This window comes from Bradyrhizobium sp. KBS0727 (genome assembly GCF_005937885.2).
Classification (GTDB): domain Bacteria; phylum Pseudomonadota; class Alphaproteobacteria; order Rhizobiales; family Xanthobacteraceae; genus Bradyrhizobium.
Genome location: NZ_CP042176.1, coordinates 4,007,587 through 4,906,386 on the forward strand (window position 1 = coordinate 4,007,587; position 898,800 = coordinate 4,906,386).

General features: G+C 63.1%; 911 protein-coding genes, 6 tRNA genes, 7 pseudogenes and 1 riboswitch. Of the genes and pseudogenes, 382 read left to right on the forward strand and 542 right to left on the reverse strand.

Annotated features, from left to right (window positions below):
- The first annotated feature begins 14 nt into the window (after positions 1–14).
- Both FFI89_RS34405 and FFI89_RS18520 read left to right on the forward strand, forming a co-directional pair.
- On the forward strand, positions 15–161 hold the full coding sequence (locus tag FFI89_RS34405) for a hypothetical protein (RefSeq protein ID WP_168212937.1): 147 nt from the start codon (positions 15–17) through the stop codon (positions 159–161).
- Between the two features lie 39 nt (positions 162–200).
- Complete coding sequence (locus FFI89_RS18520) at positions 201–524, forward strand: nucleotidyltransferase domain-containing protein (protein ID WP_168212938.1); 324 nt, start codon at positions 201–203, stop codon at positions 522–524.
- Positions 525–627: 103 nt separating this feature from the next.
- Here FFI89_RS18520 and FFI89_RS34410 read toward each other — a convergent pair whose 3' ends face one another.
- The 8 genes from FFI89_RS34410 to FFI89_RS34415 form a co-directional block, all read right to left on the reverse strand.
- A complete protein-coding gene (locus tag FFI89_RS34410; protein ID WP_168212939.1) occupies positions 628–798 on the reverse strand; it encodes a hypothetical protein in 171 nt (56 codons plus the stop codon).
- 25 nt (positions 799–823) lie between these two features.
- Positions 824–1,747: a primase-helicase zinc-binding domain-containing protein gene (locus FFI89_RS18525; RefSeq protein WP_138839009.1), complete on the reverse strand. Its 924-nt coding sequence runs from the start codon at positions 1,745–1,747 to the stop codon at positions 824–826.
- Complete coding sequence (locus tag FFI89_RS18530) at positions 1,744–3,198, reverse strand: DEAD/DEAH box helicase (RefSeq protein WP_138839011.1); 1,455 nt, start codon at positions 3,196–3,198, stop codon at positions 1,744–1,746. Before FFI89_RS18530 ends, FFI89_RS18525 begins: the two co-directional genes overlap by 4 nt.
- Positions 3,199–3,330: 132 nt before the next feature.
- Positions 3,331–3,558 carry a hypothetical protein gene (locus tag FFI89_RS18535; RefSeq protein WP_138839013.1) on the reverse strand — a complete coding sequence of 76 codons (228 nt, stop codon included), beginning with the start codon at positions 3,556–3,558 and terminating at the stop codon, positions 3,331–3,333.
- An 86-nt stretch (positions 3,559–3,644) separates the two neighbouring features.
- Positions 3,645–4,226, reverse strand: coding sequence for a hypothetical protein (locus tag FFI89_RS18540; protein ID WP_138839015.1), 582 nt, complete (start codon positions 4,224–4,226; stop codon positions 3,645–3,647).
- 4 nt (positions 4,227–4,230) lie between these two features.
- On the reverse strand, positions 4,231–5,670 hold the full coding sequence (locus FFI89_RS18545) for an integrase family protein (RefSeq protein WP_138839017.1): 1,440 nt from the start codon (positions 5,668–5,670) through the stop codon (positions 4,231–4,233).
- Between the two features lie 136 nt (positions 5,671–5,806).
- Complete coding sequence (locus FFI89_RS34910) at positions 5,807–6,073, reverse strand: hypothetical protein (protein ID WP_246669187.1); 267 nt, start codon at positions 6,071–6,073, stop codon at positions 5,807–5,809.
- 125 nt (positions 6,074–6,198) lie between these two features.
- The gene (locus FFI89_RS34415; RefSeq protein ID WP_168212940.1) at positions 6,199–6,369 is read right to left on the reverse strand and encodes a hypothetical protein; all 171 of its coding nucleotides are present in this window, start codon (positions 6,367–6,369) and stop codon (positions 6,199–6,201) included.
- 233 nt (positions 6,370–6,602) lie between these two features.
- Between FFI89_RS34415 and FFI89_RS18555 the strand changes: the two genes are divergently transcribed.
- Complete coding sequence (locus FFI89_RS18555) at positions 6,603–7,601, forward strand: helix-turn-helix domain-containing protein (RefSeq protein ID WP_138839021.1); 999 nt, start codon at positions 6,603–6,605, stop codon at positions 7,599–7,601.
- A 343-nt stretch (positions 7,602–7,944) separates the two neighbouring features.
- On the opposite strand, the gene FFI89_RS18560 is transcribed toward FFI89_RS18555, so the two are convergent.
- The 8 genes from FFI89_RS18560 to FFI89_RS18595 all read right to left on the reverse strand — a co-directional run bounded on the left by FFI89_RS18560 (position 7,945) and on the right by FFI89_RS18595 (position 14,244).
- A complete protein-coding gene (locus FFI89_RS18560; protein ID WP_246669188.1) occupies positions 7,945–9,591 on the reverse strand; it encodes an efflux transporter outer membrane subunit in 1,647 nt (548 codons plus the stop codon).
- A 60-nt stretch (positions 9,592–9,651) separates the two neighbouring features.
- Positions 9,652–10,833, reverse strand: coding sequence for an HlyD family secretion protein (locus FFI89_RS18565; RefSeq protein WP_138839025.1), 1,182 nt, complete (start codon positions 10,831–10,833; stop codon positions 9,652–9,654).
- Positions 10,830–11,177, reverse strand: a complete 348-nt coding sequence (locus FFI89_RS18570) for a DUF3302 domain-containing protein (RefSeq protein WP_168212941.1) — start codon at positions 11,175–11,177, stop codon at positions 10,830–10,832. The genes FFI89_RS18565 and FFI89_RS18570 overlap by 4 nt, the downstream gene beginning before the upstream one ends.
- Positions 11,111–11,347, reverse strand: coding sequence for a DUF1214 domain-containing protein (locus FFI89_RS35375; RefSeq protein ID WP_210249009.1), 237 nt, complete (start codon positions 11,345–11,347; stop codon positions 11,111–11,113). The genes FFI89_RS18570 and FFI89_RS35375 overlap by 67 nt, the downstream gene beginning before the upstream one ends.
- A gap of 271 nt (positions 11,348–11,618) precedes the next feature.
- Positions 11,619–12,116, reverse strand: a complete 498-nt coding sequence (locus FFI89_RS18580; RefSeq protein ID WP_168212942.1) for a DUF192 domain-containing protein — start codon at positions 12,114–12,116, stop codon at positions 11,619–11,621.
- Positions 12,117–12,265: 149 nt separating this feature from the next.
- Entirely contained in the window at positions 12,266–12,931 is a 666-nt protein-coding gene (locus tag FFI89_RS18585; RefSeq protein WP_138839030.1) for a cold-shock protein, read from the reverse strand.
- A 198-nt stretch (positions 12,932–13,129) separates the two neighbouring features.
- Positions 13,130–13,891: a Sir2 family NAD-dependent protein deacetylase gene (locus FFI89_RS18590; RefSeq protein WP_138839032.1), complete on the reverse strand. Its 762-nt coding sequence runs from the start codon at positions 13,889–13,891 to the stop codon at positions 13,130–13,132.
- Between the two features lie 116 nt (positions 13,892–14,007).
- Positions 14,008–14,244: a hypothetical protein gene (locus FFI89_RS18595; protein ID WP_138839034.1), complete on the reverse strand. Its 237-nt coding sequence runs from the start codon at positions 14,242–14,244 to the stop codon at positions 14,008–14,010.
- A 186-nt stretch (positions 14,245–14,430) separates the two neighbouring features.
- Between FFI89_RS18595 and FFI89_RS34420 the strand changes: the two genes are divergently transcribed.
- The gene (locus FFI89_RS34420) at positions 14,431–14,598 is read left to right on the forward strand and encodes a hypothetical protein (protein ID WP_168212943.1); all 168 of its coding nucleotides are present in this window, start codon (positions 14,431–14,433) and stop codon (positions 14,596–14,598) included.
- A 51-nt stretch (positions 14,599–14,649) separates the two neighbouring features.
- Here the strand turns inward: FFI89_RS34420 and FFI89_RS18600 are convergent, their stop codons facing one another.
- The 3 genes from FFI89_RS18600 to FFI89_RS18610 form a co-directional block, all read right to left on the reverse strand.
- Positions 14,650–14,943 (reverse strand): hypothetical protein, encoded by a 294-nt coding sequence (locus FFI89_RS18600; protein ID WP_138839036.1) that lies wholly within the window; start codon positions 14,941–14,943, stop codon positions 14,650–14,652.
- Between the two features lie 470 nt (positions 14,944–15,413).
- Complete coding sequence (locus FFI89_RS18605; protein WP_138839038.1) at positions 15,414–15,599, reverse strand: hypothetical protein; 186 nt, start codon at positions 15,597–15,599, stop codon at positions 15,414–15,416.
- A gap of 268 nt (positions 15,600–15,867) precedes the next feature.
- The gene (locus FFI89_RS18610) at positions 15,868–16,215 is read right to left on the reverse strand and encodes a GrlR family regulatory protein (protein ID WP_138839040.1); all 348 of its coding nucleotides are present in this window, start codon (positions 16,213–16,215) and stop codon (positions 15,868–15,870) included.
- Positions 16,216–16,597: 382 nt separating this feature from the next.
- On the opposite strand from FFI89_RS18610, the gene FFI89_RS34425 reads away from it, so the two are divergent.
- The gene (locus tag FFI89_RS34425; protein WP_168212944.1) at positions 16,598–16,744 is read left to right on the forward strand and encodes a hypothetical protein; all 147 of its coding nucleotides are present in this window, start codon (positions 16,598–16,600) and stop codon (positions 16,742–16,744) included.
- Positions 16,745–16,887: 143 nt separating this feature from the next.
- On the opposite strand, the gene FFI89_RS18615 is transcribed toward FFI89_RS34425, so the two are convergent.
- Positions 16,888–17,184, reverse strand: coding sequence for a putative quinol monooxygenase (locus FFI89_RS18615; RefSeq protein WP_138839042.1), 297 nt, complete (start codon positions 17,182–17,184; stop codon positions 16,888–16,890).
- A gap of 222 nt (positions 17,185–17,406) precedes the next feature.
- Positions 17,407–17,646 carry a hypothetical protein gene (locus FFI89_RS18620; RefSeq protein WP_138839044.1) on the reverse strand — a complete coding sequence of 80 codons (240 nt, stop codon included), beginning with the start codon at positions 17,644–17,646 and terminating at the stop codon, positions 17,407–17,409.
- Positions 17,647–17,732: 86 nt separating this feature from the next.
- Between FFI89_RS18620 and FFI89_RS18625 the strand changes: the two genes are divergently transcribed.
- On the forward strand, positions 17,733–17,918 hold the full coding sequence (locus tag FFI89_RS18625) for a DUF3072 domain-containing protein (RefSeq protein ID WP_246669189.1): 186 nt from the start codon (positions 17,733–17,735) through the stop codon (positions 17,916–17,918).
- 84 nt (positions 17,919–18,002) lie between these two features.
- On the opposite strand, the gene FFI89_RS18630 is transcribed toward FFI89_RS18625, so the two are convergent.
- Positions 18,003–18,347 carry a DUF805 domain-containing protein gene (locus FFI89_RS18630; RefSeq protein WP_138839046.1) on the reverse strand — a complete coding sequence of 115 codons (345 nt, stop codon included), beginning with the start codon at positions 18,345–18,347 and terminating at the stop codon, positions 18,003–18,005.
- 238 nt (positions 18,348–18,585) lie between these two features.
- Here FFI89_RS18630 and FFI89_RS18635 point away from each other — a divergent pair, with 238 nt between their 5' ends.
- From FFI89_RS18635 to FFI89_RS18645, 3 genes are all read left to right on the forward strand, one after another.
- On the forward strand, positions 18,586–19,038 hold the full coding sequence (locus FFI89_RS18635; RefSeq protein WP_138839048.1) for a VOC family protein: 453 nt from the start codon (positions 18,586–18,588) through the stop codon (positions 19,036–19,038).
- Positions 19,039–19,041: 3 nt separating this feature from the next.
- A complete protein-coding gene (locus tag FFI89_RS18640) occupies positions 19,042–19,257 on the forward strand; it encodes a hypothetical protein (protein WP_138839050.1) in 216 nt (71 codons plus the stop codon).
- A gap of 319 nt (positions 19,258–19,576) precedes the next feature.
- Complete coding sequence (locus FFI89_RS18645) at positions 19,577–20,236, forward strand: glutathione S-transferase family protein (protein WP_138839052.1); 660 nt, start codon at positions 19,577–19,579, stop codon at positions 20,234–20,236.
- 16 nt (positions 20,237–20,252) lie between these two features.
- On the opposite strand, the gene FFI89_RS18650 is transcribed toward FFI89_RS18645, so the two are convergent.
- The gene (locus FFI89_RS18650; RefSeq protein ID WP_138839054.1) at positions 20,253–20,504 is read right to left on the reverse strand and encodes a porin; all 252 of its coding nucleotides are present in this window, start codon (positions 20,502–20,504) and stop codon (positions 20,253–20,255) included.
- A 31-nt stretch (positions 20,505–20,535) separates the two neighbouring features.
- A complete protein-coding gene (locus FFI89_RS18655; RefSeq protein ID WP_138839056.1) occupies positions 20,536–20,793 on the reverse strand; it encodes a PilZ domain-containing protein in 258 nt (85 codons plus the stop codon).
- 254 nt (positions 20,794–21,047) lie between these two features.
- Between FFI89_RS18655 and FFI89_RS18660 the strand changes: the two genes are divergently transcribed.
- The 4 genes from FFI89_RS18660 to FFI89_RS18675 all read left to right on the forward strand — a co-directional run bounded on the left by FFI89_RS18660 (position 21,048) and on the right by FFI89_RS18675 (position 22,045).
- A tRNA-Glu gene (locus tag FFI89_RS18660) sits at positions 21,048–21,122 on the forward strand.
- 142 nt (positions 21,123–21,264) lie between these two features.
- Positions 21,265–21,501 carry a hypothetical protein gene (locus FFI89_RS18665; RefSeq protein WP_138839058.1) on the forward strand — a complete coding sequence of 79 codons (237 nt, stop codon included), beginning with the start codon at positions 21,265–21,267 and terminating at the stop codon, positions 21,499–21,501.
- Complete coding sequence (locus tag FFI89_RS18670; RefSeq protein ID WP_138839060.1) at positions 21,498–21,758, forward strand: hypothetical protein; 261 nt, start codon at positions 21,498–21,500, stop codon at positions 21,756–21,758. The genes FFI89_RS18665 and FFI89_RS18670 overlap by 4 nt, the downstream gene beginning before the upstream one ends.
- Positions 21,758–22,045 carry a hypothetical protein gene (locus FFI89_RS18675; RefSeq protein WP_138839062.1) on the forward strand — a complete coding sequence of 96 codons (288 nt, stop codon included), beginning with the start codon at positions 21,758–21,760 and terminating at the stop codon, positions 22,043–22,045. Before FFI89_RS18670 ends, FFI89_RS18675 begins: the two co-directional genes overlap by 1 nt.
- 205 nt (positions 22,046–22,250) lie before the next feature.
- Here the strand turns inward: FFI89_RS18675 and FFI89_RS18680 are convergent, their stop codons facing one another.
- The 36 genes from FFI89_RS18680 to FFI89_RS18845 form a co-directional block, all read right to left on the reverse strand.
- On the reverse strand, positions 22,251–22,496 hold the full coding sequence (locus FFI89_RS18680) for a hypothetical protein (protein ID WP_210249010.1): 246 nt from the start codon (positions 22,494–22,496) through the stop codon (positions 22,251–22,253).
- Positions 22,497–22,544: 48 nt separating this feature from the next.
- On the reverse strand, positions 22,545–23,300 hold the full coding sequence (locus FFI89_RS18685) for a C1 family peptidase (protein WP_138839064.1): 756 nt from the start codon (positions 23,298–23,300) through the stop codon (positions 22,545–22,547).
- 166 nt (positions 23,301–23,466) lie between these two features.
- Positions 23,467–23,637: a hypothetical protein gene (locus tag FFI89_RS34430; protein ID WP_168212945.1), complete on the reverse strand. Its 171-nt coding sequence runs from the start codon at positions 23,635–23,637 to the stop codon at positions 23,467–23,469.
- Positions 23,634–24,074, reverse strand: coding sequence for a septal ring lytic transglycosylase RlpA family protein (locus FFI89_RS18690; protein WP_138839066.1), 441 nt, complete (start codon positions 24,072–24,074; stop codon positions 23,634–23,636). Before FFI89_RS18690 ends, FFI89_RS34430 begins: the two co-directional genes overlap by 4 nt.
- Positions 24,071–24,706, reverse strand: a complete 636-nt coding sequence (locus FFI89_RS18695) for a hypothetical protein (protein WP_138839068.1) — start codon at positions 24,704–24,706, stop codon at positions 24,071–24,073. Before FFI89_RS18695 ends, FFI89_RS18690 begins: the two co-directional genes overlap by 4 nt.
- 127 nt (positions 24,707–24,833) lie before the next feature.
- On the reverse strand, positions 24,834–25,142 hold the full coding sequence (locus tag FFI89_RS18700) for a hypothetical protein (RefSeq protein WP_138839070.1): 309 nt from the start codon (positions 25,140–25,142) through the stop codon (positions 24,834–24,836).
- Positions 25,129–25,581, reverse strand: coding sequence for a hypothetical protein (locus FFI89_RS18705; RefSeq protein WP_138839072.1), 453 nt, complete (start codon positions 25,579–25,581; stop codon positions 25,129–25,131). Before FFI89_RS18705 ends, FFI89_RS18700 begins: the two co-directional genes overlap by 14 nt.
- Before the next feature lie 12 nt (positions 25,582–25,593).
- Positions 25,594–26,073, reverse strand: a complete 480-nt coding sequence (locus FFI89_RS18710) for a hypothetical protein (protein ID WP_138839074.1) — start codon at positions 26,071–26,073, stop codon at positions 25,594–25,596.
- Positions 26,070–26,348 (reverse strand): hypothetical protein, encoded by a 279-nt coding sequence (locus tag FFI89_RS18715; protein ID WP_138839076.1) that lies wholly within the window; start codon positions 26,346–26,348, stop codon positions 26,070–26,072. Before FFI89_RS18715 ends, FFI89_RS18710 begins: the two co-directional genes overlap by 4 nt.
- Positions 26,345–27,742 carry a glycoside hydrolase family 25 protein gene (locus tag FFI89_RS18720; RefSeq protein ID WP_138839078.1) on the reverse strand — a complete coding sequence of 466 codons (1,398 nt, stop codon included), beginning with the start codon at positions 27,740–27,742 and terminating at the stop codon, positions 26,345–26,347. Before FFI89_RS18720 ends, FFI89_RS18715 begins: the two co-directional genes overlap by 4 nt.
- A 54-nt stretch (positions 27,743–27,796) precedes the next feature.
- Positions 27,797–29,992, reverse strand: coding sequence for a hypothetical protein (locus tag FFI89_RS18725; protein WP_138839080.1), 2,196 nt, complete (start codon positions 29,990–29,992; stop codon positions 27,797–27,799).
- An 11-nt stretch (positions 29,993–30,003) separates the two neighbouring features.
- On the reverse strand, positions 30,004–31,038 hold the full coding sequence (locus FFI89_RS18730; RefSeq protein WP_138839082.1) for a hypothetical protein: 1,035 nt from the start codon (positions 31,036–31,038) through the stop codon (positions 30,004–30,006).
- Positions 31,039–31,075: 37 nt separating this feature from the next.
- Positions 31,076–31,348 (reverse strand): hypothetical protein, encoded by a 273-nt coding sequence (locus tag FFI89_RS18735; RefSeq protein WP_138839084.1) that lies wholly within the window; start codon positions 31,346–31,348, stop codon positions 31,076–31,078.
- A 17-nt stretch (positions 31,349–31,365) separates the two neighbouring features.
- Complete coding sequence (locus FFI89_RS18740) at positions 31,366–33,360, reverse strand: hypothetical protein (RefSeq protein WP_138839086.1); 1,995 nt, start codon at positions 33,358–33,360, stop codon at positions 31,366–31,368.
- 1 nt (position 33,361) lies between these two features.
- On the reverse strand, positions 33,362–33,769 hold the full coding sequence (locus tag FFI89_RS18745; protein WP_138839088.1) for a hypothetical protein: 408 nt from the start codon (positions 33,767–33,769) through the stop codon (positions 33,362–33,364).
- 2 nt (positions 33,770–33,771) lie between these two features.
- Positions 33,772–37,503: a hypothetical protein gene (locus tag FFI89_RS18750; protein ID WP_138839090.1), complete on the reverse strand. Its 3,732-nt coding sequence runs from the start codon at positions 37,501–37,503 to the stop codon at positions 33,772–33,774.
- A gap of 7 nt (positions 37,504–37,510) precedes the next feature.
- The gene (locus tag FFI89_RS18755; RefSeq protein WP_138839092.1) at positions 37,511–38,062 is read right to left on the reverse strand and encodes a DUF6441 family protein; all 552 of its coding nucleotides are present in this window, start codon (positions 38,060–38,062) and stop codon (positions 37,511–37,513) included.
- Positions 38,062–38,202 carry a hypothetical protein gene (locus FFI89_RS34435; RefSeq protein ID WP_168212946.1) on the reverse strand — a complete coding sequence of 47 codons (141 nt, stop codon included), beginning with the start codon at positions 38,200–38,202 and terminating at the stop codon, positions 38,062–38,064. Before FFI89_RS34435 ends, FFI89_RS18755 begins: the two co-directional genes overlap by 1 nt.
- Before the next feature lie 65 nt (positions 38,203–38,267).
- Positions 38,268–38,714, reverse strand: coding sequence for a hypothetical protein (locus FFI89_RS18760; protein WP_138839094.1), 447 nt, complete (start codon positions 38,712–38,714; stop codon positions 38,268–38,270).
- Positions 38,715–38,824: 110 nt separating this feature from the next.
- Entirely contained in the window at positions 38,825–39,352 is a 528-nt protein-coding gene (locus tag FFI89_RS18765; RefSeq protein ID WP_138839096.1) for a hypothetical protein, read from the reverse strand.
- A gap of 140 nt (positions 39,353–39,492) precedes the next feature.
- Positions 39,493–39,942: a hypothetical protein gene (locus tag FFI89_RS18770; protein ID WP_138839098.1), complete on the reverse strand. Its 450-nt coding sequence runs from the start codon at positions 39,940–39,942 to the stop codon at positions 39,493–39,495.
- Positions 39,935–40,282 (reverse strand): hypothetical protein, encoded by a 348-nt coding sequence (locus tag FFI89_RS18775; RefSeq protein ID WP_138839100.1) that lies wholly within the window; start codon positions 40,280–40,282, stop codon positions 39,935–39,937. The genes FFI89_RS18770 and FFI89_RS18775 overlap by 8 nt, the downstream gene beginning before the upstream one ends.
- A complete protein-coding gene (locus tag FFI89_RS18780; RefSeq protein WP_138839103.1) occupies positions 40,279–40,599 on the reverse strand; it encodes a hypothetical protein in 321 nt (106 codons plus the stop codon). Before FFI89_RS18780 ends, FFI89_RS18775 begins: the two co-directional genes overlap by 4 nt.
- 5 nt (positions 40,600–40,604) lie before the next feature.
- A complete protein-coding gene (locus FFI89_RS18785; RefSeq protein ID WP_138839105.1) occupies positions 40,605–42,371 on the reverse strand; it encodes a hypothetical protein in 1,767 nt (588 codons plus the stop codon).
- Positions 42,368–44,107, reverse strand: coding sequence for a hypothetical protein (locus tag FFI89_RS35295; protein WP_138839107.1), 1,740 nt, complete (start codon positions 44,105–44,107; stop codon positions 42,368–42,370). The genes FFI89_RS18785 and FFI89_RS35295 overlap by 4 nt, the downstream gene beginning before the upstream one ends.
- Complete coding sequence (locus FFI89_RS18795; RefSeq protein ID WP_138839109.1) at positions 44,104–46,215, reverse strand: hypothetical protein; 2,112 nt, start codon at positions 46,213–46,215, stop codon at positions 44,104–44,106. The genes FFI89_RS35295 and FFI89_RS18795 overlap by 4 nt, the downstream gene beginning before the upstream one ends.
- Positions 46,212–46,880 carry a hypothetical protein gene (locus FFI89_RS18800; RefSeq protein WP_138839111.1) on the reverse strand — a complete coding sequence of 223 codons (669 nt, stop codon included), beginning with the start codon at positions 46,878–46,880 and terminating at the stop codon, positions 46,212–46,214. The genes FFI89_RS18795 and FFI89_RS18800 overlap by 4 nt, the downstream gene beginning before the upstream one ends.
- Positions 46,877–47,056: a hypothetical protein gene (locus tag FFI89_RS18805; RefSeq protein WP_138839113.1), complete on the reverse strand. Its 180-nt coding sequence runs from the start codon at positions 47,054–47,056 to the stop codon at positions 46,877–46,879. Before FFI89_RS18805 ends, FFI89_RS18800 begins: the two co-directional genes overlap by 4 nt.
- On the reverse strand, positions 47,053–47,553 hold the full coding sequence (locus FFI89_RS18810) for an HNH endonuclease (RefSeq protein ID WP_138839115.1): 501 nt from the start codon (positions 47,551–47,553) through the stop codon (positions 47,053–47,055). The genes FFI89_RS18805 and FFI89_RS18810 overlap by 4 nt, the downstream gene beginning before the upstream one ends.
- Entirely contained in the window at positions 47,550–48,233 is a 684-nt protein-coding gene (locus FFI89_RS18815; protein WP_138839117.1) for a GapR family DNA-binding domain-containing protein, read from the reverse strand. Before FFI89_RS18815 ends, FFI89_RS18810 begins: the two co-directional genes overlap by 4 nt.
- Positions 48,230–50,119 (reverse strand): helicase HerA domain-containing protein, encoded by a 1,890-nt coding sequence (locus FFI89_RS18820; protein WP_138839119.1) that lies wholly within the window; start codon positions 50,117–50,119, stop codon positions 48,230–48,232. The genes FFI89_RS18815 and FFI89_RS18820 overlap by 4 nt, the downstream gene beginning before the upstream one ends.
- Entirely contained in the window at positions 50,116–51,207 is a 1,092-nt protein-coding gene (locus FFI89_RS18825; protein ID WP_138839121.1) for a DUF5131 family protein, read from the reverse strand. The genes FFI89_RS18820 and FFI89_RS18825 overlap by 4 nt, the downstream gene beginning before the upstream one ends.
- On the reverse strand, positions 51,204–51,509 hold the full coding sequence (locus FFI89_RS18830) for a hypothetical protein (protein ID WP_138839123.1): 306 nt from the start codon (positions 51,507–51,509) through the stop codon (positions 51,204–51,206). Before FFI89_RS18830 ends, FFI89_RS18825 begins: the two co-directional genes overlap by 4 nt.
- Positions 51,506–51,781 (reverse strand): hypothetical protein, encoded by a 276-nt coding sequence (locus FFI89_RS18835; protein WP_138839125.1) that lies wholly within the window; start codon positions 51,779–51,781, stop codon positions 51,506–51,508. The genes FFI89_RS18830 and FFI89_RS18835 overlap by 4 nt, the downstream gene beginning before the upstream one ends.
- Positions 51,778–52,035 (reverse strand): hypothetical protein, encoded by a 258-nt coding sequence (locus tag FFI89_RS18840; protein ID WP_138839127.1) that lies wholly within the window; start codon positions 52,033–52,035, stop codon positions 51,778–51,780. The genes FFI89_RS18835 and FFI89_RS18840 overlap by 4 nt, the downstream gene beginning before the upstream one ends.
- Positions 52,032–52,349, reverse strand: coding sequence for a hypothetical protein (locus FFI89_RS18845; protein WP_138839129.1), 318 nt, complete (start codon positions 52,347–52,349; stop codon positions 52,032–52,034). Before FFI89_RS18845 ends, FFI89_RS18840 begins: the two co-directional genes overlap by 4 nt.
- A 218-nt stretch (positions 52,350–52,567) precedes the next feature.
- Between FFI89_RS18845 and FFI89_RS18850 the strand changes: the two genes are divergently transcribed.
- Both FFI89_RS18850 and FFI89_RS18855 read left to right on the forward strand, forming a co-directional pair.
- Positions 52,568–52,747, forward strand: a complete 180-nt coding sequence (locus tag FFI89_RS18850) for a hypothetical protein (RefSeq protein ID WP_138839131.1) — start codon at positions 52,568–52,570, stop codon at positions 52,745–52,747.
- Positions 52,748–52,847: 100 nt separating this feature from the next.
- Complete coding sequence (locus FFI89_RS18855) at positions 52,848–53,759, forward strand: S24 family peptidase (protein WP_168212947.1); 912 nt, start codon at positions 52,848–52,850, stop codon at positions 53,757–53,759.
- A gap of 3 nt (positions 53,760–53,762) precedes the next feature.
- On the opposite strand, the gene FFI89_RS18860 is transcribed toward FFI89_RS18855, so the two are convergent.
- Positions 53,763–54,260 (reverse strand): pilus assembly protein N-terminal domain-containing protein, encoded by a 498-nt coding sequence (locus FFI89_RS18860; RefSeq protein ID WP_138839135.1) that lies wholly within the window; start codon positions 54,258–54,260, stop codon positions 53,763–53,765.
- 124 nt (positions 54,261–54,384) lie between these two features.
- Here FFI89_RS18860 and FFI89_RS18865 point away from each other — a divergent pair, with 124 nt between their 5' ends.
- From FFI89_RS18865 to FFI89_RS18890, 7 genes are all read left to right on the forward strand, one after another.
- Positions 54,385–54,867: a phospholipase gene (locus FFI89_RS18865; RefSeq protein WP_138839136.1), complete on the forward strand. Its 483-nt coding sequence runs from the start codon at positions 54,385–54,387 to the stop codon at positions 54,865–54,867.
- A gap of 58 nt (positions 54,868–54,925) precedes the next feature.
- Positions 54,926–55,126: a hypothetical protein gene (locus FFI89_RS18870; protein ID WP_138839138.1), complete on the forward strand. Its 201-nt coding sequence runs from the start codon at positions 54,926–54,928 to the stop codon at positions 55,124–55,126.
- Between the two features lie 62 nt (positions 55,127–55,188).
- Positions 55,189–55,704: a hypothetical protein gene (locus FFI89_RS18875; protein ID WP_138839140.1), complete on the forward strand. Its 516-nt coding sequence runs from the start codon at positions 55,189–55,191 to the stop codon at positions 55,702–55,704.
- Positions 55,705–55,714: 10 nt separating this feature from the next.
- Positions 55,715–55,858 carry a hypothetical protein gene (locus tag FFI89_RS34440; protein ID WP_168212948.1) on the forward strand — a complete coding sequence of 48 codons (144 nt, stop codon included), beginning with the start codon at positions 55,715–55,717 and terminating at the stop codon, positions 55,856–55,858.
- Positions 55,845–57,116: a DUF6745 domain-containing protein gene (locus FFI89_RS18880; RefSeq protein ID WP_144642454.1), complete on the forward strand. Its 1,272-nt coding sequence runs from the start codon at positions 55,845–55,847 to the stop codon at positions 57,114–57,116. Before FFI89_RS34440 ends, FFI89_RS18880 begins: the two co-directional genes overlap by 14 nt.
- A complete protein-coding gene (locus FFI89_RS18885; protein WP_138829207.1) occupies positions 57,113–57,373 on the forward strand; it encodes a hypothetical protein in 261 nt (86 codons plus the stop codon). Before FFI89_RS18880 ends, FFI89_RS18885 begins: the two co-directional genes overlap by 4 nt.
- Positions 57,373–57,603 (forward strand): hypothetical protein, encoded by a 231-nt coding sequence (locus FFI89_RS18890; RefSeq protein ID WP_138829208.1) that lies wholly within the window; start codon positions 57,373–57,375, stop codon positions 57,601–57,603. The genes FFI89_RS18885 and FFI89_RS18890 overlap by 1 nt, the downstream gene beginning before the upstream one ends.
- 144 nt (positions 57,604–57,747) lie before the next feature.
- Here FFI89_RS18890 and FFI89_RS18900 read toward each other — a convergent pair whose 3' ends face one another.
- The 9 genes from FFI89_RS18900 to hutI form a co-directional block, all read right to left on the reverse strand.
- On the reverse strand, positions 57,748–59,115 hold the full coding sequence (locus tag FFI89_RS18900) for a tyrosine-type recombinase/integrase (protein WP_138829210.1): 1,368 nt from the start codon (positions 59,113–59,115) through the stop codon (positions 57,748–57,750).
- Positions 59,116–59,332: 217 nt separating this feature from the next.
- Complete coding sequence (locus tag FFI89_RS18905; protein ID WP_210249011.1) at positions 59,333–60,430, reverse strand: MBL fold metallo-hydrolase; 1,098 nt, start codon at positions 60,428–60,430, stop codon at positions 59,333–59,335.
- A gap of 34 nt (positions 60,431–60,464) precedes the next feature.
- Positions 60,465–61,274, reverse strand: coding sequence for a helix-turn-helix transcriptional regulator (locus FFI89_RS18910; protein WP_138829211.1), 810 nt, complete (start codon positions 61,272–61,274; stop codon positions 60,465–60,467).
- A gap of 259 nt (positions 61,275–61,533) precedes the next feature.
- Positions 61,534–62,721: a 6-phosphofructokinase gene (locus tag FFI89_RS18915; RefSeq protein ID WP_138829212.1), complete on the reverse strand. Its 1,188-nt coding sequence runs from the start codon at positions 62,719–62,721 to the stop codon at positions 61,534–61,536.
- 56 nt (positions 62,722–62,777) lie between these two features.
- Positions 62,778–63,929, reverse strand: coding sequence for a fructose-1,6-bisphosphatase (locus FFI89_RS18920; RefSeq protein WP_305764647.1), 1,152 nt, complete (start codon positions 63,927–63,929; stop codon positions 62,778–62,780).
- Positions 63,930–64,851: 922 nt separating this feature from the next.
- Positions 64,852–65,448, reverse strand: coding sequence for a HutD family protein (locus FFI89_RS18930; protein WP_246669190.1), 597 nt, complete (start codon positions 65,446–65,448; stop codon positions 64,852–64,854).
- A gap of 7 nt (positions 65,449–65,455) precedes the next feature.
- Positions 65,456–67,123 carry a urocanate hydratase gene (gene hutU, locus FFI89_RS18935; RefSeq protein WP_138829213.1) on the reverse strand — a complete coding sequence of 556 codons (1,668 nt, stop codon included), beginning with the start codon at positions 67,121–67,123 and terminating at the stop codon, positions 65,456–65,458.
- Positions 67,120–68,694, reverse strand: coding sequence for a histidine ammonia-lyase (gene hutH, locus FFI89_RS18940; protein ID WP_138829214.1), 1,575 nt, complete (start codon positions 68,692–68,694; stop codon positions 67,120–67,122). The genes hutU and hutH overlap by 4 nt, the downstream gene beginning before the upstream one ends.
- Positions 68,691–69,905 (reverse strand): imidazolonepropionase, encoded by a 1,215-nt coding sequence (hutI, locus tag FFI89_RS18945; RefSeq protein ID WP_138829215.1) that lies wholly within the window; start codon positions 69,903–69,905, stop codon positions 68,691–68,693. Before hutI ends, hutH begins: the two co-directional genes overlap by 4 nt.
- Before the next feature lie 94 nt (positions 69,906–69,999).
- Here hutI and FFI89_RS18950 point away from each other — a divergent pair, with 94 nt between their 5' ends.
- The 7 genes from FFI89_RS18950 (at position 70,000) to FFI89_RS18980 (ending at position 77,317) form a co-directional block, all read left to right on the forward strand.
- The gene (locus tag FFI89_RS18950) at positions 70,000–71,358 is read left to right on the forward strand and encodes a formimidoylglutamate deiminase (RefSeq protein WP_138829216.1); all 1,359 of its coding nucleotides are present in this window, start codon (positions 70,000–70,002) and stop codon (positions 71,356–71,358) included.
- Positions 71,355–72,098 (forward strand): histidine utilization repressor, encoded by a 744-nt coding sequence (gene hutC / locus FFI89_RS18955; protein WP_138829217.1) that lies wholly within the window; start codon positions 71,355–71,357, stop codon positions 72,096–72,098. Before FFI89_RS18950 ends, hutC begins: the two co-directional genes overlap by 4 nt.
- Before the next feature lie 108 nt (positions 72,099–72,206).
- Entirely contained in the window at positions 72,207–73,151 is a 945-nt protein-coding gene (locus tag FFI89_RS18960; RefSeq protein WP_138829218.1) for an ABC transporter substrate-binding protein, read from the forward strand.
- A gap of 85 nt (positions 73,152–73,236) precedes the next feature.
- Positions 73,237–74,010: an ABC transporter permease gene (locus tag FFI89_RS18965; protein WP_138835460.1), complete on the forward strand. Its 774-nt coding sequence runs from the start codon at positions 73,237–73,239 to the stop codon at positions 74,008–74,010.
- Complete coding sequence (locus FFI89_RS18970) at positions 74,007–74,792, forward strand: ABC transporter ATP-binding protein (protein ID WP_168212949.1); 786 nt, start codon at positions 74,007–74,009, stop codon at positions 74,790–74,792. Before FFI89_RS18965 ends, FFI89_RS18970 begins: the two co-directional genes overlap by 4 nt.
- Complete coding sequence (locus FFI89_RS18975) at positions 74,785–76,017, forward strand: Zn-dependent hydrolase (RefSeq protein ID WP_138829219.1); 1,233 nt, start codon at positions 74,785–74,787, stop codon at positions 76,015–76,017. The genes FFI89_RS18970 and FFI89_RS18975 overlap by 8 nt, the downstream gene beginning before the upstream one ends.
- 85 nt (positions 76,018–76,102) lie before the next feature.
- Positions 76,103–77,317 carry an MFS transporter gene (locus FFI89_RS18980; RefSeq protein ID WP_138829220.1) on the forward strand — a complete coding sequence of 405 codons (1,215 nt, stop codon included), beginning with the start codon at positions 76,103–76,105 and terminating at the stop codon, positions 77,315–77,317.
- A 25-nt stretch (positions 77,318–77,342) separates the two neighbouring features.
- On the opposite strand, the gene FFI89_RS18985 is transcribed toward FFI89_RS18980, so the two are convergent.
- Positions 77,343–77,567 carry a DUF2061 domain-containing protein gene (locus FFI89_RS18985; RefSeq protein WP_138829221.1) on the reverse strand — a complete coding sequence of 75 codons (225 nt, stop codon included), beginning with the start codon at positions 77,565–77,567 and terminating at the stop codon, positions 77,343–77,345.
- 233 nt (positions 77,568–77,800) lie between these two features.
- Here FFI89_RS18985 and FFI89_RS18990 point away from each other — a divergent pair, with 233 nt between their 5' ends.
- The 4 genes from FFI89_RS18990 (at position 77,801) to FFI89_RS19005 (ending at position 81,578) form a co-directional block, all read left to right on the forward strand.
- Positions 77,801–78,076, forward strand: coding sequence for a hypothetical protein (locus FFI89_RS18990; protein WP_138829222.1), 276 nt, complete (start codon positions 77,801–77,803; stop codon positions 78,074–78,076).
- A 429-nt stretch (positions 78,077–78,505) separates the two neighbouring features.
- Positions 78,506–79,549, forward strand: coding sequence for a PrsW family glutamic-type intramembrane protease (locus FFI89_RS18995; RefSeq protein ID WP_138829223.1), 1,044 nt, complete (start codon positions 78,506–78,508; stop codon positions 79,547–79,549).
- A 114-nt stretch (positions 79,550–79,663) separates the two neighbouring features.
- Positions 79,664–80,248, forward strand: coding sequence for an HdeD family acid-resistance protein (locus tag FFI89_RS19000; RefSeq protein ID WP_138829224.1), 585 nt, complete (start codon positions 79,664–79,666; stop codon positions 80,246–80,248).
- Positions 80,249–80,486: 238 nt separating this feature from the next.
- Positions 80,487–81,578 (forward strand): 3-deoxy-7-phosphoheptulonate synthase, encoded by a 1,092-nt coding sequence (locus tag FFI89_RS19005; protein ID WP_138829225.1) that lies wholly within the window; start codon positions 80,487–80,489, stop codon positions 81,576–81,578.
- Between the two features lie 162 nt (positions 81,579–81,740).
- On the opposite strand, the gene FFI89_RS19010 is transcribed toward FFI89_RS19005, so the two are convergent.
- From FFI89_RS19010 to epmA, 4 genes are read right to left on the reverse strand one after another with little or no spacing between them, the layout of a single operon-like run.
- A complete protein-coding gene (locus FFI89_RS19010) occupies positions 81,741–81,986 on the reverse strand; it encodes a hypothetical protein (RefSeq protein WP_138829226.1) in 246 nt (81 codons plus the stop codon).
- A gap of 55 nt (positions 81,987–82,041) precedes the next feature.
- Entirely contained in the window at positions 82,042–82,248 is a 207-nt protein-coding gene (locus tag FFI89_RS19015; RefSeq protein WP_138829227.1) for a hypothetical protein, read from the reverse strand.
- A 9-nt stretch (positions 82,249–82,257) separates the two neighbouring features.
- Positions 82,258–83,349, reverse strand: a complete 1,092-nt coding sequence (locus FFI89_RS19020; RefSeq protein WP_138829228.1) for a lysine-2,3-aminomutase-like protein — start codon at positions 83,347–83,349, stop codon at positions 82,258–82,260.
- Between the two features lie 8 nt (positions 83,350–83,357).
- Complete coding sequence (epmA, locus tag FFI89_RS19025; protein ID WP_138829229.1) at positions 83,358–84,410, reverse strand: EF-P lysine aminoacylase EpmA; 1,053 nt, start codon at positions 84,408–84,410, stop codon at positions 83,358–83,360.
- 252 nt (positions 84,411–84,662) lie between these two features.
- On the opposite strand from epmA, the gene FFI89_RS19030 reads away from it, so the two are divergent.
- From FFI89_RS19030 to FFI89_RS19045, 4 genes are all read left to right on the forward strand, one after another.
- Complete coding sequence (locus FFI89_RS19030) at positions 84,663–85,397, forward strand: hypothetical protein (protein ID WP_138829230.1); 735 nt, start codon at positions 84,663–84,665, stop codon at positions 85,395–85,397.
- A gap of 168 nt (positions 85,398–85,565) precedes the next feature.
- The gene (gene efp, locus FFI89_RS19035; protein ID WP_138829231.1) at positions 85,566–86,132 is read left to right on the forward strand and encodes an elongation factor P; all 567 of its coding nucleotides are present in this window, start codon (positions 85,566–85,568) and stop codon (positions 86,130–86,132) included.
- Positions 86,133–86,171: 39 nt separating this feature from the next.
- Complete coding sequence (locus FFI89_RS19040) at positions 86,172–87,770, forward strand: M23 family metallopeptidase (protein WP_138829232.1); 1,599 nt, start codon at positions 86,172–86,174, stop codon at positions 87,768–87,770.
- A 159-nt stretch (positions 87,771–87,929) separates the two neighbouring features.
- Positions 87,930–89,165 carry a lytic murein transglycosylase gene (locus FFI89_RS19045; protein ID WP_138829233.1) on the forward strand — a complete coding sequence of 412 codons (1,236 nt, stop codon included), beginning with the start codon at positions 87,930–87,932 and terminating at the stop codon, positions 89,163–89,165.
- 99 nt (positions 89,166–89,264) lie between these two features.
- Here FFI89_RS19045 and FFI89_RS19050 read toward each other — a convergent pair whose 3' ends face one another.
- The 4 genes from FFI89_RS19050 to FFI89_RS19065 form a co-directional block, all read right to left on the reverse strand.
- Entirely contained in the window at positions 89,265–90,074 is an 810-nt protein-coding gene (locus tag FFI89_RS19050) for a glucose 1-dehydrogenase (protein ID WP_168212950.1), read from the reverse strand.
- A 42-nt stretch (positions 90,075–90,116) separates the two neighbouring features.
- Positions 90,117–91,958 (reverse strand): single-stranded-DNA-specific exonuclease RecJ, encoded by a 1,842-nt coding sequence (gene recJ / locus FFI89_RS19055; protein ID WP_138829235.1) that lies wholly within the window; start codon positions 91,956–91,958, stop codon positions 90,117–90,119.
- 584 nt (positions 91,959–92,542) lie between these two features.
- Positions 92,543–94,180, reverse strand: coding sequence for an IS1182 family transposase (locus FFI89_RS19060; protein ID WP_138829236.1), 1,638 nt, complete (start codon positions 94,178–94,180; stop codon positions 92,543–92,545).
- Positions 94,181–94,395: 215 nt separating this feature from the next.
- The gene (locus tag FFI89_RS19065) at positions 94,396–95,268 is read right to left on the reverse strand and encodes an alpha/beta fold hydrolase (RefSeq protein WP_168212951.1); all 873 of its coding nucleotides are present in this window, start codon (positions 95,266–95,268) and stop codon (positions 94,396–94,398) included.
- 415 nt (positions 95,269–95,683) lie between these two features.
- On the opposite strand from FFI89_RS19065, the gene FFI89_RS19070 reads away from it, so the two are divergent.
- Complete coding sequence (locus tag FFI89_RS19070; RefSeq protein WP_168212952.1) at positions 95,684–97,249, forward strand: winged helix-turn-helix domain-containing protein; 1,566 nt, start codon at positions 95,684–95,686, stop codon at positions 97,247–97,249.
- 136 nt (positions 97,250–97,385) lie between these two features.
- Here the strand turns inward: FFI89_RS19070 and FFI89_RS19075 are convergent, their stop codons facing one another.
- The 10 genes from FFI89_RS19075 to FFI89_RS19120 all read right to left on the reverse strand — a co-directional run bounded on the left by FFI89_RS19075 (position 97,386) and on the right by FFI89_RS19120 (position 107,647).
- A complete protein-coding gene (locus tag FFI89_RS19075; protein ID WP_138829239.1) occupies positions 97,386–97,970 on the reverse strand; it encodes an O-methyltransferase in 585 nt (194 codons plus the stop codon).
- Between the two features lie 438 nt (positions 97,971–98,408).
- Positions 98,409–100,043 carry an arylsulfatase gene (locus tag FFI89_RS19080; protein WP_138829240.1) on the reverse strand — a complete coding sequence of 545 codons (1,635 nt, stop codon included), beginning with the start codon at positions 100,041–100,043 and terminating at the stop codon, positions 98,409–98,411.
- Between the two features lie 675 nt (positions 100,044–100,718).
- Positions 100,719–101,732 carry an IS110 family transposase gene (locus tag FFI89_RS19085; protein WP_138829241.1) on the reverse strand — a complete coding sequence of 338 codons (1,014 nt, stop codon included), beginning with the start codon at positions 101,730–101,732 and terminating at the stop codon, positions 100,719–100,721.
- 181 nt (positions 101,733–101,913) lie between these two features.
- On the reverse strand, positions 101,914–102,171 hold the full coding sequence (locus tag FFI89_RS19090; protein ID WP_138829242.1) for a hypothetical protein: 258 nt from the start codon (positions 102,169–102,171) through the stop codon (positions 101,914–101,916).
- A 57-nt stretch (positions 102,172–102,228) separates the two neighbouring features.
- Positions 102,229–102,948 carry a haloacid dehalogenase type II gene (locus tag FFI89_RS19095; RefSeq protein WP_138829243.1) on the reverse strand — a complete coding sequence of 240 codons (720 nt, stop codon included), beginning with the start codon at positions 102,946–102,948 and terminating at the stop codon, positions 102,229–102,231.
- 102 nt (positions 102,949–103,050) lie between these two features.
- A complete protein-coding gene (locus FFI89_RS19100; RefSeq protein ID WP_138829244.1) occupies positions 103,051–103,497 on the reverse strand; it encodes a GNAT family N-acetyltransferase in 447 nt (148 codons plus the stop codon).
- Between the two features lie 8 nt (positions 103,498–103,505).
- Positions 103,506–104,504: a class II fructose-bisphosphatase gene (gene glpX / locus FFI89_RS19105; protein ID WP_138829245.1), complete on the reverse strand. Its 999-nt coding sequence runs from the start codon at positions 104,502–104,504 to the stop codon at positions 103,506–103,508.
- Positions 104,505–104,589: 85 nt separating this feature from the next.
- Positions 104,590–105,909 carry a homoserine dehydrogenase gene (locus FFI89_RS19110; protein ID WP_138829246.1) on the reverse strand — a complete coding sequence of 440 codons (1,320 nt, stop codon included), beginning with the start codon at positions 105,907–105,909 and terminating at the stop codon, positions 104,590–104,592.
- 23 nt (positions 105,910–105,932) lie between these two features.
- Positions 105,933–107,153, reverse strand: a complete 1,221-nt coding sequence (locus FFI89_RS19115; protein WP_138829247.1) for an LL-diaminopimelate aminotransferase — start codon at positions 107,151–107,153, stop codon at positions 105,933–105,935.
- A 197-nt stretch (positions 107,154–107,350) separates the two neighbouring features.
- Positions 107,351–107,647 (reverse strand): hypothetical protein, encoded by a 297-nt coding sequence (locus FFI89_RS19120; protein ID WP_138829248.1) that lies wholly within the window; start codon positions 107,645–107,647, stop codon positions 107,351–107,353.
- A 336-nt stretch (positions 107,648–107,983) separates the two neighbouring features.
- On the opposite strand from FFI89_RS19120, the gene FFI89_RS19125 reads away from it, so the two are divergent.
- Together FFI89_RS19125 and FFI89_RS19130 are read left to right on the forward strand one after the other, a co-directional pair.
- Positions 107,984–109,789 (forward strand): alpha/beta hydrolase, encoded by a 1,806-nt coding sequence (locus tag FFI89_RS19125; protein WP_138829249.1) that lies wholly within the window; start codon positions 107,984–107,986, stop codon positions 109,787–109,789.
- A 236-nt stretch (positions 109,790–110,025) separates the two neighbouring features.
- A complete protein-coding gene (locus tag FFI89_RS19130) occupies positions 110,026–110,424 on the forward strand; it encodes an MAPEG family protein (RefSeq protein ID WP_138829250.1) in 399 nt (132 codons plus the stop codon).
- A 12-nt stretch (positions 110,425–110,436) separates the two neighbouring features.
- Here FFI89_RS19130 and FFI89_RS19135 read toward each other — a convergent pair whose 3' ends face one another.
- From FFI89_RS19135 to FFI89_RS19150, 4 genes are all read right to left on the reverse strand, one after another.
- Complete coding sequence (locus FFI89_RS19135; RefSeq protein ID WP_138829251.1) at positions 110,437–111,030, reverse strand: bifunctional 2-polyprenyl-6-hydroxyphenol methylase/3-demethylubiquinol 3-O-methyltransferase UbiG; 594 nt, start codon at positions 111,028–111,030, stop codon at positions 110,437–110,439.
- Between the two features lie 12 nt (positions 111,031–111,042).
- Complete coding sequence (argC, locus tag FFI89_RS19140) at positions 111,043–112,032, reverse strand: N-acetyl-gamma-glutamyl-phosphate reductase (RefSeq protein WP_138829252.1); 990 nt, start codon at positions 112,030–112,032, stop codon at positions 111,043–111,045.
- A complete protein-coding gene (locus tag FFI89_RS19145; RefSeq protein WP_138829253.1) occupies positions 112,029–112,715 on the reverse strand; it encodes an FMN-binding negative transcriptional regulator in 687 nt (228 codons plus the stop codon). Before FFI89_RS19145 ends, argC begins: the two co-directional genes overlap by 4 nt.
- Positions 112,716–113,021: 306 nt before the next feature.
- Positions 113,022–114,011 (reverse strand): MBL fold metallo-hydrolase, encoded by a 990-nt coding sequence (locus FFI89_RS19150; RefSeq protein WP_138829254.1) that lies wholly within the window; start codon positions 114,009–114,011, stop codon positions 113,022–113,024.
- Positions 114,012–114,370: 359 nt separating this feature from the next.
- Here FFI89_RS19150 and FFI89_RS19155 point away from each other — a divergent pair, with 359 nt between their 5' ends.
- The 3 genes from FFI89_RS19155 to FFI89_RS19165 all read left to right on the forward strand — a co-directional run bounded on the left by FFI89_RS19155 (position 114,371) and on the right by FFI89_RS19165 (position 115,611).
- Complete coding sequence (locus FFI89_RS19155) at positions 114,371–114,823, forward strand: Hsp20 family protein (protein WP_138829255.1); 453 nt, start codon at positions 114,371–114,373, stop codon at positions 114,821–114,823.
- A 97-nt stretch (positions 114,824–114,920) separates the two neighbouring features.
- Entirely contained in the window at positions 114,921–115,244 is a 324-nt protein-coding gene (locus tag FFI89_RS19160; protein ID WP_138829256.1) for a hypothetical protein, read from the forward strand.
- A 97-nt stretch (positions 115,245–115,341) separates the two neighbouring features.
- A complete protein-coding gene (locus tag FFI89_RS19165) occupies positions 115,342–115,611 on the forward strand; it encodes a hypothetical protein (protein ID WP_138829257.1) in 270 nt (89 codons plus the stop codon).
- 159 nt (positions 115,612–115,770) lie between these two features.
- On the opposite strand, the gene FFI89_RS19170 is transcribed toward FFI89_RS19165, so the two are convergent.
- Positions 115,771–116,301: a DedA family protein gene (locus FFI89_RS19170; protein ID WP_138835464.1), complete on the reverse strand. Its 531-nt coding sequence runs from the start codon at positions 116,299–116,301 to the stop codon at positions 115,771–115,773.
- 274 nt (positions 116,302–116,575) lie between these two features.
- Between FFI89_RS19170 and parE the strand changes: the two genes are divergently transcribed.
- The 4 genes from parE (at position 116,576) to FFI89_RS19190 (ending at position 120,966) form a co-directional block, all read left to right on the forward strand.
- Positions 116,576–118,633, forward strand: a complete 2,058-nt coding sequence (gene parE, locus FFI89_RS19175; protein WP_138829258.1) for a DNA topoisomerase IV subunit B — start codon at positions 116,576–116,578, stop codon at positions 118,631–118,633.
- A 243-nt stretch (positions 118,634–118,876) separates the two neighbouring features.
- The gene (locus FFI89_RS19180) at positions 118,877–119,665 is read left to right on the forward strand and encodes an outer membrane protein (protein ID WP_138829259.1); all 789 of its coding nucleotides are present in this window, start codon (positions 118,877–118,879) and stop codon (positions 119,663–119,665) included.
- 289 nt (positions 119,666–119,954) lie between these two features.
- Positions 119,955–120,140, forward strand: a complete 186-nt coding sequence (locus FFI89_RS19185) for a hypothetical protein (RefSeq protein WP_138829260.1) — start codon at positions 119,955–119,957, stop codon at positions 120,138–120,140.
- A gap of 55 nt (positions 120,141–120,195) precedes the next feature.
- Positions 120,196–120,966 carry an SDR family NAD(P)-dependent oxidoreductase gene (locus FFI89_RS19190; RefSeq protein WP_138829261.1) on the forward strand — a complete coding sequence of 257 codons (771 nt, stop codon included), beginning with the start codon at positions 120,196–120,198 and terminating at the stop codon, positions 120,964–120,966.
- A gap of 8 nt (positions 120,967–120,974) precedes the next feature.
- On the opposite strand, the gene FFI89_RS19195 is transcribed toward FFI89_RS19190, so the two are convergent.
- Positions 120,975–122,192, reverse strand: coding sequence for an FAD-dependent oxidoreductase (locus tag FFI89_RS19195; protein WP_138829262.1), 1,218 nt, complete (start codon positions 122,190–122,192; stop codon positions 120,975–120,977).
- 325 nt (positions 122,193–122,517) lie between these two features.
- Between FFI89_RS19195 and FFI89_RS19200 the strand changes: the two genes are divergently transcribed.
- Positions 122,518–122,937, forward strand: a complete 420-nt coding sequence (locus tag FFI89_RS19200; protein ID WP_138829263.1) for a cupin domain-containing protein — start codon at positions 122,518–122,520, stop codon at positions 122,935–122,937.
- A gap of 28 nt (positions 122,938–122,965) precedes the next feature.
- On the opposite strand, the gene FFI89_RS19205 is transcribed toward FFI89_RS19200, so the two are convergent.
- Positions 122,966–124,471: a caspase family protein gene (locus FFI89_RS19205; RefSeq protein ID WP_138829264.1), complete on the reverse strand. Its 1,506-nt coding sequence runs from the start codon at positions 124,469–124,471 to the stop codon at positions 122,966–122,968.
- A 400-nt stretch (positions 124,472–124,871) separates the two neighbouring features.
- Between FFI89_RS19205 and FFI89_RS19210 the strand changes: the two genes are divergently transcribed.
- Together FFI89_RS19210 and FFI89_RS19215 are read left to right on the forward strand one after the other, a co-directional pair.
- Positions 124,872–126,464, forward strand: coding sequence for a DEAD/DEAH box helicase (locus tag FFI89_RS19210; protein ID WP_138829265.1), 1,593 nt, complete (start codon positions 124,872–124,874; stop codon positions 126,462–126,464).
- Between the two features lie 145 nt (positions 126,465–126,609).
- Positions 126,610–127,677: a GGDEF domain-containing protein gene (locus tag FFI89_RS19215; RefSeq protein WP_138829266.1), complete on the forward strand. Its 1,068-nt coding sequence runs from the start codon at positions 126,610–126,612 to the stop codon at positions 127,675–127,677.
- On the opposite strand, the gene FFI89_RS19220 is transcribed toward FFI89_RS19215, so the two are convergent.
- From FFI89_RS19220 to FFI89_RS19255, 8 genes are all read right to left on the reverse strand, one after another.
- The gene (locus FFI89_RS19220; RefSeq protein WP_138829267.1) at positions 127,674–128,123 is read right to left on the reverse strand and encodes a TfoX/Sxy family protein; all 450 of its coding nucleotides are present in this window, start codon (positions 128,121–128,123) and stop codon (positions 127,674–127,676) included. The two genes, FFI89_RS19215 and FFI89_RS19220, sit on opposite strands and share 4 nt — an antisense overlap.
- Positions 128,124–128,279: 156 nt before the next feature.
- A complete protein-coding gene (locus FFI89_RS19225) occupies positions 128,280–128,684 on the reverse strand; it encodes an iron-sulfur cluster assembly accessory protein (protein ID WP_138829268.1) in 405 nt (134 codons plus the stop codon).
- A gap of 63 nt (positions 128,685–128,747) precedes the next feature.
- Positions 128,748–129,119 carry an SUF system Fe-S cluster assembly protein gene (locus tag FFI89_RS19230; protein ID WP_138829269.1) on the reverse strand — a complete coding sequence of 124 codons (372 nt, stop codon included), beginning with the start codon at positions 129,117–129,119 and terminating at the stop codon, positions 128,748–128,750.
- Positions 129,116–130,363 (reverse strand): cysteine desulfurase, encoded by a 1,248-nt coding sequence (locus FFI89_RS19235; protein WP_138829270.1) that lies wholly within the window; start codon positions 130,361–130,363, stop codon positions 129,116–129,118. The genes FFI89_RS19230 and FFI89_RS19235 overlap by 4 nt, the downstream gene beginning before the upstream one ends.
- Positions 130,360–131,685, reverse strand: a complete 1,326-nt coding sequence (gene sufD / locus FFI89_RS19240) for a Fe-S cluster assembly protein SufD (RefSeq protein ID WP_138829271.1) — start codon at positions 131,683–131,685, stop codon at positions 130,360–130,362. Before sufD ends, FFI89_RS19235 begins: the two co-directional genes overlap by 4 nt.
- An 8-nt stretch (positions 131,686–131,693) precedes the next feature.
- Positions 131,694–132,446: a Fe-S cluster assembly ATPase SufC gene (gene sufC, locus FFI89_RS19245; protein ID WP_138829272.1), complete on the reverse strand. Its 753-nt coding sequence runs from the start codon at positions 132,444–132,446 to the stop codon at positions 131,694–131,696.
- 122 nt (positions 132,447–132,568) lie between these two features.
- Positions 132,569–134,050 (reverse strand): Fe-S cluster assembly protein SufB, encoded by a 1,482-nt coding sequence (sufB, locus tag FFI89_RS19250; protein WP_138829273.1) that lies wholly within the window; start codon positions 134,048–134,050, stop codon positions 132,569–132,571.
- An 87-nt stretch (positions 134,051–134,137) separates the two neighbouring features.
- Positions 134,138–135,295 carry a cysteine desulfurase family protein gene (locus FFI89_RS19255; RefSeq protein WP_138829274.1) on the reverse strand — a complete coding sequence of 386 codons (1,158 nt, stop codon included), beginning with the start codon at positions 135,293–135,295 and terminating at the stop codon, positions 134,138–134,140.
- Positions 135,296–135,570: 275 nt separating this feature from the next.
- On the opposite strand from FFI89_RS19255, the gene FFI89_RS19260 reads away from it, so the two are divergent.
- Both FFI89_RS19260 and FFI89_RS19265 read left to right on the forward strand, forming a co-directional pair.
- Positions 135,571–136,218 (forward strand): alpha/beta hydrolase, encoded by a 648-nt coding sequence (locus FFI89_RS19260; RefSeq protein ID WP_074829094.1) that lies wholly within the window; start codon positions 135,571–135,573, stop codon positions 136,216–136,218.
- Between the two features lie 14 nt (positions 136,219–136,232).
- Positions 136,233–136,745: a DUF1697 domain-containing protein gene (locus tag FFI89_RS19265; RefSeq protein WP_138829275.1), complete on the forward strand. Its 513-nt coding sequence runs from the start codon at positions 136,233–136,235 to the stop codon at positions 136,743–136,745.
- A gap of 3 nt (positions 136,746–136,748) precedes the next feature.
- Here FFI89_RS19265 and FFI89_RS19270 read toward each other — a convergent pair whose 3' ends face one another.
- Both FFI89_RS19270 and FFI89_RS19275 read right to left on the reverse strand, forming a co-directional pair.
- Positions 136,749–137,423, reverse strand: a complete 675-nt coding sequence (locus FFI89_RS19270; protein ID WP_138829276.1) for a glutathione S-transferase family protein — start codon at positions 137,421–137,423, stop codon at positions 136,749–136,751.
- 83 nt (positions 137,424–137,506) lie between these two features.
- On the reverse strand, positions 137,507–138,607 hold the full coding sequence (locus FFI89_RS19275) for an anhydro-N-acetylmuramic acid kinase (protein WP_138829277.1): 1,101 nt from the start codon (positions 138,605–138,607) through the stop codon (positions 137,507–137,509).
- A 175-nt stretch (positions 138,608–138,782) separates the two neighbouring features.
- Between FFI89_RS19275 and tyrS the strand changes: the two genes are divergently transcribed.
- The 3 genes from tyrS to FFI89_RS19290 all read left to right on the forward strand — a co-directional run bounded on the left by tyrS (position 138,783) and on the right by FFI89_RS19290 (position 142,576).
- Complete coding sequence (gene tyrS / locus FFI89_RS19280; RefSeq protein WP_138829278.1) at positions 138,783–140,036, forward strand: tyrosine--tRNA ligase; 1,254 nt, start codon at positions 138,783–138,785, stop codon at positions 140,034–140,036.
- A 113-nt stretch (positions 140,037–140,149) separates the two neighbouring features.
- Positions 140,150–141,397: an MFS transporter gene (locus tag FFI89_RS19285; RefSeq protein ID WP_138829279.1), complete on the forward strand. Its 1,248-nt coding sequence runs from the start codon at positions 140,150–140,152 to the stop codon at positions 141,395–141,397.
- Between the two features lie 189 nt (positions 141,398–141,586).
- The gene (locus tag FFI89_RS19290) at positions 141,587–142,576 is read left to right on the forward strand and encodes an ABC transporter substrate-binding protein (protein WP_138829280.1); all 990 of its coding nucleotides are present in this window, start codon (positions 141,587–141,589) and stop codon (positions 142,574–142,576) included.
- A gap of 64 nt (positions 142,577–142,640) precedes the next feature.
- Here the strand turns inward: FFI89_RS19290 and FFI89_RS19295 are convergent, their stop codons facing one another.
- Both FFI89_RS19295 and FFI89_RS19305 read right to left on the reverse strand, forming a co-directional pair.
- On the reverse strand, positions 142,641–143,081 hold the full coding sequence (locus FFI89_RS19295) for a DUF3617 family protein (protein ID WP_138829281.1): 441 nt from the start codon (positions 143,079–143,081) through the stop codon (positions 142,641–142,643).
- 215 nt (positions 143,082–143,296) lie between these two features.
- Complete coding sequence (locus FFI89_RS19305; RefSeq protein ID WP_138829282.1) at positions 143,297–146,980, reverse strand: DUF3971 domain-containing protein; 3,684 nt, start codon at positions 146,978–146,980, stop codon at positions 143,297–143,299.
- A gap of 216 nt (positions 146,981–147,196) precedes the next feature.
- Between FFI89_RS19305 and FFI89_RS19310 the strand changes: the two genes are divergently transcribed.
- Both FFI89_RS19310 and FFI89_RS19315 read left to right on the forward strand, forming a co-directional pair.
- Entirely contained in the window at positions 147,197–147,985 is a 789-nt protein-coding gene (locus FFI89_RS19310) for a peroxiredoxin (protein WP_138835466.1), read from the forward strand.
- Positions 147,986–148,092: 107 nt separating this feature from the next.
- Positions 148,093–149,454 (forward strand): M23 family metallopeptidase, encoded by a 1,362-nt coding sequence (locus FFI89_RS19315; RefSeq protein WP_168212953.1) that lies wholly within the window; start codon positions 148,093–148,095, stop codon positions 149,452–149,454.
- Positions 149,455–149,641: 187 nt separating this feature from the next.
- Here the strand turns inward: FFI89_RS19315 and FFI89_RS19320 are convergent, their stop codons facing one another.
- Complete coding sequence (locus FFI89_RS19320; RefSeq protein ID WP_138829284.1) at positions 149,642–150,877, reverse strand: ABC transporter substrate-binding protein; 1,236 nt, start codon at positions 150,875–150,877, stop codon at positions 149,642–149,644.
- Between the two features lie 161 nt (positions 150,878–151,038).
- Here FFI89_RS19320 and FFI89_RS19325 point away from each other — a divergent pair, with 161 nt between their 5' ends.
- Entirely contained in the window at positions 151,039–153,219 is a 2,181-nt protein-coding gene (locus tag FFI89_RS19325; RefSeq protein ID WP_246669192.1) for a carbamoyltransferase C-terminal domain-containing protein, read from the forward strand.
- Between the two features lie 167 nt (positions 153,220–153,386).
- Here FFI89_RS19325 and FFI89_RS19330 read toward each other — a convergent pair whose 3' ends face one another.
- Positions 153,387–154,058, reverse strand: a complete 672-nt coding sequence (locus FFI89_RS19330; protein WP_138829285.1) for a Crp/Fnr family transcriptional regulator — start codon at positions 154,056–154,058, stop codon at positions 153,387–153,389.
- A gap of 607 nt (positions 154,059–154,665) precedes the next feature.
- Here FFI89_RS19330 and FFI89_RS19335 point away from each other — a divergent pair.
- The gene (locus FFI89_RS19335) at positions 154,666–154,998 is read left to right on the forward strand and encodes a hypothetical protein (protein WP_138829286.1); all 333 of its coding nucleotides are present in this window, start codon (positions 154,666–154,668) and stop codon (positions 154,996–154,998) included.
- A gap of 335 nt (positions 154,999–155,333) precedes the next feature.
- Here FFI89_RS19335 and FFI89_RS19340 read toward each other — a convergent pair whose 3' ends face one another.
- From FFI89_RS19340 to FFI89_RS19350, 3 genes are all read right to left on the reverse strand, one after another.
- Positions 155,334–156,503, reverse strand: a complete 1,170-nt coding sequence (locus FFI89_RS19340; RefSeq protein WP_138829287.1) for an AI-2E family transporter — start codon at positions 156,501–156,503, stop codon at positions 155,334–155,336.
- A gap of 116 nt (positions 156,504–156,619) precedes the next feature.
- Positions 156,620–156,820, reverse strand: a complete 201-nt coding sequence (locus tag FFI89_RS19345; protein ID WP_138829288.1) for a hypothetical protein — start codon at positions 156,818–156,820, stop codon at positions 156,620–156,622.
- A gap of 237 nt (positions 156,821–157,057) precedes the next feature.
- The gene (locus tag FFI89_RS19350) at positions 157,058–157,693 is read right to left on the reverse strand and encodes a DUF1236 domain-containing protein (protein ID WP_246669193.1); all 636 of its coding nucleotides are present in this window, start codon (positions 157,691–157,693) and stop codon (positions 157,058–157,060) included.
- 1,339 nt (positions 157,694–159,032) lie between these two features.
- Here FFI89_RS19350 and FFI89_RS19360 point away from each other — a divergent pair.
- Positions 159,033–159,197, forward strand: a complete 165-nt coding sequence (locus FFI89_RS19360) for a DUF3309 family protein (protein ID WP_138829290.1) — start codon at positions 159,033–159,035, stop codon at positions 159,195–159,197.
- A gap of 189 nt (positions 159,198–159,386) precedes the next feature.
- Here FFI89_RS19360 and FFI89_RS19370 read toward each other — a convergent pair whose 3' ends face one another.
- The 5 genes from FFI89_RS19370 to FFI89_RS19390 form a co-directional block, all read right to left on the reverse strand.
- Positions 159,387–160,304, reverse strand: a complete 918-nt coding sequence (locus FFI89_RS19370) for a DMT family transporter (protein ID WP_138829291.1) — start codon at positions 160,302–160,304, stop codon at positions 159,387–159,389.
- 80 nt (positions 160,305–160,384) lie between these two features.
- Positions 160,385–161,254 (reverse strand): NAD(P)-dependent oxidoreductase, encoded by an 870-nt coding sequence (locus FFI89_RS19375; protein ID WP_138829292.1) that lies wholly within the window; start codon positions 161,252–161,254, stop codon positions 160,385–160,387.
- Between the two features lie 43 nt (positions 161,255–161,297).
- Positions 161,298–162,429 (reverse strand): peptide chain release factor 2 gene (gene prfB / locus FFI89_RS19380; RefSeq protein ID WP_138829293.1). Its coding sequence is split into 2 segments (ribosomal slippage): positions 161,298–162,359 and positions 162,361–162,429, totalling 1,131 coding nucleotides; the frame shifts between segments, so codons are not numbered across the junction.
- A 117-nt stretch (positions 162,430–162,546) separates the two neighbouring features.
- Positions 162,547–165,048 carry a penicillin-binding protein 1A gene (locus tag FFI89_RS19385; RefSeq protein ID WP_138829294.1) on the reverse strand — a complete coding sequence of 834 codons (2,502 nt, stop codon included), beginning with the start codon at positions 165,046–165,048 and terminating at the stop codon, positions 162,547–162,549.
- Between the two features lie 226 nt (positions 165,049–165,274).
- On the reverse strand, positions 165,275–166,600 hold the full coding sequence (locus FFI89_RS19390) for an N-acetylmuramoyl-L-alanine amidase (RefSeq protein ID WP_138829295.1): 1,326 nt from the start codon (positions 166,598–166,600) through the stop codon (positions 165,275–165,277).
- A 728-nt stretch (positions 166,601–167,328) separates the two neighbouring features.
- Between FFI89_RS19390 and FFI89_RS19395 the strand changes: the two genes are divergently transcribed.
- Positions 167,329–170,508 carry an Rne/Rng family ribonuclease gene (locus FFI89_RS19395; protein WP_138829296.1) on the forward strand — a complete coding sequence of 1,060 codons (3,180 nt, stop codon included), beginning with the start codon at positions 167,329–167,331 and terminating at the stop codon, positions 170,506–170,508.
- 117 nt (positions 170,509–170,625) lie between these two features.
- On the opposite strand, the gene FFI89_RS19400 is transcribed toward FFI89_RS19395, so the two are convergent.
- From FFI89_RS19400 to FFI89_RS19415, 4 genes are all read right to left on the reverse strand, one after another.
- On the reverse strand, positions 170,626–171,294 hold the full coding sequence (locus tag FFI89_RS19400; protein WP_138829297.1) for an RraA family protein: 669 nt from the start codon (positions 171,292–171,294) through the stop codon (positions 170,626–170,628).
- A 146-nt stretch (positions 171,295–171,440) separates the two neighbouring features.
- Positions 171,441–172,769 (reverse strand): dicarboxylate/amino acid:cation symporter, encoded by a 1,329-nt coding sequence (locus FFI89_RS19405; protein ID WP_138829298.1) that lies wholly within the window; start codon positions 172,767–172,769, stop codon positions 171,441–171,443.
- Positions 172,770–172,918: 149 nt separating this feature from the next.
- Positions 172,919–173,476 carry a biotin transporter BioY gene (locus FFI89_RS19410; RefSeq protein ID WP_371722521.1) on the reverse strand — a complete coding sequence of 186 codons (558 nt, stop codon included), beginning with the start codon at positions 173,474–173,476 and terminating at the stop codon, positions 172,919–172,921.
- Between the two features lie 130 nt (positions 173,477–173,606).
- Entirely contained in the window at positions 173,607–174,794 is a 1,188-nt protein-coding gene (locus FFI89_RS19415) for a pyridoxal phosphate-dependent aminotransferase (RefSeq protein WP_138829299.1), read from the reverse strand.
- Positions 174,795–175,065: 271 nt separating this feature from the next.
- Here FFI89_RS19415 and FFI89_RS19420 point away from each other — a divergent pair, with 271 nt between their 5' ends.
- The 3 genes from FFI89_RS19420 to FFI89_RS19430 all read left to right on the forward strand — a co-directional run bounded on the left by FFI89_RS19420 (position 175,066) and on the right by FFI89_RS19430 (position 178,344).
- Entirely contained in the window at positions 175,066–176,469 is a 1,404-nt protein-coding gene (locus FFI89_RS19420; RefSeq protein WP_138829300.1) for a M48 family metalloprotease, read from the forward strand.
- Between the two features lie 109 nt (positions 176,470–176,578).
- Positions 176,579–177,346 (forward strand): DsbA family protein, encoded by a 768-nt coding sequence (locus tag FFI89_RS19425; protein ID WP_138829301.1) that lies wholly within the window; start codon positions 176,579–176,581, stop codon positions 177,344–177,346.
- A 239-nt stretch (positions 177,347–177,585) separates the two neighbouring features.
- Positions 177,586–178,344 carry a DUF1236 domain-containing protein gene (locus FFI89_RS19430; RefSeq protein ID WP_138829302.1) on the forward strand — a complete coding sequence of 253 codons (759 nt, stop codon included), beginning with the start codon at positions 177,586–177,588 and terminating at the stop codon, positions 178,342–178,344.
- Positions 178,345–178,398: 54 nt separating this feature from the next.
- Here the strand turns inward: FFI89_RS19430 and FFI89_RS19435 are convergent, their stop codons facing one another.
- Positions 178,399–179,541: a helix-turn-helix transcriptional regulator gene (locus tag FFI89_RS19435; protein WP_138829303.1), complete on the reverse strand. Its 1,143-nt coding sequence runs from the start codon at positions 179,539–179,541 to the stop codon at positions 178,399–178,401.
- Positions 179,542–180,226: 685 nt separating this feature from the next.
- On the opposite strand from FFI89_RS19435, the gene FFI89_RS34920 reads away from it, so the two are divergent.
- Positions 180,227–181,333 (forward strand): hypothetical protein, encoded by a 1,107-nt coding sequence (locus FFI89_RS34920; protein ID WP_246669583.1) that lies wholly within the window; start codon positions 180,227–180,229, stop codon positions 181,331–181,333.
- Between the two features lie 50 nt (positions 181,334–181,383).
- Here the strand turns inward: FFI89_RS34920 and tnpB are convergent.
- Positions 181,384–181,533 (reverse strand): annotated as a pseudogene (tnpB, locus tag FFI89_RS34925) (IS66 family insertion sequence element accessory protein TnpB); the annotation flags it as partial.
- Here tnpB and FFI89_RS19450 point away from each other — a divergent pair.
- The 7 genes from FFI89_RS19450 to FFI89_RS19480 all read left to right on the forward strand — a co-directional run bounded on the left by FFI89_RS19450 (position 181,499) and on the right by FFI89_RS19480 (position 187,645).
- Positions 181,499–181,819 (forward strand): hypothetical protein, encoded by a 321-nt coding sequence (locus FFI89_RS19450; RefSeq protein ID WP_168212728.1) that lies wholly within the window; start codon positions 181,499–181,501, stop codon positions 181,817–181,819. The pseudogene tnpB and the gene FFI89_RS19450 overlap by 35 nt on opposite strands.
- A gap of 188 nt (positions 181,820–182,007) precedes the next feature.
- The gene (aroQ, locus tag FFI89_RS19455; protein ID WP_138829307.1) at positions 182,008–182,475 is read left to right on the forward strand and encodes a type II 3-dehydroquinate dehydratase; all 468 of its coding nucleotides are present in this window, start codon (positions 182,008–182,010) and stop codon (positions 182,473–182,475) included.
- Positions 182,476–182,558: 83 nt separating this feature from the next.
- Positions 182,559–183,059: an acetyl-CoA carboxylase biotin carboxyl carrier protein gene (gene accB / locus FFI89_RS19460; RefSeq protein ID WP_138829308.1), complete on the forward strand. Its 501-nt coding sequence runs from the start codon at positions 182,559–182,561 to the stop codon at positions 183,057–183,059.
- A gap of 24 nt (positions 183,060–183,083) precedes the next feature.
- Complete coding sequence (gene accC, locus FFI89_RS19465) at positions 183,084–184,445, forward strand: acetyl-CoA carboxylase biotin carboxylase subunit (protein ID WP_138829309.1); 1,362 nt, start codon at positions 183,084–183,086, stop codon at positions 184,443–184,445.
- 142 nt (positions 184,446–184,587) lie between these two features.
- Positions 184,588–186,120, forward strand: coding sequence for a CHASE3 domain-containing protein (locus tag FFI89_RS19470; protein ID WP_138829310.1), 1,533 nt, complete (start codon positions 184,588–184,590; stop codon positions 186,118–186,120).
- Positions 186,117–186,557: a response regulator gene (locus tag FFI89_RS19475; RefSeq protein WP_138829311.1), complete on the forward strand. Its 441-nt coding sequence runs from the start codon at positions 186,117–186,119 to the stop codon at positions 186,555–186,557. Before FFI89_RS19470 ends, FFI89_RS19475 begins: the two co-directional genes overlap by 4 nt.
- Positions 186,554–187,645, forward strand: coding sequence for a sensor histidine kinase (locus FFI89_RS19480; protein WP_138829312.1), 1,092 nt, complete (start codon positions 186,554–186,556; stop codon positions 187,643–187,645). Before FFI89_RS19475 ends, FFI89_RS19480 begins: the two co-directional genes overlap by 4 nt.
- 13 nt (positions 187,646–187,658) lie before the next feature.
- Here the strand turns inward: FFI89_RS19480 and FFI89_RS34450 are convergent, their stop codons facing one another.
- Complete coding sequence (locus tag FFI89_RS34450) at positions 187,659–187,853, reverse strand: hypothetical protein (protein ID WP_168212954.1); 195 nt, start codon at positions 187,851–187,853, stop codon at positions 187,659–187,661.
- A gap of 4 nt (positions 187,854–187,857) precedes the next feature.
- On the opposite strand from FFI89_RS34450, the gene FFI89_RS19485 reads away from it, so the two are divergent.
- Complete coding sequence (locus FFI89_RS19485; protein ID WP_168212955.1) at positions 187,858–188,922, forward strand: acyltransferase; 1,065 nt, start codon at positions 187,858–187,860, stop codon at positions 188,920–188,922.
- A 21-nt stretch (positions 188,923–188,943) separates the two neighbouring features.
- Here FFI89_RS19485 and FFI89_RS19490 read toward each other — a convergent pair whose 3' ends face one another.
- On the reverse strand, positions 188,944–190,389 hold the full coding sequence (locus tag FFI89_RS19490) for a DASS family sodium-coupled anion symporter (protein WP_246669194.1): 1,446 nt from the start codon (positions 190,387–190,389) through the stop codon (positions 188,944–188,946).
- Positions 190,390–190,502: 113 nt separating this feature from the next.
- Here FFI89_RS19490 and aat point away from each other — a divergent pair, with 113 nt between their 5' ends.
- The gene (aat, locus tag FFI89_RS19495; protein WP_138829315.1) at positions 190,503–191,177 is read left to right on the forward strand and encodes a leucyl/phenylalanyl-tRNA--protein transferase; all 675 of its coding nucleotides are present in this window, start codon (positions 190,503–190,505) and stop codon (positions 191,175–191,177) included.
- Positions 191,178–191,203: 26 nt separating this feature from the next.
- On the opposite strand, the gene FFI89_RS19500 is transcribed toward aat, so the two are convergent.
- On the reverse strand, positions 191,204–192,199 hold the full coding sequence (locus FFI89_RS19500) for a DUF2155 domain-containing protein (protein ID WP_138829316.1): 996 nt from the start codon (positions 192,197–192,199) through the stop codon (positions 191,204–191,206).
- A 264-nt stretch (positions 192,200–192,463) separates the two neighbouring features.
- Here FFI89_RS19500 and FFI89_RS19505 point away from each other — a divergent pair, with 264 nt between their 5' ends.
- The 3 genes from FFI89_RS19505 (at position 192,464) to FFI89_RS19520 (ending at position 195,616) form a co-directional block, all read left to right on the forward strand.
- Complete coding sequence (locus FFI89_RS19505; protein WP_138829317.1) at positions 192,464–193,243, forward strand: SDR family NAD(P)-dependent oxidoreductase; 780 nt, start codon at positions 192,464–192,466, stop codon at positions 193,241–193,243.
- Positions 193,244–193,392: 149 nt separating this feature from the next.
- Positions 193,393–194,340 (forward strand): alpha/beta hydrolase, encoded by a 948-nt coding sequence (locus FFI89_RS19515; RefSeq protein WP_138829318.1) that lies wholly within the window; start codon positions 193,393–193,395, stop codon positions 194,338–194,340.
- Between the two features lie 37 nt (positions 194,341–194,377).
- Positions 194,378–195,616 (forward strand): sodium:proton antiporter, encoded by a 1,239-nt coding sequence (locus tag FFI89_RS19520; protein ID WP_138829319.1) that lies wholly within the window; start codon positions 194,378–194,380, stop codon positions 195,614–195,616.
- Here FFI89_RS19520 and FFI89_RS19525 read toward each other — a convergent pair.
- Complete coding sequence (locus FFI89_RS19525; protein ID WP_138829320.1) at positions 195,613–196,551, reverse strand: GlxA family transcriptional regulator; 939 nt, start codon at positions 196,549–196,551, stop codon at positions 195,613–195,615. The genes FFI89_RS19520 and FFI89_RS19525 overlap by 4 nt on opposite strands.
- A gap of 99 nt (positions 196,552–196,650) precedes the next feature.
- Here FFI89_RS19525 and FFI89_RS19530 point away from each other — a divergent pair, with 99 nt between their 5' ends.
- The gene (locus FFI89_RS19530) at positions 196,651–197,337 is read left to right on the forward strand and encodes a DJ-1/PfpI family protein (protein WP_138829321.1); all 687 of its coding nucleotides are present in this window, start codon (positions 196,651–196,653) and stop codon (positions 197,335–197,337) included.
- A 356-nt stretch (positions 197,338–197,693) separates the two neighbouring features.
- Here FFI89_RS19530 and FFI89_RS19535 read toward each other — a convergent pair whose 3' ends face one another.
- The gene (locus FFI89_RS19535; protein ID WP_138829322.1) at positions 197,694–198,104 is read right to left on the reverse strand and encodes an NADH:ubiquinone oxidoreductase subunit NDUFA12; all 411 of its coding nucleotides are present in this window, start codon (positions 198,102–198,104) and stop codon (positions 197,694–197,696) included.
- Between the two features lie 278 nt (positions 198,105–198,382).
- On the opposite strand from FFI89_RS19535, the gene FFI89_RS19540 reads away from it, so the two are divergent.
- Positions 198,383–198,928, forward strand: a complete 546-nt coding sequence (locus FFI89_RS19540) for a BA14K family protein (RefSeq protein ID WP_138829323.1) — start codon at positions 198,383–198,385, stop codon at positions 198,926–198,928.
- Positions 198,929–199,010: 82 nt separating this feature from the next.
- On the opposite strand, the gene FFI89_RS19545 is transcribed toward FFI89_RS19540, so the two are convergent.
- A complete protein-coding gene (locus FFI89_RS19545; RefSeq protein ID WP_246669195.1) occupies positions 199,011–199,874 on the reverse strand; it encodes a DMT family transporter in 864 nt (287 codons plus the stop codon).
- Positions 199,875–200,088: 214 nt separating this feature from the next.
- Between FFI89_RS19545 and FFI89_RS19550 the strand changes: the two genes are divergently transcribed.
- A complete protein-coding gene (locus tag FFI89_RS19550; protein ID WP_138829325.1) occupies positions 200,089–200,493 on the forward strand; it encodes a response regulator in 405 nt (134 codons plus the stop codon).
- A 16-nt stretch (positions 200,494–200,509) separates the two neighbouring features.
- Positions 200,510–202,813 carry a CHASE3 domain-containing protein gene (locus tag FFI89_RS19555; protein WP_138829326.1) on the forward strand — a complete coding sequence of 768 codons (2,304 nt, stop codon included), beginning with the start codon at positions 200,510–200,512 and terminating at the stop codon, positions 202,811–202,813.
- On the opposite strand, the gene FFI89_RS19560 is transcribed toward FFI89_RS19555, so the two are convergent.
- Positions 202,776–203,675 carry a DMT family transporter gene (locus FFI89_RS19560; RefSeq protein WP_138829327.1) on the reverse strand — a complete coding sequence of 300 codons (900 nt, stop codon included), beginning with the start codon at positions 203,673–203,675 and terminating at the stop codon, positions 202,776–202,778. The genes FFI89_RS19555 and FFI89_RS19560 overlap by 38 nt on opposite strands.
- A gap of 761 nt (positions 203,676–204,436) precedes the next feature.
- Here FFI89_RS19560 and FFI89_RS19565 point away from each other — a divergent pair.
- From FFI89_RS19565 to FFI89_RS19580, 3 genes are all read left to right on the forward strand, one after another.
- Positions 204,437–208,180: a vitamin B12-dependent ribonucleotide reductase gene (locus FFI89_RS19565; protein ID WP_138829328.1), complete on the forward strand. Its 3,744-nt coding sequence runs from the start codon at positions 204,437–204,439 to the stop codon at positions 208,178–208,180.
- A 176-nt stretch (positions 208,181–208,356) separates the two neighbouring features.
- A complete protein-coding gene (locus FFI89_RS19570; RefSeq protein ID WP_168212956.1) occupies positions 208,357–209,454 on the forward strand; it encodes a DUF4238 domain-containing protein in 1,098 nt (365 codons plus the stop codon).
- Positions 209,455–209,893: 439 nt separating this feature from the next.
- Positions 209,894–210,142: a DUF2442 domain-containing protein gene (locus FFI89_RS19580; RefSeq protein ID WP_138829330.1), complete on the forward strand. Its 249-nt coding sequence runs from the start codon at positions 209,894–209,896 to the stop codon at positions 210,140–210,142.
- 34 nt (positions 210,143–210,176) lie between these two features.
- Here the strand turns inward: FFI89_RS19580 and FFI89_RS19585 are convergent, their stop codons facing one another.
- The gene (locus FFI89_RS19585) at positions 210,177–210,494 is read right to left on the reverse strand and encodes a helix-turn-helix transcriptional regulator (protein WP_138829331.1); all 318 of its coding nucleotides are present in this window, start codon (positions 210,492–210,494) and stop codon (positions 210,177–210,179) included.
- Positions 210,495–210,588: 94 nt separating this feature from the next.
- On the opposite strand from FFI89_RS19585, the gene FFI89_RS19590 reads away from it, so the two are divergent.
- Complete coding sequence (locus FFI89_RS19590; protein WP_138829332.1) at positions 210,589–211,341, forward strand: SDR family NAD(P)-dependent oxidoreductase; 753 nt, start codon at positions 210,589–210,591, stop codon at positions 211,339–211,341.
- A gap of 51 nt (positions 211,342–211,392) precedes the next feature.
- Here the strand turns inward: FFI89_RS19590 and FFI89_RS19595 are convergent, their stop codons facing one another.
- Positions 211,393–211,761 carry a hypothetical protein gene (locus FFI89_RS19595; protein ID WP_138829333.1) on the reverse strand — a complete coding sequence of 123 codons (369 nt, stop codon included), beginning with the start codon at positions 211,759–211,761 and terminating at the stop codon, positions 211,393–211,395.
- 156 nt (positions 211,762–211,917) lie between these two features.
- On the opposite strand from FFI89_RS19595, the gene FFI89_RS19600 reads away from it, so the two are divergent.
- Complete coding sequence (locus FFI89_RS19600) at positions 211,918–212,844, forward strand: hotdog domain-containing protein (RefSeq protein WP_138829334.1); 927 nt, start codon at positions 211,918–211,920, stop codon at positions 212,842–212,844.
- A 259-nt stretch (positions 212,845–213,103) separates the two neighbouring features.
- On the opposite strand, the gene FFI89_RS19605 is transcribed toward FFI89_RS19600, so the two are convergent.
- From FFI89_RS19605 to FFI89_RS19615, 3 genes are all read right to left on the reverse strand, one after another.
- A complete protein-coding gene (locus FFI89_RS19605; RefSeq protein WP_168212957.1) occupies positions 213,104–213,511 on the reverse strand; it encodes a cupin domain-containing protein in 408 nt (135 codons plus the stop codon).
- Between the two features lie 203 nt (positions 213,512–213,714).
- Positions 213,715–213,984, reverse strand: coding sequence for a hypothetical protein (locus FFI89_RS19610; protein WP_138829336.1), 270 nt, complete (start codon positions 213,982–213,984; stop codon positions 213,715–213,717).
- Positions 213,985–214,287: 303 nt separating this feature from the next.
- Positions 214,288–214,557, reverse strand: coding sequence for a DUF2312 domain-containing protein (locus tag FFI89_RS19615; RefSeq protein WP_138829337.1), 270 nt, complete (start codon positions 214,555–214,557; stop codon positions 214,288–214,290).
- A 108-nt stretch (positions 214,558–214,665) separates the two neighbouring features.
- Between FFI89_RS19615 and pdxY the strand changes: the two genes are divergently transcribed.
- A complete protein-coding gene (pdxY, locus tag FFI89_RS19620; RefSeq protein WP_138829338.1) occupies positions 214,666–215,517 on the forward strand; it encodes a pyridoxal kinase PdxY in 852 nt (283 codons plus the stop codon).
- A gap of 925 nt (positions 215,518–216,442) precedes the next feature.
- Here pdxY and FFI89_RS19635 read toward each other — a convergent pair.
- Together FFI89_RS19635 and FFI89_RS34455 are read right to left on the reverse strand one after the other, a co-directional pair.
- Positions 216,443–217,033 (reverse strand): NADPH-dependent FMN reductase, encoded by a 591-nt coding sequence (locus FFI89_RS19635; RefSeq protein WP_138829339.1) that lies wholly within the window; start codon positions 217,031–217,033, stop codon positions 216,443–216,445.
- 86 nt (positions 217,034–217,119) lie between these two features.
- Positions 217,120–217,272 carry a hypothetical protein gene (locus tag FFI89_RS34455; protein WP_168212958.1) on the reverse strand — a complete coding sequence of 51 codons (153 nt, stop codon included), beginning with the start codon at positions 217,270–217,272 and terminating at the stop codon, positions 217,120–217,122.
- Between the two features lie 229 nt (positions 217,273–217,501).
- Here FFI89_RS34455 and FFI89_RS19640 point away from each other — a divergent pair, with 229 nt between their 5' ends.
- On the forward strand, positions 217,502–218,503 hold the full coding sequence (locus tag FFI89_RS19640; RefSeq protein ID WP_138829340.1) for a hypothetical protein: 1,002 nt from the start codon (positions 217,502–217,504) through the stop codon (positions 218,501–218,503).
- 14 nt (positions 218,504–218,517) lie between these two features.
- On the opposite strand, the gene FFI89_RS19645 is transcribed toward FFI89_RS19640, so the two are convergent.
- The 3 genes and pseudogenes from FFI89_RS19645 to FFI89_RS19655 all read right to left on the reverse strand — a co-directional run bounded on the left by FFI89_RS19645 (position 218,518) and on the right by FFI89_RS19655 (position 220,872).
- On the reverse strand, positions 218,518–218,703 hold the full coding sequence (locus tag FFI89_RS19645) for a hypothetical protein (RefSeq protein WP_138829341.1): 186 nt from the start codon (positions 218,701–218,703) through the stop codon (positions 218,518–218,520).
- 515 nt (positions 218,704–219,218) lie between these two features.
- A pseudogene (locus FFI89_RS35380) lies at positions 219,219–219,266 on the reverse strand (hypothetical protein); the annotation flags it as partial.
- A gap of 817 nt (positions 219,267–220,083) precedes the next feature.
- The gene (locus FFI89_RS19655; protein ID WP_138829342.1) at positions 220,084–220,872 is read right to left on the reverse strand and encodes an SDR family NAD(P)-dependent oxidoreductase; all 789 of its coding nucleotides are present in this window, start codon (positions 220,870–220,872) and stop codon (positions 220,084–220,086) included.
- Between the two features lie 94 nt (positions 220,873–220,966).
- On the opposite strand from FFI89_RS19655, the gene FFI89_RS19660 reads away from it, so the two are divergent.
- The 4 genes from FFI89_RS19660 (at position 220,967) to FFI89_RS19675 (ending at position 224,472) form a co-directional block, all read left to right on the forward strand.
- Positions 220,967–221,233 carry a hypothetical protein gene (locus tag FFI89_RS19660; RefSeq protein ID WP_138829343.1) on the forward strand — a complete coding sequence of 89 codons (267 nt, stop codon included), beginning with the start codon at positions 220,967–220,969 and terminating at the stop codon, positions 221,231–221,233.
- 137 nt (positions 221,234–221,370) lie between these two features.
- Positions 221,371–221,805 carry a hypothetical protein gene (locus tag FFI89_RS19665; RefSeq protein WP_138829344.1) on the forward strand — a complete coding sequence of 145 codons (435 nt, stop codon included), beginning with the start codon at positions 221,371–221,373 and terminating at the stop codon, positions 221,803–221,805.
- 128 nt (positions 221,806–221,933) lie between these two features.
- Positions 221,934–222,176 (forward strand): hypothetical protein, encoded by a 243-nt coding sequence (locus tag FFI89_RS19670; protein WP_138829345.1) that lies wholly within the window; start codon positions 221,934–221,936, stop codon positions 222,174–222,176.
- A gap of 211 nt (positions 222,177–222,387) precedes the next feature.
- Entirely contained in the window at positions 222,388–224,472 is a 2,085-nt protein-coding gene (locus FFI89_RS19675) for a methyl-accepting chemotaxis protein (RefSeq protein WP_138829346.1), read from the forward strand.
- Positions 224,473–224,496: 24 nt separating this feature from the next.
- Here FFI89_RS19675 and FFI89_RS19680 read toward each other — a convergent pair whose 3' ends face one another.
- The 6 genes from FFI89_RS19680 to FFI89_RS19705 form a co-directional block, all read right to left on the reverse strand.
- Complete coding sequence (locus FFI89_RS19680; protein WP_138829347.1) at positions 224,497–225,657, reverse strand: acyl-CoA dehydrogenase family protein; 1,161 nt, start codon at positions 225,655–225,657, stop codon at positions 224,497–224,499.
- Positions 225,658–225,669: 12 nt separating this feature from the next.
- A complete protein-coding gene (locus FFI89_RS19685; protein WP_138835476.1) occupies positions 225,670–226,347 on the reverse strand; it encodes a nitroreductase in 678 nt (225 codons plus the stop codon).
- Between the two features lie 54 nt (positions 226,348–226,401).
- Positions 226,402–228,036 carry a GMC family oxidoreductase gene (locus FFI89_RS19690; protein WP_138829348.1) on the reverse strand — a complete coding sequence of 545 codons (1,635 nt, stop codon included), beginning with the start codon at positions 228,034–228,036 and terminating at the stop codon, positions 226,402–226,404.
- Positions 228,037–228,127: 91 nt separating this feature from the next.
- Entirely contained in the window at positions 228,128–229,003 is an 876-nt protein-coding gene (locus tag FFI89_RS19695; protein ID WP_138829349.1) for an MBL fold metallo-hydrolase, read from the reverse strand.
- Between the two features lie 104 nt (positions 229,004–229,107).
- The gene (locus FFI89_RS19700) at positions 229,108–230,730 is read right to left on the reverse strand and encodes an ABC-F family ATP-binding cassette domain-containing protein (RefSeq protein ID WP_138829350.1); all 1,623 of its coding nucleotides are present in this window, start codon (positions 230,728–230,730) and stop codon (positions 229,108–229,110) included.
- A 155-nt stretch (positions 230,731–230,885) separates the two neighbouring features.
- Positions 230,886–231,035 (reverse strand): hypothetical protein, encoded by a 150-nt coding sequence (locus FFI89_RS19705; protein WP_138829351.1) that lies wholly within the window; start codon positions 231,033–231,035, stop codon positions 230,886–230,888.
- 52 nt (positions 231,036–231,087) lie between these two features.
- On the opposite strand from FFI89_RS19705, the gene FFI89_RS34460 reads away from it, so the two are divergent.
- Positions 231,088–231,225 (forward strand): hypothetical protein, encoded by a 138-nt coding sequence (locus tag FFI89_RS34460; protein ID WP_168212959.1) that lies wholly within the window; start codon positions 231,088–231,090, stop codon positions 231,223–231,225.
- Between the two features lie 19 nt (positions 231,226–231,244).
- On the opposite strand, the gene FFI89_RS19710 is transcribed toward FFI89_RS34460, so the two are convergent.
- The 4 genes from FFI89_RS19710 to FFI89_RS19725 form a co-directional block, all read right to left on the reverse strand.
- Positions 231,245–232,084, reverse strand: a complete 840-nt coding sequence (locus tag FFI89_RS19710; RefSeq protein WP_168212960.1) for a tetratricopeptide repeat protein — start codon at positions 232,082–232,084, stop codon at positions 231,245–231,247.
- 60 nt (positions 232,085–232,144) lie between these two features.
- Complete coding sequence (locus FFI89_RS19715; RefSeq protein ID WP_371722522.1) at positions 232,145–232,813, reverse strand: substrate-binding domain-containing protein; 669 nt, start codon at positions 232,811–232,813, stop codon at positions 232,145–232,147.
- A gap of 24 nt (positions 232,814–232,837) precedes the next feature.
- Positions 232,838–233,542, reverse strand: coding sequence for a GrlR family regulatory protein (locus FFI89_RS19720; protein ID WP_138829353.1), 705 nt, complete (start codon positions 233,540–233,542; stop codon positions 232,838–232,840).
- Between the two features lie 196 nt (positions 233,543–233,738).
- Positions 233,739–234,776 carry a glutamine synthetase beta-grasp domain-containing protein gene (locus FFI89_RS19725; RefSeq protein WP_138829354.1) on the reverse strand — a complete coding sequence of 346 codons (1,038 nt, stop codon included), beginning with the start codon at positions 234,774–234,776 and terminating at the stop codon, positions 233,739–233,741.
- A gap of 546 nt (positions 234,777–235,322) precedes the next feature.
- Between FFI89_RS19725 and FFI89_RS19730 the strand changes: the two genes are divergently transcribed.
- Positions 235,323–235,529, forward strand: coding sequence for a DUF2735 domain-containing protein (locus FFI89_RS19730; RefSeq protein WP_138829355.1), 207 nt, complete (start codon positions 235,323–235,325; stop codon positions 235,527–235,529).
- Positions 235,530–235,637: 108 nt separating this feature from the next.
- Here the strand turns inward: FFI89_RS19730 and FFI89_RS19735 are convergent, their stop codons facing one another.
- Positions 235,638–235,955: an MliC family protein gene (locus tag FFI89_RS19735; protein ID WP_138829356.1), complete on the reverse strand. Its 318-nt coding sequence runs from the start codon at positions 235,953–235,955 to the stop codon at positions 235,638–235,640.
- A gap of 91 nt (positions 235,956–236,046) precedes the next feature.
- Between FFI89_RS19735 and FFI89_RS19740 the strand changes: the two genes are divergently transcribed.
- On the forward strand, positions 236,047–236,793 hold the full coding sequence (locus FFI89_RS19740; protein WP_138829357.1) for a tyrosine-protein phosphatase: 747 nt from the start codon (positions 236,047–236,049) through the stop codon (positions 236,791–236,793).
- A 39-nt stretch (positions 236,794–236,832) separates the two neighbouring features.
- Here FFI89_RS19740 and FFI89_RS19745 read toward each other — a convergent pair whose 3' ends face one another.
- Together FFI89_RS19745 and FFI89_RS19750 are read right to left on the reverse strand one after the other, a co-directional pair.
- Positions 236,833–237,036: a hypothetical protein gene (locus FFI89_RS19745; RefSeq protein WP_138829358.1), complete on the reverse strand. Its 204-nt coding sequence runs from the start codon at positions 237,034–237,036 to the stop codon at positions 236,833–236,835.
- A gap of 103 nt (positions 237,037–237,139) precedes the next feature.
- Positions 237,140–237,868, reverse strand: coding sequence for an SGNH/GDSL hydrolase family protein (locus FFI89_RS19750; protein WP_138829359.1), 729 nt, complete (start codon positions 237,866–237,868; stop codon positions 237,140–237,142).
- 111 nt (positions 237,869–237,979) lie between these two features.
- Between FFI89_RS19750 and fabG (FFI89_RS19755) the strand changes: the two genes are divergently transcribed.
- The gene (fabG, locus tag FFI89_RS19755; RefSeq protein ID WP_138829360.1) at positions 237,980–238,660 is read left to right on the forward strand and encodes a 3-oxoacyl-ACP reductase FabG; all 681 of its coding nucleotides are present in this window, start codon (positions 237,980–237,982) and stop codon (positions 238,658–238,660) included.
- 61 nt (positions 238,661–238,721) lie between these two features.
- The gene (locus tag FFI89_RS19760; RefSeq protein ID WP_138829361.1) at positions 238,722–238,922 is read left to right on the forward strand and encodes a hypothetical protein; all 201 of its coding nucleotides are present in this window, start codon (positions 238,722–238,724) and stop codon (positions 238,920–238,922) included.
- Positions 238,923–239,049: 127 nt separating this feature from the next.
- Here FFI89_RS19760 and FFI89_RS19765 read toward each other — a convergent pair whose 3' ends face one another.
- Entirely contained in the window at positions 239,050–239,763 is a 714-nt protein-coding gene (locus tag FFI89_RS19765) for a hypothetical protein (RefSeq protein ID WP_138829362.1), read from the reverse strand.
- Positions 239,764–240,057: 294 nt separating this feature from the next.
- Here FFI89_RS19765 and FFI89_RS19770 point away from each other — a divergent pair, with 294 nt between their 5' ends.
- The 3 genes from FFI89_RS19770 (at position 240,058) to FFI89_RS19780 (ending at position 241,460) form a co-directional block, all read left to right on the forward strand.
- Complete coding sequence (locus tag FFI89_RS19770; RefSeq protein WP_138829363.1) at positions 240,058–240,744, forward strand: DUF2161 domain-containing phosphodiesterase; 687 nt, start codon at positions 240,058–240,060, stop codon at positions 240,742–240,744.
- A gap of 27 nt (positions 240,745–240,771) precedes the next feature.
- Positions 240,772–241,071: a putative quinol monooxygenase gene (locus FFI89_RS19775; RefSeq protein ID WP_138829364.1), complete on the forward strand. Its 300-nt coding sequence runs from the start codon at positions 240,772–240,774 to the stop codon at positions 241,069–241,071.
- Positions 241,072–241,157: 86 nt separating this feature from the next.
- The gene (locus FFI89_RS19780) at positions 241,158–241,460 is read left to right on the forward strand and encodes a hypothetical protein (RefSeq protein WP_138829365.1); all 303 of its coding nucleotides are present in this window, start codon (positions 241,158–241,160) and stop codon (positions 241,458–241,460) included.
- Between the two features lie 149 nt (positions 241,461–241,609).
- Here FFI89_RS19780 and FFI89_RS19785 read toward each other — a convergent pair whose 3' ends face one another.
- From FFI89_RS19785 to FFI89_RS19795, 3 genes are all read right to left on the reverse strand, one after another.
- Complete coding sequence (locus FFI89_RS19785; RefSeq protein ID WP_138829366.1) at positions 241,610–242,221, reverse strand: GNAT family N-acetyltransferase; 612 nt, start codon at positions 242,219–242,221, stop codon at positions 241,610–241,612.
- A 148-nt stretch (positions 242,222–242,369) separates the two neighbouring features.
- On the reverse strand, positions 242,370–242,768 hold the full coding sequence (locus FFI89_RS19790; RefSeq protein WP_138829367.1) for a PaaI family thioesterase: 399 nt from the start codon (positions 242,766–242,768) through the stop codon (positions 242,370–242,372).
- A 237-nt stretch (positions 242,769–243,005) separates the two neighbouring features.
- Positions 243,006–244,292, reverse strand: a complete 1,287-nt coding sequence (locus FFI89_RS19795; protein ID WP_138829368.1) for an ArgE/DapE family deacylase — start codon at positions 244,290–244,292, stop codon at positions 243,006–243,008.
- 211 nt (positions 244,293–244,503) lie between these two features.
- On the opposite strand from FFI89_RS19795, the gene FFI89_RS34465 reads away from it, so the two are divergent.
- Both FFI89_RS34465 and FFI89_RS19800 read left to right on the forward strand, forming a co-directional pair.
- Positions 244,504–244,656 (forward strand): hypothetical protein, encoded by a 153-nt coding sequence (locus FFI89_RS34465; RefSeq protein ID WP_168212961.1) that lies wholly within the window; start codon positions 244,504–244,506, stop codon positions 244,654–244,656.
- Positions 244,657–244,724: 68 nt separating this feature from the next.
- Complete coding sequence (locus tag FFI89_RS19800) at positions 244,725–244,931, forward strand: DUF6719 family protein (protein ID WP_246669514.1); 207 nt, start codon at positions 244,725–244,727, stop codon at positions 244,929–244,931.
- Positions 244,932–244,987: 56 nt separating this feature from the next.
- Here the strand turns inward: FFI89_RS19800 and FFI89_RS19805 are convergent, their stop codons facing one another.
- The 4 genes from FFI89_RS19805 to FFI89_RS34475 all read right to left on the reverse strand — a co-directional run bounded on the left by FFI89_RS19805 (position 244,988) and on the right by FFI89_RS34475 (position 247,351).
- Complete coding sequence (locus tag FFI89_RS19805; protein ID WP_138829369.1) at positions 244,988–246,214, reverse strand: serine hydrolase; 1,227 nt, start codon at positions 246,212–246,214, stop codon at positions 244,988–244,990.
- Between the two features lie 132 nt (positions 246,215–246,346).
- On the reverse strand, positions 246,347–246,757 hold the full coding sequence (locus FFI89_RS19810) for a hypothetical protein (protein WP_138829370.1): 411 nt from the start codon (positions 246,755–246,757) through the stop codon (positions 246,347–246,349).
- 44 nt (positions 246,758–246,801) lie between these two features.
- The gene (locus FFI89_RS34470) at positions 246,802–246,963 is read right to left on the reverse strand and encodes a hypothetical protein (protein WP_168212962.1); all 162 of its coding nucleotides are present in this window, start codon (positions 246,961–246,963) and stop codon (positions 246,802–246,804) included.
- A gap of 226 nt (positions 246,964–247,189) precedes the next feature.
- The gene (locus FFI89_RS34475; RefSeq protein WP_168212963.1) at positions 247,190–247,351 is read right to left on the reverse strand and encodes a hypothetical protein; all 162 of its coding nucleotides are present in this window, start codon (positions 247,349–247,351) and stop codon (positions 247,190–247,192) included.
- A 229-nt stretch (positions 247,352–247,580) separates the two neighbouring features.
- On the opposite strand from FFI89_RS34475, the gene FFI89_RS19815 reads away from it, so the two are divergent.
- Complete coding sequence (locus tag FFI89_RS19815) at positions 247,581–247,859, forward strand: hypothetical protein (RefSeq protein ID WP_246669197.1); 279 nt, start codon at positions 247,581–247,583, stop codon at positions 247,857–247,859.
- Positions 247,860–247,921: 62 nt separating this feature from the next.
- On the opposite strand, the gene FFI89_RS19820 is transcribed toward FFI89_RS19815, so the two are convergent.
- A complete protein-coding gene (locus FFI89_RS19820; RefSeq protein ID WP_246669515.1) occupies positions 247,922–248,404 on the reverse strand; it encodes a CreA family protein in 483 nt (160 codons plus the stop codon).
- A gap of 395 nt (positions 248,405–248,799) precedes the next feature.
- Here FFI89_RS19820 and FFI89_RS19825 point away from each other — a divergent pair, with 395 nt between their 5' ends.
- From FFI89_RS19825 to FFI89_RS19840, 4 genes are all read left to right on the forward strand, one after another.
- Positions 248,800–250,566 carry a L,D-transpeptidase family protein gene (locus FFI89_RS19825; RefSeq protein WP_246669198.1) on the forward strand — a complete coding sequence of 589 codons (1,767 nt, stop codon included), beginning with the start codon at positions 248,800–248,802 and terminating at the stop codon, positions 250,564–250,566.
- A gap of 107 nt (positions 250,567–250,673) precedes the next feature.
- Positions 250,674–251,267, forward strand: coding sequence for a glutathione peroxidase (locus FFI89_RS19830; protein ID WP_138829373.1), 594 nt, complete (start codon positions 250,674–250,676; stop codon positions 251,265–251,267).
- A gap of 196 nt (positions 251,268–251,463) precedes the next feature.
- Positions 251,464–252,438 carry a polysaccharide deacetylase family protein gene (locus FFI89_RS19835; RefSeq protein WP_138829374.1) on the forward strand — a complete coding sequence of 325 codons (975 nt, stop codon included), beginning with the start codon at positions 251,464–251,466 and terminating at the stop codon, positions 252,436–252,438.
- A gap of 64 nt (positions 252,439–252,502) precedes the next feature.
- The gene (locus tag FFI89_RS19840; protein ID WP_138835485.1) at positions 252,503–253,012 is read left to right on the forward strand and encodes a dihydrofolate reductase; all 510 of its coding nucleotides are present in this window, start codon (positions 252,503–252,505) and stop codon (positions 253,010–253,012) included.
- A gap of 26 nt (positions 253,013–253,038) precedes the next feature.
- On the opposite strand, the gene FFI89_RS19845 is transcribed toward FFI89_RS19840, so the two are convergent.
- The 3 genes from FFI89_RS19845 to aspS form a co-directional block, all read right to left on the reverse strand.
- Positions 253,039–253,491, reverse strand: a complete 453-nt coding sequence (locus FFI89_RS19845; RefSeq protein WP_138829375.1) for a DoxX family protein — start codon at positions 253,489–253,491, stop codon at positions 253,039–253,041.
- A 247-nt stretch (positions 253,492–253,738) separates the two neighbouring features.
- Positions 253,739–256,048, reverse strand: coding sequence for an NADP-dependent malic enzyme (locus tag FFI89_RS19850; RefSeq protein ID WP_138829376.1), 2,310 nt, complete (start codon positions 256,046–256,048; stop codon positions 253,739–253,741).
- Positions 256,049–256,222: 174 nt separating this feature from the next.
- Entirely contained in the window at positions 256,223–257,995 is a 1,773-nt protein-coding gene (gene aspS, locus FFI89_RS19855) for an aspartate--tRNA ligase (RefSeq protein ID WP_138829377.1), read from the reverse strand.
- Between the two features lie 191 nt (positions 257,996–258,186).
- Between aspS and FFI89_RS19860 the strand changes: the two genes are divergently transcribed.
- Together FFI89_RS19860 and rnd are read left to right on the forward strand one after the other, a co-directional pair.
- Positions 258,187–259,662 carry a YdiU family protein gene (locus FFI89_RS19860; RefSeq protein WP_138829378.1) on the forward strand — a complete coding sequence of 492 codons (1,476 nt, stop codon included), beginning with the start codon at positions 258,187–258,189 and terminating at the stop codon, positions 259,660–259,662.
- Positions 259,663–260,427: 765 nt separating this feature from the next.
- Positions 260,428–261,579 carry a ribonuclease D gene (gene rnd, locus FFI89_RS19875; protein WP_138829380.1) on the forward strand — a complete coding sequence of 384 codons (1,152 nt, stop codon included), beginning with the start codon at positions 260,428–260,430 and terminating at the stop codon, positions 261,577–261,579.
- A gap of 159 nt (positions 261,580–261,738) precedes the next feature.
- On the opposite strand, the gene FFI89_RS19880 is transcribed toward rnd, so the two are convergent.
- The 3 genes from FFI89_RS19880 to purM all read right to left on the reverse strand — a co-directional run bounded on the left by FFI89_RS19880 (position 261,739) and on the right by purM (position 264,813).
- Positions 261,739–262,881 carry an autotransporter outer membrane beta-barrel domain-containing protein gene (locus FFI89_RS19880; protein ID WP_138829381.1) on the reverse strand — a complete coding sequence of 381 codons (1,143 nt, stop codon included), beginning with the start codon at positions 262,879–262,881 and terminating at the stop codon, positions 261,739–261,741.
- A gap of 191 nt (positions 262,882–263,072) precedes the next feature.
- Positions 263,073–263,723 carry a phosphoribosylglycinamide formyltransferase gene (purN, locus tag FFI89_RS19885; RefSeq protein WP_168212964.1) on the reverse strand — a complete coding sequence of 217 codons (651 nt, stop codon included), beginning with the start codon at positions 263,721–263,723 and terminating at the stop codon, positions 263,073–263,075.
- 4 nt (positions 263,724–263,727) lie between these two features.
- Positions 263,728–264,813: a phosphoribosylformylglycinamidine cyclo-ligase gene (gene purM / locus FFI89_RS19890; protein ID WP_138829382.1), complete on the reverse strand. Its 1,086-nt coding sequence runs from the start codon at positions 264,811–264,813 to the stop codon at positions 263,728–263,730.
- A 153-nt stretch (positions 264,814–264,966) separates the two neighbouring features.
- Between purM and FFI89_RS19895 the strand changes: the two genes are divergently transcribed.
- The 4 genes from FFI89_RS19895 to ppx all read left to right on the forward strand — a co-directional run bounded on the left by FFI89_RS19895 (position 264,967) and on the right by ppx (position 270,116).
- Positions 264,967–265,509 (forward strand): CDP-alcohol phosphatidyltransferase family protein, encoded by a 543-nt coding sequence (locus FFI89_RS19895; protein ID WP_138829383.1) that lies wholly within the window; start codon positions 264,967–264,969, stop codon positions 265,507–265,509.
- 76 nt (positions 265,510–265,585) lie between these two features.
- Positions 265,586–266,263, forward strand: coding sequence for a DnaA ATPase domain-containing protein (locus FFI89_RS19900; protein WP_138829384.1), 678 nt, complete (start codon positions 265,586–265,588; stop codon positions 266,261–266,263).
- Positions 266,264–266,402: 139 nt separating this feature from the next.
- Positions 266,403–268,601 carry an RNA degradosome polyphosphate kinase gene (locus tag FFI89_RS19905; protein WP_138829385.1) on the forward strand — a complete coding sequence of 733 codons (2,199 nt, stop codon included), beginning with the start codon at positions 266,403–266,405 and terminating at the stop codon, positions 268,599–268,601.
- Between the two features lie 12 nt (positions 268,602–268,613).
- Entirely contained in the window at positions 268,614–270,116 is a 1,503-nt protein-coding gene (gene ppx / locus FFI89_RS19910; protein ID WP_138829386.1) for an exopolyphosphatase, read from the forward strand.
- 27 nt (positions 270,117–270,143) lie between these two features.
- On the opposite strand, the gene FFI89_RS34480 is transcribed toward ppx, so the two are convergent.
- From FFI89_RS34480 to ndk, 3 genes are all read right to left on the reverse strand, one after another.
- Positions 270,144–270,314 carry a hypothetical protein gene (locus FFI89_RS34480; protein WP_168212965.1) on the reverse strand — a complete coding sequence of 57 codons (171 nt, stop codon included), beginning with the start codon at positions 270,312–270,314 and terminating at the stop codon, positions 270,144–270,146.
- Positions 270,315–270,466: 152 nt separating this feature from the next.
- Positions 270,467–271,306, reverse strand: coding sequence for a TerC family protein (locus tag FFI89_RS19915; protein ID WP_138829387.1), 840 nt, complete (start codon positions 271,304–271,306; stop codon positions 270,467–270,469).
- 108 nt (positions 271,307–271,414) lie between these two features.
- A complete protein-coding gene (gene ndk / locus FFI89_RS19920; RefSeq protein ID WP_074828784.1) occupies positions 271,415–271,837 on the reverse strand; it encodes a nucleoside-diphosphate kinase in 423 nt (140 codons plus the stop codon).
- A 334-nt stretch (positions 271,838–272,171) separates the two neighbouring features.
- On the opposite strand from ndk, the gene FFI89_RS19925 reads away from it, so the two are divergent.
- From FFI89_RS19925 to abc-f, 3 genes are all read left to right on the forward strand, one after another.
- A complete protein-coding gene (locus tag FFI89_RS19925) occupies positions 272,172–272,444 on the forward strand; it encodes a sulfur globule protein precursor (RefSeq protein WP_138829388.1) in 273 nt (90 codons plus the stop codon).
- A 136-nt stretch (positions 272,445–272,580) separates the two neighbouring features.
- A complete protein-coding gene (locus FFI89_RS19930) occupies positions 272,581–272,835 on the forward strand; it encodes a hypothetical protein (RefSeq protein ID WP_138829389.1) in 255 nt (84 codons plus the stop codon).
- Positions 272,836–272,920: 85 nt separating this feature from the next.
- Positions 272,921–274,801: a ribosomal protection-like ABC-F family protein gene (gene abc-f / locus FFI89_RS19935; RefSeq protein WP_138829390.1), complete on the forward strand. Its 1,881-nt coding sequence runs from the start codon at positions 272,921–272,923 to the stop codon at positions 274,799–274,801.
- A 30-nt stretch (positions 274,802–274,831) separates the two neighbouring features.
- Here the strand turns inward: abc-f and FFI89_RS19940 are convergent, their stop codons facing one another.
- From FFI89_RS19940 to FFI89_RS19950, 3 genes are all read right to left on the reverse strand, one after another.
- A complete protein-coding gene (locus FFI89_RS19940) occupies positions 274,832–275,338 on the reverse strand; it encodes a hypothetical protein (protein ID WP_138835489.1) in 507 nt (168 codons plus the stop codon).
- Between the two features lie 176 nt (positions 275,339–275,514).
- Complete coding sequence (locus tag FFI89_RS19945; RefSeq protein WP_138829391.1) at positions 275,515–275,967, reverse strand: DNA polymerase III subunit chi; 453 nt, start codon at positions 275,965–275,967, stop codon at positions 275,515–275,517.
- 150 nt (positions 275,968–276,117) lie between these two features.
- Positions 276,118–277,617, reverse strand: coding sequence for a leucyl aminopeptidase (locus tag FFI89_RS19950; protein WP_138829392.1), 1,500 nt, complete (start codon positions 277,615–277,617; stop codon positions 276,118–276,120).
- A gap of 363 nt (positions 277,618–277,980) precedes the next feature.
- Between FFI89_RS19950 and lptF the strand changes: the two genes are divergently transcribed.
- From lptF to FFI89_RS19990, 8 genes are all read left to right on the forward strand, one after another.
- Entirely contained in the window at positions 277,981–279,150 is a 1,170-nt protein-coding gene (lptF, locus tag FFI89_RS19955) for an LPS export ABC transporter permease LptF (protein ID WP_138829393.1), read from the forward strand.
- Entirely contained in the window at positions 279,147–280,244 is a 1,098-nt protein-coding gene (gene lptG / locus FFI89_RS19960; protein WP_138829394.1) for an LPS export ABC transporter permease LptG, read from the forward strand. The genes lptF and lptG overlap by 4 nt, the downstream gene beginning before the upstream one ends.
- 77 nt (positions 280,245–280,321) lie before the next feature.
- A complete protein-coding gene (locus FFI89_RS19965) occupies positions 280,322–282,739 on the forward strand; it encodes an LPS-assembly protein LptD (RefSeq protein ID WP_210249160.1) in 2,418 nt (805 codons plus the stop codon).
- 75 nt (positions 282,740–282,814) lie between these two features.
- On the forward strand, positions 282,815–283,756 hold the full coding sequence (locus FFI89_RS19970; protein WP_138835491.1) for a SurA N-terminal domain-containing protein: 942 nt from the start codon (positions 282,815–282,817) through the stop codon (positions 283,754–283,756).
- Positions 283,756–284,760 carry a 4-hydroxythreonine-4-phosphate dehydrogenase PdxA gene (gene pdxA / locus FFI89_RS19975; RefSeq protein ID WP_138829396.1) on the forward strand — a complete coding sequence of 335 codons (1,005 nt, stop codon included), beginning with the start codon at positions 283,756–283,758 and terminating at the stop codon, positions 284,758–284,760. Before FFI89_RS19970 ends, pdxA begins: the two co-directional genes overlap by 1 nt.
- Positions 284,757–285,623: a 16S rRNA (adenine(1518)-N(6)/adenine(1519)-N(6))-dimethyltransferase RsmA gene (gene rsmA / locus FFI89_RS19980; RefSeq protein WP_138829397.1), complete on the forward strand. Its 867-nt coding sequence runs from the start codon at positions 284,757–284,759 to the stop codon at positions 285,621–285,623. Before pdxA ends, rsmA begins: the two co-directional genes overlap by 4 nt.
- Before the next feature lie 42 nt (positions 285,624–285,665).
- On the forward strand, positions 285,666–286,724 hold the full coding sequence (locus FFI89_RS19985) for an alcohol dehydrogenase (protein WP_138829398.1): 1,059 nt from the start codon (positions 285,666–285,668) through the stop codon (positions 286,722–286,724).
- A gap of 149 nt (positions 286,725–286,873) precedes the next feature.
- Entirely contained in the window at positions 286,874–288,142 is a 1,269-nt protein-coding gene (locus tag FFI89_RS19990) for an ABC transporter substrate-binding protein (RefSeq protein WP_138829399.1), read from the forward strand.
- A gap of 125 nt (positions 288,143–288,267) precedes the next feature.
- On the opposite strand, the gene FFI89_RS19995 is transcribed toward FFI89_RS19990, so the two are convergent.
- Positions 288,268–289,251, reverse strand: a complete 984-nt coding sequence (locus FFI89_RS19995) for an ABC transporter substrate-binding protein (RefSeq protein WP_138829400.1) — start codon at positions 289,249–289,251, stop codon at positions 288,268–288,270.
- Between the two features lie 370 nt (positions 289,252–289,621).
- Here FFI89_RS19995 and FFI89_RS20000 point away from each other — a divergent pair, with 370 nt between their 5' ends.
- Positions 289,622–290,605, forward strand: coding sequence for a hypothetical protein (locus tag FFI89_RS20000; protein WP_138829401.1), 984 nt, complete (start codon positions 289,622–289,624; stop codon positions 290,603–290,605).
- Between the two features lie 91 nt (positions 290,606–290,696).
- Here FFI89_RS20000 and gmk read toward each other — a convergent pair whose 3' ends face one another.
- The 9 genes from gmk to FFI89_RS20045 all read right to left on the reverse strand — a co-directional run bounded on the left by gmk (position 290,697) and on the right by FFI89_RS20045 (position 299,289).
- Positions 290,697–291,350: a guanylate kinase gene (gene gmk, locus FFI89_RS20005; protein WP_138829402.1), complete on the reverse strand. Its 654-nt coding sequence runs from the start codon at positions 291,348–291,350 to the stop codon at positions 290,697–290,699.
- Positions 291,351–291,353: 3 nt separating this feature from the next.
- Complete coding sequence (locus FFI89_RS20010; RefSeq protein ID WP_138829403.1) at positions 291,354–292,241, reverse strand: YicC/YloC family endoribonuclease; 888 nt, start codon at positions 292,239–292,241, stop codon at positions 291,354–291,356.
- Between the two features lie 106 nt (positions 292,242–292,347).
- Complete coding sequence (gene mltG, locus FFI89_RS20015) at positions 292,348–293,625, reverse strand: endolytic transglycosylase MltG (protein ID WP_138829404.1); 1,278 nt, start codon at positions 293,623–293,625, stop codon at positions 292,348–292,350.
- A 126-nt stretch (positions 293,626–293,751) separates the two neighbouring features.
- Positions 293,752–295,017 carry a beta-ketoacyl-ACP synthase II gene (gene fabF, locus FFI89_RS20020; protein WP_138829405.1) on the reverse strand — a complete coding sequence of 422 codons (1,266 nt, stop codon included), beginning with the start codon at positions 295,015–295,017 and terminating at the stop codon, positions 293,752–293,754.
- Positions 295,018–295,114: 97 nt separating this feature from the next.
- Positions 295,115–295,354 carry an acyl carrier protein gene (locus FFI89_RS20025; RefSeq protein WP_027536714.1) on the reverse strand — a complete coding sequence of 80 codons (240 nt, stop codon included), beginning with the start codon at positions 295,352–295,354 and terminating at the stop codon, positions 295,115–295,117.
- 315 nt (positions 295,355–295,669) lie between these two features.
- Positions 295,670–296,407 carry a 3-oxoacyl-[acyl-carrier-protein] reductase gene (gene fabG, locus FFI89_RS20030; RefSeq protein ID WP_138829406.1) on the reverse strand — a complete coding sequence of 246 codons (738 nt, stop codon included), beginning with the start codon at positions 296,405–296,407 and terminating at the stop codon, positions 295,670–295,672.
- A gap of 22 nt (positions 296,408–296,429) precedes the next feature.
- Positions 296,430–297,383 carry an ACP S-malonyltransferase gene (fabD, locus tag FFI89_RS20035; protein WP_138829407.1) on the reverse strand — a complete coding sequence of 318 codons (954 nt, stop codon included), beginning with the start codon at positions 297,381–297,383 and terminating at the stop codon, positions 296,430–296,432.
- 158 nt (positions 297,384–297,541) lie between these two features.
- The gene (locus tag FFI89_RS20040) at positions 297,542–298,567 is read right to left on the reverse strand and encodes a fatty acid desaturase family protein (RefSeq protein ID WP_138829408.1); all 1,026 of its coding nucleotides are present in this window, start codon (positions 298,565–298,567) and stop codon (positions 297,542–297,544) included.
- A complete protein-coding gene (locus FFI89_RS20045) occupies positions 298,564–299,289 on the reverse strand; it encodes a TetR/AcrR family transcriptional regulator C-terminal domain-containing protein (RefSeq protein WP_138829409.1) in 726 nt (241 codons plus the stop codon). Before FFI89_RS20045 ends, FFI89_RS20040 begins: the two co-directional genes overlap by 4 nt.
- A gap of 347 nt (positions 299,290–299,636) precedes the next feature.
- Here FFI89_RS20045 and rpsF point away from each other — a divergent pair, with 347 nt between their 5' ends.
- The 4 genes from rpsF to rplI all read left to right on the forward strand — a co-directional run bounded on the left by rpsF (position 299,637) and on the right by rplI (position 302,103).
- Positions 299,637–300,110, forward strand: a complete 474-nt coding sequence (gene rpsF, locus FFI89_RS20050) for a 30S ribosomal protein S6 (RefSeq protein ID WP_138835494.1) — start codon at positions 299,637–299,639, stop codon at positions 300,108–300,110.
- A 5-nt stretch (positions 300,111–300,115) separates the two neighbouring features.
- Positions 300,116–300,355, forward strand: coding sequence for a 30S ribosomal protein S18 (gene rpsR / locus FFI89_RS20055; protein WP_002711478.1), 240 nt, complete (start codon positions 300,116–300,118; stop codon positions 300,353–300,355).
- A gap of 122 nt (positions 300,356–300,477) precedes the next feature.
- Entirely contained in the window at positions 300,478–301,452 is a 975-nt protein-coding gene (locus tag FFI89_RS20060) for a hypothetical protein (RefSeq protein ID WP_138829410.1), read from the forward strand.
- 54 nt (positions 301,453–301,506) lie between these two features.
- Entirely contained in the window at positions 301,507–302,103 is a 597-nt protein-coding gene (gene rplI / locus FFI89_RS20065; protein ID WP_138829411.1) for a 50S ribosomal protein L9, read from the forward strand.
- A 62-nt stretch (positions 302,104–302,165) separates the two neighbouring features.
- Here rplI and FFI89_RS20070 read toward each other — a convergent pair whose 3' ends face one another.
- From FFI89_RS20070 to FFI89_RS20080, 3 genes are all read right to left on the reverse strand, one after another.
- A complete protein-coding gene (locus tag FFI89_RS20070) occupies positions 302,166–302,624 on the reverse strand; it encodes a PaaI family thioesterase (protein ID WP_138829412.1) in 459 nt (152 codons plus the stop codon).
- A complete protein-coding gene (locus tag FFI89_RS20075; protein WP_138829413.1) occupies positions 302,621–303,226 on the reverse strand; it encodes a TetR/AcrR family transcriptional regulator in 606 nt (201 codons plus the stop codon). The genes FFI89_RS20070 and FFI89_RS20075 overlap by 4 nt, the downstream gene beginning before the upstream one ends.
- A 96-nt stretch (positions 303,227–303,322) precedes the next feature.
- Positions 303,323–304,459 carry a hypothetical protein gene (locus tag FFI89_RS20080; protein WP_138829414.1) on the reverse strand — a complete coding sequence of 379 codons (1,137 nt, stop codon included), beginning with the start codon at positions 304,457–304,459 and terminating at the stop codon, positions 303,323–303,325.
- Positions 304,460–304,717: 258 nt separating this feature from the next.
- Between FFI89_RS20080 and FFI89_RS20085 the strand changes: the two genes are divergently transcribed.
- Positions 304,718–305,968 carry a cyclopropane-fatty-acyl-phospholipid synthase family protein gene (locus FFI89_RS20085; RefSeq protein ID WP_138829415.1) on the forward strand — a complete coding sequence of 417 codons (1,251 nt, stop codon included), beginning with the start codon at positions 304,718–304,720 and terminating at the stop codon, positions 305,966–305,968.
- 11 nt (positions 305,969–305,979) lie between these two features.
- Here the strand turns inward: FFI89_RS20085 and FFI89_RS20090 are convergent, their stop codons facing one another.
- Positions 305,980–306,186, reverse strand: coding sequence for a transcriptional regulator (locus tag FFI89_RS20090; RefSeq protein WP_138829416.1), 207 nt, complete (start codon positions 306,184–306,186; stop codon positions 305,980–305,982).
- A 204-nt stretch (positions 306,187–306,390) separates the two neighbouring features.
- Here FFI89_RS20090 and FFI89_RS35220 point away from each other — a divergent pair, with 204 nt between their 5' ends.
- The 5 genes from FFI89_RS35220 to FFI89_RS20110 all read left to right on the forward strand — a co-directional run bounded on the left by FFI89_RS35220 (position 306,391) and on the right by FFI89_RS20110 (position 313,698).
- Positions 306,391–306,513, forward strand: coding sequence for a hypothetical protein (locus FFI89_RS35220; protein ID WP_256379141.1), 123 nt, complete (start codon positions 306,391–306,393; stop codon positions 306,511–306,513).
- Between the two features lie 305 nt (positions 306,514–306,818).
- Complete coding sequence (locus FFI89_RS20095; RefSeq protein WP_138829417.1) at positions 306,819–308,321, forward strand: replicative DNA helicase; 1,503 nt, start codon at positions 306,819–306,821, stop codon at positions 308,319–308,321.
- A 48-nt stretch (positions 308,322–308,369) separates the two neighbouring features.
- On the forward strand, positions 308,370–309,608 hold the full coding sequence (gene alr, locus FFI89_RS20100; RefSeq protein ID WP_138829418.1) for an alanine racemase: 1,239 nt from the start codon (positions 308,370–308,372) through the stop codon (positions 309,606–309,608).
- 252 nt (positions 309,609–309,860) lie between these two features.
- The gene (locus FFI89_RS20105; RefSeq protein ID WP_138829419.1) at positions 309,861–312,776 is read left to right on the forward strand and encodes a GAF domain-containing protein; all 2,916 of its coding nucleotides are present in this window, start codon (positions 309,861–309,863) and stop codon (positions 312,774–312,776) included.
- 151 nt (positions 312,777–312,927) lie between these two features.
- Entirely contained in the window at positions 312,928–313,698 is a 771-nt protein-coding gene (locus FFI89_RS20110) for an exodeoxyribonuclease III (protein WP_138829420.1), read from the forward strand.
- A 16-nt stretch (positions 313,699–313,714) separates the two neighbouring features.
- Here the strand turns inward: FFI89_RS20110 and FFI89_RS20115 are convergent, their stop codons facing one another.
- Positions 313,715–314,710: a tripartite tricarboxylate transporter substrate binding protein gene (locus tag FFI89_RS20115; RefSeq protein ID WP_168212967.1), complete on the reverse strand. Its 996-nt coding sequence runs from the start codon at positions 314,708–314,710 to the stop codon at positions 313,715–313,717.
- 171 nt (positions 314,711–314,881) lie between these two features.
- Here FFI89_RS20115 and FFI89_RS20120 point away from each other — a divergent pair, with 171 nt between their 5' ends.
- A complete protein-coding gene (locus tag FFI89_RS20120; RefSeq protein ID WP_246669200.1) occupies positions 314,882–315,853 on the forward strand; it encodes a tripartite tricarboxylate transporter substrate binding protein in 972 nt (323 codons plus the stop codon).
- A 79-nt stretch (positions 315,854–315,932) separates the two neighbouring features.
- Here the strand turns inward: FFI89_RS20120 and FFI89_RS20125 are convergent, their stop codons facing one another.
- Positions 315,933–316,379, reverse strand: coding sequence for a cupin domain-containing protein (locus tag FFI89_RS20125; protein ID WP_138829423.1), 447 nt, complete (start codon positions 316,377–316,379; stop codon positions 315,933–315,935).
- Positions 316,380–316,516: 137 nt separating this feature from the next.
- Positions 316,517–316,885, reverse strand: a complete 369-nt coding sequence (locus tag FFI89_RS20130; protein WP_168212968.1) for a GFA family protein — start codon at positions 316,883–316,885, stop codon at positions 316,517–316,519.
- 190 nt (positions 316,886–317,075) lie between these two features.
- Here FFI89_RS20130 and FFI89_RS20135 point away from each other — a divergent pair, with 190 nt between their 5' ends.
- The 9 genes from FFI89_RS20135 to FFI89_RS20175 all read left to right on the forward strand — a co-directional run bounded on the left by FFI89_RS20135 (position 317,076) and on the right by FFI89_RS20175 (position 325,918).
- Entirely contained in the window at positions 317,076–317,801 is a 726-nt protein-coding gene (locus tag FFI89_RS20135; protein WP_138829425.1) for a sulfite exporter TauE/SafE family protein, read from the forward strand.
- A 152-nt stretch (positions 317,802–317,953) separates the two neighbouring features.
- Positions 317,954–318,838: a prohibitin family protein gene (locus tag FFI89_RS20140; RefSeq protein WP_138829426.1), complete on the forward strand. Its 885-nt coding sequence runs from the start codon at positions 317,954–317,956 to the stop codon at positions 318,836–318,838.
- 523 nt (positions 318,839–319,361) lie between these two features.
- Entirely contained in the window at positions 319,362–319,649 is a 288-nt protein-coding gene (locus FFI89_RS20145; protein WP_138829427.1) for a hypothetical protein, read from the forward strand.
- Positions 319,650–319,888: 239 nt separating this feature from the next.
- Entirely contained in the window at positions 319,889–320,503 is a 615-nt protein-coding gene (locus FFI89_RS20150) for a hypothetical protein (RefSeq protein WP_138829428.1), read from the forward strand.
- 282 nt (positions 320,504–320,785) lie between these two features.
- A complete protein-coding gene (locus FFI89_RS20155; protein ID WP_138829429.1) occupies positions 320,786–320,971 on the forward strand; it encodes a hypothetical protein in 186 nt (61 codons plus the stop codon).
- A 147-nt stretch (positions 320,972–321,118) separates the two neighbouring features.
- Positions 321,119–322,594 (forward strand): DNA repair protein RadA, encoded by a 1,476-nt coding sequence (radA, locus tag FFI89_RS20160; protein WP_138829430.1) that lies wholly within the window; start codon positions 321,119–321,121, stop codon positions 322,592–322,594.
- Positions 322,595–322,759: 165 nt separating this feature from the next.
- A complete protein-coding gene (locus FFI89_RS20165) occupies positions 322,760–323,389 on the forward strand; it encodes a CvpA family protein (protein WP_138829431.1) in 630 nt (209 codons plus the stop codon).
- Between the two features lie 22 nt (positions 323,390–323,411).
- On the forward strand, positions 323,412–324,953 hold the full coding sequence (gene purF, locus FFI89_RS20170) for an amidophosphoribosyltransferase (RefSeq protein ID WP_210249013.1): 1,542 nt from the start codon (positions 323,412–323,414) through the stop codon (positions 324,951–324,953).
- A 224-nt stretch (positions 324,954–325,177) separates the two neighbouring features.
- Entirely contained in the window at positions 325,178–325,918 is a 741-nt protein-coding gene (locus FFI89_RS20175) for an SDR family NAD(P)-dependent oxidoreductase (protein WP_138829432.1), read from the forward strand.
- Between the two features lie 188 nt (positions 325,919–326,106).
- On the opposite strand, the gene FFI89_RS20180 is transcribed toward FFI89_RS20175, so the two are convergent.
- Positions 326,107–326,961, reverse strand: a complete 855-nt coding sequence (locus FFI89_RS20180; protein ID WP_138829433.1) for a hypothetical protein — start codon at positions 326,959–326,961, stop codon at positions 326,107–326,109.
- A gap of 252 nt (positions 326,962–327,213) precedes the next feature.
- Between FFI89_RS20180 and FFI89_RS20185 the strand changes: the two genes are divergently transcribed.
- The 3 genes from FFI89_RS20185 to FFI89_RS20195 all read left to right on the forward strand — a co-directional run bounded on the left by FFI89_RS20185 (position 327,214) and on the right by FFI89_RS20195 (position 331,321).
- Positions 327,214–328,062: a hypothetical protein gene (locus tag FFI89_RS20185; protein WP_138829434.1), complete on the forward strand. Its 849-nt coding sequence runs from the start codon at positions 327,214–327,216 to the stop codon at positions 328,060–328,062.
- Positions 328,063–328,942: 880 nt separating this feature from the next.
- Positions 328,943–329,992, forward strand: coding sequence for a hypothetical protein (locus FFI89_RS20190; RefSeq protein ID WP_168213167.1), 1,050 nt, complete (start codon positions 328,943–328,945; stop codon positions 329,990–329,992).
- Between the two features lie 102 nt (positions 329,993–330,094).
- The gene (locus FFI89_RS20195) at positions 330,095–331,321 is read left to right on the forward strand and encodes an ABC transporter substrate-binding protein (protein ID WP_168212969.1); all 1,227 of its coding nucleotides are present in this window, start codon (positions 330,095–330,097) and stop codon (positions 331,319–331,321) included.
- 103 nt (positions 331,322–331,424) lie between these two features.
- On the opposite strand, the gene FFI89_RS20200 is transcribed toward FFI89_RS20195, so the two are convergent.
- Genes FFI89_RS20200 through FFI89_RS20215 form a run of 4 tightly spaced genes read right to left on the reverse strand, consistent with a single transcriptional unit; the run spans position 331,425 to position 335,365 of the window.
- Positions 331,425–332,672, reverse strand: a complete 1,248-nt coding sequence (locus FFI89_RS20200; RefSeq protein WP_138829436.1) for a TCR/Tet family MFS transporter — start codon at positions 332,670–332,672, stop codon at positions 331,425–331,427.
- Positions 332,669–334,057, reverse strand: coding sequence for a ribosome biogenesis GTPase Der (der, locus tag FFI89_RS20205; RefSeq protein ID WP_138829437.1), 1,389 nt, complete (start codon positions 334,055–334,057; stop codon positions 332,669–332,671). Before der ends, FFI89_RS20200 begins: the two co-directional genes overlap by 4 nt.
- 55 nt (positions 334,058–334,112) lie before the next feature.
- On the reverse strand, positions 334,113–334,679 hold the full coding sequence (locus FFI89_RS20210) for a hypothetical protein (protein ID WP_138829438.1): 567 nt from the start codon (positions 334,677–334,679) through the stop codon (positions 334,113–334,115).
- 32 nt (positions 334,680–334,711) lie between these two features.
- Entirely contained in the window at positions 334,712–335,365 is a 654-nt protein-coding gene (locus FFI89_RS20215; RefSeq protein WP_138829439.1) for a tetratricopeptide repeat protein, read from the reverse strand.
- Between the two features lie 261 nt (positions 335,366–335,626).
- Between FFI89_RS20215 and FFI89_RS20220 the strand changes: the two genes are divergently transcribed.
- Complete coding sequence (locus FFI89_RS20220; protein WP_138829440.1) at positions 335,627–336,487, forward strand: hypothetical protein; 861 nt, start codon at positions 335,627–335,629, stop codon at positions 336,485–336,487.
- Between the two features lie 74 nt (positions 336,488–336,561).
- Here FFI89_RS20220 and FFI89_RS20225 read toward each other — a convergent pair whose 3' ends face one another.
- From FFI89_RS20225 to FFI89_RS20255, 7 genes are all read right to left on the reverse strand, one after another.
- Positions 336,562–338,163 carry a class I adenylate-forming enzyme family protein gene (locus tag FFI89_RS20225; protein WP_138829441.1) on the reverse strand — a complete coding sequence of 534 codons (1,602 nt, stop codon included), beginning with the start codon at positions 338,161–338,163 and terminating at the stop codon, positions 336,562–336,564.
- A gap of 11 nt (positions 338,164–338,174) precedes the next feature.
- Entirely contained in the window at positions 338,175–339,002 is an 828-nt protein-coding gene (gene panB, locus FFI89_RS20230) for a 3-methyl-2-oxobutanoate hydroxymethyltransferase (protein WP_138829442.1), read from the reverse strand.
- A gap of 1 nt (position 339,003) precedes the next feature.
- Positions 339,004–339,588 (reverse strand): NnrU family protein, encoded by a 585-nt coding sequence (locus tag FFI89_RS20235; protein ID WP_138829443.1) that lies wholly within the window; start codon positions 339,586–339,588, stop codon positions 339,004–339,006.
- A gap of 163 nt (positions 339,589–339,751) precedes the next feature.
- Positions 339,752–340,354: a hypothetical protein gene (locus FFI89_RS20240; protein WP_138829444.1), complete on the reverse strand. Its 603-nt coding sequence runs from the start codon at positions 340,352–340,354 to the stop codon at positions 339,752–339,754.
- Positions 340,355–340,466: 112 nt separating this feature from the next.
- Positions 340,467–341,024 (reverse strand): TetR/AcrR family transcriptional regulator, encoded by a 558-nt coding sequence (locus FFI89_RS20245; protein ID WP_138829445.1) that lies wholly within the window; start codon positions 341,022–341,024, stop codon positions 340,467–340,469.
- 58 nt (positions 341,025–341,082) lie between these two features.
- Positions 341,083–341,802: a crotonase/enoyl-CoA hydratase family protein gene (locus tag FFI89_RS20250; RefSeq protein WP_138829446.1), complete on the reverse strand. Its 720-nt coding sequence runs from the start codon at positions 341,800–341,802 to the stop codon at positions 341,083–341,085.
- A 371-nt stretch (positions 341,803–342,173) separates the two neighbouring features.
- Positions 342,174–343,793 (reverse strand): peptide chain release factor 3, encoded by a 1,620-nt coding sequence (locus tag FFI89_RS20255; RefSeq protein WP_138829447.1) that lies wholly within the window; start codon positions 343,791–343,793, stop codon positions 342,174–342,176.
- Positions 343,794–343,946: 153 nt separating this feature from the next.
- Between FFI89_RS20255 and sugE the strand changes: the two genes are divergently transcribed.
- Positions 343,947–344,261, forward strand: a complete 315-nt coding sequence (sugE, locus tag FFI89_RS20260; protein WP_138829448.1) for a quaternary ammonium compound efflux SMR transporter SugE — start codon at positions 343,947–343,949, stop codon at positions 344,259–344,261.
- Here sugE and FFI89_RS20265 read toward each other — a convergent pair whose 3' ends face one another.
- From FFI89_RS20265 to FFI89_RS20295, 7 genes are all read right to left on the reverse strand, one after another.
- Complete coding sequence (locus FFI89_RS20265; RefSeq protein ID WP_138829449.1) at positions 344,262–345,266, reverse strand: inorganic phosphate transporter; 1,005 nt, start codon at positions 345,264–345,266, stop codon at positions 344,262–344,264. It lies immediately after the preceding gene.
- A gap of 14 nt (positions 345,267–345,280) precedes the next feature.
- Complete coding sequence (locus FFI89_RS20270; protein ID WP_138835501.1) at positions 345,281–345,925, reverse strand: DUF47 domain-containing protein; 645 nt, start codon at positions 345,923–345,925, stop codon at positions 345,281–345,283.
- Positions 345,926–346,079: 154 nt separating this feature from the next.
- A complete protein-coding gene (locus FFI89_RS20275; protein ID WP_138829450.1) occupies positions 346,080–347,048 on the reverse strand; it encodes a branched-chain amino acid ABC transporter permease in 969 nt (322 codons plus the stop codon).
- A gap of 1 nt (position 347,049) precedes the next feature.
- The gene (locus FFI89_RS20280; RefSeq protein WP_138829451.1) at positions 347,050–348,033 is read right to left on the reverse strand and encodes a branched-chain amino acid ABC transporter permease; all 984 of its coding nucleotides are present in this window, start codon (positions 348,031–348,033) and stop codon (positions 347,050–347,052) included.
- Positions 348,034–348,044: 11 nt separating this feature from the next.
- A complete protein-coding gene (locus FFI89_RS20285) occupies positions 348,045–349,316 on the reverse strand; it encodes an ABC transporter substrate-binding protein (protein WP_138829452.1) in 1,272 nt (423 codons plus the stop codon).
- Positions 349,317–349,356: 40 nt separating this feature from the next.
- Positions 349,357–350,100, reverse strand: coding sequence for an ABC transporter ATP-binding protein (locus FFI89_RS20290; RefSeq protein ID WP_138829453.1), 744 nt, complete (start codon positions 350,098–350,100; stop codon positions 349,357–349,359).
- A complete protein-coding gene (locus FFI89_RS20295; RefSeq protein WP_138829454.1) occupies positions 350,093–350,848 on the reverse strand; it encodes an ABC transporter ATP-binding protein in 756 nt (251 codons plus the stop codon). The genes FFI89_RS20290 and FFI89_RS20295 overlap by 8 nt, the downstream gene beginning before the upstream one ends.
- Before the next feature lie 371 nt (positions 350,849–351,219).
- On the opposite strand from FFI89_RS20295, the gene FFI89_RS20300 reads away from it, so the two are divergent.
- Both FFI89_RS20300 and FFI89_RS20305 read left to right on the forward strand, forming a co-directional pair.
- Positions 351,220–351,822, forward strand: coding sequence for a hypothetical protein (locus tag FFI89_RS20300; RefSeq protein ID WP_138829455.1), 603 nt, complete (start codon positions 351,220–351,222; stop codon positions 351,820–351,822).
- 6 nt (positions 351,823–351,828) lie between these two features.
- On the forward strand, positions 351,829–352,260 hold the full coding sequence (locus FFI89_RS20305; protein ID WP_138829456.1) for a hypothetical protein: 432 nt from the start codon (positions 351,829–351,831) through the stop codon (positions 352,258–352,260).
- Here the strand turns inward: FFI89_RS20305 and FFI89_RS20310 are convergent.
- Together FFI89_RS20310 and FFI89_RS20315 are read right to left on the reverse strand one after the other, a co-directional pair.
- The gene (locus FFI89_RS20310; protein WP_138829457.1) at positions 352,257–352,628 is read right to left on the reverse strand and encodes an ArsC family reductase; all 372 of its coding nucleotides are present in this window, start codon (positions 352,626–352,628) and stop codon (positions 352,257–352,259) included. The genes FFI89_RS20305 and FFI89_RS20310 overlap by 4 nt on opposite strands.
- 37 nt (positions 352,629–352,665) lie before the next feature.
- Positions 352,666–353,985, reverse strand: a complete 1,320-nt coding sequence (locus FFI89_RS20315; RefSeq protein ID WP_138829458.1) for a dicarboxylate/amino acid:cation symporter — start codon at positions 353,983–353,985, stop codon at positions 352,666–352,668.
- Positions 353,986–354,140: 155 nt separating this feature from the next.
- Between FFI89_RS20315 and FFI89_RS34485 the strand changes: the two genes are divergently transcribed.
- Positions 354,141–354,299, forward strand: a complete 159-nt coding sequence (locus tag FFI89_RS34485) for a DUF5993 family protein (protein WP_168212971.1) — start codon at positions 354,141–354,143, stop codon at positions 354,297–354,299.
- Between the two features lie 7 nt (positions 354,300–354,306).
- Positions 354,307–354,864 carry a disulfide bond formation protein B gene (locus FFI89_RS20320; RefSeq protein ID WP_138829459.1) on the forward strand — a complete coding sequence of 186 codons (558 nt, stop codon included), beginning with the start codon at positions 354,307–354,309 and terminating at the stop codon, positions 354,862–354,864.
- 59 nt (positions 354,865–354,923) lie between these two features.
- On the opposite strand, the gene FFI89_RS20325 is transcribed toward FFI89_RS20320, so the two are convergent.
- Positions 354,924–355,628 carry a glutathione S-transferase N-terminal domain-containing protein gene (locus FFI89_RS20325; RefSeq protein ID WP_138829460.1) on the reverse strand — a complete coding sequence of 235 codons (705 nt, stop codon included), beginning with the start codon at positions 355,626–355,628 and terminating at the stop codon, positions 354,924–354,926.
- A gap of 80 nt (positions 355,629–355,708) precedes the next feature.
- On the opposite strand from FFI89_RS20325, the gene FFI89_RS20330 reads away from it, so the two are divergent.
- Positions 355,709–356,581, forward strand: coding sequence for an SDR family oxidoreductase (locus tag FFI89_RS20330; protein ID WP_138829461.1), 873 nt, complete (start codon positions 355,709–355,711; stop codon positions 356,579–356,581).
- A gap of 73 nt (positions 356,582–356,654) precedes the next feature.
- Here FFI89_RS20330 and FFI89_RS20335 read toward each other — a convergent pair whose 3' ends face one another.
- Positions 356,655–357,209 (reverse strand): 2'-5' RNA ligase family protein, encoded by a 555-nt coding sequence (locus tag FFI89_RS20335; RefSeq protein ID WP_138829462.1) that lies wholly within the window; start codon positions 357,207–357,209, stop codon positions 356,655–356,657.
- A gap of 118 nt (positions 357,210–357,327) precedes the next feature.
- On the opposite strand from FFI89_RS20335, the gene FFI89_RS20340 reads away from it, so the two are divergent.
- Together FFI89_RS20340 and FFI89_RS20345 are read left to right on the forward strand one after the other, a co-directional pair.
- Positions 357,328–357,630 carry a DUF1778 domain-containing protein gene (locus FFI89_RS20340; protein WP_138829463.1) on the forward strand — a complete coding sequence of 101 codons (303 nt, stop codon included), beginning with the start codon at positions 357,328–357,330 and terminating at the stop codon, positions 357,628–357,630.
- 3 nt (positions 357,631–357,633) lie between these two features.
- Positions 357,634–358,140 (forward strand): GNAT family N-acetyltransferase, encoded by a 507-nt coding sequence (locus FFI89_RS20345; RefSeq protein ID WP_138829464.1) that lies wholly within the window; start codon positions 357,634–357,636, stop codon positions 358,138–358,140.
- Between the two features lie 40 nt (positions 358,141–358,180).
- Here FFI89_RS20345 and FFI89_RS20350 read toward each other — a convergent pair whose 3' ends face one another.
- The 6 genes from FFI89_RS20350 to FFI89_RS20375 all read right to left on the reverse strand — a co-directional run bounded on the left by FFI89_RS20350 (position 358,181) and on the right by FFI89_RS20375 (position 365,461).
- Complete coding sequence (locus tag FFI89_RS20350; protein ID WP_138829465.1) at positions 358,181–358,861, reverse strand: GNAT family N-acetyltransferase; 681 nt, start codon at positions 358,859–358,861, stop codon at positions 358,181–358,183.
- Positions 358,862–358,881: 20 nt separating this feature from the next.
- A complete protein-coding gene (locus FFI89_RS20355; RefSeq protein ID WP_138829466.1) occupies positions 358,882–360,600 on the reverse strand; it encodes a dihydroxy-acid dehydratase in 1,719 nt (572 codons plus the stop codon).
- A 56-nt stretch (positions 360,601–360,656) separates the two neighbouring features.
- Positions 360,657–361,991 (reverse strand): amidohydrolase, encoded by a 1,335-nt coding sequence (locus FFI89_RS20360; RefSeq protein WP_138829467.1) that lies wholly within the window; start codon positions 361,989–361,991, stop codon positions 360,657–360,659.
- 93 nt (positions 361,992–362,084) lie between these two features.
- Positions 362,085–362,435 carry a Lin0512 family protein gene (locus tag FFI89_RS20365; RefSeq protein ID WP_138829468.1) on the reverse strand — a complete coding sequence of 117 codons (351 nt, stop codon included), beginning with the start codon at positions 362,433–362,435 and terminating at the stop codon, positions 362,085–362,087.
- Between the two features lie 1,308 nt (positions 362,436–363,743).
- Positions 363,744–363,875 carry a DUF2214 family protein gene (locus FFI89_RS35225; protein ID WP_168212972.1) on the reverse strand — a complete coding sequence of 44 codons (132 nt, stop codon included), beginning with the start codon at positions 363,873–363,875 and terminating at the stop codon, positions 363,744–363,746.
- 53 nt (positions 363,876–363,928) lie between these two features.
- Entirely contained in the window at positions 363,929–365,461 is a 1,533-nt protein-coding gene (locus FFI89_RS20375; protein ID WP_138829470.1) for an acyl-CoA carboxylase subunit beta, read from the reverse strand.
- A 136-nt stretch (positions 365,462–365,597) separates the two neighbouring features.
- On the opposite strand from FFI89_RS20375, the gene FFI89_RS20380 reads away from it, so the two are divergent.
- Positions 365,598–366,020, forward strand: a complete 423-nt coding sequence (locus FFI89_RS20380) for a DUF4260 domain-containing protein (RefSeq protein ID WP_138829471.1) — start codon at positions 365,598–365,600, stop codon at positions 366,018–366,020.
- A 79-nt stretch (positions 366,021–366,099) separates the two neighbouring features.
- Here the strand turns inward: FFI89_RS20380 and FFI89_RS20385 are convergent, their stop codons facing one another.
- The 6 genes from FFI89_RS20385 to FFI89_RS20410 all read right to left on the reverse strand — a co-directional run bounded on the left by FFI89_RS20385 (position 366,100) and on the right by FFI89_RS20410 (position 371,538).
- A complete protein-coding gene (locus tag FFI89_RS20385; RefSeq protein WP_138829472.1) occupies positions 366,100–366,924 on the reverse strand; it encodes a PilZ domain-containing protein in 825 nt (274 codons plus the stop codon).
- A gap of 234 nt (positions 366,925–367,158) precedes the next feature.
- Complete coding sequence (locus FFI89_RS20390) at positions 367,159–367,815, reverse strand: carboxymuconolactone decarboxylase family protein (RefSeq protein ID WP_138829473.1); 657 nt, start codon at positions 367,813–367,815, stop codon at positions 367,159–367,161.
- An 82-nt stretch (positions 367,816–367,897) separates the two neighbouring features.
- Positions 367,898–368,716, reverse strand: coding sequence for a class D beta-lactamase (gene blaOXA, locus FFI89_RS20395; RefSeq protein ID WP_138829474.1), 819 nt, complete (start codon positions 368,714–368,716; stop codon positions 367,898–367,900).
- Between the two features lie 92 nt (positions 368,717–368,808).
- A complete protein-coding gene (locus tag FFI89_RS20400; RefSeq protein WP_138829475.1) occupies positions 368,809–369,075 on the reverse strand; it encodes an EscU/YscU/HrcU family type III secretion system export apparatus switch protein in 267 nt (88 codons plus the stop codon).
- Positions 369,072–370,694, reverse strand: a complete 1,623-nt coding sequence (locus tag FFI89_RS20405) for a flagellar hook-length control protein FliK (protein ID WP_138829476.1) — start codon at positions 370,692–370,694, stop codon at positions 369,072–369,074. The genes FFI89_RS20400 and FFI89_RS20405 overlap by 4 nt, the downstream gene beginning before the upstream one ends.
- A gap of 70 nt (positions 370,695–370,764) precedes the next feature.
- Positions 370,765–371,538: an ATP12 family chaperone protein gene (locus FFI89_RS20410; protein WP_138829477.1), complete on the reverse strand. Its 774-nt coding sequence runs from the start codon at positions 371,536–371,538 to the stop codon at positions 370,765–370,767.
- Between the two features lie 73 nt (positions 371,539–371,611).
- Between FFI89_RS20410 and FFI89_RS20415 the strand changes: the two genes are divergently transcribed.
- A complete protein-coding gene (locus tag FFI89_RS20415; RefSeq protein WP_138829478.1) occupies positions 371,612–372,064 on the forward strand; it encodes a hypothetical protein in 453 nt (150 codons plus the stop codon).
- Positions 372,065–372,089: 25 nt separating this feature from the next.
- Here the strand turns inward: FFI89_RS20415 and FFI89_RS20420 are convergent, their stop codons facing one another.
- A complete protein-coding gene (locus FFI89_RS20420) occupies positions 372,090–373,283 on the reverse strand; it encodes an RluA family pseudouridine synthase (RefSeq protein ID WP_138829479.1) in 1,194 nt (397 codons plus the stop codon).
- A gap of 206 nt (positions 373,284–373,489) precedes the next feature.
- Between FFI89_RS20420 and FFI89_RS20425 the strand changes: the two genes are divergently transcribed.
- Positions 373,490–374,431: an alpha/beta hydrolase gene (locus FFI89_RS20425; RefSeq protein ID WP_138829480.1), complete on the forward strand. Its 942-nt coding sequence runs from the start codon at positions 373,490–373,492 to the stop codon at positions 374,429–374,431.
- Between the two features lie 40 nt (positions 374,432–374,471).
- Here the strand turns inward: FFI89_RS20425 and FFI89_RS20430 are convergent, their stop codons facing one another.
- The 3 genes from FFI89_RS20430 to FFI89_RS20440 all read right to left on the reverse strand — a co-directional run bounded on the left by FFI89_RS20430 (position 374,472) and on the right by FFI89_RS20440 (position 377,676).
- Positions 374,472–375,803 (reverse strand): replication-associated recombination protein A, encoded by a 1,332-nt coding sequence (locus tag FFI89_RS20430; RefSeq protein WP_138829481.1) that lies wholly within the window; start codon positions 375,801–375,803, stop codon positions 374,472–374,474.
- Entirely contained in the window at positions 375,800–377,203 is a 1,404-nt protein-coding gene (locus FFI89_RS20435) for a DegQ family serine endoprotease (RefSeq protein ID WP_246669201.1), read from the reverse strand. Before FFI89_RS20435 ends, FFI89_RS20430 begins: the two co-directional genes overlap by 4 nt.
- A gap of 95 nt (positions 377,204–377,298) precedes the next feature.
- Complete coding sequence (locus tag FFI89_RS20440; RefSeq protein ID WP_138829482.1) at positions 377,299–377,676, reverse strand: helix-turn-helix domain-containing protein; 378 nt, start codon at positions 377,674–377,676, stop codon at positions 377,299–377,301.
- A gap of 120 nt (positions 377,677–377,796) precedes the next feature.
- Between FFI89_RS20440 and FFI89_RS20445 the strand changes: the two genes are divergently transcribed.
- Positions 377,797–378,810, forward strand: a complete 1,014-nt coding sequence (locus tag FFI89_RS20445; RefSeq protein ID WP_138829483.1) for a zinc-binding alcohol dehydrogenase family protein — start codon at positions 377,797–377,799, stop codon at positions 378,808–378,810.
- Between the two features lie 242 nt (positions 378,811–379,052).
- Here FFI89_RS20445 and rplQ read toward each other — a convergent pair whose 3' ends face one another.
- The 31 genes from rplQ to rpsL form a co-directional block, all read right to left on the reverse strand.
- Positions 379,053–379,469 (reverse strand): 50S ribosomal protein L17, encoded by a 417-nt coding sequence (rplQ, locus tag FFI89_RS20450; protein WP_138829484.1) that lies wholly within the window; start codon positions 379,467–379,469, stop codon positions 379,053–379,055.
- 165 nt (positions 379,470–379,634) lie between these two features.
- The gene (locus FFI89_RS20455; RefSeq protein ID WP_074832144.1) at positions 379,635–380,666 is read right to left on the reverse strand and encodes a DNA-directed RNA polymerase subunit alpha; all 1,032 of its coding nucleotides are present in this window, start codon (positions 380,664–380,666) and stop codon (positions 379,635–379,637) included.
- A gap of 113 nt (positions 380,667–380,779) precedes the next feature.
- Positions 380,780–381,169 carry a 30S ribosomal protein S11 gene (gene rpsK / locus FFI89_RS20460; RefSeq protein ID WP_006021048.1) on the reverse strand — a complete coding sequence of 130 codons (390 nt, stop codon included), beginning with the start codon at positions 381,167–381,169 and terminating at the stop codon, positions 380,780–380,782.
- 125 nt (positions 381,170–381,294) lie between these two features.
- Positions 381,295–381,663 carry a 30S ribosomal protein S13 gene (gene rpsM / locus FFI89_RS20465; protein WP_027536799.1) on the reverse strand — a complete coding sequence of 123 codons (369 nt, stop codon included), beginning with the start codon at positions 381,661–381,663 and terminating at the stop codon, positions 381,295–381,297.
- Between the two features lie 186 nt (positions 381,664–381,849).
- Entirely contained in the window at positions 381,850–382,725 is an 876-nt protein-coding gene (locus tag FFI89_RS20470; protein WP_138829485.1) for an adenylate kinase, read from the reverse strand.
- Positions 382,726–382,816: 91 nt separating this feature from the next.
- Entirely contained in the window at positions 382,817–384,148 is a 1,332-nt protein-coding gene (gene secY / locus FFI89_RS20475) for a preprotein translocase subunit SecY (RefSeq protein ID WP_074828514.1), read from the reverse strand.
- Between the two features lie 147 nt (positions 384,149–384,295).
- Complete coding sequence (gene rplO / locus FFI89_RS20480; RefSeq protein ID WP_138829486.1) at positions 384,296–384,784, reverse strand: 50S ribosomal protein L15; 489 nt, start codon at positions 384,782–384,784, stop codon at positions 384,296–384,298.
- A 73-nt stretch (positions 384,785–384,857) separates the two neighbouring features.
- Entirely contained in the window at positions 384,858–385,052 is a 195-nt protein-coding gene (gene rpmD / locus FFI89_RS20485; protein WP_138829487.1) for a 50S ribosomal protein L30, read from the reverse strand.
- Between the two features lie 35 nt (positions 385,053–385,087).
- On the reverse strand, positions 385,088–385,663 hold the full coding sequence (gene rpsE, locus FFI89_RS20490; protein ID WP_092516570.1) for a 30S ribosomal protein S5: 576 nt from the start codon (positions 385,661–385,663) through the stop codon (positions 385,088–385,090).
- A gap of 62 nt (positions 385,664–385,725) precedes the next feature.
- Positions 385,726–386,085, reverse strand: a complete 360-nt coding sequence (gene rplR / locus FFI89_RS20495) for a 50S ribosomal protein L18 (protein WP_027536805.1) — start codon at positions 386,083–386,085, stop codon at positions 385,726–385,728.
- An 11-nt stretch (positions 386,086–386,096) separates the two neighbouring features.
- Positions 386,097–386,630, reverse strand: coding sequence for a 50S ribosomal protein L6 (gene rplF / locus FFI89_RS20500; RefSeq protein ID WP_074828506.1), 534 nt, complete (start codon positions 386,628–386,630; stop codon positions 386,097–386,099).
- A gap of 15 nt (positions 386,631–386,645) precedes the next feature.
- On the reverse strand, positions 386,646–387,044 hold the full coding sequence (gene rpsH / locus FFI89_RS20505; protein ID WP_138829488.1) for a 30S ribosomal protein S8: 399 nt from the start codon (positions 387,042–387,044) through the stop codon (positions 386,646–386,648).
- 13 nt (positions 387,045–387,057) lie between these two features.
- Complete coding sequence (rpsN, locus tag FFI89_RS20510; protein WP_074828504.1) at positions 387,058–387,363, reverse strand: 30S ribosomal protein S14; 306 nt, start codon at positions 387,361–387,363, stop codon at positions 387,058–387,060.
- A gap of 44 nt (positions 387,364–387,407) precedes the next feature.
- Positions 387,408–387,965: a 50S ribosomal protein L5 gene (gene rplE / locus FFI89_RS20515; protein ID WP_138829489.1), complete on the reverse strand. Its 558-nt coding sequence runs from the start codon at positions 387,963–387,965 to the stop codon at positions 387,408–387,410.
- Positions 387,958–388,272: a 50S ribosomal protein L24 gene (rplX, locus tag FFI89_RS20520; protein WP_074828498.1), complete on the reverse strand. Its 315-nt coding sequence runs from the start codon at positions 388,270–388,272 to the stop codon at positions 387,958–387,960. Before rplX ends, rplE begins: the two co-directional genes overlap by 8 nt.
- Complete coding sequence (rplN, locus tag FFI89_RS20525) at positions 388,272–388,640, reverse strand: 50S ribosomal protein L14 (RefSeq protein ID WP_011473865.1); 369 nt, start codon at positions 388,638–388,640, stop codon at positions 388,272–388,274. Before rplN ends, rplX begins: the two co-directional genes overlap by 1 nt.
- An 81-nt stretch (positions 388,641–388,721) precedes the next feature.
- On the reverse strand, positions 388,722–388,970 hold the full coding sequence (gene rpsQ / locus FFI89_RS20530) for a 30S ribosomal protein S17 (RefSeq protein WP_009797129.1): 249 nt from the start codon (positions 388,968–388,970) through the stop codon (positions 388,722–388,724).
- Between the two features lie 10 nt (positions 388,971–388,980).
- Positions 388,981–389,187 (reverse strand): 50S ribosomal protein L29, encoded by a 207-nt coding sequence (rpmC, locus tag FFI89_RS20535; RefSeq protein ID WP_027536811.1) that lies wholly within the window; start codon positions 389,185–389,187, stop codon positions 388,981–388,983.
- Positions 389,188–389,192: 5 nt separating this feature from the next.
- Positions 389,193–389,606 (reverse strand): 50S ribosomal protein L16, encoded by a 414-nt coding sequence (gene rplP / locus FFI89_RS20540; RefSeq protein ID WP_027536812.1) that lies wholly within the window; start codon positions 389,604–389,606, stop codon positions 389,193–389,195.
- A gap of 29 nt (positions 389,607–389,635) precedes the next feature.
- On the reverse strand, positions 389,636–390,334 hold the full coding sequence (rpsC, locus tag FFI89_RS20545; protein ID WP_027536813.1) for a 30S ribosomal protein S3: 699 nt from the start codon (positions 390,332–390,334) through the stop codon (positions 389,636–389,638).
- 17 nt (positions 390,335–390,351) lie between these two features.
- The gene (gene rplV, locus FFI89_RS20550; RefSeq protein WP_138829490.1) at positions 390,352–390,738 is read right to left on the reverse strand and encodes a 50S ribosomal protein L22; all 387 of its coding nucleotides are present in this window, start codon (positions 390,736–390,738) and stop codon (positions 390,352–390,354) included.
- A 10-nt stretch (positions 390,739–390,748) separates the two neighbouring features.
- Positions 390,749–391,027 (reverse strand): 30S ribosomal protein S19, encoded by a 279-nt coding sequence (rpsS, locus tag FFI89_RS20555; protein ID WP_027536815.1) that lies wholly within the window; start codon positions 391,025–391,027, stop codon positions 390,749–390,751.
- Between the two features lie 12 nt (positions 391,028–391,039).
- Entirely contained in the window at positions 391,040–391,873 is an 834-nt protein-coding gene (rplB, locus tag FFI89_RS20560; protein WP_138829491.1) for a 50S ribosomal protein L2, read from the reverse strand.
- 12 nt (positions 391,874–391,885) lie between these two features.
- Entirely contained in the window at positions 391,886–392,185 is a 300-nt protein-coding gene (locus FFI89_RS20565) for a 50S ribosomal protein L23 (protein ID WP_027536817.1), read from the reverse strand.
- On the reverse strand, positions 392,182–392,802 hold the full coding sequence (gene rplD / locus FFI89_RS20570; protein ID WP_138829492.1) for a 50S ribosomal protein L4: 621 nt from the start codon (positions 392,800–392,802) through the stop codon (positions 392,182–392,184). Before rplD ends, FFI89_RS20565 begins: the two co-directional genes overlap by 4 nt.
- Before the next feature lies 1 nt (position 392,803).
- Positions 392,804–393,523, reverse strand: coding sequence for a 50S ribosomal protein L3 (gene rplC, locus FFI89_RS20575; RefSeq protein WP_138829493.1), 720 nt, complete (start codon positions 393,521–393,523; stop codon positions 392,804–392,806).
- Between the two features lie 50 nt (positions 393,524–393,573).
- A complete protein-coding gene (gene rpsJ, locus FFI89_RS20580; protein WP_002712302.1) occupies positions 393,574–393,882 on the reverse strand; it encodes a 30S ribosomal protein S10 in 309 nt (102 codons plus the stop codon).
- A gap of 86 nt (positions 393,883–393,968) precedes the next feature.
- Positions 393,969–395,159 (reverse strand): elongation factor Tu, encoded by a 1,191-nt coding sequence (tuf, locus tag FFI89_RS20585; protein ID WP_138829494.1) that lies wholly within the window; start codon positions 395,157–395,159, stop codon positions 393,969–393,971.
- 40 nt (positions 395,160–395,199) lie between these two features.
- Positions 395,200–397,272 carry an elongation factor G gene (fusA, locus tag FFI89_RS20590; protein WP_138829495.1) on the reverse strand — a complete coding sequence of 691 codons (2,073 nt, stop codon included), beginning with the start codon at positions 397,270–397,272 and terminating at the stop codon, positions 395,200–395,202.
- Positions 397,273–397,302: 30 nt separating this feature from the next.
- Positions 397,303–397,773: a 30S ribosomal protein S7 gene (rpsG, locus tag FFI89_RS20595; protein ID WP_074828471.1), complete on the reverse strand. Its 471-nt coding sequence runs from the start codon at positions 397,771–397,773 to the stop codon at positions 397,303–397,305.
- Positions 397,774–397,788: 15 nt separating this feature from the next.
- Positions 397,789–398,160, reverse strand: coding sequence for a 30S ribosomal protein S12 (rpsL, locus tag FFI89_RS20600; protein WP_057849132.1), 372 nt, complete (start codon positions 398,158–398,160; stop codon positions 397,789–397,791).
- 683 nt (positions 398,161–398,843) lie between these two features.
- On the opposite strand from rpsL, the pseudogene FFI89_RS20605 reads away from it, so the two are divergent.
- A pseudogene (locus FFI89_RS20605) lies at positions 398,844–399,354 on the forward strand (FAD-dependent oxidoreductase); the annotation flags it as partial.
- Between the two features lie 39 nt (positions 399,355–399,393).
- Here the strand turns inward: FFI89_RS20605 and FFI89_RS20610 are convergent.
- Positions 399,394–400,440, reverse strand: a complete 1,047-nt coding sequence (locus tag FFI89_RS20610) for a GNAT family N-acetyltransferase (RefSeq protein WP_371721446.1) — start codon at positions 400,438–400,440, stop codon at positions 399,394–399,396.
- A 266-nt stretch (positions 400,441–400,706) separates the two neighbouring features.
- Between FFI89_RS20610 and FFI89_RS20615 the strand changes: the two genes are divergently transcribed.
- A complete protein-coding gene (locus FFI89_RS20615; protein WP_138829497.1) occupies positions 400,707–401,912 on the forward strand; it encodes an FAD-dependent monooxygenase in 1,206 nt (401 codons plus the stop codon).
- A gap of 104 nt (positions 401,913–402,016) precedes the next feature.
- Entirely contained in the window at positions 402,017–403,036 is a 1,020-nt protein-coding gene (locus FFI89_RS20620) for an ABC transporter substrate-binding protein (RefSeq protein ID WP_138829498.1), read from the forward strand.
- Between the two features lie 53 nt (positions 403,037–403,089).
- Here the strand turns inward: FFI89_RS20620 and FFI89_RS20625 are convergent, their stop codons facing one another.
- From FFI89_RS20625 to secE, 11 genes are all read right to left on the reverse strand, one after another.
- The gene (locus tag FFI89_RS20625) at positions 403,090–405,129 is read right to left on the reverse strand and encodes an ABC transporter ATP-binding protein (RefSeq protein WP_138829499.1); all 2,040 of its coding nucleotides are present in this window, start codon (positions 405,127–405,129) and stop codon (positions 403,090–403,092) included.
- A 173-nt stretch (positions 405,130–405,302) separates the two neighbouring features.
- The gene (locus tag FFI89_RS20630; protein ID WP_138829500.1) at positions 405,303–407,357 is read right to left on the reverse strand and encodes an FAD-dependent oxidoreductase; all 2,055 of its coding nucleotides are present in this window, start codon (positions 407,355–407,357) and stop codon (positions 405,303–405,305) included.
- Between the two features lie 185 nt (positions 407,358–407,542).
- On the reverse strand, positions 407,543–411,742 hold the full coding sequence (rpoC, locus tag FFI89_RS20635) for a DNA-directed RNA polymerase subunit beta' (RefSeq protein ID WP_138829501.1): 4,200 nt from the start codon (positions 411,740–411,742) through the stop codon (positions 407,543–407,545).
- Positions 411,743–411,894: 152 nt separating this feature from the next.
- On the reverse strand, positions 411,895–416,013 hold the full coding sequence (rpoB, locus tag FFI89_RS20640; RefSeq protein ID WP_138829502.1) for a DNA-directed RNA polymerase subunit beta: 4,119 nt from the start codon (positions 416,011–416,013) through the stop codon (positions 411,895–411,897).
- 469 nt (positions 416,014–416,482) lie between these two features.
- The gene (gene rplL, locus FFI89_RS20645; RefSeq protein WP_138829503.1) at positions 416,483–416,854 is read right to left on the reverse strand and encodes a 50S ribosomal protein L7/L12; all 372 of its coding nucleotides are present in this window, start codon (positions 416,852–416,854) and stop codon (positions 416,483–416,485) included.
- A gap of 52 nt (positions 416,855–416,906) precedes the next feature.
- Entirely contained in the window at positions 416,907–417,425 is a 519-nt protein-coding gene (gene rplJ / locus FFI89_RS20650; RefSeq protein WP_138835506.1) for a 50S ribosomal protein L10, read from the reverse strand.
- 588 nt (positions 417,426–418,013) lie between these two features.
- Entirely contained in the window at positions 418,014–418,967 is a 954-nt protein-coding gene (locus tag FFI89_RS20655; RefSeq protein ID WP_138829504.1) for a 2-hydroxyacid dehydrogenase, read from the reverse strand.
- A gap of 118 nt (positions 418,968–419,085) precedes the next feature.
- Positions 419,086–419,778: a 50S ribosomal protein L1 gene (rplA, locus tag FFI89_RS20660; protein ID WP_138829505.1), complete on the reverse strand. Its 693-nt coding sequence runs from the start codon at positions 419,776–419,778 to the stop codon at positions 419,086–419,088.
- Between the two features lie 6 nt (positions 419,779–419,784).
- Entirely contained in the window at positions 419,785–420,213 is a 429-nt protein-coding gene (gene rplK, locus FFI89_RS20665; protein WP_007602986.1) for a 50S ribosomal protein L11, read from the reverse strand.
- 156 nt (positions 420,214–420,369) lie between these two features.
- Entirely contained in the window at positions 420,370–420,900 is a 531-nt protein-coding gene (gene nusG, locus FFI89_RS20670; RefSeq protein WP_027536835.1) for a transcription termination/antitermination protein NusG, read from the reverse strand.
- Positions 420,901–420,920: 20 nt separating this feature from the next.
- Entirely contained in the window at positions 420,921–421,112 is a 192-nt protein-coding gene (gene secE, locus FFI89_RS20675; protein ID WP_138829506.1) for a preprotein translocase subunit SecE, read from the reverse strand.
- Positions 421,113–422,050: 938 nt separating this feature from the next.
- Between secE and FFI89_RS20685 the strand changes: the two genes are divergently transcribed.
- The gene (locus FFI89_RS20685; RefSeq protein ID WP_138829507.1) at positions 422,051–422,242 is read left to right on the forward strand and encodes a hypothetical protein; all 192 of its coding nucleotides are present in this window, start codon (positions 422,051–422,053) and stop codon (positions 422,240–422,242) included.
- Positions 422,243–422,322: 80 nt separating this feature from the next.
- Here FFI89_RS20685 and FFI89_RS20690 read toward each other — a convergent pair.
- Positions 422,323–422,398 (reverse strand) — tRNA-Trp (locus FFI89_RS20690).
- A gap of 161 nt (positions 422,399–422,559) precedes the next feature.
- Between FFI89_RS20690 and FFI89_RS20695 the strand changes: the two genes are divergently transcribed.
- The gene (locus FFI89_RS20695) at positions 422,560–423,783 is read left to right on the forward strand and encodes a serine hydrolase (RefSeq protein WP_138829508.1); all 1,224 of its coding nucleotides are present in this window, start codon (positions 422,560–422,562) and stop codon (positions 423,781–423,783) included.
- 181 nt (positions 423,784–423,964) lie between these two features.
- On the opposite strand, the gene FFI89_RS20700 is transcribed toward FFI89_RS20695, so the two are convergent.
- Both FFI89_RS20700 and FFI89_RS20705 read right to left on the reverse strand, forming a co-directional pair.
- Complete coding sequence (locus tag FFI89_RS20700) at positions 423,965–424,732, reverse strand: SDR family NAD(P)-dependent oxidoreductase (protein ID WP_138829509.1); 768 nt, start codon at positions 424,730–424,732, stop codon at positions 423,965–423,967.
- A gap of 118 nt (positions 424,733–424,850) precedes the next feature.
- Complete coding sequence (locus tag FFI89_RS20705) at positions 424,851–425,573, reverse strand: histidine phosphatase family protein (protein WP_138829510.1); 723 nt, start codon at positions 425,571–425,573, stop codon at positions 424,851–424,853.
- Between the two features lie 138 nt (positions 425,574–425,711).
- Here FFI89_RS20705 and FFI89_RS20710 point away from each other — a divergent pair, with 138 nt between their 5' ends.
- Positions 425,712–426,497 carry an SDR family NAD(P)-dependent oxidoreductase gene (locus FFI89_RS20710; protein WP_138829511.1) on the forward strand — a complete coding sequence of 262 codons (786 nt, stop codon included), beginning with the start codon at positions 425,712–425,714 and terminating at the stop codon, positions 426,495–426,497.
- Positions 426,498–427,319: 822 nt separating this feature from the next.
- On the opposite strand, the gene FFI89_RS20715 is transcribed toward FFI89_RS20710, so the two are convergent.
- On the reverse strand, positions 427,320–427,574 hold the full coding sequence (locus FFI89_RS20715) for a hypothetical protein (RefSeq protein ID WP_138829512.1): 255 nt from the start codon (positions 427,572–427,574) through the stop codon (positions 427,320–427,322).
- Here FFI89_RS20715 and FFI89_RS20720 point away from each other — a divergent pair.
- Together FFI89_RS20720 and FFI89_RS20725 are read left to right on the forward strand one after the other, a co-directional pair.
- Positions 427,573–427,764, forward strand: coding sequence for a hypothetical protein (locus tag FFI89_RS20720; protein WP_138829513.1), 192 nt, complete (start codon positions 427,573–427,575; stop codon positions 427,762–427,764). The two genes, FFI89_RS20715 and FFI89_RS20720, sit on opposite strands and share 2 nt — an antisense overlap.
- 237 nt (positions 427,765–428,001) lie before the next feature.
- Positions 428,002–428,898, forward strand: coding sequence for a metallophosphoesterase (locus FFI89_RS20725; protein WP_138829514.1), 897 nt, complete (start codon positions 428,002–428,004; stop codon positions 428,896–428,898).
- 632 nt (positions 428,899–429,530) lie between these two features.
- On the opposite strand, the gene FFI89_RS20735 is transcribed toward FFI89_RS20725, so the two are convergent.
- From FFI89_RS20735 to FFI89_RS20755, 5 genes are all read right to left on the reverse strand, one after another.
- Positions 429,531–430,562, reverse strand: coding sequence for an MBL fold metallo-hydrolase (locus FFI89_RS20735; protein ID WP_138829515.1), 1,032 nt, complete (start codon positions 430,560–430,562; stop codon positions 429,531–429,533).
- 121 nt (positions 430,563–430,683) lie between these two features.
- Positions 430,684–431,250 (reverse strand): helix-turn-helix domain-containing protein, encoded by a 567-nt coding sequence (locus FFI89_RS20740; RefSeq protein ID WP_138829516.1) that lies wholly within the window; start codon positions 431,248–431,250, stop codon positions 430,684–430,686.
- A gap of 272 nt (positions 431,251–431,522) precedes the next feature.
- Positions 431,523–432,434 carry a DMT family transporter gene (locus FFI89_RS20745; protein ID WP_138829517.1) on the reverse strand — a complete coding sequence of 304 codons (912 nt, stop codon included), beginning with the start codon at positions 432,432–432,434 and terminating at the stop codon, positions 431,523–431,525.
- 161 nt (positions 432,435–432,595) lie between these two features.
- Positions 432,596–433,654 (reverse strand): phosphotransferase family protein, encoded by a 1,059-nt coding sequence (locus tag FFI89_RS20750; protein WP_138829518.1) that lies wholly within the window; start codon positions 433,652–433,654, stop codon positions 432,596–432,598.
- Between the two features lie 149 nt (positions 433,655–433,803).
- Positions 433,804–435,027, reverse strand: a complete 1,224-nt coding sequence (locus FFI89_RS20755; protein WP_138829519.1) for an acyl-CoA dehydrogenase family protein — start codon at positions 435,025–435,027, stop codon at positions 433,804–433,806.
- Positions 435,028–435,244: 217 nt separating this feature from the next.
- Here FFI89_RS20755 and FFI89_RS20760 point away from each other — a divergent pair, with 217 nt between their 5' ends.
- Positions 435,245–435,910: a TetR/AcrR family transcriptional regulator gene (locus FFI89_RS20760; RefSeq protein ID WP_138829520.1), complete on the forward strand. Its 666-nt coding sequence runs from the start codon at positions 435,245–435,247 to the stop codon at positions 435,908–435,910.
- A gap of 179 nt (positions 435,911–436,089) precedes the next feature.
- Here FFI89_RS20760 and FFI89_RS20765 read toward each other — a convergent pair whose 3' ends face one another.
- The 5 genes from FFI89_RS20765 to FFI89_RS20785 form a co-directional block, all read right to left on the reverse strand.
- Entirely contained in the window at positions 436,090–436,509 is a 420-nt protein-coding gene (locus FFI89_RS20765) for a GFA family protein (RefSeq protein ID WP_138846638.1), read from the reverse strand.
- Positions 436,502–436,804 carry a hypothetical protein gene (locus FFI89_RS20770; protein WP_246669202.1) on the reverse strand — a complete coding sequence of 101 codons (303 nt, stop codon included), beginning with the start codon at positions 436,802–436,804 and terminating at the stop codon, positions 436,502–436,504. The genes FFI89_RS20765 and FFI89_RS20770 overlap by 8 nt, the downstream gene beginning before the upstream one ends.
- A 17-nt stretch (positions 436,805–436,821) precedes the next feature.
- Positions 436,822–437,556 (reverse strand): DUF899 domain-containing protein, encoded by a 735-nt coding sequence (locus FFI89_RS20775; protein ID WP_138829522.1) that lies wholly within the window; start codon positions 437,554–437,556, stop codon positions 436,822–436,824.
- Positions 437,557–437,679: 123 nt separating this feature from the next.
- Complete coding sequence (locus tag FFI89_RS20780) at positions 437,680–438,153, reverse strand: SRPBCC domain-containing protein (protein ID WP_138829523.1); 474 nt, start codon at positions 438,151–438,153, stop codon at positions 437,680–437,682.
- A complete protein-coding gene (locus FFI89_RS20785; protein ID WP_138829524.1) occupies positions 438,150–438,479 on the reverse strand; it encodes a helix-turn-helix transcriptional regulator in 330 nt (109 codons plus the stop codon). The genes FFI89_RS20780 and FFI89_RS20785 overlap by 4 nt, the downstream gene beginning before the upstream one ends.
- A 230-nt stretch (positions 438,480–438,709) precedes the next feature.
- Between FFI89_RS20785 and FFI89_RS20790 the strand changes: the two genes are divergently transcribed.
- Together FFI89_RS20790 and FFI89_RS20795 are read left to right on the forward strand one after the other, a co-directional pair.
- Complete coding sequence (locus FFI89_RS20790; protein WP_138829525.1) at positions 438,710–439,396, forward strand: VOC family protein; 687 nt, start codon at positions 438,710–438,712, stop codon at positions 439,394–439,396.
- 42 nt (positions 439,397–439,438) lie between these two features.
- Complete coding sequence (locus FFI89_RS20795; protein WP_138829526.1) at positions 439,439–439,855, forward strand: cupin domain-containing protein; 417 nt, start codon at positions 439,439–439,441, stop codon at positions 439,853–439,855.
- Positions 439,856–439,860: 5 nt separating this feature from the next.
- Here FFI89_RS20795 and FFI89_RS20800 read toward each other — a convergent pair whose 3' ends face one another.
- From FFI89_RS20800 to FFI89_RS20810, 3 genes are all read right to left on the reverse strand, one after another.
- Complete coding sequence (locus tag FFI89_RS20800) at positions 439,861–441,072, reverse strand: MFS transporter (RefSeq protein WP_138829527.1); 1,212 nt, start codon at positions 441,070–441,072, stop codon at positions 439,861–439,863.
- Between the two features lie 167 nt (positions 441,073–441,239).
- A complete protein-coding gene (locus FFI89_RS20805; RefSeq protein ID WP_138835511.1) occupies positions 441,240–442,148 on the reverse strand; it encodes a sigma-70 family RNA polymerase sigma factor in 909 nt (302 codons plus the stop codon).
- Positions 442,149–442,189: 41 nt separating this feature from the next.
- The gene (locus FFI89_RS20810; RefSeq protein WP_138829528.1) at positions 442,190–442,948 is read right to left on the reverse strand and encodes an SDR family oxidoreductase; all 759 of its coding nucleotides are present in this window, start codon (positions 442,946–442,948) and stop codon (positions 442,190–442,192) included.
- 249 nt (positions 442,949–443,197) lie between these two features.
- On the opposite strand from FFI89_RS20810, the gene FFI89_RS20815 reads away from it, so the two are divergent.
- Both FFI89_RS20815 and FFI89_RS20825 read left to right on the forward strand, forming a co-directional pair.
- Complete coding sequence (locus FFI89_RS20815; RefSeq protein WP_246669204.1) at positions 443,198–444,028, forward strand: SDR family oxidoreductase; 831 nt, start codon at positions 443,198–443,200, stop codon at positions 444,026–444,028.
- Positions 444,029–444,295: 267 nt separating this feature from the next.
- The gene (locus tag FFI89_RS20825; RefSeq protein WP_138829529.1) at positions 444,296–444,793 is read left to right on the forward strand and encodes a peptide deformylase; all 498 of its coding nucleotides are present in this window, start codon (positions 444,296–444,298) and stop codon (positions 444,791–444,793) included.
- Between the two features lie 15 nt (positions 444,794–444,808).
- Here FFI89_RS20825 and FFI89_RS20830 read toward each other — a convergent pair whose 3' ends face one another.
- Positions 444,809–445,333: a hypothetical protein gene (locus FFI89_RS20830; RefSeq protein WP_138829530.1), complete on the reverse strand. Its 525-nt coding sequence runs from the start codon at positions 445,331–445,333 to the stop codon at positions 444,809–444,811.
- A gap of 8 nt (positions 445,334–445,341) precedes the next feature.
- Complete coding sequence (locus tag FFI89_RS20835; RefSeq protein WP_138829531.1) at positions 445,342–446,175, reverse strand: class I SAM-dependent methyltransferase; 834 nt, start codon at positions 446,173–446,175, stop codon at positions 445,342–445,344.
- Positions 446,176–446,306: 131 nt separating this feature from the next.
- Here FFI89_RS20835 and FFI89_RS20840 point away from each other — a divergent pair, with 131 nt between their 5' ends.
- Together FFI89_RS20840 and FFI89_RS20850 are read left to right on the forward strand one after the other, a co-directional pair.
- Positions 446,307–447,278 (forward strand): LysR family transcriptional regulator, encoded by a 972-nt coding sequence (locus FFI89_RS20840; RefSeq protein ID WP_138829532.1) that lies wholly within the window; start codon positions 446,307–446,309, stop codon positions 447,276–447,278.
- 114 nt (positions 447,279–447,392) lie between these two features.
- A complete protein-coding gene (locus FFI89_RS20850) occupies positions 447,393–447,872 on the forward strand; it encodes a VOC family protein (protein ID WP_138829533.1) in 480 nt (159 codons plus the stop codon).
- A gap of 33 nt (positions 447,873–447,905) precedes the next feature.
- Here FFI89_RS20850 and FFI89_RS20855 read toward each other — a convergent pair whose 3' ends face one another.
- Positions 447,906–448,670, reverse strand: coding sequence for an alpha/beta fold hydrolase (locus tag FFI89_RS20855; RefSeq protein ID WP_138835516.1), 765 nt, complete (start codon positions 448,668–448,670; stop codon positions 447,906–447,908).
- Positions 448,671–449,123: 453 nt separating this feature from the next.
- Positions 449,124–449,588, reverse strand: a complete 465-nt coding sequence (locus FFI89_RS20865) for a LysR substrate-binding domain-containing protein (protein ID WP_246669206.1) — start codon at positions 449,586–449,588, stop codon at positions 449,124–449,126.
- Here FFI89_RS20865 and FFI89_RS20870 point away from each other — a divergent pair.
- A protein-coding gene (locus FFI89_RS20870; RefSeq protein WP_138829534.1) for an IS630 family transposase occupies positions 449,576–450,518 on the forward strand; the annotation gives its coding sequence in 2 pieces (ribosomal slippage) (positions 449,576–449,911 and positions 449,913–450,518; 942 coding nt in all). The genes FFI89_RS20865 and FFI89_RS20870 overlap by 13 nt on opposite strands.
- On the opposite strand, the gene FFI89_RS20875 is transcribed toward FFI89_RS20870, so the two are convergent.
- Complete coding sequence (locus FFI89_RS20875; RefSeq protein ID WP_246669207.1) at positions 450,463–451,074, reverse strand: LysR substrate-binding domain-containing protein; 612 nt, start codon at positions 451,072–451,074, stop codon at positions 450,463–450,465. The two genes, FFI89_RS20870 and FFI89_RS20875, sit on opposite strands and share 56 nt — an antisense overlap.
- A gap of 119 nt (positions 451,075–451,193) precedes the next feature.
- Here FFI89_RS20875 and FFI89_RS20880 point away from each other — a divergent pair, with 119 nt between their 5' ends.
- Together FFI89_RS20880 and FFI89_RS20885 are read left to right on the forward strand one after the other, a co-directional pair.
- Positions 451,194–451,616, forward strand: coding sequence for a DoxX family protein (locus FFI89_RS20880; protein ID WP_138829535.1), 423 nt, complete (start codon positions 451,194–451,196; stop codon positions 451,614–451,616).
- A 45-nt stretch (positions 451,617–451,661) separates the two neighbouring features.
- The gene (locus FFI89_RS20885; protein ID WP_138829536.1) at positions 451,662–452,534 is read left to right on the forward strand and encodes an NmrA family NAD(P)-binding protein; all 873 of its coding nucleotides are present in this window, start codon (positions 451,662–451,664) and stop codon (positions 452,532–452,534) included.
- Between the two features lie 725 nt (positions 452,535–453,259).
- Here the strand turns inward: FFI89_RS20885 and FFI89_RS20890 are convergent.
- From FFI89_RS20890 to FFI89_RS20905, 4 genes are read right to left on the reverse strand one after another with little or no spacing between them, the layout of a single operon-like run.
- Positions 453,260–456,412, reverse strand: coding sequence for an efflux RND transporter permease subunit (locus FFI89_RS20890; RefSeq protein ID WP_138829537.1), 3,153 nt, complete (start codon positions 456,410–456,412; stop codon positions 453,260–453,262).
- Entirely contained in the window at positions 456,409–457,485 is a 1,077-nt protein-coding gene (locus tag FFI89_RS20895; RefSeq protein WP_138829538.1) for an efflux RND transporter periplasmic adaptor subunit, read from the reverse strand. The genes FFI89_RS20890 and FFI89_RS20895 overlap by 4 nt, the downstream gene beginning before the upstream one ends.
- Positions 457,482–458,615 carry an efflux RND transporter periplasmic adaptor subunit gene (locus FFI89_RS20900; protein WP_138829539.1) on the reverse strand — a complete coding sequence of 378 codons (1,134 nt, stop codon included), beginning with the start codon at positions 458,613–458,615 and terminating at the stop codon, positions 457,482–457,484. The genes FFI89_RS20895 and FFI89_RS20900 overlap by 4 nt, the downstream gene beginning before the upstream one ends.
- Positions 458,612–459,481 (reverse strand): sensor histidine kinase, encoded by an 870-nt coding sequence (locus FFI89_RS20905; RefSeq protein ID WP_246669208.1) that lies wholly within the window; start codon positions 459,479–459,481, stop codon positions 458,612–458,614. Before FFI89_RS20905 ends, FFI89_RS20900 begins: the two co-directional genes overlap by 4 nt.
- A 217-nt stretch (positions 459,482–459,698) precedes the next feature.
- Between FFI89_RS20905 and FFI89_RS20910 the strand changes: the two genes are divergently transcribed.
- Positions 459,699–460,361, forward strand: coding sequence for a TetR/AcrR family transcriptional regulator (locus tag FFI89_RS20910; protein WP_138829540.1), 663 nt, complete (start codon positions 459,699–459,701; stop codon positions 460,359–460,361).
- 17 nt (positions 460,362–460,378) lie between these two features.
- Here FFI89_RS20910 and FFI89_RS20915 read toward each other — a convergent pair whose 3' ends face one another.
- The 3 genes from FFI89_RS20915 to FFI89_RS20925 are packed head-to-tail and all read right to left on the reverse strand — an operon-like array spanning position 460,379 to position 461,833.
- Entirely contained in the window at positions 460,379–461,032 is a 654-nt protein-coding gene (locus tag FFI89_RS20915) for a TetR/AcrR family transcriptional regulator (protein ID WP_138829541.1), read from the reverse strand.
- An 11-nt stretch (positions 461,033–461,043) separates the two neighbouring features.
- Positions 461,044–461,496 (reverse strand): hypothetical protein, encoded by a 453-nt coding sequence (locus FFI89_RS20920; protein WP_246669209.1) that lies wholly within the window; start codon positions 461,494–461,496, stop codon positions 461,044–461,046.
- Positions 461,486–461,833 (reverse strand): hypothetical protein, encoded by a 348-nt coding sequence (locus FFI89_RS20925; RefSeq protein WP_246669210.1) that lies wholly within the window; start codon positions 461,831–461,833, stop codon positions 461,486–461,488. Before FFI89_RS20925 ends, FFI89_RS20920 begins: the two co-directional genes overlap by 11 nt.
- Before the next feature lie 118 nt (positions 461,834–461,951).
- Here FFI89_RS20925 and FFI89_RS20930 point away from each other — a divergent pair, with 118 nt between their 5' ends.
- The 3 genes from FFI89_RS20930 (at position 461,952) to FFI89_RS20935 (ending at position 462,981) form a co-directional block, all read left to right on the forward strand.
- A complete protein-coding gene (locus tag FFI89_RS20930) occupies positions 461,952–462,155 on the forward strand; it encodes a hypothetical protein (protein WP_138829542.1) in 204 nt (67 codons plus the stop codon).
- A complete protein-coding gene (locus tag FFI89_RS34490; RefSeq protein ID WP_168212974.1) occupies positions 462,152–462,289 on the forward strand; it encodes a hypothetical protein in 138 nt (45 codons plus the stop codon). The genes FFI89_RS20930 and FFI89_RS34490 overlap by 4 nt, the downstream gene beginning before the upstream one ends.
- A gap of 89 nt (positions 462,290–462,378) precedes the next feature.
- Positions 462,379–462,981 (forward strand): PepSY domain-containing protein, encoded by a 603-nt coding sequence (locus FFI89_RS20935; RefSeq protein ID WP_138829543.1) that lies wholly within the window; start codon positions 462,379–462,381, stop codon positions 462,979–462,981.
- A 268-nt stretch (positions 462,982–463,249) separates the two neighbouring features.
- Here FFI89_RS20935 and FFI89_RS20940 read toward each other — a convergent pair.
- Positions 463,250–463,323 (reverse strand) — tRNA-Gly (locus tag FFI89_RS20940).
- Between the two features lie 432 nt (positions 463,324–463,755).
- Complete coding sequence (locus FFI89_RS20945) at positions 463,756–463,956, reverse strand: hypothetical protein (protein WP_138829544.1); 201 nt, start codon at positions 463,954–463,956, stop codon at positions 463,756–463,758.
- 231 nt (positions 463,957–464,187) lie between these two features.
- On the opposite strand from FFI89_RS20945, the gene FFI89_RS20950 reads away from it, so the two are divergent.
- Positions 464,188–464,583, forward strand: a complete 396-nt coding sequence (locus FFI89_RS20950; protein WP_138829545.1) for a YciI family protein — start codon at positions 464,188–464,190, stop codon at positions 464,581–464,583.
- Positions 464,584–464,723: 140 nt separating this feature from the next.
- The gene (locus tag FFI89_RS20955) at positions 464,724–465,740 is read left to right on the forward strand and encodes an outer membrane beta-barrel protein (RefSeq protein ID WP_138829546.1); all 1,017 of its coding nucleotides are present in this window, start codon (positions 464,724–464,726) and stop codon (positions 465,738–465,740) included.
- A 12-nt stretch (positions 465,741–465,752) separates the two neighbouring features.
- On the opposite strand, the gene FFI89_RS20960 is transcribed toward FFI89_RS20955, so the two are convergent.
- Positions 465,753–466,850 carry an LLM class flavin-dependent oxidoreductase gene (locus tag FFI89_RS20960; RefSeq protein ID WP_138829547.1) on the reverse strand — a complete coding sequence of 366 codons (1,098 nt, stop codon included), beginning with the start codon at positions 466,848–466,850 and terminating at the stop codon, positions 465,753–465,755.
- A gap of 208 nt (positions 466,851–467,058) precedes the next feature.
- Positions 467,059–467,144, reverse strand: a tRNA-Tyr gene (locus tag FFI89_RS20965).
- Between the two features lie 294 nt (positions 467,145–467,438).
- Between FFI89_RS20965 and rlmB the strand changes: the two genes are divergently transcribed.
- Positions 467,439–468,269 carry a 23S rRNA (guanosine(2251)-2'-O)-methyltransferase RlmB gene (gene rlmB / locus FFI89_RS20970; RefSeq protein WP_138829548.1) on the forward strand — a complete coding sequence of 277 codons (831 nt, stop codon included), beginning with the start codon at positions 467,439–467,441 and terminating at the stop codon, positions 468,267–468,269.
- A 60-nt stretch (positions 468,270–468,329) separates the two neighbouring features.
- On the opposite strand, the gene FFI89_RS20975 is transcribed toward rlmB, so the two are convergent.
- Positions 468,330–468,788, reverse strand: a complete 459-nt coding sequence (locus FFI89_RS20975; RefSeq protein WP_138829549.1) for a hypothetical protein — start codon at positions 468,786–468,788, stop codon at positions 468,330–468,332.
- A gap of 50 nt (positions 468,789–468,838) precedes the next feature.
- Positions 468,839–469,303, reverse strand: a complete 465-nt coding sequence (locus FFI89_RS20980) for a hypothetical protein (protein ID WP_138829550.1) — start codon at positions 469,301–469,303, stop codon at positions 468,839–468,841.
- Positions 469,304–469,547: 244 nt separating this feature from the next.
- Here FFI89_RS20980 and FFI89_RS20985 point away from each other — a divergent pair, with 244 nt between their 5' ends.
- The gene (locus FFI89_RS20985) at positions 469,548–471,200 is read left to right on the forward strand and encodes an alkaline phosphatase family protein (protein ID WP_138829551.1); all 1,653 of its coding nucleotides are present in this window, start codon (positions 469,548–469,550) and stop codon (positions 471,198–471,200) included.
- Between the two features lie 89 nt (positions 471,201–471,289).
- Here the strand turns inward: FFI89_RS20985 and FFI89_RS20990 are convergent, their stop codons facing one another.
- Positions 471,290–472,945 carry a glycosyl hydrolase family 17 protein gene (locus FFI89_RS20990; RefSeq protein WP_371721464.1) on the reverse strand — a complete coding sequence of 552 codons (1,656 nt, stop codon included), beginning with the start codon at positions 472,943–472,945 and terminating at the stop codon, positions 471,290–471,292.
- A 256-nt stretch (positions 472,946–473,201) separates the two neighbouring features.
- Here FFI89_RS20990 and FFI89_RS20995 point away from each other — a divergent pair, with 256 nt between their 5' ends.
- Positions 473,202–474,617 (forward strand): GH1 family beta-glucosidase, encoded by a 1,416-nt coding sequence (locus FFI89_RS20995; protein ID WP_371721466.1) that lies wholly within the window; start codon positions 473,202–473,204, stop codon positions 474,615–474,617.
- Positions 474,618–474,746: 129 nt separating this feature from the next.
- Here the strand turns inward: FFI89_RS20995 and FFI89_RS21000 are convergent, their stop codons facing one another.
- Positions 474,747–475,736 carry an ABC transporter substrate-binding protein gene (locus FFI89_RS21000; protein WP_168212975.1) on the reverse strand — a complete coding sequence of 330 codons (990 nt, stop codon included), beginning with the start codon at positions 475,734–475,736 and terminating at the stop codon, positions 474,747–474,749.
- 413 nt (positions 475,737–476,149) lie between these two features.
- Here FFI89_RS21000 and FFI89_RS21005 point away from each other — a divergent pair.
- Positions 476,150–477,092 (forward strand): IS630 family transposase gene (locus FFI89_RS21005; RefSeq protein ID WP_138829554.1). Its coding sequence is split into 2 segments (ribosomal slippage): positions 476,150–476,485 and positions 476,487–477,092, totalling 942 coding nucleotides; the frame shifts between segments, so codons are not numbered across the junction.
- A 12-nt stretch (positions 477,093–477,104) separates the two neighbouring features.
- Here FFI89_RS21005 and FFI89_RS21010 read toward each other — a convergent pair.
- From FFI89_RS21010 to FFI89_RS21020, 3 genes are all read right to left on the reverse strand, one after another.
- Positions 477,105–478,418 (reverse strand): serine hydrolase domain-containing protein, encoded by a 1,314-nt coding sequence (locus tag FFI89_RS21010; RefSeq protein WP_371721468.1) that lies wholly within the window; start codon positions 478,416–478,418, stop codon positions 477,105–477,107.
- A gap of 30 nt (positions 478,419–478,448) precedes the next feature.
- Positions 478,449–479,414: a Bug family tripartite tricarboxylate transporter substrate binding protein gene (locus FFI89_RS21015; RefSeq protein ID WP_138829555.1), complete on the reverse strand. Its 966-nt coding sequence runs from the start codon at positions 479,412–479,414 to the stop codon at positions 478,449–478,451.
- 62 nt (positions 479,415–479,476) lie between these two features.
- Positions 479,477–480,172, reverse strand: coding sequence for an urease accessory protein (locus FFI89_RS21020; RefSeq protein ID WP_138829556.1), 696 nt, complete (start codon positions 480,170–480,172; stop codon positions 479,477–479,479).
- Positions 480,173–480,386: 214 nt separating this feature from the next.
- Here FFI89_RS21020 and FFI89_RS21025 point away from each other — a divergent pair, with 214 nt between their 5' ends.
- Both FFI89_RS21025 and FFI89_RS21030 read left to right on the forward strand, forming a co-directional pair.
- On the forward strand, positions 480,387–480,824 hold the full coding sequence (locus tag FFI89_RS21025) for a hypothetical protein (protein ID WP_138829557.1): 438 nt from the start codon (positions 480,387–480,389) through the stop codon (positions 480,822–480,824).
- Positions 480,825–480,997: 173 nt separating this feature from the next.
- Positions 480,998–481,072: transfer RNA gene (locus FFI89_RS21030), tRNA-Thr, on the forward strand.
- A gap of 222 nt (positions 481,073–481,294) precedes the next feature.
- On the opposite strand, the gene FFI89_RS21035 is transcribed toward FFI89_RS21030, so the two are convergent.
- Positions 481,295–482,191 carry a LysR family transcriptional regulator gene (locus FFI89_RS21035; protein WP_168212976.1) on the reverse strand — a complete coding sequence of 299 codons (897 nt, stop codon included), beginning with the start codon at positions 482,189–482,191 and terminating at the stop codon, positions 481,295–481,297.
- A gap of 26 nt (positions 482,192–482,217) precedes the next feature.
- Between FFI89_RS21035 and FFI89_RS21040 the strand changes: the two genes are divergently transcribed.
- The 5 genes from FFI89_RS21040 to FFI89_RS21060 all read left to right on the forward strand — a co-directional run bounded on the left by FFI89_RS21040 (position 482,218) and on the right by FFI89_RS21060 (position 486,289).
- Complete coding sequence (locus tag FFI89_RS21040; RefSeq protein ID WP_246669211.1) at positions 482,218–483,306, forward strand: tripartite tricarboxylate transporter substrate binding protein; 1,089 nt, start codon at positions 482,218–482,220, stop codon at positions 483,304–483,306.
- 27 nt (positions 483,307–483,333) lie between these two features.
- Entirely contained in the window at positions 483,334–485,139 is a 1,806-nt protein-coding gene (locus FFI89_RS21045; protein WP_138829559.1) for an acyl-CoA dehydrogenase family protein, read from the forward strand.
- A 176-nt stretch (positions 485,140–485,315) separates the two neighbouring features.
- Positions 485,316–485,381: transfer RNA gene (locus FFI89_RS21050), tRNA-Thr, on the forward strand.
- 54 nt (positions 485,382–485,435) lie between these two features.
- Positions 485,436–485,675: a hypothetical protein gene (locus tag FFI89_RS21055; protein ID WP_138829560.1), complete on the forward strand. Its 240-nt coding sequence runs from the start codon at positions 485,436–485,438 to the stop codon at positions 485,673–485,675.
- A 197-nt stretch (positions 485,676–485,872) separates the two neighbouring features.
- The gene (locus FFI89_RS21060; RefSeq protein WP_138829561.1) at positions 485,873–486,289 is read left to right on the forward strand and encodes a hypothetical protein; all 417 of its coding nucleotides are present in this window, start codon (positions 485,873–485,875) and stop codon (positions 486,287–486,289) included.
- A 93-nt stretch (positions 486,290–486,382) separates the two neighbouring features.
- On the opposite strand, the gene FFI89_RS21065 is transcribed toward FFI89_RS21060, so the two are convergent.
- The 3 genes from FFI89_RS21065 to FFI89_RS34725 all read right to left on the reverse strand — a co-directional run bounded on the left by FFI89_RS21065 (position 486,383) and on the right by FFI89_RS34725 (position 487,802).
- On the reverse strand, positions 486,383–487,231 hold the full coding sequence (locus FFI89_RS21065) for an alpha/beta fold hydrolase (protein ID WP_138829562.1): 849 nt from the start codon (positions 487,229–487,231) through the stop codon (positions 486,383–486,385).
- A complete protein-coding gene (locus tag FFI89_RS21070; protein WP_138829563.1) occupies positions 487,228–487,596 on the reverse strand; it encodes a hypothetical protein in 369 nt (122 codons plus the stop codon). The genes FFI89_RS21065 and FFI89_RS21070 overlap by 4 nt, the downstream gene beginning before the upstream one ends.
- Before the next feature lie 98 nt (positions 487,597–487,694).
- The gene (locus tag FFI89_RS34725; protein ID WP_210249014.1) at positions 487,695–487,802 is read right to left on the reverse strand and encodes a glucose transporter; all 108 of its coding nucleotides are present in this window, start codon (positions 487,800–487,802) and stop codon (positions 487,695–487,697) included.
- A gap of 216 nt (positions 487,803–488,018) precedes the next feature.
- On the opposite strand from FFI89_RS34725, the gene FFI89_RS21075 reads away from it, so the two are divergent.
- On the forward strand, positions 488,019–488,273 hold the full coding sequence (locus FFI89_RS21075) for a hypothetical protein (RefSeq protein WP_138829564.1): 255 nt from the start codon (positions 488,019–488,021) through the stop codon (positions 488,271–488,273).
- 145 nt (positions 488,274–488,418) lie between these two features.
- Here FFI89_RS21075 and FFI89_RS34955 read toward each other — a convergent pair whose 3' ends face one another.
- From FFI89_RS34955 to FFI89_RS21095, 4 genes are all read right to left on the reverse strand, one after another.
- Entirely contained in the window at positions 488,419–488,571 is a 153-nt protein-coding gene (locus FFI89_RS34955) for a hypothetical protein (RefSeq protein WP_246669212.1), read from the reverse strand.
- A 263-nt stretch (positions 488,572–488,834) separates the two neighbouring features.
- On the reverse strand, positions 488,835–489,560 hold the full coding sequence (locus FFI89_RS21085; protein ID WP_168212977.1) for an outer membrane protein: 726 nt from the start codon (positions 489,558–489,560) through the stop codon (positions 488,835–488,837).
- A 321-nt stretch (positions 489,561–489,881) separates the two neighbouring features.
- The gene (locus FFI89_RS21090) at positions 489,882–490,304 is read right to left on the reverse strand and encodes a hypothetical protein (RefSeq protein WP_138829567.1); all 423 of its coding nucleotides are present in this window, start codon (positions 490,302–490,304) and stop codon (positions 489,882–489,884) included.
- A 196-nt stretch (positions 490,305–490,500) separates the two neighbouring features.
- The gene (locus FFI89_RS21095) at positions 490,501–490,788 is read right to left on the reverse strand and encodes a His-rich protein BRANT (RefSeq protein WP_210249015.1); all 288 of its coding nucleotides are present in this window, start codon (positions 490,786–490,788) and stop codon (positions 490,501–490,503) included.
- Positions 490,789–491,085: 297 nt separating this feature from the next.
- Between FFI89_RS21095 and FFI89_RS21100 the strand changes: the two genes are divergently transcribed.
- Positions 491,086–491,625 carry a lipopolysaccharide assembly protein LapB gene (locus FFI89_RS21100; protein ID WP_138829569.1) on the forward strand — a complete coding sequence of 180 codons (540 nt, stop codon included), beginning with the start codon at positions 491,086–491,088 and terminating at the stop codon, positions 491,623–491,625.
- Positions 491,626–491,688: 63 nt separating this feature from the next.
- On the opposite strand, the gene FFI89_RS21105 is transcribed toward FFI89_RS21100, so the two are convergent.
- Positions 491,689–493,290, reverse strand: a complete 1,602-nt coding sequence (locus FFI89_RS21105) for a S10 family peptidase (RefSeq protein ID WP_138829570.1) — start codon at positions 493,288–493,290, stop codon at positions 491,689–491,691.
- 218 nt (positions 493,291–493,508) lie between these two features.
- On the opposite strand from FFI89_RS21105, the gene FFI89_RS21110 reads away from it, so the two are divergent.
- The 3 genes from FFI89_RS21110 (at position 493,509) to FFI89_RS21120 (ending at position 495,634) form a co-directional block, all read left to right on the forward strand.
- Positions 493,509–494,288, forward strand: coding sequence for an NAD kinase (locus tag FFI89_RS21110; RefSeq protein ID WP_138829571.1), 780 nt, complete (start codon positions 493,509–493,511; stop codon positions 494,286–494,288).
- 199 nt (positions 494,289–494,487) lie between these two features.
- On the forward strand, positions 494,488–495,033 hold the full coding sequence (locus tag FFI89_RS21115) for a response regulator (protein WP_027539197.1): 546 nt from the start codon (positions 494,488–494,490) through the stop codon (positions 495,031–495,033).
- 22 nt (positions 495,034–495,055) lie between these two features.
- Positions 495,056–495,634: an Hpt domain-containing protein gene (locus FFI89_RS21120; protein WP_138829572.1), complete on the forward strand. Its 579-nt coding sequence runs from the start codon at positions 495,056–495,058 to the stop codon at positions 495,632–495,634.
- A 137-nt stretch (positions 495,635–495,771) separates the two neighbouring features.
- On the opposite strand, the gene FFI89_RS21125 is transcribed toward FFI89_RS21120, so the two are convergent.
- The 10 genes from FFI89_RS21125 to folE form a co-directional block, all read right to left on the reverse strand.
- A complete protein-coding gene (locus FFI89_RS21125; protein ID WP_138829573.1) occupies positions 495,772–496,938 on the reverse strand; it encodes a DUF2336 domain-containing protein in 1,167 nt (388 codons plus the stop codon).
- Positions 496,939–497,188: 250 nt separating this feature from the next.
- Entirely contained in the window at positions 497,189–498,232 is a 1,044-nt protein-coding gene (locus tag FFI89_RS21130) for a transglycosylase SLT domain-containing protein (protein ID WP_138829574.1), read from the reverse strand.
- A gap of 230 nt (positions 498,233–498,462) precedes the next feature.
- Positions 498,463–499,254, reverse strand: coding sequence for a c-type cytochrome (locus FFI89_RS21135; RefSeq protein WP_138829575.1), 792 nt, complete (start codon positions 499,252–499,254; stop codon positions 498,463–498,465).
- On the reverse strand, positions 499,251–500,876 hold the full coding sequence (locus FFI89_RS21140; protein WP_138829576.1) for a b(o/a)3-type cytochrome-c oxidase subunit 1: 1,626 nt from the start codon (positions 500,874–500,876) through the stop codon (positions 499,251–499,253). Before FFI89_RS21140 ends, FFI89_RS21135 begins: the two co-directional genes overlap by 4 nt.
- The gene (locus FFI89_RS21145) at positions 500,866–501,429 is read right to left on the reverse strand and encodes a cytochrome C oxidase subunit II (protein ID WP_138829577.1); all 564 of its coding nucleotides are present in this window, start codon (positions 501,427–501,429) and stop codon (positions 500,866–500,868) included. The genes FFI89_RS21140 and FFI89_RS21145 overlap by 11 nt, the downstream gene beginning before the upstream one ends.
- 2 nt (positions 501,430–501,431) lie before the next feature.
- On the reverse strand, positions 501,432–501,608 hold the full coding sequence (locus FFI89_RS34495; protein ID WP_168212978.1) for a hypothetical protein: 177 nt from the start codon (positions 501,606–501,608) through the stop codon (positions 501,432–501,434).
- Positions 501,609–501,616: 8 nt separating this feature from the next.
- On the reverse strand, positions 501,617–502,822 hold the full coding sequence (locus tag FFI89_RS21150; RefSeq protein WP_168213169.1) for a cytochrome c: 1,206 nt from the start codon (positions 502,820–502,822) through the stop codon (positions 501,617–501,619).
- Positions 502,823–502,880: 58 nt separating this feature from the next.
- Entirely contained in the window at positions 502,881–503,561 is a 681-nt protein-coding gene (locus FFI89_RS21155) for a c-type cytochrome (RefSeq protein WP_246669519.1), read from the reverse strand.
- A gap of 157 nt (positions 503,562–503,718) precedes the next feature.
- Positions 503,719–504,147, reverse strand: a complete 429-nt coding sequence (hisI, locus tag FFI89_RS21160; protein WP_138829579.1) for a phosphoribosyl-AMP cyclohydrolase — start codon at positions 504,145–504,147, stop codon at positions 503,719–503,721.
- Between the two features lie 30 nt (positions 504,148–504,177).
- Positions 504,178–504,882, reverse strand: coding sequence for a GTP cyclohydrolase I FolE (gene folE, locus FFI89_RS21165; protein WP_138829580.1), 705 nt, complete (start codon positions 504,880–504,882; stop codon positions 504,178–504,180).
- 245 nt (positions 504,883–505,127) lie between these two features.
- On the opposite strand from folE, the gene FFI89_RS21170 reads away from it, so the two are divergent.
- Entirely contained in the window at positions 505,128–505,577 is a 450-nt protein-coding gene (locus FFI89_RS21170; protein WP_138829581.1) for an iron-sulfur cluster assembly scaffold protein, read from the forward strand.
- A gap of 120 nt (positions 505,578–505,697) precedes the next feature.
- Here the strand turns inward: FFI89_RS21170 and FFI89_RS21175 are convergent, their stop codons facing one another.
- On the reverse strand, positions 505,698–506,630 hold the full coding sequence (locus tag FFI89_RS21175; RefSeq protein ID WP_138829582.1) for a hypothetical protein: 933 nt from the start codon (positions 506,628–506,630) through the stop codon (positions 505,698–505,700).
- Between the two features lie 292 nt (positions 506,631–506,922).
- On the opposite strand from FFI89_RS21175, the gene yidD reads away from it, so the two are divergent.
- Complete coding sequence (gene yidD, locus FFI89_RS21180) at positions 506,923–507,213, forward strand: membrane protein insertion efficiency factor YidD (protein WP_210249016.1); 291 nt, start codon at positions 506,923–506,925, stop codon at positions 507,211–507,213.
- Positions 507,214–507,293: 80 nt separating this feature from the next.
- Positions 507,294–507,461: a hypothetical protein gene (locus FFI89_RS34500; RefSeq protein ID WP_168212980.1), complete on the forward strand. Its 168-nt coding sequence runs from the start codon at positions 507,294–507,296 to the stop codon at positions 507,459–507,461.
- A gap of 19 nt (positions 507,462–507,480) precedes the next feature.
- Here the strand turns inward: FFI89_RS34500 and FFI89_RS21185 are convergent, their stop codons facing one another.
- Positions 507,481–508,704, reverse strand: coding sequence for a hypothetical protein (locus FFI89_RS21185; protein WP_138829584.1), 1,224 nt, complete (start codon positions 508,702–508,704; stop codon positions 507,481–507,483).
- A 2-nt stretch (positions 508,705–508,706) separates the two neighbouring features.
- Positions 508,707–510,077, reverse strand: a complete 1,371-nt coding sequence (locus FFI89_RS21190) for an APC family permease (RefSeq protein WP_138835531.1) — start codon at positions 510,075–510,077, stop codon at positions 508,707–508,709.
- 322 nt (positions 510,078–510,399) lie between these two features.
- On the opposite strand from FFI89_RS21190, the gene FFI89_RS21195 reads away from it, so the two are divergent.
- From FFI89_RS21195 to FFI89_RS21210, 4 genes are all read left to right on the forward strand, one after another.
- Entirely contained in the window at positions 510,400–511,686 is a 1,287-nt protein-coding gene (locus tag FFI89_RS21195; protein WP_138829585.1) for an alpha/beta hydrolase, read from the forward strand.
- Positions 511,687–511,936: 250 nt separating this feature from the next.
- Positions 511,937–512,206, forward strand: a complete 270-nt coding sequence (locus FFI89_RS21200; protein WP_246669213.1) for a hypothetical protein — start codon at positions 511,937–511,939, stop codon at positions 512,204–512,206.
- A gap of 287 nt (positions 512,207–512,493) precedes the next feature.
- Complete coding sequence (thrS, locus tag FFI89_RS21205; RefSeq protein ID WP_138829587.1) at positions 512,494–514,539, forward strand: threonine--tRNA ligase; 2,046 nt, start codon at positions 512,494–512,496, stop codon at positions 514,537–514,539.
- Positions 514,539–514,760 (forward strand): hypothetical protein, encoded by a 222-nt coding sequence (locus tag FFI89_RS21210; protein ID WP_138829588.1) that lies wholly within the window; start codon positions 514,539–514,541, stop codon positions 514,758–514,760. Before thrS ends, FFI89_RS21210 begins: the two co-directional genes overlap by 1 nt.
- Before the next feature lie 21 nt (positions 514,761–514,781).
- Here the strand turns inward: FFI89_RS21210 and FFI89_RS21215 are convergent, their stop codons facing one another.
- Positions 514,782–514,961, reverse strand: coding sequence for a hypothetical protein (locus FFI89_RS21215; protein WP_246669214.1), 180 nt, complete (start codon positions 514,959–514,961; stop codon positions 514,782–514,784).
- Between the two features lie 125 nt (positions 514,962–515,086).
- On the opposite strand from FFI89_RS21215, the gene FFI89_RS21220 reads away from it, so the two are divergent.
- Positions 515,087–515,650: a nitroreductase gene (locus FFI89_RS21220; RefSeq protein WP_138829589.1), complete on the forward strand. Its 564-nt coding sequence runs from the start codon at positions 515,087–515,089 to the stop codon at positions 515,648–515,650.
- 3 nt (positions 515,651–515,653) lie between these two features.
- Here FFI89_RS21220 and FFI89_RS21225 read toward each other — a convergent pair whose 3' ends face one another.
- Together FFI89_RS21225 and FFI89_RS21230 are read right to left on the reverse strand one after the other, a co-directional pair.
- Positions 515,654–518,131 (reverse strand): bifunctional diguanylate cyclase/phosphodiesterase, encoded by a 2,478-nt coding sequence (locus FFI89_RS21225; protein ID WP_138835533.1) that lies wholly within the window; start codon positions 518,129–518,131, stop codon positions 515,654–515,656.
- 189 nt (positions 518,132–518,320) lie between these two features.
- Positions 518,321–519,406 (reverse strand): hypothetical protein, encoded by a 1,086-nt coding sequence (locus FFI89_RS21230; protein ID WP_138829590.1) that lies wholly within the window; start codon positions 519,404–519,406, stop codon positions 518,321–518,323.
- Between the two features lie 232 nt (positions 519,407–519,638).
- Between FFI89_RS21230 and FFI89_RS21235 the strand changes: the two genes are divergently transcribed.
- Positions 519,639–520,691: a patatin-like phospholipase family protein gene (locus tag FFI89_RS21235; protein ID WP_168212981.1), complete on the forward strand. Its 1,053-nt coding sequence runs from the start codon at positions 519,639–519,641 to the stop codon at positions 520,689–520,691.
- Between the two features lie 33 nt (positions 520,692–520,724).
- Here the strand turns inward: FFI89_RS21235 and FFI89_RS21240 are convergent, their stop codons facing one another.
- Positions 520,725–521,153: a CBS domain-containing protein gene (locus FFI89_RS21240; RefSeq protein WP_138829592.1), complete on the reverse strand. Its 429-nt coding sequence runs from the start codon at positions 521,151–521,153 to the stop codon at positions 520,725–520,727.
- 190 nt (positions 521,154–521,343) lie between these two features.
- Positions 521,344–522,141 carry a rhomboid family intramembrane serine protease gene (locus FFI89_RS21245; protein ID WP_138829593.1) on the reverse strand — a complete coding sequence of 266 codons (798 nt, stop codon included), beginning with the start codon at positions 522,139–522,141 and terminating at the stop codon, positions 521,344–521,346.
- A 556-nt stretch (positions 522,142–522,697) separates the two neighbouring features.
- On the opposite strand from FFI89_RS21245, the gene FFI89_RS21250 reads away from it, so the two are divergent.
- The 3 genes from FFI89_RS21250 to FFI89_RS35230 all read left to right on the forward strand — a co-directional run bounded on the left by FFI89_RS21250 (position 522,698) and on the right by FFI89_RS35230 (position 526,378).
- Positions 522,698–523,252: a PAS domain-containing protein gene (locus tag FFI89_RS21250; protein ID WP_138829594.1), complete on the forward strand. Its 555-nt coding sequence runs from the start codon at positions 522,698–522,700 to the stop codon at positions 523,250–523,252.
- A gap of 476 nt (positions 523,253–523,728) precedes the next feature.
- Positions 523,729–525,699 (forward strand): AAA family ATPase, encoded by a 1,971-nt coding sequence (locus FFI89_RS21255; protein WP_138829595.1) that lies wholly within the window; start codon positions 523,729–523,731, stop codon positions 525,697–525,699.
- A 553-nt stretch (positions 525,700–526,252) separates the two neighbouring features.
- Positions 526,253–526,378 carry a hypothetical protein gene (locus tag FFI89_RS35230; RefSeq protein ID WP_256379143.1) on the forward strand — a complete coding sequence of 42 codons (126 nt, stop codon included), beginning with the start codon at positions 526,253–526,255 and terminating at the stop codon, positions 526,376–526,378.
- 17 nt (positions 526,379–526,395) lie between these two features.
- Here FFI89_RS35230 and poxB read toward each other — a convergent pair whose 3' ends face one another.
- Positions 526,396–528,132 (reverse strand): ubiquinone-dependent pyruvate dehydrogenase, encoded by a 1,737-nt coding sequence (gene poxB, locus FFI89_RS21265; RefSeq protein WP_138829596.1) that lies wholly within the window; start codon positions 528,130–528,132, stop codon positions 526,396–526,398.
- A gap of 83 nt (positions 528,133–528,215) precedes the next feature.
- Positions 528,216–528,989 (reverse strand): enoyl-CoA hydratase-related protein, encoded by a 774-nt coding sequence (locus tag FFI89_RS21270; protein ID WP_138829597.1) that lies wholly within the window; start codon positions 528,987–528,989, stop codon positions 528,216–528,218.
- 159 nt (positions 528,990–529,148) lie between these two features.
- On the opposite strand from FFI89_RS21270, the gene FFI89_RS21275 reads away from it, so the two are divergent.
- Complete coding sequence (locus FFI89_RS21275) at positions 529,149–529,502, forward strand: hypothetical protein (RefSeq protein ID WP_138829598.1); 354 nt, start codon at positions 529,149–529,151, stop codon at positions 529,500–529,502.
- A 42-nt stretch (positions 529,503–529,544) separates the two neighbouring features.
- On the opposite strand, the gene FFI89_RS21280 is transcribed toward FFI89_RS21275, so the two are convergent.
- A complete protein-coding gene (locus FFI89_RS21280) occupies positions 529,545–530,759 on the reverse strand; it encodes an ABC transporter substrate-binding protein (RefSeq protein WP_138829599.1) in 1,215 nt (404 codons plus the stop codon).
- On the opposite strand from FFI89_RS21280, the gene FFI89_RS34505 reads away from it, so the two are divergent.
- Positions 530,748–531,110: a hypothetical protein gene (locus FFI89_RS34505; protein ID WP_168212982.1), complete on the forward strand. Its 363-nt coding sequence runs from the start codon at positions 530,748–530,750 to the stop codon at positions 531,108–531,110. The two genes, FFI89_RS21280 and FFI89_RS34505, sit on opposite strands and share 12 nt — an antisense overlap.
- Positions 531,111–531,205: 95 nt before the next feature.
- Entirely contained in the window at positions 531,206–531,820 is a 615-nt protein-coding gene (locus FFI89_RS21290) for a PilZ domain-containing protein (RefSeq protein ID WP_138829601.1), read from the forward strand.
- A gap of 69 nt (positions 531,821–531,889) precedes the next feature.
- Here the strand turns inward: FFI89_RS21290 and FFI89_RS21295 are convergent, their stop codons facing one another.
- Positions 531,890–532,510, reverse strand: a complete 621-nt coding sequence (locus FFI89_RS21295) for a hypothetical protein (RefSeq protein WP_138829602.1) — start codon at positions 532,508–532,510, stop codon at positions 531,890–531,892.
- 225 nt (positions 532,511–532,735) lie between these two features.
- Here FFI89_RS21295 and FFI89_RS21300 point away from each other — a divergent pair, with 225 nt between their 5' ends.
- The 3 genes from FFI89_RS21300 (at position 532,736) to FFI89_RS21310 (ending at position 535,668) form a co-directional block, all read left to right on the forward strand.
- Complete coding sequence (locus FFI89_RS21300) at positions 532,736–533,272, forward strand: heme-binding protein (protein ID WP_210249017.1); 537 nt, start codon at positions 532,736–532,738, stop codon at positions 533,270–533,272.
- A gap of 506 nt (positions 533,273–533,778) precedes the next feature.
- A complete protein-coding gene (locus FFI89_RS21305; RefSeq protein WP_138829603.1) occupies positions 533,779–534,408 on the forward strand; it encodes a transglutaminase-like cysteine peptidase in 630 nt (209 codons plus the stop codon).
- A 747-nt stretch (positions 534,409–535,155) separates the two neighbouring features.
- Positions 535,156–535,668, forward strand: a complete 513-nt coding sequence (locus tag FFI89_RS21310; RefSeq protein WP_138829604.1) for a hypothetical protein — start codon at positions 535,156–535,158, stop codon at positions 535,666–535,668.
- 59 nt (positions 535,669–535,727) lie between these two features.
- Here the strand turns inward: FFI89_RS21310 and FFI89_RS21315 are convergent, their stop codons facing one another.
- From FFI89_RS21315 to FFI89_RS21330, 3 genes are all read right to left on the reverse strand, one after another.
- Entirely contained in the window at positions 535,728–536,117 is a 390-nt protein-coding gene (locus FFI89_RS21315) for a DUF6156 family protein (protein WP_138829605.1), read from the reverse strand.
- A 724-nt stretch (positions 536,118–536,841) separates the two neighbouring features.
- On the reverse strand, positions 536,842–537,381 hold the full coding sequence (locus FFI89_RS34960) for a hypothetical protein (RefSeq protein WP_138829607.1): 540 nt from the start codon (positions 537,379–537,381) through the stop codon (positions 536,842–536,844).
- Between the two features lie 141 nt (positions 537,382–537,522).
- Positions 537,523–537,834 carry a hypothetical protein gene (locus tag FFI89_RS21330; protein ID WP_138829608.1) on the reverse strand — a complete coding sequence of 104 codons (312 nt, stop codon included), beginning with the start codon at positions 537,832–537,834 and terminating at the stop codon, positions 537,523–537,525.
- Between the two features lie 108 nt (positions 537,835–537,942).
- Between FFI89_RS21330 and FFI89_RS21335 the strand changes: the two genes are divergently transcribed.
- The gene (locus FFI89_RS21335) at positions 537,943–538,176 is read left to right on the forward strand and encodes a hypothetical protein (RefSeq protein ID WP_138829609.1); all 234 of its coding nucleotides are present in this window, start codon (positions 537,943–537,945) and stop codon (positions 538,174–538,176) included.
- On the opposite strand, the gene FFI89_RS21340 is transcribed toward FFI89_RS21335, so the two are convergent.
- Positions 538,173–538,703, reverse strand: coding sequence for a gamma carbonic anhydrase family protein (locus FFI89_RS21340; RefSeq protein WP_138829610.1), 531 nt, complete (start codon positions 538,701–538,703; stop codon positions 538,173–538,175). The two genes, FFI89_RS21335 and FFI89_RS21340, sit on opposite strands and share 4 nt — an antisense overlap.
- A gap of 74 nt (positions 538,704–538,777) precedes the next feature.
- Entirely contained in the window at positions 538,778–539,107 is a 330-nt protein-coding gene (locus tag FFI89_RS21345) for a hypothetical protein (RefSeq protein WP_138829611.1), read from the reverse strand.
- 231 nt (positions 539,108–539,338) lie between these two features.
- Between FFI89_RS21345 and FFI89_RS21350 the strand changes: the two genes are divergently transcribed.
- Positions 539,339–540,055, forward strand: coding sequence for a hypothetical protein (locus FFI89_RS21350; protein WP_138829612.1), 717 nt, complete (start codon positions 539,339–539,341; stop codon positions 540,053–540,055).
- Between the two features lie 16 nt (positions 540,056–540,071).
- Here FFI89_RS21350 and FFI89_RS21355 read toward each other — a convergent pair whose 3' ends face one another.
- Both FFI89_RS21355 and cysE read right to left on the reverse strand, forming a co-directional pair.
- On the reverse strand, positions 540,072–540,290 hold the full coding sequence (locus tag FFI89_RS21355) for a DUF3126 family protein (protein WP_057843888.1): 219 nt from the start codon (positions 540,288–540,290) through the stop codon (positions 540,072–540,074).
- 108 nt (positions 540,291–540,398) lie between these two features.
- The gene (gene cysE, locus FFI89_RS21360) at positions 540,399–541,226 is read right to left on the reverse strand and encodes a serine O-acetyltransferase (RefSeq protein ID WP_138829613.1); all 828 of its coding nucleotides are present in this window, start codon (positions 541,224–541,226) and stop codon (positions 540,399–540,401) included.
- Between the two features lie 230 nt (positions 541,227–541,456).
- Between cysE and FFI89_RS21365 the strand changes: the two genes are divergently transcribed.
- A complete protein-coding gene (locus FFI89_RS21365) occupies positions 541,457–542,845 on the forward strand; it encodes a hypothetical protein (RefSeq protein ID WP_246669520.1) in 1,389 nt (462 codons plus the stop codon).
- Here FFI89_RS21365 and FFI89_RS21370 read toward each other — a convergent pair.
- Together FFI89_RS21370 and FFI89_RS21375 are read right to left on the reverse strand one after the other, a co-directional pair.
- Complete coding sequence (locus FFI89_RS21370) at positions 542,831–543,586, reverse strand: alpha/beta fold hydrolase (RefSeq protein WP_138829614.1); 756 nt, start codon at positions 543,584–543,586, stop codon at positions 542,831–542,833. The two genes, FFI89_RS21365 and FFI89_RS21370, sit on opposite strands and share 15 nt — an antisense overlap.
- A 53-nt stretch (positions 543,587–543,639) precedes the next feature.
- On the reverse strand, positions 543,640–544,788 hold the full coding sequence (locus FFI89_RS21375) for a hypothetical protein (protein ID WP_138829615.1): 1,149 nt from the start codon (positions 544,786–544,788) through the stop codon (positions 543,640–543,642).
- Positions 544,789–545,069: 281 nt separating this feature from the next.
- Between FFI89_RS21375 and FFI89_RS21380 the strand changes: the two genes are divergently transcribed.
- Together FFI89_RS21380 and FFI89_RS21385 are read left to right on the forward strand one after the other, a co-directional pair.
- Entirely contained in the window at positions 545,070–545,315 is a 246-nt protein-coding gene (locus FFI89_RS21380) for a zinc-finger domain-containing protein (RefSeq protein ID WP_138829616.1), read from the forward strand.
- 19 nt (positions 545,316–545,334) lie between these two features.
- Complete coding sequence (locus tag FFI89_RS21385) at positions 545,335–546,534, forward strand: FAD-dependent monooxygenase (protein WP_138829617.1); 1,200 nt, start codon at positions 545,335–545,337, stop codon at positions 546,532–546,534.
- A 772-nt stretch (positions 546,535–547,306) separates the two neighbouring features.
- Here the strand turns inward: FFI89_RS21385 and FFI89_RS21390 are convergent.
- From FFI89_RS21390 to FFI89_RS21405, 4 genes are all read right to left on the reverse strand, one after another.
- Positions 547,307–547,747, reverse strand: coding sequence for a twin-arginine translocation pathway signal (locus FFI89_RS21390; protein ID WP_138829618.1), 441 nt, complete (start codon positions 547,745–547,747; stop codon positions 547,307–547,309).
- Between the two features lie 763 nt (positions 547,748–548,510).
- Positions 548,511–548,708 carry a hypothetical protein gene (locus FFI89_RS21395; RefSeq protein ID WP_138829619.1) on the reverse strand — a complete coding sequence of 66 codons (198 nt, stop codon included), beginning with the start codon at positions 548,706–548,708 and terminating at the stop codon, positions 548,511–548,513.
- 115 nt (positions 548,709–548,823) lie between these two features.
- Positions 548,824–549,678, reverse strand: a complete 855-nt coding sequence (locus tag FFI89_RS21400) for a hypothetical protein (RefSeq protein ID WP_138829620.1) — start codon at positions 549,676–549,678, stop codon at positions 548,824–548,826.
- 150 nt (positions 549,679–549,828) lie between these two features.
- Positions 549,829–550,566, reverse strand: a complete 738-nt coding sequence (locus FFI89_RS21405; protein WP_168212983.1) for a 1-acyl-sn-glycerol-3-phosphate acyltransferase — start codon at positions 550,564–550,566, stop codon at positions 549,829–549,831.
- A gap of 191 nt (positions 550,567–550,757) precedes the next feature.
- Here FFI89_RS21405 and FFI89_RS21410 point away from each other — a divergent pair, with 191 nt between their 5' ends.
- Positions 550,758–551,618, forward strand: a complete 861-nt coding sequence (locus tag FFI89_RS21410; protein ID WP_138829622.1) for an alpha/beta fold hydrolase — start codon at positions 550,758–550,760, stop codon at positions 551,616–551,618.
- 208 nt (positions 551,619–551,826) lie between these two features.
- Here the strand turns inward: FFI89_RS21410 and FFI89_RS21420 are convergent, their stop codons facing one another.
- Positions 551,827–553,443 (reverse strand): ABC transporter substrate-binding protein, encoded by a 1,617-nt coding sequence (locus FFI89_RS21420; protein WP_138829624.1) that lies wholly within the window; start codon positions 553,441–553,443, stop codon positions 551,827–551,829.
- 254 nt (positions 553,444–553,697) lie between these two features.
- Between FFI89_RS21420 and FFI89_RS21425 the strand changes: the two genes are divergently transcribed.
- The 8 genes from FFI89_RS21425 (at position 553,698) to FFI89_RS21460 (ending at position 564,071) form a co-directional block, all read left to right on the forward strand.
- The gene (locus tag FFI89_RS21425; RefSeq protein ID WP_138829625.1) at positions 553,698–554,828 is read left to right on the forward strand and encodes a M20/M25/M40 family metallo-hydrolase; all 1,131 of its coding nucleotides are present in this window, start codon (positions 553,698–553,700) and stop codon (positions 554,826–554,828) included.
- Positions 554,829–555,029: 201 nt separating this feature from the next.
- Complete coding sequence (locus FFI89_RS21430; RefSeq protein WP_138829626.1) at positions 555,030–555,971, forward strand: ABC transporter permease; 942 nt, start codon at positions 555,030–555,032, stop codon at positions 555,969–555,971.
- A gap of 12 nt (positions 555,972–555,983) precedes the next feature.
- The gene (locus tag FFI89_RS21435) at positions 555,984–556,874 is read left to right on the forward strand and encodes an ABC transporter permease (protein ID WP_138829627.1); all 891 of its coding nucleotides are present in this window, start codon (positions 555,984–555,986) and stop codon (positions 556,872–556,874) included.
- A 178-nt stretch (positions 556,875–557,052) separates the two neighbouring features.
- Positions 557,053–558,699: an ABC transporter ATP-binding protein gene (locus tag FFI89_RS21440; RefSeq protein WP_138829628.1), complete on the forward strand. Its 1,647-nt coding sequence runs from the start codon at positions 557,053–557,055 to the stop codon at positions 558,697–558,699.
- 203 nt (positions 558,700–558,902) lie between these two features.
- Positions 558,903–560,435: a M81 family metallopeptidase gene (locus tag FFI89_RS21445; RefSeq protein ID WP_138829629.1), complete on the forward strand. Its 1,533-nt coding sequence runs from the start codon at positions 558,903–558,905 to the stop codon at positions 560,433–560,435.
- A 5-nt stretch (positions 560,436–560,440) separates the two neighbouring features.
- Entirely contained in the window at positions 560,441–561,613 is a 1,173-nt protein-coding gene (locus tag FFI89_RS21450; RefSeq protein ID WP_138829630.1) for a M20 aminoacylase family protein, read from the forward strand.
- On the forward strand, positions 561,606–563,027 hold the full coding sequence (locus FFI89_RS21455) for an amidase (RefSeq protein ID WP_138829631.1): 1,422 nt from the start codon (positions 561,606–561,608) through the stop codon (positions 563,025–563,027). Before FFI89_RS21450 ends, FFI89_RS21455 begins: the two co-directional genes overlap by 8 nt.
- Positions 563,028–563,180: 153 nt before the next feature.
- The gene (locus FFI89_RS21460; protein WP_138829632.1) at positions 563,181–564,071 is read left to right on the forward strand and encodes a crotonase/enoyl-CoA hydratase family protein; all 891 of its coding nucleotides are present in this window, start codon (positions 563,181–563,183) and stop codon (positions 564,069–564,071) included.
- Between the two features lie 109 nt (positions 564,072–564,180).
- Here FFI89_RS21460 and FFI89_RS21465 read toward each other — a convergent pair whose 3' ends face one another.
- From FFI89_RS21465 to FFI89_RS21475, 3 genes are all read right to left on the reverse strand, one after another.
- Positions 564,181–565,155 carry an NADPH:quinone oxidoreductase family protein gene (locus FFI89_RS21465; protein WP_138829633.1) on the reverse strand — a complete coding sequence of 325 codons (975 nt, stop codon included), beginning with the start codon at positions 565,153–565,155 and terminating at the stop codon, positions 564,181–564,183.
- On the reverse strand, positions 565,155–565,775 hold the full coding sequence (locus FFI89_RS21470; protein WP_138829634.1) for a 2-hydroxychromene-2-carboxylate isomerase: 621 nt from the start codon (positions 565,773–565,775) through the stop codon (positions 565,155–565,157). Before FFI89_RS21470 ends, FFI89_RS21465 begins: the two co-directional genes overlap by 1 nt.
- 145 nt (positions 565,776–565,920) lie before the next feature.
- On the reverse strand, positions 565,921–566,625 hold the full coding sequence (locus tag FFI89_RS21475; RefSeq protein WP_138829635.1) for a glutathione binding-like protein: 705 nt from the start codon (positions 566,623–566,625) through the stop codon (positions 565,921–565,923).
- A gap of 128 nt (positions 566,626–566,753) precedes the next feature.
- Here FFI89_RS21475 and FFI89_RS21480 point away from each other — a divergent pair, with 128 nt between their 5' ends.
- Positions 566,754–567,776, forward strand: coding sequence for a methionine synthase (locus FFI89_RS21480; protein WP_138829636.1), 1,023 nt, complete (start codon positions 566,754–566,756; stop codon positions 567,774–567,776).
- 125 nt (positions 567,777–567,901) lie between these two features.
- Here the strand turns inward: FFI89_RS21480 and FFI89_RS21485 are convergent, their stop codons facing one another.
- The 3 genes from FFI89_RS21485 to FFI89_RS21495 all read right to left on the reverse strand — a co-directional run bounded on the left by FFI89_RS21485 (position 567,902) and on the right by FFI89_RS21495 (position 569,968).
- Positions 567,902–568,519: a hypothetical protein gene (locus tag FFI89_RS21485; RefSeq protein WP_138829637.1), complete on the reverse strand. Its 618-nt coding sequence runs from the start codon at positions 568,517–568,519 to the stop codon at positions 567,902–567,904.
- A 143-nt stretch (positions 568,520–568,662) separates the two neighbouring features.
- Positions 568,663–569,190 (reverse strand): xanthine phosphoribosyltransferase, encoded by a 528-nt coding sequence (gpt, locus tag FFI89_RS21490; RefSeq protein WP_138829638.1) that lies wholly within the window; start codon positions 569,188–569,190, stop codon positions 568,663–568,665.
- Between the two features lie 40 nt (positions 569,191–569,230).
- Entirely contained in the window at positions 569,231–569,968 is a 738-nt protein-coding gene (locus FFI89_RS21495; protein WP_138829639.1) for a molybdopterin-binding protein, read from the reverse strand.
- Positions 569,969–570,191: 223 nt separating this feature from the next.
- Here FFI89_RS21495 and FFI89_RS21500 point away from each other — a divergent pair, with 223 nt between their 5' ends.
- The 3 genes from FFI89_RS21500 to FFI89_RS21510 all read left to right on the forward strand — a co-directional run bounded on the left by FFI89_RS21500 (position 570,192) and on the right by FFI89_RS21510 (position 573,554).
- A complete protein-coding gene (locus tag FFI89_RS21500; RefSeq protein ID WP_138829640.1) occupies positions 570,192–571,610 on the forward strand; it encodes a circularly permuted type 2 ATP-grasp protein in 1,419 nt (472 codons plus the stop codon).
- A 2-nt stretch (positions 571,611–571,612) separates the two neighbouring features.
- Positions 571,613–572,557 carry an alpha-E domain-containing protein gene (locus FFI89_RS21505; protein ID WP_138829641.1) on the forward strand — a complete coding sequence of 315 codons (945 nt, stop codon included), beginning with the start codon at positions 571,613–571,615 and terminating at the stop codon, positions 572,555–572,557.
- 160 nt (positions 572,558–572,717) lie between these two features.
- Positions 572,718–573,554 (forward strand): transglutaminase family protein, encoded by an 837-nt coding sequence (locus tag FFI89_RS21510; protein WP_138829642.1) that lies wholly within the window; start codon positions 572,718–572,720, stop codon positions 573,552–573,554.
- A gap of 127 nt (positions 573,555–573,681) precedes the next feature.
- On the opposite strand, the gene FFI89_RS21515 is transcribed toward FFI89_RS21510, so the two are convergent.
- Positions 573,682–575,295, reverse strand: coding sequence for an ABC transporter substrate-binding protein (locus FFI89_RS21515; protein WP_246669215.1), 1,614 nt, complete (start codon positions 575,293–575,295; stop codon positions 573,682–573,684).
- A 70-nt stretch (positions 575,296–575,365) separates the two neighbouring features.
- Between FFI89_RS21515 and FFI89_RS21520 the strand changes: the two genes are divergently transcribed.
- Positions 575,366–576,178 (forward strand): class I SAM-dependent methyltransferase, encoded by an 813-nt coding sequence (locus FFI89_RS21520; protein ID WP_138829643.1) that lies wholly within the window; start codon positions 575,366–575,368, stop codon positions 576,176–576,178.
- A 14-nt stretch (positions 576,179–576,192) separates the two neighbouring features.
- Here FFI89_RS21520 and FFI89_RS21525 read toward each other — a convergent pair whose 3' ends face one another.
- Positions 576,193–576,582 carry a tetratricopeptide repeat protein gene (locus tag FFI89_RS21525; protein WP_138829644.1) on the reverse strand — a complete coding sequence of 130 codons (390 nt, stop codon included), beginning with the start codon at positions 576,580–576,582 and terminating at the stop codon, positions 576,193–576,195.
- 137 nt (positions 576,583–576,719) lie between these two features.
- On the opposite strand from FFI89_RS21525, the gene FFI89_RS21530 reads away from it, so the two are divergent.
- Together FFI89_RS21530 and FFI89_RS21535 are read left to right on the forward strand one after the other, a co-directional pair.
- On the forward strand, positions 576,720–577,478 hold the full coding sequence (locus FFI89_RS21530; RefSeq protein WP_074815222.1) for a proteasome-type protease: 759 nt from the start codon (positions 576,720–576,722) through the stop codon (positions 577,476–577,478).
- A 13-nt stretch (positions 577,479–577,491) separates the two neighbouring features.
- Complete coding sequence (locus FFI89_RS21535) at positions 577,492–578,256, forward strand: SDR family oxidoreductase (protein WP_138829645.1); 765 nt, start codon at positions 577,492–577,494, stop codon at positions 578,254–578,256.
- Positions 578,257–578,400: 144 nt separating this feature from the next.
- Here the strand turns inward: FFI89_RS21535 and FFI89_RS21540 are convergent, their stop codons facing one another.
- Positions 578,401–579,624 carry an MFS transporter gene (locus FFI89_RS21540; RefSeq protein WP_138829646.1) on the reverse strand — a complete coding sequence of 408 codons (1,224 nt, stop codon included), beginning with the start codon at positions 579,622–579,624 and terminating at the stop codon, positions 578,401–578,403.
- 114 nt (positions 579,625–579,738) lie between these two features.
- Between FFI89_RS21540 and FFI89_RS21545 the strand changes: the two genes are divergently transcribed.
- A complete protein-coding gene (locus tag FFI89_RS21545; protein WP_138829647.1) occupies positions 579,739–580,992 on the forward strand; it encodes a NupC/NupG family nucleoside CNT transporter in 1,254 nt (417 codons plus the stop codon).
- An 86-nt stretch (positions 580,993–581,078) separates the two neighbouring features.
- Here the strand turns inward: FFI89_RS21545 and FFI89_RS21550 are convergent, their stop codons facing one another.
- Together FFI89_RS21550 and FFI89_RS21555 are read right to left on the reverse strand one after the other, a co-directional pair.
- Positions 581,079–581,624 (reverse strand): cupin domain-containing protein, encoded by a 546-nt coding sequence (locus FFI89_RS21550; RefSeq protein WP_138829648.1) that lies wholly within the window; start codon positions 581,622–581,624, stop codon positions 581,079–581,081.
- Between the two features lie 179 nt (positions 581,625–581,803).
- Complete coding sequence (locus tag FFI89_RS21555) at positions 581,804–582,091, reverse strand: usg protein (RefSeq protein ID WP_138829649.1); 288 nt, start codon at positions 582,089–582,091, stop codon at positions 581,804–581,806.
- Positions 582,092–582,469: 378 nt separating this feature from the next.
- Between FFI89_RS21555 and FFI89_RS21560 the strand changes: the two genes are divergently transcribed.
- From FFI89_RS21560 to FFI89_RS21580, 5 genes are all read left to right on the forward strand, one after another.
- Entirely contained in the window at positions 582,470–582,787 is a 318-nt protein-coding gene (locus tag FFI89_RS21560; protein ID WP_027539690.1) for a co-chaperone GroES, read from the forward strand.
- A gap of 89 nt (positions 582,788–582,876) precedes the next feature.
- Complete coding sequence (groL, locus tag FFI89_RS21565; protein ID WP_138829650.1) at positions 582,877–584,520, forward strand: chaperonin GroEL; 1,644 nt, start codon at positions 582,877–582,879, stop codon at positions 584,518–584,520.
- 408 nt (positions 584,521–584,928) lie between these two features.
- Entirely contained in the window at positions 584,929–585,381 is a 453-nt protein-coding gene (locus FFI89_RS21570; protein WP_246669216.1) for a phasin family protein, read from the forward strand.
- Between the two features lie 211 nt (positions 585,382–585,592).
- A complete protein-coding gene (locus FFI89_RS21575) occupies positions 585,593–585,805 on the forward strand; it encodes a hypothetical protein (RefSeq protein ID WP_138829651.1) in 213 nt (70 codons plus the stop codon).
- Between the two features lie 41 nt (positions 585,806–585,846).
- Positions 585,847–586,068 carry a hypothetical protein gene (locus FFI89_RS21580; protein WP_138829652.1) on the forward strand — a complete coding sequence of 74 codons (222 nt, stop codon included), beginning with the start codon at positions 585,847–585,849 and terminating at the stop codon, positions 586,066–586,068.
- 84 nt (positions 586,069–586,152) lie between these two features.
- Here the strand turns inward: FFI89_RS21580 and FFI89_RS21585 are convergent, their stop codons facing one another.
- Positions 586,153–586,932: a Crp/Fnr family transcriptional regulator gene (locus tag FFI89_RS21585; RefSeq protein ID WP_138829653.1), complete on the reverse strand. Its 780-nt coding sequence runs from the start codon at positions 586,930–586,932 to the stop codon at positions 586,153–586,155.
- A gap of 367 nt (positions 586,933–587,299) precedes the next feature.
- On the opposite strand from FFI89_RS21585, the pseudogene FFI89_RS21590 reads away from it, so the two are divergent.
- From FFI89_RS21590 to FFI89_RS21600, 3 genes and pseudogenes are all read left to right on the forward strand, one after another.
- A pseudogene (locus tag FFI89_RS21590) lies at positions 587,300–587,644 on the forward strand (TCP-1/cpn60 chaperonin family protein); the annotation flags it as partial.
- 233 nt (positions 587,645–587,877) lie between these two features.
- Complete coding sequence (locus tag FFI89_RS21595) at positions 587,878–588,474, forward strand: cysteine hydrolase family protein (protein ID WP_138829654.1); 597 nt, start codon at positions 587,878–587,880, stop codon at positions 588,472–588,474.
- 25 nt (positions 588,475–588,499) lie between these two features.
- A complete protein-coding gene (locus FFI89_RS21600) occupies positions 588,500–589,129 on the forward strand; it encodes a glutathione S-transferase family protein (RefSeq protein WP_138829655.1) in 630 nt (209 codons plus the stop codon).
- A 28-nt stretch (positions 589,130–589,157) separates the two neighbouring features.
- Here the strand turns inward: FFI89_RS21600 and FFI89_RS21605 are convergent, their stop codons facing one another.
- From FFI89_RS21605 to FFI89_RS21625, 5 genes are all read right to left on the reverse strand, one after another.
- The gene (locus tag FFI89_RS21605) at positions 589,158–590,348 is read right to left on the reverse strand and encodes a tlde1 domain-containing protein (protein ID WP_371721501.1); all 1,191 of its coding nucleotides are present in this window, start codon (positions 590,346–590,348) and stop codon (positions 589,158–589,160) included.
- A gap of 277 nt (positions 590,349–590,625) precedes the next feature.
- Positions 590,626–592,119: a glycosyltransferase family 39 protein gene (locus tag FFI89_RS21610; RefSeq protein WP_138829656.1), complete on the reverse strand. Its 1,494-nt coding sequence runs from the start codon at positions 592,117–592,119 to the stop codon at positions 590,626–590,628.
- A gap of 109 nt (positions 592,120–592,228) precedes the next feature.
- Positions 592,229–593,362, reverse strand: coding sequence for a glycosyltransferase family 2 protein (locus FFI89_RS21615; protein WP_138829657.1), 1,134 nt, complete (start codon positions 593,360–593,362; stop codon positions 592,229–592,231).
- 308 nt (positions 593,363–593,670) lie between these two features.
- Positions 593,671–593,871 carry a hypothetical protein gene (locus tag FFI89_RS21620; protein WP_138829658.1) on the reverse strand — a complete coding sequence of 67 codons (201 nt, stop codon included), beginning with the start codon at positions 593,869–593,871 and terminating at the stop codon, positions 593,671–593,673.
- 81 nt (positions 593,872–593,952) lie between these two features.
- The gene (locus FFI89_RS21625) at positions 593,953–594,312 is read right to left on the reverse strand and encodes a hypothetical protein (protein WP_371721504.1); all 360 of its coding nucleotides are present in this window, start codon (positions 594,310–594,312) and stop codon (positions 593,953–593,955) included.
- A gap of 216 nt (positions 594,313–594,528) precedes the next feature.
- On the opposite strand from FFI89_RS21625, the gene FFI89_RS34965 reads away from it, so the two are divergent.
- Positions 594,529–595,092, forward strand: coding sequence for a phasin family protein (locus FFI89_RS34965; RefSeq protein ID WP_246669217.1), 564 nt, complete (start codon positions 594,529–594,531; stop codon positions 595,090–595,092).
- Between the two features lie 184 nt (positions 595,093–595,276).
- Positions 595,277–596,113, forward strand: coding sequence for a DUF72 domain-containing protein (locus FFI89_RS21635; protein ID WP_138829660.1), 837 nt, complete (start codon positions 595,277–595,279; stop codon positions 596,111–596,113).
- 4 nt (positions 596,114–596,117) lie between these two features.
- Here the strand turns inward: FFI89_RS21635 and FFI89_RS21640 are convergent, their stop codons facing one another.
- Positions 596,118–597,089 (reverse strand): tripartite tricarboxylate transporter substrate binding protein, encoded by a 972-nt coding sequence (locus tag FFI89_RS21640; RefSeq protein WP_138829661.1) that lies wholly within the window; start codon positions 597,087–597,089, stop codon positions 596,118–596,120.
- A 144-nt stretch (positions 597,090–597,233) separates the two neighbouring features.
- On the opposite strand from FFI89_RS21640, the gene FFI89_RS21645 reads away from it, so the two are divergent.
- The gene (locus FFI89_RS21645; RefSeq protein WP_138829662.1) at positions 597,234–597,698 is read left to right on the forward strand and encodes a DUF488 family protein; all 465 of its coding nucleotides are present in this window, start codon (positions 597,234–597,236) and stop codon (positions 597,696–597,698) included.
- Positions 597,699–597,790: 92 nt separating this feature from the next.
- Here FFI89_RS21645 and FFI89_RS21650 read toward each other — a convergent pair whose 3' ends face one another.
- From FFI89_RS21650 to FFI89_RS21680, 7 genes are all read right to left on the reverse strand, one after another.
- Entirely contained in the window at positions 597,791–598,705 is a 915-nt protein-coding gene (locus tag FFI89_RS21650; RefSeq protein WP_138829663.1) for a PhzF family phenazine biosynthesis protein, read from the reverse strand.
- Between the two features lie 12 nt (positions 598,706–598,717).
- Entirely contained in the window at positions 598,718–600,025 is a 1,308-nt protein-coding gene (locus FFI89_RS21655) for an adenylate/guanylate cyclase domain-containing protein (protein WP_138829664.1), read from the reverse strand.
- 131 nt (positions 600,026–600,156) lie between these two features.
- Positions 600,157–601,323 carry an ABC transporter permease gene (locus tag FFI89_RS21660; RefSeq protein ID WP_138829665.1) on the reverse strand — a complete coding sequence of 389 codons (1,167 nt, stop codon included), beginning with the start codon at positions 601,321–601,323 and terminating at the stop codon, positions 600,157–600,159.
- Positions 601,320–602,264, reverse strand: a complete 945-nt coding sequence (locus tag FFI89_RS21665; protein ID WP_138829666.1) for an ABC transporter ATP-binding protein — start codon at positions 602,262–602,264, stop codon at positions 601,320–601,322. Before FFI89_RS21665 ends, FFI89_RS21660 begins: the two co-directional genes overlap by 4 nt.
- Positions 602,261–603,046 carry an HlyD family secretion protein gene (locus tag FFI89_RS21670; RefSeq protein ID WP_138829667.1) on the reverse strand — a complete coding sequence of 262 codons (786 nt, stop codon included), beginning with the start codon at positions 603,044–603,046 and terminating at the stop codon, positions 602,261–602,263. The genes FFI89_RS21665 and FFI89_RS21670 overlap by 4 nt, the downstream gene beginning before the upstream one ends.
- Entirely contained in the window at positions 603,043–603,705 is a 663-nt protein-coding gene (locus FFI89_RS21675; protein ID WP_138829668.1) for a TetR/AcrR family transcriptional regulator, read from the reverse strand. The genes FFI89_RS21670 and FFI89_RS21675 overlap by 4 nt, the downstream gene beginning before the upstream one ends.
- A 571-nt stretch (positions 603,706–604,276) precedes the next feature.
- The gene (locus FFI89_RS21680) at positions 604,277–604,609 is read right to left on the reverse strand and encodes a hypothetical protein (RefSeq protein ID WP_168212984.1); all 333 of its coding nucleotides are present in this window, start codon (positions 604,607–604,609) and stop codon (positions 604,277–604,279) included.
- Between FFI89_RS21680 and FFI89_RS21685 the strand changes: the two genes are divergently transcribed.
- Positions 604,602–605,441: an amidohydrolase gene (locus tag FFI89_RS21685; RefSeq protein WP_168212985.1), complete on the forward strand. Its 840-nt coding sequence runs from the start codon at positions 604,602–604,604 to the stop codon at positions 605,439–605,441. The two genes, FFI89_RS21680 and FFI89_RS21685, sit on opposite strands and share 8 nt — an antisense overlap.
- Before the next feature lie 35 nt (positions 605,442–605,476).
- Here the strand turns inward: FFI89_RS21685 and FFI89_RS21690 are convergent, their stop codons facing one another.
- The 3 genes and pseudogenes from FFI89_RS21690 to FFI89_RS21700 form a co-directional block, all read right to left on the reverse strand.
- On the reverse strand, positions 605,477–605,728 hold the full coding sequence (locus tag FFI89_RS21690; protein ID WP_138829671.1) for a hypothetical protein: 252 nt from the start codon (positions 605,726–605,728) through the stop codon (positions 605,477–605,479).
- 269 nt (positions 605,729–605,997) lie between these two features.
- Positions 605,998–606,121: pseudogene (locus FFI89_RS21695) on the reverse strand (cyclic nucleotide-binding protein); the annotation flags it as partial.
- A 118-nt stretch (positions 606,122–606,239) separates the two neighbouring features.
- Positions 606,240–606,650 (reverse strand): DUF2000 family protein, encoded by a 411-nt coding sequence (locus FFI89_RS21700; protein WP_138829672.1) that lies wholly within the window; start codon positions 606,648–606,650, stop codon positions 606,240–606,242.
- Positions 606,651–606,883: 233 nt separating this feature from the next.
- Here FFI89_RS21700 and FFI89_RS21705 point away from each other — a divergent pair, with 233 nt between their 5' ends.
- A complete protein-coding gene (locus FFI89_RS21705; protein ID WP_138829673.1) occupies positions 606,884–607,867 on the forward strand; it encodes a Dyp-type peroxidase in 984 nt (327 codons plus the stop codon).
- Between the two features lie 111 nt (positions 607,868–607,978).
- Here FFI89_RS21705 and FFI89_RS21710 read toward each other — a convergent pair whose 3' ends face one another.
- The 10 genes from FFI89_RS21710 to FFI89_RS21755 form a co-directional block, all read right to left on the reverse strand.
- Positions 607,979–608,368, reverse strand: coding sequence for a DUF4189 domain-containing protein (locus tag FFI89_RS21710; protein ID WP_371722523.1), 390 nt, complete (start codon positions 608,366–608,368; stop codon positions 607,979–607,981).
- A 186-nt stretch (positions 608,369–608,554) separates the two neighbouring features.
- Positions 608,555–608,767, reverse strand: a complete 213-nt coding sequence (locus tag FFI89_RS21715) for a PRC-barrel domain containing protein (protein WP_138829675.1) — start codon at positions 608,765–608,767, stop codon at positions 608,555–608,557.
- 142 nt (positions 608,768–608,909) lie between these two features.
- A complete protein-coding gene (locus FFI89_RS21720) occupies positions 608,910–610,514 on the reverse strand; it encodes an NTP transferase domain-containing protein (protein ID WP_138829676.1) in 1,605 nt (534 codons plus the stop codon).
- The gene (locus FFI89_RS21725; RefSeq protein ID WP_138829677.1) at positions 610,511–611,215 is read right to left on the reverse strand and encodes an XdhC family protein; all 705 of its coding nucleotides are present in this window, start codon (positions 611,213–611,215) and stop codon (positions 610,511–610,513) included. The genes FFI89_RS21720 and FFI89_RS21725 overlap by 4 nt, the downstream gene beginning before the upstream one ends.
- On the reverse strand, positions 611,212–611,541 hold the full coding sequence (locus FFI89_RS21730; RefSeq protein ID WP_074815317.1) for an XdhC family protein: 330 nt from the start codon (positions 611,539–611,541) through the stop codon (positions 611,212–611,214). The genes FFI89_RS21725 and FFI89_RS21730 overlap by 4 nt, the downstream gene beginning before the upstream one ends.
- A gap of 14 nt (positions 611,542–611,555) precedes the next feature.
- Complete coding sequence (locus tag FFI89_RS21735) at positions 611,556–612,758, reverse strand: VWA domain-containing protein (RefSeq protein WP_168212986.1); 1,203 nt, start codon at positions 612,756–612,758, stop codon at positions 611,556–611,558.
- Between the two features lie 120 nt (positions 612,759–612,878).
- Positions 612,879–613,784, reverse strand: a complete 906-nt coding sequence (locus FFI89_RS21740; RefSeq protein WP_138835547.1) for a MoxR family ATPase — start codon at positions 613,782–613,784, stop codon at positions 612,879–612,881.
- Positions 613,785–613,815: 31 nt separating this feature from the next.
- Positions 613,816–614,619 carry a xanthine dehydrogenase family protein subunit M gene (locus FFI89_RS21745; RefSeq protein WP_138829679.1) on the reverse strand — a complete coding sequence of 268 codons (804 nt, stop codon included), beginning with the start codon at positions 614,617–614,619 and terminating at the stop codon, positions 613,816–613,818.
- A 51-nt stretch (positions 614,620–614,670) separates the two neighbouring features.
- On the reverse strand, positions 614,671–615,156 hold the full coding sequence (locus tag FFI89_RS21750; RefSeq protein ID WP_138829680.1) for a (2Fe-2S)-binding protein: 486 nt from the start codon (positions 615,154–615,156) through the stop codon (positions 614,671–614,673).
- Between the two features lie 179 nt (positions 615,157–615,335).
- Positions 615,336–615,782, reverse strand: a complete 447-nt coding sequence (locus tag FFI89_RS21755) for a carbon monoxide dehydrogenase subunit G (protein WP_138829681.1) — start codon at positions 615,780–615,782, stop codon at positions 615,336–615,338.
- Between the two features lie 216 nt (positions 615,783–615,998).
- Between FFI89_RS21755 and FFI89_RS21760 the strand changes: the two genes are divergently transcribed.
- The 3 genes from FFI89_RS21760 (at position 615,999) to FFI89_RS21770 (ending at position 618,653) form a co-directional block, all read left to right on the forward strand.
- Entirely contained in the window at positions 615,999–617,354 is a 1,356-nt protein-coding gene (locus FFI89_RS21760; RefSeq protein ID WP_138829682.1) for a 3-carboxy-cis,cis-muconate cycloisomerase, read from the forward strand.
- An 18-nt stretch (positions 617,355–617,372) separates the two neighbouring features.
- Positions 617,373–618,155, forward strand: a complete 783-nt coding sequence (pcaD, locus tag FFI89_RS21765) for a 3-oxoadipate enol-lactonase (RefSeq protein WP_138829683.1) — start codon at positions 617,373–617,375, stop codon at positions 618,153–618,155.
- Between the two features lie 102 nt (positions 618,156–618,257).
- Positions 618,258–618,653 (forward strand): carboxymuconolactone decarboxylase family protein, encoded by a 396-nt coding sequence (locus tag FFI89_RS21770; protein ID WP_138829684.1) that lies wholly within the window; start codon positions 618,258–618,260, stop codon positions 618,651–618,653.
- Positions 618,654–618,722: 69 nt separating this feature from the next.
- Here the strand turns inward: FFI89_RS21770 and FFI89_RS34510 are convergent, their stop codons facing one another.
- Complete coding sequence (locus FFI89_RS34510; RefSeq protein ID WP_168212987.1) at positions 618,723–618,869, reverse strand: hypothetical protein; 147 nt, start codon at positions 618,867–618,869, stop codon at positions 618,723–618,725.
- A 252-nt stretch (positions 618,870–619,121) separates the two neighbouring features.
- Entirely contained in the window at positions 619,122–620,000 is an 879-nt protein-coding gene (locus FFI89_RS21775) for an NAD(P)-dependent oxidoreductase (protein WP_138829685.1), read from the reverse strand.
- 553 nt (positions 620,001–620,553) lie between these two features.
- Here FFI89_RS21775 and FFI89_RS21780 point away from each other — a divergent pair.
- From FFI89_RS21780 to FFI89_RS21800, 5 genes are all read left to right on the forward strand, one after another.
- Entirely contained in the window at positions 620,554–621,471 is a 918-nt protein-coding gene (locus FFI89_RS21780; protein WP_138829686.1) for a branched-chain amino acid ABC transporter permease LivH, read from the forward strand.
- Between the two features lie 11 nt (positions 621,472–621,482).
- Entirely contained in the window at positions 621,483–622,823 is a 1,341-nt protein-coding gene (gene livM, locus FFI89_RS21785; RefSeq protein WP_371721515.1) for a high-affinity branched-chain amino acid ABC transporter permease LivM, read from the forward strand.
- Entirely contained in the window at positions 622,820–623,662 is an 843-nt protein-coding gene (locus FFI89_RS21790; RefSeq protein WP_138829687.1) for an ABC transporter ATP-binding protein, read from the forward strand. The genes livM and FFI89_RS21790 overlap by 4 nt, the downstream gene beginning before the upstream one ends.
- The gene (locus FFI89_RS21795; protein WP_138829688.1) at positions 623,659–624,405 is read left to right on the forward strand and encodes an ABC transporter ATP-binding protein; all 747 of its coding nucleotides are present in this window, start codon (positions 623,659–623,661) and stop codon (positions 624,403–624,405) included. Before FFI89_RS21790 ends, FFI89_RS21795 begins: the two co-directional genes overlap by 4 nt.
- A gap of 167 nt (positions 624,406–624,572) precedes the next feature.
- Entirely contained in the window at positions 624,573–625,691 is a 1,119-nt protein-coding gene (locus FFI89_RS21800) for a branched-chain amino acid ABC transporter substrate-binding protein (RefSeq protein WP_138829689.1), read from the forward strand.
- Here the strand turns inward: FFI89_RS21800 and FFI89_RS21805 are convergent.
- Positions 625,661–625,978 (reverse strand): hypothetical protein, encoded by a 318-nt coding sequence (locus FFI89_RS21805; protein WP_138829690.1) that lies wholly within the window; start codon positions 625,976–625,978, stop codon positions 625,661–625,663. The two genes, FFI89_RS21800 and FFI89_RS21805, sit on opposite strands and share 31 nt — an antisense overlap.
- Before the next feature lie 12 nt (positions 625,979–625,990).
- On the opposite strand from FFI89_RS21805, the gene FFI89_RS21810 reads away from it, so the two are divergent.
- Together FFI89_RS21810 and FFI89_RS21815 are read left to right on the forward strand one after the other, a co-directional pair.
- The gene (locus FFI89_RS21810; RefSeq protein WP_138829691.1) at positions 625,991–632,284 is read left to right on the forward strand and encodes a HAMP domain-containing protein; all 6,294 of its coding nucleotides are present in this window, start codon (positions 625,991–625,993) and stop codon (positions 632,282–632,284) included.
- Between the two features lie 16 nt (positions 632,285–632,300).
- Positions 632,301–633,767, forward strand: coding sequence for a sensor histidine kinase (locus FFI89_RS21815; RefSeq protein ID WP_138835551.1), 1,467 nt, complete (start codon positions 632,301–632,303; stop codon positions 633,765–633,767).
- A gap of 71 nt (positions 633,768–633,838) precedes the next feature.
- Here the strand turns inward: FFI89_RS21815 and FFI89_RS21820 are convergent, their stop codons facing one another.
- On the reverse strand, positions 633,839–634,225 hold the full coding sequence (locus FFI89_RS21820; RefSeq protein WP_138829692.1) for a response regulator: 387 nt from the start codon (positions 634,223–634,225) through the stop codon (positions 633,839–633,841).
- Positions 634,226–634,495: 270 nt separating this feature from the next.
- Between FFI89_RS21820 and FFI89_RS21825 the strand changes: the two genes are divergently transcribed.
- Positions 634,496–637,273 carry a PAS domain S-box protein gene (locus tag FFI89_RS21825; RefSeq protein WP_138829693.1) on the forward strand — a complete coding sequence of 926 codons (2,778 nt, stop codon included), beginning with the start codon at positions 634,496–634,498 and terminating at the stop codon, positions 637,271–637,273.
- A gap of 67 nt (positions 637,274–637,340) precedes the next feature.
- Positions 637,341–638,336: a P1 family peptidase gene (locus FFI89_RS21830; RefSeq protein ID WP_138829694.1), complete on the forward strand. Its 996-nt coding sequence runs from the start codon at positions 637,341–637,343 to the stop codon at positions 638,334–638,336.
- A gap of 81 nt (positions 638,337–638,417) precedes the next feature.
- Here FFI89_RS21830 and FFI89_RS21835 read toward each other — a convergent pair whose 3' ends face one another.
- On the reverse strand, positions 638,418–639,188 hold the full coding sequence (locus tag FFI89_RS21835) for an EF-hand domain-containing protein (protein WP_138829695.1): 771 nt from the start codon (positions 639,186–639,188) through the stop codon (positions 638,418–638,420).
- Between the two features lie 252 nt (positions 639,189–639,440).
- Between FFI89_RS21835 and rpe the strand changes: the two genes are divergently transcribed.
- Positions 639,441–640,142: a ribulose-phosphate 3-epimerase gene (gene rpe / locus FFI89_RS21840; RefSeq protein ID WP_138829696.1), complete on the forward strand. Its 702-nt coding sequence runs from the start codon at positions 639,441–639,443 to the stop codon at positions 640,140–640,142.
- A 150-nt stretch (positions 640,143–640,292) separates the two neighbouring features.
- On the opposite strand, the pseudogene FFI89_RS34970 reads toward rpe, so the two are convergent.
- From FFI89_RS34970 to FFI89_RS21880, 7 genes and pseudogenes are all read right to left on the reverse strand, one after another.
- Positions 640,293–640,421: pseudogene (locus FFI89_RS34970) on the reverse strand (IS481 family transposase); the annotation flags it as partial.
- A 266-nt stretch (positions 640,422–640,687) separates the two neighbouring features.
- A complete protein-coding gene (locus FFI89_RS21850) occupies positions 640,688–641,008 on the reverse strand; it encodes a DUF3303 domain-containing protein (protein ID WP_138829697.1) in 321 nt (106 codons plus the stop codon).
- A gap of 486 nt (positions 641,009–641,494) precedes the next feature.
- Positions 641,495–642,184 carry a glutathione S-transferase family protein gene (locus tag FFI89_RS21855; RefSeq protein WP_138829698.1) on the reverse strand — a complete coding sequence of 230 codons (690 nt, stop codon included), beginning with the start codon at positions 642,182–642,184 and terminating at the stop codon, positions 641,495–641,497.
- A 184-nt stretch (positions 642,185–642,368) separates the two neighbouring features.
- Positions 642,369–642,617, reverse strand: coding sequence for a hypothetical protein (locus FFI89_RS21860; RefSeq protein WP_138829699.1), 249 nt, complete (start codon positions 642,615–642,617; stop codon positions 642,369–642,371).
- A 653-nt stretch (positions 642,618–643,270) separates the two neighbouring features.
- Positions 643,271–644,701, reverse strand: a complete 1,431-nt coding sequence (locus FFI89_RS21870) for a bifunctional serine/threonine-protein kinase/universal stress protein (protein WP_138829701.1) — start codon at positions 644,699–644,701, stop codon at positions 643,271–643,273.
- Between the two features lie 3 nt (positions 644,702–644,704).
- A complete protein-coding gene (locus FFI89_RS21875; protein WP_138835554.1) occupies positions 644,705–645,445 on the reverse strand; it encodes a metallophosphoesterase in 741 nt (246 codons plus the stop codon).
- A 167-nt stretch (positions 645,446–645,612) separates the two neighbouring features.
- A complete protein-coding gene (locus tag FFI89_RS21880) occupies positions 645,613–646,209 on the reverse strand; it encodes a TetR family transcriptional regulator (RefSeq protein ID WP_138829702.1) in 597 nt (198 codons plus the stop codon).
- Between the two features lie 509 nt (positions 646,210–646,718).
- Here FFI89_RS21880 and purB point away from each other — a divergent pair.
- Positions 646,719–648,026: an adenylosuccinate lyase gene (purB, locus tag FFI89_RS21885; protein WP_138829703.1), complete on the forward strand. Its 1,308-nt coding sequence runs from the start codon at positions 646,719–646,721 to the stop codon at positions 648,024–648,026.
- A 45-nt stretch (positions 648,027–648,071) separates the two neighbouring features.
- Here purB and FFI89_RS21890 read toward each other — a convergent pair whose 3' ends face one another.
- From FFI89_RS21890 to FFI89_RS21900, 3 genes are all read right to left on the reverse strand, one after another.
- A complete protein-coding gene (locus tag FFI89_RS21890; protein WP_138829704.1) occupies positions 648,072–648,902 on the reverse strand; it encodes an FTR1 family protein in 831 nt (276 codons plus the stop codon).
- 9 nt (positions 648,903–648,911) lie between these two features.
- Entirely contained in the window at positions 648,912–649,271 is a 360-nt protein-coding gene (locus tag FFI89_RS21895; RefSeq protein WP_138829705.1) for a cupredoxin domain-containing protein, read from the reverse strand.
- A 212-nt stretch (positions 649,272–649,483) separates the two neighbouring features.
- Complete coding sequence (locus tag FFI89_RS21900) at positions 649,484–650,035, reverse strand: cytochrome b (protein WP_138829706.1); 552 nt, start codon at positions 650,033–650,035, stop codon at positions 649,484–649,486.
- 208 nt (positions 650,036–650,243) lie between these two features.
- On the opposite strand from FFI89_RS21900, the gene murI reads away from it, so the two are divergent.
- Entirely contained in the window at positions 650,244–651,041 is a 798-nt protein-coding gene (gene murI / locus FFI89_RS21905) for a glutamate racemase (protein WP_138829707.1), read from the forward strand.
- Between the two features lie 10 nt (positions 651,042–651,051).
- On the opposite strand, the gene bla is transcribed toward murI, so the two are convergent.
- On the reverse strand, positions 651,052–651,906 hold the full coding sequence (gene bla / locus FFI89_RS21910; protein WP_138829708.1) for a class A beta-lactamase: 855 nt from the start codon (positions 651,904–651,906) through the stop codon (positions 651,052–651,054).
- Between the two features lie 178 nt (positions 651,907–652,084).
- On the opposite strand from bla, the gene FFI89_RS21915 reads away from it, so the two are divergent.
- The 4 genes from FFI89_RS21915 (at position 652,085) to FFI89_RS21930 (ending at position 655,150) form a co-directional block, all read left to right on the forward strand.
- Positions 652,085–652,864, forward strand: a complete 780-nt coding sequence (locus FFI89_RS21915) for an HpcH/HpaI aldolase/citrate lyase family protein (protein ID WP_138829709.1) — start codon at positions 652,085–652,087, stop codon at positions 652,862–652,864.
- Between the two features lie 91 nt (positions 652,865–652,955).
- Positions 652,956–653,342, forward strand: coding sequence for a cupin domain-containing protein (locus FFI89_RS21920; protein ID WP_138829710.1), 387 nt, complete (start codon positions 652,956–652,958; stop codon positions 653,340–653,342).
- 113 nt (positions 653,343–653,455) lie between these two features.
- Positions 653,456–654,259, forward strand: coding sequence for an acyltransferase (locus tag FFI89_RS21925; protein ID WP_246669218.1), 804 nt, complete (start codon positions 653,456–653,458; stop codon positions 654,257–654,259).
- A gap of 69 nt (positions 654,260–654,328) precedes the next feature.
- A complete protein-coding gene (locus FFI89_RS21930) occupies positions 654,329–655,150 on the forward strand; it encodes an SDR family oxidoreductase (RefSeq protein ID WP_168212988.1) in 822 nt (273 codons plus the stop codon).
- A 4-nt stretch (positions 655,151–655,154) separates the two neighbouring features.
- Here FFI89_RS21930 and FFI89_RS21935 read toward each other — a convergent pair whose 3' ends face one another.
- On the reverse strand, positions 655,155–655,931 hold the full coding sequence (locus tag FFI89_RS21935; RefSeq protein WP_138829712.1) for an SDR family oxidoreductase: 777 nt from the start codon (positions 655,929–655,931) through the stop codon (positions 655,155–655,157).
- 294 nt (positions 655,932–656,225) lie between these two features.
- Here FFI89_RS21935 and rpsD point away from each other — a divergent pair, with 294 nt between their 5' ends.
- From rpsD to FFI89_RS21950, 3 genes are all read left to right on the forward strand, one after another.
- Positions 656,226–656,843 carry a 30S ribosomal protein S4 gene (gene rpsD / locus FFI89_RS21940; protein WP_138829713.1) on the forward strand — a complete coding sequence of 206 codons (618 nt, stop codon included), beginning with the start codon at positions 656,226–656,228 and terminating at the stop codon, positions 656,841–656,843.
- A 183-nt stretch (positions 656,844–657,026) separates the two neighbouring features.
- Positions 657,027–658,094: a low specificity L-threonine aldolase gene (locus FFI89_RS21945; RefSeq protein ID WP_138829714.1), complete on the forward strand. Its 1,068-nt coding sequence runs from the start codon at positions 657,027–657,029 to the stop codon at positions 658,092–658,094.
- A 96-nt stretch (positions 658,095–658,190) separates the two neighbouring features.
- A complete protein-coding gene (locus FFI89_RS21950; RefSeq protein WP_138829715.1) occupies positions 658,191–659,849 on the forward strand; it encodes an acetolactate synthase large subunit in 1,659 nt (552 codons plus the stop codon).
- Here FFI89_RS21950 and FFI89_RS21955 read toward each other — a convergent pair.
- The 3 genes from FFI89_RS21955 to grxD are packed head-to-tail and all read right to left on the reverse strand — an operon-like array spanning position 659,846 to position 662,062.
- On the reverse strand, positions 659,846–661,129 hold the full coding sequence (locus tag FFI89_RS21955) for a serine hydrolase (protein WP_138829716.1): 1,284 nt from the start codon (positions 661,127–661,129) through the stop codon (positions 659,846–659,848). The genes FFI89_RS21950 and FFI89_RS21955 overlap by 4 nt on opposite strands.
- A 43-nt stretch (positions 661,130–661,172) precedes the next feature.
- Positions 661,173–661,727 carry an O-acetyl-ADP-ribose deacetylase gene (locus FFI89_RS21960; RefSeq protein WP_138829717.1) on the reverse strand — a complete coding sequence of 185 codons (555 nt, stop codon included), beginning with the start codon at positions 661,725–661,727 and terminating at the stop codon, positions 661,173–661,175.
- Positions 661,724–662,062, reverse strand: coding sequence for a Grx4 family monothiol glutaredoxin (gene grxD, locus FFI89_RS21965; RefSeq protein WP_138829718.1), 339 nt, complete (start codon positions 662,060–662,062; stop codon positions 661,724–661,726). Before grxD ends, FFI89_RS21960 begins: the two co-directional genes overlap by 4 nt.
- 301 nt (positions 662,063–662,363) lie before the next feature.
- Between grxD and egtB the strand changes: the two genes are divergently transcribed.
- Positions 662,364–663,617 carry an ergothioneine biosynthesis protein EgtB gene (gene egtB / locus FFI89_RS21970; protein WP_168212989.1) on the forward strand — a complete coding sequence of 418 codons (1,254 nt, stop codon included), beginning with the start codon at positions 662,364–662,366 and terminating at the stop codon, positions 663,615–663,617.
- A gap of 49 nt (positions 663,618–663,666) precedes the next feature.
- Positions 663,667–664,638 carry an L-histidine N(alpha)-methyltransferase gene (gene egtD, locus FFI89_RS21975; protein ID WP_138829719.1) on the forward strand — a complete coding sequence of 324 codons (972 nt, stop codon included), beginning with the start codon at positions 663,667–663,669 and terminating at the stop codon, positions 664,636–664,638.
- A 20-nt stretch (positions 664,639–664,658) separates the two neighbouring features.
- Here egtD and FFI89_RS21980 read toward each other — a convergent pair whose 3' ends face one another.
- Entirely contained in the window at positions 664,659–664,976 is a 318-nt protein-coding gene (locus FFI89_RS21980) for a hypothetical protein (protein ID WP_138829720.1), read from the reverse strand.
- 276 nt (positions 664,977–665,252) lie between these two features.
- Between FFI89_RS21980 and FFI89_RS21985 the strand changes: the two genes are divergently transcribed.
- The gene (locus FFI89_RS21985; protein ID WP_138829721.1) at positions 665,253–665,447 is read left to right on the forward strand and encodes a hypothetical protein; all 195 of its coding nucleotides are present in this window, start codon (positions 665,253–665,255) and stop codon (positions 665,445–665,447) included.
- A gap of 8 nt (positions 665,448–665,455) precedes the next feature.
- On the opposite strand, the gene FFI89_RS21990 is transcribed toward FFI89_RS21985, so the two are convergent.
- Both FFI89_RS21990 and FFI89_RS21995 read right to left on the reverse strand, forming a co-directional pair.
- The gene (locus tag FFI89_RS21990) at positions 665,456–666,634 is read right to left on the reverse strand and encodes a low temperature requirement protein A (protein ID WP_246669219.1); all 1,179 of its coding nucleotides are present in this window, start codon (positions 666,632–666,634) and stop codon (positions 665,456–665,458) included.
- A 32-nt stretch (positions 666,635–666,666) separates the two neighbouring features.
- Complete coding sequence (locus FFI89_RS21995) at positions 666,667–666,903, reverse strand: BolA family protein (RefSeq protein ID WP_074815459.1); 237 nt, start codon at positions 666,901–666,903, stop codon at positions 666,667–666,669.
- 185 nt (positions 666,904–667,088) lie between these two features.
- Here FFI89_RS21995 and FFI89_RS22000 point away from each other — a divergent pair, with 185 nt between their 5' ends.
- Both FFI89_RS22000 and FFI89_RS22005 read left to right on the forward strand, forming a co-directional pair.
- Positions 667,089–667,448, forward strand: a complete 360-nt coding sequence (locus FFI89_RS22000) for a DUF427 domain-containing protein (protein WP_138829722.1) — start codon at positions 667,089–667,091, stop codon at positions 667,446–667,448.
- Between the two features lie 87 nt (positions 667,449–667,535).
- A complete protein-coding gene (locus tag FFI89_RS22005) occupies positions 667,536–668,720 on the forward strand; it encodes an acyltransferase (protein WP_138829723.1) in 1,185 nt (394 codons plus the stop codon).
- A gap of 119 nt (positions 668,721–668,839) precedes the next feature.
- Here the strand turns inward: FFI89_RS22005 and purL are convergent, their stop codons facing one another.
- Positions 668,840–671,047 carry a phosphoribosylformylglycinamidine synthase subunit PurL gene (gene purL, locus FFI89_RS22010; protein WP_138829724.1) on the reverse strand — a complete coding sequence of 736 codons (2,208 nt, stop codon included), beginning with the start codon at positions 671,045–671,047 and terminating at the stop codon, positions 668,840–668,842.
- A gap of 162 nt (positions 671,048–671,209) precedes the next feature.
- Here purL and FFI89_RS22015 point away from each other — a divergent pair, with 162 nt between their 5' ends.
- Together FFI89_RS22015 and FFI89_RS22020 are read left to right on the forward strand one after the other, a co-directional pair.
- Positions 671,210–671,698 (forward strand): PaaI family thioesterase, encoded by a 489-nt coding sequence (locus tag FFI89_RS22015; protein ID WP_138829725.1) that lies wholly within the window; start codon positions 671,210–671,212, stop codon positions 671,696–671,698.
- Positions 671,699–671,779: 81 nt separating this feature from the next.
- Complete coding sequence (locus FFI89_RS22020; protein ID WP_246669522.1) at positions 671,780–672,742, forward strand: DMT family transporter; 963 nt, start codon at positions 671,780–671,782, stop codon at positions 672,740–672,742.
- 462 nt (positions 672,743–673,204) lie between these two features.
- Here the strand turns inward: FFI89_RS22020 and FFI89_RS22025 are convergent, their stop codons facing one another.
- The 5 genes from FFI89_RS22025 to purC all read right to left on the reverse strand — a co-directional run bounded on the left by FFI89_RS22025 (position 673,205) and on the right by purC (position 676,253).
- Positions 673,205–674,170, reverse strand: a complete 966-nt coding sequence (locus FFI89_RS22025; RefSeq protein WP_138829727.1) for a tripartite tricarboxylate transporter substrate-binding protein — start codon at positions 674,168–674,170, stop codon at positions 673,205–673,207.
- Positions 674,167–674,868, reverse strand: a complete 702-nt coding sequence (purQ, locus tag FFI89_RS22030) for a phosphoribosylformylglycinamidine synthase subunit PurQ (protein ID WP_138829728.1) — start codon at positions 674,866–674,868, stop codon at positions 674,167–674,169. The genes FFI89_RS22025 and purQ overlap by 4 nt, the downstream gene beginning before the upstream one ends.
- Positions 674,865–675,119, reverse strand: a complete 255-nt coding sequence (locus FFI89_RS22035; RefSeq protein ID WP_138829729.1) for a hypothetical protein — start codon at positions 675,117–675,119, stop codon at positions 674,865–674,867. The genes purQ and FFI89_RS22035 overlap by 4 nt, the downstream gene beginning before the upstream one ends.
- Positions 675,120–675,130: 11 nt before the next feature.
- Positions 675,131–675,373 carry a phosphoribosylformylglycinamidine synthase subunit PurS gene (purS, locus tag FFI89_RS22040; RefSeq protein WP_138829730.1) on the reverse strand — a complete coding sequence of 81 codons (243 nt, stop codon included), beginning with the start codon at positions 675,371–675,373 and terminating at the stop codon, positions 675,131–675,133.
- A 112-nt stretch (positions 675,374–675,485) separates the two neighbouring features.
- The gene (gene purC, locus FFI89_RS22045; RefSeq protein ID WP_171944915.1) at positions 675,486–676,253 is read right to left on the reverse strand and encodes a phosphoribosylaminoimidazolesuccinocarboxamide synthase; all 768 of its coding nucleotides are present in this window, start codon (positions 676,251–676,253) and stop codon (positions 675,486–675,488) included.
- 320 nt (positions 676,254–676,573) lie between these two features.
- Here purC and FFI89_RS22050 point away from each other — a divergent pair, with 320 nt between their 5' ends.
- The gene (locus tag FFI89_RS22050) at positions 676,574–676,891 is read left to right on the forward strand and encodes a DUF1476 domain-containing protein (protein WP_138829731.1); all 318 of its coding nucleotides are present in this window, start codon (positions 676,574–676,576) and stop codon (positions 676,889–676,891) included.
- Positions 676,892–677,002: 111 nt separating this feature from the next.
- On the opposite strand, the gene cynS is transcribed toward FFI89_RS22050, so the two are convergent.
- Positions 677,003–677,491 carry a cyanase gene (gene cynS / locus FFI89_RS22055; RefSeq protein ID WP_138829732.1) on the reverse strand — a complete coding sequence of 163 codons (489 nt, stop codon included), beginning with the start codon at positions 677,489–677,491 and terminating at the stop codon, positions 677,003–677,005.
- 126 nt (positions 677,492–677,617) lie between these two features.
- Positions 677,618–678,823, reverse strand: a complete 1,206-nt coding sequence (locus tag FFI89_RS22060) for a TrmJ/YjtD family RNA methyltransferase (protein ID WP_138829733.1) — start codon at positions 678,821–678,823, stop codon at positions 677,618–677,620.
- 303 nt (positions 678,824–679,126) lie between these two features.
- Between FFI89_RS22060 and FFI89_RS22065 the strand changes: the two genes are divergently transcribed.
- The 4 genes from FFI89_RS22065 (at position 679,127) to FFI89_RS22080 (ending at position 683,623) form a co-directional block, all read left to right on the forward strand.
- Complete coding sequence (locus FFI89_RS22065; RefSeq protein ID WP_246669220.1) at positions 679,127–680,857, forward strand: S9 family peptidase; 1,731 nt, start codon at positions 679,127–679,129, stop codon at positions 680,855–680,857.
- A gap of 227 nt (positions 680,858–681,084) precedes the next feature.
- Complete coding sequence (locus FFI89_RS22070) at positions 681,085–682,296, forward strand: NADP-dependent isocitrate dehydrogenase (RefSeq protein ID WP_138829734.1); 1,212 nt, start codon at positions 681,085–681,087, stop codon at positions 682,294–682,296.
- Positions 682,297–682,374: 78 nt separating this feature from the next.
- Positions 682,375–682,884: a DUF3455 domain-containing protein gene (locus FFI89_RS22075; protein ID WP_138829735.1), complete on the forward strand. Its 510-nt coding sequence runs from the start codon at positions 682,375–682,377 to the stop codon at positions 682,882–682,884.
- Positions 682,885–682,894: 10 nt separating this feature from the next.
- Positions 682,895–683,623 (forward strand): haloacid dehalogenase type II, encoded by a 729-nt coding sequence (locus FFI89_RS22080; protein WP_138829736.1) that lies wholly within the window; start codon positions 682,895–682,897, stop codon positions 683,621–683,623.
- Positions 683,624–683,667: 44 nt separating this feature from the next.
- Here the strand turns inward: FFI89_RS22080 and FFI89_RS22085 are convergent, their stop codons facing one another.
- Positions 683,668–684,855 (reverse strand): cyclic nucleotide-gated ion channel, encoded by a 1,188-nt coding sequence (locus FFI89_RS22085; protein WP_246669221.1) that lies wholly within the window; start codon positions 684,853–684,855, stop codon positions 683,668–683,670.
- Positions 684,856–684,915: 60 nt separating this feature from the next.
- The gene (gene alaS, locus FFI89_RS22090; protein WP_168212990.1) at positions 684,916–687,609 is read right to left on the reverse strand and encodes an alanine--tRNA ligase; all 2,694 of its coding nucleotides are present in this window, start codon (positions 687,607–687,609) and stop codon (positions 684,916–684,918) included.
- Positions 687,610–687,931: 322 nt separating this feature from the next.
- Positions 687,932–688,022, forward strand: a riboswitch (glycine riboswitch).
- Between the two features lie 139 nt (positions 688,023–688,161).
- Between alaS and gcvT the strand changes: the two genes are divergently transcribed.
- The 3 genes from gcvT (at position 688,162) to gcvP (ending at position 692,715) form a co-directional block, all read left to right on the forward strand.
- Positions 688,162–689,307: a glycine cleavage system aminomethyltransferase GcvT gene (gene gcvT, locus FFI89_RS22095; RefSeq protein ID WP_138829739.1), complete on the forward strand. Its 1,146-nt coding sequence runs from the start codon at positions 688,162–688,164 to the stop codon at positions 689,305–689,307.
- 15 nt (positions 689,308–689,322) lie between these two features.
- Positions 689,323–689,688, forward strand: a complete 366-nt coding sequence (gene gcvH, locus FFI89_RS22100; protein ID WP_138829740.1) for a glycine cleavage system protein GcvH — start codon at positions 689,323–689,325, stop codon at positions 689,686–689,688.
- A 150-nt stretch (positions 689,689–689,838) separates the two neighbouring features.
- Complete coding sequence (gcvP, locus tag FFI89_RS22105; RefSeq protein ID WP_138829741.1) at positions 689,839–692,715, forward strand: aminomethyl-transferring glycine dehydrogenase; 2,877 nt, start codon at positions 689,839–689,841, stop codon at positions 692,713–692,715.
- Between the two features lie 47 nt (positions 692,716–692,762).
- Here the strand turns inward: gcvP and FFI89_RS34980 are convergent, their stop codons facing one another.
- The 4 genes from FFI89_RS34980 to FFI89_RS22120 form a co-directional block, all read right to left on the reverse strand.
- The gene (locus tag FFI89_RS34980) at positions 692,763–693,203 is read right to left on the reverse strand and encodes a hypothetical protein (RefSeq protein WP_246669222.1); all 441 of its coding nucleotides are present in this window, start codon (positions 693,201–693,203) and stop codon (positions 692,763–692,765) included.
- A 180-nt stretch (positions 693,204–693,383) separates the two neighbouring features.
- The gene (locus FFI89_RS34985) at positions 693,384–693,791 is read right to left on the reverse strand and encodes a hypothetical protein (RefSeq protein ID WP_246669223.1); all 408 of its coding nucleotides are present in this window, start codon (positions 693,789–693,791) and stop codon (positions 693,384–693,386) included.
- Positions 693,792–693,837: 46 nt separating this feature from the next.
- Complete coding sequence (gene recA, locus FFI89_RS22115) at positions 693,838–694,929, reverse strand: recombinase RecA (RefSeq protein WP_138829742.1); 1,092 nt, start codon at positions 694,927–694,929, stop codon at positions 693,838–693,840.
- A 208-nt stretch (positions 694,930–695,137) separates the two neighbouring features.
- Positions 695,138–695,623, reverse strand: a complete 486-nt coding sequence (locus tag FFI89_RS22120) for a lipocalin-like domain-containing protein (RefSeq protein ID WP_168212991.1) — start codon at positions 695,621–695,623, stop codon at positions 695,138–695,140.
- A 597-nt stretch (positions 695,624–696,220) separates the two neighbouring features.
- On the opposite strand from FFI89_RS22120, the gene FFI89_RS22125 reads away from it, so the two are divergent.
- The 5 genes from FFI89_RS22125 (at position 696,221) to FFI89_RS22145 (ending at position 699,110) form a co-directional block, all read left to right on the forward strand.
- Positions 696,221–696,469 (forward strand): hypothetical protein, encoded by a 249-nt coding sequence (locus tag FFI89_RS22125; RefSeq protein WP_138829744.1) that lies wholly within the window; start codon positions 696,221–696,223, stop codon positions 696,467–696,469.
- A gap of 278 nt (positions 696,470–696,747) precedes the next feature.
- On the forward strand, positions 696,748–696,945 hold the full coding sequence (locus FFI89_RS34990; protein ID WP_138829745.1) for a hypothetical protein: 198 nt from the start codon (positions 696,748–696,750) through the stop codon (positions 696,943–696,945).
- 1,002 nt (positions 696,946–697,947) lie between these two features.
- Entirely contained in the window at positions 697,948–698,274 is a 327-nt protein-coding gene (locus FFI89_RS22135) for a hypothetical protein (protein ID WP_246669224.1), read from the forward strand.
- A 194-nt stretch (positions 698,275–698,468) separates the two neighbouring features.
- Entirely contained in the window at positions 698,469–698,648 is a 180-nt protein-coding gene (locus FFI89_RS22140; RefSeq protein ID WP_138829746.1) for a hypothetical protein, read from the forward strand.
- A gap of 228 nt (positions 698,649–698,876) precedes the next feature.
- Positions 698,877–699,110: a hypothetical protein gene (locus FFI89_RS22145; RefSeq protein ID WP_138829747.1), complete on the forward strand. Its 234-nt coding sequence runs from the start codon at positions 698,877–698,879 to the stop codon at positions 699,108–699,110.
- Between the two features lie 212 nt (positions 699,111–699,322).
- Here FFI89_RS22145 and FFI89_RS22150 read toward each other — a convergent pair whose 3' ends face one another.
- The gene (locus FFI89_RS22150) at positions 699,323–699,553 is read right to left on the reverse strand and encodes a hypothetical protein (RefSeq protein WP_138829748.1); all 231 of its coding nucleotides are present in this window, start codon (positions 699,551–699,553) and stop codon (positions 699,323–699,325) included.
- Between the two features lie 131 nt (positions 699,554–699,684).
- Complete coding sequence (locus FFI89_RS22155; protein ID WP_210249018.1) at positions 699,685–699,972, reverse strand: hypothetical protein; 288 nt, start codon at positions 699,970–699,972, stop codon at positions 699,685–699,687.
- A 347-nt stretch (positions 699,973–700,319) separates the two neighbouring features.
- Between FFI89_RS22155 and FFI89_RS22165 the strand changes: the two genes are divergently transcribed.
- The gene (locus FFI89_RS22165) at positions 700,320–700,781 is read left to right on the forward strand and encodes a PaaI family thioesterase (protein WP_138829750.1); all 462 of its coding nucleotides are present in this window, start codon (positions 700,320–700,322) and stop codon (positions 700,779–700,781) included.
- Positions 700,782–701,099: 318 nt separating this feature from the next.
- Positions 701,100–701,570, forward strand: a complete 471-nt coding sequence (locus FFI89_RS22170; protein ID WP_168212992.1) for a histidine phosphatase family protein — start codon at positions 701,100–701,102, stop codon at positions 701,568–701,570.
- A gap of 253 nt (positions 701,571–701,823) precedes the next feature.
- Here FFI89_RS22170 and FFI89_RS22175 read toward each other — a convergent pair whose 3' ends face one another.
- The 3 genes from FFI89_RS22175 to FFI89_RS22185 all read right to left on the reverse strand — a co-directional run bounded on the left by FFI89_RS22175 (position 701,824) and on the right by FFI89_RS22185 (position 705,734).
- Positions 701,824–703,872 (reverse strand): pyrroloquinoline quinone-dependent dehydrogenase, encoded by a 2,049-nt coding sequence (locus tag FFI89_RS22175; protein ID WP_138829752.1) that lies wholly within the window; start codon positions 703,870–703,872, stop codon positions 701,824–701,826.
- 52 nt (positions 703,873–703,924) lie between these two features.
- Positions 703,925–705,367 (reverse strand): caspase family protein, encoded by a 1,443-nt coding sequence (locus FFI89_RS22180; RefSeq protein WP_138829753.1) that lies wholly within the window; start codon positions 705,365–705,367, stop codon positions 703,925–703,927.
- 145 nt (positions 705,368–705,512) lie between these two features.
- The gene (locus tag FFI89_RS22185) at positions 705,513–705,734 is read right to left on the reverse strand and encodes a hypothetical protein (RefSeq protein WP_138829754.1); all 222 of its coding nucleotides are present in this window, start codon (positions 705,732–705,734) and stop codon (positions 705,513–705,515) included.
- Between the two features lie 191 nt (positions 705,735–705,925).
- Here FFI89_RS22185 and FFI89_RS22190 point away from each other — a divergent pair, with 191 nt between their 5' ends.
- Positions 705,926–706,267, forward strand: a complete 342-nt coding sequence (locus FFI89_RS22190; RefSeq protein ID WP_246669225.1) for a hypothetical protein — start codon at positions 705,926–705,928, stop codon at positions 706,265–706,267.
- A 221-nt stretch (positions 706,268–706,488) separates the two neighbouring features.
- Positions 706,489–707,697 carry a GNAT family N-acetyltransferase gene (locus tag FFI89_RS22195; protein ID WP_138829756.1) on the forward strand — a complete coding sequence of 403 codons (1,209 nt, stop codon included), beginning with the start codon at positions 706,489–706,491 and terminating at the stop codon, positions 707,695–707,697.
- 90 nt (positions 707,698–707,787) lie between these two features.
- Here the strand turns inward: FFI89_RS22195 and FFI89_RS22200 are convergent, their stop codons facing one another.
- The 3 genes from FFI89_RS22200 to FFI89_RS22210 all read right to left on the reverse strand — a co-directional run bounded on the left by FFI89_RS22200 (position 707,788) and on the right by FFI89_RS22210 (position 710,102).
- Positions 707,788–708,426, reverse strand: a complete 639-nt coding sequence (locus tag FFI89_RS22200) for an NIPSNAP family protein (protein WP_138829757.1) — start codon at positions 708,424–708,426, stop codon at positions 707,788–707,790.
- Between the two features lie 106 nt (positions 708,427–708,532).
- Entirely contained in the window at positions 708,533–709,198 is a 666-nt protein-coding gene (locus FFI89_RS22205; protein ID WP_138829758.1) for a DsbA family protein, read from the reverse strand.
- Between the two features lie 82 nt (positions 709,199–709,280).
- Positions 709,281–710,102, reverse strand: a complete 822-nt coding sequence (locus FFI89_RS22210) for a helix-turn-helix domain-containing protein (protein ID WP_138829759.1) — start codon at positions 710,100–710,102, stop codon at positions 709,281–709,283.
- A gap of 100 nt (positions 710,103–710,202) precedes the next feature.
- Between FFI89_RS22210 and FFI89_RS22215 the strand changes: the two genes are divergently transcribed.
- Both FFI89_RS22215 and FFI89_RS22220 read left to right on the forward strand, forming a co-directional pair.
- A complete protein-coding gene (locus FFI89_RS22215; RefSeq protein WP_371721543.1) occupies positions 710,203–710,424 on the forward strand; it encodes a hypothetical protein in 222 nt (73 codons plus the stop codon).
- Positions 710,425–710,482: 58 nt separating this feature from the next.
- A complete protein-coding gene (locus FFI89_RS22220; RefSeq protein ID WP_138829761.1) occupies positions 710,483–710,881 on the forward strand; it encodes a hypothetical protein in 399 nt (132 codons plus the stop codon).
- A gap of 99 nt (positions 710,882–710,980) precedes the next feature.
- Here the strand turns inward: FFI89_RS22220 and FFI89_RS35235 are convergent, their stop codons facing one another.
- Positions 710,981–711,115 (reverse strand): hypothetical protein, encoded by a 135-nt coding sequence (locus FFI89_RS35235; RefSeq protein ID WP_256379144.1) that lies wholly within the window; start codon positions 711,113–711,115, stop codon positions 710,981–710,983.
- Complete coding sequence (locus tag FFI89_RS22225) at positions 711,112–711,573, reverse strand: group III truncated hemoglobin (RefSeq protein ID WP_246669226.1); 462 nt, start codon at positions 711,571–711,573, stop codon at positions 711,112–711,114. The genes FFI89_RS35235 and FFI89_RS22225 overlap by 4 nt, the downstream gene beginning before the upstream one ends.
- Before the next feature lie 94 nt (positions 711,574–711,667).
- On the opposite strand from FFI89_RS22225, the gene FFI89_RS22230 reads away from it, so the two are divergent.
- Positions 711,668–712,099: an Rrf2 family transcriptional regulator gene (locus FFI89_RS22230; RefSeq protein WP_138829763.1), complete on the forward strand. Its 432-nt coding sequence runs from the start codon at positions 711,668–711,670 to the stop codon at positions 712,097–712,099.
- Between the two features lie 29 nt (positions 712,100–712,128).
- On the forward strand, positions 712,129–712,419 hold the full coding sequence (locus FFI89_RS22235) for a DUF6522 family protein (protein ID WP_138829764.1): 291 nt from the start codon (positions 712,129–712,131) through the stop codon (positions 712,417–712,419).
- A gap of 25 nt (positions 712,420–712,444) precedes the next feature.
- Here FFI89_RS22235 and FFI89_RS22240 read toward each other — a convergent pair whose 3' ends face one another.
- Positions 712,445–713,140: an SET domain-containing protein gene (locus FFI89_RS22240; RefSeq protein ID WP_138829765.1), complete on the reverse strand. Its 696-nt coding sequence runs from the start codon at positions 713,138–713,140 to the stop codon at positions 712,445–712,447.
- A gap of 194 nt (positions 713,141–713,334) precedes the next feature.
- Here FFI89_RS22240 and FFI89_RS22245 point away from each other — a divergent pair, with 194 nt between their 5' ends.
- Positions 713,335–713,958, forward strand: a complete 624-nt coding sequence (locus FFI89_RS22245; protein WP_246669227.1) for a hypothetical protein — start codon at positions 713,335–713,337, stop codon at positions 713,956–713,958.
- 4 nt (positions 713,959–713,962) lie between these two features.
- Here the strand turns inward: FFI89_RS22245 and FFI89_RS22250 are convergent, their stop codons facing one another.
- Complete coding sequence (locus tag FFI89_RS22250; RefSeq protein ID WP_138829766.1) at positions 713,963–714,700, reverse strand: TetR/AcrR family transcriptional regulator; 738 nt, start codon at positions 714,698–714,700, stop codon at positions 713,963–713,965.
- Between the two features lie 111 nt (positions 714,701–714,811).
- On the opposite strand from FFI89_RS22250, the gene FFI89_RS22255 reads away from it, so the two are divergent.
- The gene (locus FFI89_RS22255) at positions 714,812–716,218 is read left to right on the forward strand and encodes a carotenoid oxygenase family protein (RefSeq protein WP_138829767.1); all 1,407 of its coding nucleotides are present in this window, start codon (positions 714,812–714,814) and stop codon (positions 716,216–716,218) included.
- Positions 716,219–716,500: 282 nt separating this feature from the next.
- Here FFI89_RS22255 and FFI89_RS22260 read toward each other — a convergent pair whose 3' ends face one another.
- The 4 genes from FFI89_RS22260 to FFI89_RS22275 form a co-directional block, all read right to left on the reverse strand.
- A complete protein-coding gene (locus FFI89_RS22260) occupies positions 716,501–717,115 on the reverse strand; it encodes a DedA family protein (RefSeq protein ID WP_138829768.1) in 615 nt (204 codons plus the stop codon).
- The gene (locus FFI89_RS22265; RefSeq protein WP_138829769.1) at positions 717,115–717,702 is read right to left on the reverse strand and encodes a class I SAM-dependent methyltransferase; all 588 of its coding nucleotides are present in this window, start codon (positions 717,700–717,702) and stop codon (positions 717,115–717,117) included. The genes FFI89_RS22260 and FFI89_RS22265 overlap by 1 nt, the downstream gene beginning before the upstream one ends.
- A gap of 165 nt (positions 717,703–717,867) precedes the next feature.
- On the reverse strand, positions 717,868–719,232 hold the full coding sequence (locus FFI89_RS22270) for a HAMP domain-containing sensor histidine kinase (RefSeq protein WP_138829770.1): 1,365 nt from the start codon (positions 719,230–719,232) through the stop codon (positions 717,868–717,870).
- A complete protein-coding gene (locus FFI89_RS22275) occupies positions 719,229–719,903 on the reverse strand; it encodes a response regulator transcription factor (RefSeq protein ID WP_138829771.1) in 675 nt (224 codons plus the stop codon). Before FFI89_RS22275 ends, FFI89_RS22270 begins: the two co-directional genes overlap by 4 nt.
- 275 nt (positions 719,904–720,178) lie before the next feature.
- Between FFI89_RS22275 and FFI89_RS22280 the strand changes: the two genes are divergently transcribed.
- The 4 genes from FFI89_RS22280 (at position 720,179) to FFI89_RS22295 (ending at position 722,982) form a co-directional block, all read left to right on the forward strand.
- Entirely contained in the window at positions 720,179–720,757 is a 579-nt protein-coding gene (locus FFI89_RS22280) for a hypothetical protein (RefSeq protein ID WP_138829772.1), read from the forward strand.
- Positions 720,758–720,792: 35 nt separating this feature from the next.
- Positions 720,793–721,347, forward strand: a complete 555-nt coding sequence (locus FFI89_RS22285; protein WP_138829773.1) for an inner membrane-spanning protein YciB — start codon at positions 720,793–720,795, stop codon at positions 721,345–721,347.
- Positions 721,348–721,458: 111 nt separating this feature from the next.
- Positions 721,459–721,755: a hypothetical protein gene (locus FFI89_RS22290; RefSeq protein ID WP_138829774.1), complete on the forward strand. Its 297-nt coding sequence runs from the start codon at positions 721,459–721,461 to the stop codon at positions 721,753–721,755.
- 216 nt (positions 721,756–721,971) lie between these two features.
- Positions 721,972–722,982 (forward strand): DUF3616 domain-containing protein, encoded by a 1,011-nt coding sequence (locus FFI89_RS22295; protein WP_138829775.1) that lies wholly within the window; start codon positions 721,972–721,974, stop codon positions 722,980–722,982.
- 10 nt (positions 722,983–722,992) lie between these two features.
- Here the strand turns inward: FFI89_RS22295 and FFI89_RS22300 are convergent, their stop codons facing one another.
- Positions 722,993–724,645, reverse strand: coding sequence for a fumarate hydratase (locus tag FFI89_RS22300; RefSeq protein WP_138829776.1), 1,653 nt, complete (start codon positions 724,643–724,645; stop codon positions 722,993–722,995).
- 248 nt (positions 724,646–724,893) lie between these two features.
- On the opposite strand from FFI89_RS22300, the gene FFI89_RS22305 reads away from it, so the two are divergent.
- From FFI89_RS22305 to FFI89_RS22320, 4 genes are all read left to right on the forward strand, one after another.
- Positions 724,894–725,385, forward strand: coding sequence for a hypothetical protein (locus FFI89_RS22305; protein ID WP_371721553.1), 492 nt, complete (start codon positions 724,894–724,896; stop codon positions 725,383–725,385).
- 167 nt (positions 725,386–725,552) lie between these two features.
- Positions 725,553–725,741, forward strand: a complete 189-nt coding sequence (locus FFI89_RS22310; RefSeq protein WP_138829777.1) for a hypothetical protein — start codon at positions 725,553–725,555, stop codon at positions 725,739–725,741.
- A gap of 99 nt (positions 725,742–725,840) precedes the next feature.
- Complete coding sequence (locus FFI89_RS22315) at positions 725,841–726,515, forward strand: isoprenylcysteine carboxylmethyltransferase family protein (protein WP_138829778.1); 675 nt, start codon at positions 725,841–725,843, stop codon at positions 726,513–726,515.
- Positions 726,516–726,555: 40 nt separating this feature from the next.
- Positions 726,556–726,915: a GFA family protein gene (locus FFI89_RS22320; RefSeq protein ID WP_138829779.1), complete on the forward strand. Its 360-nt coding sequence runs from the start codon at positions 726,556–726,558 to the stop codon at positions 726,913–726,915.
- Positions 726,916–726,987: 72 nt separating this feature from the next.
- Here the strand turns inward: FFI89_RS22320 and FFI89_RS22325 are convergent, their stop codons facing one another.
- Positions 726,988–727,707, reverse strand: coding sequence for a glutathione S-transferase (locus FFI89_RS22325; RefSeq protein ID WP_138829780.1), 720 nt, complete (start codon positions 727,705–727,707; stop codon positions 726,988–726,990).
- Positions 727,708–727,805: 98 nt separating this feature from the next.
- On the opposite strand from FFI89_RS22325, the gene FFI89_RS22330 reads away from it, so the two are divergent.
- Positions 727,806–728,267, forward strand: coding sequence for a DUF3606 domain-containing protein (locus FFI89_RS22330; protein ID WP_138829781.1), 462 nt, complete (start codon positions 727,806–727,808; stop codon positions 728,265–728,267).
- Positions 728,268–728,425: 158 nt separating this feature from the next.
- Here the strand turns inward: FFI89_RS22330 and FFI89_RS22335 are convergent, their stop codons facing one another.
- From FFI89_RS22335 to FFI89_RS22355, 4 genes are all read right to left on the reverse strand, one after another.
- Positions 728,426–728,803, reverse strand: coding sequence for a hypothetical protein (locus FFI89_RS22335; protein ID WP_168212993.1), 378 nt, complete (start codon positions 728,801–728,803; stop codon positions 728,426–728,428).
- Between the two features lie 304 nt (positions 728,804–729,107).
- Positions 729,108–729,764: a lectin gene (locus FFI89_RS22345; RefSeq protein ID WP_371722524.1), complete on the reverse strand. Its 657-nt coding sequence runs from the start codon at positions 729,762–729,764 to the stop codon at positions 729,108–729,110.
- Positions 729,765–729,946: 182 nt separating this feature from the next.
- Positions 729,947–730,909 carry a Tim44-like domain-containing protein gene (locus tag FFI89_RS22350; protein ID WP_246669228.1) on the reverse strand — a complete coding sequence of 321 codons (963 nt, stop codon included), beginning with the start codon at positions 730,907–730,909 and terminating at the stop codon, positions 729,947–729,949.
- A 182-nt stretch (positions 730,910–731,091) separates the two neighbouring features.
- Positions 731,092–731,946, reverse strand: a complete 855-nt coding sequence (locus tag FFI89_RS22355) for a hypothetical protein (protein WP_138829784.1) — start codon at positions 731,944–731,946, stop codon at positions 731,092–731,094.
- Here FFI89_RS22355 and FFI89_RS22360 point away from each other — a divergent pair, their 5' ends adjacent.
- Positions 731,947–732,369: a hypothetical protein gene (locus FFI89_RS22360; RefSeq protein WP_138829785.1), complete on the forward strand. Its 423-nt coding sequence runs from the start codon at positions 731,947–731,949 to the stop codon at positions 732,367–732,369.
- Positions 732,370–732,449: 80 nt separating this feature from the next.
- Here FFI89_RS22360 and cckA read toward each other — a convergent pair whose 3' ends face one another.
- From cckA to flgB, 7 genes are all read right to left on the reverse strand, one after another.
- Positions 732,450–735,008, reverse strand: a complete 2,559-nt coding sequence (cckA, locus tag FFI89_RS22365; RefSeq protein WP_138829786.1) for a cell cycle histidine kinase CckA — start codon at positions 735,006–735,008, stop codon at positions 732,450–732,452.
- A gap of 271 nt (positions 735,009–735,279) precedes the next feature.
- Positions 735,280–736,353, reverse strand: a complete 1,074-nt coding sequence (flhB, locus tag FFI89_RS22370; RefSeq protein ID WP_138829787.1) for a flagellar biosynthesis protein FlhB — start codon at positions 736,351–736,353, stop codon at positions 735,280–735,282.
- Positions 736,354–736,382: 29 nt separating this feature from the next.
- Positions 736,383–737,153, reverse strand: a complete 771-nt coding sequence (fliR, locus tag FFI89_RS22375; RefSeq protein ID WP_138829788.1) for a flagellar biosynthetic protein FliR — start codon at positions 737,151–737,153, stop codon at positions 736,383–736,385.
- Positions 737,154–737,168: 15 nt separating this feature from the next.
- Complete coding sequence (gene fliQ / locus FFI89_RS22380) at positions 737,169–737,432, reverse strand: flagellar biosynthesis protein FliQ (protein WP_138829789.1); 264 nt, start codon at positions 737,430–737,432, stop codon at positions 737,169–737,171.
- Between the two features lie 118 nt (positions 737,433–737,550).
- Positions 737,551–737,868: a flagellar hook-basal body complex protein FliE gene (gene fliE, locus FFI89_RS22385; protein WP_138829790.1), complete on the reverse strand. Its 318-nt coding sequence runs from the start codon at positions 737,866–737,868 to the stop codon at positions 737,551–737,553.
- A 17-nt stretch (positions 737,869–737,885) separates the two neighbouring features.
- Complete coding sequence (gene flgC, locus FFI89_RS22390; RefSeq protein WP_138829791.1) at positions 737,886–738,311, reverse strand: flagellar basal body rod protein FlgC; 426 nt, start codon at positions 738,309–738,311, stop codon at positions 737,886–737,888.
- A 28-nt stretch (positions 738,312–738,339) separates the two neighbouring features.
- The gene (gene flgB, locus FFI89_RS22395; RefSeq protein ID WP_138829792.1) at positions 738,340–738,750 is read right to left on the reverse strand and encodes a flagellar basal body rod protein FlgB; all 411 of its coding nucleotides are present in this window, start codon (positions 738,748–738,750) and stop codon (positions 738,340–738,342) included.
- A gap of 397 nt (positions 738,751–739,147) precedes the next feature.
- On the opposite strand from flgB, the gene FFI89_RS22400 reads away from it, so the two are divergent.
- The 4 genes from FFI89_RS22400 (at position 739,148) to FFI89_RS35240 (ending at position 742,238) form a co-directional block, all read left to right on the forward strand.
- Positions 739,148–740,044 carry a flagellar biosynthetic protein FliO gene (locus FFI89_RS22400; protein WP_138829793.1) on the forward strand — a complete coding sequence of 299 codons (897 nt, stop codon included), beginning with the start codon at positions 739,148–739,150 and terminating at the stop codon, positions 740,042–740,044.
- Complete coding sequence (fliP, locus tag FFI89_RS22405; RefSeq protein WP_138829794.1) at positions 740,041–740,796, forward strand: flagellar type III secretion system pore protein FliP; 756 nt, start codon at positions 740,041–740,043, stop codon at positions 740,794–740,796. The genes FFI89_RS22400 and fliP overlap by 4 nt, the downstream gene beginning before the upstream one ends.
- 8 nt (positions 740,797–740,804) lie before the next feature.
- On the forward strand, positions 740,805–741,956 hold the full coding sequence (locus FFI89_RS22410; protein ID WP_138829795.1) for an aminotransferase class V-fold PLP-dependent enzyme: 1,152 nt from the start codon (positions 740,805–740,807) through the stop codon (positions 741,954–741,956).
- 153 nt (positions 741,957–742,109) lie between these two features.
- Positions 742,110–742,238: a hypothetical protein gene (locus tag FFI89_RS35240; protein ID WP_256379147.1), complete on the forward strand. Its 129-nt coding sequence runs from the start codon at positions 742,110–742,112 to the stop codon at positions 742,236–742,238.
- A 7-nt stretch (positions 742,239–742,245) separates the two neighbouring features.
- Here FFI89_RS35240 and FFI89_RS22415 read toward each other — a convergent pair whose 3' ends face one another.
- On the reverse strand, positions 742,246–742,644 hold the full coding sequence (locus tag FFI89_RS22415) for a DoxX family protein (protein ID WP_138829796.1): 399 nt from the start codon (positions 742,642–742,644) through the stop codon (positions 742,246–742,248).
- A 27-nt stretch (positions 742,645–742,671) separates the two neighbouring features.
- On the reverse strand, positions 742,672–743,346 hold the full coding sequence (locus FFI89_RS22420; protein ID WP_138829797.1) for a hypothetical protein: 675 nt from the start codon (positions 743,344–743,346) through the stop codon (positions 742,672–742,674).
- 91 nt (positions 743,347–743,437) lie between these two features.
- Here FFI89_RS22420 and FFI89_RS22425 point away from each other — a divergent pair, with 91 nt between their 5' ends.
- Positions 743,438–744,106 (forward strand): TetR/AcrR family transcriptional regulator, encoded by a 669-nt coding sequence (locus tag FFI89_RS22425; RefSeq protein ID WP_168212994.1) that lies wholly within the window; start codon positions 743,438–743,440, stop codon positions 744,104–744,106.
- A 74-nt stretch (positions 744,107–744,180) separates the two neighbouring features.
- On the forward strand, positions 744,181–744,477 hold the full coding sequence (locus FFI89_RS22430) for a copper-binding protein (protein WP_138829799.1): 297 nt from the start codon (positions 744,181–744,183) through the stop codon (positions 744,475–744,477).
- A gap of 184 nt (positions 744,478–744,661) precedes the next feature.
- On the opposite strand, the gene FFI89_RS22435 is transcribed toward FFI89_RS22430, so the two are convergent.
- Complete coding sequence (locus FFI89_RS22435; protein WP_138829800.1) at positions 744,662–744,886, reverse strand: hypothetical protein; 225 nt, start codon at positions 744,884–744,886, stop codon at positions 744,662–744,664.
- A gap of 754 nt (positions 744,887–745,640) precedes the next feature.
- Between FFI89_RS22435 and FFI89_RS22440 the strand changes: the two genes are divergently transcribed.
- Complete coding sequence (locus FFI89_RS22440; protein ID WP_138829801.1) at positions 745,641–746,969, forward strand: hypothetical protein; 1,329 nt, start codon at positions 745,641–745,643, stop codon at positions 746,967–746,969.
- 185 nt (positions 746,970–747,154) lie between these two features.
- On the opposite strand, the gene FFI89_RS22445 is transcribed toward FFI89_RS22440, so the two are convergent.
- The 3 genes from FFI89_RS22445 to FFI89_RS22455 all read right to left on the reverse strand — a co-directional run bounded on the left by FFI89_RS22445 (position 747,155) and on the right by FFI89_RS22455 (position 752,122).
- On the reverse strand, positions 747,155–747,388 hold the full coding sequence (locus tag FFI89_RS22445; RefSeq protein WP_138829802.1) for a hypothetical protein: 234 nt from the start codon (positions 747,386–747,388) through the stop codon (positions 747,155–747,157).
- Positions 747,389–747,593: 205 nt separating this feature from the next.
- Entirely contained in the window at positions 747,594–747,875 is a 282-nt protein-coding gene (locus tag FFI89_RS22450; RefSeq protein ID WP_138829803.1) for a DUF1488 family protein, read from the reverse strand.
- Between the two features lie 221 nt (positions 747,876–748,096).
- On the reverse strand, positions 748,097–752,122 hold the full coding sequence (locus FFI89_RS22455) for a BTAD domain-containing putative transcriptional regulator (protein ID WP_138829804.1): 4,026 nt from the start codon (positions 752,120–752,122) through the stop codon (positions 748,097–748,099).
- 229 nt (positions 752,123–752,351) lie between these two features.
- Between FFI89_RS22455 and FFI89_RS22460 the strand changes: the two genes are divergently transcribed.
- From FFI89_RS22460 to FFI89_RS22465, 3 genes are all read left to right on the forward strand, one after another.
- Positions 752,352–752,702 carry a hypothetical protein gene (locus tag FFI89_RS22460; RefSeq protein WP_138829805.1) on the forward strand — a complete coding sequence of 117 codons (351 nt, stop codon included), beginning with the start codon at positions 752,352–752,354 and terminating at the stop codon, positions 752,700–752,702.
- 142 nt (positions 752,703–752,844) lie between these two features.
- A complete protein-coding gene (locus FFI89_RS34515; protein WP_168212995.1) occupies positions 752,845–752,997 on the forward strand; it encodes a hypothetical protein in 153 nt (50 codons plus the stop codon).
- A gap of 337 nt (positions 752,998–753,334) precedes the next feature.
- A complete protein-coding gene (locus FFI89_RS22465; RefSeq protein ID WP_138829806.1) occupies positions 753,335–753,766 on the forward strand; it encodes a hypothetical protein in 432 nt (143 codons plus the stop codon).
- A 159-nt stretch (positions 753,767–753,925) separates the two neighbouring features.
- Here the strand turns inward: FFI89_RS22465 and FFI89_RS22470 are convergent, their stop codons facing one another.
- The 5 genes from FFI89_RS22470 to fliL form a co-directional block, all read right to left on the reverse strand.
- Complete coding sequence (locus FFI89_RS22470; protein WP_138829807.1) at positions 753,926–757,744, reverse strand: tetratricopeptide repeat protein; 3,819 nt, start codon at positions 757,742–757,744, stop codon at positions 753,926–753,928.
- A 102-nt stretch (positions 757,745–757,846) separates the two neighbouring features.
- Positions 757,847–758,638, reverse strand: coding sequence for a MotE family protein (locus tag FFI89_RS22475; RefSeq protein ID WP_138829808.1), 792 nt, complete (start codon positions 758,636–758,638; stop codon positions 757,847–757,849).
- On the reverse strand, positions 758,635–759,081 hold the full coding sequence (locus FFI89_RS22480) for a DUF6468 domain-containing protein (RefSeq protein WP_138829809.1): 447 nt from the start codon (positions 759,079–759,081) through the stop codon (positions 758,635–758,637). The genes FFI89_RS22475 and FFI89_RS22480 overlap by 4 nt, the downstream gene beginning before the upstream one ends.
- Entirely contained in the window at positions 759,078–760,280 is a 1,203-nt protein-coding gene (fliM, locus tag FFI89_RS22485) for a flagellar motor switch protein FliM (RefSeq protein ID WP_138829810.1), read from the reverse strand. The genes FFI89_RS22480 and fliM overlap by 4 nt, the downstream gene beginning before the upstream one ends.
- Positions 760,281–760,298: 18 nt before the next feature.
- Complete coding sequence (fliL, locus tag FFI89_RS22490) at positions 760,299–760,790, reverse strand: flagellar basal body-associated protein FliL (protein ID WP_138829811.1); 492 nt, start codon at positions 760,788–760,790, stop codon at positions 760,299–760,301.
- 387 nt (positions 760,791–761,177) lie between these two features.
- Between fliL and flgF the strand changes: the two genes are divergently transcribed.
- From flgF to flgH, 4 genes are read left to right on the forward strand one after another with little or no spacing between them, the layout of a single operon-like run.
- Positions 761,178–761,942, forward strand: a complete 765-nt coding sequence (gene flgF, locus FFI89_RS22495) for a flagellar basal-body rod protein FlgF (protein WP_138829812.1) — start codon at positions 761,178–761,180, stop codon at positions 761,940–761,942.
- A 17-nt stretch (positions 761,943–761,959) separates the two neighbouring features.
- Positions 761,960–762,748, forward strand: coding sequence for a flagellar basal-body rod protein FlgG (flgG, locus tag FFI89_RS22500; RefSeq protein ID WP_138829813.1), 789 nt, complete (start codon positions 761,960–761,962; stop codon positions 762,746–762,748).
- 9 nt (positions 762,749–762,757) lie between these two features.
- Complete coding sequence (flgA, locus tag FFI89_RS22505; protein ID WP_138829814.1) at positions 762,758–763,855, forward strand: flagellar basal body P-ring formation chaperone FlgA; 1,098 nt, start codon at positions 762,758–762,760, stop codon at positions 763,853–763,855.
- Between the two features lie 5 nt (positions 763,856–763,860).
- Complete coding sequence (gene flgH / locus FFI89_RS22510) at positions 763,861–764,613, forward strand: flagellar basal body L-ring protein FlgH (RefSeq protein ID WP_138829815.1); 753 nt, start codon at positions 763,861–763,863, stop codon at positions 764,611–764,613.
- A gap of 185 nt (positions 764,614–764,798) precedes the next feature.
- Here flgH and FFI89_RS22515 read toward each other — a convergent pair whose 3' ends face one another.
- Complete coding sequence (locus FFI89_RS22515) at positions 764,799–765,056, reverse strand: DUF3551 domain-containing protein (RefSeq protein WP_138829816.1); 258 nt, start codon at positions 765,054–765,056, stop codon at positions 764,799–764,801.
- Positions 765,057–765,917: 861 nt separating this feature from the next.
- Between FFI89_RS22515 and FFI89_RS22520 the strand changes: the two genes are divergently transcribed.
- Positions 765,918–766,655, forward strand: coding sequence for a carbonic anhydrase (locus FFI89_RS22520; protein ID WP_138829817.1), 738 nt, complete (start codon positions 765,918–765,920; stop codon positions 766,653–766,655).
- A 92-nt stretch (positions 766,656–766,747) separates the two neighbouring features.
- Here FFI89_RS22520 and FFI89_RS22525 read toward each other — a convergent pair whose 3' ends face one another.
- The 4 genes from FFI89_RS22525 to FFI89_RS22540 all read right to left on the reverse strand — a co-directional run bounded on the left by FFI89_RS22525 (position 766,748) and on the right by FFI89_RS22540 (position 769,606).
- Positions 766,748–767,560, reverse strand: a complete 813-nt coding sequence (locus FFI89_RS22525) for a hypothetical protein (RefSeq protein ID WP_138829818.1) — start codon at positions 767,558–767,560, stop codon at positions 766,748–766,750.
- 9 nt (positions 767,561–767,569) lie between these two features.
- Positions 767,570–768,358, reverse strand: a complete 789-nt coding sequence (locus FFI89_RS22530; protein WP_138829819.1) for a 2-keto-4-pentenoate hydratase — start codon at positions 768,356–768,358, stop codon at positions 767,570–767,572.
- Positions 768,359–768,427: 69 nt separating this feature from the next.
- Positions 768,428–768,793, reverse strand: a complete 366-nt coding sequence (gene dksA, locus FFI89_RS22535; protein ID WP_092509290.1) for an RNA polymerase-binding protein DksA — start codon at positions 768,791–768,793, stop codon at positions 768,428–768,430.
- A 201-nt stretch (positions 768,794–768,994) separates the two neighbouring features.
- The gene (locus FFI89_RS22540) at positions 768,995–769,606 is read right to left on the reverse strand and encodes an NAD(P)-dependent oxidoreductase (protein WP_138829820.1); all 612 of its coding nucleotides are present in this window, start codon (positions 769,604–769,606) and stop codon (positions 768,995–768,997) included.
- 129 nt (positions 769,607–769,735) lie between these two features.
- Here FFI89_RS22540 and FFI89_RS22545 point away from each other — a divergent pair, with 129 nt between their 5' ends.
- On the forward strand, positions 769,736–770,110 hold the full coding sequence (locus FFI89_RS22545) for a helix-turn-helix domain-containing protein (RefSeq protein WP_168213172.1): 375 nt from the start codon (positions 769,736–769,738) through the stop codon (positions 770,108–770,110).
- A 63-nt stretch (positions 770,111–770,173) separates the two neighbouring features.
- On the opposite strand, the gene FFI89_RS22550 is transcribed toward FFI89_RS22545, so the two are convergent.
- Positions 770,174–770,587: a flagellar assembly protein FliX gene (locus FFI89_RS22550; RefSeq protein WP_138835574.1), complete on the reverse strand. Its 414-nt coding sequence runs from the start codon at positions 770,585–770,587 to the stop codon at positions 770,174–770,176.
- 266 nt (positions 770,588–770,853) lie between these two features.
- Here FFI89_RS22550 and FFI89_RS22555 point away from each other — a divergent pair, with 266 nt between their 5' ends.
- The 4 genes from FFI89_RS22555 to FFI89_RS22570 all read left to right on the forward strand — a co-directional run bounded on the left by FFI89_RS22555 (position 770,854) and on the right by FFI89_RS22570 (position 773,391).
- On the forward strand, positions 770,854–771,978 hold the full coding sequence (locus FFI89_RS22555) for a flagellar basal body P-ring protein FlgI (RefSeq protein WP_138829822.1): 1,125 nt from the start codon (positions 770,854–770,856) through the stop codon (positions 771,976–771,978).
- Positions 771,979–772,013: 35 nt separating this feature from the next.
- Positions 772,014–772,340, forward strand: a complete 327-nt coding sequence (gene flgJ / locus FFI89_RS22560) for a flagellar assembly peptidoglycan hydrolase FlgJ (RefSeq protein ID WP_138835576.1) — start codon at positions 772,014–772,016, stop codon at positions 772,338–772,340.
- Positions 772,341–772,357: 17 nt separating this feature from the next.
- Entirely contained in the window at positions 772,358–772,843 is a 486-nt protein-coding gene (locus tag FFI89_RS22565; protein WP_138829823.1) for a hypothetical protein, read from the forward strand.
- Positions 772,844–773,025: 182 nt separating this feature from the next.
- Positions 773,026–773,391 (forward strand): hypothetical protein, encoded by a 366-nt coding sequence (locus FFI89_RS22570; protein ID WP_138829824.1) that lies wholly within the window; start codon positions 773,026–773,028, stop codon positions 773,389–773,391.
- A gap of 14 nt (positions 773,392–773,405) precedes the next feature.
- Here the strand turns inward: FFI89_RS22570 and FFI89_RS22575 are convergent, their stop codons facing one another.
- The 4 genes from FFI89_RS22575 to FFI89_RS22590 all read right to left on the reverse strand — a co-directional run bounded on the left by FFI89_RS22575 (position 773,406) and on the right by FFI89_RS22590 (position 776,920).
- Positions 773,406–773,777 (reverse strand): hypothetical protein, encoded by a 372-nt coding sequence (locus FFI89_RS22575; RefSeq protein WP_138829825.1) that lies wholly within the window; start codon positions 773,775–773,777, stop codon positions 773,406–773,408.
- Positions 773,778–773,805: 28 nt separating this feature from the next.
- On the reverse strand, positions 773,806–774,171 hold the full coding sequence (gene flaF, locus FFI89_RS22580; protein WP_138829826.1) for a flagellar biosynthesis regulator FlaF: 366 nt from the start codon (positions 774,169–774,171) through the stop codon (positions 773,806–773,808).
- Between the two features lie 212 nt (positions 774,172–774,383).
- Positions 774,384–775,550: a flagellin gene (locus FFI89_RS22585; protein WP_138829827.1), complete on the reverse strand. Its 1,167-nt coding sequence runs from the start codon at positions 775,548–775,550 to the stop codon at positions 774,384–774,386.
- 206 nt (positions 775,551–775,756) lie between these two features.
- On the reverse strand, positions 775,757–776,920 hold the full coding sequence (locus FFI89_RS22590) for a flagellin (protein WP_138829828.1): 1,164 nt from the start codon (positions 776,918–776,920) through the stop codon (positions 775,757–775,759).
- 359 nt (positions 776,921–777,279) lie between these two features.
- On the opposite strand from FFI89_RS22590, the gene flbT reads away from it, so the two are divergent.
- Positions 777,280–777,711, forward strand: a complete 432-nt coding sequence (flbT, locus tag FFI89_RS22595) for a flagellar biosynthesis repressor FlbT (RefSeq protein ID WP_138829829.1) — start codon at positions 777,280–777,282, stop codon at positions 777,709–777,711.
- 45 nt (positions 777,712–777,756) lie between these two features.
- On the opposite strand, the gene FFI89_RS22600 is transcribed toward flbT, so the two are convergent.
- From FFI89_RS22600 to FFI89_RS22630, 7 genes are all read right to left on the reverse strand, one after another.
- Complete coding sequence (locus FFI89_RS22600; protein WP_371721569.1) at positions 777,757–779,268, reverse strand: aspartate aminotransferase family protein; 1,512 nt, start codon at positions 779,266–779,268, stop codon at positions 777,757–777,759.
- Positions 779,265–780,518, reverse strand: a complete 1,254-nt coding sequence (locus FFI89_RS22605) for a RimK family alpha-L-glutamate ligase (protein ID WP_138829830.1) — start codon at positions 780,516–780,518, stop codon at positions 779,265–779,267. The genes FFI89_RS22600 and FFI89_RS22605 overlap by 4 nt, the downstream gene beginning before the upstream one ends.
- 20 nt (positions 780,519–780,538) lie before the next feature.
- Positions 780,539–782,425 carry a flagellar protein gene (locus FFI89_RS22610; RefSeq protein WP_138829831.1) on the reverse strand — a complete coding sequence of 629 codons (1,887 nt, stop codon included), beginning with the start codon at positions 782,423–782,425 and terminating at the stop codon, positions 780,539–780,541.
- A gap of 10 nt (positions 782,426–782,435) precedes the next feature.
- Entirely contained in the window at positions 782,436–784,310 is a 1,875-nt protein-coding gene (flgK, locus tag FFI89_RS22615; RefSeq protein ID WP_138829832.1) for a flagellar hook-associated protein FlgK, read from the reverse strand.
- A 52-nt stretch (positions 784,311–784,362) separates the two neighbouring features.
- Positions 784,363–786,225, reverse strand: coding sequence for a flagellar hook-basal body complex protein (locus tag FFI89_RS22620; protein WP_138829833.1), 1,863 nt, complete (start codon positions 786,223–786,225; stop codon positions 784,363–784,365).
- 289 nt (positions 786,226–786,514) lie between these two features.
- On the reverse strand, positions 786,515–787,015 hold the full coding sequence (gene msrB / locus FFI89_RS22625; protein ID WP_168212997.1) for a peptide-methionine (R)-S-oxide reductase MsrB: 501 nt from the start codon (positions 787,013–787,015) through the stop codon (positions 786,515–786,517).
- A 64-nt stretch (positions 787,016–787,079) separates the two neighbouring features.
- Positions 787,080–788,603 (reverse strand): FAD-binding oxidoreductase, encoded by a 1,524-nt coding sequence (locus FFI89_RS22630; protein ID WP_138829834.1) that lies wholly within the window; start codon positions 788,601–788,603, stop codon positions 787,080–787,082.
- 94 nt (positions 788,604–788,697) lie between these two features.
- Here FFI89_RS22630 and FFI89_RS22635 point away from each other — a divergent pair, with 94 nt between their 5' ends.
- Positions 788,698–789,264, forward strand: coding sequence for a histidine phosphatase family protein (locus FFI89_RS22635; protein WP_138829835.1), 567 nt, complete (start codon positions 788,698–788,700; stop codon positions 789,262–789,264).
- Positions 789,265–789,422: 158 nt separating this feature from the next.
- Complete coding sequence (locus FFI89_RS22645) at positions 789,423–789,848, forward strand: universal stress protein (protein ID WP_138829836.1); 426 nt, start codon at positions 789,423–789,425, stop codon at positions 789,846–789,848.
- 117 nt (positions 789,849–789,965) lie between these two features.
- On the opposite strand, the gene mddA is transcribed toward FFI89_RS22645, so the two are convergent.
- The gene (mddA, locus tag FFI89_RS22650) at positions 789,966–790,745 is read right to left on the reverse strand and encodes a methanethiol S-methyltransferase (RefSeq protein WP_138829837.1); all 780 of its coding nucleotides are present in this window, start codon (positions 790,743–790,745) and stop codon (positions 789,966–789,968) included.
- Positions 790,746–790,801: 56 nt separating this feature from the next.
- Positions 790,802–791,038: a DUF1127 domain-containing protein gene (locus FFI89_RS22655; protein WP_138829838.1), complete on the reverse strand. Its 237-nt coding sequence runs from the start codon at positions 791,036–791,038 to the stop codon at positions 790,802–790,804.
- A gap of 182 nt (positions 791,039–791,220) precedes the next feature.
- On the opposite strand from FFI89_RS22655, the gene FFI89_RS22660 reads away from it, so the two are divergent.
- Positions 791,221–792,561, forward strand: coding sequence for a PLP-dependent aminotransferase family protein (locus tag FFI89_RS22660; protein WP_138829839.1), 1,341 nt, complete (start codon positions 791,221–791,223; stop codon positions 792,559–792,561).
- Positions 792,562–792,633: 72 nt separating this feature from the next.
- On the opposite strand, the gene FFI89_RS22665 is transcribed toward FFI89_RS22660, so the two are convergent.
- Positions 792,634–793,332, reverse strand: coding sequence for a YdcF family protein (locus tag FFI89_RS22665; protein ID WP_138829840.1), 699 nt, complete (start codon positions 793,330–793,332; stop codon positions 792,634–792,636).
- Positions 793,333–793,351: 19 nt separating this feature from the next.
- Positions 793,352–793,957 (reverse strand): hypothetical protein, encoded by a 606-nt coding sequence (locus FFI89_RS22670; protein WP_138829841.1) that lies wholly within the window; start codon positions 793,955–793,957, stop codon positions 793,352–793,354.
- Between the two features lie 69 nt (positions 793,958–794,026).
- On the opposite strand from FFI89_RS22670, the gene FFI89_RS22675 reads away from it, so the two are divergent.
- Positions 794,027–794,461, forward strand: a complete 435-nt coding sequence (locus FFI89_RS22675; protein WP_138829842.1) for a hypothetical protein — start codon at positions 794,027–794,029, stop codon at positions 794,459–794,461.
- Between the two features lie 25 nt (positions 794,462–794,486).
- Here the strand turns inward: FFI89_RS22675 and FFI89_RS22680 are convergent, their stop codons facing one another.
- Positions 794,487–796,892 (reverse strand): EAL domain-containing protein, encoded by a 2,406-nt coding sequence (locus FFI89_RS22680; RefSeq protein ID WP_138829843.1) that lies wholly within the window; start codon positions 796,890–796,892, stop codon positions 794,487–794,489.
- Positions 796,893–797,059: 167 nt separating this feature from the next.
- Here FFI89_RS22680 and FFI89_RS22685 point away from each other — a divergent pair, with 167 nt between their 5' ends.
- The 3 genes from FFI89_RS22685 (at position 797,060) to FFI89_RS22695 (ending at position 800,575) form a co-directional block, all read left to right on the forward strand.
- Complete coding sequence (locus FFI89_RS22685) at positions 797,060–797,440, forward strand: hypothetical protein (protein ID WP_138829844.1); 381 nt, start codon at positions 797,060–797,062, stop codon at positions 797,438–797,440.
- 31 nt (positions 797,441–797,471) lie between these two features.
- A complete protein-coding gene (locus FFI89_RS22690) occupies positions 797,472–798,527 on the forward strand; it encodes a YbhN family protein (protein WP_138829845.1) in 1,056 nt (351 codons plus the stop codon).
- A 95-nt stretch (positions 798,528–798,622) separates the two neighbouring features.
- A complete protein-coding gene (locus tag FFI89_RS22695) occupies positions 798,623–800,575 on the forward strand; it encodes a hypothetical protein (RefSeq protein ID WP_138829846.1) in 1,953 nt (650 codons plus the stop codon).
- Positions 800,576–800,603: 28 nt separating this feature from the next.
- Here FFI89_RS22695 and FFI89_RS22700 read toward each other — a convergent pair whose 3' ends face one another.
- Complete coding sequence (locus FFI89_RS22700; RefSeq protein ID WP_138829847.1) at positions 800,604–801,215, reverse strand: DUF2147 domain-containing protein; 612 nt, start codon at positions 801,213–801,215, stop codon at positions 800,604–800,606.
- A 198-nt stretch (positions 801,216–801,413) separates the two neighbouring features.
- A complete protein-coding gene (locus FFI89_RS22705; protein ID WP_138829848.1) occupies positions 801,414–802,442 on the reverse strand; it encodes an NAD(P)/FAD-dependent oxidoreductase in 1,029 nt (342 codons plus the stop codon).
- A gap of 159 nt (positions 802,443–802,601) precedes the next feature.
- Here FFI89_RS22705 and FFI89_RS22710 point away from each other — a divergent pair, with 159 nt between their 5' ends.
- Positions 802,602–803,057: a thioesterase family protein gene (locus tag FFI89_RS22710; protein ID WP_138829849.1), complete on the forward strand. Its 456-nt coding sequence runs from the start codon at positions 802,602–802,604 to the stop codon at positions 803,055–803,057.
- 61 nt (positions 803,058–803,118) lie between these two features.
- Here FFI89_RS22710 and FFI89_RS22715 read toward each other — a convergent pair whose 3' ends face one another.
- Both FFI89_RS22715 and FFI89_RS22720 read right to left on the reverse strand, forming a co-directional pair.
- The gene (locus tag FFI89_RS22715; protein ID WP_138829850.1) at positions 803,119–803,439 is read right to left on the reverse strand and encodes a 2Fe-2S iron-sulfur cluster-binding protein; all 321 of its coding nucleotides are present in this window, start codon (positions 803,437–803,439) and stop codon (positions 803,119–803,121) included.
- Positions 803,440–803,577: 138 nt separating this feature from the next.
- On the reverse strand, positions 803,578–803,955 hold the full coding sequence (locus tag FFI89_RS22720; RefSeq protein ID WP_138829851.1) for an Hpt domain-containing protein: 378 nt from the start codon (positions 803,953–803,955) through the stop codon (positions 803,578–803,580).
- A gap of 397 nt (positions 803,956–804,352) precedes the next feature.
- Between FFI89_RS22720 and FFI89_RS22725 the strand changes: the two genes are divergently transcribed.
- The 5 genes from FFI89_RS22725 to FFI89_RS22745 all read left to right on the forward strand — a co-directional run bounded on the left by FFI89_RS22725 (position 804,353) and on the right by FFI89_RS22745 (position 814,055).
- The gene (locus tag FFI89_RS22725) at positions 804,353–809,875 is read left to right on the forward strand and encodes a negative regulator of septation ring formation (protein WP_138829852.1); all 5,523 of its coding nucleotides are present in this window, start codon (positions 804,353–804,355) and stop codon (positions 809,873–809,875) included.
- A 181-nt stretch (positions 809,876–810,056) separates the two neighbouring features.
- Positions 810,057–811,652: a flavin monoamine oxidase family protein gene (locus FFI89_RS22730; RefSeq protein WP_138829853.1), complete on the forward strand. Its 1,596-nt coding sequence runs from the start codon at positions 810,057–810,059 to the stop codon at positions 811,650–811,652.
- Between the two features lie 4 nt (positions 811,653–811,656).
- The gene (locus FFI89_RS22735) at positions 811,657–812,103 is read left to right on the forward strand and encodes a cytochrome c (protein WP_138829854.1); all 447 of its coding nucleotides are present in this window, start codon (positions 811,657–811,659) and stop codon (positions 812,101–812,103) included.
- A gap of 22 nt (positions 812,104–812,125) precedes the next feature.
- Positions 812,126–812,611, forward strand: a complete 486-nt coding sequence (locus FFI89_RS22740; RefSeq protein ID WP_138829855.1) for a RidA family protein — start codon at positions 812,126–812,128, stop codon at positions 812,609–812,611.
- Between the two features lie 13 nt (positions 812,612–812,624).
- Positions 812,625–814,055 carry a M20/M25/M40 family metallo-hydrolase gene (locus FFI89_RS22745; protein ID WP_210249020.1) on the forward strand — a complete coding sequence of 477 codons (1,431 nt, stop codon included), beginning with the start codon at positions 812,625–812,627 and terminating at the stop codon, positions 814,053–814,055.
- Between the two features lie 26 nt (positions 814,056–814,081).
- Here FFI89_RS22745 and FFI89_RS22750 read toward each other — a convergent pair whose 3' ends face one another.
- From FFI89_RS22750 to FFI89_RS22760, 3 genes are read right to left on the reverse strand one after another with little or no spacing between them, the layout of a single operon-like run.
- Complete coding sequence (locus tag FFI89_RS22750) at positions 814,082–814,984, reverse strand: MlaD family protein (protein WP_138829856.1); 903 nt, start codon at positions 814,982–814,984, stop codon at positions 814,082–814,084.
- A 9-nt stretch (positions 814,985–814,993) separates the two neighbouring features.
- A complete protein-coding gene (locus FFI89_RS22755) occupies positions 814,994–815,764 on the reverse strand; it encodes an ABC transporter ATP-binding protein (RefSeq protein ID WP_168212998.1) in 771 nt (256 codons plus the stop codon).
- Between the two features lie 2 nt (positions 815,765–815,766).
- Positions 815,767–816,900, reverse strand: coding sequence for an ABC transporter permease (locus FFI89_RS22760; protein WP_138829858.1), 1,134 nt, complete (start codon positions 816,898–816,900; stop codon positions 815,767–815,769).
- Positions 816,901–817,041: 141 nt separating this feature from the next.
- Between FFI89_RS22760 and dgcA the strand changes: the two genes are divergently transcribed.
- Positions 817,042–818,049 (forward strand): N-acetyl-D-Glu racemase DgcA, encoded by a 1,008-nt coding sequence (gene dgcA / locus FFI89_RS22765; RefSeq protein ID WP_138829859.1) that lies wholly within the window; start codon positions 817,042–817,044, stop codon positions 818,047–818,049.
- 29 nt (positions 818,050–818,078) lie between these two features.
- Here dgcA and FFI89_RS22770 read toward each other — a convergent pair whose 3' ends face one another.
- Positions 818,079–819,275 (reverse strand): MFS transporter, encoded by a 1,197-nt coding sequence (locus tag FFI89_RS22770; RefSeq protein WP_138829860.1) that lies wholly within the window; start codon positions 819,273–819,275, stop codon positions 818,079–818,081.
- A 75-nt stretch (positions 819,276–819,350) separates the two neighbouring features.
- On the opposite strand from FFI89_RS22770, the gene FFI89_RS22775 reads away from it, so the two are divergent.
- Positions 819,351–820,685 (forward strand): hypothetical protein, encoded by a 1,335-nt coding sequence (locus FFI89_RS22775; protein ID WP_138829861.1) that lies wholly within the window; start codon positions 819,351–819,353, stop codon positions 820,683–820,685.
- Positions 820,686–820,794: 109 nt separating this feature from the next.
- Here FFI89_RS22775 and FFI89_RS22780 read toward each other — a convergent pair whose 3' ends face one another.
- From FFI89_RS22780 to thiD, 5 genes are all read right to left on the reverse strand, one after another.
- Positions 820,795–822,024, reverse strand: a complete 1,230-nt coding sequence (locus tag FFI89_RS22780; RefSeq protein WP_138829862.1) for a cytochrome C — start codon at positions 822,022–822,024, stop codon at positions 820,795–820,797.
- Positions 822,025–822,189: 165 nt separating this feature from the next.
- Positions 822,190–823,179, reverse strand: coding sequence for a threonine/serine dehydratase (locus tag FFI89_RS22785; RefSeq protein ID WP_138829863.1), 990 nt, complete (start codon positions 823,177–823,179; stop codon positions 822,190–822,192).
- A 111-nt stretch (positions 823,180–823,290) separates the two neighbouring features.
- On the reverse strand, positions 823,291–824,349 hold the full coding sequence (locus tag FFI89_RS22790) for a glycosyltransferase family 1 protein (RefSeq protein WP_138829864.1): 1,059 nt from the start codon (positions 824,347–824,349) through the stop codon (positions 823,291–823,293).
- A complete protein-coding gene (locus tag FFI89_RS22795; protein ID WP_138829865.1) occupies positions 824,346–825,158 on the reverse strand; it encodes a UDP-2,3-diacylglucosamine diphosphatase in 813 nt (270 codons plus the stop codon). The genes FFI89_RS22790 and FFI89_RS22795 overlap by 4 nt, the downstream gene beginning before the upstream one ends.
- Positions 825,159–825,331: 173 nt before the next feature.
- Positions 825,332–826,132: a bifunctional hydroxymethylpyrimidine kinase/phosphomethylpyrimidine kinase gene (thiD, locus tag FFI89_RS22800; protein ID WP_138829866.1), complete on the reverse strand. Its 801-nt coding sequence runs from the start codon at positions 826,130–826,132 to the stop codon at positions 825,332–825,334.
- A gap of 130 nt (positions 826,133–826,262) precedes the next feature.
- On the opposite strand from thiD, the gene FFI89_RS22805 reads away from it, so the two are divergent.
- From FFI89_RS22805 to FFI89_RS22815, 3 genes are all read left to right on the forward strand, one after another.
- Positions 826,263–826,508 carry an Lrp/AsnC ligand binding domain-containing protein gene (locus tag FFI89_RS22805; protein WP_027541873.1) on the forward strand — a complete coding sequence of 82 codons (246 nt, stop codon included), beginning with the start codon at positions 826,263–826,265 and terminating at the stop codon, positions 826,506–826,508.
- Positions 826,509–826,585: 77 nt separating this feature from the next.
- The gene (locus tag FFI89_RS22810; protein WP_138829867.1) at positions 826,586–827,650 is read left to right on the forward strand and encodes an Ldh family oxidoreductase; all 1,065 of its coding nucleotides are present in this window, start codon (positions 826,586–826,588) and stop codon (positions 827,648–827,650) included.
- 216 nt (positions 827,651–827,866) lie between these two features.
- The gene (locus tag FFI89_RS22815; RefSeq protein ID WP_138829868.1) at positions 827,867–828,691 is read left to right on the forward strand and encodes a DnaJ domain-containing protein; all 825 of its coding nucleotides are present in this window, start codon (positions 827,867–827,869) and stop codon (positions 828,689–828,691) included.
- A 22-nt stretch (positions 828,692–828,713) separates the two neighbouring features.
- On the opposite strand, the gene FFI89_RS22820 is transcribed toward FFI89_RS22815, so the two are convergent.
- Entirely contained in the window at positions 828,714–829,643 is a 930-nt protein-coding gene (locus FFI89_RS22820) for a cytochrome c (protein ID WP_138829869.1), read from the reverse strand.
- A gap of 165 nt (positions 829,644–829,808) precedes the next feature.
- On the opposite strand from FFI89_RS22820, the gene FFI89_RS22825 reads away from it, so the two are divergent.
- The gene (locus tag FFI89_RS22825; RefSeq protein ID WP_138829870.1) at positions 829,809–830,228 is read left to right on the forward strand and encodes a CHRD domain-containing protein; all 420 of its coding nucleotides are present in this window, start codon (positions 829,809–829,811) and stop codon (positions 830,226–830,228) included.
- A 117-nt stretch (positions 830,229–830,345) separates the two neighbouring features.
- Here the strand turns inward: FFI89_RS22825 and FFI89_RS22830 are convergent, their stop codons facing one another.
- The 7 genes from FFI89_RS22830 to FFI89_RS22860 form a co-directional block, all read right to left on the reverse strand.
- Positions 830,346–830,795, reverse strand: coding sequence for a cytochrome c (locus FFI89_RS22830; protein WP_138829871.1), 450 nt, complete (start codon positions 830,793–830,795; stop codon positions 830,346–830,348).
- Between the two features lie 120 nt (positions 830,796–830,915).
- On the reverse strand, positions 830,916–833,225 hold the full coding sequence (locus FFI89_RS22835) for a xanthine dehydrogenase family protein molybdopterin-binding subunit (RefSeq protein ID WP_138829872.1): 2,310 nt from the start codon (positions 833,223–833,225) through the stop codon (positions 830,916–830,918).
- Between the two features lie 203 nt (positions 833,226–833,428).
- Positions 833,429–834,979 carry a murein biosynthesis integral membrane protein MurJ gene (murJ, locus tag FFI89_RS22840; protein ID WP_138829873.1) on the reverse strand — a complete coding sequence of 517 codons (1,551 nt, stop codon included), beginning with the start codon at positions 834,977–834,979 and terminating at the stop codon, positions 833,429–833,431.
- Positions 834,980–835,112: 133 nt separating this feature from the next.
- The gene (locus FFI89_RS22845; RefSeq protein ID WP_138829874.1) at positions 835,113–836,264 is read right to left on the reverse strand and encodes a DegT/DnrJ/EryC1/StrS aminotransferase family protein; all 1,152 of its coding nucleotides are present in this window, start codon (positions 836,262–836,264) and stop codon (positions 835,113–835,115) included.
- Between the two features lie 31 nt (positions 836,265–836,295).
- On the reverse strand, positions 836,296–837,312 hold the full coding sequence (locus FFI89_RS22850; RefSeq protein WP_138829875.1) for a Gfo/Idh/MocA family protein: 1,017 nt from the start codon (positions 837,310–837,312) through the stop codon (positions 836,296–836,298).
- 240 nt (positions 837,313–837,552) lie between these two features.
- Positions 837,553–838,965: a mannose-1-phosphate guanylyltransferase/mannose-6-phosphate isomerase gene (locus tag FFI89_RS22855; protein WP_138829876.1), complete on the reverse strand. Its 1,413-nt coding sequence runs from the start codon at positions 838,963–838,965 to the stop codon at positions 837,553–837,555.
- Between the two features lie 7 nt (positions 838,966–838,972).
- Complete coding sequence (locus FFI89_RS22860; RefSeq protein WP_138829877.1) at positions 838,973–839,962, reverse strand: NAD-dependent epimerase; 990 nt, start codon at positions 839,960–839,962, stop codon at positions 838,973–838,975.
- 202 nt (positions 839,963–840,164) lie between these two features.
- Here FFI89_RS22860 and FFI89_RS22865 point away from each other — a divergent pair, with 202 nt between their 5' ends.
- Together FFI89_RS22865 and FFI89_RS22870 are read left to right on the forward strand one after the other, a co-directional pair.
- On the forward strand, positions 840,165–841,124 hold the full coding sequence (locus FFI89_RS22865) for a lysylphosphatidylglycerol synthase transmembrane domain-containing protein (RefSeq protein WP_138829878.1): 960 nt from the start codon (positions 840,165–840,167) through the stop codon (positions 841,122–841,124).
- A 28-nt stretch (positions 841,125–841,152) separates the two neighbouring features.
- Positions 841,153–842,163 carry a glycosyltransferase family 4 protein gene (locus tag FFI89_RS22870; RefSeq protein WP_138829879.1) on the forward strand — a complete coding sequence of 337 codons (1,011 nt, stop codon included), beginning with the start codon at positions 841,153–841,155 and terminating at the stop codon, positions 842,161–842,163.
- 156 nt (positions 842,164–842,319) lie between these two features.
- Here FFI89_RS22870 and FFI89_RS22875 read toward each other — a convergent pair whose 3' ends face one another.
- From FFI89_RS22875 to rfaD, 4 genes are all read right to left on the reverse strand, one after another.
- Positions 842,320–844,266 (reverse strand): SDR family NAD(P)-dependent oxidoreductase, encoded by a 1,947-nt coding sequence (locus FFI89_RS22875; RefSeq protein WP_138829880.1) that lies wholly within the window; start codon positions 844,264–844,266, stop codon positions 842,320–842,322.
- A 902-nt stretch (positions 844,267–845,168) separates the two neighbouring features.
- Positions 845,169–846,440 (reverse strand): O-antigen ligase, encoded by a 1,272-nt coding sequence (locus tag FFI89_RS22880; protein WP_138829881.1) that lies wholly within the window; start codon positions 846,438–846,440, stop codon positions 845,169–845,171.
- Positions 846,437–847,909, reverse strand: a complete 1,473-nt coding sequence (rfaE1, locus tag FFI89_RS22885; RefSeq protein ID WP_138829882.1) for a D-glycero-beta-D-manno-heptose-7-phosphate kinase — start codon at positions 847,907–847,909, stop codon at positions 846,437–846,439. Before rfaE1 ends, FFI89_RS22880 begins: the two co-directional genes overlap by 4 nt.
- Positions 847,910–848,016: 107 nt before the next feature.
- Positions 848,017–848,994, reverse strand: a complete 978-nt coding sequence (gene rfaD, locus FFI89_RS22890; protein WP_138829883.1) for an ADP-glyceromanno-heptose 6-epimerase — start codon at positions 848,992–848,994, stop codon at positions 848,017–848,019.
- 177 nt (positions 848,995–849,171) lie between these two features.
- Between rfaD and waaF the strand changes: the two genes are divergently transcribed.
- The 4 genes from waaF (at position 849,172) to FFI89_RS22910 (ending at position 852,975) form a co-directional block, all read left to right on the forward strand.
- Positions 849,172–850,233, forward strand: coding sequence for a lipopolysaccharide heptosyltransferase II (gene waaF / locus FFI89_RS22895; protein WP_138829884.1), 1,062 nt, complete (start codon positions 849,172–849,174; stop codon positions 850,231–850,233).
- Positions 850,230–850,751 carry an HAD family hydrolase gene (locus FFI89_RS22900; RefSeq protein ID WP_138829885.1) on the forward strand — a complete coding sequence of 174 codons (522 nt, stop codon included), beginning with the start codon at positions 850,230–850,232 and terminating at the stop codon, positions 850,749–850,751. Before waaF ends, FFI89_RS22900 begins: the two co-directional genes overlap by 4 nt.
- Before the next feature lie 194 nt (positions 850,752–850,945).
- Positions 850,946–851,944: a putative zinc-binding metallopeptidase gene (locus FFI89_RS22905; protein ID WP_246669229.1), complete on the forward strand. Its 999-nt coding sequence runs from the start codon at positions 850,946–850,948 to the stop codon at positions 851,942–851,944.
- On the forward strand, positions 851,941–852,975 hold the full coding sequence (locus tag FFI89_RS22910; RefSeq protein WP_168212999.1) for an ATP-grasp domain-containing protein: 1,035 nt from the start codon (positions 851,941–851,943) through the stop codon (positions 852,973–852,975). The genes FFI89_RS22905 and FFI89_RS22910 overlap by 4 nt, the downstream gene beginning before the upstream one ends.
- Positions 852,976–853,044: 69 nt before the next feature.
- On the opposite strand, the gene FFI89_RS22915 is transcribed toward FFI89_RS22910, so the two are convergent.
- Positions 853,045–854,088, reverse strand: coding sequence for a glycosyltransferase family 4 protein (locus FFI89_RS22915; protein WP_138829887.1), 1,044 nt, complete (start codon positions 854,086–854,088; stop codon positions 853,045–853,047).
- 181 nt (positions 854,089–854,269) lie between these two features.
- On the opposite strand from FFI89_RS22915, the gene galE reads away from it, so the two are divergent.
- The 3 genes from galE to FFI89_RS22930 all read left to right on the forward strand — a co-directional run bounded on the left by galE (position 854,270) and on the right by FFI89_RS22930 (position 857,943).
- Positions 854,270–855,283 (forward strand): UDP-glucose 4-epimerase GalE, encoded by a 1,014-nt coding sequence (galE, locus tag FFI89_RS22920; protein WP_138829888.1) that lies wholly within the window; start codon positions 854,270–854,272, stop codon positions 855,281–855,283.
- Positions 855,284–855,390: 107 nt separating this feature from the next.
- The gene (locus FFI89_RS22925; protein WP_138829889.1) at positions 855,391–857,211 is read left to right on the forward strand and encodes an ABC transporter ATP-binding protein; all 1,821 of its coding nucleotides are present in this window, start codon (positions 855,391–855,393) and stop codon (positions 857,209–857,211) included.
- A gap of 30 nt (positions 857,212–857,241) precedes the next feature.
- The gene (locus FFI89_RS22930) at positions 857,242–857,943 is read left to right on the forward strand and encodes a fumarylacetoacetate hydrolase family protein (RefSeq protein WP_138829890.1); all 702 of its coding nucleotides are present in this window, start codon (positions 857,242–857,244) and stop codon (positions 857,941–857,943) included.
- Between the two features lie 77 nt (positions 857,944–858,020).
- On the opposite strand, the gene FFI89_RS22935 is transcribed toward FFI89_RS22930, so the two are convergent.
- A complete protein-coding gene (locus tag FFI89_RS22935) occupies positions 858,021–859,070 on the reverse strand; it encodes an alpha/beta fold hydrolase (RefSeq protein WP_138829891.1) in 1,050 nt (349 codons plus the stop codon).
- Positions 859,071–859,291: 221 nt separating this feature from the next.
- Complete coding sequence (locus FFI89_RS22940; protein ID WP_138829892.1) at positions 859,292–860,221, reverse strand: LysR family transcriptional regulator; 930 nt, start codon at positions 860,219–860,221, stop codon at positions 859,292–859,294.
- A gap of 197 nt (positions 860,222–860,418) precedes the next feature.
- On the opposite strand from FFI89_RS22940, the gene FFI89_RS22945 reads away from it, so the two are divergent.
- The 6 genes from FFI89_RS22945 to FFI89_RS22970 all read left to right on the forward strand — a co-directional run bounded on the left by FFI89_RS22945 (position 860,419) and on the right by FFI89_RS22970 (position 864,487).
- Positions 860,419–861,129 (forward strand): SDR family NAD(P)-dependent oxidoreductase, encoded by a 711-nt coding sequence (locus FFI89_RS22945; RefSeq protein ID WP_138829893.1) that lies wholly within the window; start codon positions 860,419–860,421, stop codon positions 861,127–861,129.
- 60 nt (positions 861,130–861,189) lie between these two features.
- Positions 861,190–861,426, forward strand: coding sequence for a 4-oxalocrotonate tautomerase family protein (locus FFI89_RS22950; RefSeq protein WP_138829894.1), 237 nt, complete (start codon positions 861,190–861,192; stop codon positions 861,424–861,426).
- 35 nt (positions 861,427–861,461) lie between these two features.
- Positions 861,462–862,712, forward strand: a complete 1,251-nt coding sequence (locus FFI89_RS22955) for a YbfB/YjiJ family MFS transporter (protein ID WP_138829895.1) — start codon at positions 861,462–861,464, stop codon at positions 862,710–862,712.
- A 188-nt stretch (positions 862,713–862,900) separates the two neighbouring features.
- Positions 862,901–863,137 (forward strand): hypothetical protein, encoded by a 237-nt coding sequence (locus FFI89_RS22960; protein WP_138829896.1) that lies wholly within the window; start codon positions 862,901–862,903, stop codon positions 863,135–863,137.
- The gene (locus FFI89_RS22965) at positions 863,134–863,385 is read left to right on the forward strand and encodes a hypothetical protein (protein ID WP_138829897.1); all 252 of its coding nucleotides are present in this window, start codon (positions 863,134–863,136) and stop codon (positions 863,383–863,385) included. The genes FFI89_RS22960 and FFI89_RS22965 overlap by 4 nt, the downstream gene beginning before the upstream one ends.
- A gap of 193 nt (positions 863,386–863,578) precedes the next feature.
- Positions 863,579–864,487: a hypothetical protein gene (locus FFI89_RS22970; RefSeq protein ID WP_138829898.1), complete on the forward strand. Its 909-nt coding sequence runs from the start codon at positions 863,579–863,581 to the stop codon at positions 864,485–864,487.
- A gap of 32 nt (positions 864,488–864,519) precedes the next feature.
- Here FFI89_RS22970 and FFI89_RS22975 read toward each other — a convergent pair whose 3' ends face one another.
- From FFI89_RS22975 to FFI89_RS22995, 6 genes are all read right to left on the reverse strand, one after another.
- Positions 864,520–865,698 carry a YcaO-like family protein gene (locus FFI89_RS22975; RefSeq protein ID WP_168213000.1) on the reverse strand — a complete coding sequence of 393 codons (1,179 nt, stop codon included), beginning with the start codon at positions 865,696–865,698 and terminating at the stop codon, positions 864,520–864,522.
- 929 nt (positions 865,699–866,627) lie between these two features.
- On the reverse strand, positions 866,628–866,780 hold the full coding sequence (locus FFI89_RS34525) for a hypothetical protein (RefSeq protein WP_168213001.1): 153 nt from the start codon (positions 866,778–866,780) through the stop codon (positions 866,628–866,630).
- Between the two features lie 160 nt (positions 866,781–866,940).
- A complete protein-coding gene (locus tag FFI89_RS22980) occupies positions 866,941–868,398 on the reverse strand; it encodes an NAD(P)/FAD-dependent oxidoreductase (protein ID WP_138829900.1) in 1,458 nt (485 codons plus the stop codon).
- 141 nt (positions 868,399–868,539) lie between these two features.
- On the reverse strand, positions 868,540–869,970 hold the full coding sequence (gene ahcY, locus FFI89_RS22985) for an adenosylhomocysteinase (protein ID WP_138829901.1): 1,431 nt from the start codon (positions 869,968–869,970) through the stop codon (positions 868,540–868,542).
- A 77-nt stretch (positions 869,971–870,047) separates the two neighbouring features.
- Complete coding sequence (gene metK / locus FFI89_RS22990) at positions 870,048–871,244, reverse strand: methionine adenosyltransferase (RefSeq protein WP_138829902.1); 1,197 nt, start codon at positions 871,242–871,244, stop codon at positions 870,048–870,050.
- A gap of 60 nt (positions 871,245–871,304) precedes the next feature.
- Positions 871,305–872,660, reverse strand: coding sequence for a hypothetical protein (locus FFI89_RS22995; protein WP_138829903.1), 1,356 nt, complete (start codon positions 872,658–872,660; stop codon positions 871,305–871,307).
- 173 nt (positions 872,661–872,833) lie between these two features.
- Here FFI89_RS22995 and FFI89_RS23000 point away from each other — a divergent pair, with 173 nt between their 5' ends.
- Positions 872,834–874,549: a caspase family protein gene (locus FFI89_RS23000; protein ID WP_138829904.1), complete on the forward strand. Its 1,716-nt coding sequence runs from the start codon at positions 872,834–872,836 to the stop codon at positions 874,547–874,549.
- Positions 874,550–874,652: 103 nt separating this feature from the next.
- On the opposite strand, the gene FFI89_RS23005 is transcribed toward FFI89_RS23000, so the two are convergent.
- The 6 genes from FFI89_RS23005 to FFI89_RS23030 all read right to left on the reverse strand — a co-directional run bounded on the left by FFI89_RS23005 (position 874,653) and on the right by FFI89_RS23030 (position 880,463).
- Entirely contained in the window at positions 874,653–875,771 is a 1,119-nt protein-coding gene (locus FFI89_RS23005) for a cobalamin-independent methionine synthase II family protein (protein ID WP_138829905.1), read from the reverse strand.
- A 34-nt stretch (positions 875,772–875,805) separates the two neighbouring features.
- Entirely contained in the window at positions 875,806–876,522 is a 717-nt protein-coding gene (locus FFI89_RS23010; protein WP_138829906.1) for an ABC transporter ATP-binding protein, read from the reverse strand.
- Positions 876,515–877,267 carry an ABC transporter ATP-binding protein gene (locus FFI89_RS23015; RefSeq protein WP_138829907.1) on the reverse strand — a complete coding sequence of 251 codons (753 nt, stop codon included), beginning with the start codon at positions 877,265–877,267 and terminating at the stop codon, positions 876,515–876,517. The genes FFI89_RS23010 and FFI89_RS23015 overlap by 8 nt, the downstream gene beginning before the upstream one ends.
- Positions 877,264–878,295: a branched-chain amino acid ABC transporter permease gene (locus FFI89_RS23020; protein ID WP_138829908.1), complete on the reverse strand. Its 1,032-nt coding sequence runs from the start codon at positions 878,293–878,295 to the stop codon at positions 877,264–877,266. Before FFI89_RS23020 ends, FFI89_RS23015 begins: the two co-directional genes overlap by 4 nt.
- 7 nt (positions 878,296–878,302) lie before the next feature.
- Positions 878,303–879,172: a branched-chain amino acid ABC transporter permease gene (locus FFI89_RS23025; RefSeq protein ID WP_138829909.1), complete on the reverse strand. Its 870-nt coding sequence runs from the start codon at positions 879,170–879,172 to the stop codon at positions 878,303–878,305.
- A 136-nt stretch (positions 879,173–879,308) separates the two neighbouring features.
- Positions 879,309–880,463, reverse strand: a complete 1,155-nt coding sequence (locus tag FFI89_RS23030; protein WP_371722525.1) for an ABC transporter substrate-binding protein — start codon at positions 880,461–880,463, stop codon at positions 879,309–879,311.
- A 388-nt stretch (positions 880,464–880,851) separates the two neighbouring features.
- On the opposite strand from FFI89_RS23030, the gene FFI89_RS23035 reads away from it, so the two are divergent.
- Positions 880,852–881,130: a hypothetical protein gene (locus tag FFI89_RS23035; RefSeq protein ID WP_138835589.1), complete on the forward strand. Its 279-nt coding sequence runs from the start codon at positions 880,852–880,854 to the stop codon at positions 881,128–881,130.
- A 222-nt stretch (positions 881,131–881,352) separates the two neighbouring features.
- Complete coding sequence (locus FFI89_RS23040; RefSeq protein WP_138829911.1) at positions 881,353–881,940, forward strand: DUF2939 domain-containing protein; 588 nt, start codon at positions 881,353–881,355, stop codon at positions 881,938–881,940.
- Between the two features lie 6 nt (positions 881,941–881,946).
- On the opposite strand, the gene purU is transcribed toward FFI89_RS23040, so the two are convergent.
- The gene (gene purU / locus FFI89_RS23045; protein WP_138829912.1) at positions 881,947–882,810 is read right to left on the reverse strand and encodes a formyltetrahydrofolate deformylase; all 864 of its coding nucleotides are present in this window, start codon (positions 882,808–882,810) and stop codon (positions 881,947–881,949) included.
- A gap of 138 nt (positions 882,811–882,948) precedes the next feature.
- Here purU and FFI89_RS23050 point away from each other — a divergent pair, with 138 nt between their 5' ends.
- Positions 882,949–883,794 carry a uroporphyrinogen-III synthase gene (locus FFI89_RS23050; protein ID WP_138829913.1) on the forward strand — a complete coding sequence of 282 codons (846 nt, stop codon included), beginning with the start codon at positions 882,949–882,951 and terminating at the stop codon, positions 883,792–883,794.
- A gap of 103 nt (positions 883,795–883,897) precedes the next feature.
- Here FFI89_RS23050 and FFI89_RS23055 read toward each other — a convergent pair whose 3' ends face one another.
- Together FFI89_RS23055 and FFI89_RS23060 are read right to left on the reverse strand one after the other, a co-directional pair.
- A complete protein-coding gene (locus FFI89_RS23055) occupies positions 883,898–884,875 on the reverse strand; it encodes a tripartite tricarboxylate transporter substrate binding protein (protein WP_138829914.1) in 978 nt (325 codons plus the stop codon).
- A gap of 98 nt (positions 884,876–884,973) precedes the next feature.
- Complete coding sequence (locus FFI89_RS23060) at positions 884,974–885,648, reverse strand: Crp/Fnr family transcriptional regulator (protein WP_138829915.1); 675 nt, start codon at positions 885,646–885,648, stop codon at positions 884,974–884,976.
- Between the two features lie 351 nt (positions 885,649–885,999).
- Here FFI89_RS23060 and FFI89_RS23065 point away from each other — a divergent pair, with 351 nt between their 5' ends.
- The 6 genes from FFI89_RS23065 to FFI89_RS23090 all read left to right on the forward strand — a co-directional run bounded on the left by FFI89_RS23065 (position 886,000) and on the right by FFI89_RS23090 (position 893,075).
- Positions 886,000–886,824 carry an ABC transporter ATP-binding protein gene (locus tag FFI89_RS23065; protein WP_138829916.1) on the forward strand — a complete coding sequence of 275 codons (825 nt, stop codon included), beginning with the start codon at positions 886,000–886,002 and terminating at the stop codon, positions 886,822–886,824.
- Positions 886,821–888,752: a long-chain fatty acid--CoA ligase gene (locus FFI89_RS23070; RefSeq protein WP_138829917.1), complete on the forward strand. Its 1,932-nt coding sequence runs from the start codon at positions 886,821–886,823 to the stop codon at positions 888,750–888,752. The genes FFI89_RS23065 and FFI89_RS23070 overlap by 4 nt, the downstream gene beginning before the upstream one ends.
- A complete protein-coding gene (locus FFI89_RS23075; RefSeq protein ID WP_138829918.1) occupies positions 888,749–889,642 on the forward strand; it encodes a branched-chain amino acid ABC transporter permease in 894 nt (297 codons plus the stop codon). Before FFI89_RS23070 ends, FFI89_RS23075 begins: the two co-directional genes overlap by 4 nt.
- Before the next feature lie 3 nt (positions 889,643–889,645).
- A complete protein-coding gene (locus FFI89_RS23080) occupies positions 889,646–890,719 on the forward strand; it encodes a branched-chain amino acid ABC transporter permease (protein WP_138829919.1) in 1,074 nt (357 codons plus the stop codon).
- 55 nt (positions 890,720–890,774) lie between these two features.
- A complete protein-coding gene (locus FFI89_RS23085; RefSeq protein WP_138829920.1) occupies positions 890,775–892,058 on the forward strand; it encodes an ABC transporter substrate-binding protein in 1,284 nt (427 codons plus the stop codon).
- Between the two features lie 174 nt (positions 892,059–892,232).
- Complete coding sequence (locus FFI89_RS23090; RefSeq protein ID WP_138829921.1) at positions 892,233–893,075, forward strand: ABC transporter ATP-binding protein; 843 nt, start codon at positions 892,233–892,235, stop codon at positions 893,073–893,075.
- An 11-nt stretch (positions 893,076–893,086) separates the two neighbouring features.
- Here the strand turns inward: FFI89_RS23090 and FFI89_RS23095 are convergent, their stop codons facing one another.
- Entirely contained in the window at positions 893,087–894,238 is a 1,152-nt protein-coding gene (locus FFI89_RS23095) for an AGE family epimerase/isomerase (RefSeq protein WP_138829922.1), read from the reverse strand.
- A gap of 92 nt (positions 894,239–894,330) precedes the next feature.
- Here FFI89_RS23095 and FFI89_RS23100 point away from each other — a divergent pair, with 92 nt between their 5' ends.
- Positions 894,331–895,554, forward strand: a complete 1,224-nt coding sequence (locus FFI89_RS23100; RefSeq protein ID WP_138829923.1) for a phenylacetate--CoA ligase family protein — start codon at positions 894,331–894,333, stop codon at positions 895,552–895,554.
- Between the two features lie 1,201 nt (positions 895,555–896,755).
- Here the strand turns inward: FFI89_RS23100 and FFI89_RS23110 are convergent.
- Positions 896,756–897,284: pseudogene (locus FFI89_RS23110) on the reverse strand (transposase); the annotation flags it as partial.
- A gap of 155 nt (positions 897,285–897,439) precedes the next feature.
- Positions 897,440–898,741: a nucleotide sugar dehydrogenase gene (locus FFI89_RS23115; protein WP_246669230.1), complete on the reverse strand. Its 1,302-nt coding sequence runs from the start codon at positions 898,739–898,741 to the stop codon at positions 897,440–897,442.
- Positions 898,742–898,800 lie beyond the last annotated feature (59 nt).

Genomic DNA, 898,800 nt, shown 5'->3' on the forward strand with positions numbered 1-898,800 from the left:
CGGAGGGATTCGAGATGAGCCCGACCTATTACGTCGTCCACCGTGCAAAATTCGAAGCCGACTTGGAAGCCGCCCGCGTGGCCGGTGACATGCCCGGCATGCAGGCCGCCCTCGCTGGCCTCACCAACCTCTGCAGAGCGATGTACGGCCAAGCCGCCTAGTCCGGTTTGCATCCCGATCTTCCCGCGCTAGCTGGCATCTTGGCGGACTGGATTGAGCCGGCGCCGAACCTCTCGTCAATCTACCTTTTCGGCAGCCGAGTGCGCGGCGATCACCGCCCCGATAGCGACGTCGATGTTAGGCTCCGCATAAATGAGTGGAAGAATCTCCAAGGCGCCGACATGGACTGGTGGGCGCGCGAGAACGAAACCGATTTTGTCGCGCTGAAACAGCGTTTGCCGGGACCGCTGGCACTGCATCGGGAAACATGGGACGCGGCCGACGCGGCCATCCTGGAGGGAAAGAGGTCGCCTGTTCTGGTGGTTCGGCGCGTGGTGTGCGTTTGGACACCGCCCAAGAAGTGAGGCGCGGGACCGTAGCCCCGCGCCCCTTGTCGTTACCGCCCTCGTCTCGAGTGAGCCGCCAGCCGCTGCCGGTTGCGCTTCCTCATCGATCGGCGCCGGCGCTTCATGTTCGCCTCGCGACGATCGTTCGGACAAGCCCCTTCAGGTCGCCGCAGATCAGCCAGTCGAGGCTGATGCGGTACTTTTCCGCGAAGCACAGCAAATCATAGTGCTTGAGCCGCCCTCTCACCTTTGAGACTTCCGATTCGGGTACGCCGCAGTCGGCCGCGATCATGTCGATCCGCCGTCTCATTTCGTCTTTAAAATTTGCCCGCGCCTTCTTTTGATCTTCCCTCATTGCAGCCCCCGCTGATCGAGCAGGGCCCGCATATAGCCGCTGATGAATTGACAGCCGCTCTCGTCGAGTTCGTCGAACTTAGCCTTAAACTCCCGATCGAGCATTGAGCCGCGCGGGCGCGGTAGCTGGCCTCGGCCGGCGGCTCGAACTTAGCGAGCTGTCCGTCGTTCAGCGCGGCCCAGGTTGGGACGCCGAACATCACCGCGGCCGCGAAGGCGGTCTCGATGCCTTCGGCGATCCCGAGTACGTCTGCTGGCGGCGTCAGGCGCACGGCACCGCCGGCGGGCACCGCGCCCGCGCAGAACATGCGCACCTTGTCGACCGCGGCCTTCTTGCCGTCGGCGGTGATGTAGGTCTTGTGGATGGTGGCGGGCTTCCCGGACGGGTCCGACACCATGGCGAGCATGGCGGGATGCCACGACACCGGCGGCCCGCTGTGGCGGGTGCTCGGAGCGGTGCGCAGCGCCTTCGGGAAGGCGTCGAGGCGGATGCCGCGCCCGGTTATCCACAGGTCGACGGGATCGCCCAGCAACACCGGCCCACCGGCCTGCCAGAGCCTATTTAGCGCCGCGCGCGTGGACGCCGCCGACGGCTGGGCCGGAATCGGATCGAGAGGCGCTTCGCCGATAATCCGCTCGATGCGTTCGGCGACTTCCCTAAATGGCCGTCCGGTAAACTTGATGGCGAGGTCGACGCCGGCGCCGCCGCGGCATTTGTTGCAGTACCAGGTGCCTTTGCCCTCGATATCGGTGAAGCGCCAGCGATCTTTTCCCCCGCACATTGGGCAAGGGCCATTTTTGCGGACGAGAAATTTAGAGTTGATGCCGATGGCCGGCAGGATCGATTTCCAGCGACCGCGCGCCCTTTCCTGCAGCGGGGCGGTCATCGTGCTACACCGCGCGCTTTGGCGAAGGCGATCTGCTTAGAGCGGATCCAGCCCAGGGTCTCCGGCGACGGCGCACGCGGTGCGAGGTAGTCAAGGCCGGACGGCCAGCGCCCAAACTTCTCCTTGAACTTGTACGCGGCCCAACCGGGTTTGTAATTGCGGCGGTTGGCGATGAACTTCAGCTCGCGGAAGAATTCGGCCTCCGCGGCGGCCGCCTTTTGTTGCGCCCTGAATTCGACGAGCTCGCCGTCCTTGTTGACGACGTCGCACTTCGGCTCCGGCTTGAACCCGCACGCCGGGCATTCCGGCATCTTCGGCGGCTTCAGGAACGTGCACTTCTGACACTTCTTCGGCAGGGCCTCTTTCGCCTTGGCTTCCTGCTTCTGGCGCTCGCGCCCGCTATCGAGCTTGTCATGGTGGATGTCGGTGACAAAGCCGAGCCGCAAGTGATTGTCGCTGTGATCCAGGATCAGGCAGTCATCCTTGCCGTCGGCGGTGCGAAGGCCGCGACCGATCATCTGCACGAACAGCATCTCGGATTTAGTCGGCCGGGCAAGGATGATGCAGCGAACATCCCAGTCGATCCCGGTGGTCAGGCATCCGACGTTGCAGACGATCTCGACTTCACCGGCATGAAACCGCTTCGCGATCGCGGTGCGCTCGATTGCCGGCGTATAGGCATCGATGTATTCGGCGGCGACCCCGGCGGCGATGAACTTCTGCTGCAGGTTCTTGGCGTGAACACGGTCGACGGCAAAACACAGCGTAGGACGGCCATGGCCGCGCTCCATCCACGTATCGACGACGTCGGCGACCAGTGCCGTCTTGTCCATCGCCTTCGACAAATCGCCTTCATGATAATCGCCAGCGATGGTGCGGACGCCGCTGAGGTCCGGCGACGCCGGCGCGAACACGCGGAACCGCGACAGATATCGTGCATCGATCAGGTCGGTGGTCGTCGAGCCGATGATCAGCTTGTCGAAATACTTGCCGAGCCCACGCGTCCAAGGCGTCGCCGAGAGGCCGATAAAGGGAACATCAGCCCACTCGGGCCGGTTCATCCAGTCGCCGTAAAAATCATACCAACGGTGCGCCTCGTCGATCATGACAAGGTCGGCTTGCGGGACGATGCGACGCTGCAGCGTCTGCACGCTGGCGACCTGGATGCGCCGCGCATAATTCGTGAGAATGTGATCCGCCTGGATCACGCCGACGTCGCGAACGCCCTCGGCATAAAACTTCTCGACGGTCTGATCGATGAGAGACAGAGCCGGGACCGTGAAGATCGCCCGCTTCATGTTGTCCATGATGTCGCCGACGATGGCGGCGCCGACGATGGTCTTGCCGCCGCCGGTCGGCAACTGCACCATGATCCGGCGCTCGCCGGCATCAATGGCCTGATTGACCTGCTCGATGATGCGGGTCTGGTGAGAACGAAGGGTCGCGCCCATGGGAATGCCTTTCGGCGGGCGGGCCTTGCGAACGGCAGCGGGAACGATTAGGACAGAATCGCTGATGTGGTGGTCGGCAAACTGCGTTCCCACGACTCGTGTGCGAAGACCTCGCGCGCGGGTCGTGTCATTTTAGGAGGCTGCAGCGAGCTCGCCGCGGGTCAGCTTGCGGAGGAGTCCGACGTTGACGCCCTTCTTTCCTGCGCTGAGCGGGAAGGTCGGAATGGGCGGGTTGCGGCGCCAGGTCCGCTCGGAAATCCCGGATACCAGGGCGCAAATCTTGATCGGGGTAGCGGCGCTATCTGGCAGGCGCTCGAATCGTTCCAGGATGGCAATTTCGTTTTCGGACAAACGGCGCATTGTGCGGCTCCAAAGGGTTTGGGTGACCGCAAAGTGACGCAATTGCCGGAAAAGGTCGGACGGTAAAGGCCGACAAAGGCCGGGAATTAATTACCGGCCTTGATGTGATCGAGTAGGAGGGTGACTTTTTCGCGGAGCCTCGCTTCCTTGATCGGCTCTTTCCGAGCTTCCAAAAATTCAGCCCCCCAACGCTCTACATCGGCCTTGAAGCGCCAGTCCGAACAGTCGTTGTCCTCATCCGGAAATCCTCGCTGCTCGATGCGTTGGCGAAGAGCTAATTCGAATACATCCCAATCGGCCTTCGGCCGCGCTCCGCGTTTGCGGCCATTTGGCGCCGCGGCGGACTTCGCTTGCGGAAAATTGCGATCGAGCCAGTCGAGCAGATCCTCCCTGCTGATCTGAAACGGGTTGGTCGAGGCTGTGCTATGAATGATCGGCTTGCCATCTGCCGTCACGCCGCCCTTATTCTGCGCGCCGGGTCGCATGTCCATGCCGACAACGCCGTCATCGGCCATCAGCAGGATCGGATCGGCGGGGTTCTGGAAGCGAACCTCACCCGAGGCGCGCGCGGCATTCGTCACAGCTTCAGATCGGCCAGGGCTCGCACCGAGCCGCACCCTGACAATCTCGACCGCTTCCGCAAAAGTGAGCCAATCGCTGTTTGCCATGACGTCACTCGGCCGCCTGCTTCAGCGGAATGACGTTGTCCCCCACCACGGTCATGAGGTGGTCAGCCCACAGCTTCAGCGCGTCGACCCTTTCACGCAGATACAAGGCTTTGTTGTAGACGCCGGCGACGCCGCGCTTGCCGCTTGCTTGGCTAGATACACGGTTGCAGATGGCTTCCACGACGTGCGGCAAGACGCCCAGGTGATCATTCATGATCGTGTCCATCGAGCGCCGCAAATCGTGATGTTTCCACCAGATGGCATCGAGTTGCTTGCGCAGGGCCTTCTTCTCGGCTCCTTTGGCCTTTGCGAGTTGATCTCTCAGAACTTCAACCTTCAAAAGGCGGGCGAGCAGTTTTTGATCGTTCTGCTGCTCGGCGATCTCGCGAAGCTCCTTGAACACTCGTTTGTCGAGCCGTTCCTTACATCGCGACCAGCCGGAAAATCCCCGCTGACCAATCCCGAATACGAATTCGCGGCGGCTGCCATCGCTATTTGCCCGCTGCGGCTGCTTCGCAAGAACGGCTCCCGCAGCCTCGGATAGGGGCACGATGTGCGGCCGTTTGTTCTTGGTACGCTCACCAGGGAGGTCGATCGCGTTGATCTCAAAAGTTGGCAACTCAATCGAGAGTTCGGGGATACGCTTTTTGGGCACAGCTATCTTACCCATCTCGTGCATCTGCAGGCTTGCCATCTCGTCAGCGCGCTGGCCTGTGAGCATCAATAGCTTGACGATCGATCCATAGTGATCGTCACCGGAATTCTTCCAAATCACTCGCAATTCACGGTCGTCGAGCACGCGCTCCCGGGAGAACTCCTCATATTTGTTTGTGTTGAGGACAGGATTGCTCTCGATACCATCGACGCCTTCCGACATGGCCCAGCTGAAAAAGTCAGAGAGGGTGGAGCGAACGCGGTTGGCCGCCACTGGACCGCTATTCTCCTTGATCGTCCCGACGAGGCTGGAAATGTCGCGGCGGCTGATTTTTGCGGCCTGCAGGCCATTGAGGGGCTTCGCATGTTTGAGGATGTGCCGTTCGGTTTCGGTGTAGGAGCCGGGTCGGGTGCTTTCCTTTTTCGCTGCAAGATACCTTCTGGCCAGCGCCTCGAAGGTGTCGCTGGCACGCTGGCGGTTTTCCGTCTTGTCGCCGGCGGGATCCTGACCGAGCTTCACCTTTGCATGGAGCTGGGCGGCCTGGTCACGGATGCCAAGCTTGACGATCTTGCCGCCGCCATCTTTGACGGTGCTGAAGCTCTCCAGGGTCGCGGCGCCGAGCGACAGCCGGCGCTGCTTCTCGCCGAGCGCGTATTGAAAGACCCAGCTCCGCGAGCCACCGGCGCGAATGCGCAGGCCAAAACCGGGAATATCATCGTCCCAGAAAAGCTGATCGGTCTTGCCCGCGGAAAGTTCCGCTCCTCGAATCCCTTTCGCCGTCAGCTTCATTGGCCGCCCCTTTTTCGAGCTGGGAAGATCATGGGAAGATACAGACTGGCCGGCGTTGTCATCGCGTGACCGCGTTGACTGCTGGTCTGCTAGGAATCTAAGTGATTTGCGGGGCTATGTGAATCCCGTTGGCCGCTCATGGCCGGGTTGTCCACTGCCGCGACCTGTTTTGGGTACTGCAGGTCGTTGGTTCGAATCCAGCTGCCCCGACCAAAACATCAATAAAATCAAAATCTGCTTTGATTTTATTGATGCTTAGTGCGGCAGTATTGACTGCATCTTTGGAAATGTACCATCGCTCACTTTGCGCTCGATGGTAGATCGGCTGGCCGGGATCCGCTTCAGGACGTCGTTGATCGAAATCGTTTCCCTCACGTCTGGCGCCTTCTCTCATCGTCTTCATGAAGATGCTCCTTGCTCGTCGTCACGGATCCGAGCGGCTGAGTGCGTCCTCGCCTCGTTTCCGTAATTCGGATTGATCCGCCAGTTGACACCGCAATCGCCGGCCTCCTACCGGCACCGACACGGTCAATTCACTTTACGAAGAACCATCCTTTTCATGTCCGCAAGGACTCGGTAGTCCTGCGCCAGCTGCAAGAGGTACTCCCTCTCCGGCCCGTGCGGTAAACCAGCAGCATCTTCACGCAGTGCTTTCGCTAATTCGTCGCACTCGTCCACGGTCAAATGCTGCTCTTGCATCTCGTCCCCCAGGCAATCGATTTGGTCAATTCCCAACCAATTACTGGCCCGAGGCGTTCCCGGATGGCTTGTTGTCCCGCAGGGACAGTCTGTCACACTTATGTCATCTGAAGCTAGCAGACTGTGCCAAATTTTCATTGCTGCCGTTTTTGCATAGTCCTTGCCGATTTTGTTCCCGAGGATAGGCGCACCATTTTCACCCGTGGCACGCGAGCCAAACAGGGGATTGGAAAATGCCGTGGGGTAGAGTTTTCAGATTTAGCGATCCGTTGGCGTGCCGGGCGGCTATTTGGTCTGCCGATTGCGAGCTATTTCCCACCGCGAAAGGACGTTTTCGTGCCGAGCTTACACAAATCGGCATGAACAGCCTTTGGATGCACCGAATTCGGGTATCCTTGCCACAGGTCAATACTGTCGCGGTCAAGCCCGGTCGTAGAGCGATTGGCTTCCTTATCGAACCTAATTCGTCGCCACTCCTGCACTGTGGCCTGGAAGTCTTGCCTGGCGACATCGTCGTGAACGGGTTCGACGTTACACATCAACGATCTGACGCCAACTTTTGTTATGGCACGATGTCTCTCCCGATTGACGATCTGGATGCTGCTGCTGATGCAATAATCGGTCGCGAGCTTCCGAAACCGCCGTACAAGCGAATTATTCGCCCGAATTCCGCACTGATGCGCCGGCTGCTAAAACTGCACAAGAGCGTCGGTCAGCTTGCCCACGACAGCCCGGATATTCTGAAGTTGCCGCCGGTGCTTCGGGCGTTAGAAAATGAACTCATTCATATCATGGTGAAGTGCCTTGTCGATGGCGCCGCCGAGCCGGCCGCCGGCAGCCGTCGTCACGACACCATCGTCGCGCGGTTTGAGGAATTCTTGGAGGCAAATCCTGACCGGCCGCTTTATCTCGCCGAGATTTGCGCCGCGATCGGCGTCGCGGAGCGAACGCTTCGCGCCTGCTGCGAGGAGCATCTTGGCATGGGGCCGATCCGTTATCTCACATTGCGCCGAATGAACTTGGTGCGGCGGGCGCTGCTCCGTGCCGATCCGTCCAAGGTAACTGTCACGCGGATCGTTACCGACCACGGCTTTTGGGAGCTCGGACGTTTTTCGATCGCCTACCGCGCGCTGTTCGGGGAGTCGCCTTCGGAAACTTTGCGGCGCCCCACGGAGCAGACCGCGGGCCACCTCAATCGTCCGCTATCCCTTGCAGCGACAACACTTTCGTGAACTCGACTCAAGGTGACCCGACGCATCATTCGGTCAGATCTTCGACGCGGTCAGCGCCTGGAGCGGACGGAGAGGTCGGGCGCTAGCGTTGCCGCTGACGGCAGCAAAAAGCACGCCGGTCATCCTGGTCCTAAACCAGTACTGCGGTCTGAGCGGCTGCTAAAGTACCAGAGGCGAGATCGGCATTGCGCGGTTGAGTCTTCCAAAACTCAAGGACAGAGGCACTGCTAATACGGAGGCACTGCTAATAGTGTGCAGATGACCGCAAACGACGGCTTGGTACATTTCATGACTCAATTCCCGTTTGGTCGAAGACGACGGACAAGTTTTTGACCCACGACAATTACCACTCCGGAGGCCGAATCGTCGGCCCGATGTCCCCAGGACCTGGCAGGCCCGGATTCGACGGTTGCGGTTCGTTCGCAGGCGGAAGCAGGTTGCCCCAGTCCGTTCGCGCACGCATCTGGTCAACTGTTGCCGGGCTGACGAAGTTGCCCCCCTCACGTATCTGCCATCCGCCCCCGAGCGCCCGAAACACCGCAGTGAGGCCGAGCGGAACGTTGGCCGAGGCGCCGGCCAGGCTGTTCTGCGCCTGAAAGAGATTCTGTTCCGCGGTCAATACGGTGGTAAATGACGTCGCGCCCTGCTCATACTGCTCCAATCCGATCCTGAGGGCGCCGTTTGCCGCTTCAACGCTGCGACGCAGGTATGCTGCCTGGTTCCGCGATTGCAAATACGTCGCAAGACCGTTGTCCACTTCCTGCTGGGCACTCAAAACGGTGTTCTGATAGTTGATCAGCAATTGCTGGAGCTTGGCATCCTGCAAACGAATGTTGTTGGTGATCTGCCCGTAGTTCAGGATATTCCATTGAAACGACGGACCCGCAGCATACGCCACGCCCTTCCAACTGACGACTTGACCAAGGTTATGCCCGTTGGCGGTACTGGCCGAGCCGCCGAACGTGCCTGTAATGCTGATTGCCGGAAGAAGTTGCGTCGTGGCGATTCCAATCTGCGCACTCTGCGCCAACGCAGCGAGTTCGGCGGCGCGAACGTCTGGCCTCCGTCGCAACAGATCGGCAGGTATGCCGACGACGACGGAGGCGGGCGGCAACGGTATCTTGCCGGCCGATCGTGAAAGCATCATGCCGAGCGACTGCGGCGGAACGCCGAGCAGGACGCAGAGCGCGTTTTCCCCCTGCTGCAATTGTATCGTCAATTGGGGTATTGCCGCACGAGTCTGTTCGAGGACGTTTGTCGCCTGGAAGACATCAAGCTCCGAAGTCCCGCCGCCGGTGAACTTCGCCTTCGCGATGCTGAGCGCCTGCTCCTGCTTGCGGACATTAGCCCGTGCAATTCCGATCAACTGCTCTGTTGTGCGGATACCGATATAAGTTGCGGTAACATCGGCCAGAAGCGACACCAGAACGCCGTCATAAGTCGCAATCGACGCCAAGTACACGCCATCGGCGGATTCAACTCCGCGGCGAAACTTGCCCCAGAAGTCCAGCTCCCAGGCTGCCTGCGCAGCAAGAGCATCGGTCCAGAAATATGAAGGCGTCGCGTTTGGCCCTGCCAGCGGCGTCGCCGCGCTGGTCCGATTGTAAATTACCGACCCCACCCCTTGCTGCACCTGCGGATAGGTTATGCCGATGGCTATTCCGAGCACCGCACGTGCTTGCAGCACCCGCGTCCCTGCGCTCTCCAGCGTCAGGTTTTGGTTGTACGCAATCTGGATCAGCTTGTTGAGGGTCGGATCACGAAAGCCTTCCCACCAGTGTTCGTACTCAAGTGGGCCGGATTTGACCGAGCGATTGCCTGCGCCACGAAATTTTTCGGCAAGCGGAGCGACAGGCGCCGTAAAATCTGGTCCAATCGTACATGCCACGGTTGGCAGGAGAATCGCAGCCACAAGCAACCAATGAATCGACAAGCCAAGAACGGCGCCGATATTGCGCCGCCCAAACGATGCCGGATACTGCGCCTCCAAGACTTTCTCCCCCACGCGCGGACCTAACTTGTGTATACCCATTCATTGTCAGGTTGCAGGTTACGATGGCGGCTTTTCCACAGAGGGCATTACGTACAACAGCCACTTCTTCATCCGGATCGTGACCTTCGAAATGACGTGCGTGGCCTTGCCCTTCTGCGTGTAGATCGCCGCCGATCCACCTGACCCGAGAGACAGCTTGCGGGCTACGGCAGCGTCGCTGAAATTGATCCGCACTGCAAAAAGCCCGTCAGATCCGATCCGGGCCGCGTTCGGGATTGTGCCGCTCGTTGTGAATTGACCTCCCCCCGATGCCGGGATCACGTAGTCAACTTTTCCCAGGAACAGGCGGCCCGGGTACGGATTGAGCACCATTTCCACATCATCGCCCGGCTCGACATTCGAGAGCCAGTTCTGCGGAAACACGGCGGCGACGGCGGTATCGGACACGTTGACGAATGTTCCAGCCGCGGCAAGCGGCATCGGCACAAGCATGGTGCCGATCTGCACCTGCCAATTCGTAACGTATCCATCACCTGGCGCAGTCATCTTGCACTGCGCCAGGTTGAACCGCGCATCATCCAGTTGTGCTTCAACGGCCGGAACGTTGCTTTGGGCCGTTCGCACAGCAGCTTCGGCCTGTTGCGCAGAAGCCTGTGCTTGTGCCAGCCCGGCTTCGGCCTGTTGAACGGCGGCGTCCGCCTGTTCGCGTTCCTGCGTCGCTTTGGCCACGTTGAGCACGCTGATAGCGGCTTTGTCCTGACGTTGAATGTTGAGGGCGATTTGCTCCTGGGTCTTCGCTAACTGGTCGGCCGCGTTGACTTTGACGAGATTGGCCTGCGCGTTCGGGATAGCGGCGTTTGCCGTTGTCAGCGCGGCTTCGGCTTGTTTGACGTTGGCCTTCGACGCAGCCAATTGCGCCTCGACCTGATTTACCGTGTACTGGTACGGCGCCGGATCAATCTCCAGTAGCAGGTCACCTTTCTTCACGCGCCGATTCGCCTCGGCGTGGATCGTCTTGACCTGCCCTTTGACGTAAGGGACGAGCTGTACGACGTATTGGCTGGTCACCATCTTGTCGGTAATCGGAGCCGACTGTGTCCAGACCACCACGACGCCGCCGATCATGAATACGCCTGCGACGATCATGGCCGCGATTATATTGGCCGTGGGCTTGATGCGCAGGACCTTGAACAGCACGAGAACAATCGCAACGTAGACGATGATCAGGATTGCGATCACGGGCGCATCTCCTTGTCCCCTGAGAGCTGACGCAACGCCGTCACGCTGTCACCCGTGTCGGGTTCGACGCCATGCGGCTGAAGATCGTTCATTGCTGATCTCACTCCGAACGGCTTTGTGAAGGCCCATATGAACGCCACCGGCCATAGCAACCCACCGGTCGCGATGCCGATCCAGCTCATGGCATTGATCGCGGCGGCCTGCGGATGATTCCATTTGTGCGCGAGCTGACCTGGAAGTTTGCCCAGATTGACGACGATGATGACGCCAACAAAGATCAAAACAGCGAACACGACAAACGCGAACGCATCCAACGCACCGAATGAAGAATCCACTGCTGGCACTCCGTGTAAGGCTGCGCCGTCGTATTCCGCGCAGGTGATAGATGATCCAGGCCACTATCGGCGTTGTACTTCAGCGTCTTGTTGTTCGGGCCGAGCGCGCAGCGCTTCAACTTGTTTGGAGCAAAGAAGAGTTCTGGCTCGTACGTCGTCAACGACCAGAGGCCCTTCACGGCGGGAGTTGCCCTTTCTCAACCGTGACCGCATACGACGACTCGCCGACAAGCTGCTTCAGCTGGGAATCGTAGTCGGTGTGCTGCGGGTGATTTTGATGCAAAACCTCGCCTCGCACTATGCAAAAACGGCAAGCTCATCGAATGGCCGAGTCGGGTCGGTCGAACTCGGACCTCGCACCGTCACCGAGCGAGGTCCGCTGCGTCCTCAACAGCAGACATCGTCAGACCGCCGGCGATGTCGGTTAGCGCGATAGATGCAATGGCTTCGTCAGTGCTTGGCAAACAGCGGGTGCGCCACCCGGTCGCCGGGCTGGATGCCGTATTTCTGCGCTGTACCCGCGATCACCTCCAGCACGCCCTTGGCGAGCCCGCCCGAGGAGATGATTTTGGTCGAAAGCGGCTCGGTATTCTCGGCGATCCGCAGAATCCGGCCATCGGCGCGGATGAAGATCATGTCCAGCGAGATGTAGGTGTTCTTCATCCACATCGAGACCTGCTGCTCCGGCGAGAAGTCGAACAGCATGCCTTTACCGTCGGCCAGTTCCTTGCGGTACATCAGCCCGGTGGTCTTCTCTTCCTCGGTTGTCGCCATCTCGACCGAAAACACCTGCACGCCCGACTTGGTGACGATCTCGAGCGGCTGAATGCTGGCCGCTTGCGCCGCGGGACTTGCGCCAAGCGTAACGAGCACACCGATCGCAGCGACCAGCGAAGTCAGCAACCGGCCACACCCAGACCCGCGCCCAACAATTGAAGCGAAATTCATGAAAGCACTCACGCCGAGACATCTCAGGGGATTATCCCGCAAATCCTAACCTGATGATCGCGGCAAATACCAGAGGCAGCGGCCAGCGCGCACGCCTTCCGCCTCACATTTCCGTCAGGCGATGTGGCTGAGATGGGTGCGCTGACGGATCAGTGCGAGGACAGCGCCGACGACCCGGACTCGGGATGGATCTCGGCCGCCATCATACCCTTCGACCCCGGCCCGAACCGCACCAGCACATACTGGCCCGGACGTAGCTCGGTCATGCCGAAGCGGCGCAGCGTTTCCATATGCACGAAGATGTCGGGCGTGCCCTCGCCGCAGGTCAGGAAGCCAAACCCCCGCAGCCGGTTGAACCACTTGACCTGCGCCCGCTCGAGACCGCTGGTCGGGGTGACGCTGACATGGGTCCGCGGCGGCAGCATCTGCGCCGGGTGGATCGCGGTGGATTCATCCATCGAAACGATCCGGAACGCCTGGTAGCCCTTCTGGCGCTGCACGCATTCGACCACCAGCCGCGCACCTTCATAGGCGGTCTGATAACCGTCGCGCCGGAGCACGGTGACATGCAGAAGCACATCGGGCCAGCCGTTGTCGGGCACGATGAAGCCGTAGCCCTTCGAGGCGTCGAACCATTTGATGACGCCCGAGATTTCGACGAGATTGGCCGCGGCATCGCCGAGCCCAGTCAACGCGTCTATCGCCGCATCGCGCTCCGCGCCGGCAGAGTATTCAACTGGTCCAAGCCTGTTTTGCCCTGTCCCGCCTGACGGCGGCCCCCCGAGCTTCTTGGACTCAAATCCGTCCGACCCCATGACCCCGGACCCCACACATCGATTAAAGTCCGTTACCGCCGTAACGGACCTGAACACGCGCCCATCCATGACCACTCATGACAACGCCGCGCGAATCTCTTGACTCAAAAGATAACACTCCCGCCTGCGGCGCATAGCTAAAAAACAAATTCGCCGGGAACTATGAACAGGCTTGCACAGACACGAATCAATTTCAGATCAATTGCCTACGAACGGTCCGAGCGTCTCGCCGATGTCGTGGCGGATCACTAGGTCGGCAACATCGTCCTGTTCGGTCGGCTCGTTGTTGATGATGACGAGCTTCGCGCCGCAGTTCTTGGCCATCATCGGAAAGCCCGCGGCCGGCCATACCACCAGCGACGATCCGATCGCCAGGAACAGGTCGCAGTGCTGCGCGAGTTCCGTGGCGCGGCGCATCTGATCTTCCGGCATCGCCTGACCGAACGAGATCGTCGCGGTCTTCACCGGGTCGTCGCAGACCGTGCAATCCGGCGCACTGCCGGTTTCCTCGAAACGCGCTTTAACCCAAGGAAGATCAAAGGCCTGCCCGCAACCGATGCAGCGGGCATAGGTGGTGTTGCCATGCAGTTCCACGACGTCGTCGGCCTTGAAGCCCGACATCTGATGCAGATTGTCGATGTTCTGGGTGATGATCGCCGGGATCTTGCCGGCCTTGTAGAGCGACGCCAGCGCGCGGTGACCGCGCCCGGGCCGCGCCGCCGCAAAGGTCGGCTCCATCGCAAAGCGCCGTCGCCACGACTCGTCACGCGCATCCGGGCTTGAAACGAATTCATCGAACGCGATCGGGCGGTTACGGGTCCACAACCCGCCCGGCGAGCGGAAATCGGGGATACCGCATTCGGTCGAGATGCCGGCGCCGGTGAACGGGACGATCGATGACGCTTCGGCAATCATGTTGCCGAGCGCTTCGACGCCGCTGCGTAGATCCGGAGCGATCACTGAGACACCCGAACTTGTTGAGTGGGCCGAGTATAGCATGACCGTAGCACGCCCGTTCGGATCGGATGCAACGGCCCGTCGGCGCCGAATGTCGGCGTCTTATCAAGCCGATCCGGTCACGCCGCCTTCGCGACGGGCTCCTTCGGTTCGCGCGCTTCTTCTGTCTTCTTGACCTTGGCGACGGGGGCGCCTTCCGCCTTCTTCACCGGCTTGCCGTACTGGGCAAGCTTTTCCAGCTCCGCCTCAAGCTCGGCGCGGCGCGCGGCGACCTTCTCGAAGAGCTTGTCGGTGGCGTGCTCGCGCAAGCCAGCGAGTTCTTCAATGCTCAGCGAGTCCAGATCGATCTTGGCCATTGGAACCTCCCGTTTGCTGTTGGCTATCGGGAAGGCATGCCTGTCACAAGAATGCGGCCGGCCTTATCCACCGGCTTCATTGTGCAAAGGCGCGCGATCACAATCCTGCAACGCGGTTTCCCAATTCGCGCCCCATTCGCGACCGCCAATGAGGACGGGACGCGAATCAACAAAAACGGGATGGCGATGACGGAACAGGAAGAACGGCTCGCGCGCGAGCGGGCGGAAATTGCGGCACGCGTGGCAAGCTTCAAGGAAACCCAGCAGAAATTCGAGCGGGAGCGCCAGGAATATTACGCGACCACCCTTGGCAAAGCGTGGAGCGGATTCAACCGTCCCTCGTTCTGGACCTGAGCGGCGCGCGCCACGGCAAAAAGCCCGGAGCACTGCTCCGGGCTTTTCCGATTACCAGTGGCGATAGTAGCGATGCCGGTAATACGGCCCGCCATAGTAGGCGTAGGGCCCCGGTCCGTAATAGGCCGGGCCATAATAGGCCGGTCCGTAATAGCGGGGACCGTAGTAGCCGTAGCCGGGTCCATAATAATACTGGCCGTAAGCGCCGGCGACGCCCGCCGCAATGGCGCCGGCAGCCAGACCGAACGCCAGGCCGGGACCGATGCCGCGCGCCTGTGCCGGCGCAGTGATGGTCGTGGCACCAACGGTGGCGACCGTCGCCACGATGGCAAGTGCCTTTTTCATATGCACCTCCTTGCATTGTTCCGACGCGATAACGCCGGTGCTTTGCGATGGTTGCACGCCCCCAAAAGATGCAGGGAACCGGCAGCGGATGGTGGGCAAAAAAATCTCGAGAAATCTTGAAACGGCTGGAACGTAAACGCGACTTCGGCGTTTTCCTCGCAAGTGCGGCAACCTTGCGAGAGGTGAAAGCATGAAAGACCCCGTCGGCATCTTCGGATTCCGGCGGGGTTTTTCATTTCACGTTTTTCATTTCACGACGTTGGCGGAGACGTGGCCAAGCGAACTACCGCTGCGGCAGCGCGGAACGAATGACGACCTTCGGGATTCTCTCCTCCAGGAGGTAGCCCATGCCGCCATGGATGGAAGTTTTGCTGAATGTGATCGCCTTTGCCGGATTCATCGGCGTCGCGAAATATCACAAACCTTCAGACGAAAATGCGCCGAAGCGCTAAGCGCAGCGCGGACCGGCGCTAGTTCGCTTTGTGCGGCTCACCGGCGGTGCGTACCAGCCGGTCGGCCTTGACCAACACGTGCCCGCTTTCCGGTTGCGGCCGGAGCGAGAAGCTGATGACGACGAAGGTCAGGCAAAACAGCACGCCGACCACCATCACGCGTCGGTGGGTCGGTTGATCGGCATTGTGGAACGAAGGGACCATGGCTGTTTTCCTCAAGCCCATCCCTACGCCAATCGCAGACACGCACAACGCGAATTGGGTTTTAACCTAACTGAATAGGGTTATTCGGGCTGCCGAAAGGAAGCGTTGACCTAACCGATCCAGGCTTTCGGCTATCGCCGCCGCGCTTGGGTTATCCGCAGCAAATCCACAGGGCGGACACAGCATAGGTATCGCGAATTCCTGCGTCGCCGCCTGCCCTTGCTGCGCAGCAATCCACAGCATTCACAGACACCTCCGCCGCTGCTTCTCAGGCATCGGCAAGGCGCTTCAAGGTTGCGCGGAAACTGAGGCTGCGACGCCCGACCAGAACCGTGCCGAACACCTCCGCCGCACCTTCGGTGAAGGTCCCCGAAAAACCGCTGGCGACCGCCTCGCCGGCGAACAGCGGACGAACGAAGGGGTCGGCAAAACCCGTGTGCTGATCGGTGCTCAACTGACCCTTCCAGGTGCCGTTGCCGACCGTGTAGGAGCCGGTCGACCAGAAGTGCGGCCCTCCGCCGAGCAGCACGCCGTCACGCAGGATCAGGACGCCGCTGTCGCGCCCCTTCACCCCGTCGAGCATATGCATGTGGATCGAATAGAGCCCGTTCTTCATTGCGCACGCTTCCTCGGCCGCAGCCGAGTTTAGCGCAAGGCAACAGGCCAGATCGATGAAAATGCTGATGTCCCGCGTGAAGCGATTTGCCGCAACCTCGGCTGAGACGGCCCTCCAGACTCCCTTTGTTCTCTTGGAACGAACAGGGGACGCGTTTTCTGGCCCCTCTGCCCGCTTAACAGACCGTTACGCTTGTACGCTTCCTGCGGCTCCGTCGTGATGGCAACGGCGGCGTTGACCGAAAGCCACCCTGTTGCCTTCGAACGCGCCGGGGCGCCGGAGATTCAAAGGCCCGATACGACCTGAACACGAATTCGAGACCGGCACGGTCCGTTCGAACCTTTTGGAGGAATCCGGTACTTATTCTGTGAAAGGTGCTGCCATGACCCAAGCGGATCACTACCGAGACCAGTCCAACCGAGCCAAGCGCCTGGCGAAAGCCGTCAAGGATCCTGAAGCTTCCCAGAAGCTGATCGAGATGGCCGAGGAATTCCGCCTCTACGCCGAGCGCCTGGAACAGACGCACTGACGCCGCGCACGGACAACTTGGACAAACAGCTTGTACTGGCGCCCCTTCCCGGCGTCGCCGGCTTCGCAACGGGGGTTTAAGCTTCCGTTCACCACGTGTCGTTGAAACCCGCCCGCCGGACAGCGATAGCGCTGCGGGACCGGTTATCTTGCAATCTCTTCGGTGCGATAGATCTTCGTCCCCGACGTTTCGACGATCCGGCCCTTGAGGGATTTCACGAACGCCTTCGATCCCTCGACCGCGAAATGGCTGCGCAACGCGGCCTCATCGGCCCATTGCTCGTAGAAGAACAATCGCATCGGGTTCTGGCAGTCGACATGCACGTCATGCGAGATGCAGCCGGGCTCCTTGCACGAGCGCTCGACGTGCTCGATGCAGGAACGAAGCACCTCGTCGAAAGAATCCTCGCGCGCCACAATACTTCCGGTAACCAGAATCATGTCGATGCCCCCTGCTCGCGCGCCGGCCACCGCGCACGACGGCACAGACTATCAAAAACAGACCATCAAAACGCGCGACGACTGTTAGTGCGTTAGGCGTGGCACGACTATTGATACCGCGAGCTGCGCGCCAAAGCAGCTCACGACGGATAATTTCATCCGTGTTCGGGATCACGCTGCCGAAGCGATGCTGCGGCGCGCGTCCGTTCGGTTGGGCAATGTTTAGCGCCGCGCGAAGCGAGGTTTTCGGGGATCCGGCAGGCCGATCGGTGTCAGGTCTCCCAGCGTCCTCCGTTCCCTCACCAAGTCAGCCAGTTCGGTCCGCATGGCCATCAACCTGGTGGAGCTGCCGGTGCAATCCAGATCGTGGGCGACTTCCTTGCGCATGGCGCCTTCGGTCTCCCGCATTTCCAATCTCAAGGCGCTGATTTTCTTACGGATTTTATTAACTCTGTTGTCCATGGCGAGACCCCTTGCGGTTGCCCACCATAGAGAACAAATATAGAACATAATTGCAAGTGGCCATTTGGACCCCAACGGAGATTCCGATGACGTACGACCGCTATCCCGATCGCCTGCAGGGCCCGATGAGCCGCGGCCAGGCCTCTACCCTTCGGTCCCTTTCGATCGAGGCTTATCAGCCCAAGCAGTTTTCGGAGGATCTGACGGCCGAGGAAGCCGCCAGACGGATCGACGCCCTCCGGCAGGAAATCGAACTGGCAAACTCGTTCTGACGGCCCTGCTTTGGAGCCGTTACCACGCGCCCATCCCCCGGTTGGGCGCCGGAGTTGTCCATTGGCTAAGCGCTCGCCCCCGCTTCAGAGCGGATCAGCGCCGAACCGATTGGGACCGGCGGTACCGCGCTGGCAAGCCCAGTAGATTAGCACGAGCGTACCGATGATCGTGAACGCGAGCAGCACCCACCAGAACGTCCGGTCGATATCGTGGAGGCGGCGAGCGCTGACGGCGAGGCCCGGTAGAAACAGTCCCAGTCCAACAACAGTACCAACAATCCCAAAGCCGAGCGTCGTATCAATGACATTCGCGACAACGGTCGCGATAATGACAAAGAGCGTCCAGTACCAATATTCGGACCGGCTCGCGCGGCCGCCAAATTGAACGTACTTGCTAAAGCACGAAGAAATCGCCTCTGCAAAATTCATGTAATGCTCCCCCGTGTCCGACGTGAGATTCCAATCGCCGGATTAGGTCACAATACCCCGTGTTATTCCAGCTTGGCGTTGGCAGCTCCGGACTCCCGAAGTGTTGAATCGCTGAGCAACCCACGGGGCCAAGACGGCACGCAAACCCCTGCCCCCTCGCGCAATTTGCTGCTATTCATCGCCCCCGTCACGCCGAAATGGCCAACAACCTTGTAACGTTCCCAGGGAGCCAAGAAACATGCGTTATCTCCACACCATGCTGCGCGTCCGCAATCTCGATGTCGCGATGAAGTTCTACCGCGACGCGCTGGGGCTGAAGGAAGTGCGCCGGGTCGACAACGACAAGGGCCGCTTCACTTTGGTGTTTCTGTGCGCCGCCGAGGACGAGGGCCTGTTCAAGGCCGCTCCGCAGAACCGCGGCGCGCCGCTGGTTGAACTCACCTACAACTGGGACGAGGAGAAATACGGCGAGGACCGCCATTTCGGTCACCTCGCCTATGAGGTCGACGACATCTATGCAACCTGCGACCGACTGATGAAGGCCGGCGTCACCATCAACCGGCCGCCGCGCGACGGCAACATGGCATTCGTCCGCTCGCCGGATCTTCATTCCATCGAGCTGTTGCAGAAGGGCGAGCCGAAGCCGCCGGCCGAGCCGTGGGCGTCGATGCCGAACACCGGTCACTGGTAGACCTTGTACAAATTCTTCGTGCACGTCCGCCATCCGGACTACCGGCTGGTGATCAAGGCAGACGCGCCATTTCCTCCCGCCACCGATGAAAGCGAATGGCCGCTGACACGCAGCCGCCATTCCGACGACGTTACTGCGGAAGTGCGCGACGCCGTCGATCGCGACGGCTATTCGCTGTTTCGGATCGGATTGTCGCTCGCGGAAATTCCGAAGCCGTAAAACGCGCGAGCCACGCAGGGATTCCGGTTTCCGCGCAGGAACTGGTTACGGCTTCGCGCGTTCTCCTCCCGATTGCATTTTGAGGAGGCGATAATGGGAAAAGGAATCCTGCTTTGGTTGTTGGGTGTGCCGATCCCGGTGATCATCCTGCTGTGGTTGTTCTTCGGCCACTGAGCACCCTAGCCAACTGCATTTTACGAGAGATCAGGCTCCGCGATAACGACGGGCCTGATTTTTTGTTGGGCTGCCTCACCTGAAAGCGCGCTTTTTCACTGATCTTCAGCTATCAACGCCTCAAGAAGATCAAAGGGAGCAACGCGTGGCTGACAACAACAAACAACAACTGACCATCTGGGGCCGGGCCAATTCGGTCAACGTTCAAAAAGTGCTGTGGTGCCTGCGCGAACTCGATCTCGGCTATGACCGGATCGATGCCGGTCTGCATTTCGGCAAGAACAACGAGCCGCCCTACCTGGCGATGAATCCGAACGGCCGGGTGCCGACGCTGGTCGACGGCGACTTCGTGCTGTGGGAATCCAATTCGGTGATGCGCTATCTGTGCATGGCCTATGGCAAAGACTCGGGCAGCGGTTCACCGATCTATCCGAAAGAGCCGAAAGTGCGTGCCAGTGTCGACCGATGGCTCGACTGGACGCTGTCGACGCTGCAGCCGGTCGATCGGCCGGTGTTTTGGGCGCTGGTGCGCACCCCGCCGGAAAAGCGCGACATGGTCGCGATCCAGAAGGATGCCGACGCCGAAGCCGTGGTGTGGCGGGTCGTCGAGGCGCAACTGGCGACACGGCGCTTCATCGAAGGCGATCAGTTCACGATCGCCGATATCGCGCTCGGCGCTTATGCGCGGCGCTGGCTCGGCGTCGAAGGCATCATCAAGCCCAGGCTGCCGAACCTGGAGCGCTGGTTCGCACAGTTCGTGGGCCGACCCGGTTTCGTCCAGTTCATCGCGCCGCCGATGACATAAGCTGAGCTTTCGACGGTCAGCGCGCGCCCATAGAGGCGCTCGCCCCTGCGCTGACCGCGCCACCGATCTTCACGCAGGTATCGGTGCCTTCGACCTTGACGAAGCCGGCGCCGAACGCCGCGCAGGAATGGGACGACGTCGCGCCCTTCACCGGCAGCAGCCTGCTCGGCTTGGCCGTGTGTCCGGATTTTGGAAAAGCCGGCTGTTCGGCCCGTGCGATCAGGGCTGGCAATGTCGTGACAACGATCGCAAGCAGGAATTTGCGCATCCCGCCTTTTATCGCCTGCCGCGCCGCAGGGCTAGCGGACGAACCTGACACCGACGGATTTGCCGCGACGCCAGACCACCTCGCAGGGCCGCCCGGTTCGGGCATCGCGCGAAAACGCCAGCCGCAATTTGGCCGGTAGCGAGTTGGGATCCTCGATCGTGATCTTCGCACCGGTGCTGGACATGTCGTGCACCACGCACGGCCGCGCAGCAAAGCCACCCTCGAGCGTGATCCAGCCTGCCTGATGCAGCGATTTGCGCAACTCGCGCTGTTTGGTGCCAAAGGCCATGTCGGAAGTTCCCCCCGATCAAAGACCTACGCCACGCGGCTTAAAAAGCCGTTGCGGAATACCTGCTGTTTTCAGCAGTCTCGCAGGCCGCGGCAGCGGGCGGAAAAATGGGCCTAAAAAAGGGGTTTTCGGGCGGCTTGCCCGCCCGGCGAAACGCCACTATACGTTCGCCCGTCGCCGCCTTGATCGAATGTTTCGGTCGGCGACCAACACGGCGCATCGAGCCTATAAAGCTTTGATTTTCCGGTTGTTTTGCTCCCTTCGTCTATCGGTTAGGACGCCACCCTTTCACGGTGGAGAGAGCGGTTCGATTCCGCTAGGGAGCGCCATAGCGCGCAAATCCCGAAAATACCTAAACAAAATCAGATTGATATCAGAATAGCGATAATCGTGTTGGACGGTTTGTTGGACGCGCGAAACCGCGCTTTGTTCTTGTCTTGTCCAGCGTGATTTGTCGCGCGATATTGGGCCATGCCCCGCCAGCAAAAAATCACCTTCGGCGAGATGCGCGCGTCCGGTGTCGACCGCGTCCTGATCTATTGCGCGGACCACAAATGCAGCCATTCGATCGAACGCGACGCCGCCCCGTGGCCGAACGATCTGAGGCTTTCCGACATCGAGGACCGCTTCGTCTGCCGGGCCTGCGGCAAACGCGGCGCCGACGTCAGGCCAAACTTTCCGCCGCCAAGCATGGGCACGAACCAATGAAATACGTCGACGAGCGACCCTTCGCGGATCCCGACAAGGCCGCACGTCACCTCCTCGAGATCGCCAACCAGGTCGAACCGGTGCAGGGCCGGATCCACATCGAGAAGATCAATGGACCGTTCCTGTTTCGCGACAAGGGCACGCCGGCGGAATACGGCGCCGGCCTCAAACGCGCGATCGAGAACGGCTGGCTGAAGCTTCACGAATCCGGAACGTTCGTGACGTTCACGCAAGCCGGCGCCGACATGTTCGCGTGATGGCGGAGGGCTGGCAGCGCAAATTCCGCGACGGCCCGATCGACCTCCCTGACGGCCGATCACTGGTGACCCTGAAGGATGCCGGCGACTACATCACGAAACTGCCGAAGAAGGAATCCGCGCTGCCGGTGTGGCAGGCGGCGATCCATGCCCTGATGCTGTGCAGCGAAGGGGCCGACACCATGCTCGCGCGCATCGGAGTGCTGAAGGCGCTGAAACGAAACGAGCCGGATCCGCCGCCGGCGCCGCGGCGCAAGGCGGCGAAGAAGTTCAAGGTTATCCGCTAGAACGGAATATCCGATCGCCAGCTACTGGCATTTCACTTTGGTGCATCGGATCGACGTATACCCACCAGCGCCACTGCTGCCCTGGCCGGCGGCAAAACGAAAAAGCCCGCGGTCGGGGACATCCGACCGCGGGCCAGTCATGGGAGGAAACGCCCGTCGAGAGGGCAGTGGCACCGATTGCGCGATGCCCCTATCCTAGGCGCGATCACTCGGCCGCCGGCGTGAAGTCCAGGTAGAATTTCTGGCCGGGCTCGATGATGCCAAGCAGCGCCGGGTTGGCTATCGTCAGCGTCAGCTCGCCCGAGGGCGAAAATTTCGCATAGGTATTGTCCTCGTCGGAGCCGTCGGCCGGATAGGCCTTGGCCGCGACGGCGTTGCAGGTGATGCGGTCCTGACCGGGAAACCGCTCGACCTTGTTGACCTGCATTTTCGCGCGCATGGTTGCGGACATTTCAGTCTCTCCTTTTTTTGCCGGGAAACCGCCCGGCGCGGATTCGTTTCAGCCCTCGCCGGTCACAATCCAGTAGTCGGATCCGTACAGCGTCGAGCCGAGATAGGCCGCCGGAAAGTAGCAGTCGCCCTTGTCGCCCCAGTCGGCCGCCCAGGAGTTGCGCACGGTGAAGGTGCCGGGCCGCTGGCCGTAGCCGACCACATACATGCAATGGCCGCCGACCGTCGCTTCGTGCTTGGCCGGCATCGGCACCATGCCGGACTTGGCGACATCGTCGCTTTCGAAACTCTCAAACAGCGTGACGCCGATCACCGGCGTGTGGCCCATCGCGATCGCCTGACGCAGCGCCGCGGCGTTGACCTCGACCCGCTGGTAGCTCAAGGCCTTGAACTTTCTGGCGTCGGCATAGACGGCGTCCGACGGCCGATCGCGGTATTTCCTGATCCGGTACGGCCACAGCGTCTCATGGCCGACGCCGCGCTTGTTGGCCGACTTGATGCCGTCACGGATCTCGGCGCCGGCGTCGGAGGCCACCGTGCCCTCGATCGTGCGCTCGTCGAAATAGAGCTGCAGCCGCGACAGCGCGATGTCGCTGCGGCCGGCGGCGATCATTTCATAGCGCAGCGCGCCGGTGATGCCGTGCGCGGTGCAAGAACCGAGCTCGCCCTGGTCCATCACCGCCGGGCAATGCGGCCGTAGGTCGACCGCGGCCGGAATCCGCATCGCCCGCGGCGCCATCATGTGGTCGCGCGGATCCTTGGTGTCACGCCGGCAGCCGTACCAGGCATTGGGTTTGCGTTTCATGATTGATGCTCGTCGATGCCGGAGACCGCCGGCGCGGGAAATCAGTTGGCCAGCATGTCCGCCGAAGCCTTGGCGAAGGCAGAAGACCGCTGGCGCGGCTTGTCTCGCCGGAGCCCGACATGTCCGCCGGAGCGCGAAGGGCGAAGGCGGAAGGGCGAAGGCGGAATTAGAGAAACCAGATCGCAGCGGCGCCGACGGCGATCGCGGCGGCGACCAGCGCCAGGCAGCGCTGCAGATCCGGCGTCGCCGGCCGCCATCGGTCGATCGCGGTTTCGATCGACCAGGCCAGGGCCAAGAACACCACGACCACGATCGCAGTCAGGATCTCCTTGTTCATGGCAAGACCTCGGCCCGCACGCGACCGACGCCGGCGCCGGTCAGGCCGATCGCGCGTGCCGCGCCGGTCGACAGATCCAGAATCCTGCTACGCAGAAACGGTCCGCGATCGTTGACCGTCACGACCACGCTTTGCCCGCGATAGGTGACGCGCAGCCTGGTGCCGAACGGCAGCGAACGGTGCGCGGCCGTCATGGCGTTCTGGTTGAAGCGCTGTCCCGACGCGGTCCGGCTGCCGCTTTCGGTGCCGTAATAGGAGGCCAAACCGGAAAACGCAGCGCCGGAAGATTCCGCCGCGCCCGCCGCGGCCGGCCACAGTGCGACGGCCAGGAAGGCCGCCACCGACAGCCCGATGAAAAGCCAGAACCGCACGAAATCACGCTGCTCGGCCGCGAGCCGTTCGTTCAGCTCGCACTGGTAGTCGCCGGCCCCGGTCATCGGTGGGCCAGACGCGCGCGCGCCGCTTGCGGCGTTCGCGCCACGACGAGCCGAATATGAGGATGATGCCGACGGGCGTGGCGGGCGCCGCCGCCGTGCCGGAAATGCAGCCCCCACTCGCGGCCGCCCTCGTCATAGGAAATATGGACATGCCGCATCCGGGCGTAGTCGACCGAGTAGCCGCCGGGCCAGCCGGCGAGGTGGGCATAGATGCAGGAGGGATCACCGGCCAGGTCGGCCGCCCGCCCCGAGGCATGCAGGCTGATCATCCTGGTGCCGGCAATCAGCGTATGGCGCATGCCCGAGATCAGGCTCGACCGGCAGGCGCCGCGGATCTCGGCGACCTTCGCCGCCAGCGGCGCCACCAGGCCGGCAGCTAAACCGCCGGGCCCGTAGGACGGCCCAGGACGCGCCCGATCGGCGCGGGTCATCCGTATGCCGCTACTCCGTTTTAACGCCTGGGCGGCCCGCACTGAGTCACCCGGCGGCAAAAATCCGACACCGCAAGGCCGCATCGGATCGAGGTTGCTACAGGTCGAGACCTGCGGGCGATGACGGCGCGCCTCGGCCGTTCCGGCATTCAACGCAACCAGGCACAGCGCGAGCGCGCCGGCGAAAGCAATTCGCAGCATGGGGATTCCTCGTTTGGTGGTGAACGGCGCGCCCGAGCAGGCGATGCGAAAGCGACGCCGCAAAGCCTGCGCGAATGCCGCAGCCGGCAAGCGCGAAAGGCGAACGGCGCCAAACAAAAAACGCGCGCTACTTCTTCGGCTTGGTCGCCCGGTCGTGGCGGCGGCGCAGCAGCTTGACGACGCCGGCAAGCTGGCTCGAGATCCCGCCGAGCTGGTCTTTCATCCGCTCGACGTCGGTCTGCATCTGCAGGAAATTCTGCACGAACCACGGACTTTCGACCTCGATCGGCGACGGTTGCGGTGGCGGCGGCGCCTGCGGCTTTTCGCGCAGGCCGGCGCGGATCAGCGGCAGCGCCAGCAGGAAGATGATCAGCGCACCGACCGTCTGCAGCGTGTTCGAGGTCAGGCCGTCATAGATCCGCTCAAGCAGCTTCATCGCGATTCACCAGCACCAGCGCCCGGTACATCGACAACAGCTCGACGATGGTCAGGACGAAATAGACCGGAATGCCTGGTGATGGCGGCCTGCCCGTTTCCGGGATCAGGACGGATAGCGCGATGCACATTTGAAACCAGATCATCGCGCCCGACAGCGCCCCGGCAGCGCGCAGCAGCGGACCCCAGAAGGGCCAGCTGCCATTGGCGAGCAGCGCAGCCAGGCGCGCCGTGCCAGCGATGAAAAATCCCCAGCCGAGCCAGGCCGGTGGCAGCACCTCGAGCAGCCGATGAAAGGCGCTGGCGCCGATCGCGTCGGGCCAGAGCGAGAGCTCGAGCGACAGGCCGAGCATCATCAGCGCCGTGCCGACCTCGGAAAGCCGGTTCTCGAAATGGCCGAGCAGCCGCCGCAGCCAGGCATTGAGCTTTGCATCGATCATCGTGGCGCCTCGCTAGCGGCTGGGTTGCAGCAGCTCGTCGATCGCCGAGCGCGGTTTTTCCGGCGGCTCTGACGGTGATGCCGGCGCGACCGAGGCCGCGGGCACCGGAACGATCGGCACGTCGATCGGCGCGACGGCGCCCTTCGGCCAGGCCCGCCTGACACGCGCCGTCACCCGCTTGACAAAACCCGGCTTCGGCTTGGCAGAAACGATGCTGGGCTTGACAGGCGCCGCGTCGAGCGAGGCCGGACGCGGCGCCGGACGCGGCCAGTTGCAGCCGCCGACGCCGCCCTCGACCTGGCTGTCGATCCAATCCTGGTCATAGGGCCGCTTGCCGAGCACGGCATAGGTCGGCCGTTCGAAGATCTTGCACTCGCCGCCGGCGACCGAGCCAGTCAGCGTCTGCATGCAGCCGCCGAGCAGCGGCGCCAGCGCCAGCAGCACCATAAGCCGGACGTGTCCGGCGTAGCTCGCAGAGCGAAGCCGAGTCATGACCCGCACCGCCCGGTCGCCTGATCCCAAACGCCGTTGCGATCGCGGCAGGACCGCCAGGTCTTCCGCATGTCGGTCGCCCGCTTGATGGCGCCGGCGTCCTCGGCCGCGATATCGCTTAGCGCGCGCGCATAGCCGGCGTGGTAGACCTTGTGATGCCAGACGCCATAGGCGATCGCGAGCGCCGCAACGAGCGCACCGGCCGCGATCAGCTTGGCGACGATGCCGCCGGCCTCGAGCAGCGCCAGCCCTGCTCGGATGTACGTCATGATCATTGTCGCGCTCCCGTTTTGACCTGCTCGGTGATCTTGTTGACGCTGTCGCGGGCGTCGTAAGCGATCCAGGCCAGGCCCGCGGCGCCGAGCAGGATCCACAGCGACACCGGCACCTCGGCGAGATAGCCTCCAACGGTCGACAGCCAGGAGGACGAATCGCCGAGATCGTCCTTGTGGTCGGTGAAGAAATCCCAGGCCGCCGAGATTTTGTCGGAAAGCGCGGTCCAGACCGCAGTGAAGAAGGTCGCGACCGCCGCCCACGCCGCTTTCAGGAAGCTGCGCTTGGCCGGCACCGCTTCCGGCGCCACGGTCGCCACCGTCGAGGCGTCGCCGCTGGCGCGCGCCTCCGAGACCGGCCGCACGAATGGCGGCACCTCGTCCTCGGCGCGCGCGAGCTCGCTGCGCAGATCGTCCTTGACCTCAATGAAGGCGGCAAACGACGCCGGCGGCGCGATGCTCCCGCCGCGATCGTTGATGAACCCGGCGATCGCGCCGGCGGTCATGCCGCCCCACTCGGCGTTGAGCACGCCGGGATTGTAGTTCATCGCCTTGAGCCGCCGCTTGACCGCATAGAGGTCAGCCTCGGCAGCGACATCATCCGCCGCAGGCGTCGGCGCGTCCTCCGTCGCAGACGTTGCGGCGTCGCCGGCATCGTCTGCCGCGTCATCGGCCTGGTCGGCTGCGGCCTGACTGGCGTGCGACGAGGCGCCGTCGTCGCCGGCCACCACCGACATGATCGACGCGATCGCGCTGCCGGCGCCGGCCCATTCGGCGGCGAGACTGGCGCGATCGCGATCATAGACGTTGAGGTCGAGGCCGCGGTTTCCGGCGACCACGCCTGGCACGTTATGCGGCGGCTGGCCGACACCGTCGCCGGTATATTGCCACAGCCAATATTTCGCAAAACCCGTCGGCAGCACCGCGCGCGGGCCGTACTGGCACAGCCACAGCCGATGCGACAGCAGATATTTCCGATCCGCCGCATTGAGCGTTCCGATCGTTTCCTTGAGCCGGTTGCCGGAATAGATCGCGCCCTTGCGCCCAAGTTTCTGCTCGAGCAGCCGCAGGAAGGCGACCGCCTGTTTCGCGGTCATGTTCGACTTCGGATTGTCCTCGAAATCCAGCACCATCAGGGTCGAGCTGTCCGGCGCCGCGCATTTGATGAACCAGTCGACCTGTGCCGCGACGTCGGACCCGTCGTTGAAATGATAGGCGCCCCACAGCATGCCGGCGGCCAACGCCTGCCTGCGCCGCGCCGCGTAGTCGGGGTCGCGGTAGCCGGGACCCTGCGACGACTTGTGGATCACGCCCCAGACCCCGGCGTTGGCCGTGGCGCGGAAATCCTTGACCGTGTTGTGGTGCGAGATATCGATCACGCGCGGCGTCATGGCCATGCCGACCTCCTGTCGATTTTGATTTTTGAATTGGTGCCGTGGCGACCCGTTAGATCATTCAGGTCTTCCCTGCGGCCCGCGCAGGCTTGGATTGGGGGTGTAAGCCTTGATGGTGCCGACGGCCGTCCCGTCCTTGGGACCATTTGGCGGCTTGATCGCCAGCGTCCCGGTGTTGCGGCCGCGCTTCCAGTTGCCGGAGCCCTGCAGCTTTACTTCCGGGTCCTTGCCGACGCGATCGGCGAGCTTGCGCATCCCGGTCGGCTTGCCCGCCTCGGTGACGATGGCACGGCGCGCCTCGAGGCTGGCGAAATCCATCACCGTGTCGGTATAGAACTGGCACTCGCCGAGCTCGACGCGCTTGATGGCGGAGCGGTGCGCATCGGTGGCGGGAAAGCCGAACTTCGCCTTGTCTAACGCGATCGGATTCGGCTTGAAGCGGTAGATCGGCAACGCCTGGTTCGTTGTGACCGTGACGGTGTTGCCGAAGTCATCGTTGCTAACGTCGGTGACGGTGAATGTCGGCTCGGATGCGACATAGAAACCATTGACTGACAGCACCGCGTTCTTGTCGGCATAGCCGTCAGGGTAGTAGGCCGAGAGCTTCTTCCCGGTCAGGTTGACATCGTCGAACATGACAAAAATGCGCGGCGCCGAGGTGGTGCGACTGCCTTGTGTACGGGGCGGAACCGCAGGATCGCGCCGGCCGCCAGTGGTGCCCTTGGTGTTGCACTCCTTGGTAAAGTCATAGGACAGCGCCAGGCAGTGCCAGTGATTGGTCTCCACCACCTGGCCATCGCTATATTCGCCGTTGACTTCCGATAGATCGAACGCGCCCTTAAGGCCATCGCCAACAAGGCGCACCGGCAGCGTGCGGAAGGTTTCCGGGAAGCTGCCCAATACGACCGGCGCATTGGTGCCCGTCTGGTCGTAGCTCGTCGTAATCGTGAACGCGGGAACCAGCGGAAACAAACCGACATGCGCCGGATGCGTATCAGGCTCGTGCGGCCACGAGCCGTCGGTGGAGAAGTCCAGATTAAATCCAATCCGATCCTCGGCGACAGATGCTGAAATGGTGCGCGGCGACGAACCCTCGAACTCCGCGAGGTTGCCGTTCGGCATCCGGATGTTGATCGAAAGCCGCGGCTCCGCCCCGGTGCAATCGATGCCGATATAGGAAGGGTCGATATCCTCCGCGGTTTCGCCGGTCAGAAACCAGTCCCCCGCGGTCCACGCGAACGCCGGGTGGTCGGTGGTGCTATCGTGGAAAGCGTGACCATTGGTCAGGATCCGGTCGCATTGTCTCGGAAATGTGCCAATTGCATGCTGCCGGAATTCATACTTCCTGCGCTTCGAGGTGACGCCCCAGGTATGGATCGGCACAACGCCGAGCAGCTTCGGCAACGGGCCATCGCCGTGATCGATCCAGTCCTGGTATTCTTTTTTCGCGGCGTCGACGCTTTTCTGCGGCACGCGAAACCAGATGACAAGCAACCCACGCTTGGTGTCGGGGACATCGGTCGACAGTTCGATGTCGCTGTTATCCTGAAATTCGACGACGCCGGGATAATTGACGTTGACCAGGCACTGCAGCGGATCGAACTGCCAGGGCGGGTTGAGATCGTCCGCATTATAGGCGATCTTCGGCGCGCGCGTCTGCTCCACCAGATACCGGTTTTCCAGCTGCGTCGTGAACTTCTGGTCGAAGTCGCGGATGGTGAACAACCGCGGGATCGCGATGTCGAGAAACTGGTCCTGATCCTCGCTGTCCTTGATCTTCTGGTAGTTCTTCAGCACCCCGCCTTTTTCGTAGAGTGGGTCGCCGTCGAACGGCGTATCATAATGCGTCACCCGCCGGATGGCGCGCTGCCGCCACACCTCCTTGTTGCGGAAACCGCGGATGATCCGCTGGTCGTCGTCACGGATGACGATCTCGTCGGCGACATCCACCTCCCACCACAACGACGGATTTTGCGGATCGTCGTCCGCCAGGAACACCTTAAGCTTGCCGGTCCTGCGCGCCGGATTGGGCTCGCGCCGCGGGCCGCTGTCGCCGGTCTCTTTCTTGTACCAGTGCAGCTCCGTGGCTGTGCGCTGGAAATCGAAGCCCGCGCCGGTCTCGGTGACCAGGATGTCGATCCGCTCGAAGTCGAGATAGGCGTCAGGCACGTCGACCACGCGGCCGCTCTCGTCGATCGTCTTGCCGATATAGCGGTAGACGTGGGTTTTGCGGGTCTCCGGCTTATCAACCATCGGCTAACGCCTCACATCGCGCCGGTGCGGCAGGTCTCGACCAGATTGGTGCCGTCGCCAACAAAGGAAATCGTGAAGGTCTTGCCGCTCACCGTACCGGTCGCCAATGCTCCGGCCGACTTGAAATTGGCACTCGGCGTGATGTTGTAGCTCGAGGTGCCCGAGGTGAGCACGATCAGCGTGATCTTCGCATTGGCAGGACCGTCGCAGTTGAGCGTGATGTTGCCGGTCGGTGTCACCGTGAAAACATCGCCGAGATCGGGATCGAGGTCGACGGTGCCGGCGGTGCCGAGCGCCGTGACGGTCGGATCGCGCGACTGCAACGCGCTGATGGTGCCGGAAACGTCGGCAAAACCAATGACACGCTCGCCGAGTTCGTCGAGCGCATCGCCGACATTGGTCGAGACCAGGGCGCTGGCGCTCGACGGCGTATAGCTGATCGCGACGGCATCGAAACTGACGGCGGCGACGGCGCTGGCGATCCGCACCTCCAGCGCCTCCAGCGTTTCAGCAACGCTGCCGGCCGGCAGATCGCTGTCGCTGGAGGGCTCAAACGTCACATAGATCGCGTCGAGGAAGCGCCAGCCGCGGTGATAGCTGAGGTCGGACAGCTTCTGCAGCACCTGGCCGAGCTCGCCGCCATCGGGCAGCGCATTGCCGGGGTTCGGCAGCAGGTTGAAATAATAGCTGTGGCCGAGCCCGTCATTGGCGCCCAGGTCGAACACGTCCGGCGCCACATGCGGCCAGATCACAACATAGAGCGACCCGTTATAGGGAAACACGTCGTCGACGCTAAGCGACAACCCGCCGGTATAGATCACCGGGTTGAGCCGCCGGTACGGCATCGTCACGGTAAAGGTGGTGGCATCCGTCAGCGTGATCGTCATCTGGTCGCCGACTGCCGTGATGCTGGCGATCGACACCGCTGCCGGCGGGTCGCCCTCCAGCGTGGTGATGCGCCCGTCGAGATTGTCGATATCGGCGTCGAACTCGTCGGCACTGAGCGGACGGGCGAGATCGCGGCGGCGGGTCAGGACTGGCGGCATAGCGTTGTGCTTCTTTCCCTAAAAAAACGATTCCAGATCAATCGCTCACCGACTCGCCGAACGGCTGGCCGATGACGTCGGCCCAGGTTCCAGTGAACTCCGACTTGCCGCGGCTCTGGACTTCCTTGTGCTTTTTTTCCATGTAGGTCGTCAGCGAATACGACCGCGAAAAGTTGATGGTCTTGACCCCGCCATTGTCGCCGACCTTGAGCACGACGTTGGCCGGCGGGGTGGCGTCGGCCTTGATGATGCGGCGCGGATAGCTGACGTCGACCGACTGGAACGGCCGCACGATGTTCTCAAAACCCATGTTCGGTTATTTTCCTGTTAGCCGCCGAGCGCGACCTGCGCCGGCACCAGGACCGGGCCGGCGGCGATATCGAACGAATATTCAAACGACAGATCAGCGACCGGCTTCAATTCCAGCTCGTACCATTTCTGCGCGGCGCCTAGCGCCGTCACCGCGGTTTGAGTCGAGGCCTGGGCCTGGCTCGCGCCCGTGAACGCCGAGCCGTCATTAAGCCCGGCGCCGATCGCCACGCCGCGGCCGTCCGAGGCGCCAAAGCCGGCGCCGCTAAGGCCGCTGCTGCGCGCCAGGACTTCCTCTTGCGAAGGGCCGTCCGAGGTCAGCGTCTCGCTGCGCACCACGACCTGATCCCTGGTCAATGGAAACACCAGCCCGTCGTCGTTGACGCCGTCGACCGGCAGAGAATAGAGGCAGTCGGCGCTGTCGAGCACCAGCTTGCGGCCGGCGAACAGCTGCAGCTCGGGGCCCATGACGTCGGCGTCGACGATGGTCGGCGTGCCCTCGACGACTACGGAGACGCCGCCATGCCCGATCGCGCCCTTGATCGTCACCAGGGCGAGATATTGCCCGCCGGCGCCGTCGGCCGTGATCTTGACATTGACGACCTTGCCGGACGCCTGGCCTGCGGGCAGCCGCCGCGAATCGTGCACGCGCGCGGTATGCCGGCAACTCAGGACAAGCGCGCGGGAAAACGAGATTGGCGAAAAGCCGACTTCGCACGGCCGCGCCTTGGACAGCAGATGCGCGCGGGCGACCGCGACCCGTCCGGCTGCGCTCAAAAGTCCGCGATCGGTCGGAAAGTAACTGCGGCGGCCGACATCGCCGATCGGCGGCGTGCTCTCGCCCGGCAGCGGCTGGCCGACATCGGCGCCCGAAAATGTCAGCGTCTCGATGTCGGAGGTGCCTTCATCGTCCGACAGCATCGCTTGCGAATCCAGCGCCAGCGTAAAGCTGAGATGCTCGGTCCGATCGCGCGCCGCGGCATATCCCAGCTGCAGCGTGGTTTTGATATTCCAGCTCAGCACATTGACGCCGCTCTCCTGCACGCTGAGCGCGGCGGCGCGCCCGGTTTCCGGGTCGCCGACCGTCATGGACACCGACGCCTTGTAATCCACCATCGTGGCCAACCCGGGCGCGACCCAGCCCGACACCGATTCAGAGACCGACATCGCGTCGCCATTGGAATGATCCTCGTCATGGTTCTTGAACTCGAATTTGGATTCGGCGCCGGTCAGGTTCGAGACGCCGCCATCGTCGGCGCTGGAATCCAACACGGTCCAGCCGCCACCGGGCGAGGCGCCGGGCTTCGGCCAACCCTGGTAGAGCCCCTGTCCGGTCAGCGAGGAAAACGCATTGGCGCCGATGTCGATCGCGCCTGAAGCCTTTTGCGTATAGGTGACTGTCGCGTCGACCTTGACCGCGCGCGGCGGCGGATCGCCCAGCGTAAACGACAGCGAATCATAGATGATTTCGGAGCCGGCGAACTCCTCTTCTCCCGCCTCGCCATAGATGTAGTCGCTGATGGTGATGGCGTGGCTGACCGGATCGAAATGCCAGTTGGCGGAATAGCCCTCCAGCACGGTGTCGGGATCGTCGACATAGGCCGGATCGATGAACACCTTGTCGTAATTGGGCAGCACCTTGAGCGCGTCCGCGGCCGCCTGCTTGCGCGCCAGATAGTCAAGCGGCTTGGCGTAGAACTTGACGGTGACGATCTCGCCCAACAGGTCCGACGGCACCGCCAGGATGCGGCCGAAGAATTTTGCCGTCACGTCGCCATCGGTATCGAACGCGATCCAGGCCCAGCCGGGGCGATCGCTCGCAAACCACCACGCCGGCCCCGGATTGATCATGTCCAGCGTCGCGACCGGGATCTTGCCCTCCTCGAGGTCGATCTCGAGTTTCAGGATGTATTCGTCGTAGCGGATGTGCCCGCTGCCGAACGTGGTCTCGCCCGGACCCGCCCATGCGAAATAGGTCGGACCGCCGCCGGCGTGTTCAGGTGCGACCGGCATGTTATTTCTGCTCCAGATCGAGCGACCAGGAGGTGACCGTATCCCATTCGTTGGATGTCACCGACCAGCCAAGCACCATCGCGGTAAAGGTCTGCTGCTCGGTCGCACCTAGTTCGGGAATGCAAACCAGCGTCACCTCGTCGCCGGGCCACAAAGCCGTCCGGCCGCCCGACACCACGGAAAAGCCGGGCGCCGCCATGTCCTCGCAAGACAGCGTGAATTTGTACTTGCGGAACGCGGTCATCCCGGCCTTGAGGTTGATCATGTTGCCGTTGACGTCGCGCACCAGATCGGCGGCGGCTTCGATCGGCCCCATCTGCATCGAGATGCCGCGCGCGGAAAACTCGCCGAGCGAAAAGCCGCCGCCGGCGCGGGTCAGCCCGAGCAGCGTGGAATCCGACAGTGCCATGGCTAACCCTTCGATCCGCGCGCTGGCGCCCGGCTCGATCGCATCCGGTCGAACAGCGCCTCTTTTTCCAGCTCGCGCGCGCGCGCCGGCGTGGCGTGCAATCCGCTGACGGTGCGCGCGCCATCGCCGGAGCCGAATTGCAGCGTGATCGGATGCAGGCCGGCGGCCAGTGGATTGACCAGGCCGCCGCCGGCATAACTCAGCCGCGGCGGCGCGAAGGCGATCTGGCGCGACATCGAATCGACGAGCCCGCCCATCGAGAAGCCGCGCGGCATCATCCCGAAGCTGGCGAAGGCCTTGTGCAGATCGCCGCCGACCATGCGCAGAATTTCCATGAACGCCAGTACGCCGGATTGCCGCACCACATGGGCGGGCTGCACATACTCGCCCCTATGCACGATGCCGGCCGGCTCGAAGGTGCCGCCGGCGCCGGTGAAGCCGCCGGCGGCGAACGGCACCGCCGGCAATCCGCCATTGTTGGCGATCCCGAGCGAGGCGATCGCGGTAGCCGTGGCCTGCGCCGCGTTGGCCGCATCCGACAGCTTGCTGATCAGGCCATCGAGCGAGCTGGTGATGCTGGAGCCGTCGAACGTGATGCCGGCGAAGGCATGGCCGAGGCCGCCGGCGCCCTTGGCCGTAGTGTCGATCGCAGGTCCGACCGCCTCCACGCTGCCGGTGAGCGTCTGGAACTGGCTCGCCGCCGCGGAAACGTCGGATTGCAGCGCCGTCAACGCCGCGTTGATGCGCGGGCCGAGGTCCTGAGTGCTCTGGCCGACCGCGGCAAAGCCCTGGCTGAGAGTCGACAGGTCCTGCGTGACCTGACCGCCGACGCTGAAGGAATCCAGCGCCTTCTTGGCGCCCTCCAGCGAGGAGGTGATGGTGTCGTTGATGGCCTTCCATTGCTCGTCGGTGACCTGCTTGACCGCATCGCCGGAGGCCTTCGCGTCCTGCGGGATCTGCTGCCAGACGCCCTTGGCGATTTCGCGAAAGCCGTTGAACGATCCGTCGGCGGCCTTCTTGAAGCCGTTCGAAACGGCGTCCGAGGCCGTGGCGCCGTCGGCCTGGATCTTCTGCCAGGCGCCGGTGCCGATCTCGCGGAAGCCGTTGAAGGAGCGGGTCGCCGCCTTGTTGAAGCCGCTCGCAATGTTCTCGGCGGCCGCATTGAATGGCGGCGCGATGCCATCGGCCACCTGCTTGCCGGTCGAGGCGGCCGTGCCGAGCGCGGCGTTGATCTGGTCGAGCGCCGATTTCCAGTTGTCGGCAAAACTCCTGGTGGTGCCTGCGTTGCTGTCCTTGGCCGCATCGCTCGAGGCGTGCAGCGCCTGCATCTGCTTGTTATATTCGGCGGCATCGATCCTGCCGTCGCGAAACTGGGCGTTGAGATCCTTAACCTTGTTCTCGAACTCCTCCAGCGGCCCGATGCCCTTGGTGAAATCATTGGCGATCAGGCCGGCCGAAGCCAGCGCCGCCAGCACCGGCGTCACCGACAGCAGCAGCGCAGCAAGCGTCCGTACCTGTCCGATCAGGCCGCCGACCGCCGAGGAAACCGCGATCGCGCCGGCGCCGAGAATGGCCCAGGTCAGGACGCCCTCATTTTTGAGGTTGTCCCACACGCCCGAAAATGCCTCGCCGAGCTGCTTGAACGCCTTGTCGAAATCGCCGGCGAGCAGGTTGGAAAACGACTGCGTCACTAGCTCCCACGACTTGCCGAGATCGGGAAACTGGCGCGCCAGGATGATCGCGCTCGCCGCGACCGCGGCAAACGCCGCCCCGATCGGGGTCAGGACCGTCGCCAGCACCAGACCCGCCGCGCGCAATAATCCGAACGCGCCGGTCAGCTGCGCCAGGATCGCGACCAGCAACAGCCCCTGGGAGTTGATGTTGGTGCCGAAGATCGCATTGAAGATCGCAGCCAGCCCTGCCGCCGCCAGCGACACGCCGGAGATCAGCCGCGTGACGTTGGCAAAAACCTCCGAGCCCGGGCCACCGAAGATCTTGCCGAGCGCGCCGGTGACGACATCGAACGCATCGAGCGCCGCGCTCTTGAACAGCATCCATGCGCCGGCGAAATTGCCGCGCGCCAGTTGCGCGAACGCCGCCAGAAAGCCTGCGCTTTCGGCCCGCACTGCGTTGACGGCCACGGTTCCGCCGGCGCGGAATTCGGTCCAGAACGCCCGCACCGCCAGGCCGCCGGCCAGCAGCAGCGGCCCGATCGCGCCGATCGAGGACAACAGGAAGCCGAACAGCGCCACCACCGGGGAAAACACCGCGCGCAATCCGCCGAACGCGCCGGTCACCAGCCCGATCGCCGCCACGATTGCGACGAAGCGCCCGGAGATGTCGGTGCCGAATGCCGAATTGATGGCCTCCGCGATGCCGTTGAAGGCGGCGATGATCACGGTGCCTGCCGGGATCAGCACATTGCTCCAGACCAGCGCCAGGTCCTTCGAGACGTCGTTGATGACGCCGATCGCCTTCGCCAACCCGCTCTCGCCGGACTGGTTCAAGAACGCCTGGAATTTTTCCAGGTCGAGATCCTTGAAGAAATCGAACTTGCCGGTCTCCAGCAATTTCTTCTTGGCGTCGTCGGCTTCGATGAACCCGAACAACAGCTTGCGCGCATCGTCGATCAGGCTGGTCAGCCATTCGGCGCGCGTAGTCTGCCCCGGCGCAAACAACAGTCCGATCTTGTCCTTGAGGAAGCTGAAAGCTGCGCCGAGCTCGCTCAAGGCGTCCTTGAGCTTCTTGCCCGAGGCAATTTCGGAATCGGAAAAGGCGCGCAAGGAGCCATCGCTGTCGGCCAGTGTGGACGGCAGCGCCTTGATGAAGTCGAGCGCGTTGCGCCACTCCTCGCCGAACAGCTTGGCCGCCACCGCGGCTTTGGCCGCACCGTCCGGCAGCTTGTCGAGCTGGATCGCGATCAGCTGCAGGCGCTGGTCCGGCGTCAGCGTCGACAGCAGCTGCGCGCTGATGCCGAGCTCGGAAAGCGCGCCGGCCGCCGCCTTGGCGCCCTGCCGAACGCTGTCGCTGGACTTGGCGAGATCGAACGACGACTGCGACACGCCGTTGAAAATCTTGACGGTGGTGTCGCCGAACTTCTGCACCAGGTCGATCGACTGCCCCGCCGAGCGGCCGAACGCATCGGTCGATTGCTGCGCCACGGCGAGCCCGCCGGCGACCTGCCGCAGCGAGGCCCCGGTCGCCTCGAACCGGCCGGCGGTATCGGTCGGAATCACGCGTGCGATGCTGCCGCCGGCGGCGGTCGCGGCGCGATCGATATTGCCGAGCATCCGGTTCAAACTATCGACGGAAATATTGGCGTCATCGGCGCCCTTCTTCAGCGCCTGATAGGTCTGCACCGTCAGCCCGAGCTTAGCGGCCGATTCCTGCAGCGCCGAGGTCGTGGTTGCCGCCGAACTCGCGATCGAGGCGATGATGCCGCCGGCGGCAAGCGCCAGCGCGCCGATGCCGAGCGCGGTCTTGCCGGCAAACGCCAGCAGGCCGTCGCCGAAGCCCTGCACCTGACCTGAGGCCTGGCCGGCGGCCTGTGCCGTGCCGGCGATCTGCGAGCTGGTCGCCGATAGCTTCGAGGCATCGATCCGGCCGAACTGGTCGGCCAGATTCTGGATGCCTTTGAACAGCCGGTCGGCCTCGTCGGCGATCGCCAGCACCTGCTTGCGAATGTCGTCGCCGCCGTCGAGCGAGATCCGGTTGGAAATATTGGCCGTAGCCATCTTAAGATTACTCTTTCAATTTGGCGGCGTAGCGCGCCGGCAGCTTGGCCGCCTCGCTGGCGACCGCCTCGTCGACATTGAACCGCTTGCGCAAGGTCACCTGGTCGACACCGACAAACAGCGGCGGCCCGCGCTTCTTGGCGGCAAACAGCATCGGCCGCCGCCCCGGCAGATTGACCGACAGCAACGGACCGACGCTTTGCGCATAGCGCGCCGGCGTCCATTTGGTCGCCGATCCCGGCAGATTGGCCTCGATCGGCAACCACAGCAGCGGATGGCCGGCGATGTCGCCGCCGGTCTGGAAAATTTCCGAATAACCGATCCGATCGAAGATTAGCGCCGCCGGCGACAGCGAGTTGCCGCTCGACGGATAGAGGTTGGCGCGCAGCGCGTTCTGCCATTTCGCGGAAAAGCCGGCCTGCGCGATGCTGGCGCGGCCGGCCGTCTTGGCCGCGTTTGCCGTCTCGGCCATCGCGGCCGTGGCCGCGATGGCCATCTTGTCGAGGTCGGACGAAAGCGCCTTTTTGAAATCGCCGCTCTTAAAACGGAAATTCGCCATCAGCCCAGAGCCTCGATTTCTTCGCTAGCCTGTTTCGGATCGTGCGTGGCGAGGGTTGCGATCGCCAGCGCGTCGGCCCGTCTTCGGTTCTCGCGCTCCATCGCCGGCTGCACCGCGAACATGATCTCGCGCGGCGTCATTGCGAGCACGTCGGCGCGCGAATAGCCCGAGCCGATCAGGAAATCGGCGGCGTCGACTAGGGCCGCTAGGGCCGCACCTGGACCTTGATGCCCGCTCGCTTCTTTTTCGGCGCGACCGCCTCTTGCTCGATCGCCCCTGCGTCCGGCCCGATCGCGGCGCGCAGGAGGTCGGCGAAAGGGCCAATGCCGCCTGGCGCGGTGATGCGGAACACCGACTTGAACAGATCGACGCGCTCGCCGAGCGACAGATTGGCAAACGACTTTTCCATCGCCTCATTGCCGGATTCGCCGGCGCCGGCGACTATCATCGCGACCATCGCCTGGTTCGAAATGCCGGCGCTGGAGATGTCGAAGCTGCGGGTCTGGATCATTTGCTTAAAGACCGGCAGCAGTTCTGGGAACCGATAGATGATTTGCCCGAGATCCTCGATATCGACGCCGCGCAGCTTGATCTTATTGCCGCGGATGGTGACGGATTCCGTTAAGGGCACAAAATGCAACAGGTCGTTCATTGAGCCATTTCCTTTGTTTCCTGCCTTGTTTGCGGGAGCCTTCAACTAAGAGGGAAGCGACGGCCCGAATCGCTGCTAAGGCCGTCGCCCCATTGCGCCAGGAGGCTGGCTCAGGCCTCTTCGCGAATCGCCCAGGTACCGAAATCGCCGTCGGAATCTGCCTGCACGGTCGCCTCGATGGCGATGGTGCTCCAGTCGTCATTGTCCTTGATGATGCTGAAATCGCCGGACGGAATGAACGAGACATCGCCCGACCAGTCGACCTGGTTGCCGGTGTCGTTGTCGCCGATCACCTCGAGGAACCCCTCGAACCGGGTCTGCGACAACCCCTTGATGATAAAGCTGCCATCCGATTGCTCCTGGCGCAGCCCGAGCGCGAAATATTCGAGGTTTGCCGCCGTGATCTCGTCGAGGGCGAACTTGGCGGTCGCACCGACCTGGGTGATGATCTTCTTGTCGACGGTACGCTTGCCGCCGGAGTTTTTGGTGTGCTCCTTGGTGGTTACGGCGGACGAGATCGTGAAGTTGACGATGTTGCCCAGCGAGCGTCGCGCGCCGGCGCCGGTGCCGATCGACGGCGTAAAGAATCCGGTGCCGGTCGGGATCGAATAGTTTTTGTCATTTGGGGACGTTGCCATTGGTCATGCTCCAGTGTGAGCCGCGCGCAGGCGGCAGGGTTGCGACGCATTCGCAATGAAGCGTCTCGAATAACGCGGGCGGTTACAGTCGGGGATTTCGAGGCGCGCGGTTCACAGCGCCTTTCTTCAGAGAGCCTTTTTCAGAGCGCTTTGGGATCGAGCATCACGGCGATCCGAAAGCGGACCGCCATCCGTCCTTCCATCAGCATCGCAAACGCAAGATCGCTGTCCATGCCGGCATAGCGGATCGAGCGCCGGTTCACGGTCAACGCCAGCAGCTCGGTATCGGTCATGACCGCCTTGATCAGGCGGGCGCGGATCATGTTGAGGTCACTGCCGACATCGCGCGTGCGTGCACCGCAGGCGATCAACAGCTGCGGCACCATGATCACCATACCCTTGTCCGAGGCATGGCGACTGCCGAAATCCTCGGTTACTTCCTCGGCGCCCTCGAGCACGGAGATCCGCCGCTGATCGACGCTATCCATCAGCGTCGCATTGCGCGCGGCGATATCGATGTCCTCGATGTCGCGGGCGATCGCTTCGAGCCGCACCATCACAGCTTCGCGCTTGTCGACAGAATCAGTCATCGGAGCGCTCCTGCAGGATCAGATAGAGTTCGCCCTGGCCGCCCGGCACCGGTTTCGGCAACGTCGACTCGACGTTCCATGACGCACCGTTGAAGGTCAGCCGGCCATCCTTCATCTTGCCGCGATCGAGACTGTTCTCGATCAGCTCTCTGACCCGGACGCAGGCCGCCGGCCGCGAAGTCTGCAACATCACCGGCCCCTGCGGGATCTCGACGCCAGCGGTCTTGTCGAGCACGGTGAGATCGGCGCGCACGCCCTCGCGCGACAGAAACTGCGCCGGCAGCCCGTCGATTTCATAATGTGGGTCGATCAGGTCCGCGTCGTAATCGATCTGACTCATGACGGCGTCCTACAAACCACATGCGACCACAGCGACACCGTGTTGCCGCGATCGGTTCCGACCACGGCCTGCAACACGTATTTGACGTCGGCGACCAACCCGGAAATGTGCTGCATGGTCTTGGTGCCCTGATACTCGGCCGCGATCGCGACATGATCGGCGGCGTTGGCGTCCGCAGCCTCGCTGCCGGCGGCAACCGTGCAGTACCAGGTGGCCGAAATGATCAGCTCGCCGTCGGCGAGATCGCGCACGAAATCGAACGTATAGGTCTCGCTCTCGACCGCATCGGCAGGCGGGAAGTCACGGCCAACATACATCTGCGCTAGCTCCCGGCATTTTCGAGCAACCGGCGCCCACGCGGGCGCAGGCCGCCGATCGGATTGGACAAGATGCGAACGCGCGGCGTCTCGTTGGCGAGCTCGCGCGTGCGCTGGTGCCGGCTGCGCAGCAGCAGCGCCTCGTCGATCGAGGGCTCGATCGCCCGTTCCAGGCTCAGCGTGCCGAACCCATCCGGATCGGCAAATCCGGACAGCACCAGCGCCGCGGCCACCTTCAATTCAGGCGCACCGAACCCGCTTGCATTACTCAAACCGGACAGCGTCAGCGTGGTCGACACCGGCTTGAGCTGCGGCGCGCCGAACCCGTTGACGGCGGCAACGCCGCTCAGCTGCAGCGCCTGGTCCGGGACCAACGTCGGTGTCCCAAAGCCGTCGGTATCGGCAAAACCCGACAGCGCCAACGTCTGCGCAAACGGCGGAAACAGCGTCGGCGCGCCGAACGCATTGGCGCTGGCAAAGCCGGTTGCGGTCAGCTGCAGCGTGATCGCCTCGAGGAACACCACGAACACCGGCGCCTTGCTGTTCTGCAAGGTCGAGGCACCGAACGGATCGGACGGCCCGTCGGCGAACGCATCGGCATTGAAGCGCGAATTCGGCCCGGCCGACAGGAACCAGTTGAAATTGCCGTCCGAATGCAGCGCCGCCCACAGCGAGGTGTTCGCCGGCACGGCGCGCGGCACCAGCAACGGATAGGAGTTGCTGCCGATCGCGACCTGCGTCTTGACCGCGCTCTGCGCCAGCAGCGCCCCCGGCAGGCCGGCGACGTCGGCGTAGAGCGCCATCCGGGTGTTGACGTTTTTGGCGACACTCGACTGCGCCTCGAGCGCCACGATCAGCCCGGCCTCGCTCAGGGTCAGCCGGGTGGCGTATTTCTGCGCGGCGCCGACCCCGCCCGGCTTGGTGCCGCCGCCCTGGCCGGTCTTTTTCTTGAGCTGCAGCACCGGCACGCCAAAGCGGTCGAGATCGGCCAGCGCGGTCAGGGCGACCGTCACCGGTCCCGGGATCAATTGCGGCGCGCCGAAGCGGTTGACGGCAGCCATACCGGCGAGCGTCAGCGTAACGGCCGCGGGCGTCAGCCTCGGCGCGCCGAAGCCGTTACTGTTGGCGATACCGGCCGCCAGCGTCAGCGTGTAGCGCGGGGTCAGCGTTGGTACGCCAAACGCATTGACGGCGGCAACGCCGGACAAGGAAAGATCAACCGTGCCGACCGACAACTGCAACGCGCCAAAGCCATTGACCGCGGCAAAGCCGGACAGCGACAACGTCACCGCGCCACCCGCCAGTGCCGGCGTGCCGAAGGCATTGCTGTCGGCAAACCCCGCCAGCGCCAGCGTCACCGCCCCCGGCGACAGCGTCGCGCTGCCGAACGCGTCACCGGAAGCGATGCCGGTCAGCGCCAGGTTCAAGGATAGCGCCGGCGCGCCGAAGGCATTGCTGTCGGCAAAGCCCGCCAGCGACAACGTCACCGCACCCGGAGACAGGCTCGGGCCACCGAAGCCGTTGCTGTCGGCAAAGCCCGCCAGCGACAACGTCACCGCGCCCGCGGTCAGTACCGGCGCGCCGAAGCCGTTGACCGAGGCGAACCCGGCCAGCGTCAGGTTCTGCGTCGACACTCCGAACAGGAACGGCGACGCCACGCCGCCGTACCAGTATTTGGAGTCGCCACTGGTCGCGCCGGATTTCTTCAGGCCCTCGAACGCAACGCCGTTATACCAGTATTTCTGGCCGCCGGTCGGCGTGACGATCGTCATGCGACCGTCACGTCGTCATAGTTGATCGCGCCAGCGGTGCCGTCGCAGTCGATGAAAAATTCCACCACGCCATCGGCGGTCGCGGTCGGCGTCGCGCCGCTGATCTGGTTCCACGCGCCAGTACCCGCGCTATAGGTGGCGAGAATGGTATCCACCATGATGCCGACGGCCGGGTTAGCGCGGACGCCGAGGCGCGGCTGATTGCCATTATAGGCCGCGGTCTTGCGAATATAAACGGCGGCGGTCACGCTGGTGCCGCTATCGATCTCGCATTTCGGGCCGCGGCCGCACGACGAACTCTCCAGCTTGAACGTCGCACTGCTCGGGGTCATCAGAACTGAAGGCGCCGCCGTGTTGTAGGCGGCGGCATCGCGCTCGACCGTGCCATACGGATTGATGGTCTTGTTGACCCCCGCCACCTGACCGTATTTGTCGAACGACAGGTAGCTGCCCGCCGTCAGGTTCGTCGGGTTAGCGAAAAAGGTCGCCGCCCCGAACTTCACGTTCCTGCCGATGACGCGGTTGCGCGACGGATTGCTGTTGAAGTTGATATCCGAAGTGGTGTGGGCGGTGAGAATGCCGGACACGGTCGAGAACTCGCCAGTATTGATCGTAATGTCGACGGACGAAGGCCCGGAACGGATTCCTTCCGCAACCGAGAACGAACTATGGCCCCCAAGCACGGCGTTACTGAGCGTCATATCCACGGCGGCCGTACCACTCAGGTCTATGTTGCGGGTAGCGTTTCCAATCAAAGTCGGAGCCATGGAGAAGTCGTGCACGAACGACGAAATAGACACACCGAAATTGTTCAGCCACCCATAGAACGAGCCCATGTCGCCGGACAGTTCCGAACCAATATTAAGCGCACCGCCGTTGGCGTGAGAGACGTTGCCACCCCATGTGCCGAAAACTTCAAGGCCGCTAGGGTTTACGTTGACACCGTTCCCGCCGCCCCCGACGGATGTGTTGTTGGTAAACGCCCCCCCCAAGTCGTTGATGACATAGCAGTGCGCACTGCCGCCGCCTGTGGTGCGCATGAATATGTTATGATCGACAGTCCAATTGTTTGCAGTCTGCCTTTCCAAGTCCAGCCCGAACGCAAAATTCCAGAAGGTGTTGTAGCAAATCTCCAGCGTCGTGATGTTCTGGGACGCCTGATTGATGTAGATCGGCTGCGCCTCGCCGTCGTGGAACGACGAATACTTGATCGACATGTTGATCAGCGACGCGCTGTTCTGAATCACCAATTCGACGCCGCGCTTACCCGATCCATTGCCGATGAAGTAGAACTCGGTCCAGTCGACATCGACTGCGGCCCCGGCATAGACGTTGACAAATGTCATCGCCGTGGCGGAGGTGCTGCGAAGCTTGACGTTACGGGACAGCGATATGACTTCCGCCTGCGTCATCTGCAGATTGGCGGTGTGCACGCCGGACTGTGAACCGGAGGTATTGATCGCCGCCCCGCCCGGCGTCGCCGCAAGCTGGAAGGTCTCGGCAGCCCGGTTGACGTTGATGGCATAATAGATCGTGCTCGCCGTCAGCGGGGTCGGCAGCGCGCCGGTCGTCGTCAGATAGACAGCAGTTCCGTTGAAAATGCCGTGGTTGCGGCAGGTGGCCTTGGCGAGGTGCTCGCAGATCACGCGAAACGAAACGTCATCGACATCAGGGTTAAGCAGATCGAAATTGCGACCATCGGCGCAGGTCAGCGTGGTCTGTGATGCCGGTGTCATTGAGCATTCTCCCTTGCAGCCAGAAACAGCGGCAGATCGAGCGGCAGCGGCCCGGCCGCCGGCGCTTCCGCGATGACTTCCTCGAGGTCGACCTGGCGCGCCTCTCGGACGAGCTCGACGCCGACGCTGTCACCGTTGAGGCGGGCCGAGCGCTCGACGAACTGCTCGATCGAGCGCAGCCATTTCTGTCCGGCCTCGGTCAGCGCCAGCTTGGCCTCGAGCAGCACCACCGCGTAGCCGCAACCGATCAGGCCGCGCGCGAGCTCGGGCTCGACGGCATCACCATCGCGCACCGCGACCAGGCCCTGCCACTCGATGAACTCGTCATCGGTCAGCGTCGCCTTGAACACCTCGACGAAATTGGACCCAGGTCGCCCCGCGGACGGCACGGCGGGATCAGCGGTTTCGGAGGATACGTCGACCTGCTGAATGACTTCCCCCGGCGCATGCGTTGCCGCATCGGTCAGGGCTGGGTGATCCGCGGCCGGCGGCGGCGCGCGTTCCGTTGCATAGGCGTCGCCAGCGGCGGCGCCGTTCTTGGCCAGCTCACGACGCTCGGCCTCAAGCGCGCGAAATCGGGACCAACCCGGCTCGCTCAAGATCCAGTCGTTGCGATGCTCGATCCGAAACGCCAGGCCCTGCGCGATATAGGCCGGCGCTATCGCCGGCAGGATCTCGGCGCGGTTGGGAAAAGCAAAATTCGAGATCGCCCGCAACGCGGTGAATTCGTCGAGCTCGACAGGTCGCGCCGGCGCGAATGGAAAAATCTTGCAGTCTCCGCGAGCCGCGCATTCGTCGGGACTGTCGCAGTGTGACGACGAACCGCGGACGCATCGCCCGATGTACGGATCGACCTGGTCGAGCACGCAACGGTCGTCGATCGGCCCTTGCGTTTCCGGCATTCCATGTTGAACGAACGGCTCGGCAGCGACCCGGCCCTCGAGCTGCGCGGGCTCGGCGGCCCCGGCCTGGTTTCCGCAAGCCTCCCAGCCTTCCGGCAGCGGGTGCTCGGCGTCGACGCGAGCGAACAGTTCCAACACCGGCAGCCCGCCGGTCATGGTTGCGATCATGTGGCGGTAGAAATCGGGCTTGCGCGAATGCTCGCGCGGCCGCTCGCGATGGTTCGATCCGAATTTTTCGGATCCGGCCGGTTTCGGCAGGCCGGCGCCGCGCTTGAACAGCAGCAAGAGCTCGTCCTGGTCCCAGGCGATCAGGCCGAGGCCGCGATCGTCGGGCATGTCGGCGTCGGTCTTGGTCCAGACGAAACAGGTCGAATAGGAATCCATCCCGAGCGCGAGCTGGCAGGCAAAGGACAGCGGCACCTCGACCCGGGCCAACACCACCTCGCCGGTCGCCGACACCGTGACCTCGATCTCGGTCTCGACCGGCGCCAACAGGTGCGCGCGAGGGATCCAGAAAAACGCCCAGGAATCCGGCAGCAGCAGCTCGCGGGCGCTGCGCAGGAATTTGAGGATTTCCGGCCAGGTCATGGTCGGATAGTGGTTTTCATAGGCGCGGTCGCCGATCCCGGCCTTGCGCGACCAGGGGCAATCGATATAGGCGGCGGCGAATTGCCGGCCGCTCGGCAGCTCGGCCGAGGCGTCCGACAGCACCCGCGCCAGGTCGCGGCGCCGCTCGCGGCCCTTTTCCTCGGCGCCGACCTTGAGCAGGTCCATCGCGACCCGGCCCTGCCCGCCGCGCATTTCCTCGGCGTGACGCGCGAGCGCCGCCTCGAATTCGGCGCGGTCCATTTCCGCGACCCGCTGGGCCCGCGATGACAGTTTGCGGTCGATCCCGGCCTCGGCCAGCGTCGGTCGGTCGTCTGTTTTAGGCTGTTCCGTATCGGAATCGCCTAAACGCGGCCGCCCGGCGCCGGCCCTGCCCTGGTTGAGGCCGACCGTTTCCTTTTGCGCCAGCAGCATTTCGCCCAGGCGCCGCTCGGCGCGAAACCGGATCCGCGCCGCCTTGATCTCGAGGTCGCGGTTTTTGGCCTGCTTGGCATAGGCGCGCCAGGCCTCGGCCTGGCTGCGGATCTCGAGCACCTCGTCGACCGAGTCCGCCTCGGAAAGCGCCCGCTCGGCGGCCTCGTATTTGGCGAGCTCGGTCATGCTTCGCCTTTCGCTGCAGCCAAGAGCCGGCTCAAATCCGAAGGCGTCAGTAAATCCTCGACGGTTGTCAGGCTGTCGGCTGGCCGGCAATGCTTTTTGATCGAGCGCAACAACAACGATTGCGAGGCGATGCTGGCGACCAATCCATCGATCTCACCCACAGCAACAGAGCCAAGCCGGCGGCCATTGACGCGAAACTCATACGGCGAGTGATCGTTGCGATGGCTTGAGGGCCGAAGCGTAACGGGCGCTCGCCCCGTTCCTCTCTCCGAGCGGACTCTCAGATCGTGCAGCTGCGTCTCGAAACGATCAGGTTCGATTCGAGCGAGGTGCTGCGCCTTCATTGACAGCTTATGATCAACGCCCAACGCGCGCAGCGTTACCCGCGATCCGTCTAGCGGCGGTTGCCCCCGCGACTGCAGAGGCTGCCCGCCGTTGCTCAATACGCCGACACGCTTCAAGTCGGCGAGCATTTCGCCGAGGCGCCGCTCGGCGCGAATGCGGATCTCAGCAGCGTCTAGTTCAAGGTCGCGGTTCTTTGCGCGCTTGGCATAGACCCGCATCGCCTCGGCCTTGTCGGCAATGTCTTTGACATCATCAACGGATTTCGCCTGCGCTAGCGCTGCACACGCGACCGAATAGGGAACGATTTGCACGCCGCTCATGTCGGCACCCCGCATTTCGGGCAGCCGTGCAGCCAGACGTCGGCGATCTTGCGGATCCGCCAGCGCTCGCGCTTCATCACCTCGCGGGCTTCCGCGAAATCATCGGTCTCGGTCTCGAGCACCTGGTCGCACGAGTCACACTCGACCAGGATATTGCCGCGCTGGCGGTCGATCAAAACGGCACCTCCTGCAATTGGAGGCCGCCGCCGAGCTCGGCCATCAGCTGCAGCACGATGGCATCGAGCGATGGCGCGGTGCCGCGGCTGCGGCGGTTGAGATTGTTCTCGGCCTTGGTCAGCCAGCGCAGGTTGGCGCGGCGGTTATCCAGCGTCTGGCCGTTGATGTGGTCGGCGAAATGCGCCGCCAGGAATGCGTCATCCGGCGGCGGCTCGGCCTCGATCATGATCTCGCGCGACATGCGCACGGTCGACCGCCCCGGCCCCTCGTTGCGCTTGGCATAGAGCTGCCACTCGAGGCCGCGGCGCGCGCCGGCGTGCCACACGTTCCAGATGTGTTGCGACAGCCAGGCATGGTCGCTGGCGTCGACCAAGGTCCAGATGTTGTCGCGCGCCGACAGCATGATGCGGCGCCATGGCGTGCCGGTCAGGTCGACCAGTTCCGAAGCCTGGAATTCGGCGAGCTGGCGCGCCTCGATCAGATTGGCCCGCATCATTCGACCGGCTCGTCGGTTTCGCTGTCAGCCGGCGCTGCGCCCTGCCCGGCCTTGAACGCCGCCAGATCCTGCTCGGCCTGCGACAGCGCGCCGCCGTCGATCTCGTCGGTCGCGGGCTTGCGCCTGGCGCGAGCCTCGGCCTTGTCGGCGGCTTCCTTGACGGCCGACGTCGCGGCGGGATCTTTCCGCACCATCGCGAGCACGGTCGCCGAGCGCTTAGCCGCGCCCCTGCCGGGTTTCGGCCCGGTCGGTTTCGGCTCGACATAGGGCTCGACATGCGACTGGCCGTCATCGTCGCGCCAGATCCGCAACGGATCGCCGCCGACGCGCGCGATGATCTCGCCGTTGCGCGGCACCATCTTGCTGAAAGCGTCGACCACCTGGTCGCGCGCCAACGTGTCGACCGACAGCGCGGCGATCGCCGCCGCCAGCGGGCTTTCCGGCAGCATGCCGACGGCGTGCATGTAGGTCTCGAGCAGGGTCTCGTCGTCGTCGAGCTGCGCCGGGTTTTTCGCCCGCTTGCGCTTCACCATGCCGCGGATCGCCTTGCTGGAAAAACCCTCGGCCTTGGCATCGGCATAGATCGCGCGGATGTCGTCGGCGAGATCGGCGCGCTCGTCCTCGAGCCGCTCGACCTTTTCGAGATAAGATTTTAGCGCGGCGACGGTTTCGGACTTCATCGCGCCGCCTTCGAGGTTTTGGCGGGCTTCGATTTGGCCGCAGCGGACGCCGCCTTGCCGCGCTCACCCGGCTTGATCGAGAAATTCAATTTGATGTTGGCGGCGACGCGCGCGACGTTGGCGTAAGGCCGGCCGATCAGTTCGACCGCTTCCGTCAGCGTCTTGCCGTCGGTCCAGGCCTTCTGTAGCGCGATGTAATCCGCATCCGACCAGGCGACGCGCTGTTTCAGGCCGAGATTGCTCGCCTTAGTTCTGATCGCGCCGACCAGCTTCCCGAGCCGCTCGGCGATTTGTTTCGCCGGCATCTTCTCGGCGTAAAGCTTTTTCAGCTCCTCGATCTGCTCGGTGGTCCAGGCCTCGCCGGAACGATCGAAATTGTGCTTCTGCGCAAACTTGAAGATCGACGTCATGCCGCGGTCGAAACCGGCTTCTTTCAACTCGGCGATGATCTCGCGATAGGGCTTGCCGTTCTCGAGGCCAGCCAGCGCAATCGCCTTTTCCGGCTCGGTCCAGTAATTGACGCGGTCGCGCGTGATGCCGAGTGCGATCGCGCGCATCTGGATCGCGACCCTGCCCCGGGTGAAACCGCCCTCGGCCAGCAAGCCGACGATGTCCATAATCTTGACCTCGCGCGCATAGGCCTGCCGCACGATCTCGTCCTCGTCCGCCGACCAGCCGACCGCAGCCTTGGCGCTGACCAGGCCGAGCGCATGCGCCCGCATCGAGATGTTGCTGGTCGAGGTCGAGAACCCGATTCCGGCGAGCGCCTGGCCGATGTCGGCGATCGACATTCCGTCGCGGTAGCCGTCACGGATGATCTGGTCCTCGTCGGCGCGCCAGTCGCGGCCGCGGCGGCCGGATGCCGGCCGATGATTGCCCCTCGGGCGGTCGTCGCCGTCGTCGGCATCGAGGCCCTCGACCTGGCTGAGCAACGCCATGGCTGCGCTGGCCGCGATCGGCGGCGGCGCCTCGACCCGCGGCGCCTCGCCCTTGTGGCGGGTTTCGACGCCGCCAGCCTTGAACCGCGAACGTCCGGCGATGTTGAAGGCGGGCCCGATACCAATGAACTCGCCGTCGGCGAGCGTGCGCAGCGCGCGGCTGTGACCGGCCGTAAAGCCAAGCACGTCGCCGGCGCGCTCGAGGTCGCGATCAAAGATGGTGCGGCCGACGATCACATTGGTGGTCTTGAACGCGACCGCCTTCGACGTCTCGGCGAGACGCTGGGTTGCGATCACGCCGGCGACGCCGCGCTTGCGGCCACGGCCCATCATGTCGGCGATCGCCGAGATCGCCCGCTTGCGGGTTTCGGTCTCGACGTCGCCGGTGTCGTAATGCGGCGCAAAGGTCTGCGCCTCGTCAATCAGCACCAGCAGCGGATGCCAGTGCTCGGCCGGCGCCTCGATCAGGCCGGCGGCGAATTCCGCCGCGGTCTCGAGCCGCTGTTCCGAGGTGGCATCCGACAGGTCGAGGATCGCGCTATAGCGATGCGCACGGATATGACGCGCCAGCGCGCGGCCGCCGACGCGCAGGATCTCGGCCGAGGCCAGCACGGCGACGTCGAATTTTTCAGCGAGCGTCAGGAATTCGCCGTCGGGATCGACCACGACCTGCTGCACCTTGCCGAACGCCTGTTCGAACAGCCGCCGCAGCAACATCGACTTGCCGGCGCCGCTATTGCCCTGGATCAGCATGCGGCCCTCGATCAGCTTGCCGAGGCTGATTCCGACCTGGTCGCCGTTCGACGAGCTCCCCAGCAAGATGTCGCCGTCGCGGATCTTTCGCGGCTCGGGCCTTGGTGTCGGCTTGGGTGCGCCAGATCCGCCAGGACCAAACCCCCGCCCCTCGCGCGCCAGTGCTTCCGACATTTTGGTGTCGATCACGTTCATGCTGGTGCCCTCACTGGAAATGCGTCATGCGTCACGCCGTCGAGCAGCCGGCCGGCGCGGGTCTTGCCGACACGAACCAACGTCGACCTGGCGCCGAATTTCGTGAACTGGCGCGGATAGCCGTCGACCTGGAGCATCGTTTCGCGATCGTGCTCATAGTCGCCGAACGCAAAACGGCCGGGATCGCCAGCAGCGTGCGCGGCGGCGGGATGCCATTCGCCCCACTGCTTGAAAAAGAACGGCACGGCGGCGCCGGCGCACTGATCGCGCAGCTCGCGTACCCATTGGATGCTCATCGGCCGCGCGCCGTGGCCCGACTCGCCGCCGGCGATCACCCAATCGATTCCAGGAGGTGTTCTCTTGAGCCAAGCGGTGTGGCCGTCGATCACTCCGCGCAGTTCGCCCTTGAGGCAATCGCGCCGTTCGTTCGGGCTGACGACAAGTCGAAGCAGGTCGATCGGCCCGAGCAGCGGCTCGGCGGAAATGAAGCGGATCGCCGCCGGCGTCTGCAGCAGCAGCGGGATCCGCTGATCGGCCTCCTGCTGCCGCTCGGTCGACACGCCGAGCCAGACGTTGGGCAGCGGCCATTCGAGTGGATGGCAGTCTGCGCCGCCCCAAAAGTCGCCGACCAGATCAGCGATTATGTCGGCACGCGCAATTTCAACGATGCCGTCACGTTTCGCCGGCGGCCGCAGAAAATAATCGCGCATCCGCGCTGCGCGCTTGGTCAGCACCTGGAACGTGTGCTCGGGACAAGCGGCCATCACCGCAAAGACGCTGTCAATCCATGCGTCGGGCACGTCCTCATGAAACAGGTCGCCCATCGAGTTGACGAAATAGGTCGTTGACTTGTTGCGCTTGAGCGGCGCCATCAGCGCCTTGGCCGCCAGTGCGACCTTGCCGGTCCAGACTGCGTTGCCGTTGACCCTTTTGGTGGTGCCGGCGTAGTGCGATTGCCCGCCCATCGCCTCGATCCGCGCCGCCATCTTCATCGCGTAGCAATTGGAACAGCCGGGCGAAACGATCGAGCAGCCGACGATCGGATTCCAGGTCGCCTCGGTCCACTCGATCGCGGATTTTCCGGTCATGATGGTGTCGCCTCAAACAGATCCGCCGGCTCGGCCTGCAGCGCCTTGCCCGCATAGCCCATCGCCAGCAGCGCGCGGGCGACCAGGTGCCAGACGTGAATGGATTGCCGCGGATAGCGCTTCACTTCGCCGACGCGGTTGGTGACGCGCCGATCCAGCTGCTCGCGGTCACGGCCGCGCAAGGTTTCGGCGCGATAATCGCCATGCTCGACCGAGCCGCCGACATTGCAGATCGTCATACGGCCGATCTCGGTGACCTTTTTGGTGATGGCGCTATGCAGTTCGATGCGCACCACGATCATCGGATCACCTCGACCATGCCGAGGTCGACGCGGTACGGCCGCGCCTTGGCGTAGACCAACAGGTCGCCGGCGAAACCCTCATGCAGAAACGGCTCGCCCTCGAACATGATCAAGAGCGGCGCGCTGTCGGCAATCACCAGCCGCACGATCGCGAGCTCGGCATGGTCAAACCCGGTCAGCCTGGCGCGCACCGCGCGAACGGCGGGAACGGTGCCGCCAGTGCCCCGGAGGGCGCCGGACTGCCGGCGATCGACCGTTCCCGCGCCCGTCATGGCTGCCACCTGCGCGGCAGCCGCGAGGGATCGAAATCGCCCGGCTCGTCCATCTGGCGCTGGCCGAACACCGGCCGCGGCGGATAGGGCCGCCGTGGCGGCAGCGCGGCCTCGTCAGAGAGACGCACCGGCGAGTTGAACGGCCAGGCGATCACCGCAATCAGCACGGCCAGCAGCAGCGCCAGCAGGCAGATCGAGCCGCCGAGGAAATACAGCGGCGCCGCATCGCAGACGTGATCGAGGAAATTCATCATCGCGGCCCCCTCGCCTCGAGGATCCGCTGCTCGCGGCGGTCAAGGTCGCGCTTCATGCGCAGCTGGTCGCGCTTGAGCTGGGCGATGTCGGCGAGGTCGAGCAGCTCGTCGAACCAGGGCTGCGGGGTCTCGGCCATGATCGCCCGCAGCACCGCGAGGCCGTGCTCGGACCGCAGCAGCGCCAGCACCAGATCGAGATTTTCGGGGCGATGGCCGGACAGCATTTTCTGGCATGTGGATAACCCGGCCTGGGTCAAAATATGCAGCGCCCACGCGGCTTTCTGCGCCGGCAGCAGGTCCTTGATGGTCTGCATCAGCGGCGAAATCTGATTCCCCGCTGTGCAATTCGGTTTCCGGATCCGGAAACGCCCCGATTTGGCTGGCTTCGCCTTTCGCGCTAGCGGTCGCAGCATGAGTTCCCCTTTTGGAACAGGAAAGCGGAGATCAGTGCGCGAGCCGGATCAGGATCAGGCCCGCGAAAACGACGGCGCCGGACAGCGCCAGGTAGAAATGCGTTGTGGGAGTTTGCGGCATGGCAGGGATCTCCGATCACGACGAGGCGAGACGCGGCGAACGCAACCAGGACGCAACGGAGATTGAGGACAGGATCTCGCGCGTGCTGCGCGAATGGCGCGCCGAGGTGTTGGCCGCAAAGGCAGCGCGCTGGCGCAGTCGATTGAAGGGCTGGTGGTGGTGGTGGCGCCTGTCATGATGTCACCCGCTGACCGTCGGCGGACTGCGCTTTCCGCGCGTGCATCAGCGCGAGACATTCATAGGTGAGCCAGTCGATGTTGCGTTCGGAGGCGAGTTGGATGATGCGCGGCCACAACCCGACTGAGATGCGGCCGCGGCGCTTCATTTCCGATCCTGTCGACGACCCCTTCAACTCCAGCACACGCGAGAACGCGCTGGGCCCCCCGAAGGCCTCGAAGACATCGTCAACGGTTTTGGGCGAATCAATCTCGGGCATGGCTCGGACCTACATGATTCGTGTTGATCGCGTCAACATGACTTGTGTCAACACAATTTGTGATCATGTGCCCATGGATACGATGGGTGAGCGCCTCCGGTATGCGCGCGAAAAGGCCGGTTTTCCTTCAGCAATGGCTGCGGCGAAGCGGTTCGGCTGGCCTACGTCGACCTACGCCGCGCATGAAAACGGCCAAAATCTTATTCCTGTGGATACCGTCAAAATCTATGCCCGGACATTCAAGGTCTCGGCCGGCTGGCTGCTGGCCAGGGAGGGCGAGGTCAACCGCTCCAACATGGTTAAGGTCGCGGGCCTGGTCGGTGCCGGCGGAACGATCGACACCAGTGTCGAAAATCTTGGTCATGAGGGGCTCGACGAAATCGAACTGCCGTTTTCACTTCCGGAAGAGGCGATCGCATACCGGATCAACGGCGATTCCATGTGGCCGCGCTACGATGACGGCGACGTCATCGTCGTGTTCACAAGGCCCTACGCCATCAGCGAGATGCTCAACGTTCCCGAGGCGCTGGTCACGACGGCCGACGGCAGTAGGTATCTGAAGCGGATTGTGGAGGGCTCACGGAAGGACCATTACGACCTGATGAGCCACAATGCGCCACCGATGCACAATGTGAGGCTTCAATCGGTGGCGGGCGTTCACGCCGTGGTCCGCCGCGGCAGCTGGCGGGCCTTGTCCAATTCCAAAAAGGCAAAACAGCTGCAGCAGCAGATCAAGAAAGCAAAGCCGGCCTAGGTATCACTGGAAACTGCGGGTGCGTTCGAAGAAGCCGCCATTGCCGGTCGGGATTCGCGTGGTCACCGCTTCCGAGCTCGGCTTGTTCCGGTTTGAGCCCTGGCCGGCACCGCAGCCGTAAGGGTCACACAAGAAGCCGACGTAATCGGCCTCTCCGGGAAGGCCGTAAATCTTCACCTGATGCGGTCCAACAATCACCTGCAGGCGCTGAATGCCCTTCCCGTCAGCCCGGCTGAGCTCGACGGTAGACACCCCCTCGGTGATGGCCTTGAACGCGATCGTGCTGTCGCTTCGGGGTGTGATCTCGACAAGATTTTGTACCGGGATGTCAATCCGATCGATTGGGTTCTCAAACCTGAAAAAGCGGGTTTCTCCCATCTGCAAGTGGATTGTCCCGTCGATCGGGAGCGTGACCTCCCTCATAGCCTGGGCCATCGCAGCATTGGCCAGCACCACAAGGCAGGCCGCGGCAAGGCAACTCAAGATACGGGAAATCAACATTTGCAGCCCCCTGAAACGGAAAAAGTATTTCAGGGAGAATGCCCGTCTATATCAACATAAATCATGTTGACATTATTCGTGTAAATTCAGATAAATCCCCCGCTTCAGCACGGGAGAATCACCCTTGGCCCCTCGCCGCGCCCACCTCGACCTTTCCCCGAAAGAATTCCGCGACGCCCTGGTCGACCACGGCTTTGCCTACCTCACGCCGATCGGCCGCTATGTCGATATCCGCGAGCGGCAGGTCGGCCGCTATCTCGACCCGGTTAGGGATCGCAGCGGCCGGATCCTCCGCCGGCAGACGCTCGCGGCCCTGCTGGCTGCGCGCGACCAGGCCGAGGCCGCCCGCGCGATGATCCGACAGGCGCACGCGCGACGCCAGGCGATCGCCGGCAAGATCGCCCCGCACGTTGTCTCGCCGTGCCGCGCCGACCTCAAGGGAACGGCAGCGATCGCCCAGCTCGCCGATGATTTCCTCACCCGCTTCGCCAGCGCCGGCCACGTCCAGTTTCTCGACCTGATCCAGATGGGCTGGCGCGCGGACCAGCTGAAGGCCCATGCCGACGATGCCCGCGCCGTCGCCGATCGCAAGGCAGTGCTGGCATGAGCCCGCGCATGACGGGTTGCCGCCATGTCCGGTGTAGCCCGCAGGGCGGAGCCGGATGATGCCGCTGTATTCCGCCGACTACACCATGCTGCGGCTGTTGAAATTCGCCGCGTTCGAACGCCACGGCGATCGCTGGCGGTTCGGCACCCGCTCGATTGCCGACAGCGTCGTCACCCGCCTCGTCAACGCCGGCCGCGCCGAGCGCGTCGGCGATCGCGTGCAGCTGATCGCCTGTCAGCGGCCGGAGGGGAAAACCTGAAACATTTTTTGTATCGCGTGTACGTGCGCCCCGGCGATTCACAGGGGCAGGAGAAGTTCACGATGAATATCCGCGACTACGATCCGAGCAAGGGGCAGGCCTTTCAGGGCGACGTCTCGATCATCCCGATCCCGGTCGACATCACCATCGCCACCTCGCAGGAAATCAGCCCGGTCAAAGGACGGCTGATCCTGCAGGAAGGCGAAGTCTCCGGCCATCACCACGCGATCGACCTGCACCAGCGTCACTTCCAGGCACAGCCGCGCGAGACCGGCGATCCGTTGCTGGCGACGAAGTCGCCGCGACTGCGCAAGGCGTTCGGCGGCATGACCAAGAAAAACGTCGAGCAGGTGACCGGCACCGCGCATCTGTACCGCGACGATGTCGCGGTTTCGGAAATGGTCCGCCGCGGCATTCTCACCCGCGCCGATCTCGCCGTCGGCTGCCTGGTGGTATCAGGCGCGCCGATGGCCCTCACCCACGAGGAGCACGACGGCATCCGCCTGCCGCCGGGGAGTTACCTGATCGGCCGCCAGGTCGAAAGCGCCGGCGCCGAAGAACGCGTCGTCGCCGACTGAGATGAATTCGATGGATGCCGCTGCCCTCGCCGCCTCCTGCCTGATCGGCCTCGTCTGGTTCGATCAATGGTGGGCGGTTGGCGAAGCTGCCGGCGCCTGGCTGGGGACGGCGATTTGCAACCTTATTTTCGGAGGCGACCATGAAGAAGATTGAGACGATGACACCCGAGCAGCATGCCGAGTTGCCGGCGCTTCGCGAGCGATGGCGTGCGGTCGGCTTGGCGACCGCACCCATCCACGAAGAGGCTGCGCGCAGCGCAGTCCGAACTTTGTACGCGGCGGGCGAATGCCCGGCGCCCAAAGCCGTGATCGTGCTGGCGTCGCCGATGGCATGCCTGATCGCCCGCGCGATCTGCGAAAAACTGATGTCGCAGCAGCTCGGCGAAAACCAGCGCAAGGTGCTGGAAGCAAAGCTTCGGGGCCAGCTTTGGGGCCAGCTTCGGGACCAGCTTTGGGACCAGCTTCGGGGCCAGCTTTGGGGCCAGCTTTGGGACCAGCTTTGGGGCCAGCTTCGGGACCAGCTTCGGGGCCAGCTTCGGGACCAGCTTCGGGGCCAGCTTCGGGACCAGCTTCGGGGCCAGCTTCGGGGCCAGCTTTGGGGCCAGCTTCGGGACCAGCTTCGGGGCCAGCTTTGGGGCCAGCTTCGGGACCAGCTTCGGGACCAGCTTCGGGACCAGCTTTGGGGCCAGCTTCGGGACCAGCTTCGGGACCAGCTTCGGGACCAGCTTCGGGACCAGCTTCGGGACCAGCTTTTCGTCGATCCCTATTTCATCGGCGGCCAGGACGCCTACTGGCTCTCGTTCTACGAGTTCGGCGAAAAAATCGGCGCGCGCTATGGCGCGCGCACCAAGGAATTATTTGAAGCGTACAAGGGCTACGCGCTCAACTGCGGCTGGATGTATCCGTTCAAGGAGATCGCCTTCGTCAGCGACCGCCCGGAGCAGATCCATTTCGACGCCCAGCGCCGCCTGCACTCGTCGGCCGGCATGGCGGTTCGCTTCCGCGACGGCTGGGGTGTTCATGCCTGGCACGGCCTGCGGGTGCCGCCGCGGATCATCGAGACCAAAGAGTTCGACGCCGCCGCGATCGAAAGCGAGAGCAACGCCGAATTCCGCCGCGTCCTGCTCGAGCGCGAATATGACGGCCGCAGCGGCTTCGAGCTCTATGCCGAACAGCGCAAGGCCAGACTGATCGCCGAAGATATCTCGCACGGCTTTCCGCGCCGGCTGCTGGAAGTCAACGTCAAGGGCGAGAAGATCCGCATCATCGAGGCCACCAACGGCTCGCTGGAGCCGGACGGCTCGCGGCGCAAATTCCACCTCGGCGCCATGCGCGGCGAGACGCCGGCGGAAGTGGTGGCGGCGAGCTACGGCATCGCCCCGAAAGTCTATGCCGAGGCAGTCCGTACATGAGCAAGGCGCCCGAACGCCTCAGCAACCGGCAGATCGCCACCATGAAACTGATGGCGGTCTGCGGCGCGCGCGGCGATCCGGTCCGACTGACCCGCGACCAACGCGAGGCGATGACGCCGTTGTGGCGTCGCAGCCTGGTCGAAATCTGGTGGCGGCGCTCGCCGACCGAGCGCGCGCTCCAGGGACCGTTCTTCCGCCTAACCGAACCAGGCCGAACGCTGATCCTTTCCATCCTCGCCGCCAAGAAGGCCGCCTGATGAACATGCGCTCACCCTCCGCTGCGGTCCTACACCAACCGCCCCGCGGCGCTGCCGAGCGCGGCCGTGCGCACCGGCTGGATCTCTGGCGGCTGCGCGGCCAGGCCGCTCGCGCCGCCCATCAGCCGCGCCAGGTGCCGCCGGCGCCACGATCGACCGACCCCGAGCTGCGCGACGAGATCGAGGCCGCATGGCTCGCCGGCTATGACGGGAGGAACGGCGGGAAATGACCCCGACGCCGATCACAGAGCAACGGCTGCTCGGCGCGATCGTCATCGTATCGGAAGTGATCGTCAAGCACGGCACCAAATATGCGCCCCTGCTCGATCGCCTCGAGCGCGAGCTGGCGGATTTACGGAACGTCGACGATCCAGTCAGCCGCGCGAGGCGGCACCTGGCACGTGCAGACCTGGCACGCGCACCAGCTGCGGCCGCAGCACCATCCCCGGCGCCAGCGCAATTTCGCTGAGATAGTGCAGCTTCACTTCCAGGCCGTGGCCGTCGCCATATTTCGGCTTGCCGGTCGCGTGCCCCATCAGTTCATTGGTCAATTCGTCAGGGGCCCGCGCATCGCGCAGCCGATCCTTGAAGCCGTGCCGCAGCGAGTACAGCGTGTGCAGCTCAGTCGGCTTCATGCTATGCTCGGCAAAGAACTTGTTGACCGCCGCCGAGAACGAATCGCCGTTATCGCGGTAGCGCGGAAACCCATCGGGAAACGCGCGCATCGCCTCGAGCGCAATGCCGACCAGCGGGATGTCGCGCTCGGACTGGTCGGTCTTGAGCTCGCGGTCGTCGGGCCGGATCCGGATAAACGGGATATTGCTGTCGAGGATGATATGCGGCCGGCGCAGGTTGACGATTTCCGACGGCCGTGCCCCGGTGTTGATGATCACGTGGACCGCGGCCCGCTCCTCGACGTTCATGGCGTCGAGCGCGCCCGGCGCCAGCATGACGCTGACGATAAACGGCGCCGTGAACGGCGGCCGCGATCGCGCCTTGTCGCCTTCAAGGCGGGTGCCGGCGAACACTGGCTCGAGTCGCAGCTGGTGCCGCTTGGAGACGGCGCGCAGCATGCCGGTGATATGCGTCAGGTTACGGTTTGCCGTGCCGGCCTTGACCTCGTCATCGAGCACGCGCTGTTCCCAATGTTCGGCGAATTTCAGGGCATTGTCGCGTGTCAGCGCATGGATGGCCTTGTCGCCGACGACCGAGATCAGCAGCGCCGCGGCGTTGCGCTTGCCGTTCATCCATTTCTTGAGCTGGCCCGGCGATTTTTTTGCCGACGCGGTGCGCTTGGCGGCAAAGAATTCGTCGCACAGAGTCGACAGCATGATCTCGGGCAGCGGCACGCCGCCGAGCACCGCCGCCGTCGTGGCCGCATCGTCGCGGCGCGCGCCCAGGGCGAGCTGATCGACCCGCGCGAGGATATCCGCCAGCCCTTCCTGCACCACCGCTTCCACGGGCTTGTAGTGCAGTCCCAGCGCCCGTGCGAGCGCGCGGGCCTGCTCGACGTTGATGCTGGCCTGCTGCACCGTTCCGGCGGCCAGCGCCCGCCAGGAGGCCTGCAGATCGAGGTCCATCTGCTTGGCGACGCGACCGGCCCTGACGCCGGCGCGATCATCGGCCACCTTGATCTTGGTCGACAGCTTGACGATGCCCCGCGGATCCACCGCCGCATACGGTTCCGGCACCCGGCGCACGAAATGCCAGACCCCGTTCCGCTTCGTCAGACGCTCCGTCATCTTGCCCCGGCTGTTGGACGTTTTGTTGGACACAATGTCCGCTACAGCAGGCCGGAAAGTCAATAAAATTAAGGTTATGCCCAATCTACAAGGGTTTTTGCAATTTCAGCGGAATTCCGCTAGGGAGCGCCAAATCTCCAAAATTGGCTTTGAATTGATTTTGGTTTTTGTCCGATTTGGCAAACCGGAATCTGACGGGAAGATCATCAGACCCTACTCATTTCGGATACGCGCCGAGATTGGGGTCCCATCTCTTTAGGGACACGCTGCTGCCGATTGTGAGCCTCATCAGGTCTTCGCCCGACGCCAGCGGACCTTGATAGGTGGTCCGTGTCCGCGTGACGATTTCCTCACCGGCCGTTCCGATCAGGACGAAATGCGTATACACGGCGAGCTTCGGTTTTACTTGCGAAAACACTGTGCCAGCTTGCTCGGGTGAGGTGTGATGATCCGCGACCGGCTTTAGTGCGGGGACCGCGGCCAGTTGAGGCGAGATAGCGAACACCTCGTGGATCAGAAGATCAGTCCCAGCAGCGTGCCGAATTAAATTCTCATCGGGTTGGGTGTCGCCTGAAATCGTAACCGACCTTGAAGCGTAATCAACCCGATACCCAACCGAGGGCTTGATAAGGTCCCCGTGATTGACCGCAAACGCGGTGACTTTCACGCCACCCTCTTCAAACACAACACCATCCTGGGCGAAGTTGTGCGGCTCGATTCCGGTTGCCGCTGCGGTGACGTGCTCGTCGGCCTGCCGAATGCGCACGTCGTCCGAAAACGCTTCGGTCAGTCCCTTCGCAATCTTTACCACGCCGTTTAACCCGGCGGTGTCGTCGGATGGTCCCCACAGTCTCAAGGGCTTAGCACGTGACCCGAACGGGCCGAACATGTAGCCGGTCATCCAGAGATCCGGCAAACCCTCGACGTGATCCGAATGATAATGCGTGAGAAAAACGGCGTCGATGCCTTTGCCGAACGACATACCCAGTTGGTAGAGCCTTACGGTGACCCCACGGCCGGCATCGAACAGGAGATTAAGCCCTCCGGCTTGAACCAGCGTAGCCGGTCCGAATCGAGTGGTGCTCGGTACTGGAGAGCCGGTGCCAAGTAACGTCACGATGATTTCGTCCGGTGCCGGGAAGTTCTCCGCCGCACCAGCATTGCCAGAGATCGAACCAGCCGCGGCGGCCAACAGCGCCGCCGCGGCTACGAGCAATAAGCGCCGGATTGTCTTCTCGCCTACCACCATGGCTTTTGCTCCGCAAAAAGGATGATCGCGACAGCCGTCCCAGAGTCCGCGAGGAAGTTCGAACAATATTGCTCCTGGTTTGATCCGACGCTTGTATTTTTCAGTCATGTATGGGCGAAAGGATGTTCTCCCAATCGCCAATAAACTGACTTGGTACGGCACCGGCCAATGCATGGCACTCGCGAACGAAATGCGCTTGGTCGAAATATCCGGTCGCATGGGCAATCTCCGTCCAAGGTTTTGCCGGAGTCTTGCGGTGCATCATCAAAGCTGTGTCGAACCGGATGGTCCGCGCGTAAAGTTTCGGTGAAAGCCCTACCTGCCTCGTGAAGCGGCGCTGAAACTGCCGCGCGCTGAGGCCGGATCGCGCAGCCAAATCCTCGATCCGGATGCGACCACACGTGGCCAACATCGAACGTGAAGCTTTTTCGATTGCATCTGCGGGCGCAAGCGTATCCAGCATCGCGCCAATATAGCGTTCAGCGGCGGCCACACGCGCCGGAAAGTCCGGTGCCGAGCGCACGAGATCGCTAAGGACTGAAGCGCGGTTGCCGAAGACATCCCTGGCCGCGATACCTTCATTGACGAGTGAGGTCATGTCGATCCCGACCAACCGGTTGAGACCAGTCGGTTGAAACAAAATGTTGAACACATGGATTTCACCAGACAAATAAAGCTGGGTGTGGCGAGAACTTTGCGGCCCAACGACGACCGTCTCTGGTGCCTGGGTCATAGGGCCGCCATCGACCCGCAGCTTGAACGGTTCCGCCAGATATATATCGATTATCTGGTGAGGCCGCGCTGGTAAGGGCCACGTGAGTACTGTTGTTCCGAGATTTGAACGCCGTTCTTCGAACGAGCGCACGATGCCGCCAAGTGCGGGATGGGGCTTGATTCGGATAATCTCCATTTACGGCCCTCTCCCAGGTCAAAACACGACATCAATGACCAACTATCTTCGTTCGAACCTCGCAATCGCAATGCCAGAGTGAGACTAAGCGCATATCAATGGGTTCGGGACCTAGCATGGACCGAAGGCTCGGTTTGCCAACAGCCGAAATAGACTATGTGTATCAATGCACGTTTTCGGCTTCCAAAAAATGGAAAACCGCTTGATATTGCTCGAATATCGCCCTTCGCTGGGGAGCGCCAAAATACCGCCCGCCATCCTATGACGCGCGGTTGAGAAAGATCGGCAACCCCAGCTTGTTGGCGTAGATGGGACGGTAGCGCTCTGTGTTGTACGCGCTGGCGACGTCCAATGTGCGCGGCCCAAGCCTGGCGTCAGGGATGGGCACGAGGTCGTAGCGGCCCTCTACCAGCGCCGACATGAGGCCGGTCTTGCCTTCCAGGATGGCATCGTAGGCCATGTTACCGAAAGTCAGGGCTACAAGCTTGTCGATGAAGTCCGGATCGCCCGATCTCAGGTCGTAGGTGAGGTCAGAGGTGATCGTCTCCTCGCCGGCGCGCCGCTTGATCTCATCGGCAAGCGCTTCGGCCACGCTGGCCTTCTTGCGGTGACCGTAGGCGTCGGGCTCGCCGTATTCCTGGAGCTTGTAGCCCTCCCACTCGGCGCCCTCGCTGAGCACGATCAGCGCGTAGTTGCTTGGGTTGGCGCGCTTCTCCTCGATGAGCAACTGGACAAGTTTGTCGAGATTGACCTTGTACTCCGGTATGACGCATCGTATCGAGGTCGCGTACGCAGTGTATAGCGCGGTGAATCCGGCATCGCGGCCAAAGACCCGGAAAATGCCAATTCGCTCGTGCGAGCCGACAGTGGTACGCTGCCGCTGGATGGCATCGCTGGCGCGGGTGATCGCGGTCGAGAAACCGATGCAGTATTCGGTGTTGCGGACGTCGTTGTCCATCGTCTTGGGGATGGCGATGATCTTGACGCCGAGTTCGTTGAGTCTGGCCGCATAACTGAGCGTGTCGTCGCCGCCGATGGCGATCAGATGTTCGATGCCGAGCCCCGAGAGGTTCGCGAGCACTTGGCTGGTGAGGTCCCACGTCTTGGCTGCGATGCCGCCTTTGGTGCTCAGGGAGACTGGAAAGTCCTTGCCGACGAGATGATCGGGCAGCTTTTGCATTTTTGACGGATTGGTGCGGCTCGAGTGCAGCACGGTGCCGCCGCGCCGATCGATGGTGCGAGTGTTTTCACGGTCCAGCGGGATGAGGTAGTGGGACCTGCTGGTCGGGTCATCGAGGTTCAGGTGCGTGAGGGCCTCCCAACCACGGCGAAAACCAACGACCTCGATGTCGTTCTCACTGCCGCGATAAGTCACGGTCTTGATGATTGCGTTGAGGCCGGGGACGTCGCCGCCGCCCGTGAGAATGCCAATGCGTTTTCTCGCCATGCTGCACGGTCACCGTAACTCCAAGCTTCTCAGTAGCCGGTCTAGCGCAGCGCTCTCTACTCGGCCGCTTCCGGCTTGCGCTCCTCGCGCAGACGAAAACGCTTCACCAGTGCGGACACAGTGTCTCGGAAGCCGCCATACTCCAGCTCGGAATAGGGCAGCATCGCGGCGCCAGACCAGCCCTGGCTGCGCATCTCGATTGCCTTGCGCTGGGCACGCCGGCGGACCTCGTCCCACGCCGGGTTGTCGAAGAAATCGGTAAAGGACTCCGAAAAGCGGCCGTCCTTGTCGATCGAAAAACCGGCGCAGGAAACGATCGGCAGGCAGTACAGGCCTGTCACCGGCGTGTTAAGTGGCACGGGCATGAGCGGCATCACGTGCGAACCGCGCGCATCCCCGCCTACGAAGTGCGCCTTGGCGAACGGCGAGACGATTTCTTCGGGCGCCGGGAAAATCCCCTGGTTTCTGACGATCGCGACTGGATCGTCCTTGCCGGTGTACTTGCCTGCGATCGAGTGAAGACGCTGCGCCGAAACAGCGACGACAACCTCGTCAAACGTTCGAGAAACGATGCGATCGATGCCAAAGCGCTCGTTGTCGCGGAGCAGCGCGGCAATGTGGTAGCCGTCCGCGGGCGCGTCAAGTTCGATCACGCTGTCGCCGGCCGTATTATCCATGTCGATGACATGGAAACGGAAACCCTTGATCATCGGGGGCAGCATCAGCCCGGCGCAATACATGGGATCGGCGAAGGCGAGGTAGAGCGGCAGGTTGTAGGCGCCGGGGCCGCATTTGTCGGCGGCGAATACCATGAAGGACTCCGCTGGCCTCGAACCCGAAAGGCTGTGGTCGAAGCTGAGCTCGGCGACGGCCGGTCCGGCGCCGCGAATGTTTCCCGAAGGTGCGTCGACGAGAAGATCCTGTCCGGCGCCGTAGAGGCCGGAGGTTTTCGCAACCGACGTGGCTGCGAGAAACGTCTTCCAGGCGAGTTGATGTACCTCGGAGCTCCCCTCGCCCCGTGTGTGCGTCATGATGATCGCAATGTCGTCGCCGGTGTGGCAGATGAAACCGTCGATCAGTAGACCATTGCAGATCGCCTTCGCGACCTCGCCCTCGACAGTTGCCATCATGCGTGAGGACGGTTTCGTATGCCCGCCAACGGAGCCAACGTCAGCCTTGATAACTGAAAGAGTGAGTCTCATGCGCATCTCTCCCACCCGCGCAAGCTAACGCCTCAGCGCTCGCTGCGCCGGGGCGACGGCGCTGCTCATTGGCGCAAAGAACGTCTGACGTTGTGAAAGGTTCCCACGCGAGGATTGTGACCACCCTACTGCGCCGGAGGGCCTCCTTTATGCGGTCAAAGCGGACGTCGCGACACACTGCTGCCCGAGGGGTCCTTGCTGCAGGAAAAGTTTGCCAACAGCCAAAATAGACCGCGTGTATCAATGCGCGAATTTGCCCTCAGAAAAGCGGCAAACCGGTTGATTTCGTTCGCATATCTCCCTTCGCTAGGGACCGCCAAAGCTTTCAGACGAGGCTGATTTCACGGGTTTTCTTGCAGGTTTGCCAATTCATTCTAATCGGGAATGGAATGCCGGCCGAGCCCACCATTAGAGATTGCGGGATCCGTCGGCGACGCCTGCGCGGGCTCGCCATAACCCTCCATTCAGATTGACCGCGCCAGGCGCCGGAACCAACCGCAAGACATGGCGCTTGGTTCGTTATGCGGGCAGCGATTTGAGGAGGCGAGATTGTTCCTCATAGGGCTCGGCGCGCTGCTGTTTTTTGTCGGACTGTTGTACATGGCACGCGCTACTATTTGGCGGGGACAGCTTAGCGGCCGTGATTCCTCCCAGCCGGTTCGAGACACTCTGGAGCCGCCACGGCGCGGCCTTGGATTCTTGGGGATCGGAACGAACTGGCCGGGCATTCTTCTTATGGCGATCGGGGCAGTTCTGCTGGTGTCGGGGGGCGGATTCTAGCCTCAGCTACCCGTGCCTGTGTAAGCAAAGGAAGCCCCGGGGGTTTGCCACAGGCCGAAGGACGTCTATCGCAAGCCGATCGCGTCCTGACCTGAAAGTTGCAACGAGCGCGCGCACGTTGGTGGGCTCGAATCCGGCAGCCGACAGCTCACGCTCGCAGGATCGACACGTGATACAGCACGCCCGCGCCTTCGCACCTCAGCGGATCCCCTGCCCGTGCGGCTTCGTCGATGACGGCATCGCCCGGCTCCAGTTCTGCCGCGCCATGCGGCGAATGAAGGCTGATCCGGCCATGCCTCAGCAACAGCAGGGAAATATCGGCCGCGGCCCGCAGGCTTGTGCTTCCGGCGAAATCGACCACGCTTACGCTGTGCGAGAAGTGGCCGCGGCGGGTCATCACATTGAGGTCGCGGATCGGGCCATCGACCAATGACGCCGACGCCGGACTGTCGCCGGGGAAGATCGCTGGCTCGCCGCCGACGACCAGGGTCAGCGGCGATCGATCGCCAACCTGCAGCCTCATCCCCTGGCCTTCGAGCAGCAGCAGCGTGCGGTCGATGCCTGGAAACAGCGAGAACGCGCCATCGCTTGCCACTTCAGCCGTGCTGACGCGCCAGTCGAACGATGCCAGCGACGCATCCGGCGGAGCCACGGCAATCTCGGTCGTTACGCCGCCGCCATTCTTCCACGGCATGCGCCGATGCTCATGCGCACGCAACAGCTTCAGCCGGCCTTCGTTCGTCACGGCGCTCTCAAGTCAGACCGGGCAGATCGAGCCCATGCTCCCGGGCACAGGCAATCGCGGTTTCATAGCCCGCATCGGCGTGGCGCATGACCCCCGTTGCCGGGTCGTTCCACAGTACCCGCGCGATCCGGCGCGCGGCCTCCGGCGTACCGTCGGCCACGATCACCATGCCGGCGTGCTGGGAATAACCGATGCCAACGCCGCCGCCGTGATGCAGCGAGACCCACGTCGCCCCGCTCGCGCAGTTGAGCAGCGCGTTGAGCAGCGGCCAGTCGGACACCGCATCCGAGCCGTCGCGCATGGCTTCGGTTTCCCGGTTCGGGCTCGCAACCGAGCCGCTGTCGAGATGATCGCGGCCGATGACGATCGGCGCCTTCAACTCCCCCCGCGCCACCATTTCGTTGAACGCCAGGCCGAGCCGATCGCGATCGCCGAGGCCTACCCAGCAGATCCGCGCCGGCAGCCCCTGGAACTTGATCCGCGCCTTCGCCATGTCGAGCCAGTTGTGAAGGTGCTTGTTGTCCGGAATCAGCTCCTTGACCTTGGCGTCGGTCCGGAAAATGTCTTCGGGATCGCCCGAGAGCGCCGCCCACCGGAACGGCCCGATCCCGCGACAGAACAGCGGGCGGATGTAGGCCGGAACGAAGCCCGGGAAATCGAACGCGTTCTTCAGCCCCATGTCCTGCGCCATCTGGCGGATGTTGTTGCCATAGTCGAGCGTGGGGATACCCCGGGCGTGGAAATCCAGCATGGCCTGGACATGGCCGACCATGGAGGTCTTGGCCGCCGCTTCAACCGCTTTCGGGTCGGCCTCGCGCCTCGACTCCCACTCCGCCAGCGTCCATCCCTTGGGCAGATAGCCGTTGATCGGATCGTGCGCGCTGGTCTGGTCGGTGACGATGTCGGGCCGCACGCCACGCCGGACCAGCTCCGGGAAAATATCGGCGGCATTGCCAAGCAGGCCGACCGAGATCGGCTTCCCGGTCTGTGCCGCCTCCGCCATGATCGCGAGCGCTTGATCCAGCGTTTCGGCCCGCCGGTCGAGATAGCCGGTGCGCAACCGCATCTCGATGCGGCTCGGCTGGCATTCGACCGCCAGCATCGATGCCCCGGCCATGGTCGCAGCCAACGGCTGGGCGCCGCCCATGCCGCCGAGACCCGCCGTCAATATCCACTTGCCCGCAAGGCTGCCGCCATAGTGGCGCCGGCCCACTTCGACGAATGTTTCATACGTGCCCTGCACGATGCCCTGGCTGCCGATGTAGATCCAGGACCCGGCCGTCATCTGCCCGAACATCATTAGTCCGAGCTTGTCCAGATGGTTGAAGTGATCGAGCGTCGCCCAGTGCGGCACCAGGTTCGAATTCGCGATCAGCACACGCGGTGCGTCGGGATGGGTACGGAAGATTCCGACAGGCTTGCCGGACTGCACGACCAGCGTCTGGTCGGCATCGAGCTTTCGCAAAGCCGAAACGATCCGGTCAAAGCTGTTCCAGTCACGGGCAGCGCGGCCGATGCCGCCGTAGACGACGAGTTCGCTAGGCTTTTCCGCCACGTCAGGATCGAGATTGTTCATCAGCATGCGCAACGGCGCTTCCGTGAGCCAGCTCTTGGCGCTGATCTCGGACCCGCGGGGCGCGCGGATCGTGCGGTCGTTGTCCAATCGGGCGTTCATGACAGACCTTTCTCGGCAAGCGTTGGAAACGGATTTGTTGGAAGCACCGACAGCGCGGCCGCAGGCAAGGCGCCGGCTTCCACCAGCGCCGTTGCCTTCGCGAGATCGTCGGCCATGTAGCGGTCGTGGCCGAGCGCGGGCACCAGTTCACGCAGCACGGCGACAACCGCCGCCAGCGCGGGACTGGTCGTGTGCGGGGCGCGCAGCCCGATGCCCTGCGCGGCAGCCAGCAGTTCGATGCCGACAATGTTGGCGAGATTGTCGGCCATGTCCGACAACCGTCGCGCCGCGTGCGCGGCCATCGACACGTGATCTTCCTGGTTGGCACTGGTCGGCGTCGAATCGATCGAACAGGCCGCCGCGCGCTGCTTGTTCTCGGCATAGAGCGCGGCGGCCGTCACTTCGGCGATCATGAATCCGGAGTTGACGCCCGGCTCAGGCGTCAGGAACGGCGGCAGGCCGAAATTCAGTGCGGGATCGACCAGCGTGGCAATCCGCCGCTCGCTGATGGCGCCGATCTCGGACAATGCTAGCGCCATCTGGTCGGCGGCGAACGCGACCGGTTCGGCGTGAAAATTTCCACCCGAGACGATTTCTCCGCTCTCGACCAGCACCAGCGGATTATCCGTAACGGCGTTGGCCTCGATGGTCAGCGTGCGGGCAGCTTGTATCAACAGGTCCAGCGCGGCGCCGGCGACCTGCGGCTGGCACCGCAGGCAGTAGGGATCCTGCACTCGCTCGTCACCTTCGAGATGCGATTTGCGAATGTCGCTACCCTCCAGCAACGCGGTCAGGGCCGCGCCGGCCGCGATCTGCCCGGCATGTCCCCGCAATTGCTGGATCTCGGAACGAAACGGCGCCGTGGAAGCCATAGCCGCATCGACCGACAACGCGCCGGTCACCAGCGCCGCGCAGAGCAGGCCGTGAGCGCGCAACAGACCGGAAATGGCATAGGCCGTCGAAAACTGCGTCCCGTTAATCAAGGCAAGACCTTCCTTGGGCCCGAGCGTCAACGGCGCAAGTCCAGCGGCGGCGAGTGCCTCTCGACCCGGGACAAGCCTGCCGTCGATCGTGGCCTGACCTTCGCCGATCATGACCGCGGTCATATGCGCCAGCGGCGCCAGGTCGCCGGATGCGCCTACCGACCCCTGCTGCGGCACCAGCGGATAAACGCCTCGCGCCAGCATGGCCTGGAGTTGCTCGATCACCTGCCGCCGCACACCGGAAGCGCCGCGTCCCAGCGAGACGATCTTCAGCGCCATCATCAGACGAACGATGGCCTCCGGCGTCGGCCGTCCCACCCCGCAGCAATGCGACACGATAAGGTTGCGCTGCAGCAGCTCGGTCTGATCCGGGGCGATGCGCTTCGACGCCAACTTGCCGAATCCGGTATTGATTCCGTACGCGGGCGTATCCGCGCGCGCGGCTTTCGAAACAATGACGCAAGCGGCCTCCACGCGCGGCCAGAATGACGGATCGAGCACAACGCTCGCGCCCGCCAGCACCTGCGCCAGATCGTCGAGACCAACCCTTCCGGGCGAAACGACAATCGATGTTGCCGCGCCGCTCATTGCCCCCTCCAGACCCGGCAGTGCAGCGGGTTGAAGCCGATCCGGTAAGCGAGCTCGGCCGGCCGGTCGATGTCCCAGATCGCGAGATCGCACCATTTGCCCGCTTCGAGCGTGCCGGTTTCGCCGAGAAGACCCAGCGCGCGCGCGCCTTCGCGCGTCACGCCGGCGAGACATTCGGCAACGGTCATCCGGAACAGCGTTGCAGCCATGTTCATGACCAGCAGCAGCGACGTCAGCGGCGAACTGCCGGGGTTGCAGTCGGTGGCCAGCGCCATGCTGACGCCGTGAGCCCGGAACAGCTCTACCGGAGGTTTCGTCGTCTCGCGAATGAAGTAGAACGCGCCCGGCAGCAGCACGGCCACCGTTCCCGCCCGCGCCATGGCCGCTGCGCCGGCCTCATCGGTGTGCTCGAGATGATCGGCGGATAGCGCGGAAAATTCCGAAGCAAGCACCGCACCGCCGAGGTTCGACAATTGATCCGCATGCAGCTTGACCGGCAATCCAAGGGCCTTCGCCGCGCGGAACACGCGCGCCGTCTGCTCTGCCGAGAATGCAATGCCTTCCATGAAGGCGTCGACGGCATCGGCCAGTCCGGCACGCGCCACGGCCGGCAACATCTCCCGGCAAACAAGGTCGATGTAGCGGTCCTTGTCGCCTCCGGCTTCCGGAGGCAGCGCATGCGCACCGAGAAACGTGGTCCGGATCGTCACCGGCCGGCTGCGGCCGACCGCGCGCACCGCGGACAGCTGGCGCATTTCGGTTTCCGTATTGAGCCCATAGCCGGACTTGATTTCCAGCGTCGTCACGCCCTCGCCAATCAGGGCGTCGAGCCTGGGCAGTGCGCCGGCGACAAGGTCGGCCTCGCTCGCAGCCCGGGTCGCGGCGACCGTCGAGACAATGCCGCCGCCCGCCCGCGCGATCTCTTCGTAGCTTGCCCCCTGCAGCCGCAGTTCGAATTCGTGCGCGCGGTTTCCGCCGAACACCAGGTGGGTATGACAATCGACCAGACCGGGCGTGATCCACCGCCCCGCGCAATCGATCCGCTCCACTGCGTCGACATCCACAGGAAAATCAGAGCGCGCGCCTGCGAAGATGATGCGGCCGTCGCGCGCCGCGACCACGCCGTGCTCGATCACACCAAGGTCGGGTATATCCGCCCGCACCGTGGCGAGCCGGGCGTTGTGCCAGATTCGATCGAAGCGCTCGGCCATGTGGCATTTCCCTTCACGGTGGAAGCTTGACGGCAACTCTCGATATGTCTAGACATATAATTGTGTTGGTGTTCTGTCCAGCCGGTTTGGAAACATGTTAACTCTGCATTTCGAATCCGCGCTGCTCCCTTCGGGGTGGGCCGATGACGTGCAGCTGGTTGTGACCGACGGAACCATCACGAAGGTCACCGCCGGCGTTGCGCCGGGCACCCAGAATGAACGCCACGCGTTGGCAATCCCCGGAATAGCGAGCCTGCACAGCCATGCGTTCCAGCGCGGCATGGCCGGACTCGCTGAAACGCGCGGTACGGCTGCCGATACGTTCTGGACCTGGCGCGAGGTGATGTATCGGTTTGCATTGGCAATGACGCCGGACGATACCGAAGCCGTCGCAACCTGGCTCTATACCGAAATGCTGGAGCAAGGCTTCACGCGCGTCGGGGAATTCCACTATCTCCATCACGACCGCGACGGCGCGCGCTATGCCAATCCGGCCGAGATGGCGACACGCATCGCGCGCGCCGCCGAGATCACCGGTATTGGACTCACGCTGTTGCCGAGTTTCTACGCGCACAGCTCATTTGGCGGAGCCATGCCGCATCCCGGCCAGCGCCGGTTCATTTCCTCGATCGATCAGTTCGCCGACCTGGTTGCCGCGACACGCGCTGCCGTCCGGGCGCTGCCCGGCGCCAATGTCGGCATTGCGCCGCACAGTCTGCGGGCTGTGACACCCGACGAATTGACGGCCATCGTGCCCTTGGCGGAAAATGGACCGGTGCATATCCATGCCGCCGAACAGGTCAAGGAAGTTGAGGAATGCATCGCCTGGTCGGGCCGACGCCCGGTTGAATGGCTGCTTGACCATGCGCCGCTCGATCAGCGCTGGTGCCTCATCCATGCGACCCACATGACGGCGGCGGAGACCGCCGCGCTTGCCAGGAGCGGCGCGGTTGCCGGGCTCTGCCCGGTGACCGAGGCAAGCCTCGGCGACGGTATTTTTCCGGGCCGCGAATTCCTCGACGCGGGCGGCCGGTTCGGCGTCGGCACGGATTCCAATGTCCTGGTCGGCGTCGCCGACGAGCTACGCCAGCTCGAATACGGCCAGCGGCTGAAGCACCGCGAGCGCAACGTACTGTCCGGCGGTCCCGGCGTCTCGACCGGTCGCGCGCTGCTCGACGCCGCGCTCGCCGGCGGCGCTCAAGCGTTGGCTCAGCCGGTGGCCGGACTGCAGGCCGGCGCGCGCGCCGACATCGTGACCCTCGACGCCGGTCATCCGTCGCTGGCCGGGCGCCACGGCGATGCGGTGCTCGACGGCTGGATTTTCGCGGCAGGTCCGGGGGTCGTCGATTGCGTCTGGGCCGGCGGCAGCAAGGTGGTTGAAGGCGGACGTCACCGGCTCCGCCAGCAGGCGCGCGAAATCTTCAACGCGACGGTGCGGAGGCTCGCGGCATGAGCCTCCCCGCGCGTCGCGTCAATTCCCAATCCGACGACAAACCGACGCTCTACAAGCAGATCCGGCGCGACATCGAGCGCCGTATCCTGACCGGCGAATGGCCGCCGGGGCACCGCATTCCGTTCGAACACGAGCTGATGGAGCGCTATGGCTGCGCGCGAATGACGGTAAGCAAGGCGCTATCGGAACTGGCCCAAGCCGATCTAATCGAGCGGCGAAGGCGGGCCGGCACCTTTGTCCGCCGTCCCACGTTGCTGTCGGCAGTGTTGAAGATTGCCGACATCCGCGCCGAGATTACCGCCCTCGGCCGCAGCTACGGCTATCAGTTGATTCAATGTTCCCGCCGCGCCGCGAACGCCACTGATAGGGCCCGTCTCGGCGTGCGCAAAACCGGCAAGGTGGTCGCAATCACCAGCCGTCACAGCGCCGATGGCGTGCCGTTCGCGATCGAGGACCGGCTGATCGATCTCGACGCGGTGCCCGAGGCGGCGACGGCCGATTTTGCGATCGAACCGCCCGGCTCGTGGCTGCTGCATCATGTCCCCTGGACGGAAGCCGAGCACGCGATCAGCGCCATCGCGGCTGACGAGGATTCGGCATCCGCGCTGGACATCGCAGTTGGCGCGCCCTGCCTCGTGATCGAGCGGCACACCTGGCGCAGCGAACGGACACTGACCGCGGTGCGCCTCGTCTATCCCGGCGAATCTCACAAACTGGTTGCCCGCTTCAAAGGCGGCTGAGGGAGAGATATCAATGCGCTTGAACGCAACACCACACGCAAGTGCGGCCCGCACGGGTGCAAAAAGGCAAACTGGACGCAATCTATGAACCGGAAAAGGGAGACAGTCATGCGAAGTCTTGGAATGTTTGCGGCAGCCGCCGCCTTGCTGGTGTCCGCACCAGCCGTCGCCGACGACGTGAAGGTCGGCATCGGACTCTCGGGATGGACCGGCTTTGCGCCGCTCACGCTCGCCAATCAGGCCGGTATCTTCAAGAAGAACGGCCTTGATGTGACGATCAAGAAGATCCCGCAGAAGGATCGGCATCTGGCTGTTGCGTCGGGCGACATCCAGTGCGCGGCGACCACGGTCGAAACCTGGATCTCCTGGAACGCCAACGGCGTTGCCACCAAGCAGATCTTCCAGCTCGACAAGAGCTACGGTGCCGACGGCATGGTCACGCGCAACGATATCGCATCGATCAAGGACCTGAAGGGCAAGACGGTCGCAGCGTCCGCGCCCGGCACCGCGCCCTACTTCACGCTGGCCTGGATGCTCAAGAAGAACGGGCTTTCGCTCAAGGACGTCACCGTGGTGAACCTGGAGCCGGCAGCGGCGGCGCAGGCCTTCGTGTCCGGCCAGAACGATGCCGCGCTGACCTACGAGCCTTATCTCTCGACGGTGCGCACTGCCCCCGACAAGGGCAAAATCATCGCCACTACCCTCGACTATCCGATGATCATGGACACCTTCGGCTGCACGCCAAAGTTCCTGACCGAGAATCCGAAAGCCGCCAAGGCGCTGGCCGACAGCTATTTCGAGGCGGTCGCGATGATCGAAAAGGACCAGGCCAAGTCCTACGAGATCATGGGCGCCGATGTGAAGCAGTCCGGCGAGCAGTTCGGCAATTCGGCAAAATACCTGCGCTGGCAGGACAAGGCCGCGAACCAGAAATTCTTCGCAGGCGAATTCCAGGCTTTCACCAAGGAAGCCGCCGACCTCTTGCTCGAGATCGGTATCATCAAAGCGATCCCGAAGACCGAAGACCTCTTTGACGCGAGCTTCATCAAGTAGACACGACCGGCGCCGCGGCAGTCCCGCTTCCCGACTGGGAGCGGGACTGCCGCGGTCGGCCCCCCGCTTTGAGGACAGCCCTTTGATACGCCCTCTCGATCCCGTGACATCCACGCAACGCGTGGCCTATGGCCTGGCGTTCTTCGTCCTGTTCGTCGCCCTGTGGGCGTGGGCCACCTTCGGCGGTCACGTCTCCAAGACGTTTCTCGCCAACCCGCTGACCATGCTGCAGGAAGGCTGGGAACTGCTCGTCAAGCACGGCTTCCTGTTCGACATCGGCATGACGATCTGGCGCGTGGTCGGCGGCTTTGTGCTGGCGGCGATCATCGCGGTGCCGCTCGGCGTCCTGATGGGCGCCTACAAGCCGATCGAGGCATTCCTCGAGCCGTTCGTTTCGTTTGCCCGTTATCTGCCGGCTTCGGCCTTCATCCCGCTGCTGATCCTGTGGGCGGGTATCGGCGAGTTGCAGAAGCTGCTGGTCATTTTCATCGGCTCGGTATTCCAGATCGTCCTGATGATTGCCGTCACCGTTGGAAACACAAGGCGCGACCTCGTCGAAGCAGCCTATACGCTCGGCGCCGGCGACCGCGGCGTCATCCGCCGCGTGCTGCTGCCCTCGTCCGCGCCCGAAATCGCGGAAATCCTGCGGCTCGTGCTGGGCTGGGCGTGGACCTACGTCATTGTCGCCGAGCTGATCGGTTCATCCTCTGGCATCGGACACATGATCACCGACAGCCAGGCCCTGCTCAACACCGGCCAGATCATCTTCGGCATCATCGTGATCGGACTGATCGGCCTCGCATCGGACTTCCTGTTCAAGGCCTTCAACGCCTGGCTGTTTCCCTGGAAATTCGCATGACCAAGCTGAAGATCGATCAAGTCTCCCGCACCTTCCCTGCCCGCCAGGGGCATACGCCGACGCGCGCGCTGGAGCCGACCGACCTCAGCGTCGGCGACAATGACTTCGTCACGATCCTCGGCCCGTCGGGCTGCGGAAAATCCACCCTGCTTCGTATCATCGCCGGGCTCGACCGGCCGACCAGCGGCCGCGTCATTCTCGACGGGCAAGAGGTCGCGGGACCGGGCGCCGATCGCGGCATGGTGTTTCAGTCGTACACCTTGTTCCCGTGGCTGACGGTGCGCGAAAACATCGCATTCGGCCTGCGCGAACGCGGGGTTTCCGAGGCGGAGCGCAACGGGATCGCGAACGGGTTCATTGAACGGGTCGGCTTGTCCGGTTTTGAAAACCACTGGCCGAAACAGCTTTCCGGCGGCATGCAGCAGCGCACGGCCATTGCCCGCGCGCTCGCCAACGACCCCAAGATTCTGTTGCTGGACGAGCCGTTCGGCGCATTGGACAATCAGACCCGTGCGCTGATGCAGGAAATGCTGCTCGGCATCTGGGAGCGCGATCAGAAGACCGTGTTGTTCGTGACCCACGACATCGAAGAGGCCATCTTCCTGGGCAGCCGCGTCATCGTCATGAGCGCGCGGCCCGGCCGCATCAAGGCCGAGATCCCGGTCGACCTTCCGCATCCGCGATCGTACAAGATCAAGACCACGCCTGAATTCGTCAGGCTGAAGGAACGCCTCGTCGAGGAGATCCGTGCCGAGGCCTTGAAGGTGGCGGTCCATGCCTGACAATCGTTCACAGGTTGACGGTGCCCGCGTGCTCGCGGATCTCACGGCGCTCCGTGCCATCGGCGCCTACAAGTCCGGCGTGCACAAGCCTACCTTCTCCGAGCCGCACATCCGCTCGCTGCAGTGGCTGGCGCTGCGGCTGCCTGAAGCCGGGCTGACGGCTGAGATCGACGGCATCGGCAACGTGCTCGGCACCAGCGACAAACCGGGGCCGAAATTGCTCGCCGGATCGCATCTCGAAAGCCAGAATTATGCGGGCTGGCTCGATGGGCCGCTCGGCGTCGTCTACGCGCTTGAAGCCGCCCGCGTCGTCAATTCCGATCCGAACGCCCACGGCACGGTCGAAGTCGCGTCCTGGTGCGACGAGGAAGGTCATTTCGGCAGCTTCCTCGGCAGCCGGTCCTACACCGGCGGCATCACCGACGCCGAAATCGACGCCGCGCGCGACCGCAGCAGCGGCAAATCCATGCGCGATGCCCTCCGCGAAGCGGGGCTCGCCGGCCGGGCGCGGGCAGCCTGCCAACGCGGGCGCCACATCGGCTATCTGGAGGCGCATATCGAGCAAGGCGAGACGCTTGAAGGCAGCGGTCTCAAGATTGGCGTCGTCACCTCCATCGTCGGCATCTGGCAATACCGGATCACCTTCACCGGCGAACAAAATCACGCCGGCACGACTCGGATGGCTGTTCGCCGGGATGCCGGGCTGGCGCTGGCGAGGTTCTGCGTCGATATCGACGATCGCTTCCCGGCGCACTGCGGACCGCGCACGGTCTGGACCACCGGCCGCATCACCCTCGATCCCGGCGCGCCGAGCATCATCCCGGGAGCCGCCGAAATGCTGTTCCAGATCCGCGACGACGACGCCGACGTCATCGCCCGCCTGGAGGATCTATTGCGGAGCATGGCCGCCGACGTCAGCGCCCGTGGCCGCTGCACGGTCGCGGTGGAGCGTATCCGCACCGGCGCGCCGGCGCTGATGGATGCCTCGTTCCAGAATGCCATCGAGGCGGCGAGCGTGGCCTTTGCCGGCGGCAAATCCATCCGCATGCCGAGCGGCGCCGGTCACGACGCCCAGGTTCTCGCGACCGTCATGCCGTCAGCCATGCTGTTCGTGCCTTCGATCGGCGGCATCAGCCATCACTGGACCGAAAACACTGATGACGCGGACATCGTCACCGGCGCCGAGGTCTTTGTTGACGCGTGCCGGCGCCTGCTGAAAGGTTGAAGCGCCGGGGCATGTCCCCTTGCGCCTGATGCCGCGCCCGCCTCGGAGATCGCGGCGGCGGCATTGGACGGAATGCGAGGGCAAGATGGCAGCCGACAGCGGGCCGACCCGCGCGATCAGGGACATTCCGGTCAGCATCTGGACGCTGGGCTTCGTCTCGATGCTGATGGACATCTCGTCGGAGATGATTCACGCCTTGCTGCCGGTCTATCTGGTGACGGTGTTCGGCACATCGATGGTGACGGTCGGCGCCATCGAAGGCATCGCCGAGGCGACGGCATCGATCACCAAGATTTTTTCCGGCGCGCTTTCGGATTGGCTTGGCCGGCGCAAATGGCTCGCAGCGTTTGGCTACGGCCTCGCCGCGTTGACCAAGCCGGTCTTTCCTCTCGCACCTGAAGTCGGCTGGCTGGTGGCGGCGCGCTTCGTCGATCGCATCGGCAAAGGCATTCGCGGCGCGCCCCGTGACGCGCTGGTCGCCGACCTCGCGCCGGCGGACCTGCGCGGCGCAAGCTTTGGTCTGCGCCAGTCGCTCGATACGGTCGGCGCGTTCGTCGGCCCGCTCATCGCTATCGGGCTGATGTGGTGGACATCAGACAATTTCAAGGCGGTATTCTGGTTCGCCGTCATTCCCGGATTTCTGTCGCTGGCGCTGATCAGTTTGGCCGTGCGCGAGCCGGATCGGCCGCAGGATCGGCGCAGCGTGCGCAATCCGGTCAGCCTGACCGAAATCAGGAAACTCGGCGCTACCTACTGGTGGGTGGTGGCTGTCGCGACCGTCTTCACGCTGGCGCGCTTCAGCGAAGCCTTCCTGATTCTGCGTGCCCGGGATGTCGGACTGCCGATCACGCTGCTGCCGGCCGTGCTGGTGGTCATGAACGTCATCTACGCCATCGCGGCCTATCCGGCCGGCGCCCTTTCGGACCGCATCAACCGCGTCCCCCTGCTCGCGACCGGCATTCTGTTGCTGATTGCCGCCGATGTCGCATTGGCGCTGCTGCCGTCGCTCGGCGGCGTCGCCCTTGGCGTCGTGCTGTGGGGGCTGCATATGGGGTTTACGCAGGGGCTGCTGGCCGCGCTCGTCGCGGATACCGCGCCGGCCGAGTTGCGCGGCACCGCCTATGGGTTCTTCAACCTGCTGGGCGGACTGGCGATGCTCGCAGCGAGCGTCATCGCCGGAGGCCTTTGGGATATCGCCGGCCCCCGAGGCACCTTCCTGGCCGGCGCGGGTTTCGCCGTCGTCGCACTGGCGGGCCTGCTCGCGGGGCAAGGCAGGGTCACCGGCAGGAACGCCGGATAGCTGAGTGCCGGGCCAGGAGCTGAGATCACGGTAACCGACGCCGCCCCCAGGAAATCGCGCTCCAGACCCGTTCGTGCAGGTAATACCAGGCGATCTTGGTGATGACCTCGAGGCCTGCGATCGAACCGGCGATCTCGACCTTGCCGGTCATGAACCAGCTGATGGCAAACGTGTCGAGCGTTCCGAGCGTCCGCCAACTGATAGCCTTCAGAACCGATCTCGTATGTGTCTCCGCTCCACGAAACAGCACCCGGCAATGCCTCCTGTATGGCGTCCCGCCGAATCTAACACGCCGACGCACCGGACTGTTTCATGATCCTCGGTTCCGCGCCGACTTTCCCTCCAGACACTCTCGGGCGGCCAAGCTACCATCCCGAGCGGGCACTTCTTGGACGGGCGAACGCGTCTCTGATATGCCTGCAACGCGGCGAGCGCGATCTGCGCCGATAACGGGGCAACCTCTGGATCGGACATGGAGTTGACATGCGACTGGCTGTTGTACTCGGGGCGATCTGCGCGCTGACCCAAGCCGCTTCTGCCGAGATCGGCGACTGCAGCGCGATCGCCGATGCCGCTGCGCAGCTCGCCTGTTACAACAATGAGACGCCCCGCAAGGTTGCACGCTCCGCGACGGCCAGGCCCCCGGGCGTCGCGCGATCTGCCGCTGCCGCCGCCGACAGCTCCAAAAGGATCGATCAGCCCGGCGACGAAGACGCTGTTCTCAGCGCCAAGATGCGAAGCATCTGCCGCGGCTGCTGAGTGGCGTGTGCGGACCTTGGGTGCAGGCGACATCGCTGCATTCGAAGTCAGCCTGGTTGTTGCAGGTATCGGTCGAGGCGGCGCCGCCCCTTGACGTAAGCAAGAACCCGCGGAGCGAAGAGTGACCGATGCGGCCGGTGACGGTGTAGAGATCGCGGGTGCGGGTCGACGTATATTGCGTGCCAATCGGGGGGGACGCGGGCATCGAAGATGCTGTTGCGTGGCGGACACAGTCGCACAGAACATTCAGCCGCGCTGTTCGCGAAGCTGGCCTTCGGCCCCCAATATTTGCAGGTGCAGGAGGCGCTTCACCGCCATCCGGCGTCGGCAATTGCGAGACCTCCCGGCGACAAGGCGTCGCGCCAGATTTTCTTGCAAACCGCTGAATTTGCGACCATTTTTGTATCATGCAAGGCAAAGCCCCCTAACATGCTGCTGCTTCAGGCCCTCCCCACCTCGATCGGCGCCGCCGCCATCGCGCCGGCATTGCTGGTGCTATGGCTCGTCATTGCCGCGGACGAGCGCCCCGGTCCGCCCGCACGGGTATGGCTGGCTTTTGTGCTCGGGGCCGCCAGCATTTCGCTGCTGGGAATCGCACGGGCGCCGTTTGCGGCGATTCTCGCCGTCCCCGGAAATCCTTGGATGACGCAGGCGCTGCGCTCGGTGTTCGGGGTCGCCGCGCCGGAAGAAATAGTGAAAGTGCTCGTGATCGTTGTGGTGTCGGCGCTGGCGCGGCGGCGCACCTTCGCCGATCCGATGGACACCGTGGTCTATGGCGCCGCTGCGGGCCTCGGCTTCGCCGCTTACGAAAACCTCGCTTATCTGGTGCAGCATACCGACATGTGGCGATCGCTGGCCGCCCTGCGCAGCGTGCTGACCGTGCCGTTCCACGGTGCGCTCGGCATCATCGCCGGCGCCTATATCGCGATCGCGCGCGCCGGTACCGCGCTCGGCGCACATCGGCATCATCGCGACTGGGCCCGCATCTCGAGTTGGAGCCTGGTCCTGTTCGCGCCGGTCGCGCTGCACGCGGCGTTCGATTTTCCACTGCTGACGCTGCAGCGGAATCCGGACCTCGATTCCACGACCCGGCTGCTGCTGGGAACCGCAAGCGTCGTGATCGGTTTCAGCGCAATCGGATTTGCGGTGCGGCTGGTGCGCCGCGTCGGCCGGCACCACGCGCCGCGCACCGACATCGCGCGTGAACGGTTGAGCCAGTTGCGGCGAATGTGGGCGCTGCTGGTCGCGGGCGGTGGCGCGGGCTTTGCCGGCGTGGCCTTTCTCCTGACCTCGATCCACCACTGGTTCGTCAATCCGGAGCGCAACGTCTCGTTGGTGCTGATCCCGCTCGGCCTTACCTCCATCCTGATCGGACTGGCGTTGCTGGCCGCCACCACGGCGATCTATATTTTCGGCCGCAACCGGATCCGCACGTCGTCCGAGGGCTTTTCGTCGGCGCCCGGAGCCGGCTGAAGTCTTGTGGCGGACGTTGATTCGGCTCAAAAGATCGAACAACGATTTTGACCCGTCAGCGCCGTGCGAGCTATAGTGGACGTCAGTCCGCGCGGCACACATCGGGAGAGCTCCATGACCGTTCCCCAGGATTTCGGCAAGGACATCGAAAAACTTCAGTCACAGGTCAGCGCCACCGTGAAATCGCATTGGAAAGCCTTCCTGTTCGAAGGCATCGTGCTGGCGGTCCTTGGCTTCGCGGCGATGATCGTACCGCCGCTGGCGAGCCTCGCCGTCACCATCTTCCTCGGCTGGATGTTCCTGATCAGCGGCATCGCCGGATTGATCGTCACGTTCTGGGCGCGGCAGATGCCGGGCTTCTGGTGGTCGCTGATTTCGGCAGCGCTTGCCGTTCTCGCCGGCCTCGTCCTGCTAGCGCGGCCAGCGCAGGGAGTCCTCACGCTTACCATCGTCGTCGGCGCCTATTTCCTGGCTGAAGGCGTCACCACCATCATGTACGCGCTGGAACACCGCCGCGAATTGTCGGAGCGCTGGTCCTGGCTGCTGGTTGCCGGACTGGTGGACATCCTGATCTCGTTCCTGATCATCACCGGCCTTCCCGGCTCGGCGGAATGGGCCATCGGCCTGCTGGTCGGGATCAATCTGGTGTTCGGCGGCGCATCCCTGATCGGCATGGCGCTCGCCGCGCGCAAATCCTGAGCGTAATCAACGGACAGCCCTGCCGACGATTAAGGGATGACAAGGCGCGATGCGTGCCCTATATAGGCCGCATGATCAACCTCGCCGCCAACAGCTATTGGTACTTTAGCTACGACAGCTCGCTGGCGGTGGGAGGATCGCGCTCAATCTGACAAATTGCAGCAGGAAGTCCGAACAGCCGCCAGACCTGGCGGCTTTTTTATTGCCGGCAGGTCTCCAAGAAACAGGAGCCACAGCCGTGTTGAGCACGACAGACGATCTTCGAATTAGCGAACTGAAAGAACTGAGCACGCCGCAGGAGGTGATGCGCGAGATTCCGCGTACCCTGACCGCAACGCGAATTGTGATGGCGGCCCGCAATGCCATCCACGCCATCCTGAACGGGACCGACGACCGCCTGCTGGTCGTCGTCGGCCCCTGCTCCATCCATGACCCCGCGGCAGCCGTGGACTACGCCGAGCGCCTCGCCGCCATGCGCGAAAAGCTCGCCGGCCACCTCGAGATCGTGATGCGCGTCTATTTCGAGAAGCCGCGCACGACGGTTGGATGGAAGGGGTTGATCAACGATCCGGACCTCGACGGCAGCTTCAACATCAACCGGGGCCTCAGTCTCGCCCGCAACGTCTTGTCGGCGGTGAACAATCTCGGCCTGCCGGCCGGTGCGGAATTCCTCGACATGACGACGCCGCAATACATCGCCGATCTGGTGGCGTGGGCGGCGATCGGCGCGCGAACGACCGAGAGCCAGATCCATCGCGAGCTCGCTTCGGGACTGTCGTGCCCGGTCGGCTTCAAGAACGGGACCGACGGCAATGTGCGGATCGCCGCCGAAGCGGTGAAGTCGGCGTCGCATCCGCACCATTTCATGGCGGTGACCAAGGGCGGACGCTCGGCGATTGCGGCAACCACCGGCAATGAGGACTGCCACCTCATCCTGCGTGGCGGCCACACCCCGAACTACGACCGCGCCAGCGTCGATGCCGCGGGCGTCGAACTCGCGCGCGCCGGCGTCGCGCCGCGGATCATGATCGACACCAGCCATGCCAACAGCGGCAAGAAGCCCGAGAACCAGCCGCTGGTCGTGGCCGATATCGCCAGGCAGATCAGCGGCGGCGAGCAGCGCATCATCGGCGCCATGATCGAGAGCAACCTGGTGGCCGGCCGCCAGGATGTCGTGCCCGGCAAGACACTGACCTATGGTCAGAGCATCACCGACGGCTGTATCGACTGGGAGACGACGGTGTCGGCGCTGAACCTGCTGGCGGAAGCGGTCGAGGCGCGACGGAATGCGTCGTCGCGCAAAGTCAAAGTCAGGGAGCGTTCGGCCTGATCCGGCAGGCCGAACATCGGGAAGCGGGGCGCGGCGTGGTTCGCCGTGCCCTGCTCCGCACCAAAGCGTTTTCCAGCGAAGTGGAAACCGGTTCGCGTCTAGAAAACGCGTCAAATCAAAAATCTAGAGCCCCGTTCCGATTCCATCGGAACGGAAAAGGCGCTAGCAGCCGCGGCAGATACTCTTGATCTTCTTGTCGAGGGCGGCGTTTTCCTTGCTCAGCGGGTCGTTCGGATCGTTGAGGTTCTTCTCGTTCGGGACGTCGCCCGCGCGCGGCTGGCGGTGACCGACCGGGGCCTGGATCGTCGACTTGTCCGCGTTCTTCGGAACCGACGAGGCCCCGCCTTGCGCGAACGCGGCCGATCCGGTCAGAACCATGAGCGCCAGCGACAGGATCGTTTTTTGCATCTTGGTTCTCCCGTTTTGGTTTCTGTCGTCTTCGTTTCTGTCGTCTTCGTTTTTTCTATCGCGCAGGAGCGTCGATCGTTGCGCAATTGCGACGCCCCTGGGCGGCACAATCCTGTACCTTTCGTAGATCGGCCATGGTGCCGAGCAGCCAGATTCCGGCGACCATCAGCACCGCGAAAAATCCGAGCATCACAGCGTTCTCGACGTTGCGATTGCCCTCGTCTTCCGGCGGCGCCCGTTTTCCCTCTTCGCTCTCGGCCATCGCTTCAGGTCACAGCGCGGGAGGATAAAGATGAACGTCGCCGCAATAGTCGACGATACGATACTTCTTTTCCGAAGATAGTTCACCACCTGCGGAATTCGCATGCGACAAATAATTCGGGCCGATCGGCGCCTTGCCATGGCCGCCGGGGATATCGAGCACGTAATCCGGCTGGCACAGGCCGGAGACGCGCCCCCGCAAGCTCCGCATCAGTTCCTGCCCGTGGGCGATCGTGGTCCGCAGATGGGCCGTGCCGGGCGCGAGATCGCCATGGTGCAGGTAATAGGGCTTGATCCGGCACTCGACGAAGGTCCGCATCAAGGCCTCCAGGACAGCGGCATCGTCATTGACGCCGCGCAGCAGCACCGACTGGCTCACCAGCGGAATGCCGGCGTCCGTCAGGCGCGCGCAGGCGGCGCGGGCCTCGGCGGCAAGCTCCCGCGGATGGTTGGCGTGAACGGCGATCCAGGTCGCAGCACCTTCGACCCGCAGCGCGGCGACCATGTCGCGGTCGATCCGCGCAGGTGCTGCCACGGGTACGCGGGTGTGGATGCGGATGATCTTGACGTGGTCGATTGCCGCCAGGTCCGTCATGATCTCGGCAAGCCGCCGCGGCGACAGCATCAAGGGATCGCCGCCGGTCAGGATCACCTCCCAGATTTCCGCGTGGCCGCGGATATAAGCGAGCGCGTCCCGATAGGCAGCCTCCGACAGCGCAGTCGCCTTGCCCGGCCCGACCATCTCGCGGCGAAAGCAGAACCGGCAATAGACCGCGCAGACGTGCACCAGCTTGAACAACACCCGGTCGGGATAGCGGTGCACGATGCCGGCAACGGGCGAATGGGCGTCGTCGCCGATCGGGTCGGCATTTTCGCCGGGCGCGCTCACCAGTTCCTGTGGGCTCGGAATGAATTGCCGCGCGATCGGATCATCCGGATTTTCGGTATCGATCAGATCGGCGATGTCAGGCGTGACCGCAATCGCGTAGCGCGCCGCGACCCGTTCGAGGTCGGCCAGATCGCCCGCCGGCGCGAGCCCGCGTTCGATCAGCTCGGCGGGTTGCCGCAACGTCGCTGCCAGCTTCGGATCGATCCTGTTCATGGTTCTGTTTACGTCTCTCCAGCGGGCGGCGTCCATACCACCTGATCGACCCGCAGCGCCCCGCCGGCCAGCATGACCAGGCGGTCGAAACCGAGGGCGACGCCGCTGGCCTCCGGCATCGCGGCGACCGCGTCGAGGAACTCCTCGTCGAGCGGATAACGCTCACCGTAACGCCGCGCCTTCTCGTCCATGGCCGACGCAAAGCGGCGGCGCTGCTCGGCCGCATCGGTCAATTCGCCGAACCCGTTGGCAAGTTCGACGCCGCAGGCATAGACCTCGAAGCGTTCGGCAACGCGCGGATCGGACGCCTTCGCCCGCGCCAGGGCGGCTTCCGGCGCCGGATATTCGAACAGGACCGTTAAACGTCCCTGCCCGAGACGGGGCTCGACATGCTCGACCAGCACCTTGCTGAAGATGTCCGACCAGGTGTCGTCGTCGGCAATTCGCACCCTTTGGCCCGCTGCCTCCGCGAGAGCGGCCCGATCACCCTCGCCGTCCGCTATCGTGGCCAGCAGGTCGATCCCGGCAAATTGCTCGAACGCGGCCGCGACCGTCAGCAGTTCCGGTTCAGCGAACGGATCGGCGGTTTTGCCGCGAAACGCGAACCGTCCGATACCGGTCGCCTGCGCCGCATGTGCGATCACGACGATGGTGTCGGCCATGATGGCGTCGTAGCTCGCATCGGCGCGGTACCATTCGAGCATGGTGAACTCAGGCAGATGCAGATCGCCGCGCTCGCGATCGCGGAACACGCGGGCGAACTCGAATATTTTCGTCTCGCCGGCGGCGAGCAGTTTCTTCGCGGCGAATTCCGGCGACGTCCGCAAGTAGCGCTGGGCGCGCGAACCGTCACTGCGGATCAACTCGGTGCGGGGGGCATGCAGATGGGTCTCGTTGCCGGGCGAGACCTGCAGGATGGCGGTCTCGACCTCGGCAAAACCCTGCTCGTCAAACCAGCCGCGCAACGCCCTGGTGATCGCAGCCCTCGCCATCAGGAACGGCTTTCGGTCGGCGTGCCGCGACGCCGACCACCACGGCGAGGGCTGGTCGGTCCCGGCCATCAGCACGCGTCCCTAACAGACCGCTTCAGGTCGCCCACCCACATGTTCAGGAAATTGGAATATAACATTGATATTACGTCGCTTTTCATGAATTTACACAATCGAGGGATGATCCCCGCAGCGGGCTCGCCTTTATCTGTCGAAAGACCGCAGCCTTGTCCATTCCACCAACCGCGCCTTCGATCGATGACGCGATGAACCTCAAAGACTCCTCGCTAGTCCAATGACCAGATTTGGCAACAGGATACGGTCATGGCGGCGAGCTGGTTACGAAGAACGGCACTTGTCGTGTTGTTGGGCCTCGCCACCGCGGCGCCGGCCAGCGCCGCCAGTCCTGGCAACGAACTGACGCGGCTGACCGACCCGGATCGCACGTTCACCTCCCCCGATGGCCAGGTCAGCGTCGAACAATATTCGAAGAAAAAGGGCGAAGACGACCTTGTGTACGAGTTCTGGGCCTTCGACGCGAAGCATGAGCACGGCGTGCTGCTGAACCGCGACGAAAACACCGATGATGCACGCTATCCCGCCGGATTTCGCTTCAGCCCCAACAGCCAGTGGGTGGTGCGTATGCAGAAGCTCGGCTCAGGCACCCACACGCTGTTCCTGTACCGGCGCAATGGGTCCCAGTTCTCAGAGGCGACGCCGAAGCCGCTCGGCGACATGGCCTGGGACTATTTCTACAGCCAGCCGATTTCCCGCCAGATCCATCGGAAATCTGGGGATCGCGACTCGATCGACCACCCTCAGGTCCATCTGGTAAAGGGAGCAGACGACAACTACGCTTCGCAGGGAAGGCATTGGCCGGACAGCCGCTACTTGGTGCTGAGCCTGTCGTTCGACGCGCAGGGTGAAGACCATCCGCGGCCCTGGGTCGAGGACTGGCAATGCGTATTCGACACCAAAACCGACCGGTTCTCGATTCCCGCGGATTTGGCCGACGCCAACGCCAAAACGGTCAACTACCCCGCTCCCAAGCGGAAATAAGCGCCGCCAAATCTGGCCGTTTCCGGCGCAATCCAGGTTGCCCAAAATGCCGGTAAAACACTGGCATCGACGGACAAAATGAGTATGTTGCAGCCCGAAACCGCCTCCTTGGCCCCACGGACACCATGTCCGGATTGGGCGGAGGCCAGAAATTCGGGAAAAATCGCTTTGAAAGTCATCGCCAGCTCTATCCGCAAGGGCAACATCATCGAGCAGGACGGCAAGCTATATGTCGTGCTGACCGCCGAAAACATCCATCCCGGCAAGGGAACCCCGGTCAGCCAGATCGAAATGCGCCGGATCGGCGACGGCGTGAAGATTTCGGAACGCTACAAGACCACCGACCAGGTCGAGAAGGCGACCGTCGAGGATCACAACTTCAACTATCTGTATGAAGACGCCGACGGCTTCCACTTCATGAACAACGAGAATTACGATCAGGTCCAGGTCTCCAAGGAGATCGTCGGCTCGGCCGCGCCGTACCTGCAGGAAAACATGACCGTGAAGCTTTCGCTGCACGACCTCAATCCGGTCTCGATCACGCTGCCGCAGCGCGCCACGCTGGAAGTCGTGGAAACCGAGCCGGTCACCAAGGGCCAGACCGCCTCCTCCTCCTACAAGCCTGCTATCCTCTCCAACGGCGTCCGCACTGCGGTGCCGCCGCATATCGGAACTGGAACGCGAATCGTAGTCATGACCGAGGACGGCTCCTACGTCGAGCGCGCCAAGGACTGAGTCCTCGCAGTTGTAACGGGCGCGCCGGGGGGCGATGCATTGAGCACAAAGGCTGTCCGCTTGCTCACGGGTTGGCTGGCAGCCTTTTGTTTGCTCCCGGCCGGGGCGGTCGGCGCGTCCGTCGACGAGTTCAGGACCCCTTCGATCTCGACCGTGCGTGTCGAATGGCGCGCGGTGCTCGACCAGCTCCGCTCCGAGATCAACACCCAGCCGGCGATCGCCTCTGCCTTCACGTTCTCCGGCCAGCGGCGGGTGCCGGCCTGGGATCCGCGTTCGATGCCGGCGCTGGTGCAATTGAACGCCATCACGTCACAGGCTTTCGCCGGAATCGGGCGCAGCCAGGTGCCGGTGCTGCTGCCGTTCGATACCGCGGGCTATCTCGAGGCGCGCACCAGCGGCGCCGCGGACAGCCTGTCGGTGGCGCGCCATCAGGCCGACTTCCGACCCGCCGATCTGTTTTACGCCGGCCCTTCCGGCTACGACGCGCAGTTTTCGCTCGAGCCGGGCGCGGGCGACGGCATGCCGCAGCGAACCTTTGCGAAGCCGGTCGAGGTGCAGATCACCGGCTCGATCCTCACCTACGATCTGGCCGACCCCCAGGGCGGCAAAGGCGAACCCGTCAAGGCACTGGCGGCGCAATTCCCCGACCTGCGCCGCTTCATCCGCGAAGGCTATGTGCGCTATGCGTTCACGCGGTTCGGCGTGCCCTATGTGGTGTCGATCCAGTGTCTCGATTCCACACCGCGCCCGCGACGGCTGGCCTGCCGCGAAGCCTATCCGGTCGCGGAGCGATTCCTGAAGGCGCTGCGCATCACCGGCGGCCTGCCCTCGCGGCCGCGTTGGGATATTTCGTCCGACCTCGCCGAGCGGCCGGCGGCAGTGTCACCTGACTTCACCTATCGTCCGAGCGGCGACATCATCGCCAGCAGCGGCTCCCGCAAGCAAGGCGGCCGTGTCGACTGGACAGCCTATTCCCAGATCCGCTTTCCCGTGGAAAAAGCGCCGGCCTTCGTCGGCTCGCAATCATTCGCCCGGCGCGCCAAATCGGAGCAGCCTTCCAGCGGCTATCTGTGGCGGGACAATTTCTGCGAAGCCCGCAGTTTCAACGTCGGACAGTGCGCCAGCGGCTTCGGGCACCAGGGCGAGGACATCCGTCCGGGGTCCTGTCCGACGCCGACCGAGGGCACGCCGAGTTGCGATCGGAAGCAGCAAGGGGTCGTCGCGGTCCGCGATGGCGTCGTGATCCGCTCGCCGAAACAGGAGGCGGCGACGCTGCAGGTAAACACCGCCAAGGAGCACATCCGCTTCCGCTATATGCACATGAACCCGTCGAGCATGGACGCGGACGGCGTTCTCAACGGGCGACAGGTCACCGAGGGCGAAAAGATCGGCGTCGTGTCGAACTACCTCGACCGCCCCAACGGCACATCGCTGCACCTGCATTTCGACGTGCAGGTGTTCACGCGCGACGGCTGGATCTGGGTCAGCCCCTACACCACGCTGATCTCGGCCTATGAGCGGCTGACCGGCGCGCGCGGCCGCGAGATCGGCACCGAGCCTCCGGCCCCCGCCGCCGTGGCGCACGCGTTGCCGGAGGACGTGGTCCATCACGATCTGCACGAAGGCGGCGAGAACTAACCCCTCACGACGGGCTTTCGGCCCGGGCGCAAGCCACGGTGCGGCGCTGGCTCGCCAGGATCGCCAAGGCCAGCACGGCCAAGGCTTTGTGACGGAACTTTCAGCTCCCGCGGCGTCTTGGCTTTTGGTGCGCGCCGGTGGCGCCGGTAGACTGGCCACATGAAACAAGCTGATTCTCGGAACTCCCCTTCCCGCCGCACCGTGCTGCAAGCCGGCATCGGCGTCGGGACGCTGCTCGCCACGCCGCTCGCGGCATTCGCCGCCGCCCCACCCGGCTTCGATGCGTGGCGCGACGGCTTTCGGGCGCGCGCGCTGGCCAAGGGCATTTCGCAGGCGACCTGGACGCGGGTGATGGGCCGCATCGAGCCCGACATGTCCGTGTTCAAGCAGATGCAGAAGCAGCCGGAGTTTCACGAGCAGATCTGGCAGTACATCAATCGCCGGGTCTCGGACTGGCGCATCATCAACGGCCGCGAGGCGCTGAAGAAAAACGAGGCGCTGTTCGCCCGGATCGAACAGGATTTCGGCGTCGAGCGCGGCACGCTGCTGGCGCTGTGGGGCGTCGAGTCCGCCTATGGCGATCCGCTGGTACAGCAGAACCACATGACGCCGGTGTTTCCGTCGTTGGCCGCATTGGCCTGGAACGAGCCGCGCCGCCGCGCCTACTGGGAAACCGAACTGATCAACGCGCTGAAAATCGTCGACCGCGGCTGGGGAACGCCGGAGGAAATGCGCGGCTCGTGGGCCGGCGCGATGGGGCATACGCAGTGGATGCCGGAAGTCTGGCTCAATGTCGGAATGGACTACGACAAGGACGGCCGCGTCTCGCCGTTCGGCAAGCCCGACGATGCGCTCGGCTCCAGCGCGCGCTTTCTGGTCAACCGCGGCAAATATCACCGCGGCGAACACTGGGGCTACGAGGTGCGCGCGCCCGGCGCTGCCGCGAGCGGCAGCCGCACCTATGCGGCCTGGACCAGCGCCGGCGTCACCCGCGCCGACGGCCAGCTGTTTGCGCAGCCCAATGCCTCGGCGCAGATGTGGGTGCCGGTCGAAGGCGGTCCGGCGTTTCTGCTGGGCCCGAATTTCTATGCGGTGAAGAGCTACAACCCGTCGATGAATTACGCGCTGGCGATCTGCCATCTCGGCGACCGCATCCTCGGCGCGCCGCCCTTCATCCAACCCTTCCCCGGCTCCGAGCGCGCACTGACGCTCGCCGAAGTCCAGGAGATGCAGACTCGTCTCACCAAAGCCGGCTTCGACACCGGCGGCAATGACGGCCGTGTCGGCAACGACACCATGAAGGCCGTGAAGGATTACCAGACCAGAATGGGCCTGCTGCCCGCCGATGGCTACGGCGGGCTGAAGGTGTTGGCGCGGTTGCGACAGGGAAGTTAGGTCTCGTCACCCCATGTCGTCATTCCGGGGCGATGCGAAGCATCGAACCCGGAATCTCGAGATTCCGGGTCTGGTCCTTCGGACCATCCCGGAATGACGTCACACCCTCCGCACCACCCCGCCGGCGTTCATGCCGCCGTCGATGACGAGCTCCGTCCCCGTCACATAGCGCGATGCATCGGAGGCCAGGTACAAAACGCCCTGCGCGATCTCGACGGCCTCGCCGGCGCGGCCGAGCGGGGTTGCCATCTTGGCGCGTTCCTCCGGATCGATCGGCGCGTTCTGTCCGCTGCCCGCGGCTTCCGTCGGTATCTTGCCCCAGATCGGGGTGTCGATGATCCCGGGATGCACCGAGTTGACGCGGATGCCGTCGCCGAAGGTCGCGCATTCCATCGCGATCGCCTTGGCGAACAACCGGACGCCGCCCTTGGTCGCGCAATAGCCGGAGAGACCGGCCGCACCGCGCAGGCCGGCCAGCGAAGACATCATGATCACGGAGCCGCCGCCGGTCTTTCGCATCGCCGGCAGGCCATGCTTCACCGACAGGAACACGCCGTCGAGGTTGATCGCGGTCTGCCGCCGCCAGTCTTCCAGCGACATCTGCGTGATCGACGGCACCGATATGCCGATGCCGGCATTGGAAACCAGCACGTCGAGCCGGCCATAGCGCTTCATCACCTCCGCCACGACATCGATCCATTGCGCCTCGCTGGTCACATCCTGATGCCAAAAGCTGGCCTCGCCGCCGGCTTTCTTGATCCGTGCGACCACTTCAGGTCCGTTCAGATCGTCGACATCGGTCACCGCGACGGAAGCGCCTTCGCGCGCCAGCAATTCCGATACCGCGGCACCAATACCGGACGCCCCGCCCGTCACCAATGCGACCTTGCCTTGAACCTGCCCTGCCATTTTCACTCCCATTGCTTGTTGTTGGTCTTGTCCTGACTTGAACTACCTGATCAGCGCCGGTCCCGGATCCGGCACCGCGACGTCGATCACGCGCATTTGCACCCGCTCCGATCCCTGCCAGCGATCGACCGCGAGCGATCCCGCAACATGCAGCGGCTGGCCACGATTTTGCAGCAGCGCGTTTCCCAATTTCTGCCCGATCGAGCGAAACGCGATGCCGTTGACGATGGCGCCGTCGCCGGACTTGAACCGCAGGCGCAGATGCGCCTGGCCGACTTCATCCGCATAGACCAATTGATGCGACGGCAGCGCGATCACCGGCTCCGGATTACCAGCTCCGAACGGTCCGGCGCGATTGAGCGTTGCCGCGAACTCCGTCGTCACGCCGCGCGCGCTGACCGCGCCGTCGATGAACAGCTCGTTCTCGTGACGGGAACTGGCAACATCGGCGGCCAACGTGCTTTCCATGAAGGCGCGAAACTCCGCGAGCTTCTCCTTACGCAGCGTCACGCCCGCGGCCATGGCGTGGCCGCCGCCCTTCATCAGCAATTTGTCCTTCACCGCCTGCCGAACGGCTTTGCCGAGATCGACGCCGGAAATCGAGCGGCCCGAACCGGTGCCGATGCCGCCCGGCTCCAGCGCAATGGCAAAGGCCGGCCGCGCGAATTTTTCCTTCAGCCGCGAGGCCACCAGCCCGACCACGCCGGGATGCCAGCCTTCGGCCGCCGTGACGATGACAGCGCCCTTGTCTTCGAGCCCGAGCGACGCCAGCGCCTCGGCCTCGGCCTGTGCTTCGGCGGCCTGCTCGATCAGGCGGCGTTCGCCGTTGAGGCGATCGAGTTCGGCGGCGATCCGCGCGGCTTCGGAGATATCGCCTTCCAGCAGCAGCCGCACCCCGAGATCGGCGCGCCCGATGCGGCCGCCGGCATTGATGCGCGGTCCGAGCATGAAGCCGAGATGCCAGGCCTCGGGCGGACCATTCAGCCGCGACACGTCCATCAGCGCGGTGTGCCCGACATGGTCGCGACGGCGCAACGCGATCAGGCCCTTGGCGACAAAGGCGCGGTTGAGCCCGGTCAAGGGTGCGACGTCGGCAACCGTGCCCAGCGCCACGTGGTGCAGCATGCCCAGCAGATCCGGCTCCGGCCGTTCCGATGTCCAGAAGCCACGGGCGCGCAACTCGCGATTGACAGCCACCAGCGTGATCAGCACCAGGCCGACCGCGGCGAGATAGCCGAGACCGGAGAGATCGTCCGACCGGTTGGGGTTCACCAGCGCATCGACCTCGGGCAATTCATCGGCGGTCTGGTGATGATCGATGACGACGACGGACATGCCGAGCTTGCGCGCTTCCGCCAGCGGTTCGATGCTGGTGGTGCCGCAATCGACGGTCACGAGCAGCGTGGCGCCCTTAGCCGCTAACCCGCGCACCGCCTCCACATTGGGCCCGTAGCCCTCGAAAATGCGATCGGGGATGTGGATCAACGGATCGAGCCCGCAATGCCTGAGGTGCCAGGCAAGCAGCGCCGCCGAGGTCGCGCCGTCGACGTCGTAGTCGCCGAAGATTGCGACCTTTTCACCGCGCATCGCCGCGTCCGCGATACGTTTGGCGGCGGCCTCCATCTGCGTCACGGTGTAGGGATCGGGCATCAGCTTGCGGATGGTCGGATCGAGAAAATCCTCGACCTCGTCGATCCCGACATCGCGGCCCGCCAGCACGCGCGCCAGCATCTCCGGCAGCTGGTAGCGCTGCGAAATCGCCAGCGCCCGGGCCCCGCCCCTGGCATCGAGCCGGTCGCGCCACAATTTTCCCGTCGCGGAATGCGACACGCCGAGAAACGCCGGCGGCAGTTCAACGGGAATGGCGGTCACGGGAGGGGTCATGATGCTTTCAGTCTGGGGCCAGCCCCACGCCCTATCTGCGCATTTCCGAAATCAATGTCAAAGCAAAGCGGACGCAGTTTTGCCACCCGCGGCGCCAATACGCCCGAGGATTTGAAAGATACCTTGCCCCCCGAAAATCAGAGGGCGCGGGGAAGACCGGGTGCGCGCTGCACCCGCGGTCTCGCGTGCGATAGATGCAACAAGATGTGCACACGAGCATACAGGTTCAGCGGAGAACACCCGGCCTCCCCCACGCAATGGCTTTACGGCTTATACGTGATCGCCCTGGTGACCGGCTTTCTTGCCACCATCGCTCGCAGATTGCTCCGCTCACTTGACGCCAGCACCGGGGCGTCAGGCCCATACGACTTCGCCGTACGCATCTGCCGCGCTCGTCAGTCGCAGCCTTCGCGTCCATCGCATCCCACCGCACGGTCGTGACGATCGCGCTCGCCCCTCTTGTCGCGGTAGACGGCCGGAGTTAGACGTCTGATTTGCCCGACGGCGCAACGGAAATATTTTTGTGGGAGGGTCTGGACAGACCTTTGGTGATTTGCCCGTCGAGGCTGGGCAAGAACGGTGGGTCAGCCGAGGAGAACCAGTCGGCCTTGCGCAGCGACGACCTGTTGCTCAAATTTGATCCAGAGCGTCTTTGGAGCGAACAGGAAGCGTTTTAGGGCGCCTGCGAGAGCGTGGAGATGCCAAAGGAGCGCCGCTGCGACGGCTGCAATGAAACGCTCGATGCCGAGGATGTTGAGCACGCGGGTAAAGTTGTAGCAGAGCGCCATCAGGCTCCATTCGCCGCGGACCTTGTTGAAGCCGCGAACGAGGAAGTGACGATAACCGGCGCGGCATTTGAGCGTGCCGAAGGGATGTTCGACGATGGCGGAACGGCGGCGCATCAGGTCGCCTGCGCCTTGCATCCTCGCGCGGTGACGCTCGAGGACATCCTCGTGCTCCCAGCGGCCGATGGTCCGTCGAGTTGCCTTCAGGCTCAGACAACGTGTCCTTAACGGGCACGCCTTGCAGGCCTTCGTGCTACTCGCATATCGGATCTCAGTCCGGCCACTTGTGTTCTCCCAGCGCCCCTCCATCCGACGCAGTAGTTCGCCGGCCGGGCAACGGTAAGCATCGGCTGAAGCATCGTAAGCAAAGTCCTTGAGGCTGAAGCGGCCTTTCTTCTCAAGGCGCCCATTGATCTCCGGCACAGGCACATAGGCCGTGATGCCGTCGTCCTCGCATGCCTTCAGTTCGAGGCTGCTGTAATACCCCTCATCGGCCAGCACCTGGAGTGCCTCCGCATCGAGAGCTTCCTTGGCAGTTTTTGCCATGGCGTGGAGTTGGCCGACATCGCTGCTGTCGTTCACCACTTCGCTTGCGACAATGAGATTGTGCTTGTCGTCGACGACGCTCTGCACATTGTAGCCTGCGACGCCCTGACCGTTCTTGACTAGAAGCCGGGCGTCCGGATCGGTCAGCGACATCTGCGTCTCGCCGCTCGCTTCCAACCGAGCCAGATCGGCTTCGGCGCGCAAGCGCTTTGCCATCAGCGCCGATACTTTGGCACCGATATCGCTGCCGTCTCCTCCGCCGCCAGCACCCGGACCGTCGGCGCGATCCTTCCCTGGCGCGTTGGCTTCCGCCGCATCGTTGTCTTCGATTGATCTGCCATAAGCTTCGATCTCCAGGTCCAGCCTGGCGATCTGATCGGCAAGCCTCTTGCGCGTAAAGATGCTCGCCTTGCTGGCATCGCCATGAAAAAACGAGCCGTCGATCGCAACTACCGCCCCGCCGACAAGGCCAAGCTCGCGAACCAGCAGCACGAAGCCGCGGTTCACCGCCTTCAACGCCGCCCAGTTCTCCTTGCGGAAGTTGGCGATCGTTCGATAGCCAGGTCGCAGATTCCTGAGCAGCCAGATCAGTTCCAGATTGCGACAGGCTTCCCGCTCCAGCCGCCGCGACGACCTGACCTGGTTGATGTATCCGTAAAGGTAGAGCTTCAACAGATCAGCTGGATCGTAGGGCGGCTGTCCCTGCTCCAAGCCGCGATCCGCATGGCGGAAACCAAGCTTGGCAAGGTCCAGCGCGCAAACATAGCTCTCGATCGCGCGCACCGGATTGTTGGGACCAACATAGTCTTCCATCCGAGGTGGAAGCAGGCTGGCTTGGTACCGGCTCTCGCCGGTCTTGAATGGGCGATTCGTCATACCCGAATCGTACATCAAGCCGAATTCTTGCCCAGTCTCGTCGGGTTACTTTGTCGCAGGCGTAAAGCCGATTTTTCGTTGTGAGCGCAAGCAAAGCAGTGCATGGCGCCGGCGGCTGGCACGTTCCGCCCAGTGCGCTCGGTTGCCGGCCTTCACCATCGCCACAACGCCGCTCGACCGGAAAGTCCTGTCGCGCGGCTAGCTATCTTCCCCCATGAGCCGCGACGAACTCAATCTGATGAGTCTGTGCAATCAGGGGGGCCGAACAGGAAGGGAGAGGCGATGCACAGACCCGTCCAAGCCAGGCTTTCAGCTTGCGCGACATGACCGCCGACAAATTCGGCCACTTCTGCAGCGTGGGTAGCCGTCATGAAATGACCGGCCCCGGAAATCGTGCGCAACGAAGCATTCCCTAATGCCGCGCTCAATATCTCTGCGCTTCTCCGCAAGGATTGAGCGCTACGTTCGCCCCGGATAACGAGGCTCGGAAGCAAAATATTGGCGAAGGCCGAAAGGGGCGTATCGGAGCCTGAGCGAATGTCCCGAATATGGGTCGGCGTGGCTTCAACAATGTACTCCTGCATTCGCGGCGGGAGAGCATCGAAACTTCCCTGGCCATCGAGATAATCGACCACCCGGCGTGCCGCTTCCCTGTCACCATTTTCGAATGACCGGACATAGTCCTCGCGCATCGCGATGAACTCCTCATGGAGCGTGACCTCACCCTCCTGGCGCAAAAGGCCGAACGCCACCGGCTCAATCAAGGTCAGACTCATAAGCGGGACGAGTCCGCACAATGCGACGTCCAGACAAGCCAGCGCTCCATAGGAATGTCCGACGAGATGCACGGGACCGCCGGCGCGACGAATCACAGCTTCGACCATCTCTGCCTGCCGCTCCGATGACGTATCGGTTCGCGTCCGGCATTCCCGAGTGCCGCCATAACCAGGGAGGCTCGTCGTTACCGTCCGGAAACGACCGTTCAGCGCCGCGATCACACCGCGCCAGGCCGACATGGAAGCCCACGAACCGGGTACGAACACGATTGTCGGCCCTGCCCCTTCTTCGCCATAGTCAATAACGCCGTGCCTATCTTGCAGCATCTGCATCTCCCGGGCTGCGCGTGATCGCGGACGGCCACGCCTTGATGTCCTGGTCGCGGAGGCCAATGTCGTGAAGCTCGAAGTCGCTGAGCGCGGCGAAGTGCGCTGCGCGCCTGTCGTGGCGGCGCAAGGATGACGCCGCACCCGACGAGACCGTGCGCCATGGTTGCAACGCCCGACATAGCGCCCCAAAGAGCCGTGGGGCTGTCATTGGCTGGCGAACCTCGTTTGTCGAAAAGATCGCCTTCATTGCCAGGACCCCCGTCTCGATAATTTCGGCTCCGGGAGACGATGCACGAGGCGGAGTTGCGGCACTTTACTGGCCGCTTACATTTGCTTTACTGCCGACTGACTTTAGGCCTTGAGGCCAGCTCGGTTGTGCTCCGATCCGACCCGACAGGAAGGGTTTCCTAATTTGCGCTATTTGTTCGAAGACTTCGCGCTCGACGTCGACAAGCGGGAGCTATTTCGGGGAGCCGCTGCGATTTCGATTACGCCGCAGGCACTGGATCTTCTTGTTTGCCTGATCCGCAACCGAGAGCGCGTGATCAGCAAGGACGACCTGATCTCGGCAATCTGGGGAGCGCGCGTAATCACGGACGCGGCGCTTGCCACGCGCCTTAACGCAGCGCGTGTCGCCATCGGCGACAGCGGCGAGGAACAGCGCCTTATTAAAACGCTGCAACGCAAGGGCTTTCGTTTCGTTGGAACGGTGCTGGAGGTCCCTAAAGCCGACGATGCCACCGACGCGAGCGGACCAGCTCAACGGCAGGAAACCTCCGACAGGCCCTCGATCGCAGTACTGCCGTTCGAAAACTTGTCAGGCGATCCGCAGCAGGAATATTTCGGCGACGGCTTGGTCGACGATATTATCACGGCTCTTTCGCGATTCAGGGCACTGTTCGTGATCGCCCGCACTTCGTCGTTCACTTACAAAGGAAGGGCCGTCGATATCAAGCAGGTCGGAAACGAACTCGGCGTGCGCTACGTGCTGGAAGGAAGTGTACGAAAGGCCGGTACGCGCCTGAGGATCAATGGGCAGCTCATAGATATCACGACAGGTGCCCACCTCTGGGCCGATCGGTTTGATGGCACCCTGGATGATATTTTTGATCTTCAGGACAAAGTCACCCAGGAGGTCGTCGGCGCGATTGCACCGGAAGTCGACCGCGCCGAGATCGAGCGAGCACGCCGAAAATCGGTGGGCAGTATCGACGCGGTGACTGCATATTACCGTGGCCTCCCCCATATCCTATACCCCACCACCTCAGACAATAACGACGTGGCCTTGAGGAGTTTCAATGACGCAATCGCTCTCGATCCGAGCTTTGTGCCAGCCTATGCGGGCGCCGCGGGATGTCTTGCATGGCGGCGGGCCAACAGATGGCGCGGCGACTACGCGAAAGACAATGCCGAACTCTTGCGCCTGGCCGAGCGCGTAAAGGAATTGGGTACAGACGATGCCTTCGCCCTGAGTATTCTGGGATTCAATCTTTTCTGGATTCTGCTGGACTTCGATCGCGGGCTTGAAATGGTGGAGCAAGCGATTCAGTCGAACCCAAACTGTGCACTGGCATACAATTACAGGGGACTTTTGCGCGCCTGGCATGGCGCGTCCGACACGGCGGTTGCTGACTTTGAGCTGGCAATGCGCCTTAGTCCACGCGATCCGGCCAACTACAATGCGATGATGGGACTTGCCGTTGCGTATCATAACGGCGGCAGGCACCGAGAAGCGGCTGAGTGGGTCGACAAATCCCTTCGAGCGTTTCCGCCAGCCTTTTTTGTGGGAATGACGCAAGGTATCCTGTGCTACGTGGCGGCAGGACGAATGGAAGACGCTCGAAAATTGATGGCAGAGTGTCTTCGCCTGGTACCGCAGTGGCGGCGTTCGACTGCCGTTGTTCCACAATGGTTTAGATCGGCGAAACTTAGAGCAGAATTGATGGAGGCGCTCGCTTCTGCGGGTCTGCCGGAGTAGGCCTGCCTTTGTCGTACCGAAGGCGATGCGGGGCGGTGAGCCGCTTTGCGTTCCGACCCCGAGCAGCGCAAGGCGCTGCACCGCGTCCGGACAAGCGCCGAAATTACGGTGACGCTGTCACCGTAATTCTGCGCGCTCAGTTGCACGCCTTCACCATGACCACCGCGCCGCTCGACCAGTCGATGTAGAGCCGACGAAAATCCTGTCGCGCGGCGAGCTTCTCCATCAGCGGCGGAATTTTCGCAGCGTGCTCGGGCGGCCACAGCGGATGCGGCTTGGTATCGTCGCAGATGTAGATGCCGCCGGGACGTAGCAAGGCAAGCGCCTCGTCGAGATGAGTGTGCTTGCCGGCCCCACCATCGGCAAAAATCAGATCGAAGGAATTCGGCGTCTGGCGCCCGATCGTTGCAGCGCCATCGTCGCACAGTATCGTCAACCTCGGGTCCATCCCGAGATGCGTTTGCGCAATGGCCTGAACCTTGGGGCTGACATCGACCGTGGTCAGCCGAGCCTCGGCGTCCATGCCGTCCAGCAACCAGCAGGTCCCGATGCCCGTTCCGGTGCCGACCTCCAGCATCCGCCCGCCCGGCTTTGTGGCGGCCATGACGCGAAGCAAGGCCCCCACCTGCGGCCAGCACCATGACTGAAAGCCGATCTTTCGTGTGTCAGCCAGGATGGCTTCATATGCTTTCGGCGGCGGCTGAAAAGCGTTCTCTTCCATGAGATGAAGCCTCAGTTGAAATCACTCAGCGGAAATGACAGTCGTTGCCTGGAGTGCGAATACGGACAACACGACGAAATGAGCCTGTCACAGAAATTAGCGTGTCTCATTCAAGGGGTGCAGTCCAGTGCACTTGATTCTCCGTTTGGCGCTTTCCATTCTCAGCCTCTGTTCGAGTTCGAACTCCGCGAGGATGCGCGCAAACGCAAGATCAATTAATTGAGTGCACTGGCACCGCAATTCCTGGAAAGTCTGGCGAAATCACTCGGGCACTGAAGTTCATTGTGTCGTAATTCGTTGACCCCACTGACGATCTTGAGCCACTGCTGCGGAAACGGCACCTTTCATCAGCCAAAACGCAATTGAAGCGGGGTTCGCGGTTACAGGCAGGCGACCTGTATGCACAAGCCGCCCACCTCTTCCGTCAGGTCGTCTCCATTACTGGCTAGGGCCTTTCGCGGCCGCTTGCGCCTGCTCCATCTTCTTCGCCATTTCCGCTTTGATCGCGTCAAGATTGAAGCTCGCGCCACGCTGCATTGGCGGGTACTCGATGAAGGTTTGGAGTGCCTTGCCCATCACCTCCTGAACAAACACGAATCGCCAGAATTGGAATTTGAACCAATCGAAGTATTGCTGCGCGCCTTCTTTCGTCCCCTTGTTTGGCCAACCCGTGCGCTCGAACGGGTCCAGCCGAAGGTTGGTGATGTAGGGCACGTCCGGCTTGGTTTTTTCGCCCAACCAGCCGGCGGGCTGATCTATGAAGCGGAACTTATAGTCGTCTATACGCACCGCGCCGACGGTACTCTCACCGAGGTAGAAAATTTCGTGACGCGCTGATGGTCCTTTGCCGGTGATGGCGGCCATCTGGTTGTAGCCATCCAGATGGTTCTTGTAGGTCCGGCCGCCGATCTCCTTGCCCTTCAGTAATTCATCGGTGATGTTCGGATTGCCTGCCGCGGCCACGAAAGTCGGCAACCAGTCCAGTCCGGAGAAGATTCCGTTCTGCACCGTGTCCGCCGGTACCTTGCCTGGCCAGCGAATGATAGCCGGCACGCGGAAGCCGCCCTCAAGGACGGTTCCCTTGGATTGCGCGAACGGCGTCTGACCGCCATCGGGCCAGGTAAAGACTTCCGTGCCGTTGTCGGTGGTGAAGACGACGATGGTGTTGTCGTCGACGCCCATATCCTTGAGCTTCTTCATCACCAAGCCGATGTCGTCATCGAGCTGGGCCATGCCGGCTTCCTCTTCCGACCAGCCGTTCTCCGCGTTGCGCATCGCTTCATATTTTGGGGAGAGATGCGTAACGATGTGCATGCGCGTCGGATTGAGCCAGACGAAGAAAGGCTTGTTGTCCTTCTTGGCCTTGTCCATGAAATTGATGGCAAAGTCGCGAATCTCGTCATCCACCGTTTCCATGCGCTTGGGATAGAGCGTGCCGGCATCCTCGATCCTTTGCATGCCGATCTTGCCCCAACGCGGCATCTCGGTGGGATCGTCCTTGTCGGTGGCGTAGCTGTGGACCATGTTGCGCGGTCCGACGACATTCAGCAGGTTCTGCGGATAGTTGGGATGTGCCGGATCTTCCATCGCATCGAGGTGATATAAGTAGCCGAAGAACTCGTCGAAGCCGTGGACGGTCGGCAGGAATTCGTTCTTGTCGCCAAGGTGATTCTTGCCGAACTGGCCGGTGGCGTAACCCATCGATTTCAACACGGTCGCAATGGTCACCGCCTCAGCCGGCAAGCCGACCGACGCGCCAGCTTGACCGACCGTGGTCATGCCGGTGCGGATCGGTAGCTCCCCGGTAATGAAGTTCGCGCGACCGGCGGTGCAACTTGCCTCGGCATAGTAGTCGGTAAACCTCATGCCCTCCTTGGCGATCTTGTCGAGGTTGGGAGTTCGGCCGGCCATCAGGCCCTGGTGATAGGCTCCGATATTCCACATCCCGATATCGTCGCCCATGATGACAACGATGTTGGGCTTTTGTGGCTGTTGCGCGGAAGCTGGCAAGAATGCGCCCGCCAGGACTATGCTGGAAGCCAGCGCACTCGATATCAGTAGACGGAGCTTCATGTTCCAATCCTCCATTGACCGTCATCTGAGAGCAAACTTTAGACGGAGACGGCGATGCGTCGCTAAACGTCAACCACCGTTCTAGGCGGCATCACCAATCTCGCAGATCGCTAGGCCCATGCTATGCAGTTTCGGCAAGTTGGGAGCTGGCGGATCAGCCGGTTCACGCCATTGCGGTTCAGTCAGGGGCTGCCAATGGACCAAAACTCGTCAGTCCGCAAAACTGGAAAGTCTGGCGAGATCACTTTGGCGTTACGGTGACACCCATTAGCCGGCCGGTCGTCAAGATACAGAGCAAATTTTTTTGGCAGCGCTAGCTGCCAACGGCTTTGATTGGTCGCTTTCAGTTACTGTGCGCGTACCGCGCCCGTTTCTTCGTTTAATGGCTGAGTCCGCATCGCGGATCGCGCCAGACACCCATCAGGATCAAGCATCGGCCCGAGTGAGGCCTGCGCCCTGGCGGCATGGCCGCCCCAGAAGAACGTTGGTACCGCCCGTATCCAATAGAGTTTCACAGAACCGTGGTTGCCGGCAGGCCGGTGCCAATCTCCGGATGGCTTACGGTGCGGGCGATCCGCTGTCACAACAGCTGGTGACGGCGATCCGGCGTCCAATTCAGTGCAGCTGGTTGCAGCCCCAGTCACCGTACGTGGCTTGCCGGATCGCCGTCGTCTCTCAGGCAAAGCAACGCGTTACGTCGAACGGCTTGCCCTCCTTCAGAATGTGATAGCTGGCGCGCGCCAGCTTGTGCGCCAACGCCTTGGTGGCGACAACGTTGTTGGTCTTGGCCTTCTTGCGCTCGTGGAAACGCCTGGCCTCGGGGCAAAAGCGCCTGGCGAAGTTCGCCGCCTCGACGAAGGCCCAGGCAAGATATCTGTTGCCGTTCTTGACGTTGCCTTCGCCCTTCTTCTTGCGATTGCTGGTGTGCACGCTGTCGACACAGCGCGCATAGGACGCAAAGTTGCTGACGTCGGCAAACCGATCGATCGGACCGGTTTCCAGAAGAATGACGGTGGCGAGCGTCTGGCCGATGCCCGGCACGCTAGTTAACAAGCCGTATTGCGGTCGGGGCTTGACGCGTTCTTGTAGGCGCTTCTCCAGAACCTCGACCTGTGACTGCAGTGTCGCGATGACGGCAACGTTGGCCTTGATTGCCAAGCCTACATCCGCCGCCAGTGGCAGGCTGTCGATCGTATCGTCGGTCAGCCGCTTGATCTGATTGCTGGTCATCCGCCCACCGAGCTGCCTGGCCATGATGTTTTCCACCGCCAGGACATGTGCCGTGCATGACTGCACCAGCTGCATGCGCTTGCGCGCCAGATCGCGCACGACGCGATGCTCCCTCGGCAGGATCGTACCCGTCGGCAGGATTCCCAATCGCAGCAGGTGCGCAAGGTGCTGCGCATCGGTCTCATCGCCGCTGTGCTTCAGTCCTTCGTACTGCTTGATCGCCGCCGTGTTGGCGAGATGCACGTGGAAGTCCGCATCCCGCAAACCGTCGACCAGCCAATACCAGTTGTAGGTCGACTCGACCACCACGCCGGCCAATTCGTCTTGCCATCGAGCCAGAAAGCCTACGATCTTCGCGATGTCGTTGGGCAGGCGCTTCTGCGCCACAACCCGATCAGCATCGTCGATAATCGCGACGACGCTGTTGTTCGAATGCAGATCAATTCCGCTATACATCATCTTCGCCTCCTCGTCGCCAAAAGTGATTCGTTGATTGCGAATTCACCTTAGCTCCACCGCCTTCTTGGTCGCGAAGGCCGGCTAGATGATCTTCAGTGCACTTAATTCTCCGTTTGGCGCTTTCGTTCCCACCCCTGTTCGAGGGCGGCCTCCGCGAGGATGCGCGCAAACGCAAGATCAATTAATTGAGTGCACTGGACTGCACCCCTGGAATGAGGTCGTTAACGACCGCCATCTCTTCGGCGGTAAGTTTGTCACGATCCTCAGCGCGGACGCTTTTCAGGCCTAGCGCAAGTTCAGCCCATCCATCCGTCAATCCGTTGAAGCTTAAGTAAGGGCCAAGGACGCGTGAAAGGGGCGAAAGAGAACGCTTGTCGCACCAACCGTTGACGAGGGCCTTCAGTGCCTCAAAGAACTCATCGTTCGACCTGTAGGACATTACTCAATCCCAATTCGGACACTGCGCATGCGCGCTGCGTCCAGGACGCCTGCCGCCTCAGCACCCCATCTTGTCGGCGATGCCGCCAAAATCCTTGGCGACGACGTCCCAGTCGCCCTTTGCCTCGAAATCATATTTCTGGTGCGGGCCGTATTCGGTCGGACGCGGGATGAAAGCGGTCTTGAGGCCGAGTTTCTGCGCGGCCTTGAGGTCGTTGTTGTGGGCGGCGACCATCATCACCTGCTCCGGCTTCAGGCACAGCAGCTTTGCGGCGCCGAGATAGGTTTCCGGATCGGGCTTGTAATGCTCGAACAATTCCGCCGACATCACCAGGTCCCACGGCAGACCGGCGAATTTCGCCATGTTGGTCAAGAGCGCGACGTTGCCGTTGGAGAGCGGCGAGATGATGTATTTGGTCTTCAGCCGGGTCAGGCCCGCCACCGTGTCCGGCCAGGCGTGCAGCCGGTGCCAGCCCATCGTCAGGTGATGCAGGTCGGCTTCCTTCAAGCCCGGAATCGAAAACTGCGCGACCAGCTTTTCCAGCGACTGCCGGTGCAGCGTATCCAGGATCATGTAGCCGCGCTCGGGATGCTTGCGCACCTCGTCCATCGAGGCGGCATAGACCGCCCGCCAGCCGTCGACCAACGCGGTCCAGTCGGCCTTGATGCCTGACGTCTCCGACCATTTGGTGAAATCGTTGATCAGGCTGGTGCGCCAGTCGACGCAGGTGCCGAACACATCGAACACCAGCGCCTTCACCCCGGAAATCTCAGACATGTTCACTCCCGTTTTTGTTCTTGTTGTCATTCCGGGGCGCGAAGCGAACCCGGAATCTCGAGGTTCCGGGTTCGCGCTTCGCGCGCCCCGGAACGACCAAAACTAGAACAGCTTGCGATACTGCATAAACCCGGAATCGTCGGCGACCTGGTCGTAGAGAATCCGCGCCTGGGCGTTGGTGGTCTGCGTCAGCCAGTGCACGCGGCTGGCGCCGGCCGCTTTCGCCTTCGCATACACGGCTTCAATCAAAGCCCGGCCAAGGCCGAGCCCCCGCGCGGTGTCGGCGACGAACAGGTCCTGCAGATAGCAGTAATTGCCGACCGTCCAGCTCGACCGGTGAAACAGGTATTGCACGATGCCGGTCAGCTTGCCGTCGACATAGGCGCCGAGCAGGAACATCGGCTCGTCGGGATCGTGAAACCGCTGCCATGCGACGTCACTGGCGCCGGGCGCCAGCGTTGCCTTGTAGAACGCGAGATAGCCGTTCCACAGTGGCTCCCAGGCCGCCCGCTCGTCGTTGCCGACGGGGCGAATGACGACGTTGGACATGGCACCCCTCAATCCAGGTGGAACTTGTCGAGCTGACGGTGCTCGGCCCTGATGTAGCGCACGGTGCCGGTGACCGAACGCATCACGACGGTGTCGGTCTCAATCACGTGCTTGCGGAACTTGACGCCCGAGAGCAGCGAACCGGTGGTGACGCCAGTAGCGGCAAACAGGCAGTCGCCCCTCACCATGTCCTCGATGCCGTAGATGAACTTCGGGTCCTTCACTCCCATCTTGTGGGCGCGCTCGCGCTTCTCCTCGCTGTCGAGGATCAGCCGGCACTGCATCTGGCCACCGATGCAGCGCAATGCGGCCGCCGCCAGCACGCCCTCGGGCGCGCCGCCGGTGCCGATATACATGTCGACGCCCGTATTATCAGGATCGGCGCAGTGAATGACGCCGGCAACGTCGCCGTCGGTGATCAGGCGCACCGCCGCGCCGGTGCCGCGGACGCCCGAGATGATGTCGGCGTGGCGCGGACGATCGAGCACCAGCACCGTGATCGCGGAAGCGTCGACGCCCTTGGCCTTGGCGAGCCGGCGGACGTTGTCGGCGGGCGAAGCGTCGAGTTCGACCACGCCCTTCTTGTAGCCCGGACCGACCGCGATCTTCTGCATGTAGACGTCGGGCGCGTGCAACAGCGTGCCGCCGTCGGCCACCGCCATGGTCGCGATCGCGCCCGGCATGTTCTTGGCGCACAGCGTCGTGCCTTCGAGCGGATCGACCGCGATATCGACCTGCGGGCCGGCGTTGAGGCCGACCTTCTCGCCGATATAGAGCATCGGCGCTTCGTCGCGCTCACCCTCGCCGATCACGACGGTGCCTTCGATCGGCAGCTTGTTGAGCTCGCGGCGCATCGCGTCCACCGCGGCCTGGTCGGCCGCCTTTTCCTGACCATGGCCGCGCAGCCGCGCCGCCGACACCGCCGCGCGTTCCGTCACGCGCACGATCTCGAGCGTCAGAATGCGCTCGAGCAATAGCTGCGGCGGAACCGAAATATGGGTCGACATCTCTGCAACTCCCTTAGAGCTTCGTGGCAGCCCCCTCGGGCCGCAATCGATTTTTGGTTCGCGCTTCCCGGTGTGAAAACGCGCGCTAGTTCTTTTCGATCCTAATCACCTGCGGCCGGCCGCTGATTACCTTGTCGCGCTGCACCGCTTCCAAAGCGCGATGGATCGCGTCCTCGGAGGTCGCGTAGGTAATCAAAATCACCGGTACCGGTGACGCCTTCTTGGCCGCGTCCGTCGCATCAACGCCTTCCGGATGGCGCTGGACGACCGACTCCAGCGAAATCTTCTCTTTCGCCAGACGCGTGGCAATCTTGGCAACCGTGCCGGGCAGATCGCGCGCCATCAGGCGAATGTAGTAGCCGCCCTCGTGGCGTTCCATCGGCGCCTTTTTGGTGTCACGCAGGCGATCCACCGGACGCCCGAACGGTTTGGCGCGGATACCGCGCGCCACGTCGGCGATATCGGCAACGACGGCCGAGGCGGTTGCCGCACCGCCGGCGCCGGGACCGACCAGCGTGATCGGCGGGATGCCTTCACCGTCGATGGTCACGGCATTGGTGACGCCCATCACCTGCGCGATCGAGGACGATTTCGGCACCATGGTCGGATGCACGCGCTGCTCGATGCCCTTGGCGGTCCGCACCGCCACGCCGAGCAGCTTGACCCGGTAACCGAGTTCCTCCGCGGCGCGCAGATCTTCCGGCGCGATTGAGGAGATGCCTTCGACATAGACCGCGCTCTGCGCCACCTTGGTGCCGAAGGCCAGGCTCGCCAGGATCGCCAGCTTCTGCGCTGTGTCGTGGCCGTCGACATCGAACGACGGATTGGCTTCGGCATAGCCGAGGCGCTGGGCGTCCTTCAGACATTCGGCGAACGACAGGCCCTCCTGCTCCATCCGGGTCAGGATGTAATTGCAGGTGCCGTTGAGGATGCCATAGACGCGATTGACGCCGGTGCCGGCCAACCCTTCGCGAAGCGTCTTGACGACGGGGATGGCCGCGCCGACCGCCGCCTCGAAATTCAGGGCACCGCCGTGCTTCTCGGCCGCCCTGGCCAGCCGCAGGCCGTGCTTGGCGATCAGCGCCTTGTTGGCGGTGACCACCGACTTGCCGTTCTTCAGCGCGGCTTCGATCGCCGACAGCGCCGGTTCGCCGGAACCGCCCATCAGTTCGACGAAGCAATCGATGCGGGGATCGTTGGCCAGCGCCAGCGGGCCCTTGACCCAGTCGATGCCATCAAGGTGGAGCGAGCGCTTTTTCGCCTTCGAGCGCGCGGTGACGGCCACCACGCGGACGCCGCGCCCGCTGCGCGCCGACAGCGTTCGTGCCTGCTCTTCGATAAGACGGACGACCGCGGCGCCGACAGTGCCGAGCCCCGCAATGCCCACTCTAAGGGGTGCGACCATGACTTAAAGAACCTGCAAAGGAATTAGCGCCGGTTGGCGAGAGGAACCACGTTGTGCAACGTTTCAATGCCGCTTTCAAGGAAGCGGCGCACGCCGCGCGCGGCTTGGCGGATTCGCTGCTCGTTTTCCACCATGGCGATGCGAACAAAGCCCTCGCCGTGCTCGCCGAAGGCGACGCCGGGCGAAACCACGACGCCGGATTTCTCCACCATCAGGGTCGCGAACTGCATGCTGCCGACGCTCTGGAAGTCCTTCGGCAGCGGCGCCCAGGCGAACATCGAGGCCTGGGGCGGCGGAATATCCCACCCTGCCCGGCCAAACGACTCCACCAGCGCGTCGCGGCGCTTGCGGTAGGTATCGCGCATTTCCTTGATACAATCATCCGGCCCGTTCAGCGCGGCGGTGGCCGCCACCTGGACCGGCGTGAACGCGCCGTAATCGAGGTAGGATTTCACCCGTGCCAGGGCGGCGATGATCCGTTCGTTGCCGACCGCAAATCCCATGCGCCAGCCCGCCATCGAGAATGTCTTCGACATCGAGGTGAACTCGACGGTGACGTCGATCGCGCCGGGAACCTCGAGCACCGAGGGCGGCGGGTTCTTGTCGTCGAAATAGACTTCGGCGTAAGCGAGATCCGACAGGATGAAGATCTCGTGCTTCTTCGCGAATGCCACCAGGTCCCGGTAGAAATCGAGATCGGCGACATAGGCGGTCGGATTGGAGGGATAGCAGACGATCAGCGCGATCGGCTTCGGAATCGAGTAGGCAATCGCACGCTCGACCGCTTCGAAGAACTGCGGCGTCGGCTCCGACGGCACCGAGCGGATCACGCCGCCGGCCATCAGGAAGCCGAAGGCGTGGATCGGATAGCTCGGATTGGGGCACAGCACGACGTCGCCGGGCGCGGTAATCGCCTGCGCCACGTTGGCAAAGCCTTCTTTGGAGCCCAGCGTCGCCACGACCTGGGTTTCGGGATTGAGTTTTACGCCGAACCGCCGCGCGTAATAGGCAGCCTGTGCCTTGCGCAGACCGGTGATGCCGCGCGAGGCCGAATAGCGGTCGGTCCGCGGCTTGCCCAGCGTCTCCTTCAGTTTCTCGATCACGTGGGGCGGGGTCGGCAGGTCCGGGTTGCCCATGCCGAGGTCGATGATGTCGGCCCCGGCGTTCCGCGCGGCCGCCTTGGCCCGGTTGACCTGTTCGAACACGTAAGGCGGCAGACGGCGGATACGATAGAAATCTTCCATGGGACCTTGCTCCGACAACCCTACGGACAGAATCGCGGAACCCTTGGCGTTTCGAAGCCGAATTCGGCTTCGTCCAGAAGTCGCGCTTAATCAATGATTTAGAGCGAATTCAGGCGCAAGGTCCCGGCGCTGGACCCGCTATGCGGTTGAATTGGAGTTCTTTTTATCACGGGAGCCGGACAGCGCCAGCGCTTAGCTCATTTTGTGCCGGTTTTTGACCCGGCGCCGGTGGACGCCTGCCGGTCACGCGCCGCTACCAGTTCTGCCTGAATTTTGGCCAGCTCGGCGGGCTTCATCGCCGCCTCCTCGCGGTCCGGCGGCAGGTCGTGGACCGGCAGGTAACCGCCGGCTTCCTTCGGACGCTGCGGCGCATCCGACGGCACGCCGACGCCGGGCATATCGGCGATCTGGGTCGAGCAGCCGCTTACCGCCAGCGCCGATGCAAACAGCGCCGCCATCGACCACAACCTTATCGTCGTCCGCGCCACCGGCATCCGTCCCGAAGTCCCCTGCTCTCTGTCCCGTCGCCTGCATCTTGCCGACTGTGTACCGCGGACGTTTGGGTCGCACTGGTACGCGCCTTGCAGAGCAGAATTTGTGTGGCTGCATCCATCCGGACGCAACCAACCAATCGTTCAAACAATTGTCGTCCGAAACGATTAAAGCCCGAACAGCAAATCCGACCGGTGCGGCTTCAATGTGTCAGAACGACGAAAACATATCGCAGTGCAACAGGATTAACCCAAGAAGCCCACAAGTAACCCCAAGGGCCGCCGCTGGCGCCAATCGACGCGGTGACGAACCCGAAATGAAGTTATAGTGTCCCTGACATGACCGACGTTAACACCGAAACTCAGGCTCCGAAAGCATTCAACGCCGAAGCCTTCGCCATGAACATCGCCAAGGCGATGGAGACCAGCGGACAAGCGCTCGCGGCCTACCTCAAGCCGCGCGAGAACGGCGAGTTGAAGGACAAGCCGCCGAACGAAATCAGCGAGGTCATCAAGACCTTCTCGACGGTCGCCGAATACTGGCTGTCCGATCAGAACCGCGCTTCGGATCTGCAGAGCAGGATGGCCAAGGCCTATCTAGATCTCTGGGGTTCGGCGGTGCGCCGCATGGCCGGCGAGGAGGCGAAGCCCGCGATCGAGCCGTCGCCGCGCGACAAGCGCTTCAAGGATCCGGAGTGGCGGTCGAACCAGTTCTTCGACTTCGTGCTGCAGCTTTATCTGCTCACCACGCAATGGGCGCAGGAGTTGGTGAAGAACGCCGAAGGCGTCGATCCGCACACCCGCAAGAAGGCCGAGTTCTACGTCCAGCAGATCACCAACGCGATCGCGCCGTCGAATTTCGTGTTCACCAATCCCGAAGTGCTGCGCGAGACGCTGGCCTCGAACGGCGGCAACCTCGTTCGCGGCATGAAGATGCTGGCGGAAGACATCGAGGCCGGACACGGCACGCTGCGCATCCGCCAGTCCGATCCGTCGAACCTCGTCGTCGGCGTCAACATGGCGACGACACCGGGCAAGGTGATCTTCCAGAACGAACTGATGCAACTGATCCAGTACACGCCGGCCACGGAGACCGTGCTGCGCACGCCGCTTTTGATCGTGCCGCCATGGATCAACAAGTTCTACATTCTCGATCTCAAGCCGGAAAAATCCTACATCAAGTGGTGCGTCGATCAGGGCATCACGGTGTTCGTGATCTCCTGGGTCAACCCGGACAAGGAACTCGGCAAGAAGACCTTCGACGACTACATGAAGGAAGGCCCGCTCACGGCGATGGACGTGATCGAAAAGGTGACGGGCGAACTGAAGGTCCACACCGCCGGTTATTGCGTCGGCGGCACCCTGCTCGCCTCGACACTGGCATGGCTCGCCGAAAAGCGGCGCCAGCGCGTGACCTCGGCGACGTTCTTCGCCGCCCAGGTCGACTTCACCCATGCCGGCGATTTGCTCGTGTTCGTCGACGAAGACCAGATCTCGGCGCTCGAACGCGACATGCAGGCGTCCGGCGTGCTCGACGGCGGCAAGATGGCGATGGCCTTCAACATGCTGCGATCGAACGACCTGATCTGGTCCTATGTCGTCAGCAACTATCTGAAGGGGCAGCCGCCCTCCGCCTTCGACCTGCTGCACTGGAATTCCGACGCGACGCGGATGCCGGCCGCCAACCATTCCTATTACCTGCGCAACTGCTATCTCGAGAACCGGCTGTCGACCGGCAGCATGGTGCTCGACAACACGCTGCTCGATCTCTCGAAGGTCAAGGTGCCCGTCTACAACCTGGCAACGCGCGAGGATCACATCGCGCCGGCGGACTCGGTGCTCTACGGCTCGCAGTTCTTCGGCGGCCCGGTCAAATACGTGCTGTCGGGATCGGGCCATATCGCGGGTGTGATCAACCCGCCGGCCGGCGGCAAGTACCAGTACTGGACCAACGACAACATCACGAACATCAAGCTCGCCGACTGGATCAAGGGTGCCACCGAGCACAAGGGATCGTGGTGGCCGGACTGGCAGCAATGGCTCGAGGGGCTCGACGCCGAGCGGGTGCCGGCGCGCGCGGTCGGCTCCGAGGCGATGCCGCCGATCGAGGACGCACCCGGCAGCTACGTCCGGGTTCGCGCGTAGCACTGACGCGCAGACTTGGTTATAAACAATTGTCCACTAGTGCTGCCGATTTGAAGTTCCTGCACCGTTGCCGCAAGCTCTCCTCAGGAACTTCAAATCGATGAGCAGCACTAGAATCGTATATGATGGTTGATGCCCCTCTTATTTCCGAAGTTCGTATCGGGGGCGCAGCAAGGGTTTACGAACTTCGGAAACGGGCATCAGCCCGGGATTCGAAATCAGTTGAGGGGGAACTCATGACGCGCGAATTGTTCTGGCTGGCTCTGACCGTGATTTTGACCGGCCTGCTGTGGGTCCCCTACGTGCTCAATCGCTGTCAGGTGCGCGGCCTCGGCGGCGCCATGGCCAACCCGTCGCGCAACGACAAGCCGCATGCGGAATGGGCCAACCGGCTGATGTTCGCGCATGACAATGCGATCGAGAACCTCATCATCTTCGCGCCGCTGGTCCTGATCCTCAACGCGATCGACTATTCGACCAAATGGACCGTGCTCGCCTGCGCGGTCTACTTCTGGTCCCGCGTCGCGCACCTGATCGTCTATACGCTCGGCCTGCCGGTGTTTCGCACGCTGGCCTTCACCGTCGGCTTCATCGCCCAGGCCGTGCTGGCGCTGGCGATCTTCAAGATCGTCTAAGCGGCCGAGCGTTCAGGCGCTCTTCCTTGCGACGACAAACAGCATCGAAGCCTGTTTGTCGTCGAAGCCCCTGACCTCGCCGCTCTCGATCTCCAGTGAACTCCACTTCCCCGCCTGGGCGTAAGTGGCGCGCAGCCAGTCCGGCGACGGATAATTGTAGTAGCGATTAAGCGTATCGCGCCCGTCGACGTCGCCAGCCTTGTAACTCGCGTAGAAGAAGCCTCCGGGCTTGAGCGCCCGCCAGATCAGCGCCAGAACGTCGGCAAGTTGATCGCGGGGAACGTGCAATAGGCAGGCATTGGCCCAGACCGCGTCGTACGCCTCGACTTCATTGATATCCCCGAACAGCAGCGTCTCGACCGGACGGCCGAGACGCTTGGCGGCGATGTCGGCCAATTCCGGTGACCCGTCGGTCGCCCGAACATCGAACCCCCGTGCCAGCATTTCCGCGGAATCGCCACCGGCGCCGCATCCGAGTTCGAGGATGGCGGCACCCGGGGCGAGCTGCGCGAGAAAACGCGCCATCCGCGCGTGGCGCGAGGTAATCTCGCGCTGCGCATAAGCCTCGGCATTGCGCCGGTAGAATTGCAGCGTGTCGTCGTCCACCGGCCGGCTTCCCTATGCGTCCGCAAGCCCCAGCATCAGCCGCATGTTCTGCACCGCCGCCCCCGACGCGCCCTTGCCGAGATTGTCCAGCCGCGCGACCAAAACCGCTTGCCGATGCTTCTCGCTGGCGAACACGTAGAGCTCGAGCATATTGGTCTCGTTGAGTGCCTCCGGCTCGAGCTTTCCGTTCCTGGTCGCGTCGTCGAGCGGCTTGACCGAGACGTATTTGCTCCCGGCGTAACGCTTCGACAGCGCCGCCTGCAAGGCTGCGCCATCAGGCTTGCCCGGCAGCGTGTCGAGATGCAGCGGCACCGACACCAGCATGCCCTGCCGGTAGTTGCCGACCGACGGCACGAAGATCGGCCGTCGCGTCAGATGCGAGTAAAGCTGCGTCTCCGGCAGGTGCTTGTGCTCGAAGCCGAGACCGTAGAGTTCGAAAGCCGGCGCCGAGCCGTCTTCGAAACTGGCGATCATCGTCTTGCCGCCACCGGAATAGCCGCTCACCGCATTGATGGTGACCGGATAGTCCGCGGGCACCAGACCGGCGTCGACCAGCGGCCGCAAAAGCGCGATCGCACCAGTCGGATAGCAGCCCGGATTCGAGACTTTGCGCGCGTTGCGGATCTTGTCGACCTGGTCAGGTGCAAGTTCCGGAAAGCCGTAGGCCCAGTCAGGCGCGACGCGGAAGGCAGTCGAGGCATCCAGCACCTTGGGCGCAGCAGTACCCATGCTGTCGATCAGCTTGACCGTCTCCTTCGCGGCGTCATCCGGCAGGCAGAGGATCACGAGGTCGACGTCCTTCATCAGCGCCTTCTTCGCTTCCGGATCCTTGCGCTTGTCGTCGGCGATGCTTGCCACCGCCACGTCGTTCTGCGCGCTGAGCCGCTCGGCAATGCCGAGGCCGGTCGTCCCGGAGCCGCCGTCAACGAACACGACGGGCTTCTTCGCGGTGCCGCCGGTCTGGGCCTGGCCTTTCGGCAGCTTGGTGTCGGAAACGGTCATGTCGCATTCCTTTCGGAGGAAATCGTTGAATCGGTTTGTGGTGCATTGGCCGGGAACGCCAGCGGGCGCGCCTCGCGCATCAGGCCGGCGATCACACGCGCATCGGCGTCGGGCTGCGCGGCCAACGCTTCGGTCAGCGCGGTGTAATCCGCGTCCGACTTGTGCTGGTTCAGTTTGAAGCTGCCTTCGATCTCCTCCACCGTCATCACCATACCCACGATCGCCTTCTTCATCGCCTCAAGCCGCCCGGCCGTCATCTTCGACGACACCCAGGGCTTCTTCGGCAACAGTCGGCCCTCGAACTTGGCGCTGAGCGTCTCGATCTGCTCGGCAAGTTCGTCGTCGGACAGTCGCCGTACCGTGCCCGTCAGATGCACCGCTTGATAAAGCCAGGTCGGCACCTGGTCCGGCGAGACATACCAGTCCGGCGACACATAGGCATCCGCGCCGCTGACGGCCAGCAGCCAGGACGTGGTCCCGTCGGCCAGTTTTATCAGCGGATTGTTACGGGCAACATGAAACGCCGCCCGCGGCGTGCCGTCGTCGGCAAAGGAAAGATAGAACGGCAGCGACGAGGCAATCGGCTTGATGCCATCCCACGCGCAGGCCAGGCCAAAGCCGCGCGCTTCCGCAAACGCAAGGCTTGCGGCGCGATCGGACTTGAACATCGGAGGCGTATACATTTGGAACTCCTGCTTAACGTAGGAGCCGCCAGATCAGACCGCGTTTTTGGAAGAGGAAAAGCCGCGGGACTGGATCCGGCGGCAGGGGCGACAATCTAAACGCAGACGTCCGCCCATACCGCGAGAATGCGGCGGCGGCGGGCGGTCAGAATGGTCAAGGCGTTGATCATGGGCGGGGCTATAAGGCCGCGCCCGATTTTCGTCAAGGTGTCCCCCGTCGTTCCGGGATGGTCCGCAGGACCAGACCCGGAAGTTCGAGATTCCGGGTTCGATGCTTACGCATCGCCCCGGAATGACACCAAGGCCTCAGATCACCGGGCTCCATTGGGCGGGCACCAGGCGGTAACCGCTGCCTTCCTTGACGATGTTGCCGAGGCCGGGGAATGGGTAGTGGAAGCCCTGAACCCGCATTTTGTCGGCGGCCAGCATGTCATAGACCCGGCGGCGGGTGGCTTCGGCCATTGCGGCATCCTGGTCAAAGAACGCGCGCCAGCCCGGATTGGCGACGAACAGCGCCGGATGATTGGTGACGTCGGACTGGATGAAGACCTTGTCGGCACCGGAAGACAGCACATACGAAGTATGTCCGGGCGTATGACCGGGAGTTTCCATTGCGAGCAATCCCGGCACGACTTCCTTGCCCCACTCGTAAGGCGTCGCCTTCTTTTTCAGCCCCGCTTCGAGCACGCGCCGCGCGTTCTTGAAAACAGTCTGCATCCGGCCTTCCGGCGCACGGCTCATCTCGCCGTCGTCCATGAAAAATTTCCATTCCACCGCCGGCACCAGCACTTCCGCGTTCGGGAACGCGAGCTTGCCGTCCGCGTTCAGCAGCCCGTTGATGTGATCGCCATGGAAATGCGAGATCACGACAGTATCGACTGCTTCGAGCGGTATCCCTGAAGCGATCAGATTGGTCTGGAACTGGCCGTTCGTGCCCTTGCTGGCGGCAAGTCCGTCGGGACCCATGCCGGTGTCGAGTATAATCACCTTGCCGCCCATCTTGATGGCAAGCGGCGTGAACAAGAGCGTCATCTTGTCCTGAGGCAGGAAGGCCTTGTCGAGCGCGGCTTTGACATCGTCCAGTTTGGCGTTGGGGATAAAGCTTTCGGCAAGCGCAAACGTCGTCGAGCCGTCGAAAATGGGATTCACCTCGATGTCGCCAACTTTGTAGCGATAGAAGCTCGGCGCCTGCTTGTCGGCCATCGGGGCGGTCGCGTGGGCGGAAAGAGCTGGTAGCAGCGGCGCGCTGACGATGCCGGCAGCGCCGGCCAGCATGTGACGTCGTGTCAATTCCATGGGGTGTCCTCCCTGTGAGACGATGCTATCAGCGGCTTTTCCCGCTTTTTTTTGATCTCGTTGGCGGCGTCATTTTTAGCAGCGTTTCGCCGTCAAGGCGATGACGCTGTCTTGTCGGCTAACCCCTGTATGGCGGGGTTATTCCGGCCGCAAGCGTCAGCCGGCAAGCAACTGTTAATCAGTTTGGGCGGCGGCCTAAATTTTTTCAGAACCCCTCTTGAACTTTTTTCGGGCCTGCCAATTATTTTGTTCGCCGCACCCGGTGTGGCCGGGGCGCCTTTGGGCCCCGTAGTTGAGGCGGGCGCCGGCAGGTGTCCGGCGCCGGCTCGTACCCATCTTGCTCTGAGGAGGATTTGGCTATGAGATATGATTGGACTCCCCTGTGGAGGTCGACCATCGGCTTCGACCGCCTGTTCAACGTTCTCGACGAGGTCCAGCGGACCGCGGAAGAGAGCTTCCCGCCGTATAATATCGAACAGCTCGACGAGAACCGTTTCCAGATTTCGGTAGCGCTTGCCGGCTATACGCCGGACGAGGTGACGCTGACCGCCGAGCAGAACGTGCTGACCCTTGAAGGGAAGAAGGCCGAGAAGGAAGAAAAGACCTTCCTGCATCGCGGCATCTCCACCCGCAGCTTCAAGCGCCAATTCACCCTTGCCGACCACGTCGAGGTCAAGGGCGCACGGTTCGAAAACGGACTGCTGCTGGTCGAATTGCAGCGCGAGATTCCAGAGGCCATGAAGCCGCGCCGCATCGCCATCAACGGGACTGCGCCTGCCAAGGTCGCCCAAATCGAATCCAAGGCCGCGTAATCCAAGGCCGCGTAACTTACCGGCGGTCTGGACCGGCCTGCGCCGCGCGGGAACTTCCCGCGCGGCGCTCCCCACGCGTCAATGAATGGAGGCACCCATGCGGACGACGCCCGCTTACGACAACGTTTTCGATTTCAACGCCCTTTTGCATCCCGGCACGGTATTCGAGCATCCCCGCGATGTCGTTGCCGATCCAGCGCTCAGCCTGTCGGAAAAGCGAGCCATTCTCGCTTCCTGGGCTTCCGACGCTTCCGCCATCGCATCCTGCCCCGCATTGCGCGCGCCTGACGGTCTCAGGGCTCCGGTCCACATCGACCACATCCTCGAAGCGCTTTGCGCGCTGGATGGCAGCGGCCCACGCAACCCACCGGGCGGCAAGCCGATGCGACTGCGCTCAACGGCGCGATGCGCGGCCGCCTGACCAGAGATGACCGTCAATACCGGGCGGGCCCTGGCGCGACATGGGCCTTCCCTTCCAACCCGACAAGGAAAAATAAGAGACCGTCATGGAGTCGACGATGATCGACGAAAACCTCGCTCGCCTGCGTTCTCACCGCAACAATATCCATCGCTACCGCCGGTTGCTTGCAACCGTGCTGAGCGAGTTCGAGCGCAGCTATGTCGAACGGCGCCTTCAGCAAGAGCAAGCATCGATCGATGCCCTCACGGCTGAGACATTTCCCTTCACACTGTCCGCAGTTGATCCCGCTCATCAGAGTGCGGCCGAAGAGGACGGCCATGTTTCAGTTGGATACGTTCATCATAGAGGGCCATCAGAAGGTCGTTGACCACTACCGCTGGCATTACGACACCGCGGGATCTGAGGCTGAACGTGAACACTTTCAGCGCCGGATGGTGGAAGAATATGAGGTGCTGAAGCGTGATACCGAGCCACCGTCCCGTGGGGTACAACACGCCGCATAGGTGCGGCGCCTGCCCTCGTCCCTTCAGACCACCCGCAACAGCCATTCGGCGAGCTTGCCGATCACGTCGCCGAACAGCAAAAGCGCCGCCGACCAGATCAGCGCCGAGATGAAATTGGCGATCTGGAATTGCCAGTACGACATCTCGAAAATCCCGGCCGCGAGCGGCACCGAAGCCCGCAGCGGTCCGAAGAACCGGCCGATGAAAATCGAGGGCACGCCCCATTTCCTGACGAAGGCCTCGCCGCGCGGCAGTATCTCGGGAAAGCGCGACAGCGGCCATATCTGGGCGACCTGTTCCTTGTATTTGAAACCGAACCAGTAGGAGAGCCAGTCGCCCAGCGCGGCGCCAATGCCGCCAGCGATCCAGACCGGCCAGAAGCTGATGCCGGTCACACCGATCAAGGCGCCGATCGCCACCAGCGCGCCCCAGGCCGGTATCAGCAACGAGATGAAGGCCAGTGACTCGCCGAACGCCAGCGCAAGCACGATCGGGGCGGCCCAGCCCTGGTGGTCGCGCACGAAATCGGTCAGGGCGCGCGCAAAATCTTCCATTCCTTGAATGCCTTCCCCGCCCCGTATGCCCCCGCTGAACCCCGGGGGGTCCGCAGCCAACGAGAGGTACGCCAGCCCATTGCGTGACTTCAAGTCACAAAGGCGGACACGGCGCGTGATTGCCTTGTTTTGGGCACCCAGGACCTGATAGAGGGCGCCGATCGGCGGTTGCAACGGACGCCGCTGCCGCCTGCCGTCACTTTCTTGGCCCAACCATGGCATAGTGAGAGCAACCGATTCGCTGCGCGATTTCGCGCGCAACACATAAAGAACCATGTCCAAAGCATTGAAATCGAACGCCAAAGCCAAGGCACCCAGCGACCTGTTTGGGGCGCCGGAATCCAAGGGCCGCACACCCATGAAGGCTGCAGCCCGTTCAGGCAGCGCTGAAGACGCCTACACCGCCGCCGACATCGAGGTGCTCGAAGGGCTCGAGCCGGTGCGCCGCCGCCCCGGCATGTATATCGGTGGAACCGACGAAAAGGCGCTGCACCACCTGTTCGCCGAAGTCATCGACAACGCCATGGACGAGGCCTTGGCGGGACACGCGTCCTTCATCGAGGTCGAACTCGGCGCCGACGGGTTCCTCACCGTCACCGACAACGGCCGCGGCATTCCCGTCGATCCGCATCCGAAATTTCCGAAGAAGTCGGCGCTCGAAGTCATCATGTGCACGCTGCATTCCGGCGGCAAGTTCGACTCCAAGGTTTACGAGACCTCGGGCGGCCTGCACGGCGTCGGCGTCTCCGTGGTCAACGCCCTCTCCTCGCGGCTCGAAGTCGAGGTCGCGCGCAGCCAAAAACTCTACCGGATGAGTTTTGAGCGCGGCCACCCCAAGGGCAAGCTCGAAGACCTCGGCAAGATCAACAACCGCCGCGGCACGCGCATCCGGTTCAAGCCGGACACCGATATTTTCGGCGCCAAGGCGGCGTTCAGGCCGCAGCGCCTGTTCAAGATGACGCGCTCGAAAGCCTACCTGTTCGGCGGCGTCGAAATCCGCTGGCGTTGCGATCCCGAGCTTCTGAAGGGCATCGAGGATGTGCCGGCCGAGGACAGCTTCCACTTCCCGGGCGGCCTCAAGGACTATCTCGCCGCCGCCATTCACGCCGACACGCTGGTGCATCCGGATATCTTCTCCGGAAAATCCGGCCGCAACGGCTCGCACGGCGCCTGCGAATGGGCGGTCGCATGGACGGCGGATGCCGACGGCTTCCTCTCTTCCTACTGCAACACGGTGCCGACGCCGGACGGCGGCACCCATGAGTCCGGCATGCGCAGCGCCATGCTGCGCGGCCTGAAGGACCATGCCGAGCGTCTCGGCCAGGGCAAGCGCGCCTCCTCCATCACCTCCGAAGACGTGATGGTGGGAGCTGCCGTGATGCTCTCGGTGTTCGTGCGCGAACCGGAGTTTCAGGGCCAGACCAAGGATCGGCTTGCCACCGCGGAGGCCCAGCGCATCGTGGAACAGGCAATCAAGGACCCGTTCGACCACTGGCTGTCCGGCAATCCGCTGCAGGCCAACAAGCTGCTGGATTTCGTCATCGAGCGCGCCGACGAACGGTTGCGCCGCCGCGCCGAAAAGGAAACCTCGCGCAAGACCGCGGTGAAGAAGCTGCGCCTGCCCGGCAAGCTTTCGGATTGCACCAACACCGCAACCGAAGGCTCCGAACTGTTCATCGTCGAGGGTGACTCGGCCGGCGGCAGCGCCAAGCAGGCGCGCGACCGCAAGACCCAGGCGATCCTGCCGTTGCGCGGCAAGATCCTCAACGTCGCCTCCGCCACCAAGGACAAGCTCACCGCCAACGCCCAGCTCGCCGACCTGATGCAGGCGCTCGGCTGCGGCACCGGCGCGCAATACCGCGAAGAAGACCTGCGCTACTCGCGCATCATCATCATGACCGACGCCGACGTCGACGGCGCGCATATCGCTTCGCTGTTGATCACGTTCTTCTACCGCCAGACGCCACGGCTGATCGACGAAGGCCATCTCTATCTCGCGGTGCCGCCGCTCTATCGGCTCACCCATGGCAGCAAGACGGTTTACGCCCGCGACGATGCCCACAAGGACGCGCTGCTGAAGAGCGAGTTCAACGCCAATGCCAAGGTCGATGTCGGCCGCTTCAAAGGTCTTGGCGAGATGATGCCGGCACAGCTCAAGGAAACCACCATGGATCCGGCCCGGCGCACCATGCTGCGCGTGGTGCTGCTGGCCGACGACCGCGAAGGCACCGCGGATTCGGTCGAACGGCTGATGGGCACCAAGGCCGAAGCGCGATTCGCCTTCATCTCCGACAAGGCCGAATTCGCCAGCGACGACCTGCTGGACGTCTAATCCCGCCGAGAATCGGGTTTTGATCGACTTTTTCGGGTCATTTCGTCGATTCGAGCTCAAATATGCCCGGATTCTGCTCGTTCTTTCGGCTTTTCCGGGCGGTCCGTTTTCGGACGGGTGTGCTCCCCCCGCAACAGCATTTTGGCGGGATCTGCGTATAGTCGTCGCACTGGGTTTCGGGAATCGGTGCAGGCGCACCAGCAGAGCGGTCGAATTCGGCGCTTCTATATTGAGGGTTTGGACATGAAAAAGATTGTGATCGCTTTGACCGCCATGGCGGCATTCACCGGATCTGCCGTCGCGGCTGACTTGGCTCCCCGTTACACCAAGGCTCCCGCGCCGATGGCAGTGGCTCCGAGCTGGACCGGCTTCTACATCTTCGGCGGCGGCGGCGGCGGCATCTGGGATGCGAACACTGGCACCCAGTCGACCCTCACCGGTGCGCCCATCCTCGGCTTCAACCAGAAGCAGGGTGGTGACGGCTGGTTCGGCACCGTCGGCGCTGGCTATGACTGGCAGTTCAACAGCAACTGGGTCGCCGGTATTTTCGCCGATGGCCAGTTCGGCAGCCTCAAGGGTACGATTCAGGACCAGGGTCCGTTCCTTGCTGGCAATATCAAGAACGACTATTCCTGGGCCGTTGGCGGGCGCCTCGGTTACCTGATCGCGCCGAACGTACTTTCTTACGTGAACGGTGGCTATTCCGACTCGCACTGGAAGGGCACGACGCTGTTCAACACGGCCACTGCGTTGCCCAGCGCTCTCCACACCGATGGCTTTAATCGCGGCGGCTGGTTCGTCGGCGGCGGCGTCGAGAACAACCTGAACATCTTTGGTATCAGCGCTCCTGGCTGGTTCATGAAGACCGAGTACCGTGCGGCCTACTACAACCAAAAGAATATCTCTGAGCTGTCCAACATCACGAACATCTCAAATGGTACCGACATCACCTTCAGGCCTTTCGTGCAGACCATCAGCACCTCGCTGGTCTACCGCTTCAACTGGACTGGGCCGATCGTCGCCAAGTACTGAGATTTAGCTAAATCAGCACCTCAAAAGCCCCGGCATCGTCCGGGGCTTTTTTGTGCCTGGATGCGGCCACGGTCGGAACGCGCCCCAGCGGTTTTCGGACCAAAGGGCCGAAACGCCCCCCTGATCCAGTCTGCCGAAACAGCGCCGTGATCATTCTGTCCTTGCCCGGCGCTTCCGCATTGTATTCGATCGATGGCGACCGCCATCCCCGGGGCAACGGCTCCTGGGGTGCCATTCAAGCTGCATTGTCCCAACAGACAGACCGGAAGCGGCAACAGGGGGAAAATCCATGGCCAGGTCGCTTTCGATCATCGGCTTCGTCGCGCTCGCCATCGGACTGCTCTGGATCGGTCAGGGCACCGGCGCGATCGCCTGGCCGAAATCAAGTTTCATGATCAACCAGCTGCAATGGGCCGGATATGGCGCGCTGCTCGGCGCCATCGGCCTGATCCTGATCTGGCAGGGCAACCGCTGAACACGCCGCTGACCGCAGAGCCTTAACGACCGACGGCAAGCAACGGACACCACCCATGAAGACAGAACTATTCGACCTCACCGGCAAGGTGGCGATCGTCACCGGCGGCAATGGCGGCATCGGGCTCGGCATGGCCAGGGGATTGGCCGCGGCCGGGGCCGCGGTGGCGATCGTCGGCCGCAACGAGGCCAAGTCGGTGGCGGCGGTCGCCGAGCTCACGCAAGGCGGCGCCAAAGCGATTTCCGTGGTCGCCGACGTCACCGACAGGGAGGCGGTCGCGGCCATGACCGCGCGCGTGGCCGGCGAACTCGGGCGCATCGACATCCTCGTCAACAATGCCGGCATCAACATCCGCAAGCCGCCGCATGCGCTCGACATCGTCGAGTGGAACAGCGTGATCGCGACCAACCTCACCAGCGCCTTCCTGTGCTCGCAGGCCGTGCATCCTGCGATGAAGGCTGCGGGCGGCGGCAAGATCATCAACATCGGATCGATGATGTCGATCTTCGGCGCCAGCTTCGCGCCAGCCTATGCCGCGAGCAAGGGCGGCATCGTTCAGTTCACGCGCTCCTGCGCGGTGGCCTGGGCTGCCGACAACATCCAGGCCAATGCGGTGCTGCCGGGCTGGATCGACACCGATCTCACCCAGCGCGCCCGCCAGGAGATCGACGGCCTGCACGACCGGGTGCTGACGCGTACGCCGGCGGCGCGCTGGGGCGCGATATCGGACTTCGCCGGGATCGCGGTGTTTCTCGCCTCGCCCGCCTCCGACTTCGTCACCGGCACCGCCATTCCCGTCGACGGCGGCTACTCGATCATGGGTTGACGCCGACGTCAGGCCTCGGCGACGGCCGGCGACCGCACATGTTCGGGACGAACGCCGACGCCGACGAAACGCGCGGTAATGCCCTGCAGCCAGGGGATCGCGGTGACCAGACGCATCACGAGCGGAGGCTTGAGCAGCTGGCCACCTGGCTTCAACGCGGCATTGATGATGTTGTTCTGAACGATGACCTGCATTCGCTGCGTCATCCACACTGGAAACGCGCGACGCTTGCGCACCGCGTCCAGTTCCTCCTCCGACGGGCAGCCGCTCACGAGCTTCGACGCCAGAAGATTGGCGGTCGCCACGGCATCCTGAACCGCAAGATTGACGCCGACGCCACCGACCGGCGACATCGCATGCGCGGCGTCGCCGATACACAACAACCCAGGTCGCGTCCAGCGCGGCAGCCGGTTGATCGTAACCGTCAACAGCTTGACGTCGTCCCAGCTCTTTATGTCCGACAGCCCCGATGCGAGGATCGGCGCCATGCGCGCGATGTCGTCGAGCAGCGCCGGCAGCCCCCTCGCCTTTACCGCGTCGTACTGGCCCTTGGCGATCACATAGGCGCACTGCCAATAGTTGCCGCGGTCGAACGTCACCATCATCTTGCCGGGATCGACACGGGCAAACAGGCTTTCGTTTTCGTGCTCGCGCTTGCCGGCGCGAAACCACAACACGTCCATCGGTGCGCCGATCTCCTCGATCGCCAGGCCAGCGCGTTCGCGCACCAGCGAATGGCGGCCATCGCAGGCGACGGTCAGATCGGCCTCGATGTCGATGACGCCTTCCGGCGTCTTGACCTTGACGCCCGCGATGCGATTGCCGTCATGGATCAGATCGACCGCCTCCGCGCTCATCATCACCTTCAGCGAAGCAAACCGCTTGCCGCTCTCGCGCAGAAAATTGAGAAAATCCCACTGCGGCATGAAGGCGATGAAGGGGTATTTCACGTCGAGCCGGCCGAGATCGGCGATCCGCACCGAGGTGCCGCCGAACATGCCGTCCATCGTCTGCAGTCGCTGGTGCGGCAGCTTCAGGAACCCGTCGATCAGCCCGAGCTCATCCATCACCTGCAGGGTCGATGGATGCACGGTGTCGCCACGAAAATCGCGGAAGAAATCCGCGTGCTTTTCCAGCACCACGACGTCGATGCCGGCGCGTCCGAGCAGATAGCCGAGCATCATGCCGGCCGGTCCGCCACCAACGATGCAGCAACGCACCTTCATGGTTCACCTCGTTCAAATACGGCGCCAGTCTAACCGGGCGATAATACGCCCGTTAGACAAGCCCAATTCACAAAAAAAGCCCCGAGAGCAACTTCGCCCGAGTTCGCCACCAATCCCTCAAGGGACATGATTGACGAATGGTGACATGTGCGATTTTGGGCCAACCGGTTATCTTGCTAACAAGCCTGTCACGGCTCGTCGGCGATTCAACGGCGAATTTCATCTATCTGACGGCGGCGACGTCAATCACCCGCTTGGTACCCTCTCTTGCCAGAACAAGAAGAATACGCAAATATTTTCAAAATGATGCTCGGAGCTTGTGTCGATGTCTGACGAGGTGCGGATAGGTTCGCTGCGACTGAAGTTCCTGATCGACGATGCCGACAATGGTGGCAAGCTTACGATGTTCGACATGGCTGTGCCGGAGCAGGCCAAGGTACCGGCGGCACATTATCGTCGCGATTTCGAGGAGGTTTGGTATGGCCTTGGCGGTACGCTGACCGTTACGCTCGATGGGGTGGCGCACCGATTAAAACCGGGCGACGCCTTGTTCGTGCCGCGCGGAGTTGTGCACCGCTTCGACAACCTTGATGCAGGGGAAGCCCGCGCGCTCATAACGCTGACGCCGGCGGTCGCAGGGAAGCGATATTTCGAGGACATCGCGGCTGTCGTGAACGCGGGCGGCCCGCCGGACATGGCGAAGGTGAAAGCGGTTATGGAAAAGTACGGGTTAATCGTAGCGTGAGGCACAGCAGCGGACCGGCACGCGAAACCTAGCGCCGGAACGTCTTGATCTCCGACACGCTGCCGTCGCGGTAGGTCAATTCCACCGAGACCGATTTGGTCGACGGCGCCAGCTTGAGGTACGGCAGCGCGTCGTGCGGAATGGCGCTGGGGTCTCTGGGATCGCAGGGCGGCATTTTCAGAACCTTGTCAGGCACTGAGCTATCGATGCCGATCCGTGCTTCGCGGATCGCGCAGCGAAACGACATCAACTGACTGTAATAGACCAGAAGCCCGTTGAACTCGCGAAACGACAGCCAGCTGGTCGCGGTCATGTCGAGGATCTTGCGCTGGTCGCGAATGAGGGCGGCCTCCGGATCGAACCTGATCGGGAACGGCCCCTGGGTCTCGCCATTGGTGTCGACATAGCGCACCTGGATGGTAGCCGCCGGCGCATCGGCCGGAAGCTCGATCGACGAATTCGGCATCCGCTTGCGGGTGCGCGGATCGAGCGTGTCGATGAAGCCGGTTTCGCGGAAGTCGCCGGCCTCCCCCATCCGCCAGGAAATGCCGAGCGTCGGATCGGCGATCGAGAACACCACGCTCCAGCCGCCATTATGGCGCGAGAACGAGGCGATCGGCGCATTGACGGAATCGTTCTGCGGCGCCAGCCGCTGCACCGGCGGCAGCGCCGCAAGCTGCTGTGGCGGCGCGGCCGGCTTCACGGCGTCCGCGGCAGCCGCAGGCCCCTTCGAAGCGCCGTTGAGAAACACGTCGTCGACCATCTGGTCGAAATAGACCGGAATCTGCTTGTGATGGACGGTCTCCGCCATCTCGCTGACGAGGCGCCGCGTGCGCTGCGCGACCTGGACCAGGTTCACGCCGGGCTCCGTCAGTTCCTTGGCAAAGGTCCGCGTGAACACCGAATTGGGATTGCCGTCATCGTTGGAAAGCCGGTCGAGCGCGGTCTGCCGGGGACCTGCCGAGAACACCGAGAACACGCCTTCCGGCAATTGCGTCATCGGCGCCAGCCCGCCGCCGCCGGCCACCGCGCGGGTGCCGGAGCGCTCGAACGGATTGTTGCGGCAGGCATCGAACACCAGAATAGCGGTCCGCACCTTCTTGTTCTGCAACCGCTCGATGACGCGGTCGGCGAGAACGGAAGCGTCGCGCACCAGTTCTTCCTGGCCCTCGGTCGCGGCCGGCACGTCGGTCGGCAGCAGAAAATTCTGGCCCGCGATCTCGAAGCCGTGGCCGGCATAGAAGAAGAACGCGGTATCGCCCGGCCCCACCGCGCGGTCGAACGCCAGCAGCGTTTCGGAAAACGCCTGCCGGTTCTGGTTCTCCGCCACCATCACGGTGAAGCCGAGTTGCTTGAGCGTATCGCCCATGGTGCGGGCGTCGTTGACCGCCTTCTGCAGCTTCGGCACGTTCTTGTAATCGTTGTTGCCGACCACCAGGGCGACGCGCTTCTCGGCATGTGCCGGCGCGGCCAGCACAAGCAGGGCCGCCACGACGGCAACAGCGGAAATGAATCTGCAAAGCCAACCGGTCATCAAGTTCCCCGTCTGCGCAAAGTACTCTTAAAGCCTCGTGGTCCGCGGCCCCATCGTTTGGACCCGTCAAACCGCCACAAGGCATAGTCGGCAGGCCCTGTCCCAGGGTTCAACGGTTGCGGGAAGGGTGACGTCATTTGACCGCCAAATGACGGTTTGGCGGTTATTTGTTCGAAAACATTAAGCTTTTTCGGCCATATCAACGGTTGCAAGATTGACTTTAGCCATTTCGCCCCTATGTTTCGCTTCAACGCGGCCTTGGATCGAAACGCGATTCCCTGGTTTGCCGCTCGTCTGCGTCAGTCAGAGCCCCCAGCTTCCAGAAAGCGCGCCGTTTCGGGGCAAAACGCGACAGCCTTTTTACCTTCGATTCCGAACGGCGGTGTCGACTAGAGGCTCAATGTCTTTTTCCCATCTCGGCCTTTCCGATAAGGTCCTCGCCGCTGTTGCGGCCACAGGTTACACCACCCCTACCCCCATTCAGGAACAGGCGATCCCCCACGTTCTGGCCCGCCGCGACGTGCTCGGCATCGCCCAGACCGGCACCGGCAAGACCGCGGCCTTCGTCCTGCCCATGCTCACGCTTTTGGAAAAGGGCCGCGCCCGGGCACGAATGCCGCGCACCCTGATCCTGGAGCCGACCCGCGAACTTGCCGCACAGGTCAAAGAGAATTTCGACAAATACGGCGTCGGCCAGAAACTCAACGTGGCGCTCCTGATCGGCGGCGTCTCGTTCGGCGACCAGGACACCAAACTGACGCGCGGCGTCGACGTGCTGATCGCGACCCCGGGCCGGCTGCTCGACCACACCGAGCGCGGCGGCCTCCTGCTCACCGGCGTCGAACTGCTCGTCATCGACGAAGCCGACCGCATGCTGGACATGGGCTTCATTCCCGACATCGAACGCATCTGCAAGCTGGTGCCGTTCACGCGCCAGACGCTGTTCTTCACCGCGACGATGCCGCCCGAAATCAGCCGCATCACCGAATCCTTCTTGCACAATCCCGAGCGGATCGAAGTCTCAAAGCCGGCCACCGCGGCGGTCGGCGTGGCGCAGTTCCAGGTCCCCGGCGGCCGCGAGGCGCACGACAAGCGCGATATCCTTCGCCGCCTGCTGCGCGACGCCAAGGACCTCCAGAACGCGATCATCTTCTGCAATCGCAAGCGTGAAGTCGCCGTCGTGTACAAGTCGCTGCAAAAGCACGGCTTCAGTGTCGGCGCCCTGCATGGCGACATGGACCAGTCGGCCCGCACCGCGGCGCTCGATCAGTTCCGCAAGGGTGAAATCCCGTTGCTGGTGGCCTCCGACGTCGCCGCCCGCGGCCTCGACATTCCGATCGTGAGCCACGTCTTCAATTTCGACGTGCCGCATCATGCCGACGACTACGTGCATCGTATCGGCCGTACCGGACGCGCCGGCCGTGCCGGCACCGCGATCTCGATCGTCACCTCGCTCGATACCAAGTCGATCGCGGCGATCGAGCGACTGATCGGGCAACCGATCCCCCGCGCCGAGGGCGACTATTCGGTCAGCCCGGAAGCCTCCGGCGACAGCGATCAGCCGCGCGAGCACCGCTCCCGCGAGGGTTCACGCGGCGGCCGCAAGCCGCGGCGCGGTGAACGCGAGCCGCGTCACGGCGAACGCGAGCCGCGTCACGGCAAGGGCGCCGACCGCGAGCCGAGACATTCCGAGACGAGAGCTTCCGAGACGAGAACTTCCGAACCAAGACATTCAGAGCCGAGAACTTCCGAACCAAACCATTCGGAGCCGCGGCATTCGGAACCGAGGCATCCCAGGGGTGGCCGCAATCGAAGCCCGCAACCACAGGCTGGTTCCGACTCGTTCGCGCCACCGGCCCCCGCGCAGGCTTCCCGCGTGCCCTCGATCGGCCGCCCCGAACCGCGGCGCGCGCAGCGCGAGGTCGAATCGGAACCAGCCGATCACTCGCATCTTCCGGCGTTCCTGTTGCGGCCGGTTCGCGCCCGCGTCTGAGGCGTCATCGATCAGGTTTTTGCGGGCTCCCGGCAAGGGAACCCGTGTTTACCCGGTATTCATTCTCCCCAGTTAACTTGCCGCAATAATTTTAGTCATTGCTGCAAGGCAACGAGCGGCGCTGCTCGATATTGGGGACGGATCAGTGGTCAAGCTGCTGGACGAACACGAACGCACAATGGCTTTCGCCGAAGTTGCGTTGGGCCAGATCAAGTCGCTTCGGCAAACCGCGGTCCCGCGCAATTACGAAATCTGGTACGTCTATGCGACCGGATACAACGCTCCACTCAACAAGATCATCAACGAGACGCTGGCGCGCAACGGCAGACTGAGCGAGTCCGATCTCGAGCAGATCTACGAAACCTATCTCTCGCACATCAAGACCTCCGACCGCATCGACAAGGTCGGCGCGCGCGTGATCGGTGAAATCGACGATGTGATGACGCTGATCACCGAAGCGCTCGGCATGTCGGCGAGCTACGACGCCAGCCTAAGCGGCGCCAGCCGGATGCTGTCGGTCGCGCAGAAGCCGGACCAGATCAAGGCGGTGGTCGAGCAACTGGTGAAATCCACTCACGAAATGCGCGAGACCACCAAGGCGCTGGAATCCCGGCTGTTGCTGTCGAAGACCGAGATCAGCAATCTCCAGCACAGCCTCGAGGCGATCCGCGCCGAAAGCCTGACCGATCCGCTGACCGGATTGGGCAACCGCAAATATTTCGACCGCTCGATCGACATGGCGGTGCAGACGGCGCTCGCCAGCGGCGAGCCGCTGTCGCTGCTGATGTTCGACATCGACCACTTCAAGTCGTTCAACGACTCCTACGGCCATCTCACCGGCGATCAGGTGTTGCGGCTGGTCGGCATGTCGTTGAAGCAGACCATCAAGGGCCAGGACATCACGGCCCGCTATGGCGGCGAGGAATTCGCGGTCGTGCTGCCCAACACTGCGCTGCGCCAGGCGCTGACGGTGGCCGACCACATCCGCCGCGCCGTGATGGCCAAGGAATTGAAGAAGAAATCCACCGGAGAAATTCTCGGCCGCGTCACCATCTCGGTCGGCGTGTCGATGCTGAAGCCGGGCGACGACACCGATTCGCTGATCGAGCGCGCCGACGCCTGCCTCTATGCCGCCAAGCGCAACGGCCGCAACCGCGTGATCTGCGAAGTCGACCCCGAATACGCCGCCGAGACCCGCAGCCAGGTCGCTTAAGCCTTCCGCTTCTTCTTCGCCACCTTCTTGGCAACTCGCCGTTTGGCCGCCGTCTTCCCGGCGGCCTTCGTCGCGACCGCCCTCTTGGTGGTGCCCTTCGCCGCCTTCCGCCCCTTCGGGCGCTTCTTCATGGCCGCGCGTTGCGCCGCCGCCAGCGCCGCCCTCGCCCACACGCTGAGCTCCTCGGAATCGTCGAACAGCCGTGCCGGCAATTCCCAGTACGAGTTCACGGTGACCGTCTTGGCCCGCGTCTGATATTGAAACGGCTTTGAGCCTTCCGCCTCGAATTGCGGAATGGACGCCTCGTCGGCACGGAAATAGAGGCCGGAGCGCAGCGCCAGCGCGAAGTTGGTGCCGTCGGCGGAAATGCCGAAGCCGGAAAACATTTTGCGGATGGTGACCGGCCCGAAATCGGCAAACAGATCGGTGAGGAAATCGCGGTCCATCTTGGCCCCAACGTAGTTGCCAATTCCTCATGGTGAGGAGCCGCGAAGCGGCGTCTCGAACCATAAGGCCCGTGATCTTTTTCGCAACCATCCTTCGAGACGCCGCACAAGGATGCGGCTCCTCAGGATGAGGCCCGTGGGTGTGATCGAAAGAGCTTAAATCTTCGCGGGCGTCAGCTGCACCGATTCGCCGCAGCCGCAGGCCGAAACCTGGTTGGGATTGTTGAAGATGAACTGGGCCTGCATCTTGTCGGCCTTGTAGTCCATCTCGGTCCCGAGCAGGAACAGCACTGCCTTGGGATCGACCAGGATCTTGACGCCCCTGTCCTCGACCACCTCGTCGGAGGGCTTCACTTCATGGGCATATTCGACGGTGTAGGACTGTCCGGCGCAGCCGCCATTCTTGATGCCGACGCGCAGGCCCACGATCTCGGAATCGGCGCGCTGGGTCAGTTCCGTGATGCGTTGGGCGGCAGCCTCGGTCAGGCGCATGACCTGCGGGCGCGGACGCGGCTTCGGCTTGGCTGATGGCGTGGGTGAAGCGGGTGTCATGTCAGTCATGTGATCATTCCCAGCGGCAAATCAATGCCGTCATCATCTTCCCGTAGATCGGTTAAGCCCAGCTCACCACATATTGAGGACGAGGCGGGCCTCGTCGGACATGCGATCCGGCGTCCAGGCCGGGTCCCACACCAGATTGACATTGACGACGCCGACACCGGGAACGCTGGCGATCGCGTTCTCCACCATGGTCGGCAGTTCGCCGGCTGCCGGACAGTTCGGCGTGGTCAGCGTCATCATCACATCGACGGCGCGATCGTCCTTGAGGTCGACCTTGTAGATCAGGCCGAGTTCGTAGATGTCGGCCGGAATTTCCGGGTCGAATACCGTCTTCAGCGCGGCAACGATCTCGTTCCCCAGCCGTTCGGTCTCCTCCGGCGGCAGCGCCGAGACGGTTTCCATGTTGGCGGTTTTGACTTCGGCAGTGTCACTCATGAGAACAATTCCCGCGCCTTGATCAGCGCCTGTGCCAGATGGTCGACTTCTTCACGGGTATTATACATCCCAAACGACGCCCGGCAGGTGGCCGTGACATTGAACCGCTCTAAAAGCGGCATCACGCAATGGGTTCCGGCGCGCACCGCGATGCCCTGGCGGTCGATCACGGTGGCGACATCGTGCGGATGGGCGCCCTTCATCTCGAACGAGATCACCGGTCCCTTGCCCTTCGCCGTGCCGATCAGGCGCAGCGAATTGATTTCGCGTAGGCGGCCCTCGGCATAGGTCAGAAGATCGTGCTCGTGGGCGGCGATGCGTTCCTTGCCGATCGAATTGACGTAGTCGATCGCAGCTCCCAGCCCGATCGATTCCACGATCGCCGGCGTACCCGCCTCGAACTTGTGCGGCGGATCGCCATAGGTGACCCAATCCCTGGTAACTTCGCGGATCATCTCGCCGCCGCCGTTATAGGGGCGCATCGCGACCAAATGATCGTACTTTGCATAGAGCACGCCGATGCCGGTCGGACCGTACAGCTTGTGCCCGGTAAAGACGTAGAAGTCGGCGTCGATGTCCTGCACGTCGATCGCCATGTGCACCGCCGCCTGACTGCCGTCGACCAGCACCGGAATGCCGCGGGCATGCGCCAGCTTCACCACTTCCTTGACCGGCACGACGGTGCCGAGCGCGTTCGACATCTGCGTGATCGCAACCAGCTTGGTGCGATCGGTCAGCAGCTTTTCGAATTCCTCGATCAGGAAGTTGCCTTCGTCATCGACCGGCGCCCATTTGATGACCGCGCCATGGCGCTCGCGCAGAAAGTGCCAGGGCACGATGTTGGAGTGATGCTCCATGATGGAGATCACGATTTCATCGCCGGCCTTGATATTGGGCTCGCCCCAGGACGACGCCACGAGGTTGATGGCCTCGGTGGCGTTGCGGGTGAAAATGATCTCTTCGGTGCGCCCGGCGTTGAGGAATTTTGCGACCTTGGTGCGGCCGCCCTCATAGGCCTCCGTTGCGGTATTGGCGAGATAATGCAGGCCGCGATGCACGTTGGCGTATTCGCTTTTGTAAGCTTCCGTCATGCGGTCGAGCACGGCGGTCGGCTTCTGGGCGGAGGCCGCGTTGTCGAGATAGACCAGCGGCTTGCCATAGACCTTCATCGCCAGCGCGGGGAAATCCTCCCGCACCCGCGCCACATCGTAAGCTCCGTTCCTGACCGCCGGATGCTGGGTCATCCCCGTGCCTCCAGCCAGCGCTGCGCCGCTGCGATCGCAAGTTCGCGCAAGTCGTCGTTGACGACCGATTCAATCGCCTCGCCCACAAACGCCTGGATCAGCAGCGCCTGGGCTTCCTTTTCGGAAAGGCCGCGGGCGCGCAGATAGAACAGCAGGCTCTCGTCGAGCGCGCCGGTGGTCGCGCCATGGCCGCAGGTGACGTCGTCGGCGAAAATTTCGAGTTCCGGCTTGTTGACGGCCTCGGCCTCGTCGGACAGCAACAGCGCCCGCGTCATCATCTTGGCGTCGGTCTTCTGGGCGTGGGGCTGCACGATAATGCGGCCCTGGAACACGGAATGGCCGCTGTCATCGACGACGGCACGGAAGACTTCACGGCTGGAACAATGCGGCACCGCGTGATCCATGAACAGCGTGGTGTCGGCGTGCTGGCGGCCGTTGAGCAGGTTGACGCCGTTGGTCTCGACTGTCGAGCCCTCGCCGGCAAATGCGATGGTCGCCTGGTAGCGGCTGACGCCGGCGCCCGACACCATGCCGAAGGTGTTGAAGTGCGCATGCGCGCCCAGCGTCACCACGGCGGAGCAAATGTTGAAAGCGTCGCGGCTATCCTCGACCAGACGGACATGATCGAGCCTGGAATTGTCGCCGATCGCAATGACCAGGGAATCATGGGCCTGATAGGTTTTGGCGGCATCGGCTGCGATATAGCTTTCAACCAGCGTAGCTGCGGCATCCTTGCCGAGCCGGAGCATCGAGCGCGTGAACATGGCGGCAGGTGCCGCGCCGCTGGCGACGTGGACGATCTGCAGCGGACGCGTCAGCACCACGCCATTGGCGATCTCGATCACCACGCCGTCGGTCATCATGGCGCTGTTGAGCGCGACCATCGGATTGGCACTGTCCGGCGAAAACAATTGCGCCTGCAGCGCAGCGTCGCCGGCCTCCAGCACCTCGCGCAAGGTGCGGATGCTGAGGCCCTTATCGAGGTCACCCAGATCGGAAAGCTTCGGCGCGAACACGCCGTCGACCAGCACCAGCCGGCGCGCGCCCTCGATCGCCTGCAGCTCGACCGCCGCGGAAGCCCGCGTCAGCGCCGCCGCATCCGGCGCAGGCGCCAGCGGCAGCACCTCGCGCATCAACGCGCGCAGGTCGGTGTATTTCCAGTCTTCGATCCGGCGGTTCGGCAGGCCCACGCGTTCATAGGCCTCGAAGGCCACGCGTCTCGCCTCGACCGCCTTGCCGGTGCCCGGCAACCGGTCGTGCACCAGCGCAAAGCTGTCGCTCAGCGCGCGTCCGGTCTCGTTTTTTGCCACAGCTACGTTCATGGAGATGCTCAGGCTGCGTCTTCGAACTGGGCGTAGCCGGAAGCCTCGAGCTCCAGCGCCAGTTCCTTGCCGCCGCTCTTCACGACACGGCCCTTCGACATCACGTGGACGAAATCAGGCACGATGTAGTTGAGCAGCCGCTGGTAATGGGTGATGACGACCATGGCGCGATCGGGCGACCGCAGCGCGTTGACGCCGTCGGCGGCGACCCTGAGCGCGTCGATGTCGAGGCCGGAATCCATTTCATCCAGAATGCACAGGCTGGGCTGGAACAGCGCCATCTGCAGCACTTCGTTGCGCTTCTTCTCGCCGCCGGAGAAGCCGACATTGACGCCGCGCCGGAGCATGTCCTGCGGGATGTTGAGGGAGGCTGCGACCTCGCGCACCTTCTTCAGGAAGTCCGGCGTGGAGAACTCGCTTTCGCCGCGCGCCTTGCGCTGCGCGTTGAGCGCGGTGCGCAGGAAGTTCATGGTGGCGACGCCGGGAATTTCGACCGGATACTGGAACGCCAGGAAAACGCCCTTGGCGGCGCGCTCGTCCGGCGCCATTTCCAAGAGGTTCTCGCCATTGAACAGGATTTCGCCGCCGGTCACTTCGTAGCCCGGCTTGCCGGCGATGACATGCGAGAGCGTCGATTTGCCGGAGCCGTTCGGCCCCATGATCGCGTGCACCTCGCCGCGGTTTACGGTCAGCGACAGCCCGTGGAGAATCTCACGTTCCTCGACACGGACCTGCAGGTTTTTGACTTCAAGTAGTGACATTCAATTTGTCCTTAAGATTTGGAATCTCGTCATTGCGAGGAGCACTTGCGACGAAGCAATCCAGTCTTGTTTTCGTCCAATGGATTGCTTCGCTGCTCTCGCAATGACGGCATCAAGCGCCATCAACCGACGCTTCCCTCCAGCGAGATCGAAATCAGCTTCTGTGCCTCGACCGCGAATTCCATCGGCAGCTGCTGCAGCACGTCCTTGACGAACCCGTTGACCACGAGGCCGACGGCTTCTTCCTGGCTCAAGCCCCGCTGCACGCAATAGAACAGCACGTCCTCGGAAATCTTCGAGGTGGTGGCTTCATGCTCGAACAGCGCCGAGGAATTCTTGGCCTCGATGTAGGGCACGGTGTGTGCGCCGCACTTGTCGCCGATCAGGAGCGAGTCGCAGGCGGTGAAGTTGCGCGCGCCGGTCGCCTTGCGGTGCGCGGTGACGAGGCCGCGATAGGTGTTCTGCGACACGCCGGCGGCGATGCCCTTGGAGATGATCCTCGAGGTCGTGTTCTTGCCGAGATGGATCATCTTGGTGCCGCTGTCGACCTGCTGGTGACCGTTTGAGATCGCGATCGAGTAGAACTCGCCGCGTGAATTGTCGCCGCGCAGGATGCAGCTCGGATATTTCCAGGTGATCGCCGACCCGGTCTCGACCTGGGTCCACGAGATCTTGGAATTTTTGCCGCGGCAGTCGCCGCGCTTGGTGACGAAATTGTAGATGCCGCCCTTGCCTTCGGAATTGCCGGGGTACCAGTTCTGCACCGTCGAATACTTGATCTCGGCGTCATCGTGCGTGACGAGCTCGACCACGGCGGCATGCAACTGGTTCTCGTCGCGCTGCGGTGCGGTGCAGCCTTCGAGGTAGCTGACGTAAGCGCCCTTGTCGGCGATGATCAGCGTGCGCTCGAACTGGCCGGTGTTGCGCTCGTTGATGCGGAAATAGGTCGACAGTTCCATCGGGCAGCGCACGCCCGGCGGCACGTAGACGAACGAGCCGTCGGAGAACACCGCCGAGTTCAACGTCGCGAAATAGTTGTCCGAGGTCGGCACCACGGAACCCAGATACTTCTGCACCAGTTCGGGATGCTCGCGGATCGCCTCCGAGATCGGCATGAAGATCACACCGGCCGCCTTCAGCTCCTTCTGGAACGTGGTCGCGACCGAAACCGAGTCGAACACGGCGTCGACGGCGATTCTGCGCTCGCCTTCCGGCCGTACGACGCCTTCCAGCACCTCGACCTCGCGCAGGGGGATGCCGAGCTTCTCATAGGTCTTCAGGATTTCCGGATCGATCTCGTCCAGCGAGCCGATCTGCTTCTTCGGCTTCGGCGCCGAATAGTAATAGAGATCCTGGTAGTCGATCTTGGGATAGTCGACGCGGGCCCAGGTCGGCTCGGTCATGGTCAGCCAGCGGCGATAGGCCTCCAGACGCCATTCCAGCATCCAGGCCGGCTCGTTCTTTTTCGCGGAAATGAAGCGGACGGTGTCTTCCGATAGCCCCTTGGGGGCCTTGTCGGACTCGATATTGGTCTCAAACCCATATCGATACTGATCGACGTCGATACGCCTGACGCGCTCGACCGTCTCTTGTACGGCAGCCATTCTATCCTCCGCTCGCGGTTTCAAGGACCGCGGTGGATCAATCTCAAGGTCGAAAACGAAGTCCTGACGAAACGCGCTTAGAACGATTCAAGCCGTGTTTCGTCGTCCCCCTCTAAGTAAGGCATCGGCGAGCTTTCGCCAAGCCTCCAGGGTCAGATCGATGTCTGTTTTGGAGGTAGACCAGCCCAGACTGAGCCGCACCGCTCCCTGCGCCAACTCCTTGCCGAACCCCATGGCCGCCAGAACGTGCGAGGGCTGGACCTTGCCGGAGGAGCAGGCGGAACCCGACGATACCGCAATACCGGCAAGGTCGAAGCCGATCACGGCCGTTTCGGCCTTAAGCCCGGGAACCGTGAACAGCGTGGTATTGGGCAGCCGCGGCGCGCCGTCCGAAAATACGATCATCCCGGGGGTCTGCTTCAAACCCCGCTCGAGGCGTTCCCTTAGGGCGCCCAGCCGGATCGAATCGTCAGGCAGGGCTGCGATCGCGGCCCTGGTCGCTGCGCCGAAGGCGGCAATGCCGGCCACGTTCTCGGTGCCGGCCCGGCGCCCCAATTCCTGCCCGCCGCCGCGCAGCAGCGGCTCCAGGCCCTGCACGTCCCCGGCCAGAACCACCGCGCCGACGCCCTTCGGGCCGCCGATCTTGTGCGCGGAAAGCGTGATCAGATCGGCTTTCAATCGATTGATATCAATGGGTATCTTTCCAAAGGCCTGGATCGCATCGACGTGCAGCAGGCCGCCGGCTTCATGCACCAGGTCAGCAATTTCAGAAACCGGCTGAACGGCCCCGGTCTCGTTGTTGGCGAGCATCACCGACGCCAGCGCCGGAGGTTTTCCGGCCAGCGCGGCGCGCAGGTGGTCGAGGTCGACGAGCCCGGAGCCGGTGACCTCGATGGTGCCGATCGACGCCGCCGGAAACCGCCCGCCTGCCAAAACCGAGGTGTGCTCGATGGCGGAGACCAGCAGCCGCTGCACGCCTTGCCCGGTCCCCCGGCGCAAGCCTGGGGTCAGCGCCAGCGCATTGGCTTCGGTGCCGCCGGAGGCAAACACCACGTCCTGCGGTCTGGCCCCGACCGCCGCGGCAATGGCGGCCCGGGCGTCCTCGACCAGCCGTCGGGCCTGACGGCCTTCGGTATGGACCGAGGACGGATTGCCGCTGAACTCCCACGCGGCCGTCATCGCCTGCTTCGCCTCGGGGCGCAGCGGTGTGGTCGCATTCCAGTCGAGATAGACCCGGTCAGGCATTTCCGTACAATATTACCTTTATTGCGAGCCGCGGGACCCGTCACCGTTCGCCCGCACCCGTCATTCGCACCATCGCAATTGGGGAGCGCGCCGTCTTCCGCAATCCCGAGCTAACGTCTTGAACCCGCTTCGAGATGTTCAAGATGCTTGCTTTTTGCCCCTCGCCTCATGCTAGAAGGCGGCCACCAGTTCACGGGAAGCGCCGCTCGCGCATCGCCCAACGACGCCCGATCATCGTTCTCCGCCAGATCGCGTCCGTTGCCTAGGGATCATCAATGCCTGAAGTTATTTTCACCGGCCCCGCAGGCCGCCTCGAGGGTCGTTATCACCCGGCCAAGCAGAAGAACGCGCCGATCGCGATGATCCTGCATCCGCATCCGCAGTTTCACGGCACGATGAATCACCAGATCGTCTACCAGTGCTACTACGCGTTCGCGCATCGCGGCTTCTCGGTGCTGCGTTTCAATTTCCGCGGCGTCGGCCGCAGCCAGGGCTCGTTCGATCACGGCACCGGCGAGTTGTCGGATGCGGCCTCGGCGCTCGACTGGGCGCAGACCATCAACCCCGAAGCGCGCGCCTGCTGGGTCGCGGGCTTTTCGTTTGGCGCCTGGATCGGCATGCAGCTCCTGATGCGCCGGCCCGAGGTCGAGGGTTTTATTTCGATCGCGCCGCCCGCCAACCTCTATGACTTCTCCTTCCTCGCGCCCTGCCCGTCGTCCGGCCTGATCGTGCATGGCGAAAAGGACGCGGTGGTGCCGCCGAAGGACGTCAACACGCTGGTCGAGAAGCTGAAGACCCAGAAGGGCATCGTCATCGACCAGCAGATCATCCCCGGCGCCAACCATTTCTTCGACGGCAAGCTGCAGCCGCTGATGGAAACGGTCACCGGCTATCTCGACATGCGGCTCGCCAACGTCCGCTAGCGACTGGGTTTGCCGTGGCCGCCTTCATTGCCTTGCTTCGTGCGGTGAATGTCGGCGGCACCGGCAAGCTGCCGATGACCGAGTTGAAGGCGATGTGCGAAGCGCTCGGCTTTGCCGGCGTCCGCACCTATATCGCCAGCGGCAATGTGGTCTTCACCAGCCGCAAATCCGAAGCCGCCGTGAAGAAGGCGCTGGAAGCGCAACTTGAAAGCTACGCCGGCAAGCCGGTCGGCGTCATGGTCCGCTCAGTCAGCGAGATGCAGGCCGTGCTGGCGGACAATCCATTTCCGAAGGCGCCCGCCAACCGCACCGTCGCGGTGTTTCTTGATTCCCCGCCGCCCGCCGACACGCTCAAAGCCGTCAAAGGCCGCAAGGACGAAGAGATCGGCCTCGGCCGCCGCGAGATCTACATCCATTACGGCGACGGCATGGGACAATCGAAACTGGTCGTCCCCGCCGCAAAGGCCGGAACCGCGCGCAACATGAACACCGTTGCCGCGCTCGCCAAGATCGCCGGCGAATTGTAGCGTTCACGCCGCCGCGCGCGCCTGCAACCCCGACAGCCATGACTTCCGCCGCTCGATGAAGTCGCGCAGCAGCACCGGATAATCCGCCCTCACCGCCGATCGCACCGACGGTCGCTCGGCCAGGTTCTTGCGCCAGCGCGCCAGCTTCGGTTTGCCGGCGAGAATGCCGAAGTCGGCGATGGTGTCGAACACATCGAAATAGCGAAACACCGGCCCGAACACCGCGTCGACCAGCGAAAATTCCTCGCCGTCGAACCACGGCGACGCAGCGACGCGGGCTTCGAGTCGCGCAAACTTCTGTTCCAGTTGAGTTGCCTTCGTCGTGAAGGTGGCTTCGTCGACGGCCGAATAGAAACTTGCGATGTCATTGAGCACGGCCGAACCGAACTCGATCCAGCCGCGATGCTCCGCGCGGGTCAGCGCGTTGGCGGGATGTAGCGGCCTGGGCTGGGTCTCTTCCAGATATTCGAGGATGACGGCGGACTCGAAGATCGCGATGTCGCCGACCTGCAGCACCGGCGTCTTGCCGAGCGGCGACAGCGCCAGGAACCAGTCCGGCTTGTTGGCGAGATCGATATCGATCCGCTCGAATTCGACGCCCTTTTCGGTGAGCGCGATCACCGCGCGCTGCACATAAGGACAAAGCTTGTGGCTGATCAGTTTCAGCGCCGCGACCATGACCGCTCCTCGCATTCAATGCAGACGCATCAAATTAGATGCACCTGCATTGAACAGTCAAGATCGATGCAATGGCATCTGCTTCACGGTCGCGCGATGACCCCGCCGGTCATGGGAATCGGCACCCCTGTGGTGGCGGGGTAGCTCAGCGGCAGGCCCTTCAGGCCGCGCGCGGCGAGGAAACCGAACGCCTGCGCCTCGATCGCGTCCGAGGCCCAGCCCAGCGTGTCGGCGGCCTCGACGGTCGCGGGCTGCAGCCGCTCGCGCAGCATCCGCAGCATGGTCAGGTTGCGGGCGCCGCCGCCGGCCACGATCCAGCTCTTCGGCTCCTTGGGCAGCAGCGGCACAATCCGGGCGATCGCTTCCGCGGTGAACGCGGTCAGGGTCGCAGCGCCGTCGGCAGGCGGCATGTCGCCGAGCTTGAGCGAGGCAAAGTCGTTGCGGTCGAGCGATTTCGGCGGCGGCAGCCTGAAGAACGGCATGTCCAGCGCCCGCTTGATCCAGGCCACATCGACCCTGCCCTGGGCGCCGATCCGGCCCTCGCAATCGAAGCCCTGGTTCAGGGTGCGGAACATGTGGTCGTCCAGCAGCGCATTGCCGGGCCCGGTATCGCAGGCGATCAGCGTGTCGCCGTCGATATAGGTGATGTTGGAGACGCCGCCGATATTAACCACGACGATCGGCCCCTCACGCTGCAGCGACTGCGCCAGCGCCCGGTGATAGACCGGCACAAACGGTGCGCCCTGCCCGCCGGCTTCGACGTCGGCGGCGCGGAAATCGTGCATGACCGGGATATGGATCGCCTTGGCAAGCGCCAGCGCGTCGCCGATCTGCACGGTCAGCCGGCGCTCGGGCCGGTGCAGCACGGTCTGGCCGTGAAAGCCGACGATATCGATATCGGAAAAGGCGATGCGGTGCTGCGCGACAAAGGCCACCACCGCCTCGGCATGGGCCGTCGTGACGGCGAGCTCGGCCTGCCGCAGGCAACCCGGCCGGGCATTGCGCTCCGGCAGGTCGACCGCCTCATACAGCGCCTGGCGCAGCAGGCTGCGCTCGGATTCGGTGTAGGGCCGGTATCCGGACGGTCCGAAGGCGGTCACCCGGCGGCCGTCGGTTTCGATCAAGGCGACGTCCACCCCGTCGAGGGAGGTGCCGCTCATCAGACCAATTGCCGTCAACATCATCGTCGTCGTGCCTTCGCAGCGCCCTGCTCGATTCGTCCCGCCGACGACGACCAGCTTGTGCCAAACACACACATCTTATAATGCCACAGCGGCGCGATTACGGCAGCTCGTTCCGCTATGGTTCCCCGGATTGCTACAATTACCGTGAAAATAGAATGATCAGAGTCGCACACCAATGACGGCATTTAAATCAGATTTCCTGAACATCCTCCAGGAACGCGGTTTCATCCATCAATGTTCCGACTTCGACGGCCTCGACGCGCTGGCCGCCAAGGGCGAGGCCATCGCCTATGTCGGCTACGACTGCACCGCGCCGTCGCTGCACATCGGCAACTACCTCACCATGATGATGCTGCACTGGCTGCAGGAGAGCGGCAACAAGCCGATCACGCTGATGGGCGGCGGCACCACCATGGTCGGCGACCCCTCCGGCAAGGATGAATCGCGCGCGATCCGCACCATTGCGGAAATCGAGGCCAACAAGGCTTCGATCCGCGGCGTGTTTTCCAAGGTGCTGCGCTACGGCACCGGCCACAGCGACGCGATCATGCTGGATAATGCCGAGTGGCTGACCAAGCTGAACTGGATCGAGATGCTGCGCGACATCGGCCGGCATTTCTCCGTCAACCGCATGCTGACGATGGACTCGGTGCGCCTGCGGCTCGAACGCGAGCAGGAGATGAGCTTCATCGAGTTCAACTACATGGTCTGCCAGGCCTACGACTTCGTCGAGCTGTCGCGGCGCACCGGCTGCCGCCTGCAGATGGGCGGCTCCGATCAATGGGGCAACATCGTCAACGGCGTCGATCTCGGCCGCCGCATGGGCACGCCACAACTGTTCGCGCTGACGACCCCGCTCTTGACCACCGCCTCCGGCGCCAAGATGGGCAAGACCGCGCAAGGCGCGGTCTGGCTCAACGCCGACCAGTTCTCGCCCTATGACTTCTGGCAGTACTGGCGCAACGCCGAGGACGCCGACGTCGTGAAATTCCTCAAGCTGTTCACGATCCTGCCGATGAGCGAGATCGCGAAGTTGGCGGCACTTCAAGGCGGCGAGATCAACGAGGCCAAGAAGATTTTGGCGACGGAAGCGACCGCGCTGCTGCACGGCCGCGACGCCGCCAACACCGCATCCGAAACCGCGCGGCAAACCTTTGAGCAAGGCGCAATCTCGGAATCCCTCCCCACGGTGGATATTCCGCGCGGCGAACTCGAAGCCGGGATTGGCGTTCTCGCGGCCTTCGTCAAGGCCGGCCTCGTCGCGTCGAACGGCGAGGCGCGCCGGCAGATCAAGGGCGGCGGCCTGCGCGTCAACGACGCCGTCGTCGCGGACGAGAAGATGATGCTGACGCCGTCACAGCTGACGCCGGAAGGCGTCATCAAGCTGTCGATGGGCAAGAAGAAGCACATCCTGCTCAAGGCTGCATAGGCGTATTCGTTTTTGACCCTTGTCGGGACATGCGGAAACGCGCTCCCTACAAGCGCGATCAGCAAAAGTGGACTTCCGGTTTTGCGTCCGATCGCGCTTAAAAAAGCAGGTCGATGGACAAGAATACGCCAGCGGAGGAACTCACGGCGAAGCCGCTCAAGCCGGGGCGCGTGGCGCTCAATGTGCTGGCGTTGTGCTTCATGCTGTCCGTGCTCGGCCGCGGTCTCGGCGAGAGCTTTACGGTTTTCCTCAAGCCGATCTCGGAAGATTTCGGCTGGGACCGCGCCCAGGTAGTGTCGGTCTATTCGCTGACCTGGCTGGCCGGCGGCCTGATGGCGCCGCTGGTCGGCCGGCTGTTCGACCGCTCCGGCCCCCGCATGGTCTACGCGCTGGGCCTGGCCCTGCTCGGCGGATCCTTCCTGGTCGCTTCCCACGCGCAAACGCTCTGGCAGTTCCAGCTCAGCGTCGGCCTCTGTGTCGGCCTCGGCATTGCGTTCATCGGCAACGTCCCGAACTCGATCCTGCTCGGTCGCTGGTTCGGCCCGCGGCTGCCGACCGCGATGGCGATCCTCTATTCGGCGACCGGCGCCGGCATTCTGGTGCTGCTGCCGGCGTCGCAGATGCTGATCGACCGGATCGGCTGGCGCGACGCCTATCAACTGTTCGGCGCGGTGGCGCTGTGCCTGCTGGTGCCGCTGCTGCTGATGCCGTGGCGGCTGTTTGCCAGCGGCTCGCCGCACATCGCCAAGAAAGCCGATCCGGACTTCGTCGACGCCGGCTGGACGCTCGTCAGCGCGGTGCGCCACCACGCATTCTGGGCGCTGTTTGCCACCTTCTTCTTCACAGCGGTCGCGATGTACGCGATCACCGCGCAGATCGTCGCCTACCTGATCGATGCCGGATTCCCGCCGCTGCAGGCCGCGACCGCCTGGGGCTTTTCCGGCATCGTGCTGCTGTTCGGCATGCTCGGCATTTCCACGCTCGACGGCCTGATCGGCCGGCGACCGTCGGTGTTGTTCAGCTACGGCGTCTCCATCGTCGGGATCGGCCTGCTCTGGCTCCTGCAATATTACCCGAACTACTGGCTCTTGACCGGCTTCGTCGTCTGCTTCGGCAGCATGATCGGCTCGCGCGGTCCGCTGATCACGGCGACCGCGCTGAACATCTTTCGCGGCGAACGGGTCGGCACCATCTACGGCACCATCTCGATCGGCAGCGGTCTCGGATCGGGACTGGGTTCGTGGAGCGGCGGCCTGATCCACGACTGGACCCACAGCTACAACGCGCTGTTTGCCTTCGCGCTGGTCAATGTGGTGCTGGGGTTGATTCCATTTTTGGTCGTCCCCGCACTGCGGCGATAGCCGATCCCGTGAATAGGCCTCGGGTGCTGACTTATGAGCGCGTAACCAAATTCGGATTCCGGAGGGACCGGAAGTTATTGGCAGACCGTCAAAATGACGCGCAGGACCCAGAGCTGAAATCGGATCGCTTGGACCTGTGCCGAAAACTTGCATAAGGTCCCTTGAGGATGTCGGGGAGCGTGATCGGAAATGCGGCGACGCGAGTTCATCGCACTTTCTGGCGGGGCGGTTGCGGCTTGGCCGCTGGCTGCACGGGCGCAGCGGTCCGGGCAGCCGCGCCGGATCGGGATGCTAATTGCGAGTGAAGCGGACGAACCTCTGGTCCGATCGCGCGTCGCTGCATTTCGACAGGGGTTGAACGATCTTGGATGGATCGAGGGCGGAAATCTTCAAATCGAGTATCGTTGGACCGGTAACGACCCGGAGCGTACCCAACGCTGCGTGTCGGAACTTGTCATGTTGGCGCCGGAAGCGATTCTGTCTCACTCGCCCCCCGCGACGTCGGCATTGAGCAAGGCGACGCAATCAATTCCAATCGTTTTTGTCCAGATTACGGACCCGGTCGGCGCCGGTCTTGTGGCTAACCTTGCGCATCCCGGCGCCAATGTTACGGGATTTACGACGTTTGAATTTTCGATGGGTACCAAGTGGCTCGACCTGTTGAAGGGAATTTTCCCGAAACTTGCGCGGGTCGCGGTCATGCAAAATGAGAAAAGCCCGACGTGGTCCGGCCAGTTGCAGGCCGTCGAAGCAGTTGCTCCCTCGTTCGGAATACAAATAACTCCCGCGGGCGTGGAGAATGCTGCCGATATCGAACGATCCATCGCTGAGATCGGCAGCGAGAAGAATGGCGGCCTCATGATCATGCCTGACAGCATTACGCTTATCCATCGGAAATTGATCGTGTCGCTAGCCGAGCGATATCATCTGCCGGCGATCTATCCGTTCCGGTATTTCCCGGAGGATGGCGGCCTCATATCCTATGGGATTGACCTCGCCGATGTCTGGCGCCGCGGGGCGGGCTATATCGATCGCATCCTCAAAGGCTCGGCGGCGGGCGATCTTCCGGTTCAACAGCCGACCAAATTCGAGCTTGTGATCAACCTCAAGACAGCAAAGGCGCTTGGCCTCGAAATCCCGCCCACGCTCTTGGCCCGCGCCGACGAGGTGATCGAGTAGCGCGGTCGGCTTCCGTTGTTAGCGTCACCTTTCCAAGCGGGCCTAACAACACGCTATCCACGCGTCACTGCTGGCATTCGCCCACACGCTCGCCTTCTATTTCCGTTTTTACGTCGCTGATCAACTGCCCGGCCATCCGGCCCTTGCTGCTGACCGTAGCCGTGTAGTGGGACGGACTATCGAAGTTGAAACTGCCCAGGACATCGAGATCCAGCTGTCCCTTGCATTGCAAATGCCACTTCAGAGTTCTTCCCGCGATTTCGCTTTCTGCCGGTTCACATGTCGAATTGACGGTGCCGCTCACCGGGCCAAAGGTTTTGGCGACGTCGCCGGCTTGTTCGGGACTGAGACAACGCGCTTTCACCCCAGACGGCGTGGTTGCACCGTTCATCACCGTAGTTGACGTAACTTTCCATTGCCCGGGTTCGATCGCCAAGTCGGATGCTTCGGCTGAAACGATCAGCACCGGGAGTGCGCACAACAATGTCATTCCGAACCTGGTCATTTGCGTCTCTTTCAAGGGGGAAATGCGCGTTCACGCAGCTAAAATGCGAGGTGGCATTTATCCGCCGTCATTCCGGGATGGTCCGCAGGACCAGACCTCAGGGGTGCAACTGCACCCCGGGGAATCTCGAGATTCTCAGATGTGCAATTGCACATCGTAGTTCGATGCTTCGCATCGCCCCGGAATGACAGTTGCGAGAAGCGCAAGCGACACCACTAATTATTCGGCGGCAACTCGATCGGGTTGTTCTGCTTGCCGGTGTTGAACTCGAAGATCTTGCGCAGCACGCCGGGGGCCATCGCCGAGATCGGGTTGACGCGCATCACCGGTTGGGCCGGCGTGCCAACGACTTCATAGGTCACGCCGATCAGGCCTTCATTGCTGCCGCCGCCGAGGAAAAGTCCAAGCACCGGAATCTGGCCGAACATGTTGTTCAGCCCGTACATCGGAACGAAGGTGCCGCTCATCCGGACCTGGTTGCTGACGCTATCAATACTGCCTTCGATGGTCGCACCGATGGCCGGACCTTTCACAACGCCGTCCCGGATCGTCAGCTGACCGCTCTGCCGGGTGAACTCGGCGCGCAAGGCCGAAAACGACACGCTGCCCTGGCTGCCCGGCGTTCCGCCCGCGGCCACGCGCTCGAGCGAAGCCTCCCCCTTGATGGAGAAGTCGCGAACATTGATCAGGCCTTCTTTGGGGTTGGCTTCCGGCGTCGGCGGCTCCATCGCCAGCGTGAGCTGACCGCCGACGATCTTCGAATAGAAGTCGTTGAAGCGGAAGAACGCGCCGGCGTCATTGGTTTGCAGGACAATCACGTCGCGGCCCTGCCCTTGCCCACGACCGCGCAAATCCGCCGTCAGTGGCGTATCGCGCCCGACCTTGCCGGTGATTGCAAAGGCCTTGATGATGCCGTTGCGCCGGGAGAATTTGGCATCGACGCTGCGCAAGGCCTCGCCGTTGAAACCTGCGACCGCGCCGAGCTTGAGATCGACATCAAAGTCGATGTTCTTGATCTTGCTCTTGGCATCGGCCTCCTTGCCGGAGATCGCCGATTTGAGGAAGCCGCGGCCGTCGAACACGTCGCCGCGCATGGTGACCTTGACGACGCCGTCGGCGCCGCGTTCGGCCTTCAGCGTCGTCTTGTCGCCTTCCGATGGCGCGTAAGTCGGGAAGTTCGCATTCAACAAGTCGCCGTTCTGATCGATTTCAAGCGATCCCTTGATCGAGACGCCGCCGCCGTCGACGACAATGTCCTGGAACAGGGTCGACTGCTCCTTCTTCACCACCGTGAAGGTCGCCTTGCCGGACTTGCCGGGTACCTTGACCCAGCCCGGCAGGATGTTGTCGAGCCTCAACGAGGTCAGATCGGCCTCGATGCCGACCTTGCTGTCGTGATCGCCGATCTTGCCGATCAGCTTGATCGGGATGGCCCCGGAGACGGCGGATCCAAGGTCGAGCCCAAGGCGTGCGCGACTGGCGTCATCGAGCGTCGCCTGCAATTTGACATCGGCGTCGCCCTCGTTGGCCTTGCGGTAATCCAGCGAGGCCGCCTGACCGTTGATCTTGACGTCACCCTTGACCTGATAGCCGGCGTTGTTGGCGACCACCTTCAGCGTGCTGGCTTCCATCTTCTGGTTCATCACCAGCTTGTCGGCGGCAAATCCGCCGACGTCGGCCGTGACGGTATAGGTGGTATCGGCCTTGGTCAGCGCCCCCTTGACCGGCATCGCCAGCGTGATCGTGGCGGCCACCGTTCCCTTGCTGCTGTTCGGGTCGACCAGGGTACCGGAAAGGTCGCTGATGCGGTCGGAGGCGAGAATCTCGGCGGCGGCGGGCACCGGACAATCGACCTTGAACTTGACCCGCGAGGGCGACGGCTTCGGCGCCATGTCCGGCACCTCGAAGGTGAAATCCGAAATATTGATCTTGCGACCACCGGGGGTGTCGGCGATGCCCTGCCCGATCGTCACCGTAGCAGTTCGTCCGGTCACCCGCGCTTTCAAATCGGCATCGCGAACCGACGGCATTTCGTCGACCGGACGCACGGTGACGCCGGAGGCGACGATGTTGACGGACAGGCCGTCATCCGGAATCGGCGGGCCCTTGCGCGACAGGTTGCGCACCGGCGAATTGACGCCGACCTCGATGCGCTGGAGCGTGCCGCGCTCGATCCGCTCAATCACCCATTCGCGTACTTCGGGCACGATCAGGATCGGCCAGATCCGCTTCAGCGCCGACGCCGACATCGGCGTTCCCGCGAAGCCGAGTTGAAGGCGCGCTTCTGCGGAATAGTCGATGCTGCCGGTACCGGCGATACCGATCTCGCCATTGCTGATATCGGCCTGGGTCAGCAGCACACGCTTCTTGTCGGTGTCGAACCGTAGCCCGATCGCGATGCGGTTGAAGATCAGCGGTTGTTCGTTGTCGTTGCCGGCCAGCACGATGGTGCCGCCGCTCAGGCCGGCCTGCCAGTCCGTGACATTGCCGTTCGGCGGTTCGAGATGGGCGAGCAGCGTGACCCGGTTCGCGCCGGAAACGATCTTGAACGGCGCCACCAGCACGCGCCGGCCGGAATCCCATTCGACGTTCATCTCGGCCGAATCGATCGCCATCGGATAATCGGGCGTGTCGGTATCGATGATGTGGCCTGCGCCGGCGAGGATCTTGCCGCGGAAATAGGTCGGCAGGCCGTCGCGGCCGAGTTCGCCCTTCAGTTCGCCGGATAGCGGCAGGTCGGTGGTGTAGGTGAGATCCTTGACCCGCATCGCCAGCAGGATGTTGGCGGCCGGCACCTTGTCGGCGCGAAGATCGACCGATCGAACGCCGTTCTGCTGCGGACCGATCACCACCCGCAGCGACCATGGGCGGGCGCCCTCCTCGCCAAGGCTCAGCGCGACCCCGCCGCCGCTTGGGCGGCGCATGCTGAGGCTGATGTTCTCGAAGGTCCACTTGTTGCCGCGCTGCTGGTCGTCGACGACCAGATTGCCGTTCTTCAAACCGATCTCGTTGAGGTTCTGTCCGTCGAGACCGGTCAGGCTCAGGCTGTCGAGCCAGTCGAGCCCGGCCAGCAATCCATTCGGCGCGCTATCGGGCGGCGCAGCGCCGGCGGCGGGCGCCGCGCTCTGGCGGGGGAATGTGGGCGCGATGCCGGCATCGCGCTTCGAGGTAACGCCGGTGGCGAGCGGCTTGGCCGTGTCGCCGGCCGACACCGACACCTGGCCGTCGGGCGTAATGCGTACCGCGAGTTCGGCATCCACCAGATTGAGGCTCTCGGCACGGAGCCGCCCCATCAGAAGCGCGGTGCCGGACAGTCTCACCTCGGCCTTCGGCGCCGTGGCGACGACGGCGTGATCACGGTCGCGCACCACGATGTCGCGGATGCGGACCGCGATCCGGATTCGGCCGGCGCGCTCGATCTGTGTACCGCCGACCTCGACCGTATTGCCGTTGCCGATATTGTCCTCGATCGCAGCCGCAAGCCACGGCGTCGCCATGTCGAGGTTGATTGGGCCGGCGCCGAGCCGCCACCACAGCCCGCCGAAACAGCTGGCGAAGATCACCGCCAGTACTGCAACGACGACCGCGATGCGCTTGACCCAGCGCCCGCCCGAAACCCACCGATTGATGGCCGTGAAATTGTCGCCGATCCGGTGAAAGCCGGAATTGGAACGGGACAGCAGCCGCCGCGCGCGGTGCCCCGCCGCCTCGTCGTTCTCCGGATCCCAGCCGGTCTCATCATCCCATTGCGAGATTTGAGCCTCAGCACGCGGATTCGACCCTCCAGCAGATCCTTGGGGCGAAATTTTCCTAGCCATTGCCTCTCGGTGCCGGCGCTGAGGTTGATCGCTGCCAAGGGCGCACTCTTCGATAGGTATCGAGCGCTCCTGTGCCGGCATCGCTGCCAATCCTCGATTAATACTGTTACTCGTGATCGGGCCCAAGGATTCTTTGGGATGCCGCTTCACCGAGCGGACGGGTGGTGCGTCGAATTTCTTGTAACCATACTCCGAGGTCATCAAACTTGCCCAGCAGTCGGAGCGAATCCGACGGCCCGGGACGACACCCGCAATAGCCTAATGATTGAGCTCCGGAAAGCGACGAAAGGAAGGCGTATGTCCAAGAAAACGCGCAAGAAATCCTCCAAGAAATCCCTCCCGCAATCGAGCAAGACATCCGCCGGAAAGCCCGCCGCAACGAAGCCTGTCCGCGCCTCCGCCAAGGCCGCGGTCAAAACCAAGGCCAGCACAACGGCCAAGGCAAAGGCCAAAGCCAGCAAAGCGGTCGCCAAAAAATCTCCCAAACCCGCCAAAACGGCCGCAGCCAAAGGCAAAGCGGCGGCGGTTAAAGAATCGCACAAGCCGGCCTCGAAACCGTTAAAATCCAACCCATCGCCCGCTCAAAAGCCCGCCGCGCCAAAGCCGGAACCGGCTGCGGCCGCGATCGAAGGCGCCAAGGCGCCCGGCTTCCGGCTGCCCCGCGACGGCGGCGACAGCGTCTCGCTGGCCGACTATGCCGGACAGAAGCTCGTGCTGTTTTTCTACCCCCGGGCTGACACCCCCGGCTGTACCCGGGAGGCAATCGACTTCACCCGCCTGAAGGACGTCTTCACCGCCGCGGAAACCGCGGTGCTCGGCATCTCGGCCGACACCGTGAAGGCCCAGGAGTCCTTCCGGAACAAGCATCAGCTCGCCATTCCCCTGATTTCTGATGAGCAGCATGAGATGCTGGAGGCCTATGGCGCCTGGGGCGAAAAATCCATGTACGGCAGGAGCTTCATGGGAATCATTCGGACGACGGTTCTGATCGGCGCCAACGGCCGGATCGCCAAAATCTGGCGCCACGTCCGCGTCGACGGCCACGCCGACGAGGTCCTCGCCGCCGCCCGTGAGCTGACGAGCTAGCGCCCTGCATTCATGGTTCCATTTCCCAAATATTAACCATGAAAGGGTCAAATCGGCACCACAAATGAGGCCGTCCGGAATCATCTCCGATCGGCGCGGGAGTGCCGATGTCGTACCGTACGGGTCATTATTCCGACCATCATCACCCTCATGACCACGGCCGGGCGCAAACCCGCCGGCCGGTGGCGCAGGCTGCGGTCGCGAATCAGGCCACGGCGGCGAGTAACGGTTATGCCATCGTCCACGCCGGCAAGCAGGTCCGATTCGGGCCGGTGGTGTTCTGGATCGTGGTCGGCACCATCGTCGTGCTCGGCATGTGGTCGGCCGCGACCGCGACTTATTTTGCGTTTCGCGACGACGTCCTGACCCGGCTGATCGCCCGCCAGGCCGAGATGCAATACGCCTATGAAGACCGCATCGCCGAATTGCGGTCCAAGGTCGATCGCACCACGAGCCGGCAGTTGCTGGATCAGGAGCAGTTCGACCAGAAGCTCGATCAGATCATGCGGCGCCAGACCGCACTGGAATCCCGCGCTACCGCACTCGGAGCGATGCCGGATACCACGGCGACCGGCTCGATCCGGCCGCAGGCCCGTACCGGCGCGGCAGATCAGCAGCCCGCCTCCGGCACGCCAAAACCCTCCCCGATCAGCGACACCGTGATCTTCGTGGCGCCGCCGGATCGCGAAGCCCGCCTCGAATCGCGCGCGCCCGTCATCGCCAAGGCGCAGCCGAACCAGTTCGCCAAGGTCCAGGGCGTCGACAACGTCCTGGTCCGCCTGCAGACCTCGCTCGATTCGGTCGAGCGACGTCAGATGGCCGCGCTGAGCGCGGTCGAGGACGGCATGGAATCGCGTGTTCGCCGGATGCGCGGCGTCTTCACCGATCTCGGCCTCGACATGGCGCAACTGGAAGGCGCTACGCCGCGCGCCGCCGTCGGCGGCCCATTCGTGCCGGTAAAACTGTCGGCCGACGCCGGCCCGTTCGAACGTCAGCTCTATCGGATCAACACCACCCGCGCCCAGGTCGAACGTCTCAACCGGACACTGGCGCTGGTGCCGTATCGCAAGCCCGTTATCGGCGAGGTCGAGTTCACCTCCGGCTTCGGCGTCCGCAGTGACCCCTTCCTCGGCCGCCCGGCGATGCACACCGGCCTCGATTTCCGCGCCCAAATGGGCGATCCCGTGCGCGCGACCGCGAACGGCAAGGTGGTGTCATCGGGATGGGCCGGCGGCTATGGCCGGATGGTCGAGATCGATCATGGCAACGGGCTCTCGACCCGCTACGGCCATCTGTCGGAAATCGGCGTCAAGGTCGGCGATATCATCAAGATCGGACAGGTGATCGGCGCGGTCGGTTCGACCGGCCGCTCCACCGGGCCGCATCTGCATTACGAAACGCGGATCGACGGCGACGCGGTCGATCCGCAGAAGTTTTTGCGCGCCGGCGTGCGGCTTAGCGCGGGCTGAAAACGCAAAATCGCGAAAACAACCCCATGCAAAGTAGAATGGTACGCGAAAAAAGCCCGCGTCGCACCCCGACCTGATCTGATCCCGCTCTAGAGTCCCGTTCCGATAGAATCGGAACGGGACTCTAGATTCTTGACTTGACGCGTTTTCTTGACGCGAACCGGTTTCCACTTCGCTGGAAAACGCTTTATCGGGTCATCTCGTGACCGACTTCGCCTGTGATCACGTCGCCGAACAGTTCCCAGGCCTCGCCGTTGAACCTCATCAGCTGCATCTGCTCGATCGGGAAGTAGTCGTCGGCTGACGTGTTGACCATGATGCCCGGCAGCATCAGATCCGAGTGGAAATTCTTCAGGCTGGTCGCCTGCTTCATGACGTTCTCGCGCGTCAGGTTGTCGCCGCACTGCTTGAGAACCTGCATCATCGCTTCAGCCTGCACATAGCCATAGATGTTGTTGGCGTTGTTCTTGTCGCCATCGGGATAGTACTTGTCCATGAAAGCGCGCCACTTGATCACGGCGGGGTCCTTGTCCCAAGCCGGATCGGTCGGGTCCTTCAGATAGGCCGTCGAGATGATGTCTTTCGCATATTGAAGACCGGCGGGCTTGAGCACCGCGGCCACCGATGTCGCGGTATTAGCGAGGAAGAATTTTGGCTTCCAGTTGAGCTCACCGACCTTGCGGATCGCCTGTGCCGAACCCTTGGGCGCCGCCCAGGAGAAGAAGATGTCGGCGCCGGAATCATGCAGCGCCACGATCTGCGAATCGATGCTGGGGTCGCTGACTTCGTAGGACTTGTCGGCGATGATCATGCTGACCTTATCACCGAGGCCGTCCTTCAGGCCCTTGAACTGGTCCTTGCCGGCGTCGTCGTTCTGCCAGAGCACCGCAATCTTGCTGTTGGGGAAATTGTCCCGGATGTATTTGGCATAGATCCGGCCCTCGCTCTGGTAGTTGGGCTGGAACCCCATGGTCCAGGGGAAATTCTTGGGATCGCCGAACTTGGTGCCGCCCGAGGCCACGAACAGCTGCGGCACCTTCTTGGCATTCATGTATTTCATGATCGCGGAATTCGACGGCGTCCCGAGCGGCTGGAAGATCAGCAACACCTCGTCGCTCTCGACCAGCTTGCGCGCCTGCTCGATCGCCTTCGGCGGGCTGTAGGCATCGTCGTAGGAGATAAAATTGATCTTGCGGCCGCCGATACCGCCCTCGGCATTGATCATCTTGAAAAAGGCTTCTTCGGTCTTGCCGATCACGCCATACGACGACGCCGGACCGCTATAGGGCATGATGTTGCCGATCTTGATTTCGGTATCGGTGGCGCCGGCATCGTATTTCTTCTGCGCACTGGCCGCGGTTGCGACCACCGCGGCGACGGCGAACGCCGTCAGGGCCAACAGGTTTCTTGAGCGAACCGGCATCGTCTTCTCCCGCATGTTTTATTTTGCCCAACTCTCGCAAGTCACAGCCGTGATGGCAAGCACCGGGTTATTCCGCCCAATGAAACGGCATTGTTGCCTGACGTGAATTGTGATTGATGCAGGGTCGCGCCGTCACCTCCTTTTGATTGCAAGGCCCGCGGTTGGAACTGAACAGACGAATTGGTCCGCGACATCCAAAGCTCGCCGCCGCGGGATTCCGCGCCGCGCGCTGGCTGGCGGCGAAGACGATGGGGGCTGCGGGCTTTCATCAACTGGGCTCGGAATTTGCCGATGCGCGAATTGCCGCCGTGCGCGAAAAACTTGCGCGCGGCGACACGGTCTACCTCGTGGGCCTCGGCGCGCCCGGCACCCATAATTCCGGCGTGGCGCTGGTCGAGGTGACGCAGGCGCGCGGGCCTCGCCTGATCGTCAACAACGAGGAAGAGCGCTTTTCCGGCAACAAGCACACGACCGAATATCCGCGGGCATCGATCGACGCGATGGTGACCGCGTTGCGCAGTATCGGCCGCGACATCGGCGACATCGACGCCTGGCTGACCAGTTGGGATTATCCGACGCTGGCGGGCACGCTGGCGCGTTCGGTGCTCGAGGAATTGCCGCAGAGCCTGAAACTGCTGCGCACCACGCAGGCCGCCGGCTTCGAGAGCCGCCGTCTTGAGCAGATGACCCGGACGCCAAAGCTCCTCGCGCGCCAGCTTGGCCTGCGAGAACGCGTGCCGCTGATCTGCCTGCCGCACCACGACAACCACGCCTGGTTTTCCTGGGCCGCCTCGCCGTTCGCCGACGACGGCAAACCGGTTGCGGTTGCGGTGCTCGACGGCACCGGTGACCAGGGGTCTGTCTCGCTCTACGTCGTCGAGCACGGCGCGATGCGAAAACTCTATTGCAACGACAGCATGTTCGATTCACTCGGCGCGTTCTACAGCGTGATCTCGTCGACGCAGGGCGGCTGGACCTGGCTGTCCAGCGAAGGCCGCTATATGGGCGCCGCCGCCTGGGGCGACATGAGCCGCGCCAGCAATCCGTATTACGCGCGGCTCCGCGACGTCCTGCAGTTCGGCGACGGCGGTGATGTCAGGATCAACCGCGCGATGGCCAACTGGTATTGCGATCCCTTTGATCACCCCTACAAGCCCGCTTTGTCCGCCATCCTCGGCGAACCGCTCAGGCCTGATCAGCTCTGGAATCCCGATGCGGTATTGCGCGTCGAGGATATCCATCACCGTCCCGATACAAAGGATCGCCTCGACAAGGCCGCCGCGACCCAACTGGTGTTCGAGGATGCGATGATCCATGTCACGGACCATCTGCTGCGCGTCACCGGCGCGAACCGGCTGGTGCTGACCGGCGGCGTGGCGCTGAACGCAATCGGCAATATGCGGCTGCTGGAGCATTTCGACGAAGCGTGGTTCGCCAAGGAACAGCACAAGGCACAGCAACGCAACACGCGTCTGCATCTATGGGTGCCGCCGGTGCCCGGCGATCCCGGCGTCACCATCGGCGCCGCCTGGCTGTTCGCGCATCTGGCAGGCAGCCCGCGCGGCGCGCCGATGACGCACGCGTTTCATTGCGGTTTGCCGCCGTCGCCCGACGACATCGCCGCCGCGCTGACGGCCGACGACATTGCCTCAAAGCGCATCGGCGACGTCTCGACGCCGCAAGGCCGCGATGATATCGCCGACCTGATGGCGTTCATGGTTGCCCAGGGTGGCGTGATCGCGCTCTATCAGGGTGCTGCCGAAACCGGCCCGCGCGCGCTCGGCCACCGCTCGATCCTCGCCAATCCCTGTGACGCGCAAGTGCGCGAGCGGCTCAACGAGCGCGTCAAATACCGCGAAGCAATAAGACCGCTGGCGCCGATGGCGACGCTGAAAGCGGCTCAGGAATACTTTGAACTGCTGCCCGGCGCATCGGACGCCGATTACAACGCCTACAATTACATGGTGCTGACAGCGCAATCGAAGCCGCATGCGCGCGACAAGATTCCGGCGGTGATCCATGCCGACGGTACCGGCCGCATCCAGATCGTGCGCGCCGAGGACGATCCCCTCACCCACGCCTACCTGAAAGCGCTCGGGCGTCACATCGGTGTGGAAGTTTCGGTCAACACGTCATTCAATGTCGCCGGACCCATCGCCCAGACGCCGCAACAGGCGATCGACACGCTGCGCCGCTCCAAGGGCCTCGACGTTGTGCTGCTGGTGGCCGGCGACGGCGCGGTATTTGCGGCGTGGCATGGCGGTGAGCGCGACAGCGGGCGATTTACCGGCTGGTTGGCGGCGTGGAAGTCCAGTCGCGCCAGCGAGGGCGTGTATTCATAAATTGAGGTTCGTGAGCGAACTCGATTCATGTCCGCCATCCGGCGTATTGCAGACTCAAATCGGACATCGCCTCAGGTCCGAAAAGTGCCCAAAAAGCGACATGGGACAGCAACGCCTCTCCGACCGCTTTCAGGAAAATAGTGCGGCTGGTCTGGGCGGAGGTCTGTTTACAATTCGCTCTTGATCTCGGGCTTGTCGTACAAGACAGCGTTCAACAATGAACTGTTGACTTCAATTTTTCCGTTGTAGCTGATGAAGCCAAGTTTGCGGAATTTGTTCATGAAGAAGCTGACACGAGACCGGGTTGTGCCGATCATCTCGGCCAGGGTTTCCTGGCTGATATTAGGAGTAATCGGTTGAGGACTGCCTTCCTTGCCAAAATTCGCCAGCAGAAGCAGAAGCCGCGCCAACCGTTTTTCGCTTGAGTTGAAGAGTTGGTCGATCAGGTCTTCCTCAATCCGGCTATTGCGGGTCAGTAAATAAGCGATGAATACCTCGGAAAACTTCGGTTGCTCATGAAGTACCGCGAGCATCGCCGTCTTCTTGATAGCGGTGACCAGGCAATCTTCCATCGCGGTCGTGGTCGCAATGCGCACCGAATGGCCGTTCATGCAGCCTTCGCCAAAGAACTGGCCCGGTCCAAAAATCCCGACCACCGCCTCCTTGCCTTGCTCGGATATGACAACAACCTTGACCCGACCTTTTTGAATGTAAAAGACCGCGTCTGCCGCATCTCCCTGGGCGAACACGACCTCGTCCTTGCGAAATTCAAGGATGGTCTTACCCTCGCCCACGATGGCAAGAAACGTCTTGGGATCAAATGCAGCCTGATTGGCCATGCTCGCCATGTCCGGTCTAGTCCCCGCGCGCGGGAAATCTATCTTAGCCATATTGACCACAGTTGTCTCGAATAGGCTGCCGTCGAGGCGACCTTACTTGATGCCGTCCACGGTATGGATGGCCAACCATCGCTTGTCCGTCGAGAGGAACTGTGTCGAGCTCGCTGCCTGTCGGTGCTCATCTCGGGCGGGTCCCGACGGGGTCGAGCGTGGGTACCTAAGGATTGTCAGGCGCAGCCCGTAAAGCTGCGCCATCGTGCGGCGTTTGGTCTCTACGGGCTCATGTCCAACGAACTCCTGAGCCGCTGTCATCTGTTGGACCCCTCCGGTCTGCGGTTATGCAACCAGCATGCCGCGTCGAAATACCGACTCGCCGGTCAATATTGCTCACAATCCACGGAAATTATCGCATTGTTGGCGAACTAGGACACTCCTCGAACTCAACTACATCCTCAGGCGATTAACGAGTGTCACCGCTATGTTGCGGTGGAGACAGAGCCGGAGTCGGAATTCACCTCGCGGGAACTATGTCGAGAGCCGATAGTTGTCTCTGATCATCCCGCAAATCTTCCACTCACGTCGACAGGAACCCTCAGAGGAGTACGCTATGAACAAGACTATTATCTCGCTTGCGCTCGGCGCTGGCGCGTTGTTCGCCACCGCCGCTTCGGCAGCTCCGCTCACACATAGTCTCGCGGTTATTCCAGACAACGGCATCGAAAACGTCCGCATGGTCTGTAACGAATCCGGGCGCTGTTGGCGGGAACGTGGTCAGCGCCGCATTATAGTTGAGGATTCGTACAACTACGCTCCGCGCGAACGCTACATCGAACGGCGCGGATACTACGATGGTGGATACTATAACAATGCTCCGAGCGTCGGAATCGGCGTTGGTCCGGGCGGCGTAGGAATTGGCTTTGGAGCCGGTCCGCGCTGGTAAGGCTATGACCTCGTGATCTGATGAAGTAGGCCGTAGAGAAAATCTGCGGCCTACTTGTCGCGCTAAGCAAGGAACAGGTTATGAACGGAATTATCTATAACGCGGTCTCGTCGTCATCGGCGTAATCCTTTCGTTTTTTGGTTTGCGATAGGACGCCGGCATCAAGGCTCCTGGGTCCGCTTTTGCAGACAGTGAACAAGCATTTGTGCCTGCCGGATTGGTGCGTTTGCGCAAGGCGCTGCTTCCGTAATCAGGGACAACCAGTCGCTACAGAGTTCGTTCAATCGATCGCCACGCGGTTCCCTTGCTACAAGACATGCGGAGCGGCGATACCGCTATTCCCCCTCGAGGAAGTGCCCCAAGGCCTTGAGCGGGCGCAACCTGTCGGAAACGATCTTCAGGATAGCCAGCATCGGAACGGCCAGGATCGCGCCAAGGACGCCCCACATCCAGAACCAAAACACCAGCGACAGAATAATCAACACTGGATTCAGCGTGAAGCGTCGCGCGAGCAGCATGGGCGTCAAGGTTTCGCCCTCGATGAGGTGAATGGCAAGGTAGAGGGCTGGCGGCAACAACGCCCACCATAAGCTGTCGAAGCTCAACATTCCGACCAGCACGAAGATGAATATCCCGAAAAGCGGCCCTAAGATTGGAATGTAGTTGAGCAGGAAGGCCGTAGCACCCCACAACAAGGGGTCTCCCAAGCCGCAAAGATACATCGCGGCCGCCGTCGCGACACCCACCGCGGCATTCATGGCCGTAATTGTCAGCAGATAGGCCGATATGTCCTCCTGGATCTGCTGAGAGATATCGACGGCTTGTCGCTTGTTGCTGAACGTCGGCAGAATTTCGACGATGCGCCGAAGGAATATGTCGCCCGCTACCAAAAGAAAATAGAGCACCAGGACAGTCGTAAACAAGCCATCGAGCACGGAGCGCGTCCCTGCGAACAGCGCACCCGTTATGCCGAGATCGCGGCGAACCGAAACGATTGAACCCCGACCAGGGGGAGCGTCCGCAGCCTGCTCGGCCTGTTGGATAACCTTTTGCAACGCTTGGATCGGCCCTTTTATGACCTCAAGGTGTGCCTCCAGCCGCGGGATCCCCTCGGGCAACCGCTCGGCCCAAGTCGCGGCCGGCACCGACAACGCCGCCACGAGGCCAACAAGGGCTCCAATGACCAAGACGACAGCCAAGAGCGCTCCGACAGCGCGGCGAAAGTGCAACCGCCCCAAGAGCCGGACTGCGGGTTGAAGAAGGAGATTCAGCACGATCGCGAGCACAACGGGTAGGATGATCGCGCTTGCCACATAGAGTGCCGCCAAGACACTGAGCGCAAACAAACCACAGAGAAAGAACGTCTGCGGATTGGTCGGCAGCGGCATCTCCGTCTCGTCGGCGGCCTCCGTCGCCGCCGCATGTGATCCCGGCAGATCAACATCCAGCATCGACGGCAAAGAGGGACGCGGTGATGGCGGTGATGGCGGTAAGGCAGCAACCATCGGTTTCCCCTCTGAATGTGAGCCGATGATCGCTTTCGATGATCATCTTGCCCTATCAGGCGGAAGTCTCAAAACTCTCAGTCACCGATGAATGCCGCGAGCGGCTCCATCGGGACCTATTTCGGCGCTTGCAGCCCGAACGACAAGAGCCACTCATCCACATGCGAGGCGGTTTCAGCCTGACGCGCCCTTCTTATCATGGCATCGCGCTCGGTTCCGGGCCGCAGCGCTTGTGCCTCTTCTTTCAATCGTAAGGCATGTAGCGCCAAGCGATCCTTTAACGGCAGTTGGGGATGGCTGGTTTGGGTGTGAGACATATTGGCCCTCCTTATAACGGCGGGAGCGCAACACTCTCAGTCACCGATAGATGCCAAGTGGGGCGATGATCGCACCAGCATACTCTTTGGATTCTATACACCCTGATCAATATTGCTCACCTTTCAAAAATTAAGCGATGACAATTAAGGGGTCTCGCAGCAATTGGCTCAGAAAAAGGCGGCTCAAGAGCCGCCCTTCCAGTTTGTCTGTAATTCGGGATTGCCCGATAAATTCGCTTAACCTTCGATGATGTAAACGATCTCGTGGGTGTGCGGGCGAAGAATGAAGTACCTGCCGTGCACAAGGATAAAATCGTATCCACGCCATTCCGGATAGATTTCCACGACACGAGACGGCAGCGCATGATAGCGGACACCGGCCGGGACCGACGCCCCGATTGAGAGATTGAAGGTCACGTTCGTAACTTCCTCGACCTTCTCCTGCTTGATCGCCGAGGTCATCTGGGTGCGCTTTTCGGCGGAGGGTGCGACTGTTGCCGAAGTTGCGGCATTGCCTGTCGTTTTGCTGTCCGAGGTCGAAGGCTTGGTTTCGGCTGTGGGAGTCTTCATGTCCTTCGAGGTGGTGGTCGAATCCGACTTGCCATCGGCTTTCATATCGCCGGTCGTTTTTGCGTCCGGCTTGCCCTGCGCATGTTGACGCACACCATCTTTTGACGGAGCGCCGGGTGTTGCGGTCTCGGCGCCCTTTGCCGCGGGTGCATTCATCGGCGCCGCAGTATCACCTTTGGGCGAAGCGGCAGCCGGCGACTCCGAACTTTTGGCTGCGCCCTGATTAACACCTTGAGCCGTCGCGATCCCGGTCGCGGCAAACAAGGCCGCAACAGCGACAGATACCATCAACGTTCTTCTCATTTGATTTTTCCAATTCACATTTGAATCTATGCGCCGACGAATGTCGGCCATAGAGAGGAACGGCCCCGGCAACTTATGGTTCCGCGTCAATCCGTGGGTTGGGGAGATGCATGGCGAACAATGCGACTAAACTCCCGCCGATCGAGTTCTACCGAGCCGACATTCGTTCGATCGCAGAATATCTCGGTCGTCGGATCACGACCGGGAAACCGGCAGTCGCATATGAAAACCGAACGGAGTAATGCCCGGGCGGTTGTTCTTTGGCCGATGTCCTGTGGTCAAACAGCGGAAGTATTCAGGTTCGGCAGGCATGTCCGGTTTGGTCCCCGCGCGCGTGGGACGGCTACCTCAGCCATTCAAGCCGCCGACATCCGAAATAAAAAGCCGCACGATGAAGGCTTTTACAAAGCCAGAGACGCCACCCAACAGCCGCAAAAACTGATTTTAGCGACTAGATCGCAGCTGGAAAACTTCCAGTCGTTTTGCATTCCGGGCACTCGAAGGTGCGGACTTCACGACCGGGTTCAGCAGGCTCGATGCAAGCCAACCGCATGGGCTTGCCACACTTGGTGCACGGAAGAATTCCGATCTCCGCGCGGCTGTACAATGGATTTCGTTGGATAGATGACATCGTGCTTCCCCTGTTAGGCGGGAGCATTACCGATCTCTCTGTCGCCGATATTGCCTATTCGGACGGCGATGGAGCCAGTATGCTCCCGCGAGTTCGGAGTCACCGGTCAATATAGCTCACTTTCATGCAATTATAATTATTGCGAGCCATGCCCGGGAACCTTAGTCGGCTGACACTATTTGCTCTCTGTCCAATACTGGCCGCACGACAACTGGTAAACGCCATGAAGAAAGTTCTCTTAGCGACGATCGTTATTCTCGCATTCGCTACACCCTCCTTCGCCGCTGAACCGGCCAAGACTGTCGGTCAAGCGCCGCCATCAAGCGCTTCCGCATTCTACCTGGCTCAAGATACCGCGACGATGAAGTGTCAAATCGTCGAGAGCCAACCTGCTGCAGGCGGCAGCTTGAAGGTAGTCGGTACGGCTCATCCCACAAAGGGATCGGCTGAGACCGCTTTGACGGCTGACAAGACTTGCAAGTAGTCGACCGAAGGCGCGAACTTTCGGGAACCATTTTCGCCATGGTAACTTAGTGATGGGCTGCCGGATGCACGGCGCCCCCCAGCATCCGATGAATGACGGCCTCAGCATGTACCCCCGTGCTGAGGCCGGTTCTTCCGGAAAACCCACTTCAAGAATCAGCTTTCTTTTGATCGAGCGCCTTCAGGATTCTCGCGCTAGGCGCGTCCGCTACAGGAGTCAGATCAATGTCGCTCGGACTTATACTCATCATTATCCTCGTCATATTCCTGCTCGGCGGCTTCAGTGGTCGCTTCGGCGGCTACGGCTACGGATACGGTCACGGTGGGATCGGTATAATTGGTATCATCCTGATCATCCTCGTCGTATTGCTACTCGCGGGTCGTCTCTGATCTGCCAGTCACCGAGGTCCGCTGTGGGTCATTCGCGTCGAATTCGACATATCTGCAGCATGTCCGCTATCCGACCCATCTCGGACCTGCAATTCGGCGTTGCGAACACCGAGATCGGCGTGATTCAAGCTCCCGAACCGGGGCCTCGAATCATGAGATACGAACTCACGGACTTCGAGTGGACTGCCATCAGGCCTTTCCCTGGCGCTGAAAGAACTTCAACACCCGCCCGTCGATTAACAGCAGCGCGCTGCCGATCACCAGCGCGCCCGTAATCTCCTGCGCGGAAATCTTCTCGCCCAGCACCAGATATCCGAGCAGGACGGCCGTCACCGGGATCAGCAGCGTCACCAGCATGACGTTGGTGGCGCCGGAGCGCCGCAGGATCTGGAAGAACACGATATAGGCCAGCGCGGTAGACAATGCCGCGAGACCGATCACCGAGAGCCAGGTTGTTGGCCCCGGCATCGGCAGTTGCCAGGGACGCTCGACCAGCGCGGCGACCGGCGTCATCATGACGGTGGAGGCAAGCATCTGGAAGGTTGCGGTGCCGAGCGGCGGCGAGTTCGCCGGCAGCCGTTGCGCCAGCAGCGCCGACAGACCGTAACTGAGGGCCGCCGCAAGGCAGAGCAGAATCCCGAGACCCTGACTGCTCTCGAACCCGAGGCCGTCACCGTGCAGAATCATCACGCCGATCAGGCCCGCGACGAGGCCCGCGATCCGATGCGCCTGCAATTTCTCCTCACCGGCGGTGGCCATCACCACGACGGTGAACAATGGCGTCGTCGCATTCAGGATCGAAGCCAACCCGCCCGAGATGTAGGTCTGGCCGATCACGATCAGCGAGAACGGCAGCACGTTGTTGAGAAGCCCGATCGCGAAAAACGGTTTCCAGCCGGACAAGCCCTTGGGAAAGCGGATCCGGTAGAGCCAGAGCAGCGGCAACAGCAACAGGGTCGCGATCGCCACGCGCAGGAAAACCAGCGTCAGCGGCGGCAATTCCCTTAAGACCACGCCGTTGAAGAAAAACGAACCGCCCCAGAGAATCGAGAGCAGGCCGAGCAGCGACCAGTCACGGCCGTCCATTGAAGTGTCATTTGCGGTCATTGGGCTCTTATCGGCGATCGAGCCGATTTATTCCCGGCCTGCGGGCTTTCCCACCCGATTCCGGGAAATTGTGGTCGCCGCTATTTCGGCTGTGAGACGATCGCGATCATGCTGCCCTCGTCGTCGTCGGGCGCGTGAGCCTTGGCCTTGTCGTAAGCGGCAAGCGCCGCGCGGCTGACCGGCACGCCCGGCAGCAGGCTCTCGGCCAGCGCCACGGCATAGGCCGCATCCTTGTGGCGCAGCGCTGCGGTGAACGAGGCGCCGGAGAAATCGCGCGCGATCATGCGTTTGGAGTGACGGATCACCTGCGGGCTCGCCACAGCACCTGTCGCCAGCGCTTCGGCCACCAGCTTCATGTCGAGTCCGGCCTGTTCGGCGATTGCCACGCCTTCGGCGAGGCTTGCGATCTGCACCGCCCCGATCAGGTTGTTGATCAGCTTGAAAACCGTTCCGCTGCCAACCGCGCCGAAATGGCGCACGGTGGTGCTGAGCGGCAAGAGATAGGGCCCCGCCTTTTCGAGATCGGCCACGTCGGCGCCGACCAGCAGCGTCAGGTTGCCGGCGGCGGCCGCTTCCGGCAGGCCGGTGACGGGGCAATCGATATAGACCAGTCCGCGCCCGCGTAAGTCGCGCGCCATGTCGAGCGCGTGCTGGTGCGACACGGTCGAGCATTCGATCGCGAGGCTGCCTGCCTTCATGTTGGTGGCCGCGCCGTCCTGGCCGAGCCAGACGCTGCGCGACGCCTCGTCGTCGGCGACCATGGTCACGACCGCATCGGCGCCGTCGGCGGCATCGGCCGGAGACTGTGCAAAGCGCGCGCCGCGCGCGATCAGGTCTTCCGCCTTCGCCTTGCTGCGATTCCATACCGCGACGTCAAAGCCGGCATCGAGATAGCGGCCGGCCATGCCGTGGCCCATGCGGCCAAGGCCGATGAAAGCGACTTTGGTCATGATTAGACTCTTTGGTTTTGACGCGCGTTCTTACGCGATACGTTTAATCCACATCCTCGACCGCGCCCGGCGAAGTGCCGAACGCGCGTTGCGCCAGCGTCGCCGCCATGAATTCATCGAGATCGCCGTCGAGCACGCCTGATGTATCCGACGTCTGCACGCCGGTGCGCAGATCCTTCACCATCTGATAGGGCTGCAGCACGTAGGAGCGGATCTGGTGGCCCCAGCCGATATCGGTCTTGGCGGCCTGATCGGCGGCGGCCTGTTCTTCGCGCTTCTTCAACTCGATTTCGTAGAGCCGGGCGCGCAGCATGTCCCAGGCCTGCGCCTTGTTCTTGTGCTGCGAGCGGCCGGCCTGACAGACCACCGCGACGCCGGTCGGAATATGCGTGAGGCGGACCGCGGACTCGGTCTTGTTGACGTGCTGACCGCCGGCACCGCCCGAACGCATGGTGTCGGTGCGAACGTCTGACTCAGCGATGTCGATCTTGATTGAGTTGTCGACGACGGGAAAGATCGCCACTGACGAGAACGAGGTGTGCCGGCGCGCGTTGGAATCGAACGGCGATATGCGCACCAGCCGGTGCACGCCGCCCTCGGTCTTCAGCCAGCCATAGGCATTGTGCCCTGAGATCTGGATGGTGGCGGACTTGATGCCGGCTTCTTCGCCCGGGGTCTCTTCCAGATATTCGATCTTGAAGCCGTGCTTCTCGGCCCAGCGCGTGTACATGCGCAGCAGCATCGAGGCCCAGTCCTGGCTTTCGGTGCCGCCGGCGCCGGCATGGACTTCGAGATAGGAATCGAACCGGTCGGCCTCGCCCGACAACAGCGCTTCGAGCTCGCGGCGGGCGACTTCCTTCTTGAGCGCCTTCAGCGCGTTCTCGGCCTCGATGACCACGCCCTCGTCGTTCTCGGCTTCGCCGAGCGCGATCATTTCGACATTGTCGCTGAGCTCGCGCTCGACCTTGCCGATGCCTTCCAGCGCGTCCACCAGCGAGGTGCGCTCCTGCATCAGCTTCTGGGCCTTCTGGGGATCGTTCCAGAGATTGGGATCTTCAGCGAGCTTGTTCAGCTCCGCGAGGCGTGCCGTCGATTGATCGACGTCAAAGATGCCTCCTCAGCAGCCCGACTGACTGCTCGATCTCTTCAACGAGGCGTTGGACTTCGGCGCGCATGGTCTCTCTGATCTGCGGCTAAACCGCGAATGGACAGGTTGCGAGGGATGTAGCGGCGGACGCCGCAAAGCGCAATCGCTTCAAGCTTGTGAGCCGGGGTTTAGTTGGCACTAAGCTCTAATACAGCCCGCCGGTTCCGGGGCGCATGATGTTGCCGGCGTCGGGTGTGGTGCCCTGCGGAATGATCGTGCGCTGCCCATCCGCATCGGCCACGCCGATGACCGAGTAGTTATCCGGCGGCGCCGTACCCGGCTTGAACGCTTCCAGGATGGTGCGGCCGCCGTCGCCCGGACCGGCGCGCATGCCGGACTTGGCATCGACGCGAACCAGCTTGATGCCGGCAGGCACCTTGAACGGAATCGGCGGCTTGTCGGCCAGCGCGAGCTTGAGGAAGTCACGGGCGATCGGCGCCGCCAGATGACCGCCGGTGGCGCCACGGCCCAGATTGCGCGGCTTGTCGTAGCCGACATAAATGCCGACCACGAGGTCCGGCGAGAAGCCGACGAACCACGCGTCCTTTTCGTCGTTGGTGGTGCCGGTCTTGCCGGCAATCGGTTTGCCGACTTCCTTGACCACGGTCGCGGTGCCGGCCTGCACCACGCCTTCCATCATCGAGGTGATCTGGTAGGCCGTCATCGGATCCAGCACCTGCTCGCGGCGATCGACCAGTTGCGGCTCGGGCTGGTTCTTCCAGCCCCCAGGCGCGTCGCAACCACGGCATTCGCGCGCGTCATGCTTGAAGATCGTATGCCCGTAGCGGTCCTGGATACGGTCGATCAGCGTCGGCTTCACGCGACGGCCGCCATTGGCGAACATCGAATACGCCGTGACCATCCGCATCACGGTGGTTTCGCCGGCGCCCAGCGCATAGGACAGGAAATTCGGCAGTTCGTCGTAGACGCCGAACCGTCTGGCATACTCACCGATCAGGGGCATACCGATGTCCTGCGCCAGCCGCACCGTCACCGTGTTCAGCGACTGCCGGAGCGCGTTACGCAGCGTGACCGGTCCCTGGTATTTGCCGGACGAGTAGTTTTCCGGACGCCAGACGCCGGCGCCCTGCCCCTGGTCGATTTCGATGGGAGCGTCGACCACGACGGTCGACGGGGTATAGCCGTTGTCCATCGCCGCCGAATAGACCAGCGGCTTGAACGACGAACCGGGCTGCCGGTAGGCCTGGGTGGCGCGGTTGAACTGGCTCTGGTCGAACGAGAAGCCGCCGACCATCGCCAGCACGCGCCCGGTCCACGGGTCCATGGCGACCATCGCGCCCGACACTTCCGGCAGCTGACGCAGGCGGTACTGACCTTCGACGGCATTGCCATCCTTGCCGAACAGCGGATCGGCATAGATCACGTCGCCCGGCGCCAGCACTTGTGCCACCGACGTCGGCGTCCGGCCCTTCGCGGGTCCGGAAGCTGCCTTGGCCCATCTCACGCCGTCGATGGCGATGATGCCGGTCTGCCGCTGCTTGGAGACCGCACCGCCGAGTTCGCGGGCCGGCTGAAAACCGATCCGTGCGGATTGGTCGGAGGTCTCAAGCACTACCGCCATGCGCCAGGGCGAGATGTCGCTCAGCGATTTGATGTCGGCGAGTTTGACGCCCCAGTCGCCGGATATGTCCAGCTTCGAAGGCGCACCACGCCAGCCGGTCGCCTCGTCGAAATTGACCAGGCCTGCCACCATGGTCTTGCGCGCCATCACCTGGATCTTCGGATCGAGTGTGGCGCGGACCGACAATCCGCCTTCGTAAAGTTTCTTTTCGCCGTAACGCTCGAAGATGTCGCGACGGACTTCCTCGGCAAAATATTCGCCGGCGAAGATATGCGCGCCGTTGCCGCGGTTGGTGACGATCAGCGGATCCTTGCGGGCCTTGTCGGCATCGGCCTGTTTGATCCAGCCGTTTTCCAGCAGGCGGTCGATCACGTAGTTGCGGCGCTCGATCGCGCGCTCGCGGTTGCGCACCGGATGCAGCGCGCCCGGGGCTTTCGGCATCGCCGCCAGATAGGCCGCTTCCGCGACGGTGAGTTCGTTCACCGACTTGTCGAAATAGACCAGCGAGGCCGCCGCGATCCCGTAGGCGCCAAGCCCGAGATAGATTTCATTGAGGTAGAGTTCGAGGATGCGGTCCTTCGAATAGGCGCGCTCGATGCGCATCGCCAGCAAGGCTTCCTTGATCTTGCGGGCGAACGAAACCTCGTTGGTGAGCAGGAAGTTCTTGGCAACCTGCTGGGTGATCGTCGAGGCGCCCTGCGGCCGGCGATTGGAGCCGTAGTTCTGGGCGTACAGCACCGCGGCGCGGGCCATGCCGGAGAAGTCGATGCCGCCGTGCTCGTAGAAATTCTTGTCTTCGGCCGCGAGGAAGGCGTTGATGACGAGTTTTGGAACCGCCTGGATCGGCAGATAAAGGCGGCGCTCCTTGGAGTATTCGCCGAGCAGCGCGCCGTCGGAAGCGTGCACCCGCGTCATCACCGGCGGCTCATAATCCTGAAGCTGCGAATAGTCCGGCAAATCCTTGGAGAAATGCCAGATCGCGCCCGCAGCGCCGGCTACGCCCACCAGGAACACAACGGTTCCGGCGGCGAACAAGAAGCCCAAGAATCGCACCAGCAAGCGCATTATCGAAGTTCCGTTCCAACCTTGCGCCGTGATCCGCGGCGGCAGTCCAGCAGCTAAAATCCATGCGCAACGGGCCGCCGTTGCGCGGTTTGTCAATCAATCGGGCAATCGGGCCGACGGACAATACTGGCCGATTCCAAAGACCCTGCGGTGGTTTTTTATACCTTTGCCGCTGTGGCCAAACTAGGGCTTGGAGCAAGCGGCGGCAGGCTTTTCACTCGACTATTCACTTGGCTGCTCCGGTAGTTGCCAGCCGTTTGGCGAAAAATGCATCAATCGCCTGCGCCATCGATCCGACGGTCTTGGTCCGCCAGTTCTCCGATACCAGATGTTCGAGATCGCCCTTGTTGGAGACGTAGCCGAGCTCGACCAGGACCGACGGCACGTCGGGGGCCTTCAGGACCCGGAAACCGGCCGATTTCAGCGGATGCTTGTGCATCCGCGCCGCGTTCTTCATCTCGCCCATCAACAGGCGGGCGAACCGGTTTGAAAACGTTCGCGTCTCGCGCTGCGCCAGGTCGATCAGGATGTCGGCGACCTCGGTCGGTTCGTCGGTGAGGTTCACCCCGCCGATCGCGTCGGACTTGTTTTCGTTCTCCGCCAGCCGCTCGGCCTCGGCGTCGGAGGCCTTGTCGGAAAGCGTGTAGATGGTGGCGCCCTGGGCGTCGCCCTCGCGACGCGGCAGGGCGTCGGCATGGATCGAGACGAACAGCGCCGCCGACTGGGTACGCGCCACCTTCACGCGGTCATTCAGCGGAATGAACGTGTCGTCGGTTCGGGTCATGACCACGCGGTATTTGCCTGTTTTCTCGATCCGGTCGCGCAGGGCGAGGCCAAATCCCAGCACCAGGTTCTTTTCCATGACGTCGCCGCCGGCCTGGGTGCCGTTATCGAGGCCGCCATGGCCGGGATCGATCACGATCAGCGGCCTCGTGTCGGTCACTTGAGCAGGCTTGGCCACAGCCGGCGCGTCCACCGGCGCCACGGCCGCATTGGCATCGGCAATCGCCGGCCGCAGTTCGGGGCGATTCTCCGGCGACAGCGACTGGACGAAGGCGGTGCGGTCGATCTCTTCAAGCTCAATCACCAGCCGCGGCGGCTGGTCGTTGGCCGCCTCCAGCACATAGGATTTGGCGATCTTCGCAGGCCCCGTCAGATCGAACACGATTCGCGAACCGCCGGGCATGACAAGGCCGTAGCGGAACGCCTTGATCAGCCCCCGCCCCGCGGCGCCGGTCCCAGCGGCAAGCTTGAAGCTGACCTGGGGAAGATCGAGGATGACGCGATAGGGATCGGCCAGCGCGAAGGCGCGAAACGGGATGGTCCGGTCGAGATCGAGGACAAAACGGGTCTGCCTTGTATCACCGGCCAGGCGGGCGTCAGAGGCGGTCGGGAAATTCACTCCCGCCGACGGTAAAGCGGCGTTCGGGACGGCGGAACCGGTGGCAGGTCCCTCGGCCGCGCTCGGGCCGATGGCTTTGGCGCACAGCAATGCTGCGGCGCACAACAGGCCGCATCCCAGCAAAACACGGTGATTTGCGCGGTTAGCCAACGATTCGGCGCCTCCGGAGACCCCTCAGTACCGCATTAAAACCACAGGGTTAATCGGACCTTAAGCCTGCGGCCGCGAAAAGGACCGAGTGTTGCCGCGCAGCGACGCTTCCCGGATGGTTCCCTTGCACGGACGCCCCGATCGACGTATGTACGGGGTGCTGAAGGCTAATACTCCCGGTTGTGTCGCGTTCAGCCTCCCGGTGCAGCGCCGGATCCTTCGAAGTAGAAGTGTCCAGCGTCTTTCCCGATCTCTCCACGGCCAGCGCCGCGCGCGGCTGACGGAGTGGCGGTTTCGAGCCCGAGCGGCGTCCGGTCCCAAGGTACCTTTTTGTGTACCTTTCTGCTCCAGGGACGGTTTGAGACACGGCAGAACTGATTATCCGGACCCAAAACGGTCCGATATGCGATGGCCGGCGGGCGCTTCTGCGCCGCGCCGGGGCTTTTGGCAAAGAGACAAGGCGGTATCTTTTTGCCGCCAACATGTTCAGACGGGCCGACGCTTGATGCGCCAGACTGTGTTGCCGACCAAGATCCACGGAACGATCGCGCCGACGCGAAGTGAAAGCTTTGCGCGTCGTCTTGTTCCGGCGGGACACCGTTCGGTGCGGCGCCAAGGTTTGCGTTTTGGCCTTCCCCTCACCCCCGAATCAGGTGGACCGTCGCGTCACCGGGCCGCGCAATTTGCGCGTGCCATGCACCGCGCCCGCCGCCGTCAAGAGTTCCAAAATGCCCAACAAGATGTTGATCGATGCCACCCACCCGGAAGAGACCCGGGTCGTCGTGGTCCGCGGCAATCGCGTCGAAGAATTTGATTTCGAGACCGCCCAGCGCAAACAACTGCGCGGCAATATCTATCTCGCCAAGGTCACGCGCGTAGAGCCGTCGCTGCAGGCCGCCTTCATCGAATATGGCGGCAACCGCCACGGCTTCCTGGCCTTCAGCGAAATCCACCCCGACTACTACCAGATCCCGGTTGCCGACCGTCAGGCGCTGATCGAGGCCGACGAACGCGCTCATCGCGAAGCCGAGGAAGAGACCGAGAACCGCTCCAGCCACCGCCGCAGCGGCGGCCGCTCGCGTCATCGCAACGCGCGCCGGCGCGGCCATGGCGACCGCGTCCAGAGTGACGTCGTCGAGAATGCCGCCGTCGACGCCGCGCAGGCGCCGCAGCCCTATCCGGCGCTGGAGTCTTCGCAGGAACATCCGCAAGAATATTCGGAAGGCTTCCACGCCGGCGAAGCCCACGGCGAGCATCCGCACACCGACACCGACCATCACGACCACGCGCATGACCATGAGGGACATGAGCACGCGCACGATCATTCGCATGATCACGATCACCATGATGAAGATCACCACGCGCATGATCATGACCATGCGCATATGGCCGCCGAAACGCCGGCCGTCGAATCAGGCTCCGAGACGCAGACGGCCACGCCGGCCGATGCGATCGCGCAGGCGTTGCCCGACACTGAGGCACACGAACACGTCCACGACGATCATGCGCACGAGCATAGCGAAGAGCACGCGCTCGAAAACGCCGCCCATGCCGACGACGCGCCGCATGGCGAGCACGGCGGCGAACACGAAGCTCACCCGCATGATGAGCATGCCGTTGCCCGTGGTGACGAACATCATGGCGACGAGCATCAGGACGACGAAGAAGACGATGGCGACGACGCCGAGGAAGAAGTCGTCGAATCCGTCGGCGGCGACGACGTTCTGGAAGAAGTTCCAGAGCGCGCCTTCCGTCCGCGCCGCCAGTACAAGATCCAGGAAGTCATCAAGCGTCGCCAGGTGATGCTGGTTCAGGTGGTCAAGGAAGAACGCGGCAACAAGGGCGCCGCGCTGACCACCTACCTGTCGCTGGCCGGCCGCTATGCGGTGTTGATGCCCAATACCGCCCGCGGCGGCGGCATCAGCCGCAAGATCACCTCGGCCCAGGACCGCTCGCGGCTGAAGGAAGTGGTGCAGGATCTCGACGTGCCCGAGGGCATGGGAATCATCCTGCGCACCGCCGGTGCCTCGCGGACCAAGCCCGAAATCAAGCGCGACTTCGAATACCTGATCCGCATGTGGGAAACCGTGCGCGACATGACGCTGAAGTCGCAGGCCCCCACCCTCGTCTACGAGGAAGGCTCGCTGATCAAGCGCTCGCTGCGCGACCTCTACAACAAGGAAATCGACGAAATCCTGGTCGCGGGCGAAGCCGGCTACCAGGAAGCGCGCGACTTCATGAAGATGCTGATGCCCTCCAACGTGCGGGCGGTCCGCAAATACGGCGACGGCCAGCCGCTGTTCTCGCGGATGGGCGTCGAGAGCCAGTTGGACGCGATGTTCTCGCCCACGGTGCAATTGCGCTCCGGCGGCTACATCGTCATCAACCAGACCGAGGCGCTGGTCTCGATCGACGTCAACTCCGGCCGCTCGACCCGCGAACACCACATCGAGGATACGGCGCTCAAGACCAATCTGGAGGCGGCCGAGGAAGTCGCGCGTCAGCTACGGTTGCGCGACCTCGCGGGCCTCATCGTCATCGACTTCATCGACATGGACGAGAAGCGCAACAACCGGGCGGTCGAGCGCAAGCTCAGTGACTGCCTGCGGCAGGATCGCGCGCGCATCCAGGTCGGACGCATCTCGCATTTCGGCCTGCTGGAAATGTCGCGCCAGCGCATTCGCGCCAGCGTGCTGGAAAGCTCGACCGAGCCCTGCCAGCAGTGCGGTGGCAGCGGTCACGTTCGCTCGGTATCGTCGGTGGCGCTGCAACTGCTGCGCGGCATCGAAGAAATCCTGATGAAGGGCGCCACCCACAATCTGGTGGCGCGGACCAGGACCGACGTCGCGCTCTACGTCCTCAACCACAAGCGCGGCCATCTGCGCGATCTCGAAGATTCCTTCAAGGTCTCGCTTGCCATCGTCGCCGATCCCAGCGTGAGCGGCCAGCAGTCGTTCGTCATCGACCGCGGCGAACAGGTGCACACGCTGGAGGCCGCCAAGGCGCTGCTCGCAGCGCAGGCCGCCGCCGCCCCGCCGCAGGTCGACGAGCCCTATGACGACGAAGAGGCGTTCGATATCGAGACCGAAAGCGAAATCGAAACCGACGAGACCGAGGGTCTCGCGGAAGATTCCGTTGGCGGCGAAGAAGCCAGCGGCGAAGGCGAAGGCGACGGTCCCCGCCGCAAGCGGCGTCGGCGTCGGCGCGGCCGTTCCGGCGAACCCCGTGAAGGCGGCGCGCCCCGCGAGGACAATGGTCACCCACGCGAGGAACACGACGCCATGCGCGTCGTGGCCGAAGCGATGGAAGGTCCTGTGGCCGGCGACGACGGTGAAGCCGACGAGGACGAAGGCGACGACCAGCCCGGCGTGGTTCGCGGCGATCAGCCGGCGAATGGCGAGCGGCGCCCGCGCCGCCGCGGCCGCCGTGGTGGACGCCGTCGGCGCGGCAACGGGCCGGAAGATGGTCTCGTTGGATCGATCGCGGATGAACTCGGGCCGACATCGGCTCCGGAAGCTGCCAATGCCGTGGCCGATTTCGATGGCGGTTCGTACGAGCCAGCCCCGACGCTCACCCAGCCCGAACCGGTCTCGCAACCACCGCAGTATGAACCCGCGGCCTATGCTCAGCCTGAGCCGGTCGCGAGTGCGCCCACCTTTAGTGCGCCCGCGGTTGAAGAAACCACGCAGGAAGCCGACCGGGCCGCCGCGCGGCGCCGTTCGACGGTGCGCGAAAAGGTCAGCTTCATGACCAGCGCGCCAGCCGAACCGGCGCCTGCCGTCAGCCACAGCGCGCCAGAGCCGGTCGCTTCGCCGGCGCCGTCAGAGCCCGCGCCTGCCGCCAGCAGCGAAGCTGCCGCGCCGCGCAAAGCCGGCTGGTGGTCACGGCGCTTCGGCAGCGGCGAGTAACGCCAAAATCCAGAAAACAAAAACCGCCCGGCAAAACCGGGCGGTTTTCTTTTGTTCACTCGCCTTGCGAAAACGCTCAGGCGTCGAGCCTTGCCGACAGCCGTCGGTACCGTTCGGTTAGCTAACCACACCGAGCTTCTTCAGGCTCGCATCGACCCAGCTGCGGTCGCTTTTGCCGGCCTTGATCGCCGCGAGCTGCTTGGTTTCCGCCTCGTGCTTCGCGGTCGTGGCTTTCAGGACTTCGGCGGTGCTTGCGAAGGGGACGCAGACGATCCCGTCGCCGTCGCCGACAATGAGGTCACCAGGCTCGATCACCATGCCGTCGATCGCGATCGGAACGTTGATCTCGCCGGGGCCGTCCTTGTAGGGGCCGCGGTGGGTGACACCGGCGGCGAAAATCGGAAACTTGCCGGCATGGATCGAGTCGTAGTCCCGGATCGAACCGTAGATCACCATGCCGGCGATCCCACGCTGCTCCGCATGGGCCGACATCATTTCGCCGATCAGGGAATTGGTCAGGTCGCCGCCGCCGTCGACCACGATCACGTCGCCGGGCTCGGCGATATCGATCGCCTTGTGCAGCATCAGATTGTCGCCCGGCCGCGTCTTGACGGTAAATGCCGGCCCGGCCAGCACGCCGCCGCCGTGCATCGGACGCAGCGACGCGCCGCCCGCCGTCATCCGCGACATCGAATCGCTGATATTGGCGACCGGCAGCGCGCTGAATTTCGACACCGTATCGGCGTCGACCTTGCGGGTTCGCTGCAGAATTCGAAATCCGATCAATTGCCCTCTCCCGTTTTTTTATTGGCGCCGGCAGATTGACCTGCCGGCGCGTTTTGAGCCGCCAATCCTTTTTATTTTGACGCGTTTTACGCGAACCGGCCCCACCCACGGATCAAGTCCGAGGGCATGCTTCGCTGGAAAACGCTCTAGCCGGTGGTGATCGCGGTCTCCATGTCGGCCGGATCGACCTGCTTGGCGAGACTGACGCGCAGCTTGTCCTGATCGAGCTCGCCCTCCCACCACGACACCACCACGCAGGCGACACCGTTGCCGCACAGGTTGGTCAGCGCCCGGCATTCGCTCATGAACTTGTCGATACCGAGCACGATCGCCATACCCGGCACCAGCCGCGGATCGACCACGGCCAGCGTCGCCGCCAGCGTGATGAAGCCGGCGCCGGTGATGCCGGACGCGCCCTTCGAGGTCAGCATCGCGACCAACAGAATGGTGATCTGCTGGCCCAGCGTCAGATCGAAGCCGAGCGCCTGCGCAATGAACAGGGTCGCCAGCGTCATGTAGATGTTGGTGCCGTCAAGGTTGAACGAGTAACCGGTCGGCACCACGAGACCGACCACTGACTTGGAACAGCCGAGCCGCTCGAGCTTTTCCATCAAGGACGGCAGCGCGCTTTCCGAGGACGACGTGCCGAGCACGATCAAGAGTTCGTCCTTGATGTAGGCCAGGAACTTGAAGATCGAGAAGCCGACCATGCGAGCGATGATGCCGAGCACGACGAACACGAACAGCGCGGCGGTAAGATAGAACGTCGCGATCAGCCCCATCAGGTTCAGGATCGCACCAGTTCCGAACTTGCCGATCGTGAACGCCATGGCGCCGAACGCACCGATCGGGGCGGCCTTCATCACGATCGAAATGACGCCGAACACGGCGTGGGCGGCGTCGTCGATGAACGATCGAATGGTATGGCCGCGCTCGCCAAGCCCCATGATGGCAAAGCCGAACAGGATCGAGAACAGCAGCACCTGGAGGATTTCGCCCTGCGCGAAGGCGCCGACCACGGTATCGGGAATGATGTGCAGGAAGAAGTCGACGCTCTTCTGCGCCTCCGCCTGCTTGGCGAAACCTGCGACCTTGCCCGCATCGGCCATGGCGCCGCCGAACCCCGCACCCGGCTTGATCACGTTGCCGACGACCAGCCCGATCAGCAACGCGAAGGTCGAGACGATCTCGAAATAGACCAGCGCCTTGACGCCGATGCGGCCGACCTTCTTGGCGTCCTGGATGTGCGAGATGCCGGAGACCACGGTGCAGAAGATGATCGGCGCGATCACCATCTTGATCAGCTTGATAAAGCCGTCGCCGAGCGCCTTGATCCAGTCATTGGTCGCGAAAGCGGGCCACAGCCAGCCCACCAGCGCGCCGAGCACGATGGCAATCAGCACCTGAACATAGAGAACCCGGTACCACGGCTTCGCCGTACTCACCGGCGCTTCGGTCGCAATCGTTGCCGCCATGAATTTCACTCCCCCTCAGAAGTTGCGGATTTTACGCGCATATACATGCGCTCCCGCTGGGCTATAGCCAAAACATTTGGGCCAGCGGAGTCAATGGCATTGCTCCGCCGGCCACGGGTTCTAAACGTCAGGGCTCTAAACGTTGTGGTTTAGGCGCGCGGCGCGAACAGCCGTCGGATCGCCGGCACCAGTGTGGCGCCGAGCGCGTTCTTGACCAGCGATGCCGCGATAAACGGCACGATGCCGACCAGCCACGCCTTGTCGACGCCGAGCTTCATGCCGAATGCCAGCCAGGCGAACCCGGTACCGAGAATCAGGGCGTGCCCAATTCCCATTGCGACGAACAGCCACGGCACCGACCGGTCCCAGCCGCGCTGGCTCAGCCAGCCCGTGGCCAACGCCGCCAGCACGAAACCATAGAGGTATCCCGCGGTCGGGCCGACCAGCGGCGCGAGACCGCCGACGGGACCTGCAAATACCGGCAGCCCGATCGCGCCCTCGGCCAGATAGGCGATCACGGTAGCGCTGCCGAGTCGCCAGCCATAGGCGGCGCCAATCATCAGCACGACCAGCGTCTGCAGCGTCATCGGCACATAGGGCAACGGCAGATTGACCTTCGCCGACAGGGTCAGCAGCGCGGTTCCCAGCGCCATCAGGATGGCGCCGCGCAAGGCGCGGAATGCTCGGTCTTCGCGGCGCGGCCACAGCAGTTCGGCAAGTGGAAAATGCCTGACGGCGGCGGGCTCGGACATGGTTCTGGCGGGCAAGGACGGCGCTCCGGTTTGAATTGGTGGACGAACTGGATGGACGGCAGGTTGGATCGATGACGGCCGGGCTTTAGCCGAGCCAACGCGCGATGCGCGTCACCGCTTCGCGCATCTCGTCGGCCGAGCGCGCGTAGGAGAAACGCACGAAGGCCCGGCCGTGGATCGGATCGAAGTCGACGCCCGGCGTGGCCGCGACATGGGCCTTTTCCAGCATGCGGCTGGCGAATTCAAAACTGTCCGACGTGAAGTCGGAAACATCCGCATAGAGGTAGAACGCGCCGTCGGCCGGCAGAAATTTGGTCAGGCCGGCCTTCGGCAGGCCGTCGATCAGGATGCGGCGGTTCTCCTGATAACCGCGCTTGATCGCTTCCATCTCCTCTCGGCCCTCGAAAGCGGCTTCGGCGGCGATCTGCGACAGCGTCGGCACCGAGATCGACAGGTTCTGCTGCAGCCGTTCGATCGGCCGCACCATCGGCTCCGGCACCACCATCCAGCCGACCCGCCAGCCGGTCATGCAGAAATATTTCGAGAACGAGTTGATCACCAGCGCCTGCGGCGAGAGCTCGGCCGCGGTGACGGCTGGAAACGCGTAATCGAGGCCGTGATAGATTTCGTCGGAAATGAAACGGATGCCCGCGCCCTCGGCCGCGCCGATCAGGCCGGTGAGCGCCTCGCGCGACATCATCGTTCCCGTCGGATTGGCCGGACTGCCGACCAGCACGCCCTTCAGCGGCGTCTTGCGATGCGCCGCCAGCAGCATTTCGCCGGTCAGCGCATGGCGCGTCTCGTTCGACGTCTCGATCAGCACCGGTTCGCAGCCGAGCGCCGTGAGGATATGGCGGTACGGCGGGTAACCGGGCACGGTCACGGCAACCCGGTCGCCGGGTTCGAACATCGACAGAAACGCCAGAATGAACCCGCCCGACGAGCCGGTGGTGACCACGATCCGGTCAGGATCGACCGAACAACCATAAGTATCGCGGTAGTGCCTGCTGATGCGCGTCCGCAGCGAGGGAATGCCGAGCGCCGACGTATAGTCGATCCGGGTCTCGTCGAGCGCCGCATGCGCCGCTGCGATCGCGACCTTCGGGGCGGAGGCCGCCGGCTGGCCTACTTCCATGTGAATCACATGCCCGCCCGCCGCTTCGATGCGCGCGGCCGCCGCCATCACATCCATCACCATGAACGGCGGAACATCGCTCCGTCCCGACGGGGTCAGCAGGGCTTTCACACGGTCTCTAACTGTCGCTTCGTGCATCGATTTCTGCTATTTGCGGGGGCTATCGCCGATTTCAGGTTCCCGAACCGGTTACCGCCCCAGACTGGCCGCATTCGGTGGCTTGATATAGCGTTTTCCGGCGCAGTGATACCGGTCCGCGACAAGAAAACGCTTGAAACAACAGGCTTTGAAACAACAGGCTTTGAAACAACAGAGACTGAAGCCTGGTTCTGATCTAATCAGAACCGAACCGGATCCCGCACAATCCAGGCGCCGCCCCATCTCCGACCGCCCCGACAAAAGACCGCTCATGCTGCTTCGTATCGCCTTTGCCAAGAAAACGCTGAAGTTGACCGCCCTGACGGTCGCGGTCGCGCTCACCGTCACGCCGATGGCAGCACTGGCGCAGGAGGGCAAGGGTCCGTCGTTCCTGCGCGACACCGAGTCAGAGCAGTTGCTGCGCGAATATACGCGGCCGATCCTGCGCACCGCCGGTCTGGAAAAGCAGAACATCCAGATGGTGATCATCAACGACAGCCAGTTCAACGCGTTCGTCGCCGACGGCCGCCGCATCTTCGTGAACTACGGCGCGATGATGAAATCGGAGACGCCGAACCAGATCATCGGCGTGCTGGCCCACGAGACCGGCCATCTCGCCGGCGGCCATCTCGCCAAGATGCGCGAGCAGCTCGCGCAAGCGCAAACCCAGATGATCATCGCCATGCTGCTCGGCGCCGGCGCGATGGTGGCGGGCGCGCGTGGCGGCGCCGGCAGCGGCCTGACCAATGCCGGCGCGGCGGCGTTTTCCGCACCGGGCGAAATGATCAAGCGCAACCTGCTCTCTTACGTGCGCCAGCAGGAAGAAAACGCCGACAAGGCCGGCGTGAAGTTTCTGACCGCGACCGGTCAATCGGCCAAGGGCATGTACGAGACCTTCAAGCGGTTCACCGACGAGAGCCTGTTCGCGGCGCGCGGCGCCGACCCCTACGTGCAGTCGCACCCGATGCCGGCCGAGCGCGTGCGCGCGCTGGAAGAGCTGGCGCGCTCCAGCCCGTATTGGGACAAGAAGGACGACCCTGCCCTGCAGATGCGCCACGACATGGTGCGCGCCAAGATGTCGGCCTTCATGGAGCGGCAGGAGACCGTGTACCGGCGCTATCCGATGTCCAACACCAGCCTGCCCGCCCGCTATGCGCATGCCATCACCACCTATTTGCACGGCGACCTGCACAGCGCGATCGCCCAGATCGACGGCCTGATCGCGCTGCAGCCCGGCAACCCGTATTTCTATGAGGTGCGTGGCCAGGCGCTACTGGAGGGCGGCAAGCCGGTCGAGGCCATTGCGCCGCTCCGCAAGGCGGTGCAGCTCTCCAATAACGCCCCGCTCATCGAGATGTTACTTGGGCAGGCGCTGGTAGCCGCTAATAATACCGCCAACACGGACGAGGCGATCTCGATTCTGCGGGCGGCGGTGGCCCGTGAGTCCGAAGCGCCGCTCGGTTACATGCAGCTCGCAATGGCCTATGGCCGCAAGGGAGACTACGCGCAGGCCGATCTCGCATCGGCGCAAGCCGCCTACCTTCGCGGCGACAGCAAGACCGCGCGCGACCTCGCTTCAAGGGCAAAGACCCGCTTCGCGGTCGGGACGCCGGGATGGGTCAAGGCTGACGACATTGTGAGCGCCAAGCCGCTGCCGGGGCAGAGAAGCAACTAGAAATAAACCGCGTTAAGATAGATCAAGCTAGAACCGAACCGAAATTGAAACGTATTCCAAGAGCCGGCTTCACGACACCGCCGGGAACTCGCCGTAAAAGGATTTGCTGATGCCCTCGTTCCGTTTCCTCGCTCCCGCACTGCTCGCGCTCGCGCTTGGCGGCGCCCCGCTGCCCGCCTCCGCACAGAGCTTCTCCGACACCCAGCGCGGCGACATCGAGACCATCGTCCGGAATTATCTGATTGCGCACCCTGAAGTGCTCGAAGAGGCGATGACCGAACTGTCAAAGCGCCAGTCGGCGGCGGAAGCCGAAAAGCATGAAGCCAGCGTCGCCAAGAACGCCGATGCGATTTTCAACTCGCCGCGCGGCGTCACGCTCGGCAACAAGGACGGCGACGTCACCTTCGTCGAGTTCTTCGACTACAATTGCGGCTACTGCAAACGCGCGATGGCCGACATGATGGAACTGATGAAGGCCGATCCGAAGCTGAAGGTCGTCCTCAAGGAGTTTCCGGTGCTGAGCGCCGGCTCGGTTGAAGCCGCCCAGGTCGCGGTTGCCGTGCGCATGCAGGATCCGACCGGCAAGAAGTATCTCGACTTCCACCAGAAGCTGCTCGGCGGCCGCGGCGCGGCCGACAAGGCTCGCGCGATGGCCGTTGCCAAGGAGGTCGGCCTCGACATGGGTAAGCTGGAGAAGGATCTGGCAAGCCCCGAGGTGAAGAGCACGATCGAGGAAAACTTCAAGCTGGCCGAAGCCATGGGCATGAACGGGACCCCGAGCTACGTGATCGGCAAGCAGGTCGTGATCGGTGCGGTCGGCGTCGACAGCCTCAAGGAAAAGATCGGCGTCGCCCGCTGCGGCAAGGCGACCTGCTGACACCCTCGCCTGTCCAATCAAGTGTCGAAAAGGCCGGCTCTCAAGCCGGCCTTTTTGTTTGCGGCAAATCTGCGGAATAGCGGTTCATCACGCGTTCATAAAGCGAGCTTGCATAAAATCAAACTTGTATGAAACGCGCTTGTACAAAACAAAATCGATGGAACAGCAAATAGCAGGGAACATCGACCACCTCCCTTCGTTGTCGGGCGGGCAATGCAGACACGTGAGGAGAACTTCGAATGACTAATCGCTTTTTGATTTCGGTCGCTGCGGCGGCGCTGATCGCCGGAACCGGTTTTGCCAATGCGCAGGGCATGAACCGTGAAGGCGGAACAGCAGGTGGCGCGGCCACGCAGCAGAATGCGCCCTCGTCGGAGCGCGCTGCTCCGTCCGGCGCTGTGAACCATGACGCGAGCGGCGTGAAGGGTGCGGAATCGTCCGGCGTGAAGGGCTCTGAGAATTCCGGCGTGAAGGCGGAATCCAAGGAGAAGATGCCGGCCGCCAAGAGTGCCCAGGATACCCGGCCGGACGCCAAGGGTGAGAAGTCGAAGAGCATGAGCTCCGAGAACGACTCGGCCAAGGGCGGCTTGAAGGCTGATGGCACAAAGACTGAAGGCACCAAGGCCACAGGCAGCATGAACGCCGAAGGTTCCAAGGCCAACAGCAACATGAATGCGCAGACCAGGACCGGAACGGACAGCAAGTCGCAGACCACGACGGGCAACGCCGCCACCACGGCGACCGCGGCGCCGCCGGCCGAGAAGCGCACCCAGATCGTCTCCGCCATCAAGTCGGAGAAGATCGAAGAGACCACCAACGTCAACTTCAATGTTGCGGTTGGCGCCACCGTGCCGGCCACGGTCCGTTTCCATCCGCTGCCGGCCCGCATCGTCGAGATCTATCCGGAGTGGCGTGGTTACGACGTGATCTTCGTGCACGGCCGCTACATCATCGTCCGCCCGCAGACGCATGAGATCGTCTACATCATCGAAGGCTAACGGCTTTTGAGTTGGCGGCACTTTGGGGGTGGGCAGAAATGCCCACCCCACGTTCTAAATATCCAGAAGCAAGCGCACCAGTTCGGCTTGGCGTCGTGAACCGGTCTTGTCGAAGATGCTCGACAAGTGACTGCGCGCCGTTCCAACGGTGATGCCGAGCCTGTCGGCGGCGGCTTGCCTGCCATCGCCCTTGACGATCTCCAGCGCGAACGCGGCCTCGGCCGGCGTGAAAGCGAAGCGTTCGCGCAGGCGCTGGACGCGGGCGCGCATTTCCGTCTCCGGGTCGGAGACGATCAGAACCGCGGCGGGGCGGCGCAAGTGAGACCAGGGCATGTAGACGATCGCCGTTTCCGGTCTGATCGGCATCACGAGAACGCCGAGCGGCAACCGCCCCGTGCCCCGTCGAAGCGCGACCTCGCCGCCGGAAAAGGACGCGGCGCCGGGTTTGGCAGCGCAAGCAGCTATCAGCCCGCGCATCGTCTGTGCGGAATCGGGATCGTGTGCGGACACCACCGCGCCCTTTTCCAGGTGTAACGCCTCGCCGGCATCGAGCAGCGCGCGGGCCGTGCCGTTGGCGAACACCAGCCGCGCCGCCGCATCGACAAGCATCAACCCCTGGGGCGACCGGCCAAGGCCGGTCAGCGCGTTCTCGCTTGCAAGCGTCAGGGGATACATCCGCCGCTGCAGTTCGACCGCGCGAACGAGATGTTTTGCCAGCGTGGCGAACAGGCGCTTGTCGTCGCTGTTGAATGCAGGCCGGTCCTGCGCTTTGGCAACTGACATGATCGCAGCAGCATTGCCATCCACCAACAAGTTGGTGGTGATGGGTTCGAGGCCCCAACCGTTGGGCCGCCACCATTCCCGATAAAACGCAGTGTTCTTGAACTCGTCCGGCGTGAGGAAATCCGAAATGCTGAACACCTTGCCGGGATGTTCGGCTGCGCTCAGACCGGGAAGCGGATTGTCTGCTCCCCACTCGGCGCAGCTACGCGCGACGTCCGGGTCGACCCGCGGGGCGTGGATTTCCGTGAGCCCCGTTGCCGCGTCGTAAAAGCCAAACATGACTTGCGGCGAACCAACAGCGTCGCTGATTCTGTTCAGGAGTTCGGGCCAGAGGCGTGCGTCAAGCGCGGTGTCGTAGATCGCGGCGACAAGGTTCAGCACCCCGTCCTCGCCCAAACGTTCGCCGCCTGACACGATGCTTGCCTCTAAAAATGAGAGACTCGGGGATGGTCAAATCTTGGATAGTCAAATCTTGGCGGCTTATTATTCCTGGCGGCCTTTAATCCAAACGTCCGGCGCAAGCTAACAGCGCTCATGCGCAGGGTTCAAGCCTGAATCATAGGCGAATGTTGCCGGAACTGTCAGGAAGGATATCTCTCCTTGATACTGGCAATATCGTCGGCGGAATCGATCCATTCTTCGCTAAAGCCGCAAGCGGCGCAGAGATACCGCGTTACCTTAACTGCGCTAAAGACGGTCGATCCGACGCTGATGTTGTTTCCGGCGCCAAAGGCACGAGCCTCGCCCGGGATTCGAACGACGTCGGTGGATCGGCACTTTGGGCACGTCTTGGAGTTTTGCATGGTGATCCTCGTCGGCGCGGCGCGCGGCCAGGGCAGATGTGTTCGACCAGCAGCCCAGTCTTTCGTCGTATGACGTATGTCAGATGCGGCGAGATCACGGGCGCCATAGGGTGGCGTCATTGCAAACCCAAACGGAGCGCAATTTGAGCAAAGTTGCAATACTCCTAGCCGGTGCAGCCGCCCTGCTCGCGTTCGCTCCTGCGGCCAACGCCCAGAGTGTCAGTGCGACGAACAGGGCGCTCGTTGTTCGATACCGCCAAGACCAGGCTCTGAGCCAGACAAACGGAGTGAAGCACATGTTCGGTATCCGCAGGGCCTCCTCCGCGCTCCGTGCATTGTTGGCGCTGACCATCCTTGCCGCCGCGCCCGCCTTCGCGGCCGAGTCCGGCTGCGCGCATTGGGACGTAAGTGGCGGCTGGACACTGATACAGACGAACGACACGGCGGTGTCCCTTACCCTGCAGGAAACAAAGACCGGGCTCTCGGGATCTGCGAAATTCGGGCATTATGTAAATGACAACTTCTTTTTGTGTCATATTGGGTCGTGCGGTAAGGAATATGTTGGATCCCAAGGTTCGGCCGTCGGAACGGTAAACGGCGACGCCTTTGATCTCAGCATCTATTGGGATAACAATGCTATCGGAGTCTATACAGGCCGGATCGGTCCTCAGGGGCTGATCGTCGGCACGACCTTCGACAAGAACGATCCCCGGACAACCGCCCAGTGGCACAGCAACCGCGTGGCCACCTGCTCGGCTGCCGCGCAGACCCCGCCGACGCCGCCGGAAAAGCCGGCCTTGGCGCTGGGTCGAATCCAAAACAGCGGAGCATCTGCGCCGTCCTCGAGCCTTTGCGACGCTGCCAAGTCGGCGCGCGCGCGCAATTCGCCCGCCGCGCCGGAGCTTGAACGCCAGTGCAACGCCTACCTGGCGGCGAAGCTTCCTCCCGCTCCGGTCACGGCACCCGCGGATCGCACAACCTCCGCGAAAAACTCATCCTCCGCGCAAAACTCACCCCCACCCCCCGTGCAAAAGCCGAGTGACCTGGTCATCGGCCGCATCAGCTATGCGGTGGGTGGCCAGCAAGTCACCCAACCGATCGTCGGAACACCCGTCGCGATCTCATGTACTTACGCCGTCGATGAAGTGGCGAGTCCGCTTGGTTTCAAAATCCAGCCTTGGCGGGGCAGTATCCGTATTGGCGGGCCAGGACCCCAGACCTTGGAATTCCAAGGCGACCCCCATGCCGGGCAGCACGAGGCCCGCCAGATCTGGACGCCGACCGCCGCGGGCAGGACGCCGGTAAGCTGCGTCCTCAATCCCGGCTTCGAAAACGCTGAAGCAAATCCCGGAAACAACCGCTGGGATGAGACGATCAACGTCGTTGCAGGCGACAAGAAATAGCTCAACAGCGCCGGAGAGATCGTCACTGCTTCACCTGCAACCGAAGGCGAGATGAACCTTCCTCTCTCCAGTCTTTTTGTAAACAGGCATGCCCCCTGGCCATCGTGCCAAATGACCTTCAAAAGATCGCCGCGCTTTCCCCTGAAGCAGAAAAGACCACCGCCCATGGGGTTGCGTTTGCCGACCGGCTTCATGTGCATCAAGCGCGATGTCTTCACGCGGATGATACAGAAATACCCCGAGCTGAAATACACGCCAGACGGGCCGCCGGGCCATCCGCAGGCGCACCTGCACTGGTTGTTCTTCGACTGCATGGTCGATCCGGATTCCGGCCGCTATTTGTCGGAGGATTACGCGTTCTGCCGCCGCTGGCGCGACATCGGCGGCAAGATCTGGGTCGATCGTAATTGCAAGCTGCTGCATCTCGGGCAGCACAATTTTGGCGGCGACCTCGCGGAAAGCCTGCGGCTCCAGAACCGCTGGTGAGGGGATGCCGGCCTGCCGGCTGCCGGTCTCTTACCGTGGTTAATGAGTGATTTCCGTAGGTTCCATAGGCCTTTTTACGAACCAGATGAGGCATTTGGGGGCTGTTCAGAACCCCCAGAAGGCTTCCCCTTAGCCCCGTTGTTACCTATAACCCCGCGACCTACCCGCCCCCACTTGCTGGAATCCGGATGGCCCAAGCCTCTGCCACGACGATCTATGTGCTCAACGGCCCGAACCTCAATCTGCTGGGGACGCGGGAGCCCGAGACCTATGGACACGCCACGCTCGCGGATGTTGAAAAGCTGTGCGCGGAAACGGCCGCGCATTTCGGCCTCAAGGCCGATTGCCGGCAGTCGAACCGCGAAGGCGAATTGATCGATTTCATCCACGAGGCGCGCGAGAAGAAGGCGGCCGGCATCATCATCAACGCCGGCGGTTATTCGCACACCTCGATCGCGCTGCACGACGCGATCGTCGGAGTCAAAATTCCGACCGTTGAAGTGCACGTCAGCAACATTCACGCCCGCGAGGATTTTCGGCATCATTCCTTCACCGCCAGGGCCGCGTTCGCGTCGCTGTGCGGCTTCGGGATCGATGGCTACCGGCTCGCCATCAACGGCCTTGCCGCCAAAATCGGCGCCAAAGCCAAAACGTGACTTCGAAGACCTGACATCAGACCACCGACACCAAAGCCTGACGCTTCAGCCGTCACCCACATCGAGAATTCCGGATCAAGAGCATGGCGCGCCAGCCCGAGAACAAAGCAGCGGACAAGTCATCCGCAACTTCCGTAAGCAGCAACGACAGTGCGCTCATTCGTGAGCTGGCTTTGCTGCTGGACGAGACCAGCCTCACCGAAATCGAGATCGAGCGCGCCGGCCTGCGGGTGCGCGTGGCGCGCAACATCACCATGACGGCCTCGATGCCGGCGAATTTCCAGGCCCCGGCTTCCGTTGGCGCCGGCGCCTCCGTGACCCCCGCCGCCGTCGCCGATCTGGCAAAGCACCCGGGCGTGGTGCCCTCGCCGATGGTCGGTACCGCGTACTGGTCGCCGGAGCCCGGCGCCAAGCCGTTCATTGAAGTCGGCAGCAAGGTATCGGCCGGCCAGACGCTGCTGATCATCGAAGCGATGAAGACGATGAACCAGATTCCCTCGCCGCGCGCGGGCACCGTGACGCAGATTCTCGTCGAGGACGGCCAGCCGGTCGAATTCGGCGAGCCGCTGGTCATCATTGAATAACGTTCGGCAACCTCAGGCGCTGCGATGTTCGACAAGATACTGATAGCCAATCGCGGCGAAATCGCCCTGCGTGTCTTGCGCGCGTGCAAGGAGCTCGGCATCTCGACCGTTGCCGTGCATTCCACGGCGGACGCCGATGCCATGCATGTGCGGCTCGCCGACGAGAGCGTCTGTATCGGACCGCCGCCGTCGAAGGACAGCTATCTCAACATCCCGGCGCTGCTGGCGGCCTGCGAGATCACCGGCGCCGACGCCGTGCATCCCGGCTACGGCTTCCTGTCCGAGAACGCCCGGTTTGCCGAAATCCTGGCCGAACACAATCTGCATTTCATCGGCCCGAAGGCCGAACACATCCGCCTGATGGGCGACAAGATCGAAGCCAAGAAGACCGCCAAGCGGCTCGGCATCCCGGTAGTGCCCGGCTCCGACGGCGGGGTCGGCCCGGACGACGACGCAATGGCGATTGCCGAAGCGATCGGCTTTCCGGTGCTGGTAAAGGCGGCGGCCGGCGGCGGCGGACGCGGGATGAAGGTCGCGCGCACCGCCGACGAATTGATGATGGCGCTGTCGACCGCCTCCAACGAGGCCAAGTCGGCGTTCGGCGACGCTTCGGTCTATCTCGAGAAATACCTGCAGAAGCCGCGCCACATCGAAATCCAGGTGCTGGGTGACGGCCGTGGCGGCGCCATCCATCTTGGCGAGCGCGATTGCTCGTTGCAGCGCCGGCATCAGAAGGTGTGGGAAGAAGGTCCCTCGCCGGTTCTGTCGGCTGCCGCCCGCGCCAAGATCGGCGCGACCTGCGCCAAGGCGATGCAGGACATGAAGTATCTCGGCGTCGGCACCATCGAATTCCTGTACGAGGACGGCGAGTTCTATTTCATCGAAATGAACACCCGCATCCAGGTCGAGCATCCCGTGACCGAGATGATCACCGACATCGACCTGGTGCTGGAGCAGATCCGTATCGCCGCCGGCGGCGACCTGCCGGCGACGCAGGATGAGATCGCCATCATCGGCCACGCCATCGAATGCCGCGTCAACGCGGAAAACCCGCAGACCTTCCGCCCCTCACCCGGCAGGATCACCCAGTTTCATCCGCCCGGCGGTCTCGGCGTGCGGATCGATTCCGCCGTCTATCAGGGCTATGTCATCCCGCCCTATTACGACTCCCTCGTCGGCAAGCTGATCGTCCACGGCAAGACCCGAGCCGAATGCCTGATGCGGCTGCGCCGGGCGCTCGACGAGATGGTGGTTGACGGTATCGAGACCACCCTGCCGCTGTTCAGGGCCCTGGTCCGCGAGCCTGGCATCATCGACGGCGACTACCATATCCACTGGCTCGAGCAGTACCTCGCCGGCCAGGCGGCGGACGGCAAGACTTCCTGAAATAAGACCTCCCGAAAAAGACCTCCTGAAACGGTCGGCGGCGCATGGAACCAATCGCTTACCCCGCGCGTTAGGGGCGCAATTGGGGTCCGTTCCGCCGCCAGGAACAGCTCGTTCCATTCGTTCATGACGCGAGGCCATTGTGACGGCTGATGCCCAGCGCCGCCGCGCCATGGGACAGATTGCGCTGCTTACGGCGGCCTTACTGGTATTGGTCGCCATCAGCGCGTCCTCGGTCCTGCTGGTCGACAAATCGCGGGAGGACAACGGCTCGGTCGTGCACACGGTCGAGGTGGAAAACCAGCTCTCCACCCTGCTGCTGCAGATTCGCCGGGCCGAGAGCGCCGCGCGCGGCTATCTGCTGACTTCCGAGCCGCGTTTTCTGATGGAGCACGAAGTCGCCGCTGCGACCATCCTTCGCGACATCGACAAGCTGACGCAACTGATCGGCGACAATTCGGTTCAGGGCGAGAACGTCAAGCGGCTGCGGTCGCCGGTCGAGGACCGGTTGACGGAATTCGCCCAGGCTATCGGGTTCGTCAAACGCAACGATATCGCTGGCGGCATCGCCATGCTGCGCGAGGCCGGCGCCGGCGACGCCGTCCGGAAAATCACCGAGATCACCGGCGCGATGCGGGCCGAGGAAGACCGCCTGTTCGCGATGCGCACGGCGACCGCCGATCGCACCCAGCAACTGGCCTCGATCGTGACGGTGGCGGGTTCGGGCCTCGTGATCCTGCTGGCCGGCATCTCCATCCTGCTGGTACGGCGCTCGTCACGCGCCCGCGACGCGGCCGAAGCCAGGTTGCGCGACAACAATCTCAACCTCGAGACCACGGTCGATGAACGCACCGCCGACCTGCGCGAGGCCAATGAGGAAATCCAGCGCTTCGCCTATATCGTCAGTCACGATCTGCGCTCGCCGCTGGTGAACATCATGGGCTTCACCAGCGAACTCGAGGAGTTGCGCGGCGACATCTTCAAGCGGATCGCAGCGCTCGCCCGCACGCAGGCCGCAGAGCCTCCGCCGCCCAGCAACGCGGCCGATACTGCCGACCCCGTGCTCGAAGGCAGCGACAAGCAGCTCTCCGACGACTTCTCCGAGGCGCTGGGCTTCATCAAATCATCGATCGGCAAGATGGACCGGCTGATCTCGGCCATCCTCAACCTGACCCGCGAAGGACGGCGCGAATTCAAGCCGGAGCGCATCGATACAAACGAACTGATCGAAGGCATCGTTTCGACGGTCGCGCATCAGGCGGCGGAAGCCCGGGCGCAGATACGGATCGACCCGCTGCCCAATATCGTCAGCGACCGGCTGGCATTGGAGCAGGTCTTCTCCAATCTGATCGACAATGGGCTGAAATACCTGAAGAGCGGCGTCCCCGGCGACATCCATATCCGCGGCCGGACCAAGCTCGGCTTCGCGATTTACGACATCGCCGATAACGGCCGCGGCATCGATCCCAAGGACCACCAACGCATTTTCGATCTGTTCCGCCGCGCCGGAACCCAGGACCGCCCCGGCCAGGGCATCGGCCTCGCCCACGTCCGCGCGCTGGTGCGGCGGCTCGGCGGGACCATGTCGGTTGCATCGGAACTGCATCAGGGCAGCACGTTTACGATCACGCTGCCGATCAATTGGACAGCCAACCACCGGAACCCAGCGACATGAGTAATCCAGTCACCATCATCATGATCGAGGACGACGAGGGCCATGCCCGGCTGATCGAGCGCAATATCCGGCGATCCGGTGTCAACAATGAGATTGTGGCGTTCAGCAACGGTACAGACGCGCTCAACTACCTGTTCGGCAAGGACGGAACCGGCCTCGATCACAAAGGCAGCGCGCTCCTGATCCTGCTCGATCTCAATCTGCCAGACACGTCAGGCATCGATATTCTGAAACGGGTCAAAGAGAACAAATATCTGAAGACGACCCCGGTCGTGGTGCTGACCACGACCGACGATTCCCAGGAAATCAAACGTTGCTACGAACTCGGTTGTAACGTCTACATCACCAAACCCGTGAACTACGAAAGCTTTGCCAACGCCATTCGCCAGCTCGGGTTGTTCTTTTCCGTCATCCAGGTACCGCCGACAGCCACATGACCTCAGCGACGCCGACACTGCTGTATATCGAGGACGATGCAGGCCTGGCCCGGCTGGTCGACCGCGGGCTGACGCGGGTCGGCTTCAAGGTCGTGCATGCAGCGGACGGCGAGCAAGGGCTGGCGCGGCTGGCGCAAGGCGGTATCGACGCCGTCGCGCTCGACCAATACATGCCCGGCCTCGACGGTCTGGAGACGCTGGAGCGGATTCTCGCAATCCCCGGCGCGCCGCCGGTGGTGTTCGTCACGGCGTCGCAGGATTCCGCGATCGCGGTCACCGCGCTGAAGGCGGGCGCGGCCGACTATCTGGTCAAGGATATGCAAGGCGATTTCATTCCGCTGCTGCAGGTCGCCGTCAACGGCGCGCTCAGGCAGGCCGCGCTGCAGCGGGCCCGCGACGAGGCCGAGGCCGAGGTCCACGCCTCCCGCGACCGCTATGCGGCGCTGGCGGCCGAGCGCGAGGTGCTGCTGCGCGAGGTCAATCACCGTGTCGGCAACAGCCTGCAGATCATCGCGTCGCTGTTGCACCTGCAGGCCAATTCCTCGACCCAGGACGACGTCAAGGCCGCGCTGAGCAACGCGATGGGACGCGTCGCCGCGGTGGCGCAGGTGCACCGCCGGCTCTACACCTCGCACGACCTCAAGAGCGTGCTGCTGAACGCCTATCTCGAAGCCCTGCTGGAAGATCTCAGGCGCTCGGCCGAGGGCAACAAGATGTCGCGGCTGACACTCAACGCCGAGCCGATCGAGATCGACCCGGATCGCGCGGTCGCGATCGGCATCATCGTCAACGAGCTGGTGATGAACGCCGTGAAATATGCCTATCCCGACGGCGCCGGCCCGATCCATGTCGCGCTCGCATCGGAGGGGGACGACATCGTTCTGGCGATCGCCGACGACGGCGTCGGCCTCAACGTCAAGACCGACCCGCGCTCCACCGGCATGGGCCAGCGCATCGTCAGCGCCATGGCCGCGAAGCTCGAAGCCAATGTCGAGCGCGATCCCGCCCACAGCGGCACCAGGATCGTGCTGCGCTTCCGCCGCGTCCCCGCGGCGGCGCCGAAACCGGCCGACGCAACGGCGGGCTAGGTTCTCCGGCGCGTCAGCCGATGACCTGCAGCCACGGCAGCACGATCAGCAACAGGCCTGCAAAATAGATCACGCCGAAGATCAGGCCGAAACTTCTAGTTAAGGGTTTCGTATATTCATTCGTGACCACAGGTTGATCGCGCTCGGGTTGCAATGCTACATTTTTAAGTGTGCAACCCGCAACCAAACCCACCGAAAACTCGTTCAACGCCGTGCGTCTGCTGGCCGCGCTGCAAGTTGTCTATATCCACGCCACGGCGACCCTCGGGCTGGCTCCACTGCCGGGCTGGGAGGTGATCGCGCAGTTTCCCGGCGTCCCTATCTTTTTCGCTGTTTCGGGCTACCTGGTGCTCGATAGCCTGCTACGGCTACCGGTGGGCGATTTCATCCTGCACCGCGCGGCCCGGATTTACCCAGCGTTGCTGCTCAACATTGCGGTGATCGAGGCGCTGCTCTATTTCACCGGCCAGACCGATTTTAAGCGCGCCGCCGCCTATCAGATCGCGCAGTATTTCGAGTTCTACGGATTGACGGCGAACGAGCCGATGGGCGTGCTAGCCGCTGGCATCGATTGGGAGGTTCATACCTTCGCCGGCTTCTTCAAAATCTACCCGAGCGGCGTACTTTGGACATTGACCGTAGAACTGACGTTTTACGTCGCTATCCTGGGGCTGTCCGTTACGAAGAACCGAATCGTGATGACGGCCATCGTAGCGGCCATGTGCCAAGGATCTTTCGTCTATCAAATTAACGCCGGTGACGGGCTCGGGGGCATGCGATACTGGCCTTTCAGCATTAGCGTGATCCCCTATTTCTGGATGTTCGGCATCGGCATGCTGTTCCGGCTTTGGCAGCCGCCGGCGAGTTGGTGGAAAGTCGGCGTGCCGGTGCTGCTCCTTACCCTCTTCTATTTTGCCAATCATCGACATTATGCTTGGTTCGAATGGAAGCTTGCGCCGACGCGGGATGCCGTGGCGCAAACAATCGCGCTTTGCTGGCTGGCCGTGTGGATCGGCACCAGCCCGCTGCTCAAAAGCCGATTTCTCGCCAGCCACGACGCCTCCTACGGCATCTATCTCTGGCACATGCTGATCGTGACGGCGCTCTTGAATATCGCCCCGGCCGATCGCAGCCACTGGCTGATCCTAGTCGTCCTTGCCGGCGCGATCGCTGCTGGCGCGGCCTCTTGGTGGCTGATCGAACGGCCAGTTCTTCGTTTCTCCCGCCGATCGTTACGACCGGCTGTGGACGGCCGCGCCGCCGCTATCCACCCGTGACGACGCCGCGGCCGCGGTGCGTCAGCCGATGACCTGCAGCCACGGCAGCACGATCAGCAACAGGCCTGCAAAATAGATCACGCCGAAGATCAGGCCGAACTTCCAGAAATCGCCCTTCCCGATGTAACCGCTGCCGTAATACATCGGCGCCGGTCCGGTGGCGTAGGGCGAGATCACCCCCATCAGGCCCAGCGAATAGACGCACAGCAGCGTCAGCGTCGGAACCGACAGGCCGGGAATGCTGGTGCCGACCGCGAGCACGACCGGCAATACGGCGGCGGTATGCGAGGTGATGCTGGAAAAGAAGTAGTGCACCCAGAAGAAGAACGAGACCAGCAGGATCATGCCGGTGAGCGGGCTCATGGTTGCCAGCGGTTTGGCGAAACCCTCCGCCACCCATTTGATGAAGCCGATTTCGTTCAGGCCGGACGACAGTGTGAGCAGCGAGGTGAAATAGAAGAACACCTCCCACGCGGCCTTTTCGCGCACGATGTCGTCGAAGTCGATGACGCCGGTCAACAGCATCAGCGAGATCACGACAAACACCACCATGGTCGCGTTGATGAAGTTGGATCCGAGAAACGGCAGGCTGATGGTCGGATTGGAGCCGCAGATCCACAGGAACATCGCCAGCAGCACCAGCACGGCCATGATCCGCTCGTTGCGCGACATCGGCCCCATCGTCTTGAGTTCGTTGGCGCTCCATTCGACGATTTCAGGACTTTCCTTCACCTCCGGCCGGCACACCAGGTAGCTCAGCAGCGGCACCAGGATCAGCAGCAGGATGCCGAGCGGCGCGAAGCCGATGAACCATTGCGACCAGCCGACATCGACATTGACGATCTTCTTGGCGATCGAGAGTGCCGCCGCATTGGGCGCCAGCGCCGTCAGGAACAGCGAACTCGTCACCGCTGTGGTCGCGAACGCCGTCCACATCACATAGGTGCCGATTTTGCCGGCGGTCGGCCCGGGTTCCGAACCGTAGATCCGCGGAATGTTGCTGACGATCGGATAGATCGTGCCACCGCTGCGCGCGGTGTTGGACGGTGTCGCCGGCGCCAGCACCAGATCGGAAAATGCCACGGCGTAGCCGAGCCCGATGGTGCTGCGGCCGAGCTTGTGGACCAGCAACAGCGCCAGCCGGCGGCCGAGGCCGCTCTTGCGGTAGCCGATCGAGAACACGAAGGCGCCGACGATCAGCCACACCGTGCTCTCGGAAAACCCTCCCAGCATCCAGCGCAGCGACTTGTTGGGATCGTGTTCGACATAGCCCATGACGCCGGCCGCGGTCAGGCCGATGATGCCGACCGCGCCGACCGGCATCGATTCCAGGATCAGGCCGGCGATCACGGCCGCGAATATCGCGAAATAGTGCCACTGACTGGCGTTGAGGCCGGCCGGCACCGGCACCAGGTAGATCGCGAGCCAGATCGCCAGCGGCGCAATGGTCTTCCAGGTAATTTTCACGAATGCCCCTTCTGTTTCCCCGACGGCGTTCGCGCGGCCCCGATGTCCGGAACACGCCGCCATTTTTTTGGAAACGTAGCATAGGCCCGCGGCGTCCTGCTATCCTCGCGCGCATGACATCGCGCGACTCCGCCGCTTCCGAAATCACGCCCGAGGTGCTGCTGCGCGCCTATGCCTGCGGCATCTTCCCGATGGCCGAGAGCGCCGACGATCCGACGCTGTTCTGGGTCGAGCCGGAACTGCGCGGGGTGATCCCGCTCGACGGTTTTCGAATCGCCTCGCGGCTGGCCCGTACGGTGCGTTCCGACGCTTTCACCGTCACCGTCGACACCGCGTTCAAGGCCGTCATCGCCGGCTGCGCCGCACCGCAGCCGGGCCGCGACGACACCTGGATCAACAAGCGCATCCGCGATCTCTATGTCGGGCTGTACGAGCTCGGGCACTGCCACAGCGTCGAGGTGTGGCAGAATGACGCGCTGGTCGGCGGGCTCTATGGCGTCAGCCTGGGCCGCGCCTTCTTCGGCGAGAGCATGTTCCATCACGCCCGCGACGCTTCCAAGGTGGCCTTGGTGCACCTGGTGGCGCGGCTAGGCGCCGGCGGTTTCGAATTGCTCGACACCCAATATGTCACCGAGCATCTGCGCAGCTTCGGCGCGGTCGAAATCCCGCGACGGCGTTATCGGGCGATGCTCGACCGAGCGATCACGGGCGAGCCGGCGGATTTCATGCGATTGCCGGCCAGCATCAGCGGTGCCGAGGCGCTGGCGATCGTTGCCGAGCGAGCCTGAAGCCGGATGCGCCCGCAGCGCCGCTCCTAGTTGTTCCCGAACAGGCCGCCGAACAGCCCGCCCGGCCGCTGTTGCGGCGGGGGTGGCGGCGGCTGCTGCTGGAATTGCGGCTGCGGAGGCGCTGACGGGCGCGGCGCGGCCTGCTTCGGCGGCGCCGGACGCTTCTGTGCAACCGGCGGCGGGGGCGGCGGCTTCGGCAGATCGGGTTGCGCACTGACGATGGTCTGGTCCGGGCCTTTGCAGTCGGTCAGCCAGATATCGTAGATCGGATGCTCGACGCCATGCAGGCCCGGGCTTGCGGCATACATCCAGCCGGAGAAAATCCGCTTCACCTCGCCCTGCAGCGTGATCTCGTCGACCTCGACAAAGGCGTCGGTGTTGGCGGCTTCGGTCGACGGGCGGGTGTAGCAGGCATCGGTCTTCACGCGCAGTGCGCCGAATTGCACGGTCTCGCCGATATCCTCGTCGAAATTGATAATGCGCCCGGTGATCTTGTCGAGACCCGAGAAGCTCGCCTTCTTGTTGGTGATCTTGGTCGCCGGCGGCTCGGACACGACTTCGTCGCCCGGCTGCAAGGTCGCGGGTGCGCCGGGCACGCTCTTGGGCTGGCGCTGTCCGGGCCCCGGCAACGGATTGGCGGATGGGGGCGCATTGGCAACGGCCGGAGCGCCCGGCTGCGGCGGCGCGACCGCGATACCCGGCGCTGTATTCGGCGGAATCACCGTGGTGCCGGGCGGCGGCGCCAGCGGCTGCGATTGCACGCTTCCGGGCGCAGGAACGCCCTGCCCGGGCGGCGGCCGGTTCGGGGTCGGCAACAGGCGGCCGCGCGGCAGCTCCGGCACTTCCTCGTCGTCGTCGGGCGTTTGCTGCGGAGGCTGATTGCCGCGGGGAATGGCGCCAGGCGGGCGCGGTGCGGGATCGGAAAAAATATTGCCGATCTGCGCCCGCGCCGGCGGCGCAAGCGAGATGGTCGAGGCGGCCACCAGGGCCGCAAAACCGGTCAGGGCAATGGTTCGAAACATTCTCGCGCGGCTTTAAAGGCGAATCGGGCTCGCGACATAGTACAAACAATATCCGCCGCTCGCGTACCCACCGGTTAACACGCCGAATACGGCGGGGAAAGGGCGGCTCCCCCGCCCTTCCCGGCCTGTCGCCCGGCCCACGCGTCGGCCTCACTAGTCAGGGTTGGCCACAAATGAAATAGTCGTGGCCGTTCGCACCGGCCCACTTGGCGCGAAAACCACCAAAATCCGGGATAACCGGACGAGCCAGAGGAAATCCCTGAAATGACCGATCGAATTCGCCTGGATGGCCGGGTTGCCGTCGTCACCGGTGCGGCCGGCGTCATCGGAACCGCCACCATGCGCCTGCTAGCCGAGCGCGGCGCCCGTATCGTCGCCGTCGACCGCAAGGCGCAGGACCTCGCGGACGCCATCAACGGCCTGCCGGCATCCGCCGAGGCGCTGGCGCTCACCGCCGACGTCACCAAAGAAGACGAGGTCGCCGAATATGTCCGCGCGACGGTCGACAAGTTCGGCACCATCGACGCCTTCTACAACAACGCCGGCATCGAGGGCGACACCAAGCCGATCCCGGAATATTCGCTGGAAAGTTTTCGCCGCGTGCTCGACGTCAATGTGGTCGGTGTCTTCCTCGGGATGAAGCATGTGCTGCCGGTCATGCTCAAGCAGAACAAGGGCAGCATCATCAACACCGCTTCCATTGCCGGCCTGATGGGATCGCCGATGATCGCGGTCTACAGCGCCAGCAAGCACGCGGTGATCGGCCTCACCAAAAGTGCGGCGTGGGAATGCACCGGCACCGGCGTGCGGGTCAATTGCGTCTGTCCCGGCCTGATCGACAGCCGGATGCTCTCCGCGATCCTGCAGGGCCGCAATCCCGGCAACGAGCCGCCGCCGAACGATCGGATCGTCGACCGCATTCCGGCGCGCCGGCTCGGCCAGGCCTCGGAGGTCGCTTCCATCGTGGCGTTCCTGGCCTCCGACGAGGCCAGCTACGTCTCCGGCTCGGCCTACACCGTGGATGGCGGAAGGACCGCCGCATGATGTTGTCATTCCGGGGCGACGCAAAGCGTCGAACTATGATGTGCAATTGCACATCTGAGAATCTCGAACTTCCCCGATGCGCAATTGCGCATCTGCGGTCTGGTCCTTCGGACCATCCCGGAATGACAGTTCCAAATGAGAGGTCTTTGATGCCCGTCGTTCTCGATTCCGATGCCGCCGCCGTCTACAAAGCATTCCAGGAAGCCGGCCGCCCGCCTTACGAAACCGTGGGCCATGTCACGGCGCGCGAGCTCTATCTGGCAGGCCGCGTCGTCTCCAATCCCGAGCCGCCCGAACTGGAGTCGGCCAAGCCGCTGTCGATCCCGGCCCCGCAAGGCGCGATGCCGGCGCGCATCTATACGCCGAAGCAATTGCGCAAGACGAACGGCCTCGCGCCCTGCCTGGTGTTCTTCCACGGCGGCGGTTGGGTGATCGGCGATCTCGACTCGCATGACGTGGTCTGCCGCAAGCTCGCGCATGAAGGCGAGCTGATCGTCATCTCGGTCGACTACCGTCTCGCGCCCGAGCACAAATTCCCCGCCGCCGCCGATGACGCCATCGCGGCAACCAGATGGGTCGCCGCCAACGCGAAAACGCTCGGCGTCGACGCCGCGCAGATTTTGGTCGGCGGCGACAGCGCCGGCGGCAATCTCGCAGCGGTCGTGGCGCTGGCCGCGCGCGACGGCGACGGCCCGAAACTTGCGGGGCAGGTGCTGATCTATCCCGCTACCGATTTTGCGATGACGCATCCCTCGCACCGCGAGCCCGAGACCAACGTTCTCTTGACCCATTCCGTCGTCAAATGGTTCTGCAATCAATATCTCAACGGCGCCGCCGATATCGACAACTGGAAGGCCTCGCCCGCCCGCGCGAAGACGCTCGCCGGATTGCCGCCGTCCTATGTCATGACCGCGGGCGCCGATCCGCTGCGCGACGAAGGCGACGAATATGCCGCCCGGCTGAAGCAAGCCGGCGTGGGCATGACCTACCGGCATTTTCCCGGCCAGTTCCACGGCTTCTTCACCATGGGCAAGCTGCTGCCGCAGGCCAACGTCGCCCTCAGCGAAATCGCCGGCTGGCTCAAGACGCTGAAATAGCGGTAAGTTCGCCTGCGCTCGATCGAAGGGAATAATTTTGGAAGCCTCCACCTCTATCGAGGTCGCCAAGCACACGTTGCTGTCGTGCGGGCTGATCCTTGCGATCGGTACCGTCGCGGGCTTCCTCGCGCAAAAGATTAGGATCCCCGACGTCGCGGTGTTCCTGGTCACGGGGATTGCGATCGGTCCACAGGCGCTGGGGTTCGTCGACATCAGGGCGGATTCGGCGTTGAACCAGATCATCCTGCTGTTCGGCGCGAGCTACATCCTGTTCGACGGCGGCGCGTCGCTGCGGCTCGAGGTGCTGAAACGGGTCTGGATCACCATCGTCGTTATCGCCACCATCGGCTTGCTGATCACGACCGCGATCACCGGCGTTGCCGCGCATTACATCCTCGGTATCCCCCTGATCACGGCGCTGCTGCTGGCATCAACGCTGGCCTCGACCGATCCGGCGACGCTGGTGCCGATCTTTCGCCAGGTCCGGATCAGGGATCGCGTCGCCCAGACCGTGATGAGCGAGTCCGCATTCAACGACGCCATGGGCGCGATCGTCACCTTCGGCGTGCTGGCGGTGGCGACCGGAAGCGGCGAGTTCTCCTTGGCCGGCTCCCTGTTCAACCTTGCCAAGGAATCCGCCATCGGCATCGTCGCCGGTATCATGCTCGGCTATCTCGCTGCGCTCCTCATCGCGCATGAGAAACTCGATTTCCTCGCCGAATACGCGCCGGTCGTGACGCTGATCGCGGTGATCGGCGCCTACTTCGCCGCCGACGGCCTGCATGCTTCCGGCTTCATGGCGGTGTTCGTGTTCGGCATCGTGCTCGGCAACAAGGAAACGTTCGGCTTCCGGATGGAAGCCGATGAGACCCAACGGCTCGAGGAATTCGTGCTGACGACCGCGTTCATCATGCGCCTGTTCATCTTCATCCTGCTCGGCGCGCAGGTCGATTTCGCGCTGATGCAACAATACTGGCTCGACGGCGCAGCCGTCGTCGCGGTGCTGATGCTGGTGGCGCGACCGGCGACGGTCTTCCTGTGCGCAGGTCCCGACCGCCGCGCGCGCTGGAGCTTTGCCGAACTGCTGTTCATGTGCTGGACCCGCGAGACCGGCGTCATCCCCGCCGCACTCGCGGGCCTCCTGCTCGGCATGAAAGCACCGGGCGCGCAGATGATCGCGTCCGTCACCTTCATCGCGATCCTGATGACGATCCTGATCCAGGCGCCGACCACCGAATGGCTCGGCCGCCGGCTGGGGCTGATGGAAAAGCCTTAGCCCGCCCGCGCCGCGCGCCGCAGCGATTGCGGGGGCTGGCCGAAGGCGCGGATGAAGGCGCGGCGCATCCGCTCCGGATCGCGAAAGCCGGTGGTTTCGGCGACGCGTTCGATCGCCTCGCTGGAAGACTGCACGCGCTGCCGCGCCACCTCGATCCGCAACCGCTCGACCGCCTTCGACGGCGTGGTGCCGGTCTCCGCGATGAAGGCGCGGGTGAAATGCCGTGAGCTCATGCCAGCCTGCTCGGCCAGATCCTCGACCGTGAGCGGCGCATCGAGATGCTCGCGCGCCCAGGCCAATAGCGGCCCGAACCGGCCGTTCGGCGCCTTCAATTCCAAGAGCGAGGAGAATTGCGACTGGCCGCCGCTGCGTCGGTGATAGAGCACGAGTTGCTTCGCGGTCTGCTGCGCGATCTCGTCGCCGAAATCTTCCGCCACCATCGCCAGCGAAAGATCGATGCCGGCGGTGATTCCGGCCGACGTCCATATATTGCCGTCGCGGGTGAAAATCCGGTCGGGCTCCAGCTTCACCTGCGGATAGGTTTTGAGAAATTGCCGCGTCCGTTGCCAATGCGTGGTGGCGCGGCGGCCGTCGAGCAGCCCGGCCTCGGCCAGCACAATGGCGCCGGAGCAGACGCTGGCGATGCGGACGCCGCGTTTGGCGAGCCCGCGCACGAAGCCAAGCGTCCGCGCGCATCGCGCCGCCGCCTCGACGCCCTCGCCGCCCGCGATGACCAGGGTGGTGATCGCGCCGGAAGGCCGCAGGCTTCGCGCCAGCATCTCGACGCCGGACGTGCTGCGCACCGGTCCCGGCGTCGCCGCCACCACCTTGATTGACGGCCGGCCGGTGGCATAGCGCGCCGCGATCTCGAACACCGAAATCGGCCCCGCCGCGTCGAGCAACTGGAAATCCGGAAAGACGAGGATGCCGATCATGCTGCAGGCCATGTCTGTAAATGAGGGAAATATGGCATTTCGGACAACAGACGACCATGACAGGATGCCGACGTCAAGCCGACAAGGGAGGGTATCCGGATGTCCACGCCGCTTCAGATTGGTCTCGTGCTGTTTCCGAGGGTGACCCAACTCGACTTCACCGGACCGTTGCAGGTGTTCTCCAGCCTGCCCGGCGCCAACGTCCATCTGATCTGGAAGCGGATCGAGCCGGTCGCAACCGATTCCGTATTGGCGCTGACGCCAACCATCACCTTCGCGGATTGCCCGCAACTCGACGTGATCTGCGTGCCCGGCGGGGTCGGCACCGACGACATGGTCAATGACGAGGAGATGCTGGCCTTCCTGCGCCAGCAGGCCGCGGGTGCAAAATACATCACCTCGGTCTGCACGGGATCGCTGGTGCTGGGCGCCGCCGGCCTGCTGAAAGGCTATCGCGCGGCCACACACTGGACCGCGATGGATTTTCTGTCCGCATTCGGAGCAATCCCGACCAAAAGCCGCGTCTGCATCGACCGCAACCGCGTCACCGGCGGCGGCGTCACCGCCGGAATCGATTTTGCGCTGACATTGGTCTCGCTGCTGCATGACCGCCGTACCGCGGAAGCGATCCAGCTCCGGCTCGAATACAACCCGGCGCCGCCGTTCAATTCCGGTTCGCCCGACACCGCGCCGCCGGAAGTGCTCGCCTTCATGAAGGACAGGATTGCGCAGGCGCAAATCCGCCGCGGCGAAATGATCGACCGCGCCGCGGCCAGGCTGGCGTAACGCAGCCGCGCGCGCAAAGAAAAAGGCCGCCTGGTTTCCCAGACGGCCTTTCCTGTCCTACGGCAGCCACACATTAGCGGGCGATTTCAGAACCTCTGCACCGGGGGCCTATCTCCCGGCCGTGTCCTACTCGGTGGCCGCTGCAAGTCGGGGCAGTCGCGAACTGGAGCCCGACACCGACGCGATGGTCTCCCATCTCCGTAAGATGTCCCATTGAGCCGCGGCGACGCGCAAAGCACAAGACGACGGCGATAGATGTCCCCGCTGATCCCGCTGTTCACAGGGGTCGGAGATCGTTGGCGTACGCCCACGCCGCCGACGTCACGGATGATGCAGCCGTAACAATGATGACGGGCTTACTTGCCGGGCGTCCAGGCGTGATAGTCGCCGGTGGCCTTGGGACGGCGGCCGCTGGCCAGCGTCGAGCCGGACGGGCGATAGGCCTGCGGCGTGCCGGTCTGGTTCGCCAGATGCGGCTTTTCCCATTCGCGCGGCGTGTAGCTCTCTTCGGTCGGCGCGACGTCGACGGTGTGATGTATCCAACCGTGCCACTCCGGCGGGATCTTGGTTGCCTCGGCATAGCCGTTATAGACCACCCAGCGCCGCTCGAAGCCGAGCGTCGGATCGATCTTGCGGCCCTTGGTGCGATAGTAGGTGTTGCCCTGCTCGTCCTGGCCGACCAGTTCGCCGAACCGCCACGTCCACAATTGCGTGCCAAAGGTCTGGCCGCTCCACCATGTGAAAAATTTGAGCAGAAACAGCTTCATGAGGACTCGGCCGGTTGGAGAGGACGAGCCGCTCTGATGCCATCGGCCGGCCGAATTGTCCAGATGGGTGCCGGTATCCCTGCCCTGTTTGGGCTGTCTGGACTCGGGTTTTGGCTGCACCGCGCGTCAGCGGCGCATTGTCGCGGAACCGGTGCAATCTGTTCATCGCGCATACAGTTCCCATCTGACACGGTGAGCATGGCGCACGATCGGTGCGCGGGCTCGGGAACGCCCGCTCCCTGAACGGGTTAGGCAATGTCCCGCAGATGGAGCCAGGAATGATCAATCTGAAGGTTTTGAGTACCGCCGCAATATTGGCGCTTGTGTTGCCGGCCGTGTTGCCGAGCACGAGCTTTGCCCAGGCCGTCCACGACTACAAAGGTGGTGGTGGCGGCGGCGGTGGCGCCAAAGGCCCTGTTGGTGGTGGTGGCGGCGGCATTCGGCAAGCTGGTGGCGGCGCCATTCCGCAAGCCGGTGGCGGCGGTGGTCCGCACTTTAGCGGGGGCGGCGGCGGCGGTGGCGGCTATTACCGCGGCGGCGGTGGAGGTGGTTACTACCGCCATGGCGGTGGCGGCGGCTTCATTCCCGGCGCGGTCGCGGGTGCCGTGATCGGCGGCGCCCTTGCCTCGGGCGGCTATTATGGTGGCCCGGCCTACGCGCCTGGCTACTACGACGACGGCTATTATGACGATGGTGCGGTGGCAGTGGCGCCAGCCCCCGGCAGTGACGATTCCGTTGGTTATTGCATGCAGCGCTATCGTTCCTACGACCCGAACTCAGGCACCTATCTCGGCAATGACGGCTACCGGCATCCCTGCCCGTAACGGCATCGCTTCTTGAATTGAAAAGGCGGCGCATTCCCTGCGCCGCCTTTTTCGTTTTCAACCGGAATCGATCAGGCTCGCGTCAGAAACGCAGCGCCATGGCGACGCCGCCGAGCGTAACCACGAGCGCGCCGATCTCGCGCAAGCCCAGCGGCTCGTGCAGCATCGCGGCCGCCGCGAGCACGCCGACCACCGGCACCAGCAGCGTGCCGATCGACGCCGTTGCCGCCGGCAGCCGCTCCAGTGCTGCGAACCAGCAGACATAACTCAGGCAGAACTGGATCAGCGTCATATAGACCATCGACGCCCAGCCGGTGGTTGAGAGCGCCGCAAGCTGCGGATGCTCGACAGCGAGGCCAACGATCGCGATCGGGAGGCAGCCGAGGCCGACCTGCCAGGCCGCTAGTGACAAAGGCGGCATCGCCAGCGGGAAATGTTTGGTCAGCACGGTCCCGAGCGCGACGCACACCGCGCCCGCCAGCGCACACAGGATGCCTGGCAGCTTTTCAACGCCGGCCTCGAGGCCGTTGCCGCCGATCAGCACGACGATACCGGCGAGCGCGACCAACAGCGAGATCGCGCGTAGCAGCGACAGCCGTTCGCCGAGAACGGGCCACGCCAGGAATGCGACCCAGACCGGGATCGATATCCCGAGCACGGCGGCCTCGCTGGCGCTGAGCCAAAGCAGTGCCAGCCCCATAAACGCGGTCCAACCGCCGATCGCCAGCGTCGATACCAGGAAAAGCCGCAGCCACATCGGCCGCGGCACGCTCAGTTGTTGCCGCCGCGCGACCGCGATCAGGGCGAGCGCAGCGGCGCCGACGATGCCGCACAGGCCGCGCGAGGACAGCGGCGGCCACTCCGTCAGGAGATGTTTCATGATCGGGAAGTTGAGCCCCCACCCCACCGATGCGACGACGAGGAAGCCGAGCCCGAGCGGAGACATTCGGGCGCGACCCGCTTGGCGATTGACAGACATGATGGAACCGGATCCGGGCGGGAGGCGTCTTTGTTCTTGTTCTGACACAACGAAAGGGAACTCGCTTCACGCAAATTCTATATGCACTCTACCATACAGACGATTTGTCGGCATTCCGTCTTAATCTTCGCGTGGGGCCAAGCGAGTCGCCGGACCGCAGCCCGAAGGAGAAGGAATCATTGTGCCGCGCGTTCTCGTGGTGGATGACGACCCGATGGTATCCGTCGCCATCGAGCTCTGTCTGACGCGCCAGGGTTTCGAGGTCACCGTCGCCGACGGTGGTGAGGCGGGAATGCGCGCTATCGAAGCATGCCGCTTCGACGTCATGCTGATCGACGTCTTCATGCCGCATATGCGCGGCTTCGAATCGATCCGGATGTTTCACGAGCGCATGCCTGAGGTGCCGATCGTCGCGATGTCAGGTTATGCCTTCGCCAACACCGAGCGCGCGCCGGATTTCCTGCGGATGACCATCGAACTCGGCGCGGCATGCTGCCTGCGCAAGCCGTTCACGCCGAACGCACTGTTGACCACGATAAATGAATGCCTCAACAAGCCGACAGTCTCCGCGCGTTTCTCAAACTAGCGAAATAAAGCCGTTCATGCCGTCGCAGCGCGTTATTATTGGAATTGGCCTTGCCATTCTGCTCGCGATCAGCGCCGCGTCAATCGGTTTGGACGTCAAGTCGCGCATCGACGCGGTCGCGGTTGGCGAGACGCTGGGTATGCTGCGGAAATTCGCCGATATCCAGTTGTTGCTCCGGCGATCCGAAAGCGCCGCGCGCGGTTTCGCCCTCAGCAAGGACGACTACTTCGTCCGGGAATATCGCAACGCCAGTGAGGGTGTCCCGGCGGCTTTCGACAACCTGATTGCCGAGTTTGCGGATCGTCCCGACGAGAAGCTCGTGATCGAGCAAGCCAAGGCCCTTGCCATCAGACGCATGGCTATCAGCGCCGAATTGATCAGGCTACAGGCGGCCGGCGATAGCGCCGGAGCTGCCGCGCAGATGGCGACGGCCGAAGGCCGCACGACCATGGAAAAGATCGACATCGGTCTTGAGAAAATCATTGTCCAGGTGAGAACGCGCCTCGCCGATCGCTACGCCGCTTCCAGCACCACCCGGGCCTTCCTGCTGGCCATCGATCTCGCCGGGGTCGTGCTGATCCTGATCCTGGCGACAACCCTGATCCAGACGTCGCGGCGATCAAGACGCGAGCTTCAGCACTCACTGGACGCGACGCAAGCTGCCAACGAATCCCTGGAGGCCGCGGTGGCCGAGCGCACCGAGCATCTGGTCGCCGCCCATGAAGAGCTGCGGCATTCGACCGAGGTGCTGCAGAACACCTTCAACAGCGTTGCGGAAGCGGTGATCGTCCTCAACGCCGGGGGCGAGATTATCCTCGCCAACCAGGCGGCCGGGAAATTGTTGAATTACGAGCCGGGCATGAACGTCCGGGAACTGCGGCGACAAAGCGTCGCCTATCACGCCGACGGGGTGACCCGGCTGTCGTCCGATGAAATGCCCTCCGCGCAGGTGCTGCGCGGCGAACCATTCGACGAGCAGGAAATCGTCATCCGTCCCGCCGACGGCCGCGATCCGCTGCATCTCGTGGTCAGCGGCCGCCCGCTGCGCGACGCCTCGGGCGGGATCAGCGGCGCGGCGCTGGTCTATCACGACATTTCGCAATGGCGCGAAACCGAGCACAAGCTGCAACAATCGCAAAAGCTCGACGCCATCGGCAAGCTTACCGGCGGCGTCGCGCACGACTTCAACAACATGCTGACGGTCATCACCGGCACCACCGAAACGCTGGTCGCGGGTCTGGAGCATATGCCGACGCTGCAGAAGACCGCGGCGATGATCGACCAGGCGGCGGAGCGCTGCAGCGAACTGATCCAGCACCTGCTCGCCTTCGCCCGCCGCCAGCCGCTGCATCCGCGCAATATCGACGTCAACGGCACCGTGCTCGATATCGCCAAACTGCTCCGCCCGACGCTCGGCGAACAGATCGAGATCGACTCGATCCTGGAGCAGGAGGTGGCGACCTCGCATATCGACGCCTCGCAGCTCGCGAACTCGCTGCTCAACATGGCGATCAACGCCCGCGATGCGATGCCCGATGGCGGCAAGCTGTTGCTGGAGACCCGCAACGTCGTGCTCGACGAAGCCTATGCCCAGGCCAATCCGGACGCGCGGCCCGGCGCCTATGTGATGCTCGCCGTCAGCGACACCGGCACCGGCATGTCCAGGGAGGTGCAGGACAAGGTGTTCGAGCCGTTCTTCACCACCAAGGAGGTCGGCAAGGGAACCGGGCTCGGCCTGAGCATGGTCTACGGCTTCGTCAAGCAATCCGGCGGTCACATCAAGATCTACAGCGAACTCGGCCACGGCACCACGATCAGGCTGTATCTGCCGCCGGCCCGCGGCCAGGTCGAGGCTCCGGCCGCCGCGGCGGCGCCGCCGTTGCATGGCGACGAGACCATCCTCGTGGTCGAAGACGACGCCCTGGTGCGCAACTTCGTCGCCGCGCAATTGAAGTCGCTCGGCTATGAAACGGTGACCGCCGCCGACGGCCCGGCCACGCTCGCCATCGTCGACAGCGGCCAGCCGTTCGACCTGCTGTTCACCGACGTCATCCTGCCCGGCGGCATGACAGGCCGGCAACTGGCCGATGAAGTGGCGCTACGCCGCCCGGGCACGAAGGTGCTCTATACCTCCGGCTATACCGACAACGCGATCGTGCATCAGGGCCGGCTCGATCCCGGCGTGCTGCTCTTGAGCAAGCCCTATCGCAAGTCGGGGTTGGCCGACATGGTCCGCCGTGCGCTGAAGGCGGGCAATCCGGGAGCGGCTTCGCCTGAACAGCTTATGAGCGCGTCGCCAGCACCACGCCCGCCAGCGTAAAGGCCAGCGCCACGATCTGTGTCAACCCCAGCGGCTCGTGCAGCGCGAGCGCCGATGCCACCACGCCGATCACGGGCACCGCCATGGTGCCGATCGCCGCTACCGACGCCGGCAGCCGCGCCAGCGCCGCAAACCAGCTGACATAGGCGATGCAGAACTGGATCACGATCGAATAGGACAATAGCCACCAGCCGAGCTGGCTGACCTTCTCGATATGCGTGGTCTCGATCAGCAGACCCGCCACCGCCACCGGAAAGCAGCCGAGCCCGATCTGCCAGGCCGCCGCCGGGATCGGCGGCAGTTGCAGCGGCAGTTTTTTGGCGAGCACGGTGCCGAGCGCGAAACCAATGGCAGCCGTCAGCGCCATCAAGATACCCGGCAGTTTGGCTGCGCTCGCGGTGAAGCCGTTGCCGCCCATGATCGCGGCAAGGCCCGCGAACGCCATCACCAGCGCGAAGCTGCGCAGCAAGGTCGGCCGCTCGCCGAGCACCGGCCAGGCCAGCAGCGAGGCCCAGACCGGCATGGTGTAGGCGATCAGCGCGGCTTCGCTGGCCGGCAGCCAGAGCAGCGCCAGCCCCATCAGCACCATCCAGCCGGTGACGTTGAGCAGTGCCGCCAGCATCAGCCGCGGCCACAACCGGCGCTCGACCCGCAGGCTCTGTCCCATCACTAGCGCGAAGGCGGCCAGCAGCGCCGCGCCGATCACGCCGGTGAGGCCCCGGAAGGTCAGCACCGGCAGCTCGCTGAGCAGGTATTTGGTGACCGGCCAATTGAAGCCCCAGCCCACCGACGTGATGGCGAGGAACATCAGGCCTGCGGGGGCGAGGCGCGCAGGCGCATTGGTGGGGGACGGGTTGGTCATGAGGGTACCGGCAAGAATCAGGCGGGCACCCTGCCGCGTATTTGGACCCGAGACTATCGGTTGGCGCGCATGTCAGGGCGGAACCCTCCGTAGGCCTACGTGAGTCTCGCCAGCGCAATCCTTTGCGCCGAATAAATAGTTGCCCTGTGAACAGCGGGAGCAGTCGGGATTTTGACCCCGCCAAACAATTTTTTACGCTTGGGAATCTGTGAGGACTCACTGATACTTGGACCCATCACAGACGCGGCATTGCCCCCTGTTATCCCCCCTTGTCCACCATATTTAGTATTTGATTCAGGAACTCGTACTAGTCCTTGACGGACGAGACGGAGTTGGCCTAGTTTTCAACCCGTTCGGCGCGAGTGTGTTTTGGGTCCCCGCCGGTCATCCCAAATGGGTTCCGAAACGACCACTCCGACGGCCGGTTGAGGCAGCGGATGAGGGCTTGTCTGCCCTCGGTTCTCGGGAATTCTTCTGAGAATTCCCAGGGTTCTTCGGGGCGCCAGAAACGGGCCGGAATAGGCCCAGAAGATGCGTCGGTAGAAGCGTTGGGGCGTTGAATTGCATGACCTCGGAAACCCTTCGGGTTGCCCTGGGAGTGCCAGAGAACAGGCCGGGTTTCACCGGTTGAGCTGCGGATGGCGCGGTCAGGGTTGTCCAAAACAGTTGTTTTGGACGGCCATGGTCAGGGAGTCCGCTCAAGGAATAACATCCGGTTCTCGCGGAAAGCGGGCCGGTCAAAGAAGAGACGGGGCACGACCATGCGAATCGAACGGCGCAACACCACTTCCGGCCAGTCACCCTACGCAGGGATTGATTTCAGATTGACGACATCTGAGATCCGCAACCCCGACGGTTCGATCGTGTTCCGCCTGGAAAACGTCGAGGTGCCCCAGTTCTGGTCGCAGGTCGCCTCCGACGTCTTGGCGCAGAAGTATTTCCGTAAAGCGGGCGTCGCCGCGCGCCTGAAGAAGGTCGAGGAAGAGACCGTGCCGTCCTGGCTGTGGCGCTCGGTGCCCGACACCGAGGCCCTGGCGCTCCTTCCCGAGAACGAGCGCTTCGTCAGCGAACTCAGCGCCAAACAGGTGTTCGACCGCCTCGCCGGCTGCTGGACCTATTGGGGCTGGAAGGGCAACTACTTCTCGTCGGAAGAAGACGCGAGCGCGTTCTTCGACGAGTTGCGCTTCATGCTGGCCAAGCAGATGGTCGCGCCGAACTCGCCGCAGTGGTTCAACACCGGCCTGCACTGGGCCTACGGCGTCGATGGTCCCGGCCAGGGCCACTATTACGTCGATCCCTTCACCGGCAAACTGACCAAATCCAAGTCGGCTTACGAGCATCCGCAGCCGCATGCCTGCTTCATCCAGGGCGTCGGTGACGACCTCGTCAACGAGGGCGGCATCATGGACCTCTGGGTCCGCGAGGCGCGCCTGTTCAAATATGGCTCCGGCACCGGCTCGAACTTCTCGCGCCTGCGCGGCGAAGGCGAAAAGCTGTCCGGCGGCGGCCGCTCCTCCGGCCTGATGAGCTTCCTCAAGATCGGCGACCGCGCCGCCGGCGCGATCAAGTCCGGCGGTACCACCCGCCGCGCGGCCAAGATGGTCGTGGTCGACGCTGATCACCCGGATATCGAGACCTATATCGACTGGAAGGTGAAGGAGGAGCAGAAGGTTGCGGCGCTGGTCACCGGCTCCAAGATCAACCAGAAGCATCTGAAGGCCGTGCTGAAGGCCTGCGTCAATTGCGAAGGTTCGGGCGACGACTGCTTCGACCCCGAGAAGAACCCTGCCCTGCGCCGCGAGATCAAGCTCGCGCGCCGTTCGCTGGTGTCCGACAACGTCATCAAGCGGGTGATCCAGTTCGCCAAGCAGGGCTACAAGGACATCGACTTTCCGACCTACGACACCGACTGGGATTCGGAAGCCTACCTCACCGTGTCCGGCCAGAACTCCAACAACTCGGTCTCGCTGAAGGACGATTTCCTCCGCGCCGTGGAAACCGACGGCGACTGGAACCTGATCGGCCGCACCAACAAGAAGGTGACGAAGACGCTCAAGGCGCGCGACCTCTGGGAAAAGATCGGCCACGCCGCCTGGGCCTCGGCCGATCCCGGCCTGCACTTCAACACCACCATGAACGACTGGCACACCTGCAAGGCGTCCGGCGACATCCGCGCCTCCAATCCGTGCTCGGAATACATGTTCCTGGACGACACCGCCTGCAACCTGGCCTCCGCCAACCTGATCACGTTCTATTCGACCACGACCAAGCGGTTCGACGTCGAATCCTACGAGCATCTGTGCCGGCTCTGGACCGTCGTGCTGGAAATCTCCGTCATGATGGCGCAGTTCCCCTCAAAGGCGATCGCCGAACTCTCCTACGAGTTCCGCACGCTCGGCCTCGGTTTTGCGAACATCGGCGGTCTGCTGATGACCATGGGTCTGTCGTATGACTCGAAGGAAGGCCGCGCGCTTTGCGGCGCGCTGACCGCGATCATGACCGGCATCTCCTACAAGACCTCCGCCGAGATGGCCGCCGAACTCGGCACCTTCCCCGGCTACAAGAAGAACGCCCAGCACATGCTGCGCGTGATCCGCAACCACCGCCGCGCCGCGCACGGCGAATCGCGCGGCTATGAGGCGCTCGCCGTGAGCCCAGTCCCGCTCGACCACGCCTCGTGCCCGCAGGCCGACATCGTCACCCATGCTATTGCTGCCTGGGACGACGCGCTGGCGCTCGGCGAGAAGCACGGCTATCGCAACGCGCAGACCACCGTGGTGGCGCCGACCGGCACCATCGGTCTGGTGATGGATTGCGACACCACCGGCATCGAGCCTGACTTCGCGCTGGTAAAATTCAAGAAGCTCGCCGGCGGCGGCTACTGGAAGATCATCAACCAGGCCGTCCCGGTCGCCCTGCGCACGCTCGGCTACTCCGAGGCCGATATTGCCGAGATCGAGGCCTACGCCGTCGGCCACGGCTCGCTCTCCAACGCGCCCGGCATCAACGTCTCGACGCTGAAGGCCAAGGGCTTCACCGACGAAGCGCTGGCCAAGGTGGAAAAGGCGCTGCCGACCGCGTTCGACATCAAGTTCGCCTTCAACAAGTGGACCTTTGGCGAAGATTTTCTGCGTGAGGTGCTGAACCTCGCGCCGGAAGCGATCGCGGCCCCCGGCTTCGACCTGCTCGCCGCCGTCGGCTTCACCAAGCGCGAGATCGAGGCCGCCAACGTTCACATCTGCGGTGCGATGACGGTGGAGGGAGCTCCCCACCTCAAAGCCGAACATTATGCGGTGTTCGACTGCGCCAACCCCTGCGGCAAGATCGGCAAGCGCTATCTGTCGGTCGAGAGCCACATCCGGATGATGGCGGCCTCGCAGCCGTTCATCTCGGGCGCGATCTCCAAAACCATCAACATGCCGAACGACGCCACCGTCGAGGATTGCAAGTCCGCCTACCTGCTGTCCTGGAAACTGGCGCTGAAGGCCAACGCGCTCTATCGCGACGGCTCAAAGCTGTCGCAGCCGCTGAATTCGCAGCTCATCGCCGACGATGACGACGAGGAGGATGCGACCGACGCCTATTACGACAAGCCGATGGCGGCGCGTACCGCCCAGGTCTCGGAAAAGATCGTCGAGAAGCTGGTCGAGCGCATCGTGGTGATGCGCGAGCGCGAGAAGATGCCGGATCGCCGCAAGGGTTATACCCAGAAGGCGGTGGTCGGCGGGCACAAGGTCTATCTGCGTACCGGCGAATATGACGACGGCCGGATCGGTGAGATCTTCATCGACATGCACAAGGAAGGCGCCGCACTGCGCTCCTTCATCAACAACTTCGCCATCGCGGTGTCGCTCGGCCTGCAATACGGCGTGCCGCTGGAGGAATATGTCGACGCCTTCACCTTCACCCGCTTCGAGCCGGCGGGCCCCGTGCAGGGCAACGACTCGATCAAGTACGCGACCTCGATCCTCGACTATGTGTTCCGCGAACTCGCGGTCAGCTACATGTCGCGCTTCGATCTCGCCCATGTCGATCCCAGCGAGTCGAACTTCGACGCGCTCGGCCGCGGCGTCGAGGAAGGCAAGGAGCCGGATCCGTCGCACTCGACCAAATATGTGTCGAAGGGCCTGACCCGCTCGCGCACCGACAAGCTCGTCGTCATGCGCTCGACCCCCAGCGATACCGACGCCCGCGGCGCCAGCAACGTCACCGCGATCGCCGGCCACGGCCCCAGCGCCCGCCTCGCCGACACGTTGGAAGGCGCGGTCGCGCTGAAGCAGGAAGTCCAGCACGACCTGTCGCCGACCGAAAAGCTGGAAGCCATGCAGTGGAGCAAGGCGGGCACCGCGCAAGCCGCTGCGCCCTCCAAGGCCGAGCGCCGCGCCGAAGCGAAAGCCAAAGGCTACGAAGGCGAGATGTGCTCGGAGTGCGGCAACTTCACGCTGGTGCGGAATGGCACCTGCATGAAGTGCGATACGTGTGGCAGCACGACGGGGTGCAGCTGAGAATATCGCAATCATCGAAATCGCGAGCAAATGGAAAGGGCGGCCAAACGGTCGCCCTTTCGATATGAGAAGGGAATTCGGTCCCAACGCGTCAGTTAAGAAAGATTGCCGCCTTACGAACGCGATCCCTGATCCAATTCGAAGACATAGCGAGACTGCTCTCAGGAACTTTCCGTGTGCCAAACAACAAGAATCAGCACTTCGTTCCGCGATGCCTTCTCCGACCGTTCACACTGGCCGGCGCCGGTACCGCAATAAACGTCTTCAATATTGCGCGCGACCGACCCATTTGGAACGCCTCGGTCAAGAGCCAATGTTCTCGCGATTATTTTTACGGCCATGACAGAAAAATTGAATCCATCTTAGCTTCACTCGAAGGAGAGTTTGCAGCAACTCTAAAGAAGTTGCAGCAAGGCGATATGCCAAACGACGATGAAAAACGTCAGCTCCTGCTTTTTTCCCTCGTCCAGTGGAGGCGCACTGCGGCGACAATCGAGGAGATGAAGCTGCAGCAGGAGGATTTCAAAGACAAAGTCCTAGCGGGACACCAAGAGCAACGTCACGAACTCGACTTGACTCACAACGAAATCGTCGTGATGTCGATGAGGATGGGTGTCGATATGCTCAAATACACTTTGGATTTGAAAGTATCGATCTTCTTAAACAGATCTTCAACCGATTTCGTGATCTCCGACAATCCATCGGTTCTGACCAACCGATTGCACCTGCAGCGATGGAATAATCGAAATTTTGGGGTCTCCAATTCAGGGGCTATATTCTCATTGCCACTCAGCCCCAAGCTTTCATTCATCGCTTACGATCGGGCCGCCTATACGATAGCTAACTCCTCTGGCTTCGTGGAGGTAAGAAAAGACGCTGACGTCTCGGCTCTGAATGAGCTGCAGGTTTTATCCGCGACCGAGAACCTCTATTTTTCTCAACCAAGCGCATCAGACAAGATTGGCGAACTGCTTCGCGCTTCCAAGAGCGAACGACAAATGCCTACTTTCCGGAATACGATGCTAATCTTGGATAGCGAAGATCAAGACGTCCAAACCTTCCGAGTCGCAGAATCCGATGAACTGGAGACAGCTAACCTCACCCACACGGAATTGTTGTCGCGAAAGCCGCAACGATGGCCTTCACAATTGACCTTTCGGTCGAAAATCAAAACATTTGGCAATGGCAGTAGCGTTGGCCATGTGAGGAAAGAAGACTGGCTCTCTCCTAGCTCGCCTATACGCCCTTTCCGTTTCAAAGAACCTACAGCGTAGTCGCGACGCTAGTCCGGCGCATCGATTACTAGAAGCCGTTGACGCCCGGTTCGCCATCGGCGCGCATTCGGTCTGCTACCGCGTCGGCACCGACATCGGCGGACGTAGGGATGACCGTGACGTACCCGCGTTGGCGGCTGGCGGCTTCGCCGCGGCGCGCGATGGGCTGGGCTTCGCACTGTCGACGGATTCCAGATAGCTCGTGAGCGCCCAGGCCGAGCTGGAATTGCTGGTGTAGTGGTCTTGCAGGAACAGCGCGTAGAATGGGTTGAACTCTTGCGAAACCCATCACTATCGCAACCTGCCATTCAATTGATGGGTATCGCTAAGCTCCACCCTTCCTACGCGCCAGCAGACAGTTACGGCTTTAATCCAAGAGAACTTTCGAATATTATTCAGGTGGCCGCAGAGAACCGCGACCTTATTCTGAGAGCGTGGCATGACCACTTCGGCAACTAGCGTTCGGTTTGACGAACACACGATGTGGGTCGAGCTGTCCGATGGCCGGACGCTCGGCGTGCCGCTCGCGTGGTTTCCGCGGCTTTTGCACGCAACACCTGCCGAACGCCAGCAGGTCGAATTGAGCCGTGTGGGCCTGCACTGGGAAGCGATCGACGAGGATATTTCAGTCGCCGGCTTATTGGCCGGCCGCGGAGACGTGACGCATTCGCCGGAGCACGCGGCATAGCGCGCATTCGCGCGATCCGTTCGCTTACCCTAGCCTACCCCTGCTCCGAAAATCCCAAAATCGTCTTCAGCAATTTCGGAAAGCGCGCATTGATATCCGCTTCGCGGACGACATTGCGGTGCTCGACGCCTTTTTTCGAGGTCTGGATCAATCCGGCTTCGCGCAGAATGCGGAAATGGTTCGACAGGGTCGACTTGGCCATGCCGGGGCACGGCGCTGCGGCCGTGCAGGACATGCAATCATTCTCATCCAGCAGGCTTTTGACGATACGCAGCCGCATCGGGTCCGCCAGTGCTGCCAGCACTCCGGCCAATGTGATGTCCTCACGCTGCGGGTGAACGAATTGCACCATGCCTAAATATATAGCGCTCCCCTTGAACACATTCAATAGTTCATTATTACTGAACTACTGAACAATTCGCACGTGTGCGGAGATGGAGAGCAAGATGACCAAGAGACTTGAAGGCAAAGTGGCGCTGGTAACCGGCGCATCAAAGGGTATCGGCGCCGAGATCGCGGTTCGCCTCGCCGCCGAGGGTGCGGCGGTCGCCGTGAACTACAGCGCCAGCAAGCAGGCGGCCGAGCGCGTGGTCGCTGCGATCACCGGCAAGGGCGGCAAAGCCGTGGCCGTGCACGGCAATCTCACCGACGCCGGCCATGTGAAATCGGTGGTGGCCGAGACCGTGAAGGCATTTGGCCCGATCGACATCCTCGTCAACAATGCCGGGCTCTACGAGTTCGCGCCGCTGGATGGCATTACCGCCGAGCACTTCCACAAGCATTTCGATCTCAACGTGCTTGGCCTGCTGCAAGTCTCGCAGGAAGCCGCGCGGCACTTCAACGAGGCCGGCGGCAGCATCGTCAACATCAGTTCCGGCGTGTCGACGATGGCGCCGCCGAACACCGCCGTCTACACCGCGACCAAGGCCTCGGTGGACGCCATCTCCTCGGTGCTGTCAAAGGAACTGGCGCCGCGAAAGATCCGCGTCAACACCGTCAACCCCGGCATGATCGCCACCGAAGGCGTGGTTTCCGCAGGGTTGGACGAAGGTGACATGCGCAAGTGGATCGAATCCGTCACGCCACTGGGCCGGATCGGCAAGGTCGAGGAGATCGCGGCGGCGGTGGCGTTCTTTGCTTCGGATGATGCTTCGTACGTCACCGGCGAAACATTGCACGTGACGGGCGGCCTGCACTAAGCGCCCGGCGCAGCACGCAGGATGGGGAAACCCATCCTGCGTGCTTGCGGCCTATCGCGTCGGCACCGGCATCGGCGGACGCAGCGATGACCGTGACGTACCAGCGGTGGCGGCTGGCGGCCTTGCCGCGGCGCGCGATGGGCTGCGCTTCGCACTGTCGACGGATTCCAGATAGCTCGTGAGCGCCCAGGCCGAGCTGGAATTGCTGGTGTAGTGGTCTTGCAGGAACAGATAAAGCCTGAGGCTGAACCGGCCCTTGGCGAGCCCGCGCGCGCTGCGATGGCAAGTCGCGCAGCTCTCGGCAAACATTTTTGGCGCCGGCTTGTCCTGATCGAGATTCTGCGCGACGGCCGCCGAGCCGCCCAACGCAGCCAAAACGGTAAAAACAACAAGACCGCAGCCCGTTTTCGTTGACGACATCAATTTTGGCCGGTGGCTGAACGGATGAGAGACCTGCCCACCGCCGCTTGCATCAGCGACAGCAGAGGCGAAACGCAATCTGGCGCGTGCCAGTGGCAAAATGTGGGCTGCCGCACCACCTTTGCCTGCCTCGGCAACGTGGGCTAGAACGCCGCCATGTCCAGCACCTCGCCCCCCTCCTCGCCCCTCCCGTTCGACCAACTGCTCCACGCCGTCGGCCGCCGCCGTTCGGCCTATGGCTATATCAGCGGGCTTGCGCTCGACCGCGCTGCGCCCAGCGAGGCCTGGACCAGCCTGCCGTACCGGCCGGTGTTCGTCGGCGACACCGAGACCGGCGTGATCCACGGCGGCGTGGTCACGGCGATGCTGGACGAGACCTGCGGCATGGCGGTGCAGCTCGCGCTCGACGGCACCGGCGCGATCGCGACGCTGGACCTGCGGATCGACTACCAGAAGCCGGCGACGCCGGGGCTCGACATCCGCGCGCATTCGGTCTGCTATCGCGTCACCCGCTCGATCGCGTTCGTGCGCGCCACCGCCTACCAGGAGACCGAGGACGAACCGGTCGCCACCGCGACCGCCTGCTTCATGGTCGGCGCCAACCGCACCAACATGCTGGAGCGGCCGACCGAGCATCAGGCGCTGCCGGCGCTCGATGCGCCCCAAGATACGACCGGCCTGTTCGCCAACAGCCCGTTCGCGCGCTGGCTCGGCATTCGCGACCATGACCAAGGAACTGAACAAGGCACGCTGGTGATGCCGTTCTCGCCAAAAATCATCGGCAATCCGATCCTGCCCGCGATCCACGGCGGCATGACTGGCGCCTTCCTCGAAACCACCGCGATCGTCGGCGTGACGCGCGAACTCGGCGCATCAGCGACGCCGAAGCCGATCGGCCTCACGGTCAATTATCTCCGCTCCGGCCGGGCGCGGGACAGTTTTGCCAGCGTCTCGATCGTCAAGCAGGGGCTGCGCATCGTCGCCTTCGAAGCCCAGGCGTGGCAGGACGACCGCGCCAAACCGATCGCCACGGCGTTCGGACATTTCATGCTGCGGCGGACGGCGGATACGGAAGAGGAATAATATATAGCCCGGATGAGCGAAGCGATATCCGGGACATCTCTCACACCGCCCCGGATATCGCTTCGCTCATCCGGGCTACGAAGCAGACGCAGTTTTGTTCTTCATTCGACTCGGTTCTGTTCGCAAAGAACGAATCGGAGTCGCTCAAATCAGCGCGGGCGAAGTCTTAACAACAGGTTTGCTTCGTAGCCCGGATGAGCGAAAGCGATATCCGGGGCCTCTCTCACACCATCCCGCATATCGCTTTCGCTCATGCGGGCTACTTCTCGGCCGTGAAAAACTTGGTGCCGTCGAAGAATCTGTTCGGACGGGTGAACACCGATAGAAACATCGCACCGTTGGGTGCATGCGCGACATGGATGTTGCCGCCCGGCCGCCACACGAAGTCGCCCGGCCCGCAGCTTCCCTCGGCGTCTTCCAGCGACCCTTCGAGCATGAAGGTCTGTTCGAGCGCGGTGTGCTCGTGCAGCGGCACCACGGCACCGGGCGCCATCTTGAACAGGATGGTGGAGCGCCCTTCGTCATCGCTGTAGAGAATTTTCATCTCGATCCCGGCGAACTGCGTCGGCTGCCAGGGCATGCTGGAGGCAGCGACGATGGTCGAGCGAAGGTTCGGCGGGTTGACGGGCCTTGACGTTGTCGTTGAGGTTTTTTCGGGCTTGTTCATGGCCTCGCTCCCTGGATGCGGCTCATCTCCGTGAGCCGGCGGGAACGATGCTAGCATATTCCGCCCAGCGCGCGCATCACGACAAAAGCCCGCGACGCATCGCGGGCTTCTGTTATTTGTAGGATGGGTGGAGCGAAGCGATACCCATCAATACCGCCCGTGAGGTGATGGGTATCGCTTCGCTCCACCCACCCTACGTACTGTCAATGAATCGCGCGACTGGTAGTCTCGTTCGGGCCTTCCGCGGTCTTGGTCTTATGCCGCGGCGTCAGGACGCTGAGCTGAACCGGCGTCGCCGACATGGCGACCGGCGCCTGTTCGCTGACGTTTTCAGCGCCCAGCACCTGAAGCTGCACGGCAGAAACCGGCAGGCCCGCCTTTTCGTAAGCCGGCAACTCGCCCGCGACAGCGCCGGTCACAGCCGTCATCGCGAGGACAGCGGCGGCAGCGACGGACAGGGAAATCTTCTTCACGTCAGTTCTCCTTAATGGCTTGAAATACAGACTTATACGTCGCTTATTGCATTGCAATAGCTCATTGTTGCGACGCACAATAACGTGATCGCAGCGTCAATTCAGTCGTGAAGATTCGTTGGAAATTTTTTGCGGGCACCGTAGTCAGCGGACCGGCGCGCTCAGCGCGTGCGATGCGCTCGCTTGCGCTGAGAGCGACGTCGGTGACATGCACTTCGTAGGGCGGATTAGCGTCAGCGTAATCCGCCGTCGCAACAAGGCGGTGGGTTACGGCTTCCGCCTAACCCACCCTACTTGAGATACTCAGGCCGCCTTCGCTGTCTTTTCCGGCGGCGCGGTTTCCATCGCGCGCATGTAGAGATCGAGCAGGCCTTCGCGTTCGTCGCGCTCGTTCTTGTCCTGCTTGCGCAGCTTGATGATCTCCTTGAGGATCTTCACATCGAAGCCCTCGCCCTTGGCCTCTGCGAAAACTTCCTTCTTCTGCTCGTTCAGTTCCTGCAATTCGCTGTCGATGTTCTCGACCCGCTCCACAAAAGAACGGATCTTGCCGCCGGGAATGGTGATGTCTGACATGGTGCCTCTTGGTTGGTGAGGTCGTGAAAATGACCGCAAAGAAATCACCAATGTGTTAACCTCGACGGCATTAGCCCCAGGAACCCGACACTCCGCGATCCCATCCACATGAACGTGATTTCGATCCAGTCGCAGGTCGCTTTCGGCCATGTCGGCAACAGCGCCGCGGTGTTTCCGCTGCAGATGCACGGCATCGACGTGACAGCGGTGCCGACCACGCTGTTGAGCAACCGGCCGGGTTACCCGACCCTCCGCGGCCGGGTGCTGGAGGCGCAACTGGTCGCGGATCTGCTGCTCGGGATCGAGGAGCGCGGCGCGGTCGAGACATCGCGCATGATCCTGTCGGGCTATCTCGGCTCGGCCGACATCGCGGCCGTGGTCGCGGACTTCGTCATCCGTGCCAAAGCGCGCAACCCTACCCTGCTCTATTGCTGCGATCCCGTGCTCGGGGATCGCGACCGCGGCCTGTTCGTCCAGTCCGACATCCCACAGCTGGTGCGTGACCGGCTCTGTCCGCTGGCCGATATCATCACGCCCAATCATTTCGAGTTCGAAACCCTCGTCGGCGCGCGAGCCGGCACAAGGGCTGACATGATCGCGCAGGCGCAAACGTTGCTGGCGCGCGGTCCATCGACCATCGTCATTACCAGCGCCGAATTATCGGATACGCCCGACGGCGAGATCGAAACCCTTGCTGTCGAGAAAGCGCAAAGCTGGCGCGTGCGCACGCCAAAGCTGCCGATCAGCCCGTCCGGCACCGGCGATCTCTTTGCCGCGCTATTCGCTGCCGCGCGCGTTCAGGGCAAGGACACGCCGCAAGCACTCGGCCACGCCGCTTCCGCGATCTACGCCGTGCTGGAGCGCACCGCGGCTGCAGGCACCGCGGAAATGCGTATCGTCGAGAGCGCCGAACAGCTGGTCCACCCGACGCGCCGGTTCGACGCCACCGCGATCGGCTAGCACCGTCATTGCGAGGAGCATAGCGACGAAGGCGAAGTCGTGTCTATCGACTGTCATTCCGGGATGGTCCGATGGACCAGACCTCAGATGCGCAATTGCGCATCGGGGAATCTCGAGATTCCCCGATGTGCAAGTGCACATCTGAGGTTCGATGCTTCGCATCGCCCCGGAATGACGGCTCACCGTCATTTCAGCGTGCGACAAAACGACCCGACGGGCAAATCACCAAAGTCTGTCTAGTGCTTGGCGCAAAAATATTTCCATTGCGCCGTCGGGCAAATCAGCCGTCTAACTCCGCCCGTCTCCCGCGACAAGAGGGGCGATCGCGATCGTCACGAACGTGCGGTGGGATGCGATGGACGCCGATGCTGCGACTGACGAGCGCGGCAAAGGCGTACGGTGAAGTCGTGTGGACCTGATGCCGCGACGCTGGCGTCAAGTTCGTGGGGAGCTAACGCTTCTTGCGGATGACGGTGACAACCAAGCCCGTTCACCGGGGTGAGCACGAAGTAAGCCGTAAAGCCGTTGCGTGGGGGAGGCCGGAGTGTTTCCGCTGAACCTGTATGCTCGTGTGCAGCTTTATTTAGTGCCATCGCACGCGAGACCGCGGGTGCAGCGCGCACCCGGTCTTCCCCGCGCCCTCTTCACCGAAGAGGGACAAACGAAATGCAAAACCTCGGGCGTATCGCGCCGCGAGAACGCGAAGTTGTATCTATCCGCCGTCATTCCGGGATGGTCCGAAGGACCAGACCTCAGATGCGCAATTGCGCATCGGGGAATCTCGAGATTCTCAGATGTGCAATTGCACATCTTAGTTCGATGCTTCGCATCGCCCCGGAATGACGCCGAAAGAGCTGATGACGTGAATTGCAGGTTGGGCTGTTTGAAACTCAAATACGAGACGACCGAAGGTAGCTGCGCCCTCTCAAAACGGCGGCTTCTTCCGCTCCCGCTGCATCTTCGCCGCCTCGATCCACCACGCCAGGTCATCCGCGAACCGCGGAAACGCGTGCGTCAGCGCCTTGCCGCCCTCGCCGAGCGGCTGCCCCTCGGCGGACAGCGTCTGCGAAATCGGGCCGACCGCAAGCGTGCTCGAAATCACCACCATGCCCATCTCGGACAGCGTGCCATGCCAGGCCAGCGCGGCGCGGGCGCCGGCAAAGCGGCCGGCCGAATAGCTGGCGATGGCGGCGGGGCGCCAGAACCATTCCTCGAGGAAATGATCGGTGAGATTTTTCAACCCCGGCTGAATGCCCCAGTTGTACTCGCCGGTGACGAACACAAAACCGTCGGCGCCGCGAATCTGCCCGGCGAGTTTCTCCAGCCGCTCGGGCGCCTGCCCCCTCGGATATTCCTTGTACATCCGGTCGAGCATCGGCAGACCGATCGCCCTGGCGTCGATCAGTTCGACATCGTCGCCCCTGGCCCGCAGTCCTTCAATGACGAATTGCGCGAGCCGGATGCCCATGCGGTCGGAGCGGTAGGAGCCGTAGAGAACGAGAATGCGGTTGCTCATGATGGGGACAGGCTATCACAGCCAGAGCGTTTTAGAACGAAGCGGAAACCGGTTCGCACAACGAAAACGCGTCAAAAAAACAGGCCTCAGCGCCAATAGCGCCAAAGGTCGGCTTTGTCGTTCGAACGATGTTCGGGGGAGTTCGGCGGCAGCGCGAGGCCTCTGATGAAGCCGAGCAGGCAAACGGCGACGAAGCCGAAGGCGCCCGCCACACCGATCCAGTGAAAAATGCTGTCCATGCCGCTACCTCCGACCATTGGTCGCGGGGCATGGCCAACGGGTTCACCGGGGGCGCGGACGCAGGACCCGGCCGGGGGTTCCCGGCCCCGGGACGGCCCCAACCTCTCCACCTCAGCGCCTTGCTTTGGTCAAACCCGGCTGGCCGTCTGGACCGGCCCCGCGGCCTTCACCGCCACGAATCCGCTCGGGCGTTTCTGTTGATGACATTGGACTGATAGAGGGACACCAATGCAATCCACGCCAAACCTGCGCGACGCCGATCCGCACGACGTGTTCGTGATCGAACCAAACGTCTCGCTCGCCGCGCGCGCCGACAAGGCGCCGCTGGATCAGTTGTACGACGTACTGAGTCATCCATCGGTGCCGCGTCCGTCGGATCGCGCTCCGTCGCACGTCAGACCCGATCCCGAACTCCGCGTCGCGCCGGACTTCTCCGCCAGCGCCGCGGTGCCATCAGTCGATGCCGCCGCTCGCGGGACCGTCGCAGATGATATCCCGGTCGACGATACCAGGTTTAACGATATCAGGCTTGGCGACACCGAAATCAGCGCGCACCAGCCCGCAACCAGCAAGTTCGCCCGAGGCGCTGTCATGAGCCTGTTCGCGATAGGCAGCGCCGTCGCTGCCGCCGCATGGCAGCACTATGGCGATGACGCCAAGGCGATGTTCGCGCAATATACGCCGCCGTTCTCGCTGGCTTCCTCGGCTTCGGTCGAAAAGCCCGCGACGTCAGAGCAACCGGCCGCTGCGGCGGTTCAGGCGGCGGAAAGCCAGCCCGCCGAGACCGCCGCGCCGGCGACGGCCAGCGCCGCACTGGTGACGGCAAGCGCCGCACCGGTGACAGCCGCCGCGCCCGACCAGACGCAGGTGATCCAGTCGATGGCGCGCGACCTCGCCGCGATGGGCCAGCAGATCAACGAACTCAAGGCGAGTATCGAGCAGATCAAGGCCGGCCAGGCGCAGATGGCAGGTGCACCGGCGAGGACGACCGAAGCCCGTCTCGCCGAACCTGCCCCGCGGCCCCGGGTCGCGCCGCCGCCTCCGGTTCACGCGTCCACCGCGCCCGTGCGCAGGCCGAAACAAGTATTCCCCTACGCGCCGATCGCGCCCGCGCCGGTGGCGCCGCAGCCACAAACCGCCGCGGCTCCCGCGCCGCTCGCACCGCAGGCCCAAGCCGCAGAGGCCGCCGACGGCGGCCCCGTGGTGCGCCCGCCGATGCCGCTGCGGTAGGGGGCGAAGGCGGGTCAGCTCTGATGCGGCCCGCGCATCATCTTCATGGCGTCCTCGATGTGGCGCCACTCCTTGGCCTCCTCGGCCTCGCCCTTGTGCTCGCAGGCCTGCGCATTCTGCGCGGCCTCGGCGATGGCCGATAGACCGTGCTGCTCCATCATCTGGCGCGCGATGGTGTGAATTTGCGAATGGGACATCATATCGCTCTCTCCCCGATGGCTTAACCGCGCGCAACGACCGCCGCGGCGCTTCCCGTGCCTGAAAACGCCCGAAGCCTAGGTCTCGTTCCCGGGACATCCACGCGCAATTCCAGGCCGGTTCCCGCGTCATTCCCACCCGGGCCAACCTCCCATTGAACCTTCGCCCGGCCACTGGCGTCCAACACTTCAAATCAGCCTTTGATCTCAATCGATTTCGCCAAAATTCATTCCGCGGGCACGACCCATGTTCGTCCACGCTTCCCGTTGGTGCCGCCGCCCCGGTCTCGCGCTGGCGTCGCTTGCTGCGGCTTGCTCCCTCGCCTTCGCCGCACCGGCCGAGAAGCCGGTCGCCGGCAAGGTGGTGCATTTTCCGCAAGGGGTCTGGAGCGCGCTGCCGCAGCTCGGGCCGGACGGCAAGGTGCGGCAATGCGTGCTGGTGGCGGCGCGCGATCGCGCGACCGGGGATGGCACGGTGACGACGCGGCTTTCGTTCACCATCAGCCGGGGCAGCGGGTTCACGGCCGTGATTCAGGATGACCGCGTGCCGACCGAAGAGGTATTGGACGACCAGGCCGAAATCCTGATCGACAACCGCGCCTTTCCCTCCGTGGGCTTCCCGGTCGCCGGCACCGCCTTCATCTTCCATCCCGGCGATGCCGCCGGCGCGCTCGCGGCGCTCGCCAAAGCCAGCCGCATCACGCTGCGTTCGGATGGCGCCGGCGTCGATTCCGGCGCCATCGCCGTCAATCTTCCCTCCGATGCACTCAAATGGCTCAACGAATGCAGCCGGATATTCAACATCGCGATCGACAGACCGACCGACCCCAACGCGCCCGACATGCCGGCGCCGCGGCCGCGCTCGCCGAAAATCGTCGACATTTCGACCTTGCCGCCCGGTCCTCCCGGCATGTCGGACAAGCAGAAGATCGAGGGCTGGGATGCCTCCGAGCTGCGCAACAGCGAAGGCAGTATCGTCGTCTGCTTCATTCGCCGCCACTATGTGATGGGATCGGAGCCCTCCTCGCGCCGGATGGCAACGTTCCTGATGGTAAGCCGCAAGCGCGGCTTCACCCTCATGCTCAAGGACAGCAATATCAATCAGCCCGAGGGCACGCCGGTCGAAGCGACGCTGAAGGTCGGCGACGATCCGTTCACCGGCTTCTCCGCCCAGGTGCAGGGCAATGACGAAATCGGAATCTTCCCGCAGCATGCCGCGGCGCTGGCCGCCGTGCTCGAGAAAGGCATCCGCGTCACCTTCAAGTCGAAGGTCAGCGACAATTTCGAATTTCCGGTGCAGGCCAGCGTCATCCCGTGGCTGCGCGCCTGCGCGCGCCGCAACGGCCTCGCGTTCGAGCAGGCGGGGCAGTAAACGGCGAGCGGCTACAAATTATCTATTTCCGACGGCTCGAACCAGTTCGTCAGCGACAGCCCGCCGTCGACCACGATCGCGGCGCCGGTGACGTAGGCCGAGATCCGGTTCGACAGCACCGCGAGCGCCATCGGCGCCAGGTCTTCGGCAGCTCCAAGACGGCCGAGCGGAATGTGCCGGGCGAGCTTGGGATCGGCGACGAAGCCGCCGGCTGCGATGGCGCCGGGTACCAGCGCGTTGACGCGGATGCCGTAGCGGCCGAATGTCTTGGCCAGTTCTCGCACCAGCATCGCAAGCCCGGCTTTCGCGGTGGAATAATGCGGCAGGTTGCGCGGCGTGCCGGCATGCAGCGAGGTCAGCAACAGGAACGATCCGCCCGCCTGATCCGCGATCAGTTTCCGCGCCAGCCCACGGGCGAGGTGAAAGCCCGCCTCGAGATTGACCGCATGCATCTGCGCCCAGGTTTCGGTCGTGACCGCCATCGCATGATCGGCCTCGCGCCGCGGCGGCGAGGCTGAGTGCACGAAATGCGTCACCCGTCCGACCGAGGCTTCAGCATGCGCCAGCAGCGCATCGCGGGCCGCGGCATTGGCGAGGTCGCCGACCCATGCGGCTGCAAGTTCAGGCCGCGGCGTGGATTTCACCGCCGCCGTCACCGTATCCTCGTTGACGTCGGCGAATACGGTTCGCACGCCCTCGCCGATCAGCGCCTGTGCGATCGCGCGACCGATGCCGTTGCCGGCGCCGGTAACCAGCGCCGCCTCGCGCGCGGGATCGAAGGGCATGTCGAAAAGGCTCATGGTGGCAAGCTCCTCGGGTATCTCGTTATGGCCCTGAACCCTACCGCCTGTGGGTGCGACCAACCATGGACGATTTCGATCAACAGACAGTCCGATGCCCTCCTTGCTCTATACCGCGCTCTTCGAAGCCCTCGGTGCCGTCGCCCTCTGGACGATGGTCACCGATATCAGGGCCGGCAGCACGACCAACCGCGGCATGACCATCGATGCCAAGGAAAATCCCGGCGGATTTTACCTCATCATGTTCGCCAAAGGCGCCTTCGCCTGTTTTGCCGCGGCCGTGCTGTTGCACACGCTAGGCCTGATCGGCGATCCCGTGACATGGATCCACCAGACGTTTCCGTTCCTGAAGGTCCGGTAGCCGATCACCGGTTTGACCGACCGCCCCCGCATCGCCCTTGCGCTGGATCAATACGGCGCAACGCCCGCATCGACAGGTTGCTTTCGCCCGGCAGGAAATCGGCCTATTGTCGTGCCTGCAACCGGCGGGGCTATCCCATGCGAACCCGCGTTCGAAAGTTTGCCCACGTTCTGGAACGCCTTGGCCTTGCCATGGCCGGAGCGGCAAGCGGGTTGTTTGTGTCGGCGCTGGTGGGAACGAGCATCGCGCTGTTCACGTCCCAAGCCTTCCTGCTCCTGATGATGCTCGGCGGCGCCGTCGGATTCTATCTCGGTATCGACACCCCGCCGCTGCGCTTCAACGCCACGAGCGCCCAGCCCGCGGACGGCCATTGGATCGGCAAGATCGACACCCCGGAATTCCTCAGCGCGGTCGGCACCTTCCTCGCGGCGTTCTCGGCCTTCGCTTCCGTCGGCGTGATCGTGCTTCGCCACGATCCGCATGTCGCCTGGACCTGGATGATCATGGCCGGATGGTGCGTCGGCGTCGTCATGCAGACCGTCGCCGGCGCGATTGCGCGCACGCGGCGATGAGGCAGGTTGGAACCGGCGCGCGTTCGCAGATCGTTAAGCAAATCTCGGCGCGACGCGCCTGCCATCAAACAAATTCCACAATTTTTTCTAGGAAGAGAAGTTCGCATCATTCAACAAGGAGAACTTCCATGCGGTTTGGTCACGCCCTCTTCATCGCGGCAACGGCCGGCCTTCTCACGCTGGCGGCTCCGACGCTGGCCCGGAATACCGATGCGCAAAAAACCGCCGAGCAGCCGGCGTCGTCGTCGTGTCACGCCTATCAGATGGCTGCCGATGGGCAGTGGACAACCGTGCCCTGCCAGGAGACGGGTTCCACAGGCCAGACGCAGCACAAATCCGCGCCGAAGAGCGCTGACGAAGAGACGCACTGAAGCGCGGGAAACACACCCCGGAGAATCTCGGGATTCCCCGATGCGCAATTGCGCATCTGAGGTCTGGTCCTTCGGACCATCCCGAAATGACAACCCAACGTCATTGCAATGACAGACACCAACCCCGCCGCTGATCGTAAACCCCGGATTAATTCACACCACCTATGATGGCCATCCGCGCTTCCCCACTATCGCAAATGGCCCAAATCCCATGAAAATCGGCACGCTCCTCACCGCCGCCATCGTTTCGCTTTCCGCCGTCGGCGGCGGCCTCGCCGTCTACGTGGCGGTCACCAAGTACCAGACGATGGACAAGGTCTCGGTCGCGCAGAGCCGGCTCGCGGTGGTACGGGCGGTCGGCGAGATCCCGCGCTACATGAACCCCGAGCGCGGCTTTGCCACCAACATCCTGCTCGGACCCGCGACGATCGATCAAAAGCTGCGCACCGAGCTGAACGACAAGTATCGCAGGGATACCGACGGCGCGCTGGCGAAGATGAACCAGATCCGCAGCACCCTGCCTGGCGCGCTCGACGACAGCGCGGCCATCGGCGGCGCGATCGACGCGCTGAACGCCCAGTTTGCGGCGCTGCGCAGCGCCATCGACAAGGCCCTCGATGGCCCGGCCGAGCCGCGCAAGGATGCCTCGAAAAAGATCGTCGCCGACAATGCCGTCTTCAACACCGCCGTGACCAAACTGCTCGACGCGCAGGTCCGCAAGATCGCCCAGCTCGACGGCGACGCCTACCGGCAGGCAAGCTACGCCAACATCGCATGGACGCTGCGCGACGTCGGCGGCTACAATGCCAGCCTGCACAAGAACCTGGTCGGCGCCAAGCGCGCGGCAACCGAAGCCGAAAAGCTGGATTTGAGCCGGTCGCAGGGCCGCAACGACCAGATCCTGATGTCGCTACAGGAGCTGCGCGGCAATCCCGCCACCCCGGTCAATGTGGCGGCAGCGCTCGTCAAGCTGAACGAGGACTATGTCGAACGCTTCGGCAAGGAACTGAGGCTCGCCAAGGAAGGCGCGATCAGCGGCAAATACGAACACGATCTCGACACCTATTTCGCGGAAACGCAGCTCGGCCTCGCCGCCATCATCACGGTGCGCGACGCCTTCTACGACAATGCCGAACAGATCCTCGGCGCGGCCTGGTCCTCCGCGCGCTTCAGTTTCATGATCGCGCTGGCAGGCCTGATTGCCGTCATCGCTGCAAGCGCCGGCATGATCGTGATGGTCCGCCGCCGCGTCTGCAAGCCGATCGTCGACCTCACCGGCACCATGACGCGACTCGCCAGCGGCAACGTCTCCGACGAGATTTCGGGCGCCGACCGCGGCGACGAAATCGGTGCGATGGCCGCGGCCGTCAAGGTCTTCAAGGACAACATGATCGAGGCCGAACGTCTCGCCGCCGAGAAGGCCGCCGAGAGCGACGGCAAGATGCGGCGCGCGCAGGTGCTCGACCAACTGACCCGCGCGTTCGAAGCCAAGGTGACCGAACTCGTCGGCGGGCTGTCGGCCGCCTCCTCCGTGATGGAAGACACCGCGCAGTCGATGTCGACGACCGCGACCGCGACCAACCGCCAGGCGGCCGTCGTCGCCGCGGCCTCGACCCAGACCTCGACCAACGTCCAGACGGTGGCGAGCGCCACCGAGGAACTCACCTCCTCGATCTCCGAGATCGGCCGCCAGGTCGCGCAGTCCACCGAGATCGCTGCGCGCGCGGTCGAGAATGCCCGCCGTACCGGCGATACCGCGCGCTCGCTCGCCGAAGGTGCGCAGAAGATCGGCGACGTCGTGACGCTGATCCAGAGCATCGCGGCGCAGACCAACCTGCTGGCGCTGAATGCGACCATCGAGGCCGCGCGCGCCGGCGAAGCCGGGCGCGGCTTTGCGGTGGTGGCGTCCGAAGTCAAATCGCTGGCCGGCCAGACCGCGAAGGCGACCACCGAAATCTCGGAGCAGATCGCAGCTATTCAGTCGGCGAGCGACGAGACGGTGACGGCGATTCAGAACGTCGCCAATGTGATCGGCGAGATCGACCAGATCGGCACCGCGATTGCGGCTGCAATCGAGGAACAGGGCTCGGCGACCAAGGAAATCTCCCGCAGCGTCCAGGAAGCCGCGCGCGGCACCAGCGAGGTCAATTCCAACATCGCGGGCGTGCAGAAGGCGGCCGACGAGACCGGCTCGGCGGCCCAGCAGGTGCTGGGAGCAGCCGAGCAATTGTCGTCGCAGTCCAAGGAATTGGCCGGACAGGTCAACCGGTTCCTGTCGGAGGTCCGCGCCGCCTAGGTTGACGGTGCGGTTCGGGCAGCGCTATCCGCGCAGTCCGAGCACCCGGCGCGCAATCGACTGGCGATGGACCTCGCTCGGCCCCTCGTACATCCGCATCACCCGCGCCTTCTGCCATAGCGCGCTGAGCGGCAATTCCAGCGTCATGCCGAGCGCGCCGAGCGTCTGCATGGCGTGATCGCAGGCCTCATAGGCCATCTCGGTCGCGAACACCTTAATCATCGAGGCCTCCTGCTTGACCTCCTCGCCGCGATCGGTCTTGTCGGCGGCGTCCTGCACCATCAGCCGGCAGGCGTGCATGCGGGTCGAGATATCCGCGACCCACCACTGGATCGCCTGGCGATCGGCGAGCTTGATGCCGAACGTCTCGCGTTGCTTGGCGTGCTCGCACAGCATGTCGCAGGCCCGCCGCGCAATGCCGATGCAGGTCGATCCCATTTCGAGCCGCCGCGTGCGCAGCCTCAACTGCATCGGCGCATAGCCCTTGCCGATTTCGCCGAGCACGGAATCGACCGGGATCCGGCAATCCTCGAACACGATCTCGTAGGTCGAGCCGCCGCCGATCATCGGGATCTCACGCTCGATGATGAACCCGGGCGTCTCCTTCTCGACGATGAAGGAGGTAATGCCGCCCTGCCGTGCGTCGTTGCCGACGCGGGCCATGACGATGATGAAATCAGCGGCGCGGGCGTTGCTGATCCATATCTTGCGGCCGTTCAAGACCCACTGATCGCCGTCGCGCACCGCGCGCGTCTTCATCGCGGCCGGATCGCCGCCGGCGCCCGGCTCGGAAATCGCGATCGCCGACACCATGCGCCCTTCGATATAGGGCTGCATGTAGCGCTGCTTCTGCGCCGCGGTGCCGACCGCCTGCAGCATGCGCAGGTTCGGCGAGTCCGGCGGCAGAATGAACGGCACGCAGGTCCGGCCCAACTCCTCGTGGACCGCCGCCATGGTGCGGGCCGGCAGGTCGTGGCCGCCGAGGTCCTCGGGCGCATCCAGGCCCCACAATCCCAGCTCCTTCGAGACCGTGCGCAACCGCTGCCAATGCGCGTCCGTCAGTCCCTCGTGACCGCCGCCCGGCAATTTGGACTTCAGGTAATGCGGTTCGAGAGGAATGAGTTCGCGATCCACGAATCTTGCGACCGTGTCGCGGATCATGGCGGTCTCTTCATGGGTGGTCATCCGATCGGCCTCTCAGTCCGCAAACCCGACATAGCGCACGAAATCGCCGTTCGGCTCGCGGTCGGAGCGAACGGAATTGGCGGGAAAACTGTCGTCGGGATAGCCCATCGCGACGCAGGTCATGATGACCTCTTCCTCGGGAATGCCGGCGACCTCGCGCACGATATCCGAGCGGGTGATGCCCTGCCCGTTGATGACGCTGCCGAGTCCGCGGTCCCACGCGGCCAGCACCAGGCCATAGCAGAGCGCGCCGAGATCGAAGTGGCACACCGCGCCAGGATCCAGGATGCGGTCGTAGGTCAGCACCAGCGAGACCGGCGCGTCGAACTGGCGGAAGCCGCGCAGCACCCAGTCCTGCCGCATCGGCTTGTCGTCGCGCGCGATCCCCATCACGGCGAAAAGCTTCTTGGCAACGTCCACCTGCCTGCCGCGATGAACGCCCTGATACTCGCCGTGGCTGATGATGTCGCGCTTCGGCTTGGCGCCGGCCATCATCTCTTCCATGTTGCGGCGGCGGACCTCCTCAAGCGGATCGCCGGTCAGCACGTGGATATGCCAGGGCTGGGTGTTCATCGACGACGGTGCGCGCTTGGCGACCTCGATCACCTCCTCGATGACGGCACGGGCCACCGGCTGCTTCTTGAAGCCGCGCACGCTCTTGCGCGTCTGCACCAGCGTTTCGAAATCCATTCGTTGCATCTGCGAAGCTTCCCGCAATCCCAAGTCTCTCTCCCATCGCCGTTGTTACGCGGCGGCCTTGCGGGCCGCTGCCTGCGCCAGCACCATCTCAGCGCATTTTTCGCCGATCATGATGGCCGGCGCGTTGGTGTTGCCGCTGGTCAATGTCGGCATGATCGAGGCATCAGCCACGCGCAGGCCCTCGATCCCGTGCACCCGCAGTTCGCTGTTGACCACGGCCATCGGGTCGGAGCCCATCTTGCAGGTGCCGACGGGATGGTAGGTGGTCTCGGCGTTGTTGCGAACCCAGTCAAGCAATTCATCATCGCTCTGGAGCTTGACGCCGGGCGCAATCTCCTCGCCGGTGACCTCCTTGAGCGGCGACGTCGCCATCAGTTCGCGACCCTTGCGGATCACGGCGACGATGCCGGCGCGGTCATGCTCGGTGGAGAGGAAGTTGAAGCGGATCGCCGGTGGCTCGGCGGGGTCCGCCGATGTGACATGGATCGACCCGGTGCTCTCCGAGCGCAGCACGTTGGCGTTCATGGCAATGCCCTGCCGCCTGGCGATGCGACGCTGGCGGCCGACCATCTCATACAGGAACGGCAGGATCGATATCGTGGCGTCCGGCGTCTCCAGTCCCTCGCGGGTCCGGAAATACATCCGGATCGGCACAGCCGTCGAGGCCAGAAATCCGGTGCCGAACAACGCGTATTTCAGCGCCTCGCGCGCCAGCCGCCAGCCCCGCGCATTGTCGTTGAAGGTGAGGTTGCGCTCTTTGATGGCGAACTTGAGCCGCGGCGAATAATGATCGCGCAGATTCTCGCCGACGCCCGGCAACTCATGTACCGGCGTGATCCCGCGCGCGCGCAGCAATTCGCCCTGCCCGATGCCGGAGAGCTCCAGCAATTTCGGCGAGTTGATCGAGCCACCGCAGACGATCACCTCGCGCTCCGCCAGCGCCTGCCGGGAAACACCGTTCACCGAATAGCGCACGCCGGCGCAACGCTTGCCTTCGAGGACCAGCGCTTCCGCCATCGCACCCTGCTCGATGATCAGGTTCGGCCTTCCGCGCACGGGATCGAGATAGCAGACCGCCGTGCTCTGGCGCTTGCCGCCCGCGATCGTGACCTGCGACATGCCGACGCCTTCCTGGCTCTCCCCATTCAGGTCCGGATTGAACGGCAGGCCGATGCGGCCGGCGGCCTCGATGATCTTCTCCAGCAACGGCACCTCGTTGCGCGGCGTATCGGTCACCCGCAGCAGCCCGTTGCGGCCGCGATACTTGTCCGAGCCGCCCTCGTAACGTTCCATCTTCCGGAAGATCGGCAACACGTCCTGATAGCTCCAGCCGCGATTGCCGAGCTGGGCCCAGTGGTCGTAATCCTGCGCCTGGCCGCGCATATAGACCATGCCGTTGATCGAGCTCGATCCGCCCATCATCTTGCCACGCGGCACGTCGATGCGGCGTCCGCCCGAACCCTCGTCGGGTTCGGACTTGTAGCACCAGTTCACCGCGGGATCGTCGATCATCTTGGAGGTGCCGACCGGTACCCGCGACCAGAAATGGTTCGATCCCCTGGTGCCCGCTTCCAGCAGCAGCACGCGATAGGCGCCGCTCTCGCTCAGCCGGCTTGCGACCACCGCGCCGGCCGAACCCGCGCCGACCACGATATAGTCATAGGCGGCGTTATCAGGCATGGCACGGTCATCCTCTTGTTGACGGCGGGATTTCGATCGCGGCAGGAAACCAGCGCGCGGACGCGATGGCAAGGGGTGCGCACCTCGCCTGCTAGTCACGCTTGAAACGGTAGTCGAAACCATCGCCATCCGCGGTGATCAGGCCGACCGTCGGCGCCGGAAAGTGAATCGGCAGGATCAGCGTGTCGGTGCCGGCAACGGAGGCAAAGAATTTCCGGCGCGAAACCGCCGATTGCCCGGGATCCCAGTCGGGCTTCGCCGACCAGTCCGGCTCGCGGCACTGGATTGCGTGATGCATGAGATCGCCGGCCACCACCGCGCGCTTTCCCTTCGAGAAGATGTTGATGCAGCAATGGCAAGGCGAATGCCCCGGTGTCCGCGTCAGCGTAACGGTATCGTCGAGCGCATAGTCGTCGTCGACCAGCACCGCCTGCCCCGCTTCCACGATCGGCAGGCAATTGTCGCGGAACACCGTGCCCGGCGGGTTCGCGCCCTTGGCATTTTCCGCCTCCCACGCGGCATATTCCCGCTTGTGGAATATGTATTTCGCGTTGGGAAATGTCGGCACCCAGCGGCCGTCGCGCAGCGTCGTGTTCCAGCCGGTGTGGTCGATGTGCAGATGGGTGCAGAAGACGTAGTCGACCTGCTCAAAGCTGATACCGAGCGCGAACAACTCGTTGCGCCAGCGCTCCTTGCCCGGGAAATCGAACGGCGCCGGATGCCCCTTGTCCTCGCCGGTGCAGGTATCGACCAGGATGGTGTAACGCGGGGTGCGAACCACAAAGGTCTGGTAGGTGATGAACATCTTGCCGGTAGCGAGGTCGAACATCTCCGGCTCCATGCCGGCGAGATGATGCTTGAATACCGCGTCGTCATAGGCCGGGAAGAAATCCTGCGGCCGCCGCCACGGCCCCTCGCGCTCGATCACCGCGTCGATGGTGATATCGCCGATCCGAAGTTGCTTCATTACTGCTTCGCTCCCGCATTTTTGCCGGAGCGTATCGGGCGGCACGAACAGGTTCAAGCCGAGGGCAGCAATGCAAAATCGGCGATCGCGATCAGCGACCGAGATCAGCTTCGAAGGCCCGGCGCTTCCTGACCGGTGCGCGCGACGTATTCGGAATAGCCGCCGCCGAACTGGTGAATGCCTTCGGGCGTCAGCTCCAGCACGCGATTGGAGAGCGCGGCGAGAAAATGCCGGTCATGCGAGACGAACAGCATGGTACCCTCGAATTCGGACAGCGCGTTGATCAGCATTTCCTTGGTCGCCAGATCCAGATGGTTGGTCGGCTCGTCCAGCACCAGGAAGTTCGGCGGGTCGAACAGCATGTGCGCCATCACCAGCCGCGCCTTCTCGCCGCCCGAGAGCACCCGGCATTTCTTCTCGACGTCGTCGCCGGAAAAACCGAAGCAGCCGGCCAGCGCACGCAATGAGCCCTGGCCCGCTTGCGGAAACGAATCCTCCAGCCACTGGAACACTGTGCGTTCGCCGTCGAGCAGATCCATCGCGTGCTGGGCGAAGTAGCCCATCTTGACGCTGCCGCCGATCGCGACCGTGCCGTCGTCGGGGTCGGTCGAGCCCGCCACCAGCTTCAACAGCGTCGACTTGCCGGCGCCGTTGATCCCCATCACGCACCACCGCTCCCGGCGGCGGATCATGAAGTCGAGCCCCTCATAGATGCTGCGGCTGCCGTAGCCCTTGTGGACGTTCTTCAGGCTGACGACGTCCTCGCCCGAGCGCGGCGCCGGCAGGAATTCGAAGGCGACCGTCTGGCGACGCTTCGGCGGCTCGACCCGCTCGATCTTGTCAAGTTTCTTGACCCGGCTCTGCACCTGCGCCGCATGCGACGCACGCGCCTTGAAGCGCTCGATGAACTTGATCTCCTTGGCGAGCATCGCCTGCTGGCGCTCGAATTGCGCCTGCTGCTGCTTCTCGTTCAGCGCGCGCTGCTGCTCGTAGAATTCATAATTGCCGGAAAATGTCGTCAGCGTGCCGCCGTCGATCTCGACGACCTTGTTGATGATGCGGTTGATGAACTCGCGGTCATGCGAGGTCATCAGCAACGCACCTTCATAACCTCTAAGGAACTGCTCGAGCCAGATCAGGCTTTCGAGATCGAGATGGTTGCTCGGTTCGTCCAGCAGCATCACATCGGGACGCATCAGGAGAATGCGCGCCAGCGCGACGCGCATCTTCCAGCCGCCCGAGAGCGCGCCGACATCGCCCTCCATCATCTCCTGGCTGAAGCCAAGGCCCGACAGCGCCTCGCGGGCACGACCGTCGAGGGCATAGCCGTCGAGTTCCTCGAAGCGGCCCTGCACCTCGCCGTAGCGCGCGATGATCTCGTCCATCTCATCGATGCGATCCGGATCGGCCATCGCGGTTTCGAGCTCTTTCAACTCGGCCGCCACGATGCTGACCGGGCCGGCGCCGTCCATGACCTCGGCCACGGCGCTGCGGCCCGACATCTCGCCGACGTCCTGGCTGAAATAGCCGATGGTTATGCCGCGATCGAGCGAGACCTGGCCCTCGTCCGGCGGTTCCTGGCCCGAAATCATCCGGAAAAGCGTGGTCTTGCCGGCCCCGTTGGGGCCGACGAGGCCGATCTTCTCGCCCTTTTGGAGCGCCGCGGAGGCTTCGATGAAAAGAATCTGGTGGCCGACTTGCTTGCTGACGTTATCGAGGCGGATCATGGGGGCCTGAAAAGAGGAATTGGTTGCGGCCGCTTTATTCCATGTGGCGCCCGGGTGGAAGCCTGTTCCGGCCCTATTCCGGGTTTAAGCCGCGCATTGGCCCGAACCTCTTCCCAGCCATCGCAAGGACCCGTCGCGAGGCTTCTGGCGCAGCCTCAATGCCGCTTGAAATATTGCACGGCGCGCTCGTGCTTCTCTGCGGCCGCGCGCGATTTGAAGGTGCCGAGATTGCGGCGCTTGCCGGTCTTCGGGTTCAATTTTCGGGAATAGAGCCGGTATTCGCCCGACTGCAGCTTTCGGATCATGGGACAGGCCTCTTCGATACCCCCATTTTCCTCCAACCGTGGCAAAGGCACATTGTTCCCAGCGCAAGGCGGCACGGATTACTGGCAGCGCTGCGTGCGCGCGGTTGCGCTGGCGGCCCAAGAAAGTCCCGGCTATCTCGAAAGCGCCTATCAACTCGCACGCAACGACGTCGCCCGTTACATGAAATAGGGCGCCGTCGAGCCGCGCTTCAGAAGCACAAATTCGTCACCACGTTGCCGCGCTTGTCCTTGATCGCGTAGGGACACCGCGCCCGTTCCAGCGCCTTCTTGGCATCTTCGTCACCGAGTGCCGCGGCGCGCTGGTAATAGGCTTTGGCGGCGTCGGCATCCCTCGGTCCGCCGCGGCCCTCTTGTGCAAACGCCCCCATTCGCTCCAGCGCACCGGGATGATTTTGCGCCGCGGCCTTCTCAAACAGCGCGCGGGCCGCAACGTCGTCCTTGTTGCCGCCATTGCCTTCCGCCAGCATCATCCCGAGCTGGTACTGCGCCTCGGCGTTGGTCTCCGCTGCCTTCGACAGCAATTCGCGCGCGTGCGCCGGGTTGGCCGCTGCGCCGGCGCCGCCGCCCAGCGCTGCCAGGTTGCTGACGCCGCGCGGATTGCCGGCCTCGGCGGCACGCTCGAACAGTTTTCGCGCCTGCGCCTCGTCTCTCGCAACACCCACGCCGGTCCCATAGACCACGCCGAGTTCGACCATCGCCGAGGAGGATCCCTTGTCAGCGGCCTTGCGCCAGGCCGCGATGGCCTCTGGCGTCTGCCGGTTGGCAGCATAGGCGCGCCCGAGCTGGTACATCGCCCGCCGCGAGCCGTTGGCGGCGACCTTGCAATATTTGATGGCGGTGGCGATGTCGGACGCCGCAATGTCGGGCACGCCCTTCACATCGGCCGGCTTGTCGGGATCGGCAGGATCGGCGGCGACGCGGTCGCACAGCACGAGATCAGCCGATTGCGCGTGCGCCACAGCCGGCAGCAAACCCGGCGCGATAGCGACGACCGCCCTAACTGCTACGCTGAGAAACCGGCTCCTCATGATCAGCAGGTTGCGTCGGAGGCAACTCAAATTCAAGACCGCAAATGCAAGGCTGCAAATTCAGGGTTCGAGTCCGCTCGCGCGCAGTGCCGGTGCGACCTCGGCGGAAGCCAGATACCGCAACAGCCGTTCGGATTGCTCGGCATTTTGCGATGCCGCCATGCGCCCGGCGGAAAACACCGCAGGCGTCTGCAACTGGTGCGGAATGGGTCCGATCACCTCGATGCCGCCGACCTGCTTCAATTCGCTGATCTGCTGAACGGCAAGATCGGCCTCGCCGGCGACGAGCCGCTCGGCGGTAAAGCCCTGCGGGATGACGACCGCCCGGGCGTTGATCTCGGACGCAATTCCCATGCGCTCGATCAGTTTTGCAAACAGGATGCCGCTGGCGCCGAGCCGCGAATATGCGACCGCACGGGCACCGAGCAGCGCGGCGCGAAGCGCAGGCTCGCTTGAAATATCCGGATGAGGTTCGCCTGCCCTCACCGCAAGGCCGACATAGGACCGCGCCAGGTCGACGCAACTCGCCGCCGTCACGCGCCCCTCGCGTACGACCTCATTGAGCCCCTCGCGGGTCAGGATGACGACATCGGCGGCCTCGCCGGCGCGCAGGCGTTCCAGCAGCGCCAATGTCGGCGCGAAATCGGCGTCGATGCGCGCGCCACCGGCCGCCACATATTGTCCGGCCAGAGTGGAAATCGCGCCCTTGAGGGCCAGCGTCGAGAGCACGCGCACGGGTTCGCCCACCGGTTGCTACAGCCGCCGCATCAGTTTCAGAACCGCGCTCAACCGGAGACTGCGCTTGCCGGCGAGCGCGGTGGCGTCGAGCAGCGCCCCCTCGTCGTCGCAGGTACCGGAAAAGCCGATGCCGACCTCGTGGCCACCGAACACGGGGTTCTCCCCCACGGCCGGCGTGTGCTCCTGATTGAGGATCTGGCCCTTCCAGCGGCCTTTCTCCGAGGTGTAGCTGCCGATGTAGTAGAACGAGGCGTCGCCGCCGAGGATGCGGCCGTCATTGAGCAGCATGACGCCGGTCAGGCCGCCCTCGATACCGTCGAGCATGCGCAAATGAATGGAATAGAGCCCGTTGGTGACGCCGCCCACGCCGACGCCGCCGGCGATCGGGACCGCCTCCTCCTCGATCGGCGTCATGACGGACTGAAACTTGACGCCCGGCAGTTCCTTCAACCCGCCTTCGAAGCGGTAGAGAACACCGTCGGCCCGGCCTCGCGCCAGCAAGGTGGCGTCGTCGGTTCCGGCCATCGCGCGGTAGTTCGGGTCCGGGTTGTGGCGGACAGTCTTGATCTCGATGGCGATGCCGTCGGCGCTCTTCTGATAGGTGCCGATATGGGCAAACGCCGAATTGCCGCCCAGCATCCGGCCGTCGCGTGCATACATCACGCTGCGGCCGACCGCCTCGCCGAGTTGAAACCTGACCTTGTAAAAACCTTCAAACAATAGCCGCGTCCCCGGCAAGCGTACGGCCTGCTATCTAGCCCGGTTCATAACGCAGGGGAACGGCTTTGAGCCGGCGCATTTGAATCAATGTCGCCAGAGAGAGATGTCATCCAAACGCAATGATCCGCCAAAGCGGTATCGCTTTGGCGGATCAGAGTGGCAACCCGGGCGCCCCCACCCGGGTATGCTATGTCGATCAGGCGGCTGCCGACTTGGCGGCGGTCGGAACTTCAGCGATGGTCTTGAGGATCTGCGAGGCGATGGCGTAGGGGTCGCCCTGCGAGTTCGGGCGGCGGTCCTCGAGATAGCCCTTGTAGTCGTTCTTCATGAACGAGTGCGGCACGCGGATCGAGGCGCCGCGGTCAGCCACGCCGTAGCTGAACTTGTTCCACGGAGCGGTCTCGTGCTTGCCGGTCAGGCGCTTGTCGTTGTCCGGCCCGTAGACGGCAATGTGGTCCATGAGATTCTTCTCAAAGGCCGCCATCAGCGCCTCGAAGTAGGCCTTGCCGCCGGTCTCGCGCAGGAATTTGGTCGAGAAGTTGGCGTGCATGCCCGAGCCGTTCCAGTCGGTGTCGCCGAGCGGTTTGCAGTGATACTCGATGTCGATGCCGTAGGGTTCGGTCAGCCGCTGCAACAGGTAGCGAGCCATCCACATTTCGTCGGCGGCCTTTTTGGAGCCCTTGCCGAAGATCTGGAATTCCCACTGGCCCTTCGCGACTTCGGCGTTGATGCCTTCGTGGTTGATGCCGGCAGCGAGGCAGAGGTCGAGATGCTTCTCGACGATCTCGCGCGCGACCGCGCCGACATTGCTGTAGCCGACGCCAGTGTAATACGGACCCTGCGGCGCAGGATAACCCGCCGTCGGGAAGCCGAGCGGCCGGCCGTCCTTGTACATGAAGTATTCCTGCTCGAAGCCGAACCACGCGCCCTCGTCGTCAAGAATGCTGGCGCGGCGGTTGGTCGCGTGCGGGGTGACGCCATCCGGCATCATGACTTCGCACATCACCAGGACGCCGTTGGTGCGCGCGCCGTCGGGATAGACCGCGACCGGCTTGAGCACGCAGTCCGAGCTTCTGCCTTCGGCCTGGTTGGTCGACGAGCCGTCAAAACCCCACAGCGGAAGCTGCTCCAGCGTCGGGAAAGACGCGAATTCCTTGATCTGTGTCTTGCCGCGCAGATTCGGTGTCGGCGTATACCCGTCGAGCCAGATGTACTCGAGCTTGTATTTGGTCATTGAGCCTCTCATTGAGTTTAATGCTGTTAAATGTGGGCAACTGAAGCCTTGGAGCCGCCCACACACGTGTACCCGGCCACGTCAGGCCATTTCTTACCAAGCAATTTAGGTGCCAATCGCTGCAGCGCAGCACCCGTCATCCCCAGGAATGTCCAGCCCGTCTGGCACTTTTTTTGATGCGACATAGGAGCGCGGCTGACATGCGCCCCGAGCAGCCAAATTGCAACTCCGAGACCGATTAGAGCCCGATTCTCCGGCAGTTCCCAAGCCCGCCCCGCTTGCCGATTAAAGCTGCGGCACGTCCCCGGCGCATTCGTCGGGAAGTTCGGAAACCGCAGGCAACCTTCGTGTCGGCTCAAGCGTTAGCCATCTGCCCATTGCCTCACACGAAGCAAAACCAGAAATGCCTATGAAATGTACATTCCCTGACTTTTTTTGATCAACTTGCATTCGGGAAAGGCAAGAACGATATCGCGGTTTCGGTAACCACTAGAGAACGAGTCGGGCGCACCATGATGGTTCGTACGATCTCAAGGAGAGACTGAGATGCTGACTACAAGGGTGAATGAGGGGTCTGCCAAGATCTATCAATTCCCTGCCGGGGGCCGCGCGGCTCTCGGAGGACGTCGCTATGGCGAGACCAGCACTGCCGTTTCCGAATTTGCCGCTTCGACGGCCAACCTCGCTGACTGCAGCGGCAGCTGGTACCACGCGGCCGCCATCCTGGAAACCAAGCCTGAGCGTGACCACTGATGCTTGCCAAATACCGGGGAACGACGGCCCCAAGAGTTCAGGCGCCGTCGGTGAAGTAGCAAAGGGTCGGAACGAAATCGTTGCGGCCCTTTTTCTTGTCAGAACGTCTCAGATCAGCTCGCATGCCGTGACCGGCCGTTTGGCGTGCTTGAGCGTCGTTGCACCGGCCTTGGTCATCTTGAGGGTGACGCCGCTACCCGTATAGCGCGACCCCGACAGCGCCAGCCGCTTGGCCAGCGTCACAGCCTTGCCGTCGAGTTGCAGATGAGCCCGCGAATCGTACTGGAAGAACCCGACGATGAATTGCGTCCCGTCGGCGCAGCGATAGTTCTGAAAACTCGTCTGGGCCAGAGCCTGCGACGGCGCCGCTGCAACCCAAACGGCGAACAACGCCGCACCGAAAACCGCGATATGCCGACAATTCATGTTTCGCCCCCTGAGAACTCCAGTATAGACGAGACGGGGGTGAGCAACATGCCCTCCCGGCCATTTCTGCAAGAAGACCTCAAGACCCGCTATGTCAGAAGCCCCTGCCCGCCACCTCAATCTTGCCGGTGCCAGCAATTTCCGCGATCTCGGCGGCTATCCCGCGCGCAACGGCCACATCGTGCGCTGGCGACAGATTTTCCGCTCCAACCATCTCGGCCATCTCACTGAGGGCGATATCGCGGTGGTCCGGGCGCTCGGCGTCAGGAGCGCATTTGATTTTCGCGGCGCCGAAGAGCGCCAGGCCGCACTGTGCGGTATGCCCGAGGTCTCCGTGCATTCGCTGCCGGTCGAGCCCACGGTGGTCGCGGCGCTGCGCGCCATCGCCGCCACCGGCACGCAACTGTCGACGGAGCACGCCACCGAAGTCATGCGCGATTCCTACCGCAGCTACGTGCAGCAAAACACGCCGCGGTTCCGCGCGCTGTTTGCGCATCTCCTGGAAGATCGCGCGCCGCTGGTAATCCACTGTACCGCCGGCAAGGACCGTACCGGCTTTGCCTGCGCGCTGATCCTGCATACGCTCGGCGTGTCCGACGACGTGATCGCGGAAGACTATCTGTTGACCAACCGCTACTACCGCCGCGACCCGAATAACGGCAGCGACTTGCCTGACGACGTCAAGAACGTGCTGGGGACGGTGCAGGCATCGTTTCTCGGCGCCGCGTTCGAAGCCATCGACGCCGACTATGGCGATCTCGAAACCTATCTTCGCGACGGGCTCGGTCTCGGCTACGCCGAGCGCGCCAGCCTCGAGGCACGCTACCTGCAGAGCTGAATCGGCAAGCCTGAACTTACAAGCCTGAGCTTCGGCCGGTCAGGCCGCGGCTTCCATTTCCAGTTCGGCATCGAGATCGGCAATGACCTCCTCGAAGGCCAAAATCGCCGTCTGGATTGCCGCGATCTGCATCAATTCCAAGCTACCGACCGGACCGCTTCGATTTTGCAGCGCAACGATCAAATCCCGCCGCTGCTCCTTAAGCTGAACAAGCGGTAAACCGTGATCCGGAAGACTTCCCATCGCAAACCCCCTGCCTAGATTGAGGTCTCTTGTAGCGGCAGGGTTCTGCAATCGACTTACGCAAGTCCGACAAATTTTATCGATCCGGCCTTATCCCGTAGTCTTACGTAGTGCCTACCGCGTTTACCGCCTGCTTGATCTGATTGAACAGCGCCTCGGTCACGTTTCTCGTTGCCAAGTCGCTCAAATGCAGGACGAGGTCATCGGCCGGATCGATCAATTCCCGCATCGCGATGGTCTTCTGCCAATGCTCCATCAGGGCGTAGCGATGAAATACATCGACCCCGGCGGCCTCAGCCAGTTCGGATATGCGCTTCACCATCGTGTCCGAGAGTGGCTTCTTCTCGGGCGTCACGACGGCGGTGGTGTACTGCGAGTCCATCAGCACGACATCGGTGGGGATCCTGGCCAGACGATCCAGCCCTTCCGCAATGGCGGCAACGACCTTCTCGAACGCGAAGTCGGGCTCCGTGTTGCGAAAGACCGCATTGGTACCGACCTGCCAGATCACCAGCGCGGGCTTCTCGTCGATGACGTCGGATTGCATGCGCGGCAGCTCCGTTGAAGCTTCCTCGCCACCTATTCCCCGGTTGACGACGTTGATCATCCGTTTGCCAAACCCATCGATCATCTGGACGCCAAACTCGTTTCGCAACATCAGCTCAAGCCAGGCCGGATAAGGCACGACCAGGCGCGTACCCGCGGTTGACGAGGATCCAAAGGCGACGATTTTGGTATTCCGCTGCTGCAGGCTTCGCGCCAAATTCGGAAGCGGACGTTTGAAGCCCACGATATTCTGCAGCGTATCGCCAGGCGTGGAAGTTTCTGCCATATGCCTGCCCTGTTGTGGGAGCGAACATCGGTTAGGCGTAATTGACGCAATTTTCCCGAGCAAGGCAACCGGTTTTCATCCGAACATTGAAGGCTGCCTGGAGGACAAATCATGGACGGAAAAGTCATTGTGATCACCGGCGCCCTCGGCGCGCTCGGCAGCGTCGTCGCCGACGAGGCGCTGGCCCGTGGCGCCAGGATTGCGAGCGTCGACCATGCCCCCACGCAGGTACCGGCGACGCCGGACCGGCTTGAACTCGGCGGCGTCGATCTCACCGACGCGGCCCAAGCCAAAAAGGCGATCGACGCCGCTGCGGCGCATTTCGGCAGGCTCGACGCGCTGATCAACATCGCCGGCGGCTTCGCATTCGAGACAGTCGCCGACGGCGACCCCAAGACCTGGCAGCGCATGTACGCGCTCAACGTGATGACAGCGCTCAATGCCTCGCGCGCGGCTCTCCCGCATCTTGCCAAATCGAACGCGGGGCGGATCGTCAATGTCGGCGCGATGGGTGCCCTGCAGGCCGGCGCCGGCATGGGCCCCTACGCCGCCTCCAAGGCCGGCGTGCACCGTCTCACCGAAGCGCTGGCCGCCGAGCAGAAGGGCAAGATCACCGTCAATGCGGTGCTGCCGTCGACCATCGACACCGCGGCGAACCGCGCCAGCATGCCGAAAGCCGATTTCACGAAATGGGTGAACCCGAAGGAATTGGCCGACGTGATCCTGTTTCTCGCCAGCGACGCCGCCAGCGCGGTTACCGGAGCGCTGCTACCGGTCGCCGGGCGGGTTTAGCTCGACCTAAGCCACCGACGCGCGGCTTTTCGGTATCCGTCCTGGATGCTATATTACTTGGATGACGTCAGCCGAAGACATTGAAAAGGCGATCGAGCAATTGCCTCCGCGGGAACTGGCGCGACTTCGCGCCTGGTTTGAAGCGTTTGACGCCGGTCGGTTCGACGCGGCCATCGAACGTGATGCGCGTGACGGCAAGCTTGATGCATTTGCAGAGGAAGCCATCGCAGCGCATCGCGCCGGGCAATCCCGGGACTTGTGAAACACGCTGCCTCGCCAAAGTTTTGGACTGCTTATCAGGCACTACCCTCGCCCGTTCAAAAGCTGGCCGATGACGCGTTGCTTTGGTTCTGGATCGGCTCTCATGCCGATTACGACCGGCTGATCAACTAGTCCTCGACCGACACCAGCTTCCGCAGCACTGCCTTGAAACGGATACTCCGCTTGCCGGCGAGCGCGGTAGCTTCGCCTTCCGCGCTGTCCCCATCGTAAGTGCCGGAAAAGCCGATGCCGACCTCGTAGCCGCCGAACAGCGGACGCTCGCCCTGGCTCAAGGTGTGCTCGCGGTTGACGATCTCGCCTTTCCAGCGGCCATTCGCTGCCGTGTAAGCGCCGATGTAGTCGAAGAAGGCGTCGCCGCCCCGGATGTTGCCGTCATGCAGCAGCATCACGCCGGTGTTGCCGCCGTCGATGCCGTCGAGCATCCTGATGTGGATCGAGTAAAGCCCGTTGCCGATACCGTCCGGCCCGACCTTGCCGGCCGGCGGCGCGTCGGCGTCGTTGATCGGCGTCATGACCGCCCTGAAAACGGCGCCCGGAAGCGCCGCTGCGCTGCCTTCGGAATGCAGCTCGTTGCCGCGAAGCACGCCTTTGAACGCCAAGGCGACGTTGTCGATCGGATAATTCGGGACATAGCTCGGATCGTGGTTGTGACGGCGCATCATCAATTCCGAAGAATAGACGCCGTCCTTCTCCGTGTAGCTGCCGACATAGGACGAACCGGAATTACCGCCATAGAGCTTCCCGCCGGCGGTCGCGAACATCACCCCGCTACCGCTGCCGCGCGGGGTCTCAAACCGGAATTTATACAGTCCCTGCAGCACGGTTGCGTCGCCCCGGATCGGAAATGCCTGGGCCCCCGCGAATCGGCGATCCGCAGGTTCCCGTAAGTGGTGTTTTGCCTTGTCCCGAAGGGAGTTTAGCCACTTCGGCGTTGCCGGATCAAACGCTTTGCCGAAATTCCGCTATAGTGTTTTCGAGCGAAGTGGCCACCGGTTCGCGTAAAGAAAATGCGTCAAAACAAAAGAGTAGAGCCCGGTTCTGATTCAATCAGGACCGATAAGGCTCTAGAGTCCGGACATTGAGTCGCGGTCGCTTTCCGCCGCCGGAGTCTATCGTTGGAAACCGCGCTTTATCTTCCCGTCAAACGCTTCCTCGAAAAGCTCGGCTTCACCGTCAAGGGCGAGGTCGGCGGTTGCGATCTCGTGGCGCTCAGCGGCGACGATCCGCCGATCGTGGTGATCGGCGAATTGAAATTGACCTTCAACCTGGAACTGATCCTGCAGGCGGTCGACCGCGCCGCCGCCGCCGACGAAGTCTGGCTCGCGGCGAGATTGTCGGCCCGCGGCAAAGGGCGCGAGAGCGACGCGCGTTATCGCAATCTCTGCCGCCGGCTCGGCTTCGGCATGCTGGCCGTCACCAATACCGGCGACGTCGAGGTGATCGTCAAGCCGCCCGACACCGCCCCTCGCCGCAATCCCAAGAAGCGCTCGCGGCTGGTCGCTGAGCATCGGCGGCGCAAGGGCGATCCGGCGATGGGAGGAAGCACCCGCGCGCCGATCATGACCGCCTATCGGCAACAGGCGCTGGCTTGCGCATCCGCGCTGTCGAGCGGGCCGCGGCGCGTGAAGGATCTGCGGCCTGAAATTCCCGACGCGGGGAAAATTCTGCTGCACAATGTCTATGGCTGGTTCGATCGCGCCGAGCGCGGCGTCTACGTGCTGACCGATGCCGGGCGTGCCGCGCTGAAACGCTGGCCGCAGCAACCGATGGACCTCGGCGCCGCCAGCAATTCAGCGCCCTGACGACAACGAAGAAAACGGGAGGATCGAATGATCGTGGTCACCGGCAGCGTCACCGCCCGGGCGGACAGTTTTGACGAAGTCCGCAAACTCAGCCTCGAACACGTCCGCCGTTCGCGCACTGAGCCCGGCTGCATCTCGCATACCGTGCAGGTCGATTGCGAAAACCCGCTGCGGCTGGTGTTTTTCGAGCAATGGGCCGATCGCGCCGCGCTGCTGGCGCATTTCACGGTCCCCGCCTCCAGAGATTTCGTCCGCGCGCTGCAGTCATTGGCGGCCGCCGCCACCACGATCGAGCTGTACGACGCTACCAGGCTGGAGAAGTTGTAGACGCATGGCTGTATTGCCATGCGAATTTCATATTGCAATGCAACATAAGGGCACCTAGGTATCTCCACAACAGATGCGAGGCCCCGATGAGCGAAGATTGGAACACGAAATACGGCACACGGCGCGTCCGGCGCGATCCGCCGACGCTCGAAGAGGCAATATTCGCCGCCGTCGGCATTACCGAAGACCCGCAGCAGCAGGCCGAAATCGCCGCCGCACTGATGGGACTGCCGTACGAAGACGTGCTGGCTGAAGTGAAAAAGACCGGGCGCGCGATGGCGCGATCGGCCACCCGCGTGATCGCGGGTGAGCAAGGCGCGCAGCGCTCCGTCGTGGTCGAGCGCAAGATTGTCCGTCGATTCGGCAACGACAAGCGTACCGGCACCTGAGAGCCGCTACGGCTCAAAGCGTCTTCGAGTGACGCGGGTACCGGTTCACGTAAAGAAAACGCATCAAGACAAACAACCGGAGCCTTACCGATTCTGATTCAATCAGAGCCGGTAAGGCTCCAGGCAATTTGGGGATAATGCGCCCTTCGTCAGGCCGCCCGACCCCACCGGGTCATATTCATCAACATCTTCCAATAAGCGCGATTGAAGTTCACGACGGCATCGACCGCCGTCGTGACAGCGGACGGCGCCAGTGCCGTGTCATCCTGCTGGGTCAGGTCGATCGTGCCGGTGGATTCGCCGTAACGGAACGTCAGGTGTGCGCCGAACTTGTTGGCGAGCGCCCGCATCGCTTCATTCTGCGCGCCGGTCGTGATCCGCAGGCTCTGGTAACCCTTCGCACGCGCCTCCGCGATCAGCTTGCGGAACAGGATGCTGCCGACGCCGCGCCGGCGTACCGACGCTTCGACGCTGAACGCGATCTCGGGCAGCGAATCCGGCGATTGATCCGGCGGATGCAGCTCGGCTGCGCCGCGAACCACGCCGTTTTCAAAGAAGGCGATCACAATCGTGCCGTCATTGGCGCATTTTTCGGCGTAGCGCTCGATGAAACTGTCGTCCATGAAGCCATGGAAGCGGTCGTGCCGGCTGTTGCGGTCGAGCCGCAGCAGATGATCGCGCAATAGCGGCAACTCTTCCTGCTGGCTCAGCGTTCGGACACTGCTGTCGGCAAGCGCGGCTGCGATAACGGTGAGGTACATAGTCTAATCTCCTCTGAGAGAGCCCTCTGAGGAGGCGTCGAATCCCTAGACCACCTATATTGTGCATCGCAGCATGAATTTCAACCCCTTGGAATACTTCATCTAATGTCATATTCCGTTAACTAATTGTTAGGCAGTTCCGTCTGTATCAGAGCACCAGCTGGGTTTGCGTCACCACCGCGACCAGCTTGCCGTCCTCGGTTTCCAGCCGCGTCTGCCAGACCTGGGTACGCCGTCCCCGATGCACCGGGGTGGCGGTAGCCGTCACGGTAGAACCCTCCTTGGCGCCGCCGATGAAATTGGTCTTGCTCTCGAGCGTGGTGGTGCCCTTGGCATCCTCCGGCAGGTTGATGACGGTCGCCGCCGCGCCGACCGAGTCCGCGAGCGCCATGATGGCGCCGCCGTGAATCGTATTGCGCAGCGTGCAGAGCTCCGGACGAACCACCATCTGCGCCACCACGCGGTCCTTGTCGGCCGCGATGAACGTCACGCCCTTCAATTCCGCGAACGGCATTTTCATCGACTGGATTTTTTCAAGCGGCGTCATTGGTCCTCCCGTTTTTCTTCCAAGCTTTCTTAGGAGAATGGATGGCGCTGGTAAATCAGGCAATGACCTCACAGGTAATGGTTGCCGTGACAAGGCGCCGCTCTCGATGCGATCGTCGCGGCGCTGTGGGACCAACAACCCTCATCGTGAGCAACCGCGAAGCGGCGTCTCGAAGGATGCAGCCATTGGCCACGCCGCATGGTTCGAGACGCGCTACGCGCTCCTCACCAAGAGGGGTTAGACCTTCTCCACCCCGCACCACTCCGCGATGAACAGCGCGGTCGCCTTGGTCGATTTCCGCAACGACTCCAGATCGACATATTCGTTGAAGCCGTGCATTGCCTCGCCGCTGGCGCCGAAGCACAGGCTCGGGATGTTGTAGTTCAGCCCGTAGAACCGCGTGTCGGTCAGCGCGGTGAAGGCTTGCTCCGGCACCACGCCGCCGCCGCCGTAAACGGCCGCGAAGGCTTTGCCGAAGGCGGCTTCAGGTGCTGCCGAATCCTTCAGCTCATAACCCTCCGACAGGAAACCCGACCACTCTACCTGCGGCGGATTGTTGGACAAGAAGCGATGATCGCGCGCAGCGGCCGAGACGCAAGCCATGATTTCGGATTGCGCGTCGGCGACCGACCAGCCCGGCAAGACAGCGATGCGACAATCGACGTCGCACCAGGCCGGCACGCTGGAGGCCCAGTCGCCGCCCTTGATGATGCCGGGATTGAAGTTGATGGGATGGTCGACCGTCCCGAAATGATGATCGCGTTTGGCGCGCTCGTTCCATTCCGCTTCCAGTCTCTGCAGCGAATGGATCAGATGGTAGGCCGCCATGATCGCGTTGGCGCCGGAGCCGGCCTCGAACACGTGGACGGGAAAACCGCGCACTTTCAGACGAAACCAGATCACGCCGACCTGCGAGCGTATCATCTTGCCGTTGGTCGGTTCGGGGATGAAGCAGGCATCGGCGCGGTAGCCGCGCTGCAGGGTCGAGAGCGCGCCGACGCCGGTGCTCTCCTCCTCGATCACGGATTGAAAATGAATCCGCCCGGTCGGCCGCAGCCCCGCGGCGGTGATCGCATCCAGCGCGTAGAGCGCACCGATGGTACCGGACTTCATGTCGCAGGCGCCGCGGCCATACATCCTGCCGTCCTTGATGACGGGCGAGAATGGCGGCGTCTCCCACATGTCCAGCGGACCGACGGGAACCACGTCGCAGTGGCCCTGCAGGATCAGCGATTTGCCGGCATTGTTCGGCGGACGGTAGGTACCGACCACGGTGCGGGCCCTGGAAAAATCATGTTCGATCGGGCCAAAGCCGCGCAAATCCTTCAAATCCTCGACATCGATATGCCAGTCATCGACCTCATAGCCGCGCTGGCGCAAGAGATCGCCGATCATGTCCTGGCACGGCCCCTCGGCGCCGCGGGTCGAAGGGATCGCGACGAAATCCCGCGTCGTCGCGAGCTGCGCATCAAAGCCGGCGTCGACGGCATCGAGAATTTTTTGCTTGTTATCGCTGGCGTTCATTACGTTCGTATTCCCCTGCTCGGCGCTTCCTGAAGCGCGATCAAAGCATAAGCTACAGCGTTTTCGAGCGAAGTGGATACCGGTTCGCCAAAGAAAACGCATCAACGCAAAAGTGTCTCAGGAACTCCAGCATGCCTTGATCGCTTTCAGAATCGGCACGCCGCCCATACAGTCGTGGCCTACCAGACCGACGCCCCAACGGAGACACCGGATGCCCGGAAATCGCAACGTCCTGTATCTCATCATCGGTGCGCTGATCGTCGCAGTCGGCGTGCTCGGCTACAATCTCTACCAGTCGAAGAAGCAGCCGGAGGGCCTGCAGATCAATGTCGGCCCCAATGGACTGAAAATCGAGAGCAAGTGAGGAAGCCCAATTTGACGATCGAGAAGATGGCAACGACCGGCTGGATCGCCCTGCCCGTGGGCCTCGTCATGGCGCTGATCGTGACACCTGTGCTCGCCCAGCAGGTTTCGCGCGAGCAGGACATCGTCGAATTGCGGCTCGGCCAACGCATCCTCGTCGACGACGGATCGTGCCCTCCCGGGCAGATCAAGGAGGTCGCGGGCGCGCAGATGACCGCGACCGGCGTCTCACGTACCCGCAAATGCATTCCGCGGCTGGGGCCCAAGAAGCGATAGGTAGCGCAATTCGGCGCGACCCGCCGTGAGAAAGGCAAGTTTCGAAACACAGCAAGCTACCAGCTTCCGTATCGGCCGACGATACCGCGCCAGAGCGCGTCGCGCTCGCGAGCGAATGGCTCCTTGCCGACGCTGGCGTTCTTCGCCGCCGCCGTAATCACCAGCACCAGCTTCAGTTCGGGGTCGACAAAGATCGACTGGCCGTAGACGCCGAGTAGCGCGAACCTTCGCTTTTCGCCCGGAAACAGCCAGAACTGATAGCCGTAGCCGAAATAAGGCGTCGCCTTGTACGGCGTGAACGCGTCGGGCTGGCGGTGCCAGTCGGTCGCATCGAGCAGATAGTCCTTCGGCACGATCTGCCGGTCGCCGGCGGCGCCGTCATTGGCGAGCAGAATACCAAGCCGGCCATAGTCGCGCAGGATGGCGTTGAAATTTCCCGCCCCGCTTTCGGTGCCGTCCCTGGTCTTGATCCATGTCGCGTCGGCCTCCGCGCCCATCGGCTGCCACAGCCGCGGCGTCAGATATTCGCTCAGCGTGGTACTGGTCACCGCGCGCAGCAACAGCGTCAACACCACCGTCTGGTTGGACGCGTAGTGAAATTGCGTGCCCTGCTCCACCTCGCGCGTCGGGAATGCGCGCAGCGCCGTGACGGAGTCGCGCGTCAGGCGGATCCTGTTGAACTTCGAATTATCGTCGTTGCCGTCATAGACCTCCTTGAACGGCACGCCGGAGGCCATGCGCAGGATGTTGCGTATCGTCGTCTCGCCATAGGGATTGCCGGCGAGATCCGGGACATATTTGGCGACGGTGTCGTCGAGCGACGCGATCTTGTTCTCGGTCAGCGCCATCCCGACGGCGAGGCTGACGATGGACTTCGCCATCGAGTGCGACACGAAACGATCCGTCGCGGTCCGGTCGTATTGATAGCGTTCGGCCAGGATCTGGCCGTCCTTGATCACCAGCAGGCCAGTCACGCGCTGATGCGCCAGGAAATCGTCGAGCGAATACGTCTGCTTGTCGAAGCGATAGGTGAGTTTCGCTTCGCTTGCGGCCTTGGGAAGCGGCAGCGACGAGGCCGCCTTCCGCAAGGTGTAATACGGCAGGAAGCTGTCGAGACGGCTGAACGATCCGACCCCCACGCTTTCGTCGTAGAACCAGTTGGCAGGTTTGCCGATCGGATAGCCGGCCGCCTTGCCCAGCAAATCCTCGTCAGGCGCTGCGCGGGCCGGAAAGGTCAGCGCGACAAGCACCGCGCATGAAAGCAGGATTCGCCCCGGCTGCATTGGATGGCTCACGCAAAGGGATCATCGACGGGTCACTGCTTACATCGGCAGCGACTTGCATGTCGAGCCCGCAAAGGGCCTCGACGCAGGGGCAGATCATAGCGGTGAGGATGTTGTGCCCGACGCGCGTGCTTACGGGTTCGTCGACGGCTCGAACATGCATTGCAGCGTCGGCTTGGCGATCTTGGTGAAGGTCGGGCCAATCTCGGATTGTTTCGACGGCGGCACCCAATCGGTCTCGATGGTCGGCACACCGGTCTCGCTGATGCCGCGCAGCAGAGCTTCGCGCAGGTCGCTATCTTCCACGGTCGCCGCCGCATAGTCGTGCAGACAGCCGCAGACGGTTTCGGGATGCGCCCAGCGCCCGACCATATGGGGCGCGCACAGCCGGACGAACTCGCCGCGCGGATCGGGAACCCTGAACAGGGAGCGAAGCGGCATCGGCTGAAGCTGGGCCTGCACCTGGCCTTTAACTTGGGCTTGCGCCGAGCCGCCGACCAGCACGAAGGCCAGGATCGCGGCAGAACAGATACGAACAAACATGTAGAGCCTTTACCGGCGAGTTTCTTAGGAATTGTCCGCTGTGCTTACTTGGCCGCGACCATCATCAATTGGGGCGCCGAGGTCGTTGCCGGGGAACCGTTGTAGGAGAAGGTGCCGATGCCCGGCAAGCCGTTGTCGGAAGAGCCCGCCATCGAGGGACCAGCGAGGATGAAGGCGAAGGCGAGGATGAAGCTGATCGTCCGCATCTGACTGTCTCCGATTTCGGCGCCGCCGGGCCCCGCCGCTTCGTTGGCAATCTGATAGCCGTGAGCTGTTTCCGGATATCTGCGCCAAAAGCGGAAAATGGTTTCGTCGCGGCCGAGATTTGTTTCGTCGGCCAGATGGGACGAAACATTGGCAAGAAAAACTCAATGGTTTCAGCAGAGTGACGTTCGACCCGGCCGTCAGCCCAATGGCCGGCGCTGGCCTGGTTTACTGGCTGATCGCCGCCAGAATTTCCGGCGCAGGCGTCACGACGGGCGACCCGCAATAGGTGAACGTTCCAACACCCGGCATGTCGCGATCGGCACTGCCGGCCAGCGACGGGCCGGTCAGGACGAAAACCACGACGATCATGTAGCTAAGGGCTCGCATCTGACGTCTCCAAGTACCGCTTTAAGTACCATCTGGAGATGAGACGCCCGCTGAACCGAGCGGGTTCGACCCGGCAAGGCGAGTTCTTAAGGTTTTTCTGCAAAAGAGGCCGCTCGCAAACTGCGGCCGGTCGTGAACCGAAGCCCCGGTACGAACGACCCAGTCGAACAATGTGCAACTTTCCGCGTGAAGGCGCGTTGTAAAATCTCCTCAACAAAGGATAGCAGTCGTGGGCAATGGCAACGTTGAAGTTGGCAATCAAACCCCGACCCGCAAACCCGGCCAGCCGGCAGTTGAACTGAAGTCAGGGCGTAACGGCTCTTCCGAACAGCGGATCGACAGTTTCCTGAAGACGGAGTCCCCTTGTGGCGCGATGTCGCAACAAGGGGCCGAATTCCGCGGCAATCAATCGGCGCCGCAGAAATTTGTTCATCTGGTCGGATGCCACGAACCCAAGGTCAGGCCGGGCTCCGAGGTTCGCCCATATTCCAATCCGGCCAAGCGGTAAACTTGGGCTTACCAAGCGGTAATGCCCGGGCTGCTCACCCGGGACCCGAACTACCGCAGAAACTACTGAACGAAATCACCGCACTTCTGGACCACGGCATCGGCGGCCCCCCACGGCATGACCGGTACCGAGGAGGTCGAATTTTTGGGTGAACCCTCGATCAGTTTATCCGAATACACCATGTAAACGAGGACGTTGCGCTTGGCGTCACAGCCGCGAACGATCTGCATTTTTTTGAAGAACAGCGAGCGGCGCCGGCGGAACATGTCGTCGCCCTGCGCCAACTTGTCCTTGAACCGGATCGGTCCGATCTGGCGGCAGGCCAGCGAAATATCCGAAACCTCCTCGGCGAGGCCCAGCCAGCCCTTGAATCCACCCTTTTCCGGCACCGTGAAATGGCAGGCGACACCCTCGACCTCGGGGTCGTCGACGCCATAGGTCGCCAGTTTGTCGTTAGGACTCATCAATTTGAACACGGTCGAGCGGCGGAAGATCAGATCCGGTTCGTCGGCGGCCGAAACGGGGCAGGCCTGCGACAGCGTCATCGCCAGCACCGCCAAGGCCAGAATTCTCCACTTCCCGTCACACTTCATGATGGCCTTGGATGCCATTGATATCTCCGTTGCAAAGCCGCTGAATGCCTCGCCATCTAAGTAATGGCGGAATGCCGCACTAGAAGTGCCTGCGCGCGTCAGCGAGCCCACTCGTTTAACGGAATGTGAGGCTTTTTTGATACGCTCAGGGCGAAAAGCGCTGACATTAGAAGGCTTACGCTGGTGAACGCTTTTCGCGTCTGCGACAACAAATGAATATTGAGCCACTGGATCCGAAATTCTGGAATTCGAGGATTATGCGCGTGAGCGGGCATCCGATCTTGAGTGCGGGTAGTGCGGGCGTGAAAGTTGCGGACCAGTGGTCCAAACGCGTCGGGTTTTGGCAGATGGCAGTGTTGACGGCGGCAGGCACCCTGGGTGCCGCCGCCCAGGCAGATGCGGCGCTGTTCTACTGGCAGGATTCCGATCCCGGCTATTACCGGCCCGCGCCGTCGGCGCAGCCGCGACGCCAGCGGAACACGCGGAAGAATTCGGCCGCGAAATCCGACGCGGTGCAAAAGGAAACCGGCGCCAAGCCGCAGGGGCCGCTGGTTATCGCGATCTCGATCGACAGGCAAAAGGTCCGGGTCTACGACGCCAACGGGCTGTTCGCTGAAAGTCCGGTGTCCACGGGCATGAAGGGTCATTCGACCCCGATGGGCGTGTTCAGCATCATCCAGAAGCACAAGTTCCACCACTCCAACATCTATAGCGGCGCGCCGATGCCCTATATGCAACGCATCACCTGGTCGGGTGTTGCGATGCATGCCGGCGTGCTGCCGGGCTATCCGGCGTCACACGGCTGTATCCGCATGCCGATGGCGTTTGCTGTGAAGATGTGGAACTGGACCAAGATGGGCGCGCGCGTGGTCGTGACGCCGGGCGATATGACACCCGCCAGTTTCTCGCATCCTCTGCTGGTGGCCCAAAAGGTCACGCCGCAGCCTGTCGTTGCCGATGAGCCCAAGAACGATTTGCTCAAGAACGATTTGCTCAAGAACGATCTTCCCAAGGCGGACATGCCGGCGGTCAAGAGCGACAAGGGCGCGGACGCCGGGTCGGCCATCAGGTCCGAGAATTCAGTGACGAGCCTCGAACTCCGATCGACCGTCGGGCACGCCTCTCCGCTCCGCGAGCAGACACGCACCGCGGATGCCAGCAGCCCGATGCCGGCGAATACGGCGGCCACCATGTCGGATGCAACGGGTGGCAGGCCGTCTTCCAGCGAAGCCGCGAGCGCTGAAGCAAAACCCGAAGCACCGAAATCCGAATCCAGGCCGGATGCGGAATCAACTCCCGCCAACAGCGCCGATACCGCTTCGTCCGACGACAAATCGGCGGAAGCTTCGAGGGCCGACGCAATATCCGACCAGACTGGTTCGGTCGAGAAGGCCGACGCGCCGACCGCGGCCGACGCTGCCAAGGCCGAGACCGCAAGCGACAGCGCGAAGGTTCAGGAAACAGCTGAAGACAAGCCCGCCGAAGCCAAGGTTGAAGCTGCCAAGCCCGAAGTGACCAAGACCACCGAGACCAAGGCTCCCGACAAGCCGGCCGAGGCAATCGCCGACGCGCCGGCGGCGCCCGATGCGAAGAAAGATACGGCTCGCCTGCCCGGCATCGACAAGGCTGCTGCCGCGAAAGCCGAGCCCAAGCGTACTGGCCAGATCGCGGTATTCGTGAGCCGCAAGGACTCCAAGCTCTACGTTCGCCAGAATTTTGCCCCGCTGTTCGACGTGCCCGTGACCATCGCGCCGAGCGACCGGCCGCTGGGCACGCATGTCTTCACCGCCGAAGCCGACAAGAACGACCCGAACCTGTTGCGCTGGTCGGTGGTCTCGCTGCCGGTGACGGCGCGCAACGCGGCCCGCAATGACGACGATGATGACCGCCGCGCCCGGCGCCGCAAGATCGCGGGTGGAGCAGCTGCGGAGGCCAGACCCCTGCCTGCGCCGGATAGCCCGGCCGAGGCGCTGGACCGCATCACCATCCCGCAGGATGCGATGGCGCGCATCACCGAAGCGCTGACCACCGGCAGTTCGATCATCGTATCCGACCAGGGTATCAATCAGGGTGAAACCGGCGAAGGCACCGATTTCATCGTTTCGCTGCGCTAACCAGGCACACCGTCCCGGCATAACGGCATGTTGAGCGGCGACGTGGCGCGCATTGCGCTATGCTGTCGTTCGTCGAACCGCAGCCAGACCTCCGTGCGAGACGCTCCATGATTGACCGCAGGACCATGATGACGGCGGCGCTCGCAGCAATTGCCGGCACGGCCTCGGGCCGACCGGTATTTGCGCAAGCCGGTATGAGCCGGATCACGGCCTACGCATTTTCGTTTCCGGGATTGGCTGGCCCCGATATCCGGCTCGCCGACTATGCCGGCCATCCGATCCTGATCGTCAACACCGCCTCGCTCTGTGGCTTCACGCCGCAATATGGCGGCCTGCAGGAATTGTGGACCGAGTTCCGCGACCGCGGCCTGATGATCGTCGGCGTTCCGTCCAACGATTTCGGCGGCCAGGAACCGGGCGGCGCGACCGAGATCGCCGAGACCGCGCAGCACCAATATGGAGTTACGTTCCCGATAGCAGCCAAGGCCGTCGTGAAGGGATCGAACGCGCATCCGTTCTACAAATGGGCGGCTGAGGCGCGGCCGAAGGATGTTCCACGCTGGAACTTCCACAAATACCTGATTGGCCGCGACGGCTATATCGCCGACGTATTCCCGGAATCCGTCGAACCCGCCGATACCCGCGTCAAGACGGCGATTGCCCGGGCACTGAGCCAGAACGTCTCCGAACGCAGCGGCTAGGCTTGAGGACACGCCGCAAAATAGCGGACCTGTCCCCTGAATTAACCGGTTGAGCGACAAATCAACAGGCCCGGACGACAGCCGTTGCCTTGGCGAGGCGGCTGCAACTAGGGTACGATGCGTTGGGGCAGGAAGCGGCCGGACGACGGCAAAATGCCGGCGCCGGGAGCGGGATCAGAATTTTAGGGAAAACAAGATGCGCATCGTGGCAGGGTTGATCTTTGCGAGCACGGTTTCGTTGCTGGCGTCGGGTGCGGCGTGGGCGCAAACGCCCCCGGCCAAGGGTGCTGCTTCTCCTCCTGCGGCGGCTCCTGCTCCGCAGGCGGCCGCCGCCGCGCTGGCCGCGGCAGCAGCGCCCGCCTCGGCACAACCGGCAAGGGCCGCATGCAACACCCCCGGCGCGCTCGGCGTTGGACGGACCGTCGAGATCGATACCACTGGCGGGCCCGGCTTCGGCTTCGAGCACTTCAAGCAACTCGATTTCCTGCGCGACAAAGAAGTCGTGCTGACCTTCGACGATGGCCCGTGGCCGCTGAATACGCCCGCCGTGCTGAAGGCGCTGGCGGATGAATGCACGACCGGCATCTTCTTCTCGATCGGCAAGCACGCCACCTACTATCCGGAGATCCTCAAGCAGGTTTACGCCGCCGGCCACACCGTCGGCACCCACACCTGGTCGCATGCGACGCTGACCAACAAGAAGCTGACCGAGGACCAGCGCAAGGAAGAGATCGAGAAGGGCCTCAGCGCGGTGAAGTGGGCGCTGGGCGGCGTCTCGCCGTCGCCGTTCTTCCGTTTCCCGGCCCTGCAGCACCCGCCGGAGATGGTCACCTATCTCGGCGATCGCAACATCGCGATGTTCTCCTGCGATCTCGACTCGTTCGACTTCAAGGCGCGCAACGCGCAGGCCGTCATCGACGTCACGATGAAGAAGCTCGACAAGCTCGGCAAGGGCATCATCCTGATGCACGACTTCCACAAGCACACCGCCGAAGCCCTGCCCGACCTGCTGAAGAAGCTGAAGGCCGGTGGATACAAGGTCGTGGCAATGAAGGCCAAGGCCCCGGCGCAGACCATCGCCAAATACGACGAAGAGGTCATCAAGGACGCCAAGCTGCCGACCGTGAGCTCGCGTCCGGTTTCCAGCGTCGTCCAGACGATTTCGGAATAGTCGGCGGCAGAAGGTCGTGCCGGCACTGCGCATCGAAGGTTACGTCATCGTGTCCGGCGACGGCATGCTGGCGAACGCCGATCGCGTCATGCCGGAGGGACTGAAGTTCGAGGGCGACAAGAAGTTCTTCACCGACGCCCTCGACCATGCCGACCTGATCGTGCACGGGCGCAACTCGTTCGAAGGCCAGACGAATTCGCCGAAGCGCAGGCGAGTCGTCCTGACCCGCAACGTCGAAACGCTCGCACCCGATCCATCCAATCCGAAATCCACGTTGTGGAACCCCGCCGGCGCCTCCTTTGAGGCGGCCTGCGAGCGGGCCGGCGTGCGCTCCGGCACGGTCGCCGTCATCGGCGGACCCTACGTGTTCGGAATGTTCATGGACCGCTACGACACGTTCTGGCTGTCGCTGGCGCCGCACGTGCGCTTGCCGGGTGGCGAGCCTTGCTTCCCGGGTGTGCCCCATCGTTCGCCGCAGCAAATATTGGCCGCGCACGGACTGCGCGCCGGCGAACCGCAGGTGCTGGACATGGCCCATGACGTCAGCGTCACGCCATGGCGGCGCAGCGCCTGACGCGGGCTTGAGCTAGTGGCTTGGCTTCAGACGTCGCCGTAGGCCGGTTCGGAGTTTCGCGGCCCGCGGCCGTAGCCCGCGATCATGAACAGCGCGCCGATGATCGAGAGGTTTTTCAAGGCCTCGATCAATGTCTTGGCGTTGTCGGGCGGCGACTGATTCCAGAAATCGTGGAAGTAGAACGTGGCGGCGAGCACGAAGAAGATCATCAGGATCGCGAAAAACCGCGCCAGGAAATTCACCGCGATCATCAGGCCCGCCAGGATCTCGAAGCCGCCGATGCCGATCGCCAGCAATTGCGGCATCGGCATGCCGGTCATGGTCTCCAGTTGCGACGTATAGGGTGCCAGCAGCGCTGGAATAGCCACCTTGGCTGCGATGAAGTCCGCGGTCGCCGAAATGGCGAACAGCTTGGTCGCCCCGGAGTAGATGAAGAGCACAGCGAACAGAACTCGCCCGAAAGTGAACAACGCTGGCATGGGTCGGCCTCACTGAATGGCAATGCAAAGGTCGCGCGCGAAAGCGGAACGATTATGGGCGTTTCGCTTCCGCTTTTCAAACGAACAAAATCGAAACCGTCCGCGCAGGAACCTGCGCGACCCGGAGCCCGGCTGATTGAATCAGAACGGGCTCTACTCTTTTGTTTTGACGCGTTTTCCGGCGCGAACCGGCATCCATCCACGGATCAAATCCGAGCGCATGCTTCACTCGAAAACGCTAGAGACCCTATCCAAACAGGGTCGGCTGGGTGCGGACGGCGCGCTCCTGGGCTTCGACGGCGGCGACCGCCGTCATGTTCAGGATGCCGCGCGCCGTCACCGAGGGGGTGAGAATATGCGCCGGACGCGCCGGCCCGATCAGGATCGGCCCCACCGGCAACGCATCCGCCAGCACCTTGATCATCTGATAGGCAACGTTGGCGGTGTCGAGGTTCGGCATGATCAGAATATTGGCCTCACCTTCCAGCTTGGAATGCGGCAGCACCAGCTTTCGCGCGGTCTTCGACAGCGCGGTATCGCCCTGCATTTCGCCGTCGGCCTCGATCTCGGGATGCCGTTCCTTCAGGAGCGCGGTGGCATGGCGCATCTTGCGGGAAGAATCGGTATCGTAACTGCCGAAGTCCGAATGTGACACGAAGGCGACGCGGGGCTTCATGTTGAAGCGCTGGACATGGATCGCGGCCAGCGCCGCCACTTCCGCAAGTTCCTCGGCGCTCGGATTCGGCCGCACCTGGGTGTCGGCGATGAAATGGGTGCCCTTGCTGGTGATCATCATCGCCAGCGCGGCAAAATCCCTGATCCCGGGCAGGAAGCCGACGATTTCGCGGACATGGCGCAGATGGCTCATGTAACGACCTTCGACGCCGCAGATCATGGCGTCGGCCTCGCCGCGGACCACCGCAAGTGCTGCGATCACGGTGTTGTTGGTCCGAACGACCGTGCGCGCGGCATCGGGTGTCACGCCATGCCGGCCGGCGACGTCGATATAGGTCTGCACATAGGAGCGGTAGCGCGGATCGTCCTCGGGATTGACGAGGTCGAAATCCTGCCCGGCCTTGATCGCGAGCCCGAACCGCTTGAGCCGCGCTTCCACGACCGAGGGGCGCCCGACCAGGATCGGCCGCGCCAGTTTCTCCTCGAGCACGACCTGCGTCGCACGCAGCACGCGCTCGTCCTCGCCCTCAGCATAGATCACCCGTACCGGCTGGGTCTTGGCCTTGGCGAATACCGGCTTCATGACGAGGCCGGAGCGGAATGCGAAGCGCTCGAGCAGCGCGCAGTATTCGTCGAAATTCTTGATCGGCCGCGTCGCCACGCCGGAATCCATCGCCGCCTTGGCGACCGCCGGCGCGATCCGCAGGATCAGCCGCGGATCAAACGGGCTCGGGATCAGCGAGCCCGGCCCAAAGCCCTGGGTCTCGCCGCTGTCGAAGCCCCGCGCCACCGCATCCGACGGCGGATCGCGCGCGAGCTGCGCGATGGCGTCGACCGCCGCGTGCTTCATTTCCTCGTTGATCGCGGTGGCGCCGACATCGAGCGCGCCGCGGAAGATGAACGGAAAGCACAGGACGTTGTTGACCTGGTTCGGGAAGTCGGACCGCCCGGTGCAGATCATGGCGTCCGGGCGCGCTTTCCGCGCCTCGTCCGGCATGATCTCCGGGACCGGATTGGCCAGCGCCAGCACCAGCGGCTGGTCGGCCATCGCCTTGACCATTTCGGGCTTCAGCACGTTGGGCGCGGACACGCCTAAGAAAATATCGGCGCCGCCGATGACGTCGCCGAGTACGCGGGCGCTGGTCTTCTGCGCGTAGACCGCCTTCCAGCGGTCCATCAGGGTGTTGCGGCCCTCATGTACCACGCCGTCGATGTCGCAGACCCAGATGTTCTTGCGCTGCGCGCCCAGCGAGACCAGCAGGTTGAGGCATGCGATCGCGGCGGCACCCGCACCGGAGCAGACGATCTTGACGTCGGGAAGTTTCTTGCCGTTCAGCAGCAGCGCGTTGGTGATCGCGGCGCCGACGATGATGGCGGTGCCATGCTGGTCGTCGTGGAACACCGGGATCTTCATGCGCTCCTTGAGCTGCGCCTCGATCTCGAAGCACTCCGGTCCCTTGATGTCCTCGAGGTTGATGCCGCCGAAGGTCGGCTCCAGCGCCGCGACCGTCTCGACCACGCGCTCGATGGTGTCCGCGGAGATCTCGATGTCGAACACGTCGATCCCGGCGAATTTCTTGAACAGGACCGCCTTGCCCTCCATGACGGGCTTCGACGCCAGCGGACCGATATTGCCGAGCCCGAGCACCGCGGTACCGTTGGAGACCACTGCGACCAGATTGGCACGGGCGGTGAGAGAAGCGGCTTCCGCGGGGTTATTGGCGATTTCGGTGCAGGCCGCCGCCACGCCGGGCGAATAGGCCAGCGCGAGATCGCGCTGGTTCGCGAGCGGCTTGGTCGCCTGGATCTCGAGTTTGCCCGGCTTAGGCAGCCGGTGATAGGCCAGCGCCGCGTCGCGAAGGTCATCAGAATAGGACGACATGCATTTCCCCCACGTATTCACCTAGCGCATGATTCAACGAAGTTGAATCATGCCCGTCGGCCGTCTTCTTGTTTGAGCATGATCTTTCGGAAAACCGGTGTCCACTTTTCCGGATCATGCTCCCGGCCCCGAAATTACCTTCGGTGACCGGTCTTCGTTCGGGCTATCCCGGCTCTAGCTTTGCGGCAGATTGAGACGGATGTGAAGCTCGCGCAACTGCTTCGGCGCGACTTCCGACGGCGCGCCCATCAACAGGTCTTCGGCCCGCTGGTTCATTGGGAAAAGCGAGATTTCGCGCAGGTTGGTCGTGCCGCAGAGCAGCATCACGATGCGGTCGACACCCGCCGCCATGCCACCATGCGGCGGGGCGCCGTACTGGAACGCACGATACATGCCGCCAAAACGCTCGACGACGTCCTTCTCGCCGTAACCGGCGATCTCGAACGCCTTCACCATCGCCTCGGGACGGTGGTTGCGGATACCGCCGGATGCGATCTCATAGCCGTTGCAGGTAATGTCGTACTGGAACGCCTTGATGGTCAGCGGGTCTTGCCCGTTGAGCGCATCGAGGCCTCCTTGCGGCATCGAGAACGGGTTGTGCGAGAAGTCGACCTTCTTGTCTTCCTCGTTGTACTCGTACATCGGGAAGTCGACGATCCAGGCGAGTTCGAACCGGTCCTTGTCGATCAGGTTCAGCTCCTCGCCGAGCCGGGTACGGGCCAAGCCAGAGAACTTCCAGAACTTGTCGGGGTCGCCAGCGACGAAGAATGCCGCGTCGCCCTCTTTCAGGCCGAGCTGGGTGCGGATCGCCGCGGTCCGTTCCGCGCCGATGTTGTTCGCCAGCGGACCAGCGCCCTCGCCGCCCTCGCGCCACATGATGTAGCCGAGCCCGGGCTGGCCCTCGCCCTGCGCCCACGAGTTCATGCGATCGCAGAATGCGCGCGACCCGCCGGTCGGCCCGGGGATCGCCCAGACCTGGTTCTTGGGGTCTTCGAGCATCCGCGCGAACACCTTGAAGCCGGAACCGCGGAAGTGCTCGGAGACGTCCTGCATGATCAGCGGATTACGCAAATCGGGCTTGTCGCTGCCGTATTTCTTCAAGGCTTCGGCGAAGGGAATCCGAGGCCAGGTCTTGGTGACGGGCTTGCCCTTGGCGAACTCCTCGAACACGCCGGTGATGACCGGCTCGACGGCCGCAAACACGTCGTCCTGCTCGACAAAGCTCATTTCGAGGTCGAGTTGGTAGAACTCGCCCGGCAGCCGGTCGGCGCGCGGATCCTCGTCGCGGAAACACGGCGCGATCTGGAAGTATCGGTCGAAGCCCGACATCATCAGGAGCTGTTTGTACTGCTGCGGCGCCTGCGGCAGCGCGTAGAACTTGCCGGGATGGATCCGCGACGGCACAAGGAAGTCGCGCGCGCCCTCCGGCGACGACGCCGTCAGGATCGGGGTCTGGAACTCGAAGAAGCCTTGCTCCTTCATCCGCTTGCGCATGGAGTCCACGATCGCGCCGCGGGTCATGATGTTCTGGTGCAGCTTCTCGCGACGGAGGTCGAGGAACCGGTACTTAAGCCTTATGTCTTCAGGATATTCCTGCTCGCCGAACACCGGCAGCGGCAATTCCCCGGCCGGCCCCAGCACCTCGATCTCGCTGATGTAAACCTCGACCATGCCGGTCGGCAGTTCCGGGTTGTCGGTGCCCTCGGGCCGGCGGCGGACCTTGCCGTCGATCCGCACCACCCATTCCGAGCGCAGCTTTTCGGCGTCCTTGAACGCCGGCGAATCCGGGTCGGCGACGCATTGGGTCAGGCCGTAATGGTCGCGCAGGTCGATGAACAGCACGCCGCCATGGTCGCGGATACGATGGCACCAGCCGGAAAGACGGACGGTTTGGCCGATGTCGCTGTCGCGGAGCGCGCCGCATGTATGTGACCGGTAGCGATGCATTGAATTCCCAAAATCGGATGTCGGAGGACAGGAATCGGGGGCCAAAGCCCGCACGAAGTGCGGCAGGGTTTACCCGAGCCGGCGCGGGGCGGCAACCAAGCCCGGCGCTGTTTTGGGCTCAAAAACCGCCATTTCGCGGATCTGAGCCCCGAACCGTTTGCCAATTCCGGGGCGGCGCCTATCTTTGGGTCATGACCGTCCATTTCCCGTTCCAGAACACCTATGCGGCGCTGCCTGCGAACTTTTTCGCTCGGGTAGCGCCGACCCCGGTGGCCTCCCCGCGGCTGATCAAGCTGAACCGGCCGCTGGCGCTCCAGCTCGGCCTCGATCCCGACCTGCTGGAGAGCCCGGAAGGCGCCGAAATCCTCGCCGGAAAGCGCCTGCCCGACGGCGCCGACCCGATTGCGATGGCCTATGCGGGCCACCAGTTCGGCCATTTCGTGCCCCAGCTCGGCGACGGCCGCGCCATCCTGCTCGGCGAGGTCATCGACGCCGATGGCATCAGGCGCGACATCCAGCTCAAGGGTTCCGGCCCGACGCCATTTTCGCGCCGGGGCGACGGCCGCGCGGCTTTGGGTCCGGTGCTGCGGGAATACATTGTCAGCGAGGCGATGTTTGCCCTGGGCATTCCGACCACCCGCTCGCTCGCCGCCGTGATCACCGGCGAGCGGGTTCAGCGCGAGACCATGCTGCCCGGCGCCGTACTGACCCGGGTGGCGGCGAGCCATATCCGCGTCGGCACCTTCCAGTTCTTTGCCGCCCGCGGCGATACCGACGGCGTGCGGCAGCTCGCTGATCATGTCATCGCGCGGCACTATCCTGATATCACCAACGCCGAGCGTCCCTATCACGCTCTGCTCGCCGGCGTCGTGGCGCGGCAGGCCGAACTGGTGGCGCGCTGGCTGCTGGTCGGCTTCATCCACGGCGTCATGAACACCGACAATTGCTCGATCTCGGGCGAGACCATCGATTACGGCCCGTGCGCCTTCATGGACGACTACAATCCCGCGACCGTGTTCTCCTCGATCGACGAACAGGGCCGCTATGCCTATGCCAACCAGCCACGGATCGCGCTCTGGAACCTGACTCGGCTGGCCGAATGCCTGCTGCCGCTGTTCACCGACGACAAGGATCAGGCGATCGAACAGGCGCAATTGATCCTCGGTGAATTCGCGGAGAAATTTACAGCTGCCTATCAGGCCGGCCTGCGCCGGAAGGTTGGCCTGTTCACCGCGCGCGACGGCGACGAGGCGCTGGTGCAGGACCTGCTCGACTCCATGGCGAAGAATGAGGCCGACTTCACGCTGACCTTCCGCGGTCTCGGCAATGTGGCGCTTGATTCCGGCAATGACGGCGTGCGGCGCCTGTTTGCCGATCCCACAGCCTTCGACGAATGGGCGGCGCGCTGGCACGCACGCATCGCGGGCGAGCCGCAGGCGGCGACCGAACGGCAGGCCCTGATGCGATCGGTCAACCCGGCTTTCATTCCGCGCAACCACCGCGTCGAAGCCGTGATCCAGGCCGCGATGAACAACGACGATTATGCGCCGTTCGAGGAACTGATCGCGGTGCTGGCGAAGCCCTACGAGGACCAGCCTGATTTCGCCGACTACGCCGACCCGCCGCAACCGGAGCAGCGCGTGCTGCAGACGTTCTGCGGGACGTGAGATACGTCTGCTGTCATTCCGGGATGGTCCGCAGGACCAGACCTCAGATGCGCAATTGCGCATCGGGGAATCTCGAGATTCCGGGTTCGATGCTTCGCATCGCCCCGGAATGACGGAAGAGACACAGCATCACTTTCTCGCGGCTCACTGCACCCGAGTTTTGAATCGTTCGCCCCTAAAATCAGAGGGCGAAGATCGGCTGCGCGCTGCTGAGGCGGCCCACCATACAATCGCTTTCGCTCGATGGTTGCAGTCAGCGCGAGGCCCGTTAACCGCAATCCTTAAGCGCGCATCCACCATTGCCGGAGCGGTTCCCGCCTTAACCACATCGCTTAACAACCCCTCAACACCCTCCCGACAAATCTAACGATCTGTTGGGGGAGAATTGCCGTGGACGCGTTTGCTTTTGAATTCATGGGACTGGCGATGATCGCGCTGTGTCTCGTCGTGCTGGCTCTGCCCTCCGGACGGCGCCCGCCGCGCAACATCCGCTACGAATAAGTTCCGTCAGGCCGATCGGATCGCGGACGGGCAAGACTGCGCCCGGAGGCCGGCGACTGGCAGAAAGCCGCGCCTAGAGCCCCGTTCCGATGGAATCGGAACGGGGCTCTAGATTTTTGATTTGACGCGTTTTCTTGACGCGAACCGGTTTCCACTTCGCTGGAAAACGCTCTGGCCTGAAATGCAGGCCTCAAATTTCCCCAAGACCCTTGACATATCAGCGCTTTCGGCAGAACGCCTGTAGCCGAGCGCACTGGATTGTTCATGGATCTGATTACCACCACTGCCGACCTCGCGGCCGCCTGTACCCGGCTGGCCCAGCACAAGGTCATCACCGTCGACACCGAATTTCTCCGGGAGACGACCTACTACCCCCTGCTCTGCGTCGTGCAGATGGCGAGCGCGGACGAAGCCGTCGTGGTCGACACGCTGGCTGAGGGCATCGACCTCAAGCCGTTCTTCGAACTGATGGGCAACGAGGCGGTGCTGAAGGTATTCCACGCCGCCCGCCAGGACATCGAGATCGTCTGGCACCAGTCCGGCACCATTCCGCACCCGATCTTCGACACCCAAGTCGCCGCGATGGTGCTGGGGTATGGCGACAGCATCGCCTACGACCAACTGGTCGAGCGCATCACCGGCCACCGGCCGGACAAGACCCATCGCTTCACGGACTGGTCGCGCCGGCCGCTGACAGAGGAGCAGATGCATTACGCGGTCTCCGACGTCACCCATCTGCGCGACGTGTTCGCGGCTCTCGACGCCGACCTCAAGAAGCGCGGCCGCAGCGACTGGGTCAGCGAGGAAATGGAAGTCCTGACCTCGCCAAAGACCTATGATTTCCATCCCGAGCGCGCCTGGGAACGGCTGAAGACGCGCGTGCGCAAGCCGAAGGAGCTCGCGGTCCTGATGGAAGTCGCGGCCTGGCGCGAACAGGAAGCGCAAAGCCGCGACGTGCCGCGCAGCCGGGTACTGAAGGACGACGCGGTCGGCGACATCGCCACCCATGCGCCGATCAGCCTGGAGCGCCTCGCCAGCCTGCGCTCGCTGCCGAAGGGCTTTGACCGTTCCAAATGGGGCGGCGATATCGTGGCCGCCGTGCAGCGCGGGCTTGCCCGCGATCCGGCGTCGCTGCCGAAGATCGAGAAGCCGCGCGGCAATTCGAACGGTGCGGCGACCGTCGAACTCTTGAAGGTGCTGCTGCGGATGACGTCGGAGCGCCACGCCGTCGCCAGCAAGGTGATCGCGACCGTCGACGATCTCGACCAGATCGCCGCCGACGACAACGCCGACGTCGCCGCCCTGCACGGCTGGCGCCGCGAATTGTTCGGCGAAGCCGCGATCGCGCTGAAACACGGCAGGCTGGCGCTGGCGATGGAAAAAGGCCGCGTCGTCAAGGTCGACCGAGGCGAATAACGCCTGCCGCTAGCACGGCCTTATGGTTCGAGACGCACGGCGTTGCCGTGCTCCTCACCATGAGGGTCTAAGATTCCCATCCTCGGCAGTCAGACCTCATCCTGAGGAGCATCGCAAAGCGATGCGTCTCGAAGGATGAAGGCCATGCAGGCTCTCAGATCACCACTTCAACTCCAGCCCCACCGTGCCCTGATGCGACTGCATCGCGGCGCGGAATTTGCCGTCGTAATTGACGTAGACGCGGGCGGTGTTGGTCAGGCTCAGCGATGCCGAAGCGCCGGCATCGGCGCCGTAGCGGCTTTCGCCGATACCCTGGAACGTGACGCTCTGGCTGCCGAGGCTGACGGTGATGTCGGAGAAATTCTGCACCAGGTTGTCGACGAACTTGCCGTAGGCCGACACGTCGAAAATCTTCTGGTCCAGGATCCAGTAGTGCCCGACCTCGGCGCCGACAAGCACGCGGACCCGCTGCACGGTCGCCGCCGTCGCCATCACAGGATCGAGGCCGCCGAACTCCTGCAGCGATCCGGTTCGCGCGTGGACGTATTCGAACGCGGCCTTGGGCACGATACGAAACTGGTCCTTGGGCCAGTAATAGCTGATCTCGCTCAGCACGCCGTCCAGCCTCGCGTTGTAACCCGCGGTCGCAAGGCCGAGACCGGTGTCGCGACGCGAATTGATATTGCCGAAGCCGTGCACGACGGCACTTGCCCAGGTCCACGGCCCGCTGTCGACCGAGGCGTTGAAGCCGAGCTGGGTCAGGTCGATCGTCGCCGACTGCAGCGCCAGCGGCACGTCGATCGAGGTGCGGCTCTGGTCGACCGAGAAGCCGACATTGATGCCGGGCGCGACGCGCGCGCCGATTCCGGCGACGCCGCCCCAGGTCTTGCGGTTGTCGCCGACAAACAGGCCGAGCGGGCCGTTGTTGGCTGTAATCCCGTACCCTTCGAACCAGGTCCGGTAGCGCGGCGCTTCCGCAGCTTCCGAGGCGCCGCCGCCGCCCGGGTTGGTCCGCAGCATGCGGCTGAAACCGTTGGTGGTGCCGAGCCGCTCCAGGAAATTGCTGCCGAGGTTAGCGACCGTCGCGGCCGATGACACCGTCGAATCGATCATCAGCGGCGTCGGGGTGGGCGCAGGATGCGCGACCGGCGGGGGAGCCACCGCCGCGAATTGCGCATGGGCCGGCAACGCAGCGACGATCCCAAGCAGCGGACCGAGGACGAGGCCAAGGAAAACCGCCCGCGCCAGCCAGCGGCCGTTGCGGGTGTTACCTGCTCGCAAAGGCCGCCACGGGCAGCGCATAGGGTCCAATTCCCGAAATAGGCGCCCGCTTGAAAAATGCGCAGAAAACCGATCGGCAGGCCGCCGATTTGCGCTTGTTTGGCCTGCAGCGTCAATCGGTTGCAAGCGCAGCCGCTAGTTGAATAAACCGCATTGTGGTTCGTCGGCCACAGCGGCAGCGACCATGCCCAGGTCCGCCCGGCGAGCGGGAGCTATTTCGCGGCCGGCGAGATCAGCATGCCCGGCGCAGTGCCATCAGAGACCTTGCAGACATCGCCTTCGAGCCGAACCTTGCCACTGGCGAGCAGCCGCAGCGCCTCCGGATAGATGCGGTGCTCGACGCCGAGAATACGCTGCGACAGCGTCTCCGCCGTGTCGTCGTCGGCCACCCCCACTGCGCCCTGCATCACGATCGGCCCGGCATCGGTTTCCGGGATCACGAAATGCACGGTCGCGCCCGAAATCTTCACTCCGGTCTTGAGCGCTTGACCATGGGGATCGAGCCCCGGAAATGACGGCAGAAGCGACGGGTGAATGTTGAGCATTTTCCCGTACCAGCGCTGGACGAATTCGGCGGTGAACAGCCGCATGAAGCCGCCAAGACAAATCAGCTCGACCTTGTGCGCATCGAGCTTGCCCTGCAGCACGGCTTCAAAACCTGCGCGGTCCCTGCCGAACGGCTTGCTCTCGATCACGTCGGTCGGAATGCCACTCGCTGCGGCCTTTTCCAGCCCGGGCGCATCGGCCCGGTTGGAAATGACGGCGACGATCTCGGCCGGAAAATCCGCAAGCCTGGCCGCGTCGATCAACGCGGCCATGTTCGAGCCGCGCCCGGAAATCAGGATGGCGACGCGGCGCTTCATCATGTCACTGCGAGAGGTCGAGGTGGCCATTATAGACCACGCGGTGCTCGCCCGAATGATCGTTTTGGGCCAGAATCACCTCGCCGAGCAGCGCGACGGTCTCGCCGGCTTCCGTGAAAATCTTGGTGACCTGATCGACAGCGTCCGGCTTGACTATGGCGATCATGCCGATGCCGCAGTTGAAGGTGCGCAGCAACTCGAGTTCGGCGATACTGCCTTGCGCCGCCAGCCATTTGAAGACGGGCAATACCGGCAGCCGCGCCAGATCGATGCCGACGCCGAGATGTTTCGGCAGCACGCGCGGAATGTTGTCGGTGAAGCCGCCGCCGGTGATGTGGGCGAGCCCCTTGACCGCGCCGGTCTCGCGGATCGCGCGCAGGCAGGATTTCACATAGAGCCGCGTCGGTGCCAGCAGCGCGCCGCCCAGCGTCATGACCGGCGAAAACGGTGCCGGCGCATCGAAGCTGAGACCGGAGTTTTCCACGATCTTGCGTACCAAAGAGAAGCCGTTGGAATGAACGCCCGACGAGGCGAGGCCGATCACCGCGTCGCCCGCGGCGATATCCGCCGTCGGCAACAGCGTGCCGCGTTCGGCGGCGCCGACCGCAAAGCCGCCGAGATCGTAATCGCCGTCCTTGTAGAGCCCTGGCATTTCCGCGGTCTCGCCGCCGATCAGGGCACAGCCGGATTCCCGGCAGCCTTCGGCGATACCGGCCACGATCGACGCCGTCGCTTCGGGGTCGAGCTTGCCGCAGGCAAAATAGTCGAGGAAGAACAGGGGCTCGGCGCCCTGGACCACGAGGTCGTTGACCGACATCGCCACCAGATCGATGCCGATGCCGCCGTGCAGGCCGGTCTCGATGGCGATCTTGACCTTGGTGCCGACACCGTCGGTCGCGGCCACCAGGATCGGGTCCTTGAAACCCGCGGCCTTGAGGTCGAACAGACCGCCGAAGCCGCCGATCTCGGCGTCCGCGCCCGGTCGAGCGGTAGCGCGAACCATCGGCTTGATCAGATCGACCAGGCGATTGCCCGCATCGATATCGACGCCCGAATCCGCGTAAGTGAGGCCGTTTTTGCGGTCGTTCATGCCCAAATTCCAGTAAGATGACGGCTGGTTACGAGGAATTCCGCGTTCCTGCAATGGCTCGCAAGCCCTGCCCGCATATACTATGTAGATAACAGCCGACCGGCCCCGCCAAGGGCCGGACCAGGTCAGTCGGGGAGCCGGGAAGCGACCGAGTTGAGTATTCCGAACATCATCACGCTGGGACGCATCATCCTGGTCCCAATCATCGTCTGGGCGATCGTCTCCAGCCAGATGGAAATTGCGTTCGCGATTTTTGTCATCGCCGGCGTCAGCGACGCCGTCGACGGCTTTCTCGCCAAGCGGTTCAACATGGCGAGCGAGCTCGGCGCCCTGCTCGATCCGCTGGCCGACAAGGCGCTGCTGGTGTCGATCTTTGTCGCGCTCGGAATCTGGGGCGCGGTGCCGCGCTGGATCGTCATCCTGGTGGTGTCGCGCGATATCATGATCGTGTCAGCCGTGATCGTGTCGTGGCTGTTCGACAAGCCGGTGCCGATGAAACCGCTGATGGTGTCGAAGCTCAATACCGTGGCGCAGGTGGCGTTCGCCGCACTGGTGCTGGCTTCGCTCGGCTTCAACTTCAAGCCGACGCCGTACGACCTGATCCTGATGGGTTTTGTTACGGTCTTTACTTTGGTTTCGGTCTCGCTCTATCTCGTCGAGTGGGTACGGCACATGAGCACGATCGACGCGAGATAGTTGATGCGTTTTCTTGACGCGAACCGGTGTCCACTTCGCTCGAAAACGCTATAAATGACGCTTCCTGGAGACTTGCGTGGCAGTACGCGTTCAACCCCGTCAGTTGGCCTTTGCCCTGCCGCATGCGGAGAGCCTGACGCGCGACAACTTTCTGGAAGGCCCGGCCAACGAGGCTGGCCTGGCGCTGATCGATAGCTGGCCGGACTGGCCAAACCGCGTCATGCTGCTGGTCGGACCGGAGGGTTCCGGCAAAAGCCATCTCGCCGCGATCTGGGCCGAGCAAGCCGGCGCGCGCTCTACCTCGGCGCATGCGCTCAACGCCGCCGCTGTCCCCGGGGCGCTGGCGACCGGCGCGCTTGTGGTGGAGGACCTGAGACCGTCGGATTTCGACGAGCGCGCGATGTTCCATCTGCTGAATCTCGCGCGCGAGGACGGGGCCTCGGTGCTGATCACCGCGCGCGTTCCGCCCGTGGCCTTGGAGGTCGAACTGCGCGATCTCCGCTCGCGCCTGCGCGCCATTCCCGTGGTGTCCCTGCTGCCGCCCGACGATCTCCTGTTTCGCGGCCTGATCGTCAAATTCTGCGCCGACCGCCAGTTGAGCATCGACGAGACCGTCGTGAGCTATCTGACCACGCGAATCGAGCGGTCCTATGCCGCCGTGCGCCAGGCCATCGACCTGCTGGACACCGAAGCGCTGCGGCTCGGCCGGCCGGTGACCCGGGCGCTGGCTGCCGAATTGTTGCGCAACGCCTGATCCGGGGGCGGCTGCCGCCTTGACGGCGCCGGCCGGCGGAACATCAATGTCATTGAAACGTCATCGGCGTATCACATGGTTCGCGCTGAACCCGCGCTAAAGGCCTTTTTCGCCCCCGGCTGAGATGGATCGAAGCTTCATGGAATTGGCACAAGTTATTGAAATCAAAGAAAAAGAAGCTGGCTCCGAGGCTCCTCCCGCGATCGCTACCAGCCCCGAGCGATTCATCAACCGCGAACTGTCCTGGCTGCATTTCAACCGCCGGGTGCTCGAGGAAGCCGTCAATCCCGGCCATCCCGTGCTGGAGCGGGTGCGGTTCCTGTCGATTTCCGCCAATAACCTTGATGAGTTCTTCATGGTCCGCGTCGCCGGCATCAAGGCGCAGGTCCGTGAAGGCATCGCCGAACGCAGCCCCGACGGGCTGACACCGGCCGAGCAGCTCGTGCTCATCAACAAGACGGTTTCCGAACTCGCCAGCGACCAGCAGGCGATCTGGAGCAATCTGCGCAGCATCCTGTCCGAAACCGGCATCACGCTCGTCGACGGCCATGACGTCACCAAGGCGGAGCGGGCCTGGGTCGAGGATCACTTCCTCCGCAACATCTTCCCGTTGCTGACGCCGCTGGCGATCGATCCGGCGCACCCGTTCCCGTTCATCCCGAGCCTCGGTTTCACGATCGCGCTGCATCTGGCGCGCGTCTCCGACGGCAAGCCGATGAACGCGCTGATCCGCATGCCCGGCAAGATCGACCGCTTCATCCGCATGCCCGCGGCCAAGGACGGCGCGGTGCGGCTGATCACGCTGGAACAGGCCACTGGCCTGTTCATCGGCCGGCTGTTCCCCGGCTACACCGTCAAGGGCCAAGGGGCGTTCCGGGTGATCCGCGATTCCGAACTGGAAATCGAGGAAGAGGCCGAAGATCTGGTCCGCCTGTTCGAGACCGCGCTGAAGCGCCGCCGCCGCGGATCGGTGATCCGGCTCGAGATCGAGGCCAAGATGCCGGAAGAGCTGCGCGCCTTCGTGCAGCGCGCTCTGTCCACCGCCGACGATGAGATTTTCCTGGTCGACGGCGTGCTGGCGATGAACGAGCTGTCGCAACTGACCCGCATCGACCGCCCGGATCTGGAATTCGTGCCTTATGTGCCGCGCCATCCCGAACGCGTCCGCGATCACGGCGGCGACATTTTTGCAGCGATCCGGCAGAAGGACCTGATCGTCCATCACCCCTACGAATCCTTCGACGTCGTCGTCCAGTTCCTGCAGCAGGCGGCGCGCGACCCCGATGTCGTCGCCATCAAGCAGACGCTGTACCGTACCTCCAACAACTCGCCGATCGTGCGCGCGCTGGCGGAAGCCGCCGAAGCCGGCAAGTCCGTGACCGCGCTGATCGAACTCAAGGCCCGCTTCGACGAGGAAGCCAATATCCGCTGGGCGCGCGACCTCGAACGCGCCGGCGTGCAGGTGGTGTACGGCTTCATCGAACTGAAGACCCATGCCAAGCTGTCGATGGTGGTGCGCCGCGAGGGCGGCAATCTCGCCACCTATGTCCACACCGGCACCGGCAACTATCACCCGGTGACGGCGCGCATTTACACCGATCTGTCCTACTTCACCTCGGACCCGATCATCGGCCGCGATGCGGCGCGGGTATTCAACTACATCACCGGCTATGCCGAACCGAGCGACATCGAGCGCATGGCGGTGTCGCCGCTGACGCTGCGCAAGCGCATCATCGAACACATCAAGGGCGAGACCAACCACGCCAAGCACGGCAGGCCGGGCGCGATCTGGATGAAGATGAACTCGCTGGTCGACCCCGACGTCATCGACGCGCTGTACGAGGCCTCGCAGGGCGGCGTGTCGATCGAGCTGGTGGTACGCGGCATCTGCTGCCTGCGTCCCGGCATTCCCGGACTGTCGGACAACATCCGGGTCAAATCGATCATCGGCCGCTTCCTCGAACACGGCCGAATCTACTGCTTTGGTATGGGCCAGGGCCTGCCGAGCACCAAAGCGGCTGTGTATATCTCGTCCGCCGACATGATGCCGAGGAACCTCGACCGCCGCGTCGAAATCCTCTGCCCGCTGCAAAATCCCACGGTGCATCAGCAGGTTCTCGAACAGATCATGGTCGCGAACCTGAAGGATACCGAGCAGAGCTGGCAATTGTTGCCCGACGGGTCTTCAACGCGTATGAAGGCCGCGAAGGGCGAAGAGCCGTTCAATCTGCACAACTACTTCATGACGAATCCGAGTCTGTCAGGCCGTGGAAAGTCTCTCAAGGAATCTTCGCCGCGCCGCCTCACCCGTCGGAACGAGCGTCAGCAATCGACATAACGGAGCGCGGCGGTGAAGCGGCCGCGCAAGCGCCATTCCAGCGTCGCCGTCATCGACATCGGTTCGAACTCGGTTCGTCTCGTTGTCTATGAGCAGATGGCGCGCAGCCTCGTCACGATCTTCAACGAGAAGGCACTGTGCGGGCTCGGCCGCGAGGTCCAGAGCACCGGCCTGCTGGCTACCGACGCCGTCGCCAAGGCGTTGACGGCGCTGCGCCGGTTTCGGGCGCTATGCAGGATACAGCAGGTCGGCCACGTCTACGCGATCGCCACTGCGGCCTGTCGCGACGCCGACAACGGTCCCGACTTCATCGCCAAGGCCGAGCGGATCTGCGGCGCGAAGATCGAGATTCTGTCAGGCCCGCGCGAAGCAAAACTGTCCGCGCTCGGCGTCATCTCCGGCATTCACAATCCCGACGGCATCGTCGGCGACCTCGGCGGCGGCTCGCTCGAACTGATCGACGTGCACGGCAACCGCGTCCGCAGCGGCGTGACCTTGCCGCTCGGAAGCCTCGCGCTGCAGGATCTCGCCGACAAATCGCTGAAGCGCGCCGAGCGCATCGTCAGGACCGAGCTCGCCGACGTCGCCCAGCTCAAGGCCGGTCGCGGACGCACCTTTTATGCGGTCGGCGGCACCTGGCGCGCACTGGCGCGGATCCACATCCTGCAGAGCGGCTATCCGCTGCGGGTGATGCACGGCTATTCGATTCCCGCTTCGGAAGCGCTGGATTTCGCGCGACGCCTGCGCCGGCTCGCGGCGACCAACATGCTGGCCAATATCGAAATCATCGCCGACGCCAGGCGGCCGCTTTTGACCTATGCGGCGCTGGTGCTCGAATACATCATCCGCGTCGCGAAGCCGAAGACGATCGTGTTCTCGACCTTCGGCGTGCGCGAGGGCCTGCTCTACGAGATGCTGCCGCAGCAGGAGCGCGCCAAGGACGGTTTCATCTGCGCCGCGCAGACCCTGAACAGGCTGCTGTCGCGGTCCGCGCGCCATGCCGAGGAACTGGTCGCCTGGACCGACCGGCTGGTCAGGGTGGTGAAGCTGCGCGAGACCGAGGAAGACCGCCGCCTGCGCCATGCCGCCTGCCTGCTGTCGGATGTCGGCTGGCGGGTGCATCCCGACCATCGCGGCGAGGAAACCCTGAGCCTGATCACCAACGGCAATTTCGGCTCGATCAGCCACCAGGGCCGCGCCTTTGTCGCGCTATCGGTGTTCTACCGTTACGCCGGCCTGAGCGAGGAAAACGAGCCGCCGGCGCAGATCCGCGAACTGGTGCCGCCGGCGATGGTCGAACGCGCCCGGGTTCTCGGCGCCGCGTTCCGCGTCGCGCACCTGATCTCGGCGGCGCGCACCGGCGTGCTGCCGGCGACGCATTTCCGTACCCGCGGCCGCAAGCTGATGCTGGTGTTCGAACATCGCATGGTCGATCTCGTCGCCGACCGCGTCGGCAGCCGCTTCAAGCAACTGGCGCGGTTGCTCGGGCGATCAGGGTCGATCGTGCGGAAGTGAGACTGATCGCGTCGAAATAGCGGCGCCTCAGACGCTGGGTCTTGCGAGGCCACCTTCCAGCTCGGCCTTGGCGATGTCCAAACCGCGCTGGCGCCCCTCCGCGAAGCATTGGGCAATCGTTCTCGCAACGATCTCGGCATCGTCGTCCGAGAGCCCCTTGAGAGGCGCCAATGCGCAGACAATCTTGCGCGCGCGCATCAAGTCCATCTCCGTCACAACGGGCGGTTTGAACGGCATTCGTGCACCTCCACCACCGCAGAACGCATCGATGCTAACACGGGCTGGCGAGTTCAGGTATGCGCGGCGAAAGGCGAAGGCGGCGTTTCGGCCGGGCCAATTGCATTGCTCGCTTACGCCGCGGCGGAATCCGCGACGTGCTTTTGCAGCGCGCGCTTGCGCCAGATCGCGCCGACGGCCAGCACCACGATGACGCCGAGCACGGCGCAAACCAATTCGCCGCCATTGCCGTGATTGGCAAAGTGCGGCGTTGCGCCAAACGACGCCAGCATCGAATCGAGCCTGGCGCCGAGCGGCGCCGAGAACAGCGCGTCGAGTTTCGGATGAATAGCAGGATCGGTGGCGATGACATCGCCGGCGATCCAGCCGAGCAGTGCGGCACCCGCCCATACCAGGATCGGCAGCCGCGTCAGCAGCGCCATAATCAACGCCGCGCCTGCGACGATCAGGGGAACGCTGATCGCAAGGCCCAGCACCAGGAGCGGCACGCTGCCATTGGCGGCGGCGGCAACCGCGATCACATTGTCGAGGCTCATCACGATATCGGCGACGACGACGATCTGCACCGCCGCCCACAGATGGGAGGCGGATTCGACGCCCTCCTCATCTTCCTGCTCGGGCACCAAAAGCTTCGCCGCGATCACGATCAGCGCCAGCCCGCCGACCAGCTTGAGGTACGGCAGCGCCATCAGGGTTGCGACAATGCCAGTGAAGATGATGCGCAGGATGACCGCGGCGCCGGCGCCGAGGATCATGCCCCACAGCCGATGCCGCGGCTCAAGTCCGCGGCACGCTAGCGCGATCACCAGCGCGTTGTCGCCGGACAGCAGCACGTTGATCCAGATGATCTTGCCGACCGCGACCCAGAACGTCGGCTGGGTCATTTCAGTCTGAAACTGGGTGACGAACGCTCCGATGTTCGCCGGATCGAAGATCTGCCACAGCCAGTTCACGGCGCTTCCTTACTTCGGCCTCGCAGGCCGCTTTGTTTCGGCCTTGCGGCCATCTTCAGTTGGGCCTTGCGGCCGGACTGGGCGGCGATTGCGCGCCGCCCATGCTGTTTAACCGACGATTTCGTTGCCGGAGAAGAACTGCGCGATTTCGATCGCGGCGGTCTCGGTCGCATCCGAACCATGCACCGAGTTTTCGCCGATCGACTTGGCGTGAACCTTGCGGATGGTGCCGTCGGCCGCCTTCGACGGATCGGTGGCGCCCATCACGTCACGATATTTGAGCACGGCGCCCTCTCCCTGCAGCACCTGAACCACGACCGGACCCGAGGTCATGAAGTCGACCAGCTCGCCGAAGAACGGACGCGCCTTGTGCACGGCATAAAAGGTTTCGGCCTGTTCGCGGGTCATGCGAATCCGCTTCTGGGCCACAATCCGCAAGCCCGCCTTCTCGATGATCGCGTTGACCGCGCCGGTCAGATTACGCTCGGTCGCGTCGGGCTTGATAATCGAGAAAGTGCGTTCAATCGCCATGTTTTCGTCCTTGCAAAACGCTGGGTGAGAGTTGCCGGGCTTATATCGACGCCACCTCACGACGGCAAGCGACCCGATGCCGCGTTAACCCGTCGGTTTTGCCGCGTTTTCATGACACGAACCGCCGCCCCGAAGCGTCGCCAACCGGCAAATTACAACAATTTCACGAAGGTGAACCCTCTCTGAAACCGCCGTCCCGGCTCCATTCAGCTTCGCGGGTCCAGGATCACCCACGATCGGACGCCTCCAACAGCCCCTGGGCTCGCCAAGAGGCGTCACGGGAGGCGATTTCACCGATGGCGCCTGGCAGCGCCGAAACCTTGAGGAGACGATCATGTTACGCAAACTCGCGCTTGTTGCAGTGGCCGCGGCTTCACTCGGTGCGGCCGCGTTGGCGCCGACCTCCGCCTCGGCCTGGGGCGGCTGGCATGGCGGTTGGCACGGTGGTGGCTGGCATCACGGCTGGGGCTGGGGTGGACCCCGCTTCGTCGTCGGCGGCCCGGCCTATTACGGCGGCGGTTACGGTTATGGCGGCGGCTGCTATGTGCGGCGCTTGGTGGGAACCCCCTGGGGTCCGCGCTGGAGGCTGGTCAATCGCTGCTACTGACCTGATTTCGAGCTCCCCCTGACTGGACGCCCCGGCCACCGCGCCGGGGCTTTTTTTGTTTCGCCGGAACCAATCGCTCATGAGCGGCCCGGTTATCTGCACGCGAATGGATGTGACCATGCAACGCGGAAACAAAATGGCCCTCGGCGACTTGGTCCAGCAACGGATCATCGATTCTTGCGAAAATTGCGGGATGGAACGCTTCGAGAGATCAGCCATGAATGCTCAAGACAACAGCAATCTCGAACAAATCGACCACAAGACCTCCCGCTCGATCTGCGACGCGATCGGCGAACGGCTGCAGCAAAGCCTGCGCCCGGAAGCCGAACTGTCGCAGCCATTACGGCAGCTCGTGGATCAACTGCGCCGGCGCGACGGCGAGCTGCATTAAGGGCTATCGAGTTAAGGGCCATCGAGACGGCCGATTTCACCAATAAATGGGTTGCGTTTGCGGGCGGCAGCGGTGACAAGGCCGCATGCTTTCAATCACTGATATTTCGATCCGGATTGCCGGACGGCTCCTGATCGACGACAGCTCGGTACAGATCGTTCCCGGCGCGCGCGTCGGCTTTGTCGGCCGCAACGGGGTCGGCAAATCGACGCTGTTTCACGCGATTCGCGGCGACCTGCCGCTTGAATCCGGAAGCATCACCTTGCCGCCCCGCTGGCGCATCGGCAGCCTCGCGCAGGAAGCGCCCGACGGCCCGGAAAGCCTCGTCAACGTGGTGCTGAAGGCCGATCTGGAGCGCGACGCGCTGCTGCAGGAAGCGGAAACCGCCCACGATCCGCACCGGATTGCCGAAATCCAGACCCGGCTGGTCGACATCGACGCGCATTCCGCGCCGGCGCGCGCCGCCGCGATCCTGAGCGGTCTCGGATTTTCAACCGCGGATCAGGCGCGGCCCTGTTCGGAGTTCTCCGGCGGCTGGCGCATGCGCGTGGCGCTCGCCGCAACGCTGTTCTCGGCGCCCGATCTGTTGCTGCTCGACGAACCCACCAACTATCTCGATCTCGAAGGCACGCTCTGGCTGGAAGATCATCTGGCGAACTATCCGCGCACGGTCATCGTCATCAGCCATGATCGCGACCTGCTCGATACCTCCGTCGACCAGATCCTGCATCTCGATCGCGGCAAGCTGACCCTCTACAAGGGAACCTATTCCTCGTTCGAGGAACAGCGTGCCACCCGCGAGATGCTGGATGCCAAGCACGCCAAGCGCCAGGCCGACGAGCGCAAGCGACTGCAGGCCTTCGTCGACCGCTTCAAGGCCAAGGCCTCCAAGGCCCGCCAGGCGCAGTCGCGCGTCAAGATGCTGGAACGGATGAAGCCGGTCACCGCGCTGGTCACGCAGGACGTGCGCGAGATTTCATTTCCGGCGCCGGAAAAAATGCTGTCGCCGCCGATCATCGCGGTCGATGAGGTCTCGGTCGGCTACGATCCGAAGAAGCCCGTGCTCAACCGCGTCACGTTGCGTATCGACACCGATGACCGCATCGCCCTGCTCGGCTCCAACGGCAACGGCAAGTCGACGCTGGTCAAGCTTCTGGCCAACAAGCTGCCGCCGTTCTCCGGCCGGGTCACGCGCGCGGAAAAATTGTCGGTCGGCTATTTCGCGCAGCATCAGGTCGACGAGCTCAATCTGGACGGCTCGCCCTACGATCACGTCCGCAAGCTGATGCCCGACACGCCCGAGAGCAAGGTGCGCGCGCGCGTCGGCGCGATCGGTTTCTCCGGCAAGGCCGGCGATACCCTGGTCAGGAGCCTTTCCGGCGGCGAGAAAGCGCGGCTGCTGCTCGGCCTCGCCACATTCGCAGCGCCCAACATGATCATCCTCGACGAGCCAACCAACCATCTCGATATCGACAGTCGCGCAGCGTTGGCCGAAGCGATCAATGATTATCCGGGCGCCGTCATCATGGTCTCGCACGACCGCTATCTGATCGAAGCCTGCGCCGATCAATTGTGGGTCGTCGCCGATCAGAAAGTTACGACCTATGACGGCGACCTCGACGATTACCGGCGCATGGTCCTGTCGGCGCGCGGCATGCGCACGAACTCGCGCGACCGCGGCAATGAGCGCGACAACGCGAAGGAAACGACGAAGCCGGAACGCGGAAAAAGCGAAAAGCGGACGCCGCTAAAGCAGAAGATCGCCGAGGCCGAGGCCGAGATCGAACGCATCAACGGCATCATCGCCAAGATCGACGCCGCGTTGGCGCTGCCGGATCTGTTCAGTCGCGATCCCAAGCAGGCCGCCCAGCTCAGCAAGGCGCGCGCCGGCGCCGCAAGCGCGTTGCAACGCGCCGAAGAAGCCTGGCTCGAGGCGAGTTCGCAATACGACCAGGCGGCGGGATAACGGGTCTGCGAGCTTCGGGTACGACGAAGCTTACGTCGCCGCGGGTTTCTTCTTGGTCTTCGGCTTGGCGGCCTTGGGCTGCACCACCGGCTCGGCGCCGCGTTCGATCGAGGTCAGGCGTCCCGCGGTAAAGGTGTAAATGCCGGCGCGCTGGCCGTGCGAGTAGTTGACGACGGCCACACGATCGCCGCGCGCGTTATTTGAAAGATTGACGCTGTCGGGCGCGCCAATGCCGCGCACCACGTCGCATTCGGTGTGGCCGAGTGCTACCGTTCCGGTCGTCGAAGGCGGCGGCGGACTGCCTGCCGCACCGTCAGCAAGCGCATTGGCGTCCGTGCCGGGGCCTGCCATTCCCGGACATGCACCATCGGCACTGACCAACTCATCCGGCGTCACCGCCTTGTTCGGAGACAGCGGCGGGGTTTCGATCGAAACGTTGCGGATGAACACCCGGCCGGAACGCGAGAACCAGTCGGCATCCTTGCTCAGCCAATCGGGCGTACCCGAGCAGCCCGCGAGCACCGGCCCGAGCAACATCAACGTCAGCAATGGTTTTCGACCGATGGTTCCGTCTCGCACGCTAGACCCTGGCTCCCGCCCTACCGTAACCCTGTACTGTAACTATTTGTCCCAACACCACTTTGCGGCACGACCGTGGCTGCCCGCAAGGTCCAGGGCAGAAACCGCAGATTATCATTAATTGCCAGATATCGCTATTGCCGCCGCTGCCACCGGCCGCGGTCGTCGGTCTGCCAGTAGGTCACCTCAAATCCCCGCGCCTTGCAATCGGTCCAGGCACCGCGGGCCGCGCTCAGCGCCTCGGTGTCGTCGCCGTTGAAAACCAGCACCACCCGCTCGTAGCTGTCGGCGTCCGCCGGCAGCGCCGCATTGTCGATCAGGAACCTGACATTGGCGCGGTTCGGATTGCCCTCCTCGATCGAGAGGATGACGGGATGATCCTGCGCGTCGCCGGCGCGCCAGGTGGCGTGCGGCAGGAACGAATCGTCGCTGTAGGTCCACAAGTGGGCGTCGAGCGCCTCGGTGCGCTCCTGCGAGGTCGATTGCACGACCACGCGCCAGCCGCGCTCGAGCGATTTTTCCAGCAAGGGCGGCAGCACGCTTTCAAGCGACATGTTCTGCAGATGGTAGAACAGGACTTCCGTCATCCGACCTCAACCAGATTTATCACGCTGTTGCTCAAGCTGTTGCGCCAGAGCCTTATCGACTCTGATTGAATCAGAACCGGGCTCTGCTCTTTTGTTTTGACGCGTTTTCTTTACGAGAACCGGTGTCCACTTCGCTCGAAAACGCTATGGTTATTTTTTGGCTTCGTAATATTCCGAAACCAGCCGATCCAGCAGGCGAACGCCGTAGCCCGAACCCCAGCTGTGATTGATTTCGGTTTTCGGCGCGCCCATCGCGGTCCCGGCAATGTCGAGATGGGCCCACGGCGTGTTGTCGACGAACCGCTGCAGGAACTGCGCGGCGGTAATCGAACCGCCATTGCGCACGCCGGCGTTCTTCACGTCGGCGAATTGCGAGTCGATCATCTTATCGTAATCGGGACCGAGCGGCATGCGCCAGACCCGTTCGTCGGTATCGAGGCCGATTTTGGTCAGCCGCTCCGCCAGTTCGTCATTGTTGGAAAACAGCCCGGCATGCTGGGTGCCGAGTGCGACCAAGATGGCCCCGGTAAGCGTCGCGAGATCGATCATGAACTTGGGTTTGAACTTTTTCGCCACGTACCAGAGCACGTCCGCCAGCACCAGGCGGCCCTCGGCGTCGGTGTTGATGATCTCGATCGTCTGCCCCGACATCGAGGTGACGATGTCGCCCGGCCGCTGGGCGTTGCCGTCGGGCATGTTCTCGACCAGGCCGATTGCGCCGACCGCGTTGACCTTGGCTTTGCGCGCGGCCAGCGCGTGCATCAGCCCGACCACGCAGGCCGCTCCGCCCATGTCGCCCTTCATATCTTCCATGCCGGCGGCGCCCTTGATGGAAATGCCGCCGGTATCGAAGCAGACGCCCTTGCCGACGAACGCGACCGGCTGATCGCCCTTCTTGCCGCCGTTCCAGCGCATGATCACCATGCGGCCGGGCTGCGTGGAGCCCTGGGCCACGCCGAGCAAGGCGCCCATGCCGAGTTTGGTCATCGCCTTGACGTCGAGCACCTCGATATCGACGCCGAGCTTCTTGAGCTGGCTGGCGCGGCGCGCGAATTCGATCGGATAAAGCACGTTCGGCGGTTCGTTGACGAGTTCGCGCGCGATGATCACGCCGTCGACGACATGCGACGCCGGCGCAAAGGCCTTCCGCGCGCCGGCGACATCGCCGACGGCAATCGAAATGTCGGCGCGCAAAACCCCGTTCTCGTCTTTCTTCTTGGTCTTGTAGCGATCGAATTTATAGGCGCGCAGCCGGATACCCGACGCGATCGCCGCCGCGGCATCGGCGTCCATCGCGCCGTCAGGCAATTCGGCGATGACGGTGACGGCCTCGCTGGCGGCGTTGAGCTTGCCGACCGTCACGCCACCGAATTTGAGAAAGTCCTTTGCCTTGATGTCGGCCGGCTTGCCGGTGCCGACGACGATCAGGCGATCTGCCTTGATTCCCTCCGGCGCCGGGATGTCGAGTGTCGACGCGCTCTTGCCCTTGAACTGGTTGGCCGCCGCCGCGCGCTTGACAGTATTGGCCGCCGATCCAAGCGCCTTCCGCGTTGCCGGCCCGAATTTCAGCGCGTCATCGCAAAACACCACGAGAACACCGCGCGACGCTGCGGAAAACGGAACAAAGCCGACCTTGACGGCGTCGGACATGGGCAAATCCTCCAAAATTCAGGGCTGTGTGCAGAGCAGGGAATCGCCCCGGGCGCGGCCCGGGTCAAATTGAACACTCGTATCGGCAACGGCCCAAAATCGCTTCGAGACCGCAGGTTTCCGGCACTATGGCCTGTGAGGCGGCACACTGCCAAGCGCCGGCGTGGCCGGAAGGCCACATCAAGTGAATTATTAACCATATCCTAAGGGTGCCACGGCCCGGCCATTTTGTTGACGGATCAAAGGGATGGTAGTGAGAAGCTAGACGACTGGACGGCGGGCGGCGCGACCAAGGGGACCCCTCAAAGAGGGGTTGGTCGGAAGCCGCTCTTTGGGCGCGCAAGGTGGGACCGTACGGTAGCGATGGGGTCGATCGACAAGTACATTTTCCGCACGACGCTTGCGTCGTTTGCGCTGGTTCTGGTCAGCCTCACCGGCGTGATCTGGATTACGCAGGCGTTGCGCGGCATCGACCTGATGACCAGCCAGGGCCAGACCATCATTACCTTTCTCGGCATCACCAGCCTGGTGATCCCGGCGCTGGTGCTGATCATCGCGCCGATCGCGCTGATGATCGCGATCTCGCACACGCTGAACAAGCTCGCGACCGATTCGGAAATCATCGTGATGAATGCCGCCGGCTTCTCGCCGTTCCGGCTGTTCCGCCCGTTCTTCTATGCCACCTGCGTGGTGGCGTTGATGGTCGCCTTCATCGGCGCCTATCTCGCCCCCGACGGCATGCGCCGGATCAAGCAATGGGATGCCGAAATCACCGCCGACATCCTGACCAACATCCTGCAGCCGGGACGCTTCGCCCAGCTTGACCAGAACCTGACGATTCGCATCCGCGAACGCCTGCCCGGCGGCGTGCTCGCGGGCATCTTCGTCGACGACCGCAGAGATCCCAAGGAGCGCGTCACCATCATTGCCGATCACGGCACGGTGCTGAAAAACGAGAGCGGTTCCTATCTGGTGCTCGAAGACGGCAATCTCGAACGTTTCGAGGCGGGAAAACGCGACCCGGCGCTGGTGGCCTTCGGCCGCTATGCGTTCGACATGTCGAAATTCTCGAATCAAGGCCGCGACGTCACGCTCGGAATTCGCGAACGCTATCTCTGGGAGCTTTTTTCTCCCCCGGCCGACGATCCGATTTTCGAGAAATTGTCCGGGCAGTTCAGCGCCGAACTGCATGACCGGCTGCTGTCGCCGGTCTATCCCTTTGCATTCGCGGTGCTGACCTTCGCGTTCCTGGGCACGCCGCGCACCACGCGCCAGAGTCGCAATTTTTCGATCGGCGGATCGATTTTCGCGGTGTTCGGCCTGCGGATGGCGGGATTCGCCTGTTCGGTCATGACGGTCAAGACGCCTGCCGCCGCCCTCGTCCAGTATTCGATGCTGATCGCCGCCATTGCCGCCGGGCTGTGGATGATTCTCGGCGGCATCGTAGTTGAACCGCCGGCCGCGCTGATCGAGGCCATCAACAGATCGAACGCGCGCATCGCGCGGTTGTTCGGACGGCCGGTCGCCGCATGAGCATGATGACCAATACGCTCGGGCGCTACTTCGCCGGCCGCTTCCTGATCGCGGCGGTGGGCGTTTTTGCGAGCATTTTCGTGCTGCTGGTGCTGGTCGATTACATCGAAATGGTCCGCAAGACCTCAGGGCTCGCGTCGGCGTCCGCGATCACGGTGGCGGAGACGTCGCTGTTTCGTGTGCCGCAACTGCTCGAAAAGCTGATGCCGTTCTGCGTCCTGATCGGCGCCATGACCTGCTACCTCGCGCTGTCGCGGCGGCTGGAACTGGTGGTGGCGCGCGCGGCCGGCGTTTCCGCCTGGCAGTTCATCGCACCGGCGCTCGGCAGCTCGATCCTGCTCGGGATCATCGCGACCACCGCCTACAATCCGATGTCGGCGAATCTGCGCGAACTCTCCAAGCGGATGGAGGCCGAGCTGTTCGGCTCGGCGCCGGGCGGCGGTATCCAGGACGCATCGGGATTCTGGCTCAACCAGATCAACAGCGACGGCCAGTCGATCATCAACGCCGCCCGCAGCGAGCAGCAGGGCGTCCGGCTGACCGGGCTGACCGTGTTCCGCTTCGATACCGACCTCCAGTTCAAGGAGCGAATCGAAGCCCGCGAAGCCTCCCTCGAGGAAGGACGCTGGGCCTTCAAATCGGTACGTAGATACTCCCTCGACAAGCCGCCGATCGACCAGGACACCTACTATCTCACGACCACCCTGACCCCGGCCCAGGTCCGAAACAGCTTCTCGACCCCGGAGACCGTGTCTTTTTGGCAACTACCGACTTACATCCGATCATCCGAGAGCTCGGGCTTCGCGACCGCAGGCTACCGGCTGCAGTACCATAAGCTCATCGCACAGCCGTTTTTGCTGGCTGCAATGGTCATGTTGGCGGCTTCCGTCAGCCTGCGCTTCTTCCGGATGGGCGGCGTGCAAAAGATGGTTTTGAGTGGCGTGGGTGCGGGCTTTCTGCTCTACGTTCTGTCGAAAGTTACTGAGGATTTGAGCAAGGCTGAGTTGATGCATCCCATCGCTGCCGCGTGGCTACCCGTCTGTGTGGGTGGCCTCACCGGCTTTTTGGCCTTGCTGTACCAGGAGGACGGGTAGTGGCCGTTGTCGCCGCCCTCCAGTTGAGGTCGCCCGCGTTCGGGCGGCGCACCCTGCTGCGCCGCCATCGAACCCGCATGGCCGCCGTCGGCGCCCCCGTGATCGCCCTGCTTGCCGGCCTGGTTTTCGCCGGAGCGATCGATCTTGCCCTGACAGTGCCGGCCTCGGCGCAGAGCTTCACCTACAATCCGCGACCGCCCAAGCCGCCGCCACGGCCCGCCAAGAATGACGGGCAGATGCTCGTGCAGGCGACCGAGGTGGACTACGACTACAACAACCAGCGCGTGTCGGCGGTCGGCAACGTGCAGATGTTCTACAACGGCACCAGCATCGAGGCCGACAAGGTCATCTACGACCAGAAGACCAAGCGCCTGCACGCCGAGGGCAACATTCGCCTGACCGACGCCGAGGGCAAGGTCACCTACGCCAACATCATGGATCTGAGCGACGATTACCGTGACGGTTTCGTCGATTCGCTGCGCGTCGACTCGGCGGACGCGACGCGGATGGCGGCGACCCGCGCCGACCGTTCCAGCGGCAATTACACCGTGTTCGAAAACGGCGTCTATACCGCCTGCGCTGCGTGCAAGGATGATCCGAAGAAGCCGCCATTGTGGCAGGTCAAGGGTGCGCGCATCATCCACGACCAGACCGACAAGATGCTTTACTTCGAGAACGCGCAGCTCGAGTTCTTCGGCGTGCCGATGGCCTACCTGCCGTATTTCTCGACGCCCGATCCCACCGTGAAGCGCAAGACCGGCTTCCTGATGCCCGGCTTCAGCACCGTTACGGCCTACGGCGTCGGTATCGAAACTCCGTTCTACTGGGCGATCGCGCCGGACTATGACGCGACCTTCAGCCCGCGCATCACCAGCCGCCAAGGCGTGCTGTTCCAGGGCGAGTTCCGCCAGCGCCTGATCGACGGCGCCTACCAGATCCGTGCCTATGGCATCGACCAGCTCAACCCGTCGGCCTATGCCGGCCTGCCCGGTGATCGCCAATTCCGCGGCGGCATCGATACCAAGGGCCAGTTCGCACTGAACGACAAATGGACCTGGGGCTGGGAAGGCGTGGCGCTGTCCGATTACGCCTTCATGACCGATTACCGGCTCGCGCAATATCGCGATCCACTGCAATCGTTCCTCAATCTGCCGACCGAAGCGATCTCGCAACTTTATCTGACCGGCGTCGGCAGTCGCAGCTTCTTCGACGCGCGCACGATCTACTATCTCAGCTACTCCGGTAACCAGAGCTCCGTTCCTGTCGTTCATCCGGTGGTCGACTACAGCAACGTGATCAACAGCCCGATCTTCGGTGGCGAATTCAGCTACAAGACCAACTTCACCAGCCTGACGCGCTCGACCGCGGTATTCGATCCGATCACGACACTGGCCAACACCAGTGGCCTGTGCCTGACGACGTCGGCCGATCCGATGGCGCGGACACCTTCGCAGTGCCTGCTCCGCGGCATGCCCGGCACCTACACGCGGCTGACGGCCGAAGCGCAATGGCGGCGGTCATTCACCGATTCCGCGGGCGAGATCTGGACGCCGTTTGCGATCCTGCGCGCCGACGCCATCAACGCCTCGATCTCCAACCAGCCCGGCGTCTCGAACTTCCTCCCGGTCGGCGATACCAACGCGCTGCGCCTGATGCCGACCATCGGCCTCGAATATCGCTATCCCTTCATCAACGTTCAGCCCTGGGGCACCACCACGATCGAGCCGATCGCGCAGATCATCATTCGTCCCAATGAAACTTACGCCGGCAAGATCCCGAACGAAGACGCACAGAGCCTGGTGTTCGATGCCAGCAACCTGTTCTCGGTCGATAAATTCTCGGGCTATGACCGCGTCGAAGGCGGCGGCCGCGCCAATGTCGGCGTGCAGGCGACCACGCAATTCGACCGCGGCGGCAGCATCAACATGCTGTTCGGACAGTCCTACCAGTTGTTCGGCCTGAATTCGTTTGCGGTCGCGGATATGACCAATACCGGCCTCGACTCCGGCCTGCAGAACGCGCGATCCGACTACGTCGCCCGCGTCAATTACTCGCCGAACCGAACCTATACGTTCAGCGTGCGTTCGCGCATGGATGAAGCGACGCTCAACGTCAACCGCTTCGAGGCCGAGGGCCGCGCGGCGTTCGACCGCTGGTCGGTCAGCCTGATGTACGGCAATTATGCCGCACAGCCAGAACTCGGATACCTGACCCGGCGCGAAGGCCTGCTCGGTTCCGCTTCGGTCAAGGTGGCGGCGAACTGGGTGGTGTCGGGCTCGGCGCGCTGGGACCTTGAAGCCAACAAGATCAACCAGTACATCGTCGGCGCCGGTTACGTGGACGACTGTTTCGTGCTGGCTGCGAACTACGTGACGTCCTACAACTATTCCACCGGCGTTACCGCCCCTGTGCTCGCCCACGCGTTCATGTTCCAAATCGGCCTGCGGACCATTGCGACATCGTCCTCAACGGCCGCGGGCGGCGGCCTTCAATAGCGCGTGGCCGGCCCCGTGCGCGTGAGCGTCCGTGGCACCGCAGGAATCGAATTGGTTGATACGGCTGACATGACCATGACGACCCCAAATCCCCCCCATCATCGCCTGTGGTCGCTGGTCGCCGGTTGCGCGATCGTGCTCGGCCTCCTGACGTCTGGCGCCTCGCCGCTGCACGCGCAGACCGTAGCCGTGATGGTCAACGGCGAACCCATCACCAACTACGATATCGAGCAGCGCACCAAGCTGAATGCCCTGACCACCCGCCAGCAAATGCCGCGGCAGGACGTGATCAACGAACTGATCAATGAAAAGGTCAAGATCAAGGAAGCCAAGAAATTCGGCGTCGACCCGACTTCGAGCGACATCGATGAGGCCTATGCGGGGATGAGCTCGCGGATGCGAATTTCGCCCGACCAACTGACGAAGACGCTGGAGGCCCAGGGCATCCGGCCCGACACCCTGAAGGCCCGCCTCAGGGCCGAAATGGTTTGGACCAGCCTGGTGCGCGGCCGCTACAAAGAGAGCCTGCAGGTCGGCGAGAAGGACGTCGCCGCCGTAGCCCAGGAAGGCGGCGAGGCGATCCAGACCGAGGCGTTCGAATACAAGCTGCGGCCGATCGTCCTGATCGTGCCGCGCGGTTCGGCGCCGACGGCGATCGAATTGCGAAAGAAGGAAGCGGAGAGCCTGCGCGAACGCGTCCAGACCTGCGAGCAGGCCAATGCCTACTTCAAGTCGATGCAGAATGCGGCGATCCGGGACTCCGTCACCAAAACCTCGGCTGATCTTCCGGTACCGCTTCGCGAATTGCTCGACAAGACGCCGATCGGCCATCTGACCCCGCCTGAGATCACCAAGCAGGGCGTGGAGATGGTGGCCTTGTGCGACAGGAAGCCGACCAAGATCGATTCGCCGAAAAAGCGGGAAATCCGCGACAAGATGTTCCAGCAGAAATACGAGAAGAAATCGAAGGAATATCTGGACGACATCCGCAAGGCCGCGATGATCGAATATCGCTGATGGCAAAGCCCCTGGCGCTGACATCCGGAGAGCCGGCGGGCATCGGCCCCGATATCGCCCTCGAAGCCTGGCTGCGGCGCCGTGAACTGGACCTCCCGCCATTCTATCTGCTCGGCGATCGCGCCTTCTTCGCCGAGCGCGCAAAGATCCTCGGACTGACGGTCGAACTCGCCGATGTCGGACCCGGGGATGCGAGCGTAACCTTTGCGAGCGCCCTGCCCGTGGTCGCAACCGGCGAACACGCCACGGCGCGACCCGGCCTGCCGGACGCCACCAGCGCCAACGCGGCGCTCGCCTCGATCCGGCAGGCGGTCGACCATGTCCGGACCGGACAAGCGAGCGCGGTCGTCACCAACCCGATCGCCAAGAGTGTGCTGTACCGCGCCGGGTTCAACCATCCCGGCCACACCGAATTTCTCGCCGAGCTTGCCGCCAATGGCGGCCCTGTTCCGCAGCCGGTGATGATGCTGTGGTCGCCGACGCTCGCCGTTGTCCCGGTAACGATCCATGTTTCGCTGCGCGAGGCGCTGACGCAGCTCACGACCGAACTGATCGTGACGACGGCCCGCATCGCGGTTGCGGACCTCAAGGCCCGCTTCGGCCTTGCCGCGCCGCGGCTGGCCGTCTCCGGCCTCAACCCGCATGCCGGCGAAGACGGCTCGCTCGGCACCGAAGACATCACCATCGTCGCGCCCGCGATCGAGATCCTGCGCCGCGACGGCATCGATGCACGGGGACCGCTGCCGGCGGATACGATGTTCCATCCGGCCGCGCGCCAAACCTATGACTGCGCGATCTGCATGTATCACGATCAGGCACTGATCCCGATCAAGACGATTGCGTTCGAGGACGCCGTCAACGTCACGCTGGGATTGCCTTTCATCCGCACCTCGCCGGATCACGGCACGGCCTTCGACATTGCCGGCACCGGCAAGGCCAATCCGTCGAGCCTGGTCGCGGCGTTGCGGCTCGCCGCGCGGATGGCCGCCGCTGGATCGGCATGAGCGCGATCGACGATCTGCCGCCGCTGCGCGACGTCATCCGCGAACACCAGCTATCTGCGCGCAAATCGCTCGGCCAGAATTTCCTGCTCGACCTCAACCTGACGGCAAGGATCGCCCGCGCCGCCGGTCCGCTCGAAGGCGCCACCGTGATCGAGGTCGGCCCCGGCCCCGGCGGACTGACGCGGGCGCTGCTGGCGCTCGGCGCCAAGCGCGTCATCGCGGTCGAGCGCGACGAACGGGCGCTGGCGCCGCTCGACTATATCGCCAAACGCTATCCCGGCCGGCTCGAGATCGTGCACGCCGACGCGCAGCATTTCGATCCGCGTCCGATGCTCGGCGGCGAGCGGGCCAAGATCGTCGCCAACCTGCCCTACAACATCGCTACCGCTTTGCTGGTGGACTGGCTCTCGATCGAGCCGTGGCCGCCCTGGTACGACATCATGGTGCTGATGTTCCAGCGCGAGGTCGCCGAGCGGATCGTCGCCAGCGAGCATGACGAGGCCTATGGCCGGCTCGCGGTGCTCGCCAACTGGCGCGCCGAGACCAAGATCCTGTTCGACATTTCGCCTGCGGCCTTCGTGCCGCAGCCCAAGGTCACCTCCTCGGTGGTGCGGCTGGTGCCGCGCGCCACACCCGAGCCATGCGACCGCCGCGCACTCGAGCAGGTGGCGGCCGCGGCCTTCGGCCAGCGCCGAAAAATGCTGCGGCAGAGCCTCAAATCGCTGTCGGTCGATCCGGCGCCGCTGGCCGCCGCCGCGGGCGTCGATCCCACCCGCCGCGCCGAGACGATCCCGGTCTCCGGTTTTGTTGCCATGGCCCGCGAATTGACCGATATACGCAAGACAAAACCGCAGCCTTCCTGAACATCCGCTTTCCAAAAAGCTATCCTGCAAGGAGAACATGCCATGGCGCTGATGCGTCGCCAGTCGCTGGTCAAATTCGACGCACCGTTGTGCGAAACCATTGTCGACACACCGAAGCCGCAAGGACGCGAAGTTCTCGTCCGCATCGAGCGCTGCGGCTTGTGCCATTCCGACCTTCACATCCAGGATGGCTATGCCGACCTCGGCGGCGGCAAGAAGCTCGACACCACGCGAGGCATGACGTTGCCGTTCACGCTCGGCCACGAGATCGCCGGTGTCGTCGAGGAAGTCGGGCCGGACGCCTCGAAGGACCTGATCGGAAAGAAGCAGGCGGTCTTCCCCTGGATCGGCTGCGGCCAGTGCCGCGACTGCGCCAACGGTGATGAAAACCTTTGCGTCAAGCAGCGCTTCCTCGGCGTCTCGATCGACGGCGGTTTCGCCAGCCACGTGCTGGTGCCTGACGCCAAATACCTGCTGGATTACGATCCGCTGCCGGTCAACCAGGCGGCAACGCTGATGTGTTCCGGCGTCACCGCCTATGGCGCGTTGAAGCGGCTGGTCGATCGTCCGCGGCAGCGCAATTTGCTGCTGATCGGTTTAGGCGGCGTCGGCATGATGGGGCTTTCGTTCGCGCAAGCGATGTTCAAGCAGAAGATCGCGGTGGCGGATCTCAGCCCCGCCGCGCGCGAGTCCGCGTTGCAGAACGGCGCGGCCGTGGCCTACGACCCGTCCGAGCCTGACGTCGTCAAGCGGATGATCAAGGAGACCGATGGCGGCTTCGACGAGATCGTCGATTTTGCCGGCAACGAGAAATCGATGGCCTTTGCGGTGGCGGTCGTGGCGCGCGGCGGCAAGATCGTGGTCTCCGGCCTGATGGGCGGCAATTTCAGCCTGCCGATGGTGCAATGGGTCTACAAGCGCATGACCATCGAAGGCTTCATGGTTGGCACGCTCGAAGAGGCCAAGGAGTTGATGTCGCTGGCACGCGCCGGTAAGATCAAACCGACGCCGATGAAGGAAGAGCCAATGGCCGACGTCCAGAAATGGATCGAAGAGCTGCGGGCCGGCAAGGTGGTTGGACGTATCGTGTTGAAGAACTGACGCGGAGCCCTCTGAACACGACATTCCCGAATGTTTCAGGTTCTCGAACGTTTCGAGAAAGGAAAGCTTCAAAAAAATAGAGCCCCCGGCTCCGGCACGATCGGAGCCGGGAAAGCTCAACGCTTCGCGATTGACAGAGGGAGACGCTGATGGCTTCCGGGACTCATTCGAAGCTCGCCGCTTGCGCGGCACCTGCGAAGCTGGCCGCTTACGCGGCACCTGCGAAGCTTGCCGCTTGCATGGCGGTGGTGCTCGCGATCCTGACGGCGCCTGCGCTGGCGCAGAAGCGCTACGGCCCGGGGGTCAGCGACACCGAGATCAAGATCGGCACCACGACGCCCTATAGCGGCCCCGCCTCCGCCTATGCCGCCGGCGCGATCTCCGCCACCGCCTATTTCGAGATGATCAACGAACAAGGCGGCGTCAACGGACGCAAGATCAACTTCATCAGCCTCGACGATGCCTACAGCCCGCCAAAGACGGTCGAACAGATCCGGCGCCTGATCGAGAGCGACGAAGTGTCGTTCCTGGTCAATCCGGTCGGCACCGCGACCAACATGGCGGTGTACAAGTACATCAACCAGAAGCACGTCCCGCACCTCTTCATCGGCACCGGCGCGACCGTCTTCAACGATCCCGAGCATTATCCGTGGACGATGAGCTGGACGCCGCATTACGCGTCCGAGGGCGAGATCTATGCCCGCTACATTCTGTCGACCATGCCCAATGCCAGGATCGGCATCCTCTCGCAGAACGACGATCTCGGCCGCGATTACCTGATGGGATTCAAGCGCGGGCTCGGCGACAAGGCGTCGACGATGATCATCTCGTCGCAGACCTACAACACCAGCGACCCCACCGTCGACTCCCAGGTGGTGACGCTGAAGTCTTCCGGCGCCGACGTCTTCTTCATCATCTCGGTGCCGAAATTCGCAGCGCAGGCCATTCGCAAGGCCTACGATATCGACTGGCACCCGCAGGAATTCGTCTCCAGCGTCGGCTCGTCGATTGCAGGCGCGATCAGGCCGGCCGGCTTCGACGCCGCCAAGGGCATCATCTCCGCCGCCTATCAGAAAGACCCGGCCGATCCGCAATGGGCCGATGATCCCGCGATGAAGGCCTGGAACGTCTGGATGGACAAGTACAATCCGCGCATCAACAAGAGCGACTACTACGCGCCCTACGGCTACAATATCGGCTTCGCGGTAGTCGCTTTGCTCAAGCAGTGCGGCGACGATCTGACCCGCGAGAACATCATGAAGCAGGCGTCGCATCTCGACATGGAACTGCCATTGCTGCTGCCGGGCATCCGGCTGAAGACCACCCCGACCGATCTGCGGCCGATCAAGCAGATGCGGCTGGTCCGCTTCAACGGCGAGCGCTACGTGCTGTTCAGCGACGTGATCGAGAGCAACTAGCGTGCCCGAGAGCAATTAGGCCGTGAACCCACAACTCTGCCGGGCGACTTGCGAGGTCTGCTAAGCTAACATTCGCGCTGGCGTTCGGCATGTCTGCTAAGTGCCCATGACCGGAAGTGGCCACATCATTCGATCACCTTATCGGCTCGTAGCATGAGGTTAGCTGGGACTTCGTGTCCAATAGCTTTCGCAGTCCTGAGGTTGATCACCAACTCAAACCGGGTCGGCTGCTCGACCGGAATGTCAATTGGCTTCGCGCCGCGCAGCACCTTGACGATCATCCGCGCCTCTTGGCGAAAGATTTCCGTCATACGCGGACCATAGGCGGCAAATCCACCGTCCTCCGCCATATCCGGCCATTGATGGATAGTCAGTAAGCGCAATGCGGCCGCGCGCTCGATGACAAAAAGGCCGTTGGAGTAGTTACCTAATAAGGGCGAAGCCAGCACATTTAAAGCCTGCGCGCCGGAGGCCTTCGCCTTATCCATGGCTGGGCCAATTTCCTCGGGCTTGGCAACGGCCAAAATAGAAAGCGCGATATTGCGCGCTCGTGCTGCGTCCTGAAGCTGTTCTAGGTGCTGTGGTGCGGTAGTATTGGAATCGACCAATACCGCGACGTTTCGCACGCCAGGCGTTGCCTCAATCAGCAATTCCTGGCGTTTTCCGTCGAGTTCTGGCGAGAGAATGCTGATGCCCGTGGTGTTGCCACCTGGACGCGCGAGCGAGGCGACTAATCCATCGCCGACCATGTCTTCGGATATTGCCACGTGCGGAAACGCTCGATTAGCCGCCTGGACGGCGCGGTTGCCGAACAGGCCGCCGCTTACAATCGCATCAGGAGCGGCCTTGAGGATGGTCGCCACCTGTTCGGCCACTTGCTCGTTACGAATATCCAGGCCGCCCGGTATGACTTCAAGGTTTTGGCCTTCGATAAAGCCGTTCAGCCGCAGTTCGTCGAAGAATGCAACAACGGGAGGCGTTTGTCGTGTACTGGGGATCAGAACGCCAAGCCGATAAACCCGACCCGGAACCTGCGCACCGAGCTGCTGCGGCGCTGCGACAGAAGCAGCCGTACCGCCGAGAAGTGTCAAGAACTTGCGTCGTCTCATGTTCGCCCCTAGCCGGACAAGGCATAGTATCGCCTTAAGTGAGCACTTGGACAGGGGCCGGACGATGTAGCGACATCAGGTTTGGGTCATTCGCTACAGGGGCGAACCAGCGGCAAATCTGCCCATGTTCGCTATGCTACCGAGTTCGCGCCAAAGAAATTATCGAACGACGATCCGATGGTTGTGCCAGTCACCGGACTTCAACCGGACAACGGATTTCACCTGCCTTTTTTTAGGCTGCGGCCCGCCTTAGAGGTGCGGCTTGCGAGCCCCAATTAAGCCCTGCCCGCTCCGGAATTGCGGCTCATTGCCACCCAAGTTTTTAACGAGATTTGGGGCGTCAAACGTTGCGTCATTACCGGGGATCTAGATGTCAAACCGCTCAGCGAAATTCGTCGCGGCCCTGTTCGCCAGTATTCTGGCGGGGGCCAATCTCACCTCTGTGACGGATATCCACGCGCAAGCCGCCGCAGACAACTGCCTGACGGCACCGAAAGACAAAACACCCGCGGGCGGCCATTGGTACTATCGGCTTGAACGCGGCACCAAGCGCCAATGCTGGTATCTGCGCGACGAGAACGACAAGAGCGCACGCGCCGCGCCGCAGGACTCATCCACTGACGCTGCGCCGGATACCGCGGCGGCCGATCCGGCCCCTGCGCCAGCGCGCCCGACGGTGCGAAAATCGGTCGCGAACGCGCACGCCGAACTGACCTCCGCACAGCAGCGCGTCGAGCAGGAACCGGTCGCCGTTCCCGAATCGCGGACGGTCGGCATGGCGCCTGCGCCCAATTTTCAAAGCATGGCACCCGCGCCCAGTTTTCAAAATAGTCCGGCCGCAAGCGCCCCGGATACAACGACGCCGTCGTCGACGGTCGCCACGCGCTGGCCGGATAGCTCCGAGGTGAGCGCGTCCAACGCTTTCCGTACCGCCGCCGCCGAACCGCAGGCCGCGCCGCCGGAAAGTAACCAGGCGGCGACACCGCCCGCACCGGCACCGGTCGCACTTGCCGCCGCCGACTCATCGATGGCAAAGCAGTCGGCGTCGATGCAGATGCTGTTTTTGGTGATGGCCGGTGCGCTGGCGCTGGCGGGCATCACCGCGAGCCTGATCTACCGGTTCGGCCGCGCGCGGGCCCGCCGGCCCGAGATTCGCAACAACCGTCGCGCGATCTGGGATTCGGTCGATAGCGAGCGCTCTTCCCACAGCGAACGTTCTTCGCCGTCGATGCTGCCCGATGAGGGCGTTCCGATGTGGCGTCGTGACGATTCCCACGATCCGCGCGCGCCCGACGATCCGGAGCGGCGCGTGACGGAAATGCTGTCGCGGCTGGCGCGCAGCGCGCAAAACTGATGCGCTCTATGTCTTGACGCGTTTTCTTGACGCGAACCGGCGGCCACCCCGGATCGACTCCGGGGCAGGCTCTCGCTTGAAAACGCTATGACTATTTTTCCAGCTGGCGCTGCAGGCCGCGGACGAACTCGGTCAGGCCGCTGCGGCGGACACGTTTGAGCCGCTCGGCCTTGAGGATCGACTGCACTTCGGCAAAGGCCTCGTCGACGTCCTGGTTGACGACGATGTAGTCGTATTCGGCCCAATGGCTGAGTTCGTGGCTGGCACGGTCCATGCGTCCGCGAATGACTTCGTCCGAATCCTGCGCGCGGGTATGAAGCCGCTTCTCGAGATCGGCAGCCGACGGCGGCAGGATGAACACGCTGACGACGTCGGTAGAGGCCTTTTCCCGCAGTTGCTGCGTGCCCTGCCAGTCGATGTCGAACAGCACGTCCTGCCCGGCCGACAGCGCGGTCTCGACCGGCGCGCGCGGCGTCCCGTAGCGGTTGTCGAACACGGTGGCCCATTCGAGCAATTCGCCCTGGCCTGCCATCGCCTCGAATTTGGGTTTGTCGACGAAGAAATAATCGCGGCCGTCGACCTCACCCGGGCGCATCGACCGTGTGGTCGCCGAGACCGACATTTTCAGGCCCGGCGTCTGCTCGATCAACATGCGCGACAGCGTGGTCTTGCCCGCGCCCGACGGCGACGACAGCACGAACATCAGTCCGCGCCGTTCCACCCCGTCGAAGCCAACAGTCGTCATCGTTCACTCCAGATTCTGGACCTGTTCGCGAAACTGCTCGACCACGTTTTTCATCTCGAGCCCGGTCTGGGTCAATTCCAGATCGTTCGACTTGGAGCAACAGGTGTTGACCTCGCGGTTGAATTCCTGGGCGAGGAAATCGAGCCGCCGCCCGACCGGTCCGCCCTTGCGGATCATTTCGCGCGCCTGGGCAACATGCGAGGCAATGCGATCGAGTTCTTCGCGGATGTCGGCCCTGCTCGCGATCAGGATCGCTTCTTGATTGAGGCGGTCGGAATCGAAGCGCTCGGAAGTTTCGAGCAGCGCTGCGATCTGCTCGGCCAGGCGCGCCTTGATCGCCTCGGGCTTGCGGCCGGGTGCGGCCTCGGCCTTCTTCGCCAGCTTCTCAATCTCGTCCATGCGCTGGAGCAGAATTTGCCCGAGCGTCGTGCCCTCGCGGCGTCGCATCTCGACCAGATTGGTGAGCGCCTGCTCGAACGCCGCGGCCGCCGCGGCCTTTGCCGCCTTCTCTTCCGCCTCGTCGCTCTCGGGTTCGACGACCTCGATGACGCCCTTGAGGCTCAGCAGACCGTCGATGCTCGGCGCCACCGCGTCGATCTTGCCGCCGAGTTCGCCGGCCACCTTGATGATCGAGGCCAGCACATTCTCGTTGATGCGCACCGTCGAGACCGCATCGGTGCGCTTGACGTTGAGGTTGGCGTATACCGTGCCGCGCGAGAGAACCTCGCCGGCACGCTTCTTGGCCGTGGCCTCGAGTTCGTCCCATCCCGGCGGCAGCCGCAGCCGCAGGTCAAAGCCCTTGGCGTTGACCGATTTCAATTCCCATTCGAACGTGTAGGGACCGCTGGCGCCGTGGCTCCGGGCAAAACCGGTCATGCTCGATAGCGCCATGGCGTCAATCTCTCCGAAAGGCGGGTTGCGGGACTCGCTGGGAACACCGCGACCTTAAAACGATTTCCGCCAAAGTGGAATTAGCTTCCAATCCGCAACGTAGGCGTCAACGCTGAATCACCGGCGGCGTTGTGGTCGATTGCGCGGCGCCCTGGCGGGCAGGTGCAGCGGCTGGCGCCGCCGGACGCGCGGGCTTCTTCGGCGCCGCTGGCTTGGTCGTCGTTGCGGTCGGATTGGTATCGGCGGCGGCACCGGCCGCGGCCGCCGGCGGCGGTTCGTCGGCCGGTTCGACGGTGTCGTTCTGAATCTGCTTTTCCATGGCCCGCAGCTTGGCGACGTTCTTCTGATGCTGGTCGTAGGTTTCAGTGAAGGTATGCCCGCCGGTCCCGTCGGCGACAAAGAACAGGTCGCGCGTGCGCGCCGGGTTGGCGGCCGCTTCCAGCGAGGCGCGACCGGGATTGGCGATCGGGCCCGGCGGCAGACCGTCGATCACATAGGTGTTGTAGGGCGACGGCTGCGTGATCTCCGAGCGCTTGATCGGTCGACCCAGCGTGCCTTTGCCGCCGACCAGGCCGTAGATGATGGTCGGATCGGACTGCAGCTTGATCTTCTGACGCAAGCGATTGACGAATACCGCGGCGACGCGGCTGCGCTCGTCGGCCTTGCCGGTTTCCTTCTCGATGATCGAGGCCAGCGTGACCAGCGCCTCCGGCGACTTGATCGGAACGTCCGGGTTGCGGCGCTCCCAGATTTCCGCAAGCACCCGCTTCTGGGTCTGCTGCATGCGCTGGATCACCTGATCGCGCGTGGTGCCGCGCGGGAACTTGTAGGTCTCGGGCAGCAGCGTGCCCTCACGCGGCACTTCCCGCACGCTGCCTGCGAAGATGTCGTTGTCGGTGAGCCGCGCCACGATCTGTTCCGAGGTCAGGCCTTCGGGGATGGTGACGGAGTGCTGCACCACCTTGCCCTCGACGATGGTGGCAATGACGTCGCGCAGGCTGGCGCTCTTCCTGAATTCATATTCGCCCGGCTTGAGATCGGAACTCGCTTTCAGCGCAAACACGCTGCCGATGAACAGCCACGGATTGACGTTGATCACGCCCTCGCGCTGCAGCGCGTCGGCGATGTCGCGTTTGCCGGCACGCGCGGGAATGTTGACGACCTTGTCTTCCTGCAACGGGCCCGGCGTTTCCAGCAATTGCCTGCCGTAATAATATGCAGTCCCCGCGCCGATCATCAGGATGATCAGGATGGTGATGATGGCATTGCCGATCACGACGAATGGATTGCGGGCGCGCTCCGACCGCTTCGGCGGCGGCGGCACCTGCTCGGGCTCCAGCGCAGCCCGCGGGCTCCGTGGTGAAATGGGCGGCCTCTCACTCATCGATGCAACCTGAATCCTGCCGGTTCAATCGTGGCCTAGCAAACCCCTGCCCTGCCAATAGCATACGCCCACACTTAGAAGTCATCGCTGAATACGGCAAAACGGTGGAGTCGTCCTAAACACTTGCTAATCAATCACGCGCCGCACGATCACGGAGGCGTTGGTACCCCCGAAACCGAAGGAATTGGAGAGTGCGACATCGATCTCACGCTTGCGCGCCGTTTGCGGCACCAGATCGATCGCGGTTTGCACCGACGGATTTTCGAGATTGATGGTGGGCGGAACGATGTTGTCGCGAATCGCGAGGATGCTGAAAATCGCCTCGATGGCGCCGGCCGCGCCCAGCAAGTGCCCGGTCGACGATTTGGTCGACGACATCGACACCTTCGAAGCGGCGTTGCCGAGCAACCGTTCCACCGCGCCGAGCTCGATCTCGTCGCCGATCTGCGTCGAAGTGCCGTGCGCGTTGATGTAGTCGAGATCGGATGCGGAAATGCCGGCGCGCTTCAGCGCCGCGCTCATGCTGCGGAAGCCGCCGTCGCCGTCCGGCGCCGGCGACGTAATGTGGTAGGCGTCGCCCGACAGGCCGTAGCCGACCACTTCGGCGTAGATTTTCGCGCCGCGGTTTTTCGCGTGCTCGTATTCCTCGAGCACCACGATGCCGGCGCCCTCACCCATCACGAAGCCGTCGCGATCCTTGTCATAGGGGCGCGAGGCCTTTTCCGGCGTTTCGTTGAAGCCGGTCGAGAGCGCGCGCGCGGCGCAGAAGCCCGCCATCGCCAGCCGGCAGATCGGCGATTCGGTTCCGCCCGCGACCATGACGTCGGCATCGCCGAGCATGATCAGCCGCGAGGCGTCGCCGATCGCATGCGCGCCGGTCGAACAGGCCGTCACGACGGAATGATTGGGTCCCTTGAGACCGTGCTCGATCGAGACATAGCCGGAAGCCAGATTGATCAGCCGGCCCGGAATGAAGAACGGCGATACCTTGCGCGGACCGCGTTCCTTCAGCAGCAGCGCGGTGTCGGCAATGCCGGACAGGCCGCCGATGCCCGAGCCGATCAGAGTGCCGGTCGCGCATTTGTCAGCCTCGGACTCGGGATGCCAGTTGGCATCGTCGAGCGCCTGGCGCGCCGCGGCCATCGCAAAGATAATGAAGTCGTCGACCTTGCGCTGGTCCTTCGGCTCCATCCACTGGTCGGGATTGAAGCTGCCTTCGGAGCCGTCGCCGCGCGGAATTACGCAGGCGATCTGGCTGGAGAGATCGGCGACTTCAAATGTCTCGATCTTCCTGGCGCCGCTTTCGCCGTTGAGGATACGCGCCCACGTTGTGTCAACGCCGCAGCCGAGCGGCGTAACCATGCCCAGCCCCGTGACGACAACCCGTCTCATGTCAAAAACTCCAGCCCGAAACTGACGGCCCAAAACAAGAAACCGGGGGACCGTTCAACAACGGTCCGTCCGGCTCTGTCGTACCGCGCCCGGGACGTCAGCTTTTCGCGTTCTTTTCGAGAAACTTGGTCGCGTCGCCGACGGTCAAAATCGTCTCGGCGGCGTCATCGGGAATTTCGCAACCGAACTCTTCTTCAAATGCCATCACAAGCTCGACGGTGTCGAGGCTGTCGGCGCCGAGGTCGTCGATGAAACTCGCAGCGTCGACCACCTTGTCCGGCTCGACACCGAGATGCTCGACAACAATCTTCTTAACCCGCTCGCCAATCTCACTCATCGTTCAACCTCGTGCTTGTTCCATTGGACCCGACCCCAAGAAGCTACAGCGACGCTACAGAGACGCTACGAGCCATCGTGGTCGTTAAACTTCCTTCGCTATCGCGCATAGTCTTGATTCGGCCCGGTGGTAGCCGACAAAGCCCGGCGAACGGCAGGCGACGCCACGCCAATATACAGGGTTTCAAAATCCTGCAATGGCCTTCTTTGCCCATCCGTCGGGGGTTCGGTTATCATACTTCCCAAGCCTTGACTACAAGCCTCGCCCAACCGCCCGAAACGGCCTTTCGCCGCATCGGCCGGGCCGGTAAATCGCTCAAATCATGGCCATTCCGCCGTTGACGTGAATCGTCTGGCCGGTGACGTAGCCGGCCTCGTTCGAAGCCAGATAGACCGCTGCTGCAGCAATGTCCTCCGGCGTCCCCAACCGTGCGGCAGGAACCTTGGTCAGGATGGTCTCGCGCTGCTTGTCGTTGAGCGCGTCGGTCATCGGCGTCTTGATGAATCCCGGCGCGATGCAATTGGCGGTCACGTTGCGCTTGGCATATTCCGCGCCCAGCGTCTTGATCAGGCCGATGATTCCGGCCTTCGAGGCGGTGTAGTTGGCCTGGCCGGGGTTGCCGGTGACGCCGACGATCGAGGTGATCGCGATGATGCGGCCGAAGCGCTTGCGCATCATCAGTTTGGTCGCGGCGCGGGCCAACCGGAAGGTCGCGGTCAGGTTGACCTTGATGACGTCGTCCCAGTCCTCGTCGCGCAACTGCACGAACAGGTTGTCGCGGGTGATGCCGGCGTTGGCGATCAGGATATCGACCTGTCCCATCGCGGCTTCCGCCGCGGGCACCAGCGCCTCGACCTCGGCACTGTCGGAGAGGTTGCACGGCAATACATGGACGCGTTCGCCCAACTGGCCGGCGAACGAATCCAGCACCTCGCGGCGGGTCCCGGAAATCGCCACCGTCGCACCCTGTCTGTGCAACGCCTGCGCGATCGCCCCGCCGATGCCACCGGTCGCGCCGGTCACCAGCGCCGTCCTGCCCGTCAAATCGAACATTGTATTCTCCTTAACCGCAGCGTTACGCCGACGCAGCCAATGCGTCCTTGGCGGCGGCAATGTCGCCGGGCCCGCTGACGGACACGCCGACCGCGCCGTCGGCAATGCGCTTGACCAACCCGCTCAACACCTTGCCGGCGCCGATCTCAAAGAACCTGTTAACGCCGTGGGCCGCCATGTAAGCGACCGACTCGCGCCAGCGCACGGTGCCGGTGACCTGTTCGATCAGCCGGCGGCGGATCTCGTCGGGGTCGGTGATGGCTGAAGCCAGCACGTTCGACACCAGCGGCGAGGCCGGCGCGTTGATCGTCACGTCTGCCAGGGCCTTCGCCATCGCGTCGGCGGCGGGCTGCATCAGCTTGCAGTGGAACGGCGCGGATACCGGCAGCAGCATCGCCCGCTTGGCGCCCTTGGTCTTGGCGATGTCGAGTGCGCGTTCGACCGCGGCCTTGTCGCCGGACACCACCACCTGCCCGCCGCCATTGTCGTTGGCGGCCTGACAGACCTGCCCCTGCGCGGCTTCGGCGGCAACCGCGGTGGCCGCCTCATAGTCGAGCCCGAGCAGCGCGGCCATCGCGCCGACGCCGACCGGCACCGCCTTCTGCATGGCCAAACCGCGGATGCGCAGCAGGCGCGCGGTGTCGCTGATGCTGAGGCTGCCGGCCGCGGCCAGCGCCGAATATTCGCCAAGCGAGTGCCCGGCGACGTAAGCGGCATCCCGCCCGACCGAGAAGCCCGCTTCGGTCTCCAGCACGCGCAACGTGGCGAGCGAGACCGCCATCAGGGCCGGCTGGGCGTTTTCGGTGAGCTGGAGGGTTTCGGCCGGGCCATCCCAGATGATCGCGGTCAGCTTCTCGCCGAGCGCCGCGTCGACCTCGTCAAACACGGCCCGCGCGGCCGGAAAGGCCTCCGCCAGGGCCTTGCCCATGCCAACCGCCTGCGAACCCTGCCCCGGAAATGTAAATGCAGCCGTCATCGGCGCTCCCTCTAAAACAAGAGGCCGTAAGACACTGACGGGGGCCGGGATGTCAAGCCGCGTTGCGGGATAGAAAATCGCGAAAACAACCCCATGCAAAGTAGAACGGAACGCGAAAAACGGCCTCGCATCGCGACCTGGCCTAATCCCATCCCACCCTAGAAGCCGCCGGCCGCCTGATCGCTGCCTACCTCGGCACCGGCCCGCGCGCGGCGCACGCTGCTCGCCAACTGTCCGGGGCGATCCTGCTGGTTCGGCTTCGCCGTCGCCAGCCGCAGCACGGTCGCGTAATTCGGCTGCACTTCCATGCGGGCCGCATGCCGGCTTTGGCTTAAGATGCGGTGCACCCGCGGCAGGTTGTAGCAGGGCACGTAGAACAGCAGATGATGCTCGAGGTGGTAGTTGACGTAGTACGGCGCGATGAACAGCCGCTCGAGGAAATTGGCGTGGGTGGTGCGGGTATTGCGCAGCGGATCGGCGCTGTCGGGCACCACCGCATGCTCGGCGATGTTGCGGATGCGGGTGATCACCATCTGCCAGGTGACCAGCGGCAACAGCCATAGCAGCGGATAGGCCCACCAGACGCCGGCGGCGGCGAGCCCTGCGAACATCACCGCATTGACGATGCATTGCGGGCCGAGCTTCTCCCAGAAATGCGCGGCGCGCTGCGAAAGCGGCCATTCCTTCGGCCCGAGCGCGTTGAGCAGTTGCGCCTTGCGCTGCTGATAGCCGGTCTGCCCGGTGATATCGCGCACGAATTTGCGACGGTAGCTTATCCCCGTGATCGGGAACGGCGCCGACAGCACCAGGTCGGGATCGTCGTCCTGCTGCGTCCTGGCATGATGCTGCAAATGATAGCGGCGATAGGCGCGCGTCTCGCCGAAAATCGGATAGGCGCAGAACCACTGGCTCAGGGTCAGGTTGGTCTTCTCGTCGGCCGAGAGACAGCCATGGGCGCCGTCATGCATCAGAATCGCAAGCCCGAGTTGACGCGAGCCGATGATGCCGACCGCCAGAATGAATGTCAGCGGGTTGGGCCACCACGCCACCAGCGCGATCGCGCCCAATATCAGTGCCCAGGCGTGCACGATCATGGCCGCGCCCTTCCACGTCGAGCGCTCGCGCACGGCGATCAGTTGATCTTCGGTCAGGAAATCGCGGGCCCGCATGCGAAGCGCGGTCATGATGAAGTCTCCCCGTCGGGTGAATCTGAAACGGATGCATCGCGGTCATCGACGACGCGCAGGCGCGTACGGTCGCCGGCCGGTTTTGGAGTCGCCTGCTCGCCCAACACGCGCAGCATCTCGGCGCACAGTTCTTCCGCCGAGCGGCCCATGGCATAGCCCTCGACCATCACGCCGATCGCGACCGCCCAGAACCGCCGCGAGGTCGCGTCGGGATCGCGCAAGGTATTCCAGCCGTGCCGTTCGATCTGGTTCGAATAGGCGCGCAGCCCCTCGCCGTGCAGCCGCTCGATAGTGCGCTCGACCAGCGGCGCCAGATCCTGGCGGCGCCGCGTCAAGGTCAGCGCCTCGGCGAAGAACGCCACCGAATCGGTCGCCGTCACGCTCTCGACCAGCGCGCGCGTGTAATCCCGCGGCGTATGCACCTGCAGCGCCGCCTGCTCGGCCGCCCGCGCCACATACAGCATGTCGCGGCAGGCGGCTTCGACGAACAACGCTTCCTTGGTGCGGAAGTAATAGGTGATCTGGCTGGGGAAAGCGTCGGCGGCGGCTGCGATATCGGAGATCGACGTGCCGGCCAGGCCGCGCTCGCGGAACAGGCGGCTGGCGCCGTCCAGCAGCCGCGAACGCATCTCGCGCCCCGCCGAGCGGGTCGCGCGGGCGGCGTGCTTGGGATCGCCGCTGGGCGCTTCGGGAGCCGATTGGACGGATTTGGGAGCCATTTTGCCCTCTCGATACTTATTTGTATGATATACAAACAAACATGTCAACGGAGAGCCTGTGCTATCCCCTGCGCGGTCCCGCCCGGTCAGGAATCCGGCCAGAAACCAGCCAAACCTGGCATCAACGCTTGCCAGCAGGCGCAAAATCCTTATAACCCGCGCATCCGTGGATCCCGGCCGGGAGCTGAACGGACGGTCTCAGCAATCTCACCTTTTGGCGATGTTGATGTGGCAGGGCCAGTCGGCCCGTCGTCCCGTGCTTCCGCCTTCTGAGCATTATCGAGTCCTTTCCGGAGGTCTCGAAGGGCTTGCCGCCGGGAACCGCGCCAACACAGGAAAGGACACCCATGCCTCTTTACGAGCATGTATTTCTCGCGCGTCAGGATGCGAGCACCCAGCAGGTTGAAGAACTGACCACCCAGATGACCGGCATCGTCGAAGGTCTCGGCGGCAAGGTCGTGAAGATGGAAAACTGGGGCGTGCGCTCGCTCACCTATCGCATGAACAAGAATCGCAAAGCGCATTTCGTGCTGATGAATCTCGATGCTCCCTCGGCTGCGGTCACGGAGATCGAACGTCAGGAGCGGATCAGCGAAGACGTGATCCGTTATCTCACCGTCCGCGTCGAAGAGCACGAGGAAGGTCCCTCGGCGATGATGCGCAAGGCTGATCGCGATCGCGAACGTGACGATCGTGGCGGCGGCTTCCGCGGCGACCGCGAAGGCGGATTCCGTGGCGATCGCGAAGGCGGTGGATTCCGCGGCGACCGTGGCCCGCGTCGGCCGCGTGAGGACGAAGCAACCGCAGCGGTTGAGGAGTAAGAATCATGGCTGAAGCTGGTGCACGCCGTCCGTTTTTCCGTCGCCGCAAGACCTGCCCGTTCACGGGTCCGAATGCGCCGAAGATCGACTACAAGGATTCCAAGCTGCTGATGCGTTACGTCTCCGAGCGCGGCAAGATCGTGCCGAGCCGCATCACCGCCGTCTCCGCCAAGAAGCAGCGTGAACTCGCCCGCGCCATCAAGCGCTCGCGGTTCCTCGGCCTCTTGCCCTACGTTATTCGCTAAACCATTCCGGTCCGCGGCATCAGCGCCGCGGACCGCACTCTTCATAAGGCTTCCGGGTCGTCCGGTCGCCGATGGTTGGGGTCGAGAAGACCTCTAACCGCTCGAAAGGAGCGGGACAGCTGATGATCGCGATTACACTCATTGCGCTTGCGGCCGGCTCTGCGTCGGCGCTGATGTTCGCCTCGATCATCTCGGGCGCACTGATCTCGCTCGTGCTGTTCTATCTGTCGCCGCTGCCGTTGATGGTGACGGCGATCGGATGGGGACCGCTCGCGGCCACGATCGGCGGCATTGCCGCCGCGTCCGGCCTCGGCGCGATGTTCGGCCTGCCCTATTGCGCGGCCTTTGCCCTCACTGTCGCGTTGCCTGCCTGGTGGCTCGGCCATCTCGCGCTGCTCGGCCGGCCGATGCAGAGCGCCGCGCCCACCGCCGATGCCGCGCCGGCTGCACCCACGCTCGAATGGTATCCGGTCGGCCGCATCCTGCTCTGGATCGCGGGCTTTGCCGCGCTCACGACCATCGCGGCCATGCTGACGCTCGGCACCGATGCCGAAACCATCACCGGCACGCTGCGTCGCGGGCTATTGCGGATACTCGGGCCGCGCGATGCCGCCTCGGCGGGCGACGTCGAACGCTGGGTTGCCGCGCTTTCTCTCATCGCACCGCCGGCGGCGGCGATCGTCGCAATGATGACGTTGACGCTCAATCTCTGGCTTGCCGGCAAGATCGCGGCGACCTCTGGCCGGCTGCACCGGCCCTGGCCGGATCTCAAAACCGCGGAACTGCCGCCGATGACGCTGGTGGTGCTGTCGGTCGCGATGGCCCTTTGCTTCGTCGGCGGACTTGCCGCCCTGTTCGCGCAGATCGCCACCGCGGCGCTGATGATGGCCTACGCCTTTACCGGCTTTGCCGTGCTGCACACGCTGACGCTGACGATGAAGAGCCGCGCAATCTGGCTGTCCTGCACCTACGCCATCGTCGTGGTGTTCGGCTGGCCGGTGCTGGCGATGATCGTACTCGGCCTTGCCGACGCCGTGTTCGGATTTCGCCAGCGTTATCTGCGCGGCAAGCAACCGCCGCCTCTGCCCGTTTCTTAAGATTCCACCGATCCACTCAAACCAAACACTGATCACTTCAAAAGGAGAACGAAAATGGAAGTCATTTTGCTGGAACGCGTCGCCAAGCTCGGCCAGATGGGCGAAGTCGTCCGCGTCAAGGACGGGTTTGCCCGCAACTTTTTGCTCAAGCGCGGCAAGGCGCTGCGCGCCACCGCCGACAACCGCTCCAAGTTCGACGGCATGAAGGCCGAACTCGAGGCCAACAACATCAAGGCCAAGGGCGAAGCGAGCAAGGTCGCCGAGAAGATCAACGGCCGCAACGTCGTCGTGCTGCGTCAGGCTTCCGAAACCGGCCAGCTGTTCGGTTCGGTCAGCGTGCGCGACATCATTGCGTCGTTCGAGGCCGATGGCGTCACCATCAGCCGCAGCCAGGTTCTGCTCGACGCGCCGATCAAGACCATCGGCAAGCACGCGATCGCGATCGCGGTGCATCCGGAAGTCGAAGTCAGCGTCAGCGTCACCGTGGCGCGCAGCGCCGATGAAGCCGAGCGCATCAACCGCGGCGAAGACATCTCGACCCGCCAGGAAGACCAGGACGCCGCCGCCGAGGCGCTCGCCGCCGCCGGCGAGTTCTTCGATCCGGAAGCCCAGCACGACGACGAAGCGCCGGCGGCCGAGACCGAGAAGTAAAACGCTTCATTCGAAGCGATAGGAAGAACCTCGAGCCCGGCCCTCAGGCCGGGCTCGAACTTTTAGCCTGCTATCCTGGCGGCCGCCTTCTCGTCGAGCATGGCGATCGAGGCAAGCGCGGTCGCGGTGTGCTTCTCGACACCATCGGTGATGCAAAACACGTCGGCCGCGACGACGGCGACCTGACGCCCAGGCTTGATCACGCGCGCCCGGCAGATCAGGCGTTCGCCCACCGCCGGCGACAACAGATTCAATTTATATTCCGCGGTCAGCGCCGACTGTCCCCGCGATGTCGCCGCCGCGATCGTGGTCGCATTGTCGACCAGGAAAGCGGTGACGCCGCCGTGAAACAGCCCGTGCTGCTGCAACAGTTCCGGCCGGCGGTCGACCTCAAGCGTGCACGACCCGCGCGCCAGCTCGGATAGCTCCGCGCCAATGTGGCTCATAAAACCCTGCCGTCCGACGTTGTCGCGGATCTGCGTTTCGATGGGCGCGAAATCAGGGTCGCTATCTGCCGTCATGGGTTTTCTCCCGGCTTGTTGCCTGTATCCGGCGCGACCACCGCACGGATGGCGCAGGCGATCAGGACGTCGATCTGGTCTCTCGGATCGGCACGGTCGCGGCCCGACAGCCAGGCGCGGCAGAAAATCTGCGCCGGCCCGATGATCTGGCTGAAGAACAGCGTTGCCGTCATCGGCAGCAATTCGCCGCGCGCGAGCAGCGGTGTCCGCCATCGCTCGACGGCTTCCGCCAGCCGCGAATTCTGCTCACGTTGCGCACCCCGGACCTCTTCGGTCCATTCGCTGCGGGAAATCTCAAACAGATAACGTGCTTCGCGCCTGTTGTTCACGACCCAGCCGAGATGCGCACGGATCAGCCGCCTCACCCCCTCCTGCGCGCCGCAGGGTTCGCCGATCGCGGCGAGGACCGAGGCGTGATAGCGGCCGAGGATTTCCAGAAACAGGGTGCCGGCGAGTTCCTTCTTCGATCCGAAGAAATGAAAGAAGCTGCCGTTGGATGCCCGCGCACGGGTTCGGATGGCCGCAACCGTTGCGCCCTCAAAGCCGTCGCGATCGAACACCGCCAATCCCGCCGCCAGCAAATCCTCGCGCGCCGTTGTCACCGCATCCGCCCTCGAATTCTCACTGGACGATTACTCTAGAGCAACACTCTAGAAGCGGTCAAGCGAGGCCGTGGACCGTCGTTGCGATCACTGAATTTATTGGGAGATCGGCGGCACAGGCGGGCCCGCAGGAGCCTCCGGCGGTGACGGAGGCGCTGACGCCGTCACGGCGGGCGCAGCCGGTGGTGCCGCGGCAGGGGCTGCGGCAGAAGACGGGCTGGCCGCAGGCTCCGGCGTGCCGCTGGCGGTCGTCGCGGATCCCGCCGGCGCCGGTGTCACCGCCGGAACCGGGTCGGGCCGCGGCGGCTTCGCCTCGCTACCGCTACTTTCCTTGGGCGCGTCGACCTTCGCCGTTTCAGATTTGGCCGTCTCGGACTTGCCCTCGCCGGCAGGCTTGGTGGCCTCGGGCTTGTCCTCGCTCTTGTCGGCATCGCTCTTGTTGGCTTCGGTCTTGCCGGTTTCAGTCTTGCCGGTTTCCGTCTTCGTCGTGTCGGTCTTGCCGGTCTCGGTCTTGCCGATCTCGGTCTTGGCGGGATCCGTCTTGCCGGCATCGTCCTTTGCGGCGTTGCCTATGGCCTCTTCAACCTTCGGCTCTTCGGCGCCGGGCTTGACGCGCTTGCCTAGCTTCTGCTTGCCGCGCGGCTTGCTGTCGGTCGCGGCCTGTGCCGGCACCTGGCCGTCCTCGGGCTTGGCGCCATCTGGCGCCTGGCCCGGACGCGCCAGTCGCCTGGCGTCGCGGCCCGTCCGGCCGCCCTCGCCTTGCGGCGCCATTCCGTCGGCGTCGGGTTTTGAGGCCTCTTGGGCCGGCGCGGACGGATGCAACCTGCGGCCGAAGCGGTCGAGCTGCTCCGGTTTGCCGTCAGGTTTGCCTTCGGGCCTGCCGTCCTGCTTCGCCTCCTGCTTGCCATCCTTTTTGGACGGATCCTGCTTCGGCGCATCCTTGGCCTGGTAGCGCGTATCGGTGGCACCATTCGAAACCAGGAAGGAAGCCAGTACCGAGGCCATGTCGCTGGAGGTCGTGTAGTGCTGGCGCAGGAAGCCCGGCAGCGACGACGCCGGGACGGTTTTCAGCAGGCCGCGCGGGCTCTTATGGCACGCAGTGCAGGTACCGGCGAAAATCTGGGAGGGGCTCTTGCCGGCTTCGAGGTTGGTCAACTGCGCATGGGCAGATCCCGCCGCAAAACAGCCGATCACAAGCGTCACCGTCGCTAAACTGAGCGCTCGGCTCAACATCCCTGCTTCTCCAGATACGGAATCGCGGCCGGCATCACACGGCGCGGCCGGCGGCGGTCACCTTTTAGCCGATTATCCCGCGAATGGAAGCGCACTTATGACGCAACTGCGTGATCGCTCGAACCGGGAATATCCGCTTTGACTACAAAGCACTAGCCCGCCATCATCGTCACAGTTATGATCTCGTTGACGCAGATTGGAACCTTCCGTTCCACAGTGCGTCAGGTGTAATGTCATTGTCGTTCCATTGGTGCTTCGATGGACCGTTTATTGCGTTATTTCCTGGGTCAGTTCATTCGCCGCGGCACGATGACCTTCACGGCCGTGAGCGGGGCCAGCTTTACCTGCGGCGACGGCAGCGGCCGACCGATCTCGGTACGGTTCCTGAGCGAACGGACCCAACGCCGGATCCTGCTCAATCCAGAACTGGCGCTCGGCGAAGCCTATATGGATGGCACGTTTGTGGTCGAGAACGGCTCGATCGCGGATGCACTCGAAATCCTGCTCGATCAGCCCGGAATGGTGCCGCGCTGGGCCCAGCTGCAATGGTGGCTACGCTACTTCGGCAGGCACATCGGGCAACTCAACTGGCGCGGCCGCTCGAAAGACAATGTCGCCCATCATTATGATCTCGACGGGCGGCTCTATTCCCTCTTTCTCGACGCCGACAAGCAATATAGTTGCGCCTATTTCGAAACGCCGGACACCACGCTCGATGATGCCCAACTCGCCAAGAAGCGGCACCTCGCCGCCAAGCTTTTGATCGAGCCCGGCAACCGCGTACTCGACATAGGCTCCGGCTGGGGCGGTCTTGCCCTTTATCTTGCGGAAACGACCGGTGCCGAGGTTACCGGTATCACGCTCTCGACCGAACAGTTGCAGGCTGCGAACGCCCGCGCGGCAGAGAAGCGCCTGACGGATTCGGCGAGATTTCTCCTTGCCGACTATCGCGACGTTCCGGGCCGGTTCGACCGGATCGTGTCGGTCGGCATGTTCGAACATGTCGGCGTCGGCTTCTACGAGAAATTTTTTCGGCGATGCGCCGAGCTTCTCAGCGATGACGGCGTGATGGTGCTGCATTCGATCGGCCGCTCGACCGGCCCCGACGTGACCAGCCCCTGGATCACGAAGTACATTTTTCCGGGCGGCTATATCCCCGCCGTCTCCGAGGTCGTGCCCGCGATCGAGCGCGCCGGCCTGTTGATGTGCGACATCGAGATTCTCAGGCTGCATTACGCCGAAACGCTGAAAGCCTGGCGCGAACGGTTCATGGCGCGGCGGGAAGAGGCCGTGCGGCTATATGACGAGCGCTTTGCACGGATGTGGGAGTTCTATCTGGCGGGTTCGGAGATGTCGTTCCGCAAGCAAAATCTGATGAATTTCCAGATCCAGCTCACCCGGCGCCAGGGCATTGTGCCGATCACCCGCGATTACATCGCGCGTGAAGAAGCCAAGCTGCGCGAGATTGAGGGCCGCAGGCAACCACGGCTGCAACTGGCCGGCGAATAACGGCGGATACCCTAGTGACGCAGGCCGTAAGGTGACGCGTACGGCCCGTAAACACTTGCCGGACGGGCAAGCTGCGCGCGCAGGGCGGCAAGCACTTGGGCGTCACAGGGAACGGCACGCATTTCAGGGCGCGACACCTCTTCAAAGGTATCGATCAGCATCGACAGCCATGCGCGCTGTTCGCTTCCCGATCGCCACGTCTGGAGTGCCTGACCCATCGTGTTCCCTGACTGTCCAAGTTTCCTGACCGTTCAAGTCCGTCGCCGTTACCAACCCAAAAACCGTCGGCCCGTTCCAAATTTCCGCCTGGCTCCCTGCCGGTTTCTTGCCGGTTTCTTGGGCCACTACCTGCCCCGAAGAAATACGGGCTGATGTGATCCAGTTCACAGAGTCCCCTGCCGGTCTGGCGTAGATCTCCGGACATGGCCCAGAAACCCTACCCAGCATCGTTCGATCCGAAAGCCGACCTCAGGACCGACTACGCCTTGATCGCAACTGGCGTAGGCGCTGCCCTGATCGCCTTGATCTATCTCATCCTGATTTGATCAACGCTTAAGACCCCGGCCGGAACACGCCCTCGCCCTTCGATTAAGTCCATCCATCTGGCGATAAGGTTCAGGCCGCCCCTCAATTTTGTGCGGCATTTTATCGAATGCGCTTCGGCCGCGGCTCCCGTTGCCGGCCAACTCCCGTCAAGCGGAATGCGCAAGCACCGTCAGGATTCACAAATCGCATTGTGTGAATCGGGCATAAGGCCTACGCGGACTTTCGGATTGCACAGAGGGAGCGCTTTATCGCGCCCCGCAGGGAATCCTGACAAAAGCCAAAAATCCGAAGAACATCACACGCTATGGCCATGACTGATTCGAACGTCCTCAAGCTCGCCCCCGACGTGGGAACTCCCGCCTATCGGAGCGCACCGCACAATATCGAGGCGGAGCAGAGCCTGCTGGGCGCGATCCTGGTCAATAACGACGCGTTCTACCGGGTTTCGGACTTTCTGGAGCCGAAGCACTTCTTCGAGCAAATTCACCAATCCATCTTCGAGACAGCCGGTAGTCTAATCCGGATGGGCAAGGTTGCGACCCCTGTCACGCTCAAGAGCTTCTTCCCCGTCGACGCCGACATCTTCGGACTGACGCCAAGCCAGTACCTCGCCCGCGTGGCGGCCGAGGCGACCACGATCATCAACGCCCAGGACTACGGCCGGACCATTTACGACATGGCACTGCGCCGTGACCTGATCCGGGTCGGCGAGGACATGGTCAACGTCGCTTTCGACGCACCGGTCGATTTTGCTCCCCGTGCACAGATCGAAGAAGCCGAACGCCAGCTCTATGCACTGGCGGAGTCAGGGCGCTATGAGGGCGGTTTTCAGCGCTTTTCGCAAGCGATGACAACCGCACTCGACATGGCGGCGAATGCCTTCCAGCGAGACGGTAAACTCTCAGGCATCGCCACTGGCTTGCGCGACCTCGATACCAAGATGGGCGGTCTGCAGCGGTCCGATTTGGTCATCGTCGCCGGCCGCCCCGGCATGGGCAAGACGGCGCTTGCGACCAACATCGCCTACAATATTGCAAGGGCCCATGAAGCTGAGCTGCAGCCCGACGGCACCACGAAAACCGTCAATGGCGGCATCGTCGGCTTTTTCTCCTGCGAAATGTCGGCCGAACAGCTCGCCACCCGTATTCTCGCCGAGCAGACCAGCATCGCCTCCAGCATGATCCGTCGTGGCGGCATTACCCAAAACGAGTTCGACAAGATTCGCGACTACACGATCCAGCTGGAGCATCTACCGCTCTTCGTGGACGAAACCGGCGGCTTGTCGATTTCGCAACTAACGGCGCGCGCGCGCCGGCTGAAACGACAGAAGGGTCTCGATCTTCTGGTGATCGACTATATCCAGCTGCTGCAGGGATCCGGCAAACGTTCCGACAATCGCGTGCAGGAAGTCACCGAGATCACCACCAATCTCAAGGCGCTGGCCAAGGAGCTCAACGTCCCGATCATCGCGCTGTCGCAGCTCTCGCGTCAGGTCGAAAACCGCGACGACAAGCGCCCGCAACTGGCCGACCTGCGTGAATCCGGTTCGATCGAACAGGACGCGGACGTCGTGATCTTCGTGTACCGCGAGGAATATTACCTCGCCAACAAGGAGCCACGCGCGGGAACCCCGGAGCACGCGACCTGGCAGTTGGACATGGAGCGCGCGTTGGGCAAGGCCGAAATCATCATCGGCAAGCAGCGCCATGGCCCCACCGGCACGGTGGAAGTCCATTTCGAGGGCCAGTTCACCCGGTTCAGCGACCTCGCGCATGACGGCACGTTGCCCGACCGCAACCTCTATTGACGCGGCTTCCGCGGTTGAACCGCCGCGAAGGCCTGCGTAAAATGCGGCATGAACATCGCCTCTGACCCCAAATCCATCCCGCCAAGTAGCCTGCTCTCCCCCGAGGCAAACCAGGCCGCCGCGCTCGCGAGCACGACCGGCGTACTGACGGTCGATCTCGACGCCATCGTCGCCAACTGGCGCAAGCTCGAGAAGACGGCGGTTCCGGCCGAATGCGCCGGCGTGGTAAAGGCGGATGCTTATGGCTGCGGCGCCGAACAGGTCGCCCGTGCGCTCGCCAATGCCGGCTGCAAGACGTTTTTCGTAGCCACCCTCGGTGAGGCGCGCGTGGTCCGTGCCGCGGTGCCTGCGGCTTCGATCTACACGCTCGACGGCTTCTTCCAGAACACCGGCGACAGCTACGCCGCGATCGACTGCAGACCCGTCATCGGAGACCTCAACGAGCTCGCGGAATGGGACGTGTTCTGCCGCCGCTCCGGCTGGTCGGGCGGCGCCGCCATTCACATCGACACCGGCATGAACCGGCTTGGCCTGACGGTTGCCGAGGCGCAGGGCATCATCCCCCGCATCAATGCCGGCGATCACGGCATTACGCTCGTGATGAGCCACCTCGCCTCCGCCGAATTGCTCAACAATCCGCTCAATGCCAGGCAGCTCACGGCCTTCCGTGAAATCGCGAGCCTGTTCGCGGGCGTACCGGCGTCGCTGGCGAATTCCTCGGGTGTGTTTCTCGGGGCCCAGTTCCAGTTCGACCTGGTCCGGCCGGGAGCCGCGCTTTACGGCATCAATCCGACGCCCGAAGCCGACAATCCGATGCAGCCGGTCGTCGAATTGAAGGCGCGCATCGTGCAGGTTCGCAATGTCGAGCGCGGCGAGACCGTCGGCTATGGCGGCACCTGGACCGCGCGGCGGCCGACCCGAATCGCGCTCGTATCGGCGGGCTATGCCGACGGATATTTCCGCGCGGCCAGCGCCAATGACGGCACCCGCGGCGCCGAGGTCGTGGTCGCCGGCAAGCGCTGCCCGATCGCGGGACGGATTTCGATGGACCTGATCGCGGTCGATATCACCGATATCGAGAAGAACGCGGCGCGCCGCGGTCATATGGTGACGCTGATCGGCGAAGGCATCACGGTCGACGAACTCGCCCATCATTTCGGCACCATCGGCTACGAGGTGCTGACCAGTCTCGGCAAGCGCTATGCGCGGGTCTACAAGGGCGGTGACGCACCGGCGAAGGAGCCCGCCGCCGCGGCGCCCGCAGATCCTGTCGCTGCATCGGACTAGACTTGGGCGGGGATTCGGCTTGACGCCAGCTTGATGAACGCCAGAGTCGTTAATGCTCTGAATTTATTACTTCCGGTCTCGGCGCAATAACGGACATGGCCGGACTTGCTGCCGATCCGACTCGGTAGCGTTTGACCCAACTGCGACATTAGCCAGTGTTTCATATTGCAGTAGCGAAGCGGATTTCAGGCCCCCTTCCTAAGCATTCCCTTAGGCTGGTAGGGTGGGAACCTCCCAACCGATGGCGGCTTTATGGCAAGGCGTGCCAAGACAGGCGGCGAGGCAAAAAAGCCAGGGCCAAAGGGCGCTGAACGCGGTTTGGCGCCAGCAACCGCTCGACGTGCCCCTTCGACTGATATTGGACTACAAGAGCAACTCGAAGAAGCCAGGCGTCAGTTGCAGGAGGCCCGGGAGCGGGAACTGGCGACCGCCGATCTTATCAAAGTCATCGGCCGCTCGAAGTTCGACCTGAAGACCGTGCTGCACAGTCTGGTCGAATCTGCGTGCCGGTTATGCGAAGCCGACATGGGCAATATTGCTCGGCCGACTGACGACGATTGCTACCGGATCGAGGCGAGTTTTGGCCAATCGTTGGCGCTCAATGAAGAGTTGACCCGACAGCCGCTTAAGGGAAAAGGCAGTGTGATTGGCCGCACGGCTCTCACGCGAGCCACGGTACACATCCTGGATGCCCAGACTGATCCGGATTACGACCAGCAGACCGCTCGCGGCATAGAGGACTGTCACACTATGCTTGGCGTGCCGCTGATGCGTGAAGACAAAGCTATAGGCGTTTTCGGCATGGCTCGCCGGGCGGTTCGGCCATTCACCGCTCGACAGGTTGAACTCGTCACCACTTTTGCCGACCAGGCAGTGATCGCAATCGAGAACACCAGGCTTTTCAACGAAACTAAAGAGGCTCTCGAACGGCAACGTGCGACAACGGAGGTCCTCACCGCTATCTCCGGCTCTATGGCCGACGCCAAACCAGTGTTCGAGGTGATTGTTCAGAGCTGCGAACGTTTGTTTGAAAGCTCAAGTGTAGGGCTGATGACCGTGCGTGATGGTCAGCTTGATGTTGGTGCTTACGGAGGGCAACGTAGCGAACTGATCCAGGCAATGTACCCCGCGCCGCTTACGCGCAATAGTGCCAGCGGGGTCGCGATCCTCGAGCGCCGAACCCTTGTCGTGGAAGATATCGATGCTCCTGGAGTGCCGCCGATGGCCCGCGACGGATGCCGCGCGCTGGGTATGGGTTCTGCCATTTTTGCACCGCTGCTCGCTGATGGACGAAGTATCGGATGCCTTTTTGTTGGTCGTCCAAGCAAAGGCTTTTTCGCGCCAGAGCGCATCGCCTTGGTCGAGGCTTTTGCCAATCAGGCGGTGATCGCCATCGAGAACGCACGGCTATTCAATGAAACTAAGGAGGCGCTGGAGCGGCAGACCGCTACTAGCGATGTGCTCAAGATCATCAGCCGCTCATCTATCGAGCTCGAGATGGTACTCGACACTCTTGTTCAGGCGGTGGCCCGCCTCTGCCGGGCTGATCAGGTGTATATGTTCCACCTTCGTCATGACCTATGGCACCTGATCGCGGATTACGGACTGTCGGCAGAAGCAAGAGCATTTTTTCAGACTCACCCGTTCACGCCTGGTCGGGGCTCTACGTCTGGCCGGGCAGCGATGGAAGGTCGCGCCGTTTCAATCACTGATGTCTTGCATGATCCGGAATACACTCTCAGTGAAGGTCAGGCGATCGCCGGCTATCGATCGACCCTTGGCGTTCCGTTGTTTCGGGAGAACACGCTCATAGGCGTGTTCAGCATCGTACGCACCCGCGTCGATCCTTTCACGAACAAAGAAATCGAACTCGCCTCTACCTTCGCCGATCAGGCGGTGATCGCCATCGAGAATGCTCGTCTTTTTCAGGAGCTACGCGAACGGCAGGCCGAGCTTCGGGTCACCTTCGACAATATGGGTGACGGCGTCGCCATGTTCGGCGCCGACAAGCGGCTCGCCTCCTGGAACCGTAACTGGCAGAAGATGTTGGATTTAGCTGACCCATTTTTAATCAGCCGTCCGAGCTTTGCCGAACTCTTCCGCTATTTGGCGGCACGAGGCGAGTTCGATTCGACTGATCTCAAGGCAGAACTAAGTCGCAGTCTTGATGATACCGGACGGGAGATGCGTTACGAGCGCACTCGTCCGGACGGACGGGTCATCGAAGTGCGGCGTAATCCGGTGCCGGACGGCGGATTCGTACTTATCTATGCCGACATAACTGAACGCAAGCGCGCCGAAGAGACAATACGGATTGCGCGCGATGCTGCCGAAAAGGCGTTGCGGGATTTGCAGGCGGCCCAGGACCGTCTCGTCCAAACAGAAAAGCTCGCCTCCCTTGGCCAGCTCACGGCCGGCATCGCCCATGAGATCAAAAACCCACTTAATTTCGTCAATAATTTCGCAGCGCTCTCGACCGAGCTCATCGACGAAATGACCGAACTGTTTGAAAATACCGCGCTTGACGAACGGGACAGGCGGGAGGAACTAGATGAAATTCGAAAGCTTTTGAAAGGCAATCTCGAAAAGGTGGTTCAACACGGCAAGCGGGCCGACTCCATCGTCAAGAACATGCTGTTGCATTCTCGTGAGGGCTCCGGCGAACGCCGGTCCACCGAGATCAACCGCCTAGTCGAGGAGAGCTTAAACCTCGCGTATCATGGCGCCCGAGCGGAGAAGCCGGGATTCAGCATCACGCTTAAGCACGACCTTGACCCGGAGGTGGGTGCACTTGACGTTTATCCGCAGGAGATGACCCGAGCATTACTTAATCTGATTTCCAACGGCTTTTATGCGGCGACGAGGCGCAAGGCAGAGGCCGATGGAGACTTCGAGCCGGTGCTGAGCGCAGTCACTAAAAAGCTCGGAGATACGATTGAAATTCGGATTCGAGACAACGGTACGGGTATTCCGCCTGAGGCGAGGGAGAGGATGTTCAATCCCTTCTTCACCACCAAACCGACGGGGGAAGGGACCGGCCTCGGGCTGTCGATGACCCATGATATCATCGTCAAGCAGCACGGGGGCAAGATCGACGTTGAGACCGAGCAGGGCGCGTTTACTGAGTTCATTGTGAGTCTGCCGCGCGGCAATAGCACCACCCGCTAGTCCAGAGCCGGAATGACCGCTACTGGCACATCGCGTCATTTCGCTGCGATGCGGAATTTGGTCCGCTATCGGAACTTCGCGTACCTTGGGGGACCGTCCGCCCAGCATTCACGGCCTAGCAAGATAACGAGGTCTGCTGTCACATGCGCGCATGAAGATCGCCACCTTCAACATCAACAACGTCAACCGGCGCCTGCCGAACCTGCTGGCCTGGCTGCGCGCGGCGAAGCCCGATGCGGTAAGCTTGCAGGAATTGAAGTCGACCGACGCGGACTTTCCAGTCGCAGCATTCGAGAAGGCCGGCTACGGCGCGGTATGGCAGGGTCAGAAGACCTGGAACGGCGTCGCCATTCTGGCGCGGAACGCCGAACCGGTGCTGACCCGCACTGTGCTACCCGGTGACCGCGACGACCACGAGGCCCGCTATATCGAAGCTGCCGTCAATGGCATTATCCTCACCAGCCTCTATCTGCCGAACGGCAATCCGCAGCCGGGCCCCAAATTCGACTACAAGCTCGACTGGTTCAGGCGGCTGCGGTCGCATGCCGGCAAGCTCCTGAAGCAGGATATCCCCGTGGTGCTGGCCGGCGACTACAACGTCGCGCCGACGGAGATGGATATCTATCCGACCAGGTCGTGGGACAAGGACGCGCTGATCCAGCCGAAGAGCCGCGCCGCCTTCAAGACATTGGTGGAACAAGGCTGGACCGATGCGATCCGCACCCTGCATCCGTCCAAGCCGATGTTCACGTTCTGGGACTACAAGCGTAACCGCTGGCCGCGCGACGCAGGATTGCGGCTCGATCATCTCTTGTTGAGCCCGGTGCTGGCGCCGCGCCTGACCAAGGCCGGCGTCGACCGCAAGGTGCGCGGCGAGGAAGGCGCCAGCGACCACGCGCCGGCCTGGATCGTGTTGAAGTGAAGCTGTTGAAGTGAAGCTATTGCGGGACAATGCCCGCCGCCCGAATGAGCGGCAGCAAACGCGCCTCTTCGCTGGCGCGGAACGCGATGAGCTCGGCGGGCGACGTCGGCCAGGCAGTGGCGCCGAGTTCCTCGAAGCGTCGCTTCAGGTCCGGATCGCCTAACGCCTTCAGCGTCTGTTCGTTGATCTGCGCGATCGTGTCCTGGGGCATGCCGGCCGGGCCGCACAAAGCGGCCCATGACGTCATCTCGTAACCCGGCAGCAGCTCGGCCATCGCCGGCGTATCCGGCAGCGCCGGGCTCCGCGTTCTCCCCGTCACCGCGATCGGCTTGACCGAGCCTTCGCGCACGGCCGAAAGCGAGCCCGGCAGATTGTCGAACAGCATGTTCACTCGTCCGGCCAAAAGGTCCATCAGCGCGGGATTGCCGCCCTTGTAGGGAATATGCTGCACGTCGACGCCGGCCATGCTCTTCATCATCTCGCCGGAAAGATGCAGCGTGGTGCCGATGCCGGCCGAGGCGTAGTTATATTTGCCCGGATTCTGCTTGAGCAGCGCGAGCAGATCCTTGGCGTTCGATGCGGGAAAGTCCTTGGCGGCCACCAGAATGTTCGGCAACTGCCACAGGCCGCTGATGAACGTAAAATCATCGGCCGGTTTATAGGGCAGCTTCGCATAGGTGCCGATCGCGATCACGTTGTTGGCGATCCCACCCATGCCGACCGTGTAACCGTCCGGCGTGGACTTGGCGACGGCATCGTTGGCGATCACGCCGCCGGCGCCGACACGATTCTCGACCACGAATTGCTGCCCGGTCAGGGCGCTCATCTTCTGGCAGAACACGCGCGAAAGGCTGTCGGTGGCGCCTCCCGCGGCGAAGCCGAGCACATAGCGCACCGCGCGCGTGGGCCAGGTCTGCTCCGCACGTGCGATGTGGGGAAATAAAGGCGCTGCGCCAAGCAAAGCGAGCGCGCGACGACGGTCGATCTCGGCCCCTATCCTGGCCCTTGGCATGGTCGATCTCCCTGCAAGCGTGTCGGCGACTGCCATCGCTCTTGCGCAATATGAAGCACGGGACGAAACATCCTGCACGCGCAAAATGCCGCAGCAACAGCCGGATTGTTTCGCACTGCGGACCAACGTCTGCTATGGAAACTTCAAAAGGCGTCGGGCGGAGGAATGCGCGTGAGATTTTTCACAACGATCGCTGCGTTCGCAGCACTGCTTTGTGCCGTTGCGACCTTTGCCGCCCGCGCCGACGACGACTTCCCTTCCCGCCCCATCACGCTGATGCATGGATTTGCCGCGGGCGGCAACGCCGATGCGATCGCCCGCATCATTGCCGATGGCCTTTCCCGCCGGCTTGGCAAACCCGTCATCGTCGAGGCCCGTCCCGGCGCCGGCGGCAACATCGCTTCCGACCGCGTCGCCAAAGCCGCGTCCGACGGCTACACCTTGATCATGCTGACCGGCGGCCACGCGGTGTCGGCCGCGATGTACAAGACGTTGCCGTTCGATCCCGTCGACGATTTTCAGATGATCTCGACGACGGTGTTCTTTCCCTTCGTCGTCGCGGTCAAGGCGGGGTCGCGCTTTCAGACCCTGGCGGATGTGATCGCGGAAGCGAAGGCGAAGCCTGATACGCTGACCTACAGCTCGGTCGGCGTCGGGTCGACCCAGCATCTGGTCGGCGAGCTGCTGTCATCGATGGCCGGCATCAAGATGATCCACGTGCCCTACAAGGGCGGTGGCGGCCCGATCAACGACCTGCTCGGCGGCCAGATCGATATTTTGATCGACACGCTGACGATCGCCGCGCCGCAGCTTGCGGCCGGCACGATCCGCGGCCTCGGCGTGACCAGCGCAAAGCCCTGGTTCTCCATTCCCGACGTGCCGCCGGTCGCCGCGACCGTTGCGGATTACGAGGTCCGGTCATGGCTCGGCATCGCCACCAGCAAAGGCGTGCCCGCGCCTGTGGTCGAGAGGCTCAACCGCGAAGTACGGGCGGTGCTCGAGATGCCGGAAGTCAAAGGCAAGCTGGAGGCCATGGGCAACGAGGTCCGCGGCACCTCGCCCGAGAAGATGCGGACCATGATCGCCTCCGAGATCGGGCGCTGGAAGCAGGTGATCGGCGCCGCAAAAATTCCGCAACAATGATCGCAGCCACGGCGGCCGCGTCGCCCTGGCCGCCGAATTTCCGGCGCAGCATCACGCGGAGAGCATCACACCAAGGATGTTAGCCCCTGCCGGTGTGACCCCAGGCGGCATCCCAATCCTCGCCCGCGGCGTCGATGACGCGTCCGTCGGCCTCGAAGAACTTGTTCGGGACCTGGAAGATCGCGAGCATCAGCCCGCCCTCCGGACACCAGGCCACGTGGCGGCTACCTTCCTCGCGCCAGATGAATTCGCCGGCCTTGCATTCGATGCCTTGGGCTGGCCCTTCCTTGTCGACGAGCGAGCCCTCGAGGACGTAGGTCTGCTCGATGTTGACATGCTCGTGGTCGGGCAAGACAGCGCCCGGCGCAAAACGCATCAGCGCGGTCATCAGCCCGGTCTTGCGATCGAACAGCAGCGTCTTGGCTTCGCAGCCGGGAAAGCGCGTCTTCTGCCATTCCATGCTGTCGGGACGAACCAGATGAGAATGGTTGTTGGCGGTCGCGCCCGTCGGCGTCACGGCGTCCATGGCAATCCCCCTCCGCTGTATTTTGCGGCGATGCTAGCAGCTTTGGCCGCAGACGTCAGCCGAACCGCGCGCGAACCTGGACCCGGTCATGACCGCATTGCAGCGAAACACGGCGATCATGACGGATCATCGCGTCATCACCACAGGTTCTTGCCGTCAATCACCGTCACCGGCACGGCGTCGAGTTCGAATTCATCGAAGAGCCGCGCATTGATGCCGACCTTCGGATTGTCGAAGTCCGGCTTGCCAGTCGACCAGTCCGGCGATTCCGAATAGGTGCCGCAGCCGCAATTCGCGCAGAAATGATGTTTGACGGTGCGGCTGCCCCACTGATAGGTCGCGACGTTTTCAGAGGGCGACGTCAGGCGAAATTGCGCCGGCGTGTAATAGGCCCACAGCGCGCCACGCTTGGCGCACAGCGAACAGGTGCAGCGGGTCACGCCGGCCGGCGCCTCGCTCACCTCGAATTGCGTCTGGCCGCAATGGCAGCTTCCCTTGATTGGCACGATCCGTTCCTTCCCCATGACCCGATATGGCCGACGTCATAACCGGGGCCTGCTGACAGCATGGTGTCAGCAGCAGGCCGCCGGCGGTGGCCTGCTGACGCCGGCGATTCCCCGCGATTGCGTTGCCGCTGCTTTGCGGAAATTGCTAGGCTTTCCGTTCCCGCCGAACGAGTCGCGGAGATCACGTTTCTTGGGCTTCCTGTTCGTCCTCATCGTCGGGCTTGTTGCCGGCACCATCTCGGGCATCGTCGGCACCGGCTCGTCGATCATGCTGATGCCGGTATTGATCTATCAATACGGCCCAAAGGAAGCGGTGCCGATCATGGCGGTCGCGGCCGTGATGGCGAACCTGTCGCGGATTCTCGCCTGGTGGCGCGAGGTCGACTGGCGCGCCTGCTTCGCCTATTCGGTCACGGGGATCCCGGCCGCGGCACTCGGCGCGCGGACGCTGCTGGCGCTGCCGTCGCACACCGTCGATCTGGCGATCGGCCTGTTTCTGATTGCGATGGTCCCGGTGCGGCACTGGCTGGCCCGGCACCAGCTCAGGACGCGGCTCTGGCACCTGGCCGTGGGCGGCGCCGTGATCGGCTACATCACCGGCATCGTGGTCTCGACCGGCCCGCTCAGCGTTCCCTTGTTTCTGTTTTACGGGTTGACCAAGGGCGCGTTCCTGGCGACCGAAGCCGCAAGCTCGCTTGGGCTCTACTTAAGCAAGTCCGTGACCTTCGAACGCTTCGGCGCGCTGACCCCGGATGTCGCGCTGAAAGGCCTGATCGCCGGCGCCTCGCTGATGTCGGGCGCCTTCATCGCCAAGCGCTTTGTGCTGCATCTCGATCCCAACGTGTTCCGCCTGCTGATGGACGGCATCATGATCGCAGCCGGGTTGTCCCTGCTCTGGTCGGCGGCGTTTTCATAAAATTTCGGCCGAACCCGGCCGATCGATCTGAACCAATCCCGGCGAACGTCCGACCAAGTGACGCGTGTCAGATCATTTCGGTAAGTGACCCCAGATATTGGCTTGGCGTGGGTTCGACTGCCCAAAAGACCGTCCAAGCCTGGAGAGACCAAATGAGCAGGGGAATTATTGGCGCCATTGTCGCCCTCGTTATCGCTGTCATTATTGCCGCGGGTAGCTGGTACACCGTCGATCAGACCGAGCGCGGCGTGCTGCTGCGCTATGGCGCGGTGATCGGCACCGCCCAGCCGGGCCTCGGCTTCAAGGTCCCGCTGATGGACACCGTGGAGAAGGTCAGCGTCAAGACCACGACCTTTACCTGGGACAAGATGAACTCCTACTCCTACGATCAGCAACCGGCCGACCTGAAGATCAGCGTCACCCTGCGCGCGGCGCCGGAAAAGGTGGCGGATCTCTATGCGAAATTCGGATTGCTGCAGACGGCGGTCAATCAGGTTGTCAGCCCGGTCGTGAACCAGCAGGTCAAGGTCGTGTTCGGCCGCTACACCGCGGTCAAGGCGATCCAGGAGCGCGGGCCGCTGAACAGCGCCATCAAGGATGCCATCACCGCGACGCTGAAGGACGACCCGATGATCATCATCGAGAGCGTCCAGCTCGAAAACATCGAGTTCAGCGCCAACTATCTGCACTCGATCGAGCAGCGCATGCTGGCCGAGGTGGAAGTCCAGAAGCTGCAGCAGAACGCCGAGCGCGAAAAAGTCCAGGCGCAGATCACGGTGACGCAGGCCACCGCCAAGGCCAACGCGGTCCGCGCCGAGGCGCAGGCCAACGCCGAAGCGACGCGGCTGAACGGCGAAGCCAAGGCCTCGAACATCAGGATAACAGGCGAAGCCGAAGCCGCCGCCATCGAAGCACGCGCCAAGGCGCTCGGCACCAATCCGAACCTCGTCACCCTGGTGCAGGCCGAACGCTGGAACGGCGTGCTGCCGACCACGATGGTGCCGGGCTCGTCGGTGCCGTTCGTGTCGGTGAAATAGGGATCGAATTCATCCGCAAGCGATGATGCCCGGGATCGCAATCCCGGGCATTGCCGCTTTCTGATCAGCTCGCGCGGTTTACGCGGTTCGAATTGGATGCCGAGGCGGCCTTGCTATTTCCTGGCTGGCGGCTCCGATAATCCTCGTGAACGACGTAAATTTACGGGGCTTTGCGTGTTGAAAAACACGAAAGAGTTTTGTCGCGCACTCACTTTTGGTTGTTAGGCGGATTGCCTACACCCCATCATTACGACTATGACAATCGTATTACTTGAATTCGACGTTTGCGGAAAAAGGACTTTGTTCAAGGAAGCATCACAGGGTCGATCAGCGACCCGGACGCAAGCTTCGAGAACCCAGGCGACACATCTTGCTTCAACGGCGCCGCATGCAATTGGTGCCGCAAGTAGGCGGCCGTCGTAGTCGATGTTGCCCTGGAGCTGAAGCCTTCGACGTGTCGCAGTCGGAGCAATGGGAGTCGCGGGTCATCAAGGCCCCGACAGGCAGGAAAGGCAGGCGCGTGATGCGCAAAGTGATTATCACCTCCACGATGATGTTAACCGTCGCGCTCGTCGGCTCGGCTTTCTGGCCGACAGCAAAGCCCGATGTCGAACGTTTCGGAGACAGCGTCTACGAGACGATCTGGGTATGGCGAATTCCGGCTTATGCGAACAATCCGTCCTGGCGCGTTCGCTGGAGTTTGAGCGATCCACTTCGGGCGGAAGCGCGATGTTGCCGGGCATTGCCGACCGGTTCCGTGCCGCGGGACAATCCGCCTTTGCTGCTGTCAAAGCGCGAGATACGAGTTTAGATGCGCTTGCCGATCGCCTCACCTGGTCGCTCGGCTCCGTCGGACCCGTAGACAGCAGCACATCCGACGGCAGTCCGGATCAGTTGAGCATCCAAAGAAGCAACTGCATTTGATTCAAATCTGGATTGCAGTTGATGTTACTTTTTATCCTTAACCAGAAACCTGTTCTTTGATTTACATCTGCAGGATGCGGTTTACCTTGCCTCCGCGACCAAAGCGGAATCAGGGACAACAACAAAATGCGCCGGTTAAGCCTCAACCTCTCGCTGGTTTTTTTTCTGGCCGCACCGGCCCTCACCGTAGCTGCCGATGATACCAAAACAGGCCGACCGAATTCGGTTGTCGCAACTGATCGCGTTGGGTGTTCCCTGCACCCCAAAGCTGAGGAACCTTCCGATCCGTCGTCGACCTCGGCCATCCCTCACGTCGAAAAATTCGTCGCTCGGGAACATTTCAAGGAAGACATCTCGTCAGGCGCCACCGTCAGGATTTCCTGGCTCGGCGCGACATTCGCGCGCCGGTTCACGGGCAAGGTCGAGGACGATGCGGGCGGCACATCGTTTCCAACTTACGTCCTGAACTCAACCGCCAGCGACCAGGAGATTTTGGCGGAACTCGGCCAAGGCCATGAGAGCGGCCTGGTCGATGTCTGGTGCCTGTTGCGACAGCAGCCCGGTGGTGACAGTGGCGCGCTGCAAACCAGCTCCAACCCGAACATCTTTTTTGTCCGAGATATCGCGGGTGAGCTTGGCGTCGTAGACGCGATTTGGGGAGGCGCGGGGTGGGAAATTGGCGCGAGCCCCGTGGGGGACAAGCGAAGATGGCCGTCCGGAACGCGCGTGTTTTCGCGCTGACCAAGAGACCGCCAACCGAAGCGGCTAGCAGTCCCAACGGCAATGGATCGACGGCGGGTACTGGCCGAAATAGGCCACTCGCAGATTCAAAACAGGCCACTCTCAAATTCGTGGTTTTTCCCTAACGCTGGTGCGTGTGGAGCGCGGCGTGGCGTATTGTTGCGCGACAAGGGATTACGAGGAAGCGATAACGCGCCCCAAAGCGTGTATCGAGGTGGGATTTCCACTGCGGGATGTCAAAATGAAAGAGGCCGCCAACTGAGGCGGCCTACAGGGGATAAAATGACAGATGTACCGTTCAAAGTAGGCGACCGAGTAAAGAAGCGCTCAGGTTACGAATATCCGGGCTTCATCGTGTCGGTATTTACAAACCGAGCCGGGGCCGTTCGGTATGTAGTGGAGGCAGACCACCCTGCCTTCTCCGGCATGTTGCACATCTTCAATGGCGATCAGCTTGAACATCGCTAAGGCAAACTAGGCCACTGCCAAAATCAAAGTGGGCCACTAGGGGTTAAAACAGGCCAGTACCCGACGGCGACCAAGAACAAATTAGGAACAATTTGAGATTTTCCATGCTATCAACGCGTTACTCTTCAACGGCGACTCACTCCCTTCATGGCCAAATCCACCCTCTCCTTCGTCTGCCAGAACTGCGGCGCAGCGTATAACCGCTGGCAGGGCAAGTGCGAGTCCTGCGGCGAGTGGAATACGCTGGCCGAAGAGGACACCACCGGCGCCACCTCGATGCCGGTCTCGATCCGCTCCAAGCGCAAGGGGCGGACGTTTGCGCTGGAAAGCCTGACCGGCAAGAGCACCGACGCGCCGCGCCTTTCGTCCGGCATGGGCGAACTCGATCGCGTCACCGGCGGTGGCTTTGTCCGCGGCTCGGTGCTGCTGGTCGGCGGCGATCCCGGCATCGGCAAATCGACGCTTCTCACACAAGCCACCAGCATGATGGCGCGCGCCGGGCATCGCGTGGTCTACATCTCCGGCGAAGAGGCCGTGGCCCAGGTGCGGCTGCGCGCCGAGCGGCTCGGACTGGCCGACGCGCCAGTGCAGCTTGCGGCAGAAACCTCGGTCGAGGACATCGTCTCGACCCTGTCGGAAGGCGCGGTGCCGCGCCTGATCGTGATCGACTCGATCCAGACCATGTGGACCGACACGGTGGAATCAGCCCCCGGCACGGTGACGCAGGTCCGCGCCTCGGCGCAGGCGCTGATTCGTTTCGCCAAGAAGTCGGGGGCCGCGATCATTCTGGTCGGCCACGTCACCAAGGACGGCCAGATCGCAGGCCCCCGCGTGGTCGAGCACATGGTCGACGCGGTGCTGTCGTTCGAGGGCGAAGGCTCGCAGCATTTCCGGATTCTGCGCGCGATGAAGAACCGTTTCGGCCCGACCGACGAGATCGGCGTGTTCGAGATGACTGGTCTCGGCCTGCGCGAGGTCTCCAACCCGTCCGAATTGTTCCTGTCCGAGCGCGATCTCGGCAGCCCGGGGACCGCGGTCTTTGCCGGGATCGAAGGCACTCGCCCGGTGCTGGTGGAATTGCAGGCCCTGGTGGCGCCGACCACCCTCGGCACCCCGCGCCGCGCCGTGGTGGGCTGGGATCCGAGCCGGCTGTCGATGGTGCTGGCGGTGCTGGAGGCCCATTGCGGGGTCAAGCTGTCCGGCTACGACGTCTATCTGAACGTGGCCGGCGGCCTGCGGATCCAGGAACCGGCCGCCGATCTCGCGGCCGCCGCGGCCCTGGTATCCTCGCTGGTCAACGCGCCGCTGCCGACGGATGCGGTCTATTTCGGCGAGATTTCGCTGTCCGGCGCAGTCCGGCCGGTGGCGCAAACCTCGGCCCGGCTGAAAGAGGCCGCCAAACTCGGCTTTGGCCGCGCCGTGCTGCCCGAATCGACGCGCGGCGACGTCGGTAGCGATGCCGGTCTGGTGCTGAACACCGTCGGCGGACTGACCAGCCTGGTCGCGGACATTGCGGCGCGCGGGACGCCCAGAGGGAATAAAGAGGGAAATAAGGAAGCCAATCGCGAGGGCGCGGCTGAGAAAAATGCCACACCGGCGCGATTCCGGCGCGAGAACGGCTAAAGCGGCGTGACGCGCCCCGCCCTCGCCGCTATACAACGCGCGCGAAGGGCGAGCGGGATGGCGCGATATCCGGCCTTGCGGGATATGCCATATGCCCCTCACCTAGGGTGTCGATGACGCCCCCGATTCGCTGCTTGAGAACCTACGAGCGGACCTGACCAGCCGATGCCGATAACGATACTCGATCTCGTCCTGCTTGGGGTGATGCTGATTTCGGGGCTGCTTGCCCTGGTGCGCGGCTTCATGCGCGAAATCCTGTCGATCGCGGCCTGGGGTGCTGCCGCCCTCGTCACGCTTTATGCTTTCGCCAAGCTGCTGCCGACCGCAAAAACCTACTTCAACAACGACACGGTCGCCTCCGTGGTGGTGGTGGCCGGCACCTTCATCGGTACCCTGATCGTGGTGTCCATCATCACCGTGCGAATTTCGGACATGATCCTGGATTCCCGGATCGGCGCCCTGGACCGCACGCTCGGGTTCCTGTTCGGGCTCGGCCGCGGCCTGCTGATCGTGGTGGTGGCCTACCAGTTCTTCGTCTGGCTGGTTCCGGACAAGCAGCGGCCCGACTGGATCACCGGGGCGAAGTCCCGGCTGGTGCTGCAGGGAACCGGCGATTGGCTGATGTCACTCTTGCCGGACGACCCTGAGAACACCATCTTAAAGAGATTCAAGAAGAATAAACCCGACGACGATCAAACTGACACCGACCAGGCAGCCCCTGGGTCCGGTGATGGCTACAGTAAACCTGCCCGTGACAGCCTTAAAAAGCTGATCGAGAAACCCGCGGGCAAATAATTCTGGCCAAAAGAGAGGCGCGATGGACGAGATGCAAAACACTTCCGATCCCGCCCACCAGTTTGACTCAAATCCTGATCTAAATCTCGGCATCGAATTGCAGGACGACCTCCAAGATCCTGACCTCAAAGGCGACACGCTCCGCGAGGAATGCGGCGTGTTCGGCATCTACGGCCACCCCGAGGCCGCCGCCATCACGGCGCTCGGCCTCCACGCCCTCCAGCACCGTGGCCAGGAGGCCGCCGGCATCGTTTCCTTCGACGGCGCCCGCTTCCACTCGGAACGCCGCCTCGGTCTCGTCGGCGACACCTTCTCCCGCCGCGAAGTGATCGAGCGCCTGCCCGGCAACGCCGCCGTCGGCCATGTCCGCTACTCCACCACCGGCGCCACCATCCTGCGCAACGTGCAGCCGCTGTTCGCCGAGCTCAATGCCGGCGGCTTCGCGGTCGGCCATAACGGCAATCTCACCAACGGGCTCTCGCTGCGCCGCGAACTGGTGAAGAACGGCGCCATGATGCAGTCGACCACCGACACCGAAGTGATCCTGCATCTGGTGGCGCAATCCAAGCGCGGCCGCTTCATCGATCGCTACATCGAGGCGCTGCGCGCCATCGAGGGCGCCTATTCGCTGGTCTCGCTGACCAACAAGAAACTGATCGGCTCACGCGACCCGCTCGGCATCCGCCCGCTGGTGCTCGGCGACCTCGACGGCCGCCCGATCCTGACCTCGGAAACCTGCGCGCTCGATATGATCGGTGCCAAATATGTCCGCGACGTCGAACCCGGCGAGATCGTCGTTTTCGACGAGGACGGTGCGCACAGCCACAAGCCGTTCCCGCCGAAGCCGCCGCGGCCCTGCATCTTCGAATATATCTACTTCTCGCGGCCGGATTCGATCGTCGGCGGCCGCTCGGTGTACGAGGTCCGCAAGGCCTTTGGCGCACAGCTCGCGCGCGAGAGCCATGTCGAGGTCGACGTCGTGGTGCCGGTGCCGGATTCCGGCGTGCCCGCCGCCCTCGGTTACAGCCAGCATTCCGGCGTGCCGTTCGAACTCGGCATTATCAGAAACCATTATGTCGGCCGTACCTTCATTCAGCCGACCCAGAGCGTGCGCGAACTCGGCGTCCGCATGAAGCATTCGGCCAACCGCGCCGCGATCGAAGGCAAGCGCATCATCCTGATCGACGACTCCCTGGTGCGCGGCACCACGTCGAAGAAGATCGTACGCATGATGCGCGACGCCGGCGCCCGCGAAGTGCATTTCCGCCTCGCCTCGCCGCCGATCCTGTACCCCGACTATTACGGCATCGACCTGCCGGACCGCGGCGGCCTGCTCGCCGCGACCCATTCGCTGGAGGAAATGCGCGAGATCATCGGCGCGGATTCGCTGGCGTTCCTGTCGATCGACGGCATGTACCGCGCGATGGGCGAGCCCGGCCGCGATCCCGCCAACCCGAAATTCTCGGATCACTGCTTCACCGGCGCCTATCCGACCCACCTCACCGACCAGACCCAGGTCGAACCGCAGCCCCGGCAATTGTCGCTGCTGGCGGAAGCGAGCTGACAGCGCAGCTGTCATTCCGGGCGCGTCGAAGACGCGAACCTCAGATGTGCAATTGCACATCGGGGAATCCAGAGGTTGTTTTGCACCCTCCATCAGCTCGACCTTCCGGGTCTGCGCCTTGCGGCGCATCCCGGAACGACGGTGCCATTTTCGTCATGGCCGGGCTTGTCCCGGCCATCCACGTCTGTAATACCCCGCCGCACAGACGTTGATGAGTTGAAACCATGACCCAACCCCTCGCTTCCCGTATCGCCGTCGTCACCGGCGCCTCGCGCGGCATCGGCCGTGCCACCGCCGTGGCGCTCGCCAAGGCCGGCGCGCATGTCGTCGCCGTGGCGCGCACGCAAGGCGGCCTGGAAGAGCTCGACGACGAGATCCGCAAAGACGGCGGCGCCGCCACACTGGTGCCGCTCAACCTCACCGATTTCGACGGCATCGCGCGGCTCGGCGCGGCGTTGCATGAGCGCCACGGCAAGATCGACGTTCTCGTCGGCAATGCCGGCGTCGCCGGTCCGTCGTCACCGCTCGGCCATATCGAGGTGAAGCCGTGGAACGATGTCATGGCGATCAACGTGACCGCGAATTTTCAATTGATCCGCTGCATGGAGCCGTTGCTGAAGCAGTCCGATGCCGGCCGCGCGGTATTCGTCACCTCAGGCGCCGCCAACAAGGCGCCCGCCTATATCGGTCCCTACGCCGCCTCGAAGGCCGCGCTCGAAGCCCTGGTGCGGGTCTGGGCGGAGGAAACCGCCAGCACGAAGATGCGCGTCAATCTGTTCAACCCCGGCCCGATCCGCACCCGCATGCGCGCCACCATGTTTCCCGGCGAAGATCCGGCGACGCTGGACACGCCCGAGCAAGCCGCCGAATTCATCGTGCCGATGTGTGAGCCTAGCTGGGACGCGACCGGCAAATTCTATGATTTCAAGACCCGCACGCTGATGAGCTTTCGCGCGCCGGCGTAGCCCCTCCTCGTCATTGCGAGCGAAGCGCAGCAATCCATTGCTCCGCAAGACAGGCATGGATTGCTTCCGCCTTCGCTCATTGAGCTACGGCGGGCCGGTTATCGCAAGTGATACTCGCAAGGGCGACGTACCCGGACTTAACAGACGTAGAGCACACGCTCTATCCTGGGTAAGACAGGCAGCATTTATTACGTTTGAAAGTTGTACTTTTCGCCGGTGTAGAATTCAACGAAACGGTGAGTTCGTTCGTCGTATCGCAAGCCAATACTGGTTTCGTGGTTCCTGGTAAATGGACCCCGATAGCAAATGACCACTCGCAAGAACAGTGTGTTGTCCCCGAAATTGGGCACGGTGTTTCCGAACTCGTTCGTCTCGATGTCGTTCCATCCGACATCTGTCTGAATGTCCACTCGCTTTTCTCCTGCCGCCAAGACCGGCGCGATTATGAGTGGGTGATCGAAATCGGCAGCTAGGGGGTCGAGCGGATCAGTAAATACGCTGAGATTAGCACGCAGGCTTTCGATGATTGCGGGTATCTTTCCGTGGTTTGCGACCTCGTAAGTGACCTTCAGAGTGTGGCCTACTTCGTCTTCGTCGAATTCATAGAAATCCTCAATTGTAAGACGCCCGACGTTGAATACGAAAAGGTAAGGGCGCTCAATATCAGCAAGTGCTCGCTCAGCAACCAACGCGGATCGCTCTGCGGCCGCTATTTGTTTTTCACCAGCGGCCCAGAGCTTATCAGTCGACTTCCAAAGCCGGTAAGTGAACAGGACCAGCAGCCCGGTGAAAGCTACGAGCGCCCAATCGGAGAGTTTAGCGGACCAAAATTCGCTCTTACCCTCTTGTTGCTCATGATGCCTACTGGCCTCGGGGCCATTTACGGCGGCAGATTTTCCCCCGCCTTCGTTGTGTACGGGGTGCTCTGTTGGATTCTGCTTGGGTGGGCTGTGATAGTATGATGCCGAAAAAACAAGCCCCGCCGCAAAAACGGCAATCGTTAAAAGTACTCCTAAGAAAACGTCAGGCGGCCGAAACTTCATGCGCCCTCAATAGCCGTTCCTAAAATGTCGTCGTTAAACCGATTATTGTATCAGAACTGGAACTCTGCAACGTAAAGTCGTGCTAGCGTTGTGGAAGGTGCTGACGATCCCGCGCTTGAACATGCTCCAAAGCTCTCAGTCGAGTTATAGCGACGGGCAAAATTACCATAGCCTGGAAGGCGAAGGCCTGAAATAGTACACGCTTTGGTACAGCCCCTCGAGGGGCTATTATCACGTTTTAGGCGGTGCTCAATGGCAGGAGATAAGAGGCTCTGTTTCGTCGTAGGTCCGATCGGCTCGGCAGGATCTGACACTCGCAATCACGCAGACTTGCTTCTGGAACTCATCATCCGGCCTGCTATGGCGGAATTCCCTCAATTTCACGTCAAGCGCCAGGATGAAGACTCTAAACCGGGAATGATCGATTCCCAGATTATCGTCTCATTGCGTGATGCTGACCTGGTTATCGCTGATTTGTCGCATCTTAACCCCAATGCTTTCTATGAAATTGGCATTCGACACATGGTCGCAAAACCAATTGTTCATATGCAGTTGGAAGATCAGCGTATTCCATTCGACCTCAGCCTCTATAAAACGGTGCCGTTCTCGTTCGTGAATCCGGCGGCCATGCGATTTGCAACGGACGGCCTCTCGAAGCAGGTCCGAGAAGCAATTGTTGAGGGGTTCAAACCTGATAACCCGGTGACCCGCGCTCTGGGCCAACAGCATTTCGAACAGACGGCTTCGTCAGAAATGAAAGTGGTGGCCGACCAGCTCCAAAGTTTAACAACAAGGATAAGCGCGTTAGAGGACGGAAAGGGTAATCAACTCGCGGGTGTGGTCACTCATCCGTTCTTCTTCAAGGTAATGTTACATAAAGGGTTGAGTGAGGAAGAGTCCGGTCAGATCGCTAGCAAGATTCTTTCGTTTATCCCACGCGCCTCTATTTCTAGGACATCTGCTGAATTACTTACCGTGTACTTCCAGAGCACTCAGCGAGGTGCCCTCAGAACGATGGAAGCAATTGATCAAATTCCGGGTGTTATAGATTGCTCATCCCCGATCTCCCGACGTACGACAGAGCAGGCAAATCTTTTCTAACGAGGGACGGCCCGACGGGCTCTGCGTCGCGTCCCGCGCAAGCGAAATCTTTCTGCAATCCCTGCGACAAATCAACCCGACGGGCAAATCAGCAAAAGTCTGTCCAGCCCTTCGCGCAAAAATATTTCCGTTGCAGCGTCGGGCAAATCAGAAGTTTAACTCCGCCCGTCTCCCGCGATGAGAGGGGCGCTCGCGATCGTCACGAACGTGCGGTGGGATGCGGTGGACGCTGATGTCGCAAAGACGAGTGTGGCGTGAGCGTACGGTGAAATCGTTTGGGTCCGACGCCCCGATGCAGGCGTCAAGTTCGAGGGCGGCCAACGCTGCCCGAGAGCGATGGTGTCACAAAAAGCAGGGTCACCAGGACGATCTCGTATAAGCCGTAAAGCCATTGCGCAGGGAAGGCCGGATGCCTCCGCCAAACCTGTATGCTTGCGTGCACCATTTTGTTGCAACTATCGCACGCAAGACCGCGGGTGCGGCGCGCACTCGGTCTTCCCTGCGCCCTCTATGTTTCGGAGGGCAAGGTTGATTGCAAAACTTCGGGCAGTTGATGCCGCGAGAACGTAAATGCGTATTCAGTTGTCATCGCCCGGCTTGACCGGGCGACCCAGTATTCCAGAGGCGTCAATGATTGATCCGATAAGCCGCGGCGTACTGGATACCCCGCCTGCGCGGGGTATGACAGGCAAACCGTTGACTTGCGTCCCTCCCCACGATTGACTGCCCGCCAAGCGGGAAAAACCCGTCAATAAAATCAGGGGAGGAAGCCATCATGCCGATGCACCATCGCGCGCGCTCGATACCTGCCGTCCAGCATTTCGCCAAAACCATTGCCGCCTGTGTGGCCGCCGCCGTGCTGATCGGCACGCCGCTGTCGATGCGCAGCGCGCAGGCCGGCGACGTCCCGACGTTCGCGGTCGACGCATCATGGCCAAAACCGCTGCCGAACAACTGGATCATGGGACAGGTCGGCGGCATCACATCAGACGCGGAGGGACACATCTGGGTGTTTCAACGTCCGCGCTCGCTGACCGACGATGAGAAGGCCGCAGCGCTCGTCCCGCCGCGCACCAAGTGCTGCGTCCCGGCGCCGCCGGTGCTGGAGTTCGATGCCGACGGCAATCTGCTGCGCTCGTGGGGCGGCCCCGGTGAAGGCTATCAGTGGTTCGGCAACGAACACGGTATCGAAGTCAGCGGCGGATTTGTCTGGCTGACCGGCAACGCGAACGACGACAGCCAGGTTCTGAAGTTCACGCCCGACGGCAAGTTCGTGCTGCAGATCGGCAAGATCGCGCCGGCCAAGGGCAGCAACGACACCACGCAGCTCGGCAGGCCCGCCGAGGTGACCGTCGACAAGGACGCCAACGAAGTCTACATCGCCGACGGCTACGGCAACCGGCGCGTCATCGTATTCGATGCCACCACGGGCGCCTACAAGCGGCACTGGGGCGCCTACGGCAAGCCGCCGAACGACGACAAGCAGCCGCCTTACGATCCGAAGGCGCCGGTGGCGCAGCAGTTCGGCAATCCCGTGCATTGCGTGAAGGTTGCCAATGACGGACTGGTCTATGTCTGCGACCGCACCAACAACCGTATCCAGGTCTTCAAGAAGGACGGCACCTTCGTCAAAGAGTGGTTCTACGAGAAGAATACGCTCGCCAACGGCGCGGTCTGGGACGTCGTGATCTGGCCCGATCCGAAGCAGACCTGGCTGTTGAGCGCCGACGGCGCCAACAACGAAATCCGGGTGCTGAAACGCGACGACGGCACCGTGGCCGGCCATTTCGGGAGCAACGGCCGCAGCGCCGGGCAATTCCACTGGGTTCACACCATGGCGGTGGATGCCAAAGGCAACGTCTATACCGGCGAAGTCGATACCGGCAAACGCATCCAGAAGTTCAAGCTGACCTCGGACGCGCTACGATAGGCGGATTGCCGGGGGCGCCGGGATTCACTAGACAGCCTCCAGTTCAATGCCGGGTCGGCTCCGACAAGAGGGCCGCCCGGCCACCATAGATGGAGGGAATACATGATCACAATTACCGCGCGGCGCCTTGCCGCGCTGATCACCGTTGCCGGCGTCAGCCTTGCCGCGCCCGCCTGGGCCCAGGACAAGACCGTCAAGATCGGCGTGCTCAACGACATGTCGAGCCTCTACGCCGACATCGGCGGTCCCAATTCGGTGGTCGCGATCAAGATGGCGGTCGAGGATTCCGGCCTGCTCAAGAAGGGCTGGAAGATCGACGTCATCAGCGGCGATCACCAGAACAAGCCGGACGTCGGCGTCAACCTCGCCCGGCAGTGGATTGACACCGAGAAGGTCGATGCGATCGCCGACACGCCGAATTCCGGCGTCGCGCTCGCCGTCAACAACCTGGTCAAAGAGAAGAATATCACCCTGCTCAACTCGGGGGCGGCTACCGCCGACCTCACCGGCAAGGCCTGCACGCCGAACACCATATCCTACACCTACGACACCTACATGCTGGCGACCGGCACCGGCAAAGCGCTGACCAAGGCCGGCGGCGACACCTGGTTCTTCCTGACCGCCGACTACGCTTTCGGCCATGCGCTCGAGCGCGATACCGCGGCGGTCGTGACCGCCAATGGCGGTAAGGTGCTCGGCAGCGTCAAGCACCCGATCAACTCGTCGGACTTCTCGTCGTTCCTGCTGCAGGCGCAGTCGTCCAAGGCCAAGGTCGTCGGCCTCGCCAACGCCGGCGGCGACACCACCAACGCGATCAAGCAGGCCTCCGAATTCGGTATCGTGGCCGGCGGCCAGAAGCTCGCCGCGCTGCTGCTGTTCATCAACGACGTGCATTCGCTCGGACTGAAGACTGCTCAGGGACTGACGTTCACGGAATCCTTCTACTGGGACATGAACGACCAGACCCGCGCCTTCTCGAAGCGGTTCTCGGCGCTCGCCAGCAAGAACGCGATGCCGTCGATGACCCAGGCCGGCAACTACGCCATGGTGCTGCATTACCTGAAGGCGATGGAAGCGCTCGGCGGCAATCCGCATGACGGCGCCAAGGTCGTCGCCAAGATGAAGGAACTGCCGACCGACGATCCCTTGTTCGGCAAGGGTCCGCTGCGCGCCGACGGCCGCCGCATCATCCCGGCCTACCTGTTCGAAGTGAAGAAGCCGGATGAATCGAAGTATCCGTGGGATTATTACAAGCTGATCGCCACGATTTCACCGGAAGACGCCGCCAAGCCGCTCGAGGCCAGCGAGTGTCCGCTGGTCAAGAAGTGAGCGACGTAAAAACGCACTGCCGTAGGGTGGGTTAGCGAAGCGTAACCCACCGCCTTCGTCGCAGCAAAAAAGATGGTGGGTTACGCCTTGCGGCTAACCCACCCTACGGCTTCTGCGCAGCCAGCGTCCGCCACGCGATCAGCAGCGCCAGCAGCAGCAAGGCCGACGCCAGCAGGAACGGCGCGCCCGGCAATTTCAGCGGCGCGCTGTCGCTGATGAAGTAAGCAAAGGTCAGCGTGAACAGAAACGGTCCCACCAGCTGGGATACGCTCTGCACGCTGTTGGTGGCGCCCTGCAACTGGCCCTGCTGGTCCGGCGCCACCATTTGCGTGGTCAGCGCCTGGATCGCCGCCCCCGCAATGCCCCACAACGACATCACGGGAATGCCGAGCCAGAACAACTCTCCGGTCGGGGCCGCGCCGTAGATCAGAAATCCGAGCGCGCCGCAAGCGAGCCCGACGAGCAGCGCCCGCCGCTCGCCGAAGCGTTTGACGATCGGGCCGACGCCCGCGCCCTGCACCACCATGGAGCAGACGCCGACCAGCGCCAGCGTCAGCCCAACGGTCGTGGTGCCCCAGCCATAGCGATAGGTGGCGTAGAGCACGAAGGTCGAGGGCAGCACCACATGGGCGACCTGGCCGAAGAAGTTCGCCAGCGACAGCCCGGCTAGAATCCGGTTCGAGCGCAGCAAATGCAGCGCCCCGAGCGGATTGGCGCTCTTCCAGCGAAACGGCGAGCGCCGCTCGGCGGGCAGTGATTCCGGCAGGATCAGCCAGCCGTACAGCGTGTTGGCAAAACTCAGGCCCGCGGCGATCCAGAACGGCAGCCGCGGATCCATGCCGCCGAGCAGACCGCCGAGCGCCGGCCCCAGGATGAACCCGGCGCCGAACGCCGCGCCGATCTTGCCGAACACCGCGGCGCGCCGTTCCGGCGGCGTGACGTCGGCGATATAGGCGAAGGCGGTCGAGATGCTGGCCGAGGTGATGCCGGAAATCACCCGGCCGACGAACAGCCAGGTCAGCGACGGCGCCAGCGCCATCAGCACGTAATCCAGCGCCAGCCCGAAATTCGACAGCAGCACCACCGGCCTGCGACCGAATCGGTCCGACAGCGCGCCGAGGATCGGCGAGAACAGGAACTGCATCAGCGCCCAGGCGGTGCCGAACAATCCGAAGATCCGCGCCGCACTCGCGGTATCGTTGTCGACAAAGCTCTCCACCAGCTTCGGCAGCACCGGAATGATCAGGCCCAGCGCCAGCATGTCGAGCAGGATGGTGACGAAAATGAAAGCCGCCGCGGCGTTGCGCACCGGCGGCATGTCGGCGGCAGGCACGGACGCCTGTTCGCTCATGACGGCCGTTTGCGCTTGTGGGCGAACGGATTGGCCTTCTCCCGCAGCGAAATCCGCACAGGCGTGCCCGGCAGATCGAACGCCTCACGCATGCTGTTGGTGAGATAGCGCAGGTAGGAGGTCGGCACCGCATCGGCGCGCGAACAGAACAGGATGAAGCTCGGCGGCCGCGCCTTGGCCTGGGTGATGTAGTTGAGCTTCAGCCGCCGGCCCGACACGGCGGGCGGCGGATTGGCATCGACCGCCTGCTCGAACCAGCGATTGAGGGTGGCCGTCGGCACGCGCTTGTTCCACACCGCATAGGCCTGTTCGATGGCGGTCATCAGCCGATCGATGCCCTCGCCCATCAGGCCGGAAACGGCGACGATCGGCACACCCTTGACCTGCGGCAACCAGTGATCGGCGTCGGTACGCAGCGCCGAAATCAGGCTGCCCTTCTTCTCCATCAAATCCCATTTGTTGACCGCCAGCACCAGCGCGCGGCCCTCGCGCTCGATCAGGTCGGCGATCCGCAGGTCCTGTTCCTCGAACCGGTTCTGCGAGTCCATCATCAGCACGACGACTTCGGCGAAGCGCACCGCGCGCAGCGCATCGGCGACCGACAGTTTCTCCAGCTTCTCCTCGATCCGCGAACGCCGCCGCAAGCCAGCGGTGTCGAACACGCGGAATTCGCGGCCCTGCCATGTGATCTCCACCGAAATGGAATCGCGCGTGGTGCCGGCCTCGGGGCTGGTCAAAAGCCGCTCCTCGCCGAGCAGATGATTGATCAGCGTCGACTTGCCGGCATTGGGCCGGCCGACGATGGCGACGCGGATCGGACGTTGCGCGATTTCCTCATCGGTTTCGATGATGTCGTCGTCGTCGTCGAACTCCTCCTCTTCCTCGACCGGTTCGGGCATCAACACCCGCAGCGCGTCGTAGAGATCGCTCAGGCCTTCGCCATGCTCGGCCGAAATCTGGATCGGATCGCCCAAGCCCAGCGCGTAGGATTCCATGGCGCCGAGCTCGCCGTGCTTGCCCTCGCTCTTGTTGGCGACCAGTACCACCGGCTTGTTGGCGCGGCGGGCGAAATCGGCGAAAGCACGATCGTTTGGCGTCAGGCCGGCACGCGCGTCGAACACGAACATCAGCGCGTCGGCGAGCCCGATCGCGATTTCGGTCTGCTCCTGCATCCGCGCGGTGAGCGATCCCTTGGCGCCCTCGTCGAGCCCGGCGGTGTCGATCAATGTGAATTCGAGATCGCCGAGGCGGCCTTCGCCCTCGCGGCGGTCGCGGGTCACGCCCGGTTCGTCATCGACCAGCGCGAGCTTCTGCCCGACCAGCCGGTTGAACAGCGTCGACTTTCCGACATTGGGCCGGCCGATGATGGCAATCGTGAAAGACATAAGTGTTCCAAACGCCCTCTTTTGAAGGACGTGTCAATCGAATGAAAATGAAAACTCAGCGCGTGAAAGTGCCGCTCGGCATTGGGGCCGGGAACGGTGCGGCGGATTGTTGCGTGGCTGACGCGGGCGCCGTCGACTGCGCGGCGGGCGCATCCGCCGGCGGCGCGGTGGTGCGCTTGCGCGCGATCTTCTTGGGCTTGGGCGCTGGCGGGGCGGCGGCGGTGCTGCCCTCTTCCTCAGGCGCGGCATCGGGGTCGGCAGCCGCGGCAGGCTCAGCCGCTGGCGCCGGGCTGGCGGCGGCCGGCGTCGGCTTGCCCTTCGATTTGGCGCCACGCTTCGATTTCGGCTCCTCCGGCGGCGGGGCGGCCGGAGCGGCAGCCACCTGCGGATTCTGATCGTCGATCTGGCGGCTGCCCTTGTAGAGATCCTTCGGCACGCCCTGCTCGAGGCCCGGCACACCCTCGGGGAAAACCGGCTTACGGTCGCCCGGCAGCTTCTTCTTGGTGTCGAGGAAGTCGAGCAAATCGGACGGATCGAAATTGCCCATGCTGCCGCAACCCGCCAGCGCGCTGGAGAGCGCGACGAGGACGGTGGCTGCGATCAGACGTTGCGGGCGGCGCATGGTTGGTTCTCGTTCAGTCTCGTCAGCTCTGGTTAGCTTTTGGCAACCGGCGGAAGCAGGGCCTGCAGCGCTTCGGCGCGAGAGCGCAGGCTCGGCGGCGTCTCGCCGTCGTTGGCAATCAGGTCGAGCCATTGCCGCGTCGCCGCGGCGTCGTTGGCGCGCCAGGCCGACAGCGCCAGCAATTCGCGCGCGGTATGGCGAAACGTCGCGCCCGGTGCCGCGGCGGCCTCGAGGCGCTCTTTCATGTTGGGATAGGTCGTGGTTTCCAGCAGCAACTGCGCCGCGCGAATCCGCGCCAGATCCTGCACAGCAACGTCGACGCTGCGGTCGGCGGTAATTTCGTCAAACAGCTTCGCCGCCGCCGCCGTGTCGCGGTTCGCGACCTCGGTCGCCATGCGCAGCCGTGCCAGCACGCGGTATCCGGACGGCCCCTTGGCGGCCAGATCGGCAAACGCCGCTTCGGCTTCCGTGTGCTTGCTGGCGTCCGAGAGTTCCACGGCCTTGTCGAAGGCCGCCCCGGCCTCGGCTGCCTTCCTGGCTTCCACATACTGGTAGCCACGCCAGCCACCGACGGACGCGATGATCAGGAGCGCGCCCGCGACGATATAGATCGAATATTGCTCCCACAGCTTCTTGAGCTGGTCGCGGCGGACGTCCTCGTCTACTTCATCAAATAATTCAGACACTTAAGGCTATCCCATCCCCTGGGGAAACGCGATCAAGGCAGCGGCGCCACGCTCCCAATCCCCGCATGGCGGCGGCGTTACCTTAACGATATGGCGGTGGCAAGGCAAAGTGAGCCGGATCAAAGCGTTAACGGTGCGGCTCAAGGCCTGTGTCATGCCGCCGCCGCAACACGCGGCTAGCAATATTGACATCGCCGTTCAAAACTTGACGTAATCACGCCCGCTTGTCCCTTGGTTTCGTTCTGCTTTTGAGGGTGGTTCATGCTTCGCCATGCTCTGTTTCTCATCGTCGCCATCGGGCCGGCCGCCCTGCCCGCGGCGTCGCTGGCCTCCGACGCCAAACCGAAGCCACCCGAGACGGCGTTCTCCGGGAAACTGCGACCGGACATCCTCGGCGTCTCCACGGACGCGACGGCCGAATCCGCGCGCGCCGTGTTCGAGACGCGCTTCAAGGGACATGCCGATGCCCAGACCGACATCCAGCAACAGAAGCTCGGCGACACCGGCACAAGTTTCGTCGCCGCGCTGAACTTCAACCTCCCCACCAGCGCCAGGCAGACCGGCGAGTTGCTGTCGGGCAGCTTCTCCTCACCGGCGAGCGGCAACCGCGCCTATTTCATCGCCCGCAATCTGACCTTCGCGCCGGACCAGCAGCCGGCCAAGGCCGACATGATCAAGGAGATCATGGGAAAATACGGCACCCCCACCATCGTCGGCGATCAGCACCTCTATTACATCTACCGGTCGGGCTCGGTGATCTCCTCCGGCACCAGGTACAAGGAGGCGAGCGCGCTTGAAGCGATCGACAAGCCGCTCGACCCGCGAGCTGCGGTCAAGCTCAACGGCGAGACCGTCCGCGGCAGTTGCGTGGCCGTCATCAAGCGGGCCCAGACCAAGGCGAAAATGCTGAGCGCGATGTTTGACGAGGCCAAGGGCGCCAACTGCGACGGCGTATTGAGCGTGCAACTGATACCGGGCACGCCGCCGGACCGGGTCGGCATCGCGCAATTCACGCTGCTGGATACCAAGCTCGTCGTCAGCGCCACCGCAATCGACAACGAGGCGATCGCGGCCGACCACAACGACAAGACGATGCCCAAGGGCAGCGCGCCGAAGCTTTAGCGTCCTCGCTCGTCTTTTGTTTTGACGCGTTTTCTTTACGCGAACCGGTTCCCACTTCGCTCGAAAACGCTATCTCAAGCCTGCGCCGCCGCCCACGCTTCCCGCAACTGCCGTTTCATCACCTTGCCGTTGACATTGCGCGGCAACGGATCCGAGGTGAGATCGATGGTCTCCGGCACCTTGTAGTCCGACAACCGTTCGGCGCACCACGCGCGCAGCACCTCGGCGCCCACCGGGCTGCGGGTCACCACCACGGCATGCACGCGCTCGCCCAGTACCGGGCAGGGTTTGGCGATGATCGCGCTCTCGACCACCGCGGGGTGGCCTGAAAGCACCGACTCGACCTCGGCGGAATAGATCTTGAGGCCGCCGCGGTTGATCATGTCCTTCTGGCGATCGAACACGCGAACAAAACTCTCGGCATCCACCGAACCGAGATCGCCGGAATGCCAGAACCCTGCCGTAAAACTCTCCGCCGTCGCCGTCGGATTATTCCAGTAGCCTTTGATGACCGAACCACTGCGAATCCATATTTCGCCGATTTCGCCGGGCGGCAACTCATGCCCGTCCGGTCCCATGACGATGATCTCCGCACCCGGACAGGGCAGTCCGACGCTATCGATATGGCTTGCGGTCAATTCGCCGGGCATCATGGTCGAGGGGGACGTGGTCTCGGTCGCGCCGTAGCAATTTATCAGCTTGAGGCCCGGGATCTTGGTGGCCAGGCGTTCGATGGTGGCGATCGGCATCGGCGCGCCGCCGAAGCCGCCGATCCGCCAGCTCGACAAATCGTAACTGTCGAAATCCGGCTGCAGCAGGCAGAGATTGTACATCGCCGGCACCATCACGGTGTAGGTGACGCGCTCGCGCGCGGCGACCTTCAGATATTCCGCAGCCTTGAACTCAGGCATGATGATCAGCGCGCCGGCGCAGCGCAGCATGGTCGTGATATTGGCAACCACGCCGGTGACATGCCCGAGCGGCACGGCGGCGATCGAGCGATCGGCGGCGGTCAGCTTGAGGCACGATACAAATACCATCGACGAATGAATGATGGTGCAATGCGCGAGCATTGCGCCCTTGGGCTTGCCGGTTGTGCCCGAGGTGTAGAGGATCATCGCCGTGTCTTCTTCGCCGACTTCGACCGGCGCTGCCGCCGGTGCATTGTCCGCGAGCTCGGAAAACCGCGAGAGCTTGGGATCGTCATCGACCGCGATACGAAATGCGAGATCGGGAATGTCCTGCGCATCGGGCACGCGCCCGGCCAATGCGGCCTCGTGGATCAGGAGTTTTGCGCCGCAATCGGTCAGCACATAGGCGATCTCGGGCTTTTGCTGGCGGGTGGACAGCAGCACCGTGACCAGACCCGCATGGGCTGCGGCGAACATCGTCAGCACGAATTCGATGCGGTTGCCGAGCAGCACCGCGACCCGGTCGCCGCGCTGCAATCCGAGTTTCCCGAATCCGGCCGCGATGTCAGCGGATCGCTGCGCGACCTCGCGCCAGTCCATCCGGTTGTTACCGCAGACCAGCGCCTCACCGTCGGGATTACGGGACGCGGCATCAGCAACCATTCCCCAGATGCTCTTGGGCCGTTCGCAAAACGCCGGCACCACCCGATCGCCGAAGCGCGCCTCGAGCCGCATCGGAGGAATGGAATGCTGCGACCAGTCCATGGCGGGGCTCTTCAGCTCTTGTTGGCTTTCATCTCGTAGACATGCTCGGGCCCGGGGAAAGCCCGCGAGCGGACGTCGGTGGCGTAGCCCTCGATGGCCGCTTCGATCGCGGGTCCGAGATTGCCGTAGCGGCGGACGAATTTCGGCGTCCGCGGCGACAGCCCCAGCATGTCTTCCAGCACCAGCACCTGGCCGTCGCAGGCGGCACTGGCTCCGATGCCGATGGTCGGAATCGCGATCTGCTCCGTAATCTTGCGCGCGAGCGGCTCCGCGACCGCCTCGATCACGACCGAAAAAGCACCGGCTTCCGAGATCGCGCGCGCGTCGTTCAGGATCGGTTCCCAACTCGCTTCGTCGCGGCCCTGCGCGCGAAACGAGCCTAGCGTGTTGATCGATTGCGGCGTCAATCCGATGTGGCCCATCACGGGCACGCCGCGCTCGGACAGGAACGCGACGGTTTCCGCCATCCGCGCCCCGCCTTCGAGCTTTACCGCGCCGCAATGGGTCTCCTTCAGTATCCGCACCGCGGAATGAAACGCCTGCTCTTTCGACGCCTCATAGGAGCCGAACGGCATGTCGACCACGACCAGCGCATGCTGCGAGCCGCGCATGACCGCATGGCCCTGCAGGATCATCATGTCGAGCGTCACCGGTACGGTGGTCTCGAAGCCGTGCATGACGTTGCCGAGGGAATCGCCGACCAGGATGACGTCGCAATAGCGATCGACCAGCGACGCGGTATGCGCGTGGTACGAGGTCAGCATCACGATCGGCTCGCCATTCTTGCGGGCGCGAATATCCGGCGCCGTTTTGCGCTTGATGACCGATTGAACCGACATGCTAGGCTCCGAACACGGGGACGCCGATCACGACCGGATGGAACGCGAAGGCAAGCGCCAGATAAGCGACGACCCCGACCGCGATCGCGATCAGGTCATTGCCGGGACCGCCGACCGGAATCGGTGGTGCGCCGGCGTCGGGACGGTGTTTGAGCGAGATGCGGTCAAACACCGCCCACGCCAGAAACGAGCCGAACAGGATGATCGAGCCGAGATCGCCATTGGCGAGCAGATGCGCCGCCGCCCACAGCTTGACGCCCGTCAGCATCGGATGTTTCAGCGTCGTGTAGATGCGGCCGCGGATATAGGAGGCGACCACAAGGATGACCGCCGGCAGCATCAGCGCGACGGTGATATGCTTGAACGCCTTCGGCGGATTCCAGACATCGATCCAGCCGGTCGCGCGATACTCGGCAAAGCCCCACACGATCAGCGCCAGGCCGGCAATCGAGACCAGGGCGTAGAAAATCTTGTAGCCGCCCTCGCCCATCGAGGCGACAAACCGCGCACGCAGATCGCGCTGCGTGGTGAGCGTATGGACGCCCAGAAAAAGGATCAGGCCCAGGATCATCACCAGCAGTCCCATGACGTCCTCTCCGTGTGCGGCCGGCTTCGAGCTAACCGCGTATCATCTTAGGGGCTTGGCCTGCAATGCGCGAAAATGCACGGCACCCCATTGCCGTCCCTTGAAGAAGGCTTACTTGGTCCGCCGCGAAATGGCGGCGGATTTGGCGCAGGAATCGCGCCCGTCAGGGGGTGCCGGACGGCTTACCCAGTTCGCGATTGTCGACATAGCGGATCGCGATCGGCCGCCCGGCCAGGGCGCCGCCGAGGCCGCCGGTGAATTTCAGGGGCATGCAGGCGTCCAGCGAGGCGTTGATGGCCTTCAGATAGGCGGCGCGGGTATCCGCGGAGACCCCGGCGGTGGAATAGGTCAGGCGCGGCGTGGCGATGATCTCGCCCGATCGCCGGAAGCTGAAACGCACCGACATCTGCATACCCTCGCGCGCGCTATCGGCCGGTGGTGGCGACCAGCACGACCGTAGCGCCGCAAAGAGGTCGCCGATGGTGTCGAGGTCGTGGTCGGGCTTTTGATATTTCGCGGCCTGGTCCTGCGGCGGCACGGCTTCGATCGTGAGTTGCAGGTTTTCACCATAGGGATAATCGATCTCGGGAATGCACGGCCCATGGTTGAACACGCTGCAATAATACGGCGTGCACGGCCGGTTATCGAGCACGCTGCAGGGTGCGTGCGAAAACGGCGTCGCATCGATCTGGCGCCGCGGCCGGGCGTCGGCCGCGCTCACCCCGGCAAGCAGGGCGATCAGGCAGATGATGACGCGCCGGAACATGCGATGGTCCCTCGTTGGCGGGTCCAGAGCCTTGTCGTTGCTGAACTTGATCCGTGCAAACGTCGGCATCAAGGCTGGCGGCGTTCACATCCTCGCGTTCATATCCTCGGGTTCATGGCCGGGCGTTCATGGCGGAGAGTTCCGCAATCAGCGCCTTTTCGCTCGGCTGGTCGAGTACCCCGGTGGCATAGAGCGAGATGCCGCCATACAGCGTGATATAGACCTTCATCACGGCGCGGCGCCGTTCGGCCGGGGTCTTGATGTCCTGGCAGAAGATCCGCATCGCCTCGGTGATGACCTTGTGGACGGCCTGCTGCAGCGGCGGATTGTGCTTCATGGTCGCATGCGGGCGGCTCGTCATCAGCGCATAGAGCGCGCGATTGGCCAGCGCAAAACGCACATATTTCGCGGTGTAATCATCCGGCGTGTTCGCCTTGACCAGGACGGCCGCAAGCTTCGTGTAGGCATCGGTCGCGACCGCGTCGAGCAGCGCCTCGCGGTCGGCGAAATGATTGTACAGCGAGCGATGCGCGACGCCGACGGCGTCCGCGACCTCGCGCAGGCTCAGCCGTTCATGGCCGGCGGCCGCCACCAGACGGGTGGCGGCCTTCAGCGCGGCGGATTTCAGATTGCCATGGCGATAGGTCGCCCGGCGCGGCTTTACGGTCATGCCCCTTCATACAAAGGCTGAAGCCGTAATGCCACCGCGCCTATGATCGCCGTTCTCCTCAGGCCGAGGCCCGGCTGGCAACGCGGCTCTCACCATATTGCGGGGTGATGTCCTGATCGATCATGGCGCGGATCATCTTGATGACCGCGCCCCGCGCCCGCGCCTTGGTAGCGGCATGGGCCGCCATATCGAGCGTGGCAAGTGCCTGGGCTGCCTCTTCGGCGCTTCGATCCAGCGCCTCCGCCGGCACCACCCGGTCGAAGAACCCGGCGGTGACGGCTTCCACCGGGCCGAACATCTCCGCCGTCATTACCACCCTGGAGAAATAGGCCGGCGTCAGCCGCTGCCGCGCGACCTCGATCGCAAACCGCGGCACCGTCAGCCCGATCGCCACCTCGTTCATGCCGATCCGGTAATTGCCTTCGGCGGCAATGCGGTGGTCGCTGGACATGATCAGGAAGGCGCCCATCGGATAGGCATTGCCCTGGCAGGCTGCCACCACCGGGGTCGGAAACGACAGCATGCGCAGCGCCAGTTCGGCGCCCGCCTTCACCATCAGATATTGATCCTCGGCACTCCCCTTGGCGAATACGCCGAGGTCGAACCCGCCGGAAAAATGCTTTCCCCGCGCTTTCAGGATCACGACGGTCTTGTCCTTTTCCGCCTGGTCGAACGCCGCATGCAGCGCATTCAGCATCGCAACCGACATCACATTGGCCTTGCCGTCATCCATCACGATGGTGCCGATCGGGCCGGAACGGGAATAAGTCGCAGTCATGGTAGCCTCCCTTTTTGTTAAAACATCCAATGGATACTTTCGGATGCGAAGGGGTCGCGCAAGGGTTCTGCTTCGACCGTCATTGCATGGAGGCATCCACCGGATGCATACGTCGGCGTTGATCTAGCCTGGTGGCGCCGGCTTGCCGCCTCCGCTAAGCTTCGGCGAGCCAGCATGGCAGTGCCGCGGCGAAGCCTTGACGTAGCCGGGACCGGGCGATCCGGTATTCCAGCGACAGCGGTGATGTAAGGAGAAGCTGCGGCGTACTGGGTCACCCGCCTTCGCGGGTGACGACGACGGGGCGGAGCCGCGGAACGGCTACTCTCGCGGAGGACTGCCACGGGAGTTAGGGTGGGCAGCGCCCTTCCCGCCTACGCCTTTTTCTTCACGTCCTTGACGTTCGAAAAATTGATGCCTTCGGCGCGCTCGCGGGTATAGCCGAGATAGAATTCGTTCTTGGCCATGAACACCGGGTCGCCGTCGACGTCGTCGGCGATGCCGGAATTGTTGGCGGCAACGAACGCGTCGAGCTTCTTGCGATCGTCGGAGGAAATCCAGCGCGCCAGCTGGAATTCCGAAACTTCGAATTCCACGGGCAGCGAATATTCGGCGTCGAGCCGGGCCTTGAGCACGTCGAGCTGCAGCGGACCGACGACGCCGACCAGCGCCGGCGCGCCGTCGCGCGGCCGGAACACCTGCACCACGCCCTCTTCCGACATCTGCTGCAGCGCCTCTTTCAGCTTCTTGGCCTTCATCGCATCCGTCAGGCGGACGCGGCGGACGATTTCCGGCGCAAAACTGGGAACGCCGACGAAGGTGATGTCCTCGCCCTCGGTCAGCGTGTCGCCGATCCGCAAGGTGCCGTGATTGGGAATGCCGACGACGTCGCCGGCGAACGCCTCATCCGCCACCGAGCGGTCCTGGGCGAAGAAGAATTGCGGTGACGACAGCGACATGTTCTTGCCGGTGCGCACCAGCTTCGCCTTCATGCCGCGGCTGAGCTTGCCGGAGCACAGCCGCGCGAACGCGATGCGATCGCGATGGTTCGGATCCATATTGGCCTGGATCTTGAACACGAAGGCGCTCATGCGCGGCTCGGCCGCCTCGACCTTGCGCAGATTCGAATCTTGCGCGCGCGGCGGCGGCGCGAACTTGCCGAGGCCTTCCAAGAGATCGCCGACGCCGAAATTGCGCAGCGCGCTGCCGAAATAGACCGGCGTCAGATGGCCTTCGCGAAACGCCGCCAGTTCGAACGGCTTGCAGGCTTCCGACACCAGCGCGAGTTCGTCCTTGATCTCGGCGACGTCGAGATTGGCGTTGCGGCCGGCGAGTTCGGCGATGTCGATCTGTTGCGCCGCGCCGGTCTTGGCGCCGCCGCCTTCAAGCAGCCGCACGCCGCCATTGATGACGTCATAGGTGCCGAGGAAGTCGCGGCCGCGGCCGACCGGCCACGTCATCGGCGTGGTGTCGAGCGCCAGCGTCTTTTCGATCTCATCCAGCAGGTCGAACGTGTCGCGGCTCTCGCGGTCCATCTTGTTGATGAAGGTGATGATCGGGATATCGCGCAGCCGGCAGACCTCGAACAGCTTCCGGGTGCGCGCCTCGATGCCCTTGGCGGCGTCGATCACCATGACCGCGCTGTCGACCGCGGTCAGCGTGCGATAGGTGTCTTCCGAAAAGTCCTCATGGCCCGGCGTGTCCAAGAGGTTGAAGACGAGGTCCTGGAATTCGAACGTCATCACCGAGGTCACGACCGAGATACCGCGCTCGCGCTCGATCTTCATCCAGTCGGAGCGGGTATTGCGCCGCTCGCCCTTGGCCTTGACCTGACCGGCCAGGTTGATGGCGCCGCCGAACAGCAGCAGCTTTTCGGTCAGCGTGGTCTTGCCGGCGTCCGGGTGGGAAATGATGGCAAAAGTCCGCCGCCGCGCCACTTCATCTGATAGCAGCGACCGGGACGGCGATTCGGTGGGAACAACGATGTCGGACATGAAGCGAGCGTTTGGCAGGGAAAACCGGCGCAATCAAGGGTGATTTGGCAATTGCGCCATGCCGGTGCAACCCCCATATCCGGTGGGGAGGACGGCCTTCCGATCAGCACAACATCCGCGGGGACGACCCTGCCTGTACATGGAGGGTTTGTCATGGCTTGGGCTGTGTTGTTGGCTGCCGGCCTGCTGGAAATCGTCTGGGCCATCGGCCTCAAATATACCGAAGGCTTTACGCGGCTCACCCCGTCTGTCCTGACGCTCGCGGCCATGGCCGGAAGCGTCCTCCTGCTCGGACTGGCGCTGAAGACATTGCCGATCGGAACCGCCTACGCCGTATGGACCGGGATCGGCGCCGTGGGAACAGCGATCCTCGGGATCTTCCTATTCGGCGAACCGGCTTCCGTGCTTCGCTTGGCCAGCATCGGCCTGATCGTGGCCGGCATCGTCGGGCTCAAACTGGTCACCTGATCAGCGCAGCAGCGTCACCGCCCAATAGGCCAGCGCCGCCACGATGGCGGAGGCCGGAATGGTGATCACCCAGGCATAGACGATCGAACTCGCCACGTTCCAGCGCACCGCCGAAACCCGCCGCGCCGCGCCGACGCCGACGATGGCGCCGGTAATGGTGTGGGTAGTGGATACGGGAACCCCGAGATAGGTGGCCATGAACAGGGTCGCCGCACCGCCGGTTTCCGCACAAAAGCCCTGCATCGGCGTCAGCTTGGTGATCCGCAATCCCATGGTGCGAACGATCCGCCAGCCGCCCATCAGGGTGCCCAGCGCCATCGCGGTCTGGCACGCCATCACCACCCAGAACGGAATCTCGAAATGGTCGCCGAGGTGGCCCTGCGAATACAACAGCACCGCGATGATGCCCATGGTCTTTTGCGCGTCGTTGCCGCCATGGCCGAGCGAATAGAGCGAGGCTGAGACGAATTGCAAAATGCGAAAGGCGCGGTCGACCGCAAACGGCGTCGAACGCACCGACAGCCAGGACACGATCGCGACCAGCACCAGCGCCAGCAGGAAGCCGACCAGCGGCGACAGCACGATCGCCAGCAGCGTCTTGGTGAGTCCGCTCCAGACGGCGGCCGAGAAACCCGCCTTCGCCATGCCGGCGCCGACCAGTCCACCGATCAAGGCGTGCGAACTGCTGGAGGGAATACCCAGCGCCCAGGTGATCAGGTTCCAGACGATCGCGCCCACCAGCGCGCCGAAGATCACCTGCGCATCGACGATGCTCGGTTCGATGATTCCGGTGCCGATGGTATTGGCGACGTGGAGCCCGAACACCGCGAAGGCGACGAAGTTGAAGAACGCGGCCCAGACCACCGCATATTGCGGACGCAGCACCCGGGTCGACACGATCGTCGCGATCGAATTGGCGGCGTCGTGCAATCCGTTGAGGAAGTCGAACAGCAGCGCGACCGCGATTAATCCGGTCAGAATCGGAAGACCAAGCGTGGCGTCCACTGCGCGGCCCTGCCCTATACCTGTTCGATCACGATACTATTGATCTCATTGGCGACGTCGTCGAAGCGGTCCGCAACCTTTTCGAGATGCTTGTAGATCTCGGCGCCGACCACGAAATCCATGGCGTTGGCAGTGCGATGCTTGAGGAACAGTTCCTTCAGCCCGATATCGTGGAGGTCGTCGACGCGGCCTTCCAGCTTGCCGAGTTCCTCGGTGATCGCGGTCAGCATCGCGACGTTTTCGCCGATCGACTGCATCAGCGGCAAGGCGCGGCCGACCAGATTGGCGCACTCGACGAGCAACGTTCCGATCTCGCGCATCGGCGGCTCGAAGGTGCGCACCTCGAACAACACGACGGCCTTCGCGGTCTGCTGCATCTGGTCGATGGCATCGTCCATCGCGGCGATCAGGTTCTTGATGTCGACGCGGTCGAACGGCGTGATGAAGGTGCGGCGAACGGCGGTCAGCACTTCGCGGGTGATGCCGTCGGCCTCGTTCTCGAACTGGTTGACGCGCTGGCAGAACACCGGCGTCTCGTCGCCGCCGCGCAGCATGTCCTGCAACGCCGTTGCCCCCTGCACGACCGTCTGGGCATGCCGGTCAAACAGCTCGAAAAACCGCTCTTCCTTGGGCAAGAAAGCACGAAACCAGCGCATCAGCATCGGCAAGAATCCATCGTTCTGGCAGGGCCGCCGGGCGGCCCGTCACAAAACTGTCATAGACCATTCGAGCGCAAAGCGCGCGACGGCAGGTCCCGGGAACCCGGTCATCCACCGCTTTGTGGAGCCGAAAATGCGGCCAAAACCGGCTGGTTTAGAGCGATCGCCGGAAATAATGCGCGATCTCGCCGATCACGCCGCGGCGGAACGTCAGCACGCAGGCCACGAAGATCACGCCCTGGATCACCGTCACCCACTGGCCGAAACCTGCCAGATATTGCTGCATGGCGATGATGACGAAGGCGCCGACCACCGGACCGAATACCGTCCCGAGACCGCCGACCAGGGTCATCAGCACGATTTCACCGGACATCGACCAGTGCACGTCGGTGAGCGAGGCGTTCTGCGCCACGAACACCTTCAGCGAACCGGCGAAGCCGGCGATGGTACCGGACAGGATATAGGCCACCAGCTTGTACTGGTCGGTCTTGTAGCCCAACGAGACCGCGCGCGGCTCGTTCTCGCGGATCGCCTTCAGCACCTCGCCGAACGGCGAGTTGATGGTGCGGTAGATCAGCAGGAAGCCGATGAGGAAGCCGGCAAGCACGACGTAGTAGAGCACCGTCGGCTTGGAGAGGTCGAAAATCCCGAACAGATGACCCTGCGGGATGCCCTGGATGCCGTCCTCGCCATGGGTGAACGGCGTCTGCAGGTAGATGAAATACAGAAGCTGCGACAGCGCCAGCGTGATCATCGAGAAGTAGATGCCCTGGCGACGGATCGCGACCAGCCCGGTGATGACGCCGAGCGCGGCCGCACCGGCGGTGCCCGCCAGGATGCCGAGTTCGGGGGACAGCCCCCAGACCTTCAGCGCATGCGCGGAGATGTAGCCCGCGGTGCCCAGAAACATCGCGTGGCCGAATGAAAGCAGACCGCCATAGCCGATCAGCAAGTTGAAGGCGCAGGCCAGCAGCGCAAAGCACAACGCCTGCATCACGAAGAACGGGTAGATACCGGTCCAGGGCACGACAGCCAGCAGCACCGCCATCAAGGCGAACACGATCATCTCGTCGCGCAGCGCGCGCGGCGTTACCGGAAGAGTGTCGTCAGTCAATGCGCTCATGTCAGGCCGCCCGTCCGGTCAGTCCCGTTGGCTTCACCAGCAACACCAGCACCATCAGGACGAAGACCACGGTGTTGGAAGCCTCGGGATAAAAGTATTTGGTCAGTCCTTCGATCACGCCGAGCGCAAAGCCCGTGATGATCGAGCCCATGATGGACCCCATGCCGCCGATCACCACCACCGCGAACACGACGATGATCAGATCGGCGCCCATCAGCGGCCGGACCTGGTTGATCGGCGCCGACAACACGCCGGCGAGTGCCGCGAGGCCGACGCCGAGCCCGTAGGTCAGCGTGATCATCCGGGGCACGTTGACGCCGAACGCGCGCACCAAAGTCGGGTTTTCGGTCGCCGCGCGCAGATAGGCGCCAAGTCGGGTCCGCTCGATCAGGTACCAGGTCCCAATGCAGACCACGAGCGAGAAGATCACTACCCAGCCGCGATAAATCGGCAGGAACATGAATCCCAGATTCATGCCGCCCTTCAGTTCATCGGGGATCGCGTAAGGCAGACCCGAGGATCCGAAATAATTCTGGAACACGCCCTGAATGATCAGCGCCATGCCGAACGTCAGCAGCAGCCCATAGAGATGGTCGAGGCCGGTAATCCATTTCAACATGGTTCGCTCGAGCACCATGCCAAACAGGCCCACAATGACGGGGGCCAACAACAGCGCCCACCAGTAATTGAGGCCAATGTCGACGTGGAACGTTTGTGTGGCCGGCAGCGATTTCCATCCCACGAACGGCCACTGCACAAGGTTCAGCAGGGTCATCCAGATGTTGGTAAAAAATGAACCGAGTGTCGGAGGGTCGATGCCGTTCAGCAGAAAGAACGCGACAAACGCGCCCATCATGTAAACCGCGCCATGGGCGAAATTGATGATGTTGAGCATGCCGAAGATCACCGCGAGCCCGAGACTGAGCAGCGCGTAGAACGATCCGTTGATCAGTCCTACCAAAAGCTGTGCGTAAAGAGCTTGCATCGGTTTAGTACTCAATCTCGTTGTGACGCGGAAGGGAACCCGCCGGCACGATCCCGGCGGGCCGTTCGTTCTACCAGCGGACAGGCGCTTTCCGAAAGCGGCCGGAAGGCCTGGTCGCCCGGGGTGGTCCCGATCAGCTTGTAATAGTCCCACGGGCCTTTGGATTCGGAAGGCTTCTTGACCTCGAACAGATAGGCCGGGTGGATCTTGCGGCCATCGACGCGGATCGAGCCCTTGCCGAACAGCGCATCGTCGGTCGGCAGCGATTTCATCTTGTCGACGACCTTGATGCCATCATGCGGATTGCCGCCCATCGCCTCCAGCGACTTGAAGTAATGCAGCAGGCCCGAATAGACGCCGGCCTGCACCATCGAGGGCTGCGCCTTGTTCTTCATGCGATCGGAGAAGCGCTTGGAGAACGCGCGGGTCCCGTCGTTGAGATCCCAGTAGAAGGTTTCGGTGAAGTTCAGGCCCTGCGCCACGTTCAGGCCGAGCGAATGCACGTCGGTAATGAACAGCAGCAGCCCGGCGAGTTTCTGGCCGCCCGCAACAATGCCGAATTCGGACGCCTGCTTGATCGAATTGGTGGTATCGCCGCCCGCATTCGCAAGCCCGACGATCTTGGCCTTCGAGGCCTGCGCCTGCAGCAAGAACGAGGAGAAGTCCGACGAATTGAGCGGATGCTTGACCGTGCCGAGCACCTTGCCACCCGACTTCACGATCACGGCGGTGGTGTCGCGCTCCAGCGCCGCGCCGAAGGCGTAGTCGGCCGTCAGGAAGAACCAGGTGTCGGCGCCGGCCTTGACCAGCGCCTGCCCGGTGCTGTTGGCCAGCATGTAGGTGTCGTAAACCCAGTGCACCGTATTCGGCGAACATTGTGCGTTGGTGAGATCCGACGTCGCGGCGCCGGTATTGATCATGATGGAGTTCTTCTCCTTCACGACGTTATTGACCGCGAGCGCGACACCGGAATTGAGCACGTCCATCAGGATGTCGACCTTTTCGACATCGATCCATTGCCGCGCGATGGTGGTGGCGATGTCGGGCTTATTCTGGTGGTCGGCGGAGATCAGGTCGATCTTCCAGCCCTTTGCGGCAAGCCCGGAATCCTCAATCGCCATCTGGGCCGCCAGCGTCGAGCCGGCGCCGCCGAGATCGGAGTAAAGCCCGGAATTGTCGGTGAGGACACCGACCTTGACGGTCTTGTCCTGCGCCAGAGCGCTGCCGTTCGCGGCCAATGCCAGGGCGGTGCCGAGGATGAGAGTTGAAATACGATGTTTCATATTTTTCTCCGTAAAACCTGCTTGCGGGCGCAGTGCGGCTTCAGACGCCGAGATAGGTATGAAGCTTGTCCATGTTGGCTGACAGCTCGGAATTGGCAAATCCGTCGATAACCTTGCCGTGCTCGACGATGTAGTAGCGATCGGCAACGGTCGAGGCGAAGCGGAAATTCTGTTCAACCAGCAGGATCGTGAAGCCTTCCGACTTCAGCCGCGCGATGGTGTGGCCAATCTGCTGGATGATGACGGGCGCGAGCCCCTCGGTCGGCTCGTCCAGCATCAGGAAGCGCGCGCCGGTGCGCAGGATTCTGGCGATCGCCAGCATCTGCTGTTCGCCACCCGAGAGTTTGGTGCCCTGGCTGTAGAGGCGCTCCTTCAGGTTCGGAAACAGGTCGAAGATCTGATCGAGCGACAGGCCGCCGGGGCGCACGATCGGCGGCAACAGAAGGTTTTCACGCACGTCGAGGCTGGCAAAAATGCCCCGCTCCTCCGGGCAGAAGGCAATTCCCATCCGTGCAATCCTGTCGGACGAGGTGCGGATGATCTCCTGGTTGTCGAAGCGGATCGAGCCGGTGCGCTTGCCGATGATCCCCATGATCGATTTCAGCGTCGTGGTCTTGCCGGCGCCGTTGCGTCCGAGCAGCGTGACCACCTCGCCGGCATTCACGTTGAAATTGATGCCGTGAAGGATGTGAGATTCGCCGTACCAGGCCTGGAGATCCCCGACGGCGAGAACCTGCGTTCCGGCAGGCTTGGTTGTGGCTTCGGCCATTTTCAAATCAGTCATGACCAGCCCCCAGATAGGCTTCCTTGACGCGCTCGTCCTTGGACAGGGCGGCGTAATTGCCTTCCGCCAGGACCTGGCCGCGCGTCAGCACGGTGATGGTATCCGACAGGTTGGCCACAACGTTCAGATTATGCTCGACCATCAGGATGGTGTACTTGGCCGAAATGCGCTTGATCAGCGCCGCGACCTTGTCGATGTCTTCGTGACCCATGCCGGCCATCGGCTCGTCGAGCAGCATCATCTCGGGGTCGAGCGCCAGCGTCGTCGCAATTTCAAGCGCACGCTTGCGCCCATAGGCCATCTCGACGGCCGGCGTGTTGGCAAATTCGCTCAGACCGACATCGTTCAGGAGTTCAAGCGCACGGCCGTTGAAACGGTCGAGCACGGTCTTGGAGCGCCAGAAATCGAACGAAGCGCCGTGCTGGCGCTGCAACGCGACCCGCACATTTTCGAGCGCCGTGAGATGCGGAAACACCGCCGAAATCTGGAACGAACGAACCAGGCCGAGCCTGGCCACATCCGCTGGCGCCATCGCAGTGATGTCCTTGCCCTTGTACAGGATCTGGCCTGCCGAGGGCCTCAGGAACTTGGTCAGGAGGTTGAAGCACGTCGTCTTGCCGGCGCCGTTGGGCCCGATCAACGCATGAATGCTGCCGCGACGTACCTTGAGGGCAACGTCGCGAACGGCAAAGAAACCCGCGAATTCCTTGGTCAATCCGTGGGTTTCGAGAATGAACTCATCAGCCAAACAAATTTCCCCCATTAGCCCAGCCGCGACGTCCCATCGCGCGTGGCCAATTTTCCCTGTCGCGCAGGCTCTCCTGGACGTTCTTGGAAACCGTCCCGGGCCTGCCGCCTCCGGGCCGGAATATGCCGTCAACGGCGGGGATTAGGCAAGGTGGAAAGCTGGGCAAGCGGGGCGCCGCCCACCGGTTCCGAGCCCGCCCAAAGTCGAATTGCGCCACCCGCCCGTTTGGTCGATCCGCCAGCGGCTTTCGGCTATCCGGGGCACGCCGACAAGTCACCGTTAACGGTGTTTTGCTGCGATCGGTCATTTTCATAGAATATTTCCGCCTCGGGCGGATCATGGCTCGATTTACATTGGCAGGGATCGCGGCCTTGGAATTTGAAAGCGCCCAACCGTCGGTCGTCAAATCGATCAAGCAGCGCGACCTGCTTAACACATGGCTGCGGCTTTATGCCCGCAGCCAGTCGCTGCCGCGCATCGATGAATATCAGCCGGATCGGATCGAGGACGAACGGCCCGACCTCGTCTTGTACACCGTCGACACGCGCGAGCAGCCGCCGCGCCTGACGATCCAGAGCGACGGCACGCGGATGTCGAGCGCCTACGGCAACACCGGCAAGGGCCGCCACCTCGACGAATATCTAGGCGCAAGGTTCACTCCGATCGTGATGCCGGTGTATTACGAATGCATCGTGCGCCGCCTGCCCGCCTATACCATCACCAATTTCGATGACATCTACGGACGAATCGTTGCCTATGAGCGGCTGTTGCTGCCGTTCTCGAAGGATGGCGATGTCACCCACATCATCGCTTCGCTGAAGACCATCAGCGAGGATGGCGGGTTCGAGATCAAGAACCTGATGCGCGGAAGCGACCAACTGCCGGTGCCCGAGCTCTGCACCATCATCGACCGCGATCTCTCCCATCGCGCGCCCGGCCGCATTCCGGTGGGCGACGTACTCGAATTTGGTTAAGCTGCGATGGAATTCGCCAGTTCCGATCCCTCGGTCGTCCGATCGATCCGGCAGCGCTATCTGCTGAATACGTGGCTGCGCGCGACGGCCAGGCATCGCCCGCTGCCCCTCCTCCATGATTTCCAACCGGACCGCGTCGCCGACGAACTCGCCGACATGATGGGGTTCGACGTCGTGGGCCAGGGTGACGACGACGCCGACGACAAGAACGTATCCTATGAGCGGCTGTTGCTGCCGTTCGGCCGCGGCGAGACCGTCGAGCAGATCGTCGGCTCCTACAAGAGCATCAGCATCGACGGCGGCTTCAAGATCAACAACCTGATGGGCCTGCGGCCCACGGCGTTGCCGGTGGTCATGGTGAGAGCGGTGATCGATCGCGACGTCGCCCCGACCCAGGCGAACCCGGGCGTTTCCGACGAAGTCGTCGAACTCGATTAGGCTTTTCGCCCGCCCGACTTCGACGGCACTTCCTTTGCATAAATCTCCGGCTTGAACCCGGCCAGCAATCTGCCGCCGATATCGAGCACCGGACGCTTGATCATCGACGGCTGCGCCACCATCAACGCCAGCGCCTTGCGCTCGTTGAGACCTTCCTTGTCGCTATCGGGCAGTTTGCGGAATGTCGTTCCGGCGCGGTTGAGCAATGTTTCCCAGCCGAGTTCGTCGGACCATCGCTTCAGTGTGTCCTTGGCAATGCCGGCGGTCTTGTAGTCGTGAAAGTCGTAGGCGATGCCACGGCCGTCGAGCCAGGCGCGGGCCTTCTTCATGGTGTCACAGTTCTTGATGCCGTAGATCGTGATCGTCATCGGACGACGTTTCCTTCCAGGTTATCTCTTGCGCCGTCTACGCCGCACCCGGCTCGAGCGCTTCGCCCAATTCGATCGGATGCGCCATGGCCTCGTGCAGCTTGTCCTTGTCCAGTTCGCCCTCCGAGCGGCTGATCACGATGCAGGCAACGCCGTTGCCGATCAGATTGGTCAGCGCCCGGCATTCGCTCATGAACTTGTCGATACCGACCAGAATGGCAATCGACTGGATCGGGATGTCAGGGACGATCGAAAGCGTCGCTGCCAGCGTGATGAAGCCCGCTCCCGTGACGCCGGACGCACCCTTCGAGGTGATGATGGCAATGCCGAGAATGCCGAGCTCGTGCCAGATCGTCAGATGGGTGTTGGTCGCCTGCGCCAGGAACAGCGTCGCCAGCGTCATATAGATGTTGGTGCCGTCGAGATTGAAGCTGTAGCCGGTGGGAATGACGAGGCCAACCACCGGCCGCGACGCGCCGAGATGCTCCATCTTCTGAATCATCTGCGGCAGCACGGTCTCCGACGACGACGTTCCGAGCACGATCAGGAGTTCATCCTTGATGTAGAGGATGAAGCGAATAATCGAGAAGCCCGAAAACCTCGCAATCGAACCCAGCACGACCAGCACGAACAGAATGCTGGTGAGATAGAAGGTTGCGATCAGCGCAATCAGGTTCCACAGCGAGGTGAGACCATAGGCGCCGACGGTGAACGCCATCGCGCCGAAAGCACCGATCGGCGCGAGACGAACGATCATGCGGATGATGCCGAAGAACATCTTGGCGGCCTGGTCGACGGCACGGGAAATCGGTTCGCCGGCCTTGCCGAGGAACGCCACGGCGAAGCCCGAGAGGATCGAAACCAGCAGGACCTGCAGCAGATCGCCGCGGGCCAGCGCGCCGAAATAGCTGTCGGGAATGATCCCGAGCAGGTGGGCGACGATCCCCTCCTCCTTCGCCTTGGTGACATAGGTGGCCACGGATTTGGGGTCGATGGTGGCCGGATCGATGTTGAAGCCGTGACCGGGCTGCAGGACTTCGCCGACGATCAGGCCGACCGCGAGCGCCACCGTCGAGACGACCTCGAAATAGATCAGGGCCTTGAGCCCGACCCGGCCGACCCGCTTCAGGTCGCCCATCGAGGAAATGCCATGCACGACGGTGCAGAAGATCACCGGCGCAATCATCATCTTGATCAGGGCGATGAAACCGTCACCGAGCGGCTTCAGCTCTTTGCCCAAGTCCGGATAGAACCGGCCGACCAGGACGCCAAGCCCGATCGCGATCAGAACCTGAATGTAGAGGATCCTGTACCACGGCTGATGATGCACGGCTGGACGGGTGGTTTCGGCGGCCATGACAAGCTCCCGGCGGGGAATCTGATCATCATCAGATAGAGCGCCGCGGCAGAACAATCAAATTTGTGTGGCAACGCCTTATCGTGGCCGGCTTTATTCCCGGCCAATCGGCGAATCTGTCGTACACTGCGGCATCCTTCGCTGCCGGACCGAACATGGAATTCACCCTGCTGTTTCTGGCCACCGCCGTCGTGATGCTGGCCGCCTGGCGCGGGCCGCGGCCGCTGGCCCTTGGCCTGTTCGCCGCCGTCCTGATCGCCTGCGTCGCAACCTATCTGCATCACGCAACCGACACGCTGAAACTGTCGTTCTGAGGAACACATGACCCAGACGCGCGCCGTCACCCTCAACGCGCTCAGCCTTTACGCGGTCGCGCTGGTGCTGGCAGCGGCCTTTGCGGCGCAATTCATTCTGCACGAACTGCCCTGCCCGCTGTGTCTGCTGCAGCGCCTGCTGTTTGCGACGCTCGCCATAGGGCCGATCCTGAACATCCGCTTCGGACCTCGTCCGAGCCATTATGCTATATCGCTGCTGGCCGCGGTGGTCGGCGCGGTCGCATCGACACGGCAGGTGCTGCTGCACATCCTGCCTGGTGACGCCGGCTACGGTTCGGCGCTGCTGGGTTACCACTATTATAGCTGGGCGCTGATCGGCTTCGTCGCCGCCATTGTGCTGCTGGCGGCAATCCTGCTGTTCGACCGCCAGTTTGCCGACGACGGCGCCGCGCTGCCGGCCGACGGCGGCGCCTTCGCGCAAGTCGCGGTCTGGCTCGTGATCGCGCTGACGGCGGCCAACGTGGCGATGACGTTGCTGGAATGCGGCTTTGGCGCCTGCGCCGATAACCCTGTTGTCTACGAACTGCTCAAGCACGCTGGCTAGATTTTTGATTTGACGCGTTTTCTTAACGCGAACCGGGGTCCACTTCGCTCGAAAACGCTCTAGGGACGTTTCGGAATCTCGAGCCCGCGCTGCACAGCGGGCCGCGCCAAGCCGTGTTCGAGCCATACAGGCACGTGATTGAGCGTATCGAACGCGACCAGTTCGCGCGCGCCGTAGAACCCGATCAGATTCCGTACCCAGCCCAGCATCGAAATATCGGCGATGGTGTATTCGTCGTCCATGACCCACTGCCGGCCGGCAAGCCACGTCTCCAGCACGCCGAGCAGCCGCTTCGACTCAGCGACATAACGCTCGAGCGGCCGCTTGTCGGCATATTCCTTGCCGGCGAATTTGTGGAAGAAGCCGACCTGGCCGAACATCGGCCCGATCCCGCCCATCTGGAAGTGCAGCCACTGGAGGGCCTGGTATCGCCGCGCGGGGTCTGCCGGCAAAAGCTTGCCGGTCTTCTCGGCGAGATATTGCAGGATCGCACCCGACTCGAACAGCCCAAGCGGCCTGCCGTCCGGTCCGTTGGGATCGAGGATCGCGGGGATCTTGCCGTTCGGGTTCAGCGAGAGAAACTCCGGCGTCTTCTGGTCGTCCTTGCCAAAGTCGACCAGATGCACCTCGTAGGGCAGCCCGATCTCTTCCAGCATGATCGAGATCTTGACGCCGTTCGGGGTCGGCAACGAATAGAGCTGAAGACGGTTGGGATGTTTGGCGGGCCAGCGTTTGGTGATCGGGAAAGCGGAGAGATCGGGCATCAACACTCGTTCTTTGTGTGGTTGTTGTTGGATGGCTAATGTACGGTCGCTACCGCACCAGACAAGGGCCGCCCAAGTCCATGAACGACGATCCCCCGCCGGCAAAACTTGGTCTGACCGACGCAGAGCTCGCGGTCCATCCAACGGTCTTCGCAAGCGACGCGCTGAAAGACCGGGTTGTCGTGGTGTCCGGCGGCGCCGGCGGCATCGGGCGGGCGATCGCCTGGCTGTTCGCCCGGCTGGGCGCGCATGTCGCCCTCGTCGGCCGCAATCAAGCCAAGCTCGATGCGCTGGTCGCTGAGATGGCCGGCCGCGATCTCAAGGCATCCGCCTACGTCACCGATATCCGGGAGCCCGACGCGGTCAATGCGCTGTTCGACGCCGTCTGGAGCGCGCATGGGCGCATCGACCACCTGATCAACAGCGCCGGCGGACAATTTCCGCAAGCCGCGATCGATTTTTCGGTGAAGGGCTGGAACGCCGTTATCAACACCAATCTGAACGGCACCTGGTACATGATGCAGGCCGCGGCGCAGCGCTGGCGCGACCACAAGCACCCCGGCAGCATCGTCAACATCGTGGTCGTGACGACACACGGCCTCTATGGCATCGCGCACACGATCGCCGCGCGAAGCGGCGTGATCGGGTTGTCGCGGGCGGTCGCCGTCGAATGGGCGCCGCTGAACATCAGGGTGAACTGCGTGGCGCCCGGGGTGATCGAGACCGAGGGCTGGAACGTCTACTCGCCAGAAGCCCGCGCCGCCTACCCGCGCTCGAACCCGATGATGCGCAACGGAACGACATTTGACGTGGCCGAGGCCTGCGTCTATTTCGCCGCGCCGTCCGGCAAATTCGTCACCGGCGAAATGCTGACGGTGGATGGCGGCGGCCAGCTCTGGGGCGAGACCTGGACCACGGGCAAGCCGGCCTATTTCGGCGGCGACGATAAGTAGCACCGCCGGTTTCACATGCCCCGCTACCGCCTCGCAGCGGAGCCGAAGTATCTGTTCAACTCGATGGCAGATATCACGCAACGGATCGCGCATCCAACGGCCACCGCGCCAGGCAATCATGGCCTCTCAGGCTGCGAATGAGCACGAACTCGTTCACGGTCCAGCAGATCGGCTCGATCGGATACTCTTCCACGGCACGCGCGTCGTAGAGCAGCGTCACATGCGGCGCGAAATTCGTGTTTGCCACCTTCCGCAGACCTTTTCGCATCATCACACCGCCGAGCATTCGGCGAAACGATATCAGCCGCCGTAATCCATTATCTCCGACCAGCACAAACGGGCGACTGTCACGCTTGCCGCGAAAGCTCGCGGTGCGGTCGAACGAAACCTCGAACGGCGCCATCCTCACGTCCGCAGCAGCCGCGCATGCCTCCCGGATTTCCTGCTGCGGCAAACCGCTTAGAAAGAACAACGAAACGTGCAGGCGCTCGGGTTCGATCAGTTTGCCGCTGAATCGGTGAGCGCGCTTGAGAACGCCGGCCAGCCGGTGGATTCGAGCCGCGGTGGCCGCGTCGGGAATGGCTGCGAGAAACAACCGGGCATCATTGCTGCTTGCAATTTTACTCATGACGAATTAGAACATAACATGAACATTGTTGCGAGATCAACTAAAAGATGCGTTACGCTTCTGTATTGTAAACTGCACTACAATTCGATATATGGCTTGTACCCTTGGAGACTCTGAAATGCCGCGCGTCGTCAAACGGAAGGAACACCCGCTGTCGATGCGGCTACCCGAAACTGACATCGCCATCATAGATCGGGCGGCTTCCTTGCGTGGCCGATCGCGCACGGACTTTGTTCGCGAAGCCGCTGTGCGTGCTGCCGAGGATGTATTGATGGAAACGGCGCCCATCCGGATGAGCCCGGCAGGCTTCAAGGCTTTCATGGAGGCCGTGTCGGCGCCAGCCCGCCAGGTACCCGAAATGGTCGAGCTGTTTCAACGCGCGGCTCCGTGGGAATCCAAGGACAAAAAAGCCGGGAAGTAATCGGTGGCAATCTCCGAACCTGAGCTGCTTACGGCCGCGCACGATGTCTCTGAATTTTCTTGTGGCAAAGCCTCCCTCGATCGATGGCTGAAAACGCGCGCGCTCTCCAATCAGGAGAAGGGGTTCACGGCCGTCCTTGTCGTCTATGAATCCTATCGGGTTGTCGGCTATTACGGTCTTGCGCCGACCGCGATCTTGCCTTCCACACTTCCACGTTCCATCCGCACCGGTCAGCCGCCAGATCCCGTCCCGTGCTTGCTTCTGGGGCAACTTGCAACGGATCAGAACTGGATTGGCAAAGGGGTTGGTACCGGACTTCTGAAACATGCGCTGCAGCGTTGCGTGACGGCATCCGCTCTGATCGGCGGTCGCGCGCTGATCGTCAATGCCGTCGATATCGAGGCCGCGAATTTCTGGAGCCGCCGCGGGTTCATTCCTTCGAAGGATGATCCGCTGGTTCTGTTGAGGTCGATCGCCGACATCGCAGCGGCGATAGCCTCTGCTCGCTAAGCATTGCAACACGACTGGACCAGAATGCATGCCCATGCGATCACACCTGCTTCTGCAACACTGTCACATGAAGGCGGCGCCGGATTTCCATGCCCTGCCGGCGATAGAGCGCGATGGCGGAGGTGTTGCTGGTGAAGACGTGCAGGAACGGGATTTCGCCGCGCGCCACGATCTGGCGAGAGATCGCGGAGAGCAGGATCTGTCCGTAGCCGTGGCCGCGGTGCGAGGGGTGGACGCAGACCGCGGTAATCTCTGTGTAATCGGCGGGCTTCATCCGTTCGCCGGCCATCGCGACCAGTTCGCCGCCGACACGGATACCGAGAAAGGTCCCGAGTTCGTGCGTGCGTGGGCTGAACGGACCGGGTTTTGTCAGTGCGGTCAGCGCCATCATGTCGGGAACGTCGGCAACGCCGAGCGTGAGAATGTCGACATCGCCTGCCGCGACTTCGGCCGGCGTTCCGATCATCTGCTCGCCGGTCTCGGCCAGCACAACCTTGAATTCCGCCGGCGCCGTCACGGCGTCCGGCGTGAACAGCACCGCGATCTCGGATCCCAACATCATCGCGCCGAGGCTCGCGAACCCGCGCGGCGAAATCTCCGCCATATCGGCGAATGGCGTGATGGCGGTGGGATACCGCCGCGCATGGTCGCCACCTTCCGCCAACGCCTGGTGCCGCGTCGTCAACGCGGTCCAGATCGGATGATCGAGCGGATGCGGCATCGAAATCTACGCCCGCCCGCTCACAGCACGCAGCCGTAATGCGCCGACGACACCAGACGGATGTATTTGTCGTGCACCGATCCTTTCCGCACCTGCTTGACGGAATTAGGCTCGCGCCAATCGGCCATCCGTCGGGCGATTTCTTCTGCCGGGACTTCGAGGTTCACGGTGCGGGCGCCGGGATCGATCACGATGATATCGCCGTCACGCACCGCGGCGATCGGACCTCCCCGCGCCGCTTCCGGCGAGACGTGGCCGATCAGGATGCCGTGCGAGACGCCGGAGAAGCGGCTGTCGGTGATCAGCGCGACGTCCTCGCCGAGGCCCCGCCCCTGCAACTGGATCGTCAGCATCACCATCTCGGGCATGCCGGGCCCGCCGACCGGGCCGACATTGCGGACCACGATCACATTGCCCGGCACGATCGCGCCGGCGCGGATCGCAGCCATCGTCTCGGCCTCGGACTCGAACACGCGCGCGGTGCCGCGGAACTGCCCCTTCTCGAGCACCTTGCCCGACAGCTTCAAGAGACAGCTCTCCGGCGCGAGGTTGCCCTTCAATACGCTGATGTGATTGTTCGGCGACGCGATCGGTTTTTCCACCGGGAGCACGATCTGCTGCGGCGCCATCTGGTCCAGGGTGGGAACCGCGGCGAGATTTTCCGCCAGCGTCTTGCCGGTCACCGTCATGACGTCACCGTGCAGCAGGCCGGCACGCAGCAATTCCTTCATGACAACGGGTACGCCGCCGATCGCATGCAGGCTTCCCATCGCGAACGGGCCGTGCGGCTGCAGGTTGGCCAGCAACGGCACGCGCTCGCCGATTTGCTGAATGCGTTCGATTCCGATCGGCACTTGCGCCTCGCGAGCGATCGCCAGCAGGTGGAGGTACATGTTGGTCGAGCCGCCCATCGCGTAGACGGTCGTGATCGCGTTCTCGAAGGCGCGTTCGGTCATGATGTCGCGCGGCCGGATGCCGGCCTCCATCAGCCGGTACAGCGCATCGACCGAGGCGCGCGCCTGCGCGCGGACATCGGCATGGATATCGCTGCCGGCGTTGTAATCGGCCGGATGCGAGGCGCCGCGCGGCAGCATCATGCCGATCGCTTCCGCAATAGTGCTCATGGTGTTGGCCGTGAACATCGCGCCGCAGGTGCCGCTGCCGGGCATCACGTTGCGCTCGACTTCGAGTAACTCCGCCTCGGGAATGCGGCCGGACTCGCTGGCAGCCCGGGCCTCGGCATAGTCCATAATGGTCAGATTATTGCCTTTGCTGGCCCAGGCACCGAAGGACACCCGGCCCGGCGAACTGGTGCCGGGATAGAGGACGAGGCCGAACGCATTGGTCCGCGCCAGCGGCATCAATGCGGCGGCGCCGGTTTTGTCGCAGCCGGAAATCACGATCATGGCGTCGCCATGGTGCGCGTAGTGGCCGATCTCGAAGCAATCGGCGACAACGTCACGGGAGGCGAGACTATAGCCCGCCGTCGGCGTGCCCTGGGTCAGCGCGTCAGACACGGCCGGTGCGCCCACGACCAGGCCCTGCCCGCCGCGCTCGGCCAGGATTTCCACCAGGAGATCGCTGATGGTGCGGACGCGGTTGTTGCAGCGATGGGCGTTGGTCCAGGCGCTCGCGATCGTCACCACAGCGCTGGTCTTCTCGGCGCGGTCCGGATCGAAGCCTGCGGCGCGCAGTTCGACCCGCGACTTTTTCCAATAAAGGCTGCTGTCCTCCATCATGGCATGCTCAGGATTGGCGCATCAATCGGACGCGTCGAACTGGAAACGGACATGTCTCATTTACCCCTTGCATGCTGATCGAATGCGCTGAGAACGGCGAGCGTCATTGCCTTGACACCGGTTTCGATGGTCGGCTTCGGCACCGGCGCAAACAGCGGCGAATGATTGGCCGGCAAAGGAGTGCCGCTATTTTTCGCGGCGGCCCACCGCTCCGGTTCGTAAACGCCGATATTGAACATCATCGACGGCACCCCGGCACCGGCGAATTCGGAAAAATCCTCGCTCGGCGTTCCCGGCGGCGACACTCTCAGCTTGTCGCCGAACGCGGCCTTCAGCGCCTTCTCGGCAGTCGCAACCACCGCGGGATCATTTACCACCGCCTTGGCGCCCTCGGTGATCCTGACATCGGGTGCCGGCGCATCCGACATCGCGGCAGCGGCCTTCGCCGTCCGCTCGATCCCGGCCAGCATTTTGGCGCGCACCTCCGGTTTGAAGGTACGGATGGTTCCAAGCACCAGCGCCTCATCCGGAATGATATTCTCGGCGGTGCCGGCGTGGATTGCGCCGATGCTGACCACGCCGAATTCGGTCGGGTCCTTTTCGCGGCTGATCACGCTTTGCACGTCGACGATGAAGCGCGCCGCGATCATCACGGGATCGATGGTCGCCTGCGGCGTCGCGCCATGGCCGCCGCGACCGCGGAATTTGATGTAGAGGCTATCGGAATTGGATGAGCCGATGCCGACGCGATAGAGCAGCGTGCCATATGGGATCGGCGCGTCGTGCAGCGCGAAGGCGAAATCCGGTTTCTTGAACCGCGTGAACAGACCATCGACCAGCATGGCCTTGGCGCCCGAGACGATTTCTTCGGCCGGCTGGGCGATAAACATCAGCGTGCCGTGCCACTGATCCTTGAGGCCGACCAGCGTTCTCGCCGTTCCGACCCAGCTCGCCATGTGGATGTCGTGGCCGCAGCTATGCGCCACGAACGTCTCGACGCCGTTCCAGACGGTCTTGTCGCGGCTAGCATAGTCAAGGCCGGTTTTCTCTTCCATCGGCAGCGCGTCGAGTTCGGTGCGCACCATGATGGTGGGGCCGTCGCCGTTCTTGTAAATGGCGACAAGCCCGGTCTTGCCGACCTTCTCGGTGACCTCGAAGCCGAGTGCTCGCATTTCGGCGGCGAGCTTCGCCGCGGTCTTGACCTCCTCGAAAGCGAGTTCCGGGTGCGCGTGGATATCCTTGTAGAGCGCATCGAGCTTGGCATAATTGGCCTCGACCGATTTCTCGATCGCTGCCGTGAGACCGGCAACGTCCATCTCCGCATGCGCAGGCGACAGGGTTGCTGCGCAGAGCGCGGCGGAGGCAAGGAACGCCTTGGCGAAGTGCTTCATGGCTATGACACTCCCGTGTTGGCCGGGTGCTGATCTTGTCGCCGCACGCGGGCTAGCTGAGAACGGCAGCTTGGACGACGGACAGAACGGTGTCTAGCCGGACGCGCCATCATCAAGACTCACAATCACGGCGGCGTTAGCGATGAGGATGGAGTCGCCGCCGGTTTCCGCGGGAATTTCGAGCCCGCCCTTCACGGCCGTGATGGTGATGGTGCCGTAAGGCAGTTCCTTGGCGACCGCAGCTGTATCGACCAGGCTCGGATCGGGCACGGCGACGGTGACGTCGACGAACATGTCCTTGGCGGTCTTGCCCAGCATCCGGAAGAAGCCGAGGCTGGAGTGGCGAATGGCATCGGAGACAGCGCGCTTGGCGGCCTTGGTGGCGTCCTTGCCGTGAACGTCGACGCCCATGCCCATTTCGGTGATACAGCGCACGCGTGCCATGGAGTTTCCTTTTGTTGTTTTTTGAACAGGGTATCCGTCTTCCAGCCTGCTTATCATGGATTTGACCCGGGAACTTACGGAGATATGTGGCCTGCAAACCACAACCGCCAACGACATTGTGAAGATGGCGACCGCGCGATTGCCGCGGAATCAACGAATCGACTACACCGCTGACGGGGCTGGGAAGCGGAGAGTAAAATGAGAGTCGCTTCCTTAGAGAGTGTATTGACGGCGGCCACGCTGGTATCGGTCATCGTCGTCGTGCTGTGGGGACTCAAGATTTTCCACGGTACGTGAACAGACAGGAAGCCGGCGTCGATCCAGAGACCTCCAATCAAGAAGGGGCTCGCGACTAAGGCAGCACTTCCGCGGCGGCGGAGGCCTTCTGTTCCAGTCGCATACAATAGAATAGCCGGACGCTCGTGCATCCCAACACGCAGTGAGTCTGGTTGGCGTCCTTGGCGCGAGATCGGCGCAGGCCGCGGAAATATCTGGTTTCAAGTCTCTCATGCATTTTAGCTTTTATCTGATGATCGCAGCGCTGGTTCTGGTCGGTTTCGAAGTCGCCTATGCGCTCTATCAATTGACCCTGTTTGTTCTCTGATTCAGGTCGTCGCAAGTGCCCCACGCCATGACGCGACGTTGCTGTCGTCGCCCGGCTTGACCGGGCGATCCAGTACGCCGCGGCTTATCGTTCTAATCATCGGCGTCTCTGGAATACTGGATCACCCGCTTTCGCGGGTGATGACGGCAAGAAGCATTCTCGCGGCGCGGTGCGCCCGGAGTTTTGCAAGAAAACCTTGCCCTCGAAAATAGAGGGCGCAGGGAAGACCGGATGCGCGCTGCACCCGCGGTCTCGCATGCATGATGCACCAGAAAATGCTGCACACGAGCATACAGGTTCAGCGGAGAGCCTCCGGCCTTCCCTGCGCAATGGCTTTACGGCTTATACGAGTTCGCCGTGGTGACCGGCTTTCTTGCCACCATGATCGGCGGAGGCTTTCGCCCTCACACGACTTGACGCCAGCACCGGGGCGTCAGGCCCACACGACTTCACCGTACGCAAAAGCCACGCTCGTCAGTCGTGACCTCGCGTCCACCGCATCTCACCGCACGTCGTGACGATCGCGAGCGCCCCTCTCATCGCGGGAGACGGGCGGAGTTAAACTTCTGATTTGCCCGACGGCGCAACGGAAATATTTTAGTGACGAGGCCTTGACGCGATTTCAGATGATTTGCCCGTCGGGTTGATTTGTCGCACCTGCGCCTGAAGATTTCGCTTGCACGGAAAGCGAAGCAGCCCGTGGTTCACACCCAGCCGCCCCGCGCCACGATCGCGGCGCAGAGCAGGATGATGACCATCGCAAACAGCTCGCCATGAATGACAGCCGTGACCAGCCGCAGCTGCTTCGCGCTGACCTCCGGCACCTGCCCGTTCATTTTGGTCGGGCTGCTGTCTGTTATCCCGACGGTCGAATGGAGCGTCGAAAATCTCACAACGGCAAATTGTCGTGCTTCTTCATCGGGATCTCGACGTGCTTGTCTTTCAGCATTGCCAGCGCCCGGGCGATGCGCCTGCGGGTCGAGTGCGGCATGATGACGTCGTCGAGATAACCGCGTTCGGCGGCGATGAACGGTGACAGGAAACGGTCTTCGTATTCCTTGGTGCGCGCGGTGATCGCCTCAGAGTCGCCGATATCGCCGCGGAAGATGATTTCCACCGCGCCCTTGGCGCCCATCACGGCGATCTGCGCGGTCGGCCAGGCGTAGTTCATGTCGGCGCCGATTTCCTTCGACGCCATCACGTCGAACGCGCCGCCATAGGCCTTGCGGGTGATGATGGTGACGAGCGGCACCGTGCATTGCGAATAAGCGAACAGCAGTTTGGCGCCGTGCTTGATCAGGCCGCCATATTCCTGGGCGGTGCCCGGCAGGAAGCCCGGCACGTCGACGAACGTCACGATCGGAATGTTGAAGGCGTCGCAGAACCGCACGAACCGCGCCGCCTTGCGCGAAGCATCGCTGTCAAGCACGCCCGCCAGCACCATCGGCTGGTTGGCGACGAAGCCCACCGTGCGGCCGGCGATGCGGCCGAAGCCGGTGACGATGTTCTTGGCGAATGTCTCGGAAATCTCGAAGAAGTCGCCCTCGTCGACGACCTTGAGGATCAGCTCCTTCATGTCGTAGGGCTTGTTCGGATTATCGGGGATCAGCGTATCCAGGGACATGTCGACGCGTTCGATGTCGTCAAAACTCGGCCATTCCGGCACGCCGTCGGTGTTGTTGGAGGGCAGGAAGTCGATCAGCCGGCGCATCTGCAACAGCGTCTCGACGTCATTCTCGAAGGCGCCGTCGGCGATCGAGGACCGCGTCGCATGCACCGAGGCGCCGCCGAGCTCTTCGGCCGTCACCACTTCGTTCGTCACGGTCTTCACCACGTCGGGGCCGGTGACGAACATGTAGGAGGTGTTCTTCACCATGAAGATGAAGTCGGTCATCGCGGGCGAATAGACGTCGCCGCCGGCACAGGGACCCATGATGACGGAGATCTGCGGGATCACGCCGGACGCAATGACGTTGCGGCGGAACACATAGGAATAGCCCGCCAGCGCCGCGACGCCTTCCTGGATGCGCGCGCCGCCGGCGTCATAGAGCCCGATGATCGGCGCCCGCGCCTTCATCGCCATGTCCTGCAGTTTGGTGATTTTCAGCGCATGGGTTTCGGACAGCGAGCCGCCGAAAACCGTAAAGTCCTTGGCGAACACAAAAGTCTTGCGGCCGTTGACCGTGCCCCAGCCGGTGACGACACCGTCGCCGGGAACCTTGGTCTTTTCCATGCCGAATTCGGTCGAGCGGTGCTCGACGAACATGTCGAATTCCTCGAACGAGCCCTTGTCGAGCAGCAGTTCGATGCGCTCCCGCGCGGTCAGCTTGCCGCGGGCGTGCTGCGCCTCGATGCGCTTTTCGCCGCCGCCGAGCTTGGCGCCGGCGCGCCGTTCTTCGAGGGTGTCCAGGATATCTTTCATCTGCTTCCGCCCGTCTTGGCTATCGATTTGAGGGCCTTCTAACACGGCCTTTTCCGAACCGGAAACACCCCTCCCCGGCATCTGGTACCGTCGCCCGGCGCGCCCTATATCCGCTGCCTCACCCCGAGGAGACGGCATGACCGATACCGCAAGCGCAGAACCCGCAACCGCCGTCACCGGCGGGGTGCGCACGATGCTCCGGCTCGAGGGGCTGGCGCTGTTTGTGGGGATGACCCTGCTCTACGGGGTCTGGGACGGCTCGTGGTGGGTCTACGCCATCCTGTTCCTGGTGCCCGATATCAGCTTCCTGGGCTATCTGGGCGGGCCGCGGACCGGCGCATTGGTCTATAACGCCGCCCACAGCTATCTGGCGCCGATGGCGATGATGACGTTCGGATTTGCCTCCTCCTCGCCGCTGGTGCTCTCGATCGCGATGATCTGGCTGGCCCATATCGGCTTCGACCGCATGCTCGGCTACGGCCTGAAATACGTCAGGGGTTTCGGGTTCACCCATTTGGGGCGGATCGGGAAAAATCCGACGGCTGATGTCCAAGGTTAGCGCAGGCCCGCGCCACCGTCATTGCGCGGAGCCTGTTATCGGGCGCGCATTCGCGCGACCCGCGGGCTCGCAATGAGGGCTAGGTGAACTTGACGCCGATCGAGGTCGGCTTGCGCCAGACCACGGCGCAGCGTCGCGCGGTAGTTTCCATTTCCATCACCATGCGGAAGCTGTCGGGAATGGCGGTTGGGTTGGCCGCCTCGATCGAGGCGCCGGTCGCCGAGACATTGCGGACCGTGCAGGTCAAATTCTGCTTGGCGAAGCTGATCCTGGCCGAGCGCTTGATGGCGCGGCGGGACGCCCGCCGCTTGTCGGACCTGGCCGCGCGTTTATCGGCTACCGCCGTCTCGGCCTTCGGCTGGCTGAAGCCCGATTGGATCCTGCCCGACACCAGCACGTCGGTCTGGATCTGGAAGTGATTGAGCACCCGGGTGCGGGTGTTCACCATGGTCAACTGCAGCGAGGCGAGGATCTGCTCGACCCTGGTGTCGTCATTGCCGAAGGGCAGCAGCAGCCGGTGGCAATCGACCCGCGTATCGTTGGCATCGATGGTGGAATAGATCGCATAGACCGGGCAGCCGCCGGTCGCGCATTCCCTGGCCGCATCCAGCGTGACGCGCCGCAGCGACATCGGCACGACCTGCTCCATGGTCTTGCCGGCCCAGGCCTGCTTGAACGCTTCGGCGACGTTGTCGCCCTGAAAGACCGCCCGGTATTTCTGCAGGCGGCCACTGCCTTCGACATTCCAGAGCAGCAGTTGCTTGGGGTCGTGCATGCCGGGATCGGGCTTCAGCTCGGCAATGGCGGGGAAACGGCGGCCGGCGGCAAGCTCGTCCCAATAGGTCAGCAACGCCAGCTGGCTGGGCGACTTCACCGACCAATGCGGTACGAATTTGAAGCTCATCGGCCTGCCTCACCCACGGCCGAACTCTGCGGACAAATTAATTAAGGATGACTGAAAAGCGCGACCGCGAAAAATACGGGCTGCCGTGCCGAACCGCCCGGCCGCCTCGTCCGGCCGCCGGCACCGCCACTAACGCCTTGAGTGCGCTCGCCGAACCGGCGAAGCAATCCATGCTGGCTTGTCACGACGCCATGGATTGCTTCGCTTCGCTCGCAATGACGGATGGAGCGTTTCCTACTTCTCCCCGACCTTGAACGGCGGCTCCTTGCCTGATGGCACGGTTTCTTCCGCCATCGCCAGCAGCATCGCCACCATGACGTAGTTGCCGGCGACCGCGGTGAGATCGACGATCTGCTGGTCGTTGAACACCTTCTTGGCCCGCGCATAGGTCTCGTCGGAGACCTTTTGCGTGGTCGTCAGTTCGGTGACGAAATCGTAGACCAGCGCTTCGTCCTCGGCCATGCCGGACGGACGCTTGCCGGCCTTGAGGTCAGCGATGATCTCGGCCGACAGCCCGGCCTTGGCTGCCAGCGGCGCATGCGCAAACCACTCCACCTGCGAGCGCCATTGCCGGCCGATCACCAGGATCGCGAACTCGTTGAGCTTGGTCGGCACCGACGTCTGCCAGCGCAGGTAATAGAACAGGTCGTAGAGGCGCTGGCCCAACACCGGACTGCGGATCATCGGATTATACGGCCCGCCGAGGCCGACGCTGGAGACCTTCATGATCTGCTCGCCGAGCGGCTTCTGCTTCTCGTCGAGCTGATCCATGGTGAGCTGCGGGAAGCGGGGCTCCTTGCTGGTGGCGGGGGCAGCCAACATCGTGGCAGCGAACCAGCCGCCGGCGGCCGCGACCACGAGAGACGACATCCAGACCGAAGCTGCGGGCATGATTTCCTCCGTTTTGGTTTTGTGAGGAAATGCTAATTCAGCTTGATCCCGCCCACCAGTGAGACCGGCGCAGGTCAGCCCGTCAGATCGCCACGATATCGGTGAGGCACTGCTGCGTCACCGTCATGCGCGCCGGGATCTGGCTCGGGTCGCGCACGTCCATATTCATCGCAAACACCGTCTGCTGGTTGCCCTTCTCGGCCCAGCCGACCATCCAGCCCAGCGACGCCTTGCCGACCTCCGCGCCCAGCAGGCCGCTCTTGGCGTGGATGGTGGCGTCGCCGACTTTCGTCACCGGCAAAATATCCCGCACCAGCTCCTGGCTGCGCTTGGAAACCGGCAGCACGCCGCGCCGCAGACGATCGACGAAATCGACCTGCTGGATCGGGTCGATGCGCATCTTGCCCGTCAGCCAGAACTGGTCGATGCCGCCGCCGATATCGCGGTTGCCGTAGTCGAGCAGGTCGACATATTTCTGCATGCGCTCGGGGCCGATGCGGCGCGCGATCTCCTGATAGACCGGCACGGCGGAGGCCGCGATCGCCGAGCGCAGCGTGTGGTCCTTGTTCCAGGCTTCGATGCTGCGCGTCACGCCGTCCCACTTGAAGACGTCCTTGTCGGGATCGGCGACCACGCCGGTCTCCAGCGCAATGATCGAATTCGGAATCTTGAAGGTCGAGGCCGGCAGCTTGGCCTCGCCCGAGCGCACCTTGTCGCTGGCGATGATCAGGTAGTCGTCGACCTTGTAGCCGACGAAGGTGCCTTCGGTGCCGAGATCGAAAAACCGCTTGGCGAGATCCTCGCGAAATTCGCTGCGCTGGTAGGAGACGTTGGCAAAGGCGCGCGACGGCAACAGGCTCGCGGCGGCAAAAAGACCGAGCGCATGGCGACGATGGATCACGGTTTGCATCCGAAAATGGTTGAGGGCCATGGGAACGATGCTGTCGGCATCGTGGTAAAACGATGACAGCGAGGGCTTAGCTTAACGGGTTTCTAGCGGATTCTGCCCGACAGCCGAAGCACGAAAATCAAGACTTCGGCAACCGCCTTATACAGCTCCGCCGGGATTTCGTCGCCGAGCTCGACATTGGACAAGGCGCCGGCCAGCACCTCGTTCTCCTCGATCGGGATGTCGTGCTGTTTGGCGACTTCGATGATCTTGGCGCCGATGACGCCCTTGCCCTTGGCAACGACCCGCGGCGCGCCGGTCTTGTCATAGTGCAGCGCGACCGCAAGCTGGTTCCTGACATCGACGCTCATAGCGCGCGATCCAGGAAATGCCCGGCGCGCGCCGGCGTGGCCTGCGGCGGGTTGCCGTCACGGATCACGATGTCGCCGGTTTGCAGCTCGGCACGGCTAAGCGCCTGGCTCAGTTGCGAGACGCCGGCGCGCAGTTGCACCGCGGTCGCAGGCCGTTCCGCCCACATCCGCACCGAGGTCTTGTCGCCGGTCAGCGAAACCTGCGCATGGATCGGACCTGACGGTTCGACGTCGATCGAGAAACGCGCCCGCCATACCCGCTTGGCGGCTTCGACCTCTTGGCCGCCGCCGTCGCGGGAGATCTCGAACTGCGCCATCGCCGTGCCCTGCGGCGTCACAAACGGAATCTCGAAATTCCAGTTTGGCGCCGTGGTATCGATGCGCGGCCCCGCGGCGTCGATACGGTCCGGCAGCGAGGCGACCTGCAACAGGGTTTGCCGCGCGATCGCCGCATCGGTGTTGTCGAGCAGATGGTGCGCGGTGGTGGCGAGCGGCGCATCCGGCGCGATCGAAGGCGAAGCGATCGGCTGCGGCGTCGGCGCCGACCCGCGGAACGGCGGCGGCGGGGTATTGGTATGGAAGGTCACGTCGCCGCCGCGCATGTCCTTCAGCGTAACTGCTGCCCGCGCCGGGTTGCCGAGCTCCTGCAGCGCTTCCTGCAACAGGTTCAAGGTCGCGCCCGCGGTCGGTCCGGCGTGCAGGGCCGACGCCAGCGTAGTGCGGCCGGCGGCAACGGTTTGCACGAGGTCCTCGGCCACGGCGACGCGCGCCTGCGGCAGCAATATTTCCTGGACAACGAGCTCCTGCGAGGACGGCGCAAGACTTGACGGTGCAAGACTTGACGGTGCAAGACTTGGCGCCGCCGAAGCGTTTTGCGTTGCCGCTTGCGTCGCAACCGACGCAGTCGGCGTTGTGACCGTCGCGCTGGTGCCGAGCGCGGTTTGCAGCGTCTGGCGTAGCACGATCAGCGCGGCCTTCAGATCAGGCGCGCCGGACGGCGGCACCGAACCGGATGCCAGCGAGGCTTCCAGCAAAATGCCGGATTTCTGAAACGCGGTCTTGATATCGCTGCCGTCGAGATTGTGGTCGAGGCTGGTCTGCTGCGCCAGCACCTGCGCAATGGCCTGCTGCAGCTTCGCCGGCAGATTACCCGACGATGCGGCGGCGCCGAGATTGGCAAACAACGGCGCCAGGCTGTCCTGCTCGGTGGCCGCGGTCTGCACCGCCGCCGACACCGCCGCGCGCTCGATCGGCGTCAACACGCTCTTTGGCGCGACAATGGTCGGACGGCTGGCGACACCGACCTGCGCGCCTGATGACAGCGTCACGACATCCGGCGATACGCCGGCCGCGTCGCCGCCCTGTCCGACCAGCGCGAGGCGGATGCCGTCGCTGGTCTGCGAGACGGCCAACTGCAGGGCCTGCCCCTGCTGCAGCGGAATTTGCGTGCCGACGTCGATCGAGAGGCTGGCGATCGCGATCCGCACCAGATCGGCGGAGAGAACCTGCAGCACCTGGGCGTTGACCACGGTTCCCGGCTGCAGCACGAGCTCGGGCGCCACGCCGCCAACCTGTTGGGCGGCAGCTACGGGACTCACGGGATTGATCGAAATCGCCATGTCTTGAGGTCTCGGCCAGGCCCGAAACCTAGCCCGGCGGCGTAAACCTCTCGTTAACCGGGCGAGCCGATCAGCCTTTGAGCGCCTTCAGAATGGTCGCGGCGGCCCTGAAATCCACCAGGCGAGCGGCGCGGCGGGCCGCGACTTCCTCGTCCAGGCCCCATTTTTCGATATTCCAGTCCTCATCGACATGGGCCGCGGTCCAGACCTGCTCCGCGTCCAGCACCCCGCGCAGCAGTGCCAGCGCCAGCAGCGCCGAACCGGTCAAGGTCGTCACCACATGGAGTGCTGCGACCTGCCAGGGGTCGGCCGGAAACACCGCCCGCGTCGCCTTGATCGCCTGCTCCGGTTGGGTGACATGCACGATGCCTTCAGAGAGGATGAAATGGGCGCCAAGCTGGGTCGCAGCCCAGGACAGCACCGGGTCCCACCGCGCGGCCTCCCTTGCCACCAGCGCCTCGGGATGGCCGGCGCGGTAGAACAGCAGATCGGTGCCGAGGTATTTCGCGGCGTCCTCGGCCACCGCATCGACGCGGTCGCCGACTTCGGCGACGCTATTGGCGAAGCGCGTCAGCGGCATGGTCAGGGGATCGATGGTCTCGCTCTGCGCCTCCCATTCCGCCGCGATCGCCTCGGCAATCTCGCGGCTGGGCGCAACGACATGGCGTCCGGAAGGCGAGCGGATCCGCTTGCCGTCGAGCGTCACGGCAAAGCCGCCCTCCGCCTCGGCAACGCCTGCGGTCTTGTAAAAACGCTTGCGCTGCGGGTTACGTGTGGCGCGCCGCACCGCCTCCTCCGGATCGAGCTGAGACTGTCCGGCGACCTCGTCGAATAGTTCACGCATGGGTTTTCGGCTTCCGGAGGAAGGTGATAATCTAGCCCTCACAATACGATATCGGTCGGTGCAAAGAAAGCTGATGAGGCCGTTGAAGCGTTTTGTGATTCTTGGCCTGCTGGCCTGCCTTGGCGGCGCGCGGGCCGAGGCCGGGTTCCGGTCGCCGGAATCGCTGGTCCGCAACGTCTATGCTTATTACGGCAACGGCGCCTCGGAACTCTCCAAGGGCCTGCCGCGCGACCCCGAGACCGCACGCCAGTTCTTCGACCCAGGCCTGCGCGATGCGTGGACCGCCCCGCGCGATCCGCCCTATGATTTTCTGGTTCAAAGCCCGACCTGGAAGCTGGGTCCGGTTTCGACCGCGATCCTGCGCAAGCAATTCGACAAGACCTATGTCGCCGTCAGCTTCGACAACCACGGCCGGGCCATCACGCTGAATTTCATCGTCGTCAACGGCCCCGACGGCTGGGTGATCTCGGACGTCGAAAGCCCGCATGACTCCCTGCGGCTGTTCCTCGACCAGTTCCGGCGCTGACGGACGAGAAGCTGTTGCGTCCGCGCTATTCCTCCGGCGCGTTCTCGATCGGATCGAACCGGTCGGCTTCCAGCCCGAGCAGGTTCCAGGATTGCAGCATGTGCGGCGGCAACGGCGCGGTCGCGTCGATCACGCCGCCGCGCGGATGCGGGATCACGATCCGGCGCGCCAGCAGATGCAGGCGCTTCTGCAGGCCGCCCGGCAAATCCCAGTTCTCCTTGTTGAAATATTTGGGATCACCGATAATGGCATGATCGATATGCGCCATATGCGCGCGCAGTTGATGGGTTCGCCCGGTCACCGGCTTCAGCGACACCCAGGCGAGTTTCTGCGCCGAGGTTTCGACGACAGCGTAATAGGTCACCGCGTGGCTCGCCCCCTCGTCGCCGTGCTTGGCGATCCGCATGATGGTGTCGTCTTCGCTCTCTTCCTTTGCGAGGTAGGTCGAGATGCGGCCCTGCTTCGGCTTCGGCACGCCGGCGACCAGCGCCCAGTAGATTTTTCGCGCCGAGCGGTGACGGAACGAGCCGGTCAAGGCCGTTGCGGCGAAGCGCGTCTTGGCGATCAGGAGACAGCCCGCGGTTTCCTTGTCGAGCCGGTGCACCAAACGCGGTTTTTGCCCCTTGGCATCGCGCATCACTTCCAGCATGTCGTCGACGTTGCGCGTGATGCCGGAGCCGCCCTGCACCGCCAGCCCTGCGGGCTTGTTCAGCACCATGACGTCGGCGTCCTCGAACAGGATCATGTCCTTGAGCGCCTGCAGCGTCTTGGTGCCGGCTTCCGAGAGCTGGCCGGCGGCCTTCGGCGTGTCGAGCTTGAGCGGCGGAATGCGAATGCTCTGCCCCTCCTCGATCCGGTCCTTGCTGTCGGCGCGCTTGCCGTTGACGCGCAACTCGCCTTTACGGACGATGCGCTGGATATGGGAGAACGACAGGCCGGGAAAACGCGCTTCGAGAAAGCGATCGACCCGCATGTTGTTCTCGTCCGCCGTCACGACGACGGTCTGGACCTTTGTCGGCAGCGGCGGCGGCTCGACGACGACCTTCTCGGGCTCCGCCACAAACGGCTTCGGCGCGCGGGGCGCAGCAGGCGGGGACCGCGGCGGCGCCTTGCCGCCGGCCCGGTGCGGGGGCCGCTCGGCCTGCGAGCCCCGATACGGACGAGCGCCCTTGGGGCGATCGCCCGCCGGGCGGAGAGGTCTCTTGACGCGACGGCTCATGGTGGGTGCGGCTCCGGCCAAAGCGTTTTCGAGCGAAATGTGCAGCGGTTCGCATGAAGAAAACGCGTCAAAACTAAAGGATCTAAGCCGTTGGGTAGCCCAAATGTCGCGAATCGTCACGGTGAAATCAGTACAATTCAGCCTTGGGATCAGCCTCGGGATCGGTCATGCTGGGCCAAACAGACAGAAAACACGGGGGGCTGGAGATGGCGCTGGTAAAATCGGGCTTGGCGGTGATGGCGGCGCTGGTGGCAGGCTCCGCGTGGGCGCAGCAGCCCCCGATGCCGGAGGATGTGGCCTGGAAACTGCTGGAAATCGGCCGCGTCATCGACCCGCCCAAGACCGCCGCACTTTATGTGCCGATGCAGCAGCAGGAGCCGTATCAGGGCGTCAAGACCGAGCGGGACGTCAAATACGGCCCGGACGATCGACACTTGCTCGACGTCTTCACGCCGGAGGCGAATTCAGCCGCGCGGCCGGTGCTGATTTTCATCCATGGCGGCGGCTTCCTCGCCGGCAACAAGCGCGGGCCCGGCAGCCCGTTCTACGACAACGTCATGCTGTGGGCGGTGAAGACCGGCTTTGTCGGCGTCAACGCCACCTACCGGCTGGCGCCGCAGTCGCCCTGGCCGGCGGGCTCCGAAGACGTCGCCGCCGTCGTCGCCTGGGTCGCCGGCCAGATCGGCGCGCGCGGCGGCGATCCTGCGCGTATCTATCTGATGGGGCATTCGGCCGGCGCGATCCATGTCGCCAATTACGTCTCGCATCCCGAATTCTACAAAGTGAAAGATGGCGGCCTCGCCGGCGCGGTGATGGTGTCGGGTCTCTATGAGCTGGGTAAGGCGCCGCTCGGCGCTGGCGAGATCGCCTACTACGGCTCCGACCCCTCGCGCTATGCCGAACGTTCCGCGTTGGCCGGCCTGCTTGCGACGAAAACGCCGCTGATGATCGCGTCCGCCGAACTCGACCCGCCCCGCTTTGTCGAAGAGTTCGAGCTCTTGAAGCAGGCGAGTTGCAAACGGCCGAGCGGTTGCGCGCACGCGACGATGCTGCCGCAGCACAGCCACATGTCGGAAGCGTATGCGATCAACACTTCGGATACGCGGTTGACGGATGAGATATTGGCGTTTGTGAAGACGGGGAAGTAGCGGCCTTCGAGGCCGGGCATGACGGAGTGGATGACAGCAGCTAACCGCCCCGCTCTCTTCGCAACTTCGCCCAATAATCCAGCCTTTTGCGGATCTCACGCTCGAAACCGCGGTCGGGCGGGTCGTAAAAGGTCTGTCGCCCCAGCGCTTCCGGGAAGTAATCCTGGCCGGAGAACGCGTCCGGCGCGTCGTGGTCGTATTCGTAGCCGCCGCCATAGCCTTCCTGCTTCATCAGCTTGGTCGGCGAGTTCAGAATGTGTTTCGGCGGCAGCAGCGAACCGCCCTCCTTGGCCGCGCGCATCGCCGCCCCAAACGCCTTGTAGGCGGCGTTGGATTTCGGCGCGGTAGCGAGATAGATCACGGCCTGCGCGATCGCAAGTTCGCCTTCGGGATGGCCGAGAAAATCATAGGCGTCCTTGGCGGCGTTGCAGATCACCAGCGCCTGCGGATCGGCGAGACCGATGTCCTCGACCGCCATCCGCACCACGCGGCGCGCCAGGAACAGCGGGTCCTCGCCGGCATCCATCATGCGCGCGAGATAGTACAGCGCCGCATCGGGATCGGAGCCGCGCACCGATTTATGCAATGCCGAGATCAGGTTGTAATGTCCGTCGGCGGACTTGTCGTAGATCGGCGCCCGGCGCTGCAGGATGTCCTGCAACTGCTCGGCGTTGAACACTTCGTCCTTGCGCGCGGCACGCCAGACTTCTTCGGCGAGCGTCAAGGCGGCGCGGCCGTCGCCGTCGGCCATCCGCACCAGCACGGCGCGCGCTTCGGCATCGAGCGGCAGTTTTTTGCCCTCGACCTTTTCGGCGTGGGCGTAGAGCTGTTCGACCGCGAGCGGATCGAGCGAATGAAACACCAGCACGCGCGCCCGCGACAGCAAGGCGGCGTTGAGCTCGAACGACGGGTTTTCGGTGGTGGCGCCGACCAGCACCACGGTGCCGTCTTCCATCACGGGCAGAAACGAATCCTGCTGCGCGCGGTTGAAACGATGCACCTCGTCGACAAACAACAATGTGCCCTTGCCCATCTCGCGGCGGGCACGGGCGGCGTCGAACACCTTTTTCAGGTCGGCGACGCCGGAAAACACCGCCGAGATCTGCTCGAAATGCAGTTCGGTGGCATCCGCCAGCAGCCGCGCCACCGTGGTCTTGCCGGTGCCGGGCGGTCCCCAGAACACCAGCGAGCCCAGCGTGCGCGTCTCCAGCATCCGCGTCAGCGCGCCGTCCGGGCCGAGGATGTGGTCCTGACCGACGACGTCGGACAGCGCCTGCGGGCGCAACCGGTCCGGCAACGGCCGCGGCGCGTCCTGCTCCATCCCCGCCGCGGCGAAGAGATTGACCGCCTCGCGGGGCTGTTTCGGGCTCATCCGCCCAGCGTCACGTTGATCTGCTGGCCGCCGCGTACCACGGTGATGCGCCAGAGCCTGGACGCCACTTTCGACGCCTTGTCGAGATCGCTGGTCTTGGTGATCTTCTGGTTGTTGACCGCGAGAATGATGTCGCCCTTCTGGAATCCGACGCTGGCGGCGGTGCCGCCATCCTCGAGATCGATCACCACGACACCTTCGGTCTGCGAATCCAGGTGCAGCTCATCGGCGACTGCCGGCGAAATGTTGGCTACCTTGGCGCCCTGGAACGGCGAGCGCGCAGAGAGCGTGATTTCGTCACGGTTGGTATCGGGCGCGGTTTCCAGCGGCACCGTCAGTTTCACGGTCTTGCCGGCGCGCTGCACGTCGATCTGCGCGTTACCGCCCAGCGGGCGGGTGGCGAAGCGATAGTCGAACGCGTTGGGATCGTCGATCGCCTGCCCTTCGATCCCGACGATCAGGTCGGACAGTTTCAGGCCAGCACGCGCCGCCGGGCTGTTCGGCGCGACATTGGCGACCAGGGCGCCATTCGGCAGCTTCAGCCCCAGCGTCTCGGCGATTTCAGGCGTCACCGCCTGCAGCCGGGCGCCCAGCCACGGCCGCTTCACCGCCTTGCCGCCACCCTTGGCGGAGGCGACGACGACGCGCACCATGTTGGCCGGAATGGCGAAGCCGATGCCCTGCGAGCCGCCGGAACGCGAGAAGATCGCGGTGTTGATGCCGGCGAGCTTGCCGGTCATGTCGACCAGCGCGCCGCCGGAATTGCCGGGATTGATCGCGGCATCGGTCTGGATGAAGAACTGGTAGTCGGTGATACCGACCTGCGTGCGCGCCAGCGCCGAGATGATGCCATGCGTCACGGTCTGGCCGACGCCGAACGGGTTGCCGATCGCCAGCACGACGTCGCCGACCAGCAACTCATCCGAATTGGCGAAGTCGAGCGTCGCGAACTTCTCCTTGGTGTCTTTCAGGCGCAGCACGGCGAGATCGGTGCGGCTGTCCTTCAGCACGATCTCGGCCTCGAACTCGCGCTTGTCGGCGAGCGAGACCTTGACCTGGTCGGCGCCTTCGATGACGTGGTTGTTGGTGACGACGAGGCCGGAGGCATCGACCATCACGCCCGATCCGAGCGAACGCTGCATCTGCTCGGGCTGCTGGCCGGGGACGCCGAAGAAACGGCGGAAGATCGGATCGTCGAGCAGCGGGTTGCGGTTCTGCACGGTCTTGGCGGCGTAGACGTTCACCACCGCCGGCTGCACGCGCTGCACGATCGGGGCGTAGGACAGCCGCAGTTCGGCCGCCGACGCCGGAACGCGGCGGTCCTGGGCGCTTGCGCTGCCGCCGGAAAAGGCGAGGAAAAGGCCAATGATCGCAGCGGCGAGAGGCGGGAATCGTAACATGCAAATCCTCGGCTAAAGACCGGTGGAATATAGACTTTTAGCCGCGCCAATAAAAGGGAGGTCCGGGAGCGGCACCAGCTGCTCCCGGCTTTCTTTCAGGCCGCCTGGCTCGGCGTTTTGATCGGATCCGGCGCTGGCGCGCAGGATAATCTTTCCTGGTGCCCCTCGCCCCAGGCGCGCAGCGTGTCGATCACCGGACGCAGGCTCTCGCCGATGTCGGACAACGTGTATTCGACCCGCGGCGGGACCTCGGCATAGACCTTGCGGATCACAAGCTTGTCATCCTCGAGCGCGCGAAGCTGCTTGGTCAGCATGCGCTGGGTAATCCCCGGCATCCGCCGCCGCAGCTCCCCGAAGCGCTGGGTGCCGGCCTGCAGGTGAAACAGAATCACGCCCTTCCACTTGCCATCGATCAGATCGAGCGTTGCCTCGACCGCGCAACCGGGCCGATGGGCAAAATTCTTCCGTTTCATCGAGATTTTCTCAATAGTATACGAACAGGGACTAGTTCCCTGAATTTACAGTACTTGCCAATTTGGCGCTACCTCGACAATTACGAGGCGGGCGCAGTCGCGAGCAGATGGAGACAGGGCATGAAGGCCGTCGGATACAAAAAATCGCTCCCCATTGAGGATGCGGATTCACTGATCGATTTCGAGACTGCCAACCCGGAACCGAAGGGGCGCGACATCAGGGTCGCCGTCAAGGCGATCTCGGCCAACCCGGTCGACTACAAGGTCCGCAAGCGCGCCGCCCCGCCCGAGGGCCAAACCAAGATTCTCGGTTACGACGCCGCCGGCGTCGTCGATGTCGTCGGCCCCGACGTCACGCTGTTCAAGCCGGGCGACGAAGTGTTCTACGCCGGCTCGATCCTGCGCCAGGGCACCAATTCGGAATTCCATCTGGTCGACGAGCGTATCGTCGGCGCCAAGCCGAAGTCGCTGTCGTTCGCTCAGGCCGCAGCCCTGCCGCTGACCTCGATCACCGCCTGGGAATTGCTGTTCGATCGCCTCGGCGCCGTGCCCGGCAAGAGCGTCGATCCGCGCACGCTGTTGATCACCGGCGGTGCCGGCGGCGTCGGCTCGATCCTGATCCAGCTTGCGCGCCGCCTCACCGGGCTCACGGTGGTCGCGACCGCGACGCGGCCGGAATCGCAGAAATGGTGCCTCGATCTCGGCGCGCATGCCGTGATCGATCACGGCAAGCCGATGAAGGAGCAGATCGAGAAGCTGAAACTGCCGCCGGTAGCGCTGGTCGCCAGCCTCACCTTCACCGAACAGCACTACAAGGCGATCGCCGATTTCATGGCGCCGCAGGGCAAGTTCGGACTGATCGACGATCCCCCGGAATTCACCTTGAGCGCCTTCAAGGGCAAGGCCATTTCAGTGCACTGGGAATCGATGTTTACGCGCTCGTCGTTCCAGACGCCGGACATGATCGCCCAGCATAACCTGCTCAACGACGTCGCCGACCTCATCGACAAGGGTGTGCTGCGCACCACGCTGGACCAGACGTTCGGCACCATCAACGCCGCCAATCTCAAGCGCGCGCATGCGCTGCTGGAAAGCGGCAAGTCGCGCGGCAAGATCGTGCTGGAGGGGTGGTAGGCGCGGTCATTGCGAGGAGCGCAAGCGACGACTTGTCCGCCGTAGCTCAACGAGCGAAGGCGGAAGCAATCCATTCTATCCCTGCGCGGTGAACATGGATTGCTTCGCGGAGCCTGTCATCGGGCGCGCATTCGCGCGACCCGTTGGCTCGCAATGACGGCAACGCTGACCATCCCCAATGCCCCCAACAAAAAAGCGGCGCCCGGAGGCGCCGCTTTTGAAACCTTGATCCTGCGAAAGGCTTACGCCACTTCAGAGGCCTTTTCCTGCACCGGGCCGGAATCGAGGCCCTTGGCGTCGACGTCGCGGTCGACGAATTCGATCACGGCCATCGGCGCGTTGTCGCCGTAGCGGAAGCCGGCCTTGATGATGCGGGTGTAGCCGCCCTGGCGGTCCTTGTAGCGGGTCGCCAGCACGTCGAACAGCTTGCGGACCTGATCGAGGTCGCGCATTTCGCTGATCGCCTGGCGGCGCATCGAGAGGCCGCCCTTCTTGCCGAGGGTGACCAGCTTCTCCACGATCGGGCGCAATTCCTTGGCCTTCGGCAGCGTGGTGACGATCTGTTCGTGCTTGATCAGCGCGGCGCACATGTTGGCGAACATCGCCTTGCGATGTTCCGCGGTGCGGTTGAGCTTGCGATGAACCTTGCCGTGACGCATTGGACTATTCCTTGATTTCTCTTCGTCGCGACGGTTCGTCGGACATGTTGCTCAGGTGGGCTGCCTGCGTTCGCCCCAGTCATTCCGGGATGGTGCGTTAGCACCAGACCCGGAATCTCGAGATTCCGGGTTCGATGCTCGCGCATCGCCCCGGAATGACAATAATCAATAGTGGTCTTCGAAACGCTTGGCCAACTCGTCGATATTCTCCGGCGGCCAACCGGGCACTTCCATGCCGAGATGCAGACCCATCTGGGCCAGCACTTCCTTGATCTCGTTCAGCGACTTGCGGCCGAAGTTCGGGGTGCGGAGCATTTCCGCTTCCGACTTCTGCACGAGGTCGCCGATGTAGACGATGTTGTCGTTCTTCAGGCAGTTTGCCGAACGCACCGACAGTTCGAGTTCGTCGACCTTCTTGAGGAACGCCGGGTTGAACGCGAGATCGGGAATGATCTCCTGCGCCACTTCCTTGCGCGGCTCTTCGAAGTTAACGAACACGTTGAGCTGGTCCTGCAGGATGCGGGCGGCATAGGCCACCGAGTCTTCCGGCGTGATCGCGCCGTTGGTCTCGATCGTCATGGTCAGCTTGTCGTAGTCGAGGATCTGGCCCTCGCGGGTGTTCTCGACCTTGTAGGAGACCTTGCGCACGGGCGAGAACAGGCTGTCGACCGGGATCAGGCCGATCGGCGCGTCTTCCGGACGGTTACGCTCGGCGGCGACATAGCCCTTGCCGGACGCAACGGTGAATTCCATGCGGATTTCCGCGCCCTCGTCGAGCGTGCAGATCTGCAGGTCGGGATTGAGCACCACAACGTCGCCGACGGTCTGGATGTCACCGGCGGTGACCACGCCCGGACCGGACTTCTTGACGACCATGCGCTTGGGGCCTTCGCCCTGCATCTTGATCGAGATGTCCTTGATGTTGAGCACGATGTCGGTGACGTCTTCACGAACGCCAGCGATCGAGGAGAACTCGTGCAGCACGCCGTCGATGTGGACCGACTGCACCGCGGCACCCTGCAACGACGAGAGAAGGATGCGGCGCAGCGCGTTGCCGAGCGTCTGGCCGAAGCCGCGCTCGAGCGGTTCGGCGACGACGGTTGCAAAACGGGTCGCGTCGGTGCCAGGCGTTACCTGCAGCTTGTTCGGTCGAATCAGTTCTTGCCAATTTTTCTGGATCGTCACTTTGTCACCCATGGGCCAATCAATCTGCGTCCAGATCACTGGCGTTGGAGATCGCGGATCAGTCCGCGGCAGTCAAAATTCCAAAAGCAATCAGCGGACGGAACGTCCCCGCCCGCGATCGAATATCAAACGCGCCGGCGCTTGCGCGGACGGCAGCCATTGTGCGGGATCGTCGTCACGTCACGGATCGAAGTGACGGTGAAACCCGCCGCCTGCAGCGCGCGAAGCGCCGACTCACGGCCCGAACCCGGACCGGCAACTTCCACTTCCAGCGTGCGCATGCCGTGTTCCTGCGCCTTCTTGGAAACGTCTTCGGCCGCGACCTGCGCGGCATAAGGGGTCGACTTGCGCGAGCCCTTGAAGCCCATCGTGCCGGCCGACGACCAGGCAATGGTGTTGCCCTGCGCGTCGGTGATGGTGATGGTCGTGTTGTTGAACGACGAATTCACGTGCGCGATGCCGGATGCGATGTTCTTGCGTTCGCGGCGGCGTACGCGGGTGGCTTCCTTGCCCATTCCAAAACCTTTCCTGTGATCTCAAACGCCGCCGTAATGCCAGCGGCTACACCTAAAAACGCGAGTAGCGAATGGCGAGTAGCGAATGAAAACTATTCGCCACTCCCTATTCGCTATTCGCAAACTTACTTCTTCTTGCCGGCGATCGACTTGGCCGGGCCCTTGCGCGTGCGCGCGTTGGTGTGGGTACGCTGACCGCGCACCGGCAGACCACGACGATGGCGCAGGCCGCGATAGCAGCCGAGGTCCATCAGACGCTTGATGTTGATGCCGACTTCGCGGCGAAGGTCGCCCTCGACCAGATAGTCGCGGTCGATCACTTCGCGGATCTGCAGGACTTCCTGGTCGCTCAGCTGGCTGACACGACGATCCTCGGGGATCTTCACCTTCTCGATGATCTCGGCAGCGTTCTTCTGGCCGATACCATGGATGTACTGAAGCGCGATCAGAACGCGCTTGTTGGTCGGGATATTCACGCCGGCAATACGGGCCACGGACTTCTCTCCTGTCGCCGATCCCTCGCGGAGCGGCTTTTGTTCTGTGCTAACTCGGGCAGGTATCCGCAAACGCGAACACGACGCCCTTCCCCTCAACTTCTTCGGGGCCCGGCATCGTCAAATAACTATCCGACTTGGATGCGAGGCTTATTAAAGGATTCAACTCGGTTTCGTCAACCGTCCCTAGCGTTTAGCTCGCTTTTTCGTGACCTTTTTCGCAAGGTTCCGGACGGTGCTTTTGGCTACCTTCTTTGCCGCTTTTTTGGGCTTCTTGGCCGCGCTGGGTTTCTTCGCCGCCTTCGACTTGGCGGCTGGAGCGGCCTTGCGGCCGGTCTTCTTGGTAGCCTTTTTGGTGCCCTTGGAGGCCACCTTCCCGGCCCTCGGAGCCGTTTTGGCGACCTTCTTGGCGGTTTTGGCTGCCTTTTTGGCCGCCGGCCTGGCGGCCTTCGCTGCGGCCGCCTTGAGTTCCACCGCCCCGATCGCGGACAGTATCCGGTTGATCTCGCGAGTGACGTGCTCGATGGTCATCATGCCGTCGACCGTCAACAGCTTCCGCCGCTCCGAATAATAGTGAATCAGCGGCTCGGTCTGCGAGCGATAGCTCGCCAGCCGCTTCGACAGCACTTCCGGGGTGTCATCGATTCGCACTTCCTCGCCGCGGGCGCGCATTTCGGCGACGCGCGTCTCGACGCGGCTGAGCAGCGCGCTCTCGTTGACGCGCAGCTCGACCACGGCGTCGAGCTTGATGTGCTTGTGCTTCAGGAGGTCATCGAGCGCGGCCGCCTGCGGCACCGTGCGCGGAAAGCCGTCGAGGATGAAGCCGTTCTTCATGTCCGGCTGGTCGAGACGGTCGGAAATAATCCCGACCACGACCTCGTCCGGCACCAGCGCGCCGCTGGCCATGATGTCCTTGGCCTGCAGGCCGATCGGCGTCTCGGCTGCAACCGCCGCGCGCAACATCTCGCCGGTCGAAAGCTGGACGATACCGTACTTCTGGACCAGCCGTTGCGCCTGGGTCCCCTTGCCCGCGCCCGGCGGTCCCAAAAGGATCAATCTCATGACTATTCGCCCCCCGGCTTGGTGAGCGAACCCCCGCACACCTCGAATTGAATGTCAGACCGATCTTCAGGCCGGTCCTGGATGCCGCCGCTCAGCGGCGGCGGCCCCTGAGCTTGGACTTCCTGATCAGCCCTTCATACTGATGGGCGAGCAGATAGCCCTGCACCTGCGCCACCGTATCCATCGTCACGCTGACGACGATCAGAAGCGAGGTTCCGCCAAAGTAGAACGGCACCGAGGCGTAGGAAATCAGAATTTCGGGAATCAGGCAGACGATCGCCAGATAGATCGCACCCAATACCGTGACGCGCGACAGCACGTAGTCGATATATTCGGCGGTGCGCTCGCCCGGACGGATGCCGGGAATGAAACCGCCATGCTTCTTCAGGTTGTCCGCGGTCTCGGTCGGATTGAACACGATCGCGGTATAGAAGAACGCGAAGAACACGATCAACGCCAGGTAGAGGAACAGGAACAGCGGACGGCCGTGGCCGAGCTGGGTCGTGATCCACTGGAACCATTCCGGACCCTTGCCGGCGTTGAAGTTGGCGACCGTGGTCGGCAGCAGCAGCAGCGACGAGGCGAAGATCGGCGGGATCACGCCCGAGGTGTTGAGCTTGAGCGGCAGATGCGAGGACTGGCCCTCGAACATCTTGTTGCCGACCTGGCGCTTCGGATACTGGATCAGGAGGCGGCGCTGGGCGCGTTCCATGAAGACGATGAAGGCGATCACGGCGACCGCCATCACGATCACGACGAGAATGAGCCCGGTCGACAGCGCGCCCTGGCGGCCCAGTTCGAGCATGTTGGCGAGCGCCGAGGGCAACTCGGCGACGATGCCGGACAGAATGATCAGTGAGATGCCGTTGCCGATGCCGCGCGAGGTGATCTGCTCGCCGAGCCACATCAGGAACATGGTGCCGCCGGTCAGCGTGACCGCGGTCGAGAGACGGAAGAACAGCCCGGGATCGCTGACGACGTTGCCGGCGCCTTCGAGGCCGACCGCGATGCCGTAGGACTGGAACGCGGCGAGAATCACCGTGAGATAGCGGGTGTACTGGTTCAGCGTCTTGCGGCCGGACTCGCCTTCCTTCTTCAGCGCCTCGAGCTGCGGTGAAACCGTGGTCAAGAGCTGGATGATGATCGATGCCGAGATGTACGGCATGATGTTCAGCGCGAAGATCGCCATGCGGTGGATGCCGCCGCCGGCGAACATGTTGAACATGCCGAGGATGCCGCCGGCCTGCGAGCGGAACACCTGTTCCCAGATCGCGGGATCGATGCCGGGCAGCGGGATGTAGGTGCCGAGCCGATAAACAAGCAGCGCACCCAGTGTGAACCAGATGCGCTTCTTCAGTTCGTCGGCCTTGCCGAGCGCAGAGAAATTGAGGTTTGCCGCAAGCTGTTCTGCTGCTGAGACCATTTTCAGACTTTCTCCCGCCGCCCCTTAAGGCCGCTGTCCCCAGCGGGGACAATCGGCAGACGCCGGACATTATTTGGTGCGCGGCCTCGATAAGTCCATTGTTCTCTTGGACAGATCGCCCGCGGCAAGCGGGCGATGACGTAGATGTTACGCCGCCTCGCCGTCTTCCTTCTTGGCCGGCGCGAGGATCTTCACGGAACCGCCGGCCTTCTCGACCGCCGCGATCGCGGGCTTCGAGGCGCCATGGGCTTCGATGGTCAGCTTGGACTTGAGCTCGCCACGGCCGAGCAGCCGCAGGCCGTCCTTGGCGCGGCGCATCACGCCGGCCTTCACCAGAGACTCAATGGTGATGGTGTCCTTGGCGTCGATCAGCTTGGCATCGACGGCTTCCTGCAGTCGGTCCAGGTTGATCTCGGCGAAATCGAGCTTGAAGATGTTGGTAAAGCCGCGCTTCGGCAGACGACGATGCAGCGGCATCTGGCCGCCCTCGAAGCCCTTGATGCGCACGCCCGAACGCGCGGTCTGGCCCTTGCCGCCGCGGCCCGCAGTCTTGCCCTTGCCTGAACCGATGCCACGGCCGACGCGCATACGCTTTTTGCGCGAGCCGGCGTTGTCGGCGATATCGCTGAGCTTCATCGTTTCGTTCCTTTATCCTTGGAGCATGATCTTGACCGAAAACCGGTCCCATTTTCGGGATCACGCCCCCAGCTTATTTCTCGTCGACGACGCGAACGAGATGTTGAACCTTGGCGATCATGCCGCGAATTGCAGGGGTGTCCTGCAACTCGGTCACACGACCGATCTTGTTGAGCTTGAGGCCGATCAGCGTCGCACGCTGCGAGTGATGGCGGCGGATTGCGCTGCCGGTCTGCTCGACCTTGATCATCTTTACGGCCTTGGCCATCGTCGTAACTCCAAAAAGCGCTAAAATCGCGCCAGTTATTCCGCCACCACTTCGGCATCGCCGCCGATGCGGCGCGACTGCAGCGTGGACACCTTGATGTTGCGGCGTGCCGCCACCGAACGCGGCGAATCCTGATGCTTCAGCGCGTCGAAGGTTGCGCGAACCATGTTGTAGGGATTCGACGAGCCGATCGACTTCGCCACCACGTCCTGGATACCGAGCGTTTCGAACACCGCGCGCATCGGGCCGCCGGCGATGATGCCGGTACCGGCCGGAGCTGCACGCAGATAGACGCGGCCCGCACCGTGGCGGCCGGCGATATCGTGATGCAGCGTGCGGCCTTCGCGCAGAGCAACGCGCGTCAGGTTGCGCTTGGCCGACTCGGTCGCCTTGCGGATCGCTTCCGGCACTTCGCGCGCCTTGCCGTGGCCGAAACCGACCCGGCCCTTCTGGTCGCCGATCACGACCAGCGCCGCAAAGCCGAAGCGCTTGCCGCCCTTGACGACCTTCGCCACACGATTGATGTGGACGAGCTTGTCGACGAACTCGCTATCGCGCTCTTCCCGACCGCCCCTGTGGCCGCCACCGCCGCGTTCGCGTTCACCTGCCATGGTGTTTTCCAATCCTTGAAAGACTTGCGTCTTTGTCGTTGTGTCCGTTCAATTCCAAAACCTTAGAAGCTCAATCCGCTCTCGCGGGCCGCATCCGCGAGCGCCTTGACGCGCCCGTGATAGAGGTAGCCGCCGCGATCGAAAATCACTTCCTTGACACCGTTCTTCACGGCGCGTTCCGCCAGCAGCTTGCCGACGGCCTTGGCCGCATCGATGTTGGCGCCGGTGTTGCCGGTTTCGCGCATCGCCTTTTCCAGCGACGACGCTGAAGCCAGCGTCTCGCCCTTCAGGTCGTCGATGACCTGCGCATAGATGTGCTTCGACGAACGGAACACGGACAGACGCGGGCGCCCGTTGGCGGACCGGCGTAGCGAGTTGCGCACTCGCTGCTTGCGCCGGGCATTCGTTACCTTGAGTGACATGACCGGCTCCGTTACTTCTTCTTGCCTTCCTTGCGGAAGATGAATTCGTTGGCGTACTTCACGCCCTTGCCCTTGTAGGGCTCCGGCGGACGGTAGGCGCGGATCTCGGCGGCGACCTGGCCGACACGCTGCGAGTCGGTGCCCGTGATCGTGATTTCGGTCGGCTTCGGCACCACAATGGTGATGCCTTCCGGGATCGCGTAGACGACATCGTGGCTGTAGCCGAGCGCGAGCTGCAGGTTCTTGCCCTGCAGCGCGGCGCGGTAACCGACGCCGGTGATCTCGAGCTTCTTCTCGAAGCCCTTGGTGACGCCTTCGACCAGGTTGGCGACCTGCGCGCGCGCAGTGCCGTACATGGCCTGGGCGCGGTTGGTCTTCAGCCGCGGCGCGACCTTGACCGCGCCGTCCTCGAACTTCACCTCAACGTCGTCATGCACGACGAACTGAAGCTGGCCCTTCGGCCCCTTCATCTTGACCGTCTGCCCTTCGACGTTCGCCGTCACACCGGACGGGATCGCCACAGGCCGTTTGCCAACACGTGACATGGCTCAAATCCTTCCTCAGAACACCGTGAAGAGAACTTCGCCGCCCACGTTCGCGTCACGCGCTTCGTGGTCAGCCATGATTCCCTTTGGTGTCGACAAAACCGAAATACCGAGACCGTTGTTGACGCGCGGCAGGTTCTTCACCGAGGCGTAAACCCGACGGCCCGGCTTGGAGACGCGCTCGATCTCGCGAATGACGGGCTCGCCGTCGAAATACTTCAGCTCGATCTCGAGCTCGCTGCGGCCGGACGAATGTTCGACGCTGGCGTAGCCACGGATGTAGCCTTCGCTCTTCAGCACTTCGAGCACGCTGGCGCGCATCTTCGAGCCCGGGGTCGAGACCTTGGACTTGGCACGCATCTGCGCGTTGCGGATGCGGGTGATGAGATCGCTGATCGGATCGTGCGTTGACATCTGACGCCCCCCTTTACCAGCTCGACTTCACGAGCCCGGGAACCAGGCCCTTGGAGCCGAGTTCACGCAGCGCGATGCGGCTGAGCTTGTTCTTGCGATAGACCGAACGCGGACGGCCGGTCAGTTCGCAGCGGTTGCGGATCCGGGTTGCCGACGAATTGCGCGGCATCTCGGACAGCTTCAGGGTCGCGGCGAACCGCTCTTCCATCGGCTTGGTCTTGTCGGCGATGATCGCCTTCAGCCGCGCGCGCGCCGGAGCGGCGTTCTTGGTCATCCGCTTGCGCCGGTTGTTCTTCTCGATCGAACTCTTCTTTGCCATGCTTGGCTCCTGGGTTTCCGCGTTTGAGAGGCTTTAACTGCGTCTCACTGCCGGAACGGGAAATTGAATGCGGTCAACAAGGCACGCGCCTCGTCGTCGGTCGTCGCCGTGGTGCAAACGGTGATGTCCATGCCCCATGATTCCCCGGCCTTGTCGAAGTCGATTTCGGGGAAAATGATGTGCTCCTTGATGCCGAGCGAATAGTTGCCGCGGCCGTCGAAGCTCTTCGGGTTGAGGCCGCGGAAGTCGCGCACGCGCGGCAGCGCGACGTTCACCAGGCGATCGATGAACTCGTACATTTTGGCCTTGCGCAGCGTGACCTTGCAGCCGATCGGCTGGTTTTCACGCAGCTTGAAGGTTGCGATAGCGACCCGCGAATAGGTCACGACCGCCTTCTGGCCCGCGATCAACGACAGGTCGTTGGCGGCGGTTTCGGCCTTTTTGCGGTCGTTGACGGCCTCGCCGACGCCCATGTTGAGCACGACCTTGTCCAGGCGCGGCACCTGCATGACGTTGGCATAGCCGAACTGTTCGGTCAGCTTGCTGCGAATGCTCTGGTCATACTCCGCGCGCAGGCGCGGAACGTAAGCGGTATCAGCCATCGATCTCTGCTCCCGAGCTCTTGGCAATGCGTACCTTCTTGCCATCAGCCTGAATCTTGAAGCCCACGCGGGTCGGTTTGCCGTCCTTGCCGACATACGCGATGTTCGACAGGTGGATCGGCGCCTCCTTGGAGACGATGCCGCCTTCCTGAGCCTGGGTCTGCTTCTGGTGACGCTTCACCAGGTTGACGCCGCGCACCAACGCCTTGTTGTCGGCGGGGCGGACCTCGAATACTTCGCCGGTGCGGCCCTTGTCGCGGCCGTTCAGCACGATGACCTTGTCACCCTTCCGGATCTTGGCAGCCATCACAGCACCTCCGGCGCAAGCGAAATGATTTTCATGTGGTTCTTGGCACGCAGCTCGCGCGGCACCGGCCCGAAGATACGGGTGCCGACGGGCTCCGACTGGTTGTTGATCAGCACGGCGGCGTTGCGGTCGAAGCGGATGACGGAACCGTCAGCGCGGCGGATGTCCTTGCGGACTCGCACCACGACGGCCTTCATCACGTCGCCCTTCTTCACCTTGCCGCGCGGAATCGCTTCCTTGATCGACACGACGATAACGTCGCCCACGGTTGCATAGCGGCGCTTGGAGCCCCCGAGCACCTTGATGCACATGACACGGCGTGCGCCTGAATTATCGGCCACGTCGAGGTTGGTCTGCATCTGAATCATTGATGCACCTCGTCCTCTTTCTGATGCGCTAGATCGCGCCTAAAATTTTCCCAAAACCAGTCCGGCGAAAGCCGGGCTGCCTCAGGCCGTTTTCTTCTGCTCGCCCCGGACAACCGTCCAACGCTTCAACTTCGAGATCGGCTTGCTTTCCTCGATCCACACCATGTCGCCCGGCTTGAACTCGTTGTTCTCGTCGTGCGCGTGATAGTTCTTGGAGCGACGGATCGTCTTCTTGTAGATCGGATGGGTGAAGCGGCGATCGACGCGCACCACCACCGTCTTGGCTTGCTTGTCGCTCACGACCACGCCCTGAAGGGTACGTTTCGGCATATCAGGCCTCTTACTTCTTCTTCGCGCGCGTTTGCGCGGCGATGGTCTTGATGCGGGCGATATCGCGACGGGCTTCACGCAGCCGCGAGGTGTTTTCCAGCTGCCCGGTGGCGCGCTGGAAACGCAGGTTGAAGCGCTCTTTCTTCAGATTGAGGACGGCGTCGTCCCTCTGATCGTCGCTCATCGCGCGAATGTCGGCGGTTTTCATCTCGGCCATGACAGTTACTCCGCAATGCGCGCGACGAAGCGCGTCTTGATCGGCAGCTTGGCGGCGGCGAGCGAGAGCGCTTCCTTCGCGGTCTGCACCGTGACGCCGTCGATCTCGAAAATCACGCGGCCGGGCTTGACCCGCGCCACCCACAATTCCGGCGTACCCTTGCCGGAACCCATGCGGACTTCAGCGGGCTTCTTCGACACCGGCAGGTCCGGAAAAATCCGGATCCAGACGCGGCCGGCGCGCTTCATGTGACGGGTCAGCGCGCGGCGTGCGGCCTCGATCTGACGGGCGGTGATGCGCTCTGGCGCCATCGCCTTCAGGCCGAACTGACCGAACGACAACGTCGCGCCCGAAGTCGCAACGCCGTGGATACGGCCCTTATGCGCCTTCCGGAACTTCGTTTTCTTTGGTTGCATCATGGCTTACGCCCTCAAACCTTTTCTGTGTCTCACGCCGCGTCGCGGCGCGGCCGTGAATTGTCGCCTTCGGCCATCTTCTTGTCCTGGGCCATCGGATCGTGCTCGAGGATTTCGCCCTTGAAGATCCAGACCTTGACGCCGCAGGTGCCGAACGTGGTGAACGCGGTCGCTACGCCGTAATCGATGTCGGCGCGCAGCGTGTGCAGCGGCACGCGGCCTTCGCGATACCATTCCATGCGCGCGATTTCGGCGCCGCCGAGACGGCCCGAGCAGTTGATACGAATGCCTTCGGCGCCGAGACGCATCGCCGACTGCACCGCCCGCTTCATGGCGCGGCGGAACGCGACGCGGCGCTCAAGCTGCTGCGCGATCGATTCGGCGACCAGGGTGGCGTCGAGCTCGGGCTTGCGGATTTCGACGATGTTGATGACGACGTCGGAGTCCGTGATGTCGGCAACCCGCTTGCGCAGCTTGTCGATGTCGGCGCCCTTCTTGCCGATCACGACGCCCGGACGCGCCGAGTGGATCGTCACGCGGCACTTCTTGTGCGGACGCTCGATCACGATGCGGGCGACAGCCGCCTGCTTGAGCTCCTTGTGCAGGATCTCGCGGATCTTGACGTCCTCATGCAACAGCTTGCCGTATTCGTTCTTGCCGGCGAACCAACGGGAATCCCACGTACGGTTGATGCCGAGACGCAGTCCGATTGGATTGATCTTTTGACCCATCGTCTTCTCCCGCGCCCTTAAGCGCCAGCCTCGGCCTCGACCTGACGAACCACGATGGTCAGGTGCGAGAACGGTTTAAACACACGGCCCGAACGGCCACGGCCGCGCGGTGCAAAACGCTTCATCACGATGCCGTTGCCGACATGCGCCTCGGCGACGACGAGATCGTCGACCTCGAGGTCGTGGTTGTTCTCGGCGTTGGCGATCGCCGATTCCAGGCACTTCTTGACGTCGACCGCGATCCGCTTGCGCGAGAACTGCAGGTCGGCGAGTGCGGCCGAAGCCTTCCGGCCGCGGATCAGCTGCGCGACAAGATTGAGCTTCTGCGGGCTGACGCGCAGCATCCGGGCCACCGCCTTGGCCTCGTTGTCCGCGAGGCTACGTTCGCGCTTTGGTTTGCTCATCGTCTATTCCTCAAGCCTTCTTGGCTTTCTTGTCGCCAGAATGGCCATGGAAGGTACGGGTCGGCGAGAACTCGCCGAACTTGTGACCCACCATTTCCTCGTTGACCGACACCGGCACATGCTTCTGGCCGTTGTAGACGCCGAAGACCAAACCGACGAACTGCGGCAGGATGGTCGAGCGGCGGCTCCAGATTTTGATGACGTCGTGGCGACCGGACGCGCGCGCGGCATCTGCCTTCTTGAGCAGAGAACCCTCGACGAACGGGCCTTTCCAGACTGAACGAACCATGTCCGGCGTTCCTTACTTCTTCCGCTTGTGGCGGCTTAGGAGAATGAATCTGTTGGTCGACTTGTTCGAACGGGTCTTCTTGCCCTTGGTCGGCTTGCCCCACGGCGTAACCGGGTGGCGGCCGCCCGAGGTGCGGCCTTCGCCGCCGCCGTGCGGATGGTCGATCGGGTTCATGACGACGCCGCGGTTATGCGGACGCCAGCCCAGCCAGCGGGTACGGCCGGCCTTGCCGATCGAGATGTTCATGTGGTCGGGGTTCGACACCGCGCCGATGGTGCCGCGGCAACGGCCGTGCACCAGGCGCTGCTCGCCCGAGTTCAGGCGCATAATGACGTAGTCCTGATCGCGGCCGACAAGCTGGGCGTAAGTACCAGCCGAACGTGCGATCTGGCCACCCTTGCCGATCTTCATCTCGATGTTGTGGACGATGGTGCCGATCGGCATGTTGCCGAGCGGCATGACATTGCCCGGCTTCACGTCGACGTAGTTGCCGGCAACGATCGTGTCGCCAACGGCCAGCCGCTGCGGCGCCAGGATATAGGCCTGCTCACCGTCCTGATACTTGATCAGCGCGATGAACGCGGTGCGGTTCGGATCGTATTCCAGCCGCTCGACCACGGCAGGCACGTCGACCTTGTTCCGCTTGAAGTCGACCATGCGGTACGCCTTCTTGTGGCCACCGCCACGAAAGCGAACAGTGATACGGCCGGTGTTGTTGCGGCCGCCATTGCTGATCTTGCCTTCGGTCAACGACTTGACCGGCTTGCCCTTGTAGAGCGCCGAACGGTCGACCATCACCAGCTGGCGCTGGCCCGGCGTCGTCGGATTAAATTTTTTCAATGCCATCGCTATATCGCCTTATAGCCCGGTCGTGACGTCGATGCGGTGGCCCTCTTCGAGGGTCACGATCGCTCGCTTCACGTCCGACTGCGAACCGAAATTGCCGCGGAACACCTTGGTCTTGCCCTTGCGCACCAGCGTGTTCACGCTCTTCACCTTGACGTCGAACAGCTTTTCGACGGCTTCCTTGATTTGCGGCTTGGTCGCCTTGGCGGCGACCCTGAACACGACCTTGTTGTGCTCGGACGCAACCGTCGCCTTTTCGGTGACGACCGGTGCGACGATCACGTCGTAATGGCGCGGATCGATATTCTTCATTTGAAGCGCGCCTCCAGCGCATCGACGGCCGACTTGGTCAGCACCAGCTTCTGACGGCGCAGGATGTCATAGACGTTGATGCCCTGGATCGGCAGCACGTCGATGTTCGGAATGTTGCGCGCAGCGGTCGCGAAACCGGCGTGCAGCTCGGCGCCGTCGATGATCAGCGCATTGGTCAGGCCGAGACCCGAGAAATGCCCGATCAGCGCCTTGGTCTTGGCCGCTTCCAGCGTCGCGGAATCGATCACGATCAGACCGCCGTCCTTGGCTTTCGCCGAGAGCGCATGGCGCAGAGCGAGCGCACGAACCTTCTTCGGCAGCGCGAACGCATGCGAACGCACGACCGGACCGAACGCACGGCCACCGCCGCGGAACTGCGGGACGCGGGCCGAACCGTGACGAGCACCGCCGGTGCCCTTCTGCTTGTACATCTTCTTGCCGGTGCGCCAGACGTCCGCACGGCCCTGCACCTTGTGGGTGCCGGCCTGGCGCTTGGCGAGCTGCCAGTTGACGCAGCGCTGAATGATGTCCTTGCGCGGCTCGAGACCGAAAATAGCGTCGGAAAGCTGGACCGAGCCGGCTTCCTTGCCTTCAAGGGTGGTGACTTTCAGTTCCATCTCACGCGCCCTCCTGCTCGGCCGGCGCCTGGGCCTGCTCACCACCGACAACCCTGAACTTGCCGGGCTTCGGCGCTTCCTTCGGCAGCGGCTTCTTGACGGCGTCGCGCACCGCGATCCATCCGCCCTTGGAGCCGGGAACGGCGCCTTCGACGAGGATCAGGCCGCGCTCGACGTCGGTCTTCACCACACGCAGATTGAGCGTGGTGATGCGGTCGACACCCATGTGACCGGGCATCTTCTTGTTCTTGAAGGTCTTGCCAGGATCCTGACGTCCGCCGGTCGAACCGATCGAACGATGCGAAACCGACACGCCGTGGGTGGCGCGCAGACCGCCGAAATTCCAGCGCTTCATGCCGCCGGCAAAACCCTTACCGACCGAGGTGCCGGTGACGTCGACGAACTGGCCGACGACGAAATGGTCTGCCTGGATCTCGGCGCCAACCGGGATCAGCGCGTCCTGCGACACGCGGAACTCGGTGACCTTCCGCTTGGGCTCGACCTTGGACACCGCGAACTGGCCGCGCTCTGCCTTGGGCAGATAGACGGTCTTGCGGGTACCGGAACCGAGCTGCAACGCAACGTAACCGTTCTTCTCGGTCGTGCGGTGGCCCAGAACCTGGCAATTGCCCAGCTTCAGCACGGTCACAGGGATATGTTCGCCGGTCTCCGTAAAGACCCGCGTCATCCCGACCTTTTGTGCGATCACTCCGGAGCGCATCGGCGTGCTTCCTGTTCTTTCTGTCCGCTAACTTCGGACGATCTGAAAATTTAGAGCTTGATCTCGACGTCGACACCAGCGGCCAGGTCGAGCTTCATCAAAGCGTCGACGGTCTGCGGGGTCGGGTCGACAATGTCGAGAAGGCGCTTGTGGGTGCGCATCTCGAATTGCTCACGGCTCTTCTTGTCCACGTGCGGCGAACGGTTGACGGTGAACTTCTCGATGCGGGTCGGCAGCGGAATGGGTCCGCGAACCTGGGCACCGGTACGTTTCGCCGTGTTCACGATCTCGCGGGTCGACGTATCGAGGATACGATGGTCGAACGCCTTGAGACGGATGCGAATATTTTGGCCGTTCATTGCCGTTTGTCTTTCTTAGTGAGTGGCGAGTAGCGAATAGCGAATGGATTTGGTCCACTTGCTACTCGCCATTCCCTATTCGCTTGTTACTCGATGATGCTGGCGACGACGCCGGCGCCGACGGTGCGGCCACCTTCACGGATCGCGAAACGCAGCTTTTCTTCCATCGCGATCGGCACGATCAGGTGCACTTCCATCGCGATGTTGTCGCCCGGCATCACCATTTCGGTGCCTTCGGGCAGATGCACGACGCCAGTCACGTCGGTGGTGCGGAAGTAGAACTGGGGCCGGTAGTTGGTGAAGAACGGGGTGTGACGACCGCCCTCTTCCTTGGTCAGGATGTAAGCCTCAGCCTTGAACTTGGTGTGCGGCTTGACCGAACCCGGCTTGCACAGCACCTGGCCACGCTCGACTTCCTCGCGCTTGGTACCACGGAGCAACGCACCGATGTTGTCGCCGGCCTGGCCCTGATCGAGCAGCTTGCGGAACATTTCGACGCCGGTGACGATGGTCTTCTGGGTATCGCGCAGACCGACGATTTCGATTTCCTCGCCGACCTTGACGATGCCGCGCTCGACACGGCCGGTGACGACGGTGCCGCGGCCCGAGATCGAGAACACGTCTTCCACCGGCATCAGGAACGGCTGGTCAACCGGACGCTCCGGCTGCGGAATGTACTCGTCGACTTTCGCCATCAACTCGAGGATGGCGTCGTGACCGAGCTTCTTGTCCTTGTCTTCGAGGGCGGCGAGAGCCGAACCCTTGATGATCGGAATGTCGTCGCCGGGGAAATCGTACTTCGAGAGAAGTTCGCGGACTTCCATCTCGACCAGCTCGAGCAGTTCCGGATCGTCGACCATGTCGCACTTGTTCAGGAACACGACGAGGGCGGGAACGCCGACCTGACGGGCGAGCAGGATGTGCTCGCGGGTCTGCGGCATCGGGCCGTCGGCGGCCGACACGACCAGGATCGCGCCGTCCATCTGCGCGGCGCCCGTGATCATGTTCTTCACATAGTCGGCGTGGCCCGGGCAGTCGACGTGGGCGTAGTGCCGGTTCTTGGTTTCATATTCGACGTGGGCGGTCGAGATCGTGATGCCGCGCGCCTTTTCTTCCGGCGCCTTGTCGATCTGGTCGTACGCCGTGAACGTCGCACCGCCGGTTTCAGCCAGCACCTTGGTGATCGCTGCGGTCAGCGATGTCTTGCCATGGTCGACGTGACCGATGGTTCCGATGTTGCAGTGCGGTTTATTACGTTCAAACTTTGCTTTGGCCATTTGACTCTCCGTTCAGTCGTTAGCTTTGAACCAACGACAATCAGGCAAACTTCTTTTGGACTTCAGCCGACACGTTAGCCGGCGCTTCAGCGTAGTGATCGAATTGCATCGTAAAGGTCGCGCGTCCCTGGCTCATCGAGCGCAGGTTATTCACGTACCCGAACATGTTCATGAGCGGCACCATCGCGTTGATGACGTTGGCGTTGCCGCGCATGTCCTGGCCCTGGATCTGGCCGCGCCGCGAATTCAGGTCGCCGATGACGGAACCGGTATAGTCTTCCGGGGTCACCACTTCGACCTTCATGATCGGCTCGAGCAGAACAGACTTGCCCTTCTGCAGCGCTTCGCGGAATGCCGCGCGCGATGCGATTTCGAAGGCCAGCGCCGACGAGTCGACATCGTGATACTTGCCGTCGACCAGCTGCACCTTGACGTCCACCACCGGGAAGCCGGCGACGACGCCCGACCCCATCACGCTGTTGAGGCCCTTTTCGACGCCGGGGATGTATTCCTTCGGCACCGCGCCGCCGACGATCTTGGATTCGAACTCGTAGCCCTTGCCGGGCTCGTTCGGCTCCACGATGATCGACACTTCGGCGAACTGACCGGTACCACCGGTCTGCTTCTTGTGCGTGTACTTGACTTCAGCGCGCTTGGTGACCCGCTCGCGGAACGCCACCTGCGGCGCACCGATGTTGGCGTCGACCTTGTAGGTACGGCGGAGGATGTCGACCTTGATGTCGAGATGGAGTTCGCCCATGCCCTTGAGGATGGTCTGGCCGGACTCCTGGTCGGTCGACACGCGGAACGACGGATCTTCCGCAGCGAGCTTCGCAAGTGCCACGCCGAGCTTTTCCTGGTCGGCCTTCGACTTCGGCTCGATCGCGATTTCGATCACCGGCTCCGGGAATTCCATCTTTTCCAGGATCACCGGCTTGTCGGGATCGCACAGCGTGTCACCGGTGCGCGCTTCCTTCAGGCCAGCCAGGGCGACGATGTCGCCGGCATAGGCTTCCTTGATGTCTTCGCGGTTGTTCGCATGCATCAGCAGCATGCGGCCGATACGCTCCTTGCGGTCCCGCGTCGAATTGATGACGCCGGTGCCCGACATGAGGGTGCCGGAATAAATACGGCAGAAGGTGATGGTGCCGACGAACGGGTCGTCCATGATCTTGAACGCGAGCAGAGCCAGCGGCTCCTTGTCGTTCGGAAGGCGAACGACTTCGTTGCCGTCTTCATCGATGCCCTTGATGGCGGGCACGTCGACCGGCGACGGCAGGTAGTCCACGACAGCATCGAGCAGCGGCTGCACGCCCTTGTTCTTGAACGCCGAACCGCACAGCACCGGGAAGAAAGCGCCGGTCAGCACCGCCTTGCGGATCATGCGCTTCAACGTCGCCTCATCCGGCTCCTTGCCGTCGAGGTAAGCGGCGAGCACTTCGTCATCGAGTTCGACGGCGGCTTCCAGCAGCTTCTCGCGATATTCCTTGGCCTTCTCGCGCATGTCCTCGGGAATATCGATGTCCACGAACTTGGCGTCGAGCTTCTCTTCTTCCCAGATCACGCCCTTCATGCGGACGAGATCGACCAGGCCCTTGAAATTATTCTCGGAGCCGATCGGAAGCTGGATCGCAATCGGCTTGGCACCGAGGCGATCGACAATATCCTGCATGCATTTGTAGAAGTCGGCGCCGGTCTTATCCATCTTGTTGGCGAAGACGATGCGCGGAACCTTGTACTTGTCGCCCTGACGCCAGACGGTCTCGGTCTGCGGCTCAACGCCCTGGTTCGAATCGAGCACGCACACGGCACCGTCGAGCACGCGCAGCGAACGCTCGACTTCGATGGTGAAGTCGACGTGGCCGGGAGTGTCGATGATGTTGAGACGCTTGCCTTCCCAGAACGCGGTGGTCGCTGCCGACGTAATCGTAATGCCGCGCTCCTGCTCCTGCTCCATCCAGTCCATCGTCGCGGCACCTTCGTGCACTTCGCCGATCTTGTGGCTCTTGCCGGTGTAATACAGGATGCGCTCGGTGGTCGTGGTCTTGCCGGCATCGATATGCGCCATGATACCGAAGTTACGGTAGTTCTCTATGGCATGAACGCGGGGCATGGGCTGTTCCTTAAAATCCGTGTTTCGCCGTTACCAGCGATAGTGCGAGAAGGCGCGGTTGGCTTCCGCCATCCGATGCACATCTTCACGCTTCTTGACGGCGTTACCCCGGTTGTTCGACGCGTCGAGCAGCTCGGCCGAGAGCCGCTCCGTCATCGTCTTTTCGTTGCGATCGCGAGCCGCGGTGATGATCCAGCGAATGCCCAGCGCCTGACGGCGAACCGAACGTACTTCGACCGGCACCTGGTAGGTGGCACCACCGACGCGGCGCGAACGCACTTCGATGGTCGGCATGACGTTTTCCAGCGCCTGCTCGAAAACCGTCAGCGGGCCCTGCTTGGTCTTGGCTTCGATCATCGACAGCGCGCCGTAGACGATGGTTTCGGCGGCGGACTTCTTGCCGTCGTACATGATCGAGTTCATGAACTTCGTAATGATGACGTTCCCGAACTTCGGGTCCGGGTTCACTTCACGCTTTTCAGCTGAATGGCGACGAGACATCTGATCTGTTCCCGCTTACTTCGGACGCTTCGCGCCGTACTTCGAACGACGCTGCTTACGGTTCTTGACGCCCTGGGTATCGAGGACGCCGCGGAGGATGTGGTAGCGCACGCCGGGCAAATCCTTGACGCGGCCGCCGCGGATCATCACCACCGAGTGCTCCTGAAGGTTATGGCCTTCACCCGGGATGTAACCGATCACTTCGAAGCCGTTGGTCAGACGCACCTTGGCGACCTTACGAAGCGCCGAGTTCGGCTTCTTCGGGGTCGTGGTGTAGACGCGCGTGCAAACGCCGCGCTTCTGCGGCGACTGCTGCAGCGCCGGCACCTTCTTGCGCGACTTCTGCACCGTACGCGGTTTTGCGATCAGCTGGTTGATCGTCGGCATGTCAGCCTTCACCCTTTAGTTCGCGCGAAGACCTGGAATGGCCTCGCAAATTCTTCTCGGAACTAGCCGTTCCGTTCGGCCGCTCGGCGTGAGAAGATCCACGCAAAACGAAATCACGCCAACCACCCATTGCTGAGCGGAAAGCGCTTCGACGCCACAGAGGACCGCGAGTTAAGACCGATCAGCGTTCGCTGTTCGGTCCGCTACCGAGGTCATGCATCCGATTAACTCTCAAGAGACAGGCTCAAGAGACCTAAAATCGCACTGGCATTGCCTAGCTATATAATCGACAGCGTTTGAGCGGCATTCGTCGAGGTTGGTGCCCGTATCAGTCCGCAAGGATTTGAAAGGGTGTTCCGTTCCGACGCTGGCGACGCTCACCGCCTGTCGTGAAGTGGGGGTCTTCTATAAGCGGCGGGTAGCTAAGTCAAGCGAAACGACACCGCAAGAAATGCCTATGGCGTCTGCAGTTTCGACGTTTCGCGCGAGCCCGCGAAGTCGCCAAACCGCAAGATGCAGCCGGTCCGCGATTTGACCGAGTCGCCCGATTCTCGGCCTAATTATATCCGGGTAATATATAAAATGGCGACCTTCTCGGGTTCCCGGATCAGCTCCCTCCCCCAAACTAAGCCTTTTTTACCCTTTCCGGGCGCGAAGGTGGTGGTTTCGGATCGGGATGTTCGATGAAGCACACCGATATCGCGATCATCGGCGGCGGTCTGGCGGGTTCGACCGCAGCCGCCATGCTGGGACGCGCCGGGATTGCAACCTTCCTGATCGATCCGCACGAGACCTATCCGTTCGACTTCCGCGTCGAAAAATTGAGCGATGATGCGCAGCTTGAGCGGTTTTTCAGGACCGGCACCGCCGATTCGGTGCTCCGTTCGGCGACGCATGACGGCGAAAACTGGATCGCCCGATTCGGCTATCTCCTGGACAAGCGGCCGAGCCGCCAATTCGGCATCAGCTATGAGCATCTCATCAGCGCGATTCGGGCTGAATGTCGCGCTGCGCCGCAATCTCGGCATCGAACGCCGGATCATCGGCCCCTGTCACGCGATCTCGATCGGCTTCGACCTGGTACCGGTCGGACGATCCGCGTTCGACTTTCCGGCGATGACCTACTTTTCCGAGCGGACCAGCGACCGTATCCCCTATCTGACGCTGTTTCCGGTCGGCGGCGCGATGCGCGCCCGCTCGGCGGCAACATCTTCAATGTCGGCCTGACCGCGATCACGGCGTCGCGGTCAGTGCGGGCTTTGTGCGCGGCGGCGAGAGCCGGTGGCGAAAGCGATTGCGCAGTTGCCGCAGGCGTTCATAGCCGAGCAGCCGGCCGGCTTCGATTCGATAGCCCAGCGACTTGCCCGGCCCGATATCGATCAGCATATCGACCATGTCTCGGCGGCCGGCCCACAACTGGCCCATGAAACTGTCTTCCGCCGCGCAGGAATTGATTGCCTGGATATCCGATCCGGCGAACAGTTCTTCGGTTACGCGGTCCACCAGCAGCGCGCCCGGCGAGTATTTGCTGAATTTCGCGTCGAAAGCGGTTTTCCAGGTATAGGCCGTCGACCCGCAATACATCAGCACCTGCGCCGCGATCGCCGCGCCGTCGACCCGCAGCAGCGCCACCGACGCGTCGCGCCGCGCAGCCAGGTCGTGCAGCAGGCGCCTGACAAAGCCGGCGTCGCTGGAATCGGAGAGCAACGCGGTGCCCTGCTCGCCCTTCCAACTCGCCTTCTCCATCGCCAGGAAAATTTCAAACGCCTGCTCGACGCCGGCGGCGCTGCGATCATTCACGACGTCAACAGCGCCGAGCGACGACAGCCTGTTCCAGTCCTGGCGCAACTTCTTGCGCGTCGATCCGGATCGCTTGACGCCGAACTCGCGCGTCACGAACGGCCGCGCGGTTTCGGAGAGCATCAGCGGTTCGATTCCGCGCAACGAAAACACTTTCAGCATCGAGGAATGGCTTGGGGATTCGGCATCGAACGATTTCAGGCAGACGACGTTCGGCAGCTCCGCGCTGCGTTCGATCGCCGCGAAAAACGCCGGGATCACCTCGTCGGCGAATGTCGGGTCGACGACGGGACTGGAGAGGAATGCATAGTTGTAGGGCAGCGCTTCCAGCACCGCAGGCAGGAATGGTGCCGCCTTGCGCAATTGCAGCGCCCAGACGCCGACGAGCTTGCGTGGCTCGGCGCCCTGCTCCCAGGCCAGCAGCGTCACGATCCTGGCGAAGCCGGTATCACAGGCGGCTTTCAACGCAGCCGGATTCATGAAGACGTTCGATGACGCACGCAAAACGAAGTCGTCCCATTGCGGAGCGACGTCCAGGTTTGGTGAATCAATCGTTACAGAAATCATTGGAAACAAATGCCTCGACCGGGCGCCCGGCGGTGGCGATGGTGATCGCGCCCGCTTGCTTTTCGGTTAAGCGCGACCATAGCTGACTCGTTTGCGATAAGCCTGATCTCGACGGGTTCTTTCAGCATTTCTTTGCCATTGGGGGTCATTGATATGGCTTCACGATCCTGGGCAAGGGCATGCGCTATACGGACGTTGCCATCGTCGGCGGAGGTCTGGCCGGCTCGACCGCCGCAGCCATGCTGGGACGTGCCGGCGTTCCGGCGCTACTGATCGACCCGCATCCAACCTATCCGCCGGAGCTGCGCTGCGAGAAGCTTGGCGGCGACCAGCTCGATCTCCTGCGCAAGACCGGGCTCGCCGAGCCGACCCTGCGGGCAACCACGCTCGACGGCGAGGTCTGGGAAGCGCGCTTCGGTTACGTCGTCGCGAAAAAGCCCAGCGACCAGCACGGCATCATGTACGACACGCTGGTCAACACCATGCGCGCGCAGATCCCGCCCGGTGCGGAAACCATCTTCGCCAAGGTCTCCGGCATTTCCAACAGCAGCGAGCGACAGCAGCTCATGCTTTCGAACGGCGAACAGATCTCGGCGCGGCTGGTCGTGCTCGCCAACGGGCTCAATATCGGCCTGCGTACCATGCTGGGCATCGAGCGCCAGGTCATCAGCTCCTGCCATTCGATTACGCTCGGCTTCGATGTCGCACCGGTCGGCCGCGCGGCTTTCGATTTCCCGGCGCTGACCTACTGGCCGAAGCGATCGAGCTCTCGCATGGCCTACATGACGATCTTTCCGATCGGCGGCACGATGCGCGTCAATCTGATGGTCTATCGCGACATGACCGACCCGTGGTTGCCGCAGTTTCGGAAGGCGCCCGAGGCAGCGATGCGCGCCTTGATGCCGCGACTTCTGCGCATGATGGGCGACTTCAAGGTGAGCGGCCCGGTCAAGATCCGGCCGGCGGACCTGTGCACCAACAGCGGCTATCTGCAGCCGGGCGTCGTGCTGGTCGGCGACGCCTTCTCGACCTCCTGCCCCGCCGCCGGAACCGGCACGACGAAGGTGTTCACCGACGTCGGACGCCTGTGCAATGTCTACGTTCCGCAATGGCTTGCGACCGAAGGCATGGACGCGCAAAAGATCGCGCAGTTCTACGATGACCCCGAGAGGCAGGCCTGCGAGGCCCAAAGCCGTGCGAAGGCCTACCATCTGCGCTCGCTGTCGACCGACAACGGACTGTCATGGCGGGCCCAGCGCTGGGCCCGTTTCCTGGCAAGACTGGCTCAAGGCACCCTGCGATCGGTCCGGAAGGGACTTTCGGCGGGATCGACCGAACGCGGTGCCGAGCCAAGCGGACAGCCGCGACACGGCCGGCTGGCTTGACCCGCCGGGAGATCGGGTCCAGGCGATTCGCTGAATCCGTCGACTGAAGCAGACATTGACACTAGTCGGCCAACGCGCCGCCGTGCTTTCATGTCTGCCCCGAAGTGAATCAATACATCCTGGTCGACAAAGGCGATTTGATGAGGCGACGAGATCTGGTAGCCGGGCTGGCCAGTGCGGCGATAACGTGGCCGTTTTCGGCGATCGCACAGAGTGCGGTACCTCGCGTCGGAATTCTCTTCGCCGGGTCTGAGGGATCTGCCACCTCCAACGGGTTTATCGCCGAAATCAGCGAAGGTTTGCGCAACCTCGGTTTGAACGAAGGTCGGGACTATGTCTTCGAAAAGCGGTTTGCCGCCGGAGATTACGCGCGGTTTCCGGCTTTAGCCGCAGAGCTGGCTCTGGCCGGCGCCAGGATCGTGCTTCCGAACACGATCGCAGCCGCGCGGGCCGCGCAAGCCCTATCGCCGCCGCTTCCCGTGGTGCTGGTGGCCATCAACGACCCCGTGGGGACCGGTCTGATAGCAAGCCTTGCGCGACCTGGAGGCCATACCACCGGTGTGGCGACCCTGATCGAAGATCTCACGCCCAAAATGCTCGAGTATCAGCGTATGCTGGTGCCCGAGGCGAAGGTGCTCGGCATCATCTCCAATCCGGCCAATCCGTCGAATCCCATCATGGTCGACAACTTCCGGGCGCATGCAAGCGCAATGGGGATGACAGTCCGTTCAGTCTCCTTGAGCCTGCCGGGAGAAATCGACGCCACATTTGCATCCCTCGCGGCCGCCAAACCAGATGCGCTTCACCTGATCGGCGATGCTGCCAACGTCGATCTTGGCGACCGCCTCTCCGCATTCGCCAATGCACAGCGGATTCCGCTCTTTTCAACCTATCCGCCTATGGTCGAATTCGGGTGCCTGCTTGCCTATGGCCCTCCCAGACGCATGCTCCTGGTCAGAGTGGGATATTATGTGAAGCGGATTCTGGAAGGGTCTGCGCCCGCCGATCTGCCGGTGGAGCAGCCGACCCAGATCGAGCTTTGGCTCAACAAGAAGGCCGCCGATGCCCTCGGCCTCACGGTCCCCGCCTCTTTGCTTGCCACGGCCGACAAGGTCATTGAGTAGGTCTGGCCGACCGCGATTATGAGCAAGCGTCTCGGCCGAAACGACGACAGCGCTCACTCCTCCTCGTCGTCCTCATCGTCGTCTTCATCATCGTCCTCGTCGTCATCATCATCGGCGAGAGCGGCCGCGTTGTGTGGCGTATGGCCCTGGTCGTCCCAGAGCTTGCGATAAACGCCATTGGCGGCGAGCAGCTTCGCATGCGAGCCGCGTTCGATCGCCTTGCCACCCGAGATCACGATGATCTCGTCCATCTCGACCACCGACGTCAGGCGGTGGGTCGACCAGATCATGGTCCGCCCCTCCGCGACGTTCAGCAGCGTGCGGTTGATCGCCGCTTCGGTGGTCTGGTCGAGCGCGGACGTGGCCTCGTCGAGCAGCAGCACCGACGGATTGCGGATGATCGCGCGCGCGATCGCGATGCGCTGGCGCTGGCCGCCCGACAGCGTGTCGCCGCGCTCGCCGACCAGCGTGTCATATTTCTGCGGCAGGCTCATGATGTAGCGGTGGATCTCGGCCTTGCGCGCGGCTTCCGTGACTTCTTCGTCGCTGGCGCCCTCCTTGCCGAGCCGGATGTTTTCGCGGATCGACATGTTGAACAGCATGTTCTCCTGAAACACGACGGCCATCCCCCGGCGCAGCGATTCGCGGGTCACCCGGCGAATATCGACGCCGTCGATGGTCACGCGACCTTCGTCGGGCACGTAGAGGCGCAGGATCAGGTTGAGCAACGTGCTCTTGCCGGAGCCCGAGGGGCCGACGATCGCGATACGCTTGCCGGCATTGAGCTTGAGACTGAAATTGTCGAGCACCGGGGTCGGGCTGCCTTCGTAGGCGAAGGTCACGCGATCGAAGCTGATGTCGTTGATGATCCGCGGCAGATCCGGCGCGCCCGGACGATCGGCGCCGCGCGTCGGCTCGTCGAGCAGTTCCTGGATATGACGCACCGCCGCCGCCGACTGGATCGACACCGGAATGAAATGCATCAGATGGGCGATGTTGTAGGACACCTCCCAGAACGCGCTCTCGAAGGTGACGAAGGTACCGATGGTGATCTGGCCCTTGGTGGCGAGATAGGCGCCGATCGCGAGCACCACGAGGTGCAGCAACAGGACCGAGATCGTGACGGTGCGCTCCACCATGGTCGACAGGAACACGGCGGACGCCGTCTTGATGCGCACATCCTGGTTGCGCATGGTGAACCAGCCGAGCGTACGGCGCTGCAGGCTGAACGCCTTGACCACCGCCTGCGCCGCCACGTTCTCCTGGACCATGCCGAGCAGCGCCGACTCGTTCAGCTTCTGCTCGTAGTTCGCCTGCACCGCCTTTGGCGTCAGGATCCGCGGACCGATCAGGGTGATCGGAAACACCAATAGCGCCACCGCCGCGAGCTGCCAGTTCAGGAACAGCATCAGGACGATGCCGGCGATCAACTCGAAGAACGGCAGCGCCGCGCTGTTGGCGAAGCTCTTGATCGAGCCCTCGAAGGCCGAGAGGTCGATGGAGAACCGCGAGAGAATTTCGCCGCGCTTGGTGCGGGCAAAATAGGCGGACGGCAGGTTCTGGACGTGCTCGAACAGCCGCGTTCGCACGTCCGAAATCACGCTCGCTGCCAGTCGCGCATCCCAGCGCTCGTACCAGACCGCGATGATCGAGGTGACGATGCCGGCGGCCGCGAGCACGCCGAGGATCTTGTACAGCGCCTGGAAGTCTTCCTCCCCGAGCGCATCGTCGATCAGGAACTTCAGGCTCAACGGCATGAAGACGTTGAACAGCGTCTCGACCAGAACGCCGAAAGTGACGAAGGCCAGCAGCTTCTTGTAATTGATCAGGATCGGCTTGACGAAGCCGTAGATCGTCGAGAGCGCGCCGGCGGCTTCCTTGGCGGTAAAGACGACGAGGTCCTCGTCGTCATCATCGTCGTCGAGCTCCAGTTCGTCATCATCATCTTCGTCATCGTCGGGCGGCGCAGCGGCTGCCTTGCCGCCGGCAATCGGGCTCGCCGCACCGGGCTCGACCGCGAGCTTCTTCTCGAGCTCAGGATCGTCCGCCGACGCGGGATTCCGGTCATCCGGAGAAGGAGGTTTTGGCGCCATGAAACCAACCGATGCTGCACGGCCGGCCTGACCGCAAATCGAACGCGATAGCCCAAAATGTTATCTTGGACGTTACCTTGGACGCTATCGCGCCGATCCTATGCGATCGGGATCAATTCGGCAAAACAATTGGCAAGGCATTTGTAACGGCCAACCTGGCCGATGCCGGCCGGTCAATCGTCCGATTCCACCTTGTCAAAGAACGAGTAGCGCAGGCTGTCGGCGTCGGCGTACCACTGGCCCGGCCCCTTGTGAGCCGCCAGCGTCGCCGCCCACAGCGCATCGGTGCAATCGCGGCGATGCATCGAGAGGTCGAATCCGTTACTGAAGAACAATTCCGACCATTCCCACCAGGTGCCGAGCTTTTTTACCCCGCGCAGCAGGTCGTAACGGTCGATCAGGCCCGGCGCCATATCCGAGGTCACCGATCCGAACACGAGGCCCCTCTTCGCCACGCGGTTCAGTTCGCGGACCGCCTGCAGCACCTGCTTATCCGCGAGATGACACAGGCTGGTCTCGAACACGAAGTCGAATTCGCCGTTCTTGAACGGCATATCGACGATCGAGCCGAGCTTGTTGTACTTCTTCAGCGCGCTCGGCGTCCTGGCATGGATCGCGCGGTTGTTTTCGATACCCCAGGCATCGATCCCGCGTTCGCGCAGCGCGCCGACCAGTTCGCCGCTGGCGGAGCCTGCCACCAGCAGCCTGTAGCCCTTGGCCCTGTTCCAGACGATCTTGATCAGGTCCGTCAGGTAAGCCGGGTCGGTAAACTGGCTCCAGACTTCGCTGTAGGGTCCGACGCCGCGGTAATTCTCGAAATAGTTGCGGTCGATCTTGTCGGACAACGCCGTGTCCTGCTGCGCGCGTGCGCGGCGCAGCCGCATCGTCTCGGTGAGAACGATATCGGTAGCGGCGTCGGAGGAGTCGAGCAGTCCGTTCAGCGTGGAATCGAACAGGTAGTCGCCGACCACGACGATCCCCGGATGCTCTTTCGGCTCGGGACGGTGATTGGTCATGACGTCCCGCACCGGCATGCCGCCCGGCAGCGCGTTCACCGACGACAGCCAGCGGTGGATCTTGCCTTCCATGAAATGGTCGCGGGCATCGCCGAGTGAAGCCGGCAGCGACTTCAGCGCGGCGTCGATCAGTTCCTGATCGCTGAGATTGGCGAACGCCAGCGCGTCGGAGCCGGCGATCAGCCAGTTCAGGACGCCGTGCTTGCCGACGTCGTGACGCGCGCCCTCGTTGTAGACGCAGCAGCCGCCGAACGCCTCCGACATGAACCAGGCGCCGGGGATCTGCTCGCCCCAGAACGGTTCGTCAAACAGGATCGAGACCCGCAGGTAATGCGCCGGCCGGTCGAAATAGGCGACGTGCTTGACCATCGACTTGCGCAGCTCTTCGCCGTCCCAGCGCATGGTGGCGAGCCAGGAGTGCGGCAGGCACATCAGCACCAGGTCGAAGTCGCGCGTCTCCGGCCCCTTGCCGTTCATCATGTTGAGCTGATAGCGGCCGGCGGCGGTCTTGCCGACCTTGAGCACCCGGTGATTGAGCTGGATATCCGCGTCGACCTCGGAACGCAGGCCTTCGATCAGCTGCTCGTTGCCGTTCTGGATCGAGTACAGGCCAATATAGCCGTCGACGTCCATCACGAAGTTCTTCAGCGCGTTGAGCCCGTTGGTGTTGTGGCTCTCGGTCGCGATGTCCGAGCGCGCCATCACCTTGAAGAAACGCTTGGCCGTGGGATCGGTGACCTCCTTGTCGAGCACCTGCTCGGAGGTCAGGTAGGCCCAGGGATGCTCGTTGTCGTGGGCGCCGACGCCTTCATAATATTCGATCGGCGACACCATGTCGGCGCAGCGCTTGCGGAACGCCTCGATCGCGGCCGCGGTCTTCGCACCGTATTTGCGGCGCATGCCGGGGACGTCGTTGAGGAGTTCGCCGTCGAGGTGAACCTGCTCGGCGTCCATCGGGATCGTCTGCAGCCCGAAATGCTGAATCAGCTCGCGCAGCGGATCGGGACCGGTCATCGAGTAATCGTAGATCTCGGCGACGCCGGCCTCGTACATCGCCGGCGCCGAATCGAACTTGCGCGTCACGATCTTGCCGCCGACGCGGTCGGACGCCTCGTAGATCGTGATGCGGCAGAGGTCGCCGAGCTTCTTCTTCAGATACCAGGCGCTCATCAGCCCCCCGGGGCCGCCGCCAACGATTGCAAGGTCGAGCATATGTGTTCCGTAGGTGGTTCGGCCGCGCCGCGAAGCGCCCGGTCCAAGTCACCCCAGCAAAAGCGCTTTTCACTCTGAAGGGAAGATGAACAAAGCAGGTCCCTGCATCGCAGCAATAAAACAAAGCAGCAAAAAGGCCGGCTTTCGCCGGCCTTTTTCTTTCGTCGCACAGGTTCGACGAATGCCTATTCCGCAGGCGGCAGCGCCAGCGGCTCCGCTTCCGGAGCGGTCGGCACGATCGTCGCCTGCTTCTCGCGCTCGTCGAGAATCAGCTTGTCGCGCTTGACCGCGACTTCGCGGATCTTCGCCATCGAGGCACCGGTTCCCGCCGGGATCAGCCGGCCGACAATGACGTTCTCCTTGAGGCCTTCCAGCGGGTCCACCTTGCCGTTGACGGCGGCTTCGGTGAGCACGCGGGTGGTCTCCTGGAACGACGCCGCCGAGAAGAACGAGCGGGTCTGCAGGCTCGCCTTGGTGATGCCGAGCAGAACCGGCGTTCCCGTGGCGGGCTTCTTGCCCTCTTCCTTCGCCTTGGCGTTGATCTGGTCGAACTCGATCTTGTCGACCTGCTCGCCCGAGATCATGTCGGTGTCGCCCTGGTCGGTGACTTCGACCTTCTGCAGCATCTGACGGACAATCACCTCGATGTGCTTGTCGTTGATGAGCACGCCCTGCAACCGGTAAACTTCCTGGATTTCATTGACCAGATAGGCAGCGAGTTCCTCGATGCCCTTGATCGCCAGGATGTCGTGCGGCGCCGGATTGCCTTCGACGATGAAGTCGCCCTTTTCGACGATGTCGCCGTCCTGCAGATGGATGTGCTTGCCCTTCGGGATCAGGTACTCCCTGGTCTCCTCGGTCTTGTCCATCGGCTCGATCGAGATGCGGCGCTTGTTCTTGTAGTCGCGGCCGAAGCGGATGGTACCCGCGATTTCCGCGATGATCGCCGCGTCCTTTGGCTTGCGGGCCTCGAACAGTTCGGCAACGCGCGGCAGACCGCCGGTGATGTCGCGGGTCTTGGCGCTTTCGGTGGAAATACGCGCCAGGATGTCGCCGGACTTCACCTTCGCGCCGGTATCAACCGACAGGATGGCGTCGACCGACAGCATGTAGCGGGCATCGCCGCCACGGGCGAGCTTCAGCACCTTGCCATCCTTGCCCTTGATCACGATCGCGGGACGCAGGTCCGCACCACCGCGCGACGCGCGCCAGTCGATGACGACGCGCTTGGCGATACCGGTGGATTCGTCGAGCGTTTCCGAGATCGACTGCCCTTCCACCAGGTCCTCGAACCCGATGGTGCCTTCGACTTCGGTCAGCACCGGACGGCTGTACGGATCCCATTCCGCGATGCGCTGGCCGCGCTTGACCATATCGCCTTCGTCGACGTGCATGCGCGCGCCGTACTGAATGCGGTGGGTCGCACGCTCGGTGCCGTCGGCATCGCTGATCGCAACGACCATGTTGCGGACCATCGCAACCATATGGCCTTCGCTGTTCTTGGCGATGGCCTTGTTGCGGATGATCACCTTGCCGTCGAAGTTCGACTCGATGAACGACTGCTCGTTGATCTGCGCCGCACCACCGATGTGGAACGTACGCATCGTCAACTGCGTGCCGGGCTCACCGATCGACTGGGCGGCGATGACGCCGACCGCTTCACCGTGGTTGACCGGCGTGCCGCGGGCCAGATCGCGGCCGTAGCACTTGCCGCAGATGCCGTTGACGAGTTCGCAGGTCAGGGCCGAACGGATCTTCACTTCCTGGATGCCGGCCTGCTGGATGGCGTCGACATGCGTCTCTTCCATCAGCGTGCCGCGCTTGACCACGACCTTGTTTGTCACCGGATCGCGCAGATCCTCGCCCGCGGTGCGGCCGAGAATACGCGACGCCAGCGACGCAACGACCGTGCCGGCATCGATGATGGCGCGCATCTTGATGCCGAGCTTGGTGCCGCAATCGTCCTGCGTGATGATGCAGTCCTGCGCCACGTCGACCAGACGGCGGGTCAGGTAGCCCGAGTTCGCGGTCTTCAACGCGGTGTCCGCGAGGCCCTTGCGGGCGCCGTGGGTCGAGTTGAAGTATTCGAGCACCGACAGACCTTCCTTGAAGTTGGAAATGATCGGCGTTTCGATGATCTCACCCGACGGCTTGGCCATCAGGCCGCGCATGCCGGCGAGCTGACGCATCTGCGCCGGCGAACCGCGCGCACCGGAATGCGCCATCATGTAGATCGAGTTGATGTCGGCGTCGGCGCCCTTCGGCGTCTTCTTGGTCGAGGAGATTTCCTTCATCATCTCCTTGGCGATTTCTTCGGTCGCCTTCGACCAGGCGTCGACCACCTTGTTGTACTTCTCGCCATGGGTGATCAGGCCGTCGTTGTACTGCTGCTCGAAGTCCTTCGCCAGCGTACGGGTGGTTTCGACGATCTTCCACTTCGAGTGCGGCACGACCATGTCGTCCTTGCCGAACGAGATGCCGGCCTTGAACGCGTTGTAGAAGCCGAGCGCCATGATGCGGTCGCAGAAGATCACCGTCTCCTTCTGACCGCAGTGACGGTAGACCTGGTCGATTACGCCCGAGATTTCGCGCTTGGTCATCAGCTTGTTGATGATGTCGTACGAAATCTTCGGCGAGCTCGGGAGCAGGTTGCCGAGCATGACGCGGCCGGCGGTGGTCTCGATCCAGCGCCGCGAGACCTTGCCGGTCTCGTCCATTCCGTTCCACCGGTACTTGATCTTGGTGTGGAGGTGGATGACCTTCGAATGCAGGGCATGCTCGAGTTCGGCCATTTCGCCGAAGATCTTGCCCTCGCCGGGCAGGCCTTCGCGCATGATCGACACGTAGTAGAGACCGAGCACGATGTCCTGCGACGGCACGATGATCGGCTGGCCGTTCGCCGGATGCAGGATGTTGTTGGTCGACATCATCAGGACGCGCGCTTCCAACTGCGCTTCCAGCGACAGCGGAACGTGCACGGCCATCTGGTCGCCGTCGAAGTCGGCGTTGAACGCGGCGCAGACCAGCGGATGCAGCTGGATCGCCTTGCCCTCGATCAGCACCGGCTCGAACGCCTGGATGCCGAGGCGATGCAGCGTCGGCGCGCGGTTCAGCAGCACGGGATGCTCGCGGATCACCTCGTCGAGAATGTCCCAGACCTCGGGACGCTCTTTTTCAACGAGCTTCTTCGCCTGCTTCACCGTGGTCGACAGGCCCTTGGCGTCGAGCCGCGAATAGATGAACGGCTTGAACAGTTCGAGCGCCATCTTCTTCGGCAGGCCGCACTGATGCAGCCGCAGCTCGGGACCGACCACGATCACCGAACGGCCGGAATAGTCGACGCGCTTGCCGAGCAGGTTCTGCCGGAAGCGGCCCTGCTTGCCCTTGAGCATGTCGGCCAGCGACTTCAGCGGACGCTTGTTGGCGCCGGTGATGACGCGGCCGCGGCGGCCGTTGTCGAACAGTGCGTCGACGGCCTCCTGCAGCATGCGCTTTTCGTTGCGGATGATGATGTCGGGCGCGCGCAGCTCCATCAGCCGCTTCAGGCGGTTGTTGCGGTTGATGACGCGGCGATAGAGGTCGTTGAGGTCGGAGGTCGCAAAGCGGCCGCCGTCGAGCGGCACCAGCGGACGCAGGTCCGGCGGAATCACGGGCACCACGGTCAGGATCATCCACTCCGGCTTGTTGCCGGAATAGCGGAAGGCCTCGACGATCTTCAGGCGCTTGGCGAGCTTCTTGTGCTTGATGTCGGACTCGGTCTCGTGCATCTCGGCGCGCAGCGTCGCCTCGAGCTTTTCGAGCTCCAGTCCCTTCAGCAGTTCGCGGATCGCCTCGGCGCCGATCATGGCGGTGAAGCTGTCCTGGCCGTATTCGTCCTGCGCCTTCAGATACTCGTCTTCCGACAAGAGCTGACGGTCCTTGAGCGCGGTCAGACCCGGCTCCAGCACGACGTAATATTCAAAGTACAGGATCCGCTCGAGATCCTTCAGCGTCATGTCGAGCAGCAGGCCGATGCGGGACGGCAGCGACTTCAGGAACCAGATGTGCGCAACCGGCGCCGCCAGTTCGATATGGCCCATGCGCTCGCGCCGGACCCGCGACAGCGTCACTTCGACCGAGCACTTTTCGCAGATGATGCCCTTGTACTTCATCCGCTTGTACTTGCCGCACAGGCACTCGTAGTCCTTGATCGGCCCGAAGATGCGGGCGCAGAACAGGCCGTCGCGCTCCGGCTTGAAGGTGCGGTAGTTGATGGTCTCCGGCTTCTTGATCTCGCCGTAGGACCAGGACAGAATCTTTTCCGGGGACGCAATCGAGATCCGGATCTGGTCGAAGACCTGGGCCGGCGTCGTCGGATTGAAGAGATTCATAATTTCTTGGTTCATCGTCTTCTCCTCGCGTGCCGATCGTCACCGGCAGCAAATTCGAAATTCTTATGTCGCGCGCGCTTCTCTCAACGTCCGAGCGAAGCGCGAAATGCCCGGCACAAATTCGCGAAAGAATTCGCGGTTTGCGCCGGACATGAAATCCTCAAGCGTTACTCGGCAGCCTCTGACGTCGGGGTCGGGCCGACCTTGGAATTGTGCAGGTCGACGTTGAGGCCGAGCGAGCGCATTTCCTTGACCAGCACGTTGAACGATTCGGGGATACCCGCTTCGAACGTGTCGTCGCCGCGAACGATCGCCTCGTACACCTTGGTACGGCCGGCGACGTCGTCCGACTTCACGGTCAGCATTTCCTGCAGCGTGTAGGCCGCGCCGTAAGCTTCCAGCGCCCACACCTCCATTTCGCCGAAACGCTGTCCGCCGAACTGCGCCTTGCCGCCCAGCGGCTGCTGGGTAACGAGCGAGTACGGACCGATCGAACGCGCATGGATCTTGTCGTCGACCAGATGGTGCAGCTTCAGCATGTAGATGTAGCCCACCGTCACCTTGCGGTCGAAGGTGTCGCCGGTGCGGCCGTCAAAGACGGTCGACTGGCCGGAGGCGTCGAAGCCCGCGAGCTTCAGCATCTCCTCGATGTCGGCTTCCTTGGCGCCGTCGAACACCGGCGTCGCGATCGGCACGCCGTGGCTCAGGTTGCGGCCCAGCTCCATCAACTCGCTGTCGTTCATCGTCTTGATGGTTTCGTCGTCGCCGTAGATCTTCTTCAGGGTCTCGCGCAACGGCTTGAGATCCTGCCTCTGATAGTAGGCGTCGATGGTCTGGCCGATCTTCTTGCCCATGCCTGCGCAGGCCCAGCCAAGATGCGTCTCCAGAATCTGGCCGACGTTCATGCGCGAGGGCACGCCGAGCGGATTGAGCACGATGTCGGCATGGGTGCCGTCCTCGAGGAACGGCATGTCCTCGATCGGAACGATCTTGGACACCACGCCCTTGTTGCCGTGACGGCCGGCCATCTTGTCGCCGGGCTGGATCTTGCGCTTCACCGCGACGAAGACCTTGACCATCTTCATCACGCCGGGCGGCAGTTCGTCGCCACGCTGCAGCTTTTCGACCTTGTCGAGGAAGCGCTGTTCAAGGCCCTTCTTCGATTCGTCGTACTGCTTCCGCATCGCCTCGATTTCGGACATCAGCTTGTCGTTGGGGGATGCAAACATCCACCACTGCGACCGCGGATGCTCGTCGAGCACGGCGCGCGTGATCTTGGTGTCCTTCTTGAAGCCCTTGGGACCCGCGATGCCCTGGCGATTTTCCAGCAGCTCCGCGAGACGGCCGTAGACGTTGCGGTCGAGGATCGCCTGTTCGTCGTCGCGGTCCTTGGCCAGACGCTCGATCTCTTCCCGCTCGATCGCCAGCGCACGCTCGTCCTTGTCGACGCCGTGCCGGTTGAACACGCGCACTTCGACGATCGTGCCCTGCACGCCCGGGGGCACGCGGAGCGAGGTATCGCGGACGTCGGAAGCCTTTTCGCCGAAGATGGCGCGCAAGAGTTTTTCTTCCGGCGTCATCGGGCTTTCGCCCTTTGGCGTGATCTTGCCGACCAGGATGTCGCCGGCGCGGACTTCCGCGCCGATGTAGACGATGCCGGCTTCGTCGAGGTTCTTCAGCGCTTCTTCCGAAACGTTCGGAATGTCGCGGGTGATTTCCTCGGGCCCGAGCTTGGTATCGCGGGCCATCACCTCGAACTCCTCGATGTGGATCGAGGTGAAGACGTCGTCCTTCACGATCCGCTCCGAGAGCAGGATCGAGTCTTCGAAGTTGTAGCCATTCCACGGCATGAACGCGACCAGCACGTTGCGGCCGAGCGCGAGTTCGCCGAGATCGGTCGAGGGGCCGTCGGCGATGATGTCGCCCTTCTTGACGACGTCGCCGACCTTCACCAGCGGACGCTGGTTGATGCAGGTCGACTGGTTGGAACGCTGGTACTTCATCAGTCGGTAGATATCGACGCCCGACTTGGTGGGATCGAGATCCTCGGTGGCGCGGATGACGACGCGGGTGGCGTCGATCTGGTCGATCACGCCGGAACGGCGCGCCGCGATCGCGGCACCCGAGTCACGGGCAACTACGCCTTCCATGCCGGTGCCGACGAACGGCGCCTCGGCGCGAACCAGCGGCACCGCCTGGCGCTGCATGTTCGAGCCCATCAGCGCGCGGTTGGCGTCGTCGTTCTCGAGGAACGGGATCAGGGCTGCGGCGACCGAAACCAGCTGCTTCGGCGACACGTCCATGTAGTCGACCTTGTCCGGCGTGATCGGCAGCACTTCGCCGGCGTGACGGCAGACGATCAGGTCTTCGGTGAAACGGCCCTTGGCATCGAGCGGCACGTTGGCCTGCGCCACGCGATACCGGCCCTCTTCCATCGCCGAGAGGTACACGACCTCGTCGGTAACGCGGCCGTCCTTGACCTTGCGGTAGGGCGTTTCGACGAAGCCGTACTTGTTGACACGCGCGAACGTCGCCAGCGAGTTGATCAGGCCGATGTTCGGGCCTTCCGGCGTCTCGATCGGGCAGATACGGCCGTAATGCGTCGGATGCACGTCGCGCACCTCGAAGCCGGCGCGCTCGCGGGTCAGACCGCCCGGTCCAAGCGCCGAGAGACGGCGCTTGTGGGTGATCTCCGACAGCGGGTTGGTCTGGTCCATGAACTGCGACAGCTGCGACGAGCCGAAGAATTCGCGCACCGCGGCGGCCGCCGGCTTGGCGTTGATCAGGTCCTGCGGCATCACGGTGTCGATATCGACACTGGACATGCGCTCCTTGATCGCGCGCTCCATGCGCAAGAGGCCGATGCGGTACTGGTTTTCCATCAGTTCGCCGACCGAACGCACACGGCGGTTGCCGAGATGGTCGATGTCGTCGATCTCGCCCTTGCCGTCGCGCAGGTCAACCAGCGTCTTGATGACGGCCAGGATGTCTTCCTTGCGCAGCGTGCGATGGGTGTCGGGCGCGTCGAGTTCGAGGCGCATGTTCATCTTGACGCGGCCGACCGCGGACAGGTCGTAGCGCTCGCTGTCGAAGAACAGCGACTGGAACATGGTCTGGGCCGAGTCGATGGTCGGCGGCTCGCCGGGACGCATCACGCGGTAGATGTCGAACAGCGCGTCTTCACGCGTCATGTTCTTGTCGGCATGCAGCGTGTTGCGGATGTAGGCGCCGACATTGACGTGGTCGATGTCGAGCAGCGGCAATTCCTTGTAGCCCTGCTCGTTGAGCGCCTTCAGCGACTTCTCGGTGAGTTCTTCGCCGGCTTCGGCGTAGATTTCACCGGTCTTCGGATTGACGAGGTCCTCGGCCAGGTAGTTGCCGACCAACTCTTCGTCGGTCATGCGCAGCGCCTTGAGGCCCTTTTCCTGCATCTGACGCGCACCGCGCACGGTGAGCTTCTTGCCGGCCTCGAGCACGACCTTGCCGGTATCGGCGTCGATCAGGTCGTTGACGGTCGAATAGCCGCGGAAACGGTTGGCGTCGAACGGCACGCGCCAGCCATCCTTGCCGCGCTTGTAGTTGATCTTCTTGTAGAAGGTGGACAGGATCGTCTCGCCGTCGAGACCGAGCGCGTACATCAGCGAGGTCACGGGAATCTTGCGGCGGCGATCGATGCGCGCAAACACGATGTCCTTGGCGTCGAACTCGATGTCGAGCCAGGAACCGCGATACGGAATCACGCGCGCGGCAAATAGCAGCTTGCCGGACGAATGGGTCTTGCCCTTGTCGTGGTCGAAGAACACGCCGGGCGAACGGTGCATCTGCGAGACGATGACGCGCTCGGTGCCGTTGACGACGAAGGTGCCGTTCATGGTCATGAGCGGGATATCGCCCATGTAGACGTCCTGCTCCTTGATGTCCTTGACCGACTTGGCGCCGGTTTCCTCGTCGATATCGAACACGATCAGGCGCAGCGTCACCTTCAGCGGCGCAGCATAGGTCATGCCGCGCTGGCGGCACTCGTCGACGTCATACTTCGGCGGCTCGAATTCGTAGCGGACGAATTCCAGCATCGAGGTGCCGGAGAAATCCGAAATCGGGAACACCGAGCGGAACACCGCCTGCAGGCCCTCGTCCAGCCGCCCGCCGGGGGGTTCGTCAACCATCAGGAACTGATCGTAGGACGCCTTCTGAACCTCGATGAGGTTCGGCATCTCGGCGACTTCCTTGATGTGTCCGAAGAACTTGCGAATGCGTTTGCGACCGGTGAATGTCTGCTGCGCCATCGTGGCCTCTCATTTTCGCCGCCCTGTTGGGCGAACCATCCGAAGCGCGACTGCCGCCGCCCCCGGGTTGAATTTCGAATCGCTCAAAAGGAACAAAGCCCAATTTCAGGAATTAACTCCTGAATCCGTTCTCTAGACCTTCAAAACGCAAAACGACGCGCGGGGCGCATGCCTGCACCCGCCCGTCTCAAGTTGCCGCTTCACGGACTGAAAAAGCCCGAAATTTGACTGTCTCCCAACGGCTTACGCCAAGGACCCTGCCGTCCCCACCGCCTACCGCGTTTTCCTGCTGCCGCCCCGATATGGGGCGGTAATCGTGGAGATTCGAGGGGCTAACCCCGCGAATCCCCACACTTTTTTGTGTACGCTGTGCTCCGGGTTACCCCAGCGCACCGACTTTGGACAGATCCCCGGGCCGCGCGCGGCCTAGGCCTCGCTTGTCCGGGGACGGAATTGAAGCAAGCTTCGCTTACTTCAGTTCCACCTTGGCGCCAGCCTTTTCGAGCTGGGCCTTGAGCTTCTCGGCTTCGTCCTTGTTCACGCCTTCCTTGACAGCCTTGGGCGCGCCTTCGACGAGGTCCTTGGCTTCCTTGAGGCCCAGGCCGGTGATGGCGCGGACTTCCTTGATGACTTCGATCTTCTTGTCGCCGGCCGCAGCCAGCATGACCGTGAACTCGGTCTTTTCTTCAGCGGGAGCAGCGGCAGCAGCAGCCGGACCGGCTACCGCAACGGCGGCGGCGGCGGACACGCCCCACTTTTCTTCGAGGAGCTTTGCGAGCTCGGCAGCTTCGAGCACGGTGAGGCTCGAGAGGTCGTCGACGATTTTCTGTAAGTCAGCCATTGATCTGTTTCCTTAAACGTATTGGTTCGAACCAGGTTTGATTTGCGAAGGGTCAGGCCGCTTCGCTCTTTGAGGCATAGGCCTGAACGACGCGCGCGAGCTTGGCCGCGGGCGCTGTCGTGAGCTGAGCGATCTTGGTCGCCGGCGCCACCAGGAGGCCGACAATCTTTGCGCGCAGTTCATCGAGTGACGGCAGCGAGGCGAGCGCCTTCACACCGTTCACATCCAGGACGGTTTTACCCATCGAGCCGCCGAGAATGACGAACTGTTCGTTCGTCTTGGCGAATTCGACGGCAACCTTCGGCGCCGCTACCGGATCGTCAGAAGTGGCGATCACGGTCGGTCCCTTCAGCAGGGAACCGATGGCAACGACATCCGTGCCTTCAAGAGCAATTTTGGCGAGACGGTTCTTCGAGACCTTAACCGACGCGCCCGCCTGCTTCATCTGCATGCGCAGCTTCTGCATTTGGACCACGGTGAGGCCGGAATAGTGGGCGACGACTGCGACGCTCGTGGCCTTGAAGACCCCGTTCAGCGCCTCAACCGCGTCCTTTTTTGCCGCTCTTTCCACAGCAAGCTCTCTCCGGTTGGCGGCCCTCGCTACGTGAGCGAGACCGCCGGGTTGCACCCATCGTCTCACCCAAAACCTGACCTCTGGACACAGTCCACGGGACACGTCGGGCAAGACGACATTTGAAAAGCCTGCCCTCCCGAACCAGATGGCGCGGGGTGTCGAGGTTCGAACCAAATCAACGCAGACGCCGCCGAAAGCGACGCAAAGCGAAATTCGATCTTCACCCGTCTATGCAGGCCATACGATTAAGCCGTTGAAAAACTTTCGTTTCGCGCGGGCGCCTGCAGTCTTGGACAGGATCGAGACCATTCGGCAAGCCGAAGGTCCCTGCTCTCATTCCACCGGGACGACGGATCCCCTTCCTTTCGAGCAATCCAAGCGGATGTCTTGAAAGGAATGATCTCCTACCGTATCGGGTTTTCGGAATGCGAGCACAGACGTGCCAGCAACGGCCAGCACGCCCGGAAGCCGTTATCTAACGATTCTTGCCCGGCTTGCCAAGTCTTATCCGGCCTGACGAGCAAAATTCACACCAAACGGCCAAACGGTACCTGCGTACTTCAAATTTCCGGCTGAAATCACCCGTCAGGCGCCCCTCACCTCATATGGAAGCGCCTTGCCGGCGAAATACGCCTCGAGGTTTGCGATCACGCAGTTCTGCATCGCCACGTGCGATTCCAGCGTGTGGCCGCCGATATGCGGGCTCAGCACCACATTCGGCAGCGCGGTCAGCGCGTCCGGCGCATGCGGTTCCCTGGCGTAGACATCAAGGCCGGCGCCGGCGATGGCCTGGTCGGTCAACGCCGCAATCAGCGCCGGCTCATCGATGACCGAGCCGCGCGAGATATTGACGACGAAACCATCCTTGCCGAGCTTCTTCAGGATCCCGGCATCGACGGCGTGGTTGGTGTCGGAGCCGGCGCGAACCGCGATCATCAGCACGCTGCACCATTCGGCCAGCGCCTCCAGGCTCGGAAAATACTGGTACGGCACGTCGTGCCGGCTGCGGCTGAAATAGCCCACTTCGGTCTCGAAGGCGGCGACCCGCGCGGCGATCTTGCGGCCGATCTCCCCCATGCCGTAGACGCCGACCTTGCGGCCGAGCATGCCGGCCTGCGGCCGCATCATCGGCGAAGGCTTGGCGCCGGCCCAGCTCCCGTCACGGACATAACTGTCGGCAACCAGCAAACGCCGCGTGGTCGCCAGCATCAGAGTGACGGCGATGTCGGCGACCGACGCCGCGTTCGCCCCCGGGCTGTGGCCCACCGCAATCCCGCGTTTTGCCGCCGCCGACAGATCGACGCCGTCATAGCCGGTGCCGTAGCAGACGATGGCCCCGAGTTTCGGCATCAGGTCCATCGCGTCAGCGCCGAACGGCGTTCCGCCCGCGGTGAGGACCGCGCGAATGCCGGACAGTTGCTCGGCGGAGAACACGTCATTCGGCCGCTTGCCCGCGGTATCCAGAAGTTCGAAGCGTTCGCCGAACCGCACCATCTGGGCTTTGGGGAAACGCGAATAGATCAGCACCTTGTCGGGCATTGTTGTTCTTTCTTCCTAAGTCCGGCACCGCGACGATTACGCAAGGCACCGGCAAACGCAAAGGGCGGAACCGGTTTCCCGATTCCGCCCTCTCTATTTTATGCGTAGCGCAAGAGCGTTAGCCGAGGATCGTACCCGGCTCGACCTTGACGCCCGGGCCCATGGTGGAGGAGACCGCCACGCGCTGGATGTAGGTGCCCTTGGAACCGGCCGGCTTCGCCTTGGAGACCGCATCCGCGAGCGCCTTGACGTTCTGGACCAGCTTCTCTTCCGAGAACGAGGCCTTGCCGATACCGGCCTGCACGATGCCAGCCTTCTCGACGCGGAACTCGACCGAACCGCCCTTGGCGCCCTTCACGGCGGTGGCGACGTCCATCGTCACGGTGCCGATCTTCGGGTTCGGCATCATGCCGCGCGGGCCGAGCACCTTACCGAGGCGGCCGACCAGCGGCATCATGTCGGGGGTTGCGATACAACGATCGAAGTCGATCGCACCGCCCTGCACCTTCTCGACCAGGTCTTCGGCGCCGACGACGTCAGCGCCTGCAGCCCTGGCTTCGTCGGCCTTGGCGCCACGGGCGAACACGCCGACGCGCAGCGTGCGGCCGGTGCCGTTCGGCAGATTGACGACGCCACGAACCATCTGGTCGGCGTGACGCGGGTCGACGCCGAGATTGATCGCGATCTCGATCGTCTCGTCGAACTTCGACTTGGCGCGTTCCTTGACCATCTTGATGGCCTCCGCGAGCGGATAGAGGTGCTCGCGGTCGACGCCCTCGCGGGCCTTGCTCAAACGTTTTCCGATTGCCATGACCCGTTACCCCGCCACTTCCAGACCCATCGAACGGGCAGAGCCCTCGACCATCTTCATGGCCGACTCGATGGAATCGCAATTGAGATCCTTCATCTTCTTCTCGGCGATCTCGCGCACCTGCGCCTTGGTCACCGCGCCGGCCTTGTCGCGGCCCGGCGCTTTCGAACCGGACTGGATCTTGGCGGCCTGCTTGAGGAAGAACGACATCGGGGGGGTCTTCATCTCGAAGGTGAACGAACGATCGGCGTAGATCGTGATCACCACCGGAATCGGGGTGTTCTTCTCTTCCTTCTGCGTCTGGGCGTTGAACGCCTTGCAGAATTCCATGATGTTGAGACCGCGCTGACCAAGCGCGGGACCGATCGGGGGCGAAGGATTCGCCGCACCGGCCGGCACCTGCAATTTCAGGTATCCGGTCACTTTCTTTGCCATTTAATCACTCCTGTTGTGCCGGCCGGGGCCGGCGGTTTCAGGTTTCGTGGTTCGGTTCAAGAGCAGTTGGCAACCGCCCTCTTCCTCCCACGTCCTAGTTTACGCAGAGACGTACTCCGCGCTTTCGATACGCGAAGACGCGCTTCGCGCATTCGATCAGACCTTCTCGACCTGACCGAATTCCAGTTCGACGGGGGTGGCACGGCCGAAGATCGACACCGCGACCTTCACGCGCGAACGCGCCTCGTCAATTTCCTCAACCACGCCGGAGAACGACGCGAACGGGCCATCGGCCACGCGGACGTTCTCGCCGATTTCGAACGACACCGACGCCTTCGGACGCTCGACGCCTTCCTGCACCTGGTGCAGGATCCGCATCGCTTCGGCTTCCGAGATCGGCATCGGCTTGTTTTCGGCGCCGAGGAAGCCGGTCACCTTCGGGGTGTTCTTGATGAGATGAAACGCCTCGTCGGTCAGTTTCATCTTCACTAGCACGTAGCCCGGGAAGAACTTGCGCTCGGCATCGATCTTGCGACCGCGGCGCACCTCGGTGACCTTCTCGGTCGGCACCAGCACCTGCTCGAACAGCTCCTCGAGCCCGCGCTGCTTGGCCTGCTCGCGGATCGATTCCGAGACCTTCTTTTCGAAGTTCGAATAGGCGTGAACGATATACCAGCGCTTGTCCATGGTTTGGGTTCCGGTGCTCATCAGTGGACGCCCAGCAGCAAGGTGACGACATAACGAATGATCTGATCCGAGGCGAAGAAGAAGATCGAAGCCAGCGCCACCATCACGAACACCATGATCGTGGTGATCGTGGTCTCGCGGCGCGTCGGCCAGGTGACCTTGGCGGTCTCCGAGCGTACTTCCTGCAGGAATTTGAACGGGCTGAAAGCCATCGTTTGGTAATCCGCGTCCCAACGAGACGATGTTTGATTTAAGTGAATCCGAACAGCCCTCTAGCGCCCAGCCCTCTCTCGAAGGATGAGCCGCAAAGCGGGCTCGATTGTTCGGGGGAATTCAAAGCCGCGCCGGATATCCGTAGAACGGGCCGGCAGCAGGTGGCGGGTATCTACTGCCAGTCGGGCAAAAGGTCAAGGTCCCGGGGCGTCGCATCGCATCGCGGGCCCAAAGGATATCAACGCCTTAGAGCGGAAGCCGACCCCAGAACTGTCGGCGGCGGCTTCGGGGCACGCGACGCCGGAAGAATCCAAACGGTTGCAGCCTAATTTGGAGGCAACCGTCCACTCCTTTTGCGGTTTCCATCGCGGTCGAACTGCCAACTTGTTGACGCAGATTTATCGCCTGATCCGGCCGGGGATCCCGCAACGGAGCAGGAAATCATAATGCCGTCGTTTCGAACTCGCTGCAGACTGGCTGCGGCTACATTTTTCCTCGTGATCCCGACGGCCTCTTTCGCTCAGGAAGATCGGGGAACTCCCGAACAGCGTGAAGCCTGCACGCCGGACGCGATGCGGCTCTGCGGCGCCTATCTGCTCGATCCAAGGAGCGTGGAGGCCTGCCTTCGGGCCAGCGGGCCGCGGTTGAGCCCGCCCTGTTACGATGTCTTCTTTCCGCCGCAGCAAGCCGCGGCCCCACCATTGCCGAGGGGCTCGCGCAAACGCGTTCCACCGCCGCCACCACAGGACGACGAGGACTAGGACATCACGCGCGCCGGTCCCGATGCGAACCCGATTGGTTAATGCCGGGTAACGCGGTGGTTCAAATCCGAACGAGCGCGCATGGGCGTTCTTAAAAATTTGCGGGCAGATTATGCGCTCCGACGAAGGCGCGACGCGCGTCTTTGCTCAAGATATTGACGGGACATGAGACGACCATGGCGCTCAGCCAAGCCCAACCTGCTCAGGAAGCATCTCCGGCCGATACCGTCTGGACCGTTCTCGACGCGGCCAACGACCTCGGCGACACCCTCACGGTCGATGCGTGCCGGCGGGTGATCGATGCGAATCTGCGTGGCCAGGAGGCCGCGGCATCCGACATGGCCGTTGTTGCGGCGTTCTTCAGCTAATGTCGTAACAGCGCCAAGGATCGGGTTACGAAATCGGGCCAAGCCTTTGATTAACCCGTTGATTAGCCCTTGGATTTAGCTGGCAGGGGCGGCAGGGCTCGAACCTGCGACAACCGGTTTTGGAGACCGGTACTCTACCAACTGAGCTACACCCCTACAGTGAACCGTAATCTATCGCCGGTTCGCGCCGTTTCAAGCATAGGCCATGCCCCGATTGCAAGGGTGAAGCGCTGACCCCGCGTCCAGAACCCTATCCAAGTCACGGCTTCTGCGCCAAACTTCCTCCCTCATAAGCAAGAAGAGCAACGGGAGAGACCATGAACGCGCAGACCGCCGCCCGGCCAACATCCGCCCCGCAGACCCCCTCCCTGCCCCACGCCAAGCCGGAAACGCTCGGGCTCTCGGCCACGCGCCTGCAGCGGATGTCGGACGCCTTCAAGCGCGAGGTCGACAAGGGAACCCTGCCCGGCGCGACGGTCATGGTGGCGCGGCGCGGCCAGATCGGCTGGTTCGATGCGATCGGCCGGCAGAATCCGGCGACCTCGGCGCCGATGGCGCATCACAGCCTGTTCCGCATCTTCTCGATGACCAAGCCGATCGTCTCGATCGGCATCATGATGCTGGTCGAGGACGGCCACTTCATCCTGGGCGACCCCGTCGCCAAGTTCATTCCGGAATTCGCCGACCAGAAGGTCGGCGTCGAGAACAACGGCAAGCTCGACCTCGTGCCGGTGAAGCGGCAGATGACGGTCCAGGACCTGCTGCGGCACACCTCGGGTCTCACTTACGACCACACCGGCAACGGCCTGGTCCAGCAACTCTACCAGCAGTCGCGGCTGCGCAGCCGCAAGATCAGCAATACCGAGCACGCCACCATGATCGCCGGCATGCCGCTGGTCTGCCAACCCGGCGAGGCCTGGAACTACAGCCGCTCCACCGATGTGCTCGGCCGCATCATCGAGGTCGTCTCCGGCAAATCGCTCAGCGCATTCCTGACCGAGCGCATCCTGGCGCCGTTGCAGATGGCCGAGACCGCGTTCCACACGCCTGAAGCCAACGCCGGCCGCCTCGCCGAACCGTTCCCGACCGATCCCTGGACCGGCGAGAAGGTGCAGCTCTTCAACATGCTTGAGAAGCCGGTAATGGAATCCGGCGGCGGCGGGCTGGTCTCGACCACGATGGACTATGCGCGCTTCAGCCAGATGCTGCTCAACGGCGGCTCGCTCGACGGTATCAGGATCGTCGGCCGCAAGACGCTGGAACTGATGGCGTCGAACCATCTCGGCCCCCACGTCAAGGTCGACTCGCCGTTGATGCCGGCCGGTCACGGCTTCGGCCTCGGCTTCGCCGTTCGTACCGACGAAGGCATGGCGCCGTTCTCCGGCTCGCGCGGTCAGTTCTTCTGGAGCGGGATGGCCGGAACGTTCTTCTTCATCGATCCCGCCGAACAGCTGTTTTGCGTGTTCATGATGCAGGGCCCCGGCCAACGCGAGTACCTCCGCGCGGTGCTGCGGGACCTGGTGTATGCGGCGGTGGAGTGACGCATTGATGCGGGCGTAGCGCCCCCACCAAGACTGTCATGCCCCGCGAAGGCGGGGCATCCAGTACGCCGTGACTTCAATCGCTAAGGCGACGCTGGTGATTACTGGATCACCCGCCCCAGTGCGCAATTGCGCACAAGGCGGGTGATGACACCTTGAAGTCGCCGCTGCCTAGCGCCCCTCAGCTAATCGTCGCCCCACCATCGATCACGATGGTCTGGCCGGTCATGAAGTCGCCGGCCTTCGATCCCATCAACACCGCCGCACCCGCGATCTCGTCGGGAACGCCGATGCGGAGCAGCGGCGAACGCGCCGTCGACGCCTTCAGGGTATCCGGATTGTCCCACAGCGCCTTGGCGAAATCGGTCTTGATCAGGCCCGGCGCGATGCAGTTCACGCGGATATTGTGCTTGCCGTATTCGCAAGCGAGGTTGCGCGCGAGCTGCATGTCAGCCGCCTTCGAAATCGCGTAGGCGCCGAGCACGGTCGAGCCCTTGAGGCCTCCGATCGAGGACACGATCACGATCGAGCCGTCCTTGCGCTCGATCATGTCAGGCACGACCATGCTGATGAGCCAGTTGTTGGCAACGATGTTGTTGTCGAGAATCTTGCGGAACTGATCGTCCGAAATGCCGCCGAGCGGTCCGTAGTAAGGATTGGACGCCGCATTGCAGACCAGCACGTCGATCTTGCCGAAGGCACGCTTGGATTCGTTGACGAGGTTTTGCAGGTTTTCCTTGCTGGAAATATTGGCCGCGATCGCGACCGCCGTTCCCTTGCCGAACTTGTCGTTGATCTCCTTGGCGACCTGATCGCAGACGTCCTGCTTGCGCGAGGAGATCACGACCTTGGCGCCGTGCTCGGCCATCCGCTCGGCGATGGCGCGGCCGATGCCGCGGGTCGAGCCGGTGATGACGGCAACTTTTCCCGACATATCGAACAAGGTCATGTCTCTCTCCCAGATGTTGATCCAGCTCAGCGCCGGTTTTGGTTTTTAGCTTCTTAAATGAGCAGGCTTTGCGAGCTAAGCAGCCTTTGCGGCCTTCGACAACCGCAGCCCGCCGAACTCAGGCGAGCTTGGTCGGCGCGATCTCCGGTCCCGCCGGCTGGTGCATGGCGTTGTGCGAGGCGTCCGCGATCCATGGCTGCTGGTTGACCATCGGCAGCCGCCAGCCATCGTGGCCGGCGCTCGCGATATGATCGAGCCGCGTCACCGAACAATTATCGATGTCGAACACGAGACCCTTTTCAGGCTGACCGCCGAGCGCAAGACCGACCGCGGCCTTGATCGTTCCGCCATGCGCAACGACGATGACGTCCCTGCCCGCCTGCTCGGCATTGATGCGGTCGATCGCGCCGCAGGTGCGGTTATAGAGATCCATGAAACTCTCGCCGCCGGGTGCGGCTTCGTCGATCGCGGCAAACCAGTGGCTGCCGGCCGGGCGGCTCGCCAGGAACGCGGCGCGGTTCATGCCCTGCCACTCGCCGAGATGCTGCTCGGCGAAGTCTTTCACCTGCGGCATCTCGGACGGCTTGGGGAAACCCGCGGCCCAGATCGCGTCGGCGGTTTGATGCGTGCGCTTCAGCGTGCTTGCATACCAGACCGCATTGCGCGGCAGGATCTTGCCGACCGCGTCGAACACCACGCGATCGCTGGTGTCGCAACCGAGATCCTTCTGGCCGTAGATGCAGCCGTTGTCCTCGCGGACCGGCGCATGGCGGACCCACCACCATCGCGTCGTGACCACCCCTGATTTCGGAGCCGCAACTGATTTGTCGGTATTGGACATCGCCAAGGCCCTTCAATAGTGTTCGCTGTCGCTGTACGTCAGAGCACGCACCGTCTCAAGTGACTTCATCGTTTGAAATCTTGTTTGAATTCCGCATGGCGGAAGCTCCGACAATCATGAACTGACAGGGAGAGATTCATGGGCCGCCTCGAAGGCAAATCCGTCATCATCACCGGCGCTGGAAGCGGCATCGGGCGCGCGGCCTCGGTATTGTTCGCCAAGGAAGGCGCCAGGCTCGTTATCGTCGATCGCGCCGAAGGCGTGAAGGAAACCGCCAAGCTGGTCGGCGATGCCGGCGGCACCGTCGAGGCCGTGATGGCGGATGCGGGTTCGGAAGCCGACGTGAAGGCCTTCATCGACAAGGCGGTGTCGAAATACGGCAGGCTCGATGCGATCTGGGCCAATGCCGGCGTCTCCGGCGGGCTGGTGCCGATCCCCGAACAGACCGTCGAGCACTGGCAGGAAGTGCTGCGCATCAACCTGATCGGACCGTTCCTCGCGATCAAGCATTCGATGCCGCACATGATCAAGCAGAAGTCCGGCTCGATCGTCTGCACCGCTTCCGTCGCGGGCCTCAAGGCCGGCGCCAGCGGACACCCCTACGGCGCCAGCAAGGCCGGCGTCATCAGCCTGGTGCAGACCACCGCCTATTCGCTGTCCGGCACCGGCGTGCGCATCAACGCGGTGTGCCCGGGCCTGATCGAGACCGGCATGACCAAGCCGGTGTTCGACCGCGCCAAGGAACGCGGCACGCAGGACAAGATCGGTCAGCTCAATCCGCTGAAGCGGCCCGGCCAGCCGCATGAACTCGCGGCGATGGGCCTGTTCCTGGCGAGCGACGACGCCTCCTACGTCAACGGCCAGGCGATCCCTGTCGACGGCGGCCTCACCGCCTCGATGCCGTATGCGGGGAAGCCGATCTGATCGGTCAGGAGCCGTCATTGCGAGCGAAGCGAAGCAATCCATCGCGCCACAACAAGAAAGAATGGATTGCCGCGTCGCTTCGCTCCTCGCAATGACGGAGGAAAGAGCGAAGCTCCAAACTCCCGTCATACCCCGCGCATGCGGGGTATCCAGTACGCTGCGGCTTATCGGTTCAATCATTGACGTCTCTGGAATACTGGATCGTCCGCTATCGCGGACGATGACAGCGGAGAGCGTTCTCGCGGCGCGATGCGCCCGAAGTTTTGCAAGTAACCTTGCTCCTCTGAAAACAGAGGGCGCAGGGAAGACCGGGTGCGCGCTGCACCCGCGGTCTCATGTGCGATGTGCATAAAGAAATGCTGCACATGAGCATACAGGTTCAGCGGAGAACACCCGGCCTCCCCTACGCAATGGCTTTACGGCTTATACGATTTCGTCCTGGTGACCGGCTTTCTTGCCACCATCATCATTGGAAGCTTTCGCCTCCGCCGACTTGACGCCAGCACCGGGGCGTCGGACCCGAACGATTTCACCGTACGCTCTTGCCACGCTCGTCAGTCGCAGCATCAGCGTCCATCGCATCCCACCGCACGGTCGTGACGATCGCGATCGCCCCTCTTGTCGCGGTAGACGAGCGAAGTTGAACTCCTGATTTGCCCGACGGCGCCAGCGAAATATTTTTTGCGTGAGGGCTGGACAGGTTTTTGCGTGGCGGCACTGATTTGCCCGTCGGGTTACTTTGTCGCAGGCATTTGTCGTTGCGCGCGCAAGCGAAGCAGTGCATGGCGCCCTCGCTGTGAGATGCATTGCTTCCGCTTTCGCTCACTGATCCTTGTACTCTTCGCAATCGGCACCGCCGTCTCGTTTCGATTGAGTTTGTTGTTGCCGGCGCGCGCGATCGGCGATTTGAGCTTGACGATCAAACAGACGTGGCGCCGTACCCGCGGCAACACATGGCGGCTGATCTGGGGCGTCGTTGTAACCACCGCGCCACCGTTGATCGTCGCACAAATCGGCTTCGTGATGCTGATAGGGTTCCCAAACCCTGCGAATTTTCGCGAATTTCGTGGCGGGCATGACCGCCGCCGGCACCGTGTTCAGCGTCTACTACCTGCTCATCGTGCCCATCGGGATCGGCTTTCTCTCGCATGCCTATCGGCATTTCTTCCAGGCGCCGCTGGAACTCCCCTCGGGCTCTGAATTTACTTCTGCTTTCGGCAGAACAACGGACATGGCCGGGCTTGCTGCTAGCCCGACCCGGTCGTGAATGACCCTTATCGGACCTCGCGGGCCATGGCTCGGATAATGGCACGATACGGCCACGGCACGACGAAGCTGCCAAGCGTTCTCTGGCCTGGCATGCGGTGTCACGCTGGTCCGATCAGTGCGAAGCTGCATCTCGTTACCGTAGGCAAGCCCGGCTGCCAGATTAAGACGCTGTGCCACTAACTGCGCATTTGCGCGTTGTATAACCACGGCAGGCCAGTAAGCGTGTGGTTGGACGATGCCCGAATTTCGCGTGAGCCAGATTTCCGATACCCATCTTACCCGTTGCTTGCGAAAACTAACCGAGAATTTTCAGCGCGTGAGTGAACGCATCGATGCGACGCGCCCCGATATCATCGTCAACACCGGCGATCTGGCCTTCGACGCCCCGACCAATCGCGATGACCTCGCATTCGCCAAGGCGCTGCACGATGAGCTGCCCGTTGCCTGCCGCTATTTGCCTGGCAACCACGATATCGGCGACAATCCAACCGAGTTTGGACCACCTTCGGAGCCGCCAGTCACCGAAGAGAACCGGCAGTACTTTGTTTCCGTGATCGGCGAAGACCGCTGGAGCTTCGATGCCGCTGGATGGCGGTTTATCGGGCTGAATTCGATGGTGATGAATTCAGGCCTTGCTTGCGAGGCCGAGCAATTCGATTGGCTCACCTCCCAACTGGCCGCGACCGGCAGCAAGCCGGTCGCGTTGTTTCTGCACAAGCCGCTTTATCTGAATACGCCTGACGATCTGGAGTTGGCGGCGACCTCGTTTCGCTACGTTCCAAAGCCTGCGCGACGACGTCTGATCGAGCTGTTGGATGCCGTCGATCTGCGCCTCGTCGCCAGCGGCCACATCCACCAGCGCCGCGACTTCACCCGTGGTCACGTCAGGCATATCTGGGCGCCGCCGACGGGCTTCATCATTCCCGACGTGAGGCAGGAACGGATCGGCATCAAGGAGGTCGGGCTGGTGGAGTATCGTTTCGAGCCCCACGGTTTTGATGTCAGTCACGTCCGTGCGCAGGGGCAAATCGATATCAAATCGCTCTCTCTACCGATCTGGACTGCCTACCACGCTCGGAAAATCTACGCATCATATCGGAGGCGGACGAGCCGGTCCGAGAATGCTCACTGAGCCAGCGAGGTATACCCGCACAGATGGAGTGACCTTTACCGGCAGACCTGTGGGCAGACCGGTAATTTTGATAGTAGGTCTGGGCCTGTCGCAGGTTAATGCTGGCAACATGCGGCCAAGACGATGGCCACCGCTTAGGTGAATGACCATTGTCGCTACAATTCCACCGTGCCGTCGAGGACATGGAAATATCTAGCGCGAGCAGCGAGCGCTTTTCGTTCGTGATCACGTATGAGAACTCCACCGGTGAGGGTTTCACGGACAACCTGGCTATGTCGCCTCATGGCGCCCGCTTCATCGGAGCAGGGGCCCGACGAGGATCGGCGGCTCGCCATTCAATACTTTCGATAAGGCTGAGGAAGCCTGCAACACCGTGCTCGAATACCTGACAAGAACAAGGTGATGCCAGGTTTGGTACCCTGCACGAGAGGTCGCTACGCGCTTCGACGGAGACGCGCGAAAGCCACTGCTTTCGTCAGGGCGCATTTGAACGGTGGGGCATGTCTTCGTATTGTCTGCTGTTGGCACATAGCGTCAGTTACTGCGCTGCAAAGACATGTCCGAAGTTGGGGTAAAGCCGACCTGCCGGTCGAACGCCCCGATTTCTCACTTTGACCCCCAACAGACATGAGCTAGTCCAAATACTTTCGAAGTTCCGGGTGCCATTTTTTTGCGACCACGCTCTCACCGATCGTGAAGCGCATGAGGTCTTCCCCGATCTCCAACGGGCCCTGATAGGTGCTTTGTGTCCGCGATACGAGCTCGCGTACCTCCGTTGCAAGAAGCAAGATGTGCGAATAGGCGGCGAGTTTTGGCTTTACGCGCGAAAAAACCATGCCGGCTTCCTCGGGCGAGGTATGATGGTCGGCGACCGGCTTCATCTGCGGCAACTTTGCCAGTTGCGCCGACATCGCAAAAACTTCGTGGATCAAGAGATCGCTTCCGGCCGCATGCTTGATCAGGTTTTCGTCAAGCTTCGTGTTGCCGGAAACCGTTACCGATCGCGGACCGTAGTCGATCCGATAGCCCACCGATGGCTTGATCAGGTCGCCGTGATTAACAGCAAAGGCGCTGACCTTGACGCCCGCCTCGTCGAATACCACGCGGTCGCCCTGGAAATCGTGCACCTCGATTTGTGTGGCGGCGGTCGTGATGTGTTCGTCGGCATGACGGATGCGGGTGTCTTCGGAGAATGCCTCAGCAAGGCCTTTGGCAATCCTCGCCACGCCGCTTGGCGCGGTTGTCCCGTCCGATGGACCCCACAGTCTCATCGGTTTGGCACGCGATCCAAACGGCCCGAACATATACCCGGTCATCCATAGATCAGGCAGTCCTGCGACATGGTCTGAATGATAATGGGTGAGAAAAACGGCATCGATGCCTTTGCCGGACGATATCCCCAATTGATAGAGGCGCACCGTCACTCCGCGGCCGGCGTCGAATAGCAGATTTAGTCCGCCGGCTTGAACGAGCGTTGCTGGCCCGAAACGCGCGGGGGTCGGTTCGGGGCCACCCGTACCGAGCAGCGTCACAATGACATCGTTGGAGACCGCCGGCTTTTCTTCAGCCGCCGCGCTGCCATAGATCGAATAGGCCAGCGCCAAAGTTGCCGCGATACCCGCCAAAATGCACCGCCGCGTCGCCGTCGCGCCATCTGCCACCATACGTCAATTCCTTTGTCATTTCCGTGGGTCGCAATCGCCGGATGGGCCCAATGCGGGCCATCACCGGCCGTCTTGTTTGCCAACAGCAAACAACCGTCGCTGGCTGGTGCGCTTGTATATTTCAGCCATCCGGGGAAAGAATGTTTTCCCATTCGCCGACAAACTGGCTTGGTCCAACGCCAACCAAAGTGTGGCATTCGCGATCGAAATGCGCCTGATCAAAATATCCGGCCTCGTGGACAATCCGGGTCCACGACTTCATCGGTTCGATGCGATGGGCCGTCAAGGCCGCGTCGAACCTGATCGTTCGCGCATAAAGTTTGGGAGAAAGGCCCACTTGTGACGTAAAACGGCGTTGAAAATGGCGTGCGCTAAGGCCGGATTGCTTCACAAGGGCGTCGATACGAACACGCCCCCGCGTTGCCAGCATCAGGCGGGACGTGTGGCCGATCCCATCCTGCGCTGAACTGTTATCCAGCATCATGCCGAACCAACGTTCTGCCGCGGCTACGCGCGTGGCAAAGTCCGCAGCCGAACGTACGGCGTCACTTAGCAACAACGCGCGTTTGCCAAGAACGTCGGGGGCCGCGATGCCTTCGTTGACGAGCGACGTCATATCGATGCCGACTAGGCGGTTGAGGGCAGCGGGTTGAAGCAGAATGTTGAAGATATGGACTTCACCCGACATGTAGAGTTGGGTTCGACTAAATTCTATCTATCCATCAACCTTAAAACCGCCAACGCGCTCGGCCTTACCGTCCCTGTCACGCTTCTCGCCAGCGCCGACGAGGTGATTGAATAAGAGCGATGTCCGTTAGTGGTACATCGCGTCGCTTCGCGGCGCTGCGAATTTGGTCCGCTATCGGGCTTAGCGGACCCTGGCAAGCCGTCCGCCCGGCAGATTTATTTGTTCACGGCCTAGCAGCCGCCGAAGCAAGGGACTTCAAGAAGCGACCGCGCTCACAGCCCATCCGGCGGCAGGCCGGAGGCGCTGGCCGCCACTTCGCGGTGACGGATGCGCTCGCGGTAGAAGGCGTAGAGGCCAGACGCGACGATGATCGACGCGCCCGTTGCCATCATGGTGTCGGGCACGTCGCCGAACACGAGATAGCCGAGCAGCAGGGCCCATAGCAGCGCGGTATATCGAAACGGCGCGATCGCCGAGATATCGCCCGACCGCAGCGCCATGATGACGCATTGATAGCCGACCAGCACCAGCACCGCGGCGAGCGCCAGCAGGCCGACCGAGTGCGCCGAGGGCGGTGTCCAGCCGCCTAGCGGAACGAGAATGACGGCGCCCGCGGTCGTCACCGTCACCGTCGTCAACAGCGTGATGAACAGCGACGGGATGTGCGAAGGAATACGCTTGGTGGCGAGGTCGCGCAACGAACAGAACAACACCGACACTAGCGCCAGCAGCGTGAACTGGTTGAAGCCGGCGACGCCCGGCCGGACGATGATGAGGACGCCGACGAAGCCGGCCGTGATCGCCGACCAGCGCCGCCAGCCGACCGGCTCACCGAACGCAACCGCAGCACCCAGCGTGATGGTCAGCGGCAACGCTTGCAGGATCGCCGACGTGTTGGCGAGCGGAAGATGCGTGATCGCCGCCAGGAACGATACGGTGCCGCCGACCTCGCCGACGATGCGCAGCGCCACCGATTTGACGAACAGCGTTCGCAGCGGACGGATGGCGCCCTGATGGATCGCGAGTGCGCCGATCAGCACGATCGCGAATAGGCCGCGCACCAGCATTACCTGGCCGAAGTTCATCTGCGACGACGTCAGCTTGGTGATGGAGTCGTTCATGGTGAAGCCGGCCATGGCAACCGCCATCAACAGGCTTCCGCGCAGATTCGGAGAGAGCGGCAATTCAGCTTCCGGTGGATCGCAGGGTGGGCAAAGCGACAGCGTGCCCACCATTCACTGCAACGATCAGGAGAGATGGTGGGCATGGCGCGAAGAGCGCCTTTGCCCACCCTACGATCGTGGCGCGGTGAGCGCCGTATCGCGTCCGAGACGCGATATCCGTCTCATGTCGCGCCGGCCATCTGCGCGTATTTCCAGGCGTCCTTCGACAGCGGCACGGTGCGCGCCGCCGACTCCAGCGCCTTGGCGTTGGCCGCGGTGCCGTCGCGAACGCGCCCGGCAATGCCCTGGGTGATGCCGGCCAGACGGAACAGGTTGTAGGCGAAGTACCAGTTCAGGTCGGGAACGGCGCTGCCGGTGACGTTGCAGTAGATCTGCGCGGCCTCTTCCAGGCTCGGAATGTTGAGCGCCTTGAGATCGGAATTGGCCAGGCCCGGCATGGTCCACTGCATCAACAGATAGGTGAAGTCGGCCATGGGATCGCCGAGCGTCGACAGCTCCCAATCAAGCACCGCCTGCACGCGCGGTTCCGTGGCGTGGAAAATCATATTGTCGAGGCGGTAGTCGCCGTGGACCACCGAGGCGCGCGCCTGCGCCGGCACGGTCTTCGGCAGCCACTCGGCGAGTTTTTCGAATTCCGGAATGTGCTGGGTCTCGGAGGCGCGGTATTGCTTGGTCCAGCGATCGACCTGGCGCGCGAAATAATTGCCGGGCTTGCCGAAATCGCCGAGCCCGATTTTCTCGGGATCGTAGACGTGGAGTTTGGCGAGCGTCTCGATCTTGCTGGTAAATATCTTGCGGCGGTTTTCCGGCGTCTGGCTCGGCAGCGACGGATCCCAGAACACCCGGCCCTCTTCCATCGACATGATGTAGAAGGCGGCGCCGATCACGCCGTCATCGGTGCACAGCGCATAGGCCTTCGCGACCGGAAAGCCCTGCTTGCCGAGCGCGGCGATGACGCGGAACTCGCGATCGACCGCGTGCGCCGACGGCAGCAGTTTGCCGAACGGCTTGCGGCGCATCACGTAGGAACGCGATGGCGTCTCGATCTTGTAGGTCGGATTGGACTGGCCGCCCTTGAATTGCAGGACGGTCAGCGGCCCCTGATAGCCTTCGACATTTTCCTTCATCCAGGCGTCGAGGCGCTTTTCATCGATGCGATGACGCTCCTCGACTTCCTTGGTGCCTGAAAACTCTTCGTCTTTCCTGACGCCGTCGGCCACGATGACGCTCCCTTACATCTTTTTATTCCGTCATTCCGGGATGGTCCGAAGGACCAGACCCGGAATCTCGAGATTCCGGGTTCACGCTTCGCGTGCCCCGGAATGACGGCCGGGAGCAGGCATGGCTGCTCCCGTTCGTTACTGTGACGTCAGTTTGCATACTTCCGAAGTTCAAGTCTGGCAATGGCGCGATTGTGCACCTCGTCCGGACCATCCGCCAACCGGAGCGTGCGGATATGGGCATAGTCCTTTGCCAGCCCGGCTTCGTCGGAAACGCCGCCGCCGCCATAGGCCTGGATGGCGTTGTCGATGATCTTCAGCGCCATGTTGGGGGCTGTGACCTTGATCATCGCGATCTCGGCCTGCGCGGTCTTGTTGCCGACCTTGTCCATCATGTCGGCGGCCTTGAGGCACAGCAGGCGGTTCATCTCGATATCGGCGCGCGCTTCGCCGATCCGTTGTTCCCAGATCGAATGCTCGATGATCCGCTTGCCGAAGGCGGTACGCGACGCCAGCCGCTTCACCATCTTCTCCAGCGCCTCCTCGGCCTTGCCGATGGTGCGCATGCAGTGATGGATGCGGCCCGGACCGAGACGGCCCTGTGCGATCTCGAAGCCGCGGCCCTCGCCGAGCAGGATGTTTTCCTTGGGAACGCGGACGTTTTCCAGCAGTACCTGGGCATGGCCGTGCGGCGCATCGTCATAGCCGAACACCGGCAACATCTTTTCGACCTTGATGCCGGGGGTGTCGAGCGGAACCAGGATCTGCGACTGCGCCTGGTGCTTGGCCGCCTTCGGATCGGTCTTGCCCATCAGGATCGCGATCTTGCAACGGGGGTCGCCGACGCCCGACGACCACCACTTGCGGCCGTTGATGACGTAATGGTCGCCGTCCTTCTCGATCCGCGTCTCGATGTTGGTCGCGTCCGACGAGGCCACGGCAGGTTCCGTCATCAGGAAGGCGGAGCGGATCTCGCCGTCCATCAGCGGACGCAGCCATTTCTTCTTTTGCTCCTTGGTGCCGTAGCGGATGAAGACTTCCATGTTGCCGGTATCGGGTGCGGAGCAGTTGAAGACTTCCGAGGCCCAGGCGATACGCCCCATCTCTTCCGACAGCAGCGCATATTCGAGGTTGGTCAATCCCGCGCCGTGGAATTCATCGTCCTCATGCGAGGACGGCGGCATGAACATGTTCCAGAGGCCTTCGGCCTTCGCCTTCTTTTTCAGGTCTTCGAGGATCGGGATCACCTTCCAGCGCGGCCCCTCCGCGTCCTGCTTGTCGTAGATCGGCACCGCGGGACGGACATGCGTCTTCATGAACGCCTGCACGCGCTCGAGCCATTCTTTCTGGCGGTCTGACATATTGAAGTCCATGGAACGCTCCTCACCTTCAGCTTCTGAAATTGTCGGGCCGCACTGTCTGCCCGCCGCGCAGGCCCGGCAAGATGTTTTGCGGGATGCGCGACTGACAGGACGTCACGGGCTGAGCCGGAAATGCGACACGCTCGCAAACGTGCATTGACTTTCCCGGCCCTTCAAACGATAGTTTCATACACACGTTTGAAATGCAACTCCCCAAACGGGGCCAGATATGGCAAGCGATCAGACCCGATCCGCGATCCTCGCCGCCGCCGAACGGCTTTACGCCGATCGCGGCTTCGGCGACGTGACGCTGCGCGACATCGTTGCCGAGGCCAACGTCAACCTCGCGGCGGTGAACTATCATTTCGGCTCCAAGGACGAACTGATCGCGGAACTGTTCGTCACCCGCAGCCTTGCCACCAACCGCGAGCGCCTCAACGAATTGAGGGCCGCCGAGGAAAACGGCGGCGGCCGCGCGCCGATCGAGCAGATTTTCCGCGCACTGGTCGGGCCGACCCTGCGCGGCTGCCTCGGCCCCGACCGCGAAGGCTCGACCGCGGCGCGGTTCATGATCCGCGCCTCGATCGAGTCGGTGCCGCCGATCCGCCGCATCAGGAATCGCGAGGTCGACCACCTGCGGAAATTCATCGCCGCGATGCGCCGCGCGATGCCCGGGCGCGACGACGTCGACCTCTACTGGGGCCTGAACTTCGCGCTGGCGATGTCGCACCACACCATCCGGGAAAAAGAGCGGCTGACCAAATTGTCAGAAGGCCAATGCGACCTCAACGATGTCGCCGGGATTATCGACCGCGTGGTCTCGGTCTCGGTGATAGCGCTGGCGGGAAGCGAAGCGCCGGCGAAGAAGGCGCCGGGCAAGGTGGCGGCGCGGTAACGCTGAACATCGGCACGGCCTCGTGGTTCGAGACGCGCGGCTCCGCCGCGCTCCTCACCATGAGGGTCTCTGACCTCATCCTGAGGAGCCGCGCCAGCGCGGCGTCTCGAAGGATGCGCCCAACCATGATTGCGAGCGCTGGAACCGTCGGATGGGTTTCGCTCCGCTCAACCTCCGGATCACGCCGCGGGTGGCATCCTGTCGAATTTCGGCAAGCCCGCATCAATGGGGTCCCAGGCGTGGCCGCGCGTGGCGTAGGTCACCACTTGCGGCAGGTATCGATCGGGGTCGTCGAGGCTTGCGGCATGCACGGTGAACAGATCGGGCATCGCAGTGAACGTCAGATAGACCGGCGACCCGCAGGTGGGACAGAAGGCGTGCGTCTTGACGTTGCCGCTGTCGCCGACGATGTCCCACTGCTTCGCGTCGCCGCTGAGTTTCACCTCGTTGCGCTGGGCGAAGGTCAGATAGGATCCGTGGCCGGTGCCGCTGTTGCGCTGGCAGTCCCGGCACTGGCAGTGATTCATGAAAACAGGTTCGGAAGGAATAGCGTAACGGATCGCGCCGCAGGCGCAGCCGCCGGTATAGGCTTTAGTCATGGATCGTTTCCTTCGAGAAATTTCGCCACGCTCTGGCGATCAGCCTCAGCCACGGCGCCGAATGAAAGGCGCTCATCAAGAGATACATCGGGATCATTCCACCGAGCGGCGATGCGCCCGCGGCGGAACAGAAAATGTCCGGCGCCCCGCCTCCGCCAATCGCGGTCAGCAGCGCCATGAGGGCGAAGGTCGGCGCGGCCGCCAGCGACAGCCAGCGGTCCGCACTTGCCTCCGCATTCCTCTTGGGCCATGACCGACGCGGCCCTGCGTCAACCGAGTTCTGTTCGAGACTCATGGCCGCGCCGCGTCTCACTAGCTGGCCTGTTTCCGCATCGCGGCTTCGCCGGCATCGGAGACCTCGACCCATCTCTGGTCGGGCGCGGCATTGGGGACGTAGCTGTCGTGCCAGTTCCACCACTTGTAAGGCGGGGTCTGCGGGTAACCTGCGGGCGAGTCCTCCCACACTTCCTGGCGGCCGAGCGCGGTCATGTCGAGATAGCTCCAGGTGCTCCCCATCGCTTCGTCGCCGCGGCTCTTGATGAAGTAGGTGCGGAAGACGCGGTCGCCGTCGCGGATGAACGCGTTGGTGCCGTGCCACTCGCCGACGCCGAAGTCGGCGTCAAAACTGTCGGTGATGGTGTACCACGGCATCTCCCAACCCATCCGCGCCTTGAGGCGGGCGATGTCCGCCTGCGGCGCGCGCGAGACGAAGGCGAGCGTGGTGTCGCGCGCGTTCAGATGCGCGAGGTGGGCCACCTGGTCGGCCACCATCGAGCAGCCACGGCAGGCCTGCTCGGGCCAGCCGTGCACGCCGGGCTCGAAGAAAGCGCGGTAGACGATCAACTGACGGCGGCCTTCGAACAGATCGGTGAGGCTCGCTTTGCCCTGCGGCCCATCGAACGCGTAACTTTTTTCGACAGCCATCCACGGCATCCGCCGGCGCTCGGCGGCCATGGCGTCACGGGCACGGGTCAGGGCTTTTTCCTTCACAAGCAACTGCTCGCGGGCAGCTTCCCATGCTTGCGCAGATACGACATTCAGCTTCATGGCTAACCTCTTCGTTATCGAGTTGATGACAGACACGGATAGGCATTTGCCGACCCGGCATTACGCGTTCGCCCCTGCCCGCTTGAAATGGCCTCAGTCTCCGGCGCCGGTTCGAAATTCGCGTCAGTCCTGCTCGCCGGCGATCTCGCCGACGCGGGGGACAACCTTCTTCCAGCCACCGCTCATGTTCTTGTAAGCGCCCTCGTTCCTCGGCAGCACGAAGCCGGAATGGACCATGCGAAGGCGCGTGCCGCGTTCAAGCTTCGACAACGTCCAGGTCACGACGGTGTCGAGCAGTGAGCCGTATCCGATGTTGGATTCGTGCCCGCCCTTCCAGGAGTAAACGAGGCGTTGGTGCGGAACGGCTTCGAGCACCTGGCAATGAATGACGCCGTCCCAGGCGCCGGCCGCCGTGGTCTGATAGGTGAAATGCTTGCCCTTCACCGCCTCGAACCCGGTCGGCGTCATCTGCAGCCAGCGGCCGATCAGTTCGCCGGTCGTCAGCGCTTTCCAGATCGCCTCCGGCGCATGCGGGAGGTTCGCCTCGACCACGATCTCTTGCTCTTGGGTGTCGGACTGCAACGCGGCGTCATTCATGGATCGATCTCCTTCAGAAGTGTGCGCAGGTTGGCGAACCGGTCATGCCAGAACAGCGCGTAGTGGCTCATCCAGTCGGCCAGCGGGGCCAGCCCCTCCGGCGCGGCGCGGTAATAAACGTTTCGGCCCTCGGGTCGTTCGGCGACCAGGCCGGCCTGCTTCAAAGATTTGAGGTGCTGCGAGATCGCGCCCTGCGTCACCCCACTGCCCTTTGTCAGCTCCGCCACCGTGATTTCATGTGCACCGACGACGCGCTCGAACAGCGCGCGCCGGGTGGGATCGGCCAGCGCGCGCATGACGGCATTGATGGGGGCGGCTTCAATCATAAGGATCAATTAGCCTGCGCTAATCCATTAGTCAACGCTAATTCATATCACGACTTCGTGGCCACGCCCTCGCCGCCGCATCCGCTCGCAAAGCGAAAGAGCGTCTGACGAACGACGGATATTCGCCCGCCGGTCGAAGCAATCTGGCTCTGCGTCACTCGATCCGGCAGCGCGGCGCTTGAAGGCGCCGCCCCGGCACAGACATTAAGACAGTCATCAAGGAGAGAACCATGAATGACCTCAAGGAACGAACCGCAACCGCTACCCCGAAGACGACGGCGAGGATCGATATGAAACTCGAGATCGTCGTCATCCCCGTCTCCGACGTCGATCGCGCCAAGGCGTTCTACGCCAACCTCGGCTGGCGGCTGGACGCCGACTTTGCCTCCGGCGACGGCTGGCGCGTGATTCAGTTCACGCCGCCCGGCTCCAATGCTTCCGTCATCTTCGGCAGCAACGTCACGCCAGCGGCACCCGGCTCCGCGCAGGGCCTGTACCTGATCGTATCCGATATCGAGGCCGCCCGCGCTGCGCTGATTGCGCGCGGGGTGGATGTGAGCGAGGTGTTTCATGGCGCGGGCGACGTGCACGCGGGCACCGACGCGCCCTATATTTCCGGCCGCGTCCGGGTCAGCGGCGCCGATCCGGAACATGGCAGCTACCGTTCGTTCGCCTCGTTCAGCGATCCCGACGGCAATGGCTGGCTGTTCCAAGAAATCACGGCGCGATTGCCCGGCCGCGTCGAGGCGGACACGACCTTTGGTTCGTCGACCGATCTTGCTGGTGCGCTCCGCCGCGCCGCAGCCGCGCATGGCGAGCACGAGAAGCGCAATGGTGGCGTGCACGACGAGAACTGGCCGGACTGGTACGCCGACTACATCGTCAAGGAGCAGGCTGGCGAGCCATTGCCGCAATGAGCCGCGACACAACGCGAGGACCGGAAACCGAAGGGAGTCGACATGAGCGACATGTTGGTGAAGACAGCGCGGGTTTTGGCGATCGCGGCGCTGATGCTGGGAAGCGCTTCGGCGCTCGACGGCGCGGCGTCCCAGCCGGCTGGGATCACGCGAACCGATCTGCAGCGTCACGATCTCAGCGTTCCCGGCCGCGAGGCATTCCAGGTGCGCGTTGACTTTGCGCCGGGCGCGGCCTTCGGCCGGCACACCCATCCCGGCGAAGAGATCATTTACGTCCTCGAGGGCTCGCTGGCGTATGAGATCGAAGGAAAGCCGCCGGTAACGCTCAAGGCCGGCGACGTTCTTTTCATCCCTGCGGGAACGATCCATGCGGCGAAGAACGTCGGCAGCGTCCAGGCAAGCGAGCTTGCGACCTATGTCCTCGAGAAAGGCAAGCCGGCGCTGACGTTGGTGAAGTGACGGCGTCACGCCGGCACCGGCGCGGTCTGCATTTTCGGCACCGGACGGAATGTCATGGCGATGAAGAACGCGCCGAGGCCCATGATCCAGGAACCAACATAGAGCCACGTGTAGCTCGCAAACGTGTCGTAGATCAGACCGCCGGCGAGCGGCCCCGTCGCCATACCAAGGCTGCCGGCCATCGCGGTGCCGCCGATCACGGTACCCATCATCCGCAGCGGAAAGTTTTCGCGGGCGAGCGCGGCATAGAGCGGCATGGTGCCGGCATAGATGAAGCCGAACAGCGCCGCCACCGCGTAGAACGCGGCGAGTTCGCGGACGAAGACGTAACCGAGCGCGCCGAACGCCTGCGCCAGCAGTCCGAGCACGAGCACGCGCTTGGCGCCGAAGCGATCCCCTAACAGACCGAACGCGATGCGGCCTCCCAGCCCGGCAAAACCCTCCAGACTGTAGATGGTCACGGCCGCGACCAGCGGAATGCCGCAGCTGATGGCGTAGCTGACGGTGTGGATGATCGGGCCCGAATGCGTAGCGCAGCAGAAGAAGTTGGTCAGCAGCAGGATGACGAATTGCGGCGAGCGCAGCGCCTGCGGAAGCGTCATTTCCGATTCCGCCGGGTCGCCCGATGGCGCGGACGCCGGATTCGCAAGCGCCGGCGCGCGGCGCACCAGGAGCGAGACCGGGATCATGATGACGGCGACGACCAGCGCCACGAGCTGCATCGAGGTGCGCCAGTCATGCTGCGAGACCAGCCACGCTGCGAACGGCGCCATCGTCATGGGCGCCATGCCCATGCCGGCCGAGACCAGCGACACTGCGAGACTGCGGTGGGTGTCGAACCAGCCGGTGACGGTCGCCATCATCGGCGCGAAGATCGCGGCGCAGGAAGCGCCGACCATCAGCCCGAAGATGAACTGAAACGCGACCAGCGAGGTCGCCACACTTGCGAGCCCGAGGCTCGCCGCGAGCGCCACCGAGCCTGTCAGCACCACCGGCAGCGGCCCGAACCGGTCGGACAACGTGCCCCAGATCATGCTGGTGAAAGCCATCGCCAGAAAGCCGATCGTCATGGCGCTGGACACGCCGGTGACGGACCAGCCGGTGTCCCGCGCAATCGGCTGCAAGAACACCGGCAGCGAGAACATGCCGCCGATCGCGACACAGCCGAGCAAGCCCCCGGCCGCGACGATCACCCAGCGATAGCGAGCGTTGGTCATTCCAGGTCTCCCATGCACTCTTCTGGATGCAAGACGAACGGGGTCTTATGGAACCGACAGGTCGAGGGCCGCGTAGCTCACTTTTTTTTACGAACGGGGTGGCTTTGTTTTATGGGCCTGGGGATTTTCCCCGGCTACAGCGACTATCGACAACGATTGGTCGATTTTCAGGCACGGGACGCGGCAAGGACCAAATCCGCGCCCTCCAGAATGTAACCCGCATAACGGAAGTCGCGAATCCGAACAATGCGAGAGCCGCGCCATTCCACCTTCATCAGGTAGCTGGGCTGCGCATCGTCAGCCCGCGCGAAAAACGCGATCACCTCGCCGCCGTGTCCGCCATCAAGGTAGGCCGGGACGAGATGAAATTCCGGTATTTCCGCGTAAATTGTGAAGAACATACCCACGTCGGACCGCCCCTTGCGATCGGGATGCGTGGCCTGCGTCAGATGCACGTCTTCGGCCAACAGGGCGCGCAAGCCGTCCCAGTCGCGCTGATTGAACAGCGAGGAAAACTGCGCGGAGCCCGCTGATGCGGGCTTCCTCAGGCGCGGCTTACCCGGCGCAGCGTTGATTTCCGTCAGTCGGGTCCTGCCACGACTGAGTGCCGCCTTCACCGCATTAACGCTGAGATCGAGAAGTTCAGAAATTTCCTCAAGCGAATGACCCAGCACATCCTTCAGGATCACCGCGCTGCGCTGGACGATCGGCAGCTGGGTGAAGCGGGAGAGCGCGGTGTCAATGGCCTCCCGACGCATAAGGGCTTCGGCCGGATCCACTGTCAGGTCGTCCGCGATCTGGACCGCTGCTTCGATCGGTTCGCTCCGTCTCACGGCTTGGCTCCTGAGGTGGTCGAGCGCGCGGTTATGAGCGATCCGAAACAGCCACGGCTTTAGTGGCGTCTCGGCGTCCAAGCCATCGGCAGCGACAAGAGCGCGGACAAGAACATCCTGCACGATGTCGTCGCCATCGAAGACCGAGCCTGCAAGCCGTGCGCAATAGCGGTGAAGCTCGGGGCGCACCTCGGCCATGATCGCCTGAAGCCGCGCCCGACCGTCACCGGGCGAGATAGACATACCGGACTTGTCTGCACTCAATTTGTGCTCCTGGGCGTACCTCAAACAGCGGCCCCATCAAGGATCGTGATGCCGGTGTCACCCTTGAGGCCGAAGGCGAAGTCGCCCTCATACAGGGGATTCGTCAACAGCGTGACGACGTGCTCGCCGAACTGGCGCGGCGGCATCGGCGCGCCAAAGCGGGTGAAATACTGTTCAAGCGTGACGTTCAGCTTCGCGCTATACGCCGCCGCCGCCGCGTCCCCCACGCCCGTGCCGGCTATTATCTGGCGCGGAACGATCGTCTGGAAGCGGATGCCGAGCTTTTTCTCGGCCGACACGCCGTTTGCGTAGTTCGCCATCAGCCACAGCATACGTTTCGCGCCCGCATAGCTGCCCGACAACGGCGAGCCCAAAACTGCCGCGCCGCTCGATCCGACCAAAACACGGCTTCCCGGAGGGAGTGGTGTCGCCAGTGCAGCCTGCAGCCAATGGAGGCCGGCCTTGACGTCAGTGTTCCAGGTTTCGCTGAACGTCTCCCATGACAGCTTGTCGAGAGAAGCCATCCTTGGCGGCGCTCCGGCGTTGAGAACCAGGATCGTCGGCCGCAGCTCGGCGAGGATCCGCCCCGCTTCCCCACGATCGGTGACGTCGGTGGCAATGGTTCCGACCCCAAGGCGTCTCGCGACGCTTTCAAGATCGCCGGCGGTGCGCGCGACGACGGTTACCTTGGCACCGCGGTCGACAAGGGCTTCGACGATCCCAAGGCCCAATCCGCGGCTGCCACCGGTCACGATAGCGGTTTGATTCTGCAAATCCATGATCGCACTCCATGATCCATTCGTAGTTATGACGTTTGAGGGCTCTGAAAAGAGTCGCACCCGGACCAAGAAAATCGCGCCCACTGACGGTGCTGCCGCGACGTTATTCCCCGCCTCTCGCACAGGCTCCGTCCAACGTGCCCACCCGGCAGCAAAGGTTCGCGCCGGGTGTGGCGCCTTACCCCCGATTTTTCACGCCCGGACGCGACTCCTTTCGCGAGCCTCGAACGTCCTGATTGCAGATGCCTCGTGGATCAGATCCGCCAAGCAAGGCAGGCCCATAACAAAGGAAGTCCTATGAAACTCACTGACCGTACCGTCCTCATAACAGGCGGTTCCGCGGGCATCGGCCTCGCCTTCGCTCTCAAGTTCGTCGAACTCGGAAACGAAGTCATCGTGACTGGCCGGCGCCAAATTGTGCTCGACCAGGTGAAGGCAAAGCACCCAAAGCTCCATACGATCCGGAGTGATGTCGCGGACTCCGCGCAGATTGCCGCCCTCGCTGCGAGGGTGAAGTCGGAATTTCCCAGGCTCGACGTGCTGGTGAACAACGCCGGCATCAGCCGTTACAGGAACCTCAAGACCTCCACTGCCGACCTCTCCGAACTGATGGTCGAGATGGATATCAACGTCGGCGGTGTGCTTCGCATGACCTCGGCGTTCATCGACATCCTGACCGCCAATAGGGGTACCCTGATCAACATTTCCTCAGGCCTCGCCTTTGTGCCGCTGCCGTGCTTGCCCATCTACTGCGCGACCAAGGCTGCGATCCACTCCTACACCCAGTCACTCCGGTTCCAGTCTGAGGATTCCGGTGTGGAGATCATCGAGATCATGCCGCCCGCGGTGAAGACCGACATGACGGCAGGCCTTTCCGAAGGCGATGGCATCACCCAAATCACTACCGACGAGTTGGTGAAGCTCTCCTTTGCGTCCCTCAGGACAGGGGCTCTCGAAATCCATCCGGGCCAATCCAGGCAGCTCGCATTGATGCGCCGCGTCGCCCCCGATTTCATCAATCGCCAGCTTTGGAAAGCCTCCAGGAAACTCGTGCCCGTCGAGGTGGGGCAACGGGGATGACTATTTGGCGAGCGGGATTAGTTTTCGTAACGCGGTTCGGTCCGTCCGAACCATGTTAGCGGGGCCTCTTGAGACAACGATCACGTCGGTCCCTCGCACATTTGTATGCGTGACATCGATCGAAGCGCTGACCCATACGGCGGTTTTGCACCACTCTGAAATGCTCTCGGATCAAGCGGTTGGGACACTTGTCGACGAGGCCACGCGCCTCGTGGTCGGATATCTGCAATAGTCGCCGGAGCCATTCACCGAGCTGCGACAAAAATCATGACCATCCGCCCCATCGTCCGATACCCCGACCCGCGGCTCGCCCTCCCGGCGCAACCCGTGACCGCGTTCGACGGCGCGCTGCGCGAGCTCGCGGCCGACCTGATCGAGACCATGCACGCCGCGCCCGGCATCGGCATCACTGCGCCGCATATCGGCATTTCGCTGCGGGTCGTGGTGCTCGACCTCGATCCCGTCAGCGGCGCGCAGACCTACGTCAATCCGGAAATGGTATGGGCCTCGCCGGAGATGATCACGCATCAGGAAGGCAGCGTCTCGATGCCCGGCGTCAACGACGACATCACGCGTCACGCCCGCGTCCGGATCAGCTATCAGGATGTCGACGGCAATTTTCACACCGAGGAGTCGCAAGGCCTGCGCGCGGTCTGCCATCAGCATGAGATCGATCAACTGAATGGGATGTTCTGGATCAGGCGCCTCTCCCGCTTGAAGCGCGAGCGGTTGATCAAGCGGTTTGAGAAGGCGTCGCGGGGGTGAGCTGGAGGTGGCGTCTTAAGACGCCGCCGCATCGCCCGCGAGGACTTGCCCCACCCTGGGCCGAGAACGCATCAACAGATAGAACGCGGTGACATGCGTGATCATCAGCAGCGGCACAAAGATGATCGGGATTGCGTAGGCGCCGCCCAACTCCCCGGCCTTCGCAGGGAGGCCGACCTGGACCGCGTGGTAATAGTCGAGGATCAGGTCGACGAACCCCACGAGATTGAAGGCGACGACGAACAGCCAGAACAGCGGACGGATCCTGACCGTGAGAAGCGCCAGCATGGCCAGCACGCCCGTTGCAAAATCCCAGGTGGCGGCGAACACGGCGAAGCTGGCCGGCAGATCGGGGCCGACCACGCCTGGAAGCAAGAAGACGAGTCCGAAAAAGCGGAAGCTGTGCAGGGTCGCGATCGCACGCTGTGCTTCGAAATGGTCCATCGCTTTCAGCCGGGGCCAGACGTATGCGCCGAAGCAAAGCAGCCACGCGACATATCCGAAGATGAGATGGGTTTGGAACAGGATTTCCGGGGACATGTGAGCTCCTATCGTGGGTTCGTTGACGCGGCCTCGAATACCGCGGTCAGGATGCCAATCCGGCCTTCCATAAGACTTCGCCCCAGGTTGGCGGAAAGCTGTGCGAAGTCCGGCCCCATCACCACGCCGAGATTTGGCGCAGGCGGCGGCCCCGATGCGCGCAGCTGGACGATCCAGGCCTTGGCTGCCTCCGAGTCGTCCTGCCATGCCAGCGCGCGGAAACCGGCCGGCTCGATTGCCGCGCGTGTCGCGGCGGCGGTCAGAAGAAAGCTCGTTGCGGGCGTCCGCGCCCACGGCACGGGATAATGCGGCTCAGTGCCGTTCGACACGACGTCATAAGTCGCGAACCTGCCACCTGTCTTCAGCACGCGGCGGATCTCGCGGTAGAGCCGCGCCCGGTCGAAGATGTTCATCGCCACATGCTGTAGCAACACGGCGTCAAAGCGGCCGTCGTCAAATGGAAGCTCCAGCGCGCTGGCGGTCTGGAACGACACCTCCCCGCTCAGGCCCGCGCGCGCGGTCAGATAGCGTGCGGCATCCACGAATGGCTCGCTGAGATCGACGCCCGTTACCCGGCAGCCATAGGTCGCCGCCAGAAAGCGCGCCGGTCCGCCGACGCCCGAGCCGACATCAAGCACCGACATGTCGACGGTGATCCCGGCCAACCTGGCAAGCTCGGTGGTTGCTGCGAGCCCACGGGTGTGAAACTGGTCGAGCGCGCCCAGTTGCTCAGGCGTGAGCCGCTGGTCCTCCGGCCCGAGGGCCATGAGCGCCGTTTTCAACCGTTCGGTCAGGCCGGTCGCGCGATAGTGGTCGCGCACGTCATCAAGGACATCGGTCATGGCAAGGTTCCTTTTGGCCTTCAGGCTGCAGCTGCGGATCTTGGGCCCCGACAACGGCCTGACCCCTGTTCTGCAATCCAGATGTAAGGCGGCTTCCCGCGATCGACTATTCGCGATAATGTCGACGGGTTATGAAGCAGAACTTCACAGTCAGAAAAGGCGCGCTCGACGGCGTAGAGGCGTTCCTGAGCGTTGCCCAGCACCGCAGCTTTCGCAAAGCGGCCGCGGAACTCGGGGTAACACCGTCGGCGATCAGCCAGGCGGTACGCACGCTTGAGGCGCGCGTCGGCGCAGCACTTTTCATCCGCACGACGCGCAGTGTCGGCCTGAGCGAAGCCGGCGAACGATTTCGTTCGCGCGCAAAACCCGCTTTCGAGGAGCTTGTCGCCGCAAGCGAAGTCGCGCGCGACCTTGGGCAGCGGCCGGCCGGACTGCTGCGCCTCACGGTGCCGCGGGCGGCGGTGCCGATCCTGCTGGAGCCGCTGATCGCATCCTTCTGCCTGGCCTATCCCGAGGTCGAGGTGGAGATCGCCGCAAGCGCGGAACTGGTCGACCTCGCCGCCGGCGGGTTCGATGCCGGCGTCCGGCTGGGCCAGTTCATCGCCGCGGACATGGTCGCGGTCCGGCTCTCGCCGGCCTTCCCCTTCGTGGTCGTCGGCAGCCCCGAATATCTACGCCGGCGGGGAAAGCCCGAACGTATCGACGATCTGCGTCAGCATGCCTGCTTGCGCATGCGCCGCTCGAACGGGGTGATCGCGCCCTGGTCTTTTCTCAACGGCAACAAGCCGATCGAGGCGATCGTCTCGGGACCGCTGATCGCCTCCGATTTTCCCACCATTCTCGGCGCGGCCGTGGAAGGTATGGGACTTGCGCAAGTGCCGGAGCCGATCGCTGCCGAGCTCGTGAAAGCCGGCAAACTCGTGCACGTGCTGGAGCCGTTCGCATCGATGGCGCCGGGGGTGTTTCTCTACTATCCCAGCCGTCATCAAACGATGCCGAAACTGCGAGCCTTCATCGACCACGTGAAGGGCCGCACGGGCGCGACCAGCAAAACCCGAAGCCGCATGGATGACAAGCGAACACGCGGGATGAAAATGCGCTGACGTGTCGGGCGCGCCACCGCCCGTTCGTCCTTTGTGAAGGCGCACGCCGACCAGCTGGCGCATTTTGCCGCAGCAGACTGAACAACACCGGCGCCAAAACAAAGGAGAGCAACGATGAACAAGAACACAATCTGCCTGTGGTACGACCATGACGCCGAAGAGGCCGCGCAGTTTTACGCCAAAACCTTCCCCGACAGCACCGTCGGCGCGGTGTTCCGGGCGCCATCCGACTTTCCGGGCGGCAAGGCGGGCAGCGTCCTGACGGTCGAGTTCACGGTGTGCGGCGTGGCATGTCTGGGCCTCAACGGCGGCGACATGTTCAAACACAACGAGGCGTTCTCCTTCCAGATCGCCACCGACGACCAGGCCGAGACCGACCGTTACTGGAACGCGATCGTCGGCAACGGCGGCACGGAAAGCGCGTGCGGCTGGTGCAAAGACAAGTGGGGGCTGTCGTGGCAGATCACCCCGCGCGTGCTGACCGACGCGATGGCCAAAGGCGGCGACGTGGCGAAGCGCGCATTCGCCGCAATGATGACGATGCGGAAGATCGACGTCGCCAAGATCGAGGCCGCGGTGCGCGGCGGGGCGTGAGCGTTCGGCGCTCCGCACATCCCCGATCGCGGGTCACCCCTGCCCCGCGGCATTGAGGATCAAATTCGCAATCGTCTCGGGCTGCGAGATCAACGAAAGGTGGCTGGCCTTCACCTCGATCGTGGTCGCGCCCATGCGCTTGGCCATGAACCGCTCGAGATCCGGATTGATGGTGCGGTCTTCGGTGGAGACGGCATACCAGCTTGGCTTCGATCGCCAGGCCGCCTGCGTGGTCTTGCCCGCGAGCAGCGCCTTTTGAAACGGCTGCTGGACCGCGTAAAGCACCTTCGCCTTCGCTTCCGGCAGATCGCCGGCGAAATCGCGCAAGAACGCCGCCTCGCTCAGGCGTCCTTCATCGCCGTCGAACACGATCCCCGCCGTCGCGGGGGGCGTCGGATAGGTCTTGGCCAACGCCGTGTAATCCTCGCCGGCATCCGGCGCCCGCGCCGCCACATAGACCAGCGCCGAAACAATCGGATGCACACCCGCCTCGGTGACGATCATTCCGGAAAACGAATGCCCGACCAACACGGTCGGCCCGTCCTGCCGCGCCAGCACCCGCTCTGCCGCCGCCACCGCGTCGGGCAATGTCGTCAGCGGGTTTTGCACGGCAGTGGCGTTGAGCCCCGCCGCCTGCAAGCGCGCGATCACCTCGGACCAGCATGACCCGTCGGCAAAGAGCCCATGGACGAGGACGACGTTCCGCGCCTTCGGCACGGACTGCGCAATAGCGGCGCGCTGGAACAGCGTGCCCGCGGCCGCCGCGGCTGCGACGCTCACGAATGCACGCCGGTTCATGGGATGCATCAGCGGGGAATCGTTGTTGCCGTCCATGAAATTCTCCTTTGCGTCGTGTCGAGGCGGGCTAGCGGGAGGGTTTGAGGTCGCAAGATGGCGGATTTTGGCTTTGCAAAACACGGGCGGCGGCATCTGCAGCACTTTGCCGTGAAGGGGCTGGTGATTGGCGGATCGACCACAAGGAGAGGTCATTCACGCCGGCGGCAGTTTTACGAACGGATCGACCACTGCGACGCCCAATGGTTCGAGATGCCTTAGATTGCGCGACAGGATTGTCAGTCCATGATGCTGCGCCGTTGCGGCAATAATGATGTGGTACCGTCAGCGGAGGAAACGCCGGCTGACGCGCGGCCCACTCGACCACTCATACAAGGCATGTAAGTCCGCTTTGCGCCAAAATCCGCCTTTGAGAATTCCGGTACAGTTAATCAGAACACGAAGCGGCTCGTTTCGCTATTCTAGGTTGGGCGCGAGCACATTTTCGATCCATTTCATGAATGCGCGGACTCGGCGCGACAGATTGCTCCGATGTGCTACGACGAGGGACACGGCGAGCGCCCGGCGACGAAAATCGGGGATGATCTCCACAAGCGCTCCACTCTCTAGGTATCGGCCAATCCCCAAGAGTGGCGCCTGAATCAGGCCAAGGCCGGCGAGGGCAGCGGCTTCGTAGGTCTGCGCGCTGTTGACGTGTAGCGCACCCGGCAACTGCAGCGTCGCGTAGCTGTCGCCGTCCGGATATTCCCATCCGTAGGGTCTTGCGCCCAGTATCGTCGAAAAATGAATTGTCCGATGTTCCTGACGCTGGAGATCTTCTAGAGTGTTTCCGATTTTTTCTGAATCGGGGATTCCCAAATCAGGTGGGCTCTGATTCAATTTTCCTGCTGGGACGGAGGCCAGCAAGGATGGCGCGAGCATACTCACTGGATCTGCGTGAGCGTGTTGTCGGGTTGGTTGCGAGTGGTGAGACGTGCCGAGCGGTGGCAGAACTGTATGACGTCAGCGTTGCGAGCGTCGTGAAGTGGTCGCAGCGGGCGCGCGCGACGGGCAGTGCGGCGGCCAAGCCGATGGGCGGCAGGCGGCCTTACCTGCTGGAAGGCGAGCGCGACTGGCTGCTGGCTCGGCTGGCCGAGAAACCTGATCTGACCTTGCACGCGCTGCTGGCAGAACTTGGCGAACGCGGTGTCGCGGTGTCCTGCGACACGCTCTGGCGGTTCCTCAAGCGCCAGGGCATCAGCTTCAAAAAAAACCGTGTTCGCGGCTGAGCAGGATCGTCCTGATATCGCGCGCCGCCGCGCCTGGTGGAGACGGCACCAATCGAAAATCGAACCTACCCGTCTCGTCTTCATTGATGAGACCTGGGCCAAGACCAACATGACCCGTACCCATGGTTGGTGGCGACGGGGCATCCCGCTCAAGGCTCAGGTCCCGCACGGCCATTGGCGGACGATGACCTTCCTCGCAGCACTCCGGCACGACCGCATCGCTGCGCCCTGCGTCATCGACGGGCCGATCAACGGCGAGAGCTTCCGTGCCTATGTCGAGCAGTTGCTGGTGCCAACGCTCCAACCTGGCGACATTGTCGTCATGGACAATCTCGGCTCCCACAAGGGTCCCGCTATCCGAAGAGCTATCCGAGCTGCCGGCGCACGGCTCGTCTTCCTTCCGCCCTATAGCCCGGACCTCAATCCGATCGAGCAGGTCTTCGCAAAGCTCAAAACCCTGCTCCGCAAAGCCGAAGAGCGCACCATCGAAGGCGTGTGGCGCCAAATTGGCAGCCTTCTCCAACACTTCACACCGCAAGAATGCGCAAACTATCTGCGCAACGCTGGATATGCTTCCGTCTAAATCGGAAAGACTCTAGCGATCGAGGGACGCCATAGCGCGCCAGATAGGCGGGACTGGCAGCGTTGACCATGCGTAACTTGCCGAGCGGGCGGGCGATCAGCGTCTCGTCCCTTATGGGTCCAAGCCGCAATACACAGTCGAACCCCTCTTGAACCAGATCGACTTGCCGATCCGTACTCGACACCTCCAGCTCCAACTCGGGATAAGTCGCCATGAAATCCGGCAAGGCCGGCACGATCGTCGTGCGCGCCACCTCGCTCGGCAGATCAACCCGCAAACGCCCGCGAAGCGCCACGCGATCGCCTGCGAACATCGAGTGTAGATCATCGACTTCAGCAAGCAGATCGCGGGCACGTGCATGAAATACCCGTCCGTCCTCCGTCAACTGCACGCTGCGCGTCGTCCGGTGCAGAAGCCTGACACCGACATCTTCTTCCAGCTTCCGGACCGCCGTTGAGGCCCTTCCCTTCTGAATGCCCAGGCTGTCGGCTGCGCGGGTGAAGCTCCCCATTTCCGCTACCGTTATGAAAATGAGGATGGGTTCGAGATTCTGCATTTTCGTGCCTCGGTATTGTTCACCATAGAGAGAACAGTGAGTTCATTTCCTCTATGTTTATCATACCTGAGAGACACAATAAGCTCTGAATATGGGATCCCCCCATCGGAGAATGACAAGTGTCCGAAACGATGAACCTGCATCAGGTGCCCGAAACTATGACCTTGCATCGCGCTCTGTGGGCCGGCCGGATAATGAGCGCGTTTGTTGTCATCGCTCTGGTGGCAGACGGCACTATTCAGCTTTTCGCGCCGGCACAGATCGCGAGCATGTTGCGGGAAACCGGGTTCGCGATGGACCTGACCCGTGTCGTGGGTCCGATCATACTCGCCTGCGCCATCCTTTACGCCATCCCGGCCACCGCCGTCCTCGGCGCGATCCTAATGACGGGCTTTTTGGGAGGTGCCATTTGCGCCCATGTCCGCATTGGTGAGTTGGGGTCGCCGCCGGAAATCATTTCCCTGCTTCTCGGCGCGACGACATGGGGCGGCCTCTACGCGCGCGATCCCCGAATCCGGGCCATTCTGCCGCTCATCCGTTGAACCAACGGGGGCAGTGCTCTGTCCCTCAAGATCAGGAGAAGACGCATGTTTTTAGTAATGGGAATCACGGGAAAAGTCGGCGGCGCAACCGCAGAACATCTGTTGGCGCACGGCAAGGAAGTACGCGCGTTAGTCCGCAATCGCGAGAAGGCGTCAAGCTGGGCGAACCAGGGCGTGGAACTGGTTGACGGTGATTGGAATGATTCGGCAGCCATCGAGCGGGCGCTCAAAGGCGTCGAAGGCGCGTTTGTCATCTTGCCCGCTGTCTGGGCCCCCTCGCCCGATTACAAAGAAGCCAAGGGCGTGATTGCGAACTATGTCGAAGCGCTCACCAAGGCAGCGCCGCCGCGGGTGGTAGCGCTTTCGTCGATGGGTGCGAACAGGACCAGCGGGCTTGGGATGATCACGGCGTTGTCGCTTCTGGAGCAAGGTTTTCGCGACCTGATATCGCCAATCGCATTTGTGCGCGCAGGTGGATTCTTCGAAAACTTCCTCTACGGCTTGCAGGTCGCCCAGGGCGGAACGCTACCGGTCTACTACAATCCGACAAACCGGAAATCGACCATGGTCGCGACCAACGACATCGGCACAGAGGTCGCAACCCTTTTGACCGGGCCAGCTTGGTCAGGGCAGCGCGCCGTCGAGCTCGGTTCGATGGTCACCGCCGATGAAGTCGCGGAGCAATTGGGTGAAGTCCTGAATCTCGACGTGAAAGCCTTTGCAATCCCGCGTGCAGGGTGGGCGAGAGCGTTCGAGCAATTCGGCATCCCGGAGGGCCACACCGGACCTGCCGAAGAAATGTTTGAGGCCGTTAATGCAGGATGGATGGACCTTGGAGTCGAGGGTACGGAGCACGTAGCGGGTACGACGTCCGCACGCGACGTCTTCGCGGCGGCCCAGAAGGCCGTGACGGCTTGAACCGCGACGTTCGAGGGCGATGCCTGTGACGAGGGTGCCCTCATTCGCGCCCTGGGGGTCTCCTTCGCAACGGGCGGAGCGGCGTCGAGATAATCCGAAGGGACGCGAACCTGTTCGTCGAAACCGAAGAACGAAACCTTTTCGGTGATGGCATTCAAGTCGCTGCACGACTTCAATCTCGAAACCTTTGGAACTAAGGTCCTGCTCACTCTCGCAAGCGTCACTACTGGCTAATCGTTTAGCTATTTCATCTGCGTAAACTTCGCGCGCGTCATATTCCGTCTATCCTAATTTTACGCCATCGCCGCCGATCGCCGCACGCGCGTTCAACACCTCTTCCCCAAACCAAAATCTTCGGTTTTGATGAGCTCGCACCTGTCTGAAAACAGCGGTGGGGGAATATGCGAGATACGAAAAACAGTCGGTCGAAAAGCGAGCAACAGAAAATGTAAAGCTGCCTTTGTCAGAATGAGATCATCAAAAAAAGAGCCGACCCTCTCGCTAAGTCTATGAAAAGGCTGGAGCGGGTGAAGGGAATCGAACCCTCGTATTCAGCTTGGAAGTCGGGAAATCCTGTAGCGTTTTCAACGGCCGTTCTGACAATTTTCGGCGTTTTGGCCCATTGAGATCCTTACAGAATTTCTCGTCGTCAGAATACCGGTTGCGAGCGTCGCGCTGACGGGCAGCGTCAAGAGTGCCTTTCGGGCCATGGTGTTTTCCTTCTTCTAGAATTGCGTCTCGAGAACCGGCGCCGGCTCGTTCTGCGCGGATACCCGCTCCGACGACGGGGGGTGTTGCGTCAAGTCCACAACCTCCCGCGTCGGCTGGCTATCGTCGTGAACAGGGTAGATCCGGAACCACGCCACATAGAGTGCCGGCAGGAACAACAGCGTCAGCAGCGTGCCGATAATGATGCCGCCCATCATCGCGTAGGCCATCGGGCCCCAGAAAATCTCGCGCGCGATCGGAATCAGCGCGAGACTTGCGGCGGCCGCGGTCAGCAGGATCGGCCGCATGCGATGCTCGGTCGCTTCCACAACGGCGTCCCAGGCCGGGCGCCCCTCCTTCCTCAAATCCTCGATCTGCACGATCAGGATCACCGAGTTTCGGACCAGGATGCCGATCAGCGCCAGCACGCCAAGGATGGCAACGAAGCCGAGAGGTGCGCCGCTCGGTAGCAGAGCCATGACGACGCCGATCACGGCGAGCGGCGCGACCGCAAACACCAGGAACAGGCGGTGGAAGCTCTGCAGCTGAATCATCAGGACGGTGGCCATGACGAAGAGCATGAGCGGAACGACCGCCACGATCGGCGCCTGGCTCTTGGCGCTCTCCTCGACGGAGCCGCCGATTGCCACCGAATAACCCGCCGGCAGTTCTTTGCCGAACTCCGCCACCCTCGGCGCCAACTGATCCATGATTGTCTTCGGCTGGACGTTGGTGACGACGCCAACCTTCAGCGTGATCGTGGGAATCCGCGCGCGGCGCCAGATCGTCGGCTGTTCGATTTCGTAGCGCAGGTTGGCCACGGCCCCGAGCGGCACCGACTGCCCGCCGAGCCCGGTTAACTGCAGATCGCGCAGCGTGTCGATCGAGGCGCGCTCTGCCTTGGTGGCGCGTCCGGTGACATTGACCAGATAGATGCTGTCGCGAACCTGTGTGATCGGGCTGCCCTCGAGCACCGAGTTCAGGGTCGTGGCGATGTCTTCCGAGGTCACGCCGAGCTGGCGCGCCTTGTCCTGGAGAACGTCGACCTTGACGACGCGCGAAGGCTCCATCCAGTCGAACACGACGTTGCCGAGATCGGGGTTGCTGCGGACGATGCCGGCGAGTTTCTGCGAGAGATCCCTGACCTTGGCGACGTCTGGTCCGCTGACGCGGTATTGCACGGGACGTCCCACCGGCGGACCGACCTCGAGCAACTTGACGTAGGTGTCGGTGCCCGGAAACGTCTTCCTCAGATATTCCTCAAATTGCGCCTTCACCAGGTCGCGCGCCTTGATACCACCCTTGGTCACGACCACTTGCTGGCCAAACCATGTATTGGCGGTCTGCACGTCGAATGACAGCACGAAACGCGGCGCGCCAATACCGACGTAAGACGACCATTGTTCCACCGAGCCATTGCCCTGCAGCTGTTCGCGCTCAAAGCGCGCCATCTGCGCATTGGTGTCGGCGATCGAAGCGTTCTGCGGGAGATTCCAGTCGATCACCAGTTCGTCGCGGTCCGATGACGGAAAGAACTGCTGCTGCACGAAATTCATGCCGAACAACGCGACGAGGAAGGCTGCAACCGTCACGCTGACGGTGATCCAACGGCGATGCATGCAGACGAGCAGCAGGCGGCCGAACATCTGCGCCAGCCGGCCCTTCTCCTCATGGTGGCCCTTTATCTTGGCCGGCAGGATGGTGACGCCGAGCAGCGGGGTGAACAGCACCGCGACGATCCACGACACGATTAGGGAGACCGCAATCACCACGAACAGGGTGAAGGTAAATTCGCCGGCATTGCTGCTGTTCAGTCCGATCGGGATGAAGCCCGCGACGGTGACCAGCGTGCCCGTCAGCATCGGAAAAGCGGTCGACGTATAGACGTGGGTCGCCGCCTTTTCCAGGGGATCGCCGACCTCCAGTCGGGCCACCATCATTTCGACGGCGATCATGGCGTCATCGACCAGCAGGCCGAGGGCGATAATCAATGCACCAAGCGAAATTCTCTGCAATGAAATGCCGGCATAGGCCATCACCACGAAGGTGATGGCGAGAACCAGCGGGATCGCAATTGCGACGACGAGCCCGGCGCGCATGCCTAAGCTGAGAAAGCTGATGGCGAGAACGATGACCACGGCCTCGAACAGCGCTTCGGTGAATCCCGAGACGGCATGCTCGACGACAACAGGCTGATCGGCGACCAGATGAACGCCGACGCCGATCGGCAGGTCGGCAATGACCTTTGACATTTCCTCCTTCAGCGCCTCGCCGAAGTGAAGCAGGTTTGCGCCGGACTTCATGCCGATGGCAAGCCCGATCGCGGGCTGGCCGTTGTACCTGAACAAGGTCTTGGCCGGATCGGCATAACCGCGCGTGATGGTCGCGACGTCAGTCAGGGGAAAGAAGCGGTCGTTGATCCGGAGATTGACCGCGTTCAGGCTTGCCTCCGACGTGAACCGGCCGTTCACCCGCACGCTGATCCGCTCAAGCCCCTCCTGGAACACCCCGGACGGCGCGACCGCGTTTTGTCCCTGCAGAGAGGCCATGATCGAGTGGACGTCGAGGCCAAGGGCCGCGATCTTCCGGGTGGAGAATTCGAGATAAATCACTTCGTCCTGCGCGCCGAGAACGTCGACCTTGCCGACATCAGGCACGGTCAATACCTTGGCGCGGACAGCTTCGACCTCGTCACGCAACTGACGCTGCGTCAACCCGTCGCTGGTGAAGGCATAGATGTTACCGAATACGTCGCCGAAGCGATCGTTGAAGCCCGGCCCGATGACCCCTTGCGGGAATTCGCCCCTGATATCCGCGATCATGTTGCGGACGCGGACCCAGGTCGGCTTGACGTCGGCAGCCTTTGTGGTGTCTCGCAGATAGACGAATACGGTGGTCTGGCCCGCGACCGTCACGCTCTTGGTATAGTCGAGCGATTCCAGTTCCTCGAGCTTCTTTTCGATCCTGTCGGTGACCTGGCGCGTCATCTCTTCGGGCGATGCGCCCGGCCACTGCGCCTGGATCACCATGGTCTTGATGGTGAAGTCGGGATCCTCCTGACGGCCCAGCTGAAGGTAGGCAAAGAGGCCGGCCGCCATGAAGGCGAACATGAAATACCAGACGAGCGAACGATGTCGGAGTGCCCAGTCGGAAAGGTTGAACGACTTCATGGCTTCTGATCCTGTTCGATACGGACTTGTTGTCCTTGTTTGAGGCTGTGGATTCCAGCGGTCACAATGCGCGCGCCGGGATAAAGTCCGTCGGTAACGCGGGCACCGACGGGGTCCCCCGCGAGATCGACCTTGTGCAGCGACACGGTGCTCGCAGGCTGATCGACGACCCAGACGAAATTCGCGCCATCCTTGGCGAGCACCGCTGAGGCGGGGACGCGCAACGTCGGGCTTTGCGCTTTGTCGAGCTTCGCCGTCACGGTCGTGCCCAAGCGGAAGCTTTCAGGGGGATCGTTCAGGGCGATGCGGACTCGCCGCAGCCGCGTTACAGGGTCTGCCTGCGGGGCGATCTCGCGAACCCTGCCTTCGACCTGAACGGCCGGGAGCAACTGCAAGCCGACTGTGAATGGCAACTCAATTTCAAGCGGCACTGGGAAATCCTCCCCGATATCGACCACCGTCTCCCTGACGTCGGGCCTCGCAACCGTCACGACATTTTGGCCGGGAGAGACCACCTGCCCGACTTCTGCGCCCACCGCAGTGACCACGCCGGCGAAATCGGCCTTGAGCTGGACATAGCTCCGTTGCTCGATGGCCTTGATCAGGTTCGCCTGTGCGTGCGCCACCGACGCGGCGGCGCCGGCCCGCGCCTGCTCGGCATTGTCGAGCGTCTGTTTTGTGGTGGCGTCGGTTGTGATGAGGATTCGCTGCCGCTCTTCCGTCGCCGTAGCGGTCGCCAGCTGCGCCTCGGCCTTCGTAAGCTCAGCCTTGGCCGAGCGTACCGCAAGCTCCAGCGCCGTGGGATCGATGACACCGACAGTTTGTCCTTTGCTGACGAGGTCACCAACGGAGACGGGACGCCCGGTCAGACGTCCCAAGACGCGGAACGCGAGATTGGTCTTGTACTGCGGCTCGACAACGCCCACGGCGACCATGCCGTCCGTGCGGCTCGGCTCAAGGACCATCGAGAGCACGGGCCGGACGGGTTCCGGCGCTTTCGCCTCCTGCTGACATCCAGCCAGCACCAGCGCGGATACGAGCGTGCCGGTTGCAATCATGGCGCGTCTCTTCATGACCGGTCTCCTTCATATGTCACGGCCTGGCCAACGCTCAGCAGCTTGCCGCCATCGATCACGACGCGCTCGCCAGGTTCGAGGCCGGCTCTGATCAGCACTTCGCGGGCTTCATAACCGCCGATCGTTACCGGCTTGAGCGCAGCCGTTTTGGTCGCCGGATCGACGGTCCAAACCGCGGGCTTCGATCCCGCCGCCGCCAATGCACTCCAGGGCAATGCGATTTGCTGCTGGGCTTTCGCCTTGACGGTTCCCGCAACGGCGCTTCCAAGCGTCATCGCTGCCGGCGGATCCTGGATCGCAATCTTGACGCGGATGGTCGCGCTCTTCGCATCGATCGCGGGCGAGACTTCCCTGACATGCCCGTTCGCCGTCGCGCCTGCGTCGGAGACAAGCGCCAACGATACGCGGCTGTCGTCGAGATCGCCAAAGAAGAGGGATTCGTAGACGTCGAAGACGGCATCCCGCTCACCGTCCTGCGCCAGCGAGAAAACCGGCTGCGCGGCCTGAACGACCTGACCGACTTCGAGATTGCGCGCGGTGACCACGCCGGCCGCTTCGGCGCTCAACGCGGTATGGCCGAGGGCGTCTTTCGACGTTCCGAGCGCAGCTTTTGCTGCCTCAAGCGCACCTTCTGCGGTTCGCAATCCTTCCTGCGCCTGATCGTAGACCGTCCGCGTGGTGAAACCGCTGGCGATCAGCGCCTTTTGCCGTTCGAAGGTCGCCCTGGCCACGCGCAACTGGGATTCTGCGGCTATGACCGCTGTGGTCGCGGCATCGACATCGGCCTGCTGCTCGGCCGGATCGAGCAGAGCCAGCACTTCGCCGGCCTCGACGTGAGCGCCGACATCGATATAGCGCGCGAGCACACGTCCGCTGACGCGGAACGAGATATCTGTGCGAAACCGGGCCTGGATTTCGCCGGTCAGGGTGACGGAGGCTTGTCGGTCGCGCGGCTGCACGATCTCCGTATGCACGATCGCAGCGCGCGTGACGGGAGCAGCTGCATGGTCATCGCAACCACTCAGCGCGATTGCAACGAGCGCGACCGCCAGGCCACCGGCACCCCTCAGCCCACGTTTGCGGGCCGCTTGATCGATTTCGGCGTGGTTCGCAGCATGATGTTTCATAGCAAGTCCATCCGGTTAGCGGGTGACAACAACTCGCCCAGCGCATCCGCCGCTGGACCGGCAGAGACCAGTTGGGCTCCGCGAGCCGGAAGTTGATCCGGTCGTGTTGCAACGGGGCGGCTGTCCCGATCCGGGGAGCTTGCACCTGTGCGGCGTGCCGCGGTATCGGATGGGCTGACACTCTGCCGGCGAGGTGACCGTATGATGCGACGCTTCGCTATTGCACCGTTCGCCGGCCGCTCACGCTCTGACAGCGGAAACGAGAGAACGACGGACGTGAATTCATCGCCGGAGCCGTGCTCGACGCGGCCGCCGAGACCCCTGGCGAGATCATTGCTGATCCGCAGTCCCCGCCCCGTGGCGCCCCATGCCGGCCGCGACCCGTTGTCCAAGACGACGCAATTCGCTACCGCCCCGATTCGTGTCAGCTTGACCCTGATTTCTCCGGTCCGCGCCTCGAAGCACGCGTGCTTCGCGGCCTCGGTTACCAGTCCATGGACGATCAATCCGAGCCGCCGGCATCGCTCCGGTTCGAGTGGAAGCGATTCGGTTGCGACTGAAAGCCGGATATTCATCCGGTCCAGCAACGATCGGCGCAGGGCGGAGCCCATCATGCGGACATATATCGCGGCGTCGATCAGCGCCTTGCCCCTGGGCATTACGAGCGCCTGTTGCACATCGGCATAACCATGCAACAGTTCGACCACGTCGCTTAGGGCGTGCTTGGCCTCGGCCCCCTCGACCCGGACCGCCGCGGCCGCAACAAGGCTGATCGCCGAGGCGAGCCCGCTATTGATCCGGTGATTCAATTCGCGCAGCAGAAGGCCCTGCTCCACAATCGGCGAATCCGGGCTGCACACAGTCACGACGATCTCCTCGGGTTGTCCGGATGGGTGGCCGGCCGAACGCGCATGTTGGCGGTCAGCCGGTTATCCGGATGAGCTGGCGCAGGCCAAACAATCAAGGCCAGCCTGCGTCGAAGATAAATTAAACTATACCGTATATTTTCTTTTCATTGCATTTCTCTCCCGGGCGTGTCAAGTGGGATCTGGACGCGCACAAACTCGTGATTAGGAGACGGTGATGGCAAAGAACAAAAGCCCGAAACGCGGCAGACCGCCCAAGGACCTTGCCGGCGACGTCCAGGCGCGGATTCTCGATGCAGCCCAGCAGCTCTTTCTCGAGAAAGGGTTTCGGAGTGCCAGCATCGACGACATCTCCGCGTTGGCCCCCGCGAGCAAACCGACCATCTATGCGCATTTCCCCGGCAAGGAGGCGCTGTTCGTGGCTGTGGTGGCGCGGACGATCAACGGATTGACAGATTTCGAGGGGTTCACGCCGGCAGGCCGCACCATCCAGGAAAAGCTCGCCAATCTCGGAATCGAGATCGTGGAGCGATTCGTCGAGGACACGTTGGACCTCACGCGTGCGACGATCGCCGAGGCGCGGCGATTTCCCGAGTTGAGCCGAAATGTTCACGACGCGGCGCGCGACCGTGCGGCTGGGGCAGTATCGCAGCTCTTGAACGAGGCAACGCAGAGGAGCGCGCGCTCACCTAAAGGACCATTCAGCCCAAAGCGGAGCGTAGCGACCGCGCAGATGTTCATGGATCTCATTCTGCTTCCAATGCTTATGAGATCTCTGATGGGTGAGGACCTGAAGGACCTCAGAAAAGAGCTACCGACGTTCCTGCACGAACGGGTCAATTTCTTTCTTGCGGCTTGCGAGGCAGACTGGAGGCCGTGAATCAGCCACTCCGCTCGCTATCCTTGCGCCACGGCTTTGGGACGTAAGTCGGCGGCCAGGTCGATCGACTGAACCCACGGTACGTGATGCAGGCCGCCTGCGCAGAAATCCATCATCTCGTCAAACGCGGGCCGAACGTTGGCCGCGTTGATCCGCGATGGATTGAGATATCCGTCCATTGCTTCAAGCAGGCAACAAGTCATCGCCATCGGACTTCCCGGTCGCAGTTCACCGCTCGCCTGTCCGCCAGCAATGATCGTGCGCACAAGCCCCCGGATACGGTCTGCGTAAGACTGTGCGACTGCCCAGTTCTCGCGCACCGCCGTAGCGACCAATTCGTGTAGTTTGCTGTCGTTCTCCAGCCGATGTTCGTGCAGCTGCGAGATTGCGCTCAAAGTGGCCGTTAGACGCTCCAGAGCCGAACCGCTCAAGAGAGCCGCAAGCGTTGCGGCCGCGGAGACCTGTTCGAACAGATCCGCCACGACCGCCTCTTCGATCGCCTGCTTGGAAGCGAAGAAGCGGTAGACGTTGGCGGGCGACATCGACGCGCCGCGAGCGATATCGGCGACGGTAGTCTTCTTGAACCCGATTTGGCGGTGCAATCGGGTCGCTGCTTGCACGATCCGCTGACGAACGCACCGCGATCCGGCCAGAGGTACGCGTTCCTGCATCGCTTGGGACCTCAGTGAGATGGGATCGAATGCAATTCGCGTCGGCAGGCTTCCCCGAAGCCACGCAAGGGATCCATTTCCTCCAAGAACTCAGGCAGATCGCCAAATTCGCGGTTTGGTGACAGGTAGGTTTCGATGATCAGGCGACCTGCCCGCTCCGCGGCTTGAACCACTTGATCGTTGGACAGAATCCTCATCCGCCCTATGAGCGCATACAGATTGACCAGTTGCGGAATCTCGGATTTGTCGCTGACGAGCGCATCGGCGTAGACCCGGGAGGCTTCCTCGATGAAGCTTCGATAGAGCCGCTCGCGCTTGGAAATCGACCGGGCATAGTGACGCTGGTGAAGCCTGCGGCGCCGGGTCACCCATCCGGTTACGATCGTGGAGATCGCTCCGAAGGCCGAGCCTCCGAACGCGGCGAAAGCGGGAGCATACATAGTGTTCATCCGATCATTCCTCATCTCTTGCGACCCGGCCGACCCGGGGCGATCCCATGGTCCTGACCGAAGCAGTGGGCGCAGCGTGCTCGAAGACGGCGCGGCAGGCATCGCCGAGTTCTGACCGTCTTTGCCTGAGACAGGCTTCCACGCTCGTGGCGTCGGGGATGTAGCTCGCGCACAGCCGGAAGGCGTCGGGCGCGCATGCGGCCCTCTGCTCGGCCGTGCCGCGGTTCTCCTCCGCAAGGACCGTCCCGTTGGCGAACAAGGCCGCCAGCACGACGACCAATCTGTATTTGAACATATCGAGTCCTTTCTCCGGCTGACGCATCAGCGTTCCGAACGGGACGCGCAGCGTCATGCTCCGATGTCCGTCCGACCGAACGGGCCGAAGGGCGTTTGTGAGCCCTCGCCCTTGACACATTCCCGGACGTAGGTTTATATGAACTATACGGTTTAGTTTACTTTGGAGCTCTGAAATGTCAACCCTGTTGTTGTTCGCAAGTGAAAATCCATGGCCGGGGCTTGCCGTCGCATCCGTGAACCTGGTCGCGGCGCTCTTCCTCGTGAGCCTGAGCGTGCTGCTGGCCATTGCGATTTCTTTGCTCGCTTGGCTGCACGCGCTGGTCGACCCAGAGGCGATGCCGATCGGATGGCGAGTCGAGCTGAGGGCCACCCCATGACCCCGGCCCTTCTTTTCAGTCGCGATTGCATCATCTATTCGGTCAACGTGTGGCTCCTGCCCGTCGAATGTGTCTTCAACATCATCGAGGCGGAGCTGGCGCGCAGAGGCGTCCAGCTTTACCCGCCCGAATAGCGCACCGTGCGCGCCAGCCGATGGCGCATTGCCCACACATTAATAACCCCACCGGCCAGTTTTTGATCGCGAGCCACTGGATGCACCTCATGTCCAAGAAGAAATTGTTAGCCACTATCGTTTGGTCCGCCACCCTTGCTGCTACGGGCGCGATGGCCGATGTCACCCATACACCGTTGGACGCCGCAAATCGGGGCGTAGCAGTGCAGCGCGATGACGAGCAGCTAGTCATTCATCGCGTGCTCGAGCAATTTCGCGCGATAAAAATACCGCTCAGCAAGGCGTTGGCGATCGCCGAACGTTTACATGACGGTTCAAGGACCGCGGACGTTAGCTTTGAGATATCTGGTCCGGCCAGTTATCGCGTGCGGACGGTAGGAAATGAGCGAATCTGGGAAAATGTCATAGATGCGGATACCGGAAGCGTCACGGAAAAGGAAATTTCATCATCGCTGAGGGAGCTCGACCGCGAGGATCTGAGCAACATCGTTGCCCTGAAGTCCGTCAAGCAGGAACTGTCGGACGCCGTACGCATCGCCGAGAAAGCTGCAGCAGGAAGCGCTGTTGCCGGAGGGCTGGTGAAGCAGGACGGCAAACTCAACTTCGTCGTCGTCGTCGCCAGTAATGATCACTTGAAGGAAGTCATGCTCGAACCGCCCAGAGCCGGTAAGCAAGGCGCAACTCCCCGCTAGGCGACGCAGGTCTGAACCGATGAACCAGATCGCTGTTACCGCGACCCGATGTTTTAGAGATCACAAGCCCAACGGCGAACATCGGCAGCCGTCGCCATGCCGACCACGGGTCACGCTTATCGCGGATGTTTATCGTGAATGAGAGCCACTTCAAGTAGTGTCTGAAAACACTCGCGAACTTGCATCAGCCTTCAGCCGCGACATGTCAAAATTGTCAGAATGGCGCCAGGACGGAAATTAAAATCCCTGGCTAAGTCATTGAAACGCTTGGAGCGGGTGAAGGGAATCGAACCCTCGTATTCAGCTTGGAAGGCTGCTGCTCTACCATTGAGCTACACCCGCGCACGGGGCATCCCCTAACACGCCGCGCAGGCCGCCTCAACCCGCCTTGCGGGCGCCGTCCGTGCCCGGCAAACGGCGCTTGTTCCCCGGCTTCCGCGCCGGTTCAGGGCTTAACAGCGGCAGAATCGCCGCTTATATTGATGTTTCCACAACCAATGAAAGGAGGTGATCCAGTGTCTCTTACCAAGCGCTGTCACCTCGCTGGGATCGCCCGCTAGGCTCTGCGAGGCCAACAGGCTTTGAAGGCTTGTAGGTTTTGAAGACCTGGCATCGGGGCGCTCTCAGCCCTGGACCAGCGAGCACAAATAGTAGGGCGCGACGGGAGCAATCCCGCCGCGCCTTTTATTTTGATGATGTCATTCCGGGGCTCGCCGGCGGTCATGTGCGGGAATTTCGTTCCTGGAAGGCTTGCGATCAGGGCGGAGCTTGCGGTCAGAAGCCGCAGAGATTGACCGAACGCGGTCGCGGGCCGCGGCGGTTCTCGACGATTCGCTCGCCACCGTTGATGGCCGAGCTGCCGTAGTAGCGGTGATGGCCGGTGACGTCATGCCAGTCGCCGACTTGCGACGACGCGGATGGCCGCGCTGAAGATCTGGCGGCATCGCAGATGATCGAGGCTGGTTCGCGGGGCATGACCGTCTCCATGAGTGGTGCGCAGTTCCTGCGTTCTGCTCATCGGTCGCGCCCTTCCTGCGGTGCGTTCACGGCGTCGGCAATATATCGTGTTTCCGGAGTGTTTCTTCGGCCTCCTGCAACCGGCACATGGCGGCATGGTGCCACGTTTCAAAATCCGGCCTGTCGGGATAGGCCCTGTCCAGACGTCCTTGAGCGGCAGCCTATCCCGCAAGCAAACGAGGAGAACCCATGCTTTACGCCATTCTGGCCTATCACGTCGAAGCCGAGGTCATGTCCTGGACGCCGGAGGAGGACGCGGCGCTGATGGTCAATCTGCTCGCCGTCCATGACCGGCTCAACACGCAGAAACTGCTCGGCCCGTCGGCGCGGCTGGGCGCTACCGCCAAGGCCCGCACCCTGCGCGGCCCGGGCGCCGGCATGGTCCTCGACGGGCCGTTTGCCGAGACCAAGGAGCAGTTGCTGGGACTATACGTGGTCGACTGCACCAGTGAGGACGCAGCACTCGACGTCGCGCGCGACTTGCACCGGGTCAATCCGTCGGCGGTCTACGAGATCCGCCCGATCTCGCTTTACATCCCTGGCGCGGAGATCCCGGAAACTGCGAGTGGGGATAGTGAGAGCTGAAGGAGGCTTCCGCAGTCGTGAGGCGCGGTACAGATTGGGAGGATCAGGTAGCTTCTTAATGACCTAGAACTCAAGGAAGCATCTTGTGTCCTTCTCCACCCGATTGTAACGTTTCTACTATACAATCTGGGGGTGGGTAAATGTTTGGTCTTGGGGCCTTTAAATCGGGAATTTTCATTTGCGCTGCAGCGGCAAGTATAGCTTGGAACGGAGCGGCGATAGCCGAGTCATCTGCAAGTGACGCTGTTCTCGAAAAATTGGCAGCCTTGGAAGCTCGTATTGCTGCTCTTGAAACAAAGAATCGCGAATACAAGCGGGAGGTGGAGGAGGTGCACGCGCTCGCGAGACATGCCACCGAAAAAGCTGTTCGACTATCGAATGCTGCAATTCCGCTCCCGGCCAGCGGCAATATCTCAAGTCCACTGACCAATGCAGCGCCCGTCACTTGGTCGGGATTGGTATGGGGAGGCTCGGCTGGTGGCGCAGCAACTCAATCACGCGTCGGGTCGGGCGAGCATATCGTGAATACCTTCCCCCCGAATTTCAGTGGCTTCGACTCTGCAAGCACGTCTGGCCCTGCCCGTGGCGGTGGAGCAATGCTTGATCTGTTTGTCGGGTGGAATACAGAACTATCAAAATCATTCGTCGTCGGTGGTCAACTTGAGGTCACAGCATCCAATCTGAATTTTAGTTCGTCGGGAACCAAGAGCTATACCTATTTCGATGGAAATGGACCGACCGGAGCGACTGCGACTGGTGACTTTAGACCGCAGGTCACGTCACGGTGGATGGCTTCAGCTTTAATTCGTGCCGGTTTTCTGGTGGATGAGCGCACGCTTTTCTACGGCCTTGGTGGATGGACCTTAGCTCAATTTGAAAATCATAACGTAACCGACAACCCGTTCTATCAGCCCCAAGAGACATTCATGGCTAACGGATGGGCCGCAGGCGCAGGCATTGAGCGGAAGCTAGATTCACATTGGAGTGTAAGGGCGGAATATAGATACACTCACTTCGGCGCCCAACACACAGCAGACAATTTCCTTTTTCAAACAAATTTTGCAACGACTCAGTCATACAAGCGGGGCACACAGTACGATCAATCGATGCAGGCTGGCCGGATTGGCATCGCCTACGCGTTTAACCCGTTCATGTAGGGCAGCCCACCACTACTGCCGCAAGCCGGCCTGCCGCAGCAGCGGCAGCACGCGGTCGATGAAGAACGGCAACTCGTCCCTGAAATTGACGAAGGACAGCGTCACGCCGTCGATCCCCGCGGCGTTCAGCCACAGCAATTCGTCGACGATTTTCTCGGGCCGGCCGATCAGCGGATGCGAACTTAACCCTCCGGCATAGCGCTTGCGCTCGTTGAAGATCTCGTTGGTGTCGAGCTGGCGATTCCTGCGCGACATGTTCATGTGATAGTCGACCGCTTCTGTGTCGGCATTCGCAACTGCATAATGCTGGTAATAGTCTTCCGCCTCGCGATCGGTCTCGCGGCAAACCACATGCGTCGTGGTGATGATCTGCAAGGGACGGCCTTCGGCGTCGCGCTGGGCGGCCAGTGCCCGCACCGGCGCCAGCCCCTCGCCGGCGACGCCGAGCACGGTGACCAGGAGGTCGCTGGTCTTCATCGCGAACGCCCGCCCCGCCGGCGAGGACGCCGCCGACATCGTCAGCGGACGCGGGCGCTGCACCGGCTGCGGTTTTCCGATCACGCCGGTCAATCTGTAGAACTCGCCGTCGTGATCGAATCGCTCCTTCGAGGTGAAGATCCGGTTCATCACCTCGAACCATTCGAGCCCCTGCTCGTAGCGGCGATCGTGCTCAGCCAGCGCATGCCCGAACATGTCGAACTCGCCCTGATTCCATCCAGCCACGATGTTGAGCCCGGCGCGGCCGCCGCTGACATGGTCGACCGTCACCAGCGCCTTCGCCGCGAACACCGGATGCACCACCGGTACATGCACCGTGGAAAAGATCGTGATCTGTTCGGTCATCGCGCTCAGCGCGGAGGCAAACGTAAACGTCTCGAAGCACAGCGTGCGGACATCGAGTTCGCCGCCAAATCCCTTCCAGCGCGCGATCGGCAGGATGAATTCGAAGCCGGCGCGGTCGACCATTTTGGCGACCTCGGCAATGTCAGCCCAGTCCGCCCGCCAGCGCTCCGGCACTTTGGTAATGGCAATGCCGCCATCGGCGTTGAGGGAAAACAGGCCAAGCTTGAGCTTGTTGGCATTGTGAAGCGCGTTGGCTGGTGCGGGCACGCGGGAGGCCTGTGGCGGTTCTCGATCGAGATCAGAGAATTAGGGTGCAGGTATCCTGCTACGGGATGTCGGCCGATGCAAATGGGGAAGAGACCGCTGAAAAGGCGCTGGTCCGTTTACGCTTTCGCTGCGCTCAAGCTACGCCGGACACGCTTCGTCCTGATGGTCTAGCGTGGCTGCGCCACGCGTAGCCCGTCAGGGCGAAGCGTGGTGGGGGAAGAAGGACTCGAACCTTCGAAGTCATAAGACGGCTGATTTACAGTCAGCTCCCTTTGCCACTCGGGACACTCCCCCGTCCAACAGCATCGCAAGTCTGACCGCTAAGAGGCGGCGGATCAGGCCATGGATGACGTTAAATCCGGGAGCCGATGGCGAACTCCCGGTCGGGCGCGTTTATGGGCGAAGGGGGGTAGCAAAGTCAACCAAGGCAAGCCATCAAATCCGCCGTCTGGAGCCCCGTCGGTTCCGACCGGGCTCCAGCCTCTTGTTTGATGCGTTTTCTTGACGCGAACCGGTGCCCACTTCGCTCGAAAACGCTATGGAAGGCCCAAATTGCCATAATCCGGAACCCGTGACAGAAGCTTCCTTATGAGTGATCGCGATCGAAAACCGCCGTTCCGCCGTGGCGGCGGCAAACCCTTCGAAAAGGGCCGAAAACCGGGCGGCCGGCCGGTCTGGCGGGACCGGGAGGCCGGCTCCGACGGTCCGGTGATTCTCTATGGCTGGCACACGGTTTCGGCCGCCTTGGCCAACCCGGCGCGCGGGATCCGCAAGCTGTTGCTGACCGAGAACGCCGCCCGCCGGCTCAGTGACGAAAATATCGACACCAGGGTACCCCCGGAAATCGTCCGGCCCAGCGTTATCGACGCGCGGCTCGGGCCGGACGCCGTCCACCAGGGCCTGCTGGCGGAGGCCGATCCCTTGCCCTCGCCTGACCTCGAGACGCTGCCCCAGGAAGGCATCGTCCTGGTGCTCGACCAGATCACCGATCCGCACAATGTCGGCGCCATCCTGCGCTCGGCCGCGGCGTTTGCGGTCAAGGCGATCGTCACCACCAACAGGCACAGTCCGGAGGCGACCGGCGTGCTGGCGAAGTCGGCCTCCGGCGCGCTGGAAATGGTGCCGCTGGTGACGGTGCAAAACCTCGCCCGCGCGCTGAACGAGCTGAACGATTTGGGCTTCCTGACGGTCGGTCTCGACAGCGAGGGCTCTACCGACCTCGCCGCGGTCGAACTGCGGCAGCCGCTGGCGCTGGTGCTCGGCGCCGAGGGCAAGGGCCTGCGGCAATTGACGCGCGAGACCTGCAGCGTGGTGGCGCGCCTCGACATGCCCGGCGAGATCAAGAGCCTCAACGTGTCGAACGCCGCGGTGCTGGCGCTCTATATCGGCGCGAGCCGGCTCGGGCTGATGGGCCGGTAAAAAAACGACGCCCGCTCGCTTGAAGCGAACGGGCGCTGAAATCTTCAACCGATCAATCGATCAGTAGTAGCGGCGCAGCACGTGGCGGCCGTAATACGGCGAGTAGCCGTGGTGGTAGCCCATGCGCGACGCATGATAGTAGCCGACTCGCGGAGCCCACGGGCGATAGTGGCGGTAGCCGTAACGAGCGCCGTAGCCGTAACCCTGCCGGTAGCCATAGTTATACGGACGGGCATAGCCGTAACCGGAGACCGAACCTTCTTCATAGACCCGAGCCGGCGCGAAGTCGCCCGGACCGGTATAGGTCGGGCCCTGGTTGACGTAATAGTACTGCTGCTCCGGAGCGGCGAGCCGCTCATAGGCCCAGCCGCCACCGCCGCAGGGGTTGCAGCCGTAATCGACGACCGGCGCCGGCGCGACGTAGACCGGTGCTCCGCAAGGGGTGTAACCGCACGCAAAGGCGGGCGCCGCGGCCATGACGGCAACCGCCGCAACCAATCCAGTAAATAATTGACGCATTACTCTCTCCTGTAGGTGTTTTCGTTGTCGTAGTTTCTTGAACTGTTTTCTCAGCGTGGAACGTTCCGCGGAATGCGCGGCCTGAAATCGTGACCGTCCTGCTGTTGCGGCGCGTAGATAATTGCCGGCGGTTCGACCGGCACGCTGGACTGCGCCGGCAGCGGCGCCGACTGCGCCGACCATGATTGATGATAACTCTCGGCCGGCTGCGGCAAGCGGCGGTTGGCCGGCGGTTCGACTTCCAGGCGCCCGTAACCGGGCAAATGGCCTGCGCTCGGATAGTAATGGCCGACGTTCGGAACCGGATCGATGTAGCGGCCACCGTAAATGGTCGGCTGCACATGGTTGCGCCTCGCGAGACCCCAATCGCCCTCGACCACCGCATAGGATGCATCGACGCCGTTAATGATGATGGGCACGCCGGCGCGACCGGGAATAACGATGTCAAAGCCGCCGCCGGCAAACGCCGTCGACGTCATCGCGATCAAGATTGCCAGTGTTACGCGAACGCGCATTGCTCGGGATCCCCGCCTACCTCGATGTACAATCTAATCCAATGCACAACCTCAGGGGTTAAGGCGGCGGGCCAAACTGCCGGTAAGCCTAACGCGCCGGCCTCGATGCCGGTTCAATTCCGAGAAGTCGCGATAGCCAAACGTTAACGTCGCGGCCCCGGCCCGGCGGGGCGGCCGGCTTTATTGTCATTTGACCGGCAATATCGCACCATCGCCGCTCCCGAACCGCTGGAAGTGCCCGGACATGCCGCCCTCCCAAACGCCTGCGAAGCAGAGGCCTAAAAACGTGCTCTGGATCATGTGCGATCAGCTTCGCTACGACTATCTCGGCTGTACCGGCCATCCGGTGCTGAAGACGCCGAACATCGATGCGATGGCCAAACGCGGCGTGTTGTTCTCCAACGCCTATGTGCAGTCGCCGATCTGCGGCCCGTCGCGGATGTCGTTCTATACCGGCCGCTACATGCGCTCGCACGGCTCGCACTGGAACGGCTGGCCGCTGCGCGTCGGCGAGCCGACGCTCGGCGATCACCTGAAGAAGATCGGCGTCCGCAACGTGCTGGTCGGCAAGACCCATATGGCGCCCGACCTCGAAGGCCTGAAGAATCTCGGCATCGCGCCCGACTCGATCATCGGCGTGCACGTATCGGAATGCGGCTTCGAGCCCTATGAGCGCGACGACGGCCTGCATCCGACAGGACGCCCTCGCCCGGCCTACGACGACTATTTGCGCCGGCAGGGCTACAACGCCGACAACCCGTGGGAGCACTGGGCCAATTCCGGCGCCGACGCCGACGGGACCTTGCAGAACGGCTGGCTATTGGTTCATGCCGACAAGGCCGCGCGCGTGCCCGAGGAGCATTCGGAGACGCCCTACATGACGCGGCGCGCGATGGATTTCATCGCGGAGGCCGAGGACGACGGCCGCCCGTGGTGCCTGCATCTGTCCTACATCAAGCCGCACTGGCCCTATATCGCGCCGGAGCCTTATGCCAGCATGTACGCTGCCGCGGACGTGCAGCCTGCGATCCGGTCGGAGATCGAACGCGACAACGCGCATCCGGTGTTCGCCGCCTACATGAACATGCGCTACTCGAAGAACATGTCGCGCGACGAGGCCCGTGAAAAGGTCATTCCGACCTATATGGGCCTGATCAAGCAGATCGACGACCAGATGGGCGTGCTGATGCAGTTCCTCGAGACGCGCGGCCTGCTCGACACCACCATGATCGTGTTCACCTCGGACCATGGCGACTATCTCGGCGATCACTGGATGGGCGAGAAGGATCTGTTCCACGAACAGTCCGCCAAAATCCCGCTGATCGTGATCGATCCATCGGCGGCCGCCGACAGCACGCGTGGCACGGTGTGTGACGCACTGGTCGAGGGCATCGACCTGGCGCCGACCTTCATTGACTATTTCGGCAGCAAGCCGCCGGACCATATTCTGGAGGGGCGCTCGCTGCTGCCGCTGCTGCACGGCAAGCGGCCTGCCGACTGGCGCAGGATCGTATTCTCCGAATACGACTACGCCATGCAGGACGTCCGCGTGATGCTGGGACAACCGATCGAGCGCTGCCGGCTGTTCATGGTGTTCGACGGCCGCTGGAAATTGATCCACGCGTCGGGTTTTCGGCCGATGCTCTACGACCTCGAAAACGATCCGGAGGAATTTTTGGATCGCGGCACCGACCCGTCATGCGCCGACGTCGTCGCCCGGCTTCAGGCCGAGTTGTTCGACTGGGCGCTGCATCCGAAGGGACACATCACCACGTCGAACGAGAAGATCGCCAACTATGCCAGCCAGCAACTGCAGGTGAAAAACGGCGTGCTGATCGGCATTTGGGACGAGACCGAGCTCGGCGCCATCAGAGAGAAGATCGGGATGAAGCCTTGAGCGCGAGACGCCCGCATCAATGCAGCTGACCGGAGGCCACATTCGACCAGCGCTCGGACGGCGGCGCAGGAGACCTGCTCTCAGAAGGTCTACCCTCGGAAGGCTTGTTCGGACGATTTGCCTTCAGAAGGCCTGCCGTCAGAAGACTTGCCGTCGCGCGCCTGCAACAGTGTGACGCCAAGCAGGAGATACATCGCGCAGGTCCACAATGATTGCCAGTTGGCGGAACCTTCATTGAAGCCGATATAAACGGCCGTCAACGCGAGCACGCCTGCGAACACGACTTCGGCAATCGGGCGCACACCCGATCGCGGATGATTGAGCAGCGCCAGTGTCGCAAACGGCACGACGGCCATGGTCAGGGCCGCGAACGGAAAATCGCGCCAGCGTCCGTCGAACACCAGACCCAGCGCGGTTTCCACCGAGGTCAGCGTGATCGCGATCAGGGTGATGCCAAGGAGCGTCATCATCAAGGTCTGGGTTCGGCGTTCGGACGGCCCCAGGATATCGAGAAACGCCGGAACCGGGCGTCCCGACATCAAGGCTTGCGCCGACAGCAGTGGAGCGGCGATGGCTACTGTCAGCAGCGTGCCCTGGCGCAGCCAGCCATCGAAGCCGAAACTTTCATAGAGCAGCTTGTCGATGCTGACGCCAAGCAGAACCCCGCTTGTTGTCGCTGATATCGCGACCGCGATCCACGCGGCCAGTCCCGGCGACGACGGCCGGCGCCGCAGCGTCAAGCCTGCGGTGGCGAACACGAGGATGCAGAGCGCGAGCCCGCCCGCCATCTGCCACTTCCAGCGCGGGTAGTTGCCGATCGCAACGCCGGCCGGATATTTCAGCCGGCGATCTCCCGCATTGAACACGCCCCAATAGCCGCCCACAGTGCCTTCCCACCGGCGCTTCCACGGCTCGTCATAAGCCTCGAACAGATTGACGCGAAACTTCTCGACTCTCGCCCGTTCGAGAATCTCGGCAATAAAACGCGCCTGATTGATGCGGGACGCCACCGCGACCTCGCGCATCCGCCCCTGGCTCGGCCAGCCGGTCTCGCCGATCAGGATCTCCTTGCCGGGAAAGGCGACCGTCAACTGCTTGCGGACTTCATCGACATGCGCGGCCGCGTCTTCGGCGCGGGGCGGAACGTCTTCCCAATAGGGCAGGAAATGCACGGTGACGAAATCGACATCGGCCGCGATTTCCCGGTAGCGCAGCCAGAACTCCCAGACATCGGCGTAGGTCACGGGAACATGGAGGCGCGATCTGGCCGAGCGGATGAATTCACGCAGATCGGACACGGTCATCTCGCCGCGCAACAGCACCTCGCTGCCGACGATGACCGACGTGACCACGCCGGGGTGATCGTTGGCCAGCGCGACCGCGTGATTGATCAGCAGCAGGTTCTTGGCGCGATCGCGCCCGATCCAGATGCCAAGCAGAACCTTCAGCCCGGCTTTGGACGCAAGCTCGGGCACCTTGTCCAATCCGTTATCGATGGAATAGGTGCGGATACATTTGGTGACCTTGGCAAGCTCGCCGAGATCTTCCGCGATCTGCTCCGGACTGACGATCAGCTTTGGATTGTGCGGCGTCTGCTCGCCGCGGAACGGCGCGTAGGACACGCATTCCAGTTTGGCCTCGGGATCGATCGGCGCACGCACCAGGGTGACCGGCGAGGCCAGCCACCACCACGCCGCCGCAATGAATCCGATCGAAACGAAGAAGAGCGCCAGTGGCGTGCGCAAGGCTGTCGATCCTGTCCTCAGACGTGCTTACCGATGGGTGTTCACGCCGTTTGCGCGACTTCGCCTGACCTCGTAACATGTCAATTCGACCGGCATCAAGGTCGGCGACAAAGGGTGAGCTCCGCTTTTGCCGCATATTTGCCTCGATCCGAGCACGTGAAGCCGAGTCCTTGAAGCAATGTCTTTCCTAAAACCTTCCCGGCGCCAGTTCGCCAAAATCCAATTCTCCAAAATCTTGGGCTGGGCCACGCTCGGAATGTCTGACGCCACCGGGGCTCTCGGCGCCGACGCGCAGGCTGATTTGCCCAGAGAAAACCGAGGCGCCCCACCCGGCTTTCCGAACGGCTTTCTGTGGGGCACGGCCACGTCCTCCTATCAGATCGAAGGCGCCATCAATGAAGACGGCCGCGGCCCGTCGATCTGGGATCTGTTCGCGCACAGACCCGGCACGATCTCGGATCGCAGCACGGGCGATATCGCCGACGACCATTACCATCTGTACAAGCAGGATGTTCAGTTGATGAAATCGCTGGGCGCAAAAACCTATCGGTTTTCGATCGCGTGGCCGCGCGTTTTCCCTGACGGCACCGGCACGCCGAATCCGAAAGGTCTCGACTTCTACGACCGCCTGCTCGACGAACTCTCCGCCAACGGCATCGAGCCGTTTGCGACGCTGTATCACTGGGACCTGCCGCAGGCGCTCCAGACCCGGTTCGGCGGCTGGACTTCCCGCGACACTTCAAAGGCGTTCGCCGACTACACGGCCTACGTCGCAGGCCGCGTGAGCGACCGGGTAAAACACTTCTTCACGATCAATGAATGCTCCAGAACGGTTTCGCTCGGCCACGAATTCGGCTCCGACGCGCCCGGCCTCAAATTGCCGCGGGCGGAATTAAACCAGGTCCGTCACCACATCGCACTCGGTCACGGTCTTGCGGTGCAGGCGATCCGCGCCTCTGCCCGCGCCGGGACCCGGGTTGGCCCGGCGGAAAATGCCGTGAGCTGTATCCCCGCGATCGTAACACCCGCCAACATCCGCGCGGCCGAGACCGCGACGCGCGAACTCAATGCCGGCTATCTGACCGTGATGATGGAGGGAAAGTACACCGACGCATATTTGGCGCAAGCCGGAAAGGATGCGCCGAAATTCACGGCGGAGGATCTGCGCATCATTTCATCGCCGGTCGATTTCGTCGGACTGAATGTCTACATGCCCGACCATTACGTTGTCGCCGCCGACAACCCACGCGGCTTCACGCTGGCGCCGTTTCCCGCCTCGTTTCCGCATATGGACGCGCCCTGGCTCAAATTCGGCCCCGAGACGATGTACTGGGTGCCGCGCCATGTCGCGAAGCTGTGGAACGTGAAGTCGATCTACATCACCGAGAACGGCACCTCGGGGACTGACCAGGTAGCCGCCGACGGCAGCATCTCAGATCTCGACCGCGTGATGTATCTGCGCAACTACCTGACGCAGTTGCAGCGCGCGACCTCCGAAGGCGTGCCGGTGCAAGGGTATTTTCTGTGGAGCCTGCTGGACAATTTCGAGTGGTCGGACGGATTCGAAAAACGCTTCGGCCTCTACCGGGTCGACTTCGATACGCAAGCCCGAACGCCCAAGCTCAGCGCCTCGTTCTATCGCGAAACGATCGCGCGCAACGCGGTGGTGTGATTAGGGCGTGAACTCATAATTTGGAGTCGGCGGACGTCTGCTTTGGTGCGCATAACGGACTTAAGTCGGACATCGCGCCATGTCCGAAAAGTTGCCAACAAGAGACTCATGCACTGCAGCAAGGCATCGCTATTCGATCACCTCATCGGCGCGGGCGAGCATTGTCGGTGGCACGATGATGCCAAGCGCCTTCGCGGTCTTCAAATTGATCACCAGCTCGTACTTGGTCGGCTGCTCGACTGGCAGGTCGGCTGGCTTCGCCCCCTTGAAAATCTTGTCGATAAAGCCGGCGGACCGGCGATAAAGATCTCCAAGATCGGCCCCGTAGATCAGAAGGAATCCCGCCTCCGCCAACTCTCTCTGGAGCGAGGCGGCTGGCAAACGGTTCCTTAAAGCCATTTCTGCAATCTGGCCGCGATAGTTGAACAGCACACTATCTCCCTGCATGACGAAGGCCTGCGCGCGCTCCCTCACCATTGTCGCAAACGCTTGTTCAAGTTCGTCCAGCCCACGGGCTTCGACCGGAATAGTCGTCAACCCTAGTGTCCGGGCGGTCTCCGTCATCGCCGTCTGGCGATTCCGAAGGATCGCAACGTCCGGATTCCACAGAATACCCAAACGCGAGAGGTTCGGAAGAATCTCTTTCAGCAATTCAAACCGCTTGCCCAAAATCTCGCCACCCGCATCCGCGATGAGCCCGGTGACGTTCCCGCCGGGGCGCGCCAGACTGGCGACGAGTCCGGTGCTGACCGGATCGACACCGCTGATCATGACGATCGGGATGGCTGCGGTCGCCTTCATGGCAGCAACCGTGATCGGATTCCCCCCGCTGGTGACGATGATGTCCACGCCGAGCCGGACCAAGTCTGCCGCAAGCGCGGGCAGCCGTTCGACGTCGGCGTTGGCGAAACGGTATTCGATGACGACATTCTCGCCAACGCGATAGCCGAGGCTCCGCAAGCCTCCTTCGAACGCTTCAGTGAAGTTGAGCGTTGGCTCTCGGAACCCGGCCGAGAGGTACCCGATCCTGTAGAGCCGTCCCGCCGGTTGTTGCGCGTGCGCGGCAAGCGGGAGACTGGCCGCACCGCCGAAAAGTGTTATGAACTCGCGCCGCCTCATGTCCGCTCCCAAGGTCAGGTGACGGCATCGTAGCGGGTCAGTCGGGCACATTGATAGCCATGAAAGCCATTGCCGCACTGCACAGCCAATGTCGCAGTTGGGTCATTCGCGTCGATTTTGGCATGTCCGCAACATGTCCGGTTATTAGGTAATCTCGGAAGTGCCGATTGTCCGGTTTTGACGGTTGAAGGCATCGGTCAGAAAGTGATTCAACCGGGCAAACACTAGGACCGGATTACGGACGCGCTGGCCGCCGGTCATGACGCGGCGGTGCAGATGATTGATGCCTGGGCTGCGCGCTTATGACTCCGCGCCCTAGCTAGCTAGAGTGTTTCCGACTTTTTCTGAATCGGGGATTCCCAAATCAGGTGGGCTCTGATTCAATTTTCCTGCTGGGACGGAGGCCAGCAAGGATGGCGCGAGCATACTCACTGGATCTGCGTGAGCGTGTTGTCGGGTTGGTTGCGAGTGGTGAGACGTGCCGAGCGGTGGCAGAACTGTATGACGTCAGCGTTGCGAGCGTCGTGAAGTGGTCGCAGCGGGCGCGCGCGACGGGCAGTGCGGCGGCCAAGCCGATGGGCGGCAGGCGGCCTTACCTGCTGGAAGGCGAGCGCGACTGGCTGCTGGCTCGGCTGGCCGAGAAACCTGATCTGACCTTGCACGCGCTGCTGGCAGAACTTGGCGAACGCGGTGTCGCGGTGTCCTGCGACACGCTCTGGCGGTTCCTCAAGCGCCAGGGCATCAGCTTCAAAAAAAACCGTGTTCGCGGCTGAGCAGGATCGTCCTGATATCGCGCGCCGCCGCGCCTGGTGGAGACGGCACCAATCGAAAATCGAACCTACCCGTCTCGTCTTCATTGATGAGACCTGGGCCAAGACCAACATGACCCGTACCCATGGTTGGTGGCGACGGGGCATCCCGCTCAAGGCTCAGGTCCCGCACGGCCATTGGCGGACGATGACCTTCCTCGCAGCACTCCGGCACGACCGCATCGCTGCGCCCTGCGTCATCGACGGGCCGATCAACGGCGAGAGCTTCCGTGCCTATGTCGAGCAGTTGCTGGTGCCAACGCTCCAACCTGGCGACATTGTCGTCATGGACAATCTCGGCTCCCACAAGGGTCCCGCTATCCGAAGAGCTATCCGAGCTGCCGGCGCACGGCTCGTCTTCCTTCCGCCCTATAGCCCGGACCTCAATCCGATCGAGCAGGTCTTCGCAAAGCTCAAAACCCTGTTCCGCAAAGCCGAAGAGCGCACCATCGAAGGCGTGTGGCGCCAAATTGGCAGCCTTCTCCAACACTTCACACCGCAAGAATGCGCAAACTATCTGCGCAACGCTGGATATGCTTCCGTCTAAATCGGAAAGACTCTAGTCACCCTTCCGCAGTCCCTTGCCCAGCGCTTCGTACATCAGCGTCTTCAGCGCCAGTTGAATCCGCCCGCCCTGCGTCGGCGAATGTACCATGAAGATCGCGAACAGATCGTCGACGGGGTCGACAAAATAGAACGCGCCGCCGGCGCCGTCCCAGCGATATTCGCCGAGCGGCCACGTGGTGCCCGCCGGCGGCGACGTGCGCACCGCAAAGCCGAGACCGAAACCGCTGTTCGGGCTCGGAAAATAGAAGGGATCATGGAGAATTCCGGTCTCCGGGCCGATCTGGTCCTTCGTCATCAACGCCACCGTCTCGGGCTTGAGGTAGCGTTTGCCGTCCAGTTCGCCCTTGTTCAGCAGCATCTGCAGGAAGCGGGCGTAATCCCCGATCGTCGTGTTCAGGCCCGCGCCGCCGGATTCAAAGCGCCGCGGCAACGTCGGGTCCTTGATTCCCGCCAGCGGACGGTCAAAGAGATCGGCGGGCAACGGCCGCGCAATGCGCGGCCACTTCTTCTCGTCCGCGACAAAGTAATTGGTCTCGGACATGCCGAGCGGATCGAACAGCCTCTGCTTTTCGAACTGGAACAGCGACTGCCCCGACACCACCTCGATGACGCGGCCGAGCACATCGACCGAATGGCCATAGTCCCAGCGCGTGGCGGGCTGGTCGGCGAGCGGCAGTTTCGCGATGCGGTCGGCGAATTCGGCGTTGTCGAAATCGCCGTCGAACAGTTTCGGATTGCCGTAGAGCCTGCGCACCACGCCTTCGCCGTAGAAGCCGTAGGTGATACCCGATGTGTGCCGCAGCAGGTCCCTGATCGTGATCGGGCGCTTCAGCGGCACCAGCCTGAGCGGCCGCTGGCCGGCTTCGTCGGAATCGTCGACGCCCACTTTCGCATCGGCAAAGGCCGGAATGTATTTCGAGACGGGATCGTCGAGCGACAGCTTGCCCTCCTCCACCAGCATCATCGCGGCCACCGAGGTGATCGCCTTGGTCATCGAATAGACCTGAAAAATGGTATCCGGCGTCATTGGCGCTTTGGTTGCAGGGTCCCGCACGCCGAAACTTTCGAGACAGACCAGCTTGCCGTGCTGCTGGATCAGCAGGACGCCGCCGGGAATCTTGTTGGCAGCGATCTCTTTGCGGATGAGGTCGCCAAGACGGTCGAGCGCAGCGCGTGAAAGAGTAGGTGCCTGAGGAGGAGCTGATCCCGCCCTGCTTGTGCCCGGGGCCACGGCGGCGAACATCACGGTGACAAGCGCGAAGACGATCACGAAACGGCCGCGTCGCGAAGTTCCGGCGTCAGACATCAGCAACTCCCCGGGAGATTTCGAGCCTGCCTAGTTCGTGATCTTGTATCCGGTCGCCCTCACGATCGGCGCCCAGAAAGCGGTGTTGGCGGCAAGTTCCCGCGTGAGACCTTCCGGTGTCGAGCCGACCGGGATCAGGCCGATCGCCAGCAGCTTTTCCCGGGCCTCGGGCTTGGCAAGCGTGGTGGCCGCCGCCTCGCTCACCTGTTTGGCGAAGGCGGGTGACGCGCCCGCCGGCAGCCACATGCCGTACCAGGCGTCCGCCACCAGATCGATGCCGCACTCCTTGAGGGTCGGCACCTCCAGGAACGGCGATCGCTCGGCGCTGGTCACCGCAAGAACTTTGACGCCGCCCGCGCGGTGCTGCGGGATCGCGTCGGTCAGGGTGACAATTGCGAACGGCAGGTGACCGCCGAGGAGATCGTTCATGATCGGCGCCCCGCCACGACAGGCCACGCGCGTCATCTTGACGCCCAGCACCTCCTCGAGCCGCGATCCGGTGAAATGCGGAATGGTGCCGTTGCTCGGCACGCCAAACGTCGCCTTGTCCGGATTGGCCTTCAGCCAGGCCACGAATTGCGTGAAATCCTTCGCATCCACGGCCGGACCGACGACGATACAGAACTCGAAACGCGCCAGTTGTGAAACCGGAACGAAGTCCCTGGCCGTATCGAATGTCGGCTGCGTCTCGACCATCGGCAGCAGGTACATTGTCGGACCTGTGGTCACGAGGATGGTCGTGCCGTCAGGATTGGCCGCCTTTGCCGCCTTGATTCCGATCAGCCCGTCGCCGCCGGTGCGGTTCTCGACAATGATGTTACGATCGAGTGTCAGGCTCATATTCTGCGCCAGCACCCGGCACAGCGCGTCGCCGCCGCCGCCGGCCGCGAACGGAAAGATGATTTTGGTCAGCGGTCCCGATTGGGCGCCTGCTTCGCCCGCGATCGCCGCCAGCGTGCACGCCGCACTTCCGGCCAGAAAATCCCGGCGCTTCATCCCCGTCCTCCCGAACTATTTTTCCCACTACATCAGCCCGCGGCACGGGCAGCAACCCGGCATTAGGCCAAGGCCGTCTCGACGATGGTCCTGATGCCGATCGCAATCGTAGCGGCTCCCACCGCGGCCTGCAGGCCGTGATTGGCAAAGGTGAGCCAGCGCGCCGTGACCGCCAGCGGCACCGCGATCAACGTCGACAATGCGCCCATTCCGATCATCGAGCCGATCCCGAACAGCGCGACATAGCCAAGTCCGACCGCGGGGCTGGACGCCTGCGATACCGTCAGCACCAGCAGCGCGGCGGAGCCGGCCATGCCGTGCATCAGGCCGACCAGTAGCGTGCGCCAGCGGAAGCCATGTTCATGGGCGTGGGCGGCGCGGGCATGCGGGGCGATTTCGCCGGCATGGCTGTGGGCATGGAAATGCACCGTGCCGTCGCCGTGGCCATGCCGGTGAAAATGCACGCGGTCGCGCCACAGCCGCCACAACACGTGGCCGCCGAGGCCTACCAGCATGATGCCGACGGCGGTCTCGATCGGCCGGGCCAGGCTCTCGGGGATGGCGTGGCCGAGCAGCAGCGCGGCACCGGCAAAGCTGAACAGGGTCAGGGTATGCCCGAGCCCCCAGGTCAGGCCGTGCCTGACGATGTCCCCGACCTGGCTGCGGCGCGCGGCGATGCTGGATACGGCGGCGATATGATCCGCCTCGAGCGCATGCTGCATGCCGAGTAAAAAGCCCAGCCCCAGAATTCCGAACATGCGCCCCCTGCTCTCTGCCGATACATCAAATACCAAGTCGAAGCCGTTGTCAGGTCAAACACTTCATCTCACCGCGCAGACCGCCGGCCAGGGTCGCAATCCGCTCTGCCGAAGCGGGAACTTCACACCGGTTTGAAGATCGCACAATCCTTGAAGGCGGAACATGCGTGCTCGCCCCCGGTTGCCCCGGCTGTACCTCTCTGGGAGAACCCACATGACAAGATTCGGAATTTTGGGCGCCGCCGCGCTGGTCGCATCCGCGCTCGCAAGCCCCGCGATGGCGCAGGAAGTCGTCTCCAATCCCGGCTATTGCGCGCAGTTCTATCCAAACGCCAATTGCCAGAACAAGGGACCGGGCAATCCCGTTACCCGCGGCTACTACCAGCGTCAGGTCTACCGGGATCAGGACTGGCAGGATCAGGGCTACCGGCAAGACCGCCGCTGGCGCGACAGCTACAACCGTTATGACAACGACCGCGCCTTCTGGCCGGGCGCCGTCGCAGCCGGCGTGGTCGGCGGAGCCGTCGGCACCGCAGCCGCCATTGCCACCGCCCCGATCGGCGGCGATGAATATGCCCGCCGCAACGGCTTTGTCTGCACCCCCGGCACCTGGTTCCGCGGCGAGGACGGGCGGCAACATCTCTGCCAGTAGGGCAATTGCTCAGTGATGCGGAAAAGGCGGTCGAAAGGCCGCCTTTTTCATGCGCGTACGCTGCCGAAGCAGGTTGTTGGGTTCTGGCCCTTTCCGGACAAGTCTGGTATTCGAGCCGCCGAAGACTGGTCAAACCTAGCCCGGCAACTTTGGGCACTCCGACCACTCCATTCGCCGGTTTAGCTCAGCGGTAGAGCAGCGGTTTTGTAAACCGAAGGTCGGGAGTTCAATCCTCTCAACCGGCACCAATCTAATCAAACACTTGGTCGAATTCGTAGCCCCGTGATGGAGCCCCGGCGATGGGGAGGCCTGCCCGGGGCGACGGGGGGATAAATCCCGCACCCGAACTTGCCAGCGGAAGCTGCCCCAGGGAATCGATCGCTTCTTCGGCTTTCCAAGTCTGCCGCGACGGGAGCAATCGAGCACGGGCGTGTGAATCGGCGTCGCAAATTTGAGCCCCGATTGACGCTTTATTCCTTGATCAGCGAGATATTCTGACGCGCGGCAGACAAAAATGCGTTGGTCCCGCTAGATAGCTCGCGGTCGATCTTCCACACGCACCATGTTTCAGAAACACCTTTGGCTTTCGTTAGCGGAAGAAACACAACACCTGCAACATCGGATGACTTGAGCGCACGTGGAACCAGGGCAACACCGAGCCCATGTGCAACCGATGCGATGACGCTCATCCAGTGCCGAACTTCATGATTGCCGGTTGGTTCGATGCCTGCAGACCTGCACAGGTCCATAATGATCGCAAAGCATTCCGGCGATGCTGATCGTCCGAACATCACAAATTCCTCGCCGGCAAGATCTTCCAGTTTGACCGTGCGCCCCTTCGCGCAGGTATGGCCCTCCGGAAGGCAGGCATAGAATGGTTCCGACCAGTAGCGAAATCCGTCGAGGCCGCTTGGTAGTTCGTGTCCGTTGATGAAGCCGAAATCGATGTCTTCACGCTTAAGCGCGAGGACCTGTTCGACTGAATTCAGCTCCTGCAGCCTGACCTCGATCGAAGGTTGCGCCATCTTGAACTGACGGATCAGTCTGGGAAGCGCGCGATAGATCGTCGAGCCGCCAAAGCCGATGCGCAAGACGCCGCCATGCCCCTGATCGACGGCCATCACGAGATCGCGCGCCTCATCCAGCCTTCGCAACAGGTGATTGGCTTCGCGCTGGAGTGCCAGTCCTGCGGCGGTCAGTTCGACGTTGCGGCTGTTCCGGTGAAACAGCTTGGTGCCCAGGCTGCGCTCAAGCTGTCGTATCGCAAGGCTCAGCGGCGGCTGTGACAGCGACAATCGCTGCGCTGCGCGCCGAAAGTGACGCTCCTCCGCCAACACGGAAAAATATCGCAATTGCCGCAGATCCACCGTCACTCTCCAGTCGCAGCCGCCTCATGATCGATACCCATAATATATCAATCTGCGTCAAAAGATATTGGACTGTATTGATTGCAAGCCATCAAAGTAGCGCGACAAGCAAGAAATTTCTGCCGGGAGGAAACATGAAGTTTAGGGGTATGGGGCTCGCACTCAGAACCGCCGCGATCGCTGGCGTGCTCGGAACGGTTGCGCCGGCTCACGCGGACTTTCCGGATCGACCGATCAAGATCGTGGTGCCATTCACCGCGGGCGGCCCGACCGATGCGCTGGCGCGCAATCTGGCGGAAGGGTTGCGGCAGCATTTGAACCAGACCGTGGTGATCGAGAACAAGGGTGGCGCGGGCGCCAATATCGGCGCGGAGGCCGTGGCCAACTCCCCAGCTGACGGTTACACGCTCCTGTTCGGAACCTCGGGGCCGCTCGCGATCAATACGAGTTTGTTCAAGAAGCTGAACTATGACCCGGTGAAGAGCTTTGATCCGGTCATCATGATCGGCAAGCTGCCGAATGTTCTTTCCGTTCATCCATCCTTGCCGATCAAGGACCTGAAGGAACTCGTGGCCTATGCGAAGGCCGGCAACAAGCTCAGCTATTCATCATCGGGAACGGGCGCATCGACGCATCTGGCCGGGATTTTGTTTAACTCGATGACCGGAACGGATCTGTTGCACGTTCCTTATCGTGGCGCCGCGCCGGCGATGACGGACTTGCTGGGCGGTCAGGTTCAACTGAGCTTTTCGGACGTGTTTACATCAGCGCCACACATCAAGACGGGAGCGCTTCGCCCGATCGCTGTGACGACGATTGAGCGCACCTCGATCCTGCCGGACGTTCCGACGTTCGATGAACTGGGATTGAAGGGATTCGACGTCAGTGTCTTCTTTGGTGTGGTGGTTCCCAAGGGAACGCCAAAGGAAGTGGTCGCCAAGCTCAACGCGGCATTGGTTGAAGCGCTGAAGGAACCGAACATCAAGGCCGCTATAGACCAGCAGGGTATTATCCCGGCTGCTTCGTCGACGCCGGAGTATCTTGCCCAGTTCATGGCGAGCGAAATTCCGCGCTGGCGAGATGTGCTGAAGCAGGTTGGCTTCGAACAACAGTAACTTTCCCCGAACGATCGAGGTCGGAAGATGAACTATCAGGCTCGTAACTTCAGTGCGACAGTCGCCCCGGAACAGCAGGCCGGCCGGCAAGCAACGGCTCAACGGTCCACCAAATTGGCGCCGGATTGCGCGGGGCTCAACTTCTTTGCGATTGACCACAACGCAAAGTCGGTGATGCCACACTATATCGATGATGCATTGCTGGCACATATTCTCCCGCATCTCGACAGTCTCGGTGAACTGTGTGGCGGCAAGCTCCTTGAGCTTGCCGATACGTCGGAACGCAATCCTCCTGTGCTGCGTCAGCGCGACCGGTTCGGGCGTGATGATGAACTGGTTGAATATCATCCGGCCTATCAGGCAATGGAAGAGATCGCCTATTCCCGTTACGGCATTCACGCCATGTCCTATCGACCCGGCGTGCTCGACTGGCCGACGACCTTGCCGCCGATTGTCAAATTCGTGTTCCAGTATCTGTTCTCGCAGACCGAATTCGGCCTGATGTGCCCGGTCAATATCGCGGGCAGCTCATCCGAACTGATTCGGCGCTACGGCAATGACGAGCTGCGTGCACGGTTCCTCGGCCCGATGCTGTCGCAGGATATGGGCGAGCTGAACCGGGCCGCACAGTTCATGACTGAAAAGGCGGGCGGATCGGATGTCGGCGCCGCTGAACTGGTTGCAGTCCGTGACGGCGATCATTGGCGGCTCTGGGGCGAGAAATGGTTCTGCTCCAACGTCAGTGCTGAAGTGGTGGTGGTGCTCGCGCGTCCCGAGGGTGCTGTAGGGGGCGGAAAAGGCCTCGGGCTTTTCGCGATGCCGAGGACGCTCGAGGACGGCACGCGAAACTCGTACCGCGTTGTGCGGATCAAAGACAAGCTGGGCAGCAAATCCATGGCCAGCGGCGAGGTGCGCCTTGAAGGCGCCGTTGCGTATCAACTCGGCGATCTCGGCCGTGGGCTCAAGCAGATGCTTGAAATGGTCAATTCAAGCCGCGTGTCACATCTGGCGCGTGCCGCGGGCATGATGCGTCGCTGCCTTAACGAAGCGCTGGTTGCGACACGCAACCGCAACGCGTTCGGAAAGGCTGTGATAGATCATCCGCTGATGCGTCGGCAGCTCATGAAGCTGATGGTGCCGACGGAGCAGGCGCTTTCCGCACTCATGTATACCGGCATGATGTCTGCGAGCGAGGCTGATCCCGCTGCGCAGAGGGTCCTGCGCATCATGACGCCGGTCAGCAAGTATCGTGCGTGCCGGGACAACGTGACCGTCGCAACAGGTTCGATGGAAGCGCGCGGAGGCAATGGCTACATCGAGGATTGGCCGAACGCCAAGCTAATCCGGGATGCGCATCTCGGCGTGCTCTGGGACGGCACCAGCAATATCAACGCGCTCGATGCGATCCACCGTTCGATGAAAAAAGAGCAAGCGCATGTGGATCTCAAGAAGGATCTCAACGAACGCCTCGCTGCGGCGGCGGGTATTCCGGGACAGTTCCGCACCAGGCTCGAACACAGCGTGACACAGGCATTCAGCTTTGCTGACGAGGTCGCAACCGAACCGGAGAACGAGCGATTCTGTCGCGTAGCTGCGGGTATGCTCTATCACGCCGCGACCATGGTCCTCATGGCTGCTGAGGGGGCGCGCCTCGGCGCTCCAGGCGGTGATGCAAGGCGGTTGTTGCTGGCGCGTTTCGTGCTGGAGCATCGCTTGCAGCGCAATGCTCCTTTCAGCATCACTTCAATGAAGTGGGAAGAAGACGCCATTGACCTGTTGCTCGATGACGCTCCGATCTCACTGGAGAAGGCAGCAACGTTGCTGAGGGCCTGATCAGCCTCGTGATCGGCAGCCGCGACATCAGCACGAATCGTGAGGGAGCAGCCGTGATTGCGGTTTGTTCCCTCGCGGTTCAATCTCCACGCAGCGCAAGGGCAAATTGCCGTAGCCCCACCAAAACCTTTTATTTGTCAAAAGAGTAGCGACTTAGCTAGAATTCCCAATGCCGCGCCGGATTTGAACAAGCCATCGGTTTTGTAAACCGAAGGTCGGGAGTTCAATCCTCTCAACCGGCAGCATTCCCTTATCGCGAATTCGGAACCAACCCTCACCTGCCACGTTTTCTCCGCATGAAAATCCGTGAAGAAAACTGCAACATGTTCCTGCTCGCGATCGTCACGGTGTTCACCGTGATCATCGCGGCCAGTGCCAGTCTGGTGGCGCCGGCCGACAAGGCCCCGGTCCGGATCGCCGCGCGCGCCGAGCAGGTGCCGGCGGCCGACAAGCCGATCGTCCCCGTCACCGATCATCCCGCGGTTCGTGTGGTCGGCGCGCCGTTCGTGCCGAACACCAATCCGCGCGAACGATAGACTTCTTCTTGTAGACGCCTCGCCTGCACCGTGGCGGCGGCGGAACCGTCCGACCCAGCCCATGTGCACGCTGGTGTGCACCAGGTGTCACACTTTTGTCACCTCGCAGGTAAAACCGACGCTGTCCCCTTCCAAATTGCCAGATGCCCTTGATTCCAGAAAAGCCATTTGCTGGTGTTAGTCGGCCGAGGTGTCTCATGAAATGGATGAGAGAACGCGATCTTCTGATCGCGCAAACGATGGCGTTTGTTCAGTCGGTGACCGGCAAGAAGCCGGAGGCCGATATGACAGTTGCGGCGAGTTTCCTCGCGGTCGAGACATCTCAGACCGCGGTCACCGCGGCGCCGATGCCCGACATCGAAGCTTTGATGGCTGAGACCATTGCCGCCGCCGAGCCGCCACGAGAGGCGTCGACGCCGGTGCAGACGATCGCACGGGCCGACCTGCGCAACGGCTTCCAGTCGGAAATATCCGAGATCAAGGCGCGGGTCGCCGATTTCCGCGCCCACCAGGCGCGGTTCAGCCAGGAGCGCGAGGCCTATTGCAGCGCCACCATGGCCAAGGTCCACGCCACGCTGCGGGAGATGCCGTCGTCGCCGCGGGTGGGCAAGTAGCTCTCCCATAACTTCCCTTCTGACGCGTTCACGCCGACCGGTTCACCCCCGCACCTTGGTGCGGGGTTCGGGATGTGAGCCGCTTCGCGACCTTCAGCTCTTGCCGATCTTCTCCAGCACAGGGAGAAGGTGCGTCAGAAACGCCTGCGGATCTTCGCTCATCGGAAAATGGCCGAGGCCCTTCATGATGGTGACCTCGGAACCCGGGATCCTGTTCGCCACCGCCAGCGTCTCCTCCGGCGTGCAGGAATAGTCGTATTCGCCGGACAGCAGAAACAGCGGGCAGCGCCTGGTGTCGATCTGCGCCACCCGGCCGCGGATGTCGCCGTCGAGCTTGTAGAAGTACAGATCGCCCTTGAAGACGCCGGGGCCGCCCTGCATGTAGTGCCACAGCGTCTCCCAGCGCTCGCTGTCCGGCGCGTCCGGGCCGACCAGCCCGGAGACGACCGCGCCGCAGACCTCGCCGCCATGGACGTCCGCCCGGTGCAGGAAGTTGAGATCGTAATAGGGATCGACATGCGCGCCGGCCTGCAGGCCGATGATGGCGCGAAAGCTCTCGGGATGTTCGAGCGCCAGATGCAGCGCGATACGACCGCCGATCGAACAGCCGATCAGGATCGGCCTGTCGAGTTCGAGCGCGGCCGAGATCTCAAGGATCATCGTGGTGTATTGCGCCGAGGTGAGCTGATACTCCTCCTCGTGCCAGCCCGACGGCGGCGACGATTTGCCGTGCCAGGGCATGTCGAAGGCGATGACGCGATGTTTCGCGGTCACGCTTGTGTCGTTCATCAGCCCGCGATATTGCCGCCCGTCGCTTCCGGCCGTGTGCAGGCACAACAGCGGCGTGCCCTCGCCCGCCTCCTCGACATAGACGCGGTGCGGCCGGCCGAACAGGTCGAGATGCATGTAGCGGCCGGTGATCGGCTCGAATCGCGCGTTCATGCCGCCGCTCCCTGCGCGCGCAGCTTGGCGAGCGCCTCCTTGAAGTAGCGCAGATGGGACATGAATATCTGCAAATTGCCTTCGGCCTTGAGCACACGCCGCTTGATCAGCGCCAGCAGGTCGTTCGAGCCCGGCGGCGGCCGCTGGCTCCAGAATTTTTGCCATTCCTCCTCGGGCGCGCGCAGCGCAAAGGACGAGGACGGCATCACGAACGGTCCCCGCGTTACCGACACGATGCGGCCCTCGAAGATCTGGATCAGCCAGGGGGTCTGCCCGACCTCCAGCAGGAAATTCGTCGTCAGATACCGGCCACGCCGGACCAGCGCCTCGTCGCCATTGACCCGCTCAGGCAGCGTTTCGATCATCTGGTCCCCCTCGCATACGTCGGGCCGCTCAACGCGGCCCGCTCCTCTTGATTGACCCGCATGATGGGTGGAACGGGCGCGGCGTCAATCGCGCGAAATCAGAGCCAGGCGCATACCAGCGCCACGTTGGCCGCGCAGGCGGCCAGTAGGGCTACGGTGAGCGTGAGCTGGACACGCTCGCAGGAGGTCGGGTGGATCGCTCTCATGGCCGGAAACATCCGGCGATTCTGGCGGACGAGTCTCGGGGATTCTTTTTCGCCGGGTTTACCTCTCGTTAGGGACTCAGGAGCAGCCGGGAAGTTCGGTGGAAACGGCCGAAACGGGCGGATTTGACCATCACGGCCTCGAAAAGTGCTCGCATGGCAGCCCGGCCTGAAACCCGGATGCGGCTTCCGCGTTGACGGCCTTTACCGGAGCCAACCATGCCCTACGCGCTGTTCTGTAACGACGCCAAGCTGAGCAAGGCCTACCCGACCGAGGCCGACGTCTGGAGGGTGGCCCTGAAGAGCGGCCTCGTGGTCGACGTGGTCTCAGAGGACGCCAAAGTGGCGCCGCGCCCGGTACTGGACAATGACTACGAGATCCGGTCCTGCCGGCCCGATCCGCAGGAAGACCCCGTGCAAAACAAGGCCGAAGCCGAACGTGAGGCCGGGTCAGAACCGCACCTGGGTTCGTGAGGGTCGTTCCGCCGGTCATCATCCCCGAAATCGGACGATCCGGACTTGCATGACAACCGCGTCCGGCCGCAGGTCACGACAAGCTGCAGGTCACGACAAGCGGAATGCCGGCTTTCGCCGGCAGGACGGAATATGGAAGTGCGCTTTACGGCGTCGCCGTCACCAGCGAGGCCTGCTCTGAAGCCAGCGAGACGCAAGCCTTGCGTCGGTGCAGTCCCCTGATCGCGCCGGTGACCTTGAGCACCTTGCCTGCCGGACACGAGGTGTCCTGCACAAAGACGATTTCATAGGGTGCCATGATCAAGGGTTCGGATTTCAGGACTGTCTGGGCAACACATGGCAACGCTGCCGTGGAGAAAATCAGCCCTAACGCAAAAGCACGCATGTTCGTTGTCCAACCAGCCGGCCGAACCATAATAACCCAACATGACGAAAAAGTTTCGTGCGCTGCAAAAATTATTTTTCGGCGTCAGAAACATGCGACGCCCGCACCGTCCAGCCCGCCCGCCAACAAAAAGGCCGGCGTAAAGCCGGCCTTTTCGCGTCTCAAGTCAGTGGCGATCAATATTTGGCGGCGACCGGGCCACCCCAGCCAAACCGGTAGTTCACGCCGACCTTGACGGTGTGCTCGTCGTTCCGGAACGACCTGCCGGCGATGTCGGCGGGGCCGGTCGCGAAGGTGGTGTTGCCGAAATTGTAATACTGGTACTCGGCCTTGGCCGACCAGTTCGGCGCGAACATGTATTCGAGACCGCCGCCGACGGTGTAGCCGTCCTTGTGGCTGCCATTGGTGGTGAAGGGCTGCGCCAGGCCGGCCGCCGTCACGCCGATGTTGTTGCCGTCGCGCCAGGCGTAGCCGCCCTTGGCGTACAGCAGCGCCGGCCCCCAAGTGTAACCGAGCCGACCGGTCACCGAGCCTAGCTGGTCGGTATTGGAGGTCACCAGCGTACCGCCCGGGAATAGCACCCCGTTATTGTTGCTGTTGGGCAGCCAGCTGTATTGGGCCTCGACGCCCATCACCCAGTTGGGCGCGAACTGATAGTCGAAGCCGCCCTGCACGCCGCCAAGGAAGCGGGCGTTGCTGCCCTGCAGGGAGTTATCGCCTGCAAAGGCGCCGCCGAGATGGCCGCCGATATAGAACCCGGTCCAGTTGTAGACGAGCGCCGGCGCGGTATAGACCGGCGCCTTGGAATAGGTGCGGGGCGGCATGTCAGCCGCAAAAGCAGATGCCCCCAGGGATACCGACAAGGCGGCCAGCGCGACCGCGCCGAGCAAAATCTTCTTCATCTTCATTCCCCATGACTTACGTTGCGATATCAATCCAAACAACGTGACCTCATTTAGGTTGCTTTGGGGCAATGCCGGAGCACCGATGGTGCGCAACTGTGACGGCATCGTAACAAAGCGCTTTAGTTCCCTCGCATATAAGGTTTTTCCCTGGGTTAATCAGGTGGCTTCCCCGCTTTGTTGATGTCGAAAACAACTAAGGCAAGGTTCAAGCCTCGCTGAAAAGTGATCGGATTTCGTTCATCTTTTCGGCCCAAGGATCTCGCTACCGCTTCCAGGGAGCTGTCCGGAACTGGACCCGCGTTTGCCGCAGCCGAGCGCCTACCGCGTCATCTTTTCCATGTCGGGAAATGGCGCATAGACCGCGCCAGCGCAGGGCTCGCTGGCGTTTTCGACGAGCCGGTCGAGCCGGCCATCGACAAAGAGAATCCCGCGCTCACGGGGCTCGCGATAGCTGCCGTCGGATTCACGCGGGCTGTAGCGCAGGCAAGTAATATAGCGGAGCCGCCCGCCGACGATGCGCTGGACCGGCTCGGCAATCGCGGCATCATGCACGCCGGCCGGATTGTTGAGATAGCTCCGCATGAACGCCAGCACTTCGGTGCGGTAGTTGCTCGGAAAGGGCTGGTTGGCGACGCCGCGATCGTCGGTATACGTGATCGGCCTGCCTTCGTCGCTGCCGGCGCAGGCCGAAAGCGCGATCGGCAGCACCAGGATCGCCGCAAACTTTGCTGATGTCCCCACGCGAAACTCTTCTATCCGGCCCCGGGCAACTCTTAGACTGCCCGGCGCTGAATTGGAATTCGCATCTCGGTTATCGAAAAGCACACCAACCCACGGCCATGGGGGCATGGCGCGTGGGCTGGGCCGGTTATCCGCGGGCGCGGTGGGCAATGGGGGCGATCGAAACGCGCCCGCGGATCAGTTTCAGCCGCTGGTTTCAGCCGCGCTTGGGCGCCGGCTTCACGTGCTTGACCGCAAGCTTCGGCGCCGAGTGGGTCTTCAGCGCGCTCATGTGCTTGTGGTGGCGATGATGGCGGCCCATGCCGGCATTGGCGTTCAGAGATTTCGACTTCGCCGTTTCGGCCTTGATCACCGGGGCCTGCACCGTCTTGGTCGCCGGGGCTTTGGTAGCCGTGTTCTGGGTCGCCTTGCTGGGGGCGGCGGCAAGCACGGGCGCGGCGAGAACGGAAACGGCAACGAGCGCTGCGGAAATGGTCTTGAACATGGTTGTCTCCTCTTTCAGGGGATCGCTGGCATCTCCGGCCGGATGACCGGGGCTCGCTGATCGTGGAGGTGACCTTAGCGACCGCGCGCTGAACCCCTTCTGAAGCGCGGTGATAGACTTCGTTCATCTGGATGACATCTTGGTCATGTTGCGGGTTCCGGGTTTTCGCGGGCCGCCGTCCGCTCGCGCAAATTTTGCGTAAATCGGGGCGGACAGCCGGGAATGTTTGCAACCGCCGGGGGTTCAATTCACCAGGCATCGGAGTAGGATTACCGAACCGGCCATCAGGAGAGATGCATGAACAAACTTGCCATCAGGCTTTTGACGCTCGCATTGCTGTCGCTGACGCTCGCGGCAGCGCCCGTCGTCACCGCGGTCTACGCCGCGCCCGACAACGATCCGCCGCCGCCGGACAAGGGCAAGAAGAAGAAATCCAGCGAAGCGCGCCCGGGCATCGAGCAGACCGCTTTTGCAGACGGCTATCGCGCCGCCTATGCCACCATCTACGACCGCCACGACTACGCCTCGGCGATCACGCAGCTCAAAGCGCTCGGTCGTGACGACAGCGCCGCCGTCGCCAACCTGATCGGCTACTCCTACCGCAAGCTCGGCGACTACAAGGTCTCGCAGGTCTGGTACGAACGCGCGCTCAAGGCCGATCCGAACCACGTCAAGACCTGGCAGTATTACGGCCTGTGGCAAGTCGAACAGGGCAACCGCGACCAGGCGCAGTATCACCTGAACCGGATCGCCCAGCTCACCGGCACGGCAAGCGAAGAATACCGCTCGCTCGCCGACGCGATGGAGAAACCGCCCGGCACCGGACTGGTTTACTGAGTTAGCTAACGAGAATTCGGCCGGCGCAGCAACAAGCTGCGCCGGCTTTTTGTTGTTCCAACTTCACTTCATCAGCGCCTCAACTTCCGCACGGAACGCCTGACGCGCCCCATCGCGTGAATAGAACATGTGCCCGCCGGGATAGACGACCAGCTTCACCCGGCTCGGACCGGCATAGGCCGGCAACTGGTCAAGGATGATCTTCGAGGCGAAATAGGGCGTCGCCAGATCGAACATCCCGTGCCCGACCAGCAATTTCAGTTTGGGATCGAACGCGAGAACCTGACGTAGCTGCGTCACCGACTCGGGCGGGTTTCGTCCTCGGCCGTAATCCCACGCCTTGATCACACTATCGCTGAGCAATTGATACGAACCGTCTGGCCGCCAATTCAATTTTCGCGTGATGAGATCGACCGCGGCGCTGGTCAAGGGCGCCACCAGCGGATCACCGGAGGGATCTCCGAACTGGTAGTAACTGGAATCCGGATAGGGATCGAAGCCTGAAACCGAGGCGTCGTAGCGGCCGGTCACCCGGCCGTTGCGGCGGTCGAACTCCCGGCGGAATTCGCTGATGTCGAAGCGCCCGGCAAGCCGGCGGCTCACCGCTTGATCGATGCCGGTCAGTTGCGCCACCTTGTCGGCAAGCCGCGTCGTTGCCTCCTTGTCGGCCTGCCCTTTGATCAGGTCCGTCAGGAATTCGCCCTGCGCGTAACGTTCGACCTCGGCGAGATCGCTGTGCGTCACCGCGCCCTTCCCTGCGTCTTTGGCCTCGCGCGCCACCGCCGCCATGGTCGGCAGGCTGTAGACAAATTGCAGCAGGCTGGAGCCGGAATAATCGCGGAAGTCGATGAGCGGCGAAACCAGGATCAGCCCCCGCACGCCGACGCCTTGCTGGGTCTGCAGGTTGTGTACCACCTTGGGTCCGCGGATGCCGCCATAGCTTTCGCCGGCCACGAATTTCGGCGACAGCAGGCGGTCGTATTTTTCAAGCCATCGCCGGATCACCAGCGCAATCGAACTGACGTCGCCGTCGACCGAGAAGAACCGCTTGCGCACGTCATCGCCCGAGGCGACGAAGCGGCTGTAGCCGGTACCGACCGGATCGATGAAGACGAGATCGGTAAAGTCGAGCCAGGTCTCGGCATTGGGCAACAGGTCGGGGGAAGCGGAAGACACCGCACCGTCGCCGCCGATCGACAACCGCCACGGCCCGGCGTCGCCGAGTTGCAGCCAGGCCGAGGACGCGCCCGGCCCGCCGTTGAACAGAAACGTCACCGGCCGGCTGGCGCGGTCGGCGCCGTCAATCTGGTAGGAGGTGTAGGCGATATCGGCCTGCGGCTCGCCCTTGTCGTCGAAAATGCGGATCGAGCCGGCGGTGGCGGTGAAATTGAGCGTCCGCCCCGGCAGCGCCAGCGTCTGTTTGGTCGTTGCGTCCGGCGGCAGGCGATGCTGTTCGGCAGCGGCCGGCGCATTGGCATCGCCACCGCTGCCACCGCGGCGGCCCCCACCTTTCTGGCCCGCGGGCGCCGGCTCCGGCGTCGTCGCGGCGGGCTGCTGCTGTGAAGGCTGGGGCGCTTCCTCGGCGCGGGCGGTCGTGGCAAGCGAAAGCGCGAGCAGCGCAACGGCAATGCCGGCATGACGCCGCGCCATGAAACGGATGGCCATTTTGTCTGCTCCCTGCACTTTTGTTTCCGGTATCGGTCGTTTCCGGCGCTTGTTGCGATCCGGCAGCGTTAACGACGTTCGCGCGCGGATCGTAACTCGAAACTGCGACAGCTTGGCGGCACGCGCAAGCGCAGGATAGTCTCGGGTCCCTCGACAAGGCCCGGCAAGCTGTATAGACGACCACCGCGCACCAGGCGCCAATGTGAGCCCGCCATCTGATGACCCGCCCGAAGCGATATGACCGGATTGCGTTCGTTGCCAGCGCAAGCGCGGAAGCACAGGCGGCGCTGGAGCAGCTGACGACGCTCTACGGCAACCACAATGCCGACGACGCCGACGTCGTGGTCGCGCTCGGCGGCGACGGGTTGATGCTGCAGACGCTGCACGCCCACATGCGCTCCGGCAAGCCGATCTACGGCATGCATCGCGGCACCGTCGGCTTCCTGATGAACGAATTCACGACGCACGATCTGCACACGCGACTGGCGGCGGCCCGCGAATCCCTGATCAACCCGCTCTTGATGCGGGCCACCGACGTCAACGGCGTGGTACACCTGCATCATGCCATCAACGAAGTCGCGATGTTTCGCCAGACCTATCAGGCGGCGCGCCTGCGCATCCTGATCGACGAGCACGAACGCATGGCGGAGTTGATCGCCGACGGAATCCTGGTCGCGACGCCGGCGGGCTCCACCGCCTACAATCTCTCCGCCCAGGGACCGATCCTGCCGATCAACGCGGCGCTGCTGGCGCTGACCCCGATCAGCGCGTTCCGGCCACGGCGCTGGCGCGGCGCCCTGCTCCCCAACTCCGCCTTCGTGGTGATCGAGGTGCTCGAGGGCGACAAGCGGCCGGTGGCGGCGGTGGCCGACCATGACGAGGTACGCGACGTCCGCCGCGTCGAGGTGCTGTCCGACAAGACGATCTCGATGCGGATGCTGTTCGACCCCGGCCACAGCCTCGAGGAACGCATCCTGCGCGAGCAGTTCGGGCATTAGAGCCTGTCGGCTCTAATGCTTTCGTTTTGACACGTTTTCTTAATGCGAACCGGACCCACTTCACTCGAAAACGCTACGTAATTTCCCTGCGCCCACCCCTCCCCAGGCCCCGGTTTTGCAACCATTCGTTAACCGCCGACGCGATATGGTTAACGCCAGGTATACCGTTTTGGCCGCGGTATGCGCTTAGGGCCGAACCATGTATCGCATCGACTTCAACAAGCTGCGATTTCTGATCTGCGACGACAATCCGCACATGCGCCGCATCCTGCGCACGCTGCTGCATTCGTTCGGCGCGCGCGAGGCCTATGAGGCCGAGGACGGCGCCACCGCACTCGAAATGTACAGCCACTACGTTCCCGACATCGTCATCACCGACTGGTCGATGCCGATCTTCGACGGCCTCGAACTGGCGCAGATGATCCGGCAGCCGGAATCCAAGGGCAACCCCTACGCGCCGATCATCATGCTGACCGGCCATTCGGAAAAGCGCCGCGTGACGGTGGCGCGCGACGCCGGCGTCACCGAGTTTCTGGCCAAGCCGATCTCGGCCAAGGGACTGTACCAGCGCATTCTCAACGTCGTCGCCAATCCGCGCCCGTTCATCAAAACCAAGACCTATTTCGGCCCGGACCGCCGGCGCAATATCAACAATGCCTATATCGGCCCCGAGCGGCGCGTCGGCGGCGAGGTCGAGGTCATGCAGCAGCCGTCGTTGCTCGACAAGGCGCGATCCAGCGTCTAGCGCAGGTTTGAAGGAACGCATCATGGCGAAAGAAAAGCCGGGCAGACTGGAAGTCCAGTCCTTCGCCGATCATCACGTCATCACGCAGCCCAATCCCCTGCGCAGGGTTTTGCTGCGGGTTCCGGAATCCGATCTCGACGACCCCGTCGCCCGTGCGGAAAAGGCACTGGCGGGACTGTCGGGCGAATTCAAGAACTGGATGACCATCGAGGCGGATCGTCTTTCCGCCGCGCACGCCGCGATCCTGCGCGATGGTTTCACCGACGAAAATCGCGAAGAGCTGTTTCGCGCCGCCCACGACATCAAGGGCGACGCCGCGACCTTCGGCTTCGCTTCCGCCGGCGTCGCCGCCGAGAGCCTGTGCCGCATCATCGAACACGCGCCCGACCTCGAAAAAGTGCCGTCGAACCTGATCGTCCATCACATCGACGCCATTCAGGCGATCGTGCGCGAGCGCACCAAGCTCGACACCGCCGTCATGGCTCCGGCGCTGAGCCGGCAGTTGCGCGGCATCGCCGACGAATTCCTCACCTACGCCAACCGCGACCGTCCCGAACATCTCGAAGCCATCCTGGCGCCGAGCATCATTCCGGCGGAGTGAGAGCGTCAAACCCGTAGGGTGGGCAAAGCGAAGCGTGCCCACCATCTTCCATATATTTTCGGAGTAGCGAATGGTGGGCACGGCGCAAACGCGCCTTTGCCCACCCTACGAATTCGCTGATGCGTGAAACGAGCGAATTACGCCGCGATCAGGTCATGCCCGATCATGTCTTCGGCAACCAGTTCGTCGCAGAACATGCGGGCTTCCTCGCGCGCCGACTCGGTAGCAAAGCGCCGGAGCAGGATCAACAAGGGTTCGGCGGCCTCGCGATCGGTCTCGCAATGGGTCAACACGCGTTCGACCATGCTTCGACGCAATCGCGCGGCGCCGCCCAGCGTATCGACATATCCGGTTTCGTGGCTGACTTCGAGCGCAACACGGAAGGCGGCGAAGGTCGATTCCGGAAAACCGGCGCGGATCAATAGCGCCTGCAGGCTGGCGCTGCCGCGGTCGTGCAGCAACGCCGAGACCCGGGCCAGCGGCAGACCGGACAATTCGGCCAGTGCTGAATCGAACAGTTCGAGATTGCCCGACAGCAGCGCGCGCAGGATCAGGCCGGCGGTCAGTTGCCCGGTGGCGCGCAGATGCCGCACCAGCCCCTGCATGTCCTCGCCACCCGAACGCGCCGCGATGTTGACGGTCGAGCGCTCGCGCGCCTCGCTCGCCATCCGCCCTGCCCGGTCAGGACTGAGCCAGTTACGCGAAACGACGAATTGCGCCAGCGTGTCGGAGAGTTTTGCGACCAGCGCCAGCCGCGTGGCGGCGGGCAGGCCTTCCAGCACCAGCATCGATTCCCGGATCGCGGCGAGATGGCCGTGACGCTCGACGATGCGGTCCCATGAGAACGGCGCCAATTCCGCATAGGCGTTTTCGATCAGCTCGAGCGCCGCGGCCGCGGAGCCGACTTCGGCAATCGCCGCCGATACCGACGTTGGCAGATTGATCCGGCGGGCGATGGCGCATTGCATCTCGCCGTTGCCGGTCGCGACGATGTCGACGAGGTCGGCGTCGATCAGAAGCGGAGAATGTTCGAGGATCGGCAGCGCGATCGAGGTCTGGTCGAGCGACAGCGCCTGCACGATGGCGGCCGGCGCTTCCGAACTGCGGGCGAACACTTCGGCCATCGCCTGGCGGACCAGCGGCGACGGATCGTCGAGCAGCATCAACAGCGCGCCTTCGGCGGCGGTGCGATCGTCCTCGGAAAGATCTGAAATCAACCAGGCCCGCGCCAAAGACCGCGTCGCCTCTGCCCGCTCGCCTGCCGGAGCGGTACGTATCCAACTGATGAACTGCCGAACGATCATGGTCCTGCCGGCTTACGCAACCCGAGACGACACCATGACGCGGTGCCACTGTCATAGAAAATAAACCATGACGCTTAACAAAGGGTTCACCATAAACGGCTGGTTTTATTGACGTTTTGTTAAGGGGTGCGGGATGGGGTTATCTCACCCTCATGGTGAGGAGGCGCGCCAGCGCCGTCTCGAACCATGTGGCCCGTGGCCCATCCTTCGAGACGCGGCCAAGAGGCCGCTCCTCAGGATGAAGGCGGTGTCAGCTGAACGTGCCGTTGCGATCGCTGAAGAGATCGAGCCGGCCCGGCGCGCGGACCTCGGGGGTTTGTCCTGATAGCGATGTCGTCGCCGCGTTTGACGCAACCGATACCGACGTCAGCGAAGAACCGCTGCCCCACAATTCCTGAACCGCCGGCGAGATCGGCTCAGCGCGTTCGCCCGCCTGGAACAGCGAGCGGAAGATCGGCTGCGGCTGCGCCGAGGCGGTCTTGAAATCGGCCGACGATGTCGCGGACACCGGCGCCACGGTGCGCGAATCCGGAAAACTCGAGAGATAAGCGGCCGTGTCTATCGACATTGACGGAGCCGCGCTCGCAACCGCCACGCTCCGCTGAACGTCACCGCCGACCGCCGCCATCGCAGTCCGCGTCGCCGACGAATTAGCGGCACTGGCGTAGCGCGAACTCAGCACCGAATAGACCTGGGAAACGCTGCGGGCGGAGCCGGAACGATCGTAGAAGATCGAACGGTTGGCCGCAGCCGCGTTCGGAAAGATCTGCGCGGCGTTGGCGTTCGGACTGTCCTCGGCGCTCGATATCAGTTTGCCGGCGCCGCCGACGCCCATGAAATGCGCCATATAGAGTTCGGCGTCGGTCGGGCGACGGCCGATCTTGCCGGTCAGCTTGAAGCTGTTGGACTGGGTCAGCACGCCCGCCATCGACGAGGCCGCATCGGGATCGTCGCGCAGCTTCATGACGGCGGCCCGATCCGCGGGATCGCTCACCGAATAGCTGCCGGAAGGGTTCCTGGTGATGGCATCGGCAAATTTGCCGTAACCGAGCTGGCTGCCCGCTTCCTTCACGGTCCCGAGCCAGGTCTGGTCGATGAACTGAAATAGCCCCCGCGCCGACGAGGTCGTGGCGGATGCCTTCGGATTGAAGTTGGATTCCATCTTCGCGGTGGCGAGCAGGTATTCGAAGCTGGCGCCGGTGCTCGAGGCGGCCTGCTTGATCGAGCCCGCGACCTTCACGCGCGTGGGATCAACACCTGCCGCAGCCGTGGCGTTTATTGTGTCGACCGACATATGCCCGGTGCCCCGCTCCCCGCGAAACGACCCCTCTCTCGGCCTGCACGAGCTCCCGATCGCAAAGGCCACCGTCACCGTGCGGCAATTATGGTTAATGGAGGGTTAAGAAATGTCTCTCCCTGCCGTTGGCGTTTTTATCTGACGCGTTTTCTACCGCAGATAAGTCTACGCAGTCTGCGCAAGCTTGATTGCAATGTGAACCGGTACCCACTTCACTCGAAAACGCCTTAGGGCTGGGCCTCGTAATAGCGGGCGACCTGGTCGATCTCTTCCGCCGTCATCTGGCGGGCAATATTGCGCATCTGCTGGCTGATGTCGTTGCGCCGGGCTCCGGACGCGAACGCCTGCAACTGCGCCTTGATATAGACGGCCGATTGGCCGCCGAGCCAGGGGCTGCCGGCCTTGTTGTCGATGTCGCCATGGCAGGAGCCGCACGGCGCGATATTGCGCATCGGCGCGCCGGTCGTGACGATCTGAGGAGCTGCCATCCCCGGGTCCAGATTGCTCGACGGCACCCGCGGCAGATAAGAGTAGTAGGCCGCGACGTCGAGCATGTCCTGGTTGCTCATGGTGGCCGCGAACGGGCTCATCACCACGTTGACCCGCGCGCCGGTCTTGAAGTCGTTCAGCTCCTTGTAGGTCACGGCGGCGAACTGACCGGCAAGGTTCGGCGAATTGGCGTCGCTGACGCCCTGCGGTCCGTGGCAGATCGCGCAGCGCTGCGCCAGCGTCGCGCCGCGACCGATCGAGACCTGATTGGGTTTTGTGAGCATCTCCGAAGTCATCACGACATTCGAAGTCTTGAAGTCGGGTTGAATGGAGTTGCCTTGCGAGGACACGCGCGGCACCCCGGCGGCGCTGCAGATCGCGTCCCAGATACCGCTCAGTTTCAAATCCGGCTGCGCCAGCGGCAGCCAGATCAGGCCTGCGATCGCCGCCAGCACCGCGATGGCAGCGGTCACGCCGACGCTGGCGCTGAACCAGGGATTGCGGGGCGAGAACAGCGGCTGATCGCTCATCGGCTGGCTCCGACATAGACCGCGGGCACGTTGGTTTCCTTCAGCACCATCAGTTGCGCGATCGGATAGCCGTAATTGACGACGGTAAGCCCGATCATCAGCGCGAGCCAGAGCCCAAAACTGTTCAGCGCCGCCGGGATCCGCGCCGGCATGTGCAGCGGCACGCTGAAGCGGTAGGCGCCGGCCTCGCTGCTTCCGGCCCACTGGCCGCGGATCAGCACGGTGAGGAACAAGACGCCTGAAATCAGCAGAATGAGGCCGCCGACCGCCGACATCGCCACCGAAAACGCCTGCGGCGAGATTGCGGGGTTGGCGTAGTCGTAAAACGCCATCCGGCGCGGCATGCCGAGAATGCCGACATAGTGCCACGGGAACGTGGTGACGATCATGCCGATGAACCAGAGCCAGAGCTGCGCGCGCATCATGCCGAAGCTTTCCAGCGCGCGGCCGGTGAGATGCGGCCACAGGTCATAGGCGATCGCGAAATACATGATGACGATGGCGCCGCCGAAGATCAGGTGGAAGTGGCCGGTGATCCACTGCGTATTGTGAACGCTGGCATCGAGCTGATAGCTCATGTTGATCAGCCCGCCGGCGCCGCCGAAGCCGAGCATCACCAGCGACAGCGCGGTCGCCAGCATGATCGGGTTTTGCCAGGGCAGCGCCGTTACCCATCCGAACGCGCCGCGGCCGCCGCGCATGCGGCTGGCGATCTCGGCCGAGGCGCAGATCGTGAACACCGTCAACAGCGTCGGCAGCGCAACGAGGCCGGTGAACACCGAATGCATGAACTTGAAACCGGCGCCGACCTGCGGATCGGCAAACAGGTGATGCACGCCGATCGGCATTGCGACGACGACGAACAGGATGAAGGAAATCCGCGCCATGGCGTCGCTGTAGAGTCGACCGCCGATCGCGCGCGGAAAGATCGTGTAATAGGCGATATAGGTCGGGATCAGCCAGAAATAGACGATCGCGTGCAGGGTCCAGGAGAAGAATACACGCGCCAGCCCGGCATCGATGGTGGTTCTCAGGCCGAGCGCCACGGGAAGAATCTGGAAGATGATTTCGAGCGCCGCGCCGACCGCCGTCCAGCCCCAGAGATAGGAGCCTGCGACATTGGCGAACATCGCGAGCGGTACCGGCTTGTCCGGATTTTCGCGCTTCCAGATCGCCATGTTGATCGACATCAGCGCGACCCATATCCATGAGCCGACCACGACCATCACGACGCCGATGTAGTAGAAGGGATTGCCGACCATCGGCGGGTAGAACGTGTACAGCACCGAGGCCAGCCCGAGCGAGACCGGGACCATCGCCACGACGGCGCCGATGGCGACCAGGAAAAACCCGGCCCATGCCCAGCGGCGGCCAACCAGCGGCTTTTCCAGCGCCGATTCCGTGATCGCATAGCCGAACCCCATCGCGACCAGGGTCGGAAACACGTAGCCCATCGCCGAACCGTGCGCGGTGACCGAGCGATAGTAGAATTCCGGATTGAAGTGCCAGGCATTCAGCGGGCTGCGCACGAACATCTGCCAGGCGCCAAGCACCAGCGCCGCGCCGAACACGATGAAGGCGAGCCAGAAATGGGAAAGGATGAGCCGTTTGTTAGTCAACACAGGTCAGCCTCCGCTTCGCCGCCATCAGGTTGAGGAAGGCGGTCTTGTCGACCACCTTGACCTTGCCCCACATGCCCTGATGGCCGATGCCGCAGAATTCCTGGCACGGCATCACGTGATCGCCCGGCGCCTTGAAGCGGATCGGCAGTTCGGAGACGTAGCCCGGCACCAGCATGATGTTGATGTTGGTGCCCTCGATCAAAAGGCCGTGCACCACGTCGGCGCTGGTGGCGCGGAACTTGATCGGTGTTTCGGAAGGCACCACGACGCATTGCGGCGTGAAGGAATATTGCTGCCCAATCGCGCGCACGGTGACGGACCCATCGGCCTCGACCGAGCTGCCGAGATTGCTTTCGACGAATTCGCCGGAAAGATGCAGCGTCTTCGGGTCCGCGGTTTCGACATGGCCCTGCGGCATGGTGGCCTGATCGATGCCGATAAAGGCCGCCATGCCGACCAGCAGGCCTACGATCACGATCGATAGCGTCGCCCATCGCCGCTCGATGCGGGCGGCGACCGCTTCACCGATGCCATGGTCCGTCTCTGATGTCATGCTCACACGCTCCTGGGCAGGAAGACCAGGAGGTAGAACGCAAACCACAGCGCGATCACGACTGCGGTCGCGACGCCGGCGACCGCAACGGCGCCGCCGGGGCCGGAACGAACGATGGCGTCGACGCGCTCTTCCTCGGAGCCGAGTGTCGTCGCCTGCGGCGGGGATGAATTGATCATGACGCGCCTCAGTTCAGCGTTGCCGCGCGAAGTTCATTGGCCTGCCGCGCCGAGACCGCCTCGCCGCGATTACCCCAGGACGTGCGAATATAGGTCACGACAGCCGCGACCTCGTCGTCGGACAGCCGGTGTGCAAACGGCGGCATGCCGTAGGGCATCGGATTGCCCGACGTGCCCGGCGGATAGCCGCCATTGAGCACCATCCGGATCGCGTTGACGGCGGAAACCATCTGGATCGACTGGTTGCCGGCCAGCGGCGGGTAATGCGGCGGCATGCCGAGCCCCACCGCGCCGTGGCAACTGGCGCATTCGCGGTCGTAGATCTGCTTGCCGAGCGAGAGCAGCAGGCTACTCTCCGCCGACGGCAGCGGCGTCGACGGCTTCTCCGGCGATGTCCCCTGCGCGAGGCTCTTCAGATAGACCGCCATCGCGCGGGTGTCGTCGTCGTCGAGATATTGCAGGCTGTTGTAGACGACTTCCGCCATCGGCCCGTAGACCGCGCCGCGGGTCGAGACACCCTTGCGCAGATAGTCCGAGATCTCCTCGAGGGTCCAGTCGCCGAGCCCGGCTTCCTTGTTCGAGGTCAGCGAGGGCGCGTACCAGTTCTGCATTGGAATCAACCCGCCCTCGAAGGCCTGCGATTCCGAACTGCCGCCGAGCGCGTTGATCGCGGTGTGGCACATGCCGCAATGGCCGAGCCCTTCGACCAGGTAAGCGCCCCGATTCCAGTCCGCCGATTTGGTCGGATCGGACTTGAACTCGCCCTCCCTGAAGAACAGCGTGCGCCATCCAAGGATCAGCGAGCGGTTGTTGAAGGGAAACTTCAGGTCGTGTTCGCGATTGCGCTGCTTCACCGGCGGAATCGAGCGCAAGTAAGCGTAGATCGCGTCGCTGTCGTCGCGCGTCACCTTGGTGTAGGAGGCAAACGGCATCGCCGGATAGACCAGCCCGCCATCGGGGAAGCGCCCGTTGTGCATCATCTGGAAGAACTGGTCGGACGTCCACATGCCGATGCCGGTTTGCGGGTCGGGCGTGATGTTCGAGGTGTAGAGCGTGCCGAAAGGTGTCTTCATCGCCAGGCCACCGGCAAAAAGCTTGCCTTCGCGCGCGGTGTGGCAGGCGATGCAGTCGCCGGCACGGGCGAGGTATTCGCCCTTTTTCAGGAGCGCCGCATCCTGCGCGTTTGCCTGCGTCGCGCCGATCAGCAGCAACATGGCGGCAAAGGCCGGGAGCAGCGCTTTCAAGGTTCTCGGCATGTTGCGCGATCTCCCCCTAGTTCGGCTCGCTGCCGCACGACAGCGGCATCGGCAGGCTGCCTTGCTTGGCGAACGACGGGTCCGTCGGCGCCGGGCGCGATGACAGATACGCAGCCACCGCCTTGACATCGTCTTCGGTCAGGAGGCCGGCGACGATTTGCATGCAGTCCGGCGCTGCTGCGGTCCGCGTGCCGTAGCGCCAGCCGCCGAGCTGCGCACTGATGTAGCTGGCGCGCAGGCCGAGCAGACCCGGTATGGCCGGCTCCATCCCGCCGAAGGTCGCGCCGTGGCAACTCGCACAGGCGGGCACGCCGCGCTGCGGATCGCCGCTTGTCACGATCGATTCGCCGCGCGCCAGGACTTCCTTGCTGACGGTGGGAACGGCAGGCGGCGGAAACGGCGGCCGCAGCGAGGCAAAATGCTCGGCGATCTTCTTGAGATAATCGTCGGGCAGAAATTCCAGCAGATAGTTCATCGGCGGGTATTTGCGCCGCCCGTCCCGGAACGCCACCAGCTGGTTGTAGAGATAGCCCGCGGGCTTGCCCGCCAACCGCGGGAAATACACGTCGCTGGTGCCCTCGCCCTCGGCGCCGTGACACGACGCGCAGGCGAGCACGCGCGCGGCCATGGTGTCGGGCGCACGCTCGGTGGCCGGGACCTGTACTGGGGATTGCGCCTGCGCTGGGCCGAGCGGAATCGCAATCGAAGCAAGCAGCGAAAATATCGGCAGGAGTCGAAGCGTCACCGGCATTGCCTCATCTCGACGACGAGATGGAACTCTTGCATATCACATCAATGGTGGCAACGCGGCTCACGCGCCGAAGCTGCGTCATTCGTGCATGGAGCCGTTGAATCTATTTGCGATAGACCTTCGTTGGATCGAAATGTCTGTCGGCATCGACAAATGACAGCCGTGTGTCGCCGTCGGCTGCGACAATCTGGCGATAGAAGCAGGAGTGCCGTCCGGTGTGGCAGGCGGCGCCGTGCTGCTCGACGCGAATCCAGATCGCGTCCTGATCGCAATCCATCCGCATCTCGACCACGTGCTGGGTGTGTCCGGAGCTTTCGCCCTTGCGCCACAGCGCCTGGCGCGAACGGCTGTAGTACCAGGCCTCGCCGCTCGCGATCGTCTTGCGCAGCGCTTCGTCGTTCATGTGTGCGACCATCAGCACCTCGCCGGTCGCCGCATCGGTCGCCACGCAGGTCAGAAGACCCGACGCGTCGAACTTGGGCTGGAACGCCAGCCCTTCCTCACGGTCATGCGGATCGGCAGAAGTGGACACAGGCAGCCCTCGCGGAAATCGAAGCGAGGGTCAGCGCAGCCCTCGCACCATGGACAGGAAACGGGCCTGCTCCGCCGGATTGTCGCGGAACATGCCGGTATAGCGGCTGGTGAACGTCGTCGCACCGTGCTTGGCAACGCCGCGCACCGACATGCAGGTATGCTCCGCCTCGATCACGACCGCAACGCCGCGCGGCTTGAGAATTTCGTCGACCGCGGCCGCGATCTGCGCGGTGAGATGTTCCTGGGTCTGCAGGCGCCGCGCGAAGATGTCGGTCAGCCGCGCCAGTTTCGACAAGCCCACCACCCGTTCGACCGGCGTATAGGCGATATGCGCCTTGCCGTAGAACGGCATCATGTGATGCTCGCATTGCGAGGTGAATTCGATATCGCGGATCAGGACGAAATCGTCATAGCCCGCGGTCTCGCCAAAGGTGCGGTCGAGCACTTCGGCCGGGCACTGGTGGTAGCCCTGATAGAGCTCGTCGTAGGCCTCGACCACCCGGCGCGGGGTATCCAGCAACCCCTCGCGTCGGGGATTCTCGCCGATATAGCTCAGCAGCGTGTGCACGGCCTGTTCGGCCTCGGCACGCGACGGTCGCGGCTGGTCGGCGCGGACGGCGGCGGCCAGGAATTCGGAAGGATCGAGCTCGGCGGGGCGGGTTTCCGGCGCCACATCGGGCGCCTTGATTTCGGAACCCTTGCCGGGGCGGAGGGATTTGATCAGCGCGTCCATGTCTTCTCCGTTCGACCGGTCCTGGGGACCGGAGTGTCACCGGGCAGACGGGGCGGTTTGGCCGCCGGGCGCCTGAGTCCCATCATATTATACCATGGCAGCCGAATTGGTCTCGGTTTCGGGCGCCACCTGCGAAACGGCCGGGCTATTTTTCCGCCGTTCCCGTCCATATATAGGACGGTGAAACCTTGCCGCCAAGGGCGGTTGCAAGGGCGCTTACGCAGGCCTGTCCGGGACCCCGATCCATGCTGAACGACATCTACAACAAGCGGATCATCGAATTGGCGGGCAATATCCCCCGTCTCGGCCGCCTCCCCGACCCCGACGCCAGCGCTACCGCCCATTCCAAGCTGTGCGGCTCGACCGTCAAGATCGACCTCAAGATGGACGGCCCCGTGGTCACCGATTTCGCCCACGACGTGAAGGCCTGCGCGCTCGGCCAGGCCTCCTCCTCGATCATGGCAAGCCATGTCATAGGCTCGACCGCGAGCGAGCTGCGCGAATTGCGCGAGACCGTGCGCAAGATGCTGAAGGAGAACGGCAGCCCCCCGCAAGGCAAATGGGCCGATATCGGCTTGCTCGAGCCGGTGCGCGACTACAAGGCGCGCCACGCCTCGACCATGCTGACCTTTGACGCCGTGGTCGACGCCATCGGCCAGATCGAAGCCAAGGCCAAGCAGCCGGCATCGGCGTAAGTCGTCATGCCCGCGAAGGCGGGCATCCAGTACGCCGGGAATTCCCGATTGATCACCAACGCCACGGCGGACTGGATCATCCGCTTTCGCGGATGATGACGGTGTTTGCTGAGATGCGGCTTACTTCCCGGCCTGCGCCGGCGCGGTCGCAGCGCTGCCGGTCGGGACGACCGCCTCGGCCGTCTTGGTCGATTTCGCTGCTTGCGGCGACGCATCGCCTTCGACCGCGGAACTGACAAAGCGGTCCTGGGTTGGCTTGGACTTCAGCTCGCTGGGCTTCAGCTCGGCCACCGGGATCGACGCGCCGTCATGCGGCAGCACGTCGGCAACGGCATCGGTCGTCACGAGATTGGTCAGCCGCAACTCGGCCGCCGACAATTCGTGCAGGTCTTCCCATGGCGGCACGCTCAGCGCGAGCGACAACAGGTCGCCGCCGCCGCCCATATCAAAAGTGTATTTGGCGAGACGACCGATGTCCCGCTCCACGATCATCAGGTCCTGCGCCGTGTAGCTCGCCGCCTTGGCATCGTCGGCGCGATCGCCCATCCAGATCTGGTGGACGCGGACGTGGGCCGCCTCGGGCACGTAACGGGTCTTGCCCGACAACAGCAGGAACACGCACATCGACTCGCACCAGGCTTGCGGCACGATGCTGGGGCGTTCGCCCTGCGCGGTCTGGGTCCGCACCGTGGCGCCCACCGTCGTCATCGCGCCGAGGCCGCGGAAGCGCCGCCCGAGCGCGATGGAATCGTTGACCGAACCGCCACTGGAATCCAGCACGATGGTGGCGCCATGGAGTTGACGGTCGCGCGCGAATTCGTCGAATTCCTTGGGGCTGTCAGATGTGACGATGCCGACGGCCGAGACCCAGCCCCTGCAGTCGGGCTGGCATGCGACCCAGTTGAAGTGCATCGGCAATTTGCGTTCTTCGAGGGTGGTGCCGGCCAGCGCCGAATTGCCCAGCGTCGTGACCACGCCCGGCAATGCGAGACAGATGGCAGTGGCACCGAGAAGCGCCCAGCCGCGAATTCCTTGCGACCTCACAAACCTCAATTTGGTTCCTTCCCCCAAGCCCGGTACATGAGCAGCGGCAACGGTCCCAACGCTTCTTGATTCTGTCATCGAAGCGTTATCAAAACGGTAACCGTACTGACCTGCACCGTCCATACGACCTTTGCTGCAGCGCCGCTCGCGCCGTGCGATAAATGCAAACTGTGGCGCAAATATCTGCGCGGACCTGGTTCCATGCTTGGGAACCACCGGAAAACTACGTACATAGTTCAACATGTCGCCCGCAGATCATTCTTCGTCACCTCGCGAACGATGCACGGAATGTGCCAGCCCAATGCGGCGGCTGCCGCGCAACGCCGGGCGCGCGCTGATCTGGATCTACCGGCATACGCTGTCGCCGCTGGTCGGCTACAACTGCCGGCACCTGCCGACATGTTCGGTCTACGGCGACGAGGCGATCGAACGTTTCGGATTATGGGGCGGCGGCTGGATGACGCTGGCGCGGATATTGCGCTGCCAGCCATGGGGAACCTCGGGCATCGATAACGTGCCGCAGACGAGACCGCCGAACGCACGGTGGTATCTGCCATGGCGCTACGGACGCTGGCGCGGCGTCAACTCCTGAGCAATTCGCATTGCTGCCACGCATGGAACTTTAGGTTCCCGGTGCGCGTTGATTGGTTGCTCCGACCGGAGGAAACAATAATGCGCTGGAAAATCAGCCATCACGGTCACGACCCCAGGCAGATCGACCTGCTTGCGATCCTGGCCCTGCTCATCGTGATCGCCACTGCCTGGCATTACTTCGGCGAAAGAACCGAGCCGCACAATACAACAGGCTTCATCGTACCCAGCCAAAACGTGCGATGGTGATCGCAGCAAATCACCGGCATTAGCGGCCGAACCAGAAGAAGCCGTTCCGGGGTGGCGGTGGAACCGGCGCGGGCGGCCGCGGTTTCCGCGGGCGTGGCGGCGGTGGCGGCGGCGGTTCGGTCGACGAGGTCGCCTCGGGACCGGCGGTGCCGTCATCCGGTAGCTTGACCGACAGCAGCAAATTCGATTCGTGCGGCCGCCATCGATAACCGATGCCGAAATCAATCGGCTGGGCCCGTTCGAACAGCTCGGCGTAGGATTCCTGAAAACGCCCTGGGAATTCCTTGATCGGTCCGGCGTAACGGCCGAACGGGAAGAACCGCCATTTCTTCGAGCTGTAGTAGGTGAGCGGAATTCCGGAATCGTCCTGGATGATGGTTGAGCTGTTGGCGAGCATGAAGTTGCGCACCGTGGTGAAGTTGCCGGAATGCAGCAGATAAGACGCGCTCTTGATCAGGCTGTTGCCGGGCGCCAGCGTCGCGCAGAATTTCAGGAAGCCGCTCGCCTTCACGCCGGGATTGGAAAGATCGGTCGAGAAATAATACAGCGTCTTCTCGACGCCATCCGCCCCCTTGAAGGTGATCCGCGCACCGCGCACGGCGTTCGGTCCCGCGTTTTCGCTTCCGGAATGCGCTACGCCCTGATTGTCGAGCACGATCGGAGTGGCTTCCTTGATGGTCTTGCCCGAGCGCGCCAAAAACACATAGAGCACCGGCAAGGTACCGCTGATCTGGCCGGCGTGCAGATCGACCTTCATATGCTTGGTGATGAAGAAGCTGAAGTTCAGGATTGAACTCATCGAGTGTTCGACATTGGACAGTGCCGCACCGACTCCGCCGCGAGGCAATCTCGCCAGATCGGGTACCGAGCCCGGAGGCTCGAGCGCACTCAGCACGTAGGTCGTCGCCTTGGGGTAGAACGCATCGGCGTAGAGAAAATCCGGACCGGAGAACATGTAGAACATGGTCGGCCGCGGCGCCGCCAGATTGATGTCGGACCAGGCGCGAATTTTCGATATCTGGCGCTGCTCGAGCTGGGCGAAGGCGGAATCGAAGAACTTTGCGTGCCGCTGCCAGCCCGAATCCCTGGTCAATGGCATCAGCGGCGAGTCAGCCGACGGCATCATACCGGCGAGAAATTTTGCGGTGTCGTCCGCGGTCACGGTCTCGGCGGCCCGGACGGCGGATACGGCCGCGAACAAGACGGCGGCCACAAGCGTTGCAACCCTTACAAACGGCATCATGTTCATTCACGGCCCGGCACTGAAGTCACGGCATCACCTGCCCGCTGGCGGAAAACAGCGTAAATCAAAAGTCCGGAAAACATCATCAAAATGCCAAGGGCCGACTGCAGTGGTCGCTCCGTCAACAGATAGTACATCATGAAGCCGGTCATGAGCAGGAAAACCACTGGCGTAACCGGGTATCCCCAGGTGCGATAGGGCCGCGGCAGATCGGGCCGCGTAATCCGCAGCTTGATGACGCCGAGCACGGTGAAGAACGAACAGAACAGCAGCGCGAACTGGATGAAGTCGAGCACCGCCTCGAAGCTGCGCGTCAACAGCATCAGGCTCGCCACCACCAGCTGAAACAGGATGGCCAAGGCCGGCGCGCCGCCGGCCGACCTGCCGGCGAACAGCCGCAATACCGGAATGTCCTCGCCCATCGTCATCATCACGCGCGGCCCGATCCACATCATCGCGCTGATCGAGGAGATCAGCCCGAAGCAGATCATCGCGCCGACGATACGGCCGCCGAACTCGCCGAAGATGTGACTGCCTGAAATGCGGGCAACATCGAGTTGTCCCGCCAGTTCTCCGATCGGCGCGGTGTGCAGAAACACGGCGTTGAGCGCGATATACAGCACCATCACGATCAACGTCCCCGTGAGCATCGCGCGCGGCACGTTGCGCTCCGGCTGGCGCACCTCGCCGATGATGTAGGTCGCGGCGTTCCAGCCGGAGAATGAATACATCACGAAAACGAGACTGATCGCGAACGGCGCGCTGGCGATATACGTTAAATCGGACGAAGACGGCGCGAAGCTGACCGGCTGCGGCGTGCCGATCACAAATCCGCTCACCAGGAAGCCTACGATCAGCAACACCTTGAGGATGGTCGCGATCAACTGAAAGGTCGAGGAGTGCCGGACGCCGGTGAGCTGCACCAGCGACACCAGCCAGACCACGCCGATGGCAAGCGCCAGCGGCGGCGCGTTCGGAAATACCGATTTGCCGTATTCGCCGAACGCCATCGCGGCGAGCGCCACGGGCGCCGCGAAACCGACGGTGGCCGACACCCAGCCGGCCACAAAACCGAAGGCCGGGTGATAGGCCCGGCCGAGAAAATTGTATTCGCCGCTCGAGCGCGGAAACATCGCGCCAAGTTCGCTGTAGGAAAACACCCCGCATAGCGCGACCACGCCGCCGACGGTCCACAGCAACAGGATCGAAAAGCCGGAGGGAAGGTCCTTGACCTGAAAGCCGAGGCTGGTGAAGACGCCGACGCCGATCATGTCGGCGACGACGATCGCGATCGCTACCAGGACCGAAACGGTCGAGCCGCTTCCGGGGAGCGGTCCGGTCAAAGCCGCGCTTCCCGTCTCTGATGCCGCCATATCGGACCGTACCTTCAGTGCCGCACGCCTGAATCCCTTCATGGTGCAGGCTGGAGCCTCCCAATTCAAGCAGCGTTAACAATGATTTAAACCGCGCTCAGATTTAGGTGCCTGAATACCTTCTGCCACATTGCCGCCGCAGCCGGCGCGGTGCGGCTTTGCCAAAAGCGCGTGGCGGCCCACAATCGCGACACGATTTGGTGCTCTCCTTTTGGCTTCCGGATGTGGGGAGTTTTTCCGGAAGCTTAACGTCGCCTGAACACGTGCGAGCATACACCGGTCAACGGTGGATCACTTGGGTGGTTCTTGGGGCAAGGGGTGGATGGTCGGAGCCAATCCGAAATTCCAGAAGGTTGATCGTGCCGACCCGGTAACTTTCCCGGGCACGCGCCGTCATGCCCTGCCCGTTCGACGGCATTGGCTTGCGCTGGCCGCATTGTTTGTGCCGCTGTCTTTCGTTCTGGTTCAATGCGGCAAGGCGCCGAGCGCCGGAATGCTGGCGGCGAACACCCAAGGCACCGGCGACAGCTTCGAAGAACGGTTCCCCAAACCGCAATTCAACGACCGTTTCCCGACCGCGAGCGAAAGCCTGGTCCAGGTCCAGAAGCAGGTCGCGCTGGCGCCAGCCCCGCGAACGGTTCGCACCGAGCCGGTCCGGGTGGCGTCGCTGAACCCAATCCTGCCCCTTCCCAAGCCGACCGAGCGCGAAGAACTGACCACGCTGGTCAGCATGAAATCCTCCGCCTTCCCTTATTTCGGCAACAACCCGCGCTCCGATGCGCCGTTCCTCAATATCTCGAACGGTGAACGCAAGGGCCATCGCAGCTATGGCGGCCGGGTCTACTGGCAAAATGAGACCTACAACGACAGCCGCGTGCTGGTGCATGTCCCCGAGACGTTCGACGCCCGCAAGCCCGGCGTGATCGTGGTGTTCTTCCACGGCAACGGCGCGACGCTCGAACGCGACGTTCGCGACCGCCAACTGGTTCCGCAGCAGATTTCGGATTCAGGCGTCAACGCCGTGTTGCTCGCGCCGCAGCTCGCGGTAAACGCCGCGGATTCCAGCGCCGGCAAATTCTGGGAGCCCGGCGGCTTCAAACGCTTCATCGATGAATCGGCCAGTCACCTCGCCCGCCTCTACGGCGATCCGAAATCGGCGCAGACGTTCGCGAACATGCCGATCGTGATCGTCGGCTACAGCGGCGGTTTCCTGCCGACCGCCTGGAGCCTTGAGGTCGGCGGCATCCCCAACCGCGTCCGCGGCGTGTTCCTGCTCGATGCCGTCTATGGCGAACTGGACAAGTTCGCGTCGTGGATCGAGAAAAACCGCTCCGGCTTCTTCGTCAGTTCCTACACCCGTTACACCAAGCCACGTGACCGGGAACTGATCGAGATGCTGCGCGACAAGGGCATCACCGTCACCGAGAACATGGATGGGCCGCTGCGGCCCGGCAGCGTTGTGTTCGTGCAGACGCCCGCCGGCGTCACGCATCGCGATTACGTGACGCAAGCCTGGACGGAAAATCCGGTCAGAGAAGTTCTGGTGAAGATGGCCGAGTCACCGGCGTTCACCAGGATGGCCAGCGCGCCGTCGCCTGCGAACCGGTAATCGGCGCCGTCAGCGCTGTCACAATCGCCCTCACCTTCCCATCATACCGCTGAGGTCGCGCACGGATTCGCGCGAACAGGTTTCGTATGAAAATGTGGTGTTGACCGTCGCGTGATTTGTGTCACGCATTGTTCGGCGCACAGTCGCGCCAAAGGGTGCCGCTATTAGCGGGACACAACTTCCGGGGATGGATTTGCAGGAAGGCCTATACAAGGTTGAATTTCATACTGTTCATGGAACTGGCACCGGCGTGATTTACGCCATCAACGGCAAGCTCAGGGGCGGCAATTCGGCTTTCGCCTTCATCGGAAGCTACGTCGACAAGGCCGACGGCATTCAGGTCAGGGTGACGACGCAACGCCACAACGCCGATCAGGCGTTCAAGCCGCTGTTCGGAACCGACATGATCACACTGACGCTGAAGGGATCGGACAATGGCAACATGGTGGACTTCGAAGGCACCGCGCTGCAATTGCCCGGCGTCCACTTCAGGGCGATCCTGACGCGGATATCGGACTAGCGGCTCCGATAACGGTCTCGGGAAAGTCTTCTTCGGTTTGGTCGAGATCATCAGCGCCAGCGCGATAGACGCTGTTGCGACGTAACCGGTCGCGTGCAGAAAATCCCGCGCATACAGGTCGGGGACAGCGCTGCACGTAATATCCGACGCGTTCGGTCGCAGCTGTTCGACCCGATCAGGCGCGACTTTCTCGATTTTGCCCGATTGCAGGAGCCGAATCCCCTGCTATACCGGCTCGTTCCCGCTTACCTGCGCTCGTTCGCAGGAGTGAGCTCAAGGAGACCAAAATGCCTGACCAGAATACGCCTGCCCCGGGATTCCAGTATGGCCTTGCGAATTTGAAGCCGGCCGAACCCCAGATGAAAATCGCCGTCACCTTTCCCGATGGCGCCACCCGCGAATATCCCAAGGACATTACCGGACTGGAGATCGCCAAGGGCATCTCGCCGTCGCTCGCCAAGCGTACGGTGGCGATGGCGCTGGATGGCGTGGTCGCCGACCTCAACGATCCGGTTTCGCACGATGCCAAGATCGAGCTGATCAACCGCGACGATCCGCGCGCGCTGGAACTGATCCGGCATGATGCGGCGCATGTGCTGGCCGAAGCCGTGCAGGCGCTGTGGCCGGGCACCCAGGTCACGATCGGCCCGGTGATCGAGAACGGCTTCTACTACGACTTCTTCCGCAACGAGCCGTTCACGCCGGAAGACTTCGCCGCGATCGAAAAAAAGATGCGCGAGATCATCGCGCGCGACAAGCCGTTCACGAAAGAGGTCTGGTCGCGCGAGAAGACAAAACAGGTATTCCGCGACAAGGGCGAGGCCTTCAAGGTCGAGCTGGTCGACGCCATTCCCGGCGACGAGCCGATCAAGATCTATTTCCAGGGCGACTGGTTCGACCTGTGCCGCGGCCCGCATATGAGTTCGACCGGCAAGGTCGGCAACGCTTTCAAGCTGATGAAGGTCGCGGGCGCCTATTGGCGCGGCGACAGCAACAACCCGATGCTGACGCGCATCTACGGCACGGCGTTCGCCAAGCAGGAAGAACTCGACGCCTATCTGAAGCAGATCGAGGAAGCCGAGAAGCGCGACCACCGCCGGCTAGGCCGCGAGCTCGATCTGTTTCACTTCCAGGAAGAAGGCCCCGGCGTGGTGTTCTGGCACGCCAAGGGCTGGACCATCTTCCAGGCGCTGATCGCCTATATGCGGCGGCGCCTGACCGGCGATTACAGCGAGGTCAACGCGCCGCAGATCCTCGACAAGGTGCTGTGGGAGACCTCGGGCCACTGGGACTGGTACCGCGAGAACATGTTCGCGGCGCAATCGGCCGGCGACGAGGCCGAGGACAAGCGCTGGTTCGCGCTGAAGCCGATGAACTGTCCCGGCCACGTGCAGATCTTCAAGCACGGGCTGAAGAGCTATCGCGACCTGCCGTTGCGGCTGGCCGAATTCGGCGTCGTGCACCGCTATGAGCCGTCGGGCGCCATGCATGGCCTGATGCGCGTGCGCGGCTTCACGCAGGACGACGCGCATGTGTTCTGCACCGAAGCGCAGCTCGCCGAGGAATGCCTCAAGATCAACGACCTGATCATGTCGACCTATGCCGATTTCGGTTTCGAGGGCGAACTCACGGTCAAGCTGTCGACCCGGCCCGAGAAGCGCGTCGGCACCGACGAGATGTGGGACCACGCCGAGCGCGTGATGGCGACGGTGCTGCAGGAGATCAAGACGCAGGGCCACAACCGCATCAAGACCGAGATCAATCCCGGCGAAGGCGCGTTCTACGGCCCGAAGTTCGAATACGTGCTGCGCGACGCCATCGGCCGTGACTGGCAATGCGGCACCACGCAGGTCGACTTCAACCTGCCGGAGCGCTTCGGCGCGTTCTATATCGACGCCGACGGCTCCAAGAAGGCGCCGGTGATGGTGCATCGCGCGATCTGCGGCTCGATGGAACGCTTCATCGGCATCCTGATCGAACATTTCGCCGGCAACTTCCCGCTCTGGCTGGCGCCAGTGCAGGCCGTCGTTACCACCATCACCTCCGAAGGCGACGAATACGCCAAGGTGGTCGCCGCCGCCGCACGCCGCGCGGGCCTGCGCGTCGAACTCGACTTGCGCAACGAGAAGATCAACTACAAGGTCCGCGAGCATTCGCTGGCGAAGATCCCGGCGTTGCTCGTCGTCGGCAAGAAGGAAGCCGAGGCGCATTCGGTATCGATCCGTCGCCTCGGCAGCGAAGGGCAAACGGTCTTGCCGACCGCCGACGCGATTGCCGCGCTGGTCGAGGAAGCAACCCCGCCCGACGTGAAGCGGGCAAGGCTGGAGTCCTGATGGCCGAAGGCACGACCAAGGAAGAACAGGAACTGCCGGCCTATCCGATCCGGGCGTACCAGCTCATCCCGGATCCAAACCAGCCGGCAGTCGTGGCGCTGGCGATCGAGACCGATCAGGGCCACAGCCTGTTCCTGGCGACCAGGACTATCCTGGAAGACCTCGGCAAGGACCTGCTGGAGCGGGCGGCGAAGATGCCGCTGAAGTCGGACAGGACCTGACGCCGCCCGACATGAACGCAGCTAGGCTGGTTTAGACGATTTGCGAAGCGGATAATGCTTGCGCTCCCACGCTTCCACCAGTGTCACGAGCACATTGAGCCTTTTGCCGTCACGGGAGCCGCGCGAAGCACTCATCAATATCTCGACCTCCTTGAGCGCGCGGCGGTAGTCGCGATCTGATTTGATCGGTTCGGCATGCACGGCTGGTACCTCAAGCGTCCTGTGTCCAATCCACCCTATAATAATCGGTCTGAATTGGCTTCCATAAGCATCGGCACACCCCTATTTCCATGTTAGCCGTCCAAAATTAAACGAAAGAGACCTTCGTGCCCGACGCCCTTGAACTCCTGAAACTCCGCCGCTCGGTAAAGCCCCGCGAAATGAGCGGCCCCGGCCCCTCTGCGAGCGAACTCGACACCATCCTGACCATCGGCGCGCGGGTGCCGGATCACGGCAAGCTGACGCCCTGGCGCTTCATCGTGTTCGAGGGCGACGCCCGTGCCCGTGCCGGCGACGTCATTGCCCGGGTATTTGCCAAGAAGAATCCCGCCGCCCCCGCGGCCGAGATCGAGATCGAGAAACGCCGGTTGATGGACGCGCCGCTGGTGATCGCGGTGGTGAGCTTCACCAGGCCGCACCCCAAGGTGCCGGCATGGGAGCAGGAACTGTCGGCCGGCGCCAGCGCGATGAACATCGTCACCGCGGCAGCCGCGCTCGGCTACGGCGCCAGCTGGCTCACCGGCTGGTTCGCGTTCGACCGCGACGTGCTGGATGGCCTCGGACTGAAGCCGGACGAAAAGCTCGCCGGCTTCATCCATATCGGCACCCCGTCGAAGGCCGCCGAAGACCGCCCTCGCCCGGCGCTGTCGGATATCGTGACGCGGTTCTGATCCTCACGCCGCCTTCGAGGCGCGCGATTTGAAGCCTGCCAACAGGGCCGCGATTTCGGCGGCCGGCCTTGCCGCGCTGAACAGAAAGCCCTGCACCTCGTTGCAGCCTTCGGCACGCAGCCAGTCGAGCTGGTCGGTGGTTTCGACCCCTTCGGCTGTGGTGGTGATGTTCAGGCTGCGGCCGAGGCCGGAGATCGCGCGCACGATCGCGACGCAATCCTCGCGCTCAGCCAGATCCTTGACGAACGAGCGGTCGATCTTGATCTTGTCGAACGGAAAACTGCGCAGGTAGCTCAGGCTGGAATAGCCGGTGCCGAAATCGTCCATCGAGATGCTGACGCCGAGTTCTCGGAGCTGATGCAGGATCGCGAGATTGGCTTCGGTCTCGGCGAGGAACACCGATTCGGTGATTTCGAGCTCGAGCCGCCGCGGCGATAATCCGGAACGCCCCAGCGCCGAGATCACCACCTGAACCAGGTTGCGGCTGCGGAACTGCACCGGCGACAGGTTGACCGCGACCTTGACGTCCTTCGGCCAGTTCATCGCTTCCGTACAGGCCTCGCGCAGCACCCATTCGCCGAGTTGAACGATCAATCCGATGTCCTCGGCGACCGGAATGAATTCGGCCGGCGACACCATGCCCTTTTCGGGATTGCGCCAGCGCAGCAGCGATTCAAACCCGCTGATCCGGTTGGCGGCGATATCCACCAGCGGCTGGTAATGCAGTTCGAACTCGCCATTGGCGAAGGCCCGGCGCAGGTCGCGTTCCATGTCGCGGCGCTTCTGCGCCTGCCGGTCCATCTCGCGTTCGAAGAAACGGTGGACGCCGCCGCCGTCCGATTTGGCCCGATAGAGCGCCATGTCGGCGTTGCGCATCAGTTCCTCGCTGGTGGCGCCGTCGCCAGGCGACAGCGCGATGCCGATGCTGGCGCCGACGACGACCTCGAGACCATCGAGGTCATAACGCGCGCTCAACGCGACGATCAGCCGGTCGGCAAAATCGCTGACTTCGTTCGGCGAGACGTCCGAGGTCAGCACGATGGCGAATTCGTCGCCGCCAAGGCGGGCGACGAGGTTGTCGCCGCGCACCTCGGATCTCAGCCGCTCGGCCACCGCCTTCAGCAGGCGGTCGCCCATGGGATGACCGAAGGAATCGTTGACGTTCTTGAACAGGTCGAGATCGACGCACATCACCGCGACGCGTCGGCTGCTCGGGTTGCCGCGGTCCAGCGCCTGGCGAAGCCGGTCCTGATAGTATTCCCGGTTCGGCAGATTGGTCAGGCCGTCATGGTGAGCCATGTGGGCGATGCGGGCCTCGGCCTTGCGGCGCTCGGTGATATCGACCACGGCCACCAGATAGCCGTCGCGGCCGTCGAAGGCGACCCGCCGCCCGAATGTCAGCACATGGATCTCGCTGCCATCGGCCTTGAGATGCCGCCAGTCGTGGCTCGAATTGTAGACGTCGCCGACCTGCTGCAACGCCTGGCTATGGGTTGCCCACTCGTCTTCCGGCCAGATCTGGCGAAGCTGCATGCCGAGAAAGGTTTCGCGGCTGTAGCCGTAATGCTGCACGGCGGCGTCGTTGACGCTCAGGAACTGCGTGGTTTCAGCGTCGAATACCCACATCGGCATCGGATTGTTATCGAACAGGAGACGGAACGAAACCTCGCTGCGTTTCAGCGCCGTGACGTCCGAGACCGTCAGCGACAGCATGTCGCCGAATGCCGTCACACCCAACCGGAGACAACGATCGGCGCGGTCGATTTCGATCTGACCGCCATTGCCGTCGCGAATGATGTCGCGCAATCGCTGGATCACCTCCGGCGCGCACAAGAGGTTTCCACCGGCGCCGAGCCGGTGCCAGAGCAGCGCGGTCGATGGCTGCCGCAGCAGCCGGGCCGCGCCCTGGTTGAGATGGACGATCTGGAAATCGCACGGCTGCCCGCCGGCATCGCGGATCGCCGCCAGCGACAGCACGCCGTCGTCGGTTGCGGAGAAAATCGTGTCGAGCAGATTGTACTGGCTATCGCGCTCGTTGACATAAGCGCCGATCAGCGTGCCGCCCCAGCGCGACGACGTCGGCAGCGCCAGTACGTCGTAGGTCCGCACCAGTCCGTCGCGCACGCAATGCGCCGACGCCAGATAGGGACGGCCGTTGGCAAGCGCACTCGATGCCGCTTCGCCGAGCGCAGTCGCACAATCCGGCGGCAGCGCGGTCAGCGGAATATCCCAGCGCTCGTCGCTGAGCCATTGCTGGATGTAGCGGCCGGTGTGGGAGACGGCGAGTACGCCACGGTTGTCCCTGAGCAGAACGATGTGATCTGCGAGCCGGCCCAGACTGCCGAGCATAACGTCTTCATAGCGTGGCAGCGTATCGCCCGGACGCAACGCCGCCTGCCATTTGCGCTGCAGGATCGCGACATCGCCAAACACATCGTTGTTGGATTTCTCAGCCCCTGACGACTTCTTCGCCACCACCATGACCTGCCCCGCTACGCCAACGCTCAACACGTGGCATCCAATGCAGCCGGGTTTAAAGCCGTGTAAAAATTGCGGAGGCGGTACGCCGATATGGCGATTATGACAGTTTAAAGTCGCGCGATGGTTAGTGCGAATTAGCGACTATGACAGTGGTGAAAATGATTTTCCGGCACAGCCGGATGCAACGAATTAGCGCGCGACGACTTCGACCTCGCCATCGACGCCGTTGACGACGTTGAAGGGGCGCTCGAACACCTTGCCTTCGTTCTTGGCGATGGCGCGGTATTCGCCCTCGGACAGCACCACGCGCGGAAACGCGCCGATCGATTCCTTGATCACGTCGCCGCCCGGCGTAATCACCGACCATGCGGTGTTGGCGAGCGCCTCGCCGCCCTTGTCGCTGACGAGCTTGAGCGTGATGACGGCGGCGCGGTGGGTCACGATCACGTCGGTCAGCTTGCCGGCCTGGACGCGGATGTCGGAGCGCACCACCGAATTGGCGTCGCCATAGTTGGAGATGATGTAGTAGGTGCCCTCCGGCAGCAGCGCGACGTCGCCGGCGGAAACGTTGGGTACCAGCGCGCCGCGCTCGGACGTCTCGAACTGGCTGCCCTTGTAGATCGCGAACGAAATCTGGTTCTGCGGAATCTTTGAAGTGCCGACGCGGCCTTCGATACGCAGGCCGCCGGCCGGCAGCACGAAGGACTCGCGGTCGGTTTCGGATTTCAAACTCACGGCGCGGACCGCGCTGACGAGGCCGAGGGCGACGTGGACGACGTAATTGCCCGGCGGCAGCACGATGTTCGGGGTCGCGCCGCGATCCTCGCGGATCAGCTTGAAGGTGCCGGTATCGTCGGGCTTGTCCGAGAACACCCGCCACACCAGCCCGTTATTGATGACCGGCAGATCCTTGCCGTAGCGCGCCGTCAGCGACAGCACCGCCTGGCCTGCGGTCGAGGCGCCTTGCGGCGGCGTGGACGGCGGCACCGTGGCGATCGACGGCGGCACGATGGTGGGCTGGGTCAGTGGCCCGGGAAGGCTCGGCGGAATCGATGCCGGGCCGGAGGGCGGCGCCAGATTCAAGGCGGGGGCGCCTGGGGCGTCCGGAATCGCGCTTGGCGGAACCGGCGGCGGCCGATCCGAGAACATCTGGGCCGAGGCCGGGACCGGAAGCAACGAAATCAGCCCGAGCGCAAGCGTAACCGCAAGCGCGAGCACCGGGAAAGACCGCCCGGCCCACCCGTATCCACTGATCCCGTTACCCCTCGAAGTCATCAGGCATGCTTTTCACTGAAAACGCGGCAAATTCAAGCCTCCAGCATTGCCACCGAGCCCGGCCCGTGGAGGAACCCGTGGGAACACCCGATGTTAACCCGGCGGTCGTGGTCCAGTCACAATCGCTGCCTAGGCCGCTTTCGCTGGGCATAAACCATGCATGGCGAATGCTGCAGGCGATTCTGGCAGGGCCGCGCCGCGGCGAATATCTTCAGGGCGCAGGAGAGTTTTAGTGTTGGATAATTGGATGGGGCGCGGCCAAAAGGGCTCCGACGGCCGCGACAAGGTAGGGCTAGGCACGGTCCGTCGGCCGGTGATCGGCTTGGCACTGGGCGGCGGTGCGGCCCGCGGCTTCGCCCATATCGGCATCATCAAGACGCTGGCCGCGCATGGCATCGTTCCCAATGTCGTGGTGGGGACCTCCATGGGCGGGGTTGTCGGTGGCGCCTACGCGTCCGGACATCTCGACAGGCTGGAGGAATGGGCCCGCGGTCTGCAGCGGCGAAATATCCTCGCCTACCTCGATATCCGCCTCAACGGCTCCGGCCTGATCGGCGGCGCCAAACTCGCCGCCGAGATCGAAAGCACGCTGGGCCAGAGCCTGATCGAGGATCTGCCGGTGAAGTTTGCCACCGTCGCGACGGAGGTTCGTACTGGCCACGAGATCTGGCTGACCCATGGCCGCATGGTGGATGCGATGCGCGCCTCCTACGCGTTGCCCGGAATATTTTCGCCGGTCCTGATCGGCGACCGCTGGCTGGTCGACGGCGCGCTGGTCAATCCGGTGCCGGTATCGGCGGCGCGCGCGCTCGGCGCGGAGATCGTGATCGCCGCCAATCTCTCCAGCGACGTCTTTACCCATTCCACGACGATCTATTCGCATGGGGCCGCGGCCGACCCCTCGGTACCGGTCACAGCGGAGACGGTTCCCGAGCCGCCGAAACGCGGGCTCGGCAAATTCTTCTCCGCCGAGCGCACCATGAAACGCGAATTCTTTGGCGGTGATGGACGGCCCGGCATCTCCACCGTCATGGTCGACGCCTTCAACATCATGCAGGACCGCATCACCCGCGCGCGTCTGGCCGGCGATCCGCCGGATCTGTTGATTTCGCCCCGGGTCGGGCAGATCGGTTTGTTCGATTTTCACCGCGCCGGCGACTTGATCGCGCACGGCGCGCGCGCAGCCGAACGCGCGATCGACTCGATCCAGGAGGCCATCGAAATCCTGGCTCCCTCGGCGGCGGGGAAAGGCACGACCGCCGGCAAGGCGACGGAGCAGGAATAGCGCCAGCTTCTTGTTTTGACGCGTTCGAACGCCTCAGGCCGTCTTGATGTAATCGCGGAGCGCTTCCTGCTCGGCCTCATATTCGTGGAGACGGCGCTTGACGATGTCGCCGATTGAAATCAGGCCGACCACCTTACCGTCCTCGACGACGGGCAGATGCCTGAACTTGCCGAGCGTCATCATTTCCATGATGCCGCTCACCGTGTCCGCCTGCCGGCAACTGACGACCTTGCGCGTCATGACGTTGCTGACGGGCTCATCGAGCACCCTGGCGCCGCGCTCACCGAGCACGCGCACGATGTCGCGCTCCGACAGGATGCCCTCAAGGCGCCCCTGGTTCATCACCAGCACCGCGCCGATCTTGCGTTCGCCCAGCAACTTGATTGCCGCCGACAGCTTGACCTCCGGCTCCACGCTCAGGATCTGATGGCCCTTGGCGTCGAGAATTGCTCGTACCGTCATTGTCGTCTCCCTGAATCCTTTCGCGCCCCACGAGGGGCCCGACATGTTCGCGAGTCTTCAATCAACAGTTTCGCGCCGGATAGGTTTCAGGCGCGGTCCACAAGCAGGCTGTCTTGCCTGGCGGCAGCCGTTGGCTTGTGTTGCGACTTGCAAGATGATGGATGAAATCGCCGTGCGCTGCAAGCGGCGATCAGACGCGGCCTGATCCGTCCGGCGACGACGCATCCGCAGCATGTGCCGCCGCCCGCGGCACCGGATCAAACAGCGAGAACAACATCAGCCCGGCAAGAAATCCGCCGATATGCGCCTGCCAGGCGACGCTGGCGCCATCGGCGCCAATCGCTATCGAACCGACGCCAAAGATGATGTTGACGCCGAACCAGACGCCGAGAAATCCGAGCACGCGCCCGTTGCGCAGTGCATCGGCCAGCGACAACGCGGGAACCCGTGCGGCAGCTGCCGCGTCGCCCCGGCTGAACGAAAGGAAACTGCCCTGCACGAAGGCAAACCGGATCGCCGCCGCCATGGTGCCGGATACCGATGCCGAGGCGCCGATCATCGGCGCAATCGCGTGCTCATGGGTGAGCAGATGCGCCAGCGCGCCGGCTGCCGCCGTCACCGCCATGAACACGAAGAACCTGACAGCGCCGAACCGGCGCGCCAGCGCACTGCCGAACGGCAGCAGCCACAGCACGTTGAACCCGATATGGCTGAGATTGGCGTGCAGCAGCGAGTAGGTGACGAAGGTCCAGACCTTGGCGCCGGCGCCGCCGGGAAAGGTGATGTCGAGCAGCGTGGAATCGTAGCGCTTCGGGATGAAGCCGAAGACGTCGATGGTCCAGTTTTCCGCCTCGGGCGGCAGCAGCACCCGCAAATGAATGAGCGCGATCAGCGCGACATAGGCCGTCAGCGCAGCCGGCAGCGTCAGGACCGGCTCGCGCGGCGTATCCGGCGGCAGTTCCAGGTGGGATTCGTGCGGGGAGTCCAAGGGTCCGGGACCTTACGACGCGGTTTTGGGGCGTTATCAGTCCAGATAGGCGGCTTTGCCCGCCCTGTGCAAGTGCACAAAACCGGGAACGCGATGAAGTTCAGGAGTCCCGGTTTGCGGCGCACCATCAAGAAGCGCTGCCCGCTTCCCGGACACCGAAAGGGCGCGTTTCCGGCAGAAAAAGAAAAAGGGAGAGCGCTGAGAACGCTCTCCCTTGTCTTGTCGGTCTTTTCGCGCCCCGGAGCCGGGATTACATCCCCACCCCTCCCCGCGCGACGACCAAACTTGTTCAACGCCACCTGTGTACCAACCGCGCCGGTTACCTGGATAATCCGGCGCTGCCTGATGTGTTCCACCCTACGCAGGCCGCGGCGCGATCGCCAACCTCGTAGTTAATTTAACGTTAACGCCGCAAAGCCGTGCCCAAGTCGGCCAAAACGCGTCGGCGGCATGGACGCTGCAAAGCAGGTCCTGCACAACAACCAAGGGAAAGCGCGTGCACGAAAGTGGGACATATCTGTCCCGCCAAAGGCAGGCGCAGAGGCAAGGCCTTACAATGAAACATCCATCGAGCCGCGGTTTCTTCGCCTATTGGGACGCGAAACGCGGCGACGCGCGCGCACCGGACCGCATCGACATCGAACCCGGCGCGGTGCGCGAACTGCTCGGCGACATCTTCGTCCTGTCCTGTGACAACGAGGCCGGGTACCCGTTCCGCGTTGCCGGAACCCGCATCAACGCCCTGCTCGGCCGCGATCTCAAGAATGTCAGCCTCCCGGCGCTGTTCGCACCCGACGCTCGCCGCGAAATCGAGGACCTCATCAGCTACGTCACCGAGGAGATGCTGGCCGCAATCGCCGGCATCACCGCGACGACGCAAGACGGCCGCACCGCGCATCTGGAATTGCTGCTGCTGCCGTTCAACCACCGGGCGCACGCACCGGTCAGCCTGACCGGCTCGCTGGCGCCGTTCGAAGACAATCTGGGCGCGCTTCGCGATTTCAGGATGACGTCGTGGCGTTATCTGCACCGCCCGGAGCGGCTGGTGCCCCGCGCGTTGCGTAAGCTCGCGATCGCGCGCGGCTTCATGGTGTATGAGGGCCTGCGCTAGCCGGCGGCCAAGACGGCGGCGCGGGCTATCACGTTTCAAACAATGAAGCACCACATGGCTCCGCGTTCTCGCGGCGCGATGCGCCCGAGCTGGATTGGGATCGTTTCGCCCCTAAAAGATAGAGGGCGCAGGGAAGACCGGGTGCGCGCCGCACCCGCGGTCTCGTGTGCGATAGTTGCAACAAGATGGTGCACACGAGCATACAGGTTTGGCGGAGGCATCCGGCCTTCCCTGCGCAAGGGAGACTATGGATGTAAAAAATGAAAATAAATCAATGCGATACCGACGCCGTGTCCGTGTTTGTGTCCCGATCCGCTGCGGACCCTGTCACCTGATAAATTTTATAATTTTCTAGCCTTCACGCCTCGATCATTGCGGCGGTGCCTGTGAATAGTCGGGACGACGGTCCCAATCCCCGTATTACTACCCTGCATTGTGCCACGGTGGACACCGTGATTCGCAGGGGAGTGTATTGAATGAAGTTAATTGAGGCTCACGTCACGAATTTCCGGTCAGCCGAAGATTCCGAACCCTTTTCGCTCGAAAACATCACCTGTTTGGTCGGCAAAAACGAAGCCGGTAAGAGTGCTATCCTACTCGCGCTCGCCGCGCTTAATCCGCACCCGAGCACGCCGGTCGTGTTCGACAGAGAACGGGATTATCCCCGCCGTCACCTCACTGCATACTCGCAAAGACACAAGGGCGAAGAAGCCGTAGCGATCCAGACAAAGTGGAAGCTGGCAGATGAGGAGATCGGGGACGTGCGCCAAGTCCTCGGCGATAAGGCGCTCAAGTCGCCGGTGATTGAGATTAGCCGTCGATACAATTCGGACCCCGAATGGAAATTCGAAATCGACACCAAACGGGCTGTTGCACACCTGCTCAATGATCGCGGCTTTAATCAGGAACAACTTGCCGGACTGAAGGGAGCAGAAGATATTGCCGATCTTGCCGCAAAGATTGGGACTATTCCCGAGCTGACCGAAAATCAGACCGCTCTTCTGAACTGGCTTAAACCACACGCGTCATTCCACACGCTGGTGTACTCGGTCCTAAAACCGTACTTCCCGAAATTCATGTACTTCTCGAATTATGACCGCATGGATGGCGCTGTCCGTCTGGACCACTTGAAAACGTGGAAGAGCAACGGTGAAATTCTGAAAGAGGAAAACAGCGGCGCGCGCCTGTTCATGGAATTTCTGGAGTATGCCGGAGTTTCCCTCGATGAGATCCTGACCATCGGCACATACGAGACATTCACCGCTAAACTGCAGGCTGCTTCGAACAACATCACCGACCAGATACTCGAGTTCTGGACGCAAAATCCTGACCTATCAGTGATCGTAACAATTGACCCGGCACGGCCGCAGGACAAGCCACCACTGAACGAAAACATCATTGGGCGCGCGCGTATCTACAATGCGCTGCATCGCGTAGACACGCCCTTTTCCGAGCGTAGCGCCGGATTCGTCTGGTTCTTCTCATTTCTAGTGAAGTTCGCGCAGGTGAAAGATGACGCAACACCTGTGGTGCTCCTGCTCGATGAACCGGGTTTGACGCTGCACGGTAAGGCACAGGGTGATCTGCTTCGGTACTTTGAGGACAAGTTGGCCCCGTTCCATCAAATCGCTTATTCGACCCATTCGCCGTTCATGGTCGCGCCGGACAAGCTGACTTCCGCGCGCGTGGTTGAAGACCAAGTGGAGCTGAAAGGCACACGGCGCATGCCACTTGGAACCAAGGTTCGCGAAGATATTCTGACGCGCGACCCCGATACGCTGTTTCCCCTACAGGGAGCCTTGGGTTACGAGATCACCCAGTCGCTCTTCATCGGCAAACACACGCTTCTAGTCGAGGGCGCGTCGGATATCCTTTACTTGCAAGCTCTCTCCTCCGCGCTCCAGGCACGCAAGCGTACCGGACTCGATCCTAAGTGGACGATGTGTCCTACCGGCGGCATCGGGAATGTTCGTGCCTTCGTCTCGCTGTTCGGCGGTAACAAGCTCGATATTGCTGTCCTCGCGGACCAGACGAAACAAGACACCAAGAAAATAGAAGAACTCCGCAAGAGCGAAATATTGCGGGCTGGCAAGGTTTTCACCATCGCCGACTTTACTGGCAAGACTGAATCCGACATCGAAGATTTGTTCGAAATCGGCTTGTTCGCGGAGATCGTGAACGAGGCATACGGACTGCCTGCAAAGCACCGACTTACGGGTCCGATCCTAGACGAAGCCGACACTAATACGGTGCGGCTCGTAAAAAAAGCTGAGGCGGCGTTTAAGGTTCTCCCCGAACCCTTGCCAACGTTCGACCACTTCACCGCCTCGGCTTGGTTGATCCTTAACTTGCCCACGCTTGACGCAATGACACAGCCAGTGAACGAATCGTTGGACCGTGCTGAGAAGCTTTTTGAGGCGGTAAATGCGGCAATCCAGACAGATTAGGGGGCAGGATGAGTGACACCGCACCGCTGCATTCGTTGCAGCTCGTAGGATGGGTTGAGCTCCTCGCGAAACCCATCTTTCTTGCATCGACGAAAGCGATGGGTTTCGCTACGCTCAACCCATCCTACGGGCTGTCACCGTAACGCAATTTTTAGACAACAAGACAACCCCTTCCGGGTGCCGAGATAAAGAACCAAGCAATGCTTCCCAAAATATATAGCGATTTCAGTAATAAAGATGAACTCCATAGAGTTCGGTTGAATCTTGCGCGTTCAAAAACTGACATCGAGAACTCGAAAGAGAAAATAGCCTCAGGTGCTCACGTGCTTCTGTATGTAGAAGGCGAGTTTGAAGTGGAAGCTGTATTGGATTTTGATGCAAAACATAATTCATGGGTCGCCTCTCCAATATACAGCACAATTGTGTATCGGGATAGTTGACCTCCGTTGTCGTCAGCACGGGCGCAATAGTCCGAATTGCGGTCAAAATGTTGGACTGCCCCCTTGAATGAGACACGATAATTTCAGTGACAGGCTCATTTCGAGGATGACCTGTGGCAGCAAAAGCAAAGAGCCGTCAGTATCAGGCGGCGTACAAATTGAAGGCGATCAAGGGCGCTGAAGGCGGCGAAGGCGTTTTGCCTGTAGCTCGCGATCACGCGCGGCTTCATGGTGTATGAGGGGCTGCGCTAGCGCTTCACCGGGGCAGCAGGTTGGTCTTTGCCAGATCGAGAACCTCGTCGCCGCGCCCGCTCATCACGGCGCGGAGCACCCACAGGCTGAAGCCCTTGACCTGCTCCACCGTGATGGTCGGCGGCATCGACAATTCCTGCGTCGCGGTCACGACGTCGAGCACGGCGGGACCGTCATGGGCCAGCACGTCGCGGATCGCGCCCGGCAGATCGCCGGGGTCCTCGACCCGCACCGCATGAATGCCCATGGCGCGGGCCATCGCCGCGAAATCGGGATTCTGCAGATCGACGCCGGTTTCGATGAAACCGGCAGCCTTCATCTCCAGCGCCACGAACCCGAGCACGCCGTTGTTGAAGATCACCACCTTCACCGGCAGCTTCATCTGCGTCAGCGTGATCAGGTCCCCCATCAGCATGGCAAACCCGCCATCGCCCGACATCGAGACCACCTGCCGCCCCTTCTGCGAGGCCTGAACGCCGATCGCATGCGCCATCGCATTGGCCATCGAGCCGTGGACCCAGGAGCCGATGAGGCGCCGGCGCCCGTTCATTTTCAGATAGCGCGCGGCCCAGATCGTGGGCGTGCCGACGTCGGCGGTGAATACAGCGTCTTCCGACGTCTGCTCGCTCAACAGACGCGCCAGATATTGCGGGTGAATCGGCTTCTGACCGGGCGTGCCGCGGGCGAGTTCGTCCAGTCCGGCGCGCGCTTTCCTGTAATGGGTCAGGCTGTCGTCGAGATGCTTGCGGTCGCGCTTCGTCGTCAGCTTCGACAGCAGCGCACCGATGGTGGCGGCGACATCGCCGACGATGCCGAGGTCGAGTTTGCAGCGGCGACCGAGATTTTCGGGGCGGATGTCGACCTGCGCGATCTTGGCGTCCGTCGGGAAGAACTGCTTGTAGGGAAAATCCGTGCCCAGCATCAGCAATACGTCGCAGGCATGCATCGCGGCATAGCCGGACGAGAAGCCGATGAACCCGGTCATGCCGACATCGTAGGGATTGTCGAACTCGACATATTCCTTGCCGCCGAGCGAATGCACGATCGGGCTCTTGAGCGTCTCGGCAAGCTTCATCAGGACGTCATGGGCACCGGCGCAGCCGCGCCCGCAGAACAACGTGACACGCCTGGCGCCATTCAGGAGTTCGGCCGACGCCGTCAATTCGGTTTCCGTCGGCCGAACGATGGGCGCGACCGGCAACAGACCGGCGTTCGGCGAGATGCCGCGTTTTGGCGCCGGCCGCAATGCGACGTCGCCGGGAAGCACGATAACGGCAACACCGCGCCGGCCGACCGCGGCACGAATGGCGTTTTCAAGAACGTAGGGAAGCTGTGCGGTGTCGGAAATCAGTTCGCAGTAATGACTGCACTCCCGAAACAAATCCTGCGGATGCGTCTCCTGAAAATAGCCGCCGCCGATCTCGCCGGACGGAATCTGCGCCGCGATCGCCAGCACCGGCGTGCGACTGCGGTGCGCATCGAACAGGCCGTTGATGAGATGGAGATTGCCGGGACCGCATGACCCCGCACATACCGCAAGCTCGCCCGTGATCTGTGCTTCAGCCGCCGCAGCGAAGGCCGCGACCTCCTCATGCCGGACGTGAATCCATGCGATGGCTTTGCGTTTGCGCAGCGCGTCGGTCAGGCCGTTGAGGCTGTCGCCGACGACGCCGAAGATGCGCTTGACGCCAGCCTGGGCGAGCGTCTCGGCAATGAGGTCCGCGACATTGTCGATCCGCATGGCGCCTGCCCTTTCGATAATTTCCCGGCAGGCGCATGATGTTCATAGCGATGCGATCGTGCAAGTAACGAAGTCGAGCGCGTTCAGCGTCCGCTGAACTGCGCCGCGCGCTTCTCGAGAAACGCATTGCGCCCCTCGACCGCATCGGCACTGGTGCGAATTTCCGCCTGCGTCTCGATTTCGCGCCGGAACTGCTCGGCGTAGGTGGCATGTTCGCTCTCGTCGAGCAGGCGACGTGTCGCCACCAGCGCACGCGTCGGGCCGTTCGCAAGCCTGCGCGCCAGCGCCAGCGCGCCTTCCAGAAGCGCTGTATCGTCGAAGACCTCGCGGACCAGTCCCCATTCCCGGGCAAGCTCCGCCGACAGCGGTTCGTTGCTCAGCATCAGTTCAAGCGCACGCTGCCGGCCGACGAGGCGCGGCAACAGCCAGGTCGAACCGAGATCGGGGACCAGCGCAATCCGGCTGAACACCTGAATGAAGCTCGCCGAACGCGCCGCGACGATCATGTCGCCGGCCATCGCAAGGCTGAACCCGCCGCCTGCCGCCACGCCATTGACGGCCACCACGATCGGCACACGGCATTCGCGCAGCGCTTTGAATGTCGGCCAGTAGTAACGCATCACGCCCGCGACGATGTCGTCGCCCAGGATCTGCGCCGCCTTGAGATTTTGGCCCGAGCAAAAGCCCCGACCGGCGCCGGTCAGCACCAGCGCCCGCACCGTCGGATCGTCAGTCATCTCGCCAATGGCGATCGCAAGATCCCCCAGGAGATCCGGCGTCATCGCGTTCAGCGTCGCCGGCTCATCCAATGTCAGTACGCCAACGGTATCATGGCGCTCCCGCTTCACTCCCGGCATCTCGTTCCTCCGCCCTCTGGCATTTTCTCTGGGCCGGCCCGGCCGGGCGCAGCAATAACCCTAATGGTACCGAAACAACGCACCGATGAACAATCGCCTTGCGCGGACTTGACCAAAATCGCCGTTCCCAGAGATACTTGGACCTATTGGAAGTGAGCGATGTTTGAGATCGGTATTTTCTGCGTCATTTTTCTGGCGATTTCCTATTGGGCGGTCCTCTGGCTAATGGGCCGTCGCGAGGACGTTTTGCACGGTGAATTCGTCGACGGCGAAGCCCAGTCCGGCGAGCCGGCCCAGGCGGTCATCCCCGAGCCGCCGGAACGACCTGCGTTCGCGGAGCGACCTGTATTTCCGGAACGCCCCTCGCTTCCCCAGCGACCGGTTTTGGCCGAGCGCGTTGCTTTGCCCGCGCGGCCCGTTCAAGCCGCCGCGCAACCGGCGTTTCGACCGGAGCGGCTGGAGCAACTGCTGGCCTCGATCAAGCAGGATCTGAACCAGCTGGTCCAGAAGTAGCGTCGCATCGGGAATCTCTCCTCCACATCACGAGACGACGTACTAATCCGCGCCGATCACGTCGCCGAACAACTCCCAGGCCTCGCCGTTGAAACGTTCCAGGCGCATCGCCTCGACCGGGAAATAATCGGTCGGTGACGTCTTCAACCTGATGCCCGGCAGCATCATCGGCAACGCGATGTCGAGACTGGCCGCCTGCTTCATGATGTTCTCGCCGGTCAGGGTGTCGCCGCACTGCCTGAGCACCTGCACGGTGGCTTCGGCCACGACGTAGCCATAGACGATGAGCTGGTCCTGGATATTGCCGTCTGGAAAATACTTCTTCATGAACTCGGCCCAGTCCTGCACGTCCTTGTCCTTCTGCCACTGCGGATCGTTCGGGTCCTTGAACGAATAGGACGAGATGATCCCCTTGGAATGGTCAAAGCCGGCCGGCTTCAGCACCGACGTGATCGATGTCGAGGTCGCCGCCAGGAAGAACATGTCCGGCTTCCATCCGATCTCGCCGATCTTGCGGATCGCCTGCGCCGCCTGTTTCGGGATCGCGTGCATGAACAGCACGTCGGCGCCGGATGCTTTCAGCTTGACGATCTGGCTGTCGATGGTCGGATCGGTCGACTCATAGGTCGCTTCCGCCACCACCATCTTCTTGACGTTGTCCGGCCCCAGCCCCTTCTTGAAGCCGTTGCCGTAGTCCTTGCCGGCATCGTCGTTCTGGTAGAACAGCGCGATCTTCGCGTCCGGCTTCTTGGTCAGAACATATTTCGCGTAGACCGCGGTCTCGGCCTGGTACGAAGCCTGGAAGCCGATCGAGTAAGGGAAATGCTCGTGGTCGCCCCACAGCGTGGCGCCGGCGCCGACGAACAGTTGCGGCACCTTCTTGTCGTTGAGATATTTCCGCACCGCGAGCCCGGTCGGCGTGCCCAGCGGATTGAGGATCGCCGCCACCTCTTCCTGCTCGACCAGCTTGCGCGTCTGCTCGACGGTCTTGGCCGGACTGTAGGCATCGTCGATGCTGATCAGGTTGATCTTGCGTCCGTTGATGCCGCCCTGATCGTTGATCATCTTGAAGTAGGCGAGCTGGGTCTTGGCGATGACGCTGTAGGCCGAGGCCGGTCCGCTATAGGGAGAGGTCTGCCCGAGCTTGATTTCTGACACGCCCGGACCATATTTCTTGTCCGCGGCAACTGCCGCCGATGTGACCGCGATGGAAGTTGCCGAGATGACTGCCGCAGCGATGACCGCTTGCCACTTCATGAGTTTGTCTCCCTGTTCTTATTGTTGGGCCGCTTCTTGTTGTTATGCCGCTTGTCGACGCCGCCTCATCTTCTCACCAGTTTCGACCGCGGCACAATGGCCGATCTCAATTTCAGCGCCTCAACGCAAGTTGCGCAGCGCGTTGCGCGACAAATGGCCCAGCCAGCGCCAATACGCCGCACTGGACGGCTTCGCGCGGTGCGCAGCGCAACCGCCAGTTCCGGCCACGGCACGATGGTCGACTTCACCATCTTCATCGCCATCGCGTCCGCAACCGCTCGCCGATGCACCGTCATTGCTGCTGGCTGCTGGTTCAACAGGATTGTGGCGCCGCGACCGCACCTCGCGTGAATGCCCACCCTTCATGCAACCGCTGATAACTTCTCGTTAACCCTGTCGGCCTTAGGGTCATTTGGACGCCGAAGGACCGGCTGTCGGGTGGCCAGATGTCGTTTGCGCAAAAGAAATCCACGGTACCGGCCGCCCAGGAGCGACGGCGCTTTCAGCGCGTCAAGGTCCACCTGCTCGGCCGCTACATGCTGCCCGATCGCCGCGAATTTCCCTGCCAGATCATCAATATGTCGCCGGGGGGCCTCGCTTTGCTGGCGCCCGGCATCGGCAATGTCGGCGATCGCGTGATCGCCTATCTCGACCATATCGGTCGGGTCGAGGGCCGCATCACCCGCATCATCGACAACGGTTTTGCGATGACGGTCGGCGCCACCGCCCGCAAGCGCGACAAGCTCGCCGCCCAGCTTACCTGGCTCGCCAACCGCGATATCCTCAACCTCCCGGAAGACCGCCGTCACGACCGTATCGTGCCGCGCAACCCGATCGCACTGCTCACCCTCGAGGACGGCAGCAAGATGACTTGCCGGATCATCGACCTGTCGCTGTCCGGTGCGGCGATCGCCGCCGAAAACCGCCCGCCGCTGAAATCGCTGGTCATGCTCGGCAGGGTTCAGTCGCGGGTGGTGCGAAACCTGGAAGAAGGTTTCGCGCTCGAGTTCGTCCACGAGCAGAACAGCGACACGCTCGAAGACGGGGTCACTGCAAGGTAAAGCCCGACCGGGTTTCCTTTTAGACGCGTTTTCTTCACGCGAACCGGTACCCGCTTCGCCTGAAAACGCTTATTCCCCCTTCCTGGCCGGCTTCGACAGATAATCCTTTGACTGCGCCTCGCTCTTCAGCGGCGTGACTTTGTCCGGGTCGATCCGCACCATCAGATAATCGATGTGGTCCTCGATCTTCGTGAACCAGTGTCCGGTGCCGGCCGGAATTACGACGACGTCGCCGGCCTTGATCTCGTAGGCGATGCCGCCACGAACTTCGGAGCCGTTGTTGCCGGGTCCGTTGAACTCGACGACGGTCCGCATGGTCGCCGGCCGCCGCTGCCGGTTGACGATATCAGGGCCCAGCACCAGCGTCGCCGACCCCGACAGCACATGATAGACTTCGCTGATCTGGTCATGTTCGGCGACCGAATCCGGATTGGGCTTGTCGAGCCTGCCGCGATGGACCATCCCGATGCCGATATTGGCTTTGCCGATATCGATATCCCGCACCTGCTGGTCGAGCAGCTTTTCGTCGAGCGCCTTTTTCGTATAGGCCTCGAGTTCGCTGACAGGGATGTAGGTGCCCGGGCACATCTGGCAGGTCGGTTGCGGATCGGTGGGATTGATCTTCCCTTGCGCCTGCGCCCCGACGGTCAGACACAGCCATGCCGGCAAAATCCAGACGGACCGTTTCATTTGCGCCTCCCTGTTTTTACGCATGGATGCACGGGCACCGCACTTTGCCAAGCACTGAATGGGCCGCCGGCCAGGGGGAGCTCGCACCGCAACGCGAGATATCCCGTCGGATACCGCGACCGTTCAATTCTTGCGTCGGAATGAACCGGAAAACGCGCTATCGTCACCGCGCCCCGGAACTGCTCAGGACCGGGGCGAAAAAAAACAAACCCATGGGAGGATTGAATGCGTCGTCTGATTACGCTGGCAAGCATCGTATGCGTTGCGCTCTTGATGGGCACGGGAGCCTTTGCCCAGGTGCCGCCCAACCCCGACAATCCCAATGATGCGGTCCCGGACGCGTTGACGCCGCCGCCCTATGGCGAGCCGATCAACCTCGCGACCGCCAAGATGGTGGCCGCCGCCGCCGTCGCGGAAGCGACCAAGCGAAACTGGAACGCGTTCTGCGTCGCGATCGTGAACCCGAGCGGCGATCTTGTTTACTTCGAAAAGCAGGACAACTGCCAATACGCGTCCATCGGGGTCTCGCAGCACAAGGCCCGCACGTCGACCCGCTATCGCCGTCCGACACTGGTGTTCGAAACGTTGATCGGCAAGGGACCCTACTTCGCCTATTTGACGACCCTCGATGACGTCATCGCGTCGCGCGGCGGAAATCCGCTGATGTCCGGCGGCAAGGTGGTCGGCGCCATCGGCGTCAGCGGCGGCTCCGGCTCGCAGGACAACGTGGTGTCGCTGGCCGGTCAGGCGGCTCTCAAATAGAGACGACGGTTCGAACGACGCACCGCCGGGGTTTCGGTCCCGGCGGCCCTATCCGCCGCCGGTCAGCCGCGACAAGGGCAAGACCGCACGCGCCGGAATCCCAAGCAAGGCCTGGGACAAGCGCGTCCGTGACCCATCCGGCACGATGCTCGTAGACGCGGTTACCACGCGGTAAAGCGCCAGACGCCCCAAATCCGCAGTTTTGCACCGTCCGAAGGCCCCCTCCGCCCGGATCGAGGCTGCTTTTGCGCGGTCCGGTGCCCACAAGACGCGGTTAATGCCGGCAGCTTTTCCGCCGCGATCCGTTACTGCCGCAGCGCCCGGCGCGTTAATGCATAAAATTTGAATCAATTGCAGTTGTTTAAAATTTTAATCTAATTCAATTCAAGTATAGATCGAATTTTCGGCGGCTTTTACTTGTATTCGCGTCAAATGTACTTGCCTGACTTAGGCGCGATGCAAAGCCTCTGTGCGAAACGTGGTCCCAACAAGAAACGGGGGCCACAATGTTGTTCAGGGGACAGGGGAAAGGACTGGCGGTCGTCGCCATCCTGTTGGGAATGAGCGCTTCAATGAGCGTCCCGGCGAAAGCCGCCGACGCACTCTATGCCAGCCTTGGCGACACCACGCGTTCGCCGATCGGCTGGGTCGAATTCTGCGCCGAGAATCCCGGCGAGTGCCGCGGCGGTGCATCTCAGCCGCGCGACATCGTGATGTCGCAGACGGCATGGCGGGATTTGCTGCGGGTCAACAAGTGGGTCAACGAAACCATCAAGCCGATCACCGATATGGATCATTGGGGTGTGATCGAAAAGTGGTCGTTGCCGACGGACGGTTACGGTGACTGCGAGGACTATGTGCTTCTGAAGCGCAAGATGCTGATCGATGCCGGATGGCCGCGCGAAGCGCTGCTGATCACGGTAGTGCGCGACAAGAAGGGTGAAGGCCACGCGGTGCTGACCGTGAAAACAGACAAGGGCGAGTTCGTTCTCGACAACCAGAACGAAAACGTCGTGGCGTGGACCGAGACCGGCTACCGCTTCGTCAAGCGTCAATCGCAGAGCGATCCCAATCTGTGGGTCTCGCTCGGTGACAACCGCCCGGCGCTCGCAACCGCCTCTTCGCGCGATCGCTAACAAACAAGGATTTACCAACCCGCGACCCGGTCACATCCCCACCCCTCCCCGTCCCAGACCGGTTCGCGCGCGGCCAGCTTTCCCCCAAAAGCTGGCCGCATCTTTTTGTGCCGCGGTCATCGCGGGTGTGGAACATCCGCAACGCGCGAGGGTTTTCTCGGCGAAATCCACAAGAGCGCGCCTATGAGCTGGAGACATTCACGTCACTCCGCGCCTATGCTGACGACTCTTCCCGGAGCGAAGCTCTGACGGACGGGGGTCCGCGATGCGGCATGCGCTACTTGTCAATCCGTTCAACCTGAACTCAGGTCCAAGACCCACTACCAGTCCCAATGCCAATCAGCGTGACACACGATTCACGCCGGTGTGTTCGCATTGTCAGTCGGACGATCTCGTCTGTCATGCCATCGCGCAGTGGAGCAACAGATCGCAGCAATGGGAACTGGCCAACACCTTCGACCAGCCGGTTCACTGCAATAGCTGTGACAGCGAATGCACCGTGGCATGGCAGCCGCTGAACTGGCGCTAGCGATCCGTCCCGCACCCTGATCTATCCCGCACCCTGATGTCGTTTGACGGCGGCGGTTACCGCCAGTTGGGTTGCGCGCGCCAGCCTGCCCCGGAAAAGCCTGATTCTACGGGGTTTTTACCCGGAATCCCGCACGAGACCGGCAAATCCCAGGTTTTAGCGCCCCCGTGCCTGTGGTAATTGAGGGCATTGCAAATCACGTCCGGCTTTGGAGTCTCATGCACGAACTCGCCTCCCGGAATGCCAGCCCCTTCACACGCATCGGCGGACAGCCGATCGCGATCGGCGCTGTGGCCCTCGCCATCGTCCTGTTGGGAATAGGCTCCATCACGCTCTGGCGCGCCTATAGCGGCACCGCGCCCGAAACCGATCGCGTTGTCGCGACCCGACAATTGCAGGCGCGCACCGCGCAGGTATCCGAGCAACTGGTCGAGAAGACCAAGGGCCTGGAAGCGACCCAGCAGGAATCGATCGACCAGCTCCAGGTGGTTCAGGACCAGTTGCTGACCGTGCGCCGGCTGCTTGCCGCACAGCAGGCCGACACGCGAAAACTCTCCGAACAGGTCGGAACGCTGACGGAAGCGATCGACGGGCTGCGACAGTCCTTTGCCAGCGCGCAGGCCAGCGAGCCGGCCACCGCGACCCGCAAGCGGTCGGCCGGCGGATCGGCCAAGGCCAGGCCTCACGCGACTAGGAGCGCGAACCGCAAGCGCGGCAAGACGCAAGGCTGACGGAGGGCATCAAGGCTGACGGCATAACGCCCCGGACGCGATCCGGGGCCCCCAGCGCGCTACCAGAAAAACCCCGCACGTTCGGATGGCCGATATTCCCGCACGGTCTCCACGCCCTTTGGGTTGATGGCCTTGACGCGCCTGAGCCGGCCGTTCGGACAGTAATCGTAGACGTGCTCGAAGAAGACCTCGCCCCGGAGCATCTTGACGTTGCGGACCAACCTGTTGTCGCCGTCGAAATAGCCGATCAGGTAGGCATTGCCCCGGGCGGCGATGGCATCCGCCTCGTCCTTCGAAATCCGGCCGGTCAGGCGGATCGGAAGTCCGTATCCATCCCACCCGCTGAAATACTCGACCGGATCGTGCTTGTGCTGCCGGCGGCGCCGCCAGATGACCCATCCGGCAAACCCGGCACCCAGCATGGCCACCAGCAAAATCAGCGTCTTCATGGCTGCGACGGCGGCTCCCGGGCGAGGATATCCATCAGTCGCCCGCCCAAAGCCGCACGTTCATGGCCCGGTCAACCCCGACGGTGGAATTTCCGGCCCATCCCGGGCAACGCGGGCTTTCGGAACTTTTCTATGCCGAGTGTGAACTGGTTCACATTCGGCCATAAGAATCCGAGTCATCCTGCAATTCACCGGATGGCGTGAGCCGATTTCAATGTCCGGGGCTGGCAAGGTCGTTGACGGTATACTGCGTCGACGGCCTTGTTTTTTGTGCCCTGCAATCGTCCTTTCCGGGCATGCCCTTCGCCTGCAGCCGGCCAAATCCTCGCAAGCGGACAGCCGAACGGGCGCACAGCCAAGGCTGCGCGCTGGCTGTTTGATACGGCCTATCTCACGCGATCGCGGGGACGATGCGCTTTCGACAGGCCATGCCTCGACGTTTGTTCGAACTCCCAGAGCACCCACACGAACGCAGTGCCCAAACCGACAACGATGCCCAGGAAGACAAACGTCAAAGCCGGGGTCGTGAGCATGTTCAACATCCCCTGATGCGATGCAAACGGCGTACCAGCTACGCAACAGACAACGGCCTCGGTGTTGAAAACACCGGGGCCGCAGATTTCATCCCGTTCGTCTCCAAGGCTTCCGCTGATCCAAGACTTCCGCTGACCCAAGGCTTCCGCCGAGAACTCAATTCGGCGAAACCCGTTGGAAAGCAGAGACTTCAATTACATACCTGCACCGGACGGATGCGCCAGCCATAGGGTGTCATCACGCGCTGCCGAACGACATAGCAGCCGCCATCGTCACCGTAATAATACGAGTCGTCGTAGGCGGCTGGGTAAGCGCCGTAGTAGCCGTAATCATAGTCGTTGTAACCGTAGCCGTAATCGTAGAGGCCGTAGCCGAGACCGGCCCCAACCGCGGCGGCGACGAACGGAAATCCGCGATGCCGAAATCCACCGTGCCAACCGCCGCCGTTCCAACCGCCACCGCGCCATCCGCCACCACCAATCGCGGCTGAACGGAATCCGCCACCGCCAATGGCCGCGGCGCGGAAGCCGCCACCACCCATTGGGACGCCCGCGGCTCGGAAGCCGCCGCCGCCAAAGCCACCGCCATGGAAGCCACCACCGCCATGGAAGCCACCGCCGCCGCCGTGGAACCCTCCGCCGCCAAATCCGCCGCGAGCTGACGCCGTTCCTGGCACAAGCACCGCAATTGACGCCATCGCAAATAACGCGATCATCGCTTTACGTAACATGTCCCATCCTCCGTGCTCATTCGCGTTCAACCAATCGACGCTTTCGGCGTCAGACCCGTACGGATCACGCTATCAATCTATGGCGACTTGCCGCCGATCGCCTGAACAATCTGCTCACTTCTGCGCGACCGCCCTACGCCGCTAGCAGCCGCGGCAGATGCTGTTCAGCTTGCGATCGATCGTCTTGTTTTCCGCGTCGATGGCAGCGTCGGTGCTCGTCTGCGGCGTTGCCGCCGTCCCCGTTCCGAGCGGTCCTGACGACCCCGTCGTTACCCCCGGCGCCGTGTTCGCTCCGGACGATTGCGCGGTGCCGGCGCCGTTGGTGCCGGGCGCGGTCGCCACGCCCGACGGGCTTGCAGCGCCACCGCTGCCGGCGCTCTGGGCCAGGGATATGGCAGGGAAAATCAGAATCGCGCTGACCGCCATCGCGACAATTGCGGATGTCCGTATCATCGGAAATCTCCCTTTTACGGCTTAACGGCAGCGCGCCCGGCTTGTTCCTGGAACGATCGGCTGCGCCGCGCATAGGTGGTTCGGCCGGCCCCGCCCCGGAGAGCATAGATGCGGAAACAGATCGCCTTTGACGAAAACACCTTCGCCCGGCTTTCTCGGCCGGGACGCGACCGGATCGCGACGATTCAGGAATTGGCCAATGAAGCGTTCGCGGGCGTGCTCAGGAAGCACGGGATCCGATCGATCTCGGGGCCTGCGGTTGGGAGCAGCCCAAGCCCGACCACCGCAGCGGCGGTGAAGGGCACATCGAACAGGTCAGGGAAAGCCGCGGGCGCGACCTAGCCGACCTTCTTCAGGCCTTTTTTGAACCGCGGGCCATTGAGGGCGTAGAATTTCGCTGCACTTCCCATCGCGGTTACCTGCTCGGGCGTCAGCGTGCGAATGACGCGCGCGGGCGAACCGATGATCAGCGAATGTTCGGGAAATTCCTTGCCCTCGGTGATGACCGATCCTGCACCGACGATGCTGCCGCGGCCGATCCTGGCGCCGTTCATCACGATCGAGCCCATCCCGACCAGCGCGCCGTCTTCCAGAGTACAGCCGTGCAGGATGACGTTGTGGCCGACGGTGCAGTTCTTGCCGATCGTGAGCGGAAAGCCGCGGTCGGTATGGCAGGTCGAATTGTCCTGCACATTGGAGCCTTCGCCGATCTCGATCCACTCATTGTCGCCGCGCAACACTGCGCCGAACCAGACGCTGGCCTGCTCGAGAAGCCGCACCTTGCCGATGACGTCGGCGGTGTCCGCGATGAAATAGTTGCCGCTTGCCGGAAGGTCCGGGCCCTGGCCGTCGAGTTCGTAGATCGCCATAACAAAAAGGTCTCCGTTCACGGAGACCTTGGCATAGCCGCTGTCGCGGGATCAAGCGAGCCAGATCCCTGGCCTCAGACGAGCAGCCCTGCGACGCGCAGCGTCATCAGGAAGAACGTGCCGGACATCAGGCTCCAGAAGCCCGCGAGCACGGTGGCCATCATCACGAACTCGAAGCGCCGGCGCTCGATCTTGGCGCCGCGCAGCGTGTTGCGCATGATGATGAAGGGTGCGGCAAACACCAGGAACGGAACCGCGGCGAAGGTCTTCGGCGCCACGCCCTCGCCGAGCAATGCGAAACCCGCCGGCCGCTCCGCCATCGCCTGATAGCCGCTGGCCAATGCGCCTGCGAGCGCAAAGCCGATGCAGAGAGAGAACAGGGAATTCAACGCATCGGGCGACATGGACACTTCCGCTACTCGACAGGACCGCGCTTGCTTTCGCAAAATCGGCGGGCCGCCGCCACCTCATCCTTAAGGAAGGGTTAACAGCCGCCGGTGCAACATCGATGGCGCATGGCTCGGGTCGCCACGACTCCGGCGAAATCATGCGGAAATGTCCGGACGCATGGCATATTCGCCAGGTGATTCGAACCCAACCCTTGCCCAACCCCTGCCCCATTCATTGCCCCGTTCATGACCCTGCTTTCGACCGCCCAGCACATTGCCCGCGACACGCGCAAGGACCCGCGCGGCCACATGGTCCTGATCGTGATTGCGGCAACGCTCAGCGTGGGCGCCATCGCACTGGTCGCTTATTTGCTATGGCCGACCTGGGGCGCCGGTCCCGCGACCGGTCCGGAGCGATTGCCGGTCAGCGTCGGCACCACCCTGTTCAACGTGCCGACGTCGGCGGTCCGCCGGAAAATCCAGCGCCACTCCGGTCCGCAGGAGCGCGTCGATCTCAGCTTCGTGTTCCCGTCGCTCGAGGCCCCCGAGGCGCCCAGGCACGTCAGCGCCGATATGATCGAGGAAGGCACGCCGCAGCCGATCGACCGGATCTTCGTGTCGATCGCCGCCCACCACGACACGCTGGCCCCCGATACCCGCGTCCGCACCATCTATCCGCGCTACCTCGACCAGGTCTCAACGCCGATCGACGACGGGTTGACGATGCGCGCGTTCCGCGACGGCTCGCCCTACGCCAATGAGGATCTGTTCTCGTCCGGTGCGCCTGCCCTCAATGCCCGCTGCACGCGCGATGGCATGACGCCTGGCATGTGCCTGAGCGAGCGCCGCGTCGACGGCGCCGACCTGACGTTCCGCTTTCCGAGAAGCTGGCTTGCGCGATGGCGCGACGTGGCGAACGCGATGGAGCGTTTGACCGTGCAGATGCACGGTCAGAAGGGGTAGCGGCGCACCCCGCGCCTCAGCCGAGATCGGCCAGGTCTTCCTCGAGAATCGCCATCTGGAACTGGAACGAGCGATCGTCGTCCTCGTCATCGACGAACAGCACGCCGATGAACTCCTCACCGATATAGACCTCGGCGGAATCGTCCTTTTTCGGCCGCGGCACGACGCGGATCTTCGGATTGCCGAACACACGCTTGAGATAGGCGTCGAGCTTCCTGACTTCCTGAACGTCCACGGGTCGTCTCCAATCGGATTCTGAGGTTTTCCGGGAGGTTTTTAGGACGAGACGACGCAGACCGCTAGCCGTATCTTCACAAAGATCGCGGCCAGAAAGCCTTATGAATCAAAGCCCGGTGGCGTTGATCATCTGATCCATCGTGCGTGACGGCTCGGCGCAGCCGGCCTCGCCCACGATCTTGGCGGGAACGCCGGCCACCGTGACGTTGTGCGGCACGGGCTTGACCACCACCGAACCGGCGGCGATGCGCGCGCAATGGCCGATCTCGATATTGCCGAGAATCTTCGCGCCCGCCCCGATCATCACGCCATGGCGAATCTTGGGGTGACGATCCTCGTTCTCCTTGCCGGTGCCGCCGAGCGTGACGCCGTGCAGGATCGAAACGTCGTCTTCGATCACGGCGGTCTCGCCGCAGACGAAGCCGGTGGCGTGATCGAGGAAAATGCCGCGGCCGATTCTGGCGGCCGGATTGATGTCGGTCTGGAACACCGCCGACGAGCGGCTCTGCAGATAATAGGCGAAATCCTTGCGGCCCTTTTGATAGAGCCAGTGCGCCAGACGATGGGTCTGCAGGGCGTGGAAACCCTTGAAGTAGAGCAACGGATCGATGAAGCGCGATGTCGCCGGATCGCGGTCAAACACCGCGACCAGATCCGCGCGGAAGGCGTTGCCGAGATCGGGCTCGTCACGCAGCGCCTCGTCATAGGTCCCGCGGATCAGGTCACCCGACAGCGACGAATGATCGAGCCGCTCGGCCAGGCGATGGATCACCGCGTCTTCCAGACGCTCGTGATGCAGCACGGTCGAATAAATAAACGAAGCAAGCTCCGGCTCGCGGCGAACGATATCTTCCGCCTCGCCCCGTACCCGATCCCAGATCGGATCTAGCGCGGCCAGCTTCGAACCCTGCGGATTGACCTGATGCATTGCCATTTGGGTTTCTCTCGGCGTCTCTCGCGGGCTTATCGCGCAAATTCGCTTGTTGATCGGAATATTATAGCACGGCTGGCGGACTTCTGTCCCGGGGAGGCTTCGACAGAGTGAACCCCGCCGAACGCCCGGAATCGGTCCCGGGGTTAGTTCAAGGTGGTTGGCAATTTCCGGAAATCAAGCCGGGCAGCGTCCGACTATTGGTGAATTTCGAGCTCTCCGGTATTCCCGGCATGCTGACCGAAACTGGGGGACGTGACATCAACACGCAGATTTTACGCGCGCGGATCGCCTATTCGCCGGCGGTCTGGATTGCGGCCGCCGCCATCCCCCTGATGTTGCTCGCCCCCGCCCTGTGGAACGGTTATCCGTTGCTGCAGTGGGACACCGGTGGCTACCTGGCACGGTGGTACGAAGGCTACCTGGTGCCCAGCCGTTCGACAGCGTTCGGCCTCTATCTGCATTTCGGCGAGGATTCCGGCTTCTGGATCAACATCGCGATCCAGGCGCTGGCCACGCTGTGGATCCTGCAACTGACGCTGCGCGTGCTCGGCATGGCCCAGCCATTGCGGCTTCTGGCGATAAGCCTGGCGCTGGTCCTGACCACCGCATTGCCCTGGCTTGCCAGCATGCTCTTGACCGATATTTTCGCAGGGCTGTCGGTGCTGTCGCTCTTCATCCTGACCGTGCATGGCGAGCGGACCTCGACGCCGGAGAAATGCCTGTTGTTCGGCCTGACGGCTTTTGCCGCCGCGACCCACAGCGCCACGCTCGCGGTGCTGCTTGGATTATGCGCCGTGGGGTGGATCGCGCGGCCATTCTTGCGCGGGCGGATTTCCGTTGCCGGACTGACGCAGGGCAGCTTCACCGTCGTCGCAGGTGCTGCGTTGTTGCTGTCGACGAATTTCGCGTTGTCGGGACAGTTGGCCTGGACGCCCGGCGGCTATGGCGTGGCGTTCGGACGGATGATGCAGGACGGCATCGTCGCGCGCTACCTCGACGACCATTGCCCGCAGCAGAAACTGAAGCTCTGCCCCTATCGCGACCGGTTGCCGGCCACCGCCGACCAGTTCCTGTGGGGCAACAGCATGTTCAACACGCTCGGCCGCTTTCAGGGACTGAACGACGAGATGGGCTTCATCGTGCTGCATTCGCTCGCCGAATACCCGGTCTGGCAGGCCGGGGCCGCGCTTGCCGGCACCGCACAGCAACTGGGCTATGTCGCCACCGGTGAAGGCAACAATGTCTGGCTCGGCCACACCTACGGCATTTTCGCGCACTTTCTTCCAGGTCAACTGGAGGCAATGCGCGCGGCGCGCCAGCAGCGCGGGCATCTCGACTTCACCGCGATCAACTATATCCACGTGCCCACCGCACTGGCTTCGATGCTGCTTGCGGCGATCCTGTTCGGCCACGGGCTGCGGCGGCGGCCGTTCGACGATCTCACGCTGCTCGCCGGCACGGTCTCGCTCGCGCTGCTCGGCAACGCCGTCATTTGCGCCGTGATCTCCGGCCCGCACGACCGCTATGGCGCGCGGATGGCGTGGCTCGCGACACTGGTGGTGCTGGTCGCCGCGTTCCGGCAGTTCGCCGGCAGGGACGAACCGTCATTGCCGGCGTGACAGGAAGTCCGTGACGCCCGATTTGTAGACCTTGTCGCCGACCGCGCGCATATGATCGCGCTGGGGAATGTCGAGCACTTGCGAGCCCGGGATGATGTCGCCGAGCGCGTGCGCCGAGCCCGCGATCTCGTCCGCCGTGCCGACCGCGATCAACACCGGCACGCCGGTGATCCCGGCGGCTTCCTCGCGCGTCATCAATCGCCGCGAGCCGCGCAGGCAGGCGGCGAGCGCGCGGCGGTCGGAACGGGTCTGGTCGGCGAAGGCGCGGAATGTGCGCCCGACCGGATCGGTGACGTCCTCCAGCGACGGCGCTTCCAGTGCTGCCGCCACGTTCTCGCCGGGGCCACCGCCCTCGATCAGCCCGATGCCGATGCCGCCGAGGATCGCCGAGCGCAGCCGCTGCGGCGTCTTCCGCGCCAGCACCGCCGTCATCCGCGAGCCCAGCGAATAGCCCATGATATCGGCGCGCGCGATGGCAAGATGATCCATCAGCGCGATGACGTCATCCGCCATGACTGATATCTCGTACTGCGCAGCGTCGTAGAGTTTTGTCGAATCGCCATGGCCGCGATTATCGAGCGCGATGACGCGGCGGCCGTCCTTCTTCAGGTCGGAGACCCAGGTCGGATAGACCCAGTTCACGTTCTTGCTCGAGGCAAAGCCGTGCACGAGGATAATCGGATCGCCCTCGCCTTCGTCGAGATAGGCAATTTCAACAGCGCCGTTGTGAAAGCTCGGCATCATTCATTCCGTTTTTGGGGATCAGAATTGGCGATTTCTGGATAACCACAAGTCTAGCCGTGCGCCGGCGCACCCGCCAGAGCCGGGCCTTGCGGCAAGCGCGCGGCCGCGCGTTGCTTGCTGAGGCGGCGCGCTTTTTTTCGTCGCAACCACGACTCGGTCGCGCGCTCGGTGGTCGCCTTGATCGACGACAGGAAGCCGAACAGCGCCAGCAGCGCGCCGAATACCCACGTCGACAGATCGAACGCGCCGGCGGCCAGCAGCAGCGCACCGCGGCCGAGAATTTTCAGGAGCGCGCGAGTTTGCCCGCCCTTGGATTCCGCCAGCCGCGCGGCGCGGGCGACATCCTTCGGGCCTTCGGCGATGCGCAGCGTATCGAGCGCGCCGCGGCTGCCGGCCTTTTCGCCGACGCGGCCGACGTCTTTGGCGAGCCGCACCAGCGCGCCGGCCTTCTCGGCGCGGAACGCTGCTCTTATCGCGCTGACGGTCTCGCCTGGCCGCAGCACGGAACCCGTGGCCACCGCCTGCTGCAGGACAGGCGTATCGACGACTTCGCGCGCCGAGCGGCCGGCCCATTCCGTCAGCCCCTCGCCGAGCCGCCCGACCTTGCGGGCGTCCTTGACCATGGTGAGCCCGGCGCGTACCGGCGCGGCACCTCCGACCGAGACATAGGTTGCGGCGGTCACCGCGAGGCCCGCGGCTGCAAGGCCGAGCACCAGCCGGTCGGTCTCCTCGCCCATCGCCAGATGCTTGCCTTCGCGGACGATGTCCCTGATATCGCCGAACACGAAGAGATCGCCGGCCACTGTGCCCGACAGGCTGGCGATATCGTCGGCATTTCCGGTTACCAGCCCGGTGGCGAAGCGTTTGGCGAAATGCGATCCGGAATTGGTTTCCGTGACGGCATCGCTGACGCGCTTCGACAGCTCGTCGCTGACGGCGATGTTCCGCGCGCCCGCCAGTTCGACGAAGCTTGCCGCCAGATCGGCGTCGCCTTGCGTCAGCGCCGCCTCGATGTTGTCGGCGACCAGCACGGGGTTATTCCGCATAGCAGAATTGACCTGGAGATCGGCCAGCGCAGCCGGGTCGTCCTGCGCGGCGAGAATCGCAAAGGCGTCGCGGGCATGCGGCATTAGCTGTGCAAGCGCCGCCATGCACACCGCCATACCTGCCAGAGCCAGACCGATCCGCGACCGTCTCATCCCGAAAAGCCCAATGTTTTCGCTTCCCTCAAAATGGTATGCCGCTTTTACGACACAACGGCCCCGACGAAAGAAGGGCTTCTCTGGGACGACAAGATTGTGTCGAATTTGCATGAGAAAATGAGCCGTCGAGACCTTCTGGAATCGGGGCTCCAAGAAATCCGTCTTCAAGAACTCTGGCTCTAGGAATCATCTGCACCCGCCATTATGGTGCGCGGCGTTTCGTGCCGCCGCGTCGTGTCGATTGTGTCCGTCCGTGGTTGCTATTCAAGGTGAAGCTGATGTCCGATCATGTCGTCCCGCACTTTCACAACGACGCCGGCGTCTCGGTGATCGAGATCGGCTCGCAGGAATTCATGTGCGTCGGCGCCAACCCGCCGTTCGACCATCCGCATGTGTTTCTCGATCTCGGCAACGACAATGAGATCATCTGCCCGTATTGCTCGACGCTGTACCGCTTTGCCACCGACCTCGGCGCGGGCGAGGCGCGTCCTCCCGAGTGCGTCCTGAAGGACAAGGTCGCCTGATTTCCAAGGGGCTTTGCGAGTGGCAGCGACCCGCACCATCGTCGTCGCGGGTGCCGGGATCGGGGGACTGACCGCGGCGCTGGCGCTCGCCGCCAAGGGCTTTCGCGTTGTCGTGATGGAGAAGGCCGAGCGGCTGGAAGAAGCCGGCGCCGGCCTGCAGGTTTCGCCCAACGCCAGCCGCATCCTGGTCGACCTCGGCCTGCAGCCGCGGCTCGCAGGCCGCGCCGTGATCCCAGGTTCCATCAACGTCATGAGCGCGCGGGCCGGCGGCGAAATCGCCCGCCTGCCGCTCGGCGAAGCCGCCTCGTTTCGCGCCGGCGCGCCTTATTGGGTGATCCACCGCGCCGATTTGCAGGCCGCACTCCAGGCCGCGGTCAACGACCACCCCGACATCGATTTGCGGCTCGGCTGCCAGTTCGACGACGTGACCTCGCATGCCAAGGGGCTGACGGTGGTGCAGCGCCGCGGCAATGCCCGGCAGCAGGAACTGGCGGTGGCGCTGATCGGGGCCGACGGCATCTGGTCGGCGGTGCGGCACCATCTGTTCCCGGACGTGCAGCCGCAATTCGCCGGGCTGATCGCCTGGCGCGGCACGCTCGATGCGACGGCGCTGCCGCGCGAATATACCTCGGCGCGGGTGCAGCTCTGGATGGGATCGAATGCGCATCTCGTCGCCTACCCGATCTCCGGCGGGCGTCAGATCAATGTCGTCGCGGTGGTGCCGGGCACCTGGAACCGGCCGGGCTGGAGCGCACCCGGCGAGGTCAACGAAATCAAGTCGGCGTTCGCGTCGCGCTGGCCTCCGACCGCGCGGATGCTGGTCAATGCGGTCGACGAATGGCGGCGATGGGCGCTGTTCACGGTGCCGGATTTCGGCGAATGGAGCGCGGGCGCGATCGCGCTGCTCGGCGACGCCGCGCACGCGATGCTGCCGTTTGCCGCCCAAGGCGCCGGCATGGCGATCGAGGATGCCGCGGTGCTGGCCAAGGTTCTCGGCGACAGCACCGGCGACAACATCGCCGGCATCCCCGCTGCCCTGAAGCGCTACGGCAAGTCGCGGCGCGCCCGCGTGCTGCGGGTCGCTCGCGCCGCGCGGCAACAGGGGCGCATCTATCATCTCGCCGGACCGCTGGCGCTGGCCCGCGACATCGCCATCAAGACCATGGGCCCGCAACGCATGCTGGCGCGCCAGGACTGGATCTACGACTGGCGGGTGTGAGAGGCGCATATTGTCCATGTAGCCCGGATGAGCCAACGGGTCGCGCGAATGCGCGCCCGATGACAGGCTCCGCGAATTCCGGGGCGGTGTAAGAGTGGTCCCGGATGCGCTGCGCTCATCCGGGCTACGAAGCTGAACATGACTTCACGTTCTCGCGGCATGATCTGCCCGGAGTTTTGCAAGAAAACCTTGCTCCTCTGAAATCAGAGGGCGCAGGGAAGACCGGATGCGCGCTGCACCCGCGGTCTCATGTGCGATGCGTAGTAAAAATGCTGCACACGAGCATACAGGTTCAGCGGAGAACACCCGGCCTTCCCTGCGCAATGGCTTTACGGCTTATACGATTTCGTCCTGGTGACCGGCTTTCTTGCCACCATCATCGACGTCGGCTTTCGCTTCCGCCAACTTGACGCCAGCACCGGGGCGTCGGACCCAAACGATTTCGCCGTACGCTCTTGCCGCGCTCGTCAGTCGCAGCCTTCGCGTCCACCGCTCCCTGCCCCTCGTTTGCGACGATGGCCGACGCCCCTTGGTGGGACAGGATGGCGGGAGTTGAACGACTGATTTGCCCGACGGCGCCAGCGGAATATTTTTGTGCCAAGGGCTGGACCAACATCTGGTGTGATTTGCCCGTCGGGTAAGCGCGGAAGTTGTGTCTGTCCGCACGCCCCTAGAGCCGTTTCCGTTCCGTTAGAATCGGAACGGAGCTCTAGATTTTTGATTTGACGCGTTTTCTTGACGCGAGCCGGCGTCCACTTCGCTTGAAAGCGCTTTAGTGAACCGCGCTGCCGGACTTCGACGAACGGCCGCCGCGGATCACCGGCGCCGGCGCCACCACCGGCGGCTCGACCTTCACTTCCGGCTTCGCGTCCTGGCATCGGTTCTTTCGCCAGGCTTCCTCGGCCAGTTTCGACTGGCCGCGCACCGCGATGTATTCGTTGCGATAGGCCAGCTCAGCCACCACAGGCCCGGCAACGCCGGTTTCCGCCTTCGCCATCAGGCCCTGCAATTCCGCTTGGCGGTTCGCCAGGTTCTTGCGCTCCGGCTCGAGCTGCTTGCACTCGTAGAGATCGTATTTGGCGGGATCGGCGAACGCCAACGTCATGCTGTCGTTCATCTCGGCGCAGCCGGACAGCGCCGCCCCGAGCACAAGCAGCGCCAGCGCCAAGGCTGTGCGCGAAATCGGCTGGCGATCGGACAAGGTTGCGGGCATCGGACCTTCGTTAAGTGGATAATGTTGAGATTGCCTAAAGCAGCCCCGGATGTCGGCATTGAGGCTTTGCTTTGGCAGCCGCCCTCGCCTAAAGCTTTAAGGGCGCGTTTGGGGCAGATTATCCTAATTCCACTTCGCCGGTAAACGCGCTAAGTACCTGATTTGGTAGTCAAAGCGGGCGTGGCGAAATGGTAGACGCAAGGGACTTGAAGGTTTGAGTGCTCCTGGGGAAACCCGGGATGCAGAACTGCTCAAATTCGGGGAAACCTTTCACATGGCAATCCCGAGCCAAGCGCTCAGACCGAAAGGTCGGTGCGAAGGTGTAGAGACTAGACGGGCAGCACCTAAAGGCGCGAACGCACCAACGGTGAAGGTATAGTCCAGACCACAAACGCGCCCACGTGCAGCACTGCACCAAGCGAGGCGGCGAAAGCCGTAGCTGGTAAGAAAATCCCTCGGTTCGTAAGGACTGTGCCGGTTCGAGTCCGGCCGCCCGCACCATTTACCTTGCTACTGATGTCTTAGGATTGGTGCCGGTACGTCGTACGAGGCAGTCCAATCTGTGCTATTGTCAGGCTATGGCTCCTAAAAAATCACCACCAAAAAACGTCAAAGCATCGGGCTTTGTGATCGGCAGTGCGCGGTTCAGGAAAATAAGCGCGGTGGAGGGAATTCATTATTCTCCAAATATGAAAGGTGGCGCCGAGACCTCCAAGAGCAAGGCCGTTACTCCTGAGGAACGTCGCAAGGCTATCATAAAGGCCTATCGCAAGGCGTAGCCCCAATGTACGACGCCGCTGCCGACGATTACTGCTATCCCGGTACAACTGTCCTCAAGAACAAACTCGATCTTCAAGATGCCAACGAGCTTGCGGATTTCGAGGCGGAAGTCAGCGACGCTCGAGCCGACGAAGAAGTCCCGAGCGGTGATCTGGATTTCAGGCACTTCAAGGCGATTCACCCAAGGAACTCAAATCCCTCGATGGCGACGTTGTGTCGGTTCGAGCCTCACCGCCCGCATAATTCGCCACCGCTGCCAGGTTGGCGATCATAGAAAGAGTTTTTCTCCGTTCAATCTACAATTTTAACATCAATTCGGGCCAACCCCGCCAGGCTTCTCCCATCAAATTCAATAAATTTTCTCGCTGAAATGACGTCTCGTATTTTATCGTCGCGACAGCAGTGAACTCCTCTTGTCCGAGAACAAGCGGGCCAAGACCACTTGGATCATCGGATGCATCATCGTTGGGATGCACGTGGGCGATCAACCCATCGAAATAAAATCGGAAAAACGGTACTGAATGCTCATTTATATCATCGACCGAGGGAATGCGCTTTGTTTGAGCAATCGGAGTTAGATTATGGCTGTCACCCATCGTTGAAAGCTGATTAAGGTGAATTGAGAAATAAGTGGGGGGTCCCGGGTCTCTATTGACGAGCCGCGATCCAAGCTCATCCAGTTCTTCTGGTGAAAGGTTCATCCCAACAAATCCAGCATGCGTTGTGGCTGCAGCTCGCCATAATAAGCTTAGGAAAAACAATCGCAGCTTCTTGAAGTCGATATCCTTCAGCTTCCGAAGACCCCAACCGGTATCACCAATCACACTGTGATCCACATCGGGAGGTAGCACGCGAAACGGTCCCCACCCGCTCCACACCAACTTTTGTCGTCTTAGCTGCGGTATCGCCCAGTTATCGAATTCAGCGAGGATGGCCTCTCCCTCGGACGTGACGAGCCCGTTGTCGTACCAACTGCTCCACGCGCGTTTTGGTCGTTGCCCGCGGGCCGAAGTCTCAACGAAAGAAGTGCCGGCAAACTCTGGTCTCGTAAGCGCTTTTGGAATGAGATGAGCTTGCACAAACTTGCCCGGCTTCTTCGTGAGTTCACAGATGCCCCAATCACCTTTTCTAGATCGAACCGCTTTTGCCATTTGGCCTCCGCGAAAAACTGATGTCAAAGACGTCAACCATTCAATCGCGTCTCTCAAGGCCTGCTCGGCCTGACACCGTTCGTATCTCCTGCTCATTGCCACTGCGCCCGGCTAGCTGACTGCGCGCATCTTTTGGAACGTCCACGCCCCCTACCGCGACGCCTTCGCCTTGCCTTCCGCGACCAATCTCTCGCTTTCCTCCGAAATCACTTGCTCCAGCATCGCCTGAAACTCCTTGCGCGGCAGGCCCGGCGCAATCGGCGGGAGATAGGAGAGCATGACGGTGCCGCTGTGGATCATCAGCGTTTTCTTGCCCCAGAACAAACCGGAATTGCACGCCGCCGGCACCACCGGCACATCGAGCGTCGTGTAGAGGGCGGAGATGCCGGCAGCCTGGAACACCATGGGCTCGCCGACCGCCTGCCGTGTGCCTTGCGGAAACAGCAGCACCTTGCGCCCTTCCGCGACCGCGCGTTTCGCCTCCTCGACCATCTGCTTGAGCGCATGCCGGCCGGCCGCGCGATCGACCAGGATCATCGGATAGCGCTGCAGAAACCAGCCGACGATCGGGAGCCTGCTCAGTTCCTTCTTGGCGACGATACTGGCGTCGGGGAAATTCGCGCTCAGCGCCGCCGTTTCCCACAGCGACTGATGATTGCAGGCGATGATGCAGGCGCCGTCGGGAACGTGGTTGCGGCCGTATTCCCTGTAGTCGAGCCCGAGCACGATCCGGAACAGCAGCATGATCCCCTTGACCCAGACCTGCGACACCGCGCGCACGGTCGGACTACCGGCGTTGAACAGCCACAGGAGCGGCACCGTCAGCGACACGACAACCGTCAGGATCACCACCGCCGCGGCGAACAGGATCGATCTCAGATAGTGCAACGCTTGTTTCCCTCCGGACGTTCGACGGTATCGCGGCTTCCCAATACAGCACTTTGCGGACGTTGCACAATTCCGCAATCGGTCGCGTGAAATCCGCTTCGCCATCGACCGGCCGGGATTGCTATCCCGGATAGGCCGGCCTATCCAGGATAGGCCAGCCTATCCGGGATAGCCCAGCCCAGGATGGCCACATGCCGGTTCTCGAGCAGATCACGATCGCGCCGCACCTGACCTTCGACGCGCTTGTCGCCGGCGCGCCCGGTGCGCCGCTGGTGCTGCTGCTGCACGGCTTTGCGGAATCGATGAACTGCTGGCGCGCGCAGGTCACAGCCCTCGGCGAGATGGGCTATCGTGCCATCGCCCCGAGCCAGCGCGGCTATTCGCCCGGCGCCCGGCCGGATGCCAGCGAATTCTCGCATTACCTGATCGACCGCCTGATGGACGACGCGATGGCGATCGCGGCGGCGTCGGGCTATGGCGACGCGCAGTTTCATCTCGCCGGTCACGACTGGGGCGGCAGCATCGCCTGGGGCCTCGCCGACCGCCATCCAGCGCGGCTGGCCTCGCTTACCATTCTGTCACGGCCGCATCCGAACGCCTTCAACCGCGCGCTGCAAATGGTCGACGGCGATCAGGCGGATCGCTCGCGCCACCACAAGGCGTTTCTCGAAGCCGACGCCGCCGATGTCGTGCTCGCCGACGACTGCAAATGGCTGCGCGATCGCCTCAAAGCCAACGGCGTTCCTTCAAGCGCGATCGAACAGCATCTGGCCGTGCTCGGCAACAAGGCGGCGATGGAAGCGGCGCTGGCCTGGTATCGCGCCCGCGGCGCGATCCGCGGTCCGCTCGGCCCGATCAGGGTGCCGACCTTGTACATCTGGGGCGACGCCGACGACACCGTCGGCCGCGTCGCCGCCGAGGGCACCGTCGATTTCATCGCGGCACCCTATCGCTTCGAGGTGCTGCCCGGCGTCGGACACTTTGCAGCGGACCAGGCGCCGGCACGGGTGAGCGAGCTGATGCTGGAACATCTGGCGGCGCATCCGGTGTGAGGGGGGCCTCTTTGTCCGGAATCTGCGCGCGACAGCCGCTGCTGATAGCCGGCGTCATTGCGAGCGAAGCGGCTTGTCATTCCGGGGCGATGCGAAGCATCGAACCCGGAATCTCGAGATTCCGGGTCTGGTCCTTCGGACCATCCCGGAATGACGAGATCTTTTTCGTCGCTCACGCTCCTCGTAATAACGAGTAGAGCGAGTGCCCCTACTCGCTTTTGTCGATATTCCAGAAGATCGGCGTCGCCGGGCCGTCGAGCACGCCGGTCAGCGACTTCCGCCATGCGCTCGGCTGGGTGTACTGGCCGAGCGGAATGTAGATCACCTGATCGTAGGCTTCCTTCTGGATCTCGGCGGCGATCTTCTTCTGGTCCTCGAGCGTGGTGGCCCGCGCGAAATCGTTCTTGAGCGATTCGATCTTCGGATCATCCGCCCAGCCGAACCAGCCGCCGTTCTTGCCCTTGCCGCCGATCGCGAAGTTGACGATCGGGTTCGACAGGTCGGCGCCGTTCCAGTTGGTGAAGAACATGTTCCAGCCGCCTTCCTTGATCGGCTTCTGGCTGGCGCGGCGGGAGACGACGGTGCCCCAGTCGGTGGCCTGCAGATCGATCTTGAAGCCGGCTTCCTTCATCAACTGGGCCGCGACGATCGGCTGCGCCTTCAGCGTGACGACGTCGCCGGGCGCCATGATCACGACGGGCGTGCCGTCATAGCCGGACTCGGCCAGCAGCTTCTTGGCTTCCGCCATGCCGTTGCCCTTGACGACGGATTCCGAACCGACGTCGGTAGCAAGCGGCGTGCCGCAGACGAAGACCGCGCCGCAGATCTTGTAGTATTCCGGGTTGCCGATCAGCGCATCCAGCACGTCCTTCTGGTTCATCGCCAGCAGGGCAGCGCGGCGTACCTTGACGTTGTCGAAGGGCGGGAAAAGAAAGTTCATGCGCCCGACGGTCTGGAAACCGACCTTGTCGAGCGTGTCGATCTTGATCTCCTTGTTGGCTGCCAGCACCGGAAGAATGTCGAACGACGGGATTTCCATGAAATCGATATCACCGGACTGCAGCGCGTTCACCGCGGTCTGCGCGTCCGCCATCGTGATCCATTCGACGCGGTCGACCTTCACCACCTTGCCGCCCGAGGTCCAGCTCGGCGGCTCCTTGCGCGGCACGTAGTCGGTGTTCTTCACAAACACCGCTTTGACGCCGGGCTGGAATTCGGCCTGCACGAACTTGAAGGGGCCGGATCCGATCAGTTCCGGGATCGGTGTCCCGGCCGGTGTTTCCGCCAGGCGCTTCGGCATCATGAACGGCACGATCGATGACGGCTTGCCGAGCGATTCCAGCACCAGGCTGTAGGGCTCCTTCAGCTTCAGCGTGATGGTCTTGGCGTCGGTGGCATCGAGGCTCGCGGTGAAGTCCATCAGCTTCTGGCCCATGCCGTCGGCCTTGCCCCAGCGCTTCAGCGACGCCACGCAATCCTCCGCCGTCACCGGCGTGCCGTCATGCCACTTCAACCCATCGCGCAGCGTGAAGGTGTAGGTCAGCTTGTCGTCGGAGATCTTATACTCCGCCATCTGCGGCTGGATCTTGAAGCTGGAATCCTGCGCCAGCAGCGTGTCGTAGATCATGTAACCGAAATCGCGCACGATATAGGCGGTGGTCTGCATGCCCGGCGTACGCAGATCGGCGTGCATCACCGCGGTGATGGTCTTGCCGGCGGCGATCGCTTGCGACGTCACCAGCGGCGACGTCAGCGCCACCGAAAGCGCGAGAGCCGACAATGCGGACGCTATCGTTGGACGCTTCCAACGCGTGATGTGGAACATTCGATCTCTCCTGACGTGAAACTGGTCAAAGCCCGATGATTCATTATGCATGAAGTCCGATATTTGGGCGAACTAACACGCTGTAAATCCAGACTATTTGAGACTTGCACCAAGCGCGTGGCGCGTCAATCCGGTTTTGGCGAGATCGAACGTATACAAATGAAATGAGGAAGCGGCAGCTATTTGACTTTACAAATCCACCGCATGCGATTTTCGTAAGCCGGCGCGATACTGCTCAAGCTGAGAGAAAGTTCATGAACCCGGCCAATCTTCCCTTTGATTCCGAGACCATGCTGCAGGGGCTGCGAGGCTGGGTGGAATGCGAAAGCCCGACCTGGGATACGTCCGCCGTCGGGCGGATGCTCGACCTCGCCGCGCGCGACATGGCGGTCATGGGTGCGACCATCGAACGCATCGCCGGCCGGCAGGGATTTGCCGGCTGCGTTCGCGCCCGGTTTCCGCATCCGAAACAAGGCCAGCCCGGCGTCCTGATCGCCGGCCATCTCGACACCGTCCACCCGGTCGGCACCATCGACAAGCTGAAGTGGCGGCGCGAGGGCAACAAATGCTTCGGCCCCGGGATCTTCGACATGAAGGGCGGCAACTATTTGTCGCTGGAAGCGATAAGACAACTCGCCCGCGCCGCGTTCACGACGCCGCTGCCGATCACGGTGCTGTTTACGCCGGACGAGGAAGTCGGCACGCCCTCCACCCGCGACATCATCGAGGCGGAAGCCGCGCGCAACAAATACGTGCTGGTGCCGGAGCCGGGACGGCTCAATAACGGCGTCGTCACCGGGCGTTACGCGATCGCGCGGTTCAACCTCGAAGCCGTCGGCAAGCCGAGCCATGCCGGCGCCACGCTGTCCTCGGGACGTTCAGCGATCCGCGAGATGGCGCGCCAGATCATCGCCATCGACAGCATGACGACTGAAGATTGCACCTTCTCGGTCGGCATCGTGCATGGCGGCCAATGGGTCAACTGCGTCGCCACCACCTGCTCCGGCGAGGCGCTGAGCATGGCCAAGCGCCAGGCCGATCTCGACCGCGGCGTCGAGCGCATGCTGGCGCTATCAGGCAGCGCCAATGACGTCTCGTTCACGGTGACCCGGGGCGTGACCCGCCCGGTCTGGGAACCCGACACCGGCACCCTGGCGCTGTACGAGAAGGCGCGCGGCATCGCCAGGGCGATGGGCCATGAGCTTCCCCACGCCAGCGCCGGCGGCGGTTCCGACGGCAATTTCACCGGCGCCATGGGGATTCCGACGCTCGACGGCCTCGGCGTCCGCGGTGCCGACGCCCATACGCTCAACGAACACATCGAAGTCGACAGCCTCGCCGAACGCGGCCGGTTGATGGCGGGGTTATTGGCGACACTGGAGTAAGGGTGAGGTCACCGTCATTCCGGGATGGTCCGAAGGACCAGACCCGGAATCTCGAGATTCCGGGTTCGATGCTTTCGCATCGCCCCGGAATGACGGAGTGCCCATCCAATGGCACGGGACTTGCTGAACTGGTACGCTACCGGCCGAGAATAGAGGCTGTGCCGACCGAATGACCGGTTGCCACATTTGTAACGGATCAAAATGTTCGGATATCTGCTTCGCCGCATCCTCGCCACCATCCCCGTGATGGGCGTCGTTGCGCTGTTCGTGTTCCTGTTGCTGCGGCTGACGCCGGGCGATCCCGCCGCGATCCTGGCCGGCGACAATGCCACGCCGGAAAAACTCGAACAGATCCGCACCTCGCTCGGCCTCACCGAGCCGCTGTACACCCAGTTCTTCACCTGGATCGGCCGGCTGCTGCACGGCGATCTCGGCGTCTCCCTGATCTCGAACGTGCCGGTGCTGAAGATGATCAGCCAGCGCGTCGAGCCGTCGATCTCGGTGGCGCTGTGCACCATCATCCTCTCCATCCTGGTCGCGGTCCCGCTCGGGGTGATCGCGGCATGGAAGCACGGCACCTGGATCGACCGTTTCGTGATGGGCCTCTCCGTCGTTGGCTTCTCGGTCCCCGTGTTCGTGATCGGCTATGTCCTGATCCAGATTTTTGCGATCGACCTGCGCTGGGTGCCGGTGCAGGGCTTCAAGAGCATTTTTGCCGGCTTCGGCCCGTTCTTCGAGCGCATCATCCTGCCGACCTGCACGCTGTCCTTTATCTATGTCGCGCTGATCGCGCGGATGACGCGGGCAGCAATGCTGGACGTGCTCGGCGAGGACTACGTCCGCACCGCGCGCGCCAAGGGCATCTCCGAGACCGGCGTGCTGCTGCACCACGCGCTGCGCAACGCCGCGGTCCCCGTCATCACCGTGATCGGCACTGGATTCGCGCTGCTGATTTCCGGCGTCGTCGTTACCGAGAGCGTGTTCAACCTGCCCGGCATCGGCCGCCTCACCGTCGATGCGGTGCTGGCGCGCGACTATCCGGTGATCCAGGCGATGATCCTTTTGACGTCGGGCATCTATGTCGCCGTCAATCTCCTGATCGACGTCGCCTATACCCTTCTTGATCCCAGAATTCGTTATTGAGGCTCGGTACTGATGGCCATCGAAACCCTCCCCGAACCGTCGATACCGGTCACCACGCCGCTCCGGCCAAGACTTGGATTCCTGACGTCGACGCCGATCATCGCGGTCGCGACCGTGCTGCTGGGGCTGATCGTCTTAATGGCCATCCTGGCGCCGCTGCTCGCCCCGCACGATCCGCTGTTGCTGGCGCCGGCGCAGCGGCTGAAGCCATCGACTGCCCTGCACTGGCTCGGCACTGACGGCTACGGCCGCGACGTGCTGTCGCGCATCATCTATGGCGGACGGATTTCCCTTGTTATCGGCATCGGCGCCGCGATCTTCTCGATCGGCATCGGGCTTGTGATCGGCCTCGTCTCCGGCTTCTTCAAATGGGTCGACGCCGTGATGATGCGGGTGATGGACGGGCTGATGGCGATCCCGAGCATCCTGCTCGCGATTGCCGTGGTGTCGCTGTCCGGCGCCAGCCTGATGACGGTGCTGATCGCGATCACGATTCCGGAAATTCCGCGCGTGGCGCGTCTGGTGCGCTCGGTGGTGCTGTCGGCGCGCGAGGAGCCCTATGTCGAGGCCGCGATCTCGGTCGGCTCCAGCCTGCCCAAGATCATGTGGCGGCACCTGATGCCGAATACGATCGCGCCGCTGATCGTGCAAGGCACCTACGTCTGCGCGTCCGCCATCCTCACCGAGGCGATCCTGTCGTTCCTCGGCGCCGGCATCAATCCGGAGACGCCGACCTGGGGCAACATCATGGCCGAGGGGCGCGCCTACTTCCAGATCAAGCCGTCGCTGATCTTCTGGCCCGGCCTGCTGCTGTCGATCGCGATTTTGAGCATCAACCTGATCGGCGACGCTGCCCGCGACGCGCTCGATCCGAAGATGAAGCAGCGGGAGGGCGCGAAGTGACGAGGATGCAGTCATTCCGGGGCGCACGAAGTGCGAACTACGATGTGCAATTGCACATCGGAGAATCTCGAGATTCCGGGTTCGCGTCTTCAACGCGCCCCGGAATGACAAACGATAGATTTCGGCGCTGTCCGCCCCGGAATGACGGTGGCCGGAATGACGGTGGGGAAAGCCTGATATGACCAACGTCGTTCTCGACATCGACAACCTCATCGTCGGCCTCGGCAGAGATCCGGCCGCCAAGCGCATCATCGACGGCATCTCGCTGCAGGTTCACCAAGGCGAGACGCTGTGCGTGGTCGGCGAAAGCGGATCGGGCAAATCGGTGACGTCACTGACGGTGATGGGGCTGTTGCAGAAAGGCGCGCTGGTGCCGTCCGCCGGCAGCGTCAAGCTGGTCGGCGAGGAACTTTTGAACGCCAGCGACCGCCGCCTGCGTCAGCTACGCGCCACCACCATGGCGATGATTTTTCAGGAGCCGATGACGGCGCTGAACCCAGTGGTGCCGGTCGGCCGCCAGATCGACGAAGTGCTGCGCGTCCATACCGACCTCGACGCCCGGGCGCGGCGCGCGAAGATCCTGGCGATGATGGAACAGGTGCGGCTGCCCGAGGTCGAGCGCATCTTCGCTTCCTATCCGCACCGGCTCTCCGGCGGCCAGCGCCAGCGCATCATGATCGCGATGGCGCTGGTGCTCGAACCCAAACTCCTGATCGCGGATGAGCCGACCACGGCGCTCGACGTCACCACGCAAAAGCAAATCCTGACCCTGATCCGCGACCTGCAGCGCGATCACGGCACCGCGGTGCTGTTCATCACCCACGACATGGGCGTGGTCGCCGAAATCGCCGACCGCGTCGCGGTCATGCGCAACGGCCGGCTGGTCGAAACCGGCGCGCTCGACACCATCCTGCGCCAGCCCACCATGGAATACACCCGCAACCTGCTGTCGGCCGTGCCGAGCCTGGTGCCGCGGGCGCCGCGCGCGGAGACCGAAGAACCCATCGTGCTGGAGGCCAACGATCTCGGCAAGGTCTATCGCGAACGTTCCTTCTTCGGCAAAGCCCGCGAAGTCGCCGCCGCCAAGGACGTGACGCTGACCCTGCGCAAGGGCCGCACGCTGGGCATCGTCGGCGAAAGCGGCTCCGGCAAGTCGACGGTGGCGCGCTGCATCGTGCGCCTGATCGACCCCACTTCCGGCGGCGTGCGCCTGGCGGGGCGCGAAATCTCCGACCTGTCGCGCCGGCTGCTGCAGCCGCACCGCAAGCGCATCCAGATCATCTTCCAGGATCCGTACCGGTCGCTCAATCCGCGCGTCACCGTCGGCGAAAGCATCGCGGAAGGTCCGATCAATTACGGCATGCCGCGCAGCGAGGCGCTGGCGAAGGCGCGCGAACTGCTCGAACTGGTCGACCTGCCACCCGACGCGATCTCGCGCTATCCGCACCAATTCTCCGGCGGCCAGCGCCAGCGCATCGCGATCGCGCGCGCGCTCGCCCTCGACCCCGACGTGCTGGTCGCGGACGAAGCGGTCTCGGCGCTTGATGTTTCGGTGCAGGCGCAGGTGCTGGAACTGCTCGATGAAATCCAGAGCCGGCTCGGCATCGCGCTGCTCTTCATCACCCACGACCTTCGCGTCGCCGCGCAAATCTGCGACGACGTTGCCGTGATGCAGCATGGCCGGGTTGTGGAACAGGGACCAGCCGCGCAGGTGCTGACCAACCCGCAGCAGGCCTATACCCGCGCGCTGCTCGAAGCCGCCCCCGGCCGCGGCTGGGATTTCGCCAATTTCCGGCCGGTTTCGGCCGGTATTGCCGCGGAGTGACGCTCTCTCGCCGTCATTGCGAGGAGCGCAAGCGACGAAGCAATCCATCCATCCGTTCTGCCGCAATATGGATTGCTTCGCTTCGCTCGCAATGACGGTATTGGTGACGGCGTAAGCCCCATGCAAATCTGGATTGCTTCGTCGCTTGCGCTCCTTGCAATGACGAGTCTAACGTCGCGCCGGAATTTCAATCGAGACACCTGATGACCCGTATCGCCGTCGGCGGCTTCCTGCACGAGACCAATACCTTCGCGCCGACAAAGGCGACCTATGCCGATTTCGTGCATGGCGGCGGCTGGCCGGCGATGGCGCACGGCGCCGACGTCCTTAAAGTGATGCGCAAGATCAATGTCGGCCTCGCCGGCTTTGTCGAAGCCGCGGAGGTCAATGGCTGGGACTTGGTGCCGACGATCTCCTGCGGCGCCAGTCCCTCGGCCCATGTCACCGAGGATGCGTTCGAGCGCATCGTCAAGGAGATGGTCGACGGCATCGCCAATGCCGGCGCGCTGGATGCGGTTTATCTCGACCTGCATGGCGCGATGGTAACCGAGCATTTCGACGACGGCGAAGGCGAAATCCTGCGGCGCGTGCGCCAGGTAATCGGCCCGGAGCTGCCACTGGTCGTCAGTCTCGACCTGCACGCCAATGTGACGCCCGAAATGGTCGAACATGCCGACGCGCTGATCGCCTATCGCACCTACCCCCATGTCGACATGGCCGACACCGGCCGGGCCGCCGCAAATCATCTCGCGCTGATGCTGAAGACCAGGACGCGCTTCGCCAAGGCGTTCCGTCAACTGCCGTTCCTGATTCCGATCAGTTGGCAGTGCACCAACGACCAGCCGACCAAAGGGATCTATCAGCAGCTCGCCGATCTTGAGAACGAGGCCGTGCCGACGCTGTCGTTCGCGCCGGGCTTCCCGGCGGCGGACTTCAGGGATTGCGGGCCGAGCGTGTTCGCCTACGGCAAGACCCAGGCCGATGCCGATGCCGCAGCGGACAAGGTCGTCGCACTGATCGAAGGCCATGAGGACGATTTCGACGGCCGGATATTCTCGCCCGATGACGGCGTGCGTCACGCCATGGAACTGGCGAAGACGGCATCGAGGCCGATCATCATCGCCGACACCCAGGACAATCCCGGCGCCGGCGGCGATTCCGACACGACAGGCATGTTGCGCGCGCTGGTCCGCAACAACGCCACCCGCGCCGCCACCGGCGTGATCTACGATCCGCAATCGGCCAAGGCCGCGCATGCGGCCGGGGTCGGCGCGTCAGTCACGCTCGCGCTCGGCGGCAAGTCCGGCATTCCCGGCGACGCGCCGTTCCAAGAAACGTTCATCGTCGAAAAGCTGTCGGACGGAAAATTCGTGGCGCCCGGCCCCTATTATGGCGGCCGCGACATGGACATGGGCCCCTCGGCAGCGTTGCGCATCGGCGATGTCCGGGTAGTCGTGAGTTCGCACAAGGCGCAGCTCGCGGATCAGTCGATGTATCGTTATGTTGGCATCGAGCCGACCGAGCAGGCGATCCTTGTCAACAAGAGTTCGGTGCACTTCCGCGCCGATTTTGAGCCGATCGCCGAAAAGCTGCTGATTTGCGCCGCCCCCGGCGCGATGCCGGCGGATACCGCAACGCTACCCTGGACCCGGCTGCGTCCGGGCATCCGCATCAAGCCGAACGGCCCTGCCTTCACGCCGCCGGCCAAAGCACGTTCAACTTCCATCACGGGATAACAACCATGCCCACCATCGAACGCATCGACGGCTATGCCGAGGAACTCACCGCGATCCGCCGCGACCTGCACGCCCATCCCGAGATCGGCTTCGAAGAGGTGCGCACCTCGGGCATCGTCGCCGACAAGCTGACGCAATGGGGCATCGAGGTGCATCGCGGGCTCGGCGGCACCGGCGTGATCGGCGTGCTCAAGGGCAAGGGCACCGGCACCAAGCGGATCGGGCTGCGCGCCGACATGGACGCGCTGCCGATGGAAGAGAACACCAACCTGAAATGGCGCTCGACCATTCCCGGCCGCTTCCACGGCTGCGGCCATGACGGCCACACCACCATGCTGCTCGGCACCGCGCGTTATCTGGCCGAGACCAGGAATTTCGACGGTACCGTGCACTTCATCTTCCAGCCTGCCGAAGAAGGCCTCGGCGGCGCGCGCGCCATGATCAAGGACGGCCTGTTCCAGAAGTTTCCCTGCGACGAGGTCTACGGCCTGCACAATGCGCCGGACCTCGATCATGGCGAGATCGCGATCCTGCCGGGACCGGCGATGGCGGGCGCGGATTTCTTCGACATCGTCATCCAGGGCTATGGCGCCCACGGCGCGATGCCGGAGCGCTCCAAGGACGCGGTGGTGATCGCAACGACGTTGGCGCAGGCGCTGCAGACCATCGTCAGCCGCAACGTCGATCCGTTGAAGGCCGCGGTGCTCTCGATCACCCAGATCCATGCCGGCTCCGCCTATAACGTGATCCCCGGCGACGCCAGGCTCTGCGGCACCGTGCGCGCGTTCGACGACGGCGTGCGCGCGCTGATCCGCGAGCGCATGCGCGCGATCTGCGCCGGCATCGCCGCGACCTTCCAGTGCGAGATCACGGCCGACATCCGTGACACCTTCAGCGTGCTGGTCAACGAGGTTGAGCAGTCCAATGTGGTCGAGCAAGTAGCGAAGACCGTGGTCGATCCGTCCAAGGTCATCACCCGCTCGCAGCCGAAGATGGGCAGCGAGGATTTCGCCGATATGATGCAGGCGGTGCCCGGCGCCTATTTCTGGGTCGGCCACGAGGGCTCGGTGCCCGTGCACAATCCCGGCTACGTCCTCGATGACAAGATCCTGCCCATCGGCGCCAGCATGTTTGCGCGCATCATCGAAACCCGCCTGCCGGTAGGTTCCCATGCATAAACCGACGCCTGAGGAAGCGGTCACGTCGCTGCATGACCTCAGCGCCGTCGACCTGATTGCCGGCTATCGCGCCAAGCAATTCTCGCCCTCCGAAGTGCTGGAAGAAGTGCTGGCGCATGTCGCGGTGTGGGAACCGCACATCCATGCGCTCTATCTGTTCGATCCCGAAGGCGCCCGCGCCACGGCCAGGGCGTCGACCGAACGCTGGAACAAGGGCGAGCCAATGGGCACGCTCGACGGCGTACCGGTCACGATCAAGGACAACATCGCCACCAAAGACCAGCCGGTGCCGCTCGGCGCCGCCAGCGTGACGCTGACGCCCGCACCGAAGGATGCGCCGCCCGCCGCGCGGTTGCGCGAGGCCGGCGCCGTCATCTTCTCCAAGACCACGATGCCGGATTACGGCATGCTGTCTTCGGGACTCTCGAGTTTCCATCCCCTCACCCGCAACCCCTGGGACGTCAGCAAGAATCCCGGCGGCTCGTCGGCCGGCGCGGGCGCGGCCGGTGCTGCCGGTTACGGTCCGCTGCATCTCGGTACCGACATCGGCGGCTCGGTACGGCTGCCGGCGTGCTGGAACGGTCTGTTCGCGCTGAAGCCAAGCCTCGGTCGCGTTCCCGTCGATCCGCCCTATGTCGGCCGCGTCGCCGGGCCGATGACCCGCATCGTCGACGATGCCGCGCTGATGATGAGCGTATTGTCGCGGCCCGACCGGCGCGACGGCATGAGCCTGCCGGCGCACGAGATCAACTGGAAGGCGCTGGACAAATCGCCGCGCAAGCTGCGCATCGGGTTGATGCTCGATGCCGGTACCGGCCAGGCGCTGGAGAAAGAGGTCCGCGACGTCGCGGTCAAGGCCGCGAAGGCGTTTGAATCCGCCGGCGCCGTCCTCACCGAAGTCGACGGCATCCTGACCCGCGAAATGCTCGACGGGCTCGACCATTTCTGGCGTGCCCGGATGTGGTCGGATCTCTCACTGCTGCCGCCCGAGCAGCGCGCCAAGGCGCTGCCCTACATCTACCAATGGGCCGAGACCGGCGCGAAACTCAGCGGCGTCGACGTCGTCAGGGGTTTTAACGCCACCATGGCGATCCGCGCCGCCGCGGCAAAACTGTTCTGCGAGGTCGATTACGTGATCTCGCCGGTGTCGCCGGTGGTGAATTTTCCGGCCGAATTCGCCGCACCGCTCAACGATCCGCTCAGGCCGTTCGAACACATCGCCTACACCGTGCCGTGGAACATGTCGGAAAATCCCGCCGCCTCGATCAACGGCGGCTACGACAAGAAGGGTTTCCCGATCGGCGTGCAGATCGTCGGAAAACGCTTCGACGATCTCGGCGTGCTCGGCATGGCCAAGGCGTTCGAGGGCCTGCGCGGCCCGCAGAAGCCGTGGCCGAACCCGCCGAAGAAATGACGGTGTAGCCCTCTCCGTCATGGCCGGGCTTGTCCCGGCCATCCACGTTCTTACTGTGACGCGGAAAGGACGTGGATGCCCGGGACAAGCCCGGGCATGACGATGTATGAAACCCGACGACGCAAGAAACGAACAACGGTAGAGGAACACCCAATGGCGTATGAGACGATCAAGTACGAGGTCGAGGATCAGATTCTCACCATCACGCTGAACCGGCCCGACAAGCTCAACGCCTTCAACGGCACCATGCAGCAGGAACTGATCGACGCGTTCGACGCCGCCGACAAGGACGACAACGTCCGCGCCATCATCGTGACCGGCGCGGGACGCGGCTTCTGCGCCGGCGCCGACCTCTCCTCCGGCGCCAACACGTTTGACCGCGACGCCCGCCGCGGGCCGGTGAAGCGGCTCGCCGATGGCAGCGTCGACTACAGCGATCCGCAGGTCCGCGACGGCGGCGGCCAGGTGACGCTGCGCATCTTCAAGTGCCTGAAGCCTGTGATCGCGGCGGTGAACGGCCCGGCGGTCGGCATCGGCGTCACCATGCAGCTGGCGATGGATATCCGCATTGCGTCCGAGGCCGCGCGCTTCGGCTTCGTGTTCTCGCAGCGCGGTATCGTGCCGGAAGCCGCCTCCTCCTGGTTCCTGCCGCGCATCGTCGGCATCTCGCAGGCGCTGGAATGGTGCTATTCGGGCCGCGTGTTCCCGGCGCAGGAAGCGCTGGCCGGCCGCCTCGTCAGTAAGGTGGTGCCGCCGGACGACCTGCTGCCGACCGCGCGCGCGATGGCCAAGGAATTCGCGGCCAAGACCGCGCCGGTGTCGGTCGCGCTGATCCGGCAGATGATGTGGCGCATGATGGGCGCCGACGATCCGATGGAAGCCCACAAGGTCGACAGCCGCGGCATCTACGCCCGCGGACGTTCGGGAGATGTCAAGGAAGGCGTGGTCTCGTTCCTGGAAAAGCGCCCGGCGCAGTTCAAAGACAAGGTTTCGGCTGACATGCCCGACTATTTCCCGTGGTGGGACGAGCGCGGGTATAAATAGCGAGGCCGGCCACAGGCATATCTGTCATCACCCGCGAAAGCGGGTGATCCAGTAAACACCGGCGCCTCGATCACGATGAATGCCTCCGCCTTCGCGGGGCATGACGGGTTCATCCCATCGTCAGCGCCACCCGCCCGATCGCCTTGCGGTCGATCAACAGCCGCATCGCGCGGGCGTAGTCTTCCAGCGGCAGGCGGTGCGAGATGTTGGGGCGGATTTTTCCGGCTTCCGCCCATTCGGTCAGCGCCTTGATCCTGACTTCGCCGAGCGCGGGATTTTTCCGCACCGCTTCGCCGGCGCGCACGCCAAGCACGCTGGCGCCCTTGATCATCAGCAGGTTGGTCTTCGCAAGACCGATGCCGCCGGTGAAGCCGATGATCAACAGCCGTGCGCCCCAATTGATGCAGCGCATGCTGTTCTCGAACACCTCGCCGCCGACCGGATCGAACACTACGTCGGCGCCCCGCCCGTCGGTGATGCGCTTGACGGCATCGCGGAACGGCTCGCGGTCGTAGCGCACCAGATGATCGGCGCCGCGCGCCTTGGCAATCTCGAGCTTCTCGTCGCTGGACGCGGTCGCGATCACGGTGGCGCCGAGCATCTTGCCGATCTCGACAGCAGCGAGGCCGACGCCGCCGCCGGCGCCGTGCACCAGCAGCACCTCCCCGGGCTGAAGCTGGCCGCGGTCGATCAGCGCGTGATACGCCGTGCCGTGGCCGGCGAGAAACGTCGCGCCCTCGGCGTAATCGAAAGTCGAAGGCAGCCGCACCAGTTGCGCAGGCGTGGCGATCGCCTCGTCGCAATAGGCGCCGTGCCGCATCTTGACGATGACCTTATCGCCGACCGCGACGCCCTCGGCCGCATTGACCTCGACGATGTCACCGGCGGCTTCCACGCCCGGTGTGAACGGCAGCGGCGGCTTGAGCTGATATTCGCCCGCCGCCATCAGCACGTCAGGGAAATTGATCCCGGCGGCGCGAACAGCGACGCGCACCTGCCCGGGCGACAACGGCGCCGAGGCAAATGTTTCCAGGCGCAGGCCCTCGGGCGGGCCGAGTTCGCGGCAGACGACGGCTTTCGGCATCAGGCGGCTTTCTCTTGCAGGCGCAGCACGGCTTCGCGGATCAGCGGCATCCGGTCGTTGCCGAAATACATGTCGGTCTTGCCGACGAAGATCGTCGGCGAACCGAAGCCGCCGCGCGCCATCACTTCGTCGGTATTGGCCTTGAGCTGATCCTTGACCGCTTGCTGGCCGATGCCTTCGAAAAATTTGACATGATCGACGCCGGCTTTCTTGCAGACCTCCGTCAGTACCGAATCCTGCGAGATGTCCTTGTCGCCGCCCCAATAGGTCTCGAACACCGCGCGCGCGAACGGCACCATCTGCGGGCCCGATTCTTTGCCAACCCAGATGCAGCCGCGCATCGCCTTGACGCTGTTCACTGGAAACACCGTCGGCGGCATCTTGATCGCGAGCCCCGCTGAGCGCGCCCAGTCGGCGAGGTCCTTCTTCATGTAACGCGCCTTCAACGGCACCGGCGTCTCGCGCTGCGCATAGACGCTGGGGTTGACGGTATTGAAGATGCCGCCGACCAGGATCGGCCGCCAGCTGATGTCGACGCCCAGCTCTTTCGCAAGCGGCTGGATGTTGTGGAAGGCGAGATAGGTCCAGGGACTGGAACAGTCGAAGAAGAATTCGATCATGGGGATTTCCTTTTTGTTTTGATTTTCTCGGACCTCATCCTGAGGAGCGCGCCCTTGCGCGCGTCTCGAAGGATGAATGAGGTGGCACCATCGTGGCCTCATGGTTCGAGACGGCGCAAGCGCCTCCTCACCATGAGGAACTAACTTAGCGTTTTCCCGCCATCTCCTTCGCCGCCTGCCCGAACATGTTCTTCCGCGCCTCCTCGTCGAACGGCTCTTTCACGAACTTGCCGATCGCCAATCCCGCCTGCACCTGCGGCCGGGCGCGGACGGTGGCGTACCAGCGCTTGACGTTGGGGTAGTCGTCGAGCGTAAAGCCCTGCGCCTTGTGGGTCATGGTCCAGGGAAAGCAAGCGATGTCGGCGATCGAATAGTCGTGGCCTGCCACGTACGCGCCGGTCTTGCCCAGTTGGGTGTCGAGCACGCGGTAGAGCCGCGCCGCTTCGTCGCGGTAGCGCTCGATCGCGTAGGGAATTTTCTCACTTGCATAGAGCGCGAAATGGCCGTGCTGGCCGAGCATCGGGCCGAGCCCGCTCATCTGCCACATCACCCACTGGATCGCCTGCGAACGGCCGCGCATATCCGAGGGGAGAAAGAGGCCGGTCTTCTCGGCTAGATAGATCAGGATCGCGCCGGTCTCGAACACCGAAAACGGCCCGCCGCCATCAGCCGGCGCGCGATCGACGATCGCCGGAATCCGGTTGTTGGGGCTGATAGCGAGGAATTCCGGCCGAAACTGCTCGCCGGCGCGGATGTTGACGGGAATGACGGTGTAGGGAAGCCCGAGTTCCTCCAGCATGATCGAGATTTTCCAGCCGTTCGGCGTCGGCGCGTAGTGCAGGTCGATCATGGCTCCCTCGATGCCGTCACCTCGGGTTTATTCCCCGGTGGCGGCGACTTTTGTTGTTCTGTACGGCGATCATAAGACATGGCAGACAGGCGCTCAATCAGACAATCAGAACCTGCCGGGAGGCCGTTATGCTGTTTCCAACCACGATCGCAGGCTCCCTGCCGAAGCCGGAATGGCTGGCCGAGTCCAACACGCTGTGGGCGCCCTGGAAATCCAAGGGAGACGAACTCGCGCGCGCCAAGCGTGACGCCACCCTACTGGCGGTGAAGCTGCAGGAGGACGCCGGCGTCGATATCGTCACCGAGGGTGAACAGGCCCGCCAGCATTTCGTCCACGGCTTTCTGGAGAAGATCGAGGGCATCGATTTCGCCCACAAGGTCGAGATGGGCATCCGCAAGGACCGCTACAAGGCGATGGTGCCGCAGGTGGTGGCGCCGCTGACGCTGAAGGGGCGCGTCCATGCCGACGAGGCCCGCGTCGCCCGCACCCACACCAAGAACAAGCTGAAGTTCACCCTGCCCGGCCCGATGACCATCATCGACACTATCGCCGACAAATATTACGGCGACCGGATCAAGATGGCGTTCGCCTTTGCCGAACTCTTGAACGAGGAAGCCAAGGCGTTGCAGGCCGACGGCGTCGACGTGATCCAGTTCGACGAACCCGCCTTCAACGTCTACATGGACGAGGTGTCGGACTGGGGCATCAAGGCGCTGGAACGCGCGGCCCAAGGGCTCACCTGCGCCACCGCCGTGCACATCTGCTACGGCTACGGCATCAAGGCCAATACCGACTGGAAGCAGACGCTCGGCAAGGAGTGGCGGCAGTACGAGGATATTTTCCCGGCGATCGCCAAGAGCCCGATCCAGCAGGTCGCGATCGAATGCCGCAATTCGAAGGTGCCGCTGGATCTGCTGGGGCTCTTGACCGGCAAGGTCGTCCAGGCCGGCGTCATCGACGTCGCCAGCGACACGGTCGAGACTGCCGAGGATGTGGTTGCCGTGATCGAAGCGGTGTCGAAATTCGTGCCGAAGAGCAACATCGTCGCGACCACCAATTGCGGCATGGCGCCGATGCGTCGGGATATCGCGGAGGCGAAACTGATGGCGCTGGGTGCAGGGGCGAAACTGGCACGGGAGCGGTTGGGGTAGCTCCGTCATTGCGAGCGCAGCGAAGCAATCCATCTATCCGCGATAGAAAGTATGGATTGCTTCGTCGCTTACGCTCCCTTGCGCAAACGCTTTGCGTTTGTCGCAAGCAGTGACGGGCGAAGCATCTACCCCACCGCACTCGCATGCAGCACCGGCCGATACCCCGCCGATATCGCCCGCAGGGTCGACGGCGGCGTCAGCAACATCGCATAGGCGATTGCGGTGTCGGCCGTGCGATAGCCGGCCATCGACCACAACAACGTTCTGCCCTGCAGAACCAGAAAACTTTCCACGCCCGCCTGCACCATCGCGCCGTCAGGTAATTCCGTTACCGGCATCGGCAGCGAATGCAGCCGCTTATTGCCGCGCTCCAGCCGTTCTCGGTGCAACACGGCATCCATCTCCTTCGCGCGCACATTCGTCACGCCATTGCCCTTTTCCCACGCCGCGCGAAAACGATTGGCGTCGTCGCGGCGGCAGAAGAAGCAGGGCCGATGGCCGGCCGCGAACGCGGTCGCTTCGTCGAGGAAGAACAGCTCGGTCCAGCTCCGGCGCGCCATCACCTGGCGCCGCCAGCCGCGGAATTCGCAGACGCAGGTGATCCAGGCCGGGCTCGACCAGCGCTTGTTCAGCAGGGTCTTGGTCGCGGGATCGTGGATGATGCCGCGATTGCCGGTGAAGATGCCGCGATTGGGATCGGCGACGATGTCGCCGGTGGGGGTGACGCGGTTTTGCAGCGGCATCTTACTTCTCCTTCTCCCCGTTCTTACGGGGAGAAGGTCGGGATGAGGGGCTCTCTCCCCACACACCGAACCCGCGGAGAGTCCCCCTCACCCGAAGCCTTCGGCTTCGACCTCTCCCCGCAAGCGGGGCGAGGTAAGAAAGTTTAAGCCGCCCCGTCGCGGATCGGCGGCTGGAACGACAATGCAGTATCCCAGGGAAAAAAGATCCAGGTGTCCTGCGACACTTCGGTAATGTAGGTATCGACCAGCGGACGGCCCTTCGGCTTGGCGTAGACGGTGGCGAAATGCGCGTCCGGCATCATGTCGCGGACCAGCCGCCCGGTCTTGCCGGTGTCGACGAGGTCGTCGACGATCAGCAGTCCCTTGCCGGTGCCGGCGCCGAGTTTGGCGGTGTCGGCGGAAACGCCCTTGAGAACCTGAAGCTCGCCCTGCTTGTCGTGATCGTAGCTCGCGATGCAGACGGTATCGATCACGCGCACGCCGAGTTCGCGCGCGACGATCGCGGCCGGCACGAGGCCACCGCGGGTGATGGCGATGACCGCATGAAACGGCCCGACCTCGTTGAGCCGCCAGGTCAGCGCCCGGCAATCCCGATGAAACTGGTCCCACGACACCGGAAAGGCCTTGCCGGCCCGCTCCTGCGCGCTCAGTGCCTGCGCATCTGCCGCCATTGTCTTCTCCTGTAGCTTTCGAATTCGGCTTCCGCAGCCGCTAACGCGTAATGTTCAGGCCCGCCAGCATCTCCTTCACCGCGGTCATCGCGGCGGCGAGCTTTTCGGGATCGCGGGAGCGGACGACGAGATTGGTGTTCGGCTTCTTGTCCTCGTCCTGGAACGGATAGCTGCCGATGATGGTATCGGGATGGGCGGCGGCGATCGCCCGCAGCGGGCCACCGATGTCGCCTTCCCGCGCGTCGGCGCGGACCGAGTCCGACAGCATCCGCACGCCCGATTTCAGCTTGGGTGCGACGATGTCCATCATCGCCTGCATGATGGTGGGGATGCCGGCCATCACGATGACATTGCCGAGCTTGAAGCCGGGCGCCAGGATGGTCGCGCTCTGGATCAGTTCGGCGCCATCGGGGACGCGAGCCATGCGCAACCGCGCCTCGTTGAGGTCCTGCTCGGTCCAACGCTCCTTAAACCGCGCCACCACTTCGGGGTGATGGTCGATACCGACCCCGAACGCCTTGGCAACGCTGTCGGCGGTAATGTCGTCATGGGTCGGGCCGATGCCGCCGGTGGTAAAGACGTAATTGTAGCGATGCCGCAGCGCATCAAGGGCGGCGATGATGTCGGCCTCGTCGTCGGCGACAACCCGCACTTCCTTGAGGTCGATACCGATATTGGTCAGGTATTCGGCGATAAAGCCGATGTTCTTGTCCTTGGTCCGGCCGGACAGGATCTCGTCACCAATGACCAGAATTCCCGCCGTGACGATCTCACTCATGACTTCTCCTCACACCCTGTCCCCTGACATTGCGCAAGCAACGCATTGAAGTCACGGGGGTTTGCTGCCGAAATAAGCACCCGGCAGCCTGATTTTAGGGCAGCACGGCGAACTACCCATATCAAATGCCGCCAGCCAATGCATATCGCGCTGGCCCGGCCCTTGCTACCACCCCGTCAAGTCATGCACTGTGTCGTATGGCTTCCACAGATAGTCAGGATTTATGGCAGTCGCGTTTGATGAAATGAACGGCCCCGGCGGGGACCTCCGCTCGGCCTACCATGAGCTCTCCAGCTGGCTGAAGGAGACGCCGCCCGACGCCCTGGAGTATCGCCGCCAGGAAGCGGAACTGCTGTTTCGCCGGATCGGCATCACCTTCGCGGTCTACGGCGACGCCGAGGCCCAGGAGCGGTTGATCCCCTTCGACGTGATCCCGCGGATTTTCGCGGCCAAGGAATGGGTCCTGCTCGAAAAGGGCCTGAAGCAGCGGGTGCGCGCGCTCAACATGTTCCTGCGCGACATCTATCACGGCCGCGACATTCTCCGCGCCAACATCATTCCGGACGACCTGATCTTCCAGAACCCGGTGTTCCGGCCCGAGATGAACGGCCAGGACGTGCCGCACGATGTCTATGTCCATATCGCCGGGATCGACATCGTCCGGGTCGACGCCAACGATTTCATCGTGCTGGAGGACAATGCGCGGACGCCGTCCGGCGTCTCCTACATGCTGGAAAACCGCGAAATCATGATGCGGCTGTTTCCGGACCTGTTCGCCCGCCACCGCGTGGCGCCGGTGGAAAAATATCCGGACGAACTGCTGTCGGCGCTGCGTTCGGTGGCGCCGCTGTCGGCCTCGGCGGAACCCACGGTCGCGCTGATGACGCCCGGCGTCTACAACTCCGCCTATTACGAGCACTCGTTCCTGGCCGACAAGCTCGGCATCGAACTGGTCGAGGGCCGCGACCTCGTCGTCAAGAGCGACGAGGTGTTCATGCGCACGACCGAAGGCCTCAAGCGCGTCGACGTGATCTACCGCCGCGTCGACGACGACTTCCTCGACCCCCTCACCTTCCGGCCGGACTCCGCGCTCGGCGTCCCCGGGCTGATGTCGGCCTATGCGGCCGGCAATATCACGCTGGCGAACGCGGTCGGCACCGGCATCGCCGACGACAAGGCGATCTATTCCTACATGCCGGAGATCGTGAAATTCTATCTCGCCGAAGAGCCGATCCTGAAGAACGTCCAGACCTGGCGCTGCCGTGAGCCGAAGGACCTGTCCTATGTGCTCGACAACCTCGGCGAACTTGTCGTCAAGGAAGTGCACGGCTCCGGCGGCTACGGCATGCTGATCGGCCCCGCCGCCACCAAGGCGACGATCGAGGCGTTCCGCGACAAGCTCAAGCGCGAGCCGGAAGGTTTTATCGCCCAGCCGACGCTGGCGCTGTCGACCTGCCCGACCTGCACCGCCTCCGGCCTCGCGCCGCGCCACGTCGATCTCAGACCGTTCGTGCTGACCGGCCGCGATCACGTCACCATCGTGCCGGGCGGGCTGACACGGGTCGCGTTGAAGGAAGGCTCGCTGGTGGTCAATTCGAGCCAGGGCGGCGGCACCAAGGACACCTGGATACTGGACGAATAGAGATGCTGTCGCGCACCGCCGAAAACCTGTACTGGCTGGCCCGCTATGTCGAGCGGGCGGAATATCTCGCGCGCACGATCGACGCGACCTTGCGCGTCACCGCGCTGCCCGCCGCCTATATCGGCAAGACCAACGAGTGGGACTCCGCACTCCTCACGGCCGGCGTCAGCGCCAGCTTCTATGAGGCCTATCAGGAGGCCAACGAGCAGAACGTCGTCGAATATCTGGCGTTCTCGCCGTCCAACCCGTCCTCGATCAAGAACTGCATCGAGGCCGCCCGGCTCAATTCACGCTCGGTCCGCACCGCGCTGACCAGCGAGATGTGGGACACCATCAACTCGGCCTGGATCGAATTGCAGGAAGTCTGGGGCAAAGGCACCTCGACCCGCGAGGAACTGGCAAAGTTCCTGCGCTTCGTGCAGGAGACCTCGCTGCGGTTCGACGGTTCGGCCTACCGGACCATGCTGCGCAACGACGCCTACTGGTTCTCGCGGCTCGGCCTGCATCTGGAGCGCGCCGACAACACCGCGCGCATTCTCGACGTCAAGTATCACGTGCTGTTGCCCGAGGAGGAGCATGTCGGCGGCCCCCTGGATTACTATCAGTGGACCTCGATCCTTCGCTCGGTGTCGGCACTGACGGCCTATCACTGGGTCTACCGCGAGACGCTGAAACCCTGGCTGATTGCCGATTTGCTGATCCTGAACGATACGCTGCCGCGGTCGCTGGCGAGCTGCTACAGCAACCTGGTGCGCAACCTCGACCAGATCGGCGTTGCCTATGGCCGCCAGGGCGCCTCCCAGCGCCACGCCCGCGGCGTCCGCAACCGGCTGGAACACAGCCATATGGACGACATCTTCCAGCACGGCGTCCATGAATTCATCCAGGAATTCATCTCGGATAACGCTCGGCTCGGCGAAATCATCACCAGGCAATATTTGATCTGACGGGTTAAGTTACGCGCACTTAAATTACGTCATGGTCGGGCTTGTCCCGGCCACCCACGTCTGCTTTGAGAAGGGCGTGGATGCCCGGGACATCTGGCGTGAAGACACGCTTCGCGCTAATGCCCGGACATCACGATCCCAACCTCATCCTGGTCCAGCCATGCGCCTGCGAATTGCCCATTCCACCAGCTATCGCTACGAGCCTCCGGCCACCGGCGTGATCCAGATCCTGCGCCTGACGCCCGGCAGCCATGACGGGCAGTATGTCGCCGAGTGGAACGTCGACGTCTCGACCGATTCCCGGCTCGACACCCATGAGGATGCGTTCGGCAATGTCACCCATGTGCTAACGCACGGGCCGATCTCGGACCTCACCATCCACGTCGAGGGCCTGATCGAGACCCACGACACCGGCGGCGTGCTGCGCGGAACCGACGAGCGGTTCCCGCCGGGCCTGTTCCTGCGCTCGACCGCGCTGACGGAAGTCAATCCGGCGATGGCGACCTTCGCCCGCGAGCTGCGCTCGGAATCTGACGGCGATATCCTCGGCTTCCTGCATGCGCTGATGGTGCAGATCAACGAGCACATGACGTTCGACGAGGATCCCACCAACAGCGGAACCTCGGCGGCGGAAGCCTTCGCGCTCAAGCGCGGCGTGTGCCAGGACTATGCGCATATCTTCATCGCCTGCGCCCGCTCCGGCGGCGTGCCGGCGCGGTTCGTGTCCGGCCATTTCCTCCGCTCCGACGGCACCGTGAACCAGCAGGCCGGCCACGCCTGGGCGGAGGCCTATGTCGCGGATCTCGGCTGGGTCGGCTTCGATGCCGCCAACGGCATCTGCACCACCGACGCCCACGCTCGCGTCGCAATCGGGCTGGACTACCTCGGCGCCGCCCCGGTGCGCGGCACCCGCTACGGCGGCGGCACCGAGACGCTGACGGTTGCGGTCAAGGTCGACCAGGCCGGGCGCTCGGGACAGTGGCAGAGCCAGTCGTAGGATTTTCACCAATGTCATTCCGGGATGGTGCGCAAGCACCAGACCCGGAATCTCGAGATTCCCCGATGCGCAATTGCGCATCTGAGGTTCGATGCTGCGCATCGCCCCGGAATGACGGTGAATACATTCATCGATCCAGCCACACATCCTCGAAGCGCAAATTATTGTACTGGCTGTTGTCGTGCGGCTTGAAATTCTTCACGTAAGGCTGCCAGCAATTGCCGGCCGAGCTGTGCAGGATGATCGGCCGCGCCGCGTCCTCGACGAGGATGCGCTCGACCTCCCAGACCAGCTTGGTGCGCTTGGCCCTGTCGAGCTCGCGTGATTGCTCGGCCAAAAGCCGATCGATGTCGGCATTGCAGTACTGGGTATAGTTCCGCTCGGACTTGCACGAATAGTTCTCGACGATGTTGCCGTCGGGATCGTCGACGCTGACGCCGGTGACGTTGAGGCCGATCGTATAGTCCTTCTTCGCGAGCCGCGCATACCATCGCGGGGTGTCGAGGATGTCGAGTTCGCCGACGATGTAGATCTTCTTGAGCTGGTCGGCGACGATGACCGCGGGATCGCGATAGGTCGGCAGGTTGCGCGTCTGGATCTTGATCGATAGCGGCTTGGTGTCGCTATAGCCGAGCTTCTGCATGATCGCCTGCGCCTCGGCGATGTTCTTGTCGGTGTCGGGACCGTATCCGGTCAGCGTCGACACCATTTCCGGCGGCATGCCCCACTCGCCCTCCGGCTTCGCCAGCATGGCGCCGCCGAGCCGCGCCGTCCCTTCCATCAAAATCGAATTGAAGGCCTTGCGGTCCAGTGCCAGCGACATCGCCTTGCGAATGTCCGGATTGTCGAACGGCGGATTGACGCGATTGACCATCAGGTTGATCTGCGTTCCCGTCGTGATGCTCTCGCAGATCGCATTCGGCGCGCGGGCCTTCATGTCCTTCATCAGGGGAATACTGACGTCGGACGGAAACGTGATGTCGTAGTCGCCGGTCGCGAAAGCCAGCATCCGCGTGGCGCGGTTGTCGATGGTCCGCACGCTGATCTCGTCGAGATAGGGGCGGTCCTTCTTGAAGTAATCGGGGTTGCGCACCAGCCGGATCGAATCGCCACGCTTGAATTCGACGAACTTGAACGGACCGGTGCCAACAGGCTTGGTGCGCATCACCTGCTGCGGAACGTGGCAGGGGTAAACCGCCGAGAAAGCGCTGGCGAGCAACACCGGCAGGCTCGGCTGCGGCTCGCTCAATTCGAAGGTTGCCTCGTAATCGCCGTTGACGCTGACATCCTGCAACTTCGTGTACCAGACTTTTCGCGGGTTGCGATGGAAGTCGGACGCAGCGCCCTTGCCGATCAGCATCCGCCAGGTGCACTGCACGTCCTTGGCGGTGAAGGGCTGGCCGTCATGCCACTTCACGCCCTGCCGGAGTTTGAAGGTCAATTTGGTGTTGGTCGGATCCCAGGACCAGCTTTCCGCCAGATCCGGGATCACCGTGTCGATATTCTCGTGCGTCTTCGCCGGATCGAACACGACCAGATTGTTGAAGATCGCCGCGAACGGCATCACCGAGGCGATGGTCGATTCCTCGAGCAACGAGGTCGAGGGCGGGTTGTCGTTGTGATAGAGCCGCAGCGTGCCGCCCTTTTTTTGCGCGGCGGCGGGACTTGCAGCGCTCAGTGCGATGCACAACAGCGCGATCGGCGCGACGACGAATTGGCCCGGCAACTTCGTGGCGCGCACGATAACCTCCCCGATTGTTTTCTTTTTGTATAGAACTGCTGTCTATCGAAGGCAATTCGGGAGCGCGACGATGTCGGAAAGCGACAAGGCATTCACCGGTTCGATCCCTGAAAACTACGATCGCTACATGGTTCCCCTGATCTTCGAGAGCTATGCGCAGGATATGGCGCAAAGGGCCGCCGCGCTTGCACCCAAAGCCGTGCTGGAAACCGCCGCCGGCAGCGGCGTGGTGACGCGCGCGCTTGCGGCGACACTTTCAGCCGATGCCCGCTATGTCGCGACCGATCTCAATCAGTCGATGCTCGATTATGCCGCCACGCGGCAAAACGCCGACAGCCGGATCAGTTGGCGACAGGCGGACGCGCAGGCGCTGCCGTTCGAGGACGGTGCTTTCGATCTCGTCTGTTGCCAGTTCGGCATGATGTTCCTCCCCGATCGCCCCTCGGGCTACCGGGAGGCCCGGCGGGTGCTGAAACCGGGCGGAAATTTTCTCTTCAATGTCTGGGATCGCATCGAGGAAAACATCTTCGCCGATGACGTCACCAACGCGCTGGCGACGTTCTTTCCCGACGACCCGCCCCGCTTCATGGCGAGGACGCCGCATGGTTACCACGACATCACCTTGATCCGCAGCGACCTCGCCAAAGCCGGTTTTTCCAACGTCACGATCGAGACACGGGAGGCCGTGAGCCGCGCGGCATCGCCACTGCATGCCGCGACGGCCTATTGCCAGGGCACGCCATTGCGCAACGAGATCGAGGCCAGAGGCCCGGATCGCCTGCAGGCTGCCACCGACCATGCCGCGGCCGCGATCGCGCAACGACATGGTTCAGGCGAAGTCGCCGCCAAGATCCAGGCCCACGTCATTCAGGCCAAGGTCTGATCGGCCGCTCCGGATCAATATTCGCAGTTGCGATAGTCCGAGGCTTCGCAGCTCTGCATCATCGCTTCGGCCTGCGACATCTCCGCCGGCGTCATGGCCGCGGAGACCTCGTGCAGCTCCGCCTTGGCGGCGGTGTCGCCGCGCTTGGCGGCAAAGCTGAACCACATGAAGGCGCGGGCCAGGTTGCGCGGCACTCCCTCACCCCTGCGGTACATCACCCCCATCACGCCCTGCGCCTTGGGGTTGCCCGCTTCCGCGAGCGGGCGAAACAGCCGGATCGCCGGCATGTAGTCGCCGCGGTTATACGCCACCATGCCGTCTTCCAAGGGACCGGCCACGGCGCTAGACGCGACGAAAAGACAGGCTGCCACGACACCGCCACCGATTACATCCCATGTCCGCATGACTGCCTCGCTCAGGATTCAGGTTGCCTTTTTTACTCGCCGGAAGCCTGCCTCGCCACAGGGAATTGGGGTTGGACGGTGGGTCGAAATTGGCTACTAGTTGCCCGCCGGTAATTCGGACGGTTCGGGGATCTGGAATGACCTATTGCTGCGGAGTGCTGGTACGGGACGGTCTGGTGATGATCGCGGATACCCGCACCAATGCCGGCCTCGACAACGTCTCGACGTTTCGCAAGCTCCATATCTTCAGTAAGCCCGGCGAGCGCATCATGGCGATCGCCAGCGCCGGGAATCTGGCGATCAGCCAGTCCGTGCTCTCGACGCTGACGGAAGGGCTGGAAGACCCGCACACCGGCGAGATCGAGACCCTGATGAACGCGCCCACCATGTTCCAGGCGGCGCAGCGCATCGGCCGCGCCATCCGCAACGTGCACGCCACCGAAGGCGAGGCATTGAAGTCGGAAGACGTCTCCTTCGACGTGTCGTTTCTGTTCGGCGGCCAGATCAAGGGCTCCAAGATGCGGCTGTTCATGGTCTACACCGCCGGCAATTTCATCGAATGCACCACCGACACGCCGTATCTGCAGATCGGCGAGCACAAATACGGCAAGCCGGTGCTCGACCGCGCCATGCATTACGACGTCGAACTGTATGAGGCGCTGAAGACCAGCCTGATCTCGATGGACTCGACGATGCGCTCCAACCTCGGCGTCGGCCTTCCGATCGACGTGCTGGTGGTGCGCACCGACGCCTGCGAGGCCGATCTCAACCACCGTATCGAGGCCGGCGAACCCTATTTCCACGACCTGCGCTCGCGCTGGTCGGCGGCGCTGCGCGCGGCGCACCAGAATATTCCAAGACCACCCTACAAGACCGAAACAGAAACAAAAAACTGAAGGCGAGGAAACAATGGCCGAGGCAGCAAACAAGATCGCAGTCGTCACCGGTGCAGGCACCGGAGTCGGACGCGCGGCATCGCTGGCGCTGATGAATGCCGGCTTCACCGTGGTGCTCGCCGGGCGCCGCCTGGAGATGCTGGAAGAAACCAGGAAGCTCGGCGACAACATCGGCAAGAGCCTGAGCGTGTCCGCCGACATGACCAGCCCCGCCTCGATCGCGGCGCTGTTTGCCAAGGTGATGGAGACCTACGGCCGGCTCGACGTGCTCTTCAACAATGCCGGCATGGGCGCGCCGCCCGTCAATTTCGAGGATCTCACGCTCGAGCAGTGGCAGGCGGTGGTGAACACCAACCTCACCGGACCGTTCCTGTGCACCCAGCACGCCTTCCGCATCATGAAGGACCAGAACCCGCGCGGCGGCCGCATCATCAACAACGGTTCGATCTCGGCGCATGCGCCGCGGCCGTACTCCGCGGCCTATACCTCGACCAAGCACGCCATTACCGGCCTGACCAAGGCCAGTAACCTCGATGGCCGCAAGTACGACATCGCGGTCGGCCAGGTCGACATCGGCAATGCCGCAACGCCGATGACCGATCGCATGGTCGCCGGCCCCGGCGTGATGCAGCCCGATGGCACGATGAAGCAGGAGCCGCGCATGGACGCCAAGGCGGTCGGCGATGCCGTGGCCTACATGGCGAGCCTGCCGCTCGACGCCAACGTGCTGTTCATGACGGTCATGGCGAGCAAGATGCCGTTCGTGGGACGGGGCTGATCTCGCTGCGAGTCTCGCGCGCTCTCAAACCCTCATGGTGAGGAGGCGCCTCTTGGCGCCGTCTCGAACCATGCGGCCCCGCCCGTGGCCTCATCCTTCGAGACGCGCTTCGCGCTCCTCAGGATGAGGTTCGCGATGTGCTCCCTACTCCAGCCGTTCCACATCCCGCAGCGTCGGGAACAGCTTCATCCATAGCAATGCAATGGCGATGGTGCCGACGCCGCCGAGTACGGCGGCCGGGACGGCGCCGAACAGCGCCGCGGTGATGCCGCTCTCGAACTGGCCGAGCTGGTTCGAGGCGTTGATGAACAGGAAATTCACCGCGCCGACCCGGCCGCGCATTTCGTCGGGTGTCGCGAGCTGTACCAGCGAGAAGCGAATGACCACGCTGATGGTGTCGGCGGCGCCCAGAATCGCCAGCGACAGCACCGACAGCCACATCCAGTGCGACAGCGCGAACACCACGGTCGCCGCGCCGAACACGATGACAGCCTGAAACATCCGCATGCCGACGCGGTGGTTGATGGTGTGGTGAGCCAGGAACGCCGTCATCAGCAGCGCGCCGACCGCGGGCGCGGCGCGCAGGATACCGAGGCCGAGCGGGCCGGTTTGCAGGATATCGCGCGCGTAGATCGGCAGCAGCGCCGTCGCGCCGCCCAGCAGCACGGCGAACAGGTCCAGCGAGATGGTTCCGAGGATCGACGGATTGTTGCGGACGAAACGAACGCCGGCAAACAGATCGTCCGGCGTCGCCGGATCCCTGACGGCCGCCGGCTGCGCCAGACGGATCAACCCGATGCCAACAGCCGCAAACAAGCCGAACGCACCCATGATCCCGTAGGCGGCGCTGGGTGCGAAAGCATAGGCAAGGCCGCCCAGCGCCGGACCGGTGATGGTGGCAATCTGTGCTGCGCCGCTTGAGATCGCGGTCGCCCGCTGCAGCGAGCCTTGCGGCGCGATCAACGGCAGCAATGCCGCCAGCGCCGGGCTTTCAAAGGCGCCGACGATCCCGAGCACAAACGTCGCGATGAAGATGTGCGTCACCGTGAGCCAGCCGCCGAAGGCGCCGAGCGCGAGAAACAGCGCCGTCAGCGCCTCGACGACCTCGCAGACCTGCACGACGCGCCGGCGCTCGTAACGATCAGCGGCGTGTCCCGCCACAAACAGCAACAGCGCGGTGGGCAGAAATTGGACCAGCCCGATCATGCCGAGATCGAAGGCGCTGCCGGTCATGTCGTAGACCTGCCAGCCGATGGCTACCGCCCCGATCTGGCTGGCGAAGCGCGAAAAGCTGCGCGACAGCAGAAACAGCAGGAACGATCTGTGCTTGAGCAGATCGCCGGCACCGACGGGCGGAATCGAAGACATGATTGAGCGGTGGCCGACGCGATCACCGTTGTCAATGGCCGCGAAGGACATGCGCAACAGCATTGCACTTTAAAGCGGGCCCCTGCCATAATCACGCGAGGGGGCTTTGGGATCATGCTGCAATTGCAATCGGCGTTCGGCGTGCTGGCGTTGCTGGCGCTGGCCTGGGCGCTCGGCGAAAACCGCCGCGCGGTCTCGTTGCGGCAAATGGCTGTTGGCCTTGTGGTCACGATCCTGACCGCGCTGGTGCTGATCAAGCTGCCGCCGGTGGCAAAAGCGTTCGGCGCCATCAACGATGCCGTCAGCACGATCGCGGCCGCCTCCCGCGCCGGCACTTCTTTTGTATTCGGCTATCTCGGCGGCGGCGCACTGCCGTTCGATCTCAAGGCGCCCGGCGCGGATTTCATCCTGGCGTTCCAGGCGCTGCCGATCATTCTGGTGATGAGCGTGCTGACGACGCTGCTGTTCTACTGGCGCGTGCTGCCGCCGATTGTGCGCGGCATGGCCTGGGTGCTGGAGCGCACGCTCGGCGTCGGTGGCGCGGTCGGGCTTTCCACCGCCGCCAACATCTTCCTCGGCATGGTCGAGGCGCCGCTGTTCATCCGACCCTATCTTGCACAACTGACCCGCAGCGAATTGTTTCTGGTGATGACCGGCGGCATGGCCGGGATCGCCGGCACCGTGCTGGTGCTGTACGCCACGCTGCTGGCGCCATTGATCCCCGACGCCGCCGCGCATTTCGTCATCGCTTCCGTGCTCGGCGCGCCGGCCGCTATCCTGATCAGCCTGATCATGGTGCCGGAAACGTCCGACCAGCGCACCGGCGGGTCGCTGGCGGACCCCGACCTGCACGCGAGCAGCACGATGGATGCGATCGTCAAGGGCACCACCTCAGGCCTCGAACTGCTGCTCAACATCATCGCGATGCTGCTGGTGCTGGTGGCGCTGGTCTATCTCGCCAATGCCATCCTCGGCCTGCTGCCCGAGATCGGCGGCGCCAACATTTCGCTGCAGCGGCTACTCGGCTATCTGATGGCGCCGGTGTGCTGGCTGATGGGCCTGCCGTGGCCGCAGGCGGTCACCGCGGGAAGCCTGATGGGCACCAAGACCGTGCTCAACGAACTGATCGCCTATGTCGACCTGTCAAAGCTCGGCACCGAGGCGCTCGATCCGCGCTCGCGGTTGATCATGCTGTATGCGATGTGCGGCTTTGCCAACTTCGCCAGCCTCGGCATCATGATTGGCGGCCTCGGCACCATGGCGCCGGGCCGCCGCGACGAGATCAATGCGCTCGGGCTGAAGTCGATCGTCTCGGGCACGCTGACGACCTGCCTGATGGGCGCGATCGTGGGGGTGATGACGCCCTAGCCGTCATTCCGGGATGGTCCGAAGGACCAGACCCGGAATCTCGAGATTCCGGGTTCGCTTCGCGCCCCGGAATGACGGCTCACTAATCAGCTCGACAACTCCACCGTCTTGAACTCCGCCGGCAGGATCACTTCCAGCAGTTCGACGTCGTCGGAATAATCCATGATCAGGTGCTTGATGCGCGGCGGCTGGGTCCAGGCGCTGCCTTCTTTCATCAGCGTCTCGCCCTGGCCTTCCATGTAGGTCTTCACCCAGCCCTTGAGCACATAGACCATCTGGAATTCGACGTCGTGGTAATGCAGTTTTGAGACTTCCGCCGGATTGCACGGTCCGATCAGCCGGATCACGTGCGCCTGCGCCAGACCGTGGCTCGCATCTGATATGCCGAGGTCGCGATACATGGCATAGGTACGCAGGCCGTCGGCTTTAAAATCTTCTTCGCGGTGATGGCTGATGGCGATGCGCTGCTTCGGCCGCGCCTTTGACTTCACCGTCTTCTTGACCGCGGGCACGCCCCTCGCCTTGGACTTGACGGTCTTGCGCGCGGTGGATTTGGCGGATGCCTTGTGGCCCGCCCATTTCTTCTTCACCGCGGTTTTGGCGGCGGCTCTTGATGTCGTTTTCTTGGCCATTGGTGCCTCCCGTATGTTGGTGACCGGAGGCTAACACAGAATGGATTTCGTAGGGTGGGTTAGGCGACTTGTCCGCCGTAGCTCAACGAGCGAAGGCGGAAGCCGTAACCCACCATTTGATGCGACGGCCAAGAGGGTGGGTTACGCTTGCGCTAACCCACCCCACGCATCTCGCTAGATCAATGCAGCCTGAACACGCCGTCGACGGCGCGCAGCTCGGCCGGCTTGATCAGCTTGGAATGCGCGACCGTGACGGAGTACAGCGGACCGTCGAGCTTTTCCTGCCAGAAGGCGAGGAAATCCTTCAGCGCCGGAAATTTCGGAAACAGATCGTAGTTCTGCCAGACATAGGTCTGCAGCAACGAGGGATGATCCGGCATCCGATACAGAATTTGCGCCGTCGTCAGCCCGTAACCCAGCACCTGCTTCCGGAAATCGTCGGAAACAACCCCAACCCGCGAGACCATGCCAACCTCCATTGGTGGAAGCGCATTTCACGTGGTGGCCGCACCGAGCCACCCCGGCGGAGATGCGCTCACATGAGAGAAATGTGACGCACGATACCAACCCATCACAAGCCTAAATGTTTAACGATCTGTTGAAAAAGTTCGCGTTAGCAGCAGCTTACCGCACGTGCTAATACGGGGTCGGACGCTTCGTTTGGCCAATTAAGGATGATTAACAAAATTGGCAGGCGTCACATTTGAGTGCCAAATTTTCTGCTAGAAGCCCTTGTTCCCCGCACAAGACTGGCTTATCTCCAGCCCAGCCGAGCTAGCACTCGCTGGCACGGACTGCCAAAATTCCAGAATCTGACAACATCTTCATAAACTTAGGAGGACTGCATGAAATTCCGTCCGCTTCACGACCGCGTTGTGGTCAAGCGCATCGACGCTGAAGAGAAGACCGCTGGCGGCATCATCATTCCGGACAGCGCCAAGGAAAAGCCGTCGCAGGGCGAAATCACCGCCGTGGGCCCGGGTGGCCGTGACGAAGCTGGCAAGCTGATCCCGATCGACCTCAAGGTCGGCGATCGCGTTCTGTTCGGCAAGTGGTCGGGCACCGAGGTCAAGCTCGACGGCCAGGAACTGCTGATCATGAAGGAAAGCGACATCATGGGCGTCCTCACCGACGTTCCCGCGACCAAGAAGAAGGCCGCCTAAGCTTTACCCGCACACGCTCACCCTGAGGGGCGCCTGCGAGGCGCCTCCCCAAAGGGTGAGACCCAGACATCAACTCAGGGAAATCAAATATGTCAGCTAAAGAAGTCAAATTCGGCGTCGATGCCCGCGACCGCATGCTGCGCGGCGTCGAGATTCTCGCCAACGCCGTCAAGGTGACGCTCGGCCCGAAGGGCCGCAACGTCGTGCTCGACAAGTCGTTCGGCGCTCCCCGCATCACCAAGGACGGCGTCACTGTCGCCAAGGAGATCGAGCTCGAGGACAAGTTCGAGAACATGGGCGCGCAGATGGTGCGCGAAGTCGCTTCCAAGTCGGCCGATGCGGCCGGCGACGGCACCACCACCGCGACCGTGCTCGCGGCTGCGATCGTCCGTGAAGGCGCCAAGTCGGTTGCCGCCGGCATGAACCCGATGGATCTGAAGCGCGGTATCGACCTGGCTGTGGAAGCCGTGGTCGCCGACCTCGTCAAGAACTCCAAGAAGGTCACCTCGAACGAGGAAATCGCCCAGGTCGGCACCATCTCCGCCAACGGCGACGCCGAAATCGGCAAGTTCCTCGCCGACGCCATGAAGAAGGTCGGCAACGAGGGCGTCATCACGGTTGAAGAAGCCAAGTCGCTCGAGACCGAACTCGACGTCGTCGAAGGCATGCAGTTCGACCGTGGCTACATCTCGCCCTACTTCGTCACCAACGCCGACAAGATGCGCGTCGAATTCGACGATGCCTACATCCTGATCAACGAGAAGAAGCTCTCCAACCTGAACGAACTGCTGCCGCTGCTCGAAGCCGTGGTGCAGACCGGCAAGCCGCTGGTGATCGTGGCCGAAGACGTCGAAGGCGAAGCTCTCGCCACCCTCGTCGTCAACCGTCTGCGTGGCGGCCTGAAGGTTGCGGCCGTCAAGGCTCCGGGCTTCGGCGATCGCCGCAAGGCCATGCTGCAGGACATCGCAGTGCTGACCGGCGGCCAGGCGATCTCGGAAGATCTCGGTATCAAGATGGAGAACGTCACCCTGCAGATGCTCGGTCGCGCCAAGAAGGTGATGATCGACAAGGAAAACACCACCATCGTCAACGGCGCCGGCAAGAAGGCCGACATCGAGGCGCGCGTTCAGCAGATCAAGGCGCAGATCGAGGAAACCACCTCGGACTACGACCGTGAGAAGCTGCAGGAGCGTCTGGCCAAGCTCGCGGGCGGCGTCGCGGTGATCCGCGTCGGCGGCGCGACCGAAGTCGAAGTCAAGGAGCGCAAGGATCGCGTTGATGACGCGATGCATGCGACCCGTGCGGCGGTTGAAGAAGGCATCGTGCCGGGCGGCGGCGTCGCCCTGCTGCGCGCCTCCGAGCAGCTCAAGCGCATCAAGACCGCCAACGACGACCAGAAGACCGGCGTCGAGATCGTGCGCAAGGCGCTGTCCGCGCCGGCCCGCCAGATCGCGATCAACGCAGGCGAAGACGGTTCCGTCATCGTCGGCAAGATCCTCGAGAAGGAGCAGTACAACTACGGCTTCGACTCGCAGACCGGCGAATACGGCAACCTGGTCTCCAAGGGCATCATCGACCCGACCAAGGTGGTTCGCGCGGCGATCCAGAACGCGGCCTCCGTCGCGGCTCTCTTGATCACCACCGAAGCCATGATCGCCGAACTGCCCAAGAAGGGCGGCGCAGGCGCAGGCGGCATGCCCCCCGGCGGCGGCATGGGCGGCATGGACTTCTGATCCAGCCACTCAAGCAACAGCCCAAGAAGTGCAAAACCCCGGCAGCGATGCCGGGTTTTTGTTTGGGGCGGACGACGTGAACGGCCGCCACAACGCAGTGAATGCCAAAGTTTCACTTGCAACGCTACGCTGAAGAAGAAGCTTTGTGCTCCTCAGGATATTTACTGTTATGCACAGGATCACCCCGTAAATATACGTTGGTTTGTATTGACAATCTCGAAAAAAATTGACGCGAGAGTCGCAAACCGAACCGACAGTCCCGTTTCTCCCGGCGCAGACTAGTGTCGGGGCTGATCAAAGCTCATCCAAAACCGATCGAACACGGAGCGTGAGTTCTCGTGACGCTAGCGAGCGTCGCGGGGAATGCTTTCGCTTGAGAAAGGTAATGCTCCTATGAGTGAAAACGAAATGAAAGTCACGCCAAACGGAACGAATGTTTTCGGGATGCCGTTGTTGGACTTCTCGAAGCTCGCCTTGCCCGGGGTGGTCGGCGAGCTCGCCGAGCAGGGCTACGCCCGCGCGCGGGAAGGCTGCGAGAAGATCAAGGCCGGGTCGCAGGAGATGGCGGAAGCGCTGCGCGAGACCTATTCGAGCAATGCCAGAAGCGCGACCGACTACGGGCTCAAGATGTTCGAAATCTCAAACGCCAATGCCGCATCCGCGCTCGATTTCTGGGTCCACCTTTTCGGCAGCAAGTCAGCTACCGATGCCCTTGCCTTGTCCGCGGCGCAAGCGCGCAAGGCGTTCGAAACCGCATCCGACCAGAACAAGGAATTGTGGGCGCTTGCCCAGACGCTTGCGACGGAAACCGGTGAGCCGATCAGGAAGCACCTTACGAAGGTTCTCCACCAGGCCGGCTAAAAGCGCGCCCTATTCATGTCCATGACTGGTTTGAGGAGGGATCCGGCCGGTTGGAACAAGCCCAGGCGAGCATGCAGCCCCCTACCGGCCAATGCTCGATCAAACAAGGTGCGCGATGCCCCCCAAGTGACCGCACCGACAAGAGGCGCACTCCAACCGGCCGGTGCTTTTCTGGAAGACAATAAATACCAAACGCAAGGGAGGGTGAAAAATGGGTATGGTCATGGTCAAGTGTCCGCAAACCGGACACGCGATTCCCACCGGCATCAAGACTGATCGCGAGAGCTTTGGGCGCCGCGCGGTGTTTTTCTCGCGCACCCGTTGCCCGATCTGTCGCACCGATCACGCGTGGTTTGCGCGGGAAGCCTGGGTCGACGAGCCGAGCATCCCGGGGCGGCATCGCAGCGCCGGCTCCCCGGCGTAATCGTCGACACGATCAAGCGATAATCGCGATGGAGGGACACCATGGCGCGCCTGCAAATCCCAGATGAAACGTCCACTTGGCTGCTGCAGGCCAAGGACTTTCTGGACCAAGCACGACGGCTGAAGCCGGGCCCTGGGCGCAACGAGCTGCGCCAGACGGCGAAGGTGCTGCGCGAGCTTGCCAAACACGAGGCGGCATCCGAGTCAGCACTCGAACGTGATTGGCGGCAGAGAACCCGGTCGGGCAGAGGGTCCGCTCCTTGATGGGGCTTTCCTGGAACGCCGCAGCGGCAAGTCGCGGCGTGGAAGCTTAAGACGTGGAGGTCAAGAGGTCGCGCGGAAACGCGCTCACATTGCATCGCCCGGTTCAATTTCTGGGATGCGCCCGTCTTCGCGCAGAACCGCCGCGCGCGATTGCGCCGAATTCATCGAGAAAATCTCCTCGACTTCGAGACGCATGACGCTGTGGCATTCGCACGCTGCCGCCGCGAGCCGCGCTCGGTCGATCTCGATCAGGCCTCGTCGATCGGACCTGATCGCTCCGCGCGCGCGCAGATTGCGCATCAGGAGCGTTACCGTCGTGCGGCGCACACCGAGTATTTGCGACAGCGCCTGCTGGGTGAGCGGGAGCACATCATGGTCGACGCGGTCGCTAAGCTGGAGCAGCCAGCGAGCCATGCGAGCTTCGACCGGGTGCAGCGCATTACAGGCCGAACCGAGTTGGAACTGTATCAACATCGCCCTGATGTGGGTTTGGACCGCACTCCGGATCGCGGGACTGCGGCTGAAGGCGGCGTGAAATCGCGATGCAGGAATCCGGGCAGCGGTGCCCGCCGCACGAACGACCGCGGTAATGGCCGAAGGTGACGACCCGAGCACCGAAAGCGTGCCAACTGCCCCCTCACGTCCAATTACGGCCGTGGCAACCGTGCGTCCGTCCGCCATGTCGATCATCAGTGAGATGGCGCCGCTGTGAGGGAAGAAGACGTACTCGATATCGTCACCCGCCCGTGAAAGGACCGCGTCCTGACCGAGCGCGATCACCTCAAGCTCGGGCCCCAGCAGATCGAGGTCCGATGCCGACAATGCTGCAAGAAGGCGATTGCCCGTTCCGCCGCGAGGTGTCACTGCGGGGAACTCGCGATGACGCGTCCGCAGCGTTCTCCATTTGGAGTGTCGCGGAACAGCCGTATTAACATAAATTTCTTTCTCTACGCGCACTCACACAAATACGCTCTCGCTCTATCAACAAACAACAAACTCCAAACACCCGGCAGCGAGGTAGACTCTCTGCTCGCACTCTCTGCCCGCAGAGTCGAGAGAAATTAGATGCAAAATGGGCCGCCAGACGCAACCGTAAAATACGCATGGATAACACCGTAAGACTGCGGAAGATGCGGTTCCAATTCCGGCGCACGGCAAAGCTGCTCTCGATTGACGAGGCTGTTCCGCTCTTAAACTACGGCCGTCGCTTCTCCGCGATGAGCGGCGCTCCCAAGACCAGAAGACCGGCGTCGAGATCGTGCGCAAGGCGCTGTCCGCGCCGGCCCGCCAGATCGCGATCAACGCGGGCGAAGACGGTTCCGTCATCGTCGGCAAGATCCTCGAGAAGGAGCAGTATAACTACGGCTTCGACTCGCAGACCGGCGAATACGGCAACCTGGTCTCCAAGGGCATCATCGACCCGACCAAGGTGGTTCGCGCGGCGATCCAGAACGCGGCCTCCGTCGCGGCTCTCTTGATCACCACCGAAGCCATGATCGCCGAACTGCCCAAGAAGGGCGGCGCAGGCGCAGGCGACATGCCCCCCGGCGGCGGCATGGGCGGCATGGACTTCTAAGTCCAGCCACTCAGGCAACAGCCCAAGAAGTGCAAAACCCCGGCAGCGATGCCGGGGTTTTTGTTTGATAAATTCTCCACCCCTCGTCATTCAGGGTGTGCGAAGCGCGAGCTAGTCGCGCGGCATCTCCGATCCCTGCAGTATCGCAGCCACCAGCTGCAATATCCCTGCACTTGCGCAGGAGCCTCCCGCGCTATACCGGCCTGAAGAAATTCAGACCCGGAGATCCGCGAATGGCCGCCCCCAAAACCCTGCTCGAGCTTTCCGGCGCCGACCTCAGGCCGCCGCGCCTGCGCGACGCCGCGCTGGTCATGATCGACCTGCAGAACGAATATCTGGCGGGGCCGATCGCCCTGCCCGATGCGCAGAGCGCAATCGCCAGCGCCGCGCAACTGTTGGCGCGGGCGCGCGAGGCCGGCGCGCGGATCTTTCATATCGCCCACAAGGGACGTCCCGGCGGGCTGTTCGATCGCACGACCGAGCGCGGCGCGATCGTGTCCGCGCTGGCGCCGCTGCCGGACGAGCCGGTCATCGAGAAGTGCTTGCCCAACGCGTTCGCCGGCACCGATCTGCAGGCGCAGCTCGCCGCCAGCGGTCACAAGGACATCGTGCTTGCCGGGCTGATGACGCATATGTGCGTCAGCTCCACCGCCCGCGCCGGGCTCGATCTCGGCTTCCGGATCACGGTCGATGCCGATAGCTGCGCCACGCGCGACCTCCCGGACGGACGCGGCGGGACGATCGCGGCCGCCACCATCCACGACATCGCGCTCGCCGAACTGTCCGACCGGTTCGCGATCATCGCCCGCGGCGGCAACGCGCTGGCCTGACCGCGCCAACCAGGGGAGCCTCACCATGCTGCAGCTTTACTTCTGGCCGATGGCTTGCTCGCTCGCCGCCCGCATCGCGTTGCTGGAAGCCGGCGTCGACGCGCGCTATCGCGTCGCCCATCTCTGGAACAAGAAGGTGCTGGACGACGACAGCGATTTCCGCGACGTCTCGCCGAAGGGCGCCGTGCCGGTGCTGGTCCTCGAAAACGGCGACCGGCTGACCGAGAACGCCGCGGTGCTGCAATACATCGCCGACCTCAGGCCCGAACTCGGACTGGCGCCGCCGCCGGGCGATCCCGATCGCTATCGGCTGCAGGAGTGGCTGAGTTTCGTCGGCACCGAAATCCACAAGGGCTTTCTGTTTCCGATGTACTGGTACAAGGACGACGCCGCAAAGGCCTTCCCGCGCGGACGGATCGGACAGAACGCGGCTGTGATCGCCGCGCATCTGGCCGACCGCGAATATCTCGTCGGCGACCGTTTTACGGTCGCGGACGCCTATCTCGGCTGGTCGCTGCTGCTGTTCGGGCACTGTGGCGTCGAGCTGGCGCAGTGGCCGTCGTTATCGGCCTATCTCGCGCGGATCCAGGCACGCCCCCATGTCAAGGCGGCGATCGGCATCGAGATGGAATTGCGCAAGACGGTGAAGATGTAGGCGACGGCGCGCGGGCTATTCGGCCCGCTCACTCCACCTTCGCCAGCACCGCGAGGCGCTTGATGCCCTGCTCGCGATAGGCGCGCAGGAAGGCATAGTAATCCTTGAACGACACGCAGCCGTTGGAATCGCCGTTCGGACCGAGCATGTAGGTGTGCGCCAGCAATCCGGAGCGGCCAAAGATCTTGTCTTCGCCGCCGATCGGATTGAGCCGCAGTGCCGGCACGCCGTGGAACAGCGCCTCGCGCGGCGTCAGCTCGTAGATGTGCGGCGGCGTCACGCCCTGCATCCGGACGTGCGAATAGCGCACATCGTCGAGCTTGGAGCCGAGGCCGGAATGCGCTTCCAGTTTGGTACCGTCGGGCAGATAGACCATGCGCGCCGAGATGTCATAGACCGCCGTCTGCTTGTCGTAGGGCGGCGATCCGCCGAGCATCGGGTTTTGCGCCCTGGTATCCGGCAGGCTGCCGGTGACACTGGCGTCGGCGGACGCATAAGACAGCAGCGACCCGCGCGAAGCTTGCTTGCCCCAAAGCTTTTCGACGATGGTCGGCTTGTCGTTGGAAGCAATCGACATCACCGCGGCCTTGGCGCGTTGCGCCATGTCACGCACCGTCGCTCCCGGCGTTTTGGCGGCGGGCTTGGCCTCGGCCTGCTTCGGCGCCGGCGCTGGAACGTTCAGTGCGACTTGGGCCGGCGGCGTTGCGGCTTCCTTCGACTTCGGCGCTTCCGCGAGTTTGGGCGTTTCGATTTTCTTCGGCGCCTCGGCGAGCTTCGGCGCATCGACGGGCTTTGCTATCTGATCGGCGCTCGGCGGCGATATCTCGGCGAGTCTGGTTGCTTCAACCGGCTGCGGGTCGACGCCCTGCGGGGCAGACGCTGCAAACCTTTCGTTAAACATAATCTGAGGTGACAGCGTTTCGGCGCGCGAACTTTGCGCCGCCGGATCGGACAATGCGGCCATCGCGCTGTTGGCGGCAGGCACCGCGGGCCGCGCAGCAGCGGCGACCGATCGCTTGACCACATGCGCATCAACCACCGCCGTGTTCATCGACGGGTAGATGCCGGCGCTCAATACGTTGCTGTAGACGGTCCACGCACAGCCCAGCACGAGGCCTGCAACCGCAACGCTGCCGAGGAAATGCTGGGGAATGATCTTGCGGGAGGATTTCCTGCGGCTGGAAGCCGCACGGCCATACGCACCGGTACTCATACTCATTTACACGCCGCCCACAACAATTCCACCAAGTCCTCTTTGATGTTGCGCCCGGAACTTCCCGGGCCGCATTTCGCAGAGGTGCGGAGCGTCATTAAGGCGAGTTTTAGTTAAATGCGGATTAAACCCGGGCGGTTCCGTGGCATGCCCAACCGCATGGAACTGTTGCGGAAATTACCTCCGTAGAGATGCGGGCAAATCACGATCTGGCCACATTCGACAACCGGTCGCAGGATACCGGAAATGTCGTGTGGTTTAGTCGCGTCGCACAAGCCCGCGGCTATTTCAGCTCCGGTGGCGGCGAGCGGTCGAACACCTCGCCTGTCGGCCGCTCCATTACATCGAGCGCATAGGTCTCGATCAATAGCGGGCCGCGTTTGCGCTTGATGTCCGCGACCTTATCGACGCGGGCGAACGCTTCCTTCAAGGAAGGCTGATCGACATCGCGCACATAGAGCAGTTTGCCGGCGAGCTGCGCCGCCGAAGGCTCGGGCATGTTGACCCAGCGGATGCGCTGGCTCTGCTGGGCAACGCAGGTGCCCTTCGGCAGATAGAAAGCGAGCCAGCCGGTGGTGCCGTAATCCGGCGCCAGCACGCAGGCGGCGCCGACGCGCGCCCGCACCGCCTCGATCTCGCTGGCGGTTTCGCGCCAGCCGACGCCGACGCTGCGTACCGTGGCATCGCGGCGATAACCCGACAGCAAGCCGGTATTGGCCTGCACGATCAGCAGCGCGAACACCACGGCGCCCCCTGGCGCCGCCCAGTGTCGGCAGAAGTCGACCACGCGCTGTTCGCGCGGCGCCCACTCGACAAGGTGCGCTGCGACCGCAGCCGCGATCGCAAAAGCCGGATAGACCGGCGCGAACCAGTTCGCCTCGACGCGGGCGTGCAGCGAATGCCAGACGAAATAGGCGACGATGGTCCAGAACATGGTGTTGACCAGCACACGCGCCGCCAGCGCGCCGGCCTGGCGTTGATACAACGCGTACAGCCCCATCGCGCCGAGGATCCACACCGCCGGCGTCGCGAACACGAACTGCGTCGGGATCAGTTCGGCGATGAAGACGGGGCGGAAATCCTCGATCCTGGCGCGGCCCATCTGCTTGATGAAGGAAACCCAGTGGTGATCGGCATTCCACCAAATGACCGGCGCAAACATCAGCACCGCCACGAGGCCGCCGAGATAGAGCCACGGCGAGATCAGCCAGTGCCGCAGTTTCGGAACGACGACGAGCCAAATCAGGATCGCCGGCCCGAAGAACAGCGCGGTGTATTTCGACAGCAGCGCGCAGCCGGCGGCAGCGCCAACCGCCAGCCACCATGCGCCGCGCCCGGTCTGCAGCACCTTGGCGAGCGCCAGCAGCACGAAGCTCGAAGCGACCAATAGCGGCGCGTCCGGCGTGACGATCATGGTGCCGACCGCCGCCATCAGCGTGACGTTGAGCAGGATCGCGGCCGTCGCCGCCACGCGCCGGCCGCCGAACAGGACCGACGTCGCCTCGTAGACCGCCCAGCTCATCGGCAGTGCCAGCAGGATCGAGACCAGCCGTACGCCGAGTTCGGTATCGCCCGCGATCAGCGTGCCGAGCCGGATCACCAGGGCAACCATCGGCGGATGATCGTAGTAGCCGCCGGCGAGATGCTTCGACCACATCCAGTAATAGGCTTCGTCGAAGGTGATCGGTGTGAAGGCGGCGGCCACCAGGCGCAGCGCCACCAGCGCCAGGATAATCAGAACCGTGTTGAGGACAGACCGCGCCTCGTTCGGGTTCATTTTGGCGCCTCATCGGCGCTGATTGAATCAGCGCCGGGCGCCAGCTTTTTGTTTTGACGCGTTTTCTTCACGCGAACCGGAAGGCCACTTCGCTCGAAAACGCTATGCATTATCTCTTCCGCCAGACGAACAGTCCGGACATGGCGTAGTTCCAGACCACGCCCATCAGCGCGCCGGCGGCGCCCGCGAGCCACCAGATCGGCTCCTGGTCGTAGACCGAGAAGGCGACGCCGACATTGGCGAACAGCCCGACGCTGCAGACCAGGTAGAACAGCAGCAGGCCGCGCAGGATGGCAAAGCCCTTCAGCCGCTGGTCGCGATAGGTCAGGAAATTGTTGAGGACGAAATTGCTGGTCATCGCGACCAGCGCGCCGGCGGCCTGCGCCTCTGGAAACGGCACGTTGAAGATTTCGAGCGCGATGAACAGCGTGGTCAGATGCACGATGAGGCCGATGGAGCCGACCATCGCAAACAGCAGGAAGCGCAGCGACACCACGTCGTGGGTCAGCTTCGCCAGCACCAAGCCGAGGAAGTCCAGCGCCACCATGGAATCGAGCTTGCTCTCGCCGTGCTGGCGCGAGCCGAACGTGAACGGCACCTCGATCGTGCGCAGCTTGCCTTGCGCGGTCGCGACGATGTCGAGCAGGATCTTGAAGCCTTGCGTCGAGAGCTGCGGCGCCAGTTGCTCGAACTTGTCGCGGCGGATCATGAAGAAACCGCTCATGGGGTCGGCGATCTCGACCTTCAGCACGCGCTTGGCGACTTCGGTTGCCAACTGGCTGGCGCCGGCACGGCTCTTGTTGAAACTGTCGGCGCTGCCGCCCTCGATATAGCGGCTGCCGACCACGAGTTCGGCCTCGCCGCGCTGCAGCAGCCCCACCATCTTCGGCAGTTGGGTTTCGTCGTGCTGCAAATCGGCGTCGATGACCGCCGCATAGGGCGCGCTCGATGCCAGAATGCCTTCGATGCAGGCGCCGGACAGGCCGCGCCGCCCGATCCGGCGGATGCAGCGGACGCGGGGATCCTGCCGCGCCAGCCCGCGCACCACTTCCCAGGTGCCGTCGGGCGAATTGTCGTCGACGAACACGACTTCCCAGGGGATGCCGGCCAGCGTGGCTTCCAGCCTCCGGTACAGCACCGTGACGTTGTCGCGCTCGTTGAAGGTGGGGACGACGACCGAAAGCTGCGGCAAACCGGCGGCCTGCGACAGCGATTCGGGGTCCGGTCTGATGGCATCATTCATGGGGCCAGCGTATATCCGCAGCCGCCAATGATGCCAAGGCGTGGGCTACGGGCTGGCTATTGATCGGGGGAAAACGGCCAAAATAGCCCGGCTTTTTGGTTTGACGCGTTTTCCTGACGCGAACCGGCGGCCACTTCGCCTGAAAATGCTCCAGAAATGCCAACGACCACGAACAGAGGGCGCGCGTACATCCGGCGCTGCCAGCCTATTCATGGTCGTCCCAGCGCCGGAGCTATGAAGCGTCGACGTCGCCGTTAAGTATTAACTGGAGATGCCCGGGGCGTTCCGCAAGGGGAACGGCCGGTATCCTATTGATTGGGCACTTCCCGAATCACCGGGCCGCGGGGAACCGGCGCCGCGGGGGCCGCCGGTACTGCCTGCCCCGGCTGAACGGCGGCCGGTTTGGCGGGCTTGCCGAACTGCCCGATCGGCCCGTAGGCGATCGCGACCACCAGCACAATTGACGCGATGATGGCGCCCAGAATACCCGCTATCGACTGAGAGTTCATACCCAACAATCCTCAACGCCCGACCAGGGATTGATATCACGGAAAACCGCCGCGGAGAAATAGGCCCCCGCCTCGCGATGGCTAATTCGCCGCGGCCTTGCGCCGCGCAAACGCCGTCACGATGTCCTTTTGCGCCAACGCGATGGCATTGTTGGCGGTCGTCATGTTGGCGCCCGCCTCATTGCTGGGGAATTGCAGTCCGAGAAAATCCACCAGTGCGACCCGGAAATTCTGCCGCTCCGACGGACAGGCGCTTGCGATCAGCGCGCCAAAATCCCGTTCCGAAAGACCGCGGTTGCTGTCGCGCGGAAATTCCCGGGCAAGGCAGTTCCAGTAGTCGTCACGCCCCGACACCGCCAGGCGATGCGCATCATCGGTCTCATCGGCCATCGCGACGGATGCCGTCATCGCAACCGTCAGGGTCAGCATGATCGCACGCATACCGCTCTCCCTTCGCAACAATCTCATGACTGCAGCGTCCTTTCTGAACATTTCCGGTGCAATCTACCGATATTTTGTGTGCAGTCCTGTCCGGCGGATGCCGCGCTCCCAAATGTCATCACGCCAGTGCCCTTCAACTGACAAGCAAGAACCGTGATTCCAGCGCAAACGTGGCGGAGCCTCAACCTTTGGTTTGACATTGAATAGGGGAACAAGATGTCGGGTACAGACGAGACCAAACCGGCGGCCAAGTCCGGACGACGCAACAAAAAGGGGGAAGCGAGGCGCCAGAAATCGAATTCACCGGAGAACCCGGCGCCGGTTGAAATGCAAACTCCGCAACGGGAACAAGAGCAGGCTCCCCAAGCGAACCAGCAGCCGGCCGTCAGCGAATCGCTTGAGGCCGTCGTCGCGGAAGCAATGGTCGCTGAGCCCGATGCCGTTTCGGCAGACGCCCCCTTGCCGGCCGATGCCCCCTCGCTGGCCGAACCTGCCACGGTCGAACCCGCGCCGGTCTCGTTGCAGACCATCGCCAATGCCTATCGCGACTACACACGGAAATCTTTCGAGGAGTTCGGGTCCTTTTTCGAGCAGCTCAGCGGCGCCCGCTCGCTCGACAAGGCGATGGAAGTTCAAACCGAATTCATGAAACGGGCCTACGAGAGCTCGGTTGCCGAGTCGCGGAAGATCCGCGAACTTCACAGCAAGCTTGCCAGGCAAACCCTCGAACCGTTTCAGGGCCTCGTCGGAAAGCCGCCCGAGAGCCACGGTAAATCCTGAACGCGTGACGCGATTGCCTTCGATGGCACCAAGCAAGAGGCTCCGGTTTTCCGGGGCCTTTTTTGTGCCGCGAGACTGCCGCGCACTGAGACCGCCGCGCAATTCCATCGGTTTCGTTCCCGGCGACAAACTGGCCAATCGGGGCCGATGTGGTTAAGATCGCACACCCCTCCTCTCGATCCCCATGAGCCCCTCCGTGAGCAAGCCTTCGAAACCGTCCGCCAACAGCAGCGGCAACATCTATGTCGGCGTCGGCGGCTGGACCTTCGAGCCGTGGCGCGGGGTGTTTTATCCGGAGAAGCTGACGCAGGCGAAGGAACTCGCCTATGCGGCGTCGAAGCTGACCTCGATCGAGATCAACGGGACTTACTATGGTTCGCAGAAGCCGGAGAGCTTTCGCAAATGGGCGCGCGAAGTGCCCGATGGTTTCGTGTTTTCGTTGAAGGGGCCGCGCTTCGCCACCAATCGCCGCGTGCTGGCGGAAGCCGGCGATTCGGTGAAACGGTTCTATGATTCCGGCGTGCTGGAACTCGGCGACCGGCTCGGTCCCGTGCTCTGGCAATTCGCGCCGACCAAGAAATTCGACGGGGCCGATTTCGGCAAGTTTCTCGAGCTGCTGCCGCGCAAACTCGACGGCCGCGCGCTGCGCCACGTGGTCGAGGTACGGCACGACAGTTTTGGCGTGTCCGAATTCATCGCGCTGCTGCGGCAGTTCGAGACGCCCGTGGTCTATGCCGAGCACGGCAAATATCCGGCGATCGCGGATATCGCCAGCGATTTCGTCTATGCGCGGCTACAGAAGGGCAATGACGAACTCAAGACCTGCTATCCGCCGAAACAGCTCGACGCTTGGGCAAAGCGGTTTAAGGTCTGGGCCTCAGGGAGCGAGCCCGACGACCTGCCCCGCGTCGATGGGACCAAGCCGAAGAAGACGCCGCGCGACGTGTTCGCCTACGTCATCCACGAGGGCAAGATCCGCGCGCCCGCAGGCGCGATGGAATTGATCGAACGGGTGAAGTGATCACCTAATCCAGCTTGATGCCGGCCTCGCGGATCAGCCTGGTCCAGCTTTCATATTCGGACGCGACGAATGCCTCGACCTTGTCGTCCGGCAGATCCCAGACTTCACCGCCGCTCTTCTCGAAGCGCTCCTTGAGTTCGGGCAAGGAGGCGCGGATATCGCGGCGGAGCCTTGCGATGACGTCCGGCGGGGTTTTGGCCGGAGCAAAGATGCCGAGCCACGAATCCACATCGAGGCCGGGCACGCCCGCTTCCGACATCGTCGGCACGTCGGGCGCCAGCGCGCTCCGCCTCGACGACAACACCGCGATGCCTCGCGCCTGCCCCGACTGCACGTAAGGAAGCCCCGCCGCCATCGAGTCGAAGAACAGGTCGATGCGGCCCGCCAGCAGATCGGTGAAGGCCGGCGGCGACCCCTTGTAGGGTACTTCGAGGAACTTGACGTCCGCCGCCTTCATGAATGCGGCCGCCACCAATTGCTGACCGGTGCCGACGCCGGCGGTCGCCACCGAAATCGAACCCGGATTGGCTTTCGCCGCCGCGACAAGGTCCTGCAGCTTCGCGTGCGGCAGATCCTTGCGGCCGACCATCACGTAACCGAATTTGTAGACCAGCGCGACCGGCACAAAATCCTTCCGGGGATCGTAGCCGAGCTTCGAATACAGCGCCGAATTGAATGCCATGTTGGAGAGGCCGCCGACCAGCAGCGTGTAGCCATCCGGCTCGCTCTGGCTTGCGGCCTGCGTGCCGACGACGGTTCCGGCGCCGGGCTTGTTCTCGACGACGAAGGCCTGTCCCATCCGCTTCGACAGCGCATCGGCAATGTGCCGCCCGACCAGGTCGTAACTGCCCCCGGGGGCGATCGGGACGATGATCTTCACGGGACGGTCGGGATAGCCGGTCTGCGCCTGCGCGGTCGCAACGCCGCAAGCGAGCAGCGCCAGCATCGATGCCAGCACGCGGCAAAATCGGTTCATCGTGTTTCCCCCGGCCAGACCGCCGTCAACGGACGGTTTTGACCGACTATGCGATACGCCGCACCCGGCCGCAACGCGGATCTGGAACTCGATCCATCCATGGCGTAGCCTTGCACCAACGGCATCACCAATGTCTGGACTGCAATGGCCCGCAAGACCACGCGCCTCTTCACCATCGGCTACGAGCAGACGCCGGCCAAGGCCGTACTCGACGAGCTGCAAGATGCCGGCGTGAAACTGCTGGTCGACGTGCGCGCAGTAGCGTCGTCGCGGCGGCCGGGCTTTTCCAAGAACCAGCTCGCGGCAGGCCTCGACGAGCGCGGCATTTCCTACCTGCACCTGAAGGGGCTCGGTACGCCGAAGAGCGGTCGCGAGGCCGCACGCAGCGGCCAGTTCGGCCTGCTGCACAAGATCTATTCCGCGCATCTGAAGACGGTACAGGCCAGGGAGGAACTCGACGAACTGTCCGCGCTGGTGAAGAAGTCAGGTCCGGTCTGCATCCTCTGCTACGAGCGGGACCACGCGCATTGCCACCGGCAATGGATCGCCGAGATCATCGAAGACCGCGACGGCGTGAAGGTCGAGAATCTGGTGGCGCCGCAGGTGTAGCCGTCATTGCGAGGAGCCCTTGCGACGAAGCAATCCACCCTTCCTTCGCCGCGATGGATTGCTTCGCTTCGCTCGCAATGACGTCGGGAACGTCACCCCTCGCCCGTCAGCCAAATCGTCCCCGCCATCATCTGCACGCAACCGCCGCCGACATGAACTGATGCGACCGCACCGTTCTGTTTGCGGACGCGCGTCTTAAGCAGGCTTGGGCGCCCCATGTCGACGCCCTGCCCGATACTCAATTTCAGTTCGCCGTCCCGTGTGGAATCGAGGTCGGCGAGCAGCGCCGCGGCGGCAGCGGTCGCACTTCCGGTCGCCGGGTCCTCCGACAATCCGCTGGCGCCGGGATGAAACATCCGCGCCTGCAGATCGCAGGGCTTTTCACCCGCCGGCACGTCGCGCGTGTAGAAATAGACCGCGTCGCTGCCGTCGCACGGGAAGGTCCGTGCAAATGCCGCGGCATCGGGTCGCGCCCGCCGCAGCGCCTCGCGCGAGGCGAGCTCGACGGCGAGGAACGGCAGCCCGACCGAGATGATCTGCGGCGCATGCCGGTCCGTCTTCACATCGCCGGCCGACAGCGAAAGGCAGGCGCCAGCCTGTTCAGCGCTGAGCTGCGACAACCGTCTCAGCGGCTGAGGTGCGGTCAGCTCAGCCCCCACAACCCTGCCCTGCTCGGTCAATATCTCCACCGGCACCAGCCCGGCCTTCTCCTCGAACAACAGCCGCGCCGGCGGCTTTTCGGTCAGTGTCGCCAACACGAAGGCGGTACCGACATTGGGATGGCCGGCGAACGGGATCTCCCGGTTCACCGTAAAGATTCGAACCTGCGCGTCATGCGCGGGATCGGCCGGCGGCAGTACGAAGGTCGTCTCCGAATAATTGAACTCGCCCGCGATCGCCTGCATCTGCGCGGTGGCGAGCCCGCCGGCGTCGAGCACCACGGCGAGCGGATTGCCGCCGAAGGCGCGGTCGGTGAATACGTCGCAGGTGATGTAACGCCGCTGCATGTCGAACTTCCCCTATCCCAATCGCCACACGCTCATCGGCCGGTCGTAGCCCCTGACCTGAACCTCGCCGAGCGAAACCGCATCGCCGCACGCCTCTCCCAGCGCGTCGCGGACGGCTTGCGAGATCAGGAACTGCGAATTGAAATCCTTGTTGAGCGCTTCGAGCCGTGCGGCGAAGTTCACGGTATCGCCGATCACCGTGTATTCCTTGCGACGCGGCGAGCCGATGTTGCCAGCGACCACTTCGCCGAAATGAATGCCGATGCCGATCCGCAGCGGCCAGCTCGCCGCCTTGTTGGCGCGCTCGTTGGCCTCGAGCATCTCGCGCGCCGCGGCGACCGCCTGATGCGCGGCGTCTTGCGCCTCCAACGGCGCGCCGAACAGCGCCAGGAATCCGTCGCCGAGAAACTTGTTCACGATGCCGCCGTGGCGATCGAGAATATCCACCAGCACCGCAAACGCGCCGTCGAGCCGGTCCACCACCTCCTGCGGCGACCGGTCACGCGCGCCCGCGGTAAAGCTGCGGAAATCGACGAACATGACGGCGACGCGGCGGATGTCGCTCCCGGTGCCGGTGCCTTCGGCCATCAACCGCGCCACCACCTGCGGCGAGACGTGCTGGCCGAACAGGTTGGTGACACGGTCGCGTGCGGTCGCGGCCAGAATGCTGGCCGCGAATTGCCGGCGCAACTGCACCGCCACCGCACCCGCCAGCATGCCGCAGATCAGCACCATCACGCTGCGCACGGCGTGATAATAGAGGTCGGGCGCGGGATCGACGCTGCCGGCACGATGATAGAACATCGCCATGTAGAACAGCTCGGCGGCCGCCACGAAGCCGGTAAAGGTCGAGAGCCAGAAATCCAGCCGCAGCGTCGAGAGAATGATGAAGATGAAATAGGTCAGCGGCACCACGAAGCCGAGCGCCTCTACCGGCCCCATGCTGTCGATGTGCAGCGCCAGCGCCAACGTCGGCATCGAGGTTTCGATAAACGCGCCGAGATAGCGCCGATAGACCGGCAGATCGCGGTCCAGCTTCAGATACCGGCTGATGCTGACATGGACCCAGAGTTCGAAACCGATGAACGGGATCAGGATGCTGAAAAGGTCGGTCGGCTTGAGACGTCCATGCCAGAGATGTTCGACCGCATAAGGGTCGATGGTATGAAGGATCCCGAGCATAACCGCGAGGATCACGGCCGTCCCAATCAGCGCCTTCACGCGGATCAGCTCGGTGCGTAGCACCTGCTGCATCAATGCATGCTGAAACTCGGCCGATACCGCCGAGCCCTGCGCCTTGTTTCCCCACAGCCCCAGCATTGTTCTTTCCTGGTCATTCCGGGGCGATGCGAAAGCATCGAACCCGGAATCTCGAGATTCTCAGATGTGCAATAGCACATCTTAGTTCGATGCTTTCGCATCGCCCCGGAACGACTGCCCACAATATTGCATCAATCGAGCGTGCGACGGAAGCGCGTCACGGCGATCGTCATCGCCAACAGCATCAGTGCAATGAGTGCAATCGTGTCGTACTGCAAATTCTGGATAGTCGCGCCCTTGAGCATGATAGCGCGAACGATGCGGACGTAGTGCGTCAGCGGCAGGCCCTCGCCGATATATTGCGCCCAGACCGGCATGCCCGCGAACGGAAACATGAAGCCGGACAATAGAATACTGGGCAGGAAGAACATCATCGACAACTGCATCGCCTGCAGCTGGTTCTGCACGATGGTCGAGAACGTGTAGCCGATCGCGAGGTTAGTGGTGATGAACAGCGTCGACAGCAGCGCCAGCGTGAACAGGCTGCCGAGGATCGGCACCCCGAACAGCAACACGCCGATGCCGACGATCAGCGTCGCCTGGATGAAGCCGACCATCACGTAGGGCACGATCTTGCCGAACATCACCTCGACCGGCTTGATCGGCATCGACAGCAGGGCTTCCATGGTGCCACGCTCGATCTCGCGCGTCACCGACAGGGCGGTGAAGATCAGCATGGTCATGGTCAGGATGGTGCCGACCAGGCCGGGCACGATGTTGAGCCGTGACGAGGCCGCCGGGTTATAGCGCGCATGGGCGCGGATCTCGAACGGCATCAAGGGCGGATCGCCGGCATGGAGGTCGTGCTCCAGCGCAGTCTGCACGATGGCGCCAAGCGCACCGAGCGCAGAGCCAGCCGCCACCGGGTCGGTGGCATCGGCCGCGACCAGCAGCGCCGGCTTGTCGCCGCGCCGCACCGCGCGCTCGAAGCCGCGCGGGATTTCGACGCCGAACAGCACCTTGCCCGACTGCAGCAGGTCGTCGAACTCGGCGACGCTGTGAACTTCGCGGGTGAAGCGGAAATAGGCGGTGTTTTCGATCGCCTTCAGCACCGAACGCGCAAGGTCGCTGTCCTCCTGCAGCAAGACCGCCGTCGGCAGGTTGCGCGGCGTGGTGTTGATGGCGAAACCGAACAGGACGAGCTGCATCACCGGCAGCATCACGATCATCGCGAACGAAACGCGGTCGCGGCGAAGCTGGATGAATTCCTTGACCAGCATCGCATAGCTGCGCCACCAGAAACCGAACGGAGGTTCCTTGACGTCGTGATTCCCGCGATAGGCTTCGTTCGCGCTCATTGGAAATTGTCCTTTGAGCGGCTCATCAGGTCGATGAACACATCCTCCAGCGACGGTTCGCTGGGCTGGAAGTACCACCCCTTACCGTCACGATAGCCCGCGACGGTGGCCTCGAGCGCGGATTTGTCGCGGCCGGAGACATGCAGGCTGGTGCCGAACGGCGCCACCGTGTCGATGCCGGGCTTGCCGGTGAGTTCGGCGGTGAGCGCATTGAGATCGTCGCCGGTGACGGTGTAGGTCGACAGCGCCGATTTCGCGATCACCTCGTCCACGGTGCCATGCGCCAGCAGGTGGCCATAGGCGATATAGGCGATCTCGTGACAGCGCTCGGCTTCGTCCATGTAATGGGTGGAGACCAGCACCGTCAGCCCTTCCGCCGCCAGCGCGTGAATCTCGTTCCAGAAATCGCGGCGCGCCTTGGGATCGACGCCGGCGGTCGGCTCGTCCAGCAACAGCAATTGCGGATTGGGCAAGGTGCAGGCGCCGAGCGCCAGCCGCTGTTTCCAGCCGCCGGACAGCTCGCCGGCCAGCTGCTCCTCGCGGCCATTGAGGCCGATGCGCTTGATCATGTCGCTTGCGGCGGCGCGCGCATTGCGCATGCCGTAGAGCCGCGCCACGAATTCCAGGTTCTCCCGCACCGAGAGGTCCTGATACAGGCTGAAGCGCTGCGTCATGTAACCGACCTGGCGCTTGATCTTGTCGGCGTCGCGGCGGATGTCGTAGCCGAGGCAGGTGCCATCGCCGGCATCCGGCGTCAGCAGGCCGCACAGCATGCGGATGGTGGTGGTTTTGCCGGAGCCGTTCGGACCGAGGAAGCCGTAGATGGTGCCGCGCTTCACCTGCATCGACAGGTCATGCACAACCTCGCGTCCGCTGAACGATTTCGACAGCCCTGCGACATCGATGGCGATGTCAGGCGCTGATGTCGGCGCGGAACTCATCGCTTGTCCGCCACCGGTGTCCGCACGCCGAGGAACACACTGATCGGCTGGCCGACACGCAAGCTATCGGGCCGGCTCGGCCGCGCCTGGATCAGATAGACCAGCTTGTTGCGCTCATCGAGGCTGTAGATCACCGGCGGGGTATATTCGGCCGCGGTCGCGATGAAGTAGATTTTCGCGGTGAGATCGGCGGCGCAATTATCGCAGGTGACCTTCACCTCGTCGCCAATCGCAAGCTTCGGCAGTTCGGTCTCGGGCACGAAGAAGCGCAGCTTGATGTTGCCGGGCGGCATGATCGACACCACCGGCCGCTGCGCCGCCACCATCTCGCCTTCGCGGAAATAGATCTGCTGGATGGTGCCGCCGACCGGCGCAAAGGCGCTGCGCCGCGCCAGCCGGGTCTGCGAGGTGTTGACGCGGGCTTCCGCCACCCGCAGCGCCGAGACCGCGGAGTCGAGATTGGCCTGTGTGCCCGAGCCGGACTTGCTCAGCGAGGCGGCGCGGTCGTAGGTCTGCTGCGCATTCGCCAGCGTGGCGTTGTTCTGGTTGAGATCGGCCTGCTGCAGATCGTCGTCGACCGTGTAGAGCGGCGTGCCGGGCTTGACCTCGTCGCCCTCGCGCACGTTGAGTTTTGTGACCCGGCCGGACTCATCGGGGCTGACGAAGATCATGTCGGCCTCGACCCAGCCCTGAAAACCGGGATCCCTGCGCTCGTTGCAGCCCGCGAGCATGGCGGCGAGCGCTAGCGCGGTCAGGATTGCTCTCGCTTGCGACGAAGTCATGCCGTCCTCCGTTCGCCAAACACCAGATCGAGATGCACCTGAAGCATTTCGATCGCGTCCAGTGGCGCGTGTTTGCTGAAAAGGCTTTGCCAGATCACGTTGATCAGCACGGGCGCCACCAGGATCTGCGGGAAGCGTGCAAGGTTCTTGTTCCGGATTTCGCCGCGCGCGATGCCGAGCTCGATCATGGCGCGCATGCCGGCAATGCCCTTGGCGACCACCTCGCGGTAGTAGAAGTCGGCGACGGCGGGAAAGCGCGGCCCCTCGGCCACGATCAGCCGCACGATGTCGCCGCGCTGCGTCGTCGCCACCTGCTCGATGAAGGTTTTGGCAAAGCCCTCCACCATCTCGCGCACCGTGGCATCGGGCCGCGGCGGCACGGCGCCGAGCCGGCTGACCAGCGGCACGATGGCGGTCCGGATCAGCTCCTCGAACATCGATTCCTTGTCCTTGAAATGCAGGTAGATCGTGCCCTTGGCGACGCCGGCGCGTTTGGCGACGTCGTCGAGCCGCGTCGCGGCAAAGCCGCGCGCGATGAACTCCTCCATCGCCGCCGCAACGATCGCGCCTCGGCGCTCCGCCGCGCGCTCGGCGCGATTGGACGCGGGCTGAGCGGCCGGCTGCTTTGGCGAGGTCTTTCTGGAGGCTCTATTCGTCATGGGTTATCTTTGACTGACCAGTCAGTCATTGTCAATTGAGATCGAATCGGGTTCTGGCTCACGTCGGCGTTACCGGAAATGATGGGGTAATTTCAGTTGGTTACTTGGCTTCATTCGCAATGACGGCGCTCTAACTTGTAGCCCGGATGAGCGCAGCGATATCCGGGGTGGGGTGAGAGCGGTCCCGGATTTCGCTGCGCTCATCCGGGCTACGAAGCTACAAATACGACTTCGCCTTCTCGCGGCGCGATGCGCCCGGAGTTTTGCAAGAAAACCTTGCCCTCCTGAAAACAGAGGGCGCGGGGAAGACCGGGTGCGCGCTGCACCCGCGGTCTCGCGAGCATGATGCACAGAAAAGTGCGCTCACGAGCATACAGGTTCAGCGGTGAACACACCGGCCTCCCCCACGCAACGGCTTTACGGCTTACTTCGAGCTCTCCCCGGTGAACGGGCTTTGTTGTCACCGTCGTCCATAAGAAGCGTTGGCTTCCCACGAACTTGACGCCAGCGTCGCGGCATCAGGACCACACGACTTCGCCGTACGCTTACGCCACGCTCGTCAGTCGCAGCATCAGCGTCCATCGCATCCCACCGCACGGTCGTGACGATCGCGATCGCCCCTCTTGTCGCGGTAGACGGGCGGAGTTGAACTACTGATTTGCCCGACGGTAACAGCGGAATATTTTTTCCCGAGGGACTGGACGACCCAAATCGCGTTGAATCCCTTCAGCAAATTAGATTTTTGGCGCACGGCTTTTTCAGCGGAGTACAGCCTTGTCACCCGCGATCCACGCAGCAGCAATGCGCCGCGCGCGTTGCCCTCGGTGCGCGAACCTGCTGCAATGTCCGAAATCATCGGGCATAAAAAAATCGCCCGGCACGGAGGAACGCGTCCCATGACCATTATCGATTCCCAGGTCCATGCCTACGAGGCGAACACGTCGAAGCGCCCGTGGTACAGCGTGCCGAACTGGCCCGACCATGTCACCGGGGACGAAATGGTGGCGGCGATGGACAAGGTCGGCGTCGACGGCGCGATCTTCATTTCAGCTTTTTCGATGTACCGCTACGACGCCAGCTATGCCGTGGAAGTGCAGCGGGCGCATCCCGGCCGGATGGCGATCGTCAAGCCGGTCGATCCTGACAACCCCGATGTGGCCGATGTCGTCGCCGACTGGAAGAAGACGCCGGGCGCGGTCGGCATCCGCATCATGCTGACCAGGGAAAACGGGCGCGCGCCCGACGACCCCGGCCTCGACCGGATCGCCCGCGCCGCCGTTCGCTACGACTTTCCGGTCAACCTCTTGTGCTGGGACAATGTGGACGCGGGCACGGCGCTGATCGATCGCCATCCCGACGTCAGGTTCATCGTTGACCATCTCGCCATCCTGCAGCCGCGCCAGCCGCCCGCGCCGCTCGAGCCGTGGGCCGACTTGCCGAAGGTGCTCGCACTCGCCAAACGCCCGAACGCGGTGATCAAGATCAGCGGCGCCTGCACGCTGTCGCGGCAGCCGTTTCCCTTCCCCGACATCTGGGATCCGCTGGGGCGCGTGTTCGACACCTGGGGTTTCGAGCGCTGCCTGTGGGGCACCGACTGGACCCGCGCGTTCGCCGTCGTCAATTACGAGCAGGCGGTCGTGCCCTTTCTCAGGACCGATCGGCTGAGCGACGCCGAGCGAGCGATGCTGATGGGCGGCGCCTGCGCCAAGGCCTATGGCTGGTCGCCGAAGCGCTGAGGCGGCGGCAAAAATCCCACCACACGCCGCACTCCCTATACCGCACGCCGCTCCGGCGAGATGTCGTGGGAATAGTGCGAACACTCGACCGCGACCGCAAGCGCGGCATTTTTCAGCGCCGCCGGGTCGTGCTCGCCCCTGGCCGCACGGGCGAGAATTTGCGATGCCATGTCGGCCATCATCGTCGACGTCCGCCTCGATTCCGGAAGCGTCGCGGCCGCATCGTCGAGCACCGCTTTCATCAGTTTGATAAGTTCCGGCTGGAAAACCGCGCCAATTGTGCCCATTGCCGTTTCCTCACTCAGCTACACTCCCGCTTATATTTTTTGGCAGCAGCCGGACATCTGTCAATCCGGTACCGCACAAGGACAAACGAAATTCATGGGTTCCGCCAACGGAACCGTTCGCAGGGCCGTTCCGCGCCGGCCTCATCGCTCCCCGCGAAATTTCAACCCGTCGACGACGTCGCCGGCCGCCTCGCGCCCGGCGTGCGCCCGGCCTTGCTCATTCACTCGCGCGAATAAGCTCGGCAATGCGACCGTCGGCGCGGCGGAGACGCCGGCGTCGAAATAGCGCTCCACCAGCATTGAGACCAGGAGATCGAGGCTCGCGTCCGAGAGGCCACCGAAGAAGGGCGTGGCGAGCAGGAATGCTTTCAGATCAGGGGAACTGACAGCCATCGGCCCAATATACTTCGGCTAACGCACGCGGGCCAAGTCCGACGGGACGTCTCGACCATGAATAATCTGCAGGATGGTCAAGACCGAAACCTCAAGTAAAACGGATGCGGTCCACCGGCTAGTTGTGAAACTTCAGCCCGTCGACGATCTTGTCGATCACCTTGCGCTCGGCGCGCATCGCCAGCCCAACCAGATTGAGCTCGGCGCGGATCACGGCTTTCACCACCTCGCGGTTGGCGGCGTCATGCGTGGTCCTGAACATCTCTTCGATATAGACCGCAGGCGTGACGTTGCGGGTGAGCGCGCGTTCGAGTGCACGCGACAGCGCCGGGCGGTTGGCGCCGTAGACCAGGATCGGCTGGCCGATCAGCGACAAGTATTGGGTGCCGGAGCCGTCGCCATAGGACTCGCCGATACACTCGGGAAACGCCGCGGCAATGCCGCCCGCCAGGAACGAAGCAACGTTGAGCTTCTGCCATGGTTCGAGATCGGTCCGAATCACGACCGCGATCTTGGTGTCGAATTGCATGAAATTTTCCCCACGACGTAACGACGTCATTCCGGGATGGTCCGAAGGACCAGACCCGGAATCTCGAGATTATAAACATCGAGATTCCGGGTTCGCGTCTTCGACGCGCCCCGGAATGACGATAGCAGTGGGTCCGGCGATATCCGATTGCCGGCCAGAACGCCACTTCCCTCCGCTGTTGCATGTCCGCTTGCGATCGCGATATCCTGCCTTGGTAAAGCAGAGCATTTGGAATGTCAGGGAAGAATTGGGACCGGGTGCCGATCGACGCGCAGAGCGTCGGCGCTCCGCTATCGCGCGCCGCGGTTTTTCTGGTGGTCACCGTTGCGCGCGAACAGGCCGCGCTCGCGAAGGCCGCCTCCGTACTCGGCGGGCTTGACGATCTCGTCAAAACCGTCGGATTCCGCGATCTCAACGGCCGCCTGTCGTGCATCGCCGGGATCGGCCACGATCTCTGGGATCGTCTTCATCCGGACAGCCGGCCGAAGGAATTGAAACCGTTTGCGCCGATCAAGGGACCGGTTCATGCCGCACCCTCAACGCCCGGTGACCTTCTCTTCCATATCCGGTCCGAACGTCCCGATATGTGCTTTGAGTTTGAACGGATTCTGCTCGACAGTCTCGGCGCCGCCGTGACGGTTGTCGACGAAGTCTCAGGCTTTCGGTATTTCGACGCCCGTGACCTGCTCGGCTTTGTCGACGGCACGGCCAACCCGACCGGCCTCGATCTGCCGGCATCGGCGCTGGTCGGCGATGAAGACGCCGACTTCGCCGGAGGCAGCTATGTCGTCGTCCAGAAATATCTGCACGATCTCAGCGCGTGGACGAAAACCCCGACGCATCTCCAGGAGGAGATCATCGGCCGCACCAAGATCGACAATATCGAAATCGACGACGACGACGCGCCGCGCAAATCGCACAAGTCGCTGGCGACCATCGTCGATGCCGACGGCAACGAACATGATATCCTGCGCGACAACATGCCGTTCGGCCGGCCGGGACAACAGGAATTCGGAACCTATTTTATCGGCTATGCCCGGCAGCTCTGGGTGATCGAGAAGATGCTGCAGCGAATGTATGTCGGTGAACCGCCGGGCGCTTACGACCGCCTGCTTGATTTCTCGACGCCGCATACCGGAACGACATTCTTCGCGCCGACCCACCCGATGCTGCAGGCGATCGTTGAAGCCGCGCAGAAGAAGGTTATGGGTGCGTGATTACTGCGCGTCATGGCGGGGCGATGCAAAGCATCGAACCCGGAATCTCGAGCTGACAATCTCGAACTTCCGGGTTCTCGCTTCGCGAGCCCCGGAATGACGGTACCAAAATCAGCCCTTGGCGTCGCAGGCCCAGGCGCGGATCACGCATTCCTTGCCGCCGAATTCGTAGCACTTCTTGGTGGCGGCGTTGAGCGAGCTCGAGATCCTCGGCTTCACGGCGTAACCATGGGGCCCGCAGGGATTGGCCATGTCGACCGCCAATGCAGCGCAGGCGCGCTTCATGGTCACCGCCGTGCAGTCGCCCTTGCACTGCTTCAGCGCGGCGGCGCGTGCCGGCGCTTCGGCGGCATAGTCATAGGCCTGGCCATAGGCGCCGCATTTGCCGACCGCCAACGCGCCGGCCGCCCAGGTCTCGGTGATGAATCGCGATGCCCCCAGCAATAATGTCAGCGCCAGAATAAACAACGCACGGCGTTGCGCGGCGGCAGTCGAAACAATCAAAATCCCCTCCCCCGAGGCAGTCCGGCCGGAATCTAGCCAGAGGGAGTTTCAACTTGGTGAACGGGAGGTTGAAAAAGGCCGGACTGGCGCTGCCTCGACCGCCTGCGGTCCAACGCATTCCGGCGTGACAGAGGTGAAAGAACGAACGGGACGGAGCCGTTGCTCGACGTCCGGAAGCCGGTTTCAGCCCGCCTGCGCCAGCTTTATCGTGGAGATCGGCCACTTGCCATCGTGGCCCCTGATTGAGATTCGCAGGCCGTGCAATTCATCCAGCCAGACCGTTTCGACCGTCCCGGCCTTTCCATCGGTGAGGATCACGGCCTTTCCGATGAGTTCGGCCCGAACCTGCTCGAACTCGCCCAGGATCGTGGTCGCGCGGACCATCACAGTTGGCATCGGGTGACCCCGGATTTGAGACGTTAAGCGAAGCGCTGTCTGCATCTTAATGACGCGGAAGTCGTGGCCACCGCGAGGCAAATAGGTGTTCCGGCGGAACCCCGCGAAGCGAGCGCCCCGCCGGAGTGTCCTATGGCCGCGCCTACCCGCGCCGCGCTGCTTCCAGCGCCTGCGGGGTGTCGATGTCGAGAAACGCGCTGACGCCCTCGACCGGAACTTCGGCCACGGCTTCGGCGTGCTTGGCGATCAGGTGACGGGCGCCGACATCGCCGTCGAGTGTCATCAATTCCCGGAAGAAACGCCGTGACCACAGCACCGGATTGCCGCGACGGCCGTCGTTGACCGGCACCACGATCAACTGGCCGCGGTCGGGCGCGAAGGTTTCGATCAGATGGTCGATCAGTTTGCTATCGATCAGCGGCATGTCGCCGAGGCACACGATCGCGCCGTCGGCTTTGTCCGATACCGCAGCGATCCCCGCTTTCACGGAAGAGGCCAGCCCGCCGGCGAAATCCGGGTTGCGGACGAATCTGGCCTGGAGGCCGGCCAATGCCTGTTCGACCAGCTCGGCCTGATGGCCGGTGACGACGATCACCTCTGACGCCTTGGAGGCCAGCGCCTGCTCGGCCACGATCCGCACCAGTTTTTTGCCGTCGATTTCGGCGAGCAGCTTGTTGGGGCCGCCCATCCGCGTCGAGCGACCGGCAGCGAGCACGATCGCGGCGACGTTGCGGTTGGCCTCGATCTCGGCAACGGTGCGCGGCTGCGGCCGTGTGACGATTTCCATCAACAGCCCACCGACGCCCATTCCGGTCAGCTCGGCGCGCGTGACCTTGAGGCCGGCGAGCAGCCGCATCAGCACCCAGTCGAAACCATTCTCCACCGGCGAGCGTGCGCAGCCCGGCGCGCCCAGCACCGGCACGCCGCCGGCGCTGCCGATCAGGAGCAGATTGCCGGGATCGACCGGCATGCCGAAATGCTCGATGGCGCCGCCGATTTCGGTGATCGCGGCCGGGATCACGTCGCGGCGGTCGGCGATGGCGGAGGCCCCGAACACGATCACGAGTTCGGCGCCGAGGCCGAGCAATTCCTTGATCGAGGTTGCCAGCACGGCCTCATCATGAGGCACGCGGCGATCGGCGATGATGGTGGCGCCGGCCGGCGCCAGCCGTTCCGCGGTGACGCGCAGGGTTTTCTCGATCACCTTCGGCGCCAGCCCAGGCAGCAAGGTCGAGACAACGCCGACGCGCTTGATGGTGTAAGGCGCAATCTTCAGCGCGCCCTGGCCGGCGACGGCCACGGCGGCGTCGCGCAGTTTTGCCTCAACGCCGAACGGAATGAGTTTGACAGTCGCGATCATCTCGCCTTCGACCACCGGCTTGTAGGCGGCGAGCGTCGCAAAGGTGATGGCTTCGTCGACGCCGTTGATGCGGTCGACCGCGGCGCGGTCCACCACCAGCACGCCGGCTTTCGCCGCGAACAGGTTGGCGCGGCCGGTAAAGGCGCGCTCGACATTGACGCCGTCGCCGGCAACCGCTTGCGCGATGCTGGCCGCGGCGACGTCCTCGGAGACGTCGCCCTCCTCCAGCCGAACCACGACGATTTCCGCAACGCCGGCCTTGGTGAGCGCCTCGACTTCCGCGGGGCCGATCGTGGTGCCTTTCTTCAGCACCAGCGCGCCCTGGCGCAGGGTGTGCACGGTGACGCCGCCAATCGCGTCGGCCGGACTGGCGGGACCGAACTTCATGCCGCTTGCTCTTTCGCGTTTTCTTTCGGCAGCCGCAACTCGGCGGTGATCTCCGCCATGATCGCGACCGCGATCTCCGACGGCGACACCGCGCCGATGTTGAGCCCGATCGGGGCGCGGATGCGCGCGATATCCGCGTCCGAGGCGCCCTGCGCCTTCAGGCGCTCGGCGCGCTTGGCATGGGTTTTTCGCGAACCGAGCGCGCCGATATAGAAGCAGTCGCGCGCAAAGGCATGCAGCAGCGCCGGATCGTCGATCTTGGGATCATGCGTGACAGCCACGAATGCCGTGTAGTGATCGATGTTGAGCGGCGGCAGCGCGACGTCGGGCCATTCCGCGACCAGCGGAACGTCAGGAAAACGCTCGGGGCTGGCGAAGGCCGTGCGCGGATCGACTACCGTCACGTCGTAATCGAGCGACCGCGCCAGCGGCGCCAGCGCCTGGCTGATATGGACCGCGCCGACGATGACGAGCCGCGCGGTCGGCGCGTAGACGTTGAGAAACAGTTTTTTGCCGGCGGCTTCGATCATGCCGCTCTTGCCCATGCGGAGCTGTTTTGAAAGCTCGGCGCGCAACGGATCGGTCGCGATGTCCTTTGCCTTGACCAGCCGCTGCTCGCCGTTGGCGGTGTCGGTGATCACGATCACCGGCCGGCGCGCGGCGCGCTCGGCGTTTACCTGTGTCAGCGTTTCGAGTTTCACGACTGGCTCACCTTCTCGACGAAGACGCGGATGGTGCCGCCGCAGGAGAGGCCGACATTCCAGGCGGTCTCGTCGGCAACGCCGAATTCGAGCATTTTTGGCTTGCCGCTCGCGATCACGTCGAGCGCCTCGGTGACGACGGCGCCTTCGACGCAGCCGCCGGAGACCGAGCCCAGGAACGTTCCGTCATCGTTGATGACGAGGCTGGAGCCGGCCGGGCGCGGCGCCGAGCCCCAGGTTTCGACCACGGTCGCCAGCGCGACCCCATGGCCGGCCTTCTGCCAGGTCTCGGCGGCCTGGAGGATGTCTTCGTCGCGGTTGAGCATGTTAAGGCCCTCTCTCAGGCTGCGGATCGGATCAGGCTGCGGTGGTGCGGCGGAGGCGGCGCCGACAGCGCCGCGATCAGCTCGCCCATCGAACTCAAATTATGCACCGGGCGGAATTCGTCAACGTGCGGCAGCATCATTTTGATGCCCTGCGCCTTGGCCTCGAAGCCGCTGTAGCGCAATAGCGGGTTGAGCCAGATCAGGCGGCGGCAGGACCGGTGCAGCCGGTCCATCTCGAATGCCAGTTTGTCGTCGGCCTCCCGTTCCAGCCCGTCGGAAATCAAGAGCACAATGGCGCCCTGCCCGAGCACGCGGCGGCCCCACAATTTGTTGAATGAGTGCAGCGAGGTGGCGATGCGGGTGCCGCCGGCCCAGTCCTCCACCGACGACGAACAGCTTGCCAGCGCCTCGTCGGGATCGCGCGCGCGTAATGCGCGTGTCACATTGGTCAGCCTTGTGCCGAACAAAAACACCGAGACGCGCTTGCGGGCATCGGTGATGGCATGGAGGAAATGCAGGAACAGCCTCGTATATTCGCTCATCGATCCCGAGATATCGAGCAGCGCCACGATCGGCGCCGGCTTGTCGATCCGGCCGAGTTTTCGGATATCGATGATCTCGCCGCCGGTGCGCAACGAACTGCGCAGCGTCCGGCGCATGTCGAGCCGCAAGCCCTTGGCATCGGGCTGGTAGCGGCGGGTGCGCAACTCGGCCTGCGGCAGCCGCATGTTGGCGATGGCGCGGGTGACCTCGGCGATCTCCGCCGCGCTCATCTGCGCAAAATCCTTCTTCTGCAGGATCTCCTTGTCGGAGACCGACAGCCGCAACTCCTGCTGCTGCTCCTGCACGGATTCCTCGCGCATCGACGGCTGCGCCAGCGCCTCTTGGACCCGGCGCGAGGCCGGCGGCGGCTTCTTTTTGGCGTGATCCGGCAGCGGCACCGAATCCAGCATGCTCTTCCACTCCTCGGCGGCGCGGAAGAACAGCGCGAAGGCCTGCGCGAAAATCAGCGCATGCTCGTGGCGCTTGACGAAGATCGCTTCCAGTGTGGTGTAGACGTCGGCGCGGTTGCCGATCTCGATCACCTGCAGCGCATTCAAGGCATCAATGACCGCCCCCGGCCCGACCGGCAGCCCTGCCGCCCGCAACGCGCGGGCAAAGCCGACCACGTTGTCGGCCATCCGGCCTGTCGGGGGATTGAGGTGATCGATGGGCATCGGTTCAGGTCTCACTGCCGTCATTCCGGGATGGTCCGAAGGACCAGACCCGGAATCTCGAGATTCCGGGTTCGATGCTTCGCATCGCCCCGGAATGACGGCTAACTATTACGACACGCGTCAATCGCTCGTCGCTTCCTTCAAAACCTTCTGCAGCGTGTCGCCCTGCATGCGCGCGATGTCGTCCTGGTATTTCAGCAGCGCGCCGAGCGTGTCGCCCACCACTTGCGGCGTCAGCGAGCGGGCGTCGAGTTCGGTCAGCGCGGTGGCCCAGTCGATGGTCTCGGCAACCCCCGGCGACTTGTAGAAGTCCTGGTCGCGCAGCATCTGCACGAAGCGCACGACCTGCTGCGACAGTTTTGCCGAAATATTGGGAACGCGCGACTTGACGATCGCAAGCTCTCGCTCGGCCTCGGGATAATCGACCCAGTGATACAGGCAGCGCCGCTTCAGCGCGTCGTGGATCTCGCGAGTGCGGTTCGAGGTGATGATGACGATCGGCGGCTCCGGCGCCTTGATGGTGCCGAATTCGGGAATCGTGACCTGGAAGTCGCTGAGAATTTCCAGCAAGTAAGCCTCGAAGGCCTCGTCGGCGCGATCGAGTTCGTCGATCAGCAGCACCGGCGCGCCGGCCACATCCGGCTCCAGCGCCTGCAGCAGCGGCCGCTTGATCAGGAATTTTTCGGCGAAGATGTCGCTGGAAAGCTGGTCGCGGTCGGTATCGCCGGCGGCTTCCGCCAGACGAATGGCGATCATCTGCGCCGCGCTGCTCCACTCATAGACCGCGGAAGCGACGTCGAGACCCTCGTAGCATTGCAGCCGGATCAGCTTGCGCCCAAGCGCCGCCGCCAAGACTTTTGCAATTTCGGTCTTGCCGACGCCAGCCTCGCCTTCGAGGAACAGCGGCCGGCCCATACGCAGCGACAGAAAGGTCACCGTCGCCAGCGACCGCTCGGCCAGATAGCCGCGCGAGGTCAGGAGTTCGAGCATCGCATCGACGGATTTGGGTAACGCCGATGCACTCATGAGCATGCCAGTCTTACGATAGAAAGCAGTTTCACTTCGCAGTCGCGGCTTCGACAGCGCGGCGCGTCAGCACGCCGATCAGATGCGCGCGATATTCGGCGCTGCCGTGCAGATCGCTGTTCAATCCCTCGGCGGAGACCGAGATGCCGTCGAGCACCTTGTGCGAGAAGCGCTTCTTCAACGCTTCCTCGAACGCCTCGGCGCGGAATACGCCGTCCGAGCCGGCGCCGGTGACGGCGACACGCACGTCGGAAGGCCGCTTGGCGACGAACACGCCGACCAGCGCATAGCGCGAGGCCTGGTTGCGGAACTTGATATAGGCGGCCTTCTTCGGCAGCGGGAACATCACCTTGGTAATGATCTCGTCGCTCTCCAGCGCCGTCGTGAACAGGCCCTGGAAGAATTCTTCCGGCTTCAGCTTGCGCTTGTTGGTGACGATGGTGGCGCCGAGCGCCAAAACGGCGGCCGGATAGTCCGCGGTCGGATCGTTGTTGGCGAGCGAGCCGCCGATGGTGCCCTTGTGGCGCACCGCGGGGTCGCCAATCTGGCCGGCGAGTTCGGCCAGCGCCGGAATGGCTTCGCCGACGATCGGCGACGTCGCGACCTCAGCATGCCTGGCGGTCGCGCCGATCACCAGCGAACGGCCCTTCATCTCGATCGCGCCGAGACCTTCGATGTGGGAGAGGTCGATCAGATGCGGCGGGCTGGCGAGCCGCTGCTTCATGACCGGCACCAGCGTGTGGCCGCCGGCGATCACCTTGGCGTCTTCGTTCTTCAGCAGCAGATTAGCCGCCTGCCGTACGGTTGCCGGACGATGATATTTGAATTCGTACATGAGAACTTCCTGATCGCGGGTCGCGATGAATTCGATTAAACGAGATCTGCTCTAGGCGAGATCGGATTTGGCCATCGCCTTGGCGCCGGCGGCGATCGACTCAACGATGTTCTGGTAGCCGGTGCAGCGGCACAGGTTGCCTTCGAGCTCTTCGCGAATGACATGGTCCGAAAGGTCATGGCCCTTGCGGTGCACCAAATCGACCGCGGTCATGATCATGCCGGGGGTGCAGAAGCCGCACTGCAGGCCGTGATGCTCGCGGAAAGCTTCCTGCATCGGATGCAGCGGCGCGCCGTCGGCAGCCAGACCCTCGATGGTGCGGACCTCGTGGCCGTCGGCCATGACCGCAAGCGTGGTGCAGGATTTCACGGCCTTGCCGTCGAGATGGACGACGCAGGCGCCGCATTGCGAGGTGTCGCAGCCGACATGGGTGCCCGTCAGCCGGAGATTTTCCCGCAGAAACTGGACCAGCAGGGTACGGGGGTCGATATTGGCGTTTACGGGGTTGCCGTTCACGATCAGGGAAATCTTGGCCATCAGCACTCTCTTGAGCTGCACAGCCGCATATCGGCCGCGCAGGCGTTTAAAATCATTCCAAGGCCATAATATGGGCCATCCCGGCAATGAGCAACCTCAGAGCCCCTCGCTTGGGGCATGGCCTGACATGGCAAGCGGGACGGTCCGGGCGGCCTTTTGCGGATCAGCCGCTTCGGGGATCAGCCCTGAACAGCTTTGGCGAAATTGGCGAAGAATTCATCGGCCAGTTTCTTGGCCGAACCGTTGATCAGCCGCTGTCCGAGCTGAGCCAGCTTGCCGCCGATCTGCGCCTCGACATTGTAGCTCAACAGCGTGCCGCCGTCCTTTTCGGCCAGCCCCACCGTGGCGCCACCCTTGGCGAAACCGGCGACACCGCCCTCGCCCTCGCCCGAGATCTTGTACCCGTTCGGCGGGTCGAGGTCGCTCAAGGTGACCTTGCCCTTGAAGTGGGCAGAAACCGGTCCGACCTTCATCTTGGCGGTGGCGCGGAAGCCGTTGTCCTCGGTCTTTTCCAGTTCCTCGCAGCCGGGGATGCAGGCCTTCAGCACGTCCGGATCGTTCAATTTGGCCCACACGGCCTCGCGCGGCGCTGCAAGCTGGACTTCGCCGGTCATCGTCATGGCCATGGGTGTGCCTCCTGAAATCGCCTTGGTCTGTGATCCCAAGTAAGCCACGTGGGTGCGAAAGGAAAGGCCGCGTTCGGACATTGAGCGATGCAAATTCGCAAAGCGACGCAGGCGGGCGCGGATACCGCAAACGCCGAAAGCCAACCCCCGAAAGCCAAGCCCCGAAAGCAAAGGGGCATTGGCAGGGACAGGCGGGAATGGTTAGGTCGCGCGCACATGAGCACGTCCCTTTCCCCTCTGCTGGCACCGATGCTGTCGAGTGCTGCGATGCGCGCGATCTGCGACGATGTCGCATGCCTGCAAAACATGCTGGATTTCGAGGCCGGCCTGGCGCGCGCCGAAGCCGCGGTCGGCGTGATTCCGGCCAGCGCGGCCGGCCCGATCACGGCTGCCTGCCGGGCCGAATCATTCGACCTCGCAGCCCTGGCCGAGGCCGCCACGCGATCCGGCAACCTCGCAATTCCGCTCGTCAAGGCTCTGACCGCCGATGTCGCGAAGCTTGATGCTGACGCCGCACGCTATGTCCATTGGGGCGCCACCAGCCAGGACGTCATCGATAGCGGCGCCATGCTCGGGCTGCGTGCCGGCATCGACGCCCTACTCGCCGACACCGGCCGCGCCGTTGCGGGCTTCGCCGCCCTGGCACGACAGCATCGCCATACGCCCGTGGTGGCCCGTACCTGGCTGCAGCACGCGCTGCCGATGCCGTTCGGCCTCAAGCTTGCCGAATATGCCGCGGCGCTGCACCGCTCGCGCCAACGGTTGCGGCGGCTGCGCCGCGAAGCGCTGGCACTGCAATTCGGCGGCGCGGCGGGCACGCTCGCCGCGCTCGGCGACAAGGGGTTGCCGGTCGCGGAACGACTGGCGCAGGAACTGAACTTGCCGTTGCCCGACGCGCCCTGGCACACCCACCGCGACCGCATCGCGGAAGCGGCGTCCGTGTTCGCGATCCTCGCCGGCACCTGCGGCAAGATCGCCCGCGACGTCTCGTTGCTGATGCAGACCGACGTCGCTGAGGCCTTCGAACCCTCGGGCGAAGGCCGCGGCGGTTCATCCACCATGCCGCACAAGCGCAATCCGGTGGCGGCAGCAAGCGCGCTTGGTGCTGCGATCATGGCGCCCAATCTCGCGGCGACGATCTTTGCCGCGCAGGTGCAGGACCACGAGCGCAGCGCGGGGCCGTGGCACGCGGAATGGCCGACCTTGCCGACGCTGATGCTGGTCACCTCGGGCGCGCTGGCCGCGATCGTCGATATCGCCGAAGGACTGGAAGTCGATGCCGCAAGGATGCGGGTCAATCTCGATGCGACCCATGGGCTGATCATGGCCGAGGCCGTGACGATGGCGCTGGCCGAAAAGATCGGCAAGAGCGACGCCCATCATCTGATCGAGGCGGCCAGCAAGAAGGCCGTCGCGACCAAGAAACATCTGCGCGACGTGCTGACCGCGGATTCGAAGATCGCTGCGCAACTCAGCGCCGACCACCTTGCAAAACTGTTCGAGCCGATGGCCTATCAGGGCGCTTCGCAAGCCCTGATCGACCGCCTGCTCGCTTCAATCGACGACAAGTAAGAGCCTGGAGAATTTCAGATGCCGATGATCGACGCCGACGGGTGCCTGCTCAACGTTTCCGTCGAAGGCCGCGACGGCGGACCGACGCTGATGCTGTCGAATTCGCTGGGCTCCACCATGGCGATGTGGGAGCCGCAGATGAAGGCGCTGGGCCAGGTGTTTCGCGTCATCCGCTACGACCGGCGCGGCCACGGCAAATCAAACGTGCCGCCCGGCCCCTATTCGATGGAGCGCTTCGGCCGCGACGTGCTGGCGATCCTCGACGATCTCAACATCGCCAAGACCCATTGGTGCGGCCTGTCGATGGGTGGCATGGTCGGGCAATGGCTGGGAGCCAACGCGCCGGATCGTTTCGGCAAGATCATTCTCGCCAACACCGCCTGCCACTATCCGGACCCGACCCGCTGGCACGAGCGCATCAAGGCGGTGAAGGAAGGCGGCATCGCCGCCGTTGCCGACACCGTGATGTCGGGCTGGCTGACCGCCGATTTTCGCGAGCGCGAGCCGCAGATCACCGCCAACATGAAGGCGATGATGCTGACCACGCCGGTCGAGGGCTACATCGCCTGCTGCGAGGCGCTGTCGACGCTCGATCTGCGCGAGGCGTTGCCGACAATCAAAAGCCCGACGCTGGTCATCGCCGGACGTCACGACATGTCGACGCCAATTTCTGCCGCTGAATACATCCGCAGCAAGATTCCCGGCGCCAGCATGACGATTTTGGACGCCGCGCACATTTCCAATGTCGAGCAACCGCACGCCTTCACCGACGCGGTGGTCGGCTTCCTGACGCAACGCTAACTCAAACGACGTCATTGCGGGCGAAGCGACGAAGCAATCCATACTTTCTTCGCGGATGAATGGATTGCTTCGCTTCGCTCGCAATGACCGGGGAGAAAATCCATGGACGACAACCAGCGCCGCGACGACGGCATGACCCAGCGCCGCAAGGTGCTCGGCAACGAATGGGTCGACAAATCGATCGCCAACCGCAACGCGTTCAATACCGATTTCCAGGACCTGATCACGCGCTATGCCTGGGGCGATATCTGGACCCGGCCGCATTTCGACCACCGCACCCGCCGCGTGCTCGTGATCGGCACCATGGTGGCGCTGGGCCAGTGGGATGAATTCCGCCTGCACGTGCGCGCGGCCCTGGCCGAAGGCGGTTTCACGCCCGACGACATCAAGGAAATCTTGCTGCAGCAGGCGATCTATTGCGGCGTGCCCGCGGCCAACCATGCCGTCAAGGAAGCCGCGGCGATCGTCGCCGAACTAGGATTGCTGAAGCGGTCCTGAGGCCACGATCTCGCCAAAGGAAGAGCCCCACCTTGCGGCGGGGCCTTCCTTCTCACGCGTCTATTCCGACTAGCGGTCTTGATTGGGTTTCTGGCCCTGACGGTTCGGATCCTGCTGCTGCTGGCCCGGCTTGTGGCCGCCGCCTTGCTGCTGCTGGCCTGGCTTCTGACCCGGGTTCTGGTTCTGCTGGCCCGGATTCTGGTTCTGGTTGCTCATGTCTGGGATCTCCATGTTGGACGTAGTCGGGGCTAACGGGGGAGCCCGGGCATTGGTTGCAAGGGAACAGCGGTTCCTCGGCGATCATTGCGCGGCAAAGCCGTGTCCGGACTGTGACGCCGGAACCCCGCACCCGGAAAACCAGCTCCGTACAAGCCCTTCAAGCCGCATGCCTACTCGCCATAAGACTTCAATCTTGAGGCCACCCGCCCAGAGTCTGCAGATTATCGGCAGAGTCGAGTCGGCCATCAATTACTTCTCCAAATGGATCGTGGGTAAAAAGCGGCGTGGGGAGTATCCAAAATCATGCTCGGCATCTTCGTTGCCGAATACCATGTCTTGCTGCATTCTCGTTGCCATCGATGCGGTAATATGCCGATAACGAGGCACTTGGCGAAGTGCTTTTGCAGCTAGTTCGAATGCTGGGAGCGGGATGCGGACAAGGCGCGGTTCCCGGCCCATGGAGACAAAAATTCGCTCGATCATTGCTCGATAAGGCAGCACTTCGCCACCACCGATATTGTAACATCGGTCAAACGCAGCAGGGTTCTCCATAACGGCTATGCAGGCCGCGGCAAGATCATCCGCGTGCACCGGCTGACGTAGACCCTTGGCATCGCCGAAGACAGGAAAGAACCGAAAAGTTCGAATGACTCGTGCAATGTCGTTGACGGTCCGGTCTCCGAATTTGCCGCCGTAGATCAGCGTTGGCCGAAAGATAGTCCATCGCATTTGAGCATGATTGCAGGCGCGGATGATGGAATCCTCGCGGAGCTTGATCTCTTCGACTGATTTCCTGTCACCGGGATCGGGAGAGCTGGCCTTCGTAAAAACGCTGGTGCTGCTAAACGTGATAACCCGGTCAACGCCGACTGTTCGCAGTCGGTCAACACATTCATCGACGTTCCCGATGGTGTCGAACGCGACGCTGGCATCGATTTCTGGAAACGGCGTCGCGGTTCGCAAGTTCAGGGAATGCCAAGTCGCCGCTGAGCCATAATCGGGTTGGGGTTTCAAGCCGCGCGAAATGAGATGGACAGTCCAGCCCTTGGCGATCAACGCTGGGGCAAGCCACGAACCGATCTGGCTGGACCCGCCCAACACGACACAAGATTTAATTCTAGGCAGCATTTGCGTAGCAATATCATCAGACCCCCAGGGATCGCAAAGGATTGCCTGCAACCATCGTAACTACTTGAATGCTCACATTTTTCCGAAGAACAACCACTGCCAATGGCAATCCCGGATACTCCAACATCAGGGCAGTGTAGGTGACGCGAAAAGCCGCAAATCTCCCTTTGGAATGCCGCATCGATGATCCGGGCCTCATCAAACTCATCGACGGCGTTTCCAATCGGCCAGCCACGGCCAAGGCGTGATACCACGCGATTGAGGCGAAGACCGGCGTGCTGTGGACGGAGTTAGGCCCCCTTCGTGGTTGGCCTACTTGAAGCCGGAAGTTCTGTTCAGCACCTATGCCCACGCGATCAAGGATCGGCACCTGACCGGTATCTTGACTGGCACCGATTTGACACGCGATGCGGACCGCGTCGCCGTAAATACCCGTAAATTCGCAGGCCGCGCTGTTGCCGCCCCGGGGTCCCACTGTTAGAAAACGGCACGACGCGTCGTCTTGGGCTGCCGGGGCTCTTGCCGCGTGGTTGTTCTCTAACAGCGGCAGCGCATGGATTATTTCGCCCAGCAACTGATCAACGGCCTCGTGCTCGGCTCGATCTACGGCCTGATCGCCATCGGCTACACCATGGTCTATGGCATCGTCGGCATGATCAATTTCGCCCATGGCGATATTTTCATGATCGGCGGCTTCATCGCGCTGATCTCGTTCCTGGTGCTGGTCTCGTTCGGGCTGACCGCCATACCGCTCATCCTGCTGATCGTGCTGCTGGTGTCGATGGCGGTCACCGCGCTCTACGGCTGGACGGTGGAGCGTATCGCCTACCGGCCGCTGCGGCACTCGTTCCGCCTGGCGCCGATGCTCTCGGCGATCGGCATGTCCTTTGTGCTGACCAATTATTCGCAGGTCGCGCAGGGCGCGCGGGTCAAGCCGGTGCCGCCGATCATCACCGGCGGCTATACGCTGCATGAAGGCGCCGGCGGCTTCGCCGTGCAACTGTCCAACATCCAGATCGTCGTCGTCATCACCACCGTGGTGCTGCTCGCTTTGTTCACCTGGCTGGTGTCGAGCACCCGGCTCGGCCGCGACATGCGCGCCTGCGAGCAGGATCAGACCATGGCGTCGCTGCTCGGCGTCGACGTCGACCGCACCATCTCCATGACCTTCGTGATCGGGGCAGCGCTCGCGGCCGTCGCCGGCATGATGTACCTGCTCTATTACGGCCTGGTCGATTTCTTCATGGGCTTCGTTGCCGGCATCAAGGCGTTCACCGCCGCGGTGCTCGGCGGCATCGGCTCGCTGCCCGGCGCGATGCTGGGTGGTCTTGCCATCGGCCTGATCGAGACGCTGTGGTCGGCCTACTTCTCGGTCGAATACAAGGACGTTGCCGCGTTCTCGATCCTGATCATCGTGCTGATCTTCCTTCCGACCGGCCTGCTCGGCCGGCCCGAAGTCGAAAAAGTCTGACGGGCGGCCGCGTGAAAGCACCCCCTGCCGTCTCCACGCAAGCCTTGTCTACACAAGCCTCGCGCGCTCCGGGCATCGCCTTCATCTTCAAGAAAGCGCTGATCAGCGCGCTGGTCGCACTGGTGTTGTTCTCGCTGATGATCGGCGTGCGCACCGAGGCAGGTCCGCAGGGACAACTGATCTACTGGACCCGGTTCGGCGATCTCGCCGCCATGGTCGCCGTCGTGTTCGGCGGCAGCATCGTCGTCGAACTGCTGCGGCAATGGTGGGGACCGGTCGGCACCATCAGGGTAGTGCCGGCACCGGTGCAGTCGGCGCTATCGTTTGCCGGCCGGCTGGTCGCGCCGGCGCTGCTGGTCTTCACGTTTCTGGTGCCGGTGATTTTCTACGACCAGCGCTACATTCTCGACCTCGGCATTCTCGTGCTGACCTATGTGATGCTCGGATGGGGCCTCAACGTGGTGGTCGGCCTCGCCGGCCTGCTCGACCTCGGCTATGTCGCGTTCTACGCGGTCGGCGCCTATTCCTACGCGCTGCTGGCGACCAATTTCGGACTGTCGTTCTGGGTCTGCCTGCCGCTGGCCGGCATCCTCGCCGCGTTCTGGGGCATGATGCTCGGCTTTCCCGTGCTGCGGCTGCGCGGCGACTATCTCGCCATCGTGACGCTGGCGTTCGGCGAGATCATCCGCCTCGTCATCATCAACTGGCAGAGCCTGACTGGCGGCCCGAATGGCATCAGCGGCATTCCGCGCCCCACCATGTTCGGCATTCCGCTGTCGCCGGGCGAGGATGGACTTGCGGCCAGGCTCGGCATCGAGTTTTCGCCGACCCACCGCATCGTGTTCCTGTTCTATCTGATCCTGGCGCTGGCGCTATTGACCAACTGGGTCACGATCCGCCTCCGGCGTCTTCCGATCGGCCGCGCCTGGGAGGCGTTGCGCGAGGATGAAGTTGCCTGCCGTGCGCTCGGCATCAACACCACCACGACCAAGCTGACGGCGTTTGCGACCGGCGCGATGTTCGGCGGCTTCGCCGGCGCGTTCTTTGCCACCAGACAGGGCTTCATCAGCCCGGAGTCCTTTACCTTCCAGGAATCGGCGCTGGTGCTGGCGATCGTGGTGCTCGGCGGCATGGGCTCGCAGCTTGGCGTGGCGCTCGCAGCGCTTGCGATGATCGGCGGCTTCGAGCTGTTCCGCGGGCTCGACCAATACCGCATGCTGGTGTTCGGCGTCGCCATGGTGCTCTTGATGATCTGGCGCCCGCGCGGCCTGATCGGCCATCGCGCGCCGACCGTGTTCCTGGAGCGCAATCAGGCGATCTCGTCCGACCTCGTCAAGGAGGGACACGGATGAGCCAAGAATACATAGACCACATCCTGTCCGTCGATCGGCTGTCGATGCGTTTCGGCGGCATCGTTGCCGTCAACGACCTCTCCTTCGGCGCCGAGCGGCGCAAGATCACCGCGCTGATCGGCCCGAACGGCGCCGGCAAGACCACGGTGTTCAACTGCATCACCGGTTTCTACAAGCCGAGCGGCGGCAGCATCCGGCTGACCCATGATGACGGGCAGACGATCCAGCTCGAACGGCTGAACGATTTCCGGATCTCGAAGCTCGCCCGCGTCGCGCGAACGTTCCAGAACATCCGGCTCTTCCCCGGCATGACCGCGCTGGAAAACCTGATGGTGGCGCAGCATAACGCGCTGATGCGTGCTTCCGGGCTGACATTTCTCGGCCTGATCGGCGCGCCCTCGTGGCGCAGGGCCGAGGCGCACGCGATCGATCTGGCGCGGACATGGCTCGATCGTATCGGGCTGCTCGACCGCGCCGACGATGCCGCCGGCAATCTGCCTTACGGCGACCAGCGGCGGCTGGAAATCGCGCGCGCGATGTGCACCGAACCGGCGCTGCTGTGCCTCGACGAGCCGGCCGCCGGGTTGAACGCTCGGGAAAGTGCGGCGTTGAGCGAATTGCTGCTGTCGATCCGCGCCGATCAAGGCACCTCGATCCTGCTGATCGAACACGACATGTCGGTGGTGATGGAAATCTCCGACCACGTCGTCGTGATGGATTATGGCGTCAAGATCGCCGAAGGCACGCCGCAACAGGTGCGCGACGACCCCAAGGTGATCGCCGCCTATCTCGGCGCCGACGAGGAGGAAGCCATCGCCGTGATGGAGAGCGGAACGTGACCGCGTCATCGACAACTCCCCTGCTCGCGGTCCGGTCGCTGCACGCGTCCTACGGCAAGATCGAGGCCTTAAAGGGCGTCGATATCGCGATCAACGCCGGCGAGATCGTCGCTCTTATCGGCGCCAACGGCGCCGGCAAGTCGACGCTGATGATGACGATCTTCGGCCGGCCCCGCGCCCGCTCCGGCGAAATCGAATTCGACGGCCAGGACATCACGGACATGCCGACGCACGAGATCGCGCGGCTGCGTATCGCCCAGTCGCCCGAGGGCCGCCGGATTTTCCCGCGCATGAGCGTGGCGGAAAACCTGCAGATGGGCGCGGACGCCACCGATACTGGCGAGGCCGACCGCGCCAACGGCCTCGAGCGCGTCCTGACGCTGTTCCCGCGGCTCAAGGAGCGCATGACCCAGCGCGGCGGCACGCTGTCCGGCGGCGAGCAGCAGATGCTGGCGATCGGCCGCGCCTTGATGAGCCGCCCCCGTCTGTTGATGCTGGACGAACCGTCGCTGGGACTGGCGCCCCTGATCGCGCGGCAGATTTTCGACGCCATCCGGACGCTTAACCGGCAGGACGGCCTGACCGTGCTGATCGTCGAGCAGAATGCCAATCACGCGCTGAAACTCGCCCATCGCGGCTATGTGATGGTCAACGGCCTGATCACACTGTCCGGCACGGGGAGCGAATTGCTGCAGCGCCCGGAAATCCGTGCCGCCTATCTGGAAGGCGGCCGGCGGGGGTAGCGCCCGGCTGTCCGCGGCGGTTGATGCGGCAAGATGCTGCGAACGGACCGTGGATTTGCCCGAAAATTGCCGATGACTTCGCGGTAAAATCAGCCGAGAATGGACCTGATTTCACACCCGGCCCCGCCGGGCGCTTCCGACATCGACCACCCCCGCGAGGATATCTCATGAAGTCACTGAAACTTATCGGCCTGGCATTCGGCGCATCGCTGGCGCTATCGGCAAGCGCACTGGCGCAGGACATCACCGTCGGTGTGGCGGGCCCGATGACGGGCGGCGAATCCGCCTTCGGCCGGCAGATGAAAAACGGCGCCGAGCAGGCCGTGGAAGATCTCAACACTGCCGGCGGCGTGCTCGGCAAGAAGCTGGCGCTGCAGGTCGGCGACGATGCCTGCGATCCCAAGCAGGCGCGCTCGGTCGCCGAAAAATTCGCCTCTTCCAAGGTTCCGTTCGTCGCCGGCCACTATTGCTCGTCGTCGTCGATCCCGGCCTCCGAGGCCTATGCCGACGGCAACGTGCTGCAGATTACGCCGGCCTCGACCAACCCGCTGTTCACCGAGCGCAAGCTCTGGAACGTGGCGCGCGTCTGCGGCCGCGACGATCAGCAGGGTCTGGTCGCCGCCGAGTTCATCCTGAAGAACTACAAGGACAAGAACGTCGCCATCCTCAACGACAAGACCACCTACGGCAAGGGTCTCGCCGACGAAACCAAGAAGGCGCTGAACAAGGCCGGCTTCACCGAGAAGATGTTCGAGTCCTACAACAAGGGCGACAAGGATTTTAACGCCATCGTGTCGCGCTTGAAGCGCGACAATATCGATCTGGTCTATGTCGGCGGCTACCATCAGGAATCCGGATTGATCCTGCGGCAGATGCGCGATCAGGGCCTCAAGACCGTGCTGATGGCCGGCGACGCGCTGGCCGACAAGGAGTTCGCCTCGATCACCGGCCCCGCCGGCGAAGGCACGCTGTTCACCTTCGGCCCCGACCCGCGCAACAAGCCGACCGCGAAAGCGATCGTCGAGCGCTTCAAGGCCAAGAACATCGATCCGGAAGGCTACACCCTCTACACCTACGCCGCGATGCAGGTCTGGTCGCAGGCGGTAGCGAAGGCCGGCACCACCGACCCGAAGAAGGTCATGGACACGATCAAGGCCGGCGCTTGGGATACGGTGATCGGCAAGCTGGAGTTCGACGCCAAGGGCGATATCAAGCAGCTCGACTATGTCGTCTACAAATGGGACGCCAAGGGCAACTACACCGAGATCAATCCCAAGGGATCTTGATCAAGGGCTCTTAAATAAAAGGCTTCTGATTTTAAACGTTCCTTCTCAGGAACCCCAAACGCCCCGGCTTGCCGGGGCGTTTTTGTTTCAAAACCGAAAATATTTTCGCGGCCCTGGGGAACCAAATGCACCGGCGCGAATTGGAACTTGGGGCAGAGTTCCATGTCATTGATTTCACAGCGTTTACAATCGTTCGCGCTTGATCCGCGGTCGAATCGACGGTTGTATGTTGCAGAATCACGTCTGTAAGGAATCGCTGCTGCTTTTGGATTCGCGCGAACCGGCATCGAGGAGACACTATGAGTGAGCTTTCCCCCGGAGCTTCATCATCACGTGTCTCACGGCGCAAGCCGGCCCCGAACGCAGAAGTCTCCCCGAACGGAAACCCCGATCCACTGCAGGATCTGTTGCACGCGCTGCAGGCGATGCGCGCCGGCGACTTCTCGGTGCGGATGACCGGCGATCACATCGGCATCGAGGGCAAGATTGCCGACACCTTCAACGAAATCGTCGCCGCCAATCAACGCATGGCGCAGCAACTGGAGCGCGTCGGACAGGTCGTCGGCCGCGAAGGCAAGACGAGACAGCGCGTCAAATTCGACCTATCGAGCGGTTCGTGGGCGGATATGGAAGGGTCCGTCAACACACTGATCGACGATCTGTTGTGGCCGACCCGTGAAGTCACCCGGGCGGTCGCGGCGGTCGCGCAAGGCGACCTGCTGCAGACCGTGAAGCTCGACGTCGACGGCCGCCCGCTGGGCGGCGAATTCCTGCAGTCGGCCAACATCGTCAACACCATGATCAAGCAGCTTAGCGTGTTCACCTCCGAGGTGACCCGCGTGGCGCGCGAGGTCGGCACCGAAGGCAAGCTCGGCGGTCAGGCCCAGGTGCCGGAGGTGACCGGCGTCTGGAAGGACTTGACCGAGAGCGTCAACTCGATGGCCAACAACCTGACCGGCCAGGTCCGCAACATCGCCGAAGTCACCATCGCGGTGGCCAATGGCGACCTCTCGAAGAAGATCACGGTCGACGTCCGCGGCGAGATCCTGCAGTTGAAGGAAGCCATCAACACGATGGTGGACCAGCTTCGCTCCTTTGCCTCCGAAGTCACCCGCGTCGCCCGCGAAGTCGGCACCGACGGCAAGCTCGGCGGCCAGGCCATCGTGCCCGGCGTCGCCGGCACCTGGAAGGATCTGACCGACTCGGTGAACGCGATGTGCGGCAACCTCACCGCACAGGTCCGCAACATCGCCAACGTCACCACCGCGGTCGCCCGCGGCGACCTGTCGCGCAAGATCACGGTGGACGTCCGCGGCGAAATCCTCGAGCTGAAGGACACCATCAACACGATGGTCGACCAGCTCAACTCGTTCGCCTCGGAAGTGACGCGTGTGGCGCGCGAGGTCGGCACCGAAGGCAAGCTCGGCGGTCAGGCCCAGGTGCCCGGCGTCGCCGGCACCTGGAAGGACCTCACCGACAACGTCAACTTCATGGCCTCCAACCTGACGGCGCAGGTCCGCAACATCGCCGACGTCGCCACCGCGATCGCCGGCGGCGACCTGTCCAAGAAGATCACCGTCAACGTGTCGGGCGAGATCCTTCAGTTGAAGGAGACGCTGAACACGATGGTCGACCAGCTCAACGCCTTCGCCGGCGAAGTGACGCGCGTGGCGCGCGAGGTCGGCACCGAGGGACGGCTCGGCGGCCAGGCCAACGTGCTCGGCGTCGCCGGCACCTGGAAGGATTTGACGGAAAGCGTCAACTCGATGGCGTCGAACCTGACGGCGCAGGTCCGTAACATCGCCGAAGTGACGACCGCGGTCGCCAACGGCGACCTGTCGAAGAAGATCACGGTCGACGTGCGCGGCGAAATCCTGGAGCTGAAGGACACCGTGAACACGATGGTCGACCAGCTCAACGCCTTCGCCGGCGAGGTCACGCGCGTGGCGCGCGAAGTCGGCACCGAAGGCAAGCTCGGCGGCCAGGCGCTGGTGCGCGGCGTCGCCGGCACCTGGAAGGACCTCACCGACAGCGTCAACTCGATGGCGAGCAATTTGACCGGGCAGGTCCGCAACATCGCCGAAGTCGCGACCGCGGTTGCCAAGGGCGACCTGTCGAAGAAGATCACCGTCAACGTGTCGGGCGAAATCCTGCAGTTGAAGGAAACGCTGAACACGATGGTGGACCAGCTCAACGCCTTCGCCGGCGAAGTGACGCGCGTCGCGCGCGAGGTCGGCACCGACGGCAAGCTCGGCGGCCAGGCCGAAGTGCCCGGCGTCGCCGGCACCTGGAAGGATCTCACCGACAGCGTCAACTCGATGGCCGGCAATTTGACGGCGCAGGTTCGCAACATCGCCGAGGTCGCGACCGCGATCGCCGGCGGCGACCTGTCGCGCAAGATCACGGTCGACGTCCGCGGCGAGATCCTGCAGCTCAAGGAAACGCTCAACACCATGGTCGACCAGCTCAATCGCTTTGCTGGCGAGGTGACGCGCGTGGCGCGCGAAGTCGGCACCGAAGGCCGCCTCGGCGGTCAGGCCAACGTGCCCGGCGTCGCCGGCACCTGGAAGGACCTGACCGACAACGTCAACTCGATGGCCGGCAACCTGACCGGCCAGGTCCGCAACATCGCTGAAGTGACCACCGCGGTCGCCAAGGGCGACCTCTCCAAGAAGATCACGGTCGACGTCAAGGGCGAAATTCTAGAGCTGAAGAACACCGTCAACACCATGGTCGACCAGCTCAACGCCTTCGCCTCGGAAGTCACGCGCGTGGCGCGCGAGGTCGGCACCGAAGGCAAGCTCGGCGGCCAAGCCGAAGTGCCCGAAGTCGCCGGCACCTGGAAGGACCTCACCGACAACGTCAACTTCATGGCCTCGAACCTGACGGCCCAGGTCCGCAACATTGCCGAGGTCGCCACCGCCATCGCCGGCGGCGACCTGTCGAAAAAAATTACGGTCGACGTCCGCGGCGAGATCCTGCTGCTCAAGGACACCCTGAATACAATGGTGGAGCAGTTGCGCTCGTTCGCGGCCGAAGTGACCCGCGTGGCGCGCGAGGTCGGCACCGAGGGACGCCTCGGCGGCCAGGCGGTGGTGCCCGGCGTCGGCGGAACGTTCAAGGACCTGACCGACAACGTCAACCTGCTGGCGGCCAACCTCACCACCCAGGTCCGCAACATCGCCGAAGTCACTACCGCCGTGGCGCGCGGCGACCTGTCGCGCAAGATCACGGTCGACGTGAAGGGCGAAATCCTCGAACTGAAGAACACCATCAACACGATGGTCGACCAGTTGAACGCGTTTGCCGGCGAAGTGACGCGCGTGGCGCGCGAGGTCGGCACCGAGGGTAAGCTCGGCGGTCAGGCGCAAGTGCCCGGCGTCGCCGGCACCTGGAAGGACCTCACCGATACCGTGAACTTCATGGCCGCCAACCTGACCGAACAGGTTCGCGGCATCGTCAAGGTGGTGACGGCGGTCGCCAACGGCGACCTGAAGCAGAACCTGACCGTGAAATCGAAGGGCGAAGTCGCAGCGCTTGCCGACACCATCAACAACATGACCGAAACGCTGGCCACCTTCGCCGACCAGGTCACCAGCGTGGCGCGCGAAGTCGGCGTCGAGGGACGGCTGGGCGGCCAGGCCAACGTGCCCGGCGCCGCCGGCACCTGGAAGGACCTCACCGGCAACGTCAATCTGCTTGCCGCCAACCTCACCTCTCAGGTGCGCGCCATCGCCGAGGTCGCGACCGCCGTGACCAAGGGCGACCTGACGCGCTCGATCCAGGTCGATGCGCGCGGCGAAGTCGCCGAACTCAAGGACAATATCAATACCATGATCGGCAACCTGCGCCTCACCACCCAGGTGAATACCGAGCAGGACTGGCTGAAGACCAACCTCGCCAAATTCACCAACATGCTGCAGGGACAGCGCGACCTCACCACGGTGGGACGCCTGCTGCTGACCGAACTGGCGCCGCTGATCAACGCCCACATGGGCGTGATCTACCAGGTGGAGAATCCTGAGAACCCGCAGCTGCGCCTGCTCTCCGCCTATGCGGGCGACAGCATCAACCCCCATCCGCTGGTCGTGCAATTCGGCGACGGGCTAGTCGGCCAGTGCGCCATGGACAAGCGCCAGCGGCTGTTGTCGGACATCCCGACCGACACCGCCCCGATCCATTCGGCGCTGCTGCGCGTGGTCCCAAGAAACCTGGTGGTTTTTCCGGTTCTGTTCGAAAACCAGGTCAAGGCCGTGATCGAGCTCTCCTCCGTCAGCTCGTTCACCACTTCGCAAATGACCTTCCTCGAACAGCTTACCGACAGCATCGGCATCGTGCTCAACTCGATCGAGGCCACGATGCAAACCGAAGGCCTGCTGACGCAATCCCAGCAGCTCGCCGGCGAATTGCAGACCCAGCAGAAGGAACTGCAACAGACCAACGAACAGCTCGAACAGAAGGCGCAGCAGCTCGCCGAGCGCAACGTCGAGGTGGAAAGAAAGAACCAGGAAATCGAACAGGCGCGGCGCGCGCTCGAGGAAAAGGCCACCGAGCTGTCGCTGACCTCGAAATACAAGTCCGAATTCCTGGCCAACATGTCGCATGAGCTGCGTACGCCGCTCAACAGCATCCTGATTCTCGGCCAGCAGCTCACCGAGAACCCCGACGGCAATCTGTCGGCAAAGCAGGTCGAGTTCGCCCGCACCATCCACGGCGCCGGCACCGATCTTCTGAATCTGATCAGCGACATTCTCGATCTGTCGAAGATCGAGTCCGGAACCGTGACCGTCGACGCCGAGGAAATCCTGACCCAGAACCTGCTGGAGACCGTCGGACGGCCGTTCAAGCACGAAGCCGAGAACCGCCATCTCTCGTTCGGCATCAGCGTCGACGAGAACCTGAGCCGCAGCATGGTGACGGATTCCAAACGGCTTCAACAAGTTCTCAAGAACCTGCTGTCGAACGCCTTCAAGTTCACGGCCGAGGGTGGCGTCAAGCTGACCGTATCGGCCGCGATCGGCGGCTGGAGCATCGATCACCCGATCCTGAATCATGCGCCCGCCGTCGTTGCCTTTGAGGTGACTGACACCGGCATCGGCATACCCTTGGAAAAGCAAAAGCTGATCTTCGAGGCGTTCCAGCAGGCCGACGCCGGCACGAGCCGCAAATACGGCGGTACCGGCCTCGGTCTTGCCATCAGCCGCGAACTCGCAAGCCTGCTCGGCGGCGAAATCCATCTGCGCAGCGCGCCGGGCAAAGGCAGCACCTTCGTGCTTTATCTGCCGCTGAAGTATTCCGGACCCACGATCGCGCAGCGCCCGCCCTCGCCTTACGTCACGGCGCCGGCGCTGCAGGTCACGGCGACGCAAGAGCGGGTGATCGAACAGTTGCCGGATGACCGGCTCAATCTCGAGCCGGGAGATACGATCCTCCTAATCGTCGAGGACGATCCGCATTACGCACGGGTGCTGATCGATCTGGCCCGCGACAAGGGCTTCAAGGTGCTCGTCGCCAGTCGCGGCGCCGAAGCGCTCGATCTCGCCAAGCAATTCCAGCCATCGGCGGTTTCGCTCGACGTCTTCCTGCCGGACATGCTGGGCTGGACCGTGCTGAGCCAGCTCAAGCATAATCCGCTGACCCGCCACATCCCGGTTCAGATCATCACGCTCGACGAAGACCGCCAGCACGCGCTGGCGCGCGGCGCGTTTTCCTTTGTCAACAAGCCGACGACGACCGAGGGCGTCAGCGCGGCGCTGAGCCAGATCAGGGAATATGCCAAGCCGCGGCGCAAGCGTCTGCTGATCGTGGAAGACAACGCCGCGGAGCAGATGAGCATCAAGGCGCTGCTCGATCACGACGACATCGAGATCCTGACCACCGACACCGGCGCCGGCGCGCTGTCGACGCTGCGCGACAACCCATGCGACTGCGTCGTGCTGGATCTGCGACTGCCCGACATGAGCGGTTTCGAGGTGCTCGACCGGATCCGCAACGACGAAACGCTGTCGAACGTGCCGGTGGTCGTGTTCACCGGACGGGAACTTTCGGCGGAGGAAGATGCGGAACTCCACACCATGGCCCGAAGCATCGTGGTGAAAGGCGTGGAGTCGCCGGAACGCCTGCTCGACGAAACGTCGCTGTTTCTGCACCGTGTGATCACGGAATTGCCGGTCGAGAAGCAGAGGATGCTGGAGAAACTCAATAGTTCCGATGAGGATCTCGTTGGCAAGATCGCGTTGCTGGTGGATGACGACGCCCGCAATATCTTTGCACTCTCCAGCGTGCTGGAACGGCGCGGCATGAAGGTGCTGACGGCAACGACCGGCCATGAGGCCGTTGCGCTGGTAGAGTCGACCCCCAACATCGCGATCGTGCTGATGGACATCATGATGCCGCAGATGGACGGCTATCAGACCATCGGCGTCATCCGGCAGAACCCGTCGTTCGGCCGCCTCCCCATTATCGCGCTCACTGCCAAGGCCATGAAGGGCGACCGCGAAAAGTGCCTTGAGGCCGGCGCTTCGGATTATCTCGCCAAGCCCGTCAACACCGAGCAATTGCTGCTCGCCATTCGAATGTGGCTACACCGCTGATCGGCGCAAGCAGATGATGGAACATGAGAAGGTAAACATTCTTCTGGTGGACGATCAGCCGGCCAAGCTGCTTGCCTACGAGGTCATCCTGAAGGAACTCGGCGAGAACCTGGTCTCGGCCTCGTCCGGCCGCGAGGCGCTCGAGTTCCTGCTCAAGAACGACGTCGCCATCATTCTGGTCGACGTCTGCATGCCGGAACTCGACGGCTTCGAACTCGCCGCCATGATCCGCGAACATCCCCGCTTCCAGAAGACGGCGATGATCTTCATCTCGGCGATCCAGGTCAGCGATATCGACCGCCTGCGCGGCTACGAAATGGGCGCGGTTGACTACGTCCCGGTGCCGGTCGTGCCCGAGGTCTTGCGCGCCAAGATCAAGGTGTTCGCCGAGCTCTACCGCAAGACCCGCGAGCTGGAGCGGCTCAACGTCGAGCTCGAGGACCGCGTCCGCGCCCGCACCGCCGAACTGGAGGAATCCCACGCCCGTCTCGTGGAGAGCGAGCAGCGCCGTAGCCTGGCGATCGCCGCGGGAAAGATGGGGTCTTGGGACTGGGACTGGGTCAACGGCGACTGCTTGTGGGACGAGGGCCAGTATCAAATTCTCGGCGTCGATTCCGCCAGCTTCGAACTGACGCCGGGCAATATCCAGGGCGTGTTTCACCCGGGCGACCTTCACAAATTGCGCGAGGCATGGGCGAGCTTCGCCAGGGGCGCGAAATCATACGAGGCCGAATTCCGGATCGTGCGGCCGAACGGCGAGGTGCGCTGGTGCACCGGAACGGCAGCCGCAAGCACCGACAAGGACGGCCGCGTGATTCGTGTCAGCGGCGTCACCGTTGACATTACCGAGCGCAAGCAGGCCGAAGAGCGTCAGAACCTCCTGGCCCGCGAAGTCGATCACCGCGCCAAGAACGCGCTAGCGCTGGCGCAATCCATCGTCCGGCTGACACGCGGCGAAAACGTGAAGTCCTACATTCGCTCGGTCGAGGGCCGGATCAATGCGCTCGCGCGGGTGCACACCGTGCTCTCGCTGTCGGGCTGGCAAGGCGCCGAAATAAGGAAGCTGATCGACGAAGAGTTCGCGCCTTATTCCGCAAGCGATCAGATCGCGTTACGCGGTCCTGAAATCCAGTTGATACCCGCCACGGCGCAAACCCTCGCCCTGGCCCTGCACGAACTCGTCACCAATTCCGCCAAGTACGGCGCCCTGTCGGTGCAGTCGGGCCGGCTGTCGGTGAATTGGGAAAACCAGTCTGATCTGCTCAAGCTCGTATGGACCGAGACAGGCGGTCCGCACGTCGAGAAACCGGTCTCACGGGGGTTTGGCACACGAAGCGTGATCGCCAGCATCGAATCCCAACTCAGCGGCAGAGCGGAGTTCGACTGGCGGCCGGAGGGCCTGGTTTGCTGTCTTTCCGTCCCGCTATCGCCGCTTCGCCTCGCTGCCGATCCACTTCCGCCGCGCGAGGCTGCCGCGATCTGAAACCTGCCGCGCGGCACGCGATGGCGTGGACAACGAACGAAATGGAGCGTGGTTCGCCGGCCGTGCCGGAGCTACCGCGCCGCCGCGACCGGTGGCCGGACCGGACCTTGCGCCGCCTCGACCGCGCGCATCAGGTCGTGTGGACGAAACGGCTTTTGCAGGCAGACGACATCCGACAGGCCGTGGGATTCAGAGAGGAAGTCCAGCGCCGTCATGCCGGATATTGCGACTACGGGCAAATCGGGCACACGTTCGCGCAGCATGCCGATCAGATCGGACCCATTGCTGCCCTGCAGGAAGATATCGACGATTGCGAGATCGAAGCCCTGCTCCCCGAACGCATTCAGCGCCGCAGCCGCGCTGGCGGCTTCGACGATTTCGAACTGGTTGATCCGCAGCACGATGGAGATCATCGCGCGCACATCGGATTGGTCGTCAATAACAAGGACGCGGGGCATCCAATTCTCCCGGCTCGATCGTGCAACAACCTGCCGCGATATTCTCGACTTTCAATGGAATGTCGCAGTCATTATTCCCCGGGTGGTAAAGGGCCGGTTACTTGCCCGGCCGCCTTTTCGCTCCCGCACCGATTAGGTAACATGTAACCTTGAGTTGATTCCGCAAGTCGCCCCCTTATCGGCTGGATTGCCGGTCCCGGCGAATACCTTATGGTACGTGGTGGGTGCGGATCTTTTGGCGCGTACGATGCCAGTTTGCCGGAGACGACAATGCAGACAGGTAGCGAGCGCAACATCTTTCTCTCGACCATGCCCGCGACCGGCAGGGATCGTACGGCGGCGGCGTCGATCGTCGTCGTCTCCGCGTTGCTGTTTGCGTGCGCCCTGCCTTTTGCCGGTGTGCCGCTTACCCCGGTTCCGGCCTTTGTCGCGAGCTATCAATCCGCGCTGGCGATCAACGACCTGATCACCGCGGTCCTGCTGTTTTCGCAATTCGGGGTTTCACGCTCGCGGGCGCTGCTGCTGCTTGCCAGCGGTTATCTGTTCACGGCGGTCGCGGCCGTGGTTCACGCCCTCACCTTTCCCGGCCTGTTCGCACCCGGCGGGTTGCTCGGCGCGGGCCCTCAGACCACCGTCTGGCTCTTCATGATCTGGCATGGCGGATTTCCGCTGCTGGTGCTCGGCTATGCTGCGCTGAAGGCACGCGATAACGGCATGAGGATGCAGGGCTCGCCCGGGAGGGCGATCCTGGGAAGTATTGCAGCGGTGGTGGTGGCGATGGCCGCATTCACCGCGGTCGTCACCGCCGGCCACGACATTCTGCCGATCCTGCTGAAGGACGGGCACTACACGCCCGTCATGCTCGGCGTGGTTTCGACGGTGTGGTGCCTCAGCCTGGCGGCGCTGGCCATGCTATGGTCTCGGCGGCCGCATTCCGTCCTCGACATCTGGCTGATGGTCGTGCTCTGCGCCTGGCTGTTCGACATCGCATTGTCGGCCATCCTCAATGTGGCGCGGTTCGATCTCGGCTTCTATCTCGGCCGGATCTACGGGCTGTGCGCCGCCAGTTTCGTGCTGGCCGTGCTGTTGATCGACAATGTCGGCCTGCAGGCGCAACTGTCCCGCCTGCTCGGAAAGCTCCGCCATCAGGCCACCTCCGAGAGAAATCTTCGCACCGAGCGGGAGCGCATTTTCAGCGCGGTCGTGGAATCATCCAACGACGCCATCATCACCAAGGCGCTCGACGGCACCATCACCGCCTGGAACGGGGCCGCCGAGCGCCTGTTCGGCTATACGTCGGCGGAGGCCGTCGGCCAGCACATCGACATCATCGTCCCGCCGGACCGGCGCGCCGAGGTCGGCGACATCCTCGACCGTGTCGCCAAGGGTGAACGGGTCCAGCAATACGAAACCTCGCGCAACCGCAAGGACGGCAGCAATATCGAGGTTTCGCTGAGCGTCTCTCCGATCAGGTCTGCCTCCGGCGAAATCGTCGGCGCTTCCAAGACCGCGCGCGACGTTACCGAAAGCAAGCGGACGCTGAAAGCACTCACCGCGGAAGTCGAAGAGCGCCAGCGCATTTTCGAGACCTCGCACGACCTCATCCTGGTGACCGATACCGCCGGGAATTTCATCCAGGTCAGCCCGAGCGCCACCACCATTCTCGGTTACGAGCCGGCCGAGATGATCGGGCACAGCGCCGTGGAGTTCATCCACCCCGACGATCTCGAAAACACCCGCAGCGAGATGCGAACGGCGCGACGGGGACTGAGCAAGCGGAGTTTCGAGACCCGCTATATCAGCAAGGACGGAAAGGCGGTCGCGCTGAACTGGAGCGGGACATGGTCGGAACCGGTCAGGCGCCACTTCTTCATCGGCCGCGACCTCACGGAAAAGCAGGCCGCCGAAGCCCAGCTGCGGCACGTACAGAAGATGGATGCGATCGGCCAACTGACCGGCGGTGTCGCGCATGACTTCAACAACATCCTGACCGTGATTACCGGAACCATCGGAATCCTGGAGGAAGCCGTCGCCGGCCAGCCCGAGCTCGTAGCCATCGCCAAGCTGATCGACGAAGCCGCCGAACGCGGCGCGAGCCTGACCAAGCATCTGCTGGCCTTTGCCCGCAAGCAGCCGCTGCAGCCGCGCGAGATCGACGTCAATTCGCTGGTGCTGGAGGCCGCCAAGCTGCTGCATCCGACGCTTGGCGAGCATGTCGAGATCAAGCCGCTGCTGGCCGACGACGCATGGACGGCCCTGGTCGATCCGAGCCAGCTCACCACGGCGGTGCTGAATCTGGCCCTCAACGCCCGCGATGCGATGCCGCATGGCGGCAAGCTCGCGCTCGAGACCAACAACGTCTTTCTCGACGAAAACTACGCCAGCATGCACAGCGAGGTGACGCCGGGCAATTACGTCATGGTCGCCGTGAGCGATACCGGCACCGGCATCCCCGCGGCCCTGCTCGAGCGGGTATTCGATCCCTTCTTCACCACCAAGGAAGTCGGCAAGGGCACCGGGCTCGGCCTCAGCATGGTGTTCGGCTTCGTCAAGCAGTCGGGCGGGCACATCAAGATTTACAGCGAGGAAGGCCACGGCACATCCGTCAAGATGTACCTGCCGCGGGCGACCGGATTGAACCAGACCATTATGGAGCAGCTGGTCTCGGCTAACGTCGAGGGCGGTCACGAAACCGTCCTCGTCGTCGAGGACGATTCGATGGTGCGGCGCTATGTGGTGACCCAGATCGAGAGCCTGGGCTATACCACACTCGAGGCAGCCAACGCCGCCGACGCCCTGAAGATCCTCGACACCGCGCAGATCGATCTGCTGTTCACCGACGTGATCATGCCGGGTATCATGAACGGCCGCCAACTGGTCGAGGAGGCGCTCAAGCGGCAGCCGACGCTCAAGATCCTGTACACGTCCGGATATACCGAGAACGCCATCGTCCATCACGGCCGCCTCGATTCCGGCGTGCTGCTGCTCGCCAAGCCCTATCGCAAATCCGAACTCGCCAGGATGCTCCGGCTGGCGCTTGCCAGTTGAAGCATTCCACGCGGCTGATATATCGGGTGTGGAAGGCCCGCCTGGACGGGCCCGTGGACAGGGCTTCTTGAAGAATCTCCTCACCGATATCGCCGGCGTTCGCGTCGGTCACGCCGACGATGCGGCGATTGCCTCCGGCGTCACCGCCATCATTTTCGATTCTCCCGCGGTGGCGTCGGTCGACGTCCGCGGCGGCGGCCCCGGCACCCGCGAGGAATCGGTGCTTCATCTCGAAGGTACCGTGGATGCGATTGACGCGATCGCACTGTCCGGCGGCTCGGCGCTTGGATTGGATACCGCGGGCGGCGTGCAGGCCTGGCTCGCCGAGCAGGGCCGCGGCCTGCGGATACGCGAGGCGCTCGTTCCGATCGTTCCGGGCGCCATCTGCTTCGATCTGCTGAACGGCGGCAACAAGGCGTGGGGACGCTTCCCGCCCTACCGCGATCTCGGTTACGCCGCGGCCCGCGCCACCAGCACCGACTTCGCGCTGGGCAGCGTCGGCGCCGGCCTCGGCGCCACAACGGCCAATTTCAAGGGCGGCCTCGGCTCCGCTTCTGCGCAAACCGGCGACGGCGTCACGGTCGGCGCGCTTGCGGTGGTCAACGCCGTCGGCAGCGTCACGGTCGGCGACGGGCCGTGGTTCTGGGCGGCACCGTTCGAGGTGGGCCACGAGTACGGCGGACGCGGACTTCCGCCGTCCTTCAATTCCGAGATGCTGAAGGCGCGGCTCAAAGGTGGCCCGGAGGCGACGTCTGCGGAAAACACCACGCTGGTGGTCGTCGTCACCGACGCCGTGCTGACCAAGCCGCAGGCCAGGCGGCTGGCGATGATCGCGCAAACCGGAATGGCGCGCGCGATCTATCCCGTCCACGCGCCGCTCGACGGCGACGTGGTGTTTGCGGCGGCGACCGGCCAGAAGCCGATCGATCCGCTGTTCGGTCTTACCGAACTCGGCATGGTGGCCGCCAATACGGTCGCCCGCGCCATTGCGCGCGGCGTCCATGCGGCGACTGCGCTGCCCTTTCCCGGCGCGCTACCGGCGTGGGGGGATCGCTTCGGCTAGGGCTCTTTGGTTTGACGCGTTTTCTCTACGCGAACCGGTGTCCACTTCGCTCGAAAACGCTATGCCCGCCGGATCTCAGGTTCAGACGCTCACCGACAGCGAAGACGTCGCCGAGGACGCAATCGAGCTGGCCTCGCGCTGGATCAACTGCTCGATGAAATTATAGGACGACGTTGCCGCACTCGACGAGCTTCCGCTGGCGGGCGACGTCATCGTGACCTTGGATCCATCGGCGTAGGTCAAGGACGTCGTCGTCGAGCCATCGCTGTTGGTGGTGGAGGTAGAGGAGGCCCCCTGCAGCGCCGCCAATAGCGGATCGGTGTTGGATCCATCGGCGGTTCCGGAACCGCCCGCACCGTGATGACGGTGACCGCCCTTGCCGCCGGCGCCCTTCAGGGCCGAAGCCATCTCGCCGAGGCTGACCGAGCCGTCGCCGTTCCTGTCGAGTTTTGAGAAAACGCTATCGGCCGCTTTGAGATTGGTGCCGCCGGCGCCGAGCGCGTTCTCGAATTCGGATTTGGTGATCTTGCCGTCGCCATCGGCGTCGATCTGTGAGAACAGGTCCTTCAGCGCGCTCGAGGCGCCCGTGGTCGACGCTGACGTGGTCGACCCCGTCGAGGACTGGCTCTGGGCGTCGAGCAGCGCGCTCATGGTCTGCGGCGATATCTGCGAACCGCCGCCGCTGGAACCCGCACTCGAAGCGGTCGAAGCCTGGGTGCTGCTGCCCGACAGATCGAACGGATTGGAGGCAGCCTGCGTGAAGCCCGTGGACGTCGTGGACGCCGACTTCGACGACGTCAGCGACTTGAGAGCTTCGATCGCCGCGGATGCAGCGCCTAAGGCGAGGAACATGGCCGAACTCCGACAACGCCGCATCATGCGGCTCAGCTACTGCGGATTAGCTCAGCAAGGCCTGTGCCACGGCGAAAAACCCAATAAAATCGGGCTTTCCTCTGCTTGATCCGGCCCGCATGGTCGGCAATTGGTGCCCGGCTGCGGCAGATTTTTCCGCCCACAGGACAGGTTGCCGCTGCATTGCCCCCGGCCCTGCTGCATGTTAGGCGGAGTTATTCATCTCCTTTGCAAGAGTTTTGGGAAACGCACATGTCTCAGCCATTCGCGTCACGTCCCCTCGTCATCGCACCGTCGATCCTGGCGGCGGACTTCGCCAAGCTTGGCGAAGAGGTCCGCGCTGTGGACGCGGCCGGCGCCGACTGGATCCATCTCGACGTGATGGACGGACATTTCGTTCCCAACATTTCCTACGGCCCCGACGTCATCAAGGCGATGCGCCCGCATACCAAGAAGATCTTCGACGCGCATCTGATGATCACGCCCTGCGATCCCTATCTCGAAGCCTTCGCCAAGGCCGGCTGCGATCACATCACCGTCCATGCCGAAGCCGGCCCGCATCTGCATCGTTCGCTGCAGGCGATCCGCGCGCTCGGCAAGAAGGCCGGCGTCTCGCTCAATCCGGGCACGCCGGTCAGCGCGATCGAATATGTCATCGACCTGATCGACCTCGTGCTTGTCATGTCGGTCAATCCCGGCTTCGGCGGCCAGGCCTTCATCCAATCCGCGCTCGGCAAGGTCGGCGATATCCGCGCGATGACCGCCGGCCGACCGATCGACATCGAGGTCGATGGCGGCGTCGGCCCTGACGTGTCCGGCCAGCTCGCAGCCGCCGGTGCCAATGCGCTGGTCGCGGGCTCCGCTGTATTCAAGGGCGGCACTGTGGAATCCTACAAGGCCAACATTGCCGCCATTCGAAATGCGGCCGCGATGGCGCGCGGCGAAGCGATCTGAGTTTTGTAGTCTTGTAGGGTAGGCAACGCCGTGCCCACCAGTTATTTCGGTAATGCAAATGGTGGGCACGCTACGCTTTGCCCACCCTGCGAAGCTGGCGCCGTCATTGCGGGCGAAGCGCCTATCGGTTGTCATCCCCCCGCGCATTGTTTAGCCCGGGGACATAGCCGACACCTGTTCGGAGACATCACTGACACTTTGGCCTGCCGTCAAGTCGATCGATGCGACCTGCCAGCTGGCAAAGAATATTCCGTACAGGCCTTCGCGCGCGAGCGGCCTGCGCCGGCCTGATCGCCGCACCAAGCAAAACTTCAGCTATGAATTCCCGTCGCCTCATTCCGCGCACGCCCCATCATGCGCCGGAAGTGGAAGGTAGCCCGCATGAGCGAAGCGATATGCGGGTAACCATTAGGGACGATCCCGGATGTCGCTCTGCTCATCCGGGCTACGCTTGCGGCGCGCCCAGTATGCATTCCGACATTGGCTGCGTAGAGAGGCCGCCTCGCGGCGGCCTCTCTCATTTAAATGCGATTACAGCAGATCAATCAGCTTTTCGAAGCGCTCCTCGCCCAAGCAAGGGACGCCGCAGCTATCGGAACCACCTCGCCGACGTCGACCACGGGAACGACATTAACGTCGTTCCAAAAATTGTACTTTGAGACGAACGTGACGATGACCTTGGGGTCGCTGGCCTCGGCCAGCACGTAACCGCCGTTACCGGCCAAGTTCGAGACGAACGCGTGGACCGTCAAACCGTCTTCCGGCTTCCACTTGCCGAACGCGGTCAGGAGAGCTTCCGAGCCCGCAAAACCTTCGTCGTGGGTGAGCCCGTTTGAGCGGATGGTGTATTCAATCATGTATTTCATGAAGTCCCTCCTCCCTCTGACATTCGGGCACACGTTGCCCTAGTCGTGAGTCACAATGGCAAAGCGAAGGTTCAAGGGTCAGGCGCGCTGATGCGTCAAAAAGCTGCCATTTCCGGTCTACCCCTAACAGCCGACGTGGAAAGAGTGTTAGGATTAGTCGGTGCGGCTCAATAGGCAACTTGAACGTGCTCCAGATGGGCGTGCCTCAATCTCCAGGATGCGGGGTCTGCCCGGAGAAGTTCATTTTGAGATAGTGAAGCCACTCACATTTGTCTGCTTTTGGAGGGGGTAACATTGGCTCAGCTTCTTACTTCTAAGGAGGCGCGTGATGCTAACGGCAATCAACGACCGAAACCCCGAACATAACGCTCGCGACTGGATGGTGACGCTTGTGGGTTGTGTCGGCTTTCCAACATTGAATGTGTTGCGAAGGACGTCCGGTGAAAGCAAACCGAAGCCACTCTGGAAACAATTCGACGATACACATCATTGGGATTCAACCGCAGAGGAATGGGTCCCCAACGATCCGACGTGATCGCCGATCCAGGACGCCGACGGAGCTGCCGCTGACTTCTTCCAGGCCTCGAGCGCCTGCACCCGTGCAAACCACGCCTGCACGTTCTCGTAACCCGTGACCGGCAACTCTGCCGCGGCCGTGTGCATCAGCGGCGAGGCAATCGCCAGATCGGCCAGGGTCAATTTGTCCTGCGCAATCCACCTGTTTCGAGCCAGGTGATCATCGAGCACCTGCACTGCTGCCGCGAGCAACGCCTCGCCGCGCCCGATCTCGGCCATATCGGGTGCGCCGGACCCGCCAACCATGTTCTTCGAAACCCGTTCCCGACTGATGAAGCCGACCGCCGGCGTGAAGTGATAAGCGGACCAGAACAGCCATCGATTAACGTCGGCGCGCGCCCGGATATCCCGAGGGTAGAGATCCTGCCCCGGCGATCCATCCGCCAGATATTGCATGATGGCGTGCGACTCCCACAGGCAGAACCCGTCGTCGTCCAATAGCGGGACCTTTCCGTTTGGATTTAGCCGTAGGTATTCTGGCGCCTTGTGTTCCCCTTTCAGGAGATCGACCACAACCCGTTCGAGCCTTACGTTCAAGTGGATTGCGGTCATCACGACACGACGCGAGTTCGACGAGAGCGGGTGATAATACAAGCGCATCCTGGTCCCCTCCAATTGGGAGTGCGCCGATAGGTTGCCCGTCGATCGATATGGTGACCACCCGAAACCCGATTTCATCCGGGTCGCGGACCTGACCAAAAAACAATGAGGCCGCCCCGGGAGGCGGCCTCGCACGTTTCGGAACTCAGCAGAATTGTACGGTTCAGTGACGGAATTCTCGGCGCTATTTCCTTCGCTGATCGTTCATTCTGTCACCGGGTGACAGTTCGGAAGCGCCCTTGGACATTCCAGTCGTTCCCGGTTCCTTCATGCGCGTGCCCGGCGCAAATTCAGACGCACCCTTTTGGGTTTGCGTTCGGGAATCCCGCATTTGATCGCCTGGCGAAAATTCGGATGCGCCTTTGGTCTTCTGTGCGAAGGCAGGGGATGCGCCGATCACGAGAGCGGCAGCAACTAGTACAGCTTTCTTCATTTCAGCCTCGTCTGGTTTCGAGCGAATTCGCTCGGGTCGGATGGAACCTGGCGCGAAACGTCCGGTGAGCCGGACCAAAGCGCCGAGGTGACACCAACAATCGCTTGGGCCGATAATCGTTCCGTCGAACGGCCTGCGATGGAACCCGACGCTTCATGGTCCGGCCACAATGGCGGGTCAGCATTGATTCCTGTATTCAAAGGATCCGGAAGATGATCAAGGCCCTCGCCAGCGCGGCAACAATTCTGTTACTCGCGTCCTCCGTGGCATTCGCGCAGAACCGCGCCGGCGACGCCGCGCTGGGCGCGGTTTCCGGCGCGGTCGTGCTGGGTCCGATCGGCGCAGTCGCCGGAGCGTTCATCGGTTATTCGGCTGGACCTTCGATCGCGCGATCATGGGGAATGGATGGATCGCGGTCCTCGCGCCATCGCAGGCAGGCCTCTAGCGGGACTGTGCGCGGTGCGCGCGCAGAAGCGGTGAGCCCGGCCGGCCCGCGTCCCGCCGATCAAACTGAGAAGAATCCGCGCGTCGCGAGTTCGCGGAGCGAAGCCGCGGCTCCTGCCCCGGCTCCAGCTGCGGCACCTCCCGCGCCTGCGGCGACGACGCCACCGGTCCAGACGCTCGAGTGAGCATCGGCATCTTCTGATCCGGCGTCAGCCGTTGTCGGCTTGCTGCGGCATCGCCACCGCCAACCGCGGCGGTCGCACCACCGTCACGGTGCAGGCGGCTTCGGCCGCGACCTTGGCCGAGACGCTGCCGAGCAGCGTGCGCAGCATCGAATTCTGCCGTGCACCGATCACGATATGGTCGACATGATTGACCCCCGTGAATTCCAGGATCGCGGCCGCGGGATCGACGGCCTCCAGCACATGCACGGTCAACCTGCTTTCATCGAGACCCAGCGGCGAGGCCCAGTGCCGGAGCGCGACGAGACGATCGATATGCTTGTTGTTGCCCTGTTCGTCGAGCGTCCGGTCGATGGTGATACGGCCGAGCTTCAGCACGTTCAGGCAGGCGAGCCGCGCCGACGGCAATGTCGCCAGCAAATGCGCCGCCGTCATGCGCAGGCATTCGTTGAGCGGTCCCGACCCCTCCTCGGTGTCGAGCGCGACGGCCACGATCGGACCCGATGCCAGTTGGACGGCCACGTCCGACTTCGGTTTCGGCTGGGTCATTCCGCCATTGAAGCGGCGGCGCCACACCGTGCTGAGCGGATCGCGTTTCAGCCGCTCCGATCGCGCGGTCAGCTTGACCTGATCGGGATGGGCGAGGTCGAAGGCCAGTTGCGCAGCCGTCGGATAGCGCCAGACCGGATCGATCTCGAGGCAGCGCAGCACGATCTCCTGCAGCCAGGGCGGATAGTCCGGCCTCAACTGGCGTGGCGGATAGGGATCGCGCCACAGTCGCCGCCGCATGCCGTGCAGGGTTTCGCTCTCGCCGAACGGCCGCACGCCGGTGGTGAAGAAGTACAGCAGCACGCCGAGCGAAAACAGATCGCTGCGCGGATCGTCGCGCACGCCGAGCAAACGCTCCGGCGCCATGTAGGGCGCGGTGCCGTAAGGCAGGCGGAATTCCTCCTGCAGCAGGTCCGGCAACAGGTTGTGATGCGCCAGTCCGTAGTCGATCAGCACGCACTCCCCCGAGGGACGAAACATGATGCTGCTTGGCTTGATATCGTGATGGATGACGTTCTGCCGGTGCAGGTCGGCCAGTGCAGTCGCGATCTTGCCGGCGATGACCCTGGCCTCTTGATACGGGATCGGCAGTTCGTTGATCCGGCTGTACAGCGTCGGGCCTGCGATGCGTTCGATCACGACATAGGCCTGACGGGCGAAATCGCCGGTGCCGAAACATCCGGGGACATGCGGGCCGGCAAGCCGCGGTAGGATCATCTGCTCCATCTCGAAGCTGACAATCGCCGCCGGATCCTCACCCTCGGAGACCCGCGGCACTTTCATCAACAGCGGCACCGTGATGCCGGGGTGGGTGACGGTCCACAGCGTCGCCATGCCGCCGCGATGGACGCACTCCCCGATCGTAAAGCCGTCGAGTTGCTCGCCCTCAACGATCGAAGGTTTTGCCATCCCTCACCTCCCGATCAGCAGGCGATCGGCGAGCCAGTGCGGCAGGCCGTTGGCGCGAATCCGGTCGGCCGCCGCGATGACGTCATAGGGCACGCGGCAAAAGGCGATCTCGCGGGTCGTGGTATCGAGCATGATAAACGCCGCCGCTGGATTGCCGTCGCGCGGCTGCCCGACCGAGCCCGCGACCGCAAGCCAGCGCCGGCCGCTCAGCAATTGCACCGGCGTTTCGGAGGTCGGGATGAAGCTCGTCATCTTCGCCGCCGATGACATCGAATAAAGCGCGGGCTTGTGGATGTGTCCGCAGAACGTGACATGGGCATCGGTCGCCTCGATGCTGTCCGCGGCATCCGACGTGCTCCGGACGTAATGCCAGCGCGCCGGATGCGAGGCTTCCGAATGCACGTAGAGGCGATCGCCTTCCTGGCGCTTCAGCGGCAATTCCGCCAGAAAGCGCCGCTGCGGCGCGCTCAGCCTGCCCCGCGTCCACTCGATCGCGGCCTGGGCTTCGGCGTTCATGGTTTCGGATGCGGTGCCGATGGCGGCGTCATGATTGCCAATAACGGCGATCGCCCCGTCCTTGACGAGATCCATCACGGTCTCGACCGCCCATTCCGGATCGGCGCCGTAGCCGACGATATCGCCGAGGCAAATGATCTGTTCCGCACCGCGCGCCCGTGCGGAATCCAAGCACGCACTGAATGCCTGCCGGTTGGCATGAATGTCCGCAAAGACCGCAAGCCGCAATTGTTCCTCCACCTCGATCATCGCGCTGGCGCGTTGGGCGTGACTTGATGGATATCAAACAATAGCGACTTGCGGCCCGCAATCGTGCGGAAGGCGTATGGGGGGAGACTGACGCTATTTTGGGTTCGACCGCCCGCTTGTATCGGGGTCGGTATCGGAAACGGCAATCAGCGTTTGCGAGGCGCTTCCAGTCCCCTGAGCACCAGCGTCAGGAGTGCGTCGATCCGCGCCGGCGCATCCGGATCGTTCCATTCGTCGGCATGGGCGGGATGATGGAAGCGGCTGGTGGCGTCGAAAATGGCGCGCGCCGAAACCTTGGGGTCGGCGACCTCGAAAACGCCCTGCTTGACGCCGTCCGTGAGCATCCGCGCGATCTGATCGACCAGGCAATCCTTGTGACCTTTCACGACCTTGCAGGCTTCGCGGGCCAGCGTCAGATAGGTCGCGAACATCTCGGGGTCGTCGCCGAGCCGCTTGTGCTTGATCGCAAACATCGTGCGCAGCCAGCGTTCCAGCCGTTCGGGGGCCGGGCCGGTCGCCTCGGCAATCTCCAGAAGCGGCGCGCTGGCGCGGTCGAGCCAGCGCTTGGCGACAGCCTCGCGCAGCGAGGCCTTGCTGGGGAAATGGCGGTAGACGCTGCCGTGGCTGACATCCAGCGCCCGGGCCACATCGACCACCGTGGCCTTGGCGAGCCCGTAACGGCGCAAAACGTCCTCGGTAACCTCCAGAATGCGTTCGGGGGTCAAAACCACGACTTCGTTCATTGGCGCACCTGCGAAACGACGAGACGGGTGGTCATTCAGTCCCCCTAACGGGTTAATGCTTTACCGGTTCCAGGCGCTCGGCCTGCGCCGCCAGATGGCGGGCCACCTGCTGGTTCAGCCAGCGCTGGATTTGTGCAGTCAAATAAATGATTTCGATGGTCATTGGCGTCGTCCTCTTCAAATCTCCGGGCTCAGGGCCAACGAGCCGGAGGTGACACCCGATGGCGTCGGAAAGCGATATAGCATGTCTCGCTGACAGATTTCAATATCTGTCATTCAATGTTCTGCCATGGCAGGCCTGCGTGGGATGCGGGGCTGGACCAGCGGCGACGGCGACAGGCGCCGGACCCGCCCGTCACGTGGCGGGTCAGCGACGGTGTCCCTCCCGCCCCGTGGCTGCTGATCCCTTCTCTTTCCAAATTCTCCCGGCCGTTTTGTCTCACTCATTTGTCTGACTTGGGCTGCTCTGCTAAAGCGCGGCGTAAAAAACAATTCGCCCGGAGTCGTCGATGATCCCCCGCTATACCCGCCCGGAAATGGCCTCCATCTGGGAGCCGCAGACCCGCTTCAAGATCTGGTTCGAGATCGAAGCGCATGCGGCGGACGCGCAGGCGGAGCTTGGCGTGGTGCCGAAAGAGGCCGCCAAGACGATCTGGGCCAAGGCCAAGAACGCGACCTTCAATGTCGAGCGCATCGACGAGATCGAGCGCGAAACCAAGCACGACGTCATCGCTTTCCTGACGCATCTGGCCGAAATCGTCGGCCCCGAGGCGCGCTTCGTCCACCAGGGCATGACCTCCTCCGACGTGCTCGACACCACCCTCAACGTGCAGCTCACCCGCGCCGCCGACCTGCTGATCGCCGATATCGACAAGGTTCTGGCGGCGCTGAAGAAGCGCGCCTTCGAGCACAAGATGACGCCGACCATCGGCCGCTCCCATGGCATCCACGCCGAACCCGTGACATTCGGGCTGAAGCTCGCTTACGCGTATGCCGAATTCAGCCGTGCCCGCGAGCGGCTGATCGCCGCGCGCAAGGAAGTCGCGACCTGCGCCATCTCGGGCGCGGTCGGCACTTTCGCGCAGATCGATCCGCGCGTCGAAGAACATGTCGCCAAGGCGATGGGACTGGTGCCCGAGCCGATCTCGACCCAGGTAATTCCACGCGACCGCCACGCGATGTATTTTGCAACGCTGGGCGTGATCGCCTCCTCGGTCGAGCGCCTCGCCACCGAAATCCGCCATCTGCAGCGCACCGAGGTGCTGGAAGCCGAAGAATTCTTCTCCGAGGGCCAGAAAGGCTCGTCGGCGATGCCGCACAAGCGCAACCCGGTGCTGTCGGAAAATCTCACCGGCCTCGCACGCATGGTGCGCGCCTATGCGATGCCGGCGATGGAAAACGTCGTGCTCTGGCACGAGCGCGACATCTCGCACTCTTCGGCCGAGCGCATGATCGGGCCGGATGCCACCGTCACGCTCGACTTCGCGCTTAATCGCCTCGCCGGCCTGATCGAAAAACTCCTGATCTATCCCGCCAACATGCAGAAGAACCTCGACCGCCTCGGCGGCCTCGTGCACTCGCAGCGGCTATTGATCGCGCTGACGCAGAAGGGCGCCAGCCGCGAGGACGCCTACAAATTCGTGCAACGCAACGCGATGCCGGTGTGGCGCGGCGAAGGCGATTTTCAGACGCTGCTGAAGAAGGACCCGGACGTGAAGAAGTTCATGAGCGACGCCGAAATCGAGGAGCTGTTCGACCTCGGCTATCACTTCAAGCACGTCGACACCATCTTCAAGCGGGTGTTCGGCGAGAGCTGATTACCCCGCTGCGCCTGTTGGCGTCAGCCGCTGCGCCTGTTGGCGTCAGCCGCGCGCGGGCACCACGGCCTTTGCCGGCGCGCCATAGAGCCGCATCAGCACGAACGTGATTAGCAGGATCGCGAGATAGACCGTGAGCTGCATCGCGGTCGGCTGGTCGGTGTAGCCGATCAGCGTATGCAACGCCTTGCCGGGAATGCTGGCATCGGACAAGAGCCAGCCTGAGTCCCACACCACGTTGTCCATCGCGGTCAGCCAATTGGCCTTCTCCAGGAACGCCGCAGCCTGCGCCGCCATGCCGGCGGCGAGCAAAGCGATCAGGATCGTCGTGGTCGTAAACAGCGCGCGCGCGGGAATGCGGAGCAGACCGAAATAGGTCAGAAGACAGATCATCAAACCGAGCGCGAGGCCGCCGAGGCCGCCGAGCGTCACGCCCCAAGCGGTATCGCCGCCGGTGGCGATCACGCCGTAGAGAAACAGAACGACCTCACTGCCCTCGCGCAGCACCGCGACGCCGACCACCACCGCCAGCGCGAGCAGCGATTTCGATCCTTCCACCACCGCCTGCCCGGCGACGCGCAGTTCACCAGCGAGCTCGGCGCCGTGACGCGCCATCCAGACATTGTGCCAGGTCAGCATCACGACCGCGATCACGAGGATAGCGGCGTTGAACAGTTCCTGTCCCATGCCGGCAAACAGGTTTGACAACGCGCCGGCAAAGGCGGCGACCACGCAGGCGGCGAGCACGCCGGCCAGCACGCCGCCGCCGATCCAGGCGTTGCGATGCGGCACCGTGCGCGTGACCGCGAGCACAATGCCGATGATCAGACCGGCCTCGAAGACTTCGCGGAAAACGATGATCAGTGCAGCAATCACGGCTTTTTCCTACTTCACGACCAGCGCGCCGCGGGCAACCTTCTCGTTGTATTCGTCGACGAACTCGTAGCGGCCGGGCTTCTGGGCGCGGACGTTGACGGTGGCGTCGCTGGAGCCGGCGACCACCTTCTCGATCTTCAAGGTCTTGCTCTCGAACTCCATCGGCTTGGCATCGAGGTTCTTCAGCTTGATCACGATCGGCGTATTGGCCGGCGCGCTGATTTCGGCCGGATCGAATTTCTTGTCCTTGTAGCTGAGCTGAATTTCGGTCGCGGCCTGCGCGTTCGCCGCACTGGTGGCGGCAATCGGGAGCAGAGCGGCGACGGCGGCGAAAATGACGGCCTTCGAAAGCGTTCGCGAGCGGGACATGTCGGTTCTTTCAATGATGGGCTGAAGATATCGGCAGATGGCATACGCTGCCGGCTGCCACGCCGTGAAGAGACAAAAAGCCGCTGTTAATTGGAGAACTTCTAAATCGCGGAGCTAGAGCCCCGTTCCGACAGAATCGGAACGGGGCTCTAGCTTTCTTGCTTTGACGCGTTTTCTTGACGCGAACCGGTATCCACTTCGCTTGAAAACGCTCAGCCGGGCGCGCCGTCGACCATGCGCGATGTGACGCGATCGCGTTTTATAAAGTGATGCCAGAGCGCCGCGCCGATGTGGAGCACGATCAGTGCCAGCAGCACATAGGCAAACAGGATGTGACGGTCCTCATAGGCCGCGGCGGCGGCCTTGTCGGGCGAGGTAATCTGCGGAACGTGAAACAGCCCGAAGAAGCTGGAATAATCCGGGGTGCGCGCGCCGGAATGGGCCCAGCCCAGCATCGCCACCAGAATAGTGACGGCATAGAGCGACCAATGGCTGATGCTTGCCACGATCCGCTGCCAGCGCGGCGTGTCCGAAGGCAGTGCCGGCGTCGGATTGAAGCCGCGCCAGATCAGGCGGAGCACCATCAGCAGCAGCACGAGGTAGCCGATATCGGCATGGATCGAGCGGTAGAAGAACCGGTTCGGCCCGGCCGGAATGTGGTTCATCCACCAGCCGAAGGCGAGCATGCCAACGATGACCAGGCCGAGGCCCCAGTGGAACCAGCGCGACAGGCGGCCCCAGCTCGATGACGTATTGCGTAGCATTTCCGTTGAGCCTCCCGACCGCTCAAACCCGGCAGGTCGTTTGCGGTTTTGTCCATATCTGCAATGACTTGCCCTGATAGCTTTGCATTCCCGCCAAGGCGACTTGAATCGTTCAAAACTACGTGCGACCCGCAGGCCATCCATCGCAGGGGCCCCACCGCCCTCAAAAACAACTGAATGGTAACCGTGGATCGGCTAAAAGAGCGGCGTGTCCTATCCCCCAACCATCCTCGTTTTCGACTCCGGCCTCGGCGGCCTCACGGTATTGCGTGAGATCGTCGGCGCCCGGCCCGATGCTCATTATGTCTATGTCGCCGACGACGCGTTCTTTCCCTACGGCCATCATAGCGAGGAGCAGATCATCGCGCGCGTGGTGCCGCTGATCGGCGACCTGATCGAAAGCCATGCGCCCGATCTGGTGGTGATCGCGTGCAACACCGCGTCCACGCTGGTCATGTCGCATCTGCGCGAGGCCTATCAGGTACCGTTTGTCGGCACCGTGCCCGCGATCAAGCCAGCCTGCGCCAGCTCGAAGACCAAGCGTGTGTCGGTGCTCGGCACCAAGGGGACGGTCAAGCGCGAATACACCAAGCGGCTGATCCACGATTTTTCGCAGGGCTGCGAGGTGACGCTGGTAGGCTCGGCGGAGCTCGCCTCGCTGGCCGAAGCCGCGCTCAGCGGCAACGACGTGAGCGATGACGACATTGCAGCCGAACTGGCGCCCTGCTTCGTCGGCCACGGCGGAGGCGATGCCCATCGCACCGACACCGTCGTGCTGGCCTGCACGCACTATCCGCTGTTGCTGGAGCGGCTGGTGCAGCTCGCGCCATGGCCGGTCGCCTGGATCGATCCCGCCCCCGCCATCGCCCGCCGCGTATCCGACCTGCTCGGCCCGGCCAACGGTCCATCCGATCAGGCCGGCGCCGAAATGATCTTTACGTCGCGGCGGCCGCACACGCTGAGCGAGGCGCTGATGCCGTTCTTCGGCGGCCGCGTCCCGGCGTAAGGCTCCGCCGTTAGCTTAGCTGACGACCCACCATGGCACCGATCTCCTTGAAGACGGCTTCCAATTGCTGTGGCGCCGGCGAACCACCCTGCGTGTAGGCGCACACCAGTACCGGGCCGCCTGATTTCGGCCAGGCGATCGCGATATCGCCGGACGCATCCTTGCCGTTGTTGCCGGTCTTGTCGCCGACCTTCCAGTCCGCCGGCAGGCCACCGCGCAGCCGGTTGTTGCCGGTCTTGCAGCCCACCATCCATTCGGTGAGAAGCTGGCGCGACGCCGGCGTCAGCACAGCGCCGAGCAGGAAGCGGCGCAGATTTCCCGCCATCGCTGATGGCGTGGTGGTGTCATGGGGATTGCCCGGGGGCGAGCGATTGAGTTCGGGTTCGTTGTGGTCGAGGCGCGAGATGGTATCTCCGGTCGAACGCCAGAACGCGGTCAGCGCCGCGGGGCCGCCGACCCGCGCCAGCAGCAGATTGGCACAGGTGTTGTCGCTGAGTTCGACGATGGCCTTGCACATCTCGGATACCGACATGGCGCCTTGGGCGAGATTCTGTTTCGCGACCGGCGCATATTCGAGAAGATCCTTGGGTCCATAAGCGACCAGGTCCGCAAGACGATCCGCGCCGTGGTCGACCCGCGCCAGCACGAAGGCCGCCAGTGAAGCCTTGAAGGTGCTGCACATGACGAAGCGCTCCTCGGCGCGCCACGCCATCTTCGCACCGGTGGAAAGATTTTCGGCATGGACGCCGATCCGCCCGCCGGTCTCGCGTTCGTAGGCCGCAAGCGCAGGCGGCGCCTGCTCTGCGAATACCGGCCAGGCCACAAGGCCTGACGCCGCGGCCAGCAAGGCCCGTCGATCGATCATCGTGGAAACATCCTTCAAGCTAAAGCCCGCGCCTTGCGTTGCTCGGCTGTTGCGCCGGAATGATGGCACCTCACATGCGCGCGCTGAAAAAACATCGGGCTCGAAACGCCGCGAATCTGTCCCTATCATATCGCCCACCGAACCGGACGAACCGACATACGAGCAGGGAGTTTCCGCCTTGACCTCCGCAAATCCCGCGCCGCTCAACCGTCTCAAGCAGCTATGGCGGGACGGACGCCCGACCTTCGGCGCGATCGCGACCATTCCCTCGATCCAGACCGTGCAGATCATGGCCCGGTCCGGCATCGACTGGATCATTGTCGACCTCGAGCACGGCCCGATCGATCTCGGTTCGGCGCATGGGATGATCACGGCGACCTCAGGCACGCCCTGCGTGCCGATGGTGCGGATCGCCGCCAATGAACCCTGGCTGGCGAAAGCGCCGATGGACATCGGCGCGCTCGGGATCAATTTTCCGATGATCTGTAGCCGCGCGGATGCAGAGAAAGCCGTGCGCAGCGTGCGCTATCCGCCGAACGGCGACCGGCTGTGGGGGCCGTTTCACGCGCCGTTCCGCTGGGGCGTGTCGATGGCGGACTATATGGCGACCGCCGACGACGACATGATCTGCATGATCACCATCGAGCATGTCGAGGCCGTCAACCGCATCGACGAGATCATGGCGACACCGGGCATCGACCTCGCGGTGATCGGCCCCGGCGATCTCGCTACCTCCATCAACAAGCGCGGCCTGCCCGACGATCCCGAGGTGCTTGATCTGATGGCGCGCGCCGAAGCCGGTATCCTCAAAAGCGGCGTGCCGATCGGCGGCGTCGCCCGTACCGCCGAGCAGGCGAACCGGATGATCGAGCGCGGCTATGTCGCGCTGGCATTGGGTTTTGACTGGTCGCTGTTCCAACGCGGCATCGCGGCAAGTTTCGAGGGCATCAAGCGATAAAAAATCGTGCGCCGCTGTGGCGCGCCCCTGCCCTCCGCGCTTTCCGCGCGCCGCGGGCGCTGCTAGAGTTTCTCGCACAGGGAGAAAACACATGATCAAGAAAATTCTGCTCGGACTGACCGTCATCCTGGTTGCTGGCGCCGGCGTCGCCATCGCCCAGCAAGCCGGCATCAAGCGGACCCCGCTGCAAAAGCTCGACTTCCCGGCCGGCTACAACACCGTCACCGCCATCGCGGAAGTGCCCGCTGGTGGCGCCGCCGGCCGCCACACCCATCCCGGTATGGAAACCGGCTATGTGCTGGAGGGCGAACTCGAACTCGTGCTCGACGGCAAGGAGCCTGTGAAGATCAAGGCCGGCGAATCCTACCAGATCCCGGAAGGCGCGGTTCACGACGCCAAGGCCGGCGACAAGCCCTTCAAAGTGCTTGGGGTTTACATCGTCAAGGCCGGCGAGCCGCTGGCCAAACCCGCGCCATAACGCGAACCATCTGGCGTCAGGCCACCTGGTTCGTGCTAGATCAGGGTCGGCGGGCTGGGCATAGTGGCCCGCTGGCCTTCTGATGGGCTTATGGCGGAAACCAGAGCGGAGCGATGCGCGGAACGGTTCGAAAAATCACAACGCCGCGCCGCGTCGTCATCGATCTCATGCGCGCCTCCAGGGGCGTCCCTTTCGTCGCGGTGCGCCGGACGCTGAACATCGCGCGGCTGGCCTCGGCCCGCAGCGCGTTGAGCCAGCGGCCGGCCTGGGCCGTGATTTTCGCCAAGGGCTTTGCCGCGCTCGCCCGGGAAGAACCTCGCCTGCGCACGGTGTTCCTGAAATGGCCTTACGCACGCTTTTACGAGTTGCCGGAAACGGTCGCGAATATCGTGGTGGCGCCCACTGCTTCGCCCGAGGGCGTGATGCTGTTCCCGATCAAGGCGCCGGACCTCGTCCCGTTGATCGAGGCCGATGCCGCGCTCCGCAAAGCCAAGTCGGAGCCGATCGAATCGACGCCATTTTTCCGCAAGACGCTGGCCGCCACTCGGCTGCCGCTGCCGCTGCGATATCTCGCCTGGGCGATCGGCCTCAATATCGGCCGGCAACGCGGCAATTTTTTCGGCACGCTCCTCATCACTTCGGTCGCCGCTTTTGGCGGCGGAGAAGTCGAGGCGCTTGGTCCTGGCCCCTATATTTTAAGCTATGACAGGGTTACCGATGATGGCTTCATCGATGTGATGGTTCGCTGGGACCATCGCATCACGGATGCGGCCGATATCGGCATCGCGCTTTCACGTCTTGAACAAATCTTGAATAATCTGGTCGCGGACGAACTGCTCGCGCTGGCTCCGGAAGGACAGGAGCCGTCGTTGCACGAGCTGATCGGCTCGCGACAGGTTGGCAGGATTTCCCGATAGTTCACCAAAACGTCCCGATGGATGGTCGCCGGATATTGGCGGCGGTATCGACGGGCGGACAGCAGGCCAATGAAGATTCTACGCGGGCGGACAGCATTTGTCACAGGCGCAGCTTCCGGCATCGGCCGGGCGATTGCCGTGGCACTCGCGCGCAAAGGTGTCGATCTCGTCATTACCGACATCGATGCGGCCAGGCTCGCGCAGGTCGAGCAGGAGACGAAGCAACACGGCGTCAAGGTGACGAGCGTCGTTTGCGACCTGTTGCAGCCCGACGAAATCACCAAAATGCTGGACGGTCTGTTTTCGACCGGTCCGCTGCATATCCTGGTCAATTGCGCAGGGATCGCGCTGTACGGCCAGCAACGCAATGTGGCTGATATCGACTGGCGCCGGTTGATGGCGATCAATCTTTTGGCGCCGATCCAGATCACGACCCACCTGATCAACAAGCTCGCGGGCGCCGAGGAAGCTCATATCGTCAACATGTCGAGCATCTTCGGGCTGGTCCCGGTGCGCCAGCTCGCAACCTATCAGGCCAGCAAATACGGCCTGGTGGGTTTTACGCTCGCGATACGCAACGACTACCACCGCAAGAATTTCGGCGTCAGCGTAATCTGTCCGGGCCTGGTGAAGACGCCGATGGTCGAACTGGACGGCCCGTCACGGATCTATTCCAAGCTGCCCAAAATTCCGGCTTCGCTCTACACCACGCCGGAGCGGGTCGCCGAGGCGACTATCGATGCCATCAAGCGCGACCGAGGATTGGTGCTGATCACCCTGCTCGCCCACGTGCTGTGGCGCCTCAACCGCTTCTTCCCCGGCCTCGTCGATCTCCTGAACCGCGAGGGCTGGCGCTCGCGCGGCCCGATCATCCCGCCGGGCGAACAATAGAAATCTAGCGCCCGCGCTGCAGGCGCGTGACCAGGGCCAGCACCACTCCGCGGGGCACAAACCGGGTCACGGCGATCGCCGCCTTGGTGCCGATACCGGGGATGCAAAGCGCGCGGCCTGCCTTCATCGCCTCCCAACCGTCGCGGGCGACCTCGTCGACGGGAAGCTTTCGCAACAGCTTGAACAACCTCACCTGTTGCGCGCCGGCGCGGGTCAGGAACGGTGTGCGCAGCGGACCGGGACACAGGCAGGTCACCGTGACGCCGCTGCTCCTGACCTCGCGCAGAAGCGCCTGCGAGAGCGAAACCAGATAGGCCTTGCTGGCAAAATACACGGCCATCCGCGGGCCCGGCGCAAAGCCGGCGACCGATGCCACGTTGAGGATGCGACCGGCCTTGCGCTCGACCATATCGGGCAGGAATCGCAGCATGAGGTCGGTGACGGCGCGGATATTGACCGCGATAATCCCGAACTGGCCGGCGCGATCGAGTTCCACGGCATCGCCGAACAGGCCAAAACCGGCATTGTTGATGAGGGTATGGCAATAAAGACCGCGCGCGGTGAGTTCACGCGCGACGGTTTCGCCGGCATCCGGTGCGGCCAGGTCGATGCCGAGTGTCACCGTGGATTGCCCGGAAGGGTCGATTTCGGCTGCCAGCCGCTCCAAATCACCGATATTGCGGGCAATCAGGACCGTTTTGGACCCTTCGGCAACCGCCAGCCGAGCGAATTCGGCACCAAGTCCGGAGGAAGCGCCGGTCACGACCACTGCAGGCTGCATGCTCCCAAACCCGTCCTTTTGCGCCTAAAAATGCCTCGGCAAAAAAGCCTTCAAAAAGGCCGTCAAAAAACCCTTGGAGAGGCCCGAGCCAACCAGTCATAGCGGGCCGGGGAAGGATTTGACAGCGGGTGCGAATATCCCTAGAAACCGCCTGCTCGCGGGCCGTTTTCGGCCCGCGTTGCGTTTCGCGACCCGTGGTCCTCCCCGAGCTTTCGAGGCGGACCTGTCGGCCCCGGGAATCCCGGTGCACAGGAGGGCGCGTCTCCTCAAAACTCAAACTCATCAGAGGACGCGATGACTAAGCGCAGTGAGGCGAAATACAAGATCGATCGCCGTATGGGCCAGAACATCTGGGGCCGCCCGAAGAGCCCCGTCAACCGCCGCGAATACGGCCCCGGCCAGCACGGCCAGCGCCGCAAGGGCAAGCTCTCCGACTTCGGCGTGCAGCTCCGCGCCAAGCAGAAGCTCAAGGGCTACTACGCCAATATTTCCGAGCGCCAGTTCCACGGCATCTATGTCGAAGCCGGCCGGATGAAGGGCGACACCGGTGAAAACCTGATCGGCCTGCTCGAGCGTCGTCTCGACACCGTGGTCTATCGCGCCAAGTTCGTCGCCACCATGTTTGCCGCGCGCCAGTTCATCAACCACGGCCACATCAAGGTGAACGGCCGCCGCGTCAACATCTCGAGCTACAAGGTCAAGCCCGGCGACCTCATCGAGATCAAGGAATCCTCCAAGCAGCTCACCCCGGTGCTGGAAGCAAGCCAGCTCGGCGAGCGTGACGTGCCCGACTTCATCGAAGCCGATCACTCCAAGATGACGGCGAAGTTCACCCGCATCCCGGCGCTGTCGGACGTGCCGTTCGCGGTGCAGATGGAGCCGCATCTGATCGTCGAATTCTATTCGCGCTGAGCGAACTGGATCTTCAAGCTATCAAAGGCCCCGGTTTTGCCGGGGCCTTTTTCTTTGGGTAGGATCACCCGGCGACGCGAACGTCATTCCGGGGCGCGTCGAAGACGCGAACCCGGAATCTCGAGATTCCGGGTCTGGTCCTTTCGGACCATCCCGGAATGACCACAACCGAAAGATTCCTCCATGCACTACACCCCTGCCCCGCGCGACCCCAAGGCCGCCCCCATCCACATCAACCTGTTGTCGGATACGCAGACGCGCCCGACCCAAGCGATGCGCGAGGCGATGGCGCGGGCCGAGGTCGGCGATGAGCAGATCGGCGACGATCCGACGGTCAACCTGTTGTGCGAACGGGTGGCTGATTTGCTCGGCAAGGAAGCCGCCGTGTTCATGCCGTCGGGCACCATGTGCAACGTCGCAGCGACGCTGGCCTGGTGCCGGCCGGGCGATGAAATCCTCGCCCATGTCAGCGCGCATATTATCGCCCGCGAAGGCGGCGCGCATGCAGCCCTCGGCGGATTCCAGATTACGCCGCTGGCCGGCGACGACGGACAGTTTTCGCCCGAAACCTTTCGCGCCGCCCTTCACCCGCGCTCGCGCTACCAGCCGCCGCAAACCGTGGTCAGCGTCGAACAGACCGCCAATATCGGCGGTGGCACGATCTGGAAGAAGACGGCGCTCGATGAAATCGTGCAGATCGCCAAGACGCACGGGCTCGTCACCCATATGGACGGCGCGCGGCTCTTGAACGCCTGTGTCGCCACCGGCATCAGCGCACGCGACATGGCCGCGGGCTGGGATTCGGCCTGGATCGATTTTTCCAAAGGTCTCGGCGCGCCGGTCGGCGGCGCGATCGCCGGCTCGCGCCAATTCATCGACGACGTCTGGCGCTGGAAGCAGCGGCTCGGCGGATCGATGCGGCAGGCCGGCATTTGCGCCGCAGCCTGCGTCTACGCACTCGACCATCACGTCGACCGCCTCGCCGACGATCACGCCAATGCGCGGGCGCTGGCGCGGGGATTGTCGCAGATCAACGGTGTCGAAGTGCAGCAGCCCGAAACCAACCTGGTGTTCTTCAAGCCTGACGGAGCCGGGATCAGCGGCGACAGGATGGTCGAGGCGTTACGCAAGCGCGGCGTGCTGCTGGCTGTCATGGACGGCCGCATCCGCGCCTGCACCCATCTCGACGTCACGGCCGAGATGATCGAGGAAACCGTCGGACTGGTGCGCGAGATCGTGCGCGGGGTGTAATTGCCTTCGATCAGAGCAGCCAAAAGCATACAGATCGCAGCAGAATCCTGTTATTCAGCTATTGTTCGCCGTTGAAAAATTCGCCGGGAGGTTAAGATGCCCAAAGGCTCCGACTTGTTGGTTGCCGCTCTTGAGAACGAGGGCGTGGATCGCATCTTCGGTGTTCCCGGCGAAGAAAATCTCGACGTCGTCGAAAGCCTGAGAAAATCGTCGATTGAGCTGATCCTGACCCGGCATGAACAGGCTGCGGCCTTCATGGCGGCCACCTATGGCCGGCTGACGGGAAAGCCCGGTGTCTGCATCACAACGCTTGGCCCGGGCGCGCTCAATCTCGCGACCGGCGCGGCCTACGCGCTGCTGGGCGCGATGCCGATGGTGATGCTGACCGGGCAGAAAGGCATCATGAGCAGCCGTCAGGCGAAATTCCAGATCGTCGACGTGGTCGGCACGTTCAAGCCGCTGACAAAGCTTTCGCTGCAGATCGTCAGCACCAGCACGATTCCGACCCTGGTACGCGACGCCTTCCGAATTGCCACGCAGGAACGGCCTGGCCCTGTCTTGCTGGAATTGCCCGAGGACATCGCCGGCGAAGAAGCCGAACCTGTTGCGATGGTCGCGCAGCATCCGATTGAAATTCCGGTCGCCCACCGTGCTTCGCTCGATCGTGCGGCCGAGATGATTCTGAATGCCAAGCGGCCGTTGATCATGTTGGGCGCCGCGGCTTCCCGACCGCGAAGCGCGACGGGAATTGCCGGATTCGTTCGACGCACCCAAATTCCATTCTTCACGACCCAGATGGGAAAAGGCACCGCGCCCGGCGGCACCAAATTGTATATGGGTACGGCAGCCCTCAGCGAACGCGACTATGTCCATGAAGCGATTGACCGCGCCGACCTGATCATCGCAATTGGCCACGATACGATCGAGAAGCCCCCTTTCATCATGGGCCCCGGCGGGCCACAGGTCATTCACGTCAATTACACGCCGGCCAATGTGGAGCAGGTCTATTTTCCGCAATGCGAAGTGGTTGGCGATGTCGGCCCGAGCCTGGAACTGCTGGCCGACCGGGTTGAGGGCCGCCTGCCCAACGCCGGCGCATTGTTGAATCTCCGCGACGGCATTCTGAACAGGATCGCCGACCGGGCCACGGAAGCCAAATGGCCGCCGACGCCTCAACGTATCGTGCATGACGTGCGACAGGTCATGCCCGAGGACGGAATCGTTGCGTTGGACAACGGCATGTACAAGATATGGTTCGCGCGCAATTATCGAACGCTCGTCGCGAACACGCTGCTGCTCGACAATGCGCTCGCGACCATGGGGGCCGGATTGCCGTCGGCGATGATGGCGGCCATGCTCTATCCAAAACGCCGGGTACTTGCGGTGTGCGGCGACGGCGGGTTCATGATGAACTCGCAGGAATTGGAAACCGCGGTACGCCTCAAATTAAATCTGGTGGTGCTGATTCTGGAGGATTCCGCCTACGGTATGATCCGCTGGAAGCAAGCGGTCGATCATTTTCCCGATTTCGGCCTTACCTTCGGAAATCCGGATTTCGTCAGGTACGCCGAGAGTTACGGTGCCAAGGGCTCAAGGATCGAGAGCACCGATGCGATCATCCCGACGCTTGAGCGTGCGTTTGCCGGAGGCGGAGTACACCTGGTTGTCGTCCCGATCGATTATAGCGAGAACACCCGGGTGCTGGTCGATGAACTCCGCGAGAAAGTGAAGCGGGTTGACGAAGCTGCGAACTAGTTCTCCAGCGCCTCATAGACCAGTTGCTTGAGCGTGCGCTGGACCCGCTGGCGCTCGGTCGGCGTCTGCTCCAGCAGCACGAACATCATCTCCTGCTTGCGGTCGATCACCATGTAGCAGCCGCTGGCGCCGTCCCATTTCAACTCGCCGAGCGATCCCGGCGGCGGCGGTTTTGCGTTACCGGGATCGGTTCGCACCGCAAGTCCCAACCCCATGCCGAAGCCGTCGCCGGGAAAATAGAAATAATCCCGCTCAACGCCCGAGCCCTTGCCGGCATGGTCCGACGCCATCAATTCGAATGTCTTCGGATTGAGATAGGTCTTGCCCTCGAAGCTGCCGCCGTTAACCAGCATCTGCGCAAAGCGCGAAAAGTCCGCCATGGTCGAAACCATGCCGCCACTGGCGGATTGCCACTTCTGGCGAACCTCGGTCCGGTACTGGCGGCCGACACGAAAATCACTGTCATTCGGCAGCGGCTGGGCGAGCCGCTGCAGCCTCTCCGGTTCGGTGACGAAAAAGCCGGTATCGACCATGCCAAGCGGATCGAGCAGCTTTTCCTTCTCGATCTCGAACAATGATTTTCCGGACGCGATCTCCATGATCCGCGCCAGGATGTCGGTGGAATGGCCGTATTGCCACAGCGCGCCGGGCTGGTTGTGCAGCGGCAGCTTGGCGATTCGTTCTGCGAACTCGGCGAGGTCGAAATCACCCGCGTAGATGTTGGCGTCCTTGTAGGCCTTGCGCACCAGGCTATCGCCAAAGAAACCGTAGGTGATCCCGGACGTGTGACGCATCAGGTCGAGCACCGTCATCGGCCGGGTCTGCGGCACCAGCTCCAGCGTCTTGGTGCCGTCCTCGGCCTTCTTTTCGATGCCGACCTTGGTATCGGCGAAAGAGGGAATATATTTCGAGACGGGATCATCGAGCTTGATCTTGCCGTCCTGGATCAGCTGCATCGCGACGACCGAGGTGATCGCCTTGGTCAGCGATGACAAACGGAAGATAGTCTTGTCGGTAATCGGCGCCTTGGACACCACGTCCTGCACGCCAAAGGTCTCATGATAGACCGGCTTGCCGCGCTGCTGGATCAGGACGTCAGCGCCGGAGATTTTTCCGGTCGCGACCTCGTTCTTGAAAAATTCGGTGACCTTCGCAAGCTTGTCCGGATTGAAATGCGCTCCGGGTGGAATATCGAAGGTGCCTTCGGCGCGGACCGCGGGCGCAGCCGCCAGCCACAGCGCGCCGCAGGCCAGCGCACGCAACATTTGACGAGAATTCATTAGACCCCCTCCCAGGAAATCGCACGGGAGTGTAGCTGCGGCGTCAGCCGGCACAAGGGCCGCCGACATCAGCCAAAGCCGCGGCGTGCAGGCGGCCGCTCTCGTCGGAGAAGCAGCAGAACATCACGCGCGTGACATCGGGCGCGGAGGCCAGCGCCTCGGCAACGGCGGCAACCGCGATCCCGGCCGCGCGATCGGCGGGAAAGCGATAGACGCCGGTGGAAATGGCAGGAAAGGCTACGGACGACAGCGCGTTGGCCTGACACAGCTCGAGCGCGCGGCGATAGCAGGAAGCGAGCAATTGATCCTCGCTTGCGTCGCCGCCGTGCCAGGTCGGCCCGACGGCATGAATCACATGCCCGGCCGGCAGCCGGTACCCCTTGGTGATTTTGGCGTCGCCGGTGGCACAACCATGCAGCGTGCGGCATTCGGCCAGCAGTTCGGGACCGGCGCCGCGATGGATGGCGCCATCGACCCCACCCCCGCCGAGCAGGGACGAATTCGCGGCATTGACGATGGCGTCAACGCGCAGACTGGTGATATCGGCAACAACAACTTCCAGCCGCGCCTTGCCGATCAGGCGCGCGGTGTCGCTCAGGCCGAGGCCGCGGCGCTGACAGTGACGCCCTTGTCGGCGAACAGCTGCTGCAATTCACCGGCCTGGAACATCTCGCGGATGATATCGCAGCCGCCGACGAACTCGCCCTTGACGTAAAGCTGCGGAATGGTCGGCCAGTTCGAATAGGTCTTGATGCCGTCGCGCAGATCGGCGGATTCGAGAACGTTCAGGCCCTTGTAGCCGACGCCGACGTGATCGAGGATCTGCACCACCTGGCCCGAGAAACCGCACTGCGGAAATTGCGGCGTTCCCTTCATGAACAGCACGACGTCGTTCGACTTCACTTCATTGTCGATGAATTGCTCGATGCTCATCTTCATTTCCTTTTGGGGCACCGCCCCTGCGGCTGGAGCCTCACGGACCGGCTCGTCCCGTTTAACCCGGTTACTGCCCATATATGTAGCCCAAACCGTTGTGCATCCAAAGTAAAATGGCGGGGAGCTGGCATGCGCGGGCTCGGTCCACGGTCCCGGGCGGGATCGGCCATCATCTGACGGCATCAATATCATGGCTCGGGGAGGCTTTTTTCCCGGACGGGAACCCCTATCTAGGACGGACTGTCCGTCAGGAACCAGTTCGCCAGACTAACGTTCTCTCCCTCAACCGGAGACACCAGTGACGAAATCAGTATCCGCCGCGGCCTCGTTGGCCACCCCCGCCCCGTCACTTTTCTCCGATTCCGGCAGCCTCGCCCCGAGTCTGGTCGAAGCCTATCTCGCGGTCCGGGACGAAACCGAGCGCCGGGCCGCTCCCTTGAGCCCCGAGGACCAGCTCATCCAGTCGATGCCGGACGCGAGCCCGGCGAAGTGGCACCGCGCCCATACCACCTGGTTCTTCGAGCAATTCCTGCTCGGCGAGCACTGCCCGGGCTACCAGCCGTTTCACCCCGACTACGCTTTCCTGTTCAACTCCTATTACGTCAGCGCCGGACCGCGGCACGCCCGCCACCAGCGCGGCCATCTGACCCGCCCGAGCGCGGATGAGGTCACCGCCTATCGCCGGCATGTCGATGCCGCCATCGTGAAATTCTTCCAGACCGCCGATCAGGCCACGCTGGCGAATCTGGTCCCGCTGGTCGAGGTCGGCCTCAATCACGAGCAGCAGCATCAGGAATTGATGCTGACCGACATCCTGCACGCCTTTGCGCAGAACCCGATCCCGCCGGCCTACGATGCGGCGTGGCGCTTCCCGCCGTCGCACCGAACGGCTGAGGAATGGGTCGCCCTCAACGAAGGCATCCACACCGTCGGCCATACCGACGACAGCTTTCATTTCGACAATGAAAAGCCGGCGCATCGCGCCCTGGTCGGCCCGGTCAGGCTTGCCCGCAACCTCGTCACCAATGCCGAATGGCTCGCCTTCATGAAGGATGGCGGCTACGGCACGGCGACGCTGTGGCTGATGGACGGCTTTGCCGCTGCCAATAACGAAGGCTGGCAGGCGCCCGGCCACTGGCGCCAGGTTGGCGGCGAATGGCGAATCATGACGCTCGGGGGCCTGCAGCCGGTCGACCCGTCGGCGCCGGTCAGCCATGTCAGCTACTACGAGGCGGACGCGTTCGCGCGCTGGGCAGGCAAGCATCTGCCGACCGAGATGGAATGGGAAGTCGCCGCTCGCGCCGGCCAGTTGAACGATGCCTTCGGCATCGTCTGGCAGTGGACCCGCAGTTCCTACTCGCCCTACCCTGGTTATCGCGCCATCGAAGGCGCGCTCGGGGAATACAACGGCAAGTTCATGGTCAACCAGCTGGTGCTGCGCGGCTCCTCGCTTGCAACTCCTGCCGGTCACAGCCGTATTACCTACCGCAACTTCTTTTATCCGCACCACCGCTGGCAATTTACGGGGTTACGCCTCGCCGATTACGTCTGATCCATCCGACGATCAAAGGCGCGCCGGAAAGCGCGTTCAGGAGAGTATCATGAATGTGCATGCCCCCGCTTTGGCCCAAGCGCAGCCGTTCGACGAAGCGACCTCGGCCTTTGCCGGCGACGTGATCGGCAACCTGTCGCAGCATCCCAAACGGCTGTCGCCGAAATATTTCTACGACGCTGCGGGATCGGAGCTGTTCGAGCAGATCACCGTGCTCCCCGAATATTATCCGACCCGCACCGAACTCGGCATTTTGCGCAGCCGCGGCGACGAGATCGCCGCGATCATCCCGAAGGGCGCCGCACTGGTGGAATTCGGCGCCGGCGCAACGACGAAAGTGCGGCTGCTGCTGGAGCGCTGTGAGTTCGGCGCCTATGTCCCCGTCGACATCTCCGGCGATTTCCTCAACGCGCAGGCCGATGCGTTGCGCAAGGATTTCCCCGATCTTGCGGTTTATCCGGTCGCCGCCGACTTCACTGCGCCATTCGCATTGCCGGCCGAGATATCAGGCATGCCGAAGGTCGGCTTCTTTCCCGGATCGACGCTCGGCAATTTCGAACCGCATGAAGCCAGCGCCTTCCTGCGCAGCGCCCGCGAGATTCTCGGCGAAGGCGCACAGATGATCATCGGCGTCGATCTCGAAAAGAACGAGCGCGTGCTTTACGATGCCTACAACGATGCCGCCGGCGTCACCGCGCGCTTCAACCTGAATGTGCTGGTCCGCATCAACCGCGAACTCGGCGGCAATTTCGACATTTCCGGCTTCATGCACCGCTCGATCTACAATCGCGAGCGTCATCGCATCGAAATGCACCTGATCGCCAGGAAGGCACAGTCGGTGCGGATCCTGGGGCAGAATTTTTCATTCCGCCCCGGCGAGAGCATCCACACCGAGTCGAGCTATAAATACAGCCTCGAGCGCTTCACCGCGCTGGCGCAGCGGTCGGGCTGGTCGGTCCGCGACTCCTGGACCGACGGCGAGCAGATGTTTTCGGTCCACGCGCTGGTGGCCGAAAGCTAGGGCCCGGCCACAACCAGCCGTCATTCGATCCCGCCACCACAGCTTCTGGCCCTGGGCTTGTTACGGGCCGGTCGCGGCCTGCGCGCCGGTACGATCCGGGGCGCGGGCGATATCCAATGGTCGGACAATCGCTCGGCATCCAGCAGCCAGGCGTGAATGATTCGCCATTTATCCTGCCCGCGGGCCTGGAAATCCAGCAGCGGCGACCGTGCATCCTGGAGCTCGTGGAAGAATTTCAACGAGTCTTTTCCGGTGGGGCCGCCGGGATCGACCGTCCGCGTTGGAATCCAACGATCCCACTCTTGAATAATCAGGACTCTTGCTTCGCTTTGTTTCATCGGCGCGGTTTCCCAGCCACGGAAGCCGTGGGGACTGAGGGTGGTCGCGCTGGTCAAAGTGAAAGCAAAGTGTCTGCGCCGCCGCGCGCTTCGACACCATGCAGGTGGAATGTGGCAGAGAGTGGTTAACGATTCCTAACCTTGATCGATTATGTCAGCAAATCGCTGCATCCGTGCTGCGGTTTCCCCTCCGAACCGTCCAAATTTTGACTCGGACTCAGCCGATCCTGTTCTGACGACTTGGCTGGGGTGAGTTCGTGCCAGGGGGTACCAGTGATGGGTAAAGCGCATTTTGCGTCCAGCGATGCTGGACAACGTTCTGATTCGTCGTCCGTCCATGATGACGACGATGGCTGGGATGCCGAGGTCAGCGCCGAGACGGAGTCGCTGCTTGAGGAAAATGCCAGGCTCCGGGCGCTCGTCGTCCAGCTTTCGAGGCTCGTCCTCAAGAACGTCGTCGGGCAAAAATAGGTTCGGACTTATTCTTCGGGTGGGGATCGCAACGAGATCGATTCCCACACCGCGACCACGATCATGATCGCCGACGTGATGATCGACAGCATCAGCGGCGACAGGTCGCCTGCGAACCATGCAACCACGCACAATGCGACGATGCCGACACCGTGCGAGAGCTGAAGAAAACCGCGAAAGCTGTGCTTGAACAGGATCGTTCCGAACAGGAACAATAGCGGACCGCCAATCGCGCTGAGTACCGTCTTGGGATCGGAATGACCGGCCGGGTGCTTCAGCACCAGTTCGTCGGCCACCGCCGTGACGATGATGCCGGCCACGATCGGCATATGCAGGTAGGTATAAGCGAGCCGCGCCAGCCGGCCCGGCTCGCTCGATCTGGAAATCTGCTCGGAGCCGGCTTCGGCGCCCTTGTGAAAATAGATCCACCACATCGCGAGGCTGCCGACGAAGGCCGACACGAACGCCACGACGTTTTCGGTGGTCCAGGTCAGGTCGGCAAAGGTAGCCCCCGTCACGACGATGGATTCGCCGAGTGCGATGATGATGAACCCCGCGCAACGCTCGGCCATGTGGCCGCCCTCGACGACCCAGTCCGAGATCGAGGACGCGCCGTAGCGGGGAATCCAGAACCGCACCACCGGCGAAACATATTCGATCGCAAGCGCAATCGCCCAAAGTACCAGCCGCGATTGGCCTTCCATCAATCCGCCGGAGATCCAGAACACCGCCGACACCGTCAGCCAGACCGTAATGCGGATCGCATTCATGCGCGCCGGCGGTCGCGACGATGGCGTCGCGATCCATAAAAATACCGTCTTGCCGACCTGCATCGCGGCATAGGCGATGGCGAACCACAGACCGCGCCCGTCGAATGCCGAAGGGATCGAGGTCGACAGCACCAGCCCGCCGAGTGTCAGCCCAAACAGCAACAGCCGGACCGGCGTCTTTTCAGGATCGAGCCAGTTGGTGATCCAGGAGGTGTAGACCCACACCCACCACACCGCGAGAAACAGCAGCGTGACATGCACCGCACCCATTGGCGTGAAGTCGGCCAGCAGCGTGTGCGAGATCTGCGTGACGGCGTAGACGAAGACGAGGTCGAAGAACAACTCGGCATAGGTGACGCGGCTATGCTGGTTCGGCATGATCGGGCGCCACATCGCACCGCGTGGATTGTCCGCCATCGGTGCGCCCCCGCCTCCGCCCGACCCTGCGACTAGCCTCCCGGCACGCCGGTTTGCAGCGCCAGCGCGTGCAGCACGCCGCCCATCTGTCCCTTGAGCGACTGGTAGACGATCTGGTGCTGCTGGACGCGCGACTTGCCGCGGAAGGATTCCGAGATCACGGTCGCGGCGTAATGGTCGCCGTCGCCAGCGAGATCGCGGATCGTCACCTCGGCATCGGGAATAGCTGCCTTGATCATCGATTCGATATCGTGGGCGTCCATCGGCATCCAGCATGTCTCCGTCAGATGTTTCGAATCACGGCCGGCTCGCGCGACCGTGACAGCCAAACCTAGCGCTTACGCTCTTCTAGGTCACCCTTTCCTGCACTATATTCCCGATCCAGGCGCCTTGAATATGTGATATCCGGTCACGTTGTCTGGCGACGAAATGACCGAAAAAGAGGCTGCGAGCCATGAAACTGCCCGGTCCCGACCATCCGATCACGATTACGGCAAACCCGAAGCGCGTCCGTGTCTCGGCCGGCGGCGTGGTGGTTGCCGATACCACCCATGCGCTGACCCTGAAGGAAGCGAGCTATCCGGCTGTGCAGTATGTGCCACGCACGGACGCCAATATGGCGCTGCTCGCCCGCACCGAGCGGACCACGCATTGCCCCTACAAGGGGGATGCGAGCTACTTCAGCATCAATGCCAACGGCAAGACCATCGACAATTCGATCTGGACCTATGAGACGCCGTTCCCGGCGATGGCCGAGATCGCCGGCTACCTGGCGTTCTACCCGGATAAGGTGACGGTCGAGGAAGTGGTCTAGTGTGCTTCAATTAGTCCGGCCCGCTTGGCCCGGACCCTACCTGCGGGTAGGGTAGCGTTGGGTTGAATCAGCCTGCCGGGGGGCGCCATGTCATCGATTACCCAAGCCGCAACGACCACAGACGTTCACGCCGCGCCGAAAGCCAAAGCGCGCAACTTCTCGATCGACCGCGCCCGCACCTTCCTGACGCTCGTGGTCCTCCTTCACCATGCGGTGATCCCCTACACCTATTTCGGCCACACCGATCCGAAGTCGTGGATCGGCTTCGACATGATCGTGCTCGCCACCGACAGTTTTTTCATGGCGATGTTCTTTTTCCTCTCCGGACTGTTCGTGTGGCCGGGCATTGCCCGAAAGGGACCTGCGAACTATTTGCGGGATCGCCTGACCAGGCTTGGCCTGCCGTTCGTGATCTGCGCGTTCACGCTGATTCCGATCGCCTACTACGCCATCTCGCTGCGGCAGCATCCCGAGATCGGCTTCGCGGAGTTCTGGTGGAACACGATCACGGTCGGCCCCTGGCCGAGCGGACCGATCTGGTTCCTCTGGGTCCTGTTCGGCTTCGACCTCGTTGCATGCCTGCTGTTTCGGCTGTCACCCACCCTGCTCGAGCCAATCAACCGCCTGTCGCTGAACGGTCACGACCGGCCCGGGGAATTCTTCGTCGTGATGTTTGCTGTCACCGCCGCGCTCTACGTTCCCGGGCGAATTCACTTTGGCGCTGGCAGCTGGTTCGAGTTCGGGCCGTTCTCGGTCCAGCATGGCCGCGTGCTGCTCTATGCGAGCTATTTCTTTTTCGGCGCCGGCATCGGCGTCCTGCATATGGATCGCGGGCTGTTGGCGGCAGACAGCAAGCTGGCCAAGCGTACCTGGAACTGGGTGTTCCTGGCGCTCGTTCCGTATTGCCTGATGTGGGTGCTGATCTACATCAAGCGCGAAATACTGGGGAATCCGGTGCGGCTGCCGGAATGGTACGAATCGGACTACGGTTTCTGTTTCGCCCTCTTCAGCGTGGCCATCCTGTTTGTGATCCTGGCCTACTTCGTGAGATTCAAGCAATCCGGCCGGAGCATACTCGATCCCATGCAGGCGGACGCCTACGGCATGTTCCTGGTCCACTATCCGATCGTGCTGTGGCTGCAATACTGGCTGTTCGATCTCGATCTGCCCGCGATCGTCAAGGCAATGACGGCGTTCGTGCTGACGGTGATATTGAGCTGGGCCGCAACGGCGGCGCTGCGGAAGATACCAGGCGCGAAGCGGGTGCTGTAAGGCAACCCGTCATTCCGGGATGGTCCGAAGGACCAGACCCGGAATCTCGAGATTCTCAGATGCGCAATTGCGCATCGTAGTTCGATGCTACGCATCGCCCCGGAATGACGACAAAAAACTTACGACGCCTTGCCGCTCATATAGGCCGGCAGCCAGGCTTCGAACGCCGTATTGAGCGCCTCGATCGCCACTGGCGTTTCGCCCGCGACCGCGATCGAGTCGCCACCCGTGGTGCCGATGCGCGCGCAGGGCACGCCGGCCCCCTTCATCTTCGCCAGCACGAGCCCGGCCTGTTCCGCCGGTACCGTTACGATGTAGCGCGCCTGATCCTCGCCGAACCACCACGCGTGCGGCACGATCGAGCTTGGTGCCGCCAACAACTGCGCGCCGATGCCGCTAGAAATCGCCATCTCCGCCAGCGCGATCAGAAGCCCGCCGTCGGAGAGGTCATGCACCGCGGTCGCGGTGCCGGCGTGAATCATGCCGCGCACCACGTCGCCGTTGCGCTTTTCAGCCGCAAGATCGACCGGCGGCGGCGCGCCTTCTTCGCGGCCGCAGATGTCGCGCAGGTAAACCGACTGTCCGAGCCAGCCCTGGGTTTCGCCGATCAGCAGGATCGCCTCGCCCGCAGCCTTGAAGGCCAGCGTCGCCGACTTGGTGAAGTCGTCGAGCAGACCGACACCGCCGATCGACGGCGTCGGCAAGATGCCGCGGCCGTTGGTCTCGTTGTAGAGCGAGACGTTGCCGGACACGACCGGGAAATCGAGCGTGCGGCAGGCTTCCGAAATCCCCTTCAGGCAGCCGACGAACTGGCCCATGATTTCGGGCCGTTCCGGATTGCCGAAATTGAGGTTGTCGGTGATGGCAAGCGGCCGTCCGCCCACCGCGGTGATGTTGCGCCAGGCCTCCGCCACCGCCTGCATGCCGCCTTGATACGGATCCGCTTCGCAATAACGCGGCGTCACGTCGACGGTGAGCGCCAGCCCCTTCGGCCCGTCCTGCACCCGCACGACCGCCGCGTCGCCGCCGGGGCGCTGCACGGTATTGCCCAAAATGACGTGATCGTACTGTTCCCACACCCAGCGCCTCGAGCACAGCTCCGGCGTTCCGATCAGCCTTTCCAGCGCGGGCATAATTCCGATTGGCGGCTTCACATCCTGCGCGCGAACCACCGGCAGGGCTGCGGATGCGACATGCGGGCGATCATAGAGCGGCGCCTCGTCGCCGAGCTCCTTGATCGGCAGGTCGGCCATGACGTCGCCGCCATGCTTCACGACGAAGCGCTTGCTCGGCGTGGTGTAGCCGACCACCGCGAAGTCCAGGCCCCACTTCCGGAAGATCGCCTCGGCTTCCTTTTCCTTCTCGGGCTTGAGCACCATGAGCATGCGCTCCTGGCTTTCCGAGAGCATCATCTCATAGGCGCTCATGCCGGTCTCGCGCGTCGGCACCGCGTCGAGATCGAGGTCGACACCGAGATCGCCCTTGGCACCCATCTCGACTGCCGAGCAGGTCAGGCCCGCCGCGCCCATGTCCTGGATCGCGATCACGCAATCGGCTTCCATGATTTCGAGGCAGGCTTCGAGCAGCAGCTTTTCCGCGAAGGGATCGCCGACCTGCACGGTCGGGCGCTTCTCGGCGGAATCGTCGTCGAATTCGGCCGACGCCATCGAGGCGCCGTGAATGCCGTCGCGACCGGTCTTGGAGCCGAGATAGACGATCGGCATGTTCACGCCGGATGCCGCCGCGTAGAAAATCTTGTCAGTGTCGGCGAGGCCGACCGCCATCGCGTTGACGAGGATGTTGCCGTCATAGCGGGTGTGGAAACGCACCTGCCCGCCGACCGTCGGGACGCCAAACGAATTGCCGTAGCCGCCGACCCCGGCGACCACGCCCGACACCAGATGGCGCGTCTTGGGGTGTTCCGGCGCACCGAAGGAGAGCGCGTTGAGGCATGCGATCGGCCGCGCGCCCATCGTGAATACGTCGCGCAAGATGCCGCCGACGCCGGTGGTCGCGCCCTGATATGGCTCGATGTAGCTCGGATGGTTATGGCTCTCCATCTTGAACACGACCGCCTGGCCGTCGCCGATGTCGATGACGCCGGCGTTCTCGCCCGGGCCCTGGATCACCCACGGCGCCTTGGTCGGCAGCCCCTTGAGGTGGATGCGCGAGGATTTGTACGAGCAGTGCTCGTTCCACATCGCCGAGAAAATCCCGAGCTCGGTGAAAGTCGGTACCCGTCCGATCAGCTTCAGGATGCGCTCATACTCGTCCGGCTTCAGGCCATGGCTGGCGACGAGTTCGGGGGTGATCTGGGGTTCGTTCATGGGTCTCTTATTAGGTAGATCGACGGGGTGCGAAAAGGCCTTTTATGGCGCATTTCCGCCCTGTCCAGAGCTTTGCGGGGGGAGCCTTGCGGGATCGGCGTTTGCACATCGCTCCCGGATCGGATTTAAGGGCTGAAACACCGAATTGAAGGGCCATTTTTAGTGAACGAGCTCCCCAAAAATGCATTCCGCCACCGCCCCGATCTGCACGTCGAAACCGAGGGCGAATTCGAGGGCTGGCGCACCTGGACCCGTGACAGTTTTGAGACCCATAACGGGCCGTTCTGGCACCGGATCGACGAAAACGGCAAGGTGCAATGCGCGTTCCGGGTCGAAGCGAAGCACCTCAACGGCATGCGCAACGTCCATGGGGGCGCCTTCATGTCGTTCGCCGATTATTGCCTGTTCGCGATCGCCTCGTCCCACCTCGAGAGCCCGGGCGTCACGGTCGGCTTTTCCTGCGAATTCCTCGACGCCGCCCGCGAGGGCGAATTGATCGAATGCGACGGCGAGGTCACCCGCGCCGGCGGTTCGCTGATCTTTCTGCGCGGCACGCTGAAATCCGCCGATCGTTCGCTGTTCACTTTTTCCGGCACCATCAAGCGGGTGAAGCGAAAGCCGCCAACGGCGGCATCCGTCGCGACACCGTAGTTTTTTCTCACCTTCCGCGCACGACCTGATAAACAAGCGGACGTGCCGGGAGCCATCAAGTTGCCGAAGAGCAATGCTGCGATCGAAGGCGAACCAACGCCTGCATCACCGCCGGATCCGACCGGTGTTGCAAAAGCCGCGCGCGGCTGGCGCGATTATGCGTTGCTGCTGGCGCTGGCCTGCTGTTGGAGTTCGACCTACCCGCTGACTAAGATCGGGCTCGGGTCGATCCCGCCGATCACCTTCATCTCGGCGCGTTCGCTGATCGCAGCACTGTTCTTGCTCGCGATCCTGTACGCGCGGGGCCTGCGGATCCCGACCGACATCAAGGCCTGGAAGCTGTTCGCCTTCCAGCAAACCATCAATTCGACGATTCCGTTCCTGATGATCACCTGGGCGCAGCAATTTGTGCCGGCAGCCCCGACCGTGGTGCTGGCCTCGACGACGCCGATCTTCGCGTTCCTGATCACCTGGGGCATCACCCGGCACGAGCCGGCTACCCTGCTCAAGCTCGCCGGCGCGCTGCTGGGTCTTGCGGGCACTGCCGTGATCATCGGTCTCGACGCGCTGGGCGGGCTCTCCGCGAATCTGTTCGCCGAGATGGTGATCCTGCTCGCCACCGTCTCGTTTGCCTGCGCGACGATTTTCGGATTACGGCTGTCCGATTACGACCCGACGGTGGTCGCGGCCGGATCGCTGCTGTTCGGCGGCACGCTTCTGTTGCCGGTCGCGCTCGTCGTCGAGCATCCCTGGACACTGCACCCGACAAGCGAGGCCCTGATCGCCACCGCCACGATGGGAATCTTCTCCAGCGCGTTCGGATTGATGCTGTTCTATATGTGCCTGGTCCGGCTCGGCACGCTGACCACCAATGCACAAGCCTATTTGCGGATTCCGATCGGCGTCGGCCTCTCGGTGCTGCTGCTCGGCGAGACCGTGCCGGCCAATCTCGCGCTCGGCCTCGTGCTCGTGATGGCCGGCGTCGCCGCCATGACCATTCCGGCCGACAAATACCGGCTTTGGCTCAACCGGTTCGTCCGTTGAACGTGAACGAACCGTAACGGCCTGGACGGGAACGGAAGCCGATGTCTGCGGTTGGGAATTACTCACCAGCAAAGGGAGTAATTCATGAGAGCAGCAACACTAGGGCTGGCAGCAGCGCTGGCATTCACGAGCACGCTTGCGCTGGCGCAATCGACGACTACGGGCGGTAGCACAACCTCGCCTGGCATGACGACGACCCCAGGCACCACGACAGGTTCCTCCACGGGAACGACAACGGGTAGCACCGTCGGCAGCAGCGGCATGAGCAATCAAGCCGGCAGTGCAGCCGCTGCGCAGAGCGCTGGGGCGAATCCGTCTGGCACCACGTCCTTCAACCCGTCGCCCAGCGGTTCGACGATCGGCCCCGGAACTGGCTCCGGCGCTGGAAGGTAAAGCAGCGACTGAAAAAAGAAGCCCCGCACGTGCGGGGCTTCTTTCTGTCAGCAGGCGCAACCGCCGCGGCTATTTCTTCTCTTCCAGCAGCTTGCGATATTTCTCGACGTCGAGCGTCACCAATTTCCCGAGCACGTCGGGCGTGTGCTCGTTGGCTTCGGGGGCGACGGTAGAGAGGTCATGAAAGCGCTTTTTCACCGGCTCGCTTTCGACGGCGGTCTTCGCCGCCGCGTTCAGTTTCTCGACGACCGCCGGCGGCGTTCCCTTCGGCGCGAACAGGCCGTTCCAGCCCTGCGCCTCGAAGTCGGGAAGGCCGGCTTCCGCCGACGTCGGGAGATCGGGTAAGGTCGCGAGCCGCACGGTCGAGCCGACCACGAGGCCCCTGACCAGTTTGTCGTCGATCGCCTGCGACACCGAGGCGGCGGCGTCGCAAACGCCGTCGATCTGTCCGCCAATCGCGTCCGTCAGCGCCGGCGCCGCGCCGCGATAGCCGACCAGCGTGACGTCGATGCCGGCGGCCTGCACGAAGCTCTTGCAGATCAGGAAGTTCGACGAGCCGACACCGGCGTGGCCGAGATTGATCTTGCCGGGATTGCTCTTCGCATAGGCGATGAATTCCTGCAGGTTCTTGGCCGGGAAATCCTTGCGCAGCGCGACGACACCGAAGGTCTTCGCCACCATGGCGATCGGCGCAAAGGAATCCGGTGTGAACGGCAGCTTCGGATAGATCGTATAGGTCGCGGCACTGGTGCCGGCATTGCCGATCGCGATGGTGTAACCATCAGCTTCGGCGCGCGCGGCGCGTGCCAGCGCAGTCGAGCCGCCGGCACCCGCGACATTCTCGATCACGACCGGCTGGCCCAGCGCCTTGCCCATCTCCTCGGCGACCGCGCGCGCGATCACATCCGAGGTGCCGCCGGCCGCGAACGGCACGATCATGGTGATGGGATGTTTTGGAAAATCCTGCGCATGCGCGCCGGTCACGAACGAGAGCGCCGCAAGCGCGACCGCAAGTCTGGCCACGAACGAATTCACGCCGCCTTCTCCAGGTGCGCCACAAGGCCGGCAAACAGGCCACGGCCATCGGTGCAGCCCATGATGTCTTCGACGTGGTTTTCCGGATGCGGCATCATGCCGAGCACATTGCCGCGCTCGTTGACGATGCCGGCAATCGAATCCGCAGCACCATTGATGTTGGAATTCTCGTCGACCACGCCATCGGCGGAGCAATAGCGGTAAAGCACCCGCCCCTCGGCCTCGAGCCGCTTCACGGTCTCCTCGTCGGCCTCGTAGTTGCCTTCGCCATGGGCGACCGGCACCCGAATGACCTGGCCGGCATTGTAGCCGCGCGTGAACGGCGTGTCGGAGCGTTCGACCCGCAGATGCACATCCTTGCAGATGAATTTCAGCCGCGCGTTGCGCATCAGCACACCGGGCAAGAGACCTGCTTCACAGAGGATCTGAAAGCCGTTGCAGACCCCGAGCACGAGGCCGCCTTCGGCAGCAAACGCCCGCACCGCGTCCATGACAGGGGCGCGCGCGGCGATCGCCCCACAGCGCAGATAGTCGCCATAGGAAAATCCGCCGGGCACGACCACGAGGTCGGTGCCTTTGGGCAACGCGGTCTCGGCATGCCAGACCATCGCGGACTCACGGCCCGATGCAAGCTTGAGCGCGCGCGCCATGTCGCGCTCGCGATTGATTCCAGGAAAGACGAGTACGGCTGATTTCATAAGGTGGGCACATCACTTAGTTCGAGACGAGTCTCGATGCGATCCAGACGGCCTTCGTGCCGAACCAACGTCGCATGGATTGCGGAAATTTCCTGGAAGATGCCTGTGATCTCCTGGCGAATTCCATTCTGCGAAGATCGAGAGGCCTGCATCTCATGCTTAAGTTCGTCGATCTTGCCGTCGACTTGGGCTAGCCGCGACTGGATCGGTTTCAACACTTCGAAAATGAGTTCAGGTGTCACCTCGGCCATCGGTGTTCGCCCTAGTTCTTCACCTCAATAGCATAATTCTCGATCACGGTGTTGGCCAGCAGCTTGTCGGCGGCGGCTTTCAGGGCCGCCTCCGCCTTGGCCTTGTCGGAGCCGGAAAGTTCGATGTCGAACACCTTGCCCTGACGCACGCTGGCGACTCCATCGACGCCAAGCGATTTCAGCGCGCCTTCGATGGCCTTGCCCTGCGGATCGAGAATGCCGGATTTCAATGTAACGGTAACGCGTGCTTTCATATCAACCCCGTCATTCCGGACGAGCCGCGCAGCGGATCGATCCGGAATCTCGCGCAAAAAAATCTCTGGGATTCCGGGTTCGCGGTCTACGCCCGCGCCCCGGAATGACGTGCTAGCTCTTCACGAGCACCGGGCCGCTGCCGGCCGGACGCTCGTTCTCCATCAGGATGCCCAGACGCTTGGCGACTTCGGTATAGGCCTCCAGCAGTCCGCCGAGATCCCGGCGGAAACGATCCTTGTCGAGCTTCTCGTTCGACTTGATATCCCACAGCCGGCAGGAGTCCGGCGAGATCTCGTCGGCGACGATGATGCGCATCATGTCGTTTTCGAACAGGCGGCCGCATTCCATCTTGAAATCGACGAGGCGGATGCCGATGCCGAGGAACAGCCCGGTCAGGAAGTCGTTGACGCGGATGGCGAGCGCCATGATGTCGTCGATTTCCTGCGGCGTGGCCCAGCCGAACGCCGTGATGTGCTCTTCCGAGACCATCGGGTCGTTGAGCTGGTCGTTCTTGTAATAGAACTCGATGATCGAGCGCGGCAGCTGGGTGCCTTCCTCGATGCCGAGGCGCTGCGACAGCGATCCCGCCGCCACGTTCCGCACCACCACCTCGAGCGGCACGATCTCGACCTCGCGAATCAGCTGCTCGCGCATGTTGAGGCGGCGGATGAAATGGGTCGGCACCCCGATATCGTTGAGGTGCTGAAACAGGTACTCCGAAATCCGGTTGTTGAGGACGCCCTTGCCCTCGATCACCTGGTGTTTCTTGGCATTGAACGCGGTCGCATCGTCCTTGAAGTGCTGGATCAGGGTTCCCGGTTCCGGGCCTTCATACAGGACCTTGGCCTTGCCTTCATAAATGCGGCGTCGACGGCTCATTGGGATGTACCGTGTTTTGTTGAAATCCATGAATCTGGTGTGCTCCGGATGACAAGGGTTACGACCACGACGGAGCTGCCGTGAAGGCCGGGAGCTCGACTACAACCACCGGAAACAGAACAAGAACCTAGCCTGGGGGCAACCTACCTGATTGGCCTATCCAGCACAATCGATCCGGCCCGGTTGGGCCCAACTTATACCGGTTGCCCTGCGGCTTAACGGCTCGTTGTTTTGCCGATTCGCCACCTCTATCTAGGTGTGGAAGCGGGCCGCCGCAACGCGACCGCAGGACCCATTTTGCCGGGATTGGAACCACAGAAATGACCACTTTCGACAAGCGCGAGGACGGTTTCGAGAAGAAGTTCGCCCTCGACGAGGAGCTGAAATTCAAGGCCGAAGCGCGCCGCAACAAGCTGCTCGGGCAGTTGATCGCGGAAAAACTCGGCTTGTCGGGCGACGCCGCTGCCGCCTATGCGAAGGATGTGGTTGCCGCGGTATTCGAGGGCGACGGCGACGTGCTTCACAAGGTGCTCGGCGACATCAAGGCCAAGGGCGTCGACCTCACCGAGCGGGATCTGCGCGACAGGATGGATGCCCTGATGGCCGAGGCGGTCGCGCAGGTAAAAGCGGGGACGTAAGGGCTTGCCGTCATTCCGGACACCGCGCAGCGGTGATCCGGAATCTCGAGATTCCCCGATGCGCAATTGCGCATCTGAGGTTCGCTACGCGCCCCGGAATGACGGTGGAAATTACTCTTCCTTAAACCCATACTCCGGCACGTTGCCGCTGGCGCCGTAATACTTGTACGGCAGGAATTTTCCGGACATCGAAATCTTGACCCGGTCGCCCTTCGGATTGGCGACGCGCTCCATCACCATGTCGAAATCGATCGCCGACATGATGCCGTCACCGAATTCCTCCTCGATCAGCGCCTTCCAGGCCGGGCCGTTGACCATCACCATTTCGTAGAAGCGGTAGATCAAGGGATCGGTCGGCGGCATCGGCGTGCCGGTGCCGCGCATCGGCACTTCGTTCAGCATCGCGGTCTCGGATTTCGACAGCCCGAACAGCTCGGCGGCGTTGGCGGCCTGCGGTTTTGTCAATTTCATCTGGCCGAGAATGGCGCCGACGATCAGCACTTCGGAATAGCCGCCGATCTTTTCGCAGATGTGCTTCCAGCTCCAGCCCTTCTCGCGCTTGATGTCGAGCAGCTTTTCGGTGAGGTCGGATCGCTTCATGTTTCGTCTCCCTGTTTAACGCGCGATGTGCTTCGCCGGACCGGTTTTGACCCCAGCACCGATCGATCCGTTTCGTGCACGAAGCATGCCAGCAGCGACGCCCAACTCCCCGTGGCTTGAACGGCGCTACGGCTCCTGCCGCAGGCTCGCTTCGAGCCGCCCGAGCTCGGTGTCGAGGTCCCGCTCGACGTCGGCGACACCGAGCTCGACCACCCGATAGTCGCGCGCTTCCAGCCATGCCCTTCGGCCGGCGCGGTCGGCGACGATGGCGTCCGATTCGCTTGCGTTGACCAGCTCGATCGCGATCCGGTGCACGAAGGAGACGAAATCGGGGATGTGGCGGCCGACCGGTGTCTGCCGCTTGAACTGCCCGGCAAACCGGCGATCGCGGGTCAGCGCCTGCCACAGGATCCGCTCGGCGTCGGTCGGGTTACGCCGCAGCAGCCGGGCCAGGCCGCGGACCGTGCTGTTGTCGCCCGGCGCGGTCGCACCTTGCCCATGCTCGGCCAGCAGCGCGCGAAGCCGGGTCGCCTGTTCGCCGTCGAGCACACCGCCCTTGGCCGGCCCCTTGCGGCCTTCGGCAATCGCCATAACAACCCCATGCAAAGTATGCATGTCCTGCTTGGTCGGGTCCATCCGGGTAAAGATGTTGCGCAGGTTGACCAGCATGGTCTCCCGCTTTTCCGGCGGGCGCAGGAATTCGACCTTGTCGAGTTCCCGGATCAGGTTGTCGAAAAAGGCCTGCATCTGGTGCTGGGAGGCGCGCTCGGAATGTTCGGGCATCGCGAACGGCAGGGCGCCGCCGGTCGAGCGCTTGAACCATTCGTAGCCGATCAGGAGCACTGCCTGCGCCAGGTTCAGCGACGCAAAGCCCGGGTTGACCGGAAAGGTGATGATCCGGTTGGCGAGCGCGACTTCCTCGTTCTGCAAGCCGTAACGCTCGCGGCCGAACAGGATGCCGACGCCGCCACCGCCGGCAACATGCGCCGCGATCTCGCCGGCCGCTTGCGCCGGTGCGACCACCGGCTTGGCCTGGTCGTGGGCGCGGGCGGTGGTCGCAAACAGCAGCGTCAGATCGGCGACCGCCTGCTCGACCGTGTCGAACAATTCGGCCTGCTCCAGAATCTGATCGGCGCCGGCCGCCGCGCGTTGCGCCGCGATGTTCGGCCAGCCGTCACGCGGATTGACGATTCTTAATCGGGAAAGTGCAAAGTTGCCCATTGCGCGCGCGGCCATGCCGATATTCTCGCCGAGCTGCGGCTCGACAAGAATCACAACAGGTCCGGCTAAGTCCAAACCAGACTTGGTTTTATCGGTGCCCGAACCGGACATTCTCACTTCACTTTCTGATTCCGCGACCAAAGATTTTGAATCAACACGCGAAGCGAATGATCCAAACGCTGACGATCACGCCGCTTTCGCAAAGCTGAGCGGAATTCTCAAGTCAGTTACCAGAGTTAGTCGTGTTTCCGAACGCGCGATCAAAGCGTGGATAAAGCTTCGCTTGAAGCGCCGCTTGTGGACGCACCGCTTTCGGATAGGCTAACAAACACAACCAAAGCGAAGCTGCAAACGAACCTTGCAAAACGAACCTTGAAAGCCGGCTCAACGGCTGAAGTCACGGGAGAGACGTCCATGCGCGGTCGATGGTCATTGGCGATTCTGGGTGTGATCCTGATCCTGGCCGGCGGCTTGCTCGCCCATCTGACCCAGACCTCGGGCGGCATCAAAATCCACGACGTGCGCTTCAAGGGAGCCAAGGGCAACACCATGAGCGCCCTGCTCTACGTCCCCCCGAACGCCACGGCGCAGACTCCCGCCCCCGGCATCCTCGCGGTTCACGGCTACATCAATTCGCGCGAAACCCAGGACGGCTTCGCCATCGAGTTTGCCCGCCGCGGCTATGTCGTGCTCGCCCTCGACCAGACCGGCCATGGCTATAGCGACCCGCCCGCCTTCGCCAACGGTTTTGGTGGCCCGGATGGGCTGGCTCATCTGCGCAGCCTCGATATCGTCGACAAGAACAATATCGGGCTCGAAGGCCACTCGATGGGCGGCTGGACCGTGCTCGCGGCCGCCACCGCCATGCCCAACGACTACCGCGCGATGGTGCTGGAAGGGTCGTCCACCGGCAAGCCGTTCGCCGCTGACGGCACCCCCAGTTGGCCGCGCAATGTGGCGCTGGTGTTCGCCCAGTATGAGGAGTTCTCCTTCCTGATGTGGGGCGAGGACAAGGCCCGCGACGTCACCCGGAGCCCGAAGCTGTGGGCCTTTTTCGGCACCCAGGGCGCGGTCGAACCGGGCAAGGTCTATGGCGACATCGCACAAGGCACGGCGCGGGTGCTCTACACGCCTGATATCACCCACCCCGCCGAGCACATCTCCCATGAAGCGATCGGCTACAGCCTCGACTGGTTCGGCAAAACCCTGCAGGGCGGCACGCCCCGCCCGGCCGACGACCAGATCTGGTTCCGCAAGGAGATCGGCACGCTGATCGCGCTGGTCGGCTTTGTCGCGCTGCTGATCGGGGCGTTCGATGGCCTCCTGGAAGCTTCGATGTATTCGCGGGGGCTGAGACTGCCCGCGATCGAGGACGGCACCATGCCGCCCCATTCGGCCGCGCGCGGCCACCGCTGGACCGTGGCCTTGATCCTGTCGGCGTTGATTCCGGCGCTGACCTATTACCCGGCGTTCGCGTTGGCCGGCACCTTCGTCAAACCCTCGACCTGGCTGCCGCAAGGCATCACCAACCAGATCCTGGTCTGGGCGGTCATTAATGGCCTGATCACGCTGGCATTGATGTCGTTCGCGCCCAAACGTGCCAGCCGGACCGGCCTTGTCGGCCAGTCGGTCGTGATTGCGCTGGCGACCGTCGCGATCGGCTATGCCGCACTGTGGCTGGCCGATCTCGCCTTCAAGATCGACTTCCGGTTCTGGATCGTGGCGCTGAAATTGATGAGCGCCAAGCAGTTCCTGATCTTCCTGATCTACCTCGTGCCGTTCACGGCGTTCTTCGTGGTCGCGCTGCACGTGCTGCACCGGAATTTCTCGACCATGGCGGCTGGCCGCGGCACTCTCTACCTGACCAACATCTTCGCGCTGACATTGGGCTTCATCGTGCTCTTAGGCACACAATACGGCACGCTCTGGTTGAGCGGAAAGCTGTTCAACCCGTTGCCCGATCCAGGCTTCGTCCCGCTCTCCACCATCGTCGCGATTCAGTTCGTGCCACTGCTAGCGATCTGCGCTGTGATCGCGACCTTCACCTGGCGGCGGACCGGCTCCAGCCTGCCGGGGGCGCTGATCTGCGGGCTGTTCGTCACCTGGTACGTGGTGGCCGGCACCGCCACCCAGGCGGCGTTTTAGAGCGTTTTCGAGCGAAGTGGGTACCGGTTCGCGTGAAGAAAACGCGTCAAATCAAAGAATCAGCTCTTCGGTTCTGATCCTTCAGAACCGAAGAGCTGGCCGGAACGATGGGCTGAAAGTGCATAACGGCTTGGCTTCCGCAGCCCCGTTTGCGGTGCTATAGCCCGCATATAATCCTCCACTGACGCCCGAAACGCGCGTTTTTCCAGAAAAAGGCCCCCTCCGTCATGGCAAAAATCAAGGTGACCAACCCCGTCGTCGAACTCGATGGCGACGAGATGACCCGGATCATCTGGCAGCACATCAAGGACAAATTGATTCTCCCGTTCCTCGATATCAACCTGATGTATTTCGACCTGGGGATGGAATACCGCGACAAGACCAATGACCAGGTCACGATCGATGCCGCCAATGCCATCAAGAAGGTCGGCGTCGGCGTCAAGTGCGCCACCATCACCCCGGACGAGGCGCGGGTGAAGGAATTCGGGCTGAAGGAAATGTGGAAGTCGCCGAACGGCACCATCCGCAACATCCTCGGCGGCGTGATCTTCCGCGAACCGATCATCTGCAAGAACGTGCCCCGCCTGGTTCCCGGCTGGACCAAGCCGATCATCATCGGCCGCCATGCCTATGGCGACCAGTACCGCGCCACCGACATCAGGTTCCCGGGCAAGGGCACGCTGACGATGAAGTTCGTCGGCGAGGACGGCGCTGTGATTGAGCGCGAAGTGTTCAAGTCGCCCGGCAGCGGCGTCGCCATGAGCATGTACAACCTCGACGATTCGATCCGCGATTTCGCCCGCGCCTCGCTCACTTACGGCCTCAACCGCGGCTATCCGGTCTATCTGTCGACCAAGAACACCATCATGAAAGTCTATGATGGTCGCTTCAAGGACATCTTCGAGGAAGTCTACGAGAAGGAATTCAAGAAGGACTTCGAAGCCAAGCGCCTCACCTATGAACACCGGTTGATCGACGACATGGTCGCGTCGGCGCTGAAATGGTCCGGCGGTTATGTCTGGGCCTGCAAAAACTACGACGGCGACGTGCAGTCCGACACCGTGGCGCAGGGCTACGGCTCCCTCGGCCTGATGACCTCGGTGCTGATGACGCCGGACGGCAAGACCGTCGAAGCCGAAGCCGCGCACGGCACGGTGACCCGCCACTACCGCGAGCACCAGAAGGGCAAGGAAACCTCGACCAACTCGATCGCCTCGATCTTCGCCTGGACGCAGGGCCTCGCCCATCGCGCCAAGCTCGACAACAACGAGGAACTGGCGAAGTTTGCCAAGACGCTGGAGAAGGTCTGCGTCGATACCGTCGAGGCCGGCTACATGACCAAGGACCTCGCGCTGCTGGTCGGTGCCGACCAGCGCTGGCTGTCCACCACGGGTTTCCTCGACAAGGTCGCGGAAAATCTGACCAAGGCGATGGCTTAAACGACCGGTGACGGGGTTACCGGTTCTTGAGGGTTAACTCAGGAAAGTTCTTGGGGCTCAACTCAGGAAAGTGTGACCATGTTGCTGTTTAAGCGCGCCGCGCTCGCGGTTCTGTTGCTGTCAGGCTCGCTCGTGAGCGCAGCCGCCGCCGAGACACCTCTTCCCGACGCCATCGCGGCGCCGGGAGAGGCCACCATACTCACCCTGCATGCCGAAGGCGCGCAGGTCTACGACTGCAAGCCCGGTAGCGACGGCAAGCCGGCCTGGGCCTTCCGCGAACCGATCGCGACCTTGATGGCTGAAGGCAAGACCGTCGGCCGGCACTATGCCGGGCCGAACTGGGAATACAGCGACGGCAGCGCCGTGGCCGGCAAGGCTGCCGGCAACGCTCCGGGCGCGACACCGAACGATATTCCCTGGCTGAAGCTCACGGTGGTTTCCCAGCGCGGCAACGGCGTCCTCTCGGGCGTCACCACCGTGCAGCGGATCAACACGCAGGGCGGCAAGCTCGAAGGCACCTGCGACAAGCTGGGGGCCACGCACAGCGCACCCTACTCCGCCGATTACGTATTCCTGCGCAAGGGCTGAGCACCGGACGATGCATGAGCGAGCCGCACTGGCGGACATTCGCGCGATCACCTTCGATATTCAGGGCACCTGCGTCGATTTTTATCAACCGCTGATGCGGCTCGGACAGGCCGTCAATCTCGCCAAGAACATCAATCTCGATTGGTCGCGCCTGTCGGGAGCATGGCGCGAGCTTTACCGCTCGGAAATGGACGGCGTGATCGCGGGGACCAGACCCTGGATCAGGGTCGATCAGATCTATCGCCAGGCATTCGACGTTCTGCTCGATCGCGAGCAGGTTAGCGCGCGTTTCACGGCCGGCGAGCGTGACAGCTTCTGCGAGGTCTGGTCGCGGCTCGACCCGTGGTCGGACAGCGTCGACGGGCTAGAGCGCCTGCGCCGCCGGTTCACGACGGCGACCTTGTCGAACGCCGGTATGGCCGCGGTCATCTCGGTCTGCAAACACGCCGGTTTGCCTTTTGATGCGGTGCTGACGGCCGAACTGTGCAGAAGCTACAAGCCTTCACCTGCAGTCTACCAGCTCGCGGTCGATTATCTCGGATTTGAACCCGGCCAAATTCTCATGGTCGCCTGCCACAAATACGACCTCGCGGCCGCCAAAGCGTTCGGAATGCGAACCGCGTTCGTGGCAAGACCTCTGGAGTTTGGGCCGCAATCCAGCCCCGATGTCGCGGCCGAACCCTGGTTCGACCTGCATGTGCAGAGTCTGCAGGAATTGGCAGCTGCTCTTGGAACCTGAGCTCGCCCGTCTGCGCCGTCCCGGCGATCGATTCCTGAACCGATCTACTTCTGCTCCGCATTGGCGATTTCGCCGGCGGCGATGTCGCCCTTCAGTACGCCGGCGGTATCGGCGAGGCGCGCTTCGGCGGTTTCCTTGACATGCGCGGCGAGCGCCGGCACCCGCGCGATCAGCGCGTGAAAATCGTCCGCATCCAGCGCCAGCAGCCTGGTCTTGCGCGTCGCCGTCACCGTGCCGCTGCGGTTGGTCCGGTGCAACAGCGCGATCTCCCCGAAGAAGGTGCCGTCCGACAATTGCACCCGCTGGCTCGGCAGCTCGATCTCGACCTCGCCCGCGGTGATGAAATACATCGATGAGGCCGGATCGCCGCGCCGCACCAGGATCTCGCCGGACTCGATGGTCTGCGCGCGCAGCAGCCGCATGATGTCGGCGATCTCGGAAGCGCCGAGATGCGAGAACAGCGGCACCCGCGCCAGCATGCCCCACGTGACGACGAAATCACGCCGCCGGACTTCCTCGGCAAACGCCGTCGAGATGATCGCCACCGGCAGCGCGATCATCGCAAAGCCGACGACGATGGTGAACACCGACACGAACTTGCCGAGCGGCGTCACCGGCACCACATCGCCATAGCCGACCGTGCCGAGGGTCACGATCGCCCACCACATCGCTTGCGGAATGGTGCCGAACTTGTCGGGCTGCACATTGTGCTCGATCGCGTAAAGCAGCGAGGCGAACAGCAGCACCGCGCCGGTCAGGATCACCACGCAGCCGAACAGCGTGCGCCGCTCGGCGTGCAGCGCCGCCAACAGCGAGCGCAGCGCCGGCGAATAGCGGATCAGCTTGAGGAACGGCAGCATACCGAACAGCACCAGCACCCAGCGGTCGCCGATAGCCAGCGCAATCGCCGCCGGCAGGAACGACAAGAGATCGATGATTCCCAGCGCCGACAGCGCATAGTCGATGCGCGCCTGCATCGGCGTCATATCGCGCAGGGAATGTCCGACCACGGTCCAGAGCCGCGCCAGATATTCCAGCGCGAACGCCACCACCGCGCCGACCTCGATCACGGTGAACAACAGGCCGAACCTGGCGTCCAGTTCCGGCACCGAGGCCAGGATCATCGCCAGCACGTCGATGACGATGACGGCAACGATCAGCCGGACGAAGCGCGAGCCTACCGAATGCGGCAGATGATCGTGTTCGAGCAACTCGTAGAGGCGGTCCCGCAAATCCGGGTCGCTGATCGCGCGTCTACCCGGAGCCGTTCCCACTGTTTGCTGTGTCCTTGCTTATGCGCCGGCCGATTCTTGTTTAGTCATGGCCTGTTCGATCGCCGCCAGCGCCGCGTCGGCCTTGGCGCCATCCGGTCCACCGGCCTGCGCCATGTCGGGCCGCCCGCCGCCGCCTTTGCCGCCGAGCGCAGCCGAAGCGATCTTGACGAGTTCGACCGCGCTGAAGCGCGAGGTGAGATCGGCGGTAACGCCGACCACGACGCCGGCCTTGCCGTCCTCGGTGAGACCGACGATGGCGACCACACCTGATCCGATCTGCTTCTTGCCGTCGTCGACCAGGCTCTTGAGATCCTTGGTCTCGACGCCCTCGACCGCACGGGCCATGAGCTTGACGTTGCCGACTTCGCGCACACCGCCCGCTGCCGCCGCGCCATTGGTGGCGCCGCCGCCCATCGCGAGCTTTTTGCGCGCATCCGTTAGGTCGCGCTCGAGCTTCTTGCGCTCTTCCATCAGCGCTGCGATGCGCGCCGGCATGTCGTCGACCGTGGTGCGCAGCTCGGAGGCCGCGGTCCTGGCAATCGACATCGTGTCATTGGCGTGCTTGCGCGCATGACGTCCGGTCAGCGCTTCGATACGCCGCACGCCCGACGACACCGCGCTTTCGCCGGTCACGGTGATGAGACCGATATCGCCGGTACGCCTGACATGCGTGCCGCCGCACAGTTCGACCGACCAGCCGAGCGCGTTCTGGCCGTGCTCGCGGGACTGCTTGCCCATCGACACCACACGCACCTCGTCGCCGTATTTTTCGCCGAACAGCGCGCGTGCGCCGGCTTCGCGGGCCTCATCGACGGCCATTAGCCGCGTGGTGACTTCGTCGTTCTCCAGCACCACCTCGTTGGCGATATCCTCGACGCGGGCGAGTTCTTCCGGCGTGATCGGCTTCTGATGCACGAAGTCGAAGCGCAGCCGATCCGGCGCCACCAGCGAACCGCGCTGGGCGATGTGATCACCGAGCACCTGCCGCAGCGCCTCGTGCAACAGATGCGTCGCCGAGTGATGCGCGCGGATCGACGACCGCCTGGCGTGATCGACTTCGAGCTGCAGGGCCGCGCCGACTTTCAGGGTGCCCTGCTCGACCGTGCCAACATGCACGAACAGATCGCCGACCTTCTTCTGCGTGTCGGTGACGCGGAACTTGACGCCGCCCTCGCCCGTCATCAGACCGCTGTCGCCGACCTGGCCGCCGGACTCCGCGTAAAACGGCGTCTGGTTCAAGACGATCGCGCCGCTCTCGCCGGTTGCGATGCTGTCGGCATCCTTGCCGTCCTTCACCAGCGCCGTCACCACGCCCTCGGCGATCTCGGTGTCGTAGCCGAGGAATTCGGTGGCGCCGAGTTTTTCGCGCAACGGGAACCAGACGTTCTCACTGGCGGTGTCGCCGCTTCCGGACCACGACGCGCGCGCCTTGGCCCGCTGGCGATCCATCGCATCGGTGAACGAGGCCTGATCGACGCTGATGCCGCGCGATTTGAGCGCGTCCTGGGTCAGGTCGAGCGGGAAACCGTAGGTGTCGTACAGCGTGAATGCGGTATCGCCGTCGAACATGTCGCCTTTCTTCAGGCCTGCGCTCTTCTCGTCGAGGATTGTGAGGCCCCGCTCCAGCGTCTTGCGGAAGCGCGCCTCTTCCAGCCGCAGCGTTTCCTCGATCAGATTTTCGGCGCGCACCAGGTCCGGATAGGCCTGGCCCATCTCGCGCACCAGCGCCCACACCAGCCGATGCATCAGCGGCTCGCGCGCGCCCAGAAGCTGCGCATGGCGCATCGCGCGGCGCATGATCCGGCGGAGCACGTAACCGCGCCCCTCGTTCGACGGCAGCACGCCGTCGGCAATCAGGAAGGCCGACGAGCGCAGATGGTCAGCAATGACCCGGAACGACGCCGCGGTCTTTTCCTCTGGCGCGTGCCCGAGGGCGGAAGCGGTTGCATCGATCAAGTGACGGAAAAGATCGGTTTCGAAGACGCTGTCGACGCCCTGTAGGATGCAGGCCATGCGTTCCAGCCCGAGGCCGGTGTCGATCGAGGGACGCGGCAGCGGCTGGCGCTCTTCCTTCGTCACCTGCTCGAATTGCATGAAGACCAGATTCCAGAATTCGAGGAAGCGATCGCCGTCTTCCTCCGGGCTGCCGGGCGGCCCGCCCCAGATATGCTCGCCACGGTCGATGAAAATCTCCGAACACGGCCCACAGGGTCCTGTGTCGCCCATCGCCCAGAAATTATCCGAGGTCGGGATCCGGATGATGCGATCGTCGCTGAAGCCTGCAATCTTCTTCCAGAGATCGAAAGCCTCGTCGTCGGTGTGATAGACGGTGACGAGCAGCTTGTCCTTCTTGAGCCCGAATTCCTTGGTGACCAGATTCCAGGCGAGCTCGATCGCGCGCTCCTTGAAGTAATCGCCGAACGAGAAATTGCCCAGCATCTCGAAGAAGGTCAGATGCCGCGCGGTATAGCCGACATTGTCGAGGTCGTTGTGCTTGCCGCCGGCGCGCACGCATTTCTGCGAGGTGGTGGCGCGCTGGTACGGCCGCTTCTCGACGCCGGTAAAGACGTTCTTGAACTGCACCATGCCGGCATTGGTGAACATCAAGGTCGGGTCGTTGCGCGGCACCAGCGGCGACGACGGCACGATCTCGTGGCCGTTCTCGGCAAAGAAATCCAGAAATTTCGACCTGATATCGTTAACGCCGCTCATGTTCATCCAATCGGAAAATGGCCCGGTTCAGGCCCCAAATAGCCCGTTCCAGCGCATGATCCGCCAAAGTGTGATGCGGTTTGGCGAGAAGATCATGCGCAAATCAACGAGTTAGAGCGCGGCCGGACGCAAAACCGGTTGCCACTTTTGCTGGCCACGCTCCTCAAAACGCTTTTAGACAAGGCCAATCGCGGTGTCCAGAAACTGTGCAGGCGGATCATAGGCTTGCCGCAGCACACAAGACGGGTGGCAAGACTCGGTTGATTAATGCTGCGCCGCGTTGACAGACTTGGCATGGCCGTGTTTCCCTCCTATCTGTTGAAGACGTCACGTCGGGAGAGATCGGCTTAAGCGCCGGCGCCGAAGGAGCAACCGCCCCGGAAACTCTCAGGCAAACGAACCGCGTGACTGACTAGCATCTGGAAAGAGACGCCGAAGGGTTTTGGCCCCGACGCGTCCGCCGACGGGATAATACTCTCAGGCACAGCGACAGATGGGGCTTTCTTTCGGGTTTTTGGGGACTGGTCCCCGCGACCCCTTGAGGGCCTCTGGATGCTGGCACGCGACGAATCTCCCCTGAAACGTACCCCCCTGCACGCGCTCCATGTGGCGCGCGGCGGCAAGCTGGTTCCATTCGCCGGCTATGAAATGCCGGTGCAATACCCGGCCGGCGTGCTCAGGGAACACCTGCATACCCGCTCCAGCGCAGGCCTGTTCGACGTCTCGCATATGGGCCAGCTCGCTTTGCGCCCGAAGTCCGGCAAGGTTTTGGACGCCGCCCTGGCGCTGGAACGGCTGGTGCCGCAGGACATCGTCGCAGTAGCGCCGGGACGGCAGCGCTACGCCCAGTTCACCAATGGCGATGGCGGCATTCTCGACGACCTGATGGTGGCCAATTTCGGCGACCATCTGTTCCTGGTGGTCAACGCGGCCTGCAAGGCCGAGGACGAGGCGCATCTGCGCGCGCATCTGTCGGATGCCTGCATGATTGATTCGCTTTCAGACCGCGCGCTGGTCGCGCTGCAGGGCCCCAAGGCCGAATCGGCGCTGGCGAAACTTTGTGCAGACGTGACCTCGATGCGCTTCATGGATGCCGGTTCGCGAAAAGTCGCCGGTATCGACGCCTTCGTCTCGCGCTCCGGCTATACCGGCGAGGACGGGTTCGAGATTTCGGTGCCGGCCGATCAGGCCGAGGCACTGGTGACGGCGCTGCTGGAGAACGCCGACGTGCTGCCGATCGGGCTTGGCGCGCGCGATAGCCTGCGGCTGGAAACAGGCCTTTGCCTCTACGGCCATGACATCGACACCACAACGACGCCGGTCGAGGGCGCGCTGGAATGGTCGGTCCAGAAGAGCCGCCGCAACGGCGGCGCCCGCGCGGGCGGCTTTCCCGGCGCGCAACAGATTCTCTCGCAGTTCGAAAAAGGCGCAGCGCGCCGCCGCGTCGGATTGCGGCCCGAGGGCCGCGCGCCGGTGCGCGAAGGCGCGCTGCTGTTTGCGGATGCGGTTTCAACCGAGCCAGTCGGCAAGGTCACCTCGGGCGGATTTGGTCCGAGCCTCAATGCGCCGGTCGCGATGGGTTATCTGCCGACATCGCTCGCCGCCAACGGCACACAGGTTTTCGCCGAAGTGCGCGGACAACGCCTGCCGCTACAGGTCGCGCCGATGCCCTTCGTTCCCAACACGTATAAACGCTGAACCAGAGGAAGTTTCATGACGACGCTGTTCACCTCCGACCACGAATGGCTCCGCATCGAGGGCGATGTCGCCACCATCGGGGTCACCGACTACGCACAATCGCAGCTCGGCGACGTCGTGTTCGTCGAACTCCCCAAGGTCGGCCGTACCCTGAAAAAGGCGGAGGCCGCCGCCGTCGTCGAATCCGTCAAGGCGGCGTCCGACGTCTACGCGCCGATCTCTGGCGAAGTGCTCGAGGTCAACGAGGCGCTCGCCGCCGAGCCCGCGCTGGTCAATTCCGACGCCGGCGGCAAGGCCTGGTTCTTCAAGTTGAAGATCGCAGACAAGAGCGAACTTGGCGGCCTGATGGACGAAGCCGCCTACGCCAAGCACACGGCCTGAGATGATGAACGCGCGTATTCCCGTCATGCCCCGCGAAGGCGGGGCATCCAGTAACCGCCGGCAGTGGCGATTGAATGGCGCTGTCCCGGCGTACTGGATCGTCCGCCTTCGCGGACGATGACATCGAACTTGAACACAACGAGGCATCCCATGAACGCGCCGCTCAAGACGACTGCCACCGAGGCCGCCACCGATTTCGTGCGCCGCCACATCGGCCCCTCGCCCCGCGACATCGCGGCGATGCTGGAGACGACAGGGGTAACGAGTCTTGCGGAACTGATGGGCCAGACGCTGCCGTCCTCGATTCGGCAGAAGGCGCCGCTCGATCTCGGGCGCGCCTTGAGCGAAACCGAGGCGCTGTCGCATATGCGCGAACTGGCTTCGCAAAACCAGGTGTTCACCTCGCTGATCGGCACGGGCTATTCCGGCACCATCCTGCCCGCGGTGATCCAGCGCAACATCCTGGAGAACCCGGCCTGGTACACCGCGTACACGCCGTACCAGCCTGAAATCAGCCAGGGCCGGCTGGAGGCGCTGTTCAATTTCCAGACCATGATCTGCGACCTGACCGGGCTCGACGTCGCCAACGCCTCGCTGCTCGATGAAGCGACCGCCGCGGCCGAGGCGATGGCGCTCGCCGAGCGCCACTCGCAGGTGAAGGCGAAGGCGTTCTTCGTCGACAAGGAGGTGCATCCCCAGACGCTCGCGGTGATGCGCACCCGCGCCGAGCCCCTGGGCTGGACCCTCGTGGTCGGCGATCCCCTGACTGATCTCGACAAGACTGATGTGCTTGGTGCCCTGCTGCAATATCCCGGCACTTCAGGCGCTGTTCGCGACCTGCGGCCCGCCATCGCGTCGTTGCGCGCCAAGGGCGCGCTGGCGATCGTAGCGGCGGACCTGCTGGCGCTGACATTGCTCGCCTCGCCCGGCGAACTCGGCGCCGATATCGCCATCGGATCGGCGCAGCGTTTTGGCGTGCCGATGGGCTATGGCGGGCCGCACGCGGCCTATATGGCGGTGCGCGACGCGCTGAAGCGTTCGCTGCCCGGCCGCATCGTCGGGCTGTCCGTGGATTCGCGCGGCGCCCCGGCCTATCGGCTGGCGCTGCAGACCCGCGAGCAGCATATCCGGCGCGAAAAGGCCACCTCCAACATCTGCACCGCGCAGGTGCTGCTGGCGGTGATCGCCTCGATGTACGCGGTCTATCACGGCCCCGAAGGATTGACGCACATCGCCCGTACTGTGCACCGGCGCGCCGCCGCGCTCGCGGCGGGGCTTGCAAAGCTCGGCTTTGCGCCGAAATCGCAAAACTTCTTCGACACCATCACGGTGGACGTCGGCGCGAAGCGGAACGAGATCGTGGCGCGGGCGCTTGCCGAGCGGATCAACCTGCGGATCGGCGAGAGTACGCTCGGCATCTCCGTCGACGAGACCACTACGCCCGAGGTGATCGAGGCGGTGTGGCGCGCGTTCGGCGGCAAGCTGGCTTACGCGGACGTCGAAGTCAGCGCGCGCGAGGCGTTTCCCGCCGAGCTGAAACGAACGCGCGCGTTCCTGACCCATCCGGTGTTTCACGCGCACCGTTCCGAGACCGAGTTGCTGCGCTATATGCGCAAGCTCAGCGATCGCGATCTCGCGCTCGACCGCGCGATGATCCCGCTCGGCTCCTGCACCATGAAGCTGAACGCGACCTCGGAAATGATTCCGCTGACCTGGCCGGAGTTCGGCAACCTGCACCCGTTCGCACCGCCGGAGCAGGCCAAGGGCTATCATGCGCTGTTTGCACGGCTGGAGCAGTGGCTGTGCGACATCACCGGCTATGACGCGATCTCGCTGCAGCCGAATTCCGGCGCGCAGGGCGAATATGCCGGCTTGCTCGCGATCCGCGCCTATCATGCCGCGCGCGGCGAGCCGGATCGCAAGGTGTGCCTGATCCCTTCGTCGGCGCACGGCACCAACCCGGCCTCCGCCAGCATGGTCGGCATGGACGTGGTGGTGGTGGCGTGTGACGCGCGCGGTGACGTCGATGTCGAGGATCTCCGCGCCAAGGCGGACCAGCACGCGAAAGATCTCGCCGCGGTGATGATCACCTATCCGTCGACGCATGGCGTGTTCGAGGAGCACATCAGCGAGATCTGCGACATCGTGCATGGCCATGGCGGACAGGTCTATCTCGACGGCGCCAACATGAACGCCCAGGTCGGGCTGTCGCGGCCCGGCGATTACGGCGCCGATGTCAGCCATCTCAATTTGCACAAGACGTTCTGCATTCCGCATGGCGGTGGCGGCCCGGGCATGGGACCGATCGGCGTCAAAGCGCATCTGGCGCCCTATCTGCCGGGGCATCCCACGACCGACGGCGCGGTGCCGCATCCGGTCGGCCCGGTATCGGCGGCGCCGTTCGGCTCGGCGTCGATCCTGACCATCTCCTACATCTACATCTTGATGATGGGCGGCGAAGGGCTGACGCGGGCCACGGAGCTTGCGATCCTCAACGCCAACTACATCGCCACCCGGCTCGATCCGCATTTCCCCGTGCTCTACAAGAACGCCAAGGGACGGATCGCGCATGAGTGCATCGTCGATCCCCGCCCGTTGAAGGCGTCGAGCGGCGTCACCGTCGACGATATTGCCAAGCGACTGATCGATTACGGCTTCCACGCCCCGACCATGAGCTTTCCGGTGCCGGGCACGCTGATGATCGAACCGACCGAATCGGAATCGAAGGCCGAACTGGATCGCTTCTGCGATGCCATGATCGCGATCCGCAACGAGATTGCGGAAATCGAAAAGGGCCGCTGGAAGGTCGAGGCCTCGCCGCTGCGCCACGCCCCGCACACCGTGCACGACATCGCCGACGACGGCTGGCAGCGCGCCTATAGCCGCGTCGAGGGCTGCTTCCCGGCAGGCTCGGCGCGGACCGACAAGTACTGGAGCCCGGTCGGGCGCGTCGACAACGTCTATGGCGACCGCAACCTGGTGTGCTCGTGCCCGCCGGTCACCGACTACGCGCAGGCTGCGGAGTAACAAACGCTCCGATTCGCAGACGCACGCAACGCATCTGCGGGCCCGCGCTACGGCCCGACCAGCGTCGGATTCCAGCGCCACATCCGGTCGCTGGTCAGGTGCGTGCCGCCCCACCAGCGGTCGATCGGATTGTGGCGGCTGAAGTCTGCCTCGTGGCGAAGAACCGCTCGGCCGAAGTCGGTGATCGACAGCTGGCAACGCTGATAGGCCGATACACGATCGCGGAGATTTTCCCTGCTGAGTGACCGGGTCTCATCGAGTCCCGCCAGCGCCGGTACCGGTCCATGTGCAAGACCATCAAGAAGGTAGCCAAGCTCATATTCACTGAACACCCGCGTGCGGCGCAGCCCCCGATGATAGAACAATGCACTCTGGCGTCTGTATCCCGCTCCAACCAGTTCTAGCAACCGCAGCTCCGTAGCTCCAAGTCCTGTGGGGCCGGGAAGTTCCTTCAGCAGATCGGCCAGAGCCGGTCGCAACAGCGGCAAAAGCGCTCAAATCTCCTTTCAGCACATCAAAACAGGCTTCCGGCGTTGCCGATCGATAGGCCTGCCAGCCCAGCGAGGCTGTCTCGAATACAGCCGTTGTGACGGGGATGGCCGGGATATTTCCCTTGGCAAGAAAAGCGTCCTCCGCGCCGCTAAAATCGATATCAAGCAAACGTATCTTCAACTTGGATCAATATCGGGATCCGACGAAAAGAAATCGAGCAACCAGATCAATTGCAGCTGATCAGAAGGGGTCGGATCGAACCATAATTCAACCTCATCGTAGAGTTTGCAGAATTCAATCAGGCCGAGAGCCCTGCCGCCGCGACCACGCCGTAAGATATAGTCGGACCAGTGATCACCCTGGCCTTGGTCAGAACGCGCAGCAAGAAAGGAAGCCAAATTTTGCGGCGTGGGCAATTCGCCCCACGCGAATTTGAAGTTGAAGAAAACCGTGACATCGGCACGGTCTGTTTTCTCAAGACAAACCCGTGCAAACCGGTCAGGATCAGACGCTTCATAGCTTCGCTCGCTACACACCAACAAAAACGGGCACTGAGAACGTCGGCAACTCAACGTCCGCAGCACCCGTCATGTCGAAACTCAGGTTACACGAACCAGGTCTCGGAAAGCCTCACTCTTCGGCCTCGGGATCCTCACCGTCGGCGTCGCGCTCGGGCGAGCCGGCCAGAATCTGCTCGGCGATCAGGCCGGAGTTCTGGCGGATCGCCATCTCGATCTTGGCGGTCATATCAGGGTTGGCCTTGAGGAAGGCTTTTGAGTTTTCGCGGCCCTGCCCGAGCCGCTGGCTGTCATAGGAGAACCAGGCGCCGGATTTCTCGACGATGCCGGCCTTGACGCCGAGGTCGAGAATTTCGCCCATCTTGGAGACGCCCTCGCCATACATGATATCGAATTCGACCTGCTTGAACGGCGGCGCCAGCTTGTTCTTCACCACCTTGACGCGGGTCTGGTTGCCGACCACTTCGTCGCGTTCCTTGATGGCGCCGATGCGGCGGATGTCGAGGCGGACGGAGGCGTAAAATTTCAGCGCATTGCCGCCGGTGGTGGTTTCCGGCGAACCATACATCACACCGATCTTCATGCGGATCTGGTTGATGAAGATCACCATGGTGTGGGACTTGTTGATCGAGGCGGTGAGCTTGCGTAGCGCCTGGCTCATCAGCCGCGCCTGCAGGCCGGGCAGCGCATCGCCCATCTCGCCCTCGAGTTCGGCCTTCGGCACCAGGGCGGCGACCGAGTCGATCACCAGCACGTCGACCGCGCCGGAACGCACCAGCGTGTCGCAGATTTCCAGCGCCTGCTCGCCGGTGTCGGGCTGCGAGATCAGGAGTTCGTCGATGTTGACGCCGAGCTTGCGCGCATAGACCGGGTCGAGCGCGTGTTCGGCGTCGATGAAGGCGCAGATGCCGCCCTTCTTCTGGGCTTCCGCCACCGTGTGCAGCGCCAGCGTGGTCTTGCCCGAGGATTCCGGCCCGTAGATTTCGACCACGCGCCCCTTCGGCAGCCCGCCGACGCCGAGCGCGATGTCGAGCCCCAGCGATCCCGACGAAATCGTTTCGATGTCCATCGAGCGGTCGTTCTTGCCCAGCTTCATCACCGAGCCCTTGCCGAACTGGCGCTCGATCTGGGAGAGCGCGGCGGACAGGGCCTTGGTCTTATCCATGGAGGATCCTTCGACGATACGCAGGGCAGTAGCGGACATAGGTGGTGCTCCTTATGGCGGGGATTCGCTAGCGGGACAAACGGGCGACAAAATCTTTGGGAATCGACGGCTGATGGGAACCGTGTACCACGTTTGTTCTATGTTCGCAATATGTTCTTTTGAAAGTGCTGGGTGCTGGCCCCTTTCCGTCCCGCCAGATGGTTAGTGGTCCCTTTACAATTTTAGGAGTGGTCCCTTTGAGAACCCCTCAGCGTTCACGCTCCCAAGTGAGGGTGCCCACCACCTTCTTGCCGGGATAGACCGCGCTGGCCTGTTCGGCGGTTCGAATGGAGAGTTTATCTCCCTCCAGCTTGAAGAACCGGACTTGGGCCGTGCCGGTCAAAATCTCGTTCCACGATAGATCGACGTTGGTCGTAAGCTTGTCTCCATCGATTGTGAATTTGCCGGTGTAGACCATTAGCGATTTGAGGAGCGCGGCCGATTCCGCATCGTTCGTTGCAGGCTTGCGATCTGGTCTGGCGATCATGAACGCCGAGAATCCGTCAGGTGTGAAGACTGCCCTGCCTTTCGGATTGGGGCCGAATGGCTGAGCGGCTTCTCCATCGATAACTTGAATCGTCCATGAGGTTAGCTTCCAGCTACCCGATATCTGTTTCGCGACATCCTGCGCCAGAGCCAATCCAGGTTGGAAATAACAACAAGCAGCAACAGCGAGGGCAATGAGGCGAACCATATTTTCCTCCCTTGGATCAAATTCCATGCACTAGCTTAGTCTTGCCGAGCCCGCCTCAGTTGGCGGCCTCTTTCCATTTTGGACAAATCAGAGACGCCGGAGGAATGGTGGCTTCGGGGGCGGCGTCTCAGTGGGTGACGAAGCTTCCGGATTCGGTAACGAAAGTGAAAACTGAATGACTTGCCGCCCATAATGACGAGCCACCTTGTCTCGAAGGTCCCTCATATCGCGAGGCCCTTCCCGGCCAACATTAAATCACTGGCCTGATTTAAATCTGCGAGTAGCGGTCATTGAACCTCGGCACGCCTCGTGAAGACAGATAGCTACCGGGGGATTGCATTGTCCGGACTTAGAACAGCGTCACCAAGCATTATTCGGCTTGGGGACGCTGTTTGCTTTAGTGGCCTAGTTTGATCCAGCGAGTGGCCTATTTCGGCCAGTACCAAGGGTACGTTCCGTATTTGCCCCCAAGTGTCCAAAGTAGATTTATGGAGTGTCCTAAATCCCGGCGTCTTGGGTTCCTTGTCGCAGGTTCCCACCTGACCTAACCTTGGGCGTTTCAGCATCCCAGGGAGGGTCATAGAAGTGCGATTTTCCATGTTTTTGTTGATTGGCATCGTCGGCCTGGCTTCTATCGAAACCGCCTCGGCTCGCTCCTGCTCCGAACAAGGAGCATTGTGTGTGGGTTGGGCGAAAGCGAACCTTCCAGACGCGGCAAGGCAAGGCTCCGCCATAGCGATATGCCGTGAAGAAATTCCCAAATGCAAAGCGCGTTGCAAGGCCGGCAACAAGTACTTCGTCGGGATCGGCGGCTCTAACCAATATCCAATTGATACCTGCAATTAGAGCGAACTCAGAGGCCGCCTCAGTTGGCGGCCTCTTTCGTCTCCGCCGCCGGAGGTGGAACCAGGAAGGCGAACGCTTTTTGGCAGCCATTTCCAGCACGCGACCGAGTTGGATACGGGTACCGACCTGTTTCCGACCTCAGTGGCCTCTTTGATTTCGGCAGTGGCCTAATTTGGAACTATGCCCCGTAGGGAACTGACTCCCGGGCGGAGACATATTAAGATCGGAAAGTACTCAAGCCCTGCGGTTAGGACCCGCAAAATAACGGAGGTTGCGTCATGGAGCGTCGCCGTTTCACACAGACCCAATCCCTTGAAGAACGACTGGCCGAGGAAGCGAAGCGCCTACGCGCGGAGGCCAAATTGCTTAAACCTGGCACGGTACGCGATGAGCTGATCCGCAAAGCCAGACAGGCGGAGACCGGCTCACACATGAGCGAGTGGCTTCGGTCGCCCGGGCTTCAACCGCCGGAATAGGAAGTAAAGCTATTCAGTTGGCGGCCTCTATCATTTGAACGGTCCGCTTCGGTCGCGTTGGTTGGAAATGCCTCATCCGGCCGACATCAGCGCCAGTGCGACGATCGCGAGCCAGCCCACGATCACCAGCGCCGCCACGGCGCCTACGGTGATCCGGGCTTTCTCCTTCAGCGTGTCGTCGCGCATCGCCATCCCCGGTCCGCGACGTCATTGATAGCAGAACCGTGGTCGGCGGGCCCTGCCATGGTGAATACGTTGTTGATCATTTGACGCATTGTCGCGGTTCCACCTGAACCCTCCGTCAAGCGGACCGCGTTATGTCTTGCCGTCATGGAGCACGAATTCACCGATGGCGCCGAGGCGACCCTGCTGCAGACGCTGCGGCGGCGTTACGCCTATTTGTCCGGGTGGCTCTTGCGGTTCAATCGGGCGCCGGAGCCGGCACGGCTGCCGGAACCGGTGCGGCCCCTGGCTCCGCCCAGAACGCTGATCCCGCCGCGCCAGCCTCACCCGCCGCGCCCGGAATAGCGGCAGGCATTCCGTCGGGATGATGAGAACGTAGCACCCCCCGAGCGGCCGCCGCGGGCTGACGCCGGGACAACGACCCCGCCGCATGGGGACACGCGGCGAGGTCGCCGATGGCGGGGAATAATCTGGAGGACCACCGCCCTCCCCACGGCTACGCAGGTCGCAAGCCCCCGTTTTAGTGACCGGACCTGCGCCCGCCAAATTTACCGGGACCGGCGTTGAACCTTTTGAATTCTGGCCAGACATATTGCTGCCTGGGATATTGCATCACTCGGGGCATAGGCCTGCGCCGCCAAGCGACCATACTCCGCTTGAGCGGCGCAGCGCTTGTTTGCAGCGCGCTGGCAGCCTTCGCCCGCGCCCCCCGCGCATTCCCAATTCGCAACCACGCCCTGCAATCCCGCGACTGTTCGCGGAGGCCGCGTTGCTGTACAAGTTCGCAGCTTCTTCCAGAATTCGGAAAGGAGCTTTTTCGTGAACGAACTGCATTCTGAGCCATACGCCGAACTGCATTGCTGGCTTTCAAGTCAGCACCCGGGTCTTCGGACTTTCAAACTCCTCCAGCACAAGCTTGCCCTGCTCGCCGCGCGTCATCCCGGACAACGGGCGATGTGCCGGCTGCTCCATGGGATCATCAACACCTATGTCGAGGAGTTCGACGAGACGCCGCTGCCGACAGCAATAGCTGAGCGCGCCTACCAGCGGCTGCTTTTGTCACTCGGGGAAATCGACTGCGCGGCGGAACCGGCAAGGCAGCTTGGAAATCTGAACCGGCTGGCGGGGTTGGTTCTCTCGCAATAGCAGGGCTTTTGACGACGGCTCAGTTCAAACAACCGGCGCCGCACGAGGCCGCGCCTGCCCGACGCCGTCCGCCTTGTCATCCCCCTTCAGCGCCAGAGGTACTTGCCTGTCCACGCCCGAAACGCGTATCATAAATTTTAACAATCTTAAGTGTTAAGGTTGAATGCGAACTTCGGGCGGTGCGGGACCTTTGCATGATCCACAGGGGCGTCGAATACACCGTGACGGCGGGGCCGCCGGGCACCTGGAAATGGCAATTCAGGATCGGCGACAGGGTCGTGACCGGCAAGACCGAGGCCATGCTTCAGCTGCTCGCGATGCGGCGCGTCCAGCTGCGGATCGACCGTGAGCTGAAAAAAGCCTCGGGTGAGTAGCGGACCGCGCTTCGCACTTTTTCGACGTCGCCGCTTCGCATTATTCCAAAACAATTACAGTCAGTTATTTACTTCGCCGAGCGTCGCATCGAATACCCGGTACGTGCTTAAGCCCGTAAATGTCCGGAGTTGATCTTTCCCCGCCCCGGGAATCCACTCCGCCCCGCCCGCAGGTTCGAACGGATGCCCGGAGGCCAAAGACGGCCTCGCTTCATTGGGTCACATGCCATGCCGATCTTCTTCTTCAGCGTCCGCAGTGGGGAGCAAGCCGGCGTCTGCGGCGAGGGTGCGGAATTTCCCGATCGTAACGCGGCATGGAAGGAAATGACCGGCGTCTGTGGCGACATCGTCGCCGGCGTCTCCCGCAAGCTGATCGAAAACGCCGAATGGCAGATGGAGCTGCTGGATGAATCCAGAAAGCCCGTCTTTCGAATCCGGCTGGTGGCGGAGACGCTGGAGTAGAAACCTCGCCGCAAAGGACCGTTCGATCCGGGCCCGCAGCGAATTCAGATCCGCTTCACCCGCCTGCCCCTGCCCCTGCCGAAGCTCCTCTTCCGGAAATGAAACGGGCGCCGATCAGTTCCCCCTGCGCCGGATCAGCGCGCACACCCGAAGCACTTCGCCGCCCAATTGCGCGAGTGGGTTGGCCCGATGCGACGGTTCTCGACCGGGAACTAGTCGGCGCTGGCGAGCCGACGCATCGTAAATTCGATGTCGCCACCGGGCAGCTCCCGCCAGCTTTCGACCGAGCTCATATAGGCTGCCTTGGGATAGCGGTTGAGGAAGTCGCGTGCCCGCATTCGCGCCTCGTCGCGCGGCAAAGTGAAGGTCTCGCGCAGGTAGCCGTCGTCCGGCTTGCGCCGGCCGGCCATCCGGCTCGCGAGATCGCGGGGACGAAAGCCCAACTCTAAACTCCAGATGTCTTAACTCCGGGAGTCGAAACCCCGGACCACAGGACAACAGGCTGAATATAGGAGAGCAAGGGACTGAATAAGAGGGCTGGAGGCGAACGAATCTTGTCCGCCGCCTTGCGTCGTTACTGGCTGCGCTGCGCGCTGCTTCCGGTCTTGGTTTTCGGCTTGGCCGGGGCCGCAGCAGCCTTCGGCGCGTCGGTGCTCCGCACCGTGCCCCACGGGTCGGAAGACGTCTTGGTGTCGGGGATCTTCTTCAGGGATTCCTTGTAGGCCTTGTCCCTTATCGCTTCCGCTTCCTTTTCCTCGGGAGTCTTGGACTGGAATTCAGGCATCAGGTTGATATTAGGTGATTGCGCGTAGGCAGGTGCCATCAACAGCACCATCACCGCAGCCGCGCTCAGCATTCTCATGACGCTCTCCATTGGGACGTTCGCCCTCGCGTTCGATGGAATATATCACCGTCCGAACGGCGCCGCCAAGCACGAGGCCCTGCGTCTAAAGGCGGTCGGACTTGCAGGATTTCGGCGATTGCATCCAATCGTCCCAGATCGGACCGCACTTGGTGCAGCCTGAAAGCGCGAGACCCGCGGCTAGCACGCTGAAGATCAATACGAGACGACGCAGCATCGACAGTCAACTCCCCACGGGCCGCATCATGGGCTGCAAGTCCGGCATTTTCAAGCCGGACTGGCTGTTCCCTTCGGCCGAATGGCCCCTACAATGCACCAACAATCATATCGGGCGGGAACAAAGGTTCATGCAACAGCAAGCTGCGGAATTCGGCATCGGGGAAGCCAGGCGTGTGCTTGGCGAGGTATTTGCGCCGTGGGTGCTGGATCTCAATCTGTCGATCGAGGGGTTCGACTTCACCCCGCCGCCTGGCGGGGCAACCGACTGGCAGCCGGGCGCGATCCTGCGCATGCCGTTCTCGGAACGGCTGTGCCGCAACGGCGGCGTGGTCTGCGGCCAGGCGCTGATGGCGTTTGCCGACACTTCGATGGTGCTCGCCAACCTCGCCGCCAACCGCGGCTATCGTCCGATGACGACGGTCGACCAGACCACGCATTTCATGCGCGCGGCTACCGGCGACGTGCTGGCCGATGCGCGCGTGGTTCGCCTCGGACGTACCATGAGCTTCGGCCGCGTCACGCTTCTGAGTGCCGCCGACAACAAGCCGGTGGCGATGGTCTCGAGCGCGTTCGCGATGTTGAACGCCTAGATAGCGTTTTCAAGCGAAGTGGATACCGGTTCGCGTGAAGAAAACGCGTCAACCGTGGAAGACTCTACTTGCCGAGAATTTCTTCCGCCGCATTGACGATGCTGATGGTCGGATTCTTCGCGCAGTAAGTGCCGAACTTCCGGGGTCATTGCCATTCGGTCTGCGCGTTGACCGGCGGATCTGCGCCGCGTTCTGTGGCCAACAGGCGACATTCCCCTTACCGAGAAACTGAGTTAGCCTGAGCACAGTCTCCCAGTGGCAGCGTTTGTGCCATCGGTCCCGCAACCCATGCCCAGCAACTTGAACAGAACAGCCGCCTTGCTCATCAGCTTGCTGGTTTTGCTGACGCTCGGGGCCGGAGGCGCATTTGCCGACGACGAGAAGGTCTGGGCTGCATTAAAGCAGGGCGGCAAGGTTATCCTGTTGCGCCATGGGCACGTCGACATCCGAGAAGGGATGGGACGCCTCTCGCCCGGGAACTGCGCGGAGGAAGTAAACCTTTCGGCCCGCGGCGTAGAGCAGGCCAAGCGTATCGGAGAAGCCTTCCGTGCTCACGGCATTGCGGTTGGCGCGGTTCTGAGCAGCCCCTTTTGCCGTTGCATTGATACCGGCCAAATTGCGTTTGGTCGCGCAACTCCAGTTCAATATCTGGTGCCACCAGGCGTAGTGTCCGACAGTCAGGCCAAATTGAATGACGAACTCGTTTTGCAAGAAATTCTGAAACACCACGACTCCTCAAATCTGGTGATGATTACCCACGATCTCAACATCGCCAACGTTGTTCTTTGAACCACCAGTTATGGGGGAATTTTTTGTGGTCCAGCCCAATGGGACGGATGTCGACGTTATCGGTAAAATCCACATCGATGACCGATGACCTAACCACTCAACAAGCACCGCTCGGGGCATCAGCAAATATTTCTCTATTCGATCATCTCGTCGGCGGGCCGTAGGCAACGATGGAGGATTGGACAGGCGCGCGCCGTGATCGACCGCGTGGTGCCTTAACCCAACAGCGGACATCTCGCATTTGGGGTAGGTCCTAGACGATTGGCTTGGCACGCCGCCGCCAGCGCCACGCCGCGACAACCAACAGCATCACCACCAACCCAATCGCAATCGCCTTCGCCATAAACCGCCCGCCAGGCCGGTCGATGGTGCGCGACCACAACGACGGCGTTTCGCCCGGCCGCGCCAGACGAAAAGCCAGCACGCTGTCGCCGATCGTCGTGCCTGACTCGGAATGCCCGCCGGCTCCGATCGCGACATATTGCTCGCCTTGCCAAAGATAGGTCATGGGATTGGCGACGCCCGGCACCGGCAACCGCCCCTGCCAAAGCTCCTCACCCGACCTCGCGTCGAAGGCGCGCAGGTACGCATCCATCGCGCCGGTGAAGGCAAGACCGCCCGCGGTGATCACGACACCGTTGACCAGCGGCGTGCCCCAGTGGAAGGCGATGCCGAGTGGCGCACGGTCTTCCGTGGTGCCGACCCGCGACCGCCACAGAATTTTCCCGGCCTTCAGATCGACCGCGACCATCTCGCCCCAGGGCGGCTTGTTGCACAACAGGCCGAGCGGGGACATCGCTACCGCGCGCGTCATCGCGAACGGCGCGCCCTGCTGTTGTCCGAAATCATGGCCGGGCGGCGGGTTAAACCCCTGCGCCGCCGCACGCGGCAGCAGCTTGACGAGGTGGATCGCCTGCGAGGTATTTGCGTAGAGAATTTGATGGACAGGATCAAACGCCACCCCGCCCCAGTTCACGCCGCCGCCGGTCATCGGAAACACCACCGTCCCCTGCGTCGAGGGGGGCGTGTAGAGCCCCTCGTTGCGCGCCGCCGCGATCTGCTCGCGGCACAGCGAACTGTCGCGGAAGGGAATGAAGCCGAACACGTCGTCGGTCGAAATCCGCTGCGGCACCAGGACCGGCACGTGCGTCGGAAACGGCTGCGTCGGCGAGAGCTGCTCGCCCTCCGCCCCGTTTTGCGGAACGCTTCGCTCCTCCACCGGCCACACCGGCTTGCCGGTGTCGCGGTCGAGCACGAACACAAAGCCCTGCTTGGTCGGCTGGATCACGACATCGCGCATCCCCTCACCGGTATCGATGCGCGCCAGCGTCGGCTGCGCCGGCAGGTCGTAGTCCCAGACATCGTGATGCACGGCCTGAAACGACCAGATCAATTCGCCGGTCGCGGCGCGAAGCGCTACCACCGAATCGGCGTGATCATTGTTGCCCGGCCGCTTGCCGCCCCAGAAGTCCGGGCTTGGCGACGACGTCGGCAGAAAGACCAGGCCGCGATCCTCGTCCACCGACATCGGTGCCCAGACATTGGCGTGACCGGCGATGACACCGCCATGAAGCAGCGGATCGAAATTCCAGAGCGCTGCCCCAGTGCGCGCATCGAAGGCGCGTACCGTACCGGCCGGCGCCTCGACGCGGCGGTTGTCCGCGATCGAGGATCCGACAATGACGACGCCGCCGGCAATTACCGGTGCCGAGGTGATCTGGAATTCGCCGGGCCATTCCAGCGGCGGCGTCGCAAGCCTGATCTCGCCAAGCCTTGCCTCACCATGGCTGCCGAAATCTTCGCAGGGAATGCCGGTCCGGGCGTCGAGCGCGATCACGCGCACATCGTTGGTACCCACATAGATCCGCGCGCGGCAGGCGGCCTTTTCGGCCGCCTTGTCGTCGACCCAATAGGCGACGCCGCGGCAATTGTAGCGATTGGCCGGGCGCTGGCTGGTCGAGATCTTCGGATCGTAGCGCCATTTCTGTGCGCCGCTGCCGGGATCGAGCGCGATGACTTCGTTAAACGGCGAGCAGAAGATCAGGCTGTCTTCGACAAACAGCGGGGTAGCCTGAAACTTGGTCCGCTTCATCACCTCCGGCGCGCGGCGGTCGAGGTCGCCGGTCCGAAACTCCCAGGCGCGGACAAGATTGCCGACATTGCCTGATGTGATCTGGGTGAGCGGAGAGAACCGCGATCCCCCGCGATCGCCGCCCCAATGCTCCCAGGCAAGCGCGAGCGACGAAAGGCAGACGCCGCCGAGACAGACGAAAAAGGCAAACAGCCGAACCGGATTTCGCATGGTGTCTCCGCAAGCGAAGCACTTCGCAAAAACCGATTACGCGATTACCGCCTCAGTATCCACCCCTGCTTCGGCCGACACCGCCATAGTTGCCACCGCCGTATTGACCACCGCCATAACCACCACCGATTCCGATACCGATGCCGATTCCGACTGGCGGCCCGGGCTCATACACCTCGCTCGGCGGCGGACGGCGATACACCACAACGTCATCGTCAGGCCCCTGCAGGCGCCGCGGCGGCTTGCGATCGACCCGCTTGGGCGGGACAGGATCGACGTTCCTGGCCGGCGCATCGACCTTCTTCAACTGCGGCTGCGGCGCCGGCTGAATGTTGCAGGGACATGTCAGCGCAACGTTTTGCGCGGCCGCGCCCGCGCCCGCGACGGCGGGGGCGGTGTCGGGGCGGTTGCGCAGCCGCCCTTCCAGCTTGCGCGCCGTCGCGGTGAGATCGCTGTCGGGGAATTGCGCAAGGAAGCCGCGATAGCCGGCTGCGGTGTTGACGATGACCGCCTTGTTCCATGCCACCATCCGAACGTGACGGTTGAGCCAGTCGCGCGCCAGCATACCGAGCGGCGTCTGCGCATAGAGGCCTGCGAAAGCTTCATAAGCCTCGTCGGTGCCGTCGGCCACGATCATCTCGTTGGCGGCCTCGACCGGCTTGCCTTTGAGGTCGCGCGTCCATTCAGCCACGGTCTTCCTGGTCTCGGCCAGCTTCGGACCGGCGACCGCAGGACCGGAAAACCGGAAATCCTCGGTAAGCGACGAACTGTCCCACGGCGTCTGCCGCCCGTCGGTGGCCTTGTTCACCGCCAACCGCACCCGCTTGAAGGTTTCCTCGATCGGAATCCCCGTCTCCTTGCCGGCGCTGAGCAGCGCGCTCGTATACGGGCTATTGGCGCCGCTGCCGTCCTCGGCGACCGCGCCCGGCGATGTCGAGAATGACAGGAACGTTCCGGGCGCGCCGATCTTGGCATCGACAATGGCAAGGCCGCCGCCCGAAGTCTTGTTGATGTCGGGGAACGGATTGTTGCGGCAGGCATCGAGCATCAGGATGCGCATCTTGCTCGGCACCGACGTCAGCGTATTCAGGATGTCGTTGAGGCGCACCGCCTGGATCGGAATGTCGGCTTCGCGCTTCGGATCGACATCGACGGGGACCAGATAATTCTCGCCGTCGATCTGCAGACCATGGCCGGCATAAAATACCAGCGCGACGGTGTCGGCCCCCTTGGCCGCGACCTTTCCGGCAAATTCGCTGACCTGTTGCCGCATCTCGTTTTGCGAAAGATCGGCAGCCGTCGAAACCTCAAAGCCGGAATCGGTCAGCATCTGCGTGACCGCCTTGGCGTCATTGGCCGGATTGGGCAGCGCCGGAACCGAACGATAGGCAGACTGGCCGATCACCAGCGCGAGGCGGTTTTCGGCGAAGGCAGAGCCTGCGGCCAGAAGCATCGACGCGGATACCGTCAGTTTCAGCAGCGTGTGACCGAGCATCAGACCACCTCCCGGCAATGCAGGCTTGAAATTGGTCACGCGCTGAAAGCGAAAGGTTCAAGCAAGCGGCGCCGTGTGAGGCCGCGGCAGCGCTCAATTCAACGGCGATACTGTCGCAGGCGCAACGTGCCGCGATTCCGGGAGGTTATTTCGGCTTCTTGGCGGGTTCTGGCGGGCGCGCGACGCCCCAGGGATCGTATTTTTCCTTGGGCTCGGGAATTCTTTCCAGTGCCGCCTTGTAGGCTTTGTCGTCGACCACGGGTTTATCGACCTTCTTCTTTTCCTCGTCGTGTGGCCGCCTCGCCTGGGCGTTCGCAGCCGTCGTCAGCAACGCCAGCATGACAGCCGCAATCGTGAAGGTCTTCATGGCGCTACTCTCCGATATCCCGCTCGAACATCTACCCTGCCCCGCGATGATGGCAATCCCGGGCTCGGCTTTGTGATGTAACATAGCCTGTCCCAGCACCCCCTGTCCGGGGTAAAAAGCCCGCGATGCGGCGGGACATCGTTCACATAGCGCTGACGGCGGGCGGGGCACTGTGGCTTGCGGGGTGCGGCATGGCCGACGTTCGCTCGCCGGTGCCTGAATTCATGCGCGCCAAGGCCCCCGAACCTGCCCCGCTTGAATCGCCACCCGACGTCAAACGGCTGCTGGGTGAAAAACTAGACGCCGTTTTTACGTCGGCGTCGCATCCGGAGCATGTCCGCGTCTCCGAGCCGCGACACAATCTGCGCGGCCCGGGCTGGACGGCATGCGTCAAGGCCGAACTGACGTCGGTGATCGGCAAGCCGCTGGGTACGCAGACCTACCGGATCACGATCGCCGACGGCGTGATTTCAGATCGCCGGCAGGTCGAGGCCGAGGACACCTGCATGATCGAAAGCTACGACCCGATCTAGCCTCGCGCGCTCGGGCAAAACCCGCTCCGCTCGCGGATGATCAGCGACGGCCGGTTGCCACGACTAGATGCTGAACGAGCGGTTAACACGACCGCTCAAATTCGAGCTTCGTCCCAACGGCATTTTCCACTTCTCTCGGCTAACGTCGCCTGTGAACGCGATGCAGGCAAGCGGCACTGCGGTGCCGGCTGCGCGACAATCGCGAACGGGGATTTGGGGAAGTGGCCGAGATTGCGGAATCAGCCGGGGTTCGCCGCGCATCGATCAGGGATGCCGACCGCGCATTTGTGCCGGCCGCAGCCGTCGCCGGTGCGCTGACGCCGCTTGCGGATGTTTCCGCGGCCGCCTGGCGTGCGCTTTCCGAATGCACCGCCGAACCGAACGGCTATTATCTGCCGGATTGGGAATTGGCGGTGAATGCTTCCGCGAACGGCCGCAGCGGCGCCGCCGCGCTCAGCGCGTGGGGCGATACGTCCCAATTGATCGGGCTGATGCCCGTGATTTCGATGTGGCAGGCCTATAAGATTCCCCTGCCCGCTTTGGTCAGCGCCGATCCCTACGGCTCGCTGTCGACGCCGCCGCTTGATCGTGACCTCGCGCGAGAGGCAGCCGCCGGCCTTCTGCAGCAGGCACGGCGAGCCGGCGCCCATGCGCTGATCCTGCGCGACATGTCGCTCGACGGCGCTGCCATGAAATCCTTCGCGGAAATCCTGCGGCAGGACGGCATGCGGCCGCGCGTGCTGCAGTCGCATGTCCGCGCCTGTCTCGACGCCAGCACCGATGCCGATGAATTGCTGCGGGAGGCGTTGGGCCCCAAGAAATTGAAGGAACTGCGGCGCCAGCGCAACCGCCTCGCCGAGCACGGCGCCATCCGGTTCGACGTCGCGCGCGGATCCGGAGATATCGCAGCGGCGCTCGAAACCTTCCTGACGCTGGAAGCCAGCGGCTGGAAGGGCCAGCGCGGCACGGCGCTCGGACAGCACGCCGGCGATGCGGCCTTTATCCGTCGCGCCACCCTGGCGCTCGCAGAGACGGGGCAATGCGAGATCGTGACACTGCGCGCCGGTGACACGGTGGTGGCATCCGCGATCGTGCTGCGCCATCAGGATCGCGCCTTCTACTTCAAGCTCGGCGTCGACGAGCGTTTCGCGAAATTCTCGCCGGGCGTGCAACTGACGCTGGACCTGACCCGGCATCTCTGCGCCGACCCGTCCGTTCGCCTGGTCGATTCCACCGCAAGTCCCGACCATCCCATGATCGACCCGATCTGGCGCGGGCGCCTGGCGATCGGTGACGTGCTGATCCCGTTGCGGCGGCGCGATCCCGTCGTAGCACTGATTCATGCGGCCCTCGGCTTGCGCAAGGCCCTCCGTGTGTCGGCTCGCTACCTCGTCCGGCTGATCCGGAAACATCGAAAGAAATCCGCATGAACACCGTTACCCGGATGAGCGCAGCGACATCCGGGGCTTTGCTGTTCCGTTCCCGGATATCGCTTCGCTCATCCGGGCTACATGCGGTACTTACTTCAACGGGGAGTGCGGCGCCGGCAGCATGATGGTCGAGTGCATCTCCTCGAGGAATCTCGGGCCCTTGGTGAGAAATTCCTGCCAGGCAGGATCCTTCATCGCGTCGCCGCGGGCTTTGGCGCGGGCGTTCAGGTCGGGATAGGCCCAGATGTGGCACACTTCATTTGGCTGCCCCGCCTCGGTCTGCCAGAGGCCGACGATCTTGGAATATTTCTCGCGTTCCGGCAGCACCGCGGTGAACGCTTCAAGCCATTGCCTGACGGGACCGACGGCTTTGGCGCGATAGTTGCGCAATTCATAGATATTGCCCGAGGAAGCCGGGGCTACGGGTGGCCTGATGGCGTTGAGCAGGCGGATGTCCTGACGCACCACAATGGGGCGGATCAGGGGAATATACTCGTTGTTCCAGCGCGGGTTCTTGGCCAGTTCGCCGCGCAGCCGCGTCCGCTCGTCGTAGCTTGCGTAGCTCCACATGTGCATGACCTGATTGAGTGGCCCGATTTCGGTGAACCAGTAGCCTTCGAGCTTGCCGTAATTGTCGCCGCGGACATCGCGCGACACGGTAGAGGCCGCCTTGACGATGTCGCCAAGCGTGCCTGGCTTTACGGTGTAGGTTCGCAGTTCGTAGAGCATGATGCCTCCCCAAGTTTTCTGTCGTTGGTTGTTGTCGTTGGTGATGTAACCCAGCCGCACTCAACCCCGCTCCGTAAACGGAGCGAGCCAGCGCGAAACGTTTTTTCTATTCCGCCGCCTGCGCGTTGATTTCGCCGGAGACCTGACGGATGGCGCGGGCGAGTTGCTCGGCCGGCTGCGCGCCGGACACCGCGTATTTCTGCGCGAACACGAAGGTCGGCACGCCGGAGATGCCCTTGTCGGCGGCTTCCTGCGCCTGTCCGGAGATCAGCGCGACGTCCTTGTCGGTTGCCAGACGCTTGCGCACCTCATCGGCATCGAGGCCGACATCGGCCGCGGCCTGCACCAGCACGTTGACGTCGGTCAGATCGCCGCCATCGCGGAAATACAGCTCCATCAGGCGCTGTTTCATCTCGGCGGATTTGCCCTGCGCTTCAGCCCAATGGATCAGGCGATGGCAATCGATGGTGTTGGGTTGGCGCTTCACCAGCTCGGGCCGGTAGGTCAGCCCCTCTTCGCCCGCGGCGGTGACGACGCGACCGGCGATGCCCTTGTAGGCCTCGACCGAACCGAACTTGGCGGTGAGATATTCGTCGCGGCTGATGCCCTCGCGCGGCACCCAGTTGTTGAGAAAGAACGGCCGCCAGCGCACTTCGACGGGCACGTCGGGCACCAGCGCCAGCGCGTTCTCGATCCGGCGCTTGCCGATGTAGCACCATGGGCAGACCACGTCGGAGACGATGTCGATCGTTAGCGGCTTCAGCGTGCTCATCGGCGTTTCCTTAGGAGCTCAAAATGATGCCCTGAAAATAGGCCGATTGAGCCGCCAGACAAGGCGCTATTTGAGCAAAGCGCTATTTAGGATTCGCTGCCATCTCCCGCATCCGCCGGGCGGTCAGATCGTCGGCGGGGAAGAACGTCTCCAGTGCCAGTTCCGACAGCGTGATGTCGACCGGCGTGCCGAAGATCATAGTGGTGGAAATGAAGCTCAGCACGTCGCCGCCGTGCCGCAGCTTGAACGGGATCGCAACATTGTCCGACGACAACGGCCCCGGGCGCGCCGGCATCGGGTAGGCCTTCAGCTCCTGATACAGTTTTAGCAGTTCGGGATCGGCGGTCGCCTCGCATTGGCGGTGCAGCCGCTCCAGCAAATGGCTGGACCATTCGGCGAGATTGACGGTGCGCGGCGCCAGCGCCTCCGGGTGAAACGCGAGCCGGAGAATATTGAGGGGTTGTCCGAGCAAATGCGGCGGAACGCCCTCGAGCAACGGCGCCACCATGCGGTTGGCGGTCACGAGATTCCAGTGCCGGTCATAGGCCAGCGCCGGGTTCGGCTCATGTGCCTTCAGCACCAGATCGATCGCGGCTCGCGCCGATTTCAGCGCAGGGTCATCCAGGGCGCGTTGCGGAAAGGCCGGGGCAAAGCCGGCGGCGACCAGCAGGACATTGCGTTCACGCAAGGGCACCTCCAACCGTTCGGCCAGCTTCAGCACCATTTCGCGTGACGGCGCGGCGCGGCCGGTTTCCACAAAGCTTAAATGACGCGCCGATATTTCGGCATCGCCGGCGAGGTCGAGCTGGCTCAGATGACGGCGCTGCCGCCATTCGCGCAGGTGATCGCCGATATGGACGGGTTGGGTTCGTTCGGCTCGCGCCGTGGAAGCATGTGCGTTCATGTTGGAAAACCTACCATGCGAATTTCGTCGCTTCCATTACGTCGGAGGTAATCGAATTGGGTCGCCGGCCGGGTCATCTTCGTCATCACAGGAGATGACCATGTTGATGCTTTCCCTTATCCGTCCCCTCGCCGCCGTGATCCCGTGGACGCTCAAGCTCGGCACCTGGGCGCTGGCGCGATCGCTCTGCATGCCCGAACCCGTGGTGCACGACACCGGCCTGTTCGTATTCGCCCAGGTGCAGACCTTCGAGAACAAGGTCGGCAAGTCGCTGTGCCCGGTCCGGCTGCTGCGCCGGCTTCGCGCATGGCTCCATTCCTGACGCAACCACCGGCCCACTTCCCCTCCCACCACCCAAGCAACCGAAGGAGAGAACCGTCATGATCCACCCCTCCACGTTCCTGAGCCGTGCCTTGCAGGCCGACGCCATCTTCAGCGGCATATCGGCCGCAGGCCTCACGCTCGGCGCCGGCCTGCTCGCGCCGTTTCTGAATTTGCCGGAAGCCCTGCTGCGCGAGACCGGCCTGTTCCTGATCGCCTATACCGCTTTCGTCGGCTGGCTCGGGACGCGGTCATCGCTATTGAAGGCGCTGGTGATCTTCGTGGTCGTAGGCAATGCCGCCTGGACGTTCGCCAGCATCGCGTTGCTGTTCTCGGGTGCGGTGACGCCGAACCTGCTCGGTGAAATCGTCGTCGTGGCCCAAGCGATCGCCACCGGCGTGTTTGCCGAGCTGCAATATATCGGTCTGCGCAGGAGCGGCAGCGTGGTGACGGCTTGATCGTCATTGCGAGGAGCAAAGCGACGAAGCAATCCATTCTTTCTTTGCGCGGTCAGATGGATTGCTTCGCTTGCGCTCGCAATGACCAACGAAAGCGCGTCAGCTCAAAAACAGCGCCGCGATCATTCCGGCGAAGGTCAGTACCAGCCCGATCATCAGCATCGGCACCAGGCTGCTGCCGGAATAGGGATTGGCCGCCTCTTTGGCGGTCACGCGATGGGCCCTGAAGCTCATTGGCAGGCTCCTGCTTCGTTGCGTCGAAATCGTTCGCCGATACCGAGCAGGACGCCGTGCCCGTTGGCGATGCCGAGTTCGAGGCTCGCCGCAATCCGCCGCGCCCGCTCGACGAAATGCGCTGCCGCCTCGGGCGGACAGACCTCGCGCGCCGTCGCCTCGAACAGATCGAGCCAGCGGTCGAAATGCGCGGCATCGACCGGCAGCGGCAGGTGCTTGACCATCGGCGCGCCGTGATAGCGGCCGGACATCAGCGCGACCGACGACCAGAACGCGCACATCTGGGCGAGATGCGGCTTCCAGTCCTTGATGCGAGCGTCGAAGACCGGCGCCAGCACCGGGTCCGCGCGCACCTTGTCGTAGAAGGCGTGCACCAGGCGCTCGATCATGGCCTCGGTAATCCCTGTCCGTTCGCTGATTTCGGCCGTGATCTGCTCGCGCCGCTCTGCTCCCGTCACCACTATTTCCCTCGTGTTCCGCTTAAATAGGTATTTCAAATGCCTATTTAGATCGCTATAGAAGTTTTGCAAGCGAAACTTGCGAGGGAATCCCATGCGCCTGACATCGTTCACGGATTTTGCGTTGCGCGCTTTGATGCGGCTGGCGGGCGAGCCGACGCGCTCGTTCGCGACCAACGAAATCGCGGCCGAGTTCGGCATTTCCCGCAATCATCTGGCCAAGGTGGTGCGCGACCTCGCCGACGGCGGCTTCATCGCGACCCAGCGCGGCGCCGGCGGCGGGTTCTCGCTCGCCCGCCCCGCTCAGTCGATCACGCTTGGCGAGGTGGTGCGGGCGCTGGAAGGGCCGCATGCGCTGGTCGAGTGTTTTCGCGACGATGGCGGTTCGTGTGTGCTGACGTCGCGCTGCCGCCTGAAAGCCAGGCTCGCCGCCGCGCGCGAAGCCTTTATGCGCGAACTCGACTCGACGACGCTCGAGGAATGCGCTTATCCGGCACGGGCCAGACCGAGCCCGGCGCCCGCATGAGCGCCGCATGCTAACTTCAGGTCCAGAACATGAAACCGATCGAATTCGAAAATGGCGAGGTCGAGATCGATGCATCCATCGTCGCCGACGGGCTCGGGGTGACGCTACGGCGGCTCCAGGAGGGCATGCGTGCGGGCACGATCACGAGCCTTGCCGAGCGCGGAGTCGAGGCGGATGTGGGCCGGCATCGCCTGACCTTCTTCTCCGAGCACCGGCGGTTTCGCGTCGTGGTCGACGCCTCAGGCGCCATCATCCAGCGCTCGACACTCGACTTTGGTGACGGATCGCTGCCGAAATCGGTGCGCCGGCCCGGCGGATGAAACCGCAGCGCGCGAAAGGCTTCGCCTAGGCCAGGAGCGCCGACGCCGACGCAGCAACAACCGGCCGTTTCGTGGCGGATGGCCTCTTGCCGGCTACCCGGACGCGGCTATTGCCGTTCAGCGATTTGCCGTTCGCCTTCGCAGCGCTGGAATGGCCGTCGAGCTCCCGCGTTCGCTTCAGCTTTTGCTTAAGCTTTTCCTTGGCCTTCTTCACCTTCGCCGCCTGCTTTTCGGCCTCCTTCAGCGCCTTCCGCTCGGCCTTGGCCTTCAGGCGCAATTTCTCGGCCCGCGCCTCGGCGCGCTTCTTTTTGCGCTTCTTTTCGCAGGCCGCGCATTTGCAGCCGATCGGCTTCAGATAGGCTTTGAAATAGTCGGTGCCGTAGTCGTAGTTGATCTCCTCGCCCGGCTCGATGTTCTTGATGGCGCGGATGATCACCTTGCGCTTGCGCGGCTTGACGTCGGATTCGGCATTCGGCTTGCAGGCATGGTTGATGTAGCGGGCGATGTTCTTGCGCACCGAGCCGTCGATGGTCCAGCGGTTGTTGAGTTCGAACAGGTACTTGTTCTCGATGGCGTCGTCTTTTTTCTTCTTCGAATCCAGGAGCGGACCAAAATAGCGGATGATCTTGCTGCCCTTTTTGATCGGCTTGGTGGCGAAGAGGCCGAGTCCTGTGGGGGAGCGGCCGACGCGATAGGGTTTGTTCGGGGGAATGGCAGGCATGGGATTGAAGACTACACGCTTTGGAAACGAGGAATGGCGGAGCCGCTCTTCTAGGACGATTCCGTGGTCCTGTCAGGTATTTCGCGGGCTTCCCCTGAACCTTCCCCAGATTGCGCGCGTCACATCGCCGAGGTTCCCAAGAAATGCTTCTAAGCGAGGCTCCTGAGTGAGGCTCCCAGGTTGAAGAGTGGCAGATGAAACGCGTCCCCTGCTCGCCGCCCATCGGATTGGCCATCGCGGCGCTGTTCGGTACCGCATTCGGCCTGATTTTACCGGCCAGCGCCCAAACATTCGGCAGTAGCTACACCTCAACAGCGCCGAAGGATTGCCGCGTCACCAGCGCCGGCACCGGGGTCGACGACAGCACCAGCCGGACCTGCCCCGGCAAGGCCGGTCTCGTGGTTTTGATCCGTGAGGACGACCTGCGCGAAACCGTTTCGGTCGGCCGCAACCGCGCGGCCGCCGCCAGCGAGCCCGCAGCAGGGCTCTGGTTCGGCCCGTTCAATTCGACCGGGCATACGGTCGAGTGGCGAACGATCGACGGCAAGCCGTTCGCGATCATCCAGCGCTGGCACATCGCCGATAACAGCGACGAGGACAACAACGGACGGCCGATCGCCAAACCAATGCTGGTGGTGACAAGGCTGCCGCCCGGGCAGGTCTGTCACGTCGCCTATGTCGACGCGCAAGCCAATCCCAACCCGAACGAACTCGCCCGCACGGCCGCCGATGAACTGGCGCGCGATTTCAAATGCGGCAAGGACGAGGTGAAAGTGATCGGCGAAACCGGCAAGGCCGTGAGCCTGGCGAAACGCTAGCCTTCTAAGACCCCGGCGGGCGGGCCACCGTCGAACGCAGCATCGCATCCAGCAATTGGTCGGGACCGGTGCCTTCGGGCAGCCGGTGCAGGATGTCCTTCAACCGGCCGTCGAGCAGCAGCATCGTGAACCCGTGCACCAGCGACCAGCTACGCGCGATGGCCGCGGCCTGGTCGAGCGACAGCGTCTCCAGTGCCTCCCCGGTCAGCCGCTGGCTTCCGCCGACGCCGACCGAGTTCGCCAATCCCTCGAAGGAGGCGGTCGCGGCCTCATGCAGCGAAGGCCGCGTCATGTCGATCCGCTCGTTGCGGAACATCAGGCTGTACATGCCGGGATGCGCCTGCGCATAGGCGACATAGGCTTTGGCGTTTGCCATCGCCTTCATCAACGGATGAGTTTCGCTGGCGCGGGCGGCGATCATGGCGGCGTTGAACATCCGGAACCCGATCGCAGCGAGTTCGCTCAGCAGTCCCGTGAGATCGCCGAAATGATGGGTCGGTGCGGCATGCGAGACGCCGGCCTCGCGCGCCACCGCGCGCAGCGTCAGGCCGGCGAGCCCGTCGCGTTCGAGCACCCGCTCGGCCGCCTTCAGCAAGGCTTCATGCAGATCGCCATGATGATAGGGCGCATCGCCCAACGCGCGGCGGCGACGGCCGGCTGGCCGTTCAGCCACCGCCTTGGCCGGCCTGCGCGCTTTCGCGACGGGACGAATCGCTCGGGTTTCTCTCGATGCTCTTGCCATGCGAATCTTTATAGTCACAATTTTTACACTGTAAAGATTTTGCTTGACGGTTAGCTCTGGCATCGTTACTGACATCTTTACGATGTAAAGATAAACCGGAGGAGACGTGAGATGCTCGACCAAGTGGCTGATAGCGCGGCCCGCACCAACCTCGCGCCGATCCCGATGGAGTGCGACGCGCCGTTTCTTAAAGTAACCGGCGAATTGCCGCGCGAACTCAACGGCACGCTCTATCGCAACGGTCCCAACCCGCAATTCGATGCGCCGGGCGCACACTGGTTCGTCGGCGACGGCATGCTGCACGCCTTCCATCTCGAGAACGGCCGCGCCAGCTACCGTAACCGCTGGGTCCGCACCCCCAAATGGCAGGCCGAACACGATGCCGGCCGCGCGCTGTTCGGCGGCTTCGGCCGCAAGCTGCCGGATGCGCCGCCCTCGACCATCGACGATGGCGGCGTCGCCAACACCAACATCATCTTTCACGGCGGCCGCCTGCTGGCGCTGGAGGAAGGCCATCTGCCGACCGAGATCGAGCCAGGCACGCTCAACCGTCTCGGCTATTGCGACTACAAGGGCGCCATCAAGGGCCCCTTCACCGCGCATCCCAAGATCGATCCGGTCACCGGCGAGATGGCGTTCTTCGGCTATAACGCCGCGGGACCCTTGACCCCTGCTCTCTCGTTCGGAACCGTCAGCGCATCAGGCGTGGTGACGCGGTTCGATCGCTTCGATGCGCCCTATGCCAGCATGGTGCACGACTTCATTGTCACCGAAAATCACCTGCTGTTTCCAATCCTGCCCATTACCGGCAGCATGGACCGGGCGATGCGCGGCAGGCCGCCTTATGCCTGGGAGCCGGAGAAAGGCGCTTACGTCGGCGTCATGAAGCGCAACGGATCGGCCAACGACCTCGTCTGGTTCCGCGCCGAGAGCTGCTACGTTTTCCATGTCATGAATGCCTGGGAAGAAGGCAACCGCATCATCGCCGACGTGATGCAGTTCGAGGAAGCGCCGCTGTTCACCCATCCCGACGGCTCGAAGACGGATCCGGAAAAGTCGCGCGCACGATACTGCCGCTGGACCTTCGACCTCGCCGGCAATACCGACCGCTTCACCCAAACCTATCTGGACGACGACCTGACCGGCGAATTCCCGCGCATCGACGATCGCCGCGCCGGGCTCAAGAGCAACCATGGCTGGTACGCCTGCGCCAATCCTGACCTGCCGATGTTCGGGGCGCTTTCCGGCCTCGTGCATGTCGACGGCAACGGCAAGCGGCTCAGCAACTATCTGCTGCCCGCCGGCGACACCATTTCGGAGCCGGTGTTTGTCGAGCGCGGTCCTGACGCCGCCGAGGGCAACGGCTGGCTGCTGTCGGCGGTCTGGCGCGCGCGGGAAAACCGCAGCGACCTCGCGGTGTTCAACGCCAAAGATGTCGAAGCCGGCCCGGTGGCACTGGTGCATCTCGGCCATCGCGTGCCTGATGGGTTTCATGGCAACTGGGTGGGCGCGGAGTAATTCACCGTCATTCCCCGATGCGCAATCGCGCATCTGAGGGCATCGCGCAGCGATGAACTATGATGTGCAATCGCACATCTGAGAATCCAGAGATGACTCAGCTCGAGATTCCGGGTCGATGCTTCGCATCGCCCGGAATGACGTCGTGGAGAGACATGTCAGCGGAGGCACCCATGCACCTGCCCTCCATCACCGCGATCTACCTCGCCGTTCCTGCGCTGCTCTACGCCTTCCTCGCCATCCACGTCGCGCGGCTGCGCCGTGACGATCCTGTGGCGGATGTCATGAGTAGCGGCGACGCGCCAGACGCCAGGCAATCAACACAAACAATTCGACGCCGACCAGAGCCGTGACGACGAACATTCCCGCAGATGCGGCGTCGACATTTTTCTCACCCAGGAAATATCCGAGCGTGAGAAGCGGCCCGGTCCACACCAGGCTGCCGATCAACGTCGCCGCCAGGAAGGTTACGACCGCGAGTTGGAGCACCCCGGCCGGAATGGAAAGATAGATCCGCACCGCCGGAATGGCCTGTCCTGCCATCGTGACCCAGAAATGGTTGCGCCGGTAGGCGCCCGTCATCCGGGAATAGAGGGCGGGCTTCAGGAGTACGTATTGGCCAAACCGTTCAACCAGCGACTCGACCCGCTCCGGCCCCAGAGCAAGGCCGACGCAGTACCAGCCAAGCGCGCCTAACGTGGAGCCGGCTGCGGCCGCAGCGACGGTGACGGCCAGATCGCTTCGGCCCGACGCCGCCGTGATGCCAAGCAGAACGAAAACGACATGGGAGGGCACCACCGGAACAAGTTTTTCGGCAAGCGCGATGCCTGCAATTCCGATGGGCCCCAATTCGGCAAGCAAGGCGATGCAAGCTGGTAGATCCAGGCCGGCCGACATCAGGCTTGATCCAGCTTGCACGAATCGCTTCGTGTGATCCGGTACACCGAAGCCGGCGGGAGGTTGAGAAGCACACGTCCCATGCAGGTCGCCCGCAGTCCGAGCTGGTCCAGCAACGACTTCGATACCGGGCATTTCGTGCCGTAGGTGAACTGATAGAAAGCCCCGCCCTCGCGAAGTGCGCCGAAGGCGGCGGCGAGAATGGCGCTGACTTTCCCGGGCGGAAAGTTGAGCAACGGCAGGCCGCTCACCACGGCGCCGAGCCCCTCCTCGAACAGATCGTAGGAAGCCATCCAGGCCGCATCCATCCAGAGCACGCGCGCTTTGGGGAAGCGCGCCTGCAGCAATCGCATGAAATCCGAACCATATTCGATCAGCGTGAGATCGCGTTCCCTGACGCCGCGCGCCAGCATTGCTTCGGTGAAGACGCCGGTGCCCGGACCGAGTTCGAGAACCGGGCCGGAGGCCGCATTGATTTCGCTTGTGATCAGGCTTGCGAGGTCGGCCCCCGACGGCGCGATCGCGCCGACCCTGAAGGGGTTGAGTGCAAGCGCGCGAAAGAACAGCAGGACATTTTGTGTTGCCATGAGAATAAGTCACCCATCCAGTCAAACCGCATCCCCGACTGACGTCGGGATCGATGCGATATGAAGGACGGACGTTGTGTGAGCATTACGCGCCCCGTCGTGGAGCGAACAATTCGATCGGTTGAGGTGTGATGCGCGGCCGACGGCAACGCAGGCATTTGCGGATCAAATCCCGGCCGGCCGGAACGTCATCTCGACGCAGGCGCCGCCGGAGCTGCCTTCGCGAATAACGACCACACCATCGTGCCGCCGGACAATCTCCTGGACGAGATTGAGACCAAGTCCGGCGCCCCGGTTGCGGCCGTTCAACCGGTAAAACGCTTCGAACACGCGCTCGCGATGCGGTGGCGGAATGCCGGGGCCGTCATCCGTGACCGAAATCCTGGCCGGACGATCCACCCGTACCGCAATCAGTCCCTTGCGACCGCCATACTCGATCGCATTCTGAACGAGATTGGTCAGCGCCCGTTCCAGCGAACCCCGATCGCCGTGCACATAGACATGCTCCGCGGCGGCCTCAAACGACAGCTCGTAATTGGCTGCGATGGCCAGCGGCGCAAGGTCGGCCACCACCGTTCTGCCCATGGCGACGATATCGACATCGGTCAGCCCGTCGCTCCCCTGATCGACGCGCTGGATGTCCAAGAGTTGATCGGCCAGAGTGGACAGGCGCGCCACATCCTCGAGGACGCGCGGCGCGTGAGGTCCGAGCGGGATCGATTCAAGCCGGGTCTGAAGAATCGCGATCGGCGTCCTGAGTTCGTGCGCCGCATCGACGAGGAAACGCTTGTCTCGTTCATATCCCTCATCGAGGCGCTGCAACGCGTCGTTGACGGCCGATACCAGTGGAACGATTTCCGATGGCACGCCTTGTAGCGCAAGCCGCGCCCCGCGCCGGTCAATATCGATGTCTTCCGCTTGCGCGGCCGCACGCGCCAGACCGGCAAGGGTGCGACGAATCACGATCGGCGTTGCGATCAGTGTTGCCAGGCTCATCAGAACAATGATGGGCAACACCACGCTCAGGAATAATGTCGAGGTCGCCAGCACGACCCGTCGCCAGGATACCGTGCCACCCGGACCGGTCAGGATCTGAACGTCGCCGGCTGGCGTTTCGATCCACTTCATCCGCGCGGTCGGACGCGGCCCATCGCCAAGATTCCAGCCGAGCCGGGCCTGGCCGATGCCATCGAGCGCGGCGCCGATATCCGCATATTCCCGCGGCACCCTGCCCTGTGAAACCGAATGCCCTTCCCGGTCCCTGATCACGAACCAGAAATTCGGCGACCCTTCCCGCCGCTTCGAGACGGCGGGGGTTTCGCGCACCGATATCCCGCCGTTCGCATCGCGGACGAACGCCTCGCGCAGCGCATCGATCGTGTCGTCCTCCGGCTCCAGCGTCACCAGAGATCCGGTGCCCCACAGCACCGCGATCACGATCAGGACGAACAGCGCCAGCATCGTGGCTTGCAACACGGCCAGCCGGCGCACCAGGCGCCACCGGAGCGACCGCGGCTGTGGGTCAGTCATGAGGAGGACTTCAGCAGATAGCCGACGCCGCGGATGGCGTGGATCTCGATCCCGGCCCGGGCTTCGGACAATTTGCGGCGAAGCCGGGAAATGTGGGTATCAAGGGCATTCGACTGGATCTCGTCGTCGATGCTGTAGACCGCCTCCTCCAGGGATGCGCGCGCGACGGTGCGGCCCATGCGTCGCAGCAAGGTCTCCAGAACGAGCAGTTCGCGGCGTGGTAGATCGAGCGGCCGGCCGGCGACGCTGGCTTCCCGATTGCCGGCGTCGAACGAAAGGCAACCGAGCCTGATGATTTCGGACGGCAGGTCGGCCGGCCGGCGAAGCACCGCCCGCAGCCGCGCCAGCAATTCCTCGATGGCAAAGGGCTTGCCGAGATAGTCGTCCGCGCCGGTGTTCAACCCTGCAACCCGATCGACCAGTTCCCCGCGCGCCGTCAACACGATGACGGGAACGCCGATGCCTCCGGTTCGCAGTTTGGGAATGAGCGTCAGTCCGTCGCCATCCGGAAGCTGGCGGTCGAGCAGGATGGCCGCGTAAGCATTGACGGCAACGGCTTCCTCGGCATCGGCCAGCGTCGAGATATGGTCCACCACCATATCGTAGTTCTTCAAGGCGGCCGCGAGCGCGGATGCCATTTCGGGTTCGTCTTCCACCAGCAACACGCGCAATGTACCACCTCAACGTCGGGCCTTCCGTAGCGGATGCTACTGCGGGAACATTGCGGCAGGGTTGCAGGCGGCGCGGCGTTTCGCGGATCGAGCGGGGTAGCGGCCCCGGCCCGCATTTTTCCGCGTCCGGTCGCCACATCTCACACATCCCATTGAAAGTATTTACACTTTTGGATTTAATCAAGTATTTTGACACTGTAAAGATTTCGCTTGACGACTCGTGCTCTCGTCCCTAGGGTATCTTTACGATGTAAAGATTAGCGCGAGAGGCTACCATGACGATCTTTCTGATCCTTGCCCCCTATGGCGCCTTCACCATGTTGATGCTGGTGACGTCGGCGACTGTGAGCCTGTTTACGGCGGCAGCGATCTGCGTCGCCGTTATCGCGTTCGACATCGTGCGCGGACGCTCGATCAAGATCCTCGGCGCCGGCTCGGTGATCGTGTTTACCGCGGTCGGCGGCTACCTCGCTGTCGTCGATCCCGCCCTCAGCAATTCCACCGTCAAGTTCGCCGTCGATACCGGCATTTTCCTGATCTCCCTGATGTCGATCGTGATCCGCCGCCCCTTCACGCTGCAATACGCGCGCGAGGTGGTCGATGCCGAGACGGCAAAGCAGCCCGGTTTCATGAAGGCCAACTACCTGATCACCCTGGCCTGGACCGCCGCGTCGTTGCTGATGATGGCTGGCAACATCGCGATGATCTATGTGCCGAACCTGCCGTTGTGGTCGGGACTTCTGATTGCGTTTGCGGCGCGCAACAGCGCCGTCTATTTTACCAAATGGTATCCCGAGTATCGCAAGGCCAGGTACGGAACGCCGCCGGCCAACGCGCTGCCCGGCATCAACTAAAACCACTTCAACCCACACTCTCAGAGAGCAGGACGATGAAGGACGTATTCGCCAGACTGGCCGCCGATTTTTTCTCCACCATCCTGTTTCTTGCGATCTATCTTGCGACCGACAATGTCCTGCTCGCGACCGGCGTGGCGATCGCAGGCGCGATCGCCCAGGTGATCTATTCGCGCATCAAGGGCAAGCCGCTCGGCTACATGACCTACGCCAGCCTGGCGCTGGTGATCGTGCTCGGCAGTGCGACGCTTCTGACCCACGACCCGCGCTTCGTGCTGGCGAAACCCGCGATCGGGCATTTCGCCATCGGCGCCATCATGCTCAAGCGCGGATGGATGCTGCGCTATCTGCCGGCGATCGTGATCGAAACCATTCCGGAATACGCTACTCTCGCCGGCTACGCGTGGGCTGCGTTGATGTTCGTGCTCGGCGCCGGCACGATCGGCGTCGCGATGACCGGCGACATGAAGCTGTGGACGTTCTATGTCACGGTCGTGCTGGTCGGCGCCAAGCTCGCCGCCTTCGCTGTGCAATATGTCGCCTTCCGCCTGCTGATCGGCAGCCGCCTGCGCGCCGCCGCCCGCGCCTAATAGCCACGAGACAAGACGGTTGGGCTTGAGCGGCGAGATAGGCTATACCGCGCTGCAAGCTTGGCGATCCCAGAACCATTCCGGTTGCTGGGACATGTTGGGGAGACCGAAATGGCCGTGGACGGAAACTGGAATATCACCATGAGCACGCCGATGGGCGAGCGCAAGGCGACGCTCAACGTGACGAGCGCCGGCGGCACACTGACGGGCACGCAAGGCGCCGAGGGCAATTCCGGCGAAATCTTCGACGGCACCGTTGCCGGTGACGACGTCTCCTGGAAGATCTCCATCACCAACCCGATGCCGCTGACGCTCGCCTTCACCGGCAAGGTTGCCGGCGACAGCATGTCCGGCGAAATGGGCATCGGTCCGATGGGCAGCTTTCCGTTCTCGGGAACGCGGGCCTGATCGGTTTCTGAGAAAGCAGCTGCGCATCCTCCTCTCTCAAACGGGTCGCCGGCACGCGTTGCCGGCGACCCTTTTTCTGGCCTCTACGCCAACCAGGCAATGAACTGCAGTTGAAGACCGCGGCCGAACACCGCGCAGATATGCCCGTTGACGGCGAAATATATTGCCAACACAATCAAAGCGTAAGGTGCCGGTCGTTCATCTGGATGAACCGATATGACGACAAACAGCACAGCCCGAAGATACCAGCGCGTCGTCGCGATCCTGATTGGTCTTGCGGCTGCTGTCGGCGGCGGGACAAGTATTGCCCAGACCCGCGTCATCGAGCCCGTGCCGGTGAAATGGAAATTGAGCGACGACTTCGAGAAAAGCAGGGATGCCCGGACCAACATCAGCGGCGCGGCATGCTTTACGTTCAAAACCTGCGTCGCCGTCAATGACGAGAAGAAATATGCGCAGTTCTTTGCCATCAATGGCACGGAGATCAGGCCTGGAAAAGTCATCCGCCTGATCGACGATCAGGCCAGCGGCAACCCGGACGCGGAGGGTGCGGCCTACGACAACGGTTTCTTCTACATCACCGGCTCCCATGGGCGCGGTCGCCACCATCCCGAAAAGAATGACGACCTCAGCTACCTTGTGTTCCGATTTGCCATCGATACCACGACCGGCGCGCCACCCTTCCACATCTCGGAGGACAAGGTGGTAGGCGTTGAGTCATCGTCCAGGCTGCGCGAGGTCATCAAGGACGAGCTGCCCAAATTCTACGACAAGCCGCTCGACGACAACGGCGCCAACGTCGAGGGAATCGCCGTCAAGGACGGACGAATGTATCTCGGGTTCCGCGGTCCTTCCGTGGACGGCGACGCGTTTCTGATCTCCGTCGATGCAGAAGCGGTTTTTACCGCGCACAAGGCGCTGGATGCACGGCTGATACCGCTGAAGCTCGGCACCGACACCGGCGTCAGGGATCTCGCTGCGGTATCAAATGGGCTGCTGATCCTTAGCGGTCCCGTCAATGACCAGACGGTAACGCCAGCCGTCCGTCTCTTGAATCCGGCAACCGAAAAGCTGGGACAGCCCACGGAATTGGCCGTCGCCGACAAGACAGCCAAGGCCGAGACCTTGCTGATCCTGAAGGACGAGGCCGGCCAGCCGTGGCGCGCGCTGGTTATGTTCGACGGACCGGAGAACGGTGCCCCGACGGAATATCTAATTCCGCGCTAGCTGTTCCCCCTCACCCCAGATTCAATTCCTTGAAGAAGTCGTTGCCCTTGTCGTCGATGATGATGAAGGCCGGGAAATCCTCGACCTCGATGCGCCAGATCGCTTCCATGCCGAGTTCGGGATATTCCAGCACCTCGACCTTCTTGATGCAGTGCTCGGCGAGGTTGGCCGCGGCACCGCCGATCGAGCCGAGATAGAAGCCGCCGTGCTTCTTGCAGGCCTCGCGGACCGCGACCGCGCGGTTGCCCTTGGCCACCATCACCATCGATCCGCCGGCCGCCTGAAACTGGTCGACAAAGGAATCCATCCGTCCCGCGGTGGTCGGACCAAACGCGCCGGAAGCGTAGCCGTCCGGGGTCTTGGCTGGACCCGCGTAGTACACCGGATGGTTCTTGAAATACTCCGGCAGCGGCTCGCCCTTCTCCAGCCGCTCGCGCAGCTTGGCATGGGCGGAATCGCGCGCCACGATCATGGTGCCCGACATCGACACCCGCGTCTTGATTGGATGCTTTGCGAGCGTCGACAGAATGTCCTTCATCGGCTGGTTGAGGTCGATCTTGACCACTTCACCGCCGAGCGACTGTTCGACCGCCGGTAAATACTGCGCCGGGTTGTGCTCGAGCTCCTCGAGATAGACGCCGTCTTTGGTAATTTTGCCGAGCACCTGGCGGTCCGCCGAGCAGGACACGCCGAGCCCGATCGGCAGCGATGCGCCATGGCGCGGCATCCGGATCACGCGCACGTCGTGGCAGAAATACTTGCCGCCGAACTGCGCACCGACGCCGAGCGACTGCGTCATCTTCAGGATCTCCTGCTCCATCTCCAGATCGCGGAAGGCGTTGCCATCAGGCGAGCCATGGGTCGGCAACGCATCGAGATAGCGCGCCGATGCGAGCTTCACGGTTTTCATGCACAGTTCGGCCGAGGTGCCGCCGATCACGATGGCGAGGTGATAGGGTGGGCACGCCGCGGTGCCGAGCGTCAGCACCTTCTCCTTCAGGAACGCCAGCAGGCGATCCTTGGTCAGCACCGAGGGCGTCGCTTGGAACAGAAAACTCTTGTTGGCGGAGCCGCCGCCCTTGGCCATGAACATGAACTTGTAGGCGTCATCACCCTCAGCGTAGATCTCGCACTGCGCCGGCATGTTGTTGGCGGTGTTCTTTTCCTCATACATCGTCAGCGGCGCCACCTGCGAATAGCGCAGGTTACGGCGCAAGTAAGCGTCGCGCGCGCCCTCCGACAGCGCCGCCTCGTCGTCGCCGTCGGTGATGACGTTGCAGCCCTTCTTGCCCATGATGATCGCGGTGCCGGTGTCCTGGCACATCGGCAGCACGCCGCCGGCGGCGATGTTGGCGTTCTTCAGGAAGTCGAAAGCGACGAACTTGTCGTTGTCAGAGGCTTCCTTGTCTTCCAGGATGTTGCGCAGCTGCTTCAGATGCCCGGGCCGCAGATAGTGATTGATGTCGCCGAAGGCGGCCTCCGAAAGCGCCCGCAGCGCCTCGCGCGACACCACCAGCATGTCCTTGCCCAACACCTTCTCGACCCGCACGCCCTCGGTGGTGACCTTCTTGTAGGGGGTGGTGTCCGCCCCCAGCGGAAACAGCGGCGTGTGCTTGTAGGGCGGAACGGGCTTCTGGTCGGGAAAGGCGGAGGGGGCGTTCATGGGCAGGGCTCGCAGGGTTGAGGTGCCGGAAACGTCCGCAGACGCCGCCCGGCGATAGACCCGTTCTAAGCACTTTTGGGACAAATGGAAGGTTTTGGCGGCACCCAAATCTGGTCCGTCATGCCCCGGCGTGGGGCGGCAGGACGCACGCGGCGCTTCTGCGCGGCGCGCTTTCGCTGCGTATTGACGTGTTCGTGCAGACCCTGCATGAAACTTCCCGCGCGCGTTTCAATACTGTGGGGGTATTCATGACAAAAAGACTGCGCAACCACGCCGTATCGGGCATGCGGGCGGCGGGCCTCGCGGCCGCGTTGATGTTGCTGGCCGCCCTCGCCGCCTCGCCGGCGCGGGCCGACCGCTGCGAGGATACCGCCAAGCAATTGGCCGGCGCGATCGACGGCCTCAAGGTCGGCATCTCCGCCGCCAACTACATCTACCTGTCGCATCCGGCAGCCAAGGAGCTGTCGCTCGGCTGCCGCGGCCAGAATTTCTCGATCGAGCTTTATGCCAAGACGGACCGGAAGCCGAAGCCGGAGTTTTTCAATCTCGTCGCGTCCGCGGCCGCCGTCATCTTTACCGTGCCGAAGGACGATACCGCGACCGGCACCGCGCGCTGCATCAAGCGCATGGGCATTTTGCGCGGCGACAAGGTCTCCATGCGCTTTCGCCGGCTCAACATGGAATGCTCGCGCACCAAGACCGAGGCCTCGATCGTGGTGACCCGCGACAAGGACGAGTAATCCGGACGCGGGCCGCCTCGGACCATCCGGACACTTGTAATGAAATCGCACGCCTCCCGTTCACCATCGGCCGGGATTGGCGGCGATGCGCCGGGATTGACGGTGCGGATTCACCACTCGTTCGTTTCAACCGGCCAGTGTCGGAAGCAACCAAAAGGATGTTTCCGATGAGTATCTCTGCTGTCGCCGCTCCGGTGGCGGTCACCCCGCCCGTCGCCAGCGCGCCGCCCCAGGCGCCCGCGAAAACCCCCGACGTGCAGAACGGCGCCGCGGCCGACGGCACCCGCACGCCGCAGCCGACGCTGGTGGCCGCGCTGCCGCCCGGACAGGGCACGCGGGTCGACCAGCTGGCATAACTTCCGCTCCGCCACAGCGCGTCTGCGGCCGGAACCCGGCGCCGCAAGCTTGCCGGAAAACCGCGCCACCATGCCGCCCGTGAGCGAACGGGATCGCGCATGATCGCCAAGCTCTTGCTGCAGAATACCCTCTTCGTCCTCGCCTTGGGCGCGCTGCTGTTTGCGGCGTCGGGTTCGCTGCACTGGCCTGCGGCGTGGGTGTTCCTGGTTACCAGCGCGATCACCGGTCCGGCCTGCGGACTATGGCTCGCCCGCACCGATCCGGCGCTGCTCGCCGAGCGCTTGCGGCCGACCTTTCAGGCCGGTCAGCCCGCCGCCGACAAGAAGTTCATGCTGATATTCGTCGCTGTGGCGCTGGTCTGGCTCATCGCCATCGGAATGGACCGACGCGCACACGCCTCGAACGTGCCGCAAGCCCTGCAGGTGATCGGCTTCGCGATGTACCTGCTTTCGACGGTTTTCGTCATGTGGGTATTTCGCGAAAACTCCTTCGCGGCCCCCGTGGTCAGGGTGCAGGCCGAGCGCGGCCACCATGTCATCTCGACCGGACCCTACGCGGTAGTGCGCCATCCCATGTATGGCAGCATCATGCTGTTCTTCGTTGGCGTGCCGCTGCTGCTGGGCTCGTGGTGGGGTCTGCTGATCACGCCGGTGTTTGCCGTGCTGTTTGCCGTTCGCACCGGGATCGAGGAGCGCGCGCTGGTGGCCGACCTGCCCGATTATGCTGACTACGCTGCGCGCGTGCGCTATCGTCTGCTGCCCGGACTGTGGTGAGCGGAAACAGGGTGGTTACCTATGCCTCATGGGGTTACACATGCCCGATAGCAAGACCTATACCGGCGGCTGCCATTGCGGCCAGGTGCGCTTCGAATGCACCACCGACATGGCCATGGTGACCGCGTGCAACTGCTCGATCTGCACCAAGAAAGGCCTGCACTTCACTTTTCTGGCGCCATCGAGTTTTCAGCTTCGCGCCGGCGAGGACAATCTGCGGGAATACCTGTTCAACAAGCACGCCATCCGCCATCAACTCTGCCTCGACTGCGGCGTCGACGTCTTCGCCCGCGGCAAGAAACCCGATGGCACCGACGTGATCGCGCTGAACGTCTCCTGCATCGACGGCATTGACCTGTCGAAGCTGACGATGACGCCGATCGACGGAAGGAACAGGTGACGGCCGCCGCGTCACCGGTGTGCTCCCTCGCCCCGCCCTTGCGGGGAGAGGCCCAGCAGTCGGGATGCCGCGCTACCCATCCAGCGCGTTGTACCTTCTAAAAATCCCGTCCTCGTTGAACGCGATCCGCCGGTCGCTGGCGAGATAGGCCTTGATGTTCGGCCGCGCCGCGACGCGGTCGTGCAGGCCGACCAGACCGGGGATTTCGCGCTCGAAAGCCTTCATGCGCCGGGGAAACGCGTAGCGCAGCCCCTCGACGATCTGGAATAGCGACAGATCGACATAAGTGAGCCGGCGGCCGGTTACGTAGGCGCCGCCGTTGGCCGCCAGCAGCTCTTCGAAATAGCCGAGATATTTTGGCACCCGCGTCTTCCAGAACTCTTCGCTGCGCTTCTTCGCCGGCGCCTTCTGCTCCTCGTAATAGAGCGAGGGGCCGAGCGGGTGATGGGTGTCGTGAATTTCCAGCACCAGATCCGATATCGTGAGCTGCAACTGATGCACCCACAATTTGCCGGCCTCCGCCTTCGGCGCCAGGGCGTGGCGCGAGCCGAGATAGAGCAGGATATTGGCGGTCTGCCCGATCACGAGCTTGCCCGCCTTCAGGAACGGTGGCGCGAACGGCGGAGTTGCCACGCCCTTGCCCTTCCCGATTGCCATCAGCTTCATCATCGCAGCCGTGCCGTTGCCGCGGCGTGCGACATCGGTGTAGCCGGCGCCGGCCTCCTCCAGCGCGAGGCGGACATATTCGCCGCGGCCCTGAATGGTCGGCCAGTAGTAGAGCTCGTAATGCATCGACGACGCCTCCGACTTCAATTCTGTTCGAACCCCTCGGAGCATGTTACCTTGCTTCGGCTTTGGAAATCGAATTTTCAGCAGGACGGGAGAACGGGATGGCGGACGACAAGAAAAAACGCGGCGGCATGGATCGCGCGCTGATCGCACTGAGCGAAGCGTATGAAGTCTCCTACTGGTCGAAGAAGTTGAAGATCACGCCGGCCAAACTGAAGGCCGCGGTCAAGAAGGTCGGGCATTCCGCGAAAAAAGTGGAAGCCTATATCAAGCTGCAAAAGCACAAGGCCGCCGACCGGGCGCTGATCGCGTTGAGCCAGCCCTATGAAGTTCGCTACTGGTCGAAGAAGTTCAAGGTCACGCCGGCCAGGCTGAAGGCGGCGGTCGGCGCCGTCGGACATTCGTCGAAGAAGGTCGGCGAATATCTCACCGGCAAGAAGGCGACCAAGAAGAAGGCCCCCAAGAAGGCTGTGAAGAAAACGGCCAGGAGAACCGTGAGGAAGACTGTCAAGAAGACCGTCAAGAAAGCCGCGAAGAAGAGCGTAAAGAAAAAGGCCGCCTGACAGGCGACCTTTCTCGGCAGGCTTAGGACCGTTCGCTTCAGCGCGCCGTCGACCAGGGCGGCGGCTTAAGCGGCGGCAGTTGCGCCGTGCCCGTTTCATCGCGGTTTCGAGTGAAGCGGATATCGATTCACGTCGGGAAAACGCGTCAAAACGAAAGACTAGTAACCGCAGCAGCGCGGTGCGACCGGGACGTAGTAGGTGCGGGCCGGTGCCACCATTTCGACGCGCTCCTGGGTCGCGTATTCCGGAGCGGTCCGCTCGTAAGCGACGCCTTCAGGGGCAACCATCACGGTCTGCGGCACCATTACGGTGCGGTACTGCGCGGGCGTACGATGGGCGATGACGCGGCCGGGCGACACCATCACGGTCTCCTGCACGGTCCGGTACTGCGCCGGGGCGACCTGCTGCTGATATTGCGGCTGCTCGCAGCAGGGCTGCGGCGGCGCGTAGCATGAGTAGCAGCCGGCCGAAGCTGCGGTCGGAATGGCGGCGGCGACAAGCACGGTGGCAAAGGCGGCGGCAATAACGCGAGACATGATAATTCCTGCTGGCTTGAGAAAATTCGTCAATCGAAGTTGCACACAACCCCGTCTGGCCGAATGATCTAGCCGAGCCCCATCTCGCGTCAACTTGAGATGGAAATTTACCTTGATGAAGATCGCTAACGACTCGTAAAAAGCGGCGTGGGCAGCGTACCCAAACGACACCCACCGTCATTCCGGGGCGATGCGCAGCATCGAACTACGATGTGCTATTGCACATCGGAGAATCTCGAGATTCCCCGATGCGCAATTGCGCATCTGAGGTCTGGCGCTAAAGCACCATCCCGGAATGACTTCTTTAATTCGCCGCGAAGCAGTACATTAGGCCGTCGCCGCCGGTGCTCTTGAAATCAGCCTGCGAGCAGCCGCCGTCCGTTCCGCGCGAGGGGTGCGACGAGTTCCAGGATTTCGAGGCGTCGTCGTCGCGCAGGCCGAGGCGGTCGATATGTCCGAGCATGGCGGCGCCTTGCGTCGAGCTCGTCCAGTTCTTGCAGGTGCGATCCTCGCCGGCCGCGAACGCCGTGCCGTCGGGTTGCGATCCCGTCAGCGCGTCATGGCGGTTCGGCGTATCGCCGCGGCCGTTGACGACTTCGCCCTTTTCGTTGAGCGCGGTCTGCTTGGTAAGACCGTTGGCGCCGTGCAGCTCGGCGACGTCCTTGGCGATCACGACGCCCTTGGCATTCTGCCACGGCCCCTTGCCGATACGGTCGCGCGCATTCACGGCGGGCTTGCCGTCCGCGGCCTGGGTCGAAAGATACGCGCGCCACGTATTGGCGCCCGCGCCGGCGGCCTGCGCCAAGGTCTGGCATTGATTGTCGGCACCGGCGAGACCGCCGAGATTGCCGCCATTGCCGATACCAACGCTGGTCACGAAGAAACTGGTAGCAGCCGATTGCGCCTGCGCCGGCTGCGCGGCGACAAATGCGATCGCGGCAAGGGCTGCGGCCGGCGCCATGATCCTGGCAAAATTGTTCATCTGGTTCCTCCGGTTTGTTTTTGGTTCGCCGTCATTCAACCCGCGACCGCACTTATTATTCCGGTCGGGCCACGGCGAAATGAATCAGGTGCAACGCGTCAAAAGAAAACGGCGCCGCGGAACGAACCGCAGCGCCGTTGCCTTCGTCGTCAGGCAATCCATCAGTTGGTCTGCTGGATCGCCGAGAGTTCCCAGTTACCGCCGCGCCGACGTGCGAAGGTCCAGACTTCGGTAGCCTCGATCGGCGTGTCGCTGCCGGCGACCAGACGGCCGGTGCCGCGCTCCAGCGTCTTGTCGACCAGCGAGAAGCGCATCGCGACGCTCGCATAGTCGGTCTCGCCTTCGCGCCAGGCTTCCGCGAGGTCGCCCTGCAGCAGCTTGACGTTGGACACCTTGTTGACGTCGTTCTGGGCCTTGTTCTCCTCGAGATCCTTGGAGAAGTAGGACACCATCTCGGGCGTCGCGAGCGTATTCAGTTTGGCGATATCCTCGTCCGACCACGCGGCCTGGATCTCGCCGAGCAGCCGCTCGAACGCTTCATAGTCGGCGGGCAGGATTTCGAGCGGCGCGCTGCCCGTTCCGAGCCCAAAGCCCATTCCGGAGCGGAAGCTGTTCTGCGCCGCGGCAGGGCCCGGTGCAGGCCCGCCGGCATAGGCCGCCGCCGGGGTATGGCGGCGCTGCCACCACGACATCGCCAGCCGCACCACGATGATGATCAGGCCTATCTGCAGGATCAGGCCGAAGATCGACGACAGGCCGCCGAGGCCGGAGAACATCCCGCCGCCGAACAGCATGCCGAGCAGGCCGGCGCCCAGGAAGCCAGCGGCAAGACCGCCAAGCAGGCCGGGCCGGTTGAAGAACCCGCCTTTGGCCGCGCCGGCCGCGGCCGGTGCGCCCATTCCGGGGCTGCCCGGCTGGGTAAAGGTACGATTCATCGGTGCGGCCGTGCCCGGCGCGGTGGTCGTGCTGGGGGGCGCCGAGAAGGTCCGCGATCCCCGCGAACCGGAACTGCCGCCGCCGCCAATGCGGGCGTCAGCCGACGAGATCGCGATCACCAGCGGAACCGCCAGTGACAGGACGACGGCGATGGCCCGAACAATTCCGCGCATATGCGTGAAATTCATGTTTGTTTCCTCAATCCCCGGCATGGGGAAGCGCCCCTAAGATGGGCAGAGCTGCCTAAAAGTGAAGCCACTATCGATAGAGGCGGCTGCGGCCCTCAGTCGCGGGGATGTGACGATTTTGCCGGAACCGGCTCCACGCTGTGCCATGGATCGGACCGCGGGGATACCCGCAAGCGGGCTGATTAGCCGGCGGACCGCTCGGATTCACCCCTCACGGGTGAATTCGGGTCGGACAGCGAGAGAATGTTTAGCGCCATGCGGCCGATCGGCGAAGCGTCGGCGCTCTCGCCGGCCGCCAGCGCGAGTTGCATCGCATGCGCCCCGAGTTCGCACATCGCCTGCGTGGCGACATCGCCGCGGCGGAGGCATTCCTTAGCGAGGAATTCGAACTGGGCGCGAGCCTGGCGCAATGTTTCCTTCGGCACGATGGCGCGCGTTTCATCGGCGAGCGAATTCCCGCCACCGGCGAGAACGGGAGCCAGGTTGCCTTGCGATTCGTCCCGGCCGGAATCGAAGCGATTGCCGTCGTTTCGTTCGGGTTCGGCGCCCAATTGGCTGATCCGCTCGAAGGTCGATCGCAGCTCCGCCCGTTTGACCTCGAGCGCCTCGATCTGTTCCCGGAGTGCTGCGGATTCACGTTCGGAATCGACGCGCGATGCAACAAGCGCATCCTCGCGCGACTTGAGTTGGGACTGCAGCTCTTCACGTTCACGCTCAAAGGCACGCCGCAGTTCGGCGACTTCCTCTTCGCGTCGTTGCAGCTCGGCCGCAATCTCTGCCCGTTCGTGTTCGAACACGCGGCGTTGTTGCTCGACTTCCTTGGCGCTGACATCCGCGGCCGCCATCAGCGCCAGGCGGTCCTGGTCGAATGCCACGCGAAGTTCGGTCACGGCGCTTTCGTGCGTCTCCGATGCCGTCGCGGACTGATCCAGTTCACGTTGTAACTCTTGGCTGAGTTCGAGCAGTTCCGCTTCCCGCCTCTCGAGCGCCGTCCTGAGCGAATCCCGTTCCGACAGGATAAAGCCGGCGACGTTCACATGTCCTTCGATATCGTCCTTGAGGCGCCCGCATTCCGCTTCCAGCGAATCGGTATGTTGCGTCAGCGTTTCGTACTTGTAGCGCCAGAGCTGCTCCTCATCGGAGGCGGCGGAAGCCCGGGCCGTCAGGGTTTCGAGCAGTTCAGCTGCCCGAAGCAGATATTTGGAGTTGTGTCCGTTGGACATCAGATCGGCAAAACGGCGCAGAAAATGCGCCGCCGCGGCGGCGTCGGGCGTCTCGGCGTCGATGGCGGGATCTGTGATCAAGCTAGCCTTCCATCAACCATCGCCGCACGAAGCCGGCACATCGACGTGGCCCCGCGCACCCTGCTTCGCTCAGAACGGCAGATGTATGATCGCGCGAATGTTCCGGTTCAAGAGCGAGAACGACCGATGGACCGCCCGTCAAACAACAAACCGTGAGTCGCCGCAACTCCGACGGAAAGGCCGGGAACAAGATACCGCTTTCGTCCTTCACCAGGCCGCAAGCGCCATGCAGGGCGTCACGATGTCATGGTCTCCTTGACCTTCTCGACCAGCGCCGAGAGCGCGAAGGGCTTTGGCAGGAAGGCGAACTGCTCGTTCTCGGGCAGGCTCTTGTCGAAGGCCTCTTCGGCATAGCCGGAGACGAAGATGATCTTGAGATTGGGATTGCGCTTGCGCATCTCGCGCAGCAGGGTCGGGCCATCCATTTCCGGCATCACCACGTCGGAGACGACGAGATCGACCGCGCCGTCCTTTTCCTCCAGCGCCTCCATCGCCTCGATGCCGTTCGACGCCTCGATCACGCTGTAGCCGCGCGAACGAAGTCCGCGCGCATTGAGCGAGCGCAGGCCGTCCTCGTCTTCCACCAAGAGGATCGTGCCCTGCCCCGTGAGATCGGCCCGCGGCTTCGGCGGCTCGGCGGCGTCCTTGGCCGCGGCGTTCGCCGCCTGCGGCTCCGGCTGGGCCTCCAGTTCGGGGCGATACCGCGGCAGGAAGATGTGAAACGAGGTGCCCTTGCCGGCCTCGGAGGCGACATAGACGAAACCGCCGGTCTGCTTGACGATGCCGTAGACGGTCGAAAGGCCGAGTCCGGTCCCCTTGCCGACTTCCTTGGTCGAGAAGAACGGCTCGAAGATCTTGTCGACGATTTCGGCGGGAATGCCGGTGCCGGTATCCGATATGTCGATGCGCACGTAATCCGCCGCCGGCATGCCCTTGTAGGACATCTGCGCGGCCTCTTCCGCGGAGACGTTGGCGGTCTTCACCGTCAGCTTGCCGCCGTCGGGCATCGCGTCGCGGGCGTTGACGGCGAGATTGACGATCACCTGTTCGAACTGCGAGACGTCGACCTTGATCGGCCAGAGGTCGCGGCCATGCACGAGGTCGAGCTTGACCTTCTCGCCGATCAGGCGCCGCAGCAGCATGGTGAGGTCGGACAGCGCATCGCCGAGGTCCAGCACCTGCGGCCGCAGGGTCTGGCGGCGCGAGAACGCGAGCAGTTGCCGCACCAGCGTCGCCGCGCGGGTGGCGTTCTGCTTGATCTGCATGATGTCCTGGAACGACGGATCGGTCGGCTTGTGCGCGTTCAGCAGGAAGTCGTTGGCCATCATGATGGCCGAGAGCACGTTGTTGAAGTCGTGCGCGATGCCGCCGGCGAGCTGGCCGACCATGTCCATCTTCTGCGACTGGTTGATCTGGTTCTCCAGCGCGCGCCGCTCGGTGGTCTCCAGCAGATAGACGATGCCGGCCTCGGTCTCGCGTTCGTTCTCCTCGACGGTGGTGACGAAGAACTGCCCCCAGCGCTCCTTGGCGCCGTCGAGCATGGCCTCGACCGGGGCGATATCGCCCTGGCCTTCGGCGGCCTGGTTGATGGCCGCGATCAGCATGCCGCGGTCGCGCGCGTTCACGGTACGGAAGATCGACTTGTTGGCCGCACCGTCAGGGCTCAGGCTTTGTGCCAGCTTGGCGAAGCGGGCATTGGCGCGCACCACGGTGCCAGCGCGGTCGACGGTCGCGATCGCCATCGGGGTATGGTCGAAGAACCGCATGAAGCGGACTTCGGCGGCGCGTTCGGGGTCGGAATGCTCGTCGCGGGTGCGGCTGATCACCAGCGTACGGGACGCGCCGGGCACGCCGTCGGCGCCGAAGGCGAGCTTGTGATAAAGCCGCACCGGCATGGTCTTGCCGCCGCGCATGCGCAGGTCGATGTCGAACACCTCGGTTTTGACTTCGCCCGGCACCGCCACGATCGAGGTCAACAGCGAGGCGCCGTCGCCGGAGACGATATCGGTGAGCTTCAGCCCGCCCGAACCGATTTCGGCCAGGTCGTGATCGAGCCAGTTCGCCAGCGTGGCGTTGACATAGATGACGTCGCCGGCGGGATTGACCGAGAAGAAGCCGCACGGCGCGTGATCGAGATATTCGATCGCATGCTGCAGTTCCTTGAACACGTCTTCCTGGCGCTCGCGGTCCCGCGTGATGTCGGCGACCGACCACACCGCGTATTTGGCCGCGCGCTTGCCCTGGCCGAGCGGACGAACCCGCATCCGCAGCCAGCGGCCCTGCGCGCCGTCCTGCCCTGCGATCCGGACTTCCTCCTGCTGCCGCTTGCCTTCGCGCGCGGCCTTGAGCAGGCGGAACACCGCTTCCGACACGTCGGGATTGCCGATGAAGACGCGCTCGACCGGCCGGACGTCCTGTGCGGACGTGGCCCCCGTTATCGTGAGGTAGGCGGCGTTGGAATAGACGACATGGCCTCGCGGGTCGGTCACCGCCAGCCCGTCATAGGCCTGGTCGGCGATGCGGCCCATCACCGGGTCGTCGGCGGTACGGTCGGTGAATCGGATGATGCCGGCGGCAAAGGCGAACAGGTTGAACAGGCCGACCATCGCCAGCAGCGCCAGCACGCCGAGGATATAGGGCTGGGCCTGGGCCCGGCCGATGGTCATCAGCGCCACCGCGATCGCGACAATACCGGCGGCTACCAGCAGCACCAGCACGATACTGCCGCCCCGCCGCGCCGGTTCATGGGCCGCGAGAGGCTCGGAGGACGCATCGTTGTCAGTTTCGGCGGTCATATCTGGAGACGCAGCCCGTCGGCATGAAGGTGACGCGCATTCCGGGTCGGCCGGACCCGGGCAAACCCGCATCCTCCCGGCACGCCCCTCCTGAGTGCCTGAATCGGCCCCGCAAGCGCAAGTCCATCAGGCGGCAATTTCGCAGGTTATAGCGTTTTCGAGCGAAGTGGACACCGGTTCGCGTAAAAAGCAAAAAGCAGAGCCCGGTTCTGATTCAATCAGGACCGATAAGGTTCTAAGGGCATTTCAAGCCGATTCTGGTCCTTATCCGTTACGGCCTGCGGCCGGAAAGCCCGCGCTTCAGGCCCATGACGTAGCCGATGATCTCGGCCACCGCATGATAGTGCTCGACCGGGATTTCGTCGTCGATCTCCACCGTGGCATAGAGCGCGCGCGCCAGCGGCACGTTTTCCACGATCGGAATGTCGTGCGCCTTGGCGACTTCCCGGATCTTGAACGCGATGTTGTCGACGCCCTTGGCGACGCAGACCGGCGCCGCCATGCCGCGGTCGTAGGACAACGCCACCGAATAGTGGGTCGGGTTGGTGATGATCACGCTGGCCTTGGGAACCGCGGCCATCATGCGCTTCTTGGCCCGGGCCATCCGCAACTGCCGGATCCGGCCCTTGATATGGGGGTCACCTTCGGACTGCTTGTACTCGTCCTTGACCTCCTGCAGCGACATCTTCTGCCGCTCGTACCATTGCCGGTACTGGAAGAAGTAGTCGGCGATCGCGACCGCGGCCAGCATCGCCACGACAGCGCCCATCACCTGCAGCGTCAGGTTGGTGGTGACGTTGAGGATGACGTCCGGGTCGAACCGCAGGAACGACTCCAGGCGAAGGCGCTCCGGCCACAGCACGGCCATCATGACGGCGCCGAGCGCGATCAGCTTGAAAATGCCCTTGGCGAAGTTCGCCGCCGCCTGCTTGCCGAAGATGCGCTTGAATCCGGCGCCGGGCGACACCTTGCTGAACTTGGGCGACAGCGATTCCGCCGACCACACCAGCCGGTGCTGGATCATGTTGCCGGCGATCGCCGCGATCATCAGCATCAGGAACGGCACCCCGACGGCGCCGAGCACGGCCACGCCGAGCCTATTGCCGAGCGAGAGCAGCGCCGCACCATCGGCATGGAGCTGCCCGGCATTGGCGATGACGTTGCGCAGCGGCGTCAGGATGCCGCCGCCCATCGAGCCCGAGAAGGTCGACAGCACCAGCGTACCGCCCGCGATCACGAACCAGGTATTGACCTCCTGGCTTTTGGCAACGTCCCCGCGCGCATGCGCGTCGTCGAGACGTTTTTGTGTAGGGTCTTCTGTTTTATCGTCGCTATCGTCTGCCATCGCGGCGTTCTGGCTTTGTTGTTTGAGTTCTAGTTCAGCGGTGTCAGCTCGTGCATGACGCCGATGAAGTAGTTCAGATAGGTTCCCATCATCGCTGAAATGACGAGGGCGAAGATCAGGAAGCCGACCATGATCGAGAGCGGCACGCCGACGAAATAGACCTGCATCTGCGGCATCAGCCGCGCCAGCACGCCAAGGCCGATGTTGAAGACGAGGCCGAACACCAGGAACGGCGCCGAAAGCTGCATGCCGATCTTGAAGGCGGCGGCGAACGCACGGGTGGCAAGGGCGGCGACGTCGCCGCTCGACATCAGCTCGCCCGGCGAGAAGATCCGGTAGCTCTCGTTCAGCGCCGCGATGACGAGATGGTGTGTGTCGGTCGCAAACAGCAGCGTGATGCCGAGAATGGTGAGGAAGTTGCCGATCAAGAGGCCCTGTTGCCCCTGGGTCGGATCGACCGCGGTAACGAAGCCGAGGCCGAGTTGCTGGGCGATCACCGATCCTGCGACCGACAGCGCCGATAGCGTCACGCGCGCGGTGGCGCCGAGCACGATGCCGATGACGATCTCATGCAGCATCAGCACCAATAGCGAGGTCATCGACGTCATGTCGACATGGTAGGCGGCGCGGTGCAGCGGCAGGATGATCAGCGTCAGCAAGAGCGCGATCGAGAGCTTGACGCGGACCGGGATATTGCTCTCGCCGAACCCCGGCATCAGCATCACCATCGCGCCCACCCGGGCGAACACCAGCATGAAGGTGGCGGCAAGGGCCGGCAGCAGGGAAACATCGATGCGCATGACCAGGACAATGCATCAACCGCCTATGATTCGCGACGATATCCGCATCATGTGACTGTGCAGCGAGTCCGCCATGAACGGCAGCGCAAGCAATAGTGTGACGAAGATCGCGAGGATCTTCGGCACGAAGATCAGCGTCTGCTCCTGGATCTGCGTCAGCGCCTGGAACAGCGACACCACGACGCCGACCAAGAGGCCGACCACCATCAAAGGCGACGACACCACGACGATGGTCCAGATCGCATCGCGCGCCACGTCGAGGGTTTCAGCACCGGTCATTTCAAACTTCCTTTTCTGTCCCCTCATGGTGAGGAGGCGCAACGCGCCGTCTCGAACCATGAGGCCGTGGCCATCCTTCGAGACGCCGGCGGAGCCGGCTCCTCAGGATGAGGACCGTTCAGATCGGCATCTTCATGATGTCTTCGTAGGACTGGATCACGCGGTCGCGCACCGAGACCAGTGTCGAGACCGCGACGTCGGTTTCGGCGACCGCCGTCACCACGTCCATGACGTTGGCCTTGCCCGAGGTCATCGCCATGGTCTGGGCGTCGGACTTCTTGCCGGACTCCAGCACGCTGCCGACCGCGTCCTTGAGCAACGCAGAAAAGGACGGCCCGCTGCCGCCACCGGTCTGGCCGCCCTTCTCGGCGCCGCCGGATTCCATCATGCGGGAAAGCGCGGCGTAGGCATTTGCAGCAACGGTCGGTGAAGCCATTTTCTATGGTTCCTGTTTCAAGCCTTGAGGATATCGAGCGTGCGTTGGATCATGCGGCGCGTCGCGCTGATGATGTTGAGGTTGGCCTCGTAGGACCGCTGCGCCTCGCGCATGTCGGTCATTTCGACCAGCGGATTGACGTTGGGATATTTGACGTTGCCCTGGGCATCGGCGGCCGGGTTGCTCGGCTCGAATTTCATGCGGAACGCCGACTGGTCCGGGCGCACCTTGCCGAGCGTCACCACCTTGGCGTCGAGCGTGCGATCGAGCGCGGACGAGAAGGTCGGCACCTTGCGGCGGTAGGGATCGCCGGAAGCCGTTTGCGCCGTGGAATCCGCGTTCGCGATGTTTTCCGAGATCACCCGCATGCGTCCGGCCTGCGCGCGCAGGCCGGAGGTCGCGATGCTCATCGAGCGGGCGAAGTCACTTGCATCATCTGCCATGGTCCGGCTTCCCTAAACGTGGCGCGCGTCAGCGCTTTCCGATCGCGGTCTTGAGCATTCCGAGGCTGCGCGTGTAGAGCGAGGTGGCGGCCGCGTAATCCATCTGGTTGGCGGAGACCTTCAGCATCTGGTCTTCGAGGTTGACGGAATTGCCGGCCGGCCTGGTCAGGAAGCCGCTCTTGCCGCCATCGGCGTTGAAGCTCTGTGCGCTGCCGGAGGCGCCGATATGGGTTCCGCTGGTGCGCATCATCGGCAGCGATCCGCCCCCCCCGCCGGCGGCGGAACCACCCTTGTCGAATTTAGGCTCGACCAGGTCGCTCGGCTTGAAGTTCGGGGTGTTGGCGTTGGAAATGTTTTCGGCGAGTACCCGCTGGCGCTCCTGATGCCACTGCATCTTGGTGCGCAGTGCCGACAGGATCGGAAGATCGTTGATGGCCATGGCGGGTGGCTCTCCGTTAACCTCTGGCCAGCGCCGCGAGGTAGGCAGAATTTGCCCGGTGTATGGTTAACGGTTGGTTAAAATCGTCGATTCCCGGCATCGACAACGCACAATGCAAGCCGCAAGCGGCAAATGAGCGCATTTTCGCCACGAAATCTGCGTTAACCAGCCGAGGCCAACGCTGCCCCGGGCGCTCAGAAGTCGTTTTGGATCAAGCGATTCTTGGTCTATTAATTAACGGGCGGCAGCGTTTGCCGTGGGGAATTAAGAAATAAGGCTGATCTCGGGCGTGATTCGCCGGGATGGATCGCTTCAGGGCACGATCCCGACGAGCGGGAAATTCCCGGGCATCGACCTCCTAGTAGTGTGACAGCGGCGCGTGGCCGGGGACTAACGTATGCAGACACTGACATTCCTCTTCGCGTTCATCGCCGTTCTGGCGCTGATTGGCGTGGCCGCGTGGCTGGTTCGCCGCTTCGCCACCAACCGCCTCGGCGCCAACACCAACCGCAGTCGGATGCCGCGGCTGGCCGTGATCGACGCCGCCGCCGTGGACGGCCGCCGCCGCCTCGTGCTGGTCCGGCGCGACAATGTCGAACATCTCCTGATGATCGGCGGTCCGAGCGACATCGTGGTCGAACCCAATATCGTCCGCGCGATGCCCGGCCGGGACCAGATGGCGCCCCGCCCCGCGGTCGCCGGCGAAGCGCCGCCGCGGATCGCGCCGCTGCCCGATGCCAACTGGAACGAAGAAGCCGCAAGATCCGACCTGAGATCTGCCGATGCCTATGAGCATCATGCCGAACCGCAGATGCCCGAGCCGCCGCCGCGCCCCGCGCGCCCCTCCTTCGCCGACGAAGTCCGCCGCCCGGCGCCGATGCCGGAGCGCCGCAGCGATCCGCTGGCTGGCTTCGCGCCCGAGCCGATGGGTAACCGCTCCGAGCCGGTGCCGCCGCGCCTGAGCCGCACCGAACCGCTGATGCCCCGCCCGCAACGCGCGAGCGAGCTGCCGAAGGCACCGCCGCCGGTCCGCGCCCCCGAACGCGCCGCAGCCCCGCCTCCGCCGGCCACCGCGCCCGCGCAGTCGAGCGCCGACCAGAATCTCGCCGAGATGGCACAGCGGCTCGAAGCCGCCTTGCGCCGTCCGGCCGAACCGGCGGCACCGCCGGTCGCCCCCGAACCGCCGCGGGCCCCGCGCGCCGACGCGCCCGCCCCCGCTCCGCAGAAGAGCGGCTTTGAGAATCTGGAAGACGAGATGGCGTCATTGCTGGGCCGTCCGAAGTCCCCTTCGTGAGATCGGCGACTTTCCCGCGTAGAGTATTTTTATTCGTTGCAAGCCTGATCACCGCCGGATCGCTCGTCGATCCGGCGATGGCGCAGGATATCAGCATCAACCTCGGCCAGGGCAATGGCGGCGTCACCGAGCGCGCGATCCAGCTGATCGCGTTATTGACGGTGCTCTCGATCGCGCCGTCGATCCTGATCATGATGACGTCGTTCACGCGCATTGTGGTCGTGCTGTCGCTGCTGCGCACCGCACTGGGCACCGCGACCGCGCCGCCGAACTCGGTGATCATCGCGTTGGCGATGTTTTTGACCGCCTTCGTGATGGGCCCGGTGCTGCAGAAATCCTATGACGACGGCATCAAGCCTTTGGTCGCCAACCAGATCGGCGTCGAGGAAGCGCTGCAGAAGGCCTCGGTGCCGTTGCGCGGCTTCATGCAGAAGAATGTGCGCGAGAAGGACCTGAAACTGTTCATGGACCTCTCCGGCGAGCCGCCGCCGGCCACGCCGGAAGATATGTCGCTGCGGATTCTGGTGCCCGCTTTCATGATCTCGGAACTGAAGCGCGCCTTCGAAATCGGCTTCCTGCTGTTCCTGCCGTTCCTGATCATCGACCTCGTGGTCGCTTCCGTCCTGATGTCGATGGGCATGATGATGCTGCCGCCGGTGGTGGTGTCGCTGCCGTTCAAGCTGATCTTCTTCGTGCTGGTCGACGGCTGGTCGCTGGTGGCGGGGAGCCTGGTGCAGAGTTACGGCGGATAGAGGTCGGGATGCTGGCGTCGCAACGCGAACTGTTCGATGTGCCGCGCGACATCTGCTATCTCAACTCGGCCTCCTACAGCCCGTTGCCGCGGCGAACCTTGGAAGCCGGCCGCGCCGCGGTTGGCCGCAAGGGCAGGCCCTGGACGCTCGACGCTGATTTCGCCCGTGGCCAGCACGAGCGCGCCCGCTCCGCCGCCGCCCGCCTGATCAATGCCGATCCCGCCGACATCGCCTTGATCCCCTCGATCAGCTACGGCGTCGCGACATCAGCCAAGCTCGTAACGATCGCCCGTGGCAGCCGCGTCATCGTGCTGGAAAACGATCATTCCTCGCCGGTGCTGGAATGGCGTCACCGCGCCGAAGCGCAGGGCTTTAGCGTCGAGACCGTGCGCCAACCCGATGACGGCGACTGGACCGCGGCGGTTCTCGCGGTCATCGAGCGATCCGGCGCGCCAGCCGTGAGCCTGGCATCGATCTCGTCGGTGCACTGGTCGGACGGCGGGCTGATCGACCTCGAACAAGTCAGCGCGGCGCTGCGGCGGCACGGTGCCCTGTTCCTGATCGACGCGACGCAGAGCGCCGGCGTGCTGCCGATGGACGTGAAGCGTCTCGATCCGGATTTCGTGCTTTTCCCGACCTACAAATGGCTGATCGGCCCCTACGGCCGCGCCTTTCTCTACGTCGCCAAACGTCACCAGGACGGCATCCCGCTCGAGCAGACGGCAGCCGCCCGCCGCAACGTGCGCGCCGAGAATGAGGTCTATTTCAGCGACCTTGCCTACATCAGTGACGCCAGGCGTTTCGACATGGGCGAGCGCGATCATTTCATTTCGCTGGAGATGGCCGCGATCGGCATGGAGATGGTCGCCGAATGGGGCGCGCCGGCGATTGCGCAACGCCTTGCCATGCTGACCGGACGGATCGAGGACAGCGTGCGCGGCCTCGGCGCCCGTGTGCTCGAGCGCCGGCTGCGGGCGCCGCATATCCTCTGCCTCGACTTTACGGACGGAATGCCGAAAGGGCTGGTCGAGGGACTTGCCGACGACGGCGTCTATGTCGCGGCGCGCCTCGGCCGCCTGCGCGTCTCGCCGCACGTCTTCAACGACGAAGCCGACACCGAGCGTTTCATCGCCGCGTTGACCCGGCGGCTTCTCACCTAGCCCGCCCTGTCACGGCCGCGTGAGCCGGTTTCGTCGGGCCCCGGGCCAAGAAACCGAACGGGCGAACGAAGAAACCGTTTTTCCGGTCCGCGAAGACAGCCGGAAATCATGATCTGGCATCCTCCTCGGCGTGATCAACGATGGAGTTCGATCATGCTGGCCGAAAAATTTTTTCTCATGCTCGAGGCGCTCAAGCGCAGCACCTATCCGGACGGAAGTCCGAGGGTCGTAAGCACCTCGCCGCATGTCCCCGTCACATTGCCGAACCGGGCCGCGAAGTAGCCTCGCCTCACCGGTGTGCAACCGCGGTTTCGGAACCGATGTCGGCTGCCTTTGGCGCCAGCGAGCCGTGGGCCGCGATCACCATCAGGGCGCCGGCGATCGCGAGGTCCTTGATGAACAGCGTTCGCTCGGCCTTGTCGGCCAGGTTGAGGTGAAACCCGAACGCGGTAGCAACGCAAAACAACGCCAGCGCCCCGGCCGAGAACGGCAGCCGCCAGCCGAGCAGAAGTGCCACGCCCGCGCCCAGTTCCAGCAGGATCACCAGCGGCAGCAGCAGCCCCGGAATGCGGTGCGCGGCCATATGGTCGAGGAACGGCTGCGGGCCGGCGATCTTCGCCGCACCAGCGAGAATGAACAGCAGCGCCAGCAGGCTGCGTCCGGCGATGGTCACGATGGTGGCACTCATGGAGTTTCTCCCCTGGATGACCGGGTTCTAGTTTCCGGCTGGCGCTGACTTGTTGGTTTGCGAAAAGAACAGGATCGCCGACAGGATGAAGGCGACCACGAAGAAGATCGTTCGCCCGAGCACCAGCGCCTTGGCCTGCTCGACCGGCATCACCGAAATCAGCACCCCGCAGGGAATGTAGGCCCACAGCGCGATCGCGATGGCGCGGCCGAGTTTTCCGAATTGCAGGAAGCCGAACGAGAACAGCAGGACGCCGAGATAGCTGGCGTGAAACTTGATGGCGGAGGCGATCATCTGCAGCTCGCCTTCGGCGGCCGACAGCGGCAATCCCTCCTCTATCGAATGAACCATGGTCATGATGTGATGGTTCTCGAACGAATCGAGCAGCACCGTCAGCATCAGCGCGGCAAGCGCGACACCGAGCAGGCGCGGGTCCAGCATGCCGCGCAGCCGGGCGGCCAGCACCACGAAGAACGCCCCGTAGAAAACCATGAAGAGATTGTCGAGGCCGAGATTGAGCCGGAGCCCGAATGCCGCGAGCGGGGCTGCCAGATGCGCGCTGTAGGCCTCGGCGGTGCGCGCCGACTGGAAGAAATCCTGCGAACTGCGCGTGGCGAGGATGCCGGCCACCATGAAGGCGACGGTCAGCGCGGCAAGCGCCGCCAGGATGGCCAGTGTCCGGTCCAGCGCACGGGTCTCCATGATATGTGTCCTTTTCCTGCTGCCCTCCCATTACAGATATCATATGATATCTGAATATCAACTGTTATCTCAAATTCGGGAACGTCCGCCCATGCCGAGGTTGAATCGCGAGGAAAGTCAGGCCCGTACCCGGGAGCTCTTGATCGCGGCCGCGCGCAGCGAGATCGTCAAAAAGGGTTTTGCCCTCGCCTCGGTGCGCGACATCGCCGACGCGGCGGGGTTTTCGCAGGGCGCGTTCTATTCGAACTTTCCCGACAAGGAGGCGATCCTGCTCGAACTGGTGCAGCGGCACCAAAGCGAAGAACGCGCCAGGATCGAAGCGGCGCTGAACAGCGCGGAAGGCGACGCCGCCTCCGCCATGGCGGGCATCGAGAAATGGTCGGCCACCGTCAATTCCGATCCCGGCTTTGCCGTGCTCGCCATCGAGCTGCAGCTCCAGGCGCTGCGCAGCCCGGGCTTCGCGGCAACCTATAACGAGCTGAACCGCAAGCACCGCCGCGCTTTGGGCGGCTTCGTCACCGCGCTGTTCGAACTGTTCGGCAAGGCGGTGCCGGGAGAACCTGCGGAAATCGCCGCGAGCTTCATCGCGCTCGGCCGCGGCCTGGCGCTGCTGTCTGCGGATGTCGAGGCGCGGCGAAGCGGCCAGATCATCATGACCTTCCTGAAGGCGCTGATCGCATCGGCGCCAACGGCCGCCGGGGCCTCCTCCGCCACGCCGAAGCCGGCGTCAAAACCCAGATCCGCGGCAAAGCGAGTCTGAAGATCACATCTTTCCCCGGAACTAATCCGGCGCGCCCCGAGTTGTCGTAAATACCTCAACGCCGGGAGTGCGCCATGAAACGTGTGAACCTCATGATCGCCGGTACTGCGGCCCTCACCGTCATCAGCTCAGTGGCGCTTGCCCAGCAAACGCAGACGGGAACCGTGACCAGGATCGATCGCATCAACGGCACTGTCGCAATTCAGCAGGCCCAAAGCGGCACCACCGGTGCAGCGGGCGGCAGCGCGGCGGAAGAATTCAAGGTTCAGAATGGCGCGTCGCTGGACGCCGTGCATGCCGGCGACAAGGTCAACTTTTCCACGACCGGGGCCGGTGGGACCAAAACCATCACCAAGCTCGAGCGGCAGTGACGCCGATTGGCGCGGGCAATCGTTTTCCGTCATGGCCGGGCACAGCCGTCCAAAGGACGGCGTCGCTTCCGCTCGCCTATGCCCAGCCATCCACGCCTTCTCTTGCTCCGCAGCTACAAAGACGTGGATGCCCGGCACAAGGCCGGGCATGACGGAGCAAAGGCAAAAAGCCTGATCTTGTTGATCAACGCGACGGCGCCCGTTCGAGCGACGCGCGGATTTCGGCGAGTGCCTCGTCGTAATATTCGTGCAGCTTCTGGAACCGCTGCTGCTGAGCCCGGAGCCTGTTGACGCGGATCTCAGGCTCGTCGCGGTCGTCATCGAACTGTTCGGCAGGTGAAGGACGGGATGCCGCGGCCTTCTTCGATCCCTTGTTCGCTTCCTTGTTCGTCTCGTTGGCAATCGTCAATGCAGCACGTCTCGATTTTGTCACGACCGTCGGTAGAAACCATATTCGCACGCCTCACAAATTCACAAATGAGGATCCGGCCTGGATTTGAATCCTGTCGGCCTTTCCTCGGATAGCGCGCTGGCGTTTTGACCTTGAGCCGCACAGTGTGTTGCGAACATGCCCGCGGCCGGCCGATTTGGTGGCGAAACATGGCGCAGGCCATGGCGCAATTAGAGCGGCGCGGCGGCGGCACCTCGTAGTCCTACGGACTATTCCTTCATGATTAAGATGCAATCGAATCTCATCGTCGCCGACGCGTTCCGTTGTTAGCGTCAGTGATTCGGCATCATGCCCCGACTGCTCAAAGAAAATGACCTGTCGCCGCGCTGCGAAACCTGCGGATGCGATACCGCCCGATTGGGAAAGCTGCCCCGGGTAGGATTGCGCCCTCTCGTCCATGTCTACAAATGCAAAGCCTGCAACCAGATCATGTCGGTCGAACCGGAACAGCAGGACAATCCGGTTTCGCTGGCACCGAGGTAGCGCGCGGGCCGCACGCCAGGCGGTAGCCGACCAGGCACAGCGTCGCGACGCCATCGGCGAGAGCGGAACAAGCGCACGAAGGCGGTTGTTCCACGGTGGCATTTTTCACCCAGTGTTATCTACCTCACGGATGCACCTCCATCATCGGACTAGCGTGGCGTGTGTGGACGGATTGACCGTCCATCGCGAAATATCGCTCAACGCTTGTGTGATGCTTGGAGGAAGACAGATGTCCAGCCAGGATCTCCTAAACGCCAATCAGGCCACGACCGTCCGCAAGGACGGCAGCGTGGAATTCGTAGCGCACAACGCCTCGATCCAGCCCGGTCGGCACACGTTCGCCGACTACGACGAGTTCAATGCCTACCTCGGCAAGACTCTCGGCGGGCATCCGGACGGCAAAGGCATGCGCGGGTCGATCTCCCGCAAAGGCATGTACTCACGCAATGCCGGCAACAGTATCCGGCAAGTCACGTTCGGCGATCCCGTGCTCGACACCATTTCGTCGGCCACCGGCTCGGTCGTCATCGGCGGCAAGACCATCGACCTTCGCGAGGGCGGCGCGTCGCCACAGGGCCCGAACGGCACCGGCGGCGGTGTGGTCGTCTTTGACGCGCCGTACCTGAAGTTCAAGGGCATCGTGAACGGCGCCGAGCGGTGGGCGTCGGACGACGGCGCGATGGTGGAGTACCGCATCGGCAGCGGCCGGCTGAACTTCCACGCCTGGAAGAAGAGCACGTTTTATCAATATTGGTCGATGGGCGCAGAGATCAGTGTCTATGACACCAATGCCAAATTCGACGCCGCCGACATCGTCTCCAACTACTACATGACGGTGAACACGCCCTGCCAGATCGTGAAGGTCGGCCACGACTCCGACCGCCACGACACCTATGTCGACCAGTACGAATGGGGCTGGAACTCGCAACAGCCGGAGAGGGTCGCGGCGTTATGCCGGGCGCAGTGGCATAACGCGCGCTTTGCCGACCTCGTGACGGCGGGGGACGGCTGCACCAACTTCAAGAACGACCAGTGGCCGACCGGATTCCCGCCGGACTGGAACGCAATCCACACGGTGGTGAACCTGAACGGCAACTGGACCGATGGCAGTCCGCGCAGCGCCGCCATCGCGGTGGATTTTTCAAACCTCACGCTTGATATGTCGGCCTTCAGTCGCCCGACCGCGCACGGCACCATTGTCAACGGCTCCTCGATCAAGGTGACCTTTCCGGACGACAGGACCTATACCGGCGAGCTTCAGGCGCCGAACAAGATCATCTGGTCCAACGGTTCAACCTGGACCAAGATCATCAACACCGTGTTCGATCTGAATGGCAGCTGGACCGACGGAAGCGCGCGGTCGGCGGTGATCTACGAAGGCCCCTCCTCGATCAGGATCGATATGTCCGATTACGATCGGCCTGACGCCCACGGGTCGATCGTCGACGCCTCCGACATCAAGATCACCTTCCCCGACGACACGACCTATACCGCCCAGGTTCAGTCGCCGAACAAGATCAGGTGGTCCAACGGTTCGGTCTGGACCAAGAAGCCCTGACCGCTAGACGACGCCTGACGTCGCGCAGCTTCAACCGGATCGCGGCCCGGCTGCGCGAAGCACCATCAGGGAACCAGGAGGCGGCTCGCAACAGGCGGTCGCCTCCTCGTCTTCATGCGCGCAGTGACGCACAGGCAAACCGCGCGCTTGTCGAGTAGGACGGCGAAAGTCCGCCGGCCCGGCCCTCACCCCACGTCGTATTGCTTGCTGAGGTGGTCGCCGACCTGGACCAGCATTGCGACGCATTCGGGATAGCCGGGCTTTGCGGCCGTGGCGGCATCGGCACCGGCGCGGAATTCCCAGCTATCGCCGTCGCGGATCACCGAGATTTCGATACCGTCGGGACAGTCGGCATGGACCTTGAGTTCGGCCCGCGCCATCGCGATCAATTCGGCCTCAGACTTGACGGGCTTGCTCATGACGACGGTTTCCCCCGGGATTTCTTTGGCTTGACGCGTTTTCTTCACGCGAACCGGCATCGACTTCGCGTGAAAACGCTATGGTTGCCCTAGGTTGCCGTTTCGGCCGGCATCTGTCGAGGGGACAAAGGCAGCGCCACCATGTCGCGCCGGGCGGTCACGGTGCGCGTCCCGCCAGGGAACGACTGACCTGCGTCGCTTTCGGCTATCTGCGGATATGCTTGGTGAATATGCGAACGACATACCCCCTGACGCGCGGCGCTTCGTCGAATATATCGGACGCAATGCGCTCGACGGCATCCCTCAGGGCCAAAAACTGCGCCTGCCTGGCAATGCTCTCCGTGCCCTTGACGCCGGCCAGTTCGTCCATCGCGGCGTCGCTGATCTGGCACTCGACGGTCTCGCCGTTGTTCTCGTTCAGCATCGAGAACTTGAACGCCAGCCGTTCGTCATCGTATCCCACGATCTTGTTACGAATCAGCGGCATCGGTCGACAAGCTCACATGCGGCTGGAAAACAGCCACCCCCGTTCCGCTATACCACAACGCGCGTATTCGCCTACCCGGACGCGGATCGATCGGACGGCAGCCGCTTCGGCACCAAGGGACAACTGGCACTTCCAAGATTACCGCTGACCGGACATACCGCGGAAATAGCAAATCGACGCAAATGACCGGGAACGGGACATCCGGCCTCCGTCGGCGACCACTATTGCAGCTGATGCGTTTCCGCCTCCGCCTGCTCCAGCCAGAACGGCATGTCCATGTCGCGGTACATCGTCGTCGCCGTCGTGAGATGGTCACGCGCTTCATCGCGCCTGCCGGTGCGCCGGCAGAGCTTCCCGAGCCCGAAATGGCAGTGGGCGACGAGCGGGCGCATGCCGCGCGGCTCGGCGAGCGCCAGCGCCTGGCGATAACAGGTCTCGCCGCTTTCTGCATCGAAGCGGTCGTGATGGGTCGTGATGTCGCCGACCAGGTGGAGCGCATGGGCAGCCAACCCAGGCTGAGACGAAGCGTGATCGACCGCCCGGTCGCCCAGGCGCCGCGCCTCGTCGAGCCGGCCGAGCGTCAGACAGGCGCGTCCCAGCAAGTGGTAAGACCCAGCAAGCTTGCCATCCATTCCCCTCGCCACCTGCTCCTCAACGAGTTGCTCGCCTTCCCGGAGTCGGTTCAGCGCCTCGCCCGCTGCGCCGAGTTGCGCAAGTGCCCAGGCTGAGGAGGCGACTGCCAAGGGAAGCCAGACAATAAGGCTACCCGTCCGGAGCACCGCGATCTGGTGCTCGCTCAGTGAGCGGGATTTCTCCCAATCGCCCCTGAGGAGATGGAGTTTGGTCGCCATTACGTAGACCATACCGATGCTGAGCGCATGCTGCGTCGGATCGGCGAGCCGGATCGCCTCGGCCAGGTACTCGGTCGCCTCGGCAAATCTGCCGAGCTCGGCGAGGGCCGAGATCATCCAGCAGCGATCGTAGACCGGGGACGGTGCGCCGAGTCCAAAAGGCTCGTCGGCCCAGTCGGCTGGCAACGCCGCAAGGTTTCCGCTAGCCAGCTCGACCACCCGCGTGTACTCGCCCCGGTAGGAGTGCGCCTGCTCCAGATAAATTGTGGTTTGGATGCGCAGCCTCAAGTCCCCGAGGCGCCCAGCGACCTCCAATGCTCGGGTCCCGGACATGATCGCCTCGTCGAACTCACCAAAATTGCTGTGGATGTTCGTCATGATGGAGCCAACGCGGCCACGTCGGTGGTCGTCGTTGAGCCGCTCGGCGAGAGCCTCTGCCTCCCGCAGGCGTTCCCGCGCGGCCAGGATTTCGCCGAGCGGAACAAGCGCCTGTCGCAACTCGAGACGGATCTCGAAGCCTTGCTCCAGTGTGAACTCGCTCTGCGGCAGCGCTTCGAGGAGATGCAGCGCCTGCTCGAAGGATTCGGCAGCCTCGCGGTTGGCCGATCGCGTGCTGGCAAGCTGACCCGCCTTGCGCCAATAGCCGATCGCCTCGCTCGCAAGCCCGGCCTCGGTGAAATGGTGGGCGACGACTTCGGGTAGCCGTTCGACCATCCCCGGAAACCGCCCGACCAGCACTTCGGCGATGCTCGCATGCAACTGCCGCCGGCGGCTCCTGAGCATCGTGACGTAGGCGGCGTCCTGTACCAGCGCGTGCTTGAACGCGTAGGTCGCGTCCGGCAGCGTTCCGCGCCGGGAGATGAGGCCCGAGGCCATCAACCGCTCGAGCGCCGCGTCGAGGTCCATGGGGGCCAGGGCCGATACCGCGCCAATCAACTCGCGGGAGAACTCCCGTCCGATCGCGGCGCCGATCTGCGCCGTATCCCTGGCCGAGACGACCCGGTCGAGGCGCGCCACCAGCGAGGCCTGCAGCGTCGACGGCATCGCGAGCGTCGGCAGCGGTCCGTCGAGCACGTAACGGTCCGTTGTCTCACGCAACACTCCGCTCTCGAGCAGCGTGCTGGTCAGCTCCTCGATGAACAATGGCACGCCATCCGTGCGCGCGAGAACCTGCTCGACGAGCGCATCGGGCAGCGCCTTGCCCCTGCTGACACCGTCGATGATGGCGGCGCTGTCCCGGCGGCCGAGCCGGCTCAAGGGCAGCATCGTCACATGTGGCTGCCCGATCCAGGCGGGCTGGGTTTCCGGCCTTGTCGTGACGATCAGCAACACCGGCAGGCGGGCCGCGCGGGCCACCATTCGATCGAGCAAATCCTGCGACGTCGGATCAATCCAGTGGATGTCCTCGAACATGATCGCGACGGGCCCCTGCGCGGCTGCGCCGGCGAACTGGTCAAGAAGGGCCGCGAGGGTCATCTCTCGCTTCTGCTGCGGACTGACCGCCAACGCCGGGTACGCGTCCGCCGGCACTCCCAACAGCGCGGCAATGAACGCCACATCGCGCGATAGATCTTTTGCCGTAGGCTTGAGCAAGGCCACCAGCCTGTCGAGCTTCGCGCCGGCGCTGCTGCCGGGTTCGAAGCCCGCCGCCTGCTCAAGCCGCGCAATGAATGGGTGCAGCGGGCTGTGTGTATGGTGCGGCGTGCAGAAATAGCGAAGGCAAGCCCGCGGCTCGCCCTCGAGCCCGGCCAGCAGGCTTTCGGCGATGCGCGACTTGCCGATGCCGGGCTCACCCGAGAGGAGCACGACCCGCCCTTCGCCAAGCCTGGTTTGATGCCAACGGCTCAGTAACCGCTCAGTCTCCTCTTGCCGGCCAACGAGCGGGGTCAACTCGCCCGCGCGCCGCGCCTCGAACCGGCTGACACCCGCGGTTTCGCCGTGCACCCGCCACGCCTCCACCGGTTGCGGCAATCCCTCCGTCGCAATGGCATTAAGCGCGCGGCAGTCGAACATCCGTCCCACCAACCGATGCGTGCTGGCGGCGATAACGACCTCGCCCGGCGATGCCAGAGTCTGCAGCAGCGCCGCTACGTTGGGCGCCTCGCCAATCGCAACACGCTGCTGGGTGTCGCCGGCTGCCGACCGCTCGCCGACGACCACGAGCCCGCTGGCGATGCCAACGCTCGCCTGAAGCGTATCTCCGGAAGATGCCTTGAGCGCGCCGACCGCGTCGAGGATGGCAGCGCCCGCACGCACGGCCTGCTCGGCATCGTGCTCTTGAGCTGCCGGATAGCCGAAATAGACGTGCGCCCCATCGCCGAGATACTGGGCGACAAATCCGCCAAATCGCGACGCCGCATCGGCGACCGTCTTGTGGAACACGGCGACGAGGTCGTGCATGTCCTCAGGGTCAAGGCGCGCCGACAGCGGCGCCGACCCGACAATATTGCAGACGATGATCGTCAGCTGCCGCCGCTCGCCGCTCCCGAGGCGGACTGCCATCGCGGACAATGCCACATCGCCGTCCGCGGTGGAGTTGTCGGCGTTCTGTTCTTCATGGTCTCCCGGACCATTGCCAACGGGCAACGCCACAAATCCATCGGGCTGCGCGGGCACGGGCCTGGCGATGTCCTTGACGACGGCCGATCCGCCCGGCGGTTGCGTGTTACCGCGTAGTTCGGCGGCGAGCGACCTCGTTGCCGCATCCGGCTCCGTGTTCAGCTCATGCTTGAGCAGCTCAACGAGATTCTGGTAGTGCTTGAGGGCTTCGGCTTTCCGTCCGATGGCAGCCAGCGCCTGCACGACCAGCCGATGGGCGTCCTCGCGCATGTTGTTGAGCGCGATGGCCCGATGGCCGGCTCTCAGCGCGGGTTCGGCGCGGCCGGCGGCCAGTTCTTGTTCGCCGAGCTTCACCATGGCGCCGATGGCCAGCTCCAGAAGGCTCTCCCGTTCACCGGTCAGCCATTCGCTCCAGTTCTGTTCGCCGAGACCGATGTCGTCGACGAGCCGGCCCCGGTAGAGATCCACTGCTGCACTCAAGGCGTCTGCACTGCCCTCACGGACCAGGCCCCTGAAGCGACCCACGTCGGACAGGACTACCGCCGCATTCAGCGATACGAACTCGTCGTCGCTCTCGATAGCGTCAGGGCCGAGAACCTGGCGCAGCCGAAACAGCGTCTGGCGCAAGTTCTGATTGGCCTGGACGTTGAAATGAGAGCCCCAAAGCAGGCTCGACAATCTCTCACGCGGTTGAGGCTCAGGCGCCGTACAGGCCAGGTAGGCCAGCAATCCGGCAAGCTTCTTGTTAGGCAGACCGATAACGCCGTGCGGTCCGGTCAGCACAAACCGCCCGAGTAATGACAGACTGAATCTCGGAAGCGGCGCGGGGTCCGTCATTTCAAGGCTTGCACAATAGAACCCCACTTTACCAATGACACACCATACCTCGTTTCGGGAAACCGTGAGCAGAATTAGTAACGTCGCGATAACGGCTGACTAACGCCTGCGAAGACCGCTGTGGCCTAAATCGAACCACGCAGTGCGAGTCGCTTCGAACCCGCATTTATACAGAAACGGTCGACCAAGGACACGTCTTGCGTGCAAATCCCGTTATTGCACTTGTTTGATGAACACCCCAGCCACCACACCGCAGGCAAAATCCGTTCTGATCGAGGCACTTCATCATTCGCGCCGCCGGGACGCTGCCCGCGTCATTCATCGCTACGGACATTTGATCGCCGACGACGTCGAAAGCGAATGGCCCGCACGGCTTGCGGCGACCGACGCGTGCAGGTGCGCTCGGCCGGCAGAGAACGAACAAGAAAAGGAAGATTTTCGGATGTTGCGCGCAAACAGTCTGATCGCCCTGGTGCTTCTCGGTTTCGGCATCGCTCACGTCGTTGGCACCACCCTGCTGCTGCGCGGAGCAACCCCTCACGTGACACAGGCGGCCATTGTCACGAATCAAGGAGATTGATCGCGCTGCGAGCGACAGCGGCGCGTGCCGCTTGTCGCTAGCGATCCCGAAACCACCAAGTTCGCTCAAACATTCAACGCTTGCTGACGCATGCAGTCCCGATGGGCTGCCTGTAACGCGACGCACCGACCAAGAGGCTGACATGACTGCCATGGCCAGAGCTATATCGCGCACGCTTCTCTCGATTTCCGGCAAAGATGTCCTCAAGCAGGCTTTGTTCTGCTGCGGAGCAGGACTTCTGGTGTGGTTGCTCTCGCTGACGTACGGCCTTGACCTCAGTCCGGGCCTGTTCTGATGACGATGCCCGACGAAACGCTGATTTTCTGCATTCTGATCGTTTGCCTCGGCGCCTGCTTCATTTGGGCCTTTTGGGAACTCGAGCAGATGCGGAATTCTCACCCGAGCGGGTTCGCAACTTACGCCGGTCGACATTGCGATAGCCGTTGCGGGCCATGCTCGTGAGACTTCTTTTCGGACGTCGGCGATGTCCGACGCGCATTTTCACGGTCCTCCTAGCAAAAATTACGCCGCTGTCACGCCCGACTAACGCCAACGACGACGGCGACAGCGTTCAATTGGTGTCACGCAACGATGTGCCGGGACATCGCGGTCGCAAAAATCGGAGTACCACCATGCGCGCCCATACACGGTTTAAATCAGGCGACGATCATCTGCGCCTCGGCGCGATCTTCAGCCTGCCTGCCACGTGGTGGCAGCGAGCCTGTTTCAGGGCAGAGTTGCGCGCGGATATCAGAGACAAGCCCGATTTTCTCCGCGATATCGGTATCGGTTTGCACGAAGCGCAAGCCGAAGCGTCGCGGTTTTTTTGGGAACCTTTGCTACTGAACGCTGATTTTCTGCATTCTGATCATTTGCCTGGGCACCTGTTTTATCTGGGCCCTTTGGGAACTCGAGCAGACGCGGAATTCTCGCAACGAACGGGTTCGCAAATTACGGCGCTCGGCATCACGATAGCCGTCGCCGGTCATGATGTCCGACATGAGTCCTCCACCTGCCAGGACAAGGCGGTGTTGGCCACCCTTCAAAATTACGACACGATGTGAGGAAATAGCTTCGATATGCGTGGGATGGTGGCAGCTTTCGTGATTATTATTGGACTCTCGGCGGTGGTGGAAAAGAAGCAACAGGCATTTGTCCCTCGACCAACCGCGCCTATGCCCGCCGCACTAATACCCTGATGCTCCGGTAAGGGCGTCAACGCCCTACCGCGACGCCTCGACCCGCTTCACGCCGACAATCGCGGGCAACGAGCCGGTGTGGGCCGGCTCGCTCTTCGGCTCGCCTTTGGCTTCCGGCGGCAGCATCGCGCGCGCGGTGGCCTCGGGGAAGCGGATCTTCATTTCGCGGATGAAGCCGTCGAGCGTGTCGACGTTGGCGGCCATCTTCGCGATCAGGGCGAATTCGGTGCTGCTGGAGGCCGCCGGCTTGCTGGCCATGTCGAACGCCTGGCGGTCGGCATCGCCGGACATCAGCGGCGCGTATTTCTCGCGGAAGCGCGCCAGCCCGAGCGCGTCCTCGGCCAGCGCGTAGCCGACCACTGCGCGGATCACGTCGGCCTTCTCGGCCGCGTTCAGCGGTTTGAAGTCGCGCCAACGGTCGGCATAATACAGCTCGATCTGTTCGGAAGCCTCGCGCCACTGCCGCGACGCCCAGTAGATGTCGGAGCGCAGCCGGATCGCCTCGCGGCCGGTGATGTTGGAGATGATGTCGAGCGCGAGGTCATGCCGCCCGACGTCGCTTTGGGCGCGCGATTCCAGCAGCAGCCGCTGCTGGCGCAGTTCGCCCGAGAGATCGGCGATGCGGGTCGAGCGCAGCGCCGCGATCGCGCGGTCCGGCTTGCGGTTGGTCAGGTACACCATGGCGAGCCGCGCCGCCACCTGCGCCCGCGCCGCGCCCTCCAGCCGCTTGTCGACCTGGTATTGCAAGAGGTCGGCGGCCTGGTCGAGCAGGTCGACCGCGACCAGCCGCTCCGCCAGGCGCCGGATCATCTCGTCGCCGCGGCGGCCGATCGGCGTCAACTCGCGGTACTCGTAGAACATGCCGAGCGCGTCGATCGGCTTCATGTCCTCGCCCTTGGGGCTGAGATAGAGCTGCGCAAACAGCGCGGACGCGGCGTCCTGGGCCTGTCGCGACAGTTCGGCATTCGGCTGCAGCCGGGTCGCGGTCTTGACCGCGGCAAAGGAATCCGAATAGCGGGCGGTATCGGCATAGATCTGCGCCATCCGCTGCAGCGTCTTGACCTCGATGGCGTCGCCGCGCCAGATCGCCGACAGCGTTTCCAGTTCGCGCAACGCTTCGGCCTGGCCCATCTCGCCACGCTTCTGGCGCAACAGCACCTCGAGCTGGCGGCCTTCGGCCGCCGCCTGCCGGTTGGGGGTGTTGGCGGCGAACTTGTAGGCGTCGAGTGCGTCCTTGTCGTAGCCGAGCGCCTCGGCGAGCCGTCCGCGCAGCACCGCGATCTCGGGTTTCATTTCGGGGGGAACGCCGATCACGTCGAGCTCGCTGCGCCGACGCGAGGCGCCGGCATAGTCCTTGACCTCGAGCGAGGCCCGCATGGCGTCGGCGGTCACGATGCGCTGCAGATCCAGCGGCAGCGAGGCGATCGCGAATTCGGCGTTCTTGAACTTCTCGCGGGCATCCGCCCATTTTTGCTGGCGGGCGAAGGCGAACCCCTTCCACAGCTGGGAATCGTAGCCGTTGCCGATCGCGGGATTGGCGAGATCCTTCAGCCCGCGCTCGGGATGGCCGATCAGGATGCTGGCCACCGCATGCACCATCATCACGGCGGCCTCTTCGTTGCCCTGCTTGGTCTCGGAGTAGATCAGATTGGTCACCCCGCGCGCTTCCTGATACATCGCGCGCGCCATGTAGAAATTGGCAAGGTCGAGCCGGGCCTGCGTCTTCTGCTCGGGCTCCGCGGTGGCGGCGGCCTTGATCAGCGCATCGAGCCGCGGCAGGAAGTTTTCTTCCTGGTTCTTGCGCCACTCCACGGCGTCAAACAACGGCCGCACCGCGGCGGTTGCGCGTTCGGCGGCGACGTCGGCCGACGACAGCGTCAGCCCGCCGGGCCGGCCAAGCATCACCTTGTCGGAGCCGACCTCGGCGGAGACGTCGTCCGAATTCGGACGCACCACCACGCCGTGGCCGGATTCCAGCAGCGACAGCTCGACAAAATCCTGCCGCTTGATGAAGCCGCGGACCGGCGGCGGCGCGGTGACCACCAGCAGCGTATCGCCGGCATCGGGATCGACCAGCCGGTACAACTGGCCGGGGTTCGCCAGCGGCACGCTGACATTGGCGAGCGCCGGATCGGTGATGTTGCGCAACACCATCAGCGGCAGCGGCGGCGCCTGCACGCGATCGGCGAAGGTCAGCGTCCACTCGATACCGCCGCCCCGCGGATCGCTTTCCAGCGACGGCATCTGCGGCCGGTTCAGGCGAATGCGGACGGCCTGGCCCTTGTCCAGCGGCAACGTGCTGACGTCGCCGATGATGGCGCCGCCCTTGGCGCGGATCGGCTCGACGTCGATCGATCCGGTCTTGTCGAACACCAGCCACACGGTGTCGGCGCGGCGAAACATCGCCGCCGGTGTCGGCCCGGTAAAGCTGAAGGTCACGCGCAAGCCGTCGCTGTCGCGCCGCGCCTCGACGGTGGCCGCTTTGGCGCCGGCCGGCGCCAACTTCTTCGCAGGCTCGACCGCGGCGGCCTTGATCTGCTCCTTGACTTGCTCCCTGGCAGGTTTCGGCGCCGCGGGCTTTGGCGCCTCCGCAGCATGCATCGTCTCGGCAGGCTCCGCGGGCTTGATGGATTCCTTGGCGGATTCCTTGACGGTGTCTTTGGCAGCTTCTTTCGCAGGCTCGGAGGGCTGCGCAATTATCTCAGGCGCGGCCGAGGCCTTCTCTGCGGCGCGCTCCGACGCTGGCGCCGCGGTCTCGGTCGCGGACGCCGCCGTTTCCGTCGCCGGCTGGTCGGGCCTGATTTCGATATGGGCCTGCTCGGCAATTTCCTCCGACGTCACCGGCGCCAGCGGCGCAGGCTGTTGCTGCGGCATCGTCTCGTTTACCGGCGCTCCGCGGGGAAGCTGCGCCACCGGCTTGATCTTCGCCGGACTATGCTTGCCGGCCGGGGCGTGCGCGGCGGCGGCGGGCGGCGCATGCCCGTCGGCCATCGCGGACTTCTCCGCCTGCTGGAACGCGACGTCGACGATGTAGTTCTTTTCCTCGCGGAACGAATGAACGTCGACTTCGCCGATCAAGAGGATATCGACCGCAGATGATTCGACATCGGTGCGCTGGGTGATCGATGCGACATTCGGCGGCGACGCCACCTTGGCATCGGCGAGGTCGAAGTTCAGCACGTTGTTGAATTGCAGCGTCAGCTTCTGGTCGTTGAGCACCGACGACACGTTGACGCCGTCCGGCATCTCGAACACGAAGCGCACGAACGTCGGCTGCACCGAGGCGCGGACGCGAACCGGCGCTTTCTTCTTGGCGGCGGTGACCGCGAGCTGCGCCCGCAGCGCACGCTCGGCAACGCGCGCCCGCTCGGACAGTTCGCGAATGACTTCGGCGGGCAGCGAGGGCGGCGAACCGGTCCAGCTATCGGGCAGGAAGTCGACGAAGATGCGCTCGCCTGCCGTCATGGTGTTGACGGTCGCCCGCCGCGCCAGCGACAGCCGGATCGCCATGCCGTCGGGATCGCGCCGCGCCGAGCCGACATAATCGGGAACCGCGTCCGACAGTTTGTCGACGGGAATGTCCACCGGACGCTTGAAGCGGATCACGATGATGGAGCCCGCGGTGGTGACCTCGGACTCGACGTCCTCGGCGAGCTTCAGCATCAGCCGCGCATAGCCGCCGGAAGCCGAAAACGTCGCCTCGCCCCGGACCGGGTCATCAGCCAGGGCCGCTGGCGGGAACGTCAGGCCGCCCAGGAGCGGCACCAGGACAAGGCAATGCCGCGCCGTCCGCGCCAATGCGCGGCCCAGCAACGAAACTCCAGCGGCAGCCCTTCGCCCCATCCAGGAAATCTCTTGGCCTCGACAAATTCAGCGGCGAAGCGCCCTCGCCCGCTCGTTTGAATCTTGAATTGGCCGGCTTAAGGTTTTGTTAAATATGCCGTTTCAATTGGGCTTTTGCTGCAGCATCTTGCCTTCGATCTTGGGCAGCTCGGCCGTGGAGGCGGATTTGTCGCTGCCGGCGCGGCGGGCCAGTTCCACCGTCAGCCGTTCGGCGGCTTCCGGCTGCATCAGGCCCAGGATGTCGGACATTTTCCGCGGCGCGATCTGGGAGGCGATTTCGTAGAGCACGGACATCTCCAGCCGGTCGAACACCTTGGCGGCGTCCTTTGGCTTCATGCCCTCATACATCGTGATGATGCCCTTGAAGCGCGCGGCGTCCTGTTCGGCCTTTTGCCCGGAGGCGCCGGAAATCCGCGCCTCGGTCGCCTTCATCTCCTCGACGCGGCCGTCGATGCGCTTCTCGGCCGCCTTCAGCAGGCTTTCGCGAATTTCGACCTCGCGCGCGCGCTGTTCCAGTTCCTGGCGGCGCGTCTGCAGCCGCTCGAGAATGGCCCGCTCCGACGGCGACACCGCCTGCGGGCCTTGATCGGGAAACATCACGACGCCATCGGGCTTCGGTGGTTCGGTGCCGGGGGCCGCCGGCTTCGGCGCCTCTTCCTTCTTCTCTTCCTTGGGCGCGCCGTGGGTCGAGCCGGTAATGTCATCCGGATCGATTTTAGCCCCGCCCGGGAAGCCGAGATTCTCCTGCGCCCACGACATCCTGGCCGGTTTGTTCGGCTGGTAGTCGAACACGTATCCGCCATCGAGCACGAGGCCGGCGATCTTCAGCACGGCAAGGCCGAAGATCGCAACCAGAACGACGGGCAGGACTCGAATGTCGCGGAACGATTTCATGCAGCGAGGCCATCCGTCCTTCGGCGTTCGGAGAACGCGTGTGCCGCCGCGGCAACCGCTTTCGCCGCCGAGACCTTCGGCGCTGACGAAACCGGTGCCGCTTCCTGCGTCGTCGGCCGCGCTGCGGCTGCGATCTTGGAGAGGCGGCGGATGATGCCGTCACCTTCGGCGAGCTGGCTCTTCAGATGCATCGACATCTGGGTTGCGGCGGTGATCTGGCTGCCGAGATGTTCGTTGACGTCGCGCACGGTGTGCTTGAGGCCGCCGATCGCGCGCTCGGCGATTTCGGTCGCGGTGATCAACTCGCCGATCGTGGCTTTGAGCGAATGCTCGTCCGCCTTCAGCCGCTTCAGGCGCTTGTTGAGCAGCATGCAGTAACCGATCGTGAGCATCAGCAGCACCGCTACCAGACTCTCGATCACTATTCCGATGGAATGATTCATTGTGCCTCCATCAACTTGGTTTGCTCGTCGGCCTTCTCGAACATCGCGAAGGTGGTATTGGGCTTGCGCAGCGGCTTGGTGACGCGAATGGCGACGCGGTCGCCGACCCGGCCCATTCGCCCTTCGGTCAGGATGACGTTGCCGCAGCGGACCGACACCAGCGCGTCGGCGCGCATCTCCAGCGGCAGCGTGTCGCCGACCTTCAGCTTCATCAGGTGCTTGAGCGGAATGTCGGCCTCGTACAGCACCGCATCGACGGAAATCTCGGCCTGCGCCACCTCGGTGGCAAAGTGGCCTTCCCAGATCGGATCGCGGCCGAACTTTTCGCCCATGAACATCTGGAGCAGAACCGGGCGGATCGGCTCGATGGTGGCGTAGGGCAGCAGCAATTCGATATTGCCGCCGCGGTCTTCCATGTCGATGCGCAGCCGCACCAGGATCGCGGCGTTGGCAGGCCTCGAGATCGCGGCAAAGCGCGGGTTGGTTTCCAGCCGGTCGATCGAGAACGTCACCGGCGACAGCGGCCGGAACGCCTGCTCGGCGTCGGCCAGCACGACCTCGACCAGCCGCTTGACCAGGTTGGTTTCGATCGTGGTGTAGGGCCGGCCCTCGATGCGCAGCGAGGTCTGGCCGCGGCGGCCGCCGAGCAGCACGTCGATGATCGAATAGATCAGGCTGGAATCCACCGTGGCGAGGCCAAAGTTTTCCCACTCCTCGGCCTTGAACACCGAGAGCACCGCGGGCAGCGGGATCGAGTTCATGTAGTCGCCGAAGCGCACCGAGGTGATGCGGTCGAGCGAGACTTCGACGTTGTCGGAGGTGAAATTGCGCAACGACGTCGTCATCAACCGCACCAGGCGGTCGAACACGATTTCGAGCATCGGCAGACGCTCGTAGGACACCATCGCGGAGTCGATGATGGCGCGAATGCCGGAATGGTCGTCGAGATTGACGTCGCCGACGGTGAAACCGAGCAGGTTGTCGATTTCCTCCTGCGACAGGACCCGCTCGCCGGAGTTCTTGTTGCCGAACTCGCGGCCGCCGTCCTCGACCATGGCGGCCCATTGCAGCGCCATGCTTTCGGAGAGTTCGTTAGCGGCGGCCTCTTCCGCTGCCGCCGCGGGATCCTCGGAGTCGAGCGAGGCTTCCCATTGCGCGGCAATGGCGTCCTGGTCCATCTGGTCTTGGTTGCCGGCCATGGCGCTAGACCCGTTCCATCACTGGACCACGATTTCCTTGAACAGCACGGCCGAGACCTGCTGCGGCGCCACCGCGTTGTTGACGCGCTTGGTCAGCTCTTCCTTGAGCCGGAACAGGCCCGCCGAACCGTTGATGTCGGAGGGGCGCAATTCCCGCAGGTAGGTCTGGAACAGGTCGGTGACGCGCGGCAGGTTCGGCTTGATCGCCTCGGCCTGCTTCTCTTCCTTGACCTCGAGCACGACCTTGACGCGGAGATATTGCACGCGCTCGCCGGGGGCGCCGACCAGGTTGACCATCATGTCGGGTACTTCGACAAAGGACGGCGGCTTTGGCGGCGGCGCTTCGGCATGCACCTCCTCGCCATGGCCGCGCATGAAGAGGAACCAGCCACCGCCGCCGCCGAGGATGGCGACGAAGCCGATCAGCGCAATGATCAGCTTCAGCTTGCCTTTCTTGGCCGGTATGGCGTCTGCGCCATCTGCGCCTTCCGCCGGTTCGTTGTCCGCCATTGCCCCGCCCGATCCACCTGGATGCGAACACGGTTGCCACCGACCGGGGTCAGCAAAGGCCCCATAACGCGAAACAAAAGCCGCCAGCGCACACGCGCTCTCTATAAACGCAACGCTACGGTAACAATGGTTAACGGAACCTTTCCGGTTGACGCCAACTAGGAAAAAACTGCCGGGCAAACATGGTCAACAAGACCTTTCTGCCGCCCGCGGCGCCCCCCCGAAAAACACCTAACCCTTTCATTAACCGCTGTTTTCCGAATTGGCACGGCTTTCGCTAAGTAGCTGGATGAACCGGCGGGCTTGGGAGAGCTCAAGGGTTTACGGGATCCGGACAGCGGCTTGGGAGAGCAGGCTCTAAGGATCGATCAAAAGGGGAGACCACCGATGGAGAATACGCTTCTCGTCGGACTATCGCGGCAGATGACGCTGGAACGGCAGATGGATGTCGTCGCCAACAACGTCGCCAACATCAACACGAACGGTTTCAAGGCCGACCGCTCGCTGTTCGAGGAATTTCTCAATTCGGGTGCGCACGAAGACAATTTCACGCGCTCCGACCGCCGCATCTCCTTTGTGCAGGACCGCGGCACCTTCCACGATTTCGCGGCCGGAAATACCGAGCAGACCAGGAACCCGCTCGACGTCGCGATCGACGGCGGCGGCTTCCTCGCGGTGCAGACCGCAGCCGGCGAGCGCTACACCAAGGACGGCGCACTGCAGATCAACAATCAGGGCCAGCTCGTGACCGCGGCCGGCAACCCGGTGCTCGGCGCCTCGGGCCCGATCGTGTTTCAGCCGACCGACCATGACATCGCTATCGCCGCCGACGGCAACATCACCGTGGTCGAAGGCACCGGCCGCATCGACTCGGTTCGCGGCAAGCTGCGGGTGGTCTCGTTCACCGACGCCCAGAAGCTGGTGAAGGACGGCAGCAACCTGTTCTCGGCCGGTGCCGGCGCCGCCACCCAGACCGACGCCGCCTCCAGGGTGCGTCAGGGCTTCGTCGAGAAGTCGAACGTCAATTCCGTGACCGAGATGAGCCGCATGATCGAGATCACGCGGACCTATACCCAGATCTCCGCACTGCTGTCGCAGCAGAGCGACCTGCACAAATCCGCAATCGAGAAACTCGCCGACGTTCCGGCATAACCGCAAGGCATTGATCGATGCGCGCCCTTTACACAGCAGCGACCGGCATGGCGGCACAGGAACTCAACGTTCAGGTGATCTCCAACAACATCGCGAACCTGCGCACCACCGGCTACAAGAAGCAGCGCGCGGCGTTCCAGGACCTAATCTATGACCATGTGCGCCGCGTCGGCGCGCAGGCGTCCGACCAGGGCACCATCCTGCCCGTCGGCGTCGACATCGGCGGTGGCGTCAAGACCGTCGGCACGCCGCGCCTGATGAGCCAGGGTACGCTGTCGCAGACCGGCAACGACCTCGACATCGCGATCCGCGGCGAAGGCTTCTTCAAGATCCAGATGCCCGACGGCACCTACACCTATACCCGCGACGGCACGTTCCAGATGGACGCGCAGGGCCGCGTCGTCACCGCGCAGGGCAATCCGGTGCAGCCGACGATCACGATCCCGCAGAACGCCTCCGGCATCACCATCAACGCGCAGGGCCAACTCTCGGTCACCCTGCCCGGCTCGACCACCCCGACCACGGTCGGCCAGATCGGCCTGACGCGCTTCATCAACAAGGCCGGCCTCAATCCGATCGGCGACAACCTGTACACGGACACGCCAGCCTCCGGCACGCCGCAGGACGGCATCGCCAACACCGACGGTTTCGGCGACATGCAGCAGTCCAACCTCGAACAGGCCAACGTCGAGGTGGTCTCGGAAATCTCCGACCTGATCGCCGCCCAGCGCGCCTACGAGATGAACGCCAAGGTGGTGAGCGCCGCCGACCAGATGCTGCAGTCCACCTCCAACATGTTCCGCTGAGAATTGGCCATGATCGCCCGCTCGCTCATCCTCGCCTCTGCCTTGCTCGCCGCCTCCGCTTCGGTTGCAGTCGCGCAAAGCCGGCAAGAAAATCCGACCACGCAGACCGGCATCGTCACAGCCCCCGCGCTGCGCGCCAATGTACAGGTCTCCAGCGACATCGTGCGGATCGGCGACCTCATCGACAATGCCGGCTCAGCCTCCCAGATCGCGATCTACCGCGCGCCGGATCTCGGCACCACCGGCTCACTGCCCGTGCCGCAGGTGATCAATGCCCTGCGCGCGCACCAGGTGATCGGCGTCGACACCCGCGACCTCAGGGAAATTTCGGTGACGCGGCTGGCCCGCTCGATCGAGGGCAAGGATATCGAGGCGCAGGTCGGCCGCGCGCTGGAGCGCAAGAACGGTCTTGGCGATGCCGCCAATCTCAGCCTCACCTTCGACCGCGATCCCGGAGATGTCAGGCTGGATGCCGGTTTCACCGGCGCGATACAGCCGACTTCAGTGCGCTACGACAACCGCAACGGCCGCTTCGACGTCACCTTCGAGATTGCCAATGACAGCGGCATCAGCGCGACCAAGCTGCGTTTCACCGGCACGGCGGTCGAGACCATCGAAGCCGCGGTGTTGGCGCGCAGCGTCGAGCGCAACGAGGTTTTGAAATCCTCCGACGTGATGGTCGAGCGCCGCCCGAAAGCCGAGGTCGGCGCAGATGCCGCCGTCCGCGACCGCGCGGTCGGCATGCAGGCGCGCCGCCAGCTCCGCGCCGGCCAGGCGATCAAGGTTGCAGACCTCGCCAAGCCCGATCTGGTGCAGCGCGACCAGAACGTCACGCTGACCTACGAATCGCCGGGACTTTACCTCACCGTTCGCGGCAAGGCGCTCGAGGGCGGCACCGACGGCGACGTTGTCAATGTCATGAACCTGCAATCGAAGCGCACTGTGTCCGGTGTCGTCACCGGCCGCGGCCAGGTTTCGATTTCGGTCGCTACGCCGCGGCCCGCGCCCGGTCCGGTCAGCGATGCCACCTCCTCGCTCGATGCCACGCCGTCCGCCGCTCCCATCGCCGTTGCCAACGTCAGTTCCGTCGCTGCAAAAACCGAGTAATGTAAATGTCAGTCTCCCGTATCAACCGCTTGATCCTCACCGGTGCGCTGCTGTCGCTGGCCGCCGCTGCGAGCGGTTGCTCCTCGATCGATCGTCTCTCCCAGATCGGCGAAAAGCCGAGGCTGACGGAGATCGAGAACCCGACGACGCAGCCCGGCTACAAGCCGGTGCAGATGCCGATGCCGAAACCGGAGCAGGCGTCCTATAACGCCAACTCGCTGTGGCGGAACGGCTCGCGCGCCTTCTTCCGCGACCAGCGCGCCGCGCGCATCGGCGATCTCTTGACGGTGACCGTCAACATCACCGACAAGGCCAACCTCTCCAACGAAACCCAGCGCAGCCGCACCAGCAAGGAAGATTCGGGCATCACCAACTTCATCGGCGCCCAGACCATCACGCAGGCGAACAAGATCCTGCCCGGCCGCATCCTGAGCACGGACTCCACCGCCTCCAGCGACGGCAAGGGTTCGGTCAACCGCCAGGAAGCCTTGCAGACCAACGTCGCCGCCGTGGTCACCCAGGTGCTGCCGAACGGCAACCTCGTGGTCGAAGGCAAGCAGGAGATCCGCGTCAACTTCGAAATCCGCGAACTGATCGTCGCCGGCATCGTGCGCCCGGAAGACATCCAGAGCGACAACACCATCGATTCCTCGAAGATCGCGCAGGCCCGCATCGCCTATGGCGGCCGCGGCCAGATCACCGACGTCCAGCAACCCCGCTACGGCCAGCAGGTAATGGACGTGCTGCTGCCGTTCTAGCGGGTATGATCCCAAAAAGTGGAAACCGGTTTTTGGAAAAGATCATGCCCAAATAGAAGAGCCTTCAAGAGCTCCCACACCTCGTTGCGAACCTAGGCGCGACGAAGTGTTCCAACGCGGCCCTCGTCAGCTCCCCTGACGAGGGCCGTGGTCGTTTTGAGGTTTGGCGCGTCGCGTCGGCGATGTCAGTGCGAACGGTGGCGCGGGTGATTTCGATCGACGAGCTGGGCGTAGGCATTGAGGTAACGATTGGGTGCGCAAGTGGCCATCCGGCCCGAAGCACTCACCTGGCACTGTGCGTAGCTCGAGAAGCTGCACTCGCCGGCGCCGCCGGCGAATTCATCACCCTGGATGCAATATTGATAATTCTGCGCTGTAGCAGGCGCCAAGCCAATCACGAAAAACGTCGCGGAAGTCGCGAGAGCAAGAAATACGGTGCGCATTTTTCCCTCCTGCGTTGAAGCCTCCCGCTCTATTGGTAGGTCCGGTGCAGGTATTGCAGGGTGAGCTAGTTCACATCGCGAGCCTCACTGTTAGGTGATCGCGTGATCTGAGGTGCCTGACGGACAAATCACCCACCTGCGACAAATTAACCCGACGGGCAAATTTCCGCTGTCGCCGTCGGGCAAATCAGTGGTTCAACTCCGCCCGTCTACCGCGACAAGAGGGGCGATCGCGATCGTCACGACCGTGCGGTGGGATGCGATGGACGCGAAGGCTGCGACTGACGAGCGCGGCCACTAGCGTACGGTGAAGTCGTGTGGGCCTGACGCCCCGGTGCTGGCGTCAAGTCGTGTGGAGGCGAAAGCCTCTGCCGATGATGGTGGCAAAAAGCCGGTCACCAGGGCGAACTCGTATAAGCCGTAAAGCCATTGCGTGGGGGAGGCCGGAGTGTTCTCCGCTGAACCTGTATGCTCGTGTGCAGCATTGTTTTGCACAATCACACGCGAGACCGCGGGTGCAGCGCGCACCCGGTCTTCCCCGCGCCCTCTGATTTTATGGGGGCTACGTTTCTTTCAAAACTTCGGGCGTATCGCGCCGCGAGAAGGCGAACTTATGTCCACCGTCATTGCGAGGAGCGAGGCGACGACTTGTCCGCCGTAGCTCAACGAGCGAAGGCGGAAGCAATCCATACATCCGTTATGCCGCGATGTGGATTGCTTCACTTCGCTCGCAATGACGGCTGAATTGGCGGCGAACTGAAATACTTGGCCAGGTAGCTGCGCCGGATTGCTTCACGCCCCGCCCGGTGACATAAACCTGAACTGCCGTGCGGTCATTTTTCCTCTTCCGGGAGAACTTCGATGTGCCACCTCTGCGATATCAGCGAAGCCGTCCCATCAAGGCAACCGACGCGCCGGCGCTTCCTGACGGCGGCGGGCGTCGCCGCCGGCCTGGCCTTTGCGCCGCGGGCCTTTGCCAAGGATAAAAAACCGCCGCCAAAGCCGCAGAACGTGATTTCGCCGGATGAGGCGCTGGAGCGGTTGATGAAGGGCAACGCCCGCTATGTCGAAGGCATCTCACGCCGGCACGATTTCAAGCACGAGCGCGAGGCATTGGCCGGCGGGCAAAATCCCTATGCCAGCATTTTGAGCTGCGCGGATTCCCGCATCGCGCCCGAATATGCCTTCGACAGCGGCCGCGGCGATCTGTTCGTCTGCCGCGTCGCCGGCAATTTCGCCAATGACGACACGGTCGCGAGCCTGGAATATTCGGTCGCGGTGCTTAACTCGCCGCTCATCCTGGTGCTCGGACATGAAAGCTGCGGCGCGGTCGATGCGACGATCAAGTCGCTGAAGGACAATACCACCCTGCCCGGTCACCTGCCTTCGCTGGTCGCAGCGCTGGCGCCGGCGGTGAAGGCGGTCGCCGACCAACCCGGCGACAAGCTCGCGAACGCGACGCGGCGAAACGTCATCGACACCGTCGCCAAGCTGAAGGCGGCAACGCCGATCCTCAGCGCCGCGGTCGACAAGGGAAAGCTGAAAATCGCCGGCGGCGTCTATCGTCTCCGCGACGGCAAGGTCGAGATGGTTGGCTAGAGCTTCGTAGCCCGGATGAGCGAAGCGACATCCGGGGCCGCTGCAGCCTCGCCCCGGATGTCGCTTCGCTCATCCGGGCTACAAGGACTGAACTATTCCGGCGTCGCGCGCCGGATCAGGGCGCAGAGCCCGGTCATGCGCGCGATCGGATGTTCGACGAACAGGCGGCAGGACGCCAGCGTGCCCTTGAGCGTATCGGGGGGCGTGGCGGGTTTCAGGTGCGAGGCGAGCATCGCGCCATGGGCGTGACCGAGCGCGCGGGTGGAAAGCGTCAGCGCGTTCAGCCGCCCCTGGCGCTGCAGCGGCGCCAGCAGGGTGCGCAGCAGCGCAAGATAGGATGGCCAATACGCCAGATGCCGGTACATGCTCGCGATCAACTGAGGGTCGGTGTCCTCGCCAAAGCTGTTCAGCTCCTCGACCAGTGCCGCCACTTCGGGATCCAGCGCGTCCATCGGCGGCAACTCGGGAATCTTCGTACCCGACGGCTTCGGCGCGACGGCGGCCGGCGTCACGGCGTCGGCCGGCCGCGGCTCGTAATGCGCCAGCAGCGCGGAGAGCACCACGAGCGCCAGCGCGTTGGTGTACTGATAGCTGTCGAGCACGTTGCGAATGATGCCCCGGTCGGATTCATCGATGCCGGCGGCGAGCAGCGTATCGGCGGAAAAATCCGGCCAGTCCGGCAGCGCGATGCTGCGGCGCACCGCTTCGGCATGCAGCGGTGCGGCACCGAGATAAAGCGGTCGCACCGTCGACCACGTCCATGGCAACGCACCCGGCATGGTCGCGAGATTGCGCCAGATCAGGTTGACGACGCTGGTGCCGAGCACCTTGCGGATATCGGCATAGATCTCGGCGGTCTCGCCCCTGGCGTCGCCCTCAAGGATCGATGGAACGCTCTCTGCCATCACGCTCACTCAATTCGGGAAAGCGGCCGCGACGGTGCCGAGTCCATCCAGTTCCATCACCACCGCATCGCCCGCCTTGAGCCACACGGTCTTGACGAGACTGCCGGTGAGCACGATCTGGCCGGCGTGCAATCCCTTGCCCTCGGCGGCGAGATGATTGGCGAGCCAGGCCAGCGCGTTATGCGGATGCCCGAGCACGTCGGCGCCGGTGCCACGGCCGACTTCCTCGCCGTTGATCATGGCGCGGCCGGTGACTTTGAGCAGGTCGGGCGCGTTCAAACGCGAAACCGGCGCGCCGAGCACGCAGCCGGCAGCGAAGAAATCGTCCGCAACCAGCGTCGGCGCTCCCGCCGTCTCCCAATTGACGTAGCGGTCGTCGACGATCTCGATCGCGGGGTGATAGGCCTCGATCGCCTCCATCACCCATTCGGCCGTGAACGGCTCTTCGCTCGGCGACAGATCGCGCGCGAGCCTGACCGCGATTTCGCATTCGACACCGACGCGCACGTAACCGCCGAAGCGCAACGTCGCGCCGCTGTCGTGCACCCCCTTGGCGAACACGCCGCCGGCGCAGGGATGCGGGATGTCGAGATATCGCTGCATCACCGGGCTGGTGCAGCCGATCTTGTAACCGACCAGGGGCCCCACCTTGGGCAGCAGCAGATCGTGCAGCGCGCGCTGAACCCGGTAGCCTTCGGCCTCGTCGCCGGGCGCGACGTCAGGCGGAAGTGCCGCCAGCGGCGCGCGCCCGCGGCGGGCGGTGGCGATGATTTTTGCGGCCGCGAGAATTTTGTCCATCGGCGGCGGCTTTCTGGTTCGAGATCCGCAGCGACCACCGCAACCGGCGATCAATCGCTGCGCTTTACCCTACTCGTCGCGATAAACCTTCTCGCGCTTCTCGTGGCGTTCCTGCGCTTCCACCGACAGCGTTGCGATCGGGCGGGCTTCAAGCCGCTTCAACGAGATCGGCTCGCCGGTCTCCTCGCAATAGCCGTAGGTGTTGTCCTCGATTCGCTGCAGCGCGGCGTCGATCTTGGAGATCAGCTTGCGCTGGCGGTCGCGGGCGCGCAGTTCGATCGCGCGATCGGTTTCGGAAGAGGCGCGATCAGCCAGATCGGGATGATTGACGTTCTCTTCCTGGAGGGTTTGCAGGGTGATCTTCGATTCCCTCAGGATCTCGTCCTTCCACGCCAGCAGCTTCGCGCGAAAGTAATCGCGCTGGCGGTCGTTCATGAAAGGCTCTTTTTCGGTAGGTCGATAGTTCTTCAACTTTTCCAAGGCCAGCCCATCTTCACGTGCAAGGCGGGACGGAAAAGAGTCCGTCCGCGCGGGCCTTATATAGCGGCGGGTTGTGACAGACAATATCGGCCATCCCCAGGAAGAGGCCGGCCCCAACGCCCTGCACAGGCAAAACTATCGGGGCGGCCAGCCTCTTTAATAGCCAACCGTGAAGCGCTGCCGGATATGGGCCGGACGCTCGATCTCGTCGGCGAGTGCAACTGCGAAGTCCTCGAAGGAAATCCAGCTTTTCCCGTCCTCCGCGGTCAAAAGCTGGTCCATTCCAAGGCGGAACTTGCCGGTCCGCTGGCCGGCCGTAAACAGGGCCGAGGGCGACAGGAAGGTCCAGTTCAGTTCCTTTTCCTGGCGCAGCAGGTCGAGGAAGGCCGCCCCCTTCTCGGCCTCGGCCTTGTATGCCACGGGAAAACCAGGGGTCGTCACCAGCCGGACGCCGGGCGCCACCTCGAGGCTGCCGGCGCCGCCAACCACGAGGTAGCGGCTGACTTTCGAAACCTTGGCGGCCCCGATCAGCCGGACCGGGTCGCTGTCGAGAAAGTGCACCGCACTGATCACGGCGTCGTGGCCGGCGAGCAGCCGGGCCAGGCCCGCCTGGTCCAGCACGTCGCCCGTGATGGCGGTGACGTTGGCGAGGCTTGCGATCTTGCCGGGGTTGCGGGCGATGGCGGTGACGGCGTGGCCGCGGCGGGCGAGTTCGGCGGTGATGCGCGAACCGGCGTTGCCGGATGCGCCGATGACGGCGATTTTCATGGGGAGTCTCCATTGGCGTGGTGGATGTGGTATCCAATGGTGACTAGATAGCGAAAAGGATGTAGGTGTTAAGAGAGCACTTTGGGGTCACCTGATTACGCCGGAGTAACCGCCGTGAAAGCTGCGAACATCAAAACCGCGAACGCCTATTCTGCGGACTGCCCGACGCGCCAGATTCTGGATCGTGTCGGCGACAAATGGGCCGTCCTCATCCTGCTTCTCGTGCGGCACGAACCAATGCGTTTCAATGCGTTACGTCGAACGATTGAAGGTATCTCGCAGAAGATGCTCTCACAGGTGTTGAAGTCGCTCGAGCGCGACGGGCTGATCAAACGCCGCGCCATCGCCACCGTGCCGGTCATGGTGGAGTATTCGATCACGCCGCTTGGGGCGACGCTCGCGAGCGCCGTCGATCCCTTGCGCGACTGGGCCGAAAGCAATCTGAAGGAGGTGCTGAACGCGCAGCGCCGTTACGACGCGCAGCGCAAGCCGATCGCGGCGTGAGCATAGCGTTTTCGAGCGAAGTGGATTCCGGTTCGCGTGAACAAAACGCGTCAAATAAGAAGTTTAGAACTGACCGGCCTTGGCCAGTTCGACTTCGACGCGGAGCTCGATTTCGGACAGCACGGAATCGAGGCCGAGATCGCCGGAGGAAGACTTCAGGTTGGCGGCGGCATCGCGCAGCCGGTTGACGGTCGAGGCATCGAGATTACCGGAGAGCAGTCCGAGCTTGAGATCGTCGAGCACATCGAGCGCGCCCCTGCCCCGCGCCACCGAACGCTTGCGGCGCTCGGTTGCGTCCTCGACGCCCTGCATCGCCAGCAGCGCATCGATGCTGCCGGCGGCCTTCGGTGCCGAGACAGCGCGCGGCTCGTCCGGCGTGGCCGGCGTCTCCGGCAGCGAAAAGCCGGTCGAGCTGGTTCGCCGCGTCTGGCTCGCGGGCGATCCAAGCGTGGTGCCGTTCGGTCCGTAGATGCGCATCGTGGTGATCTCGCCCGAGGGAATAGAGCGCAGCATTGCCCCGCCATGGTTAACGACACGTAAACGACCCGGCAAAATCTGCCGACGGCGGCAGTTTCGCCACCGCCCGGGCACCGCGCCGGCACCGACGCTCTCGAACAATTCCTATTGTTATCAATGCATTGCACGCATCATGCCGCGTGGCATCGATCTCGCATAGTTAATGGCGGATCACCGTCATGGGAGTGGCGTTGCGGTCCGGTTGAAGACCTCGAGGGGAGCACAGGATGCCCGGCATCCGTTCGGCAAGAGTAATCTGGGTGGCCTGCGCTGCGCTGCTGGCGCTGGCACTGACGGGCGTGTCCGCGGGCGCGACCTCGCGGATCAAGGACCTCGCCAATATCGAAGGCGTACGGCAGAACCAGTTGATCGGCTACGGCCTCGTCGTCGGCCTCAACGGCACCGGCGATACGCTGAACAACATTCCCTTCACCAAGCAATCGCTGCAGGCGATGCTTGAGCGCATGGGCGTCAACATCCGCGGCGCCACCATCCGCACCGGCAACGTCGCCGCCGTGATGGTCACCGGCAACCTGCCGGCGTTCGGCACCCAGGGAACGCGGATGGACGTCACCGTCTCCGCGCTCGGCGACGCCAAGAACCTGACCGGCGGCACGCTTCTGGTCACCCCCCTGCTCGGCGCCGACGGCAACGTCTATGCGGTGGCGCAGGGTTCGCTCGCGATCTCCGGATTCGCGGCCGAAGGCGCCGCCGCCAGCATCACCCGCGGCGTGCCGACCGTCGGCCGCATCGCCAATGGCGCCATCATCGAGCGTGAGATCGAATTCGCGCTCAATCGCCTGCCCAATGTGCGGCTGGCGCTGCGCAATGCCGACTTCACCACCGCCAAGCGCATTGCGGCTGCGGTCAACGACTTCCTCGGCGTCAAGACCGCCGAGCCGATCGATCCCTCCACCGTGCAGTTGTCGATCCCGGCCGAGTTCAAGGGCAACGTCGTCGCTTTCCTGACCGAGATCGAGCAGTTGCAGGTCGAACCAGACCTCGCCGCCAAGATCGTGATCGACGAACGCTCCGGCATCATCGTGATGGGCCGCGACGTCCGCGTCGCCACCGTTGCGGTGGCGCAAGGCAATCTCACCGTGACGATTTCGGAAAGCCCGCAGGTCAGCCAGCCCAATCCGCTATCACGCGGCCGGACGGTGGTGACGCCGCGCACCGGCGTCAGCGTCACCGAGGACGGCAAGAAATTCGCCGTCGTGAAAGACGGCGTCTCGCTGCAGCAGCTCGTCGACGGCCTCAACGGCCTCGGCATCGGGCCGCGCGACCTGATCGGCATCCTGCAGGCGATCAAGGCCGCCGGCGCGATCCAGGCCGACATCGAGGTGATGTGATGCAACAGAGCCTGATCAACAGCACCTCCGGGAGCATGCCCACCAAGGCGATGATGCCGCTGTTCAAGGGCCGTCCGGATCCGGCCTTCACCGAGGCGCTGGCGAAGGTGTCGCCGCAGGCGCAGGCCAAGGCGAAGGCCACCGCAACCGACTTCGAAGCGATGTTCCTGAACTCGATGTTCTCGCAGATGACCACCGGCGTCAAAGGCGACGGTCCGTTCGGCGATACGCCGGGCACCGGCGTCTGGCGCTCGATGCTGACCGAACAATATTCGAAGTCCTTCGCCAAGGCCGGCGGCGTCGGAATATCGGATGACGTCTATCGCACGCTGATCATGCAGCAAGCCAACCGCGCCGCCTAATCCAACGGGAACCCGACATGAATCAGCGTCCTCAGGCAAGACCCGCACCGGCCGCGGCGATTTCCACCCCGGTCGAAGCCCGCAAGCTCGCCGAAAACCTGATGGACGTGATGAGCGCGCTGCTCGGCGTCATCGAGCGCGAGACCGAACTGGTTCGCGCCGGCAAGCTGCACGAAGCCATGCAGCTTGAAGCGCAGAAAAGCGAGCAGTCGCGCCGTTATACGCTCGCGGTCGAGAACCTGAAGAACTCGCAGGCGTATCTGTCGCAGGTATCGCCGGAATTGCTGACCTCGCTGCGACGCCATCACGACACCTTCCGCGCGATGCTGCAGATCAATCTCACCGTGCTCGCGACGGCGCATGCGGTTTCCGAAGGCATCGTGCGCGGCGTCAACACCGAGATCCAGCGCCGCAGCATGCCGAACAGCTATACGGCCTCCGGACAGCGCACGACGCCGGGTCCGCGCCACCACACGCCGCTCTCGGTCAGCCGCTCGCTCTGAACGTTCTCGCGCGCATGCGTCCCGGCGCGATGCGCCGGGAATGCATCAATTTTTCGACAAATCGGCGCATCCGCATCAGAACCTGGTTCAGCGTGTTCGCTAACTCGATATTGAGAGGCGACGAGACATATTGCGGATGACGAGGGGTTGGGATTTGACTCGCAGGAAGCCCGGAGGCTGCCATGAGTACAGATTTCAGCATCAGGCCGGTGGGGGCACCGGTCGCAACGCCTATTGTGCAGGCCCCAAGCGAAGCAGCGGGCAAAGCGGTCGCGACCGAACTGCCGGCGCGCAAGAGCGTCACGGTGGCTGACACCGGCGCAGCCGTACACAATGATCCGCAGATCGGGAGCGATTCAGTATCGCGTCAGGCGTTTATCGATCGCGCCGCGGGCTCGATCGTCTATCAAGTCGTCGACAACAGAACCAGCCTGGTAGTACAGCAATTCCCCGATGAAGCCGTCCTGCGCCGTCGCGCCTATTTCCATGCGCTGGATCTGACAAAGGGCGCGCCCACACGTCCTCTTGCCACCGACCTCAAGGCCTGAGCCCGCTCGTCCGGTTACTGGCTCAGGGTGGCAACCGCGGTGTCGAGGAAAGTTCCGCCGGTCGCGGGATCGGTGACGACGTTCTTGATCTGCGCCGTTCCGGCCTTCGCCGCCAAACTAAACTTCGTATCGCCAATCCGGAACGACTGATCCTTGATCAGGACGGTCTGGTGTTTGATCGTGCTGCCGCTCTGGTACGAGACCTGTGCGCGGAAGCCGCTGACGTTCGAGACCTTGAGCGTGAACGTTTTCTTGTCCTGGTAGGTGCCCGACCAGGTGCCCTGATAGAGCTTGGGATCGACGGCGACATACGGGGTCCTGGACGGAACCCCGGCCGATCCGGCTGACTTGTAGGCGGCTGACAGGATGCTCGTGACGTCGACCATGGCCGCGCTCCGCCGGATCGAAAAGCCGTCAGACCTGACCCGACAGGCCCGCGGCGATGTTGCAGTTGATGTCGATCAGCGATTTCAGCTTCGCCGGATCCGGATTGATCTGCATATCGATCGTCTGCTTCATGACGAATACGCCGATATTGGCAATATTCTGCCTGATCTCCAACGGCTGCGGGTTGTCGTTAGTTTCCGCCGCGCTCATGAAAATCGACCACAGCCGGCGATTGAACAGCAACGCTTGATGCAGGCTCTTGTCAGGGCCGCTCCAGTTGGCCTGGACGTCCTGTAATTGTCTTGCTGCCTTTAGCAGGGCCTGTGCCTCGATTTCCCGAGGGGACGCCGTCGTTTGCGACGTGCGGGCATAGGCTTGAGCGGCATGAGACATCCATCACCTCTGGGAACGCTTTGCGCGGGGACACTTCGAAGTTGCCCAACGTTTGTACGGCGCTGCCTTTAAAATATGGTTAGTAGTTGTTACCGTATTTGTCCGGAGTTGGGCAACGAATCCGTCCAGGCTATCGACGCGGCCTCGCGGTCACGTCAAGAAAACGGCGGGATTTCCCCCGCCGTTTCGCTTTACGTTTCTTGCCGTCGATATCAGCGCAGGAGCTGAAGCACGCTCTGCTGCGACTGGTTGGCCAGCGCCAGCGCGGAGACAGCGATCGACTGGCGGGTCGACAGCGCCTGGCTGTTGGCCGCTTCCTCGTTGGTATCGGCCACCGTCAGGTTGGCCGAACCGGTCTGCAGCACGTTGATCAGGTTCTTCGAGAAATCCTGACGGATCTGCACGACGGAGAGGTTCGAGCCGAGAGACGAGGCTTCAGTCCGCAGCGCGCTCGACGCGGCGCTGATCTTGGCGATCGTCGCGTTGGCCGAACTGTTGTCCAGGAAGTCGGTACCGGGGACCAGCGGACTCAGGCCCAGGCCGGCCGCGCTATAGGTAACGCCGGAGATGTTGAGCGTGGACTTGCCGGTTTCGTTGAAGGTCAGCTTGAGATTGTCGCCGTTGAGCAGGTTGATGCCGTTGAAGGAAGCATCCTGCGCCGTGGTGGATATCTGCGTGATGATGTTGTTGTACTGAGCGACCAGGCTGGCGCGAATGGTCTGCGAAGCCGGATCGGCAACCGGCGGGGCAACAGCGCCGAAGGTCACCGTACCACCGCCCGTGTTGGTATAGGTGACGGCGCCGATGGTGGACGAAGCCGCGTCGTTGGTCGTGGTAATGACGAGCTTGTTGGCGCTGTCGAGGCTGGCGGTCAGGTTGTTGGCCGCCAGAGCGGTGTTCAACTGGGCCAGGGACTCGTTGGCGCCGAAGGTAATGGTGGTCGCCGTTCCGCCACCGGTGGCGGCGATTGCCAGAACGTCGCCGGCTTTGATGGTAACGCCATCAACCAGATTGGTCGGAGTGCCACCGAGGGCGGCAGCCGAAGTCACCGTCGACTTGGGTGAATAACCGGAGGTCGTCTGCAGGACCTGGCTGGCGATCGATTTCGCGGTATCGACCAGCTTCTGCAGCGAGGTAAGGCCGGTGTTGGCGGCCTGCAGGACCTGCACGCCGTTGCCGATCCCATCGAGCAGATTGTTGATGTCGCTGGCGCGGTTATCGAGACCCTGCGCGGTGAAGAAGTTGGTCGGATTGTCGAGCGCCGAGTTGACCTTCTTGCCGGACGAAAGCCGGTTCTGCGTGGTGGCGAGCAGGTCGGCGGTCGACTGCAAGGAGAGCAGGTTCTGGCGAACCGATGCAGAAAGAACAATACCGGACATGGGGCGGACCTTCCTAGTTTACGTTCCGCCGTTCTACGGTAATTCCTTTAAATTATAGTTAATGCCGGCTTAAGTTGTTTGATTAAGGCCTTCTTAAAACGCGCCGTTGTTGCCTTCGAAGGGTCTCGCCTTATCGGAGCGCCCACCAAAACAAAAAAACGGCGGGGGTTCCCCCGCCGTTTTCGTCTTGTTTCTTGCCGTCGAGATCAGCGCAGGAGCTGAAGCACGCTCTGCTGCGAGGTGTTGGCCAGCGACAGCGCGGACACCGCGATCGACTGGCGGGTCGACAGCGCCTGGCTGTTGGCCGCTTCCTCGTTGGTGTCGGCCAGCGTCAGGTTGGACGCGCCGGTCTGCAGCACGTTGATCAGGCTCTTGGAGAAGTCCTGGCGGAGCTGCACGACGGACAGGTTCGAACCCAACGCCGACGCTTCGGTGCGGAGCGAGGTGCTGGCCGCGCTGAGCGTGACGAGCGCCTTGCTCGCAGAGTTGTTGTCGAGGAAGTCCGTTCCCGCGGCCAGCGAAGAAAGGCCAAGGCCCCCAGCGTTGAAGGTCACGCCAGAGATGTTGAGCGTGGACTTGCCGGTTTCGTTGAAGGTCAGCTTGAGGTTGTCACCGTTGAGCAGGTTGATGCCGTTGAAGGAGGCGTCCTGCGACGTGGTGGAGATCTGCGTAATGATGCTGTTGTACTGGTTGACCAAGCTGGTGCGAATGGCCTGCGAGGCAGCATCGGCAACCGGCGCGACGGCAGCGGCGAAGGTCGCCGTACCAGCGCCGGTAAGGGTGGCGGCGCCGACGGTCGACGAGGCCGCGTCGTTCGTCGTGGTGAAGACGAGCTTGTTGCTGCTGTCGAGGCTGGCCGTGAGGTTGTTGGCCGCCAAAGCGGTGTTCAACTGGGCAAGAGACTCGTTGGCGCCGAAGGTGATGCTGGTCGCCGTTCCGCCACCGGTGGCGGCGATGGCCAGAACGTCGCCGGATTTGATGGTAACGCCATCAACCAGATTGGCGGCGGTGCCACCGAGGGCGGCAGCCGAACTCACCGTCGACTTGGCCGTATAGCCGGTGGGCGCCTGCAGGACCTGGTTGGCGATCGACTTCGCGGTATCGACCAGCTTCTGCAGCGAGGTCAGGCCGGTGTTGGCAGCCTGCAGGACCTGCACGCCGTTGCCGATGCTGTCGAGCAGGTTGGTGATGTCGCTGGCGCGGTTGTTGAGGCCCTGCGCGGTGAAGAAGTTGGTCGGGTTGTCGAGTGCCGAGTTGACCTTGTTGCCGGTGGCAAGGCGGTTCTGCGTGGTGGAGAGCAGTTCGGCGGTCGATTGCAGGGAGAGGAGGTTCTGGCGAACTGAAGCGGAGAGAACAATAGCCATTTTCATACCTTTCTGGTGTGAAACTAGAGTGCGTGCCTACTCCCGACCTGTTCTGATCGGGCGACCGGCCGACCGTGCAGCCAAGCCTCTAAGAAAATATGAATTCGGTACCTCGCTATTGATCTGTCGATCACGCCAGCGACGGCCCGCCTGGGTTTTCGTCATCGCGTCATTTGCATACAACGTTGATAATACTGCACATTCACGCGATCTCGCGCCGCGTTTACCAAGCGTTAACCGTAATAAGAAAGGATTGTGGCGCACCGGCCGAAGAAGCCTCAGCGCGTATGTGGCGCGGCCCAAGCCGGTATCCATTCGAATACACAGTGATGGTCGCTCACGTGAGGCAGCAACGGAGAACAGACATGGCCTTGAAAGTCGAGCTCAAGCCGAACGAACGGATCATCATCGGCGCCTGCGTCATCACCAATACCGATCAGCGCGCCCGGCTTTTGATCGACGGCGACAAGATCCCGATCCTGCGCGAAAAAGATATCCTGACGCCCGAGACCGCCGACACGCCGGCCAAGCTGGTCTATCTCGCCGTGCAATTGATGTATCTGTCGCCGGATCCGGTGGCCCATCACCTGACCTATTTCAGCCTGTTGCGGGACATCCTGAGCACGATGCCGAGTGGATGGTCCTTCATCGAGGGGATCAACAACCACATCCTCAACGGCGATCTCTATCATGCGCTGAAAGAGGCGAAGAAATTGATCAGCCACGAAGAGACTCTCATCGCCGATGCGAAAAGCCTGCAGGCTGGCGACGCAAACACCGAACTCAAATCGGCTTAACGTGCCCATCTGACAAGGTAGCGCGACCGCCGGACTCCGGATCGCCTACAGCGCCAAGGGCGGCGACTGCTCGATGTCGAGCACCGGCTCGTCTCCGCAAGACGATCGTCTCGCGCCAAACTCCAGTACTGCCGAGATCAGGGCGTCGATGTCGCAGGTATCGGTGCGATGGTTGACGATCGCCGCACGTATCGCGAGTTCTCCGTTCAGCAGCGTCGTCGACGGAGCCGCGATGCCGGACTCCTGAACGTCGACGACGATATCGCCATTGACGCGATTGCCGTCCGCACATCGGTAACGGAAGCAGACGATATTGAGCTGCACCGGGGCAAGCAACTCGAGCCGGGGCTCCGCCAGGATCCGGGCTTCCAGATATCCCGCAAGCGCGCAGGTTCGCGTGATGACGGCTCCGAGCTTCTCCGTACCGTAGGTCTTCAGGGTGAACCATGTCTTGAGTGCCCTGAAGCCCCGCGACAGATCCGGGCCTAGATCGCAAGGCCAGGGCGAGTTGGCAGCGAGCCCCCGCGTCTCGCGCCGCAGATACGCCGCCGGAGCGGCAAACGTCTGACGATGGCGCTCGCCGTCACGCACAATCAGGAAGCCCGCGTCGTAGGGCACCTGCCCCCATTTGTGAAAATCAAGCGCAATCGAATCCGCGCTTTCAATTCCAGCCAGCCGCGGCGCGAGCACCGGGGACAGAGTGCCGAGTGCGCCATAGGCGCCGTCGACGTGAAACCAGAGTCCCTCTTCCCGGCATAGCGAAGCGAGCGCCTGCAGATCGTCGATGGCACCGATATCCACCGTTCCCGCCGAGCCGACGACGAGGAACGGATTCAAACCGGCCTCGCGGTCCAACGCAATCCGGGCGCGCAGCGCTGCCAGGTCGATGCGGTGAGACCGGTCCACCCCGATGCAGCGCAATGCATCGCTCCCGAAGCCGGCGATATCCATCGCCTTGGCGATGCAGCCGTGCGCCGCGACCGAGGTATAGGCAGTCAGTGACGTACCTTGGACGCCGCGCTGCCGGACCGATCGTCCGAGCGCCGTTGTTCGCGCCACCAGCACCGCCATCAGATTGGCCATCGACGTCCCGGTGACGAAAATGCCGCTCGCCCCATGCGGAAAGCCGAACATCTGGCGCGTCCATTCGACGATCTGGCGCTCGACCTCGACCGGAATGTGATCGCGCCCGCCGAGATTGGCGTTCAAGCCGGCCGCCAGCATCTCCGCCAACATGCCGACCGCGGTGCCGCCGCCGTGCACCCATCCCATGAAACCGGGATGAACGTTGCCGGTTGCGTAGGGAACGATGAAATCGGCGAATTCGCGATAGACGTCGCCGGGATCGCAGGCCTGATGCGGAAGACTCGCACGAAACCGCGCGCGCACGTCGTCAGGTATCGGCTGCCAGACCGGGCGATCGCGAATGTTGGCAGCGTAGTCGATCATGTCATCGAGCATGCGATGACCAAGCGAACGTATCTCGTCCCAGTTTTGCGGATCGAGCGTCTCGCTCGACGTCGACGGCACCGGTGCTTCACGCAGCACCTTCGTCACGCCGCCTGCTCCCGGCCAGGCCGGCCGTGGCGATACAGCATCGTCGCGAATGCGTCGAAGATCCTGCGCATTTGGGGAGACTTGTAGGGAAACAGCTCCGGCGAATCCATGTTGTGCACGACCGCGGTATTGTCCGCCTCGAATATCAGCAACTCTCCGCGCTTGTTTTCCGCGCAGTCGATCGTGAAATAGTCGAGCCCGACACGGTCGATCATCGCGGCCAGCGCATCCTGATGGCGAACCGCGAAAGCACTGTCGAAGCTGCGCATGAAGTTCTCTTCTTCAAGGCGCTTGCTTTCGCTCAACGCCATGTTCGCGTTGAGGTACCAGATATCCCACCGGTCCGCGATCGCCATGTGGCAGGCGTAAGGCCGGCCATCGACGACAACAACGCGAAATTTACGGAACAATCCGTCATCGCCGGCGTAATCGACAAAGCGAGAGACGAAGAATTCCGGCTCTGATCTTTCCGCAAGATATCGACCGATCGCATCGCGTTCGTCGAGCTTGGCGAGCCCGGCGCCGGCGTGCGAACCGCGCGGCCGGACGATGATCGGAAACTGAAGTTCCGGCAAGACGTCCGCAAGCAGACGATTCGATTGCGCCACGTCAGATAATTCCTCGCGTGTCACGGCCACGGTTGCGGGAATATCGAGTCCATCGATTCCGCGAAGCAGGCCGTGCAGCTTGTCGCGATCCAAATTGCCGACGCGGCGCGGTGAATTAAGGAGTGGCCGCGGCCAGCACGGCACGGCCCGATCGATGATGCGGAGCGCGTCACTGCATTCCTCGGAATCGGAAGCAATCACGATCGCAACGTCATGATCGGGCAGCGGTGCCGGCAATCCTGCTCCGGCAACGACATAAAGCGTCAGCAACTCGATGGCGGAGTCCTCGAGCAGGAATTCGATCGGCGTGTTGCCGCCCATGTCGATCGCAGCCGCGAGCGCGAGCACGCGCAGCTTCGGTTTTTCCGTCGCGCACGGCGATCGGAACAACTGATGGAAGGCAAGCACCTCGGACTGGATGGCCAATCCCGCCTGCTTGTCACCGAGTAGCTGCGTGATCAGCGACAGGTCCAGTCCCTCGCCCGCATCGGCGGTTCCGCTAACGACCTTCGAGATCAATTCATCCCGCAACGGACGAAGATCGGCCCCGTGAAAGGCCATCGTCGTGAGTCTGGCAAACCCGATGCGGTCCGCGCTAAGCGGCTTGGCGGTCGGAACCGGCTGGTTGAATTCAGGCTGCATAAAAGGACTCCAGAGATGGCCTAGCCGACCGGAAGGAATTTGGTCAGTGTCAGTTGCGACAGCATGGAAGTGGTCTGGTAGGAAGCCTGCAGGCTGGTCTGAAGAGCCAGAAGCTGGCTCGCCACCTGGTCCGGAGAAATGGTTTCGGTCTGGTCGACGACGTTCTGCAACATTACCTTGGCCTGCTTTTGCCGCGCCGTGGCGTCGCTCATCGTGGCCTGCGCCATTGCCAGATCGGTCTGGATGTCCTGGATCGTCTGCTTTCCCGGCTGCGCCGTGAGAGCTTGCGTGATCCGCTGGCTCAGCGCCGATACTTGCGCCGCAGCATTCGGATTCGTCGGCGAGGTCGTCACCGCGGAAAACACCGCCAGCGCTTGAAGCTGCGAACGAATGGCGGGCTCGTCGGCCTGGATCCCATATTCAACCTTCACCGAGGCATCGACCCGCGCTGTCGCCGACGCGCGCGCGGTAGCGGTCGGTCCGGGATTTCCGGTGTACCAACTGACGGTATTCGCCGGCGTGCCGCTGACCAGCGACGTCGCGGAGCCCAGCGGCGAACCGCCCACCCGCAACGGCGGCACGGTCGCGGTCGCGGTCGCGCCGAAGCCGAGCGCAGCGAACGCCGCCGTGTTCGAACTGGAGACCGACAGGCTCGCAGCGTTATCGATGTGAAGCGAGATCACGCCGCCGCTGACGGTGGATGGCGTGGAAGTGCCCGTGATCGAGTCGATTTTTGTCAGCAGGCTCTGGACGTTGTCGGTGACATTGAGTTGGTTGCCGGCAGCACCCGAAGCGACAAAGGTGATCGGTGTGCCATTGACGGTGATGGTGTCGCCAGCCGCAAAGCTCGCGCCCAGCGAGTCGGTGCCCGCCGCACCGGACAGCAAGGTCGCGCCGGTGATGGGAGCAGGTGTCGCCGCCTGGTTGTTGACCACGCTACCCGTCGCCGTTCCCGTCGTATTGAAAAAATCATTGCCGGCCTGCACCGCCGACGCCGCTACCAGCGACGTATTGGCCAGCGTGCCGATCGCCGTATTCAAGGCCGCGTTGAGATTGGCCGCCGTCGCCGTCGTGCTGACCCCGATGGCGAAACTGCCGGCCGGCGGCGGCGTCGCGCTGGAGGCCGTCAGCGCAATCGATTCCGTCGACCCGTCAGGCAGATTGAACGTGAAGCTGACCTTGTCGCCAACGTTGGGGTTGGTGGCGCCGAGGTCGATCGAAATACCCGCTGGCGATCCGGACGGACCGGTAACCGTCGCGCCGGTCAGCGACGACGAGACCGAACTCAGCTTCAGGCCGAACGGCGAACCGGCGACATCTTCCGCCACTTTCACCGACGTTGCCGTCGGGGATGTAATGACGAGACGACCGAGACCGGTGGTGCCGACATCGGCCTGCTTGCGTTCGGCGATCACCTGCTTCAATCCGGCCTGCGTCGTCGTCCCGTTCAGGATGTCGTCCATCGACGCGACCGACGGGGTGGTGACGGCCGTGCCGGAAAACAGAAAGCGGTCTCCGGCCTGGGTATTGAGAATTCCGAGCATCGAGGAGAGCTGCGAGGTCGCGGTTTCCTGGGCGATGCTCTGGCCAGCGGTGTTCAACGCCTGCGAGGAACCATTCGCGCTGTTCTGGATCGTCTTGCCGATATCGTTCATCGCCTGCAGCACGGTGTTGGCGACACCGATGCTGGAATTGATGACGGTCATCGTATCCGTGAAGGCGGACATGCCCGACAGTTGCGACCGCGCGGCAATGGCAAATCCTTCGTTGACGCCCATGCCCGCATAGGTCGTCGACTTGTTTCCGGTCGTAAGCTGGGACTGCAGAACCGTCATCTGGTTCTTCAGGGTCTGAACCGACTGATTCAGGATCAGGGAGCCGGCGTAACTGAGGGAGTTGATTGCCATATCGTCCGCCTTATACCTGCGCCTGCAGCAGGCTGTTCATCATGCTCTGAACCACTGACATCACGTGGGCATTGGCGGCATAGGAATTCTGCAGCGCGATCAGGTTCGCCATCTCGGTGTCGATGTTGACGCCGGACGTGGACTGCATCTTCTGCTTCAGCGTGTTGACGACGACATCCTGGCCCTGCTGAAGCTGAGTCGCGGTGGTGGAAGCGTTGCTCTGCTGACTGAGGAACTGTTGCATGTAGCTGCCCAGCGTTCCCTTGAAGGGCGATGCCGCCGTACCCAGTCCGGTCGCGGACGAGTAGCTGAAGGTTCCGGATGTCAACTGGTTGTAGAGAAAGTCCGAACGCGTGGTGTCGCCGGACTGGGTCGCAGGCGAGGTGTTGTAGACCGATAGTTTCGAGGGATCGCTGAGAACGGCGGCGTTCACCGTGATGCGCCCCGCCAGTCCGGTGAACTGCGAACCGCTAGCGGTGATCGAACCGCTGTAGGGCGAGGTGCCGTCGGTGAACAACGCCAGTTGCGGGCTTCCGTTCGCCAGCGACGTCGCCGTCTTGGTGACTGAGGCGGCGTTGACGGTCGCAGCCGACGCACCGTTGTCAACGACGCGCAGCGTCGATCCGGACGGATTGGAGAACTGAAGGCTGGTGCCGCCGAGCGCGGCGTTCAATTGCGTCACGACCGACGCCATGCCGCTTGCAAAATTGATGCCGATCCGCGTCGGATTGGCGCCGGTGGCGTTCGAAAGGGGAAGCACGGAGGGATCGTCGACGCGAACGATCGAGACCTGATGCTGGGTGTTGGTCGCGGTATCCGTATAGGTCAGATTGACCGTGTTGCCCGGCAGCATGTTCGACAGGTCGAGATCGAAGCCGGCCTTGGGCGCCAGCGCCGCGGGCGCCGCGGTGCCGGCCGTGGTCGTATCCGACAGCGCGCTTGCCATCGCTGCGGCCAACTGGTCGACCTGCGTCTGCGCCTGCACCAAAGTCGTGTCACGCAGCTTCAGGTCGGCCGCGATCTGCCCGGACTTGAACGAATTCGACGCGATCATGTCGATCGTCGAACCGTTCGCCAGCTTGCACGAGATCGTGCCCGCCGAGGACTTGGTCGGATCGGAATTCCACAGCGAATTCGCGCTCAGCGTGCCCTGCGAATTGAAGCTCAGTTGCGAGGCCTGCAGGCCGACGAGTTCGACCCCGTCGGACGTATAGATCGTGGTCTGATTGCTGCCGTTGGTGGAAACGCGAATGTCCATCAGTTGCGAAAGCTGGTCGATCGCGCTGTCGCGCTGGTCCATCAGGTTCGCGGCAGTGGGATCGTTCGGGCTCAAGCTCTGGATCTGGCCGTTGAGCTGCGCGATCTGGTTCATCGCCGCATTGGCCTGCCCAACCGAAATGTTGAGGTCCTGCTCCATGTTTGTACGCAGCGTCTGGATGCCCTGCGTCGTTGCGTTGAGCTGCTGCGCCAACGACAGCGCGGACCGCGCGGCCGAGATCTGGGTCGACGCGCTTCCCGATGTCGTCGACAGCGACTGCAGCGCCGTCGTGAAATTCGAGAACGCGGCTTCGAGCGAGCCGGGAGCGCCGGGCGTTCCGTAAACCGATTGCAACTGGGTCAGCACGCTTGCCATCTGGTCGGCGTAGGCGCCGCCGGAGGTCTCGGAACGCAGTTGCGACTGCACGAACTGGTCAAGCGAACGGTTGACGCCGGTGACCCTGACGCTCGAGCCGACGTCGCCGGTTACTTCCGCAACCTGGTTGATGCTGCGGGAGATGTAACCGGGCGTCTGCGCGTTGCCGACATTCGACGATACGATCGTGAGCGCGGCCTGGTTGGCACGCAGCGCCGTCATTGCCGTGGCGAGAGATGAACTCAAACTCATGTTTACCGCCTCAGGTCAGACCAGGCTCACCTTTGCCGCTCGCCGAAATCGATCAGCGCAGCACGTTCAAGAGATCCTGAACCATGCTGTTGGCTGTGGTGATCACCTTGGTATTCGCGGAATAGGCCTGCTGGGTCACGATCAGCTTGGTGAATTCGTCCGCGATGTCGGTGTTCGAACCTTCGAGCGACGAGCCGCTGATGGTTCCGGTCGCACCGGCGATCGCCACGCCCGACTGGTTGGTGACGGCGTAGGCGCCGCCATCCAGCGCCTTGAGGTAGTTGGTGCCGTTGAAGTGCGACATCGAGACCGCCGCAAGATCGAGGTTCTGGCCGTTGGAGAACGTGCCGACCACGAGGCCGTTGTTGTTGACCGCGATCGACTGCAACTGTCCCGCGGCGTAACCGTTTTGCGAGATCTGGTTGATGGTCGCGGTGCCGCCGGTGGAGGCATATTGCGTGAGGCCGCCGGAGCCGAAATTCATTGAAAGATTTCCGACCGACTGGTTGCCGACCGTAACGTTGTTGAGGGTGATGGTCGAACCCGTCGGGCTGGTCAGCGATCCGTTGGGGCCGAACACGAAGTTGGTGCCCGCATTGACCCAAGCGGCAGTGGTCCCCGTCGCATTCGGATTGGTCTGATAGAACAGGTTCCAGGTATCGGTATGCGGGCTGCCGAGCGCGGAGCTATCGCTCTTGGCCCATCGCAACTGCAGGTTGACCGGCGTTCCCGTTGAATCATAAGCCGTCACCGCGCCACCGCTGATGGTTTCCTTGGTGAAAATCGCGTTGTCGTTACCGATAACGATACCGAGGCCCGGGGTGCCGCCGCCGCCCATGGGCTGCGTCACGGTGGTGCTGAAGCCCAATCCGGCCAGGGGCGTGCCGGTCGTGGTCGTGATGCTGAGATTATTTGAAGGCGTATAAGACGTGCCGGTGTGCAGGCTGACAGAGCCGGTGGCGCTGATGGTCGAGGCCTTAGGCGAGGCGACGGTGCCGGTGATGGTATCTATCGCCGTAAGCAGGTTGCCGACCGTCGCGGTGTTCACATTGAGCGTTGCGCCGGTCGTGGTGATGGTGTTGGCGCCGGCGTTGGTAAACGTGATCGTCTGGCCGTCAACGACGATGGTGTCGCCAGGTTGAATCGGCGGGTTCAACACGCCCGCGCCCGCGCCGCCGAGCTTCGTCGCTGCTGTGATCGCCACCGCGGGCGAAGTGCTGTCGGTAACCGGACTTCCGGCAATCGACGCGTCGGTCAACGGCGGCGCCGGCGTGCCGATCACCAGTGGGTTGTGGCCGGTGGTGAAGTCAGTCGGGTTGAGGCCGCCTGCGGCGACCAGCGTACCGGTGGGGGCGCCGGAAGATGCCGCCGTCGACGGCGTGGTCGGAAGGTTGGCCGCATATTGAATCGTGGTCGTGGCCTGCGCCGGGATGAAATTGTTCGCGAACTGCAAGACGGTCGGCACGTTTCCGATCGGGTTGCCGGTCTTCGGATCGACCGTCACGCCCATCAGGTAGTAGCCGGCGCCGTTAACGAGATTGCCGCTGGCATTGAGCTGGAAATCGCCGCGCCGGGTGTAGTCGGTAGTGCCGTCGAACACCGGCGAGTTGTCGGTGATGCCGACCGGCTTCTGCACGTTGAAGAAGCCCTGGCCGTTGATGGCCATGTTGGTCGCGACCGTCGTCGAGGTGACCGTGCCTTGCGTCGTGATGGTCGCCTGCGCGAAGGCGGTGACGCCGCCGGCCACCTGCCGGTCCGGCGTTGCCGACTGCGGGATGAGATCCACGAAGCTGGTGCCGATGCCCTTGTAGCCGGTGGTCGAGGCGTTTGCGATGTTGCCCGAGATGTTCTGGAGCGCGAAGGACTGCGCCTGCAAGCCGCCGACGGAAGTGTTCAGTGCGTCAAAAATACCCATGACATCGTCTCCAAATTCGATCCGGGCGGCCAGCCGATCCGCAAACCAGGGCCGCAATCGCAGGAGCACGTCGCAAGCGTTATGCCAAACCTGAAAATCCTTTCATTTCAGTCGGTTAAATAAAAAGCCCCAGTCCAGGGACCGGGGCACAATTGCCGGGCGGGGCAACAATTGCCGGGCGAAAAGCGTCGGGCCTGCTTGAACGGGGTTCAAGCAGGCCCGACGCCTATCGTTATGTTTTGCGCATGATCTTTGACGGAAAACCGGAACCACTTTTCCGGATCACGCGCTAGGAGGCCGATGGCGTCGCCGGGTGAAACACCAGCGCAAAACCGTCCATGCAGTAGCGCAAACCGGTCGGCTTCGGCCCGTCGTCGAAGACGTGGCCGAGATGGCCGCCGCAGCGGCGGCAGTGAATTTCGGTGCGCAGCATTCCGAAGGTGCGGTCCTCGGTCTTGCCGACGGCGTTCTCCAGCGGCTGGTAGAAACTCGGCCAGCCGGTGCCGCTCTCGAATTTGGTTTCCGAGGAGAACAGCGGCAGGTCGCAACCGGCGCAGGCGAAAATGCCCTTGCGGTGCTCTTTCAGCAGCGGGCTCGAGCCCGGCCGCTCGGTGCCTTCCTTGCGCAGGATTTCATATTGCTGCGGCGTCAGTTGCGCACGCCATTCCGCATCGGTCTTTTCGATTTCGAATTTTTCCGCGGCTTGCGCCGGCGTGGCGCGCAGCCAGCGGAAAGCGACGAGGCCAAACAGGCCGGCTGCGGATGCGAGCAGGATACGGCGGTCGATCATAGGGGTCTCCGTGCGAAGCGGAATGAAGTGGTTCGCCATCAAATACGGCCCGCTGGCGCCGAAGTTACATCGATCCGTCCCGAATTTTCTCACTTTCCTGCGATTCAGCCTCCGTTGGCCCGCCGCTTTGAGCCTCCATCGGCGGCTGCGGACGCACCGGACGCGGAGCGCCGGGGGGACGCGGAGCGCCGGGCGGACGCGGAGCGCCGGGCGGACGCGGGCGCGGCGGCGGACGGGTTCCGGCCTGCCGGTTGGCTTCCGCCAGCCGTGCCTCGCGAATCCGTTCCCGTGCCCGCGCGCCTTCCCGATAGCGGGCCAGAGCGCCGGCGGCCGCCGAACTGCCCCGCCCCCACATACCGATCAGATGGCCGGCGACCCGGCCGGTCGCACCGCCGGCCCAGACCAGTTCGAACGGCGAAAACAGCCGCCAGCGCTCGTCGCCCCACAGAATGCTGCGCGCGATCAGTTGCCCTGCCATCGCCGAGGTATTGAGTCCGTGACGGCCGAAGCCTGAGGCAACCCACAGCCCTTTGCGCAACTGACCGATCTGCGGCATGCCGTGCACGGTTAATCCGACCGCACCGCCGAACACCTCGGCGATCTGGACCTTGCCGAGCCTTGGAAAGACCGTCGCGATGCGGCGCTGGATGGCGGCACCGAAACGGCGCGGCCGCGCCTCCCAGGTGGTTTCCGGGTTCGCCCACATCAGCCGGTCGCCGCCCACGATCCGGAAATGATCGACGCCGTCGCTGTCGCTCACCGAGCCGCGGAACTGGATGACCTCGCCGAGTCGGTCGCCAAGCGGCTCGGTCACCGCGCCATAGCGCCAGATCGGCAGCAGCGTCTCCGACAGCCGCCGCAGCGGCGCCCCGAGATGGATGTTGCCGGCCAGCACAATGTGCGAGGCGCGCAGCCGCGCCGACGGCGTCACGATGCGCTTGCGAATGCCTGACGAATCGATGCTGACGACCGGCGTGTCCTCGAAGATGCGCGCACCTGCCCGCTTGGCCTGCTCGGCCAGGCCCTGGATGTATTTGCGGCCGTCGATCTGAAATGCCCTGGGGTAATAGATGCCGTGAAAATAGCGGTCGGTGCCGAGCTGGTCGCGGACACGATCGACTTGCCAGCCCTCGACTTCGGTCTCGAAATCCTCGCTCAGCATCTGCAGCCGGCTGATCAGCGTGTCGCCGGCATCGACGTTGGAAACTTCCAGCGCTCCCTCGGTGAGCGCGATACCCGGCATCGCCTCTTCGGACGCGGCGGCGCGGACATATTCGGCACCCTCCTTCGACAGCGCCCACAGTTCGCGGGCGTCCTCGAGGCCGACGCGCTCGATCAATTCGGCGATCGGCAGACCATAACCCGGCATCACGGTGCCGAGCTGATGGCCCGACGCGTTCCAGCCGACATAGCGGCCTTCGAGCACGGCGACGCTGGCGCCGAGGCGGGCCGCCTCCAGCGCCACCGTGAGGCCGGCAAGGCCGGCGCCCACGATGCAGATATCGACGTCCAGGTCGAACGTCAGGCGCGAGCGAAACGGCGCATCGTCGTCGGGGCCGTCGGTCGCACTTGTGAAAGTCTCAGCCATGGCGTTTTCTTACGGACCGCTGCGGCGCTTGTCACCTTGTCCTAAGCATGAGCTTGTAGATTAATTCAGGCCAAAACGAATCGAGATTGCGCCCATGCGCCGTTTGATGCTGCTGCGTCACGCCAAGACCGAACACGACGCACCCTCGGGCAAGGACCAGGACCGCCGGCTCGACGACCGCGGCCGGCGGGGTGCCGCCGCCATCGGCACCTGGATCGGCCGGCACCCGCCCTATCCCGACGCCGTCCTGGTCTCGACCGCGGTGCGGGCGTTGCAGACCTGGGAGATTGCCGGGCAAGCCATGAGGGACGCGATCCGGGAACAGGCGACTTCGTCCCGGGTCGAATGGCAGGTGGAATTCCTCGCCGATATCTACGGCGCCGAACCGGCACAGTTGTTGCGGATCATCCGCATGGCCGAGGTCACCAATTCCGGTCATTTGCTGGTGGTCGGCCACAATCCCGGCATGCACGAACTGGCGCTGATGCTGGCCGGCCGCGGCGATGCGGCGGCGAAGAAGGCGCTCAAGGACAACCTGCCGACCGCGGGTCTGGCGATCCTCGACTTTGCGATCGACGACTGGAGCGAGGTGACGTTTCGCAGCGGCAAACTCGTGCGCTTCACCAGTCCCAGATTGCTGAAGCAGGCGTCCGACGAGTGAGCCCGGCGGACAGCCCTGCCCGGCTGTGTTAGAGCGTTTTCCAGCGAAGTGGCGACCGGTTCGCGTCAAGAAAACGCGTCAAATCAAAAATGTAGAGCCCCGTTCCGATTCCATCGGAACGGAAAAGGCTCTAGACTTGCCTCCAGCAGGAGGCGCAGATGTTCAAATCCATCCTGGTGCCGATTGATCTGGCCGACACCGATCTGGCAAAGCCCGCGATCGCGACCGCAGCGACATTGTCGCAAACCTGGAACGGTGCGGTGCGGCTGCTCAACGTGCTGCCCATGACGCCGGTGATGCTGGCGGAATACGTGCCGGCCGATTTCGATGCCCAGCAGCGCCAGACTTCGGAAGAAGCGCTTGCGATCGTCGCCCGCGAATCCGGCATCGCGGCGCCGCGCATTTCCGCCGCGGTGCGCCAGGGCGGCATCTATCACGAGATCCTCGAGGAAGCGGCGACGATCAAGGCCGACCTGATCGTGATGACATCGCACCGGCCGGCGATGCGGACCTATTTTCTCGGCTCCAATGCCGGCCATGTGGTGCGCTACGCCAAGTGTTCGGTGCTGGTGGTGCGGCATTGAAGTGTTTTGTTCGACGCGCGTTCTCTCGTTTGACGCGTTTCTTCACACAAACCGGTATCCTCTTCGCCTGACAGCGCTTTTAGCAACGCGACTGCAGGTGAAGAAGTTGCAACGAACTCAGAACAGGCCGGGCAGCAGCATCGCGACGCGCACGCGATACTGCCGGTAGCGATCGCCGAACAAGGCCACGAGATCGCGCTCCTCCAGCCAGATGCCGGCGCAGATATAGGCGGTCATGACAGTGGCGAACAGCAGATGTCCCGCCGTCATCGCCGGTGTGGCCCAGAAGGCGAGGATGAATCCGAGATAGAGCGGGTGCCGGACGAAGCGATACAGTCCGGGCGTCTTGAACGCGACCGCCGAAGTGACGCGGCCGGCGAAATTCAGCACCTTCAGCTTTCGTCCGAGCAATTCGAAATGGCCGGTCAGAAAAGTGCCGAGCACGATCAGCCAGCCGAGCGCCGACAACGACCGCAGCGCCGCAATCGTCCGCGGTTCCGCCGCCTGCCACACCGTCGCGGGCAACGGCTGCCACGCCGCAAACAACAGGATCAGCACCAGGCTGGCGCTCAGCACGTAGGTCGCCCGCTCGACCAGCGGCGGCACATGCCCGGTCAAGACGCGCTTGATTCCGCGTCGCGCCATGCTGCTGTGCTGCGCCATGAACAGGCCGAGCAGTTGAAGGTCGATACAGAGCGCGACCGATGACGGCCAGATGGTGCCGGTATCGATGCTCTTGGGAACGACGACACCGCTGACGAAACCGATGGCGTAAAGCAGCGTGACGACAAAGATCGCATAGACGGCCGCGCCGTAGCCGATGCCGAGAAGCCTTGCGAGACTTCCCGGCGCCAGCCAGCCGATGGCGGGCTGCCGATGCTCGACAGTAATGGTCATGTCACTTTCCAGTCGGGTTTGACGTCAGGGAATCCGGACAGGCCGGCCCGCGGCGCTCAGCGCAGCCGCGCCATTCCCGGATTCAGCGCGCCACCAACCGCCGCCTCGATCTGGCTGCGGGCGATCCCGATATCGCGGAGCGCACGATCGTCCATTTCACTCAGCACTTTGATCGCTTCGCGGCGGGCCCAATAGGAGACGACACCGTGCGCCCAGCTTCCGAGCACACGGCCAAGCCCTGCCGGCGAAGTTTGGGATGCAGGCTGGCCTGCGGCTGAGGAAATCATGGTCATGGGTCTTCTCCGTTGCTTCCGCGCGGCCAAGCGACACCGCTGGCGCTCTCGCTGCGAACAGCGATTGCACCTTTTGTGACGTCCGATTGCTTGCACCCCCTCAGTGCAATCATGGGCTTGATAGGCTTTAAATGATCCGATACATTTCTCGGTGCAAGTAAAACATTGCTCTCGGTGCAATAATGTCAAAGTTCGAATATCTGAAGCTTGCCGATACCGTCGCCGTCGAAATCGCCAATGGCGCGCTCAAGCCCGGCGACCGGTTGCCGCCGCAGCGCAGCTTCGCCTACGAGCGCAAGATCGCGGTCTCGACCGCGAGCCGGGTCTACACCGAGCTGTTGCGCCGGGGGCTTGTGATCGGCGAAGTCGGGCGCGGCACCTTCGTTTCCGGCGAGGCGCGCCGCGGCGTTTCCTCGCTGACCGAATCGCGCGGCCAGCGCATCGACCTCGAAGTCAATTATCCGCTGCTGCCGACGCAATCGGCGATGATCGCGCGATCGCTCGAAGGACTGGAGCGGCCCGAAGCACTCGATGTCGCGCTCCGGCAGACGAGTATCACCGGCACCCAAGCGGCAAGAACCATTTCGGCCGAGTTTCTCTCCCGCGGCGACTGGTCGCCGGGTGCCGACCAGTTCGTCTTTACCGCGAACGGCCGGCAATGCATCGCCGCAGCCCTTGCGGCGGTGGTGCCAAGCGGCGGCCGCTGCGGTGTCGAGGCGTTGACCTATCCCTTCATCAAGGACATTGCCGCCCGCCTCGGCGTCACGCTGGTGCCGCTGACGATGGACGAAGAAGGCGTTCGTCCGGACGCCGTGCAGAAAGCCCACCGCGAGGCGAATTTGTCGGCGCTGTATATCCAGCCGACGATTCAAAATCCGCTGGGCATGACGATGCCGCCGGCGCGCCGCGCCGACCTGGTGCGCGTCGTCGAGAAACTCGGCCTGCCGATCATCGAAGACACCGTCTACAGCTTTCTCGGCGATGAAGCGCCGCTGGCAGCGCTGGCGCCCGATAGCTGTATCGTGCTCGACAGCCTGTCGAAGAAGGTGGCGCCGGGACTGGCGGTCGGCTTCATCGTTTCGCCGCCGCGGCTGCGCGAACGCATCATGGCTTCGGTGCGATCAGGCGGATGGACCGCTTCCGGTTTCGCATTGACGGCCGGAACACGGATGATGGGCGACGGTACAGTTTCCGAACTGGTTCGCCTGAAACGGATCGACGCGGCACGGCGCCAGCAGATGGCGGCAAAATATCTTGCCGGCTTCGAAGTCCAGGCCAACATCCAATCCTATCATCTCTGGCTGACCCTGCCGCCGCACTGGCGCTCGCAGACCTTCGTCGCGGCCGCGGCGCGCCGCGACATCGCCTTGACGCCGTCGACCACCTTCGCCGTGGCGCCCGGGCATGCGCCGAACGCCGTCCGGCTGGCGCTCGGCGCCCCCTCCACCGAACAGCTTGATAGCGCGTTGCGGACACTGGCGGGACTGTTGACCGAGAACGAAGACTTCGACACGACCGAATAGGACTGGTCTTTATTGGACGCGTTTTCTTGACGTGAACCGGAACCACCCACGGATCAAGTCCGAGGGCATGCTTCACTCGAAAATGCTCTGCCGCTCGCGCTCGTCGCGGTCCGGCCACTCCGCGATGAAGCCCCTGGCCTTGTAGGGCTCGATCTTGTCCCATTCACTGAGCATGCGGCGGCGGAATTCGGGGTCGGTGTGCCAGCGCGACCGCGGCGTCTCAAAACTGTCGACCATGATCAGCATTTTCTCGACGTCCGGCCAGTGGCGGTGCAGCGTCATCGGATAGCGGCGCGCGGTCCAGGTATTACCGAGACAGATCACGCTGCGGATGTTTTTCAAACCGATCGCAGCGTCGATGATCGGCAGCGAGAAGATGACGTTCTCGCCGGTGTTCATCGCGCGATCCTCTCTCAGGATGATTCCGGCCGGAACGCCGCGCGCGATCATCGCTTCCGTGATGACCTCGCATTCCGAAAGCCGCGCCCCCGGCGTGATCCCGCCGCTGACGATGGCCCAGCGAAAGTAGCCGTCGCGCCAGAGTCTCGTGGCTTCAGCGACGCGTTCGTCGACATCCTGGCGCGTGCCGAACACGAACAAGAGATCGGCGGGCTGCAACGGGGTCTCGACCAGGTGCCGCGCATTGATCGCGGCAATTTCGTCTTCGGTCGGCAGTCGCTCGCTCTGGTCCGTCACGGCAGTTTGTCCGGTATCTGGAAAACGCGCCGCCACGATGCCGCGCGCCGCTGCCGCGGCGAAGTCACGTTTCATTGCGCTAGATTGCGAAGCCTCAAGGCAGCAACGCGGCGGGAAGCGCGCCGAACGCATAGCTGCGCGGCCGGTTGCGTTTGACAAAGCCGCCGATTTGCCAGGTAAACAGAACCGCAAACCCGACCAGAAACAGCGCACCGGTGAATTCGAAGGTCGCGAGCGCGCGGACCAGAAGCCCTAGCATCGCGATCGCGAGCAACGCCAGCAGCACCAGCGCGGCGGCGTAAGTGGTCGGCCCGATACCGCCGGTCAGCTTGGCCTTGCTGCCGGCGTCGTTCATGCGCCGGTGCAATTCGACCATGAAGGCGCGGTAGCCTTGGTCCTGCGGCGCCATCAACGAGACCGTCTGCCAGGTGGTCGAGAGGATGGCGATCCTTCCGCCGCCGGCGTTTTCGATGTCGGCCCGGAAGCGGCGCGCCTGCATCGACACCGGCCGATAGGACAGACGGACCGAAGCGATATCGCCGTAGGGCCAGACGCCGGACCTGCCGCCAACCCGCCACGACAGGCCGTTATCGGTCAGCTCGAATTCATGCGCCGATCCGATCAGCGAGGCCTTGTAGGCATAGCGGGTCTCGGGCGCACCCTCGCCTGCTGCCGTCCGGTTCGGGAGTAAAGTCGGCAATACAAAAACCTCGTGGCGATTGCGCACCGCCGCTTGCGCGGCGCGTCGGCTTTACCTTACAAGCGGGCCATGGCCGAGACGACCTATTTTCCGCGCCGCCTGATCCTGGCCGGCGCCATGATATCCGGCGTGCTGCTGGCGCTTGCCGTGCACATGCTGGGCGCACGCTACGGCCTCGATCTCGGCGGCCTGTGGCGATCCGACACCCACGAATTCATGCCAGCGGGCGCCGCCATCGCATGGTGGCTGATCGCGACGGTCGGGTTCTCCGGGGGCTATTTCACCGCCAACCTGATGCACAGCGCGGTCTCTGGACAGATTCCGCAGCGGATGCGGCGGTTCCTGATCGCGGTCGGCGTGCTGATCCTGGCCGGCGCCGGACAGGCCGCTTCCGCGCCCAGTCCGATCCCGACCATTTCGGGCGTGCTTGCCGGCCTTGCGGCGTTGTGCCTCGGCGCCGTGATGGCATTCTGCGGCGCGCATTTCGCGCTGCGCAAGGCCTGAGCCCGCGGCTGCCGGCGCGGCCCGGCTAGGCAACGATACGCTGGTGTGCTTTCGACAGCATCGCTTCCACCTCCGCGGCGGGACGCGGCTGGCTGAACAGATAACCCTGGGCCTGCGTACAGCCCTCGCGGCGCAGCAGGTCGAACTGCGCGTCGGTCTCTACGCCTTCCGCCGTGGTGACGATGCCGAGACTCTTTCCCAATCCGGTTACGGCGCGGACGATGGCCATCGAATCCGCGCGCGTGGCCAGTTCGGTGATGAAGGAACGATCGATCTTGATCTTGTCGAACGGGAAGCTGCGCAAATAGCTCAGCGACGAGTAGCCGGTTCCGAAATCGTCCAGCGAGATCCGGACGCCAAACGCACGAAGCTCGTGCAGAACTGCAAGCGTCGTCTCGCTGTTTTGCAGCAATACCGATTCAGTGATCTCCAGTTCCAGACGATGCGCCGGGAGACCAGACACCTCCAGCGCCGCCTTCACAGACGACACCAGATTGGGATTCTTGAACTGCACCGGCGAGAGATTGACGGCGACGTCGACATCGTCCTGCGACCAGCCGGCAGCGTCCGTGCAGGCCTGCCGAAGCACCCAGTCGCCGAGTTGAACGATCAGGCCGGTCTCTTCCGCCAGCGGAATGAAGTTGACCGGAGAGATCATGCCGCGCAGCGAATGGTTCCAGCGGACCAGGGCCTCGAACGCGACCACCCGGTCCCTGGCGAGGTCGCGGATCGGCTGGTAGTAGACCTCGAACTCGTTGCGCTGCAGCGCCGCGCGCAGATCGAGCTCCAGCAGGCGCCGGGCCTGGGCACGCGCGTCCATTCCCGTTTCGAAAAAGCGGTAGGTACCGCGTCCGTCAGCTTTCGCACGATACAGCGCGAGATCGGCCTTCTTCAGGAGCTCATCCGGGTTCTTTCCATCTTCGGGCGCCAGCGAAATGCCGATACTGACGCCGATGACGAGTTGATGCCCGCCAATCGTATAGGACTCGGAAACTCGCTCGACGATGTAGCTCGCGAGCGAAGCGACTGCGGAAGGATCGCAGTCCTTGCAGAATTGAACGATTGCGAACTCGTCGCCGCCAAGGCGAGCGACCGTGTCGTTCTCCGTCACGCACTCGCCGAGCCGGCGGCCGACCTCCATCAGCAATGCATCGCCGATCGGGTGCCCGAGCGAGTCGTTGATCTCCTTGAAATGATCGAGATCGAGGCACAGCACTGCAAGCTGGTCGCTGCGCTTGACGAGCCGCAATGCCTGTTCGAGCTGCTCGCGGAACAGCGTCCGGTTAGGCAGATTGGTCAGCGCGTCGTGACGCGCCATGTGGGAAATCTGCTCCTGCGCCTGCTGCCACTCGGTGATGTCTTCGAACGTTGCGACCCAGCCGCCGCCCTTCATCGGCTGGTCGACGATGCGGATGGTGCGTTCGTTCTGGATGACCGTTCTTGTCGCGGTATTGCCGGCTTGCGCCTCGGCGATCAGGCCGGCGACGAATTCGTCGGCGTCGCCTTCCCACCGGCCGGTCGATTTCAGGTCGGTGAGAACGTCGATCAGCAAACGGCCCTTGAGGGGCAGACCGGTCCGTCCCATCATCTCGCCGTAGCGTTCGTTGAACAGCAGGATGCGGCCGTGCGCGTCGAACATGCAAAGTCCCTGGGACATGTTTTCGAGCGCCGTATCCAGTACGACCTTCTGCTTGTGAAGCTCGCCTTTCGAGCGGCGGTCGATCACCGAAACCAACAGCGACATGACGAGAATGATGACGGCGGCCGCGGCCGTCAAAAATGACAGCACTTGCGGCGGCATGGAGAGTCCGTCGCCGACGAGGCTGGGATCGGGGACCATCGTGATGGCTCCCATCGCGGTGAAATGATGCGAGACGATCGCAACCGTAAGCAACACGATAGCTGCCACCGTGCGACCCGGCTTCTCGCGCTGGCTCGCAACCAGCAATGCCAGTGCGCCGAACACGCATCCGAACAGAATCGAGGCCAGAACGATGCCGGGCGCCCAGACGATGAGCGCCGGAATCTCGAGCGCCATCATGCCTGTGTAATGCATAGCGGCCACACCGGCGCCGACAACCGCGCCGCCGACAGCAGCGGCCCATTTGTGCAATCCGGATAGTGCGATCGAGAGACCGCCGGCCGTCACGGCAACGGCAAAGACGAGCGACAGCAGGGTAATGCCGACATTGTATCCAACGCCCATGCCCGGGTCGTAGGCCAGCATCGCGATAAAATGCGTAGCCCAGATCCCACAGCCGCTGACGACGGCGTCCAGCGCGATCCAGATCACACGGGAGCGGCCCGATGCAGCCTTGGCCCGATGGAACAGGCTGATGGCGACGGCGCTGGCGAGCAGGCAGATGGCGCCGCCAAGCACGACCAGCCGCCAGTCGTGTTCTGCGGTAAGGCAATTCAGGACTTGATACATTTCGGACCCCCAACGGTCCGAAAAAACCGGTTATTCGTTTATCGTCGGTAACCACCGAAATCCCGGTTGCGCCGATGGTGAACAAAGGCTCAAGAGGTCCGGAAACCGCACAGTCCGGCCACGCGGCATTTTGCCTCAATAACTCAAAAGATCGGCGGCGCCGGAGGTTGACCTCGTTTTCCGTCAATGCCGTCAGCTTCCTGCCGATCGCGCGCTCATCACGCGTCTTCCGCAGCACTTTGGCGCAATCGTCGCAGCCGCATCCCGCACTTGGGCAGGCATGTCCGATTGCCGGCATGACAGGAGCCGGGATGATCCTGAAAAACGCCGAAAACGCCCAGGATGGAACATCGGAACGGCATGGCGAAACGACCGCCGAAATGGCCGGATGGCGACTCAAAATCGTCAGCGCGGAGGCATATGTACGGCGTATGACAGCAACGGCGAACGAAGGCAGAAGCTTGGCTTGTCAAGGACTGCACAACGCCCCAGTTTTAGCTTATGTGTCTTCGCACACGGTGCATCTGACCGTCGTCTGTCACCCTTGACAGGTTTTTTGCCGCCCCGCCGGGAGGATGAATGCATCGGCTGCTGACCACGCTCAAGCGTGGCTTCAAGGAGAAGATCGGCTGGAAACGGCTAGGGATCGCTGCGAGTCTCCTCATCATCATCTTTGCGGTCACCACGCTGGTCCGGACCCTGAAGGGCGTCGACACCGGGGTCATCCTGACCGCGCTGACGGATATCGCCCCGCACCGGATCGCGCTGGCGGCGCTGTGCGTGGTCGGCGCCTTTTGCACGCTGACCTTCTATGATTTCTTCGCGTTGCGAACCATTGGCAAGACCCATGTGCCCTATCGGATCGCCGCGATGTCGAGCTTCACCAGCTACACCATCGGCCACAACATCGGCGCCACCGTCTTTACCGGCGGCGCGATCCGGTTCCGGATCTATTCCGACTACGGCCTGACTGCGATCGATGTCGCCAAGATATGCTTTCTCTCCGGGCTGACGTTCTGGCTCGGCAATCTGTTCGTGCTCGGCTTCGGCATGGCATGGCATCCCTGGGCAGCGTCGGCGATGGACCTGCTGCCGCCGTCGATGAACCGGCTGATCGCGATCGGCTGCCTCGCCGGGATCGCGGCCTATTTCGTCTGGCTGGTGACGGGCGAGCAACGCCGCGAACTCGGGCAGAACGGCTGGAAGGTCATATTACCCTCCGCGCGGCTGACATTGCTGCAGGTCCTGATCGGCGTGGTCGATCTCGGCTTCTGCGCGCTGGCGATGTATTTGCTGATGCCGACCGAGCCCTATATCGATTTTGTTTCGCTGGCGGTGGTGTTCATCCTGGCGACGCTGCTCGGCTTTGCCAGCCATGCGCCCGGCAGCCTCGGCGTGTTCGACGCGGCGATGCTGGTGGCGTTGCCGCAGTTCGGCAAGGAACAGCTGGTGGCGACGCTGGTGGTGTTCCGGATCCTGTACTTCCTGATCCCGTTCGGCATCTCGATTTCGATCATGGGGACGCGCGAACTCTGGCTCAACGTGGTGCAGCCCTGGCAGGAACGCCGTCGTCTCAGCGAGGCCTGCACGGCGAAGGCGCGGGTGCGGCAGCCGGTCAACAGCCGCCAGCCCTGAGCCGGTAACGGCGTCGTTATCCCTCCAGCTGGGACTTTTTGGTTAGCCCTCGCCAGTTCTCTTATTTCTGCCTTACCGCTAACGTCAAAGGCGCCATGGCCGGAATTCTCTCACGCACCATCCTGTCCATCGCGCTGCTCGCCGGCGCGCTGGTCGGACTATCGACGTCGTTAGCCGAAGCCCAGACCGCGGCCGGCGACGGCGCCTTGCAGATCTCCTGGGAGGTCCGCAACCGCTTCCGCCTGTTCCGCGAGGAGCGGGATTTCCTGCTGCATACCGACAGCGGACGCGGACGCAGCGTTCTGGCCGCCGAGCAGGCGCTCGAGGTGCAGAGCGACGGCCGCGGCTGGGCGCGCAACACCGTGAACCGGCTTTGCATCGATCTCACCGGGCGCGTCAGCGAGCCCTGCAGCCGCGACAACGTCAAGGAAAGCTACCTGACGCCGATCGATCACCCGGTCGTGGTACGGCTGACAGGGCCGGTCCCGGTCGGCGCCACCTGCGCCTGGTCGTTCGACGATGGCGACGGCCCGCAGGCTTCCACCTTCGACTGCGCCGAGCCGGTCAATACCAGGGTTCGCTATGGCCGCACCACGGTGGCGACCGTCGACGTCTCCTCCGGCTCGGACGGCAGCCAGCGCGTTTCCACCGAGATCGCGGTGCGCGATATTTTCGTGGCCGGTCTCGGCGACAGCGTCGCCTCGGGTGAGGGAAATCCGGACCGCCCGATCGCGCTGGCCGATGAAGGCTTCTGCTTCCGCTCCTATCTCGGCACGGCGGCGGCGCAATATTACCGGCCGAGCCGCGCCGGCTACAAAGGCGGACGGGCCTGCGAAGCGCCGGACCTGCTGTCGGTATGGCAGCGGCAGAGCGCGCTCTGGTTCAACCCGGCCTGCCACCGCTCGCTCTACAGCTATCAGACCCGGACCGCGCTGGCGCTCGCGGTGCAGTATCCGCACATCGCGGTGACCTATCTGCCGCTCGCCTGTACCGGCGCCACCATTGCCGACGGGCTGTTCGGCTCGCAGCGCGCCCACGATTGTTCACCGTCGAAAACGGCGACGTGCGGTAGCACCGTCAACGGACAACTAGCCGAGCTGCGCGAGGCGGTCACCGCTGCGAAACGTCGCCAGCCCGACCGCAAGCTCGATCTGGTGCTGCTGTCGATCGGCGCCAACGACATCTATTTTTCCGGGCTGGTCGCCGACGTGATCGTCGACACCCCGACCGAGCGCACGCTGTTCCGGCGCAGCAGCGTGATGGCCTCGCTGGACGACGCCCGCGGCGCGTTGGCCCGCGATCTGCCGCAAGGGTTCGCCAAGCTGCGCGAGGCGTTGAAACCGCTGGTCGGCGACTTGTCACGGGTGGTCTACACCTCCTATGCCAACCCGACGCTCACGCAAGGCGGCGCGCCCTGCCCCGGCGGACGCGCAGGCTTCGACATTCACCCCTCCTTCAACGCCCAGCCGCAGCGGCTGGCCGCGGTGTCGAACTTCGTCGAAAGCGAATTCCTGCCGCAACTGAAGGCGCTGGCGCTGTGCCAGTCCGGCATCCTGTGCCGCAACCCGCGCGCCGATCGCATGACCTTCGTCGACAGTCACCAGGCCGTGTTCGCCAGCCACGGTTTCTGCGCACGCGCCGAGAGCGATCCGGAATTCGACCGGCAATGCTTTTCGGCCACTGGTGACAGCTTCGATCCCGACATCGTCACGTCAGCCAGCCAGCCGATGCTGTGCGGCCGCGGCGCCGGCGAATTCCGCGCCTATCTGCCGCGTGCGCGCTGGATCCGCGACGCCAACGACAGCTACTTCGCCGCGATGACCTATCCGCAGGGTCTGCCGCCCTCGATGCAGCCCAACGATATTCACGATGCGACCTGGGGCGTTTTGTCGGCGGTCTATGGCGGCGCGGTGCACCCCAGCGCCGAAGGCCACGCCGCAATGGCGGACGCAGCCTTGCCGGCCGCGGCCGCCGTGCTGCAGCTGGATGCGGCCGTGCCCGCTGTCACGTCGGGGCCGATATCGCCGATCCCGGCGGACGCGCGCTAACAAGCGAAAGATCGAAGTCGCGGGTTTCCTAGTGCGCCGGTGCGGGCGCGCCCTTCTTCGGCGCCGGAACCGCTTTTGGCGCCGGACCAGGCTTGATCGCGGCTGCTTGCGCCGGCAGATATTTGGCGACGATCGCGGGATCCAGCTGAGCCATTGCCGTATCCGGCAAGCGCTCCCAAGTCTCGTCCTTGCCGAACAGCGATATCCCGAGATAGCCGCGCATGGTCAATTGCTGGCCGTCCGGACTGATGGACATCTTGGCCTTGTAGATCTTGCCGTCGCGCGGATCGAGCACGTTGCCGTTCTCGTATTTCAATCCGTCGCGCTTCATGTCGCGGATGAAGGAGATGCCGAGCACCGGCGCATTCTTGCGATCGTCGGTACACTTCGAGCAGATATCGATCTTGTTCGGATCTTCACCGGGAAGCAGAAACGTCTTGGCGATTACACCCTCGAAAATCCCGCTGTGATCGACCACGAGAAACCAAGCCACCGGCTTGTTGTTCTCGAGCTTCTGCCACAGCCCGGCCGCCGACGGCTCCGCCGGCTGAGCGGCGAGTTCGGAGGCAAAGGCGAACGCCATCACGATCGGCAGTATCAGTCGAATTCCGGACAGTGCGTGTCGCTGCGCATTTCGCATTTCGGCCACCTGATCAATTCACCAAATGAATGACTGCAGACTAAGGCCATTTCGCGGACGGTTCCAGTACCGGCGCGGCCGATTGCCGGACCGCGGCAAACGCGCCGCGGCCGGTCTTTTGGCTTTGACGCGTTTTCTTGAAGTGAACCGGTATCCACTTCACTCGAAAACGCTCTGTCGGTCATATTTTGGTTGGAATCAGTTGACCCCGAGCTTCTTCTGCAAGCTCGACGACGACGTCGTGTACTGGAACACCAGCCGCTTGTCCGGATAGACGTAACGGTGCGCCTTCTGCGCCATCAGGGCGCCCTCGTGGAATCCGGAGAGGATCAGCTTCAGCTTGCCCGGATAGGTGTTGATGTCGCCGATCGCGAAAATGCCGGGGATGTTGGTCTCGAAGGCAGCGGTCTCGACCGGCACCAGATTGTTCTCGATCGCGACGCCCCAGTTGGCGACCGGGCCGAGCTTCATGGTCAAGCCGAAGAACGGCAGCATCGTATTGCAGTCGATCTTCGAGACCGCGTTGTCGTTGGCCTTCATCACGGCGCCCGAAAGCTTGCCGCCCTCGCCTTCGAGCGAGGTCACCTGGCCGATCTTGAGATCCATTTTTCCGGAAGCCACCAGCGCACGCATCTGCTCAACGCTGTGGGGGGCGGCGCGGAAATCGTCGCGCCGGTGCAGCAACGTCACGCGCTTGGCGATCGGATGCAGGTTGAGCGTCCAGTCCAGCGCGGAATCGCCGCCGCCGACGATCAGAATGTTCTTGTCGCGGAACTGCTCCATCTTGCGCACGGCGTAGAACACCGACGTGCCTTCATAGGCCTCGATGCCCGGCACCGGCGGACGCTTCGGCTGGAACGAGCCGCCGCCCGCGGAAATCACCACCACCTTGCACTCGAACACCTGGCCGGCATCGGTCGTGACGCGGAAGCCGGGGTCGCCGATCTTCTCGATCGTCTCCACCATCTCGTTGAGATGGAAGGTCGGGCTGAACGGCTTGATCTGCTCCATCAGCGCTTCGGTCAGGCCATGGCCGGTGACGAAGGGAATGCCGGGAATATCGTAGATCGGCTTTTCCGGGTAGAGCTCGGCGCACTGGCCGCCAATCTTGTCGAGGATGTCGACCAGATGCACCTTCATGTCGAGAAGGCCCAGTTCGAACACGGCGAACAGTCCGCACGGACCCGCGCCAATAATCAGCACATCGGTTTTGATCGCTTCGCTCATGTCAGCTTCTTTTCGGTTGAACTGGGCGGAAAGGCTGCGTCTGTCTAGCCAACGCTGCGGAAACAGGAAAGCCATAATATGGCGTGCGTGGCTGCCGCAACCCCTTGCCGTCATTCGACAACTGGGCTGTAACGGCGTGAAACATTCGGAGATGACCCCGTGAACGCCCCCCTGCGCCCCGACGCGACCCCGCGTCTGGAGGATTTTCCCTATCGTCTGTCGGACAATGTCCGCTTTGCCGACCTCGACCCCAACCAGCACGTCAACAATGCGGTCTATGCAACCTATTTCGAGACCGGCCGCGTCACGCTGATGAAGGACCGCAGTTACGGGCTGATGCCAGAAGGCGTTACCTGGATCATGGTCCGGCTCGATATGCACTTTCGCGCCGAACTGCGCTGGCCGGGCACCATCGAGATGGGGCTCGGCGTGGTCAAGTTCGGCCGGACATCGGTGACCTTCGACCAGGTGGTGTTCTCCGCGGGCCAATGCGTCGCGTCGGCGCGGTCGGTGTCGGTGCTGCTCGACGAGGCGACGCGCAAGCCGACGGCGCTGACGGCCGACATCCTGAAGAGTTTCCAGCCCTGGATTCGCCGCGGGATCGACCCGACATGATGCGCACGGCGCGGCTGGCGATCCTGATCGTCTGCGCCGCGCTGCAGAACCGATAAGGCTGTTACGCCTGCCGTTCCGGCGTTGTCACCACGAGACCATCGAGTTCGTCGCTCACCTTGATTTGGCACGACAGCCGCGAATTCGGCCGCACGTCGAAGCCGAAATCCAGCATGTCTTCTTCCATCGGCGTCGGCGCACCGACCTTTTCGCGCCAGGCTTCGTCGACATAGACGTGGCAGGTCGCGCACGCACAGGCGCCGCCGCATTCGGCTTCGATGCCCGGAACGGCGTTGCGGATCGCGGCTTCCATCACGGTCGCGCCGTTTTCGACTTCAATGGTACGTTTTTCGCCGGAATGGTCGACAAAGTGAATTTTGGCCATGATCGCTCGTGCTGCCGGAATACGAAAAGGAGGGTCCCGGCAGTCCTATAACGGGTCGATCCGCACAGCGCCAGCGGTCGGACGGAAAACCTGACAGAGCATTTTTCGGGGCTATGGCCTGATGGAGCCGGGTCTCGCTCAGGAACGACGCAGGACCGCCTCGATCGCCGTCCGGGTGAGCGCGACCGCGTCGGCAAGCTCGGTGAGTTGGTCGGCCGGGTCGGCTCCGCCTGATATCACCGCCTCCAGACGGGCGGCCGCATCGGCGACGGCAAACGCGCCGATGGCGCGGGCCGAGCCTTTAAGGGTGTGCGCCAGCGCCGGCGCATCCGCAGGCATGGTGGCAAGCGAGCCGACGAGGCTGGCCGACTGGGCCGCGAACATTGCCAGCACCTCGTGCTCGAGGCCTGTGTCGCCCAGGGTCATGCGCTTGAGATGTTCGAAATCGATCGGACCGTCATCGGGTGCGAGCGGCGGCGATGGCATCCATTCTATCCGTTCGAGATGAAGTGACATGGCCCAAGTCCGGATCGCCCTGCCGACGGTTACCGGTAGGGTCGTTTCGGCCAGCCAATCACGGAACTGGTTAAGGGAACGTTGCAAGAATTTGCCGCAACTTCGCCTTGTTTTTGACCGGGTGCCGCCCCAATCAACCGACTGCCGCGAGAAATTTGTGTATCCGTAAGGCCTTAACGAACAAAGCTGTTAACGATGATTAAGAATGTCTTAATCGCGGCCATTTCATTCGTATCGCTCTGCCAATAGGATGTTTGCGGATGTAGCGGACAAGCGGGCCCTGTTTTGCACGGGTGCGCTTGCGCTCCGCGGCGGGACTAAAGACGCTGGCTTGGGCTTGCGGGGACGTTAGCAAGAACAGCCGGATGCGTAAAAAGTAAGAGGGCTCAGACTGAACATGGCGAACACTCCCAAGAAGGTCAAAGATCCCACTGAAGTCGCGCTTTCCGCCATTCAGGAAGCGTTGAACATCAGCGATACGACGGTCGACACCAGCCGAAATTCGATCGGTGACGACATGGCGCCGCCGACCATTCCCTCCGCCGCACCGTCTTATTCCGAAACGCCGTACGACACGCACGACATGCGCCAGAACACGGATCGTCCCGTGTTCGATTCGATCGAGGAGCCGCGCAGTCCCCGGCGCGCCGCCAATGACGATCGCGAAACCATTGGACAGATCCTGCAGGCGATCCAGAAGGGCCGCCCTGCCCGCAGCGTCTATACGCTTGCGACTATCTTCGGCGCCGTCTGGCTGGTCGGCTGCGCGCTTCTGACCGTCAGCTTCCTGCCCTCGCTGCAGGCCACGATCGGACAGAGCGGCGGCGTGCTGGTGCTCGGCGGCCTTGCCGCACTGTTCTTTGCGCCGGTGCTGCTGTTCTATTTCCTCGCAAGCCTGGCCTGGCGCGGCCAGGAAATGCGCATGATCGCGCAGTCGATGGCACAGGTCGCGATCCGCTTCTCCGAGCCGGAAAATGCGGCCGCCGATTCCATGGTGACCGTCGGTCAAGCGATCCGCCGCGAGGTCGCGGCGATGGGCGACGGCGTCGAGCGCGCGATCGCGCGCGCCGGCGAACTTGAAACGCTCGTCGCCAACGAGGTCTCGGCGCTCGAGCGCGCTTATACCGACAACGAAGTGCGCATCCGCGCGCTGCTGCAGGACATTGCCCATCAGCGCGACAATCTGGTCGGTCAGGCCGAACAGGTTCGTAGCGCCATTTCCGGCGTGCAGATCGACCTGCGCCACGATATCGCGCTGATCTCGGACGCGATCGCCTCCCGCGTCGACGAAGTCGCGAAAAGCATCACCGGGGCTCTCGAAGAGCGCGGCCAGCATATCACCAGCGCCTTGAGCCATGCCGGCGACAACATGATCCTGGCGCTCGGCGAACGCGGCGGCGACCTGCTCGACCGCCTCGAGGAAGCCAGCGCCGAAACCACCCGCGCCGTGCTCGACGCCTCGGAACGCCTGACCACCAGCCTCAACTTCAAGACCGGCCACGTCCACGACGAGTTCGTCGATCTGGCCGACCGCGTCCACGAAATGCTGAACGAGCGCATCGACCGCATCACCGGCGAGTTCGAGCAGCGCTCCTCGACCATCGTCGACGGCATTTCGGATCGTACCGAACAGGTTCACGATAGCCTGAAGAATTCCTCCGACTCCCTGCTGCTCGAGCTCGAGCTGCGCTCGGGCGACCTCGTCAGCAAGATCGACGACGCCGGCAATCGCCTCGCGACCCAGATCCTCTCCTCCGGCGACAAGGCCAGCGACGCGCTGGATGTCACGGTGAACACCCTGGTCGCCAAGGTGATCAGCCAGACCGAAACCGCGCACGACAGCCTCTCGCTGCAGATGAACGCCTTCGACGAACTGGTGAAGAACCAGGGCGGCGAGTTGGCGGAAAAATTCTCCCGCGACAGCGGCACGCTCGGCGCGCTGATCACCCGTCACATCTCCGAATTCGATCGCACCGTCAAAACCTTCGGCGGCGAGATCGTCGAGCGGATGGGCCAGCGCACGCAGCAGATCGGCGACAGCCTGAAGAATTACGTCGACACCTTCGACACCCGCCTGACCTCGAACGGCGGCGAGATCACCGCGTCGCTCGATCAGCGCCTGCTGCAGTTCGAAACCACGCTCGGCAGCCGCGTCACCAACCTCGATAGCTCGCTGGACAAAAAGATCAGCACTCTCGACAGTTCGCTGGACAGAAAGATCAGCCATCTCGACAGTTCGCTGGACAGCAAGATCAGCCATCTCGACAGCTCGCTGGACAGCAAGATCAGCCATCTCGACAGTTCACTCGATACCAGGATCAAGTCGTTCGACGAGACCATCGATGGCCGCCTGAAGTCGCTGGAACTGACCTTCGATACCCGCGCGAAGTCCGTCACCGAAACCATCGACGGCCGCCTCGGCACGCTGTCGACGTCGCTGACCGAAGGCGCAGCGCAGGCGATCCAGTCGATCGACTCCCGGCTGGGCCTCCTGACGTCCACGCTGACCGACGGCACCGCGCAGGCGCTGGCGGCGGTCGATCATCGTATCACCAACGTCATTGAAACCGTCGATGGCCGCAGCACCCACCTGACCGACACCATCTCGGCCCGGTTCCAGGAAATCCACCAGGGCATCGAGACCCGGGTCGGCGCGATCGCCAGCGACATCGACACCCGAGTTGCCCAGTTCGAAGACCTGCTGGGTTCGCGCGTCGAAGCCGTGGCCGGCCGTATCGAAAGCAGCGGCCGTCAGGCCAGCGATGACCTCATGGCGCGCGCGGAATTGTTGTCCTCGGGCATCAAGTCCCACGTCGAGGACGCCGAACGCTCGCTCACCAACCTCGTGGTCAACACGTCGGAGACCATCCAGACCGGCGCGCGCGCCGCGCAGCAGGCGCTGCTGACCGTTTCCTCCGATGTCGGCGCCCAGCTCAGGCTGACGTCGGCGGAAGTCGAAGCTTCCCTCACCTCCGTCGGCACCGAGGCCGCGAACTCGATCCTGACCAGTTCCCGCGATGCCCAGACCACGCTGGTGTCGGCGTCCTCCGATGCCGCCTCGCAGATCAAGTCGCTAGCCGCCGACGTCGAGCGCACGCTCTCGGCCGCAGGCAGCGCCACCGCGGCGTCGGTTCTCGCCGGCGCACGCGAGGCCCAGACCGCGCTGGTCACGGCGTCCTCGGACGCGGCAAGCCAGGTCAAGTCGCTCGCCGCCGACGTCGAACGCTCGCTCTCGATCGCCGGCACCTCGACCGCCGAGGCTGTCACCGCCGGCGCACGCCAGGCACAGTCCACGCTGGTCGCGGCGTCTTCCGAAGCGGCCACTCAGGTCAAGTCGCTCGCCGCCGACGTCGAGCGCTCGCTCTCGCTTGCCGGCACCGCCACCGCCGAGGCCATCACGGCCGGGGCGCGTGACGCCCAGAACACGCTGATGACGGCCTCCAGCATCGCAGCCGATCAGGTCAAGTCGCTTTCCGCCGACGTCCAGCGCTCGCTGTCGTTGGCCGGAACCGCCACCGCGGAGGCGATCACGTCGGGTGCACGCGAGGCCCAGAACACCCTCGTCACCGCTTCCGCCGATGCGGTGAGCCAGGTCCAGTCGCTCGCCGCCGACATGCAGCGCACGCTGTCGATGGCCGGCAACGGCACCGCCGAGGCGATCACGACAGGCGCCCGCGAAGCCCAGAACATGCTCGTAACGGCGTCCACCGACGCCGCCAACCACGTCAAGTCGCTGGCGATCGACGTCGAACGCACGCTAAGCGCGGCAGGTGCCGACACTGCGGCCTCGATCCTCGGCAGCGCGCGCGAAGCGCAGAGCTCGTTCGCTGCAACCTCCGGCGACGCGGCAAACCAGATCAAGGCGATTTCCGCCGACATCGAGCGTTCGCTGAGTAACGTCACGGCTGCTACCACCGACAACATCCAGACCACTGCGCAGAGCGCGCAGAGCGCGCTGATTGCCGCTTCGAACGAAGTCAGCTCCAAGGTCAAATCGACCTCGGCCGATCTCGAGCGTTCGGTTCTCGCCGCCAGCAGCAATTTCGGCTCGACGATGACCGGCAAGACCGACGAGATCGTCACCTACGTTCAGCAGCAGACCGATCGCCTGGCGCAGATCGTCGACAGTCGTCGCGGTTCGCTGGTCGAGGCGCTCGCCACCAAGACCACGCAGCTCACGACCGACATCGACCGCGTCACTGCCGACGCCCTGAAGTCGATCGAGACCCGCGGCAACGCGTTCTCGCAATCGATGGCGACCCACGGCTCGGAAGTCGCGCGCACGATCACGTCGGCCGGCGACCTCGCCACCGGCGCGGTGGCCAAGTCGCTCAAGGATCTGGAGCAGTCGTCGCGTTCGGCGATCGACCAGTCGCGCCAGGTTTCGATCGCGGCCGTGACCGAAATGCAGGAGACCAGCAAGATCCTGCGCACCGACACGGTGGCGCTGTTCGAGCGGCTGCGTGAAGGCAACATCCTGCTGCAGGAAGTGCTGACCGGCGCCCACGACAATCTCAACTCGCTGGAGCGTGCGCTGGTGACCCGCGTGGCCGACTTCGTGTCCGCCATGAACGACGTCACCTCGCGCAATGGCGTCGCCACCCAGACGCTGGAAGACCAGTTGACCGTCTTCAACTCCAAGACGACCAAGGCACTTGAAGATCTCGGTGCGCTGTCGAGCCAGTTCGACAGCCATGGCAAGGCGCTGGTCGATGCCGCGGCTGTGGTCGAACAGGCCAACCGCTCGACCACCACTTCCGTCGCCGATCGCAAGTCGCAGCTGGAGTCGCTGGTGACCACCATCGACCTGCGCACCACCGACCTCGATCAGCGGCTGTCGCGCTTCACCGGCCTGCTCGACGAATCGCTGGCCGCCGCCGAAGAGCGCGCCCGCGACATCGCCCGCGTCGTCGCCGAGACCGCGGGTGCGGGATCTGCGGCGATCAGCCGGCAGTTCGAAGCGGTGCGGGCTGCCGCCGAAAACGAACGGCATCAGACCCTCGACGCCATGGGCGAGCTGTACCAGCAGAGCGCCGCGGAAACCGACGCGATGTTCAAGCAGTCGACCGAGAAATTCGGCACGATGGTGCAGGCCATGAAGCAGATGGCTGCCGAGATGCACAACGAGCTCGAAGCCACGCGCAACGAACTGCGCCGCGGCGTGCTCGAAATGCCGCAGGAGGCCGCCGACAATACCGCGCAGATGCGCAAGGTGATCGTCGACCAGATCGAGGCCCTCGCCGAACTGAACCGGATCGTCGCCCATCACGGCCGCGGCCTCGACGTCGTGCCCCAGAGCCGCGCCAGCGTGCAGCGCCAGGACGAGCCCGTGATGGCCGTCGCCGCCGGCGGCCGCAACGAAGCCCGCATGCGCGATACCGGCAGTGCATCGACCCTGCCGCCGCCGGATCTCGGGATGCCGTCGCGCCGCACCGAAGCGCCGCCGGTCTCGCCCGCGAGCCAGGAAGGCGGACGCGACGGTTGGCTATCCGATCTCCTCAACCGCACCGACGCAGGCGGGCCCACCGGCCGCGAAGCGCCGCGCGGCCGCCCGGCGCAAGGCGGCCAAAGCCAAGGACCTGCCAATCCGCTGGAATCGCTGTCGCTCGACATCGGCCGGCTGATGGATCGCAACCTCGCCGCCGAGATGTGGGATCGATATCAGCGTGGCGAGAGCAAGGCGTTCTCCAAGCGCCTCTACACACCGGCCGGCCAGAAGGCGTTCGACGAAGTCGCGCGAAAATACCGCGCCGACCGCGGCTTCAAGCAGACGGTCGATCGTTACATCGCCGAGTTCGAGCGATTGCTCGACGAGGTCGCGCGCGAAGATCGCGCCCCCCAGGCGCTGCGCGGTCACCTGACCTCGGAAACCGGCCTCGTCTACACCCTGCTCGCGCATGCGGCGGGACGGCTCGGATAACTCTTGAATCTGATTGCAGAATAAGAAACGGAGGCCGTACGGCCTCCGTTTTGTTTTTTGGCAGACCCGGTCGTTCGCCGAAAAAGTTCGCTCGACGGTTTGCACGGACGCAAGCCAGTCCCTATCTGTTCAATCCGAGAGAGCGCCCGCAGGAAGCGCTTCGCACGAAACCAGGCTGGCCATGCCGAATGAGAGCGAGACAGTAAGCCGGCGCGATCTGCTGTCGCTTGTGGGTTCGGTCGCCGGCAGTGCCGCGATGTACCAGGCGATGACCAGCCTCGGCTTCGCCTCCGAGTCCAATTACAAGGGGCCGATCAAGCTCTCGGGCGATACCAAAGGCGCATCCGTGCTGGTGCTCGGCGCGGGCCTCGCCGGCATGACGGCAGCGCTCGAGTTGCGCGCCGCCGGCTACAAGGTCCAGGTGCTGGAGTTCAACAGCCGCCCGGGAGGTCGCAACTGGACCATACGCGGCGGCGACCGCTTCACCGAACTCGGCGGCGCGACGCAGACCTGCGGCTTTGAGGACGGGCTCTATCTCAATCCGGGGCCGTGGCGGATTCCGTATCATCACCGCGCTTTGCTCGATTACTGCAAACGACTCGGCGTCGCGCTCGAGCCCTTTATCCAACTCAATCACAACGCCCTGCTCCACGCCTCGACAGCGTTCGCAGGCCAGCCGCAGCGCATTCGCGACATCAAGACCGATTTTCAAGGGCACGTATCGGAGTTGCTCGCCAAGACAACGCAACAAGGCAAGCTCGACGAGGCCGTGACAGTTGAAGACAAGGAAATCCTGCTGCAGGCGCTGCGCTCCTGGGGCGCGCTCGACAGGAATTACGCGTACCAGGCCAATCTGATCTCGGCGGATTATCGCGGCTACGCCAAAGACCCCGGCGGCGGGCTCGGCGCGGCGCCGATCGCCGGCGAGGTCATCAAGCTCCAGGATATCCTGAAGTCCAGGCTTTGGGGTTACTTGCGGAATTTCACCCTGCATCAATTCCAGACCACCATGTTTCAGCCGGTCGGCGGCATGGACATGATCGGCAAGGCGTTCGCGCGCGAGGTCGGCGATCTCATTCAGTACGACGCCAAGGTCACGCAGATTAAACAAAACGATGGCGGCATCACCGTCAGCTATGTGAATTCCAAAACGCCATCGACGCCACAGATCGCGAAAGCGGACTGGTGCGTCTGCACGATCCCGTTGTCGATCCTGAGCCAGATCCCGACCGACGTCGGTCCGCGCATGAAGGCAGCAATCGACGCGGTGCCGTACGCGTCAGCGGTCAAGATCGGCCTCCAATTCAAGCGCCGGTTCTGGGAAGAGGACGAGGCGATCTACGGCGGCATCTCGTACACGGATTTGCCGATCCGGCAGATCTCCTATCCCAGCAGCGGATTCAACCGCAGCGGCCGCGGCGTGCTGCTCGGCGCCTATGTGTTTGAGGGCGCCAACGCGTACGAATTCACCTCGATGACGCCGGCCGACCGGATCGCGCGCGCGGTCGAATTCGGCGCCCGCATTCACCCGCAATACGGCGCCGAGTTCGAAAACGGAATGGCCGTGGCCTGGCACCGCGTTCCCTTCGCGATGGGATGCGCGGGAAGCTGGAGCGAGAAAGCGCGGGCGGAACATTACGACAATCTGTGCCAGATCGACGGCAGGATCGTGTTGGCGGGCGAACACGCTTCCTACATTCCGGCATGGCAGGAAGGCGCGATCTTGTCGTCGCTCGACGCCATTACGCGGCTGCATGAACGCATCGTCAGGAAGTGATGCAATGGGCTCCCGTCCGATCGAACCCGCGAGATGGACCCTGCTCTTTTCAGCTATCGCGGCCGCAGGCATGGCCATGGCGCCGGCATCAGGCGTGAAGGCGAACGAAGAAGCGCGGTCGCGGCCTCTGGCGGCGCTGAGCACGGGCTTCCGGTTTACGGAGCAGACCGGAGAGGATCTGTTCGCCAGCGCCTGTCAGGGTTGTCACATGCCTGATGGAAACGGTGCGGCCGGCGCGGGCACCTATCCATCGCTGTCGAAAGACAGCAATCTCGAGACCTCAGGCTATCCGGTTCACGTCGTCGTCAGGGGCCAGAAGGCGATGCCGCCGGTCGGCGCGATGATGAGCGACGACCAGGTCGCCGCCGTCGTCAATTATCTGCGCACGCATTTCGGCAATCAATATACCGATGCCGTCACGGCCGAGGACGTCAAACGTATCAGGCCTTGATCGGCCACATGGGGAGAGGAAGATGAAAAAGGAAATGCTGACGCTGGCCGCCTTGCTGCTCGGCTCAAACGTCGTCCACGCCGAAGTCGTCCGATATCCAATTCCGAATTCGACGTTTCCGATCGCCCAGGCCGTAAAGGTCTCCGGTGACGCCGTCACGCTGTATGTGAGCGGCCAGGTGCCGCCCGTCATCAACAAGGACGTTGAAGCCACTAGCCCGCAGGCCTACGGCGATACCAAGACCCAGACCGTCGGCGTGCTCAACAGGATCAAGCAAATTCTCGAAGGCCAGGGCCTCGGCATGGCCGACGTGATCAAGATGCAGGTGTTCCTGGTGCACGACGCCCGCGCGCCGATGGACTTCAAGGCGTTCATGGAGGGTTACACCCAGTTTTTCGGCGGCGCGCAGCCGAACCTTCCGGTTCGGTCGGTCTTCGGTGTCGCAGCGCTCGCCAATCCCGGCTTTCTGGTCGAGATTGAAGTCGTCGCCGCCAAGGACTCGAAATAAGAGGATGAAACCGATGCGCCTGTTGACGGGTTCGAATTTCAAATTGCCTTGCGTTGCTGCGGCCATGTCGGTGGCTTTGGCGATATCAGGCACGGCCGCGGCCGAAGGCCTGAACCCCAACCAGCAACGGGCGCTCGATATCTACAAGGAACTGATCGAGATCAACACCGTGACGGCAACCGGCGACACCGCCAAGGCCGCCGAAGCCATGGCCGCACGGCTGCGCGCGGGCGGCTTTCCTGATGCCGACGTTCGCGTGTTCTCGCCGGCGCCGCGCAAAGGCAATCTGGTCGCGCGGCTGAAGGGAACTGGCGCACGCAAACCGATCCTGCTGGTGGCGCATATCGACGTCGTGCCGGCGCCGCGCGAGGACTGGTCGACCGATCCGTTCAAGCTGGTCGAGCAGGACGGCTATTTCTATGCGCGCGGCAGCGGCGACGACAAATACATGGCGGCTTCTTTTGTCGCCAATCTCATTCGCTACAAACAGGAAGGCTACAAGCCCGACCGCGACATCATCCTGGCGCTGGAGACCGACGAGGAAATTCTCGACAAGGACGCGCTCGGCATTCAGTGGCTGCTGAAAAACCACCGCGACCTGATCGATGCGGAATTCGCTCTCAACGAGGGCGGCCCGGTCGGGCTGAAGGACGGCAAACCGCTGCGCAATTCGCTGCAGACCAGCGAAAAGGTATCGGTGACCTACGAACTGGCGGTCAAGAACAAGGGCGGCCACAGCGCCATGCCGGTCAAGGACAATGCGATCTATCGCCTGGCGGCGGGACTGACCCGGCTTTCGGCCTTCAGCTTTCCGCTCAATCTCAACGAGACCACGCGCGCTTATTTCGAACGGACCGCGCAGATGGAAGGCGGCCAGTTGGCCGACGACCTGCGCGCCGTGCTGTCAGGCCAGACCGATCCGGCTTCGGCGCCGGTGGCGCGGCTATCGGCCAATCCCGGCTATAACGCGCAATTGCGCACGACCTGCATCACCACCATGCTGCAGGGCGGCAGCGCCTTCAACGCATTGCCGCAGCTTGCGACCGCCACGGTCAATTGCCGGGTGATGCCGGGCGAGCCCATCGATGGCGTCAAGGCGACGCTGGAGAAGGTGCTCGGCGACGACCAGATCGCGGTTACGCAGATCGATCAGCCGACGCTGAGCGCGCCTTCCGCGCTCAGCGAGGGGATCGTCGGGCCGATCACGAAACTGTCGGCCGAGTTCTTTCCCGGCGCGGTGGTGTTGCCTGTCATGAGCGCCGGCGCCACCGACGGCAGCTACCTGCGCAACGCCGGCATTCCGACCTATGGCCATTCCGGAATGGCCGGCGACATCGCTGAATCGCGCGCGCACGGGCGCGACGAGCGGGTCCTCGTCAAATCGTTTTTCAACGGCAATGAGTATCTGTACCGGCTGGTGAAGGAGTTTGCCGGCGGACGATGAGCCGTATGCACGCGGCAGATAGACTTCTACTGCCGCTTCTGCCCGCTCGCCGCAGCCGCCGGTTTGGGCGCTGCCGCTGCCGGCCTGGCTGGAGCCGACGCTTCCGCGGCCGGCGCGCTGTTGTTGCTGCCGCCGAAGATCACCCGGCTCGGGTTGCGGTCGAAATTGTTCACGGCGCGGCTGATGTCGCCAAGCGTGCGGCGGCCATCGGAGATCAGCGCCGCCGACCGCTTGTCGAAATCGTCGGCCAGTTCACGGATCGACTTCACCATCAGGTTCAACTCGCCGCCGGCGGTGCCGCCCGCGATCGTGTTCAGCCCGAGCATCAGGCTGTCCGCCTTGCCCATCACGCCGTCGACCTTGAGCATGACGTTGTCGATCTTCTCGGAGTTGCGCGCCAGCGCCGAGGTGAAGGTTTCGAGATTCTTCAGCGAGCTCTTCACCGATTCCTGGTTGTCGGCGACGATCCGGTTGACGTTCTGCAAGGTGGCGCGGATCGCCTCGGTAACGTCCTGCAGCGCGTTGGGATCGGCGGTCAGCACCGGCACGCCGTCCTCGTCGAGCGGCACCGAGGGGGCGGCTTCCTCGCCGCCCTTCAGCGAGATCGCGGCGACGCCGGTCAGGCCCTGGAACTCGAGGCCGACCAGCGTGTCTTTGCGGATCGGGGCGTTGTTCTCGACCATCGCCAGTGCGACCACACGACGCGGGTTATCGAGTTTAACCGAGATAACTTCCCCTATCCGGATACCGTTGAAATTGACGCTGCCACCGTTGCGCAGGCCGGAGGCCGGGCCTTCGAACACAATGCGGATCGGGCTGCGCGCCTTGGTGGTGTGCAGGCTCTGAAACCACAGCACGAAGCCGAAGGCGGCCGCGATCACCGCCAGCGTGAACGATCCGATCAGGACGTAATTCGCCCGCGTTTCCATCAATTACTCCTAGACCACAACGGCGCGGGCGCGCTTGCCGTTGAAATACTGGTTCAGCCAGGGATGCTTCGAGGCCTTCATGTCGGCGATCGATCCTGCGGCAATGATCTTACCGTTCCCTAAAACGGCGATGCGATCGCAGGCCGTATAAAGGCTGTCGAGGTCGTGGGTTACCATGAAAACGGTCAGGCCCAAAGTACGCTGCAGGGTCCGCACCAGTTCGTCGAAATCGCCGGCGCCGATCGGATCGAGCCCGGAGGTCGGCTCGTCCAGGAACACAAGTTCGGGATCGAGCGCGAGCGCGCGCGCCAGCGCCACGCGCTTGACCATGCCGCCCGAGAGTTCCGAGGGAAAACGGTCGGCGACCTCCGGCTTCAGGCCGACCATGCCGAGCTTGGCCACCATGATCTCGTCGAGCAGCCGCTGCGAAACCTTGAGATATTCGCGCACCGGAAACTGGATGTTCTGCCGCACGGTGAGCGAGGAGAACAGCGCGCCCTGCTGGAACAGGATGCCCCAGCGGCGCTCGACGCCTCTCCGCTCGGCGGTGTTGGCCTTGTCGAGGTCGACGCCGAACACCTCGATACGGCCGGCGAGTTTCGGCACCAGACCGATGATGGTGCGGGTCAGCACCGACTTGCCGGCGCCGGACGGACCCACGAAGCCGAGAATTTCCCCGCGCTTGACGTCGAGGTTGAGCCCGTCGAGCACCCGCGTCGTGCCGAACTGCACGGTGATGTCGCGAACCCGGATGATGGCGTCGGAGATTTCGTCCGCCATAGTCACATTCCGATCGATGCGAAGAAGATGGCGAACACGCCATCCATGACGATGACGAGGAAGATTCCCTTCACCACCGAGGACGTGGTGTGCTGGCCGAGCGATTCAGCGCTGCCCTGCACCGCCAGTCCCTCGACGCAGGCGACGATACCGATCACGGCGGCCATGACCGGCGCCTTGATGATGCCGACGATGAAATGATCGATCGAGATGGCGTCGCGCAACCGCAGCAGGAACGCTTCGGGATCGACGCCGCCATAGAGCCAGGCCACGAGGCCACCGCCATAAAGTGCGGCCATGGCGCCGAGGAACGCCAGGATCGGCAGCGCCAGCACCAATGCCAGCATCCGCGGCAGGATCAGCACCTCGATCGGATCGAAGCCCATGGTGCGCAGCGCATCGATCTCCTCGCGCATCTTCATCGAGCCGAGCTCGGCGGTATATGCCGAGCCCGAACGGCCCGCCACCATGATCGCGACCAGCAGCACGCCGATCTCGCGCAGCACCAGCACGCCGAGCATGTCGACGACGAAAATATCGGCACCGAATTGACGGAAATGGAAAATGCCTTGCTGCGCGATGATGCAGCCGATCAGAAACGTGATCAGCACCACGATCGGCACCGCGCGCCAGCACACCTGTTCCAGGTGATGGATAGTGGAGGTCAGGCGGAAGCCGCGGGGATGGATGACGACGTTGCCGGCCGCGGCCAGCACCGCGCCCAGCATGTCGATCAGTCCGACCAGGGTGCCGCCGACCCCGGCCACGCTGCGGCCGACCTGCTCCAGCATGCCTGATATCGTCACCGCATGGCTGTCGACGACGGGCTGCGCCTTCACCCGGCGAACCTCGTCGACCAGGCTGGAATAATTGGCCGAGAGGCCTGCGATCTTGGCCTCGACGCCGCCCTGGGTCAGGCTGCGGCGCAGCCGCTCGATCAGCCAGGCGCCGAAAGTATCGAGCTTCGACACCTGGCTGACGTCGATGAAAATGTTGGGCCGGCTGCCGCCGAGCTTCTCGGCGTCGGTCACCAACCGCTCCAGCACCGGGGCAAAGCGGGCCGTCCACGAGCCCGCCGCGCACAAGGCAAGCCCGTTCCCGCTGGCGATCCGCTCCAGTGTCGGGTCTCCGTTCACGATGCCCGCCCCCCGACCGGCTCGCTATCGATGCAAAAGATGAGGTCCCGCACGCCGCACTGCCTTGTAGAATCTGTCCCTAACCAGCCATAGTTGGTTGCGGCGGGCAAGCTTACGGTTCAGAAATTGCAAGATTTTAAAATGACTTCCACCCCATCCGGACGACTTGCCCGACAACTTGCCGCAGCCATCGAACGCTGGCCGATCGCGGGTTCCTTCACGATCAGCCGGGGCGCCAAGACCGAGGCGGTCACCGTGGTGGCCGAAGTCAGCCAAAGCGGGCGGTCCGGGCGCGGCGAATGCGTGCCCTACCCGCGCTACGGCGAGACCCCGGAAGCGACGCTGGCTGCCCTTGTGGCGATGCAGGAGCCGCTGGCGCGAGGACTGGACCGAAGCGGCCTGCAGGCCGCGATGCCCCCAGGCGCCGCCCGCAATGCGCTGGATTGCGCGCTGCTGGACCTCGAGGCCAAAGCCGCGGGCCAGAGGGCGTGGACACTGCTCGGCCGGCCGGCGCCACGATCCTGCACCACTGCCTACACGATCTCGCTGGGTACGCCCGAGGCGATGGCGGCGGCAACCGCCAAGGCGGCGCGCCGGCCGCTGCTCAAGATCAAGCTCGGCGGTGACGGCGACGCTGCGCGGATCGCGGCGGTACGGAAGGCCGCGCCCGAATCCGAACTGATCGTGGACGCGAACGAAGCGTGGACATCAGATAATCTCGAGCAGAACCTAAAGGCCTGCGCCTCTGCCGGCGTGACGCTGGTGGAGCAGCCGCTGCCGGCCGGCAAGGACGAGGCGCTGGCGCGCATCAAGCGGCCGATCGCGGTCTGCGCCGACGAAAGCGTGCACGACCGCGCCTCGCTGGCCGGCCTTCGCGCGCGCTATGACGCGGTCAATATCAAGCTCGACAAGACCGGTGGCCTGACCGAAGCGCTGGCGATGGCCGACGCCGCGCAGGCGCTCGGATTTGAAATCATGATCGGCTGCATGGTCGCGACCTCGCTCGCGATGGCGCCGGCGATGCTGCTGGCGCCGCAGGCGCGCTTCGTCGACCTCGACGGCCCGCTGTTGCTGGCGCGCGATCGCGACGACGGCCTGCGCTACGACGGCAGTCTGGTCTATCCGCCGGAAGCAGCGCTGTGGGGCTGATGAGCTACTTTCTATTTTGACGCGTTTTCTTAACGCGAACCGGTACCCACTTCGCTTGAAAACGCTTTGTGGCGCGCGGACCACATCACGCTGGCTGCAACCAGCGCCATTGCCGCCATCATGTAGTAAGCGCCCGGCCCGTAGCGCGCATAGACCATCCCCGACAGGATCGACGCCGTCATGCTGACGATGCCGCCACAGGCGGCGAGATAGCCCTGCCCGCGCGCCATCAGGTGGATCGGCACGTGACGCACCAGCAGTCCCATGGTGCCGACCTGGGTAATGCCGTAGGTCAACCCGTGCGCGAGCTGGACCACACTGAGCACCGCCAGCGACGGCTCCAGCGCCGTGATCGACCAACGCGCCACCGCGCTGAGCGCGCCGATCACCACCAGCGTCGAAGGCTGCAGCGTGAAGCGCGGCGACAGCGCGAACACCACGATCTCGGCGAGCACGCCGAGCACCCACAGCCCGGCAATGGTCAGTCCGCCCAACCCCAATCCCTGCCAGGTGATGGAGGCAAACGCGTAATAGGCGGCGTGGCTGCCCTGGGTCAGCGCCGAGGCGACGATGATGGCGAGAAAGCCCGCATCGCGCAGCAGTGAAGTCGCGCCCTGGACCGCCGCCGGCGCCGGCTTGGGCCGCTCCAGCGGCTGCAGCCCCAGGCTGGCGACGGCGCCGAGGCCAGCAATCGACGCGATGACCCAGATCAGGTGCCTCGCCGCGACGATATCGACCAATAGCCCGCAAGTTAGCGCGCCGACCACGAAGGCCGCCGAGCCCCACAGCCGCATCGGCCCATAGTTCAGACCGTAGCGCGCCACGCCGCGCAGCGCATAGGCATCCGTCAGCGGCAGCATCGGTGTCCACAGCGCGCAGGTGGCGGCATAGGCCAGCAACACCGCGAACGGAAGATACTGGGTGCCGATCACGGCAAAGCCCAGCGCGGTCGCGAAGGCGGCAACAATCAGGGCGCCGCGCAGCGAATAGCGCTTCTCGGCAGCACCGGTCACGAACGGAAGCACCGTGAACCGCGTCAGCGCCGGCACCGCGGAGATGATCCCGATCCACGAAGCATCGATGCCGACCGCCTTCAGCCAGACCGTGAAAAACGGCAGGTGGGTACCCATCGTTCCGAACGTTGCGCCGTAGAACAGCGCCAGTCGGCCAGCGAATCGCTTCGATGCACCTTGAGAAGCGATGGGGATTTGTGATTCGCTCGGCATCAATTCAATTGCGATTCGCCCGATATCGTGATGTTCGTTATCGTAACGCGCGGTGATTTGCGCGAAGAGTTTAGCATGGCCGACGAAGCATTTGCCCTTTCGCCGATCTCAGCACGCGCCGCGCTGCCGGGCGAGGAGGACTATGCCGCGATCAGCGAAGCCTTCATGGAGACTTCGCGGGGCCGCTGGTTCCTCACCGAATATGCCAAGCGCAACCGCAATGCCGACACCCGCATGGTGCTCGACGCGGTGGCGCGGATCGAGCAGAGCCTCTCCGCCCAGAAGGAAGAGACCCTGGCCGCGCAGCGCGAAGGCCTTGCGGCACAGCAGCAGGCCGCGGACGCCGCCGCTGCCAAGTCCGCGGCTTCAGCCGCAGCCGCCGCGGCTGAAGCCTCCGACAACCGCCTGAGAGCCGCACTGGCCACTATCCGCGTCGCCGTCGAGGCCGCGCAGGCTTCCGCGACCGAGGCGCTGGACGGCCTCGCGCTGGAGCAGCGGCAGGCCGCCGTCCGCAAGGGCGCGCGGGTGCTGCGGGAGATCGCCTGGCGGCTGCGGGAAATCGGCAATGACAGCCGAATCTGCGACCTGATCGATTCGCAGGTCGCGGTGATCGAAAAGGCCTCGGAAGAAATCACCACCGACGAGGCCAAGGCCGCGCTGGGCGCGGCCTTCGCGGCGATCGGGGGCCGGCTTGCGGAAGTCGGCAGCAACGATCGCGCGCCCGCGCCGGCTGCGGAAACCGCCACACTCCACACGCCGCCTGCGGCGATGGCGGAGACGGTCGAGACCACCGCTACGCAGGAAGCGGCTGAGGCTTCCGTGGTGTCGTTCGCCGAACCAGCCGAGGTCGAGGCCGCCAAAGCTGTGATCGTCGAGACTGTGACCGTCAAGGCTGCGACCGCCGAGACTGATTATGCGGAAGCCGTGCACGCCGAGGCTACGCGTGAGACTTCGCTTGCGGAGACTGCGCCGGCGGCCGCGCCCCTGGATACCGAAGCATTTGGGGTGACTGAGGTCACCGATACCGAAATCGCCGACACCGTCGTCACCGACGAGGCCGCCGACGCCCATGACGAGGCCATCCTCGACATGATCGCGATGGAGATGGGCGCGCCGGATCCGATCGATGATGACGAGATCGCCGAACAGGCCCAGTTCGCCGAGCCCGCGCCGGTCGAACAAGCCATCGTCGCGGAAGTACCCGAACCGGTCGCAGCCCCCGTCGAGCCACCGGTTGAGATGCCGCCGCAGCGCGCCGTCGAAGCGGTTGCCGCACCCGCGATCGAGATGTCACTCGGCTCGACCATTCTCGCGAGCGGCATGTTGAGTAAGGCTGCCAGGCCGGCCAACGACCCCTTGGCGCCAATCCGGCGCATGAGCCAGGTCGAGAAGATCGCGTTCTTCTCCTAACTCCGACGGCAACGCATTCCCCACGGAACGGTTCGTTCCGGGGCCGACACGGATTCAGGGCAGAGCAGCCAATGCTCGGCCCGCTTCGTTTTCGGTGACGAAACTCGCGCTACTTGATTTCAACCAGCCCGACCTGGTTGGTCAGGCTGTCCGCGATGACAGGATTGCCGTCGGGCGTGACATCCATATTGCGGACGATGTCGCCACCGCCGGGGATCGCCCAGCTCTGGAATTTCTCCGTCGCCGGGTCGAACCGCACGATCGTGTTCGGCTTCGCCGCGGATTCCGAATACCACAGCGCGCCCTTGGTAAAGACGATGCCGTAGGGTTCCGATTTCGCGCCGCTCGGCGAAGGCCACTCCTTCACATCGCCGGTGGCGAGATCGAGCCGGCCGAGCTGGCCGCCGGCAAAATCGACATACCAGACCATGCCGTCGGGACCGATGGCGAGACGGCGCGGCCGCGCAGCCGCGCGCGGCAGCGTGTACTCCTTGATCGTCAGGGTTTTCGGATCGACGGTCGCGACCTTGTTGGTGCCGAATTCGACAACGACAGGCACGCCCTGGGCGTTGATCTTGAGGCCATAGGGCCGTGCCCTCGGCGTCGGCGGGGTGAGCAGCTTGATCGCGCCGGTCGCCGGATCGAGCCGCCCGATCATGTTGGCCTGCTGCACGGTAAACCAGAGGATTCCGTCCTGATCGAAGTTAAGCGTGTGCGGGTCCCTGGCGTTGGCGTCGGGCAGCGGATATTCGGTGACGACGCCGGAGGATGGATCGAGCTTGCCGATCAGGCCCGCGGTGTTGCCGGTGAACCAGATGTTGCCGGACTTGTCCTCCGCTAGTCCATGCGGACCGGTGAGCGCCGACTTCATGGTGTATTCGCGGATCGCTCCGGTCTTGGGATCGAGGCGGCCGAGCTTGTTGGCGAGCTGGCCGGTCCACCAGATCGAGCCGTCGCGCGCGGCCAGCGGATCGTGCGGTCGCGAACCCTGCGTCGGCACATCCCACATCAGGATATTCGCCTTCACCGGTCCGTCGATGATGGCGGCCTCCGGCCGCGACCGTTCGGGGAAATTCCTGATGAGGTAGTCGGTCATGGCGCCCCACTCCTCGGCAGGGACAGGCGCATGCGCGTTCTGCATCATGCGCACGATGGTGAGCCAGCCTTCGGCCGTATAGCCGACGCGCACGCGGTTGATGTCGTGGCAACCGTCGCAGGTCGCAACGAACCGTGCCTTGCTCGGCCCTTCCGGCCATTCCTTTTGGGTGTACTGGGCCTGGGCCGCAGGCGCGCCAAGCGCGATAACGAACGACAACACCGTCAGCGCAGCGTTCCGCATGCCATCCTCCCCGAAGCCCGGTTTAATCCGGGCCTTTTCGATGAATTTCGTTGCGGGCAGCCTCGCCGCGGTTGCGGCATCCGTCAAGCCACTCCCGTTCAATCGTGATTGAACGGCGGGGTCGCGCCCGGTCGAGGTTGAGGTCTTGCTGGGGCTACGTCCGGTTCAGGCCACCAGCCTGGCGAACAGGTCGGCGTCGACATTGCCGCCGGAGAGCACGATGACGACATTCTTGCCGCGCACGTCGATACGGCCGGCCAGCAACGCCGCAAGGCCGACGGCGCCGCCGGGCTCGACCACCAGCTTCAATTCACGATAGGCATAGGCAACCGCGGCGCCGACTTCCTCGTCGGAGGCCGTCACGCCGTTCGCCAGCAGCTTGCTATTGATCGAGAAGGTCAGTTCGCCGGGGATCTGCGCCATCAGCGCATCGCAGATGGTGCGGCCGGCGGCATGATGGGCCTCGCGATGGCCGGCACGCAGTGACAGCCCGTGGTCGTCGTAGTCCTTGGGCTCGGCGACGATGATCTGGGCTTGCGGAAATTTTGCCTTCACGGCGGTCGCCACGCCCGCGATCAGGCCACCGCCGGACGCCGGCGCCACCACGATATCGGGCGACAATCCAAGTGCAGCCATATCCTCGGCGATTTCCCGGCCCGCGGTGCCCTGCCCCGCGATCACGAAGGGATCGTCGTAAGGACGCACCAGCGTCGCACCACGCTTGGCGGCAATGCCGTTAGCGATCGCCTCGCGGTCTTCCTTGTCGCGGTCATACAGCACGACCTCGGCGCCATAGCCTTTGGTGCGCTCGCGCTTGGTGACAGGTGAATCGAGCGGCATCACGATCGTCGCCTGCATGTTCAGAATCTGCGCCGCCGCGGCCACGCCCTGGGCATGGTTGCCGGACGAGAACGCGACCACGCCGCCGCTGCGCTTGTCCTGCGGGATCGACGACAGCTTGTTGAAGGCGCCGCGGAACTTGAACGACCCGGTCCGCTGCAGCATTTCGGGCTTCAGGAACACCTTGGTCCCGATGCGCTCGTTGAGAACGGGGAACGACAGCAACGGTGTTCGCACCGCATAAGGCGCAACCACCCGCGCCGCCGCATCGATATCCGCAGCGCCGACCGCTGCAATTGGGGCTGGTTCGGTCATGCCAGCGTTGTATCGCGCCGGCGGAGCGCGGGGAAGACAGTTTCGTGCATGATCCCGAAAAGTGGGAACCGGTTTTCGGAAAAGATCATGCACCGACTGAAAAACGTGAAGTCAGGCGGCGAAATGCGGATCTTCCGCCACAAATTCGACCGCAGCGCCTTCCGCGTCGGCCGAGCCGATATTCTGGGCATGTTCGACAAAGACGCGCGCCGAGGCCTGCCAGGTGTGTTCGGCGGCGAATTCGATGCAGGTCTCGCGCGGAATATGCAGCGCTTCGAGGCACGCCTTGCGCAGATCGTCGCTCAGGACGCCCACCGGCGCGGAACCGATCACATCGCGGGGACCGGTGACCGGGAACGCCGCCACCGGCAGGCCGCTAGCAAGCGCCTCCAGCAGCACCAGGCCAAAGGTGTCGGTCTTGCTGGGAAAGACGAAGATATCGGCGGCCGCGTAGATTTCGGCCAGTTCCTCGCCGTGCCGCGCGCCGAGGAAGACGGCGGCCGGATATTTACGCTCGAGCGCCGCGCGCGCCGGCCCGTCGCCGACGACGAGCTTGGTGCCCGGCAAATCGAGGTCGAGGAAGGCTTCCAGATTTTTCTCGACCGCGACGCGGCCGACACTGAGAAACACCGGCGTCGGCAGGCAGAGGTCGATGTCGCGCGGATGGAACAGCGAAGTATCGACGCCGCGCGACCACAGCACCACGTTGCGAAAGCCGCGCATGCGCAATTCGGCCGCGAGCGCCGGCGTCGCCGCCATCACCGCCTGGCTCGGCCGATGGAACCAGCGCAGCACGCGCCAGACCCAGGATTCCGGGATCGATGAACGCGCCGACACATATTCGGGAAAACGGGTGTGAAAGCTGGTGGTGAACGGCAGGCCGCGCTTGCGGCAATAGCGCCGCACCAATAGGCCAATCGGACCTTCCGTCGCGATATGGATGCTGTCGGGTTTTGCCGCATCGATCAGCTCGGCGATCTTCCAGGGACTCGGCAAAGCCAGCCGCAAATCGGGATAGCTCGGCATCGCAAAGGTCCGGAACGACTGCGGCGTCAGAAAGCTGACGTCGACGCCAAAGCCCTTGGCCGCTTCCGCCATCGTGGTCAGCGTCCGAACCACCCCGTTGACCTGGGGATGCCACGCATCGGTCGCGACCAGGATATGCGTCATGCGGCGCGCGCCGCGACGCGGGGAACCGGTGCTTTCAGGCGCAGCGGATCGGTCCAGGTGATGATTTCGAACTTTCCGTCCTCGTGTTCGGCGAGCGCGGTGCAGCTCTCGACCCAGTCGCCGCAGTTCATGTAGCGGATACCGTGCTCGTCGCGGATGGTGGCGTAGTGGATGTGGCCACAGATCACGCCGTCGGCGCCGTGACGCCGCGCCTCGCCGGCTAAGGTCTTTTCGAACGCGCCGATATAGTTGACCGCGTTTTTGACTTTCAGCTTGGCCCATTGCGACAGCGACCAATAGGGCACGCCGAACATGCGCCGGAAGAAGTTGACCAGCCGGTTCATCTGAATGGCAAAATCATAGGCCTTGTCGCCGAGATGGGCGAGCCAGCGCGCGTTCTGCACCACGAGATCGAAGATATCGCCGTGGATCACCAGATAACGCTTGCCGTCGGCGCCCTCATGGATGGTGTTTTCCACCACGTCGATGCCGCCGAAATGCGTACCGTAATAGTTCCGCAGGAACTCGTCGTGATTGCCCGGCACATAGATGACCTTGGCGCCCTTGCGCGCCTTGCGCAGCATCTTCTGCACGAAGTCGTTATGCGATTGCGGCCAGTACCAGCCGGATTTCAGCGCCCAGCCGTCGACGATATCGCCGACGAGATAGATGGTGTCGGCGTCGTGGGTTCTGAGAAAGTCCAGCAACCGGTCGGCTTGCGAGCCGCGGGCTCCGAGATGGACGTCGGAGATAAACAAGGTGCGAAAGCGCCGCTCGGGGCTTTCTTCACTCAAGGAGTCACTACCCATGCGCCAGCACCTACCGGATTCATGTGACGGGGCGATGACGCTTCATGCGACGATTGGCATCACGAGAATCAGTCTTGCGCCCCTGGTAATCGCGAATATCAGCGCGATGCGACAATGAGGCGACATGCCACGGCGGACCCGTGATTTTGCGCTAGATGCGGCGAGGGAACTATTCAGTAAAACTTCTGGAAATGATGGATCGGGCCGTGGCCATGGCCGACGCTGAAACGATCCGCTGCGGCGATCGCGGCACTGACGAAGGCCTTGGCGTTGCGCACGGCGGTTTCCATGGCTTCGCCTCTGGCGAGACCTGCCGCAATCGCCGACGACAGCGAGCAGCCGGTGCCGTGGGTGTTCCTGGTGGCGACGCGCGGCGCCGCCAGCGCGATGACACCCTTTGCATCGATGAGGTAATCGATGCTCTCGCTGCCCTCGCCGTGGCCGCCCTTGATCAGCACCGCCTTGCATCCCATCGCCAGCAGCCGCCGGCCCTGATCTTCGACCGCGGCCTCGCTCATCGCCACCGGCTCGTCCAGCAGCGCCGCCGCCTCCGGCAGGTTCGGCGTGATCAACGCGGCGCGCGGAATGAGTTTGCTGCGCAACGCCTCGACCGCCTCAGAGGCCAACAGACGATCGCCTGAGGTAGCGACCATCACCGGATCGAGTACGACATGTTGCGGCGACCAGCGCGTCAACCCCGCAACGATGGCGTCGATCACCGCCGGCTGCGCCACCATGCCGATCTTGACGGCGCCGACCGCCAAATCGGAAAACACCGCGTCGATCTGCGCGGTCACGAATTCGGCGGGCACCGGATGGATGCCGCTGACCCCTTGCGTGTTCTGTGCCGTCAGCGCCGTAATGACGGAGGCGCCATAGACCCCGAGGGCGGCGAACGTCTTCAGGTCGGCCTGGATGCCGGCACCGCCGGAGGAGTCCGAGCCGGCAATCGTCAGCGCGATCGGCGTCGTCATTTCCGGGCTCGCGTCGATGGTGTGTTCGGGGCCATAAGGTGTCCTAGCGCGGCAGACTATTGGCAGCAAGTTGGCTTGCTATCAGCCGCCGTTTTTGGCCTATTGGGGCACAGATTTTCGGAGACATGCGATGGTTCCCTTCTTCGTCCAGTTCAAATGCAAGCTCGGCCAGTCCTATGCCGTCGCCAATGCGCTCGCGGAAGCCGAGATCGCCTCGGAGATCTATTCCACCGCCGGCGACTACGATCTGCTGGTCAAGTTCTACGTCGACAACGACACCGACATCGGCCACTTCGTCAACGAAAAGGTGCAGGTGATTCCGGGCATCCAGGACACCCACACCATCATCACCTTCAAGGCCTTCGGCCCGGGCTAGGGTTTCGGCCCGCCCCCACAATTGCCGTCAAAAATTCGCGCCGAGCACATTGAACGCCACGGCCACCGGGAGTTCTGATGTCCGAGACCACCGTCACGTTCAGCCGGCTCAAGGCGTTCATTCAGGAAGCGCTGACGAAAGTGGGTCTGCCGGAGCAGGATGCCGCAACTGTCGCCAGCCTGATGGCGGAGGCCGACCTGCAGGGCTCGGACGGCCACGGCGTGACCCGGCTGCCGCAATATGTCAGGCGCATCAAGGCCGGCGGCTTCAACGTCCGGCCGAACATCCACGTCGTGCACGATCACCTCTCTACCGCGGTCTTGAACGGCGACAACGGCATGGGTCATCTGGTGATGAAGCGCGCCGCCGAGATGGCGATCGAGAAAGCGCGCACCACGGGCATCGCCTGGGTCAACTCGCAGTTCTCCAACCACGCCGGCCCCGCCTCGCTCTACGCATCGATGCCGCTCGCCCATGACATGATCGGGCTCTATTTCGCGGTCGGTAACGCCAACCATCTGCCGCCCTGGGGCGGCCTCGACATGCTGCTGTCGACCAACCCGATCGCCGCCGCGATCCCGGCCGGTGACGAGAAGCCCATCGTACTGGACATGGCGACCACCGTTGCCGCCTACGGCAAGGTCAAGACCAAGGCGCTGCGCGGCGTGACCATGCCCGAGGGCTGGATGATCGATCGCGCCGGCAAGCCGCTGACCGATCCGAAGCGCGCCGACGAAGGCATGCTGCTGCCGCTCGGCGGCATGGAGGCCGGTTACAAGGGCTACGGCCTGGCCATGATCATCGGCCTGCTGGCGGGCACGCTCGGCGGTGCCGCGACGGGCAAGGACGTGATCGACTTCAACCATGACGACGACAGCGTCACCAATACCGGCCAGGCGATCGCCGCCATCAACGTGGCCGCCTTCGGCGACCTCGCCGTGTTCAAGAAAAGCGTCGACACGCTGGTGCGCGATATCAGGAACAGCGAGCGCATGCCGGGCGTGGACCGCATCCTGGTGCCGGGCGAGCGCAGTTTTGAGACAAGGGTGACGCGCACGCGTCTCGGGATTCCGGTTGCGCCCGCCTTGATACGTGGACTGGATCAGGTGGCCGACGACCTCGGGATCACAAGGCTGGCGTAGCCCGCGCCGGCGCCATAGCTGGCGCCGGAAATCAACCTGTCCCACAATGGCGCATTGGTCCGGCCGGCGCCAATATGGCGCTATTTTGCCGTATCTCGATCATGCTTTGCCATATCGGGATCATTCTAGCGCCTTGAAAATTTCTATTAGCTTGGGGAGTCGTCGATCGGAAACCCCGGCGGGGGTTCCGAGGGGGAATTAGTCGCGAGTACCACCATGGGGACGCTCTACGATCTGCTCGGAGCTCTTCCGGGCGATGATGCCGACGGGCTGCGGGCTGCGTTTCGCAGGGCCGCCAAGGCCACCCATCCCGATATCCATCCCGACGATCCGGACGCCCCGCTGCGATTCCGGGAGCTGATGCGCGCTTATGACATCCTGATCGATACGGACCAACGCACGACATACGACGAGCTGCTTGCAATTGCGCTGCAACCGCCCGCCGCGGCGAAGTCGACGCGCGTTTATGAGCGCGTGCGCAAATATGCCTCCAATACCATGGCGGCAACGATCATTTCGGGCTTGCTGGTCGCGGGGTACACGTTGTTCGGACATTTTTCGAACCTGCCCGGCGCTGCGGAATTCTTGCCCAACAATACCGCCGGTCAATCGGAACAGACCGCGCTTGCAGCAACATCCGAGGCCAACATCGAATCCGCCCGGCCCGCTCCACCGACGGATGCAGAAGCCGTCAATGCCATGATGGTCACGGCTGCCCTGAACCAAAGCAGTGCGCCGGCAAGCCGCAGCATCGAGGTGGCTCATCGCTTCACGCTGGACAACTTGTGGACCCGGCGCGACCCGGTCCTGGCCGTGACTTACCTCGATCGCGATATCATCCTGTACCGGACACCCAAATTCGATCGTGCGTTCGATACGATGGTTCAGGTCAGGCACGCGGGTGAAGCGGGCCGGCCGAAAATTTCAACGCCGGCGCCGCGCAAGCCGTCCACAGCGACGATACCGGAAGCCAGGATTCCGGAAGTGAGAACTCCCTTGCCGCAGCGACGCACGCCGATGATCGCCGCCCTCACACCGTAACGCCGCTCGGTTGTCGCCTGCCTTAGCTGTCGCTTGTCTTCTTCTTCGGCTTCGGTGGTCCCTCGACCGGCGGCAGTGACGTGAGATATTCCGCGATCGCCGCGCGATCCGCCGCTGACATTTGCGAGGTGTTGCGGATCACGCGCACCATCGATCCTCCGGCAGAGTCGCCGTCGGGCGTTTGCCCGGTTTCGAGGAAGTACTCGATGTCTTTTGCGCTCCAGTCGGCCAGTCCCTTCTGCGTGATGTTGGGTACCCAGCCCTCGCCTTCCGGATTGGGTCCGCCGGCGAAGCGCTGCGCGGCTATGATGCCGCCGAGAAAATTACGCGGGCTGTGGCACTCCGCGCAATGCCCGAGACTATTGACGAGATAGGCGCCGCGATTCCATGACGCCGAATGCGCCGCATCCGGCACAAACGTCTTGCCGTCGGTGAACAACCAATTCCACACCCCGACATTGCGGCGAACGCTGAACGGAAACGGCACGTCATGATCGCGCACCTTGCCGGACACCCGCGCCAGCGTTTTCAGATAGGCGAACAGGTCCCTGACGTCTTCGACCTTCGCATGCTGGTAGGACGGGTAGGGAAAGGCCGGGAAGTAATGCGTCCCCTCAGGCGAGGTACCCTTCAGCACCGCGGTGACGAAGTCGGCCTCGGACCAACGGCCGATGCCGTCGTTCGGATCGGGCGAGATGTTGGGCACGTAGAAGGTCCCGAACGGCGAAGGGATCGCAAGCCCGCCGCCCAGCCTCAGCCGGTCGGGCTGGTTGGGCACCGCATGGCAGGAGGAACATCCACCGGCATTGAACGTTGTGAGGCCGTTGGCGAGGTCAGGCGCACGAGGAGGAAGCGCGCTTGACGCGACGACCGCCGGGATCGTCAACCACCAGAAAATGCCGAGGCTGGCAACACCGGCCAGAACAATACCAAGAAGAACACGTCGCAACATTCACCAATCCGTCATCAGGCACCTCGAAGCGACGGCTAGTATGACCGGAGTTCGCGCCATAAGCTTCCAGGAAATTTCAGGCATTCAACGCCGTTTCGGGAATAAATCCGAACCGGCGTTGTTTTGAGGCTGACACTGTCGTTCGTTGTCAACAGGGAGAACACCATGAACAAGACCATGCTTGCCACGCTTACGCTGGGTGCCGCGATCGCCTTTTCCGGCACCGCCTTCGCCGAGAAAATGAAGGCGACGCTCGACGGCAAGGCCGAAGTGCCGCCGAACGCCAGCACCGGCACCGGCACCGCCGATATCGACTACGATCCGGCCACCAAGAAACTGAGCTGGAAAGTGACCTATTCCGGCCTGTCGGGCCCCGCCACCGCCGCGCATTTCCATGGCCCCGCTGACGTCGGCAAGAATGGCGGCGTCGCGGTTGCGATCCCGAATGCCGGGACGAGCCCGGCCGAGGGCAGCGCCACGCTGACCGACGCGCAGGCGGCCGACCTCGTGGCCGGCAAGTACTATGTCAACGTTCACACCGCGGCCAATCCCGGCGGCGAACTCCGCGGCCAGGTGACGAAGTAACGCCCTGTCGCGATGTAACTAAAAAGGGTGGTCGCCTCGCGGCGTCCACCCTTCGCTATCTGAACGACTTTCCGACTATTTGAATGTTCCGGCCCTGCGACGAATTCTCGCGCCGAGCTATTTCAGCTTGACGCGGTAGGTCTCGTGGCAACCGGTGCACTTTTCCTGGATCGCGTCGAACGCGACCTTCAGGCTGGCAGCGTCCTTGACCGTGCCCTTCACGTCCGCGATCGCCTTGCTGACGGGAGGGACCTTCGAGTCGAAATCAGCCTTGTTCTGCCAGATAGCCTGCTTCGCCCCATAAGTCGCGTTCACCACGTCTTCCTTGGGATTGGTCGCGAACACGGTAGGGATCGTGGGCACGGATTTTTCGAGATCGGCAATGGCGGCATCGACCGCCGCCTGATCGTAGGGAATTTCGCCCTTCACGGTCTTGAGGAGCACGTTGTACATGCTCTTGCCCTGTGCCCTCATCAAATTGTCCTGCTTAACGGCCAGCTCCTGGTCCGCCATGACAGCGCCGACACTGAGCAACAAGGCTCCCGCAATAACAACCGTTCGCATCATCGGCCAATTCTCCATCTCGCAAGCATTTCCAAAAGATGCCCCGAGCGCACTGCTGCGGCCGCGGCGGTCTGGTGTTCGAATCCCGCACGCGAAGCATTATTCCCCGCCTGCGACAAAATATCAGAGATTATGCCGCTTCTGCGCCTCGCGGATCGCGATCCAGACTCGCTCGGCAGTCGCCGGCATGTCGATGTGATCGATCTTGTACTCGCGCCACAGGCCTTCGACGATCGCATTGACCACCGCCGGACAGGAGCCGATCGCGCCCGCCTCGCCGGCGCCCTTGACGCCGAGCGGATTGGTCGTGCACGGCACGTTGTGGGTTTCGAAATGGAATGACGGGCCGTCGGCGGCACGCGGCATCGCGTAGTCCATGAAGGTGCCGGTGACGAGTTGGCCGTCGGCTGCGCTATAGACCGCCTGCTCCATCAAGGCCTGACCGATCCCCTGCATCGCGCCGCCATGGACCTGGCCGGCGAGCAGCAGCGGATTGAGCGTCACGCCGAAATCGTCGACGATGACATAGTTGACGATCTTGATGATGCCGGTGGCGGGATCGATCTCAACCTCGGACAGGTGCGTGCCGTTCGGGTAGGTACCGTCGGCTTGCGCGAAGGTCGCACTCGCATTCAGTTTCGACGGATCGACGCCCGGACGCTTCGCCAGATCGGCGAAGCTGATCGAGCGATCGGTGCCGGCGATCCGAATCCTGCCGTCGCTGACCTCCAGATCGAGCGCGCTGGTCTCCAGCGCTTCGGCCGCGATCTCCTTCAGCTTTTTGCCGAGATCGCGGGTGGCGCGCTCGACGCTGACGCCGCCGGTCGGAATCGAGGCCGAGCCGCCGGTGCCGAGGCCGGTGGCGATACGGTCGGTGTCGCCCTGCAGCACATGGACGCGCTCGGGCGGCAACCCGAACTGCTCGGCAATCAGTTGCGCGTAAGCGGTCTGATGGCCCTGCCCGGTCGACTGGGTGCCAATCAGGACGGTGACGTCGCCATTGGGATCGAGCGCGACATTGGCGGTCTCCTCGCCCATGGTGCCGCACACCTCGACATAGCTCGCGAGCCCGATGCCGCGCACCAGGCCCAGCTTCTTCGCCGCCTTGGCGCGCTTGGGGAACTCCTTCCAGTTGGCGACTTCCATCGCGCGCTTCAGATGCGCGGTGAAATCACCGGAATCGTAGACCTTCCCGGTCGCGGTCTTGTACGGCATCGCCTTCGGCGAGATGAAATTCTTGCGCCGGATCGCATCCGGCGTCATGCCGAGTTTGCGCGCCGCCGCATCGACCAGCCGCTCGATCACGTAAGCAGCTTCCGGACGCCCAGCGCCGCGATAGGCGTCGACCGGCACCGTGTTGGTGAAGACGGTGCGGACGCGGCAATGGAACGCCTGGATATCGTAGAGCCCGGGCAACATGCCGGCGCCGCCATGCGGGATGTAGGGGCCGAAGGTTGACAGATAAGCGCCCATGTCGCCCATCAGATCGACGTCCATGCCCAGGAATTTGCCGTCCTCGGCCAGCGCCATCTTCGCCGTGGTGACGTTGTCGCGTCCCTGCGCGTCGCCCATGAAATGATCGGAGCGATCGGCAGTCCATTTGATGGTCTTGCGCAGCTTGCGCGCGGCGACCGAGATCAGCGCGTATTCGCGATAGGGAAACAGCTTGGTGCCGAAGCCGCCGCCGACATCGGGGCAGATCACCCGCATCTTCTCGAGTGGAATCTTCAGGACCATCCCGCCGATGATTTCGCGCAGCCGGTGGCTGCCCTGGCTTCCGATGGTCAGCGTCAGATGATCGCGCTTGGCGTCGTATTCGGCGACCGCGGCGCGGGTTTCCATGAAATTGGTGACAATGCGCGGATTGACGATCGACACTTCGGCGACCGCATGCGCCTTGGCGAAGGCCGCGTCGGTCGCCTTCTTGTCGCCGATCCCCACGTCGAACAGCACGTTCCCGGGATGGTTGGGCCAGACCTGCGGCGCGCCCGGCTTGACGGCATTGGCAAGGCCGACCACGGCCGGCAGCGGCGTCCACTTGACCTCGATCGCCTCGATCGCGTCACGCGCCTGGTCGATGGTATCGGCGACCACAAACGCAACGGCGTCGCCGACGTGGCGGACCTCGTCCCTGGCAAGGATCGGATAGGGCGGGCCCGTGAACGGATCGACTTCGAGGTTGAACAGGCACGGCAGATCGCCGAGGTCCCTGACGTCGTCTGCGGTCAGGACCGCGCCGACGCCGGGCATGCCACGGGCCTTGCTGACGTTGATGGTGAATTTCGCATGGGCGTGCGGCGAACGCAGCATCAGCGCGTGCATCGCCGGCTGTGGCGCGACATCGTCGGTGTAGCGGCCCTTGCCGCGGATCAACGCGTCGTCTTCCTTGCGGCGCACGCTTTGACCGACGCCGAATTTGATGGGAGCAGCCATCGTATCTCCAATTGCGATTAGAGCGTTTTCAAGTGAGGCGGGTACCGGTTCAGTTCAAGAAAACGCGTCAAAACAAAAGACTAGAGCCCGGTTCTGATTTCGATCGGGCTCCAGAAGCGTTCCATATTGCAGTGGTTCGCGCGCCAGCGCAAACCGCTTTCGGCGGCCGGGCGACCGCCGCGACGCAGCAATTTTCTCTTTGTTTATCGAGACTTAGGCGGCTGACGGTCGCGAAGCAGCGAAAACAGCCAACCCCTGCCGAACAACAGCAGGATGGAAAAGCCATACACAAACGCAGCCGTTGCGATCAGCAGCAGCAACGCGGTCTCGTCGCGGAACGCGCGCATCGGCGCGAAATAGACCGCCGCGAATCGCGCGGTGGCCCACAAACTGGCCGAGAGCACTAGGCCGGCCGCGGCAAATTTGGCCAGCGACTTGATGAAGGCGCGGTCGAACTCGAGATAGCCCGCCCGCACCGAAAAGATCAGCACCAGCAGCAGATTGATCCAGGCACCGACGGCGGTGGCGAGCGCAAGGCCGATCTGGGCTAGCGGCGCCATCAATGCGAATTTCAGCAGCACGTTGACGGCGAGCCCGGTCAGCGAGGCCTTCACCGGCGTTGCGGTGTTCTTGCGCGCATAGAACGCCGACACCGCGCTGCGGATCGTCACGAACGGAATGAGACCGACCGAATAGGCGGCGAGCGTGGCACCCGCGGCCGCGGCATCGGCGCTGGTGAACGCGCCGCGCGCGAACACGGCACGCATGATCACGTCGGGCACGGTCACGAACGCGGCGACGAACGGCACGGTGGCCAGCAGCGTGAATTCAAAGGCGCGGCGCTGCGAAGCCGCGGCGCCTGCGTCGTCGCCTGCGGTAATCCGGCGCGACATTTCCGGCAGCAGCACGGTTCCGACGGCTATTCCGATGACGCCGATCGGCAATTGATAAAGCCGCTCGGCATAGTAGAGCGCCGACAGCGCCCCCGCGGCCAGAAATGTTGCAATGATGGTGTCGGCGAACACCGCCACCTGCGACCCCATCGACCCCAGAGTGGCGGGACCGATGGCGCGAAAGAAGGCGCGGACGTCGTCATCGAGCCGCAGCGACGCAAAGCGCGGCAGCCCGCCATGGCGGGCGAGATCGCCGGCGAGCAGAAAATACTGCAGGAAGCCGGAGACCAGGACACCCCAGGCCGCGGCGTGGCCGGCGGTCGGAAAGAACGCGGCCAGTGCCAGCGCCGCCATCATCGAGATGTTGAGAAAGATCGAGGCCGCCGCGGCGCTGGCGAAGCGATGCATCACGTTGAGCATGCCGCCATAGAGCGTCACCATCGTGATCAGCAGCAGGTAGGGAAAGGTGATGCGCGTCAGTTCGATCGCGAGCCGCCGCTGCTCGGGATCGGCGCTGAAGCCCGGCGCCAGAATGTCGAGCACCTGCGGCATGAACAGCCATGCGACGGCCAGCAGAACCACCTGCGACAGGAACAGCAGCGTGAAGATGCGGTCGGCGAACAGTCGCGCCGAGGCCTCGCCGCCCTTGCCATGGACATGCGCATAGGCCGGGATGAAGGCGGTGTTGAAGGCGCCCTCGGCAAAGATGGCGCGAAAACTGTTCGGCAGCCGCAGCGCGACGAAGAACGCGTCCGCGATCGGGCCGGCGCCGAGGATCGCGGCCAGCATGATCGAGCTCGCAAACCCGGTGAGCCGCGAAAGAAGCGTATAGCCGCCAACGGTGAAGATACGTCCGAGCATGCGCCGCTTCTAGCGCATATTCGGCTCCGATGGCATCAGAACCGAAGCGCTAATCCTTGTTTTGACGCGTTTTCCTGACGCGAACCGGGATCCGCTTCGCTCGAAAACGCTCTGTGGCAAGCCGCGGGCGAAATCAGGCAGAAAGTGCGTCGCGCACCGCCTTGATGACCCGCGCCTGCGTCGGCTCATCGAGATAGGCATGCATCGGCAGGCTGATGACGTCGTCCGACAGGCGCTCGCACGCCGGCAGGCCGCCATCGGCGACCGGAAAATCCCGGTAGGCGGTCTGCTGGTGCAGGGACTTGGTGTAGTAGATCGCGGTCGGAATCCCCTCCGCCTTGAGTGCGGCGGCGAAGCCGTCGCGGTCGGTCCCCTTGGGCAGGCGGATGGTATATTGCGCCCAGACCGAGGTGCAGCCGGCGGCGAGCCGGGGCACGGTCACGACGTTGCCGAGGCCGCGGGCATAGCGCTCCGCGACGGCATTGCGCGCGGCGATCTCATCCTCGAAGATTTTCAGCTTCTCGATCAGCACCGCCGCCTGCATGGTGTCGAGCCGTGCGGTGAGACCGAGGCGGACATTGTCGTATTTGTCCGAGCCCTGGCCGTGGACGCGAATGCTGCGCAACGTGTCGGCAAGTGCGTCATCGTCGGTGAAGATCGCGCCGCCGTCGCCGAAACAGCCGAGCGGCTTGGCCGGGAAGAAGCTGGTCGCGGTCGCGAGGCCGAACGTACCGAGCCGGCGGCCTTTGTAGCTGGCGCCAAAACCTTGCGCGGCGTCATCGAGCACGAACAGGCCTTCGGCCGCGGCGATCGCGCCGATGGCGTCGTGGTCGGCGCTTTGCCCGAACAGGTCGACGGGAATCACCGCCCGCGGCTTCAGCCCGCGCTGTCGCGCCGTGGCAATGCCGCGCGTCAGCGAGGCGGAATCGATGTTGAATGTCGCCTCGTCGACGTCGACGAACACCGGCACCGCCCCGGTCAGCGCCACCGCCTCGCCGGTCGCGCAAAACGTGAACGACGGGCACAGCACGGCGTCGCCGGGGCCGACGTTCCTTGCCATCAGCACCATCAGCAGCGCATCGGTGCCGCTGGCACAGCTGACGACATGCTTGGCGCCGGAGAATTCCGCAAGCGCTGCTTCCAGCGCCGTCACTTCCGGCCCGTTGATGAACTGGCAATGGTTGAGCACGCGGGAAACGGCGTCATCGACGGATTTGCCGAGCCGGCGACGCTGCGCGGCAATGTCGATGAAGTGAACGGGTTCTGGACGCATGTGCTGGTTCATGGAGCCTTGCGGGAATCGGAAAGAGGGTAAATCAGCCGACGATGCGGCGCGGTCCCTTGCGCGCGGCGTTGGCGGCGGGCTTGGGGGGCTGTTCGAGGCAGCGGATGGCGATCGCGAGACTGGCGACGCCTTCGTCGCCGGAAACCGCCGGCACGTCGCCGGTGCGGACCGCACTGAGGAACGCGATCAGTTCGGCGCGCAGCGGTTCGTCGTGGCCGACCGGCAGATGGCGCATCGAATAGCTGCCGTCGGGCTTGAAGCCGAAACACTCCGTCACTTGGCGCGTCAGCAGATCGCCCATCACATATTTGCCGCGGGTCGCAACCGTGACGTTGCGCGCCTTGAACGGCGTCAGCCAGTTGGTGTTGATGTGCGCGAGCACGCCAGATGCGGTGCGGAACTGCAACAGCGCGATGTCCTCGCGCTCGGCGACCGCGCTGGAAAGCTGCGGTTGCACCTCGACGATGTCGGATTCGGTGAACCAGCGGATCAGGTCGATATCATGCACGGCGAGGTCGATGACGACGCCGACATTCGACATCCGCGGCGGAAACGGTCCGACGCGGGTGATGCCGATCGAAAGAATATCCTCGCCCGAGATCGCCTGCTTGATCGCGGCAACCGCCGGATTGAAGCGCTCGACATGACCGACCATCAGCGTCACGCCGGCACTGCGCGCCGCGGAGACGATGTCCTCCCCCTCCTCGACCGTGGAAGCGACCGGCTTCTCGACCAGGATATGGATGTTGCGCGTGATGCAGGCGAGCGCGATCTCGTGGTGAAGATGCGTCGGCGCCGCGATCGTTATCGCATCGACGCCCTCATCGAACAGTTCTTCGAGACTCGCGAATGCGCGGCAGCCGGCAAGTGCGGTGGCGCGCGCGCGGTGTTCCGGCAACGGGTCGACGATGCCGACCAGCGTCACGTCGGGCAGACCTGCCAGCACGCGGGCATGGTTGCTGCCCATGACGCCTGCACCGATCACGCCAACGCGCAAGTCGCGACGCGCATCGGCACGCGCATCAGATGCGGATCCTTTGGAATTCATGTGATCGACCCCAACAATTTCGCCAACTGAACGTTCGCCAAGTCAACACTCAAGTGAACACCTCAAGTGAACACCCCCAAGCGAACACCCCGGCGGTTCTCTAGCACGCCGCCATAATTGTGGCGAATGCGATCAACTGTTTCCGGACACGTTTTGATTCAAAGAGTTACATCGCCCCGACGGGGCCAAAGCCGAAATCCCGCAAAATTACCTGCAAAGAACAAAGAACCGCCCGGCCGTTCAGGTGCGCCGATAGTCATCCTCGATACGGATGATGTCGTCCTCGCCGAAATAGCTTCCGGTCTGCACCTCGATCAGTTCGAGCTGGATCTTGCCGGGATTCTCCAGCCGGTGCACGGCGCCGATCGGGATGTAGATCGATTCGTTCTCGTGCACGGTCTTGACCAGTTCGTTGACGGTGACCTGGGCCGTTCCGCGCACCACGATCCAGTGCTCGGAGCGATGGTGGTGCTTCTGCAGCGACAGCCGCCCGCCCGGCTTGACGATGATACGCTTGACCTGGTGGCGGTCGCCATTGTCGACCGATTGATAGGATCCCCAGGGCCGGTGCACCCGGATGTGATCCTCGGTCACCTGCGGCGCCACGGTCTTCAGCTTCGCGACCAGGCGCTTCAGTCCGTTGGCGTCCTTTTGCCTGGACACCAGCACCGCATCCTGGGTCGCGATCACGACGAGATCGTCGACGCCTTCGAGCGCGACCAGCGCCCGGTCGGTCACCACATTGCAATTGCGGGAATCCTCGAACACCGCCCCGCCCCGCGCCGCGTTGCCTTCATTGTCCTTGTCGGACAACTCCCACACCGCATGCCAGGAGCCGACATCGGACCAGCCGCACGCCACCGGCACCACCGCGGCGCGCGAGGTTTTTTCCATCACCGCATAGTCGATCGAGATCGATTTTGCCGATCCGAACGCGGCCTCGTCGAGCTTGACGAATCCGAGGTCGGTGCCGGCCTTCGCCACCGCATGACCGACCGCCTCGACGCTGTCGGCATCGACCTTGCGATATTCGTCGAGCAGCACGGCGGCGCGGAACATGAAGTTGCCGCTGTTCCAGAGATAACCCGACTTGATGTAGGCCGCGGCCGTTGTCGGATCCGGCTTCTCGACGAATTTAGCCACCGCGCGAACTTGGCCCGAGATCGCGTCGCCGGGGCTGATATAGCCATATTCGGTGGCGGCACGTTCCGGCTCCACGCCGAACGTCACGATATGCCCGGCTTCCGCAGCCGTCAGCCCTTCGCGGCAGGCGGCGAGAAAGGCAGGCACGTCGCGCACCACGTGATCGGCCGCAAGCGCCAGCACGATCGCGTCCTGGTCGCGCGCCTGCGCATAGGCAGCGCCGGCCGCGATCGCGGGTCCGGAGTCGCGGCGCATCGGCTCGAGCAGCACGTCGGCCTCGAGGCCGATCTCGGCGAGCTGTTCGAGCACCATGAAGCGATAGGCATTGTTGGTGATGATGACCGGACGCTCGAACAGTCCGGTGTCGGATACCCGCAGGATGGTGTCCTGGAACGTCGAACGCGCGCCGAACAAGGGCAGGAACTGCTTCGGATGGACTTCGCGCGAGGCCGGCCACAACCGTGTGCCGGCGCCGCCGCACATGATCAGGGGAATAATTCGTCGGTTCATCGGGGTCTCAAATCCTGTAGTGGTCGCGATACCAGGCGACAAATTCGTGAAGCCCGTCCTCGATCGACGTCTGCGGCCGAAAGCCCGTATCGCGCATCAGCTCAGTGACATCGGCGAAGGTCTCGGTGACGTCCCCCGGCTGCATCGGCAACATCTCCCGGACCGCGGCGCGGCCCAGTTCCCGCTCCAGAACCGCTACCACATGGGTCAGCTCTTCCGGATGATTGTTGCCAACATTGTAAACCCGAGCCGGCGCACCGGCGGCCGGGCCGGCGTCGGGCGAAGCCTGGTCGACCAGCCGCATGACCGCACTGGTCACGTCGTCGATATAGGTGAAATCGCGCCGCATTTTACCGTGGTTAAAGAGCTTGATCGGGGTGCCCTCGAGGATTGCCCTGGTAAAGATGAAAATCGCCATATCGGGCCGACCCCACGGCCCGTAGATGGTAAAAAACCGCAAGCCCGTCACCGGCAGCCGATAGAGGTGGCTGTAGGAATGGGCGATCAGTTCGTTGGCCTTTTTCGTCGCGGCATAGAGGCTGATCGGACGATCGGTCTTGTCGTCGACCGAAAACGGCAGCTTGGTATTGGCGCCGTAGACCGACGACGAGGAGGCATAGACCAAGTGGCCGCATCCGTGATGCCGGCAGCCCTCCAGCACGTTGACGAAGCCCTCGAGATTGGCATCGACATAGGCATGCGGATGATCGATCGAATAACGCACCCCGGCCTGCGCCGCGAGATGCACCACCCGCTCGAACCGGTGCCTGGCGAACAGCCGCGCCATCGCGGGGCGATCGGCAAGATCGGTCTGTTCGAACGAAAAACGCCGCTCGCCCCTTAGGAGGTCGAGGCGGGCCGTTTTCAGCGCCGGATCGTAATAATCGTTAAGATTGTCCAGTCCGACCACGGTGCAGCCTTCGGCCAGCAGCCGGCGGGCAACGTGGAAGCCGATGAAACCCGCGGCCCCGGTGACCAATATTGTCTGATCCGACATCATATCCCTAATACGGCACCGGTTGGTCGCTGCAGTTCCGTTCCGGGCCTCTTTACCCGCCGTGTCGAGGGTCCCGCAATACTTACCCGCGCCACTATTGCCAGATTGACCTTAAAACCATACCAAGACGCCGAAGTTCGGCGTACGACGCCGATTTGCAGCCTTTTTGACATCCCTCTCCAACCTGGCAAGCGCGAACGAGATGCGCCGGATTCTGCTTTCGACGGTCAAGATATTGATCTCCGCCGCGCTGCTCTATTTGTCGCTGCGCAAGGTCAATCTGTACGATCTCGCCTCGCGTCTTCATGTGGAGAGCCTGGGCTGGATTGGGCTGGCGATTGCCGTGCTGTTTCTGCAGATCTTCATCGGCGTCTTGCGCTGGCGCGAGATCAGTTCGGAATGCGGCGCACCGATCGAGGTCAGGCAGGGGATGCGCTTCAACCTGATCGGGACCTTCTTCAACCAGACCCTGCCGTCCTCGATCGGCGGCGACGCGGTGCGGCTGTGGCTCGTCGCGCGCGCCGGCGCCGGATGGCGGGCGGCGACTTATTCGATCTTCATCGACCGCGCCATCGGACTGATTGCGCTCGCAATCATCATCGTCGCGAGCCTGCCCTGGAGCTACAATCTGATCACCGATCCAGCCGGACGGTCGGCGCTGCTGCTGGTCGATTTCGTGGCGCTGGCGGCCGGCCTCGGATTTCTGCTGCTCGGCGTGCTGCCGTTTCCGTGGCTGAAGACCTGGTGGGCAACGCATCACATCCACGCCTGTGCCGTGATCGCCAACCGGGTTATCTTCAGCCGGGATCGCGGACCAAAAGTTGCGATCCTCTCGCTGCTCGTTCACGTGCTCGCCGTCGTGATTGCCTGGTGCGTGGTGCAATCGATCGCCGCACCCGTGCTGTTCAGCCAGGTGTTCCAGCTGATGCCGCCGGTGATGCTGATCACGATGCTGCCGATCTCGATTGCCGGCTGGGGCGTTCGCGAGGCCACCATGGGGCTGGCCTTCGGATATGCCGGATTGATGCCCACCGAAGGCGTCAACATGTCGCTGCTGTTCGGCGCGGTATCGTTCCTGGTCGGCATCTTCGGCGGTTTGGTGTGGATTTTCAGCCCCGAAAAGGCCGCCCAAGGCGAAGCACCGATCGAAGTTCCCAAGTGATTTTCAGTGATTTTCCGCGTCGGTTAGAATGATCCGTTCCGAACCATATCTGTCGTTCATCGCCGCAATCCTGGCCGTCGTGCTGTCGTCAGCCGTGACCTGGGCGATCCGGCCGCTGATGCTGCGGCATGCGCTGGCAAAACCCAACGCGCGCTCCTCGCATCGCATCCCGACGCCGCAGGGCGCCGGCATCGCGGTGATCGCGGCAACGCTGATTGTCGCTGGTGCCGTGATGGCGTTCGCCGGCACATCGGCCGTGAAAATCCCCGTCATCGTGTTCGGCGCGACGCTGTTCATCGCGGCCGTGGGCCTTGCCGATGACGTGCATTCGATTCCGGTGCTGCCCCGGCTGCTGCTGCAAGCAGCGTCGGTCGCGGTCATCGTCTTTACCGCGCCCGAGAGCTTGCGGATCATCGACACGCTGCCGCTCTGGTTCGAACGCGGCCTCGTGCTGCTGGCCGGGGTCTGGTTCGTGAACCTCGTCAACTTCATGGATGGACTCGACCTGATGACGGCCGCCGAGGCCGTACCCATCAGCGCCGCCATCGCCCTGCTCGGCTGGCTCGGCGAGGTTCCGGCATCAACGACGATCCTGGCCGCCGCGCTGTGCGGCGCGCTGCTCGGGTTCACGCCGTTCAACCGGCCGGTGGCGAAGATCTTTCTCGGCGACGTCGGCAGCCTGCCGATCGGCCTGCTGCTCGGCTGGTGCCTGCTGCAACTGGCCTGGCACCAGCAACTCGCCGCCTGCCTGCTGCTGCCGCTGTATTACCTGACCGACGCCACCGTGACGCTCGCCCGTCGCATGATCCGGCGCGAGCCGTTCTGGGCAGCGCATCGCTCGCACTACTACCAGCGGGCCACCGACAACGGCTTTACCGTGTGGCAGGTGGTCCGGGAGGTTTTCGCGCTCAACCTCCTGCTGGCGGCGCTCGCGCTCGTATCAACCCGGCTGCAATCCCCTGTTATGGTGATCCTGCTCGTCGCAGCGGGCGGGCTGGCCGTTGCACGGACACTGTATCGATTTTCGCGCCCGAGATAGCTATAGCGTTTTCGAGCGAAGCATGCCCGCGGACGTGATCCGGGGGTCGACGCCGGTTCGCGCAAAGAAAACGCGTCAAAACAAAAGAGTAGAGCCCGGTTCTGATTCGATCAGAACCGAAAAGGCTCGGGCGCCGCACCGGATCTGGAGCCGGGCTCACTGCGCCGCCGAGCACTCCGAGTTTCCCTCGCCCGCAGCCGCTCCGAACTCGGGCACCGCATCCTTCAGCACGGCCTTGATGGTGGCGCGGTCGTTCGTCGCGATCGCCGCTTCGAGTTCCGCGAGCCATTTGCGCAATGTCTGCATCGGCGGCTCGTTCGGTTTGGCCGCCATGATGCCGGCGATCCCGATATCCACGGTCGGCTCTTCGCTTGCGAACAGGATCTCGTTCAGCCGCTCGCCCGGCCGCATTCCGGAGAACACCACCTCGATATCGTGGCCCGGTTCGAGACCCGACAGGCGGATCATCCGCTCGGCAAGGTCCACGATCTTGACCGGCTGCCCCATCTCGAGGACGTAGACCGAGACATCGGGCCGCGTCGGCGCGAGCGCATGCGTGGCGGCCGTAATCACCAGATCGCAGGCTTCGCGGATGGTCATGAAATACCTGACCATGTCCGGATGGGTAACCGTGACCGGGCCGCCGGCCTCGATCTGCGCCTTGAACTTCGGCACCACCGACCCGTTCGAGGCCAGCACATTGCCGAACCGCACCGAGATCAGACGCATCCGCGGCTTGCCGGCCGATTGCGTCACGAGCTCATGATCGAGCGCCTGGCAATACATTTCGGCGAAACGCTTGGTCAGGCCGAGCATCGACACCGGCTCGATCGCCTTGTCGGTCGAGATCATCACCATCGCTTCGGCGCCTGCCGCCAGCGCCGCATCGGCGACATTGACCGATCCGAAGATGTTGGTCTTGACGCCCTCGCTCCAGTCGCGCTCGAGGATCGGCACATGCTTCAGCGCGGCCGCATGGAATACGATGTCCGGCTTGAAATCGCCCATCAGGTGCATGACGCGCTCACGGTCGCGGATATCCGCGATGCGGCCTTCGATGACCGGGCCGGATGTGCGCGCAGCCAGCGCCTCCGTCACCGCATAGAGCGCCGGCTCCGAATTCTCGATCACCAGCAGCCGCGCCGCACTGAAGGTCGCGACGCGTTCGCAAATCTCCGAGCCGATCGAGCCGCCGCCGCCGGTGACGATGACGGCCTTGCCCTTCACCAGCGCCTCGAGCCGCGCATGGTCGATCTTCTCGCTCGGGCGCAGCAACAGATCCTCGACCGCGACATTGGTCAGTCGCGGCGCGTCGCCGCTCTCCAGCGACGGCAGGCGGCTGACGATAAGGCCGAGCCGCCTGGCACGCATCAGCGCCGCTTCGGGATGCGCGTCCGGATCGAACGCCGACGGGGTCAGCACCACGCGCTTGATCGGCTTCTCGCGGCTCGCAAAGTCGCGGGTTACGTTCTCGATGTCGTCGATACCGCCGAGAACCGGAATGTTGCGGATCAACTGGCCGCGGTCCGCCGCCGAGGGCGACAGCACGCCGACCGGCCAGATCCGCTTGATGGCGCCGCTCTCGATGCCGCGCAACACGACTTCCGCGTCGGCCGCGCGGCCGATCAGCAGTGTCCGCGGCGCATCCCCGGCGCGGGCATGATGGCGAGTCCGCGAATAGCGGAAGTAGCGATAAGCGAAGCGCAAGGCGCTCAGCGAAAATATCTCGATGAACCAGTAGAGAACGATGGTAATCCGACCGAAGAAAACGGGCGCGCCAGCTTTTGGGGCGACAAATATTGAAACATAGTCGACCACCAAAAGCGCGAATGTCAAGACTGACGCGACTCTCAGTATATTGAGGGCATCGGGCAGCGAGATGAATCGCCACTTCGTGGTCGTTAAATTGAGGACATAGCAAACCACCACGCTGAAAGCCACAAAATATGGCAACAGGTGCAGCAACATCGGTAACCGGACGAAGAAGCCCTCGCCACCTTCGAAGCGTAGATAAAAGCTCGCAAAGAGCGCAAATGCGGTCGCCAGCGCGTCATGCGCCGCAATGTAAAAATTGCGCAGGGTTAGCTGGTAGAGACGTGTCATTTTTCCTGACCAAGTGCACCCGATTACCGGATTCGCGGAACGCTCCGCATCCGCTGATAGCTCATCCAAAGTTTGCGTGCCAGCGGTCATGGCTAGATGACATGCGGTGGTTCCAGAGGCGTTTTGCCGGCTTTGAAACGCAACGCGATGCGCCCGCAATCGTGCCGCCCAACCGTGGCGAAAATCGAACCGGTGTGAGTTGAACAATGAGCTGAGCACGTTTTGCACGAGTACCAGCAACCCGATCCAAGCGATTGGCCGCTCGCCCCCGGAACAGCAACAGATCGCATAGCCATGTTTGCCTATGGGACGGCGAATGCGACCGCACTCCACCGGAGTCATACAATCTATAGTTGTTGGAATCGTTAATATCCGTTCCGGTGGCGACTTCCCTCTAACCGGCAGTGGCCTCTCTATCAACTACCGCGTCGAGTCAGCGCCATGGTCGATTACCGGGCCCCCCGTTGGCGCCACCGTGCTTGAGCGCGAGCCCGGGATAAAGTAGCACCAGCCATGGCATCGGTATCATCAATTAAATGAACACCGGCACGCCGCGCGTCAAGCGATGGAATGAACCAGCGATGGCAGCAGGGCCTGCAGCTTCATGGTGGGAGGGGCATGGATTCGCGCGAGCGATGCCCCTCCGACCATAATGTCCTCGCCGCATCCAGCACGACAATTGCAATTAGTGACCCGCTGATTGGACGCCGTCTGCAACGAATCCCACTCCAAGGTCGGGACCGACGCCGCGAACAACACTATGCCGATGACAATTTTCCAAGGCAACCCGCAGCACCCAGAGCAGCGAGCAACTCGGTATTCAGACTACGTGGTGCCGGTCGGATAGGCGAGAATCATTTGCGAACCGATCGGCATTGTTGGCTTACCTATTTGATCCGAGTTCATCGCAAGCCCACCCGCCGCGTCAATGGGTCGTTCTGCGTGGCCCGTAGCGTCATACCGCCGGCAACACCAACGCCCAGCACATACATCCAGCCTTCGTGGAAGTCAAAGAGGTGCGAATTGAACAGCGAGGTAAAAATATTCTGAACGACAACTAGCAGGCCGATCCACGCAGCAAATCCTTCCCCCCGAAACATCGTAAGATGAAAAAACCACATCGAATACAACACGACGACCCCAACCGCGCCCCACTGGACCGCGACATTCAGGGTCTGATTATGCGGATTGGAGATGACAGCCGCGGATGCAAGATCCGCGGACCCGACCGCCGCCCGCTCAAAGAGACCCGGGATGGAGCCGGTCCCGTTGCCGATCACCGGCGACTGAATAAAAAAATTAAGAGATTTCCGCCAAAATTCGAGCCGGAGCCCGACCGAGCTTGGCAAGTTTTGAGTCTTGTATTCTTGATACTCGCTTACGAAAGCCTCCGCCTTGTGACGCAACTGCGGAGAGGCCATCCAAGCCATACCTGCTAGCAAAAGCATCGCGGCAAAGGTCATCAAGCTGGTTCGCCATTTCAGATGAAGCAGGGCAAATACCACCAACATAATCGGCATCGTTACCATCGCAGTCCGCGAAACGATGACGAACGTCATATTGACGACAAAGCCGAGGGAGACCGCACACAGGAACGTCGCTAGCCGAACCTTCCCGGCTTGTAGCAGACGCAAGATCGGATACGCCAGCGCGACCGCGCACAACGTGAACTCCTGACTCTGGTCGATGTAGTTCTTCACGAAGATACCGCGGGACGACGATTTGAGAGATAGACCGGGATCAAAAGCAACGATCCACGACACCAACATCAACACCGCACAGGACACCACGAAGGCGACGAATACCCACATGCCGCGCGCCGAACGCTCGAAATGATAGACCAGCAGCGGCAGCACCAGGAACTTGGCGAGCGGACCGATCGCATAGCTGCGCACGCCCCAAGGTGCATCCGACCATAACGTTCCGACCAGTGCGAGTGCGAATAGCGCAATCGGCAGCGCGCTGAGCGGCCGCCGCAGCGAAGCCGCGAACGCCTGCCGGTCGATCGTCGGCGCCACCGTCAGCACGAAGATCACGCCGAAGATGCCGACCAGCGAGGTCGACCAGGGCAGCGACAGCGCCAGCAGCACCGCGACGATATCGCTCGTCTTCGACCATATGGCGGGATCGCGCCACGCCGTCAGACGCGCCGGCAGGACTGTCGCTTGGTTCATGCCTTGCCTCCGCGCGCACGGTCGACCAGCGAGCTCGTACTGTGACCCGCCAGGATGTCGACCAGCAGCACTTCGCCGCCGCAGGCCTCGACGATCTCGTGACCGACGACCTGCTCGCGGGTGTAGTCACCGCCCTTGACCAGCACGCTCGGCCGCACCCTGGTGATCAGCTCGATTGGCGTGTCTTGCTCGAATATCGCGACGAGATCGACTGCCTCCAGCGCCGCCAGCACCTCGGCGCGGGCGCGCTCGTCCTGTACCGGCCGCCCCTCGCCCTTCAGCCGCTTCACGGAGGCATCGCTGTTGAGGCCGACGATCAGGCGATCGCAGGCGCCGCGCGCGGCCGTCAGCACTTTCACATGGCCCGGATGCAGAATGTCGAAACAGCCATTGGTAAAGCCGATGCGCAGGCCCTGCCGGCGCCAGTCCGAAAGATGGGTCGCAAGGTCGCCTCCGGCGATCACGATCTTTTCCTCGGCGGCCAGCGAGGCATGCGGCAGGATTTTTCGCCGCAGCTCGCCCGGCGTGACGGTGGCGGTGCCCTTCTTGCCGACCGCGACGGCAGCCGCGGCATTCGCCATCCGCAGCGCGGTCTCCCAGTCGACGTTGGCGGCGAGCGTCAGTGCCAGCACGGCGGCGACCGTGTCGCCTGCACCGGAGACGTCGCGCACCTTGACCGGCAGCGCCGGCACGTGGATCGTCGCCCCGCCGCGCACCACCAGCGTCATGCCGTGTTCGCTCTGCGTCACCAGCATGGCCTCGCAGTCGGCGAGATGCATGGCGTCCTGGGCGGCATCGGCAATGTTCTTGTCGGAATCGGCGCGGCTGCGGGTGGCTTCCGCGAACTCCTTGCGGTTCGGCGTGAGAACCGTCGCGCCACGATAGATCGCCAGATTGGCGCTCTTGGGATCGACGATCACCCGCTTGCCGAGTTTGCGCGCGGCATCGATGGTATTGCGGATCACCCGCGCGGTCAGCACGCCCTTGGCATAGTCCGAGAGCAGCACGATATCGGCGCGCGCGATCAGCGGCAGGATGGCATCGATCAGCTTCTGCTCGACGTCGGCGGTGGCCGGCAGCGCCAGTTCCCAGTCGGCGCGCAGCATGTGGCTGGAAAAATGCTCGGAGACGAAACGTACCTTGCGCGTCGTCGAGCGGCTCGCATCGACAACCAGCACGGCCTCGATGCGGTTTTCCTTCGCCAGTTCGGCTTTCAGCCTCATACCCGCCTCGTCCTCGCCGACGAGGCCGACGAAAATGCAGCGCGCCCCGAGCGAGGCGATATTGCGCGCGACGTTGCCGGCGCCGCCGATATTGGTCTCGCTGCGCCGGACCGCGATCACCGGCGCCGGCGCTTCCGGCGAAATCCGCGACACCTCGCCATAGACGAATTCGTCGAGCATGAGGTCGCCGATGCAGAGCACGGTCCGGTCGGCAATCGCTTGGCTCAGGGCTTCAAAATCGAACATCTGGTCTCGTAACTGTTTTTTGTTTGAGCATGATCTCCGGGCAAGCGCTTCGCGCTTGTCCCGAGGAAAACCGGTTCCCACTTTTCCGGATCATGCTCGTTGCCCCGTCAGCGAAAGCGATCGGTGCAGTCGAGAAAACCCTTCACGTAGATCTCGACCGCGTCTTCCAGCGCGGTGAAGCCGCCATTATAGCCGGCGTGCCGCAGCCGATCGACCTCGCTCTGGGTGAAGTATTGATAGCTGCCGCGGATCGCCTCGGGCATGTCGATATAGTGGATGTTCGGTTTGGCGCCGAGTGCTGTATAGGCCGACAGCATCAGATCGCGAAAGCTGCGCGCGGTGCCGGTGCCGACGTTGAACAGCCCGCTCACCGAGGGCGTCGCCAGCAGCCACATCATGACGCGCACGACGTCGTCGACATAGATGAAATCGCGACGCTGGTCGCCGTCGGCGATGCCTTCGCGGTGCGACTTGAACAGTTGCACCGGGCGCCCGGCTCTGACGTCGTCGAAGCGCCGCGCCAGCACGCTCATCATCGTGCCCTTGTGATATTCGTTGGGACCGAACACGTTGAAGAACTTCAACCCGGCCCATTGCGGCGGCAGCCGCTCGCCGCGCGCGGCGCGCTCGGCAACCGCCATGTCGAACAGATGCTTGCTCCAGCCGTACAGGTTCATCGGCCGCAGCTTCTTCAGCGCCTCCATCGACGCATCGTCGCCAAATCCCTGGTCGCCGTCGCCGTAAGTCGCCGCAGAGGAGGCGTAGATCAGCGGCGTCGCATTCGTCGTGCACCAGTCCAGCAGCCGCAGCGACAGCCGGAAATTGGTTTCGATCACCAGATCGCCGTCGGTCGCCGTGGTCTCGGAGATGGCGCCGAGATGGATGACGGCGTCGAGCCGGCGGCCCTTCAGCCAGTCCATCAGTTCGGACGGCGGCACGAAATCGGCGAGCCGGCGCTTGGCCAGATTGCGCCATTTGCCGTCGCGGCCGAGCACGTCGCAAACCGCCACGTCCAGGCCGGCGTCGTTCAACGCGGCCACGACGTTCGATCCGATAAAACCGGCACCCCCGGTCACCAGTAACATGCCGTCCCCTGCCATGATTATTCGGCGCCAGCTTTGCCCCACTAGCGCGCGGCAAGCAACTTGGGCCGGGAAACTTGAGCAATGAGCCGGAATCAAGATGCCGGTCCCGGCTTTACCTCCCGATAAGGAGCGGTTACCGACGGAGCCAGAATCAGCCGAGCAGCAGACTTTTAAGGTATGAATACAGATTCAACAATTGGGATCGAGATCGAGGACGCTGCCGACACCCGGCCGATCCTGATCGTACCCTATATGTGGATCGGCGATTTCGTCCGCGGCCATACCGTGGTGCGCGTGCTGAGGCAGCGCTGGCCGAACCGGCCGGTGGACCTGCTGGTGACCTCGCTTTGCGCCCCCCTAGTCGATTACATGCCCGGCGTCCGCGCCGGGATCGTCTGGGACCTGCCGCGCGGCCGGCTCGCGGTCGCCAGGCAGGCGGGTCTGGCGGCCGAACTGCGCGCCCGGAACTATGGAACCGCGCTGATCCTACCGCGCACCTGGAAGGCCGCCATCGCGCCCGCGCTGGCCGGGATCCCGGAACGGGTGGGGTTCTTCGGCGAAGCCCGGTTCGGGCTGATCAACCGGATGCGCTGGGGTGAAAAAGCCCTGCCCCGCTTTATCGACAAAAACGCCGCCCTGGCGCTACCTGATGGCGCAAAGCTGCCGCCGGAGTGGCCGGTTCCGCAGCTCCGCGTACCGTCAGAGGAAACCGCCCGCTGGCGGCAGGCCAACGGGCTGGGCATGGGACCCGCCGTAGCGCTGGGGCCCGGTTCCGTCGGCGAGTCAAAGCGCTGGACCTATTACCCGGAGGCCGCGCGGCTGTTGGCCGAACGGGGTTTTGACATCTGGGTGGTGGGCGGCCCCGGCGAAAAGGCGCTGGCGCAAGAAATCGTCGCAGCCGGCGGCGGCAAGGTCCGCGACCTCACCGGCACCGATCTGCGCAACGGCATTCTGGCCATGGCGGCAGCCAGCGTCGCCATTTCCAACGACTCTGGCCTGATGCATATCGCGGCGGCGATCGGCACACCGACAATGGGCATTTTCGGCCCCACCAGCCCCTATCTCTGGGCGCCGCTGAACGGGCTCACGGCGACGGTACTGACCAAGAGCGAACTTTCCTGCCAGCCCTGCCAGCGCACGGTCTGCACCATGAACGACCATCGCTGCATGCGCGACATTCCGGCGGTCGAGGTCGCCGATATCGCGCAGCGCGTGCTCCAAGAGGCGGCGCCGCGATGAGCGTGATCCCCAGGCCTGCGGTGTTTCTCGACCGCGACGGCGTCGTCAATTACGACGACGGCTACATGGGCACGCGCGAACGGATTCGCTGGATGCCCAATGCGGCCAAGGCGATTCGCCGGCTCAACGCCGCCGGCTATTTCGTGTTCTTCTTCACCAACCAGTCCGGCGTGGCGCGCGGCTACTTCAGCGAAGACGAACTCAACGTGCTGCACGACTGGATGCGCTCCGAACTCGCGGCGGATGGCGCCATCATCGACGACGTCAGGTATTGCCCGCACCATCCCGCCGGCACCGTCGCCGGCTATCTCGAGGATCATCACTGGCGCAAGCCCTCGCCCGGCATGATCCACGATCTGATGGCGCACTGGCCGGTGCGGCACGCCGGCAGCTTTGTCATCGGCGACCGCGACACCGATATCGAGGCGGCGCAAGCCGCGGGCCTGCCGGGGTTCTTGTTCGCCGGCGGCGACCTCGATGCGTTCGTCGCCGATGTGATGGCTCAGACCAGAACTTGATCACCTGGACAGGCTGAGAAGATCCGCGGTCACGCGGCTCTGGCTTGTAGCCGATTTGAGCTCCCCGGCGCCCTCGGACGTGCCGCACCGAAGACTCGGCGGTTGTTGCCAACAGCTTCCTATGAGACCATTCCAGCACTGGGTTTCATGATTTGCGGATGCCTATGCCACGACGGAAATACGCCTGGGAGAACATGACCGATGAGCAGTTGCTCAAGCAGCGCCTCAGCAGCCTGCGGGTCAAGGTCAAGGGCACCTGGCTCGAGGATTGTGTCGGCGCTCTGAACGAAGAGCTCAAGGCACGAGGCATACGGCTGCGGCCGCACACATGGATATCGAGCGAATGGTTCAGTCCGGCAGATGTGCCCGGTATTGCCATCCCGTTCTACCTTGCGCATCCTCGCCTGATGAAACTCGAGAAGAAAATGATGCTCGAGGTCGAGGCCGGTACCTGGTCGGAATGCATGGCGATTCTCCGCCACGAGGCAGGTCATGCGGTGCAGCACGCTTACCAATTGCAGCGTCGCCGACGCTGGCAGCAGCTGTTCGGCCCATCCTCGAAACACTATCCGCTCTACTACCGGCCCAATCCGGCCAGCCGAAGTTATGTCCAGCATCTTCGCCGCTGGTATGCGCAGAGCCACCCGGATGAGGATTTCGCCGAGACCTTTGCGGTGTGGTTGAAGCCCCGATCGAACTGGCGGACACGCTATGCCGGCTGGCCGGCACTGAAGAAACTCGAATACGTCGACGAGCTGATGGGCGAGATTGCAGGTCAGCGGCCGCTGATCACGTCGCGGGAGCGCGTCGATCCGTTATCCCAACTCAGCCAGACGCTCGGCGAGCACTACAAGAAAAAGCAGGCCTTCTACGCTTTCGATCCGCCGAAGACGTATGACCGCGACCTCCACCGTCTGTTCTCCGCCGATCAACGCCACCGGCGGGCGCAGCCGGCGGCGTCCTTCATCCGGCGACACCGCGCGCAAGTCAGACAGTTGGTGGCGCAATGGACCGGCGAGAACCAGCTCACACTCGATGCCGTTCTCGACGAGATGATCTCGCGTTGCCGTGAACTCGAACTTCGCGCGCCGGGGTCCGAACGCAGGCTTTTGATCAACTTCACCATCCTGTTGACGGCCAAGACCATGCACGCGCTATTCGGGCCGTCACGACGCAAATGGATCGCGCTATGAGGCGGCTGCGCGTTCTGGTCCTGATGCATCCGGACTTCATGCCCCCGGACTCGATCGACGGATACACCGCGCAGGAAATCAACGCTTGGAAGACGGAATTCGACGTCGTCAGCACCCTGCGTGCGGCAGGCCATGACGTGCGTCCGCTCGGCGTTCAGGAGGAAATCAAGCCGGTCAGGGTCGCAATCGAGGAATTCAAACCGCACGTGGTGTACACGCTGCTGGAGGAGTTCCACTATACGTCCGGCTATGACCAGCATATCGCGAGCTTTCTCGAACTGATGAAGGTCCCGTATACCGGCTGCAACCCGCGCGGCCTGATTCTTGCGCGCGGCAAGGATTTGTCAAAAACCTTGGCGCACTATCGCCGGATCGCAACGCCGGCCTTTGCCGTGTTCCCGATGCATCGCAAGGTCAAGCGGCCCTCACGCCTTGCGCTGCCGCTTATCGTCAAGAGCCTGAGCGAGGATGGATCTTTTGGAATCTCGCAAGCCTCGATCGTCGATACCGACGAGAAGCTGGCGGAGCGTATCGCCTTCGTTCACGACCGGCTGAAGACCGCCGCCATCGCCGAGCAGTACATCGAGGGGCGCGAACTCTATGTCGGTGTGCTCGGCAACAACCGGCTGCGGGCGCTGCCGGTGTGGGAATTGAAATTCGGCAACTTGGGCGGCGAAGGGGCGCGGCAAATCGCTACCGAGAAAGCCAAACACGATCCGAGCTATCAGGAACGCGTCGGCATCGTGGATGGGCCGGCCAAGGACCTGGCACCGGAGCTGGCTGATCGTATTCAGCGAACCGCGAAACGCATCTACAAGACACTGGGGCTCGATGGCTACGCGCGCATCGATTTTCGCCTGTCGGCGGATGGCACGCCGTATTTCATCGAAGCCAATCCCAATCCCGAAATAGCGAAGAGCCAGGAGTTCGCCACCGCCGCCAAGCACGACGGAATTGAATATCCGGACCTGCTGCATCGCATCCTGACGCTCGGAATAAGCCGGGCAAAGGCGGGAGCCTCGGTAGGCTAAAGGCGTTGCAGTCAGGACGGCTGCTATTGTCTGGCGGACGTCGGCGATGCTCATCGCCTGAAGACAACGCTACAGCATCTCGTAAACCGCCGCGATCGCGTTGGCCTCGGCATCCAGGCTGAATTTTTCGAGCACCCTCGCCCGTGCCCGTTCTCCCATCGCCGTCGCCGCTGCCGGATTGCGCATCAACGGCTCAAGTGCCGCGACCAGCGCATCGACATCGCCTGGTGGTGTCAGCACGCCGGTCACGCCGTCCTCGACCACGAATTCGGCGGCGCCCGCGCGCGCCGCGACCAATGCGGCACCTGACGCCATCGCCTCGATCAGCGTCAGGCCAAAGCCCTCGTTGCGCGAGGTGAAGGCGTAGATCGTCAGCCGCTGGTACCAACGCTGCACTTCCTCATTCGCAAGTTCGCCCGTGATGACGATGCGCGAAGACAGGCCGGCGGCCTCGATCTGTCGCTTCAGTCCATCGGCAAACCCCTGCTGCTCCGGTACGATGGCGCCGACGATGACCGCCGTAAAATCCGGATAGCGCGGCAGCAGCCGGCACATCGCCTCGACGAACACGTCGGTGCCCTTTTGCGCGCGCACCCGGCCGAAGCAGCCGATCGCGTAGCGACCGGGCAGTTTCGCCTCGGCAAACGCCGCCACACGATCGGCCGGCGGCGCATAGAGATCCGCGTCCACGCCGTGCATCACGACCGTGGCCTTACGCTTCAGATACGACGCCGAAAAATCCGAAGTCGCGATCACGGCGTCCATCTGCCGGATCAGCCAGCGCGTCAGCCGCTGGTGATGGCGCTGCGCCGCCGAGGTGAACACCAGCTTTAGCGGCCAGCCGAGTGTACGCAGCAACAGCCCTGCGATCATCTCGTCGTTGCGCCGCGCGTGCCAGATCAGCGGCGCGCGGCGGCGCCAAAGTTTTGCGAGATCGCCAACTCCCATCCGCGCGATGCCGTCGGGCGCATGCGGACCGAACCAGGCAGCGCGATACATCCGGGCCAGCCGCGGCGCCACCATCCGGTTGGTCGCGGTAACGCCGGAATAGCGCCTGTGCAGATTCGGCACGATCAGCTGGAGATCGTCGGTGGAATTGCTCTCGATCGGCACGTCGGGCTCCGTTTCGAGAAGTTCCTATACGCAACATTAAGCATAGTGGCCAGTTCAGCGGCACCGAAAGATACTCTTCACCGCACCGGCGATAGCATCACCCCTTAACTTAAGAGCGCATGATCTCTTTCGCCAAACCGCCCACACTTTGGCGGATCATGCGCCGGGAGAGGGTGTGCCCATGACCGTGCTTGTCACCGGTGGCGCCGGCTATATCGGCAGTCATATGGTTCATGCGCTGGCCGAAGCCGGCGAAAGCGTCGTCGTGATCGACAACCTGTCCACCGGATTTTCCAACTTCCTGCCCGAAGGCGTGCCGCTGTTCATCGGCGATGCCGGCGACGAGAACCTGGTCGAGGGCGTGATCGCCCAGCATGGCGTCGAGAGCATCATCCACTTCGCCGGCTCCGTGGTGGTGCCGGATTCGATGCGCGATCCGCTCGGCTACTATCGCAACAACACCATGACGACCCGCAGCCTGCTGAACGCTGCGGTCAAGGGCAGCGTCAAGCGTTTCATCTTCTCGTCGACCGCGGCCGTCTACGGCAATCCGGACCAGATGCCGGTGCCCGAGCACGCCCCAACGCGGCCGATGTCGCCTTACGGCTCGTCAAAACTGATGACCGAAATCATGCTGCACGATGTCGCCGCAGCCCACGACATGGAACATGTCGTGCTGCGCTACTTTAACGTCGCCGGCGCCGACCCGTTAGGACGCGTCGGGCTCGCCACCGTCGGCGCGACGCATCTGCTGAAGATCGCGGTCGAGGCCGCCACCGGCCAGCGCGCCAAAATCGACGTCTTCGGAACCGACTATCCGACCCCGGACGGCAGCGCCATCCGCGACTTCATCCACGTCAGCGACCTCGCGCAGGCCCATCGCGCGGCGTTGGCCTACCTGCGCGGCGGCGGCAGTTCGGTGACGCTGAACTGCGGCTACGGCCGCGGCTATTCGGTGCTGGAAACCATCGAGGCGGTCCGTCGGGTCTCGATGCGCAATTTCGCGGTTCAATATGCGCCGCGCCGGCCCGGCGACATCATGACCATGGTGGCCGACACCAGCCGCATCCGCTCCATGCTGGACTGGACGCCGCGATACGACGATCTCGAAACCATCGCCGCCCACGCGCTGGCCTGGGAAGAGAAGCTGTTCCGCGACCGCGGCGGCCTCGCGCCGCAAGCGGAATCGGCCTGAAATCAAGCGCTTATTTGGCTTGAAAATCCTGCTTTTAGCAGGCAAGGAGTCATCAAAGCAGCCCTGGCATACGGGTATCTGAAACCCGTATTGTCGATGGAACGCGGATGACCGAACTTCCAAAAAAACCCACGAGAAAAATCACCGACGACCCCTATGGCGCAGCGATCCTAATTCGCCGCCTCGTGGCCGAACAGGGCCTCGCTTACTGGCGGCGATACCTGCTGGCTTTCGCGCTGATGGGGGTCGCGGCCGCCGCGACCGCCGGCGCCACCTATGTGCTGGGGCAGGTGATCAACCAGGCCTATGTCGACAAGAACGTGACCGGCATCGCCATTCTCTCCGGCGTCACCGTGCTGCTGCTGTTCATCAAGGGTGTGGCGACCTACGGCCAGACCATCATCCTGTCGAAGATCAGCAACGCCATCCTCGCCAACAACCAGCGCCGGCTGTTTGCCAAGCTGATGAGCGAAAGCATTGCCTTCTTTTCCGACCGGCATTCGTCCGAATTCCTGACCCGGCTGACCTCGGGCGCCAAATCGATCACCGACGTGCTGAACCTCCTGATCAATGCGATCGGGCGCGACCTGCTGACGTTGATCGCCCTGGTCGGCGTGATGGTGGCGCAGGATCCGCTACTGTCGCTGGTCGGCCTCGTGGTGGTGCCGCCGGCGATGCTGTTCCTGCGCAAGATGATCAAGCGCATCAAGGGCCTCGCCTACAGCCAGTTCACCGGCACCGCCGACATCCTGGAGACCATGCAGGAATCGCTGCAAGGCATCCGCACCGTCAAGGCGTTCACGCTGGAAGAGGCAATGCAACAGCGGATCGATGCGGATATCACCGCCGTCGAGCGCAACTCCAACAAGATGGCGCGGGTCTCCAACCGCGCCAACCCGCTGATGGAAACGCTCGGCGGCTTTGCCGTCGCCGGCTGCTTGCTGTACGGCGGCTACAGCGTGGTCGCGCTGGGCGCCACGCCCGGCCAGTTCTTTTCGTTCATGACCGCCTTCCTGATGGCGACCGAACCCGCCAAGCGGCTGGCGCGGCTCAACATCGATCTCAACAGCCAGCTGGTCGGCGCACGGATGCTGCTCGAGGTCGTCGACAGTCCGGCGAGCGAACCCGCCGACGACGACAAGCCGGCGCTGAAACTGACCGACGCGCGGATCGAATTGCGCGACGTCAGCTTTGCCTATCGCCCGGGCGAACCCGTGCTCAACCGCATGAGCTTCATGGCCGAGCCCGGCAAGGTGACCGCGCTGGTCGGCCCCTCCGGCGGCGGCAAGTCGACGGTGCTGGCGCTGCTGCTGCGCTTCCACGAGGTGAGCCAGGGCGATATCCTGGTCGACGGGCAGTCAATCGGATCGGTATCGCGCAAATCGCTGCGCCGGCAGACCGCCTATGTCGGCCAGGACGTCTATCTGTTCCGCGACACCATCGGCGCCAACATCGCCTTCGGCAAGGACAACGCCACCCAGGACGAGATCGTGGCCGCGGCCAAAGCGGCCTGCGCGCACGACTTCATCATGGGTTTCCCGCTTGGGTATGACACCCCGGTCGGCGAGCACGGCGCGCAACTCTCCGGCGGCCAGCGCCAACGCATCGCGGTGGCGCGCGCGCTGATCAAGAACGCGCCGGTGATCCTGCTCGACGAGGCGACCGCGGCGCTGGATTCGGAATCCGAAAAGGCGGTGCAGGAGGCGATCGAGCATCTCTGCCGGAACCGCACCACCATCGTCATCGCCCACCGCCTGCACACCATCATGCATGCCGACGCAATCCTGGTGGTCGAGGGCGGCGAGATCGTCGAGCGCGGGCGGCATGACGACCTGCTGCGCCGCGGCGGCCGCTACGCCTCCTTCTTCCGCCTGCAGCACCTCGATGCCGGCCCGCCGGTACTGGCGCCGGTCAGCGCAACCGCCTAAGCTTTCCTCACCTCCAGCCGAGACCCTTCCATGAACGCCGCCTCCTACGTTATCCCGCTTCCGCCGCAGCCCTCGCTCCCTGTCGTGGGCGAAGCCAAATCCTTCCCGGTTCGCCGCATCTGGTGCGTCGGGCGCAACTACCTCGAGCACATCCGCGAAATGGGCAATGACGAGCGCGCGCCGCCGTTCTTCTTCGCCAAGCATGCCGACATGCTGGTGCCCGACGGCGCCACGATCCCCTACCCGCCGCTGACCAAGGACCTGCACCACGAGGTCGAACTGATCGTCGCCATGAAGAGCGGCAGCCTCAACATTCCCGCCGACAAGGCGCTCGATCACGTCTACGGCTACGCCGTCGGCATCGACCTCACCCGCCGCGACCTGCAGATTGCCTCGCGCAAGAAGGAACGGCCGTGGGAAGTCGGAAAGTCTTTTGACTATTCCGCGCCCTGCTCCGCGGTGCAGCCGGCGTCGAAGATCGGCCATCCCTCCAAGGGCAAGATCTGGCTCACGGTCAACGGCACCGAAACCCAGAAGGGCGATCTGACCGAACTGATCTGGAACGTGCCCGAGATCATCTGGCAGCTCTCGCAGCAGGTGGCGCTCGCCGCCGGCGACATCATCATGACGGGAACGCCGGCCGGCGTTTCCCAGCTTCACCCCGGCGACAAGATCGAGTGCGGCGTCGACGGCGTCGGCACGCTGAAGGTTACGATCGGCAAGCCTGAATAGCGAACCGCGGTTAGTTTTGAATGACGAAAGCCCCGGACCCGGTCCGGGGCTTTTTTCATGGCAGCGGCCGGCACCGGTCAGCTTCCGGCGACCGCGACGATGGCTTCGGCAAAGGCTTGCGGCGCCTCTTGCGGCAGGTTGTGACCGATGCCTCCGGTGATGACCCGGTGGGTATATTTGCCGGAGAATTTTTTGGCGTAGGCGCTGGCAGGCGGATGCGGCGCGCCGTTGTCGTCGCCTTCCATCGTGATGGTGGGCACGGCGATATCGGGCGCGGCGGCGAGCCGCTTTTCCAGATCGAGATACTTGGCTTCGCCTTCGGCGAGACCGAGCCGCCAGCGGTAATTATGGATCGTGATCGCGACATGGTCGGGATTGTCGAGCGAGGCTGCGCTGCGGTCGAACGTGGCATCGTCGAAGCGCCATTGCGGTGAAGCGATCTGCCAGATCAACTTGGCGAAATCGTGCCGGTTCTTGTCGTAGCCGGCCCGGCCGCGCTCGGTGGCGAAGTAGAATTGATACCACCATTGCAATTCGGCCTTCGGCGGCAACGGCACCTTGCCGGCCTCCTGGCTGCCGATCAGATAGCCGCTGACGGAGACCATCGCCTTGCAGCGCTCCGGCCACAGGGCTGCAATGATGTTCGCGGTCCGCGCCCCCCAGTCATAGCCGCCGATGACGGCCTTATCGATTTTCAATGCATCCATCAACGCGACGATGTCGACCGCGAGCGCCGCTGGTTCGCCATTGCGGACGGTGTCGCTCGCAAGAAAGCGCGTCGTGCCGTAGCCGCGCAGATGCGGGACGATCACGCGGTAGCCGGCCTGCGCCAACAGCGGCGCGACATCGACGTAGCTGTGAATGTCGTAGGGCCAGCCATGCAGCAAAATGACGGGCGGACCGTTCGAAGGGCCGGCTTCGGCGTAGCCGACATTGAGGACGCCGGCATCGATCTGCTTCAGCGACGCAAAGGAGGTGTTCGTTCCCAGCTTGATCGCCGGCAGGCTGGCCGGCTTGCCCGATTGCGCAAAGGCCGAACCGACCGGAATCAGCGCAGAGGCGGCGGCGACGGCGACGGACGCGGCACCCAGGAAACAGCGGCGATCGAGCTTGATGTGTTCCGACATCGTTTTCGTCCCTTTAATCCACACTCCCGGCGGCATCGCGACCGGTCAACGGGCATCTAGGGGCAATCGAGGTGGATGCGAAGACCCGTCAGGCGGCGAACACTGTTTCGTGTAGTGAAAGAGTGGCGGCGCGGCGCTCACGCCGGCCTGTCGGGAATCAGTCCGGTGCGCTTGCCATCGTGGCATCCGCCGCTGCGGAAAAATCCGCAAGGCAACAAACTTCACGAACGCGCGGCAGCCGAGTCCTTCGCAAGGCGCGCAAAATGACTGCGAAGCCGCGGCACGGCAAAGTCCATGAAGGCGCGAACCTTCGGCACCGACGACCGGCCTTGCGGCGAAATCACATGCACCGGCGTCGGCGCGGGCTCGTCTCCCGTCAGCACCACTTCGAGTTCGCCCTCACAGACCTGTGCGGCGACCTGATACGAATAGAACCGCCCGACCCCGCGTCCGCTGACGACCGAGGCCACAGCGCCGCGAATGCTGTTGATGACGAGGCGCGGCGCGAACTGAACGGTTCGCGGCACGGCGGTGCCCGGCAACGGCGGAAAGGTCCAGGATTGAGCCAGATGAGCCATGGTCACGATCTGGTGCTTCGTCAGATCGCCCGGCTCCACAATCCGTGGGTTCTTTTTCAGGTAACGCGGCGCGGCCACCACCAGGCGGCGGACCTCGCCGATCTTGGTTGCAACCATCGAAGAGTCGGGCAGATGGGCGATGCGAAGCGCGATATCGATGCCCTCGTCGATCAGATTGACCGGCCTGTCGAGCAGCAAGAGCCGCGCCGAGACGGTCGGATATGCATCCAGGAAGGCGTCGAGGATCGGCCGTAGCACGATTTCGCCCGAGGTGACGGGCGCCGTCAGCGTCAGCGTGCCGCGCGGCGCCGATTTCTCGCCCGCTGCGATAATGTCGGCCTCTTCGAGCTCGGTCAGCACGCGGCGGCAGGCGGCCGCATAGCGCTCACCCGCCTCGCTGAGCTTGATCGATCGCGTGGTCCGGTGCAGCAGCTCGGCGCCGACATGCGCCTCGAGGAAGGCGATCGCGCGGCTGACTGCGGCCGGTGAACGGCCAAGCTTGCGGCCCGCGCCCGCGAGGCTGCCCTGTTCGAGCGCCACCACGAAGACTTTCATCGCATCGATTCGGTCCATCGCTCCTCCTCGCCGGGGACGGCCGGCACGCGGCCATCGATGCCCGCCAATATCCTCCATTCAATCGCCTGGCGGAAGAGTGTCTGTCGAATGGCGCGTATTCGCTCGCGCTGCGAATGAGCGTACCTCCTACCCACCGGGGCAGCGAAGCCCGAGTGGCTCGCCTCACCGCATCAGGGAAACAACAGGAGATTGTCATGGGCATCGAACAGAAAGTCGCAGTCATCACCGGCGCGTCGCAAGGTATCGGCGCAGCCCTCGTCAAGGCGTACCGCGATCGCAACTTCCGCGTGGTTGTCACCGCGCGTTCGATCAAGCCGTCCAACGATGACGGCGTCCTCGCGGTAGCCGGCGACATCGCCGACTGGAATACCGCCGAGCGCGTGATTTCCGAAGGCGTGGCGCGGTTCGGCCGTATCGACACGCTGGTCAACAACGCCGGCATCTTCATCGCCAAGCCGTTCACCCAATATACCGAGGCCGATTACAAGGCAGCACTCGGCATCAACACCGCCGGTTTCTTCCGCATCACGCAGCTGGCGATTGCCGAAATGGAAAAGCAGGGCTCGGGCCATGTCGTGCAGATCACGACGAGCCTGGTCGACCAGGCGAATTCCAACGTGCCGTCGGTCCTCGCCTCGTTGACCAAAGGCGGCCTCAATGCCGCGACCAAGTCGCTCGCGATCGAATATGCGAAGCGCGGCATCCGCGTCAACGCGGTGTCGCCCGGCATTATCAAATCGCCGATGCATGCGGTTGAAACCCATGCCGCGCTCGGTGCCCTGCACCCGGTCGGCCACATGGGCGAGATGTCCGACATTACCGACGCCGTCCTTTACCTGGAATCCGCCGCCTTCGTGACCGGTGAAATCCTGCACGTCGATGGCGGCCAGAGCGCCGGCCACTGAGCCATCCGATGCGGCGATGGCGCAGAGCCCTCGCTCTCAACCCATTCAAGGATAACCGCCATGCCTATCGTAACCATTCAAGTAACCCGCGAAGGCACCAGGTCGAGCGCGAATGCCGTTACGGCCGAGGAGAAGGCCGCGTTGATCAAGGGCGCGAGCGAGCTTCTCCGCGACGTTTTGAACAAACCACTCGAGTCGACGTTCGTCGTGATCGAGGAAGTCGACACCGACAATTGGGGCTGGGGCGGCCTGCCCGCGCTGGAGTTCCGGCGGCGGCGCGCTGCGGCGAGCGGCTGATGCGCCGGCGCTTACGCAAGGTACAGGAGGATGAGATGACAGAGTTGAGCGCGAATACCGGAGGCGGCCGGCATCTCGGCGGCACGACACGGCACGAGCAAGCAGGATCGGCCTGGCGGTTTGCGATCGCCGGACTATGCGCGTCGCTGGTCGGGCTTGGCCTCGCCCGTTTCGCCTACACGCCACTGATCCCGGCGCTGATCGCGGCCAAATGGTTCAGCGCGTCCGATGTGGTCTATCTCGGTGCCGCCAATCTCGCGGGCTACCTCGCCGGCGCACTGCTGGCGCGGCCGGCCGCCGCGCGCATCGGCGCGGTGCCGGCGCTACGCATGATGATGGTGCTGGCCACCCTCTCCTGCTTTGCAAGTTCGGTGCCGGTGTCATTCCTCTGGTTTTTCGTCTGGCGCTTTCTCGCCGGCCTCACCGGCGGCATCATCATGGTGCTCGCCGCGACGGTGGTCTTGCCGCATACCTCGGCGGCCAAGCGCGGCATCGTCGGCGGCGTGATCTTCGCGGGCGTTGGATTGGGTGTCGCCGCTTCTGGCACACTGGTGCCGCTGCTTCTGCAACAGGGACTGAAGCAGGCATGGATTGGCCTCGGCGTTCTCTCTCTTCTGCTGACGCTGATCAGCTGGACCAATTGGCCGAAGCAGGCGCCCGCGCCGAACGCAGCGATCGCCTCTTCTCACCCGAAACGTCACCGTCAATCCCCCGCCGTCCGCGCGCTGCTGATCCAATACGGCCTCAATGCCTGTGCACTGGTGCCGCATATGGTCTTTATCGTCGACTTCGTGGCACGCGGCCTTGGCCAGGGTATCTCCGCCGGATCGCATTACTGGGTATTTTACGGACTCGGCGCGATCGTTGGCCCGTTGCTGACCGGCCATCTCGGCGACCGCGCCGGATTCGGTCCCGCTCTGCGCGCAGCTTTCCTCGTGGAAGCCATCGCGGTGCTACTGCCCGCCGTCAGCACAGCGCCCGCCTCCCTGATCGTGTCGAGCGTCATCATCGGCGGCTTCACGCCCGGCATCGTGCCACTGGTGCTCGGACGCATCCATGAGCTGGTCCCGCACAACGCCGAGCAACAGCGCGCCACCTGGGGACACGCCACCACCAGCTTTGCACTGTTCCAGGCGGCGGCCGCCTATGGCTTCTCCTGGCTGTTCGCCCACACCGGAGGCGACTATCTGCTGCTGTTTCAGCTCGGCGGCGGTGCCGTGGCGCTTGCGCTCGCAATCGATCTCGTCATGGCGTTGACGGTTGAGCGGAACGAAGTGAAGCCATGACAAACCGGCGAAACGCGCCGCGGCGGCTCCAGACGAACGGTGTCGCTGCGACGGGATGGCGTCGATCTCTCGCGGCAGGCACATTCGAACAATTCAAATCAATTGCGGCGATCGCCGTGCACTCCAATGGAGGACATCGCACCTAGCGTTCCCCGGTACAAAGGCGGGGCGGTATCCCCAGAGTGCCGGTGATGGAAGCAACAAGCGCGGCCTGGAAAAGCGGTAGCGTCGTCCGGCTGTTGTCGGGCGGCGAAGCGATGAAAGTCATCGGTTGCGACGGCGTGGGATCGGTGATCTGCCGGCCACTGGACGACGAATGCCATCTGGATATCCACGTACCACCCTCATTGCTGGTGGCCGCCGATCAGGAACACGGCAACGGCGCGCCAGGACATTCCACCGACAAGGCTACGGAGAACGCATGACGGATCGTATCCGGGTTATCTGTTCCAATTGCCGTAAATCCTTCAACGAGCGCGCACAGCGCATGAAACCGGGTTACCAGACCCAGTGCACGCATTGCATGAGGCTGATCACCTTCGACAGCAGCTCCGAAGACCCGAACATCCGGCGTCCCCTGAGAGATGCCCGCGATTTTCGAATGAAGGCCGAAGAAGCGCTGGTGCTGGCACGCATGGCGTCCCAGGCGCCCAAGCGCGACCAGGTATATTAAAACGACCGGCTATTTGGTCAGCGGTACGAGTCGCCGTCTTGTCGACGACGCTCACCTGCGCTCTGTCATATAACTGTCATAAAACACCGCCCTGAAAAACATCGGGCCACAGATATTTGAGTCGTGCCGCGCCAACATTTCGTGACAGAATTGCTACAACGAAATGTCAGTCAGATTAAATTTTGGAGCGGCAATGAATTTGGTGTGGCAGGCGCGGTCGAATCCGCTGGCGTGGTGGTGGGGTTTCCTGACCGTCGTGAGCGGCGCGAATATCGCGGCCTGGTTGGTGCTTTACCGCGAATTCCAGAACAGCCCGCTGGGCAGCGTGAGCAGCCCCGCCGACACGCAATCGATGCTGCTGCTCTGCGCGGCCTATGTCTTCGGCTGCGCGTTCCGCTCGGTGCTGCCGCGCGCGGATGTGCAGCGGATCTGCCTGTTCAACACCTGGCTGTCGAGCGTCATGGTCGGCCGAACCGTGGCAACCATCGCCGAGGTCTGCTTCGCGGCGCAGTGGGTCATCATCATGGCCCAGTTGGGCCGGATGACGGGCGCGGACACCACGGTGAACGCTTCGCTGGCGATCCTGCCCTTGATCGTCATCGCGGAATGTTTCTCGTGGTACGCGGTGGTGACCAGGAACTATCTCTTCAATGCCATCGAAAATTCGCTGTGGGCGGTCGCCTTCTTCATCATCGCGATCGGCCTTTGCCGGTTGCTGCCGGAATTCAACGGTCCGGTTCGGCTGGCGCTCGTGGTCACCATCGTCGGCATCGCCGCCTATCTGGCGTTTCTCGTCACCATCGACGTACCGATGTACCTGAGCCGCTGGCGGACAGGCCTCGCTGAAGGCAGCATGCTTCTTGGCGTCATCGAGGGTCTTCGCGACGTCAGCACGCGCTGGGTCGTGACCCACGACATCGAGCACTGGAAGGGCGAGATTGCCTGGATGTCGCTCTATTTCAGCGCCGCGGTGTGGGCCAGCCTGGCGTTGTGCGTGGTCTATACGCTGGACGATCACCTTCCGCGCTATCGCACCGAAGCCGCGGCCGTGAGCTGGCCTGTTGCGGGCAGCCTGCAACGGGTCGCTATCCGCGCGCCATAACCGGTATACGACCGCTTGCCGCGATCGCCGCCTCAGAGAAGCGGCATCCCGCCGTGATGCTTGGCGCCACCGCCGGTCTCGGCGATCACGCCGGCCAATCGCGCACCGACAATGTCGCAGGGCTCAAGCTGCAGTCCCGGCGCCAATACGCGAACCACCGGCACGAGAAACTGCGGGCGCGTCAGGTCAATCGCATAGACGGCGATATCGCGGGCTTGCAGCCGTTCCAGAATATGCCCGAGGTTTGAAGCCGGAGCATTCGAGGGTTCTGCAAAATGCCCTGTCTGCGGCTGCAACAACGCGCATTCCCTTGTGTCGAACGCGCCGCGCCCGAGCTGCCGGCGATCGCTTTCATTCATGGCCTCGTCGCCCGATTCCCGTCGCTTGGCCGCCACCACGTGCAGACCAAGTTCAACCTGGCACAGTTCGAAGACGGCGGCGCGCGCCGCGTCAGCGAGGCTCAGGCGCGCCCCGAAGCCAACCGCGAAACCGTACCCATCCGGATCCGTCGAGACCGCAGCAACCACGGGAAGCCCGATATCGGTAGTAATATCCAGCAGCCAGCTTGTTCGATGCGCATGACCTTGCCTTGCCTGCGCCAGCAACTCCGCCGCTCCGCGTGCGGCTTCGCTTTCCGGCGCAATCGATCTTCCGCGGCGGCCGCCGCGCCACCACAACGCCACCGCGTCGCGTTCGATCAGTTCGAGCAGCGCGCGCAAGGTGGCATCCTCGCGCGTGACCCCTGCCGCGCATCCGGAACTGAGCTTGAGCGGCGGCTTGAAATCCTGCGCCGTGCCGTGCCGGCGATAGCAAAGATCCAGCGGAAACCACATTGGGGCGCCGTCCACGAGCCTGCTGGATGGCACCCACGCGATCGGCCGGTCCGCTTCGATGCCGGTGAAGGCGAGTATCCCGGAGATGAATTCCCTGACTTGCGCGTCGGGGCTCACGCCGTATGCGGTGAACGGGCCGCGCGCGATGGGATCGTCGGCTTGAACAAACTGGCTGAGATACTCGATCCCTTCACCGACGCAGGACTCGAAGGCCTTTTGCGGCGACAGCCCCGAGCCGGCCAGGCTGGCGTGCGGCAGGCCTTCCGGCTGCTTGCCCAGCGCCGCCGGATCGGCCTCGCCACCGAAAAACACCAGGCCCGGTGCATCCGGAACGGGAAGCAGGAAGAGCCGGCGAAACCGCGCTGCGGCGCGCAGCATCCGGGCGCGGCCCTCCGCGCGGGAGGCATCGCCGTCGTCATAACCGAGATACCGCAGCAGACCGGAATCGGCGGAGTCCGAATGGGTCGCTGTGGGGGCGGCCAATGCCGCCGCCGCCGCTTCCAGGCGAGCCGCCAGCGGGTGCTGCTGATCTCCCATTGCGTCCTTTCGACTCGTACCGGGGACGTCAGCATAAGCGGTCACCCGACCTCTGTCTCGATCGCTGCGCCACTTCGCGAACAGGCCCGTCTACGATTTCGCAGAGCCGTTGCTGGGTGCGGCTCGATGTCAGTGCCCCGCAGATCATCTCGACCTGCGACAAATTAGCCCGTCGGGCAAATTTCCGCTGTCGCCGTCGGGCAAATCAGCCGTAGGACTCCCCCCATCCTGTCCCACCAAAGGGGCGTTGGCCATCGTCGCAAACGAGGGGCAGGGAGCGGTGGACGCGAAGGCTGCGACTGACGAGCGTGGCACTTGCGTACGGTGAAGTCGTGTGGGCCTGACGCCCCGGTGCTGGCGTCAAGTCATGCGGAAGCGAAAGCTTCAGCTGATGACGGTGGCAAGAAAGCCGGTCACCGGGGCGAACTCGAAGTAAGCCGTAAAGCCATTGCGCGGGGAAGGCCGGAGTGTTTCCGCTGAACCTGTATGCTCGTGTGCAGTTTTGTTTTGTGCAATCGCACGCGAGACCGCGGGTGCAGCGCGCACCCGGTCTTCCCTGCGCCCTCTGATTTCGAGGGCGAGGTTTTCTTGCAAAACTCCGGGCGCATCGCGCCGCGAGAATGCGAAGTCGTATTCATGGCATGTCGTAACCCGGATGAGCGAAGCGACATCCGGGACCACGCTATCACCGACCCGGATATCGCTTCGCTCATCCGGGCTACGGGTGTCTGAAAATTGAATCGAAACGTGCGCCGGAACCCGCTCGGAATTCAGCCCCGCATCGCCTGCAGGCCCTTGAAGGTCAGGCGCTTGGGATCCCTGACCCCGGCCAGATAGAGGCGGCGGATGAAGGTGACGACTGCCTCGCGATCGCAATCGGTCAACGCAACAATGGCATCAACGGCAATTCGCTGAGCGTCCATGGGCTTCCTCGTGCTGACAGGTGCCTCAAGCCACCCAGCGTGCGGCACACCGGTTAATCCGGCGTTAACTGTCCGGCCATCTAGGACGATTCGGAAGGTTCCACGTATACGTGAAATAACCCATGAGGCGTCCCGACGCATCCCCAGCGCGATGGAACTCTCAGGAGTACCGCATCACCCCGTCATCGACCTTGCCGTAGCGCAGGGTGACGATGTCGAGCGCATAGTTCTGGTAGAGCCGCCACGGCCGCTTCGAGCCTTGCTTGGGCATCTTCGCGATCGAGCGCTGCACGTAGCCGGAGGAGAAATCCAGCGACGGCAGTTCCGAGATCGAGGGATCGACATTATGCGGCATGCACTGCTTGTAGCCGTGCCGATCCATGTAGTTGATCAGGCGGCAGACATATTCGCAGGTCAGGTCGCATTTCAGCGTCCAGGACGCGTTGGTGTAGCCGAACGCGGAGGCCATGTTCGGCACATCCGAATACATCATGCCCTTGTAGTTCAGCGTGTGCGCGAAATCGACCGTGCGGCCGTCGACGCTGACTTCGAGCCCGCCGAGTACCTGCAGAACCAGCCCGGTCGCGGTGACGATGACGTCGGCCTCGAGTTCGCTGCCGTCCTTCAGCTTGATGCCGTTGCGGGTGAAGGTGTCGATCTCGTTGGTGACGACGGAAGCGCGTTGCTCCTTGATCGACTTGAACAGGTCGCCGTCCGGCACCAGGCAAAGCCGCTGGTCCCAGGGATTGTAGCGCGGCGTGAAATGCGTGGCGACGTCGTAGTCCGGCCCCAGCGCCATCTTGACGCCGCCCAGGATCAGTTGCTTGACCCGCTCCGGCTTGCGGCGCGAGAGCTGGAAGAAATACATGCCGAACAGCACGTTGCGCCAGCGGATCAGATGATAGGCGAGCTTGGCGGAAAGATTGCGCCGCAATTTGTTCGCCAGCGCGTCCTCGGCCGGCCGCGCCACCACGTAGGTCGGCGACCGCTGCAGCATGGTGACGTGCGAGGCCTTCTTGGCCATCTCGGGCACCAGCGTCACCGCGGTCGCGCCGGAGCCGATCACGACGACGCGCTTGCCCGAGTAATCGAGGTCCTCAGGCCATTTCTGCGGATGCACGATACGGCCGGCGAAGTCGGCGGTGCCCGAAAATTCCGGCGTGTAGCCTTCCTCATATTTGTAGTAGCCCGAGCACATGAACAGGAAATTGCAGGTCAAGCGGACCGTCTCGGTGGCGCCCTCGCCCATGGTGCGCTCGGCCTCGACGGTCCAGCGCGCATCGGGCGACGACCACGACGCCCGTTTGACGCGATGGTTGAAACGGACATTCCGGTCGATGCCGTTCTCGATAGCGGTCTGCCGGACGTAGTTCAGAATGTTCGGCCCGTCGGCGATCGCCTTCGCCTCGGTCCACGGCTTGAACGAATAGCCGAGCGTGAACATGTCCGAGTCGGACCGGATGCCAGGATAGCGAAACAGATCCCAGGTGCCGCCGATGCAGTCTCGCCCTTCGAGGATCGCGTAGCTCTTACCCGGGCACTTCTCCTGCAGGTGATAGCCCGCGCCGATGCCGGACAGCCCGGCGCCGACAATGAGTACGTCGAAGTGTTCGGCCATGTGGCCCCCGCATTCGCTGCCGTCACGGCCGGGCTTATCCCGGCCATCCACGTCCTTGGTTCTACCGACTCTAAAGACGTGGATGCCCGGGACAAGCCCGGGCATCACGAAATCAGCAGCTAACGGATGAGAAGATTATTCTCAATACCGGTAATGATCGCTCTTGAACGGGCCTTCCTGCTTCACGCCGATGTACTCGGCCTGGTCCTTGCGCAGCTCGGTCAGCTTGACGCCGATCTTGGCGAGATGCAACCGCGCCACCTTCTCGTCCAGCGACTTCGGCAGCACGTAGACCTTCTTCTCGTACTTGCCGTCCTTGTTGTTGGCCCAGAGTTCGATCTGCGCCAGCGTCTGGTTGGTGAACGACGCCGACATCACGAAGGACGGATGGCCCATGGCGTTGCCGAGGTTCACCAGGCGACCTTCCGACAGCAGGATGATGCGGTGCTTGTCGGGGAATTCGATCTCGTCGACCTGCGGCTTGATGTTGGTCCATTTCAGGTTGCGCAGGCCCGCGATCTGGATCTCGTTGTCGAAGTGGCCGATGTTGCAGACGATGGCACGATCCTTCATCGCGCGCATGTGCTCGATGGTGATGATGTCCTTGTTGCCGGTCGCGGTGACGAAGATGTCGGCACGGGGGGCGGCGTCTTCCATGGTGATGACTTCATAGCCTTCCATCGCTGCCTGCAGCGCGCAGATCGGGTCGACTTCGGAGACCATGACACGGCAGCCGGCCTGGCGCAGCGAGGCGGCCGAGCCCTTGCCGACGTCGCCGAAGCCCGCGACCATCGCGGTCTTGCCGGACATCATTACGTCGGTGCCGCGGCGAATGCCGTCGACCAGCGATTCACGGCAGCCATAGAGGTTGTCGAACTTCGACTTGGTAACGCTGTCGTTGACGTTGATGGCGGGCCACAGCAGCGTGCCGGCCTTCTGCATGTCATAGAGACGATGCACGCCCGTGGTGGTCTCTTCGGAAACGCCCTTGATGCTCCTGGCGATCTCGGCGAAGTAACCCTTGGGCTTTTCCTTAAGCTGCTTCTTGAGAAGCGCGAAGAACACTTCCTCTTCTTCCGAGCCCGGCTTGTCCAGGAACTTGGTGTCGCCGTTCTCGGCGCGCAGACCGAGATGGACATACATGGTGGCGTCGCCACCGTCGTCGAGGATCATGTTCGGGTGGCCGCCGCCATGCCAATCGAACAGCTTGGCGGTGTAATCCCAGTATTCGGTGAGGCTCTCGCCCTTGACCGCAAACACCGGAATGCCGGCGGCTGCGATCGCCGCCGCCGCATGGTCCTGCGTCGAATAGATGTTGCAGGAGACCCAGCGAATGTCGGCGCCGAGCGCGGCCAGCGTCTCGATCAGCACGCCGGTCTGGATCGTCATGTGCAGCGAGCCGGCGATACGCGCGCCCTTCAGCGGCTGCTTCGGACCATACTCCTCGCGCGTCGCCATCAGGCCGGGCATCTCGGTCTCGGCCAGCGAGAGTTCCTTGCGGCCGAACTCGGCGAGCGAGATGTCCTTGACGATGTAGTCGGTGAAGGCGGGCTTCTTGGCGGCGGCGGTCATGCGATTGATCCCTTGAAAATGCATATTCCGAAAAGCACGGGTGCTTTCCGGAATACGCGAGACGATTACGGAGAAAGTCAGACCGCGCGCTTCAGCGCGGCAGCCAGATCGGTTTTTTCCCAGGAGAAGCCGCCCTCGTTGTCGGGAGTGCGGCCGAAATGACCGTAGGACGATGTTCGGGCATAGATCGGCTTGTTGAGGTCGAGATGCTTGCGGATACCGCGCGGCGTCAGATCCATCGCCTCTGCCACGGCCTTCTCCAGCTGCTCCTCGGGCACCTTTCCGGTGCCGTGGGTATCGATGTAGATCGACAGCGGACGCGCCACGCCGATCGCGTAGGCAAGCTGCAGCGTGCAGCGATCGGCAAAGCCGGCAGCCACGATATTCTTGGCGAGATAGCGCGCGGCATAGGCCGCGGAACGGTCGACCTTGGTCGGATCCTTGCCGGAGAACGCGCCACCGCCGTGCGGGGCTGCGCCGCCATAGGTGTCGACGATGATCTTGCGGCCGGTCAGGCCGGAGTCGCCGTCGGGACCGCCGATGAAGAACTTGCCGGTCGGATTGATGTGCCAGACCGTCTTGCCGTTGATCCAGCCTTCCGGCAACGCTTCGCGCACATAGGGCTCGACACGTTCGCGAACCTGGCTCGAGGTCATGTCTTCGACGAGGTGCTGGTGCGAGACCACGATCTCGCGCACGCCGACCGGCTTGCCATTCTCGTATTGCACGGTGACCTGGCTCTTGGAGTCGGGGCCCAGCACCTTTTCCTTGCCGGAATGACGCGCTTCCGAAATCAGCCGCAGGATCTTGTGCGCATAGAAGATCGGGGCCGGCATCAGATCCGGCGTTTCGTTGGTGGCGTATCCGAACATGATGCCCTGATCGCCCGCGCCTTCTTCCTTGTTGGTGCCGGGCTGCAGCGCGTCGACGCCCTGCGCGATATCGGCCGACTGCGGATGCAGCAGGATTTCGATGTCGCAATTTTCCCAGTGAAAGCCATCCTGCTCGTAACCGATGTCCTTGATCGCAGCGCGAACCACGCTTTCGATCTGGTCGTTGGTGACGGACTTGGGACCGCGGGTTTCTCCGGCAATCACCACCTTGTTGGTGGTGGCGAGCGTTTCACAAGCGGCGCGAATCGCCCAGGGATCGATGCCGGCCTTGGGGCCTTCACGGAAAAACAGATCGACGATCTCGTCGGAAATCCGGTCACAGACCTTGTCCGGATGACCCTCGGAAACCGACTCGCTGGTGAACAGATAGGACGCGCGCATCAACCAACCCCTTGTTGCCGCCTCATCTCGGCGGCTCTCTGTGTGATCTATCCTGGAATGTCAGTCTCGACGGCGCGATATGACGTAGGATTCGTCGTAAAACCAAAGCCCATTATGCTTGCGCAGAACCTCTCTGGTGGCATCGAGGGTCCGGCTGTTTTCAGTCATATCCGTCAACCGGTCGTCTTCGATCTGGGCGACATACACCGCCGCATTCCACGCCGCAAAAGCCGTCGAGGTTCCGATCGAGCCGGTCACCTCGTTGGGCAGCGCTTCCATATCATAACGGAAGATCGAACGGTTATCGGCGTAGGCATTAAAGTTAAGGTCCCGCCCGGCCGACCCGAGCTCGTATTTCACGGCGCGGAGTAGCTCATGACGGCTCACAGCGAAAGGATTTTCTCCCGGCCAGACGGATTGAATGATTTCGAGGCCCGGATCCAGCCCATGGGAGTGAATTCCAATCAAACGGCCGCCAGCCCGCAGCGCCCGGGCCAGGGGCGCGATAATCCGCTTGGCGCGGAAATTCACAGAGGATTTTGCCCGATAGGGCTGGGAAGCGATCACAAGGTCGAAATTGGCCTCGGTCCGGCCCGCCCGGGGGACGATCGAATCAAGCAGGAACCGGTGGTCCTCCCGGTAGACCACCAGCGCCACCGGACGTTCATAGATCGGCATGCCCGATCTGGGGCTGATATTGGCCCGCCAGTTCTGCTCCAGAAAAGGCCCAAGTTCCGCGATCTGGGCCTCGAAATCGCCCGAGGAGGCCCCCCGCAGGGCCACCTCGTGCCAGATCATGCCGGCGGCCGCCGCTGGCGAGGCCGGCGTCAGCCAGGGCGCCTCGGCGTAGTACATGTTGGTGAGCACGAACACGGTCGCCGGGTGCTCGAACAGCCGGTCCGGCACCTTGTCCAGCGTCAGCCGGACGTCCTCCAGACTGAGCTCCTTGCCGACGATGTAGAACGGCATATGGGGAAAGCGGCCGTGCATCGAACGCATCACCCGCGCCAGCACCGTACCGTCGCCGACGCCGGCGTCGAATACCCGCAAGGCCGGCGGTCTCGGATGCAGGCTGGAGAGTTCCAGCGCCACCCTTTCTGCGATCACCCGCTTCTCGCTGCAGGTGTGGACGAACAGCAGGTATTTCTGTCGATTCTCGAAGAACCGGAAATTGCCGCGCGGGTCGCGCTTCTCGGGCGGCACCTGCAACCCCCGCGGCGGCGGCAGCCCGCCGGGCGTGGAGGCGGCGATATAGGCCTGGATGCGGTCCAGCGTATCGATGGTGATGCGCTTGCCCTCGCGGAGGCGATGCACCAGCTTGCCGTCGTTGACGGCCCGGCGGCCGAACGTGGTCTCCGCCATGTCGGCCTGGCGGCAGAAATCGGAAATCTGGCTGAGGATCTGGTCGTTCTTCATCGGCGGGAATTCGAGGACCGGCTTGGGACGCACGGATGGGCAGCGGCGGATCGCCGGATTGTCCTATCATTATCTGCCCAACGGGGGAAATGCAGGCTTGAACCGCCAAGCCGCCGCCGGCAACAAAAGTCCGGGCCCCTTTCCGTCATTGCGAACGAAGCGAAGCAATCCAGATGCGCCAATTGATCCTGATCCTCAGCATGGTCCTGTCCGCGCTGGCGACCGCCCCCACCTTCGCCCAGTCGCGTTCGCAGCTTGGGCCGCTCTGCACCACCGACACCACGCCGGCCGATCAGCAGATCGACGCCTGCAACAAGATCATCGCGCTGAAGGTGTTTTCCGGCCCCCAGCTTGCGACCATCTATTTCTGGCGCGCGGTCGGCTGGAACAAGAAAGGCAACTATCCGCAGGTGATCGCGGATACCACCGAGGCGCTGCGGCTCAAGCCCGACCAGGCGCTCTATAACCTGCGCGGCTCCGCCTATTTCGACAAGGGCGAGTACGACATCGCGATTGCGGACTTCAACGACGCGCTGCGGAGCGGTCCGCTAAGCGGCACCATCTTTCACAACCGTGGCAACGCGTTTCGCGGCAAGGGCGACTATGCCAAGGCGATTGCCGATTACGATTCTGCCAACCGGCTCAGCCCGAACGCCTATACCTTGCAGAACCGCGGCCTGTCGAAGCAGGCGCTCGGCGATCTCGACGGTGCGCTCGCCGACATCAATGAGGCGATCCGGCTCGATCCATCCCTGCCCTCCGGCCTGATCGACCGCGCCGTGGTCTGGCGCGCCAAGGGCGACCTCGACCGCGCCATTGCCGACGGCACCGAAGCGATCCGCCTCGCGAAGGCCAAGGCTCCCACCAACATCATGACCCCGCCCGGCAGCGTGTTGATCTCAGCCTACAGCCAGCGCGCGCTCGCCTATGAGGCAAAGGGCGATTTCGACAACGCGAAAAAGGATTATGCCGCAGCGCTCGAGGGCCGTGCGTCGGATGCCGGCAGCAAGGCCAACCAGGCGACCGCGAGGGTTCGCCTGTCACTGCTGTCGGAGGCACCGGCCGCTCCCCCGCCGCGCAACACCGTCACAGGCCCCTTGCCGATGGGCGCGGCGAAACGGGTGGAGCCTCCGGCGCCGGTGCAAAGCGTGGCAACAAGCCGGCGCGTGGCGCTCGTGATCGGCAACGGTACCTATGCTCACGTCAAGGCCCTGCCCAATCCCTCCAACGATGCACGCTCGATCGCAAAAAGCCTGGTCGACATCGGATTTGCGGTGACGGAGGGAATCGACCTCGACCGGGCGGCGATGCAGACCATGACCCGCGAATTCCTGCGCGAAGCGGCGCGGGCGCAGGTTGCCGTGGTCTACTACGCCGGCCATGGCGTGCAGATCGACGGCCGCAATTATCTGGTGCCGGTCGACATCCAGTTTCAGAGCGGCACCGACGTGACCGCAGCGATGATGGACATGGATACGATCATGGCCGGCCTCGACGACCAGGTCCGCACCAACATCCTGATCCTCGACGCCTGCCGCAACAATCCGATGGCGCCGAAGGGTGTTACCGCGGGCGCCAGCCGCGGCATCGAGGGCGGCCTCGAAGCAGGCTCGGGCCTCGCCGCGCCGACATCGCTTGGCGCCGGCTCCACGCTCGGCGCGGGCACCTTGATCGCGTTTGCGACCGCGCCCGGCCAGGTCGCGCTCGACGGCGAAGGCGCCAACAGCCCGTTCTCGGCGGCGCTGTCGCGCCACATCGGCACGCCCGGGCTCGAGGTGCAGCAGATGCTGACCCGCGTGCGCGCCGAAGTCGTCGCCGCGACCAAATCGAAGCAGGTACCGTGGTCGAATTCGTCGCTGCTCGGCGAGGTCTATCTGGTGGAGAAGTGAGACCCAGCCACCGTCATTGCGAGCGCAAGCGAAGCAATCCATCGGGCCGCAGAGCAAGTCTGGATTGCTTCGTCACTAACGCTCCTCGCAATGACGACCCAAATTACTTCCCCCACACCTCGTTCGCGACTTCGACCGCGAGCCGCAATTTGGCCCACTGCTCTTCCTCGGACAGGATGTTGCCTTCCTCGGTCGAGGCAAAACCGCATTGCGGGGATACTGCGAGTTGGTTGAGCGGCGCGAATTTGGCGGCTTCCTCGAGGCGCCGCTTGATATCGTCCTTCTTCTCGAGCTCGCCGAATTTCGAGGTGATGACGCCGACCACGACGATCTTGTTGCCCTTGGGCAGATAGCGCAGCGGCTCGAAGCCGCCGGCGCGGTCGGAATCATATTCGAGGAAGTAGCCGTCGTAATTGGTGCCGGCCAGCATGGTCTCGGCCACCGGCTCGTAGCCGCCGGACGAAATCCAGGTGGAGCGGAAATTGCCGCGACAGACATGGGTGGTGACGACCATGTCGGCCGGCCGCTCGGCGAGCGCGTAGTTGATGACGCGCGCGTAGATCTCCTGCAAGCCATCGGGATTGTCGCCGCGCTCGCGGGCCTTGTGCAATTCTTCCTGCGAGCAGAGATAGGCCCAGACCGTATCGTCGAACTGCAGATAGCGGCAGCCGGCGTCGTAGAACGCCTTCACCGCCTTGCGGTAGGTCTTGCCGAGATCCATGAAGAACGCGTCGAGATCGGGATAGACATCCTTCGAGATCGCGTTGCGGCCGCCGCGGAAGTGCAGCACCGCGGGCGACGGGATCGTCATCTTCGCGGTGACATGCGCTGTATCGGCATGCTTTTTCAGGAACCTGAAATGATCCAGCATCGGATGGTTGTCGGGAAAGTCGAGCTTGCCGATGACACGGATGGCGTCATGCCGGGTCTGCACACCGGCGAACTGGATGCCCGTATCGGGGTGATACAATTCGCAGCCAGTCAGGTGGCTGAGAAAATCGAAGTGCCACCAGGAACGGCGAAACTCGCCATCGGTCGCGAGCTTGAGCCCGATTGAGGCCTGCTTGTGAACGACCTTCTCGATCTCGAGGTCCTCGGCCTTGCGCAGATCCTCAGCCGTGATCTCGCCCTTCTCGAGCCTGGCGCGCGCTTCCTTGATGCGCGGCGGCCGCAACAGGCTGCCGACCTCGTCGGCGCGGAAGGGGGCTTTGGTTCTCTGCATGGTCGACTCCCAGTAAATCCTAATGCGCCAAATCTTAAGGCGTCGTCCCGCCGGAGACGCCGAGATAGCGTTCGAGCACCGCGGGATCGGCCTTCAATGCGTGACTTGCCGCATCATGTACGATCGCGCCGCGTTCCAATATCACAACCCGATCGGCCAGCCCCAGAATCTTTTGGGCGTTCTGCTCGACGATGATGGAGCAGATGCCGCCGGCCCGGGTGATGGTGCCGAGCGCGCGCAGCAACTCTTCAACGATGATGGGCGCCAGCCCCTCGGTCGGCTCGTCCAGCAGCAGCACCTTGGGGTTCAGCGTCAGCGCCCGGCCGATCGCCAGCATCTGTTGCTCGCCGCCGGAAAGCTGGTTGCCGAAATTGCCGCGGCGTTCCTTGAGCCGCGGAAACATTTCGTAAACCTTGTCGACGGTCCAGGGCCCCGGCTGGGCGATGGCCGTCATATTTTCCTCCACCGTCAGCGAGCGGAAGATGTTGCGCTCCTGCGGCACCCAGCCGATCCCGGCGCGCGCCCGCTGGTCCGGCCGCATCGAGGTGATATCCAATCCACCGAGCGCCACGGTGCCGCCGAAGCGGCGGGTGACACCGACGATCGAGTTGATCAGGGTGGTCTTGCCGGTGCCGTTGCGTCCCAACAGCGCCAGCACCTGACCTTCGCCCAATGTCAGCGACATCGAGGGCAGCACCACGGCCTCGCCATAGCCGGCGCGCAGGCTGTTGATGGCAAGCAGATCAGGCATCGGCGGCCTCACCGAGATAGACCGCCTTGACCTGGGGATCGCGCGCCACTTCATCCGGCGGGCCTTCCACCAGCAAGGCGCCGTTGACCAGCACCGAAATGCGGTCGGCGAACGAGAACACCAGATCCATGTCGTGCTCGATTAACAATACCGTGACGTCGCGCGGGAGAGCCGCGACCGCAGCCAGGATGTCGTGGCGCTCGCTCTCGGGCACCCCGGCGGCGGGCTCGTCAAGCAACAGCACGCGGGGTTTGGTCGCAATCGCCACCGCGATCTCGAGCAGGCGCTGCTTCCCGTAAGGCAGCGTCGCGGTGCGTTCGTTCATGACGTCGAGCAGATGAAAACGATCCAGCGTTGCCGCGATCTCCTGATTGACGTCGCTGCGCGTCCCCATCCGCCGCCACCAGTCGCCGCCGCGGCCGAGCCGCTCCGAGACTGCAAGGCCGACGGTCTCTAACGGCGTCAGGTCGGCATAAAGCTGATTGATCTGGAAGGTGCGCGAGAGCCCGCGCAGCACCCGCGTGTGAACCGGCAAATCGGTGATGTCGTTGCCTTCCAGCAAAATCCGCCCCGCATTGGGCTTCAGCACGCCGGTGAGCAGGTTGATTACCGTGGTCTTGCCGGCGCCGTTGGGTCCGATCAGCGCATGACGGGCGCCCTGCTCCACCCGCAGCGACAGGTCGCGCGTGACGCGAAGCCCGCCGAAGGCTTTCTCCAGTCCCGTGGTCTCCAGCGCTATGGTCATGGCGCATCGCTTTCGGGAACGGCCACGACGGCCTTGCGGCCGGCGAATTGCCGGATCAGGAGGTTGGGCAACCAGAGCGCCCCGCGATGGATGCGGTCGCGGCCGACCAGCACGATCACGACAAGCACAAGGCCGATCCAGAACTGCCAGTATTGCGGCGTGATGGTCGAGAAGAACTCCTGCAGCATCTTGAACACGACGGCGCCAATCAGCCCGCCATAGAGATAGCCGGTGCCGCCGATCACGAGCACCAGCATCAGGTCGGCCGACCGCTCGAACGAAAACACGTCAAGCGAAGCCAGGGCCGTGGTCTGGGTGAACAGCGCGCCAGCGATGCCGGCGTAAAATGCCGCCACGGTATAGATCGCGATCAGGCGGCGATTGACCGGCACGCCGATCGCAGAAGCCCGCAGCGGATTGTTCCTGATTGCACGTAACGATAGGCCGAACGGCGAGTGCACGATCCGGCGCGCCAGCAGGAACATCAGGAACAGAACGATCAGCGAATAGAAGAAGCCGGTCTTGCCGAACATATCAAATGCAAAGAGGCCGAGGATCGGCGCCATCTCGATGCCCTGCAGCCCGTCGGTGCCGCCGGTGATGTTGGAGAAGCGTTCCGCCAGCGCTTCCAGCAGCAGCGCGATGCCGAGCGTAACCATCAGCCGGGTCAGGTCGACGCCGCGAATCACCAGAAAGCTGGTGAGGAAGCCGAGCACCATGGCGACGAGGCCGGCGACGACCAGCGCCAGCACCGGTTCGGTAATGATGCCATGCAGCGCCAGCAATCCCGCGCAGTAGGCGCCGACGCCGAAGAAAGCAGCGTGGCCCAATGAGACGATGCCAGCATAACCGAGGATCAGGTCGAGCGACAGCGCGAACAGCGCCAGCCGCACGATGTCAGTCATGATCAGATAACGCGACGGAAACAGGAACGCGCAAGCCAGCGCCAGGATCCAGAATGCAAACTCGGCCGGGCGCCAGCGCGCGCCGGCGATCGCATGGGATGAGACGTCATGAACTGTGGTCATCGCGGGCTCACCGCGCAGCGGTGCGGCCGAACAGGCCGTTCGGACGCCAGATCAGGATCACGATCATCATGGTGTAGATCACGAACGGCCCCATTTTGGGGACGTAGTATTTGCCCGCGACGTCGCCGATGCCGAGCAGCAGCGAGGCCAGAAACGGCCCGGTGATGCTGGAGGAGCCGCCGACGGTCACCACGATCAAGAAGTAGATCATGAATTTCAGCGGGAAATACGGATCGAGCCCGAGGATCTCGGCGCTGAGCGCGCCGCCGAGGCCCGCAAGGCCACAACCGAAAGCAAAGGTAAACGCAAACACCTGCGGCACGTTGATGCCGAGGCCGCTTGCCGCGCGCGGGTCGTCGACCGCCGCACGGAGCCGGCTGCCGAAGCGCGTGCGCGCCAGAATCAATTGCAGGGCCACCGTGAGCAGGCCGCAGATCACCACGATCATCAGCCGGTAGCGGCCGATGCCGACACCGAAGAAATCGAACTGGCCTTCCAGCGCCGCCGGCAGCTTGATGAAGATCCGCGACGATCCCATGATGTAATCGACCGCCGCCACCGACATGAAGACCAGCCCGACCGAGAACAGCACCTGGTCGAGATGGCTGCGGGTGTAGAGATGGCGGTACAGCGCGCGTTCCAGCACGATCCCGATCAGCGCGCTCGCGACAAAGGCCAGCGGCAGCGCCGCAAAGAACGGCCAGCCGGACTGGTTGACGAGAACGGCGCAGACGTAGCCGCCGGTCATGGCGAAAGCGCCATGGGCCAGGTTGACGAAGTTCATCAGCCCGAGCGTCACGGCAAGCCCACAGGCGAGCACGAACAGCAGCATGCCGTAGGCGACACCGTCGAACAGGATGGTGAACAGCGTGGTCATTCAGGGAAGCCCCAGAAAACATTTTGGGCCGTCATTCCGGGATGGTCCGAAGGACCAGACCGCAGATGGGCAATTGCGCATCGGGGAATCTCGAGATCCCGGGTTCACGCTTCGCGTGCCCCGGGATGACCTTCGGTCACTTCTTCGTCTTGCCGGAGTCCTTCACCGCCTCGAAGGTCGCGAATTCGACGTTGTAGAGCTCACCGTCGACCTTCTCGACCTTGCGGATATAGATGTTCTGCACGATGTCGCGGGTTTCCGGATCGATCGAGATCGGGCCGCGCGGGCTCTCCCACTTCATGCCCTTCATCGCCTCGATCAGCGCATCGCCGTCGGTCTTGCCGCCGGTCTTCTTCAGCGCCTCGTAGATCAGGCGGATGCCGTCATAACCGCTCACCGCCATGAAGCCCGGGCGCGAACCGAACGCCTTCTTGTAGGCGGCGACGAATTCCTTGTTGGCGGCCGACGGATGGGCTGCGGAGTACAAATGCGCGGTGACGGTGCCGAGCGCCGCATCGCCCATGCCGGCGAGCAGGTCGTCGTCCATCACGTCGCCCGGCCCGATGACCTTGATCCCGGATTTGTCGAGCCCACGCTCGGCATACTGCTTCATGAAGTTGCCGCCCTGGCCTGCCGGCACGAACACGAACACGGCGTCGGGCTTGCTGTCCTTCATGCGCTGCAGGAACGGCGCGAAGTCCGGGTTTTGCAGCGGCACCTTGACCTCTTCGACGATCTCGCCGCCGCCGGCGGTAAAGTTCTGCTTGAAGAAGTTCAGCGCGTCGTTGCCCGGCGCAAAATCCGAGGTCAGCGTCGCGACCTTCTTGATGCCGTTCTTGGCGGCCCAGTCGCCAATGATCGTCGAGGACTGCGCCAGCGTGAAACTGGTGCGCACGATATAGGGCGAGCGTTCGGTGATGATCGAGGTGCCCGCCGCCATCACGATTTCGGGAACCTTGGCCTGCGTCGCCAGCGGCGCCGCCGCCAATGCGGCCGGTGTCACGCCGAAGCCGGCGATGAAACTGACCTTGTCGTTGACGATCAGTTCCTGCGCGAGGCGCTTGGTGTTGTCGGGAACCGCGGCGTCGTCCTTCAGGATGACTTCGATCTTCCGGCCGGCGACGGTATCGCCGTTCTGCTGCATGTAGAGCTTGACGGCGTTGTCGATCTGCTTGCCGGTCGACGCCTGACCGCCGGTCATCGGCAGAATCAGGCCGATCTTGACGGCATCCTCCGCTTGCGCAGGCGCGAGAGCCAGAACGCCGGCAACGGCACCTGCGGCCAGCAACATTTGACTGCGAATGGACATGAAATTGGTCTCCCCCTGATCGGTCTTGTGCCTCGAACCGAGTCCCCGGCCCTTGCCTCACCATAGCCCAGATTTTTCGGCCGTGTAGCGCCGCGACATGACGTCCTCCGGCGACGTATTGTCCAGTCAGACAAAGGGCGCGCCCCTGCCGCAAGGCAGGCTATTTCGCCCCTAGCGACGCAACGAAGCTTTAGGTATCATGGTACTATCAGAGCCACCATCTGCCCAACGGGGCGCCTCCGGATAAGCGCCCAAGCATTTGTACGATCGTACAAATAACATGGTCATGTCAACAGAAACGCGGGTCTGGACCAGCGCCAACGTGCGTCAGTCCATCATCCGTAAAGATCAGAGTTGTAGTTTGCCGCCGATGCCGATCAGAGCCCGCCATATCGCCGCTATCGTTGCCGCTGCCCTGGCAGGCCTTGGCTTGAGCGGGTGCGGAACCATCAACGAAAAACTTGCCGCCGGCATGAGCGACTCCATCCCGGCATGGGCAGGCGGCCTGCCCGCGGATGCACCGCCGCGCCCGGGCACCGCCAAATACGACGAGTACATGAGAGAGCGCGAGCGCAAGCGCCTGATGCCGGCAGCGGAACGCGGCGAGGAAGCCAAGCCGGCGTCTTCCTCACAGGACGCCATTCGTTGATATTCACATCGCACTGATTCCGACGTCGCTGGGGGAACCCGGTTCCGGCAGGGAACGCAGGTCGCTGTATCCACCACAAAATCGCCGCTAGCGTCGTGCGGTCACGCATGCAATACCGCGTCGTCGCCTTTTGCGGCATTTCTTCAACATTTCAATCAATCGCACCGCGTTCGTCGTTGCGCCGCCTGTGACGGTCGCACGCTGTGCGAACAGGATTTTCCGATGCGCTGGTTTCTCGGCACGATTGCCGCCCTCATCGTCGCCATTGCGATCTACCTCGGACTGGCGGCGTCCTCGCTCGCCACGCTGGCGTCGGCCGCGCGCGCCGGCGACATTGCAAAGGTGATCGAGAAGAGCGACGTCAAGGCACTCACCCGGTCGCTGACCAACCAGATCGTTGGCGCCTACCTCGATCGGATCGGCGCGACACGCAAGGTCGGCGCGATGGAAAAGATGCTGATCAACACCTATGGCGCGACCATCGCGGACGCGATGGCGGCCAAGATGCTGACGGCCGACAATCTCACGCAGATACTCAAGAACGGCAAGGTCGACGCTTCGCAGGGACTGCCGGCCTTTTCGGGTCTGCCGGCATTGGCCGATCTGCACACCGGAAACTGGCTGGCGCTGCTCGGACGGGTCAATTTCATCCAGCCGGTGCTGCTCGGCATCCGCGTCAGCGAAAAATCCGATCCGGAAAATTACGCCGCGATCAACCTGCACTTCGAGGGGACCGAATGGAGGCTTTCCGGCATCGAATTGCCGAAGCCGATTGTTCGCACCCTCGCCGCAAGCTTGCCGGTCAAATAGCCGGCATCAATCCATGAACACCACGGTCTTGCGGCCGTTGAGGATGACGCGATCCTCGAGGTGATGGCGCATGGCGCGCGCCAGCACGCGGCGTTCGATGTCGCGACCCTTGCGCGAAAGGTCTTCCGGCGTGTCGCGGTGGCTGATGCGCTCGACGTCCTGGTCAATAATCGGGCCTTCGTCGAGGTCGCGTGTGACGTAATGCGCGGTGGCGCCGATCAGCTTGACGCCGCGCTCATGTGCCTGGTGATAGGGACGCGCGCCCTTGAAGCCCGGCAAAAACGAGTGATGGATGTTGATGCAGCGTCCTGACAGGCTCGCCGACATCTCGTCCGACAGGATCTGCATGTAGCGCGCCAGCACCACGAGATCGGTGTGGCTGTCCTGGACCAGTTTCAGGATCGCCTGCTCCTGCTCGCGCTTGGTCTCCCTGGTGACCGGCAAATAGTGGAACGGGATCTCGCCGAAATCGAGACTGCCATAGACCTCGCGCGGATGGTTCGACACGATCCCGGTCGGGATCATTTCGAGCTCACCGGTACGCCATCGGTACAGAATATCGACCAGGCAGTGATCCGATTTGGAAACCAGCAGCATCACGCGGCGGCGGTTGGCGCGGTCGCGCATCTGCCAGTCCATGCTGAAGCGATCCGCGATCGCGGTAAAGCCGGTCTGCAAGGCCTTCAATTCCACCGCAAGATCGGCAGCGGCGAACACCACCCGCATGAAGAAGTTGTTTGTCTCGACGTCGTCGAACTGCTGGGCGTCCAGGATGTTCTGCCCGTTATGGGCGAGAAAGGTCGACACCGCGGAAACGATGCCGGGGCGATCCGGACAGGACAGGGTCAGGACGAACTGATGATCGGGCATGGCGGGCTTGATTACAATTCAGGCAGAGGGGAAGCGGCGAATTTGCGCCCTGCTCTATCACCGCCGGTGCGCTTGCGCCAATCCCGAAACCGGAGTCAGGATGAACAAATCGCGGACTATTTGCGTTGGAGTACGATCATGGCTGAAAGACTGAACGGTTACCGCATCCTGATCCTGGAAACGCGCGAAGAGGCGCAGTTTTCCCGCCTGCTCACCGAGCAGGGCGCCGACGTGCTGCAATGCCCGATGTTCACCATTCACGACGCGCCCGATCCGGCGCCGATCGAGGCCTGGATCCGGCGGTTCATCGCAAAACCTTGCGACGACGTGGTGCTGATGACCGGCGAAGGGTTGCGCCGCCTGATGAAGGTGGTCCGGCGCATCGGCGTCGAGCCGGCCTTCGTTACGGCGCTTGGAAGCGCACGCAAGTTCGCCCGCGGCCCGAAGCCCGGCAAGGCGTTGCGCGAAATCGGACTGGAGCCGCAGATGACGACGGAAAAGCCGACCTCCGAAGGCATCGCCGAGATGCTGTCGCGCCTCGACCTGCGCGGCCGCCGCATCGGCCTGCAGCTCTATCCGGACAAGGATCACGGCGTCCTGATCGGGGCCATCAAGGCGCAAGGCGTGTCGGAAGTCGATACCGTGTTGCCTTACGCCTATGACGCGCAGGCCGCCGACGCCAATATCGTTACCGCCATCGACGAAATGGCCGAGGGGCGGATCGACGCGATCGCGCTGACCAATCTGGGCCAGGTCCGCCGCCTGGTCGAAGTCGCTCGCGCCCGCGGCTGCGAGGACCGGTTACGGAAAGGACTAGGGCAAACGCCGATCGCCTCCGTCGGGCCCGCGGTGTCCGACGAACTCAAGGCCCAGGGCTTGCGCACGGACATCTATCCGGCTGATGACGCCTTCTTCATGCGGCCGCTGATCTCGGCGATGGCGACGGCACTGGCGAAAAATCCGCCGCGAGTTGCGGCGCGCTAGTCTAGATGCCATAGCGTTTTCGAGCGAAGCCGGTTCGCGTGAAGAAAACGCGTCAAAACAAAGAGGAGAGCCCGGTTCTGATTCAATCAGAACCGATAAGGCTCTAATCGACCTTGGCGCCCGCAAACCTGACCACCTTGCCCCATTTGTCGGTTTCATTTTCCAGCAGCTTTCCGAAATCCACCGCCGAACCCGGCAGAAGAAATGCGCCGAGTTCGGCAAAGCGGGCCTTGGCCTTGGGATCAGCAAGGACTTCGTTGACCGCCTTGTTGAGGCGCTCGATGATTTCGGGCGGCGTGCCTTTCGGTGCAGCAATGCCATACCAGGCGCTCGCCTCGTAGCCGGGGAGGAAATCGGCGACGACAGGCAGATCCGGCAGCACCTCGGAACGGGTCGTGCTGGTGACCGCCAGACCGCGCAGCTTGCCGGATTTGACGTGCTCGGCGCAGGTCGGAATGTTGTCGAACATCACCTGCACCTGGCCCGCGATCAGATCGGTGAGCGCCGGCGCGCCGCCCCGGTAGGGCACATGGACCATGTTGATCCCGGTCAGCATCTTGAACAACTCACCGGACATGTGGATCGTCGACCCGTTGCCGGAGGACGCCATGTTGAGCTTGCCGGGATTGGCCTTGGCGTAGGCGATCAGCTCGGGGATCGAATGGATCGGCAGTGCGGGGTTGACCACCACCACGTTGGGAAAGCGGATGATGCCCGCGACCGGCTCGGTGTCGCGCAGGAAATCGAAATTGAGCTTGTCATAGAGCGTGGCGTTGATGGCATTGGCCGGCGCGACGAGCAGCAGCGTGTAGCCGTCCGGCGCCGCGCGCACCACCGCTTCCGTCGCGATATTGGTGCCGCCACCCGGCCGGTTCTCGATCACGAACGACTGCCCGAGCCGTTCCGACAGCCACTGCCCCATCAGCCGCGCGGTGAGATCCGCCGAGCCGCCAGGGGTATAACCGATCACCAAACGAACCGGCCGCGCCGGATAGGTTTGTGCGCCGGCGACCCCAGAGGTGACAGGAAGCGCGGCAGCCCCGGCGGCCAGTTGCAAGAATTGACGACGCTGAAGTTTCATGACGCCTCCCTGAGCCCATCATTCACCGGCGGCCTTGCCGGCAAGGCTAGATCAACTCACCGGCCGCGCCAACAGCGCGGATGCCGCAGCGTTGCTCCCTATTCGCCGTAGTGGCGCAAGCGTTCGAGGTCGAGCACGGTAACGCCGCCATATTCGAGCCGAAGCAGGCCCTGCTTCTCCAGCCGCTTCAGGCACTGGTTGGCATTCTGCCGGGAGATGCCGGAGAGCGCCCCGATCTCTTCCTGCGTGATCTCGAGATGCGGCGTGAGGTCCGGATAGAGGATGGGATTGAACAGCGAGGCGATCGAGCGTGCCAGCCGCGCGGTCGCATCGAGCGTGCGGCCGTACTCCAGCAGCGCGATGAACTGGCCGAGACGCTCGTTGAGCTGCCCGACCAAGAAGCGATTGAAGCCGACGCTGTTCTCGAACAGCCACAGGAATGTGCTGCGGTTCATCATCGCAATCCTGGTATCGCGCAGCGCCACCACGTCGTAGCGGCGGGGCTCGTTCTTCAGCACCGTACCCTCGCCGAACCAGGCGCCGGCGGTGAGACCGGCAAAGCTCGCGGCCTTGCCACCGCGGGACACGATGCCCATCCGCGCCAGCCCAGTGACCACGCCGGTCCAGTAGTCGAACTGGTCGCCGCGCATGAAGATGAATTCATTGGCGCGGTAGGACTTCTCGACGATGCCGGCGCGCGCGATCTCGGTCTCGCGCTCGCTGAGTTCGCGCGACCAGGCCGCAATGCGTTTGAGGTAATCCGGAGCAATCATTGTTTCATCGACCGTCGCCTGTGACCTCAGCCCTTATATTGCACTGCAACAACCGCCACGGCGGCCGCACGCGACGCTACGAAATTTGCTGACCAATTGTCAGGCACAAGACATTTCAACGTATCGCTTTCCCTTATTGAGGACCACCTCGTGCCGGCTCGCTGATCCTCCAAGGGAGTAAGCGGACGGCACCTGGAACGGCCGGGATTTGCAGGGTGCGGCGTTACCGCGCAGTGCTTTCGGGTCGGGATCATTAGTCGGATGGCCTAGCGGTAACCGGCGATGTAGGATCGCACCATCGTGTGCAAACATAGATAAAGAGCGCGCAAAGCGTCGTATCTGGAGGAATGAGTGGCTTACGCTTTGGAAGTGCGCGGGGTGTCACTGCGCTTTGGTGGCGTCCGTGCGCTGACCGAAGTCAGCTTCGGCGTCAACGACGGCGAGTTGTTTTCGATCATCGGGCCGAACGGCGCCGGCAAGACCTCGATCGTCAATTGCATCTCGGGCCGCTACAAGCCGACCGAAGGCCAGCTGCTCTATCGCGGCAGGGACATCACCGGCCTGAACCCGAACGCGCGTCCCTCGCTCGGCATCGGCCGCACCTTCCAGAACCTGGCGCTGTTCCACCATATGAGCGTGCTCGACAACATCATGGTCGGGCGGCACCATTTGCTGAAGAACAACTTCATCACGGGATCGCTGTACTGGCTGACCGGAGCGCGGCGCGAGGAACTCGAGCACCGTCGCAAGGTGGAGGAAATCATCGACTTCCTCGACCTGCAGTCGGTCCGCAAGGCCACCGCCGGTACCCTGCCCTACGGCCTGCGCAAACGCGTCGAGCTTGCCCGCGCGATGGCGCTGGAGCCGCAGTTGATCCTGTTGGACGAGCCGATGGCCGGCATGAACTTCGAGGAAAAGGAGGACATGGCGCGCTACATCGTCGACCTTAACGAAGAGTTCGGCATGACCGTGATGATGATTGAGCACGACATGGGCGTGGTGATGGATATCTCCCACCGCGTCATGGTGCTGGATTTCGGCCGCAAGATCGCCGAGGGCGATCCCGCGGCTGTGCTCGCCGATCCCCATGTCAAGCGCGCCTATCTCGGCGAAGAGGACGAGGTCCTCGTCGATCCCGACGACAAGCCCACCGCGGCCCCGGAGTGCGCGGCATGATGGATTACGCCGGCCGTGTGGCCCAAGCCGATACCTATCCGAAAATGCTGCGCCTCAACGCCAAAGAGCACGGCGGCGAGATTGCGCTGCGCGAAAAGGATCTCGGGCTGTGGCGGGTCTTCACCTGGAACGACTACCAAAGCCGCGTTCATGATTTCGCCCTCGGCATGGTCGAACTGGGGCTCGGGCGCGGCGACGTCATCGGCGTGATCGGCGACAACCGGCCGGACTGGGTGGCGGCCGAAATCGCAACCCATGCCATCGGCGCCATGAGCCTCGGCCTTTATCGCGACGTGCTCGACGAGGAAGCCGCGTATCTCTTGAGTTACGGCGAGGCCAAACTGGTCTTTGCCGAGGACGAAGAACAGGTCGACAAGCTGCTGGCGCTGGCCGAGCGCGTGCCGAACCTCAAGCACATCGTCTATTCCGATCCGCGCGGCATGCGGAAATATGACGATCCGCGCCTGATGGAGGCCGAAAAGCTGGCCACGATGGGCCGCGAACGGGCGGCGCGCGAACCGGGTCTTTACGATCGCCTGGTGGACCAAACCAAGGGCGAGGACGTCGCCATCCTCTGCACCACCTCGGGCACCACGGCCAATCCCAAGCTGGCGATGCTGGCGGCCGGACGCGTCTTGAGGCATTGCGCGACTTATCTCTCGTTCGATCCGAAGGGACCGGATGACGAATACGTCTCGGTGCTGCCGCTGCCCTGGATCATGGAACAGGTTTACGTGCTCGGCAAAGGCCTGCTCTGCCGGATGAAGGTCAACTTCGTCGAAGAGCCCGACACCATGATGAACGACTTCCGCGAGATCGCGCCGACCTTCGTGCTGTTCGCCCCGAGGGTCTGGGAATCGATCGCGGCGGATGTGCGCGCCGGCGTGATGGACTCCTCGCCGCTCAAACAGAAATTGTACGACCTCGGCATGAAGACCGGGCTTGCGGCGCTCGCCGAAGGCAAGCACTCGATGCTGGCCGACAAGGTCCTGTTCCGCGCGCTGCGCGACCGCCTCGGCTTCACGCGGCTGCGCTCGGCTGCGACCGGAGGTGCTGCGCTCGGGCCGGATACGTTCAAGTTCTTCCAGGCCATGGGCGTGCCGCTGCGCACGCTCTACGGCCAGACCGAACTGTTGGGCGCCTATACGCTGCACCCCTTCGGCAAGGTCGATCCGGACACCACCGGCGTGCCGATGGCCAGCGATATCGAGATCCGCGTCGACAACCCCGACATCAACGGGGTCGGCGAGATCGTGGTGCGCCATCCCAACATGTATCTCGGCTACTACAAAAATCCGGAAGCTTCCGTCGCCGACATGAAGGACGGCTGGATGCACTCGGGCGACGCCGGCTATTTCAACGACAACAAGCAACTCGTCGTCATCGACCGCATCAAGGATCTCGCCGAGACCTCGCGCGGCGAACGCTTCTCACCGCAATATCTGGAAAACAAGCTGAAGTTCTCGCCCTACATCGCCGAGACGGTGGTGCTGGGCGCCGGTCGCGACGCGCTGGCGGCCATGATCTGCATCCGCTACTCGATCATCTCGAAATGGGCGGAGAAGAACCGTATCTCGTTCACTACCTACACCGACCTCGCCTCGCGCCCGGAGGTCTACGATCTCCTGCGCAAGGAAGTCGAGACCGTCAACACCACGCTGCCGCCGGCGCAGCGCATCTCGCGCTTCCTGCTGCTCTACAAGGAACTCGACGCCGACGACGGCGAACTGACCCGCACGCGGAAAGTTCGCCGCAGCGTCATCAACGAAAAGTACGCCGGGATTATCGACGCGATCTACGGCGGCAAGCGTGACATCCCGGTCGATACCGTGATCCGCTTCCAGGACGGCACCACCCAGCGCATCCGCACCACGCTGCGGGTGATCGACCTCGCGCATGACATGCCGGTCGCGGAGGCCGCGGAATGAACACCCAGTTCCTGATCCAGCTCCTGGTCAACGGCCTCGTGGTCGGCACGCTCTATGGCGTGGTGGCGATGTCGTTCGTGTTGATCTACAAGGCGACGCAGGTGGTGAATTTCGCGCAAGGTGAGCTGCTGCTGATCGGCGCCTGGGTGTGCTGGGCGCTGCTCGCCAAATACGAGGTACCGTTCTGGCTGGGCATGCCGATGACGCTGGTGTTCATGTTCGTGTTCGGCATCGCGATCCAGATCCTGATCCTGCGCCCGATGATCGGCGAGCCGATCATCTCCGTCATCATGGTGACGATCGGCCTGTCGATGGTGTTCCAGGCCGCACTGAAGTGGATATTCGGCGTCAACCCGCAGCCGTTCCCGCGCGTGTTCCAAAGCCAATCCGTCAGCTTCCTCGGCCTTCAGATCCAGACCGTCTATGTCATGAGTCTCGTGGTGTCGGTCGCGATGATGATCGGCATGGCCTGGTTCTTCCGGGCCTCCAAATATGGCCTCGCCATGCGCGCCACCGCCTTCAACCAGCAGGTGGCGCAGTCTCTGGGTATCTCGGTGAAAAACGTGTTCGCGATGGCGTGGGCGATTTCGGCCATGGTGTCGGCGGTTGCCGGCGTCGTGGTCGCCGTCGTCAACGGCGTATCCTCGGGCCTTTCCACCTACGGCATCAAAGTGTTTCCGGCCGCGATCCTCGGCGGGCTGGATTCGATCGGCGGCGCCGTGGTCGGCGGCATCATCATCGGGCTCCTGGAGAACATCGCGCAGTATGTCGACAGCGAATATCTGCACTGGGGCAATCTCTACGAAATCGCGCCGTTCTACGTGCTGATCATTATTTTGATGATCAAGCCCTATGGACTGTTCGGCACCAAAGACATCGAGCGGGTATAACTCATGGCCGGTCCCTCCCTCATCCCCTCCGGCGACTTCCGCACCACCTATGCGGCGGACACCACGATTTTTCCGACCGCGACCAGCCGCAACTTTGCCATTGCCGGCGTCATCCTGGTCTGCTTCGCACCACTGGTATTCACCAATTACTGGCTCAGCATCTCGATCCAGATCGGCATCTTTGCCATCGCGGCGCTCGGGCTCAACGTCCTGGTCGGCTTCACCGGGCAGATCTCGATCGGCCACGCCGCGTTCTTCCTGCTCGGCGCCTTCACCTCGGCCTACATCTCCAACACTCTGCCGATCCCGGTGTTCTTCGCCATTCCGCTCGCCGGCGTCATCACCGCGTTGGTCGGACTGATCTTCGGCCTGCCGGCGGCGCGGCTAAAGGGCCTCTATCTCGTCATCGCGACGCTCGCCGCGCAATATATCCTGCTGGATTTCTTCTCGCGCGCCGACTGGTTCTCCGGCGGCTCGGTGCCGGCCAGCGCCAACCCGTTCTCGATCTTCGGCTACACGTTCCGCGGCGATAAGCAATATTTCTACGTCGTGCTGGCCTATCTCGTGATCAGCTATCTCCTGGTCACCAACCTGATGCGCACCCGCGACGGCCGCGCCCTGGTCGCGATCCGCGACCATTATCTCTCCGCCGAGATCATGGGCATCAACCTCACCAAATACCGTACGCTGTCATTCGGGCTCGCCGCCTTCTTCGCCGGCATCGCCGGCGCGCTTTACGCGCACTATCAGCTCGTCGTCTCCAACGAAGGTTTTGGCATCGAGCGTTCGATCCTGTTCCTGGCAATGATCATCATCGGCGGCACCGGATCGGTCATGGGCACCCTGATGGGGACCGCGTTCGTGGTGTTGCTGCCGGAAGCAATGGAGTGGATCAGCGGCGGCCTGAAGGGCAGCGCGATCGACAAGGCGTTGTCACTCAACAACAACATCACCTTCCTCCGCGAGATCACGATCGGGCTGATCATCATCGGATTCCTGATGTTCGAGCCCGACGGGCTTGCGCACCGCTGGCGACAAATCAAGACCTACTGGAAACTCTACCCGTTTTCGCATTGAGGCGGGAACGGGAGCGACGACAACGAACTCAACAAAAGACCGGAGGAAAATGTCTATGACGATGAAATCTCTCTTGAGCACCGTTTCATTGGCGCTGCTGATTAGCGGCGCTTCCGCATCCGCGCAGGCACAGATTGCGCTCGGCCATCTGCAGGATCTGTCGGGCGGCACCGCCGACGTCGGAACCCCCTACGGCCAGGGCGTCGCGGATACCTTCGCCTGGGTCAACAAGAACGGCGGCGTCGGCGGCAAGCAGCTCAATGTCGACAGCAACGACTACGGCTACCAGGTGCCGCGCGCGATCGCGCTCTACAAGAAATGGTCGGCGCCCGACACCAAGGTCGCCGCGATCATGGGTTGGGGCACCGCGGATACCGAGGCGCTCACCGGCTTCCTCGCGCAGGACAAGATCCCGGACATCTCCGGTTCCTACGCGGCGGCGCTGACCGATCCGGAAGGCACCAGCGGCAAGGCCAAGCCGGCGCCGTATAATTTCTTCTACGGCCCGAGCTATTCCGATGCGCTGCGTGCGGAACTGACCTGGGCGGCCGAGGACTGGAAGGCCAAGGGCAAGCCCGGCAAGCCCAAGTTCGTGCACATGGGCGCCAACCACCCCTACCCGAACGCCCCGAAGGCGGCGGGTGAAGCGCTTGCCGCCGAACTCGGCTTCGAAGTGCTGCCCCCGCTGGTGTTCGCGCTTTCGCCGGGCGACTACAGCGCGCAGTGCCTCAGCCTGAAGAGTGCCGGCGCCAATTACGCCTATCTCGGCAACACGGCCGCCTCCAACATCTCGGTGATGAAGGCCTGCAAGACCGCCGGCGTCGACGTTCAGTTCCTCAGCAACGTCTGGGGGATGGATGAGAACGCCGCCAAGACGGCAGGCGATGCGGCCGACGGCGTCATCTTCCCGCTGCGGACCGCGGTGGCGTGGGGCGGCAATGCGCCGGGCATGAAGACCGTGATCGAAATCTCGAAAATGTCCGACCCGACAGGCAAGGTCTATCGGCCCGTGCATTACATCGCGGCGGTCTGCAGCGCGCTCTATCTGAAGGAAGCGCTCGACTGGGCCGCCAAGAACGGTGGCGCCACCGGCGAGAACGTCGCCAAGGCCTTCTACCAGAAGAAGGATTGGGTGCCGGCCGGCATGGACGGCGTCTGCAATCCCTCGACCTGGACCGAGAAGGATCACCGCCCAACCACGAAGGTCGATCTGTATCGCTCGAAAGTATCGGGCGCGACCGATGGCGATATCAACGACGTCATGGCCAAGGGCACGATCAAGCTCGAGAAGGTCAAGACCGTCGAGTTGCCGCGCAAGCCGGAATGGTTTGGCTGGTAAATTGGGGCGGGCCGTCCGCAAGGGCGGCCCACTCTCCAGTCGTCATCCCCGCGAAAGCGGGGATCCAGTACGCCGCAGCTTCTCGATTTATCGCAGGCGTCTCTGGAATACCGGGTCACCCGCCCAGTGCGCAATCGCGCACAAGGCGGGTGACGACAGCGAAGGTAAACGGACATGACTGAAACCGTCGATACCGCCCGACCGGCGCCAGCCGCCGCCACGACATCAGCGCCGCTGCTCAGCGTGCGCAACATCGAAGTGGTGTATGACGACGTCATCCTGGTGCTGCGCGGGCTGAGCCTCGACGTGCCCAAGGGCGCGATCGTGGCGCTGCTCGGCGCCAATGGCGCCGGCAAGTCGACGACGCTGAAAGCGATCTCGGGCCTGCTCAAGACCGAGGACGGCGAAGTCACCCGCGGCGAAATCGTGTTCGAGGGCGAGCGCATCCACGGCATCGACCCCGACAAGATCGTCCGCCGCGGCATCTTCCAAGTGATGGAGGGCCGCCGCATCATATCAGACATGACGTCGATGGAAAACCTGCGGCTCGGGGCCTTTACCCGCAGCGACAACGAGGTCGGCGACGACATCGACATGGTCTTCAAGTATTTTCCGCGCCTGAAGGAGCGCACGGGATTGGCCGGCTATCTGTCCGGTGGCGAACAGCAGATGCTGGCGATCGGCCGCGCGCTGATGGCGCGCCCCAAGATGATCCTGATGGACGAGCCGTCGATGGGGCTGTCGCCGCTGCTGGTCAAGGAAGTGTTCGCCATCATCAAGGAGATCAACCGCGACCTCGGCGTCACCATCCTGCTGGTGGAGCAGAATGCGCGTGCCGCACTTTCGGTCGCCAGCCACGGCTACATCATGGAACAGGGCAAGGTGGTGCTCGACGGCTCGGCCGACGAATTGCGCGACAACGAGGACGTCAAGGAATTCTACCTCGGCGGCGCCGGCGACCAGCGCAAGAGTTTTAAGAACCTGAAAAGCTTCAAGCGGCGGAAGCGGTGGCTGTGAAAGCCAACTCTTTACCCGAGCACCTGTTCCGCTTCGGTCACCGCGCAGAGCACGTGATAGAACGAGGACGCAGGGATCGTGGCGACCAGCGAGTTGCCGGCGCGATCGAATTGATCGTGCCAGCCGCCGGCCACAGGATGGCTGAGGTAGTGCCGCTCCAGCCGCACCAGCGCCGCGCGCGCTTCGTCGGCGGCACCGGCCTCGCCGGACTCCGCCTGTGCGATCCACGCTTTCGCAATCTCCGTCTGCGGCCACAGCCGCCGCGTATGGCGCTTGACGTTGCCGGCGGTGTCGCCTTCGTCGACCAGAAAGCCCGTCGCCTCGTCACGGTAGCGCAGCGCCGACGCCAGCAACTCACCGCGAAAACGCCCGGTCGGACAGCCCGTGATGCGTTCAAAACCTTTCAGCAGCCAGGCCCACTCCGCCTGATGCCCGGGCTCGATGCTCACAGGCTCGATCCTCGACCAGTCCTCTTCAAAATACTCGCCGAGCAGTTGCTTCTGCTTGTCATAGAGGTTGGCGAGAAACAGCGCGAAGAAATCACCGGCGCGATTCTGGAATACGTTGTCATGCGTCGCGTCGAACGCGGCAATCATCGCTTCGAACAGATGCATCTGGGGATTTTGCCGCCGCGGCATCGACGCCGGCAAACCTTCGAGAAAGCCGCCGTGCGACGAGCGCAGGTGGGTATCCAGGAAATGACAGAGCGTGTCGATCTCGGCGCGGACCTGCGCATCGCGGTCAAGCGCGTAGACGGTGGCCAGCGCCAGCAGCACGAAGGCATGGTCATAGGTATCGCGCAGCGGCTTCAGCACGGCGCCATCAGGCGTCAGGACGTGGACGAAGCCGGGCTTGCCATCGGGGCTTTTGGCCTTGGTCAACAGGTAATCCAGCCCCTTCAGCGCGATCTCGCGGCCTTCGGGATACCAGCCCATCTGGGCCGCCTTGGCGAAACAATAGATCTGCCGGGCCTGCACCATAATCCGGCGCGGCGCCTGACGGTCGGCACGGCCGTCCGGCGTGAGGCGATCGATGAAGCCGCCTGTCGTGCGATCCCAGCCTTCGCCGGACCACAGCGGCAATGCATGGTCGATCATGCGGGCCTTCAGCCTCGCGATGACGTCGGCCGAATCCTCCGCCGCAGCAGTTTGTGCATCAGCCATCGCGTTCTCCGAGCCAACTCCAACACCGGTAGAAGCCGTCTGTTAGCACGTCAACGGCGGCGCGCAATGAGCCCTAACCTGACGGATCAACCATGACCGACCACTACGATGCCCTCGAAACGCGCGAGCCCGCCAAGCGCGAGGCGGAACTGTTCGCCAAGCTCCCGGACATTCTCCGCAAGGCCATGGATGCGCCCGCCTATGCCGAGCGCCTGAAGGGCATCGATCCCGCCTCCGTGATCAGCCGGGCTGCGCTGGCGCGCCTGCCGGTGCTGCGCAAGTCGGAACTGCCGGCCCTGCACGAGGCCGCACCGCCCTTCGGCGGCTTCGTGGCGGGGCCGTTGGGCGCGTTCGGGCGGCTGTTCACCTCGCCGGGCCCGATCTTCGAGCCCGAGCCCGCCCACGTCGATCCCTGGCGCGGTGCGCGGGCGCTGTTTGCTGCCGGCTTCCGGCCCGGCGACGTGGTGCTGAACACCTTCAGCTATCACCTGACGCCCGGCGGATTCATCTTCGACGCCTCGGCGCGGGCGCTGGGCTGCGCGGTGATCCCGGCGGGTCCCGGCAATACCGAACAGCAGTTCGAACTGATCGAGGCCTATCGTCCGGTCGGCTATAGCGGCACGCCGGACTTTTTGAAGATCCTGCTCGACGCCGCGGTTGCCAGCGGGCGCGACGTGTCCTCGATCAAGCGCGCGCTGGTGTCGGGTGCGGCGTTTCCGAAATCGCTGCAGGACGAAGTCAAGGCGCGGGGCGTCGATGCCTATCAGGCCTTCGGTACCGCGGACCTCGGCATGATCGCCTTCGAAACGCCGGCGCGCGACGGCATGGTCGTCAACGAGGACCTGATCATGGAGATCGTGCGACCCGGCACCGGAGATCCCGTCGCGCCGGGCGATGTCGGCGAAATCGTCGTCACCTCGCTAGACCCGCAGCACCCCTGGATCCGGCTTGCGCTCGGCGACCTCACCGCGGCGCTGCCCGGTGCAAGTCCGTGCGGGCGCACCAACATGCGCATCAAGGGCTGGATGGGCCGGGCCGACCAGACCACCAAGGTCAAGGGCATGTTCGTGCGACCGGAACAAATTGCCGAGATCGCCAAGCGCCATCCCGAACTCGGGCGGCTGCGCCTCGTCGTGACGCGGGCGGGCGAGAGCGATTTGATGACGCTGAAAGCGGAAGCCACAACTCAGGACGCGACCCTGCAGGGCGAACTATCAGCGACGCTGCGCGCGGTAACAAAGCTCGGCGGCAATGTCGAACTGGTGGCGGCTTCCTCGCTGCCGAACGATGGCAAGGTGATTTCCGACGAGCGGTAGAGCGCCCCTGCTAACAGGGAAAATTAAAGGGAATTTCTCAAAATCGCCGCCCTTTAGGCAGCTTCTTGTACGCGAAAACCTGCCGAGACTCTAATCGCCACTGGATGAAACTTCAGAGGCAGGTCAGCGGAAGTTACCTCAATTTGCGCTTGCGCGACAGCCGCCTCTGGGCTAGGCGTCCAAGGTGTAAACTTGTGATTGGCAATGTGCATGGTGGCAACCCCGCGCACTCCTATTGTCAGCTCTGGATGTGATGGCTAGGTAGGGTGTGGAAATCACGACAAGACAAGATGCTAGCTTGGTCGTAGGAGCTAGAGGGGTAGTCGGCAGCTACATTGTCGAACATCTTCTTCTTCGCGGCCGGAATACGTTCGCGTTATCCAGAGCACCGCAACCGAGCACGTCTGTTCGTTGGTTTCGCGGAGATCTCAAACGGCCGGATACCTTGAACTTTCCGGAGTTCGAAACTCTTTACTGCACGACCGACGCGACGCTCGTGGCAGAGTGCCTTCCACAGCTGATTAACCCGTCACTACGACGCGTCGTAGTGTTTAGTTCGACGAGTGTACTTACCAAGTACGATTCTGAAGTTTCCGCGGAACGAGAAAACATTAGAAAACTGGTTGATGCGGAGCGCAGCATCGTACTTGCATGTGAAGGGCACGGCGTAGAATGGACAATTTTACGGCCGACTCTGATCTACGCTGAAGGACGCGATACCAATATCACCCCGATGTCGAACCTTATTCGTCGATATGGCTTCATGTTGCTTGTTGGCGGGGCTCGGGGCTTGCGGCAACCTGTCCATGCCGAAGATTTGGCGATCGGAGCAATAATCGCAGCATCGAGGGGCGCCGCAGCAAACAAGATATATTCGCTGTCAGGCGGTGAAACTCTCACCTACCGAGAGATGGTCGGCCGTATTTTTGATGGCCTACGGATGCCACGCCGCACCATTTCGGTACCGCCCTTCCTTTGGAAGGCAGCCTTTGCTTGTGCAAAACCGCTTTGGCCTGGCTCAAACGTGGCGATGGGCCTTCGCATGATGAAAGACATGGCGTTCGATTCCACACCAGCAGCCCGCGACTTCGATTGGAACCCGCGAACCTTCAACCCAGTGTTTGATCTCCATCAAACGATTCGATGAAATTATTGAGATCGAGGAATTACGTCCCACAGGATGATGGGTATCGCTAGTGAATATGGCGTTCGAGGTGAACTCGGCGCCGTTGTCGCTGACGATCATGCGAGGGCAGCCACGGGTCTCGATGACACAGTTGAACTCGCGCACGACACGCAGATTGGTGAGCGAGGTATCGACGACCAAGGTGAGGCATTCCCGCGTGAAGTCATCGACCAACGTGTCCAGCACGAAGTCGAGCGACCAGCGCAGGTTCCGGTCCTGTCGCTGCGAGTAGTTCTTCTCACTGATCGCCCAGGTCACAGCTCGTTCCCGCAAGTTGGGCATCAGAAGTTTTTCCCCGAGCATTTCCTTCAGCGTCGATACATCCAACATCGACTCTGCCAGAGGTCTCTTCAGCTTCCGGTTCTCGTCTTCCAGGCCCTTCAGCTTGCGGGCGTCGGACATGCCGCTATAGCGGGATCGCCACTTGTGGAACGTCGCGTCACTGATGCCAAGCTTTCGGCATAGATCGCCTTCCGACATCCCGGCGGCGGGCTAACTTCAGGACCTTGATAGTCTGCCCGCCCGTAAACCTGCTCTTACGCAAGGTCTGTCTCCTCGGTGGAGAACAGAACCTCAACTCAAAATCGAGCCCGTTTCAGGGGAGCAGATCAATTTGCCTCCCCTCATTCAACATACCTATTAGTCTAGCTAACGCACGCAAATGCGCATAGTACACGAAGTCATAGCCAATCCACACCCTCACGCCCTAACCACATTTGGAAACGCCTCCGGAAATCGACCCCGGCAATCGACAAGCAATTGCGCGTGCAGCCTGATAAGACCGTAGTCAAATTTGTCATGATCGGTCGCAAGTAGAACACAGTCGAATTCCGCAATAGTTAGAGGCGAGAGAGGTACACTCGCGAGTGAAAAATGGTGCGCACGCATCTTTGGAAAGGTTGGAATATGAGGATCACTGTAGGAAATCTGCGCCCCAAGGTCCTGCAACTTCTCCATCAGAACAACGGATGGCGATTCTCTGGAATCATCAACGTTTTTCTTATAAGCGATCCCGAGAACGAGAATCTTACTCCCGTTGACAGACTTTTTTCTTGCATTCAATCCGTCCACAACCTTCGAAACGACGTAGTCAGGCATTGAAGAGTTGATTTCACCGGCAAGTTCGATGAATCGCGTATGAACACCGTACTCACGGGCCTTCCAAGTCAAATAGAACGGATCAATAGGAATACAATGCCCCCCAATGCCCGGCCCTGGATAATATGGAACAAATCCAAAAGGCTTGGTAGCTGCCGCGCGGATGACCTCATGAAGATCGATTCCCATCCTGTCAGCAACGACCTTCATCTCGTTGACGAGTCCGATGTTTACCGAGCGATGAATATTTTCAAGAAGCTTAGTGAGCTCGGCGGCACGCGTTGAGCTGACAGGGACCACCGTATCTACAACTAGACTGTACAAAGTGATACCGGCCGCCAGGCACTTACTCGTACAGCCTCCACACACCTTCGGGATGGTCTGAGTGGAATAGACCTGATTGCCCGGGTCCTCGCGCTCCGGTGAGAACACCAAGAAGACATCCTCGCCAACTTTTAGATTTTGAGCTTCAATACGCGGCTTTAATTCTTCATCTGTAGTTCCGGGATATGTGGTGCTTTCCAAGGAAATCACCATTCCAGGGTGAAGAAAGGGTAACGCGGAATCAATGGTACCCAAGATAAAGCTTAGATCAGGCTCGCGGTGCTTGCTAAGCGGTGTCGGCACACAAAGAATAAGAGCATCGACCTCCGCAATTCGCGAAAGATCCGAGGTTGGCTCGAAACTTTTCCTGTCAACAAAATGCGACAACCTTTTAGATTCGATGTGTTCAATATACGACCGGCCAGCACGCAATGCGTCTACCTTGGACTGATCTACGTCGAAGCCAATAACCTTGCAACCCACTTCGCAGTAGCGAAGCATAAGCGGAAGCCCAACATACCCCAGCCCCACGATACCGATTTTCGCGGTCTTCGCATTTAGCTTGGCTATTAATTCCAAGTGCCTCTCAGTCACACGCAATCCTTTCAAATCGTGGCTTCTCTTGTCGGATTCCAATC

Excerpts from the sequence above, each read along its gene's own strand:
- FFI89_RS21350 (WP_138829612.1), top strand. The coding sequence starts at position 539,339 with ATGACCCTGCTTTCGACCGCCCAGCACATTGCCCGCGACACGCGCAAG.
- FFI89_RS21850 (WP_138829697.1), bottom strand. The coding sequence starts at position 641,008 with ATGAAATACATGATTGAATACACCATCCGCTCAAACGGGCTCACCCAC.
- FFI89_RS18770 (WP_138839098.1), bottom strand. The coding sequence starts at position 39,942 with ATGACTGATTCTGTCGACAAGCGCGAAGCTGTGATGGTGCGGCTCGAA.
- FFI89_RS22310 (WP_138829777.1), top strand. The coding sequence starts at position 725,553 with ATGAGTATCTCTGCTGTCGCCGCTCCGGTGGCGGTCACCCCGCCCGTC.
- poxB (WP_138829596.1), bottom strand. The coding sequence starts at position 528,132 with ATGCGGATCGACAATGTCGCGGACCTCATTGCCGAGACGCTCGCCCAG.
- secE (WP_138829506.1), bottom strand. The coding sequence starts at position 421,112 with ATGGCTTTCAGCCCGTTCAAATTCCTGCAGGAAGTACGCTCGGAGACC.
- FFI89_RS22000 (WP_138829722.1), top strand. The coding sequence starts at position 667,089 with ATGAAACTGCCCGGTCCCGACCATCCGATCACGATTACGGCAAACCCG.
- FFI89_RS18705 (WP_138839072.1), bottom strand. The coding sequence starts at position 25,581 with ATGATCGATGCAAAGCTCAATGCCTGGCTGCGGCGGCTGCTCGGCCAT.
- flaF (WP_138829826.1), bottom strand. The coding sequence starts at position 774,171 with ATGTCTCATGCCGCTCAAGCCTATGCCCGCACGTCGCAAACGACGGCG.
- FFI89_RS22825 (WP_138829870.1), top strand. The coding sequence starts at position 829,809 with ATGAACAAGACCATGCTTGCCACGCTTACGCTGGGTGCCGCGATCGCC.
- FFI89_RS20430 (WP_138829481.1), bottom strand. The coding sequence starts at position 375,803 with ATGAGCCCGAAACAGCCCCGCGAGGCGGTCAATCTCTTCGCCGCGGCG.
- FFI89_RS34500 (WP_168212980.1), top strand. The coding sequence starts at position 507,294 with ATGCGCTGGAAAATCAGCCATCACGGTCACGACCCCAGGCAGATCGAC.
- FFI89_RS21895 (WP_138829705.1), bottom strand. The coding sequence starts at position 649,271 with ATGTCCCGCTCGCGAACGCTTTCGAAGGCCGTCATTTTCGCCGCCGTC.
- FFI89_RS22680 (WP_138829843.1), bottom strand. The coding sequence starts at position 796,892 with ATGTATCAAGTCCTGAATTGCCTTACCGCAGAACACGACTGGCGGCTG.
- FFI89_RS19115 (WP_138829247.1), bottom strand. The coding sequence starts at position 107,153 with ATGGAAGATTTCTATCGTATCCGCCGTCTGCCGCCTTACGTGTTCGAA.
- FFI89_RS20455 (WP_074832144.1), bottom strand. The coding sequence starts at position 380,666 with ATGGGTGACAAAGTGACGATCCAGAAAAATTGGCAAGAACTGATTCGA.
- FFI89_RS19205 (WP_138829264.1), bottom strand. The coding sequence starts at position 124,471 with ATGACCGGTTGGCTTTGCAGATTCATTTCCGCTGTTGCCGTCGTGGCG.
- accB (WP_138829308.1), top strand. The coding sequence starts at position 182,559 with ATGGCGCGCCAGCCCGAGAACAAAGCAGCGGACAAGTCATCCGCAACT.
- FFI89_RS21270 (WP_138829597.1), bottom strand. The coding sequence starts at position 528,989 with ATGCCGGGAGTGAAGCGGGAGCGCCATGATACCGTTGGCGTACTGACA.
- flgB (WP_138829792.1), bottom strand. The coding sequence starts at position 738,750 with ATGGCCATCAACGATCTTCCGATCCTGTCGGCACTGCGCACCAAGATG.
- FFI89_RS23070 (WP_138829917.1), top strand. The coding sequence starts at position 886,821 with ATGATGGATTACGCCGGCCGTGTGGCCCAAGCCGATACCTATCCGAAA.
- FFI89_RS19200 (WP_138829263.1), top strand. The coding sequence starts at position 122,518 with ATGTCTGACGAGGTGCGGATAGGTTCGCTGCGACTGAAGTTCCTGATC.
- FFI89_RS18595 (WP_138839034.1), bottom strand. The coding sequence starts at position 14,244 with ATGGCCAAGATCGATCTGGACTCGCTGAGCATTGAAGAACTCGCTGGC.
- FFI89_RS20630 (WP_138829500.1), bottom strand. The coding sequence starts at position 407,357 with ATGCTCGACCTTGCAATCGTTGGCGGCGGCCCCGGGGGGCTGATGAGC.
- flgF (WP_138829812.1), top strand. The coding sequence starts at position 761,178 with ATGGAGAATACGCTTCTCGTCGGACTATCGCGGCAGATGACGCTGGAA.
- glpX (WP_138829245.1), bottom strand. The coding sequence starts at position 104,504 with ATGTCGACCCATATTTCGGTTCCGCCGCAGCTATTGCTCGAGCGCATT.
- FFI89_RS18725 (WP_138839080.1), bottom strand. The coding sequence starts at position 29,992 with ATGGTTGATAAGCCGGAGACCCGCAAAACCCACGTCTACCGCTATATC.
- FFI89_RS21790 (WP_138829687.1), top strand. The coding sequence starts at position 622,820 with ATGAGCCAAGAATACATAGACCACATCCTGTCCGTCGATCGGCTGTCG.
- FFI89_RS19695 (WP_138829349.1), bottom strand. The coding sequence starts at position 229,003 with ATGAAGCAACTTCGGATCGGCGATATCACCATCGACGCGGTGATCGAG.
- FFI89_RS19950 (WP_138829392.1), bottom strand. The coding sequence starts at position 277,617 with ATGTCCGACGCCGTCAAGGTCGGCTTTGTTCCGTTTTCCGCAGCGTCG.
- FFI89_RS20435 (WP_246669201.1), bottom strand. The coding sequence starts at position 377,203 with ATGTTACGATTCCCGCCTCTCGCCGCTGCGATCATTGGCCTTTTCCTC.
- FFI89_RS35220 (WP_256379141.1), top strand. The coding sequence starts at position 306,391 with ATGGCCCAGAAACCCTACCCAGCATCGTTCGATCCGAAAGCCGACCTC.
- FFI89_RS19275 (WP_138829277.1), bottom strand. The coding sequence starts at position 138,607 with ATGATGTTGACGGCAATTGGTCTGATGAGCGGCACCTCCCTCGACGGG.
- FFI89_RS21805 (WP_138829690.1), bottom strand. The coding sequence starts at position 625,978 with ATGCCGGTTCGCGCGAATCCAAAAGCAGCAGCGATTCCTTACAGACGT.
- FFI89_RS23025 (WP_138829909.1), bottom strand. The coding sequence starts at position 879,172 with ATGACCACGCTGTTCACCATCCTGTTCGACGGTGTCGCCTACGGCATG.
- FFI89_RS22235 (WP_138829764.1), top strand. The coding sequence starts at position 712,129 with ATGAAACCGATCGAATTCGAAAATGGCGAGGTCGAGATCGATGCATCC.
- FFI89_RS22035 (WP_138829729.1), bottom strand. The coding sequence starts at position 675,119 with ATGGCCGAGGTGACACCTGAACTCATTTTCGAAGTGTTGAAACCGATC.
- FFI89_RS21995 (WP_074815459.1), bottom strand. The coding sequence starts at position 666,903 with ATGCCGATGGACGCCCACGATATCGAATCGATGATCAAGGCAGCTATT.
- FFI89_RS20975 (WP_138829549.1), bottom strand. The coding sequence starts at position 468,788 with ATGCGTCAATTATTTACTGGATTGGTTGCGGCGGTTGCCGTCATGGCC.
- FFI89_RS20255 (WP_138829447.1), bottom strand. The coding sequence starts at position 343,793 with ATGTCCGACATCGTTGTTCCCACCGAATCGCCGTCCCGGTCGCTGCTA.
- FFI89_RS22360 (WP_138829785.1), top strand. The coding sequence starts at position 731,947 with ATGTCCTTCGATATCGTCCTTGAGGCGCCCGCATTCCGCTTCCAGCGA.
- FFI89_RS22190 (WP_246669225.1), top strand. The coding sequence starts at position 705,926 with ATGGCCGACGTTCGCTCGCCGGTGCCTGAATTCATGCGCGCCAAGGCC.
- FFI89_RS18650 (WP_138839054.1), bottom strand. The coding sequence starts at position 20,504 with ATGCGCAAATTCCTGCTTGCGATCGTTGTCACGACATTGCCAGCCCTG.
- FFI89_RS22255 (WP_138829767.1), top strand. The coding sequence starts at position 714,812 with ATGCTCGACCAAGTGGCTGATAGCGCGGCCCGCACCAACCTCGCGCCG.
- FFI89_RS22295 (WP_138829775.1), top strand. The coding sequence starts at position 721,972 with ATGACGACAAACAGCACAGCCCGAAGATACCAGCGCGTCGTCGCGATC.
- FFI89_RS23090 (WP_138829921.1), top strand. The coding sequence starts at position 892,233 with ATGACTGAAACCGTCGATACCGCCCGACCGGCGCCAGCCGCCGCCACG.
- egtD (WP_138829719.1), top strand. The coding sequence starts at position 663,667 with ATGAATGTGCATGCCCCCGCTTTGGCCCAAGCGCAGCCGTTCGACGAA.
- FFI89_RS18680 (WP_210249010.1), bottom strand. The coding sequence starts at position 22,496 with ATGTCCGCAACCATGCGCGCGAAAATGCAGGTCAACAAGGTCGAGCGG.
- FFI89_RS21715 (WP_138829675.1), bottom strand. The coding sequence starts at position 608,767 with ATGCCAACTGTGATGGTCCGCGCGACCACGATCCTGGGCGAGTTCGAG.
- FFI89_RS22140 (WP_138829746.1), top strand. The coding sequence starts at position 698,469 with ATGATCCACAGGGGCGTCGAATACACCGTGACGGCGGGGCCGCCGGGC.
- FFI89_RS22755 (WP_168212998.1), bottom strand. The coding sequence starts at position 815,764 with ATGGCGGACGAAATCTCCGACGCCATCATCCGGGTTCGCGACATCACC.
- FFI89_RS21310 (WP_138829604.1), top strand. The coding sequence starts at position 535,156 with ATGCACGAACTCGCCTCCCGGAATGCCAGCCCCTTCACACGCATCGGC.
- FFI89_RS21755 (WP_138829681.1), bottom strand. The coding sequence starts at position 615,782 with ATGGCCATGACGATGACCGGCGAAGTCCAGCTTGCAGCGCCGCGCGAG.
- parE (WP_138829258.1), top strand. The coding sequence starts at position 116,576 with ATGTCCAAAGCATTGAAATCGAACGCCAAAGCCAAGGCACCCAGCGAC.
- FFI89_RS19690 (WP_138829348.1), bottom strand. The coding sequence starts at position 228,036 with ATGCCTGATAACGCCGCCTATGACTATATCGTGGTCGGCGCGGGTTCG.
- FFI89_RS20315 (WP_138829458.1), bottom strand. The coding sequence starts at position 353,985 with ATGGCCGCCGAAACCACCCGTCCAGCCGTGCATCATCAGCCGTGGTAC.
- FFI89_RS22750 (WP_138829856.1), bottom strand. The coding sequence starts at position 814,984 with ATGGAAACGCGGGCGAATTACGTCCTGATCGGATCGTTCACGCTGGCG.
- FFI89_RS22290 (WP_138829774.1), top strand. The coding sequence starts at position 721,459 with ATGGCCGTGGACGGAAACTGGAATATCACCATGAGCACGCCGATGGGC.
- FFI89_RS21150 (WP_168213169.1), bottom strand. The coding sequence starts at position 502,822 with ATGTTGCTGCTGATCGGCGCGACGCAGGCAAACGCGCAGGATGCGGCG.
- rpsH (WP_138829488.1), bottom strand. The coding sequence starts at position 387,044 with ATGTCAACGCACGATCCGATCAGCGATCTCATCACCCGCATCCGCAAC.
- rpsG (WP_074828471.1), bottom strand. The coding sequence starts at position 397,773 with ATGTCTCGTCGCCATTCAGCTGAAAAGCGTGAAGTGAACCCGGACCCG.
- FFI89_RS21485 (WP_138829637.1), bottom strand. The coding sequence starts at position 568,519 with ATGCCGCTGCAAAACCGCGTCACCCCCACCGGCGACATCGTCGCCGAT.
- rplO (WP_138829486.1), bottom strand. The coding sequence starts at position 384,784 with ATGAAGCTCAGCGATATCGCCGACAACGCCGGCTCGCGCAAAAAGCGT.
- FFI89_RS19680 (WP_138829347.1), bottom strand. The coding sequence starts at position 225,657 with ATGACCACCCATGAAGAGACCGCCATGATCCGCGACACGGTCGCAAGA.
- FFI89_RS35240 (WP_256379147.1), top strand. The coding sequence starts at position 742,110 with ATGCTGGCCGAAAAATTTTTTCTCATGCTCGAGGCGCTCAAGCGCAGC.
- FFI89_RS21055 (WP_138829560.1), top strand. The coding sequence starts at position 485,436 with ATGAAAATCCGTGAAGAAAACTGCAACATGTTCCTGCTCGCGATCGTC.
- mltG (WP_138829404.1), bottom strand. The coding sequence starts at position 293,625 with ATGAGTGAGAGGCCGCCCATTTCACCACGGAGCCCGCGGGCTGCGCTG.
- FFI89_RS21230 (WP_138829590.1), bottom strand. The coding sequence starts at position 519,406 with ATGACTTCGAGGGGTAACGGGATCAGTGGATACGGGTGGGCCGGGCGG.
- FFI89_RS22350 (WP_246669228.1), bottom strand. The coding sequence starts at position 730,909 with ATGAATTTCACGCATATGCGCGGAATTGTTCGGGCCATCGCCGTCGTC.
- FFI89_RS22125 (WP_138829744.1), top strand. The coding sequence starts at position 696,221 with ATGTTTTTGTTGATTGGCATCGTCGGCCTGGCTTCTATCGAAACCGCC.
- murJ (WP_138829873.1), bottom strand. The coding sequence starts at position 834,979 with ATGCTCGGACGTATCTTCACCGTTGGCGGCTATACGCTTCTTTCGCGG.
- FFI89_RS22315 (WP_138829778.1), top strand. The coding sequence starts at position 725,841 with ATGATCGCCAAGCTCTTGCTGCAGAATACCCTCTTCGTCCTCGCCTTG.
- FFI89_RS21290 (WP_138829601.1), top strand. The coding sequence starts at position 531,206 with ATGTCGTTTGCGCAAAAGAAATCCACGGTACCGGCCGCCCAGGAGCGA.
- FFI89_RS19930 (WP_138829389.1), top strand. The coding sequence starts at position 272,581 with ATGGCCCTCGGCGACTTGGTCCAGCAACGGATCATCGATTCTTGCGAA.
- FFI89_RS21625 (WP_371721504.1), bottom strand. The coding sequence starts at position 594,312 with ATGCGTGCGATCATGCTGACCCTGACGGTTGCGATGACGGCATCCGTC.
- FFI89_RS21025 (WP_138829557.1), top strand. The coding sequence starts at position 480,387 with ATGACAAGATTCGGAATTTTGGGCGCCGCCGCGCTGGTCGCATCCGCG.
- FFI89_RS20985 (WP_138829551.1), top strand. The coding sequence starts at position 469,548 with ATGCCGCCCTCCCAAACGCCTGCGAAGCAGAGGCCTAAAAACGTGCTC.
- FFI89_RS21855 (WP_138829698.1), bottom strand. The coding sequence starts at position 642,184 with ATGCGCTTGTATTATCACCCGCTCTCGTCGAACTCGCGTCGTGTCGTG.
- FFI89_RS21575 (WP_138829651.1), top strand. The coding sequence starts at position 585,593 with ATGGGTATGGTCATGGTCAAGTGTCCGCAAACCGGACACGCGATTCCC.
- FFI89_RS21615 (WP_138829657.1), bottom strand. The coding sequence starts at position 593,362 with ATGAATGATGCCATCAGACCGGACCCCGAATCGCTGTCGCAGGCCGCC.
- rpsK (WP_006021048.1), bottom strand. The coding sequence starts at position 381,169 with ATGGGCAAGGAAGCCACCCGCGTACGCCGCCGCGAACGCAAGAACATC.
- FFI89_RS21330 (WP_138829608.1), bottom strand. The coding sequence starts at position 537,834 with ATGATACGGACATCCGCAATTGTCGCGATGGCGGTCAGCGCGATTCTG.
- FFI89_RS20210 (WP_138829438.1), bottom strand. The coding sequence starts at position 334,679 with ATGCGCCGCCCGCAACGTCTGATCGCAGCCACCGTCCTCGTCGCGCTC.
- flgA (WP_138829814.1), top strand. The coding sequence starts at position 762,758 with ATGATCGCCCGCTCGCTCATCCTCGCCTCTGCCTTGCTCGCCGCCTCC.
- FFI89_RS19145 (WP_138829253.1), bottom strand. The coding sequence starts at position 112,715 with ATGTATACGCCTCCGATGTTCAAGTCCGATCGCGCCGCAAGCCTTGCG.
- FFI89_RS22050 (WP_138829731.1), top strand. The coding sequence starts at position 676,574 with ATGACCACTTTCGACAAGCGCGAGGACGGTTTCGAGAAGAAGTTCGCC.
- FFI89_RS21375 (WP_138829615.1), bottom strand. The coding sequence starts at position 544,788 with ATGAGACGGTCGCGGATCGGTCTGGCTCTGGCAGGTATGGCGGTGTGC.
- FFI89_RS22570 (WP_138829824.1), top strand. The coding sequence starts at position 773,026 with ATGAGTACAGATTTCAGCATCAGGCCGGTGGGGGCACCGGTCGCAACG.
- FFI89_RS22820 (WP_138829869.1), bottom strand. The coding sequence starts at position 829,643 with ATGTTGCGACGTGTTCTTCTTGGTATTGTTCTGGCCGGTGTTGCCAGC.
- FFI89_RS19965 (WP_210249160.1), top strand. The coding sequence starts at position 280,322 with ATGGCCGCCGTCGGCGCCCCCGTGATCGCCCTGCTTGCCGGCCTGGTT.
- FFI89_RS21105 (WP_138829570.1), bottom strand. The coding sequence starts at position 493,290 with ATGGCCATCCGTTTCATGGCGCGGCGTCATGCCGGCATTGCCGTTGCG.
- FFI89_RS22730 (WP_138829853.1), top strand. The coding sequence starts at position 810,057 with ATGCCGAATGAGAGCGAGACAGTAAGCCGGCGCGATCTGCTGTCGCTT.
- fliR (WP_138829788.1), bottom strand. The coding sequence starts at position 737,153 with ATGCGCATCGATGTTTCCCTGCTGCCGGCCCTTGCCGCCACCTTCATG.
- rplE (WP_138829489.1), bottom strand. The coding sequence starts at position 387,965 with ATGGCTGATACCGCTTACGTTCCGCGCCTGCGCGCGGAGTATGACCAG.
- FFI89_RS22785 (WP_138829863.1), bottom strand. The coding sequence starts at position 823,179 with ATGACCGAACCAGCCCCAATTGCAGCGGTCGGCGCTGCGGATATCGAT.
- FFI89_RS19305 (WP_138829282.1), bottom strand. The coding sequence starts at position 146,980 with ATGCCGGCACAGGAGCGCTCGATACCTATCGAAGAGTGCGCCCTTGGC.
- FFI89_RS21945 (WP_138829714.1), top strand. The coding sequence starts at position 657,027 with ATGCACTACACCCCTGCCCCGCGCGACCCCAAGGCCGCCCCCATCCAC.
- FFI89_RS20775 (WP_138829522.1), bottom strand. The coding sequence starts at position 437,556 with ATGAAGCTGAATGTCGTATCTGCGCAAGCATGGGAAGCTGCCCGCGAG.
- groL (WP_138829650.1), top strand. The coding sequence starts at position 582,877 with ATGTCAGCTAAAGAAGTCAAATTCGGCGTCGATGCCCGCGACCGCATG.
- FFI89_RS20840 (WP_138829532.1), top strand. The coding sequence starts at position 446,307 with ATGAAGCAGAACTTCACAGTCAGAAAAGGCGCGCTCGACGGCGTAGAG.
- FFI89_RS21135 (WP_138829575.1), bottom strand. The coding sequence starts at position 499,254 with ATGAGCGATCAGCCGCTGTTCTCGCCCCGCAATCCCTGGTTCAGCGCC.
- FFI89_RS22345 (WP_371722524.1), bottom strand. The coding sequence starts at position 729,764 with ATGGCGCCGGCCGCAGCCCTTGCCGCGATCGCATTTGTCGCCGCGCAG.
- FFI89_RS19505 (WP_138829317.1), top strand. The coding sequence starts at position 192,464 with ATGACCGATCGAATTCGCCTGGATGGCCGGGTTGCCGTCGTCACCGGT.
- FFI89_RS20235 (WP_138829443.1), bottom strand. The coding sequence starts at position 339,588 with ATGGGACTGCTGGTGATGATCCTGGGCCTGATCCTTTTTCTGGGCGTC.
- FFI89_RS18610 (WP_138839040.1), bottom strand. The coding sequence starts at position 16,215 with ATGAAGAACGGGCTCTATTCGATCCACATGCATATGCTCGACGGGGTG.
- FFI89_RS20405 (WP_138829476.1), bottom strand. The coding sequence starts at position 370,694 with ATGGCGATTTCGATCAATCCCGTGAGTCCCGTAGCTGCCGCCCAACAG.
- FFI89_RS34525 (WP_168213001.1), bottom strand. The coding sequence starts at position 866,780 with ATGGACGCTCAGCGAATTGCCGTTGATGCCATTGTTGCGTTGACCGAT.
- FFI89_RS19150 (WP_138829254.1), bottom strand. The coding sequence starts at position 114,011 with ATGGAATTGACACGACGTCACATGCTGGCCGGCGCTGCCGGCATCGTC.
- FFI89_RS21145 (WP_138829577.1), bottom strand. The coding sequence starts at position 501,429 with ATGACATCAGAGACGGACCATGGCATCGGTGAAGCGGTCGCCGCCCGC.
- FFI89_RS20080 (WP_138829414.1), bottom strand. The coding sequence starts at position 304,459 with ATGTTGAGCCGAGCGCTCAGTTTAGCGACGGTGACGCTTGTGATCGGC.
- FFI89_RS19685 (WP_138835476.1), bottom strand. The coding sequence starts at position 226,347 with ATGGATTTCGAAACGCTGGTGCAGACGCGCAAGAGCGTGCGCGGCTTC.
- FFI89_RS19415 (WP_138829299.1), bottom strand. The coding sequence starts at position 174,794 with ATGCACGAAGCGACAGTTAGAGACCGTGTGAAAGCCCTGCTGACCCCG.
- FFI89_RS20290 (WP_138829453.1), bottom strand. The coding sequence starts at position 350,100 with ATGACTGATTTGAAAATGGCCGAAGCCACAACCAAGCCTGCCGGAACG.
- FFI89_RS22745 (WP_210249020.1), top strand. The coding sequence starts at position 812,625 with ATGCGCCTGTTGACGGGTTCGAATTTCAAATTGCCTTGCGTTGCTGCG.
- FFI89_RS18880 (WP_144642454.1), top strand. The coding sequence starts at position 55,845 with ATGAAGAAGATTGAGACGATGACACCCGAGCAGCATGCCGAGTTGCCG.
- FFI89_RS19160 (WP_138829256.1), top strand. The coding sequence starts at position 114,921 with ATGCGGACGACGCCCGCTTACGACAACGTTTTCGATTTCAACGCCCTT.
- FFI89_RS22450 (WP_138829803.1), bottom strand. The coding sequence starts at position 747,875 with ATGCCGCTGATTCGTAACAAGATCGTGGGATACGATGACGAACGGCTG.
- FFI89_RS21085 (WP_168212977.1), bottom strand. The coding sequence starts at position 489,560 with ATGAAGAAGATTTTGCTCGGCGCGGTCGCGCTGGCCGCCTTGTCGGTA.
- FFI89_RS19585 (WP_138829331.1), bottom strand. The coding sequence starts at position 210,494 with ATGGTGCAATTCGTTCACCCGCAGCGTGAGGACATCACATTGGCCGGA.
- FFI89_RS21045 (WP_138829559.1), top strand. The coding sequence starts at position 483,334 with ATGAACTATCAGGCTCGTAACTTCAGTGCGACAGTCGCCCCGGAACAG.
- purL (WP_138829724.1), bottom strand. The coding sequence starts at position 671,047 with ATGAACGAACCCCAGATCACCCCCGAACTCGTCGCCAGCCATGGCCTG.
- rpsN (WP_074828504.1), bottom strand. The coding sequence starts at position 387,363 with ATGGCAAAGAAGAGTTCGATCGAGAAGAACAACCGGCGCAAGCGGATG.
- FFI89_RS19065 (WP_168212951.1), bottom strand. The coding sequence starts at position 95,268 with ATGCTGCAAGATAGGCACGGCGTTATTGACTATGGCGAAGAAGGGGCA.
- FFI89_RS21955 (WP_138829716.1), bottom strand. The coding sequence starts at position 661,129 with ATGAATTCTCGTCAAATGTTGCGTGCGCTGGCCTGCGGCGCGCTGTGG.
- FFI89_RS22475 (WP_138829808.1), bottom strand. The coding sequence starts at position 758,638 with ATGAAATCGTTCCGCGACATTCGAGTCCTGCCCGTCGTTCTGGTTGCG.
- FFI89_RS18870 (WP_138839138.1), top strand. The coding sequence starts at position 54,926 with ATGCCGCTGTATTCCGCCGACTACACCATGCTGCGGCTGTTGAAATTC.
- FFI89_RS22240 (WP_138829765.1), bottom strand. The coding sequence starts at position 713,140 with ATGCCTGCCATTCCCCCGAACAAACCCTATCGCGTCGGCCGCTCCCCC.
- msrB (WP_168212997.1), bottom strand. The coding sequence starts at position 787,015 with ATGATCGACCGCCGTATCCTGCTCGCATCCGCAGCCGGCCTGTTTGGC.
- FFI89_RS21525 (WP_138829644.1), bottom strand. The coding sequence starts at position 576,582 with ATGCGGACATGGGATGTAATCGGTGGCGGTGTCGTGGCAGCCTGTCTT.
- FFI89_RS23050 (WP_138829913.1), top strand. The coding sequence starts at position 882,949 with ATGGCTGAAAGACTGAACGGTTACCGCATCCTGATCCTGGAAACGCGC.
- FFI89_RS19845 (WP_138829375.1), bottom strand. The coding sequence starts at position 253,491 with ATGCCAGCGTTGTTCACTTTCGGGCGAGTTCTGTTCGCTGTGCTCTTC.
- FFI89_RS22210 (WP_138829759.1), bottom strand. The coding sequence starts at position 710,102 with ATGAACGCACATGCTTCCACGGCGCGAGCCGAACGAACCCAACCCGTC.
- FFI89_RS21305 (WP_138829603.1), top strand. The coding sequence starts at position 533,779 with ATGTTGTTCAGGGGACAGGGGAAAGGACTGGCGGTCGTCGCCATCCTG.
- FFI89_RS18635 (WP_138839048.1), top strand. The coding sequence starts at position 18,586 with ATGCGTTATCTCCACACCATGCTGCGCGTCCGCAATCTCGATGTCGCG.
- FFI89_RS19785 (WP_138829366.1), bottom strand. The coding sequence starts at position 242,221 with ATGTACCTCACCGTTATCGCAGCCGCGCTTGCCGACAGCAGTGTCCGA.
- FFI89_RS19540 (WP_138829323.1), top strand. The coding sequence starts at position 198,383 with ATGATCAATCTGAAGGTTTTGAGTACCGCCGCAATATTGGCGCTTGTG.
- FFI89_RS20725 (WP_138829514.1), top strand. The coding sequence starts at position 428,002 with ATGCCCGAATTTCGCGTGAGCCAGATTTCCGATACCCATCTTACCCGT.
- FFI89_RS21815 (WP_138835551.1), top strand. The coding sequence starts at position 632,301 with ATGGAACATGAGAAGGTAAACATTCTTCTGGTGGACGATCAGCCGGCC.
- pdxY (WP_138829338.1), top strand. The coding sequence starts at position 214,666 with ATGAACGTGATTTCGATCCAGTCGCAGGTCGCTTTCGGCCATGTCGGC.
- FFI89_RS22780 (WP_138829862.1), bottom strand. The coding sequence starts at position 822,024 with ATGCGGAACGCTGCGCTGACGGTGTTGTCGTTCGTTATCGCGCTTGGC.
- nusG (WP_027536835.1), bottom strand. The coding sequence starts at position 420,900 with ATGGACAAGCGCTGGTATATCGTTCACGCCTATTCGAACTTCGAAAAG.
- lptF (WP_138829393.1), top strand. The coding sequence starts at position 277,981 with ATGGGGTCGATCGACAAGTACATTTTCCGCACGACGCTTGCGTCGTTT.
- FFI89_RS22795 (WP_138829865.1), bottom strand. The coding sequence starts at position 825,158 with ATGGGTAGTGACTCCTTGAGTGAAGAAAGCCCCGAGCGGCGCTTTCGC.
- FFI89_RS20185 (WP_138829434.1), top strand. The coding sequence starts at position 327,214 with ATGGCAGGAGATAAGAGGCTCTGTTTCGTCGTAGGTCCGATCGGCTCG.
- hutH (WP_138829214.1), bottom strand. The coding sequence starts at position 68,694 with ATGAGCGGCGCGGCAACATCGATTGTCGTTTCGCCCGGAAGGGTTGGT.
- FFI89_RS22865 (WP_138829878.1), top strand. The coding sequence starts at position 840,165 with ATGCGCCGGATTCTGCTTTCGACGGTCAAGATATTGATCTCCGCCGCG.
- rpsJ (WP_002712302.1), bottom strand. The coding sequence starts at position 393,882 with ATGAACGGCCAAAATATTCGCATCCGTCTCAAGGCGTTCGACCATCGT.
- FFI89_RS20200 (WP_138829436.1), bottom strand. The coding sequence starts at position 332,672 with ATGAGCGAACAGGCGTCCGTGCCTGCCGCCGACATGCCGCCGGTGCGC.
- FFI89_RS21655 (WP_138829664.1), bottom strand. The coding sequence starts at position 600,025 with ATGCTGGGGCTGTGGGGAAACAAGGCGCAGGGCTCGGCGGTATCGGCC.
- FFI89_RS21120 (WP_138829572.1), top strand. The coding sequence starts at position 495,056 with ATGGCGAAAGAAAAGCCGGGCAGACTGGAAGTCCAGTCCTTCGCCGAT.
- FFI89_RS19595 (WP_138829333.1), bottom strand. The coding sequence starts at position 211,761 with ATGTCGTCAACGAAAACGGGCTGCGGTCTTGTTGTTTTTACCGTTTTG.
- FFI89_RS20685 (WP_138829507.1), top strand. The coding sequence starts at position 422,051 with ATGGCGCTCAGCCAAGCCCAACCTGCTCAGGAAGCATCTCCGGCCGAT.
- FFI89_RS19295 (WP_138829281.1), bottom strand. The coding sequence starts at position 143,081 with ATGACCAGGTTCGGAATGACATTGTTGTGCGCACTCCCGGTGCTGATC.
- FFI89_RS21000 (WP_168212975.1), bottom strand. The coding sequence starts at position 475,736 with ATGAGGCGGCGCGAGTTCATAACACTTTTCGGCGGTGCGGCCAGTCTC.
- FFI89_RS19480 (WP_138829312.1), top strand. The coding sequence starts at position 186,554 with ATGACCTCAGCGACGCCGACACTGCTGTATATCGAGGACGATGCAGGC.
- sufC (WP_138829272.1), bottom strand. The coding sequence starts at position 132,446 with ATGTCACTACTTGAAGTCAAAAACCTGCAGGTCCGTGTCGAGGAACGT.
- tyrS (WP_138829278.1), top strand. The coding sequence starts at position 138,783 with ATGACGGCATTTAAATCAGATTTCCTGAACATCCTCCAGGAACGCGGT.
- dgcA (WP_138829859.1), top strand. The coding sequence starts at position 817,042 with ATGACTTCCACCCCATCCGGACGACTTGCCCGACAACTTGCCGCAGCC.
- FFI89_RS18615 (WP_138839042.1), bottom strand. The coding sequence starts at position 17,184 with ATGATTCTGGTTACCGGAAGTATTGTGGCGCGCGAGGATTCTTTCGAC.
- FFI89_RS21075 (WP_138829564.1), top strand. The coding sequence starts at position 488,019 with ATGCCCTACGCGCTGTTCTGTAACGACGCCAAGCTGAGCAAGGCCTAC.
- FFI89_RS19795 (WP_138829368.1), bottom strand. The coding sequence starts at position 244,292 with ATGAACGCCAGCGATAACAAGCAAAAAATTCTCGATGCCGTCGACGCC.
- FFI89_RS18630 (WP_138839046.1), bottom strand. The coding sequence starts at position 18,347 with ATGAATTTTGCAGAGGCGATTTCTTCGTGCTTTAGCAAGTACGTTCAA.
- FFI89_RS22520 (WP_138829817.1), top strand. The coding sequence starts at position 765,918 with ATGTGCCACCTCTGCGATATCAGCGAAGCCGTCCCATCAAGGCAACCG.
- FFI89_RS18980 (WP_138829220.1), top strand. The coding sequence starts at position 76,103 with ATGGCAGCCGACAGCGGGCCGACCCGCGCGATCAGGGACATTCCGGTC.
- FFI89_RS21435 (WP_138829627.1), top strand. The coding sequence starts at position 555,984 with ATGGCCATCGAAACCCTCCCCGAACCGTCGATACCGGTCACCACGCCG.
- FFI89_RS21300 (WP_210249017.1), top strand. The coding sequence starts at position 532,736 with ATGCGTCGTCTGATTACGCTGGCAAGCATCGTATGCGTTGCGCTCTTG.
- FFI89_RS22705 (WP_138829848.1), bottom strand. The coding sequence starts at position 802,442 with ATGAGCGAAGCGATCAAAACCGATGTGCTGATTATTGGCGCGGGTCCG.
- FFI89_RS23030 (WP_371722525.1), bottom strand. The coding sequence starts at position 880,463 with ATGTTGCTGGCCGCAGGTGCCGTTGCCGGCGTTCTGGCTCTCGCGCCT.
- fabG (WP_138829360.1), top strand. The coding sequence starts at position 237,980 with ATGGACGGAAAAGTCATTGTGATCACCGGCGCCCTCGGCGCGCTCGGC.
- FFI89_RS22470 (WP_138829807.1), bottom strand. The coding sequence starts at position 757,744 with ATGGGGCGAAGGGCTGCCGCTGGAGTTTCGTTGCTGGGCCGCGCATTG.
- FFI89_RS20115 (WP_168212967.1), bottom strand. The coding sequence starts at position 314,710 with ATGCCAAGGGCCAGGATAGGGGCCGAGATCGACCGTCGTCGCGCGCTC.
- FFI89_RS19195 (WP_138829262.1), bottom strand. The coding sequence starts at position 122,192 with ATGAAGGTGCGTTGCTGCATCGTTGGTGGCGGACCGGCCGGCATGATG.
- FFI89_RS22720 (WP_138829851.1), bottom strand. The coding sequence starts at position 803,955 with ATGTCACTTCATCTCGAACGGATAGAATGGATGCCATCGCCGCCGCTC.
- FFI89_RS19060 (WP_138829236.1), bottom strand. The coding sequence starts at position 94,180 with ATGTACGATTCGGGTATGACGAATCGCCCATTCAAGACCGGCGAGAGC.
- pdxA (WP_138829396.1), top strand. The coding sequence starts at position 283,756 with ATGGCAAAGCCCCTGGCGCTGACATCCGGAGAGCCGGCGGGCATCGGC.
- FFI89_RS21555 (WP_138829649.1), bottom strand. The coding sequence starts at position 582,091 with ATGGTCTCGCGGGTTGGGGTTGTTTCCGACGATTTCCGGAAGCAGGTG.
- FFI89_RS21095 (WP_210249015.1), bottom strand. The coding sequence starts at position 490,788 with ATGTTCAAGACCATTTCCGCAGCGCTCGTTGCCGTTTCCGTTCTCGCC.
- FFI89_RS22285 (WP_138829773.1), top strand. The coding sequence starts at position 720,793 with ATGAAGGACGTATTCGCCAGACTGGCCGCCGATTTTTTCTCCACCATC.
- FFI89_RS22860 (WP_138829877.1), bottom strand. The coding sequence starts at position 839,962 with ATGTCGGATCAGACAATATTGGTCACCGGGGCCGCGGGTTTCATCGGC.
- panB (WP_138829442.1), bottom strand. The coding sequence starts at position 339,002 with ATGTCGGTTCAATCGGTCATCAAGCGCAAAACGGCGCCGGATATTCGC.
- FFI89_RS21315 (WP_138829605.1), bottom strand. The coding sequence starts at position 536,117 with ATGAAGACGCTGATTTTGCTGGTGGCCATGCTGGGTGCCGGGTTTGCC.
- FFI89_RS19285 (WP_138829279.1), top strand. The coding sequence starts at position 140,150 with ATGGACAAGAATACGCCAGCGGAGGAACTCACGGCGAAGCCGCTCAAG.
- FFI89_RS20765 (WP_138846638.1), bottom strand. The coding sequence starts at position 436,509 with ATGACTAAAGCCTATACCGGCGGCTGCGCCTGCGGCGCGATCCGTTAC.
- FFI89_RS19835 (WP_138829374.1), top strand. The coding sequence starts at position 251,464 with ATGCGCATCGTGGCAGGGTTGATCTTTGCGAGCACGGTTTCGTTGCTG.
- FFI89_RS19580 (WP_138829330.1), top strand. The coding sequence starts at position 209,894 with ATGACCACTTCGGCAACTAGCGTTCGGTTTGACGAACACACGATGTGG.
- FFI89_RS23015 (WP_138829907.1), bottom strand. The coding sequence starts at position 877,267 with ATGACCATAGCGCTGGAGACCACGGGACTGGAGAAAGCCTTCGGCGGG.
- FFI89_RS18585 (WP_138839030.1), bottom strand. The coding sequence starts at position 12,931 with ATGGGGTCGGACGGATTTGAGTCCAAGAAGCTCGGGGGGCCGCCGTCA.
- FFI89_RS20890 (WP_138829537.1), bottom strand. The coding sequence starts at position 456,412 with ATGAAGTCGTTCAACCTTTCCGACTGGGCACTCCGACATCGTTCGCTC.
- flgJ (WP_138835576.1), top strand. The coding sequence starts at position 772,014 with ATGCCCACCAAGGCGATGATGCCGCTGTTCAAGGGCCGTCCGGATCCG.
- FFI89_RS21495 (WP_138829639.1), bottom strand. The coding sequence starts at position 569,968 with ATGAGTGAGATCGTCACGGCGGGAATTCTGGTCATTGGTGACGAGATC.
- FFI89_RS18800 (WP_138839111.1), bottom strand. The coding sequence starts at position 46,880 with ATGAGCGGCGTGCAAATCGTTCCCTATTCGGTCGCGTGTGCAGCGCTA.
- FFI89_RS20320 (WP_138829459.1), top strand. The coding sequence starts at position 354,307 with ATGACCCAGACGCGCGCCGTCACCCTCAACGCGCTCAGCCTTTACGCG.
- FFI89_RS19330 (WP_138829285.1), bottom strand. The coding sequence starts at position 154,058 with ATGGCCAATCAGGCTGCATTTGATCCCAAGACGTTTCTTGCCATCGTG.
- FFI89_RS20565 (WP_027536817.1), bottom strand. The coding sequence starts at position 392,185 with ATGAAGAATATCGATCCGCGCCATTACGACGTGATCGTCGCACCGGTC.
- FFI89_RS19655 (WP_138829342.1), bottom strand. The coding sequence starts at position 220,872 with ATGAGCCTTTTCGACATGCCCTTCGATCCCGCGCGCGAGGCGGCGCTG.
- FFI89_RS18665 (WP_138839058.1), top strand. The coding sequence starts at position 21,265 with ATGCCCCGCCAGCAAAAAATCACCTTCGGCGAGATGCGCGCGTCCGGT.
- FFI89_RS18605 (WP_138839038.1), bottom strand. The coding sequence starts at position 15,599 with ATGGTCCCTTCGTTCCACAATGCCGATCAACCGACCCACCGACGCGTG.
- ahcY (WP_138829901.1), bottom strand. The coding sequence starts at position 869,970 with ATGACCGCCGCCGCCAAGAAGCCCGCCTTCACCGACTACATCGTCAAG.
- FFI89_RS34480 (WP_168212965.1), bottom strand. The coding sequence starts at position 270,314 with ATGCGCGCGCGCAAGATTGTCTGCGCATTGGCGCCTCTCAAGGGGCTC.
- FFI89_RS19045 (WP_138829233.1), top strand. The coding sequence starts at position 87,930 with ATGAAACAAGCTGATTCTCGGAACTCCCCTTCCCGCCGCACCGTGCTG.
- FFI89_RS34425 (WP_168212944.1), top strand. The coding sequence starts at position 16,598 with ATGACCCAAGCGGATCACTACCGAGACCAGTCCAACCGAGCCAAGCGC.
- FFI89_RS20850 (WP_138829533.1), top strand. The coding sequence starts at position 447,393 with ATGAACAAGAACACAATCTGCCTGTGGTACGACCATGACGCCGAAGAG.
- FFI89_RS18780 (WP_138839103.1), bottom strand. The coding sequence starts at position 40,599 with ATGTATGTTGGCCGTGACTTCCCGCCTGCCGATGCGGTCGAGAGCGAG.
- FFI89_RS21980 (WP_138829720.1), bottom strand. The coding sequence starts at position 664,976 with ATGAAACAAAGCGAAGCAAGAGTCCTGATTATTCAAGAGTGGGATCGT.
- FFI89_RS20310 (WP_138829457.1), bottom strand. The coding sequence starts at position 352,628 with ATGACGATCACGATCTACGGCATCAAGAACTGTGACACCATGAAGAAG.
- FFI89_RS22660 (WP_138829839.1), top strand. The coding sequence starts at position 791,221 with ATGTCAAAGTTCGAATATCTGAAGCTTGCCGATACCGTCGCCGTCGAA.
- metK (WP_138829902.1), bottom strand. The coding sequence starts at position 871,244 with ATGCGCGCGTCCTATCTGTTCACCAGCGAGTCGGTTTCCGAGGGTCAT.
- FFI89_RS22975 (WP_168213000.1), bottom strand. The coding sequence starts at position 865,698 with ATGCTGCGCGCCGCAGCGCGGTTTCGCCGGCTCTTCCTGCTTCCCGTT.
- FFI89_RS18775 (WP_138839100.1), bottom strand. The coding sequence starts at position 40,282 with ATGAGTCAGATCGATTACGACGCGGACCTGATCGACCCACATTATGAA.
- secY (WP_074828514.1), bottom strand. The coding sequence starts at position 384,148 with ATGGTCTCAGCAGCAGAACAGCTTGCGGCAAACCTCAATTTCTCTGCG.
- FFI89_RS23005 (WP_138829905.1), bottom strand. The coding sequence starts at position 875,771 with ATGCAGAGAACCAAAGCCCCCTTCCGCGCCGACGAGGTCGGCAGCCTG.
- FFI89_RS23080 (WP_138829919.1), top strand. The coding sequence starts at position 889,646 with ATGGCCGGTCCCTCCCTCATCCCCTCCGGCGACTTCCGCACCACCTAT.
- fabF (WP_138829405.1), bottom strand. The coding sequence starts at position 295,017 with ATGAGACGGGTTGTCGTCACGGGGCTGGGCATGGTTACGCCGCTCGGC.
- FFI89_RS22230 (WP_138829763.1), top strand. The coding sequence starts at position 711,668 with ATGCGCCTGACATCGTTCACGGATTTTGCGTTGCGCGCTTTGATGCGG.
- FFI89_RS22725 (WP_138829852.1), top strand. The coding sequence starts at position 804,353 with ATGGCGAACACTCCCAAGAAGGTCAAAGATCCCACTGAAGTCGCGCTT.
- fliL (WP_138829811.1), bottom strand. The coding sequence starts at position 760,790 with ATGGCGGACAACGAACCGGCGGAAGGCGCAGATGGCGCAGACGCCATA.
- rpmC (WP_027536811.1), bottom strand. The coding sequence starts at position 389,187 with ATGGCCGAGATGAAAACCGCCGACATTCGCGCGATGAGCGACGATCAG.
- purU (WP_138829912.1), bottom strand. The coding sequence starts at position 882,810 with ATGCCCGATCATCAGTTCGTCCTGACCCTGTCCTGTCCGGATCGCCCC.
- hutU (WP_138829213.1), bottom strand. The coding sequence starts at position 67,123 with ATGAACGCCCGATTGGACAACGACCGCACGATCCGCGCGCCCCGCGGG.
- FFI89_RS22425 (WP_168212994.1), top strand. The coding sequence starts at position 743,438 with ATGCCGAGGTTGAATCGCGAGGAAAGTCAGGCCCGTACCCGGGAGCTC.
- FFI89_RS22590 (WP_138829828.1), bottom strand. The coding sequence starts at position 776,920 with ATGAAAATGGCTATTGTTCTCTCCGCTTCAGTTCGCCAGAACCTCCTC.
- FFI89_RS19530 (WP_138829321.1), top strand. The coding sequence starts at position 196,651 with ATGTCCACGCCGCTTCAGATTGGTCTCGTGCTGTTTCCGAGGGTGACC.
- FFI89_RS23000 (WP_138829904.1), top strand. The coding sequence starts at position 872,834 with ATGCGCCAATTGATCCTGATCCTCAGCATGGTCCTGTCCGCGCTGGCG.
- FFI89_RS22270 (WP_138829770.1), bottom strand. The coding sequence starts at position 719,232 with ATGACTGACCCACAGCCGCGGTCGCTCCGGTGGCGCCTGGTGCGCCGG.
- FFI89_RS18960 (WP_138829218.1), top strand. The coding sequence starts at position 72,207 with ATGCGAAGTCTTGGAATGTTTGCGGCAGCCGCCGCCTTGCTGGTGTCC.
- FFI89_RS20040 (WP_138829408.1), bottom strand. The coding sequence starts at position 298,567 with ATGACCGCGCTTCGCATGCGGGCCCGCGATTTCCTGACCGAAGATCAA.
- FFI89_RS20275 (WP_138829450.1), bottom strand. The coding sequence starts at position 347,048 with ATGAGCGCATTGACTGACGACACTCTTCCGGTAACGCCGCGCGCGCTG.
- FFI89_RS22645 (WP_138829836.1), top strand. The coding sequence starts at position 789,423 with ATGTTCAAATCCATCCTGGTGCCGATTGATCTGGCCGACACCGATCTG.
- FFI89_RS22855 (WP_138829876.1), bottom strand. The coding sequence starts at position 838,965 with ATGAACCGACGAATTATTCCCCTGATCATGTGCGGCGGCGCCGGCACA.
- FFI89_RS21935 (WP_138829712.1), bottom strand. The coding sequence starts at position 655,931 with ATGCAGCCTGCAGTGGTCGTGACCGGCGCTTCCTCCGGACTTGGTGCC.
- FFI89_RS20045 (WP_138829409.1), bottom strand. The coding sequence starts at position 299,289 with ATGGCTCCCAAATCCGTCCAATCGGCTCCCGAAGCGCCCAGCGGCGAT.
- FFI89_RS21170 (WP_138829581.1), top strand. The coding sequence starts at position 505,128 with ATGCTGAACGACATCTACAACAAGCGGATCATCGAATTGGCGGGCAAT.
- abc-f (WP_138829390.1), top strand. The coding sequence starts at position 272,921 with ATGCTTTCAATCACTGATATTTCGATCCGGATTGCCGGACGGCTCCTG.
- FFI89_RS19425 (WP_138829301.1), top strand. The coding sequence starts at position 176,579 with ATGCCCTCGTTCCGTTTCCTCGCTCCCGCACTGCTCGCGCTCGCGCTT.
- FFI89_RS19230 (WP_138829269.1), bottom strand. The coding sequence starts at position 129,119 with ATGAGTGACACTGCCGAAGTCAAAACCGCCAACATGGAAACCGTCTCG.
- FFI89_RS20140 (WP_138829426.1), top strand. The coding sequence starts at position 317,954 with ATGAGCAGGGGAATTATTGGCGCCATTGTCGCCCTCGTTATCGCTGTC.
- rplR (WP_027536805.1), bottom strand. The coding sequence starts at position 386,085 with ATGTCACTCAAGGTAACGAATGCCCGGCGCAAGCAGCGAGTGCGCAAC.
- FFI89_RS20710 (WP_138829511.1), top strand. The coding sequence starts at position 425,712 with ATGGGCCGCCTCGAAGGCAAATCCGTCATCATCACCGGCGCTGGAAGC.
- FFI89_RS23095 (WP_138829922.1), bottom strand. The coding sequence starts at position 894,238 with ATGGCTGATGCACAAACTGCTGCGGCGGAGGATTCGGCCGACGTCATC.
- FFI89_RS19310 (WP_138835466.1), top strand. The coding sequence starts at position 147,197 with ATGTCCAAGAAAACGCGCAAGAAATCCTCCAAGAAATCCCTCCCGCAA.
- FFI89_RS22145 (WP_138829747.1), top strand. The coding sequence starts at position 698,877 with ATGCCGATCTTCTTCTTCAGCGTCCGCAGTGGGGAGCAAGCCGGCGTC.
- FFI89_RS19010 (WP_138829226.1), bottom strand. The coding sequence starts at position 81,986 with ATGCAAAAAACGATCCTGTCGCTGGCGCTCATGGTTCTGACCGGATCG.
- FFI89_RS19340 (WP_138829287.1), bottom strand. The coding sequence starts at position 156,503 with ATGGTTGCTGCCTTACCGCCATCACCGCCATCACCGCGTCCCTCTTTG.
- rpsS (WP_027536815.1), bottom strand. The coding sequence starts at position 391,027 with ATGGTTCGTTCAGTCTGGAAAGGCCCGTTCGTCGAGGGTTCTCTGCTC.
- FFI89_RS19260 (WP_074829094.1), top strand. The coding sequence starts at position 135,571 with ATGCCTGAAGTTATTTTCACCGGCCCCGCAGGCCGCCTCGAGGGTCGT.
- FFI89_RS19120 (WP_138829248.1), bottom strand. The coding sequence starts at position 107,647 with ATGCCGGTGGCGCGGACGACGATAAGGTTGTGGTCGATGGCGGCGCTG.
- FFI89_RS22325 (WP_138829780.1), bottom strand. The coding sequence starts at position 727,707 with ATGCATTACGAGCTCTACTACTGGCCGACCATTCAGGGCCGCGGCGAA.
- FFI89_RS18620 (WP_138839044.1), bottom strand. The coding sequence starts at position 17,646 with ATGGACAACAGAGTTAATAAAATCCGTAAGAAAATCAGCGCCTTGAGA.
- rplB (WP_138829491.1), bottom strand. The coding sequence starts at position 391,873 with ATGGCATTGAAAAAATTTAATCCGACGACGCCGGGCCAGCGCCAGCTG.
- FFI89_RS21690 (WP_138829671.1), bottom strand. The coding sequence starts at position 605,728 with ATGGGCACAATTGGCGCGGTTTTCCAGCCGGAACTTATCAAACTGATG.
- FFI89_RS19050 (WP_168212950.1), bottom strand. The coding sequence starts at position 90,074 with ATGGCAGGGCAGGTTCAAGGCAAGGTCGCATTGGTGACGGGCGGGGCG.
- FFI89_RS19880 (WP_138829381.1), bottom strand. The coding sequence starts at position 262,881 with ATGCGCTGCCCGTGGCGGCCTTTGCGAGCAGGTAACACCCGCAACGGC.
- FFI89_RS20095 (WP_138829417.1), top strand. The coding sequence starts at position 306,819 with ATGGCCATGACTGATTCGAACGTCCTCAAGCTCGCCCCCGACGTGGGA.
- FFI89_RS21675 (WP_138829668.1), bottom strand. The coding sequence starts at position 603,705 with ATGACGAATAGAGCCTCCAGAAAGACCTCGCCAAAGCAGCCGGCCGCT.
- FFI89_RS22925 (WP_138829889.1), top strand. The coding sequence starts at position 855,391 with ATGACCGAACTTCCAAAAAAACCCACGAGAAAAATCACCGACGACCCC.
- FFI89_RS21950 (WP_138829715.1), top strand. The coding sequence starts at position 658,191 with ATGCCCAAAGGCTCCGACTTGTTGGTTGCCGCTCTTGAGAACGAGGGC.
- FFI89_RS34485 (WP_168212971.1), top strand. The coding sequence starts at position 354,141 with ATGGAATTCACCCTGCTGTTTCTGGCCACCGCCGTCGTGATGCTGGCC.
- FFI89_RS20110 (WP_138829420.1), top strand. The coding sequence starts at position 312,928 with ATGAAGATCGCCACCTTCAACATCAACAACGTCAACCGGCGCCTGCCG.
- FFI89_RS20305 (WP_138829456.1), top strand. The coding sequence starts at position 351,829 with ATGGAATTCGCCAGTTCCGATCCCTCGGTCGTCCGATCGATCCGGCAG.
- FFI89_RS22410 (WP_138829795.1), top strand. The coding sequence starts at position 740,805 with ATGCTGGCGTCGCAACGCGAACTGTTCGATGTGCCGCGCGACATCTGC.
- purF (WP_210249013.1), top strand. The coding sequence starts at position 323,412 with ATGGACGAGATGCAAAACACTTCCGATCCCGCCCACCAGTTTGACTCA.
- FFI89_RS23075 (WP_138829918.1), top strand. The coding sequence starts at position 888,749 with ATGAACACCCAGTTCCTGATCCAGCTCCTGGTCAACGGCCTCGTGGTC.
- FFI89_RS19155 (WP_138829255.1), top strand. The coding sequence starts at position 114,371 with ATGAGATATGATTGGACTCCCCTGTGGAGGTCGACCATCGGCTTCGAC.
- FFI89_RS22480 (WP_138829809.1), bottom strand. The coding sequence starts at position 759,081 with ATGAATCATTCCATCGGAATAGTGATCGAGAGTCTGGTAGCGGTGCTG.
- FFI89_RS21365 (WP_246669520.1), top strand. The coding sequence starts at position 541,457 with ATGCTGACCGAAACTGGGGGACGTGACATCAACACGCAGATTTTACGC.
- FFI89_RS20855 (WP_138835516.1), bottom strand. The coding sequence starts at position 448,670 with ATGAACCGGCGTGCATTCGTGAGCGTCGCAGCCGCGGCGGCCGCGGGC.
- FFI89_RS21595 (WP_138829654.1), top strand. The coding sequence starts at position 587,878 with ATGGCCGCCCCCAAAACCCTGCTCGAGCTTTCCGGCGCCGACCTCAGG.
- FFI89_RS22335 (WP_168212993.1), bottom strand. The coding sequence starts at position 728,803 with ATGTCTCGCGTTATTGCCGCCGCCTTTGCCACCGTGCTTGTCGCCGCC.
- fliQ (WP_138829789.1), bottom strand. The coding sequence starts at position 737,432 with ATGACCGGTGCTGAAACCCTCGACGTGGCGCGCGATGCGATCTGGACC.
- FFI89_RS18555 (WP_138839021.1), top strand. The coding sequence starts at position 6,603 with ATGCCGTGGGGTAGAGTTTTCAGATTTAGCGATCCGTTGGCGTGCCGG.
- FFI89_RS21820 (WP_138829692.1), bottom strand. The coding sequence starts at position 634,225 with ATGCCCCGCGTCCTTGTTATTGACGACCAATCCGATGTGCGCGCGATG.
- FFI89_RS22690 (WP_138829845.1), top strand. The coding sequence starts at position 797,472 with ATGCATCGGCTGCTGACCACGCTCAAGCGTGGCTTCAAGGAGAAGATC.
- FFI89_RS19555 (WP_138829326.1), top strand. The coding sequence starts at position 200,510 with ATGCCGTCGCAGCGCGTTATTATTGGAATTGGCCTTGCCATTCTGCTC.
- FFI89_RS20165 (WP_138829431.1), top strand. The coding sequence starts at position 322,760 with ATGCCGATAACGATACTCGATCTCGTCCTGCTTGGGGTGATGCTGATT.
- FFI89_RS21430 (WP_138829626.1), top strand. The coding sequence starts at position 555,030 with ATGTTCGGATATCTGCTTCGCCGCATCCTCGCCACCATCCCCGTGATG.
- FFI89_RS21670 (WP_138829667.1), bottom strand. The coding sequence starts at position 603,046 with ATGACTTCGTCGCAAGCGAGAGCAATCCTGACCGCGCTAGCGCTCGCC.
- FFI89_RS22630 (WP_138829834.1), bottom strand. The coding sequence starts at position 788,603 with ATGGCTGAGACTTTCACAAGTGCGACCGACGGCCCCGACGACGATGCG.
- FFI89_RS21545 (WP_138829647.1), top strand. The coding sequence starts at position 579,739 with ATGCTGCAATTGCAATCGGCGTTCGGCGTGCTGGCGTTGCTGGCGCTG.
- FFI89_RS21475 (WP_138829635.1), bottom strand. The coding sequence starts at position 566,625 with ATGATCGACCTGCACTACGCGCCGACGCCGAACGGCTGGAAAATCTCG.
- FFI89_RS19270 (WP_138829276.1), bottom strand. The coding sequence starts at position 137,423 with ATGGTCGCGGCGCTGAAACTGATCAGCCACAAGCTTTGTCCTTATGTG.
- FFI89_RS21535 (WP_138829645.1), top strand. The coding sequence starts at position 577,492 with ATGGCCGAGGCAGCAAACAAGATCGCAGTCGTCACCGGTGCAGGCACC.
- FFI89_RS19665 (WP_138829344.1), top strand. The coding sequence starts at position 221,371 with ATGCGAACCCGCGTTCGAAAGTTTGCCCACGTTCTGGAACGCCTTGGC.
- FFI89_RS20220 (WP_138829440.1), top strand. The coding sequence starts at position 335,627 with ATGCTTCGCCATGCTCTGTTTCTCATCGTCGCCATCGGGCCGGCCGCC.
- FFI89_RS19810 (WP_138829370.1), bottom strand. The coding sequence starts at position 246,757 with ATGTTTGTTCGTATCTGTTCTGCCGCGATCCTGGCCTTCGTGCTGGTC.
- FFI89_RS18970 (WP_168212949.1), top strand. The coding sequence starts at position 74,007 with ATGACCAAGCTGAAGATCGATCAAGTCTCCCGCACCTTCCCTGCCCGC.
- FFI89_RS18745 (WP_138839088.1), bottom strand. The coding sequence starts at position 33,769 with ATGGCACTGTCGGATTCCACGCTGCTCGGGCTGACCCGCGCCGGCGGC.
- FFI89_RS20950 (WP_138829545.1), top strand. The coding sequence starts at position 464,188 with ATGCTTTACGCCATTCTGGCCTATCACGTCGAAGCCGAGGTCATGTCC.
- FFI89_RS19565 (WP_138829328.1), top strand. The coding sequence starts at position 204,437 with ATGCGAATCGAACGGCGCAACACCACTTCCGGCCAGTCACCCTACGCA.
- FFI89_RS21185 (WP_138829584.1), bottom strand. The coding sequence starts at position 508,704 with ATGATGCCGTTTGTAAGGGTTGCAACGCTTGTGGCCGCCGTCTTGTTC.
- aroQ (WP_138829307.1), top strand. The coding sequence starts at position 182,008 with ATGGCCCAAGCCTCTGCCACGACGATCTATGTGCTCAACGGCCCGAAC.
- FFI89_RS18715 (WP_138839076.1), bottom strand. The coding sequence starts at position 26,348 with ATGATCATGACGTACATCCGAGCAGGGCTGGCGCTGCTCGAGGCCGGC.
- FFI89_RS22075 (WP_138829735.1), top strand. The coding sequence starts at position 682,375 with ATGTTGCTGTTTAAGCGCGCCGCGCTCGCGGTTCTGTTGCTGTCAGGC.
- FFI89_RS34965 (WP_246669217.1), top strand. The coding sequence starts at position 594,529 with ATGTCGGGTACAGACGAGACCAAACCGGCGGCCAAGTCCGGACGACGC.
- FFI89_RS20910 (WP_138829540.1), top strand. The coding sequence starts at position 459,699 with ATGGCAAAGAACAAAAGCCCGAAACGCGGCAGACCGCCCAAGGACCTT.
- FFI89_RS19640 (WP_138829340.1), top strand. The coding sequence starts at position 217,502 with ATGCAATCCACGCCAAACCTGCGCGACGCCGATCCGCACGACGTGTTC.
- FFI89_RS20935 (WP_138829543.1), top strand. The coding sequence starts at position 462,379 with ATGTCCAAGAAGAAATTGTTAGCCACTATCGTTTGGTCCGCCACCCTT.
- mddA (WP_138829837.1), bottom strand. The coding sequence starts at position 790,745 with ATGACCATTACTGTCGAGCATCGGCAGCCCGCCATCGGCTGGCTGGCG.
- FFI89_RS20390 (WP_138829473.1), bottom strand. The coding sequence starts at position 367,815 with ATGCCCGCAGCTTCGGTCTGGATGTCGTCTCTCGTGGTCGCGGCCGCC.
- FFI89_RS18655 (WP_138839056.1), bottom strand. The coding sequence starts at position 20,793 with ATGGCCTTTGGCACCAAACAGCGCGAGTTGCGCAAATCGCTGCATCAG.
- FFI89_RS22930 (WP_138829890.1), top strand. The coding sequence starts at position 857,242 with ATGAACGCCGCCTCCTACGTTATCCCGCTTCCGCCGCAGCCCTCGCTC.
- FFI89_RS21665 (WP_138829666.1), bottom strand. The coding sequence starts at position 602,264 with ATGAGTTCCGCGCCGACATCAGCGCCTGACATCGCCATCGATGTCGCA.
- FFI89_RS21900 (WP_138829706.1), bottom strand. The coding sequence starts at position 650,035 with ATGCTACGCAATACGTCATCGAGCTGGGGCCGCCTGTCGCGCTGGTTC.
- FFI89_RS20900 (WP_138829539.1), bottom strand. The coding sequence starts at position 458,615 with ATGAAACATCATGCTGCGAACCACGCCGAAATCGATCAAGCGGCCCGC.
- FFI89_RS34455 (WP_168212958.1), bottom strand. The coding sequence starts at position 217,272 with ATGGACAGCATTTTTCACTGGATCGGTGTGGCGGGCGCCTTCGGCTTC.
- FFI89_RS20625 (WP_138829499.1), bottom strand. The coding sequence starts at position 405,129 with ATGGCGCCAAAACCTCCTTCTCCGGATGACCGGAATCCCGCGTCGGCG.
- FFI89_RS18735 (WP_138839084.1), bottom strand. The coding sequence starts at position 31,348 with ATGGGTTTTGAGAACATCGTGCGGCCGTTCCAGTCGGTCGACGTCAGC.
- FFI89_RS19350 (WP_246669193.1), bottom strand. The coding sequence starts at position 157,693 with ATGAGAAGAACGTTGATGGTATCTGTCGCTGTTGCGGCCTTGTTTGCC.
- FFI89_RS21880 (WP_138829702.1), bottom strand. The coding sequence starts at position 646,209 with ATGAACGAAGTCGTGGTTTTGACCCCCGAACGCATTCTGGAGGTTACC.
- FFI89_RS20070 (WP_138829412.1), bottom strand. The coding sequence starts at position 302,624 with ATGACGGCAGATAGCGACCCTGATTTCGCGCCCATCGAAACGCAGATC.
- FFI89_RS21740 (WP_138835547.1), bottom strand. The coding sequence starts at position 613,784 with ATGAGTGCATCGGCGTTACCCAAATCCGTCGATGCGATGCTCGAACTC.
- FFI89_RS18700 (WP_138839070.1), bottom strand. The coding sequence starts at position 25,142 with ATGAAGCTGCTTGAGCGGATCTATGACGGCCTGACCTCGAACACGCTG.
- FFI89_RS35235 (WP_256379144.1), bottom strand. The coding sequence starts at position 711,115 with ATGAGCTTCAGGGCCCATCGCGTGACCGCCAAAGAGGCGGCCAATCCC.
- FFI89_RS20655 (WP_138829504.1), bottom strand. The coding sequence starts at position 418,967 with ATGCCCGACAAGGTGCTGATCTATTCGCGTTTCCCCAAAGCCCAGATG.
- sufD (WP_138829271.1), bottom strand. The coding sequence starts at position 131,685 with ATGAACGTAGCTGTGGCAAAAAACGAGACCGGACGCGCGCTGAGCGAC.
- FFI89_RS19775 (WP_138829364.1), top strand. The coding sequence starts at position 240,772 with ATGATCGTGGTCACCGGCAGCGTCACCGCCCGGGCGGACAGTTTTGAC.
- FFI89_RS22200 (WP_138829757.1), bottom strand. The coding sequence starts at position 708,426 with ATGCTCTACGAACTGCGAACCTACACCGTAAAGCCAGGCACGCTTGGC.
- FFI89_RS19030 (WP_138829230.1), top strand. The coding sequence starts at position 84,663 with ATGGCGGCGAGCTGGTTACGAAGAACGGCACTTGTCGTGTTGTTGGGC.
- FFI89_RS19015 (WP_138829227.1), bottom strand. The coding sequence starts at position 82,248 with ATGGCCGAGAGCGAAGAGGGAAAACGGGCGCCGCCGGAAGACGAGGGC.
- rpsF (WP_138835494.1), top strand. The coding sequence starts at position 299,637 with ATGCCTCTTTACGAGCATGTATTTCTCGCGCGTCAGGATGCGAGCACC.
- FFI89_RS19615 (WP_138829337.1), bottom strand. The coding sequence starts at position 214,557 with ATGTCAGACATCACCATTCCCGGCGGCAAGATCCGTTCTTTTGTGGAG.
- FFI89_RS19180 (WP_138829259.1), top strand. The coding sequence starts at position 118,877 with ATGAAAAAGATTGTGATCGCTTTGACCGCCATGGCGGCATTCACCGGA.
- FFI89_RS20610 (WP_371721446.1), bottom strand. The coding sequence starts at position 400,440 with ATGAATCCGGCTGCGTTGAAAGCCGCCTGTGATACCGGCTTCGCCAGG.
- FFI89_RS21620 (WP_138829658.1), bottom strand. The coding sequence starts at position 593,871 with ATGAACTCTCAGTCGATAGCGGGTATTCTGGGCGCCATCATCGCGTCA.
- FFI89_RS19970 (WP_138835491.1), top strand. The coding sequence starts at position 282,815 with ATGACGACCCCAAATCCCCCCCATCATCGCCTGTGGTCGCTGGTCGCC.
- FFI89_RS21540 (WP_138829646.1), bottom strand. The coding sequence starts at position 579,624 with ATGTCTTCGATTCCGCCCGTCGGTGCCGGCGATCTGCTCAAGCACAGA.
- FFI89_RS34430 (WP_168212945.1), bottom strand. The coding sequence starts at position 23,637 with ATGAACAAGGAGATCCTGACTGCGATCGTGGTCGTGGTGTTCTTGGCC.
- FFI89_RS20825 (WP_138829529.1), top strand. The coding sequence starts at position 444,296 with ATGACCATCCGCCCCATCGTCCGATACCCCGACCCGCGGCTCGCCCTC.
- FFI89_RS18785 (WP_138839105.1), bottom strand. The coding sequence starts at position 42,371 with ATGACGATCGTCACGCCGACCGGCGGCCAGAAATACTGGTATAACGGC.
- FFI89_RS20885 (WP_138829536.1), top strand. The coding sequence starts at position 451,662 with ATGTTTTTAGTAATGGGAATCACGGGAAAAGTCGGCGGCGCAACCGCA.
- FFI89_RS22120 (WP_168212991.1), bottom strand. The coding sequence starts at position 695,623 with ATGGTTCGCCTCATTGCCCTCGCTGTTGCTGCTTGTTGTTATTTCCAA.
- FFI89_RS21250 (WP_138829594.1), top strand. The coding sequence starts at position 522,698 with ATGAAACATCCATCGAGCCGCGGTTTCTTCGCCTATTGGGACGCGAAA.
- FFI89_RS22945 (WP_138829893.1), top strand. The coding sequence starts at position 860,419 with ATGGGCATCGAACAGAAAGTCGCAGTCATCACCGGCGCGTCGCAAGGT.
- FFI89_RS22220 (WP_138829761.1), top strand. The coding sequence starts at position 710,483 with ATGATCCACCCCTCCACGTTCCTGAGCCGTGCCTTGCAGGCCGACGCC.
- FFI89_RS20835 (WP_138829531.1), bottom strand. The coding sequence starts at position 446,175 with ATGACCGATGTCCTTGATGACGTGCGCGACCACTATCGCGCGACCGGC.
- FFI89_RS19345 (WP_138829288.1), bottom strand. The coding sequence starts at position 156,820 with ATGTCTCACACCCAAACCAGCCATCCCCAACTGCCGTTAAAGGATCGC.
- gcvT (WP_138829739.1), top strand. The coding sequence starts at position 688,162 with ATGCTGGCACGCGACGAATCTCCCCTGAAACGTACCCCCCTGCACGCG.
- FFI89_RS18540 (WP_138839015.1), bottom strand. The coding sequence starts at position 4,226 with ATGGCAAACAGCGATTGGCTCACTTTTGCGGAAGCGGTCGAGATTGTC.
- purS (WP_138829730.1), bottom strand. The coding sequence starts at position 675,373 with ATGAAAGCACGCGTTACCGTTACATTGAAATCCGGCATTCTCGATCCG.
- rplK (WP_007602986.1), bottom strand. The coding sequence starts at position 420,213 with ATGGCAAAGAAAGTGACCGGATACCTGAAATTGCAGGTGCCGGCCGGT.
- FFI89_RS34955 (WP_246669212.1), bottom strand. The coding sequence starts at position 488,571 with ATGGCACCCTATGAAATCGTCTTTGTGCAGGACACCTCGTGTCCGGCA.
- FFI89_RS21610 (WP_138829656.1), bottom strand. The coding sequence starts at position 592,119 with ATGAACCCGAACGAGGCGCGGTCTGTCCTCAACACGGTTCTGATTATC.
- radA (WP_138829430.1), top strand. The coding sequence starts at position 321,119 with ATGGCCAAATCCACCCTCTCCTTCGTCTGCCAGAACTGCGGCGCAGCG.
- aspS (WP_138829377.1), bottom strand. The coding sequence starts at position 257,995 with ATGCATCGCTACCGGTCACATACATGCGGCGCGCTCCGCGACAGCGAC.
- FFI89_RS22635 (WP_138829835.1), top strand. The coding sequence starts at position 788,698 with ATGCGCCGTTTGATGCTGCTGCGTCACGCCAAGACCGAACACGACGCA.
- FFI89_RS21645 (WP_138829662.1), top strand. The coding sequence starts at position 597,234 with ATGGCCCGCAAGACCACGCGCCTCTTCACCATCGGCTACGAGCAGACG.
- FFI89_RS19660 (WP_138829343.1), top strand. The coding sequence starts at position 220,967 with ATGCCCTCCTTGCTCTATACCGCGCTCTTCGAAGCCCTCGGTGCCGTC.
- FFI89_RS18810 (WP_138839115.1), bottom strand. The coding sequence starts at position 47,553 with ATGATGCGGGCCAATCTGATCGAGGCGCGCCAGCTCGCCGAATTCCAG.
- FFI89_RS19925 (WP_138829388.1), top strand. The coding sequence starts at position 272,172 with ATGTTACGCAAACTCGCGCTTGTTGCAGTGGCCGCGGCTTCACTCGGT.
- FFI89_RS20810 (WP_138829528.1), bottom strand. The coding sequence starts at position 442,948 with ATGGATTTGCAGAATCAAACCGCTATCGTGACCGGTGGCAGCCGCGGA.
- FFI89_RS23040 (WP_138829911.1), top strand. The coding sequence starts at position 881,353 with ATGCGCTGGTTTCTCGGCACGATTGCCGCCCTCATCGTCGCCATTGCG.
- FFI89_RS20330 (WP_138829461.1), top strand. The coding sequence starts at position 355,709 with ATGAACGACGATCCCCCGCCGGCAAAACTTGGTCTGACCGACGCAGAG.
- aat (WP_138829315.1), top strand. The coding sequence starts at position 190,503 with ATGACATCGCGCGACTCCGCCGCTTCCGAAATCACGCCCGAGGTGCTG.
- FFI89_RS19315 (WP_168212953.1), top strand. The coding sequence starts at position 148,093 with ATGTCGTACCGTACGGGTCATTATTCCGACCATCATCACCCTCATGAC.
- FFI89_RS20720 (WP_138829513.1), top strand. The coding sequence starts at position 427,573 with ATGACCGCCGCCGGCACCGTGTTCAGCGTCTACTACCTGCTCATCGTG.
- rplN (WP_011473865.1), bottom strand. The coding sequence starts at position 388,640 with ATGATTCAGATGCAGACCAACCTCGACGTGGCCGATAATTCAGGCGCA.
- FFI89_RS18720 (WP_138839078.1), bottom strand. The coding sequence starts at position 27,742 with ATGGCCATGACGCCGCGCGTGATCGATATCTCGCACCACAACACGGTC.
- FFI89_RS22555 (WP_138829822.1), top strand. The coding sequence starts at position 770,854 with ATGCCCGGCATCCGTTCGGCAAGAGTAATCTGGGTGGCCTGCGCTGCG.
- FFI89_RS20915 (WP_138829541.1), bottom strand. The coding sequence starts at position 461,032 with ATGCAGGAACGCGTACCTCTGGCCGGATCGCGGTGCGTTCGTCAGCGG.
- FFI89_RS21440 (WP_138829628.1), top strand. The coding sequence starts at position 557,053 with ATGACCAACGTCGTTCTCGACATCGACAACCTCATCGTCGGCCTCGGC.
- purM (WP_138829382.1), bottom strand. The coding sequence starts at position 264,813 with ATGAACGACCGCAAAAACGGCCTCACTTACGCGGATTCGGGCGTCGAT.
- FFI89_RS19535 (WP_138829322.1), bottom strand. The coding sequence starts at position 198,104 with ATGAAGCTGTTTCTGCTCAAATTTTTCACATGGTGGAGCGGCCAGACC.
- FFI89_RS21745 (WP_138829679.1), bottom strand. The coding sequence starts at position 614,619 with ATGTACGAATTCAAATATCATCGTCCGGCAACCGTACGGCAGGCGGCT.
- flbT (WP_138829829.1), top strand. The coding sequence starts at position 777,280 with ATGGCCTTGAAAGTCGAGCTCAAGCCGAACGAACGGATCATCATCGGC.
- FFI89_RS20945 (WP_138829544.1), bottom strand. The coding sequence starts at position 463,956 with ATGCCCCGCGAACCAGCCTCGATCATCTGCGATGCCGCCAGATCTTCA.
- FFI89_RS19525 (WP_138829320.1), bottom strand. The coding sequence starts at position 196,551 with ATGATCGGCATCCTCGTCTTTCCGGATTTCCAGTTGCTCGACGCGGCG.
- rpoC (WP_138829501.1), bottom strand. The coding sequence starts at position 411,742 with ATGAACCAAGAAATTATGAATCTCTTCAATCCGACGACGCCGGCCCAG.
- FFI89_RS20250 (WP_138829446.1), bottom strand. The coding sequence starts at position 341,802 with ATGACTGCGACTTATTCCCGTTCCGGCCCGATCGGCACCATCGTGATG.
- FFI89_RS18525 (WP_138839009.1), bottom strand. The coding sequence starts at position 1,747 with ATGACCGCCCCGCTGCAGGAAAGGGCGCGCGGTCGCTGGAAATCGATC.
- FFI89_RS21605 (WP_371721501.1), bottom strand. The coding sequence starts at position 590,348 with ATGAGTATGAGTACCGGTGCGTATGGCCGTGCGGCTTCCAGCCGCAGG.
- FFI89_RS21720 (WP_138829676.1), bottom strand. The coding sequence starts at position 610,514 with ATGAAGTTCGGTCCCGCCAGTCCGGCCGACGCGATTGGCGGCGTCACC.
- FFI89_RS19375 (WP_138829292.1), bottom strand. The coding sequence starts at position 161,254 with ATGACCAAAGTCGCTTTCATCGGCCTTGGCCGCATGGGCCACGGCATG.
- FFI89_RS19020 (WP_138829228.1), bottom strand. The coding sequence starts at position 83,349 with ATGAACAGGATCGATCCGAAGCTGGCAGCGACGTTGCGGCAACCCGCC.
- FFI89_RS20865 (WP_246669206.1), bottom strand. The coding sequence starts at position 449,588 with ATGCTCGCGCCATCCTTGCTGGCCTCCGTCCCAGCAGGAAAATTGAAT.
- FFI89_RS22790 (WP_138829864.1), bottom strand. The coding sequence starts at position 824,349 with ATGACGCATATCCTGGTCGCGACCGATGCGTGGCATCCCCAGGTCAAC.
- FFI89_RS22215 (WP_371721543.1), top strand. The coding sequence starts at position 710,203 with ATGTTGATGCTTTCCCTTATCCGTCCCCTCGCCGCCGTGATCCCGTGG.
- FFI89_RS21225 (WP_138835533.1), bottom strand. The coding sequence starts at position 518,131 with ATGGTGGTGGCGAAGAAGTCGTCAGGGGCTGAGAAATCCAACAACGAT.
- FFI89_RS21560 (WP_027539690.1), top strand. The coding sequence starts at position 582,470 with ATGAAATTCCGTCCGCTTCACGACCGCGTTGTGGTCAAGCGCATCGAC.
- FFI89_RS18695 (WP_138839068.1), bottom strand. The coding sequence starts at position 24,706 with ATGCTGCGAATTGCTTTCGCCGGCGCGCTCGCGCTGTGCCTGGTTGCG.
- FFI89_RS20175 (WP_138829432.1), top strand. The coding sequence starts at position 325,178 with ATGACCCAACCCCTCGCTTCCCGTATCGCCGTCGTCACCGGCGCCTCG.
- FFI89_RS21705 (WP_138829673.1), top strand. The coding sequence starts at position 606,884 with ATGTCAGGGAAGAATTGGGACCGGGTGCCGATCGACGCGCAGAGCGTC.
- FFI89_RS21100 (WP_138829569.1), top strand. The coding sequence starts at position 491,086 with ATGAACAAACTTGCCATCAGGCTTTTGACGCTCGCATTGCTGTCGCTG.
- hutI (WP_138829215.1), bottom strand. The coding sequence starts at position 69,905 with ATGGCCGAGCGCTTCGATCGAATCTGGCACAACGCCCGGCTCGCCACG.
- FFI89_RS34960 (WP_138829607.1), bottom strand. The coding sequence starts at position 537,381 with ATGTTACGTAAAGCGATGATCGCGTTATTTGCGATGGCGTCAATTGCG.
- FFI89_RS20195 (WP_168212969.1), top strand. The coding sequence starts at position 330,095 with ATGATCACAATTACCGCGCGGCGCCTTGCCGCGCTGATCACCGTTGCC.
- FFI89_RS20705 (WP_138829510.1), bottom strand. The coding sequence starts at position 425,573 with ATGTCCAATACCGACAAATCAGTTGCGGCTCCGAAATCAGGGGTGGTC.
- FFI89_RS19990 (WP_138829399.1), top strand. The coding sequence starts at position 286,874 with ATGGCTTCCGGGACTCATTCGAAGCTCGCCGCTTGCGCGGCACCTGCG.
- FFI89_RS20180 (WP_138829433.1), bottom strand. The coding sequence starts at position 326,961 with ATGAAGTTTCGGCCGCCTGACGTTTTCTTAGGAGTACTTTTAACGATT.
- FFI89_RS20335 (WP_138829462.1), bottom strand. The coding sequence starts at position 357,209 with ATGAGTAAAATTGCAAGCAGCAATGATGCCCGGTTGTTTCTCGCAGCC.
- FFI89_RS34415 (WP_168212940.1), bottom strand. The coding sequence starts at position 6,369 with ATGCAAGAGCAGCATTTGACCGTGGACGAGTGCGACGAATTAGCGAAA.
- FFI89_RS20150 (WP_138829428.1), top strand. The coding sequence starts at position 319,889 with ATGCGCCGGTTAAGCCTCAACCTCTCGCTGGTTTTTTTTCTGGCCGCA.
- rplV (WP_138829490.1), bottom strand. The coding sequence starts at position 390,738 with ATGAGCAAACCAAAGCGCGAACGTAGCCTCGCGGACAACGAGGCCAAG.
- FFI89_RS18600 (WP_138839036.1), bottom strand. The coding sequence starts at position 14,943 with ATGAAAAAGGCACTTGCCATCGTGGCGACGGTCGCCACCGTTGGTGCC.
- FFI89_RS20125 (WP_138829423.1), bottom strand. The coding sequence starts at position 316,379 with ATGGACGCCGTGACGCCGACGGGCGCGACCGCCAACAACCATTCTCAT.
- gcvH (WP_138829740.1), top strand. The coding sequence starts at position 689,323 with ATGACGACGCTGTTCACCTCCGACCACGAATGGCTCCGCATCGAGGGC.
- FFI89_RS21410 (WP_138829622.1), top strand. The coding sequence starts at position 550,758 with ATGCCGGTTCTCGAGCAGATCACGATCGCGCCGCACCTGACCTTCGAC.
- FFI89_RS34410 (WP_168212939.1), bottom strand. The coding sequence starts at position 798 with ATGATCGCGGCCGACTGCGGCGTACCCGAATCGGAAGTCTCAAAGGTG.
- FFI89_RS22260 (WP_138829768.1), bottom strand. The coding sequence starts at position 717,115 with ATGTCGGCCGGCCTGGATCTACCAGCTTGCATCGCCTTGCTTGCCGAA.
- fusA (WP_138829495.1), bottom strand. The coding sequence starts at position 397,272 with ATGCCCCGCGTTCATGCCATAGAGAACTACCGTAACTTCGGTATCATG.
- FFI89_RS22565 (WP_138829823.1), top strand. The coding sequence starts at position 772,358 with ATGAATCAGCGTCCTCAGGCAAGACCCGCACCGGCCGCGGCGATTTCC.
- FFI89_RS23010 (WP_138829906.1), bottom strand. The coding sequence starts at position 876,522 with ATGCCTGATCTGCTTGCCATCAACAGCCTGCGCGCCGGCTATGGCGAG.
- FFI89_RS19590 (WP_138829332.1), top strand. The coding sequence starts at position 210,589 with ATGACCAAGAGACTTGAAGGCAAAGTGGCGCTGGTAACCGGCGCATCA.
- FFI89_RS22900 (WP_138829885.1), top strand. The coding sequence starts at position 850,230 with ATGAGCGTGATCCCCAGGCCTGCGGTGTTTCTCGACCGCGACGGCGTC.
- fliM (WP_138829810.1), bottom strand. The coding sequence starts at position 760,280 with ATGGCCGGCAACCAAGACCAGATGGACCAGGACGCCATTGCCGCGCAA.
- FFI89_RS21500 (WP_138829640.1), top strand. The coding sequence starts at position 570,192 with ATGGCAGTCGCGTTTGATGAAATGAACGGCCCCGGCGGGGACCTCCGC.
- FFI89_RS19405 (WP_138829298.1), bottom strand. The coding sequence starts at position 172,769 with ATGGCGGCAACGATTGCGACCGAAGCGCCGGTGAGTACGGCGAAGCCG.
- hutC (WP_138829217.1), top strand. The coding sequence starts at position 71,355 with ATGAGCCTCCCCGCGCGTCGCGTCAATTCCCAATCCGACGACAAACCG.
- FFI89_RS21390 (WP_138829618.1), bottom strand. The coding sequence starts at position 547,747 with ATGCCCGCAACCTTGTCCGATCGCCAGCCGATTTCGCGCACAGCCTTG.
- FFI89_RS21130 (WP_138829574.1), bottom strand. The coding sequence starts at position 498,232 with ATGTCGGTCGACACAATAAACGCCACGGCTGCGGCAGGTGTTGATCCC.
- FFI89_RS20920 (WP_246669209.1), bottom strand. The coding sequence starts at position 461,496 with ATGAGGAATGATCGGATGAACACTATGTATGCTCCCGCTTTCGCCGCG.
- FFI89_RS18855 (WP_168212947.1), top strand. The coding sequence starts at position 52,848 with ATGATGCGCGGCCACAACCCGACTGAGATGCGGCCGCGGCGCTTCATT.
- FFI89_RS22935 (WP_138829891.1), bottom strand. The coding sequence starts at position 859,070 with ATGTCGGAACACATCAAGCTCGATCGCCGCTGTTTCCTGGGTGCCGCG.
- FFI89_RS19940 (WP_138835489.1), bottom strand. The coding sequence starts at position 275,338 with ATGTTGCTCGGGCCGGTGCTCGCGGGCTGCTCGGGTACGCCCGATTGG.
- FFI89_RS21420 (WP_138829624.1), bottom strand. The coding sequence starts at position 553,443 with ATGTTCCACATCACGCGTTGGAAGCGTCCAACGATAGCGTCCGCATTG.
- FFI89_RS34470 (WP_168212962.1), bottom strand. The coding sequence starts at position 246,963 with ATGCGGACGATCAGCTTCATCCTCGCCTTCGCCTTCATCCTCGCTGGT.
- FFI89_RS22735 (WP_138829854.1), top strand. The coding sequence starts at position 811,657 with ATGGGCTCCCGTCCGATCGAACCCGCGAGATGGACCCTGCTCTTTTCA.
- FFI89_RS20805 (WP_138835511.1), bottom strand. The coding sequence starts at position 442,148 with ATGTCTATCTCGCCCGGTGACGGTCGGGCGCGGCTTCAGGCGATCATG.
- FFI89_RS21345 (WP_138829611.1), bottom strand. The coding sequence starts at position 539,107 with ATGTCGCCCGATGCGTTGAATTCCCTGTTCTCTCTCTGCATCGGCTTT.
- FFI89_RS18815 (WP_138839117.1), bottom strand. The coding sequence starts at position 48,233 with ATGAAGTCCGAAACCGTCGCCGCGCTAAAATCTTATCTCGAAAAGGTC.
- FFI89_RS21060 (WP_138829561.1), top strand. The coding sequence starts at position 485,873 with ATGAAATGGATGAGAGAACGCGATCTTCTGATCGCGCAAACGATGGCG.
- FFI89_RS22440 (WP_138829801.1), top strand. The coding sequence starts at position 745,641 with ATGTCCAGCCAGGATCTCCTAAACGCCAATCAGGCCACGACCGTCCGC.
- FFI89_RS18890 (WP_138829208.1), top strand. The coding sequence starts at position 57,373 with ATGAACATGCGCTCACCCTCCGCTGCGGTCCTACACCAACCGCCCCGC.
- FFI89_RS20105 (WP_138829419.1), top strand. The coding sequence starts at position 309,861 with ATGGCAAGGCGTGCCAAGACAGGCGGCGAGGCAAAAAAGCCAGGGCCA.
- FFI89_RS18685 (WP_138839064.1), bottom strand. The coding sequence starts at position 23,300 with ATGAAACGCAAACCCAATGCCTGGTACGGCTGCCGGCGTGACACCAAG.
- rpmD (WP_138829487.1), bottom strand. The coding sequence starts at position 385,052 with ATGGCCAAGGCCGTAAAGATGATCAAGGTCGAGCAGACCGGCAGCGCA.
- FFI89_RS19605 (WP_168212957.1), bottom strand. The coding sequence starts at position 213,511 with ATGAACAAGCCCGAAAAAACCTCAACGACAACGTCAAGGCCCGTCAAC.
- FFI89_RS20930 (WP_138829542.1), top strand. The coding sequence starts at position 461,952 with ATGTCAACCCTGTTGTTGTTCGCAAGTGAAAATCCATGGCCGGGGCTT.
- rpoB (WP_138829502.1), bottom strand. The coding sequence starts at position 416,013 with ATGGCGCAGCAGACATTCACCGGTCGCAAACGCATTCGCAAGTTCTTC.
- FFI89_RS20375 (WP_138829470.1), bottom strand. The coding sequence starts at position 365,461 with ATGAAAGATATCCTGGACACCCTCGAAGAACGGCGCGCCGGCGCCAAG.
- FFI89_RS22250 (WP_138829766.1), bottom strand. The coding sequence starts at position 714,700 with ATGGCAAGAGCATCGAGAGAAACCCGAGCGATTCGTCCCGTCGCGAAA.
- thiD (WP_138829866.1), bottom strand. The coding sequence starts at position 826,132 with ATGACGACGCCGATCGCGCTGACGATTGCCGGCTCGGACTCCTCCGGC.
- epmA (WP_138829229.1), bottom strand. The coding sequence starts at position 84,410 with ATGGCCGGGACCGACCAGCCCTCGCCGTGGTGGTCGGCGTCGCGGCAC.
- FFI89_RS22525 (WP_138829818.1), bottom strand. The coding sequence starts at position 767,560 with ATGGCAGAGAGCGTTCCATCGATCCTTGAGGGCGACGCCAGGGGCGAG.
- FFI89_RS19825 (WP_246669198.1), top strand. The coding sequence starts at position 248,800 with ATGGCAGTGTTGACGGCGGCAGGCACCCTGGGTGCCGCCGCCCAGGCA.
- FFI89_RS22305 (WP_371721553.1), top strand. The coding sequence starts at position 724,894 with ATGACAAAAAGACTGCGCAACCACGCCGTATCGGGCATGCGGGCGGCG.
- FFI89_RS22430 (WP_138829799.1), top strand. The coding sequence starts at position 744,181 with ATGAAACGTGTGAACCTCATGATCGCCGGTACTGCGGCCCTCACCGTC.
- FFI89_RS21125 (WP_138829573.1), bottom strand. The coding sequence starts at position 496,938 with ATGATCGTTCGGCAGTTCATCAGTTGGATACGTACCGCTCCGGCAGGC.
- FFI89_RS20060 (WP_138829410.1), top strand. The coding sequence starts at position 300,478 with ATGATCGCGATTACACTCATTGCGCTTGCGGCCGGCTCTGCGTCGGCG.
- lptG (WP_138829394.1), top strand. The coding sequence starts at position 279,147 with ATGAGCATGATGACCAATACGCTCGGGCGCTACTTCGCCGGCCGCTTC.
- bla (WP_138829708.1), bottom strand. The coding sequence starts at position 651,906 with ATGATCGATCGACGGGCCTTGCTGGCCGCGGCGTCAGGCCTTGTGGCC.
- FFI89_RS22415 (WP_138829796.1), bottom strand. The coding sequence starts at position 742,644 with ATGAGTGCCACCATCGTGACCATCGCCGGACGCAGCCTGCTGGCGCTG.
- FFI89_RS19850 (WP_138829376.1), bottom strand. The coding sequence starts at position 256,048 with ATGTCGTCCTATTCTGATGACCTTCGCGACGCGGCGCTGGCCTATCAC.
- FFI89_RS23060 (WP_138829915.1), bottom strand. The coding sequence starts at position 885,648 with ATGATTGCTCCGGATTACCTCAAACGCATTGCGGCCTGGTCGCGCGAA.
- FFI89_RS18820 (WP_138839119.1), bottom strand. The coding sequence starts at position 50,119 with ATGAACGTGATCGACACCAAAATGTCGGAAGCACTGGCGCGCGAGGGG.
- FFI89_RS19420 (WP_138829300.1), top strand. The coding sequence starts at position 175,066 with ATGCTGCTTCGTATCGCCTTTGCCAAGAAAACGCTGAAGTTGACCGCC.
- FFI89_RS35295 (WP_138839107.1), bottom strand. The coding sequence starts at position 44,107 with ATGACACCGGCATCACAGACCACGCTGACCTGCGCCGATGGTCGCAAT.
- FFI89_RS21860 (WP_138829699.1), bottom strand. The coding sequence starts at position 642,617 with ATGAAGAAAGCTGTACTAGTTGCTGCCGCTCTCGTGATCGGCGCATCC.
- FFI89_RS20090 (WP_138829416.1), bottom strand. The coding sequence starts at position 306,186 with ATGGGTCAGGCACTCCAGACGTGGCGATCGGGAAGCGAACAGCGCGCA.
- FFI89_RS21465 (WP_138829633.1), bottom strand. The coding sequence starts at position 565,155 with ATGCCGAAAGCCGTCGTCTGCCGCGAACTCGGCCCGCCCGAGGGCCTG.
- FFI89_RS19645 (WP_138829341.1), bottom strand. The coding sequence starts at position 218,703 with ATGATGTCCCATTCGCAAATTCACACCATCGCGCGCCAGATGATGGAG.
- FFI89_RS21110 (WP_138829571.1), top strand. The coding sequence starts at position 493,509 with ATGACCCGCCCGAAGCGATATGACCGGATTGCGTTCGTTGCCAGCGCA.
- FFI89_RS22970 (WP_138829898.1), top strand. The coding sequence starts at position 863,579 with ATGAATTTGGTGTGGCAGGCGCGGTCGAATCCGCTGGCGTGGTGGTGG.
- rplI (WP_138829411.1), top strand. The coding sequence starts at position 301,507 with ATGGAAGTCATTTTGCTGGAACGCGTCGCCAAGCTCGGCCAGATGGGC.
- flgH (WP_138829815.1), top strand. The coding sequence starts at position 763,861 with ATGTCAGTCTCCCGTATCAACCGCTTGATCCTCACCGGTGCGCTGCTG.
- FFI89_RS21800 (WP_138829689.1), top strand. The coding sequence starts at position 624,573 with ATGAAGTCACTGAAACTTATCGGCCTGGCATTCGGCGCATCGCTGGCG.
- FFI89_RS21925 (WP_246669218.1), top strand. The coding sequence starts at position 653,456 with ATGCGCGGAACGGTTCGAAAAATCACAACGCCGCGCCGCGTCGTCATC.
- FFI89_RS21450 (WP_138829630.1), top strand. The coding sequence starts at position 560,441 with ATGCCCACCATCGAACGCATCGACGGCTATGCCGAGGAACTCACCGCG.
- FFI89_RS18730 (WP_138839082.1), bottom strand. The coding sequence starts at position 31,038 with ATGCCGCCAGTCCTGACCCGCCGCCGCGATCTCGCCCGTCCGCTCAGT.
- FFI89_RS21990 (WP_246669219.1), bottom strand. The coding sequence starts at position 666,634 with ATGGCGGACAATCCACGCGGTGCGATGTGGCGCCCGATCATGCCGAAC.
- FFI89_RS18885 (WP_138829207.1), top strand. The coding sequence starts at position 57,113 with ATGAGCAAGGCGCCCGAACGCCTCAGCAACCGGCAGATCGCCACCATG.
- FFI89_RS22905 (WP_246669229.1), top strand. The coding sequence starts at position 850,946 with ATGACCGATGAGCAGTTGCTCAAGCAGCGCCTCAGCAGCCTGCGGGTC.
- FFI89_RS22655 (WP_138829838.1), bottom strand. The coding sequence starts at position 791,038 with ATGACCATGATTTCCTCAGCCGCAGGCCAGCCTGCATCCCAAACTTCG.
- FFI89_RS21040 (WP_246669211.1), top strand. The coding sequence starts at position 482,218 with ATGATCGATACCCATAATATATCAATCTGCGTCAAAAGATATTGGACT.
- FFI89_RS34510 (WP_168212987.1), bottom strand. The coding sequence starts at position 618,869 with ATGAGCAACCAGAACCAGAATCCGGGCCAGCAGAACCAGAACCCGGGT.
- FFI89_RS19110 (WP_138829246.1), bottom strand. The coding sequence starts at position 105,909 with ATGGTCGCACCCCTTAGAGTGGGCATTGCGGGGCTCGGCACTGTCGGC.
- FFI89_RS22675 (WP_138829842.1), top strand. The coding sequence starts at position 794,027 with ATGGCCGAGACGACCTATTTTCCGCGCCGCCTGATCCTGGCCGGCGCC.
- FFI89_RS20790 (WP_138829525.1), top strand. The coding sequence starts at position 438,710 with ATGAATGACCTCAAGGAACGAACCGCAACCGCTACCCCGAAGACGACG.
- FFI89_RS22740 (WP_138829855.1), top strand. The coding sequence starts at position 812,126 with ATGAAAAAGGAAATGCTGACGCTGGCCGCCTTGCTGCTCGGCTCAAAC.
- FFI89_RS19360 (WP_138829290.1), top strand. The coding sequence starts at position 159,033 with ATGTCGCTCGGACTTATACTCATCATTATCCTCGTCATATTCCTGCTC.
- rnd (WP_138829380.1), top strand. The coding sequence starts at position 260,428 with ATGGATCTGATTACCACCACTGCCGACCTCGCGGCCGCCTGTACCCGG.
- FFI89_RS23035 (WP_138835589.1), top strand. The coding sequence starts at position 880,852 with ATGCCGATCAGAGCCCGCCATATCGCCGCTATCGTTGCCGCTGCCCTG.
- FFI89_RS21530 (WP_074815222.1), top strand. The coding sequence starts at position 576,720 with ATGACCTATTGCTGCGGAGTGCTGGTACGGGACGGTCTGGTGATGATC.
- FFI89_RS19805 (WP_138829369.1), bottom strand. The coding sequence starts at position 246,214 with ATGCAGCCGGGGCGAATCCTGCTTTCATGCGCGGTGCTTGTCGCGCTG.
- FFI89_RS18765 (WP_138839096.1), bottom strand. The coding sequence starts at position 39,352 with ATGGCAACGTCCCCAAATGACAAAAACTATTCGATCCCGACCGGCACC.
- FFI89_RS19800 (WP_246669514.1), top strand. The coding sequence starts at position 244,725 with ATGGCGCTGATCGTGACACCTGTGCTCGCCCAGCAGGTTTCGCGCGAG.
- rsmA (WP_138829397.1), top strand. The coding sequence starts at position 284,757 with ATGAGCGCGATCGACGATCTGCCGCCGCTGCGCGACGTCATCCGCGAA.
- FFI89_RS22465 (WP_138829806.1), top strand. The coding sequence starts at position 753,335 with ATGCGCGCCCATACACGGTTTAAATCAGGCGACGATCATCTGCGCCTC.
- rpe (WP_138829696.1), top strand. The coding sequence starts at position 639,441 with ATGTCTCAGCCATTCGCGTCACGTCCCCTCGTCATCGCACCGTCGATC.
- dksA (WP_092509290.1), bottom strand. The coding sequence starts at position 768,793 with ATGAACGACCGCCAGCGCGATTACTTTCGCGCGAAGCTGCTGGCGTGG.
- FFI89_RS18990 (WP_138829222.1), top strand. The coding sequence starts at position 77,801 with ATGCGACTGGCTGTTGTACTCGGGGCGATCTGCGCGCTGACCCAAGCC.
- purC (WP_171944915.1), bottom strand. The coding sequence starts at position 676,253 with ATGAGCCGTCGACGCCGCATTTATGAAGGCAAGGCCAAGGTCCTGTAT.
- FFI89_RS22605 (WP_138829830.1), bottom strand. The coding sequence starts at position 780,518 with ATGCAGCCTGAATTCAACCAGCCGGTTCCGACCGCCAAGCCGCTTAGC.
- FFI89_RS20895 (WP_138829538.1), bottom strand. The coding sequence starts at position 457,485 with ATGAAGAGACGCGCCATGATTGCAACCGGCACGCTCGTATCCGCGCTG.
- FFI89_RS21065 (WP_138829562.1), bottom strand. The coding sequence starts at position 487,231 with ATGAACGCGCGATTCGAGCCGATCACCGGCCGCTACATGCATCTCGAC.
- FFI89_RS18995 (WP_138829223.1), top strand. The coding sequence starts at position 78,506 with ATGCTGCTGCTTCAGGCCCTCCCCACCTCGATCGGCGCCGCCGCCATC.
- FFI89_RS21735 (WP_168212986.1), bottom strand. The coding sequence starts at position 612,758 with ATGCCCATCGATCACCTCAATCCCCCGACAGGCCGGATGGCCGACAAC.
- sufB (WP_138829273.1), bottom strand. The coding sequence starts at position 134,050 with ATGGCTGCCGTACAAGAGACGGTCGAGCGCGTCAGGCGTATCGACGTC.
- rpsQ (WP_009797129.1), bottom strand. The coding sequence starts at position 388,970 with ATGCCGAAACGTACCCTTCAGGGCGTGGTCGTGAGCGACAAGCAAGCC.
- FFI89_RS22810 (WP_138829867.1), top strand. The coding sequence starts at position 826,586 with ATGTCCGAGACCACCGTCACGTTCAGCCGGCTCAAGGCGTTCATTCAG.
- FFI89_RS21700 (WP_138829672.1), bottom strand. The coding sequence starts at position 606,650 with ATGCAATTCGACACCAAGATCGCGGTCGTGATTCGGACCGATCTCGAA.
- FFI89_RS18760 (WP_138839094.1), bottom strand. The coding sequence starts at position 38,714 with ATGAACGACCTGTTGCATTTTGTGCCCTTAACGGAATCCGTCACCATC.
- FFI89_RS19635 (WP_138829339.1), bottom strand. The coding sequence starts at position 217,033 with ATGAGCAACCGCATTCTCGTTCTCTACGGCTCCTACCGCTCCGACCGC.
- FFI89_RS18835 (WP_138839125.1), bottom strand. The coding sequence starts at position 51,781 with ATGACGGGCGCGGGAACGGTCGATCGCCGGCAGTCCGGCGCCCTCCGG.
- FFI89_RS22665 (WP_138829840.1), bottom strand. The coding sequence starts at position 793,332 with ATGAAACGTGACTTCGCCGCGGCAGCGGCGCGCGGCATCGTGGCGGCG.
- FFI89_RS22910 (WP_168212999.1), top strand. The coding sequence starts at position 851,941 with ATGAGGCGGCTGCGCGTTCTGGTCCTGATGCATCCGGACTTCATGCCC.
- FFI89_RS20425 (WP_138829480.1), top strand. The coding sequence starts at position 373,490 with ATGGCGCTGGTAAAATCGGGCTTGGCGGTGATGGCGGCGCTGGTGGCA.
- FFI89_RS19290 (WP_138829280.1), top strand. The coding sequence starts at position 141,587 with ATGCGGCGACGCGAGTTCATCGCACTTTCTGGCGGGGCGGTTGCGGCT.
- FFI89_RS22175 (WP_138829752.1), bottom strand. The coding sequence starts at position 703,872 with ATGCGAAATCCGGTTCGGCTGTTTGCCTTTTTCGTCTGTCTCGGCGGC.
- FFI89_RS34435 (WP_168212946.1), bottom strand. The coding sequence starts at position 38,202 with ATGACGCCGCGCGAGATCATGTTCGCGGTGCAGCCGGCGATGGAGCGC.
- FFI89_RS21020 (WP_138829556.1), bottom strand. The coding sequence starts at position 480,172 with ATGTTCGGAATTCTGGGGCTGGGCTTTTTACTCGGCATGCAGCATGCG.
- FFI89_RS21460 (WP_138829632.1), top strand. The coding sequence starts at position 563,181 with ATGGCGTATGAGACGATCAAGTACGAGGTCGAGGATCAGATTCTCACC.
- FFI89_RS19210 (WP_138829265.1), top strand. The coding sequence starts at position 124,872 with ATGTCTTTTTCCCATCTCGGCCTTTCCGATAAGGTCCTCGCCGCTGTT.
- FFI89_RS19090 (WP_138829242.1), bottom strand. The coding sequence starts at position 102,171 with ATGTCCTACAGGTCGAACGATGAGTTCTTTGAGGCACTGAAGGCCCTC.
- FFI89_RS22205 (WP_138829758.1), bottom strand. The coding sequence starts at position 709,198 with ATGAGCACGCTGAAGCCGCTAACGATCGACATCGTCTCCGACGTGGTC.
- FFI89_RS20875 (WP_246669207.1), bottom strand. The coding sequence starts at position 451,074 with ATGCAGAATCTCGAACCCATCCTCATTTTCATAACGGTAGCGGAAATG.
- FFI89_RS21010 (WP_371721468.1), bottom strand. The coding sequence starts at position 478,418 with ATGTCTGACGCCGGAACTTCGCGACGCGGCCGTTTCGTGATCGTCTTC.
- FFI89_RS20285 (WP_138829452.1), bottom strand. The coding sequence starts at position 349,316 with ATGAAACATCGTATTTCAACTCTCATCCTCGGCACCGCCCTGGCATTG.
- gmk (WP_138829402.1), bottom strand. The coding sequence starts at position 291,350 with ATGACGACTGTTGGCTTCGACGGGGTGGAACGGCGCGGACTGATGTTC.
- FFI89_RS18625 (WP_246669189.1), top strand. The coding sequence starts at position 17,733 with ATGACGTACGACCGCTATCCCGATCGCCTGCAGGGCCCGATGAGCCGC.
- FFI89_RS34440 (WP_168212948.1), top strand. The coding sequence starts at position 55,715 with ATGGATGCCGCTGCCCTCGCCGCCTCCTGCCTGATCGGCCTCGTCTGG.
- FFI89_RS34465 (WP_168212961.1), top strand. The coding sequence starts at position 244,504 with ATGCCCGGAAATCGCAACGTCCTGTATCTCATCATCGGTGCGCTGATC.
- FFI89_RS19790 (WP_138829367.1), bottom strand. The coding sequence starts at position 242,768 with ATGACGCCGCTTGAAAAAATCCAGTCGATGAAAATGCCGTTCGCGGAA.
- FFI89_RS20800 (WP_138829527.1), bottom strand. The coding sequence starts at position 441,072 with ATGACCAACGCTCGCTATCGCTGGGTGATCGTCGCGGCCGGGGGCTTG.
- FFI89_RS19450 (WP_168212728.1), top strand. The coding sequence starts at position 181,499 with ATGGGGTTGCGTTTGCCGACCGGCTTCATGTGCATCAAGCGCGATGTC.
- FFI89_RS19385 (WP_138829294.1), bottom strand. The coding sequence starts at position 165,048 with ATGCGCTTGCTGGTGCGATTCTTGGGCTTCTTGTTCGCCGCCGGAACC.
- FFI89_RS22610 (WP_138829831.1), bottom strand. The coding sequence starts at position 782,425 with ATGGCAATCAACTCCCTCAGTTACGCCGGCTCCCTGATCCTGAATCAG.
- FFI89_RS22445 (WP_138829802.1), bottom strand. The coding sequence starts at position 747,388 with ATGAGCAAGCCCGTCAAGTCTGAGGCCGAATTGATCGCGATGGCGCGG.
- FFI89_RS23020 (WP_138829908.1), bottom strand. The coding sequence starts at position 878,295 with ATGACCACAGTTCATGACGTCTCATCCCATGCGATCGCCGGCGCGCGC.
- FFI89_RS20735 (WP_138829515.1), bottom strand. The coding sequence starts at position 430,562 with ATGGTGGCAGATGGCGCGACGGCGACGCGGCGGTGCATTTTGGCGGGT.
- flgC (WP_138829791.1), bottom strand. The coding sequence starts at position 738,311 with ATGGCAGATGATGCAAGTGACTTCGCCCGCTCGATGAGCATCGCGACC.
- FFI89_RS22880 (WP_138829881.1), bottom strand. The coding sequence starts at position 846,440 with ATGAACCAAGCGACAGTCCTGCCGGCGCGTCTGACGGCGTGGCGCGAT.
- FFI89_RS21380 (WP_138829616.1), top strand. The coding sequence starts at position 545,070 with ATGTCCGATCATGTCGTCCCGCACTTTCACAACGACGCCGGCGTCTCG.
- FFI89_RS20795 (WP_138829526.1), top strand. The coding sequence starts at position 439,439 with ATGAGCGACATGTTGGTGAAGACAGCGCGGGTTTTGGCGATCGCGGCG.
- FFI89_RS21775 (WP_138829685.1), bottom strand. The coding sequence starts at position 620,000 with ATGCTGCCTAGAATTAAATCTTGTGTCGTGTTGGGCGGGTCCAGCCAG.
- FFI89_RS20770 (WP_246669202.1), bottom strand. The coding sequence starts at position 436,804 with ATGAGTCTCGAACAGAACTCGGTTGACGCAGGGCCGCGTCGGTCATGG.
- FFI89_RS19515 (WP_138829318.1), top strand. The coding sequence starts at position 193,393 with ATGCCCGTCGTTCTCGATTCCGATGCCGCCGCCGTCTACAAAGCATTC.
- rpsL (WP_057849132.1), bottom strand. The coding sequence starts at position 398,160 with ATGCCGACGATCAACCAGCTGATCGCAAAACCGCGTACGGTGCAGAAG.
- FFI89_RS34990 (WP_138829745.1), top strand. The coding sequence starts at position 696,748 with ATGGAGCGTCGCCGTTTCACACAGACCCAATCCCTTGAAGAACGACTG.
- FFI89_RS22455 (WP_138829804.1), bottom strand. The coding sequence starts at position 752,122 with ATGACGGACCCCGCGCCGCTTCCGAGATTCAGTCTGTCATTACTCGGG.
- FFI89_RS20785 (WP_138829524.1), bottom strand. The coding sequence starts at position 438,479 with ATGATTGAAGCCGCCCCCATCAATGCCGTCATGCGCGCGCTGGCCGAT.
- FFI89_RS21445 (WP_138829629.1), top strand. The coding sequence starts at position 558,903 with ATGACCCGTATCGCCGTCGGCGGCTTCCTGCACGAGACCAATACCTTC.
- FFI89_RS22950 (WP_138829894.1), top strand. The coding sequence starts at position 861,190 with ATGCCTATCGTAACCATTCAAGTAACCCGCGAAGGCACCAGGTCGAGC.
- FFI89_RS20615 (WP_138829497.1), top strand. The coding sequence starts at position 400,707 with ATGCGCTATACGGACGTTGCCATCGTCGGCGGAGGTCTGGCCGGCTCG.
- FFI89_RS22550 (WP_138835574.1), bottom strand. The coding sequence starts at position 770,587 with ATGCGCATCTACGGACCGAACGGCACCACGCTTGGATCGCCCGCGAGC.
- FFI89_RS21070 (WP_138829563.1), bottom strand. The coding sequence starts at position 487,596 with ATGATCGAAACGCTGCCTGAGCGGGTCAATGGCGACGAGGCGCTGGTC.
- FFI89_RS22155 (WP_210249018.1), bottom strand. The coding sequence starts at position 699,972 with ATGAGAATGCTGAGCGCGGCTGCGGTGATGGTGCTGTTGATGGCACCT.
- FFI89_RS21685 (WP_168212985.1), top strand. The coding sequence starts at position 604,602 with ATGACCATTATCGATTCCCAGGTCCATGCCTACGAGGCGAACACGTCG.
- FFI89_RS20445 (WP_138829483.1), top strand. The coding sequence starts at position 377,797 with ATGAAGGCCGTCGGATACAAAAAATCGCTCCCCATTGAGGATGCGGAT.
- FFI89_RS18830 (WP_138839123.1), bottom strand. The coding sequence starts at position 51,509 with ATGATCGTGGTGCGCATCGAACTGCATAGCGCCATCACCAAAAAGGTC.
- FFI89_RS22955 (WP_138829895.1), top strand. The coding sequence starts at position 861,462 with ATGACAGAGTTGAGCGCGAATACCGGAGGCGGCCGGCATCTCGGCGGC.
- rplA (WP_138829505.1), bottom strand. The coding sequence starts at position 419,778 with ATGGCAATCGGAAAACGTTTGAGCAAGGCCCGCGAGGGCGTCGACCGC.
- FFI89_RS22005 (WP_138829723.1), top strand. The coding sequence starts at position 667,536 with ATGTCATCGATTACCCAAGCCGCAACGACCACAGACGTTCACGCCGCG.
- alaS (WP_168212990.1), bottom strand. The coding sequence starts at position 687,609 with ATGAGCGGCGTTAACGATATCAGGTCGAAATTTCTGGATTTCTTTGCC.
- FFI89_RS22805 (WP_027541873.1), top strand. The coding sequence starts at position 826,263 with ATGGTTCCCTTCTTCGTCCAGTTCAAATGCAAGCTCGGCCAGTCCTAT.
- FFI89_RS18900 (WP_138829210.1), bottom strand. The coding sequence starts at position 59,115 with ATGACGGAGCGTCTGACGAAGCGGAACGGGGTCTGGCATTTCGTGCGC.
- FFI89_RS19190 (WP_138829261.1), top strand. The coding sequence starts at position 120,196 with ATGAAGACAGAACTATTCGACCTCACCGGCAAGGTGGCGATCGTCACC.
- rplL (WP_138829503.1), bottom strand. The coding sequence starts at position 416,854 with ATGGCTGACTTACAGAAAATCGTCGACGACCTCTCGAGCCTCACCGTG.
- FFI89_RS19235 (WP_138829270.1), bottom strand. The coding sequence starts at position 130,363 with ATGACCCAGCATCCGGCGGTCAGGAACGGAGCTTACGATGTGGCGCGG.
- FFI89_RS18920 (WP_305764647.1), bottom strand. The coding sequence starts at position 63,929 with ATGCGCATGAGACTCACTCTTTCAGTTATCAAGGCTGACGTTGGCTCC.
- FFI89_RS22980 (WP_138829900.1), bottom strand. The coding sequence starts at position 868,398 with ATGGCCGAACACTTCGACGTACTCATTGTCGGCGCCGGGCTGTCCGGC.
- FFI89_RS19545 (WP_246669195.1), bottom strand. The coding sequence starts at position 199,874 with ATGTCTCCGCTCGGGCTCGGCTTCCTCGTCGTCGCATCGGTGGGGTGG.
- FFI89_RS18915 (WP_138829212.1), bottom strand. The coding sequence starts at position 62,721 with ATGGCGAGAAAACGCATTGGCATTCTCACGGGCGGCGGCGACGTCCCC.
- FFI89_RS20830 (WP_138829530.1), bottom strand. The coding sequence starts at position 445,333 with ATGTCCCCGGAAATCCTGTTCCAAACCCATCTCATCTTCGGATATGTC.
- FFI89_RS20360 (WP_138829467.1), bottom strand. The coding sequence starts at position 361,991 with ATGAAGCACTTCGCCAAGGCGTTCCTTGCCTCCGCCGCGCTCTGCGCA.
- FFI89_RS20155 (WP_138829429.1), top strand. The coding sequence starts at position 320,786 with ATGACAGATGTACCGTTCAAAGTAGGCGACCGAGTAAAGAAGCGCTCA.
- FFI89_RS22245 (WP_246669227.1), top strand. The coding sequence starts at position 713,335 with ATGAAACGCGTCCCCTGCTCGCCGCCCATCGGATTGGCCATCGCGGCG.
- rpsC (WP_027536813.1), bottom strand. The coding sequence starts at position 390,334 with ATGGGTCAAAAGATCAATCCAATCGGACTGCGTCTCGGCATCAACCGT.
- FFI89_RS19760 (WP_138829361.1), top strand. The coding sequence starts at position 238,722 with ATGACGTCAGCCGAAGACATTGAAAAGGCGATCGAGCAATTGCCTCCG.
- FFI89_RS20440 (WP_138829482.1), bottom strand. The coding sequence starts at position 377,676 with ATGAAACGGAAGAATTTTGCCCATCGGCCCGGTTGCGCGGTCGAGGCA.
- FFI89_RS18950 (WP_138829216.1), top strand. The coding sequence starts at position 70,000 with ATGTTAACTCTGCATTTCGAATCCGCGCTGCTCCCTTCGGGGTGGGCC.
- FFI89_RS19095 (WP_138829243.1), bottom strand. The coding sequence starts at position 102,948 with ATGTCTGAGATTTCCGGGGTGAAGGCGCTGGTGTTCGATGTGTTCGGC.
- fliE (WP_138829790.1), bottom strand. The coding sequence starts at position 737,868 with ATGGCTTCACCGACCGTTGCTGCAAATGCCTACGCCGCGCTTTCCCGC.
- fabD (WP_138829407.1), bottom strand. The coding sequence starts at position 297,383 with ATGACGGCTGCATTTACATTTCCGGGGCAGGGTTCGCAGGCGGTTGGC.
- FFI89_RS19670 (WP_138829345.1), top strand. The coding sequence starts at position 221,934 with ATGCGGTTTGGTCACGCCCTCTTCATCGCGGCAACGGCCGGCCTTCTC.
- FFI89_RS20415 (WP_138829478.1), top strand. The coding sequence starts at position 371,612 with ATGAGGCCGTTGAAGCGTTTTGTGATTCTTGGCCTGCTGGCCTGCCTT.
- FFI89_RS19745 (WP_138829358.1), bottom strand. The coding sequence starts at position 237,036 with ATGGGAAGTCTTCCGGATCACGGTTTACCGCTTGTTCAGCTTAAGGAG.
- FFI89_RS22700 (WP_138829847.1), bottom strand. The coding sequence starts at position 801,215 with ATGCGAAATGCGCAGCGACACGCACTGTCCGGAATTCGACTGATACTG.
- FFI89_RS21635 (WP_138829660.1), top strand. The coding sequence starts at position 595,277 with ATGAGCCCCTCCGTGAGCAAGCCTTCGAAACCGTCCGCCAACAGCAGC.
- FFI89_RS20240 (WP_138829444.1), bottom strand. The coding sequence starts at position 340,354 with ATGTTCCGGCGCGTCATCATCTGCCTGATCGCCCTGCTTGCCGGGGTG.
- FFI89_RS19710 (WP_168212960.1), bottom strand. The coding sequence starts at position 232,084 with ATGAGGAGCCGGTTTCTCAGCGTAGCAGTTAGGGCGGTCGTCGCTATC.
- FFI89_RS22460 (WP_138829805.1), top strand. The coding sequence starts at position 752,352 with ATGAACACCCCAGCCACCACACCGCAGGCAAAATCCGTTCTGATCGAG.
- FFI89_RS22330 (WP_138829781.1), top strand. The coding sequence starts at position 727,806 with ATGGCGGACGACAAGAAAAAACGCGGCGGCATGGATCGCGCGCTGATC.
- FFI89_RS22715 (WP_138829850.1), bottom strand. The coding sequence starts at position 803,439 with ATGGCCAAAATTCACTTTGTCGACCATTCCGGCGAAAAACGTACCATT.
- FFI89_RS21510 (WP_138829642.1), top strand. The coding sequence starts at position 572,718 with ATGCGCCTGCGAATTGCCCATTCCACCAGCTATCGCTACGAGCCTCCG.
- FFI89_RS20740 (WP_138829516.1), bottom strand. The coding sequence starts at position 431,250 with ATGTCGGGTGAAGTCCATATCTTCAACATTCTGCTTCAACCCGCTGCC.
- FFI89_RS19730 (WP_138829355.1), top strand. The coding sequence starts at position 235,323 with ATGCTGACTACAAGGGTGAATGAGGGGTCTGCCAAGATCTATCAATTC.
- FFI89_RS21240 (WP_138829592.1), bottom strand. The coding sequence starts at position 521,153 with ATGACGGTACGAGCAATTCTCGACGCCAAGGGCCATCAGATCCTGAGC.
- FFI89_RS21835 (WP_138829695.1), bottom strand. The coding sequence starts at position 639,188 with ATGTTCCTCGCCTTAGGCGCTGCATCCGCGGCGATCGAAGCTCTCAAG.
- FFI89_RS22165 (WP_138829750.1), top strand. The coding sequence starts at position 700,320 with ATGCAACAGCAAGCTGCGGAATTCGGCATCGGGGAAGCCAGGCGTGTG.
- FFI89_RS18690 (WP_138839066.1), bottom strand. The coding sequence starts at position 24,074 with ATGACCGGGGCCGGCGACTACCAGTGCGAGCTGAACGAACGGCTCGCG.
- FFI89_RS19600 (WP_138829334.1), top strand. The coding sequence starts at position 211,918 with ATGTCCAGCACCTCGCCCCCCTCCTCGCCCCTCCCGTTCGACCAACTG.
- FFI89_RS19500 (WP_138829316.1), bottom strand. The coding sequence starts at position 192,199 with ATGTTTCGAACCATTGCCCTGACCGGTTTTGCGGCCCTGGTGGCCGCC.
- flgG (WP_138829813.1), top strand. The coding sequence starts at position 761,960 with ATGCGCGCCCTTTACACAGCAGCGACCGGCATGGCGGCACAGGAACTC.
- FFI89_RS19100 (WP_138829244.1), bottom strand. The coding sequence starts at position 103,497 with ATGTCCAACGTCGTCATTCGCCCCGTCGGCAACGACGAGCGGGCGGCC.
- rfaD (WP_138829883.1), bottom strand. The coding sequence starts at position 848,994 with ATGTTACTGGTGACCGGGGGTGCCGGTTTTATCGGATCGAACGTCGTG.
- FFI89_RS22940 (WP_138829892.1), bottom strand. The coding sequence starts at position 860,221 with ATGGACCGAATCGATGCGATGAAAGTCTTCGTGGTGGCGCTCGAACAG.
- FFI89_RS20245 (WP_138829445.1), bottom strand. The coding sequence starts at position 341,024 with ATGACCGTAAAGCCGCGCCGGGCGACCTATCGCCATGGCAATCTGAAA.
- FFI89_RS23055 (WP_138829914.1), bottom strand. The coding sequence starts at position 884,875 with ATGAAACTTCAGCGTCGTCAATTCTTGCAACTGGCCGCCGGGGCTGCC.
- FFI89_RS19830 (WP_138829373.1), top strand. The coding sequence starts at position 250,674 with ATGATTGACCGCAGGACCATGATGACGGCGGCGCTCGCAGCAATTGCC.
- FFI89_RS20700 (WP_138829509.1), bottom strand. The coding sequence starts at position 424,732 with ATGACCTTGTTCGATATGTCGGGAAAAGTTGCCGTCATCACCGGCTCG.
- FFI89_RS18545 (WP_138839017.1), bottom strand. The coding sequence starts at position 5,670 with ATGAAGCTGACGGCGAAAGGGATTCGAGGAGCGGAACTTTCCGCGGGC.
- FFI89_RS18580 (WP_168212942.1), bottom strand. The coding sequence starts at position 12,116 with ATGAATTTCGCTTCAATTGTTGGGCGCGGGTCTGGGTGTGGCCGGTTG.
- FFI89_RS22185 (WP_138829754.1), bottom strand. The coding sequence starts at position 705,734 with ATGAAGACCTTCACGATTGCGGCTGTCATGCTGGCGTTGCTGACGACG.
- FFI89_RS19475 (WP_138829311.1), top strand. The coding sequence starts at position 186,117 with ATGAGTAATCCAGTCACCATCATCATGATCGAGGACGACGAGGGCCAT.
- FFI89_RS19560 (WP_138829327.1), bottom strand. The coding sequence starts at position 203,675 with ATGACCAACCCGTCCCCCACCAATGCGCCTGCGCGCCTCGCCCCCGCA.
- ndk (WP_074828784.1), bottom strand. The coding sequence starts at position 271,837 with ATGGCGATTGAACGCACTTTCTCGATTATCAAGCCCGACGCGACCGAG.
- FFI89_RS22265 (WP_138829769.1), bottom strand. The coding sequence starts at position 717,702 with ATGGCAACACAAAATGTCCTGCTGTTCTTTCGCGCGCTTGCACTCAAC.
- FFI89_RS21750 (WP_138829680.1), bottom strand. The coding sequence starts at position 615,156 with ATGGCCAAGATTTCCCTGATCGTGAACGGCAACCCCGTAAACGCCAAT.
- FFI89_RS19840 (WP_138835485.1), top strand. The coding sequence starts at position 252,503 with ATGCTGGCGAACGCCGATCGCGTCATGCCGGAGGGACTGAAGTTCGAG.
- FFI89_RS35225 (WP_168212972.1), bottom strand. The coding sequence starts at position 363,875 with ATGAACGGGCAGGTGCCGGAGGTCAGCGCGAAGCAGCTGCGGCTGGTC.
- FFI89_RS20025 (WP_027536714.1), bottom strand. The coding sequence starts at position 295,354 with ATGAGTGAGATTGGCGAGCGGGTTAAGAAGATTGTTGTCGAGCATCTC.
- FFI89_RS22575 (WP_138829825.1), bottom strand. The coding sequence starts at position 773,777 with ATGGTCGACGTCACGAGCATCCTGTCAGCCGCCTACAAGTCAGCCGGA.
- rplX (WP_074828498.1), bottom strand. The coding sequence starts at position 388,272 with ATGGCTGCCAAGATCCGGAAGGGTGACAAGGTCATCGTGCTGAACGGC.
- FFI89_RS19320 (WP_138829284.1), bottom strand. The coding sequence starts at position 150,877 with ATGCCGGTTCGCTCAAGAAACCTGTTGGCCCTGACGGCGTTCGCCGTC.
- FFI89_RS22775 (WP_138829861.1), top strand. The coding sequence starts at position 819,351 with ATGGCCGACGAAGCATTTGCCCTTTCGCCGATCTCAGCACGCGCCGCG.
- FFI89_RS19185 (WP_138829260.1), top strand. The coding sequence starts at position 119,955 with ATGGCCAGGTCGCTTTCGATCATCGGCTTCGTCGCGCTCGCCATCGGA.
- FFI89_RS22300 (WP_138829776.1), bottom strand. The coding sequence starts at position 724,645 with ATGAACGCCCCCTCCGCCTTTCCCGACCAGAAGCCCGTTCCGCCCTAC.
- FFI89_RS20995 (WP_371721466.1), top strand. The coding sequence starts at position 473,202 with ATGTCTGACGCCACCGGGGCTCTCGGCGCCGACGCGCAGGCTGATTTG.
- FFI89_RS19335 (WP_138829286.1), top strand. The coding sequence starts at position 154,666 with ATGAACAAGACTATTATCTCGCTTGCGCTCGGCGCTGGCGCGTTGTTC.
- FFI89_RS18670 (WP_138839060.1), top strand. The coding sequence starts at position 21,498 with ATGAAATACGTCGACGAGCGACCCTTCGCGGATCCCGACAAGGCCGCA.
- FFI89_RS19705 (WP_138829351.1), bottom strand. The coding sequence starts at position 231,035 with ATGATCCGAAAGCTGCAGTCGGGCGAATACCGGCTCTATTCCCGAAAA.
- FFI89_RS19000 (WP_138829224.1), top strand. The coding sequence starts at position 79,664 with ATGACCGTTCCCCAGGATTTCGGCAAGGACATCGAAAAACTTCAGTCA.
- FFI89_RS21870 (WP_138829701.1), bottom strand. The coding sequence starts at position 644,701 with ATGGCAAAACCTTCGATCGTTGAGGGCGAGCAACTCGACGGCTTTACG.
- FFI89_RS19725 (WP_138829354.1), bottom strand. The coding sequence starts at position 234,776 with ATGACCAAATACAAGCTCGAGTACATCTGGCTCGACGGGTATACGCCG.
- FFI89_RS18840 (WP_138839127.1), bottom strand. The coding sequence starts at position 52,035 with ATGATGAATTTCCTCGATCACGTCTGCGATGCGGCGCCGCTGTATTTC.
- FFI89_RS18710 (WP_138839074.1), bottom strand. The coding sequence starts at position 26,073 with ATGACTCGGCTTCGCTCTGCGAGCTACGCCGGACACGTCCGGCTTATG.
- FFI89_RS20780 (WP_138829523.1), bottom strand. The coding sequence starts at position 438,153 with ATGAATGACGCCGCGTTGCAGTCCGACACCCAAGAGCAAGAGATCGTG.
- FFI89_RS19740 (WP_138829357.1), top strand. The coding sequence starts at position 236,047 with ATGTCAGAAGCCCCTGCCCGCCACCTCAATCTTGCCGGTGCCAGCAAT.
- FFI89_RS22850 (WP_138829875.1), bottom strand. The coding sequence starts at position 837,312 with ATGAATTCCAAAGGATCCGCATCTGATGCGCGTGCCGATGCGCGTCGC.
- FFI89_RS22965 (WP_138829897.1), top strand. The coding sequence starts at position 863,134 with ATGACGGATCGTATCCGGGTTATCTGTTCCAATTGCCGTAAATCCTTC.
- rplD (WP_138829492.1), bottom strand. The coding sequence starts at position 392,802 with ATGGAACTGAAAGTCACCACCCTTGAAGGCAAGGAAGCCGGCTCGGTC.
- FFI89_RS19820 (WP_246669515.1), bottom strand. The coding sequence starts at position 248,404 with ATGACGCTGTCGCAGGCCTGCCCCGTTTCGGCCGCCGACGAACCGGAT.
- FFI89_RS18675 (WP_138839062.1), top strand. The coding sequence starts at position 21,758 with ATGGCGGAGGGCTGGCAGCGCAAATTCCGCGACGGCCCGATCGACCTC.
- rlmB (WP_138829548.1), top strand. The coding sequence starts at position 467,439 with ATGAGTGATCGCGATCGAAAACCGCCGTTCCGCCGTGGCGGCGGCAAA.
- FFI89_RS34495 (WP_168212978.1), bottom strand. The coding sequence starts at position 501,608 with ATGATCAATTCATCCCCGCCGCAGGCGACGACACTCGGCTCCGAGGAA.
- FFI89_RS21920 (WP_138829710.1), top strand. The coding sequence starts at position 652,956 with ATGATCAAGAAAATTCTGCTCGGACTGACCGTCATCCTGGTTGCTGGC.
- FFI89_RS20925 (WP_246669210.1), bottom strand. The coding sequence starts at position 461,833 with ATGACGCTGCGCGTCCCGTTCGGAACGCTGATGCGTCAGCCGGAGAAA.
- purB (WP_138829703.1), top strand. The coding sequence starts at position 646,719 with ATGATCCCCCGCTATACCCGCCCGGAAATGGCCTCCATCTGGGAGCCG.
- FFI89_RS22280 (WP_138829772.1), top strand. The coding sequence starts at position 720,179 with ATGACGATCTTTCTGATCCTTGCCCCCTATGGCGCCTTCACCATGTTG.
- FFI89_RS20410 (WP_138829477.1), bottom strand. The coding sequence starts at position 371,538 with ATGCGTGAACTATTCGACGAGGTCGCCGGACAGTCTCAGCTCGATCCG.
- flgK (WP_138829832.1), bottom strand. The coding sequence starts at position 784,310 with ATGAGTTTGAGTTCATCTCTCGCCACGGCAATGACGGCGCTGCGTGCC.
- FFI89_RS21255 (WP_138829595.1), top strand. The coding sequence starts at position 523,729 with ATGAAGTTAATTGAGGCTCACGTCACGAATTTCCGGTCAGCCGAAGAT.
- recJ (WP_138829235.1), bottom strand. The coding sequence starts at position 91,958 with ATGACCCCTCCCGTGACCGCCATTCCCGTTGAACTGCCGCCGGCGTTT.
- FFI89_RS19995 (WP_138829400.1), bottom strand. The coding sequence starts at position 289,251 with ATGAGACGACGCAAGTTCTTGACACTTCTCGGCGGTACGGCTGCTTCT.
- FFI89_RS19430 (WP_138829302.1), top strand. The coding sequence starts at position 177,586 with ATGACTAATCGCTTTTTGATTTCGGTCGCTGCGGCGGCGCTGATCGCC.
- FFI89_RS18860 (WP_138839135.1), bottom strand. The coding sequence starts at position 54,260 with ATGTTGATTTCCCGTATCTTGAGTTGCCTTGCCGCGGCCTGCCTTGTG.
- FFI89_RS21600 (WP_138829655.1), top strand. The coding sequence starts at position 588,500 with ATGCTGCAGCTTTACTTCTGGCCGATGGCTTGCTCGCTCGCCGCCCGC.
- FFI89_RS18850 (WP_138839131.1), top strand. The coding sequence starts at position 52,568 with ATGGCAGGGATCTCCGATCACGACGAGGCGAGACGCGGCGAACGCAAC.
- FFI89_RS18535 (WP_138839013.1), bottom strand. The coding sequence starts at position 3,558 with ATGCGCCGTTTGTCCGAAAACGAAATTGCCATCCTGGAACGATTCGAG.
- FFI89_RS21275 (WP_138829598.1), top strand. The coding sequence starts at position 529,149 with ATGTTTGAGATCGGTATTTTCTGCGTCATTTTTCTGGCGATTTCCTAT.
- rplP (WP_027536812.1), bottom strand. The coding sequence starts at position 389,606 with ATGATGCAACCAAAGAAAACGAAGTTCCGGAAGGCGCATAAGGGCCGT.
- FFI89_RS22995 (WP_138829903.1), bottom strand. The coding sequence starts at position 872,660 with ATGAAGAACGACCAGATCCTCAGCCAGATTTCCGATTTCTGCCGCCAG.
- FFI89_RS22320 (WP_138829779.1), top strand. The coding sequence starts at position 726,556 with ATGCCCGATAGCAAGACCTATACCGGCGGCTGCCATTGCGGCCAGGTG.
- FFI89_RS22830 (WP_138829871.1), bottom strand. The coding sequence starts at position 830,795 with ATGATGCGAACGGTTGTTATTGCGGGAGCCTTGTTGCTCAGTGTCGGC.
- FFI89_RS19225 (WP_138829268.1), bottom strand. The coding sequence starts at position 128,684 with ATGACTGACATGACACCCGCTTCACCCACGCCATCAGCCAAGCCGAAG.
- cynS (WP_138829732.1), bottom strand. The coding sequence starts at position 677,491 with ATGAAGCGATCCGACCTCACCGAAAAGCTGCTCGACATCAAGCGCGAG.
- alr (WP_138829418.1), top strand. The coding sequence starts at position 308,370 with ATGAACATCGCCTCTGACCCCAAATCCATCCCGCCAAGTAGCCTGCTC.
- recA (WP_138829742.1), bottom strand. The coding sequence starts at position 694,929 with ATGTCCGCTACTGCCCTGCGTATCGTCGAAGGATCCTCCATGGATAAG.
- FFI89_RS19170 (WP_138835464.1), bottom strand. The coding sequence starts at position 116,301 with ATGGAAGATTTTGCGCGCGCCCTGACCGATTTCGTGCGCGACCACCAG.
- FFI89_RS22770 (WP_138829860.1), bottom strand. The coding sequence starts at position 819,275 with ATGCCGAGCGAATCACAAATCCCCATCGCTTCTCAAGGTGCATCGAAG.
- FFI89_RS22815 (WP_138829868.1), top strand. The coding sequence starts at position 827,867 with ATGGGGACGCTCTACGATCTGCTCGGAGCTCTTCCGGGCGATGATGCC.
- sugE (WP_138829448.1), top strand. The coding sequence starts at position 343,947 with ATGGCTTGGGCTGTGTTGTTGGCTGCCGGCCTGCTGGAAATCGTCTGG.
- purN (WP_168212964.1), bottom strand. The coding sequence starts at position 263,723 with ATGAAGCGCCGCGTCGCCATCCTGATTTCCGGGCGCGGCTCGAACATG.
- FFI89_RS20400 (WP_138829475.1), bottom strand. The coding sequence starts at position 369,075 with ATGAGCGTCGATGTCAGGAACCAGCTTGCGGTCGCGCTGCACTATGAC.
- FFI89_RS19945 (WP_138829391.1), bottom strand. The coding sequence starts at position 275,967 with ATGACGGAAGTCCTGTTCTACCATCTGCAGAACATGTCGCTTGAAAGC.
- FFI89_RS21340 (WP_138829610.1), bottom strand. The coding sequence starts at position 538,703 with ATGGCGATCTACGAACTCGACGGCCAGGGCCCGGACCTTCCGGCAAGC.
- gcvP (WP_138829741.1), top strand. The coding sequence starts at position 689,839 with ATGAACGCGCCGCTCAAGACGACTGCCACCGAGGCCGCCACCGATTTC.
- fabG (WP_138829406.1), bottom strand. The coding sequence starts at position 296,407 with ATGTTCGATTTGACGGGCAGGACGGCGCTGGTGACCGGCGCGACCGGT.
- FFI89_RS20385 (WP_138829472.1), bottom strand. The coding sequence starts at position 366,924 with ATGAGCTTCAAATTCGTACCGCATTGGTCGGTGAAGTCGCCCAGCCAG.
- FFI89_RS21580 (WP_138829652.1), top strand. The coding sequence starts at position 585,847 with ATGGCGCGCCTGCAAATCCCAGATGAAACGTCCACTTGGCTGCTGCAG.
- FFI89_RS20355 (WP_138829466.1), bottom strand. The coding sequence starts at position 360,600 with ATGATGGAGGACAGCAGCCTTTATTGGAAAAAGTCGCGGGTCGAACTG.
- FFI89_RS22070 (WP_138829734.1), top strand. The coding sequence starts at position 681,085 with ATGGCAAAAATCAAGGTGACCAACCCCGTCGTCGAACTCGATGGCGAC.
- flhB (WP_138829787.1), bottom strand. The coding sequence starts at position 736,353 with ATGGCAGACGATAGCGACGATAAAACAGAAGACCCTACACAAAAACGT.
- FFI89_RS19370 (WP_138829291.1), bottom strand. The coding sequence starts at position 160,304 with ATGACCGCAAATGACACTTCAATGGACGGCCGTGACTGGTCGCTGCTC.
- FFI89_RS19080 (WP_138829240.1), bottom strand. The coding sequence starts at position 100,043 with ATGAAGCTCCGTCTACTGATATCGAGTGCGCTGGCTTCCAGCATAGTC.
- FFI89_RS21425 (WP_138829625.1), top strand. The coding sequence starts at position 553,698 with ATGAACCCGGCCAATCTTCCCTTTGATTCCGAGACCATGCTGCAGGGG.
- FFI89_RS21985 (WP_138829721.1), top strand. The coding sequence starts at position 665,253 with ATGGGTAAAGCGCATTTTGCGTCCAGCGATGCTGGACAACGTTCTGAT.
- FFI89_RS21810 (WP_138829691.1), top strand. The coding sequence starts at position 625,991 with ATGAGTGAGCTTTCCCCCGGAGCTTCATCATCACGTGTCTCACGGCGC.
- FFI89_RS21370 (WP_138829614.1), bottom strand. The coding sequence starts at position 543,586 with ATGCCGAGCTTTCACAACGGCGCTGTTGAAATTGCCTATCTCGACGAA.
- FFI89_RS21015 (WP_138829555.1), bottom strand. The coding sequence starts at position 479,414 with ATGAAGCGCCGGGATTTTCTGGCCGGAAGTGCGGCGTGCACGCTGGCG.
- gpt (WP_138829638.1), bottom strand. The coding sequence starts at position 569,190 with ATGGCGGCAGATGCGCAGGCACTGAGCGCGCAGGAGCGGGCCGGCAAG.
- FFI89_RS34920 (WP_246669583.1), top strand. The coding sequence starts at position 180,227 with ATGTTCGGTATCCGCAGGGCCTCCTCCGCGCTCCGTGCATTGTTGGCG.
- FFI89_RS21825 (WP_138829693.1), top strand. The coding sequence starts at position 634,496 with ATGCAGACAGGTAGCGAGCGCAACATCTTTCTCTCGACCATGCCCGCG.
- FFI89_RS21680 (WP_168212984.1), bottom strand. The coding sequence starts at position 604,609 with ATGGTCATGGGACGCGTTCCTCCGTGCCGGGCGATTTTTTTATGCCCG.
- FFI89_RS22080 (WP_138829736.1), top strand. The coding sequence starts at position 682,895 with ATGCATGAGCGAGCCGCACTGGCGGACATTCGCGCGATCACCTTCGAT.
- FFI89_RS20365 (WP_138829468.1), bottom strand. The coding sequence starts at position 362,435 with ATGGCACGCGTGCGCTGTATCACCGAAATGGGCATGGGCGTCGACGTT.
- FFI89_RS20380 (WP_138829471.1), top strand. The coding sequence starts at position 365,598 with ATGACCGATACCGCAAGCGCAGAACCCGCAACCGCCGTCACCGGCGGG.
- FFI89_RS22585 (WP_138829827.1), bottom strand. The coding sequence starts at position 775,550 with ATGTCCGGTATTGTTCTTTCTGCATCGGTTCGCCAGAACCTGCTCTCC.
- rpsR (WP_002711478.1), top strand. The coding sequence starts at position 300,116 with ATGGCTGAAGCTGGTGCACGCCGTCCGTTTTTCCGTCGCCGCAAGACC.
- FFI89_RS19905 (WP_138829385.1), top strand. The coding sequence starts at position 266,403 with ATGGAATTGGCACAAGTTATTGAAATCAAAGAAAAAGAAGCTGGCTCC.
- FFI89_RS23100 (WP_138829923.1), top strand. The coding sequence starts at position 894,331 with ATGACCGACCACTACGATGCCCTCGAAACGCGCGAGCCCGCCAAGCGC.
- rpsD (WP_138829713.1), top strand. The coding sequence starts at position 656,226 with ATGACTAAGCGCAGTGAGGCGAAATACAAGATCGATCGCCGTATGGGC.
- rfaE1 (WP_138829882.1), bottom strand. The coding sequence starts at position 847,909 with ATGTTCGATTTTGAAGCCCTGAGCCAAGCGATTGCCGACCGGACCGTG.
- FFI89_RS20280 (WP_138829451.1), bottom strand. The coding sequence starts at position 348,033 with ATGCAAGCTCTTTACGCACAGCTTTTGGTAGGACTGATCAACGGATCG.
- FFI89_RS22695 (WP_138829846.1), top strand. The coding sequence starts at position 798,623 with ATGGCCGGAATTCTCTCACGCACCATCCTGTCCATCGCGCTGCTCGCC.
- FFI89_RS22180 (WP_138829753.1), bottom strand. The coding sequence starts at position 705,367 with ATGCTCGGTCACACGCTGCTGAAACTGACGGTATCCGCGTCGATGCTT.
- folE (WP_138829580.1), bottom strand. The coding sequence starts at position 504,882 with ATGGACGCGCTGATCAAATCCCTCCGCCCCGGCAAGGGTTCCGAAATC.
- FFI89_RS34515 (WP_168212995.1), top strand. The coding sequence starts at position 752,845 with ATGACTGCCATGGCCAGAGCTATATCGCGCACGCTTCTCTCGATTTCC.
- FFI89_RS19165 (WP_138829257.1), top strand. The coding sequence starts at position 115,342 with ATGATCGACGAAAACCTCGCTCGCCTGCGTTCTCACCGCAACAATATC.
- FFI89_RS19220 (WP_138829267.1), bottom strand. The coding sequence starts at position 128,123 with ATGGACCGCGATTTCCTCACCGATCTGTTTGCCGATTTCGGGCCGGTC.
- FFI89_RS20085 (WP_138829415.1), top strand. The coding sequence starts at position 304,718 with ATGGACCGTTTATTGCGTTATTTCCTGGGTCAGTTCATTCGCCGCGGC.
- FFI89_RS22870 (WP_138829879.1), top strand. The coding sequence starts at position 841,153 with ATGATCCGTTCCGAACCATATCTGTCGTTCATCGCCGCAATCCTGGCC.
- FFI89_RS19085 (WP_138829241.1), bottom strand. The coding sequence starts at position 101,732 with ATGATGTATAGCGGAATTGATCTGCATTCGAACAACAGCGTCGTCGCG.
- FFI89_RS18975 (WP_138829219.1), top strand. The coding sequence starts at position 74,785 with ATGCCTGACAATCGTTCACAGGTTGACGGTGCCCGCGTGCTCGCGGAT.
- FFI89_RS23085 (WP_138829920.1), top strand. The coding sequence starts at position 890,775 with ATGACGATGAAATCTCTCTTGAGCACCGTTTCATTGGCGCTGCTGATT.
- FFI89_RS18875 (WP_138839140.1), top strand. The coding sequence starts at position 55,189 with ATGAATATCCGCGACTACGATCCGAGCAAGGGGCAGGCCTTTCAGGGC.
- der (WP_138829437.1), bottom strand. The coding sequence starts at position 334,057 with ATGTCTTTCACGATTGCCATCATCGGCCGGCCCAATGTCGGAAAGTCG.
- FFI89_RS19675 (WP_138829346.1), top strand. The coding sequence starts at position 222,388 with ATGAAAATCGGCACGCTCCTCACCGCCGCCATCGTTTCGCTTTCCGCC.
- FFI89_RS21770 (WP_138829684.1), top strand. The coding sequence starts at position 618,258 with ATGGACGACAACCAGCGCCGCGACGACGGCATGACCCAGCGCCGCAAG.
- FFI89_RS34725 (WP_210249014.1), bottom strand. The coding sequence starts at position 487,802 with ATGAGAGCGATCCACCCGACCTCCTGCGAGCGTGTCCAGCTCACGCTC.
- pcaD (WP_138829683.1), top strand. The coding sequence starts at position 617,373 with ATGCCGATGATCGACGCCGACGGGTGCCTGCTCAACGTTTCCGTCGAA.
- FFI89_RS20755 (WP_138829519.1), bottom strand. The coding sequence starts at position 435,027 with ATGGACTTCAATATGTCAGACCGCCAGAAAGAATGGCTCGAGCGCGTG.
- FFI89_RS19075 (WP_138829239.1), bottom strand. The coding sequence starts at position 97,970 with ATGGAAGAGAACGCTTTTCAGCCGCCGCCGAAAGCATATGAAGCCATC.
- FFI89_RS20340 (WP_138829463.1), top strand. The coding sequence starts at position 357,328 with ATGCCGCGCGTCGTCAAACGGAAGGAACACCCGCTGTCGATGCGGCTA.
- FFI89_RS21780 (WP_138829686.1), top strand. The coding sequence starts at position 620,554 with ATGGATTATTTCGCCCAGCAACTGATCAACGGCCTCGTGCTCGGCTCG.
- FFI89_RS20350 (WP_138829465.1), bottom strand. The coding sequence starts at position 358,861 with ATGCCGCATCCGCTCGATCATCCGATCTGGACCGCGTTGACGACGCGG.
- FFI89_RS18755 (WP_138839092.1), bottom strand. The coding sequence starts at position 38,062 with ATGGCGAATTTCCGTTTTAAGAGCGGCGATTTCAAAAAGGCGCTTTCG.
- FFI89_RS22420 (WP_138829797.1), bottom strand. The coding sequence starts at position 743,346 with ATGGAGACCCGTGCGCTGGACCGGACACTGGCCATCCTGGCGGCGCTT.
- FFI89_RS22060 (WP_138829733.1), bottom strand. The coding sequence starts at position 678,823 with ATGTCCGGTTCGGGCACCGATAAAACCAAGTCTGGTTTGGACTTAGCC.
- waaF (WP_138829884.1), top strand. The coding sequence starts at position 849,172 with ATGAATACAGATTCAACAATTGGGATCGAGATCGAGGACGCTGCCGAC.
- rplQ (WP_138829484.1), bottom strand. The coding sequence starts at position 379,469 with ATGCGTCACGGCAAGGTTCATCGCAAGCTCAACCGCACCGCGGAACAT.
- FFI89_RS18825 (WP_138839121.1), bottom strand. The coding sequence starts at position 51,207 with ATGACCGGAAAATCCGCGATCGAGTGGACCGAGGCGACCTGGAATCCG.
- thrS (WP_138829587.1), top strand. The coding sequence starts at position 512,494 with ATGCCTGACCAGAATACGCCTGCCCCGGGATTCCAGTATGGCCTTGCG.
- FFI89_RS22540 (WP_138829820.1), bottom strand. The coding sequence starts at position 769,606 with ATGAAAATCGCCGTCATCGGCGCATCCGGCAACGCCGGTTCGCGCATC.
- FFI89_RS34405 (WP_168212937.1), top strand. The coding sequence starts at position 15 with ATGAGCCCGACCTATTACGTCGTCCACCGTGCAAAATTCGAAGCCGAC.
- FFI89_RS20225 (WP_138829441.1), bottom strand. The coding sequence starts at position 338,163 with ATGGACTGGTCGCAGCATTCCATTCCTCCGATGCGGCTCGAGGCGCGC.
- FFI89_RS21335 (WP_138829609.1), top strand. The coding sequence starts at position 537,943 with ATGCGGAAACAGATCGCCTTTGACGAAAACACCTTCGCCCGGCTTTCT.
- FFI89_RS34910 (WP_246669187.1), bottom strand. The coding sequence starts at position 6,073 with ATGAAGACGATGAGAGAAGGCGCCAGACGTGAGGGAAACGATTTCGAT.
- FFI89_RS19130 (WP_138829250.1), top strand. The coding sequence starts at position 110,026 with ATGACGCGCGAATTGTTCTGGCTGGCTCTGACCGTGATTTTGACCGGC.
- FFI89_RS19780 (WP_138829365.1), top strand. The coding sequence starts at position 241,158 with ATGAGCGAAGATTGGAACACGAAATACGGCACACGGCGCGTCCGGCGC.
- FFI89_RS21660 (WP_138829665.1), bottom strand. The coding sequence starts at position 601,323 with ATGAGCGCGAACGAAGCCTATCGCGGGAATCACGACGTCAAGGAACCT.
- FFI89_RS21480 (WP_138829636.1), top strand. The coding sequence starts at position 566,754 with ATGCTGTTTCCAACCACGATCGCAGGCTCCCTGCCGAAGCCGGAATGG.
- FFI89_RS34475 (WP_168212963.1), bottom strand. The coding sequence starts at position 247,351 with ATGCGAGCCCTTAGCTACATGATCGTCGTGGTTTTCGTCCTGACCGGC.
- FFI89_RS21295 (WP_138829602.1), bottom strand. The coding sequence starts at position 532,510 with ATGAAACGGTCCGTCTGGATTTTGCCGGCATGGCTGTGTCTGACCGTC.
- FFI89_RS21760 (WP_138829682.1), top strand. The coding sequence starts at position 615,999 with ATGAGCACGTCCCTTTCCCCTCTGCTGGCACCGATGCTGTCGAGTGCT.
- rplF (WP_074828506.1), bottom strand. The coding sequence starts at position 386,630 with ATGTCACGTGTTGGCAAACGGCCTGTGGCGATCCCGTCCGGTGTGACG.
- FFI89_RS20760 (WP_138829520.1), top strand. The coding sequence starts at position 435,245 with ATGGCAAGCGATCAGACCCGATCCGCGATCCTCGCCGCCGCCGAACGG.
- FFI89_RS21930 (WP_168212988.1), top strand. The coding sequence starts at position 654,329 with ATGAAGATTCTACGCGGGCGGACAGCATTTGTCACAGGCGCAGCTTCC.
- FFI89_RS18795 (WP_138839109.1), bottom strand. The coding sequence starts at position 46,215 with ATGACCGAGCTCGCCAAATACGAGGCCGCCGAGCGGGCGCTTTCCGAG.
- FFI89_RS19700 (WP_138829350.1), bottom strand. The coding sequence starts at position 230,730 with ATGATCCGCCTCGATAACGTCAGCAAGCAAGTCGGCCACCAGATTCTT.
- FFI89_RS20420 (WP_138829479.1), bottom strand. The coding sequence starts at position 373,283 with ATGAGCCGTCGCGTCAAGAGACCTCTCCGCCCGGCGGGCGATCGCCCC.
- FFI89_RS21730 (WP_074815317.1), bottom strand. The coding sequence starts at position 611,541 with ATGCTCAACCGCGACGAAGACATCCTCCAGGCCGCCGAGACCTGGCAG.
- FFI89_RS20470 (WP_138829485.1), bottom strand. The coding sequence starts at position 382,725 with ATGAGATTGATCCTTTTGGGACCGCCGGGCGCGGGCAAGGGGACCCAG.
- argC (WP_138829252.1), bottom strand. The coding sequence starts at position 112,032 with ATGACCGTTTCCGACACCAAGCTGCCGAAAGGCCAGGCCCAGACCGGC.
- FFI89_RS21190 (WP_138835531.1), bottom strand. The coding sequence starts at position 510,077 with ATGGCGGCATCAGAGACGGGAAGCGCGGCTTTGACCGGACCGCTCCCC.
- FFI89_RS19125 (WP_138829249.1), top strand. The coding sequence starts at position 107,984 with ATGACCGACGTTAACACCGAAACTCAGGCTCCGAAAGCATTCAACGCC.
- FFI89_RS21400 (WP_138829620.1), bottom strand. The coding sequence starts at position 549,678 with ATGGCAAAAGCGGTTCGATCTAGAAAAGGTGATTGGGGCATCTGTGAA.
- FFI89_RS22515 (WP_138829816.1), bottom strand. The coding sequence starts at position 765,056 with ATGCGCACCGTATTTCTTGCTCTCGCGACTTCCGCGACGTTTTTCGTG.
- FFI89_RS19985 (WP_138829398.1), top strand. The coding sequence starts at position 285,666 with ATGGCGCTGATGCGTCGCCAGTCGCTGGTCAAATTCGACGCACCGTTG.
- FFI89_RS22400 (WP_138829793.1), top strand. The coding sequence starts at position 739,148 with ATGCAGACACTGACATTCCTCTTCGCGTTCATCGCCGTTCTGGCGCTG.
- FFI89_RS21520 (WP_138829643.1), top strand. The coding sequence starts at position 575,366 with ATGTCGGAAAGCGACAAGGCATTCACCGGTTCGATCCCTGAAAACTAC.
- FFI89_RS18740 (WP_138839086.1), bottom strand. The coding sequence starts at position 33,360 with ATGCCGGTCGCACCTGAACACGCCGGCGGCGGTCCGACCTATTTCGCA.
- FFI89_RS21470 (WP_138829634.1), bottom strand. The coding sequence starts at position 565,775 with ATGATCGAATTCTTCTTCGACTGTTCCAGTCCCTGGACCTATCTCGCC.
- yidD (WP_210249016.1), top strand. The coding sequence starts at position 506,923 with ATGCGGCGGCTGCCGCGCAACGCCGGGCGCGCGCTGATCTGGATCTAC.
- FFI89_RS22530 (WP_138829819.1), bottom strand. The coding sequence starts at position 768,358 with ATGGACAAAATTCTCGCGGCCGCAAAAATCATCGCCACCGCCCGCCGC.
- FFI89_RS34490 (WP_168212974.1), top strand. The coding sequence starts at position 462,152 with ATGACCCCGGCCCTTCTTTTCAGTCGCGATTGCATCATCTATTCGGTC.
- FFI89_RS21505 (WP_138829641.1), top strand. The coding sequence starts at position 571,613 with ATGCTGTCGCGCACCGCCGAAAACCTGTACTGGCTGGCCCGCTATGTC.
- FFI89_RS34420 (WP_168212943.1), top strand. The coding sequence starts at position 14,431 with ATGACGGAACAGGAAGAACGGCTCGCGCGCGAGCGGGCGGAAATTGCG.
- FFI89_RS19395 (WP_138829296.1), top strand. The coding sequence starts at position 167,329 with ATGCCCAACAAGATGTTGATCGATGCCACCCACCCGGAAGAGACCCGG.
- cckA (WP_138829786.1), bottom strand. The coding sequence starts at position 735,008 with ATGACCGCCGAAACTGACAACGATGCGTCCTCCGAGCCTCTCGCGGCC.
- grxD (WP_138829718.1), bottom strand. The coding sequence starts at position 662,062 with ATGAGCATCGAGCAATTCATCGACAATGAAGTGAAGTCGAACGACGTC.
- FFI89_RS20145 (WP_138829427.1), top strand. The coding sequence starts at position 319,362 with ATGCGCAAAGTGATTATCACCTCCACGATGATGTTAACCGTCGCGCTC.
- FFI89_RS21195 (WP_138829585.1), top strand. The coding sequence starts at position 510,400 with ATGGTCGGAGCCAATCCGAAATTCCAGAAGGTTGATCGTGCCGACCCG.
- FFI89_RS19860 (WP_138829378.1), top strand. The coding sequence starts at position 258,187 with ATGACCGTCCATTTCCCGTTCCAGAACACCTATGCGGCGCTGCCTGCG.
- FFI89_RS18845 (WP_138839129.1), bottom strand. The coding sequence starts at position 52,349 with ATGCAGACCATCAAGGACCTGCTGCCGGCGCAGAAAGCCGCGTGGGCG.
- FFI89_RS22620 (WP_138829833.1), bottom strand. The coding sequence starts at position 786,225 with ATGGGTATTTTTGACGCACTGAACACTTCCGTCGGCGGCTTGCAGGCG.
- tuf (WP_138829494.1), bottom strand. The coding sequence starts at position 395,159 with ATGGCCAAAGCAAAGTTTGAACGTAATAAACCGCACTGCAACATCGGA.
- FFI89_RS20000 (WP_138829401.1), top strand. The coding sequence starts at position 289,622 with ATGTCAAACCGCTCAGCGAAATTCGTCGCGGCCCTGTTCGCCAGTATT.
- accC (WP_138829309.1), top strand. The coding sequence starts at position 183,084 with ATGTTCGACAAGATACTGATAGCCAATCGCGGCGAAATCGCCCTGCGT.
- FFI89_RS21455 (WP_138829631.1), top strand. The coding sequence starts at position 561,606 with ATGCATAAACCGACGCCTGAGGAAGCGGTCACGTCGCTGCATGACCTC.
- rplC (WP_138829493.1), bottom strand. The coding sequence starts at position 393,523 with ATGCGCTCCGGAGTGATCGCACAAAAGGTCGGGATGACGCGGGTCTTT.
- FFI89_RS21640 (WP_138829661.1), bottom strand. The coding sequence starts at position 597,089 with ATGAACCGATTTTGCCGCGTGCTGGCATCGATGCTGGCGCTGCTCGCT.
- FFI89_RS21280 (WP_138829599.1), bottom strand. The coding sequence starts at position 530,759 with ATGAAGTGGCAAGCGGTCATCGCTGCGGCAGTCATCTCGGCAACTTCC.
- FFI89_RS20190 (WP_168213167.1), top strand. The coding sequence starts at position 328,943 with ATGCGCAGCGCGCAGGCCGGCGACGTCCCGACGTTCGCGGTCGACGCA.
- FFI89_RS20325 (WP_138829460.1), bottom strand. The coding sequence starts at position 355,628 with ATGCCCGATCTCTCCGCTTTCCCGATCACCAAACGCTGGCCCGCCAAA.
- FFI89_RS21115 (WP_027539197.1), top strand. The coding sequence starts at position 494,488 with ATGTATCGCATCGACTTCAACAAGCTGCGATTTCTGATCTGCGACGAC.
- FFI89_RS22065 (WP_246669220.1), top strand. The coding sequence starts at position 679,127 with ATGCGCGGTCGATGGTCATTGGCGATTCTGGGTGTGATCCTGATCCTG.
- cysE (WP_138829613.1), bottom strand. The coding sequence starts at position 541,226 with ATGGCAATGCATCAGGTCAATCCGCAGGGTTCGAAGCTGGCCGCGCTA.
- FFI89_RS21550 (WP_138829648.1), bottom strand. The coding sequence starts at position 581,624 with ATGGCCAAGAAAACGACATCAAGAGCCGCCGCCAAAACCGCGGTGAAG.
- FFI89_RS22845 (WP_138829874.1), bottom strand. The coding sequence starts at position 836,264 with ATGAACCAGCACATGCGTCCAGAACCCGTTCACTTCATCGACATTGCC.
- FFI89_RS22875 (WP_138829880.1), bottom strand. The coding sequence starts at position 844,266 with ATGACACGTCTCTACCAGCTAACCCTGCGCAATTTTTACATTGCGGCG.
- FFI89_RS18530 (WP_138839011.1), bottom strand. The coding sequence starts at position 3,198 with ATGGGCGCGACCCTTCGTTCTCACCAGACCCGCATCATCGAGCAGGTC.
- FFI89_RS19735 (WP_138829356.1), bottom strand. The coding sequence starts at position 235,955 with ATGAATTGTCGGCATATCGCGGTTTTCGGTGCGGCGTTGTTCGCCGTT.
- rpsE (WP_092516570.1), bottom strand. The coding sequence starts at position 385,663 with ATGGCAGGTGAACGCGAACGCGGCGGTGGCGGCCACAGGGGCGGTCGG.
- FFI89_RS20715 (WP_138829512.1), bottom strand. The coding sequence starts at position 427,574 with ATGCCCGCCACGAAATTCGCGAAAATTCGCAGGGTTTGGGAACCCTAT.
- FFI89_RS22835 (WP_138829872.1), bottom strand. The coding sequence starts at position 833,225 with ATGGCTGCTCCCATCAAATTCGGCGTCGGTCAAAGCGTGCGCCGCAAG.
- galE (WP_138829888.1), top strand. The coding sequence starts at position 854,270 with ATGACCGTGCTTGTCACCGGTGGCGCCGGCTATATCGGCAGTCATATG.
- purQ (WP_138829728.1), bottom strand. The coding sequence starts at position 674,868 with ATGAAATCAGCCGTACTCGTCTTTCCTGGAATCAATCGCGAGCGCGAC.
- FFI89_RS18750 (WP_138839090.1), bottom strand. The coding sequence starts at position 37,503 with ATGGCTACGGCCAATATTTCCAACCGGATCTCGCTCGACGGCGGCGAC.
- FFI89_RS21650 (WP_138829663.1), bottom strand. The coding sequence starts at position 598,705 with ATGCAGCGGCGTTACATCACCTGCGACGTATTCACCGACCGCGCCTTC.
- FFI89_RS19750 (WP_138829359.1), bottom strand. The coding sequence starts at position 237,868 with ATGGCAGAAACTTCCACGCCTGGCGATACGCTGCAGAATATCGTGGGC.
- FFI89_RS20695 (WP_138829508.1), top strand. The coding sequence starts at position 422,560 with ATGAACGCGCAGACCGCCGCCCGGCCAACATCCGCCCCGCAGACCCCC.
- FFI89_RS21570 (WP_246669216.1), top strand. The coding sequence starts at position 584,929 with ATGAAAGTCACGCCAAACGGAACGAATGTTTTCGGGATGCCGTTGTTG.
- FFI89_RS20955 (WP_138829546.1), top strand. The coding sequence starts at position 464,724 with ATGTTTGGTCTTGGGGCCTTTAAATCGGGAATTTTCATTTGCGCTGCA.
- FFI89_RS20010 (WP_138829403.1), bottom strand. The coding sequence starts at position 292,241 with ATGGCGCTATCGAGCATGACCGGTTTTGCCCGGAGCCACGGCGCCAGC.
- FFI89_RS20980 (WP_138829550.1), bottom strand. The coding sequence starts at position 469,303 with ATGCGCGTTCGCGTAACACTGGCAATCTTGATCGCGATGACGTCGACG.
- FFI89_RS19255 (WP_138829274.1), bottom strand. The coding sequence starts at position 135,295 with ATGCCTGACCGGGTCTATCTCGACTGGAATGCGACCACACCGCTGCGC.
- FFI89_RS21210 (WP_138829588.1), top strand. The coding sequence starts at position 514,539 with ATGGCCGAAGGCACGACCAAGGAAGAACAGGAACTGCCGGCCTATCCG.
- FFI89_RS18910 (WP_138829211.1), bottom strand. The coding sequence starts at position 61,274 with ATGGAGATTATCCGAATCAAGCCCCATCCCGCACTTGGCGGCATCGTG.